This is a genomic window from Thalassobacter sp. 16PALIMAR09, assembly GCF_000765485.1.
GTDB classification, from domain to species: domain Bacteria; phylum Pseudomonadota; class Alphaproteobacteria; order Rhodobacterales; family Rhodobacteraceae; genus Thalassobacter; species Thalassobacter stenotrophicus.
Genome location: NZ_JHAK01000001.1, coordinates 112,064 through 799,703, shown reverse-complemented (window position 1 = coordinate 799,703; position 687,640 = coordinate 112,064). Strand labels below are relative to the sequence as shown.

639 protein-coding genes, 10 tRNA genes, 1 other RNA gene, 6 pseudogenes and 1 riboswitch (1 of these 657 only partly in view) are annotated in these 687,640 nt (G+C 59.0%); of the genes and pseudogenes, 335 read left to right on the top strand and 321 right to left on the bottom strand.

Annotation, left to right across the window (positions count from 1 at the left end; all coding sequences use genetic code 11):
- Positions 1-320 precede the first annotated feature (320 nt).
- The 4 genes from PM04_RS03815 to ychF all read right to left on the bottom strand — a co-directional run bounded on the left by PM04_RS03815 (position 321) and on the right by ychF (position 4,305).
- Positions 321-1,727, bottom strand: a complete 1,407-nt coding sequence (locus PM04_RS03815; protein WP_161785912.1) for a peptidoglycan-binding protein — start codon at positions 1,725-1,727, stop codon at positions 321-323.
- A gap of 327 nt (positions 1,728-2,054) precedes the next feature.
- Positions 2,055-2,142, bottom strand: a tRNA-Ser gene (locus PM04_RS03810).
- 59 nt (positions 2,143-2,201) lie between these two features.
- A complete protein-coding gene (gene yghU / locus PM04_RS03805) occupies positions 2,202-3,062 on the bottom strand; it encodes a glutathione-dependent disulfide-bond oxidoreductase (RefSeq protein ID WP_038003746.1) in 861 nt (286 codons plus the stop codon).
- 145 nt (positions 3,063-3,207) lie between these two features.
- Positions 3,208-4,305 (bottom strand): redox-regulated ATPase YchF, encoded by a 1,098-nt coding sequence (gene ychF, locus PM04_RS03800; protein WP_038003744.1) that lies wholly within the window; start codon positions 4,303-4,305, stop codon positions 3,208-3,210.
- A 149-nt stretch (positions 4,306-4,454) separates the two neighbouring features.
- Here ychF and trpA point away from each other — a divergent pair, with 149 nt between their 5' ends.
- Together trpA and PM04_RS03790 are read left to right on the top strand one after the other, a co-directional pair.
- Positions 4,455-5,246: a tryptophan synthase subunit alpha gene (trpA, locus tag PM04_RS03795; protein ID WP_038003742.1), complete on the top strand. Its 792-nt coding sequence runs from the start codon at positions 4,455-4,457 to the stop codon at positions 5,244-5,246.
- Positions 5,247-5,373: 127 nt separating this feature from the next.
- The gene (locus PM04_RS03790; RefSeq protein ID WP_038003740.1) at positions 5,374-6,081 is read left to right on the top strand and encodes a class I SAM-dependent methyltransferase; all 708 of its coding nucleotides are present in this window, start codon (positions 5,374-5,376) and stop codon (positions 6,079-6,081) included.
- Here the strand turns inward: PM04_RS03790 and PM04_RS03785 are convergent.
- Both PM04_RS03785 and PM04_RS03780 read right to left on the bottom strand, forming a co-directional pair.
- On the bottom strand, positions 6,078-6,440 hold the full coding sequence (locus tag PM04_RS03785) for a hypothetical protein (RefSeq protein WP_038003738.1): 363 nt from the start codon (positions 6,438-6,440) through the stop codon (positions 6,078-6,080). The genes PM04_RS03790 and PM04_RS03785 overlap by 4 nt on opposite strands.
- 4 nt (positions 6,441-6,444) lie before the next feature.
- Positions 6,445-7,131, bottom strand: a complete 687-nt coding sequence (locus PM04_RS03780) for a DUF599 domain-containing protein (RefSeq protein ID WP_306434235.1) — start codon at positions 7,129-7,131, stop codon at positions 6,445-6,447.
- Positions 7,132-7,227: 96 nt separating this feature from the next.
- On the opposite strand from PM04_RS03780, the gene PM04_RS03775 reads away from it, so the two are divergent.
- The 12 genes from PM04_RS03775 to PM04_RS03715 all read left to right on the top strand — a co-directional run bounded on the left by PM04_RS03775 (position 7,228) and on the right by PM04_RS03715 (position 20,921).
- Positions 7,228-8,658 (top strand): FAD-linked oxidase C-terminal domain-containing protein, encoded by a 1,431-nt coding sequence (locus PM04_RS03775; RefSeq protein WP_038003733.1) that lies wholly within the window; start codon positions 7,228-7,230, stop codon positions 8,656-8,658.
- Positions 8,659-8,768: 110 nt separating this feature from the next.
- Entirely contained in the window at positions 8,769-9,866 is a 1,098-nt protein-coding gene (locus PM04_RS03770; protein ID WP_038003923.1) for an FAD-binding protein, read from the top strand.
- 49 nt (positions 9,867-9,915) lie between these two features.
- Positions 9,916-11,295, top strand: a complete 1,380-nt coding sequence (gene glcF, locus PM04_RS03765) for a glycolate oxidase subunit GlcF (RefSeq protein WP_081946059.1) — start codon at positions 9,916-9,918, stop codon at positions 11,293-11,295.
- A gap of 65 nt (positions 11,296-11,360) precedes the next feature.
- Positions 11,361-12,125, top strand: a complete 765-nt coding sequence (locus PM04_RS03760; protein ID WP_052068432.1) for a serine protease — start codon at positions 11,361-11,363, stop codon at positions 12,123-12,125.
- A 152-nt stretch (positions 12,126-12,277) separates the two neighbouring features.
- Entirely contained in the window at positions 12,278-12,754 is a 477-nt protein-coding gene (locus PM04_RS03755; protein WP_038003731.1) for an Hsp20 family protein, read from the top strand.
- A 168-nt stretch (positions 12,755-12,922) separates the two neighbouring features.
- A complete protein-coding gene (gene miaB / locus PM04_RS03750) occupies positions 12,923-14,242 on the top strand; it encodes a tRNA (N6-isopentenyl adenosine(37)-C2)-methylthiotransferase MiaB (RefSeq protein ID WP_038003729.1) in 1,320 nt (439 codons plus the stop codon).
- A 794-nt stretch (positions 14,243-15,036) separates the two neighbouring features.
- Positions 15,037-16,026 carry a PhoH family protein gene (locus PM04_RS03740; protein ID WP_038003725.1) on the top strand — a complete coding sequence of 330 codons (990 nt, stop codon included), beginning with the start codon at positions 15,037-15,039 and terminating at the stop codon, positions 16,024-16,026.
- Positions 16,010-16,531, top strand: coding sequence for an rRNA maturation RNase YbeY (gene ybeY / locus PM04_RS03735; protein WP_052068431.1), 522 nt, complete (start codon positions 16,010-16,012; stop codon positions 16,529-16,531). The genes PM04_RS03740 and ybeY overlap by 17 nt, the downstream gene beginning before the upstream one ends.
- Positions 16,532-16,556: 25 nt before the next feature.
- Positions 16,557-17,486: a hemolysin family protein gene (locus PM04_RS03730; RefSeq protein ID WP_052068430.1), complete on the top strand. Its 930-nt coding sequence runs from the start codon at positions 16,557-16,559 to the stop codon at positions 17,484-17,486.
- 25 nt (positions 17,487-17,511) lie between these two features.
- Positions 17,512-19,005, top strand: a complete 1,494-nt coding sequence (gene lnt, locus PM04_RS03725; RefSeq protein ID WP_038003723.1) for an apolipoprotein N-acyltransferase — start codon at positions 17,512-17,514, stop codon at positions 19,003-19,005.
- A gap of 31 nt (positions 19,006-19,036) precedes the next feature.
- Positions 19,037-19,084: riboswitch (SAM-SAH riboswitch) on the top strand.
- A gap of 8 nt (positions 19,085-19,092) precedes the next feature.
- Positions 19,093-20,271, top strand: coding sequence for a methionine adenosyltransferase (gene metK, locus PM04_RS03720; RefSeq protein ID WP_038003721.1), 1,179 nt, complete (start codon positions 19,093-19,095; stop codon positions 20,269-20,271).
- A 2-nt stretch (positions 20,272-20,273) separates the two neighbouring features.
- Entirely contained in the window at positions 20,274-20,921 is a 648-nt protein-coding gene (locus tag PM04_RS03715) for a hypothetical protein (protein WP_038003719.1), read from the top strand.
- On the opposite strand, the gene PM04_RS03710 is transcribed toward PM04_RS03715, so the two are convergent.
- A complete protein-coding gene (locus PM04_RS03710) occupies positions 20,918-21,379 on the bottom strand; it encodes an Lrp/AsnC family transcriptional regulator (protein WP_038003717.1) in 462 nt (153 codons plus the stop codon). The two genes, PM04_RS03715 and PM04_RS03710, sit on opposite strands and share 4 nt — an antisense overlap.
- 107 nt (positions 21,380-21,486) lie before the next feature.
- Here PM04_RS03710 and PM04_RS03705 point away from each other — a divergent pair, with 107 nt between their 5' ends.
- From PM04_RS03705 to PM04_RS03655, 11 genes are all read left to right on the top strand, one after another.
- On the top strand, positions 21,487-21,711 hold the full coding sequence (locus PM04_RS03705; protein WP_038003716.1) for a DUF6356 family protein: 225 nt from the start codon (positions 21,487-21,489) through the stop codon (positions 21,709-21,711).
- A 41-nt stretch (positions 21,712-21,752) separates the two neighbouring features.
- On the top strand, positions 21,753-22,496 hold the full coding sequence (gene trmB / locus PM04_RS03700; protein WP_052068429.1) for a tRNA (guanosine(46)-N7)-methyltransferase TrmB: 744 nt from the start codon (positions 21,753-21,755) through the stop codon (positions 22,494-22,496).
- Between the two features lie 110 nt (positions 22,497-22,606).
- Positions 22,607-24,499, top strand: coding sequence for a propionate-CoA ligase PrpE (gene prpE, locus PM04_RS03695; RefSeq protein ID WP_038003714.1), 1,893 nt, complete (start codon positions 22,607-22,609; stop codon positions 24,497-24,499).
- Between the two features lie 209 nt (positions 24,500-24,708).
- Complete coding sequence (locus PM04_RS03690) at positions 24,709-26,244, top strand: response regulator (protein ID WP_038003712.1); 1,536 nt, start codon at positions 24,709-24,711, stop codon at positions 26,242-26,244.
- 2 nt (positions 26,245-26,246) lie between these two features.
- Entirely contained in the window at positions 26,247-27,650 is a 1,404-nt protein-coding gene (locus PM04_RS03685) for a sigma-54 dependent transcriptional regulator (protein WP_052068428.1), read from the top strand.
- 68 nt (positions 27,651-27,718) lie between these two features.
- Complete coding sequence (locus PM04_RS03680; protein WP_038003710.1) at positions 27,719-28,135, top strand: cytidine deaminase; 417 nt, start codon at positions 27,719-27,721, stop codon at positions 28,133-28,135.
- 4 nt (positions 28,136-28,139) lie between these two features.
- Positions 28,140-29,450, top strand: a complete 1,311-nt coding sequence (locus PM04_RS03675; protein WP_038003709.1) for a thymidine phosphorylase — start codon at positions 28,140-28,142, stop codon at positions 29,448-29,450.
- Positions 29,447-30,646, top strand: coding sequence for a phosphopentomutase (locus PM04_RS03670; RefSeq protein ID WP_038003707.1), 1,200 nt, complete (start codon positions 29,447-29,449; stop codon positions 30,644-30,646). The genes PM04_RS03675 and PM04_RS03670 overlap by 4 nt, the downstream gene beginning before the upstream one ends.
- A complete protein-coding gene (locus tag PM04_RS03665) occupies positions 30,643-31,626 on the top strand; it encodes an adenosine deaminase (RefSeq protein ID WP_038003705.1) in 984 nt (327 codons plus the stop codon). The genes PM04_RS03670 and PM04_RS03665 overlap by 4 nt, the downstream gene beginning before the upstream one ends.
- Positions 31,623-32,255, top strand: a complete 633-nt coding sequence (gene upp, locus PM04_RS03660) for a uracil phosphoribosyltransferase (protein WP_038003703.1) — start codon at positions 31,623-31,625, stop codon at positions 32,253-32,255. Before PM04_RS03665 ends, upp begins: the two co-directional genes overlap by 4 nt.
- Positions 32,256-32,343: 88 nt before the next feature.
- Positions 32,344-33,204: a hypothetical protein gene (locus PM04_RS03655; protein WP_038003701.1), complete on the top strand. Its 861-nt coding sequence runs from the start codon at positions 32,344-32,346 to the stop codon at positions 33,202-33,204.
- Positions 33,205-33,207: 3 nt separating this feature from the next.
- On the opposite strand, the gene PM04_RS03650 is transcribed toward PM04_RS03655, so the two are convergent.
- Both PM04_RS03650 and PM04_RS03645 read right to left on the bottom strand, forming a co-directional pair.
- Positions 33,208-34,221, bottom strand: a complete 1,014-nt coding sequence (locus PM04_RS03650) for a hypothetical protein (protein ID WP_038003699.1) — start codon at positions 34,219-34,221, stop codon at positions 33,208-33,210.
- 133 nt (positions 34,222-34,354) lie between these two features.
- Positions 34,355-35,980 (bottom strand): AMP-binding protein, encoded by a 1,626-nt coding sequence (locus PM04_RS03645; protein ID WP_038003697.1) that lies wholly within the window; start codon positions 35,978-35,980, stop codon positions 34,355-34,357.
- 73 nt (positions 35,981-36,053) lie between these two features.
- Here PM04_RS03645 and PM04_RS03640 point away from each other — a divergent pair, with 73 nt between their 5' ends.
- A complete protein-coding gene (locus tag PM04_RS03640) occupies positions 36,054-36,998 on the top strand; it encodes a DMT family transporter (protein ID WP_038003695.1) in 945 nt (314 codons plus the stop codon).
- Positions 36,999-37,047: 49 nt separating this feature from the next.
- Here PM04_RS03640 and PM04_RS03635 read toward each other — a convergent pair whose 3' ends face one another.
- The 7 genes from PM04_RS03635 to PM04_RS03605 all read right to left on the bottom strand — a co-directional run bounded on the left by PM04_RS03635 (position 37,048) and on the right by PM04_RS03605 (position 44,848).
- Positions 37,048-39,246 carry a 3-hydroxyacyl-CoA dehydrogenase NAD-binding domain-containing protein gene (locus tag PM04_RS03635; RefSeq protein ID WP_038003692.1) on the bottom strand — a complete coding sequence of 733 codons (2,199 nt, stop codon included), beginning with the start codon at positions 39,244-39,246 and terminating at the stop codon, positions 37,048-37,050.
- A 66-nt stretch (positions 39,247-39,312) separates the two neighbouring features.
- Positions 39,313-40,524: an acetyl-CoA C-acetyltransferase gene (locus tag PM04_RS03630; RefSeq protein ID WP_038003690.1), complete on the bottom strand. Its 1,212-nt coding sequence runs from the start codon at positions 40,522-40,524 to the stop codon at positions 39,313-39,315.
- Positions 40,525-40,930: 406 nt separating this feature from the next.
- A complete protein-coding gene (locus PM04_RS03625) occupies positions 40,931-41,557 on the bottom strand; it encodes a glutathione S-transferase family protein (RefSeq protein WP_038003688.1) in 627 nt (208 codons plus the stop codon).
- A gap of 149 nt (positions 41,558-41,706) precedes the next feature.
- Positions 41,707-41,916 (bottom strand): hypothetical protein, encoded by a 210-nt coding sequence (locus PM04_RS03620; RefSeq protein WP_038003686.1) that lies wholly within the window; start codon positions 41,914-41,916, stop codon positions 41,707-41,709.
- A 57-nt stretch (positions 41,917-41,973) separates the two neighbouring features.
- Positions 41,974-43,746 carry an acyl-CoA dehydrogenase C-terminal domain-containing protein gene (locus PM04_RS03615; protein ID WP_038003684.1) on the bottom strand — a complete coding sequence of 591 codons (1,773 nt, stop codon included), beginning with the start codon at positions 43,744-43,746 and terminating at the stop codon, positions 41,974-41,976.
- 33 nt (positions 43,747-43,779) lie between these two features.
- On the bottom strand, positions 43,780-44,181 hold the full coding sequence (locus tag PM04_RS03610; protein WP_038003913.1) for a MerR family DNA-binding transcriptional regulator: 402 nt from the start codon (positions 44,179-44,181) through the stop codon (positions 43,780-43,782).
- Positions 44,182-44,476: 295 nt separating this feature from the next.
- Positions 44,477-44,848, bottom strand: coding sequence for a MerR family DNA-binding transcriptional regulator (locus PM04_RS03605; protein ID WP_038003682.1), 372 nt, complete (start codon positions 44,846-44,848; stop codon positions 44,477-44,479).
- Positions 44,849-44,943: 95 nt separating this feature from the next.
- Here PM04_RS03605 and PM04_RS03600 point away from each other — a divergent pair, with 95 nt between their 5' ends.
- The 10 genes from PM04_RS03600 to PM04_RS03555 all read left to right on the top strand — a co-directional run bounded on the left by PM04_RS03600 (position 44,944) and on the right by PM04_RS03555 (position 55,137).
- Entirely contained in the window at positions 44,944-45,375 is a 432-nt protein-coding gene (locus PM04_RS03600; protein WP_038003912.1) for a PaaI family thioesterase, read from the top strand.
- Positions 45,372-45,881 carry a PaaI family thioesterase gene (locus tag PM04_RS03595; protein ID WP_038003680.1) on the top strand — a complete coding sequence of 170 codons (510 nt, stop codon included), beginning with the start codon at positions 45,372-45,374 and terminating at the stop codon, positions 45,879-45,881. The genes PM04_RS03600 and PM04_RS03595 overlap by 4 nt, the downstream gene beginning before the upstream one ends.
- Positions 45,874-47,190, top strand: a complete 1,317-nt coding sequence (locus tag PM04_RS03590; RefSeq protein WP_038003677.1) for an MATE family efflux transporter — start codon at positions 45,874-45,876, stop codon at positions 47,188-47,190. Before PM04_RS03595 ends, PM04_RS03590 begins: the two co-directional genes overlap by 8 nt.
- Before the next feature lie 85 nt (positions 47,191-47,275).
- Positions 47,276-49,693 carry an ATP-dependent helicase gene (locus PM04_RS03585; protein WP_038003911.1) on the top strand — a complete coding sequence of 806 codons (2,418 nt, stop codon included), beginning with the start codon at positions 47,276-47,278 and terminating at the stop codon, positions 49,691-49,693.
- Between the two features lie 39 nt (positions 49,694-49,732).
- The gene (locus tag PM04_RS03580; RefSeq protein ID WP_038003675.1) at positions 49,733-50,557 is read left to right on the top strand and encodes a TIGR00282 family metallophosphoesterase; all 825 of its coding nucleotides are present in this window, start codon (positions 49,733-49,735) and stop codon (positions 50,555-50,557) included.
- Complete coding sequence (locus PM04_RS03575; protein ID WP_038003673.1) at positions 50,554-51,474, top strand: DMT family transporter; 921 nt, start codon at positions 50,554-50,556, stop codon at positions 51,472-51,474. The genes PM04_RS03580 and PM04_RS03575 overlap by 4 nt, the downstream gene beginning before the upstream one ends.
- 7 nt (positions 51,475-51,481) lie before the next feature.
- Positions 51,482-53,263, top strand: a complete 1,782-nt coding sequence (locus PM04_RS03570; protein ID WP_038003672.1) for an SLC13 family permease — start codon at positions 51,482-51,484, stop codon at positions 53,261-53,263.
- A gap of 25 nt (positions 53,264-53,288) precedes the next feature.
- A complete protein-coding gene (locus PM04_RS03565; protein WP_038003670.1) occupies positions 53,289-53,705 on the top strand; it encodes a hypothetical protein in 417 nt (138 codons plus the stop codon).
- A 96-nt stretch (positions 53,706-53,801) separates the two neighbouring features.
- A complete protein-coding gene (locus PM04_RS03560; RefSeq protein ID WP_052068427.1) occupies positions 53,802-54,305 on the top strand; it encodes a GNAT family N-acetyltransferase in 504 nt (167 codons plus the stop codon).
- A gap of 91 nt (positions 54,306-54,396) precedes the next feature.
- The gene (locus tag PM04_RS03555) at positions 54,397-55,137 is read left to right on the top strand and encodes a YebC/PmpR family DNA-binding transcriptional regulator (protein WP_038003668.1); all 741 of its coding nucleotides are present in this window, start codon (positions 54,397-54,399) and stop codon (positions 55,135-55,137) included.
- 80 nt (positions 55,138-55,217) lie between these two features.
- Here the strand turns inward: PM04_RS03555 and PM04_RS03550 are convergent, their stop codons facing one another.
- Positions 55,218-55,937 carry a VPLPA-CTERM sorting domain-containing protein gene (locus PM04_RS03550; RefSeq protein WP_200880332.1) on the bottom strand — a complete coding sequence of 240 codons (720 nt, stop codon included), beginning with the start codon at positions 55,935-55,937 and terminating at the stop codon, positions 55,218-55,220.
- 168 nt (positions 55,938-56,105) lie between these two features.
- Between PM04_RS03550 and PM04_RS03545 the strand changes: the two genes are divergently transcribed.
- The 5 genes from PM04_RS03545 (at position 56,106) to PM04_RS03525 (ending at position 60,851) form a co-directional block, all read left to right on the top strand.
- Positions 56,106-57,005 (top strand): DMT family transporter, encoded by a 900-nt coding sequence (locus tag PM04_RS03545; RefSeq protein WP_038003664.1) that lies wholly within the window; start codon positions 56,106-56,108, stop codon positions 57,003-57,005.
- A 77-nt stretch (positions 57,006-57,082) separates the two neighbouring features.
- On the top strand, positions 57,083-57,763 hold the full coding sequence (locus tag PM04_RS03540; protein WP_052068426.1) for a thermonuclease family protein: 681 nt from the start codon (positions 57,083-57,085) through the stop codon (positions 57,761-57,763).
- Positions 57,764-57,905: 142 nt separating this feature from the next.
- Entirely contained in the window at positions 57,906-58,865 is a 960-nt protein-coding gene (gene glpX / locus PM04_RS03535; RefSeq protein ID WP_038003662.1) for a class II fructose-bisphosphatase, read from the top strand.
- A 62-nt stretch (positions 58,866-58,927) separates the two neighbouring features.
- Positions 58,928-60,679 (top strand): single-stranded-DNA-specific exonuclease RecJ, encoded by a 1,752-nt coding sequence (gene recJ / locus PM04_RS03530; RefSeq protein ID WP_038003660.1) that lies wholly within the window; start codon positions 58,928-58,930, stop codon positions 60,677-60,679.
- A gap of 97 nt (positions 60,680-60,776) precedes the next feature.
- Positions 60,777-60,851: transfer RNA gene (locus PM04_RS03525), tRNA-Glu, on the top strand.
- A 782-nt stretch (positions 60,852-61,633) separates the two neighbouring features.
- On the opposite strand, the gene PM04_RS17320 is transcribed toward PM04_RS03525, so the two are convergent.
- The 3 genes from PM04_RS17320 to PM04_RS03510 form a co-directional block, all read right to left on the bottom strand.
- Positions 61,634-65,377 (bottom strand): GEVED domain-containing protein, encoded by a 3,744-nt coding sequence (locus PM04_RS17320; RefSeq protein ID WP_052068425.1) that lies wholly within the window; start codon positions 65,375-65,377, stop codon positions 61,634-61,636.
- Between the two features lie 130 nt (positions 65,378-65,507).
- Positions 65,508-68,051, bottom strand: coding sequence for an ATP-binding protein (locus PM04_RS03515; protein WP_038003658.1), 2,544 nt, complete (start codon positions 68,049-68,051; stop codon positions 65,508-65,510).
- A gap of 3 nt (positions 68,052-68,054) precedes the next feature.
- Positions 68,055-68,540: a molybdopterin-dependent oxidoreductase gene (locus PM04_RS03510; RefSeq protein ID WP_038003656.1), complete on the bottom strand. Its 486-nt coding sequence runs from the start codon at positions 68,538-68,540 to the stop codon at positions 68,055-68,057.
- 278 nt (positions 68,541-68,818) lie between these two features.
- Between PM04_RS03510 and PM04_RS03505 the strand changes: the two genes are divergently transcribed.
- From PM04_RS03505 to PM04_RS03470, 8 genes are all read left to right on the top strand, one after another.
- Entirely contained in the window at positions 68,819-69,439 is a 621-nt protein-coding gene (locus PM04_RS03505) for a response regulator transcription factor (RefSeq protein ID WP_038003654.1), read from the top strand.
- Between the two features lie 254 nt (positions 69,440-69,693).
- Complete coding sequence (locus tag PM04_RS03500) at positions 69,694-70,218, top strand: hypothetical protein (RefSeq protein ID WP_052068423.1); 525 nt, start codon at positions 69,694-69,696, stop codon at positions 70,216-70,218.
- Positions 70,219-70,284: 66 nt separating this feature from the next.
- The gene (locus PM04_RS03495) at positions 70,285-72,930 is read left to right on the top strand and encodes an S-layer family protein (protein WP_038003652.1); all 2,646 of its coding nucleotides are present in this window, start codon (positions 70,285-70,287) and stop codon (positions 72,928-72,930) included.
- A gap of 239 nt (positions 72,931-73,169) precedes the next feature.
- The gene (locus PM04_RS03490) at positions 73,170-78,962 is read left to right on the top strand and encodes a DUF11 domain-containing protein (protein ID WP_052068422.1); all 5,793 of its coding nucleotides are present in this window, start codon (positions 73,170-73,172) and stop codon (positions 78,960-78,962) included.
- Positions 78,963-79,290: 328 nt separating this feature from the next.
- Complete coding sequence (locus PM04_RS03485) at positions 79,291-80,175, top strand: metal ABC transporter substrate-binding protein (protein WP_038003651.1); 885 nt, start codon at positions 79,291-79,293, stop codon at positions 80,173-80,175.
- Positions 80,172-81,083 carry a manganese/iron ABC transporter ATP-binding protein gene (locus PM04_RS03480; RefSeq protein ID WP_038003649.1) on the top strand — a complete coding sequence of 304 codons (912 nt, stop codon included), beginning with the start codon at positions 80,172-80,174 and terminating at the stop codon, positions 81,081-81,083. Before PM04_RS03485 ends, PM04_RS03480 begins: the two co-directional genes overlap by 4 nt.
- Positions 81,076-81,972, top strand: a complete 897-nt coding sequence (locus PM04_RS03475; RefSeq protein ID WP_052068421.1) for a metal ABC transporter permease — start codon at positions 81,076-81,078, stop codon at positions 81,970-81,972. Before PM04_RS03480 ends, PM04_RS03475 begins: the two co-directional genes overlap by 8 nt.
- A complete protein-coding gene (locus tag PM04_RS03470; protein ID WP_038003647.1) occupies positions 81,969-82,802 on the top strand; it encodes a metal ABC transporter permease in 834 nt (277 codons plus the stop codon). Before PM04_RS03475 ends, PM04_RS03470 begins: the two co-directional genes overlap by 4 nt.
- Here the strand turns inward: PM04_RS03470 and PM04_RS03465 are convergent.
- The 4 genes from PM04_RS03465 to glyA form a co-directional block, all read right to left on the bottom strand.
- Positions 82,799-84,091, bottom strand: a complete 1,293-nt coding sequence (locus tag PM04_RS03465; protein WP_038003645.1) for a homoserine dehydrogenase — start codon at positions 84,089-84,091, stop codon at positions 82,799-82,801. The genes PM04_RS03470 and PM04_RS03465 overlap by 4 nt on opposite strands.
- Before the next feature lie 72 nt (positions 84,092-84,163).
- Entirely contained in the window at positions 84,164-84,442 is a 279-nt protein-coding gene (locus tag PM04_RS03460) for a hypothetical protein (RefSeq protein WP_038003643.1), read from the bottom strand.
- Positions 84,443-84,503: 61 nt separating this feature from the next.
- Complete coding sequence (locus PM04_RS03455) at positions 84,504-85,367, bottom strand: hypothetical protein (protein WP_038003641.1); 864 nt, start codon at positions 85,365-85,367, stop codon at positions 84,504-84,506.
- 236 nt (positions 85,368-85,603) lie between these two features.
- Complete coding sequence (glyA, locus tag PM04_RS03450) at positions 85,604-86,899, bottom strand: serine hydroxymethyltransferase (RefSeq protein ID WP_038003639.1); 1,296 nt, start codon at positions 86,897-86,899, stop codon at positions 85,604-85,606.
- A 172-nt stretch (positions 86,900-87,071) separates the two neighbouring features.
- Between glyA and PM04_RS03445 the strand changes: the two genes are divergently transcribed.
- The 9 genes from PM04_RS03445 (at position 87,072) to murC (ending at position 97,103) form a co-directional block, all read left to right on the top strand.
- A complete protein-coding gene (locus tag PM04_RS03445; RefSeq protein ID WP_038003637.1) occupies positions 87,072-87,839 on the top strand; it encodes an NAD kinase in 768 nt (255 codons plus the stop codon).
- A 119-nt stretch (positions 87,840-87,958) separates the two neighbouring features.
- Positions 87,959-90,235, top strand: a complete 2,277-nt coding sequence (locus PM04_RS03440) for an NADP-dependent malic enzyme (RefSeq protein WP_038003635.1) — start codon at positions 87,959-87,961, stop codon at positions 90,233-90,235.
- 60 nt (positions 90,236-90,295) lie between these two features.
- Positions 90,296-91,642, top strand: coding sequence for a 3-phosphoshikimate 1-carboxyvinyltransferase (gene aroA, locus PM04_RS03435; protein ID WP_038003634.1), 1,347 nt, complete (start codon positions 90,296-90,298; stop codon positions 91,640-91,642).
- 75 nt (positions 91,643-91,717) lie between these two features.
- Positions 91,718-92,098 (top strand): GFA family protein, encoded by a 381-nt coding sequence (locus PM04_RS03430; RefSeq protein WP_234702861.1) that lies wholly within the window; start codon positions 91,718-91,720, stop codon positions 92,096-92,098.
- Entirely contained in the window at positions 92,095-92,724 is a 630-nt protein-coding gene (locus PM04_RS03425) for a d(CMP) kinase (RefSeq protein ID WP_038003630.1), read from the top strand. The genes PM04_RS03430 and PM04_RS03425 overlap by 4 nt, the downstream gene beginning before the upstream one ends.
- Before the next feature lie 99 nt (positions 92,725-92,823).
- Positions 92,824-93,354 carry a hypothetical protein gene (locus PM04_RS03420; RefSeq protein WP_038003628.1) on the top strand — a complete coding sequence of 177 codons (531 nt, stop codon included), beginning with the start codon at positions 92,824-92,826 and terminating at the stop codon, positions 93,352-93,354.
- A gap of 88 nt (positions 93,355-93,442) precedes the next feature.
- The gene (locus PM04_RS03415) at positions 93,443-94,603 is read left to right on the top strand and encodes a putative peptidoglycan glycosyltransferase FtsW (RefSeq protein WP_038003626.1); all 1,161 of its coding nucleotides are present in this window, start codon (positions 93,443-93,445) and stop codon (positions 94,601-94,603) included.
- Positions 94,603-95,700 carry a UDP-N-acetylglucosamine--N-acetylmuramyl-(pentapeptide) pyrophosphoryl-undecaprenol N-acetylglucosamine transferase gene (locus PM04_RS03410; protein WP_038003624.1) on the top strand — a complete coding sequence of 366 codons (1,098 nt, stop codon included), beginning with the start codon at positions 94,603-94,605 and terminating at the stop codon, positions 95,698-95,700. The genes PM04_RS03415 and PM04_RS03410 overlap by 1 nt, the downstream gene beginning before the upstream one ends.
- Entirely contained in the window at positions 95,697-97,103 is a 1,407-nt protein-coding gene (gene murC, locus PM04_RS03405) for a UDP-N-acetylmuramate--L-alanine ligase (protein WP_038003621.1), read from the top strand. The genes PM04_RS03410 and murC overlap by 4 nt, the downstream gene beginning before the upstream one ends.
- A gap of 6 nt (positions 97,104-97,109) precedes the next feature.
- On the opposite strand, the gene recN is transcribed toward murC, so the two are convergent.
- From recN to PM04_RS03355, 10 genes are all read right to left on the bottom strand, one after another.
- Positions 97,110-98,768, bottom strand: coding sequence for a DNA repair protein RecN (gene recN, locus PM04_RS03400; protein ID WP_038003619.1), 1,659 nt, complete (start codon positions 98,766-98,768; stop codon positions 97,110-97,112).
- A 43-nt stretch (positions 98,769-98,811) separates the two neighbouring features.
- Positions 98,812-99,642 carry an outer membrane protein assembly factor BamD gene (locus tag PM04_RS03395; protein ID WP_038003617.1) on the bottom strand — a complete coding sequence of 277 codons (831 nt, stop codon included), beginning with the start codon at positions 99,640-99,642 and terminating at the stop codon, positions 98,812-98,814.
- A 111-nt stretch (positions 99,643-99,753) separates the two neighbouring features.
- On the bottom strand, positions 99,754-100,671 hold the full coding sequence (gene lpxC / locus PM04_RS03390) for a UDP-3-O-acyl-N-acetylglucosamine deacetylase (RefSeq protein ID WP_038003615.1): 918 nt from the start codon (positions 100,669-100,671) through the stop codon (positions 99,754-99,756).
- A 232-nt stretch (positions 100,672-100,903) separates the two neighbouring features.
- Positions 100,904-102,484, bottom strand: coding sequence for a cell division protein FtsZ (gene ftsZ, locus PM04_RS03385; protein ID WP_038003613.1), 1,581 nt, complete (start codon positions 102,482-102,484; stop codon positions 100,904-100,906).
- 184 nt (positions 102,485-102,668) lie between these two features.
- Positions 102,669-104,000 (bottom strand): cell division protein FtsA, encoded by a 1,332-nt coding sequence (gene ftsA, locus PM04_RS03380; RefSeq protein ID WP_038003610.1) that lies wholly within the window; start codon positions 103,998-104,000, stop codon positions 102,669-102,671.
- Positions 103,997-104,905 (bottom strand): cell division protein FtsQ/DivIB, encoded by a 909-nt coding sequence (locus PM04_RS03375; protein ID WP_038003608.1) that lies wholly within the window; start codon positions 104,903-104,905, stop codon positions 103,997-103,999. The genes ftsA and PM04_RS03375 overlap by 4 nt, the downstream gene beginning before the upstream one ends.
- Positions 104,893-105,807, bottom strand: a complete 915-nt coding sequence (locus PM04_RS03370; RefSeq protein ID WP_234702860.1) for a D-alanine--D-alanine ligase — start codon at positions 105,805-105,807, stop codon at positions 104,893-104,895. The genes PM04_RS03375 and PM04_RS03370 overlap by 13 nt, the downstream gene beginning before the upstream one ends.
- A gap of 77 nt (positions 105,808-105,884) precedes the next feature.
- Positions 105,885-106,820, bottom strand: a complete 936-nt coding sequence (gene murB / locus PM04_RS03365; protein WP_152594029.1) for a UDP-N-acetylmuramate dehydrogenase — start codon at positions 106,818-106,820, stop codon at positions 105,885-105,887.
- On the bottom strand, positions 106,816-107,064 hold the full coding sequence (locus PM04_RS18395) for a DUF2484 family protein (protein ID WP_038003604.1): 249 nt from the start codon (positions 107,062-107,064) through the stop codon (positions 106,816-106,818). The genes murB and PM04_RS18395 overlap by 5 nt, the downstream gene beginning before the upstream one ends.
- Before the next feature lie 10 nt (positions 107,065-107,074).
- Positions 107,075-108,448 (bottom strand): FAD-binding oxidoreductase, encoded by a 1,374-nt coding sequence (locus PM04_RS03355; protein ID WP_038003602.1) that lies wholly within the window; start codon positions 108,446-108,448, stop codon positions 107,075-107,077.
- 100 nt (positions 108,449-108,548) lie between these two features.
- Between PM04_RS03355 and PM04_RS03350 the strand changes: the two genes are divergently transcribed.
- Together PM04_RS03350 and PM04_RS03345 are read left to right on the top strand one after the other, a co-directional pair.
- The gene (locus PM04_RS03350; RefSeq protein ID WP_052068442.1) at positions 108,549-110,219 is read left to right on the top strand and encodes a chloride channel protein; all 1,671 of its coding nucleotides are present in this window, start codon (positions 108,549-108,551) and stop codon (positions 110,217-110,219) included.
- A gap of 343 nt (positions 110,220-110,562) precedes the next feature.
- Entirely contained in the window at positions 110,563-111,600 is a 1,038-nt protein-coding gene (locus PM04_RS03345; protein ID WP_038003903.1) for an aldo/keto reductase, read from the top strand.
- A gap of 4 nt (positions 111,601-111,604) precedes the next feature.
- Here PM04_RS03345 and xth read toward each other — a convergent pair whose 3' ends face one another.
- Both xth and PM04_RS03335 read right to left on the bottom strand, forming a co-directional pair.
- Positions 111,605-112,384 carry an exodeoxyribonuclease III gene (gene xth, locus PM04_RS03340; RefSeq protein WP_038003598.1) on the bottom strand — a complete coding sequence of 260 codons (780 nt, stop codon included), beginning with the start codon at positions 112,382-112,384 and terminating at the stop codon, positions 111,605-111,607.
- Positions 112,385-112,462: 78 nt separating this feature from the next.
- Positions 112,463-112,786 (bottom strand): iron-sulfur cluster assembly accessory protein, encoded by a 324-nt coding sequence (locus tag PM04_RS03335; protein WP_038003902.1) that lies wholly within the window; start codon positions 112,784-112,786, stop codon positions 112,463-112,465.
- 89 nt (positions 112,787-112,875) lie between these two features.
- Between PM04_RS03335 and PM04_RS03330 the strand changes: the two genes are divergently transcribed.
- From PM04_RS03330 to scpB, 6 genes are all read left to right on the top strand, one after another.
- Positions 112,876-114,012 carry a deoxyguanosinetriphosphate triphosphohydrolase gene (locus PM04_RS03330; RefSeq protein ID WP_038003596.1) on the top strand — a complete coding sequence of 379 codons (1,137 nt, stop codon included), beginning with the start codon at positions 112,876-112,878 and terminating at the stop codon, positions 114,010-114,012.
- A 52-nt stretch (positions 114,013-114,064) separates the two neighbouring features.
- A complete protein-coding gene (gene argS / locus PM04_RS03325) occupies positions 114,065-115,810 on the top strand; it encodes an arginine--tRNA ligase (RefSeq protein WP_038003594.1) in 1,746 nt (581 codons plus the stop codon).
- Between the two features lie 111 nt (positions 115,811-115,921).
- The gene (locus tag PM04_RS03320; RefSeq protein ID WP_052068420.1) at positions 115,922-116,812 is read left to right on the top strand and encodes an SPOR domain-containing protein; all 891 of its coding nucleotides are present in this window, start codon (positions 115,922-115,924) and stop codon (positions 116,810-116,812) included.
- Positions 116,809-117,810, top strand: a complete 1,002-nt coding sequence (gene nagZ, locus PM04_RS03315) for a beta-N-acetylhexosaminidase (protein WP_038003592.1) — start codon at positions 116,809-116,811, stop codon at positions 117,808-117,810. Before PM04_RS03320 ends, nagZ begins: the two co-directional genes overlap by 4 nt.
- A gap of 15 nt (positions 117,811-117,825) precedes the next feature.
- Complete coding sequence (locus PM04_RS03310; protein WP_081946044.1) at positions 117,826-118,671, top strand: ScpA family protein; 846 nt, start codon at positions 117,826-117,828, stop codon at positions 118,669-118,671.
- On the top strand, positions 118,668-119,375 hold the full coding sequence (gene scpB, locus PM04_RS03305; protein ID WP_052068419.1) for an SMC-Scp complex subunit ScpB: 708 nt from the start codon (positions 118,668-118,670) through the stop codon (positions 119,373-119,375). Before PM04_RS03310 ends, scpB begins: the two co-directional genes overlap by 4 nt.
- A gap of 93 nt (positions 119,376-119,468) precedes the next feature.
- On the opposite strand, the gene glnA is transcribed toward scpB, so the two are convergent.
- Together glnA and PM04_RS03295 are read right to left on the bottom strand one after the other, a co-directional pair.
- Entirely contained in the window at positions 119,469-120,875 is a 1,407-nt protein-coding gene (gene glnA, locus PM04_RS03300; RefSeq protein WP_038003590.1) for a type I glutamate--ammonia ligase, read from the bottom strand.
- 39 nt (positions 120,876-120,914) lie between these two features.
- Positions 120,915-121,253: a P-II family nitrogen regulator gene (locus PM04_RS03295; RefSeq protein ID WP_038003588.1), complete on the bottom strand. Its 339-nt coding sequence runs from the start codon at positions 121,251-121,253 to the stop codon at positions 120,915-120,917.
- A 167-nt stretch (positions 121,254-121,420) separates the two neighbouring features.
- Between PM04_RS03295 and PM04_RS03290 the strand changes: the two genes are divergently transcribed.
- Positions 121,421-122,995, top strand: coding sequence for a bifunctional ADP-dependent NAD(P)H-hydrate dehydratase/NAD(P)H-hydrate epimerase (locus PM04_RS03290; RefSeq protein ID WP_038003586.1), 1,575 nt, complete (start codon positions 121,421-121,423; stop codon positions 122,993-122,995).
- Here PM04_RS03290 and PM04_RS03285 read toward each other — a convergent pair.
- The gene (locus tag PM04_RS03285) at positions 122,992-123,459 is read right to left on the bottom strand and encodes a Hint domain-containing protein (RefSeq protein ID WP_052077286.1); all 468 of its coding nucleotides are present in this window, start codon (positions 123,457-123,459) and stop codon (positions 122,992-122,994) included. The genes PM04_RS03290 and PM04_RS03285 overlap by 4 nt on opposite strands.
- 293 nt (positions 123,460-123,752) lie before the next feature.
- Here PM04_RS03285 and PM04_RS03280 point away from each other — a divergent pair.
- A tRNA-Leu gene (locus PM04_RS03280) sits at positions 123,753-123,836 on the top strand.
- Between the two features lie 171 nt (positions 123,837-124,007).
- Positions 124,008-125,213 carry a glycerate kinase gene (locus PM04_RS03275; protein WP_038003584.1) on the top strand — a complete coding sequence of 402 codons (1,206 nt, stop codon included), beginning with the start codon at positions 124,008-124,010 and terminating at the stop codon, positions 125,211-125,213.
- A gap of 50 nt (positions 125,214-125,263) precedes the next feature.
- Here the strand turns inward: PM04_RS03275 and PM04_RS03270 are convergent, their stop codons facing one another.
- Positions 125,264-126,535 (bottom strand): alkyl/aryl-sulfatase, encoded by a 1,272-nt coding sequence (locus PM04_RS03270; RefSeq protein WP_052068417.1) that lies wholly within the window; start codon positions 126,533-126,535, stop codon positions 125,264-125,266.
- Positions 126,536-126,681: 146 nt separating this feature from the next.
- Between PM04_RS03270 and PM04_RS03265 the strand changes: the two genes are divergently transcribed.
- Positions 126,682-127,149 (top strand): DUF1499 domain-containing protein, encoded by a 468-nt coding sequence (locus tag PM04_RS03265; RefSeq protein ID WP_038003582.1) that lies wholly within the window; start codon positions 126,682-126,684, stop codon positions 127,147-127,149.
- Here the strand turns inward: PM04_RS03265 and PM04_RS03260 are convergent.
- A complete protein-coding gene (locus PM04_RS03260; RefSeq protein ID WP_052068416.1) occupies positions 127,146-127,373 on the bottom strand; it encodes a hypothetical protein in 228 nt (75 codons plus the stop codon). The genes PM04_RS03265 and PM04_RS03260 overlap by 4 nt on opposite strands.
- A gap of 84 nt (positions 127,374-127,457) precedes the next feature.
- Between PM04_RS03260 and prfA the strand changes: the two genes are divergently transcribed.
- The 3 genes from prfA to PM04_RS03245 all read left to right on the top strand — a co-directional run bounded on the left by prfA (position 127,458) and on the right by PM04_RS03245 (position 130,224).
- On the top strand, positions 127,458-128,513 hold the full coding sequence (gene prfA, locus PM04_RS03255) for a peptide chain release factor 1 (RefSeq protein ID WP_038003895.1): 1,056 nt from the start codon (positions 127,458-127,460) through the stop codon (positions 128,511-128,513).
- A complete protein-coding gene (gene prmC / locus PM04_RS03250) occupies positions 128,510-129,367 on the top strand; it encodes a peptide chain release factor N(5)-glutamine methyltransferase (protein WP_038003580.1) in 858 nt (285 codons plus the stop codon). Before prfA ends, prmC begins: the two co-directional genes overlap by 4 nt.
- A gap of 254 nt (positions 129,368-129,621) precedes the next feature.
- Positions 129,622-130,224, top strand: a complete 603-nt coding sequence (locus PM04_RS03245; RefSeq protein WP_038003578.1) for a DUF4167 domain-containing protein — start codon at positions 129,622-129,624, stop codon at positions 130,222-130,224.
- A gap of 10 nt (positions 130,225-130,234) precedes the next feature.
- On the opposite strand, the gene PM04_RS03240 is transcribed toward PM04_RS03245, so the two are convergent.
- From PM04_RS03240 to lptF, 7 genes are read right to left on the bottom strand one after another with little or no spacing between them, the layout of a single operon-like run.
- Positions 130,235-130,897, bottom strand: coding sequence for a hypothetical protein (locus PM04_RS03240; RefSeq protein ID WP_038003576.1), 663 nt, complete (start codon positions 130,895-130,897; stop codon positions 130,235-130,237).
- 7 nt (positions 130,898-130,904) lie between these two features.
- On the bottom strand, positions 130,905-131,747 hold the full coding sequence (gene rsmA, locus PM04_RS03235) for a 16S rRNA (adenine(1518)-N(6)/adenine(1519)-N(6))-dimethyltransferase RsmA (protein WP_038003574.1): 843 nt from the start codon (positions 131,745-131,747) through the stop codon (positions 130,905-130,907).
- On the bottom strand, positions 131,747-132,724 hold the full coding sequence (gene pdxA, locus PM04_RS03230; protein ID WP_038003894.1) for a 4-hydroxythreonine-4-phosphate dehydrogenase PdxA: 978 nt from the start codon (positions 132,722-132,724) through the stop codon (positions 131,747-131,749). The genes rsmA and pdxA overlap by 1 nt, the downstream gene beginning before the upstream one ends.
- 8 nt (positions 132,725-132,732) lie before the next feature.
- Positions 132,733-134,010, bottom strand: coding sequence for a peptidylprolyl isomerase (locus PM04_RS03225; protein ID WP_052068414.1), 1,278 nt, complete (start codon positions 134,008-134,010; stop codon positions 132,733-132,735).
- A 14-nt stretch (positions 134,011-134,024) separates the two neighbouring features.
- The gene (locus PM04_RS03220; RefSeq protein WP_038003572.1) at positions 134,025-136,193 is read right to left on the bottom strand and encodes an LPS-assembly protein LptD; all 2,169 of its coding nucleotides are present in this window, start codon (positions 136,191-136,193) and stop codon (positions 134,025-134,027) included.
- Entirely contained in the window at positions 136,193-137,305 is a 1,113-nt protein-coding gene (gene lptG, locus PM04_RS03215) for an LPS export ABC transporter permease LptG (RefSeq protein WP_038003570.1), read from the bottom strand. Before lptG ends, PM04_RS03220 begins: the two co-directional genes overlap by 1 nt.
- Entirely contained in the window at positions 137,302-138,423 is a 1,122-nt protein-coding gene (gene lptF / locus PM04_RS03210; RefSeq protein ID WP_038003568.1) for an LPS export ABC transporter permease LptF, read from the bottom strand. The genes lptG and lptF overlap by 4 nt, the downstream gene beginning before the upstream one ends.
- A gap of 150 nt (positions 138,424-138,573) precedes the next feature.
- Between lptF and PM04_RS03205 the strand changes: the two genes are divergently transcribed.
- On the top strand, positions 138,574-140,064 hold the full coding sequence (locus PM04_RS03205; protein ID WP_038003566.1) for a leucyl aminopeptidase: 1,491 nt from the start codon (positions 138,574-138,576) through the stop codon (positions 140,062-140,064).
- 10 nt (positions 140,065-140,074) lie between these two features.
- Positions 140,075-140,542 (top strand): DNA polymerase III subunit chi, encoded by a 468-nt coding sequence (locus PM04_RS03200; RefSeq protein ID WP_038003564.1) that lies wholly within the window; start codon positions 140,075-140,077, stop codon positions 140,540-140,542.
- A gap of 32 nt (positions 140,543-140,574) precedes the next feature.
- Here PM04_RS03200 and PM04_RS03195 read toward each other — a convergent pair whose 3' ends face one another.
- Positions 140,575-142,308, bottom strand: a complete 1,734-nt coding sequence (locus PM04_RS03195; protein ID WP_038003562.1) for a serine protease — start codon at positions 142,306-142,308, stop codon at positions 140,575-140,577.
- A gap of 243 nt (positions 142,309-142,551) precedes the next feature.
- On the opposite strand from PM04_RS03195, the gene PM04_RS03190 reads away from it, so the two are divergent.
- The 8 genes from PM04_RS03190 (at position 142,552) to glmM (ending at position 153,105) form a co-directional block, all read left to right on the top strand.
- Entirely contained in the window at positions 142,552-143,496 is a 945-nt protein-coding gene (locus PM04_RS03190) for a glycine--tRNA ligase subunit alpha (RefSeq protein ID WP_038003560.1), read from the top strand.
- A 22-nt stretch (positions 143,497-143,518) separates the two neighbouring features.
- A complete protein-coding gene (locus tag PM04_RS03185; protein WP_038003892.1) occupies positions 143,519-144,025 on the top strand; it encodes a DUF6446 family protein in 507 nt (168 codons plus the stop codon).
- On the top strand, positions 144,025-146,082 hold the full coding sequence (glyS, locus tag PM04_RS03180; RefSeq protein ID WP_038003558.1) for a glycine--tRNA ligase subunit beta: 2,058 nt from the start codon (positions 144,025-144,027) through the stop codon (positions 146,080-146,082). The genes PM04_RS03185 and glyS overlap by 1 nt, the downstream gene beginning before the upstream one ends.
- 129 nt (positions 146,083-146,211) lie before the next feature.
- Positions 146,212-148,752 carry a putative PEP-binding protein gene (locus tag PM04_RS03175; RefSeq protein WP_038003891.1) on the top strand — a complete coding sequence of 847 codons (2,541 nt, stop codon included), beginning with the start codon at positions 146,212-146,214 and terminating at the stop codon, positions 148,750-148,752.
- Positions 148,753-148,947: 195 nt separating this feature from the next.
- Positions 148,948-149,607: a cell wall hydrolase gene (locus tag PM04_RS03170; protein ID WP_038003555.1), complete on the top strand. Its 660-nt coding sequence runs from the start codon at positions 148,948-148,950 to the stop codon at positions 149,605-149,607.
- Positions 149,608-149,726: 119 nt separating this feature from the next.
- Complete coding sequence (locus PM04_RS03165) at positions 149,727-150,653, top strand: dihydroneopterin aldolase (protein WP_038003553.1); 927 nt, start codon at positions 149,727-149,729, stop codon at positions 150,651-150,653.
- Positions 150,654-150,656: 3 nt separating this feature from the next.
- Positions 150,657-151,700, top strand: a complete 1,044-nt coding sequence (gene folP / locus PM04_RS03160; protein ID WP_038003550.1) for a dihydropteroate synthase — start codon at positions 150,657-150,659, stop codon at positions 151,698-151,700.
- Positions 151,701-151,761: 61 nt separating this feature from the next.
- Positions 151,762-153,105, top strand: a complete 1,344-nt coding sequence (glmM, locus tag PM04_RS03155; RefSeq protein ID WP_038003549.1) for a phosphoglucosamine mutase — start codon at positions 151,762-151,764, stop codon at positions 153,103-153,105.
- A gap of 336 nt (positions 153,106-153,441) precedes the next feature.
- Here the strand turns inward: glmM and PM04_RS03150 are convergent, their stop codons facing one another.
- The 10 genes from PM04_RS03150 to PM04_RS03105 all read right to left on the bottom strand — a co-directional run bounded on the left by PM04_RS03150 (position 153,442) and on the right by PM04_RS03105 (position 164,958).
- Positions 153,442-155,886 (bottom strand): FAD-dependent oxidoreductase, encoded by a 2,445-nt coding sequence (locus PM04_RS03150; protein ID WP_038003547.1) that lies wholly within the window; start codon positions 155,884-155,886, stop codon positions 153,442-153,444.
- Positions 155,883-156,758 (bottom strand): homocysteine S-methyltransferase family protein, encoded by an 876-nt coding sequence (locus PM04_RS03145; protein WP_038003545.1) that lies wholly within the window; start codon positions 156,756-156,758, stop codon positions 155,883-155,885. The genes PM04_RS03150 and PM04_RS03145 overlap by 4 nt, the downstream gene beginning before the upstream one ends.
- Positions 156,755-159,208, bottom strand: coding sequence for an FAD-dependent oxidoreductase (locus tag PM04_RS03140; protein WP_038003543.1), 2,454 nt, complete (start codon positions 159,206-159,208; stop codon positions 156,755-156,757). Before PM04_RS03140 ends, PM04_RS03145 begins: the two co-directional genes overlap by 4 nt.
- Positions 159,209-159,255: 47 nt before the next feature.
- The gene (locus tag PM04_RS03135; RefSeq protein WP_233486473.1) at positions 159,256-159,816 is read right to left on the bottom strand and encodes a helix-turn-helix domain-containing protein; all 561 of its coding nucleotides are present in this window, start codon (positions 159,814-159,816) and stop codon (positions 159,256-159,258) included.
- A 75-nt stretch (positions 159,817-159,891) separates the two neighbouring features.
- Entirely contained in the window at positions 159,892-160,773 is an 882-nt protein-coding gene (gene gluQRS, locus PM04_RS03130; RefSeq protein WP_052068411.1) for a tRNA glutamyl-Q(34) synthetase GluQRS, read from the bottom strand.
- Positions 160,770-161,399, bottom strand: coding sequence for a class I SAM-dependent methyltransferase (locus tag PM04_RS03125; RefSeq protein WP_038003541.1), 630 nt, complete (start codon positions 161,397-161,399; stop codon positions 160,770-160,772). Before PM04_RS03125 ends, gluQRS begins: the two co-directional genes overlap by 4 nt.
- 20 nt (positions 161,400-161,419) lie before the next feature.
- Positions 161,420-162,778, bottom strand: a complete 1,359-nt coding sequence (trmFO, locus tag PM04_RS03120; protein ID WP_038003539.1) for a methylenetetrahydrofolate--tRNA-(uracil(54)-C(5))-methyltransferase (FADH(2)-oxidizing) TrmFO — start codon at positions 162,776-162,778, stop codon at positions 161,420-161,422.
- A gap of 78 nt (positions 162,779-162,856) precedes the next feature.
- Positions 162,857-163,987, bottom strand: a complete 1,131-nt coding sequence (locus PM04_RS03115) for an HD domain-containing protein (protein WP_038003537.1) — start codon at positions 163,985-163,987, stop codon at positions 162,857-162,859.
- A gap of 90 nt (positions 163,988-164,077) precedes the next feature.
- The gene (locus PM04_RS03110; RefSeq protein ID WP_038003535.1) at positions 164,078-164,308 is read right to left on the bottom strand and encodes a hypothetical protein; all 231 of its coding nucleotides are present in this window, start codon (positions 164,306-164,308) and stop codon (positions 164,078-164,080) included.
- Complete coding sequence (locus tag PM04_RS03105) at positions 164,305-164,958, bottom strand: alpha/beta hydrolase (protein WP_038003532.1); 654 nt, start codon at positions 164,956-164,958, stop codon at positions 164,305-164,307. Before PM04_RS03105 ends, PM04_RS03110 begins: the two co-directional genes overlap by 4 nt.
- 210 nt (positions 164,959-165,168) lie before the next feature.
- Between PM04_RS03105 and PM04_RS03100 the strand changes: the two genes are divergently transcribed.
- From PM04_RS03100 to PM04_RS03060, 9 genes are read left to right on the top strand one after another with little or no spacing between them, the layout of a single operon-like run.
- A complete protein-coding gene (locus PM04_RS03100; RefSeq protein ID WP_038003531.1) occupies positions 165,169-165,627 on the top strand; it encodes an Rrf2 family transcriptional regulator in 459 nt (152 codons plus the stop codon).
- A 48-nt stretch (positions 165,628-165,675) separates the two neighbouring features.
- Positions 165,676-166,719, top strand: a complete 1,044-nt coding sequence (locus PM04_RS03095; RefSeq protein ID WP_038003529.1) for a cysteine desulfurase family protein — start codon at positions 165,676-165,678, stop codon at positions 166,717-166,719.
- 17 nt (positions 166,720-166,736) lie between these two features.
- A complete protein-coding gene (gene sufB, locus PM04_RS03090; protein WP_038003527.1) occupies positions 166,737-168,263 on the top strand; it encodes a Fe-S cluster assembly protein SufB in 1,527 nt (508 codons plus the stop codon).
- A 49-nt stretch (positions 168,264-168,312) separates the two neighbouring features.
- Complete coding sequence (locus PM04_RS03085; protein WP_038003525.1) at positions 168,313-168,513, top strand: hypothetical protein; 201 nt, start codon at positions 168,313-168,315, stop codon at positions 168,511-168,513.
- Positions 168,514-168,551: 38 nt separating this feature from the next.
- Complete coding sequence (gene sufC, locus PM04_RS03080; RefSeq protein WP_038003523.1) at positions 168,552-169,307, top strand: Fe-S cluster assembly ATPase SufC; 756 nt, start codon at positions 168,552-168,554, stop codon at positions 169,305-169,307.
- Positions 169,307-170,593 (top strand): SufD family Fe-S cluster assembly protein, encoded by a 1,287-nt coding sequence (locus PM04_RS03075; protein WP_038003521.1) that lies wholly within the window; start codon positions 169,307-169,309, stop codon positions 170,591-170,593. Before sufC ends, PM04_RS03075 begins: the two co-directional genes overlap by 1 nt.
- A 6-nt stretch (positions 170,594-170,599) precedes the next feature.
- Positions 170,600-171,097 carry a hypothetical protein gene (locus PM04_RS03070; RefSeq protein WP_038003519.1) on the top strand — a complete coding sequence of 166 codons (498 nt, stop codon included), beginning with the start codon at positions 170,600-170,602 and terminating at the stop codon, positions 171,095-171,097.
- A complete protein-coding gene (locus tag PM04_RS03065; protein WP_038003517.1) occupies positions 171,090-171,695 on the top strand; it encodes a Yip1 family protein in 606 nt (201 codons plus the stop codon). Before PM04_RS03070 ends, PM04_RS03065 begins: the two co-directional genes overlap by 8 nt.
- Positions 171,696-172,919, top strand: a complete 1,224-nt coding sequence (locus PM04_RS03060; protein WP_038003515.1) for a cysteine desulfurase — start codon at positions 171,696-171,698, stop codon at positions 172,917-172,919. It abuts the gene before it with no gap.
- On the opposite strand, the gene PM04_RS03055 is transcribed toward PM04_RS03060, so the two are convergent.
- A complete protein-coding gene (locus PM04_RS03055; protein ID WP_038003512.1) occupies positions 172,916-173,380 on the bottom strand; it encodes a YbaK/EbsC family protein in 465 nt (154 codons plus the stop codon). The two genes, PM04_RS03060 and PM04_RS03055, sit on opposite strands and share 4 nt — an antisense overlap.
- Before the next feature lie 51 nt (positions 173,381-173,431).
- Between PM04_RS03055 and PM04_RS03050 the strand changes: the two genes are divergently transcribed.
- Complete coding sequence (locus PM04_RS03050) at positions 173,432-176,224, top strand: [glutamate--ammonia-ligase] adenylyltransferase (protein ID WP_038003510.1); 2,793 nt, start codon at positions 173,432-173,434, stop codon at positions 176,222-176,224.
- Positions 176,225-176,265: 41 nt separating this feature from the next.
- The gene (locus tag PM04_RS03045; protein WP_038003508.1) at positions 176,266-176,541 is read left to right on the top strand and encodes a hypothetical protein; all 276 of its coding nucleotides are present in this window, start codon (positions 176,266-176,268) and stop codon (positions 176,539-176,541) included.
- On the opposite strand, the gene PM04_RS17975 is transcribed toward PM04_RS03045, so the two are convergent.
- Together PM04_RS17975 and PM04_RS03035 are read right to left on the bottom strand one after the other, a co-directional pair.
- Positions 176,538-176,702 carry a hypothetical protein gene (locus tag PM04_RS17975; protein ID WP_161785701.1) on the bottom strand — a complete coding sequence of 55 codons (165 nt, stop codon included), beginning with the start codon at positions 176,700-176,702 and terminating at the stop codon, positions 176,538-176,540. The genes PM04_RS03045 and PM04_RS17975 overlap by 4 nt on opposite strands.
- Before the next feature lie 139 nt (positions 176,703-176,841).
- Positions 176,842-176,918, bottom strand: a tRNA-Ile gene (locus PM04_RS03035).
- A gap of 164 nt (positions 176,919-177,082) precedes the next feature.
- Here PM04_RS03035 and purM point away from each other — a divergent pair.
- The 3 genes from purM (at position 177,083) to rnd (ending at position 179,970) form a co-directional block, all read left to right on the top strand.
- On the top strand, positions 177,083-178,129 hold the full coding sequence (gene purM, locus PM04_RS03030; RefSeq protein WP_038003505.1) for a phosphoribosylformylglycinamidine cyclo-ligase: 1,047 nt from the start codon (positions 177,083-177,085) through the stop codon (positions 178,127-178,129).
- A complete protein-coding gene (gene purN / locus PM04_RS03025) occupies positions 178,126-178,716 on the top strand; it encodes a phosphoribosylglycinamide formyltransferase (RefSeq protein WP_038003503.1) in 591 nt (196 codons plus the stop codon). Before purM ends, purN begins: the two co-directional genes overlap by 4 nt.
- 75 nt (positions 178,717-178,791) lie before the next feature.
- Positions 178,792-179,970: a ribonuclease D gene (rnd, locus tag PM04_RS03020; RefSeq protein WP_152594028.1), complete on the top strand. Its 1,179-nt coding sequence runs from the start codon at positions 178,792-178,794 to the stop codon at positions 179,968-179,970.
- Here the strand turns inward: rnd and PM04_RS03015 are convergent.
- Positions 179,960-180,517 carry a hypothetical protein gene (locus PM04_RS03015; RefSeq protein WP_052068410.1) on the bottom strand — a complete coding sequence of 186 codons (558 nt, stop codon included), beginning with the start codon at positions 180,515-180,517 and terminating at the stop codon, positions 179,960-179,962. The genes rnd and PM04_RS03015 overlap by 11 nt on opposite strands.
- Positions 180,518-180,578: 61 nt before the next feature.
- Here PM04_RS03015 and PM04_RS03010 point away from each other — a divergent pair, with 61 nt between their 5' ends.
- Complete coding sequence (locus PM04_RS03010) at positions 180,579-181,007, top strand: SufE family protein (protein ID WP_038003501.1); 429 nt, start codon at positions 180,579-180,581, stop codon at positions 181,005-181,007.
- 207 nt (positions 181,008-181,214) lie between these two features.
- Here PM04_RS03010 and PM04_RS03005 read toward each other — a convergent pair whose 3' ends face one another.
- On the bottom strand, positions 181,215-182,129 hold the full coding sequence (locus PM04_RS03005; RefSeq protein WP_038003499.1) for a LysR family transcriptional regulator: 915 nt from the start codon (positions 182,127-182,129) through the stop codon (positions 181,215-181,217).
- Positions 182,130-182,320: 191 nt separating this feature from the next.
- Between PM04_RS03005 and PM04_RS03000 the strand changes: the two genes are divergently transcribed.
- Entirely contained in the window at positions 182,321-185,716 is a 3,396-nt protein-coding gene (locus PM04_RS03000; protein WP_038003497.1) for an indolepyruvate ferredoxin oxidoreductase family protein, read from the top strand.
- Here the strand turns inward: PM04_RS03000 and PM04_RS02995 are convergent, their stop codons facing one another.
- The 3 genes from PM04_RS02995 to fabI form a co-directional block, all read right to left on the bottom strand.
- Positions 185,717-185,947 carry a sulfurtransferase TusA family protein gene (locus PM04_RS02995; protein ID WP_038003495.1) on the bottom strand — a complete coding sequence of 77 codons (231 nt, stop codon included), beginning with the start codon at positions 185,945-185,947 and terminating at the stop codon, positions 185,717-185,719. It abuts the gene before it with no gap.
- A gap of 61 nt (positions 185,948-186,008) precedes the next feature.
- A complete protein-coding gene (gene gpt / locus PM04_RS02990; protein ID WP_038003493.1) occupies positions 186,009-186,512 on the bottom strand; it encodes a xanthine phosphoribosyltransferase in 504 nt (167 codons plus the stop codon).
- A gap of 5 nt (positions 186,513-186,517) precedes the next feature.
- Positions 186,518-187,330: an enoyl-ACP reductase FabI gene (fabI, locus tag PM04_RS02985; RefSeq protein ID WP_152594026.1), complete on the bottom strand. Its 813-nt coding sequence runs from the start codon at positions 187,328-187,330 to the stop codon at positions 186,518-186,520.
- 97 nt (positions 187,331-187,427) lie between these two features.
- On the opposite strand from fabI, the gene pdxH reads away from it, so the two are divergent.
- From pdxH to PM04_RS02950, 7 genes are all read left to right on the top strand, one after another.
- On the top strand, positions 187,428-188,069 hold the full coding sequence (gene pdxH / locus PM04_RS02980) for a pyridoxamine 5'-phosphate oxidase (protein WP_038003490.1): 642 nt from the start codon (positions 187,428-187,430) through the stop codon (positions 188,067-188,069).
- A 117-nt stretch (positions 188,070-188,186) separates the two neighbouring features.
- Complete coding sequence (locus PM04_RS02975; RefSeq protein WP_233486472.1) at positions 188,187-188,732, top strand: cold-shock protein; 546 nt, start codon at positions 188,187-188,189, stop codon at positions 188,730-188,732.
- Positions 188,705-189,193, top strand: coding sequence for a DUF192 domain-containing protein (locus PM04_RS02970; protein WP_324618324.1), 489 nt, complete (start codon positions 188,705-188,707; stop codon positions 189,191-189,193). The genes PM04_RS02975 and PM04_RS02970 overlap by 28 nt, the downstream gene beginning before the upstream one ends.
- A gap of 64 nt (positions 189,194-189,257) precedes the next feature.
- Positions 189,258-189,334 (top strand) — tRNA-Pro (locus tag PM04_RS02965).
- A 452-nt stretch (positions 189,335-189,786) separates the two neighbouring features.
- The gene (locus PM04_RS02960; RefSeq protein ID WP_038003488.1) at positions 189,787-193,464 is read left to right on the top strand and encodes a vitamin B12-dependent ribonucleotide reductase; all 3,678 of its coding nucleotides are present in this window, start codon (positions 189,787-189,789) and stop codon (positions 193,462-193,464) included.
- Between the two features lie 313 nt (positions 193,465-193,777).
- On the top strand, positions 193,778-195,034 hold the full coding sequence (locus tag PM04_RS02955; RefSeq protein ID WP_038003486.1) for a sorbosone dehydrogenase family protein: 1,257 nt from the start codon (positions 193,778-193,780) through the stop codon (positions 195,032-195,034).
- On the top strand, positions 195,031-195,618 hold the full coding sequence (locus tag PM04_RS02950; RefSeq protein ID WP_038003484.1) for a c-type cytochrome: 588 nt from the start codon (positions 195,031-195,033) through the stop codon (positions 195,616-195,618). The genes PM04_RS02955 and PM04_RS02950 overlap by 4 nt, the downstream gene beginning before the upstream one ends.
- Before the next feature lie 2 nt (positions 195,619-195,620).
- Here PM04_RS02950 and trpE read toward each other — a convergent pair whose 3' ends face one another.
- The 4 genes from trpE to ssb form a co-directional block, all read right to left on the bottom strand.
- A complete protein-coding gene (gene trpE, locus PM04_RS02945) occupies positions 195,621-197,129 on the bottom strand; it encodes an anthranilate synthase component I (protein WP_038003482.1) in 1,509 nt (502 codons plus the stop codon).
- A 3-nt stretch (positions 197,130-197,132) separates the two neighbouring features.
- Positions 197,133-198,992, bottom strand: a complete 1,860-nt coding sequence (locus PM04_RS02940; protein WP_038003480.1) for a peptidylprolyl isomerase — start codon at positions 198,990-198,992, stop codon at positions 197,133-197,135.
- Positions 198,993-199,070: 78 nt separating this feature from the next.
- Positions 199,071-200,255, bottom strand: coding sequence for an aminotransferase (locus tag PM04_RS02935; protein ID WP_038003478.1), 1,185 nt, complete (start codon positions 200,253-200,255; stop codon positions 199,071-199,073).
- Between the two features lie 41 nt (positions 200,256-200,296).
- Complete coding sequence (ssb, locus tag PM04_RS02930; RefSeq protein ID WP_038003476.1) at positions 200,297-200,836, bottom strand: single-stranded DNA-binding protein; 540 nt, start codon at positions 200,834-200,836, stop codon at positions 200,297-200,299.
- Between the two features lie 139 nt (positions 200,837-200,975).
- Between ssb and PM04_RS02925 the strand changes: the two genes are divergently transcribed.
- Positions 200,976-201,569: a lytic transglycosylase domain-containing protein gene (locus PM04_RS02925; RefSeq protein ID WP_038003474.1), complete on the top strand. Its 594-nt coding sequence runs from the start codon at positions 200,976-200,978 to the stop codon at positions 201,567-201,569.
- A gap of 80 nt (positions 201,570-201,649) precedes the next feature.
- Here PM04_RS02925 and infC read toward each other — a convergent pair whose 3' ends face one another.
- Complete coding sequence (gene infC / locus PM04_RS02920) at positions 201,650-202,195, bottom strand: translation initiation factor IF-3 (protein ID WP_038003882.1); 546 nt, start codon at positions 202,193-202,195, stop codon at positions 201,650-201,652.
- Between the two features lie 169 nt (positions 202,196-202,364).
- Between infC and PM04_RS02915 the strand changes: the two genes are divergently transcribed.
- A complete protein-coding gene (locus tag PM04_RS02915; protein WP_052068409.1) occupies positions 202,365-202,910 on the top strand; it encodes a hypothetical protein in 546 nt (181 codons plus the stop codon).
- Between the two features lie 67 nt (positions 202,911-202,977).
- Here PM04_RS02915 and PM04_RS02910 read toward each other — a convergent pair whose 3' ends face one another.
- The 7 genes from PM04_RS02910 to cysG all read right to left on the bottom strand — a co-directional run bounded on the left by PM04_RS02910 (position 202,978) and on the right by cysG (position 209,189).
- A complete protein-coding gene (locus tag PM04_RS02910; protein WP_038003472.1) occupies positions 202,978-203,589 on the bottom strand; it encodes a DVUA0089 family protein in 612 nt (203 codons plus the stop codon).
- Positions 203,590-203,713: 124 nt separating this feature from the next.
- Positions 203,714-204,580 (bottom strand): ferredoxin--NADP reductase, encoded by an 867-nt coding sequence (locus PM04_RS02905; protein ID WP_116904088.1) that lies wholly within the window; start codon positions 204,578-204,580, stop codon positions 203,714-203,716.
- 71 nt (positions 204,581-204,651) lie between these two features.
- Entirely contained in the window at positions 204,652-205,068 is a 417-nt protein-coding gene (locus PM04_RS02900; protein ID WP_038003470.1) for a DUF934 domain-containing protein, read from the bottom strand.
- Between the two features lie 9 nt (positions 205,069-205,077).
- A complete protein-coding gene (locus PM04_RS02895; RefSeq protein ID WP_038003468.1) occupies positions 205,078-205,830 on the bottom strand; it encodes a phosphoadenylyl-sulfate reductase in 753 nt (250 codons plus the stop codon).
- Complete coding sequence (locus tag PM04_RS02890; protein ID WP_038003465.1) at positions 205,820-207,496, bottom strand: nitrite/sulfite reductase; 1,677 nt, start codon at positions 207,494-207,496, stop codon at positions 205,820-205,822. The genes PM04_RS02895 and PM04_RS02890 overlap by 11 nt, the downstream gene beginning before the upstream one ends.
- A complete protein-coding gene (locus PM04_RS02885; RefSeq protein ID WP_038003463.1) occupies positions 207,496-207,801 on the bottom strand; it encodes a DUF2849 domain-containing protein in 306 nt (101 codons plus the stop codon). Before PM04_RS02885 ends, PM04_RS02890 begins: the two co-directional genes overlap by 1 nt.
- Positions 207,798-209,189: a siroheme synthase CysG gene (gene cysG, locus PM04_RS02880; RefSeq protein WP_038003461.1), complete on the bottom strand. Its 1,392-nt coding sequence runs from the start codon at positions 209,187-209,189 to the stop codon at positions 207,798-207,800. The genes PM04_RS02885 and cysG overlap by 4 nt, the downstream gene beginning before the upstream one ends.
- A 134-nt stretch (positions 209,190-209,323) precedes the next feature.
- On the opposite strand from cysG, the gene PM04_RS02875 reads away from it, so the two are divergent.
- Entirely contained in the window at positions 209,324-209,785 is a 462-nt protein-coding gene (locus tag PM04_RS02875; protein WP_038003459.1) for an Lrp/AsnC family transcriptional regulator, read from the top strand.
- On the opposite strand, the gene PM04_RS02870 is transcribed toward PM04_RS02875, so the two are convergent.
- Complete coding sequence (locus PM04_RS02870; RefSeq protein ID WP_038003457.1) at positions 209,774-211,243, bottom strand: PLP-dependent aminotransferase family protein; 1,470 nt, start codon at positions 211,241-211,243, stop codon at positions 209,774-209,776. The genes PM04_RS02875 and PM04_RS02870 overlap by 12 nt on opposite strands.
- Before the next feature lie 75 nt (positions 211,244-211,318).
- Positions 211,319-212,716, bottom strand: coding sequence for an aspartate aminotransferase family protein (locus PM04_RS02865; protein WP_052068408.1), 1,398 nt, complete (start codon positions 212,714-212,716; stop codon positions 211,319-211,321).
- 240 nt (positions 212,717-212,956) lie between these two features.
- Here PM04_RS02865 and PM04_RS02860 point away from each other — a divergent pair, with 240 nt between their 5' ends.
- The 4 genes from PM04_RS02860 to PM04_RS02845 all read left to right on the top strand — a co-directional run bounded on the left by PM04_RS02860 (position 212,957) and on the right by PM04_RS02845 (position 216,539).
- Positions 212,957-213,970: an ABC transporter substrate-binding protein gene (locus tag PM04_RS02860; protein WP_038003455.1), complete on the top strand. Its 1,014-nt coding sequence runs from the start codon at positions 212,957-212,959 to the stop codon at positions 213,968-213,970.
- 75 nt (positions 213,971-214,045) lie between these two features.
- Positions 214,046-214,852, top strand: coding sequence for a taurine ABC transporter ATP-binding protein (locus PM04_RS02855; protein WP_038003453.1), 807 nt, complete (start codon positions 214,046-214,048; stop codon positions 214,850-214,852).
- The gene (locus PM04_RS02850) at positions 214,853-216,124 is read left to right on the top strand and encodes an ABC transporter permease (RefSeq protein WP_038003451.1); all 1,272 of its coding nucleotides are present in this window, start codon (positions 214,853-214,855) and stop codon (positions 216,122-216,124) included.
- A 109-nt stretch (positions 216,125-216,233) separates the two neighbouring features.
- Positions 216,234-216,539, top strand: coding sequence for a Dabb family protein (locus tag PM04_RS02845; RefSeq protein ID WP_038003449.1), 306 nt, complete (start codon positions 216,234-216,236; stop codon positions 216,537-216,539).
- On the opposite strand, the gene mnmA is transcribed toward PM04_RS02845, so the two are convergent.
- A complete protein-coding gene (gene mnmA / locus PM04_RS02840) occupies positions 216,536-217,675 on the bottom strand; it encodes a tRNA 2-thiouridine(34) synthase MnmA (protein WP_038003447.1) in 1,140 nt (379 codons plus the stop codon). The genes PM04_RS02845 and mnmA overlap by 4 nt on opposite strands.
- 126 nt (positions 217,676-217,801) lie before the next feature.
- Here mnmA and PM04_RS17585 point away from each other — a divergent pair, with 126 nt between their 5' ends.
- The 4 genes from PM04_RS17585 (at position 217,802) to recG (ending at position 223,160) form a co-directional block, all read left to right on the top strand.
- Entirely contained in the window at positions 217,802-218,074 is a 273-nt protein-coding gene (locus PM04_RS17585; protein WP_038009611.1) for a DUF1153 domain-containing protein, read from the top strand.
- A 100-nt stretch (positions 218,075-218,174) separates the two neighbouring features.
- Positions 218,175-218,888: a response regulator transcription factor CtrA gene (gene ctrA / locus PM04_RS02835; protein WP_038003445.1), complete on the top strand. Its 714-nt coding sequence runs from the start codon at positions 218,175-218,177 to the stop codon at positions 218,886-218,888.
- Positions 218,889-218,958: 70 nt separating this feature from the next.
- Positions 218,959-221,079 carry an NAD-dependent DNA ligase LigA gene (ligA, locus tag PM04_RS02830; protein WP_038003443.1) on the top strand — a complete coding sequence of 707 codons (2,121 nt, stop codon included), beginning with the start codon at positions 218,959-218,961 and terminating at the stop codon, positions 221,077-221,079.
- A complete protein-coding gene (gene recG / locus PM04_RS02825; RefSeq protein WP_038003442.1) occupies positions 221,076-223,160 on the top strand; it encodes an ATP-dependent DNA helicase RecG in 2,085 nt (694 codons plus the stop codon). Before ligA ends, recG begins: the two co-directional genes overlap by 4 nt.
- A gap of 375 nt (positions 223,161-223,535) precedes the next feature.
- Here the strand turns inward: recG and PM04_RS02820 are convergent, their stop codons facing one another.
- Together PM04_RS02820 and PM04_RS02815 are read right to left on the bottom strand one after the other, a co-directional pair.
- Positions 223,536-224,957, bottom strand: coding sequence for a methyl-accepting chemotaxis protein (locus tag PM04_RS02820; RefSeq protein WP_052068407.1), 1,422 nt, complete (start codon positions 224,955-224,957; stop codon positions 223,536-223,538).
- Between the two features lie 45 nt (positions 224,958-225,002).
- A complete protein-coding gene (locus PM04_RS02815) occupies positions 225,003-225,473 on the bottom strand; it encodes an iron-sulfur cluster assembly scaffold protein (RefSeq protein ID WP_038003440.1) in 471 nt (156 codons plus the stop codon).
- Positions 225,474-225,565: 92 nt separating this feature from the next.
- On the opposite strand from PM04_RS02815, the gene hisI reads away from it, so the two are divergent.
- The 3 genes from hisI (at position 225,566) to eda (ending at position 228,518) form a co-directional block, all read left to right on the top strand.
- The gene (hisI, locus tag PM04_RS02810; protein ID WP_038003438.1) at positions 225,566-225,925 is read left to right on the top strand and encodes a phosphoribosyl-AMP cyclohydrolase; all 360 of its coding nucleotides are present in this window, start codon (positions 225,566-225,568) and stop codon (positions 225,923-225,925) included.
- Between the two features lie 74 nt (positions 225,926-225,999).
- Complete coding sequence (edd, locus tag PM04_RS02805) at positions 226,000-227,805, top strand: phosphogluconate dehydratase (protein ID WP_038003436.1); 1,806 nt, start codon at positions 226,000-226,002, stop codon at positions 227,803-227,805.
- 71 nt (positions 227,806-227,876) lie between these two features.
- Entirely contained in the window at positions 227,877-228,518 is a 642-nt protein-coding gene (eda, locus tag PM04_RS02800; protein WP_038003434.1) for a bifunctional 4-hydroxy-2-oxoglutarate aldolase/2-dehydro-3-deoxy-phosphogluconate aldolase, read from the top strand.
- A 3-nt stretch (positions 228,519-228,521) separates the two neighbouring features.
- On the opposite strand, the gene PM04_RS02795 is transcribed toward eda, so the two are convergent.
- The 3 genes from PM04_RS02795 to PM04_RS02785 form a co-directional block, all read right to left on the bottom strand.
- Positions 228,522-230,072 (bottom strand): trimethylamine methyltransferase family protein, encoded by a 1,551-nt coding sequence (locus tag PM04_RS02795; RefSeq protein WP_038003432.1) that lies wholly within the window; start codon positions 230,070-230,072, stop codon positions 228,522-228,524.
- Between the two features lie 242 nt (positions 230,073-230,314).
- Positions 230,315-231,502, bottom strand: a complete 1,188-nt coding sequence (locus tag PM04_RS02790) for a pyridoxal phosphate-dependent aminotransferase (protein WP_038003430.1) — start codon at positions 231,500-231,502, stop codon at positions 230,315-230,317.
- Positions 231,503-231,577: 75 nt separating this feature from the next.
- Complete coding sequence (locus tag PM04_RS02785) at positions 231,578-231,928, bottom strand: MmcQ/YjbR family DNA-binding protein (protein ID WP_072936621.1); 351 nt, start codon at positions 231,926-231,928, stop codon at positions 231,578-231,580.
- A gap of 155 nt (positions 231,929-232,083) precedes the next feature.
- Here PM04_RS02785 and cysS point away from each other — a divergent pair, with 155 nt between their 5' ends.
- From cysS to PM04_RS02770, 3 genes are read left to right on the top strand one after another with little or no spacing between them, the layout of a single operon-like run.
- Positions 232,084-233,451 carry a cysteine--tRNA ligase gene (cysS, locus tag PM04_RS02780; RefSeq protein ID WP_038003426.1) on the top strand — a complete coding sequence of 456 codons (1,368 nt, stop codon included), beginning with the start codon at positions 232,084-232,086 and terminating at the stop codon, positions 233,449-233,451.
- A gap of 46 nt (positions 233,452-233,497) precedes the next feature.
- On the top strand, positions 233,498-235,105 hold the full coding sequence (cimA, locus tag PM04_RS02775; RefSeq protein WP_038003423.1) for a citramalate synthase: 1,608 nt from the start codon (positions 233,498-233,500) through the stop codon (positions 235,103-235,105).
- Positions 235,102-235,839, top strand: coding sequence for a squalene/phytoene synthase family protein (locus PM04_RS02770; protein WP_038003421.1), 738 nt, complete (start codon positions 235,102-235,104; stop codon positions 235,837-235,839). The genes cimA and PM04_RS02770 overlap by 4 nt, the downstream gene beginning before the upstream one ends.
- 71 nt (positions 235,840-235,910) lie before the next feature.
- Here the strand turns inward: PM04_RS02770 and PM04_RS02765 are convergent, their stop codons facing one another.
- The 3 genes from PM04_RS02765 to cobA are packed head-to-tail and all read right to left on the bottom strand — an operon-like array spanning position 235,911 to position 239,293.
- Positions 235,911-237,131, bottom strand: coding sequence for an MFS transporter (locus PM04_RS02765; RefSeq protein ID WP_038003419.1), 1,221 nt, complete (start codon positions 237,129-237,131; stop codon positions 235,911-235,913).
- A 42-nt stretch (positions 237,132-237,173) separates the two neighbouring features.
- Entirely contained in the window at positions 237,174-238,445 is a 1,272-nt protein-coding gene (locus PM04_RS02760; RefSeq protein WP_038003417.1) for a cobyrinate a,c-diamide synthase, read from the bottom strand.
- Positions 238,442-239,293 carry a uroporphyrinogen-III C-methyltransferase gene (gene cobA / locus PM04_RS02755; RefSeq protein WP_038003872.1) on the bottom strand — a complete coding sequence of 284 codons (852 nt, stop codon included), beginning with the start codon at positions 239,291-239,293 and terminating at the stop codon, positions 238,442-238,444. The genes PM04_RS02760 and cobA overlap by 4 nt, the downstream gene beginning before the upstream one ends.
- A gap of 97 nt (positions 239,294-239,390) precedes the next feature.
- Here cobA and PM04_RS02750 point away from each other — a divergent pair, with 97 nt between their 5' ends.
- From PM04_RS02750 to PM04_RS02730, 5 genes are all read left to right on the top strand, one after another.
- Complete coding sequence (locus PM04_RS02750) at positions 239,391-240,428, top strand: cobalt-precorrin-5B (C(1))-methyltransferase (protein WP_038003416.1); 1,038 nt, start codon at positions 239,391-239,393, stop codon at positions 240,426-240,428.
- A complete protein-coding gene (locus PM04_RS02745; protein WP_038003414.1) occupies positions 240,425-241,150 on the top strand; it encodes a cobalt-precorrin-6A reductase in 726 nt (241 codons plus the stop codon). Before PM04_RS02750 ends, PM04_RS02745 begins: the two co-directional genes overlap by 4 nt.
- Positions 241,140-241,775, top strand: coding sequence for a DNA-3-methyladenine glycosylase (locus PM04_RS02740; protein ID WP_038003412.1), 636 nt, complete (start codon positions 241,140-241,142; stop codon positions 241,773-241,775). Before PM04_RS02745 ends, PM04_RS02740 begins: the two co-directional genes overlap by 11 nt.
- Complete coding sequence (locus tag PM04_RS02735; RefSeq protein WP_038003410.1) at positions 241,772-242,440, top strand: alpha/beta hydrolase; 669 nt, start codon at positions 241,772-241,774, stop codon at positions 242,438-242,440. Before PM04_RS02740 ends, PM04_RS02735 begins: the two co-directional genes overlap by 4 nt.
- A gap of 156 nt (positions 242,441-242,596) precedes the next feature.
- Positions 242,597-243,238: an HNH endonuclease gene (locus PM04_RS02730; protein WP_081946034.1), complete on the top strand. Its 642-nt coding sequence runs from the start codon at positions 242,597-242,599 to the stop codon at positions 243,236-243,238.
- Here the strand turns inward: PM04_RS02730 and PM04_RS02725 are convergent.
- The 8 genes from PM04_RS02725 to mazG form a co-directional block, all read right to left on the bottom strand.
- Positions 243,235-243,678 carry a cupin domain-containing protein gene (locus PM04_RS02725; RefSeq protein ID WP_038003408.1) on the bottom strand — a complete coding sequence of 148 codons (444 nt, stop codon included), beginning with the start codon at positions 243,676-243,678 and terminating at the stop codon, positions 243,235-243,237. The two genes, PM04_RS02730 and PM04_RS02725, sit on opposite strands and share 4 nt — an antisense overlap.
- Entirely contained in the window at positions 243,675-244,574 is a 900-nt protein-coding gene (locus PM04_RS02720) for a DMT family transporter (RefSeq protein WP_038003406.1), read from the bottom strand. The genes PM04_RS02725 and PM04_RS02720 overlap by 4 nt, the downstream gene beginning before the upstream one ends.
- A gap of 45 nt (positions 244,575-244,619) precedes the next feature.
- The gene (gene eno / locus PM04_RS02715; RefSeq protein WP_038003404.1) at positions 244,620-245,897 is read right to left on the bottom strand and encodes a phosphopyruvate hydratase; all 1,278 of its coding nucleotides are present in this window, start codon (positions 245,895-245,897) and stop codon (positions 244,620-244,622) included.
- 56 nt (positions 245,898-245,953) lie between these two features.
- Positions 245,954-246,841, bottom strand: a complete 888-nt coding sequence (locus PM04_RS02710) for a DMT family transporter (RefSeq protein ID WP_038003403.1) — start codon at positions 246,839-246,841, stop codon at positions 245,954-245,956.
- Between the two features lie 43 nt (positions 246,842-246,884).
- Entirely contained in the window at positions 246,885-247,295 is a 411-nt protein-coding gene (locus PM04_RS02705; RefSeq protein WP_038003401.1) for a Fur family transcriptional regulator, read from the bottom strand.
- Between the two features lie 66 nt (positions 247,296-247,361).
- Positions 247,362-248,753: a YdiU family protein gene (locus PM04_RS02700; RefSeq protein ID WP_152600842.1), complete on the bottom strand. Its 1,392-nt coding sequence runs from the start codon at positions 248,751-248,753 to the stop codon at positions 247,362-247,364.
- Positions 248,754-248,801: 48 nt separating this feature from the next.
- Positions 248,802-249,737, bottom strand: coding sequence for a nucleoside hydrolase (locus PM04_RS02695; RefSeq protein WP_038003398.1), 936 nt, complete (start codon positions 249,735-249,737; stop codon positions 248,802-248,804).
- A gap of 64 nt (positions 249,738-249,801) precedes the next feature.
- A complete protein-coding gene (mazG, locus tag PM04_RS02690; protein ID WP_038003396.1) occupies positions 249,802-250,620 on the bottom strand; it encodes a nucleoside triphosphate pyrophosphohydrolase in 819 nt (272 codons plus the stop codon).
- Positions 250,621-250,683: 63 nt separating this feature from the next.
- On the opposite strand from mazG, the gene PM04_RS02685 reads away from it, so the two are divergent.
- Positions 250,684-251,844, top strand: coding sequence for a M20 aminoacylase family protein (locus PM04_RS02685; RefSeq protein ID WP_038003394.1), 1,161 nt, complete (start codon positions 250,684-250,686; stop codon positions 251,842-251,844).
- 13 nt (positions 251,845-251,857) lie between these two features.
- On the opposite strand, the gene PM04_RS02680 is transcribed toward PM04_RS02685, so the two are convergent.
- Together PM04_RS02680 and rocF are read right to left on the bottom strand one after the other, a co-directional pair.
- Positions 251,858-252,910 (bottom strand): ornithine cyclodeaminase, encoded by a 1,053-nt coding sequence (locus PM04_RS02680; RefSeq protein WP_038003392.1) that lies wholly within the window; start codon positions 252,908-252,910, stop codon positions 251,858-251,860.
- Between the two features lie 13 nt (positions 252,911-252,923).
- Positions 252,924-253,850, bottom strand: coding sequence for an arginase (gene rocF / locus PM04_RS02675; RefSeq protein WP_038003390.1), 927 nt, complete (start codon positions 253,848-253,850; stop codon positions 252,924-252,926).
- 122 nt (positions 253,851-253,972) lie between these two features.
- Here rocF and PM04_RS02670 point away from each other — a divergent pair, with 122 nt between their 5' ends.
- Complete coding sequence (locus PM04_RS02670; protein WP_038003388.1) at positions 253,973-254,398, top strand: Lrp/AsnC family transcriptional regulator; 426 nt, start codon at positions 253,973-253,975, stop codon at positions 254,396-254,398.
- A gap of 2 nt (positions 254,399-254,400) precedes the next feature.
- Here PM04_RS02670 and PM04_RS02665 read toward each other — a convergent pair whose 3' ends face one another.
- Together PM04_RS02665 and PM04_RS02660 are read right to left on the bottom strand one after the other, a co-directional pair.
- On the bottom strand, positions 254,401-255,039 hold the full coding sequence (locus tag PM04_RS02665) for a response regulator transcription factor (protein WP_038003386.1): 639 nt from the start codon (positions 255,037-255,039) through the stop codon (positions 254,401-254,403).
- A complete protein-coding gene (locus PM04_RS02660; RefSeq protein ID WP_038003384.1) occupies positions 255,036-256,502 on the bottom strand; it encodes a cache domain-containing protein in 1,467 nt (488 codons plus the stop codon). The genes PM04_RS02665 and PM04_RS02660 overlap by 4 nt, the downstream gene beginning before the upstream one ends.
- A 191-nt stretch (positions 256,503-256,693) precedes the next feature.
- Between PM04_RS02660 and PM04_RS02655 the strand changes: the two genes are divergently transcribed.
- The 3 genes from PM04_RS02655 to PM04_RS02645 all read left to right on the top strand — a co-directional run bounded on the left by PM04_RS02655 (position 256,694) and on the right by PM04_RS02645 (position 261,253).
- Complete coding sequence (locus PM04_RS02655; protein ID WP_038003382.1) at positions 256,694-257,776, top strand: TRAP transporter substrate-binding protein; 1,083 nt, start codon at positions 256,694-256,696, stop codon at positions 257,774-257,776.
- 211 nt (positions 257,777-257,987) lie between these two features.
- Positions 257,988-258,884, top strand: a complete 897-nt coding sequence (locus PM04_RS02650) for a TRAP transporter small permease subunit (RefSeq protein ID WP_038003380.1) — start codon at positions 257,988-257,990, stop codon at positions 258,882-258,884.
- An 11-nt stretch (positions 258,885-258,895) separates the two neighbouring features.
- Positions 258,896-261,253 carry a TRAP transporter large permease subunit gene (locus tag PM04_RS02645; protein ID WP_038003378.1) on the top strand — a complete coding sequence of 786 codons (2,358 nt, stop codon included), beginning with the start codon at positions 258,896-258,898 and terminating at the stop codon, positions 261,251-261,253.
- A gap of 61 nt (positions 261,254-261,314) precedes the next feature.
- Here PM04_RS02645 and PM04_RS02640 read toward each other — a convergent pair whose 3' ends face one another.
- The 7 genes from PM04_RS02640 to PM04_RS02610 form a co-directional block, all read right to left on the bottom strand.
- Entirely contained in the window at positions 261,315-262,139 is an 825-nt protein-coding gene (locus tag PM04_RS02640) for an arginyltransferase (protein ID WP_038003376.1), read from the bottom strand.
- A gap of 93 nt (positions 262,140-262,232) precedes the next feature.
- The gene (locus PM04_RS02635; protein ID WP_038003374.1) at positions 262,233-262,685 is read right to left on the bottom strand and encodes an RDD family protein; all 453 of its coding nucleotides are present in this window, start codon (positions 262,683-262,685) and stop codon (positions 262,233-262,235) included.
- Positions 262,686-262,769: 84 nt separating this feature from the next.
- On the bottom strand, positions 262,770-263,204 hold the full coding sequence (locus PM04_RS02630) for a DUF2852 domain-containing protein (protein ID WP_038003372.1): 435 nt from the start codon (positions 263,202-263,204) through the stop codon (positions 262,770-262,772).
- 144 nt (positions 263,205-263,348) lie between these two features.
- Positions 263,349-264,671, bottom strand: coding sequence for an AarF/ABC1/UbiB kinase family protein (locus PM04_RS02625; RefSeq protein WP_038003370.1), 1,323 nt, complete (start codon positions 264,669-264,671; stop codon positions 263,349-263,351).
- A gap of 61 nt (positions 264,672-264,732) precedes the next feature.
- Complete coding sequence (locus PM04_RS02620) at positions 264,733-265,497, bottom strand: hypothetical protein (RefSeq protein WP_038003367.1); 765 nt, start codon at positions 265,495-265,497, stop codon at positions 264,733-264,735.
- Positions 265,498-265,590: 93 nt separating this feature from the next.
- Positions 265,591-267,114 (bottom strand): malonyl-CoA synthase, encoded by a 1,524-nt coding sequence (locus PM04_RS02615; RefSeq protein ID WP_038003364.1) that lies wholly within the window; start codon positions 267,112-267,114, stop codon positions 265,591-265,593.
- Positions 267,115-267,144: 30 nt separating this feature from the next.
- The gene (locus tag PM04_RS02610) at positions 267,145-267,846 is read right to left on the bottom strand and encodes a GntR family transcriptional regulator (protein ID WP_052068406.1); all 702 of its coding nucleotides are present in this window, start codon (positions 267,844-267,846) and stop codon (positions 267,145-267,147) included.
- Between the two features lie 110 nt (positions 267,847-267,956).
- Between PM04_RS02610 and PM04_RS02605 the strand changes: the two genes are divergently transcribed.
- From PM04_RS02605 to PM04_RS02590, 4 genes are read left to right on the top strand one after another with little or no spacing between them, the layout of a single operon-like run.
- Positions 267,957-269,195, top strand: a complete 1,239-nt coding sequence (locus PM04_RS02605; RefSeq protein ID WP_081946032.1) for a CaiB/BaiF CoA-transferase family protein — start codon at positions 267,957-267,959, stop codon at positions 269,193-269,195.
- A 21-nt stretch (positions 269,196-269,216) separates the two neighbouring features.
- Positions 269,217-270,002, top strand: a complete 786-nt coding sequence (locus tag PM04_RS02600) for an enoyl-CoA hydratase (protein ID WP_038003361.1) — start codon at positions 269,217-269,219, stop codon at positions 270,000-270,002.
- Positions 270,002-270,469, top strand: coding sequence for a PaaI family thioesterase (locus tag PM04_RS02595; protein WP_038003358.1), 468 nt, complete (start codon positions 270,002-270,004; stop codon positions 270,467-270,469). The genes PM04_RS02600 and PM04_RS02595 overlap by 1 nt, the downstream gene beginning before the upstream one ends.
- On the top strand, positions 270,466-271,740 hold the full coding sequence (locus PM04_RS02590) for an aminotransferase class V-fold PLP-dependent enzyme (protein WP_038003355.1): 1,275 nt from the start codon (positions 270,466-270,468) through the stop codon (positions 271,738-271,740). The genes PM04_RS02595 and PM04_RS02590 overlap by 4 nt, the downstream gene beginning before the upstream one ends.
- On the opposite strand, the gene PM04_RS02585 is transcribed toward PM04_RS02590, so the two are convergent.
- The 5 genes from PM04_RS02585 to PM04_RS02565 all read right to left on the bottom strand — a co-directional run bounded on the left by PM04_RS02585 (position 271,737) and on the right by PM04_RS02565 (position 276,614).
- The gene (locus PM04_RS02585; RefSeq protein WP_161785699.1) at positions 271,737-272,765 is read right to left on the bottom strand and encodes an Ldh family oxidoreductase; all 1,029 of its coding nucleotides are present in this window, start codon (positions 272,763-272,765) and stop codon (positions 271,737-271,739) included. The two genes, PM04_RS02590 and PM04_RS02585, sit on opposite strands and share 4 nt — an antisense overlap.
- A gap of 4 nt (positions 272,766-272,769) precedes the next feature.
- Positions 272,770-274,296 (bottom strand): tripartite tricarboxylate transporter permease, encoded by a 1,527-nt coding sequence (locus PM04_RS02580; protein WP_038003352.1) that lies wholly within the window; start codon positions 274,294-274,296, stop codon positions 272,770-272,772.
- A 48-nt stretch (positions 274,297-274,344) separates the two neighbouring features.
- Positions 274,345-274,791 (bottom strand): tripartite tricarboxylate transporter TctB family protein, encoded by a 447-nt coding sequence (locus PM04_RS02575; protein ID WP_038003349.1) that lies wholly within the window; start codon positions 274,789-274,791, stop codon positions 274,345-274,347.
- 75 nt (positions 274,792-274,866) lie between these two features.
- Complete coding sequence (locus tag PM04_RS02570) at positions 274,867-275,856, bottom strand: tripartite tricarboxylate transporter substrate binding protein (RefSeq protein WP_233486470.1); 990 nt, start codon at positions 275,854-275,856, stop codon at positions 274,867-274,869.
- A gap of 77 nt (positions 275,857-275,933) precedes the next feature.
- Positions 275,934-276,614 carry a GntR family transcriptional regulator gene (locus PM04_RS02565; RefSeq protein WP_052077285.1) on the bottom strand — a complete coding sequence of 227 codons (681 nt, stop codon included), beginning with the start codon at positions 276,612-276,614 and terminating at the stop codon, positions 275,934-275,936.
- A gap of 150 nt (positions 276,615-276,764) precedes the next feature.
- Between PM04_RS02565 and PM04_RS02560 the strand changes: the two genes are divergently transcribed.
- From PM04_RS02560 to PM04_RS17315, 3 genes are read left to right on the top strand one after another with little or no spacing between them, the layout of a single operon-like run.
- On the top strand, positions 276,765-277,502 hold the full coding sequence (locus PM04_RS02560) for an SDR family NAD(P)-dependent oxidoreductase (RefSeq protein ID WP_038003347.1): 738 nt from the start codon (positions 276,765-276,767) through the stop codon (positions 277,500-277,502).
- A gap of 31 nt (positions 277,503-277,533) precedes the next feature.
- The gene (locus PM04_RS02555; RefSeq protein WP_038003345.1) at positions 277,534-278,586 is read left to right on the top strand and encodes an AbrB family transcriptional regulator; all 1,053 of its coding nucleotides are present in this window, start codon (positions 277,534-277,536) and stop codon (positions 278,584-278,586) included.
- Position 278,587: 1 nt separating this feature from the next.
- On the top strand, positions 278,588-279,658 hold the full coding sequence (locus tag PM04_RS17315) for an enolase C-terminal domain-like protein (protein ID WP_052068403.1): 1,071 nt from the start codon (positions 278,588-278,590) through the stop codon (positions 279,656-279,658).
- Between the two features lie 27 nt (positions 279,659-279,685).
- Here PM04_RS17315 and PM04_RS02540 read toward each other — a convergent pair whose 3' ends face one another.
- Entirely contained in the window at positions 279,686-281,119 is a 1,434-nt protein-coding gene (locus tag PM04_RS02540) for a DUF6880 family protein (RefSeq protein ID WP_038003338.1), read from the bottom strand.
- Between the two features lie 48 nt (positions 281,120-281,167).
- Positions 281,168-281,560: a dihydroneopterin aldolase gene (locus PM04_RS02535; protein WP_038003335.1), complete on the bottom strand. Its 393-nt coding sequence runs from the start codon at positions 281,558-281,560 to the stop codon at positions 281,168-281,170.
- A gap of 148 nt (positions 281,561-281,708) precedes the next feature.
- Here PM04_RS02535 and PM04_RS02530 point away from each other — a divergent pair, with 148 nt between their 5' ends.
- Positions 281,709-283,034, top strand: coding sequence for a type VI secretion protein ImpB (locus PM04_RS02530; RefSeq protein ID WP_038003332.1), 1,326 nt, complete (start codon positions 281,709-281,711; stop codon positions 283,032-283,034).
- Positions 283,035-283,057: 23 nt separating this feature from the next.
- Here PM04_RS02530 and PM04_RS02525 read toward each other — a convergent pair whose 3' ends face one another.
- Positions 283,058-283,375 carry a hypothetical protein gene (locus tag PM04_RS02525; RefSeq protein WP_052068402.1) on the bottom strand — a complete coding sequence of 106 codons (318 nt, stop codon included), beginning with the start codon at positions 283,373-283,375 and terminating at the stop codon, positions 283,058-283,060.
- A 194-nt stretch (positions 283,376-283,569) separates the two neighbouring features.
- Between PM04_RS02525 and PM04_RS02520 the strand changes: the two genes are divergently transcribed.
- A complete protein-coding gene (locus tag PM04_RS02520; protein WP_038003329.1) occupies positions 283,570-284,811 on the top strand; it encodes an FAD-binding domain-containing protein in 1,242 nt (413 codons plus the stop codon).
- A 57-nt stretch (positions 284,812-284,868) separates the two neighbouring features.
- On the opposite strand, the gene PM04_RS02515 is transcribed toward PM04_RS02520, so the two are convergent.
- From PM04_RS02515 to PM04_RS02505, 3 genes are all read right to left on the bottom strand, one after another.
- Complete coding sequence (locus PM04_RS02515) at positions 284,869-285,078, bottom strand: TIGR03643 family protein (protein ID WP_038003327.1); 210 nt, start codon at positions 285,076-285,078, stop codon at positions 284,869-284,871.
- A 9-nt stretch (positions 285,079-285,087) separates the two neighbouring features.
- Positions 285,088-285,570, bottom strand: coding sequence for a CIA30 family protein (locus PM04_RS02510; protein ID WP_038003864.1), 483 nt, complete (start codon positions 285,568-285,570; stop codon positions 285,088-285,090).
- Positions 285,571-286,007: 437 nt separating this feature from the next.
- A tRNA-Ser gene (locus PM04_RS02505) sits at positions 286,008-286,097 on the bottom strand.
- Positions 286,098-286,262: 165 nt separating this feature from the next.
- Here PM04_RS02505 and PM04_RS02500 point away from each other — a divergent pair.
- From PM04_RS02500 to PM04_RS02485, 4 genes are all read left to right on the top strand, one after another.
- On the top strand, positions 286,263-286,871 hold the full coding sequence (locus PM04_RS02500) for a CDP-alcohol phosphatidyltransferase family protein (RefSeq protein ID WP_038003325.1): 609 nt from the start codon (positions 286,263-286,265) through the stop codon (positions 286,869-286,871).
- Positions 286,872-286,881: 10 nt separating this feature from the next.
- Positions 286,882-288,081 carry an ABC transporter substrate-binding protein gene (locus PM04_RS02495; protein WP_038003323.1) on the top strand — a complete coding sequence of 400 codons (1,200 nt, stop codon included), beginning with the start codon at positions 286,882-286,884 and terminating at the stop codon, positions 288,079-288,081.
- A 147-nt stretch (positions 288,082-288,228) separates the two neighbouring features.
- The gene (locus tag PM04_RS02490) at positions 288,229-289,833 is read left to right on the top strand and encodes an ABC transporter permease (RefSeq protein ID WP_081946030.1); all 1,605 of its coding nucleotides are present in this window, start codon (positions 288,229-288,231) and stop codon (positions 289,831-289,833) included.
- A 1-nt stretch (position 289,834) separates the two neighbouring features.
- Complete coding sequence (locus PM04_RS02485) at positions 289,835-290,479, top strand: ATP-binding cassette domain-containing protein (protein WP_052068401.1); 645 nt, start codon at positions 289,835-289,837, stop codon at positions 290,477-290,479.
- Here the strand turns inward: PM04_RS02485 and PM04_RS02480 are convergent.
- Positions 290,454-291,323 carry a LysR family transcriptional regulator gene (locus tag PM04_RS02480; protein WP_038003861.1) on the bottom strand — a complete coding sequence of 290 codons (870 nt, stop codon included), beginning with the start codon at positions 291,321-291,323 and terminating at the stop codon, positions 290,454-290,456. The genes PM04_RS02485 and PM04_RS02480 overlap by 26 nt on opposite strands.
- Before the next feature lie 98 nt (positions 291,324-291,421).
- On the opposite strand from PM04_RS02480, the gene PM04_RS02475 reads away from it, so the two are divergent.
- The 4 genes from PM04_RS02475 to PM04_RS02460 all read left to right on the top strand — a co-directional run bounded on the left by PM04_RS02475 (position 291,422) and on the right by PM04_RS02460 (position 299,068).
- A complete protein-coding gene (locus tag PM04_RS02475) occupies positions 291,422-292,978 on the top strand; it encodes a proton-conducting transporter membrane subunit (RefSeq protein ID WP_038003321.1) in 1,557 nt (518 codons plus the stop codon).
- Between the two features lie 3 nt (positions 292,979-292,981).
- Positions 292,982-295,363 (top strand): putative inorganic carbon transporter subunit DabA, encoded by a 2,382-nt coding sequence (locus PM04_RS02470; RefSeq protein ID WP_052068400.1) that lies wholly within the window; start codon positions 292,982-292,984, stop codon positions 295,361-295,363.
- A gap of 694 nt (positions 295,364-296,057) precedes the next feature.
- Positions 296,058-296,945 (top strand): VWA domain-containing protein, encoded by an 888-nt coding sequence (locus PM04_RS02465; protein WP_038003319.1) that lies wholly within the window; start codon positions 296,058-296,060, stop codon positions 296,943-296,945.
- A 98-nt stretch (positions 296,946-297,043) separates the two neighbouring features.
- Positions 297,044-299,068 (top strand): tetratricopeptide repeat protein, encoded by a 2,025-nt coding sequence (locus PM04_RS02460; protein WP_038003317.1) that lies wholly within the window; start codon positions 297,044-297,046, stop codon positions 299,066-299,068.
- 24 nt (positions 299,069-299,092) lie between these two features.
- On the opposite strand, the gene PM04_RS02455 is transcribed toward PM04_RS02460, so the two are convergent.
- Positions 299,093-299,167: transfer RNA gene (locus tag PM04_RS02455), tRNA-Asn, on the bottom strand.
- Between the two features lie 102 nt (positions 299,168-299,269).
- Positions 299,270-300,151 carry an MBL fold metallo-hydrolase gene (locus PM04_RS02450; RefSeq protein ID WP_052068399.1) on the bottom strand — a complete coding sequence of 294 codons (882 nt, stop codon included), beginning with the start codon at positions 300,149-300,151 and terminating at the stop codon, positions 299,270-299,272.
- 37 nt (positions 300,152-300,188) lie between these two features.
- Here PM04_RS02450 and PM04_RS02445 point away from each other — a divergent pair, with 37 nt between their 5' ends.
- Positions 300,189-301,445 carry an ATP-binding protein gene (locus PM04_RS02445; protein ID WP_038003315.1) on the top strand — a complete coding sequence of 419 codons (1,257 nt, stop codon included), beginning with the start codon at positions 300,189-300,191 and terminating at the stop codon, positions 301,443-301,445.
- Positions 301,446-301,450: 5 nt separating this feature from the next.
- Here PM04_RS02445 and PM04_RS02440 read toward each other — a convergent pair whose 3' ends face one another.
- Positions 301,451-302,428 carry a GlxA family transcriptional regulator gene (locus PM04_RS02440; RefSeq protein WP_038003313.1) on the bottom strand — a complete coding sequence of 326 codons (978 nt, stop codon included), beginning with the start codon at positions 302,426-302,428 and terminating at the stop codon, positions 301,451-301,453.
- A gap of 183 nt (positions 302,429-302,611) precedes the next feature.
- Here PM04_RS02440 and PM04_RS02435 point away from each other — a divergent pair, with 183 nt between their 5' ends.
- Positions 302,612-303,973 (top strand): class II 3-deoxy-7-phosphoheptulonate synthase, encoded by a 1,362-nt coding sequence (locus PM04_RS02435; protein ID WP_038003311.1) that lies wholly within the window; start codon positions 302,612-302,614, stop codon positions 303,971-303,973.
- A 101-nt stretch (positions 303,974-304,074) separates the two neighbouring features.
- On the opposite strand, the gene PM04_RS02430 is transcribed toward PM04_RS02435, so the two are convergent.
- A complete protein-coding gene (locus PM04_RS02430) occupies positions 304,075-304,806 on the bottom strand; it encodes a PAS domain-containing protein (RefSeq protein WP_052068398.1) in 732 nt (243 codons plus the stop codon).
- A gap of 201 nt (positions 304,807-305,007) precedes the next feature.
- Between PM04_RS02430 and PM04_RS02425 the strand changes: the two genes are divergently transcribed.
- Genes PM04_RS02425 through PM04_RS02415 form a run of 3 tightly spaced genes read left to right on the top strand, consistent with a single transcriptional unit; the run spans position 305,008 to position 307,062 of the window.
- Positions 305,008-305,886: a YicC/YloC family endoribonuclease gene (locus PM04_RS02425; RefSeq protein WP_324618322.1), complete on the top strand. Its 879-nt coding sequence runs from the start codon at positions 305,008-305,010 to the stop codon at positions 305,884-305,886.
- A complete protein-coding gene (gene gmk / locus PM04_RS02420) occupies positions 305,876-306,544 on the top strand; it encodes a guanylate kinase (RefSeq protein ID WP_038003309.1) in 669 nt (222 codons plus the stop codon). Before PM04_RS02425 ends, gmk begins: the two co-directional genes overlap by 11 nt.
- The gene (locus tag PM04_RS02415; RefSeq protein ID WP_038003307.1) at positions 306,541-307,062 is read left to right on the top strand and encodes a gamma carbonic anhydrase family protein; all 522 of its coding nucleotides are present in this window, start codon (positions 306,541-306,543) and stop codon (positions 307,060-307,062) included. The genes gmk and PM04_RS02415 overlap by 4 nt, the downstream gene beginning before the upstream one ends.
- A 35-nt stretch (positions 307,063-307,097) precedes the next feature.
- On the opposite strand, the gene PM04_RS02410 is transcribed toward PM04_RS02415, so the two are convergent.
- Positions 307,098-307,724: a histidine phosphotransferase family protein gene (locus PM04_RS02410; protein ID WP_052068397.1), complete on the bottom strand. Its 627-nt coding sequence runs from the start codon at positions 307,722-307,724 to the stop codon at positions 307,098-307,100.
- 12 nt (positions 307,725-307,736) lie between these two features.
- On the opposite strand from PM04_RS02410, the gene PM04_RS02405 reads away from it, so the two are divergent.
- From PM04_RS02405 to PM04_RS02395, 3 genes are all read left to right on the top strand, one after another.
- The gene (locus tag PM04_RS02405) at positions 307,737-307,922 is read left to right on the top strand and encodes a DUF3553 domain-containing protein (protein ID WP_038003305.1); all 186 of its coding nucleotides are present in this window, start codon (positions 307,737-307,739) and stop codon (positions 307,920-307,922) included.
- A gap of 160 nt (positions 307,923-308,082) precedes the next feature.
- Entirely contained in the window at positions 308,083-308,850 is a 768-nt protein-coding gene (locus PM04_RS02400) for a GNAT family N-acetyltransferase (RefSeq protein ID WP_038003303.1), read from the top strand.
- Complete coding sequence (locus tag PM04_RS02395; protein ID WP_038003301.1) at positions 308,847-309,686, top strand: 1-acyl-sn-glycerol-3-phosphate acyltransferase; 840 nt, start codon at positions 308,847-308,849, stop codon at positions 309,684-309,686. The genes PM04_RS02400 and PM04_RS02395 overlap by 4 nt, the downstream gene beginning before the upstream one ends.
- On the opposite strand, the gene PM04_RS02390 is transcribed toward PM04_RS02395, so the two are convergent.
- A complete protein-coding gene (locus PM04_RS02390; RefSeq protein ID WP_038003300.1) occupies positions 309,667-310,299 on the bottom strand; it encodes a thiamine phosphate synthase in 633 nt (210 codons plus the stop codon). The genes PM04_RS02395 and PM04_RS02390 overlap by 20 nt on opposite strands.
- Positions 310,300-310,380: 81 nt before the next feature.
- Here PM04_RS02390 and PM04_RS02385 point away from each other — a divergent pair, with 81 nt between their 5' ends.
- The 3 genes from PM04_RS02385 (at position 310,381) to PM04_RS02375 (ending at position 313,823) form a co-directional block, all read left to right on the top strand.
- Complete coding sequence (locus tag PM04_RS02385) at positions 310,381-311,136, top strand: RNA methyltransferase (protein ID WP_038003298.1); 756 nt, start codon at positions 310,381-310,383, stop codon at positions 311,134-311,136.
- Positions 311,137-311,216: 80 nt separating this feature from the next.
- On the top strand, positions 311,217-312,350 hold the full coding sequence (gene ctaA / locus PM04_RS02380) for a heme A synthase (protein ID WP_038003294.1): 1,134 nt from the start codon (positions 311,217-311,219) through the stop codon (positions 312,348-312,350).
- A gap of 3 nt (positions 312,351-312,353) precedes the next feature.
- A complete protein-coding gene (locus tag PM04_RS02375) occupies positions 312,354-313,823 on the top strand; it encodes a carboxypeptidase M32 (RefSeq protein WP_038003291.1) in 1,470 nt (489 codons plus the stop codon).
- Here the strand turns inward: PM04_RS02375 and PM04_RS02370 are convergent.
- Positions 313,811-314,704: a hypothetical protein gene (locus PM04_RS02370; RefSeq protein ID WP_052068396.1), complete on the bottom strand. Its 894-nt coding sequence runs from the start codon at positions 314,702-314,704 to the stop codon at positions 313,811-313,813. The genes PM04_RS02375 and PM04_RS02370 overlap by 13 nt on opposite strands.
- A gap of 357 nt (positions 314,705-315,061) precedes the next feature.
- Between PM04_RS02370 and PM04_RS02365 the strand changes: the two genes are divergently transcribed.
- The gene (locus PM04_RS02365; RefSeq protein ID WP_038003288.1) at positions 315,062-316,282 is read left to right on the top strand and encodes an acyl-CoA dehydrogenase; all 1,221 of its coding nucleotides are present in this window, start codon (positions 315,062-315,064) and stop codon (positions 316,280-316,282) included.
- Between the two features lie 216 nt (positions 316,283-316,498).
- Here the strand turns inward: PM04_RS02365 and PM04_RS02360 are convergent, their stop codons facing one another.
- Positions 316,499-317,017 carry a GNAT family protein gene (locus PM04_RS02360; protein ID WP_324618321.1) on the bottom strand — a complete coding sequence of 173 codons (519 nt, stop codon included), beginning with the start codon at positions 317,015-317,017 and terminating at the stop codon, positions 316,499-316,501.
- A 36-nt stretch (positions 317,018-317,053) separates the two neighbouring features.
- A complete protein-coding gene (guaA, locus tag PM04_RS02355) occupies positions 317,054-318,628 on the bottom strand; it encodes a glutamine-hydrolyzing GMP synthase (protein WP_052068395.1) in 1,575 nt (524 codons plus the stop codon).
- Between the two features lie 134 nt (positions 318,629-318,762).
- On the opposite strand from guaA, the gene PM04_RS02350 reads away from it, so the two are divergent.
- Positions 318,763-320,307, top strand: a complete 1,545-nt coding sequence (locus PM04_RS02350; protein ID WP_038003853.1) for a trimethylamine methyltransferase family protein — start codon at positions 318,763-318,765, stop codon at positions 320,305-320,307.
- Between the two features lie 107 nt (positions 320,308-320,414).
- On the opposite strand, the gene PM04_RS02345 is transcribed toward PM04_RS02350, so the two are convergent.
- Positions 320,415-320,690, bottom strand: a complete 276-nt coding sequence (locus tag PM04_RS02345; RefSeq protein ID WP_038003285.1) for a DUF6477 family protein — start codon at positions 320,688-320,690, stop codon at positions 320,415-320,417.
- 219 nt (positions 320,691-320,909) lie between these two features.
- Here PM04_RS02345 and PM04_RS02340 point away from each other — a divergent pair, with 219 nt between their 5' ends.
- On the top strand, positions 320,910-322,004 hold the full coding sequence (locus PM04_RS02340) for a DUF6456 domain-containing protein (RefSeq protein ID WP_052068394.1): 1,095 nt from the start codon (positions 320,910-320,912) through the stop codon (positions 322,002-322,004).
- 211 nt (positions 322,005-322,215) lie between these two features.
- Here PM04_RS02340 and PM04_RS17310 read toward each other — a convergent pair whose 3' ends face one another.
- The 3 genes from PM04_RS17310 to gltX form a co-directional block, all read right to left on the bottom strand.
- Complete coding sequence (locus tag PM04_RS17310; RefSeq protein ID WP_052068393.1) at positions 322,216-323,178, bottom strand: calcium-binding protein; 963 nt, start codon at positions 323,176-323,178, stop codon at positions 322,216-322,218.
- Positions 323,179-323,356: 178 nt separating this feature from the next.
- Positions 323,357-324,652 (bottom strand): citrate synthase, encoded by a 1,296-nt coding sequence (gene gltA, locus PM04_RS02330; protein ID WP_038003282.1) that lies wholly within the window; start codon positions 324,650-324,652, stop codon positions 323,357-323,359.
- Between the two features lie 75 nt (positions 324,653-324,727).
- Entirely contained in the window at positions 324,728-326,149 is a 1,422-nt protein-coding gene (gltX, locus tag PM04_RS02325) for a glutamate--tRNA ligase (protein WP_038003279.1), read from the bottom strand.
- A 91-nt stretch (positions 326,150-326,240) separates the two neighbouring features.
- Between gltX and PM04_RS02320 the strand changes: the two genes are divergently transcribed.
- Positions 326,241-328,325: a ComEC/Rec2 family competence protein gene (locus PM04_RS02320; protein ID WP_234702859.1), complete on the top strand. Its 2,085-nt coding sequence runs from the start codon at positions 326,241-326,243 to the stop codon at positions 328,323-328,325.
- Here PM04_RS02320 and lexA read toward each other — a convergent pair.
- The 6 genes from lexA to PM04_RS02290 form a co-directional block, all read right to left on the bottom strand.
- The gene (gene lexA / locus PM04_RS02315; RefSeq protein WP_038003276.1) at positions 328,289-328,981 is read right to left on the bottom strand and encodes a transcriptional repressor LexA; all 693 of its coding nucleotides are present in this window, start codon (positions 328,979-328,981) and stop codon (positions 328,289-328,291) included. The two genes, PM04_RS02320 and lexA, sit on opposite strands and share 37 nt — an antisense overlap.
- A gap of 94 nt (positions 328,982-329,075) precedes the next feature.
- Positions 329,076-330,251, bottom strand: coding sequence for a gephyrin-like molybdotransferase Glp (gene glp / locus PM04_RS02310; protein ID WP_038003273.1), 1,176 nt, complete (start codon positions 330,249-330,251; stop codon positions 329,076-329,078).
- On the bottom strand, positions 330,248-330,739 hold the full coding sequence (gene moaC, locus PM04_RS02305; RefSeq protein ID WP_038003271.1) for a cyclic pyranopterin monophosphate synthase MoaC: 492 nt from the start codon (positions 330,737-330,739) through the stop codon (positions 330,248-330,250). The genes glp and moaC overlap by 4 nt, the downstream gene beginning before the upstream one ends.
- Positions 330,736-331,548, bottom strand: a complete 813-nt coding sequence (trpC, locus tag PM04_RS02300; RefSeq protein WP_038003269.1) for an indole-3-glycerol phosphate synthase TrpC — start codon at positions 331,546-331,548, stop codon at positions 330,736-330,738. Before trpC ends, moaC begins: the two co-directional genes overlap by 4 nt.
- Positions 331,545-332,564 carry an anthranilate phosphoribosyltransferase gene (gene trpD, locus PM04_RS02295; protein ID WP_038003267.1) on the bottom strand — a complete coding sequence of 340 codons (1,020 nt, stop codon included), beginning with the start codon at positions 332,562-332,564 and terminating at the stop codon, positions 331,545-331,547. The genes trpC and trpD overlap by 4 nt, the downstream gene beginning before the upstream one ends.
- A complete protein-coding gene (locus PM04_RS02290; RefSeq protein WP_038003264.1) occupies positions 332,561-333,142 on the bottom strand; it encodes an aminodeoxychorismate/anthranilate synthase component II in 582 nt (193 codons plus the stop codon). The genes trpD and PM04_RS02290 overlap by 4 nt, the downstream gene beginning before the upstream one ends.
- 181 nt (positions 333,143-333,323) lie before the next feature.
- On the opposite strand from PM04_RS02290, the gene PM04_RS02285 reads away from it, so the two are divergent.
- Entirely contained in the window at positions 333,324-334,970 is a 1,647-nt protein-coding gene (locus PM04_RS02285) for a divergent polysaccharide deacetylase family protein (RefSeq protein ID WP_038003261.1), read from the top strand.
- A 7-nt stretch (positions 334,971-334,977) separates the two neighbouring features.
- Here the strand turns inward: PM04_RS02285 and PM04_RS02280 are convergent, their stop codons facing one another.
- From PM04_RS02280 to PM04_RS02265, 4 genes are all read right to left on the bottom strand, one after another.
- Positions 334,978-335,199 (bottom strand): hypothetical protein, encoded by a 222-nt coding sequence (locus PM04_RS02280; RefSeq protein ID WP_038003259.1) that lies wholly within the window; start codon positions 335,197-335,199, stop codon positions 334,978-334,980.
- Positions 335,196-336,350 carry an aromatic ring-hydroxylating dioxygenase subunit alpha gene (locus PM04_RS02275; protein WP_038003256.1) on the bottom strand — a complete coding sequence of 385 codons (1,155 nt, stop codon included), beginning with the start codon at positions 336,348-336,350 and terminating at the stop codon, positions 335,196-335,198. The genes PM04_RS02280 and PM04_RS02275 overlap by 4 nt, the downstream gene beginning before the upstream one ends.
- Positions 336,351-336,456: 106 nt before the next feature.
- Positions 336,457-337,020, bottom strand: a complete 564-nt coding sequence (ilvN, locus tag PM04_RS02270) for an acetolactate synthase small subunit (RefSeq protein ID WP_038003253.1) — start codon at positions 337,018-337,020, stop codon at positions 336,457-336,459.
- A gap of 76 nt (positions 337,021-337,096) precedes the next feature.
- The gene (locus PM04_RS02265; protein WP_369793293.1) at positions 337,097-338,950 is read right to left on the bottom strand and encodes an acetolactate synthase 3 large subunit; all 1,854 of its coding nucleotides are present in this window, start codon (positions 338,948-338,950) and stop codon (positions 337,097-337,099) included.
- Positions 338,951-339,273: 323 nt separating this feature from the next.
- On the opposite strand from PM04_RS02265, the gene PM04_RS02260 reads away from it, so the two are divergent.
- From PM04_RS02260 to PM04_RS02250, 3 genes are read left to right on the top strand one after another with little or no spacing between them, the layout of a single operon-like run.
- Positions 339,274-340,035: an HpcH/HpaI aldolase/citrate lyase family protein gene (locus PM04_RS02260; protein WP_038003250.1), complete on the top strand. Its 762-nt coding sequence runs from the start codon at positions 339,274-339,276 to the stop codon at positions 340,033-340,035.
- On the top strand, positions 340,032-341,063 hold the full coding sequence (locus tag PM04_RS02255; protein ID WP_038003248.1) for a hypothetical protein: 1,032 nt from the start codon (positions 340,032-340,034) through the stop codon (positions 341,061-341,063). Before PM04_RS02260 ends, PM04_RS02255 begins: the two co-directional genes overlap by 4 nt.
- Positions 341,060-341,512 carry a YaiI/YqxD family protein gene (locus PM04_RS02250; RefSeq protein ID WP_038003247.1) on the top strand — a complete coding sequence of 151 codons (453 nt, stop codon included), beginning with the start codon at positions 341,060-341,062 and terminating at the stop codon, positions 341,510-341,512. Before PM04_RS02255 ends, PM04_RS02250 begins: the two co-directional genes overlap by 4 nt.
- Before the next feature lie 47 nt (positions 341,513-341,559).
- On the opposite strand, the gene PM04_RS02245 is transcribed toward PM04_RS02250, so the two are convergent.
- From PM04_RS02245 to PM04_RS02220, 6 genes are all read right to left on the bottom strand, one after another.
- Positions 341,560-342,432, bottom strand: a complete 873-nt coding sequence (locus tag PM04_RS02245) for a DmsC/YnfH family molybdoenzyme membrane anchor subunit (RefSeq protein WP_038003245.1) — start codon at positions 342,430-342,432, stop codon at positions 341,560-341,562.
- On the bottom strand, positions 342,432-343,178 hold the full coding sequence (locus PM04_RS02240; protein WP_038003243.1) for a 4Fe-4S dicluster domain-containing protein: 747 nt from the start codon (positions 343,176-343,178) through the stop codon (positions 342,432-342,434). Before PM04_RS02240 ends, PM04_RS02245 begins: the two co-directional genes overlap by 1 nt.
- A 145-nt stretch (positions 343,179-343,323) precedes the next feature.
- Complete coding sequence (locus tag PM04_RS02235) at positions 343,324-346,137, bottom strand: molybdopterin oxidoreductase family protein (RefSeq protein WP_038003240.1); 2,814 nt, start codon at positions 346,135-346,137, stop codon at positions 343,324-343,326.
- 137 nt (positions 346,138-346,274) lie between these two features.
- Positions 346,275-347,285, bottom strand: a complete 1,011-nt coding sequence (gene pta, locus PM04_RS02230; protein WP_234702858.1) for a phosphate acetyltransferase — start codon at positions 347,283-347,285, stop codon at positions 346,275-346,277.
- The gene (xsc, locus tag PM04_RS02225) at positions 347,282-349,054 is read right to left on the bottom strand and encodes a sulfoacetaldehyde acetyltransferase (protein ID WP_038003233.1); all 1,773 of its coding nucleotides are present in this window, start codon (positions 349,052-349,054) and stop codon (positions 347,282-347,284) included. The genes pta and xsc overlap by 4 nt, the downstream gene beginning before the upstream one ends.
- A 333-nt stretch (positions 349,055-349,387) precedes the next feature.
- Complete coding sequence (locus PM04_RS02220; RefSeq protein ID WP_038003231.1) at positions 349,388-350,764, bottom strand: M20/M25/M40 family metallo-hydrolase; 1,377 nt, start codon at positions 350,762-350,764, stop codon at positions 349,388-349,390.
- A gap of 112 nt (positions 350,765-350,876) precedes the next feature.
- Here PM04_RS02220 and PM04_RS02215 point away from each other — a divergent pair, with 112 nt between their 5' ends.
- From PM04_RS02215 to ispG, 4 genes are all read left to right on the top strand, one after another.
- Positions 350,877-351,452, top strand: coding sequence for a hypothetical protein (locus PM04_RS02215; RefSeq protein WP_038003229.1), 576 nt, complete (start codon positions 350,877-350,879; stop codon positions 351,450-351,452).
- Positions 351,453-351,572: 120 nt separating this feature from the next.
- On the top strand, positions 351,573-352,796 hold the full coding sequence (gene hemA / locus PM04_RS02210; RefSeq protein WP_038003226.1) for a 5-aminolevulinate synthase: 1,224 nt from the start codon (positions 351,573-351,575) through the stop codon (positions 352,794-352,796).
- 112 nt (positions 352,797-352,908) lie between these two features.
- Entirely contained in the window at positions 352,909-354,162 is a 1,254-nt protein-coding gene (locus PM04_RS02205) for a helix-turn-helix domain-containing protein (protein ID WP_038003224.1), read from the top strand.
- A 108-nt stretch (positions 354,163-354,270) separates the two neighbouring features.
- Positions 354,271-355,392 carry a flavodoxin-dependent (E)-4-hydroxy-3-methylbut-2-enyl-diphosphate synthase gene (gene ispG, locus PM04_RS02200; RefSeq protein WP_038003222.1) on the top strand — a complete coding sequence of 374 codons (1,122 nt, stop codon included), beginning with the start codon at positions 354,271-354,273 and terminating at the stop codon, positions 355,390-355,392.
- A 24-nt stretch (positions 355,393-355,416) separates the two neighbouring features.
- Here ispG and PM04_RS02195 read toward each other — a convergent pair whose 3' ends face one another.
- Positions 355,417-355,884 carry an Lrp/AsnC ligand binding domain-containing protein gene (locus PM04_RS02195; RefSeq protein ID WP_038003220.1) on the bottom strand — a complete coding sequence of 156 codons (468 nt, stop codon included), beginning with the start codon at positions 355,882-355,884 and terminating at the stop codon, positions 355,417-355,419.
- Positions 355,885-356,014: 130 nt separating this feature from the next.
- On the opposite strand from PM04_RS02195, the gene putA reads away from it, so the two are divergent.
- Positions 356,015-359,320, top strand: coding sequence for a bifunctional proline dehydrogenase/L-glutamate gamma-semialdehyde dehydrogenase PutA (putA, locus tag PM04_RS02190; protein WP_038003219.1), 3,306 nt, complete (start codon positions 356,015-356,017; stop codon positions 359,318-359,320).
- A gap of 60 nt (positions 359,321-359,380) precedes the next feature.
- Here the strand turns inward: putA and PM04_RS02185 are convergent, their stop codons facing one another.
- From PM04_RS02185 to miaA, 6 genes are all read right to left on the bottom strand, one after another.
- Positions 359,381-361,468: an ABC transporter ATP-binding protein gene (locus PM04_RS02185; protein WP_038003217.1), complete on the bottom strand. Its 2,088-nt coding sequence runs from the start codon at positions 361,466-361,468 to the stop codon at positions 359,381-359,383.
- Between the two features lie 15 nt (positions 361,469-361,483).
- Positions 361,484-362,935 carry an ABC transporter permease gene (locus tag PM04_RS02180; RefSeq protein ID WP_038003215.1) on the bottom strand — a complete coding sequence of 484 codons (1,452 nt, stop codon included), beginning with the start codon at positions 362,933-362,935 and terminating at the stop codon, positions 361,484-361,486.
- A 13-nt stretch (positions 362,936-362,948) separates the two neighbouring features.
- Positions 362,949-364,037, bottom strand: coding sequence for an ABC transporter permease (locus PM04_RS02175; RefSeq protein WP_038003213.1), 1,089 nt, complete (start codon positions 364,035-364,037; stop codon positions 362,949-362,951).
- 110 nt (positions 364,038-364,147) lie between these two features.
- Positions 364,148-365,809, bottom strand: coding sequence for an ABC transporter substrate-binding protein (locus PM04_RS02170; protein WP_038003210.1), 1,662 nt, complete (start codon positions 365,807-365,809; stop codon positions 364,148-364,150).
- 213 nt (positions 365,810-366,022) lie between these two features.
- Positions 366,023-366,916, bottom strand: coding sequence for an AraC family transcriptional regulator (locus PM04_RS02165; protein ID WP_038003207.1), 894 nt, complete (start codon positions 366,914-366,916; stop codon positions 366,023-366,025).
- 64 nt (positions 366,917-366,980) lie between these two features.
- Complete coding sequence (gene miaA, locus PM04_RS02160; RefSeq protein WP_038003205.1) at positions 366,981-367,862, bottom strand: tRNA (adenosine(37)-N6)-dimethylallyltransferase MiaA; 882 nt, start codon at positions 367,860-367,862, stop codon at positions 366,981-366,983.
- 102 nt (positions 367,863-367,964) lie between these two features.
- On the opposite strand from miaA, the gene pyrH reads away from it, so the two are divergent.
- Complete coding sequence (gene pyrH, locus PM04_RS02155; protein ID WP_038003203.1) at positions 367,965-368,696, top strand: UMP kinase; 732 nt, start codon at positions 367,965-367,967, stop codon at positions 368,694-368,696.
- Positions 368,697-368,711: 15 nt separating this feature from the next.
- On the opposite strand, the gene PM04_RS17305 is transcribed toward pyrH, so the two are convergent.
- On the bottom strand, positions 368,712-369,614 hold the full coding sequence (locus tag PM04_RS17305) for a Hint domain-containing protein (RefSeq protein WP_161785911.1): 903 nt from the start codon (positions 369,612-369,614) through the stop codon (positions 368,712-368,714).
- Positions 369,615-369,983: 369 nt separating this feature from the next.
- Between PM04_RS17305 and frr the strand changes: the two genes are divergently transcribed.
- From frr to PM04_RS02045, 21 genes and pseudogenes are all read left to right on the top strand, one after another.
- A complete protein-coding gene (frr, locus tag PM04_RS02145) occupies positions 369,984-370,547 on the top strand; it encodes a ribosome recycling factor (RefSeq protein WP_038003201.1) in 564 nt (187 codons plus the stop codon).
- Between the two features lie 75 nt (positions 370,548-370,622).
- Entirely contained in the window at positions 370,623-371,372 is a 750-nt protein-coding gene (gene uppS / locus PM04_RS02140) for a polyprenyl diphosphate synthase (protein ID WP_052068388.1), read from the top strand.
- A complete protein-coding gene (locus tag PM04_RS02135) occupies positions 371,369-372,148 on the top strand; it encodes a phosphatidate cytidylyltransferase (RefSeq protein ID WP_234702857.1) in 780 nt (259 codons plus the stop codon). Before uppS ends, PM04_RS02135 begins: the two co-directional genes overlap by 4 nt.
- On the top strand, positions 372,145-373,329 hold the full coding sequence (gene dxr, locus PM04_RS02130; protein WP_038003199.1) for a 1-deoxy-D-xylulose-5-phosphate reductoisomerase: 1,185 nt from the start codon (positions 372,145-372,147) through the stop codon (positions 373,327-373,329). Before PM04_RS02135 ends, dxr begins: the two co-directional genes overlap by 4 nt.
- 15 nt (positions 373,330-373,344) lie before the next feature.
- Positions 373,345-374,679 (top strand): RIP metalloprotease RseP, encoded by a 1,335-nt coding sequence (gene rseP / locus PM04_RS02125; RefSeq protein WP_038003197.1) that lies wholly within the window; start codon positions 373,345-373,347, stop codon positions 374,677-374,679.
- A 111-nt stretch (positions 374,680-374,790) separates the two neighbouring features.
- Entirely contained in the window at positions 374,791-374,919 is a 129-nt protein-coding gene (locus PM04_RS18310) for a hypothetical protein (protein ID WP_255347898.1), read from the top strand.
- A gap of 170 nt (positions 374,920-375,089) precedes the next feature.
- A complete protein-coding gene (gene bamA, locus PM04_RS02120) occupies positions 375,090-377,405 on the top strand; it encodes an outer membrane protein assembly factor BamA (RefSeq protein WP_052068387.1) in 2,316 nt (771 codons plus the stop codon).
- Positions 377,406-377,421: 16 nt separating this feature from the next.
- Positions 377,422-378,105, top strand: coding sequence for an OmpH family outer membrane protein (locus PM04_RS02115; RefSeq protein ID WP_052068386.1), 684 nt, complete (start codon positions 377,422-377,424; stop codon positions 378,103-378,105).
- A gap of 111 nt (positions 378,106-378,216) precedes the next feature.
- Positions 378,217-378,693: a 3-hydroxyacyl-ACP dehydratase FabZ gene (gene fabZ / locus PM04_RS02110; RefSeq protein ID WP_038003194.1), complete on the top strand. Its 477-nt coding sequence runs from the start codon at positions 378,217-378,219 to the stop codon at positions 378,691-378,693.
- Between the two features lie 2 nt (positions 378,694-378,695).
- A complete protein-coding gene (lpxA, locus tag PM04_RS02105) occupies positions 378,696-379,493 on the top strand; it encodes an acyl-ACP--UDP-N-acetylglucosamine O-acyltransferase (protein ID WP_038003192.1) in 798 nt (265 codons plus the stop codon).
- Positions 379,490-380,398, top strand: coding sequence for an LpxI family protein (locus PM04_RS02100; RefSeq protein ID WP_038003190.1), 909 nt, complete (start codon positions 379,490-379,492; stop codon positions 380,396-380,398). The genes lpxA and PM04_RS02100 overlap by 4 nt, the downstream gene beginning before the upstream one ends.
- Complete coding sequence (gene lpxB / locus PM04_RS02095; RefSeq protein ID WP_038003188.1) at positions 380,395-381,573, top strand: lipid-A-disaccharide synthase; 1,179 nt, start codon at positions 380,395-380,397, stop codon at positions 381,571-381,573. Before PM04_RS02100 ends, lpxB begins: the two co-directional genes overlap by 4 nt.
- Positions 381,574-381,613: 40 nt before the next feature.
- Positions 381,614-381,690 (top strand) — tRNA-Arg (locus PM04_RS02090).
- A 280-nt stretch (positions 381,691-381,970) separates the two neighbouring features.
- The gene (locus PM04_RS02080) at positions 381,971-383,014 is read left to right on the top strand and encodes an IS110 family transposase (RefSeq protein ID WP_052077282.1); all 1,044 of its coding nucleotides are present in this window, start codon (positions 381,971-381,973) and stop codon (positions 383,012-383,014) included.
- A 13-nt stretch (positions 383,015-383,027) separates the two neighbouring features.
- Positions 383,028-383,203 (top strand): annotated as a pseudogene (locus PM04_RS02075) (IS3 family transposase); the annotation flags it as partial.
- Between the two features lie 194 nt (positions 383,204-383,397).
- A pseudogene (locus PM04_RS02070) lies at positions 383,398-384,258 on the top strand (IS110 family transposase); the annotation flags it as partial.
- Positions 384,259-385,111: 853 nt separating this feature from the next.
- Complete coding sequence (locus PM04_RS02065) at positions 385,112-386,809, top strand: NAD(P)H-dependent oxidoreductase subunit E (protein ID WP_038003184.1); 1,698 nt, start codon at positions 385,112-385,114, stop codon at positions 386,807-386,809.
- Positions 386,809-389,571, top strand: a complete 2,763-nt coding sequence (fdhF, locus tag PM04_RS02060) for a formate dehydrogenase subunit alpha (RefSeq protein WP_038003182.1) — start codon at positions 386,809-386,811, stop codon at positions 389,569-389,571. Before PM04_RS02065 ends, fdhF begins: the two co-directional genes overlap by 1 nt.
- Before the next feature lie 20 nt (positions 389,572-389,591).
- Positions 389,592-391,268 carry a formate--tetrahydrofolate ligase gene (locus tag PM04_RS02055; protein WP_038003180.1) on the top strand — a complete coding sequence of 559 codons (1,677 nt, stop codon included), beginning with the start codon at positions 389,592-389,594 and terminating at the stop codon, positions 391,266-391,268.
- 317 nt (positions 391,269-391,585) lie between these two features.
- Positions 391,586-392,482, top strand: a complete 897-nt coding sequence (folD, locus tag PM04_RS02050; protein WP_038003178.1) for a bifunctional methylenetetrahydrofolate dehydrogenase/methenyltetrahydrofolate cyclohydrolase FolD — start codon at positions 391,586-391,588, stop codon at positions 392,480-392,482.
- Complete coding sequence (locus PM04_RS02045) at positions 392,479-393,348, top strand: bifunctional 5,10-methylenetetrahydrofolate dehydrogenase/5,10-methenyltetrahydrofolate cyclohydrolase (protein ID WP_038003175.1); 870 nt, start codon at positions 392,479-392,481, stop codon at positions 393,346-393,348. The genes folD and PM04_RS02045 overlap by 4 nt, the downstream gene beginning before the upstream one ends.
- Here PM04_RS02045 and PM04_RS02040 read toward each other — a convergent pair.
- Complete coding sequence (locus tag PM04_RS02040; protein WP_235281417.1) at positions 393,341-394,177, bottom strand: DMT family transporter; 837 nt, start codon at positions 394,175-394,177, stop codon at positions 393,341-393,343. The genes PM04_RS02045 and PM04_RS02040 overlap by 8 nt on opposite strands.
- 140 nt (positions 394,178-394,317) lie before the next feature.
- On the opposite strand from PM04_RS02040, the gene PM04_RS02035 reads away from it, so the two are divergent.
- The 3 genes from PM04_RS02035 to PM04_RS02025 are packed head-to-tail and all read left to right on the top strand — an operon-like array spanning position 394,318 to position 397,480.
- Positions 394,318-396,696 carry a DUF1989 domain-containing protein gene (locus tag PM04_RS02035; RefSeq protein WP_038003169.1) on the top strand — a complete coding sequence of 793 codons (2,379 nt, stop codon included), beginning with the start codon at positions 394,318-394,320 and terminating at the stop codon, positions 396,694-396,696.
- Positions 396,693-397,103 carry a group II truncated hemoglobin gene (locus tag PM04_RS02030; protein WP_038003166.1) on the top strand — a complete coding sequence of 137 codons (411 nt, stop codon included), beginning with the start codon at positions 396,693-396,695 and terminating at the stop codon, positions 397,101-397,103. Before PM04_RS02035 ends, PM04_RS02030 begins: the two co-directional genes overlap by 4 nt.
- Positions 397,100-397,480 carry a hypothetical protein gene (locus PM04_RS02025; RefSeq protein ID WP_038003163.1) on the top strand — a complete coding sequence of 127 codons (381 nt, stop codon included), beginning with the start codon at positions 397,100-397,102 and terminating at the stop codon, positions 397,478-397,480. Before PM04_RS02030 ends, PM04_RS02025 begins: the two co-directional genes overlap by 4 nt.
- A gap of 117 nt (positions 397,481-397,597) precedes the next feature.
- Here the strand turns inward: PM04_RS02025 and PM04_RS18390 are convergent, their stop codons facing one another.
- The 3 genes from PM04_RS18390 to PM04_RS02015 all read right to left on the bottom strand — a co-directional run bounded on the left by PM04_RS18390 (position 397,598) and on the right by PM04_RS02015 (position 399,412).
- A complete protein-coding gene (locus PM04_RS18390) occupies positions 397,598-397,822 on the bottom strand; it encodes a hypothetical protein (protein ID WP_152600844.1) in 225 nt (74 codons plus the stop codon).
- 27 nt (positions 397,823-397,849) lie between these two features.
- The gene (locus PM04_RS17970) at positions 397,850-397,996 is read right to left on the bottom strand and encodes a hypothetical protein (protein ID WP_161785910.1); all 147 of its coding nucleotides are present in this window, start codon (positions 397,994-397,996) and stop codon (positions 397,850-397,852) included.
- 81 nt (positions 397,997-398,077) lie between these two features.
- Positions 398,078-399,412 (bottom strand): NAD(P)-binding domain-containing protein, encoded by a 1,335-nt coding sequence (locus PM04_RS02015; RefSeq protein WP_038003160.1) that lies wholly within the window; start codon positions 399,410-399,412, stop codon positions 398,078-398,080.
- 153 nt (positions 399,413-399,565) lie between these two features.
- On the opposite strand from PM04_RS02015, the gene PM04_RS02010 reads away from it, so the two are divergent.
- On the top strand, positions 399,566-399,955 hold the full coding sequence (locus tag PM04_RS02010; protein ID WP_038003156.1) for a hypothetical protein: 390 nt from the start codon (positions 399,566-399,568) through the stop codon (positions 399,953-399,955).
- 42 nt (positions 399,956-399,997) lie between these two features.
- Here the strand turns inward: PM04_RS02010 and glnT are convergent, their stop codons facing one another.
- The 4 genes from glnT to PM04_RS01990 all read right to left on the bottom strand — a co-directional run bounded on the left by glnT (position 399,998) and on the right by PM04_RS01990 (position 404,383).
- A complete protein-coding gene (glnT, locus tag PM04_RS02005) occupies positions 399,998-401,332 on the bottom strand; it encodes a type III glutamate--ammonia ligase (protein WP_038003153.1) in 1,335 nt (444 codons plus the stop codon).
- An 82-nt stretch (positions 401,333-401,414) separates the two neighbouring features.
- Positions 401,415-402,761 (bottom strand): FMN-binding glutamate synthase family protein, encoded by a 1,347-nt coding sequence (locus PM04_RS02000; RefSeq protein ID WP_038003150.1) that lies wholly within the window; start codon positions 402,759-402,761, stop codon positions 401,415-401,417.
- Between the two features lie 12 nt (positions 402,762-402,773).
- A complete protein-coding gene (locus PM04_RS01995) occupies positions 402,774-403,457 on the bottom strand; it encodes a protein glxC (protein ID WP_038003147.1) in 684 nt (227 codons plus the stop codon).
- Complete coding sequence (locus tag PM04_RS01990) at positions 403,457-404,383, bottom strand: glutamine amidotransferase family protein (protein ID WP_038003143.1); 927 nt, start codon at positions 404,381-404,383, stop codon at positions 403,457-403,459. The genes PM04_RS01995 and PM04_RS01990 overlap by 1 nt, the downstream gene beginning before the upstream one ends.
- 217 nt (positions 404,384-404,600) lie before the next feature.
- Here PM04_RS01990 and PM04_RS01985 point away from each other — a divergent pair, with 217 nt between their 5' ends.
- The 6 genes from PM04_RS01985 to PM04_RS01965 all read left to right on the top strand — a co-directional run bounded on the left by PM04_RS01985 (position 404,601) and on the right by PM04_RS01965 (position 410,214).
- The gene (locus PM04_RS01985; RefSeq protein ID WP_038003140.1) at positions 404,601-405,995 is read left to right on the top strand and encodes an ammonium transporter; all 1,395 of its coding nucleotides are present in this window, start codon (positions 404,601-404,603) and stop codon (positions 405,993-405,995) included.
- A 23-nt stretch (positions 405,996-406,018) separates the two neighbouring features.
- Positions 406,019-406,189, top strand: coding sequence for a hypothetical protein (locus tag PM04_RS18055; RefSeq protein ID WP_200880327.1), 171 nt, complete (start codon positions 406,019-406,021; stop codon positions 406,187-406,189).
- A 160-nt stretch (positions 406,190-406,349) separates the two neighbouring features.
- Positions 406,350-407,498 carry an aminomethyltransferase family protein gene (locus tag PM04_RS01980; protein WP_038003137.1) on the top strand — a complete coding sequence of 383 codons (1,149 nt, stop codon included), beginning with the start codon at positions 406,350-406,352 and terminating at the stop codon, positions 407,496-407,498.
- 66 nt (positions 407,499-407,564) lie between these two features.
- Positions 407,565-408,167 (top strand): dimethylamine monooxygenase subunit DmmA, encoded by a 603-nt coding sequence (gene dmmA, locus PM04_RS01975; protein ID WP_038003135.1) that lies wholly within the window; start codon positions 407,565-407,567, stop codon positions 408,165-408,167.
- Complete coding sequence (locus tag PM04_RS01970) at positions 408,164-409,150, top strand: PDR/VanB family oxidoreductase (RefSeq protein WP_038003133.1); 987 nt, start codon at positions 408,164-408,166, stop codon at positions 409,148-409,150. Before dmmA ends, PM04_RS01970 begins: the two co-directional genes overlap by 4 nt.
- Positions 409,147-410,214: a DUF3445 domain-containing protein gene (locus tag PM04_RS01965; protein ID WP_038003131.1), complete on the top strand. Its 1,068-nt coding sequence runs from the start codon at positions 409,147-409,149 to the stop codon at positions 410,212-410,214. The genes PM04_RS01970 and PM04_RS01965 overlap by 4 nt, the downstream gene beginning before the upstream one ends.
- Before the next feature lie 45 nt (positions 410,215-410,259).
- Here PM04_RS01965 and PM04_RS01960 read toward each other — a convergent pair whose 3' ends face one another.
- Positions 410,260-410,889: a helix-turn-helix domain-containing protein gene (locus tag PM04_RS01960; protein WP_200880334.1), complete on the bottom strand. Its 630-nt coding sequence runs from the start codon at positions 410,887-410,889 to the stop codon at positions 410,260-410,262.
- Between the two features lie 156 nt (positions 410,890-411,045).
- On the opposite strand from PM04_RS01960, the gene PM04_RS01955 reads away from it, so the two are divergent.
- A complete protein-coding gene (locus PM04_RS01955) occupies positions 411,046-412,029 on the top strand; it encodes a GlxA family transcriptional regulator (RefSeq protein ID WP_038003126.1) in 984 nt (327 codons plus the stop codon).
- A 216-nt stretch (positions 412,030-412,245) separates the two neighbouring features.
- Entirely contained in the window at positions 412,246-412,662 is a 417-nt protein-coding gene (locus PM04_RS01950) for a hypothetical protein (RefSeq protein ID WP_152600840.1), read from the top strand.
- On the opposite strand, the gene PM04_RS01945 is transcribed toward PM04_RS01950, so the two are convergent.
- Genes PM04_RS01945 through PM04_RS01930 form a run of 4 tightly spaced genes read right to left on the bottom strand, consistent with a single transcriptional unit; the run spans position 412,659 to position 417,735 of the window.
- Positions 412,659-413,243, bottom strand: a complete 585-nt coding sequence (locus PM04_RS01945) for a sarcosine oxidase subunit gamma (protein WP_235281415.1) — start codon at positions 413,241-413,243, stop codon at positions 412,659-412,661. The two genes, PM04_RS01950 and PM04_RS01945, sit on opposite strands and share 4 nt — an antisense overlap.
- The gene (locus PM04_RS01940) at positions 413,236-416,187 is read right to left on the bottom strand and encodes a sarcosine oxidase subunit alpha family protein (RefSeq protein WP_038003121.1); all 2,952 of its coding nucleotides are present in this window, start codon (positions 416,185-416,187) and stop codon (positions 413,236-413,238) included. Before PM04_RS01940 ends, PM04_RS01945 begins: the two co-directional genes overlap by 8 nt.
- The gene (locus PM04_RS01935) at positions 416,184-416,471 is read right to left on the bottom strand and encodes a sarcosine oxidase subunit delta (RefSeq protein ID WP_038003119.1); all 288 of its coding nucleotides are present in this window, start codon (positions 416,469-416,471) and stop codon (positions 416,184-416,186) included. The genes PM04_RS01940 and PM04_RS01935 overlap by 4 nt, the downstream gene beginning before the upstream one ends.
- Positions 416,472-416,484: 13 nt before the next feature.
- The gene (locus tag PM04_RS01930) at positions 416,485-417,735 is read right to left on the bottom strand and encodes a sarcosine oxidase subunit beta family protein (RefSeq protein ID WP_038003116.1); all 1,251 of its coding nucleotides are present in this window, start codon (positions 417,733-417,735) and stop codon (positions 416,485-416,487) included.
- A gap of 291 nt (positions 417,736-418,026) precedes the next feature.
- Here PM04_RS01930 and PM04_RS01925 point away from each other — a divergent pair, with 291 nt between their 5' ends.
- The 3 genes from PM04_RS01925 to PM04_RS01915 all read left to right on the top strand — a co-directional run bounded on the left by PM04_RS01925 (position 418,027) and on the right by PM04_RS01915 (position 422,042).
- On the top strand, positions 418,027-418,968 hold the full coding sequence (locus PM04_RS01925; protein ID WP_038003113.1) for an ABC transporter substrate-binding protein: 942 nt from the start codon (positions 418,027-418,029) through the stop codon (positions 418,966-418,968).
- Positions 418,969-419,046: 78 nt separating this feature from the next.
- The gene (locus tag PM04_RS01920) at positions 419,047-420,066 is read left to right on the top strand and encodes a glycine betaine/L-proline ABC transporter ATP-binding protein (protein ID WP_038003111.1); all 1,020 of its coding nucleotides are present in this window, start codon (positions 419,047-419,049) and stop codon (positions 420,064-420,066) included.
- On the top strand, positions 420,066-422,042 hold the full coding sequence (locus PM04_RS01915) for a proline/glycine betaine ABC transporter permease (protein WP_038003108.1): 1,977 nt from the start codon (positions 420,066-420,068) through the stop codon (positions 422,040-422,042). Before PM04_RS01920 ends, PM04_RS01915 begins: the two co-directional genes overlap by 1 nt.
- A gap of 62 nt (positions 422,043-422,104) precedes the next feature.
- Here the strand turns inward: PM04_RS01915 and PM04_RS01910 are convergent.
- The 6 genes and pseudogenes from PM04_RS01910 to PM04_RS01885 all read right to left on the bottom strand — a co-directional run.
- Positions 422,105-422,404 (bottom strand): annotated as a pseudogene (locus tag PM04_RS01910) (CoA ester lyase); the annotation flags it as partial.
- Positions 422,405-422,788: 384 nt separating this feature from the next.
- The gene (locus PM04_RS01905; RefSeq protein WP_038003104.1) at positions 422,789-424,276 is read right to left on the bottom strand and encodes a class I adenylate-forming enzyme family protein; all 1,488 of its coding nucleotides are present in this window, start codon (positions 424,274-424,276) and stop codon (positions 422,789-422,791) included.
- Positions 424,273-425,676 carry an aldehyde dehydrogenase family protein gene (locus tag PM04_RS01900; RefSeq protein WP_038003103.1) on the bottom strand — a complete coding sequence of 468 codons (1,404 nt, stop codon included), beginning with the start codon at positions 425,674-425,676 and terminating at the stop codon, positions 424,273-424,275. Before PM04_RS01900 ends, PM04_RS01905 begins: the two co-directional genes overlap by 4 nt.
- Before the next feature lie 57 nt (positions 425,677-425,733).
- A complete protein-coding gene (locus PM04_RS01895) occupies positions 425,734-426,705 on the bottom strand; it encodes a tripartite tricarboxylate transporter substrate binding protein (RefSeq protein ID WP_038003100.1) in 972 nt (323 codons plus the stop codon).
- A 38-nt stretch (positions 426,706-426,743) separates the two neighbouring features.
- Positions 426,744-427,208, bottom strand: coding sequence for a tripartite tricarboxylate transporter TctB family protein (locus PM04_RS01890; RefSeq protein ID WP_038003097.1), 465 nt, complete (start codon positions 427,206-427,208; stop codon positions 426,744-426,746).
- Entirely contained in the window at positions 427,205-428,734 is a 1,530-nt protein-coding gene (locus PM04_RS01885) for a tripartite tricarboxylate transporter permease (RefSeq protein ID WP_038003091.1), read from the bottom strand. Before PM04_RS01885 ends, PM04_RS01890 begins: the two co-directional genes overlap by 4 nt.
- A gap of 100 nt (positions 428,735-428,834) precedes the next feature.
- Between PM04_RS01885 and PM04_RS01880 the strand changes: the two genes are divergently transcribed.
- The 5 genes from PM04_RS01880 (at position 428,835) to PM04_RS17580 (ending at position 431,541) form a co-directional block, all read left to right on the top strand.
- Positions 428,835-429,869 (top strand): substrate-binding domain-containing protein, encoded by a 1,035-nt coding sequence (locus PM04_RS01880; RefSeq protein ID WP_038003089.1) that lies wholly within the window; start codon positions 428,835-428,837, stop codon positions 429,867-429,869.
- A gap of 198 nt (positions 429,870-430,067) precedes the next feature.
- Positions 430,068-430,340 carry a hypothetical protein gene (locus tag PM04_RS01875; RefSeq protein WP_084212686.1) on the top strand — a complete coding sequence of 91 codons (273 nt, stop codon included), beginning with the start codon at positions 430,068-430,070 and terminating at the stop codon, positions 430,338-430,340.
- Between the two features lie 361 nt (positions 430,341-430,701).
- On the top strand, positions 430,702-430,953 hold the full coding sequence (locus tag PM04_RS01870) for a type II toxin-antitoxin system Phd/YefM family antitoxin (protein WP_038003087.1): 252 nt from the start codon (positions 430,702-430,704) through the stop codon (positions 430,951-430,953).
- Entirely contained in the window at positions 430,950-431,216 is a 267-nt protein-coding gene (locus PM04_RS01865) for a Txe/YoeB family addiction module toxin (protein WP_038003085.1), read from the top strand. Before PM04_RS01870 ends, PM04_RS01865 begins: the two co-directional genes overlap by 4 nt.
- 151 nt (positions 431,217-431,367) lie before the next feature.
- Positions 431,368-431,541 (top strand): ParA family protein, encoded by a 174-nt coding sequence (locus PM04_RS17580; RefSeq protein ID WP_084212684.1) that lies wholly within the window; start codon positions 431,368-431,370, stop codon positions 431,539-431,541.
- A gap of 281 nt (positions 431,542-431,822) precedes the next feature.
- Here PM04_RS17580 and PM04_RS17575 read toward each other — a convergent pair whose 3' ends face one another.
- From PM04_RS17575 to PM04_RS17965, 3 genes are read right to left on the bottom strand one after another with little or no spacing between them, the layout of a single operon-like run.
- Positions 431,823-432,080 carry an L-rhamnose isomerase gene (locus PM04_RS17575; RefSeq protein ID WP_084212683.1) on the bottom strand — a complete coding sequence of 86 codons (258 nt, stop codon included), beginning with the start codon at positions 432,078-432,080 and terminating at the stop codon, positions 431,823-431,825.
- A gap of 3 nt (positions 432,081-432,083) precedes the next feature.
- A complete protein-coding gene (locus PM04_RS01860; protein ID WP_038003083.1) occupies positions 432,084-432,650 on the bottom strand; it encodes a recombinase family protein in 567 nt (188 codons plus the stop codon).
- Between the two features lie 26 nt (positions 432,651-432,676).
- Positions 432,677-432,847, bottom strand: a complete 171-nt coding sequence (locus tag PM04_RS17965; RefSeq protein WP_161785909.1) for a hypothetical protein — start codon at positions 432,845-432,847, stop codon at positions 432,677-432,679.
- Positions 432,848-432,994: 147 nt separating this feature from the next.
- Between PM04_RS17965 and PM04_RS18350 the strand changes: the two are divergent.
- The 3 genes and pseudogenes from PM04_RS18350 to PM04_RS18380 form a co-directional block, all read left to right on the top strand.
- Positions 432,995-433,685 (top strand): annotated as a pseudogene (locus tag PM04_RS18350) (DUF4158 domain-containing protein); the annotation flags it as partial.
- Positions 433,670-433,843 carry a hypothetical protein gene (locus PM04_RS18385; protein WP_369793292.1) on the top strand — a complete coding sequence of 58 codons (174 nt, stop codon included), beginning with the start codon at positions 433,670-433,672 and terminating at the stop codon, positions 433,841-433,843. The pseudogene PM04_RS18350 and the gene PM04_RS18385, both read left to right, overlap by 16 nt.
- 70 nt (positions 433,844-433,913) lie before the next feature.
- Positions 433,914-435,445 (top strand): annotated as a pseudogene (locus PM04_RS18380) (Tn3 family transposase); the annotation flags it as partial.
- Positions 435,446-435,483: 38 nt separating this feature from the next.
- On the opposite strand, the pseudogene PM04_RS17570 reads toward PM04_RS18380, so the two are convergent.
- Together PM04_RS17570 and PM04_RS17295 are read right to left on the bottom strand one after the other, a co-directional pair.
- A pseudogene (locus tag PM04_RS17570) lies at positions 435,484-435,915 on the bottom strand (phage terminase large subunit family protein); the annotation flags it as partial.
- 58 nt (positions 435,916-435,973) lie between these two features.
- Complete coding sequence (locus PM04_RS17295; protein ID WP_052077279.1) at positions 435,974-436,588, bottom strand: terminase small subunit, Nu1; 615 nt, start codon at positions 436,586-436,588, stop codon at positions 435,974-435,976.
- A 115-nt stretch (positions 436,589-436,703) separates the two neighbouring features.
- Between PM04_RS17295 and PM04_RS01845 the strand changes: the two genes are divergently transcribed.
- The gene (locus tag PM04_RS01845) at positions 436,704-436,916 is read left to right on the top strand and encodes a hypothetical protein (protein WP_038003080.1); all 213 of its coding nucleotides are present in this window, start codon (positions 436,704-436,706) and stop codon (positions 436,914-436,916) included.
- A 5-nt stretch (positions 436,917-436,921) separates the two neighbouring features.
- A complete protein-coding gene (locus tag PM04_RS01840) occupies positions 436,922-437,140 on the top strand; it encodes a hypothetical protein (RefSeq protein WP_038003077.1) in 219 nt (72 codons plus the stop codon).
- Here PM04_RS01840 and PM04_RS01835 read toward each other — a convergent pair.
- The 17 genes from PM04_RS01835 to PM04_RS01755 form a co-directional block, all read right to left on the bottom strand.
- Positions 437,137-437,364 carry a hypothetical protein gene (locus PM04_RS01835; RefSeq protein WP_038003074.1) on the bottom strand — a complete coding sequence of 76 codons (228 nt, stop codon included), beginning with the start codon at positions 437,362-437,364 and terminating at the stop codon, positions 437,137-437,139. The genes PM04_RS01840 and PM04_RS01835 overlap by 4 nt on opposite strands.
- A complete protein-coding gene (locus PM04_RS01830; RefSeq protein ID WP_038003072.1) occupies positions 437,361-438,593 on the bottom strand; it encodes a DNA modification methylase in 1,233 nt (410 codons plus the stop codon). The genes PM04_RS01835 and PM04_RS01830 overlap by 4 nt, the downstream gene beginning before the upstream one ends.
- 379 nt (positions 438,594-438,972) lie before the next feature.
- Positions 438,973-439,257, bottom strand: coding sequence for an HU family DNA-binding protein (locus tag PM04_RS17565; protein WP_084212682.1), 285 nt, complete (start codon positions 439,255-439,257; stop codon positions 438,973-438,975).
- A 78-nt stretch (positions 439,258-439,335) separates the two neighbouring features.
- Positions 439,336-439,719: a DUF6362 family protein gene (locus tag PM04_RS01825; protein ID WP_038003069.1), complete on the bottom strand. Its 384-nt coding sequence runs from the start codon at positions 439,717-439,719 to the stop codon at positions 439,336-439,338.
- Positions 439,712-439,909: a hypothetical protein gene (locus PM04_RS01820; RefSeq protein ID WP_038003067.1), complete on the bottom strand. Its 198-nt coding sequence runs from the start codon at positions 439,907-439,909 to the stop codon at positions 439,712-439,714. Before PM04_RS01820 ends, PM04_RS01825 begins: the two co-directional genes overlap by 8 nt.
- Entirely contained in the window at positions 439,906-440,394 is a 489-nt protein-coding gene (locus PM04_RS01815) for a crossover junction endodeoxyribonuclease RuvC (RefSeq protein ID WP_038003064.1), read from the bottom strand. The genes PM04_RS01820 and PM04_RS01815 overlap by 4 nt, the downstream gene beginning before the upstream one ends.
- Before the next feature lie 392 nt (positions 440,395-440,786).
- Positions 440,787-443,057, bottom strand: a complete 2,271-nt coding sequence (locus PM04_RS01805) for a DUF3987 domain-containing protein (RefSeq protein ID WP_038003060.1) — start codon at positions 443,055-443,057, stop codon at positions 440,787-440,789.
- Positions 443,057-443,281: a DUF6511 domain-containing protein gene (locus tag PM04_RS17855; protein WP_038003058.1), complete on the bottom strand. Its 225-nt coding sequence runs from the start codon at positions 443,279-443,281 to the stop codon at positions 443,057-443,059. The genes PM04_RS01805 and PM04_RS17855 overlap by 1 nt, the downstream gene beginning before the upstream one ends.
- The gene (locus tag PM04_RS01795) at positions 443,278-445,014 is read right to left on the bottom strand and encodes a DEAD/DEAH box helicase (RefSeq protein WP_152600839.1); all 1,737 of its coding nucleotides are present in this window, start codon (positions 445,012-445,014) and stop codon (positions 443,278-443,280) included. The genes PM04_RS17855 and PM04_RS01795 overlap by 4 nt, the downstream gene beginning before the upstream one ends.
- Positions 445,008-445,952, bottom strand: a complete 945-nt coding sequence (locus PM04_RS01790) for a PD-(D/E)XK nuclease family protein (protein WP_038003055.1) — start codon at positions 445,950-445,952, stop codon at positions 445,008-445,010. Before PM04_RS01790 ends, PM04_RS01795 begins: the two co-directional genes overlap by 7 nt.
- Complete coding sequence (locus tag PM04_RS01785; protein WP_052077278.1) at positions 445,952-446,314, bottom strand: hypothetical protein; 363 nt, start codon at positions 446,312-446,314, stop codon at positions 445,952-445,954. The genes PM04_RS01790 and PM04_RS01785 overlap by 1 nt, the downstream gene beginning before the upstream one ends.
- 65 nt (positions 446,315-446,379) lie before the next feature.
- Positions 446,380-446,895 (bottom strand): DUF669 domain-containing protein, encoded by a 516-nt coding sequence (locus PM04_RS01780; RefSeq protein ID WP_038003052.1) that lies wholly within the window; start codon positions 446,893-446,895, stop codon positions 446,380-446,382.
- Positions 446,896-446,916: 21 nt separating this feature from the next.
- Positions 446,917-447,663 carry an ATP-binding protein gene (locus PM04_RS01775; RefSeq protein WP_038003050.1) on the bottom strand — a complete coding sequence of 249 codons (747 nt, stop codon included), beginning with the start codon at positions 447,661-447,663 and terminating at the stop codon, positions 446,917-446,919.
- On the bottom strand, positions 447,663-448,151 hold the full coding sequence (locus PM04_RS01770; RefSeq protein WP_038003048.1) for a hypothetical protein: 489 nt from the start codon (positions 448,149-448,151) through the stop codon (positions 447,663-447,665). Before PM04_RS01770 ends, PM04_RS01775 begins: the two co-directional genes overlap by 1 nt.
- A 25-nt stretch (positions 448,152-448,176) precedes the next feature.
- The gene (locus tag PM04_RS01765) at positions 448,177-448,482 is read right to left on the bottom strand and encodes a hypothetical protein (protein ID WP_038003045.1); all 306 of its coding nucleotides are present in this window, start codon (positions 448,480-448,482) and stop codon (positions 448,177-448,179) included.
- Positions 448,482-448,691: an AlpA family transcriptional regulator gene (locus PM04_RS01760; RefSeq protein WP_038003043.1), complete on the bottom strand. Its 210-nt coding sequence runs from the start codon at positions 448,689-448,691 to the stop codon at positions 448,482-448,484. Before PM04_RS01760 ends, PM04_RS01765 begins: the two co-directional genes overlap by 1 nt.
- A 197-nt stretch (positions 448,692-448,888) precedes the next feature.
- A complete protein-coding gene (locus PM04_RS01755; RefSeq protein ID WP_038003041.1) occupies positions 448,889-449,572 on the bottom strand; it encodes a hypothetical protein in 684 nt (227 codons plus the stop codon).
- 108 nt (positions 449,573-449,680) lie between these two features.
- On the opposite strand from PM04_RS01755, the gene PM04_RS01750 reads away from it, so the two are divergent.
- From PM04_RS01750 to PM04_RS01720, 7 genes are all read left to right on the top strand, one after another.
- Positions 449,681-450,358 (top strand): LexA family transcriptional regulator, encoded by a 678-nt coding sequence (locus PM04_RS01750; protein ID WP_038003039.1) that lies wholly within the window; start codon positions 449,681-449,683, stop codon positions 450,356-450,358.
- Position 450,359: 1 nt separating this feature from the next.
- Positions 450,360-451,091, top strand: a complete 732-nt coding sequence (locus PM04_RS01745) for a hypothetical protein (protein ID WP_038003037.1) — start codon at positions 450,360-450,362, stop codon at positions 451,089-451,091.
- Between the two features lie 433 nt (positions 451,092-451,524).
- Positions 451,525-451,950, top strand: coding sequence for a DUF2924 domain-containing protein (locus PM04_RS01740; RefSeq protein WP_038003837.1), 426 nt, complete (start codon positions 451,525-451,527; stop codon positions 451,948-451,950).
- Positions 451,947-453,275: a recombinase family protein gene (locus PM04_RS01735; RefSeq protein ID WP_235281414.1), complete on the top strand. Its 1,329-nt coding sequence runs from the start codon at positions 451,947-451,949 to the stop codon at positions 453,273-453,275. Before PM04_RS01740 ends, PM04_RS01735 begins: the two co-directional genes overlap by 4 nt.
- Positions 453,272-453,655: a hypothetical protein gene (locus PM04_RS01730; RefSeq protein WP_038003033.1), complete on the top strand. Its 384-nt coding sequence runs from the start codon at positions 453,272-453,274 to the stop codon at positions 453,653-453,655. The genes PM04_RS01735 and PM04_RS01730 overlap by 4 nt, the downstream gene beginning before the upstream one ends.
- Positions 453,656-453,939: 284 nt before the next feature.
- Entirely contained in the window at positions 453,940-454,896 is a 957-nt protein-coding gene (locus PM04_RS01725) for a helix-turn-helix domain-containing protein (protein WP_009807929.1), read from the top strand.
- 126 nt (positions 454,897-455,022) lie between these two features.
- Positions 455,023-456,546 carry an aldehyde dehydrogenase family protein gene (locus PM04_RS01720; RefSeq protein ID WP_009807928.1) on the top strand — a complete coding sequence of 508 codons (1,524 nt, stop codon included), beginning with the start codon at positions 455,023-455,025 and terminating at the stop codon, positions 456,544-456,546.
- Between the two features lie 727 nt (positions 456,547-457,273).
- On the opposite strand, the gene PM04_RS01715 is transcribed toward PM04_RS01720, so the two are convergent.
- Positions 457,274-457,363: transfer RNA gene (locus tag PM04_RS01715), tRNA-Ser, on the bottom strand.
- Positions 457,364-457,535: 172 nt separating this feature from the next.
- Here PM04_RS01715 and PM04_RS01710 point away from each other — a divergent pair.
- From PM04_RS01710 to mdoH, 6 genes are all read left to right on the top strand, one after another.
- Positions 457,536-459,143 carry a thiamine pyrophosphate-binding protein gene (locus tag PM04_RS01710; protein ID WP_038003029.1) on the top strand — a complete coding sequence of 536 codons (1,608 nt, stop codon included), beginning with the start codon at positions 457,536-457,538 and terminating at the stop codon, positions 459,141-459,143.
- The gene (locus tag PM04_RS01705; RefSeq protein ID WP_038003026.1) at positions 459,127-460,335 is read left to right on the top strand and encodes a CaiB/BaiF CoA-transferase family protein; all 1,209 of its coding nucleotides are present in this window, start codon (positions 459,127-459,129) and stop codon (positions 460,333-460,335) included. Before PM04_RS01710 ends, PM04_RS01705 begins: the two co-directional genes overlap by 17 nt.
- A gap of 167 nt (positions 460,336-460,502) precedes the next feature.
- Positions 460,503-461,855: a tetratricopeptide repeat protein gene (locus PM04_RS01700; protein ID WP_038003025.1), complete on the top strand. Its 1,353-nt coding sequence runs from the start codon at positions 460,503-460,505 to the stop codon at positions 461,853-461,855.
- 43 nt (positions 461,856-461,898) lie between these two features.
- The gene (locus tag PM04_RS01695) at positions 461,899-463,155 is read left to right on the top strand and encodes an OpgC family protein (protein WP_038003023.1); all 1,257 of its coding nucleotides are present in this window, start codon (positions 461,899-461,901) and stop codon (positions 463,153-463,155) included.
- Positions 463,152-464,678, top strand: coding sequence for a glucan biosynthesis protein (locus tag PM04_RS01690; RefSeq protein WP_038003021.1), 1,527 nt, complete (start codon positions 463,152-463,154; stop codon positions 464,676-464,678). Before PM04_RS01695 ends, PM04_RS01690 begins: the two co-directional genes overlap by 4 nt.
- A complete protein-coding gene (gene mdoH / locus PM04_RS01685; protein ID WP_052068385.1) occupies positions 464,675-466,531 on the top strand; it encodes a glucans biosynthesis glucosyltransferase MdoH in 1,857 nt (618 codons plus the stop codon). The genes PM04_RS01690 and mdoH overlap by 4 nt, the downstream gene beginning before the upstream one ends.
- Here the strand turns inward: mdoH and PM04_RS01680 are convergent.
- A complete protein-coding gene (locus PM04_RS01680; protein ID WP_038003019.1) occupies positions 466,515-467,378 on the bottom strand; it encodes a PHB depolymerase family esterase in 864 nt (287 codons plus the stop codon). The genes mdoH and PM04_RS01680 overlap by 17 nt on opposite strands.
- A gap of 1 nt (position 467,379) precedes the next feature.
- Complete coding sequence (locus PM04_RS01675) at positions 467,380-467,829, bottom strand: rhodanese-like domain-containing protein (RefSeq protein WP_081946022.1); 450 nt, start codon at positions 467,827-467,829, stop codon at positions 467,380-467,382.
- A 195-nt stretch (positions 467,830-468,024) separates the two neighbouring features.
- Here PM04_RS01675 and PM04_RS17290 point away from each other — a divergent pair, with 195 nt between their 5' ends.
- The 3 genes from PM04_RS17290 (at position 468,025) to PM04_RS17555 (ending at position 472,728) form a co-directional block, all read left to right on the top strand.
- Positions 468,025-471,135 (top strand): methyl-accepting chemotaxis protein, encoded by a 3,111-nt coding sequence (locus PM04_RS17290; protein WP_052068384.1) that lies wholly within the window; start codon positions 468,025-468,027, stop codon positions 471,133-471,135.
- A 2-nt stretch (positions 471,136-471,137) separates the two neighbouring features.
- Positions 471,138-472,199 (top strand): chemotaxis response regulator protein-glutamate methylesterase, encoded by a 1,062-nt coding sequence (locus PM04_RS01665; protein ID WP_038003017.1) that lies wholly within the window; start codon positions 471,138-471,140, stop codon positions 472,197-472,199.
- Positions 472,200-472,353: 154 nt separating this feature from the next.
- A complete protein-coding gene (locus PM04_RS17555; RefSeq protein ID WP_052077277.1) occupies positions 472,354-472,728 on the top strand; it encodes a chemotaxis protein CheD in 375 nt (124 codons plus the stop codon).
- Between the two features lie 44 nt (positions 472,729-472,772).
- Here the strand turns inward: PM04_RS17555 and PM04_RS01655 are convergent, their stop codons facing one another.
- From PM04_RS01655 to PM04_RS18305, 4 genes are all read right to left on the bottom strand, one after another.
- The gene (locus PM04_RS01655; RefSeq protein WP_038003013.1) at positions 472,773-474,104 is read right to left on the bottom strand and encodes an HlyC/CorC family transporter; all 1,332 of its coding nucleotides are present in this window, start codon (positions 474,102-474,104) and stop codon (positions 472,773-472,775) included.
- Positions 474,105-474,172: 68 nt separating this feature from the next.
- Positions 474,173-475,120, bottom strand: a complete 948-nt coding sequence (locus PM04_RS01650; protein WP_038003011.1) for a tyrosine recombinase — start codon at positions 475,118-475,120, stop codon at positions 474,173-474,175.
- Positions 475,117-476,670 (bottom strand): hypothetical protein, encoded by a 1,554-nt coding sequence (locus PM04_RS01645; RefSeq protein ID WP_052068383.1) that lies wholly within the window; start codon positions 476,668-476,670, stop codon positions 475,117-475,119. The genes PM04_RS01650 and PM04_RS01645 overlap by 4 nt, the downstream gene beginning before the upstream one ends.
- On the bottom strand, positions 476,660-476,788 hold the full coding sequence (locus tag PM04_RS18305; RefSeq protein WP_255347897.1) for a hypothetical protein: 129 nt from the start codon (positions 476,786-476,788) through the stop codon (positions 476,660-476,662). The genes PM04_RS01645 and PM04_RS18305 overlap by 11 nt, the downstream gene beginning before the upstream one ends.
- An 83-nt stretch (positions 476,789-476,871) precedes the next feature.
- On the opposite strand from PM04_RS18305, the gene PM04_RS01640 reads away from it, so the two are divergent.
- A complete protein-coding gene (locus PM04_RS01640) occupies positions 476,872-477,450 on the top strand; it encodes a shikimate kinase (RefSeq protein ID WP_255347896.1) in 579 nt (192 codons plus the stop codon).
- Complete coding sequence (gene aroB, locus PM04_RS01635) at positions 477,447-478,556, top strand: 3-dehydroquinate synthase (RefSeq protein WP_038003010.1); 1,110 nt, start codon at positions 477,447-477,449, stop codon at positions 478,554-478,556. Before PM04_RS01640 ends, aroB begins: the two co-directional genes overlap by 4 nt.
- Here the strand turns inward: aroB and PM04_RS01630 are convergent.
- From PM04_RS01630 to PM04_RS01600, 8 genes are all read right to left on the bottom strand, one after another.
- A complete protein-coding gene (locus PM04_RS01630; protein WP_038003008.1) occupies positions 478,553-478,771 on the bottom strand; it encodes a ribbon-helix-helix domain-containing protein in 219 nt (72 codons plus the stop codon). The genes aroB and PM04_RS01630 overlap by 4 nt on opposite strands.
- A complete protein-coding gene (locus tag PM04_RS01625; RefSeq protein WP_200880323.1) occupies positions 478,768-478,971 on the bottom strand; it encodes a DUF4169 family protein in 204 nt (67 codons plus the stop codon). Before PM04_RS01625 ends, PM04_RS01630 begins: the two co-directional genes overlap by 4 nt.
- 9 nt (positions 478,972-478,980) lie before the next feature.
- Positions 478,981-480,372: a class II fumarate hydratase gene (gene fumC / locus PM04_RS01620; RefSeq protein WP_038003005.1), complete on the bottom strand. Its 1,392-nt coding sequence runs from the start codon at positions 480,370-480,372 to the stop codon at positions 478,981-478,983.
- A 95-nt stretch (positions 480,373-480,467) separates the two neighbouring features.
- On the bottom strand, positions 480,468-480,929 hold the full coding sequence (locus tag PM04_RS01615; RefSeq protein WP_038003003.1) for an SspB family protein: 462 nt from the start codon (positions 480,927-480,929) through the stop codon (positions 480,468-480,470).
- 94 nt (positions 480,930-481,023) lie between these two features.
- Positions 481,024-481,379, bottom strand: a transfer-messenger RNA (tmRNA) gene (ssrA, locus tag PM04_RS17550).
- Entirely contained in the window at positions 481,380-481,739 is a 360-nt protein-coding gene (locus tag PM04_RS01610; protein ID WP_038003001.1) for a hypothetical protein, read from the bottom strand.
- A 113-nt stretch (positions 481,740-481,852) separates the two neighbouring features.
- The gene (locus PM04_RS01605; protein ID WP_038002999.1) at positions 481,853-482,887 is read right to left on the bottom strand and encodes an ABC transporter substrate-binding protein; all 1,035 of its coding nucleotides are present in this window, start codon (positions 482,885-482,887) and stop codon (positions 481,853-481,855) included.
- A 79-nt stretch (positions 482,888-482,966) separates the two neighbouring features.
- On the bottom strand, positions 482,967-483,695 hold the full coding sequence (locus PM04_RS01600) for a FadR/GntR family transcriptional regulator (RefSeq protein WP_038002996.1): 729 nt from the start codon (positions 483,693-483,695) through the stop codon (positions 482,967-482,969).
- Between the two features lie 75 nt (positions 483,696-483,770).
- Between PM04_RS01600 and PM04_RS01595 the strand changes: the two genes are divergently transcribed.
- The 12 genes from PM04_RS01595 (at position 483,771) to PM04_RS01540 (ending at position 497,819) form a co-directional block, all read left to right on the top strand.
- Positions 483,771-484,538: a DUF2182 domain-containing protein gene (locus PM04_RS01595; RefSeq protein ID WP_038002995.1), complete on the top strand. Its 768-nt coding sequence runs from the start codon at positions 483,771-483,773 to the stop codon at positions 484,536-484,538.
- Between the two features lies 1 nt (position 484,539).
- The gene (locus tag PM04_RS01590; RefSeq protein WP_038002993.1) at positions 484,540-485,247 is read left to right on the top strand and encodes a DUF1326 domain-containing protein; all 708 of its coding nucleotides are present in this window, start codon (positions 484,540-484,542) and stop codon (positions 485,245-485,247) included.
- Between the two features lie 32 nt (positions 485,248-485,279).
- Positions 485,280-486,380 (top strand): dimethylsulfoniopropionate demethylase, encoded by a 1,101-nt coding sequence (locus tag PM04_RS01585; RefSeq protein WP_038002991.1) that lies wholly within the window; start codon positions 485,280-485,282, stop codon positions 486,378-486,380.
- A 12-nt stretch (positions 486,381-486,392) separates the two neighbouring features.
- Positions 486,393-487,376, top strand: coding sequence for an acryloyl-CoA reductase (gene acuI / locus PM04_RS01580; RefSeq protein WP_038002989.1), 984 nt, complete (start codon positions 486,393-486,395; stop codon positions 487,374-487,376).
- 141 nt (positions 487,377-487,517) lie between these two features.
- Entirely contained in the window at positions 487,518-489,179 is a 1,662-nt protein-coding gene (locus tag PM04_RS01575) for a BCCT family transporter (protein ID WP_038002987.1), read from the top strand.
- Between the two features lie 147 nt (positions 489,180-489,326).
- Positions 489,327-490,745 (top strand): deoxyribodipyrimidine photo-lyase, encoded by a 1,419-nt coding sequence (locus PM04_RS01570; protein ID WP_038003829.1) that lies wholly within the window; start codon positions 489,327-489,329, stop codon positions 490,743-490,745.
- A gap of 89 nt (positions 490,746-490,834) precedes the next feature.
- Positions 490,835-492,046, top strand: coding sequence for a cyclopropane-fatty-acyl-phospholipid synthase family protein (locus PM04_RS01565; RefSeq protein ID WP_038002985.1), 1,212 nt, complete (start codon positions 490,835-490,837; stop codon positions 492,044-492,046).
- Between the two features lie 6 nt (positions 492,047-492,052).
- The gene (locus tag PM04_RS01560; protein ID WP_038002983.1) at positions 492,053-492,496 is read left to right on the top strand and encodes a TrgA family protein; all 444 of its coding nucleotides are present in this window, start codon (positions 492,053-492,055) and stop codon (positions 492,494-492,496) included.
- On the top strand, positions 492,493-493,620 hold the full coding sequence (locus PM04_RS01555) for an NUDIX domain-containing protein (protein ID WP_038003828.1): 1,128 nt from the start codon (positions 492,493-492,495) through the stop codon (positions 493,618-493,620). Before PM04_RS01560 ends, PM04_RS01555 begins: the two co-directional genes overlap by 4 nt.
- 52 nt (positions 493,621-493,672) lie before the next feature.
- A complete protein-coding gene (locus PM04_RS01550; RefSeq protein ID WP_038002981.1) occupies positions 493,673-494,707 on the top strand; it encodes a cysteine synthase A in 1,035 nt (344 codons plus the stop codon).
- Entirely contained in the window at positions 494,707-497,103 is a 2,397-nt protein-coding gene (locus tag PM04_RS01545) for a mechanosensitive ion channel family protein (protein ID WP_081946019.1), read from the top strand. The genes PM04_RS01550 and PM04_RS01545 overlap by 1 nt, the downstream gene beginning before the upstream one ends.
- Complete coding sequence (locus PM04_RS01540; protein WP_038002978.1) at positions 497,100-497,819, top strand: alanyl-tRNA editing protein; 720 nt, start codon at positions 497,100-497,102, stop codon at positions 497,817-497,819. The genes PM04_RS01545 and PM04_RS01540 overlap by 4 nt, the downstream gene beginning before the upstream one ends.
- Positions 497,820-497,906: 87 nt before the next feature.
- Here the strand turns inward: PM04_RS01540 and PM04_RS17285 are convergent, their stop codons facing one another.
- The 6 genes from PM04_RS17285 to puuE form a co-directional block, all read right to left on the bottom strand.
- Complete coding sequence (locus PM04_RS17285; RefSeq protein WP_052077275.1) at positions 497,907-499,712, bottom strand: ATP-binding protein; 1,806 nt, start codon at positions 499,710-499,712, stop codon at positions 497,907-497,909.
- Positions 499,713-499,743: 31 nt separating this feature from the next.
- On the bottom strand, positions 499,744-500,544 hold the full coding sequence (locus PM04_RS01530) for a phosphate/phosphite/phosphonate ABC transporter substrate-binding protein (RefSeq protein WP_200880320.1): 801 nt from the start codon (positions 500,542-500,544) through the stop codon (positions 499,744-499,746).
- 555 nt (positions 500,545-501,099) lie between these two features.
- The gene (locus tag PM04_RS01525; protein ID WP_038002974.1) at positions 501,100-502,512 is read right to left on the bottom strand and encodes a uracil-xanthine permease family protein; all 1,413 of its coding nucleotides are present in this window, start codon (positions 502,510-502,512) and stop codon (positions 501,100-501,102) included.
- Positions 502,513-502,547: 35 nt separating this feature from the next.
- Positions 502,548-503,054: an ureidoglycolate lyase gene (locus PM04_RS01520; RefSeq protein WP_369793289.1), complete on the bottom strand. Its 507-nt coding sequence runs from the start codon at positions 503,052-503,054 to the stop codon at positions 502,548-502,550.
- On the bottom strand, positions 503,051-503,920 hold the full coding sequence (locus PM04_RS01515; protein ID WP_052068255.1) for a bifunctional allantoicase/(S)-ureidoglycine aminohydrolase: 870 nt from the start codon (positions 503,918-503,920) through the stop codon (positions 503,051-503,053). Before PM04_RS01515 ends, PM04_RS01520 begins: the two co-directional genes overlap by 4 nt.
- Positions 503,917-505,335 carry an allantoinase PuuE gene (gene puuE / locus PM04_RS01510; RefSeq protein WP_038002972.1) on the bottom strand — a complete coding sequence of 473 codons (1,419 nt, stop codon included), beginning with the start codon at positions 505,333-505,335 and terminating at the stop codon, positions 503,917-503,919. Before puuE ends, PM04_RS01515 begins: the two co-directional genes overlap by 4 nt.
- Positions 505,336-505,478: 143 nt before the next feature.
- Here puuE and uraH point away from each other — a divergent pair, with 143 nt between their 5' ends.
- Positions 505,479-505,823, top strand: a complete 345-nt coding sequence (gene uraH / locus PM04_RS01505; protein ID WP_038002971.1) for a hydroxyisourate hydrolase — start codon at positions 505,479-505,481, stop codon at positions 505,821-505,823.
- Here the strand turns inward: uraH and PM04_RS01500 are convergent.
- Positions 505,820-506,722 (bottom strand): LysR family transcriptional regulator, encoded by a 903-nt coding sequence (locus tag PM04_RS01500; protein ID WP_038002969.1) that lies wholly within the window; start codon positions 506,720-506,722, stop codon positions 505,820-505,822. The two genes, uraH and PM04_RS01500, sit on opposite strands and share 4 nt — an antisense overlap.
- A 100-nt stretch (positions 506,723-506,822) precedes the next feature.
- Here PM04_RS01500 and PM04_RS01495 point away from each other — a divergent pair, with 100 nt between their 5' ends.
- Positions 506,823-508,073 carry a urate hydroxylase PuuD gene (locus PM04_RS01495; RefSeq protein ID WP_038002967.1) on the top strand — a complete coding sequence of 417 codons (1,251 nt, stop codon included), beginning with the start codon at positions 506,823-506,825 and terminating at the stop codon, positions 508,071-508,073.
- Positions 508,074-508,199: 126 nt separating this feature from the next.
- Here PM04_RS01495 and PM04_RS01490 read toward each other — a convergent pair.
- Positions 508,200-508,289: transfer RNA gene (locus PM04_RS01490), tRNA-Ser, on the bottom strand.
- Between the two features lie 161 nt (positions 508,290-508,450).
- On the opposite strand from PM04_RS01490, the gene PM04_RS01485 reads away from it, so the two are divergent.
- The 10 genes from PM04_RS01485 (at position 508,451) to PM04_RS01440 (ending at position 516,840) form a co-directional block, all read left to right on the top strand.
- Positions 508,451-509,320, top strand: coding sequence for a DUF2059 domain-containing protein (locus tag PM04_RS01485; RefSeq protein WP_052068258.1), 870 nt, complete (start codon positions 508,451-508,453; stop codon positions 509,318-509,320).
- 194 nt (positions 509,321-509,514) lie between these two features.
- Complete coding sequence (locus tag PM04_RS01480; RefSeq protein ID WP_038002965.1) at positions 509,515-510,171, top strand: 50S ribosomal protein L21; 657 nt, start codon at positions 509,515-509,517, stop codon at positions 510,169-510,171.
- Positions 510,172-510,182: 11 nt separating this feature from the next.
- Positions 510,183-510,452 carry a 50S ribosomal protein L27 gene (rpmA, locus tag PM04_RS01475; RefSeq protein WP_038002963.1) on the top strand — a complete coding sequence of 90 codons (270 nt, stop codon included), beginning with the start codon at positions 510,183-510,185 and terminating at the stop codon, positions 510,450-510,452.
- A gap of 74 nt (positions 510,453-510,526) precedes the next feature.
- Complete coding sequence (locus PM04_RS01470; protein ID WP_038002961.1) at positions 510,527-511,027, top strand: GNAT family N-acetyltransferase; 501 nt, start codon at positions 510,527-510,529, stop codon at positions 511,025-511,027.
- Complete coding sequence (locus PM04_RS01465) at positions 511,024-511,629, top strand: LysE family translocator (protein ID WP_038002959.1); 606 nt, start codon at positions 511,024-511,026, stop codon at positions 511,627-511,629. Before PM04_RS01470 ends, PM04_RS01465 begins: the two co-directional genes overlap by 4 nt.
- A complete protein-coding gene (locus PM04_RS01460) occupies positions 511,626-512,168 on the top strand; it encodes a GNAT family N-acetyltransferase (RefSeq protein WP_038002956.1) in 543 nt (180 codons plus the stop codon). The genes PM04_RS01465 and PM04_RS01460 overlap by 4 nt, the downstream gene beginning before the upstream one ends.
- 51 nt (positions 512,169-512,219) lie before the next feature.
- On the top strand, positions 512,220-513,257 hold the full coding sequence (obgE, locus tag PM04_RS01455) for a GTPase ObgE (protein WP_038002954.1): 1,038 nt from the start codon (positions 512,220-512,222) through the stop codon (positions 513,255-513,257).
- Positions 513,242-514,366, top strand: a complete 1,125-nt coding sequence (proB, locus tag PM04_RS01450; protein WP_200880318.1) for a glutamate 5-kinase — start codon at positions 513,242-513,244, stop codon at positions 514,364-514,366. The genes obgE and proB overlap by 16 nt, the downstream gene beginning before the upstream one ends.
- Positions 514,367-514,389: 23 nt before the next feature.
- Positions 514,390-515,655 (top strand): glutamate-5-semialdehyde dehydrogenase, encoded by a 1,266-nt coding sequence (locus PM04_RS01445; protein WP_038002952.1) that lies wholly within the window; start codon positions 514,390-514,392, stop codon positions 515,653-515,655.
- Between the two features lie 12 nt (positions 515,656-515,667).
- Positions 515,668-516,840 carry a PLP-dependent aspartate aminotransferase family protein gene (locus tag PM04_RS01440; protein ID WP_038002949.1) on the top strand — a complete coding sequence of 391 codons (1,173 nt, stop codon included), beginning with the start codon at positions 515,668-515,670 and terminating at the stop codon, positions 516,838-516,840.
- Here PM04_RS01440 and PM04_RS01435 read toward each other — a convergent pair.
- Complete coding sequence (locus tag PM04_RS01435; RefSeq protein WP_038002947.1) at positions 516,837-517,244, bottom strand: hypothetical protein; 408 nt, start codon at positions 517,242-517,244, stop codon at positions 516,837-516,839. The two genes, PM04_RS01440 and PM04_RS01435, sit on opposite strands and share 4 nt — an antisense overlap.
- 120 nt (positions 517,245-517,364) lie before the next feature.
- On the opposite strand from PM04_RS01435, the gene PM04_RS01430 reads away from it, so the two are divergent.
- The 7 genes from PM04_RS01430 (at position 517,365) to phoB (ending at position 524,794) form a co-directional block, all read left to right on the top strand.
- Positions 517,365-518,435 (top strand): ATP-binding protein, encoded by a 1,071-nt coding sequence (locus tag PM04_RS01430; RefSeq protein ID WP_038002944.1) that lies wholly within the window; start codon positions 517,365-517,367, stop codon positions 518,433-518,435.
- 181 nt (positions 518,436-518,616) lie between these two features.
- Entirely contained in the window at positions 518,617-519,642 is a 1,026-nt protein-coding gene (locus tag PM04_RS01425) for a substrate-binding domain-containing protein (protein ID WP_038002942.1), read from the top strand.
- Positions 519,643-519,744: 102 nt separating this feature from the next.
- Positions 519,745-521,214 (top strand): phosphate ABC transporter permease subunit PstC, encoded by a 1,470-nt coding sequence (gene pstC, locus PM04_RS01420; protein ID WP_038002941.1) that lies wholly within the window; start codon positions 519,745-519,747, stop codon positions 521,212-521,214.
- Positions 521,211-522,539, top strand: coding sequence for a phosphate ABC transporter permease PstA (gene pstA / locus PM04_RS01415; protein ID WP_038002939.1), 1,329 nt, complete (start codon positions 521,211-521,213; stop codon positions 522,537-522,539). Before pstC ends, pstA begins: the two co-directional genes overlap by 4 nt.
- Positions 522,540-522,551: 12 nt before the next feature.
- Positions 522,552-523,349, top strand: a complete 798-nt coding sequence (gene pstB / locus PM04_RS01410) for a phosphate ABC transporter ATP-binding protein PstB (protein ID WP_038002936.1) — start codon at positions 522,552-522,554, stop codon at positions 523,347-523,349.
- A gap of 26 nt (positions 523,350-523,375) precedes the next feature.
- Positions 523,376-524,089, top strand: a complete 714-nt coding sequence (gene phoU, locus PM04_RS01405; protein ID WP_038002934.1) for a phosphate signaling complex protein PhoU — start codon at positions 523,376-523,378, stop codon at positions 524,087-524,089.
- Positions 524,090-524,104: 15 nt separating this feature from the next.
- A complete protein-coding gene (gene phoB, locus PM04_RS01400) occupies positions 524,105-524,794 on the top strand; it encodes a phosphate regulon transcriptional regulator PhoB (protein ID WP_038002932.1) in 690 nt (229 codons plus the stop codon).
- A gap of 6 nt (positions 524,795-524,800) precedes the next feature.
- On the opposite strand, the gene PM04_RS01395 is transcribed toward phoB, so the two are convergent.
- Complete coding sequence (locus PM04_RS01395) at positions 524,801-525,832, bottom strand: LacI family DNA-binding transcriptional regulator (RefSeq protein ID WP_038002929.1); 1,032 nt, start codon at positions 525,830-525,832, stop codon at positions 524,801-524,803.
- A gap of 143 nt (positions 525,833-525,975) precedes the next feature.
- Here PM04_RS01395 and hisD point away from each other — a divergent pair, with 143 nt between their 5' ends.
- From hisD to PM04_RS01365, 6 genes are read left to right on the top strand one after another with little or no spacing between them, the layout of a single operon-like run.
- Positions 525,976-527,283, top strand: a complete 1,308-nt coding sequence (hisD, locus tag PM04_RS01390; protein WP_038002927.1) for a histidinol dehydrogenase — start codon at positions 525,976-525,978, stop codon at positions 527,281-527,283.
- Positions 527,284-527,285: 2 nt separating this feature from the next.
- Positions 527,286-528,041 (top strand): SDR family NAD(P)-dependent oxidoreductase, encoded by a 756-nt coding sequence (locus PM04_RS01385; RefSeq protein WP_038002924.1) that lies wholly within the window; start codon positions 527,286-527,288, stop codon positions 528,039-528,041.
- Complete coding sequence (locus PM04_RS01380; protein ID WP_038002921.1) at positions 528,038-529,042, top strand: zinc-binding dehydrogenase; 1,005 nt, start codon at positions 528,038-528,040, stop codon at positions 529,040-529,042. The genes PM04_RS01385 and PM04_RS01380 overlap by 4 nt, the downstream gene beginning before the upstream one ends.
- 27 nt (positions 529,043-529,069) lie before the next feature.
- Positions 529,070-529,567, top strand: coding sequence for a decarboxylase (locus PM04_RS01375; protein WP_038002918.1), 498 nt, complete (start codon positions 529,070-529,072; stop codon positions 529,565-529,567).
- 1 nt (position 529,568) lies between these two features.
- Complete coding sequence (gene comE / locus PM04_RS01370; protein ID WP_038002915.1) at positions 529,569-530,123, top strand: sulfopyruvate decarboxylase subunit beta; 555 nt, start codon at positions 529,569-529,571, stop codon at positions 530,121-530,123.
- 3 nt (positions 530,124-530,126) lie between these two features.
- A complete protein-coding gene (locus PM04_RS01365; protein WP_038002913.1) occupies positions 530,127-531,251 on the top strand; it encodes an alpha-hydroxy acid oxidase in 1,125 nt (374 codons plus the stop codon).
- Between the two features lie 90 nt (positions 531,252-531,341).
- Here PM04_RS01365 and PM04_RS01360 read toward each other — a convergent pair whose 3' ends face one another.
- From PM04_RS01360 to PM04_RS01275, 18 genes are all read right to left on the bottom strand, one after another.
- Positions 531,342-532,124 carry a crotonase/enoyl-CoA hydratase family protein gene (locus PM04_RS01360; protein ID WP_038002910.1) on the bottom strand — a complete coding sequence of 261 codons (783 nt, stop codon included), beginning with the start codon at positions 532,122-532,124 and terminating at the stop codon, positions 531,342-531,344.
- Entirely contained in the window at positions 532,124-532,978 is an 855-nt protein-coding gene (locus PM04_RS01355) for a hydroxymethylglutaryl-CoA lyase (RefSeq protein WP_038002907.1), read from the bottom strand. The genes PM04_RS01360 and PM04_RS01355 overlap by 1 nt, the downstream gene beginning before the upstream one ends.
- Entirely contained in the window at positions 532,971-534,947 is a 1,977-nt protein-coding gene (locus PM04_RS01350; RefSeq protein ID WP_038002903.1) for an acetyl/propionyl/methylcrotonyl-CoA carboxylase subunit alpha, read from the bottom strand. Before PM04_RS01350 ends, PM04_RS01355 begins: the two co-directional genes overlap by 8 nt.
- A gap of 9 nt (positions 534,948-534,956) precedes the next feature.
- A complete protein-coding gene (locus PM04_RS01345) occupies positions 534,957-536,561 on the bottom strand; it encodes a carboxyl transferase domain-containing protein (RefSeq protein ID WP_038002901.1) in 1,605 nt (534 codons plus the stop codon).
- Complete coding sequence (locus tag PM04_RS01340; RefSeq protein ID WP_038002897.1) at positions 536,561-537,724, bottom strand: acyl-CoA dehydrogenase family protein; 1,164 nt, start codon at positions 537,722-537,724, stop codon at positions 536,561-536,563. The genes PM04_RS01345 and PM04_RS01340 overlap by 1 nt, the downstream gene beginning before the upstream one ends.
- A gap of 16 nt (positions 537,725-537,740) precedes the next feature.
- Positions 537,741-538,880 carry an acyl-CoA dehydrogenase family protein gene (locus PM04_RS01335; protein ID WP_038003820.1) on the bottom strand — a complete coding sequence of 380 codons (1,140 nt, stop codon included), beginning with the start codon at positions 538,878-538,880 and terminating at the stop codon, positions 537,741-537,743.
- A 3-nt stretch (positions 538,881-538,883) separates the two neighbouring features.
- Positions 538,884-539,642: an SDR family NAD(P)-dependent oxidoreductase gene (locus PM04_RS01330; protein ID WP_038002895.1), complete on the bottom strand. Its 759-nt coding sequence runs from the start codon at positions 539,640-539,642 to the stop codon at positions 538,884-538,886.
- 3 nt (positions 539,643-539,645) lie between these two features.
- Positions 539,646-540,824, bottom strand: a complete 1,179-nt coding sequence (locus tag PM04_RS01325) for an acetyl-CoA C-acyltransferase (RefSeq protein WP_038002892.1) — start codon at positions 540,822-540,824, stop codon at positions 539,646-539,648.
- Between the two features lies 1 nt (position 540,825).
- Entirely contained in the window at positions 540,826-541,995 is a 1,170-nt protein-coding gene (locus tag PM04_RS01320) for a phenylacetate--CoA ligase family protein (protein WP_052068301.1), read from the bottom strand.
- Positions 541,995-542,816 (bottom strand): ABC transporter ATP-binding protein, encoded by an 822-nt coding sequence (locus PM04_RS01315; protein ID WP_038002888.1) that lies wholly within the window; start codon positions 542,814-542,816, stop codon positions 541,995-541,997. Before PM04_RS01315 ends, PM04_RS01320 begins: the two co-directional genes overlap by 1 nt.
- A 64-nt stretch (positions 542,817-542,880) precedes the next feature.
- Positions 542,881-544,161, bottom strand: a complete 1,281-nt coding sequence (locus PM04_RS01310; protein WP_038002885.1) for an ABC transporter substrate-binding protein — start codon at positions 544,159-544,161, stop codon at positions 542,881-542,883.
- Between the two features lie 67 nt (positions 544,162-544,228).
- Positions 544,229-545,305, bottom strand: coding sequence for a branched-chain amino acid ABC transporter permease (locus PM04_RS01305; RefSeq protein WP_038002882.1), 1,077 nt, complete (start codon positions 545,303-545,305; stop codon positions 544,229-544,231).
- Between the two features lie 9 nt (positions 545,306-545,314).
- Positions 545,315-546,313, bottom strand: coding sequence for a branched-chain amino acid ABC transporter permease (locus PM04_RS01300; RefSeq protein WP_038002881.1), 999 nt, complete (start codon positions 546,311-546,313; stop codon positions 545,315-545,317).
- 33 nt (positions 546,314-546,346) lie between these two features.
- A complete protein-coding gene (locus PM04_RS01295; protein ID WP_233486397.1) occupies positions 546,347-547,183 on the bottom strand; it encodes an ABC transporter ATP-binding protein in 837 nt (278 codons plus the stop codon).
- Positions 547,180-549,141, bottom strand: coding sequence for an AMP-binding protein (locus PM04_RS01290; protein ID WP_038002878.1), 1,962 nt, complete (start codon positions 549,139-549,141; stop codon positions 547,180-547,182). Before PM04_RS01290 ends, PM04_RS01295 begins: the two co-directional genes overlap by 4 nt.
- Positions 549,142-549,429: 288 nt before the next feature.
- A complete protein-coding gene (gene kynU, locus PM04_RS01285) occupies positions 549,430-550,605 on the bottom strand; it encodes a kynureninase (RefSeq protein WP_038003818.1) in 1,176 nt (391 codons plus the stop codon).
- A 30-nt stretch (positions 550,606-550,635) separates the two neighbouring features.
- The gene (locus PM04_RS01280; RefSeq protein WP_038002876.1) at positions 550,636-551,445 is read right to left on the bottom strand and encodes an alpha/beta hydrolase; all 810 of its coding nucleotides are present in this window, start codon (positions 551,443-551,445) and stop codon (positions 550,636-550,638) included.
- A gap of 130 nt (positions 551,446-551,575) precedes the next feature.
- On the bottom strand, positions 551,576-554,731 hold the full coding sequence (locus PM04_RS01275) for a 2Fe-2S iron-sulfur cluster-binding protein (protein ID WP_038002874.1): 3,156 nt from the start codon (positions 554,729-554,731) through the stop codon (positions 551,576-551,578).
- Between the two features lie 155 nt (positions 554,732-554,886).
- Between PM04_RS01275 and aroQ the strand changes: the two genes are divergently transcribed.
- Both aroQ and PM04_RS01265 read left to right on the top strand, forming a co-directional pair.
- On the top strand, positions 554,887-555,333 hold the full coding sequence (gene aroQ / locus PM04_RS01270) for a type II 3-dehydroquinate dehydratase (protein ID WP_038002872.1): 447 nt from the start codon (positions 554,887-554,889) through the stop codon (positions 555,331-555,333).
- The gene (locus PM04_RS01265) at positions 555,330-556,124 is read left to right on the top strand and encodes an autoinducer binding domain-containing protein (RefSeq protein ID WP_369793288.1); all 795 of its coding nucleotides are present in this window, start codon (positions 555,330-555,332) and stop codon (positions 556,122-556,124) included. The genes aroQ and PM04_RS01265 overlap by 4 nt, the downstream gene beginning before the upstream one ends.
- A 326-nt stretch (positions 556,125-556,450) precedes the next feature.
- On the opposite strand, the gene tsf is transcribed toward PM04_RS01265, so the two are convergent.
- The 7 genes from tsf to trkA all read right to left on the bottom strand — a co-directional run bounded on the left by tsf (position 556,451) and on the right by trkA (position 563,720).
- Entirely contained in the window at positions 556,451-557,326 is an 876-nt protein-coding gene (tsf, locus tag PM04_RS01260; protein WP_038002869.1) for a translation elongation factor Ts, read from the bottom strand.
- 77 nt (positions 557,327-557,403) lie between these two features.
- A complete protein-coding gene (gene rpsB / locus PM04_RS01255) occupies positions 557,404-558,165 on the bottom strand; it encodes a 30S ribosomal protein S2 (RefSeq protein WP_038002867.1) in 762 nt (253 codons plus the stop codon).
- A 238-nt stretch (positions 558,166-558,403) separates the two neighbouring features.
- Positions 558,404-558,961 carry a YSC84-related protein gene (locus tag PM04_RS01250; protein WP_038002865.1) on the bottom strand — a complete coding sequence of 186 codons (558 nt, stop codon included), beginning with the start codon at positions 558,959-558,961 and terminating at the stop codon, positions 558,404-558,406.
- Between the two features lie 134 nt (positions 558,962-559,095).
- The gene (gene hflX / locus PM04_RS01245; protein ID WP_052068260.1) at positions 559,096-560,412 is read right to left on the bottom strand and encodes a GTPase HflX; all 1,317 of its coding nucleotides are present in this window, start codon (positions 560,410-560,412) and stop codon (positions 559,096-559,098) included.
- Positions 560,387-560,629 (bottom strand): RNA chaperone Hfq, encoded by a 243-nt coding sequence (gene hfq / locus PM04_RS01240; RefSeq protein ID WP_038002863.1) that lies wholly within the window; start codon positions 560,627-560,629, stop codon positions 560,387-560,389. Before hfq ends, hflX begins: the two co-directional genes overlap by 26 nt.
- A 161-nt stretch (positions 560,630-560,790) precedes the next feature.
- Positions 560,791-562,347, bottom strand: a complete 1,557-nt coding sequence (locus PM04_RS01235; protein ID WP_324618317.1) for a potassium transporter TrkG — start codon at positions 562,345-562,347, stop codon at positions 560,791-560,793.
- On the bottom strand, positions 562,344-563,720 hold the full coding sequence (gene trkA / locus PM04_RS01230; RefSeq protein ID WP_038003814.1) for a Trk system potassium transporter TrkA: 1,377 nt from the start codon (positions 563,718-563,720) through the stop codon (positions 562,344-562,346). The genes PM04_RS01235 and trkA overlap by 4 nt, the downstream gene beginning before the upstream one ends.
- A 113-nt stretch (positions 563,721-563,833) precedes the next feature.
- Here trkA and PM04_RS01225 point away from each other — a divergent pair, with 113 nt between their 5' ends.
- A complete protein-coding gene (locus PM04_RS01225; protein ID WP_038002861.1) occupies positions 563,834-564,262 on the top strand; it encodes a hypothetical protein in 429 nt (142 codons plus the stop codon).
- Here the strand turns inward: PM04_RS01225 and PM04_RS01220 are convergent.
- The 5 genes from PM04_RS01220 to dusB form a co-directional block, all read right to left on the bottom strand.
- Entirely contained in the window at positions 564,259-565,659 is a 1,401-nt protein-coding gene (locus PM04_RS01220) for a sigma-54 dependent transcriptional regulator (protein ID WP_038002858.1), read from the bottom strand. The genes PM04_RS01225 and PM04_RS01220 overlap by 4 nt on opposite strands.
- Positions 565,656-567,917, bottom strand: a complete 2,262-nt coding sequence (locus PM04_RS01215) for a PAS domain-containing sensor histidine kinase (protein WP_052068262.1) — start codon at positions 567,915-567,917, stop codon at positions 565,656-565,658. Before PM04_RS01215 ends, PM04_RS01220 begins: the two co-directional genes overlap by 4 nt.
- 87 nt (positions 567,918-568,004) lie before the next feature.
- Complete coding sequence (locus tag PM04_RS01210; protein ID WP_038002856.1) at positions 568,005-569,372, bottom strand: sigma-54-dependent Fis family transcriptional regulator; 1,368 nt, start codon at positions 569,370-569,372, stop codon at positions 568,005-568,007.
- Positions 569,373-569,395: 23 nt separating this feature from the next.
- Positions 569,396-570,460 (bottom strand): nitrogen regulation protein NR(II), encoded by a 1,065-nt coding sequence (locus PM04_RS01205; protein ID WP_038002854.1) that lies wholly within the window; start codon positions 570,458-570,460, stop codon positions 569,396-569,398.
- Positions 570,457-571,440: a tRNA dihydrouridine synthase DusB gene (dusB, locus tag PM04_RS01200; protein ID WP_052068263.1), complete on the bottom strand. Its 984-nt coding sequence runs from the start codon at positions 571,438-571,440 to the stop codon at positions 570,457-570,459. Before dusB ends, PM04_RS01205 begins: the two co-directional genes overlap by 4 nt.
- A 220-nt stretch (positions 571,441-571,660) precedes the next feature.
- On the opposite strand from dusB, the gene PM04_RS01195 reads away from it, so the two are divergent.
- The 4 genes from PM04_RS01195 (at position 571,661) to PM04_RS01180 (ending at position 575,182) form a co-directional block, all read left to right on the top strand.
- Positions 571,661-572,818: a bifunctional 2-C-methyl-D-erythritol 4-phosphate cytidylyltransferase/2-C-methyl-D-erythritol 2,4-cyclodiphosphate synthase gene (locus PM04_RS01195; RefSeq protein ID WP_038002853.1), complete on the top strand. Its 1,158-nt coding sequence runs from the start codon at positions 571,661-571,663 to the stop codon at positions 572,816-572,818.
- A complete protein-coding gene (locus tag PM04_RS01190) occupies positions 572,815-573,309 on the top strand; it encodes a phosphatidylglycerophosphatase A (RefSeq protein WP_038002851.1) in 495 nt (164 codons plus the stop codon). The genes PM04_RS01195 and PM04_RS01190 overlap by 4 nt, the downstream gene beginning before the upstream one ends.
- Entirely contained in the window at positions 573,309-573,815 is a 507-nt protein-coding gene (locus tag PM04_RS01185) for a CinA family protein (RefSeq protein ID WP_038002848.1), read from the top strand. The genes PM04_RS01190 and PM04_RS01185 overlap by 1 nt, the downstream gene beginning before the upstream one ends.
- 185 nt (positions 573,816-574,000) lie before the next feature.
- A complete protein-coding gene (locus PM04_RS01180; RefSeq protein WP_038002845.1) occupies positions 574,001-575,182 on the top strand; it encodes an ammonium transporter in 1,182 nt (393 codons plus the stop codon).
- A gap of 41 nt (positions 575,183-575,223) precedes the next feature.
- Here PM04_RS01180 and PM04_RS01175 read toward each other — a convergent pair whose 3' ends face one another.
- Positions 575,224-575,667: a type II toxin-antitoxin system RatA family toxin gene (locus tag PM04_RS01175; protein ID WP_038002843.1), complete on the bottom strand. Its 444-nt coding sequence runs from the start codon at positions 575,665-575,667 to the stop codon at positions 575,224-575,226.
- A gap of 81 nt (positions 575,668-575,748) precedes the next feature.
- Between PM04_RS01175 and hpt the strand changes: the two genes are divergently transcribed.
- A complete protein-coding gene (gene hpt, locus PM04_RS01170; RefSeq protein ID WP_152593998.1) occupies positions 575,749-576,306 on the top strand; it encodes a hypoxanthine phosphoribosyltransferase in 558 nt (185 codons plus the stop codon).
- On the opposite strand, the gene PM04_RS01165 is transcribed toward hpt, so the two are convergent.
- The 3 genes from PM04_RS01165 to speB form a co-directional block, all read right to left on the bottom strand.
- A complete protein-coding gene (locus tag PM04_RS01165; protein ID WP_038002838.1) occupies positions 576,297-576,839 on the bottom strand; it encodes a hypothetical protein in 543 nt (180 codons plus the stop codon). The two genes, hpt and PM04_RS01165, sit on opposite strands and share 10 nt — an antisense overlap.
- A 119-nt stretch (positions 576,840-576,958) precedes the next feature.
- The gene (gene lipA / locus PM04_RS01160; RefSeq protein ID WP_038002835.1) at positions 576,959-577,906 is read right to left on the bottom strand and encodes a lipoyl synthase; all 948 of its coding nucleotides are present in this window, start codon (positions 577,904-577,906) and stop codon (positions 576,959-576,961) included.
- A gap of 128 nt (positions 577,907-578,034) precedes the next feature.
- The gene (gene speB, locus PM04_RS01155) at positions 578,035-579,003 is read right to left on the bottom strand and encodes an agmatinase (protein ID WP_038003811.1); all 969 of its coding nucleotides are present in this window, start codon (positions 579,001-579,003) and stop codon (positions 578,035-578,037) included.
- A gap of 130 nt (positions 579,004-579,133) precedes the next feature.
- Here speB and PM04_RS01150 point away from each other — a divergent pair, with 130 nt between their 5' ends.
- Positions 579,134-579,637: a flavin reductase family protein gene (locus tag PM04_RS01150; RefSeq protein ID WP_038002833.1), complete on the top strand. Its 504-nt coding sequence runs from the start codon at positions 579,134-579,136 to the stop codon at positions 579,635-579,637.
- Here the strand turns inward: PM04_RS01150 and PM04_RS01145 are convergent.
- Positions 579,634-580,752 carry an ABC transporter ATP-binding protein gene (locus PM04_RS01145; RefSeq protein WP_038002831.1) on the bottom strand — a complete coding sequence of 373 codons (1,119 nt, stop codon included), beginning with the start codon at positions 580,750-580,752 and terminating at the stop codon, positions 579,634-579,636. The two genes, PM04_RS01150 and PM04_RS01145, sit on opposite strands and share 4 nt — an antisense overlap.
- Positions 580,753-580,906: 154 nt before the next feature.
- Here PM04_RS01145 and PM04_RS01140 point away from each other — a divergent pair, with 154 nt between their 5' ends.
- Positions 580,907-583,318 carry an FAD-dependent oxidoreductase gene (locus PM04_RS01140; protein WP_038002830.1) on the top strand — a complete coding sequence of 804 codons (2,412 nt, stop codon included), beginning with the start codon at positions 580,907-580,909 and terminating at the stop codon, positions 583,316-583,318.
- 77 nt (positions 583,319-583,395) lie between these two features.
- Here PM04_RS01140 and PM04_RS01135 read toward each other — a convergent pair whose 3' ends face one another.
- The 5 genes from PM04_RS01135 to PM04_RS01115 form a co-directional block, all read right to left on the bottom strand.
- Entirely contained in the window at positions 583,396-584,499 is a 1,104-nt protein-coding gene (locus PM04_RS01135) for an ABC transporter ATP-binding protein (protein ID WP_038002828.1), read from the bottom strand.
- 17 nt (positions 584,500-584,516) lie between these two features.
- Positions 584,517-586,154: an alpha-amylase family glycosyl hydrolase gene (locus PM04_RS01130; RefSeq protein ID WP_038002826.1), complete on the bottom strand. Its 1,638-nt coding sequence runs from the start codon at positions 586,152-586,154 to the stop codon at positions 584,517-584,519.
- Between the two features lie 12 nt (positions 586,155-586,166).
- Positions 586,167-587,336 (bottom strand): carbohydrate ABC transporter permease, encoded by a 1,170-nt coding sequence (locus tag PM04_RS01125; RefSeq protein ID WP_038002824.1) that lies wholly within the window; start codon positions 587,334-587,336, stop codon positions 586,167-586,169.
- 1 nt (position 587,337) lies between these two features.
- Positions 587,338-588,315, bottom strand: a complete 978-nt coding sequence (locus PM04_RS01120; RefSeq protein ID WP_038002821.1) for a carbohydrate ABC transporter permease — start codon at positions 588,313-588,315, stop codon at positions 587,338-587,340.
- 76 nt (positions 588,316-588,391) lie between these two features.
- Positions 588,392-589,747: an ABC transporter substrate-binding protein gene (locus PM04_RS01115; protein ID WP_038002819.1), complete on the bottom strand. Its 1,356-nt coding sequence runs from the start codon at positions 589,745-589,747 to the stop codon at positions 588,392-588,394.
- 305 nt (positions 589,748-590,052) lie between these two features.
- On the opposite strand from PM04_RS01115, the gene PM04_RS01110 reads away from it, so the two are divergent.
- The 8 genes from PM04_RS01110 (at position 590,053) to PM04_RS01075 (ending at position 596,323) form a co-directional block, all read left to right on the top strand.
- Positions 590,053-591,114: a substrate-binding domain-containing protein gene (locus PM04_RS01110; protein ID WP_038002817.1), complete on the top strand. Its 1,062-nt coding sequence runs from the start codon at positions 590,053-590,055 to the stop codon at positions 591,112-591,114.
- A 310-nt stretch (positions 591,115-591,424) separates the two neighbouring features.
- Positions 591,425-591,703 (top strand): STAS domain-containing protein, encoded by a 279-nt coding sequence (locus PM04_RS01105; protein WP_152593977.1) that lies wholly within the window; start codon positions 591,425-591,427, stop codon positions 591,701-591,703.
- Positions 591,700-592,062 carry a response regulator gene (locus PM04_RS01100; RefSeq protein ID WP_038002811.1) on the top strand — a complete coding sequence of 121 codons (363 nt, stop codon included), beginning with the start codon at positions 591,700-591,702 and terminating at the stop codon, positions 592,060-592,062. Before PM04_RS01105 ends, PM04_RS01100 begins: the two co-directional genes overlap by 4 nt.
- Positions 592,063-592,065: 3 nt before the next feature.
- A complete protein-coding gene (locus PM04_RS01095; RefSeq protein WP_081945954.1) occupies positions 592,066-594,246 on the top strand; it encodes a chemotaxis protein CheA in 2,181 nt (726 codons plus the stop codon).
- Between the two features lie 3 nt (positions 594,247-594,249).
- Complete coding sequence (locus PM04_RS01090) at positions 594,250-594,717, top strand: chemotaxis protein CheW (protein ID WP_038002808.1); 468 nt, start codon at positions 594,250-594,252, stop codon at positions 594,715-594,717.
- A gap of 5 nt (positions 594,718-594,722) precedes the next feature.
- A complete protein-coding gene (locus tag PM04_RS01085; RefSeq protein ID WP_038002805.1) occupies positions 594,723-595,562 on the top strand; it encodes a protein-glutamate O-methyltransferase CheR in 840 nt (279 codons plus the stop codon).
- Between the two features lie 14 nt (positions 595,563-595,576).
- Complete coding sequence (locus PM04_RS01080) at positions 595,577-595,963, top strand: response regulator (RefSeq protein WP_038002803.1); 387 nt, start codon at positions 595,577-595,579, stop codon at positions 595,961-595,963.
- Between the two features lie 3 nt (positions 595,964-595,966).
- Positions 595,967-596,323 (top strand): hypothetical protein, encoded by a 357-nt coding sequence (locus PM04_RS01075; RefSeq protein WP_038002801.1) that lies wholly within the window; start codon positions 595,967-595,969, stop codon positions 596,321-596,323.
- A gap of 20 nt (positions 596,324-596,343) precedes the next feature.
- On the opposite strand, the gene PM04_RS01070 is transcribed toward PM04_RS01075, so the two are convergent.
- Together PM04_RS01070 and PM04_RS01065 are read right to left on the bottom strand one after the other, a co-directional pair.
- Positions 596,344-598,167, bottom strand: coding sequence for an ABC transporter ATP-binding protein/permease (locus PM04_RS01070; RefSeq protein ID WP_038002799.1), 1,824 nt, complete (start codon positions 598,165-598,167; stop codon positions 596,344-596,346).
- 75 nt (positions 598,168-598,242) lie between these two features.
- Complete coding sequence (locus PM04_RS01065) at positions 598,243-599,634, bottom strand: LysM peptidoglycan-binding domain-containing protein (protein WP_052068266.1); 1,392 nt, start codon at positions 599,632-599,634, stop codon at positions 598,243-598,245.
- Between the two features lie 143 nt (positions 599,635-599,777).
- Here PM04_RS01065 and PM04_RS01060 point away from each other — a divergent pair, with 143 nt between their 5' ends.
- Positions 599,778-600,317, top strand: a complete 540-nt coding sequence (locus PM04_RS01060) for a TIGR00730 family Rossman fold protein (protein ID WP_038002798.1) — start codon at positions 599,778-599,780, stop codon at positions 600,315-600,317.
- A 105-nt stretch (positions 600,318-600,422) separates the two neighbouring features.
- On the opposite strand, the gene PM04_RS01055 is transcribed toward PM04_RS01060, so the two are convergent.
- The 5 genes from PM04_RS01055 to PM04_RS01035 form a co-directional block, all read right to left on the bottom strand.
- Positions 600,423-601,022 (bottom strand): superoxide dismutase, encoded by a 600-nt coding sequence (locus PM04_RS01055; protein ID WP_038002796.1) that lies wholly within the window; start codon positions 601,020-601,022, stop codon positions 600,423-600,425.
- Positions 601,023-601,123: 101 nt separating this feature from the next.
- Positions 601,124-601,675, bottom strand: coding sequence for a sarcosine oxidase subunit gamma (locus PM04_RS01050; RefSeq protein WP_038002794.1), 552 nt, complete (start codon positions 601,673-601,675; stop codon positions 601,124-601,126).
- A complete protein-coding gene (locus PM04_RS01045) occupies positions 601,668-604,574 on the bottom strand; it encodes a 2Fe-2S iron-sulfur cluster-binding protein (RefSeq protein ID WP_038002792.1) in 2,907 nt (968 codons plus the stop codon). Before PM04_RS01045 ends, PM04_RS01050 begins: the two co-directional genes overlap by 8 nt.
- Entirely contained in the window at positions 604,571-604,894 is a 324-nt protein-coding gene (locus PM04_RS01040) for a sarcosine oxidase subunit delta (RefSeq protein WP_038002790.1), read from the bottom strand. Before PM04_RS01040 ends, PM04_RS01045 begins: the two co-directional genes overlap by 4 nt.
- A gap of 88 nt (positions 604,895-604,982) precedes the next feature.
- Positions 604,983-606,227 carry a sarcosine oxidase subunit beta family protein gene (locus PM04_RS01035; RefSeq protein ID WP_038002788.1) on the bottom strand — a complete coding sequence of 415 codons (1,245 nt, stop codon included), beginning with the start codon at positions 606,225-606,227 and terminating at the stop codon, positions 604,983-604,985.
- A 190-nt stretch (positions 606,228-606,417) separates the two neighbouring features.
- On the opposite strand from PM04_RS01035, the gene ccmI reads away from it, so the two are divergent.
- Genes ccmI through PM04_RS01020 form a run of 3 tightly spaced genes read left to right on the top strand, consistent with a single transcriptional unit; the run spans position 606,418 to position 608,387 of the window.
- On the top strand, positions 606,418-607,668 hold the full coding sequence (gene ccmI / locus PM04_RS01030; RefSeq protein WP_038002785.1) for a c-type cytochrome biogenesis protein CcmI: 1,251 nt from the start codon (positions 606,418-606,420) through the stop codon (positions 607,666-607,668).
- Positions 607,665-608,141, top strand: coding sequence for a Holliday junction resolvase RuvX (gene ruvX, locus PM04_RS01025; RefSeq protein WP_038002783.1), 477 nt, complete (start codon positions 607,665-607,667; stop codon positions 608,139-608,141). Before ccmI ends, ruvX begins: the two co-directional genes overlap by 4 nt.
- A 3-nt stretch (positions 608,142-608,144) precedes the next feature.
- On the top strand, positions 608,145-608,387 hold the full coding sequence (locus PM04_RS01020; RefSeq protein WP_038002781.1) for a DUF1289 domain-containing protein: 243 nt from the start codon (positions 608,145-608,147) through the stop codon (positions 608,385-608,387).
- On the opposite strand, the gene PM04_RS01015 is transcribed toward PM04_RS01020, so the two are convergent.
- The 3 genes from PM04_RS01015 to dusA are packed head-to-tail and all read right to left on the bottom strand — an operon-like array spanning position 608,384 to position 611,013.
- Positions 608,384-609,166, bottom strand: a complete 783-nt coding sequence (locus PM04_RS01015; RefSeq protein WP_038002779.1) for a phytanoyl-CoA dioxygenase family protein — start codon at positions 609,164-609,166, stop codon at positions 608,384-608,386. The two genes, PM04_RS01020 and PM04_RS01015, sit on opposite strands and share 4 nt — an antisense overlap.
- Positions 609,163-609,984, bottom strand: coding sequence for a sulfite exporter TauE/SafE family protein (locus PM04_RS01010; RefSeq protein WP_038002777.1), 822 nt, complete (start codon positions 609,982-609,984; stop codon positions 609,163-609,165). The genes PM04_RS01015 and PM04_RS01010 overlap by 4 nt, the downstream gene beginning before the upstream one ends.
- A 15-nt stretch (positions 609,985-609,999) precedes the next feature.
- Positions 610,000-611,013, bottom strand: coding sequence for a tRNA dihydrouridine(20/20a) synthase DusA (dusA, locus tag PM04_RS01005; protein ID WP_038002776.1), 1,014 nt, complete (start codon positions 611,011-611,013; stop codon positions 610,000-610,002).
- Between the two features lie 277 nt (positions 611,014-611,290).
- Between dusA and PM04_RS01000 the strand changes: the two genes are divergently transcribed.
- Complete coding sequence (locus PM04_RS01000; protein ID WP_038002773.1) at positions 611,291-611,776, top strand: Hsp20/alpha crystallin family protein; 486 nt, start codon at positions 611,291-611,293, stop codon at positions 611,774-611,776.
- A 66-nt stretch (positions 611,777-611,842) separates the two neighbouring features.
- A complete protein-coding gene (locus PM04_RS00995; RefSeq protein WP_038002771.1) occupies positions 611,843-612,358 on the top strand; it encodes a universal stress protein in 516 nt (171 codons plus the stop codon).
- A 7-nt stretch (positions 612,359-612,365) separates the two neighbouring features.
- On the opposite strand, the gene PM04_RS00990 is transcribed toward PM04_RS00995, so the two are convergent.
- The 11 genes from PM04_RS00990 to atpD form a co-directional block, all read right to left on the bottom strand.
- Complete coding sequence (locus tag PM04_RS00990; RefSeq protein ID WP_038002769.1) at positions 612,366-612,614, bottom strand: hypothetical protein; 249 nt, start codon at positions 612,612-612,614, stop codon at positions 612,366-612,368.
- Between the two features lie 354 nt (positions 612,615-612,968).
- Positions 612,969-613,808: a DUF6544 family protein gene (locus PM04_RS00985; RefSeq protein WP_038003808.1), complete on the bottom strand. Its 840-nt coding sequence runs from the start codon at positions 613,806-613,808 to the stop codon at positions 612,969-612,971.
- A gap of 169 nt (positions 613,809-613,977) precedes the next feature.
- Positions 613,978-614,931, bottom strand: coding sequence for a FoF1 ATP synthase subunit gamma (locus PM04_RS00980; RefSeq protein WP_038002767.1), 954 nt, complete (start codon positions 614,929-614,931; stop codon positions 613,978-613,980).
- A complete protein-coding gene (locus tag PM04_RS00975; protein ID WP_038002764.1) occupies positions 614,915-616,456 on the bottom strand; it encodes a F0F1 ATP synthase subunit alpha in 1,542 nt (513 codons plus the stop codon). The genes PM04_RS00980 and PM04_RS00975 overlap by 17 nt, the downstream gene beginning before the upstream one ends.
- Entirely contained in the window at positions 616,453-617,217 is a 765-nt protein-coding gene (locus PM04_RS00970) for an ATP synthase subunit B (protein ID WP_038003807.1), read from the bottom strand. Before PM04_RS00970 ends, PM04_RS00975 begins: the two co-directional genes overlap by 4 nt.
- 4 nt (positions 617,218-617,221) lie before the next feature.
- A complete protein-coding gene (locus PM04_RS00965) occupies positions 617,222-617,512 on the bottom strand; it encodes a F0F1 ATP synthase subunit C (RefSeq protein ID WP_038002763.1) in 291 nt (96 codons plus the stop codon).
- Entirely contained in the window at positions 617,509-618,204 is a 696-nt protein-coding gene (locus tag PM04_RS00960; RefSeq protein ID WP_038002761.1) for a F0F1 ATP synthase subunit A, read from the bottom strand. The genes PM04_RS00965 and PM04_RS00960 overlap by 4 nt, the downstream gene beginning before the upstream one ends.
- A complete protein-coding gene (locus PM04_RS00955) occupies positions 618,201-618,506 on the bottom strand; it encodes a hypothetical protein (RefSeq protein ID WP_052068269.1) in 306 nt (101 codons plus the stop codon). The genes PM04_RS00960 and PM04_RS00955 overlap by 4 nt, the downstream gene beginning before the upstream one ends.
- Positions 618,503-618,802, bottom strand: a complete 300-nt coding sequence (locus PM04_RS00950) for an AtpZ/AtpI family protein (RefSeq protein ID WP_038002756.1) — start codon at positions 618,800-618,802, stop codon at positions 618,503-618,505. The genes PM04_RS00955 and PM04_RS00950 overlap by 4 nt, the downstream gene beginning before the upstream one ends.
- Entirely contained in the window at positions 618,799-619,209 is a 411-nt protein-coding gene (locus PM04_RS00945) for an ATPase (RefSeq protein WP_038002754.1), read from the bottom strand. The genes PM04_RS00950 and PM04_RS00945 overlap by 4 nt, the downstream gene beginning before the upstream one ends.
- The gene (gene atpD / locus PM04_RS00940; RefSeq protein ID WP_038003806.1) at positions 619,206-620,606 is read right to left on the bottom strand and encodes a F0F1 ATP synthase subunit beta; all 1,401 of its coding nucleotides are present in this window, start codon (positions 620,604-620,606) and stop codon (positions 619,206-619,208) included. Before atpD ends, PM04_RS00945 begins: the two co-directional genes overlap by 4 nt.
- Before the next feature lie 288 nt (positions 620,607-620,894).
- On the opposite strand from atpD, the gene PM04_RS00935 reads away from it, so the two are divergent.
- The 3 genes from PM04_RS00935 to PM04_RS00925 all read left to right on the top strand — a co-directional run bounded on the left by PM04_RS00935 (position 620,895) and on the right by PM04_RS00925 (position 624,457).
- Positions 620,895-622,652, top strand: coding sequence for a PHA/PHB synthase family protein (locus PM04_RS00935; RefSeq protein ID WP_369793291.1), 1,758 nt, complete (start codon positions 620,895-620,897; stop codon positions 622,650-622,652).
- Between the two features lie 54 nt (positions 622,653-622,706).
- A complete protein-coding gene (locus PM04_RS00930) occupies positions 622,707-623,891 on the top strand; it encodes an acetate/propionate family kinase (RefSeq protein WP_038002752.1) in 1,185 nt (394 codons plus the stop codon).
- Between the two features lie 137 nt (positions 623,892-624,028).
- Positions 624,029-624,457 carry a hypothetical protein gene (locus PM04_RS00925; RefSeq protein ID WP_038002750.1) on the top strand — a complete coding sequence of 143 codons (429 nt, stop codon included), beginning with the start codon at positions 624,029-624,031 and terminating at the stop codon, positions 624,455-624,457.
- A 96-nt stretch (positions 624,458-624,553) separates the two neighbouring features.
- Here the strand turns inward: PM04_RS00925 and PM04_RS00920 are convergent, their stop codons facing one another.
- From PM04_RS00920 to PM04_RS00910, 3 genes are all read right to left on the bottom strand, one after another.
- A complete protein-coding gene (locus tag PM04_RS00920) occupies positions 624,554-625,120 on the bottom strand; it encodes a hypothetical protein (RefSeq protein WP_038002748.1) in 567 nt (188 codons plus the stop codon).
- Between the two features lie 36 nt (positions 625,121-625,156).
- Positions 625,157-625,495, bottom strand: coding sequence for a carboxymuconolactone decarboxylase family protein (locus tag PM04_RS00915; RefSeq protein ID WP_038002746.1), 339 nt, complete (start codon positions 625,493-625,495; stop codon positions 625,157-625,159).
- Positions 625,496-625,725: 230 nt separating this feature from the next.
- On the bottom strand, positions 625,726-627,276 hold the full coding sequence (locus tag PM04_RS00910) for a helicase HerA-like domain-containing protein (protein WP_038002744.1): 1,551 nt from the start codon (positions 627,274-627,276) through the stop codon (positions 625,726-625,728).
- Positions 627,277-627,773: 497 nt separating this feature from the next.
- Here PM04_RS00910 and PM04_RS00900 point away from each other — a divergent pair, with 497 nt between their 5' ends.
- Complete coding sequence (locus PM04_RS00900) at positions 627,774-628,361, top strand: invasion associated locus B family protein (RefSeq protein WP_038002741.1); 588 nt, start codon at positions 627,774-627,776, stop codon at positions 628,359-628,361.
- Between the two features lie 71 nt (positions 628,362-628,432).
- Here the strand turns inward: PM04_RS00900 and PM04_RS00895 are convergent, their stop codons facing one another.
- From PM04_RS00895 to PM04_RS00880, 4 genes are all read right to left on the bottom strand, one after another.
- On the bottom strand, positions 628,433-629,644 hold the full coding sequence (locus PM04_RS00895; RefSeq protein WP_038002738.1) for a beta-ketoacyl synthase: 1,212 nt from the start codon (positions 629,642-629,644) through the stop codon (positions 628,433-628,435).
- Positions 629,641-629,904 (bottom strand): acyl carrier protein, encoded by a 264-nt coding sequence (locus PM04_RS00890; protein ID WP_038002736.1) that lies wholly within the window; start codon positions 629,902-629,904, stop codon positions 629,641-629,643. The genes PM04_RS00895 and PM04_RS00890 overlap by 4 nt, the downstream gene beginning before the upstream one ends.
- 33 nt (positions 629,905-629,937) lie before the next feature.
- Positions 629,938-631,029: a UDP-3-O-(3-hydroxymyristoyl)glucosamine N-acyltransferase gene (lpxD, locus tag PM04_RS00885; RefSeq protein WP_038002733.1), complete on the bottom strand. Its 1,092-nt coding sequence runs from the start codon at positions 631,027-631,029 to the stop codon at positions 629,938-629,940.
- 87 nt (positions 631,030-631,116) lie between these two features.
- Entirely contained in the window at positions 631,117-632,715 is a 1,599-nt protein-coding gene (locus PM04_RS00880) for a murein L,D-transpeptidase (protein ID WP_052068270.1), read from the bottom strand.
- A 364-nt stretch (positions 632,716-633,079) separates the two neighbouring features.
- Here PM04_RS00880 and PM04_RS00875 point away from each other — a divergent pair, with 364 nt between their 5' ends.
- Entirely contained in the window at positions 633,080-633,637 is a 558-nt protein-coding gene (locus PM04_RS00875) for a DUF882 domain-containing protein (RefSeq protein ID WP_038002732.1), read from the top strand.
- A gap of 63 nt (positions 633,638-633,700) precedes the next feature.
- Here PM04_RS00875 and PM04_RS00870 read toward each other — a convergent pair whose 3' ends face one another.
- The 4 genes from PM04_RS00870 to PM04_RS00855 are packed head-to-tail and all read right to left on the bottom strand — an operon-like array spanning position 633,701 to position 638,078.
- Positions 633,701-634,705 (bottom strand): Ldh family oxidoreductase, encoded by a 1,005-nt coding sequence (locus tag PM04_RS00870; protein ID WP_038002730.1) that lies wholly within the window; start codon positions 634,703-634,705, stop codon positions 633,701-633,703.
- 58 nt (positions 634,706-634,763) lie between these two features.
- On the bottom strand, positions 634,764-635,393 hold the full coding sequence (locus PM04_RS00865) for a DUF3726 domain-containing protein (protein WP_038002728.1): 630 nt from the start codon (positions 635,391-635,393) through the stop codon (positions 634,764-634,766).
- The gene (locus tag PM04_RS00860; protein WP_234702830.1) at positions 635,390-637,096 is read right to left on the bottom strand and encodes a hypothetical protein; all 1,707 of its coding nucleotides are present in this window, start codon (positions 637,094-637,096) and stop codon (positions 635,390-635,392) included. The genes PM04_RS00865 and PM04_RS00860 overlap by 4 nt, the downstream gene beginning before the upstream one ends.
- Positions 637,089-638,078 carry a membrane dipeptidase gene (locus tag PM04_RS00855; RefSeq protein ID WP_038002725.1) on the bottom strand — a complete coding sequence of 330 codons (990 nt, stop codon included), beginning with the start codon at positions 638,076-638,078 and terminating at the stop codon, positions 637,089-637,091. The genes PM04_RS00860 and PM04_RS00855 overlap by 8 nt, the downstream gene beginning before the upstream one ends.
- 183 nt (positions 638,079-638,261) lie before the next feature.
- Between PM04_RS00855 and PM04_RS00850 the strand changes: the two genes are divergently transcribed.
- From PM04_RS00850 to PM04_RS00815, 8 genes are all read left to right on the top strand, one after another.
- Entirely contained in the window at positions 638,262-639,179 is a 918-nt protein-coding gene (locus PM04_RS00850; RefSeq protein WP_052068271.1) for a DMT family transporter, read from the top strand.
- A 195-nt stretch (positions 639,180-639,374) separates the two neighbouring features.
- Positions 639,375-640,481 (top strand): hypothetical protein, encoded by a 1,107-nt coding sequence (locus PM04_RS00845; protein WP_038002723.1) that lies wholly within the window; start codon positions 639,375-639,377, stop codon positions 640,479-640,481.
- Between the two features lie 110 nt (positions 640,482-640,591).
- The gene (locus tag PM04_RS00840; RefSeq protein WP_038002721.1) at positions 640,592-641,512 is read left to right on the top strand and encodes a DMT family transporter; all 921 of its coding nucleotides are present in this window, start codon (positions 640,592-640,594) and stop codon (positions 641,510-641,512) included.
- Positions 641,513-641,538: 26 nt separating this feature from the next.
- On the top strand, positions 641,539-642,414 hold the full coding sequence (locus PM04_RS00835) for an ATPase (RefSeq protein WP_038002718.1): 876 nt from the start codon (positions 641,539-641,541) through the stop codon (positions 642,412-642,414).
- Positions 642,415-642,448: 34 nt separating this feature from the next.
- On the top strand, positions 642,449-643,363 hold the full coding sequence (gene metA, locus PM04_RS00830) for a homoserine O-succinyltransferase (RefSeq protein ID WP_038002714.1): 915 nt from the start codon (positions 642,449-642,451) through the stop codon (positions 643,361-643,363).
- Between the two features lie 64 nt (positions 643,364-643,427).
- The gene (locus PM04_RS00825; protein ID WP_234702831.1) at positions 643,428-644,342 is read left to right on the top strand and encodes an alpha/beta fold hydrolase; all 915 of its coding nucleotides are present in this window, start codon (positions 643,428-643,430) and stop codon (positions 644,340-644,342) included.
- A gap of 42 nt (positions 644,343-644,384) precedes the next feature.
- Positions 644,385-645,263: a polyphosphate kinase 2 gene (ppk2, locus tag PM04_RS00820; RefSeq protein ID WP_038002711.1), complete on the top strand. Its 879-nt coding sequence runs from the start codon at positions 644,385-644,387 to the stop codon at positions 645,261-645,263.
- Entirely contained in the window at positions 645,256-645,873 is a 618-nt protein-coding gene (locus PM04_RS00815) for a TetR/AcrR family transcriptional regulator (RefSeq protein ID WP_038002709.1), read from the top strand. Before ppk2 ends, PM04_RS00815 begins: the two co-directional genes overlap by 8 nt.
- 58 nt (positions 645,874-645,931) lie before the next feature.
- Here the strand turns inward: PM04_RS00815 and PM04_RS00810 are convergent, their stop codons facing one another.
- The 14 genes from PM04_RS00810 to PM04_RS00745 all read right to left on the bottom strand — a co-directional run bounded on the left by PM04_RS00810 (position 645,932) and on the right by PM04_RS00745 (position 657,323).
- A complete protein-coding gene (locus tag PM04_RS00810) occupies positions 645,932-646,708 on the bottom strand; it encodes an enoyl-CoA hydratase-related protein (RefSeq protein ID WP_038003798.1) in 777 nt (258 codons plus the stop codon).
- A gap of 64 nt (positions 646,709-646,772) precedes the next feature.
- Positions 646,773-647,228: a cytochrome c-type biogenesis protein gene (locus PM04_RS00805; protein WP_038003796.1), complete on the bottom strand. Its 456-nt coding sequence runs from the start codon at positions 647,226-647,228 to the stop codon at positions 646,773-646,775.
- Positions 647,228-649,213 carry a heme lyase CcmF/NrfE family subunit gene (locus tag PM04_RS00800; protein WP_038002707.1) on the bottom strand — a complete coding sequence of 662 codons (1,986 nt, stop codon included), beginning with the start codon at positions 649,211-649,213 and terminating at the stop codon, positions 647,228-647,230. The genes PM04_RS00805 and PM04_RS00800 overlap by 1 nt, the downstream gene beginning before the upstream one ends.
- A gap of 70 nt (positions 649,214-649,283) precedes the next feature.
- On the bottom strand, positions 649,284-649,823 hold the full coding sequence (locus tag PM04_RS00795; protein ID WP_038002705.1) for a holin family protein: 540 nt from the start codon (positions 649,821-649,823) through the stop codon (positions 649,284-649,286).
- A 39-nt stretch (positions 649,824-649,862) separates the two neighbouring features.
- Complete coding sequence (locus tag PM04_RS00790) at positions 649,863-650,471, bottom strand: holin-associated N-acetylmuramidase (RefSeq protein ID WP_038002702.1); 609 nt, start codon at positions 650,469-650,471, stop codon at positions 649,863-649,865.
- A gap of 100 nt (positions 650,472-650,571) precedes the next feature.
- On the bottom strand, positions 650,572-651,027 hold the full coding sequence (gene ccmE / locus PM04_RS00785; protein WP_038002700.1) for a cytochrome c maturation protein CcmE: 456 nt from the start codon (positions 651,025-651,027) through the stop codon (positions 650,572-650,574).
- 3 nt (positions 651,028-651,030) lie between these two features.
- Positions 651,031-651,843, bottom strand: a complete 813-nt coding sequence (locus PM04_RS00780) for a glutamate racemase (protein WP_038002698.1) — start codon at positions 651,841-651,843, stop codon at positions 651,031-651,033.
- Positions 651,840-652,748, bottom strand: coding sequence for a lysophospholipid acyltransferase family protein (locus PM04_RS00775; protein ID WP_038002696.1), 909 nt, complete (start codon positions 652,746-652,748; stop codon positions 651,840-651,842). Before PM04_RS00775 ends, PM04_RS00780 begins: the two co-directional genes overlap by 4 nt.
- Before the next feature lie 141 nt (positions 652,749-652,889).
- Positions 652,890-653,966: an ABC transporter ATP-binding protein gene (locus PM04_RS00770; RefSeq protein ID WP_038002694.1), complete on the bottom strand. Its 1,077-nt coding sequence runs from the start codon at positions 653,964-653,966 to the stop codon at positions 652,890-652,892.
- Positions 653,963-654,760, bottom strand: a complete 798-nt coding sequence (locus tag PM04_RS00765) for an ABC transporter permease (protein ID WP_038003794.1) — start codon at positions 654,758-654,760, stop codon at positions 653,963-653,965. The genes PM04_RS00770 and PM04_RS00765 overlap by 4 nt, the downstream gene beginning before the upstream one ends.
- 46 nt (positions 654,761-654,806) lie before the next feature.
- Positions 654,807-655,601 (bottom strand): ABC transporter permease, encoded by a 795-nt coding sequence (locus PM04_RS00760; protein ID WP_081945980.1) that lies wholly within the window; start codon positions 655,599-655,601, stop codon positions 654,807-654,809.
- A gap of 185 nt (positions 655,602-655,786) precedes the next feature.
- Entirely contained in the window at positions 655,787-656,287 is a 501-nt protein-coding gene (rpsI, locus tag PM04_RS00755; protein ID WP_038002691.1) for a 30S ribosomal protein S9, read from the bottom strand.
- Between the two features lie 5 nt (positions 656,288-656,292).
- Positions 656,293-656,751, bottom strand: coding sequence for a 50S ribosomal protein L13 (gene rplM / locus PM04_RS00750; protein ID WP_038002689.1), 459 nt, complete (start codon positions 656,749-656,751; stop codon positions 656,293-656,295).
- A 137-nt stretch (positions 656,752-656,888) separates the two neighbouring features.
- Complete coding sequence (locus tag PM04_RS00745) at positions 656,889-657,323, bottom strand: PaaI family thioesterase (protein ID WP_038002687.1); 435 nt, start codon at positions 657,321-657,323, stop codon at positions 656,889-656,891.
- Between the two features lie 56 nt (positions 657,324-657,379).
- Between PM04_RS00745 and PM04_RS00740 the strand changes: the two genes are divergently transcribed.
- The 8 genes from PM04_RS00740 to PM04_RS00705 all read left to right on the top strand — a co-directional run bounded on the left by PM04_RS00740 (position 657,380) and on the right by PM04_RS00705 (position 663,727).
- A complete protein-coding gene (locus tag PM04_RS00740; RefSeq protein WP_038002684.1) occupies positions 657,380-658,162 on the top strand; it encodes an enoyl-CoA hydratase in 783 nt (260 codons plus the stop codon).
- A 167-nt stretch (positions 658,163-658,329) separates the two neighbouring features.
- Positions 658,330-659,109 carry a 5'/3'-nucleotidase SurE gene (gene surE / locus PM04_RS00735; protein ID WP_038002682.1) on the top strand — a complete coding sequence of 260 codons (780 nt, stop codon included), beginning with the start codon at positions 658,330-658,332 and terminating at the stop codon, positions 659,107-659,109.
- A 3-nt stretch (positions 659,110-659,112) separates the two neighbouring features.
- Positions 659,113-659,751, top strand: coding sequence for a protein-L-isoaspartate(D-aspartate) O-methyltransferase (locus PM04_RS00730; RefSeq protein WP_038002680.1), 639 nt, complete (start codon positions 659,113-659,115; stop codon positions 659,749-659,751).
- A gap of 90 nt (positions 659,752-659,841) precedes the next feature.
- Entirely contained in the window at positions 659,842-661,032 is a 1,191-nt protein-coding gene (locus PM04_RS00725; protein WP_052077273.1) for a peptidoglycan DD-metalloendopeptidase family protein, read from the top strand.
- A 189-nt stretch (positions 661,033-661,221) separates the two neighbouring features.
- Positions 661,222-661,458: a twin-arginine translocase TatA/TatE family subunit gene (locus tag PM04_RS00720; RefSeq protein ID WP_038002678.1), complete on the top strand. Its 237-nt coding sequence runs from the start codon at positions 661,222-661,224 to the stop codon at positions 661,456-661,458.
- A 9-nt stretch (positions 661,459-661,467) separates the two neighbouring features.
- Positions 661,468-661,971 (top strand): Sec-independent protein translocase protein TatB, encoded by a 504-nt coding sequence (tatB, locus tag PM04_RS00715; protein WP_052068273.1) that lies wholly within the window; start codon positions 661,468-661,470, stop codon positions 661,969-661,971.
- Positions 661,968-662,888 (top strand): twin-arginine translocase subunit TatC, encoded by a 921-nt coding sequence (locus tag PM04_RS00710; RefSeq protein ID WP_038002676.1) that lies wholly within the window; start codon positions 661,968-661,970, stop codon positions 662,886-662,888. The genes tatB and PM04_RS00710 overlap by 4 nt, the downstream gene beginning before the upstream one ends.
- Positions 662,889-662,929: 41 nt before the next feature.
- Positions 662,930-663,727, top strand: a complete 798-nt coding sequence (locus tag PM04_RS00705) for an ATP-binding protein (RefSeq protein ID WP_369793290.1) — start codon at positions 662,930-662,932, stop codon at positions 663,725-663,727.
- Between the two features lie 147 nt (positions 663,728-663,874).
- Here PM04_RS00705 and PM04_RS00700 read toward each other — a convergent pair whose 3' ends face one another.
- From PM04_RS00700 to PM04_RS00675, 6 genes are all read right to left on the bottom strand, one after another.
- On the bottom strand, positions 663,875-665,197 hold the full coding sequence (locus PM04_RS00700) for a branched-chain amino acid ABC transporter permease (RefSeq protein ID WP_369793287.1): 1,323 nt from the start codon (positions 665,195-665,197) through the stop codon (positions 663,875-663,877).
- Complete coding sequence (locus PM04_RS00695) at positions 665,194-666,207, bottom strand: branched-chain amino acid ABC transporter permease (RefSeq protein ID WP_038002673.1); 1,014 nt, start codon at positions 666,205-666,207, stop codon at positions 665,194-665,196. Before PM04_RS00695 ends, PM04_RS00700 begins: the two co-directional genes overlap by 4 nt.
- A gap of 24 nt (positions 666,208-666,231) precedes the next feature.
- Positions 666,232-666,579 (bottom strand): hypothetical protein, encoded by a 348-nt coding sequence (locus PM04_RS00690; protein ID WP_038002671.1) that lies wholly within the window; start codon positions 666,577-666,579, stop codon positions 666,232-666,234.
- A 1-nt stretch (position 666,580) separates the two neighbouring features.
- On the bottom strand, positions 666,581-667,294 hold the full coding sequence (locus tag PM04_RS00685) for an ABC transporter ATP-binding protein (RefSeq protein ID WP_038002668.1): 714 nt from the start codon (positions 667,292-667,294) through the stop codon (positions 666,581-666,583).
- A 58-nt stretch (positions 667,295-667,352) separates the two neighbouring features.
- A complete protein-coding gene (locus tag PM04_RS00680) occupies positions 667,353-668,132 on the bottom strand; it encodes an ABC transporter ATP-binding protein (RefSeq protein WP_038002665.1) in 780 nt (259 codons plus the stop codon).
- Positions 668,133-668,322: 190 nt separating this feature from the next.
- Positions 668,323-669,516, bottom strand: a complete 1,194-nt coding sequence (locus PM04_RS00675; RefSeq protein WP_038002663.1) for an ABC transporter substrate-binding protein — start codon at positions 669,514-669,516, stop codon at positions 668,323-668,325.
- A 189-nt stretch (positions 669,517-669,705) separates the two neighbouring features.
- Here PM04_RS00675 and PM04_RS00670 point away from each other — a divergent pair, with 189 nt between their 5' ends.
- Complete coding sequence (locus PM04_RS00670) at positions 669,706-670,815, top strand: PQQ-dependent sugar dehydrogenase (protein WP_038002660.1); 1,110 nt, start codon at positions 669,706-669,708, stop codon at positions 670,813-670,815.
- Here the strand turns inward: PM04_RS00670 and PM04_RS00665 are convergent.
- Positions 670,794-671,126 (bottom strand): hypothetical protein, encoded by a 333-nt coding sequence (locus PM04_RS00665; RefSeq protein ID WP_161785908.1) that lies wholly within the window; start codon positions 671,124-671,126, stop codon positions 670,794-670,796. The two genes, PM04_RS00670 and PM04_RS00665, sit on opposite strands and share 22 nt — an antisense overlap.
- Positions 671,127-671,479: 353 nt before the next feature.
- Between PM04_RS00665 and pyrC the strand changes: the two genes are divergently transcribed.
- The 10 genes from pyrC (at position 671,480) to purF (ending at position 681,763) form a co-directional block, all read left to right on the top strand.
- A complete protein-coding gene (gene pyrC / locus PM04_RS00655) occupies positions 671,480-672,520 on the top strand; it encodes a dihydroorotase (protein WP_038002655.1) in 1,041 nt (346 codons plus the stop codon).
- A 39-nt stretch (positions 672,521-672,559) separates the two neighbouring features.
- Positions 672,560-673,243, top strand: coding sequence for an orotate phosphoribosyltransferase (locus tag PM04_RS00650; protein ID WP_038002653.1), 684 nt, complete (start codon positions 672,560-672,562; stop codon positions 673,241-673,243).
- Positions 673,244-673,488: 245 nt separating this feature from the next.
- The gene (locus tag PM04_RS00645; RefSeq protein ID WP_038002651.1) at positions 673,489-674,976 is read left to right on the top strand and encodes a replicative DNA helicase; all 1,488 of its coding nucleotides are present in this window, start codon (positions 673,489-673,491) and stop codon (positions 674,974-674,976) included.
- Between the two features lie 180 nt (positions 674,977-675,156).
- Positions 675,157-676,206 carry an alanine racemase gene (gene alr / locus PM04_RS00640; protein WP_038003785.1) on the top strand — a complete coding sequence of 350 codons (1,050 nt, stop codon included), beginning with the start codon at positions 675,157-675,159 and terminating at the stop codon, positions 676,204-676,206.
- On the top strand, positions 676,203-676,988 hold the full coding sequence (locus tag PM04_RS00635; protein ID WP_152593979.1) for an ABC transporter permease: 786 nt from the start codon (positions 676,203-676,205) through the stop codon (positions 676,986-676,988). Before alr ends, PM04_RS00635 begins: the two co-directional genes overlap by 4 nt.
- 8 nt (positions 676,989-676,996) lie before the next feature.
- Positions 676,997-677,743 carry an ABC transporter ATP-binding protein gene (locus PM04_RS00630; protein ID WP_038002649.1) on the top strand — a complete coding sequence of 249 codons (747 nt, stop codon included), beginning with the start codon at positions 676,997-676,999 and terminating at the stop codon, positions 677,741-677,743.
- Positions 677,743-678,195, top strand: a complete 453-nt coding sequence (locus PM04_RS00625) for a paraquat-inducible protein A (RefSeq protein WP_038002646.1) — start codon at positions 677,743-677,745, stop codon at positions 678,193-678,195. The genes PM04_RS00630 and PM04_RS00625 overlap by 1 nt, the downstream gene beginning before the upstream one ends.
- A gap of 9 nt (positions 678,196-678,204) precedes the next feature.
- A complete protein-coding gene (radA, locus tag PM04_RS00620) occupies positions 678,205-679,572 on the top strand; it encodes a DNA repair protein RadA (protein WP_038002644.1) in 1,368 nt (455 codons plus the stop codon).
- Positions 679,573-679,595: 23 nt separating this feature from the next.
- Positions 679,596-680,186 carry a CvpA family protein gene (locus PM04_RS00615; RefSeq protein WP_038002641.1) on the top strand — a complete coding sequence of 197 codons (591 nt, stop codon included), beginning with the start codon at positions 679,596-679,598 and terminating at the stop codon, positions 680,184-680,186.
- Positions 680,187-680,275: 89 nt separating this feature from the next.
- On the top strand, positions 680,276-681,763 hold the full coding sequence (gene purF, locus PM04_RS00610; protein WP_038002639.1) for an amidophosphoribosyltransferase: 1,488 nt from the start codon (positions 680,276-680,278) through the stop codon (positions 681,761-681,763).
- A gap of 147 nt (positions 681,764-681,910) precedes the next feature.
- Here the strand turns inward: purF and PM04_RS00605 are convergent, their stop codons facing one another.
- Positions 681,911-682,504: a biotin transporter BioY gene (locus PM04_RS00605; RefSeq protein ID WP_038002638.1), complete on the bottom strand. Its 594-nt coding sequence runs from the start codon at positions 682,502-682,504 to the stop codon at positions 681,911-681,913.
- A gap of 119 nt (positions 682,505-682,623) precedes the next feature.
- On the opposite strand from PM04_RS00605, the gene PM04_RS00600 reads away from it, so the two are divergent.
- A complete protein-coding gene (locus PM04_RS00600) occupies positions 682,624-683,301 on the top strand; it encodes an SDR family NAD(P)-dependent oxidoreductase (RefSeq protein WP_038003781.1) in 678 nt (225 codons plus the stop codon).
- 54 nt (positions 683,302-683,355) lie between these two features.
- Here the strand turns inward: PM04_RS00600 and PM04_RS00595 are convergent, their stop codons facing one another.
- Both PM04_RS00595 and PM04_RS17280 read right to left on the bottom strand, forming a co-directional pair.
- Complete coding sequence (locus PM04_RS00595) at positions 683,356-683,733, bottom strand: cell division protein ZapA (protein WP_038002636.1); 378 nt, start codon at positions 683,731-683,733, stop codon at positions 683,356-683,358.
- The gene (locus tag PM04_RS17280; RefSeq protein WP_052068274.1) at positions 683,726-684,367 is read right to left on the bottom strand and encodes a hypothetical protein; all 642 of its coding nucleotides are present in this window, start codon (positions 684,365-684,367) and stop codon (positions 683,726-683,728) included. The genes PM04_RS00595 and PM04_RS17280 overlap by 8 nt, the downstream gene beginning before the upstream one ends.
- A 236-nt stretch (positions 684,368-684,603) precedes the next feature.
- Between PM04_RS17280 and tkt the strand changes: the two genes are divergently transcribed.
- Together tkt and PM04_RS00580 are read left to right on the top strand one after the other, a co-directional pair.
- Positions 684,604-686,619 (top strand): transketolase, encoded by a 2,016-nt coding sequence (tkt, locus tag PM04_RS00585; RefSeq protein WP_038002634.1) that lies wholly within the window; start codon positions 684,604-684,606, stop codon positions 686,617-686,619.
- Positions 686,620-686,780: 161 nt separating this feature from the next.
- Positions 686,781-687,419: a VPLPA-CTERM sorting domain-containing protein gene (locus PM04_RS00580; RefSeq protein WP_038002632.1), complete on the top strand. Its 639-nt coding sequence runs from the start codon at positions 686,781-686,783 to the stop codon at positions 687,417-687,419.
- A 34-nt stretch (positions 687,420-687,453) separates the two neighbouring features.
- Here PM04_RS00580 and PM04_RS00575 read toward each other — a convergent pair whose 3' ends face one another.
- Positions 687,454-687,640, bottom strand: the 3' portion of a protein-coding gene (locus PM04_RS00575) for a DUF808 domain-containing protein (RefSeq protein ID WP_038002631.1). It continues 743 nt past the right edge of the window; only the last 187 of its 930 coding nucleotides appear in the window; its start codon lies beyond the right edge, outside the window; the stop codon is at positions 687,454-687,456.

Below are 687,640 nucleotides of genomic sequence, written 5' to 3'. Positions count from 1 at the left end.
GTATTGAGCCTACTAAACAATATCATGACAGAAAAGCTAAGTTCACTAAGTGGCTAGAACTATTAGAGTGTAGGCAGAGTGAGTAGTGCTAGTAAGAGTGAGGACTGAAAGTCTGTCTCCTATGCCTCTCCCATTACTAGAGGAAATGGAGACTGTCGTAATGTGCAAGCTACTATTCGGGAAAATTAGACAGCGTAATTTTTAGACGAAGTAGCAATGAGTTTTTAATGAAAATTCATTCGTGTCTTCGTCGGTTTAGATAAAGTGGCGGGCAAGGGTTGACCCTTGCTCGCCCAATTGCCCCATCATACTCCACTATCTTATTCGAAAAGGTTATCCAATTCGGCATCACTGACTGTAGCGGCAAAAAACTCTTTCGAACCCAGTTCGTTCATGTAACTTGCATACGCTGCCAATAGGAGTCCGCTCTCCACAGAAAGATTGTAACCCTTTGCGAAGCGGCCTTTATTCCTGCGGATCGATGCGGCTGTAGCGCCGTCTTCATAAATTAGAAATACGATCTCAGTGGAAGAGTTACCCTCGATCTTTTCTTGGCACTGATTTTCTGGAAAGCAAGACGCAACCTTTTCAAAGCGTCTTCTCACGCCTTTTTCTTGGGCAGTATCACTCCATTCGTTTATCTTGACCATACTACTTTCAAGGTTGATCAAATTTTCAGTCACAAATACAATTGTTTCTTGAATTTTCTCAAATTCAGAATCTCCTGTGGTGAAGTTGAAGTCGTAGCTCAGGGTGCCTCCATCTGAGACATAAGGTTTGATCCATAATTCGCCTTCCTCTGCCGTTCCTGGGATATAGTAAGGCACTCGCGGAAATACCTCCGATGCTTTAACTGCTGTGATGCCCAAGTTGCCATTGGTTGGTCTAACAGGAGTTCCGTACTTTTGATTAACCTCTACTTCAATCTCGACAATCAAAGATCGCAAGTCCGCTAGACGATCACTAACAGCTTTTAATTTATTTTGACCGCCAACTTCTTTTGTTTTCGCTTTGACATGTGCCTCGATCTGCTCAAGTAGTGCTAGCTCGCTAGTGAGGCGATCAAACCTTGCTTGGATATCTGCGCCTATAACATTTACATTAATGCTATTGCTGACCTCTGTCACATTTGTGATTTGTGTCGCGGCTCGGCTAGCCTGGGTCACTGTGTTCTGTGGGGCTAGAGGTGCTGGTTGTACTGCGACTTGAGTTGAGGTCGGAGCAGAAGGCTGTGGTGCGGTCAGATCAAGCAGATACTTCTGGAGTAAGCCGCAATACCCATTTGGTGATTGGGCAACGAGCTGTAGCGTTGCTGCTCCATTTGCTTGGGCCTTGAAACTAGATTGGTCTAAAAACTGTTTTTCAAAGTTGTCCAACTTACCTGTCATCGGTCTATTGAGGCAGGCTTGGAATTTGTATACGGCGTCTGTTGTTTTACGGCCGAAAATACCGTCTGGCGTTCCAGTGTTGAAGCCGAAGTAGTTGAGATTCTCCTGAACTCGTTTATTCTCAGCTCTTTGTGCGCTCGAAATGGTCGGCCTGCTCGAACGTTGAACTGCCGGTCTTTGCGCGTTATTACTTGATTGTGCGGCGCTACCCGAGTTGGCGATGGCTGCACCAATAACCGCTCCCATCATTCCTTTAATAAAATCATCGCTAGCGAGGCTTGGTGTAGCAATAAGTGTCGATGCCAACAGCCCCAAAAAAGTTAATCTAGCTTGCTTCATAACGACGTCCTCACCCATTTTACCTGGTGTCATAACTAAGTGAACGGATATCGTAATCAAGTCTTAATTTGATCTTTGTGGCGGATCTTCATTATCTTCCCGAAAATGTAATTGCCCCAATGGCAGTGCCGATAGTTGGGGATAATGTACACATCCAGGGAGCTGATTGTTCGCAAAAGGCCAATGGGGTCAGGAGGATACACCCCTGCGAAAGTGATTCATAGTTATTCGAGAGGTGGAGCGTGTGTGGTAGGCGTGTGTGGTCGACTTCACTCGCAGTACCTCAAATGCCTTATTTTTATGGGTAAATTCGACATGAGGTGTAGGTGGCGGAGACGAAGGGATTCGAACCCTCGAACGCTTGCACGTTACTCCCTTAGCAGGGGAGCGCCTTCGACCACTCGGCCACGTCTCCGCCGCCGTGTCTAAGGGAGCCTGCGATGGGGAACAAGCCCATAATCTCCGCCAAGGGGCTTATTTCGCCGCTTTTTTATCCTGCGTCTCTGTCTCAAAGTCTGCAGCCGAGTGGCGCTCGTGAAGTTGCATCTCTGGCTCGCCAAAGGACCGGTTCACCATGCGACCGCGCAGAACGGCGGGGCGGGCGTCGATGCGTTTGGCCCAGGCCATCAGGTGCGTGTAGCTTTCGACGTCGAGGAACTCAGCCGCGCTATAGAGACGGCCCAACACCAACTGCCCGTACCAAGACCAAATCGCGATGTCCGCGATGGAATACATGTCACCCGCAAACCACTCATGCTCGGCCAAATGCCGGTCCAACACGTCCAACTGGCGCTTGGCTTCCATCGTGAAGCGGTCGATGGGATATTCAAATTTCTCAGGGGCATAGGCGTAAAAATGGCCAAAGCCGCCGCCCAAATAGGGCGCGCTGCCCATTTGCCAGAACAACCAGTTAAGCGCCTCGGTTCGGCCCGCGGGATCTTTGGGCAGGAAGGCCCCGAACTTCTCAGCCAGATACAATAAGATCGCGCCGCTTTCAAAGACGCGGGTGGGGGGCGTGGTGGAGTGGTCCATCAATGCTGGGATCTTGGAGTTCGGATTAACATCCACAAAGCCCGAGCCGAACTGATCGCCCTCCATGATCCGGATGAGCCACGCGTCATAGTCGGCTTCTGCGATCCCGGCCTCCAGCAACTCTTCGAGCAAGACGGTCACCTTGACGCCGTTTGGAGTGGCCAATGAATATAGCTGCAAGGCGTGCGCGCCGACGGGCAGCTCGGCGTCTTTGGTCGCCCCTGCGATGGGGCGGTTGATGGACGCAAATTCACCACCAGAGGCGGCATCCCAGGTCCAGACTTTGGGGGGCGTGTAGGTCATAGAGAACTCCGATATATGCTGAGCCCGTAGATAGGGCCGGCCGATCAATTTGATAGGGGCAGGGCGCATATTACGCCGCGACAACGCAAAGGCGCGGCTCAAGAAAGCCGCGCCAAAAGGTCATCCGATGAAAATCAATGTAGGTCTACGTGTTGAACAAGAAGTGCAGCACGTCCCCGTCCTTGACGACGTATCCTTTGCCTTCTGCACGCATTTTGCCCGCTTCTTTGGCGGGTTGCTCGCCGCCCAATGACACGAAGTCATCATAGGCAATCGTTTCGGCCCGGATGAAGCCGCGCTCAAAATCACCATGGATCACGCCCGCCGCTTGGGGGGCCATAGTGCCGTGTGGAATGGTCCATGCACGGGCTTCTTTGGGGCCGACTGTGAAATAGGTTTCCAGCTTCAGCAGGGTGTAGCCTGCGCGGATCAAACGGTCCAACCCGGCTTCCTCAAGACCCATTTCTTCTAGGAACATGGCGGCTTCGTCAGCGTCCAATTGGCTGATTTCTTCTTCGATCGCGGCCGAGATGATAACATGCGAGGCGCCTTGGGCCGCGGCCATCTCTGCCACTTGCGCGCTAAAGGCATTGCCCGTCGCGGCAGATCCCTCATCGACGTTGCACACATATAGGATCGGCTTGGACGTCAAAAGTTGCAGCAACTTCCAGGCCTTCGCGTCATCGGCGTCGACCTCTACCATACGCGCGGGCTTGCCATCCTCCAACATCGCGAGGGCAACTTTCAGCAAACGCTCCTGCTGAACCGCTTCCTTGTCACCGCCGCGCACCTTGCGGCTTAGCCCCTGAAGGCGCTTCTCGATGCTCTCCATGTCGGCCAGCATCAGCTCAGTCTCGATGGTTTCGGCATCCTCAACGGGGTTCACGCGGCCATCCACGTGGGTGATGTCGTCATCCTCAAAACACCGCAGCACGTGCGCAATCGCGTCGGTCTCGCGGATGTTGGCCAAGAACTGGTTGCCCAGACCTTCGCCCTTGGATGCGCCCTTCACCAACCCGGCGATATCAACGAACGACATGCGGGTGGGGATGATCGATTTGGATTGCGCCAACTCAGCCAGCGTATCAAGGCGCGCGTCCGGTACGGGCACGTCACCGACGTTCGGCTCAATCGTACAGAACGGAAAGTTCGCCGCCGCCGCCGCCGCCGTTTTCGTGAGCGCGTTGAACAGGGTGGATTTGCCCACGTTCGGCATTCCGACAATACCCATTTTAAAGCCCATAACGCTCTCCTAATCACGGTTTCGCTTCCCTTTATGCAAGCGCCCGGGCGGATGCAACTGACATGCGAACCCGCGGCCGGGGCCCAGTTGCTTGCCTTTGGCCCAAAGGTGCCCCAAAAGGCATGGCGCAGACCTTGAGGAAGCCCAATATGACTCGTATCGACGCCACCTTTGATCGCCTCCGTGCTGAGGGCAAAAAAGCCTTCGTTTCCTACGTGATGGCAGGGGACCCGGATTATGAAACCGCCCGTGACGTGGTGCTGGGGCTGCCGGCAGCAGGTGTTGACATTATTGAGCTGGGCGTACCCTTTACGGATCCGATGGCCGACGGCTCCACGATCCAGCTGGCGGGGCAGCGCGCGCTTGAGGCGGGTATGACGCTGGAACGCACCCTCGACATCGTGCGCGAACTGCGCGCCCAAGATACAACGACGCCCGTGGTTTTGATGGGCTACTACAACCCGATCTATAATCGCGGTGTGGACCAATTCCTGATCGACGCAAAAGAAGCGGGCGTTGATGGCCTTCTTGTAGTGGACCTCCCACCCGAGGAAGACACCGAGCTGTGTATTCCTGCGCAAAAAGCGGGCCTGAACTTCATCCGCCTCGCGACGCCCACGACCGATAACAAACGCCTGCCGAAGGTGCTGCAAAACACCTCTGGGTTTGTCTACTACGTGTCGATCACCGGCATCACCGGTGCCGCCTCCGCCAGCGCTGAGGTGGTCGCCCCCGAAGTCGCGCGCATCAAATCCCAGACCGAGCTGCCGATCATCGTTGGCTTTGGCATCAAAACGCCAGATGCGGCCCAAGATATCGCTGCCGTCGCAGACGGTGCCGTCGTCGGCTCCGCGATTGTGGAACGTATCGCACGCGGTGACAGCGTCTCGGACGTCTTGGCCTACGTGGCGGATCTCGCTGCTGGTGCGCACCGCGCCTAGGCCTTGATGGGCTGAAACCTGCCGAATTGACCTTAGGTTAAGGCTGGGTGACAAAATAGTGTCGCCCGAGCCAGGTAAACCTGATTAACGTCCGTCCACTGTTGGTGGTAGTGAGGTTAACAAAGTCATGGCAAACGCCATTTTAAAACGGTTGGTTCGAAAATCCCTAACAACCCTCCAGCCGCTCAAGGCTGGTGATGCGAACGAGTCCTATTCACACTCCTTCAATCGCATTTACGACAATGAGATGTGGACCTCAGCGGGCGGTGGCAGCGGCCCGGGCAGTGAGCTGTCTGCCGTGTTGCCCATGTGCGTAAAACTGGCCCGCTTCATAGATCGCGAAAATATTCGCTCAATCGTCGACCTAAGCTGTGGGGGGATGGCGTGGTGGCCGACCGCGCTGGCCTTTGCACAGACGGATGTACGGTTCCACGGGGTCGATATCAGCTCAACGGCGATCAACCGCAACAAGGCCGCTTTGCGCAGTTTCGACAATATCTCGTTTGAGGTGGGCGACGCGACCTCCTTCGCGCCCGATGCTTGTGATCTGCTTGTCTGCCGTGAGACGATCAACCACCTGCGGCGCGACGATGCCCAGCTCATCGTTCAACGGATGCAAAACCTGCCAAGCCGCTACTTTGCCCTGTCACACTTTGCCCATGCCCCCGAGAACCCGGATGACACCAAGCGCGCCCGCAAAACCGGCAGCGCCTTTCGCTACACGGATTGGAACCTGTCCTTGCCGCCCTTCAATCTGCCGGATCCCTTGGTTGAGATTGAGGATTTGCATGGCCGCGTTTTCGCGATCTATCAGGGGGCGACGTACACGTCTTAATCACCCAGCGTGATCTCAAACGGGTCCCCCCATCCGTGCACGCTGTCGTGCGGGACCAACACCAACCGTTTGGTGCCTCCGGGGATGTTCACGCCGCCCAGCGATCTTGTGAAAGGCTGCTCCTCAACGTGGGGGTGATGCAGTGTACGGTACCCTAGCTCGGTCCCATCGGGCAGTTGCACAGACCATCCATCGGCATAATGGGCCCAGCCAGTGTCACCATGGCGCAGGGTAACGGAAATCGTGTGGGTTGCACCTGATTGCACCGCCGTGGCCCCCAGAACGACAGGCGCATCGGCAAGGCCGGGCAGGGGCGTGATGGGCAGGGCAAGCGCGGTCAGGAACAGAACATGTCTCATGCCCTTAGGTGTCGCGCAAAGTCTCCCGGGATGTCGATGCAAACTCTCGTGATAGCAGTGTGAACGACGCCACGGCCGTGGTCGCGATCAACGCATAAGGCGACAGCAACCATCCAAGTGCCGCCAATGAGAAATAGATCGACCGCAGCCCACGGTTAAAGTTCACCGCCGCGCGGTTGGCGATTTCGCCGGATTGGCGGGCGCGGGTTTTCGCCTTTGGGTCGGTGATGTCATTGGGCGTCGCGGCCATCGTGATGGCGCAATAGCCAAACAGCCGGTTGGCCCAGACGAACTTTAGAAAGGCATGGGTCAATAGGGCGGCCACAGCCAACAGCTTGATCTGCCACAACACCTCTGGGTGGGCCGAAGCGGTTAGGTCAACCGCCACCGCATCCAGACTTTGCGTGTTGGACATCAACGCCAACACCCCACCCAGCGCGATCATACAGCCCGACCCAAAAAAGGCCGTGCCCTCGCGCAGGCCATTCATCGTCAGGGCGTCAAAGACACGCGGATCACGGGTGATCATCTGTTCCATCCACTCACGGCGGTATTCAAACGTCAGAACCGTAACCGATGGATAGCGCTTGGGCGGGTGTTCAATCAGCAGCCCCAACAACCACCACGTGCCAAACAACACGCCAACAGCGAGCAAATCCAACGGCGCAAACAGCGAAAGGCGGTCCATCATGTCCATGATTTCCGTCTATCCCAAGAGAAAGCGCTTGTCAGACGCAAAAATTGGTATAATTTACTTACCAATTCGAACGCCACCGGAGGACGCCCCATGGAAATGCCGAAACCAGACAGTCTTGTGATGTCGAAAAAGGCGGCCCTTGTGGCGCGCTTGCTAGATGTTTTGCCGCGTGACGCGGTGATTGAGGATGAGGCCGAGACCCGCGCCTACGAATGTGACGCGCTCACAGCCTATCGCTGCCCGCCCCTGTGTGCGGTGCTGCCTGCAACGACCCAAGAAGTGTCCGAGGTGCTCAAGATCTGCCACGCGATGGATGTGCCCGTGGTGCCGCGCGGCTCCGGCACGTCACTTGCGGGCGGGGCGCTGCCGACGGCGGATTGCGTGATCCTTGGCGTGGCCAAGATGAACGATGTGCTTGAGGTCAGCTATGAGGATCGTCTCATCCGGGTCCAAACGGGCCGCACGAACCTGAGCGTGACCGGCGCGGTTGAGGCGGACGGCTTTTTCTACGCCCCCGATCCCTCCAGCCAGTTGGCCTGTGCGATTGCGGGCAACATTGCAATGAATTCGGGCGGGGCACATTGCCTGAAGTACGGGGTGACGACCAACAACCTGTTGGGTGTGACGCTGGTACAGATGGACGGCACGATTGTTGAGATCGGAGGCGGCCACATGGATGCCTCTGGGCTGGACCTTTTGGGCGTGATCTGTGGCTCGGAAGGGCAGTTGGGGGTCGTAACCGAGGCGACCTTGCGGATTTTGCCCAAGCCCGAGGGTGCGCGGCCCGTATTGATCGGCTTTGACGACAACGAAGTGGCGGGCGCTTGCGTGGCGGACATCATCAAGGCGGGCATCCTGCCCGTGGCGATTGAGTTCATGGACCGCCTGTGCATCGAGACCACCGAGAAATTCGCGAAGGCCGGCTATCCCGATTGCCACGCGCTGTTGATCGTAGAGGTCGAAGGATCAGACGCAGAAATCGACGCGCAACTGGCGCAGATTATGGAAATCGCAGCAACCCACGACCCTGTTGAAATGCGCCAAGCCCAGAACGCGACCGAGAGTGCTGCGATCTGGCTGGGGCGCAAATCCGCGTTCGGTGCGATCGGTCAGATCTCGGATTACATGTGCCTAGACGGCACGATCCCAGTGTCAGAACTGCCATTCGTGCTGCGCCGCATTGGCGAGCTGTCCAAGGAATATGGACTGGCCGTGGGCAACGTGTTCCACGCAGGTGACGGCAATATGCACCCGCTGATCCTGTTTGATGCCAACAAACCAGGTGATCTGGAATTGTGCGAGGCATTTGGTGCCGAAATCCTGAAGCTGTGTGTGGATGTGGGCGGCTGCCTGACAGGTGAGCACGGTGTCGGGATCGAAAAGCGCGACCTGATGGGGCACCAGTTTGCGCCCGTCGATATGGAAGCGCAGATGCGGGTTAAGGACGTGTTTGACCCCAAGTGGCTTTTGAACCCTGCAAAGGTTTTCCCGCTGGAAACAAGTGCTGCACGGCGGGCCTAGGGTTTAGGACCTGTATCCAACCCGGGCGTGATCTGTGAGAGCGGGGCGAGGGGCCAGCCCCTCGCGCTCCCCGGGATATTTTAGAACCAAAGAGGGAAGGGTTCGCGATGTTGACCCCAACGACTGAACAAGACGTGGCTGAGATGGTGCGTGGGGCGAATGGGTCTTTGACCGTTCGTGGCGGCGGCACGCGGAGCCTTGAGGCCGGAGCGGGTGAGGTGATCTCAACCGCTGGGATGTCGGGCGTGACGCTGTATGAGCCGGGTGCATTGACGATTGTTGCGCAGGCTGGGACGCCTGTGTCTGAGATTGAGGCTGTATTGGCGGCGGAAAATCAGCGGTTGCCGTTTGAGCCACCCCGCATGGGGCCGCTGTTGGGACGGTCTGGCGAGAGCACCATTGGCGGTGTGGTCGCGGCCAATGCGAGTGGTCCGCGCCGTGTGCAGGTTGGGGCCTGTCGTGACAGCTTGATCGGTGTGCGGTTTGTTGATGGCCATGGGGATATCATCAAGAACGGTGGCCGGGTGATGAAGAACGTCACGGGCTATGATCTGGTGAAGTTGATGTGTGGAGCGCAGGGCGCGCTGGGCGTTTTGACCGAAGTTTCGTTCAAGGTTGTGCCGGGAGTTGCGGTTGAAACCACTTTGTCGCTGGAGGTGGAGGACGCCGTTGGTGCGGTGGCGGCGATGTCGGCGGCACTTGGGTCCCCGTTTGAGGTGTCGGGTGCAGCATGGAGCGAGGGCCGTGTGCTGTTGCGGCTGGAGGGGTTTGCAGACTCCGTTGCTTACCGGGTTGAGGAATTGCAGGCGATCCTGGCCCCCTTTGGTGCGGTCAGCGTTAGCGAAGGTGCGACGTCGGGTGACATCTGGAAAGCCGTGCGTGATGTGACCAGTTTCGTTGATCAACCGGGGGATATTTGGCGTATCTCGGTGCGGCCATCCCATGCACCGGGCGTTGTTGCGGCGTTGCAGCCCCAGCAGGTCATGCTGGATTGGGGCGGCGGCTTGATCTGGGCGCGGGTGCCTGAGGGCCAAGATGTGCGCACGGCCCTTGCTGGCGTTTCGGGTCACGCCACGCGCGTCAAGGGGGCCGCCGGGCCTTTGCGGCCTGTGGATGCGCCGGGCGTGGCGGCACTGACCGCGGGCCTGCGGGCGCAGTTCGATCCGCGTGGGTTGTTTTCTGGCGCCCTCGTAACCGAGCTTTCCTAACGGACAGGCCCGGCCTGACCTTTTCTACACCGCCACGGGAGCGTGACAGATGCAAACGACCTTTACCCAAGACCAACTTAACGATCCCGCAACCGCGCGTTCCAATGAGATCCTGCGCACATGTGTGCACTGTGGGTTCTGCACCGCGACGTGTCCGACGTATCAGGTGTTGGGCGATGAGTTGGACAGCCCCCGGGGGCGCATTTACCTGATCAAGGATATGCTGGAAAACGCGCGCAAACCCGATGAAAAGACGGTCAAACATATCGATCGCTGTCTCAGCTGTTTGGCGTGTATGACGACCTGCCCGTCGGGGGTGCACTACATGCATTTGGTGGACCATGCCCGTGAATACATTGAGGAAAACTATGACCGGCCGTTGTCGGACCGGGTGCTGCGCTGGATGCTTGCGCGCATTCTGCCGTACCCAATGCGGTTCCGGGTGGCGCTGCTGCTGGCCAAAATAGGCGCGCCTTTTGCGGGGCTGATGCCGGACCCGCGCCTGCGCGCGATGCTGGAAATGGCGCCCAAGGTGATCCCACCCGTTAGCCGTAATGATGACCCGCAAAGCTTTGCCCCGACGGTGCCGAAAAAGAAGCGTGTCGCGCTGATGACCGGATGCGCGCAAAAGGCGCTGAACACGGATATCAACGACGCCACGATCCGCCTGCTAACGCGTCTGGGCTGTGAGGTGGTTGTGGCCGAGGGCGCGGGCTGTTGTGGCGCGCTGACCCACCACATGGGCAAAACCTCTGAAAGCCACGCAACCGCGGCCAAGAACATCGACGCTTGGCACCGCGAAATGCAGGGGCAGGGGCTGGATGCGATTGTGATCAACACCTCGGGTTGTGGGACGACGGTCAAGGATTACGGCCATATGTTCAAGGGCACAGACCACGCGGAGAAAGCCGCAGCGGTGTCCGAAATCGCTATGGATATCAGTGAGCTGTTGATGACCCTTGATCTGCCCAAGGGTGAGAAAAAGAACCTGACCGTGGCCTATCACGCGGCCTGTTCGCTGCAACACGGCCAACAGATCAAAACCCACCCCAAGGATCTTCTCAAGGCGGCGGGCTTTCGCATCGTTGAGCCGCGTGACAGCCACCTGTGCTGTGGGTCTGCGGGGACTTACAACCTGATGCAGCCCGAGATTTCAAAGCAGCTGAAGCAGCGCAAGATTGAGACGCTGGAAGCCAAGTCGCCTGACATTATTGCCGCTGGAAACATCGGCTGCATGATGCAGATCGGCTCAGGCACGGAGGTACCGATTGTGCATACGGTTGAGCTGTTGGATTGGGCAACCGGTGGGCCGACACCGCCCGCGTTTGGCGACAAGATTGATGCCAATGGCGTGGTCAATCCAGAAGGTACGGCCAAACTGGCGTCGGATGCGAAACTGTCTGCCACAAAAGTGCCCCTCCTTCGCTAAACCAGCGTCCCGCTGCCGCCGCCTTTGCCCCCTAGACCGATGGGGACACATGCGGCGGAGGCGATATGCGGTTTTTCAGTTACGTGATGGCGATGGTTTTGTGGGCAAGCGTGCCCGCAGCCGGACAAAGCAACCTGCGGACTTTGGATGCCGCTACCTTGGCGCAACATTACGGTGCGGTGGGGCGGCTTGATCTGGGGCAGGGCGGGTTTTGCACCGGGGCGCTGATCAGCGCGGATGTGGTTCTGACGGCGGCCCATTGTGTGTTCGACAGGGCCACGGCGCGTCGCATTTCCGTGAGTGAGATGTCCTTTCATGCGGGGCTTGCGGATGGGCGCGCGCTTGCGACCCGTGGGGTGATCGCGGCGGTGACGCACCCCGGCTATCAATTCAATCAAAGCAATAGGGTAGAGCGTGTCGGCAGTGATCTGGCCTTGGTGCGACTGTCTGCGCCGATCACCGGCCTGGGCCTTCGGCCGTTTCGCACGCAATTACAGGTGCATCCCGGAACCCATGTTGAAGTGGTGTCCTATGCGCGGGGCCGATCCAATGCCCCTGCGGTTGAGGATGGATGCGGGGTCCTGACCCGCGATGCCACTGTTTTGGTCCTCTCGTGCGAGGTCGATTTCGGGGCCTCTGGCGCGCCAATTTTTCAGCGGTTTGGAGATGAGGTGCGGATCGTTTCCGTGGTCTCCTCCAAGGCCGCGTGGAAGGATCGCTCTGTTTCGCTTGCGGCGGTGATGGACGCGGAACTGGCGGTTTTGGTGGATGCCTACCGCGCCGATCTGGGCGATGTCAGCGCGATTGAAACCGTGTCCGCACGCCGCTAGACGCACCCACCGCGCAGGGCTTGAAACTGCCCAAACCCCTTCCCACGTATTGCATGACGGGACGCCAATGATGGGTCCCGTCATAACCCCGCCGGGGTGCCCAACATGGGGCCCGGGCACAATAACAGTTGTCGCTCACTGGAGGATACCTGATGCGAACTTACGACTTTACCCCCCTATACCGCGCCACCGTCGGCTTTGACCGCATGGCAGATTTGCTGGACCGTGTGCTGGACAGCGAGCCTGCGCAAACCGGTGGCTATCCCCCGTATAACATCGAAAAAACTGCCGAAGATGGCTACCGGATATCCGTGGCTGTGGCGGGTTTCTCCGAAAGTGAATTGTCGGTCGAAGTCCGGCAAAACGCGCTCGTGATCTCGGCGGCCAAGGCCAAGGATGGCGCGCAGCGGACCTATCTGCACCGCGGGATCGCGACGCGGTCGTTTGAGAAAACCTTCCAACTGGCGGATCATGTGCATGTGACCGGCGCGCAGGCGGAAGATGGCATGTTGCACATTGATCTGGTGCGTGAGGTGCCAGAGGCGCTCAAGCCCCGCCAGATTGAGATTGCGCGCACGGGCAAGCCCACCGGCACCCCCGCGCTTGAGGCGCAGAGCGTTGAGGCCTAAGCCGTGAACGCTTGGTAAAACGATGGGTCATCTGACCTGAGTGTAAGGCGCGGTCCCTAGGGTCGCGCCTTTTTGCGGCCCCGGTCCCGGTGCATGTGGCGCAACGGTTGAACGGTCGCCGACGGAGTGCTAGGTGAGCCGCTGATCCTACCCCCCGGAGTGCGCGCAATGGCTGATCCCAAAAAGCTCTACATCAAGACCTATGGCTGCCAGATGAACGTCTATGACAGCGAACGCATGGCTGAGGCGCTGGGGGCGGAAGGCTACGTTGAGACGGGCACGCCCGAGGATGCGGATATGATCCTGCTCAACACGTGTCACATCCGCGAAAAAGCCGCTGAAAAAGTTTATTCCGAGCTGGGCCGCTACAAGCCGCTGCGCGCCAAGAACCCCGACCTCAAGATCGGGGTGGCGGGTTGCGTGGCACAGGCCGAAGGGGCCGAGATCATGGCGCGCCAGCCTATGGTTGATCTGGTCGTCGGGCCGCAAACCTATCACCGGCTGCCCGAAATGATGAAAAAGGTCGATGCGGGTGAAGCCGCACTCGATACTGACTTCCCTGAGGAAGACAAGTTTGAGCACCTGCCCAAGGCGCGCAAAAACCTTGGTCGCCCCAGCGCGTTTTTGACCGTGCAAGAGGGTTGCGACAAGTTCTGTGCTTTCTGCGTGGTGCCCTATACCCGTGGGGCCGAAGTGTCACGCCCCGTGGCCCGCATTCTGTCGGAAGCAGAGGCGCTTGTGGCGCGTGGGGTCAAGGAAATCACGCTGCTGGGGCAGAACGTGAATGCGTATCACGGTGCGGGTGAGGGGGGTGAGTGGTCGCTTGCCCAGCTGATCTGGGCGCTGAACGATATCGAAGGGTTGGAGCGGATCCGCTTTACGACCTCGCACCCCAACGAGATGACCGATGACCTGATCGAGGCCCATGCGACCTGCGCCAAGCTGATGCCGTATTTGCACTTGCCGGTTCAGGCAGGCTCGGACCGGGTGCTTAAGGCAATGAACCGCAAGCATACGGCGGCTGAATACATCGAGATTATTGACCGTTTGCGCGCGGCCCGCCCCGACCTGTTGTTGAGCGGGGACTTCATCGTGGGCTTCCCCGGTGAGACTGAGGAAGAGTTCGCGGACACGCTCAAACTGGTGGAGCGAGTCGGTTACGGTCAGGCGTATAGCTTCAAATATTCCGCCCGTCCCGGTACGCCAGCTGCTGAAAAAGAAGGCATTCCGGACGATGTCGCGACCGAGCGTTTGGCGCGGTTGCAGGCGTTACTGGGGGATCAACAACGCGCCGCACAGGTCGCGATGGTGGGCCGCGAAACGCGCGTTTTGTTCGAGAAAACCGGACGGTTTGAGGGGCAATTGGTGGGCAAGACCGAACACCTGCATGCCTGCCACGTTGAGGCCCCCCAAGAGCTGTTGGGTCAGGTCGCGCGGGTGCGGATTGTGGAGGCTGCACCGAACTCCTTGAAAGGGGTTTTGGTTTAGGTCAGCTTGACTGCCCCTTTGTTGCGCGTGCGCAACAATTCATTGAATTGTCTGTAAAAATACCGCCTCAGGGCGGTTTCGGGCTGAAAATTTAACGATTTGTCAAAAGCTCTGTGACAGAGGCCCAGCGCTTTGCGCGCTGCTGTTTCTAGGGGTTGCGGGGGCCTTTGGTGGGTGTCCCTTTCCCTAGGCTTGGGCGGCAGATTTGATACCCACTGCCACGCGGACCGCAACATCGGCGTTCGGCTGTTTTTCTTTGGGCCCCCAAAGGGGTGTGCGATGGCCCTTTGGCTGCTTGCGTGCGCCGAGCCCGCACGCATCCGGCCCGGTAGGCGATGGCACATCTAGTGTTTGTGACTTCACAAGCGTCATATATTTGCTACAGTCATAGGGAATACTGACGCTGACCCGACGGGTTTACCCAACACGAAAGGCGCAATCAGACCGTATATGCAGGATGCTGTTCACATCTCTTATCGTCCGGCGCGGGCCCCGCTAAGGCCAGCCGCTCAGGACCCGCGCAAGGGCCGCCCCGCCGCCCTAGCCAAGATTTGGGTCCTGATCTGAGCATGACACATCTGCCGAATATAACACCGCCTGCAGTGATCTCCGCTGCGGGCGGTTTTTCTTTGGGCGGTGATGATTTTCACCTCTGCCACTCTAGTTTGCGAGGCGTGCACCCGGGCGCGCTTTATTCTGCGCGTTTGGGCCGGGAAATCCTCTCAATGTGCGCTTCTTCACTGGACACCGCTGCGCGGGTCCCTCACTTTTGGATTAGATAGCAGGAGCTTTGTTTGACACTGATTGACCCGCCACAACCCAGCACCGCAACCACTGCCGCGTTGGATTTTCCCGACAACCGTTTGTTGATCGACCTCTGTGGTCCCTTCAACAGTAATCTCACACAAATCGAGAGCCACCTTGGCGTGGATATCGCCCATCAGGGGAACCGGCTTGTGATCAACGGAGAGGCCGCCGCAGAGGCTGCGGGCGTGCTGGAGGGGGCCTATGCGCGCCTTGAGGCGGGCAAAACGGCTGAGGCTGCGGATATCGACGCGCTGATCCGGATGAACACGCAGCCTGCGGTGCCAACGGACCAGATCGAGATGTTCGCCCCCGGCGCGCTTGAAATCCGCACCCGCAAAAAGACGGTTGAGCCGCGCACGGACGCTCAAAAGGGCTATACGCAAGCGCTGTTGGACAACGAGTTGACCTTTGGCATCGGGCCTGCGGGGACGGGCAAGACGTATATCGCGGTGGCCGTTGCAGTGAACAAGTTTGTCAGCGGTGAGGTCGACAAGATCATCCTGAGCCGCCCCGCCGTGGAGGCCGGGGAAAAGCTGGGCTATTTGCCCGGTGACATGAAGGACAAGGTCGATCCCTACATGCAGCCGCTTTATGACGCGCTGAATGATTTCCTGCCCGCCAAACAGTTGGCCAAACTGCTAGAGGAAAAGCGGATTGAGATCGCGCCACTTGCGTTTATGCGCGGGCGGACCTTGGCCAACGCGTTCGTCGTCTTGGATGAGGCGCAGAACGCCACGACCATGCAGATGAAGATGTTCCTCACGCGGCTTGGACGCGGCTCGCGCATGGCTATCACCGGCGACCGCAGTCAGGTTGATTTGCCCCGCGGTGTGACCAGCGGCCTGCGCGATGCAGAGCGGATTTTGGACAATGTGCCCGGGATCTCGTTCAACTACTTTACCGCCAAGGACGTGGTGCGCCATCCGCTCGTCGCCAAGATCATTGAGGCTTACGACAAAGATGCCCCACCAAGCTGAGGCGCAGGTAGACGCCTGCATCGACGTCTCACTTGAAGACGACCGTTGGATTGACCTTGAGGGCCGCGCGCATGCGGCCCTTTTGGCTGTGTTGACCCATTTGGATTTGGATGAGGGTGAGGTGAGTGTGCTGGGCTGTGATGACGCCCGGATTGCCACGCTGAACGCCGAATTTCGGGGCAAGCCCACACCGACGAACGTGCTGTCGTGGCCGTCTGAGGAGCGCGCGGCCGACACGCCCGGCGCGATGCCGCATCTGCCCACCGCTCCGCATGAGGTCGAATGGGGCGATATTGCCATCGCCTACGACACCTGTGCGGCTGAGGCGCGGGCGCAGTCAAAGCCGTTTGATGCCCATGTGACCCATCTTTTGGTGCATGGAATCCTCCATCTGTTGGGTTTTGATCACGAAAATGATGCAGATGCGCAATTGATGGAGCGTTTAGAGGTGGAAATACTGGACACGCTAGGGGTGCCTGACCCATATCAGGAGAGTGGCGCGTAACGCGCCCGCTATGTGGAAAGGAGCCATGGACCCATCTGTCGACCCTTCGTCTAGTGCTGCGCATGCGCGCACTCACGACGAGACACCGCCCGCCGAGCCCGCCCCGAGTGAGGGGTATATTGGTGCCCGGCCTGGATTTTTTAGCCGCGTGTTCGGCGCCAAGCGGGCAGAAGTGCCCGAGCTGCGCCCCACCGACCCATCCCCCACACCTTTGTCTGCTGCGGGTCTGGCCGCATTGCGCCGCCTGCGGGTAGACGATGTGATGATCCCGCGCGCCGAGATCGTCTCGGTGCCTTGTGATACGCCGCTTGGTGAATTGGTGGCGCTGTTCCGTTCCAGCGGGCTGACGCGGTTGCCTGTGTATGACGGCACGCTCGATCAGCCGGTGGGCATGGTGCACATGAAGGACCTTGCGCTGCGGTTTGGGTTCAATGGCGATGACGGCGATTTCGACCTGCCGGGCATGGTGCGTCCGCTGATCTATGTTCCGCCGTCGATGCCGATTTCGGTGCTGTTGCAAAAGATGCAAAGCGAGCGGCGGCATATGGCGTTGGTGATCGACGAGTATGGTGGCGTGGACGGCCTTGTGACGATTGAGGACCTGATTGAGCAGGTCATCGGTGAGATCGAGGATGAGCACGACCAAGAGGAAGACAAGCTGTGGCGGGAGGAAAAGCCGGGCTGTTACGTGGCCCTTGCGCGCACGCCGCTTGAGGACTTTGAAGAGGTCATCGGGCTGAGCCTTGAGCATGAAGCCGACGATGAGATCGACACATTGGGCGGTTTGGTCTTTCTGCTGACGGGTCACGTGCCCGCGCGGGGTGAGGTCGTGCCCCATTCCTCTGGCGTGCAGTTTGAGGTCGTGGATGCCGATCCGCGCCGGATCAAACGGTTGCGGGTGCGGTTGCCCGGCAACGCCACCCCACGCCTGCCCGAGGCCGCCGCCGCAGAATGAGCGCGGCCTCGATGAGCCAGCCCCTATGATCCGTATCCCCTTTCAGCTGACGCCGCGCATGGGGCTTGTTTTGTGCGCGGCGGCGGGGGTTTTCGCGGCGCTTGGTCAAGCGCCTTGGGGGCTATGGCCCGTGGGGCTGCTTGGCTATGCGCTGGGCATTTGGGCGATTGTGGGTGCTGTGACGCCAAGGGCGGGCTTTGTGCGGGCTTGGGTGTTTGGGGCTGCGCATTTCGCCACCGCGCTGCACTGGATCGTTGAGCCGTTCTTGGTGGACGTAGCCGCGACCGGCTGGATGGCGCCCTTTGGGTTGATTTTCTTGGCAGGAGGTCTGGCCTTGTTTTGGGGGGCTGCGGGGGCTTTGGCCCTGTGGCTGGGGGCTGGATCACGGTTGATGCCGCTTTGCGTGGCGCTGACCTTGGCCGTAGCAGAGGCGTTGCGCGGCATAGTCCTCACTGGATTTCCATGGGCGCAGCCGGGGCATATCCTGATCGCATCGCCGGGGTTGCCTGCGGCAGCGGTGTTTGGGCCGCTGGGTTTGACGCTGGTGGTTTTGTTGGGGGCAGGGGCGTTGAACCTTGCGCGGTGGCGGTTAGCGGGGCCGGGGCTTTGGGTCAGTGCGCTGGCGATTGGGGCGCTGATGCCTGCTGCACCGCCCCACGCGCCAGAGGCCGCAACCTTGCGCCTCGTGCAGCCCAACGCGCAGCAGCACCAAAAGTGGGTGCCTGAGTTCATGCCCATTTTCTTTGATCGCGCGTTGACGGCGACAGAGGCTGCGCCTCAGGGGGCGGACCCTACAGTTATCATCTGGCCTGAAACGTCGCTGCCTGAGTTGCTGAACCGTTCCGCGGCGGCGCGATTTGACATTGCGGATGCGGCGGGGGCCACCCCGGTTTTGGTCGGCGCGCAGGCCTACGGCTTGGATGGTCGGCCCCGCAATATGGCGGTCTTGTTGCAAGACGCAGAAGTCACGGCCACCTACGAAAAGCACCATCTGGTGCCTTTTGGTGAATACTTGCCCTTGGTCGCTCCGCTTTTTGACCTGATCGGTGTGGGCGGCTTGGCCGAGCGTTTGGCAGGTGGATATCAGGCCGGAGAAGGCCCCGCGACGATTGACGTGCCGGGCATTGGTCCTGTGTTTATCATGATCTGCTATGAGGCGATTTTCCCCGGGTATGTCCGCGCGGTTGAGCGGCCCCGCTTGATGGCGCATATGACCAATGATGCATGGTTCGGGGATTTCGCAGGGCCGCGCCAGCACCTCGCATTGACGCAACTGCGTGCGGCCGAACAGGGCATACCCGTCGTGCGAGCGGCCAACACCGGCATATCCGCAGTGATCGACGCGCGGGGCCGGGTCACGGACACGCTGCCCTTGAACAGGGCGGGCTTTTTGGATGTCGCTTTGCCAGCCGCCTTGCCCCCCACGATCTATGCCCAAACCGGTGATGGCCCGGCCTGGGCTGTGGCTTTGATGGGACTTGCGGCGTTTTATGGCCGCAGGCGGCGTATTGTTGGTTGATCCCGCGTTTGTGCAGGCGTAGCCCGATACCGACCCGTCACAACGGCTTCCTGGCGTGACGGCGTAACCCAACGGAGCACACCCCCTATGCAAAGACAAAACTATTCCTTCACCTCGGAGTCCGTCTCTGAGGGCCACCCGGATAAAGTCTGTGACCGGATTTCGGACGCCGTCCTTGATGCCTTTCTGGCCGAGGACCCGCTTGCGCGTGTGGCGGTCGAAACGTTCGCGACGACAAATCAAGTTGTGGTAGGGGGCGAGGTTGGCCTGACCGACCCGGACAAACTGACCGAATACATGGGCAAGATCGATGGCATTGCCCGCGATTGCATCAAGAATATCGGGTACGAGCAGGAGAAATTCCACTGGCGTACCTGTAACGTTCTGAACCTGTTGCACGAGCAATCCGCCCATATCGCCCAAGGCGTAACGGGTGAGCGCGGGGATGAGGGCGCTGGCGATCAGGGCATCATGTTCGGTTATGCCGTGAATGAAACGGCGGAGCTGATGCCCGCGCCGATCCAATACGCCCACGCGATCCTGCGCCGCCTTGCTGAGGTCCGCAAGGACGGCACGGAGCCTACGCTTGGCCCCGATGCAAAATCGCAGCTGACCGTGATGTACCGCGATGGCAAGCCTGTGGGCGTGTCGTCCATCGTGCTGTCGACCCAACACTTGGATGAGAGCATGAGCAGCGCCGACGTGCGCGCAGTGGTTGAGCCCTACATCCGCGACGTCCTGCCCGATGGCTGGATTTCTGGCGACACCGAATGGTGGGTGAACCCAACGGGCAAGTTTGTGATCGGCGGACCCGATGGCGACGCGGGCCTAACTGGGCGCAAGATCATCGTGGACACCTACGGCGGTGCGGCCCCTCACGGCGGCGGTGCGTTTTCCGGCAAAGACCCGACCAAGGTGGACCGTTCTGCGGCCTACGCCGCGCGGTATCTTGCGAAAAACGTAGTGGCCGCAGGCATGGCTGAGCGGTGCACCATTCAGCTGAGCTATGCGATCGGTGTGGCCAAGCCCCTGTCGATCTATGCCGATACCCATGGCACTGGCCAAGTGGACGAGGCCGCGATTGAGCTGGCCGTCGCCCAAGCGATGGACCTGACGCCAACTGGCATTCGCAACCATCTGTCGCTGAATCGCCCGATCTTTGAACGCACGGCTGCTTATGGCCACTTTGGCCGCGCGCCTGAGGCGGATGGCGGCTTTAGCTGGGAAAAGACCGACCTTGTGGACGCTCTGAAAAAGGCCGTCTGAGGATGCGCCGTCGGGGATGGAGCATCGCGCTTGCGCTGTGGTTGGGGATGATGCCCGCCACAGCGCAGGCCGGTGATCCTGAGGACAAATTTGTCCGCTTGGACGGAGGTGTGCTGCTTTATGACACCGAGACCATCCCCGACGATCCCGACGCCGAGATAGAGGAAGAGGATATCGCCATCCTGCGCCGCTATCTGGTGGAGGACGCGGATATCACGACACTGCGTCTTTATAGCTATGGGGGCAGTGTTTGGGCCGGGTTCCGCTTGGCCGACATCATCATCGACTTCGATCTCGACACTGAGGTGGTGGATGATTGCGCAAGTGCTTGCACGCTGATGTTTTTGGCGGGCAAGGGGCGGCGCATGGAGCGTGGCGCGCGGCTTGGGTTTCACAATTGGAAGTGGTCCAAGGCGGCGATCACATCCTTTTATGAGCGGCGCAAAGACGTGGATGGCTGGCAGGACCCGTTCGACTTTGCTGCTTGGATTTACGTCGACACCCAGATCGAGACGCATGATGTGCTGAGTTATCAGGTCGAGCGCGGGATGGACCCAGCCTTTGCGATTGAGTTGTTGTGGAAGGGGCGCGACGGGCTGCATTACCCCCGTCGGGCCGAGTTACAAGCCGCAGGTGTGCTGCGCGATTAAAGCGGTAGGGCAGTGGTGGATTTTAGCTCTTCCATGACAAAGCTGGCCGAGACATCCTCTAATTCTACTTGTGCGATCAACCGTTTATAGAGCGCGTCATAGGCGGGCATGTCGCGAACCCGCGCCTGAAGCATATAGTCCACCTCACCACTGGTACGCCATGCGGCGGTGACCTCTGGCAGGGTTTCGAGTGCGCGGGCAAAGCGGGCGGCCCAATCGGCGGTATGGTGCCGGGTGCGCACGGCCATCAGAACCATCAAGCCGAGGCCCAGTTGAGCAGGGTCCAGCAGGGCCACGCGGGCGCGGATGACGCCAGCGTCCTCTAGGCGTTTGATACGGCGCCAGCAGGCATTGCGCGACAGCCCCACGGTTTCGGACACCGCGTCCAGCGGGGCGGCGCAGTCGCGTTGCAAACCGGCGAGGATACGGTGGTCGGTTGCATCAAGTGTATCTATCATTTTTATATTTTGGGATATTGTCCCAAAATTAGCAATCCATACGTGATGTTTGAGATAATTTTGTCGCAAGGGCTGGGCATAATGGGCCAACTCAACAGGAGGCCCCTATGATCACCCGTCTATTCACTGCCCACCCTAGTTCCGTGGACGAAACCTATCTTGAGCACAGCGGCTTTGCGTTTCGCTTTGCCGGGTGGCTGGCGTTGGCGGCGATGGCTGCGGTGGTACACGCGATTTTCCCGTGGATGTTTGAGAAAACCGCCAGCCAGATCATCGCCAAATTGCACAATCGGACCGTTCATCGCAGCGGTCCGGGCCTCAAATCGGCCTAAGGGACTTGACGGCGGTCGGGGGGTCTTGCATCCCCCGCGCCATGGATGACGATAAATCACAACTCCCCGCTGCAGCCGACACTGATGCTGGCCGCCCTCACCGCAACTTCTATGGCCGCCGCAAGGGCAAGACCCTGAAGCAGAGCCAAGAGGCCTATTTGCAAGAGGACCTCGACGCGCTGTCGCCGGGGCCTGTGGGCTGGGATGTGAACCCCGCGCGTGCGCCGCTTGATCTGGCCGCGCGGTTCGACGGCAAACCCGTGTGGCTGGAGATCGGTTTCGGTGGGGGGGAGCATATGGTTCACCAAGCCGCGCAGAACCCTGACATCGGGATTATTGGGGCCGAGCCTTATATCAACGGTGTGGCCATGCTGTTGGGCAAAATCCGCAAGGCCGGTGTTGAGAATTTGGCCGTGCATCCCGGCGATGCGCGGGACCTGTTTGATGTTTTGCCCGAGGCGTCGATTGATCGTGCGTTCCTTTTGTATCCTGATCCCTGGCCTAAAGCGCGCCACCACCGCCGCCGGTTCGTGACACCCGAGCATTTGGCGCCGCTGGCCCGCGTCCTTAAGCCCGGTGCAATTTTCCGGGTGGCGACAGATATTGAGGATTACGTGCGCCAGACGCTGGAACAAGTGCCGCGTCATGGGTTCACATGGTTGGCCGAGGGGCCGAGTGACTGGCGCGAGCCGTGGGGCGATTGGATTTCGACCCGTTATGAGCAAAAGGCCCTGCGCGAAGGTCGCACGCCGCATTACCTGACATTCCAGCGCGACGCGGATTAAGCGCCGCGCTTTGAGGCGAGCCGTTAGCGCAATCCGCCGCAGGCGGGTTGGCTTGCGCCGCCTCCCTTCTCACCCGTAGAAACGCTGCGACGGGAAGAGGAGAGACGTCTATGTCATACGCATCTGTTTATGAGGCTTGGAAATCCGATCCAGAGGGTTGGTGGATGGAGCAGTCCAAGGCCATTGACTGGGATCGCGCGCCGACCAAGGCCCTCGATGAGAGTGCAGCCCCACTGTACGAGTGGTTTCCGGATGCGATGGTGAACACCTGCTGGAACGCCGTGGACCGCCACGTTGAGGCAGGCCGGGGTGAGCAGACGGCCATCATTTATGACAGCCCCGTCACCAGCACGAAGCGTGAGATTTCATATGTTGAGCTGCGCAACCGCGTGGCCACATTGGCCGGTGCGTTGCGCGCCAAGGGCGTGGAAAAGGGTGACCGCGTCATCATCTATATGCCGATGATCCCCGAAGCCCTTGAGGCGATGCTGGCCTGCGCGCGGATTGGCGCGGTGCATTCGGTCGTGTTTGGCGGCTTTGCCGCCAACGAGCTGGCTGTGCGGATTGACGACGCGACGCCAAAGGCGATCATTGCGGCCTCTTGCGGGATCGAGCCGGGGCGGGTGGTGCACTACAAACCCTTGCTGGACGGCGCGATTGAGCTGGCCACGCACAAGCCCGAATTCTGCGTTGTTTTCCAACGTGAACAAGAGGTTGCTGAGCTGATCCCTGGCCGCGATTACAACTGGCATGGGTTCCAATATGGTGTTGAGCCTGCCGACTGTTTGCCCGTTGAAGGCACGCACCCGGCCTATATCCTGTATACCTCGGGCACGACGGGTCAGCCCAAGGGCGTTGTGCGCCCCACCGCCGGGCATCTGGTCGCGCTGAATTGGACGATGAAGAACATCTACGACGTCGATCCGGGCGATGTGTTTTGGGCCGCGTCGGACGTGGGCTGGGTCGTGGGGCACAGCTACATCTGCTACGCGCCGCTGATCCACGGCAACACGACCATCGTGTTTGAGGGCAAGCCCGTCGGCACCCCCGACGCGGGCACGTTCTGGCGCGTGATGTCAGAGCACAAAGTGAAAAGCTTTTTCACCGCCCCGACCGCCTTGCGCGCAGTCAAACGCGAAGACCCGACCGGCGAGTTCGTCAAGAAATACGATCTGAGCGGGTTGAAGAACGTTTATCTGGCGGGTGAGCGCGCGGACCCCGACACGATTGAATGGGCACAAGCACAGCTTGGCGTGCCGGTGATCGACCACTGGTGGCAAACCGAAACGGGCTACGCAATTGCCGCAAACCCAGTTGGGTTGGAGCCATTGCCGATCAAGCTGGGCTCACCCGCGGTGCCGATGCCGGGCTATGACGTGCAGGTGTTGGATGATGCGGGCCACGCAGTTGCCCCCAACACGTTGGGCGCGATTGCGATCAAACTGCCGCTGCCTCCGGGCACGTTGCCGGGCCTTTGGAATGCTGAGGCGCGTTACCGTAAAAGCTATCTGGATACCTTCCCCGGTTACTACGAAACCGGCGACGCGGGCATGATTGATGAAGATGGCTATCTCTACATCATGGCGCGCACTGATGACGTGATCAACGTGGCCGGTCACCGCCTGTCCACCGGTGCGATGGAAGAGGTTCTGGCGGGGCACGCGGATGTTGCTGAATGTGCCGTCATTGGGGTTAGTGACACGTTGAAAGGCCAGCTGCCCATGGGGTTCTTGTGCCTCAACAATGGGGCGAGCAAAGCGCCCGAGGATGTGGTGAAGGAATGCGTCGCGCGCGTGCGTGAAAAAATCGGCCCCGTTGCCGCGTTTAAACTTGCGGTTGTAGTGGACCGGTTGCCCAAGACCCGCTCTGGCAAAATTTTGCGGGGCACGATGGTCAGCATCGCAGACGGCAAAGACTACAAGATGCCAGCCACGATTGATGATCCCGCCATCTTGGGTGAGATCACTGAGGCGTTGAAAACGCTGGGCTATCCGGCGGCCTAAGGGTGCGTTATCTCATCGGGCCCGCATGTGCCGGGCCCGATGTGTGCGAAAAAACCTCGAAATTATTGTGACCGTGACGCACCGGAAGTAGCCTCAAAAGGCGAAATTTCTTGATTTTTTCTATCATTGAGATAGAGAGATAATATCGCGCTCAACCAGAGGTTTAAAAGCTCTCCCCTACTGCCGTGAAACGGCAAAAGGAATATCCCGTGTCCTACCCGCCTGAAACAGGCTCAGAAATTTCCGATACCGATGGCTCTGCCGCGTTGGAGCGTGAAATAGAACTGCTCAGTCACGATATTCGGTCTGCTGTATCTGATGTTATCGGGGGTCTGCGACTGATTGAGACACAGGATCTGGATGCGGCGCTTCGTTCACAAATTGGGGGCATACATGCCTCGTCAGAGGTGTTGGCGCGGCTGATCGAGGACGCTTTGATGTTTGTGTCAGGGGGCAAACATCATCACCTTCTGGCGTCTAACCTCCATTTGCGGCGATTCCTGCGCGATATGGAAAAACGTTGGACGATGCGCGGCAACCTTCAGGGTGTGACGTTCACGCTGGATGTGGCGCCCGATGTGCCGGACGTGGTCCAGTTGGACCGCCTCGCGCTGGAGCGGGTTTTGGCCAATCTGATTGGCAACGCGGTGAAACACGCGGGCGAGAGCAATGTCCGGCTGAGCGTGACGCTGGCTGAGGCTGAGGTGCTGCGATTTTCTGTCACCGATGAAGGGCCGGGCTTTTCTGACGCCGCTTTGACGCGGCTCTTCTCGCTGAATGCGCGCTCCTCTGAGGATGAGGCGACGGGCGGCGGTTTGGGGCTGCATATCTCCAAGCAAAACGCCGACACGCTGGGTGCAAAGCTGTCCATCACAAACCTTGCCAGCGGCGGCGCCCAAGCCGTGCTGGAGGTGCCATATCAAGCATGGCACGCCGCAAGCGATACAGGAAGCGGTGCGCCGGACCTAAGCGCATACCGCATCTTGGTTGCTGAGGATAACGATACGAGCCAGCTGTTGGTGAGCCAGATGTTGGCAACGATGGGGGCTGAGTGTGAACTGGCCTCCGACGGGGTTGAGGCGCTCAACTGGATGAGCCGGGAGCGGTTTGACCTTGCGCTGATTGATATCGAAATGCCGCGGCTTGGCGGTCTCGATGTGTTGCGCGCGGCGCGCAATCGGCAGCGTTCGGGGATTTATCCCAGCATGCCGCTGATTGCGATGACGACCTATGTTTTGCGTAGCAACCGTGATGCGATTTACGCCGCTGGGGCGGATGGCTTGTTGGCCAAGCCGTTGGTTTCTATCGAAAGCTTTGGTCATGCGTTGCTGCATTATATCGCCGCGCACGCCAGCGCGCCGGTTATTGCCGCCAAAGGGGCAGAGGCCCGGCAGGAAGCGCTGCCCTATGACCGCGAAACCTTGCGCAACCTGTTGCGGATCGCGGGCCAAGAAGGCGCGCCAGAGTTGATGGACCGCCTACAGTCCGATCTGGCCATGGTGTCGCGTGGCATGCGTGCGGCGCAGGCCTCCGGCGATTTGGCGGAAACCCGAAATCATACGCACATCTTGATCTCGCTCAGCTCTGCTGTCGGCGCGGGCAAGGTCCATAAAGCCGCGCAAGCGCTCAACACCGCCGCGCGACAAGGCAATGCAGATGCCGTCGCGCGTGACACACCAGATTTGCTGGACGCACTGGATAGGTTGCGTGCGGCTTTGGCTGTCGTTCCGCCTCAAGGGGATTAACCATGACACAAACGATCCTTCTTGTTGAGGACAACCCGACCCAAGCCGCATACTACACCCAGATCCTAAGCGATGACGGGTTTGCAGTGACCCACGCGGGCACTGCCGCCGAGGCGTTGGATTTGTATTCCCGGGCCGTCCCTGCGGCGGTTGTGCTGGATCTGTTGTTGCCGGACCGTGATGGGCTGGAGTTGATGCAGGACTGTCAGGCGTTAGCACCGCAGGTCCCGTTTGTGGTTTTGACGGCGCAAAGCACGATCCAAACCGCGGTGGATGCGATGCGACACGGTGCGTCCGAGTTTTTGCCCAAGCCGGTGTCAGACACGCATTTGCGGCGTGCAGTACACAACGCGATCCTTCTTGGCGGGCGTCCTGCGCTCAAGGTTGTGGCGGCGGGTGCTGCGGCTGCGAAACCGACCCCACCGCAAAGCGATCCGATGCGTGCAGCCCCTTTGCCGGGGTTCACGGGGTTTGCCCCGGTGATGCACGAACTGTACCGCCAGGTTCGCGCGGTTAGCCGGTCTGGTGTGCCGATCTTTTTGCGCGGTCCCACCGGCTCGGGCCGATTGGCCAGCGCCAAGGCAATCCACGGGCTGGCCCATGATGCGCCGGAGGCGGCCCCGTTTATCAAGCTGATTGCCTCTGTGATGTGCCCAGACGCTCAACTGGCGGCCCTTATAGGGACCGAAGACACCCCCGATGTGATAACTGCTGCAATGGGCGGCACCGCCTACATCGCGGAACCCTGCACCCTGAGCGACCAAGCACAAGCCGCCTTGATGGAGCGTTTGCACCGGTTGGACGCAACCCCCGGCAGGTCCCCAAAGGTGCAGCTTATCACCGCGACCACCCGCGATCCCTTTGCCGAAGTCCGCGAAGGACACCTGCGCGAAGACCTGTTCCACCGCCTCTATGTGGCCCCCGTGCGGGTGCCTGCATTGTCCGAGCGGGGTGAGGACGTTGTCGCGATTGCCAACGCCACGCTGCGGCGGTTCGAAACACGCAGCGACGGCGGTTTTGTCGGGTTGGAGCCCGATGTGGCCGACTTTTTCCGCACCTATGAGTGGCCCGGCAATGTGCGCCAGTTGATCAACCTGATCAAAAGCACGGTTCTGCTGCACGAAGGTCCGTTGATCACGATGGATATGCTGCCGATGGAGATGACGACCCGGCAGCACGCCAACCAATCCTCAACCCCGTTTGACAGCCTTCTGGGCCGGTCACTTGCGGACGTAGAAGAGGTGATCATTGAGGAAACCATTCGCCAACAGCAAGGCTCGGTGCCTCGTGCGGCGCGGGTGTTGGACGTGTCGCCCTCAACGCTGTACCGCAAGCGCGAGGCGTGGGCCAAGCGCGGGGCGCGGCCTTCGGAGGCAGCGCGGCGTGCAGGTTCTGGTGGGGCCTAGCGCGGCTTGGCTCTTGCACTCCTGAGGCTGTGGCGCGACACTGGTCGTAACCCCGCACAGGAGACCCCATGACAGACCTGACTTCCCCCCCGACGGACCTTCGTGAGGCTGCTCTTGCGGTACGTGAAAACGCCCATGCGCCTTATTCCAACTTCAAGGTCGGCGCGGCTTTGCTGACCGTCGATGGGGCGGTCTTTGTTGGCTGCAACGTCGAAAATGTCGCCTATCCGGAGGGGACGTGTGCGGAGGCCGGAGCCTTGGCTGCGATGGTCGCAAGCGGCGCGCGCGGCGTGGCCGAGGTGTACGTCGTGGCCGATAGTCCGGATCCCGTTCCGCCCTGCGGGGGCTGTCGGCAAAAGCTGGCGGAATTCGCGGCCTCTGACGTGATGGTCACACTGGCCACAGTGGCCGGTGAAACCCACACGACGCGGGTGGGCGATCTGTTGCCCGGGGCCTTTGATGCGGGCCATATGGCGCGGGTCTAGGCCCATGGACGCCGCACATATCTTGCAGAAATTACGGGGCGGTGCGCCGCTCTATGAGGCTGAGATCTATTGGTTTGCCAATGGTTTGGCCGAAGGCACCGTGACCGATGCGCAGGCTGGGGCCTTTGCGATGGGCGTGTGCACACGTGGCCTCGGGGCCGAGGGGCGTGTCCATCTGACCGCGGCCATGGTCCAAAGCGGAGAGACGTTGCGCTGGGACCTGCCGGGCCCTGTGTTGGACAAACATTCCACGGGCGGCGTGGGTGATCCGGTTAGCCTTGCGCTTGGGCCTGCGCTTGCGGCCTGTGGGGCCTATGTTCCGATGGTGTCGGGGCGGGGGCTTGGGCACACCGGCGGCACCCTTGATAAGCTTGAGGCCATACCGGGCCTGACCACGCAGCTTTCGGTCGAGCGGTTGCAGGCCCAAGTCGAAGAAATCGGCTGTGCGATCGTCGCGGCCAACGCGCGCTTGGCCCCGGCAGATGCGCGGCTATACGCGGTACGTGACGTGACCGGGACGGTCGATAGCCTCGACCTGATCTGCGCCTCGATCCTGTCTAAGAAACTGGCCGAGGGTGTTGAGGCGCTTGTTCTGGACGTAAAAACTGGCTCAGGCGCGATCCTGCCCGATGCGGATGCGGCGCGACGGCTCGCGCAGGCGTTGGTGGAGACGGCACAAGGTGCAGGCTGCATGACGACGGCTTTGATGACCGACATGAGCCAACCTGCGGTCCCGGCGGCGGGCAATGCGCTGGAGGTGATCGAGGTGATGAAACTGCTGACCGGAGGGGCAGGAGCATCCCCGCGTTTGCGCACCTTGGTTGAGGTTTTGGGCGGTGAGGCGCTGGCGCTTGGTGGTATGGCCGCCGATGCCCAAGACGGTGCGCAGCGGATCGGCCGTGTTCTGGACAACGGCGATGCGGCAGAGCGATTTGGCCAGACGGTCGCCGCACAAGGTGGCCCCGCGGATTTTCCGGAGCATTGGCGTGACCGCCTGCCTGCGGCCCCTGTAGTGGTTGAACTCAGGGCCGAGGCACCCGGTGTCGTTGCCGCGATTGATACGCGCGTTTTGGGCGATGTGGTGTTGGATTTGGGCGGGGGGCGCCGGGTCGAAACGGACATGGTGAACCCTGCGGTGGGCCTATCTGATTTGGTGTCGATCGGAGATGCGATTTCGTCGGATCAGCCGCTGGTCCGCATCCATGCCGACGACGCTGATGATGCAGAGGCCGCCGCCGCCAAAGTTTATGGCGCGCTTAGTTTTAGCGACAGGGCGGTTACGCCACCGACCCTCATCGGGGAGCGGATCGGATGAGTGTGCAGGCCCGGGCCTTTTTGGTGGTGCTCGACTCTGTCGGGTGCGGTGGCGCGCCTGATGCGGCTGAATTCGGGGATGAGGGGGCCAATACGCTCGCGCACATCGCTCAAGCTTGTGCGGTGGGCCGTGCCGAGGAGGGACGCAGCGGTCCGCTGAGCCTGCCGCACTTAGACGCCTTGGGGTTGCGGGCCGCTATCCGATTGGCCTCTGGTTCCGAGACGCCGGGCTTGGACGCAAAGCCCACGGGCCTGTGGGGGGCGGCGACCGAAGTGTCGCGCGGCAAGGACACGCCCTCCGGTCATTGGGAGCTTGCGGGGCTTCCGGTCCCTTGGGACTGGCACTACTTTCCGGATACGAACCCGTGCTTTGAAGCGGATCTGGTGGCCAAGGTGTGTGCGCTGGCGGGCACGGACGGTATCTTGGGCAATCGACATGCCTCGGGCACCTTGATCATCGAACAGGAGGCCGAGGCGCATGCCCGCACTGGCTGGCCGATTTGCTATAGCTCTGTGGACAGTGTTTTTCAGATCGCGGCCCACGAAGAGATATACGGCCTTGATCGATTGTATAGCCTTTGTCGTGAGTTAGCGCCATATCTTCATGCGATGCGCGTAGGTCGTGTGATCGCACGCCCCTATGTTGGCGACGCCGAACAAGGCTATAGCCGGACTCAAAACCGCAAGGATTTCGCAATAGAAGCGCCCGCGCCGATGCTGTGTGATTGGGTGTCCGAGGCGGGGCGCGAAGTGATTGGGATTGGTAAGATTTCAGACATTTTTTCGGGGCGTGGGATCAGCAAAAGCCATAAAGGGGCGGATGCGGATTTGATGGAACACTTGGTCGAGGCGAGCAAAACCGCGCCTAATGGCAGCCTGACGTTCGCCAACTTTGTGGAGTTCGACAGCCTCTATGGGCACCGCCGCGATGTGTCGGGATATGCCCGCGCATTGGAGTGGTTCGACAGCCAACTGCCACGCGTTTTGCAAAACATGCGGGCCGATGATCTGCTGATCATCACGGCCGATCACGGCAATGACCCCACGTGGCGCGGTAATGATCATACGCGCGAACGGGTGCCTGTTGTGGGGCTTGGTGGGGGTGCGATTGGGCTGCGGGCATTTGCGGATGTTGCAGCCAGTATTGCGGGACATTTGCAGGTAAAGGCCGATGGGCCGGGGCGGAGTTTTTTGTGAGAGATTTGAGGAAGGTAGAGCTGCATCTTCATCTAGAGGGTGCTGCCCCCGCGCCGTTTATTCGTGGGCTGGCGTCAGAGCAAAAGGTCTCTCTTGACGGGGTGTTTGATGAGGCGGGCCACTATGCCTATGACGACTTTCCCGGGTTTTTGCGGACCTATGAGGCGGCGACATCGGTCCTGCGCTCACCTGAGCATTACGCGCGCCTCACGCGTGAGGTGCTAGAGCAAAGCGCGGCTCATGGTGTGATCTATACCGAGGCCTTTATCAGCCCCGATTTTTGCGGCGGCGCCGATGTATCCGCGTGGCGCGATTACCTTGCCGCGATGCAGGAGGCTGCGTTGGAAGCTCGCACTGAGTTCGGGATTGAAATGCGCGGTATCGTGACGTGCATCCGCCATTTCGGGCCTGATCGCGCCAAGGCCGTGGCCCGCTGCGCCGCTGAGACCGCCGGCAGTTTCATCACCGGCTTTGGGATGGGGGGCGATGAAAGCATCGGCGCTGCACGGGACTACGCATGGGCGTTCGATTGCGCGCGCGAAGCACAGCTGGAACTGACCAGCCACGCCGGGGAATGGGGCGCGCCAGACACTATTCGCGCGGCGTGGCAGGATCTTGGCTTGGCGCGTATCGGGCACGGCGTGCGTGCCGCCGAAGACCCGCGTCTGTGCGAGGATTTGGCGGAGGCCGGTGTCGTGTTGGAAGTCTGCCCGGGGTCAAATGTTGCCTTGGGCATTTACCGTAACTTTGATGCGCACCCGATTGAAAAATTGAGAGAACGGGGCGTAAAGGTCACGGTGTCCACCGATGATCCGCCGTTTTTTCACACCACGATGACGGCCGAGTACGAAGCCCTAGATCGCACCTTTGGTTGGGGCGTTGAAGGATTGATGGCACAGGCGCGTGTCGCTGCCGAAGCCGCATTTTGCGACCCCGAGACCAAGACCCGTTTGCTCACCGCACTGGAGGACACCCCATGACCGCACCGCTCACTGTTGTTGATCACCCTTTGGTGCAACACAAGCTCACATTGATGCGCGCGCAGGACACCCCCACGGCGGTTTTTCGCCAACTCTTGCGAGAGATCAGCCAACTGCTCGCCTACGAAATTACGCGTGATTTGCCGACCGAACTTCGGACCATTGCGACGCCAATGCAGGACATGGATGCGCCGGTTTTGGCGGGCAAAAAGCTTGCGTTGGTATCGATCCTGCGGGCCGGGAACGGGCTGTTGGATGGGGTGTTGGAACTGATCCCCTCGGCGCGCGTTGGATTTGTCGGTCTCTACCGGGATGAAGAAACGCTTGAGCCGGTGCAGTATTATTTCAAGGTGCCTCAATCGCTTGAGGACCGTGTGGTCATTGCCGTCGATCCTATGCTGGCCACGGGAAACAGCTCAGTCGCGGCGATTGATTTGCTTAAGAAAGCCGGCGCGCGGGACGTTCGATTTTTGTGTCTGTTGGCGGCGCCCGAGGGCGTGGCGCGCATGCAAGAGGCGCATCCGGATGTGCCGATCACCACTGCATCTGTGGACAAAAAACTGAATGAACATGGATATATTGTTCCGGGTCTAGGGGATGCGGGTGACCGCATGTTTGGCACCAAATAAGCCAAATAGCTTTACTTGCTGGGCTCTCCTGCTGCATCATTGTGGTTAATTAAAGCTATGCCAATTAACCACAAAAAGGGCCCGCCCGATGCGTGCATTCCCTCTCTTGTTGGCCTGTTCGGTCGTCGTCTCTGCTGCGGTTGCCGCAAGTGCGCAAAGCGATGTGGTTGTGGCCGTGACCACTCCGGCCGAGGTTCCCCCGAGTGCTTTTAACGGCCGCCAATATGTGGATAGTGCGGGATGCGTGTTCGTGCGTGCGGGGCAGGGCGACGTGGTCGCTTGGATGCCCCGCTTGACGCGGTCGAACGAACCGCTTTGCGGGTATGCACCTACGAACATCGAAGCGACACAGAGGCCGGAGACCGCGGCGGCAACGGCTGCAAGTGCGACGCCGACTGCCACACAGCTTGCGTCTGTGAAGGAGGTCACGTTGATGTCAGCACCTCGATCAGACGCGCGCAGCACGTCCGCCGCGCCGATGGCTAGCGCCGCAGATGTTGTGATGCGGCCCGCGACCCGCGCGGCATGTGAGGCGACGGCGTTGCGCCTCGGGCATAGGATCGGGTGTGATACGGCCCCTGAGGATGGCCCGAGTAACCTCGTGGCCATTCAAATCCCGCCGCAAACGCGCAATAGCACCCATGGGTTAGAAGGGTTGAACGGCAAGGATCTGCGCCGCACCGCACCGGCCCGAATTGTTGTGGCGAGCGACGCGACATATAGCTTTTCACCCAGCGCGCAGGGAACTGTGATTGTCGGATCAGCGGAGACCGCCAAGCGATTGAGCCGCGATACCCAGCGCATCGCTGTTCCAAGGGGTTACAAAGAGGCGTGGACCGACGGGCGCTTGAACGTGTTTCGTGGGGTCGGCACCGATAACGGAACGTCGCAGATGCGGCGGACATGGACCGAGAGCGTGCCGCAACGGCTCATCGACCAAGATGATTAACGGTCACTGACAGATATTCGCGAGCGTTAACCAATCCGTGTCCGATAATACCTCTGGCGCAGGCTGATTGGTAAAGGGGTCGGCTGCGACGAGGCGCGCGGCTTGGGGGTCATCGCGGGGCAGGCTGCGTGCGTAGGGCGCCACCGGTAGGGACCGCGCTGAGAAAGCGTCGAGCAATTGGCTATCGTCAACCTCCATCGCGGGGCGCGTCAGCTTTCGGTCAACATAGCGGCGCAACGTTTCGGGGTTTGTTTCACCGCTGGTGAGGAGCCTAAACGTTTCACGAAAGCCCGCGAAGGTGAGATATTCGCTCAGCGTGTCGTGTAGATCGGCGCGCAGTGACGCGGTCAGGATATGGCCTGCAACAGCCTCCGCCGCGGAGCCGGGATCCAACAGATCTGCTGAGACAATGATGTGGCCGCCGGGCAGGTGCATCGTCGGCTTGGGCAGGTTGGGCAAGACGACGATCCGCGCGCGCGTCTGCGGCAGGACCCGGGCGTTGAGCACGCGCAGCGCTTCTAGGCCCTGGGGGTCGGCACAGGCCGGACCCGTGAGGGTCGTGATGCGCGAGAGCATACTCTGGCCAATCGCCACCTGCTGCGGACCAGGCAGAACAGACAGCGTGTGATCGCGCAGCGCCTTTGGCACCCAAAACAGCGCCAACGCGAGTAATGTGACGGTGATCGCCAAAAGGCTCAGCACACGCAGGCGGCCGGGATGGGGGCGGGTGCGATCAATGGCCGTGCGAATGCGCTCAATCGCGTCGATCATTGTGGCGTCTTCGATCTCTAGCTCTTCGGGCGTGTCGCGGCCGGGCGCATAGATTGCGGGCCGTTTGCCGGGATTGCGCCTGCGTACGGCGGCCAAAGCCCAATGGGACAGCGCGGTGTTGGAGATGTCGGTGATGATCAGGCTACCATCACCCACGGACACAAAGACCTCGATCCTCTGGGCGTCCTCATCGGCGCGCCACAGGCCCGTGGTTTCAATTTTTGCGATGTCCTTAAGTGCGGTCACTGCGCGGTGGCCCCTGTTCTTTCGTGATTAGAGTAGGGGTATCCGGGGGCCTCGGCAAGATCACCCCGCGCGGTTTGGGGCCGTGGCAGGGCCATGCGGCGGTGCGCCGCTGACCCTGCCGCCGGGCCGAACGCTACGCCGATTGGCGCAAACGTTGGCGCAGCTCAAACTTTTGGATTTTCCCGGTGGAGGTTTTGGGCAGTTCACCAAAGACCACCGCCTTGGGGGACTTGTAACCGGCCAGTCGCTCACGGGCGAAGGCGATGATATCGGCCTCGGTCGCGGTGACGCCGTCCTTGAGTTCTACAAAGGCGCAGGGCACTTCGCCCCATTTGTCATCAGGCTTGGCAACCACGGCGCACAGCATCACCGCTGGGTGCCCCATCAACGCACCTTCGACCTCAACCGATGAAATATTCTCACCGCCTGAGATGATGATATCCTTGGCACGGTCTGCGATTTGGACGTAGCCGTCGGGATGTTGGATCGCGATGTCACCGGTGTGGAAATAGCCGCCCTTAAAGGCCTCTTGGGTGGCGTCTGGGTTCTTGAGGTAGCCTTTCATGACCGAGTTGCCGCGAATGGCGATCTCACCCTGCGCGGTTGCATCCTTGGCGATCGGCTGGCCCTCGGCGTCTAGTACCGTGATGTCTTCCATCATCGGGAAGATCACGCCCTGACGGGCTTTGATCGCAGCTTGTTCGTCAGCGGGCAGAGCGTTCCAATCGTCTTTCCACAAGCATTCGGTGACGTGGCCATAGGTTTCGGTCAGGCCGTAAACTTGGGTGATATTGAAGCCCAACTTGCCAATCGCCGAAAGGGTCGCGGGCGCAGGCGGGGCGCCAGCAGTAAAGACTTCGACCGTGTGGTCAAAGGGTTTGCGTGTGGCCTCGGGGGCATTCACGATCATGTTCAATACGATGGGTGCACCGCCAAAGTGGGTCACGCCGCCTGCGATGGCGTCATAAATCGCCTCGGCGGTGATGTCGCGGCAGCAGTGCACGGTGCCGCCCAAAACGGGCATCATCCAGGTGTGGCACCAGCCGTTGCAGTGAAACAGCGGCACAATCGCCAAGAACCTTGGATGCAGGGTCATCCGCCACGAAATCACGGTGCCCATCGTCATCAGATAAGCGCCCCGGTGGTGATACACGACGCCCTTGGGTCGCCCCGTCGTGCCTGAGGTGTAGTTGAGCGCGATGCTCTCCCACTCATCCTTGGGCATAAGCCACGGCGCATCGGGGTCACCGGTTTGGAGGAAATCCTCATAGGTCATGTGCAGACCGCTGGCGTGAACACCAGCTACATCATCGGCAACCTCGATCAACCGTGGGGGCGTGCCTTCCATCTGTTCGCATGCGGCGGCCGCCACCGGCAGGAACTGGGGGTCGACCAGCACGATCTTGGCCTCACCGTGGTCGAAGATATAGGCGACTGTGTCGACCTCTAAGCGGGTGTTGATCGTGTTTAGCACAGCGCCGCAGGCGGGCACGCCAAAATGCGCCTCGGCCTGTGCGGGTAGGTTGGGCAGAAGGGTTGCGACCACATCGCCGGGTTCAACGCCAGCGCGCGTCAGGGCCGAGGCTAAGCGGCTTACGCGCGCATGGTATTCGGCATAGGTGCGGCGGATATTGCCATAAACAATCGCCTCCCGCTCGGGCCAAATTTGAGCGGCCCGGTTTAGGTGCGACAGGGGCGTTAAAGCGACATGATTTGCATCACATTTCTCAAGGCCTGTTTCGTCTTTCATCCAGCCCATAGCGCGCCCTCCCTTGCGTCTGCTTATTCGCTGGCCATAGTGATCGTGAGACGCGCAAATGGAAAGAGCCTTCATGCAAAACAGACCCCTTGCGGCGGCAGGTGCAATCTTGATCGGTATGGCGATCATTTCCGTGATCGATCAATTCCTTCGCGTGATCGCGGCGGACAGCAGTCTTTGGACATTTCACCTGATCCGATCAGTGATGATGTGGGGGTTGGCGCTGGCCTATGTGGTCTGGCGGGGCACGCCATTGCGGGTCGTTTCTTGGCGGGGAATGGTGTTTCGGTCGGTGTTTTTATCCTCCGCAATGATGATTTATTTTGGGGCCTTGGCGTTCATGCCCGTGGCGCAGGCGGCGGCGGGGCTGTTCACGTCGCCCATTTGGGTTCTGATTTTCTCCGTGGTGTTTTTCGGGTTGCGCATCGGGGTATGGCGGGTGCTGGCCGTTGGGTTAGGGTTTGTGGGCATTTTGGCCGTGTTGTCGCCCGATCCCGCGACCGTGGGGCCGCTGACTTTCGTGCCGGTTCTGGCGGGTGCCTTCTATGCGATTGCGATGATTTCGACGCGGGAATGGTGCCCTGAGGAGGGCAGCCTTGAGATGACGCTCGCGGGGTTTACCGCGATGTGGCTGTGGGGCTTGGTCGGCGTGATTGTCGTGGGTCTTGTGGGGCCAGAGGCCCCTGCGGGTGCGGACGGATTCGTGATGCGCGGCTGGGTCTGGCCCACGGCTGAGGTGTGGTTCTGGCTCTGGGTGCAGGCGGCGGGATCGCTGGTCGCGGTGATGTTCCTGACGCGGGCCTATCAGTTGGCCGAAGCGTCCTACGTGGGCGTGTTTGAATACGCGCTGTTGGGGTTTTCGGCCCTGTTTGGCTGGCTCGTCTGGGGTGAGGTGTTGGGCTGGGTCGGGCTGATCGGAATTGCGATGATCGCGGCCGGGGGCGTGATTATCGCGCTGCGCAGCCGAACCGCGCCTGAAGCCGAGGCTAACGCACAGGCCGTGTCCCCAAATAGCTGAGTGTTGCGGAGCGCGCCGTTACGCGCCCCCCGCCATGGTCATGTGCAGGCTAGGCTGCGGATTTTTCGCCGTCAAACCGGTGATAAAAGCTTTGGCCTTTGTCGGCCATCTCTTGCAGCAGGGCAGGCGTTGTGAACCGGGGGCCATAGGTCTCGGTCAGGCGGTCACAGGTGTCCGCGGCCCACGGCGTGCCAACCATGTCGAGCCATGAGAACGGGCCACCGGACCACGGCGCAAAGCCCCAGCCGAGGATCGCGCCGACATCGCCTTCGCGGATATCCATCAAGACACCTTCCTCCAGGGCGCGCACGGCCTCTAGAACTTGGGCGAACAACAGGCGGTGCTGGACTTCGGTGACATCTGGTTGCGCCTCTGCGAGGGGGAATTTCGGGCCAAGCCCTTCCCAAAGTCCGCCGCGCTTGCCCTTGTCGTCATAGCTGTAGAAGCCCGCGTTGGATTTGCGGCCCAAGCGGCCTTCATCCGCCATCCAGAACAAGACCTCATCCACGGCCCCATCAGGATAGGCATCACCCATCGCGGCCCGGGTCGCCTTGGCGATTTTGACGCCCAGATCGATCGAGGTTTCATCCACCAATTGCAGCGGTCCCAATGGCATTCCGACCAGCTTGGCTGCGTTCTCGATCAGGGCAGGGGCGACGCCCTCGGCCACCATGCGCAGGCCCTCGTTGATGTAGGGGATGATACAGCGGTTGGCATAGAAGAACCGCGCGTCATTCACCACAATGGGTGTCTTGCGGATTTGGCGCACATAATCGAGCGCCTTGGCCACAGCACGGTCGCCGGTGGCTTTGCCTTTGATGATTTCGACCAAGAGCATCTTTTCCACGGGTGAGAAAAAGTGAATGCCGATGAACTGCTCGGGCGCGCCGCTGGCCTTGGCCAACTGGCTGATTGGCAGGGTCGATGTATTGGTCGCAAAGATACAATCGGGCCCAACGGCGGCTTCGACCTTTGCGGTGACCTCGGCCTTGACGGTCGGGTCCTCAAACACGGCCTCCACCACCAGATCACAGCCCGCCAGCGCGGCGTAATCCGTTGTCGCTGTGATTTGTGCCAGAACGGCGGCCTTTTTCTCGGCCGTGACTTTGCCGCGCTTCATGCCCTTGTCGAGGTAAGTCTCGCTATAGGCCTTGCCGCGGTCGGCGGCGTCTTGGGCGGCATCAATCAGCACCACCTCGATGCCTGCCTGCGCAGACACAAGCGCGATGCCAGCCCCCATCATGCCCGCACCGATCACACCCAGTTTGCGGACCTTTTGATCCTCTACCTCTGGGCGGACCGCGCCTTTTTCCAACGCCTCTTTGTTGATAAACAATGACCGGATCATCGCAGAGGAGGAGGGGTTCATCAGCACATTGGTGAACCAGCGTGCTTCAATCCGAAGGGCGGTGTCGAAATCCACCATAGCGCCTTCGTAGACGGCAGACAGAAGCGCCTTGGCTGCAGGGTAGACGCCTTGTGTTTTGCCGTTCACCATGGCGGAGGCGCCAACAAACGTCATGAAACCGGCGGGATGATAGGGGGCACCACCGGGCATTTTGTAGCCCTTTTCATCCCATGGCTTGGTGATCTTTGGGCTGGATAGGACCCATTCTTTGGCCTTGGCATGCAGCTCGTCGGGGGCGACGACTTCATCCACGATGCCCGCCGCTTTGGCCTTTTTCGGATCGCTCAGCTTACCCTCCAGCAGGAAGGGTGAGGCGGCCATGGCACCCATTTTTCGTACCAACCGCGTGGTGCCGCCCATGCCGGGAAAGATACCAACCATGATCTCGGGCAGGCCGATTTTGGCCTTTGGATTGTCGGCGGCAAAAATGCGGTGGCATGCCAGCGGGATTTCCAGACCAATGCCAAGCGCTGTGCCAGGCAGACAGCAAGCAATCGGCTTGCCGCCTTTGTTGGTCTTGGGGTCTTGGCCTGCGCGCTCAATTTTGCGCAGGATACGGTGGCAGGCCATCAACCCGTCCATAAGGCCCCGTGCGGGGTCGTCGCCCGCGGCTTCCTTCATGGTGGCAATGATGTTCAGGTCCATGCCGCCCGCAAAGGAGCCGGGCTTGCCCGAGGTGATGATGACGCCCTTAACCGCGTCATCGGCCAACGCCTGATCGATCAACGCATCAAGGTCTAGATAACCCTGTTGGTTCATCACATTCATGGACTTGCCGAGGGTATCCCACGTGATTGTGGCTACGCCGTCGGCGTCCGTTTTCATGGTAAAGTCAGTCATTTACAGATCCTTTGGCAAACGACGCAGGGGCTGCGCGGGATGTCATAGTGGGAAGGTCGCGCGGCATTAGATACGCTCAATAATGGTGGCAGCACCCATGCCGGAGGCCACGCAAAGAGTGGCAAGGCCGGTGCTTTTGCCGCTGCGTTCTAGCTCATCCAGAAGCGTGCCAATGATAATGGCGCCCGTGGCCCCAAGGGGGTGCCCCATCGCAATGGCCCCGCCGTTCACGTTCACGCGGTCATGGTCGACGTCAAACGCTTGCATGAACCGCAACACCACGGAGGAGAACGCCTCATTCACTTCGAACAGGTCGATGTCGGTGATATTCATCCCCGAGGTTTTGAGGATGTGTTCCGTCACCGGGACTGGCCCGGTCAGCATGATCGTGGGGTCCAGCCCAATTTTGGCCGTAGCGCGAATGACCGCGCGGGGTTTGAGGCCGTGCGCTTCACCAAAGGCTTTGGAGCCGACCAAAACGCCCGCAGCACCATCCACAATGCCCGAGCTGTTGCCCGCGTGGTGGATGTGGTTGATCCGCTCCAGGTGGGGGTATTTCATCAGCGCGATTTTGTCGAAACCGGGCATGACTTCACCCATGGCTTGAAACGCGGGGTTCAGGCCGCCGAGCGATTGCATATCGGTCTGCGGGCGCATGTATTCATCGTGATCAAGGATCGTGAGGCCGTTTTGATCGCGCACTGGCACGACTGACTTGGCAAAACGGTTGTCGTCCCACGCGGCCTTGGCACGCTGTTGGCTGGTCACGGCAAGGTGGTCCGCTTGTTCACGGGTGATGCCGTATTCGGTGGCGATGATATCTGCCGAAATCCCTTGGGGGACGAAGTATTGGTCCATTGCGACCGAAGGGTCGACGGCAATCGCCGCCCCGTCCGAGCCCATGGCGACGCGGCTCATGCACTCAACACCGCCCGCGATATAGGCATCACCTGCGCCGCCGCGGATTTGGTTGGCCGCAAGGTTAACGGCCTCCATGCCAGAGGCACAGAAACGGTTAATGCTGAGCCCGGGGATGCGTTCATCCAGATCAGAGGCCAACACGGCGGTCCGCGCCAAGCAGCCGCCCTGTTCCATCACTTGCGTGGCATTGCCCCAGATCACGTCTTCTACCGCGTGGCCTTCTAGCCCGTTGCGTTCGCGCAAGGCGTTCAGAACATTGGTGGAAAGCCGCACGGCGGTGACTTCGTGCAGGCTGCCGTCCTTGCGGCCCTTGCCGCGCGGTGTGCGCACGGTGTCGTAGATATAAGCGTCAGACATGGTTGCGTTCCTTTGCAACGTTTGGGGGTCGGCCTTGGTGTATGTCCGAGGCGGCATCGTTGTTTGCGTGCCGCATGGATATAGCACGTCAGTGGTTTAGGTGCAGGCTTGCGCCCGTTGATCAGAAGTTTGGCAAGTCATCGCCGGCAATGCGAGGGGGAGCGGCCCGCATGACGTAGCGTTTTTTACGTGAACGTAAGGTCGGTTTGCGCGCAGGGTTGGGCCAGTCACATGGATAGATATTGCATGCGCGGTCTATCGGGTTGCGCGGCATTGCAGAGGCGCGGAAAAATCTCGGTTTGGGTTGATCAAAACTGGGAGCGCGGCCATGCACACCAAAAGGCTGCGCGGCGAAACTGCCGCGCAGGGTAATTAGGTGAGTGTTGAAATGTTTGGGCGTTGTCCGTCATGCACCGTAGGCGCGTTGCATCAAGTCGTAAGGATGTTTCCAGCTCGGCGTGGCCGCGATCCGGTCCAGCCAAGCGTCAATATTGGGCCATTCTGTGCGATCAAAACCAAAGGGTTCCTCGTAGAAGAGATAACCACAGCAGGCGGTGTCGGCGATCGTGATCTGATCGCCAACGATCCAATCGCGCCCCTCTAGGTGGTCATTCAAGACGCCATAAGTCGCCTTGAGACGGCCCTGCATAAAGCCGATCACCTCTTGGGGGCGTTTTTCGGGGGGCAGAAAATTCATCAAGAACCGGGTCATCCCGGCCTGACCGGACAGTTTGTGATTGTCCCACAGAAGCCAACGCAGCACTTCACGTTTGTCCTCGGACGACGCGGGCATCAGCTTGCCCGTTTTTTCGGTGACATAGGTTTGGATGGCGCCGGATTGGGTGATGGTTTGTTCGCCATCCAGCAGAACGGGGACCTCCCCCATTGGGTTGATCGCGCGAAATTCAGGGGTGCGGCTGCCGCCGTTGAAAAAATCAACATGGACTGGGGTCCAGTCAACTTCGGCCAGTGTGAGGGTCAGCGCCGCTTTGTACGCGTTGCCGCTTTCGCCGAAGCAATAGAGTTTGGTCATTGGATAGAGCCTCCCGCCCTGAGTTTTGCCTTTGCACGGAGTGGTACTGTGCAATGTGCGCGCGGACCAGAGATGTATCGCGTTTGGCGGGAGATTGGGGGGCTCTGTGTTTTACGGAACTTTGGGGGTCCGTGCTGCTCGGCCGCTTTCTAGTCGGCTTGCGGAAGTCGATCTTTGAAGCCCGCGAGGCGGTGCATCAGGGTCGCGTCGTCCAGCAGGCCCGGTAGGTTTTCGAACACGAAACTCAACGCCTCATCCTCCGTCAAACCTGATTGCGCGGCAAAGGCCCGAAGCTGCCGATACCCGGCATCTGTCATTTTTGCGGGAAAGTGGCGGGTGAGGCGGGGAGGTGGCGGCATTTGAGGTATTGATCCGTGATTACGTGGCGGGGACGGGCCCCGCCACGCAGTCTTGGCTTAGAAGTGGGCCGCGTCTAGTGCCATCAAGGTATCTGCCCCGGTTTCGATGCGCGATAGATGCATCGAGGTCGCGGGGAGTTGGCGGGCCATGTAGTAGCGCGCAGTTGCGAGCTTCGCGTCATAGAAATCACGATCCTCGGCGCCGTTGGCCAGCGCGTCCTGTGCGGCGCGTGCCATGCGCGCCCACATCAGGCCAAGGCAAACATGCCCCATCATGTGCATAAAGTCATAAGACCCTGCGAGCGCATTGTTGGGGTTTTTCATGCCCGCTTGCATGAAGTAAATGCCCGCAGCCTGTAGATCTTTGGAGGCTTTTTTGAGCGGTTCAACGAAGGCGGCCATCTCGTCGCTATCGTTTTCTTTGCAGAAAGTTTTCACCATCTCAAAGAAGCCCATCACATGCTTGCCACCGTCCTGTGCGAGCTTGCGGCCCACCAGATCAAGCGCCTGTACACCATTCGCACCCTCATAAATCATGGCGATCCGTGCGTCGCGGGCGAATTGGGACATACCCCATTCTTCGATGTAACCGTGCCCGCCATAGACCTGTTGGGCGTTGATGGTCATCTCATAGCCCTTGTCGGTCAGGAACCCTTTGATGACGGGGGTCATTAGGGAAATCAGGCCGTCGGCTTCGGCGTCCGAGTTGCGATGCGCCCGGTCGATGAGGTTAGCCCCCCAGAACGCAAAGGCGCGCGCGCCTTCGACAAAGGACTTTTGGTCCATCAGATTGCGGCGAATGTCGGGATGTACGATCAGCGGATCAGCGGCCAGTTCGGGGTGCTTTGTGCCGGTTACGTCACGGCCCTGTAGCCGATCAAGGGCATAAGCGCGGGCGTTTTGATAGGCGACTTCGGACTGGGCATAGCCTTGCAGGCCGACGCCAATGCGCGCTTCGTTCATCATTGTGAACATTGCGCGCATGCCTTTGTGCGCCTCACCCAAGAGATAGCCGGTCGCACCGTCGTAGTTCATCACGCAGGTTGAGTTGCCGTGGATGCCCATTTTCTCTTCGATCTTGCCGACCGAAAGATCGTTGCGCGCGCCAAGGCTGCCGTCGTCGTTAACGAGGACCTTGGGGACAATGAAAAGGGATACGCCCTTGATCCCCTCTGGCGCGCCGGAAATCTTGGCAAGAACAAGGTGGATGATGTTGTCCGCCATGTCGTGATCACCGGCTGAGATGAAAATCTTTTGCCCTGTGATTTTATAGCTGCCGTCGTCTTGCGGCTCTGCGCGGGTGCGCATCAGGCCAAGGTCCGTGCCACAATGTGGCTCGGTCAGGTTCATGGTGCCGGTCCATTCACAGGTCACCATCTTGGGCAGGAACGTCTGTTTTTGGGCGTCTGAGCCGTGGGCATGGATCGCGGAATAGGCACCATGGGTCAGGCCAGGGTACATGTTGAACGCCATGTTGGACGCGGACATGATCTCGCCAACCGCAGTGTGCATCAGGTAGGGCAGGCCTTGGCCGCCATAGGCAGGATCGCAGTCAAGAGCGGTCCAGCCACCGTCGCGCATTTGGTCAAAGGCATCTTTAAAGCCGGTTGGCGTGCGCACCACGCCGTTCTCTAGCTGACACCCCTCGCGGTCGCCCACCTCGTTGAGCGGATGCAGGACTTCGCTCGCGATCTTACCCGCTTCCTCCAACACCGCGCCGGTGAAATCGGCGTCCATTTCGTCATAGCCGGGGATGTTCTGCTCAGAGGCTTTGAGGACCTCGTGCAGCACGAATTGCATGTCTTTGGTGTTGGCGTTGAACGCTGGCATTTCCTATCTCCCTGCCGTCGCCCAGGGTATCTGTTACGAGGCGACTCTTTGGTTAGTATTCGCGGAGGCGATAAGGCTCGCTCCCCATTCCAGTTGGCTCTCAAGTTCGGCGATCGCCTCGTTGAGTTCATCACGTTGGACAATCATCGCATCGAGACGATTTTTGCCGATTTCATAAGTGCGAGCGTACTGAGTGGCTTGCCCGTCACCGAGGTAATAGAGATCCAGAAGTTGGCGGATTTCTTCGAGGCTGAACCCAAATCGCTTGCCGCGCAGGATCAATTTGAGCCGGGCACGGTCACGCTTGGTAAACAGTCGTTTTTGCCCTTCACGGATTGGGCTCAACAGCTCCTTCGCCTCATAGAACCGAAGAGTACGCGGCGTCACATCATATGCATCGCACATCTCTCGGATGGTCATGGTTTCTTCAGACATCTTTTTCACCTTTCACAACTCCTGCGCAGCTGTGTGTGCACCGGAAATGTGAATTTCCAGTTTATGCTACAAGTTTATATTACGTTTACGTAACTCTAACGTCGCGTCACATTTTAGGTGACCAAAGGTCGGTCCGAAAACGCGCCCATACAGCCGAAAACCAACGCTAAAGCGCAGCGGCAGTATTCAAAACCGCCTGTAGGAGCCAGCTATCAGTGACAGAAAATTATCGGTCCAGAGCGCATCTTACGGATCGGGGTGCTCTCTTTCGTATAGGAAACGCGCGTCCGTATCGTTAATCCGGCAGAGTATCGGCCACATTATCGCGCAAAGTTTGCAGCTGTGAGATCGCTTCATCCACCTCTGCCCGACGCTGCGTTAACTCTTGCAGCTGTTTATCGGCCAGTTCGATCCAAGCCAGCATCTGTGTCCGGCCCTCGGGATCGGCATCGTAAAGCTCGAGCCACTGGCGAATCTCTTCCAGTGAAAACCCGAATTTCCGCCCCCGCAGGATCAAGGTCATGCGGGCGACTTCACGGGCGCCGTAAAACCGTGTGCGACCTTCTTTTTCGGGAAACAAAAGCTCAATGTACTCGTAATGCCGCAACGTGCGTGGCGTTACATCAAATTTTTCGCACATTTCTTTGAAGCTGATCCGCTCGCTCATCGTAGTCTCCCTCAATCCCTGCGAGAAGTATGCGCGTAATCGCGGGGCAATGCCAACCCTTGCCCCGCAGCGATGTGCGGCGCATACACAAACCCATGGATACAACCGACGAAAAATCCCAACGCGTCCGCGCCTTTATGGAGGCACTGCCCCATTGCAGGGCGCTGGGTCTAGAGATGACCGAAATTGGCGGTGGGCAGGCCGTGATGCGTATGCCTTATAACTCGGCGCTGGTGGGTGACCCGGCAACGGGGGTGGTCGCGGGTGGGGCTGTGTCAGCCTTGATGGACAGCTGTGGCGGAGCGGCCGTGATGTGCCATCCCAAGGCGGTGGCGAGTACGGCAACATTGGATTTACGCATCGATTACATGCGCGCGGCCACGCCGGGGCAGGCCATTACGACACGCGCGGTATGTCACCATATCACACGCTCAGTCGCATTTGTCCGTGCAGAGGCGTTTGACGATGACGCAAGCACACCGGTGGCCGTGGCAAACGGCGCCTTTACCGTTGAGATGCAATCATGAAGCGGCCCGAACCCATTCAAATCGTCAAACAACGCCGGGATGCCGCGTTGGCGGCTTTGATCGAAGGGGTGCCCTATATCCAATTCATGGGTATCGGGTTTGAACGTCGCGGTGATGAACTTACGGGTATTTTGCATTTCGATGAAAAGTTGATTGGCAATATGATGTTGCCCGCGCTGCACGGTGGGGCCACGGCGGCTTTCCTTGAGGTGACGGCAACCATCACCCTGTCATGGGCCATGATTTGGGATGATCTGGAGCGCGGCGATCTTCAGGACCTGACGCCCCAGACCTTGCCCCGCCTGCCCAAGACAATTGATTTTACCGTCGATTACCTGCGCGCAGGCTTGCCGCGTGATGCCTATGCACGCGCACGGATCAACCGCAAAGGCCGCCGCTATGCAAGCGTCCACGTCGAGGGCTGGCAAGACAACCGGGACCGTTTGCACGCCCAAGCTACGGGGCATTTCCTAATGCCCACACGCCCGACCGTTGGGAATGGCTGATACGATCACCCACGCCCGGGTGCTCAAGATTTCGGTGCCCATTGTGATTTCGAACGCGACGGTGCCGTTGATGGGCATCGTCGATACCGGCGTCGTAGGGCAAAGCGCGCAGGCCGCGCCGATTGCGGCGGTTGCTGCGGGCGCAATCACGCTTTCTGCTGTGTACTGGATATTCGGATTTCTGCGCATGGGCACGGCAGGCTTGGCGGCGCAGGCGATGGGTGCGGGCGACCGGGTTGAGGTCGGCGCGCTGTTGATGCGGGTCTTGTTGATTGGGTTTGGGGCAGGGGTCGTGATGATCGCGACCCAATGGGCCATAATGGCCGGGGCCTTCGCGATTTCACCGGCGGAGCCAGAGGTTGAGGCCCTCGCGCGGTCCTACATTGGTATCCGTGTATGGTCCGCGCCCGCAGCCATCGCGCTTTATGGGATCACCGGATGGCTCGTCGCCCAAGAGCGCACGGACCAAGTCATGGTGCTGCAAATCTGGATGAACGGGGCGAACATCGCGTTGAGCTATGGGCTGGGCTATATGCTCGACTTCGGGGTGCCTGGGGTGGCTTGGGCGACGTTCATGGCGGAATGGTCGGGCCTTGCGCTGGGCCTGTGGTTTTGTCGGGGCGCGTTTCGGGTGCCGGGTTGGGCAACGCCTGCGCGCATTTTCGATCGGGCGCGGTTGATCAATATGGCGTCAGTGAATTCCGACATCATGATCCGCTCGGTCCTGCTGCAAATTGCCTTCACTTCTTTCATTTTGGTGCATTCGGCGCAGCTCGGCACCGTGCCGCTGGCCGCAAACCAGATATTGTTGCAGTTTTTGTTCGTGACCTCCTACGCGATGGATGGGTTTGCCTTTGCCGCAGAGGCGTTGGTGGGCAAAGCCTTTGGTGCGGGCAACCCCGCCCGCGTGCGCCGCGCCACGCTGATGACCAGCTTTTGGGGGGTGATCACCGTGACACTCTTGGCGGTCATCTTTGCTATTATGGGGCCGTGGGGGATTGAGGTGCTGACGAAATCACCCGAGGTGCAGGCAGAGGCGCGCCGCTATCTACCGTGGGTCATTGCGGGGCCTCTGATCGGCTGTGCATCGTGGATGTTTGACGGGGTGTTCATCGGTGCAACCCGGTCGCGCGATATGCGCAACATGATGGTTCTGAGCTTTTTACTGTATTTCGCCGCTGTTTACGTTCTGTTGCCCTACGGAAATCACGGGTTGTGGGCGGCGCTGATGATCTTTTTTGGGGCGCGGGGCATCACCCTTGGCCTGCGATATCCGGCGTTGGAGCGGGCGGCAGGACGGACGGCCTAAGGGCTCATGAGCGGCCCGCAGTAATCGCGCGAACGGATCAAGAACACATCTTGGCCTTTTCGATATGACGCGTTACGTTTGTGATATGATGGATTTTGACGACTCCGAAGGCTTCGAAAGCCTCTCATCGCGCGCGATGGCCGCGCGTCCCACGCCCTACATGGATGGGCTGAACCCGGAACAACGCCGCGCCGTTGAGACGCTGGATGGCCCGGTCTTGATGCTTGCAGGGGCGGGCACAGGCAAAACGCGGGCTCTGACCGCCCGGATTGCCCATTTGCTGAATACGGCCAAGGCGCGGCCCAACGAAATCCTTGCGGTGACATTCACCAACAAAGCCGCCCGCGAGATGAAGGACCGAGTTGGAAAGCTCACCGGCCATGTCGAAGGGATGCCGTGGTTGGGCACATTCCACGCGATTTGTGTCAAGCTGCTGCGCCGTCATGCAGAGTTGATCAAGCGCGATGATCCTCTGTTGGATGGTGGCCAGAATGTCCCGCACCTGAAGTCAAACTTCACGATCCTCGATACGGATGATCAAATCCGTCTGCTTAAGCAGTTGATCGTGGCCGAAGGGATTGATGACAAACGCTGGCCCGCGCGGGCCTTGGCCGGGGTCATCGACCAATGGAAAAACCGCGCTTGGACGCCTGATCAGGTGCCCGCCAGCGAAAGCAGTGCCTACGACGGCAAGGGCGTGGCGCTATACCGTGCCTATCAGGATCGGCTGCTCACGCTCAATGCGGTGGATTTCGGCGATCTGCTTTTGCATGTCGTGACTATTTTCCAAACGCATTCCGACGTGCTGGAACAGTACCGCCGCTTTTTCCGCTACATTCTTGTGGACGAATACCAAGATACGAACGTGGCGCAGTATATGTGGTTGCGGCTTTTGGCGGGTGGACACCGGAATATTTGCTGCGTGGGCGATGATGATCAGTCGATCTATGGCTGGCGCGGCGCTGAGGTGGGCAACATCCTGCGGTTTGAGCGTGATTTTGAGGGTGCCGCCGTTATCCGGCTGGAGCAGAATTACCGCTCGACCCCGCATATCCTTGCCGCAGCCTCTGGCGTGATTGCGGGCAACAAGGGCCGTCTTGGCAAGACCCTATGGACCGAGATGGAGGAGGGCGAGAAGGTCAACCTCATCGGGCATTGGGACGGCGAAGAGGAGGCCCGCTGGGTCGGCGAAGAAGCTGAGGCTGCCCTGCGCGGGGCGCGCGGACGTCGGGCCTTTGCTCTCAACGATATGGCGATTTTGGTGCGTGCCTCGCACCAGATGCGCGCTTTTGAGGATCGGTTCTTGACGATTGGCCTACCGTACCGGGTGATTGGCGGGCCGCGTTTCTATGAACGCTTAGAGATCCGCGACGCGATGGCGTATTTTCGCGTTGTGATCAGCCCGGATGATGATCTTGCGTTTGAGCGGATCGTGAATACGCCCAAGCGGGGTCTCGGTGATAAGGCGCAGCAGAAAATCCAGATGATGGCGCGTAGCAATGGCGTCAGCCTGTTGGAGGGTGCGCGCCTGATGGTCGAAACCAAGGGCATCGGGGGCAAGGGTGGCGCTGAGCTGGCCAAGCTGGTTGCGGGTTTGGATCGGTGGCGCGATGCACTGCTGTCAGGGCGCGATCACATCGAGTTGGCCGAGGTGATCCTAGAGGAATCCGGCTACACCGACATGTGGCTCAACGACAAAACACCCGAAGCGCCGGGGCGATTAGATAACCTTAAGGAGCTTGTAAAAGCCCTTGAAAACTTTGAAAATCTCCAAGGCTTTCTGGAGCACGTCAGCCTGATTATGGACAATGAGAGCGACAGTGGTGAGGACAAAATCACCATGATGACGCTGCACGCGGCCAAGGGCCTGGAATTCCCCATGGTGTTCTTGCCGGGGTGGGAGGACGGCTTGTTCCCCTCCCAGCGGTCCATGGATGAAAGTGGGCAAAAGGGCCTCGAGGAAGAGCGGCGGCTGGCCTATGTCGGGATCACCCGTGCCGAAGAAGTTTGCACCATTAGTTTTGCCGCCAACCGGCGCGTCTATGGCCAGTGGCAATCCTCGCTTCCGTCGCGGTTTATTGACGAGCTGCCCGAAAAGCATGTCGAGGTTTTGACCCCACCCGGGCTCTATGGCGGGGGCTTTGGGGCGGCGGGCATGGCGCAGGCGCAGACCCGGGCGATGGGGGGCGGTGTTGAAAGTGACATCACCGAACGCGCGACCAAGGCGGATGTCTACAACTCACCCGGATGGCGGCGATTGCAGGCCAACGCCAGTGCGCGCACGCTGTCGCAGCCCAAGGAAAGCCGGACCATGGTGATCGACGCTCAAGCCGTCAGCGCCCATTCCATTGATGACCGGGTGTTCCACACGAAATTCGGCTACGGCACGGTTGAGGCGATTGAGGGCGACAAACTGGAGGTGGCGTTTGACAAGGCGGGCACCAAAAAGCTGGTGGGCCGGTTCCTCGTTCCAGCGGATCAAGCCGGTGATGTGCCGTTCTGACGCTTGCGCGGGCCCTACGGGACGCGTAGGGCTGCGCATATGAAAATTCTATTCTTAGGCGATGTTATGGGGCGGTCCGGCCGCAGTGCGGTCACGGAGCGTTTGTCTGCTCTGCGGGCCGCGTGGGGGCTAGATTTCGTTGTGGTGAACGGCGAAAACGCGACCTCGGGGCACGGGTTAAACCGCGATCATGCGCGTGCACTGCTTGATGCAGGTGCGGACGTGATCACACTGGGCGATCATGCCTTTGATCAAAAAGACATGCTGGGCACGATTGAGAGTGAGCCGCGTATTCTGCGGCCGATCAATATCTCAAAGGCGGCACCAGGACGCGGGCACCGCATTTACGAAGTACCGGGTGGGCGCAAGGTCCTTGTGGCGCAGGTATTGGGCCGGGTGTTCATGAAGCAACCCTACGATGATCCGTTTTCCCCGCTGGATGCACTGTTTCGGACACATCGGCTGGGTGCCGCAGTGAACGCGACGTTGATTGATATCCACTGCGAAGCCACGTCCGAGAAAATGGGCGTTGGGCATTTTTGCGATGGCAAAGCCAGCGTTGTGGTCGGCACACATACGCACGTACCCACGGCAGACGCTCAAATCCTGCCTGGCGGCACCGCGTTCCAGTCGGACGCCGGAATGTGCGGTGACTACGACAGCGTGATCGGCATGGAAAAGACCGAACCCATGCGCCGCTTTATCACCGGAATGCCCAAGGCGCGGTTTTCGCCCGCTATGGGCGAGGCCACGCTAAGCGGGCTTTATGTGGAAACCGACGACCGCACGGGCAAGGCCACGCGGGTTGTACAGGTACGCCAAGGCGGGCGGCTCAGCCCCTCGGGCCCCGAGGCAGTGGGATGACACGCGCGCCCACGCACCCAGCCTCCGGGCTGCTTGTGGGCGTTCTCATCTTGATGGGAGCAGGGTGGGGACTTGGCCAGCCTCTGACCAAAATTGCCGTGTTCACCGGGTTGCCGACGTTGGGCTTATTGGCGTGGCAATTGATGATCGGCGCTGTTGTGTTGTGCGGCTTTATCGTGCTGCGCGGCGGGCGCATCCCACTAGCCCCGCGCAATCTGTTTTTCTACGGCTGGATCGCGTGCGTGGGCACGCTGTTCCCGAATTATGCCTCGTATGAGGCGGCGCGGGTCCTGCCCGCAGGGATCATATCGATCCTTTTGTCGACGGTTCCGATGGTCGCCTTTCCGGTTGCGCTTGGCCTTGGGCTTGAACGGTTTGAGCCGCGACGCCTGTTGGGGCTTTTGTTCGGCTTGGCGGGTGTTTTGTTGATCACCCTTCCGGACGCAAGCCTGCCGGAGCGCGCGATGCTTGCTTTTGTTCCGCTGGCCCTGATCGCGCCGTTGTTTTACGGGGCCGAGGGAAATCTGGTTGCTCGTTTTGGCACTGGCGGGGTTGATGCGGTAACGGTGATTGCAGGCGCGTCATTGGTAGGGGCCAGTGTTGTGGCGCCCTTGGCCGTCGCGACTGGGCAGTGGGTCACGCCCGCCCTGACGCTGCCGCATGGTGCCTTGGCGCTGTCGGCGTTGCTGCACACGGTCGTCTATGTGGCCTACGTCTGGATGGTGGGGCGCGCAGGCTCGGTTTTTGCGGCGCAGGTTAGTTATCTGGTTACGGGGTTTGGTGTGATGTGGGCCATGCTCATCCTCGGAGAGCGGTTTGCGCCCACTGTCTGGCTGGCTATGGTGGTGATGTTTGCAGGCCTTGCGATGGTGCAGCCCCGCCCAAAGCTGCTGGCCCCCAAAGAGATTAGAACGTGAGATCGTCATGGAATTAGTGACCCTTAGCCAGTCGGCGCAAGCCACGTTGGCCTTGTTGACGGTGGGGGCGATGTTTGCCCTGTTCCTGCGGGAAACGTTCCCAACCGAGGTGACGGCGATCATGGGGGTTGCGGTCCTATTGGTCGCAGGTGTGCTACCCTACGAGGCCGCGATTGGCGTGCTGTCCAACCCTGCGCCATGGACGATTGCGGCGATGTTTATCGTGATGGGGGCGTTGGTGCGCACAGGCGCGCTTAACTGGTTCACCGCACGGGCTGAGGCGCAGGCCGACATCAGCCCGAGGCGTGCAATCGGTGCGTTGATGGCTTTGGTTATTGTGGCTTCTGCGTTTGTGTCCAACACCCCGGTGGTCGTCGTGATGATCCCGGTTTTTGTGCAATTGGCGAACAAACTTGGCACTGTCCCATCCAAGCTTTTGATCCCGCTTAGCTATGCCGCGATCATGGGGGGCACGCTGACGCTAATCGGGACCTCGACCAACCTGTTGGTGGATGGGGTCGCGCGGGCCGAGGGGCTGACACCGTTCACGATCTTTGAGGTCACGCCACTGGCTATTGTGCTGGTCATTTATGTGATGATTTACCTCTATTTTGTGGCCCCGCGTGTGTTGCCAGAGCGGACCTCGATGGCGGCAATGCTGGGCGGCGACAAATCCAAGATGAAGTTCTTTACCGAAGCCGTGATCCCGCCAGAATCCAACCTTGTGGGGCGTGAGGTTTTGGGCGTGCAACTGTTCAAACGCGAAGGTGTGCGGTTGATCGACGTGATCCGGGGGGATGCCTCGTTGCGGCGGAACCTAAAGGGTGTCGAGTTGCAGGTCGGTGACCGGGTTATCCTGCGCACCCCAATGACGGAGCTTTTATCGCTGCAACGGGATAAGTCGCTGAAGCGGTTGGATCAGGTGGGCGCGACCGAGACGACCACGGTTGAGGTGTTGATCACGCCCGGGGCGCGCATGGTTGGGCGGCGGTTGGGTGAGATGCGTTTGCGCCGCCGCTACGGCGTTTATCCGATTGCCGCCCACCGACGGGACCGTAACATCGGGACGGACCTTGATAGCCTGATCGTTAAGGTCGGCGATACATTGCTGCTTGAGGGCGCGCCGGAGGATATTCATCGCTTTGCCTCGGACATGAACCTCGTGGATGTGTCTAAGCCCGAGGCGCGTGCATACCGTCGCGAAATGGCATGGGTGCCGGTGACGGCGATGATCGGTTTGGTGGTCATGGCCGCCTTGGGCATTGCGCCGATTTTTCTGTTGGCGGTTCTGGCTGTGGCATTGGTGCTCGCGACCCGCTGCATTGACGCCGAAGAGGCGTTTGAATTTATCGAAGGCCGCTTGTTGGCGTTGATCTTTTCGATGCTCGCGATTGGGGCGGCGCTGCAATCCTCTGGGGCGGTGACACTGATTGTGGACGCAGTCGCACCCTATCTTGCAGGATTGCCGCCCTTTTTGCTGGTCTGGGCGATTTACCTCCTGACCAGTATTCTGACGGAGTTGGTTTCCAACAATGCGGTTGCGGTCGTGGTGACGCCGATTGCGATTGCGCTGGCCGCGTCGCTGGGCATTGATCCACGCCCCTTGGTCGTGGCGGTGATGGTCGCGGCCAGCGCGTCGTTTGCTACGCCGATTGGGTATCAAACCAACATGATGGTCTACGGCCCCGGCGGCTATAAATTCACGGATTTCATGAAGCTGGGCATCCCGTTGAACGTCACGGTAGGGCTGCTCGCCAGCCTGATGATCCCGTTTATCTGGCCATTCTAAGCCCGACCCAACAGGAGAAGAGACCATGCGTGCAATGATGATTTTGGGTGGCTGTTTAGGGGTGATGGCCTGCACCACGACGCCGGTTGAGGTGGTTCCCTCAGGCAGTGCGCGCGTGGCAGAGGTGTCAGTGCGGCCCGATGTGTTGAGCATCACCATGACGGATGGCGCGCGTTGCGTGGCCGAGCGGCCTGATGACATTCGCACCGGATGGTCCGGTATGACGGACAACTGCGGCTATGCGCTGCCGTTCTCGGTGCTGTTTTTTGCAGGGGCCGAAGATCCCGCACGGTTTGCGGTGGAACCGGGGTCCGAGGTGATTGCCGCAGACGGCACGCTGATGCCTCGTGCCGAGGTCTATGTGACGGACGTTGATGGCGTGCAAAAGCAGTTCGTTCGGCGCTTGGACAATGTCCGCATTCAGGTTGTTGACCCCGTCTGACGGAGCAACGGTGCGGCAACAAGCAGAGCTAAGCCCAAAGCCGGGCCACGTGCCGTGCCATTTGCGCAAGTGGCTTCGATAGGGCATCGTGCCGCCATGCTGGTCGAAGATGAAATTCTGACGCTACGGCGTCTGTGTGTGGCCGACTTACAGGCTTTCCAGTCCTATCGCTCGGACCCTGTGGTGGGGGCCTATCAAAGTTGGAGCGTGATGAGCGACGATCAGGCCCGCGGCTTTCTGGCGGCGGTTGCTGACGCGCCTTTGTTCGTGCCGGGGGAATGGTCGCAGATCGCGATTGTGGCCGATGGGTTGGTCGGAGACATCGGCCTGTGCCTTGATCGCGCAAGCCATGAGGTTGAGATCGGGATCACGCTTGCGCGCGGGGCTCAGGGGTTGGGCTATGCGCGCCGCGCCGTCCGGCTGGCCGTGCAGTTGGTGTGGCGCGACAGTCCCGCCCAGTGCATTCGGGCGATTACTGACGCACGGAATGTCGCCGCTTTGATCTTGCTGGAATGCTCTGGATTTCGCGAGGGTCCACCGCTGATAACTGATGGCATTCCCGAGCGGCAATTCACCCTAAACCGCCCCAATTTGCCCTAAGCCGATCTGCGCGCTGCACAGGCTTGCAGCCCTAAGGCTCTTGGCCCTATAACCGCACGAAATTCTCGGACCAAATGAACGGAGACGACCCATGGCAGGGCATAGTAAATGGGCCAACATCCAGCACCGCAAGGGCCGGCAGGATAAAATCCGCGCCAAGCTGTTTTCCAAAATGGCCAAGGAAATTACCGTGGCTGCCAAAATGGGCGACCCCGATCCCGAGAAAAACCCGCGTCTGCGCTTGGCTGTAAAAGAGGCCAAATCGCAATCCGTGCCCAAGGATGTGATTGATCGCGCGATCAAGAAATCCCAAGGCGGGGATGCCGACAGCTATGATGAGATCCGCTATGAGGGCTATGGCCCCGGCGGTGTTGCCGTGATCGTTGAGACGATGACCGACAACCGCAATCGGACTGCCTCGACCGTGCGCTCCACGTTTTCCAAGAACGGCGGCAACTTGGGTGAGACAGGCTCGGTCGGGTTTATGTTCGATCGCAAGGGGCAGGTGGTTTATTCGGCCAGCGTCGGCGACGAAGACACCGTGATGATGGCCGCGATTGAAGCCGGTGCTGAAGACGTCGAAAGCGATGGCGAGGTGCACGTGGTATGGTGTGCAGATACGGACCTGAGCACCGTGTCCACAGCGCTTGAGGCGGAACTGGGCGAGTCGGAGACGACCAAACTGGTATGGCGTCCGACGACCACCACAGAGTTAGACCTTGAAGGTATGGAAAAGCTGATGAAGCTGATCGAAGCCTTGGAGGACGACGATGACGTACAGACCGTCACGGCGAACTTTGAAGCCTCGGATGAGGTGATGGAGCAGCTTTGATCCCAGGCCAATAGTGCAGATGATCAGACAATAAAAAAGCGCCCCTTTGGGCGCTTTTTCTTTTTCCCTCTTAGGGGCAGTTATGTGGTCTTGCGACGCCGCGCAAAACCCAAAGCCGCGAGGCCCGTCATCAGCAGGGCGACACCCGCAGGCAGCGGCACTGCCGAAACCATCACGTTATCAATGGCACCAGAGTTGCGGCCAAAGTCAAAGGTCAGCTGATCGACCCGCGCGCTTGTGCCAAGAGCCAAGCGCTGCAGCGCGTTTTCCGTGCGGCCGTTGTCGATGATGCTGGAAAAGACTGCGTTGCCATCCAGCGACCCGCTGACCACCAACGTGCCGTCGTCAATAAACGTAACACCTGAAAACAGGACATCCATGGCGGTGAAATCGAACGTAATCACGCCGCCGCTGCGGTTGTCGTCCACTTCGTTGCTCGTGTTGTTGCGATCATCGGGGGTTTCATCAACCACGAGAACGTTGTTGATCGGATCGACAAGGGGACCCAGCGTATCAACCACGACATACGTCGGCTCGATATCTGGGTCACGGCCGCCGCGTGGGTTGCCAGCGCCGTCAACGGTCGCATAGGCGCGTGCTACCGTGGTGTTGCCGCTTGGATTTACAATCGTGCTGACCGTGGCAGAAACCGAGCCATCGGCGGACATGATGCTGTAGATATCCTGTCCGTTGATGACCCCAATGCCATTGCTTGTGTCAAAGTCGATCACCGCAGCAGAGGCGGCCCCGCACATTGCAACCCCAAGGGCAGATGCGGCTAATGTCCGTCTTAAATTCATGTTGATCCCCAACTTAGTATAATTTGTATCCTTAGATACCATTTTGACTTTAGCGTAAAGATCGGATTGCTGTATCGATTATGGAAATTGCCGTAGCGGAATTTTGCATATCCGGCATGCGGTGCCTTTTTGTTGTGCACCCTCGCGATCTGCGCCAATGCTGTGGGCATGACCACACCAAACAAACCCCTTGTTGGAGTTCTTTGGATGATCGTCACGGGGCTGTGTTTTGTCACGGTAACCGCGATCGTCAAGCACTCGGCCCAAGACTTGCCGGCCGCGCAGGCGGCATTCATGCGATATGTGCTGGGGTTGGTGTTTTTGCTGCCCGTAGCCAAGGGCCTTATGGCCACACGGCTCGAGCGCGCGACGCTTGTTCGGTTTTCGCTGCGCGGTGTGATCCATTCCCTTGGTGTGATTTTGTGGTTCTTTTCAATGACGCGCATCCCCATCGCAGAGGTTACTGCGATGAACTACCTCGTGCCGATTTATGTGACCGTGGGCGCGGCCCTTTTCCTAGGTGAAAAGCTGGCAGCCAGGCGCATCGCGGCCGTTGGGGCAGGGTTGTTGGGTGCGCTCATCATTTTGCGCCCCGGTTTCCGCGAGGTTGATCTGGGCCACATCGCGATGCTCGGCACGGCGGCTGGCTTTGCTGGATCATACCTTTTGGCAAAGAAACTCTCGGGCGAGGTGCCGGCCAGCATGGTGGTGGCCATGTTGTCGATCTTTGTCACGCTTGGGCTTGCGCCTTTTGCCTTTGCGGTTTGGGTGCCGCCCAGTCTTGAGGATTGGGGATGGATGTTTCTAGTCGCGGTCTTTGCAACGGGCGGGCATTACGCGATGACTTACGCGTTTGCTGCCGCACCTGTGACCTTGACCCAGCCGGTGACGTTTTTGCAGCTGGTCTGGGCGGTGCTGCTGGGCTGGCTCGCGTTCGACGAAACCCCTGACGTGTGGGTGATTGTGGGTGGGGGTGTGATTATCTCAGCCGTCAGCTTCATCACGTGGCGCGAGTCGGTATTGCGCCGGGCGCAGGCCCGGGCTGCGATTGAGGCCGGGCAGGTCTGACCCTCGCTTAACTGCGGATTAACCATTCGTTCATGTTTTGTCTTGTGGGCTGGGGGTGTCGTCCTTACATCGCCACTATGTATTTACGTTATATCGCGTTTTCGGCCTTAGCCGCTGTGTTGTTCGCGCCTGTCATGGCGCGCGCGGATTTGGTGTTTTCCGGTCCGGTTGTCATGGGCGATGGGGACAGCCTGCGGGTTGGCGGATCACAGAACTTGCGGCTCATCGGGATCGACGCGCCCGAGCTAGATCAAACCTGTACACTCGATACCGGGGCGACATTTGGCTGCGGTGCTTGGGTGGCTGAAACGGTGCGCAAGGCGTTCAATGGACGGGCGGCGACCTGCACGGCGCAACAGATTGATCGCTATGACCGTCCGCTTGTGACCTGCACCATTGGGGGCGAAGACCTTGGCGCGCGGCTGGTGCGAGAAGGCTTGGCGCTGACTTACCGAGAGAGCAAAACCTACGCTGCTGAGGAAAAGGCCGCGATCCTTGCGGACCGGGGGCTTTGGTCCATGGACATGCTGGACCCGTCTGAGCATCGGCGCGCGCGGGCCACAAACCGTGCCGCGCCAAATTCTGCGCCTGATCCTGCGTGCATGATCAAGGGCAACATTTCCTCCAATGGCCGCATTTATCACCGCCCCGGTGATGAGAACTATGCGCGCACAAACATCCGTGTAGATCGCGGCGAGCGGTGGTTCTGCACTGAGGCTGAGGCACGGGCGGCAGGGTGGCGCGGGGCTCGCCGCTAGGCTACGTGCCAGAACGATTGCGGTCAAGTTGCGGGGAAATGGCAATCGCGCAACGGCGCGACATGTTGTTAGCGCCCCCATGCTTGCCCCGCCGATGCCCGCAGGATAAGTCGAGTTAACCTCAGAATGGAAAGACAGGCTTATGACCAAACCCGATTTCAACGACCGCATGTTGTCCCTGGGCCTTGCCCGCGTTTCGGAGGCGGCGGCACTTGCCTCTGCTAAGCTGATCGGGCGCGGCGACGAAAAGGCCGCGGACCAAGCGGCTGTGAACGCCATGCGCGAACAGCTCAATCAGCTGGACATCGCAGGCGTCGTTGTCATCGGTGAGGGGGAGCGTGACGAGGCCCCTATGCTGTACATCGGCGAAGAAGTGGGCACAGGCGAAGGCCCAGGCGTTGATATCGCGCTGGACCCTCTGGAAGGCACCACGTTGACTGCAAAAGACATGCCCAACGCGTTGACAGTTATCGCCATGGGGCCGCGCGGCTCAATGCTGCACGCGCCTGACGTTTACATGGAGAAGCTGGCGATTGGGCCCGGCTACCCCGAGGGTATCGTAACGCTGGACATGACACCGACCCAACGTGTCGAAGCACTGGCCAAGGCCAAAGGCTGCGGCCCCGAAGGGATCACGGTTTGCGTTCTGGAGCGTCCCCGCCACGAAGCACTGGTGACTGAAATCCGCGCGACCGGCGCTGCGATCCGTCTGATCACTGATGGTGACGTGGCTGGTGTGATGCACTGCGCCGAGGCCGAGATCACAGGTATCGACATGTATATGGGTGAGGGGGGCGCACCTGAGGGTGTGCTTGCGGCATCGGCGCTGAAATGTATGGGTGGGCAGATGTATGGCCGCCTGCTGTTCCGCAACGATGATGAGCGTGGCCGCGCTGCAAAAGCTGGCATCACGGACCTCGACAAGATCTATTCCCGCGATGAGATGGTGACTTCGGACGTGATCTTTGCCGCGACTGGCGTGACCGATGGGTCCATCGTGTCCGGCATTAAGCGGGAAGTCGGCTACATGACCGCCGAGACGATCCTGATGCGCTCCAAAACCGGTTCGGTCCGCCGGATGGTCTATCGCAACCCAGTCTAAGCCCCTGTCGCGATGCGGCAGATCAACGACAGACCAAACGCGCACCATAGGGAGCTGCTCGCATGACGGCAGGACATGTTCTGGGAGTGGCTGCCTCAGTCACGGGGCGCGCTTGGGTTGGGATTGACCCGGCACAAGACCGCGCGGCCGAGGCGTTGGTGCAAAGTACGGGGCTACCACAGGCGCTGTGCCGCCATTTGGCGCGGCGCGGCGTTGCGGCGGATGAGGTCGAGAGCTTTCTCGCGCCCAAACTGCGCGATCTGTTGCCCGATCCGCTGAGCCTGCGGGACATGGCACCAGCAGCGGAGCGTCTTTTGCGCGCGGTTCAAAAGCGCGAAAAGATTGCTGTGTTCGCGGATTATGACGTGGATGGTGGCAGCTCTGCGGCCCTGTTGATTTGGTGGCTGCGCGATCTTGGGTTAGGGGCGACGCTCTATGTGCCCGACCGGATTGATGAAGGTTATGGCCCGAACCCAACGGCCATGGCCGCGCTGGCGCGTGACCATGATTTGATCCTGTGTGTGGACTGCGGCACGCTTTCGCATGATGCCATTGCGGCGGCGGACGCGGCGGATGTTGTGGTGATTGACCACCACTTGGGGGGCGAAACGCTGCCTCCTGCGCTGGCGGTCGTGAACCCCAACAGGCAGGATGAAAGCGGCGATCTGGGGCATCTGTGCGCGGCGGCTGTCGTGTTTTTGGTGCTGGTCGAGGCGAACCGTCAAATGCGCGTTGCGGGTCACAAAGGCCCGGACTTGATCGCGATGTTGGATTTGGTGGCCCTTGCGACCGTTGCAGATGTGGCGCCCTTAGTGGGCGTGAACCGTGCACTGGTCCGTCAGGGGCTTCAGGTTATGGGACGTCGGGCGCGCCCCGGTTTGGTGGCCCTTGCGGATGAGGCGCGGCTGGACACGGCTCCGTCCTCTTATCACCTCGGGTTTGTTCTGGGGCCGAGGGTGAACGCGGGCGGTCGGATCGGCGCGGCTGATCTCGGGGCGCGGCTTTTGGCGACGCCAGATGCCCACGAGGCGGCAGCGCTTGCGGCGCGGTTGGAGGTCTTGAACGCTGAGCGCCGGGATATCGAGGCGCAGGTGCGTGAGGCCGCTTTGGCGCAGGCCGAGGCACGGGGGCTGGATGCACCGCTGGTGTGGGCCGCTGGTGAGGGTTGGCATCCGGGCGTTGTGGGTATCGTTGCCTCTCGCCTCAAGGAGACGACGAACCGTCCCGCTGTGGTGATTGGATTGGAGGGTGGATTTGGCAAAGGCTCGGGTCGATCCGTTCATGGTGTTGATCTCGGCGCGAGCATCCAGAAGCTCGCCGCGGAGGGGCTACTGGTCAAGGGGGGCGGACACAGGATGGCTGCTGGCCTGACAGTGGCCGAGGATCAGCTAGAGGCCGCAATGGCGCGCTTGTCCGAGCTACTCGACAAGCAAGGGGCAGGGGTAGGCGGCCCGCAAGATTTGAAGATCGATGCGACTCTGATGCCGGGTGCAGTCACGACCGAATTGATCGAACAATTGGAACAAGCTGGTCCCTTTGGGCAGGGCGCACGTGCGCCACGATTTGCGTTTCCTGAGGTCCGTGTGACGTTTTCCAAACCGGTCGGGCAGGGGCATCTTAAGTTGGTTTTGTCCGATGGTGGGCCGGTCCGTCTGGAGGCAATCGCCTTTGGTGCTGCGGACAACGGAATCGCAGCAGCGATTGCCGACGCCGCTGGCGCGCCGCTGCATTTTGCAGGCCGTTTGGAGGTGAATTCATGGGGCGGACGGCAGACTCCACAGCTGCGTATAGAAGACGTTTCACGTCCTATTTAGACCCTCTTTTTGGTCGCTAAATTTTTTATCCAAAAAGAGTGAATTTTCCTCTTGCGCGCTCCGCGGCGTTTGCCTAAACACCGCCTCACAGAAGAGTGGCCCGTTCGTCTATCGGTTAGGACGCCAGGTTTTCAACCTGGAAAGAGGGGTTCGATTCCCCTACGGGCTGCCACTGTTTTCACTCAAAACATCTCCGATATTGGATGCGCCAGTCAGGGCCGGTCAAACAAATCTATCTCTTGAGAATTAGTAGGACAGGCAGTCTACCTAAATTGTTCGCTGTCAAGTATTCGGGACGCGAAGCAAGTTGCCTGTGTCTGCTAAGCGTTTCGTTCGCCTATAATTCTTGCCTTAACATTCAACGAAACGCAGGGGGATGTAGGATAGTTTGGAGGTTTGAGCCGCAAGCTACAACGTCAGCCGGGCAACATTCACTATTTGGCCAATTAGGCGTTTCGCGTAGGCCCTAAGCACGTTCAGGCTGCAAGAAAAATCCATTCTCTACTCGAGATGCTTTTCGCCTCTATATTTGCATCGGTATCCTCGCCTTCCTAAGGCGAACGATACTCATTTGTGCGGCTCAGACGATTGGCTGTGGACGACGTGTGGGGGGGGGACTTGGATTGGCAATTTGCGACCTTTGATGAGTTGAGCCAGGACGGGCAGTCACTTCTGTAAGCGGCTTTGCGCACTGGCGTGCAACGTTTGCGTCCTGTAGTTTGGATGTGCGTGACACCGACTTTGGGTCTTAAATCGATGATGACAGGGCCCAACCTTACCTTCTTTACTTGCGAGATCGTCTATAGGGCGCTGTCAAGCCAGGGGTGGGTGGAGCTTTCACCCTCGATCACGGTGGGGCTTGGTGTTTGCAATTGTTCTGACAGCGTTGGTGACACAAGGGATGCTGAGGCCGAAGGCGGCTCATCCGATGCGTACGGGGCGCCGCGGATAGTCCTAAGGCGCCACTTCCACCCGAAAGCTTACAGAGCCACGAGCGCCCGGCAAATAGTCGCCCGCACATACCCACTGTAAATCACCTTGATAATTCACCCCTTGATCCGCAGGTACCGTGCGTGTGCATGTGACGCCGGGGGCTAAGGTTACAGGGCTATCGCTTCCAACAGCCAAAGTCGTGTAGGGCGGCGTCCGATCGTAGATCGTAATTTCTGAGGCGGGCAGGGTGCCCAGATTTTCGAGCGTGATGCGATATTCTAATGTGTCACCAATGCTGGCCTGATTACGAAAGGTTTCACTGGCGCCATCGGTTACATTGCGAACGGTTTTGGACAGCTTGAGTGTCCCTTGTTGTGTTTCGACGCGGACGCGGTCTGTGTTGATGTCCTCTTGGATCAAACCAGAGCTGCCGTATTGCGTCGTTGCCGTCAGCGTGATGGCTATGCTGTCACCATTTGCAGCACCTGCTGAACTGCTGACGCGTGCAATCAAGCAAATCGTTGTATCTGCCTGGATGTTGATCGGTCCTGTCACGGGTTGATCCGGGCTGCCGTCACAACCTGTGTCCACAAAAAGCGTCGCATTGAAGGCTGTGTTGGTGGGCGTTGCCAAGTCGAACACAACGCTGCCTTCTGCGTCAGCGGTGTAGCTGTGGGGTAGGGAAATAACTTGGCCTGGGCGCAAAGCGACCTGTTGGTCTGTTCCAAGTGTTGCAGCGCGGATGACACCAAAGTCGAGGCTGGCATAGGATGCGCCCACCTCGGGTGTGAACGTATAGCTGCCGTCCCGCGCGTCAGCGTCCACCAAGGCAGGCAGACCACTCGTTTGTTCTGAGACGACGCGCACTTGCGGCGGACCCGCTAGGGCCAAGCGGACGCTCTGCGCATACCCATCAGGCAGCACCAGAGACCAGCTGCCGTCGGCTGCGATTTCGGGTGTATCGATGAGCGTGCCACCAGCATCAAAAACCTCCAGAAAGGCGAGGCTCGTGCCAAGCTCAGACCCACCCTGAAGCGCGTCATAGGCAGTGGCGTTCGCCCCGTTGTCGAAAAATATCGTCCCCGACAAAACAGCGCCAGTGCCGGTATAGGCCACGGTGGCGTTTGCTTCGTCATCGTCCGCAAGCCCGTCTGCAAGATCATCGACACCACGCCCAACGGAGGGGTCACTGTCGGGGTCAGGCAGAGAACTGGCTACGATTTCAGCATGGTTGGTGTGCTCTCCACTGGCCTGCATTTGGACCCTCAGGGTGATGGACGTGCTTTGCCCCGCATCCAATTGCCCAGCCTGCCAAATGCCTGTGCCCGTGTCATAGCTTTGGCCTTGATCTGTAGCGGTGTCCGATAGGTAGACATAGCCGTTCGGTAGCAGATCCAGAACCTCAATACCTGTTGCGGTTTCTGGGCCAGCGTTACTCACTGTCAAAACAAAATCAATCGCGGTTCCTGCGTTCGCAGCGGTGATCGGCTGTCCGGTTGCCGGGTCCAGCGCCGTTTTGGTCAGGGATAGATCCGCAGAGGGGGGCGTTGGGACAAAGCCAAAATCCTGCCCGCTCAGTTCTGTATCCGCCACAACCGCAAGGCCGCGCAACGGATTGCCTGTAGACACAGACAGTCCCGCTGGAATTTCGGCATCTGCTGCATCTACGAGGACCCGGTAGGTCGAGAGCGTTGACACGCCGAGGAACTCATAGGTTCCCTCGGCTGTCGTTTGGGTTGTCGCAACGAGCACATCATCGGTGTCATCCGCAGGTGTTCCGCGGTCATCAAACAGGCTGACGGTTATGTCCGCAGGCAAAACGGGCTCACCGTCCGTCAGGTTACCATCCAAGTCGGCATCCTCAAACAGGGTGCCAGAAATGCTGCCTTCTGGTGTTACAAAAACGATTGCGTAGTCTTCAACCTCACCGTCTGTAGCGAGGCCATCGGACGCCAGTTCTGCCTGACTAGAGTACCGGAAGCGTGCAAAGGTCGTAGAGAGTGGGTTGCCTGCGGGAACGGTCAGTGGAACGGCGATGGTTCCGTCGCCGTCGGTGTCTTGCAGATCATCAGCAATGACTTCGCCAGCGTCAAAAACGCCATTTCCGTCCCAATCCACCCAAGCCATCAAATAGCCAGTCGCGGTGGAGGGTTCTGCGACTGTGACGTTCAGGACGACGTCGTCCCCCTTTGCGAGTGCAGGAAATGAGACACCGTCTTCGTCATCTGCGCCGGTGGTGTCATCGCCCTGCGCGTCTGCACTGTCGCGGTGTTGTGCGTCGCCGTCGGCAGGCACCAGCCCCAAATACAAATCATCGGACAATGCGTGTGATGGTGTTCCGTAGGCATTGGTACTGGTGCCATCGGGTGCAGTGCCGGAAATCGGGCAATCACCGAAATCATCGCATGTATCTGACACGCCCAAAACCGTCGCTTCGCCGCCGCCAATGGTGATGCCCAGTGCAGCGAGCACCGGATCAACGGCTTGGCCAAGTGCTTGGGTGATCGCGTCATCTACAATGTCGCTTATCGCGGTGCTGACCGCGGCTTCGATCACGGATTCAATCGGATCTACGAGTGGCCCGCCGGGCAGGTCGAGTTCAACGTTGAGATTGTTCGTGATGCCACCCACAACTTGGTCCACAGCGTTGATCGGGACATCCAGCTCACGAGTTTGTGGGTAGGGGGCTGTAAAATCTAAGGTGCCAGAGCCAAAGGATACTGTTTCGCCGTTGGAAGAGGCTCGGATCGAAGCGGCTATCACTGTATCAGGCAAAAATGCGATGCCCGGAATTGTTACGGTTGCATCCGCTATTGTCGACGTCCCGATATCATCTGCGGTGATCACACGTTCACGGGCGAAATACACCGCATCGTCGATTTCCCCCAAGTACGCGTTGACCACCCCGGGCGTCATCGTCGCCTGAGCCGTCTGATTTGCAACATCGATGCTGGTCACAGACCCATCGGCTTCGCCCACCTCAACATAAAGCGACACGTCAGGTGACTGGATTTCTACAACGGCGACTCCAAGGTCAAGGGGCTGAGGCGCCTCATTCAGCGCGATATCAATTTTCGTGCGAACTGCTGCTGATCTGAACGTGGTGCCTTCGGGGCCGCATACGAGTTGGGGGGCTTCTGTTATTTGAAGGTAGGCTCTAACCTCTCCCAATCCTAAAATGTCGACGACCACGGGTTCTGGGGTGCCCGCGCCGTAGCGCGCATTATAAAGCTGCACCGAACCGCTCACCAAATCTAAGGTCGAAAGGTTTGCGCCCGACAGTTCACCCTCTGTGGTGTCCAGTACCAAAAAATCGCTCAGTAAAACGCCATCTGTCAGGCCACTGGTGTTTGTTGCCAATGCTTGCAACGCAGTCGCCGCGGCCGGATCCCCGTTATTGGCAGCCGCATTCGCAGCGGCTGTAAAAATCTCTGATAGGGTTGCTTCGGAATTAAGGGCATCATCCAGTGACGTCGTGCCAGTGACCGCCTCAAGTTCTGTGACAAAATCATCAACAGGGACCTGCGCGCCAATGAGGTCGACGCGGACATCATCTAACCCAAGATCAACGCCCAACAGACTGGATAGTCCATTGTTGAGTTCCCGCACGATTGCTGCTGGATCTGCGAGGAATGACGAGCTGGCTGTGATACAAAGCGCACCGCAGCTCGCATCATCCACAGATTGCGCCGCTGCGGGCGCCGCAAAAGACCACAAAGCCACCATGAGAGGCGCGATGGCAAAACGACGTGCGATTCTGTGCATTTCTAAATCCTGAAGTATCATTCCTTACGGGTACGATACGTGAGCAATGCGAAGTGCGCTGGGCGCAAAATACACAATGACTAATGCCAAAGCGGGCGCTCCTATCCATAAGGATAGGGGCGCAATTGCATCAGGATTTCAAAACAATGTCCCAAGCTGTGAGGGAGGCCTTGATGGCGGCGGGCACGTTTTCGATCTGGCGCCGTGCATCATCGGCCTTGCCGATTTTACACGCGGCCTCAATCGTTTGGAGCAAGCGGTGCAGCCGTTTGGCACCCAGCATCCCGCAAGCACCCGCCATTGAATGCGCGTGAGCCTGAATGTCGCGCACGCTTTGGGCATCCTCTAGCGCAGCAAGGTCGGTGGTGAGTTGGGCCCGCAGTTTTTCAATCCGCGCGGCATACCCGTCGCGGCCGATAACCTCCAGCAAGTCGGCTACCTGATTGTCGTCAAGGACGGGAATGTCGGCTCCCTGATCTGAGGGGATCTGAGAAGATGCGCACACCTCATGCGCAACAAGGCAGCGATCAAGCTCACGCAGGTTGATGGGCTTGGCCAAGAAGCCGTTCATACCTGCCGCACGAAACGCTTCACGCTCGGATGGCAGGGCATGCGCCGTGACGGCAATGATGTGGGTGTTTTGATTGATCCCAGGCCGTGACCGAATTTGACGCGTGGCCTGCGTGCCGCTGATTTCGGGCATAGAAACGTCCATCAGGATCGCGTCGAACTGCGTTTCTGCCGCCATATCAATCGCCTGCTGCCCGCCGATCGCATAGGAGACCTCGTGACCAAGCCGTTCCAACATCGCACCCAGAAGGTCGCGATTGATCTCATTGTCATCAACCACCAACAGATGTTGTTTGTGCTGGGTGCTCTCAAAGGGTTGCTGGCCTTCGGGTTTGGGCAGTTGCTCGGGGGAGGCTTCGACCATGGGCAGTTCCACATGGAAATGGGTGCCTTCACCAAGCGTAGAAGCGCAGGTGATCTGCCCGCCCATAGTATTCACGAACCGCTGCACAATACCAAGGCCCAGTCCGGTGCCGCTGGTGCGGCGTGCGTAACTGCTGTCCAATGAGATGAAATCCTCGAAAATCCGGTGCAGGTCTTCTTCGGCGATGCCGATGCCGGTGTCGGTCACATCTAGGTGCAGGGTGCCAGTATCCGGCACATAGTTCAGTGCAAGCTTGACCGCGCCGCCAGGGGTGAATTTGATCGCGTTGCTAAGCAGGTTAACGATGATCTGCTGAATGCCGGGTGGGTCAGTCATGAACCAGCGGTCTTGAGTCCGGGATTGCTCCAGCTCAATGACGGTTTCGTTGTCCCGTGCGAGGTGCTGTAGCGTTGCCACAAGGCTGTCGGTCAGGGTTGCGATATCGCATGGGGTCGGCTCTGGGGTTTCGCTTTTTTCAGCGCGCTCAATCGCTAGGACATCATTGATGTGACCCAGCAAGATATCGCCCGAAGTCAGCGCGGCAGCCAAGTAGGACCTCTGAGCCTTGCTCAGTGGGCTGCCTTCCAGCATTTGAAGCGCCGATAGAATGCCATTCAGCGGCGTGCGCATTTCATGGCTCATCATCGCGAAAAAGCGTGAGCGTTCCCGGCTGTTGGATAGTGCGTTGTCACGGCTCGCGACCAACTCAGCCTTTTGTGCTTCCTGTTCGGTAATATCGCGCATGTAACAGACGAAAAAGAAATCGGTTTCCGTATCCTCTAGTGAGCTACCAACTTCTGCAGGAAAAACATGACCGTCCCGATGCAGAGCATTGATTTCAATCCTCCCTCTATCAGCAAAGGTGGTTTCGCCCGTCTGCGCATAGTTCTTCATAGCGTCGAGAAAAATCTCCCGCTCGTTCGGCGGCAGCAGTAGGTCATAAAACTTTTTACCCAGAGCCTCTTGGCGGGTGTGGCCAAATAATTCCTCGGCAGATTTACTAAAATCAACAATCTTGGCGTCTCTGTCGCAAACGATAATCCCGTCAAGAGCACCGCGACGTGTTGCACTGAGACGCGCGTCTCTGCTTGCTGCGGCTTGGGTGGCGTCCTGAAGGGACTTGGCCTGTCGTAGCAATCCAATAATCAAGCCCATAAAGATTACGATCATCGCGGTCACCGAAACGATCAGAACTTCGATCAATCCAACGGTGCGGTCGCGCTCGGCCTCACTGTTTTTGGCGACAAAGCTCATAAAGTCGAGGCCAATGTTGCGAGGTAAGGTGCGCACACTGTAAAGCGCGCGGCGTAGGTCATCCAAACCCGCTAGAAGTTTCTCATCAGAGCCGTCGATTAAGGGCAGTTGCGTGTCCAAAACAACCTTCAGCTTCATCAGGTCTGGACTGAATTGCCCCGCACCGGATCCCTGGCGCAAAGGCAGGGTACGGCTGTAGAAAATGTCAAACCGCTTGCGCAGTTCGTCAAGGTAGGGCTCTCCGCCGGCCTCGACGTCATCAATCGCGTCTTGCAGTTTGAGATATTCGATCTCCAATTGGGCCGACAGGTATTCTTGCTGGCCCTGCTTCGCGACGCTGAGATTGTCGACATAAGACCATACGTTGAACGACAAATAGCTGATTGCAATGCAACCAGCGATGATGATCATGGAGGCGGAGCCAAAGACCATGCGCAAAGGACGCCCCCCGAACGGGCGCAAGAACGGGTTTGCAGATGGCTTCATGGGTTATTTAACGAACAAACGATTGAGCTGCCAAATTGAGCGGGAATATACTGTTTCCGTCTGGTACTTTTTGTGGCTGTCATAGGGGTACACAATCCGCAGCGGCCCTTTGCTACGTCGGCTCATCTGTGCCCCATTGTGGAGGTAGGCGATGATGGGACCATCTTTCACGGCATCACTGACAGGGATGTCTACGGCGTAGTCATCTACTGCAACTGCGCGCATTTTCCCGTCTGAAATTTCGATGCTGTCCAACAGATCTTTCAAACGCACGCCTTTGAATTCCTGCGTGCCATGGCTCCAGATCGTTTTGGTTGAAAAGCTAACGGGATCGAAAGCCATCATGTCATTCAAAGTGAAGTGGTATTCAATTTGGTCGTGGTCGACGGAGAGAACAATCGGATCAGTCTCCGAATGCGCGAACATGACAGAGGCAATGAGCGCCATAAGTGCGCTCACGAGAGTCGAGGGAAGATGGAATTTGAACATTGTGCGTTCCTTTCGCCTCGGCATTATCGTTTAGCCGGTCCAGGCGGGATAACGTATCGGGATAGACCTTATATCCTTTCGTATAGGACCTTTGGGTGCTGCGTGTGAAAGCACCTTTGATACCCCGAGGTATCGTTCGAGTGAGGTGTCTTGCGTCAGCTCAATTTTCCTGAACAGTGATTAACCTTACAGTCGTTTTACAATTTGTTTCGGCAGGCCCAGACCCGTGTTCCGGCCCCCGGAACACTCCGTTGTGCACCTACCGAAAGGACGCTCTCATGGGTTTGAGAATTCTTGTTGCCGATGACCATGAATTGGTCCGCGATACGATTGCCATGTTTCTGGAGTCGGATGGGACGGGGCAGGTAATACAGGCCGGGACGTTGGATGACGCGTTAAAGCTGATGAAGTCGCATGGGGCTTTTGATTTGGTTCTCCTTGACTACACAATGCCTGGTATGCGCGGACTTGAGGGGCTTAAAGCAGCCTTGAAGATCAGCGGTGGCAATCCTGTTGGTCTGATCTCCGGGACGGGTACGCGGCTTGTGGCGCAACAAGCACTGGATCTGGGTGCCGCCGGGTTTTTGCCCAAAACAATGCCCGCCAAGAGCCTCGTGAACGCGGTGAAATTCATGGCAATGGGTGAGATTTTTGCGCCAGCCGATTTCATGTCCGGCAAGAACGATGCCCCCGAGACTGATTTTGAAAAGTCGCTGTCAGATCGCGAAAGGCAGGTGCTCCGCGGTGTGCTTGCTGCCAAGTCCAACAAAGAAATAGCCATCGACTTGGAACTTCAGGAACCGACAATCAAGCTGCACGTGAAAACGTTGTGCCGTAAGCTTGATGCGAAAAACCGAACCGATGCGGCCATGATTGCCCGTGATGCGGGCTTTGCATAGCCGCCACTCGTCCTCCTATAGCTGAGTATACAACACGCGTACCATCAGGTGCGCGTGTTTTTCGTTGTACTTGCCCCGTGCAGGACGATGCGGCGTTCTTGTACCCAAAAGAATAGTCTTTGACCTGTCAGGACGGCATTGCCCTCCCATCGGCCCCCAAAAAATCCATCCAGTTCCGGCAGATTGCAAGGGCATCGCAGCAACCCGATGCGATGTTTGAAACCCGGTTTCGCCGGTCTTGAAGGAACCACGATATGTCTGAATGCTCTCCCATCCGCCGGCGCACCGCCATCACTGCCCTAACGATTGCCGCCGCCACGTGTGTGTTTGCGAATGCGGCTGTGGCCCAAGCGCTCGAAAGCGACTTTTCGTTTACGATCATCGAGACGAATGCACAGGGCCAAGAGCAACAGATCGAACGTGATGACGTCGAACCTGGTGAAATGATTGAATATACCTTGCGCCACGAAAACACGAGCGATGCCCCCTTGGCAGGCCTTGTTATTCGCGCACCCGTCCCAGTCGGTGTGACACTCAAACCGGCCGCTGAGTTTAGTTCCGTACCCGCCCGTTTCGAAGTCCAAGCCGAGCTTGACCCCGAACAAGAGGGACTTGAGTGGGCAGCCCTTCCCGCAATGCGGCGTGTGGCAGATGCCCAAGGCGCCCTTGTCGAAGAGCCACTGCCGAACAACGCGATCGTCGCCGTGCGGTGGACCTTGGATGCACCTTTGGCCGCCGGAGAAACCGCTCTCAATGGCTACCGCGTGCAGGTCAACTGAGCAGCGCCTGACTTCTTCTTTTCTTCTTCTTCCCCATACTAACACCCCTCAAAAGGTACTGATTGAATGACACATAAATCCACCTTGATCCGCTCCGTAAGTGCAGCGGCAGTATTGGTCACCGCGTTTTCGGCGGCTGCGCAGGCCGCCCCACAAGCAGGTGCTGTCATTGGCAACCAAGCTGTTGCCACCTACGAAAACACGGCTGGCGACACGATTACGATCACTTCCAACACAGTCGAGACGATTGTCCGCCAGGTTGCCGGTGTCACACTGACATCCGACACATCAGATAACATCGCTCCGGGCGGCAAGGCCTTCTTGCCTCACATCGTGACCAACGTTGGTAACGGGGCAGATGCCTTCACGCTGAGCGTTTCGGAAAATGATACAGGCGCGTTTGATGCGCAAAACTTGGTGTTCTATCCAGATGCGAACATGGATGGTGTCGCCGACAGTGCAACGCCGATCACCGAGACCCCGCTACTTGCCCCCGGCGAGCAGTTCGGCCTGATCATTGAGGCGACAGCAGGGTCCACAGCCAGTGGCACAGATACGATGACCGTGACCGCAGCGTCTCAGCTAGATAGCGGGACCACGGATACCAACACCGATACTTTGACTGTGTCCAACGGGGCGATCATTGAACTTGTCAAATCGATGGTTGCTGCCGACGACAATGCCAACAACCGGATCGACGCAGGGGATTTGGTGACAATCACGCTGGCATACTCCAGCACAGGTTTGGTCGATGCCACGAACTACAAAGTGACGGACGTACTAGACGATGGTCTGGCCTATGTCGCAGGCTCGGCACGCTGGTCCGATGCATCAGGTGCTCTGAACGACGGCAACAGCTTTTCCGATATCGACGCGACCAACGGCAGCGGCAACAACATCTTCTGGAACTTTAACGATGATGACACGGTCGATTTCAGCATCGACCGGGTTGCGTCTGGCCGCACGGGCAGCGTGACGTTCCAAGCGCGTATCACATCCGCGGCGGATGCGGGCGTCATCACCAACACCGCGACTCAAACCGTTGAAGGGACTGATTTTCCGAGCTCAAACACCGCGACAATCGTTGTTGATGCTGAATTCGAAGTCGACATCGCAGACCAATCGCCCAACGCGTCTATGACATCTGGAACCGATGATGGCACCAGCGGCGATGACATCGTTTCCGAGACAACCAATGTGTATCAAGGGGGGGTGATCCGCCAAGAATTCGTGATCACCAACGAATCCAACCAGTCTGACAGCCTGTCGGTCTCGGTGCTGGACGATAGCAACAATACATATCCCGCAGGCACCACGTTCCGCATTGTGGGTGCTGATGGGATCACGCCTGTGATTGGCTCCGTGGGTCCGCTCGCGATCAGCGAAAGCGCAAAGGTTACTCTGGTCGCGACGCTGCCCTCGGATGCGACGCCAGTTGCCGCCAGCACGACGTCTACGCCGACGTATCAGGTCTCCCTTGAGACGAAATCTGATGCCTCCGGAGCCAGCGATACATCGGTTGCGGCTTTCATGGGTGCTGTGCTGGCATCCAGCGTGGATTTGGAAAATGATGTAACGGGCAGCGAAGGTGACGGGGCCAATCCACGCGATGGATCATCTAATCCTTGGCTTGTCAGCGAAGACAGCACCCAGACCACGCCGTCTTTGGGTATTGCGCCTGGTGACGCCTACACCTTTGAGATGAACGTTCAAAACAACGGCGGCACTTCGGACAGCTACAATATCTCGCTGGCCAATCCGTTGCCCGCGGGCTGGACCGTAGAGTTCCGCGATGCTTCCGGCTCAATCATCACCAACACTGGCACCATTCCAAACGGGGACACCGGCACCTTTAGCGTCATTGTCACCCCCGCAGAGGATGCCGTGGCCGGGGATACAGAGGTTGATATCCAAGTTCAAAGTGCGGTCTCTGGTCAATCCGATCGCATCGTGAACGCCATCCGCGTGCGCAACATCTATGACGTGAGCATTGTGTCGGATCAGGCGGTTCAAGCTTCTCCGGGTGGGGTCGTTGATATTGCGCATACCATCACCAACAACGGTAACGTCACAATTACCTCTGGTACGATTTCAGCTTCTGGGTTTAGCAACTTCTCGGGCGCGATCTTTAGGGATGTGAACAACAACGGCGCAGTGGATGCAGGCGATGAAGTGATCGACAACTTTGACGATCTTCCTTCGGGCCTTGCTGCTGGTGATACGCTGAGCGTGATTTACCGGGTGCAAAGTCCGTCAACTGGGACTGCAGGTGTTTCTGAAGTGGCGACGTTGAGCTTGGGGGAGACACTGAACGGTACGGGTAGCGACATCACCCCCGGCGATAACACAGTTGAGGATACCATCACGATTGTGACCGGCGATGTCACCCTCGAGAAGTACCAGTACATCGACGCTCATTGTGACGGCACCGTCGGGACCTTCACCAAAACACGTCAGGACGTGGAACCGGGCCAATGTATCCGCTACCGCATTGTTGCGGAAAACACGGGCGCCTTTGCGGCAACGAATGTGGAGATTTTCGACAGCGCACCGGCCTATACCGCCATCACCGAATGTGCCGGGGATTGTGACGCGGCGATGTCGCCCTCGGGGACACCAACACTCACGAGCACGAGCATTTCAGGTACCTACGCAGAAGTGCTGCCGGGTGGCTCTGTTGACCTAGAGTTCACGGTCGAAGTCGACAACTGATACCGTCGACATAGCCAGTCAATCAAAACCCCCGCAGGCCATGCTTGCGGGGGTTTTTGCATTTTCGACCCCTGTTGCCAATGGGAACTATCCCTTTGGGTAGGCGTCTGCCTGTTTGCGTCAGCGCCATACCCCTTCGCCCCCCGGCAAGCTGCCCCGTACGCTGGCAAAACACCCCCAATGACGAAAGCCGGTGTGATGCGTGATTGCCAAACCCGGAAACTCCCAAGGGCGGCACCATGCAGAATTTTACAAACTTTGGACGTACCCGCACCCGTCACGCCATGAAGGCGCCGCAAAAAACTGTATCTTGCGGCGCTTACTTTGGACCGGCTCATCTGCTCGCCCAATGGGCATTTCCAATCTTAGCCCTTGCCGCCTTTGTGTTCATCTGGACCGCTCAAAGCACCGAGGCTCAATTGGCACCCGCCGATACGCTGATCCGGAATGTCGCCGAAGCCACGTATTTTAATCCAGCCATTGGGGTCCGTGAGACCATTCAATCCAATGAAGTCATCGCTCGCGTGGCCCCTGTGCCCGCAATTGACGCGAGCGGCGCTATGGAACTGCGCTTGTCGCGCGGTACGTTGGAGCAGTTTCAGTTCCAGGTGCGCAATACCGGCAACACAGATCTGGAATTTACCCCAGCCATCAGTCTGGCCGGCGATGTGACTTCGATTGAAGAGGCAACGCTCTATCACGACGTAAACGGGAACGGCGTGATTGACCCACAAGAGCCAGCTCTTTCGCAAGGCGATACGCTTTCGCTTGAGATGTCTGAACAGACCAACCTGATCTATGCTTTTGCCGTGTCCTCCGGCGCGCGCGCAGACCAAAACGTGACTGCAACACTCGCGGCAACGGTGTCGCCTGAACTCAGCGCGAACGTTACAAGCACGGTGACCATCACGGATACCGCTTTGGAGTTGAGCAAACAGCAACAGGTTCGGTTCACCGGGGATCGGACTTCGCTGATCTATCAGCTGCAACTGCGCAACAACTCGGAGCAGGCAATCCCTGCCTATGATGCGGTAGACGGTGCAGACATTTTGATCGATGGGGTGCCTGCCGCAGGTGTCTTGATCACGGATGTCGTGCCAATGAACACCATGTTCGAAGCCATAGAGGCGCAGGGCGGCATGACTGCGTTATATCACAGCCGTGGCGCACCTGCGCGCTCCTATGAAAGTACTGCCCCTTTATTTGCGGCTTTGGTCGATGAAGTTGCTTTTTTTGCCGAAGGCGACTTTGCCGTTGGTCGCGCCGCTGATGTGGCTTTTTCGGTGCAGGTCGACGCGGGCCTTTCGCCAGTGAATATCGACAATACAGCGGCGACCTACGTCGTGACCGGGGCCGAGACATACACCCAACGTTCCAATACGGTGACGTATCAGACCCCTGTTGAGGGCACTGGCACTATCTCTTTCGTAGACCCTATTACGCGCAGCGTTGTGCGATTTGGAGACACGCAAAGCGACGCGCGCGTTCTTGTGAACGCGACGGCCTGCAATACAACCGCCAACATCGATACCGTGCTCGTGACGCTTCTGAACGCGGCCACCGGTGACCGTGAAACGGCTTTCGCGCGCGAAACCGGGGGGGATACCGGGGTCTTTGAAACTGCGCTGATCCCGCTTGCGGAAATGATTGAGACGGTTGCGGGCGACTCTGTGGTCTCGGTGAATGTGGCCGATACCGTGGAAGCCAGCGCGTTTTGCGGGATCAGCCGCATGAGGACCAGTTTGCAGATGGGCAACGCCCGGACCGTGTTCAACGCAATGAATAACACACCGATTGAAGATATCACGGTTGTCTTGCTGGATGCCGTTAGCGGCGCCGAGGTCGCTCGGACCGTTAGCAACCAGCAGGGGCTTTATGCCTTTGACCGGATTGCGCCGGGTGAGTACCGCTTTGACATCGAAAATGCTCCGCAGTGGCGTTTTCCCACCGTGCGCCCAGCCTTGCCCGGGTATGAGCGCACCGTGACACCCGCTGGTCGTGGGGCACCCTTCACGCATGATGGCGGACGGGTTTACGTTTCGGACCTGCCGCTCGATCCATTTTATGCGACCCCACTTGCCCTTACGAAAACCGCACAGCGGGATGTGGTCTCAACCGGTGAATTCCTGCGCTATAGCCTCGATGTTTCGAACAACATGTATCAGGCGCTGATCAACGCTGAGGTTGCGGACACGCCGGATATGGGTCTCAGCTTTATCGAAGGCTCTGCCCGCCTGGACGGCCAGCCGATTGCTGATCCGACTGTAGCGGCCGACGGCACACTGACATTTGATCTGGGCAATCTGATGCCGATCTCTAGCCAAGAGTTGACGTATCTGACACGCATTTCCGCCGCTGCATCCGAAGGCGCACTCGAAAACGCGGCTATCCTGAGCGGCAATCAAGCTGGGGCAGGGACGCTACGCCAATCGCCACCCGCTCGTGCGGTTGTCGAGCTGAGCAATGGCTCTGGCGTCTTCGCACGTGAGGGCACGATCATTGGCACCGTTTTCATGGATTGTGACGGCAATGGCCTGCAAGGCGATGCATCCGAGCCGGGCATTCCTGGTGTGCGGCTGGTGACCCAAGACGGCCTGTTCGTGGTAACCGATAAAAACGGCAAATACTCACTGCGCGGTCTGCGTCCGGTGACCCATGCACTGCAAATCCAACGTCAAACCCTGCCAACCAACGTAAAGGTCGCAGTGACACGCACCAATGATCTGCGTGTCGGTGGATCGCGGATTGTGCCATTGCGGCGCGGTGAAGTGCGGGCTGAGAACTTTGCAGCCGGCATGTGCACCCCAGCGACCCTCGATAGTGTTGCAAAGCGCCGCGCCCAGTTTGATGCGGAAGGCAATTCCGGCCTGTCCCGCCCTCGGGCGTTCGGCTCTAATCAAGACGGTCGTCGCACTGTGACTGCCCGATCCGAGGCGGGTGCGGCGACATCCACCCAAATCATTGGCGACAAGGTGCAAGAGAACACATCCACTGAGGTGGCATCGACAAACGCGGCCCGCGCGCAAGCGACGCTTGAGCAGCTGGTGGAAACGTTGGACCCCATGATCGGTTTCTTGGACGTGCCCGAAACTGGCGCGGTCGCGTCGCGTACGCATAGTTTTCGTGTCAAAGGGCCTGCCGATCTGTCCCTCAAGGTTCTGATCAATGGCACCCCTGTTGCACAAGACCGCGTGGGTGAGCATGCCTTGTCCCGGACGCGCAACGTGCAGATCACCCAATTTGTTGCGACCAAGCTGCGGGCGGGTGCGAACACGCTGACATTGATTGGCCGGGATGGCTTTGGGATCGAGCGGCAGCGCACCTCTATCACGCTTGTTGCTCCGGGCGAGCCCGCAAACATCGACATTGTGGTGCCGAAGATTGCCAGCGCCGATCCCAATACGCCGATCCCTGTTGCGATCCGCATCCTTGATGCCTCTGGTATGGTTGTGCCCGCGTCTGCGGTGGTCACGCTTCAGGCGCGGAATGCGCGCTGGGATGTCACGGACATCCGCCCCGAAACACCTGGCCTGCAAACGTTCATCGACAACGGTGAAGCGATTGTGAACTTGATCCCACCCCAAGCCTCCGGCCCTGAAACCATTGCTGCGATCAGTGGCTTTGGCAAAGCCGAGGCAAAGGTGACCTTCACGCCCAATTTGGAAGACCGCATTTTGGTCGGCGTGATTGAGGGAGCCGTGGCCTTGGGCGGCGGAGCCAATGGCTCACTGCTGCAAGCGGATCGTTTCAGCCATTTCGAAGATACGACAACCGGTCTGAACGGGGCGCTTTACTACAAAGGGGCGATTGCTGGATCTGCCTTGCTCACCCTGCGTTACGATTCTGATGGCGACACCGAAGATCGCCTGTTCCGCGATATCGACAGCGATGCGTATTACCCCGTCTATGGTGATACCTCCGAGACAGGTTTTGACGCGCAATCGTCCAGCAATCTGTTTGTCAAAATTGAGCGCGGTCAGTCCTATATGCTTTATGGTGACATCGCGATTGAACCAAAATCTACGGCCCTCAAGTTGGGTGGCGAACGCCGTGTTGCCACCGGGACAGAGGTGTTTTGGGAAAATGAACGGCTGTCGGTGTCCGCTTTTGCGGTGCAAGCGGATCAGACCCAAAAAGTGGCTGAGATTGCGGGGCGCGGCGTGTCTGGACCCTACGATCTGGCATTGGGCGGCTACGTGACAGGCTCTGAGCGGGTTGAGATCCTTGTGCGGGATGCTGACGGTGGAGATATCTTGTCCACGACGCCCCTGCGTCGTGGCACCGACTACCTGCTGAACTATTTCACCGACACGATCACCTTTGACATCCCGCTGCGTCAGTTTGATTTCGATGGCAATCCGGTTTCTGCCCGCGTGACCTATGAGGTGAAGGCCGATCAAGCCGAGCGTTACTGGCTTTACGGCGGAGAGGCCGCCTACCAGCTGAACCATCATACCGAAGTCGGTGTGCGTGTGGTGAACTCTGATGGCACGCGTGGCCTAGACACACGGAACCGGCTGCGAGCTGCATACGTCCGCCAGTCGCGCCTGAACGGCGGCGTCTGGGAGGCTGAAATTGCGCATAGCGAAGATGGTCTTGGTGAAACCGATCAGGCAGCGCGCCTGTTCTATGAGCGTAAAGACGGCCAGAACCGCCTGCAATTTGAGGCAATCCACGCGGGCCGCAACTTTGATGCGGGCGATGGGATCACGCGCGCCGGTGCCTCTCAGGTGCGGTTGTCTTTTGACACCGAATTGAGCGCACGCAAAACATTCGGGCTGAGCGCGGAATACACGCGGGACCAAGTGCGCGATACGGAGGACATGACGTTCGAAGCTCTCTATGGGCACCGCTTCAATGACGGCTTCCTTGGGGAGTTCGGTGTGGCTGTTTCACGCGATAGCCGTGCCACGGGGACGACAAATGAGACGGCCATCACCTTGGGTGGCGTTTGGACCCCGATAGACCAACCCGGCACCCGGGCAGAAGCCCGCCTCCATCTGCCGGTGGCTGGAAATGGCACGCAGGATACCAAGCTTGTTTTTGGCGTGTACCGCGATTTGGAAAATGGCGCGCGCACCTTTGAGGAAGCTGAACTGATCTTTGAGCCGAACGGAATGACTACGCGTGTACGTGTCGGCGGCGAGTATAGGTTCAACGATTGGCTTTCGGGGGCAACAGAGCTGACCAAGACTGCGTCCGAAGTTGAAGAGACCGTGATCCAGAACCTCGATATGGGTTGGAACATTGGCGAAGCTTGGATGATCAGCGCAGGGCTGGAACATTCTCGCAAAGTCGAAAGCGGCGATGACGCCCTGACCAGCTTGGCTTTGGGGCTCAAGTGGACTGGCCCTGAGAAGCGGTATGTTGGTGATGCGGATGTTGACACAACGTGGGAAGACACTGGCCGCACCCATTACACCAGCGTTGGTTTCGCCACGCAGGCCACACCAGATTTGGCCATCCTCGCGCGTGGGCGCGTCGCGCTGGATAACCGCAATGACACGCGCGTGCTGCGTACTCGGGCGCGGGTCGGGGCTGCATATCGTCCGATCGCGGACCCACGGCTTGATGTTTTGGCGTGGTATGAGGCGCAGATCGAAGACCGGGGCGAGCGCACCGAAACGCACCTTTGGTCCGTGGACGGAAGCTTTGAAGCGACAGATGATCTGCGCTTGAACGGAAAATACGCTGGCCGCCATCAGCGCGCGGACATTCAAGGTAGCCCGACTGCCAAAGCAACGACGCAGTTGGCGCAGGCGGGTCTTGCGCTGGACTTCTGGAAGGACCGTTTCCAACTGGGTGTGAATGGTGCGTATCTTTTCGATGACGCGGGCAATTCCAGCCAAGGGTTGGGTCTTGAGTTGGGCTTTACGCCCTCAGAAGGCACGCTGATGGCGCTGGGCTATAACCACAGCAGTGGCCAAGTTTCGGGCCAGTCGGAGTTGTACCAAGAAGGTGCATACCTGCGGCTGACGCTGCTCTTGGGTGAAGGGCTCGCGTCGGCGCTGGACAGTTTTTGGAACAATTGACGGTGACGCTAGGCGAGTAAGCCTAGCGGCTGTTTTTGGGGTGCGAAGCTAAAGGGCTGAGCCGGTGTGAGCGGGCAGGGGACACAACCCCAGAAGCCTGCCGTAGCGGGTGCGGGCCGGGTCGCTCATCTGTTGTGCCGCTGCTTAGCATGCGTTTGCGTAGTTCGGTGCTCGTTGTCATTTATGCTTTTTGCTATTGGACTGCACTTGGACTTGAACCTTGGTCAATCATCCCTAATTGTTCCTTATTGCGATCCGTTCGCAACTTCGGCCTGCCTATTTGCAAATGCTTCTTAAAAACACTATGATCCAAGCGACAGGAGAGACAATGTTCCGACTGACCTCAGCGACCCTCGCTCTTGGCCTCATGGCCACCCCGGTTTTCGCAGATGATAAGCTAAAGGTGGTGACAACCTTTACCGTGATCGCGGATATGGCCGCGAATGTTGCGGGTGACGCGGCAGAGGTGGTTTCGATCACCAAGCCCGGCGCGGAAATCCACGGCTATCAACCGACGCCCGGCGATTTGCGCCGCGCGGTTGATGCGGATTTGATCCTTTGGAACGGCCTCAATCTGGAACTTTGGTTCGAACAATTTCTGTCCAACCTCGGGGATATCCCATCAGTAACAGTCTCGGACGGGATTGAGCCTATCGCGATTGCAAGCGGCTCATATCAGGGCAAAACAAACCCCCACGCTTGGATCGGCGCGGATGCGGCGATGGTTTATGTTGATAACATCGCCGCGGCCATGGCCGACGCGGACCCCGACAATGCGGCGATCTATACGGCAAATGCCGCCGCCTATAAGGCCGAGATTGAGGGCGTTCTCGCACCTTTGCGGGCGCAGTTGTCCGGGGTCGAACAGGACAAACGCTGGCTTGTGACCTGTGAGGGCGCCTTTAGCTACCTTGCACGCGATTTCGGCCTGCAAGAACTGTATCTGTGGCCCATGAATACCGACGCTGTGGGCACGCCGCAGCAGGTGCGAGCGGTGATTGATGGCGTGCGGGCAAATGATATCCCCGTCGTGTTCTGCGAAAGCACGGTAAACACCGCCCCGGCCGAGCAGGTCGCGCGCGAAACGGGTGCTAGGTACGGTGGCGTCCTGTTCGTCGACAGCCTTAGCGAACCGGACGGCCCTGTGCCCACGTATCTGGATCTGCTGCGCGTTACCTCCCAAACCGTTGTGAAAGGTCTGACCGCCGAATGACATCGCCCAATGCCCCTTTCGACCAATCGGGCATTTGTGCTCGGGATGTCACTGTCACTTACCGCAACGGCCACACGGCGCTGCGTCACGCAAGCTTTGAGATACCGCGCGGCACGGTGACGGCCTTGGTCGGGGTCAACGGGGCAGGCAAATCCACGCTCTTCAAGGCGATCATGGGGTTCGTGCCCGCTGCAAGTGGCACGATCACCCTGATGGGGCGTACGGTGAAACAGGCGCTCAAAGACAACATCGTGGCCTATGTCCCCCAAGCCGAAGAGGTCGATTGGGCTTTTCCCGTGTTGGTCGAGGACGTGGTGATGATGGGCCGCTATGGCCACATGGGTATGCTGCGCCGGGCGCGCGCTGCGGACCACGCCGCCGTGACCCAAGCGTTGGAGCGTGTGAACATGCTCGACTACCGTCACCGTCAAATCGGTGAATTGTCGGGTGGTCAGCGAAAGCGTGTTTTTCTGGCGCGCGCCTTGGCGCAAAACGGGCAAGTCATTTTACTCGATGAGCCGTTCACCGGTGTGGATGTGCAGACCGAGGAACAGATCGTCAAACTTCTGCGTGAGTTGCGGGATGAAGGACGTGTGATGCTGGTCTCGACCCATAACCTTGGGTCAGTACCAGAGTTTTGTGATCGGACGGTCCTCGTTAAGGGCACCGTGCTGGCCCATGGCCCGACAGAAACGATTTTCACCCGCGCCAACCTAGAGCGCGCGTTCGGCGGTGTGCTGCGCCACTTTACCTTGGGTGGGGATGAACTGCACGACGACGATGACGGGCGCGAGGTCCGGATCATTACAGACGACGAACGGCCCTTTGTCATGTACGGCGAACGCGATGCGGAGCCTCCTGCCAAAGAAGCCGAAAAAACTGCGGGCAAGGCCTCAAGCGATGCTTGAGCCCTTTGCATACAGCTACATGGTCAATGCCATGTGGGTGAGCGCGCTGGTGGGGGCGGTCTGTGCATTCCTGAGCGTTTATTTGATGCTAAAGGGCTGGTCTCTAATCGGCGATGCGCTGTCCCACTCGGTCGTGCCGGGGGTGGCGGGGGCCTATATGCTGGGCCTTCCGTTCGCATTTGGGGCGTTTATCGCAGGGGGCTTGGCGGCCGGCTCGATGTTGTTTTTGTCCAACCGCTCTGGCCTCAAATCCGATGTGATTATCGGGATTATCTTTACGGGGTTCTTTGGGTTGGGGCTGTTCATGGTTTCGCTCAACCCGATCGCCGTGTCGGTTCAAACGATCACTATGGGCAATATCCTCGCGATCACACCCGAAGATACGCTGCAATTGGTGATCATCGGGGCGGTTTCCCTGACGGTGTTGCTGGTCTTGTGGAAGGACCTTTTGGTGACATTCTTTGACGAAAACCACGCACGATCCATTGGATTGCGGCCGGATCTATTGAAAGTGATTTTCTTTACCCTGCTGTCGGCCAGCGTTGTGGCCGCGATGCAAACTGTTGGGGCGTTTTTGGTGATCGCAATGGTCGTGACGCCGGGGGCGACGGCGTATCTGTTGTGTGACCGGTTCGAGCGGCTTTTGATGACGTCTGTTTCTATTGGGGCAGGGACCAGCTTTGCCGGGGCATACGTGAGCTACTTTCTGGACGGGGCCACGGGCGGGATCATCGTGGCGTTACAAACGCTTATCTTCCTCGTGGCATTTGTCTTTGCCCCGAAACACGGGCTTTTGGCATCCCGGGCCAAGTCGCGTGCGGCGTTGAAACGTCCCATTGAGGATCCGGTCCATGTGGGCATCGATGCGCGGCTAGAGGCAAGCAAATGATCGACACGGTCCTTCTGCCCTTTCAGTTCGCCTTTATGCAAAAAGCCCTTTGGATTGCGCTTTTGGTGGCGCCTCCGGCCGCGATGCTGTCATGTTTTTTGGTGCTCAAGGGCTGGGCGTTGATGGGCGACGCGGTGGCGCATGCTGTCCTGCCGGGCATTGTGTTGGCCTATATCGCGGGGTTGCCGTTGATTTTGGGCGCGTTCATGGCGGGCATGGGGTCTGCGGTTTTGACGGGCTATTTGGCTGAAAACAGCCGCGTCAAACAGGACACGGTGATGGGGGTCGTGTTTTCGGGGTTTTTCGCCGTTGGGATCATCCTGTTTGTAGCATTCCCGTCGGATGCGCACCTTGATCACATCCTCTTTGGCAACATGCTGGGCGTCGGCACGGCGGATTTATGGACAGCAGGACTGATCTCGGCCGGGGTGTGCGCGGTGTTGTTGGTAAAGTGGCGGGACCTGTTGTTGCACGCCTTTGATCCAGCGCAAGCACAGGCCATGGGGCTGCCTGTGAAGGTCTTGCACTACGGGTTGTTGACGCTTTTGTCGCTTGTGATTGTGGCGACGTTGTCGTCGGTCGGGCTGATCCTTGCGATTGCCTTGTTGATCACACCGGGGGCAATTGCGTTTTTGGTGGTGCGCAGCTTTGGCGCGATGCTGGTCGTGTCCGTCAGCGTTTGCACCTTGTCGATGATCACGGGTATATACGCGAGCTTCTTTATCGACGTGGCCCCTGCGCCCACCGTTGTCTTGATCCTGACGGCTTTGTTCTTGGTGGCCTTCACATACCGTGTTCAGGCCACCAAGGCTGCGTCGCGCCGGGCTTAGACGTTCTGGATTTGCAGAGCGACTGGCGCGCCTACAACCGTCGCAATCTGTGTCAGCGCGCTTACCGCACGGTCCAAATCATTGGGCGCGCAGGCGTGTGTGACGATCAGCACGGGCGCCGTATCTGCGTCGGAGTGATCATACTGACGCATCCGGTCGATCGAAATGCCCGAGTTGCCCAGCGTGGTGGCGACCTGTGCCAGCGCGCCAGGTTCATCGCACAGCGTCAGGCGCAGGTAATAGGGGCAGGGCGTTGCCGATACGGCAGGGGCCGCTTTTGCCAAGGACGCGGCGGGTTGGCCAAACACGGGCAGATCAATGCCGCGCGCCAGATCACACACATCCGCCATGACCGCGCTGGCCGTAGGGCCTTCGCCGGCACCCGCGCCGCGCATCACGATCTGGCCGACCGCGTCGCCTTCGAGAACGACCATGTTGGTGCCCCCTTCCAACTGGCCCAAGGGTGAGCTGGCGGGCACCAGGCAGGGGCGCATGCTCTGCTGTAGACCTGCGTCGGTCATCTGCGCCAGACCCAACAGCTTGATCTTATAGCCCATGTCGGCGGCGCGGCTGATGTCTTCGATGGTGATCGCGCCAATCCCCTCAAGAGCCACGGCGTCGAAATCGACCTGTGTGCCGAACGCGATACTGGCCAGCAGGGCCAGCTTGTGGCCCGCGTCGATGCCACCCACGTCTAGGTTAGGATCAGCCTCCAAGTAGCCCAAATCATTGGCTTCTTGGAACACGGTGTCATAGGGCAGGCCCGCACTTTCCATCCGGGTGAGGATGTAGTTGCAGGTGCCGTTCATGACGCCCAACACACGGGTCATTGCGTTTGCGGCCAGCCCCTCTGTCAGGGCTTTGACGACTGGGATACCGCCCGCGACTGCCGCTTCAAACCGGATTTGCGCGCCGTTTGCTTCGGCCAATTCTGCCAGTGCCTGACCGTGAACCGCCAGGAGCGCTTTGTTCGCGGTGACAACGCTTTTGCCCAAGGAAAGAGCAGCCTCAGTGGCGGCTTTGGCGGGGCCGTCTGTGCCGCCCATCAACTCAACCAACACGTCCACATCATCGCGTTTCGCGAGGGCGACGGGATCATCCTCCCACGCGTAGGCAGAGATATCGATGCCGCGATCCTTGCTGCGCGAGCGCGCGGACACTGCCGTGATTTCAATAGAGGTGCCGGTGCGCGCGGACAGCATCGCGGCGTGGTTTTGGACGATCTTGACCGTCCCGGTGCCAACCGTTCCCAAACCTACAACGCCTAGTCGAAGAGTGTCTTTGCGCATTGGAGGCTCCATGGTGTGTTTTGCGTTAAACCGGAGATAGCTCAGCCGCTTCGGGCGTGCAATGCGCCTTGGTTAAAGAGCCGCCTCACGAAGCGCATCCGCGCGCGATTGTAGGGCTTGACGGCGAGTATCCAGATCAACCGGCGCAGATGGCGCGGGGAGGGCCGCTTGGGGCATGTCATTCGGGGTCTCTGCTGGGGGCAGAGTGGCCAAAAGGGGCGCAAGAGGGATCAGTTCTGGGTAATCCGAGGCCTGTGCCGCGGGCGAAACCGTCGATGAAACGTCGGGCAAGTCGGCGCAACCGCTCAGCGCTAGGGTGACGGACAACAGGATGTGGGGCGTGCTGCGCAAAACTCATGCTCCAGTGATTGCGCGGTCAAAGTATGGGGGGCACGTCCTCCACGCAAGGGGGTTAGGTCCGCCTGCGTCGCGCCCATCCCAAAAGGCCAAGCGCCGCGAGCAAAGCCGCCCCCGAGGCGGGCAGTGGCACAGGTGCGACCGGATCGGCAGGAACCGGTGCCAGCCTCGTGATTGGAAACACACCTGAGGCAGAGGTAATGGTCACACCGCTTGTCACCTCAACACCCAGTTGCGATTTCATCGATAGCGACGCGCCGGACAGATCACCCGGCATATCCGTGGACACAAAGGCATCCACCCGCTGCATCCAGCGCATATTGAACGTGTAGGGCGGGCCAAAGGCATCCTCTGGGATGACATTCAGATGCAATTCCAGCCGATCATATTTGAAGGCATTCGGCCCCAATTCGGGCGCGGCCTTACGCTCACCGGATCGGACCATTGGGCCTCTGCCCGGGGAAACCGCGTCTGGCGCATACATGCTCATGGAGGCGGCGCTGGTGTTAGCAGGCTCATGTCCGTGGGACGTGCCCGTTATATCCATGAAAAATGTGATGTCGCCCACACCGGAAAGCGTGAAAGTATCCACCATGGCAATCATACCGCCGCCGCCAGTGTCACATGTCGCGCCACCGGCCACACAATAGTCGCGGAAAATGAGGCCATAGGCGTTGCTCTCAATCGTGCCTGCTCCGCGGTCCACGCGAGCGCCCATCGTGCCCCAACCGGTTTCGCCCGAGGCATTCACATATGTGCCTGAGCTGTCGTACATGATGTCGTTATTGTACCAATTGTATCGCACACCTTGGTTGTACCCGTAGATCGACGCATAGGTTGTGACAGCTGTCGCATCTTGGGCGATCAGTGAAAAAGCAGTGGCTGCGATGCATCCGCGCGCCAGACCGAAAAAGCGCATTTGTTTTAATCCTTAATAAAGGCTTAAGGAGTGGCATATTTTTGCCATGCGATCAATGAATCTGGTGGGTGTAGAGCGCGGCAAAAGCGGGCGGTACGCCCGGTGTGCAGGTGAATAGGCGTGTGAGATGCTGCGTAGATCCCAAAGCATGAGCAGAAAAAAGCCCGCTCAACATCTCTGTCGAGCGGGCTTGGTCTTTGCGACGGGCCTGCGGGGATATCCCGCCGACGCCTGACTTAGAGGTTGGGATAGATCGGGAAACGATCGCACATCGCTTGGACGCGGGCGCGGACGCTGGCTTCGACCTCTGCGTTGCCGTCTTCGCCGTTTGCCGCGAGGCCGTTCACGACCTCAACAATCAGATCGGCGATTTCGCGGAACTCAGGCTCCCCAAAACCACGGGTGGTACCGGCAGGTGTCCCAAGGCGGATGCCGCTGGTGACCATTGGGCTTTCGGTGTCGAACGGGATGCCGTTCTTGTTACAGGTGATGTGGGCGCGGCCGAGGGCTTTCTCAGTTGCGTTGCCTTTCACGCCTGCTGGGCGCAGGTCGACCAACATTAAGTGCGTGTCGGTGCCGCCGGTGACAATATCAAGACCACCTTTGATCAACTGATCCGCAAGCGCCTTGGCGTTCGCGATCACTTGGGTCTGGTACTCTTTGAAACCGGGCCGCAGGGCCTCACCAAAGGCCACGGCCTTACCTGCGATCACATGCATCAACGGGCCGCCCTGAATGCCGGGGAAAATCGCCGAGTTGAACTTTTTCGCCAGATCCGCGTCGTCCGTTAGGATCATGCCGCCACGGGGGCCGCGCAGCGTTTTGTGCGTGGTCGTGGTTGCCACATGCGCGTGCGGGAAGGGCGAGGGGTAGTGGCCCGACGCAACGAGGCCTGCAAAGTGCGCCATGTCGACCAGCAGGTAGGCGCCAACGCTATCGGCAATTTCGCGCATCCGTGCAAAATCGATGACACGTGGGATGGCCGAACCGCCAGCAATGATCATCTGAGGTTTGTGCTCAGTCGCAAGCGCTTGGACTTGGTCGTAGTCCAGCAGCAAATCGTCTTCGCGCACACCGTATTGGATGGCGTTGAACCACTTGCCCGATTGGTTGGGCTTGGCGCCGTGGGTCAGGTGACCGCCTGCATCAAGCGACATGCCAAGGATGGTGTCGCCGGGTTTTAGCAGAGCCTGGAACACACCTTGGTTCGCTTGGCTGCCAGAGTTGGGCTGTACGTTTACGAAACCACAGCCGAACAATTCCTTGGCACGGTCCCGTGCAAGGTTCTCGGCCACGTCGACGTATTGGCAGCCGCCATAGTAACGGCGTCCGGGATAACCTTCGGCGTATTTGTTGGTCAGGACCGAGCCCTGAGCCTCCATCACGGCTTGAGAAACGATGTTCTCAGAGGCGATCAGTTCGATCTCATCGCGCTGACGGCCAAGCTCGTCTTGCATGGCGGCGTGAAGCTCCGGATCGCTTTCGGCGATGGAGGTGGTGAAGAAACCGGGGGCGCGGTGCGGGGCGTTCATAGGCTCTCTCCTGAGGTGCAGACGTTTTACGTTGCGCGTTGTGTAAGGGGTTGTGCGCCCGGTGGGAAGTCTGGAATGCGCACATGTATACGCCGGGAGCGGCAAAAGGGCCCTCTTGTGTTTCGGATCGGCCCGAGTGCAGTGTTTTGGAAACCAACGGAGTGTTTTTGTCATGCCCGCTGCGCGGAATATTTGTTTCATGGCCTCACCGGCCGCTGACGCGCAGGAAGCATTGGCCGCGCTGACCGCCCGCTATGGCCAGTTCGACCCGCAAGACGCCGATGTGATCGTGGCATTGGGGGGCGACGGTTTTATGCTGCAAACCCTGCACGGCAGCATGGGGGTCGACGCGCCCGTTTACGGTATGAATCGCGGCACGGTCGGTTTCTTGATGAACGAATACGCCGAAGACGGCCTGATTGGGCGCCTTGAAGCGGCAGAAGAGGCCGTGACCCATCCGCTCAAGATGACGGCATGGACGGCGGATGGCAGTTCGGTTGAGGCGTTGGCCATCAACGAGGTGTCCTTGCTGCGCGAAGGGGCGCAAGCCGCCAAACTGCGCATATCGGTGGATGGGCGCGTGCGTATGGATGAGTTGGTGTGTGACGGCTGTCTTGTTGCCACGCCAGCAGGGTCCACCGCCTATAATTACTCTGCTCACGGGCCAATCCTGCCAATCGGGTCCGACGTTTTGGCCGTGACGGCGATGGCGGCGTTTCGGCCCCGGCGTTGGCGCGGGGCGTTGTTGCCGTCACGGGCGGTGGTGCGGTTCGACGTGCTGCAACACGAAAAGCGGCCCGTGCGGGCGGACACCGACTCCCGCTCCGTCAGCGGTGTCGTGCGGGTGGATATCTACTCTGAGACCGCAATCGCGCATCGGTTGCTGTTTGATCCCGGTCACGGGTTAGAAGAACGGCTGCTGCGGGAGCAGTTTACCTAAGCCGTTTGTTGTGCGGCGGGGTGCCGCGCGCAACGTTACAATTTCCAGTGGTGACCCGGTTTCGTTTCCGATAGGAAATAAATAGTTTAATGGTGAACCATTTCTGAAGGGGAGGGAATATGGCCGAGGAAGTCAAAGAAAGTCTTCGCACAGCCGCGCTGCGGTATCACGCTGAAGGCAAGCCGGGCAAGCTAGAGATCCGGGCCACCAAGCCCTTGGCGAACGGACGGGATCTTGCGCGGGCCTACAGCCCCGGTGTCGCCGACGCCTGTACCGAAATTGTGGCCGACAAGGCCAATGCCAACCTCTATACCGCGCGCGGAAACCTCGTGGCCGTGGTCACCAATGGCTCGGCTGTTTTGGGGCTTGGCAATATCGGTGCGCTGGCCTCCAAGCCGGTGATGGAGGGCAAGGCCGTCCTCTTCAAGAAATTCGCTGACATCGATTGTTTTGACATTGAGTTGAACGAATCTGACCCAGAGCGGTTGGCCGACATTGTCTGCGCGCTTGAGCCGACGTTCGGCGCCATCAACTTAGAAGACATCAAAGCCCCCGATTGTTTCATCGTTGAGAAGATCTGCCGCGAGCGGATGAACATCCCCGTGTTCCACGATGACCAGCACGGCACCGCGATTGTTGTGGGGGCTGCCGCGCTGAACGCGCTGAAGGTGGTGGGCAAAGATTGGGCCGACATCAAGGTCGTCTCGACGGGTGGCGGTGCGGCTGGCATCGCGTGCCTGAACATGCTGCTTAGCCTTGGTGTCAAACGTGAGAACGTCTATCTGTGCGATATCGCGGGCCTCGTTTACGAGGGCCGGGCCGAGGAAATGACACCTCAAAAGGCGGCCTATGCGCAGGGCACCACACCCGCGAGCCTTGGTGATGTGATCGAAGGGGCCGATCTCTTCTTGGGCCTGTCCGGTCCCGGCGTTTTAAAGCCTGAGATGGTCGCCAAAATGGCCAAGCGCCCGATTGTCTTCGCGCTCGCGAACCCCACGCCAGAAATCCTGCCCGAAGAAGTACGCAGTGTTGCCCCCGATGCGCTGATCGCCACGGGTCGCAGCGATATTCCCAACCAAGTCAACAACGTGCTGTGTTTCCCGTTTATCTTCCGCGGGGCGCTGGACGTTGGCGCGACGGAGATCAACGAGGCGATGAAAATCGGCTGTGTTGAGGGCATCGCTGCCCTTGCGCGCGCCACCACCAGTGCCGAGGCCGCCGCCGCCTATGCCGGTGAACAATTGACATTTGGGCCTGACTACCTGATCCCCAAGGCCTTTGACCCGCGCTTGATGGGCGTCGTGGCAAGCGCTGTCGCGAAGGCCGCGATGGAAAGCGGCGTCGCCACCAAGCATGTCGATATCGAGGCCTACAAAGAGCAGCTTGATGGATCGGTATTTAAATCCGCACTCATCATGCGGCCCGTGTTTGCGGCGGCGGCCAATGCCGAACGTCGGATCGTTTTCGCTGAGGGTGAAGATGTCCGCGTTTTGCACGCCGCCCAAGCCGTGGTTGAGGAAACCACCGATGTGCCAATCCTGATCGGGCGGCCCGAGGTGATCGAGGCGCGCGCAGAAAAAGCGGGCCTGACCGTAAAGCCCGGCTGCGATTTTGAAATCGTTAACCCGCAAAGCGATGCCCGTTACCGCGAATACTGGGAGACGTACCACGGTCTGATGGCACGGCGCGGTGTTGCCCCCGATTTGGCGCGCGCGATCATGCGCACGAACACCACTGCGATTGGCGCGGTTATGGTGCAGCGCGGTGAAGCGGATTCGGTTATTTGCGGTACCTTTGGCCAATTCCTGTGGCACCTGAACTACATTGAGCAAATCCTTGGTCGCGACGGGCTCAGCCCGGTTGGCGCGCTCAGCCTCATGATCCTAGAGGATGGCCCATTGTTCATCGCGGACACGCACGTCCACGCGGAACCCACGCCTGAGCAGATTGTGAATTCTGTCATCGGGGCTGCGCGCCACGTGCGGCGGTTTGGGGTGCAGCCCAAGGTTGCGCTGTGTTCGGGCTCTCAGTTCGGGAATCTTGATAGCCGATCGGGCCGCGTTATGCGTGAGGCTTTGCGCCAGTTGGATGCGCAACAGCTTGATTTCGCTTACGAAGGCGAGATGCATGTCGACAGCGCGCTCGATCCAGAACTCCGGGATCGCTACTTGCCCTGCTCCCGGCTGGACGGGGCGGCAAACGTCCTGGTCTTTGCCTCTACGGATGGGGCAGGTGCTGCGCGCAACATCCTAAAAATGCGTGGCGGTGGCCTAGAGGTCGGACCGATCTTGATGGGTATGGGCAACAAGGCGCAGATCGTAACACCATCGATTACGGCGCGTGGGTTGCTGAATATTTCGGCTTTGGCGGGGACACCGGTGAAATCCTACGGGTAGGGCACTGGCATCCGGGCGTGTGGGCGTCTATCACGGGCGCAAACCAAATATGAGGCCTCCATGTCCGCCCACGGCACCCCCATTCCGATGACCTCCCGCCCTTGTGGCCCGCTCAACGGCGAGGCCCACGTGCCCGGCGATAAGTCTATCTCTCACCGCTCGCTCATTTTGGGGGCGATGTCGGTGGGAGAGACCATCGTCACCGGGTTGCTTGAGGGGCAGGATGTTCTGGACACCGCCAAGGCGATGCAGGCCTTTGGTGCGGATATCACGCGGGATGAGGATGGCACATGGCATGTGCACGGCGTCGGTATTGGTGGTTTTGCCGAGCCTGATCAAGTGATTGACTGCGGCAACTCCGGTACGGGCGTACGGTTGATCATGGGCTGCATGGCGACCTCTGATATGGCAGTGACGTTCACGGGCGACGCCAGCCTGAACAAACGCCCTATGGCGCGCGTGACCGATCCGCTCGCATTGTTCGGTGCGCAATCTGTGGGCCGCTCTGGCGGGCGCTTGCCTATGACAGTTGTTGGGGCCGCGGACCCTGTGCCGGTGCGCTATGTCGTGCCCGTGCCCTCGGCTCAGGTCAAATCCGCCGTTCTGCTGGCGGGTTTGAACGCGCCTGGCCAAACGGTTGTGATTGAAAAGGAAGCGACCCGCGACCACACAGAGCGGATGCTTGCCGGCTTTGGTGCAGAAATCTCGGTGGTCGACACGCCAGAGGGGCGCGAAATCACCCTAACCGGCCAGCCAGAGCTGCGCGCCCAAACCATTGTCGTGCCTCGCGATCCTTCCAGCGCGGCATTCCCGGTCTGTGCGGCACTGATTGTGCCGGGCTCGGATGTGCTGGTGCCCAACATTGGCCTGAACCCAACACGCGCGGGCCTGTTTGAAACGCTGCGCGATATGGGTGCTGATCTGACGTACGAAAACCTCCGTGAGGAGGGGGGCGAACCTGTTGCCGACCTGCGTGCGCGGTATTCGCCCAACATGCGCGGCATTGAGGTGCCGCCCGCACGCGCCGCCAGTATGATTGATGAATATCCAGTGCTGTCGGTTGTCGCGGCACACGCCACAGGGCGGACCGTGATGCGCGGCGTCAAGGAGCTGCGCGTCAAGGAATGTGACCGCATCGACGCTATGGCCAAAGGTCTGCGCGCCTGCGGTGTCACCGTGGACGAAGGCCCCGACTGGTGGGAGGTTGAGGGCATGGGCCCCGGCGCAATGCCCGGCGGCGCCACCGTCGAGGTTTTCCTTGATCACCGCATCGCGATGTCTTTTCTTGTGGCTGGCATGGCCGCTAAGACCGCCATCATCGTCGAAGATGGCGGGCCAATCGCCACGTCTTTCCCGATCTTTGAGGGGTTGATGGCGGATTTGGGCGCGGATTTGGTGAAAGCCTAAAAACATTTGGAGGCGGGTTCCCGTGTGGGGCCTCGCGGTTCAGGAAAGGAACGCGCAGTGCAACAGGGCGGATGTTTGTGTGGGGCAATCACGTATGAAGTTGCGGGCGCGTTGGGGCCAGTGACCGCGTGCCATTGCACCCAATGCCGCAAACAAACCGGCCACTATGCCGCTGCCGTGCCTGCACCTTGGGCCGATGTAACACTGTCCGGCACGCCGAAGTGGTATAACAGTACACCCGGTGCCCGGCGTGGGTTTTGCGGAACCTGCGGCAGTTATTTGTTTTGGGAAGAATACGATGGATTGGTCTATCTGATGGCGGGCGCGTTTGATGCACCAACGGGGCTGCGCATGGATGGACACATCTACTATGCCGATAAGGGCGACTATTATACCGCAGGCGAAGATTTACCCTGTTTCGCGGCGGGCCGATCAGGCCCGGAGGTCCCTTCATGAGATTTACGGTCGCGATTGATGGCCCGGCGGCAGCGGGCAAGGGCACTATTTCCAAGGCGGTGGCCGCGCATTTTGACCTCGCGCATTTGGACACGGGCCTGCTGTACCGCGCGGTTGGGCGTAAGGTGCTGGATGCGGGCATGGACCCGGTTCAGGCCGCAAAGACACTGATTGCCGAGGACCTGAACGCAGAAGGCCTGCGCACTGCTGCCGTGGCACAGGCCGCAAGCAAGGTCGCAGTGATCGCCGATGTACGCGCTGCCCTTGTGGATTTTCAGCGGGCCTTTGCGACGCGCTCAGGGGGCGCGGTGCTGGACGGGCGCGATATAGGCACCGTGATTTGCCCGCGTGCGGAGGCCAAGCTCTATGTCACTGCGCGCGCCGAAGTTCGGGCGCACCGCCGTTGGCTGGAGCTGTCAGAAAAGGACCCGAACCTTGCGCTGGAGCAGGTCCTTGCCGATGTAGAGGCCCGCGATGCCCGCGACCGCGACCGGACTGAGGCGCCCTTGGTTGCAGCGGATGATGCGCTCGTGATTGATACCTCTGATCTGGCAATTCCAGAGGCTGTGGCTAAGGCGGTTGCGCATGTTCATTCACGTAAAGATTTTATTATCAATAATTTATGATCTAAACTTCATGTAATGGATCATGCCACGCACGAAGTTGTGGTTTGTCTGATGGCTTGGGCGCGTTCTAGGCTTCTCCTGACCTACAGGAGATTTCATATGCGCTTTCCGCCCAGCCTGATTATCGCGGTTACCCTTGGGGCCTTTGTGTTCGCCGCGCCCGCTTATGCGCAAGAACGCTCCATGACGCTGGAGCGGATGGGCGCGATTGTCCAAACCATCGACCCAGAGGCGCAGGTATTTGCTACGGGCTTTCAGCTGACGATTGAGGATATCCCGGTCATCATTGTCTCGGACCCCGTGGCGGATCGCATGCGGGCGATGGTGCCGATCCGCAGTGCCGAAGGTTTGGAGCCGGACGAATTGATGCGGCTCATGCAGGCCAATTTCGACACAGCGCTTGATGCTCGATACGCCGTCGCCAATGGGCGGTTGTGGGGCACATTTATTCATCCGCTCAGCCCGCTGGAGCGGGAGCAATTCATTTCTGCGTTGATCCAAACCGTCAATCTAGCCCGCACATATGGCACGCTTTATTCCGGTGGGGCGCAGACTTTTGGCGGTGGCGACAGCAACGGCCTTTACCAAGACCTTTTCAGCGAATTGCTGCGCAAAGGAGAGGACATTTAAGTGGTCACAGGTCTGTCTTTGAGGTAGGCTAAGGTGATAAGCCCGAAAAGGGCATGAGCAGAACATATTAGACCAAAGCAGGCATCCCATGACGGAAATGGCCCATGGCACGGTGATCGTGCAACCGGGCGAGGCGATCCTCTCACGCTGGTGGCGTACAGTGGACCGTGTCACCCTGACATGTATCTTCATCCTTTTTGCGATTGGCCTTTTGCTCGGCTTTGCGGCGTCACCGCCTTTGGCGGAGCGTAATGGCCTGATGCCCTTCCACTACGTGCTGCGGCAGGGTGTGTTTGGAATGATGGCGCTGTCGGTGATGTTGGTCGTGTCGATGCTGTCGCCGACCCAATTGCGCAGGCTTGGTGTGTTGGGCTTTTTCGCGGCGTTTCTGGCGGTGGCGATGTTGCCGGTTTTTGGGACCGACTTTGGCAAAGGGGCCACGCGGTGGTTCTCATTGGGGTTCGTATCGGTGCAGCCCTCGGAATTCCTCAAACCTGTCTTCGTCATTTTGTGCGCGTGGTTGATGGCCGCAAGCCAAGAGTTGAACGGCCCTCCGGGCAAGACGTTCTCCTTCATTGTCGCCGTTTGCACGGTTGGTTTTTTGGCGACACAGCCTGACTTTGGTCAATCCGCGCTGATCATCGCGGCGTGGTCGACGCTTTATTTCGTGGCCGGAGCGCCTATGATTTTGCTGACCGGTTGTATCGGGTTGGTCGTGGCAGGGGGCGTTGTCGCCTATTCCTCGTCCGAACACTTTGCGCGCCGTATTGACGGTTTTCTCAACCCAGAGGTCGATCCGACCACCCAGATGGGGTTCGCCACGAATGCCATCCGTGAGGGCGGGTTTTTCGGCGCAGGCGTGAATGAGGGACAGGTCAAATGGTCCTTGCCGGATGCTCACACCGACTTCATCATCGCCGTTGCAGCCGAAGAATACGGCCTGATCCTCGTGTGGATCATTATCGGATTGTTTGCGCTGATCACGGTGCGCTCACTCTTTCGACTGATGCGAGAACGGGATCCGTTCATCCGCCTTGCGGGGACCGGGTTGATCACATTGTTTGGGCTTCAGGCGTTCATCAATTTGGGCGTCGCGGTGCGGGTTTTACCCGCCAAAGGCATGACCCTGCCGTTCGTCAGCTACGGGGGCTCGTCGCTGATTGCGATGGGGATTCTCGTGGGGATGCTGCTGTGCTTTACCCGCACGCGGCCCCAAGGCGAAATTGGTGATATGCTGAGGCGCCGTTGATGGGCCCGTTGTTGGTCATCGCTGCGGGCGGCACGGGCGGGCATATGTTTCCTGCGCAGGCATTGGCTGAGGATATGTTGGCACGCGGCTGGCGGGTTGTCTTGTCCACCGATGCCCGTGGCGCGCGCTATGCAGGCGGGTTTCCGGATGCTGTCGAAAGACGCGTGGTTTCCTCGGCAACCTTTGCGCGCGGTGGGGTGCTGGCCAAGGCGCTGGTGCCATTTCGTATCTTGCGCGGGGTATTGGCCGCGCGTGCCGATTTCAAACGTGACCGGCCTGCGGTGGTTGTGGGCTTTGGCGGCTACCCTTCGATCCCGGCACTTGGTGCGGCGGTTCTTATGAAACTGCCCACGATTATTCACGAACAAAACGGGGTGCTGGGCCGTGTGAACACGCTGTTGGCACCGCGCGTGTCTGTTGTGGCTGCAGGAACGTGGCCCGTGGCTGTGCCCGAGGGCGTTGAGCCCGTGCACGTCGGTAATCCGGTGCGTGCAGCCATCGCAGAACGTGCGGGTGCGGGCTACATCCCACCGGGGGATTATCCGCTGCGCATCGTCGTCGTTGGCGGTTCGCAGGGGGCGCGCATCCTGTCGGATGTGGTGCCCGCAGCCATTGGCCAATTGCCCGCCGCGCTGCGGGGCCAGATCAAGGTCGAACAACAGGCCCGCGCTGAGGATATCGCCCGCGTCACCCAAGCCTATGCGGACATTGATGTCCGGGCCGAGGTCGCGCCGTTCTTTGACGATATCCCCAAACGCTTCACTGAGGCGCAATTGGTCATCTCCCGCTCGGGCGCCTCGACCGTTGCGGATATCAGCGCGATTGGGCGGCCCTCAATTCTTGTGCCATTCGCCGCGGCCACAGGGGATCACCAAACCGCCAACGCACGCGGCCTTGTGGATGCGAACGCCGCGATCATGATGCCCGAAAGCAGATTTACCCCCGCAGCCTTGGCCGAGCAGATCGCCACGGTCTTGAGCAGCCCCAAGGGGGCACAGAAAATGGCCATTGCGGCGCGGGGGCAGGGGCGTATGGATGCCGCCCAAGCGCTTGGCGCCTTGGTCCAAAAGCTTGCACACACAGGAGCGCGCCAATGAACACTGCAACCAAACTGCCCCAGGCGCTGGGGCCCATTCACTTTGTGGGCATCGGTGGCATCGGCATGTCGGGCATTGCAGAGGTGTTGGTTGAGCACGGCTATACCGTTCAAGGCTCTGACCTAAAGGCGAGCAAGATCACCAAGCGCCTTGAGGCCTTGGGGGCGACGGTTTTCGTTGGTCAACGCGCCGAAAACCTTGAGGGAGCGGAGGTCGTTGTGATCTCAAGCGCGATCAAACCGGGCAACCCCGAACTGGACGCCGCGCGCTTGAACGGGCTGCCCGTCGTGCGCCGCGCCGAAATGTTGGCCGAACTGATGCGGTTGAAGTCCAACATTGCGGTCGCCGGGACCCACGGCAAAACGACGACAACGACGATGGTCGCAGCTCTTTTGGACGAGGGCGGGATCGACCCAACCGTCATCAACGGCGGGATCATTCACGCCTACGACAGCAATGCGCGCATGGGGTCGGGCGAATGGATGGTGGTCGAAGCAGATGAGAGCGACGGGACGTTCAACCGCTTGCCCGCAACAATCGCGATCGTGACCAATATCGATCCCGAACACATGGAACATTGGGGCACCATCGAAAACCTGCGGGCGGGTTTTGACGACTTTGTGTCGAACATTCCTTTTTACGGGCTGGCCGTGTGCTGTACCGACCACCCCGAGGTGCAGGCGCTGGTTGGTCGGATTACGGACCGTCGCGTCATGACCTTTGGCTTTAATGCGCAGGCGGATGTGCGGGCGATGAACCTGACGTTTGAGGCGGGTGTGGCGCATTTTGATATCCATCTTCAGGCCGAGGATGAGGTGATCAAGGATTGCACATTGCCCATGCCGGGCGATCACAACGTGTCAAACGCGCTCGCAGGGGTTGCGGTGGGCCGGCACCTTGGCATGACACTGGAGCAGATCAAGCAAGGTCTTGCGGCCTTCAAGGGTGTTAACCGCCGCTTTACCAAAGTCGGTGAGTGGAAGGGCATTCCGATCATTGACGACTACGGTCATCACCCTGTTGAGATCGCAGCGGTGCTGCGTGCCGCTCGTCAAAGCGTGGGCGACGGGGGCAGGGTGATTGCGGTTCACCAGCCACACCGGTTCTCGCGGCTCCATACGCTGTTTGATGATTTTTGCAGCTGCTTCAATGATGCGGATGTTGTCGGCATCGGTGAGGTTTTTGCCGCTGGTGAGGACCCGATTGAGGGCGCAGGCCGCGATGATCTGGTTGCAGGGCTGATCCGCCACGGCCATCGCCACGCTCGGGCCGTTACCTCCGAGGATGATCTGGAGCGTTTGGTGCGGGAACAGGCGCGCGAGGGCGATATTATCATCTGCCTAGGGGCGGGTACGATTTCGGCTTGGGCCAACGGCCTGCCAGCGCGCCTCGCGGCCAGCTAACTGCTGCTATTGCGCCGCGTCGAGCAAGGCTTGTGCGGCGGCGCGTGCGGCTTCGGTGATGGTGTCACCCGCCAACATACGGGCGATTTCATCAAGGCGCGCGTCATCACCAAGGGGCGTGACGCTGGACAATGTGGCCTCATCCACGACGCGCTTGGCGACCTGCCAGTGATGTGCGCCAAGGGCGGCAACTTGTGGTGAGTGGGTCACAACCAACACTTGCCCGCCATCCGCCAGGGCCTTGAGCCTGCGGCCCACGGCATCCGCCGTCGCGCCGCCGACACCGCGGTCGATTTCATCAAAGATCATCGTGGTCGACAGATCATCGCCAGCCAAACACACCTTTAGCGCCAGCAAAAACCGCGACAATTCCCCGCCCGAGGCGATCTTGTTCAAGGGTCCTGCGGGGGCGCCGGGGTTGGTGGCGACCTCAAAGGCAATGGCATCTATGCCCTCGGGGCCTTTGGGGGCCTCTGTCAGGCGGGTGACGAACACGGCGCGCTCCATTTTGAGCGGGGCGAGTTCGGCAGCCATAGCAGCATCCAGCCGTTTGGCGGCTTTGGCGCGCAGGTCGGATAGCGTCATGGCGGCGGCGTCATAATCCGCGCCAGTATCTGTCACGGCGCGGCGTAGGGCGGCGATATCGCCCTCAGACGCGTCCAGCGCATCCAGCTTGGCGCGTAAATTCGCCGCCAATGCGGGCAATTCCTCGGGGGATACATCGTGTTTGCGTGCGAGCGCCCGCAGGGCAAAGAGCCGCTCCTCAACCGTTTCCAACTCAAACGGATCAAAGGACAATTGATCGAGGCACGCCTCAACCCCGGCTTGTGCTTCACCCAGTTCGACCTGCGCGCGGCCTAAGGCATCCAACGCGGCATCCAGCGCACCCTCGGCTTTGTCACGCGCCCCATCCAGCCAGCGCATAGCATCGCTCATCCGGCCCTCAGCCCCGTTGAGGCCAATAGCCTCAAGGCCTTTGGTGACATCCTCGCGGATACGTTCGGCGCCCTGCATCATCCGACGGCGGGTATCGAGGGTGTCGTCTTCACCCGGTTGTGGATCGAGTGCCTCTAGCTCGGCGGCTGCGTGGCGCAGGTATTCCTCTTCGGCGCGGGTTTCGGCCAACAGCGCCTCGGCCTTGTTCAACGCGGTTTGAGCGGCCGCGTGAGCCCGCCAAGCGGTTCGGACATTCACCAACAGTGCAGCAGAGCCCGCGAAACTGTCCAGCAATGTACGGTGGCCGCGAGTATTCAAAAGGCCGCGATCGTCGTGTTGCCCGTGCAATTCCACCAGTGTTTCCGACAAAGCGCGCAGCACCTCGCCCGAACACCGACGATCATTGACCCAAGCCGTCTTGCGCCCGTCACGCGTGTTGACGCGGCGTAGGATCAGCGTGTCGTCTTCATCCGGCAGGCCGGCTTCTTGCAAAATCGCGTGGGCCGCGTGATTGGGGCCAAGCGCAAATTCGGCAACGACCTCGCCCTGATCTGCGCCCGCGCGTACCAATTCCGCCCGTCCGCGCCAGCCAAGTACAAACCCCAACGAGTCGAGCAAAATGGATTTGCCCGCACCGGTTTCACCGGTCAGCACATTTAGACCCGGCTGAAACGCCAGTTCCAAATGGTCGATAATGAGCATGTTTCGGATATCGAGCGCGCGCAGCATCTAATCGAGCCTCGTGTCAGGTGGGGTCAACCCTAACCTCCGGTTACAACCACGCGCCACGGATTGTGCGGCGATAAATGTCGACCAACCAGCCGGTGCCGCGCGGGGCTGCATCCAGCCCCTGACCGGTCAACTGCTTGAAGGCATCGTCATAGAAAGGCGAACTTTGGAAGTTATAGCCGAGGATCGCACCGGCGGTCTGTGCCTCATCCCGCAGGCCAAGGCTGAGGTAGGCTTCAACCAAGCGCATCAATGCTTCGGGTGTGTGGCTTGTGGTCTCAAAGTCTTGGACAACGGCGCGGAAGCGGTTGATGGCGGCGGGGTAGTGCCCGCGCTTGAGATAATAGCGCCCGATTTCCATCTCTTTGGCCGCAAGGTGGTCAAACGCGAGGTCGAATTTCAGGATCGAAGAACGCGCGTATTCCGAGCCGGGGTAGCGCTCAATCACGGTGCGCAAGGCTTGGAGCGCTTGGAACGTGAGACCCTGGTCGCGGCCCACTTGGTCGATCTGATCGTAGTAGGACAGCGCCAGCAGGTACTGCGCATAGGCTGCGTCTTCGTCCGCAGGGTAGAAGTCAATGAACCGCTGGGCGGCGGCGCGAGAATTCTCGTAGTCGCCATCGGTGTGATAGGAAAACGCCGCCATGATCAGGGCGCGTTTGGCCCAATCGGAATAGGGATAGAGCCGCTCAACCTCATTGAACAGGCGCGCGGCTTCTTCTGGATCATCGCTGGCCAATTGCACTTCAGCGCGCTGAAATATTTCTTGAGGACCAAGGCTTTGCAGCACTTCGGCATCTGTTGGGCCTTGCGAACACGCCGACAAAAGCGCCACGAGGGCCGCACTCAGCAGTATGGATTTCCCGCCTATCATTCGATTTTGGCCTCTTGCCCTGTCAGGTGCCGTTCCCTTGGTCGAGAACTTGTACAAGGTCTAGCATAGGACGTGTAGGGACAAAAGTGGGATTGGACGTCTGCTCCGTGATCAAACGGCAGCCAAATCCGACATGTGCAGGCCTGCGCCGGGCAGATTGTCGAGCTGTGTTTGCGTGCACGTCACAATGCGGTAGGCCAGTGGATCGGCGAACAGCGCGTGCAGCAGTTTGTTTGTCAGAGTGTGGCCCGCACGAACGCCAGTGTAGCGCCCCAAAAGCGGGGCCCCAGCCAGTGCCAGATCGCCAAGGGCATCGAGCATTTTATGACGTACGGCTTCGTCCGCGTGGCGCAAACCGCCGGGTGACAGCACTTGGTCGCCATCGACGACGACGGCGTTGTCGTAGGTCCCACCAAGAGCAAGGCCATTTTCGCGCATCATCTCAACATCCGCTTGGCGGCAGAACGTCCGACTGTTTGCGAGTTCGCGCACGAACGTCCCATTCGCCAGCACCAAACGCTTTTCTTGGTGGCCGATAGCGGCGTCCGTGAAGTCGATGGAAAAATCCATCTCAGTCGTTTTGGCGGGAGAGAGGGTCGCGGTGCTATCGCCTTGTGTCACACTGACTTGGCGCAGAACTTCGATCGCGTGTACGGGTGCGTCCAACACCTGAAGGCCGCGTTTCATGATCGCTTCAACGAAAAGGGCGGCGGAGCCATCCAAGATCGGGACCTCTGGACCATCAATTTCGAGCAGGGCGTTGTGCACGCCGCAGCCAGCAAGTGCAGCCATCACATGCTCGACCGTCGACACCTCGATGCCATCAGCATTTACCAACCGGGTACACAGCGGGGATTGTACCGCCGAATTGTAGCGCGCAGGGATCATCGCATCACTGTCCGCAACGTCCGTCCGGCGGAACCAGATCCCGTAGGATGCCGAGGCCGGATGTATCGTCATGCGTACCGGAGCACCCGAGTGAAGGCCAACGCCAGTAAAGCGGATCAGAGATTTGAGAGTTGTTTGCACGCGGTGCCCCAATAAACGCGAGGTTTTCCCCGCTGACATTTGACCAGTGTGCTATCTGCTGCTGGATTGTGCCGCAATTAACGGTTTGTGACGCCCTGCAACATTGCCAAAACCCATCGGCGGAAAATTGCCGCTCTGCGGCGTAACCATATTTAAGTCGCTGATATGAAACGAAAGAAGCGGCTGTTATCCACAGCCGCTTCTTCAGAAGTCGTGACGGGTTAACCCGGCGTTAATTCGCCTGACGGCGGAGGAATGCGGGGATTTCGATCCGGTCATCCTCGGCATTATCGGTGGATGTTTCACCACGATGAGCCGTTCCGCCGGCCTGTTGGCTGGGGCGATGCGCGGTCATGGGGGGCTCTTCGGTGTGACCTGTCATGCGACCGATCAGACCACCAATCCCACCAAAGCGTGCCTTTTCAGGCTCGGATGTAGGTGCAGGTGCGCCTCGGCGCTCACCGCGGACGACCGCTGCGCGCAGCTGTGCCATTTGCTCGGGCGATGGGCCAGGTGCTGCGGCACGAGGCTCTGCCACATAGGCTTCGGGCTCGGGCTCTGCGAATGCGGCCGAACGGGCCGGTTCTGGCGCGGGCTGGTAGGCCGGGGGCGGCAGGTCGTCCGAGCTGAGAATGTTTTCAGGGTTGTCCTGATGATCATTCATTTCCATCGAGTCGAAAAAGCTTGGCTCTTGTGGAGCGGCTTGCGGTGCGGGCGCTGCCTCAACCGGTGCGGTTTGTGCGGCCACAGGCTCGGTCACAGCTTCGACTGCGGCCTCAGCGCTCGCGGCTGAGATTGGCTCAGCCATGCGGCGACGGGGCAGGGGCATTTCCGAGCGGTTTTCAAGCGCATCAATGCCAGTAGCCACAACGCTTACGCGCATCACGTTTTCCATCGACGGGTCCATTGTGGAACCCACGATGATGTTCGCGTCTGGATCGACCTCTTCGCGGATGCGGTTTGCAGCTTCGTCCAGTTCGAACAGGGTCAGGTCATAGCCGCCTGTGATGTTGATCAGGACGCCCTTGGCGCCACGCAGCGAAATTTCATCCAGCAGTGGGTTGGCGATGGCCTTCTCAGCTGCCTGCACGGCGCGATCTTCGCCCGTGGCTTCGCCGGTGCCCATCATTGCTTTGCCCATTTCATCCATGACAGCGCGCACATCGGCGAAGTCGAGGTTTATTAGGCCTGGGCGTACCATTAGGTCAGTCACGCCTTTGACGCCTTGGTAAAGCACGTCATCTGCAAGGCTAAAGGCCTCGGTGAAGGTGGTTTTTTCGTTGGCCAGACGGAACAGGTTCTGGTTGGGAATGATGATCAGCGTATCAACGACCTTTTGCAGGGCTTCGACACCCTCTTCGGCCTGACGCATCCGCTTGCCGCCCTCAAACTGGAACGGTTTGGTTACAACGCCAACAGTCAGCACGCCCAATTCGCGGGCCGCCTGAGCGATGATCGGGGCCGCACCCGTGCCGGTGCCGCCACCCATACCAGCGGTGATAAAGCACATGTGCGCGCCTGCCAGCTGGTCAACGATTTCTTCGATCGTTTCTTCAGCGGCGGATGCACCCACGGCGGGGCGTGCGCCAGCACCCAAACCTTCGGTCACTTTCACACCCATCTGGATGCGTGCTGAGGACTTGGAGTTTTGCAGAGCTTGCGCGTCCGTGTTCGCCACGACGAATTCAACGCCCTCCAGCTCCTTTTCGATCATGTTGTTGACCGCGTTGCCACCGGCTCCGCCAACACCAAAAACGGTGATGCGGGGTTTCAGCTCGGCCTCAGCGCCGGGCATGGAGAGGTTTAATGTCATTTGCTCTGTCCACCTGTTAATGCGATCGCCCTCGCTGCCTCGTCGGCGATCAACCTGTATTGCTGGCCTCAAAACTACCGAAACACACCGCCATAGTCACCCAAAAAGTGCAAAATTGCCACAAAATGTAGGTAATTTTGCGGGGGCGTCGGCGGAGTCTTGCGGATCGGTCTATATCTGGGGGCTACCAGTTTTCCTTGAACCACCGCAGAGCCACCCTCAGGGATCGGGTGTGGGCGCGCTCGGCGATCACGTCAAAATCCCACCATTCATCTTGGGGGTGCGCGGCTGTTACGCTTAGGCCCACGCAGGCCGAAAAAGCGGGTCCTGTGGCGGCCTGTGGGAGGCCCTGAATACGTAAAGGACGCCCCAGACGGATTTGATTGCCAAGGTATTTTGCTGCCAGCCCATCCAGCCCGGGGATCTGGCTGCCGCCGCCCGTCAAGACAATGCGCTGACCGGGCAAATGGCGGAACCCTGCGTCGTCCAAGACGGCGCGGACTTCTTCCAAGATCTCTTCTACGCGGGGGCGCATCACGCCAATCAACTCGGCGCGGGTGATTGTGCGGCGGTCGTGTTCCCAATCGCCAGTGTTGCCCTCAAGCTCGATGATGTCGCGGTCATCCATTCCCGTGGCGACCAACCCGCCAAAGCGGGTTTTGATTCGCTCCGCCGTTTGGCAGGGGATTTGCAGCCCGCGTGAGATGTCGGATGAGATATGCTCACCGCCCATGCGCACGGTGTCACTATATATCATGTGCTTGCGCATGAAGATTGAGACAGAGGTTGAACCCGCGCCCATGTCGATACAGGCCGCACCCAGTTCTTGTTCGTCTTCGACCAACGAAGACGTGCCCGCCATATAGGAGGCCGATGCAAGGCCCGCGACCTCTAGGTCGCAGCGGTGGATGCAATGGATCAGGTTGTTCACGGTATGGGCGTCAACGGTCAGCATGTGCATATCGACGTGCAGAGTGTTGCCAATTTGACCGCGGGGGTCCGATAGGCCAGAGCGATGATCGAGCGCAAAGTTCACGGGCTGCGCATGCAGCACCATCCGGTCGTCGCCGATAGGGGGTGTTTCGCAGGCCGACAAAACGCGGCTGACATCCCGGTCCTCTACGGCGCCGCCTTCAACCGATACTTTGCCAGCCAGCCCATAGCTGCGCGGACGGCCACCAGCAAAACAGGCAATCACGTGATCAACGCGTACATTGGCCATTTTCTGGGCGGCCTGGACGGCGGTCCGAATGGCGCGCTCGGTCTCTGGCAGGGTGTCGACCTCACCAAAGCGCACGCCGCGCGATTGCGTCGTGGCCGCACCGATTACGCGGAACCGGGCTTGGCCTGCCAGCGCGTTCGAGGTTTCGTCCGTTGAGGAAAGTGCCTCATCAAAGCGCAGCACAAGGCAGGCGGTCTTGAACGTTCCGACATCCAGAATTGCGATGACACCCCGTTGCATCGCGGCTTGGCGCCCTTTGCGCATGGCCCGCTGTGCTTGGTAGAAATCGTTCATCTGTTGCCCCCTTCATTTGCCATTAGTTCAATATCTTTAATGCGACGCCATTCGGTCCGGGCTGCGGGACGCATCCGCAGGGTGGGCCGTTCAGCGTTGCGGTAATCAATTGCGACGATGTCGCGGTTAAAGACGTCCTGCGACGCATGCAGCGCCATCGCGCGGTCAAGCGCGCGTTTTGGCTGTTCTGTCGGCAGCATGATGCGGATGTCGTCCTCTAGAACCACGTCCCACCGTCGCGCGCCGATCCGTTGCAGCCCTACAAGTCGATCCGCCAGGGGGCTTGCTGCGCGCAACAGGCGTAGCGCCTCGGGGATGTGATCCTCTGCTCCAAGTCCCGCGACTTGCGGCAGGTCTGGACGGGCAGATGCGCTTGCCACGGCTTTGACCCGGTGCCCGTCATTGGCCAACAATTCAACCGCCTCGCGGGAGCGCCAAACAACCGCTGGGCTGCGCTCAATCACGTCGATTGTAAGAAGGCCACCGGGCTTGATCCGAACATCTGCGGATTGGATTGGGCCCAATTCCTCAAGCAATTGTTTAAGTTCATTGAGGTCGAGCGCGAATTGACTGACCGGTAGATCAATCGGCAGGACCTCTTGGATGTCGAGACTTAGCTCATCAGAGGCACCGTCAATCGACACGAGCGTGATCATGAACTCGGGGCGTTCCTCAACCGCGCGGCGGACCTCGGTCGCCTTATCAATCAGGCCCTCAAGGCGTGCGGTGTCGGCGACGTACCAAAGCACGCTGCCCCCCAAAAGGCAGATAGGAAGTCCGGTGCGCACCATCGCGCGAAACAGTGGGGTGAGCCAAAGACGTTGCACGCGGTAACGCCAGCGCGACGGCGCGGGATCCGGCATTGCAGCCATTGCCGTGCGGCGAAGGAACTTCAGCGCGCGCATGAGGCATCCTCCACGATCCAGCGGCACAGCTCTCCAAACGAGATGCCTGCGGTTTGAGCCTGCTCCGGCGTCAGCGAAGTGGGGGTCATGCCGGGCTGTGTGTTGGTTTCCAGCAGGATCAAACCGTCTAGGCCCTTGGTGTCGTCCCAGCGGAAATCGGTCCGTGTCACGCCACGACACCCCAAAGCGGCGTGGGCGCGTAGGGCATAGGCTTCGCAGGCGGCGGCGATTTCGGGGGGGATGTTGGCGGGCACCACGTGCGACGACCCACCGGCCTCGTATTTCGCGGCGTAGTCGTACCAACCGTTGGTCACAATCTCGGTCACGCCAAGCGCGCGGTCCCCCATGACGGATGTCGTCAATTCGCGGCCGGGCACATAGGCCTCAACCATGACGAACTCCGGCATGTCGGCATCCCACTCAGGGGCGGGGCCGTTTGCGTCCATCACGAGGTAAATGCCAACGCTTGACCCGTCACGGTTGGGTTTGACCACATAGGGCACGTCCATGACGTGGCCGGCGCGCAGCGAGTCAGACCGGGCAATCATGCTGCGCACAACCGGAAGGCCCGCAGCGCGGTAGACATCTTTGGTGCGGGTTTTGTCCATCGCCAGCGCCGAGGCCAAAACCCCAGAATGGGTATAGGGCAGGCGGAGCCATTCCAGCACACCCTGCACACAGCCGTCCTCGCCCCACTGACCATGCAGCGCGTTAAACACCACGTCAGGGGCGGCGGCTTTAAGGTCGTCCACAAGGGTCGGGCCCGCATCAATCGGGTGAACAGTGAACCCTTCCGCGCGCAAAGCTTCTGCGCACCCTTGACCTGAGGACAAAGACACCTCCCGTTCGGAGGACAGGCCCCCCTGTAGGAGAGCGATCACTTGGGGTGCCCTGCTCGACATACCCAATCCTGTATAAGGTGGCTCGACTGTTTTCAGACTGAGCCAATTTACTGCCATTTGGTCCGCTTATTCGAACCTTAGTCTTGTTTTATCTCCGGGGCGGGTGTGCCGATCCGGATCACTTCCCAGTGTAGCTGAATTCCGCTGTTTTCGTAAACAGTTTTCCGGACCAATTCGCCAAGATTTTCAAGTTCAGCGGCGGTTGCGGTGCCTGTGTTGATCAAAAAGTTCGGATGTTTTTCCGACATTTGCGCCCCGCCGAGGCGTGCGCCTCGCAGGCCAGCGTCTTCGATGACCTTCCAGGCCTTTTTCTCATGGGTGTCATCGGCCTGACCGGTTGAGCTATAGCCCGCCGGATTTCGAAATGTGCTGCCTGCGCTTCGGTCCTTGGTGGGTTGGGTCGCGTCGCGCTTGGCGAGTTGGTCGGCCATGCGAGCCTCTAGGGCTTCGGGGTCGCCTTCTGCGGCACGCAACCGGGCAGAAATGATCACGCAATCGGCGGGCAGGTCGCTGGTGCGGTATCCAAGGCCAAGCGCATTTGCGGGAATGACCCGCAAGGCGCCGGTGCGATCCACCACTGTGATGTCGATCAAGTGGTCGGCCATGTAGCTGCCATAACACCCTGCATTCATACGTACGGCGCCGCCGATGGCCCCCGGGATCGTCCGCAAAAATGTGAGGTCCCGACCTGCGACAGCGGCCTTGCGGGCGACATGAGCGTCTAAGGCTGCGGCACCCGCCGTGACGATATCGCCTTCAATCTCGATGCTGTTAAAGCCGCGCCCCAGTCGGATCACGACGGCATCCAATCCACCATCGCGGACGATCAGGTTTGACCCGACCCCCATGGGAAAGATCGGAACCCCGGGGGGGAGAGCATCCAGAACAGCCTGCAAATCCGCAACGTCCGCAGGCTGGAACACAACGCGGGCCGGTCCCCCGACGCGCAGCCATGTCAGGTCCGCTAGGGGCTTTTGCGGTGTCACCTGTCCGCGTGTGGGGGGGAAATCAATCACGCCGTAGCCTCCGTCTGATCCAGCGGCCTGCGTAGATCACAGGCCAGCGTAGGACAAGGCATCCAACGATGAAACCCACCGCAGCCGCGCCCCAGCCCGCACTCAGCCCCAACCAGATTAGGATGGGGACACCAGCGGCGATTAAGGCGTAGGCAGCAGGCCAGCTTTGCTTGGCGCCTAGGACTATGCTCAAGAGCCACGCTGCAATGACCCAGAGACATGCTGCGATAAAGGCCGCCACGCGCGCGGCCTCAGTTCTGGCGCACAAGCTTGCCGGGGTTCATCAACCCGTCAGGGTCCAGCCCGCGTTTGAGGGTGCTCATGACATCCCACGCGGCCCCGTGTTCGCGGGCCATGTAATCCAACTTGCCCATACCGACGCCATGCTCACCTGTCGCGGTGCCGCCCATGTTGAGCGCGCGCTCAACCATTCGGCCCGATAGCGCCTTGGCGGCTTGCAGTTCGCCCGCGTTATCCGGCTCGACCAACAGGATCGCATGGAAATTCCCGTCGCCCGCGTGCCCGAGGATCGGACCGGGGATGGAGCTATCGGCGATGTCGGCCACGGTTTCCTCAACCGCCTGCGCAAGCCGAGAGATCGGGACGCACACATCCGTCACCAGCGCCGTCGCACCGGGGCGTGATGCGAGGATGGCGTAATAGGCGTTATGGCGCATATCCCAAAGGCGGCGGCGTTCCTCTGGTTGTGTGGACCATGCATAGCCTTGCGCCCCGAATTCCTCGGCGATCTCACCAAAGCGGGCGGCATCCTCGGCCACGGCACGCTCCGAGCCATGAAATTCGATCATTAGGTGCGGCATCACCGGCATCTCGGCCCCATCGCGGGCGTTGCACGCGGCGACCGAGGCTGCGTCCAGAAATTCAATCCGGGCCATCGGGATGCCCATCTGGATCGTGGCAATCACGGCATCCACGGCGCCGGAAATCGTGTCAAAGGCGCATACGGCGGCTGAGGTCGCCTCGGGTATGCCGTGCACGCGCAAGGTCAATTCAGTGATGAGGCCGAGGGTCCCCTCGGACCCAACAAAAAGCGAAGTCAGATCGTAGCCTGCGGATGATTTGCGCGCGCGCGTGCCGGTCCGAATAATGCGCCCATCGGCAAGGACGACTTCGAGCCCGCGCACGTTGTCACGCATAGTGCCATAGCGCACGGCGGTGGTGCCCGATGCGCGCGTGCTGGCCATACCGCCAAGCGAGGCATTCGCGCCGGGATCAACGGGAAAGAACAACCCTGTTGCACGCAACTCTTCATTTAACTGTTCGCGCGTCACGCCGGGCTGGATGACAACATCCATATCCTCGGAGTGGATATCGAGCACTTTGTTCATGCGGCTGAAATCGACACTGACGCCACCGCGTACTGCACTTGTGTGCCCCTCAAGCCCGGTGCCCGTGCCCCAGCCGATGACAGGCACGCCGTGCGCCGAACAGGTGCGCATGATGGCCGAAACCTCCTCTGCTGTTTCGGGGTATGCGACGGCATCGGGGGGTAAAGTGGGGAAATGTGTCTCAGAGCGGCCATGAAGGGCCAGATCGGACTTGGACAGGCTTAAACGATCGCCTAGGGTTTGGGAAAGTTGCGTGCGGGCCGCTTCTGATAACATCTTCGCCTCCTCGGTTTGGCGGACTATAGGCCAGCCGCTGCAAGGACAAAAGAGTGGGACTGCCGGTTTGGCGAACCCTGAAAACACCCCGAAACGGCCTTTGTGGAAGGCGCAGCTAACGCAGGTTGGTACGTCATGCGCGCGCGCTTGGGGGGTTGTGCGGACACGTGGCCCAAGCCAAGTGCAGTTTTGGTTCATCGCGCTGATCGTGGGGGTCGCGGCGGGCTACGCGGCCGTGGGCTTCATGCTCGGGATCGAGCGTTTGCAAGCCGCCCTTTACGGCACCGAGGACGTACGCCACCTTCATTCCTTTGCCGAAACGCTTCCTTGGTTCTGGATCTTGCTGCTGCCAACGGCAGGTGGTTTGATCGTTGGGCTGATCTTGCACTTTTTCACCCCCGATGGCCGGGTCCGGTCGGTTGCGGATGTGATCGAAGGGGCCGCGATGAATGATGGCCGCGTCGAAAAGCGCGCGGGTCTTGCGTCAGCGGTGGCCTCCATGATCACGCTGTCGTCGGGTGGATCCTCTGGCCGAGAGGGGCCTGTGGTCCACCTTGCGTCTGTGATTTCAAGCTGGGTATCGAACCGCATTTTGGCCGATGGGATCACGGCACGCGACCTGTTGGGATGTGCCGTTGCGGCAGCCGTTTCGGCCAGTTTCAACGCGCCAATCGCGGGCGCGCTCTTTGCGCTTGAGGTCGTGTTGCGCCACTTTGCAGTGCATGCCTTTGCGCCGATTGTGATCGCATCGGTTGCGGGCACAGTCATCAGTCGGACCCATTTCGGCGACGTGACCGAATTCACACTGCCCGGAGACGTGAATGCGCTGGGCTTTTATGTGGAATTGCCCGCCTTTATGATCCTTGGCCTGTTGGCGGGGCTGGTGGCGGTTGTCCTGATGCGCGCGATCTTCTGGTGCGAAGATCTAGGCACATCGATCCAAACCAGCCTGAGAATGCCGCGCTACCTGCGGCCAGCGGTGGCGGGGTTGATGCTGGGGGCCATCGCGATCTTTTATCCCCATATTATTGGTGTCGGGTATGAAACCACGTCAGAGGCACTGACCGGCTCGCTTTTGCTGCATGAGGCGATTGTGTTTTGCATGATCAAGGTCGCGGCCGTCGCCATCACGATTGCTGGGCGCATGGGAGGCGGCGTATTCTCCCCGTCGCTGATGGTTGGGGCGCTGCTTGGGTTGGCGTTCGGCTATATCGCCACGCCGATCTTCCCCGAGGTGTCTGGATCCGAAACACTATATGCCTTGGCGGGGATGGGGGCCGTTGCGGCGGCGGTTTTGGGCGCGCCGATCTCAACTACATTGATTGTGTTTGAACTAACGGGTGACTGGCAGACCGGCTTGGCCGTGATGGTCGCGGTGTCACTTTCCACGGCGCTGGCGTCTCGCTTGGTCGATCGCAGCTTTTTCCTGTCACAGCTAGAACGGCGCAACATCCACCTCGCTGCGGGGCCACAGGCCTATCTTCTGGCGTTGTTCCGGGTGTCATCCGTGATGCGCTATCCCAATCATCCCCGCGCCGCAGACCCCGTTCGTGCGCGCGAAGTGCTGAACGAAGGCTTTTTCGTCACGCCAGAGGCGACGTTAGAGGCTGCGATGCCGATGTTCGAACGCGCGCCCGTTGATTATATTCCCGTCGCGCGCTTTGGGGCCGATGATGCCGCCCCTGAAATCATCGGGGCTTTGTTCCATGTGGATGCGCTCAAAGCCTATAACCGCGCGCTTGCGGCAACGGCAGCAGAGGAGCATTCGTGAGAAACGTGCCCGGGATTTTCTGTAGAAAATATTAAATTTGCAGCATGACAGAAATGTTGCTCAACCGAACATCGCAGCCTGCCGCCCATTTGCTGATTGTCTTGGGAGATGCACAGGTTCCGCTCGCGCGTCTGACCGAAATCTGCGGCCCGGCGCGCCCGCAAGGCGCCGCCCGCTGCGTGGTCTGTGCGGGCGCAGGTTGAGGCCGCACGTATCAGTCCATTAATCGCGCGCCCGGCCTCAATATCGGGGGTTACCTGATTTTCAGGTGCCGCGCGGTATTGGCTATATCGGCTTGTAACTTGGAGGGGCTTTCGGAATGGTGGCCAAAAAGGATATCCGGATGCGCAAAATTCCTCTGGGGCAAAGCGATACGCTGCTGCCTGAAATCACACTTGGCTCAATGACTTGGGGCTCCCAGACCTCTGAGGCGGACGCCTATCGCCAGCTCGATTATGCCACTGATCGTGGCATTGACTGGGTAGATGCCGCTGAAATGTATCCGGTGAACCCGATACTTGCCGAAACTGTGGGTGACACAGAGGCGATCATTGGTCGGTGGCGGGCCAAAACTGGTGGCCGTGACATGAAGATTGCAACCAAAGTATCTGGTGCGGGCATGAAGGCGGTGCGGGACGGCGCACCGATCTCTGCGGCGACGATTGAGGCGGCGGTGGATGCGTCTTTGCGGCGACTTCAGGTTGAATGCATCGACCTTTATCAGTTTCATTGGCCCAACCGTGGCAGCTATCATTTCCGTCAAAATTGGACCTATGCGCCGCCTGTCAACAAAACTGAGATTTTGCGCGATATGGAGGCCTGTTTGCAGGCCGTGGATCGGTTGGTTGCGGCGGGCAAGATTGCGCACTTTGGTCTGTCAAATGAGACGGCTTGGGGGCTTTCGCAATGGCTCCGGCTTGCGGATGCGGGGGCGGGTCCACGTGTGGCCGCGATCCAGAACGAATACTCTCTCATGGCGCGTTTGTTCGACACCGACCTAGCGGAAGCTTGCGCTCTGGAACAGGTCACGTTGCTGGCGTTTTCACCGCTGGCCACTGGGTTGTTAACCGGCAAGTATCAGGGGGATGCAATCCCCGCAGCATCACGCAAGACGTTGAACCCAACCTTGGGCGGCCGCCATCAGCCGCGCGCCTACGAAGCGGTGGACGCCTATCTGGCGGTGGCCGCAAAGCATGGGCTTGATCCCGTGCACATGACGGTCGCATGGCTGCAAACGCGGCCCTTTCCGGTCACGGCCCTTTTGGGGGCCACGACCCAAGATCAGCTAGAGCATGGCTTGGACGCGATCGGCCTAGAGCTGACCGCGGATGTGGTCGCTGATTTGGACGCAGCTCACCGCGCCCATCCCATGCCATTCTGAGGGGCTATAGGTCCAAATCGACCCAAACAGGCACGTGGTCCGAGGGTTTCTCGCGGCCACGGACCTCAGCCTCAATCCAGCAGTCCCGGAGTAGGTCGGTACAGTCGGGGCTCAGCAGGAAGTGGTCGATGCGGATCCCGTCGTTACGGTTCCAAGCGCCGGCTTGATAGTCCCAGAATGAATAATGTCCGGGCCCGTTTTTGCGGGTGCGGAAGGCCTCCGTTAAGCCAAGGTTTAATAGACGGCGGAACGCGGCGCGGCTTTCGGGGCGGGCCAGCGCGTCCTCGCGCCACGCGTCCGGGCGCGCGGCGTCCTCATCTTGGGGGATGATGTTGTAGTCACCGGCCATCAGGAATGGTGTTTCTTCTGCCAAAAGGGCCGCTGCACGCGCCTCTAACCGCTTCATCCACGCCAACTTGTAGTCGTATTTGGGGCCGGGGCAGGGGTTCCCGTTGGGCAGGTACAGCCCGCACAAACGCACCGCTTGTTTGCCCACAACGGTGGCCTCAATCCAACGGGCTTGTTCATCCTCGGCGTCGCCGGGCAGACCCATGGTGATGTCTTCTAGGGGCAGTTTTGACATGATCGCCACGCCGTTGAAGCCCTTTTGCCCGTGGGTGTGAACTGCATAACCCAAGTCTTCGAAGTGGGCGCGGGGAAAAGCCTCATCCACCGACTTGATCTCTTGCAACAGGGCTATGTCGGGCGCGCTTTGCGTCAGCCAGTCCGTCAGCGCGCCCATGCGCGCCTTGATGCCGTTGATGTTGAACGTCGCGATTTTCATGGTCACCCTTCCGCTGTTGCCCCGTGTCTTAAGCAGGGCAAACTGGAATGTCACGGGGCAAGCGGCCCCGGCGGGGCGCTACATCGAAAAGCTGACGCCGCAACCGCAGCTGGAGGACGCGTTCGGATTGTCGATCACAAAGCGCGCGCCGATCAATTCTTCGCTAAAGTCGATGGTGGCCGCGGCCAGAAACGGCAGGGAGACCTCATCAAAGACAACGCGCTCGCCCTCACTCTCTAGGATGAGATCATCGTCTTTGGGCGCGTCGAGCGTGATTTCATACTGAAATCCCGAACAGCCGCCGCCATCCACGGCGATCCGTAGGGCTTTTCCCTCTTTTGCGGCACCAATCTCAGCAAGGCGTGCAAAGGCGCGGGGCGTAACTTTGGGAGGAATTTGCAGGTCCATCGGGAGCCTCTTTTTACTTGCGGTGGTCAACGACCGTTGCACCCAATATAGAAGCCTGACGTTAGCGCCACAAGAGAGGGCCCATGCCCGTATCCTTTGCCTGCGACCCCGCCCAAAGCCGGGGCCGGCTTTTCCCTGAACGGGAAAGCACCTTTCGGTCCTGTTTTCAGCGGGATCGTGACAGAATTATCCATGCGTCGGCCTTTCGGCGGCTCAAACATAAAACCCAAGTTTTTATTGAGCATGAGGGTGATTATTTTCGCACGCGCCTGACCCATTCAATTGAGGTTGCGCAAGTCGCGCGAACGATTTCGGGCGTGCTGGGACTGAACGCAGAGCTTACCGAGGCTGTTGCACTGGCCCATGACCTTGGCCACACGCCCTTTGGTCACACAGGTGAGGACGCGTTGGATGCGCTGATGAAACCCTACGGCGGGTTCGATCACAACGCACAGGCCATTCGGATCGTCACCAGCCTCGAGCGGCACTATGCACTGTGGGATGGCTTGAACCTCACGTGGGAAACCCTTGAAGGCATTGCAAAACACAATGGTCCGGTCGTGGATGATATCCCTTATGCGCTGGCCGACTATAACGCTCAGCACGATCTAGAGTTGCACACTCACGCCAGCGCCGAGGCGCAGGTGGCGGCCCTTGCTGATGATATCGCCTACAACAATCATGACCTGATGGATGGGCTGCGCGCGGGGTTGTTCACGGTTGAAGATATCTTGCACCTGCCGCTGGTGGGGGCATGCTTTGCCGAAGTGGACAAATTGCACCCCGGCATCGACGACCGCCGCCGCCAACACGAAGCGCTGCGGCGGTTTTTTGGTCTGTTGGTTGAGGACGTGATCGCCGTATCGCGCACTAACCTTGAGGCCATCGCCCCCCAAACCGCCAGCGATATCCGTCATGCGGGCCGCATGGTGGTGCAGTTTTCGCCCGCGATGTGGCGCGATCTGCGCGAGGTGCGCAGTTTTCTCTTTGCACATATGTACCGGGCACCCAATGTGGTGGCCAAGCGGGCCGAGGTCACTGAGGTCGTCACGGACCTATTCCCCGTTTTCATGAATGACCCCAGTCTTTTGCCCACCGAGTGGGAGGCTGAGGTTGCCCAAGCAGATGAGCTGGCGTTGGCCCGTTTGGTGGCTGATTACATCGCTGGCATGACCGATCGCTTCGCTTTGCAGGCCCATGCGCGCCTTGTGGGTGCTTGAACTCCGCCGCTGCGCTGCTAAACGATGCGACAAACCTGAAGGACGCCCCCATATGAACCTGTTCGCTGATATTCGCGCCGCCGTTATCACCTCGCTCACTGCTATGACCCAGGATGGGACGCTGCCGGAGGGGTTGGATTTTGCCAACGTCGCGGTTGAGCCACCACGCGATGCGGGTCACGGAGATATGGCGACGAACGCTGCGATGGTTTTGGCCAAACCCGCCAAGAAAAAGCCCCGCGATATCGCGGAGGCGTTGGCCACCAAACTGGCCCAAGATCCGCGGATCGACAGTGCCGAGGTCGCAGGCCCCGGCTTTTTGAACCTGCGGCTCGCGCCCGTGGTCTGGCAACAGGTCGTAGCGGGCGTTTTGGCACAGGGCACAGGCTTTGGCCGGTCCGACATGGGGCAGGGGCGCAAGGTTAATGTAGAATACGTCTCGGCCAACCCGACGGGGCCGCTGCACGTGGGCCACACCCGTGGCGCAGTCTTTGGCGACGCGCTGGCCGCTTTGCTGGAATACGCGGGCCACGTGGTGACGCGTGAATACTACATCAACGATGGCGGCGGGCAGGTCGATGTGCTCGCGCGGTCTGTTTACCTGCGCTACCTTGAGGCGCACGGCCAAGAGGTCGCGTTTGAGGATGGCACATACCCCGGTGACTATCTGATTGGCGCGGGCCAAGCCCTGAAGGACAAGGTTGGCGACGCCTATGTCGATCAACCCGAAGACGTGTGGCTGGCGGAGGTGCGCGGTTTTGCGACCGACGCGATGATGGACATGGTGCGTGCGGATTTGGCCGACTTGGGCATCAAAATGGATGTCTTTTTCTCCGAAAAATCCCTGTACGGCACGGGTCGGATTGAAGCCGCGATTGAGGATCTCAAGGGCAAGGGCCTGATCTATTGGGGCACACTCCCACCCCCAAAGGGCAAAATCCCTGACGATTGGCAGGCGCGGGAGCAATGGCTGTTCCGCTCTACTCAGTACGGCGATGATGAGGACCGCCCGGTCCAAAAATCCGACGGCGCTTGGGCGTATTTTGCGCCCGATATCGCCTATCACTACGACAAAGTGCAGCGCGGCTTTGATGCGTTGATCGACGTTTTTGGCGCCGATCACGGGGGCTATGTCAAACGGATGAAAGCGGCTGTCGCAGCCCTGTCCGAGGAACGCGTCCCGCTGGAGATCAAGCTCGCGCAGATCGTGCGGCTGTTCAAAGACGGCGAAGAATTCAAAATGTCCAAGCGTGCGGGCACTTTTATCACCGTACAAGACTTGCTGCGTGAAGTCGGCAAAGACGTGACGCGCTTCATCATGCTGACGCGCAAAAACGATGCACCGTTGGATTTTGACTTCAGCAAGGTCACTGAACAATCCAAGGACAACCCTGTGTTCTACGTGCAATATGCGCACGCACGGGTGATGTCAGTGCTGCGTAAGGCCCAAGCGGCAGGGTTGCCTTGCACAGACGCGGACCTGACGATGGCGGATCTGAGCCTGCTGGACCACCCGGCAGAACACGCCCTGGCCGCCAAGCTGGCCGAATGGCCCCGCCTTGTCGAAATCGCGGCCCGCACGCATGAGCCGCATCGCGTGGCGTTCTACCTGTATGACCTTGCGTCTGAATTCCACGGCTTGTGGAACCGCGGCAATGATGTGCCGACATTGCGCTTCCTCCAACAGGATAACCCGGCCGCATCAGGCGCAAAAATTGCCCTCGCACGGTCCGTTTCTGTTGTTATTTCAGCAGGATTGGGTATTTTGGGCGTAGAACCGGCGCAAGAAATGCGGTGAAGACCCGATAATCGGGCACCCGCAACGTCGGCGAGCAGAGCAGTTTAATAGCCCCTATCTACCCAAGTTCGGCTTGGGTTGACCTCCCTCGGGGCGAAAAAGGATACAGGCATGACGGACGTCAGGTATTTCGCGCAGGCGACCCCCAAGGCACGTGAAGCTTCAGCCACGGGGGCTGCCTCATTTGGGGTGGTTAACTGGGTTGGGGCAGGGTGCTCATTGGCGCTTGTGGCGGGCCTGATCACCTGGAGCGTGCAATTGACGCTGCGCGATGTGGCCGAGGTGCCGGTGATTGCAGCATTGCAGGAACCGATGCGCGTGGCCCCCGAAGATCCCGGTGGGATGCAGGCGGCCTATCAGGGGCTGTCCGTCAATGAGATCAAGGCTGGTGGTGCTGCGGCGCCCGTAGCTGACCGTGTTGTGCTAGCCCCGGCACCCGTCAACCTTGAGCCTGTGGTGCGGGAACAAGCTGAACCAGAGCCAGTGGCGACTATTGTGCAAACCTCAGCCTCCGCGCCGACGGATGCCGCTGTTGAAGCCCCGCAAGAATACGCATCCCTCAATGTGGCCAACCTGGCCTCTGAGCTGAGCGCGTCGCAGACTGGGGCGAACGCGGATGTCATTCCCGCCTCCGTGCCGGGTATTGCACAATCGGTCCGCCCCGCGCCTCGGCCTGCGAATGTGCGGCGCGCGGCTGCCCCGGTTCAGGTACAGCGCGCTTCGGTTGATGCCGACGCCAGCACCGTAGCGCCCGGCGCGCGGCTGGTGCAGCTGGGGGCGTTCGATACGCCCGAACAGGCGATGGCCGCATGGGAACGGCTTGAAAGCCGGTTCGGCGACTACATGGTGGGCAAGAAGCGCTTGGTTCAAAGTGCAGTGTCTGGCGGGCGAAACTTTTACCGTCTGCGCGTCGTGGGCTTTGATGACGCGACCGCCGCACGGCAGTTCTGTTCCGCGTTTTTGTCACGCAATGCAGCCTGCATCCCGGTCACAGCTAAATGATCCCCAAGACGACCGGCGCCTATATCCTTGGGTGTGAGGGGCCGGTTCTGACGCAGGATGAGGCCGCGTTTTTCAAAGAAACGCAGCCCCTTGGATTTATCCTCTTTGCACGCAACATCGAAAACCCTGATCAGGTACGTCGGTTGACGGCATCGCTGCGGGCGGCTGTCGGGTGGCATGCCCCGATCCTGATCGATCAAGAGGGTGGCCGGGTGCAGCGATTGCGTGCGCCGCATTGGCGGGAATGGCTGCCGCCTCTCGATCAGATGCAAACGGCACGGGATGCTATCCGGTCCATGGAGCTGCGCGCGCGGATCATCGCGCATGAGCTTTATGAGGTCGGGATCGATGTGAACTGCACCCCGACTGCTGATTTGACAACCGCTGACACCCACCCCTTTTTGCGCAATCGCACTCTTGGCCCCGCGCCGGAGCAAGTCATCGCCGCCGCGCGCGCGGTCGTGGCGGGCCAGTTGGCAGGTGGCGTTTTGTCGGTGGTCAAACACATTCCCGGCCATGGTCGCGGAACCAGCGATAGCCACCATGACCTGCCCACAGTGACCACGGATCGTGCGACCCTTGAGGGCACGGATTTCGCGGTGTTCCAAGCGTTACGAGGCGTGTCCCTTGGGATGACCGCGCATGTTGTATATTCCGCGATCGACCCCGAGGCCCCCGCCACGACCAGTCCGATCCTGCACCGCGTAATCCGAGACGACATCGGCTTTGACGGTCTGTTGATGACCGATGATCTGTCAATGAACGCCGTGCCAGGAGATATCCCGACCCGAGCGCGCGATAGCATGCGCGCGGGCTGCGACGTGGTCCTGCATTGTAACGGTGATCGGGCTGAGATGGCAGCCGTGGTGGATGCCACAGGCACCTTGTTGCCCAAGGCCTACGATAGGGCGCAGGCGGCCTTGGCGCTGCGCCAGCCGCCAGCCGCCCTTGACATCAGCGCGGTTGAGGCCGACCTTGAGGCGCTCCTCAACGGATAGGGTCAACCGACCGGCATGTCGCCCCGCACACCTTTGCTTTCTGGGACCGAATGGCCCGCAGACCGTCGCACGGAAACCGATGCGGCGCCTCAGGCACGGGGTATCTCGGTCGAGGATCGGCTTGCGGCCGAAGCGCTGATTATTGATGTGGATGGGTTTGAGGGGCCGCTGGATCTGTTGCTGATGCTGTCGCGCACGCAAAAGGTCGATCTGCGCAAAATATCGGTCCTGCAACTGGCTCGGCAATACCTTGTGTTCGTTGAAAAAGCGGCTGAACTGCGGATTGAGTTGGCGGCGGACTACCTTGTCATGGCGGCGTGGTTGGCCTTTCTCAAGTCGCGCTTGCTTTTGCCGCCCGATCCTACCGCAGAGGGCCCCTCGGGTGAAGATCTCGCGGCGCACCTCGCGTTTCAGCTAGAGCGTTTGGAGGCCATGCGCGATGTGGCCGCGCGACTGATGGCGCGCGACCAATTGGGCAAGGACCGTTTTGCCCGCGGCATCACCGAGGATGTCACCCGGGCCCGGCGCATCACCTATACCGCCACACTTTTGGACCTGATGCAGGGGTACGCGCGCATCCGGACCCGCGATGATTTCCGCCCCTTTATCCTGGATCGCGATAGCGTCTACACGATGGAAGAGGCCTTGGAACGGTTGCGCGGCATGATGGGCTATGTCGGCGAATGGACGGATATTATGTCCTATCTCCCAGCAGGTTGGACCTCTGACCCGGTCAAGCGCCGGTCGGCCACAGCCGCGACATTCGCCGCGACGCTTGAGTTGGCAAAGGGCGGTGCGATTGAGTTGCGCCAAGGAGAGGTCTTTGCCCCCATTCAAATTCGCAGCAAGGCAGAGCGATGACAGAGAGCGACCTACACGACCCAGCGGAACCCACGGACAGCCCCCAATCCGAGAGCTTGTTTGCCGCGCCCCCGCTGGCTGAGCAGGAGCGTATGGTGGAGGCAATCTTATTCGCCAGCGCCGAGCCCGTGGGCATCCCTGAGCTGCACGCGCGCATGCCCCATGGTTGTGACGCCCCCGCCGCGCTGAGCCTTCTGCGTCGTAGGTACGAGGGGCGGGGGGTGCAATTGCTTCGCGTTGGGGATGCGTGGGCGTTTCGCACAGCCGCTGATCTGGGGTTCTTGATGACCCGTGAAATCATTGAGACCCGCAAGCTAAGCCGGGCCGCGATCGAGACACTGGCGATCATCGCCTACCATCAACCGGTGACCCGCGCCGAGATTGAAGAGATTAGGGGGGTCTCTGTGTCCAAAGGCACAGTGGATCAGCTGATTGAGTTGGAATGGGTCAAGCTGGGTAAACGGCGCATGACCCCGGGGCGGCCCGTGACCTTTATCGTGACCCAAGAGTTCCTTGATCACTTTGGCCTAGAAAATGCGCGGGATCTTCCGGGGCTTAAAGAGTTGCGCGCCGCTGGCCTGCTGGAAAACCGGCCGCCGCCGGGCACCGAAATGGCGGATGAAGCAGCGCAAGATGATGGGCAAGATGGGCTTTTTGAGCCTGACGCGTTGGGTGATAGCGACCCGCTGATCGAAGATCCCTAGACGCGCAGTCGCAGTCATCGATGCAAAATTACCGACGCTAAACGCAAAAGGGCGCCCCAAGAGGCGCCCTTCTTTATCTGACTAATCAGACAATTAGCAGGAGTAGTACATGCCGTACTCAACAGGGTGCGGCGTGTGCTCGTAGTTGTAGACTTCTTCCCACTTCAGCTCCATGTAGCCTTGGATCTGGTCTTTGGTGAACACGTCACCGGCCAGAAGGAAGTCGTGGTCTTTTTCCAGCTCGTCGAGCGCTTCACGCAAGGAGGCGCAGACCGTTGGGATCTCGGCCAGCTCTTCTGGTGGCAGATCGTAGAGGTCTTTGTCGGAGGCTTCACCGGGGTGGATCTTGTTGGTGATACCGTCAAGACCAGCCATCAGCAGAGCTGCGAAGCACAGGTAGGGGTTCGCTGCTGGGTCGGGGAAACGAGCCTCAACGCGCTTGGCTTTGGGCGACTCGGACCATGGAATACGGACACAACCGGACCGGTTACGTGCCGAGTAGGCGCGCAGAACGGGGGCTTCAAAGCCGGGGATCAGGCGCTTGTAGGAGTTCGTCGAGGGGTTCGTGAAGGCGTTCAACGCTTTTGCGTGCTTCAGGATACCACCGATGAAGTACAGAGCTTCGTCCGACAGATCGGCGTATTTGTCGCCTGCGAACAGGGGCTTGCCGTCTTTCCAGATCGACATGTTCACGTGCATGCCTGTGCCGTTGTCGCCTGCGATAGGCTTGGGCATGAATGTCGCGGACTTGCCGTAGGCGTGGGCCACGTTGTGGATCACGTATTTGTACTTTTGCAGCTCATCAGCTTGGTGCGTGAGCGAGCCAAAGATCAGACCCAGCTCGTGCTGGCATGACGCCACCTCGTGGTGGTGTTTGTCGACCTTCATACCCATGCGCTTCATCGTGGAGAGCATTTCGGACCGCAGGTCTTGGGCTGCGTCGGTGGGGTTCACTGGGAAGTAGCCGCCTTTGACGCCGGGACGGTGACCCATGTTGCCCATGTCGTACTCAGCGTCGGTGTTCCAGGATGCGTCCTGAGCGTCGACTTCGAACGACACTTTGTTCATCGTGTTCGAGAAACGTACGTCGTCGAACAGGAAGAATTCAGCTTCGGGGCCAAAGTAGGATACGTCACCGATACCGGAGGACTTGAGGTAAGCCTCGGCTTTTTCGGCTGTGCCGCGGGGGTCACGGGGGTAGGGTTCGCCGGTGTCGGGCTCAACCACGGAGCAGTGAATGCAGATGGTTTTTTCCGCGTAGAACGGGTCAACATAGACGCTGTTCGTGTCGGGCATCAGTTTCATGTCCGACTCTTCGATGGATTTCCAGCCAGCGATGGAGGAACCGTCGAACATGAAGCCTTCGTCCAAGAAGTCTTCGTCTACGAGGTCAGCAACGATCGTAACGTGCTGCAGTTTGCCGCGTGGATCAGTGAAGCGGATGTCGACGTATTCGACGTCCTCGTCTTTGATCATCTTAAGAACAGCGTCTTTGCTCATGGAGCTTCCCCTTTGTGCTCTGTGTTTTGTGTGAACTGATTAGACAGCATCGTCGCCGGTTTCGCCGGTCCTAATGCGGATGGCTTGCGCGATGTCTGAAACGAAAATTTTACCGTCCCCGATTTTGTCGGTTTTGGCAGCGCCAACAATGGCGTCGATGGCTCCGTCTAGCATGTCATCGGCGATGACAAGCTCGATTTTGACCTTGGGCAGGAAGTCGACGACGTATTCGGCGCCGCGATAAAGCTCGGTATGGCCTTTTTGGCGGCCAAAGCCTTTCACTTCCGTAACCGACAAACCCTGGATGCCAATTTCTTGTAGGGCTTCTTTTACTTCGTCGAGTTTGAACGGCTTAATGATGGCTTCTATTTTTTTCATTCCCAGCTCCTCCTACGCAGTTGGAAACGGGCAGATCACTTCTCAGGAGGGGGTGCAATTGGGTAAGGTGCTGGCGTGGGGGTGCGTTTGGGGATTCTGGAGGTGCCGCTTAAAATTTAGGCGTATAGTTCAATAATTGTGCGCTTTTTGAAGGGGCTGGTGGTGTGATGACCGAATTGCTGACTTCGGCCGAGATACGGGCGGTGGAAATGGCCGCGATAGAGGCTGGATCTGTTACGGGGCTGGCCTTGATGGAGGAGGCAGGCCAAGGCGTCGTGGAGGCGGTGTTTAAGCGGTATCCCCATCTCGCAGTGGGTGACCATGTCTGCCACGTTTTATGCGGCCCCGGCAACAATGGCGGCGACGGATATGTCATTGCGCGGCTGTTGGCGGCGCGCGGTTGGGCGGTGCATGTTTTTGCTTTGGCCCCCGCCAAAACACCCGATGCAAAGCATAACGCCGAGCGTTGGGCGCAAGGGTCCGCGCCGTTGACTGTTACAGCACTGGCCGCAGCACCTGCACCGGATTTGACGGTTGATGCGGTCTTTGGCACGGGGTTAACGCGCGGCCCGGGCGAAGATTTGGCTACGGCGCTGCGCTGTGCCTATGACCGCTCTGCCGTGATCGTTGCGGTGGATGCGCCCTCGGGTCTTTGCCTCGACAGCGGTCGTTGGCTCGGCGGCGCAGATGGGTGTGTCGCGGCTGATATGACAGTCACGTTTGAGAGCCCAAAGGTTGGGCATTATTTGGCGCAGGGGCCTGAGGCTTGTGGTCAATTAGAAACTATCGATTTGGGACTGTCCGATTGGCGTGCCGCGCGATCCGCATCTGCGGCTGCGAGTGAAAATGTGCGCTTGCTGGATCCCGCCCAGGATACAGCGCGTTTGCGTGCGCATTTCACAAAGGGTCAGGGGCATAAGTATAGCCATGGTAATGTCCTCGTTGTGGCCGGTGGCATGGGGCGCACGGGGGCTGCACGGTTGGCGGCACGTGCTGCACTGCGAGTTGGTGCGGGCGCGGTGACACTGGCCGCACCTGGCAGTGCTATGATGGAATGTGCCAATCAGGTGACGGCCGTGATGCTACGTCGTTGTGACAGCGGTGCGGATCTGGAGGCGCTTGTCGGCGCGGGCAAAATCTCAACGCTGGTGATTGGCCCGGGCCTTGGGCTTGAGGAACGCCACGCCGGTTTAGTGCGAGCTGCCTTGGCCACTGGGCTGCGTTGTGTCCTTGACGCGGATGCCCTCACGCTAATCGCGCGGCATCCAGAGTTGCGCGCGGCACTGCACGCCGGATGTATTTTGACACCCCATATCGGAGAGTTCGCACGGCTTTGGCCGGATTTGGCGCAAAGACTAACGGATGGGGATGAGGCGCTGACAGGCCCTGCGTTTTCGAAAATAGACGCAACTCGGGCTGCTGCGGCATCCGCTGGTTGTACTGTTTTGCTCAAGGGACCTGATACCGTGATCGCTGAGCCAAACGGTTATGCCCATGTGCATGCGGCTGTCTATGATCGCACAGCGCCGTGGCTGGCCACGGCAGGGGCGGGCGATGTTTTGGCTGGGTTCATTGCTGGCGGCATGGCGCAGTCAACGCGAGATGCCGCGTGGTGCGCAGCGGCAGCGGCTTGGTTACATGTAGAGGCCGCGCGCACATTTGGTCCCGGCCTCATTGCGGAAGATTTGCCAGAGACCGTTCCCGATGTCTTGCGCAAGCTTTTCGGCGTCTCGCCCAGCTAGTCGCGGCGATTGGGAATAGGGTCAAGGCACATGCCCGCGCTGAGCAGCTCCAAGCCGTTTGCATAGACGACGGATGGCATTGTGAAATGCAGAGCCACCATCTTTTCGGCATCGCGAACGCAGTCCCGTACGATTGTCCCGTCAATCAAGCGCGAGGCTGCCACCCGCGCTTGCTGACGCCCATAAAGCATCATGGCGCGCCAATCGCGCACGACAATCGGTTGATCCGGCAGAACTTGCATATCGCAAACAGGCCGTCCAACGCCGAACGCATTGGCGGGAATATGCACCATCTGCTGGTGCATATTGGGCGTGCGCGTGATTGTCGCCACAAGCGGTAGAACACCATTGTCGCGCGTAATGATCCGGTCACTGGTTTTGAGGCGGGCTGCGGGTTTTTCACCAGTGCACGTCAGTATTTTCGTATCTGCCGTGACCCCGTGAACAAGGGACATGTGCGTCATGATGCGCGATCCAGCGCGCGGGGAAGGGGGGCTGTCATGTTTCATGTTGCGGCCCGGTGTGCCCCGCAATCCGTAAACAGCACCCTAATATTAGCCCTCGATGCGCATCAGGTTTTCATCAAATTGCGGGTAGTTTTGACCCGAAATGGCGCGCCATTGAGCGGGCAAGGTCCGGGACGCGCCAGAAAGGTTCTCTCAGGCTGCAAAATTTCAAGAGAATTTTCCATAGTCCGGGCATTTCGCGCATGTTGCCTCTTTTCTCCCCGCTCCGGCTTTGCTAACCAGCCCTCACTGCGGCTGTGGTGAAATTGGTAGACACGCTGGTTTTAGGTACCAGTGCTTTTAGCGTGGGGGTTCAAGTCCCTCCAGCCGCACCAACCAAATAGACATTTGAACACGCATGCACTGCCTAGGGTCTGCAAAGCGTTCCCACAGTTTTGGTATCTGTCTTCAAGGTGACGCTGCCACGACGTCTTTGATAGCCTTCCACTCTTGAGATTATGTTGGTCGACCTCTACCCGTTGAGGCAGAAACTCGGGGGGAAGTGGATGCGAGATCACGTTCGAGCGATTTTTGAAGCAGGTGTCGCAGCGGCGGACCCGTTTGAGGCGGTGACTGCGGCGCTGCAAGGGCTGTCTAGTCCAACCCATGTGATTGCACTGGGCAAAGCCGCGCCGCGAATGGCCGCAGCGGTGCATGCGCAGTTCCCTGGCATCCCGAGCCTGATTGTCACGACCGACCAACCTGTGCCTGAGCTTGAAAATACACAGGTCATGATTGGGGATCATCCGGTGCCATCTGAACGCTCAGCGGCGGCGGGGGAGGCGGCGCTGGAATGGCTTGCAGCTATCGCACGCGAACACGGACCAAAGGCCCATGTGCTCGCGCTTATCTCTGGCGGCGGCTCGGCGTTGTGCGTGGCCCCAGTGGCGGGCGTCACGCTTGCACAGAAGGCAGCGGTGAACGCCAGCTTGTTGGGCGCGGGCCTAGATATCGTACGCATGAACATCGTGCGCCAAGCCCTGAGCCGCACCAAGGGCGGTGGGCTTTTGCGTGCGGCGTTGCCCGCGCAGATGACCAGCTTTGTGCTCTCGGATGTGGTGGGCGACGATCCGAGGGCGGTGGCCTCTGGTCCCACGGCTGGGCCGATCTCTGACATTGCAGAGGCTCGGCAGATCGTGCGGGATGCGGGGCTATGGGCGGACATGCCGGTGTCGGTACAGGCCGCGCTGAGCCGAGAGGACCGCGCCAACGCAACGCCCCGCGCAGAGGTGCGCATGGTCGGCTCCAACGCATTGTCGGTGCGGGCGATGAGCAAAGCGGCACCTGATGCGCGGGTGATTGATGCAGCCCTTGAGGGCGACGTTGCGGAGGCAGCGGCGCAGATCGTGACGCTCGCACGCTCGGGCAGTGGGATGTGGCTCATGGGCGGAGAGACGACGGTGCTTTTGCGCGGAACGGGGCGGGGGGGACGCAATCAAGAACTGGCTCTTCGGGTTGCACGGGCGCTGCGCGACCTAGATCACCCTTTCGTCTTTTTGTCTGGTGGCACAGATGGGCGGGACGGCCCCACGGATGCCGCCGGTGGTATCGTCGACAACGGCACATGGGCGCGGATTGGTCCCGAGGCCCAGGCACTGTTGGAGAACAACGACAGCTATGCCGCCCTGTCGCACGCGGGCGATTTGCTGCAAATGCCAGCCACTGGCACCAACGTGGCTGACCTGCAAATTCTATGGGTGGGTGCGGGCTAATGTCGAGCGCGGATGGGTCAAGCGGCCTTTCGCAGCGTCGGTCTTTGCCCCTAAACGTCCATCTCTAGCGCGCACGACAGATAGTAATTGCGGGCAATCGCGTTTTGCTCGCTTTCGCCCAGAATACGCAGGCAAGCGTGTTTGAGGCCGCGCGCCTCTGCCACATGGTGGCCTGTGGCGATAAGTCGATCACATAGCTCCATCGACCACTGTGGATCGTCGGCCTCTTCCGCGGCCAAAAGGACTGCGTTCGGTCCGCCGGCAAGCGCGATCATCCGGGTAGCCTCATCCTTGGGGGATAGGCGGGCAAGATTGGTTGGGTTTCCATCAAACCAACCCAGCGCGCTTTGCGCATAGGCGCGGACGGCCCAATCGACACGGCCATAGACCTCTTGCAGGTGCGGCTTAGAGGCGAGCGCTTGGGGCAGGGCAATGGATTGCGCCAAATCATCTACCGAGCGGCCGGAATTCAACCCTTCAACCGTGGCAAGGATGATGTGCCGGATGGCGTCGCGGTAGTCGCCCAGTACTGCTTGGATGGTGTCGGCCCCGACGACGGGCTTGGTGTGCCCGGGGGCTAGAACCTCAGCCTCGAACGCGATCAAGCGATCTAGGGACCGCGCCCAGACTTCAAAATCTCGCGCGCCAGAGCCGCGTATCGCGGCAAGGTTGGGAAAGGCCGCGTAATAGCTGCCGCCACAAAACAACGTGCGGGCCTGAGGGTGCCAGACAACGATGTGGTCCGCACTCTTGCCCGGCGCGCTGTGCAATTCCAATCGCAGCCCGTCGTCTTCAAGAAAGGCGCCATCGGCGTCAACGGTCCGTGTCGGCGGTAAGTACCCCGTGCCGCGCGCCCCACGAGAAGACTTTGCATAGCCTGAACCGGCAAAGATTTGATCCTCTTTGGGCAGGTCCGCGCCCACGATGCGCCGCGTGCGCCGTGCCCGTGCCGCAGAGGCGGTGGGTTGGTTCGTGGCCGAGTTTTGCGAGGCAATCTCTGGCTGAAAGCCAGTGGCGGCAATGATCTGAGTGCTATCGTCGGCGAACACGCTGGCCCCGCCGATATAATCGCGGTGCCCATGGGTGTAGATAAGCGTGCGAACGGGTTTTTGCGTGACCTTGCGGACTTGCGCCAAAACCGCTTGGGCGGCGTTAATGCTGTCGGTGCTATCGATAACCACAAGGCCGGTTTGGCCTTCGATGATGTGGACGTTTGCCTTGGCAAACCCCACGGCAGACCACACCCCTGGGGCGAGTTCCGTAAACGATTGCGAAAAGTGAGCCGCATAAGTGGCAAGCAGCGGGTGGGCGCGATTTGGCATGGTCGGTCTCGGTGGTGTCAGGAGTTTCTGACGGTCTGGGCGTCTAGTTTAGTCGATCCCTTGCCCTTCGTCTACCCAGTGTTACCTATGTAACGCGCAGATATCGAAAGCGAAAATCGTTGCAAATTGCACAAGGGGCGAGTGGAATGTTGAAAAATGCACTGATCGGGGTTGGGCTGATTGCGGCCCTTGGTGTGGCCTACGTGCGCTATGCGCCGCTGTATCCAAACCAATGGCATGTTGATCCCGCAACGGTTGAGCGGACGGGCAAGCCCAATGATTTTCTCATGGCAGAGGGTGGCGATCAGCCTCCGGCGGTATTTGCTGCCGATGTGGTCACCGTGGCCGCGGCACTGGACGCAGTTGTTGCATCGGAACCAGCGACGTTTGTGATGGCCGGGGCTGCATCTGATGGGTTTGTGACATATGTTCAGCGGTCCAAACTGATGGGCTTTCCCGACATGATCTCGATCACCCTACAACCCGTGGAGGGCGGCACAATGATGCACGCCTATGCCCGCGCGCGGGATGGGCATTCGGACCTAGGGGTGAATGCCGCGCGGATGACCCGCTGGGTCGCGGCCCTAGAGGCGCGGCTGGGGTCAGGTGGCTAGCTCGACACGCAGCCTTCATATTGTTCGCGCCATGTCATCGTGTTCAGGCTCATGTCGCACAGGGCCGTGAAACTGCGCCCGCCGACCGTGAGGCAGCGCAATTCACCAAGCGCTACGGGCTGGCCCTGACCATCGCGGCAGTAACACGACGGCTCTTTCGCGATAACAGGTGTGGCGCTCAGGGCAAAGACAAGGCAGAGAAGCGGGGTAAACGTTCGTTGCATTTAGATCTCCCATCGGTCTGAGTATCCAAAGATAGCACGCGCGGCCCTCTTGACCAAACTGGCGCAATCGCCGAAGTGACCAAAATGATACCCATGGACACCTTGGCCCAGATCACGGGCCGGTATGAATACATCGAAGCGCAGCTGAACGCGGGCCCAAAGGCCAGCGAGATCGCTGCGCTGACCCGAGAGTATTCGGAGCTTACACCCGTTGCAGAGCAAATCGCGGCCTACCGGCAGATGTTGGACGACATCGCGGAAGCTGAGACCATGCTGGGCGATCCGGAAATGAAGGAATTGGCTGAGGAAGAGTTGCCCGCGCTCAAGGCTTCTTTGCCTGAGTTGGAGCATTCCCTGCGGCTTGCGCTTTTGCCCAAGGATGCGGCCGATGCCAAACCCGCGATCCTCGAAATTCGTCCGGGCACTGGTGGGGATGAGGCAGCCTTGTTCGCAGCAGACCTGTTCGGGATGTACCAACGCTATGCTGAGGCCCGCGGTTGGAAGGTCGAAATCATCGAACAGCAGATGACCGAACTGGGCGGGCTCAAGGAATTGACCGCGCGGATTGTTGGTGAAAACGTGTTTGCCCGGCTTAAGTACGAAAGCGGTGTGCACCGGGTGCAGCGTGTACCGTCCACCGAAAGCGGAGGGCGGATTCACACGTCTGCAGCGACGGTTGCGGTCCTACCGGAAGCCGAGGATGTGGATATCGACATCCCCGCGACGGACATTCGCATCGACACAATGCGGGCCAGCGGCTCGGGTGGGCAGCACGTCAACACGACCGATTCCGCCGTTCGGATTACCCACTTGCCCACGGGGCTGATCGTCACCTCGTCCGAGAAATCGCAGCACCGTAATCGCGAAATCGCGATGTCTGTCCTGCGCGCTCGGCTGTATGAGGCAGAGCGCGCCCGGATCGACGGCGAACGCTCTGCGGACCGCAAGGCGCAGGTCGGCTCGGGGGACCGTTCAGAGCGGATTCGCACGTACAACTTTCCGCAAGGACGCATGTCCGATCACCGCATCAACCTGACGCTCTACAAGCTGGACGCCATTCTTGGCGGCGATTTGGATGAGACGATTGACGCGCTGACCGCGGACGCGCAGGCCCATCAACTTGCCGAAATGGAGGCATGAGCGGGACCACCCTTCGCGCGCTGTGGCTATCGGCGCGGGCGCAGTTGGCGGCTCTGCCCAAGGATGAGGCGGAGCGCGACGCCCGGCTTTTGATACAGGCGGCATTCCGCCTAACCTCTGCCGGCTTCACCGCGGACTTGGGTCGGATTGTGCCTGAGGGCGATCCTTGCAAGGATCATCTGGATTGGATGCTCAGCAAACGCGCGCAACGAATGCCCGTCAGCCACATCCTGCGCGAAGCGGTGTTTTGGGGCCGCACGTTTGAGGTCACATCCGCGACCCTAGCGCCTCGCGGCGATACCGAAAGCCTATTGGCTGAGGCGCTCTCTGTCCCGTTCGACACCATGCTTGATTTGGGCACCGGCACGGGGTGCCTAGGGATATCACTCCTCGCGGAACGTAAGGCCGCGCAGGGGGTTGCCACTGATATCTCTGTTGAGGCGCTGGCTGTGGCTGGGCGCAATGCTGTTCGGCATGGGGTTGAGGCGCGGCTCAGTTGTATCCAAAGCGATTGGTTGGCGCAGGTCACAGGCACCTTCGATCTGATCGTGAGTAACCCGCCCTACATCACCGAGGCTGCCTTTGCGACTTTGGCCCCAGAGGTGCGTGAATATGAACCCAAAACTGCGTTAACCCCCGGGGGCGACGGGCTTGAACCGTATCGGATTTTGTGTGCGCAGACGCCGGCGTACTTGGTGCCGGGCGGTTGGTTGATGCTCGAGATCGGCTATGACCAAGGTCCCGCTGTCGCCGCCTTGATGGAGGGGGCGGGGTTGCAACGTGTCACTGTCGTGGCGGACCTATCGGGGCATGACCGTGTTGTGCGCGGGCAGCGCGCGCCGCTTGCATTGTGATTGTCAGTCACGCCGGTGCCCAGATGGCCCTTAAGGCCCGCGCAAACCTCACTATCTTAAGGGGGTATCGCATTTTGCACTTGCCCCGTTCGGCCGCACATGTTTATTGGAAGGGTGTCGCAAGTCTGGCAGAACACGCCAGCGCCTCACTGAACCACTTACATCGCGGGGACAACGCAGCCATCTATCGGCGCACCCTGCTTCCCAGCCGCCCTGTGCGGCCATAGCTTATAAAGCCAAAAACCGATATCCTCATGAGATCTTCCAAGTCCCGCTCGCGGAATAAGAACAATCGCAATCGCTCTGTTGGTAATGTCGTCAACCGGGTTTTTGACAGCTCAGGTCCCGAGGGCAAGGTGCGTGGCACCCCTCAGCAGATCATCGAAAAGTACAACCAGCTTGCGCGTGATGCGCAACTGTCTGGCGACCGCGTTGCGTTGGAAAATTTCCAACAACACGCGGAGCATTACACCCGGCTTTTGGCCACCGCTCAGCGGGAACAAGATGCGCGCCGTGAGGCCCAAGAGGCCCAGCAGCAACAACAGCAGAACCGCTCTGATCGCAACCAAGATCGCAATCAGGACAGGGACCGCCAGCAGGATCGCGGCAACCACCGCCACCAGCAGCAACCCGAGGCAGCGCCTCAGGTTGAGGACCCAGCCACAGCCGCTCAGCCCGAAGTGATGGAAGCAGATGCGCCCGTCACCTTGGTTGAAACGCCGGAGACCAAGGTTGACGCGCCCCCCAAAGCGGCTCGCAAACCTCGGCCGCGCGCGCGTGCCAAAGCCCCCAAAGAGGGTGCTGAGACTGCATCTGAGCCAAAGACCGACAGCCCCGAGACGCCCGCCGCTGAATAGGCGTGGGCTGTTAAGGCTGGCGGATGATTGCTGCGATCCCGTAGCGCTCAATCTCTCGTGACATTTGACAATGCGCCTGCGCGTACAGCGCGCGGGCGTTACTTGCGGTTTCCTGCGTCCAGTCAGTGAGGGTCGTGGGCAGCGGGCGCGGGGCAGGGCAATCGCGAGCCATCCGTGGCCCCTTTGCGACCCATTCAGCCAACCCTTCCTCCCTCCACAGAACGCGGCGCGCCCAAATCGGCGCAAGGCGGCTGCGCGCGGCATGGGTCAACTCGTGGCGCAAAACGATGGGATCAATTCCAAATGGTGTGATCAAAACGGCTCGGTGCCCGTAGGCCGCCCCTAACGCGTCGGGTGCCTTAAGTCGCACAGTACAGGCCTGTGTCGTGCAGACCAAAATCGTTACATCCGCAGAGCCGAGGCCAAAAATGCGCTCCACATCGGCCCGCGCAAAGGCTGTCATCTGTGTCAGACCGAGCAGGGCAGCACGATCCGGGTCATCTACCCACAGCTGATTGTCGATCCGGTGCAAACCAAAGCAGGGCGGGCAATACGCCGCCAGAACCGGCGGGGCCTTGAACCATAGAAAACCCAAGGCTCCGACAACGGCGAGCGTGCTCAGTATGGCAAAGCGGCGCAGCAGCCGCAGGATCAACCTAGGTGGCAGGATCACCCGCCACTCATGCGGCAGCGACCGCGCGGGCGAGGGCGCAGAACCCTTCGAGCGGAACTTGTTCGGCCCGGTCTGTGGGTTTGAGGCCTGCGGCGATCAACCGATCTTCAATGTCCGGTGCGATGCCCTTTAGTGCGGATCGCAGCATTTTGCGGCGCTGGTTAAAGCCTGCCGCGACCACGCGGTTCAGAACGGCGGCATCCGCCTCAAATCGGGCTTTGGGCAGCGCCGTAAGGTGCACCACCGCAGAGGATACTTTGGGCGGCGGCGTGAAGGCCTCAGGCGGCAGGTGCAGCGCGATATGCGCATCGGCCCGCCACTGCGCAAGAAGCGCGAGGCGGCCATAGGCCTTGGACCCCGGTGCGGCCACGATCCGCTCTGCCACTTCCTTTTGGAACATCAGCGTCATAGAGCTCCAGACAGGGGGCCATTCTTTTGGGGTTAACCACCGCACCAACAATTCCGTGCCCACGTTATAGGGCAGGTTGGCGGCAATCCGGATGGGCGGCGTCAGATGCGCCAATGCGTCCACGTCGAGCGCGTCGCCCTCGATGACCTCGAGCTGTCCGGGGTAGGCTGCGGAAATCTCGGCCAAAGCGGGCAGGCAGCGGGGGTCTTTTTCTACGGCCAGAACGCGGCGTGCGCCTTCCGCCAAAAGCCCACGGGTCAAACCGCCGGGACCGGGGCCGACCTCCAGAATGTCAGAGCCGCTCAGATCACCTGCCACACGAGCAATCCGCGCAGTTAGGTTGAGGTCCAGCAGAAAGTTTTGCCCAAGCGATTTGCGTGCGCTTAACCCATGGGTTGCGATGACGTCACGCAGCGGTGGAAGGGGATCGATTTGTGCCATTACGCGACCTTTGCTGCGGCGCGACGGGCCACCATTTGTGCGGCCATGTCGATTGCAGCGGCCATAGATGTTGGGTTGGCGATGCCTTTGCCGGCGATATCAAAGGCGGTGCCGTGATCGGGTGACGTGCGGATGAACGGCAGGCCCAGCGTGACATTCACGCCCCGGTCAAAATCGAGTGTCTTGATCGGGATCAGGGCTTGGTCGTGGTACATACACACGGCGGCGTCATATCCCCGCCGGGCGCGTGCATGAAACATTGTATCGGCGGAGCTAGGCCCCATTAGGTCCAGCCCGTCTGCGCGCAAACGGTCAACTAATGGCGCGATCCAGTCTAGCTCTTCGTGGCCCATTGCCCCGCCTTCGCCCGCGTGGGGGTTGAGGCCCGCAATCGCGATGCGTGGGGCAGTGATGCTAAAATCCGCGGTCAGGCCTTTGGCGGTGGTGCGGATCACCTGTTCCAAAAGGTCCGGCGTCAACGCGGTGGGGACCTCAGACAGAGCGATGTGGATCGTTGCGGGCACCACCCGCAGCGCGTCGGAGGCCAGCATCATCACGACATCAACGTTTCCGCCAAGTGCGGCCAAGTATTCCGTGTGGCCGGGATAGGCAAAGCCTGCGCCGTCTTGCAGCGCCTTTTTGTGGATGGGGGCCGTGACCACCGCGCTTGCGGCACCGCTTTGCGTTAGCTCCACTGCCCGTGCGATAGCCGAGACCACGCCGGGGGCTTGGGCCGCTTGCGGGGTGCCGGGCGTGGCGGGACCGGGTATGTCGTGCACCAGTACGGGCAGACCTTTGGTCATGGCAGCGGGCGCCTCAGCCGGAGTGTCGATCGGCACAACGGATACACCGAAGCCTTCAAAATGCGTCGGGTTTCCGATGGCAAACCGAGGGGCGCCGTCGGCCGAGTAGCTGCGGGCAATAATCTCGGGGCCTATCCCTGCGGGTTCACCGCAGCTGACCGCGAGAGGAAGCATTGTCATGCTCATCCCTGTGGCCGAGCAATCACCGCATCCGCGCGCAATTCATCCAAAAACCCATCGGCATAAGACACGAGCCGTTGTTGACGCAGTTGCCCCCTGATCTGGTCACGGGCGCCTTCGGCGATCTCGGAGGATCGACCGCAGAGCATGATGAACCGCAGCTCTGTGTCTGTGCTCAGCATGGTCGAAACCTCATGCGTGTCCAGCTTCGCGAGCTCTAACGCCAGTTCTTGCGACAGCTCGCTTTGCAGGACTGATTGCCGCGTGACAGGGCTGAGACCGGATAGGTCTTGACCATAGAGGTCTTCGCAAGTGTCCACGCTGTCACGGAGATCTCGGGCTGCTGACAGGGCGGTTTCGGTCCGGGCACCGGGGATCAGGACTTCGGCGTATTCGACTGCTAGCGTCTCGGGCGGTTTTGCGCTTAGCTCCTCTAGATCGCGCAGCAAGAACAGCGCAATGAAGGGGCCAAGGTTGATCGGCGCGCTGATTTCGCCGGGTGCAAGCGTCAGGACTTGGCCCACAACCTGCGGCGGCAGGTTGCCCAATGGGACCCAATCAAGGCGACCGCCGCGTGGGGCTGTGGAGGCCGCGGAATACCGCTGGGCCGCGGCTGCAAAGGCGGCGGGGCTGTTGATCGTATCGGACAGGCGGTTCGCGAGCGCTTCGTTTTCCTCTGACAGCTCGGGCGTCAGGGGCAGAGCGATCTCAGACAACAAAATCCGCGCCGATCCGCGCTCACTTGCCAGCGCGAGGGCGCGGTCGACTTCTGCTTCGCTGATCTGCGCGCGGGGGCCAAAGCGTTGCTGGACCAAGCTGCGCCACAGGGCACCGTTGCGCACGAAATCGCGCAAAGTTTCGGCGGCGACACCCTCTTGGCCAAGGGCCGTGATCAGGGCGTCAGGCTCTAGATTTGTGCGGGTGGCGAACTCCGCAATTCCGGCCTCTAGCTCCTCGGGGGACAGCGTAACCCCGGCAGAGCGGGCGGCCTGCAATTGTAGTGCCTCATCGATGAGTGCGTCGGTGATCGCCTCCTGGCTTACCCCGGGCGAACGCAAGAGCGTCAGGAACAAAACGCGCTGTTGCACTTGAAAGTTGGTCACCACAGTGCCGTTTACGGTGGCGGCCGCGGCGAAGGGGTTCGCGCTCTGGGCGATTGCAGTCGATGTGGTGAGGCTCAGCGCGCCAACAGTCAGCCCACCCGCCAAAAGAGCACCGCGTGCCCCGGTCCAAAGCCTCCGTTGAGCGTGACGCATAAATCCTGCCAGCGATGATGTCATTGCTTTCGTCCTCATCAGAATGTGCAGCTGCGGCGTTGCCCGCGACTGCCCTCATTGCCTGCGCCAAATCCCGTCAGTTCAAACGTCAAACCGACGGTCGTTGCGGGGCGCAGGGTCGTTGTAGCTGTAAAGCGTCTTGAGACGTTGAAGTCCACCCGGACGCAATCGGAATGGTAGCTCAGCCCAACACCTGCGGTACTGGCATCGTTGGTTTCAAAGTCATACCGCCAGTCGACTTGTCCCGTCCAGTCGCGCGCCAAAGCAACGGTCGCATCCAGTGACCATTCGGATGTGTCCAAGAGCCGTCCCGCCGCCGCATCCGCCTCAAGCCATGTAAAGCCCGATAGAACCGAGTACCGAGGGTCAGTGTAGCGGAGCAGGGTTTCAGAACGTGCAAACGACAGTTGATCGTCAAACAATGCGCGGTGGGCCAATTGCAGGCGGTCCTGCACGTCTAGCGATACTGCGGCCAACCAGTCTGAGGATGACCCATCCAACCCGGTACCCGCGTTAAATTGATTTTGGTCCGCATCCCGCACCACGCGACCTAGCGTGAGCCCAAGGTCCCACCCTGCAGGATCGACCCGGGTGTAATTCACTCCGATATTCAACCGATTGCCAGTTTCTCGGACATCGCGGCCCGCAAATCGAGACGTTGAAAACAAATTGCCTTCGTCAAAATCGACAGTTTGGCTGTCTTCGTTTGGCGCATCGCTCAGGGTGTCGCGGGTAAACACGGCCTGAACGATAGGCTCCAGAAGGTGCTGCACGCCCCCGGTCGTTGCCTTTGCTATTGGTATGCGGGCCTCAAATGTCAGGATGGGTGTCACACGTGTGACCGTTTCATCTGCAAAGTTCAGTGGGTCTTGGAGGATTTGATAGTGATCAAGGTGACCCTCTGCGTGCAGCCGTGTCACGAGGCCGGTGTTCCACAGCCAAGACCGTTCCCACTGCGCGCTGAGACCAACGCGTGCCACATCTCGTGATAAGCCCGTCGCAGCGTCGTCGCCCCGGCGGTAATGACCGTGAACCTCTGCGTCCACCGTTGCTATCCCACCTATCATGTCGGGCGCAAAGCGCCGCGTTGTGCTGACCGAAGTTAAAATTGTGGGCAGGAAGCGGTTATCCTCGCTTTCGCGTAGGGATTGAAAAGCGATGATCTCTGCTTGGTTAATGTGCTTTCGATCCACCCGGGCAAGGGCGAGGCGGCTGGTCAATCGGTCCAAGTCCGATACACCGTAGGTTACGAGGTAGTCGGGGTCGGAGGTTGTCTCGACATCAAATGTGAGGGTGTAGTCGTGCGCGACATCGAACGTCCCTTCGGCGAACACATATCCGCGATAGGTATCCGGGGTGAGGCCATCGAATGTCAGCGCTCCATTTACTTCTATCGTGCCGTTCACAAAGGCTTGGCGGTAGCGGGCTTCTAGCGTCTCGGTCCCGCCGCTCGTCACATAGGGTGTCAGCGTCAGATCACGGCTCTCATCAATAACGTGAAAGTACGGGATCTTGATCCCGGTGCCGAGTTGATCGTCCGAGCTGAGTTCGGGTGCGAGAAACCCGCTGGAGCGTTCAAGCGTTGGGTCGGGCAACCTGATTTGTGGTAGATAAACCACCGGCACGCCCAACACGCGCAGTTGGGCTTGTTCGAAATACAATTGCCGTGCCTGCGTGTCGTGGATCACCCGCTTTGAGCGTATTTGCCAAAGCGGCACCGGGTTCTCAGCACAGATGGTGCAAGAGGACGCGACCGTTTGGTAGGCCTGCACAAATCGCCCATCGCTGGAGCGTGAAATCTCGGTCGCGGCGATTTGCAACTGCTCGTCGAGCACCAACCGCGCTCCGCGCAGCAGCCCGCTTTGCAGGTCAGGCGACAACTCTGCGAAGTCGGCGAAGATGACGGTCGTTTCGTCGTCACGCAGAGTGATGGGTCCGTTGATTGACAGGCTGTCGTCTGTTTGATCATAGCGGATCTCGCCTGCCTTCAGCTGAACGCCGTCGTAGAATACCTCGACGTTGCCTTTGGCTGTGAGGGTGCCTGTTTCGCCTGAAAAATCGATCGCATCCGCAATCAAAAGCGCGGGGGGCGGTGTCTCCTGCGCTATGGCATGGCCAAGGCTTAGGATGAGTCCAAGGGCGGTTGCCGCAAGCGGGGATATCAGGGGGGACATAGGCCGGGGCATTACCCTTCCTCTCTGTGCAAAAGGACGCCGAGGCCGACGCAAATGGCGGCTAACGGGGGCGCCCATGCTGCGATTTGAACAGATAGTTGACCGTTCTCACCCAAGACTTGCGCAAAGGACCGTAGGAAGAAAATGCCAAAGCCGACGATCAGAGCGATCAACACCATTTTGCCCACGCCGCCTGCGCGGGCATGGCCCATGGAAAAGCCCGCCCCAATCAAGACCATGGCCATGAGCATGACCGGCGAGGTCAGTTCCATCGCCAGCCAAACCCTGTGTTGCAGGCCTGAGAAACCTGCGGCGTTGAGTTGGTTGATGAAGCTCGGCAATTCATAGATCGGGATCGCGGAAGGCACGCCAAAACTGTCGCGGATTTGTGCCTGCGTTAGGGTTGATGGCAGTTTGAGCATTGGATGCAATGATGCATCACGTTCGGGGTTGCGGCTGCTGCCCAAAGGCCAGCTTTTGGCATTTTGAAGGCGCCACTCGGAGCCCTCTGGTGCGACCGGCGCAAGCCGCGCGCGTGACGCATCGATCCGTGCGATCATCGATCCTTCGGCGTCGAACTGTAGGAACGTTGCATCGAACAAAACCGTCCCGTCCAAGGATGACCGTGCCGCGCGAATGACGGTTTGCCCCGCTCCGTCGCCTTGCCGCAGCCACACGCCTTCTGGCGATAGGGACAGGACGGAGGAAACGCCGCTGCGCAAAGTATCCGAGACACGCTCATATTCTGATTGGGTGGCCGCAACGATGGGGTTCAACACGCCCAGCCCAAACAGGCCCAGTAGGAATGCCCCGCCGATGGGCGCGACAAGTGCCGACATGCCAGATCGTCCCGAGGCCCGTATGGCCACTAATTCGGAAGACCGTGCGAGGCTCACCAATAGGGCCAGCGTTGACAGGATCACGATCAATGGCAAAATTTGGTACAGGGCGGCTGGCAGGTTCAGCGACGCGAGGCGAAAGCCGTCGCGCAACCCGCCGCCGTCTTGGTCCAACCGGCGGACCTGTTCCATCAGGTCAATGGGAAACAGCAGCGCGATAAACACCATTGTCACAAGGCCAACCGTCGCGAAAAAACGACGCAAGAGATACAGGTTGAGGGTCATGCCGGCACCCCTCGGACCAGTTTGCGCGGGGCATATGCGTCCCAGCTGAGCGCGAGTGCTGCCATGCCCATCGTGATAACTGCGGGCAGGTAAGTGACCGGCCAAAGGTCCGCGTTACCACGCACCGCGTTCTCAACCACGTTAGAGGTGAGTTTTAGCAAAATTGCCAAAAATACTGCCGCGAGGATTTGACGCCATAGACCCAGCCGCGAAAAGCTGCCCAGCATCAAAAGTGCAATGGCCAAGACGGGCAGGGCGGCGGCGAATATTGGTTCGGCAAAGCGGTTGTGTCCCTCAAACAAATAGACCCCGCGTTTGACCCCGTCCCGGGCCAAGTCCGTTGCGTCTGCATGCAGCAGCGTGGCCGTATCAAGCGACCTTGGGTCCTTACGCGGGCTCGCTGGTCCGCCGATAAGGCCGGCAAGGTCATAGGTGAAATCTGCAAACGATACGACCGTTAGGCTGCGCGTGTCCGTGTGCAGAGTTTGGGCCGCGCCTTCGAACATGACCAGCCGGGGGCTGTCGCCTGCGCGCAGCAAAACGGCACGTTCTGCCGTGTAGGTCGTGCGCGCCGCGGCGTCCCGGCGATCTTGAAGAAACACGCCCCGTAGCTCGCCTTGCTCCGTGATCTCACGGACGTAGACGGTGATACCGGTGCCGGGGTGCAAAAACTCACCGTCCTTAAGGAACCGGCCGGTGATGTCGCGCGACAGCTCTTGGTTTTGCTCGACCAACATCGTGCGGGACACGGGCACCAGCAGATGGGCCAGAAGTGACAACAGCACCGCGACACACAGGCCGAAATACAGGACCGGGCGCGCCATGGTCCACGGGCTCAGCCCTGTGGTTTGGGCCACGACCAACTCGCTCTCGGCGCTCAGCCGGTTCACGCCATAGAGCGTCGCTACAAGTGCCGAGATCGGCAGCACAGTCAGAATCACGGATGGCAAGGTCAGCAGCGTCAGTTCCAGAAACAACGAAACGTTCGATCCACCCGCAATCAGCCGATCAAACAGGCTGACCGCGCGATTGACCCAATAGACCGCCACGAGGATCAGGCTAAAGAAGCCAAAAACCATCAGGAGATGCGACAGGATGTATCTGTCGAAAGTACGCATACTGTCCCTAGTGCCCCGCCGTGCATCGTGCTTGGCTCTTTTTAGTCCCTTTGGCCGCCCGGTGCGAGTGTAAACTGGTCATTGCCCATGCGGAGGGCTAGGTTGCCGCACAACGCCCACGTAATGGGTTGAGAACAGGGAAGACATACCATGACCGCGCCGATGCAAATTCATTTCAAACACACCGATCTGGAAGGCCTCGCGGCCATTGAGGGCAAGATCGCGATCTTTGTTCCCGAGGAAGGCACATTGTCGCCAGAAGCGCGGCGTTTGAATCGGGTGACCAAAGGGGCTGTCGCGCGGGCAGTTGAGAGCAAGGCGTTTGAAAAAGCCAAAGCTGGCAAGGGCATTGAGATTGGCTACCCCGCAGGTATCGCAGCAGAGGCGATTATGGTGATGAAGCTGGCCCGCCGCCCCGAAGCGGCAGAAGCCCGCGATGCGGGCGCCGCCTTGGCTAAGTTCAAGGGTCGGGGCGCGTTGTTGGTGCTGGGAAGCAGTCAGCGCCGTGCGGCCGATGTCTCACTTGGGCTGGCGCTGCGGGCCTATGAATTTGATGCGCACTTGGTCGACAAGGCCGATGATACGCCCCGTCAAGATACCGTTTTCATGCACAACAAGCCCGAAGAACTCGCGGCAGAGGCCAACCCCCTTGCCGCCATCGCTGAGGGCGTGTTCTTCACCCGCGATCTGGTCAATGAACCTGCCAACGTGCTGACGACCGACGATTTCGCCGCCCGTCTTGCCGCAATGCAGGAGCTGGGGCTTGAGGTCGAAATCCTCGAAGAAGCAGACTTGGAAAAGCTGGGTATGCGTGCGCTTTTGGGCGTGGGTCAGGGCTCGCGCAGCGCATCGAAAGTGGTTGTGATGCATTGGAACGGCGCGCGTGGCACGGATAGGGCGGATGAGCCTCCCTTTGCGCTGATCGGCAAAGGCGTCGTGTTCGACACCGGCGGTATTTCGCTCAAACCTGCGGGCGGCATGGAAGACATGACCATGGATATGGGCGGCGCGGGCGTCGTGGCGGGCGTGATGCGTACTTTGGCGCTGCGCAAAGCCAAGGCCAATGTTGTGGGTATCGTGGGGCTGGTCGAAAACATGCCCGACGGTAACGCCCAGCGCCCGGGCGATGTTGTCCGCTCCATGAAGGGGGACACGATCGAGGTCATCAACACCGATGCCGAGGGTCGGCTCGTGCTGTGTGACGTGATGTGGTACGCGCAGGAGCGGTTCAAGCCCTCGGGTATGATTGATCTGGCGACGCTGACGGGGGCTATCATCATCGGTCTGGGTCATGAAAACGCGGGCGTGTTTTCCAACAGCGACACGCTGTCGAACGACTTTCTTGCGGCGGCCAAGGAAACAGGCGAAGGCGCGTGGCGCCTGCCGCTATCGCCCGCCTATGACAAGCTGCTCAAATCCCGCGTGGCGGACATGAAAAATGTTGGTGGTCGCGCGGCAGGGTCGATCACTGCGGCGCAGTTCCTCAAGCGCTTCGTCAAAGATGAGACGCCTTGGATCCACCTCGACATCGCCGGTGTAGCCTCTGTGTCCTCTGAGACCTCTTTGGCCCCTGCGGGTGCGACAGGCTGGGGTGTGCGCGCCCTCGATCAGCTGATCGCCGACAAATACGAGGCCAAATAGCGCACGACCGATGGGAGAGGCCTACTTTTACCACCTGACGCGGCAACCTCTTGAGGTCACCGCCGCCACTCTGCTCGGCAAAGCGCTTGGGGCAGGGTGGCGCGTGGCGTTACGGGGCCGCGATGCGGAGCGTCTAAGGGCGCTTGACGCCAAGCTGTGGCATGGCGCGCGGGACAGCTTTCTGCCCCACGGGCTTGCGGGCGGGGACCACGATGCCCGCCAACCCATCCTTTTGACGGCTGATATGACGGCGGCCAATGATCCGCAGTGTGTCATGGCGGTGGATGGGGCTGAGGTCACGCCGGAAGAGGTGGGGTCGCTCTCGCGGGTGATGATCTTGTTTGATGGCACCGATGGCGAGGCCGTGGCACACGCCCGGACGCAGTGGAAATCGCTGACAGATGCGGGCGCTGCGGCGCGCTATTGGTCCGAAGAAAGTGGCCGCTGGGAAGAAAAAGCGGCCAAAAACACAGGCTAGGCCGCCCCCTTAGTTAGGGCGGCCTTTGTCGATTATTGCTCCCAGCAACTGACCAAGACGGTCATATCAGCCGCTCGCGTGGTCAGGTCCTGTGGTGCGAGGGCCTCCGTCGCGGAAGAGATCGCGGGTGACACCCCCTGAGATAAAAGCGTCACGGTGATGTCACCTGCTTTGCGCGCAAAAGCCACGTCTTGGGGCAGGGCGCGGGTGGTCGACGTGTCAGCTAGCAAAACACCTGTGACAGCGCCGGTTTCGTCAAACACTGGCCCGCCCGTGTCACCGGGTTGGGCCACCATGCTCAGCCGCAACAGCGCCTCATCACCGGTCAAACCGCGCAGGTCCTCAAGCGTGCCGAAGGTTAAGCTCGCGGCACCGAGAATGCCCTCATAGGGAAAGCCCGCAACCGAAACACTGCTGCGCAACCGGCCGGGCGTGCGCGCAAAGGCTGCGACAGCGACGGGGGCCAAACGCTCTTGGGGGGCGAGCAGCGCGATGGTGTCATCTGCAAAAACCACCTCCGCTGGGTGCTGTTGGTTGATCGTAAGCCGACCACATCCGTTCGCCATCTCGGCTGAGGTTAACACGCGGCCCGCAGCGTCCACAAAAAAGCCCGAGCGAGATTTGAGGGGGCGGCGCACATCAAGGCCAGACACCAGATCGACATTTTGGCGCGTGGCGTCGTAGCCTTGAGCGGGGTCCATCGCGGGACCGATCGAGCGCAGGCTTGCCTCCATCTTGGGTAGGACACGGGCGATAGTTTCTGCCTGCTCTGGGGGCCAGATCAGCATAAAGCCATGCACATGGCCGTTCCGCAGCCGGACATGTGTTTCGGACGTCAACGCAGGACCTTCGCCGCGTAGAATAAACCCATCGCGTCTCTTGGAACGGGGGCCGTTTGGCGGCACCACATCAAGGGTTTGCAGAATGTCATAAAGCCCGCTGACGGTGCCGCGATCACCTGCCTGACTGATCAAGATCATGCGCACGCCGCTGTCATCCCGGGCCTCATAGTGGGCAAAGGGGGCTTCGTAGCGGTCAAATTGCACCAGCCCAAGGGGGGCCTCGATCTGCACACCTGCGATGTCGTCGCGCAAAACTTCCAGCCCAAGTGTTGCCAGAGCGGCCGCGTATTGTTCTAGCAGTTGGTTGCGTTGCGCAGTGGTCAAAATACCGGTGGGCTCTTGGCCCTGATCATTCTGCCATAACTGCATGGATCGGCGCGTGCCGGGGCCAAAGGCACCATCAATGGCGGCCGTATAGAACCCAAACCATTGAAGCGCGGTTTGCAGGTCTTCGCGCTGCGGGCGGGTCAATAACCGTTCGGATGCGCGGGCCTCAGTCACTGTTTCGTCCGATGCAGAGGGTGATGCCGGAGGCGCGATGGCCGGGGCCGTGGGGATTGGTGTCGCGACCTGTGCCTGTTGGCTTTCGATGCGGCCGCTTTCGGGCCAGAATTGGGCCCCAAACCCGCGTCCATCGGCAATGAAGCTGTCGCGGGGGATTAGCCCGGTGGCGCGCAACTGGCGCAAGGTTGTCTGGGCGGTGGCCGCGTCGAAGGGTCCCAGCGCGAGCGAATACCATCCGGAGGGGGCCGCGAAACCGTTCAGGTCGGGGACAAGTGTTTCGTAGGCGCGGGCGCGATCTTGAGCCTCCGCCAGGGTAGGGTGGCTTTCTATCTGCACCCAAGTGCTTTGCTGCGCGAGGGCCGCAGGGGCGAAAAAGCCCGTAAAAATAACAAAAAATACGTTCAAAAGGCGGCGTGTCATACTGTCTCCGTCGCGGGTGTGCCTTGGCGCGTGTCGCGGTTGGCATGGCGCGTGTTGGCGTGGTTGGGGCTTTGTGCCAAAGCGGGGGACGCAGTGCAATGCTTAGGCTCCCCGACCAAACGGTATCGCGGGGCGGCTGCGTCTTTCGGGTCGCATCCCCGCGTTGATTGACCCCCCTCACGGAACCGCCTATGCAAGCGCCGAACGCCGGTGCCCCCGCACCGAACGCCACGGAGCACCGCTATGTCCGCATCCCCCACGCCCACGACCCCACGCTCGTTCCAGGAGATCATCCTGCGCCTGCAAGAGTATTGGGCCTCCAAAGGCTGCGCTGTCCTGCAACCCTACGATATGGAGGTTGGTGCGGGCACATTTCACCCCGCCACGACCCTGCGCGCCCTCGGGAGCAAGCCTTGGGCCGCCGCCTACGTTCAGCCTTCGCGCCGCCCGACCGATGGCCGTTACGGCGACAGCCCCAACCGGTTGCAGCATTATTATCAATATCAAGTGATCATCAAACCCTCACCGCCCGATTTGCAAGAGCTGTACCTTGGCTCGCTCCGGGCGATTGGGATTGATATGGACCTGCACGACATCCGCTTTGTTGAGGATGACTGGGAAAGCCCGACACTTGGCGCTTGGGGCCTTGGTTGGGAAGTCTGGTGCGACGGGATGGAAGTCTCGCAGTTCACGTATTTTCAACAGGTTGGCGGGCATGATTGCCAGCCCGTCTCGGGCGAGCTGACCTACGGTCTGGAGCGTCTTGCGATGTATGTTCTGGGCGTGGACCATGTGATGGACATGCCGTTCAATGCGCCGGACGCGCTGATCCCGCTGAGCTATGGGGATGTGTTCCGCGAAGCAGAGGCGCAATACGCGCGCTGGAACTTTGACGTGGCCAACACCGAGGCGCTGTTGCAGCACTTTGTCGATGCGGAGGCCGAGTGTGCAGCGATCCTCGCGCTGCCCTCAGAAGACCCCAAAACAGGGCGTCGGATCGTGATGGCGCAGCCCGCGTACGATCAATGCATCAAGGCCAGCCATATCTTTAACCTGCTGGACGCGCGCGGTGTGATCTCGGTCACAGAGCGTCAGGCCTATATCGGACGCGTGCGAGCCCTTGCCAAAGCCTGTGCAGACGCTTTCGTGCAGACGCAAGCAGGCGGCTGGCAGCCGCAGGAGGCCTGAGGTTTTGGGGAAATTTGTCGTGATGCTGCTGCTCGGAACCGCATTGGCCGCTGGTGTGGGGATTTGGTACACCAATCACTCCGCCTATTGGGCGCCGATGGAAAACGTCACATTGCAGGCCACACCTGTGGGCGGGGCTGCACCAGAGCCTTTTGGCGTGTCTGATGTAACCGCGATCCGCTCTGCCTCATCCCCGTTGGGATTTCGCGCGTGTTTTACAACCACGTCATCCCCCGCCTTCATGAGCGAACGCTTCGAAGTGCTTGAGGATGCAGCGCCCACAGTGCCGCCATCGTGGTTCGATTGCTTTGATGCACCCGCAATCGGTGAGGCGCTGGCCTCCGGCGGGGCGCTTGCGTTTCTGGGCCAAGAAAACATCGCCTACGGCGTAAACCGCGTGATTGCTGTGCTGCCCGATGGGCGCGGCTTTGCGTGGCATGAATTGAACAATTGCGGGAAGAAAGCCTATGACGGCTCTCCCGTTGGTGACGCGTGCCCTGATCGCGCAACCTTTAAGGGAGACTTCTGATGCCCGATCTGTTGCTGGAGCTGTTCTCCGAAGAAATTCCTGCCCGGATGCAGGCCCGTGCCGCCGCGGACCTGCAAAAGCGCGTGACCGATGGTCTGGTTGAGGCCGGTCTGACATATTCGGGTGCCGTGGCGCATGTCACGCCGCGCCGTCTGGTTTTGTCGGTCAATGGCCTGACGGCCGAAAGCCCGAACACCCGCGAAGAGCGAAAAGGCCCGCGTGTTGATGCGCCCGAAAAGGCGCTTGAAGGGTTCTTGCGATCCACGGGTCTGGCAAAAGACCAGTTGGAAGCGCGGGACGACAAAAAAGGGCAGGTCTGGTTTGCGGTGATCGAAAAGCCGGGCCGCCCTGCGGCTGAGATCATTGCGGAATTGGTTCCCGATGTGGTGCGCAACTTTCCATGGCCAAAATCCATGCGGTGGGGCACAGGCAGCCTGCGTTGGGTCCGGCCATTGCACACAATCCTGTGCATTTTGACGGATGAAGCGGGTGCAGAGGTTGTGCCATTTTCGGTGGACACGATCACTTCGGGTGACACGACCCGGGGGCACCGTTTCATGGCGCCGGATGCGTTTTCGGTTACGTCGTTCGAGGATTATGCGGCTAAACTGAAGCGCGCCCATGTGGTGCTTGAGGCCGCTGAGCGCGCAGATGCTATTTGGAACGACGCCACGAACCAAGCCTTCGCTGCGGGGCTGGAAGTCGTAGACGACAAGGGCCTTCTGGCAGAGGTCGCGGGGCTTGTTGAATGGCCAGTGGTTTTGATGGGCGAGATTGCGGAAGACTTCCTCGATTTGCCGCCTGAGGTGTTGCAAACCTCGATGAAAGAGCACCAAAAGTTTTTCTCAGTGCGCAACGGAGCGACGGGGCGCATTGAGCGGTTCGTGACCGTGGCCAACCGTGAAACAGCGGATCAAGGCGCGACCATCCTAGCGGGCAACGCAAAGGTGCTGTCGGCGCGGCTCGCGGATGCGAAGTTTTTTTGGGAAAACGACCTGCGCGTGGCGACGTCCGACATTAACACATGGGTGCAATCCCTTGATAATGTGACATTCCATAACAAACTGGGCAGCCAGCTAGAACGGATTGAACGCATCAAGGCACTGGCCGGTGAAATCGCGCCCTCCGTGGGTGCTGACGCCGAAACGGCTGCGACTGCGGCGGGTGTGGCCAAGGCCGATCTGAGCTCTGAGATGGTGTATGAATTCCCAGAGCTTCAGGGCTTGATGGGCCGTTACTACGCGACGCACGCGGGCCTTCCGGAGGAAGTCGCGGCGGTGTGCGAAGAACACTACGCACCGCTCGGGCCGTCGGATGACGTGCCCACGGCACCGGTTTCGGTGGCCGTTGCGCTGGCGGACAAGATTGATTTGTTGACCGGCTTTTGGGCAATCGAAGAAAAACCCACTGGGTCCAAGGATCCGTTCGCCCTGCGTCGGGCCGCACTTGGCGTGATCCGGTTGGTGTTGGAAAACGGCGCGCGCATGAACCTGTCAGAGGTTTTGGCCAAAGGGTATCCTGGCGCGGATGTCGCTGATCTGATGAGCTTTATCTACGATCGCCTCAAAGTGTATTTGCGGGATCAGGGTATCCGGCACGACGTGATTGATGCGTGTCTGGCGATGCCTGGTGCGGATGATCTTGCGTTGCTGGTGGCACGGGCGCGGGCATTGAATGACGTGCTGGCGACCGAGGATGGCGAAAATCTTGTGCAAGGCTTTAAGAGAGCGTCAAACATTTTGAGTCAAGCTGAGGCGGCCGATGGGGTGGAATACTCGTTTGGCGCGGATGTAAAGTTTGCGGAGATGGACGAAGAAAAGGCCTTGTTTGCGGCATTGACGACGGCAGAGGGGGCGATCTCTCCGGCCATCGAGGCCGAAGATTTCGCGGGCGCCATGGGCGCCATGGCCCAGCTGCGCGGTCCGGTTGATGCGTTCTTTGACGCGGTACAGGTGAATGCGGAGAGTGAGATTTTGCGCCGCAACAGGCTGAACCTGTTGTCGCAGATCAGAACGATTTGCAGCCAAGTCGCGGATTTGACCAAACTGACGGGCTAACTGCTGCACTGGGCTTCTACTTGTGGTTGTGGCGATCAACCGCATGACATGAACACATGCGTTATGAATGTGATGCTTGTGTGACCAGCGCAGCGCCGTATGCTGCAGATGCACCATGAGATTGGCAACATGCTTGAGAGCCCTGATTTCACCGAAGTGACCACAACTGCGGATATCCGCAAACAGCGTCACGGCAACCGCGCAAAGTGTTTGCAGCGGTTGGTACGTTTGGGGCTGCCGGTGCCACAAACGGTGGCGCTTTCGTTCGAGACAGTGCGAAACATTGCCAATGGGCAGATGCCTGATCTGACGTCGCTTTTGGGTGTGTTTGAGGCTGATCCGCTGCTGATTTCGGTGCGGTCCTCAAGTGAGGCTGCTGATTGGGGCGGACCGGGCACGATCCTGAATATCGGCATGAACGACGCGACCCATGCCCTGCTGTCAGAGCGGTTGGGCCGAGAGCGTGCGGACAAGCTGTATCTGCGGTTTATCCGGTCGTTCGCGATTGAGGTGATGCGCCTCGATGATGCGCCGTTTCTAGATGCGCAAACCCCCGCAGCGGCCATGGCCGAATATGCTGCGGAAATGGACGATGCCTTTCCGCAGGACCCAACCGTTCAACTGAGTGAGGTCCTACGATCTATGGCCCGCGCGTGGGAGGGGACCTCTGCTCGGCTGTTGCGCCAAGCTCAGGGTGCGCCCGCAGATGCAGGGCTGGGACTTGTGGTGCAGCGTATGGCGCTGGGGCTGGCTCCGGGGCAATCCGGGGCGGGTGTGATCCAATTTGTCAGTTCCGTGACTGGTGAGCCGCAGGTCACAGGGCGCTACTTGGGCCAAGCGCTGGGGCGAGAAGCCCTTGAGAGTAATGCAAAGGCGCTTTTCCTGACGAAAGACCCGCGCGGTCCGTCGCTTGAGGAGTTGTTGCCTGAGGTTTACGCCGAACTTGTGGCTGCCGGGGCCTTGATGCGGCGCAAGCTGCGGGCTGAGATGCAGGCCGAATTCACCATTGAGGAGGGGCGTTTGGCTATCCTCGATGCAGTTCGGGTCAAGCGCGTGGCACGTGCCAACCTGAATATCGTGACCCGTCTTGCGCGCGACGGCATCATCACTCGCCAAGAGGCGATGATGCGGGTTGAACCGCAGGAACTGTCTCAATTGTTGCACCGTCAGGTCGATCCGGCTGCAACGGTCACGGTGCTTGCGAAGGGGATCGCGGCGGCACCCGGTGCGGCCTCTGGCAAGATTGTCTTTGATGCTGCTGCGGCCCAAGCGGCCCTTTCGCGCGATGAACCCTGCATCCTAGTGCGCCGCGAAACCTCGCCCGAGGATGTGCGGGGCATGCATGCCTCAGACGCGATCCTGACAGAGCGAGGGGGGATGACATCCCATGCAGCGGTGATTGCGCGGGGCCTTGGGGTGCCGTGCGTGTCTGGCGCCACGGGCGTCAAGGTCGACCACGATGCCAAGCAGATCATTTTGCCGGACGGCAGCACCTTGCATGATGGGGACATCCTGACGGTTGATGGCAGCAGTGGACGGGTCCTGAGCGGAGCCGCGCCGATGGTCGAACCTGCGCTTGATGGTGCCTTTGGGGAGTTGATGACATGGGCGGATGACCTGCGGGACATCGGCATCAGAGCCAATGCCGACACGCCCGCCGACGCCGCCTTAGCCCGCACCTTTGGGGTGGATGGGATCGGGCTTTGCCGGACGGAGCATATGTTTTTTGAGCCGGGTCGCCTGACGGTCATGCGCGAAATGATCTTTGCGGAGGACCCCGGTGATCGGGCTGCCGCGCTTGAGCGGTTGTTGCCGATGCAGCGGGCCGATTTCATTGAACTATTTACCATCATGCAGGGCGCGCCGGTGTGCATTCGACTTCTGGATCCACCGCTTCATGAGTTTTTGCCCAGTAACAAAGAGGGCATGCGCGCCATGGCTGAGGCCTTGGATATCCCGCTAAGCCGGGTGCGCGCGCATATCGAATCTCTCAATGAATATAACCCAATGCTGGGGATGCGCGGCGTGCGCCTCGGCGTAGCAATCCCCGAGATTTATGAGATGCAGGCCCGGGCCATCTTTGAGGCGGCAGTCGAAGTGGGCCGCAACGGAACGCCTGTCGTGCCCGAAATCATGATCCCTCTGGTCAGCGCTCAGCGCGAGGTGGAGCTGGTCAAACGCCGCGTAGATGCGCTTGCAGCCTCTGTGCGGGGCGAAAGCGGAACGGAGCTCGATTTTCGTCTTGGCGTGATGGTCGAGACACCGCGCGCTGCGTTGCGGGCCGGTGAAATCGCCGAAAACTCTGCATTTTTGTCATTTGGCACAAACGACCTTACACAGATGACCTATGGCCTCTCGCGCGATGATGCGGGTCGGTTCATGTCGGCCTATGTCAATGAGGGCGTCTATCCCGAGGATCCGTTCCAGACGCTTGATCTGGACGGTGTGGGCGAGTTGTTATTGCTGGGGGCGGAACGCGGGCGCGCCGCACGTCCTGATGTGGTGCTGTCACTGTGCGGCGAACACGGTGGCCACCCCGAATCCATCGCGTTTTGCCGAAGAGCAGGGTTTGACTACGTCTCTTGCTCGCCGTTTCGGGTCCCGGTGGCCAAACTTGCAGCCGCTCAGGCGAGGATTCGCCATGAGGCAAGCCCTGACCAAGGCGCTTGACCACAAAATCGACGTCAACAATCAAGGTAGATTGATCTGACTTGCCCCATTCCCGCCATCTATTAACGCTGATCTGTTACTTTTTTGCCACAAGCGGCGCATCAACGGTTCTGAGCGTATAGGGGGATCGTTCACATTTCGGTAAGGACGTTGCGGGATTGCCTGGGGGCATCCAGCTGTATGGGATGTAGTTGTATGAAGATGTTTGCTGTGTCGGCGGTTATCGCCGTGGTTTTTGGTGGCGTGGCGCAAGCCGATATTCGGTTGAGCACGTCGAACCCCTCTCCCGAGACTGTTGGGATCCAACTCTCAAGCTTGATGGAAACTGAGCGGGAGGCGCTGTTTTCGACCAGCGCGCGCCGGATGCAGTCGATTGCACGTCCCTACGTGGCCCCTCGTGCGGACGCGCCCAAGCCCGTTTTTGACCGCAGCGATTTGGATGCGATGCCCAAGGCGACCGGTGGGGAACAATGGCAATGCCTGACCGAAGCGCTCTATTTCGAAGCGCGCGGCGAAAAGCTGAAAGGTCAGTTTGCAGTCGCAGAGGTGATCTTGAATCGGGTCGACATGCCCAACTATCCCGATAGTGTTTGCGGTGTGATCAACCAAGGCACGGGCAAACGTCATGCCTGCCAATTCAGCTACACCTGCGATGGCCGCCCCGAGCGGATCAATGATCGCCAGTCGTGGGAGCGTGTAGGCAAAGTTGCGCGCATCATGTTGGACGGTGCGCCGCGCACGCTGACGGATGAAGCCTCGCATTACCACACCACAGCAGTGAACCCCCGTTGGGCCCGCGTTTATCCACGCACCACGCGGATCGGCACGCATATTTTCTATCGTCAGCAATACTGATCCTCTGACCTCGGGTGCGGCGTCGATCCTGACGCTCAATTCGCCGGAACTGAGCCTTTTCAGCGCGCGATCCTTGTGGCACCTAAGGGCCGATTGATCCGCGCAAGGAAGGGCGAGATATGTCAGACGAGACACGGTTGGCCTTTGCCCATCCCTCTGAGCGCGCGGCGGCGACCGCCACTAACACCGATCCGCTCGACCGTATTTCTTTGCGGGATCATATCCGCGAAGTTGAGATCGGGGCGTTTCAGGCCGAGCGTGGGTTGCTGCAACGGATCAGCTGCAATGTCGTGGTCGAAGTGGTGCCCATGGGGGATCATCTGGACGACGATGTCGACCGTATCCTCAGCTACGACACTTTGATCGAAGCCATCGATTATGAGCTAAAGGCCGAGCGCCTGAACCTGCTTGAGACGCTGTGCGCCCGCGTGGCTGAGCGGATTTTGCATGACCCGCGTGCGGCCCGCGTTTTTGTGCGGATCGAAAAGCTGGATCGCGGGCCATTTGCCCTTGGGGTTGAGGTCGTGCGCAGCCAGACCCGTGCGCCGGTACGGATCGTTGAACCTGATGCTGTGGTGCATCCGCAGGTCATTTACCTCTCAAACGAGGCCATTCACGATCCGCGCTTGTCGGAGTTTGTAGATACATTGGTCGGGGTTCCGACAATTCTGTGCGTCGGTCCCGGCCAGACGCAGGCCCCCCAAGTCGCCCAGCCACAAGCACAGCGGCGCGTGGATCTGTTGGCGATTGAACAAAACGCATGGATGCTCGCGGCGCGCGATGCGCGGTGCGTCGTGGTCGATAGCCGGACGGAGCTGGATTGGGGCCTCAAGAACGATCAGGTTTCGGTTTGGGCGCCGTCCCGCATTGTGCTGGATGCAACCGATGCGCCCGATGGGGCCGACCCTCTGGTTCTGGCGGGCTATTGTGCGCAGATGTTTGAAGCGACGCGGAGCCTGTTTATCGGCGCCGCCGGCCCAGATGTGCCCAGCACCGCCGAGGTTGCCGCCAGCATCGCCGATGTGCTTGACCAGCCAGCCGCCTAAGCCATGACGACCGCGTATTATCAGCCGATCCTGACCCGCGCCCCCCGTAACCCCGATCAGGCCATGCGGATCGCCGGCGGCTGGATGTGGGCCGAGGCCATCAATGTGTTGCGCCGTGGGCAAAGCCCTGAGCGGATAGCAGTAGAGGACGCGCCCAGTGATGTGCGCGCGCGTCTCACAGCGCCACGCGCCCCGATTGCCGGTGTGACGATGGATCGCCCCCGTGTGATGGGCATTCTGAACGTGACGCCGGATAGTTTTTCAGACGGTGGTCAGTTGGCCACGGATGCCGGATTGCACCTCGATACGATCCAGTCCTGCGCCCGTGCGATGGCAGAGGCGGGGGCGGATATCTTGGATATCGGCGGCGAAAGCACCCGGCCAGGTGCCAAAGAAGTCCCGGTTCCCGAGGAAATCGCCCGTGTCGTTCCCGCGATTGAGGCGCTGCGGGCAGGGGGCGTGACGCTGCCCATTTCGCTCGATACCCGGAAGGCAGCGGTTGCCGAGGCGGGCTTTGCCGCAGGTGCCACGATCCTGAACGATGTGTCCGGCTTTGGGTTTGATCCTGCACTTGGCCCTTGGGCGGCGCGCGAACAGGTCCCGACGTGTTTGATGCATGCCCAAGGCACGCCCGAAACGATGCAGGCCAATCCGCAATACGATGACGCGCTGCTCGATATATATGATGCGCTTGAGGCGATGGTGGTGCGGGCAGAGGGCTTGGGGCTGACCCGTGCCCAGATCATGGTCGACCCGGGCATTGGGTTTGGCAAAACCCGCGCCCATACGCTGGCGATTTTGCGGGGCCTGAGCCTGTTTCACGGGTTGGGCTGTCCGATCCTGCTGGGTGTATCGCGCAAATCCTTTATCGGCGCGCTGACGGGTACAGACCGGGCCGCAGACCGCGATCCCGGCTCTTTGGCGTTGGGCTTGGCGGCAATTGAGCACGGGGTGCAGATTTTGCGCGTGCACGATGTTGCAGGCACCTGCCAAGGTCTGACACTATGGGACGTGGTTCGGCAAAGCGCTGAGGCACCCGCCGAATAAGCCCCCCGTCAGAGGTCCGGCCATCGGCACGGCAAAATTGCGGCAATGGATTGGAAAAGGCATGGGCTCACTTTTTGGCACGGATGGGGTGCGGGGCAAGGCGAACAGCTACCCGATGACCGCTGATATGGCTTTGCGTCTTGGCGCGGCGGCGGGGCGGTATTTCCGTCAGGACCGCTCGGCGCAGCACCGCGTTGTTATCGGCAAGGACACGCGTCTGTCTGGCTACATGCTCGAAAACGCGCTGACGGCGGGATTGACGTCTACGGGCATGAACGTGCTTTTGCTGGGTCCGATCCCGACGCCTGCGGTGGGGATGTTGACCCATTCGATGCGTGCGGATCTTGGGGTAATGATTTCGGCCTCTCACAATCCGGCGCATGACAACGGGATCAAGTTTTTCGGACCCGATGGATACAAGCTCAGCGATGAGGCGGAGGCCGAAATTTCCGCGCTGGTTGAACGCGGTGTTGAACCCGCCGCCGCCGAAAACATCGGTCGCGCCAAGCGGATTGATGACGGGCTTGGTCGCTACGTCGAATACGCCAAGACAACTTTTCCCGATGGCTTGCGGCTTGATGGCCTTAAGGTCGTGATCGATTGCGCGAATGGTGCCGCCTACAAGGTCGCGCCCGAGGTCCTGTGGGAGCTGGGCGCAGAGGTCATCCCTGTCGGTGTCTCGCCCAATGGGCACAACATCAACGACAAATGCGGCTCAACCCACACGGCCACGGCGGCCGAGCAAGTGGTGGCGCATGGCGCCGATATCGGGATTTGCCTTGATGGCGATGCGGACCGCGTCTTGATCCTGGATGAGACGGGAACACTGGCAGACGGTGATCAGCTGATGGCCCTTTTCGCGGCGCGTTGGGCGGATGAGGGGCGGTTGCACGGCCCCGCGCTGGTCGCGACCGTGATGTCGAACCTTGGGCTGGAACGGTTCCTTGCGGAGCGCGCGATCCTATTGCACCGCACGCCCGTGGGCGATCGCCACGTGGTAGAGGCCATGCGCAAGGGCAAGCTGAACCTTGGGGGCGAACAGTCGGGCCATATCGTGATGACCGACTACGCCACAACGGGCGATGGTCTGATCGCGGGTCTTCAGTTTTTGGCTGAGATGGTTCTGACGGGTCGCAAGGCCTCGGACCTGATGCAGAACTTTGAACCCGTACCGCAAAAGTTGGTTAACGTTCGCTTCGCAGCCGGTCAATTGCCGCTGGATGATGTCAGCGTACAGGCCGCGATTGCTGCCGCCGAGACGGAGCTGGAAGGGTCGGGGCGCCTGTTGATCCGTAAATCCGGCACCGAGCCGTTGATCCGCGTGATGGCGGAATGCGAAGACGCGGACCTGTTGGAAAAGGTGGTTGGCGACGTCGCTGGTGCGGTTGAAATCGCGACCAGCTAGGGGTTGCGGTCAGGCTATGCCGGACCTTCGGCAAAGCCTTGCCTATTATGTGCCAAGTAACGGGGTGATCTAGGTTCTTTACGTGCAGGTCACGCCGCAGTGCGGCGTATTTTTTGGTGTTCAGGGGTGGAAACTTATGCTTACCTGTCGTTCACACTTAGGGCGCGCCGTAGTGGAGATAGTATCCGCATGAGGCGCACCCGGTTTAGGTGACAGGTTTGGATCATCCAGGATGATCCGTCAGAGGTTGGGGTGGGCGTGCGCGCCCGGACCCGCGGGGGGGACGGAGGGAGGAGCCGGCCCCCCCAACTTTATCACCAGATACTCGGCGTGGCCTCAGACCTTTACACGCTCAGATTTCGGATCGTACATCGGCTTAAGGCTCGCGGTGGCAGGCACGCGTGTGCCCGCAACTTCGATCTCATAGCTAGAGGCGAGGACCTCTTGCACGCTTTCGCCTTTGCACGGCACGTATCCCAGCCCCATCGCCCCGCCCAACGTGTGGCCATAAGCGCCAGAGGTCAGGAAACCCACAACTTCGCCGTTTCGCAGGATCGGTTCCGCGTGATAGAGTAGGGGCTCTGGGTCGGTCAGCTTGAACTGGACCATCCGCATCGCAAGCCCCTCGTCCTGCTTGCGCAGCACCGCGTCGCGGCCAATGTAGGCGGGCTTATCCTTTTTCACGGCAAAGCCCAGGCCTGCTTCCATCACGTGATCTTCGGATGTGATATCGTGGCCAAAGTGGCGGAAGCCTTTTTCGATCCGGCAGGTGTCCATCATGTGCATGCCACATAGGGTCAGGCCCATTTCAGCGCCTGCTTCCATCAGGGTTTCGAACACATGTCCGGCCATGTCGGTGCTGACGTAGATTTCCCATCCAAGCTCGCCCACATAGGTGACGCGGTGCGCGCGGGCCAGGCCCATGCCGATCTCAATCTCTTGGGCGGTACCAAAGGGATTGGCCGCATTTGAGAAATCATTGGGCGAGACCTTTTGCAACAAATCACGCGCCTGTGGCCCCATGATTGCCAGCACACCTTCAGCAGCTGTCATATCGGTGATCGTGACGCGGTACGCGCCCTTGTGGCGCATCAACCAGGTTTGATCCGCCAGCCGCGTGGCGGCAGGGGTGACGACAAGGTAGGCATCGGGCGAGAGCCGCGTGATGGTGACGTCGGCCTCAATCCCGGCGCGGTCGTTAAGGAACTGGGTGTAGACGATCTTGCCCACGGGCACCGAATAATTGCCGCCTGCGACATAGTTCAAGAATGCCTCTGCATCCGGTCCCTCGACGCGGATTTTGCCGAACGACGACATGTCGTACATGCCCACGCCCTCCCGCACGGCGGCATGTTCGGCCCGCACGTTTTCAAAGAAATTCTGACGGGTCCAGCTGTAGCGGTATTCGGCCTCTTGGCTGCCGCGGGCAAACCAATTGGCGCGTTCCCAGCCGGCTAGCTCGCCCATGACCGCACCGCGATCCAGAAGGTGCTGGTGGAACGGTGTGCGCCGCACCCCACGCGCTGTCCGCTTTTGCAGATAGGGGTAGTGGTCCGCATACAGCAGTCCAAGCGTTTCCTTTGAACGTTCGAACAAATACGTCTTGTTGCCCTGAAATGGCTGCATCCGAGAGATATCCACATCGCCCAGATCAAAGGGCTTTTCGCCCGCGTCCATCCACTGGCTCAGCGCCATGCCCGCGCCGCCCGCAGATTGGATCCCGATAGAGTTGAAGCCCGCGGCGACCCAGACGTTGTCCATCTCGGGGCAGAGGCCAAGGTGATAGGCATCATCGGGGGTGAAGGATTCCGGCCCGTTGAAGAACGTATGAATGCCCGCTTCCGCTAGCATGGGCATCCGTTCGCAGGCGTCCGCGAGGATGGGCTCAAAGTGGTCGAAGTCCTCAGGCAGCTGGTCGAACTCAAAATCCGCCGGAATACCATTCGCGGCCCACGGTTTTGCGTTCGGCTCGAACGCGCCCAGCAGGATTTTGCCAGCGTCCTCTTTGTAATAGGCGCATTCATCGGGCACGCGTAGGACGGGCAATTGGGTGAGGCCCGCGATGGCCTCGGTCACGATGTAGAAATGCTCACAGGCGTGGAGAGGCACGTTGGTGCCCAGCATAGCGCCAACCTCATGGCCCCACATGCCGCCGCAGTTGACGACGTGTTCGCAGTTGATCGTGCCGGTTTCATCGCCCTGTTGCCAATGGACGCCCGTGATGCGGCGACCGTCGCGCACAACGCCGGTGGCTTTGGTCCGTTCAAGCACCTGCGCACCGCGTTGCCGCGCGCCCTTGGCAAGCGCCAGCGCGATGTTGGCGGGGTCACCTTGGCCGTCCAGCGGCAGGTAAACACCTTGGGTGACGTCGCCGATGTTCAGGTGGGGGTACTTCTCTAACACCTCGGTGGGGGAAATCGCCTCAACCTCAACGCCGAAGGCACGCGCCATGGAGGCTTGGCGCAGGATTTCCTCTTTGCGGGCCTCCGTGAGGGCCACGGTGATAGATCCTACGCGTTTGAACCCGGTTGCCACGCCGGTTTCATCCTCTAGCCCGCCGTATAGCTCTTGGGAATATTTCGCGAGCCGGGTCATGTTTTGCGTTGCGCGCAGCTGCGCGATCAGGCCCGCGGCATGCCATGTGGTGCCAGAGGTCAGCTGTTTACGCTCCAGCAGGACGACATCTTTCCAGCCCAGCTTGGTCAGGTGGTAGGCGACGGAACAGCCGATAACACCGCCGCCAATGATGACGACGCGGGCAGAGGACGGAGGAAGGCTCATGATGGGTGGGCTCCGGTGTGGAAATGCGCGGAAAGGGCTGCGATGTGGACGGGGCCGACCTCACAGCATCCGCCGATGATGCTGGCCCCCAAGCGGGCCCAGTCGCGGGCGTGGTCTAGGTATTCGGTGGGGCCAAGGTCATGCCGGGCCTCTAGGGCGTCAACTGTGGCGCCGGGTTTACGGAACCGTCCCTTGATATGGGTAAAACCGTTGGCATAGGCGCCCAAGGGGACGGTTGCTCCGCTCAGCTCCGATAGGGCCGTTGTTACAGCCTCGGGGCGGGTGCAGTTGATCAAAAGCGCGTCGATACCTGCCATGTCCAAGACATCGGCCACCGCCTCACCGGAGCGCAGCTTGCTGCCGTCGTTATCCTCAACCGAGACCGCGAGCCAGACGGGTTTGTCGCTGGCCGCACAGCCCGCAACCGCACCCCGCGCGGCCTTGAGGCTACTCGCGGTTTCAATCAAGTGTAGGTCCACATAAGGCGCATGCAGGGCCACGATCTCGGCATAGAGCCGCGCGGCATCCTCAATCTCGGGCGTGTTCTCAGGCTGGTACGAACCGCCCAAGGGGCCAAGTGATCCCGCCACCTGACCCCCCGCCGCATTGTCACGAGAGAACACGGCAATTTCACAGGCGGTGCGATGCAGCATCTCGAACTGCGCGTCCATGCCCACCTTTTGCAGGCGGTCACGGTGGATGGCATAGGTGTTGGTCGTCGCGATCTGGGCTCCAGCCGCGAAGTAGTCATCGTGGATGGCACGCACAGCCTCGGGGTGGTCGATCATCACCTGTGTCGCCCAGAGAGGCGTGGGGCGGTCACCCGTGCGGCGGAGCAATTCTTGCCCCATGCCGCCATCAAGAATGATCATGCGCGTAGTCTTTCGTTGGAGGGATCCCACATGGGTTGATCGGCTTGGACGGTGGCGGGGACTTTGGTGCCATAGACGTCCACCGTTAGGGCAGTGCCGGGGGTCAAATGCTCGGCCTTGACCATCCCAAGGGCGATGCAGGTTTGTGTCCGGTAGCCCATCGCACAGGAGGTGACTTCGCCCACATGGGTGTCGCCTGCATAGACCGGGGCCATGTAGGGGGCGTCATGGGTGCCGGGTTCCAGCGTCATAGTGACAAAGCCTTTGGTGCGGCCTTGTTGCTTTTCGGACAAGAGCGCCGCCTTACCGGGGAAGGCACGGGGTTTGTCGAACCGGATGAACCGATCCAAGCCACCTTCAAGGGCTGTGTAGTCGGAAGACAGATCCCCCTTCCACGCGCGGTAGCCTTTTTCGATCCGCATGGAGTTTAGCGCATACATCCCAAAGGGTTTCGCGCCGCCGTCCAGAATAGCCTCGTAGAGGGCGGGGATGTCGTCCAGCTTGGCGTGGACTTCCCAGCCCAGCTCTCCCGCAAAGGAGACACGTGCCAAGGTGCAAGGATGCCCGCCCAGCGTCGTCGCCTGGAAGGTGAGCCACGGCTTGGACAAATCCGCCTCGGTGCCGATCGCGGCCAAGAGGGAGCGCGACGCTGGTCCGGTCACGATCAGGGTCGAGTACTCGGTTGTATGGTCCGAAAGAGCCAAACTGCCATCGGTGGGCAAGAACGCCTTGAGGTATTCAAAGTCGTGCCATTGCGCGGGCGCTGCTGTGATTAGCATGAACTCATTGTCGCTGTAGGCAAAGACCGACATTTCGGTCACGATCCGGCCCCGGTCATCGGCAAAGTATGCAAGCCCCACACGCCCCGCAGAGGGCAGCCGCGACATGGTCAGCCCATCCAGCCAATCGCGCGCGCCGGTGCCCTTGACGGTAAAGCGGGAAAAGCCGGGCAGGTCCAAGACACCGACGCCATCGCGCACGGCCTCCACCTCTTCGCGGATACGGTCCTCCCACGGGCCAGCACGCTCCCAAGTCTCAGCGGTTTCAAGCGAGGTGTCATCGCCGGGCTGGGCGAACCAATTCGCGCGCTCCCACCCGTTGTAGGCGCCCATCTGGCCACCCATCGCGCGTAGTTTGGCATCCACTGGCGATAGCTTCTTGTCGCGACCTTCGGGCCATTCGTAGTGGGGGTAATGCATGGCGTATTCATGGCCATAGGTCTCAAGCGCTTTGGTGAGACAATAATCATTGTCCGCGTAGTCGGTATAGCGGCGAGGATCGACGGCCCACATGTCGTCTTCGGTGTAGCCATGCATGACCCATTCCGACAGGACTTTGCCCGCGCCACCGCCCTGCGCGATGCCAAAGGTAAACGAATGCGCCTCAAACGCGTTGGGCACGCCGGGCATGGGGCCGATCATAGGAAGGCCATCGGGAGCATAGGGAATGGGTCCGTTGATATTGCGCCCCACACCTGCGGTGCCCAACAAAGGCACTCGCGCCATTGCGTCCTCGATGTAGAACTCCAGCCGCTCTAGGTCGTCGGGATACAGTTGAAAGCTGAAATCCTCGGGCATTGGATCATCAGGGGTGACCCAAGCGGCCTTACAGTTCCGCTCATAGGGGCCAAGGTTGAGCCCGTGTTTGTCCTGACGCAGGTAGTAGGAGGTATCTACATCGCGGATCATGGGCATCTTGTGGCCCTTTTCCTTGGTGTAGGCTTCGATCTCTGCGATTGGCTCCGTGAGGAAGTATTGGTGGGACATTACCACCATGGGCACGGTGCGCCCGCCAAAGGGTTTGAACATCTCACCCACGCGCTGGGCGTAGTAGCCCGCGCAGTTGACGACCTTTTCACAGCGGATATCGCCCTTGGGGGTTTTGACGATCCATTCGTCACCGTCCCGGTCAATTCCTTCGGCGGGGCAGAAACGCTCGATCCGGGCACCGGCCTCGCGTGCGCCCTTAGCCAGCGCTTGTGTCAGCTGGGCGGGGTCAATGTCGCCGTCGAGAGGGTCCCAAAGGCCGCCCGCTAGGTCATGGGTTTCCATGAACGGGTTATGCTCTTGCAGCTCTTTGGGGGTGCACAAGTCCATCGTTAGCCCGAGCGCACGTGCCTGTCCGGCGACCTTCTTGAATTCTTCCATCCGCTCCTTGGTGTGCGCCAAGCGCAATGCACCAGTCACGTGGTAGTTCATCGGATAGTCCACCAGCTCGGAGAGGCCGCGGTATAGCTCTAACCCATAACGTTGCATGTTCATCACGGCCCAGTTGGGCGCAAAGTTGGGGCAGTTGCCCGCCGCGTGCCATGTCGAGCCTGCGGTCAGCTCATTCTTTTCCAGCAGGACACAATCGGTCCAACCGGCGCGAGCCAGATGGAACAACGCCGATGTGCCGACGACACCGCCGCCGATGATGACGACACGTGCTGTGGTGGGAAACTCAGACATGGGCTCTCCTTTGGTATGCAGACCCTTTGGGGTCGGGCTATGGGTGTTCAGTAGACGGGCGGGGCAATCACCCACAGGGCGATAGCTGGCACGTCATAGGGGTTGGCCCAACGAAAGCTTTGCGCACGAATGCGGGCGCTGTCGCCGGGGGTCAGGGTATGGCGGGTACCGTTGATCCAGATATCCAGACGCCCGGACACGAGGTAGGCGATTTCTTGCGTCGGGCGGAGCACTTCATCACTGCGCGATACGCCGGGGGCGAAGGTGGAATGTATAACCTCAAAGGCGTCCGTTAGATCAGGTGAAACGAGTTCTTCGGTCAGGCCCGCGATCCGTTCACCAATGGCGCGGCGACCATCTTTGCGCACGATGACGCCTTCCTCGGAAACAGGCGTCAGCAGGCCGACGGGCACGTCCAACAGATCCGCCAGATGCACCATATCTGCATCCTCGGGCCGCGAGATATCGCGTTCCACTTGGCTGAGCCATCCGACCGACTTGCCCAACCGATCCGCGACGTCCTGTAGGGTCAGGCCACGCGACTTGCGCAAGGCTCTCAGGTCAGCTCCGAGGTAGATGGATTTGAGGCTTTCGGCGGTGTCAGACAAGCGCGCCTCCCCGACTCGCATGAAACTATTGCTCAAATTTTCACACCAGCGGTCGTGAAAAATCAAGCCATATTTTCACGAGGTCGCAGAGGTGGGGATCATTGCGGCCGTCTGAGGGGAGGCCATGAGGCGCTGGGCGAGGGCGCGCCCATCCCACCCGCCATCACGGTACACGCGCAAGGCACGGGCGTCGTCGCGCTTGGCAAGGCGTTTGCCGTTTGGGTCGCGGATCAAGCCGTGGTGGTGGTACTGTGGCGTGGGCAGGTCCAGCAGCCGTTGCAAAAGGACGTGGATCGGGGTGGCCTCAAACAGGTCGGTGCCACGGGTGGCTTCGGTGATCTCTTGGGCGGCGTCATCCACAACAACGCTCAGGTGGTAGGAGGTGCCAAAGTCCTTGCGGGCGACAACGATGTCGCCAATGGCCGACACCATATCGTCGGGCAGTACGGTGATCACGCCCGTCTCATCGCCGGGGCCTGCGCCGGTCTCGGTAAAGGACACCGGGCCAACCTCGGCCGTGGCCTTTGCCATGTTGAGGCGCAGCGTCACGCCTTTGGGGCGGGGGCCGGCGGGGGTATGGCGGCAAGTGCCGGGATAAATCATGCCATCAGGCCCCAGCAGGGGTGCGCCCTCCTGTGGGGCACTGGCAGCGGCCTCAATATCACGGCGGGTGCAGGTGCAGGGGTACAGCAACCCACGGCTCCAAAGTGCGTCAAGCGCCGCACCGTAGGCCGCGTGCCGATCCGACTGGCGCATCACGGGCATGGGGTATGTCACGCCCAACCAAGCCAGATCGTCGTGAATGGCGGCCTCCCACTGGGGCCGCGCGCGGGTGGCATCAATGTCCTCAATCCTCAGCAACATTTCGTTACCGCGGTGGGCGGCGATCAATGCGGCGTAGGCGTGTCCTAGGTGAAGCGGCCCTGTGGGTGAGGGCGCAAATCGAGTGCGCGTCACAGACGTTCCAAAATGTAGATGGTAGAGGTTTGCGCGCCGGGCTTTTCTGGCAAATGCGGCCCGTTTTCGGACCACTGTAACCGGGCTTGGCCGCTTGATTGCACATCCGCTAGGGCGTCCATGTAGCTGGCGTCCTTTAGTGTGGCTTCATTGTAGCTTAGCGCCAGAACCCCGCCGGGTGCGAGCAGGTTCAAGATCGGCGTCAGGATGTCGGCAGGCGCAGCGCCAAGGCTGATGACTCCGCAGGCCACAATCGCGTCATAGGTCCCGGCCGCGATCAGCGGCATTTGACCGGGCGTGCCTCGCGTCAACGTGCGGTAGGCTTTTTTCTGACGGGCGACGGCCAGCATCTCGGGCGAAATGTCAGTGCCGTCGATCTGGTGGTAGCCGACCATCCGCAGGGCCAAGCCGCACAGTCCGGTTCCACAGCCGAAATCCAAGATCTCCGCATCCATGTCTGGCATGTGGTTCCATAAAGCGTGGGCCAAACGACTGGGCGTGGCGTAGCCTGCCGCCTCGACATCCGCCTCATAGGTCTGTGCCCAATCGGCATAGATTTGAAGCGTTTCTTGGGTGCTGCGCGGTGCCCAGAGTTTGGTATTAAAGCCGTCTTTATCCTTGGTCATGGCACCACCGTGCCACGGGATCACTCCGCTGCCAAGCTTTCGCGCTCGCCAAGCCATTCCGCCCAGTCCGCTTTCGCCCGGTCAGTATAGATTTTGTACCGGGTTTTGCGGTTGCGGCGGCCACCTTTGGCATCCACCGGAGGGAACAGGCCGAAGTTCACGTTCATGGGTTGGAACGTCTTGGCCTCGGCCCCGCCAGTGATGTGCGTCAGTAGGGCGCCCATCGCGGTGGTGTCTGGGACAGCGGGCAGGGTTTCGCCCAGGATTTCGGCGGCTGCCATGCGGCCTGCGAGCAAGCCCATAGCAGCACTTTCGACATAGCCTTCAACGCCAGTGATCTGACCCGCAAAGCGAATGTGCGGCTGAGATTTCAGGCGCATCTGATCGTCTAGTAGCGTGGGCGAGTTCAGGAATGTGTTGCGATGAATGCCGCCCAAACGTGCAAAGCTGGCGTCCTCTAGGCCGGGAATTGTTTTTAGAACAGCGGTTTGCGCACCGTATTTCATCTTGGTCTGAAAGCCCACGATATTGTAGAGCGTGCCCAGTTTGTTGTCGCGACGCAGCTGTACAACGGCGTAGGGTTTCACGTCCGGCTGGTGCTGATTGGTCAAGCCAACGGGCTTCATCGGGCCAAACCGGAGGGTTTCACGGCCACGTTCTGCCATCACTTCGATCGGAAGGCAGCCGTCAAAGTAGCCTGCGGTCTCACCCTCGTGGAACTCGGTTTTATCGGCGGCCAAGAGGGCGTCGATGAACGCCTCGTACTGGTCCTTTGTCATGGGGCAGTTGAGATAGGCTGTGCGCTCTTCCTCAGTCTCGCCCTTGTCGTAGCGCGACTGCATCCATGCGACATCCATGTTGATGCTCTCATGGTAAACGATGGGGGCGATGGCATCGAAGAACGCCAGCGCGTCTTGGCCGGTTTCGGCGGCGATCGCCCCACCTAGTCCCTCAGACGTCAGAGGGCCAGTGGCGATAATCGTTGGTTGATCTTCGGGCGGCAAGGCATTGATTTCGCCGTATTCCACAGTGATCAGCGGATGTGCCATGATGCGAGCGGTGACATCGGCGGCAAAGGGGTCACGGTCTACGGCCAACGCACCACCGGCGGGCAGTCGGTGCGCCTGCGCGGTGTTCATGATCAGACCGTTTGCTTGGCGCATTTCCCAATGCAGTAGGCCCACGGCGTTCTGCTCATCATCGTCGGAGCGGAAGGAATTCGAACACACCATCTCGGCCAGATGGCCAGTGCGGTGGGCAAATGTTTCAACTGTCGGGCGCATCTCGTGGATGACGACGGGGACGCCTGCGTTTGCAGCCTGCCAAGCGGCCTCAGAGCCCGCCATGCCGCCGCCGATGATGTGGAGTGTTTTGGTCATACCCGGCCATGTAGCGGTGAATAGGCGTTTTGGGAAGGGGCGCCGTTGTCGATTTGGAGCCTTGGTGGGTTGAGCCGCTTACAGCTTTTCGAAATGGGCGGCGATGCGGGGGCTGAGCCAGTCCCACAGGTGCGGCGCGCCTGCCGCGATCCTTGTGCCGACACGGGCGCGCACTGTGTCCTCGGTCACGGCATAATCCACCCATGAGCCGCCACCATTCGCGAGGTTTAGGTTCGGCGGCTGGAACCGATCAAGAGATTTGGCAAAGCGTGCCTCGGGCGATTGGTTTGCCTCAAATGTGTTCCACAGCGCGCGAAAGGCGGGGCCGGTGTCGGAGGGCAGCAATCCAAAGATCCGGTCGGCGGCGCGGGCCTCGTCTGCTTCGACCGTGGCGGAGGGTGCGGCAAAGACCGGCACATCGCCCGCATCGATTTCCACCAAGTCGTGCAGGATCAGCATGCGGATCACGGCGCCTGTGTCCGATGTATCCCATTCGCCCAGCACCAGAGCAAAGAGCGCGATGTGCCAGCTGTGCTCTCCGGTTGTTTCAAAGCGGCTGCCATCGGCGAGGCGGGTGGCGCGCGTGACGGATTTGAGCGCGTCGGCCTCTGCGATGAAGGCTAAGCGCGCGGCGAGATCCGGGTCCGCGATTTTTCGGCCCTCTAACAGATCAAGGGCAGCGCTGTGCATTTGTGGCCACTCGGTGGCCAAACGCGCGGCGCGCCCGGAGGCAAGGTTGTTGCGTGCGATAGTAACATGATCGGCAGGTGGTGACGGGGCGAGCAGCACCTGAAACACAGGCGCGATGTGATCGAGCGCTTTGGCCCAGCGGGCGTTGGGTGTTTCGGCCGTTTCAAACGCCTCCCACAGGGTGCGCAACTCCGCGGCCTGATCATCTGGCAGGAGGGCGAAGAGGCGATCAGCGGCGCGGGCTTCGCGTGCGGATTGGGTGGGATCCGGCTGATCGATGGGGGTGTCGCCTGCGTCGATTTCAACCAGATCGTGCACCAAGAGCATCGCGATGACTGTGTCCACATCCACATCGTTGGGGGCCAGCGGGGTCAACGCCATGGCCCACAGACACAGGTGCCACGCGTGCTCCGCCGCATTTTCGGGGCGGGAGCCATCAAGCAGGACATTCGCGCGGTCCACTGATTTGAGCCGATCAGCCTCCATCAGGAAGGCCATTTGGGCGTTTAGTCGGTGCATTGTGGCGTGCTCCTGTCTCGTGGACCCGAAAACGATAAACGGCCCGCAGGGGGCCGTTTATGTGTCATGTCAAATTGTCCAAGCCGCAGATTACTCTGGGTTTGGTGTGTAGTCTCGACTGCGCCGCTCTAACAACTCGGCGGCGCGGATTGCGGCGCGTTGCACCCGGATCGAGGTGATGAACGCTTCTTGGAGGGTTTGAGATTGCTCGCCGATTGTCTTGGACAAAAGGCTTACGACATCTTCATCCCCCGTCGCCTGAATATGGGCGATTGCCTTGGCTGCCAAATCATCGGCAAGCTTTTCGGCAAGAGTGCTCAACGTGTTGTTTCCGTGAGGCGGCGACGCACGTAGGTATCGACTGAGCCGATGAGCGTGTCCATATGCGGGTCCTCAAAGAAGTGGCCGGCGCCCTCAACCTCTTGGTGGGTGATGGTGATGCCCTTTTGCTCATGCAGCTTGTTGACCAGTGCGGTCGTGTCCGCAGGCGGTGCGACGCGGTCATTTGAGCCGTTGATCACGAGGCCCGAAGACGGGCAGGGCGCGAGGAAGCTAAAGTCGTAGCGATCCGCAGGGGGCGAGACCGAGATAAAGCCTGTGATCTCGGGGCGGCGCATCAAAAGTTGCATCCCGATCCACGCGCCAAATGAGAAGCCAGCCACCCAGCAATGCTTGGCGTTTGGGTTCATCGTTTGCAGGTAATCGAGTGCTGATGCGGCATCGGACAATTCACCAATACCTTGGTCGTATTCGCCTTGGCTGCGGCCCACGCCGCGGAAATTAAACCGCAACACGGTGAAGCCCATGTTGTAGAAAGCGTAGTGCAGATTATACACGACGCGGTTGTTCATGGTGCCGCCGAACTGGGGGTGCGGGTGCAAAAGGATCGCGATTGGGGCGTCCTTGGCTTTTTGCGGGTGATAGCGCCCCTCAAGGCGTCCTTCGGGTCCGGGGAAAATGACTTCGGGCAATTTGGCCTCTTTCCTTGTTCGTCTCGACCCTCGCGTTGGAGGGGCGATGTGTCTGGCCAATGTTGACGAACTGGCTCAGAGACTTTAGAACGCTTCTAAATTGGCCCGCGACCGCGCGAGCCCTTCCTGAGCGTCAGTTAAGCGCAACAAACGGGGACGTCAATCGGATGCGCCGCTTGGACGTGTGCGTCTGTTGTATAGGAGAAGGCTATGAAGCTGAGCACCAAAGGGCGCTACGCCATGGTTGCGCTTGTTGATTTAGCGCAGCAGCCGGATGGCGCGCTGACATCCTTGGGCGACATTTCAGGGCGTCAGGACGTATCGTTGCCATATCTGGAACAATTGTTCGTCAAGCTGCGCCGCGCGGGCTTGGTCGATTCTGTGCGTGGGCCGGGTGGCGGATACCGCCTTGCGCGAGCGCCGTCTGAAATTCGGGTCAGCGATGTGCTGGAGGCCGTCGATGAAACCGTGTCGGCGATGCACAAGGGGGCAGGAGCATCCGGCGGGTTGTCGGGCAGCCGCGCGCAATCCTTGACCAACCGCCTTTGGGAGGGGTTGAGCGCGCATGTATACGTGTATCTGCACCAAACCCGCTTGTCGGATATCGTGGGTAATGACCTGACGCCATGCCCGGCTGTGCCGAGTTTGTTTCAGGTCGTTGACGATTAGGTTTGATCGGCTCTGTTGGGCCATTTGAGTATTTGGGGAACAAAGGATTTGGGACGCGTCTATCTGGATCATAACGCAACGACGCCCCTGCGGGCTGAGGCGCGGGCGGCGATGATTGCAGCCATGGATGTGGTGGGCAATCCGTCCTCGATCCATGCTGAGGGGCGTGCCGCGAAAGGTGTGATTGAGGCTGCGCGGGCGAATGTGGCCGAGGCGCTCGGCGCGCAAGCTGCCGATATTGTGTTTGTGTCTGGTGCGACGGAGGCTGCGGCTTTGGCGATGGCAGGACGTGCATTGCAGACCGCGCCCATTGAGCATGACGCCGTTGGTGCGTGGGGCGACGGATCTTTGGCTGTGGATGCGGCGGGTCGCGTTGATGTGATGGATCCTGCGCGCACCGCTTTGCAGACGGCAAATTCTGAGACGGGTGTATTGCAGGTGCTGCCCCAGGGCTTGGCCCTGAGTGATATGACGCAGGCCTTTGGCAAGGTTCCCTTGGCCTTTGATTGGTCCGGCGTGGATATGGCATTGGTGTCGGCGCATAAACTGGGCGGGCCGAAAGGGATCGGGGCGGTGGTGTTGCGCCGGGGCTTGGATGTTCCCGCGCAGCTGAAGGGTGGGGGTCAAGAAATGGGCCGCCGCGCTGGCACGGAAGCAATCCATTTGATCGCCGGTTTTGGGGCGGCAGCGCAGGCCGCGTCGGCGGATTTGGCGGCTGGTAAATGGGCGCGGGTCGAACAACTTAGAACTTTTCTAGAAACTCACCTTGAGGCTGGCTCAAAAGAGACTATTTTGATCGGGAAAGGCGCGGAGCGTTTGCCGAATACCACCTGCATAGTGACCCCCGGTTGGAAGGGGGAGACGCAGGTTATGGCGTTAGATTTGGCGGGCTTTGCCGTGAGTGCGGGATCCGCGTGTTCTAGCGGTAAGGTGCGCGCCAGCGGCGTGTTGCGCGCCATGGGATTGAATGAGGCCGAGGCGGGATCTGCGATCCGGGTGAGCCTTGGACTAGACACAACAGAGGCTGAGGTGGCTGCGTTTTGCGCGGCTTTTCTGAAGCTTCAGGCAAAACATCTCGCGCGGGCTGCGTGAGAGCATAGGAGGGCTAGATGGTCGCTTTGGACGAAACTCAGGTGAAAGAAGGCGTCGATCAGGACACGGTTGATGCGGTGAAATCTCTTGGTGGGGCCTATAAGTATGGTTGGAACACCGACATTGAGATGGAATACGCGCCCAAGGGTTTGTCGGAAGACATCGTGCGTCTGATTTCGGAGAAGAACAATGAGCCGGAGTGGATGCTGGAATGGCGTCTTGTCGCTTACCGCCGCTGGCTTGAGTTGAAAGAGCCCGATTGGGCGATGGTGGATTACCCTGAGATCGATTTCCAGGATCAGTACTACTACGCCCGTCCCAAGAGCATGGAAGTGAAGCCTAAGTCGCTGGACGAGGTGGATCCCAAGTTGTTGGCGACCTACGAAAAGTTGGGCATTCCGCTGAAGGAGCAAATGATCCTTGCAGGTGTTGAAGGGGCCGAAGACATCGACGCCGATGCGCCGCGCAAAGTGGCCGTTGATGCGGTGTTTGACAGTGTATCCGTTGGCACGACCTTTCAGGCTGAACTGAAAAAGGCTGGCGTGATCTTTTGCTCGATCTCGGAGGCCATTCAGGAGCATCCTGAGCTGGTCAAGCAGTACCTTGGTACGGTCGTTCCGCAGTCGGATAACTATTACGCGACGCTGAACTCGGCGGTGTTTTCGGATGGGTCGTTTGTTTACATCCCACCTGGCGTGAAATGCCCAATGGAACTGTCTACGTATTTCCGGATCAACGCGGAAAACACTGGCCAGTTCGAGCGGACACTGATCATCGCCGACAAGGGGTCCTATGTGTCCTACCTTGAGGGTTGTACGGCTCCCCAGCGGGACATCGCGCAGCTGCACGCAGCCGTGGTTGAGCTGGTCCTACTGGATGACGCAGAGATCAAATACTCCACCGTTCAGAACTGGTTCCCCGGGGATGAGAACGGCAAAGGCGGCATTTACAACTTTGTGACCAAGCGCGCCGATTGCCGGGGTGACCGGTCCAAGGTGATGTGGACGCAGGTCGAAACCGGTTCGTCGGTGACGTGGAAATACCCGTCTTGCATTCTGCGCGGCGACGACAGTCAGGGTGAGTTCTACTCCATTGCGATTGCTAATAACTACCAGCAGGCCGACACGGGCACCAAGATGGTGCACCTTGGCAAAAACACCAAGAGCCGGATCGTCTCCAAGGGGATTTCAGCGGGCCGCGCGCAGAACACCTACCGTGGTTTGGTGTCGATGCACCCCAAGGCCAAAAACGGGCGGAACTACACGCAGTGCGACTCGCTTCTGATCGGTGACAAATGTGGCGCGCACACCGTCCCGTACATCGAAGTGAAGAATAACTCCTCTCGGGTGGAGCATGAGGCGACGACGTCCAAGGTGGACGACGATCAGCTGTTCTACTGCCGTGCCCGTGGCATGGACGAAGAAGAGGCCGTGGCGCTGGTTGTGAACGGGTTCTGTAAGGAAGTCCTTCAGGCCCTGCCCATGGAATTCGCGATGGAAGCACAGCAGTTGGTTGCCATCTCGCTCGAAGGGTCCGTGGGCTAGAATGGTCGTAAGATGCGTCTGAAAAACCACTGAGTGAGTAACCACAACGATGCGCAAACTCATCTACATCGCAGCGGGCATGATCGGCTCGCTGCTGGGGTTCTTGGTCGATAAGTCCATTTACCCGGATGGGGGCACCACGTTGATGAAGATCGGGTTCGTGTTGGGGCTGTGTCTGGCCTACGTGGCACTGAACCGCGATCGTCCAAAAGATAAACCAGACGGCCAAGCGCCCTCTGACGAAACATAAAATTCGAGGGCCGGATGGTCCTGTAAGGAGTAAGAAAAATGCTGGATATCAAAAACCTGCACGTCAAACTTGAAGAAGAAGACAAGGTGATCCTGAAGGGCGTGAACCTGAGCATCGGCTCAGGTGAGGTCCACGCGATCATGGGGCCGAACGGCTCGGGCAAATCCACGCTGTCCTACGTGCTGTCTGGCAAAGACGGCTATGAGGTTACCGACGGCGAGGCAGCACTTGAGGGTGCAGACCTGCTGGACATGGAGCCCGAAGAGCGCGCGGCCGCTGGTCTGTTCTTGGCGTTCCAGTACCCTGTTGAGATCCCCGGTGTGGGCAACATGACGTTCTTGCGCACGGCCGTGAACGCACAGCGCAAGGCGCGCGGTGAGGATGAGCTGTCCGCAGGCGAATTCCTGAAGGTTGTGCGTGAGCGCGCCAAGACGCTGAAAATCGACGCCGACATGCTGAAGCGTCCGGTCAATGTCGGCTTCTCCGGCGGTGAGAAAAAACGTAACGAGATCCTGCAAATGGCGATGCTTGAGCCAAAGATGTGCGTTCTGGATGAAACGGACTCGGGCCTTGACGTTGATGCGATGAAGCTGGTGTCCGAAGGTGTGAACGCGCTGCGTTCCGAGGGGCGTTCGTTCCTTGTGATCACGCACTACCAGCGCCTGCTCGACCATATCAAACCTGACGTCGTGCACATCATGGCAGATGGCCGGATCATCAAGACCGGTGGCCCCGAACTGGCGCTTGAAGTCGAAAACAACGGCTACGCCGACATTCTGGCGGAGATGGCATAATGGGTCTGCCGGAAACCAAACAATCCGAGACTGAGGCGCGGGTCAATGCGCTGACGATGCCCGGCGGGGCTGCGTGGGCAGTTGAGGCCCGCAACGAGGCTTTAGCCCGTGTGCAAGCTAAGGGTATGCCCGCGCGCCGCGATGAATATTGGAAGTTCACTAAGCCTACACGGTTTGTGAGCGTAGAGCCTACGCCAGCGGCTTTGTTCGATGCCCAAGAAGAGCCGATGTTCGACGGGATCGAGCGTCTTAAGGTCGTCTTTGTCGACGGTGTCTTTGACGCCGACGCAAGTGACGATCTGGCCGCCGAAAACCTTGAAATCTGCCGTCTGGCTGATGCAACACAGGCGGACATTCATTGGGTCAAGGACCTGTACGGGATGTTGGAAACCCGGGGCCAAGACCCGGTGGACCGTCCGCTGGCTGCCCTCAACACCGCGTTTGCAACCGATGGTGTTGTTCTTCGGGCGACCGGTCCCGTGGCGCGTCCCGTAAGCATCGAATACCTTCATGCCTCTGAAATGTCAGATGCGATCTTGCACCACGTGATCCGCGTGGAAGAGGGTGCCTCCCTGACCGTTCTGGAAACCGGTCCCGCCGCTGCGCGCTTTAACAAGTGCATGGAAGTGGACGTGGCCGATGGTGCTGCGTTCCACCACATCCGTATGCAGGGCCGTGACCATGAGCGTCAGGCCGTCACACATTCGTTCGGTCGTCTGGGTCGCGAAAGCGTCTACAAAAGCTTTACGCTGACGGTGAACGGTGTCCTGACCCGCAATGAGCATGTGCTTGAATTGCTGGGCGATGACGCAGTGGCGCATATCGCAGGCGCATGTGCTGGCGATGGCGATTTTCACCATGATGATACCGTGTTCATCACCCATGATGCCGTGAACTGTGAAAGCCGTCAGGTGTTCAAGAAGGTGCTGCGCAACGGTGCGGTTGGCGTGTTCCAAGGCAAAATCCTTGTAAAAGAGGGTGCGCAAAAGACCGATGGCTATCAGATCAGCCAGTCGCTTTTGCTGGATGACGACAGCCAGTTCCTCGCGAAGCCTGAGTTGGAAATTTATGCTGATGACGTGGCGTGTTCGCACGGCTCGACCACCGGTGCCATTGATGAAACGGCCCTGTTCTATTTGCAATCGCGTGGCGTGCCCAAAAGCATTGCGACCGATCTGTTGGTTCTGAGCTTTATGGCCGAAGCCATTGATGAGATTGAGGATGAGCGTCTGCGCGACGACATTCAGGCGCGGCTAGAGGGCTGGTTGGCCCGTCGGCGCAGCTAAGGCCTGATGCCGATTTCACGCGATATTGCACGCAGCTACGTCCGCCCTCGCGCGGTCGTGGCTGAAAAGCTGGCCGCGGGCCGCCGCGAAGACCGGGTGCTTGCCTATGTCATGGGCGCCTGCCTCTTGTTGTTTGTGGCGCAGTGGCCTGTTTTGGCCCGCGCAGCGCACCTAGAGGACGGCCCTCCCTTGGACGCACGCCTTGGGGGCGCGTTGCTGGGGTGGCTCATGATCGCGCCGCTGTTTTTCTACATCGTGGCCGCTGTTATCCATGCTTTGGCGTGGGTTGTCGGGGGCAAAGGCACATGGTTTACGGCGCGCTTGGGGCTGTTTTGGACGTTGCTCGCAACGACACCTCTCATGTTGCTCAATGGTCTCGTGTCGGGGTTTTTCGGGCCGGGGGCTGAGCAAATGATTGTCGGCACTCTGGTGGTGCTTGGGTTTTTCTGGATATGGATTAACGCAATCATCGTGACCGAAGGCAAGGAGGCCGCTGGTGTTTAAGTTCTCAGACGTGCCCAACCTGATCGTTGAAAGCATCCGTGACCCGCAGGAGGGCGCGACACGTGTGTTGTCTTTTGCCCCCCCGCGGGAGGCGCTGTGGCTTTTGTTGGCTCTGGTCGCGGTTCTGTCGACACTGATGAGCCAAGTGGCCTTTGTGCTGTCGGGCGCAAGTGCAGACGCCTCAATGGGCACACTGATGGGGACCCCCGTTGGCATGGCCGCGCTACAGGCGCTGTTCATCGTGGGCACGGTTTACCTGGTCTATTGGGTGGGGCGCGCGTGCGGCGGGCAGGGCAGTTTTGAGGAAACGCTCCTGCTGGTTGTGTGGTTGCAGGTTATCTTTGTCGCGGTGCAACTGGCGCAACTGGTGTTGGCGATAGTCGCACCGTTCCTGACCTTGTTGGTGCTTGTCGCCTCGGTTGGGCTGTTTTTCTACCTTTTGACGTATTTCGTCCTCGTTTTGCACCGCTTCCAGTCGGCGGGCATGGTTTTCGCGGGGATTGTGATCAGCGGGTTCGGGACCTTGTTTGTCCTTGGCCTTGCGATGTCCATTCTCGGGATCGGCCCCGAGACGCTGTCCACCGGAGGGACATTCTGAATGACCTACAATATTGATGCGATACGCACCGATTTTCCGATCCTGTCGCGCGAGGTGAATGGCAAGCCGTTGGTCTATCTGGACAACGGGGCCAGCGCGCAAAAGCCCAAGGTTGTGATCGACGCGATCACGCAGGCCTATAGCCACGAATACGCCAACGTGCACCGGGGCCTGCATTATCTGAGCAATCTTGCCACGGACAAATACGAGGCCGTGCGCGGCAAGGTCGCCAAATTCTTGGGCATTCCGGATGAGAATGAGATCGTGTTCACCTCTGGCACAACCGAGGCATTTAACCTCGTGTCCTATGGCTGGGGTGCGCATAACCTCAAGGCCGGGGATGAGATCATCCTGTCGGTCATGGAGCATCACGCCAACATCGTCCCGTGGCATTTTCTGCGTGAGCGGTTGGGGGTCAAGCTGGTTTGGGTCGATTGCGACACGAACGGTGACCTTGACCCGCAGGCCGTGATTGACGCGATGACGCCGCGCACGCGGATGGTCGCGATCACGCATCTGTCCAACGTCTTGGGTACTGTGGTGGACGTGAAATCCATCTGTGAGGTCGCACGCGCACGGGGCATCGTGACCTGTGTTGATGGCAGCCAAGCGGCTGTCCATATGCCCGTTAACGTTGCCGATCTTGGCTGTGACTTCTATGCGATCACGGGACATAAGCTGTACGGGCCCAGCGGGTCTGGCGCGATTTACATGAAGCGTGCGCGGATGGATGAGATGCAGCCCTTTATGGGCGGTGGTGATATGATCCGGGACGTGCACCGCGACACGATCACGTGGAATGATCCGCCCATGAAGTTTGAGGCAGGTACCCCCGGGATCGTGCAGCAAATCGGTTTGGGTGTGGCGCTGGACTACATGATGGATGTCGGCATGGAGGCGATTGCCGCCCATGAAACCAGTCTGCGTGACTATGCCCGCACCCGACTGGACGGGCTGAATTGGCTGAACGTGCAGGGCAAGTCCGCGACCAAAGCGGCAATTTTCTCCTTCACGCTTGAGGGTGCGGCGCATGCGCACGACATCTCAACTGTGTTGGATAAAAAAGGCGTCGCGGTGCGCGCGGGACATCACTGTGCCCAGCCATTGATGGATCACATGGGCGTGCCTGCGACTTGCCGCGCGTCCTTTGCGATGTACAACACCACCGATGAGGTGGACGCGTTGGTCGATGCACTGGAACTGTGCCACGATCTGTTCGCCTAAGCGGTAAAGTCCGCTTCCATCGCGCCCGTGAGCTGCAATAGCTGGGCGGGCGCGATGGGAAAGACATGGCGTGGTGTGCCTGCTGCGGCCCAAATCTGGTTAAAGTCATTGAGACGCGGATCGAAGTAGATTGGTGTGGGGTTTAGGTGCCCGATGGGCGCCACGCCGCCAATGGCAAATCCTGTTTGTGCACGGACCGTGGCCGCATCAGCGCGACCCAAGTCTTGGCCTGCGACTCGGGCGGCTTTGTCGGCATCGACTTGGTTGCCACCCGCAGTCACAAACAAAACACAGCCCTGCGGCCCCTGAAAAACGATGCTCTTGGCGATTTGGTCCAAGTCGCAGCCCACGGCGTCAGCCGCTTGTTGGGCGGTGCGCGTCTCTCCGGGCATCTCGACGGGGGTTGCGTTGATATTGGCGTCCAGAAGGACGCGCGCGACACGTTTCAGGCTTTTGCTCATGGGTGCATTGGGCCGGTTGACGCGGGCAGGCGCAAGGGCAAAAGTCCGGGCATGACGTTTCTTTCCCGGCTGACCCGCGCACCGCGCGCCTATGCTCCCGATATCGCTGCTGATTGCCTTGCGCAGTTGCCTGTTCCTGCTGATGTACGGGGGCTTGTGTCTGGCGCTGCGGGCTGTAGCCCATTTCTGAGCCGGCTGATGCTGCGCGAGGCCGCGTGGCTTGAGGGCGTTTGGGATACGCCACCTGAGATCACGTTGGACGCCGTTTTGGACCGTGTCGCGCACCTGCCGCAGGCAGAGGTGGGCACCGGGCTGCGCCAAGCCAAGCGGCAAGTCGCGCTGTTGACCGGGCTCGCGGATTTGGGCGGTGTCTGGCGGGGTCTTGAGGTCACTCAGGCACTGACCCGCTTGGCCGATACCGCAACGCACCGTGCCCTGACGGCCTGCGCAGAGGCGGAAATCACGCGCGGCAAACTGCCCGGTGCGACCGCAGATGACATCGCGACTGCGGGGGGGATGGTCGCACTTGCGATGGGTAAGATGGGCGCGGGAGAGTTGAATTACTCCTCCGACATCGACCTCATCTGCCTGTTCGACGAGACGCGCTTTGACCCGGCCGACTACGGTGAGGCGCGCCAGTCATTCGTGCGGATCACCCGCCGTGCGATGGCACTGCTGTCTGAGGCGACAGGTGACGGCTACGTGTTTCGCACAGACCTGCGACTGCGGCCCGATCCGTCGGTCACGCCCGTGTGTCTGTCGATGGAAGCGGCAGAGCGCTACTATGAGGCGCTTGGGCGCACGTGGGAGAGGGCCGCACATATTAAGGCCCGTTCAGCCGCCGGTGATGTCGCGGCTGGCGAGGCGTATTTGACCCGGCTTCGGCCGTTTGTCTATCGCCGCCATCTCGATTTTGCGGCCATCCAAGATGCGCATGATATCCGGCTCAAACTGCGGCACGCCAAACGCGTGGGTGGGCCTTTGGTGCTAGAGGGTCACAATGTGAAACTTGGCCTCGGTGGCATTCGTGAGATCGAGTTTTTCACCCAGACCCGGCAGTTGATTGCGGGTGGGCGCGACCCATCCCTGCAAAAGTGCGGCACGCTTGAGGCGTTGGGTGCGCTACAGTCCGCAGGCTGGATACCCGAGGAAACGCAGACCACTCTGTCTGATGCGTACCTGTGGCTGCGCGACGTGGAACACAGATTGCAGATGGTCCAAGACGCGCAAACCCACAGCCTGCCGCAAACGGCTGAGGATTTTGATCGGCTCGCGGCCTTTATGGACATGGATGTCGCGGACCTGCGCACGCGCTTGACTCAGACGTTCAATACCGTCGAAACCTGCACTTCCGCATTTTTTGCGCCCAGCAGTCCGGTGCCAGAAGTGGCGGATTTGCCGTTCTCGGATGAGGCTTTGGCGCAGGTGGATCGCTGGGCGACGTATCCGGCGCTCCGCTCCGAACGGGGGCGGGAGCTGTTTACCCGTCTGCGCCCCAAACTGTTGTTGAGCCTTGGACGCGCGGCAAAACCCGACGAGGCATTGTTCAGTTTTGACGGCTTTTTGCGTGGACTGCCAAGCGGGGTGCAGGTGTTTTCGCTGTTCGCCGCAAACCCACAGCTGATTGATTTGATCGTTGATATTTGCGCCACGGCACCTGACCTTGCGCGGTACCTATCGCGCAATGCCAAGGTGTTGGATGCCGTGATCGGGGGGGATTTTTTTGCGCCGCTACCTGATCGTGCGGCACTACGGGCTGCGCTGAGTGATGCTTTGTCTGCGGCAGGCGACTATGAGGGCCAATTGGACATCGCGCGCCGTTGGCAGCAAGAGGCGCATTTTCGTATCGGGGTCCACATGCTGCGCGGCACGATCGACACGGCCGAAGCCGGCACCCGTTATGCCGATTTGGCCGAGGCTGTGGTTCAAGCGTTATGGCCCGCAGTTGTCGCTGAGTTCGAGACCAAGCACGGGACATTGCCGGGGCAGGGGGCTGCGGTGATCGCGATGGGCTCCCTTGGGGCGCGGCGGTTGACGGCGCGGTCTGATCTGGACCTGATTGTGATCTATGATGCCCCGCCGGATGCTGAATCCACCGGGCCACGGTCCCTGCCGCCCCGCAGCTATTTTGCGCGGCTCACGCAGGCCCTGATCACGGCCATGACAGCCCCCACGGGCGCGGGGCGGTTGTATGAGGTCGACATGCGGCTTCGTCCGTCAGGCAAACAGGGGCCGGTCGCAACCGCGCTCAGCAGTTTTGACGCCTACCAACGCACCGAGGCTTGGGTATGGGAGCATTTGGCCTTAACCCGCGCACGGGTGATTGTGGGCGCACCCGAACTGGCCCAAACGCTTGAGGCGATCCGCAGTGAGGTTTTGGCCCAAAGCCGGTTTGGGGCGGATGATGTCGCGGCAGCTTTGGTGGATATGCGCGCGCGGTTTATCGCAGCGGGCCGGGTGGGGCATGCCTCGGCCACCAAATCTGGACCCGGCCGGATGCAGGAAATTGAGCTGATTGGGCAGGCGAACGCCCTGATCGCAGGGCGACCTGTGCGCAGTACCTCGGGGCAATTGGCCGTGAGAGGCGGGTTTTGCGACGCCGAAGATCAGGCCGAATTGGCCCGCATCTATGCGCAGCTGTCGCAGTACCAGCAGGCGCTGCGCCTGCTTACGGCTGATGACCCTGACCCCGAAACACTGGGCATTGGCGGGCAGAGTTTTCTGCTGACCCTAACGGGGCATAAGGCGCTGACTGACCTGAAAACGTCGCTGCATGATGCGCCTGCGCGTGCAGATAGCATCATCACGAAGATGCTTGCTAAGTCCTGCGTGCAGGATACCTAAGAGCGGCACGCATTGAGCGGCACAGGGCGATAGGAGAGACCATGACAATGGACGGACGCGCGGATTTTGACCCCAAGGGTTTGGTTTGGGAATCCTTTCGGATTGAAGGCATCACGCTGGAAGAATGCCGCTCAATCTTTTTGGATTGGGCACTGAGCCTGAGCACTAGCGAGCCGAAGCCCGCAATTGAGGCGTTATTGTTGCGCCACATGACAGCCGACGATGATCATCCGATGAAGCAAGTCCTACGCGAAGGGCTTGCGGAGCAGCCTGCACCCGGACGACGTGGCGGCCGGGCGGCCCGTGTCGGCAGCTAGGGCTGTTGTCTGAGCCCATCGAGAGCTTTGATCACTAAATCGCGGCGCGCCATTGTGCGCTTGCGCCTTAACTGGCCGCCGAACATCTCGGCGCCGGCACGGTCTTGGGCGTATGCTGCGTAATTGTTCAGCGTAAACAGGATTAGTTTTAACCGGTTCATGACTTTTTCTCCCGCATTTGGGTGGAACGTCTGGGTCGGCAGCCGGTCATCCGCCATAGCAAAGGGTAGTGCGTCGTCCTGTCGCATCAACCGCAAATGCTGGGTGATGCGAGTCAACGTGATCAAGAAGGGGGAGGGATGGTAGGCCCGGCAGGACTTGAACCCGCAACCAAAGCGTTATGAGCGCTCTGCTCTAACCAATTGAGCTACAGGCCCCCGGCGGCGTCACAGATCGTCGCCGCACCGTGTGCATATCACGGCCAAAAAGGGGGTCAAGCGACAGACGCATCCTTTGATGATCTAAGCGGGCCAAGCGACAGGGTCCTTTCCTTCGGGGCCTGCCTGCGCTATGCCGCCGGGCATTAGCAATGGAGTGCCCCATGACCGACAAACCCGGCCTCACTTACGCCGATGCAGGCGTAGATATTGACGCGGGCAATACGCTCGTGGAGCGGATCAAACCAGCAGCCAAGCGGACGTCGCGGCCTGGTGTGATGGCGGGTCTAGGAGGTTTTGGCGCTTTGTTTGACCTCAAGGGCGCGGGCTACAGCGATCCCATCCTTGTGGCGGCAACGGATGGTGTGGGCACCAAGCTGCGTATTGCGATTGATACCGGCAACGTGGACGGGGTGGGCATCGATCTGGTGGCCATGTGCGTCAACGATTTGGTGTGTCAGGGGGCCGAGCCTCTGTTTTTCTTGGATTACTTTGCGACCGGCAAGCTAGAGTTGGACAGTGCTACGCGCATCATCAACGGTATAGCGGCCGGGTGTGAGGCATCTGGCTGCGCGCTCATCGGTGGTGAGACCGCTGAGATGCCCGGCATGTATGATGGCGGCGACTTTGATCTTGCGGGTTTTGCTGTCGGCGCGATGGAACGTGGCGCAGACCTGCCTGCGGGTGTTGGTGCGGGTGATGTCCTGCTGGGGTTGGCTTCCGACGGGGTGCATTCCAACGGTTATTCGCTGGTGCGCCGGATCGTGGCGCGCTCTGGCCTTGCGTGGGATGATGCTTGTCCGTGGGACGCAGCGCAGACGCTTGGGGCGGCTCTTTTGACGCCTACGCGGTTGTACGTGAAGGGGGCCGTGGCTGCGATCAAGGCGGGCGCGGTACATGGGCTTGCCCATATTACCGGCGGTGGCTTGACCGAAAACCTGCCACGCGCCTTGCCCGAAGGTTTGGGCGCAGAGATTGACCTGTCGCGCATTTCTGCCTCGCCTGTGTTTGGGTGGCTGGCACAAGAGGGCGGTTTGGACGAGGCAGAAATGCTCAAGACGTTTAACTGCGGTGTGGGCATGATTGCGATTGTGCCTGCTGACCGCGCCGCTGATGCGCGTGCGGCGTTTGAAGCCGCAGGGCATGCCGTGACCGAGCTGGGCCATGTGGTCGAAGGCGCCGGCGTGGCATATTCGGGCGCCCTCGCGTGAGCAAACGCGTTGCGATTCTGCTGTCGGGCGGCGGGTCCAACATGATGACGCTCGTCGACAGCATGACGGGCGATCATCCGGCGCGTCCCTGCTTTGTCGGATCCAACGATCCGAACGCCGGTGGTTTGGCCAAGGCCGTGGCGCGGGGCATTCCCACGGGCTCTGTGGATCACAAACCCTTTGGCAAGGACCGCGGCGCGTTTGAGGATGCCTTGCGCGCATTGATCGACGCGCATGCGCCTGACATCGTGTGCCTTGCGGGGTTTATGCGGGTGCTGACGGCGGATTTTGTGCAAGCCTATGAAGGGCGGATGCTCAACATTCATCCCAGTTTGCTGCCCAAATACAAAGGCTTGCATACTCATGCCCGCGCTCTTGAAGCCGGTGATACCGAAGCCGGCTGTACCGTGCATGAGGTCACGCCGCTGTTAGATGATGGCCCGATTTTGGGTCAGGCCCGTGTGGCGGTTGAGGCTGGTGACACGCCAGACACCCTTGCGCAGCGGGTTTTGACGCAAGAACATCGCCTGTACCCTGCGGTGCTGCGACGGTTCGCGTCCGGTGATCGTACGCCAGTTATCTTGTGATTGCTTTCCATTCACCGCGCTTTGTTCTAGGCAGGAGCGGAATTGGACAAGACGAACCTGATGGCCGCTAAAAACATTCCCCTGATCACCACCACCGACCTTTTGGCCGCGTTCTGCGCGCGGGCTGCGAAATATCCCTATGTCACAGTCGACACAGAGTTTTTGCGGGAACGGACCTATTACTCTAAACTGTGCCTCGTGCAGCTGGCCTATCCGGGTGAGGGCGTGGACGGCGACGAAGCAATCCTGCTCGATCCCCTTGCTGAGGGGCTCTCGATGGAGCCGCTTTACGAATTGTTCCGGGATGCAGGCGTGGTCAAAGTGTTCCACGCCGCGCGCCAGGATCTTGAGATTTTTTGCGTCGATGCGGATCTGATCCCGGCGCCTTTGTTCGACACACAGGTTGCGGCGATGGTTTGCGGCTTTGGTGAACAGGTTGGCTATGAGACGCTTGTGCGCAAGATCGCGAAGGCAAGCCTTGATAAATCGAGCCGCTTTACGGATTGGTCGCGGCGTCCGCTGACGGATGCGCAGATGACCTATGCGTTGGCGGATGTCACGCACCTGCGCACGATCTACGAATTCCTTGCGGCGCGTTTGGACAAAACCGGACGTCGGGCGTGGGTCGAAGAAGAAATGGCGGTTCTAACGGACCCTGCCACCTATCGCGTGAACCCTGAGGCCGCATGGGAGCGGCTGAAAATGCGGACCTCCAGCCCTCGGTTCCTAGCCATTGCCAAGGAATTGGCGAGCTTTCGTGAGGCATTCGCGCAGGATCGGAATATCCCACGTAGCCGCGTCTATAAGGACGATGCCCTGATGGAGTTGGCGTCTACCAAGCCGACATCACACCAAGACCTTGGCAAGTCCCGCCTGCTGCTGCGCGAAGCGCGGCGTGGCGACATCGCGGATGGGATCATCGCGGCCGTGGCCAAAGGGCAGGCCGTGCCGCAAGATCAGCTGCCAAAGCCGCCCAAATCCCGTGATCGGGCCGAGATTAACGCAGGCCTTTCGGATCTTTTGCGCGTTCTGCTGAAGGCCAAGGCCGAAGAGGCCGGTGTCGCGCAGAAATTGATCGCCACCGCTTCTGACCTTGATGATATCGCATCGGGCATTCGGACAGGCGATTGGCTTAAGGGCTGGCGTGGCAAGGTCTTTGGCGCAGACGCGCTACGGCTGTGCAACGGTGAGATCGCTTTGTCGTGCCAAGGCACAGCCGTCAAAATTGTTGAGGTCTCTCAGCTTAGCGGCTGACAGTCCGGCGGTTTTGGCCTGCGATGATTGTGATCGTGCGGGCGTCACCCAGCGTTTGCGTGCTGAGGAATGTACCGGCCAATACTTCACGCGCTGCGTTTGCGCCAACGGGGGCGGCGGTCACGGGCTGCTTGACGCGGAATTCAAATGTCAGCCCTGTGCCGTCCTGAGTGTCGACGGGCACCAAAACAGCCTCCCAAAAACCCTGAGTACTGGCGAGCCCTAGGGTGGAGATAATGGCCCCGCCCGGTGTCGGCTCAACCTTGAGGTTGAGGACTTGTGCAATCAGGACATCGTCGCGGACTTCGGCCGTTGTATCAGGGGTGGTTGCAACGGTTTCGCTATCACCGCCAAACCAATTGAACGGGTTTAGGCGGCTTTCTGATACGCGACCACAGCCCACCAAAACCGCTGCCGTTACCACGGCTGTCACCATCCACTTGCCCATGTCCTGCCCCTTTTTGTCAGCCGCATCCGCGGTGTCTGATGCGTAGCCCAATCCCGCGCCGGAGGAAAGTCCGCAGCCGCCGGAGCCAGTGATAGGCATTGGGACTGGACCTTTGGGTCCTGACGGCCTAGCTCGTTGCGCATAGAAAAAGGAGCCCACCATGGCAACAGAAGCCTTTGAAGAGCTTGCAGAGACATTTGAGTTTCTGGACGATTGGGAAGACCGCTATCGTCATGTGATCGATATGGGCAAGGCGTTTCCGCCCTTGGATGAGGCCGTCAAGGTGCCGGCGACTAGGGTGGATGGGTGTGCCAGCCAAGTTTGGATCCTACCGCGGATCGAGGGGCAGGGGCCCGAGGCGCAGTTTGATTTTGAAGGCGAGAGTGACGCGATGATTGTACGCGGCCTGATCGCGGTTTTGCATGCGCTTTACGCAGGCCTTTCGGTCAAGGATGTGAGCGCTGTGGATGCACCTGCAGAATTGGCGCGGCTGGGGTTGAATGACCACCTTTCGGCGCAACGGTCGAACGGGTTGCGCGCCATGGTTGAGCGTATCCGCAAGACCGCACAAGAAGCGGCGACGGTTTAATCCGTCACGTCGTTCAACAGCTTACCTGATTTGGGCGGCCCCAAAAAAAAGGCCGAGCACAAGGCTCGGCCGAAGTCCAACAGGGAGGTGAAGACGCGAGCCGAAGCTCATCAGCGCCTTCGAGAGTTCAAATAGGTGGCAATGTGCTTTACAACAAGGCACTTTTATGACGCAGGTGCGAATAGCCGCTATGCGTGTGCAGAATACCTAGGCGACGTTACTGCTTTCGGCAGCTCGTTTGAGCTTGCGGTAAGCAATGACCTCTTCCTGCACAAAATCCCGAAAGACTTCGACCCGGCGTGAGTGGCGTAATTCTTCGGGGTAGGCGAGAAAAACAGGCACCTCACGCGAAAGAGCCGTAGGCACAACCGGCACAAGGTCCGGAAAGTCGCGGGTGAGATAATCGGGCAAGACCCCAACGCCAAGGTCATAGATGACCCCCTGCAACACACCGAAGTAGTTGTTAACGGTCAAGAAATTCTCAACCCCTTCTTCTTGCAACTGTCGGATCAATTGGGCACCAGCGTTCACCTGAAAGCTGTTGGCGTTTTGACAAATCACGCGGTGGTTTTGCAGGTCGCTCATCGTCTCGGGTGTGCCATGCGCCTCGAGGTAACTGGGTGAGGCATACATCCGCATCCGAATGTCCATGAGCCGCTTGCGCACCAAATCTGCTTGGCTCGGCTCTTTCATTCGGATTGCGACGTCTGCTTCGCGCATCGGTAGGTCCAACACACGCTCCTCTAGCATCAGGTCAATTTTGAGGTCTGGGTACTTTTCATAAAGCTTTGCGAGTCGCGGCGCGAGCCAGAGCGTGCCGAATCCGATGGTGGTCGTGACGCGCAGTTCGCCAAAGATTTCTTCTTCGCTATCGCGGATACGCGCATTGGCGGCATCGAGTTTCTTTGCCATCGAATTGGTCGCATCAAACAACAACTCGCCCTGTTCTGTCAGGATAAGGCCCCGCGCGTGGCGGTGAAATAATGTCGTGCTTAGGCTTTCCTCAAGAGAGCGGATCTGGCGGCTGACGGCTGATTGGGAGAGGTGGAGCGTTTCGCCAGCGTGTGTCAGGCTGCCCGCAGACGCCACCGCGTGGAAAATTCTCAGCTTGTCCCAGTCCATTCGTAAGTGCCCCTGTGGCTAATGCGGTTTTAATTGGTAGCGGTATCGCACATGCGTGGTTACTTGCGAACCGCCAATTTGGTAACATTCTGAACTAACGCGGAAAACGTAACGGCAAGTAGAATTTTCTTGTAGGTCATAGATTATGACCTATATTTAAATCAAGGATCGCTTCGCATGGGAGGTATGTGATGAGCCTGTTGGATGTCCGTCTGAGTGACCGCTACGATCTGAAAAAGGACCAGGTGCTGCTAAATGGGACGCAGGCGCTGGTCCGATTGATGCTCATGCAAAAGGCGCGGGACCGTGCGGCAGGGCACAACACTGCAGGCTATGTCACTGGGTACCGCGGCTCGCCTTTGGGGGCGGTCGACATGCAAATGACCCGCGCGCGTGATGTCCTCACGGAGCAGGACATTCGTTTTGATCCCGGTTTGAACGAAGACCTAGCTGCAACCGCCATTTGGGGAACGCAACAGGCTGCCTTGCGGGGTGAGGGGCGGTTCGATGGTGTGTTTGGGTTGTGGTACGGTAAGGGGCCGGGCGTTGATCGGTCTGGCGATGCAATGCGGCACGCCAACATGGCAGGGACTGCGCCGCTCGGCGGTGTGCTGATGGCCTGCGGTGATGACCACACGGGCGAAAGCTCAACCACATGCCACCAATCTGACTGGGCGTTGGTTGATGCCCATATGCCGGTTCTAAATCCCGCCGGGGTGCAGGAGATTTTAGACTACGGGTTGTACGGGCTGGCGCTTAGCCGGTTTGCGGGGGTTTGGTCCGGCCTGAAACTGATGAAAGATACCGTTGAGGTCACGGCCGTCGTGAATGGTCGCGCTGATCGGATGCAGTTCGTGACCCCCGAAATCGATTTGCCCCCCGGTGGTTTGCACATCCGGCTTGGCGATCACTGGATCCCCCAAGAGGAGCGGCTGGTTTGTCACAAACGTCCGGCGGCCGAGGCATTTGCCCGAGCCAATAAGATTGACAGACGGATGCAGGGACGGGCCGGTGCGCGCATCGGGTTGGTGGCCGCGGGTAAAAACTGGCTCGAGTTGGTGCATGCCATGGGGGCCTTGGGGCTGGATGCAAAAGCTTGCGAGGCGCTTGGTATTACGACCTACAAAGTGGGCCAAACATGGCCGCTGGATATGGCGTCTTTGCGTGATTGGGCCGAGGGTCTTGATGTCATCGTTTGTATCGAAGAGAAACGTAAGCTTATCGAAGTGCAGGTCAAAGAGGCCATCTTTGATGACCGGCGCGGGCGGCAGGTTTATGGAGCGCTTGGCCCAAACGGTGCCGCGTTGTTCCCGTCCCACTTCGCGCTCGATCCCGCCGACGTTGCGGAAACGCTGGGCAAACTCTTGCAGGAGCTTGGCGTGGAATCGCCGCCTATCCAAGCGGGACTGAGCAAGCTGCAGGCGGCCCGTACCCAGGAAATCGCGCCAGATTTGGCAACACGCAGTCCGTACTTTTGTTCGGGCTGCCCGCACAATACCTCGACCAAGGTGCCAGACGGTGCGCGCGCAGGTGCGGGCATCGGGTGTCACGTCATGGCGTTGTGGATGGATCGCGGAACCGAAGGCTATACGCACATGGGGGCTGAGGGGGCCAACTGGATTGGTGAGGCGCCGTTTTCGACACGCAAACATGTGTTCCAAAACCTTGGGGAGGGGACGTACAACCACTCAGGGTTGATGGCCATTCGGGCCGCTCGCGCCGCGGGCACAAATATCACCTACAAAATTCTTTATAACGATGCTGTTGCGATGACCGGTGGGCAAAGCAACGATGGTGACCTGCCGCCAGAGCAAGTGGCCCGAGAGGTTCTCGCGGCCGGGGTTAAGACTGTCGTTGTTGTTTACGATCCTAAAGAAGAGGTGGACAAAACACGTTTTCCTGCCGATTTGGAATGGCACACCAGAGATCACTTGGGTGCAGTTCAGACCCGTTTACAAAGCGTTGAGGGCGTTTCGGTTTTGCTGTTCATCCAAACCTGTGCGGCGGAAAAACGGCGTCGTCGCAAACGCGGCAGCTTCCCTGATCCCGAAAAGCGTATGTTTATCAATACGGATGTGTGTGAAGGGTGCGGCGACTGCTCGGTTCAATCAAACTGTGTGTCTATCATCCCGGTTGAGACCCCGTTCGGGACAAAGCGGGCAATCGAGCAATCTTCTTGTAACAAAGATTACAGCTGCGCAGATGGGTTTTGCCCGTCGTTTGTCACCGTAGAGGGCGGCGTGCCGCGCAAGGCCGCGATCACGCATGTGGTGGTGCCTGACTTACCAGAGCCAGAATTGCCGACGATCGACGGCACGTTCAATGTGTTGGCAACGGGCGTCGGTGGGACAGGTGTTGTGACGCTGGGGGCCGTGCTGGCGATGGCTGCCCATCTTGATGGCAAAGGTGCCGCCATGATGGAGATGGCAGGATTGGCGCAAAAGGGCGGCGCGGTTACAGTCCATTGCCGCCTTGCGAACACACCCAGTGATATCAGCGCGATACGTGTCGCAATCGGTGAATGTGATACGTTGATCGGGGGGGACTTGGTTGTTTCCGCTGGGGCCAAAACGCAGACACTGCTTGACCCCGCTCGTACCCATGCAGTGGTTAATACGCATGAAACAACGACCAGCGCCTTCACCCTGAACCGAGACTATTCTCTGCCGGGCGATGGCCTCCGCGCCGCTTTGTCTGAGCGGCTGGGTTCAAGACTGATGTCAATCGACGCGTCCGAGCTGTCAAAGGTTCTGATGGGCGACTCGATCTATGCCAATATGATGTTGTTGGGTGCGGCTTGGCAGGCAGGACGTTTACCTGTTTCACTTGCGGCGTTAACCCAAGCGATTACGCTAAACGGTGCGGCAGTTGATCGGAACAGACAGGCGTTCACCTATGGTCGGTGGGCTGCTTTTGATCCGCAAAGTATAGCGGATCTGTTGGCGCCATCGGAGCCAGATTCACAGGACCCTGAGGCTGCGCGCATTGCGCATCTTAAGGCGTATCAAGGTCGACGTCTTGAGAAGCGATACCTGCGTTTGCTCGAATTGGCACCGGATGCACAGCTGCGCGATGCGATGGCCGCCAGCTTTCATAAATTGCTGACCTACAAGGACGAATACGAAGTTGCACGGCTGCTGCGCGGGACAAAGGCGCAGGCTGAGGCGGCATTTGATGGGCCTATGACTTTAACCTATCATCTCGCGCCGCCAATGCTGTCACGCGTTGGGCCTAATGGGCGTCCGCTCAAGCGGGCATTTGGATCTTGGTTGGAAAAAATGTTCCCGATATTGGCATACGGCAAGCACCTGCGCGGAACCCCTTTTGACGTTTTCGGCTATGCAGAAGAACGGCGCAAAGAGCGTGCTTTGATTAGTCAATATGAACAGGACATGAAGCGCCTTTTGCCGATGCTAACAGCAGAGAACCGCGATCTGATCCTATCAATAGCCAAGCTGCCGCTCGACATCAGGGGATTTGGTCCCGTAAAGGCCGCCGCTATGGAGGCCGCGGCACAGCGACGTGCAGAGCTGTTGAGCGCAATCGACCGTGGCCCCAGTGCAACCATGCCCGAAGCCGCTGAATAACTATCCGCGTCGCACGAAAAAGGCAGTGCCGTCTTTTTGGTCGTCGCTGCCTTCAAAGGTGTGGCCGGCCTCGGCACAAAAATGCGGCACATCAACATGAGCTGCTGGATCATCCGCAAGTAGGCAAGCGACTTGGCCTGGGGCCAAGTCAGCGATCCGTTTTCGCAACCGCAGAACGGGCAGGGGGCATAGCAGCCCGCGCGCATCTATCTCTAGGTCAAAATCTCGCATGCGCCTGTCCCTTTAACCACCTTGTGATACCTAATTGCGGATTAACCGTGCCCTTTTTGGGCTAGTCAGTTCCGCGATACGGCTCAACATATTGTAGAGCCATGTCCCACGGGAAAAAGATCCAAGTGTCTTGACTGACGCCCGTAATGAACGTGTCCACCATCGGCTCGCCCTTGGGCTTTGCATAGACTGTTGCAAAGTGTGCGTTCGGGTAAAGGCCACGCACAACTTCTAGGGTCTTGCCGCTGTCCACGAGATCATCGATTACCAACACACCGGTACCGTCGCCCATCAGCTCGTCCGAGGGTTTGTTCAAGACAACTGCCTCACCCTGCGTTTGATGATTATAGCTGCGGACTGAAATCGTATCGACCATGCGAATATCCAACTCACGCGCGACGATCATGGCAGGTGCCATACCCCCCCGGGTGATTGCGACAATCGCGCGCCAAGCACCATCATCGGGCCCGCGCCCGTCGAGGCGCCATGCAAGAGCCCGGCTGTCACGGTGGATTTGGTCCCAGCTGATGTGGAAACCCTTTTCATGGGGTAAACGCGTGCTCATGCGGATTAATCCTTTTTGTCGACGGTGATGTCAGGGGCGTCTACGGCTTTCATACCCACAACGTGATAGCCTGAATCCACATGGTGGACCGTGCCAGTCACGGCGGAGCTAAGATCGCTCAACAGATACATAGCCGATTTGCCGACTTCTGTCGTTGTCACCGTGCGGCGGAGGGGCGAATTATGCTCGGTCCATTTCATGATGTACCGGAAGTCGCCAATGCCGGAGGCTGCGAGCGTTTTGATCGTACCGGCCGAGATCGCGTTAACGCGGATATTTTGCTTGCCCAGATCCTCGGCCATGTACTGCACCGATGTTTCCAGCGCCGATTTCGCCAAGCCCATCACGTTATAATGCGGCATCACTTTTTCCGCGCCGTAATAGGTGAGCGTCAACATTGAGCCCCCGTTTGGCATCATCTTTTCGGCGCGCTGTGCGACGGCCGTGAACGAATAGACCGAGATGTTCATCGTCATCAGGAAGTTATCGAGCGATGTGTCGATATAACGTCCGCGCAGTTCAGATTTATCTGAAAATCCAATGGCATGAACGACAAAGTCGAAGTGGTCCCAGTGTTCCTTGAGGCCATCAAACATGGCGTCGATCGAGGCCATATCGCCGACGTCACAGGGCAGGACAATGGTGCTGCCCAGTTGTTCGGCCAGCGGTAGGACCCGCTTTTTTACCGCGTCGCCTTGATAGGAAAACGCCAACTCTGCGCCTTGCTCGGCGCAAGCTTGCGCGATGCCCCATGCGATCGATTTGTCGTTCGCAAGGCCCATAATTAGCCCGCGTTTGCCGTTCATAAGTCCTTGCATTTCCATCGCCTCAGATCATCTCTATGTGGGTTGATGTGCTTTAGGCGAAACCGTCGGGCGCATCAAGTTCCAAGCCGACAATGGGGAAAAGGTCACAATGGGCAGCAACGATACACAGAGCCAAGATATCTTTGCAGGGGACGATCCGTTTCAGATTGCGCGTCGTTGGATGGCAGAGGCTGAGGCGTCTGAGCTGAACGATCCCAACGCGATTGCCTTATCCACGGTGGATGCGGATGGCATGCCTAACGTGCGCATGGTTTTGCTAAAAGAGATCGAGGACAACGCGTTTGTCTTTTACACCAATTACACATCCGTAAAGGGCCAAGAGATCACGCAAGCTGGGAAGGCTGCGTTTGTGTGCCATTGGAAATCCTTGCATCGCCAGATCCGCGTGCGCGGCGTGGTTGAGCGGGAGGAGGGGCCTCAGGCGGATGCCTATTATGCAAGCCGTTCCTTGAAATCGCGACTTGGGGCGTGGGCATCGGCGCAGAGCCAGCCGCTCAAGTCGCGCGGAACGTTGATGGCGGAGGTGGCCAAGGTGACGACGCAGCATGGTACTGCCCCCACGAGGCCACCATTCTGGGGCGGGTTTCGGATTATGCCGGTTGAGATCGAACTGTGGGCGGATGGGGCCTACAGGTTGCATGATCGGTTTCGCTGGACCCGGTCAGAAGCTGCGGCGCGGACGCGTGAACACGATCCAGCGGCTTGGTCTACACAGCGTCTAAACCCTTAGGTCCGCGACGGCCGAATGCTTGCTGCATTGTATCGTTCTGCGTATCAATGCGACCCAGACTTGCGATTGATCACATAATCGCACAAAGTGAGGAAAAAATTGGGGACAGGGCATAAAGTGGACCGCGTTGCAGTAGAAAATATTTCCGACGAAGACCTTATTCGTTGTGAGGGTACAATTAAGTGGTTCGATGTGACGCGCGGTTTTGGCTTTGCCACCTGTGCGCAGGTCGACGGGGACGTGTTGCTGCACATGAATGTGTTGCGCAACTTTGGCCAAAGCTCTGTGCCTGATGGGGCGAGCGTTACCTTTGACGTGCAACGCACATCACGCGGGTTTCAAGCCGTTGAAGTGTTTGCCATCGTGCCACCCTTTCTTGATTTGGACACGCAGGAAGAAATGCCTGAGTTCATGCAGCCAGTACCAGATGGCACGCCGTTTCTACCGGCGCGGGTCAAGTGGTTCGACAAGGCCAAGGGCTTCGGCTTTGCGAACGCCTTTGGCTCTACTGACGATATTTTTGTCCACGCTGAGGTTTTACGCCGGTTCGGCCTAGCGGATCTCCAGCCCGGCGAGGCGATTTGCCTACGCACAATCATGGGCGAACGGGGGCTATTGGCGGCAGAGGTGCGGCGTTGGGAATATTACGAAACACCGTCCTAACGGCCGGGCTGCTCGCGACCTTTGGTGCGGCGAGCACTGCCATTGCCGACTGTTCTGCGGATCGTGTCGATCTGCGTGGATCGTTTGGACAAGTCTCATTTGCCGTCAACTTGGCGGACAGCCCCCAAGAACGTGCGCAGGGTCTAATGCATGTCGAGAGTATGCCTCGCTTTGAGGGGATGCTCTTCATTTACGAATCTCCTCAGCCGCTGGCGTTTTGGATGCGCAACACGCTCATCCCGCTGGATATGATCTTTCTTAATGCCGCCGGAGAGATTCGGCACATTCACGCAAACGCAATCCCCCACGATGAGACCCCCATTCGTGCGCCTGAGCCGGGCCTCGCGGTGCTGGAAATCAATGGCGGAATGGCGAAAGCGCTTAATTTGGCTGTTGGAGACGTGCTGCGACACCCTGGATTGCCCCAAGATATAGCGGTTTGGCCCTGCTCAGAAAATTAACCGCAAAAGAAGGTGAAGTTGGGTCTTTTCAAGCCCGACGAAACCCATTAGAGCGACGGTGTGTCGGGGCGTGGCGCAGTCTGGTAGCGCACCTGTTTTGGGTACAGGGGGTCGTGAGTTCGAATCTCGCCGCCCCGACCACCGCAACTTCGGTTGCACATTTTCTAAGCAAGACATCACATGGATATTAACCCCACTTAACACTGGGTTAATGACCGTTTTTTGTCGTTAACTTGTGTCTTCTTGAGACTTTACCTGAGGTAAAGGCGCTAAGCCCCCGGTGTTTAACGCTTTTGTTTTTTTTGGCAGTTGATGTGCTTAGAGGCTTGAATCGAAGGGGGCGAAAACATGGGCGCACCCCCTCATTCGTCAAGGATATTTTTGCTGTGGATTGTTTGATTTTTCAATTGACCCAATAGGTCCGACTACGGCAAGTTGTGTGGGCGGCGCAGGATTGCACTATATATGGTGCCGCAGCGGAACAATCATCTTCATCCCCATTATGGGCTCGGCGCGGCACCGCGCGCCATCGAAGACGTGCGTTTCAACGCGGCAGCACGCGCTGCCAATTATTTAATGCGCCGGAGGCAGATATGAAAATTGAGCGGAAACTCACGCAGGATGGTCAAGACGCGTATGCGAACTTGGCCTTCACAACGACGACATCCGAAATCCGTAACCCTGACGGGACAACAGTGTTCAAATTGGACGCAGTTGAAGTGCCGGAAAGCTGGAGCCAAGTCGCCAGCGATGTGATCGCTCAGAAATACTTCCGCAAGGCCGGTGTGGCTGCGTGCCTCAAGACGGTTAAAGAAAAGGGCGTGCCCGAATTCTTGTGGCGCTCGGTTCCTGATGAGGACGCGCTGGCCAAATTGCCCGAAGAGGATCGTTTCGGCGGCGAGACCTCTTCGAAGCAGGTGTTTAATCGTCTGGCTGGTGCATGGGCCTATTGGGGCTGGAAGGGCGGCTACTTTACGACCGAAGCTGACGCGCGTGCCTACTTCGACGAAATGCGCTTGATGCTGGCCAAGCAGATGGCCGCACCAAACTCACCACAGTGGTTCAACACTGGCCTTCACTGGGCCTATGGCATCGATGGACCGGCGCAAGGCCACCACTATGTGGATTACAAGACCGGCAAATTGACCAAGTCGACCTCGTCGTACGAACATCCGCAACCCCACGCATGCTTCATCCAATCTGTCTCAGATGACTTGGTGAACGAGGGCGGCATCATGGACCTGTGGGTCCGTGAAGCGCGTTTGTTCAAGTATGGCTCCGGCACGGGTACGAACTTTTCGTCACTTCGCGGTGCAGGCGAAGCGCTGTCGGGTGGTGGTAAATCCTCTGGCCTGATGGGCTTTTTGAAAATTGGTGACCGGGCGGCCGGTGCCATCAAATCCGGCGGCACCACACGTCGCGCGGCTAAGATGGTGATCGTTGATGCCGACCACCCTGATGTCGAAGAGTACATCAACTGGAAGGTGCTGGAGGAGCAAAAAGTTGCATCCATCGTCGCCGGGTCCAAGATGCATGAGCGCGAGCTGAACAAAATTTTCGCGGCGATTAAAGCATGGGACGGGGCACTTGAAGATGCCGTCGATCCAGCCAAAAACGCGGGCCTCAAATCTGCTATCCGTGATGCGAAAAAATGCGCAATTCCAGAAACATACGTCAAGCGCGTGCTGGATTACGCAAAGCAGGGCTACGACAGCATCGAATTCCCGACCTATGACACAGATTGGGACTCCGAAGCCTATAACTCGGTCTCTGGCCAGAACTCCAACAACTCGGTTCGTGTGACTGATGCGTTCCTCAAGGCTGTTGAGGCCGATGCGGATTGGGACCTGATCAACCGGACTAACGGCAAAGTCGCCAAGACAATCAAAGCGCGCGATCTGTGGGAAACCATCGGCCACGCCGCTTGGGCCTGTGCTGATCCCGGCATCCAATACCACGATACGGTCAACGCGTGGCACACATGCCCCGAAGACGGCCCAATCCGCGGCTCGAACCCCTGTTCTGAGTACATGTTCTTGGACGACACGGCCTGTAACCTTGCGTCGATGAACCTGCTGACGTTCTTCCACGACGGCAAGTTCGATGCGCAAACGTACATGCATGCCGCACGTCTTTGGACCGTAACGCTCGAAATTTCGGTCATGATGGCGCAGTTCCCATCCAAGGAAATCGCGCAGCGTTCGTATGATTTCCGCACGCTGGGTCTGGGCTATGCCAACATCGGCGGCCTGCTGATGAATATGGGGCACAGCTACGACAGTGATGAGGGTCGCGCGTTGTGTGGTGCGCTCAGCGCTGTGATGACCGGTGTGTCCTATGCGACGTCGGCCGAAATCGCCGGTGAGCTGGGTCCATTCCCCGGCTACGCAAAAAACGCCAAGCACATGGCCCGCGTCATGCGGAACCACCGCAACGCGGCCTACGGCAACGCCGATGGTTACGAAGAGCTCGACATCAAACCCGTTCCACTGGACCATGCCAATTGCCCCGACGCTGATCTGTCGGCCTTGGCGAAAACCACTTGGGATCAAGCCGTTGAACTGGGCGAGGCACATGGTTTCCGTAATGCGCAATCCACTGTGATCGCGCCCACCGGTACCATTGGTCTGGTCATGGACTGTGACACCACAGGGATTGAGCCCGACTTCGCATTGGTCAAGTTCAAGAAGCTCGCCGGTGGTGGTTACTTCAAGATCATCAACCAATCGGTGCCTGCAGCTCTCGAAAAACTGGGCTACGGTCAGGCGCAAATCGGTGAGATCATTTCCTACGCCGTGGGTCATGGGACACTCGGCAACGCACCCGGCATTAACCACTCTAGCCTCGTGGGGCATGGGTTTGGCCAAGCAGAGATCGACAAGATCGAAGCCGCTCTGCCATCCGCGTTTGATATCCGCTTTGTGTTCAACCAATGGACGCTTGGTGAGGATTTCTGCACCAAAACACTGGGCATCCCAGCTGCAAAACTGAACGATCCAACGTTCGACCTGCTGCGTCACCTCGGCTTTGCCAAGACTGACATTGATCTGGCAAATGACCACGTCTGCGGGACCATGACGCTGGAAGGCGCACCGGGCCTCAAGGATGAGCACCTGAGCGTGTTTGACTGTGCCAACCCATGCGGCAAGAAGGGCAAGCGTTACCTGTCCGTCGATAGCCACATCTACATGATGGCTGCGGCGCAATCGTTCATCTCGGGCGCGATCTCCAAGACGATCAACATGCCCAACGATGCCTCGATCACCGACTGCCAAAAAGCCTATGAGCTGTCATGGTCGCTCGGTATCAAGGCAAACGCGCTCTATCGCGATGGGTCCAAGCTGTCCCAGCCTTTGGCCGCTGCACTGGTCGAAGACGACGACGAAGCCGCCGAAACGCTCGAAAGCGGCACCACGATGCAAAAGGCGCAAGTCATCGCCGAGAAAATCGTGGAAAAGGTCATCGTCAAAGAGGTTGTCCGCAGCCATCGCGAAAAGATGCCTGAGCGTCGTAAGGGCTACACCCAAAAGGCCGTTGTTGGCGGACACAAAGTGTATCTGCGGACGGGCGAATACTCGGACGGCAACCTCGGTGAGATCTTCATCGATATGCACAAAGAGGGTGCAGGCTTCCGGGCGATGATGAACAACTTCGCCATCGCGGTGTCCGTGGGTCTGCAATACGGTGTGCCGCTGGAGGAGTTCGTCGACGCCTTCACATTCACTAAGTTTGAGCCCGCTGGCATGGTTCAAGGCAACGACAGCATCAAGAATGCCACGTCGATCCTTGACTATATCTTCCGCGAATTGGCAGTCAGCTATCTGGATCGGACCGATCTGGCGCACGTAAAGCCCGAGGGCCACGCGTTCGACGATCTGGGTCGTGGTGAGCAAGAAGGTGTGGCAAACGTTTCCACACCGTCCGAAACGGCTGCGAACAAATCGCTGGAAATGCTGAAGCAGGTATCTTCCACCGGTTATCTGCGTAAGCGTCTGCCCAACGATCTGGTCGTGTTGCAAGGCGGCGCAGAAGTGCTGTCGCGCAGTGCAGCTGATCCGGTTGGTACGCTCAGCACATTGGTGCCCGAAACGGTATCCGTGACGACGACAACGGCTGTGGCCTCTGGTTCGGTGTCAATGGATGCTCGCACCAAGGCCAAGATGCAGGGCTACGAAGGCGAGGCATGTGGTGAGTGTGGCAATTACACGCTGGTGCGCAACGGCACTTGCATGAAGTGCAACACCTGCGGCGGGACGTCGGGTTGTAGCTAAACAAGACTTGGGCCGGGGCAGATTGCTCCGGCCCTTTCAGTTATGCCTTCGCGCACAGGCGAGCCAGTGCGAGCGGTCAACGATTTGGTGCGAATGGCAAAACTGGGGGGCGAGAGCCCCCTTTTTCTTTGCCTAGGGACATCGTGAAAAGTCCGTTCACCCCGGAATCTGCAACAATCCTCCGCAAACGTGAGCATTAACCTTTAGGATTGACTTAATTTCCGACCCAGACAAACCTTACGTAAGGTAAAGCGAATTTTGCCCGCTGCCTTTTAAAATCAAAATTAATCAAAACGTTTTCTGGGAGGAAAAAATGATCAAACGCAGCTTTGCAGCTCTGCTCTGCACGTCCTTTTTATCTATGCCTCTGGCCGCACAAGATAACATGGACCGTTTGTCTAACATGCAAAAGACGGACGCCACCTTTACACACGTAGAACAAACGGGCGCCCGGGCTGATGCGCTTAGGGCGATTGTGGATCACATCAGCGTGCCCGACGGCTTCGAAGTCAGCCTCTATGCGGTTGTGCCGGATGCACGATCTATGGCGATGGCGCCCCAAGGCACCGTGTTGTTTGCAGGCACGCGCAAGGACAAGATGTGGTCGATCATCGACCGAGATCGTGATCGGGTCGCTGATGAGGTGAAAGATTTCGCACCCTCAGTCACCTTTGACATCCCCAATGGTCCCTGTTTCTCACCCGACGGTTTCCTTTATATCGCAGAGCGGAACCGGGTGTTGGTCTTCCCCGCCGCTGAGTTTTTCTTTGAAGGTCCAGATCCCGCCGTTGGTGTAGTGGTGCCCCAAGGCGGCCTAGTCCCTGCCGAAGAAGAAAGCTTCAACCACACTGCGCGCGTTTGTGACATCGGGCCTGACGGCAAACTTTATATCTCGCTCGGACAGCCGCACAATGTGCAACCCATTGATAAATTAGAGATGTATGATGAATGGGGGATCGGTGGAATTATCCGCATGAACACCGATGGTTCGGGCCGTGAGGTTTACACACGCGGGGTTCGGAACTCTGTGGGGCAGGATTTCAACCCCGCAACGGGTGAACTGTGGTGGACGGACAATCAAGTTGACGGGATGGGCGATGACATTCCACCCGGTGAGTTGAACCGTCAAACCGCCGCCGGTCAGCACTTTGGTTTTCCTTGGACCAACAGCCGCGTGGAAATTCCGCTCTATAAGGATGTGCCACGCCCCGAAGGCGTCAGCTTTGTGGAACCACAGCTTGAACTTACGGCCCATGCTGCCGACTTAGGGATGCGGTTTTACCATGATGACAGCTTCCCCCAAGCTTATCACGGTGGGATCTTTTGGGCACAGCACGGGTCATGGAACCGGACAGAGCCTGTGGGCGCGCGCGTGATGTTCACCGCGCTTGATGAGGACGGAAATGCCGCCGGTGCGCAGGTCTTTGCTGATGGTTGGCTGAATGAGGACACCGGCGAATACCGTGGGCGTCCGATGGACATTGAGTTCCTGCCAGACGGGTCAATGTTGGTGTCCGATGATTTCGCAGGCGCGATCTGGCGGATTGCCTACGTTGGAATGGCTCAATGAAGCAGGCGTTAATTTTGGGTCTCGGCGGGCTTATGCTCGCCGGGGGCCTCCCTCTTGTTGCCAATGCGGGTGATGCCGAAAACGGGCGTAAGGTCGCCAATATGTGCCGCACGTGTCATGGGCTGGATGGCTACGCGCAGATCCCGATTGCGCCCCATATCGGCGGCGAGCCGACAGCCTACCTAGAGGCGCAATTGATCGCGTTTAAAACCGGGCAGCGTGAGCATGAGATGATGAGCATCGTCACGGCAGGCCTGTCCGTGCAACAGATCGCGGATGTCTCGGCATGGTACGGCGCGCACCAAGCGCGCGCCACCTTGCCCGAGGGAGTGAACGCTGAGGATGCTCCGCAGAACTGTGTCTCGTGTCACGGGGCGGATGGGATTTCGGTGCTTTTGGACGCGCCGAACCTCACGGGTGAGACGAACATTTACATCGACACGCAGCTAAAAGCGTTCAAGCGCGGCAACCGCCAGCATGAGATCATGTCAGATGTTGCCGCAGCCCTTTCGGACACAGAAATCCGTGAAGTTGCGGATTGGTATGCGGCTGTAACGCTCGAAATCCTTCCGCCAGAGGAATAGGTCTAGACGTTCCCGCGACCGGCAAACCGTGCGGCTTCAGTCGCTGCCGCCCGGATCGCCTTCGATTTGTTGACCGTTTCTTGGAACTCAGCCTCTGGGTCGCTGTCATAGACCACGCCACCACCGGCTTGGATGTACAGCTTGCCGTCTTTGATCACGGCCGTGCGCAGTGCAATGCACATATCCATATCACCGTTTGAGGCAAAGTAACCGCAGCCCCCGCCATAGACGCCGCGCTTTTCGGGCTCTAATTCGTCGATGATTTCCATCGCACGCACCTTTGGCGCGCCAGAGACTGTACCCGCAGGCAGACCCGCCAACAGTGCAGACAGTGCATCGTGGTCATCCGACAGTTCGCCCACAACATTCGAGACGATGTGCATGACGTGGCTGTAGCGTTCGATGATGAATTGTTCCGTTGGGCGCACCGTGCCGATTTTGGACACACGGCCCGTGTCGTTGCGACCCAGATCGAGCAGCATCAGATGCTCTGCCAGTTCTTTGGCATCAGCCAATAGATCGGCCTCAAGCGCCTTGTCTTCTTCTGGGGTGGCACCCCGGGGGCGGGTGCCTGCAATGGGTCGGATCGTGACCTCTTGGCCAAAGACCCGCACAAGGATTTCGGGCGAGGCCCCAACCACCTGAAAGCTGCCCATGTTGAAGTAGAACATAAACGGCGATGGGTTCGTACGGCGCAGCGCGCGGTAAAGCGAGAAGGGCGGCAGTGGAAAGTCTTGGGTCCAGCGTTGGGACGGGACAACCTGAAAGATATCGCCTGCGCGGATGTAATCCTTGGCCTTGTCCACGGCGGCTAGATAGTCGGGCTTGGTGAAGTTGGACACAGGGGCGGGCAGGTCGGCTGCCTCTGCCTCACCGCGTGGGGCAGACGGGTTGCGTTCCAACGCGCGCAGGGCATCGGCCACACGTTCCGCGGCCTGGGCATAGGCTGCGCGGGCGTTCAGCCCAGAGCCCACCCATGCAGGGGCGACCAGAATAACCTCACCCTTTACACCATCCAAAACGGCGACAACCGATGGGCGCAGCATCAATGCATCGGGCAGGCCGAGGGGGTCTGGGTTCACATTGGGTAAGTGTTCCACCAGCCGGATCATGTCGTACCCAAGAAACCCAAAAAGCCCCGCCGCAGAGGCAGGCAGATCATCGGGCAGGTCAATGCGGCTTTCAGCGAGGATGGCGCGTAAAGCCGTAAGGGGTGCGTCGGCACAAGGCTCAAACGCATCGGTGTCGTAGCGGGCAGAGCGGTTTAGGCGCGAACTCTCACCCCTGCATTCCCAAACAAGATCAGGCTTCATCCCGATGATCGAATACCGGCCACGCACCTCACCGCCTGTCACGGACTCAAGCACAAATGACATAGGCTCCGCGTCCGCGAGCTTGAGCATGAGGGACACCGGCGTATCCAAATCAGCCGCGATCCGGGCATAGACGACTTGGTTCTCGCCAGCCTCCCAGCCGGCGGCGAAGGCGTCGTAGTCGGGCAAAAGCGCCATGGTTTACAGGCCCCCTTGGCCGATCGATGCGTTGGCGGCATTGATCGCTTGTTGGTTCACGGTCAGGCCTGCGTTGGCTTGTACCGCTTGGCCGTAGGCTTCGAACACGTCTTGGGCGCGGCCGCGTAGGATCGCTTGCTCAAGCGCGTCGACAGTTTGAATAACTTCTGGTGCGCTGCGGTCTGCCGATACAATGCGGTCCACCCGGGCGACAAATGCTGTGGCGTCGGGACCCGCAATCGCGGCGACCTCTCCCTCTTCGAGGACAAAGACTTGGGTTGCCAAGGCACGAGGCGCACCCTCTAGCACTCCGTCACGGGCGAGGCCTGCGATGGTCTCAGTCTCTAGGCCTTGGTCTTCCAATGTTGCTTCACTGTCGGCCAATGCCGTTGCCCTCTCTAATACACGCGCGGCGTTTGAGGCGGCGACCCAGCTGGCGGTTACGTCAGCCTCAATATCGGACAGCGGGGGCAAAGCAGGTGGGATGACCTCTAGCAGTTCAATCGCAAAGACACCGCCGTCAGACAGTTCCAATACCTCGGGGAAGTCCCCGTCTTGGACGGCAGCCGCCGCAAGTTGGAAGGCATCGTAGCCCGCGATCCCATCGCTGTCGCCTTGGCGCCATTCGATGGTTTCAACGTTCAGGTCTGTCTCGGCTGCCAACTCATCAAGGGTGGCTCCTGCCGCGAGCAGATCGTCGATCTCGGGGATGGCATCCGACAGAACGCGGCGCGCTTGGTCGCGGGCGTATTCGGCCCGCAGCACGTCAGCGACGTCCTCAAGCGGAACTTCTGTGGCGGACAACACGGCGTTCACGCGATAGATCGCGGGCCCGAGGTCAGTGTCAACGGGACCAACCAGGCCGGGCTCATCCGAAGCGAATAATGCAGCCGCAATAGCGTCGGACACATCGGATGCCGCCAATTCGCCTTGGTCCACATCGTCTAGCGTCAAGCCACGCTCGGTCACAAGCGCATCGAATGTCGTTATGCCTGCGGTCATCTCGGCCAAGGCGGCATCGGCAGCGGCGCGGTCGGCAAAGCCAAGGCGCTCGGCCAAGACGCGAGGGGGTTGGCTAAACTCATCGCTGCGCTGTTCGTACAGTTCTTGCAGAGTTGCTTGGGGGACGTCGATCGTGCTGAGCAATTGCTCAGGCGTGGCCCAAGCAACCTTGATGCGGCGGGCCTCGGGGGCCGTGAAAACGGCGGCGTTTTCGTCGTAATGGGATTGCAGCTCATCCGCCGAAGGGGCCAGCGGACCCGCATCCAAATCGGCCATCGTGACTGTGACCAGCGTGATGTCGCGGGTCTCAAATTCCCAGTTGGCGATCAGTTCGGCGAAGGTCGAGGACGGGCTGATGCCTCCCAAGACCGCGCCTTGTAGAATATCACGCGCAGTCTCGGAGCGGACTTGGCGTTCAAATTCCCGCTCATTCAATCCTGCGGAGCGGAGCGCAAAGGTATAACCGTCACGGTCAAATGTGCCGTCAACGCCCTGAAAAGCTGGGATCGAGGCGATTTGGCGTGCGACCTCCGCGTCACCGACCGAAATACCTAAGCGCGCTGTTTCGTTATCAAGGGCCGCAGAGGCGATCAGCCGGGCCAGAACGCCACGATCAATCCCAAAGCTTTGCATGTCTGACAGCGACAAAGCCTGACCTGTCTGCTGTTGCAGGTTGCGCTGCTCTTGGCGGATCGCACGGGCATAGGCGTTGGTCGTAACCTCTTGATCACCGACTTCGGCCACAACCCGGACAGAGCCGCCAAAGCCCGTTACGCCAAAGCCCGCAAGCGCAAACATCAGGAGCGCGAGGACACCCCACATGGCAATATTCGACACCTTTTTCGTGGTGGATTTTGTCATCGGGGTCTCCGTTGGAAAGGCTTTGGTTAATGTTGTTTACGCAGCCGCGCAGGGCAGGGCAAGCGGGCGCGGGCGGCTTTAGTGCGTTAGGGCGGACAGCCGTTCAAATAGCGTGGCTATTCCGGCCGCGTCTGCGTTAGCAAAGGCGATGCGCAGGGTGTTTTCTGCCCGGCCAGAGCCGCCCATATCGCGGGTGGGGCCAAACATTGTCCCCGGCAGCATCAAGACGGCGGCGTCCTGCACCAGCGACTTGGCCACCGCATCGGATGGTTTGTCGAATGGGTGAGCCACGTAGGCAAAATAAGCCCCACACCCAAGCAGGCCCCAATCCGGGAGTTTCTTGAACCCTGTCTCCATCGCAGCGCGGCGCGCTAAGATTTCGGTGCGTTCGCCTGCGAGCCACTCACCGAGGTTCTCCATCCCCCAAAGGGCCGCGCGTTGACCCAACTGGTTGGGGCAGATCGTGACGGTATCCAACCACTTTTCGACCTGTGCCATCCGGTCGGTTGCAGCGACGATGGCGCCAACGCGATGCCCGGTCAGGCGGTATGCTTTGGAAAAGCTATAGAGCTGGATCAGGGTGTCGTCCCAATTGGGGTCTTGAAATAGATTATGGGGCGCGCCGGTGCGGCTGTCGAAATCGCGATAGGTTTCATCGACGATCAGGGCCAGCCCATGGGACCGGGCCAGATCAAAGAACGCCTGCATCAACTCAGCGGGGTATTCGACGCCCGCCGGATTGTTCGGACTGACCAAGACGATGGCCCGTGTGCGCGGGGTGATGAGGGCGGCGGCGGCCTGCGGATCAGGCAACAGATCTGTGCCACTTTCGAGGACGCGGCAGCCGATACCCGCCATATCGAGCCACATCTTGTGATTAAAGTACCAAGGGCTGGGAAGGATAACGTTGTCGCCCGCTTGGGCCAGTGTCGAAACCACGGCCGTGAACGCTTGGTTGCAGCCAGAGGTAATGGCCACATTCGCCGGGGAAACCGTACCACCATAGGCGTCGGACCATGTTTGCGCCACGCGTTCGCGCAATGGCTGCAACCCTAGTACGGGGCCGTAAAGGTGCGCGCTGCTGTCGTTTTGAATGATGTCTGCCATGGCCGCACGCAACGGTGCGGGGGGCGGGTCCACCGGAGCGGCTTGACTGAGGTTCAGCAAGGGCCGCTCTGGTGGGAATGTCGTTTCCGCGATCCACCGCCTGGCCTCCATCACGGGAGGCGACAGAGTGGCGGCGAGATCGGGATTTACCAACATATATTTTTCTCAGTAGGTTAGGGGGTGAACTTCATGCCCGCTTAGAACGGGATTTCGTCATCCATGTCCGAGGCACCACCGCCGCCGCCAAAGCCACCACCTTGGTTGCCGCCGCCACCACCGTAGCCGCCTCCGCCGCCACCGTAGTCACCACCACCGCCGCCATAGCCGCCGCCACTACCACCACCGTAGCCACCGCCACCGCCGCCGGAACCACCGCCGCCTTCGCCGCGACCATCCAGCATGGTCAGCTCAGAACGGTAGGGGCGCAGAGCCACCTCAGTGCTGTATTTGTCTTGACCGTTTTGGTCCTGCCACTTGCGCGTTTCCAGTTGGCCTTCGATGTAGATCTTGGAGCCTTTGCGCAGATATTGCTCTGCGACGCGGATCAGCGGCTCAGAAAAGATCGCGACAGAATGCCATTCGGTCTTTTCACGACGCTCACCGCTGTTCTTGTCTTTCCAAGTTTCAGAGGTCGCAATGCGCAGGTTGCACACCTTGCCGCCATTAGGAAAGCTGCGGACCTCGGGGTCGCGGCCAAGATTTCCGATGATGATGACTTTGTTCACGGAGCCTGCCATGGCCGTTCTCCCTTTCGAATCCGTTTGGCGCAGAAAACCATTCGAGGGCAGGGAAGGAAAGGCGCAAAAGCCCCGTGTCTTTCCATGTTGCGAATTATTGTTATATTCACCGGGAACGAGGGACGCGGGGGCGGACAGGATGCGGCTGTTATGGGTGATCATTGCGACGGTTGCGGTGCCGATGTCGGTTACCGCTCAGTCAACCACGGCGTCCAGCTCGAACCGCATGGCTATCTTTGAAAACCAGACGCAGTTGATGGATGGACGGCTGTCCAAACAATACTCCAACTCGGTGCGGTTGCAGCCGCAGAGCTTTGGGGCGTCGGCTGTGGCGATCCCGCGCTACACCGGGTCGATGCAGTCACAGTACCTTCCGACTGCGCGGGAAATGGCGCGCCGTCATGGCATCCCAGAGGACTTGTTCCTCCGGTTGGTTAAGCAAGAAAGCAACTGGAATGCGTCGGCAAAGTCGAGCAAGGGTGCGTTGGGGTTGGCGCAACTGATGCCGGCGACGGCCCGGGATTTGGGCGTAAATCCGCGCGATCCGCGCCAAAACCTCGAGGGTGGGGCGCGCTACTTGGCCCAACAGTATCGCAAATTTGGCAGCTGGCGGTTGGCATTGGCGGCGTATAACGCAGGACCGGGTGCCGTGGAAAAGCATGGCGGTGTGCCGCCCTTTCGCGAGACACGCCATTACGTGAAGGCGATTTTGGGCACATCCTTGGGCTCGTGAACCCATGAAAAAAGGGCGGGGAAACCGCCCTTTTGGAATGTTTGACCGTCTGGAATGCGGCCATATGCGTTGATCAAAGCCTAGCGGGCGACGGGGCCAATCATCATGACCATCTGGCGGCCTTCCATCTTGGGCATGTTCTCAACCTTGCCCAATCCGTCAACGTCACCGGCAACACGCTCAAGCAGCTCACGGCCCAAGTTCTGGTGCGCCATTTCACGGCCGCGGAAGCGCAGCGTGATCTTGACCTTGTCACCGTTCTCTAGGAACTTGTAAACGTTGCGCATTTTCACATCGTAGTCATTGGTGTCAGTGCCGGGGCGGAACTTGACCTCTTTGATCTCGATGATCTTTTGCTTCTTGCGCGCCTCTGCTTCTTTCTTCTGCTGTTCATATTTGAACTTGCCGAAGTCCATGATTTTACACACGGGGGGCACAGCGTTGGGGGAGATTTCTACCAGATCAAGCCCGGCTTCGTCAGCCAGCGACATCGCTTTGGCGGGAGAGACGACTCCAAGGTTTTCTCCTTCCGCGCCGATCAGTCGGATTTCAGTGGCACGAATTCGGTCATTCACGCGCGGTCCCGTATCACGAACGGGGGGCGCATTGTGTGGTCTGCGGGCTATCGGTTTTATCCTTCTATGATCTCCGACTAGAGTGCGCAAAATAGCTGCGAAAACCGGCATCTTCAAGCCGATAAAACGCGAAGTTTGCCCTTGGCTTGCATAACAGCCCTAAAGTCAGCATCTCAAAATGGTGTGGCCCGCTGTTCGGGTCGTCAAAAGGAGCGTGAAGATGTCTCGAGGTTTGATCGTAGGGGCGGTTGCGGTGGTTTTTGGTGCAGTTGGGGCTGTGGTCTGGACGCAATTGGGTGAGATGAACACTCAAGGCGCGGATCCTGCGCCAGTGGTGCAAGTGACACCGCCAGAAGCGGCACCTGAAGCCACGCAGGAGGCTGCGGAAGCGGTGCAAGACGCCGTAGAGGCCACCACAGATGCCGCCGCTGAGGCCGCCAGTGACGCGGCAGAGACGGCGCAAGAGGCTGTGGATGACGCCGTTGAAAGTGTGACGGGTGCTGTTGAAGCTGCCGAAGAGGCCGCATCCGACGCGGCAACAAATGTGACGGACGCAGTTTCCGCTGCTGTGCCTGAGCTCAGCGGACTGGAGGGTTTTTTGACCGCAGATGGGTTTGATGCCGACGGGATCCTTGATGCGCTGGAAAACTCGGATTTGGGTATCCTACAAAAGACCGGACTTTCGGCATTGGTAGAAGAGGCTCGCAATAACCCAGAGCTGGTTGAGAGTGTGATTTCTCAGGTAAAAGAAGCACTTGGGTTGTGAGCTGACTTTAGATTAAAGCAAAAGGGCGGCCCAGATGAGCCGCCCTTTTGTGAATGGTGTGTCTGTCCTAGGCAGAACGCCTCCGCCGGCGAGAAGCCGCGCCAGCGCCCAGCATTGCAAACGCACCGAGCATCATAAAGCCCGATGCGGGCAAGGGGACCGCCGATACTGGTGCCACGGTGCCGCCCCGCGTGCTATAACGCGCTGAGGTCACAAACGTTGTTACATCGCCAACCAGTTGAGTCTCGCCCAAGCGACCGTTTACGCCGTTGCGGGCCTCTGACACTGAAAACGAATAGTCTGACACGACGGCGAAGTAGGTGCCGAGGCTAAGGCTCTGCGCCTCAATCAGCGAGTTGTGCCAAGCGCCCGCTTGGTTACAAAACGACCGAAACCCAACGCGGCAGCTGTCATCATTGCTGGCGATCAAGGGGTCGCTGGCGTCAATTGCGCCATTCCCGTCGCGATCGGCGATCAGGTATAGCACCGGGTCGATGGTTGGACCGTCGGTGTAAATGTCAAACAGGCCCGCTTGGGTCACTTGGAACTGAAGCGTGCTGACGGAGCCGACAGTGCCGGCTTGGGTCAACGTATGGGTGGCCGAAAGGGTAGAGGCCGCGGCTGGACCGCCAAAAAGGGCGAGGCTTGCGGCAACGATGAGCGATGCAAATTTGGTCATGAAATCCTCAGAACGAACAATTGATTGCTCTCTGAGTCGCTCATAACCCGTGTAAATTTGAGACTTAATTCGTGAAACATTGCGGCGTCCCCGTCGCAGGAACGCCACAATTGGGTGTGGGAGCTTAATCGAGGAAGGCTTTTTCAACCACGTAATGCGCGGGTTTTGAGTTTGCGCCTTCTTCCAGCCCGTAGTTTTCGAGCATCGCCTTCAGTTCCAGATTGAACGCGAGATTGCCGCAGATCATGGCCCGGTCCGTTTCGGGCGTGGGTTGGGGCACGCCAAGGTCTTTAAACGCTTCGCCAGAGTTCATCAGGTCGGTGATACGGCCCATCTTTGGGCTCTCTTCACGGGTGGTGGTGGGGTAGTATTTGATCTTTTGCCAAAAACCCTCTCCGATGACCTCTGCGAGCAACTCGTCCTCTTTGAGGGCTTCGATCAGGTCACGGCCGTAGGTCAGCTCACCCACTTCGCGGCACGTGTGGGTGATGATGATTTCATCGAAATCTTCATATGTTTGCGGCTCACGCAACAGCGAGGCAAAGGGCGCAAACCCGGTACCGGTTGCAAACAACCACAGCCGTTTGCCGGGGATCAGCGCATCATGGACCAGCGTGCCCACGGGTTTGGGCCGCAGGATGATCTGATCACCAGGCGTGATGTGTTGCAGCCGTGAGGTCAGCGGCCCATCGGGAACCTTGATCGAGTAAAACTCAAGCTCTTCGTCCCAGCTGGGCGAGGCAATGGAATAGGCCCGCAAAAGTGGCTTGGCCTTGCCGGTCTTGGGGTTTGGTTCCCCCATCAAGCCGATCATCACGAACTCACCCGAGCGGAAACGCATGCTCTGGGGGCGGGCGACTTTGAAGGAAAACAAACGGTCAGTGTAGTGCTTTACCTCCGTCACGGTTTGGGCATCGGGCAAAACGGGGGTAGCTGTGGCGGTGTCGGTCAAGGGCTTGTGCTCGGTCATGGGTATAATCGCACGCAACATACTGCGTGCCCCTCTCGTAGGCTTTGATCTGTCTCAGGGAAAGGCGGCGGGTGGCCGCGCCTTGGCGTAGGTTATCCGCGCATACGATTTTGATAGCTGTGGGTCTGCCAATTGGCGCGGGCCAGCCACTCAGGCTCTGGCTGGCGCTCTGCGAGAGCTTGGGGGATTTCGACCTCATCGAAGCCGGACCGCCGCGCCATCGCGTATTGGTCGGCGATCACGTGGCCATGGGCGCGCAGCCGACCTGTGAACCCGATCCGTCGCAGTTGAGCGGCGATCGTAAAGCCCCGTCCATCAGCAAAGCTGGGGAAATCGACGCGAATGGCGGTGATCCGGTCCAGCAGGCCATCCAGGACGGCCAAATCGGCGTCGGATGCTAGATCCACAGCCAAGGCTGCATCGTTGGCGGGCAGGGCCTCGGGGGGCAAAAACGTGCCGGTGAAATCATCGGCCACAAAGCCTGTGTCTTGGATCAAAACGTTTGTCATAGTCATGTCCTAACCTGCGACCACAGCGCCAGAGGCTGTGCCGCGTTCAGCGCCGCGCGCTGTAAAATGGATACCGCATTCGGTTTTTTCTTTGCCCCGCCACCGGCCAGAGCGTGGGTCATCGCCGGGTGCGACGCGCGATGTGCAGGGCGCGCAGCCAATGGATGGATAGCCCTGCGCCACAAGTGGATGGCGCGGCAGTTTGTTGTTGTCCATATAGTCAGCCACGTCGGCGGGCGCCCAATGGGCCAAGGGGTTCACCTTGATCCGCAGATCGCCGGCCTCAAAGAATTCAAGCGCTGCACGGTCTCCGGATTGAAAGCGTTTGCGCCCGGTGATCCACGCGTCAAAGTCCCCCAAAGCGCGGTCCAGTGGCGCGGTTTTGCGCAAGGCACAGCACGCATCGGCGTCGCGTTGGTGCAGATCCCCTTCCGGGTCGTGGGCAAAGGTTGCGTTCGTGTCGGGCCGGATCAGGCGTACATCCCGCAGGCCCAAGTGCTCCGCAAGGTCCTGTTGATACCGCAGGGTTTCGGGGAACAGCATGCCTGTCTCAAGGAACAGTACAGGCGTGTTGCGGTCCATGACGGACAGCATATGCAACAGCACAACAGATTCCGCCCCAAACGAAGACACCAACGCAATGCGGCCAACGTCCGGATCGGTCAAGGCGCGCGACAGCACGGCAAAGGCCGAATGGTGTTTATACGCGGCGTTGAGGCCTGCGACCCGGTCGGTCATTGGGCCTTCGAAATCAAGCGGCATCGGCTTTGCCCCCTGTGTTCACGGCCGGATAAAGGGCGGCCTTAAACGGCGCGAGGCCGAGGCGGCGATAGGCGTCGATGAAGCGCTCATCCGGACTGTTGCGCAGATCAAGATACGCCGCAATCAGACGCTCAATCGCGGGCACGATTTCATCGTAGGCAAAGCCGGGGCCCGCCCGTTCGCCGACTGCCGCGGTCTCGGTATGGTCGCCGCCAAGTGTGATCTGATAGTTCTCAACCCCGGCGCGGTCCAAGCCTAGGATACCAATATGCCCCACGTGGTGGTGTCCGCAGGCGTTGATGCAGCCCGAGATTTTGATCTTTAGCTCACCAATGTCATGCTCCAGCTTCAGCTCATCAAACCGGGTGGCGATTTGTTGCGCAACAGGGATCGAGCGGGCCGTCGCAAGCGCGCAATAATCCATGCCAGGGCAGGCGATGATGTCCGAGATGAGGCCGATGTTAGAGGTCGCCAAACCATGCGCCTTAAGCGTGGCGTGCAGCGCAGGCAGATCGGCGCAGTGAACATGGGGCAGGATCACGTTCTGCTCATGCGAAATGCGCAATTCGTCATGCCCGTAGGTGCGGGCAAGTTCAGCCATAGCGCGCATTTGTTCGGCCGTCGCATCGCCCGGGGTGTCGCCCTGTTTCTTGATTGAGATCGAAACAATGGCGTAGCCCTGCGCCTTGTGCGCGGTCAGGTTCGTATCCGCCCAAGACCGGAAAACCGGGTCGGCATCATAGGCCGCCGTAAATGGCGCCTCGGATTTCTCGGCAAAATCGGGGGCCGCGAATTGGGCTTTGATGTCCGCCAAAAGGCTCTGATCGACCCCGGTAAAGGCCGGGCGGATTTGCGCAAAACGCGCCTCAACCTGATCGCGGATTGTCTCAATTCCGTTCTCATGCACGGTGATCTTGATGCGGGCTTTGTATTTGTTGTCCCGGCGCCCAAGGCGGTTGTAGATCGATACGATTGCCTCGCAATAGGGCAGCAGGTCGGCCATGGGCAGGAAGTCGCGCAGGACCTTGCCGATCATTGGCGTGCGCCCAAGCCCACCACCGACGATTACCTTGAACCCAGTCTCTCCATCTTGCTCGACCAGTTGCAGGCCGATGTCATGGGCACGGATCACGGCGCGATCAGCCTCGGCCGCGGTGACGGCGATCTTGAATTTGCGCGGTAGGAACTGGAATTCCGGGTGATCGGTGGACCATTGGCGCAGCAGCTCGGCATAGGGGCGCGGGTCCGCGACCTCATCTGCGGCAGCACCGGCAAAATGGTCCGCCGTCACGTTCCGGATTGTGTTGCCCGAGGTCTGCATCGCGTGCATCCCAACGGTGCCCAGATCATCCAACATGTCGGGGATGTCCCGCAGTTTGGGCCAGTTGTACTGGATGTTTTGACGGGTGGTGAAGTGCCCATAGCCTTTGTCGTATTTCGCCGCCAAATGCGCCAGCATGTCCATCTGCGCGCTGTTGAGCGTGCCATATGGGATTGCGACGCGCAGCATGTAGGCGTGCAATTGCAGGTAGACCCCATTCATCAGGCGCAGTGGCTTGAATTCGTCCTCCGTCAGGGAGCCGTTGATGCGGCGTTCCACCTGAGCGCGAAACTGAGCGTTGCGTTCCGTCAGAAATGCGGTATCGAAGTCATTGTATTGATACATTAGTTCAGCTCCGCTTGGGTTGAGGCCTGTTTGCCATGCGCATAGTTCGATGGTCCCGTCGCGCGAAAATCTTCGCGGAAGTGTTTGGGTTGGCCCTCGGGTGTGACATCGGCGAGGTACACGCCGACAACGGTGTCGACTTGTTGCTCGGCCTCGATGAGCCGGATTTGAGCGTCGGCTTCGTTGGTTAGCACTTCTGCCTGCGCAAGGTCGCGCACCCAACCGCCAGACGCGCTGAGGTAGACGACATCGCCTTCGAGCAAGTGGTTGGCGGTCAGAACTTTGGGGGTAAAGGCGCGGGTCATTGGGCGACCTCCTGTAGGGGCAGGGTTTCGACCGCATCAAGTGCGGCGCGCGGCGCGAGGCCGTAAAGAGTGAGGGCAGGACCAGTAACACCCGCCATAGTGTCGGACAGCGTGCCCAACGTCGCAGTATGGATGCGCTGGCCGGGTTGGCTCGCGTGTTCTACGATGGTGACGGGCGTCGCCGGGTCCGCACCGTGCATCGTCAGGCGGCCTTGGATATAGCGTGCGGCCGTGCGGCCCATATAAATCGCGGCGACCTCACCGGGAGTGGCTAGCGCGCGCCAGTCTTGGTCCGCGTAGCCCTTGGTGTCGTGCCCGGTGATCAGGCGCACCGCAGAATTGCGGCCCCGCTTGGTCAGGCTTTGCCCGATGGTTGCAACAGCGGCAGAGGCGGCGGTGATACCGGGGATGATCGTGTAGCTGACCCCTGCGGCGGCAATCGCATCCAACTCTTCATCCAGACGGCCGAACACGGTGGCGTCGCCGGCTTTGAGGCGCACGACATGTGCACCGGCGCGCGCGTGCTCGACGATCAGAGCGTCAATATCACCTTGCGGTGTCGAGGGGCCAAACCCAGTTTTGCCCGCATCAATGATCGTGGCTTCGCGACGGGCCAGCTCAAGAATTGTATGTGGCACGAGGCGGTCGTGGATGACGACATCGGCCTTGTCCAACGCCTTGCGCGCCTTGAGCGTCAATAGATCAGGATCACCTGGACCCGCGCCAACCAGATCAACATGACCGACCTTTTGTGATTTATTCAGGGCGTTTGTCAGATGATCTTTAAGTGCTGGGATGACCGCGTCTTCGCCCAGTTCCAACGACTTGGGACCGTGGTCAAAATAATACTCAGCCCAAAAATCGCGCCGTGCTTTGCCGAATGGCAGGACCTCAACTGCGCGGCGAAATGTTTTGCCGATACGGGCCAAGGTGCCCAGTTGCGCTGGCAGCTTTTCCTCAAGGTCACGCTTAATTGCGCGGGCCAGAACCGGGGCGGCACCTTCTGTGCCGATGGCCACGACAACGGGGTCCCGGTCGACGATTGCCGGTGTGATGAATTGGCTGTCGGCAAGGTTGTCGACGATGTTGACGCGCGCGCCATCGCGGTGGGCTATATCGGCTACGCGGGCGTCTTCGGTCGCATCTTCGTTGGCGGCGTAGAACAGGACGGCACACATGGCATCGCCGGGTTCCATTCCGCGGGGGTGCAGCGTTAGGCGGTCTTGCTGGGCCCACGTCTGGATTTCGGGTGCAGGGTCTGCGGCGAAGACGGTGATGTTGGCTTCGGTCTTGAGCAGGAGGCGCAGTTTCGCGAGAGCCGCGTCACCGCCGCCGGACAAAACGATGCGCCGTCCCGCGACGGCCATAAAGATGGGGAAGTGTTGCATTGCGTGCCTCTTCGGTTCCCTTGCAATATAGAACAATGTTCTGGTTTATTGCACCGTATCCGCGTAGATAAGGAACAACGTCCCGATCCTGTTCGGATTTGGAATGAGTGTTTGGAAAAACCGGAGAATACGGAATGGCGATGCGCCTTGATGAGACAGACAGGAAAATTCTTGCGGAGCTGCAAGCGGACGCCTCACAAAGTCTTGATGAAATTGCCAAGAAGATTGGGTCTTCGAAGACGCCAGTTTGGAACCGAATCCGCAAGATGCGCGAAGGCGGGGTGATCAAGGCGACCACCGCCGTTTTGGATGCAGATGCCTTGGGGCTTGAGGCGTGTTTCTTTGTCTTGATCCGCACGTCCGAGCATGAGGCAGAGTGGCAGGCCAAGTTCCTGAAAGCGCTCATGGCCCGGGATGAGGTACTGGAGGCGCACAGGCTCGCTGGGGAAATTGACTATATACTCAAGGTGCGGGTCGCGAATGCGCGGGCCTATGATGTGTTCTATCAGGCTCTGATCTCAGAGGTGCGGGTGTATAACGTGACCGCGCTGCTTTCGATGGAAGAGATTAAATCCACCACCGCTTTACCGCTGTAGGCGGGCCAATTCCTCTGCAATGAGGGCGGTGCCGGTGGGTATGGCGGTCGAGTCGATGGATGAATACCCCAACCGGTAGTGGTTTTGTCCACGCGCGTCGCCGGGCCGGAAAAAAGCGGCGCCCGGTTCGATCAACACGGACCTTGCACGTAGGCGCGCGGCCAAGTCATCGGCAGACACCCCGTCCGGGGTCCGCATCCAAACGCTGGACCCGCCAAAGCCATTGCGCCCCGCAGGCTCCAACCCATTGCGCGCAAGGCTTTCGTCCAGCACCTCACGCCGCGCGCGAAAGGCGCGGGCGGTGCGTTGAACCTGCGCATCATAATAGCCGTGGGTCAGGTAGTAGGCCGCAAAGCGTTGGATGTGACCGGGAGGGTGGCGCAAAACCAGCCCCCGCAGCGAGCGCGCTTCGCGGATGACGGGGGCCGCCGCCACCATGTAGCCCAACCTAAGCCCCGGAAAGAGCGACTTGGAAAACGAGCCGATGTAAATCACGCGCCCATCCGTATCGAGCGATTTGAGCGCGGGGGCAGGGCGGGTCATAAAGCCCAGCTCGAATTCGTAGTCGTCCTCAACGATCAAGAAATCATCGTCCTGTGCGCGTTTCAAGAGCGCGCGGCGACGGTCCAGCGGAAGGGTCGCAGACGTGGGGCAGTGATGCGACGGCGTGGTGAACAACACGTCTGTCTCGGGTGGGATGGTTTCGGGGCGTAGGCCCGCGTTGTCCACGGTTAGCTCAGTCGTATTGCATCGGCTTTGGGTAAGGATATCGCGCAAAACAGGATAGCAGGGATACTCCATCGCCGCTGTTCGGCGTTGCGTCAGAAGGACCTGCGCCGCCGTCCAAAGCGCGTTTTGAGCCCCAAGCGTGATCAGGACCTGATCAGGGCGCGCCGAAATACCACGACGCGGCAGGATAAGGCGGATGATCTGAGCAACCAACTCCGGGTCATCGGCCTCATAGGCGTCAGCGGTTAGGGCGTCGAAATCTCGCCGCCCCAAGGCCTGCATCGCGCAGCGCCGCCAGCTTTGATGATCAAAGAGGCGCTGATCAGGTTGGCCGTAGATGAAGGGATAGCGGTAGTCGCGCCAAGCCTCGGGCCGCGAAATCGTAAGGGATGTGCCAATCCGCCCGCCCAAAGTGCGCGACCAATCCACCGTTGATGGCCCGGCAGGCGGGGGCAGCGTGTCGACCGGTGCGGGTGCCTGATCTGACACGAAATAGCCTGAGCGTCCGCGTGATGTGAGGTAATCGTTCGCCACCAATTCGGTGTAGGCGAGGGTCACGGTAATGCGGCTGATCCCAAGGTGTGTCGCAAGTTTGCGAGAGGACGGCAGTCTGTCGCCGGGACGGAACCTGCCACCTAGAATGCCATCCGTCACAAGGTCCTGCACCTGACGCTGGAGCGTGCCGGTGTTGGTGGGATTAAGCAGAAAGGATTCGACGGCGATAGACATGTGGCTCTACCCTTAGTCAGAATTTGGACATAAAGGTAGAGCCTTTGTTGGACCTGCTACGTACCGGGTCTGGACTTAAGAAAATACGCGGGTCAGGGCCTTGTCGACGCCAGCCGTGATCTCATCAATGTCGTCCGCAGTCGAGATCAACGCCGGCGAGAAGCACAGCGTATTGTTGAACCCGGGCAGCGACCGGTTGGTCGCCCCGATGATCAAGCCTTGCGCCATGCAGTCGGCCACGACGGCTTGGACCTTCTTTTCATCGGCGGGCTCTTTGGTGGTGCGGTCAGCAACCAATTCTGCGCCACAGAACAAACCCTTACCGCGCACGTCACCGATGACACGGTGCTTTTCCGCGAGGCCCTGCAGGTTGTTCACAAACCGCTCACCCATAGCGATTGTGTTCTCAAGCAGGTTTTCACGGACAATGATGTTCATGTTCGCGATCGCGGCGGCCGGGCCCGCTGTGCAGCCCCCAAATGTCGAGATGTCGCGGAAATAATGCAGCGGGTCCGACACGTCATCCTTGAACATCTCGAACACGGCCTCGGTGGTCACAGTGCACGAAATCGCGGCATAGCCAGAGGCCACGCCCTTGGCCATGGTGACGAAATCAGGCTCAATCCCGTAGTGCTGATAGCCAAACCAAGTGCCCGTCCGGCCGACGCCGCACACGACTTCATCGATATGCAAAAGGACGTCGTACTTTTTGCAAATCTCCTGAACGCGGGGCCAGTAGCTAGGGGGTGGGGTGATGACACCGCCGCCTGCAGTGATCGGCTCAAGACACAAAAGACCAACCGTATCAGGGCCTTCGCGCAGGATGACCTCCTCGATCGCGTTGGCCGCGGCGATGCCGTAATCCTCTGCGTCGGGGAATTGGTTGCGATACTCAAGGCAATGCGGAACCTCAACGAAACCGGGGGTGTAGGGGCCGTATTGGGCGGCGCGCTGCGGCTGACCTGTGGCGGACAGGGCTGTGATCGTCGTGCCGTGATAGTCGCGTTCGCGGTAGAGTACTTTGTATTTCTTGCCGCCGTGCCGCAATTGGCTGATCTGGCGGACCATCTTGAAGACCTTCTCATTGGCCTCAGACCCCGAATTCGAATAATACACGCGGCTCATGCCGGGCATTTTATCGATCAACATTTCAGCGAACTGCGCACCGGGAATCGAGCCTGCGGAGTTCGCAAAGTAGTTCAGCTTGACCAGCTGGTCGCGCACGGCATCTGCGATTTCTTCGCGACCGTAGCCCACGTTTACGGTCCAAACGCCGCCCGACACCGCATCAAGGTGCTCTTTTCCTGTGGCGTCCCACACGCGCATGCCCTTGCCCTCAACGATAATGCGCGGGTCATTGGTTTCGAGCGGCTTGTGGGGGAGCAGATGGTGCCAAACGTGGGCGCGGTCGGCCTCAATCACGCTGGAGATGTCATTTGGAATAGCAGAGGGCGGTGCGGCAGTGACGGACATTTGACAAGACTCCGGTCAAAAAGATGCATTGGTTTTCGGCACTCTGCCTAAGGGCGAGGCGGCAATATAGGGCCAGATGTAATTACGCAATATATCCAAATATTGTCTGGCAAATGTTGGGATTGCCATTCGCGACAAAGCCACCCTAAGCTGCGGCCAAGGATACTGTAAATGTATCCATCAGGATGGCCTGGGCATGACCTTGGGTGGCCTGAACAACGCAAAACCGGGAGACGTATTATGCGTATAAAATCCAAACTTATGGGCGCCGTCGGGGCCCTCGCGATGCTGACAGGTGCTCAGGCTGCGATGGCTGGTGGCCACGGCGGTGAGATCACTGTCGCCTACTTCCTCGAGTGGCCGATGCCATTCCAGTACGCCAAAGCCAACGGCATCTACGAAGAAGAAATGGGCGTCAAAATCAACTGGGTGTCGTTTGACGCCGGTACCGCAATGTCCGCTGCGATGGCGTCGGGCGACGTGCAGATTTCTGTCAGCCAAGGTGTGCCGCCCTTCGTGGTCGCTGCATCCGCAGGCCAAGACATCAAAGCCGTCGACGTTGCTGTGAGCTACTCGGAAAACGACAACTGCGTCGTGTCCTCCGCGCTCGAAATCGACAAAACCAACGTGATGGACCTTGAGGGCAAGCGCGTTGCTGTGCCACTCGGCACTGCCGCTCACTACGGTTTCCTGAGCCAAATGAACCACTTCGGCGTCGATATCTCGAAGCTGGAAGTTGTTGACATGGCCCCTAACGAATCCGCGCCTGCGTTCGCACAGGGCTCGCTGGACATGGCATGTGGTTGGGGCGGTTCGCTGCGCACCATGCTGGATCACGGCAACGTTCTGCTGACTGGCGCAGAAAAAGAAGACCTGGGCATTCTCGTGTTTGACGTGACATCGGCACCTGCTGATTTCGTCGCCGAAGAGGGTGAGTTGCTGTCCAAGTTCCTCAAGATCACTGCAGATATGAATGATCGTTGGAATTCCGGTGCTGCGGCTCAGGCTGAAATGCTGCCCGTCATTGCAAAAGACGCGGGCATGGACGAAGATGCGACAGCAGCCACAATGGCCACGTTCGTCTTCCCCTCTGCTGAGGATCAGCTGTCCGAGAAATGGCTCGGTGGTGGTGCTGCTGACTTCATGTCCGGCGTGGCCGGCGTGTTTGTTGATGCAGGTTCGATCCCATCGGCTCTGGGCACTTACGCTGACGCCGTAGATACGGCTCCTTTGGCTGCTGCCAAAGGCATGTAAGTCGCATTTTGGGCCGCGCGGGCAATCCGCGCGGCCTTTTTCTATTGTCTGACCTTTTCAGAATTGGAGACCCCGATGACCACCGGGCTCGCAATCGAGAACCTCTCGATGCGGTTTGACCTTCCTAACGGAGGTCATGTGCAAGCATTGAAGGATGTGTCCCTTCAGCTTCAAAAAGGCGAATTAATGAGTGTGCTGGGCCCCTCGGGCTGCGGCAAGACCACGCTTTTGAACATTGTCGCAGGGTTTCTTGCGCCGACCGCAGGGAAAATCGTCCTGAACGACCACACGGTCCAAGGCCCCGATGCCGAACGCGGTATGGTGTTTCAGCAGGGTGCTTTGTTCGAATGGATGTCGGTGCGCGACAACGTCGAGTTTGGCCCCCGGATGAAGGGCACCCCCGAGGCGGAGCGGCGCGAAAGCTCGGATCACCTGTTGGAAATCACCGGTCTGGGCGATTTCAAGGATAAGGCGATCTATGAATTGTCCGGCGGGATGCAGCAGCGTGTGGCTTTGGCCCGCTGTCTTGCGAATGACCCCGACGTGATCTTGATGGACGAACCGCTTGGCGCGCTGGACGCGTTGACGCGCGAAAAGATGCAAGGCCTCGTCCTGAAGCTGTGGAAGGAAACCGGCAAGACCGTCATCCTGATCACGCACTCTGTAGAGGAGGCGTTGCTGCTGGGGGAACGTTTGTTGGTCATGGCACCGCGTCCGGGTCGTATCCACAAAGAATACCGTCTGCCATTTGCAGAGATGGGTGTGAACTCGGACCTGCGCGATGTCAAAAAGGACCCTCGGTTTGCTCAAACACGTGAGGAAATTCTTGGCATGATCTGGGAGATGGAAGAAGAAATCATGGGTCGGGCGGAGGACGCATAAATGACTGCTCTTGTTATTCTGCTCGCATACGTGGCGTTGTTCGTTGCCTCGATGGTGATTGTGAACACACTCACCGCGAAAAGCCGCCCCAAGGATTTCACATCGCTCAAGACGGTGACATTCGGTGACGAAAGCGCCGTGCGCCCGAACAGGTTCGCCTCTGTTATCTCGGTGGTTGTTCTGTTCATGATTTGGGGGGCGTTTACAGGCTCTGTAATCTCTCCCATCCACGTGCCCGGCCCGTTTGAGGGCGAGACATCGTTCGAATACACCGCGCAAAATGGTGCGGGCGAAACGGATGACGCCGAAGTACGAGTCATCGTCTTTCCAGTCGGCACTGAGGTCGATCCACCCGAAGTGGCCCCCGGTGACGGCTTTGCCCTGAACGACAGTGATGAGGTGGGCGTTTGGCGTTCCAAGCTGATCCGTGTGCAGGCCAATGACGTCGGCTCCAAAGAAGACGGCTATGCTATTATCGCCGTGAACGGTGAGGCAATTGCCCCCGGCGGGTCCGTCAGCGTGGCTGACGGTCAGGTCAATATGACCGACAAAGGCTCGCTCAACTTCATCCCCGCGACTGGGTTGCAAATGCAGCCCCTGTATCTGCCATCGCCAGAGCGTGTGGTTGAGGCGATGTTCGAAGTCGCGACAGATGGCTTCCGCAACTTTACCTTGGTCGAGCACCTTGGTTGGTCGCTGATCCGCGTGTTGGGAGGCTTTGCCCTCGGGGCGTTGGTCGGTATTCCGCTTGGCTACGCCATGGGCCTCAGCAATTGGTTCCGCGGTTGGTTCGACCCGATCGTTGAGTTTATGCGCCCTGTGCCGCCCTTGGCACTGATCCCGCTGATCATCATCTGGTTCGGGATTGATGAAACCGGCAAGATCGTTTTGCTGTTCCTTGCGGCGCTTTGGATCATGGCGATTGGCGCGCGGGCAGGGGTGTCTGGTGTGAACATTACCAAGGTCCACGCGGCCTACTCGCTGGGTGCGTCCAAGTGGCAAATCTTGCGCCACGTGATCGTGCCCAACTCCCTGCCGGAGATTTTCACGGCAGCCCGGGTCGCGATGGGCGTCTGCTGGGGCACCGTTGTGGCGGCTGAACTGGTGGCCGCAAATGTCGGTGCAGGCATGATGATCACCGCCGCGAGTAAGTTCCAACAGACCTACATCGTGGTGATGGGGATCATCCTCATCGGGATCATCGGCTTCGGTATCGATATCCTCATGCGCAAAGCGGAGAATTGGCTCGTGCCTTGGAAAGGCCGAAGCTAAGTTCGACATATATTATCAAAAGGGCGCCGCGTGGCGCCCTTTTTTGTGGGTGGCGTCGACTTGCGGGATATCATGTGCCCAATCTATCAAAGCCGAATGGAGCGTCCGAATGACTGACCCCAAACACCCTCGCGATTTCATCCGCCATGTTGTGTTTTTCACAGCCAAGGACCCAGCGGATCTTCCGAAGATTATTGAGGGGCTAAAGATTTTGGGGGGCATTCCGGGTGTGCAGAACTTCGATGTCGCGCAAAGCAGCAATACCGATCCGCTGACGGATCGGGTGGATGTCGTGGTGTATGGTGAGTTTGCGGATGAGGCCGCGTTGACAGCCTATCGCACGCATCCGCTGTATCAAGAAAGCATCCGCAGGGTCCGGCCCTTGCGTGACACCCGTGTGGCGGCTGACTTTTAGTTGCCGCGCCAGATCCAGCCGCCACCAAAGATGCGGCTGCTGTCGAGGTCATAGAACACACAAGCTTGCCCGGGGCTGACGCCTTCTTCGGCGGTCATCAGCTCAACAGTTGCCTCGGTCGCAGAGATGGGTCGAATGATCGCCTCACGCGGGGGGCGGGTTGAGCGGACCTTGACGCCCACGTGCCATTCATCCCGCGCGGTCAGCGGCGTGTCGCCCAGCCAGTTAATCTCACGCACAGGCACAGACCTGGTGGCGAGCATGCTCTTGGGGCCGACGACGACTTGTTTTGTGTCCGCGTCCAATTTGACCACATAGAGAGGATCGGCCAAACCACCGATGCCCAGCCCGCGGCGTTGACCGATGGTGTAGTTGATCACACCGGTGTGGCTGGCCAACACGCGGCCCTCGGTGTCGACAATGTCGCCGGGTTGACCCGCGCCGGGGCGTAGCTTTTCGATAACGGCGGCGTAGTCACCGTTGGGCACAAAACAGATGTCCTGACTGTCTGGTTTGTCCGCGACGCTCAGCCCGTATTTGGCCGCCAGTGCACGGGTGGCCTCCTTAGAGGGCAGGTGGCCCAGCGGGAACCGCAGATAATCGAGTTGTTCCGCCGTCGTGGAAAACAGGAAATAGCTTTGGTCCCGCGCGGCATCGGCGGCGGAGTGTAGCTCGGCCCCTGCGGCGCCCATCTTGCGTTGGATATAGTGGCCCGTCGCCATGCAATCGGCGTCTAGGTCCTTGGCCGTTTCGAGCAGGTCTTTGAATTTGACCCGTTCATTGCACCGAATACAGGGCACAGGTGTGGCCCCGCCAAGATAGCTGTCGGCGAATTCATCGATCACCGCCTCCCGGAAGGTGTTTTCATAGTCGAGCACATAGTGGGGAAAGCCCATGTCCTCGGCCACCCTGCGGGCATCGTGAATGTCACGACCCGCGCAGCAGGCACCTTTTTTGGCCAAGGCCGCGCCGTGATCGTACAATTGCAGCGTCACACCGACGACATCGTACCCCTCTTCGGCCAATTGCGCGGCCACAACGGAGCTGTCCACGCCGCCCGACATCGCCACAACGACACGCGTGTCAGCAGGGGCTTTTGCAAATCCTAGGGAATTCAAACTCTTGTCGAGGGGCATGCGGCAATCTCCGGGAAACTCTGCGCAGATATATGAAAATCTGAACTATTCTCAAGGGATGACTTCATTTGTCCTTAAAACCTTAGGCTGCATGTGGGGGCCGAAACAGCACACGAGATAGTTAACATGTTTATTAGACGCCCCAAACAACCCCATTCTGTGACCCTGCCGGATGGGCGCCAAATGACCCGCGAAGACTTGCCTTCGCCCAATACACGCCGCTGGGTTGCGAGCCGAAAAGCCTCAGTCGTGATCGGGGTTCAGTCCGGACTTTTGACGCTGGAAGAGGCTCTAGAAACCTATTCCCTGACAGAAGAAGAGTACGCGTCGTGGGTTTATGGGGTCTCGGCGCATGGGGTTTCTGGGCTGAAAACCACTCAAATACAGCGATTTCGGTAATGTTACTTAGGATTTTGTCTATTTGGCCATACAGTAACCAGTAGTTAACCATTTCGAGTCAATCTCTCGTTAACGCCGGGGGCAAACATGGAGATTTGAGATGCGCGTTTTGTTGGTTGAAGATGACCCTACGACATCGAAAAGCATCGAAATGATGCTGACGAATGCAAACCTGAACGTCTATTGCACAGACATGGGTGAGGAGGGGATCGATCTCGCCAAACTATACGACTACGATCTCATTCTGCTTGACCTGAATTTGCCGGACATGAACGGTCACGAAGTGCTGCGACAACTGCGGATGAGCCGGATTGAAACCCCGATCCTGATCCTTTCTGGCGCGGATGACACCGAAAACAAACTCAAAGGGTTTGGGTTTGGGGCCGATGACTACATGACCAAACCGTTCCATCGCGAAGAGCTGGTCGCGCGTATTCACGCCATCATTCGGCGGTCCAAGGGGCACTCTCAGTCGGTGATCAAAACGGGCCGTGTAACGGTTAACCTGGACGCGAAAACGGTCGATGTGGATAATCAGACGGTTCATTTGACAGGTAAAGAGTACCAGATGTTGGAGCTGCTCTCGCTGCGCAAAGGTACGACGCTGACCAAGGAAATGTTCCTGAACCACCTCTATGGCGGTATGGATGAACCTGAGTTGAAGATCATCGATGTGTTCATCTGCAAGCTGCGTAAAAAGCTGTCAGAAGCCACCGGTGGTGAAACACACATCGAGACGGTTTGGGGCCGTGGGTATGTGTTACGCGACCCGGTTGAGGATGAATCGAATAAACCCATCGCCATCGGCGCTTAATCGTACGAGCCGGACTGGAAAAGCGGGCAACACCCTCCTATCACTACCGTGATGAGCGGAGGGGGATACTATGCAGCTTGATGACAATCTTGACGTGCTGACACAAACAGAAGCCGCCGCTGAGCTTGAACGCTTGGCGGCACTTTTGCGTGATGCGAACCTTGCCTATCACCAAGCTGACGCGCCGATCATGTCGGACGCTGAGTTTGATGCGCTACGCCGACGCAATGCAGCACTTGAGGCGCGCTTTCCCGACCTCGTGCGCCAAGATAGCCCCTCTGCTACTCTCGGTGCTCCTGCGGCGGAGGGTTTTGGTAAGATCACACACGCGCAGCGGATGCTGTCACTAGGCAATGCATTCACCGACGAAGATGTGGATGACTTTGTAAAGCGCATCCGTAAATACCTCGGGTTAACTGCGGATACTCCGCTCTGGTTCACGTCTGAGCCAAAAATCGACGGGCTGTCGCTGTCCTTGCGGTATGAGTATGGCAAACTCGTGCAAGCGGCGACACGCGGTGACGGGGCCATCGGTGAGAATGTCACCCAAAACGCGAAAACAATCGAAGATATCCCTCACGTTCTGCCCGCCTCAGCCCCTGAAACCCTAGAGGTTCGGGGTGAAGTTTACATGAGCCACCAAGACTTTGCGGCCCTAAATCAACGGCAGGAAGCTGCGGGGGCAAAAACCTTTGCCAACCCGCGCAACGCGGCCGCAGGATCCTTGCGGCAGTTGGATGTCGCGGTTACCCGCAGTCGCCCGCTGCGGTTCTTTGCCTACGCGTGGGGCGAAACGTCCGCCCCAATCGCAACCTCGCAGGCCGCCGCGATTGAGCAGTTGGCCGAGTGGGGGTTTAGCACCAACCCACTTACGCAACGGGCTTGCAGTGCCAAAAACCTCATCGCCCAATATCACAAAATCGAAGAGCAGCGGGCCGACCTTGGCTATGATATTGATGGGGTGGTCTACAAAGTTGATGATCTGGCCTATCAGGATCGACTTGGCTTGCGCTCGACCACGCCGCGATGGGCGATTGCTCATAAATTTGCCGCTGAACTCGCGTGGACCAAAATCGAAGCCATCGACATTCAGGTCGGGCGAACCGGGGCGCTTAGCCCGGTGGCGCGATTGGTCCCGGTGACTGTTGGCGGGGTGGTCGTGTCGAACGCGACACTCCACAACGAAGATTATATTGCGGGGCGAAACGCGCAAGGGGTCGAAATCCGCGACGGTCGAGACATCCGGGTCGGCGACACAGTGCAAGTTTACCGCGCCGGTGACGTAATCCCGAAGATCAAAGATGTCGACATCTCTCGCCGACCTGAAGATGCGAAACCTTTTGAATTTCCGACCTTATGCCCCGAATGCGGATCCGAAGCGGAGCGTGAGGCCGGTGACGCTGTGCGCCGTTGCACGGGTGGTATGATCTGCCCCGCGCAAGCCGTTGAAAAGCTAAAGCACTTTGTGTCTCGCGCGGCATTTGACATCGAAGGACTGGGCGCAAAACAAGTTGAGCAATTTTACCGCGATGAGTGGATTGCCGAACCAGCGGATATTTTCACACTAGAAACGCGATACGGCTCAGGCCTGCAGGCATTGAAAAACAAAACGGGGTGGGGGGATCGATCGGCCCAAAACCTCTTTGCGGCAATTGATGAAAAACGCAAAATCCCGCTCAACCGGCTGATCTTTGCCCTTGGATTGCGCCACACCGGTGAGGCTGCTAGCAATCTTTTGGCGCGCCACTACAATACATGGACCCGTTTGGCCGCCGCGATGGATGCCGCAACCGACCCGAACAGTGCCGCTTGGGCGGGGCTGATCGACATTGATGGTATCGGCCCCGTAATGGCGCATTCGTTGGTGATGGCTTTTGCCAACCCGCGGGAACGTGCCGCCATAGACAGGCTTGTGGCGCATCTGGATGTGCAGCGGGTCGAAGCGCCAGCAAGTGATGGAAGCCCCGTCGCGGGCAAAACGATCGTGTTCACCGGTACGCTTGAAAAGCAAACAAGGGCCGAGGCCAAAGCCCGGGCCGAGCGGATGGGCGCAAAAGTGTCGGGATCGGTTTCCGCTAAGACGGACATTTTGGTTGCGGGCCCGGGCGCGGGTTCTAAGGCGAAAAAAGCCGCAGATCTCGGCATCGAGATCCTTGATGAGGACGCGTGGTTGGCTTTGAGCCAAGCATGAGCAGCCGTCCTGAGCTTCTTTTCCCGCTGTTTGCGAGTACGGAAACCCTTGCAGGTATCGGCCCCAAAACGGCCAAAGCGTTAACGAATTTGGGCGTCGAGGCGCCCATCGATCTTTTGTTGACACTGCCAAGCTCAATCATCGACCGCCGCCCGGTGCCGACGGTGCAGGGTGCACTAACCGGAAGCGTTGTGACCACCGAGGTTGAAGTTGGCGCGCATATCCCGCCGCGTAGTCGTGGCCGTCCTTACCGCATAGAAGTGCACGACAGTCAGACCGATTTTACGCTCATCTTTTTCCATGCCCGCACTGATTATCTTGAACGAATTCTGCCGGTTGGCGCACGTCGTATCGTCTCTGGCAAAATCGAGTACTTCGATGGTGGTATCCAGATGTCGCATCCGGATCACGTTGTGGCCCCGGATGAGGCAGGTTCGTTGCCGACGTTTGAACCTGTCTATCCGCTGACGGCCGGGATCACGCAAAAGGCGATGTTCAAGGCCACGAGTGACGCATTGGCGCGTGCGCCAGCCTTGACGGAGTGGGTTGACCGTTCGTTACTGGAGCAACGCGTATGGCCTGATTGGCGCATGGCATTAACCATGCTGCATCGACCCGCCCCTGAGGACGGTGTGCACCCGGAGGCCCGCGTGCGCTTGGCTTACGACGAATTTTTCGCCCACCAACTGACACTCGGGTTGGCACGTGCGCGGGATCGGGCACAGCCGGGGATTGCGTCGCGCGGATCAGGCGCATTGACGGCCAAAATCATGGAAGCCTTGCCCTACACCCCCACAGGCGCGCAGTCGCGCGCAGTACAGGAAATCGGTGCGGATTTGGCGCGGCCAGTGCGGATGTCACGACTTTTGCAGGGCGACGTCGGCGCGGGGAAAACGTTGGTCGCGCTACTGTCGATGGTCACTGTTGTAGAGGCCGCCGGCCAAGCGGTCATGATGGCCCCCACGGAAATTCTTGCGCGCCAACACTTGGCAGGGCTGCGCCCCTTGGCAGAAGCCGCGGGCATCGTCGTTGAAATTTTGACGGGCCGCGACAAAGGTGCTGAACGTCGCGCAAAACTAGCGGCCCTCGCAGCCGGTGACATTCACATCCTTGTGGGTACCCACGCGGTATTCCAGCCGGATGTTGTCTTCGCTGATCTGCGCCTTGCGATTGTGGATGAACAGCACAGGTTTGGTGTCGCGCAGCGTCAGATGTTGGGGGAAAAGAACCGCGCAGTTGATATGCTGGTTATGACCGCCACGCCGATTCCACGTTCCCTTTCATTGGCGCAATATGGGCATATGGATGTGTCGGTTTTGGATGAAAAGCCACCTGGGCGCACACCGGTCCGTACCGCACTTGCGGCGCACACGCGGCTTGAGGAAATCGTGGGAAATCTGCGCGGCGCTATAGCTGAGGGCAGGCAGGCCTATTGGGTTTGCCCGTTGGTTGAGGAAAGCGAGGCCGTGGATCTGACCTCAGCCGAGACACGTTTCAAATTGCTGCGCGCCGAATTGGGCGAGGGAAAAGTGGGGCTGGTACACGGTCAGATGCCGCCCGCGGAAAAAGATGCGACCATGGCGGCGTTTGCCGCTGGGGAATTGTTGGTTTTGGTGGCCACAACGGTGATCGAGGTCGGCGTTGATGTCCCCAATGCGTCGATCATGGTGATCGAACGGGCCGAGACGTTCGGCATGGCACAATTGCACCAGCTACGGGGGCGGGTTGGGCGTGGGGCTGCGGCGTCTACGTGCGTTTTGATGTACAAAGCGCCTTTGTCCAAAACGGCCGAACATCGGTTGCGAACCTTGCGGGACAGCGAAGATGGTTTCTTCATTGCAGAGCAAGATCTGCAAATGCGCGGGGCCGGTGACGCAATTGGTACTGCTCAAAGCGGTGTTCCTCGGTTTCGAATTGCCGACTTGGAACAACAGGCCGATCTGATGGCGATTGCACAGTCAGATGCTCGCAAACTTCTCCATGATGATCCGGAGTTGCAAAGCCCTAGGGGCCTCGCAGCGCGTCAGCTTTTATGGCTTTTGCGCCAAGATCGGGCGATCCAGTTGATCTCGGTTGGCTAACTCTCTGGAGTACTGGCTCACAAATGTTCTTATAAAGTTCTTTACATGTTGCGCTACCTGTGAGAACAAAGTGACAACACTCATGAATAAAGCCTTAAGGAGCCTCCTATGACGAACCTTGTGTCCATGATCCGCCGCGCCCCTGAACAGCTAATGATGGATATGCTGGGTGGCGTTTGGCTCGTCTCTCTTGTGCTTGGTGCTCTGCATCTCCCGTCTTTTCTCTGAGCAACCCTCTTCTGCCACTGGCTTTCGTCTGCGCATGCGTCTGTCCCCATTGTGTGCGCTGAGTTCGACAAGTCCACTGCCTCTGGACATATGAACATTGCGAAAATGAGTGGTCTCACCGCCGCCTCCTCGGAGTGCGGCGGGTTTTTATAGCTTATAGCCCATCCGCAATCCGCCCCAATGTTTGCCCTGAACGGTGATGGGAACGGCAAGATCTTTCATGAGAATGAACTCTCCGTTTCCCATGTCGCGGCGATAAACCTGCAATAAAAACGGATCTTGGTTCTGACCCGCTTTCAGGCCAACCCGGTCATCAAACAACCGACGATTTCGGCAGTTTCCAGCGTTCCATTCCGGGTCGTTTCCTTGGGGGTGTGAGAACTTTTTATTGTGCGTCGGTAAATATCCGCTCCGCGTAACGGCGGCGCAAAAGGCAACGCGCGCATCGATCTGTAGGGCCGCTTCTAAGATCGGGGGCAGGACTTGGTCGGTGAAGTCGGTGAATGGCGCCATATGTTGCTGCGGCGCGGTATTGCTTATCGGGGTCAGTTGCCGACTGAACAGATCGTTTTGCGAAATGGTGCCAACCTTAACCGCCTGTTCAAAAAGATCGGCGATCTGTTCCGCCATATCCATTCCAGCCGCGATAAAGGCGCTGTCCGGGGTCTCTGCCCCCAGTCCAGTGGTTGCTTGGACGATTTTTTCACAGCTATCGACCATTCCCTCAAGTCGGCCGCGCGCCTTAGTAATCCCGTCCCCCACGGTCGTCGCACTTGCCTCAATCAGTTTAAACGGAGCGGCGAAGGCTGCGGTCGCGGCCTCAACATCCCGGGCGCGGGCCGAGATGTTGGTTGCGTCCTGATGGGTGCGTTCGGTGCTATGCGTAATATCGCGCAGAGCTGCGTGCGTGCTATCGGCAGCGTCGACCAAATGGGCTGTTTGCTCTGCGGTGGTTTGGGCGTCTACGCGCATTGCGGTCGTCCAATCACCAAGGTTGGTTATATTGTCGCCGATGCCTGCGGCGGCCTGTGCTGTCTGGCGGGACAAGTCTTTGATCGCATCAGCCACCACCGCAAAGCCTTTGCCTGCGTCGCCTGCGCGCGCGGCCTCAATCGTAGCGTTGATTGCAAGGATATTGACCTGCTTGGCAATCGTCGTGATTTGCCCATTCGACTGGACAATCGATTTGAGCGTGGCGTCCAACTCGGCAACGCGGTCCTCTATGCCAGCGACCCAGGCGGCCATGTTTTTGGTCGTATCAAGTGACGCTTCAATCGACGCGGAAGAGGCTTTGACCTTCTCCAACGTTTCTGTGGCTGCTTGGGTGACCGACACGACAGTTTCGATCACGCCTTGGTTTGCGGTCTCAATGTTCTGCGCACCATTGCGCGCGTCCCTAAGGCTGACCATCTGGTTTTGTGCCAAGCCGTCCACCTCATCAAAGAACCCAGCCAAGTCCACGACATCGTAGCCCGTGCGAGAGGCAAGGGTGGCAAGCCGTGTCACGGCAGCGGTATCAATATCGGTGGCCTGCGCGCCTAATTCTAGGCCCTCGGGTAAAGCGACCATTGCGAATCTCCCGTGGTTTCTTTCCAAACCATAGGCGCAGATCGGTTACGGAGCCGTTAAGTGCGAACCAGCTGTTTCGCTTGGCGCGATCTGTTCAGCGGCCTCTAGGGCTGCATCAAACGCCAGCAGGATCGACGCATGGCGGTTCTTGTATTCCCGTGCGGGCAGTAACACTTCCAAATCATGAAACGGTGCGTCGGGGGCAGGGCCCTCATTGCGCAGCATTTCAATCAATTGGGCACGCGCGGTGCTTACTTCATCAATCGTGCGCCCGATAATTCCAGAGCCGACAACAGACGCCGCAGCCTGACCCAGTGCACAGGCCTTCACGTCTTGGCCGTATTCGCTAATGCGCCCGTCATCCATCGCCAAATCGACAGTCACCATTGATCCGCACATCGGTGATCGCTTGCGCGCAGTGGCCTGCGGTGCGCTCAAACGCGCAGTATGGGGCATATTGGCCGCGAGTGCCAAAATTCGTCCGCTGTAAAGCTTGATCAGGTCTGTATCGCTCATCTGCCAGTGCCTTGATGTTTTGGACAAAAGCGGGTGCATCCGCGTGCCGTCATAGATAGACTGTTTGTGGATTTTTGCAATGGAGCAACCCGATGGCCTTTGACCCCTCAACCCTGACTTATAACGCACAAGGGCTCATCCCCGTGATCGCACAAGACTGCGACACGCATGAGGTTTTGATGATGGCGTGGATGAACGCAGAAGCCGTCACCAAAACACTTGAAACACGCCGCGTAACCTATTGGTCACGCTCGCGGCAGGCGTTTTGGGTCAAGGGCGAAAGCTCGGGCAATACCCAAGCCCTCGAGGCACTGCGCGTAGATTGCGACCGCGATTGCTTGCTCGCCCTGGTGCGTCAAACCGGGCCTGCCTGTCACACCAACCGAAGGGTCTGTTTTTATACGGATATCACGGATGAGGGCGAACAGGTGCTGATGGAGCCGATGGCCTGATCATAACCCGCGTTCTGAGGGTTGACCGTTAGCGCTAACATTGATACTTGGCGGTGACGAAAGAGGAGAGACGTATGCCTGTTAACGACACAATTGCCGCCATTACCGAGCGTGTTGTGGCACGTTCCAAATCCGCGCGGAGCCAATACTTGGATCGGATGCGCCGCGCCGCCGAAGATGGCCCGCGTCGGGCGCATCTGTCCTGCTCGAACCAAGCTCACGCCTACGCTGCGATGGGTGACGACAAGGACGCGCTGGTCGCAGAGCGTGCGCCCAATATTGGGATCGTGACGGCCTACAATGATATGCTGTCGGCGCACCAACCGTTCAAAGATTATCCAGACCGCATCAAGGACGCCGCCCGCAAGGTCGGCGCCACCGCGCAGATCGCGGGCGGTGTTCCCGCGATGTGCGACGGCGTCACGCAAGGGCAGGTCGGGATGGAGCTTTCGCTCTTTTCACGCGATGTGATTGCCTTGGCGACGGGGGTCGCACTTACGCATAACACCTTTGATGCGGCACTTTACCTTGGGGTCTGTGACAAGATCGTCCCAGGTCTGATTATCGGGGCTGCAACCTTTGGTTATCTGCCGGGCATCTTTGTGCCTGCGGGGCCGATGGTCTCGGGCCTGCCGAACGACGAAAAAGCCATGATCCGTCAGCAATTCGCAAAGGGCGAGATTGATCGCGCCACGCTGATGAAGGCCGAGATGGATAGCTATCACGGCCCCGGAACTTGCACGTTCTACGGCACTGCGAATTCAAACCAAATGCTGATGGAGTTCATGGGCCTGCATATGCCCGGCGCCTCCTTCATCAACCCCGGCACACCACTGCGTGACGCGTTGACGGATGCTGCAACCGAACGCGCGGCTGCGATCACGGGCCTAGGCAATGCCTACACGCCCGTGTGCGATATCCTCGACGAAAAGGCCATTGTGAACGGCCTTGTAGGGCTGATGGCGACGGGCGGCTCAACGAACCTTGTGATTCACATGATCGCAATGGCGCGTGCGGCAGGTGTCATCATCGATCTCCAAGACTTCGCGGATATCTCAGAGGCAACGCCCCTTATGGCGCGGGTCTATCCCAACGGTCTCGCGGACGTGAACCACTTCCACGCAGCGGGCGGGCTGGCCTACATCATCCACGATCTACTCGAGACTGGCCATTTGCATGAGGACGTCAAAACAGTCGCGGGCGCGGGCCTTTCCAAGTATGCAACTGAGCCGAAACTCAATGGCGACCGCGTCAACTGGGAACCGGGGCCTCGCGCCACACTCAATCCCAAGATTCTCCGTTCCGCTTCAGAGGCTTTCCAGCCCTCGGGCGGCCTCAAACAGCTTTCGGGCAATCTTGGGCGCGGCGTGATGAAGGTCTCCGCTGTCGACCCGGCCTACCATAGCCTTGAGGCCCCGGCGCGCGTGTTTGAGGACCAAGAACAAGTCAAAGCCGCCTTCAAGGCGGGCACATTGACCGACGATGTTGTGATTGTCGTCCGCTACCAAGGCCCCAAAGCCAATGGCATGCCCGAACTGCACGGGCTGACCCCGGTGCTCTCGATCCTCCAAGGGCGCGGCCAGCGCGTGGCCCTCGTGACGGACGGTCGGATGTCGGGCGCATCGGGCAAAATCGCGTCCGCCATTCACGTCTCGCCCGAGGCGCTTGATGGGGGCGTGATTGCGCAAGTCCAAGATGGCGACATTGTACGTGTCGATGCCACCAATGGCGTTCTCGAAGTGTTGACACCGGGTGTCACGGATCGTCCAATCACGCATCCAGACCTCACCGCAAACCAATCCGGCATCGGGCGGGAGCTGTTTGACATCTTTCGCCAAACCGCTGGTAGTGCCGACACGGGTGCAGGAGTGGTCGTCTAGCACGCTCCGCCTCCTTTGTTCCCCAAATACTCCCGCCGGAGGCACCCGACCTCTCAACACAGGACCAAACTATGACCCCTCTCGAACAATCCTCCGCCACACGTTCAATCTGCGCCGCAGCCCCTGTCGTGCCTGTCCTCGTTTTGGATGATGCAAGCACGGCAGCTGATCTGGCGCGGGCGTTGGTGGCCGGCGGCTTGCCCGCACTTGAGGTCACATTGCGCACAGATGCGGCTCTCGATGCGATCCGTGAGATGGCACAGGTCGAAGGCGGGATCGTCGGTGCCGGCACGCTCCTGACGGCGGCGGACGTAAAGGCCGCCAAAGACGCTGGCGCGCAGTTTGGTGTCTCGCCGGGGGCCACACCTCATCTCTTGGCGGCTTGCCAAGAATACGGCCTGCCGCTCTTGCCCGGTGCGGCCACGGCAACAGAAGCGATGGCCTTGCTGGAGCAGGGCTACGACATGCTCAAGTTCTTCCCTGCTGAGGCTGCCGGCGGTGCCCCTGCGCTGAAATCACTGGCCAGCCCGCTGCCACAAATCACCTTTTGCCCCACGGGTGGTGTTTCTCCGCAGAACGCGGGCAGCTACTTGGCGCTGCCCAACGTGGTCTGTGTTGGTGGCTCTTGGGTTGCTCCCGCCTCCGCTATTGCGGCACGAGATTGGGCCGGGATCGAGGCTTTGGCACGTGAGGCGGCAAGCCTCACGGCCTAAGGTCTATTGGACAGGCAGTTTGACCGGGAACCGGGCGCGCAGGCGGGCGTCCAATCCTGCATCGAACACCGCATTTGACCGCTGGCTAAGGATCTCCTCCTTGCGTGCTGTGGCTTTCTTGAGCAACTCGGGGCGGCCGTTTTCCTCCCATTCCTTGGGGGAGCTTCGGTCCGCTAGCGCGGGGTAAATGAACTCCGTCTGCATCAACCTCAGGGTTTGATCTGTCCCGAGGTAATGACCCGGCCCGCCAAGACAGGTGCTGCGCATCGTATCCAGCGCGAGAGTGTCAGAGTTAACCTCAATCCCGCGCACGCACCTGAGGGCTTGCCCGATTAGGTCATCGCCCAAAATCAGGCTCTCAAGGCAGAACCCAAGAAGAGAGGCGTGCATGCCTGCTGCTTCATAGACCATATTCAAACCGGCGAGCCCTGCAAGTGTGTTCGATATCCCTTGCTCCCATCCCGCTTGCATGTCGGGCAGCTTGGCATCGGCAATGCCGGCCGCGGCACCTCCGGGAAGCCCGTAAAAGCGGTGCATCTGTGCGCAACCTGCGGTCAATAGCGCTTGCTCGCCCGAACCGCCCGACATCGCGCCCGTGCGCAAATCAGACACAAATGGCCATGTGCCAAAAATAGCCGGATGCCCCGGTGCCATCGCGTTGACATAGACAACGCCTGCAAGGCACTCAGCTACGGCCTGAACAATGGCACCTGCGATGGGGGCAGGGGCTGTCGCACCCGCTTGACCGGCCGATAGAAGCAGTACCGGCATGCCTGCCTCGATGCAGGCCTCCATGACAAGGCAGCTTTCCGTGGCGAACTTCATAGGCGGGACGACAAAACAGTTCGAGTTCGACACAAATGGCCGCGCGCGCCAGGCCTCATCACTGCCCGCCACCTCACGCAGAAATTCGAGGCACATGGGCACGGTGACGGCATCCACAAATGAGGTGCCGATGTGCTTGGTTGTGCCCGAAACGCAGGCATACAGGGTGTTGAGGTCCATCTCCTGTGCGTCCGGGATGTCGCGCGGGACCATGGGGCGTTGCAAAAAGTGGACGTTATCCAAGCGGTCCGCAATACGAGCCGCGTCGTAAAGGTCCTGTAAGGTGCTTTCGCGGTAGGTGCCGGTTTCAACGTCCACCATATGAACCGCGGCCCCGGCTGTGCCGTAGTGCACTTTGCTCCCACTAAGGTGCAAATCGTGGGCCGGGTCGCGTCCTTGCAACGTGATCTCACGTGCGGCCAATTCCAGCGATTGCATGACCAGCGCGCGTGGAAACCGCAGGCGTTTGTCGTCACCCAGCGTGGCACCTGCGCGGGTCATGATCTCCACCCCCGAGGGGGGCGCATCCGCGAGGCCGATTTCTTCGAGCGCTGTCAGTGCGGCCTCATGGATGGCAAGTATGTCATCTTGGCTGAGCGGGTTGAACGTGCCGCCGGGCAATCCGGCGCGAACGGGTGTCACATCGGCCGCAAGAGGGGCTGCACGCAGCGCATGACGCGCGGCGCGGCCACCGGCGCGCGGACTGCGCCGTTTGGGTTCTGCATTCATGTTTGATCTCGATCTGGAGTAAGGGCAGGAAAGGGTGGTCAGCCCTTGGTCGGTCTGCCCCGCGCCGCACGTCCCCTATCCGCACCGATGGTGCGGCTCACAAGCGCGATCTTCCAATCATTGTCGCGGTGGTGTTTTTTCTTGCGGCTCATGGTGCCAGCTATGCATGCGATTCCCCGTTCCGCGCGCTTGGAAGCGACAAAGTGTCGTTTTCAGACTTCGAAAGCAGATGCGCTGTGGGGCTAGGCCGCCTTAGAGGCCAAATCGGCCGCGAACTGCAAAAGCGTTTCGACCGCTGAACGCAGGGCCGCATCATCCACCGTCAGCGCCAGCCGGATGTGGCCAGCGGCTGATGCGCCAAAGCTTTCGCCGGGCATGGTCGCGATGTGATGGGCGTCGAGCAAGGCATCGGCAAACGCCTCACCGCTCAGGCCCGTGGCACGGACATCCAACATTAGATACATCGCCCCCCCAGAAGGCAGCGCGCGCACGATATCTTGGGCGTTGATCTGGACCAGCGTTTGATCGCGGCGGCGCCGGAACGGTGCAGCGATTTCGGCCTCAAACGCATCCCCTTGGCGTAAGGCCCACAGAGCGGCGTCCTGCAAGAACCCCGGCACGCCATAGGTCGTGTGGGTCGATAAGTTGATGAGGTGGGCGATGATGTCTTCTGGCCCCACCAACCACCCGACCCGAGAGCCTGTCATCGCATGGCTCTTGGACATTGAGCCGACCACCAAGGTCCGTTCCGCCATACCGGGCAGGGCGCGGGGTGACAGGTGCGCGCCGTCCCAGACTTGGGTGTCATAGACTTCATCCGAAATCAGCCACATGTCGTTGGCACAGGTGAAATCGGCAATGATGCCGAGTGTTTCGGCGCCATAGATCACGCCTGTGGGGTTGTTCGGCGTGTTGATCAGCAGGCTGCGGGCCGGTGCGTTGCCTAATGCAGCATCAAGGGCCGGGCGTGTGGGTTGGAAATCGGCCTCCGACTGGGTGGGAACGGATACGGCCACGCCACCGGCGCCCCGGATCGTGCCGGGATAGGTCGCGTAATACGGGTCTAGGTACAGCGCGCGTTCACCGGGGTCGAGCGCGGCCATATGCGCGGCAAACAGCGCGGATTGCCCGCCGGGGGTGATGACAACGTTTTGCGGCCCCGTTGGGACGCCTGTGCGGGCTTGGACACGGGCGGCGACAGCGGCGCGTAAATCCGGGATGCCGGGCACGGCGGCATAGCCTGTGTGGCCTGCGCGGGCGGCCCTGTGCATTTCGTCCAAAATCGCAGGGCTGGTGCGAATGTCATGCTCTCCGATGGTCAGTTCAACCACGGGCGTGCCTGCGGCCTTCATGGCGCGAGCTTTGTAGAACACATCCCACCCGTCGGAGCCGCCGCCGGTCAATCCACTCAACCTGTGTGATACATTCATTGCGGCGTCCCCTACTGTGATTTGGGCGCACCAAGCCATGGGATCGCGCCCATGTCAAACCGCACTACGGGGGTGTTAACGCTCGGCGCTGCCCGCGCTGAGCCGCCGCGCAGGCGAGAGGGTCGAGAGTACGACTTCATAGGATGTGGTCACTCGATCCATGATCTCACTTCGGGGGCGATTCCACCCGATCATGACCCATCCACCCTCACGCAGGTAGGGCGGTTGGGTCGCTTTGCCCAATTCAATCAGGACCGAGGCGCTGTGGGCTGTTCGGCATTTGACGGAGATTCCAGAGCCGTCTGTGGCATAGGCCGCAAACATTTTGCTCCCGACTTTCCAGACCTTAATTTCGGGCCCGAAAGGGAAGTCTAACGTGGTGCCCCGTAGGCTCGCACAATGTGTATCTACGTCAGCAGCAAGCATGAAATACAACCTATTGGAGAATTAGTGATTTGCAAACCTTTTTCAACGCGATCTGGGCGGTGGATGCGGGCGGCGGGTTTCAAGATGCAGCGCAACCTGATAACCGAGCGCGGCAGGCGAGTAGATGTGCTCGCCCCTGACAAGGAGATCCGGCCATGACGGCGCCCCAGATCCGTTTGCGCAACTCGCTCACGCGCAAAGTTGAGCCCTTTGACCCGGTGACGCCCGGCGAAGTGAGCATGTATCTGTGTGGCCCCACGGTCTATGATCGCGCCCACCTTGGCAACGCGCGCAACGTGATCCTGTTCGACGTGCTTTTCCGTTTGTTCCAAGAGGTTTACGGCGCGGATCATGTCACCTACGTGCGGAATTTCACGGACGTAGACGACAAGATTAACGCCCGTGCAGCGCAATCGGGCCGGGCGATCGGCGACATCACCGATGAGACGATCGGCTGGTACCTGGACGATATGGGGGCGCTTGGCGCGCTGGAACCCACGCATATGCCCCGCGCCACGCAGTACATCCCGCAAATGGTGGCGATGATCGAAGATTTGATCGCCAAAGACCATGCCTATGCGGCTGAGGGGCACGTGCTGTTTCGGGTCGCAAGCTACAGTGACTATGGGCGGCTATCGGGGCGGTCCGTGGACGACATGATCGCAGGGGCGCGGGTGGAAGTGGCGCCCTACAAAGTTGACCCCATGGATTTTGTCCTTTGGAAACCGTCGGACGCCGAAACGCCCGGTTGGGATAGCCCGTGGGGCCGGGGCCGTCCCGGTTGGCACATCGAATGCTCGGCCATGGCCTATGAGCTATTGGGCGAGACCTTCGATATCCACGGCGGTGGCAATGACTTGATGTTCCCGCACCATGAGAATGAGATCGCACAATCGTGCTGCGCCAATCCGGGCGCGGGTTTTGCGAAGGTTTGGCTGCACAATGAGATGTTACTGGTCGAGGGCAAAAAGATGTCCAAATCCTTGGGCAACTTTTTCACCGTGCGGGACCTGTTGGACAAAGGCGTGCCGGGTGAGGTGATCCGGTTCGTGTTCCTATCCACGCATTACGGCAAGCCGATGGATTGGACCGAGCGGAAAGCCGAGGATGCCGCGAAAACGTTGCGCAAGTGGCGGGCGCTCACGGCGGGCGTTGAACCCACCGCGACCGCGGCCCCTGAGGTGATCGCAGCGCTTTGTGACGACGTGAACACAGCCGGGGCAATCGCGACGTTGCACAAATTGGCGGGCGCGGGGGACGCGGCGGATTTGTTGGCGTCTGCCCGTTTGATGGGCCTTTTGACCGAGGACTTGGGGGGCTGGGACAACGTGGACCTGAGTGTCTATGAAACCGCCCTAACCGAGGCGCGCGCGGGGGCTATGGCGACCAAGGATTTCGCTGAGGTGGACCGATTGAAAACGGCTCTCTTGGCCGCTGGCGTTGAAGTCCGGATGAGCAAGGAAGGCGTGGCCTTGTCCGCCGGTACGGGGTTCGATCCGGCTGCGTTGGAGGGACTTGTATGATGTACCCCCACCAAACCGCACTGAACGCCGAACAGGGGCAGGCCCTATGACCCGCGCTAAACTCTCCCTCTATGACACGACCCTGCGCGACGGGCAGCAGACCCAAGGCGTTCAGTTCTCCACGGCTGAGAAACAAGCGATTGCGGCCATGCTCGACACGCTTGGGGTCGACTATATTGAGGGCGGCTGGCCCGGAGCGAACCCAACAGACAGCGCGTTTTTTGAAACCGCACAAACACAGCACGCGACCCTGACGGCCTTTGGCATGACCAAACGGGTCGGCCGCTCGGCGGAGAACGACGATGTGCTGGCCGCCGTGTTGAACGCAGGCACCCCTGCGGTGTGCTTGGTGGGCAAAACACACCCGTTCCACGTGGATACGGCATTGGGCTGCACGCTAGACGAAAACCTTGAGGCGATCCGCGCCTCCGTCGCGCATGTCACGGCCCAAGGGCGCGAGGCCCTGTTCGACGCGGAGCATTTCTTTGACGGCTACTCAGCTGATCCAGACTACGCGATTGCCTGCGCGACCACCGCACTTGATGCCGGCGCGCGCTGGATCGTTCTATGCGACACGAACGGCGGCACAATGCCCGGCCGCATCGCGGAAGTAACGCGCGCGGTCATCGAAGCCGGTGTGCCCGGCAGCCATCTGGGCATTCACACGCACAACGATACCGAACAGGCCGTGGCGGGCAGCTTGGCGGCGGTTGAGGCCGGGGCGCGCCAGATCCAAGGCACACTCAACGGGTTGGGGGAGCGCTGCGGAAATGCCAACCTGACTGCGTTGATCCCGACACTGGTCCTGAAATCTCCCTATAGGGAGATGTTCGACACCGGCATTTCCACCGATGGCCTTGCCGACCTCACGCGGATTTCGCGTAAACTGGATGATATCCTTAACCGCGTGCCCCGACGCGAAGCAGCCTATGTAGGCGCCTCCGCGTTCGCGCACAAAGCGGGCCTACACGCGAGCGCAATTGCGAAAAACCCCGCAACCTATGAACATATCCCACCCGAAACCGTGGGCAATGCACGCATCATTCCGATGTCAAACCAAGCGGGTCTGTCGAACCTGCGCAAACGGCTGGAGGGCGCGGGCCTGCCGACAGACGACACGGACGCGCTGCGGCTAATCCTCGATCGGATCAAAACGCGTGAGGACGCAGGCTACAGCTATGACACCGCACAGGCCAGCTTTGAGCTGCTCGCCCGCGAGGCTCTGGGCCAGCTCCCCGACTTCTTTGAGGTTAAGCGCTACCGCGTCACGGTTGAGCGGCGCAAAAATAAGTATGACCAGATGGTGAGCCTGTCGGAGGCCGTGGTGGTCGTAAAGGTCGGCGGTGAGAAAAAGCTATCCGTCAGTGAAAGCATGGATGCCGAAGGCACGGACCGCGGCCCCGTTAACGCGCTGGCGAAGGCCTTGACCAAGGATCTCGGTGCCTACCAAGATCTGATCGAAGACATCCGGCTGGTAGACTTCAAGGTCCGCATAACCCAAGGCGGTACCGAGGCGGTCACCCGCGTGATCATCGACAGCGAAGACGACAAGGGCCGCCGCTGGTCCACCGTGGGGGTTTCGGCCAACATTGTGGACGCGAGCTTTGAGGCCTTGGTCGATGCGATCCGCTGGAAGCTGGTGCAAGACACGTGAGCCTACAGGCCTGCGCCGAACTGGTCGAACGGGGCGATCCTGACCGCTTTTTGGCAACGATGGCCGCGCCGCCTGCGCTGCGGGCCACACTTTTTCCGCTGTATGCGTTCAACGTGGAAATCGCACGCGCCCCTTGGGTGACCCAAGAACCGATGATCGCAGAGATGCGGTTGCAATGGTGGCGCGATGCGCTCGAAGAGATAGAGGCGGGTGGGGCGGTGCGCCGTCATGAAGTTGTCTCACCGCTGGCTGAGCTATTGGATGCAGAGGCATGCGCCACGCTCGATCTGGCTGTGGCCGCCCGGAGATGGGACATCTACAAGGGCCCATTCGAAGACGCGGCGCACTTCGACAGATACCTCGATGAAACAAGCGCAGGCGTCCTCTGGACAGCCGCTCGGCTTACTGGCGCGCGCGCCTCTGAAGAACCAGCCGTTCGCGCTTGGGGCAGGGCACTAGGCCTCGCCAACTGGTTCCGTGCTGTTCCGGCGCTTGAGGCCGCAAACCGGATCCCTCTGGTGGACGGTCGTCCCGAAGCCATTCGGTCTCTCGCGGCCCAAGCTCTGAATCTCCCCAAACCGGCGAAAAACGCGGCCCTGCTTCCGGCGTGGCAGGTCAAGGTGCTTTTGAAACAAGTGGCTCAAAACCCGATGCGCGTCGCGGAGGGAAGCCTCGGCCAATCCGAATTCAGAAAGCGGATCAGCCTCGCAAAGGCCGCAGTTCTGGGGCTCTAGCGCGCTCCTTTGTTCCACAAATACTCATAAGCGCCGCAGGCGCGCATCGCATCGCGATAAACGAAACCGTCTTAGGCGATTTCCATCGGCCGCAAGCGAAGCCAGATCAAAGCCGCCCCAGCAAGCGTTAAAAACGGGACCATAGCGATGTTCACGGCTGTCCAGCCCGCAACCATATCAGCGCCCGAGTTCACCAATCCGCCCGAGCTGAGCGAGGCCAGTGTGACGAACCCGAATACGATCAGATCGTTCAAACCTTGCGCAGTGCCGCGCTCCTCTGGTGCGTGGTTCGCCGTTAACATGGCTGTTGCGCCGATGAAGCCAAAGTTCCAGCCAAGCCCGAGCAATACCAATGCGCCGTAAAAGTTGAACAGGTCCACACCCGCGATCGCGACCACACCTGCAAGGCCAAGTGCCAACAGGCCTACGGATACGACCTTGCTCGCGCCGAAGCGCGCGATCAAATGCCCGGTAAAGAACGACGGCGCGAACATCGCGATCACATGAGCGGACACAATGTCCGCCGCGTCGCCGGTCGTAAAGCCGCAGCCCACGACAGCCAGTGGCGTCGAGGTCATGATGAGGTTCATCAGCGAATAGGTCACCATCCCACAGATGATCGCGACCAAAACGGCAGGGTCGCGCAACAGCTCCATCCTCGTGCGGCCTTTTGGGGCGTTGGCGGCAACAGGCGCAGGTTTTGGCATGTCTAGGAACCAAAACAGCGACATACCAACAATGTTCAGAACGGCCGCCGCAAGATATGTGCCCAAGAACGGATAAATAAACGCTTCGTTCGTGACCTTGACCAGCTGTGGCCCCAACAAAGCTGCCACAAGGCCGCCTGCCATCACGTAGGAAATCGCTTTGGGCCGATAGGCATCCGATGCACCATCAGCCGCGGCAAAGCGGTAGAACCCTTGCGCGGACATATAAATGCCGGTGCAGTAGCTGCCCATCAGGAACAACGCGAAGCTGTCTAGGTAAAGTGCCGCCGCACAAATTAGCCCGCCAGCGGCCCCGCCAAGCGCGCCGATCACAAAACCAACCTGTCGGCCCATCCGCTGCATGAGCGGTGAAATCCACGGCGCTGTGGTCATTGAGCCGAACACAATCAGCGAAATCGGCAGCGTGGCCAGCAGTGGGGAAGGTGCAATCGTCAGGCCCGCCAAACCGCCCACCACAAAGAGCATAGGCATCTGCGCGCCCAAAATCGCTTGGGCCATGACCAAGACGATTACATTGCGTTTGGCGCGGGCGTCGTTTGTCGACGGATCAACGATTGCTGTCATGCTCTTGTCCTACAGTCTACCCAGCACCGCGTCCAGCGCGGGTCACAGTGGTGCGATCAAATGTGCAAATGACCCGCTGACTGCGCCATCGCGCAGACCCATCGCGGATAATTTGGTGCCCTCGGCGTCTTGGGCGGTGAACAACGGCTCACCTTTTGCCCTGACGGTCGTGGCATAGTGAAATTCGTGGCCTGCCCATGCGCCGGGAAAGGCGCCGTGATCTGCGTGCAATCGGCGGTAGCCGAGGTGCAATTTTCGGGTCGAAAAACTGGTTTCCAGGTTCAAAAGGCCCGCCATGGCGTGGGGCGTGCCTGTTGCATCAATCAAGGTCTGACCTAGGACCATGTAGCCCCCGCATTCGCCGTAGATCTGCGCGGTTTCACTGGCCCGCCGCAGCGAATGAAGAAACACGGCACTCGCCGCCAGCTTGCCTGCGTGCAATTCAGGGTAGCCGCCGGGCAGGTAGACCAGATCACATTCTGGCACTGCCTGATCTGCAAGCGGCGAAAACGGGATCACTTGTGCCCCTGCGGCGCGCCATGCGTCCAACAGGTGCGGATAGGCGAAATCAAACGCCGCGTCCGAGGCCAATGCAATCCGCTGAGCAGGGGGCTTTGCGGGCTGCGGCGCGGGGACCGTTGCGATGGGCGCTGCTAGGTCATGCAGCTTGTCTAGATCAACCGTTAGGGCAAGCGTGTCCCCTGCGCGATCGAGGAATGCGTCTAGGTCCGGACGCTCTTGTGCCTGCACAAGTCCCAAATGCCGGTCCGGGTGTTCAAGCCCGCGCACGCGTGGGACTGCACCGAGGACCGGTATGCCAAGCGGCTCAAGTGCCGCCCGCAACATCCCAGTATGCCTGGGGGAGCCGACGCGGTTAAGGATTACACCGGCAATCGTAACCTCTGGGTGAAAGTTTGCAAAACCGGCCACCAAAGGCGCGATAGAATGGGCCATGCGCCCGGCATCCACGACCAAGACGACGGGCAAGTCGAGGGTCCGGGCGAGGTCTGCGGTGGATCCCCGTCCGGCTGGGGGCGCACCGTCAAACAGGCCCATCGCCCCTTCGATCAGCAAAAGCTCTGGTGTGCCTTTGGTAGCAAGCGCGCGCAATTGTTCGGGGCCCATGGCCCATGCGTCCAAAGTCATACAAGGCCGCCCGCAGGCGGCCTCATGAAAGCGGGGATCAATGTAATCTGGGCCAGATTTTGCGCCTCTGACGTTGACCCCAGCCTCACTCAGTGCGCGCAACAGCCCCAGCGTGACCGTTGTTTTGCCAGACCCAGAGGTGGGTGCGGCGAGGATCAGGCCTTTCACGACACTTCTGCCGGGCGCCCACGGTCCAGGGGGTCCAGGCTGCGCGGGGCTTCTCCGGCGGCCATGGCCTGCCAGTCGAGGGCTTGGCGCAGGCTGACGGCGCGCCCTACGCAGATGATCGCAGGTGCGCCCATGCCGCTGGCCTCGACGTCAGTTGCCGCGCGCGAAAGCGTGGTTTCAAGCACCTCTTGGGTCTCGTGGGTGGCGTAGCGCACCACGGCTACTGGTTCGTCCGGATGCCTGCCTCCAGCGATGATGGCTTCGGTGATCTGGGCGATATGTTTGATGCCCATGTAGATCACGATGACCTCACTGCCGCGGCCGATTGCAGCCCAATCCAAGCCGCAGGGCGTGTTTCCACTCGCGTCATGGCCGGTCACAAAGGTCACTGATTGGTTAACGTCGCGGTGGGTGACGGGGATGCCCGCATAGGCCAAACCTCCCACACCCGCGGTTATGCCGGGAATGATGCGGATCGGGATGCCGTGCTGCACAAGGGTCTGAGCTTCTTCGCCGCCCCGGCCAAACACAAACGGATCGCCCCCCTTGAGCCGTAAGACCCGCTTGCCCGCACGCGCCAGCTCAACCAAGCGGAGCGAAATATCGCGCTGCTTTGACGAAGGCTTGCCGCCGCGTTTGCCTGCATAGATATGCTCGGCTTGTGGGGCCCATTCTAACAGGCGGTCGCCAACAAGCGCGTCATACACGATGACATCGGCCTGACGCAGCGCGTTCAGCCCGTGCAGCGTCATCAAGCCGGGGTCACCCGGGCCAGCACCACACAGCCACACCCAGCCAGCACGCATCTCGGGCCAGTTGCCGCCCGGAAAGGAAACAGAGTCGTTCATGCCGCGCTTATGCCCGTTCTTTGGCGCGGCGAAAAGATGCGCTGACGACAAGCCTTTGCCCATTGGCGACGCATCCACGTGTCGCTAGGGTGCGGGCATGACTGATGCTGTCACATTACGCCGTGGGTGGACCACTGGCACCTGCGCCACCGCGGCGACGAAGGCCGCGTTGATGGGCCTGTGGGCAGGTGCCGTGCCGGGGCAGGTTTCGATCATTCTGCCCAAGGGGGAAAACCCAGAATTTGAGGTGGTTGGCGGGCGTTGTTCATCTAATCAGGCAGAGGCCGGGATCATCAAAGATGCAGGCGACGACCCCGACGTGACCCACGGTGCCGAGGTTCGTGTGACCGTGCGGCCCAGTAACGGCGGCGTGGTGTTTCGCGCGGGTGCTGGCGTGGGTCTGGTGACCAAACCGGGGCTGCCAATTGGCGTGGGTGAACCCGCAATTAACCCCGTTCCGCGCAAGATGATGGAAGAAGAAGTCGTCGCGCTTGCCGTGGAGTATGACCGAACCCCTGATGTTGAGATCACTGTGAGCGTGATTGGCGGCGCGGAACTGGCCCTCAAGACATGGAATCCGCGCCTTGGGATTGAGGGTGGTTTATCAATTTTGGGCACCACAGGTGTTGTACGCCCGTTTTCATGTGCAGCTTGGATCGCCTCGATCCACCGCGGGATTGACGTGGCGCGCGCCAGTGGGCTGCCCCATGTTGCGGGCTGCACCGGGGCCACGTCTGAGCAGATCGTGCAGGGGGTACATGGCCTGCCGGATCATGCGATGCTGGACATGGGGGATTTCGCGGGGGGGCTGCTAAAATACTTGCGTCGCCACCCGGTTCCGCGTCTGACGATTGGCGGGGGCATCGGTAAAATGTGCAAACTGGCGCAAGGCGCGATGGATTTGCACTCGGGCCGGTCTCAGGTTGACCTTGGCGCGCTATCGTCTTGGGTTGGACAGGATCTGACGGACTGCAACACCGCGCTTGAGGCCTACATGCGCGTGGGGCCCACCCTTGCGGAAGCAGTTGCGCAGAGGGCGCTTAAACAGGTGAAGATTACCTTGCAAGACGCTGATATTAAAGTGGATACGATTGTCATCGACCGTGCGGGCACCATCATTGGGCGCGCTGCATGACGGTTTTACTGCTCGGGGGGACGGGCGAGGCGCGCGCGCTGAGCCAGCGGCTCACCGGGCTTGGGGTGATCGCGTCACTTGCGGGTGTAACGCGGAAACCGAAACCCTACGGTGTTCCCACAAGGATCGGTGGTTTTGGCGGGGCCAACGGGTTCCGGTCCTTTCTAAAGGATGAAGGTGTCACCGCAGTTATTGACGCGACACACCCTTACGCCGCGAAGATGCCGCAGCGGGCCTCTGCTATTTGTGGTGAAATGGCCGTACCGTATTTGCGCCTGTTGCGCCCTGCTTGGCAGCCGCAATCGGGCGATCAATGGCAGGAGGTGGCTACCCTCGCGGATGCGGCGGCCATCCTTCCGACCGACAGCACCATCTTTCTTGCAACCGGGGGGCAAAGTGCTGATCACACCAAAGCTTTGCACGCACATACGATCTGGCTTCGACGTGTGGATGATACAGGTCCCGCGCCTTGGCCGAAGGGCGGGGTGATCGTGGGGCTGCCCTCCAATGATCCGCAAGTTGAGGTTGCGCTTTTGCAACGGCACGTTATCACGTACATCATCGCAAAAAATTCAGGCGGACCCATGGGTTACGCCAAACTGGAAGCAGCGCGCACCCTTGGGCTGCCGGTCATTTTGCTGTCTCGGCCACCCGTTCCGGACGCGCCGGTCACGACATCCCTGGATACAGCCGAAAGTTTTGTCAGAGCCCATGCCTCATAACGAACGGATCATCGAGACGCCGGAATGTGTCGCGGAAGGGGCGATGGCATTGGCCGCTGCGTGCCCGCGGATGGCCTATGCGCTGACCCAAACCGGGCCGCTGCCGTTGCGCCGCAAGCCTGATGGATTTGCGCCGTTACTCGATGCTATCGTGAGCCAACAAATCTCGGTTGCGGCGGCGGATGCGATTTGGGGGCGGATGAAGGCCGCTAAACTGACAGGCCCACGTAAAATCATGTGGGCGACGGATGAGGATCTGCGTGGATGTGGGCTATCGGCGCAGAAAATTCGCTATGCCCGGGCACTTGCCGAGGCGCGGATCGATTTTAAGGCATTGCGCGACGCCCCAACCGAGGCGGTGATTGAGGAATTGACCCAAGTGTCCGGCATCGGGCGTTGGACCGCGGAAATTTACGCGATGTTTGCGCTGGGGCGCGCGGATGTCTTTGCGCCCGGTGACCTTGCCCTGCAAGAAGGCGTGCGGATTTTGTACAAGCTAGACACGCGCCCAAAGGAAAAAGAAATCCGCGCCATGTCCGAGGCTTGGGCTCCGTGGCGCGCCGTTGCAGCCCGCGTTCTTTGGGCCTACTACGGGGTGGCTAAATCAAGGGAAGGGACCCGATGACACGCACGCTCGATCACCAAAGCCGCGCGCCCCAGTCGGGGACGACCAAAAACCTTGTGGTTTTTCTGCATGGATACGGCGCAGATGGCCCAGATTTGTTGGGGCTGGCCGATCCACTGGCCGAACACCTGCCTGACACTGCCTTTGCCGCGCCCAATGCGCCAGAGCGGTCTGTGGCTAATCCTATGGGATTTCAATGGTTTCCCATTCCGTGGATTGATGGCTCCTCCGAGGAAGAATCGCGCAAGGGCATGATGCTCGCGGTAGATGACCTGAACGCGTTTCTTGATGATCTGATGGCGGAACATGGCGTGACCCCGGCGCAAACGGTTCTCTTTGGCTTTAGCCAAGGGACAATGATGGCGTTGCACGTGGCCCCACGCCGGGCCGAAGCCTTTGCGGGCGTTGTCGCGTTTTCGGGCCGTTTGCTAGAGCCAGAAAGCCTAGCCGAAGAGGTCGTCTCGCGCCCCCCTGTGATGCTTGTTCACGGCGACGCCGACGATGTGGTTCCGGTTGAAAGCTTGCCCAAAGCCGCCGAAGCGTTGCAAGAAGCGGGGTGGGAAAAAGTCTTTGCCCACGTTCAAAAGGGAACAGGCCACGGGATCGCGCCCGATGGGCTAAGCGTTTCGCTTGCCTTCATGCGGTCCGTGTTGGGACTGGAATAGCGTCACGCGCCCGTTACATCGTCTTCGGATGACACTCTTAGAAGCTGCCATCTAGGGTCTTGCCAGATGGCAGCCGCCATATATAGTGAAAGTTGCTGGGGCGGGGCTCCCGCTCTGGTGGCCACTGCGGCATACGGAGCGAGGACGGAGTCTTTGATGGACGCACGACCAAACGACGTTGGGATTACCCCCCCAACGCATCCCACGCCCCCGACGGGCGATGATTTTAAAACCGCGTTTTTACGCGACCCCCAAACACTGAAACACTATCCGGCGCTTGTGCTGAACGCGGATTACCGGCCGCTAAGCTACCTGCCGCTCAGCCTTTGGCCGTGGCAAGACGCGGTGAAGGCGGCGTTCTTAGATCGGGTGGATATTGTGGCTGAGTACGATCACACCGTGCGCAGCCCCACGACGGAAATACGCGTGCCTTCGGTTGTGGTTCTTAAGGACTATGTAAAACCGCAAAAGCGCGTAGCATTTACTCGGTTTAACCTGTTTTTGCGTGATGAATTCACCTGTCAGTATTGCTCCTCGAAGGGTGATTTGACGTTTGATCACGTGGTGCCTCGGGCCAGTGGTGGGGTGACCTCGTGGGAGAATGTGGTGGCATCATGCTCTCGGTGCAATTTAAGAAAGGGCTCTAAGTCATTGAAGCAATGTGGGTTTAGCCTGCGCCGTGCGCCGCGTCAGCCTGCAAGTGCCGAGTTGATGAACTTGGGTCGAAAGTTTCCACCCAACTATTTGCACGAAAGCTGGATGGATTATTTGTACTGGGACGCCGAGCTGGACGCCTAGATCGCGTCGGGGATGTCAAATCCCGGCTCCGCAAGGGTGAACCCCTCAAACTGAAAGCCCGGTGTGACGGTGCAACTGACCAAAGCCCAAGTATCCTTGGGTGCATCCTTTGGCAGGCGGGCGGCTTGCCACGCGTCTTTGGGCACGAGCGCTTGGGGCTGCATTTGCGAAATGTCAGGGCCTAAAAGATGCACCTTGGCGGGGCCTGCGTCATCGTCCGATACGCGTAGCTCCAACGGATGGCCTGCGTGCCAAAACCACATCTCATCCGCATCGACCCGGTGCCAATGGCTGTGTTCGCCCGCCTTTAGCAGAAAGTAAATCGCCGTACCCGCGGGGCGTTCACCGTCCGTGGCATCGGCCTTCCATGTTTCGCGATAATGGCCGCCCTCGGGGTGGGGCTGTAGGTTGAGTGTGGCGATGATCTGATCGGCGGTCATGCAGACCTCCCCTTGTTTTCGCGAAAAATGATGTAGAGACCGGTCAGGACTGTGACGCAGATCCCGACAGCCGCAAGGCCGTTGGGCAGGTCACCAAAGGCCGCGAACCCGATGATGGTTGCAACCGGAATTTCGAGGTATTGCATAGGGGCAAGCGTGGAGGCCGGGGCCAAGCGCAAGGACCACGTCATGCACAGATGCCCTAAAGTGCCCAACGCGCCAAGGGCGAAAAGCCACAATATGTCAGCGCCTTGGGGTATCGGCCACGTGCCCTGTGCCCCGGTGATTAAGACCGCAGCACCAACCATAACGCTTGCCTGCGCGCCATTGATGGCCTGCAATGTGATTGGGTCAATTTCCTTGGAAATCTGACGTGTGACCAACATAAACAGGGCAAAGACCACCGCGACGACCAGCGGCAGCATCGCGGGCCAGCCGACGTTTGCAAAGCTTGGCTGTATAACCATCAGTGTGCCCATAAATCCGACTGCGCAGGCCCCCATGCGGTGCGGGCCGACTTCTTCGCCCAGCACGAAATGCCCGAGCAAAAGCAAGATGAACGGCATTACAAACGCAATCGCGATGGCATCGGCCAGCGGCAGATAGGTGAGAGAGGCGAACATCGCCCAAATCCCGAGGATGTGCAGGCACGCACGCAGCAGCGTCAGGCGCCAAAGCCGGGGGGAGAGGTGTAGCGACGCTAGATTGCGGGCAACAAGCGGGGCCAGCAAGACGGTTTGTGTCGTGGTTCGCACGAACACCAGCATCAAAATTGGGAACGTCCCGGCCAGCGCCTTGGCCATCCCGTCCCCCAGTGGCGCCATGAGGCAAAAGCCAAGCATGAACGCGATGCCCAACATGGGCCGGTCGAGCGATGGAGGGGGTAGGTGGGTCATGACGCGACCCTAGGCCGCGTCATGTAACGGTACAAGTGCCCGCGCCTAGCCGCGCAGGATTGAGGTGCCAGCGTAAACAGCGGTCTCACCGAGGGCTTCTTCGATACGGATCAGCTGGTTATATTTCGCCAGCCGGTCCGAGCGCGCGAGGCTGCCGGTTTTGATCTGCCCGCAATTGGTTGCGACGGCGAGGTCGGCAATGGTCGCATCCTCTGTCTCACCGGAACGGTGGGACATCACGCATGTCATCTGCGTGCGTTGCGCCAGGCTCACGGCCTCAAGTGTTTCGGACAGAGTGCCGATCTGGTTAACCTTCACCAACAAGGAGTTCGCGCAGCCTTGCTCAATTCCCATCTCGAGGCGTGCGGGGTTCGTGACGAACAGATCGTCGCCCACCAGCTGCACTTTGTCGCCGATCGCGTCGGTCAGGATCTTCCACCCCTCCCAGTCGTCTTCGGACATACCATCCTCGATCGAGATGATGGGATAGTCGTTCACCAGTGCCTCTAGGTAGGCGGCGTTCTCTGCTGGTGTCAGGGTTTTGCCTTCACCAGCAAGCACATATGCGCCGTCCTTAAAGTATTCTGTCGCGGCGCAATCGAGTGCCAGATAGATATCTTCACCGGGTTTGTAGCCTGCTTTTTCAACGGCTTTGAGGATGAAATCCAGCGCGTCACGGGTCGAGCTGAGGTTTGGTGCGAAGCCACCCTCATCGCCGATACCGGTGCTGTAGCCTGCGTTGGAGAGTTCTTTTTTCAGGGTGTGGAACACCTCGGATCCCATGCGCACAGCTTCGGCGATGGATGTGGCCGAGACAGGCATGATCATGAATTCTTGGATGTCGATGGGGTTATCTGCATGTTCACCACCGTTAATGATGTTCATCATCGGCACAGGCAGAACACGGGCGGATGTGCCGCCGATGTAGCGGTAAAGTGGTTGGCCCACATAGTCGGCAGCGGCGTGTGCAACGGCCATGGAGACGCCCAAGATGGCGTTTGCGCCAAGGCGCGCCTTATTGGGGGTGCCGTCAAGCTCGATCATGGCGGCATCGATGGCTTCTTGTTCCGTTGCCTCAAAGCCCACAAGCGCGTCGGCGATTTCACCGTTCACAGCGGCCACAGCGTTTAGAACACCCTTGCCCATGTAGCGGCTTTTGTCGCCATCACGCAGTTCAACGGCCTCATGCACGCCGGTGGATGCGCCCGATGGCACAGCCGCGCGACCCATGGTCCCGTCTTCGAGGGTGACGTCAACTTCCACGGTGGGGTTGCCGCGGCTATCAAGGATTTCGCGGGCGTGGACGTCGATAATGGTGCTCATGAACTGGTCTCCGGTGGTCGGTAAATGGGGTGAGGACGTCCTACCGGGTCACGTCCTTAAGGGGAAGGGGTCTTGGGTGCGCGCCTTGCCACACGTGCCTCGCGCATGAGGGTGTATATGCCCGATGCAAGTACGATTGCCGCACCCACAAGTGTTAACGCGTCAGGGCGCTCGTTAAAGATAACGACGGCAATGATGAGACCAAACAAAAGCCGGGTATAGCGGAATGACGTGACCACGGCGACATCGCCGAGCCGCATCGCGGTCACAATGGCATAGTAACCCGCCAGCCCCGCAAAGGTTGCAAACACCAGACCCGCTAGCCCTAGCCAACTGGGCAACGGGCTGCCGCCAGTGAACAGCATCAACCCTGCACCCACGGGCACAATCGCGGCCAATCCGTGTGCGGCCAAAACCATGGATGGGACGTTTGCAGGCACTGCTCGGGTCGCCAAATCACGGATCGACAGGCCGATGGCCGCACCAACACCCAGCAAAAGATACGGATCAAACGATACGGTGCCGGGACGCACAATCAACAGCACCCCAAGAAAGCCTACGATGATCGCGCTCCAACGGCGCCAGCCCACAGGCGCGCCTAGGAAAACCGCGGCCCCAAGCGTGACGATCAGCGGCCCAGATTGGAAAATCGCTGTGGCCGTGGCCAGCGGGACCAAGGCCAGCGCGCTGACAAAGCACAGCGTGCCCACGGCCTCACCCGCGATTCGCAACCCAACGGGCCGGGTCGCCAATTCCGCAGACCAGAGCGCGTGGCCTTGGGCCCGCGCAATGCTTGCGAATATCGCAAAGCCAATCAGGCCGATCACGAGGATAATGAAGCCCACTGTGACCTCGCCCGATACCCATTTGATAAAGGCGTCCTCAACAGCGAAAAGCGCCATCGCAAGGGTCATCCAAACCGCGCCACGCAGCGTGTCGTTCATACAAAGGCTCCGAAAAATGAGGGGGCGGCAGGCCCGAGGGACGTCATCCCTTGCGCCGCACGCCGTATAGCTCAAGCCGGTGGCCTTTGAGCGTAAACCCAAGCCGTGCAGCGATTTTTTCCTGCAACGCTTCGATTTCGGGATCGACAAATTCGATAACTTCGCCGGTTGTCATGTCGATCAGGTGATCGTGGTGATCCCGGTCGGCGTCCTCATACCGGGCGCGGCCATCGCCAAATTCCAGCTTCTCTAGGATGCCGGCTTCTTCAAACAATTTGACCGTCCGATAGACCGTCGCGATGGAGATATTGGGGTCCTGCGCCGAGGCGCGGGTATAGAGGTCTTCGACGTCGGGGTGGTCATCTGCCGCTTCAAGCACGCCCGCAATAATGCGGCGCTGTTCGGTCATGCGTAGGCCCTTGGCCTCGCAGCGGCTTAAAATTGTTTCTCGCATCAATCTTCCCTCTCAACACCCAAGGTCTAGGGGCGCGCACTGCCGTTTGCAATTCGCGCCTTTGGGTCAGGTCCCGCAAAAGGTGCGAGTGACGGCTTCTTCGGGGGTTGCGGGCTGGCGATAGGACGCGTTGGCATCCGTTTCGCTGAAGGGATCGCGCAAAACGTCCCAAAGCGCGTGAAACGGCGCGTCATCGCCCGCGTCGCAGGCGGTGATTGCCTCTTGGATGCGGTGGTTGCGTGGGATCACGGCGGGGTTGGTGCGCGCTATCAATGCATAATCTGGCGCATGGGTCTGCCATTTGGCGTGCCACGCGGCGTAGGGGGCCGTGTCGGTGAACAACGTATGGGCGGTATCTGAAGCCAATGCGCGGAACGTATTGGTGAAATCCGCGCGCTCTTCGGCCATCAATTCCAGTAGCTCGACACCTAGTCCAAAATGCGCCCGCTCTAGTCCGATTTTGGCCGCGAGTTTGTTTTCCCATGCGGCGGCGTAGGCGGTGTGGAATTGCTCCAACGCATCGGTCATTTCGGCAATGCCCGCCTCTTGGTCATCCCACAGCGGCAAGAGGGCGGTCGCCAGTTGCGCAAGGTTCCAAAGGGCGATGTTAGGTTGGTTGCTATAGGCATAGCGGCCCATTTGGTCGATCGATGAAAACACCTGGCCCGGGGCGTAGCCTTCCATAAAGGCGCAGGGGCCGTAATCGATTGTCTCGCCCGAAAGGGTCATGTTGTCGGTGTTCATCACCCCGTGAATAAAGCCAAGGCCCATCCATTCCGCGATCAAGTGAGCCTGTGCGTGCATCGCGTGGGCGAGCAGGCCAAGGGGGCCTTTGCGGTCGGGGGCATGGCGGTTGAGCGTGTAGTCAACCAGTGCCGCAACACCCTCCCGATCGCCTTGACTGGCCAGCCATTGAAAGGTGCCCACGCGAATATGGCTCGCGGCGACCCGGGTCAGAATTCCGCCGGGTTCCCACCCTGATTGCCGTAACACCTGCTGGCCGGTGCGCACGGCACACAGGGCGCGGGTGGTGGGTACGCCAAGGGCGGCCATTGCTTCGCTAACCAAAAATTCGCGTACAACAGGCCCAAGGGCCGATCGTCCATCGCCCGAGCGGGAGTAGGGCGTGGGGCCCGCACCCTTGAGCTGGACGTCGCGCCGGTTGCCTTGGGTGTCGATCACTTCACCCAGTAGGAGCGCGCGACCATCGCCCAATTGCCCGGACCAATGGCCAAACTGATGCCCGCCATAAACTTGCGCCAAGGGCTGCGCGCCCGCTGGCGGGACGTTGCCGGCAAAGACCTCCACGTGCGTGCGGATGTCCGCCCCGCTGGTGCCGAGGTCTTGGGCCAAGCCGTCATTCACGGCCAGCCAAGACGGGTCAGCCACAGCCGTGGCCTGCATCGCCGTGTAGAACCGCGCGGGCAGATCCGCATATGTGCTTTCAAACGCTAACATCGCCCACCTCATGGGTTAATTTGTGGATGGTTCCGCCCGTAATAGCGGTCAAAGCCGTGCCAAACGCTCAACCAAGAGGGCAAAGAACCCGTCGGCGTCAAGATCGCCTAGGAACAAGGCGTTGGGCGCGCGGTCCGTCACACGCCACCAGTCGGCCACAGTCATGCCGCGGGTGAGGGGGCTGTTCACCTCAATCTCAACGTTGATGAAGCGCCCTGTGAACAGTTCTGGTTTCAGCAGATAGGCAATCACGCATGGGTCATGCAATGGGGCACCCGCACTGCCGTATTTCTCTTTGTCGAACCGTTCAAAGAAGTCGGTCCACGCGGCGACCATGCGCCCGACCTCTGTACCAAGCGCGCGGAATGCCTCTACGCGCGGCGCAGTCGTGAGCGCTTTGTGCGTCACGTCCAAGGGTGCGACGACCAGCGGCACACCGGATCCGAAAACAGCCTTCGCGGCCTCGGGGTCGACATAGATGTTGAATTCAGCGGCGGGCGTAATGTTGCCCACCTGAAAATACGCCCCACCCATTAGTACAATTTCTTGCACCCGTTCGATGATATCTGGGGCGCGGGCAAAGGCGGTCGCGATGTTGGTCAGCGGCCCCAATGGGCACAGCGTCACGGTGCCCGATGGCTCAGCCCGGAGGGTATCGATAATGAAATCGACGCCGTGTTGTTCCTGCAAGGGCATCACGGGATCGGCCATTTGTGGCCCGTCGAGCCCGGTCTTGCCGTGCACATGTTCCGCCGTCACAAGCGGGTGGCGCAAGGGACGGTCGCAGCCTGCAAAAACGGGCAAATCGGGACGTCCCGCCAGTTCACACACGATGCGCGCATTTTTTTGGGTCAAGGGCAGCGGTACATTGCCCGCAACTGCCGTCAGGCCAAGAACCTCCAGCTCAGGCGAACCAAGTGCCAACAGGATCGCGACGGCGTCATCTTGTCCGGGATCGGTGTCTATGATGATTTTGCGGGTCATTGTTGCGCCTCCCATGGTGTTGGTCTCGCTGCGGTGTCGTGCAAGTGCAAGGTGTTTTGCCGCCCTAGGCCGTCTTTTCCGCGCGCTTAGCGGCATCCCACAGGGCGTCCATCTCGGCCAGATCGCTGTCTTCGGGGCGGCGCCCCTCTGCGGCAAGGGATGACTCAATTGCGCCAAACCGGCGCACAAACTTGGCGTTTGCAGCCCGCAACGCGGCCTCGGGGTCAACCCCCATGTGGCGGGCAAGGTTTGCCATAACAAACAACAGGTCGCCCATTTCTTCGGTCACTTCGTCCGCCGTAAGGTGGTCTTGCGCCTCGACTAATTCGGCGGCCTCTTCTTGCATCTTGGCCAGCACTTGCGTGGTTTCTGGCCAATCAAACCCGACACGAGCGGCGCGCTTTTGCAGCTTGACGGCACGCAACAGCGCAGGCAGCCCAAGGGCCACATCATCTAGCACCCCACCACGCGCCTTGGCCGCGCGTTCGCGGGCCTTTTGCGCCTCCCAATCGGCGACTTGTTGTTCGGCGGATTTATCGCGGCTTTCGTCGCCAAAAATATGCGGGTGCCGATCGACCATTTTTTGCGCGACGCCCTCGGCCACGGCGTCAAAATCGAAATGCCCGGCCTCTGCGGCAATCTCACCGTGATATACGACCTGCAACAACAGATCGCCCAGCTCACCCTTTAGCTCGGCCATATCGCCGCGCTCGATCGCGTCGGCGACCTCGTAGGCCTCTTCGATGGTGTAGGGTGCGATGGTTTCAAAGGTCTGCTTGATGTCCCACGGGCAGCCGGTGTTTGGGTCGCGCAGGCGGCGCATAATCTCGAGCAAACGGGGCAATCCGCCGCCGGGGGTCTTGCAAAGTGTGTCACTGTCCATTGCGGGTCCCCATGTGTGCTTTACAGTCGCGATAAAATCCCAGAATCCCAGTGAGGACAACCCATGCCCGTGCTCAATTCCATCGCTGACCTTGCGCCGCAAATGACCGAATGGCGGCGCTGGTTGCACCAAAACCCTGAGATTGATTTTGCCTGTCACAAGACGGCCGCGTTTGTGGCTCAAAAGTTGCGCGAATTTGGGGTGGATGAGGTGCATGAGGGGATTGCCCAAACCGGTTTGATCGCAATCATCAACGGCCAAGCAGAGGGGCCGACGATTGGGCTGCGCGCGGACATGGACGCCCTTCCGGTGCAGGAGGAAACGGGCGCCGACTGGGCCAGCCTCACCCCCGGTGCGATGCATGCCTGTGGTCATGACGGGCACACGACAATGCTCTTGGGCGCGGCCAAGTACCTAAGCGAAACGCGTCGTTTCTCGGGCCGGGTTGCTCTGATTTTTCAACCCGCCGAAGAGGGCGGCGGCGGTGGCCGCGTCATGGTCGAAGAAGGTGTTATGGATCGCTTCGACATTCAGGAGGTCTACGCCCTGCACAATGGGCCGGGCGTCGCCCCCGGTGCGTTCTGGACAACGCCGGGGCCGATCATGGCGGCCGCTGACACCTTCCGGATCGAGATCACCGGCAAGGGCGGACATGGGGCCGCCCCCCACACCACATGTGATCCGATCACAGCGGCATTGGCGATTGGCAACGCGCTGCACACCATCACCAGCCGCAATCTGCGCTCTGGCGATGATCTGGTTTTGTCAGTGACGCAAGTTCACGCAGGCACTGCGGATAACATCATTCCCGCCCATGCCTGGCTGGAGGGAACCGTGCGCACATTCGCGCCCGCGGTGCGCGACATGGCTGAGGCCCGATTGACCGAGATTGTGGCGGGGCAGGCGGCAAGCTTTGGCGTGCAAGCCGTGGTTGATTATGATCGGGGCTATCCCCCCACAGTGAACCACCCTGCGCAGGCCCAGTTTGCGGCCGATGTTGCCGCCGAAATCGTGGGTCAAAGCAATGTAGCCCCGGATCGGCGCCCCGAAATGGTGGCCGAAGATTTCGCCTATATGCTTGAGGCCCGCCCCGGCGCGTACCTCTTCATCGGCAATGGCGATAGCGCGGGGCTGCATCACCCCGGCTATGATTTCAACGATGCGATTTCGCCTGTCGGGGCCAGCTTTCTGGCCCGTCTAGTGGAAACCGCACAGCCGCTATGACGCAGGCGCGGCCTTAGCCCGCACGCATCAACATGCCCCAAAGGTCCCGTGTGTCATCGGGGTCCGCAAGCATGTCGAGTGGGTCAAAAAACGGATGGGTCTCAAGCTGGGCGTGGACATACCGCAGGGCGCTGAAATCCTCGGTCGCAAAGCCGACACTGTCGAACAGGGTGATCTGATCCTCGCGGGTGCGTCCCGGTGTTTGGCCTGCGAATACGTGCCAAAGTTCAGTCACCGGATGGTCGGGGTCTAGCTGCTGTATCTCACCCTCAACGCGGGTCTGGGGCGGGTATTCGACAAAGATATCAGAGCGGTGAAGGATATCTGGGTGCAGTTCCGTTTTGCCCGGGCAATCACCGCCGATGGCGTTGATATGCATGCCGCTGCCGATCATGTTGTCTGTCAAAATGGTCGCAAATTGTTTGTCGGCGGTGCAGGTCGTGATGATCTGCGCGCTAGTTACGGCGTCCTCGGGGCTTGTGTGGGTGGTGACGTCAAAGCCTTGCGCGCGCAGGTTCTTGGCGGCTTTGTTTGTGGCTTTGATGTCGATATCATACAGGCGCAGGGTGTTGATTTTGCACAACTCCCGTATGGCGACGGCCTGAAACTCACACTGCGCACCATTGCCGATCAACGCCATGGTGTGTGCCCCTTTGGGCGCTAATAGCCGTGTCACGAGGGCCGAGGTCGCGGCCGTGCGCAGCGCCGTCAGCAACGTCATTTCTGTCAGCATAACCGGGTAGCCTGTGTCCACCCGGCTTAGCACACCAAAGGCCGTAACGGTTTGGAACCCACGGGCCATATTTGCCGGGTGGCCGTTCACGTATTTGAAGCCATATTGCGCGCCGTCCGAAGTGGGCATCAGCTCAATCACGCCCTCCCCGGAGTGGGCGGCGATGCGGGGTGTCTTGTCAAATTCGGGCCAGCGTTTGAAATCCGCCTCAATCACGGATGCCAGGTCGGCCATCATTTGCCCGGGGCCAATCGTATGGATAAGGCGCATCATATTCGCGACACTCACAAAGGGAACATACGCAAGCTCAGAGGGTTGCAGGGTGTCTTTCATGTTGTCTGTTCCTTTATGCACTGCGTGTGACCCTATCCAAAATTGTCCGCCCCGCGAGGGAGCCGCACAAATCCACCATCAATTTCGCGGTCCGGCCTCGGTCATCGAGAAAGGGGTTCAGCTCCACCAGATCAATCGCGTTCACAAGCCCGCTTTCGTGTAGAACCTCCATGATCAGATGCGCCTCACGGAAGGTGGCGCCACCGGGCACGGTCGTGCCGACGGCGGGCGCGATGCTTGGGTCCAAAAAATCCACATCAAGACTGACATGCAGGCGGCCATTGGCGACGCGCACGCGGGCCAAGAATGTCTCAAGCGGCGCGCGTACGCCGGTTTCATCAATGGCGCGCATATCATGGGCGTCTATGCCAAGGCGCTGGATCGCGGCCCGCTCCGCCGGATCAACGCTGCGCAGGCCCATCATGCAAATGTTCGGGCCGGGAATGGGGGCTGCGAGGGGCGGGTAAATGCCCTCAAAACCCGTGCCGCCCGTCAGGTACCCCATTGGCGTGCCGTGCAGATTGCCGCTTTCGGTCGTGTCGAGGGTGTGCAGGTCGGGATGCGCGTCGAGCCACAGCACGAATAGGGGACGGCCATCGTGATGCGCTGCGTTGGCGTGCCCGCCAATTGATCCCGCCGCCATCGCGTGATCACCGCCCATGAAAATGGGGGTATGCTCGGTGCGGCAGGCATGAAAGCTGAACTCTGCGATTTGGTGTGTCCAGGCCACGACCTCCGCAAGGTGATGCACAGCCGGATTTGGGTGCGGAATGTCCGGGCCGACATCGACCCAAAGGGTGCCGACGTCTTGGACGTCATGGCCGAGGGACGCAAGCGACGGCCCAAGCCCCGCCGTGCGGTAGGCATCAGGCCCCATAAGGCAACCGCCCCGGCCTGCGCCGATCTCAATGGGACTGCCGATCAATTGGTAACTGGGCACGTGTTTGATCCTGTGCTGGGGTGTATTACCCCTAATATTGCCGCCCAAATTGTCAGGACACAGTGCCAAAGCTGTACAAATCGTGCCACATTGTTGGCATATTGTTTGGTTAATGTGACAGAATGTTTGATCTAGATGATACCGACCGCGCCTTGATCGCGGCATTGAAGCGCGACGGACGGGTCGCAACGACGCAACTTGCGCGGCAGTTGAACCTGTCGCGTGCCACGGTCCAAGCTAGGATTGAGCGGTTGAAGGACCGTGGTGTGATCAAGCGTTTCACGGTTGAGGTCACTCTCGCGAGCGAAGATGACGCGATCGCGGCGATCATGTTTATCGCACTGCAAGGCGCGATGAGCCGGGCGGTCATCAGGCAATTGCGCAAAATGCCTGAGATCGTAACGCTGAATTCAACCAATGGTGGCTGGGACTTGGTCGCGCGGATTGAGGCGCAGGACCTGCGCCGGTTCGACCGTGTCCTGCGCGAGGTGCGTGAGATTGAGGGCGTCGTAAACTCGGAAACCTGTCTGCTATTGGCCGAGGCCTAATACTACAACAGCGCGCCGGTACCCTGCAGTACTCCGTGTTCCAGCGCATAGCGCGTTAGCCCCGCGGTGGACGAAATCCCCAACTTGCGCTTGATGTTCTTGCGGTGGGTTTCCACGGTGCGGACCGAAATATCCAATTCCACCGCGACATCCTTGTTGGATTTGCCTTGGGCCAGTTGCAGCAAAATCGTCTGTTCCCGGGACGTGAGCGCCTCAGACGCGCCATCCACCGGCGTAAGCGAGCCTTCGGCGCCGGGGCACAGATACCGCTCTCCAGCCATGACGGTATCAATGGCGCGGCGGATTTCCTCGGTCGGAACATCCTTTAGGACATAGCCCATAGCGCCGTGACTGAGCGCGGTGTTGATGTATTCAGGCGTGTCGTGCATCGACAGGATCAGGATCCTGGTATCGGGGTGGTTTTCGAGCAAGATTTCCGTGGCCGACAACCCGTTGACCAGCGGCATGTTCAGATCGAGCAGGATAACATCTGGGGCCAGTGTCGCGGCCTGATCGATGACTTCTTGGCCGTTCGCAAGAGTGCCGACCACAACGATATCATCGTAGGTTTCGAGGATGGCGCGGATACCGTCAGCCACCATTGGGTGGTCGTCTACCACAAGAACCTTAATCGCATTCATAGGCTCAGCCCCTTTGCTCGTTTGCTGGTGCCATCGCGTCCCGCTTGCGGCGCAAGCAGGTGGCTTAGGGGCACATCCGCCTCAATCACGGTGCCCGCGTCGGTGGTGGTGACGCGCAAGGTGCCGTCCAACTGTTCGACGCGTTCTTGCATGTTTCGCAAGCCAAGGCCACTGCGCCCGGTGCGCGCAACCGTTTGGTCGCGGCCTGCGGTCAGCCCCTTGCCGTTATCGGCAATGCGCAGTGTGGCCCCGTTGCGGTGCCCGGCCACGCTGACTGACACCTCGGTGGCTTCGGCGTGGCGTTCGATGTTGGTCAGAGCCTCTTGCGCGATGCGGTAAAGGGCATTTTTGGCCTCCGCATCGAGGCGGTTGCGAAAGACCACGGTTTGAAAGTTCACGGGCACTTTGGTCCGGGCAGAAAAATCCTCGGCCAGCGCTTTTAGGGCAGGGCCGAGCCCAAGGTCATCCAGCACGCCGGGGCGCAGATCACGACTGATACGGCGGACCTCTCCGATGGCGCCTTGCAGGCCTTCGATGCCTTCATCTACGGCCTTGGTCGCCCCTGCGCCGCCCTTTGAAGTCAGCCGCTTTGCGAGTTCCAATTTATACCGCACCCCCACAAGAATCTGAGAGATTGAGTCGTGCAATTCACGCGCGACACGGCCGCGTTCTTCCTCTTGGGTGTCGAGGACCCGTTGGGTCAGCGCCTTCAGCTTGGCGTCCGCCAAGCGCCGTTCGCGCACAGTGATAAATAGCCCCGAGAGGAAGACGATCGTCAGGGCCGCCCCGGTGATCAATCCGATTTGCACGAATGTCCTCCGCACACGGCTTTGCGTTTCGGCACGGGCGGCCGCCACGCTGGTCAATACGTCGTCAATGAAAACGCCGGTACCAATCGCCCACTGCCAATCCTGCAAGCCAATCACATAGGTGATCATGGTCGCGGTTTCCCCGGTGGAGGGTTTTTCCCACTCATAGGTATGATACCCGCCGCCTGAGCGCGCCACATCGATAAGCGTGTCGGTCACAGGTACCCCGTTGGCATCCGTCATCCCCGTCCAATTGCGCCCGATCAGCCGTGTTTGCCGGGGGGAAACAAGGTTTGTTCCGTCGTAGGCATAGACAAAAAAGAACCCATCTTGCCCGTAGACCATCGCCGAGAGGATTTGTGTCACCCGCAGCTTTGCCAGCGCATCATCAGGCGCCGCATTGCCATAGATTGTCACAAAGGCGGTCCGCGCGAGGCTGAGGTAGTTTTTCAGCTCTTCTTTTTTCGTCTCGATCAAGGTGCGTTCAAGGGCGGCCAACTCTCGTTCCGCCATCCGGCTGGATTGGACGTTTACCAATAGCGCGATTGCGGCTGCGGCCAGCACCAAGGGGATTGTGGCCAGCCCAAATAGCTGCTGACCGTAGGTCACACGGCGCAGACGGGATAGGCGAGAAGAACGATGCGCAGGGGACATTTAGGGCCAATTGCCAATGGATTAGGCATTACGCCTAAGAATTTCTGACGCGTAGGGCAAGATTTTTTCAAAAATCAGGGTTCTTGGGTATTTCCTTGTGGGGGCAGGGACCCTACTTTCCCGCGACTAACTCGTGTCAGTGGCTTCCGAGGGGGGAGCCTCTGCTCATTTGTCCATAGGGGAGGAAAACCATGGATCGTCGTTCGTTTTTGAAGAATTCCGCGCTTGGCGGGACGGCAGCTGCCGCCGCAACGCTGGCCGCACCGGCCTACGCTCAGGGCAAACGCACCCTGACGATGGTGACCACGTGGGGCCGTGGCCTTGCGGGCGTGCATGATGCCGCACAGCGCGTCGCCGACAACATCACTGCTATGACCGATGGCATGCTCACGATTGACCTGAAAGCCGCTGGCGAACTGGTTGGTGCGTTTGAAGTATTTGACGCGGTCAGCTCCGGCCAAGCCGACATGTACCACGGCGCAGACTACTACTTTGTGGGTCAGCACCCTGCCTACGCGTTCTTCACAGCTGTGCCCTTCGGCATGACCGCGCAAGAACTGGCAAACTGGTACTACCATGCCGGCGGCATGGAGAAGCACGACGAGCTGGGTCAGATCTTTAACCTCAAGTCGTTCCTCGCAGGCAACACCGGCGCACAGGCCGGCGGTTGGTACCGTCAGGAAATCAACGGTCCCGAAGACTTCAACGGCCTCAAGTTCCGTATGCCCGGCCTCGGCGGCAAAGCCCTCGGCAAACTCGGCGCATCGGTGCAAAACCTGCCTGGCTCCGAAGTGTACCAAGCGCTCGCGTCCGGCGCGATCGACGGCACTGAGTGGATTGGTCCATGGGCCGATGAGAAAGCTGGCTTCCAAGAGATCACGAAGACCTACTACACCGCTGGCTTCCATGAGCCAGGCGCAGGTCTGTCCGTGGCGACCAACCGCGAAGTGTTTGAGGGCCTGAGCCCCGCGCACCAGAAGGTCATCGAAGTCGCTTGTGCCGAAACCCACCAGTGGAACCTCGCACAGTTCTTGGCCAACAACGGGACCGCGCTGCAGCGTCTTCAGTCTGCTGGCGTCCAGATCCGCAGCTTCCCCGACAGCGTCTGGGATGCATTCGGTCGCGCCTCGCAAGAAGTCCACGACGAGAACATGGGCGACGAGATCTACAAGTCGGTCTACGACAGCGCAATGACCTCCATGCGTGCCTCGTCGCGTTGGATCGAAGCTGCTGAAGGCACATACCGCGCACAGCGTGACCGCGTGCTCGGCTAATCGCCAAAACGTGGGTGGGGCCGTCGTGGTCCCGCCCACACCTTTTGTCATCACATATGATAAGTGGGCATGAGCGTAACAGCTTGTGACGCAGTTTGTGGCGGGTCTGGTCCCGCCCGACGAACGATACACCCCGCATCAAAATGCGTGGGAGGGGAATACCGGTCAAAGGGTGCATAAACCTACCGGGTATTATCGCGAGGGAAACGAGATGCTCGACGCAGCGCTTTGGGTCATTACCAACATTGGAGCGGCCTTCTACAACACCGGCTATGCGATCCTAAACCCCGGCACGTGGCTTGATTGGTCCGATCCAGTCGCCAAGGTGCGGTTCATTTACTACGGCGGCTCGGTCGAGTTTTTCTTTGTCGTGTTCACGACGTTCCTTGTTCTGACAGGGATCGGCTTTTGGAAGCGGACGTTCCTGTGGGGGCTTGTGCGCGGGCTTGAGGGCTTTGCAAACGTGTTAGGCCGGTTCGCGGCTTGGGCGGGGCTGCTGATGGTGCTGCAACAGATCATGATCGTGTTTTTGCAGCGAATTTTCCGCGTGTCTGAAATCACGCTTGGGCCATTTGGCACCGTGTTCACGCGCGACCTGAGTTGGTACTCAGAAGAGCTAAAACTCTATAACGCAATGATTGTTTGCCTGTGCGTGTCCTATACCTTCGTGCAGGGCGGCCATGTCCGTGTGGACCTTGTGTATGCGGCGGTGTCGCACCGCACCAAGCGGGTGATCGATATGCTGGGCAGCATTTTGTTCATGATGCCGGTCATGGTTCTGACGTGGATGTACGCTTGGTTCTTTATGTGGCGCCATTTGGTGACACCGAAAATTTCGGCCTCCGACAACCTCGATTTGTTGGAGCGCAAAGCACGCATTTTGAAATGGAACGTTGAGACCATCGGCTTTTCGCCCAATGGCTTTGACGCCTACTTCCTGTTCAAGGTGTTGATCGTCGCGTTCTGCGGCTGTGTGTTCCTGCAAGCCTGTGCGTTTTTCTGGCGCAGCTACCTCGAATTCGTCGAGGGTGAGGCTTCCGCAGGCAAATATCTGGACAAAGACAAGCTGGGCGACGCGGAAGCGGAACGCGCGGCAGAAATCCACTAAGGGGCAGACAGATGATTTTGGGGTTGGACGGGATCGAAGTCGGTCTGTTGATCGTGTTTATGTGCCTTTTCGGGGGCATCATGTCGGGCTTTCCGGTGGCTTTTGCCATCGGTGGGGCGGGGATTATTTCGTTTGGGATCATCGCAGCACTCGATAGTGCGGGTATTTTGATCCACCAAGCGATCGACTCTGGCTCCGCTGAGTATGGCGCGCTGGTGGCCGATGGGATCGCGCGTGACGCGATTTCGGTCTTCCGGTACCCGGAATTGCCGCGCGTCGAAGAGGCACTATTCCCCGGCGGGTGGGAACTGGCGGTTGACCGCAACCTCAGTTTCATCGTGAACCGTATGAATGAGCGTGTCATCGCGGGCGCCTCTATCGAGACGCTTTTGGCGGTTGCGATGTTTGTGATGATGGGCATCACACTTGAACGCTCAAAAATCGCCAACGATCTGCTGACGACAATGGCGCGTTTGTTCGGGCCATTGCCCGGCGGGCTTGCCGTGTCCATCGTGATCGTGGGTGCGTTCCTTGCGGCCTCAACCGGGATCGTGGGCGCGACTGTTGTGACGATGGGTCTGTTGGCTTTGCCCACAATGCTGCGCAACGGGTATTCGCCTGAATTGTCCACGGGTGTGATCGCGGCCTCGGGTACATTGGGGCAGATCATTCCGCCCTCGATTGTGATCGTTCTGCTCGGGACATTGGCCGGTGATCTTTATTCCACCGCCCAAGAGCAACGCGCGCAGTTCGTGGGCTGCGGTGACGCGCTGACGTACCTTGGCAAGCCTGCGGTTGTATCCGTGGGGACCTTGTTCCAAGCCGCACTTTTGCCCGGCATCATGCTCGCGTTCCTGTACGCAGCCTATGCGTTTGGCTTTGCGTTGCTGAACCCGTCCAAGGCCCCGCCGGTGATTTTCGCCGATGATAAACCCTCGTTGATCACGCGATCAGACGCCTTGACGTGGTTCTTGTTTGCGCCTGTTGGCATCATCGTGGCTGTCGTCATCGCGGTACAGGCAGGGTTCGTCGGCTCACAATCCGTGCAGGTCAGCGCGTTTTCAGCTTCTGGCCAGACGGCATCGTTGCGGACCAACGTGTCCGAGCAATGCTCGGCCGCGATGATCGACCTCCACGGCCAAGAAGCGTGGGACACAGCGGTGGCTGAGCAGGCTGAGATTGAAGCATCGGGCGGTGTCGTTGCCTCACGCGAACTCACGACCGAAGAGCGGGACGCGCTGCGCCAAGAGGTCGTGGCCAATGCGCCTGTGATTGGGTCGGGCATCGCGACATTGTTCGTTCTCTTGGCATTGGTCCTGACGACGGCGCGAGGGGTGAACCCGATGGCGTCACCCGCACCGCTGATTGTCGGTGGCTTGGGTGTTGTGTTGGCCTTTGCAATCGACATCGCGCTGCTGGGGCCGCTGACGTCCTCCGGCACGACGTTTGTGTTGATGGCCATTCCCTTGGCCTTGGTGGCTTACGGCTTGCGCACAGCGTTTGGGCGTTTGGCGCAAAATGAGCTGCTGCGCGTGGTGTTCCCACCTCTGGTGCTGATCGTGGCGGTTCTGGGGTCGATCCTTGGCGGGATCACGAACCCAACGCCCGCGGCGGCTTTGGGGGCAGGGGGCGCTATCATGCTGGCCGCCTACCGCAAGCTGCGCGAGGATCAGAAATCCGGCAAATGGATCCTGATTGCGAGCTTCTCGATAATCATCCTGATCATCTTTGGTGTGAACTTCGATCTGCGTGTGGGCGTGGGCACCACCACGATTGCGGACCGGATCGCGATGCTGATCGCGCAGGCCTCGTACCACATCGCCTTTGGTGGGCTTCTCTATGCCTGTTGGGTTCTGTTCAAGACCGGCGTTCTGCCACCAGTGGTGCGTGAAACGGCCAAGGTTACGTCCATGGTCTTCACCATCCTCATCGGTTCGCAATTGCTGAACCTTGTGGTGATTTCCTTCGGGGGTGAGCATTACATCCAAGAATTCCTGCGCAGCTTCGACTCCGAGATCAAGGTGTTCTTGATCGTGATGCTGGTGCTGTTCATTCTTGGCTTTGTGCTCGATTTCCTTGAGATCATTTACATCGTGATCCCAATCGTCGGCCCGGTCATCTACGGCGGGACGATGGACCCCAAATGGGTGACGATCATGATTGCCGTGAACCTCCAGACCTCATTTCTGACACCGCCCTTTGGCTTTGCTCTGTTCTATCTGCGGGGGGTCGCCCCGAAGGAGGTCACGACAGGCCACATCTATCGCGGCGTGCTGCCGTTTGTCTTGATCCAAATCGCAGGGCTGGGGCTGTTGTGGATGTTCCCCGGTGTCGTGTCGATCGTCCCGGATTTGTTACCGAACAACTGATAAGAAAAGGGCGCCCCACGGGGCGCCTTCTTTACATCTGCAGTCTGTTTTGGCTGATGCGTTACCGGGCGGGCTGGCTATTGGGCAGGGTGATCTTGGCCACCTGTTCCGCAATCGGATCTACGGACAAAGGATGCATCTCGGCGGTGTGGTCTTCGGGGTTACCGATATCCTGCCACTCACCATTCTTGTAAATCTCAAGGCCCGAGAAGTTGGCCTTGTAACCCATCTTGGATGAACCCGGCACCCAATAGCCCAAGTAGACGTAAGGCAGATCGGCATCCAGCGCGATGCGCACGTGATCCAAAATGACATAAGTCCCGAGGGAGGCTTTCTCCATCGTGGGGTCATAGAACGAATAAACCATCGACAAACCATCTTCGAGGACGTCCGTCAGGCAAACGGCGCGCAATTCCCGCTCGTGGGCGGATTTCTGCCAATACTCGACCACGCGGGACCGGATCGGTGTCTCTTCGACCATGGCCGCGAACTCAAAGATGTCCATATCGGCCATGCCGCCGTCGGCATGACGGCTATCGAGATACGACCGAAAGAGCGCGTATTGCTCTTCTGTGGCCCAAGGGGAGATCGCCTCGCGCTCAAGGGTCTTGTTGCGGCGGATGGTACGGCGCTGGCTCTTGGACAATTCGAAGTCCGAGACCCGGATACGGGCGGACATACAGGCAGCGCAATCCGCGCAAGAGGGGCGGTAGAGCACGTTCTGCGAACGGCGAAACCCCTGCTGCGAGAGCGTGTCGTTAAGCTGTTTTGCGTTGTCCCCCTGAAGTGCGGTGAACAACTTCCTTTCCTTCCGGTCCGCAAGATACGGGCACGGTTGCGGCGCAGTCACATAGAACTGCGGGGCAATGGGAAGGGTGTGGCGCATGGAGGTCCGACTGTTAATTTTGATAAACGTACCATTGCGCAAACGGTGTGACCAATGGTTTTTGGTCACAGAGTTTTTATCGGATCTGGGCCTTTAGAGCCGGGGGCGATTGATGGCTGCGGTGCCAAGCAACACATCGTGCAGACCCTGACGGCGCTGCGTCATTAACATCATTCCCCAAGAGATTACCTGGGGCAGGAAAAAGGTTAAGCTGATCAGGTAGAAGATTGTATGCAGGGCGGCTTCACCGGGGGTGAGTTGATGGCCCTCACGGTTGCGAAATTCGATGCCTACGACGCGCATCCCCGGCGTTGCGGATTTGGCGGCAATCGTGGTGATCCGGTAGACAACCGACAGAGCCAAAAACACGACCGGGAAAAAGAAGAACCCCACAAAGAGCGTGGCGAACCCAAAGAGGACCGTCAGCGTCCCGATCACGGCCGTATCGAGCACCCAAGCTAACACCCGTTTTAACGTGACCCCGTCATAAAAGCCGGGCTGAAATTCGGGATCGGGAAGGCCGGAGGAGTGCGTATCGTAATGCATGGTGGGGATCATCTGCTGAAAATATGGGTTGGAAGAGTATGCAGGCACGGGCCACGTTTGTCAGCGGCCCTGTGCCTTGGGTGGTTATGCGTCGGCTGGTTCCACCGCCTTGTCAGCGGTGGCCTTTTTGGCGGCCTCCGCACGATCAGCCATAAAGTCGTCGAACTCGGACTTGTCTTTGGCTTCGCGCAACCGCTGAAGGAATTCTTCAAACGCTGCTTGTTCATCTTCTAGGCGGCGCAACATGTCGGCTTTGTAGGCGTCAAAGGCAGAGTTGCCAGAAGTCGAGAAAGCGGTGCGGGCGTTGGCCGTGCGGCGACAGGATTTTCCAGAAAACATGCGTTTGCTCCAAATCATATAGGCAAGAAGGGCGAGGCCGATTGGCCAGAAAAAGATAAACCCAAGGACCATAGCGGCGATCCAAGCGCCTTTGCCGCGGGCATCAAGCCAGCTTTCGGCGCGCGCGAGCCAGCCAAGGGGGCGGTTGGCTGTATCGGAGGGTGAGGCAAATGTGGTCATCGGGGTAGTCTCCTTGGTGCGGTGTAAATGTGGATGTAAATGCGTTTCACATCATAGCAGATGGGGAATGTTAATCACCTTAACAAGGGCGCGCGCCGAAAAAAGTGAATCTTTTTTACATTGATCGTGGGCAGAGTGCAGAAGCTAGACGAACCGCTCTAGCAATTCGCGTACGGCGACCGTGGCGCGCAGTTTGGCACACAGCAAAAAGATACCGCCAAATTTTCGCTGCAAGAACAATGCATCAATCGGTAAGGGCGGGGGGATAAATCCGGCAGCGGCCAGCGCGCGCCCTTCCTCCTGCATCCGCCGCGGCATCACTGGATCGGCCATGTCAAAGGGGGCATCGGCGCGTAACGGCGCAAACACGATATCCATCATCCGGAGGATTTGTTCACGGTGCGCAGGTACGGTTTCGGGCTGGTAAAACCCGATCTCAAGGCAGATCGCGTTCATGGCTATGTGGTCGGCATCAAGGCCTGCGCGCATCAGCCTGCGGTATTGCGCAACGATCTCTGGGCCCAACCGCCGCGTCGCCCCAAAGTCGAGTAAGATGATCTGGCCAGTGGCGGGATCGTAGCGATAATTGGCAAAGTTCGGATCGGTTTGCATCACGCCGAATTCGAACAGTTCACGCAGCAACAACTCAATCAGGGCATGGGCAATCGCGTTGCGCATTGGCTCGGGCGCTTGGGCGGCGGCTTCAATCGGATCTCCCTTGATGAAGCTCATCGCAAGGATGCCGGGGGTTGTCCAATCCTCGTGTAGGGTCGGCACGATATAACGATTATCACTGGCCAAGAGGTCACCGAATTCGCGCAAGTATTCACCCTCTAACGCGTAGTCGGTTTCATCGTGCAGTTGCTTGCGGGCTTCTTCAAGATAAGGGGCTAGCTCAAACCCCTTGGGCAGCAGGCCTGACATCCGCACGAGTGCGCCGACATTGGCGACATCGCTGTCGATACTTTGGGCAACGCCGGGGTATTGGACCTTGATCGCCATGTCGCGGCCATTGCGGGTTTTCGCCCTGTGCACCTGCCCGATAGAGGCGGCTGCGATGGGGCGGACGTCAAAGTTTTGGAACTGGCCCAGCCAGCCCTTGGGCCAATGGGCAGCAAGCACCTTTTTCAGCTGTGCGGGAGGCATAAAGTGCGCGTCATCCCGAAGTCGGGCGAAAATATCAGCCAGTTCCGGCGGCAGAACATCGCCCGTGTCCATGGACACCAACTGCCCGACCTTCATAGCCGCTCCGCGCATCTTGGCCAATTGATCCGCCACGCGGGACATATTGGCCGGGGTCATCAGCAGGTCGCGAAACTGGGGGCGTTTGCCGCGACCCAACTCGGCTGCCCCCCGCAACGCCATGTTGCCGGCCACACCTGCGGTCATCGTGCTAAGCCTGGTTAGCCGCGAAATGCGGCTGGAGGGCACGGGCAATGGGCGGCTATCAGAGGGTGGTCGGGCCATGATCTGTCCTTATGGGGCGAACCTCAAGGATAGGGCGTGTAACGGCGCGACAAGGGGCGCATCAAAACATTGCGCAATCCGAGCCTGGGGGCAGGGGATCGGCGCCCTCCGGCAAGGTGGGGGTGTAGTCGAAACTGACCACAGATGCGCCGCTGTCAAAGGCGATGAACAATTGCCCAGAGCCGGGCCGGATCGCGATACCCTCGGGGTCGGTGCCGTATTCCAATAGGGGGGCGGTGGACAGAAGCGTGCCATTTGCGTCGAACTCATAGAGGCTGTTTGTGCCCTCCAAATCATCCACAATCAGCAGGTGGCCGGTGCGCGGGTCACGCGCGATGCCTTGGGCCTCGCTTAGGGGCGGGTTGAGCGACATCGTATTGATCCGGCGCAGGATTTGGCCGTCTGGGGCAAGCCAGCTGAGGTACTCCGGATCGTCCTCAACGGTGATGATTGAGCCATCTGCGTCCACCGCCATCCCTTCGGTATCGGCCCAGCTGGATGAGATTGTGAAGGGCGGCGCAAGCGCCGCGCCGTCCTTGGTGAGCCGTTGGAAATTACCCCGCCCGTCGGCCACGATCAGGGCGGAACCTTCAAGGGCTATGGCTTTGATCCGGCCCATGTCAGAGCGGATGCGGCGCAGCTCATACCCGTCGAGTGTGGTCAAAACCGCCTCCGGCCCTTCATTCGCGATCCAAAGGCCGCAGAAATCCGGGTCGTACTCAAGGCTTGCGGGGCGGTTGAGCGTGAAGGCGCCTGTTTGCGTCAGCTCCAATGCTGCCGCAGAGGTGCCCCAAAGGAAGGCGAACAGGATCATCAACCGGGTCATCGTAGCCTCCTAAAAGGATGCTATAACGATGGGGCGAAACGGGCCGGGTTCAAGGTTTGCGCCCGGTGTGACGGGCGCATGAAGGCGGTTGGCTTAACTCGCGACAGGTTGAAACGCGGCTGCAAATTGGTCGCGCAGCTGGTTCTTTTGAACCTTGCCCATCGTGTTGCGCGGCAGCTCGGCCACGACCTCAATGTGCCGAGGACGCTTGAAACCAGCAAGGTCGCGGCGCGCGATCTCTTGGATGGCTGCGGCGTCGATCTTGGCGCCATCCTCGGGCACCAACACGGCAATCACGCTTTCTCCAAAATCGGGATGTGGCGCGCCAATTACGGCGCTTTCTTTGACGTTGGGCAGGGCATCAAGGAACAGCTCAATCTCTTTGGGATAGATGTTGTAGCCGCCAGAAATGATCAGATCCTTGCCGCGCCCCACGATGTGGACATAACCCTCTGCGTCGATCAGCGACAGATCACCGGTGATAAAGAACCCATCGTCACGCAGCTCTTCGCGTGTCTTTTCCGGCATTTGCCAATAGCCCTTGAACACGTTGGGCCCGCGCACCCACAAAACACCGATCTCTCCGGTGGGCAGTTCTGCTCCGGTCTCTGGGTCGCAGATCTTTGCCTCAACCCCGGGCAGGGGAAACCCGACCGTGCCCGCGCGCCGCGCCCCTTCATAAGGGTTAGAGGTGTTCATCGAGGTTTCTGTCATGCCGTAGCGTTCCAGAATGCGGTGGCCGGTGCGGTCCTCAAACTGCGTATGTGTATCGGCCAGCAAGGGCGCAGAGCCAGAGATGAAGAGACGCATGTGCGCGACCAAATCTTTGGAAAAACGGGCCTCATCCAGAAGGCGGGTGTAGAAGGTGGGCACGCCCATCATCGTCGTGGCCTCGGGCAGGCGGCTCAGTACAGTTTCAACGTCAAACTTGGGCAAGAAGATCATCGACCCTCCGGCCAACAGCATGACATTCGTGGCCACAAACAGCCCATGGCTGTGGAAAATCGGCAGCGCATGCAGCAGCACATCATCGCGGGTAAACCGCCACGCCTCGACCAAAGATCGAGCGTTTGACAGCAGGTTCTCGTGGGTCAGCATCGCGCCCTTTGAGCGACCCGTGGTGCCCGAAGTATAGAGCAGGGCTGCTAGGTCATCTTTGTCCCGCGGGACTGCGGTGAAGGCCGCCGGTTGTGCCGCGACCAAGTCCGTCAGGCTGCCTTCGCCATTCGCGCCCAAGGTTTCCAGCTGGGCGCCGGTCTGGGCTGCGATATCGCGCAACTCGGCCTCTTCGGATGGGTCGCAGACAAATAGGGCCGCACCGCTGTCGCCAACGAAATATTCCAATTCGCGGGGCGTGTAGGCGGTGTTGAGCGGCAAAAACACTGCGCCTGATTTCACGCAAGCCGCATATAGGGCCAACGCTTGGCGCGACTTGATCACATGCACCGCGACCCGGTCCCCAGGTGCGACACCCAATGACACCAAGGCGTTTGCGGTGCGATCGACCTCTTGCAAAAACGCGCCGTGGCTGACGGTTGTCCCATCGATAAGCTCTAGAAAGGGGCTCGTTTTGCCCTCATGCGGTGCGAAAAGCGCGTCGTACAGGGGATTGGTCATTGGGTCGTCTTTCGTGCTTGGCGCAATGGTCTAGTCGGCGGCGGCTGTGTCCGCTTTGTCTGCTTGGCTCAGGTACCTGGTAAAGCCGGAGGTTGTGTGTTGCTCACCCGCGCGGCGTGCCGCATCTGTGTCGCCTGCGATGATGGCATCGCTGATGGCGCGGTGCTCTTCGAGGGAGCGGGCGATGTTGGTCGCGTTCGATAGGCCGCGACGTCGGAACAGGTGCATTTCCTTGATCATGTTGTCGTACATCGCCTTGGCGCGGGGGTTGCCTGCGTTCTCAAGGATCAGATCGTGAAATTCGATATTCAACGGATAATAGGCCTTGGGGTCGTTGCTATCGTTGGCCTTTTGCATCCGCTCAAGGTTTGTCTCTAGCTTCCGCGCGAGGTGAGGGGTGTCACCGTCGGCCATACGGCGGGCACAGGCGGAACACGCCATCGCAAAAATCGCACCGCGCAGATCGTAGAGATTGCGGATTTCGTCCAAGGTGGTTTCATGCACAAACGCGCCGCGGTTCGCGATCAGATCGATCAGCCCAGAGTCAGCTAGGGACCGGATCGCCTCCCGCACGGTGCCACGGCTGACACCCATCGCGTTGGAGAGCGAAAGCTCGTTCAGTTTTACGCCGGCCGCAAGCTCGCCCTCAACGATTAATCGCTCAATCTCTCCACGGACCTCGCCAGCCAGCGTCGCGCGTCCTTGTCCGATTGTGTTTGTCGAAAGAGCCATAGGTCCGTTTCTCCCACCTCTGAAAATTTGTCAACAATTAACATTTATATTGCTAATCGCTGATCGCTGTCATACAGCTTATCTTATAATTTGACCACGGGAGAACCAAGATGGCGCAACCCGCAGATCACGCGGACCACGATGCGGCTCAGCCGACTTCAAACGGCGAAAGTCCAGTTGCAAGCATGGCGTTGCGCGGCATTCGCGTTTTGGATTTGACCCGCGTTCGGTCTGGGCCGACATGCGTGCGGCAGTTCGCGGATTGGGGCGCGGATGTCATCAAGATTGAAACGCCCGTTGATAACGCGCAGCTTGGCGGGCCACGCTCTGGGCCGGATTTTCAGAACCTGCATCGCAACAAGCGGTCGCTGACGATAAACCTCAAATCAAAAGAAGGGGTTGAGGCGTTTCGCAAGCTGGCAAAAACAGCGGATGTGATCGTCGAAAACTTCCGTCCCGGCGTCAAAAAGCGCCTCGGAATTGATTATGAGACTTTGTCTGCGGACAACCCCGGGCTGGTCTATGCTTCAATTTCGGGCTTTGGGCAGGATGGTCCATTAGCTGGACGGCCAGGTTTTGATCAGATTGCGCAAGGTATGGGTGGGCTTATGTCCATCACGGGCCAGCCGGGTGAGGGGCCCATGCGCGTAGGCATTCCCATCGCGGATCTTTGCGCGGGTCTTTTTGCCGCACAGGGTGTTTTGATCGCCCTGATGGAGCGTGCGACATCGGGCAAAGGCCAATGGGTGCAAACCTCGTTGCTTCAGGCGCAGGTGTTCATGCTCGATTTCCAAGCCGCGCGGTTCTTGATGGATGGTGTTGTGCCGAAACAGGCGGGCAACAATCATCCGACGTCGATCCCGACCGGCGTGTTCAAAACCAAAGACGGCCATATGAACCTCGCGGTAGCAGGGCAGGAGATTTGGAAGAGGTTCGCCATAGCCGTTGAGCGGGAAGATTGGCTTGAGGATGCGCGGTTCGCCACGCCGCCCGCACGCTCTGACAATCGGGATGTTTTGGGGGGGCAGATTGAGGACATCACCCTGACCCGCACGACCGCAGAGTGGATTGAGGTTCTGAATGACGCCGGCGTCCCGGTGGGTGAGATTAACGACATCGGACAAGTCTTTGATAACCCTCAAGTGCATCACCTTGGCCTTGCGCAGCCTGTCACCAGCCAAGAACGCGGCGAGACGCATCTTGTGGGCCAGCCCATCTTGATGAGCCGTACCCCAAGCCACATCGCATCGCCCCCGCCGCTTGCGGGGCAGCATTCGACCGATATCCTCAAAGAAATCGGATATTCTGATGCAGACATCACATCCATGAAAGCGCTTGGCGCGATCTGAACCCTACCAACGGACGAGACTATGACCGATAAAATCATCACCGAAAAATCGGGCGATATTGCCCGCATTATTTTTAACCAACCCGAAAAGCGGAACGCCGTTTCGCTTGAGATGTGGGAGGCGGTCGAGGCGGCGCTTGATGCGTTTGAGGTCGACCCCGAGGTTCGCATTCTGATCCTGTCGGGTGCGGGTGGTAAGGCGTTTGTTTCGGGGGCCGATATCTCAAAGTTCGAAAGCGAGCGCGCCAGCGAGGAGGGCGTTGCGCGCTACAACGCCACGACCAAGCGGGTCTATGACAAGCTCGAAGCGTTCCCCAAGCCCACCATCGCCCAGATCAACGGCTTTTGCATCGGTGGCGGCGTCGCGCTGTCGCTGAGCTGCGATATGCGGATTTGCGGCAAGGGCTCACAGTTTGCTGTGCCTGCCGCGAAGCTGGGCCTTGGATATGGGTTCCCGGGCATCAACCGCCTTGTAAACGTGGTCGGTCCGTCCTTTGCCAAGGAAATCTTCTTCACCGCGCGCCGGTTTGATGCCGAAGAGTCGCGGGTCATGGGCTTGGTAAACCGCGTGGTCGAGGACGAAGACGTCGCCCAGGTGGCCGAGGATACCGCCAAGATGATCGCGGCCAACGCGCCGATGACCGTGGCCTCGGTCAAATTCATCGTTGGTGAGACGCTGAAGGACGAAAGCAAGCGCGACGAAGAGGAATGCGCCCGCCGGGTCAAAGCCTGTTTTGACAGCCAAGACTACGTAGAGGGGCGTCGTGCCTTCCTCGAAAAGCGCAAGCCCCAGTTCGTGGGTGCCTAATGGCGGATGATCGTCCTGCCCGTGTAGACGAGGCAGTCGTTCGAGAGCACATGGAAGAGGTCATCGAAAGCCACGAACAGGCGTTCGAGACCTTTTTCTTTGCTCGGTTCCTTGGCCTAAACTTCGAATATCTGCCCGCCGAGGCCCCGGATGCGGACAAAGAGGTCTGTCGCCTGACGTTTGAGGTCACAGATATGCTGCGCAACCCGCAAGGGTCGTTGCATGGCGGGGTTATGGCTTCGGCGATGGATATCTCGATGGGGCACTTGGTGAATAAAATCGCAGGTGCTGGGGCTACGATCGAATTAAAGGTCCAATTCATGCGCCCCGTGATGGAGGGGCTGGTCACTTGCGAGGGACGGTTTACAAAGAAGGGGCGGTCCTTGTCCTTTATGGAAAGCCGTCTTATGGGGCCGGATGGGAAACTTGCGGCCTTGGCCACAGCAACATGGAAAATGCCGGGATGACTGAACAGCTTACGTCCGAGATTAACCCTCAACTTTTGTCTGAAATCAGGGGCCGTTTTGCCCATGTCGACAGCTGCCCGTTTGAGGGCGAACGGGTGTTCTTTGAAAACGCCGGGGGCGCGCTGACGCTGAATTCGGTTGTTGAAACATCGGCCAAATTTGCGGCCATCCCTGACAATCAGGGCCGCGACAATCCCGCAGCCCATGCGCTTGTGGCGTTGATCAACAAAGCCAAGGCCGACATGGCCGTCTTTTTCAACGCGCCCGAGGGGCAATTTTTCGTGGGCGAAAGCGGTACGGAGTTGTTGTTCCGCCTGGTCCGTACGGCGTGTGTTGCCACAGGGGCGGGCCGTGTTTTGGGTACGACGCTTGAACACCCAGCCACCCGCAGTGCGGCGCGCCACTGGTGTGAGGTTGTCGGCAAAGACCACGTTTTGGTGGCACACAACGACGCGACCGGCTCTGTCACGGCGGCCGAATATGCAGCTGAGGTTACGCCAGACACGCGTGTGGCCACCATCCTGCACACATCGCCCGTCACGGGCATGGGGGTTGATGTGGCCTCCATCGCCGCCGAAATCCGCAAGGTTGCGCCCGAGTGCATCATCATCGTCGACGGCATTCAGCACGCGGCCCACGGGCGGCTTGATATCGCAAGCTACGACATCGACGGCTATGTGGTCTCGCCGTACAAGGTATTCTCGCGCCATGGTTACGGTGTTGCGTGGGTGTCGGACCGTTTGAACGCGCTCAAGCACGAGCATCTGATCGACGCCCCCGGTGATCCGTGGGAATTCGGGACCCGCGATACGGGCGCCTATGTGACGTTCTCGGACGTGGTGGACTACTTCGATTGGCTGGGTGGAGAGGTGTCTAACGCCACCGATAAACGCGCGAGGATCGTAGCGGCAGGTGCGGCCATTCATGCGTACGAAAAAGGCCTGACCGACGGAATGATCCACGGTGTTGGGAACCAAACTGGGCTGGCGGATATGCCAAGCGTCACGATCATCGGCGGCGTTGACAACCCGCAGCGTGAGGGCCTTGTGTCCATCACTGTGGATGGAATTGCCGCCCCTGATGTGGTCACGCAACTGCGTGAGCGCGGTATCCGCACCCACACCCGCAAGGCAGATCACTATTCGGGCAACATCCTTGATCCCCTAGGGATGGAGGCTGCGGTGCGTGTATCCATGTGCCACTATAACAGTGATGCTGAGGTCGCTCAGTTCCTGCAAGCGATGCGGGAGATTACGGACGCCGCGTCCTAGGCGTCTTCTGCAAGAGCCGTAAGGCTGTCCAGCAGGTCTGCTGCGATTTCGATCCCTTCCTTGCGCGCAGACGCGAGTGAGGCAAGGGCCCGCGCACCGGGCAGGCGCGGCGTGTTCGTTTCGGTGCCGGGGACCGCGCTATTGCGCACCAACGTGCGCGCATCGTTGATCCGAGTGCCAAGGGTGTCAGGCGGGATCAGTTTCGCAGCATCGATCACGATAAACATGTGGCCAACATTTGCTGTCGCACTGGTATTGAGGTTGGCGTTTGGCACCTCGGATAGCATCGCGGCGCCGGACAAGCCGCCCGCAAGCAGATCAAGACACAACGCGAGGTTAGCGCCTTTGCCGCCGCCAATCGCCTGCATCAAACCCTTCATTGCGGCTGCTGCGTCGGTCGTCGGGATGCCGTCCGCATCTGTGGCCCAGGTGTCCGGGATCGGTGTGCCATTGGCAGCCGCTTGTCGGACCTTGGACCTTGCCGCGACAGACATCGCGATATCAAGGATGACATGTTGGCCGCTTGGATCGGGCAGGGCAATGCCAAGGGGCGTGTTGCCGATGACCGCGCGATTGCCGCCCTGCGGGGCGATCATGGGGGATGTATTGGTCGTGAATATTGCGGCAAAACCCGCGTCTGCGGCGCATAGTAGTTGCGGTGCTAGGGCCCCCAAATGGGTTGAGGCCCGGCAAAACGCGGCGCCCATTCCCACCTCGCGGGCGGCCTCAATCGCGGCGCGGGTGGCTCGGATCGCGACGGCGGCTCCCAATCCGTTTTGACCATCCACATGGCGCAAGGCGGGGGCCGGGGCGTGGATGATCGGCACGGCGTTAGGGTTCGCCCCACCGTCGCGCAAGCGGGCCACATAGGCTGGCACACGGGCCAGACCGTGAGTGCGGATGCCCATCATTTCGGCACGAACAAGCATTTCAGCGGCGTCATCGGCCATGTCGGCCTGCATCTTGGCTGCCCTAAAGGCCCTCGAAACTAACGCGCGTGTCTCCCCCTCGGGGAGCCGTGGCATGGTGCTATCCATCCGCCTTCGCCGTTTGGTCGACCTTAGGCTTGCCGAACCGGTTCAGCATCGGCAGCAACACGATCAATGTGAGCGTCACTCCGATGATCCATAGGGACGGCGTGCGTTCCACAAAGATGGCAAACGAGCCACGGGAAATAGTCATGGTTTGGCGCAAGGCTTCCTCCGCCAATGGCCCCAGCACGAGGGCCAACACTAACGCGGCAGGCGAAAAACCATAAAGCCGCATAAAGAACCCGACGATGCCAGCGGCGAACATCAAATACGTCTCAACAAAGCTGGCATGGACGCTAAAAGTGCCAAGCGCGCAAACCACGACGATGCAAGGGGCCAGCATCCGGTAGGGAACCTTGATGATTTGTACAAACAGCGGGATCGCAAAGATCGAGATCGCCAAAAGCGCCATGTTCCCAAGGTACATGGAGGCAATCAGCCCCCAAGCAAATTCGGGGTTCTGCTCCATGAACAACGGACCGGGGCGCAGGCCCCACATGATGAACGCGGCCAAAAGAACCGCTGTGGATGCTGAACCGGGAATGCCCAGCGTCAGCAGCGGGATCATCGCCCCAGACGAGGCGGCGTTGTTGGCGGTTTCAGGCGCCACAAGGCCTGCCATCTCACCCTTGCCAAAGTTCTCAGAGTTTTTGGACAGGGAGCGTTCCGTTGAATACGCCATGAGCGAGGCAATGGTCGCGCCGGCGCCGGGGATCACGCCCACCACAAACCCTAGAACCGAGCCACGCACCATTGTCATCCGTGTCGAAAGCCAATCCTGAGCCGTGGGCCAAAACCGTTCCTCATTGTCGTATTGTACGATCCCGCCGGTGCCGGTTTTGTGCAGGCCATTGTAAAAGGCGTAGAACAGCTCACCCAAGCCGAAGAGCCCGATGGCAATTGGGATGAAATAGATGCCCCCAATTAATTCAGCGGAGCCAAAGGTATAGCGACCTTGGCCTGTTTCCAAATCGACGCCGACGGTGCCAAGGGCAAAGCCGATCAGGGCTGAGATCACGCCGAGCTTCCAGTTGGAGCCGATCATGACCAACAGGGTGAGCATCCCCATCACTGCTAATAGGAAGTATTCCGGTGGCCCAAAGCTGCGGGAGACTTGGCTAAACAGCGGTGCGAGGATCGTGATCAAGATCACGCCGACGGTCCCGCCAACGAATGACGCGGCAGCTTGCATCACAAGGGCAGGGCCCGCGCGGCCGTTTTTGGCCAATGGAAATCCGTCGAAGGTCGAGGCGACGGTGGCGCTTTCACCCGGAGTGTTCAGCAGGATCGATGTGATCGTGCCGCCGTACATCGCCCCGTAGTAGATCGCCGCCAGCATCATGATCGCGCCAATCGGGTCCATCCCGAACGTTACCGGCAACAAGATCGCAAGTCCTGCGGAGGGGCCGAACCCAGGAATAACCCCCACGATCATGCCGACAATAGCACCGATCAAAAGGTAGAGAATGTTGATCGGAGAGATGGCAACCGACAGCCCCATCATCAGGTCCGCAAAGATATCCATGGGTCTACTCCGGCAAAAGGGTGGCGCGCAGCCAATAGGGCGTTAGGGTCATATCGGTAACTCAAACAGCGCCGGGGGCATGTTGGCGTTCAGAACGCGGTCAAACAGCAGGTACACGCCGCTTGGCACAAGGGTCGCGACAAGGACGTTCTTGATGGGTTGTGCCCGGTTCAGCAGCATCAAAGTCGCGCCAAGGAAGATCACTGTCGCCACAAAGCCACCGAACAGCTTCAAAAGGACAGCGTAGCTGCAGGCCAGTCCCATCAGGATCAGGACGTCTTTCCACTTGCTGGGATCGGTACGCTCGCGCTCGGCTTTGCGCAGTTCCTCAACGAGGGTCCAAAGCGTGAAGATGATGGCGGCGGTGCCAATCAATCGCGGGAAAAATCCCGGACCCGGCCGGCCCGTCCGCGTCAAGAAGTTGAGGTCGGCATAGGCCACATAAGAGTAGAAGATCGCCCCCGCGAGGAGAACGACAAAGAAGGCGACGCGCATGATCTTGATGTCCTGTTGGGTCTTGTCGTCGGCCCCAATCCTTTCGGGGCCGACGACATATTCGCCAAAGTGGGCTTAGTCGATTGCGCCGACTTCGCGCAGAACAACCTCAAAGCCGTTCTTTGTGTTCACGAGGAACTGGCGGAAGTCTTCACCATACAGAACCGTGGGGGTCAGCGTGTTGCTGGAGATATATTCACCCCATTCTGGCGTCTGTACGACTTCTTTCATGGTATTGATCCACCACTCCTGTGCCTCTGCTGGGGCGTTGGGAGCAAGGATCAGACCGCGTGGCATCGACACACCGATGTCAAAGCCGATGCTTCCCATTGTTGGGACGCCTTCAAGTGCGGCGGGCGTCGTTTGGCCAGAGAACACCAGTGGTTTCAGATCACCAGACTCGATGAGACCGAGGATCTCACCGGGGTTGCCGACCATCGCATCAAGCGCGTTGGACAACAGGGCGGTCGTCTGCTCGGACATGGAGTTGAACGAGACGTAATCGAACTCGAACCCTGCCTTCTCCGCAAACAGCGTGGGCACGATGAAGTCCACATTGACCGAACCGGTGCCGCCGATATTCGTGGGGTTGGCTTTGGCGTTTGCGATGAATTCGTCGATCGTGTCGATCTCACTGTCGCCGTTTACAACCAGCACCAGGTCATCGGTTGCCAAAAGGGCTACGGGGGTGAAGCTTTCGGGTTGCCACGGTGTATCCGCCTGAAGCGGGGTGGTGACAAAGCTGCCCGATGTGGTCGAGATGCCGTAGGCGTTGCCGTCTTGGCCATAGAGATAGCCCCAGCCCACAGCGCCTGAACCGCCCGCGCGGTTTTCGGCAGAAATCTCACCATCGTACAGGTCGTACTTGTTGAGAATTTCGATGATGCTGCGGGCCATGATGTCGTTGCCGCCACCGGGGCCGAACGCGATGGTCCAATCCAGCGTCTCGTCTGCGGATGGGTAGCTTTGTGCGATCGCAGGTGTCGCGACGGCCAGTGGTGCCGCAATGGCCGCAGCACAAGCCGCACCCAACATCCGGCGTCCAAGAGTTTTCGTCAGTTCCATGGATTTTCCTCCCTATATCCAAAAGAAAGCGAATGACCCGGCGGTTTTTGTGCCTGTGATCATTTGGGGTCGTGTTGTTATGTTTGTGCGCCTCGATCGCGGCTGTAGGTGCCCAAAAGACGTTGTTTGCCGTTCAGGTGGTGTTGGCTACCAGCGCGACTTGCGGCTTTGATGTCCCCGCTTTCAATCGCGCGGACAATCGCATCGTGCTCTTGATTTGAGACCTCTAACGCCAATGGGCCACTCAGAACCCGCAGGCGCATCAGGCGCACTTCTTTGCAAAGACTGATATACAGTTCGGCCACCCGTCTGCTGTCGGCGGCTTCTGCAATTTTGTCGTGAAATGCGAGGTTTTCGGTGAAGTAGGTACCTTCGTCCTCACGCTCGGCAGCCTCGGACATTCGGGTCAGGCTGGCGCGCAAGTCAGCAAGGGCTTGATCGTCGCCGGTGGCCGCGACCCGTGCGCACAAATAGCCAAACACCATGGCGCGCAATTCATACAGCTCAAGCGCGTCATCCAAGGTCAGCTTGCGTACGTACACGCCCTTATTGGCGACGGTTGTGACCAACCCGTCTTTTTCCAGTGAGCGGGCAGCCTCCCGCACAGGGGCGCGGCTGACGCCCATCAAAGCCGCAAGAGTTTGTTCATTCAATCGCTCACCAGCAGGGACTTCGCCGCCCAGAATCATTCGCTCCAGTTCATCCCTCACTTCTAGGACGAGTGGCTTTTTTCGCTTCAATTCTAGATCGTTGACCATGATGTCCCCCCAATCTGGTATGCGTATGCAGCAATATTAAATGTCGATTGTCAACATTATTTCGTTGATTAACCCCTTAAGCCTCAGTACCCAAATGAGAGAGTTAACGTAACGTCTGCTTTGCGGACTGCAACAGGAGGGCGGCTGCCTATGGATCGCACACTTACAGGGAAGACGGCGTTCGTTTCCGGCTCAGGGCAGAACATCGGACGGGGCGTTGCGGTTCGGCTGGCGCAGCTTGGGGCGAATGTCGTGGTCAACGGGTCCAGCAATGCGCAGGCCTGCGAAGAAACCGCCACGGCCGTGCGCGCGCACGGTGTTGAGGCCATGGTCGCGATGGGCGACATGAGCGGTGCACAAGACGTCCAACGTATCACCAAGGCTGCATTGGCGCAGTTCGGCACGATTGATATTCTGGTCAACAACGCGGCCCGACGCCCGCACAAGCCGTTCCTGGAAATGTCGGATGACGATTGGAATGGTGTCGTGGATGTTGCGCTGACAGGTTCCTTCCGAACTGCGCGGGCGTTTCTGCCCGGTATGGTCGAACAGGGGTGGGGCCGGATCATCAACTTTGCGGGGATGAAGGCGATCAAAGGCTATTTTGAGGGGGCGCCGATTTCTGCCGCCAAACACGGGGTTTGGGGGCTGACCAAGGCGCTGTCCACTGAGTTCGCTTCCAAGGGGATCACCGCAAATGCGATCTCACCGGGGCAAATCGCCAAGGATGGCGGGGACACGCAAGACCCCAAGCGCGTGGGCAGTATCCCGGCGGGCTTCATGGGCACGTCCGAGGATATCGCAGCGGCGGTTGGCTATCTGGCCTCACCTGAGGCGCGGTTTGTAACCGGCCAGATGATCGCCGTTAATGGTGGTGAGACAACCTAGATGCACAGAAATACACTCCAGTAGGCGGCACATGATGGGCAATATATCGGGCATTGCTGGGACGATCGCCTTGTCGGGCGTGGGCACATTAATCCTGTTGTGGCTGGGTGCTCCGCTGCCGTTCTTGTTCGGCCCGTTGGGTGCCTGTCTGCTGGCGGCTTTGGCTGGAATGCCCGTGGCCAAGCCGGGCAAAATCGGGACGCTGATGCGCACTGTTCTTGGGGTCGCGATCGGAGCCTCAATCACGCCAGAGCTGATTGAGCGCGCGCCGCAAATGGTGATCTCGCTCGCGATGGTGCCGGTCTATGTGATTGTGATCGCGTGCATCGGCATTCCGTTCTTTCGTCGGGTGTATGGGCTGGATCGGCCCACGGCCTTCTTTGCGTCCATGCCCGGTGGTTTGCAGGAAATGACGGCCTTTGGAGAGGAGTCTGGTGCCAATGTCCGCACGCTCACCCTTATCCATGCAACGCGGTTGTTGGTTATTGTGTTGGTGGCACCGATTATCATGGTGGTGGGGTTCGGGGCCGACCTCGACAACCCAATTGGCGCGCCAGCGGCGACGCTGCCCCTGCATGAGTTGGTGATCATGGCCGGGGCCGCCATCATCGGTTGGCAGGTCGCGGCGCGGATCGGCATCTTTGGCGCAGCTATCATCGGGCCGATGGTCCTTGCGGCGGCGTTATCGCTTGGGGATGTCATCCATTACCGCCCCCCGTCCGAGGCAATCTTGGCCGCACAGTTCTTTATCGGGATGGGGCTAGGTGCGGGCTATGCCGGGGTCACGTTGGCCGAGCTGCGCAAAGACGCCTTCGCGGGGTTGGTCTATGTGGTGATCGTAGCCGCTGTGGCTGCGGCCTTCGCCGAGGCCGTGATCCTGATGGGACTTGCCCCGGCGTTGGATGGCTTCTTGGCCTTTGCCCCCGCCGGACAGGCAGAGATGGCGATTTTGGCCATCGTTGTTGGGGCGGATTTGGGCTTTGTCGTTTTGCATCACGTGATCCGGGTGTTCTTTATCCTGACGTGTTCGCCCATCGCGGCGCGGCTGTTGGGGTTTTCCGGACCTAGGGCGGGGGACCAATAAAGTGGGTTCTACGTGGCATGTTGAGGCGTCTGTGCATTGCCCGGTGGGTGGTCCAGAGGATCCGGGGCCGTATTCCGGTGCGGACAGCTTTACCTTTGTCAGGCTGCTGCTGCGCGACCCAGATGGGGTTGAAGGCACGGGCGTAACGGGACGGTTTCTTGCGCCCGAGGTCGCACATTTCCTCAACCGCGTGGTGCCCGATGTCCTGAACCGCGGCTCGCACGACCCCGTCGGCGACATCGCCAAGCAGTTCAATCCAAGGCAGATGGGTGGGGTCGTGGTGTCAGGGCTGTCGGCTTTGGACATCGCGCTCACGGATATTCGCGCCAAACGGTCGGGGCAAAGCGTGGCATCCCTGCTTGGGGGGCAGCGACGCGCGGCCCCGGTTCATGTCACCTGCGGATTTCCGGAACTGGACACCGACGCGTTGGTCGAAAGCTGCGGGCGCGAGGTCGCTGCCGGTGCCCTTGGGGTGAAGGTCTTGATCGCTGCCAAGGGTAGGACGGTGGCTCAAGACCTAGCCCGGCTAAGCGCGGTGCGCGATGCCATAGGCCCACGGGCAGAGTTGATCGCAGACGCCAATTGCCGGATGGACGTGGAGGCCGCATTGGCATTCTTGCGCGGTGCGGGCGATCTGAACCTCACATGGTTGGAGGAGCCTGTGCGCGGCAACGACACTGCAGGCCTTGCGACGCTTGCGGGGCAGGGCGTGCCGCTCGGCGCGGGACAGATGGAACAAAGCCTCGAACGCTTTGGGCTATTGGCGGGCGCAGGGGTAAAGGTGCTCCAACCCAACGCGGTGTTCATCGGGGGCTTTGGCCCGGCTATAGGTGCCGCGCAACTGGGCGCGAACGTATCACCAGCGGGGGGCTGGGACATCATCAACCTGCATTGGGTCTGCGGTGCGCTGGCGTCGGGCGCGGTAGAGCTGCACCGGGCACAATCCCGGATCGTCCGGCTTTTGATGCCAGAAGGCATTAGCATGATTGATGGTCAAATCCATGTCCCCGACAAACCGGGGCTGGGCCTATCACCTGATGAGGCGGGCTTGGCCGCGTGTCGGATAGGATAGGGTGCTTCGGCCAAATCCATGTAGGCCTCACATGTTTTCCATCCGCGCCCAAAATGTTGATTTGCCTGCATGAATCGTTTGCAGCGCTTCGCGATAGTCAGAGTGCGTTTGCACATCGCCGTAGTCGATGATCTCAAGGCTAAGCGCCTCACAATCGCGCAAGTGGTTGATCGCGTGTCCGTACCGCGACGTGCGACCTGAACACAGGGCAAAGTCGATCATCGCACGGAGCAGCAGGGTGGCGGCCAGAGGGTATTGCGCGCGCAAGGTATCCGCGGCTCCGTTCAGGAACTCATAGTCCTCACCGTTAAGCTGATCCGCACGCGCAACTACCAACTGAGATGCGGTCAATAGGTCAGGCCACGTGAGGCAAAAGTGCAAGGCTGCCGCCAAATTCGGATAGGTCAAAACATGCGCACGCGCGCGGTCCTCGGCCTCGACGTCGTCAAAATCTGGCAAAACTTTGAGAAAGGCACGCAGGTGCGATGCGTTCAAGTTATCCTCGAAGCAGGCCCAGCGGTGTGCTTGTGCGTCTTGGGTGCGGTCCAACGCCAACAGAGTGTCGATATACGCGCTATCCCATGCGTCTTGGCCATAGGTGCCACGAGACCGCTCGGCGTTTTCCAAAATGGTGAGCGCGTCTTCGGCTTGCCCCACTGATACCTTCAACATTGCGACCTCGGCCGCGACAGATTTGCGTTGCAGGTCATCGGGCGTGAACTGGGCAATATAGGCATTTGTATCGCCGCTGACCTCGGCAATCTCTTGCAGGCACTTGCGCACCAAGGCTTGGCGTCGCTCGGCACGGTAGTCTCGATCCCCTCTGAGGGAGCGCAAGAATTCAAAAGCCTCATGCTCCGAGCCCGTATCGGAGCCAGGCGCATCGCGATACTGCTGCACTTGTTGTTTGAGCACATCCAGCCCGTCCGTGCCCAACGTTTCGGCCAAGAGCCTGATGATATCGTTCCACTCACCATGCGCGTTGCCCGATACCGCGGACCACACACGCTCAGCTAAGGCTGCGTGGTCCATCTGGGCGCGGGGGGCGATGTTTTCAAAATGCTGGAGGGCGGCTTGAAACACGTCTTCTATATCGTCGCGACGATCATCCGCGCGCGCATAGATCGAGGGTGCAAGTTCCATGAACTGCCACAATAATTCAAACGCTGTGTTCGGGTCATCCGGCGCGATTTTGTCCACGATCATAGCGATCTGTGTGTTTAGGTCGGTCACAAGTGCTTTGCGCTTGCGCCAGCTGACGTAGCTTTTGGATTTGCGGAGCGAGACCAATCGTTTGCGCACATCATGGGCCAACTCTTCCGGGCCAAGGTTATGGCTCAACTCCATCCGTAGCCGGCGTTTGATGTCGGCGCTTCCGGTGCTGACTTCGATCAGAAGATCAGCCAAGCGGTCGGCGCCGAGGGCCGCAAGGTTGGCCGCATTCAGGGTCTTTTTGGACATAGGAAACGATGGGCTTTCAGGAGGGGGCTTTGCAACCGACTTTCGCGGTTATTGCGGGTCGCGCAGGGCGGTCAGATCGTCCTGTTGCAGGGTCAGGCGCACGCCCAATGTCCCGCTCGCGTGGGCGACTGGGAATTTGCGCAGGCAAATGTCCACACCTTGGATGTCGTTAAATGTAGCGCAGAGCTGGGCAATTTGGGTGATCAGCCATTCTTGGGTTTCGCGGTGGCCTGTCTTGGCGAGGGTCTGAATGGCAGCGATCAACGGATCATAGTCAAACACGTGGTCCATCCCGTCATTGGGGATCAGAACGCGCGCCGGGGCAACCGAAATCGTAAGATCCAAAAGGTGATGATCGGGCACAGGTTCATCGGGTCCATAGGTCCCAATGTCCGTCGGCAGGATCATGTCGCGCAATTCGATTGTGCTGGTGGCTGTCATGTCTGGTTACGCTCTCCACTGCGGCCCTTGCAGAGACCAGCAGATAGCGGCAATCAGGGGGTTGGCAACCTGTTGGCCCTGTTCCTGGGCACATCCGGTATTACTTTCTGACATCCGCATCCAACAAACGCCCGAAAGGAGGGTGAGCATGTCCGACAATCCCCACCTGCCGGAGCGGCTATATCTGGATTTTGACAGCTTTTTCGCCTCGGCTGAGCAGTACTTCAACCCGGATTTGCGGGGCAAGCCGATTGGGGTGCTGGCGCTCGATTCCGTCCATACCGGGTGCATCGCTGTCAGTCGTGAGGCCAAGGCGTTAGGCGTGAAAAACAATATGCCTGCGCGTGAGGCACGGGCGATACTCCCTGACATGACTTTCGTTGTGGCCCGGCCTGATGTCTACGTGCGCCTGCACAAACGGATTTTGGCCGTGATTGAAACCGTCGTGCCGATCCAGCACGTCCGATCCATTGATGAGGTCGTGTGCGCCCTGTTGCCCAGCGAGGGGCGGCAGTGCTTGGTCTTGGCCAAGCGGATCAAGACGGCATTGGCCCGTGAATTCAGCCCCGTTTTGACCTGCTCAATCGGGATGGCCCCGACGGAGTTGTTGGCGAAAATCGCCGCAGAAAGGCACAAGCCGAATGGCACACTTGTGTTGGACCCCGCGATGCTGCCCGCCCAACTTGCGGATCTAAAGCTTGGTAAACTGCCGGGTCTCGGGGAGGGGATGATAACACGGCTGGCTGCGGCTGGTGTGCATGACTTTAACGGTCTTTGGGCCCTTGCGCCCAAACAGGCCCGCGCGATTTGGGGCAATGTAGAGGGAGAGCGGTTCTGGCATGAATTGCATGGCACCCACGCGCCCCGCGCGGCCACCCGCAAGCGGATGTTTGGTCATAGCCGCGTATTGCCCGCCGATTGGCGGACCCCGGATAAGGTCGAGGATTGTGCGCGCCAGTTGCTTGCTGGGGCCGCGCGCCGGTTGCGTCGCGCTGATCTGCGCGCATCACGCCTATCGCTTTCCTTGCGCAGTCAACGCCTGCGATCCACCCACATCAAAAGCGCCGAGGCGCTTCGGTGGAATTGGGAAGGTCAGTTCCAACCGTCCCGCGATGACCGCAGTTTTGTCCGAACCCTTGCGCAGGGTTTGGCAGAGGCGCGAAGGCATCTGACCTTTACCCCTCATGCCGTTTCGGTGGTGTTGCACGGGTTGGACGGCGACGCGGATATAACAGGCGATTTGTTTGATATGATGTCAAACGATGCAAGCGACCGTGCCCGTTGGGAAACCATCAGCGATACAATGGATCAGGTGCGGGCGCGGTTTGGGGGCAAGGCGCTGTCGCTTGGGGCTCATGAAACGGTGCCAGGGGGATATGTAGGCGGCAAAATTGCCTTTGGCCGCATTCCAGAGGCCGCGGATTTTGAGGGCGCCACCGGCGCGGACGAGGACACGCATTTTTGCACGTTCTAGGTCGCGTATTTCCCGGCCTTCACCTAAGGTCGCCGCTTGCCGCGCCACACCAAGGATTGTGCATTTAATGCAGCAAGGTCTGCGTCTCCCGCAATGATATCCTCGCACAGGGCGACGGCATGTACGGCCTGTTCACGGCTTAGGTGTTTGTACGCGGGGCGGGCAACATGATCGTACCAAACATCGCCACAAACAGCGTCTAGGACGATGCGCTGAAAGCAGTGGTCGTTGCGCACGGGCCAGTGTGTGTGGCTGGTGCGCGCGAGTTGTGGCATCGTCTCTTTGGTCAGGACGCTATAGCGCGACACGAGGTCCGCTGTCTTGGGTTTGTTTTCTGTCATTTCTGCCCCTTGGTTGATGGGAGAGTTAGCGCGCATAGGCTGGCGGCAATCGCGTGATTGTCGCAGGCAGAAGGCCTCGACGCTTGGGTGTTCGCTGCTACGTCAGGGCGCATCAAGCGAGCCGTTCCCTTTATCTAGGCTCGATATCCATTCTGCCCCGCTGACCTGCGCAATCACACCCAGAGCACCACGTCATGAAAACAAAAGACCTCATCGATGATCTGGCAATGAAGACCGAACGCCCTGATTTCACACCAACCCGCGCGGCGGGGCTGGCGCGGCTTGCGGCCTTTGCGGATCGTACGGGTGATCTCTATGGCCGGTGTCGCAACTATGATCTTGGCGCTGCGCATCGTGCCAATGTATCCGCTCTTTCTCCGTGGATCCGGCATCGGTTGATCACCGAGCACGAGGTTCTGGACATTATGCTCCGGACCCATGGCTATGAAAAAGCGGAAAGCTTTGTCCATGAGGTGTTTTGGCGGACCTATTTTAAGGGTTGGTTGGAGCATCACCCAACCGTATGGCCAGCTTATCAAGCGGGGCTGCGCCGGCAGCTCAAAAGCGTGGGAAAAGACCGCCGTCTGTCCGCGCAATATGCCCAAGCCTGTGCTGGTGAGACCGGTATCGCGTGTTTCGATGCGTGGGCGGAGGAACTGGTGACCACTGGCTATCTGCATAACCATGCGCGGATGTGGTTTGCGTCAATCTGGATTTTCACCCTGAAGTTGCCGTGGGAATTGGGCGCGGATTTCTTCTTGCGACATTTGATGGATGGCGATCCTGCCTCAAACACGTTGGCATGGCGGTGGGTCGCGGGAATACAAACAAAGGGTCGTCCGTACATCGCGCGGGTGTCGAATATTTCAAAGTTCACACATGGTCGATTTTGCCCCACACATCAGTTGCTGACAAACGTAGAGGCCATAGAGGACCCAGCCGAGCATTTGCGCAAACCGCTCCCTGCCGCTGTGGGTGTGGGCGACGTTCCCAAGGACTTTTTGTTGTTGGTGACAGAGGACGATATGCAGATCGCTCATGCGCTGCCGCATGCGCCAATCGCCACGATAGGCGCGCTCACGACAGAAGGCAGATCACCGCTCGCCCTAGGTGAAGTTGCGCATCACTTTGCGACCAAGGCGATGCGGGATGCCTGTGGTGACAATCCCATCATTGGTCATAAGGGGTGGGCTGAGGGCATTATTGAGGCCTGTGCAGCCCACAACACCAAGACAGTTGTCACGGGGTACGCGACCGTCGGGCCTGTCGCGACGGCCCTGAACAACGCGCAGGGGGATTTAGATGCTGCCGGCATCCGGTTGATACCCGTTCGTCGTGATTTCGACGCCTTAGCGTGGCCGCATGCCACCAAGGGGTTTTTCGCAATGAAAAAGGCTGTGCCCAAGGTTTTGGCGTCTCTTGGGTTTTCACTGTAGCGATAATGTTAATCGCAGAGCGGTTTTGAAACGCGTCCGTGCACCTGTGTTTCTAAGCTATTTGTAGGTTGCACGGCGATCGCCAAAATCGCGTACCCGTTTGCGCCACGCGCGGTAACTGCCGGGCTTCAGGCTCTCTCGCATAAGCGCTTTGACCTGTTTTTCGGCCAATCCATACTCACGCTGAATATCGGCAAAGCTAACGTGGTCTGAGAGCGCCATTTCGATAATTTCACTGCGGTGAGCGTCGGGAAGGGGGTCGTTCATTTTATAAGCCTAATTGCGATACAGGTGTACGGCGGCAACTGCGATTTCGGCACGCATTGCGCGACCGATCGCAAGGATGCCAATGCGGCGCAGACGGGCAGGGTCAAATGCCGCATCTGTTTTGTGCGGGATCATCTGGTCAAAGGGTAGCCGCACTGTCTGCCATGTGCTGGGCGCCATGAAATCGGTCCGAAAGGATTGCCAAGGACGGCGCAAAGCATCCGTGCGCAGGCGGAAATCATAAGCGGTATCGTTCCCGCAGATGAGCAGTTCGAATCCGTTCCAAGCGCTGGCGTCATAGATACTGCCGTCCGCGTTTAGATCCGCAGCGATCTGCACGAACCCACCATTGTTATCGAGCGAAACGTCCCCGCGCAGCACGTTGGCCGAGCGCCCCTGATAGGCCTCAGTCCGCAAACCGCCGGTTGACATGCCACCCATCACGGTATCCGAGACGTATTCCCACGCTGGGATCAGGCGCTGTGTTTCCATGCTTTTTTCCATTTGGGATAGGTAGGTCGTCTTTGCGTGATGCAAAGCGGCGCTCCTCTTATTCTGACTGTCATTATCAAAGTCGTGTGGATCAATTGGTTTGGGTACGCATTCGCTGAAATCGAAAGGCGCAACCGATCAGTCCATTTGTTTATCGTATGAACGATCTTGGATAAGAGACGAAGTAAAAGAACGCTTTGCTGCTGCGGTTAGAGCAGAACGCTCGTTGCGTTCTAACGCCATAGCTTTTTGAAATGTGGTAAGGTGTAAGGATTACCGGATGACCAATAACCAAAGCCTATAGGGTAAGTCGGCGCCGGACGGGCGGAGTGTTGCAGACATAAAATGGCATCAATAGCCAGTCAGTGGCGTTAACGATCAGAGCCCAAAACCTTTAACGCCACCATTATTGATGTGCGCAAAACTATCAGTAAATATGGCGGAGACTGAGGGATTCGAACCCTCGGACCGCGTGAACGGTCGCCGGTTTTCAAGACCGGTGCATTCGACCACTCTGCCAAGTCTCCGCAAGGTGGTGAGCACGGGTTACGGCAGCGCGTCCGATTCTGCCAGAGGTGCAATGGCCCATTCCGACACCAAGATTTTGTCACACTTGCGTGTGTCCATCTTGCCTTGTGCGCGTGGCCGTTGCACACCGGACGCCCAACGTGCCTCCAACCATAGGACGTCCCATGTTTGACGCCCAAATCCGTCCGCTGATCGATCCGCCGCTCAATCGTTTGGGGCAGGGGTTGGCGCGGGTAGGCGTTGGGGCTGATACGGTCACTCTGGTTGGGCTGGGGTTGGGGCTTTTGTCGGCTGTTCTGATCGCGATCGGTACGCCGGGTATGGCGCTGGTGCCGCTACTGCTGAGCCGGATCGCAGATGGTCTGGACGGCGCTGTTGCCCGCGCCACGCGCAAAACTGACTTTGGCGGCTACCTCGATATCACGAGTGATTTTCTATTCTACGGGGCGGTGCCTTTGGCATTTGTCCTTGCGGACCCAGGTACGAACGGTGCGGCAGGGGCCTTTTTGCTGACCAGTTTCTATATCAATGGGGCCTCGTTTCTGGGCTACGCGATCCTCGCGGAAAAACGCGGGATGCAGACCACAAAACGCGGCGCCAAATCGCTGTACTTCACGGGCGGGCTGCTTGAGGGATTTGAAACCATCGCCTTCTTCGTCGCCCTATGCCTGTTCCCCTCATATTTCGCGCTACTCGCTTGGGTGTTTGGCGCGCTTTGCTTCATCACCGCCGGATCACGCGTTTTGCTTGCGCGCGCGGTGTTCACTGACTGAAAGGACCTACATGAAACATCTTCTTGGCGTCACAGCCGCGCTCGCGCTGACCAGCCCCGCGTTCGCTGATCCGGACCCCGCAAATTGGGATGCGGTTACGGCCGAAGCTCGTGGTCAGACCGTTTATTGGAATGCTTGGGGTGGCTCTACGACGACGAATGATTTCATCGCGTGGATCGGTGACAAGGTAAAGGTCGACTACGGTGTGACACTGGAACACGTCAAGCTTACGGACACCGCCGACGCCGTCAGCCGGGTGTTGGCCGAGCAAGCTGCGAACCAAGACACCGATGGTGCGGTCGATATGATCTGGATCAACGGGGCCAATTTCGCCTCGATGAAACAGGCGGGACTGCTGTTCGGTCCCTTCGCCGAAGATTTGCCGAACTGGTCGTTGGTGGATGTGGACGGCAAGACAGTCCAAACCGATTTCACCGTTCCGACCGAAGGCTATGAGAGCCCATGGGCCATGGCGCAGGTGGTGTTTATCCACGACACAGAGACCCTGCCAGAGCCGCCAAAATCCGCTGAAGCTTTGTTGGCGTGGGCCGCAGCCAATCCCGGTCGGTTCACTTTTCCGCAACCGCCCGATTTCCTCGGAACAACGTTCCTTAAGCAAATGTTGATTGAGCTGGTCGACGACGCAACCGTCCTACAATCCCCTGCGGGCGATGATTTTGACGCTGTGACCGCGCCGATGTGGGCATTCCTCGAGGAGTTGACCCCGCATCTATGGCGTCAGGGGCGGGCCTACCCGCAGACGGGTCCACGTCAGCTACAGCTGATCAATGATGGCGAAACAGACCTCGCGATTTCCTTCTCACCGGGTGAGGCCTCGGCCGCTATCGCCAATGATCAGTTGCCCGAAACCGTGCGCACCTACGTGCTGGACGGCGGCACATTGGGCAACGCGTCGTTTGTGGCGATCCCGTACAACTCTGGGTCCAAGGCAGGGGCAATGGTCGTTGCGAACACGCTTTTGTCGGCCGAGGCGCAGTTGCGCGCCCAAGATCCAAACATTCTTGGCTACGGCACGGTGCTGGACATGGACAAACTGACGCCCGCGCAGGCTGATGCGTTTGAGGCGCTGGATCTGGGTATCGCGACCCTGTCGCCCGCTGAATTGGGGCAGGTGCTGGCCGAGCCGCATCCATCGTGGATGACCAAGATTGAGGCCGAATGGATCGATCGCTACGGCGTCGCCAACTAAAACGTGGCGGCCAACACCTCAAATACCGCGAAGGGGCGGCCCAATGGGCGGCCCCTTTTCGCAAGCGGTCGTCGCCTACGGGCGGTGCCGTTTATCACGGTTCTGGCTTTATTGGTGCCGGTGGCGGCGGGTCTTTGGGGGACGATAATGCCTGCGTTTGGGCATTTGCCTGCCGCAGGCCACGTGGGCGTGTCGCTCATCGCGTGGGAGGCATTGTTTGACTGGCCGGGACTTGCGCGTGCGGTTTGGTTGTCCGTGTCTGTCGGTGTGATCAGCACGCTTGTGGCGCTTTTGCTTGTGACATTGATTGTTGCGGGTTGGCACGGCACGCGCAGCTTTCAATGGCTTGAGCGATTGCTGTCGCCGCTGCTGTCGGTGCCCCATGCGGCTGCGGCCTTTGGCTTGGCTTTTCTGGTGGCTCCCTCGGGCTGGCTTTCGCGGTTGATGTCCCCATGGGCCACAGGCTGGACACGCCCGCCGGACTTGTTGATCGTGCAAGACCCTTGGGGCGCGACGCTGATGGCGGGAATGATCGCTAAAGAGATGCCGTTTTTGCTGCTAATGACCTTGGCCGCGTTGAGCCAAGTGCATCATGTGGAATACGCCCGGGTGACGCGTGCCTTGGGGTATGGCCGTATCAAGGGGTGGCTGATCGCGGTGTTTCCGGCGGTTTATGCGCAAATTCGCCTGCCAGTTTACGTTGTGCTCGCTTATGGGATGAGTGTGGTTGATGTCGCGGTGATCCTTGGGCCAAACACACCGCCCACGCTTTCGGTGCAAATTGTACGTTGGATGAGCGACCCTGATTTGATGCTAAGGATGCAGGCGGCGGCCGGGGCGTTGTTGCAATTGGGCCTTGTTGGGGCTGCCTTGGGGGCTTGGCGCGTGGCTGAGTGGGCAGTAGCCCAATGGGGGCAGGCGTGGGCCACCAGTGGGGGGCGCCTACGTCGCGATTGGCCGTTGCGCGTGTTGGGGCAGTTTGCGGCCTTGGCATGTAGTGCAGCGGTTTTGGCGGGGCTTGCGGGCCTTGCTGTGTGGTCCCTCGCGGGGCGTTGGCGCTTTCCGGACGCTTTGCCTCAGACAATCAAATCTTCCAGCTGGATGCGCCACGGGCCAGAGGCGCTTGAGGTGGCTGGCGTGACATTATTCATCGCGGCAGTCGCGGTTTTGGTCGCGCTTGTGCTGGTCATCGGCTGCCTTGAGGCAGAGCACCGAGAGGGTCGCCCGATGAACCCGGCCGCCCTTTGGGTGCTATATCTGCCCCTGATCGTGCCGCAGGTGGCCTTCTTGCCGGGGCTACAGGGGCTGTTGCTTTGGCTGGGCTGGGACAAAGGGCTGTGGCCCGTGATCGCGGCGCATTTGGTTTTTGTGTTGCCTTACGTGTTCCTCGCGTTCGCAGATCCGTTCCGCGCATGGGATACACGGCAGGCGACAGTTGCGGCCAGCCTTGGGGCCTCGGCCAACGGGGTTTTGTGGCGGGTCCGTATGCCGATGTTGTTGGCGCCGCTTTTGACCGCCGCAGCCGTTGGGATTGCGGTCAGCGTGGGGCAATACCTGCCCACACTTTTGGTCGGCGGTGGCCGTGTCTCGACCCTCGCGACCGAAGCCGTTGCTTTGGCCGCCGGTGGGGATCGGCGCGCTATCGGCGTTTGGGGGTTGGCCCAAACGGGGGCGGCCTTGCTGCCCTTTGCGCTTGCCTTGGCCTTGCCCGCGATGATCTATGCGCGGCGCAGGGGCATGCGGGGGGGCTGAAATGGGGCTCAAACTAACAGATGTGATGATCACAGCACCGGGCGCGGATGCGCCTATGTTGGCCATGTCCGCGGACGTCGCCCCTGGTGCAGTCCTATCGATTATGGGGCCCTCTGGCGTTGGGAAATCAACGTTGCTTGCGTGGCTGACAGGGACGCTGCCCGCCGGGTTCCAAGCGACCGGCAGGGCCGAACTCGCGGGGCGCGATATCACCAACCTCGCGCCAGAGGCCCGGCGCTTGGGCATTCTGTTCCAAGACCACTTGTTGTTTCCGCATTTGTCGGTTGGGGCCAATCTGGCCTTTGGCCTGGCGGCTGGGGTGTCCAAGCGCCGCGATGTTGTGGATCAAGCGTTGGTTGAGATCGACCTTGCCGGCTACGCAGACCGGGACCCCGCGACCCTTTCGGGCGGTCAACGTGCGCGCGTGGCATTGATGCGGATGCTCCTATCGGAGCCTGAGGCGCTGTTGCTGGATGAGCCGTTTTCGCGCCTTGATGCCGCACTGCGCGATCAGATGCGGGACCTCGTGTTTTCCCGCGCGCGGGCCAAGCAATTGCCCGTCATTATGGTCACCCACGACGCGCAGGATGCCGAGGCCGCCGGGGGTGAAGTTCTACATCTCAGGAGCGGCCAAGCAGCTCGGTGATCAGCGGGTTGGGAAACCGACGTTCCAACGTGACCGCATAGAAATCTTCGCGCAGCGTAAGATCACCCGCGACTTGCAGCCGCCCGTCGCGGATTTCCTGCTCGACCACGATGGGCGGGATGACTGCCAAGCCAACGTCTTGGCATACCAACAGTCGGATCATGGCCATATCATCGGCCTCTGCTGCGATCAGGGGGCGAATGTTCCATTGCTCCATCAGGGCGTCGAAACCGGGGCGGATCGAGCTTTCGAAGGTGGGCAAGATCACGGGATGCTCTGCCAGCAAATCACGGATATCACAGCCCGCGCCTACACGGGCATGGCTGCCCACAAGGACCACATTCTGGCTGTCTAGTTTATGTGCCAAATACTTGGTCGCCGCGTCGCGCGATGGCGGAGTGGTGGTGAGAACAACGTCTAGGTTCAACGCCTCTAGGGCAGGGTACAGCTCAGCCGCACCCCCTGATCGTAGGATAATCTCAACATTGGGTCGTCCCAGAAGGGGCCGCAAAAACTGTAGCTGAAAGTTCCGCGAGAGCGTGGATAAAGCCCCCACGCGCAGCACCTGCTGTGATGCGCCTGCGCCTTTGAGCGTGCTCAAAAGCTCTTCGCCGGCACCAAAAATCGTATCGGCATGTTCGAGTGAAATGCGCCCGGCTTCGGTCAATATCAACTGTCGTCCGCGCCGTTCAAACAGCTTGTGGTCCAAACGGGCCTCAAGAGATTTGATCTGCGTCGAAAGCGCGGATTGCGACAGGTTCAACCGCTCCGCCGTCCGGGTCAGGTTGCCATCGTGTGCCACGGCCCAAAAATATCGCAAGTGGTGGTAGTTGAGTTCAGCCATCATTCTATTAAACAGAATGATATCCAATAAACAATGTATTTAATAAATGATATGGCTGCCTCTACATCCTCTCCCAAGCACCATTGAGGAGAGCGTCCATGTCCAGTGTCATCCTATTCGGCCTCGCGCCGTTGATCTTACTTGCAGCGGGCGGGTTGATGTTTGCGCGCCCACCGGCACGCGGGGGCCAAAGCCTGCGCGTGGTTGAGAGTGCGGCATTGGCGGCTTTGACCGTGTGTATTGTGGGGGCCGCTATCGTGATCGGGCAGGGCCCGCAGACGTCGGCGTTGTTGGGCTTGGCGGAGTTGGGCTTTTCGATCCGGCTGGATGCGGTATCGCTGACGATGGCCCTGTTGGTCAGCTTTATTGGCTGGGTCGTGTCGCGCTACGCCCGCACCTACATGGACGGAGAGAAAACACAGGCCGCCTTCATGGGCTGGCTCGGTGTGGCTCTCGGGTCTGTTCTTCTGCTGGTGACGGCGGGCAATATCGTACAGTTGATCGTGGGCTGGATCGGGGCAGGGGTCGCGGTGCAGAGGCTGCTACTGACCTATGCCACACGGACCGGCGCGCAACTGGCTGGCCGCAAGAAGGCAATGGTTAACAAAGGTTCCAACGGGGCGTTGGTTCTGGCGGGGGTCATGCTTTACGCGGCTGCTGGCACGGGTGATATCGCCACGCTGTTGGCGGAGGCTGAGACTACATGGATGTGGACCTTTGCCGCGATCCTTTTGGCTATTTCGGCGATGTTGGCCTCGGCGCAGGTTCCGTTTCACGGCTGGCTGACCGAAGTGATGGAGGCGCCCACGCCGGTGTCCGCTTTGCTGCACGCAGGTGTCGTGAACGCGGGCGGTTTCTTATTGATCCGCTTTGCCGACCTGATCTTGCTGAACCCGGTTTTGCTGTCGGCGCTGGTGTTCTTGGGCGGTGCGTCAGCCCTGATTGGGTCCATCGTGATGCTAACCCAGCCCGCGATCAAAACCGCACTGGCTTGGTCCACGATCGCACAAATGGGCTTTATGATCCTGCAATGTGGTCTGGGCCTTTTTGCCCTCGCGCTTTTGCACATCGTCGCGCACTCGCTCTACAAGGCGCATGCCTTTTTGTCCTCGGGCGGGGCGGTCGGTGCGGTTGCCGCCATCCCGCGGCCCGGTCCGGTGGCTGTGCCCAACGGTCGTGCGGTGCTGCGTGCCTTTGGGATTGCGGTGGTAATTTTCGCGGCCATTGCAACGCTCTTTGGGTTGGGCGGCAAGTCGCCCCAGGCCCTCGCGATGGGCGCGGTCCTCGTGTTTGGCGTGGCCTATATGCTGGCCCAAGGCTTGGCCGATACCGCGCCTAAAGCCCTGACCCGGCGGATGGCCATCGCGTCGCTGGCGACCACGATTGGCTACTTTACGCTCCAAACATTGGCTGTGTGGATCACCGCGGGCACGCTTCCCCCTGCGCCGATCCCCGGTGCATTGGGGTGGTTTCTGATCGGGATCACGGTGATTTCATTTGGGCTGCTAGCGATGGCGCAGGCGTGTTTCCCGCTGTGGGTTCATCACCCGGCGGCACAGGGCCTGCGGGTCCATATTTCTAACGGCTTCTACCTCAACGCTGTTCTTGATCGGATGATCGGCAGCTGGTCCAAATCTGATGCGAAAGGTGCCTAAGACATGCTGGTTCAAAACACACAATTTGACGGCCCAACGCTTGAATTGTTCGCAAAAGCGGACATCGCGTCGCGCGCCATCCCGCCCATGTGGGCCTTGGCGGAAACCGTCGCGGTGAACCCTTTTCTGGGGCAAACCTCTGAGCCATTGATGCTGACAGCGGCACGGTTGGAAAAGGTCGCAGGTGTCCGGGTCACGCAACTGCGCGCAGATTTAGTCGCCAAGATCGACAACGGCGACATCACGCTTGCGGATTTGGATGCCGCCATCGCAGCCAACCCCGACGGGCTGCCCGCGACGGCCGCAGACTTGTATGAGGCAGCGTCGTCGCATACCTCCCCGGCGCCTGTCGCTTTGCCAACCATCGCGGGCCTAGCGGCGGATGTGTCTGGCATCGATTGGCCGCGCCTGATCGAAGAGCGGATCGGCCATTGGGCCGCGAGCCACTTTGACGCCGGCCAAGCCCTTTGGCCCGCCCCTGCCATGGCCGCGTTTCCGGCGTGGCACGGGTTTGCCAAACGGGACATCACCCCGGAAATCCAAGGTCTCAAGGGGTTCTCTGAGTACGTCTCTAACCTGCCTCCGTCAGGTGCGCTGGCACTGGCGTATTCGGCTGAAACGCTGGGCGTTATGCCACAAGAGGCGGAACTGTACTTCCACCGGCTCCTTTCGACCCTCGGCGGTTGGGCGCAACTTGCGCGTCGGGACGCTTGGGCGGCTGAGCAATCGGGCGCGCGAGATGAGGCTGTGACCGACCTGTTGTGCATTCGGATCGTGTGGGAGGCCGCGTTGTTTGAGATGTACCGGGCAGAAATCGGTGCAGTCTGGCTGGATGCTTTGGTCGAATATGCCAAGCCGCTGGCACCAACGGCAGATCATCGGATCGACTGTGCCCTGCAACTCGCGGCGGAACTGGCGGCGCAACGCAAGCTGGTCGCGCAAATGGCAAGCCGCACTCCTGTTGCGGGGCCTGAGCGGGCGGCGGTTCAGGCCGCGTTCTGCATCGATGTGCGGTCCGAAGTGTTCCGGCGTGCCCTCGAAAATCAAAGCGAGGAGGTTGAAACTGTTGGCTTCGCGGGCTTCTTTGGGCTGACAATCACCCACCAGCCGGTCGCATCGGATGTGACCCAAGCGCTTGCGCCGGTTCTGTTGTCCCCCGCGCTTAGGGCCAAAAGCGGCCATTCCGCCGAGCAAGACACGGACCTGAGACTTGCGGCGCGGGCCAAACGGGCGTGGGGCCGGTTCCGGCAGGCGGCGGTAGGGTCGTTTGCGTTTGTTGAGGCCGCAGGTCCCTTGTACCTGCCCAAACTGATCAAAGACACCTTTGGTGCGCCCGCCAAGGTCGCAGGCGGTCCGGTCCCGGTTCTGACCTCGGATTTTTCCCTTGAGGACAAGGTGACAGCGGCCAAGACGGTCCTGGGCGCGATGTCGTTGCGCGCGCCCTTTGCGCGGGTGGTTATGATCACGGGCCATGGGGCCGAAGTCGTGAACACCCCCTTTGAGAGCGCGATGCATTGCGGTGCCTGCGGTGGCAACACGGGGGAGGTCAACGTCCGGATCCTCGCCCAACTGCTAAACGATCCAGAGGTGCGCGCGCAGATCGATGTGCCGGCCGATACGCTGTTCGTGGGCGCGCTACATCACACAACCTCTGACCGGGTTGATATGTTCGACGCGGATGTCGATGCGCGTATGCACAGCGACGACATCAAGCGGCTTAAGCTCTGGCTCAAGGCTGCGGGTGCAGAGGCACGCGCAGAGCGGGCAGGTAGCCTGCCGGGTGCCAAAACGCAGGCGGATTTGATTGCGCGCGGTTTGGATTGGGCGCAGGTCCGGCCCGAATGGGGGCTTGCTGGATGTTCCAAGTTTATCGCAGCCCCACGGGAATTGACGCGCGGTTTAGACCTTGGCGGGCAGGCGTTTCTGCACACCTACAACCACCATGCGGATGCTGAAAAAGGGGTGCTAGAACTGATCCTGACCGCGCCCGTTGTCGTCGCGAGCTGGATATCGCTCCAGTACTACGGATCGGCGGTCGCACCTGAGGCGTTTGGTGGTGGCAACAAGTTGGTACACAATATCACTGGCGGTGTTGGCGTGGTTGAAGGGAACGGCGGAAACCTACGCGCCGGGCTGCCCCTGCAATCGGTGCATGATGGCGATAAACTTAGGCATGAACCGCTGCGGTTATCGGTCGTGATTGCGGCCCAGATTGAGGATATGAACGCGGTGCTGGAAAAGCATCGGAGCGTCGCAGACCTGTTCGATAACCAGTGGCTGCACCTCTTGGCGATGGATGACGAGGGGCAGATCACGGCCCGCTACGATGGCCATGGGAATTGGAGCCAGATAGGCGGACAGGCGGCTTTGATGGCGGCCGAATAAGCCTGAGAGGCTTTCGGATTGGGGGCGGTTTTTGACTGCCCCCTTTGGTTGTCTTGGTGGGTGTTTCAGAACGATGTGTGGGATGTGATTGTGGTTTCTTAGAGCGGTTTTCGATCTGAAATGTTACGTTTTGATCTGCGACTTTATCTTAAGATATGCTTCGGTTGGTTGGTGAGACCACTCGTGCTCCGAAAATGCGCGGAGCGTAAAATTTGGCGGCAGTGAGTTAAATTGAAGGTGAAATCGGCGCCAGAATTTGCAGTCAAACCGCCTCATCTATACAGCTTTGGTTAATGTGATACTCCCGAGAAAGCGGAGGTATCTACGTTAATTATTCATGATATACCATTGTTAATAATTATTAAAAATAAATTATGCCGTCTTGCTGTCTCTGAAATCAGAGTCTTGCAAAGTATGCTGATCTGTCAGCGTCCATGGAAGTTCCGTGAAAATTGATTCTAATTTTGGAAACGGCTTAGTGATTTGTTAACCTACATTTACAGCGAATCGGTCTGTTGTGATTTCGCGTGATTAGTAATTGGAAGGTGGTCTTATGAATTTTAGAATATCTTTAGTGCGTGGAGGGGTGCTCGCCCTAGCGCTAACAACATTTGGGGCCGCCGCTCATGCGGCGGGTTCTGTCGGGTGGCTTAATCCGGCCAATGGGGCGTCGTTTCCTGTCGGAACGATGACAATGCCCGACGGGCAAGCCAACGCATCTGGCGTTGTTGGTGGCGGTCTTGATCTCGTGCTCGCGCTGGATGGCTCCGGCTCAATGGGGTCTAGTGTCGTCTTACCTGATGGTAGCCGCGTTCGGCGTGACATTCTTCAGCAGCAAGCAGCGAACGCGTTGGTGAACAGTTTACCTGCTGGATCCAATGTTGGCGTGGTTGAGTTCCAAAGTTCCGGCTTTGTGCGGCAAACGCTGACACCAATTCCAGACGCGGGCGTGACCAGCGCGATCAATGCCATCGTGGCTAGCGGCGGCACCGATATTCGCGACGGGATCGTTACTGCGGATGGCGAGTTGGATGCAAACGGTCGTGCTGGAACCAGCAAACAAATCTTGCTGATTTCGGACGGAGGCAGCACACAGTCGGTGGCAGTCGCGGCTGCAGCGGCTGCGCTGGCAGATGGCTACACGGTGAATACAGTAGGCTTCCCTGGGGCTGCCAACTCGACACTGGCCGCAGTCGCAACTGCTGGCGGTGGGACGTTCGTTAACTTCTCCAACAATCCTCAGGACATCGTCGATATTTTTGGCGGAAATTCTGGCGGCGTTCTGGTTGGTGTTGATGGGGTTGAGATCACTGATCCCGATGGCAACACCTTTGCGGGGACGGTTGACGCGCTGGGTAACTTCAAGGTGCCTGCGTATAACTTGAAGCTTGGTGCCAACACCTGGACGGCTGTGGCAACATTCTCTGATCAAACAACGGCGACCTCCTCGTTGACCCTGTTTGGGACAACCAATGGCGGCGGCGGGGGTAACCCAACTGCGCCAATCCCACTTCCTGCCTCTGGCCTGCTCTTGGGGCTGGCTCTGGCGGGCTTTGGCGTTGCGCGTCGTCGTCGCGGCTAAGCCACGTGGATACTGAGCAATTGAACCGTCCGTGTGGCTTTCACGCGGGCGGTTTTTTGATGTTACGCTTTGATTATTTTATAAAGTTAGGAATTTTCATGCCGCGTCGTGCCGCCCTTCGTTTCGTAATATCAACGTTTCTGCTGTCTTCTGCGTGGCAGCCTGCGACGGCCGGGATTGTTGATCCACTGATGTGGAAGAACGCTCAGCCCTTTGATGGTGCAACGCAGGGACCGGCGTTTCAAACACGGTTGAACAGCGATATTTTGGCCGAGCGCTTGCGCAGTCGGGCGGATTTGGGCGGCATTGAAGCCCGCGCGACAGAATTGCTGCAACTCAATCCCGCGGACGGCATGGCGCGGGTCTTGCTCGCGATCCTGAGGGCGGTGCAATCCGACGTCGAAGCCGCGCGCGCGTTGTTGGAGCCTGATGCGGTGGGCGATGCGCGCCTGCCCGAGGTGGAGTTGTCGATCGCACGGGCCTTGATCGCCCGTGAGGAGGGTACGTTGGAGCGCGCATTGATGGCGGCCCGCCGTGCCGTCGCGCTTGATGGATCGCATCCCTACGCGCACAACGTGTTGGCGACAGTTGTGTACCGCCGCGATGGTCCCGCAGCAGCTTTGACACATATGGAGCGAGCCGCAGAGCTGGCGCCCGACGGCGCGACCTATTGGGCCAATTTTGGCGCGACATTAGCGGAGGCGGGCTTTCTGGATCGCGCCCAAAGCGCGCTGACTCGAGCGGTTCAGATCAATCCTGTCGCTTGCGATGTGCTGCTTGGCCTGGGGCGGTTAGATATGTTGCGGGTACAACCTGCGGATGCAGCGCAAAGCTTTTCAAAGTGTTTAGCGGTGCAGCCCGATAACGCAGATGCCGCGCGTGGTCTTGCTGTGGCGTTGATTGAGGCGCGGGATTTTGAAAATGCGCGGGCTGTGCTGGATCGCTACGCGGGCGTGATTCCGGACGCGGCAATGCTTCGGGTTGAAGCGGCTCTTCGAGCGGGCAATGCTGATGCGGCTCAGGCGGGTATCCTTAAGATGGAGGAGGGGACCTCGCGGTATCTAGCACTCGGGCGTCTCGCGCTGATGCAGTCGGATGCCGAAGCGGCGTTGTCCGCATTCGAGAAGATTGCAGAAACACCCGCCGGGCGCTTGGGCGCCGTGGCTGCAACGCTGGCGTTGGGCGGTGATGCTCCCGAAGGGCTCGTGGAGGAGGGCGCGGAGCAAGCCTTGTTCGCTGCCTACGGACACCTTGCGAACGGCGCCCCTGAGCAAGCTTTGGCTGCGCTAAATATGGCGTCCTACGCCGTGCCGGGCTTTGCGATTGATGGTCTGAGCGAAGCTGACTTGGCCACCATTGCACCGGAAACTGCGCGTGCCATGGCGGGGCCGTTGTTTTTGCGTCTGTCCCTCACGGGCGGGGCGGCCCCGCAATTGCGCCAGATCGCTGAGGCCAATCCTGATGACGTTTTGGCGACGTTCTTCGCCGCAGAGGCGGCTGCACGGGTGGGCGCGCCTTCGATTGACTTGCTCGATAGCGCCGCCCGCATTGCGCCCCATTTTGTGGTGGTTCAGGTCATGCGCGGCAATCATTTCTTTGCGCAACGTGAGGCGCGCGGCGCGTTTGAGGCCTATGGTGCTGCCGCCAAAATCCGTAAGGACCCCGATGTTTTGGTCAGGCTAGGCCTTTTGGGTGAAACGCTGGGTGAGGACGCAGCCGCTGAGGCCGCGTACCGTGCGTTTTTAACCGTTCAGCCAGACAGCTACATCGCGCTGAACCAATTGGCTTGGTTCTTGGCAGTCCGCGCCGACGACCTGTCCGAGGCGAAAGAACTGGCGCAAAAGGCACTGGCGTTTCAACCGGGCAACGCAGCCATTCTTGATACATTGGGATGGATCGCCCTGCGCGAGGGGGATGTGGATTTGGCATTGAAACGGTTGGAAGCCGCGGCAACGGCCGCCGACGGTGGCGCACCAGAGATTGAGCTGAACTTGGTGGAAGCTCTGATTGTAGCGGGTCAAATGGACCGTGCTCGAGCGCAACTCGCGCCAATCGTCATGCGTGTCAAAGACACGCCGCTACAACAGCGTGCAGACGCGCTAACATCGCGCGTAACGCCGTAGTTTTATTTCTGTGCGATTGTTTTATGGCTCCGGCGGTAGGGATCGAACCTACGACCAATTGATTAACAGTCAACTGCTCTACCGCTGAGCTACGCCGGACCATGTGGGGGCTATAACAATGGGTGCGGGGGGCGTCCAGAGGCTTTTTGCGACTTTTTCAAAAGGATTTGTTTTTGCCTCTAGATGCTAGCCTGACTGACGTTACGGTAGCCTAAAGTGAGCGTTCAAGCCCGGGGCGGGATCGATTTGGCAGACGCCTCTATTTTCCAGTTCTATAAGGGTGGCCAACAGGTTGCGGGCTGCGGCTGGCCACATCTTTTGTGGGACATCGGCGTAAAGCTGGGGGATCAGCGCATCCAAGCTTTGAGGATCACGTGTCAGTGCAGCTTGAGCGGCGCGTAGTCGTTCAGTGCGGTGGTCACGCAGCCATTCAATCCGTTCGCGTGGTTCGTGAATCGGTGCGCCGTGGCCCGCGAAAAGTATGTCGGCGTTAACACTTTCGAGGCGGTCAAGGCTGGTAAAAAACTGGCCAACGTCCCCATCGGGCGGCGAGATGAGCGAACTGGCCCATCCCATCACGATATCCCCAGTGAAGAGCGCGCGGCCCTCGTGCCATTCAAATGACAGATGATTTGCCATGTGGCCGGGCGTCCAATGTGCGGTCAGGCTCCAATCGGTGCCAGCGATCTGGGTAAGATCGGGTAGGATGACGTCGGGCGCAAAGTCGGGGTCAATCCCTTCGCCGCCCGCCAAAGTATTGTCCTGCGCAAGGCGATCCATTAACGCGCTGCGCCCGGCATGGGACGGGCCAAACCCATAGACCGGCGCGTCCGTTGCTCGCGCCAATTCAGGCACAAGGCCGGAGTGGTCATGGTGGCTATGGGTGACAAGAATGTGGCTGATCCGCTGGCCGGGCGATAACGCGGTCAGAATCGCCTCAAGATGTTTGGTATCCTTTGGGCCAGGGTCGATCAGCGCGATATCGGTGCGACCCAACAGGTATGTATTCGTGCCTTTTTTTGTCATCGGGCTGGGATTAGGCGCGCGGATGCAGCGCAAGTCGGGGGCTAGGGTCTGGATCACGCTTCACTCCGCGCCGGGGGGCCGATAGGGTGCGCCTATGGCCTCTGGTTTTCTCAAACGCGCGCTGCCCCGTGGCTTTTACGGTCGCGCCGCTCTTATCTTGATCGTGCCGATAATCACGATCCAACTTGTCGTTTCTGTCATGTTTCTGCAACGGCATTTCGAAGACGTGACGCTGCAAATGACCGGGACCCTGTCGCGAGACCTCGGACTGGTCCTTGAGGTGCCGGAATTGGCGGACCGCTTGGGTATCACGGTGTCCGAAGGGGGCGGCCCTGTGGACGACAGTCGATTGTTCTATGATTTGTCGGGTCGGGTCGTTGCGCGGCATCTGCGGCAGGAATTTCCAGCCATTACTGGCGTGGATCTGGCCACGGATGATAATTGGGTCGTCTTGGGGGTGGACGGTCAAACGATCCGCTTCGCACGCAGCCGTGTCTCCGCGAGCAATCCGCACCAGTTGTTGGTGTTGATGGTGGCGACTTCGCTTTTGATGACGCTGGTGGCGTTTTTATTCATGCGCAACCAAATCCGACCCTTGCGGCGACTGGCCAGCGTGGCGGAGGCGTTTGGACGGGGCCGATCATTGCCGTATTCGCCCGCCGGCGCCACAGAGGTGCGTGCAGCAGGCACCGCGTTTTTGGATATGCGCCAGCGGATTGAGCGGCATATTGATCAACGCACGCTTCTGTTGTCGGGCGTGTCCCATGATCTGCGCACGCCGCTCACGCGGATGCGGCTTGAACTGAGCATGATGGAGCCGACAGACGCCGAAGGCCTGCAAAGCGACGTCGATGAAATGGCGCAGATCATCGATACGTTTCTGGATTTCGCACGTGAGAGCGCGGAAACACAGGCGGAACCGCTCAACGCGGTAACCCTTGCGCAAACCGTGGCCGACGGTTTTGCGCGCGGGGGGGATACGGTGGAATTGATCTTGCCGCATAAGCCGTGTGTGGCTCCAATGCAGGCAGGTGCCGTGCAGCGCGCCCTTTCGAACCTGATCAAAAACGGGTTTCGTTATGGCAAACATGTTCGGATGACCGTTCAGGACGCACCGGCGGCCCTGCGTTTCATTGTCGAGGACGACGGCCCCGGTATCGCCCCAGAAGACCGCGCCAAAGCCACCCGACCGTTTACGCGCCTTGACGCAGCACGCGGGGCAGGGAGCGGGTCTGTTGGTCTTGGTCTTGCGATTGTGACGGACGTGGCCCGCGCGCATGGGGGCACATTGATGCTTGAACATAGCCCTGACATGGGTGGCTTGCGCGCAGAATTGGTCTTGCCGAAATAGACCCCTTAGCGCGTCGTTTGGGTGCCGCGCTCCCGATAGGGGGTGGTGTTGTAATGCGCCCGGTAACACTTGGAAAAGTGCGAGGGTGAGGCAAAACCACAGGCAAGTGCCACGTTGATCACACTCATGTCTGTCTGCATCAACAGGTTGCGCGCCTTGGAGAGGCGAATTTCCATATAGTACCGCTTGGGCGAACGGTTGAGGTATCTGCGGAACAGACGCTCAAGCTGCCGGGTCGACATCGCAACCTCTTGGGCCAGAACCGAAGGCGAGATCGGCTCTTCGATGTTCTGCTCCATCTTGCGGATGACGGCGCTTAGCTTTGGGTGGCGCACGCCAATACGCGTCGGGATCGAAAGACGCTGCGTGTCTTGGTCCGTCCGGATAGAGGAATAGATCAGCTGATCAGCCGTGAGGCTCGCGAGGTCCTCGCCATGATCCTGCGCAATGATTTTCAGCATCAGATCAATGGAGGACGTGCCCCCCGCTGTTGTGATCCGGTTGCCATCAATCACAAACACCGATTTGGTCAAATCGACTTCCTGAAACTCTTCAAGAAAGCTGTCTTGGTTTTCCCAGTGGATGGTGGCTTTTTTTCCGTCTAACAGACCGGCCTTGGCCAAGGTATAGGCCGCCGTGCAAAGCCCCCCAAGCGTTACACCTCGACGAGCTTCCCGCCTGATCCAGTTCAGAAGCCGTTTGGTGCTTGATTCTTGGACCCCAATACCACCGCACAGCAACACGGTGTCGTCGCGGTTTGTTTCCTCAAGGTCTTGGTCAACCTGATAGGTAATGCCGCTGGAACATTGAACCGTTTCGCCGCCCTCAGCCGCAAGCGTCCAAGAGTAAAGTTCACGCTCCGCCATGCGGTTAGCGATCCGAAAGGCCTCGATCGCGCAGGCAAAGCTGAGCATCGAAAAGTTAGGCAAAAGCACAAACACAAAGTGGCGTGGCCGTTCTGTTTTGGCTGGCTGTATGACCATGACCGGCCTCCCTTTTCTTATCGCTCCCGCGTTCTCCCGCGCGCAGTGAATTTTACGCAAAACAGGATTTTCTAGCGCTGACAAGCCCGGTTCATGCGTAAAGGACGTCTGGCGGAATAAAAATCATCGGGCTATACAGTTGGGGCCTCGTCGATGGGGCGCTTTTACAAGAGGAATGCGGCTATGACACCGTGGAGCAAAACAGACTGGCGGAACAAACCTCGGGTGCAGATGCCTGAGTATACCGACCCAGCCGCTTTGTCGGCTGCAGAGGGCAAGCTTGGCAGCTATCCTCCACTGGTTTTCGCAGGTGAGGCTCGCAGGCTGCGCCGTGCATTGGCGGATGTTTCCGAAGGTAAAGGCTTCCTGCTTCAGGGCGGCGATTGCGCCGAAAGCTTTGCGGAGTTTTCCGCTGATAACATTCGCGACACCTTTAAGGTCATGTTGCAGATGGCGATGGTCCTGACGTACGGCGCAAAAGTACCCGTGGTTAAAATTGGGCGCATGGCGGGCCAGTTTGCCAAGCCACGTTCGGCACCCACCGAGGTGAAAAATGGTGTTGAGCTGCCCAGCTACCGCGGTGACATCATCAATGAGCTGGACTTCACACCCGAAGCCCGCATTCCGAACCCCGACAAAATGCTGCAAGCTTACACACAGGCGGCAGCCTCGCTGAACCTGTTGCGCGCGTTCTCCAAGGGTGGCTATGCAGACATTCATCAGGTCCACGCATGGACGCTGGGCACCACCGATGATTGGTCCGCGCGCTACCGCGACATGGCTAACGCGATCCAAGACTCGCTTGATTTCATGACGGCCGCGGGGCTGACCGCAGAAAACAACGCTGAACTCAGCACAGTCGATTTCTACACCAGCCATGAAGCTTTATTGCTAGAGTATGAAGAGGCGCTGTGCCGTTTGGACAGCACCTCGGGCAAATGGATTGCGGGCTCCGGTCACATGATCTGGATAGGGGATCGTACCCGTCAGCCCGACGGCGCCCATGTTGAATTCTGCCGCGGTGTTCAGAACCCAATTGGGTTGAAATGCGGCCCGACCACAACGCCCGAGGACCTCAAGGTTTTGATGGCGAAGCTGAACCCCGAAAACGAAGCTGGGCGTTTGACGCTGATTGCGCGTTTTGGTGCGGGCAACGTGGGCGAGCATTTGCCGCGTTTGATCAAAACGGTTCGGGAAGAGGGCGCAAAAGTCGTCTGGACCTGTGACCCGATGCACGGCAACACGATCAAATCTTCCACCGGGTTCAAAACACGCCCGTTTGAGAGCGTATTGCGCGAAGTCCAAGAGTTCTTTGCGATCCACAATGCGGAGGGCACAGTTCCCGGCGGCGTTCATTTTGAGATGACGGGTCAGGATGTGACGGAATGCACGGGCGGCGTTCGCGCAGTCACGGATGAAGATCTGTCGTCGCGCTATCACACGGCGTGTGATCCGCGTTTGAATGCCAGCCAGTCGCTGGAACTTGCGTTCCTCGTAGCCGAAGAGCTGCAACGCACGCGTGAAGCGCGTCGCGCCGCCGTTTAAGGCATAGATCAAAGGTCAGACAATTGGGGTCGTTTGCGATCAATTGCCTGACAAACGAAGGCGCGTTTCGTACGCGCCTTTTTTTGCGCTTTGCGAAAGGTTTAGCGGACGATCCTAAGCCACGGAACCGGCCCGGGTTTGGATGCGGCCTCAAGATCCGTCGGGATCTGGGGTGTGCGGTCAATACCGGTAATTGGCGTCGATGCCGCGCCTGTTGGTCGAGCCTCAAACGAAGTCGCAGGCTCACTGAATCCTGCCATCGCGGGCGCAGGTTTGGGGGTTTGTGTCACGGCAATCGGGGTCACAACATCGCGTTGAATGCGAAACCGCCGGGGCGTTTGTCCGATATCACCATGGGTCACCAGACACCCAAGCGCCTTACTAACATCTCCGGCGGCATCGCGCATGGGCAGGATCAGCATTTTACCTTCGATGATCGGCCCAGACCGATTGTTGGACACGAGGTCGAGTTCTAACAAAGCTGGCTTGGTAAAGACCGTTGCGACCAAATCCATCAATCGGCGACGTTCCAACAGGTCAAAGAATGCACGGATTGGCATGCCACGGACTTCCATTCCCATCAGATCGTTCATATGACCGCCAGCGACACGAATCCGAATGGTGCCGGGACGCGTTCGGTCCAAAATGAAGGCGTTGGCCAAGGCCGTTTGGATCACCCGAGGGTCCAGATCGGACCGCGCGGGCAGGTCGGTCCCGACACGCAAAGCATTCCAATAGCGCAGCACGTCGCCAAACGTTTTGCTGGTTCTTGTGAGCCGTTGGGTCAAAAAGCTCCACGCCGCCTCACCGCGACCATCGATTGAATTTTGCATCAGCCCAGCACCTTTTTCAAAGCCTCTGTGAAAGACCTCAGAAACCACTCGTTAAACTTTCCGGCCCTCGATTTAACACGAGTTAATAAAAATTAGCGCTAATTTCTTCACCAATGGTTAACGACTTTGAAAAGGGTAAACGTTGTTCTCTGATAGGCCTGAGGGTATGGCAGGATACGGAAACCGCAGGGGGAGACACCTATGAAGTCGATGACCGGCTTTGCGGCGTTGGAGCGCAGGGATGAGCACAGTCACCGCAGTTGGGATGTGCGCAGCGTAAATGCGCGTGGGCTCGATATTCGTGTTCGATTGCCCGATGGCGTCGATGGATTGGAGAAAGAGGTGCGCGCAGCCCTCAGCGCCGCTGTGGCTCGGGGCAACGTCAGTCTTTTGCTCAAAGTGACCCCGGCGGGGGGCGACGCGCCGCTGCGCATAAGTCCTGATGCCTTGTCGGCTGTGTTAACCTCTCTGAAGAATGTGGAAGCCGAGGCGCATGCGCGTGGTATGACCCTCGCTCCGATGTCTGCGGCCGACATACTGGGGCTGCGCGGCGTGCTTGAGGTCGGCACCGGTGCAATCGTGACTGTCCCGCTTGAGGTTCTGATCTCGGACCTTACTGAATTGATCGAAAGCTTCAACTTGATGCGGGCCCAAGAGGGCGCCGCGTTGCGCGGTATCCTTTCGGCTCAAGTCGATGAAATCGAACGCTTAACCGACACGGCCGTTGATTTAGCTCAGGCGCGATCTGACCACATGGCCAAGGTTTTCGCTGAAGCTGTCGCGCGGGTGCAAGAGGCCAATGTCGACCCGGAAAAGACTGCGCATGACATCGCGGCATTGGCCGTAAAGGCCGACGTGACCGAGGAAATAGACCGCCTTCGGGCCCACGTCATCGCCGCGCGCGCGTTGTTGGAAATCGATGGGCCCGTGGGCCGCAAATTCGATTTCTTAACCCAGGAATTTAACCGTGAGGCGAACACTCTGTGTTCAAAGGCGCAGTTTTCCGCGTTGACGGAGATCGGTCTGAGCCTCAAGACGGTGATCGATCAAATGCGAGAACAGGTACAAAATGTCGAGTAATCAAACCTCATTGGCGGGCACGCGCCGCGGTCTTCTGATCATCCTGTCTTCCCCATCGGGTGCCGGAAAATCGACCCTCGCGGGCAGGTTAATGGCGTGGGATGCATCGTTAAGCTTTTCGGTGTCGGCCACCACGCGCTCGCCACGTCCGGGTGAATTGGACGGACGCGAATATTACTTTCGCGAGCGCGCGGATTTTGAGGACATGATCGATGCGGGCGAAATGTTGGAGCACGCAGAGGTGTTCGGAAATCTGTACGGCAGCCCCCGTGCGCCGGTTCAAGATGCAATCGAAGCCGGGCGCGATGTGATTTTTGATATCGATTGGCAAGGTGGGCAACAGGTTCGAAACTCGACCTTGTCTAAGGACGTTGTTTCGATTTTCATTCTTCCCCCCTCTATCGCAGAGCTGGACCGCCGGTTACGGGCGCGTGGCCAAGACAGCCCTGACGTGATCGCGACCAGAATGGCGCAATCAGAGGCTGAGATTAGCCACTGGGCCGAGTACGATTATGTTCTCGTTAACGAAGATATCGATGAGACCGAGGAAAAGCTGAAAACGATTTTGACTGCCGAACGACTTCACCGTGATCGGCAACCGGGCTTGGCCGGGTTTGTACGCGAGTTGAACGCAGAATTCAGGGAGAGAGTAACATGACAATTTTCGCGCTATACGACGTTCACCCCGAGATTGATCCCACCGCTTGGGTCGCGCCTGATGCTAACATTATTGGCAAAGTTACCCTTGCTGCGGACAGCTCTGTTTGGTTTGGCTCAACGCTGCGGGGCGACAATGAGCGGATCACTGTCGGGGCGGGAAGCAATATCCAAGAGGCTTGCGTGCTCCATACCGATATGGGCTATCCACTTGTTATTGGAGAAAATTGTACAATCGGTCATAAGGCGATCCTGCACGGCTGCGAAATCGGTGAGGGCGCGTTAATCGGCATGGGTGCTATCATTTTGAACGGGGCCAAGATTGGCGCCGGTAGCCTGATCGGTGCTGGCGCCTTGGTGACTGAGGGTAAGGAAATCCCACCTGGTTCGATGGTGCTAGGCAGTCCCGGAAAGGTCGTCAAAGAGCTTGATCCATCCGTGCGCGCCAACTTGATCAAGTCCGCAGAGCGATATCAAGCCAACGCGCGGCGCTTTCGGGATGGGATGGTCGCGGTTTAACCTTTGCGCGACCAGCTTAACCTTTGACCTGCTCGCTAAACGAGCAGGGAAATCGAACCATCCGAGAGTGTGACTGACACGGGCCTGCGTGTTTCCAACGCAGTTTGCGCGAGCAAGCCAAATTGAACCGTGGCGCCCGTGATTTCTGCGTTGGAGCGTGTCCTCCGCAGCGTGTCCCACAGCGGTTCTTCGATTTTCAGCCGCTCTGCGGTGGCATGTAAGACCCACGCGTCACGAGATCTGCGAACCTCAATGATGCCCCCCCATGCCATCGCGGATTCAAGACAGGCGATGGCCAAAAACGCGAGCCGTACTTCCGTGCGTGAATAGCTCTCCTCAACCGCCCAAGACACCTTCGTTCTGCTGCCGTCAAACATGGCGTTCAGGGTTGTGCTGACCTCACGGGCGCTGATCAATTGCTCGCCTCGTACGGCGCCAAAAGCGATGCGAAAGAAGGAGATGCGTGCTGACGCGGCCTGAACCGAGGCACGGATCAGAGCGATTTCCTCTGTAGGCGCGCTGCCCGACAGTTCCAACAGCTCAAGGCCATTGCCAATCGCGCCAATAGGGCTAATCAGATCATGACAAAGCCGAGAGCCCACCAGTCCCGCCAAATCGGCATTCTGAGTATCGGCAAGAGGGCGTTCGGTTGTATCGGTCATGAAAGGTCTCCCATGTCTTTAGAAATGAATGCACTGCTTGAGCCCGGCCAGTTGGTCCGCCACCCGCAGGCACCGGAGTGGGGGATTGGGCAAGTCCAATCCAACATTGGCGGGCGTGTCACGGTCAACTTTGAAGAAGAAGGCAAGGTGGTGATTGACAGTGCCAAAGTAATGCTCATTCCAGTTTATGATATGTAGCCGCACCCCGCGGCTGAGAATGTGTGTCGCCCATAAAGGTTAACGTAAAGTTACCACGGCGAAGGGCGTCGGCCCAATCACGATCACAACTTTGCCCCGCGTTGCATCCTGTCGGGTGTCTGATACACCCGGTGCAACAAACGTCCCGAGCCCATCATCAATGTCCCCCACGCCACGCTTTGAAACGCGCCTCGCAACAAGCCCCGAGGATATCCGCGCCGCACAACGGCTACGGTATGAGGTATTTGTGGCAGAATTGGGCGGTGACGGCACGATGGTGGATCACGACGCGCGGCTTGAACAAGACGCCTTCGATGATCACGCTGAACATCTGCTTTTGCTAGATCACACCCGCGCGCCTGACCCGGTTGTTGGCGTTTACCGCCTGATGATGGCCCCGCAGGCCGAGCAGGCGGGTGGTTGGTACACCGCCAGTGAGTACGACCTGACACCGCTCTTAACGACGGGTCGGAAGGTGCTGGAATTAGGACGATCTTGTTTGCATTTGGACTATCGCGGCGGTGTTGGCATGATGCTCCTGTGGCAGGCTCTCGCGGATTTGGTCCTGGCGCGTGAGGTTGAAATTCTCTTTGGTGTGGCCTCGTTTCACGGCACCAATCCGGAGGCTTTGGCCGCCCCCCTTTCGCTGTTGCACCACCGTCATCTTGCGCCGTCTCAACTGCGCCCCATCGCAAGGGCCCCCCACGCGGTCGATATGAACCGGCTGCCTGAGGCGCAGATTGATCGCCCCGCAGCCCTGCGCGCCGTGCCATCCCTGATCAAAGCGTACTTGCGTTTGGGCGGGTGCGTCGGGGCGGGTGCTTGGGTGGATCATCGGTTTAACACGACGGATGTTTGCCTCGTGCTCGACATCGACAAGCTGTCGGACAAGCAGCGGGCACTTTACATGCGGAAGGATCGGCCATGACCCCATGGGACAACGGGGAGCGCCCCGTGCAGACCCCTTTCGGCGCAGCGGGTTGGCTGCGCGTGATTTTGCGGGGGCTAGTGCTTGGCTGTGTCACGTTTGGTGGGCTAATCCTTTTGCTACTCGTGCGCCTGATTGAGCGTCCACTGTGTGGCGTAAGCCGACCCGTGACGCCCTATATCACCCAAGGGGTTTGCATCGCGGCGTTCGTCATCCTTGGGATGCAGCGACGGGTTGAGGGCGCGCCAATGCCCGCCCATGGGGCGATTGTGGCCAATCACGCGTCGTGGCTTGATATCTTTACCCTCAACGCGTCCAAGCGGATATATTTCGTGTCAAAGGCTGAAGTGGCTGGGTGGCCGGGCATAGGTTGGCTCGCGCGCGCGACGGGAACGGTATTCATCGCCCGCCGTGCCGCTGATGCAAAGGCCCAACAAAAGGTGTTTGAAGATCGTCTATCTGCCGGGCACAAACTGTTGTTCTTTCCCGAAGGCACGTCCACGGACGGGCGCCGGGTTCTGCCCTTTAAATCAACGCTTTTTGCTGCGTTCTTTGCGCCAGGTGTGCCCCGCGATATGGCGGTACAGCCGGTGTCGGTGGTGTATACCGCCCCGGCTGGCGCTGATCCTGCGTTTTACGGCTGGTGGGGGGATATGAGCTTTGGCAGCCACCTGCTTAAGGTACTGGCCGCGCCAAAGCAGGGGCAAGTGGTGGTGCGCTACCACGCGCCCATTGCAACGGCCGAGGTCACCAGCCGCAAAGACTTGGCGCGCCAGTGCGAGGCCGCAATTCGTGCAGGCCTCGCCGCAGACGGGATTAGCGAAGCGGCGCAGTAAGCGCCTTCATCGCAGCAGCCGGATCGTCGGTCGCCCAAATTTCTTCGCCGATTGCAAAGAAATCCGTGTGCGGAGCCAGCGCCTCGATCAAAGCGATATCCAAGGCACCTTCGGCAACGATTGGCACCTCGATTACCTCGGACCACCAAACAAACGTGTCAAAATCCGCGGTGCTGCCATCGCCCAAGACGCTGCTGCCCACAGGGCCGAGGCTGACGTAGTCGGCACCGGCTTCGGCGGCAGTCATACCATCATGGCGGGACGTTCCGCAGAACGCGCCGACGATGGCATCTTCGCCCAAGTCGGCCCGTGTCTTACGCACTGCGCGCGAGCCGTCAGTCAGGTGCACACCATCAAGACCCAACCGCTCGACCAAGCCGATATGCGTGTCAATCACCACGGCCAGATCGCGGGCATGGGCCAGTTCACGAATGCTATCGGCGGCACGCGCAAGGGTGCTTTCGTCTTTGGTCGCAAGCGCGAGGCGCAGGCAGGCCACCTCGTGAACGTCCAAAACGGCGGACAAAAGGTCCGGAAATGTCTCCAGCTCAAACGCGGGGGGCGTCACAAGATAGATCTGCGGCTGCTCGGGAAGTGTGGGGTCGTCTGACATGGGCGGTCTTTCTGATACGTTTTCACCGTTCATAGACCCGCCGGGCGTTGCGCTGCAATGGGGCGCGCGGTAGGAGGCGGCATGTCCGAACAGTTTATACCGCCCGCCGCCCACCCCGCGATAATCCTTGTGCGCCCTCAAATGGGCGAAAACATCGGTGCCAGTGCGCGCGCGATGTGGAATTTTGGCCTGCATCACATGCGGGTCGTGGCCCCTCGGGATGGTTGGCCCAATGAACGCGCTGTCGCTTTGGCCAGTGGGGCAGGGCGTGTGTTGGATGCGGCCCGCCTTGTCGATACCACGGCTGAGGCCTGCGCTGACTGCGATTTCGTCTTTGCGACCACCGCGCGCGACCGTGATCTGACGAAGCCCGTGTTCACCCCCGAGGCCGCGATGCAAGAGGCGGCCAAGCGCATGGCCCAAGGCCAGCGTGTGGGTGTGCTGTTCGGGCCAGAACGGGCAGGGCTGGAAAACGATGATATCGCGCGTGCAAATGCGATTGTGTCCGTACCGGTGAACCCTGATTTCCCCTCGCTTAACCTTGCGCAATGCGTGCTGCTGATGGGGTATGAATGGCGCCGCCAAGTGGAACAGGCCGAGGCTACTCAAATGGAAATGGCGGGCACGGTTTGGGCCAATCACGCTGAGATTGACGCCTTGGCCGACCATTATGAGGCGACGCTGGACCGTGCTGGGTTCTTTTTCCCAGAGGCAAAGGCGGCGTCAATGAAGCGTCATCTGCGAAATGTCTGGAGTCGTATGCCCCTTACGCGCGCAGACGCTCAAACGTTCCACGGGATGATGCGCCAAATGGTCCGCTGGAAAGAACGCGGCTAGGCCCGCGACCTTGCGGCGCATGGGTTGCCGCGCGCAACTATCTGAATAGATATGACGAGAACGAAATTCTGGAGGGCAGAATGGCCGGACGCTCGATTTTTGAAGATGTGACTGGGGCCGAAAAACCGGCCACACAGGCGGGTGTGATCGATCGCACTGGCCGCTCGGGTGGCCGCAAGGCTGTGCGCGCTTGGTTGGGCGTTTTGTTTGGTTTGGTGGTGCTGATGATCGCCGTGGGTGGTTTGACGCGGCTCACGGATTCCGGGCTGTCGATCACGGAGTGGAACCCGATCTCGGGCGCGGTTCCCCCCCTCAATGCCGCGCAGTGGCAGGCGGAGTTCGACCTTTATCGCGCTATCCCCGAATACCAGTTGCAAAACCAAGGCATGAGCATGGCTGAGTTCAAGGTCATTTATTGGTGGGAATGGGGGCATCGCCAGTTGGGCCGTGTGATCGGGCTTGTCTGGGCCGTGGGCCTTTTGGGCCTATTGCTAACGCGCAAGGTGCCCGCTGGCTGGACGCCGCGGCTTGTAGCGCTTGGGGCCCTTGGTGGGCTGCAAGGCGCGATTGGCTGGTGGATGGTGTCATCTGGCCTGACGGGAACAATGCTCGACGTGGCCTCGTACCGTTTGGCAACACACCTTGGATTGGCCTTTGTGATCTTGTCGTTGATCGCGTGGTACATGCTGATGCTGTCGCGCCCACAGTCAGAGCTGCTGGTGGCCCGCCGTGAGGGCCATGTGCCTTTGCGCCAATTCGCAACCGTCTTGCTGGTGATGACGTTCGTACAAATCCTGCTGGGTGCGTTGGTCGCGGGCATTGACGCGGGTCGCAACTACGTTGACTGGCCGTTGATGGCCGGGGCGTTCACCCCGCCCGAGATGTGGGTGCTAGAGCCCGTTTGGCGCAACCTGTTTGAGAATGATGGCACGGTTCAGTTCTTCCACCGCATTGCGGGCTACGTTCTGTTCTTAGGGCTGATCTGGGGCTGGCTGCGTGGGCGCAAATCGGGCAATGCCGCCACGTCTGCGGCCTTTGCCGGGGTTCTGGCCATGGGCGTTGTCCAAATGCTGATCGGGATCGTGACGGTGATGAACTCCGCGCCTTGGCATCTTGCCATTGCGCATCAGTTTGGGGCGGTTGTTCTGATCGTTCTGGTCATGCGAGCCCGTCACCGTGCCGTATATCCCCTGCCACAATCCGTTCGGAGCTAAACCATGCCTGCATTTGACGACCTGATGGCCCACCAACGCGAAACCGAGGCTTTGGGGCAGGTCGCGGGTCGGCTTGGCTGGGACCAAGAAACGGTCATGCCCCGTGGCGCGGCCCCGCAAAGAGCCGAGGAAATGGCCGCTATGGAAGGCGTTTTGCACGCCCGCCGCACCGATCCACGTATCGGTGATTGGCTGGACGTGGCCAAGGCCCCCGATGCGGCGGGGGATGCGGCCCTGCGGTTGATCCGCGAAAGCTATACGCGCAACAACAAGGTGCCCGCACGTTTGGCGGCGGAACTGGCCCGGGTCACATCGCTGAGCCAAGGGGAATGGGCCAAGGCCCGCGCAGACGAAGACGTCGCGGCCTTCTTGCCACGCCTCAACGAGGTCGTCGCCTTGCGGCGTGAAGAGGCAGCGGCGCTGGCCACCGGTGGTGATCTTTATGATGCGCTTCTGAATGACTATGAGCCGGGCGCCAATGGCGCTGAGATCGGTGCGATGTTTGACGCTATGCGTCCGCGCTTGGTCGATCTGCGGGCGCGCGTTCTTGCGGCAGGACCAGCCCCCAAGGTGCAAGGCACATTCCCAAAGACCGCTCAGTTGGCTTTGTCAGAGAAAGTTGCGCGGGCCTTCGGCTACAACTTTGACACCGGGCGCATTGATCTGGCGGTGCACCCCTTTAGCTCCGGCTCCGGGCGGGATGTGCGGATCACCACACGCGTTGCGGAGGATGATCCGTTTAACTGCCTCTATTCGACGATCCATGAGGTCGGCCATGCCTGCTATGAACAGAACATTGACCAAAGCTACCTGCTGACGCCCTTGTCACGGGGCGTATCGATGGGTGTTCATGAAAGCCAAAGCCGCATCTACGAAAACCAAATGGGCCGCTCAGAAGCATTTACCGGCTGGCTGTACGGACAAATGTGCGATGCGTTTGGTGATATCGGCGTGCAGTCTGAGCGCGATTTTTACCGGGCCGTGAACCGGGCCGAGGCGGGATATATCCGCACTGAGGCTGATGAGGTTAACTACAACCTGCACATCATGTTGCGCTTTGATCTGGAGCGCGCGTTGATTGCGGGCGATTTGGCCGTTGATGACCTAGAGGCCGCATGGAATGACCGTTTTGCTGCGGACTTTGGGATTGTGGTGGATAAGCCGTCCAACGGGGTTTTGCAGGATGTCCACTGGCCAGTGGGCCTGATGGGGTATTTCCCAACCTATGCGCTTGGGAACGTCTTTGCGGGCTGTTTGAACGCGGCGATGCGCGCGGCAGTGCCTGATGTTGATGCGGGCCTTGCGCGGGGTGATGCGACGGCTGCAACCACATGGTTGCGGGATGCCGTACAAACCCACGGCGGTCTGCGTACCCCAGTTGAAACGATCAGCCACGCCACGGGTGCAGCACCGGGACCTGAGCCTTTGCTCAGCTACCTCGAAGCGAAATTCATCGATCTCTACAAGCTCTGAGCGCGCACGGTCTTGGCTTTGTCCAAGGCCTCACTCACCAAATCCAGTTCCTGCGCGGGACCGGTAACGCTTTTGCGCGCGAGCGTATGGCGGGACAGGTGCCGGACTAGGGCTCTGCGATCGGCCTTGATCAGTTTTTTAAGCAAACCCTTGATATAGGGGCGGTAATCACGACGGGCGCGCCAAAGTCTTGCAAATTTTGGCCGTGTTAGAGCCCCAGCCATCGCGGCCTCACACAGAGGCGTCAGGAGGTTCATTCCGTGCAGCGTCGTCAAGACGCGCGGTCCCGCGTGGGGGATGCGCAGATGCGTGGTGTGGTCGTCTTGGAACAGGCTCGCGTGCATCGCATCCAGCGTCTCGGTTGGATCCGAGATAACAGTCACATGGTTGGCCGCCTGAACAGAACGCGGTGCATAGCTGTAGCGCGGGCCCCAGCGGAGCGACCAAGCCTTGCGGTTGCGCACCTCCCACGGGACCTTGGCGCGTTCAAGCGTCGCGATAGGCTGCATCAGCAAAACCTCGGCCCCTGGGGCGGCCACGCAAAACGCCCCCGCGCCGTAAGCCCCCATACCGGCCCCCGCAAAAAGAACCGTGTCAAAATCATCAAAGAACCCCTCATCCGTGAGGTCATCGATAAAATCGAATAGGTCGGGACTGCGAAACCACGTCGGCCCATCTGCGTGGATCATCAGGAGTGACGCATCGAGCGCAGTCGCCACATCCGGCCCCCACAGTTTGGCACCACTCTCGAACGTAACCAAAAGGGTATCACCAGCGGTCACATGAAAGGCACGGTGCTGCGCGTCAATGGCTTCAAAAAAACCAAGCTCATCGCTGAGGATCTGCAACGCTGCAAGCTGGTCGCTGTTCTGTTCAAACATCTGTGCCCCCACAGGCAAAAAAATTGATGGTGCCGACTCAGCACCCGCAATTTGGGTGAGGCGATGACAACTGTGGCCGAATCTCGTCGTTACCTAGCGCGGAAATGTGGCCGGAATTGGGTTGTGTGCTGGGATAATCCTATCGCCTGGCCAGGTTTTTGCGCGGTCAGCATTGTTGCGTAAGTATTGTTTCCAATTTCATAACGGACAACCCCGGCATCAAAAAATGCCGTAAATTGACGGGCGCGACCCCCTTACATAGCTCCATAACAAACCCCACCCACAGGGCTCAGCACCCCTTTCGTCTCGCAAAAGGCTGGCGTAGGGTTCACGCAACACTGTGAGGGAGCATCGACCATGAACGTCACACGAGAAATCAAAGCCAAAGACGCGCCAGACATGGGGACCTTTGACTGGGCCGATCCGTTTTACCTAGAAGAGCAGCTGAGCGACGATGAGCGCGCCTTGCGCGATGGGGCCGCGGCCTTCGCGGCCGACAAGCTCGCCCCGCGGGTAATCGCCGACTACGCCCAAGAGGTCGAGGCCCCTGAAATCTTTGCCCAAATGGGCGAGGCGGGTCTGCTGGGCATCACCATCCCCGAGGAATACGGTGGCCTTGGCGCGTCCTACGTGACCTACGGCCTCGTCGCCCGGGAAATCGAGCGTGTCGACAGTGGCTATCGGTCCATGATGTCCGTGCAATCGAGCCTCGTGATGTATCCGATCTATGCCTATGGCAGCGAAGAACAGCGGGTGAAATATCTGCCGGGTCTGGCTGCGGGCAGCTTAATTGGGTGTTTCGGCCTGACCGAACCTGACGCAGGCTCTGACCCCGCTGGTATGAAAACCCGGGCAGAGAAAACCGCGACCGGGTACCGGATTACGGGCTCGAAAATGTGGATTTCGAACGCGCCATTTGCGGATGTGTTCATCATCTGGGCCAAGTCTGAGGCGCATGGCGGGAAAATCCGCGGCTTCGTGCTGGAGCGCGGCATGGACGGCCTGTCTGCGCCCAAAATCGGCGGCAAACAATCGTTGCGGGCCTCTACCACGGGTGAAATCGTGATGGACGGTGTTGAGGTCGGCGAGGAGGCGCTGCTGCCGCACGTCCAAGGGCTAAAAGGTCCGTTTGGCTGTCTGAACCGGGCTCGCTATGGCATCGGCTGGGGCGTGATGGGTGCTGCAGAGTTTTGCTGGCATGCGGCCCGCACCTATGGGTTGGATCGCAAACAGTTCGGCAAGCCCTTGGCGCAAACGCAGCTGTTCCAAAAGAAACTGGCTGACATGCAGACCGACATCACCTTTGGGTTGCAAGCCGCCCTTCGGGTAGGTCGTCTGGTGGATGAAGCCCGCGCGGCACCAGAGATGATCTCGATGATCAAGCGTCAAAACTGTGGTAAGGCGCTAAAGATCGCGCGCATGGCCCGCGATATGCACGGCGGCAACGGCATTCAGGAAGAATACCAAGTCATCCGTCACATGATGAACCTTGAGACCGTTAACACCTACGAAGGCACCCATGATGTGCATGCCCTTATTCTGGGGCGTGCACAGACGGGTTTGCAGGCGTTTTTCTAGAAAAACACGGCCTAGGGTCGGCTAGCTGAATTCCAGACCGTCTGTTTTATACAGCAGCGGTTTGGTCAGCGACGAAAGCGAAACCCTAGGTCGGTTTTCACTGTCGAAGTTGTTGGGTGACAGATAACGCTCGAAACACGCGCGCAGGGCGGGCCATTCGCTGTCGATAGCTGCAAACCAAGCGGTGTTTCTGTTGCGTCCCTTGCTGATCGTCGCCTATCGAAAAACACCTTCATAGGACAGCCCAAGGCGTTGCGCGGCCGCGCGGCTTTTGGCGTTGAGAGCGTGGCATTTCCATTCGTACCGCCGGTAGCCGCTGTCAAAGGCCCACTGCATCATCAAAAACATCGCCTCGGTCGCCTCAATCGTGCGCTGCAGAAGTGGTGAAAAATGGATATGGCCAACTTCGATTGAGCCGTCACCGGGATTGATCCGCAGAAAACTCGCGACGCCAACGGGGCGATTGTCAGACAGGCGTATGATGGTGAAAAACACGGGGTCTTCGCGCCCGGTCTCACTCTCAAGCCATGCTTTGTAGCTGGGGAAATCGTGGAAGGGACCGTAGGGCAGATAGGCCCAGTTGCGGTCATCTGTATCGGTGGTGTTGGCCTCATATAACCCGAGGGCATGGCGATCAGGGTCCAAAGGCTCTAGTCGCACGGTTTGGCCGTGCAGTGTTATGCCCGATGGGCGCGGAGGTGCGGAAAAACCCTCAACACTGAAATCCTGTTTCATGGGCAATTCCGCACTCCTTTGGGTATCGTTAGGGGTTTATTCCCACTCAATCGTGCCCGGAGGCTTGGATGTGATGTCATAGGTCACACGGTTGATGCCCTCTACTTCGTTGATGATCCGCGTGGCGGTTTCACCAAGGAATTCATGGGTAAACGGATAGTAATCCGCAGTCATCCCATCGACCGAGGTCACCGCGCGCAGGGCGCAGGCATAGTCGTAGGTGCGGCCATCACCCATCACGCCGACGGTCCGCACCGGGAGGATCGCGACAAAGGCTTGCCAGATCTCATCATACAGCCCGTGTTTGCGGATCTGGTCGATGTAGACCGCATCCGCTTTGCGCAGGATGTCCAACTTGGCGCGGGTGATCTTGCCGGGGCAGCGGATCGCAAGGCCGGGGCCGGGGAAGGGGTGGCGCCCGATAAAGCTCGCGGGCAGACCCAGTTCACGCCCCAAGGCGCGAACCTCATCCTTGAACAACTCGCGCAGCGGTTCAACAAGGCTCAGGCCCATTTTTTCGGGCAGGCCACCGACATTGTGGTGGCTTTTGATCGTCACAGAAGGACCGCCTGAAAAGCTGACGGATTCGATTACATCAGGATACAGCGTGCCTTGGGCCAAAAACTTTGCGTCGCCAATGGCTGTCGCGTGCTTTTGGAAGACGTCGATGAACAGTTTGCCGATGGTCTTGCGTTTGACCTCCGGGTCGCTGATCCCTTCGAGCGCGCCCAAGAACAGATCCTGCTCTTCGGCGTGGATCAGTTTCATGTTGTAGTTGTCGCGGAACATCGCGACGACTTCTGCGGACTCGCCCTGACGCAGCAGGCCGTGATCCACAAAGACGCAAGTCAGCTGATCCCCAATCGCCTCATGGATGAGAACCGCGGCCACCGAGCTGTCAACGCCGCCGGACAGGCCACAAATGACCTGATTATCGCCGACTTGGGTACGGATCGCCTCAATCGCTTGTTCGCGGTAGGCGCCCATAGTCCAGTCGCCAGTAAACCCGGCCAAACGCACAAAGTTTTCGTACAGACGCGCGCCTTTGGGGGTGTGGTGCACCTCGGGGTGGAACTGTACGGCATAAAAATCGCGCGCGGTATCGGCCGTGATGGCAAACGGCGCATTGGGAGAGGTGCCAAAGACCTCAAACCCCGGCGCAATCGCGCTGACGTGATCCCCGTGGGACATCCAGACCTGCTCCGCACCGTCGTCGAACCAACCGTCCAACATCGGCAGGGCGGATTTTGGCGTCACATAGGCGCGACCGAACTCAGCGGTGCCATGGCCCCGCTCAACGGTGCCGCCCAGCATGTGCATCATGACCTGCTGACCGTAGCAGATGCCCAAGATTGGCACGCCCAGATCAAAAACCGCCTCAGGCGGGCGGGGCGATCCGGCGTCGATAACACTGGCCGGTCCACCGGACAGAATCACCGCCTTGGGCGCAAAGGTTTCCAAAAACTCGGCTGTCACGTTTTGGAACGGATGAATTTCGCAATAAACGCTCAATTCCCGCAGGCGACGCGCAATAAGCTGGGTCACCTGGCTGCCGAAGTCGATGATCAAAAGGCGCTCGTGGGTGCCTGTATCCGTCAAGGTATTTGTCATGGCGCGGGTCTACGCCTGCAATGATGCGTGCGCAAGCGTGGCAATGTCGCTTTGCGCCCTCAAGGGGCGGAAAAGAGCCTCGCGCCCACGGGATCGCGCGCTATGTGATGTCCAACTGTAGCGCGGAGGGTGCCATGAGTAATGTAGCAGAAACAGGTCGTCGGCGGAGCCGTGGGGGTGGTGGTGCTGCGCGCCGTGCGGAGCGGACCGCGATTTCGGTCGAGACCGCCAAGTATATTGAGCGGAATATCCCCAATTTTGAGGTTCTCAACGAAGAGGCGCTTGAGATCATTGAGGCCAACGCGGAAACCGTGCTGGCCGAGATCGGTGTGAATTTCGTGGATAACCCTGCCGCGCTTGATCGCTGGCGCGAAGCGGGCGCTGATATTGATGGCGAACGGGTGCGTATTCCGCGCGGATTGGCGCGGCAATTGTGCCAGACGGCGCCATCGCAGTTCACACAGCATGCGCGCAACCCCGAACGGTCCGTTGAAATTGGGGGCAAGAACCTCGTGCTGGCGCCAGTGTATGGCCCGCCCTTCGTGCGCGACGCCCAAGGTGGTCGCCGCTACGCGACGATGGCTGACTTTGAGAAATTCGTGAAGCTGGGCTACATGTCCAAGTGGTTGCACCACTCGGGCGGAACAGTATGCGAGCCAACCGATGTTCCGGTCAACAAGCGCCACCTTGATATGTTGTATGCGCACATGTCGCTGTCGGACAAACCCTACATGGGTTCCGTGACAGAGCCATCGCGCGCCCGCGACTCGATCGAAATGTCAGATATCCTGTTCGGTGGGTTGAACGACCGCACAGTCATGACCTCACTGATCAACATCAATTCGCCGCTCACCTTTGACGGCATCATGATGGGCGCGCTCGAAGAATTCGCGGCCGCCAATCAGGCGAGCATCATTTCGCCCTTCATCGTGGGCGGCGCAATGGCGCCTGTGTCAGTGGCTGGGACGCTGACCCAAGTGTTGGCCGAGGTTATGGCCGGTGTCGCGTACAGCCAGTTGATCCGGCCCGGAGCACCTGTGATCTTTGGCGCGTTTGTGACGTCAATTGACATGAATTCCGGCGCGCCCACGTTCGGGACGCCTGAGGCGGCACACATCACCTATGGCGCAGGCCAATTGGCGCGGCGGCTCGGGCTGCCGTATCGCTCGGCAGGGTCGTTCTGTGGCTCTAAGCTGCCGGACGCGCAGGCGGCTTATGAAACAGCAAACTCGTTGAACGTCGGCTTGTTGTCGGGGGTGAACTTTATGCTGCACTCCTGTGGCTGGCTTGAGGGCGGCCTTGTGGCGTCGTTCGAGAAGTTCGTGATGGATGCAGATCAGCTCGGCACATTGCACCACATCGCGCGGGGCGTGGCCGTTGACGAAAATGCACAAGCAATGGATGCATTACGCGAAGTTGGTCCCGGCGGGCACTTCCTTGGATGCGCGCACACCCATGCGAATTTCAAGGATGCGTTCTGGCGGTCCGAGATGCTGGACTACAAACCATTTGAGACGTGGTTTGAGGAGGGCGCCCGAGATACAGAGGCACTTGCAAGCGCCAGGGTTGAGAAATTGATCGCTGCTTATCAGCAGCCGCACTTGGATCCGTCGATCGATGCCTGTCTAAAAGAATATGTTGCCAAGCGAAAAGAGGGCATGCCCGACGCGTTCATCTGATTCGCAACGTTTACCTTTTGTTCTACGGGTTAACTGTTTTGCAATATGAAACGCCCGGGTGTGTTATCCACACCCGGGCGTTTTTTTGCTGCTGATTGTTTCCAGTTTCAGCCTAATGTTCGGGCCTCACCCATCATTGCAATCAAGATATCGACATGACGGGTCAGCGAATAGTTGGCATCGCCCGTCTGGCGGCGGACTTCTAATTTGTCTTCGATGTCCATCAACATGGGCAGCGCTTTGCGCGATGTTGCGGGAACGGCGACCCGTGTCAAACGGCGTAAGTCCCTCTTGCGATTATAGTCTGCCACCCCCATGCGCGCAGCCCGAACCAATAATGCAGGGCGATTTAAGCGGGAAAGTTTATGAGTCAGATCGCACATGGGACATTCCTTGAGTTGCAAATAATACGTGATTTGTGATCGCTAAGATTTGCCACAAACTTGACCGGTGTTGCCGACGAATTGGTTGCACCGTTCGGTCCTGCCTCGCGTTTACTTCTTGGAAACAATTCAAATAGTTTTCCACAGACATTAAGGACTTAGTAACCAATATCTCGCTGTTTAAGGGGCGTGACCTTCGCCGAACCTTGGACAAACACAATGGAACAGCCCCTTCGATTTCCCTATCCGGAAATGCCCGCAATGCCCCAATGGGTGCCCGACGCAGTGCGCCGGTATTTGGAGCATACATCGAACGGAATGGCCCTGCGTGAGGTTGCCCGCCGGGACGGCTGCCACCCGTCTACGATCCTGCGGCAAATCCGTCGTCTTGAAGGTCGCCGTGATGATCCGCTGATCGATGATGCGCTGGAAACGCTCGCAACCCAACTCACTCCCCCGACTGACCAAAAGGACTGCCCTTCAATGACAGCAATGAGTTCCCCCGCCAGTTTGCTGGACGACGACACGATCGCGCGTGAGGCACGACGAATCTTGAGACGGCTTTGCGAACGCGATGCCGTCCTCGTTGTCAGCCATGAAATGGACCGCGCCGTTGTGCTGCGCCAACCTGATGATGAGGCTCCGACCCGCACCGCCGTTGTGCCGCGCCCTGTGGCGCAGGCATTCGCGCTGAAGGATTGGATCAGTTGTTATGCGGCGGGCAAAGTCACCCGGTATCGCATTACCGAGGCAGGGCGCGCAGCACTTAAACGTTTTCTGGCCGAAGACCATAAGCGTAAAATTGAACAACGCGGCATGGCTGAAGCACCATCACCGTTCCTGACGCAACACGTCGAGTGGGGGGAGCGGACAATCCCTGGCACGGACGAAACGCTGCGGGTCAATTTAGCCGAAAGCCCGCTGGGGGCGCTTGCGCGGAAAAAAGACAAGAACGGAGAGCCGTTTTTGAACATGAATTTGGTTCTTGCCGGTGAGCGTCTGCGCGAAGACTTTGAGGCCGCGCATATGGGCGCGCGTGTGGGCCAGAACTGGGAGCGGTTTCTCACCCCCGGTGATCGTGGCAGCTTTGGTGCCAAAGGGCCTGCATCCGGGCCTATGGATGCCCGCGCGCGGGTGCACGCAGCCCTACAGGACCTTGGTCCGGGCCTTGGCGACGTTGTCCTGCGGGTCTGTTGCTATCTTGAGGGGCTTGAGGCAGCTGAAAAACGCATGGGCTGGGCGGCACGCTCGGGTAAAATCGTGCTCCGCATCGCGCTCCAGAGACTAGAACTGCATTACGCGGGCCTCAGGTAGACCACGGGCGAAGCTCTGAACCTCCCTGCTTGTGGGGGCCAGGGGGTCGGATAAAACGGGTTCTGTGCGGCTTGTGCAGGTGATGCAAAGACTGTGATGATAAGAAAAGTGTGAGAGTTTTTGAGGGGTCGCAGCAAGCGGCCCTTGTTTCGTTTGTCTATGCATTGGAGTGGTGTGGGGCAGGGCGTTGGGGCCGCTCAAGGGGGGCAGCCTAGACCATCATGCTTGAAACACCGCTGGGGTTAAACGTCGTGAGGTCTTGGTTGCGCAAGATTACGACCGTATCGCCTTCGGTGTTTCGATACTCGATATCGGAGCCCACCTGTATCGGTGTCATAACAATGGCGGGATCCGTTGCTGCCACCTCAATCGCCAACTGATCGGTCCCGTCGTTGAAGTCGTTAATGATGACAGGATCGCCGGTGCGCTCCGCGAGGAGCAAGAACATATCATCGCCGTCGCCGCCCTCGGCCTCATCGCCGCCACCGAGGATCATCATATCATTCCCGTCGCCGCCCATAAGCGTGTCGGCTGCGCCATCGTCGGGCAGGGTAGATTGGAATAGATCGTCGGGCGGCGTTCCGATGTCACCAAACTCGAACCATTCCGAGAGGGTCAGGTCACGCTCACCCAAGGTGCCGGAGAAAAGGACGTCATCCCCCGCACCACCGTTCAGCATATCCGCGCCAGCACCACCCGTAAGGACATCGCCACCAAGACCGCCGTCCAAAGTATCAACTCCATCGCCGCCAAAGAGATAGTCATTGCCCGCGCCACCGTTCAAAGTGTCTGCCCCAGTGCCGCCGTCTAGAAAGTCACCGCCGCTGCCGCCCTCAATTCTGTCTGCGCCTTCTTCCCCCACAAGGATATCGTCATCTGCGCCGCCTTGGATCAGATCATTGCCGGTTCCACCGATCAAAATATTGACCCCATCCCCACCCGATAGGGTGTCATTTCCCGTGCCGCCGTTGATGAGGTCGTTGTCCGGCCCACCGTCAAATACATCGTTCTCACCGCTTAGCGTGGTGATACGGTCCAAGATGTCACCGCTTGTCGTCTCAGGCTCATCCTCCAAGTCCCCGAAGGTGCCAGTTTCCACCCCCTCATCCGAGGCCGATCCGCCAAGCCCCATCATCAGGGGGGCCAAAAGAAATAATCCCAACAACTCTAGCATGAGAGGCTCCGTCACAACGCGGTCCAAGGTGAGCAATCACCGGGACAAGAGAAAAGGTTAACAAAATGTAGACAGAAAAACTGAGGTCGAAATTGGGCGGGTCTGTGTCGCGACAACGAAAAAGGCGCGGCCCCTTTACGGCGCCACGCCTCTTTAAATCTTGAACTGTCAGAGCCGCTTAGCGGTTTTCGACATCCACGTAGTCACGCTGCGTGGGGCCGGTGTACAGCTGACGGGGGCGACCAATCTTGTGGGCCGGGTCCGACAGTTGCTCTTTCCACTGCGAAATCCAGCCAACGGTGCGCGACAGCGCAAAGATCGGTGTGAACATGGACGTGGGGAAGCCCATCGCCTCAAGAATGATGCCCGAGTAGAAATCAACGTTCGGGAACAGCTTCTTCTCTGCGAAGTACGGATCCTCGAGGGCTGCTTTCTCAAGCTCTTTGGCGACCTGCAACAGCGGGTTGTCTTCGACACCCATCAGTTCCAAAACTTCGTCCGCGGACTGCTTCATCACCGTCGCGCGTGGGTCAAAGTTTTTGTAAACGCGGTGGCCAAAGCCCATCAGGCGGAACGGATCGTTCTTGTCCTTGGCGCGTGCGATGAACTCGGGAATACGATCTGGCGTGCCGATTTCCTTGAGCATTTCAAGGCAGGCTTGGTTCGCGCCACCGTGGGCAGGGCCCCAGAGACACGCGATACCGGCCGCGATGCAGGCAAACGGGTTCGCACCAGAGGACGAGGCCAAGCGCACAGTAGAAGTGGAGGCGTTTTGCTCATGGTCGGCATGGAGCGTAAAGATACGGTCCATCGCGCGAGCGAGGATCGGATCGACCACGTAATCCTCAGCCGGGACCGAGAAGCACATGTGCAGGAAGTTGGCTGCATAATCGAGGTCATTGCGCGGATACACAAACGGCTGCCCGATGGAGTATTTGTAGGCCATCGCAGCAATTGTTGGCATCTTGGCGATCAGACGGTGTGAGGCAACCTCACGCTGCTGCGCGTCCGAAATATCGGTGCTGTCGTGATAAAACGCTGACATTGCCCCCACAACACCAACCATCGTGGCCATTGGGTGTGCGTCGCGGCGGAACCCGCGGAAAAAGTTGTGCATCTGCTCGTGGATCATTGTGTGACGCGTGATTGTCGTCTCAAAATCCTCTAGCTCAGCCGCCGACGGAAGCGCGCCGTAAAGCAGCAGATAGCAGACCTCAAGGTAGTGAGATTTGCCGGCCAGCTGATCAATCGGGTAGCCGTAGTGCAGCAGGACGCCTTCATCGCCATCGATGTAGGTGATCGCACTGTCGCAAGCCGCGGTCGACGTAAACCCGGGGTCATAGGTGAACACCTTGCCCTGCGCATAAAGCTTGCGGATATCAAGCACATCAGGACCCAAGGTGGGGGAGTGGATTGGCAAATCGAGTGTCGTGTCGCCGATGGTCAGCGTCGCCGTCTTAGGAGTATCAGCCATGGTTTTCCTCATATTAGGCCCACGCTCTTGGCGCGCAGGTCAGGTGCGTTTCAGCGCGAAACAAGAGGGTCGGCCTCAGGTCTCCGCGCTGGCATCATTTATTCGGGCCAAGGTTTCATCACGGCCCAGAACCAACATCATGTCATATACGCTTGGGGTCACAGACCGACCCGCAAGAACTGCGCGTAGGGGGCCTGCGAGCTTTCCAAAACCGATGCCATGTGCGTCGGTAATGATCCCGAATGCTTCCTCCAAAGCGTCTCGCGACCAGCTAGCAGTTTGCAGGTGCGGCGTCAATTCAATCAGTATACCACGGGATACCGCATCTAGCGCCTTGGCAGCCTTTGCATCCGGTGTAATGGGGCGTGAAGTCAGTGCAAACTCAGCCTTTTCAATGAGTTGCGGAATTGTTCGCGCCGATGGCTTGAGGCAATACATCGCACGTCGCAAAGTCTGACGCTGCGTCGCAGAAAATTCCTCGACCGGTTCGAGGCTCCGATAGGCATCAACTGCGGCCATGGCCTCATCGTCGGTCATCATCGCGATGTGCTGACCGGACGTATGTTCCAGCTTTTTCAGGTCCAAACGGGCAGGGGCTTTGCCGATGCCGTCCAGATCGAACCACTCAAGCGCCTGTGCATCGGTGAAAATCTCATCATCGCCATGGGACCAGCCAAGGCGCGCAAGGTAGTTGCGCAAGGCCGCGGCGGGGTAGCCCATGGCGGCATAATCCTCAATTCCAAGTGCGCCGTGGCGTTTGCTGAGCTTTTTGCCATCTGCGCCGTGGATCAGAGGGATATGCGCCCAGACGGGTATGCTCCACCCCATCGCGGCATAGATCTGTTCCTGCCGTGAGGCGTTGTTAAGGTGATCGTCGCCCCGGATCACATGCGTAACGCCCATGTCGTGATCGTCAACAACGACGGCCAGCATGTAGGTTGGTGTCCCGTCAGACCGCAGCAGGATCATGTCGTCCAGTTGCGCGTTTTGAACAACGACAGTGCCTTGCACAGCGTCGTTCACCCGCGTTTCGCCATCGCGCGGGGCCTTCAGGCGGACCACATAGGGGGCATCGGGGTGCTCAGCCTCGGGCACATCCCGCCAAGGGCTGAGGTACAGCGTGGACCGCCCTTCGGCCTTCGCGGCATCCCGGAAGGCTGCGATTTCGTCTTGGCTGGCAAAGCACTTGTAAGCCGTGCCTTGCGCCAACATCGTGTGAGCAACCTCTGCGTGGCGGTCCGCGCGCTCAAACTGGCTGATCGCGTCGCCGTCCCAATCGAGGCCCAACCAAGTCAGCCCGTCCAAAATCGCTTGCGTCGCCTCAGGGGTGGATCGTGCGCGGTCGGTGTCTTCAATCCGCAGCACAAATTTACCGCCGCGCGCGCGGGCATAGAGCCAATTGAACAGCGCCGTCCGAGCCCCTCCGATGTGCAAAAAACCCGTAGGCGATGGGGCGAAACGTGTGACGATAGGGGTCTCGGACTGGGACGAAGTCATAGGGGATTAACCTTTTAGCAACCAAGATGAGCGATGAGTGAGGGGACGTGCTTTGGGCGGGGTTTAGACCCCGCGAATTGGGGACACAAGAGTGACCGACCCAACCGCCCTGATAGGGGTGATGAGAACCCGCCTGATCTGGGCGTTACAAAGCCAACGGGGCCACCGCTTGCCCTTTGTTGCAGTGGCGTTCGGCGTTGGCGTGGGGGCCTATTTTTCCTTACCGTTTGAGCCAAATGTACGGGTGCTGGGGGCGATTGCGCTGGCGGCTTTGGCGGCATTTGCCGTTGGCTACTGGCTGCGCGAAACCTTTGGCGGGGTTGCCGTGGTTCTAGGGGTCGCGTGTCTGGGGCTGTTGATCGCAGCCTTGCGCACCCACAGCGTTGCTGCCCCGGTTCTGACCTTTCGCTATTACGGCGCGATTGAAGGGCGGATCGTCAAAATCGACCGCTCAGCCTCTGACAAGATGCGGTTAACGCTTGATCGCGTGCGTCTTGCGAACATGTCGCCAGATCGCACCCCCAAATACGTTCGGGTTTCGCTGCATGGGGCGCAGCCGTACCTTGCGCCCGCACCCGGCCAGCGAGTGATGATGACGGGCCACCTGTCACCGCCCAATGGCCCAACGGAGCCGGGCGGTTTTGATTTTCAACGCCATGCGTGGTTTCAATCTATGGGGGGCGTCGGCTACACCCGCACGCCTGCCTTATTGGCGGCGCCTGATCCCGGTGAATTGTGGCTTCAATCGTTACGCGCACGCATTGCGGCCGGCCTGGCCGACCGGATCGGAGGACAAGCGGGCGGCGTGGCGGCTGCCGTTGCCGTCGGGGATCGGGCTGGGATTGATGCCCCAACGATGGAGGATTTGCGTGCCTCTAACCTCGCGCATTTGTTGGCGATCTCGGGCCTCCATATGGGGCTGCTCGCGGGGTTCGTGTTTATGTCTGTGCGCGGCGGCCTTGCGATGATCTCGCCTCTAGCGCTGCGGTATCCTATCAAGAAATGGGCGGCCCTCGTGGCGCTGCCTGCCGCGGCCTTTTACCTCGCGCTTTCAGGGGGAAGTGTCGCGACACAGCGCGCATTCATCCAGGTCGCGGTGATGCTTGCCGCGATTTTATGCGACCGTCGTGCTTTGACGCTGCGGTCAGTGGCAATCGCGGCGTTGATTGTTCTGGCGTGGCGACCAGAGGCCCTGTTGGGCCCCGGGTTTCAAATGTCCTTTGCCGCGACCACCGCGATGGTTGTGATATTCAGCGGGATGCGCGGTCACACGCCTCGCCTGCCGATGGGTGTGGCGCAGGTCAGCGCCGTTTTGATGTCGTCCATCATTGCAGGCGCTGCGACCGCGCCCATTTCAGCAGCACATTTCAACCAGATCGGTCAATATGGTGTGCTTGCGAACCTCTTGAGCGTCCCGATGATGGGCACAATCGTGATGCCGTTGATGGTTGTTGCAGCCGTCCTCAGCCCCTTTGGGCTTGAAGGAGTGGCGCTATGGGGTATGGCCTTGGGGCTGGATTGGATCCTCTGGGTCTCTGCCTTTGTGGCTGGGTTAGACGGGGCGTTGCGCTTGATCCCGGCGCCATCCAACGTGGTTTTGCCGCTGCTCTGTCTGGGATGTTTGTGGTGCATCGCGTGGCAAGGACGCGCGCGTTGGATCGGGGTGGTGCCCGCTATCGCCGCATTCGCGTTGTGGTCCAGCACGCCGCGCCCGTTGGTCCTGATTTCTGCCAGTGGCAACTTGGTCGGTGTGCAAACATCGCAAGGCCGGGCCCTGTCAAAACCACGCGGCGATGGGTTTGTGGCCCAGAACTGGCTCGCCGCAGACGGATTACCTAAGGATCAGGAACAAGCCGCGGCGCGGTGGTCAATGGATGCAGAAACGGACCACGGTTTGGTGCACCTGTACGGACGCGGCGCTCAGGACCGAGTTGCTCAGGCCTGTCGGAGATCTCACGCTGTGGTGGCCAACAAAGACTATGACGCGCCAGAGGGCTGTCTTTTCCTGTCGCCCACAGTTTTGCGCAGCACAGGGGCCATTGCGGTGACGCAAGATGGCCGCGTCATCACAAGCCGCCAGACACAAGGAAACCGGCCCTGGGTCCCCAGAGCCGGTCAAGCGCCCGATTTAGCGCCGCTTCAATATGTGCGGATGAGCCCGACAAGTCGGCCCTGAACCGCCACGCTGTCGTCCGGTAGCATGCGGGTTTCATAAGCGGGGTTTGCGGCCTCAAGAGCGATCATGCCACCCTTGCGGTGATACCGCTTCAGCGTCGCTTCATGACCTTCGACCAAGGCCACCACGATTTCACCGTTATTGGCAGTCTCTTGCTCTCGGATGACGACGATATCGCCATCGTTGATGCCTGCGTCGATCATCGAGTCGCCTTTAACCTCAAGGGCGTAATGCTCTCCACCTGATCCGAGCATTTGGCCGGGCACGGCAACGTGGTTAGCAATCTCGCTGATGGCTTCGATCGGAACACCGGCGGCGATACGGCCCATGACGGGCAGGGAAGTCGCATCGGTGGCGATGTCCATGGCGCCAGCGGGTGCGGGGCGCGGGGCGGGCTTATCGCCCTCAATGACTGTGGGTTTGAACCCTTTGGCTTGCAGCGCGTCGGGCAGCTTGACGATTTCGAGCGCGCGGGCCCGGTGCGGCAGACGTCGGATAAAACCACGCTCTTCAAGAGCGGTGATCAACCGGTGAATTCCTGATTTGGAACGCAGATCAAGCGCTTCCTTCATTTCGTCGAACGAGGGCGGCACACCGTCCTTCGCCATACGCTTTTGGATATACTCGAGAAGGTCGAGTTGCTTCTTGGTCAACATCTGCACGGGCCTCCCTGTGGGGTTAGGTTCAACCCATGTTCTACAGGTGTTCTTGTTTTGTGTCAACAATTCTGTGTTCTACAAGATATTGTGGTCACAACGTAATGATAGACACACTTTCGCCTTTGGCCCGAGCCGGGTCGCGAATGGGTCGGACCACCAGCGCGTTAGAGGCCGCCAAAACCGACATCAAAGCGCTGTCTTGGGCGTCGTGCACGCGAACGGTTCCATCGGACGCCAGTTGTGCGCGCATGTAGTGTTCTCGGGGGCCATTGGGTGTCAGATCGTTGGCCAATGTGGCCTGCGCGGTTTTTGGCGCGTCCGCGGGTAAACCCAGCATTTTGGTGATCAGCGGGACGATAAACAGGGTTGAGCAAACCATTGATGACACGGGGTTTCCGGGCAGGCCAATCATTGGCGTGCCGTCCATGTTTCCGGCCATCAACGGTTTGCCGGGGCGCATCGCGATCTTGTAGAACGACTGGTCCATGTTCAGGTCAGCGGCAACCTCCGCCACCAGATCATGATCCCCGACCGATGCCCCTCCGATGGTCACGATCAGGTCCGCGCCTTTGGCCATTGCGAAGACGTCGCGCAGTGCGGCGCGGGTGTCGCGCGCAATTGGCAACAGACGGGTCTCAGCGCCTGCTGCCTCTAGCTGCGCGGCGATGCCATAGCTGTTGGAGGCGATAATTTGGTCCGGATTTGGGGCCTCACCCGGCGCGACCAACTCGTCGCCCGTGGCCACAATCGCAACGACAGGTTTGCGCACCACGGGGATCACCGCGTGGTTCATGGAGGCCAAAAGCGCGATGTCGGCGGACCCAAGCTTGCGCGGTGCTGTAAACAGATCACCTTCGTGGAAATCGCCCCCCGCTGGGCGGACATGGCGCCCGGTGTCTAGGGTCTCACCGAGTGTGATTAGGTCGTCCGTCCGCGTGACATCCTCTTGGATCACGACACGGTCCGCACCCTCAGGCAGCGGTGCACCAGTGAAAATGCGCACGGCTTCACCGGGGCGAACCGCACCGTCAAAGGCGTGGCCTGCTGCGGCTTCTCCGATGATCCGCAGGGTGGTCCCTGTGGCCCAATCGCCATCTTGCACGGCGTACCCATCCATGGCGGAGGCGGAAAATGGCGGCTGTGTGCGCTTGGCCCGCAAATCCTCGGCCAAGACACGGCCAGCAGCAGCGCGAAGGGGAACCTCCTCCGATGAAAGGCGCGTGCCAAGGCTCAGCACCTTTTCCAACGCCTCAGCAACGGAAATCATGCGTCGGACTTGCTGGGCGCTTCAAACACACCCGACTTGCCACCTTCTTTGCGCAGCAGGCGGATGTCTTTGATTTCCATGTCTTTCTGGATTGCCTTCACCATGTCGTACACGGTCAGCAGCGCGGTTGAGACAGCGGTCAGTGCCTCCATCTCAACCCCGGTTTTGCCGCCCGTCTTGACCGTTGCAACAACGCGGACACCGGGCAGGTCGGGCACAGGCTCCAGCTCAATTGCCACCTTGGTGATCGGCAGTGGGTGACATAGTGGGATTAGGTCGGCAGTTCGCTTGGCCCCCATGATCCCTGCAAGCCGGGCCACCCCCATCACATCGCCCTTTTTCGCCGAACCATCTTGAATCGTTTCAAGCGTTTGCGCAGACATCTTGATGTAGCCTTCAGCCACGGCCATGCGGGCTGTGTCCGCCTTGCCCGAAACATCAACCATATGCGCCTGACCGTCGGCGTCGAAGTGGGTTAGGCCGCTCATAGACCTGGCACCAAAGGGTTGGCGAGCAAGGCGCGGGTGGCTGCGGTGACGTCCGTTTGGCGCATAAGGCTTTCTCCGATTAGGAATGTGCGCGCCCCAAATCGGGCCATGTCCGCAAGGTCTTCGGGTGTGTATAGGCCGGACTCGCTGACCAACATGCGGTCCGCAGGCACCCTGCGCGACAGTGTGCGCGTCGTATCAAGACTTGTCTCGAACGTATTGAGATCACGGTTGTTTATGCCCATCAGGGGTGAGCGTAGCTGCGAGGCACGTTCCAGCTCTTCGGCATTATGCACCTCAAGCAAAACGTCCATGCCCCACTCAAATGCGCAGGCCTCTAGCTCAGCGGCTTGGCCGTCTGTGACAGAGGCGAGGATGATCAGGATGCAATCCGCCCCCAAAGCACGCGCCTCGGCCACCTGATAGGTGTCGTACATGAAATCTTTGCGCAGGCACGGCAGTGACGTCGCCTCGCGTGCGGCCACGAGGTAGCTATCATCGCCCTGAAAGCTGGGCCCGTCTGTCAAAACAGAAAGGCACGCGGCAGCGCCCTGTTCATAGGCTTGGGCCAGTTCTGGCGGATTGAAATCGGCACGGATCAAGCCCTTGGAGGGAGAGGCCTTTTTTACCTCCGCGATCAGGGCGTAGCCTGTCCGAGATGCGGTTTCTAACGCCTCGGCAAAGCCGCGGGGCGCGCTGGCTTGGCGGGCGTCTGCCTCAACATCCGCTAGGGATTTGGCGGCTTTGCGCGCGCTGATTTCCTCAAGCTTATAGGCTTTGATTTTTTCAAGAATGGTCGGGGTGCTCATGAGGCCTCCGAGGTGAGCGCCGCAAGGGCTGCGAGTTTCGATTTAGCTGCACCGCTGTCGATGCTTTCGCGGGCGCGTTCGACGCCCTCGTGCAGGTCGGCGGCGACGTCCGCAATGACGAGGGCGGCGGCAGAGTTCAACAAAACGGCGTCGCGGTATGCGCCGGGCGCGCCGTTCATCAATGCCTCAAATGCGCGGCCATTTTCCGCGGGCGTGCCGCCCAAGATCGCTTCGAACGCGTGTTCGGGCAGGCCCGCGTCGTCTGGGTGGACCTCACGCTCGGTCACGGCCCCGTTTTCGAGGGCGGCGACGTACGAAACCCCGGCGATCGACAGCTCATCCGTGCCGTCACTGCCATGCACAAGCCACGCCTTTTCGGAGCCGAGATCCAGTAACGTTTCGGCCATGGGGCGGATCAGATCGCGGCTGAACGCCCCGGTCAATTGACGCAGAACGCCCGCAGGGTTTGTCAGTGGCCCCAAGACGTTAAACAACGTTCTTGTGCCCAGTTCGGTGCGTGTGGGCATGACGTGCTTGATCGCGGGATGGTGCATTGGGGCCATCATAAAGCCGATGCCCACCTCGTTAATAGCGCGTTCGACCACGGCCGGTCCAACCATGACATTGACGCCCAATGCGCCCAAAGCATCCGCAGCACCGGATTTGGACGACAGGTTGCGATTGCCGTGCTTGGCCACGGTGACACCTGCGCCCGCCACCACAAACGCCGTCGCGGTCGAGATGTTAAGCGTACCCTTGCCGTCACCGCCTGTGCCGACGATATCCATCGCGCCCTTGGGCGCGGCCACAGCGTTGCACTTGGCGCGCATCACCGAGGCAGCCGCAGCAATTTCGGATGTAGTTTCACCGCGGACGCGCAGCGCCATCAAGAAGCCGCCCATCTGCGACGGGGTCGCGTCGCCTTCAAACAGGCAGCTAAAGGCCTCTTCGGCTTCGGCGCGGGTCAGGGGGCGGTCGGCGGCAATGCCGATCAGGGGTTTTAGGCGGTCACTCATGCGGAGATCTTTGTCATATCTAGGAAGGTCCTAAGCATAGCGTGCCCATGCTCGGAGGCGATGCTTTCAGGATGAAATTGTATGCCGTGGATCGGCGCGGTTTTGTGGGACAGGCCCATGATGGTGCCGTCCTCCAGCCAGCCCGTGACTTCTAGCGTGTCGGGCAGGCTGTCGCGGTCCACTACAAGGCTGTGATACCGGGTGGCTTTGAACGGTGTGGGCAGGTCTTTGAACAGGCCGCGGCCTTCGTGGTGCATCATGCCCATCTTGCCATGCACGATTTCGTGGCAGCGCGTGACCGTTCCACCAAACACCTGACCGATGGACTGATGGCCAAGGCAGACGCCGATCAGGGGCGTCTGTGTCTCGGCGGCGGCTGTAATCATATCCAAGCAAATGCCCGCATCATCCGGGGTGCCAGGACCGGGGGAGAGCATAATCGCCTCAGGGCACAGGGCCATCGCCTCCTGCACGCTGAGCGCGTCATTGCGGACCACCTTCACATCAGCACCCAGCTCACCAAGGTAGTGCACGAGGTTGTACGTAAAGCTGTCGTAGTTATCGATCAGCAGCAGCATAGGGCCATCCCGGCAAAGTGCCTTTATCTTGGGCAATAATTTGCCCGAGGAACGAAATCTAGGGGGTGAACCCCGGCGTCAGTCGCGGTATACATGCCCAGAGCGGTGCGCCGGGGTCAAGTCCCCGCGAGCGGCACAACCTGCGGCACGCACCACGCGAGGTTTCGAAGGAGAGACGGGCATGATCCGGGGGCTTTTGAGTGGGGTGGCATGGGGCGCACTCGTGGCTGGCATCGGCATGGCCGCTTTGTCGCTTGCAACGCCTTTGGTGACACCGTTTGCCACTGCACCGGTGGATAGCGTCGCCGTAGCGCCAACGCCCAGTGTGATCCAAGCACCAGAGCTGCCCATGGCTGCGCCGGACCCGGCCCCTCAAGTCGCGCCAAACACCCCCGAACCTGTTGACGTGACCGAGGTCGCCCCCGCGCCTCAGCCTGTGGAGGTTGAGCCGCAGGAAGTAGCCCCCCCCGCACGCGAGGTTGAAACCGCCGCCATTGAGCCCGCGCAACCCGTTGAGACGGCAGAGGCGACGGTGCAATTTAACCAACCCGCATTGCCGCAGGTGTCGGCCTTGCCGGGGACGGATGCAGCGGTCGTCGCGCCAAGTGTGGCGGCACCATCAGTGCCCGCGACCAATGATACCAACACGTTGGCGACCCCGCGTCTTGATACCCAAAGTGCGGCCCTGCCAGCCCCGGTCGCGAGCCTGCCGCAAGTCCGTGTGCCAAGCGAAAATGCTCGGCCGCAAGTGTCGCAGGCGGTGGATGCCGCCGCGCCGCCGCCCAGTTTTCAGCCAGCCCCATTGGCAGATACCCCGATCGCTGCGCCGCAAGTGGACGTAGCGGCTGTAGACACAGCCCCCGCCACACCACGGCCGGCGCAAGTCGTGGATGTGGCCCCGCAGATGCCGCAAACCTCGGTCGTGACGCCGCGTATCGCAACCCCCGCCGAACCCACGCAAGAGGCACAGCCCGCGCCGCAGGTGGCCGTGGTCACCCCGCGCATTCTTGAGCTTGGACAGGACGCACCGGGCACCGCTGTGGGACGGATCGCCTTGCAAGGTGGTTTGATGACCGACACCCAGCGTGAGGCGGCGCAGGCCCTTGAAACCGCGCTGCCGGACACGAGTGTGACCGCTGCACAGCCGCAGGCACTCGACGCTCATGCGATCCCTTTCACACGGTTCAGTCCGGACCTTCCGGTGATGTCGATCGTGTTGATCGACACGCCTGCGTCGCGCTTGGACCGTGTGACCTTGCTGGGCTTTGCGCTGCCCGTAACGTTTGCGGTGGACGCGACCCAACCAGACGCCGCTGAGGCCGTGCGCAGCTACCGCGAAAATGGCTTTGAGGTCGTCTTGCTGGCCAATGGCCTGCCACAAGAGGGCACAGCCCAGGACCTTGAACGCGCCTTTGAGGGGGCTGTGAACGTGGTCGATGAAGCGGTTGCCGTGCTTGATACGCCGGATGGCTTCCTGAGCAACACGCGCGTGGCCCTTGATGCTGTGCTGAGCCGTTTACAGGACAGTGGTCATGGGCTTTTGACGCTGCCCCAAGGGCTGAACGCGGCCGAGGCTGCGGCGCGCCGAGCTGGGGTGCCGGGCCTAACGGCGTATCGGATGTTGGATGCTGAACGCGAGCAAAGCGCCGTGATCTCGCGCTACCTTGACCGCGCGACGTTTACCGCAGGCCAAGAGGGTCATGTGGTCGTTGTCGGCCATTCCTACGCGGACACGGTCACAGCGCTATATGCGTGGCAGCAATCGAACCGAGCGCAGTTTGTGCAGGTCGCCCCAGTGTCGTATCTGTTGCAGGAATTCGGTCAGTAGCACGCGGCTATTCGGCGGGTTCACTGCCGAGTGCGGCCAGACGCGCGCGCAGGGCAGGTACCTCGGGCGCGCCACATTCCAAAGCAAACACATAGGCGTGGGTCAGATAGAACGCCTGCGCCTCAACCACCGTATTCGCAGCCTCGGTATAGAGTGCGATCAGGGCGCGCGTGTCGCCCTGTGCATGTGCCTCTAGTAGCCGCGCATCCAGCGCTGTTTGGGCGCTCATTCGGCGGCGTGGGGGGCGGCGCGGTGACGCTCAACCTGAGAGGCGACCCAATCGTGGAACACATGGGTCGGACCGTCCATCGCGGGCGAAAATTTCCCACCATCGAAGGCAGGACCGTGACGGCCCCGCTGCATCCCCTCAACCACAAAGACGTCCTCCTTAAAGACCTCTTTCCACAGCTGTGTGTTTTTGGTGCGGGCAGCATCGGGCGTTTCGGGGGTGGTGTAGTACAGATGGATTTGCTCAACCGTTTTGTCCAAACCCTCGGGCGTAAGGACGATGGCAAATGTGTGGTCGCGGTGGACCCCAAGCAGGGTGTTGGGAAACAGCGCGATGTATTCTGCTGCCGTATCCCATTTGTCCGAGAGGTCCGCGAAATCGTCAAAAGCCGCGCCGTCTTCACCTGCCATCTGGCGATAGACGAGCGTGCCTTGGCCGGCGTATTGGCCGGGGGCTTCGATGTTGTAGTGATCTTCTAGCCGCGAGTAGCTGTTCAACCCGGGGTGGACCCAAGGGAGGTGGTAGCTTTCGCAGTAGTTCTCAACCGCGAGCTTCCAGTTGGTGGCCACACTGAGGTTGAATTGGCTGTCTGCGCCGCCATGATAGATCGGCTTGTCGAACTCAGCCCAGCGGGCGATGACATCGGCGTGGGCGTCCTCAAATGCGGGGGCTGTTCCGTCGATGTTAACAAAGACGACGTCCATCCAAATATGGCTGCGGATTTCGATCAGCCCTAGGGTGGTGCGGTCAATCTCGGGGTGGGTGTTCTGGCCCGGACCGCCGACGTGTGGGGTCGAGACCAGCTTGCCCGCTGTCGAATAGCACCACGAGTGGTAGGGGCAGCGGATGGCACCCTCAATCTTGCGCGGCTCATCCACGAGGATCATGCCCCGGTGGCGACAGGTGTTTTGAAACACGCGCACAACGCCGGATGTGTCGCGCAGAAGTAATAGCGGTACACCAAGGAAGGTCAGAGGGCGTGCATCGCCGGGCTCAGGCACTTGGGTCGCCACACCGATGGAGGACCAATTGGCAAAAAGAACGGCCTGTTTTTCCTCATCAAATACGCCTTGATCGACATAATGCGCATTGGGCAGGCCGTGGGCCTTGGCAAGGTCCTGACGGACAGCGGACAGATCAGTTAACGACATGGCAAGCCCTTCCTTTTGTGATCGCGAGATTCGCAAAAGAAAGGGCCGCAGGCTTGTTTCACCGCGACCCTTTTTCGTCGTTTTTCACCACGCTTTGAGGCGAGGTTTAGGCGCTGCCACGGCTCATGGCGGCGACACCTGTGCGCGCGATTTCCTGCAACCCCAAGGGCCGCATCAATTCGCAAAACGCGTCGATCTTGTCAGAGGCGCCAGTCATCTCAAAGACAAAGCTTTCGAGTGTGCTGTCGACAACGTTGGCGCGGAAAATCTCCGCTAGACGCAACGCCTCAATCCGTTTGTCACCAGCGCCCGAAACCTTGATCAAGGCCAGCTCGCGCTCAACCGCGGGGCCCTCAACCGTAAGATCATGCACATCGCGCACGGGCACAATACGGCCAAGTTGGGCTTTGATCTGTTCGATCACTTGTGGCGTGCCAACGGTGACAACCGTGATCCGGCTCAGCGCGTTGTCGTGATCAACCTCGGCCACCGTGAGGCTTTCGATGTTGTAGCCGCGCCCCGAAAACAGGCCAATCACGCGGGCCAGAACGCCCGCCTCGTTTTCCACCAGAAGGGCAAGGGTGTGACGCTCTTGGACGTCGGAAAACGTGGGGCGCAGGTTGTAGGCGGAATGGCTCGTGGAGCCTTTTTTGATGCGAAGTGCGGACATAGGAAATCTTTCTAGAATAACGTCGTGGGCGGGGATCAGGCGTGAACTTCACGCCTGATCCGGGGAGGGGGCTGGCCTAAACCAGCACCGACCCTTTCGCATCGATCACGCCTTGTGTGTCGGCCTCACCGAGCAACATTTCGTTGTGGGCCTTGCCCGATGGGATCATCGGGAAGCAGTTTTCGTGTTTGGTCACGAGGCAATCAAAGATGACAGGGCCATCGTGTTTGATCATCTCCATGATCGCGTCGTCCAGATCATTCGGGTCCGAACAGATGATGCCTTTGGCGCCAAACGCTTCCGCGAGTTTCACGAAATCGGGCAGGGCGTCGGACCAGCTGTGGGAATACCGCTCACCGTGCAGCAGCTCCTGCCACTGGCGCACCATGCCGAGACGTTCGTTGTTGAGGATGAACTGTTTGACGGGCAGGCGGTACTGCACGGCCGTGCCCATTTCCTGCATGTTCATCAGCCATGATGCCTCACCCGCGACGTTCACGACAAGCGCATCGGGGTGCGCGACCTGAATGCCGACCGACGCCGGGAAACCATAGCCCATCGTGCCCAGACCACCGGAGGTCATCCAGCGGTTCGGATCCTCAAAGCCAAGGTATTGAGCTGCCCACATCTGGTGCTGGCCCACCTCGGTCGAGATGTAGCGATCCATGCCTTTGGTCAGCTCCTCAAGACGCTGCACAGCGTATTGGGGTTTGATCACCGCGCCTTCTTGTTTGAACTTCAGGCACTCAACCTGTTTCCACTGTTCAATCTGTGCCCACCACTTTTGCAGACCTTCTTTGTTGGTCTTGCGGCCGCGGGATTTCCAGATGCGCAGAGCATCCTCAAGCACATGTGCGACGTCGCCCAAGATCGGGACATCGGCCTTGACCACCTTGTTGATAGACGAAGGGTCGATATCGACGTGGATTTTCTTGGAGTCCGGCGAGAACGCATCCAGACGCCCGGTGATCCGGTCATCAAAGCGCGCGCCGATGTTGATCATAAGATCACATCCGTGCATCGCCATGTTGGCTTCATAGAGGCCGTGCATGCCCAGCATCCCCAGCCACGCCTCGCCCGAGGCAGGGTAACAGCCCAGCCCCATCAGCGTGGACGTGATGGGAAAGCCCGTCTCAGCCACAAATTCACGCAGCAATTGGCTGGCCGCAGGGCCGGAGTTGATGACACCACCACCGGTGTAGAACACGGGCCGCTCAGCGGTTTCCATCAAGGCGACCATCTGCTCAATCGCTTCTGGGTCGCCCTTGAGGCGGGGCTGATAGTGGCCGATGTCGGCCTTGCCGGGGGCCTTGTAGGTGCCGGATGCGAACTGCACGTCCTTGGGGATGTCGACCAACACGGGGCCGGGACGGCCATTGGTGCAGACGTGGAACGCCTCATGCAGGGTGTCGGCCAAGGCGTCGGTCTCTTTGACGAGCCAATTGTGCTTGGTGCAGGGACGAGTGATGCCCACGGTGTCGGCTTCTTGGAACGCGTCCGAGCCGATCATGAATGTCGGCACCTGACCGGACAGAACGACAATCGGGATCGAGTCCATCAACGCGTCCGTCAATCCGGTCACAGCGTTGGTGGCCCCGGGGCCAGAGGTCACAAGGGCGACACCGGGCTTGCCGGTTGAGCGCGCATACCCTTCGGCTGCGTGCACGGCGGCTTGCTCGTGGCGTACAAGAATGTGGCGAATGTCGTTTTGCTGAAAGATCTCGTCATAGATCGGCAGCACCGCGCCGCCGGGGTAGCCAAAAATCACCTCAACGCCCTGATCCTTCAAGGCCTTAACCACCATCTGTGCGCCCGTCATGTTCGCCATAGTCACATCTCTCTCTTGCTCTGCGCGGTCTCGCGGTTGTGGGCAATAAAAAACCCCCGAAGGTGACTTCGGGGGCGCATGGGTACCGGAATGGTTGCTGATTGCTCAGCCCATGCGCCTGTTGCCTACAATTACGAGAAGCGTTGCCATTTCTCAGTGTCTCCAATTTCACGTGCTGAGACCGTAGACAAGGGCAAACCGCCGGTCAATACGCAATTTTTTGAATAAAATGTCTCTGGCGCCATAATAAACTTGTCGAAAGTTTCTCAAATATCGGTGGTTCGGGAAATTAACACGATTTTGGTGGCTGATTTGGGGGCTGAGCAGCGGCTAGGCAGTGGGTCTGATTGTTATCACGCAACGCCTCTTGCACCTTTGGGCAAAATACGGCCCGATGCAGCAAAACCAAAACGAGGGAGGCGTGCATGCCAGTTGCACCAAACGAATTGAAAGCCGCACTGCAAGGCGACGCATGTCAGGTAGGGCTGTGGCTCAACTTGGGAAGTGCGATCAGCGCGGAAGTCGCGGGTAACGCGGGCTATGACTGGTGCCTGATTGATGCTGAACACGGCCCCTACGATCTTGCGGCCATTCAGGCGCAGGTCATAGCACTGGCCGGGACGGGGGCCGAGGCGGTCGTGCGGGTACCCGCGGCAGAAGATTGGATGCTCAAGCAGGTCCTCGACTTAGGCGTGCGGTCGGTCATGGTACCGATGGTCGAAAGCGCGGCTCAGGCCGAGGCGTTGGTGCGCGCAGTGCGCTATCCACCCCATGGCGTTCGTGGGTTTGGGGCGACTGTTGCTAGGGCCTCGGGCTTTGGTGCGGTGCCCGACTACGCACAAACCGCCGACGCGGAGACTTGTTTAATCGTCCAGGTCGAAAGCCGCGCGGCGCTGAACGCCTTGCCAGAGATTTGCGCCGTAGAAGGTGTGGACGTGGTGTTTATTGGCCCCACGGATTTGGCCGCTGACATGGGCTACATCGCGGATTTGAACAACCAATCGGTATTGGACGCGATTGACCGCGCCATCGACACGATCGTTGAGGCGGGCAAGGTGCCGGGCATCATCTCGTTGGATCGGGATGTATGTGCCGCCTACCGGGACAAAGGTGTGCGGTTCCTTGGGGTCGGGTCTGATGCTTGTTTGCTAGCCTCAGCGGTCCGGGCCACGCGGCATCTGCCATGAGGATTGAGATCTCCGCCCGGGGGATATGGGCGGAGCTGGAACCGAGCGTCGGTCACATGCCACGGTTGGTGATTGGCGGGGCCGATGTCTTGCATGCGGCCCCTTGGCGGGACGCGCCGGAGGTTCAGGCCGATCGGGCCATTCCACCCGTGGATCGCCGTCTGGCGGGCACGTTTTTGACAGCCCCCTTTGGGATGGACGACGTCACTGGTGGGCTGCCCCACGGCGCGCCTGCAAACACCCGCTGGATCACCAAACGTCAAACCGCGCAATCGCTGCATTGGCGTTTGGCGCAATCCGTGGGCGGCGCGCGGATTGATGGCCATATCTGGGTCCGCGATGATGAGCCCGCGATGTATCAACGCCATGTTATCTCGGGCGGCGAGGGTGCCACCACGCTGGCACACCATCCGATGATCCACATGGCAGAGGGCGGTTTTGTTCGGTGCGCGCCCAAACGCGCGATCCTCACGGAGCCTTCGCCGCTGGAACCGGGGGCACAGTACTGGGGGTCCGGGCAACGGATCACGGGTTGGATGATTGACGGGCCGAGCGGCCCGGTGGACCTGCGGGAGTATCCGCACGACACGCCCTGCGAAGACTTTTTGACGATGGTTGAGCAAACCCAAAGCGGCTTGGGCTGGACCGCTGTGCACCGCCACGCAGAGGATGATACGATCCTCTGCCTCAAACGCTGCGAAGAATTACCCGTCACTATGTTGTGGGTGTCGAATGGCGGGCGCGACTACGCCCCGTGGAACGGAAGACATCGTGGCGTGTTGGGCGTTGAGGACGGATGCACCCCCGGTGGCGCAGGCTTTGCCGCGGCCTTGCGTGACAACCGTGTGTCTGACGAAGGCGTGCCATCGGCCCTGCCGCTCGGCGGGCAGCGCGTTATCCGGCACGCGATCCTGCGGCTAAAGGGGGCGCGGCCCATCGCGCAAGTCGCCCTCGCACGCGGGTTACACATCACCTATGAAGACGGCGGCACACACGAGGTGCCGTTCGACGTGGAGGCGTTTGCATGAGACGGATTTTGGTGGACGCAGATGCCTGCCCGGTTAAGCCCGAAATATATAAGGTCGCGTATCGGACAAATGTGCCGGTCGTACTGGTCTCTAACAGTTATTTGCGGCTGCCCGCCCATCCATTGCTGTCGCAACTGGTGGTCAGCGATGGGTTTGATGCGGCCGACGACAAACTGGTTGAGATGTGCACCCCAAAGGACGTCGTCATCACCAGTGATATTCTGTTGGCCGAGCGTGTCTTGGCAAAAGAGGGCGCAGCACTTGATCCGAAGGGGTCAGAATTCACCTCAGCCTCAATCGGATCGGCGGTCGCGACGCGGGCCATCATGGCAGATGTGCGTGCAGGTCTAGAGGGAATGACAGCGGGGGGCTCGAAGCCGTTCTCTGACCGGGATCGCTCTGCGTTTTTGAACGCGCTGGACCGGGTCTTGGTCAGGTTAGCTCGATAGAAACAGGGCCGCGATCCCCCGCAAGGGACCGCGACCCGAATGTGTGATTAGCGTTTGCCGTAATACAGGCCGACGACATGCTCGGCTTCTGCAAAGAACAACCAGCGCGAGGCAAAAGTACCTGTGAAGTAGAGCGCCACTGCGATCAACGCGCCGAGGTGGTTTACCTCCCCCAACATCATGAAGCTGGGGATCAGTGCCGCGAACAACAACGCGATGATCCGCAGTTTGAACGCATGTTTACGGCCCACCACATACACCATCTCCTTGAGCAGGTAGTTGTCCCCGGTGTGTGGGGCCTCGAACTGACGCACTGCACCCTTAAGCCCAGTAGCCGTGTTCATATTGGTGCCTGCGTTGCGGAACGCTTTGTCGCCACCGTTCCAGTGCCACAACTGGATTAGCGCCGTCAGAAGGAACAAAAAGCCCGCATGCGCCACTGCGCCCGCCAAAAGCGCACCACCCGTCAGCGCATAGCTGATGAACAGGGCCGGCGTGGCGAGGGGTTGGTGCCAGCGGGGCACGGCCTTGATCTGGGTGTAGATCATCGCGGTGGTGAATACGGTGAACAGGCATAGCGCACCCGCGACATAGCCCAAGGGTGCCACGCGGATGTCAAAGAAGATGATCAGTGCTGCATAGAGCCCCATCAAGCTGAGGGCTGCAACGGCAGAGATCCCTTCGCGCGAAAGCCAAGATGTGCGCCACTGCGAAAAGCTGTAGATGGCGTTCTTAGGGTTCGCGAGGTGAAGCGTGGCAGACAAAAGCCCGCCGACCGCAAGCACAAAGCCCACGGCAAAGAACACAAACGCGGGCCAGCCTTGTGATGTGGCGCGTGCGCCAAAGCCCAACAGCGTCAAGAGACCAAAGCCAGCGCCCGATAGGACTGAGAAAAAGATAACAGAAGGAGCAGGATGCATCAGAGTTTCTCCAAAGCGCGATCAAGCCAGCCAAGGAAGCCCTTGGGCTGTTCGGCCACGGGGGCCAGCAGGGGGCCAAGCACGTCGATATCGGTTTCAAGCGTGTCTTTGGGCCGAGGCGGCAGGTATTTGTTGGTGGGTTTGGTGCCTTGTTCCGGCATCAGGTCGATGCCGCCACGTTCGGCGACCAGTTGGCTAACGTCGCTGTCGGGGTCGCCCAGATCGCCGAAATGGCGTGCACCGGCCGGGCAGGTCCGCACACAGGCTGGTTCGCGGTCTTCCTCGGGCAGGTTCTCGTTGTAGATCCGATCCACGCAGAGCGTGCATTTTTTCATGACACCGGCCGCTTGGTCCAGTTCACGCGCGCCGTAGGGACAGGCCCATGCGCATAGACCACAGCCCATGCAGGCATCCTCGTTCACCAAAACGATACCGTCTTCGGTCCGTTTATAGCTGGCCCCGGTTGGGCAGACGGTGACGCAAGGCGCGTCTTCACAGTGCAGGCATGACTTGGGGAAGTGGACGGTTTGTGCTGTGCCCAAATCCGGCACGACCTCATAGCTGTGAACGCGGTTCAGGAACGTGCCCTCGGCTTGGCCATAAGGGTCCATGTCCGACAAAGGCGCGCCGTAGTTTTCTGTGTTCCACCCTTTGCAGGACACCACACAGGCGTGGCAGCCCACACATGTGTCGAGGTCGATCACAAGGCCGAGCTTGGTCTGGGTTGTTTCGGGCAGGGCGGTCATGACGTGGCTCCTGTCGGTGAGAGTGTGGTCTGGATTTGGCTCGTGGGTGCGCGTTTCTCAGCGTCCCATGTGGCGATGTACCAAATGAAACTGCCGAGCATGAACGCAACGAAAGCCGCGATAAGAAGAAGCGTGCGTTTGGGGGTCACGAGCCGACCTTCCATGCCTGCTTTGCGGGCGCTTTTGGCACCGGCGATTTTTGTGCCGGATAGTTGGGTTGGCTTTCGGCGGGGGCTGCGCATTTCTCGATCTTGACCTTCAAATCGAACCACGCGGCTTGGCCTGTGATCGGGTCGGAGTTCGCCCACCTCATCCCATCACCTTTGGGTGGGTGCAGTTCGTGGATCAAATGGTTCAACAAGAAGCCCTTTTTGACCTCAGGCGCGTTCTCTTCAAGCGCCCAAGCGCCCTTGCGCTTACCAATCGCATTCCACGTCCAGATCGTGTTTTCATTTAACGCAGCCATGTGGGCGACGGGAACGGTGATCTCACCGTGGGGGGATGTGACGCGCGCCCAATCGCCCTCGGCAAAGCGTTGTGCGTCCCAGATTTTGGTCGGCACATAGAGCGGATTATGACCGTGGATTTGGCGTAGCCACGCGTTCTGCGAACCCCAGCTGTGATACATGGCCATCGGACGTTGGGTCAGGGCGTTGACCGTAAAGCCTTCGTGCTGATCCGTGCTGGGGTACCAGACAGGCAGCGGGTCCATACGGTCCTTGATGCGCTGGCGCAGGTGTTCGGGGGGCTGACGCTCTCCGTGACCTTCGGCGGCCAACTGGAATTTGCGCATCGGCTCACACCAGAGGGTAAAGATGTAGGGTTGTGGCTTGTCATAGAACGACATCTCAACCGCCCAATCCTGATAGGCCTTGTTCCAAGGTTTATAGAACTGCGCGTCCTCGGGCACGTGCGCCAGATAGAACCCACCGTTGTCGATGTAGTCCTGCATCTGGTTTGGATTGACCTCACCACGGCCAGTCTTGGTGCCATCTTCGCCACGGAACCCGATCAAGGGCCCGACACCGGGGCGGCGTTGGTGGTTGACGATGTAGTCGGCGTAATCCTCGTACTTTGCGGTGCCGTCGTCATTCACGAAGCCGGGCAGCTTCATTTTGGCGCCCAATTGGATCAGTGCGGTTTGGAAGCCGCGCACATCGCGGTCCGGCTCAACCACGGGCCAGCGGATCGCATCCGCCGCTCCTTCCGCCTCACAGATCGGGCGATCGAGGGTTGAGATGCAATCGTGCCGCTCAAGGTAGGTCGTATCGGGCAAGATCAGGTCCGAGAAAGCCACCATTTCCGAGGAATACGCATCGGAATAGATGATGTGCGGGATCACGTAGTCGCCATTTTCATCCTTGTCGGTCAGCATCTCCATGACGCCGCCGGTGTTCATGGACGAGTTCCACGACATGTTCGCCATATACATAAACAGCGTGTCGATTTTGTAGGGATCACCCGCGTGCGCGTTGGAAATCACCATGTGCATCAACCCGTGGGCTGACATTGGGTTTTCCCATGTGAACGCTTTGTCGATACGCGCAGGGCTGCCATCGTCCTTGAGCGCGAGGTCATCGGGACCATGCACAAACCCAAGGTGTGGGCCGTCCAGAGGCGCGCCGGGCGTGACCTTGCAGTGGGGCTTGGGGTGCGCCGTGGCGGGCTTGGGGTAGGGTGGTTTGAACCGGAAGCCGCCGGGGACTTCGACCGTGCCAAGGATGATTTGCAGCATGTGAAGCGCGCGGCAGGTTTGGAAGCCATTGGCGTGTGCCGAAATCCCGCGCATCGCGTGGAAGCTGACAGGGCGACCTTGCATGGTCTTGTGGGTGCGGCCGCGGAAATCAGTCCACTCGATGGGCAGCTCAAACGCTTCATCAAACGCCACACGGGCGATTTCAGCCGCGATGGCGCGGATGCGGTTGGCGGAAATGCCGACGGTCTCAGCCACCGTTTCTGGGGCGTATTCTGTGCTAAGGTACCGCTCTGTCATGTGATGGAACACGGTGCGGTGGATGACGCCGTCAACCTCCCACGTGCCGGCCAGATCGGGGTGTACGTCGGGGGCATCAAAACAGCGTGGCTTTTGTTGGTCGCGGCACCAAACCAGCTGATGGCCGTCGTCGTCCCGTAGGGCCAATCCAAACTCAGGTGAGTTTTCATCTGAGTTGATCAAAACGGGCGCATCGGTCAAATCGCGGAGGTATTTCAGGTCAATCTTGCCCGCAGACATCAGACAGTGCACGAGGCTCAGGATAAACAGACCGTCGGTGCCGGGGGTGATGCCCACCCAATCGTCCGCCACAGCGTTATAGCCCGAACGGATGGGGTTGACGCCAATCACCCGCGCACCGCGCTTTTTCAGCTTGCCCAGACCCATCTTGATGGGGTTGCTGTCGTGATCCTCGGCCACGCCGAACAGCATGAACAGCTTGGTACGATCCCAATCGGGTTGGCCAAATTCCCAGAACGCGCCGCCCATCGTATAGATGCCAGCGGCGGCCATGTTCACCGAACAAAAGCCACCGTGGGCGGCGTAGTTCGGTGTTCCAAAGCTTTGGGCCCACATGGAGGTAAAGCTTTGCGATTGGTCCCGGCCCGTAAAGAACGCGAGCTTGGATGGATCGTCCCGGCGGATCGGCTCCAGCCATGAGGCGGCCAGATCATAAGCTTCGTCCCAGGTGATTTCTTCAAACTCGCCCGATCCGCGAGGGCCCACGCGTTTTAGGGGCGCGCGCAGGCGGGAGGGTGCGTTGTGCTGCATGATCCCAGCGGACCCTTTGGCGCACAGAACACCTTTGTTCACAGGGTGGTCCCGGTTGCCCTCAATATAGGCGACCTTGCCGTCCTTCATGTGAACGTTGATCCCGCAGCGACAGGCGCACATGTAACATGTGGTCTTGCGGATTTCGTCCGACACCTTTGGCGATGTCTCAAGTTTAGGTTGCTGGAATGTCATCTGGCGCCCTCCTTCAAAAGTCCGCGGCTCTCACGAGAGCAGATAGAAACCCGCAAGGCCAAGGCCCCTAGGGTATGGTTGGTATGTGGTCATCGGCGCGCACGCCGAAATGTCCTGCATATGATGTGTGTGATCGGTCATGACGCGTCGGCTTGCGCAGCCGTGACGGCGATCATGTCGAGGATATCCTCGGTGCTACAGCCTCGGCTGAGGTCATTGGCGGGTGCGGCGAGGCCCTGCAAGATCGGACCAATCGCGCTTGCGCCACCGATGCGCTGCGCGATCTTGTAGCCGATGTTTCCAGCGTTGATGTCCGGAAAAATGAACACGTTGGCCTGTCCTGCAATCGCGCTGCCCGGTGCCTTGCTCGCGGCGACTTCGGGCACGAAGGCTGCATCGAATTGTAGCTCACCATCGACCGATAGGCCCGCGGCTTTAGCGTGCTCAGTCGCCTCGGTCATTTTGGTGACGTTGGGGTGCTGAGCGGACCCTTTGGTCGAAAAGCTGAGCATCGCGACCTTTGGATCGACGCCCAACAACTGCTGGGCAGAGGCGGCGGCTTGGACCGCGATCATCCCAAGTTCTTGGGCGGAGGGCTCAATCACCAACGCACAGTCGGAAAAAACGACGCCCTGTTCGGGGCGCGTTGGGTGGTGGTCTGGCATCACCATGACGAAAAAGCTCGACACCATGCCAGCATTTGGGCCCTTGCCGATCATCTGAAGGGCTGCGCGCACCGTGTCAGAGGTGGTGTGGGTCGCCCCGCCGATAGTGCCATCCGCAAGGCCCGCACGTACCATCAAGGCGGCAAAAACCAGCGGATCATTGATCGCGGCCTCGGCCTGTTCTTGGGTGGGGGATTTCTTGGCGCGCGCCTCGAGGAAGGCTGCGATGAGGGCCGCACGGTGCGGTGATGTGGCGGGGTCATGGACCGTCACCCCAACGGGGGCTGCGGTGCCTGTTGGGGCCACGATCGAAATACGGGCAAGGCCTGCCTCGCTCGCTTGTGCGGCGGCCTCCAGCACGCGGGGGTCAGTACCCTCAGACAGAACAATATGCTTTTGTAACTTTGCAGCGCGGGTCCGCAAAGCAATGAGGGGCGCCGGAATATCCGCCGCCCCCATTTTAGTGTCCGAGAGAACGCTCACTCGGCTGCCATGTCGGCGGCGGTCACACCGGCCACGCGCACTGGCTTTTTCATCGCGTCGCGGCGGAAGGGCTCACCCAGTTCTTGGTTGAGGATCACTTCGATCACCGTGGTGCGGTTGTTTTCCATCTGGTCCTTGATCGCTTGGTTCAAGATGTCGGTCAGCTCATCCATGGATTTCGCTTGCACACCGATCAGACCACAGGCTTGTGCGATCCCAGCGTAGGACACTTTCATGTCCAGCTCAGTGCCCACAAAGTTGTCGTCAAACCACAGGGTGGAGTTCCGCTTTTCCGCGCCCCACTGGTAGTTGCGGAAAACGATCTGTGTCACGGCTGGCCACTCGTCCCGACCGATGGCTGTGAGTTCGTTCACTGCGATCCCAAAGGCACCGTCACCGGCGAAACCAACGACCGGCACGTTTGGCTGGCCGATTTTCGCGCCAACGATGGCGGGCAGGCCGTAGCCACAGGGGCCAAAGAGACCGGGCGCAAGGTACTTACGACCCTCATCAAAGTCAGGGTAAGCGTTGCCGATGGCGCAGTTGTTACCGATGTCCGAGCTGATGATCGCCTCACGGGGCAGAGCCGCTTGGATCGCACGCCATGCTTGACGGGGCGACATCCAATCGGGACGCGCTTCGCGTGCACGCTCGTTCCAGCTGGTGCCGGGATCGTCTTGCTCGTGATCCAGCGACGACAGCTCTTGCTTCCACGCGGATTTGGTTTGCGCGATGTGCGCTTTGCGGTCGGCGCGGCCAGCGTCGCCAGCGTCGTCCGCAAGGTTGCCGAGGATGCCGTTGGCGATCTTTGCCGCGTCACCCACGATGCCCACGGTGACCTTTTTGGTCAGGCCGATGCGGTCAGGGTTGATATCGACCTGGATGATTTTCGCGTCAGCGGGCCAGTACTCCATGCCGTAGCCGGGCAGGGTGGAGAACGGGTTCAAACGCGTGCCGAGGCACAGAACAACATCAGCGTCCTTGATCAGCTGCATGCCAGCCTTGGAACCGTTGTAGCCCAAAGGACCCGCGAACAAGGGGTGCGAACCGGGAAAGGCATCGTTGTGCTGATAACCGACGCAGACAGGCGCATCCAGCTTTTCAGCCAACGCCATAGAGGCCGCGATGCCGCCCTTGGACAGGACAACGCCCGCACCGTTCAAGATAACGGGGTTCTTGGCGTTCGACAGCAGGTCGGCGGCAGCTTTGACGGAATTCTCACCACCGGGGGAGGCTTCGAATTCGATTGGCTCGGGGATTTCGATATCGACGACTTGGGTCCAGAAATCGCGTGGGATGTTGATCTGCGCAGGACCGGACAGACGCTTGGCCTTAGCAATCACGCGGGTCAGAACTTCGGCGACGCGGGATGGGTCACGAACTTCTTCTTGGTAGGCAACCATGTCTTCGAACAGTTTCATCTGTTCAACTTCTTGGAAGCCACCCTGACCGATGGTTTTGTTCGCAGCCTGTGGCGTGACCAGAAGCAGTGGCGTGTGGTTCCAGTAGGCGGTTTTGACGGCGGTCACAAAGTTGGTGATGCCGGGGCCGTTTTGCGCAATCATCATCGACATTTCGCCGGTGGCGCGAGTGTAGCCGTCTGCCATCATACCGGCGGACCCTTCGTGGGCGCAGTCCCAGAAGGTGATCCCAGCTGTGGGGAAGATGTCGGAGATCGGCATCATAGCCGAGCCGATGATCCCGAAGGCATGCTGGATGCCGTGGGCTTGTAGTGTTTTGACGAAGGCTTCTTCGGTGGTCATCTGCATGATGAGGGCTCTCCATGAACTGAGGAGGCCAGCACACCGGCGCTTGCCCCCCATAAATCCCGTTATGGTTTGTGATTAGACGTGGTTTTGTCTAGGCGTTAGGGCCAAATTCGACGTGCGGATAAGGCCAGATGTTTGGGCGAAGATAGTCATGTAGACCGATTGGGTGGGTAAATCATTGCTTTGACGTTATTTTCCCGGTTTTCGTCCATGTTTTCTTAAATCACCGGTCAACCTAAGATGAAATTTTTATGAGACTCTCGGTCTCAAAAATTAGCGCAAATGGAAATGAGGGCGACTCAATGATGTTCGCTTTCATCCCCGTGCAAGCGCTTACATTTTGGCGATTTCATCCAGAATTCTAACCCAGCTGCGTGTGCCCTTATGAAAGCTTTCGACGTCGTACTTTTCATTAGGGGAGTGCAACCCGTCATCCGCGCGTGAAAAGCCAACAAGCAGGCTTTGCAGGTCGAGGATGTCTTGGAAGTAACCGGCAATCGGGATCGAGCCGCCTGCGCCGACAAAAGCAGCTGGGTTTGGCCATTCTTCGCTCAACCCGCGGCGGGCGGCGTCAAAGACGGGGTGGTTGAGGTCCATGCTGGATGCCGGAGACGCCCCATGGGATTTGAATTCCACTGTGCAATCCGCAGGAAGCTGCGCCCGGACCCAGTCGCGGAAGGCGATCCGGATGGCGTCTGGGTCTTGGCCCGCGACCATGCGAAACGACACCTTGGCAGAAGCGATTGACGGGAGGACGGTTTTGAAGCCGTCACCAGTGTAGCCGGATGTCATGCCGTTAATTTCGGCGGTGGGGCGGGACCAGATCATTTGCAGAGGCGTGCGATCTTGCTCACCCGCTGGGATCGATAGGCCGACATCACCCAAAAACGCCGACGGATCAAAGCCAAGCGCGTCCCACTGGGCCTGCACATCCTCGGGCACCTCAGGGATATTTTCATAAAACCCGGGGACTTGGACGGTGCCGTTATCATCATGGAGGTTGGATAGGATATCCACCAAAACGCGGGCCGGGTTCATCGCGATGCCGCCGTACATGCCGGAGTGTAGGTCTAGCTTAGGTCCAGTGATCGTCAGCTCTTCGCCCAACAATCCGCGCAACATGGTGATGATCGCAGGCGTGTCGTGGCCATAAAGCCCGGTGTCGCAAATCACCGCGATGTCAGCTTGGAGTTCCTCTGCGTGCGCTTTCATGAACGGCACGAGTGAGGGAGAGCCGGATTCCTCCTCTCCCTCGAACAGCACGGTCAACTTGCAGGGCAGTGTTCCGGTTTCGGCTTTGATCGCCCGCAGCGCCTCTAGGAAAGTCATCAACTGACCCTTGTCATCCGCCGCGCCCCGGCCGCGAATAACTTGTCCTTTGGCGGTATCCTCAATCGCGGGGTCGAACGGGTCCCTGTGCCACAGATCAATCGGATCAACGGGTTGCACGTCGTAGTGGCCATAAAATAGCAGGTGCGGGCCGGGGCCATCGCTATACCCCACAACCATCGGGTGACCGGGTGTCGGATGGGCCTTGGCGGTGATGCCCAATTCCTCCAACACACCAACAAGGTGATCCGCTGCTGCCTGGCAATCTTTTGCAAAGGCGGGGTCGGTCGAGATCGACGGAATGCGCAAAAGCGTCATCAGTCGGTCCAGAGCGGGCTCAAGGTCGGCATCAACGCGGGCAAGCGTGGCATCTAGGGTCATAACAAGGCTCCGGGATTTTTTCTTAGAGTGCCAAGCGCGGGTAAGGGTGTCCAGACTGGAACGTTCGGAATTGGCGGGCTAGAACAGGTTTCAATCGATGGGGGAGTTCGCGATGCGCAAGATGAATGCATGGGCCTTGGTGGGGGGGCTAACGTTGGCCGGCGCTATGCCTGCCGCATCGAGTGACACGTTGCCCGGCGCCAAAGAGGCGTGGCGCATGTTGTTTGGCACCCGGGCCTCGGTGGCTGAGGTCTCAACCACAATCCCGCTATCGCAAAGCGACCGAGACATCGTGCAAAGCATTGGTCCCACACAACAATACTATGGGGCGATCGCATATTCGCCCGACGAAGGCCTTCTGTCAGAAGCCACCGTTGCGGCGGCCAACCATCACAGCGTTGAGGTCGCGCGAGCGTTGGCCTTGGCCGATTGCAATGGCAAACGCCGTGAAGGGGCTGCGGCTTGTGCTGTCGCGGCTGATATCTTGCCCAAACGGTACCGGGCAGGGCGCGCGTTGCAGTTGAGCATGGGCGCGACAGCGGGGTTTGATGCCGAGTATCGCAAGGCCAAAGGGTCCAGATCTTTCGCGATTTCGGCGCAAAGCGGGCTTTGGGGTTGGGGACCTGACGATGCGGCTGCGCTGCAAGCATGTAGCGCGCAGGATTGCAAAGTTGTGGTGCGGGACTAGATCGCGCCAAAGAACGCAATGCGCGACCTTTTGTAACCTCGTTGCAGGCCGGGCATAACTCTACCTATGGACGAAAGTTAAGGCGCCGCGGAAGGGCCGCCAAGACACACGGAGAGCAGGATGAACTACGATAAAGCAGTCGACCAAGCGATCGAGACCCTGCACGCCGAGGGGCGGTACCGCACGTTTATCGATATTGAACGGCGTCGCGGCCAGTTCCCCCACGCGGTTTGGACGCGCCCCGACGGGACTGAGCAGGACATCACCGTTTGGTGTGGCAACGACTATCTTGGCATGGGGCAACATCCTGTCGTTTTGGACGCGATGAAAGAGGCGCTGGATGCGACCGGCGCGGGGTCTGGCGGTACACGCAATATCTCGGGCACGACGGTTTATCACAACGCACTAGAGGCTGAGGTTGCCGATCTGCACGGCAAAGAAGCCGCGCTTTTGTTCACCTCTGCCTACATTGCGAATGACGCCACGCTTAGCACTTTGCCGAAATTGCTGCCCGGTTTGATCATTTATTCCGACGCATTGAACCATGCCTCGATGATTGAAGGCGTTCGCCGCAATGGCGGGGCCAAGCGGATCTTTCGGCACAATGATTTGGCACATTTACGCGAATTGCTGGCCGCTGATGACCCGGCTTTACCTAAGTTGATCGCATTCGAGTCAATTTACTCCATGGACGGGGATTTTGGTCTCATAGAAGAAATTTGCGACATTGCGGATGAATTCAACGCGCTGACCTATATTGACGAGGTCCACGCTGTTGGAATGTACGGCCCAAGGGGCGCTGGTGTGGCCGAGCGTGACGGGCTGATGGACCGGATCGATATCATCAATGGCACACTGGCCAAGGCCTATGGGGTGATGGGCGGATATATCGCGACCAGCGCTCGGATGGCCGATGCGGTGCGCTCCTATGCGCCGGGGTTCATCTTTACCACATCACTCCCGCCTGCCGTGGCCGCAGGTGCAGCAGCATCTGTTAAGGTCCTGAAAACAGAGCAGAAACTGCGTGACATGCAGCAAGATCATGCACGTATTTTGAAGATGCGTCTGCGCGGTTTGGGGCTACCGATCATCGATCACGGCAGCCATATTGTGCCCGTTCATGTGGGTGATCCGGTGAAATGCAAAATGATCTCGGACCGGCTATTGTCGGATCACGGGGTCTATGTGCAGCCGATTAATTTTCCCACCGTACCACGCGGAACCGAACGGCTTAGGTTCACGCCGTCCCCCGTCCATACGCCCGATATGATCGACGATTTGGTGCATGCGATGGATAGCCTTTGGTCTCATTGTGCGCTGAATCGTGCCGAGATGACCGGCTAAATCAGAATAGGTGCATTGAGCGCGTTAACCTGCTACGATCACAGGAAGACGTCTGGGGAATGATTCATTTCCACGGCGCGTATCGAGTAGGCAAAAACGGTGAGGCGTCGCGGTGTTCGGCCGATATTTCGACTCTAGCACGACCGAAGAGACGGTGCCGCAACGCGGCTTTGACAGCTTTGAGCTGCGTCTTGGGGATGTCATGCGCGGGGAACGCGCCACGCTCGGCAAATCGTTGCTCGAGGTGCAGCGTGATCTGCGGATCAAAGCCACCTACATTGCGGCGATTGAGGATTGTGACACCTCAGCCTTTGAAACACCGGGCTTTATCGCGGGCTACGTGCGGTCCTATGCGCGGTATCTTGGCATGGAGCCTGAGGAAACATTCGCACGTTTCTGTCTTGAAAGCGGATTTGAGGGCATTCACGGCGCTGCATCTCAGTTGAATAGCGATAATCGCGCGAAACCTGCATTAAATGCCCCGATCACCGGAAATTCGGCGGACGTCATGGCGCGTGCGAACCGTCCGTTTGTACAGCACGCGGGACCCGCGTTTGGCAGCGTTGATCCCGGTGCGCTTGGATCAGTCGCAGTCTTGACGCTTTTGATGGCGGGGATCGGCTTTGGTGGCTGGTCCGTGTTTCAAGAAATTCAGCAGGTACAAGTCGCTCCTGTTGAGCAGGCTCCTGATGTTATTGCACAACTGGTCGATCCCTTGGCTGATGCGATTGCGTCTGATGCCCCTGTGGCTGCCGTGGGACGGCAAGCTCCATCTGTGGAAGCGCTCGATCGCTTGTATCGCCCCGATCCATTGGACGTACCCGTTTTGGTTGCCCGCGATGCGCCAATTTCCACAATTCGTCCCGGCGCGATTGGGGCTTTGGCAGGACCAGACGCACCGGACCTGTCTACACGTACGGCGACACCGACTCTGGGGGCGCAAATCGCGTCCATCGACGTACCAATGTTTGTCGAAGAGCCAGAGCCTCAGATCCCGCAAGTTACTGAAAAGCCACAAGATGAAGTTGTGCTGTTCGCTGTGCGTCCAGCTTGGGTCCGGGTGTCGTCTGCTGATGGCTCGGTCCTGTTTGAACAAATCCTCGATGCAGGTGATAGCTATACCATCCCGCGCGATGAGCTGACCTCATCCTTGCATGCGGGTAACAGCGGTTCTGTTTACTTCCGCCTCAACGGTCAGACTTACGGCCCAGTCGGGCAGGGTACATCGGTGTCTCGTGGGATTGAGCTGGCTCCGACAAGTGTTGTCGCAAGTTACGCTGTCGCCGATCCCGAGGCTGACCGTGACTTGGCGACGGTTGTGGCCGAGTTGTCGTTGCCGAGTGCCGATATCGCACCAACCGAATAGCCCACCTTTATCGCGACTTATCCCGAATAATGCGTTGTGGCGCATTGTCAGGCGAAGTTGACAGGTTTACATTCTTACCAACTTAGAATGCCAAGAAGGTTCCGCGCCATGTCACTTCATTCCATTCGCCCCTGGCGTCAGATTGACCGGCGCAAAAGCCGGCAAATCATGGTTGGCTCCGTTCCGGTCGGCGGTGATGCCCCTATTACCGTTCAAACCATGACCAATACGTTAACGACGGATGCTTCAGCGACGATCAAGCAGGTATTGGCCTGTGCCGACGCTGGCGCAGACATCGTGCGCGTGTCGGTGCCTGATCAGGCCAGCTCAAAGGCGCTGAAGGAAATCGTTGCTGAAAGCCCTGTGCCAATCGTGGCCGACATTCACTTTCATTATAAACGTGGGATTGAGGCGGCCGAAGCTGGTGCGGCGTGTTTGCGGATCAACCCTGGCAACATTGGTGATTCCAACCGCGTGAAAGAAGTGATCAAGGCTGCACGCGACCACAATTGCTCCATCCGGATTGGCGTGAACGCGGGCTCGCTTGAGAAGCACCTTCTTGAAAAATATGGGGAACCTTGTCCCGACGCCATGATTGAAAGTGGGCTGGATCACATTCGCATCCTCCAAGATAACGACTTTCACGAATTCAAGATCAGCTGCAAAGCATCAGATGTGTTTATGGCAGCTGCGGCTTATCAAGGCCTCGCGGAAGCCACAGATGCGCCAATCCACCTCGGCATCACAGAGGCTGGTGGCCTAACGTCCGGCACGATCAAATCCGCGATTGGCCTCGGCAATCTGCTTTGGATGGGTATTGGTGACACGATCCGTGTGTCTCTGTCTGCTGATCCGGTAGAGGAAGTTAAGGTTGGCTACGAAATCCTTAAGTCCCTTGGCCTACGTCATCGTGGCGTTAACATTATTTCCTGTCCGTCCTGTGCACGGCAGGGTTTCGATGTAATCAAAACGGTTGAAACACTCGAGGATAGGCTCGCTCACATCAAGACCCCAATGTCGTTATCGATTATCGGCTGTGTGGTGAATGGCCCGGGCGAAGCATTAATGACAGACGTCGGGTTTACAGGTGGCGGCAACGGATCGGGCATGGTGTATCTGGCTGGTGCGCAAAGTCATAAGCTAGACAACGCGCAAATGGTCGACCACATCGTAGAACAGGTGGAGAAAAAAGCCGCTGAAATCGATGCGACGGCAAACGCGGCTGAATGAACTCCGCGCTGTAGGCCGCTGGTCTTAATCGTAAAACCTATCTTCCTTTACACTCTCCATGCTCACATGCGTGGACGAGTGTGAAACATGGGGCAACGTGCTGAGCGTCTCCCCAAGAAATGTCCGATAGGCAGCAATGTCGGTCGTTCTGACCTTTAGCATATAGTCGAAACTTCCAGCGATCATATGGCATTGCTCAATTTCGGGGTGGCTTTGCACAGCGCGGTTAAAGTCATTCAGGGCGCGCGCGCGCGTGTCCTTGAGCCGGATTTCAACGAAAGCCACATGAGCGCGCCCAAGCTTAATGGGATCCAGGATGGCGCGATACCCTCGAATCACGCCAAGCTTTTCGAGCCGCTTTAACCTTGCTTGACAGGGCGTTTTCGAAAGCCCGACCCTTTCAGAGAGATCTTTGAGCGTAATGCGCCCATCCTCAGAGACTGCTTTGAGAATAGCATGATCAAAAGCATCTAAAGACGATAAGAGAGACATGCGGTGGCTTTCATTCTCGAAATTACTGTCGAATTCATAAAATTAAGGAAATAAAATCTCCTGTGAATAAATATACAGAAAATAACCTCATGTGAAGCCTGTATTCTGTTCCCAACATTGGGAGGCCTTCATGAGCGACACAAACACGATCCGTCAGATCATCCGCGACAGAACATATGCGCCAGAGGCCGAGGTCCTAGAGCGCCTTGCACACTTCCTTCCAGACCCAGCAAAACGCGCCCGCATTGAGGCGGTTGCGACCACATTCGTGGAGCACCTGCGAAAGGATGCACGTCCCGCTTTGATGGAGGTTTTTCTAGCCGAATACGGCCTCAATACAGAGGAAGGTGTGGCGTTGATGTGCCTCGCGGAGGCCTTGTTGCGGGTCCCTGACGCCGACACAATGGACACATTGATTGAAGATAAAATCGCCCCTTCCGACTGGGGTAAGCATCTCGGCGCGGCACATTCTCCGTTGGTGAATGCCTCCACTTGGGCGCTGTTTTTGACGGGCAAGCTGCTGGATACGGATAGATCCGTTGCAGGTGTTTTACACAATGCAATCAAACGAATGGGTGAGCCGGTCATTCGCAAAGCGGTGCGCAGTGCGATGAAGGAGATGGGTCGTCAGTTCGTATTGGGCGAGACGATCCAATCCGCCATGTCGCGAGCAAGCGTGCGTGAGGCCCGTGGCGAAAGCTACAGCTACGACATGCTGGGGGAAGCCGCGCGCACTGACGCCAATGCTCGTCGCTACATGGCAGCCTACACCAATGCCATTGCCGCAATGGCGGCAGCCAAGGGCGACGATATCCGCACGCGACCGGGTATTTCCATCAAACTATCAGCGCTGTTTGAGCGGTATGAGCCCTTGCACCGTGATCGCGTCATGGAGGTTCTTGTGCCTCGAGTGAAAGCGCTTGCACAACAGGCTGCAAGCGCAAACATTGGCTTGAATATCGACGCCGAAGAGGCTGATCGCCTCGACCTCTCGCTAGACGTAATCGAGGCGGTCTTGACTGATCCTGAGTTGGCCGGATGGGATGGCTTTGGGGTCGTGGTGCAGGCCTACGGTAAGCGCGCCTCTGCGGTGATCGACTGGTTGTCTCAATTGGCACAAGATCACGACCGGCGGATCATGGTGCGGTTGGTGAAGGGCGCCTATTGGGACACCGAGATCAAACAGGCACAAACCCTCGGCCTTGCCTCATACCCCGTGTTCACACGCAAAGCCGCGACCGACGCCAGCTATATCGCCTGTGCCCATCAACTTGCCGGGATGATTGATCACATCTACCCACAGTTCGCGACCCACAACGCCCATACTGTTGCGGCAATAATTAACATGAATTTAGCGCCACAAGCATTTGAATTTCAAAGACTTCATGGGATGGGTGAGGCGCTTCATGATCATCTTCGTGCAACCTATGGAACCCAAACTCGGATCTATGCACCCGTTGGCGCGCATCGTGATCTGTTGGCCTATTTGGTGCGTCGCTTGTTGGAAAACGGCGCAAATTCATCGTTTGTGAACCAAATTGTTGATGAATCACGCCCGGTTTCTGAAGTGGTTGCTGACCCGATCACAGCTCTTGCCAGCCAGCAAAGCAAGCTGTGTGAGCCACGGGAAATATTCGCGCCGCGAGAGAATTCGGATGGGTTTGATTGGGCCGATCCTGATGCCCGCTCAAAGCTTCAAGCCGCACTTGATGCCGTGGCGGATAGAACTTGGGAAGGCGCGCAATCTATTGGAAGTGTACAGAAAACAGTCGCCAGTCCGGGGCGTGACGATATCGTAGGGATCACGCGATGGGCCACGGCAGCAGACGCCGTTCAGGCGATCACCGAGGTTACTCCTTGGACGGCAGACCCAGAAAGTCGCCGCGCAGTATTGTGCCGGGCTGCGGATCTGTATGAGGCTGAGCGGGTACACCTGATCTCTCTGCTTATGCGCGAGGCTGGAAAGACACTCATCGATTGCATTAATGAAATCCGAGAAGCCGTTGATTTTCTAAGGTACTATGCAGATTTTTCGGATCAAACAGACAGTGTTGGTATCGTGACGTGCATCTCGCCTTGGAACTTTCCCTTGGCGATCTTCACCGGTCAGATTGCGGCGGCGTTGGCGGCGGGCAATGGGGTGCTTGCCAAGCCAGCGGAGCAGACGTCGTTGATCGCGGACTACGCCGTATCGCTTCTGACCGATGCAGGTGTGCCGCCAGAATGTTTACGGTTGGTTGCTGGGGAAGGCGCGATTGTCGGCCCGATTTTGACCGGAACGGCTGGGATCAATGCTGTCGCTTTCACCGGCTCAACCGCGACGGCTCAACGTATCAATCGTACTATGGCGACCGCACTCACCCCTGGTACGCCGTTGATCGCGGAAACCGGGGGGCAGAACGCGATGATTGTGGACAGCACCGCGCTGCTGGTGCAGGCCGTACGCGATATCATTGCCAGTGCGTTCCAATCCGCGGGGCAGCGATGCTCGGCGCTTCGGATGCTTTACGTCCAAGAAGACATCGCGCCTGCGTTAACCGAAATGCTCACCGGGGCGATGGATGCATTGGTTGTCGGGGACGCGACCGATTTCGCTACTGACGTTGGCCCGATCATCGACACCACAGCCAAAGCGCGCATTGATGCGCACATCGCAGCCAGCACAATCGTGCATCAGGGGCCAAAGGGCGGATCGCAACATGTGGCCCCGACGCTCTTGCAGGTCAATGGGATCAATGACTTGGCGGATGAAGTGTTTGGCCCTGTCTGTCACATCGCAACCTTTGCGGCTGGTGAATTGCCTCAGGTCATCGCGGATATTAACGCGTCGGGCTATGGCTTGACGTTCGGGCTGCACAGCCGGATCGACAGCCGTGTAGAAGAGATCAGCCAACAGGTTCACGCGGGCAACATCTATGTTAACCGAAACCAAATTGGCGCTGTGGTTGGAAGCCAACCCTTTGGTGGGCACGGCCTGAGCGGGACGGGCCCAAAGGCTGGTGGGCCCCGCTATGTCGCCCGCTTTCATCGCGGCTTGGTCTTGTCTACGCCCGATGGCACGCTCAGCCTGCCGGGGCCAACGGGAGAGTCGAACCGCTACCGCGTGATGCCGCGCGGGCGGATTGGGTGCTTTGGCCCGACACCTGCCGATTTAACAGCGCAGATGCAGCAGGTCGGTGCCAGCGGAGCTGAAGCCGTTGATTGCAGTGCCGTTGACCTGACTTCACTGGCTTTGCTTGATCTGGAGGGGGCGGTTTACTGGGGTGACAATGGACGTGACATTGCGGTCGCTCTGGCAGGACTTGAGGGGCAAATTACGCCTTTGTGGACGGACAAGACATTCCAAAACTGGCTCTGGCTTGAACAAGTGATCAGCGTGGATACGACCGCTTCGGGGGGGAATGCTTCGCTGTTGGCGAGCATGGATGAGGTTTAACCCCACCCCATAAGAAACTGAAAAGGGGTCAAGTTTTCACTCGGCCCCTTAGATATATGCTTACTCAGCAGCGATTTTGATGACCGGTTCCATCCGCGCGAGGATGTCATCGGCCAAGTGGCATTTGACCTGATGCCCATCGCCCAACTGACGAACAGGCGGGACCTCTTTGTCGCATAGACCGTTTGGCACCTGATCTTTCCACCTGCAGCGCGTTTGGAACGGGCAACCACTGGGTGGGTTCATCGCCGATGGGATATCGCCCTCAAGCACGATGTGCTTTTTCTCAACCGAGGTGTCGGCGATTGGAACAGCCGACAAAAGCGCCTCGGTGTAGGGGTGATAGGGCGGGCTAAAGACCTGATCGGTGGTGCCCAATTCAACCACGTGGCCGAGGTACATCACCATCACGCGGTCGCTCAGATACCGCACAATCGACAAATCGTGGGAGATGAACAGGAGCGTGGTTTTGTTCTCGCGCTGGATTTCCATCAACAGATCGGTCACGGCGGCCTGCACCGACACATCGAGCGCAGAAACAGGTTCATCCGCCACAACGATCCGCGCATCACCTGCAAAGGCGCGCGCAATACCGACACGCTGCTTTTGTCCACCGGACAGCTGACGCGGCATCCGATCCGCAAAGGCGCGGGGCAGTTTGACCAGATCCAAAAGCTTGAGCATCCGGTCGTGCCGCTCTTCGTCATTGTCGCCAATGTCGAAAATCTCAAGCGCGCGAATGATCTGGCGACCCACCGTCATGGAGGGGTTCAGCGTATCAAACGGGTTCTGAAAGACCATCTGAACATCGGCAATTGTCTTGGTATCGCGCTTGTCGATGGGCGTGTCTTGGATGGGCAGATTGCCGAGGGTGATCTTACCCTCTGTCGCCGTCTCAAGGCCCATGAGGACCTTCGCAAAGGTGGATTTGCCGCAACCGGATTCACCCACAATTGCCAGTGTCTCAGACTCGCGGGCCTCAAAGCTGAGCGTTTCGTTCGCCTTGACCACTTTCTTCTCACCGCCTCCAAACAGCGCGTTTGCCGCGACCTCGTAGTATTTCTTGAGGTCTTCCATCTTGAGGACGACATCTCCGACCGGTGCTTTTTCCTTGGCCTCGGCCACGGTGATAGGTGCGTTCCAGTCGATTTCTTCAAACTTCAGACAGCGGGATTCATGACGGTCATTGCCGTCAATCGGAGCCATCTTGATGTCCGTTGCATCACAACGCCCGGCCTCAAAGTAATCGCAGCGCGGGCCAAAGTTACAGCCCGGAGGACGTTCATGGGGCAGGGGAAAGTTGCCCGGGATCGCGACCAGAGGACGTGCGTTTTTGTCCGCACCCGGCAGCGGGATCGAACGGAACAACGCCTGCGTGTAGGGGTGCTTCATGTCATCGAACACATCCGCAATCGAGCCACGCTCAACCGCTTCGCCCGAATACATCACGCACAGCCGGTCACAGGTTTCGAGAACCAGCCCAAGGTTGTGCGAGATGAACAGCATGGATGTGCCGTACTTACGCCCAAGGTCCCGGACCAGCTCAACAATCGCGGCCTCAACGGTCACGTCCAGCGCGGTTGTTGGCTCATCAAGAATAAGCAGCGATGGTTTCGACATCAGCGCCATCGCGATCACGATCCGCTGTTGTTGTCCGCCCGACAATTGGTGCGGAAAGGATTTCAGCATCCGCTCCGGGTCGGGCAATTTGACGTCGGTCACAACCTCAAGGGCGCGCTTGTAGGCCTCGGCCTCTGACACGCCCTCGTGGATCATCGGCACCTCCATGAGCTGCTTGCCGATCCGCATTGCGGGGTTCAGCGACGCCATGGGCTCTTGATAGATCATGGCGATTTCATTGCCGCGAATATCGCGCAGCTCTTCCATCGACATCTCGCCTAGGTCTTGGCCCTTGAACTTGATCGATCCGCCGACAATGCGGCCGTTCTTGCCAAGGTCCTGCATGACCCCAAGGGCCACGGTGGATTTGCCGCAACCGGACTCGCCCACAAGGCCAACGGCCTCACCGGGTTGTACGGTCACAGAGAAATCCATCACCGCAGGAATTTCCCGCAGCCGGGTGAAAAACGAAATCGACAGGCGATCAATTTCGAGAATGGGACCGTCGTAATCGGGTGTCTTACTCATGTCATCGTCTCCGGATCAGTCTTTCAGGCTCTCTTCGCGCAGGCCATCGGCCAGCAGGTTCAGCCCCAGAACAAGGCTCAACAACGCGAAGGAGGGCGGAAGCGCGGGGTGGGGGTAGATCGACAAGAGCTTACGGCCCTCGTTAATCGTGGATCCCCAATCCGGGCTTTCCGGTGGCAGACCGAGGCCAAAGAAGCCCAAGGTCCCGAGAAGGATAGTGGTGTAACCAATACGCAGGCAGAAATCCACGATCAGCGGACCGCGCGCGTTGGGCAGGATTTCCCACAGCATGATGTACCAAGCCCCTTCACCGCGGGTTTGCGCGGCGGCGACGTAGTCGCGGGTTTTGATATCCAGCGTTAGGCCGCGAACGATCCGGAACACGGTGGGTGAGTTTACGAACACCACCGAGACGAACACAACAAGGATACCGCCGGGCACGTTGAACGCATCCAAGCTGGCGGGAATGAACGACACAGGTGTCGAGCTGTCAGAGACCAGCCAAACATACAACAAGACCATCGGCGTAAGCGCCACGGCCATGTACAGGTTGCGCTTGGGCGGCTGTGTGTAGAACCGTGAGTTGATCAGAACGCCGGTAAAAATGATCGGCGCGAGGAACAAGAACATAGCCATGTAGGACGGCAGGCCGGTTTCCACGATCTCTGGTGTGACCAGAAGGTAGAACAGCAAGATCACCGGGAAAGCGAGGATCAGGTTGGCAAGGAACGACAGAACCGTGTCGAGCAAGCCACCCCGGTAACCCGCAGGCAGGCCGAGTGTGATGCCCACCATAAACGCGAACAATGTGGCCAGCGGGGCGATCTGCATCACGACTGTGGAGCCTGCGATCATCCGCGAGAACACATCGCGTGAAAGGTTGTCACCGCCCAAAAGGTAGAACGGAAAGTCGCCTTCTTCGGCGCCGCGGAAGGGCGTGCCGGGGACCTTGTTCTTCATGCCCGAGGCGACCTCGAGCGGCTCATGGGTGATGATCCAGCCGAACATCCCATAGAACAGCGCCGTGTAGGCCCAGAACATCACGAGGCCAAAACCGATCATGCCAACAGTGCTGTCAAAGAGTTTGCCATAAAGGCCAAGGCGGCGCTTGTAGACGAACGACAGACCGAAGGTCGCAACCAGCGCGCCCCATACGGGCACGAATTGCCGGATGATGCCGCCAAAAATGCCGCCATTGGTGTGGCCCGTGATAATGCCGCCGGCGATGTAGCCCACCAGCGTCAGAACAAGTGCCGCGAAGGACCACTTGATGATCGCTTTCAACAGGCCGTTGAAGCCGCCTGTGGCCACAGCCGTGCCGTCGGCGTTAAAGCTGATGCGTTCCTCGGGTTGGAAAAATGCGAGTAGGGATTGCAGCAAAACGCCCGCCACGAGCACCGCAAGGCTGACACCTAATGCGGGGTTCAGGACCGTGCCAAGGCTGCCTGTCCAGGTTAATGGTTCCATGTCTCAGGCCTCCTTAAGAAATGCGAATGCGCGGGTTGAGGAAAACGTAGCCGATGTCAGAAATCAGCTGGGTGAACAGCACTACAAACACTGAGACAACCGAAACGCCGAGCAGCAGCTCAATGTCGTTGTTGCCCGCGGCTTGGACCAGCGTCCAACCGAAGCCTTTGTAGTTAAACAGGGTCTCAACAATCACCACACCGTTCAAAAGCCACGGGAATTGCAGCATGATGACGGTGAAGGGCGCGATGAGCGCATTGCGGAGGGCGTGCTTTAGGACGATGGTTTTGAACGCCACGCCTTTGAGACGCGCGGTCCGGACGTATTGCGCGGTCATGACCTCAGTCATTGAGGCGCGGGTCATCCGGGCGATGTAGCCCATCCCGTAAAGTGCGATCGTGATCACCGGCAGGAAGAAGTTCCAGAAGTTGGCGTCTTCCATCGCGCTGGTCGCGGTGCCTTTGAACAGGGTCCGGCCCTCGATCCAACCGGCACCTCGCAAGAATTCGTTCAGCGGAGAGGCCGAGGCCGCAAGCACCGCAATAAAGATCACACCCGACACATATTCCGGCGTCGCGGTCGTTGTGATCGAAAATGTAGACAGCGTCCGGTCCGTGCGAGAGCCTTCGTTCATGCCCGCAAGCACACCTACTATCAGCGCGCCGGGAACCATGACGATCATCACCCAGAACATCAGCTTACCCGTAAGCCCAAGGTTCTGGCCTACGATTTGCCCCACGTTTTCTTTGAATACCGAGGAAAAGCCCCAGTGACCCTGCAACACACCACAATAGGTGGCGGCGTTCTCGGGGTTTTCCATGCCGGGGGTAATGCAGCGTCCCCGCAGGTTGCCGTCAGAATCCTGATGGGTCCATCCCGGGGCTACGCCCAGCCAGCGACCGTATTTGACCAACATCGGATCAAGGTGCCCGTTGCTGCCCAACCAACTGTCGACTTGTTCGTCGGACATGCGGAAGTTGCCTTCGGTTTTGGCGAGCTTCTCAAGGTTGGGGTAGAGGTTGGTCAGTGTGAAGACGATGAACGTCAGGCAAAGCGCCGTCAGTATCATCACCCCCAAACGTCTGAGGATGAACAGTCCCATGTGGGTTCCCTATAGCTGTCTGGACCATGTGCCGCTGCCGGCATCTCATTGGCCTGAATGGTGAAACCGCGCCCGGATTAAGGGCGCGGTTTGCTTTGGTTGAAGGGCTATTAAGCCGCAACACCCCATTTGTAGATCTGTGGCAGGTACGCGATGTGCATATCTGTGCCCACAAAACCAGGGACCGTGTGACGGTACAACGCACGCCAGTACGGCTGGATCGTCACACCTTCGTCGATCACGATGGCCTGAATTTTGGACATCACTTCACGACGCTTGCCAGCATCTGCGATCGAGTTGGCTTCGGACAGAAGCGCGTCGAACTCAGGGTTGGACCAAGCAAACTCGTTCCATGCAACGCCGGAGCGGTAGGCCAGACCCAGAACCTGTGTGCCCAGTGGCCGGTGGTTCCAGTTGGTCGACGAGAACGCGTATTTCGTCCAGTCGTTCCAGAAGGTCGAACCGGGCAGGATGGTCCGCTTGACCTTGAAGCCCGCGTCGCGCAGCTGAGCGGCAACAGCGTCGGTTGTGTTCCGGCGCCAATCGTCGTCGATCGAGTGGATCTCGAACTCATAGTCCTCACGACCCGAAGCTTTCAGCAGCTCATTGGCTTTGGCGGGATCGAATGGAATACGGCCGACCGAAGCATCATGCTCGGGGTGTACCGGGCCGACGTGGCAGTTGTCCGCAGGAACACCGCGACCAGCATTGCCAAGCTCGTTACATACGGCGTTGTCGACAGCCATGGCGATTGCCTGACGCAGACCTTTGTCGGCGTAGATTTTCTCACCATTTTCGTCTTCGGCCAGCTGGTTGGGGCGCACAACAATCGTGGAACCCGTAGCAACTTCGGACTTTTCCCAGCCGAGTGCGTCGAAGATGTCGACAAAGTCGCCGATGTTTTCGTACAGCGTGTCGACTTCTTCGGCTTCAGCAGCAGCCACCCAAGCGGCGGGGTCTGTGCCGTAGTCGATGTACTCGATCGTGTCGAGATATGCGCCTTTGCCGGCAGCGTAGCCCCACCAGTCGTGATCTTCGTTGCGCACGAGAACCGACTTCACACCAACCGAGTGCTCGGTGTTGAGGTATGGGCCTGTACCGATTTGCTGGCCCAGAATGTTGTCTGGGTCCTGATCGGGGTGGATCACGGCGGCGGGGTAGTCCGCGATGCCGGGGATCACTGTGATGTCGGGCTGGATCAGGTTCAGGCGCAGGGTGTGCGTGTCGACAACTTCGATGGCGCCTTCAGCGGCCACGTTCGTTTCTGGGTCCACAATGGATGTTACACGTGCAGCCATGGAGTTGCCTTCGGCGTCAGCCTCGGCCCAGCGGCGGAAGTTGTGCGCGACGTGCTCAGCAGTGAAGTCATCACCGTTGTTCCACTTGACGCCTTTACGCACGTTCAGCGTGTAGACTGTGGCGTCGTCGTTTACGTCCCAGCTCTCAAGCAGCATGCCTTCGAACGTACCGTCGGAGTTGTACTCCACGAGGTACTCAAGCCAACCGGCGGTGACGTGGGCCATCTGGGTCCAGTCAAACGTACGCGGGTCCTTCAGGGCGCGGACTTCCATCTGCATCCGGATTTTGCCGCCTTGCTGGGCGTGGCCTGCGGCTGCCGCAGGTGTCGCGCCGATCAAAGAATAGGCAGCGGCTGCGCTTACACCGAGGGCGGTGGTCCGAACCAGAAATTCACGGCGATCGAGCAAGCCTTGCTTGAACTCACGCGCATACATTTCCGCTGCGGGGTGCAGCTGTGTTTTGGGTTGCGTCATTATAGTCTCCCTGTGACACATTATTTTTTATTCACGAAGCGGGCGGTGATATTTTTGGCCGTGTTCAAAACCGTTTCCCGTTAAACGAGAAACTGATCGGCCAACCCCTCCACGTCGATCCAGAGCATTGCGCCCTAAATCGACCCAAAGGTCAACGGCCTCCATTCGAAAGATAGGTCAAAAAACGACTTAAACCTAACACAAAAACGACAGTCAGGTCATTAGCGACACGCGCTGGTCGCTTTGGGCCGGACGGATTTTGCCTGACGCAGCGTCAGATTGATGCGTGTTGGAACGGTTATGATTTCGGAACTTTCCTGGGGTTTCCCCAGCGTGATGCAAAAATGCGCGAGAGAAGTAGGCAGGACTGGAAAAACCCAAATCGCGCGCAATCTCAGCTGCGGAATTTGGCGTATCGATTAGCTCGCTGCGTGCCGCATGCATCAAGCGGTCCCCAAGGTATCGGGCAGCAGTCATCCCGCAGGTAGATTTGAAAGTGCGGGTTAAATGTGTCGGTGTCACGTCAAGCATGTCGCCGATATCAGTTAGGGTGGCACCGGTGGCGTAACACTGTTCAACTTCGCGGGTGAAACGGGCGGATAGTTTTTGGGAGGCCGATTGGGCGGTCTGGGCGGTGTCCGGTCCTGTCAGTCGTTCCAGCATCGAGGACACAAGCATCAGCCGGGCAAGGGCGGCACGCTCCGATCCTGGTCCGCCGCTTGTCTGTCCCTTTGCAATGCGATCCAAAAGGCCCGACAACTCGCCCTGGGTGCCGATATCGTTGACCCGGATCAGATGAACGCCCTCTGGCATCGGCAAAAGCGGCGAGATCGGGATTTGCACAAAGGTCGCTTGGGTCTGCGCGCCCGGTTCGATCGCAAAGGCGGTTTGTGCGGGCAGGGTAACGCATACATTGGGTCCGATCCCGATGGCGCGCCCTTCGATGATCAACCGGGCGTTGCCGCGCACGAACCACAGAAAGCTTGGGCCAGGCACCGAATGGGGCAGGGTGTGGCGCCAAACCTGCCGCCGTGTCAGCCCCGAGATTGGCATCAACGACAGCGCATCCATCGCCGGTACTTGGCTCTTGAGATGTTCGATATCCATGATCGCGCCCCTTCCGTTAGGGAAGCCTTTCACGACAACCCGGCAAAGTCAAAAGCGCGGAGGTTTAGCGCAGTTCAGCCGCGACAACTGGCGTCCAATCGCCCATGCGTGCGCGGAACCATGTGCGCTGTCGCTTTGCGTATTGGACCGTCGATAGGCACGCGGCCGTGCGGGCCTCTTCAAGGGTCATCGTGCCTTGAAGGTGCGCGATCAATTCAGGGGCGCCAATGGCTTTAGCCGCCCCAAGTTTTGGGTCCCAGTTGGGCAACACAGCACGGGCTTCATCCAGCGCGCCGCCCTCAAGCATCAGGTCAAAGCGCTGCGCGATCCGCGGCGAAAGCCAATCTTTAGGCGCATCCAAAACAAACGTCGCACACTCCGCACGGTTTAACAGTGGGGGCGGGGTGTCGTCTTGCCACTCATGCAGGGGCCGACCGGTGGCAACCTCAACCTCCCACGCGCGGCTGACGCGCATGGGATTGTTCTGGTCGATCCGTGCAAGTGTATCGGGATGAATATCGGGCAGCAGAGCGGCGATCCCGCCGTCGGCCAAGCGCGCAATCGCGCGAGCGCGGACATCAGGCGGGGTCAGAGGGATATCCGCCAACCCCTCCAGTAGCGCTTTGAAATAGAGGCCGGTGCCGCCCACGATGATAGGCCGTGTCGTTGCCAAAAGCGGCGTGAGTGCGCGCAGCCAGTCGCCCACGGAAAACGCTTCGACAAAGTCGATGTGACCGTACAAAGCATGGGGCGCGCGGGCGCATTCCTGCGCATTGGGGCGGGCGGTTAAAACGCTCCAATCACGGTAGACTTGCAGCGCGTCGGCATTGATGATCGTACCGCCTTGACGTTCCGCAATTTCCAAAGCCATAGCGGATTTTCCGCTGGCCGTGGGGCCTGCGATCAATACCGGTTGGTCCGGCAGGATTTTGTCGATGAATTTCAAAGCTCTGCGCCTAGGTGGCTTGAGGGGCCCAATTGCCCGTTGCACGCCGCGGGTATTTGCATCATTTTGCCGCTGTTTGCAAATATCCCAAAGGCGGCCCCTATGACGACCTCTTCCACCGTCCCTCCGGCGTACACACGTGTCATGCTCAAGATTTCCGGGGAGGCATTGATGGGAGACCAAGGGTTTGGTCTGCATCCCCCCACCGTGCAACGCGTCGCAGCAGAGGTGAAGCGCGTGCATGACCTTGGGGTTGAAATCTGCATGGTCATTGGCGGCGGCAATATCTTTCGCGGGTTGTCCGGCAGTGCCCAAGGAATGGAGCGGACGACCGCCGACTACATGGGCATGTTGGCCACGGTGATGAACGCCCTTGCGATGCAATCCGCGCTAGAGGAGTTGGATATCCACACACGCGTGATCTCAGCGATTACGATGAACGAAGTGGCCGAGCCCTACATCCGCCGCCGCGCTGTGCGTCACCTAGAGAAAAAGCGCGTTTGTATTTTTGCGGCGGGCACGGGGAACCCCTATTTCACCACGGATACGGCTGCGACCTTGCGCGCCAATGAGATGGCCTGCCAAGCGATCTTTAAGGGCACCAAAGTGGACGGCGTCTACGACAAAGACCCGGTAAAACACGATGATGCGGTGCGCTACGATTATGTGTCCTACGATGAAGTGTTGGCCAAACACCTCAACGTGATGGACGCATCCGCCATCGCACTTGCACGGGATAACCACCTGCCGATCATCGTGTTTTCGCTGGATGAGCCCGGTGGCTTCCAAGGCATTCTTGCGGGCGAGGGGACCTATACCCTCGTGAAGGACTAGGCTCAGCGCGCCTCGCTATGAGGCCTGCGCAGGTTCGTCGTCACCGGCGTCGAGTTGCTGCATGACAAAGGCGCGCCGCTGTTTGAGGTGGCGCGCAACAAACGCGCGCTGCGCTGCCCCGCGCAGGATCGGCCGCACGGGTGGTTTGGCTTGCGCGGCCTCATCCTTGCCTCTTGCGAGCTTCTGATCAAACACAACCTCCAGCTGTGATACATCCGAGGCATCCATGCCCGGTGGCGCCTGTAATCCGGGAAAGAGCGTCTCGGCCCATGTGCCATTGGCGCTGACAAGGGCGTGGCGTGCTGTAGCGATGTGCCAATACCTGACTGGGATTTCACCATCGACCTGACGCACGCCTGGAGCATCCAGCAGGAACCGTGCCGAGAGTAAGATTTCGGCTTGCCCAAACATCCGCATCGCGATGGAGGACCGCAGACACAGCCGGTGGTATGGCGACACCCGCAGCGTGACGGAAGGAAATCCGCGACCCAGCGCACCGGCCGCGATCTCAATTGGGGCATGGGCGCGGGGTTCTGTATGGAGGGTTGTGCCGATCCAGCGGACGGGTTGAACACCGTTATCTAATGTCTGAACCGGAAAACCCACGCGAATGTCCTCAACCGGGAGGGGGCCGCGCGGTGTGTGAATAAACGTGCCTGTACAGAAACACTGCGGGCGATCCCCGGCTGACAGCTGGTTGTGCGCAAAACGCGCCATAAAGGCTAAGTGGTCGATGGGTGTAATTGTCACCTGTTGGCCGTGGGGGAGGCCCTCTGTTCCCGCGCATTCCGCGAACACGTCACCATCCTGCGTTTGGGTTAGGAGTGCATCCTGCGCTTTCAAAGACGGCGCGACTGTAATCTGCGCAGGTAAGGTCCGAGCAGAAGCAGTGGCTGTTACAGCACCTGTCGATGGCAAGGAATACCTCAGCATTTCGGGCCGAGGCGCAAAGCCCGCGTTTGGCGGAGAAACTCCCTCTCCCGCGATACCTGCTAGGAGCACCGGTATCGCGGGATGGGGACCACGAAGCGTCTGGGGAAACGCAGTCTGAGACAATGGCGCATGGCGACCGAGATAAAGGGCATAAGTCGGCGCTGACGACATAATGAAGACTCACGTGGAATTTCTTCCGAAGGTCCTACAATAAAATCCCTAACAGAAAATAAAGGCGCCCCGACCACTTAGGCCCCATCCCTGCACACAACGCCATTGTCGATCCTGCTTTCTTGACGCTATATATGCGCAAAACGACCCCGGGGCTGATCCGGGACAAAAAAGGAAGCAGTCATGTCTGATGATTTTTTGCTCGACACCGACGACCTGAACCGCCGTATGGATGGTGCAATCGCGAACCTGCGTGTGGAATTCGCGTCGTTGCGGACCGGGCGGGCCTCGGCCTCGATGCTGGAGCCGGTGATGGTCGACGCCTACGGATCGCCTACGCCGATCAACCAAGTGGGCACGGTCAACGTACCTGAGCCGCGCATGGTAACGATTAACGTGTGGGACAAAGGCTTGGTTGGTAAAGTCGAAAAAGCCATTCGCGAGAGCGGCTTGGGGATCAATCCTCAACTTAACGGCACGATCATCATGCTACCTATTCCCGAGCTGAACGAGGAGCGTCGCCGCGAACTGACCAAAGTTGCGGGTAGCTACGCTGAGAACGCGCGCGTCTCCGTGCGCAACGTGCGGCGGGACGGCATGGATCAGATCAAGAAAGCCAAAGCCGATGGTATGTCCGAGGACGACCAAAAGCTGTGGGAAGAAGAAGTGCAGGAAATGACCAATGACTACATCAAAAAGGTCGATGCCCTGCTAGAGACAAAACAAGCCGAGATTATGCAGGTTTAAGATCCACGAAACGGGCTGAGGCGCCGTTTGGGCGCAGGCCCTTTCGCCGCCTCACATATATAAAAGACCGTTTTTATGGAAAAAACCATTATCTCAGCTGAACTTCAGCCGGAAGTGCCCCGAACAGGTCCGCGTCATGTCGCGGTCATTATGGATGGCAATGGCCGTTGGGCGCAAAAGCGTAATCGTCCCCGGCTTTTGGGGCACCGCGCGGGTGCGCGGCGTGTGCGTGAGATCGTGGAAGCCTGTCCTGACAACGGCGTGGAGTACCTCACCATTTTTGCCTTTTCGACGGAAAATTGGAAGCGCACCCAGGCCGAGGTATCAGGCCTGATGATGCTGTTTCGTCGGTATATTGAGCGGGAGGCGAACAACCTCCTGCGCACGGGCACGCGCGTTCGGTTTATCGGTGACCGCGTGCGCCTCGACGCCAAACTGGTCAGCCTAATGGACATGCTTGAGGACCTGACCAAGGATAACACGGTGGTTCACCTGACGATTGCAATCAATTACGGCGGCCGGGATGAGGTGGCTCGTGCGACCAAACGCTTGGCGCAGGATGTTCAAAGCGGGGCGCTAAATCCTGATGAGATTACCGATGAAACGCTGCCGCGCTATCTGGATACGCACGTTTTGCCTGACCCAGATCTGGTGATCCGTACAAGTGGTGAGGCGCGGATTTCGAACTTTCTTTTGTGGCAATCTGCCTATTCTGAGTATGAGTTCATCGACACGCTTTGGCCGGATTTCACACGCGACATCTTTGAGGACGTCTTGCAGCGTTTTGGCACCCGTTCACGTCGATTTGGCGGAGTGACAGGGTGACTAATTTTGCGGATTTGATGCCTCGGATCGCAACAGCGCTGATGCTGGTTGTGATCGGAGGGGCAGCGGTGTGGGCGGCGGGACCTTGGTTCGCGGCTCTCATTGCGGTCGTTTGCGGCATCATGGTGTGGGAGCTTGCGCGCATGATCGGTGCCGATCAAAAGCGGGCTTTGGCTTTGGGTGGCCTGAGCACTGGGGCGTTGGCTGCAGCATATGCGTTGCCGCTCGGCCTCGCGCTGCCGTTGTTATTAGCGGTGCCGATGGCCGGGATCGCCGCGTTGCACCTGCATCGGCGTATTTTTATGACCTTTGCCTTGGCGATTTTGTTCGCCGGGCTTGGGCTTACACAGCATCTGACTAATTTTGGCTTAATCTGGATGCTATGGTTGATCGGTGTCGTCGTAGCCTCTGATATCGCAGGATATTTCGCTGGCCGTTTGCTGGGCGGCCCCAAATTTTGGCCCACAGTATCACCCAAAAAAACGTGGTCAGGCACGGTTGCGGGCTGGGTCGCGGCGGGCCTTGTCGGCTGGGCCGTGATGGGCGTCACAACCGCCGGGATTGACCTAATCGGTATATCAGTCGCGCTCGCTATGATGGCGCAGATGGGTGATATCGCTGAATCTGCGGTGAAGCGAAAAATGGGTGTGAAGGACAGCTCCAACCTATTGCCCGGACACGGCGGATTGTTTGATCGGTTTGATGCGATGTTGGGGGCCGCTGTTCTGCTGTTCGTGATCGAAAGCGTTGCTGAATTCCCCCCGGTGCCGGCATGAAGAAGGTCTCTGTCTTTGGGGCCACGGGTTCGATTGGGCAAAACACGCTCGACCTGATCGCGCGTGACCGGGATGCCTACGATGTTGTCGCCCTAACGGGAGGTGGCAATATTGAGCAACTTGCCAAGGATGCCAAGGCATTACAGGCCGAAGTTGCAGTAACAGCTTATCCGGAAAAGCTGGATGAGTTGCGCGACGCCCTCGCGGGTTCAGGGGTAGAGGCAGCAGCAGGGCCAGAGGCAATTGCTGAGGCCGCAGATCGTCCGGCCGATTGGATTATGTCGGCGATTGTGGGCGCGGCGGGCCTGGTCCCGGGGTTGCGCGCTTTGTGCCATGGCACCACGCTTGCGCTTGCAAACAAGGAAAGCCTTGTCACCGCAGGGCCCCACTTGATGGCCGAAGCTAAGCGCCACGGCGCACGTATTTTGCCCGTGGATTCAGAACATTCCGCCGTCTTCCAAGGCCTCGTGGGTGAAAACATCGAAGACGTAGAGCGGATAGTTATCACGGCCTCAGGTGGGGCCTTGCGTGACTGGCCGCTGGAGCAACTGGGTGCGGCGACGCTAGGCGACGCCTGCGCACATCCCAACTGGGATATGGGGCAGCGCATCACGATTGACAGCGCCTCTATGTTTAACAAGGCGCTGGAACTCATTGAAACAAGAGAGTTCTTTGATGTGTCGCCTGAGCAGATTGAGGCCGTGGTCCACCCCCAAAGCCTGATCCACGCGTTGGTGGGGTTCCGCGACGGTGCGTTGATGGCCCACATCGGTCCGCCCGATATGCGCCACGCCATTGGGTACGCACTGCATTGGCCGGACCGCAAACATCTGCCGGTCGCGCGACTTGACCTTGCGCAGATTGCGACACTTGAATTCCGGCCTGCTTGCGAAAAACGCTGGCCTGCGTTGCGCTTAGCGCGCGAAGTTATGCACCTGCGCGGGTTGGCGGGTGCCTGCTTTAACGCCGCCAAAGAAAGTGCGCTTGATGCTTTCATCGCGGGTCAGATTGGTTTTCTGACCATGACTGAGGTGGTTGAGCGCACGCTCGAACAGACGCAGGCCCGCGAAGGCCTTGATAGTGCCACAGTGTCCCTTGATAACATCCTCGCGGTTGACCACCTAAGCAGGACACGTGCCGTTGAAATTGCTGCGCAACTGGCTGGCGCACACACCGACTAAACAAAGGAACACCTTTTGGATTTTAGTTTGCTGCCCCAGTTCGGCGGTCTTGTTTGGACCCTGCTTGCCTTTGTCGTTGCCCTATCGGTCATCGTCGCGATCCATGAATATGGGCATTATATCGTCGGGCGTTGGTGCGGCATCCATGCCGAGGTGTTCTCAATTGGGTTTGGCCCGGTGATATGGTCGCGTCCAGACAAACGCGGAACGGTTTGGCAAATCGCGGCGTTGCCGTTTGGGGGCTACGTTAAATTCAAAGGTGATGCGAACGCGGCCTCGGTCGGCGGTGATGGTACAGTCCAAACCATGACTGATGCAGAGCGGCGCAGCACTATGCCCGGCGCGCCCTTAGCAGCTCGTGCCGCAACAGTTGCGGCGGGGCCAGTGTTCAACTTCATCATGTCGATTGCCATTTTTGCTGTGTTTGTCGGCATCGCAGGCCGGGCGACAGATGATCCGGTCGTTGGTATGCTCAAGCCGCTGCCTGCAGATTGGTCGACGCTGCAACCTGGCGATATGATCACGGCAATTGATGGCGTTGCCGTGGACACGATGGAGGACGTCTTGGTAACGGCCTCTGAGCTGACGCCTGCGACGAACGTGACTTACGATATCGTACGGGATGGCGCTTCGCTTCAGGTTGAGGCGGCGTTCCCATTGGTGTCGGTCATCGACGCGGTGCAGCCGCGATCTGCTGCCGTGAAGGCAGGCCTTTTGAAAGGCGATGTCATTAAATCAGTCGACGGCGCGGCGATCCATGCCTTCGGTCAGTTGCGAGAGATCGTAGCGGCCTCAGGAGGTGCGCCCCTCAACCTAGAGGTTTGGCGCGCAGGGGAGACGCTGGATGTCACGCTCAGCCCACGCCGTGTCGACCTGCCGCTCGCCGAGGGCGGATTTGAGACACGCTGGCTGATCGGCATCTCTGGCGGGTTATTTTTTGAGCCGGAGACTGAGACGATGGGTCCCCTCAGTGCGATCAAATATGGGGCGGAGCAGACATGGTTCATCGTCAATTCGTCGCTCTCGGCGCTCTATCATATTATAACCGCCCAGATTTCGACCTGTAACCTGTCGGGTCCTGTCGGGATCGCGGGGGCGGCTGCGGACACCGCTGCGATGGGGGCCAGTGAGTTTATCTGGTTCATCGCGGTCCTTTCGACCGCCGTGGGCCTGCTGAACCTGTTCCCCATTCCCGTCCTCGACGGAGGGCATTTGGTCTTCTACGCCTATGAAGCCGTGCGCGGTAAGCCACCCTCGGACAAGACGCTGAACGTCATGATGACAGTTGGTATCATGCTGATGGGATCGTTGATGGTTTTCGCCCTAATGAACGATTTTCTCTGCCCCTAGGCGCCTACTTCGGGTCAATTGAAACGATTGTTGACCTGAAACGCCGCATTTCCGCCCAATTCAACGCCTAGACTGCTCGCATTGAATTGCTGAATTGCGGAGGCGTTTGTGATGAAACACATTCACGATGGATACCGGGGCTTGTCCTTGTTTTTCGGTCTGAACGCGGATCGGTTTCTTTCGGCGTTGATGGTTGGGTTCGCCCTTTTGATGGCCACTTACTTTGCAACGTTGATGTAGCTCGCGGATGTCGCATTAGCTTGCCCACGCTGATTGCGTTCATCTTGGTTAATTTTACTGTGGCAAAGGCCCGCAAAGCGAGGCTTTTGCGGCAAAGTGGGTTTTGACATGGTCCCGGGCCTGCGGTAGATGCAAAGAAGATGTAGTATGCAATCGAGCGGGGCATTACCATGGATAGGCATTTTAGCCTCACGCAGCGCGCGCGCGCAGTGGGCCTTGCGGTCTTAACAGCTGGGATCGTTTCTAGCGCGGCCCAAGCGCAAACCTTCCAGTTCTCTAGCTTTGAGATCGAGGGTAACCAGCGCATCGAAGATGCCACGATCCTTAGTTTTATTGACCTGCCGACTGGCCAGTCCGTCTCGGCGGCCCGTGTGAATGACGGGCTTCAACGACTGCAAAACTCGGGCCTGTTTGAGAGCGTTGAGTTGGTCCCCCAAGGCAATCGCCTCATTGTGGTTGTCCAAGAGTTTCCGACCATCAACCAGATTAATTTTGAGGGCAACGACCGGCTCGATGCGGAAATTCTGCAATCGCTGGTCACGTCCCAAGTGCGGCGTGTGTTTTCGCCCCAACAGGCAGAGCGCGACGCGGCCACCATCATCCAGGCCTATGCGGACCAAGGCCGTCTGACCGCGAGTGTCACGCCCAAGATCATTCGTCGCTCCGACAACCGCGTCGATTTGGTGTTTGAGATTTCGGAAGGGCGCACCGTTGAGATTGAGCGCGTGTCATTTGTGGGCAACCGCGCGTATTCGGACCGCCGTTTGCGCCGCGTCCTTGAAAGCACGCAGGCTGGTATTTTTCGCGCACTGATCCGCTCTGACACGTTTGTGGCCGACCGGATCGCGTTTGATCGTCAACTCTTGCGCGATTTCTATCAGGCACGTGGTTACGTCGATGCGCAGGTTCTCTCTGTCAGTTCAGAACTAAGCCCCGAGCGGGACGGTTTCTTTCTGACGTTTCGCGTTCAAGAGGGGCAGCAGTTTCGTTTTGGTGCGCTGACGGCGTCGTCTGATTTATCTGACGTGGACCCGGATCAGTTCCAAGATGAAATTCGCATTGGCGAGGGTAAAACCTATTCGCCCCAAGCGGTTGATGCGACCATCGAACGGCTCGAATTGCTGGCCTTGCAACAGGGTCTCGACTTTGTTCGCGTGACGCCCCGTGTCACCCGCAATGACGAAGCCCGCACGCTCGACATCGATTTCGTCGTGGAACGTGGACCGCGCGTCTTTGTGGAGCGTATTGATATCGAAGGCAACGCGACCACACTGGACCGCGTTATTCGCCGCCAATTTGCGACCGTTGAAGGGGACCCCTTTAACCCACGCGCCATTCGTGCGGCTGCGGAACGTATCCGTGCTTTGGGGTATTTCACCCAATCCGACGTGTCTGCGCGTGAAGGCTCAGACCCCTCGCAAGTCATCGTGGATGTGGATGTAGAAGAGCAGCCAACCGGTTCGCTTGGCTTTGGGGCCAACTATTCGGTGCAGGACGGTGTCGGCCTCGCGCTCACGTTCCGGGAGACAAACTTCCTTGGGCGTGGTCAGGTCGTAAACTTCACACTCGACACAAGCAGTGACAACGCCAATTCGCAGCTGACCTTCGCCGAGCCGTTCTTCCTGACCCGGGATTTGGCGGCATCCTTCAGTGTGTTCTACCGCACAACCGACAGCGAAGACGGCGCATTCGATACGCGCAGCGTTGGCGCGTCAGTCGGTTTGGGCTTTCCCACCGGTGAATACAGTGACCTTCGGATGAGCTACAGCTTTACCCGCGATACGCTGACGCCCGATAGCGTTGCGACTATCTCGCAGATCATCGAGGACGAGCAGGGCACGGCCGACACCTCAGCCATTGGGTATCGCTGGCGTTATGACACGCGCAACGTGGGGCTGAACCCGGATGCGGGCGTGCTGCTGCAATTCGGACAAGAATTCGCTGGCCTCGGCGGTGATGAAGAGTTCATCAAATCGACCTTCCGGTTAGCAGGTGAGACAACCGTTTGGAACGGTGATGTCCTGCTTTTGGCCACGGTGGAGGGCGGCAACCTGACGTCGCTCGGGGATACAGTCTCACGGGAATCCAACCGCTTTTTCAACTCACAGAACATCTTGCGCGGGTTCGAAAGCTCGGGCATCGGTCCGCGTGATTTAAACGCTGGCAACGACCCCTTGGGCGGGAACAACTACTTTGCCGCACGGGTTGAGGCGCAGTTCCCAATCAACCTTGTGCCCGAAGAATACGGCATCTCAGGGGCTGTGTTTTATGACATGGGGTCCGTGTGGGGCTTGGATAATGTGAACGGCGGCACTGGGGGCTTGGACATCGTTGATGACAGCTTTGAGCTGCGCTCGACGATTGGGTTTGGTCTGTTGTGGGATACCCAAATCGGCCCGCTGCGGTTCAACTTTACCAATGCCATCAACGCCGAAACCGCGGACCGCGAACAGTCGTTCGACTTCACCATCAGCACACGGTTCTAGGTCCGTGCGGGACGTGATGCGGCGCGCGTCTGGTCGGGCCTTGGCCCGCACTGTGTTGGCCGCCACTCTTGTGTGGCTACCGATGGTGCCATCGGTGGCCCAAGCGCCGTTGGCCGAGATCCCGCGTCTTGCGATTGTGGTGCTGGACCGAGACGCCCTTTATACAAACAGCCTTTTTGGGCAACGTATTCGGCGGGAAATTGAGGCAGCTTCACAGGCGCTCTCGCTAGAGAACCGACGCATAGAAGCGGCCTTGGTTGCCGAGGAACAAGTTCTGACAGATCAGCGTGGGCAGATGGATCCAGCCGCGTTTCGGGCCATGGCTGATGAGTTCGACACGCGCGTTGAGGAAATTCGTCAGGCCCAAGACGTTAAGGGCAGGGCGCTTGCACAACAGGCGGAACAGGCGTCTCAGTTGTTTTTTGAATTCGCAGGGCCGGTTTTGACCGATCTGGCGCAACGCACGGGCGCATTAGTGGTTTTGGACCGTCGCACCGTTTTGGCGGCTGCAGACCAAGTGGACATCACCCTGCGTGCCATCGCCGAAGTGGATCGGGTCGTTGGGGCGGGCCCTGGCCTAGAGGCGATGATGGACGCACAGGTCCAAGTGCCGACGCAACGCCCCGCAGCCCCGCAATCCCGCGTCCCGCAGCCTGGCACCGACGACAACACGGTGGAAAGCCCCGTTCGCATCGACTAAACCGCACCCATAACGCAGCGCCCTTTGCCCGGCTCGCCCGGGTTGCATCGGCGCCGCACAATCGCGCAGACTGCCCAAAGCAGGCACACGACCCATCCGTCAGGAGCATTCATGACCGACACACCCGCCATCCCGACCGAGGCTGATATCCATCTTATTCAACGGATTATCCCACATCGTTACCCGTTTTTGCTGGTCGACAAGGTGCGTGATATCGTTCCCAATACCTCGGCTATCGGGATCAAGAATGTGACGTTCAATGAGCCGCATTTTCAGGGTCACTTCCCCGCGACCCCCATTATGCCCGGCGTCACCATCATTGAGGCGATGGCACAAACAGCCGCCGTTATGGTCGGTGTGTCGATGAATATGGCCGACAAGGAGTTGCTGGTTTACTTCATGGGCATCGACAAATGTAAGTTCCGTCGAAAAGTCGTGCCCGGCGACGTGCTGGAAATGGCCGTGTCCGTGACGCGCGGCAAACCCGGTGGCAAAGTCTGGAAGTTCGAAGGCAAAGCCACAGTCGAAGGCGAGATGGCCGCTGAGTGCGAGTTTACCGCCATGATGGACCTGCCGAAGGACGCATGAGCATGGCGATTGACCCCACGGCCACGATCCATCCTTCCAGCGTGATTGAGCCCGGTGCCCAAATCGGCGCGGGCGTTCGCATTGGTCCGTTTTGTGTAGTTGGGCCGGATGTGCGCCTCGCGGATCGTGTTGAACTGAAGTCGCACGTGGTGGTTGCGGGCGACACTTCGGTGGGTGAGGACACTGTCATCTTCTCCTTCGCGACTATCGGCGAAATCCCTCAGGATTTGAAGTTTGACGGGGAAAAGACCCAGCTGATCATCGGCGCGCGCAATCGCATCCGTGAGCACGTGACAATGAACACAGGGACCGAGCAGGGCGGTGGTGTGACCCGCGTCGGCGATGACGGGTTGTTTATGGCGGGCTGCCATATTGCCCATGACTGCATCATTGGAAACCGCGTGATTGTGGTGAACAACTCTGCCTGCGCTGGTCACTGTGTGCTGGAGGACGATGTGATCGTCGGCGGGCTGTCGGGTATTCACCAATGGGTGCGCGTGGGGCGCGGCGCGATTATCGGCGCGCTGTCGATGGTCACAAATGATGTGATCCCCCACGGTCTTGTCCAAGGACCACGCGGTGAATTGGATGGCCTCAATCTTGTGGGCCTCAAACGTCGCGGCGTCGCGCGTGAAGATATCACCGCACTCCGGGCCGCGTTTTTGACGCTGAAACAGGGCGAAGGCACCTTTACGGAGCGGGCTAAGCGCATCGGCGACGAAAACGACAGCGAATACGTGCAACAGATGGTTAGCTTTATCATGGGCGCCTCTGACCGCAATTTTTTGACGCCAAAATGATCGCGTTGATTGCAGGGCAAGGGGTGCTGCCACATGTGGTTGCACAGGCGCTTGAGGGTCAGGACTGGCGGCTGTGCGCGCTGGATGGATATGCGCCGTCGCTGCCCGGTCCGGTCCAGACGTTTCGGATTGAGACTTTGGGCAGCTTTATCGCGGGTCTCAAACGCGATGGCGTGACGCAGGTGTGCTTTGCAGGAGCGATAGCGCGCCCACCGATTGATGCCACGCAAATTGATGCCGAGACCATGCCTCTTGTGCCACGCATGTTGCAGGCTCTACAGGCAGGTGACGACGGGGCGCTGCGTACGGTTATCAGCTTCTTCGAGGAAGCCGGAATGCAAGTGATCGGCGCGCAGGACATCGCGCCCGAATTGCTACCGGCTGAGGGTCTTTTGGTCGGAACGCAGTCCGATCAGGACAAGGCTGACGTTAGCCGCGCGCGCGCCGTGCATGCCGCGATCTCGGCGGTCGATGTGGGGCAGGGATGCGTCGTGGCGCGGGGCCAAGTCCTCGCGGTGGAGGCGTTGCCCGGCACCGATTGGATGCTCCGCAGCCTTAGGCCTCCTGCTCAGCCAGTCACCCCACAAAAAGATCCCGGCGATCCGTTGGAATGGGCTTTTGGTAGCGTTTCGGATTGGCTCTCCGGTCCTGATGCGCCCAAGGCCGCTCGGCCCCCGGCCGATTTTGCAAGACCCAGTGGGGGGATCTTTTTCAAAGGGGCCAAACCCGGCCAGGATACTCGCATCGACATGCCCGTAATCGGCCCCGAGACGGTTCGTGGCGTGGCAGAGGCCAAGCTGAACGGGATCGTCCTTGAGGCGGGCGCTGCATTCATCCTTAACCTCAACAACACCCTTCAGGCCGCTGAAAAAGCAGGCATATTCATCTCGGTAGAGAACGCGTGAGCCTTAAGGTCTGGATCATCGCAGGTGAACCTTCGGGGGACCGTTTGGGGGCTGCTTTGATGGCGGGCCTCAAGACACTTGCCCCAGACGTGCGCTTTGAGGGCGTAGGCGGCGCCGAGATGTCGGCGCAGGGCCTGCAAAGCCGCTTTCCGATGGAAGAGCTGAGCATCATGGGCCTGACCGAGGTTTTGCCTCGCTTGCCAGGGCTTCTCGCGCGGGTCAAGGAATGCGCCGATGCCGTCGCACAGACCTCGCCAGATGTGCTGATCACCATCGACAGCCCTGATTTCTGTCTTCGCGTCGCGAGGAAGGTCAAAAGCCGTTTGCCCGGTTTGAAAACCGTCCACTACGTGGCGCCCTCGGTTTGGGCATGGCGGGAACATCGCGCCGAGAAAATGGCGCGGTCCATTGATCACGTGTTGGCGTTGCTCCCGTTTGAGCCGCCCTACATGGAACGCGCGGGCATGACCTGTGATTTTGTGGGGCACCCGGTTACAACCGAACCACTCGCAACGCCGTCTGAGGTTGAGGCCTTTCGCGCAGCCTATGGCGTTGAAAATGCGCCGCTTATGCTCGTGTTACCCGGCTCACGCAGATCAGAGGTCACGCGGCTCGGCACACCCTTTGGTGAGGCCTTGCGCCGTGTCTGTGCCAAGCACCCCGATTTGCGCGTGGTCGTCCCAACCGTGGCCGGCGTTGCCAGTGCGGTGCAGGACGCGGTCCGGAATTGGCCCGGCAACCCCATCGTGCTTGATCCGCGTGACGTGCCCCGTGACATCGCCGCTCGCGACAAACGTGCGGCCTTCGCTGCCGCCGATACTGCGCTGGCAGCCTCGGGCACCGTATCGTTAGAGCTTGCGGCGACCAACACAGCCATGGTGATCGCTTACGATATGAATTGGATTTCACGTCAGATCATCGCTCGCAAGCTCAAGATTGATACAGTCACTCTCGTGAACCTCGTCACGGAAAGCCGCGTCATCCCTGAGTTTTTGGGTGCAGAGTGTCAGCCCAAGGCGATTGCCGATGCATTGCTGACTCTGATCGACGATCCACAGGCCCGCAAAACCCAAGCTGAGATGGCCGAATTGGCTATGAAACGTCTGGGCCGGGGTGGCGAAGCACCGGGTTTGCGTGCCGCGCGATCAGTTCTCAACCAAATCAGCGCATTTTGACATTGCGGGACGGAAAGTCCCAAGGTATCAGCCTCCCTAGGCACCCATAGCTCAGCTGGATAGAGCGCTGCCCTCCGAAGGCAGAGGTCTCAGGTTCGAATCCTGATGGGTGCGCCATTCTCTCAAATGTCAAAACAAACAAAAACGCCACATTTGCGGCGTCGGCTTGGTCTATCTGCTCAATTTGAAAAGGGGTCATGGGGGTAGTGGCGGGGCGGATAGGTCTCAGGCTGGATAGTTACGTAGGGCATTGCGACCCTGTAAAGGAGCTTAGCCTTCGCCTGTTTCCGAACAGCCCGCGTAAGGCCCGGTTTTGGCCGGTGACCTTGTATAGGAGCTTGGTTTGGCCGTTCACACCCCATATGGGGTTCCGCCTCCTTGAGCAGGGAGTATAGCCATGGCCTTTATCGGTGTCGATCTTCATACGAATTCCTTCACGATTTGTCGTCTTCATGACGACGGGTCTGAGGTCTTTGAAACTTTCACGTTGTCGGCAAGCGCCCTACAGGCGTTTTGCATGAGCCTTGATGGCGATGACGAAATTGCTGTCGAGGCTACGGGCAATACAGCGTGGTTTTGCGACGAAATCCGCCCCTGTGTTGGGCGTATCGTCGTGGTGAACCCGCGCCAGTTCCAAGTGATCCGCAAATCAGTCAACAAGACGGACAAGAACGATGCACGATCCCTCGCGTTCTTTTTGTCCAAGGACATGTTGCCGGAGACGCGGCTGAAATCGACAGCGGAGGCCGAACTGGGCTCTTTGGTTGCAACCCGCGACGTCTTCGTCAAGCAACGCACCATGCTGTTGAATAAGATCCATGCCATGTTCGTGCGGCGCGGCACACAGCTGAAGAAAGAGGGGTTGGCCAGCAAGAAGCGCCTACGCGAATTGGATGTGAGCCAGTTCTCGGCGCTTGAACAGGTTGAGCTGAATGCGCTGCGCAATCAAGCGCTCAGCCTGACGGAGACATTGGCCGAATTGGACAAGGCGATCGAGGCCGCTGGCGCGAAGCTGCCAGGGCATGAAGGCATCAGCTCGATCAAGGGGATCGGGTCACGCTCAGCGGCCATTCTGCTGTCGGGGATTGGCAACATCGAAGACTTTGAAAGCGCCGACAAGCTGGCAGCCTATGTCGGCATCGTGCCGAGGGTCAGCCAATCCAACGATACGGACAATCGCGGGCGGATCACCAAACGTGGCAACAAGCTGATGCGGACAACCTTGGTGCAATGCACGCTCATCGCGACCCGCTACTCAGGATATCTGAACGCCTTCTATCAGCGCATCAAGGAACGCCGCGGTGCAGGAAAAGCGATCATCGCCACCGCGCGAAAGTTGCTGTCGATCATCTACGATACACTCAAGAACGGCTGGGTCTTCGAAGATTTTACCAAACTTAAAATCAAACAAAATCAAAGTCCTAATGGACAACCATCATAGGAGGAGACGAACTATGGTCACAGGAAGAACGGATGAATTCCGCAAGGATGCAGTCTGACGAGCGGGGTGACACGCAGGCTGGTTGCGGATGATTTGGGCGTTGGGCTTTCGACGCTTAACAAGTGGGTAAACGCGCACCGGGACACGGATGTGGTCTCGCCCGAGGGTCGCGAGCTGGCGCGCGAGAACAGGATCAGCGTTGAAAGAACACGCAAGTTCAAGGCGACCACAGACAGCGATTATAATTGTTATGACTGTGAATGTGGTATTGCAGCCTGATGGCCTGACCCATGTTATGATTGACTGCGTGTCATTGCGTTGACGTGTCGGCCATCAAGTTGCCCCGGCAGCGGACGAGATGTGACTTCATAGGAGCCTGACGGTCCACATCCCATCATTGGGGGCGTGAGATTGGGAAGCTGGGACATGATGTCCGGCTCATTCCACCTGTTTACGTTAAGCCGTTTGTTAAGCGGCAAAAGAATGACGCGAATGATGCTGAAGCGATCGCAGAGGCAGCGTCTCGTCCAACCATGCGCTACGTCTCGGTCAAGAGCTCCGAGCAACAAGCGCAGGGTATGGTGTTTCGAACGCGAGATTTGTTTGTTCGCCAGCGCTCTCAGTTGGTAAATGCCTTACGGGGGCATTTGGCAGAATATGGCGCCGTCGTTGGACAAGGCATGGTTCAGTTTAGGCGCATGATTGCCAACTTTGATGAGACTGCAGCAGGCCTACCGGGACCAGTTCAAACCCTTTGCCAAGCGTATATCGAACAGATTGTTCTTTTTGACGAAAGGATCGAGGTGCTCGATCATGAGATCAAAAGACGCGCCAAGACTGATGAAGCAACATCGCGGCTTATGACGATCCCTGGAATTGGGCCCATGTGTGCCACAACCATTCAAGCTTTCGCACCGCCAATGGAAGAATTTTCCAACGGGCGTGAATTTGCAGCGTGGTGCGGGCTTGTTCCAAGGCAAAAGTCGACAGGTGGGCGGCAAATCCTCGGTAGAACCTCAAAAATGGGCCAGCGAGACATAAGGCGATTATTAATAACCGGCGCCATGGCCGTCATCCGTTGGGCTATGCGGAAAGGCCCACCACCTGGCTCGTGGCTTGCCAAAATGCTCGCGCGCAAACCCCGCATGCTGGTGGCAACTGCGCTGGCAAACAAGCTTGCTCGGACAGTTTGGGCCTTAACGACTAAGAAGGAAATCTATCGAATTCCACCGCTGGCTGCATAAACATTGCGCCATGCTTTGGAGTAGTCCGGCAATGTGAGAAGGGCGAAGGAGAGTAAGGAACAACGGTCAAAAGACGGGGTTGGGAAAACCAGATAGAAGCCAAGAGCCACGTGCTCGCATCAACGATTTGGACCTAATCCACGGACACCATACAGGCCAGCGGCGTATGAAAGCCGCAAACATAGGCCGGACACACGACTGCACCTGATTACTTGTTCTATCACTTTCCAAAAAACTTCTTGCATTGAAGGGGGCATCCACACATGGCTTCTACAATCCACGTCGACGGCACGCAGCATTGGGCTGGAAAAGCCCGGTCGCTTTTGAGCGAAAAGTGGCTTAAACGAGCACTTGGGGCAGCACAAATACGCGACAAGTCTACTCGTAGTTTGGTATCGGGGAATGTAAATCTATCGGTGTCCTCAAGAGCCACCAAGCGATCGTTGGTTTAGCGACAGCCAACCCGGCTCTGTGCCTCGACCGGTAGGATTCCGTTGTATCAATTTGCCGTGACATCTACATCAAAGATCGTTTCCGTGGCTGACCTCCAATGGGCTAGTAGGTACTAAATCATTGCAAGATAATCATTTTATCTATTTTCGCCGAGTGTCTCCACGTCTTATTCCGGAGTAGAAGGCGGGTTTTGCGCTTTGGCAGCTTCATTGCGAATAGGTGCTATCGCAGAGCGGGTTGGCGCCGTTACTGCTGACATATTTCCGATCAGAAACCTATGGATCTTCGTGAGGTCATGTCGTGCGATCTTTAGCGGCTTACCCTTGCATACGGATGTATTCTCTCTTGCCTCGTGGGAAAAAATATTTAACGTTGGGAAAGTAAGCGAGGGAGAAGCGCTATGGCTTTGGACGGCAAAATCGGCGACGGCAAAGGGGTCTGGAAGTCAGGCCGAGGCAAGGGTCGCGCTACGCCAAAGGGCCGTCAGTACGATGATTTAGCTTTGACTGAGGTTCGGGCGCTACTTGGTGATCGTCCTCGTTCTCGTGATCTTTTGATTGAGTTTTTGCACCTGATCCAAGACGCTTACGGTCATCAGTCTGCCGCACACCTGCGCGCTCTGGCCGAAGAGATGAAGCTGCCCATGGCCGAAGTTTGGGAAGTGGCCACGTTTTACGCACACTTCGACCCGATCCGCGAAAACGATCCGGTGCCCCCTAGTCTGACGATCCGCGTGTGCGATTCCCTGTCGTGCGAACTGGCCGGTTCCGAGGCGCTGATCGAAGCGTTAGAGTCTGGCATGGATGCGTCCCAGGTGCGGGTCTTGCGCGCACCCTGCATGGGGCGGTGTGATACCGCGCCGACCTTGGAATTGGGCCACAACCACATCGACCACGCCACGGTCGCGAAGGTCGAGGCTGCAATTGCGGCTGGTGACACCCACCACAGAATGCCCGCCTATGAGGCCCTGGCGGCTTATCGCGCGGCCGGCGGCTACGCCCAGCTAGAGACGCTCCGTGCGAGCGGTGACTGGGAGGCGGTCCAGGAAACCGTGCTGTCCTCTGGCTTACGCGGCCTCGGGGGCGCAGGCTTCCCGTCGGGTAAAAAGTGGGGCTTTGTCCGCGCCAACCCAGGGCCGCGCTACTTGGCGGTGAACGGCGACGAGGGCGAGCCGGGCACGTTCAAAGACCGCTACTATCTGGAACGCACCCCGCATCTGTTCCTGGAGGGGATGTTGATCGCCGCCTGGGCCGTTGAGGCTGAGACCTGCTTTATTTACATGCGCGACGAATATCCGGCGGTGCTGGAAATTTTGGCGACCGAAATCAAAGCCCTGGAAGACGCCGGCCTGGTGCCCTCGGGCTACATTGACCTGCGGCGCGGGGCGGGGGCCTACATCTGCGGCGAGGAATCGGCGATGATTGAAAGCATCGAGGGCAAGCGAGGGCTGCCTCGTCATCGGCCTCCGTTTGTGGCGCAGGTGGGTGTCTTTGGGCGTCCGACCCTGGTGCATAATGTCGAAACCCTGCACTGGATTGCGCGCATCATGCGTGAGGGTCCCGAAATTTTGTCGTCCGTGGAACACAATGGCCGTGTGGGTCTGCGCAGCTATTCGGTGTCTGGGCGTGTGGCCAACCCCGGGGTGTACCTGTTGCCTGCAGGGTCCACGATCACAGATATCATTGCGGCAGCGGGGGGCATTTCGCCCGGTCATGTGTTCAAGGCCTACCAGCCCGGCGGGCCGTCTTCTGGGCTGCTGCCTGCGTCGATCAACGACGTGCCGTTGGATTTTGACACGCTGCAACCCTTGGGGTCCTTTATCGGATCGGCGGCTGTGGTGGTTTTGTCGGACCAGGACAAGGCGCGTGACGCAGCCCTGAACATGCTGCGTTTCTTTGAGGCGGAATCCTGCGGTCAGTGCACGCCGTGCCGGGTGGGATGTGAAAAGGCGGTTAAGCTGATGCAGGCTGACACCTGGGACAAAGACCTGCTGGAGGATCTGTCCCAAGCGATGGTCGACGCGTCTATCTGTGGCTTGGGCCAAGCCGCCCCCAACCCCATTCGTTTGACCATGAAGCATTTTGCTGAGGAAATCTGATGTCTGATACGATCAAGTTCACATTAGACGGCGCCGAAGTCACCGTGCCCGCTGGCACCACCATTTGGGAGGCTGCCCATGGTCGCGGCCTTGTGATCCCGCATCTGTGCCACAAGCCCGCGCCCGGGTATCGCCCCGACGGGAACTGTCGCGCCTGTATGGTCGAGATTGAGGGGGAGCGGACGCTCGCCGCGTCCTGCATTCGGGAGCCTTCTGAGGGGATGGTGGTGCACACCGACACCGAGCGCGCGACCAAGGCCCGTGCCATGGTCGTCGAGATGCTTCTGGCCGATCAACCGGAGCGGGAGGCGTCCCACGACAAATCCAGCCACCTTTGGGACATGGCCGAGCTGAACGGCGTGAGCGAAAGCCGCCTGCCCACGCTGGAGGCAGAGCGCATTCCGCTTCTGGACGACAGCCACGTGGCGATGTCGGTGAACCTCGATGCCTGCATCTCCTGCGGGCTGTGCGTGCGCGCCTGCCGCGAGGTGCAGGTGAACGACGTAATCGGCATGTCCGGGCGCGGCCACGACAGTTATCCGACCTTCGACTTTGGTGACCCCATGGGCGACAGCACCTGTGTGGCCTGTGGCGAATGCGTGCAGGCCTGCCCCACCGGGGCGCTGATGCCCGCCACGATGGTGGACGAAAATCAGGTGGGTGATCGTGCCGACTATGATCGACAGGTCGAGTCCGTCTGCGCGTTCTGCGGCGTCGGCTGCCAGATCTCCATTAAGGTCAAGGGCGACAAGGTCAAATACGTTGAGGGCATCAATGGCCCTGCGAACGAAGGCCGCCTGTGCGTGAAGGGTCGGTTCGGCTTTGACTACATCCACCACAACCACCGCCTGACCACGCCCCTGATCCGTCGCGACGACGCACCCGCCAAAGGGTTGAACGTGGACCCCGGGGACCTGATGACCCACTTCCGCGAGGCCACCTGGGACGAGGCGTTGGATTTTGCCGCGAACGGCCTAAAGGGCCGGGGTCGCGAAGTCGCGGGCTTTGGCTCGGCCAAATGCACGAACGAAGAGGCCTACCTCTTTCAGAAGTTCATCCGTCAAGGGTTCGGCCATAACAACGTGGACCATTGCACCCGGCTGTGCCACGCGTCCTCCGTCTCGGCCCTGCTGGAAAACGTCGGATCGGGGGCTGTCACGGCGACCTTTAACGAGATCGAGAATGCCGATGTCGCCATCGTGATCGGGGCCAATCCGATCGAGAACCACCCGGTGGCGGCCACCTACTTCAAGCAGTTCACCAAGCGCGGCGGCAAGCTCATCGTGATGGACCCCCGTGGTCAGGCGCTCAAACGCTTCGCCACCCACATGCTGCAATTCCGCCCCGGCGCGGATGTCAGCATGCTGAACGCGATCATGCACACGATCGTGGAGGAAGGACTGTACGATCAACAATACATCGACGCCTACACCGAGAATTGGGAAGCCGAGAAGGAACACCTAAAGGCCTTCACCCCCGAAAAAATGTCCGAGATCTGTGGCATCCCGGCGGAAGACCTGCGCGCCGTGGCCCGCACCTTTGCCGGGGCCAAGGCGGGCATGATCTTCTGGGGCATGGGTGTAAGTCAGCACATCCACGGGACCGACAACTCCCGCTGCCTGATCAGCCTTGCGTTGATGACCGGCCAAGTGGGGCGCCCGGGATCGGGTCTGCACCCGCTGCGCGGTCAGAATAACGTGCAAGGCGCATCGGACGCAGGGCTCATCCCAATGTTCCTGCCCGATTACCAAACGGTGACGGATGATGGCGTGCGCAGCGCGTTTACGGATGTGTGGCGGTCATCGGACTTCTCCTCTGAAAAGGGTCTCACGGTCACGGAAATCATGGACGCTGTGCATGAAGATCAGATTAAGGCGATGTATATCCTGGGCGAAAACCCGGCGATGTCGGACCCGGATGTGGATCACGCGCGCGACGCGTTGGCCAAGCTCGATCACCTCGTGGTGCAGGACATCTTTCTGACGGAGACGGCAAACTACGCCGATGTCATCCTGCCCGCCAGCGCGCTCTACGAGAAATCCGGCACGGTCAGCAACACCAACCGGCAGGTGCAGATGGTGCGCCCCGCCGTGACGCCGCCCGGGGATGCGCGCGAGGATTGGTGGATCGAGACGGAGCTGGCAAAACGCTGCGGCCTTGATTGGACCTATACCCACCCCAGCCAGGTGTTCGATGAGATGGCGATCAACATGAAGTCGCTCAGCAACATCACATGGGATCGTCTAACCCGCGAGGCCGTGACTTACCCGAGCCTCAGCCCCGAGGACCCCGGCCAGGCTGTGGTTTTTGGCGATGGCTTCCCCCGGGCGCAGGGCCGCGCGCGGTTCACACCCGCCGACGTCATCGCCCCGGACGAGACACCGGATGCCGACTACCCGATGATCCTGACCACAGGGCGGCAGCTGGAACACTGGCACACCGGGTCCATGACACGCCGCGCGACGGTCCTCGATGGGTTGGAGCCGGAGGCGAACTGTTCCCTACACCCGTCTACCTTGCGCAAACTTGGCGTGGAGCCAGGCGGTATGGTCCGCCTCAGCACTCGGCGCGGTACGGTCGAACTCTTGGCACGCATGGACCGCGCCGTGGCCCCCGACATGGTGTTCCTGCCGTTTGCCTACGTCGAGGCCGCTGCCAACCTTCTGACTAACGCCGCAATCGACCCCTACGGCAAAATCCCAGAATTCAAATTCTGCGCCGTAAAAGTCGAAAACCCAAATCACGCCCTAGCGGCGGAATAGAAAATCTCAGGGAGAGAGAGATGTCTTACAAGACCGATATTGAAATTGCGCGTGAGGCGCGGAAGCAACCGATCCAGGAGATTGGGGCGAAGTTGGGCATCCCGACCGAAAGTCTGCTGCCCTATGGGCACGACAAGGCGAAGGTGGGGCAGGACTTCATCAATTCGGTCCAAGACCGCGAAAACGGGAAGCTGATCTTAGTGACCGCGATCAACCCGACCCCTGCGGGCGAGGGGAAGACGACGACGACCGTGGGTCTGGGCGATGGTCTGAACCACATCGGCAAGAATGCGGCGGTGTGCATCCGCGAGGCGTCCTTGGGTCCGAACTTCGGGATGAAGGGCGGGGCCGCCGGGGGTGGCTATGCGCAGGTCGTACCGATGGAGGACATGAACCTGCATTTCACCGGGGATTTCCACGCAATCACCTCGGCGCATTCGCTTCTGTCGGCGATGTTGGACAACCACATCTATTGGGGCAACGAGCAGGAGATCGACATCCGCCGTGTGCAGTGGAAACGCGTTGTGGATATGAACGACCGTGCGCTGCGTCAAATCACGGCGTCCCTGGGCGGTGTGGCCAACGGTTTCCCCCGCGAGGCGGGCTTTGACATCACCGTGGCCTCCGAGGTCATGGCGATCTTGTGTCTGGCAAAAGATCTGAAAGACCTGGAGACGCGCCTGGGCGATATGATCGTGGCCTACCGCCGCGACCGCAGCCCGGTATTCTGTCGTGATATCAAGGCGGAAGGGGCGATGACGGTTCTGTTGAAGGACGCGATGCAGCCCAATCTGGTGCAGACGCTGGAGAACAACCCGGCGTTTGTGCATGGCGGACCGTTCGCCAATATCGCCCACGGCTGTAACTCTGTGATTGCGACGACGACGGCGTTGAAGCTGGCGGACTATGTGGTGACGGAAGCAGGCTTTGGCGCGGATCTGGGTGCCGAGAAGTTCATGAACATCAAGTGCCGCAAGGCTGGACTGGCACCAGATTGTGTGGTGCTTGTGGCCACGGTGCGGGCGATGAAGATGAACGGCGGCGTGGCCAAGGCCGATCTGGGTGCGGAAAACGTGGATGCCGTCAATGACGGCTGCGCCAACCTGGGCCGCCACATTGGCAACCTCAAATCCTTCGGCGTGCCAGTGGTCGTGGCGATCAACCACTTCGTCACCGACACCGACGCAGAGGTGCAGGCGGTGAAGGACTACGTGGCCAGCCAAGGGTCCGAGGCGATCTTGTCGCGGCACTGGGAGCTGGGCTCCGAAGGCTCCGCTGATCTGGCGCGCCGTGTGGCCGAGATTGCCGACAGCGGGACAAGCCAGTTTGCGCCGCTCTACGCTGATGAGCTGAGCCTGTTTGAGAAAATCGAACGTGTTTCCAAGGGGATATACCGCGCGGACGAGGTTCTGGCGGATCAGAAAATCCGCGATCAGCTGAAGCTGTGGGAGGATCAGGGTTATGGGCACCTGCCTGTCTGCATGGCCAAAACCCAGTATTCCTTCAGCACCGATCCGACCTTGCGCGGTGCGCCCACGGGGCACTCGATCCCGGTGCGTGAAGTGCGTCTGTCGGCGGGGGCGGGGTTCATCGTGGTGGTCTGTGGAGAGATCATGACGATGCCGGGCCTGCCACGCAAACCGTCGGCGGAGGCGATCCACCTGAACGATGCGGGCCAGATTGAAGGGTTGTTCTAGGACGATTTTGCCTTTGCAAAATCTGTCCAGTGGAAGGCAGCGTATTTGCTTGTAAATGCGCGTTTCCGCAACCCGCATTAGGGTGCAGCGGGGGATTGACCCCCGCCGCACCCAGGCCTCTGAGGGGGGTATTTGCGACCCAATGAAGACCGGAGATCGCGCGCGATTAACCTTAATGGGGCGTTGAGATCCTGGCCGGGGCAGGGCGATTTGCCCCGGTTTCGCGGAATTTGGGGGGTGTCACCCCCCGTACACCCCCCGTGCACCCCCCGTACAGACTGGGGCGCGTTAAGAGGGGTAAGAAAAGGATGAACGACATGGCACAGACCATCGATGGAAAGGCCTTTGCGGGCAACGTGCGGGCGCAGATCGCAGACCACGTGGCGCGGCTGAAGGCGGATCACGGGATCACGCCGGGGCTGGCGGTTGTGCTGGTGGGGCAGGACCCCGCGTCGGAGGTCTATGTCGCGGCCAAGCACAAACAGACCGTCGAGGTCGGAATGGCCAGCTTTGAGCACAAACTGCCCGGCGATGTGTCTGAGGCGGACCTGTTCGCCCTGATTGATCAGTTGAATGCCGACCCGAACGTGCATGGCATCCTGTGCCAGTTCCCTGTGCCGGACCATCTGGACGAGCGCGCCGTGGTCGCGCGGATTGATCCGGCCAAGGATGTGGACGGATTGTCTGTGGTGAACGCAGGCCTTCTGGCCAGCGGGGAGACGGGGCTGGTGTCCTGCACGCCGCTAGGGTGCCTGATGCTGCTCCGGGATCAACTTGGGGATATGACCGGAAAAGAGGCCGTGGTGATCGGGCGGTCGAACCTATTTGGCAAGCCCATGGGCCAGCTTCTGCTGCAAGAGAATTGCACGGTGACGATTGCGCACTCTCGCACCCGTGGTCTGGCCGAGGTCTGCGCCCGCGCTGACATTCTGGTCGCTGCCGTAGGCCGCGCCGAGATGGTCAAGGGCGACTGGATCAAGCCCGGGGCCACGGTCATTGATGTGGGCATCACCCGCATCCCGCATCCCGACAAGCCGGGCAAGACAAAGCTGTTGGGCGATGTCGACTTCGCAGGCGCCCAAGACAACGCGTCGGCTATCACCCCCGTCCCGGGTGGCGTCGGCCCCATGACCATCGCCTGCCTCCTGGCCAACACCCTCACAGCAACATGTCGCGCCCACGGCCTGCCAGAGCCAGAAGGACTGACGGCATGAAGGACGTTGTAAACGATCCGCGCTTGCTACGAGGCGCACCTGTGCGGGCCCGGATCTTGGGCGAGGCCGCAGACTACGTCGCTGCCCATCCGGGGATCGGCAAGCTGGTGTCCATTTCCATCGGAGATATCCCGGAGGTGGCGGTTTACATCCGCAATCAGGCCAAGGTGGCGGACCAGTTGGGGTTGCCGTTTGATCAGGCGTTCTGGGATGGCGACGTCACCCAGGACGAGTGCAAAGCGCGCATTCAGGCGATGAATGACGACCCAGAAGTGCTAGGCGTGATCCTACAGCGCCCTGTGCCCGATCATATCAACGTGCGGTCCCTGCAATCGGCGATCCACCCTTTGAAGGACGTGGAGGGGATGAACCCCGCCTCCATCGGGAACATCATATATAATGACGTGGCTTTAGCGCCTTGTACCGCTGCTGCGGCCGTCGAATTGGTGCGCGAGACGGGCCTGACCCTGGAAGGGTTGGAGGTCGTCATGGTGGGTCATTCCGAGATCGTGGGCAAACCTGTGGCGATGATGTTGATGGCCGAGGGGGCGACAGTGACCGTATGTCATCACATGACGCGGTCGGTGGCGATGCATTCGCGCCGCGCCGATGTGGTGGTTGTAGCCGTGGGCCGCGCGCATTTAATCGGTCCGGATATGATCAAGCCCGGCGCGGTGGTGATCGACATTGGGATTAATCAGACCGCGGCTGGGGTTGTGGGCGATGTCGACACCGATGGTGTGCGGGAGCTCGCCGGTTGGGTGACGCCCGTACCCGGTGGGGTCGGCCCGGTCACGGTTGCCATTTTGATGCGTAATGCTACGGTGGCCCATGCACGCCAAAAGGCCGCCGGGTGGATCACGTAGCCAGATAGGCGATGGCGGCGAAGACGAGGGCCACGGCGGTCCAGTGTCGTCGCATCATCGGTTCGCGTAGGAAGAGCGCTGCAAGAACCACAGTGATCAGGCCGAAGGTGGCGGCGAGGACCGAGGCCAGTTCGGGATTGGAAACGCCGCCCGCAGAGATCACGGCACCCAGTGCGAGAGCATCGAGCGCGCCCATAGCGGCGAGGATTCGGATCTGGGTCCAGCCGGGCAGGATCGGCACCCGGCCCATAGCGGCGATGGCCAGGACCACGATGAGGGCCGCGATGCGGGTAGGGGCCAGCAGTGCCAACTCGCCACCCTCTGCGGTGGCGGCTTGGCCCACGGCAAAAGTGGCGGCAAAGCCAGTACCTGCGAGGATTGACCAAAGAATGGCGGGGCCGGGGTGGGTCCGCGCAGCCTCGTTGTCGCCCGCGCGTGCGACATAGCCCACACCTGCGATGATGATGCCCACGGCCAGCAATTGCAGGGCCGACACCGGGGTGCCGGTGTAAACGGCCCAGCCCACTGATAGGGCCGGGTAGGCGCCAATGATGGGGGCGACCAGACGGACGGGGCCGATTGAGAACGCCTTATAGTGCGCAATGGCAGCCAGACCGAAAAGCACGCCAGACGCTAGGCCCAGAGGTAGGGCGTTCGGCCCGCGCGGCGCGTCCCAGGCCCAAAGGCTCATCGGGGTGACCAGCAGCGTGCCGAAGATCAGGACCGCGACGATGGAAGCGAAAATCCCCGTGCCCTGGCTCACTTGTCGCACGCAAAGGTCGTGGATGCCCCAAGCGAGTGCGGCCGTCAGGCCCAGAAGGATCGCCATCAGCGCGACGCCAAAAAAGGGAGGGAAAATGTCATGGGGTGGTCTGTTGTCCTTGCAAATGGCTGCGCGCCAGATATTCTCAACGTTAAAGTTTTATTCCACAGATGCAACTTTTGATCTGTGAGGGGGGAGGCCCTGCGATGTTAGACGATCTGTATCCCAATGTGGTGCCGGGGCCGCCGAAGCCCAGTGGCCTGTGGCAGCCGCAGGTATTCACCATGCCGCGGGGCACGGAACGCTATGTGATCGAAGGACTGGGCGCGATCCTTGTGCGGGTCGAGGCCGGGGACCGGGTTGAGGTGATCAACACGGAAGGCGGCCAGCCCTGCGAAATCGTGGCCTGTGGGCCAGACGGGACAGGGGACGTTGGTCTGTTGGGCCTGTCGGGTGATGGGGCGCCGAAGGGCCTTATGCGGCTGTTGACGAGCGGGGATCAGAGCCTGCGCGCCCTGCGCATGGGGTTGGAGGCGCGGGGTATCGACCTTGCCCACTGCGTGGCTGCCTATGTGTTCGACAGCACCACGCCTGCGGGCGATACGGCGGAGTTCACCGCGACCCGCGAGGGGACGGTGATACTGGCTGCCCCCCACGCCACCGGCATAATGGATTTCGAGGCACAGGACACTGCGACGCCGCTGACGGTCTATATCCGCCGCGCGGTGATAAAACAGGTGGCGCGGTTCGAGCTGCCCGACCCTTTGGCCGATCCGGTCGCGGACATCCGGGTGCATACGCAGACGGCCGAGAGCTATTTCGTCAAAGCGGGCGACTATATCCAGATCCTTGATGTGGATGGGCGGCAATGCACGGATTTCCAGTGTTTTGACGCACGCAAGCTGGACAAGGGGATCGCTCATCCACTCGATGTGACGACGACCCGCACGATCCAGCACTGCATTTACCCGACCCCCGGCCTGCACGGGAAATACTATGATCACGACGAGACCCCCCTGATTGAAGTGATCCAGGACACCTGCGGGCGGCACGATGCCTTTGCCTTGGCCTGTACAGCCAAATACTACGACGACATCGGCTATCCCGGCCACGTCAACTGCACCGACAATTTCAATGGGGCCTTGGCAGATCGGGGCGTGCCGGGGCGGCCTGGTTGGATGGCGATCAACTTTTTCTTCAATACCTTCCTCGACGACCATGGTGTGCTCTATTCGGACGAGCCGTGGTCGCGGCCCGGGGATTACGTGCTGCTGCGGGCGCTGACGGACCTTGTCTGCGTCTCTTCGGCCTGTCCCGATGGTACTTCTCCAGCCAACGGCTGGAACCCCACCGATATCCATGTGCGGACCTATTCCGGCGCAGAGACCTTCCAACGATCCGTGGCCTATCGGCCCACCCCAGACGCGGAGCCAAAGATGACCAAGCAAACCGGGTTCCACGAGAGCTTTGACCGATTCACCGATAATTTCATCGAATACAACGGCTATTGGCTGGCCAATTGCATGGCGACCGAAGGACCGATCAAGGAATACCACGCCTGCCGCGAGAAGGCGGTGGTGCTGGACCTGTCACCCCTGCGCAAGTTCGAGATCACGGGGCCCGACGCAGAGGCCCTGTGCCAGTACATCTTTACCCGTAATATGAAGACCCTGCCGGAGTTGGGCGTGGTCTACACGGCGATGTGCTATGAACACGGCGGCATGATCGACGACGGCACGGTGTTCCGCCTGGCTAAGGACAATTTCCGCTGGATCGGCGGGTCGGATTACGGTGGCGAATGGATCCGGGAGCAGGCTGAAAAACTGGGTCTGAAGGTTTTGGTGCGATCGTCCACGGACATGCAGCACAACATTGCCGTCCAAGGGCCAGAAAGCCGCGATATCTTGCGCAAGTTTGTCTGGACCGCGCCACATCACCCGAACTTTGACGATCTGGCGTGGTTCCGGTTCACGCCCGCCCGGATCGGGGGCCAGGACGGTATCCCAATTGTGGTCAGCCGCACGGGCTATACCGGGGAGTTGGGCTACGAGATCTTCTGCCACCCCAAACATGCCACACAAGTATTCAATGCCGTGTGGGAGGCGGGCGAGGGCCACGGTCTTGTGCCCATGGGGCTGGAGGCGCTGGATATGGTGCGGATCGAGGCCGGACTAATCTTTGCGGGCTATGATTTCAGCGATCAGACCGATCCTTTTGAGGCGGGCATTGGGTTTACCTGCCCTCTGAAATCCAAGACGGATGACTTTATCGGACGCGACGCGCTGATCCGGCGTAAGGAGCACCCGATGCGCAAGCTGGTGGGCTTGGATATAGGGTCGAACGTCGATGTGGCGCACGGCGATTGCGTCCACATCGGGCGCGCGCAGGTGGGAGAGATTTGTTCCTCCATGCGCTCGCCCTTGCTAGGCCGAAACATCGCGATGGCGCGGATCGACGTGGCCCACGCGGGTGAAGGCACCGAGGTTGAGATCGGAAAGCTGGACGGACACATGAAGCGCCTGCCTGCAACCGTCCGCAAAGACCTTGCCGCCTATGACCCGGGCAAAACCAAGCCCCGCTCGTGAGCGACAGCCTTCTGGATCAAATCGGGGGAGAGGCGGCACTGCATCGCCTCGTCCACACCTTCTATGACCTGATGGAGACCGATCCTGTGGCGCACCGCATTCACCGGCTCCATTTTCGGGGGCACGGGCTGGATCACACCCGCGCCGCGCAGGTTGAATTCATGTCGGGGTTCATGGGCGGGCGGCAATACTACCGCGAACGCCACGGCCATATGGATGTGCGCGAGATCCATGCCCATGTCCCGATCCGCACCGAAGACGCTGAGGTGTGGCTGGCCACCTGGGACAAGGCGCTTGACGCCTGCGGGCATTCGGGGCCTCATATTGACAAGCTGTGTTCGGTGGTGCGCCGCGTGGCGTTGATGCTGGTCAACGATGTGCCGGATTGGCGCGAGGGGGAGACATGATCCGAGCGGTATTTCTGGGGGTTTGTGCTGTGGTCCTCGCGGGGCCGGCCAACGCGCAAGCAGTCAAACTGTCGGGCGCGGAGATCCGCGCCCTGCTGACGGGCAATACGGCCCTGGGCCGTTGGGAGGGCACGCCCTACCGGCAGTATTTTGGCCCGGACGGCGTAACGATCTTTGCCGCCGAGGGCACCCGGCCCACCCGGGGAGAATGGCGCGTGGACGATGCAGCGGAGGAATACCAAAGCATCTGGCCCCGCGACGAGGAATGGGAGGGATGGTTTGTCATGGAATTTGGTGACACCTATTACTGGGTGTCCAAAGCCACCCCACCGACGCCGTTCCAAGTCCTAGAGGGTGAGCAGCTTGTGGCGGAGTAGCTCTGCCGTGCTGGCCCTGAGTGCATCGGCGGGGCGAGTGATTGCCAAGGCGTCCTCGCCTTTGTGACTGCGAATGAAACACCGGCCTTGCTAGAGCGCCCAGCGATCTGGGCGACGTCACGGGTTTTGGCCGGAGGGCAGTCGTTTGATTGCAACTGGACGTGTGACTATGGCGCCACGCGGGCCTCGCAGGGGTTCGTCGAACCGCCTGGGCAAAGCGCCTAAAAGCGGATCGTTGGCCGCATCGGTTCGTTGGATTGGGGTCACGCCGATCTCGGGCGTTTGCATGGCCGCACAAGCGCCGCCCGTGGCCTCGGCAAGCAGTTGATGGCCTAGACAGATGCCAAGATTCGGGCGCCAGGTTTGGACTCATCGAGCAATCGCATCGATCTCGGCAGGGATCCAGGGGTTTGCTTCAACCTCCCAGACATCCATCGGGCCGCCCATGACCATGAGGTGGCTATAGGGTGCAAGGTCCGGGATAGGATCGTCCCGGTAAAGGTGTACGATATTCATACTATCCCCCGCGGTCTTGGCATGTGTTGCAAAGGCCGCGGAGGGTTCCACAGGTGTGTGCTGAAAGACTAGAACCCGCATCTAGTTCCGCAAATACACCTCAAGGCTGTCGTCCAGGGCGTCTTTCCACGGTGTGTGGTGTTTGGGGGCCATGGTGCCGGTGATCACGGAGGTGTAGCCATTGTTGCGGAAGGTCATGATGCCTTCCTTCTTGTGACCCTTCCACGCTTTGAACGCCATGCAGGCGCCTTCCAGGTCGAAGTCGGGGTAATCGGTCTCCGCAATCAGCTCCTTCACATAATCGCCCTGATACCAGATCGCGTCATAGTCCGTCTCGCCCGCGTCTTCCCGTGCAACACGGTCCGCGATATCGGCGTCCATAGCCGCCCGGTCGGGCAGGGCGATGCGGTCCATGATCACGTCCCGCGCCCACCAGGCCTGTGCGTCGAACATGTTGAAGGTGAACCACTGGTCCTGCATCCCGATGTAGAACAGGGCGGGGTTCGGCGCATAGGCGACACCTTTGTAGAGGTCTGCCGTCGCCAGGCGGTTCGCGGTGCGCAGCTTCAAATCGTCCGCCATGAAGGGGAAGTGGTGCAGGTAGCCGGTGCACAGGATCACGGCATCCACCTCACGGCTTGTGCCGTCTTTGAAATGCGCGGTCTTGCCGTCCATGTGCGTGAGCAGCGGTACTTCCGCCCAGTTGTCGGGCCAGTCGTAGCCCATGGCGGCGGTGCGGTGGCTGACGGTGATACTTTTGGCACCGTATTTCCACAGCTGAGACCCGATATCCTCGGCGGAATAGCTGGTGCCTATGATCAGGATATCCTGGTCCTTGAACTCCACCGCGTCCCGGAAATCATGGGCGTGGAGCACTCGGCCCGGGAATTTATCGAACCCCTCGAAATGGGGCACGTTGGGCGTCGAGAAGTGGCCGGTGCAGCAGACGACGTGATCAAACGCCTCGGTCGTCAGGGTATCGGTAGGCAGGTCGCGGACGGTCACCTGAAACTGGCTTCCGTCCCATTCGACGTGTTTCACGGCGGTCTCGAACTTGATCCAGTCGCGCACGTCGGCCTTTTTCACCCGGCCCTCGATGTAGTCGAACAGGACGGCACGGGGCGGATAGCTGGCGATCTGTTTTCCGAAATGCTCCTCGAAGGAATAATCCGCGAACTCCAACCCCTCCTTGGGGCCGTTGGACCAAAGGTAGCGATACATGGATCCGTGCACTGGCTCGCCGTATTGGTCTAGCCCCGTGCGCCAGGTGTAATTCCACAGGCCACCCCAATTCGACTGCTTCTCGTAGCAGACGATCTCGGGGATCTCGGCCCCCGCCGCTTTGGCCGATTGGAAAGCGCGCAATTGCGCCAGCCCAGAGGGCCCGGCACCCAGTACGGCAACACGTTTTGTCATAGTCATCTCCCGAGTTTGTTTCTTGGTATTCTGTTAACTCCATCTGACCTGCTTTTTGCCCTGTCAGTCAACATTTTTTCTTGTGGGTGAACGTCGGATGGTTGTGAAAGAGTGTTTTTTCAGGGCAGTGTCACGGTAAGAGGGAGAGAGCGAATGAAACCACATGTTACCTTTTGGGGCGTAGCGGGATTGGGCTTGGTTTGGAACCTGATCGGATGCTTGAACTATGTCGCGCAGACCTCGCCAGAAGCCGTGGCCCAGATGTCCGAAGTGGCACAAGTGATGATCACCGGCCGCCCCGCCTGGGCCACGGGGGCCTTTGCAGTATCGGTTTTTGGCGGTGCAGTCGGGTGCATCCTGCTGCTGCTGCGTCGTCGCACGGCGGTTTGGATGCTGGGCGCGGGCGTGTTGGGCAGCCTCGGCACGGCCTATTTCACCGCGCGGGTGCTAGGCATGGTGCCATCGGTGGCGCTGGCCACGCTGATCTCGATGGCGCTTTTGTGGTATGGGACGATTGCGCTGCGCAAGAGATGGCTGCACTAGAAACGGGCCGCCCCGGGGTGGGGCGGCATCTGTGATCTGGCTCTAGATATCGAGGGTGTTGTCTTTTTCCCACTGGCTGAAATGTCCGCAGAAATCGTTCCATTCCTGCATCTTCATCTTCACGTAGGACTTGGAAAATTCCTCGCCCATCGCGGCCTTTAGGCCCTTGTCCTTGTCGAACTCACGCAAGGCATCCAGCATGTTCAGGGGCAGCTTGGGCGCGCCGCGCACCTTGTGGCCCTCGGCATACATGTCGATGTCGTGACGTTTGCCCGGGTCGGCCTTGGATCGCACGCCAGACAGGCCAGCGGCAATGATCACCGCCTGCAACAGGTAGGGGTTTGTCGCCCCATCAGGCAGGCGCAACTCGAACCGGCCGGGGCCGGGCACGCGCACCATGTGCGTGCGGTTGTTGCCAGTCCACGTCACGGTGTTCGGGGCCCATGTCGCCCCCGAGGTCGTGCGGGGGGCATTGATCCGCTTGTAGCTGTTGACGGTGGGATTGGTGATCGCGGCCAGCGCGCTGGCGTGTTTCATGATCCCCCCCAGGAAATGGCGGCCCTGTTCGGACAGGCCCAGCTCTGCGGTTTGGCTGCTGTCGTTGGGGGTCATCGCGAAGACATTGGTTTTGGAGGCCGCACCGGGGGCATCCCAGACCGAGATATGCGCGTGGCAGCCGTTGCCGGTCAGCCCTTCGACGGGTTTGGGCATGAAGGTCGCACGGTAGCCATGCTTCTCGGCCACGCATTTCGCCATGAATTTGAAGAAGGAGTGTTTGTCAGCGGTTTTGAGCGCGTCGTCGAAGTCCCAGTTCATCTCCCACTGGCCATTCGCGTCCTCGTGGTCATTCTGATAGGGGTTCCAGCCCAGCTCCAGCATGTGGTCGCTGATTTCCCGGATTACATCCAGACGGCGCATGAACGCTTGTTGGTCGTAACAAGGCTTGGCGGCGGTATCGAAGGGGTCGGAAATCGCGTCGCCCTCGGGCGTCAGCAGGAAGAACTCCGCCTCGATCCCTGTCTTAACATGCATGCCCTCGGCGGCGGCTTCCGCGATCAGTTTGCGCAGCACGTTGCGGGGAGCTTGCTCAACTGGCTCGCCCTCCATGACACAATCGGCGGGGACCCATGCAATTTCACAGTTCCACGGCAGGATGATCACGGCTTCCGGGTCTGGCACGGCCAGCATATCGGGGTGCGCGGGTGTCAGGTCAAGCCAAGTGGCAAAGCCTGCAAACCCCGCGCCGTCTTCTTGCATGTCTGCGATGGCGCGCGCGGGCACCAGTTTCGCACGTTGTCCACCGAACAGATCGGTGAAGGAAATCATGAAGTATTTCACGCCGTTCTCTTCGGCAAATTTCGCAAGATCTGTTGCCATTTTCCTAGTCCCTGTCTTTTTTTGTATACATTTGTATTTGGTACAAAAAAGGCGCACCCGCAGGCGCGCCTTTGTCGCGGTATCAGTAGCCGGAGCCGGGTTTGCCGGGGTACCAGTTGGTGCCCGCCAGAGGCACCTGGGCCATGGCGGCGGCCTCCATCGTGAGCGCCACAAGGTCCTCTGGCTCCAAATTATGGAGGTGGTTCTTGCCGCAAGCTCGCGCGATGGTCTGCGCCTCCAGGGTCATCACCTTGAGATAGTTTTTCAGGCGGCGGCCTCCTTCGATGGGATCGAAACGCGCCATCAACTCGGGGTCCTGCGTTGTGATGCCTGCGGGATCCATGCCTTCGTGCCAATCGTCATAGGCACCCGCCGTGGTGCCAAGGGCGTTATACTCGGCCTCCCACTTGGGGTCATTGTCCCCAAGGGCGATCAGAGCAGCGGAGCCGATTGCTACGGCATCAGCCCCCAGGGCCATGGCCTTTGCCACATCGGCGCCGGATCGGATCCCGCCAGAGATCACAAGCTGCACTTCGCGGTGCATGCCCAAATCTTGCAGCGCCTGGACGGCGGGGCGAATGCAGGCCAGGGTCGGTTGGCCTACGTGTTCGATGAACACATCCTGCGTGGCGGCTGTACCGCCCTGCATCCCGTCCAGAACAACCACATCAGCCCCGGCCTTCACCGCAAGGGTTGTATCGAAATAGGGACGTGCGCCCGCAACCTTGACGTAGATCGGCACTTTCCAACCGGTGATTTCCCGCAGCTCCAGGATCTTGATTTCCAAATCATCGGGGCCGGTCCAATCGGGGTGACGGCAAGAGGACCGTTGGTCGATCCCCTTGGGCAGGTTGCGCATCTCGGCGACGCGGTCGGAGATCTTCTGGCCCAAGAGCATACCGCCGCCGCCGGGTTTGGCACCCTGGCCTACGACAATCTCGATGGCGTCAGCTTTGCGCAGGTCATCGGGGTTCATCCCGTAACGCGATGGCAGATATTGGTAGACCAGTTTCGACGAATGGCCCCTTTCTTCGGGGGTCATGCCACCGTCCCCGGTGGTGGTGGAGGTGCCTGCGGCATTTGCGCCGCGGCCCAAGGCTTCCTTGGCGGGACCCGAGAGCGCGCCAAACGACATGCCCGCGATGGTAATAGGAATGTCTAGCTCGATAGGGTTCTGTGCAAACCGGGTGCCCAGGGTCACGCTGGTCTCACATTTCTCGCGATACCCTTCCAGCGGGTAGCGCGAAATCGAGGCCCCCATGAACAGCAGGTCGTCGAAATGCGGGACCTTGCGCTTCGCCCCACCGCCCCGAATGTCATAAATGCCCGTAGCGGCGGCACGGCGGATGTCGCTGTTGACGTCGGCAGTGAAGGTGGCGGATTGGCGTGGTGTGGTGTGGGGGATGCCCCGTGCGTCGTGATCTTTCATCTCGGGGGTCCCTTAATATGCGCCGGCGTTGTCGACGTCGAAGTTGTATAGGTTCCGGGCGGAGCCGTATCGTTTGAACTCTTCGGGTTTGGCGTCACATCCGCCGCGTTCCAAGAGTTCGGCCAGCAGTTCCAGATGCTCTGGCCGCATTTCCTTTTCGACGCAGTCCGCGCCCAGGGATTTCACCGATCCGCGCACGAAGAAGCGCGCCTCGTAACAGCTGTCGCCAAGGGCGTCGCCCGCGTCTCCGCACACGACGATGTTGCCCGATTGCGCCATAAAGGCGGACATATGGCCCACGTTGCCGTGCACAATGATGTCGATTCCCTTCATAGAGATGCCACACCGCGATGAGGCGTTGCCCTTGATAATCAGCGTGCCGCCATGGCCCGTCGCACCAGCATATTGGCTCGCGTCGCCCTCGACGATGACGGTGCCCGACATCATGTTTTCGGCAGTGCCGGGCCCAGCGGAGCCGTGAATGTGCACCGTGGCCTGTTTGTTCATTCCGCCGCAGTAGTACCCGGTGGAGCCCTTCACGTTCACCTCGATCGGCGCGTCCAGGCCCACAGCAATGGCGTGGCTGCCCTTTGCGTTTACGATTTCCCAGACAGTCTGGTTTGTATCGTCCGCCTGTGCGTGAAGGGCGGCGTTCAAGGCGCGCAGGCCTTCGGCTTCTAGGTCAAAGGTTTGCATCAGGCTGCCTTTTCTGTGGCTGTTGGGGCCGCGTTGTGGCTCCAGAAATATACAGTTGCGGGCTCGGGCTCCCAGACACGGGCGTCTTCGATCCCGGGCAGGTTCACGAGCGCACGATATTCAGAGCCGAACGCCACGTAGTCGTCCGTTTCGGCCATTACGGCGGGCTTGCAGGCGATGGGATCTCGCACCACGCCAAAGCCGTCCTTGGTGCCGACGACAAAGGTGAAGAACCCGTCAAGGTCATCAAGGCTGCTTTGTAGCGCCTCGCCGAGAGTCGCGCCGTTTTGCATTTGCCACGTAAGATAGGCGGCACCCACTTCGGTGTCGTTCTCGGTCTCGATATGGATGCCCTCGCGGCGCAGTTTGCGGCGCAAGGAGTTGTGGTTGGACAGGGACCCGTTGTGCACAAGGCATTGATCAAGCCCGGTATTGAACGGGTGCGCGCCCATAGTCGTAACAGCAGATTCAGTTGCCATGCGCGTGTGACCGATGCCGTGGCTGCCGGTCATGGCTGACACCTCAAAGCGCGCGGCGACGTCTTTGGGAAGACCAACTTCTTTGTAGATCTCCAGCACTTCGCCCCGGCTCATGACGCGGACGGGCGTGTTTTCCGATAGATAGGCGCACGCAGCGTCAAAGTGTTGAGCCGGGATCGACAAAACCGCATGTGTGTCTTTGACCGACGTCGTTACCTTGGCACCGATCGCTGTGCCAACATTATCGGCCAAGTCAGGGAAATCCGCGTCAGGCGTATCGGATTGAACGGTCAGCTTGGCCATTCCATCGACCTCATCGCTATAGATCGCGATACCCGCACTGTCGGGACCACGGTCGGTCATGGTGATCAGCATATCCGTCAGAAGTGCGCCAAGCTGCGACTCCAACGACTTGTTTTTCAAAAACAGGCCAACAATTCCACACATCGCGTGGTTCCTCCCTCAGGTAATACGGCTCCAAATCAGGCCGCAATTTGAGTCGAAAGCTAGCACCATCAATCCCGCGCAATCAACCATCAGGAAACTTTTTTTCACCAAAGGCAAAAAATGTTGGGTGATTTAGGATTTTTATGGTTTTTATATCGCACAGGCGCACGGCATACGGCCGGATACAGACGCCGTTCAAAAACAGTAAGAGGGACCAATGGAAGAACAACTCGCTGAATTGTCCGCACAAGTTGCGGCTCTCCAAAAGGGCGGCTCGGTGACAAACACCATGTTCGCCGAAACCTACTATTTCCTGACGATTCCCCTGATGGTTCTGATCCATGCAGGGTTTTTATCGTATGAGATGGGCGCATCGCGGATGAAGAATGTTCTGAGTTCGGGCGTGAAAAACCTTCTGGCTTTTGCGTTCATCATGCCAACGTTCTACTTCTTTGGCTGGTGGGTCTATTGGGCGTTCCCCACCGGGTTCAGCTTATCTGCAGGTCCCGCTGGCATCTCGGGAGGTGAGTTCGCCAGCTCTATTGCGTTTGGTTGGGGCGAAGCGGCCGCCGCCATGGGTCCAAACATCGCGGACCAAGCGTCTGGCGTGTTCTGGGCGGCCTTTGCCATGTTTGCCGCCACCACGGCGTCGATCATGTCCGGCGCGGTAATTGAGCGTATCCAGACCGTTGGGTTTGTGATCCTTGCCATTGTTCTTGGCTCGTTTGCCTGGGTCGTCGCTGCCGCCTGGGGCTGGCACGCGGATGGTTGGTTGGTCACACAATGGGGTGTGCACGACTTCGGGGCTGCGGGCCTTGTGCACGCGGTTGCCGGGTTCTTTGCCCTGGGTGTCCTGATCAACCTCGGCCCGCGTATCGGGAAGTTCAACGCCGACGGTACCGCCAACCACATCGCCGGGCACAACATGCCCATGACTGTGGTGGGTCTAATGCTGATTATCGTTGGGTTCTACGGCTTCCTGATGGCATGTATTATCGTACCCGGCGAGGCATGGTCCTGGTTCGGTGACAAACCATCCACGATCTATGGCACGCCCATAAACCTGTCTGCTCTTGGATTTAACATCCTGATGGCGGTGGCTGGTGGGATCATCGGCGCTTGGGTGATGACCCGCGATCCTTTCTGGATGATGTCGGGTGCACTGGCGGGGATCATCTCGGTCGCATCCGGTCTGGATATCTATTTCCCGGCTCTGGTGTTCATCATTTCGTTCTCTGCCGGTATCATCCTCAAGCCAGCGGCGGATTTCCTGGAGAAACGCGGCATCGACGATGCGGTGGGTGCTGTCACCGTTCACGGGACCATCGGCCTTTATGGTGTGATCATGCTTGGCGTGTTCGCATCGGGCTATCCTGCGTTGCAAGGGGCCGCTGGCGAAGTACCGACGATCAGCTTGGTCGGTCAGATCATTGGTGCGGTTGTCTTCTTCCTCTTGGGCTTTGTGCCCGGCTACGCTGTATCGTTCATCTTGAAGATGATGGGCATGCTGCGTGTGCCAGCGGGTGCAGAGCGTGCGGGTATGGATACCGTCAAAGTGCCTGCCCAAGGCTACCCAGAAGGTATTCCGGTCTCCGCACCGGGGTCCCGTTAATCAACACGTAAAAGGAGAAAGCTATGGGTTTTCCATATGAAGAAGCAAGCTGGAGCGTTGTTGACGGCGTGATGTTCATGGGGTGGGGCACCGCAATGCCGGGTATCTATACCGCCATCGCCGCGATCATTTGTGTTGTCGTTCTATTTGCGGGCAACCGCAGTGAACATGCACGCTACGACGATCACGACTAAGCCAAGATAACAAAGGGGCCGGGACAGTGCAGATTGTCCTGGCCCTTTGACTTTCTCAATAAATTGCCTGTGAGGAATAATTTCTTAATCACAGTGTTGATTTTTGCTGGAGAGTCGGTCTCAACTGTACGCAACAGAATACACGAAGAAGGGGTCCAAAATGGCCATCTTATGGAGAACATCGGCGCTGGCACAGCGTCACGCAGAGATCGGCGGCGAGCTGGAGGATTGGAACGGCATGGGGACTGCGTGGTTCTATGACCACTCGCCCGAGCGCGCTAAGGCCGATTACGAGGCGATCCGCACCAAGGCGGGCCTTATGGATGTATCGGGGCTGAAGAAGGTGCATGTGTCGGGCGCAGACGCGGCTTATGTCATCGACCGGGTCACCACGCGCAACGTCGAAAAGATCGCGCCGGGCCGGTCCACCTATGCCTCGATCCTCGATGAGCGCGGGTTATTTGTGGATGACTGCATCATTTACCACATTGCGGTCAATTCCTGGCTGGTTGTCCATGGCACCGGGACCGGAATGGAACAGCTGACAAAGGTCGCGGCGGGCAAGAATTGCTCTGTGCTGTTTGACGATGACCTGCACGACATGTCTCTGCAGGGGCCCAAGGCCGTGGATATCCTGGCCGATCATGTGCCGGGCATCCGAGATTTGGCCTATTTCGGTCTGATGCAGACGCGTTTGTTTGGACGTGACGTGATGATCTCACGCACCGGCTACACCGGCGAGCGTGGCTATGAAATTTTCTGCCGTGCAAAGGACGCCGTGCACATCTGGGATAACGTGCTGGAAGCGGGTGGCGACGATGTGCGCCCGACACAGTTCAGCACCCTCGATATGTTGCGGATTGAAAGCTACCTTTTGTTCTATCCTGGCGACAACTCTGAGACGTTCCCGTTCGAGGATGGCAGCCCGGCAGGCGACAGCCTTTGGGAGCTGGGTCTCGATTTCACCGTGTCCCCGGGTAAGGAAGGCTTTATCGGGGCCGAGAACCACTATGCCATGAAGGGCAAGGAGCGGTTCAAAATCTACGGTGTCCAACTGTCCGACAGCATGGACCAGATGGAGATGCACGCCCGCGTGATGCAGGATGGCAAGGATGTGGGTGTGATCACCTATGGCCTGTCGTCGGAGTTGAACAACTACTCCGTCGCCATCGCGCGCCTTGACCCCTCGGTCGCCGTGGCAGGCACTAAGCTGACGGTTGTGCAGCCCGATGGAACAGAGCTTGCGGCGACCGCCGAAGAGATGCCGTTCTATGACAAAGACAAGGCGATCCGCACCGCCAAGGGCTGATCACACTGGGGCGCGCGTCTGACCCGCGCGCCCCTTCCGCATTCAACGAAAGGCCGGAGGCCACCCGTGTCGAAATTCAACTTCCCGCCCAGTATAAAGAGCCGCCCCGTCTACGGCACGCTTACCCCGCGTCCGGGTAAGGCGCATCTGATGATTGCGGATGCCGAAGGGGCCGAGGCGATCCTCGACCTTGCCGCCGCTGATCCGGACCTGATGGGAAAGAGCCACATTATCTATATCCCGCGCGGCACCGATTTTGCGGACCGTCTGCGCACGCTGAACCCTGCGCAATTCTACGAAGGACCCAGCTACGAGGCCGCCGTTCCACGCATCCGCCACACCCTGGCCAAGGCCAAGATGGGCCTACAAGTCTACCTGACCGGGACCGAGGGCCTGATGGGACAGGCGCAGAACGAAGCGATGCAGGCCGGCATCCCCCACACCGCGATCCAGACCGAACATCGCGGATCCGTCGCGCGGCGCATGCAATGCGTGCACTGCAAAGGCATCACAGAGGATGTGATTACCGATCCGTTCATCTGTTCCCACTGCGGGTTGAACCTGTTTGTGCGGGACCATTATTCGCGCCGCCTTGCGGCTTATCAGGGTGTCTGCATCGACGCCGAAGACCCGGGCAATGTGCCTGATCCGGTGGAGTTGTACACATGAGCGCCGCCCCTCAGAAAGCCAAACCCGGCGCGGAAAAGATCGACGTCATCGTCAGCGCCGTGGTCCCCCTCAATGAGCTGGTCACCCGGTTCGAGTTCACACCCACCTACGGGGGCCAGTTGCCCACATTCTCGGCGGGCGCCCACACTGTTGTTGAGATGAACGATCAGGGGCGCACGCGCCTGAACCCATATTCCCTTATGTCCGACCCCGCTGATACCTCGCACTACGCCATATCCGTGCGCCGCGATGATGCGGGGCGGGGCGGGTCGCTGTTCCTGCACCGCAACGTGAAGGTGGGTGACCAGATGACGATCACCTATCCGGTGAACCTCTTCTCGCTCGACCTGCGCGCGCGCAAGCAGGTGTTTATCGCGGGCGGCATCGGCATCACCCCCTTCATGGCCATGATCGCACAGATGGAACGTCTGGGTGGGCAGTGGGAGTTGCACTATTCTGTCCGAACTGAGGCCCTTGGCACCTATGTTCAGGAGCTGACCTACAAACACCCCGGCAAGGTTCACGTTTATTATGATGACCAGAACCAGGGCATCGCGTTGGAAGACCTGCTCGACGGGCAACCCCTTGGCACCCACGTCTATGTCTGCGGTCCCAAGGGGATGATCGACTGGGTCCACGTAACGGCCTCCGCCGCGGGCTGGCCCGACGATAACGTGCATTCCGAAGAGTTCACCGCACCGCAACCCGGTGCCCCCTTTGAAGTGCGCCTGTGCAAATCTGACAAGACCATCCAAGTGGGCGAACACGAAAGCCTTCTGGAGGCGATGGAACGTGAAGGGGTCGAGGCTCCGTTCCTGTGCCGGGGTGGTGCCTGTGGCCAGTGTGAGACGGATGTCGTATCCCATGACGGTGATTTTGTGCACCGGGATCACTGGCTGGACGATGATCAGCACGCAAGCGGGCAGAAGATCATGCCCTGTGTCAGCCGTTTTGTTGGCAAATCCCTGGAGTTGGACAGATGACAATTCAGTTTAACGAAGAATCCTTCCGCGACGATTACACCTTCCGCAACTCGGATTGGGCAATCAAACGGTTTCCGTTCCCGTTTCACGAAGACAGTTACATGTATTCCGTGAACATGGAACAGCATCGGGGCGGGCCCGAGGGATCCGTCTATGAAAAGCGGTTCGATGTGGACGAGCACTACGTGGCAGAGATGCGGGACCGGGCGATGGTTTTGGCCGATGATCCCCTGAGGTGCCAGTCACTTCCGCATATGACGCTGGCAGGATGGGATCTGTTAGAGCTGATCATGGTTTCGAAGTCCGAGGATTACCCTGACCTGTTCGAATTGCACCGCGATGGCGATACCTGGCGTTGGGTGAACAAACCACTTGGCATCGACGACACCTTCACCTTCCTGGACGACACCACACTGCCCTACGGCCCGATGGAGTACATCACCCGGCAGGCGCAGGGCGATTTTTGTGTGTTGGATCAGCGGGAAGACATGCTGTGGATGGATGCGGGCATGGTCACGACCCAGGCCGACTGGTCCTTGGATTTCGACATCGGAATGAACTTCTTTGAATGGCACGCACCCGTGCCGCTGGCCCATGAGATGGGGATCTTCCAGCGCGCTTTGAAGTTCCTTCTCAACATTCAACAGGGCGCGCCTGCGCGGCGGTTGAACTGGACGATGACAGTGAATCCGCTGCTGGATACATCGCCCGAGAACTATCACAAATGGGGTATTCAAAAGACGACGCTGACGCCTGAGAACATCGGGGCCAAGCAGCACCTACGCGTGGAGTTGCAAACGTTCTTCCGCCTGCCACGGTCCAACGCGCTGGTGTTCCCGATCCGCTGCTATTTGTGCAGCTTTCAGGACCTGATGACGATGCCGAAATGGGGCCGCCGCCTGCACCGCGTGGTGCGGGACCTGCCCGAGGAGTTGGCGACCTACAAAGGGTTCATCGACAACCGCCCGATGATGCTCGATTTTCTTAGCCAATTCGACGACGGCCTACCGACAAGCCGGGGTGTCTTCCCGGATTTCGAGACTGAACCACCCCTTCAGAAATGAAAAAAGCCCCGGCTATAGCCGGGGCTTTCTCGTTAGAACGATTTGTTAATCGCGATTTTGCGGGTAGCTGATGATTGAAAGGTATTTTGCCGGAAGGGATACAAGGCGTTCTGGCCCATGTGGGGCGTCGGCGTCGAAAAATAGCGTGTCACCGGGACGCAAAGGGTAGACTTCGTTCCCATGCCGGTAATCCACCGCTCCTTCCAACATATAGATCGTCTCGATTCCGTCATGTTGGAACGTCTCAAAGGTATCGGCTTCGGTGTTCAGTTCGATCAGGTAGGGTTCCACCATAACGCCGCTGGAGTTGTTGCCGATATGGCCCAAGAGGTTATACTGGTGACCCGCGCGCGTGCCCTCACGGTCGATTTCCAGGCCATCACCTGCTTTGGTATGGACCGCCTCACGGTGTTCTTCGTACTGGCGAAAGAAGGACGTGAGCGGCACGGAGAGCGCGTTGGCCAGAGTTTGAAGTGTTGTCAGCGATGGGGACGTGTTGCCGTTCTCGATCTTTGACAGCATCCCGATGGAGAGATTGGTCAGGTTCGAAAGCTCCGCCACTGTGATCCCTTGGCGTTTGCGGAACGCGCGTACCTCGCGTCCAATTGCAACCTCTAGGACCTTCTCACGGGGTTCCCGAACGACGTGCGGGTCTTGGTTGAGACGTACCATCATTTCAGGGATACTATCGACGAGTGCCAAGGGCGACTCTCCTTATGGTTGTAGATTTTGCACGACCCACTTCCATAATTGTAAAATAGTTTCATGACAGTTCCAATGTTTTTCCTGAGAGTATAACAATTATCATTAGTAGCGCAAAATGAGGCATAAATGGAACAGGCAACGATATCAGTGGGGTTTCTGCTGTTTCATGGGTTTCCGATGGCATGCCTTACTTCAATGATCGAGCCGCTGCGCGCGGCCAACGAGATTTCCAACACCCGGACCTTTGCATGGCGCCTCCTGTCCGAAGAGGGGGGAACCTTGACCGCCAGCGCCCATGTCGATTTCGAAACCGATGCTCTGGGCGCGCCGGGTGAGGACTACATCTTCGTGCTATCCTCGCCCACCGCGACCTTTCGCACTAGCGCCACGCCGGCCCATTTGCGTGCGTTCCATCGCCATGGCGGCACCCTTGGCGCGGTCAGTGGCGGTGTCTTTCCCTTGGTAAAGGCGCAGGTGGTAGGGGCGCACAGGATTGCGGTGCATTGGTGCTACCGCGCAGCATTTGACGCGCAGTTTCCCGATCTCGCCGCCTCCGATCAGGTGCTAGAGATCGCGGACACGGTGATGACGGCGGCGGGAGCAGCGGCGGCCTTCGACCTGGCTCTGCACCTCATCGAAGATCGGCTGGGGCCCGCCATCGCCGCCGAGGTCGCCTGTTGGTTCCAACATCCGATGATGCGTCGCGGCGACGTGGTCCAAGCCATCCCGGTGGCGGAGGCCGCGACCGCGCTACCGCCCTTGGCGGCGCGCGCCGTGGCCCTGATGACGGCGGACATGGCCAATCCGATCACAGTGGGGCAGGCCGCCGCGCGCCTTGGCATCTCGCCCCGGCATATGGAGCGCGCGTTCAAGGCCGCCACGGGCCTTGGTCCCACCCGGTACTTTCGCAAAATTCGGATGGAGGCCGCGCGTCAGATCGTTCTTTATACCAATGACCCGATTGCCAAAATTGCGGGACAGGTGGGCTATGGCAGCACCCAGACCTTTGCCAAACACTACGAAGACGCCTTTGGCATGACCCCGGCGCAGGACCGTAAACGGATCAACCTCTACCGGGTGGAGGGCAACCTTCCGGTGCCGTCTCTGTGACGAGAGGTCCGTGAAGCGTGGGCGGTTTAGTTTAAGGGCGAACAAATTGTGCGAGATGGACCATGCACAATCGCATCACGAACCTCTCGTCACAGAGACGGCGAGGCCAGCAGCCAAGCAGGCACCTTTGGCATCGCGGGCTTTGGGATCGCTTTGAATGTTGCCACGGGCCTGTGGTTCTGCGTCTAGGACACGCTGTTTTTCGTGGATTGGGTCGTGGGTGCCGGGAACTTCGATACGCGGCTGGCGCACTATGGGGATGACCCGCAGGGTCTTGTGGTGTTCTGCGCCTCGCTCTTCTATTTGCCTTTCTTAGTGACGTTTGCGTTTTGGCACGCCGCGACCCGCTTCTCCGGCGCGCCAATCCTGGGCGCGGAAAGGCGCTGTATCAAAGAGTTATTTCTAAAACAGAAGTGCGTGACCGCAGGGCTATTCGTCGTCGCCTATCTCTACGCATTTATATCCCTGGGCGTGAGGGCGCGGGGTATCCCGAACAATACGAGCTGGCTTCTGTGGCCAGCCCTGCCGATCTTTGCCCCGGGGACCTACTTCATGGTCGCCGTTTGCGCATTGATCGCGGTCAAACTGCTGTTTCCCAGGGTGCTGGTGCGGCGTGTGCGGGACGGGCGCTAAAGAGCTGCGCGCATCGCCGTCAAAAGCGCGTGGTGCAGCGATCCGGCGGAGGATCGGGGACCCAGGACCGTGACCGCCTCCGCCCCATGGCACAGGACAAAGCAGCCCAAGTGGTCGATGGAAGTCCGCGTCGCTTGCCCCCCGGTCCAGGTGTGAAGGTTGACAGGGCACAGCAGTTCAAACACCGCCACCAGCCCCTGCCCGGTCAGATCAAACCGGCACCAAGCGTCGTTTTGTTCCGTCACGCTGGCCGTGCCCTTGGCCTTTGCGGCCAGTCGCGCGGCAAGGTCTTCGTGGGTGCTGTGGGGGGCGGTGACCATCCATTGATCCGGTCCCATCCAGATTGCGGCGATCTCGCCTCCGGTCATCTTCCCCGGACCCGGGGCAGGGGTGCCGACGAAGGACGCAAGCGTCTTCGTTGCCGCCGCCTCTTGGCCCAGCCGTGCGGCAAAGGACGTCAGAGCCGAGTCCACGTTTTCGGTCAAGGTAACACCACCGTGGGTGTCGATGCGGGGCGTGCGGCCCCCAAGGGGTGTGATGGGTTTCATATCAGGAATGACGTTAGACGCGGAATTAGACACGGAGACGCTCCCCCTCGGGATCAATGAAATGGGCGCTGACGACCTCTACGTCGTGATCCACGCCCGTGAGCGGGCTGACCAGTCGGATCACCTCACCCATACGGGCATCGCCGGACTTGAGATAGCCGATGGCAATATGGTGGCCCAGGTTGGGCGAGTAGCACGCGGAGGTGACGTAGCCCTGATCATGGGCGGCATCCACCGGCGTGCCCTTTGTCATCAGATGCGCTCCCGCAGGCACCGGATTGGTGGGGTCCACCGGGCGCAGGCCCACCAGTTTTAGCGCATCATCCTCGTTCAGGCCGGGCCGCTCGGACAGGGTGGAGCCGATGCTGTCTTTCTTCTTGTTGACCATCCGGGCCATGCCGAGGTTCAGGGCCGTGGTGGTGCCGTTGAGCTCATTGCCGGCCGCGTGTCCCTTCTCGATCCGCATGACGCCAAGCGCCTCTGTCCCATAGACCACCGCGTCGAACTCTTCGCCTGCGGCCACCATCCGCCGGATCAGCGCATCGCCGTAGCGGGTGGGCACGGCGATCTCATAAGCCAGCTCGCCCGAAAAGCTGATCCGGAACAGCCGCCCGCGCACGCCGCCCACGGTGATCTCCCCGCAGGCCATATAGGGAAACGCCTCGTTGGAGATGTCGTGTTCGGGATCGACCACCTTTTGCAACAGGTCCCGAGCTTTGGGACCGGCGACCGAGAACTGCGCCCAGGCCTCCGTGGTGGAGATCAGCTGCACATCCAGGTCGGGGAACAGGCATTGCCGTACGAATTCCATGTGGCGGTAAACTCCCACGGCGTTGGCGGTGGTCGTGGTGACGACGAAGTGATCCTCAGCCAGGCGCGCGGCGGTGCCATCGTCCATGGCGATGCCATCCTCGCGCAGCATCAGGCCGTAGCGGACCTTGCCCACGGGCACCTTGGCAAAGGGGTTACAGTAGATCTTGTTGAGGAAGGTCGCGGCATCCGCCCCTTGCACGTCGATCTTGCCCAGGGTGGTCACATCGCAAATGCCCACAGATTTGCGGGTCTGGGCCACCTCACGGTCCACGGATTGCCGCCAATGGGTTTCACCGGGACGGGGGAACCACTGCGCGCGCAGCCACATGCCGACCTCGACAAAGACCGCGCCCTTTTCTTCGGCCCAAGCGTGGGACGGAGTTTTGCGCACGGGGCGGAAGTCAGCGCCCTTTGACCGACCCGCAAAGGTGCCGATGGCCGTGGGCGTGTAGGGCGGACGGAAAATCGTGGTGCCGACCTCCGGGATCGACTTGCCCGCAAGCTCCGCCATGATGGCAAGACCGCCCATGTTCGACGTCTTACCCTGATCCGTGGCCATCCCCAGGGTCGTGTAGCGCTTGAGATGCTCGACGGAGCGGAAGTTCTCCTGATACGCCAGTTTAACATCCTTGGCGGTCACATCGTTTTGTTGGTCAAGCCAAGCGCGTTTCGCCCCCTTCACGTGCCAGAACGGCGTGATGTTGATGGGCGCATCTTCGGCATAGGGTAGGGCAGGGGCCGAGGCTTCGCGCCCCAGATCGGCCAATGCGGCCATCGCCATCTCGGTCCCGCTGCGCAGGGCACCATGGGTGGAAAAATCTCCGGCGGTGGCACCCGCCGCGCGCATCCCGTCGGGCAGAGTCTCGCCTGGCACAAAGGCCGCGATGGAGGCATCCCAGGTGGGGCGTCCACGCTGGTGACTGGCCAGATGCACATTGGGGTTCCACCCGCCTGACACGCCAAGCGCACCGCAAGTGATGGACCGGGTCGTGCCCGTGGCCAGTTGCACTTCGATCACCGTCAGGCCAAGGCGGCCTTGGGTGTTGACGACGGTGGCACCGGGGATCACTTCAAACGCAGTAGAGGCAGGCGCTTCGGCGCGGGTGTCGATCACGGCGGCCACAGTTACGCCCTTGGCAACCAAATCCGTAGCTGTCCGGTGCCCGTCGTCGTTGTTGCAAAACACCGCCACAGTCTGCGCGGGCGTCGCGGCCCAACGGTTGGCATAGGCGCGCATCGCACTGGCCAGCATAATGCCAGGCCGATCGTTGTTTTCAAACGCGATGGGCCGTTCGGTGGCCCCCGCGGCAAGAATCGTGCGTTTGGCATAGAGACGCCACAGGGTCTGACGTGGTTTGCCCGGGGTGGGTTCGGCCAGATGATCGCTGACCCGCTCCACCGCGCCGTAGATACCGTGATCAAAGGCGCCAATGACGGTGGTGCGCGCCATGACCCGCACATTGGGCATGGCGGACATCTCAGCAGTGGTAGCAGCGGCCCATTCGGCCCCGGATTGATCGCCAATCCCATACGTCTCTGCGTTCAGGCGACCGCCCAAAGTGAAATCCTCGTCTGCCAGGATCACCTCGGCGCCCGCGCGCGCCGCCGTCAATGCCGCCATTAGGCCCGCAGGACCGGACCCGATCACCAGAAGGTCGCAGTGACGGAACCCTTTGTCATAGTTGTCGGGATCGTCCTGGAGCGACAGGGATCCAAGCCCCGCTGCCTTGCGGATGATCGGCTCATAGAGTTTTTCCCAGAACGCCTTGGGCCACATGAACGTCTTGTAATAAAATCCCGCCGTCAGAAAGTTTGAGAACCGATCGTTGATCGCCATTGCGTCGAACCGCAGGCTGGGCCAGCGGTTTTGGGATTGCGCGGTCAGACCATCGAACAGCTCCGCCGTGGTGGCGCGGGTGTTGGGTTCCTGGCGCGCGCCGGAGCGCAATTCCACGATGGCGTTCGGTTCCTCCGATCCGGCGGTGAGCGGCCCACGGGGGCGGTGGTATTTGAACGACCGCCCCATCAGGCGCACGTCATTGGCCAGAAGCGCGGAGGCCAGTGTGTCCCCGGCATAGCCGCGATAGTATCGCCCGTCGAAGCAGAAAGAGAGAGAACGCTCGCGGTCGATCTGCCCCCCTGGCAAACGGTTAACTTGGCTCATCGTCCGCGCCCCTCTGCTCGGGCCACATCGCGGGCCAGTTCAACGGATGTAATCTCGTGGGTGGTGGTGGACCGAGTCACGACCAGCCAAGACCGGTCCCCGCCTTCGTGAAACCAAAGCTCTCGGTGGGTGCCGGCTGGATTGTCCCGAAGGTAGCCGTAGTCGGTGAAGGCAGCCACAGCATTCGGACCCTCCCAATCGGGGCGGTGGAGCAGCGACGCGTCGCCCATATAGGTGAACTCCGCGCTGTCGCGGGGGCCGAGGAGGGGGTGGTTGATAATCATGCGCTCGGCCCTTTCAATGCAGGTTGGGCTGATTGCCCATGCCTTTTTCGTCGATCATATGCCCGGTGTTGAACCGGTCGAAGCGATAGGCGGCGGCGGTGGGGTGGGGCGTGTCCGTTGCCAATAGGTGCGCATAGACAAAGCCCGAGGCGGGCGTGGCCTTGAACCCGCCGTAGCACCAGCCGCCGTTGAAATAGAGCCCGTTGATATGGGTGTGGTCGATGATGGGCGAGCCGTCCATGGACATATCCATGATCCCGCCCCACATCCGCAACAGCCGCGCGCGGCCTAGCATGGGGAACATGGCCATGCCCCCCTCGCACACATCCTCCACCACGGGCAAATTGCCCCGTTGCGCATAAGAGTTGTAGCCGTCGATATCGCCACCAAACACCAGCCCGCCTTTGTCCGACTGGCTGCAATAGAAGTGTCCCGCGCCATAAGTGATGACCCCGGGTAACACAGGTTTCAGCCCCTCGGAGACGAACGCCTGCAACACATGGCTCTCGATGGGCAGGCGCATACCAGCCATGGCCATGACGCGGCTCGACGATCCGGCAACGCAAGAGGCGACCTTGCCAGCCTTGATCGTGCCGCGGGTGGTCTCGACGCCCTTGCAGGTACCGTTCTCAATGACGAACCCGGTCACCTCGCAGTTTTGGATGATGTCCACGCCCAGGCTATCGGCGGCGCGGGCATAGCCCCAGGCGACCGCATCGTGGCGCACAGTGCCGCCGCGGTGCTGTGCCAGCCCGCCCTTCACTGGGAACCGCGCGTTGTCGGTATTCAAAAACGGGTAGCGGGCCTTGATCTGTTCAGTGGACAAAAGCTCGGCGTCTGCGCCGTTCAGGATCATCGCATTGCCGCGCCGGATAAAGGCATCGCGTTGCGCATCGGTATGGATGAGGTTGAGTATGCCGCGCTGGCTGACCATGGCGTTGTAGTTCAACTCCTGCTCCAGCCCCTCCCACAACTTCAAAGAAAATTCGTAGAACGGCTCATTGCCGTCCAGCAGATAGTTCGAGCGGATGATTGTCGTGTTGCGGCCCACGTTGCCGCCCCCGATCCAGCCCTTTTCCAGCACTGCGATGCGCGACTGGCGGTGTTCTTTGGCCAGGTAATAGGCGGTGGCCAGTCCGTGACCGCCACCCCCGATAATGATGTAGTCGTAGGACGCTTGTACCTCAGGGTTGCGCCAGGCCGGACCCCAACCACGATGACCGGTCAGTGCCTCTTTTATAACCTTTAACCCTGAATAACGCATGGAATCGGACTCCCTTTGCGACAGAATGCAGTCATTTCGGACCTATGGCCCATATCTTTCGGACAAAAATACAGCCATTTCGGACATTTCTCCTATTTTTCTCAGCTCAACATGCCCGAAAATCCACAGAAAATAATCCCTAAGAAGAAAATAACTTGATCCACAGGAAAAATATGCAAGGCTATCGTGGTCAACCGTATGCAGTCCAGCAAGCGATTGATGCGGAGTCCACAGGGCAGGTGGGATCGCGGTCTGCAATCGCACTCACCTGTGTATACCAGGGAGAAGAACATGAAAAAACTTACAACTACACTGGCAACCAGCGTATTGGTGATGGTGCCATTCGCTGCGACGGCCGAAGACAGCTCTGACCCGATCGTTATCCCGATCCACAACTGGTCGTCGCAGATTGTGATGTCCAACGTTGTTGGCCAGATCTTCGAAGAGATGGGCGCAAACGTTGAATATGTCACGACAGACAGCCAAGCCGTCTACGAGTCGGTCCGCCTAGGCGATGTCACACTGGAGATGGAAGTCTGGGAGGGTGCCTTTGGGGCGTCGTTCCGCGCCGCCATGGAAAAGGGTGGGATCGTGGATGTGGGTGACCACAACGCCGTGACCCGCGAAGACTGGTGGTATCCGATGTGGACCAAGGACGCATGCCCCGGCCTTCCAAGCTGGGAAGCGTTGAACGACTGTGCGCAACTGTTCGCGACCGCGGAGACCGGCGATAAGGGCCGCTATCTGGACGGACCTGTGGACTGGCTCAAGCACGGTAAAGAACGTGTTGAAGCGCTCGGCATGGATTTTGAAGTGATCAACGCAGGCTCCGCCGCCGCACTCTGGGCTGAAATCGGTGCCGCCGAGGCCGACAAGCGCCCCGTGGTTGTGTTCAACTGGACGCCCAACTTCGCCGAAGCCGTCTGGCCCGGTGAGTTCGTTGAATTCCCCACTTGGGTTGACGGCTGCGACAAGGACCCATCCGTGGGCCCGAACCCCAACGCACTTTATGACTGTGGCAACCCCGCCGACGGTTATCTGAAGAAAGCCGCTTGGGAAGGTATGGAAGCCAAATGGCCAGCCGCCTACGCAACGCTGGAAAAGATCAGCTTTACCAACCCACAGATCGCCGAGATGGCTCGCCTTGTGGACATTGATGAGCTGGAGCCAGAAGAAGCCGCCGCTGAGTGGCTGGCCGCTAACGAAGACGTCTGGAAAGCTTGGGTAAACTAAGCGCTCGCGACTGACAACAACGTGGCCCTGTCCGTTTCAGACGGGCAGGGCCCTTGATTTTGGGTGTAGGGAAACATCATGGGCACCGAGAAACCGGTTATTTCTTGTAAGAATGTGTGGAAAATTTTCGGTGCGGAGCCGGAGAAGTACCTAGCAAAACTGCCGCAAGGGCGCTCCTTCGACGAAATCCGGGCCGACGGCTACATCGCCGGCGTGCGCGACGTGTCCATCGAGGTGGTCCGGGGCGAAATGCTGGTGATCATGGGGCTATCGGGGTCGGGCAAATCGACCCTCGTGCGCTGCTTCTCGCGCCTGCATGACATCACCGGCGGCACCATCGAAGTAGACGGGCAGGATATCATGTCCCTGTCGGAAAAGGACCTCATCGACCTGCGCCGCAACAAGATGGGCATGGTGTTCCAAAGCTTTGGCCTGTTGCCCCACCGCACGGTGCTGGACAATGTGGCGTTTCCTCTGGAGATGCGCGGTCAGGACAAGCACGAGCGACGTGCCCGCGCGCTGGAGGTGATCAAACTTGTGGGTCTTGAGGGCCGCGAAGAGTACTTCCCGCGCGAATTGTCCGGTGGGCAACAGCAGCGGGTGGGCATCGCCCGCAGCCTTGCCATCGAACCCGACATCTGGTTCCTGGACGAGCCGTTTTCCGCCCTCGATCCCCTGATCCGGCGCGAGATGCAGGACGAATTCTTGCGCCTGCAAGCCATGTTGGGTAAGACGATCGTGTTCATCACCCACGACTTTGACGAGGCTCTGCGCCTGGCCGATCGTATCGCGATTATGAAGGACGGCGCGGTAGAGCAATGTGACACCCCTGACAATATCGTCCTGAATCCTGCCACGGAATATGTGCGCAAGTTCACCGAAGAGATCGACAAAGCCCGCGTGGTCCACGCCCGAATCCTCGCCGATGCCGCGCGCAGCGGGGAGGGGACGCCCGTGGATGCCGGTGCCTCGATCCACGATCTGGCGCGCCTTTTGGTCAACGACACCCGCGACTCAATCCCGGTGGTAGAAGGGGAGCGGTCCCTTGGCGCGCTGGATCGACGCGCGGCGCTTGATATTTTGGTGGGGGCTGCGTGATGGCGGTTCTGTCCACCAACCCCTCAACCCCGCGCAAAGGCCCGAGCCAGGCGCAGATTGCGGGCGGCATGGTCGCCGTGGCTATGGCATTGACGGTGCTGCAATACGCTGGGGTTCTGCCCGCTTGGCTGCACCGGGTCCCAGAGGCTTGGGTGCCCCCCTTCGCACCCTGGCTTGACGCGGCGTTTATCTTCGTGCGTGAGGACCTAGGGCTCCAGGTTCTGACCCGTTGGTTCGCCGAAGGGCCGTTGCAGTTTATGCTCGATACCGCGGCCAACTTGCTTTACGGCAAACGCCGCTGGCCCAATTTCGAGCAAATTCCCTGGAGCGCGATTGCCGCCTCTGCCGCAGTGCTGGGCTACTACCTGGGCGGCTGGCGGCTGGCCGCGCTGGCCGGGGGCACCTTCGTGTGGACCGCCCTGATCGGGCAGTGGAAAATCGCGATGGAGACGATGTCCGTTTTAGCCGTTGCCGCGCCCTTGGCCTTCCTCATCGGCATCGTTTTGGGCATTGCGGCGTGGAAATACGCATGGGTTGATCGGGCGATCAAACCGATCCTGTCGATCCTGCAAACCCTGCCGTTTTTCACATACCTCTTGCCTGCGGTGATCTTCTTCAAGGTCGGGCCTACGGCGGGGGCCGTGGCCACGATCATCTACGCCATCCCGCCGATGATCCTTATGACAACACTGGGCCTGAAAAAGGTCTCGCCCGAAGTGGTGGAGGCCGGAAAGATGTCGGGTTGCACCCGGTGGCAGATGCTACGACATGTCTACATCCCCGCCGCCCGGTCCGAGATCCTGGTGGGCGTGAACCAAGTTATCATGCTGTGCCTTGCTATGGTGGTGCTGACCGCCTTCATCGGGATGCCGGGGCTCGGGGCAAAGCTGCTTGCGATGATGGGCAGTTTCAAATTGGGCCGGTCGTTCGAGATCGGCGTGACCATCGTGCTGATCGCCGTGACCCTGGACCGGTTGTCCAAGGCTTGGGTCGTCAAACTGCCCGAGCATTTTGAAAAGGGCACGCCTTGGTGGAAGCGACATAAATACATGCTGGCGGGTATCGCCGCGTTTACCTTCTTCACCGTTCTGGGACAGTTCAACGAATGGTTCGCAGAGATCGGCCGTCGCCAAAGCTTCTCCCAAGGCAAGGAGATCGACACCGCGATTAAAACCTTCCTCGCCTTCGATATTGTTCAGGGCACGACGGAGAAAATCCGCTACGTCCTAAACGTCTGGATCCTGAACCCTTTCCGCGACTTCCTATTGTCGATCCCGACCTTCGGCCTGATCCTTGTGGTGGTCGCAGGCGCGCTGGCGCTTGGGGGGCGGAAACCGGCGATCTTTGCTGCTGTTTTCTTCGGCCTTGTGGCGCTGTCGGGGTGGTGGGACCGGTCGGTCATCACGCTTTATTCCGTGATCTCCGCGGTAATCCTAGCCACGCTGATTGGTCTTCCCATCGGCATCCTTGCCTCCCGGTCAGAAACCGCGTCGCGCCGAGTCCTTCTGGCTTGCGACACGGCACAGACCTTTCCCAGTTTCATCTACCTGATCCCGGCCATCATGCTTTTCGGGATCACGGCGACCTCGGTGGTGATGTCGATCCTGATCTTCGCCATGGTGCCCCTGATCCGCTACACGGTTGAGGGCCTTCGCGGTGTGCCGCCAGAAATGACAGAGGCCGCCGATATGTCCGGGGCCACGCGGATGCAAAAGCTGTGGAACGTGCAACTGCCCTTGGCGCTGCCTACAATGGCCGTCGGATTCAACCAGGCGATCATGTTTGCCTTCTTCATGGTGATCATCGCAGCCTTTATCGGCACGCAAGACCTGGGCCAGGAGTTGCAAAAGACGCTGGCGGGTACCGACCTGGGCAAAAACTTCGTGTTGGGCCTTTGTGTGGCGCTGATGGCGCTGACCTTCGATATGGCGATCATGAGCTGGGCCGAGAAGAAGAAGGCGCAGCTGGGACTTTGACCGTTCAAACGTAAAGCGCCCGCCTCTACGAATGTAGAGGCGTGCGCTTTTGTTCGTAGCGTTTAGGCTGCGATTTGCTTGGCATTTTTCACCAGGACCTCTGCCTGCCGGATTGAGGCGTAGTCGATCAAGCGACCATCAAGGAACACGGCGCCTTTGCCTGCGGCCTCTGCCTCTGCCATGGCCTTGAGGATACGGTTGGCCTTTTCGACCTCCGCCTCTGAAGGGCTCATCACTTCGTTGGCAAGCGCGATCTGGCTTGGGTGAATGGTCCATTTGCCCTCGCATCCCAGAACGGCGGCGCGGTAGGCGGCGGGCTTGTAACCATCTGGATCACTGAAATCGTCAAACAGCCCAATGATCATATCATCCATGTCGCTGTCCTTTCCTTGATGTGGCCATGACACCACAAACTTGGCGCATTACGATGCCGTTTGGATAGGACGGAAACCACACCATTCGATGGGGTCTGCCTCGTCTAGGAACAGACAAGATGCGGACAGATCCGCCTTTTGCTGACGCAGTTATTGCTCATTTAGCATTTACTTGCAGTTGCAGCAGGCGTTCTGCTGCGGTGCAATCCTATTCGTGGAAGCCGCTAATGACCCCGACATTCGATGCTGACGCCAGACCGTCCCTCTGATTGGTTTTGGGGATCTATCAGGGAACGGGACCTCACTATCTTGCAGGTCCAGAAGCCAATCGACTGCTATCGTATCCTGCAAAGGTATTGGTGCACATCAATTTCAAACCAAAGCCGCTAGCTTTAGTCGTTGAATCTTCCCAGAGGGACCTTTGGGAAGTTCGCTTAAAAAATGAATGCAATCAGGCGATTTGAACTTTCCAAGGCGCTGCTGACAAAGATCAATCAATGCCGCTTCTGACAGTTGCGATCCGGGTTTGACGCTGACCGCTGCTTCAACCGTTTCACCGTAACTTTTGCATGGACGCGCAAATGCTGCGGCCTCAATAATGTCTGGCTCAGAGTACAGGACTTCATCAATCTCACGCGGCGCGATGTTTTCGCCACCCTTGATAATGAGCTCCTTCAGCCGCCCAGTTACAAAGACATAGCCGTCTTCATCGACATGCCCCAGGTCACCGGTCCGTAACCATTCACCTGTAAAGGTCTTTGCTGTTGCATCAGGATTGTGCAGATATTCGACCATGACGTTAGGTCCGCGAATGGCAATTTCACCCTCTTGCATAGGGGGTGCCGGTGTCAGCTCCGGCGTCAGGATGCAGACCTCATTGCCGTAACCGATGCCGGGTGAGCCGATCTTACGCACGCCGGGCGGCAACGGATTTGAGAGTATTTGTGCGGCAGTTTCGGTGAGCCCCATTGTCTCAACGATCGGTACTTTGAAACGGTCCTCAAATGCAGACTGCGTCTCAACAGCCAACGCTGACGAGGCAGAGCGCCCGAACCGCAGGCGATTGCAAACTTCTGGGCTTGGGTCGATGTCGCTGTGCAGTAGATGGCTGATGATTGTCGGGACCACGGAAAACCACGTTACTTTGGCCGTCTCGGATTGATCCCAGAATTTGCTGGCCGAAAACTTGGTAACCATGGCGAGTGATCCGCCCGACACGAGCGCGCCCATCATCGTTACGCAGAGTCCATTGATGTGATAGATCGGCAGCACGCAGAAGCCGCGATCCTGTGGCGACAGGTCATGTGCTATTGCTGTCGTCCATCCGCCAGCCAAGAGGCTAGCGTGATTATGTACAACCCCTTTTGGCTGGCCTGTCGTGCCAGAGGTGTACATTAAAAGGGCATGTTGGTCGGGGCTGAAATCGGGGAGTGTAGCTTTCTTTTGCAGCATATCGTCGGTCAGAATTTGCAGGCCTTCAGGCGCAACCTTCTTAGTTGCCTCTGTCTGGCTGTCATGTACAAAGGCAAACCGCGCGCCGCTGTGGTCAAGCGCATAGGCAATCGCGTCCGGCCCCGCGGCCAAGTTGATCATCGTCGCACGAAACCCACCGTAGAGCGCGGCATAGACGGCCAACACACCCCTCTTTCCGTTGGGATGCACGATGGCGACGCTTTCGCCTTGCGCGACCCCCAGTCCAACCAACCCCTGGGCCATATCGCGCGCAGTATCACGCAGATCGCGCCAAGTCAGGCTTTCGCCGGCTTCAGGAAAGATAATTGCGATATCATCGCCTTCGGCACGCGCATCCAGCCAGTTTTTGATTGTGCCTTTTGGCGGGGACGCTTTGTCAAAGATCATTTGCCAGCCTCGTCCCAATAATCGCAAAAGATGTCTTCGACAGCAGGTTCGTTGGCCGGAATTTCTCGGACGATCTTGGTTGTCTGCATGAAATGACGCCAGTGCAGGTTGGTATCGATGGAATTGCCACCCCAAGACCCACAGCCCATCGACAATGAAAACGGCATACCATTGGTGAACGACCCACCCGTCGCAAATGTATGCGCCTGATTCACAATAACACGGCTGGTGGGGATCGCCGTGGCGAGTGTGAGTGGCCTGTCTTTCGTTTGCGTATGTAGACCAACTGAATGGCCCGCACCTTGGTGTATTTCGATCTCATGTGTGATGCGTACCGCGTCGTCAAAATCTTTCGCGCGATAGACAGTTAGCACGCGGCTTAGCTTTTCGCCCGACAACGGATGATCTGGGCCAATGCCTTTGGTCTCTACAGCAAGATATGCCGTGTCGGCAGGCACTTCATCCGTCAACCCCAAAGCTGCGATCATCTTGTCGGCGTCCTGCGCAATCGCCTGCGGGTTCAGGTGCCCTTTCACCCATAGCTTTGACGTGACCTTGGTTTCGTCCGTGATCAACGCGCCACCCGTGCGCGCCATCTCAGCGGCAAAGGCATCGTAGATTGCGTCAACAACCACGACCGCATTCTCCGATGAGCAGGAGGTCGCATTATCAAAGGTCTTGGATGCTTTGATCTTTTCAGCGGCAGCAGCCAGATCGGCTGTCTCATCGATGATGACAGCAACGTTGCCAGCACCCACGGCCAAGGCGGGCGTGCCTGATGTATAGGCACGCTTGACGTTGTTTTGGCTGCCGGTGACAACAATCAAATCGGCAATCTCAAGCAATCGCTGGGTTTTTTCTTTGGATCCACGTCCTGGGATCATCTGCACCAAATCACGATCGATCCCCAGCTTATCAAACTCAGCGTGGATATAGCTGAGTAAGGCCTCGCAAGTAGGTACGCCTTTCGGTGAAGGTGACACCACAATTGCGTTCCCGCACTTGAGGGCATTGATGATGTTGTTTGCGGGTGTTGCACCGGGGTTTGTAGAAGGAACGACAGCACCGATCACGCCAATCGGGCGAGCAATTTCCGTGATTCCTGTTGCGGGGTCATCGCTGATAATACCTTGCGTCCTCGCATGCTGGATGTCGCGCATCAGGCCAAGAGTCTTGCGATGGTTCTTTGTGATCTTATCGGGCACGTTACCGAGCCCGGTCGTTTCAACCGCCAGTTCCGCCAGATGGCGATTGCGGGAAGGTTCCATGATGGCCCAAGCCGCCGCCTGTGCAGCACGATCATAAGCCTTTTGAGATCCGCCACGCTCAAAGGCGTTCTGGGCCGTGCGCGCACGGGCAACGATGGCTTCTACCTCAGCGATGGGCTCAACGGAGTTCATGGGGACTTTCCTAAATTGAATGTGCGCAGCACCCGCTTCGGGCGCTGCGCCTTTGGTTTAAAGACCAGCCAGAAGCTCTTCGAGCGTTTCTTGGCGTGCCGCCCACATTTCAAGCACTTCGTCACGTGTCATGATGGCCATTGGCGAGCCACCGGCAGCCATGCGGCTTTGGACGCGGCCGTTTTCGAACATCGCAGGCACAGTCGCGGCCAATTGATCGATGATTGGCTGTGGCGTGCCCTTTGGCACCATCACACCGCGGAAGTTCACGGATGCATTGTCGATGTCAAAGCCTTGTTCCATCATGGTCGGGACGTCTGGCAGGAACTCTTCGTTGCGCTCCAGATCGAACACACCAAGAATTTTTACATTGCCAGCAGCTTGTGCACGGAAGGCATCGGACAGGTTGTTAACACCACCAAGAACCTCGCCCGCGATCACTGCGCGCATCGCGCCAGCACCACCCGCGTTGTTTGGGATATATGCCAGTTTCACGCCAGCAGCCTTTTCAAGTTGCAAGGCTGCAATGTGATGCCCCACAAAAAGGCCTGCGCCCGAGAACGTCAGCCCACCGGGGTTCGCCTTTGCATAGTCAACAACGTCTGCCATTGAGTTGAATTTGCTATCAGCCCCAACGACGAATACAGCTGGGTCAGCGCCCCAGTTTGCAATCGGTTCAAAGCTGTCAGTCGAATAAGAAACGCCACCTTCGATAGACTGGGCAACAAAATGCGGGATATTATATGCAGCCAGCGTATAGCCGTCTGCTTCAGCTTCGGTTGCAAACCAGTTCCAACCGACACGGCCACCCGCTCCGGGGCGGTTCACAATGGCGATTGGCATGCCAAGCGCATCTTCATTACCGGCGGTCATCGTCACAATGCGCGCCTGAAAGTCGGTCGCACCACCTGCGCCATAGCTGACCATCATCATGATAGGCCGTTCTGGATAGTTGCCATGACCGTCAGCAAATGCCGCTCCCGTCATTGTGGCCAAGGCCAGCGCGGCCCCTGCAATCCATTTTTTCATAGTATCCTCCCTAGGGTTAACTCTGCCGCCTTTGCGGTTCAGAAAAAAATCTCTCGCGGTGTGAAAACATTCAGCAGTTGCGCGAAAAGACCGTACATGACCGCCATGAAACCAGCGGTAATCAAGAGACGTTTGCCCCAGCTTTTCAATTCTGAATGCGGGGCCGGATCGTAAAGTGAAAGCAAGATGAAGAAGGCAATCGCGGTGGCAGTATAAAAGCCAAGAGCCTTCGCTGCCCAGTAGACGTAGATGACGGCGACGACCAAACCGGGGAGCATGTTGCGCATTGCCTTACCGCTAATCCCGTTGCCAACTTTGGTGCGTCCCAGAACCGCCTTCACAAAGGTCCATATCGCCAGAACGGCGAAGACCGATGAAATCAGGCGTGGAAAGATGAATGCATCCGCAGGTTCCTGTGTGAAGCTGATGTAAGCAATCATGACGCCGATAGCGGCGATCAGGCCGGATGCAGCGATGTGCTGGTTGCGGGGCAGATCCGTCATGACAGCGCCTCTTCTTTTGCGACGGCATCGTCTTTGGTGGTATATCGGCGGGCCATGAGTTCCATCCAAACGGAGTAGCAGATCGAGGTCAGTACGATTAGGATCAAGAGCCAGTTCAGCCAGCCAGTGAAGAAGTATGTCCCCGTGCCGACCGTTGCATTCGCGATCATTGAGCCTTGGATGAAGTTCGCCTCGGCAATCGGACCCAAGATCAGGCCCAGAACCAACGGTGCGGCGGAGAAACCAAAGCGCTCAAGGAAATACATGGCCAGACCAAGGGTCACCATCACATAGACGTCGCCCATGGAATTCTGGACAGAATAGCTGCCAAAGACAGCCAGTCCCAAGACAATCGCTGCCATGACCGCATGCGGCACACGCGCCACGCTCGCGGCCAGCCCTGCGATATAAAGACCAAAGATGCACATCAGGATTTGCCCGATCAGCATCGAGTCGATGAAGGTCCACGCCACCTGCGGGTAGTTCATGAATAGATCAGGACCGGGGAAGATGCCGTGAATCAACAAACCGCCCAGTAGCACCGCCGCAGTAGGAGAGCCGGGAATGGACAGCGTCAACAGCGGCACCAACGATGGGCCAACCATGGCGTTATTCGCACTCTCGGCTGCAATTACACCTTCGCTGTGACCGGTCCCGAATTTCTCGCTTTCTTTGCTGAATTTCTTGGACTGGTCGTAGGCCACAAGCCCCGCGATTTGCCCGCCAACTCCGGGGATCAGCCCGATGATGGAGCCGGTAATTGTGCCAATGGCGAGCGCGGTTTTCCGCTTGAACACCTCAAAAACGGCCAAACGGATTGGGTGTTTCTGAACGCTGATAATCTCGGCGTCATCGCTGCTCCGCCCCTTGGAGAACATCGTTATGACCTGCGGGATTGCAAAGAGACCGATAAGTGCAGGAATGACGTTGATCCCGCCGCTTACGGCGGGATGAAAGATAAACCGCTGCGCGCCCATGATGTCATCAAAACCAATCGTCGCGAGCCAAAGGCCGATGCAGCCCGAGAGCAATCCCTTTACTACAGAGCTTGAGTCCAAGGTGCCGATCACCGTCACACCAAGGATCGCCAGCCAGAACAGATGTGACGGCCCAAACGCGAGCGCCCATTGCGCGAGAACGGGCGTGAGGAAAATCAGAAGGAAGACACCAAAAAGGCCCCCAACTGCAGAAGCAAGAAATGACAACTGCAGCGCCTTTGCGCCTTCACCCTTTGTCGCCATCGCATGTCCATCAAGTGTGGTCGCGATATTCGCCGGTGCGCCCGGAATTTTTAGCAAGATCGCACTAACCGCGCCGCCAGCAACGGTTGAAGTATAAGCCGCACCCAATAAGATCAGGCCTTGCTGCGGCTCAAGCTGGAAGGTGAACGGAATCAGCAGCGCCACGGCCATCGTCGGCGATAGCCCGGGAGTTGCCCCTAAGATCAGACCCCCAATGGTGCCGAGCAACAGCAACCCGAAATTAATCGGAGTGAACACATCGCCCATGTAATACAGGAATTCCATCTGGCCCAAAATCCTCCCAAACTTTGGCTTGACCATTTACGCTAAGCGATGAAAATAGTTTTGCAAATGTTTTCATAAATTTACCGAATTGGTGATTTAAGTGTCTGACAAAAAAATAAAAAAAGCAGATATTTTTACCGTATCGAAAGCGGCTCGGGTGTCTCCTTCCACCGTGTCGCGTTACTTCAATCACCCTGAATTGTTGAAATCTGCAACGCGCAAACGCATTGATTCCGCAGTTCGTAAGACGGGCTATATCCGCAACCGTGCGGCGCAAACGATCCATGGCATCCGTTCTGGGACGATTGGTGTATTGGTCCCGACTTTGGATCACGCCATTTTTGCAGAGGTGGTACAAGCGTTTTCCGAAACCGTCGCGGCGCAAGGCTTCACCATCCTGTTGGCGTCACATGGGTACGACCTGCAGCGAGAGTATGCAATTCTACGCAAGTTCTTGGAACACCGCGTTGATGGCGTTGTCCTGACCGGGCTGGACCATGACGAAGCCGTTTTTCAACTGATCGATAGCCAAGAAATCCCCTGTGTCCTGATGTGGAATTACGCGGCGAACTCTCGCTATCCATCGATTGGCGCAGACAATGAACAGGCTGGCAAACTCATCGCAGAGCACGTCCTGTCCTTGGGTCACCGGCGGATCGCCTGCATGTTTCCCCCCATCAACGGCAACGACCGTGCATTTGCCAGACGCAGTATTGTCATTCGCACCTTGAAATCTGCTGGTGTCGAAATTCCCGAGGAATGGATGCTGACAACTGTCTACAGCATCTCGGAATCAAAGCAGGATGCAAAACATTTGTTTTCCCAAACGAACCGACCGACAGCTTTGATCTGCGGCAACGATATTCTGGCAACCGGAGCTCTTTATGGCGCAGCGGCAAGCGACCTGTTGGTTCCGGATGATGTCACAGTTGTGGGGATCGGAGATTTCAAAGGGTCATCGGAAATTGAGCCATCCCTGACGACCGTCAGGCTCCCCGCGAGACGGATAGGCTATGAAACGGGACAAGCTCTGTCATCCGCAATTATTGATCCAACATCTGGCTCGGGCAAGAGTCTCCATTGCGCCCCAGAGCTCGTCCACAGAAAATCGAGTGGAGCACCCAGCCAAGTCTAAAACGCTTCGTTATATTAATATCGCCTGGTTCAAGCTCGTAAGCGTCCGATGAACCCGACCTCACGCGTGCTGCTGGCAGCGGTTAAGTGTCCACCATTGATAGTGGACACTGTGAGGCACTCTCTGAGCAGACGGAAGAAGCGGTTCTGAGCGTATGAGGAGAAGCGTGAGATTTGCGCGCAGGCGACGACGCCCGGGATGCCGGTTGCGCAGGTAGCGCGTCGCTATGCGGCCAATGCGAACCTTATTTTCAAATGGCTGAAGGACCCGCGCTTTGCGCCCGAGGCTGATGCGTTCGATCAGGAAGCGACGTTTCTGCCGGTTGAGATCGAGGCTGATGCCGTCCACGAACCCGGACCAATCGACATGCCAACGTCGTCTCCATCTGCCACACTTTCGGCAAGCCGCGTAGATATCACCCTGTCGGATGGTCGGCGCATCCTGATCGAAGGGCCGACCGCGCTGGCTTGATTGAAGGGCAGGTCTTTTGGGGCGGTTCGAATGACGGCAAAGGAGGCATTTCAGGAGTACGGCCAACGGCCTTTTTCTGCCAGTAGCCCAAGGGTGGCGTAGGGATTTGGCGCTTTCGACAAAGAGCGGCCAAGCCTGGCCCGTTCGTCGCGAGTTGAGCGCCAAGCTTGCTCATGGGGGTCTGCCAGACCAGTTCGTAAAGTTCCTCGCGAGACATTGCCTCTGCGGAGCGGGTAACGATGTCATCCATGTGAGCCCTTTCTCTCTCGTAAATTCTCCATGAAATTGACTGCCGCCTTCGTACCACCCCTTTACTTGTACTTAAAGTTGTACATATATGGGCAAGCAAAGGAGAGTCGACATGGATGTTATGACCTACTCAGACGCACGAGCTCAACTGAAGGGAGTCATGGATCGAGCGATCCACGACAAGCAGGAAGTTGTCGTGACGCGCAAGAAGGGCGAGTCCGTTGTGGTCGTGTCCTTGGACACTTGGAACGCCGTCAACGAGACGTTGCACCTCTTGTCCACACCGAAAAACGCATCCCGCTTGCGCGCGTCGATCGCGCAACTCGATGCTGGAACTGGCGAAGAGCGTGAGCTGATCGAGTGAAGCTGGTTTTTTCCGATCAGGCCTGGGAAGACTATCAATACTGGGTCAGCACCAACGACAAGGTACGTGACCGGATCAACGAGCTGATCAAGCAATGCAAGCGGACCCCCTTCAAAGGAACCGGCAAGCCGGAACCGTTGAAGGGCGATTTGACCGGCTGGTGGTCACGGCGGATTTCTAAGGAACATCGAATGGTCTACCGGGTTAGTGGAACTGGCGACGGCCAAAGCCTAGAGATTGCGCAACTGCGGTTCCATTACTGAAAACCTGTAAGTTTGAACGACCTAGATGTGACGGGGTCGAACGTCTCAAAGCACTCTCGAATTTAACTCTAACTATGTCATTAAAGTTAACTCTATAATTAATGTTAATGACATAGATGACTTTAGAGTTAAACGCAGGCACTCTACCGCCATGAAGGTACTCACCTTCGCAAACCCGAAAGGCGGATCGGGGAAAACTACGTCCGCCATGCTCTTGGCTGAACAGATCGCTATTTCTGGTGGTCGCGTTGCGATTCTCGATCTGGACCCAAACGCCAACATCTTTGCATGGGCTCTGACCAGTCATTCGTCGCATTTTGTATGAACGTCTGGTGCGCGGACGAAGCGGCCTTGTGCTCACACCGCCATTGCTGATGCAGAGTCCATTCGCAGATGCGGCGACATCTCTTCTGCAATGCAGCAGGTTTCACCAGGGCGGACCTTCATACGTGCTCTGATCGTCAGAGTTCGAATCGACCTTTCGCTGCGCTCGGATTCGACAATCGAAACGCGGACAAAATGCATAAGGACGATTTGTCTCGATTGTCGGCACCCCGACCCAAACCTACCTATTGAAATCGCTAAACAAGTTGTATTGCCGCATACTCAGCCGCGACCGGCGACACCTGATTGGTATCGATAGAGATCCGAGACAAGAGATTGGCCGGAAGGGACGCCCATCCGTTCGCAGAACTCCGCCCAGACGACAGCGTATGGCAAGTCCTTGATCTCTTCCGTGACAACCAGTCGGGACGTGTAGTCGAGGTTGTTTTCCGCTGACTTCAACCCATCCCATGGGGCCAGTAGGCCCCATCGGAAGGTTTCTTCGTAAAACCACGCTAAGCAAGAACGAAGGCTGAACATGGCTTATGGCGTGGTGTTTTTAATCAGCTTGTAAGCTGTTGATCTACCAATACCTAGATGTTTTGCGGCCTGAGCGACGGATTTTCCTGCGCTGACGAGATCCTGGAGTGCTGAGATTGTCTCGGGTTGCAATGGTGGGCGCCCAGGGGTGCGGCCCTGCTTACGAGCGTTGATCAGGCCGTCTTTTGTGCGCTCGGAGATAAGTCGGCGCTCGAAATGCGCGATGGCCCCGAACACGTGGAATACGAGTTCGCCAGCGGCTGATGTCGTGTCGATCCGTTCCTCAAGGCTGATCAGGTTGATCTCTCTGGCCTTCAGGTCATCGACGGTTTCCAGCAGTTCCTTGAGCGAGCGGCCCAAGCGATCTAGGCGGATAACGGCGAGGGTATCGTTGGGCCGTGCCTGCTCAAGCAAGGCAGCCAGCCCGGGTCGGTTGAACGTCTTGCCGGAAATGACGTCCTCGAACACGCGAATAGCACCGTGTTGTAGCAGCCGATCTTTTTGGCCGGACAAGTCTTGGTCTGCGGTCGAAACCCTTGCGTATCCGAGAATGTCGCCGGGTCTGATCATTGGTCTTTGCACATCAAAACACGGCTTTACGTTCTGCTTCTAACGTAGTTGGCGATTGTCATAAAGCCAAAGGAGATGGCGACATAGATTGCCGTTTGGGTAAGCGTGACCCCAAAATCCAAGAAATAGCCAAAGCCAGCATAAATTGCGGTGGCGATGAGAGTGGCGAAAAACGCACCAAGAGCTGCTTGCTTCATAACGATATCCTGTCTCCAAAACGGCCGTTTTAGGGCTTGATTTCCAGCGGTTGCCGGGAGCGTGGCTTTCCGCATCATATATGTCTTTTATTGGTCTCTATAAAATTCGATGTCTTCAAACTTGCAACAACGTTTTGAGGACACCTTATGGCCCGTCGCCTACTTTCATCCCGCGCGCGTGCGGACCTCTTCGGGGTGCCGACAGATTACGAAGCCTTGGTCCGTCACTATCTGCTGACCGGGAATGACATTGATCTGATCCGAACCCGTCGTCGCGCCGAAAACCATCTTGGCCTTGCGGTACATATTTCTTTGCTGCGTTATCCCGGCCTTGGGTGGAGCGAAGACACCACCCCGCCAGCCGAACTGACCGCATGGCTCGCAGAACAACTTCAGATCAGCGCGTGTACTCTCGACGGCTACGCCGCCAGGCGAAATACGCGTCATGAGCACCATGCCCTCGCGATGCGCCATTTGGGATTGGCCCCTTTCGGAACTGAACATGTGCAGCAGGCGGAGAATATCGCCACGGCGGCGGCCTTCGCGACGGATCACGGCGTGAAGATTGTTGAGGCGCTGGCTGCGGTGCTGCGTAAGCACCGCCTTGTGTTGCCGAGCGTCGACACGCTCGAGCGTCTTGCGGTGAAGGGGCGCTCACGCTCACGGCGGGAGGCTGCTGCAGCGCTTTTTGATGCTGTTTCAATGGAGCAGCGCGCACAGTTACAGGCACGCTTGGTGAACGATCCGTCTGTCGGGCAAACGCGGCTGACATCGTTGCGGGGCTATCCGCATTCGACCAGCCCAGCCAGTATCACTGCGCTTTTGGATCGGCTCTTGCACCATGCTGTCGTTGTTCAGATCGAAGGTGCAAGTTACCGGCTACGTGGTCACACGGACCTCGTGCCCGAACACCTCCGGGCCAACGCACCCATTACACCGCCGCCCCCGCCTAAACGACGGGGAAGACCACGAAAGGAGAAACAGACAAACCTATAACCTGCCTTGTCACCAGGTCCCGAAAGTGGGGAAAATTACTTCGGCACTTCTGGGGATTTTTACTTCGGCATTGACACACGCTCCCGCAATCGCCAGGAGGAGGTCTGGCGTATGGGCAAGACCAAGGTTGGCAAGCTGATGCAGCTCTTTGGCGCGTCCATAGATGCCATGGCCCGCGCACAAGATCTGGGGCAAGATCCCTTTGCCGCGTTGGATGCGGATGTCGGGTGGGAAACGCTGTTGGGCAAGCGTGACGAAATCGTTGACTTCGGAGAGCTGGCAACCAGTGACCCGCTCGCTCTGGCGGCCGAGCGCAATGCCTATATGCGAAAGTTTGCCCCTGCCTTCCTTGAGGCTTTCGAGTTCAACGCCACCGATGCGGGGGATGATCTCAAGGGCGCGATCACCTTGCTGCGCGACCAGAACCGTACCGGAAAACGGAAGCTGCCCGATGATCCGCCGATGCCCTTCGCGGCTAAGCATTGGCCGTCTCTGATTGTCCAGAATGGTAAGCCGCTACGGCGTGTGTACGAAACCGCCGTTGTTTCCACCTTGCGCGAGCGCCTGCGCGCCGGGGATGTCTGGGTCGACGGCAGCCGTGAATATCGCCGGTTCGACAGCTACCTGCAGCCACGGGACAAAGCCGAAACCATCATGCGGGATGCTGGCTTCGAGACAGACCCGGAAGCATGGTTGTCTGATCGGCGGGCAACGATGGAGAAACGCCTTGAGCAAGTTGACCGCGCCCTGAAGCGCAATGCGCTTTCTGGTGTCCGCATTGAGCGCGGGCGGTTGAAGATTACGCCGCATGACGCGGTCACACCGCCCGCTGCCCTGCGCTTGGAACGGGCGATCGATGCCGTGATGGCTCGCATCCGTATCACGGAATTGCTCTGGGAGGTGAATGCGCAGACCGGGTTCCTTGATGCCTTCACCGACCTGCGGTCTGGCAAGCAGCACGATGAGCCAGCCGCCGTTCTGGCCACGATCCTGGCCGGGGCCACCAATCTCGGCCTGGAACGGATGGCCCATGCCTCATCGCGTGTCAGCCACGCGCAACTGACCTGGGCGCAGACATGGTACCTTCGGCCGGAAACATTCGCGGATGCCTTGGGGCGTATCGTCGACGCCCATCATAGTTTGCCCTTTGCGCAGCACTGGGGCGCGGCGGAGCACAGCTCATCGGACGGCCAGTTCTTTGCTGCCAATCGCGGCAGTGGGCTCATCAACGCGAAATATGGTCCTGATCCCGGTCTGAAAATCTACTCCTTCCTGTCGGGCCAGTACGGATCCTTCCATTCCAGCGTCATCGGGGCGACGGCAGGCGAAGCACCTTTCGTGCTTGATGGCCTCCTGAGCAACCCGGCCAGCTTCGACCCGCTCGTGCATTACACAGATACCGGCGGCGTGTCGGACCATGTCTTCGCCCTGTTCCATCTCTTGGGGATGACCTTTGCCCCGCGCCTACGCGACTTTCCAGACCGGCGGTTGGCCTGCTTTGGAAGCGCGAAGGCATGGCCCACCCTGTCCTCCCTCATCGGGAGGCCAATCAACGAAGAGGTAATCCGACAGTATTGGGGTGACATCATGCGGCTCGCGGCCTTGTTCGTCGGCGTCGAGACCAGCACGATCTTACGGTTCCAGAAGGTTACAGTCCGCTTCTTCGCGAGGTTGACCGGGTCGCCCTCGGCCCCTGCGCTGAACGGATAGCGGTCGACCTCGTCGCACAAGAGCAGCCGGATCGGGCGGCTCGCCAGCCCTGAGGGTGCGTTGGCGCCCACAATGGTCAGATGCCCGCCCGGGAACCGTTTGTGCAGGATCTTGTTGTTGCCGTCCCGCGAGCGGGGATCTGCAATCTTGCCCTGCAGGCAGGGCGTGTCGCGCGCCATCGGCGAGAAGCGGTCTTTCGACCAGGTTTCCGCATCCCGTTCGGTCGGCATCACCACCATGATCGGCGCCGGATCGTGGTCGATGTGATAGCCGACCATATTAAGGATCGACTCCGACTTGCCGATTTGGCTGCTCGACATGATCACGACGGTTTCGGCTGCCGGATCCGAGATCGCATCCATAATCCCGCGCTGGTATTCCGCGCGGCTCGTGCGCCACTGGCCAGGCTCGGCGCTGGCCTCAGAGCTGAGACGGCGGTTCTGATCGGCCCAATCGCTGATTGTTAGGTCCGGCGGCGGCTTCAGCACCGCCAGCGCCTTCGCCACCGTCCGCTTCAGGATCGGTGACCCATTCAGAGTGAGCGCACTCCGCGAGGTCAATGTCGGCTTCAAGTTCAATGTCTGGCTGCGCGAGATCATCGAGCACCTCGCGGATGGCGGCGCGGATCAGGTTCCGGGTGTCTCCGACGGTTGATTGTTCAAAGGCTTGTGGTGCCAGCCGGTCAGGCAGGGCCAAGAGGCGGGTTCTGAGAAGCGCCAGCACGGCGATCCAGGCCGCCTCGATCTGTTCGGCGGCGATCAGCGAGCGGCGCTTTTCTTCGGCTTCCATCTCGGCAAGGTCGGCCCGCGCCCGGATGAAGCGCGCGCGTTCAGCGGCATAGTCCGGTGCTCCCGCCTGCGCCTTCAGCGCCTGATCACGCAGATAGCGGACATAGCCACGCACAGACCCGATCAGATCATACTGGCCGCGTTCGGCCTTCGGGATTACACCCTCGCGGCTCAGTTGTTGGACCCGCCGCTCCGAGAGGTCGAGCAGGCGCGCGATCACGCCGATGGGCTGGGTGGCGGATGACATTCGCAGACCTCGAGAGTGCGATTAACCGTATGTAATTGCGTCGAATTCACTGGATAAGCCTCGCCACTAGAGCGAAGCTCAAGACAGCACCCAACGCAATTCAGGACGCATCGAGATGAGCCACCGACCAACAGCCCAAGACGCGTTTATCGCCAAGAAGGCTGCGATCGACACGATGCTCGCGCGGCTTCAGGCGCTGAGCGCAGAGCACTTCAACACCGACCCCGACGAGGTCCATTGGGGGCATGTCGGCAACCTCGACTATTACGCCGAGCTCCTGAAGCGCATCACCGACAGTGCCTTCAAGGAAGGCGAACACGCGGAGTAGACCCCATGGAAACCACCAGCATTCGGCTCCCCATCCGAAACCTGCCCGAACACTTCGACCGCAGCCGCATCACCGTCGTCCTTGAAGAGATCGAAATGGCCCTGATGGACGATGGGGGCGTTTACGGCAGAACCTTCGCGGACAGCTTCACCATCACCGTCGAAGTCCCGACCCATCAGCTGATGGATACCGCCAGCTGCCTGAAAGACCTCGGCCTGATCTAGCCCTCGGGTTTTGCCACCCGAATGGCCTCGAAGAGCCGCCGCAGCAGGAACGAGCGGATTATGCTCACGCCTGTGAACAGCAAGCCCATTTGCAGATTTTGTGCGAGCGTCGTGTGCAGCCCAAAGATCGGAAAGATCAGGATTTGTGTCATGACCGCGACGCCGTAACCGACGATCACGTTGGTGATCGCTTCAATCAGTGACATGAGGCGGGACTGTTTCATGCGGCCTCGCGCTCTGCCTTCAGCGCCTCGAAAGTGGTGTCACTGCCCTCAAGCGACGCCTGCTTGCCGGTGAACTTCTGCCAACGCGCAACCGCCACATCGACATAGGCCGGGTTCAGCTCGATCCCGTAGCATACGCGCCCTGTCGTCTCGGCCGCGATCAGCGTCGTCCCGGATCCCATGAAGGGTTCATAGACCGCCTGCCCGGGGCTCGAGTTGTTCAGGATCGGACGCCGCATGCATTCGACGGGTTTTTGCGTGCCGTGGACGGTCTTTTCGTCCTGATCCTTGTTGGCAATCTGCCAGAGCGTGGTTTGCTTGCGGTCGCCCGCCCAATGGCCCTTGCCGGATTTGCGCACGGCATACCAGGCAGGCTCATGTTGCCAGTGGTAATCTCCCCGGCTCAGAACCAGCCGATCCTTCGCCCAGATGATTTGGGACCGGATCGTGAAGCCCGCGACCTCAAGGCTTTCCGCCACGGTCGCCGCATGCAGCGCGCCGTGCCAGACATAGGCGACATCGCCAGGGAACAACGCCCAAGCCTCGCGCCAGTCAGCGCGGTCATCGTTCAGCACCTTGCCGGTGCGCTTGGTCTTGGCCGCCCCCGCCTGATTGCGCCAGCTTGGGTCGTAATCCACACCGTAGGGTGGATCGGTCACCATCAGCAGCGGTTTCACTGTGCCGAGCAGCCGCTCGATATCCGTGGCGACCGTGCTGTCCCCGCAGAGCAGCCGGTGGTTGCCCAAGACCCAGAGATCACCCGGCCGACTGACCGGATACTCTGGGGTTTCCGGAACATCGTCCTCACCCTCTTGCGGGCCAGTGTCGTCCTCGAGGCTCGACATCAGCGCGTTCAACTCGTCCTCAGTGAAACCCGTCAGCCCGAGGTCAAAATCCGCCTCGAGCAGATCCGCTAGTTCGAGGTTCAAGAGGTCCTTGTCCCACTCGGCGTTTTCGCTGGAGCGGTTATCCATGATGCGGAAGGCGCGTGCTTGGCTGACCGTCAGCCCTTTGGCGATATGCACCGGCGCGGTTTTGAAGCCGAGCTTGCGAGCCGCTTCCAGCCGCGTGTGCCCGGCGAGTACCACCATCGCCTCATCCACGACGATGGGCTGCCGCCAGCCGAACTCCTGGATCGAGGCGGCGACCGTCGCAATCGCCTGCTCGTTGCGGCGCGGGTTGCGCGCATAGGGAATGATCTGCTCGAGCGGCAGGTCGACGACGTCCATGGTGATGTCCTTGGAATGCTCTCGAAACGAAATGGGGTCGGATCCCCATTTCGGTTCAGGCGGGTTGTGTCAGGCCGTCAGGCCTTTGTTTCCTTGAGATTTCGCCCGAAGCGAAACGAAACGGGTATTTTCAGGGGTGTCACTGGGAAACCCTCGGGCGTCGCCCCCCCGTATACGTTTGGGGCCAGGAAGGACCCGCGAATTCAGTGGGTTAGCGCGCTGGATACCAGCTGGACCCTTTGATGGACCCCGGAAGCCAGAGAAGTATCCACCAACAAAAACGGGGAGAGCCGTCTTCCAACGCACTCTCCCCATTCTGCCTTATGAATAGCACAGGAATGTTGCACGTGTCGAACACAAAAGTGTTGCAACATATTGGTTATAAGTCAGGATTCAATCGGCGATGAAGATCCCTACCTGTCGTGAAAAATGGTACAGATTTCGCAGCGACCCAGACATTCTCACCAGTTCTAGGATTGCGCCGCTGACCTTCGTTGCGATGGCGGACACTAAAAACACCGAACCCGCGTAGCTCAATACGACCCCCAAGTTCGAGATGGCCCGAAATCGTATCAAACACTGACGCCACAACCTTTTCTGCGTCGGCATTTGTTAGATAGTGGTTTTCTTCCGCAAGTAGCGCCACCAATTCACTTCTTTTCATAATTCCCCCCTCAGCCCCAAATGCAAAGCACTTCAGCAATGCGGGCAAGTCCTAGAAGACCCGCCCGCCCGATTTGAGTCAATCAGCGTTTAGACGCGATGCGATCTTGGCTAGGGCAAGCTTGTGCTTTCGCCATGCTGTTGTGCGGTCAACCCCCAGTTCATAGGAGATCTCCTTCCAGGGACGCCGAGCCGCCCGAGACCAGATCAGCTTGCGCTCGGCCACCTCAATCCAAAGCACCCAATCGAAGGTCTGCTCAAGCCGTGTGATCGACGCCGCCGACGGCCAGACCCGCATCGGCTGCGGCTCCATCGCAGCGATCTCACGGCTGGTCCGTGCGATGTCAGGCCAGGCGTTGAAGTACCCCTTTGCCTTGACCGGTGGCAGCTTGCGCAGCGTGCGGAACGCTTCTTCGAAATGATCCGCGACATCGTCGGCGGTCCATGTCCCTCTCTCACCCATGGCGCACCTCCCCAGCGGGGCGTGGCCCATAGAGTTTTGTGCCTAATTGCTCGACCAGTTCACGTTCCGGCCAGGTCAGGCGTTGGTCGTCGACGCTGACAGCCAGCAAGCCCTGTTCGTGCCAACCGTCCCGTTTGACCTGATCGGGATCACGGCGGTGTCCACCATAGCCTCTGGGTGTAAACCTCATGCCACACCTCCCCGGGTCTCAATGGCCCAATGCAGGATGGCGATGGCGTCCGCCTCATTGTCATCCGCGGGGCTGAACCCACGACGGCAGGCAGCATCGATCATCGCCTGCTTGTTGGCGTTGCCCTTGCCGGTGGCGTGGCGCTTGATCGTGCCCACTGGCACGCCCTCATAGGGAATGCCCCTCAGCTCGCCCCAACTGGTCAATGAGGCCATTAGACCTCCATAAACATGGGCTGCGTCAGTACCAGCGTGGCGGCGAACTTCTTCGAACCAGATCGTTGCAATCGGTCCAGACAGCCGATCAAGTTCCGTTAGCCAGTTGGTGAACCGCAGATAACGCATACCACCGCCATCGTAGCGGCCGGGTTTGAACGACGCTGTCCCGCTGGTGATCAGGCCGTCAAAGCCACGGATGGCCCAGCCGGTGGTCGTGCCCAGATCAAGCGCAAGGATGCAGCGCGGGGTTTGTGTGGGTTGGGTCATGCAGACCTCCTCTTCGATTTGATGAGCAAGGCGAGAGGGCTGGCCGGTGAAGGCTGCGGTCTCGCCAGGCCCCAAAGAGTGGTCTGGTCAGGTAAGGCGCAGGGCGACGAGGCCGCCCGACACTTCTTTCAATTCCTTCAACAGGCCAATTTGAAAGAAGTTAGCCTGTAAGGGTTTGAACTATATGTATAATATACCTTCTTTCAATATTATTTATATTTCAATAGGTACCTCTCCCTCCATCTCATCGCGCGCGAGAATACACACATATACATGTGTCCCCTTGAAAGATTGAAAGAAGTGAAAGAAGTCAAAAATCCATTCCTGAACAGCAACTTAGATCCCGACTTCTTTCAATTGAAAAAAATCCCGTTTTGAAAGAAGTCCATTGTTCACGTCAGGATCCGATAGACCATGGCCCTGCGACCACCTGTGTCGCGCATGCCGGTGGTGATTTCACCACTTTCTATAAGCGTTTCGAGGATCTCATTTCGGTCGCGTGATTTCAACCACTGCGATGCCCGTGTCACCTCGGATTTGGTAATCCCGCTTGATCCAGCTGCACGGATGACTTCCTTGAGCCGCTTTAAATGGGCCTCTGTTTCGGTATCTGCAACATGCCGCTCCACCGCCGCAATCGTCCGCCGCGCATAATGGCGCACAAAATCAATGGCCCAATCTGCGGCCGAGAGATCGATCGCAGGGTTTGTCGGATCGCGCCCAACCGCCACAATCAGCGCCAGTTTCAACGCGTTCTCCCCGATACGGGCCAGGATCGCCGTGAAGGCCGTTCCGCTTGCCGCGCGCAACTCACCCGTCAGCTTTGCGCTCAGCGCTTTGAAACGCGCCCGAGCCTCCTCGGTCATGGGCACGATAGTCGGGTTCACAACAGTGTTCTGATCCGCCGTCTTGCCTGCAAGATTGCCTTTCTGGTGCCCACCGCCAGAGGCCACGCTTTGCAACCCGGCGATCAGCGCGGGATCAGCTTGGCGCATGCCCACGGCGATGTTCTCGTCTGGATAATCCTCATCACTCGGCAGGATCAGAAAGCGCGCAAGCGAGCCATCGACGACGTTTGCACCCTGCAATGCGCCCCAGAAGTGCAAGGGCGTCGTAGTCCCATAGACACTCAGGCAGGGTTGATTGATATCCCGCCGCTCGTTTGAACCATCACGGTTGGCATATTCCGCACCGAGGAAAATCCCGCCCGCGGCCGTGTAAAGCTCGGTCATATTGTCGAGGATTTCAGTGATGTGGCGTGGACTGCGCCGCCGGTCGGCCGCCGCCGCCAAGAACATGCCAAACTCATCGATCTGGAACAGGATCGCAGGCTGGCGATGCAGCGCGGTCAACAGCCCCGCACCGGAGGCAATCTTGTTGCCGCCCAGATGATGGGCCAGCCCCGCCTCGAACAAGACCTCGTTGATGATCTCGCGGGCGTGGTTTTTGCCTGATCCGCTATCCGCAATGCCCACGACATAGAGGTTCGAGCGCAGGTTGCTCTCGGTGCTATACTGCCGCCCCATGAGCGCACCAATCGCGCAGAGACTGGCGCCGAGCGACAAAAGCGGCTGCGGACGCCGGGCTGTCGACAACATGTAATCGGTCAGATCCCCCACCAACCCGTCCGGCATGACCAGCGTGAATGTCGAGGTGGCCGAAGGTTCATCATCAACCTCGGACTGCTCTCCCAGCTTGGACAAGAGATCCGCCGCTGGATGCTCGCCATCGGAAACAGTGGCCCCATCAAGGCGCAGATCGCTTCCCGGCTGCCAGCCGCGCTCCATGGCGAGGTGGTAGATCGTGCCGGCGCCAATCCGGTCGGGCTTAAAGCTGGCCCAGGCCTTAGCGGTCGCCGCGGACACATCCTTTGCGGCCTGCGCTGACCAGCCAGCAAAGACATCGCCCCCGGCGTCACCAAGCGCCCCCTTCAGCGCCATGCCAATCCGTACCCAGCTGTCATAATCCAACTCCGCATTGGGCAGCCATTTCAGCGCGGCCTCAATGGCGGGCAATGTTCCCATCTGACTATGGGCCTGAAGGTGCTCCGTGGCAGGTGATCCTGTCGCAAGGCCACGTTGGTGCAGATGTTCGGGCAACAGCGTATAGGCCTCATCCAGAAAGGCGCGTGCCATCTCTGCGGTAATCTCAGGCAGCTCCGTGATATCGAGATCAGCCAGCCCCTCCTCTGGCCAGGCATAGGGCGCGCCAGTGTCCGGGTGGTTGGCGTAGGCCACGAACTGCTGCCCGAGGCAAAGCACCTCCAGCGGATGACGTTTAATGCCCGGGAAAGGGGTTTCTGTGCGATAGATCAGCATCCGCTTTGGCGCCTTACCGATGCGCAGCGCCGGCGTGTCCCCCAGCCTCGCGCGGGCCAGGTGCTCGATCTGCAGCGCCAGTTCCGCATCCTCAACGACGTCAATATCAACAGCCGCAACCGCTCCGCCAACAAGCCCGATGCCACACTCGGGCCAAGCCGACCACGTCGTAACCTCCACCTCCGTGGTCGCACGCTCGGTGTGCCGGTTCCACTCGGGATAATCTGCCCACGTCCCGCGCTTGAACTGGCCAGGTTTTTTTGTGCCCGGACCGATCGGCAGGATGCCATAGCCATTTGTGACCAGCCGTGCGCCGAAGCGCGCCATATACGATGTATTAACCATCAAAGGGGCACCTCCGGGGTCATGGCGTCGAGCCGTGTGCGGTCTTGTCCCGCCAGCGCGCGCAGTTGGTCGCAATATCCGGTGATGACCGCATCAAGAAAGCGGTCCCACTCGGTCTCAGTCAGGGTGGCGAGATCCGATTTTCCGATACTCTCGAGGTATTCGCCACCATATTGGCCGCCAACGCTCATTGCCTGCATTTCATTCGGGGTGGGATCGATCATACCTGTCCTCCTGTGACTGATGTCCTGACAGGTGCGTGAACAGAGGTGTTTGCGGCTTTGGTCCCGCCGCTTGTCCGAGACGGTGAATATCGGGTTGAACCAACCAAACCCGCGAGGTTCCCGGTGGCAGACGGCGCAGAGGCCGGAGTTGATGTGGCGCATGGATCAAACCTGTAGCCGGAGATTTCAAGAAAGCGGCCAGACGGGCGCACCGAGATCGCGGTTGGCCGGGCCAGTTGCCCCGCCTGCGCAATGGCATCGTCGACAGAGCGTGGCATCGGGGAGCCCGGCGCGCGCTTGCGCCACCACTCGAGCGCCTTCTGGCGCGCATAGCCTTGATGCGCGACACAGACCCATTCGTTGTAGGACTTGAGCCCGCAGCTATAGGTGACCTTCATTGAGGGCAGCCCGCCGCGCTTGTCATGACGGCTGTAGGACACACCATGCACTGGCAGCCATTGGACCTTCGGAGACAAAACCGGGAGCGTGGCCGCTGTAGGGGCGATCTTCACCTCACGTGCTGGAAAGACATAGCCACAATCAGGGCATTCCGTCGCCGAGAGCGCCATGATGCTGTCGCACTCGGGGCAGACCTTTGTGGGGGCCTCGCCACCCTCGCCATCGCCTGGGCGTTTCGGGCGGACCAGATCGATCGGCCCGTGGCGGCGGACATTGCCCGCAAAATCGAGGACCAGGCAGTTTTTCTTGCCCGGCGCGAGGCGCGTGCCGCGACCAACCATCTGCACATAAAGCCCTGCGGATTTGGTAGGGCGCAGCAATGCTATGAGATCGACGGCCGGCGCGTTGAAACCGGTGGTCAACACGCCCATCGAGGCCAGCGCGCGGATTTCACCGCGCTTGAAGGCCGCGATGATGGCATCGCGCTCCTCCTTTGGCGTATCCCCAAAGATCGTGCGGCAGGTGATACCTTGACGCGCGAACTCTTCGGCCACATGGCGTGCGTGATCCACACCTGAGCAGAACGCCAGCCAGGATTTGCGGTCTTTTCCATGGGTGATGATCTCGGCAACGGCCGCACGCGTCGTCGCGTCCTGATCGACTGCGGCTGCCAGATCACGGGCAATGAAGTCGCCCGCACGTGTACCAACCTTCGAGACGTCGAGCCGCGTATTGGGCTGTTTCGACACCAGTGGGCTGAGATATCCTGCATCAATGAGATCACGCACCGGCGCCTCATAGGCAATGTCAGTGAAGAGTGCGTCCTTGCCCTCATGCAGCATGCCGCTGCCTGTCCGGAACGGTGTGGCTGTAAGGCCAATTACCTTCAGCGCGGGGTTGATCACCTGCAGCGCGTCCAGAAAGCGCCTGTACATCGTGCTGGAATTGCCCGGGATGAGATGGGCCTCATCAATCAGCACCAGATCGGTGTGGCCGATCTCATGGGCACGGCGATGGATTGATTGGATGCCAGCAAACAAAACACGGGCCTGCGCCTCACGTTTCCCCAAGCCCGCCGAATAGATGCCCGCGGGCGCCTCAGGCCAAAGCCCGATCATCTCGGCATGGTTCTGCGCGATCAACTCGCGCACATGGGTCACGATTAGGATGCGCTGATCCGGCCAAGCCTTCAGCACGCCTTCGATGAAGGACGCCATGACGAGCGACTTGCCGCCAGCTGTCGGGATCACCACCAGAGGGTTACCCTTGTTGTTCTGGAAATAGCCGTAGATCGAAGAGATCGCAGCCTCTTGGTATGGGCGCAGGGTCAACATGGTGCGGCCTCCGTATTGCGGGCGTCATTTGACCAGGAAGCGCCATCATTCATGCGGTAGGTGACGATGTCGTCTCCCGCATCGATGACCTCACCCGGCACGAGATCGGGGATGAAGAGATGTCTGCCGCAGGCGGCCCGCTGCTCAGCCGGCGCCAGAATTCTGTCATGACGCGCGCAGTGCCATCCGCCATCGACAGGCGTCGCATGCAGACAGGACCGACAGGTCACAGCGGCCCCGCCACCCTCATGACAGGCAGCATGGTGATCGCAAAAACGACATTCAAACCAAGCCGGGTCCTCGCTGATCCGTGCAGGCGGATGCTGGGCGAAGATGACCCTGTCAGCCTTCTCCAGAAGGCGTTCGGCCATTGCAGGATCGGCCTCAACCCGTTCGATATGCAGCGCGTCCGTGTTCTTGCAGACCGCCATGTAGAGCGCGCGGGTGATACCGGTCAGGTACATGTAAATCTGCATCTGCGCAGCGTGCTGTGGCTTCGATGCCACCACGCCTTTTGCAGTCAAATCGGCAAAGCTTTTTACGCCATGCGTTTTGAATTCCAGCACATGCCAGGTTTTTGGCGCCTCAAGCAGACCAAGGGCGACGCCATCCAGAGAGCCGCCAAAATGACCGCCATGGGCCTCCACGCGGATTTGCCGTCCTGTTTCCGGATCCAGTTCCAAAACAGTCGCCCCGGTGGCGCGCAGGTTGCGCACCATACGGTCTTCTTCAAGCTGGCCGGTCTCAAACAGACGCAGCAGGCGGCCAGAAAAGCGTGACGGCGTCACCCAGCGGAAATCATACCAGAGCGCGCGTGCGCAAGATTTACCAATGATGGATGCGCCGAGATGGTCGCGGAAGCCATCGCCCTGGCGGGCCTCGTAATCGGCGTAGATCGCCGACAGTGTCGGCGTAGGTGGTGCGGGAAGATCAGCCATCACAACCCCTCCCGTTCGCTGCGGGCTTGGGCTTCGGCCAGAATGCCGCTCCAAGTTTCCGGGTCGTGGCGCTCACGCAGGACGCCGATCAGAGCATCTTTCAGCTTTTCACGGCGACGGCGGCCGGTGCCTTTGGCAAGCAATTCTGCCCGTTCACGGCACAGGTGGCGCAGCGCGGTTCTTGCCCGGTGGAACCAATCAGGGTCGATGGGCTTTTGCCCCCGTTGGCGTGCCAGATCAGCAGTAGCAATCTGCGTGCGGATCTTGGCAATATCGTCGTCGAGTTCGATCAACCGGCGCTGGTCATCAGGCAAGCCGGGGCTGATCACGGCCCGAGGAGCCGCGTTATGCAGGTCAGTCATAGGAATATCCTCAGATGGGTTTGGGCGCTGCCCCGTCAGTCAGGGATGCGGAGCAGCGCGAATGATCAGCCCTTCTTGTTCCAGGGCGCGGAGGCCATCTTGGGCGGCGCGGAAGCGGCCTGCGTTGAGGGCGGTGCTGCTGGGGTTGCAGCAGGCTTTGCGGCGGCTGCAGGAGCGCCTCCACTTTCAGGCGGCAAATAAGCAATGGCATTGCTCTCGCTGTAGCCGTTCTTCGGCGGCTTGATCTTTACCTGGATCGTCATCGGGATCAGGTGCAGTTCCTCGCTGTCGCTGACATGCATCCGGCCCGTCGCATGGCAGATGGCCGACAGCGTCCGCTGTGCAATCTCGACCGTGGTGGGGTTCGGGTTCACAAGGTTCAGCTGATCAAAGATCTTCCGCCCTTTATGCTGGCCGTCCAAAATATCCAGCATCAGCCAGAGAAACTGCCCCATACCGTTGCGGGTCACGCGCATTTCGCTCTCGACGATCTGAGCTCGGTATTTACCTGCGGGCAGCAGCTCATAGGGGGTGGTGGGTTCAACGCTGGTGGCGTCAAATGACGTATCAAAACGTGCCATGGTCGTATCCTTTCAAGGCAATCATTGGGATTGGGGCATGGCTGCGAGGAACTCTGACCACGAAAGCGGCAGAGTGTCCGGCAGGCCGTAACGGTTTTTGGCGAGGAAGGCGGGGCGCTCCTCGGTGTGCATGACGCGCGCACCGGACCCGAGCGCCCGGGTCACCTTCTTGTTGAAGCCGACATCGGATTTGGCGACTGAGATCTGGTAGTTGGCAAACAGCACCACATCAGAATGCTCCTGCAGAAGCGCAGAGGCGCGGGTCTGCAACTTGATCACATACCGATCGTAAGGCTCATGCTCAGGGCTATCGAACCGCTTGATGTCGTTATGGGCGATCTGGATGACCACCATGCCCTTCCGGTCGCGCAGCGCGTTCAGCTTATCGAGATATTCGCGCCAGATGGTCAGCGCCTCGGCATAACCCTTGCCAAAGCCCGGGGTTTCGATCGACTGCCAGCCATTGCGTTTGCAGGCCTCAGCCCAGATCAGCGGCTCGAGCCAGTCGACGCTGTCAACCACGACCGTGCCGTAGTCGTGATCTTCCTCCAGCAATGCCTCGAGCGCTTCCGCGACTTCGGCATAACTGGTCGCCAACGGAAAATGCGGGACCTGCAGTTTGCCAAGACCATCCTCGGTCATGATGAACACCGGCGCGCCCGCGTCAGCGGCAAAGGTCGATTTACCCACTCCTGCCACCCCGTGGATCAGGATACGCGGTGGTTGGAGCACCGAGCTGGTGCGCAAAGATGCAAGAGAAATAGCCATCAAACTTGCTCCTCGCCCACTACCAAGCGGAACTTGGGCTTGCCGGTCCGGACCGTACGCGCAGGCTCAAAACCCTTGCGCCAGCTTTCTGGCAGCGCCGTGTATTTGCGCTCAGACACTTTCAAAGTGGTTTCGATGAACTCGGCTGGGTCCTCGCCTGCTGAGGCGATGTTTTCGGCGATCTGGGCGAGTTGCGCCTGATCCCAAGTGATGCGCTTAGGTAGGTCAGCGATTACGACGACTCCATTATCCTCGAACCGGATGGTGCCCGTTTTCTTTTCTTCATGATTGCGACACTCAGAGGTCCGGGCCGCATAGCGGACTTCAAGCGCGAGCGCGAACCGCTCTGTCACCGTTTTCATACGATCGGCGGCGACATCGATTTCCGCCTGTATCGCGACGAGCAGACTTGACGGCATGAGAGCCAGATCTGTTACGGGCATACTGAGCATGTCATCCACGCTCGGGGTGTTTTGGGGAAAAGACATAGTAGATGGATCCTATTAGAAGAACTCAGTGGGCTGAGATCAGCCTTTCTGAAATGGAAGGTGAGGGGGGCTTGGGCCGCGCGATAGCGCGATACTCAAAGAGATTTGGGCCGAGACGTTCCTGAACGAGGTGCACTAGATTTTGATCAGAGGCCCGCTGGGCAGCCTCAGCAACGCTGCGCAACGAAGTCTGCTGGCGGGGTGTAAGGCGCGACATGAGCGATGCTGTATCAACCGCCAAAAAACCGCGGTGATAGCTGATCGCTGCCCCCGCATCTGCCAGCGAGACCCAAGCGTAAAAGCCAATGTCATCGCGGATCTGCGACGTCATCACGACACCTGTGCGGTCTGAGGGGTGTCTCCTCCGCGCAAGGCTTCGGCCTCAAAGGTCATGATGTCCTCAAGGCGGTAAATGACCCGCCCGCCAAGTTTAAGGTAATTGGGCCCCTCGCCAGACCAGCGCCATCGCTCAAGCGTTCGATGAGAGATTGCCCAGCGTCTTGCCAGTTCCTTTTGGCTAAAGCAGAATTTTGACTGCATCTTTGTCTCCTGTCTGTGTTACTCGGAAACAATGCAAAACGCAGAAGTGGGATGTCGTCGGGATCGAAGTGGGATGCAGTGCCGGATGAAAGCATCGTCAAAGATCAACGCTTTAAAGCTCAGTAGGGGTGGGTATCCGGCAACCATCCCACTGCCTATCCCACAGTCATCCCAAGGGGAGGCTGGGTAAGCGGCCCTTATTCGAAGCGTAAGCGGTAGTTGCCGCGTCTGTCGGACTGAATCAATTCGCGCCAGTCGGGTTTGGATTTGAAGACATCCACCATTTTTAGGCTCCGTGATCCCGCTAGTGTGAGGATGGTCTTGCCGTTTTGCCAAGGCTCACCTGCCTCAGCTGCAGAATGGAGCGCCCGCACGACTTCGGCCTGGATGGCGCCAAGCTGGAAACAAATGCCGCGGCACCGTACTTCACGATAGCCAGCGGTGTAGATGAATCCTTGCTCTGGGGTCTTCTCATCGCCGGTGTGAAATCCAGATTTGATTTCATAGCGATCGCGCTCATGGCGTTGCATCAGAAGGTCACCAATAACAACATATTGCACCGCATTCGTTTCTGGAAAGGCTGCATACCCACATCGTTCATGACGGAATTCATTCAGGTAAATTTCACCGCAACGAAAAAGCTGGAAGACATCAGAAGCGTGCAGATCGAGCAATCCGCTAAACACCCGCTCTTCATAGGGCACCCGGAACCGCGCCCCATCGATGTCAGCGTCATAGTCGCCAAACTCTAGGAGTTGATTAAAGACCCGAATGGACAGGCGGACGTGGTTGTTTTCTGCGAGGTAGATCAGATCGTCTTCCTCAACCGACCAGCGCCGAAGGATCTCTGGTAGCGAATAATACGCCTTCTCAATCCGCATGACTGCCTCCTTTTTCCACTCCAAATGTTCTAGTATTGTTCTATATCCTTGACGATCCTATATCAATCATATCTTATCCCATTATATCCACAACTGGATGGGGATAAGATGACTTCGCATCATAGTTTAGCCGACCGACTGCAGGCGCGCGCTGACCAGCTCGGGCTTAGTCCTGCGCATGTTGCTGAGATGGCTGGGGTTAATCGTTCCTTCGTCTATGACATCCTGCGAGGCCGCTCATCTCGGCCTGGGTTGGATCGGTTGATGGAGGTCGCACGCGTCCTCAGAGTCGAAGTCGATTGGCTGATCCACGGCATTGGTAACATCGAGGGGCCATTCCCTATCTTGGAGAACCCCGACGAAACCTTCGTGCCGATCGCGCAAGCTCCCGTGAGGCCCTCGATGGGTGGCGGTTCTGTGGCCCTAGAAGACGATGATGAACCAGGCCGCGCCTATCACTTCCGGAAGTCGTGGATCAAACAGAGCCTGAAGGCTTCGCCCACCCATCTCCGGATCATGAAAGTTGAGGGCGATAGCATGGAACCCACGCTCTTTGATGGGGACACCGTTCTCGTCGACATGGACCGCAAAGCGCCAAGCCCGCCAGGTATCTTTGTTCTCGATGACGGCATAGGACTTGTCGCCAAACGCCTGCAGCACGTTCCGAATAGTGAGCCACCGGCGGTGCGCGTGATTTCGGACAACAAACACTACCCCGAATACGAGCGCATCGCCGATGAAATTAACATAATTGGACGGATTCGTTGGTTCGCACGGGAGATTTGAAATGATCGAGTTCTGCTCCCTCGCTGACGATGAACCAGCCTTGAGTTTCTCGCCGCTTTTGCGTGGGGTACTGAAAACCTCCGCCTACGTCGAGGAGCATGGTTCCATCGGCCTCACCCCGTCCAAAGCCTTCAAGCGCAATTTCGTTCACTGGGCCGCGGCAGAATTCGACTGGCCAGGGCATAGCGAGGTGGACCTCTTCGCTGTCAACAAAGTACTCAACGAACATGACTTCATGCCGCTGGCGGATATTCACTTTTTGTTAATCACTTTGAAGATGGGGCGGCACTACAAAGGAAATTTCAAGCTTACGAGGTCAGGGGTGGAGCTGGCCGATCAGCCCGGATATCTGTTCGGCATCATCACCCCGTTTTACCTTTTTGAAATCGATCATTCGGGTTGGTCACGGACCCCGGACCAAGTGCTGCCGGGCAACTGGGACGTCTTCCTTAATGTTCTCAACGTCGAGGCCGAGGACGGCGCAGCGGGCGCCCACCTGCGACAGATTTTATTCGGTGAATCAGAGCCCAGCCCCTTTCCACGCTACGATGAGATGATGGGCAGTCTTTACACTCAGGTCCTGCGTCCTCTCGTCTGGACAGGCTTGCTTCAGGAAACCCGGCTCAATGGGTCGTTTCGCTCGCAGGACAGCCTGTTCACCAAGACACCGCTTTGGAAGGCCGCCCTGAAACTTGACACAGATTTGGTGGTCCAATCCGCGACACGGCACTGACGGGCTGCACGCTACAAACCCGATCCTGCACGCAGCATTCCGCACCAGCCCCGCAACACTTTGTTTTAACTTGAATACCGGCGTCGCTTGAAGCTCAGATAGGGCAACAACCCGAAAGGCGCTTCAATGCTTCATGATATCTCCACCCCGATTTCGGGTCCCAATCCCCTATGTCCTGAGCGCATGTCAGCAGACGCGCGCCTCGAAGAAATTGGCCGCATCCTCGCTGCAGCCGTGGTTCGGCTGACCGCCGAACAGTCCAGAGATTTATCTTCTGAGAACGGAGACAGTTTCGTGGACTTCTCGCCCCGAAAGAGCGGTGGTCGTCGCACAAAACATATCCGCATCGGAGGAATTCATGAAGCATCACGATAAGATAGCCTCAACATTACCAGGAAGCGATCCAAGCCTGGACCAGACGGTGCTGTCGCGCATGGCCGCCTTGAAAGCGATGTCGGTCAAGGAACTCAAAGCCCAATGGGAGAAGCTGATTGGCACTTCGGCGCCGAACAACAGCCGGGCATTTCTTGAACTTCGGATCGCCTATCGGATCCAGGAGCTGACCTACGGCGGCCCAGATCGGGAAACCCGCCGCATGCTGGATCTGCTTGCCGACGAGGTCGAAGGCCACGCCCGGCGCAAGCATCAGATCGCCGATCCCCGCAATCCCGTGACGGGCACGAAATTGCTCCGCGAATGGGACGGCGTCGAGCACACCGTGACCGTGCTGAAGGACGGCTTCGATTGGCGGGGCCGCAAATTCAAGTCCCTCTCCGCCGTCGCCCGCGCAATCACGGGCACGCGCTGGAACGGCTACCGCTTCTTTGGACTGCGCGAGCGCAAGCGGGAGGAGGCATGATGCAGGTGGAAACCCGCCCCAACCGTCGCCTGCGCTGCGCCATCTACACGCGTAAGTCGACCGAAGAAGGACTCGACATGGAGTTCAACACCCTCGACGCGCAGCGAGAGGCCTGCGAGGCCTATATCGCCAGTCAGAAGTCCGAGGGATGGGTGGCCACCCGCGACCGCTATGACGATGGCGGTTTTTCTGGCGGCAACCTTGAACGCCCCGGCCTGAAGCAATTGCTAGCCGACATCGACGATGGTCTGGTCGATGTCGTGGTCGTTTACAAGATCGACCGCCTGTCGCGATCGCTGATGGATTTTTCCAAGCTGGTCGAGGTGTTCGACCGGAACGGCGTCACCTTCGTCTCGGTGACGCAGTCCTTCAACACGACCACATCCATGGGCCGGCTGACGCTGAACATCTTGCTGTCCTTCGCCCAGTTCGAGCGCGAGGTCATCGGCGAACGCATCCGAGACAAGGTGGCCGCGTCCCGCAAGCGCGGGATCTGGATGGGGGGCTATGTGCCCCTCGGATACGATGTGCAGGATCGCAAGCTGGTGGTGAACGAGACCGAGGCCGCCTCCGTGCGCGGGATTTTCCAGCGGTTTATCGAGCTGGGGTCCGCCACTGTGCTGGCGCGGGAACTGCGCCGCGAAGGGTTCCGAAACAAGCAGGGCACGCTGATCGACAAGGGATATCTTTATCGGCTGCTGAACAACCGTGTTTATCGCGGTGAGGCCGTCCACAAGGGCAAGGCCTACCCCGGCGAGCATGACGCCATCATCGACGAGGCACTCTGGGATCAAGTCCACGCAATCCTCAAGGAAAGCCCCCGCAAACGGGCCAACAACAGCCGGTCGCGGACACCCGCTCTTTTGAAAGGCTTGATTTTCAGCGACACTGGCGCGGCCATGACGCCCACAAGCACCAAGAAGGGTGCGAAGCTTTATCGCTACTATGTGTCGATGGACGTGATCCGGAACCGCGAGACCGGTGAAGAGACTGCCCCGATGCGGCTCGCCGCTGGAATGATCGAGGATGCGGTCGTGACCGAGGTTCGGCGCATTCTGCAGACGCCGGAGGTGGTATCGCAGGTGCTCGTGGCCCTGAAAAAGAAACAGGGCGCAGTTTCGGAAGCCGACGCCATCACAGCCCTTCACGAGTTCAAGGCACTCTGGGCACAGCTGTTCCCGGCCGAGCAGGCCCGTATCATCCAGCTTCTAGTGCGGCGGGTCACAGTCACCGCAGCCGGGCTTGAGGTCGATATCAGGCGCGAAGGGATCGCAGGCGTGATCCGCGAAATGGTTGCGCCGCGCAGGGTGGAGGCTGCGGAATGACCAAGCCTCATGACACGATCCGCGTGCTGATCCCTCTGAAAGTGCGCAAGAAGAACGGGCGGCCGAAAATCCTGGCGCCCGCCGACTATCTCCCAAGCGAGGACCAGACGCAGGATCCACATGTCCTGCGCGCTATCGGCCGCGCATGGGGATGGCGGCGGCGCATGGATGCAGGTGAATTCGCCACTATCCAGGAACTGGCGGAGGCCGTCGGTTTGGCTGAACGGCACGTCAGTCGACAGTTGCGGCTGGCGTATCTGGCACCCGAGGTCTTGAAACGGCTGACCTGCGGGCGCGAGGCATCGGCGGTCAGCCTTTACGATTTGTGTTTTCTGGCTGGGGAGACTTGGCAGGAGCAGTTGGAGCGCGCGTTCGATTAGCGGCTGGCGTTTCGCCTCAAATGAGGCAGGCACCGTTCCTGTTTCAGATGGAGCGGACGTTCGTGCCTTCTGCAGCTAATGGCTCTTCAGAGCCCAGTTTGACGAATGATGCAACTTGCACCAATGACCGCTTTGCTCGACCTGCCGATCACCCGCCAACATCCCACAAGGAGTGCCAAGAAGACCGCGCCATTTTGCGGCTATCATTTCCACGACTTTCGAATGGTGCAAAGCGCAGAGGGATTTGCTATGGTTCAGACCTGTCTTAGGAAGGTGTTTAAGTGATGGGACGAACCCGACATGCCGACAAAATTATCGAGGTGACCCAGTCTTCTTCTGCCGCCGCCCGGTCGCAGGTCGCAGCAAGTTGGCACCGCTCTGCCCTGAAATACGGGTTAGACCCGGATGAAACCCGCGCTCCGGAGCGGGTCGAACAAGCCGACCTCGAAAATAGACGGGCCGCGCTTGAACGGTTCATGATTGTCGCCTCTCCACGGTTGGACACACTCTTTTCGCTTGTTGGACAGTCCGGTTGTGCCGTTTTGCTGACTGACGCAGAGGGCATTGTGCTAGACCAACGGATGTCGGACGGGGACACCTCTGCGTTCGAGGCATGGGGCCTGGCAGCCGGATCGAATTGGAGTGAAGCCCATCAAGGCACGAATGGTATCGGAACCTGCCTGACCGAAAACCGCCGCGTCATTGTCGACCGCGATGAACACTTTTTTGCACGCAACACCGGCATGAGTTGCATCGACGCGCCCATCTATGGCGCAGACGGATCCCTGGTGGCAGCGCTTGACGTTTCCTCAGCCCGGGCCGATCAAACCGAAGCGTTCAACCGCTTGATCAGCGCGCAGGTCGGGCAAACCGCCCGCGCTATCGAAGAAGCCTATTTTCGCGCGGCTTATACTTCCTCTCGTATTATCGTAGCTGACGGCGATGATTGTGAAGCTGCGGTCTTGCTGGCGGTGGATCGTGATGACCTTGTTGTAGGCGCAACCCGTGCTGCGCGAAGTATCTTCGGTTTACAACGAACCGGCACGATATCTGCACGGCCTGCTGCGGACATCCTCGGGCGTGAAGATGGCCCAACCGGATTTCAGAAAGCCGAACGCGCTGCTGTGGTGCGCGCCCTCGCACGGGCTGATGGCAACGTGTCACAAGCAGCGCGGCAACTTGGTGTCGGGCGTGCCACACTGTACCGTCGTATGAAACGGCTGGGCCTGAACGAAAGTTGACCGAAGCTGTCTCACTCCTGAGACACAACCCCGCAACATTCGATTTCGCCCTGATGACCCCTCCGGAAACTTGCCCCTAGATGCCTCCAGCCTTGGTGGAGGACCGAGGCATATTGGAGGAAAATTATGAAAGATCTTACGCACACAGAGGCGGGAACATACACGTCGCCGTTCAAAACCAAATACGGGAACTTCATTGGCGGCGCATTCGTAGAGCCTGTGAACGGGCGCTACTTTGAAAACGTCACGCCGATCACTAACGAGAAAATCAACGACATCCCGCGCTCCGACGCGGCTGATGTCGAACTGGCACTGGATGCCGCCCACGCCGCCAAGGAAGCATGGGGCAAGACATCTGCGACAGATCGCGCCAATCTGCTGATGAAAGTGGCCGACGCGATTGAAGACAACCTCGACCTACTGGCGCAGGCTGAAACATGGGACAACGGCAAGCCGATCCGCGAAACCGTAAACGCCGACATCCCGCTCGCTGCGGATCACTTCCGCTATTTTGCCAGCATCCTGCGCGGCCAGGAAGGTCACATGAGCGAGATCGACGCCGACACGGTCGCCTACCACTATCACGAACCCCTCGGCGTCGTTGGCCAGATCATTCCATGGAACTTCTCGATCCTGATGGCCGCATGGAAACTGGCACCGGCATTGGCAGCAGGCAACTGCATCGTCCTGAAACCCGCTGAACAAACGCCAGCCGCCATTCTGGTGCTTGCCGAAATCATCAACCCGATCCTGCCAGCCGGTGTGCTGAACATCGTCAACGGCTATGGCGCAGAGGTCGGCGCAGCACTGGCGACATCCAAACGCATAGCCAAGATCGCGTTCACAGGGTCCACCGCGACGGGCCGCACCATCATGAAAGCGGCGACAGAAAACCTGATTCCGGTCACACTGGAACTCGGCGGGAAATCCCCCAACGTGTTCTTTTCCGACATCATGGCAGAAGATGATGCGTTCTTTGACAAAGCCATCGAAGGCTTCGTTCTGTTCGCCTTCAACCAGGGCGAGGTCTGCACCTGTCCGTCCCGTGCGCTGGTTCAGGAAGACATCTACGAGCCCTTCATGGAACGCGTTATCGAACGGGTAAAGGCCATCAAACACGGTGACCCACGTGACCCCGAAACCATGGTCGGCGCGCAAGCCAGTGTCGCCCAGCAGGAAAAGATCCTGTCCTACTTCACCATCGGTCGCGAAGAAGGCGCCGAGGTTCTGATCGGCGGCGAAGCGGCCAAATTTGACGGTGAACTGGCGGGTGGCAACTACATCCAGCCAACCATCTTCAAGGGTGACAACTCCATGCGGGTGTTCCAGGAAGAAATCTTCGGGCCGGTCGTGTCCGTGACGACGTTCAAGGACGAAGCCGAAGCTTTGGCGATTGCCAATGACACCATGTACGGGCTTGGCGCCGGCGTCTGGTCGCGTGACATGAACACCTGCTACCGCATGGGGCGCGCGATCGAAGCGGGTCGCGTTTGGGTGAACAACTATCACGCTTACCCTGCACACGCTGCATTTGGTGGCTACAAGCAGTCCGGCATCGGTCGCGAAAACCACAAAATGATGTTGGATCATTACCAGCAGACCAAGAACATGCTTGTCAGCTATAATCCAAACAAGCTGGGCTTTTTCTAGGTTTTTTTCAGCCCCCGCCTTTGTGCGGGGGCTGTCTCTACGATTATTTTGATCGTGCTGTCTCGCGCCCGAAAACAGGGTTCCGATCTTCATTTTGGCCTTTGTGATCAGGATGCTCCGCTCCTCAGACGTGAGGGTTCTGTCTGGACTATCCGTGCAGCAGCGTTTCAATCAGTCGTCTCGAAGTCAGTTCGACCCTTCACTCGAAGTCGTGTTTCACAAGGCATCGATAAGAGAAACTCACCGATTTTGAATCCCGAATGGAAATTCGGAACTTTTAGGAGAAGCCATTGGCGCACCCGCAGCGAACGACAGCAAAGTCCGCATAGCGGTCATTCGTTCAGGCCGCAGCGGATGTCGGCTCCTCGATGCACCGGCGTCAATCCGCCACTCGCAGTTGGCATAGCGGTTGGGTCCTGTTCCCACCAAGACTTCGCACCGCTGCGCACAACTACGCCGCCTTCGGGTATCTCTGTTCACCCCGAGAGCAAACGGGCCAGCTTCAACTGTGGCGCAATCCAATCTCGCCAAATCGCTGAAAATACAGCTACTTTGGAATCCGTCTCGATTTGGGTGAAGGGCGGGTGGAAAGAGACGCAGTGCGTTCAGAGACAGATTTCGGCCCGTGGGCCAGTCTCCGAAAGTCGGACGGCTCAGCTAAACCCCTTTGAAACAAAAAGAAAAAAGGCCCCGTCAGGGACCTCATCTCGGGTTTGCGATGTGCAAGTGGCGGTGAGACAGGGATTCGAACCCTGGAGACGGTCTCCCGCCTACACACTTTCCAGGCGTGCGCCTTCGACCACTCGGCCACCTCACCGTGCGGGCGGTGTAGCGCCAAGGCTGGGGCAAGCGCAAGGGCCTTTTACAACAAACATTGCGAAGAATGTGATGCCTTGGGTCTTGTGTCACACAGAGACGCTTGTCATGCCTTGTCTTGCGGGAAAAATTTGACCGCCATACGCCCTGACAAAGCAGCAAAGAGAGACCCCATGACCCAAACCCTTCGCGCAGCCGATATCTTGGCACAACGTCTGTATGCAGCGGGGTGTCGCCGTGCGTTTGGTATGCCGGGCGGTGAGGTTTTGACATTGATCGACGCGCTTGAGCGGGCAGGGATCACCTTTATTCTCTGCAAGCACGAAAATGCCGGCGGGTTCATGGCTGAGGGTGGCCACCATGTGGACGGGGCGCCTGCGATTTTGGTGGCGACTGTGGGGCCCGGTGCAGTCAACGGGGTGAATGTCGTGGCAAATTCGGAACAGGACCGCGTGCCTATGATTGTTCTGACCGGCTGTGTTGATGCCCATGATGCCGAAATCTACACCCACCAAGTGTTAGACCACCGCGCGGTGTTTGCGCCCATCACCAAGGCGACCTTTACACTCAGCGCGCAGGCGGCGGATGTGATCGCGGACAAGGCGCTTGGCATCGCACTCGAAGGTCGAGCGGGTCCTGTGCACATTGATGTGCCCATCTCTGTGGCAGATGCCCCTAGCGAGGATCTCGGCGGCTATAGGTCTGCGGCTTCAGAGGTTGCTCTGGCGGATGTAAATCCCATTGTGCACGCACTTTCATCCGCGTCGAAACCCCTCCTGATGGTTGGATTGGATGCTGTCCGCGAAGACATCAGCGCCGATGTTTTGGCGTTTGTGGAACGGTTCAATATCCCCGTGGTCACGACTTACAAAGCCAAAGGCATCGTACCCGAGGATCATCCGCTATGCCTTGGCGGAGCAGGCTTGTCGCCCTTAGCGGATCAGACCTTGCTGCCGCTCTTCGAGCATGCGGACTTCGTGCTGTGCCTCGGCTATGACCCGATAGAGATGCGGACAGGCTGGCAAAACCCGTGGGACCCGACCCGGCAAATGGTTGTTGATATCGGGCACGCGCCCAATCACCACTACATGCACCAAGCCAGTGTAAATATCGTTGGGGATCTTGGGCCTACGCTACATGCGCTGATGGCAGCCGCGCCCGCACAGACATGGTCGGAGGGGCAGATTACCGACGCGCGCGCCCAGCTTGCGCAGGATTTTGATCGCTCAGACGACTGGGGCGCTGTCGCGGTTATTGATGCTGTGCGCACCGCCGCGCCCAAAGGCACGATCGCGACAGTCGATAGCGGCGCGCACCGCATTCTGCTTAGCCAGACGTGGGGCTGCGATGGTCCCCGGCAGCTTTTGCAATCGACGGGGCTTTGCACGATGGGCTGCGCCATGCCGCTCGCCTTCGGGGTCAAGATCGCGGCACCAGATGCCAATGTCATCGCTTTCATGGGTGATGCGGGCTTTTTGATGGTCACCGGTGAACTTGCGACTGCGGCCGAAATGGGGTTGCCCGTTGTCATGGTGGTATTCGTTGACCGGTCCCTTGCCCTGATCGAGAAAAAACAACGCGCGCGGCAGATGCCCAACCTTGGGGTGGATTTCGGGCATCACGATTATGCCGCCATCGCGCGGGCGTTTGGCGGTAATGGCGTGACCGTCTCAAACCGAGAGGACTTGATGGCTGCTGTCACCGATGGACTTGCTCAGACGCAGACCTTCACCCTGATCGCCGCTGAAATCGAAAGGCAAAGCTATGACGGCCGGTTCTAAGTCTGCGGCGCGTGGGCCGCTCCACGGCGTGCGGGTTCTGGACCTAAGCCGTATTCTGGCTGGACCTACATGTACCCAAGCGCTTGGAGACCTTGGTGCCACGGTTTTGAAAATCGAAAATCCCGGCACAGGGGGAGATGATACCCGTCAATGGGGCCCGCATTATGTTGCGGATGCTTCAGGTGCGCAAACCGACCTGAGCGCCTACTTCATGTCCACCAACCGCAACAAGCACTCTATCGCGGTTGATATCACCACGGCGGAGGGGCAGGCGCATATTCGCAGGCTCGCGGCAGATGCGCATATCCTGATTGAGAACTTCAAGCCTGGTGGCCTCGACAAATATGGCCTCGGGTACGCCGAGATGGCTGCTGAAAACCCAAGCTTAGTCTACGGATCCATTTCGGGCTTTGGGCAGACCGGACCCAACCGCGACAAGCCGGGGTATGATCTGATGGCCCAAGGGTATGGCGGGTTGATGTCAATTACAGGTGAGCCTGAGGGGGAGCCGATGAAGGTCGGTGTGGGAATCGCGGATGTGATGTGCGGGATGTATGCCACCATTGGTCTGCTGGCCGCGTTGCGCCACGCGGAGGCCACGGGGCAGGGCCAACATGTTGAGGTCGCCCTCGTGGATGCGCAGATCGCGTGGATGATCAACGAGGGGGTGAATTACCTGACCTCTGGCGAATTGCCCCAGCGGCGCGGGAACCGACACCCCAACATTGTGCCCTACGGAGTCTATGCGACATCGGATGGTCACGTAATCATCGCGGTGGGCAATGATGGGCAATTCCAACGCTTTACCGATGCTATAGGTCTACCTGCGCTGGCCACTGACCCGCGCTTTGCGACCAATCCCGGGCGGCTCGAACACCGCGATGCCTTGGCTGATATTCTAGAGCCGACTGTTGCACAAATCCCGACGCAAACGCTGATTTCCGCGCTTGAGGCGCGTAAGGTCCCTGTCGGCCCCGTCCAAACGCTGGATCAAGTATTTGCCAGCGATCAGGTTGCCGCCCGTGAGATGCAGATCGACATGACAACCCCTACCGGTGAGGTATGTCACCTGATCGGAAACCCGCTCAAACTCTCCCAAACGCCGGTAACGTACCGCCATGCGCCGCCCCGTTTTGGCGCAGACACCACGCGGCTAGAGGCGGACAACCCATGGGACACACCCGAGGAATAGCCACCGGATTTGGCGTAAATCCGCTAATTTGATCACGAAAATAGGCAAGAAGCGTCACAGTTGCGTGTGGTCACAGGGGCGTGAATTTACGAACGCCCCCGGGCCTGCGACTGAGAAAGAGAATTAACGCGCACTTTGCGTCAAATCTCTTTTGAAAGGCCTGTTTCATGGCAACTGACCCGTTCGGATTACCCGTCTCATTGCGCCACCCTGAGGCGATTACGGCATGGGAAAGTACGATGAGGGCGTTCTTGGCCCATGGCGCAGACACGCCAGTTCATCTGGCCAGCGTTCTGGAACTTGAGCCGCAATTCACCCTCGCACATGTGGCGAAGGGCATGTTTTACCTGCTGCTTGGGCGGCGCGAGTTGATGTGCGTCGCGGATGAAGCCCTTTCGGCTGCCCGTGCCTGTCCCGACCAATTGCCGCGAGAACAGACATATGTCGCAGCGCTTGGGGCCTGCGTTGCAGGTGACATTCATGCAGGCCTACGGGCGCTGGAACAAATCCTACGCGTCGCCCCCCAAGACGCGCTCGCAATGAAGCTTTCGCACGCATGGCGGTTTGTTCTGGGTGACAGCACAGGGATGCGCGCCTCGCTGGAAAGAGTGGCAGGGGCCTATACCCCGGATCACATGGCGTATGGGTATTTTCAGGGCTGCATGGCCTTTGCCTTTGAGGAAACCGGCGAATACGCGCGGGCCCGGACAACGGGCCTGCGCGGGCTAGAGGCGGCACCAGATGACGCTTGGGGCCTGCACGCCGTGGCCCACGTACATGACATGACAGGGGATGCGCGGGGCGGTTTGGATTGGCTCTCGGGTCGGGAGGCCGCGTGGGCACACTGCAATAATTTCCGCTATCACGTTTGGTGGCACAAGGCGTTGATGCATTTGGACCTTGGACAGATGGATCAGGTGCTCATGTTGTATGACACCGAAATCCGGGCCGACAAAACGGATGACTACCGTGATATCTCAAACGGCACATCGCTGCTGATGCGGCTTGAGTTAGAGGGCGTTGACGTCGGCAATCGGTGGGAGGAGTTGGCGGACCTGTCGCAATCCCGAACCGAGGATGGCTGCCTGATTTTTGCGGATTTGCATTATATCCTCGCCCTCGCGGCCGACGGGCGGGACGAGGCTACGGCCCGTATGCTGGGCCGAATGCACGCCGACGCAAAACACGCCGACACGGTCGTCCGCAAACGAATGGCCACACCCGGTCTGTCCGCCGCCCGTGGGTTAGAGGCCTTTGGGGAGGGGAATTATACCGCCGCTTTCACCAACTTGTTGGCAGCTCGGCCCGACATGCAAAAGGCCGGCGGCAGTCACGCCCAACGCGACGTGTTTGAGCGTATCACGATCGATGCGGGCTTGCGGGCCGGCCAATTCGCCCAAGTCGAAACGCTGCTCGCGGATCGGCAGGCAAAGCGCGGGGGCGAAGATGGATACGCTGCCGCCCGCCACGCGCTGCTCAGCCAAGCCCGCACCCAAGCGGCCCTATTGGCCGCACAATAGGCCGCTGGCCGCTTGTGCGATACGTCCCCGGAAAGACCCCAGTATGACAACAACAAGCCCAGATACCGCGTTCCAAAACGCACCCAAGGCCACGGCGCACCCCACCACCTCGATCCGCGATCCTCGCTTGGATTTCTTTCGCGGGATCGCAATGTTCATCATCCTTTTGGCCCATACACCCGGCAACGCGTGGACCTCTTGGATACCGGCGCGCTGGGGGTTTTCGGACGCCACAGAAATGTTTGTGTTTTGCTCAGGTATGGCCAGTGCGATTGCCTTTGGCCGCACCTTTGATCGCGCGGGGCTAGGGTTGGGGACCGCACGGGTCGGGTTTCGGATTTGGCAGGTCTACTGGGCGCACATCGGGATGTTTTTCGCCATTGCGACGATGCTGGCCGCGATTGATCAGACCGGCGCATATGACAAGGTCTATATCGGGACCCTGAATTTGTGGAAGGTCTTTGCCGATCCCGGGCCGCAGTTGGTGGGGTTGTTCACGCTGACCTATGTCCCCAATTACTTTGATATTTTGCCGATGTATATGGTGGTTCTGGCACTGATGCCGTTGGTTGTGGCGCTATCGCGGGTCTCACTTTGGCTGAGTGCGGGGGTGGTCGTTGTGCTGTGGTTAGCCGCGCAAGAGCGGCTCTTGGCCGCTGTCGGACTGGATGGCCTGCACCTGAATCTCCCGGCTGAGCCGTGGTCGGACAGGCAATGGTTCTTTAACCCCTTTGGCTGGCAGTTGGTGTTTTTCACGGGCTTTGCCCTTATGCGCGGGTGGATCCCTGCGCCACCGATCAACAAGGTACTTCTGATCGTCGCAGCTGTTATCGTCATCGCTAATGTTCCGCTGTCGAACATCGGTGTACGCGCCGTCAGCCGCGAATGGTTCGGCCTTGCGTTCGAAACCAACCCGGTGATCGAATGGCGCGTCGCCAACAAAGGGCTGATCGACAAATCCGACTTTGGAATTCTGCGTTATGTGCACTTCTTGGCGCTGGCCTATTTGGGCTACGCCTTGGCGGGTCACAAAGGGGCGCGTTTGATGGCCCATGGCACATCGCTGGCCGCACGCATTTGGGATAACATCCTCCCCCTCATCATGAAGGTCGGTCAGCAAAGCCTTGCGGTGTTTATCTTTTCCATGGTGCTGGCACGGGTGAATGGCTTTGTCCTCGACAACATTGGCCGTGATGCGCTGACGTGGACGATCGTTAATCTGACGGGCTTTGGTCTTTTGATCTTTTGTGCCTACGGAGCGGGTTGGTTCAAATCCCAACCCTGGAGGGCACGGGCATGATCACGCGTCGCAGTTTTCTGGCCCAGAGCACAGCAGCACTTGCGCTGTTTGCAGCACCTACTCACGCAATGATGCCACGCTTCCTGAGCGATGAGCCGTTTGACGCCACAACGGTCGAAGAAATGGCCCGCACCCTGTCAGAGGCGCCCTATAGCCCGCGCCCCTTGGTGCCAGAGGCATGGCGGAACCTGACATACGATCAGTATCGTAAAATCTGGTTCAATACCTCCAAGGCGGTGTGGGCAGACACAGGGCTACCTCTGCAAATGGACCTGTTTCACCCCGGCCTCTACTTTCCCCAAGCGGTTGAGGTGGACGTTGTGGCCAACGACAGGGCGCATCGTTTGGCCTTTGATTACGCCCTCTTTGACAAAACCGACAAGGCGCCCAAACTCCCCTTGGATGAGACTATGGGCTATTCGGGCCTGCGCCTGCGGGCCGAGTTGATAAAGGCCGGAATTTACCAAGAGTTTTGCGTGTTTCAGGGCGCCAGTTATTTTCGCGCACTCGCGACGGGGCAGAATTATGGCCTATCGGCGCGGGGGCTCGCGCTCAAGACCGGGGACCGCGACGGCGAAGAATTCCCCGACTTCGTGCGGTTCTGGGTGGAAACACCCGCACACGACTCGGGCACCTTTATCCTGCATGCCCTGTTGGACAGCCCCTCCGTGACGGGGGCATTTCGGTTTGAAATCACGCCCGGCACGCCGTGTGAAATGGTCGTCCGCGCGACGATTTTTCCGCGTGTGATGCTGGATCATGTGGGGATCGCGCCTCTGACATCGATGTTTCTGTATGACGAAACCAACCGCGAGGCGTTTCGCGACTTTCGCCCAGCGGTCCATGACAGTGACGGGCTGTTGGTTTGGAACGGCGCAGGCGAGATGCTGTGGCGACCGCTTGCCAACCCTCGCGACCTTGGGATTTCAGCCTTTGTGGATGACAACCCCAAGGGCTTTGGCTTGATGCAGCGCGCCCGTGATTTTCAGGATTTTGAAGACCTTGAGGCGCATTACCACACCCGGCCGTCTGCATGGGTTGAACCACTGGGCGATTGGGGGGCAGGCGTGGTGCGGTTGGTTGAGATACCCGCTGACAAAGAGATTTACGACAACATTGTTGCCTACTGGCGTCCGAGAGAGGCGCTTGCGCCCGGGCGAGCACATCGGTTCGACTACCGCCTGACATGGGGAGAAAAACCCCTGCGCCGCCGTGATTTGGCCCGTGTGGGTAATACGTTTGGCGGACTGAATTCCGCACAAAACGCGGAGCAGATGGTGATCGACTTCGATCCTCACCCAGAGCTGGACGTCCCGATTGAAGATATCAGCGTGCATGTCTCCTCAAACGACGTGGCTGTCAGCCGCGGGTTATTGCAACGCTTGCCGGACGGGCAGGGCGTGCGGCTGGCCTTTAGCTTCGACCCAGAGGAGCGCACCTCAGCCGAGCTGCGCGCGCAACTGCTCCGCGACGGTAGCCCGGTATCTGAGGTCTGGCTTTACCGGTGGAGGGCCCCTGCATGACCATCGCCTCCCAAATGTCCCACATGCCGTCGCACCACCCATTGGCCTTTCCTGAGCAGGCGTTTGATAGCCCCCACAAGGGCGCGCCCGGCCCGCATGCCGACCCCGTCACCGTGCCGCAAGTGATCTGGGCGCGGATCGCGGTGTTTGCCCCGGCGTTGGCCATTACGGGACTGTTGATGATGGTCTTTCTCAGATGGTTCGCACAAGGTGGATTGTCGTGGGTGGAGGGGGTGTTGGCGGGCCTGATCGGGTTCGGAGTGTTCTGGATCGCGCTCAGCTTCGCCACGGCTCTTTTGGGGGCGTTGGCACTGGGAGCCCGCAAGTCCCTCACCAAGACCGGTGACGCCCTTGATGTCGCGCTTTTGATGCCGATTTATAATGAGGCCCCGCACCTGACTTTTGGCAACGCCGCGGCAATGATGGAAGCCTTGCACCGTACCCGCGCGCAGGGCCATTCGTTCACCCTTTATATGCTGTCTGACACGCGCGATCCTAACGTGGCCGTGCGGGAAGAAATCGCGTTTGCGCATCTGTGCGCAAGCCTGCCGTCCGATGTGCCGGTGTTCTATCGGCGACGCGCCCAGAATACGGACCGCAAGGTCGGCAACCTTGCCGACTGGGTGACCCATTGGGGCGGCGCGCACGACGCGATGCTTGTTCTTGATGCCGATAGCCTGATGAGCGCACCTGCGATCCGCGCCCTGACCGACGCTTTGGCCAGTGATCCCGGCGCGGGGCTGATCCAGAGCTTTCCCCACCTGATCGGGGCGCGCACGCTGTTTGCCCGGGCCCAAGAGTTCGCCAACAGTACGTATGGGGCCGCACTTGCCAAGGGTTTGGCCCTTTGGACCGGGCAAGAGGGCAACTACTGGGGCCATAACGCGATCATCCGCACCACGGCATTTGCGGCCAGCGCAGGCTTGCCAAAGTTGCGCGGTGGGCGGTTGATCCTAAGCCATGACTTCGTTGAGGCGGGGCTGATGCGGCGCGCAGGCTGGGGCATTCGGTTCCTGCCGCAAATGGGCGGCTCGTGGGAGGAAACGCCACCCGCTCTGCTGGATCACGTCGCCCGCGACACGCGGTGGTGTCAGGGCAATTTGCAACACCTGCGGCTGCTGCGCGCGCGGGGGTTTCACGGGCTATCGCGGTTCCATTTGCTGCATGGTGCGGTGGGTTATCTGCTGTCGCCGCTGTGGTTTGCTCTGTTGATCATCTGGGCGCTGATCGGCACCAGCGAAGAGCAAAGCGTGCTGGCCTATTTCTCACCCGACATGCCTCTGCGCCCCACATGGCCCGAAATGGGCACCCAAGGCCACGTCGGCGCGATGCTGTTGGTCTACAGTCTGTTGATCGCGCCCAAGCTGATTGGAGCGGCGGCTACACTGGCCCAACGGCGCGGGGTGTTGCGAGTGGGTGGCATCGGCGCGTTTTCCTTTGGTTTGGTGACCGAAGTGCTTTTGTCGATTCTCTATGCGCCCATCTTGATGGTCCAACAGACCCGCGCGGTTGTTCAAACTTTGCTTGGTGTCTCGGTCGATTGGACACCTCAAGCGCGGGACGGCGGGGTTTATGATTTGCGCGATTTAGTGCGCGCCCATTGGTTGGAAACGGTGATTGGGGCTGCACTTCTGACGGGCATCATTGCGGGGCTTGTGTCGGTGTGGCTCTTTCCGATTGCAGTCTCGCTCACAGGGGCTGTGGGGCTTTCATGGCTCAGCGGTCGACCGACACATCACCGGCTGTTGGTCACACCGCAAAGCCTCCGAGCACCGGCCATTCGACGTGCGGCGTTACACTGGCAAGATGGGGTAAAGCAAGCGGTTCAGAAGGCCTTTATTCCCGGGGAATAGTTACCTGATCCACTTCCGCCAATCCCTCCATCCAGTCCAGCGCCATATCCGCCCAACCCTCGGGCACACGATGCCCCCCGGGGTAGAGTGCGAGTTCTAGGGAAAAACCCGGCGCGCAGTCCCATTTGCGGCGCAGAAAGGCCCCAGATTGTGACACACCACTCGGCGCAGGCGAGGCGCAGCTATTTGCGCCGCGCCACAGTGCCAACCCTTCAAAGATATCCCCTTGGAGGAAACGATCTCCCAGCGGGCGACCCTCAAGCGGAACGGTCCGATCGGTCCACCCGTGCGTATGCAACAGCCGCGCAGGGCCCGCGCATTCTATGGGGTGCGGCCACCAGAACCCACCGGCCACGGGTGCATAGGCGAAAAAGGCGCTCGGTGTTTCACACGCGAGATACGACACCATGAACCCGCCAGCAGAAAACCCGGCCAACATTCCCTTCTCCTTTGACAGCCCGTGACGTACCTGCGCGTCTGACAGGACCGAGGCGAAAAACGCAGCCTCGTCGCGGGCGCGCGGCCGGTTGGTTTCCGGCAGGAACGACCAAATACCGCCTTCGCCCCCACGCCACGACAGCCCTTGTGGGGCAATCACCGCATACCCACGGTCCAGCAAAGGCTGCACCATCTGAACCATGCCCAAAACACCTCGGCTGGTTCCGCCCGCGCCATGCAAAAACATGACATGAGGATACCCCCCATTGGGGGCAGGACCATCGGGCAGGGCGATTCGGTAGGTCCCTTGATCAACCTCGCATGGGGGATCGGACCGGCCACAATCGGCCAGCGCGGCGATGGAAGTTGCCGCCAGAAATACCAGAGGCGCGATTAACCGCAGCAACATACTAAGCGCCTGATTTTACGGGCAAGCCACGCCGCAGCCAACCCGGCCCTGTGCGCGAACCCAGCATCCCCTCGGGGACGTCAATCACATTGGTGAACCCGGCGGACACCAGCCGCGAGGACAGCCGCGCAGACCGCACCCCGCGCGCACAAATCAACGCGATCGGCGCGGTAAAATCGCCGCCGCTTAGCTTTGCCAATTGGGTCGTGAAATCGGGTTGACGCATGTCCAGAGGGGTCCCGAATTCGGGCACACCGGTTGCGCGCCATTCATCGGGCCTGCGGATATCGATCAGCAAGATTTCACGCGCTGCGGCCATCTCAAAGGCTTGACCCGGCGTCAGCGCCACTCGGGGCGCGGGCGGGCCGCCGACACCTATCATCGCGGCTCCAACAATCACCAGCGCAGACATGGTAAACAAGACGGCGCGGCGTGTGGGTTTCAAAGCCATCTAGGACACTCTCTCATCGCTACATGCTCCGGTTTAGCCATGCGCATGGGTTCACGCATTACACAAACCAGTGACTGTGGGGGCGTAAAACACGCGGGACTTAAACGAATATTCACATCTAGCGGCGAAACACACGAGCAACTCGAAGCCGCACCCCGAGCGGCTTTGTACCTCGCGCAAGCCCGGAGCCCGAATATGTCGTTGTTTAAGAACCTGAGCCTAAAGGTGAAATTACCCCTCGTTTTGATGGGCTTAACGGCATTGGCAATGGGGATAAGCGGCTATTTTCATATCGTGAGTGCCTATGCGTCGGTCCGCGACGCCAACATGATACAACTTACCGCTACGCGCGATGCCCGTGTGCGACAGGTTGAAGATTTAATCGCACGCATTGACAGCGATATCCGCAGTTTTGCCGCCTCACAGGAGGCGCAGCAGGCGCTGCGCGGTTTGAATAGGTCGTGGAATAACATGTCCCAAGAGGAGCGTGCCGCCATTCGCGTGCTCTACGGGCGCGACAATCCATTTCCGATGGCGCAACGCGCACAACTCAGCGATGCCGATGATCGTTCGGAATATTCACTCACGCACGCGATGTCTCACGCACAGATGCAAGGGTTTATGCAAAGTCTCAATTACGGTGATTTGCTGATGATCAACCCCGACGGCGAGGTGATCTACTCAGTCCAAAAGCGGGACGATTTTGGCATCAATCTAGACGCAGCGAGCGACTCCCCCCTTGCAGAGCTGTTCAAGCAGATCAGCGCGCAGACAGGGCCAGCGTCCCCAGTGTTCGTAGACGTCACACCCTACGCGCCCAACGGCAGCCTGCCGACCGCGTTCATTGCCCAGCGCCTCGTGAATGTACGCGGCGATACGCGGGGGATTATGGTCCTCGAACTGCCGATGGATGCGATCCAAGCCGTCATCGACAGGCCCACTGGTCTTGGCCAGACTGGCGAAGCGTATCTGCTAGGGTCTGATGGTTTTTTTCGAACAGCGCCCCGAGTAAATGAAAGACAGACGCCCTATTATGAAACACGCGCCGAGGCCAGTTTCTTGGGCGCAATGCAACAGGCAGGGACTGGCGCGATAGAAGGCGCCGGCACATGGTACGATCAGGCCACCACTGCCTTTGCCACTGTAACCGTCTGGAACCGCACGTGGACTTTGACCGTAGAAAAATCACTAGAAGAAGTGTTGGAACCCGCTGTGGCCATCCGCAATTTCACCTTGGTTGAGATGGCCGTCGTTCAGATTGTCATTTTTGGCATGGGTTGGCTCTTTGCGCGGTCATTGTCTGGCCCCTTGGGCCGCGTGATCCAAGCACTGCGCAAGACTGCTAATGGTGATCTGACGAGCGATGTACCGGATACAGACCGCAGCGACGAAATTGGCCAAATCGCATCCGCTCTAGGAGACCTAAGAGGGGATTTGGCCGCTGGCCAATCAGCCGCGCGAGACGCCCAATTCAAAGGTGCAGCCTTTGACCAATCTTCCGCAACGATGATGATCACCGATGAGAACCGCGTAGTGACATATATCAACCCCGCTGCGGAAGCCTTGATGGCACAGCATCAAGAAGCATGGGCGCGAAAGGGTTTTGCTTTTGACATAGCCGATATGGTCGGAACGCGCCTAGATGCGCTTCACCCATGTGACGGCATCGACGCAAGCTTTGCTAATACGGCTACTGTGTCGATGCATGTCGAACTCGGTCAAACCCGGCTCCGTTTAAACATTGGTCGTATTGTTGACCCGGAGAGCGGTCAACACACAGGCTATATTGCAGAATGGTCGGACGTCACACAAACGCTTCGCTCCGCCACAATTTTAGAAGCTATTGAAGTCTCTCAAGCGGTGTTTGAGATGAACACCGCCGGTCAGATCATCAGCGCGAATGCGAACATGTTGAATGCAGCTAACGTTGTCAGCCTGAACGATTTTCTTGAAGTCTTTAGTTCAGCGGTCGATAGCTCAGCCGACGATGCCACCGTCCTCTTCGAAGCCGCCATGAATGCTGGGCAGGGCGAAACGCTATCTGGAACTTTCGTCTGTCAAAAGCCAGATTGCAGCACTCTTTGGCTGGCAGGATCTTTAAATCCGGTGCGTGAGGTTGACGGAACCATATCACGGGTTGTCGCCATCTTGGATGACGTGAGCACGCAACGCATTGCGCAAAGCCAAGCTGAGAAACAACGCAAAGAGATGCAGGCACAACAAGACCTTGTTGTTGACCAGCTGGGCGTTGGCTTGAACCGACTGGCAGAGGGCGACCTTCAAGCCACCATAGAGGACACGTTCGGCCCCCACTACGAAAAGCTCCGGCTTGATTTCAATTCCGCAAGCTCTCGGCTGTCAAAAGCCATGCAAGACGTTCGCACCAATGCAGAGAGCATTCGCGGAGAAGTCGCCGAGATCAGCAATGCGGCAGCTGATCTTTCGACCCGGACCGAAAAGCAAGCCGCAACGCTGGAAGAAACTGCGGCAGCCATCGAAGAGATTACGGCGTCGATCGTCTCCGCAGCCGAAGGGGCCACGGCGGCCAATTGTGTCGTGTCTACGGCCAAAGAGAACGCGGAACAAAGCGGCTTGGTGGTGACAGAGGCAGTTTCGGCCATGGGGGTGATCTCTTCGTCTTCTTCGAAGATGTCAAAGATCATCAGCGTAATTGACGACATCGCCTTTCAGACAAACCTGCTAGCTCTCAACGCTGGCGTAGAGGCTGCACGCGCTGGTGATGCAGGTCGGGGATTTGCGGTTGTTGCGTCTGAGGTAAGATCGCTCGCGCATAGGTCATCCGAGGCCGCTAAAGAGATCAATGACCTCATCTCAGAAAGCAGCAAACAGGTCAGCCATGGTGTCGATCTCGTGGGCAAAGCTGGGACTGCACTACAAGAGATTGTTGGCTTTGTGACCAACATTTCTGAGCACGTCAGCGACATTGAACACTCAGCCAAGGAGCAAAGCGCGGTTTTGAGTGAGATAAACACGTCAATGGGGCAACTGGATCAAGTCACCCAACAAAACGCGGCTTTGTTCGAGGAAACCACCGCTGCCAGTCAATCACTGAACAGCGACGCCGACACGCTCTCGCGCCTTATTCAGCACTTTAGGATCGATAACGCGGTCAGCCAGATTCAGACGTCGGCGAAAGAGCAACCGCTGCCAACTGAGATGAGCGATACCCCAACAGCGACGCAGTTTTACGATGCTGGGCAAACGTCTTCGAACCGACCCAAGAAAGCTGTCGGCGCGGGACCTCTTAATCTCCAAGGCGATCTGGACGATTGGCGGGAGTTCTAGGAATGGCAACCACATTCGCGGCCTCGCCCAATGCTCCGATAAAGGTCCTCATCATAGACGATTCCGCAACTATTCGCCGTTTGTTAAGTTTGGTCCTTGGGTCTGACCCAGAAATTTGCGTCGTCGGAGAGGCCGAAAATCCGATTGAGGCACGAGAACTGATCAAGCAAACCGATCCAGATGTTTTGACGCTTGATGTTGAGATGCCCAAGATGGATGGCATCGAATTTCTACGTCGCTTAATGCGGCTGCGACCGACACCTGTGGTCATGATTTCCACACTGACACACAAAGGCTCAGAAGTTGCGCTTACGGCTCTGCAACTGGGAGCGGTCGATGTTTTCGGAAAGCCGAGGCGTGCAGAGATATCGGAATGGCAGGGCCTCGTGTCTATGGTCAAAACCGCAGCGCGCGCGCGCGTTGGTCAGAAAGCGGCGGTTAATCCCACCCTTGCGCCAGCGCGCCACGGTGCATGGACAGGCAAAATAGTGGCGATTGGAGCATCCACCGGCGGCGTAGACGCACTAGAAACCGTCCTAAGCAGATTTCCCGCTGATTGCCCCCCCACGGTCATCGTCCAGCATATGCCCGAATTGTTTTTGACGTCCCTCGCGACCCGGCTCGATGCAAAATATGCGCCTAAAATAAAGCTGGCCGAAAATGGTGCACCCCTGCGGCCGGGGGCTGTGTTAATTGCACCTGGTGGTGATCATCATCTGAATGTTGGACACGGCCATCTGAGCGCCGAACTCGTCGCCTCTGACAAAGTCGCAGGTCATCGTCCCTCGGTTGATGTTCTTTTCGGATCGCTGGTTCCCCGCGCTGATAACGTGGTCGCAACGCTGCTAACGGGTATGGGCCAGGACGGAGCGGATGGTATGAAGTGTTTGCGTTCCCGTGGGGCAATGACCATTGCTCAAAACGAGGCGACCTGCGTGGTCTATGGTATGCCTCGCGCGGCGATTGAAGCGGGCGCAGCCGACAAGATACTGCCTCTAACCGAAATTGGCGATGCGATCCTCGCACACGCCGCCGTGCCTGTCGCAAGCAGATCGAGGGCCTAGACCGATCGAACAGGAAGCAACAAAAATGCAGCACGTGGGGCAGGGTGAACACGCAGTGTCTGGTAATCCTTTGGTCGTGCTATCGACACTTCTTGGATCGTGTGTATCCACGTGCATGTTCGATCCTTTGGCGAAGGTTGGAGGTCTAAATCACATGGTTTTGCCCAATGATTCATCCAACGACCCTTTCGATTTGATGAGCCAAGTCAACGCGATGGAATGTTTGATCAATGCACTGCTCAAGGGCGGTGCGGTGCGCAGCCGATTGGTGGCAAAGGTGTTTGGGGGCGCTCGCATGATTGGCAGTTCCGCAGCCGTCGGTGAAAAGAATGCAGAGTTTGTTTTGTCTTTTCTTAGCGATGAGGGCATCCCGGTTGAAAGCCAGGATTTGGGCGGCACTCAAGCGCGTCGTATTCGGTTCGAGCCGACAACCGGCCGGGTGCAATTGAAGTTGGTCACAGATCGCCCAATTGAGCCGATTATCGCAGCGTCCAAGCCACCGGCGCCCAGTGGATTGGAGCTATTTTAGCTTCGACCTTTAGGCCGGCTTTCACAGAGCAATCAAAAGCGAGCTTAGCTCAGTGGCCTAATTTTCAGGCTAACAATACGGTTCGCAGCACGGGATGTGATTTCAAACCTAAACCCGTGAAAGCTAAAGACCTGACCTGTTGTCGGGATAGACTGCGCCTCATGAATGACTAGGCCTGCGACGGTATTGGCCTCATCGTCGGGCAGGTTCCAGTCACAGGCACGATTCAGATCGCGAATGGTCATCGCACCATCAACGTTAAAATTCCCCAGATTGTCTGGAGCTAGAACGCTGCCTTCGTCGATGTCATGCTCATCCGTGATCTCACCCACGATTTCCTCAAGGATGTCTTCAAGCGTGATCAGGCCCTGCAACGCACCGTATTCATCCACCACAAGAGCAAAGTGCGTATGACGGCGTAGGAATTGCCGCATCTGTTCATCAAGTGTTGATGTTTCTGGCACAAAATAGGGTTTCATCGCGACGTCAGTCACTTTGAATGCCTCAAGGGCTGCGGCATTCGCATTCGGGCCACGCATCAGCCGGTCCATGGCGCGCAACAGGTCCTTGGCATGAAGGACACCAATGATGTTTTCCTGATCGCCCCGATAAACGGGTAGGCGGGTATAGGGCGACGCTAGACATTGACTAAGAATAGCCTCGGGGGCGTCATCGGCGTCGACCATTTCAATAGAAGAGCGATGCAACATGATTTCCTCGACCGTACGCTCCCCCAAATCAAGGGCACCCATCAACCGATCCCGATCTTCTTTCTCAAAACTCCCCTCGGAGTGGCCAAGCGAAATCGCGCCAGCGATTTCTTCCTGCGCAGACATGATCCGACTGTTTGGGTCAATCCGAACGCCAAACAGAGCGAGAACACCGCGCACGAGCGCCCGCACTGCAGTCACCACAGGGGAAAACACCACGATGACCACGGCGATCACCGGGGACACTCGCGATGCGGCGACCTCGGGGTTAGAGATGGCGTACGTTTTGGGCAGCACTTCAGCGAACACCAACACTAACAGCGTCATGACCAGCGTCGCCAAGGCCACGCCGCTTTCACCGAATGCGCGAGTGAACAGAGCCGTCGCCAACGATGCAGCAAGGATGTTCACAAGGTTATTGCCGAGCAGAACGGCTCCGATCAGGCGCTCATTGTCCTCGGTCAGGTGCAGCGCGCGCGCGGCGCCCCCCGCACCGCGATCAGCTTGGGATCGCAGCTTCCCACGGGAGGCGGCGGTCAATGCCGTCTCGGATCCCGAGAAGAAAGCCGACATGAACAAAAGGCCGACAATCCCTGCTGACGTCCACCAGAATGCGGCGTCAAAGGGAGAAGTTTCGAGGGCTAGTGAGGCGTCAATTGGTATCATGATTAGGGTATGGGGTCCTTGGGATAGGCTTTCAAGAGCGTTTCATAGGCCCAGTGCGCGAACGCCTGTCAGGACGCATCAGGCGACAAAGGATGATTGTGCAACACAAGGTCCTTTAACCGCGCATCAAGGACATGGGTATATATCTCAGTTGTTGAGACATCTGCGTGCCCCAGAAGGGTTTGAATCACCCGCAAATCCGCACCACCCGCTAACAAATGCGTCGCAAATGCGTGGCGCAGGGTGTGTGGCGTAATCTGGGATGGATCCAACTGCGCCTCAAGCGCGAAGCGTTTGATCCGGGTAAAGAACCAATTCCGCGTCAGATGGCCCAATTTCCCATTGGACGGAAACAAGAACCGCGATGGGGGCGTGCCCGCTTCCATTCGGAGCGTATCTTCACGGGCATCGCGGATCGCGAGCCAATGGCCAACGGCCTCTCGTGCATCGGGGGATAATGGCACCATTCGTTCACGGCCACCTTTGCCTCGGACCAACACCATGTTGGGGTTCCCGCGCACGGCTGCCACGGGCAGGCCAACCAGTTCAGACACGCGCATGCCCGTGGCGTACAAAAGCCGCATCAGTGCGGTATCCCGGGCGCGGTCATGTGCGGTCTTGGCGGTTTGTTCGGCCGCTAGAAGTAGGGCCTCAACCGCATCTGGAGGCAAGGTCTGTGGCAAGGATTTGGTTTTGCCCGGGCCCTTTATTTGCATCGCCGGGTTATCTGCGCGCCAGCCTTCTTCGTAGGCAAAACGAAACAATTGCTTGAGCGCGGACAAGCGCCGGGCCCGGGTCGAAGCCGCCAATCCCTGCGCCTCACAATGGATCAGGTAGGCCTCAACATCGGCCTTTGTAACTGCCGAAAACACATTCCCCGGCTCATCCGACCACGCCACGAAATCCATCAGATCGCGTACATAGGCCAGCTGGGTGTTTTGGGCGGCGTCCAATTCGGCGGCCTGCGCCTCAATGAACGTATCGACCCAGAGGGCGGCATTGCGGGGGGCACTCATATCGCGCGTTCCATGAGCATAAGTTGCAGAGCTGCTTGCCGTGCGACAGCCTCCAACCCGTTGGTGCGCAGTAATACGAGGGCGGCGGTAATATCACCGGGATCGCTTTGCGCGCCGTCTTGCAAGAGTAAAAGCGCCCGCAACAAGGCCTCTCCCAAACGATTATCGGCAACGAGGGCGGCAAACGGCTCTGGTACCTGCGGGAGGGTAAAGCCCAATGTGATCGCCTCCGCCAAGGGGCCAAGCCCGCGCGGATCAGCGGCAACGCCCATCGCGATGGACCGTGCAAAAACGTCCCGGGGCAGGTCAGATCGGGCGTCCGAGGCCGCAACTTTCTCATACTCCTTGGACAGGAGACCGATTTTAAACGCCAATTGCGCCGCCGAGGGTGCAAGCGGCAGGTCCGTCAATTCTGCGCCGAACATCCGCGCAAAAGGGACTTGAAGCCCTGCGCGTGACATGGCGGCCCAGACCTCGGGCAGGGCGTTGGCGATTGCGCCGGGATCACCCGATTGCAACGCAGCGTCAAAGGTTTGAAAAGCGGCCGCACGGTCCCACACGCCACCTGATGCTGCCGGTTTACGCGCCGTGTACAATGCCCGAAGTCGCTCGGGTGCTATGGCTTGGGTGCGGACAAGCCGCTCCGCAGCTTCGATCTGAGCCTTCCAGCCGATTGTGTCCCACAGGTCCGAAACGGCATAGGCGATGGGCAGGGCCAAGGTCGCGGGCGGCTCACCCAACCCATCCAAGAGCCGAAAACGCAATGGCGTCATTTGACCCTGTAGTGAGGGCAGGGGCGTGCCCTCAAAGGCTTCAGGATCTAAGAACTGACCGAGCAATAACGCATCGTCAGGGGCAATCGCGCCAATCGCGCGGCCTGCCTCAAGCGTGAGAGAGGCCGCGGCCCAGTCATCACCGCGCGAGAGGCAAAAAATGCGCGCCCCGAGATCCTGGGTCAGATTAGGCGCACGGCGCAACGCAGCGCAGGCTTGCGCATCATCGCCACTAAGGAGGGACACGTTAAACCACAAGTCGAACAGCTTGGGCGTATCGGCCCCAGCTTGCTCCAACAGGGCTTGGGCCTGATCAATGGCCCCAAACGCAACCAACCGCTCCACCCGAGTTCGCAACAGCGCGGTGCCGCCATCGGCGGTGGTTGGGGGCGTCAGTTCGGCCAACAGCAATACAAGAGCAAGGTCTTGCAGAGCAGGCAAGTCACTGGGGCGTAAGTCAGCCAGCAAGGTCAACAAACGCTCCGGCCGTACATTGGCAAACGTATCCTGTGGCAACCCGGTGATCAGAGGCGACAACAGCCCAACACCGCCCAAGGTTTGCCCACCAAGCAGGGTGGTTTGGATGGGATCGCGTGCTTGTTCTGCTTGTGCCTCCGGTTCAGCAATCAACCGCATTAAGGACGCAGGATCGGTCAGCCATTCAATCGCCGAGCGCGGGCCTTCTTGCGACGAAACGGGGTCATCGCCCCCCGACGCGAACGCAACTGTCGCCATCAGCCCAAGCGCCGCAACGCTTGCGGCAGTTTTAGTTAACATCAACCGGCACCATCAAAGACACAGGTGCGACATCCGCCGTCAAAAGATACGAATAGCCGTACAGCCCCCCCGCGCCCAAAATCGCGAGGATCACGAGATATTTTACCAGTCTGCCCATGGACGCTGCCTTCTGTTGCTTTTATGCCCAAGATATAAATAGCACTCTCAGCCGCACCACGCCACCTAACGGAGCCATCAAACTTGCGCGAACACTTGCCAACCGCGACCGACTGCTCGCTCGTCCTGCTGAAACCCGTGGTTTTGGTGGGCATGATGGGCGCCGGAAAATCCGCCGTGGGGATGGCCTTGTCCAAACGCCTTGGGGTGATGTTTCGCGATTCTGACGCTGAGATTGAGCAAGCCGCCGCCTGTAGCATCGCCGAGATTTTTGCCCGCGACGGTGAGACGTTTTTCCGCGCTCGTGAGGCCGAGGTCATCGCGCGCCTGTTGCGTGAGGCGCCTGCGATCATCTCAACCGGTGGTGGGGCGTATCTTCGCCCCGAAACGCGGGATCTGATCACCGGCCATGGTGTTGCGGTGTGGCTGCGGGCTGATATCGAACTGCTTTGGTCACGTGTAAAACACAAAGACACGCGGCCCTTGCTGCGCACAGAAAACCCCAAGCAAACCTTGGCCGACCTGTTGGCTGCGCGCACACCGTCCTATGAGATGGCGGATTTGGTGGCCGACTGCCGCCCCGATTACAGCATTGAGGCCATGGTGGACGTCGTGATTGACGTCTTGAAAGACGCAGGCATTTTGACGGAGACCCCGGTATGAGCGAAAATGTAGTCCATGTCCCGTTGGGTGAGCGCGCCTATGACGTCCGGATTGGCGCGGGCCTTTTGAGCGTGGCCGGAGATGCGATTGCGCCCCTGCTCAAGCGACCTCGAGTGTTCGTGATCACCGAAACACGTGTGGCGGGTTTGCACCTAGCAACCCTTAAATCATCCCTCAAAACCGCTGGGATCGATGGCCAAGTGCTGGAGTTGGAGCCGGGCGAGACCACGAAATCATGGGGGCATCTTCAAACATGTGTCGAATGGCTGCTGGATCATGAGACTGAGCGCGGCGATATGGTCGTGGCTTTTGGCGGCGGCGTGATTGGGGATCTGGTCGGCTTTGCAGCTGCGATCTTGCGGCGGGGCGTGCGGTTTGTGCAGATCCCGACGTCTTTGCTGGCGCAGGTCGACAGTTCCGTTGGCGGCAAGACCGGGATCAACACGCGGCATGGCAAAAACCTTGTTGGGGCGTTTCATCAACCTACGCTTGTGCTGGCGGATGTTGAGGTGCTGGGCACCCTCGCGCCACGAGATTTCCTTGCCGGCTACGGTGAGGTCGCCAAATATGGCCTTTTAGGCGACGCGGATTTCTTCGCCTGGCTAGAGGCGAACGGCCCCGCACTTGCAAAAGGTGACATGGTTCTGCGCCAGCAGGCTGTGACCCGCTCCGTGCAAATGAAGGCAGACATCGTCGCGCGGGATGAAACAGAACAGGGTGACCGGGCGCTTTTAAACCTTGGTCACACTTTTTGCCACGCGTTAGAGGCCGCAACGGGCTACGACGGCGCGCGACTGCTACACGGCGAAGGCGTGGCCATCGGCTGCGCGCTTGCGTTTGAGCTGTCGTCGCGTTTGAGCCTGTGCAGCCAAGAGGCGCCAAGCCGCGTGCGGGAGCACCTCGCACAGATGGGAATGATGCGGGATTTGCGGGATATTTCCGGTGATCTGCCCGATGCCGCGGCACTCCTGACCCTCATGGGGCAGGACAAAAAGGTTGTCGCAGGGCAGTTGCGGTTCATCCTTGCGCGCGGAATTGGAGCGGCCTTTGTCACTGGCGATGTGCCACGGGACGAAGTCTTGCGGGTCTTAGAGGACGCCGCCTAATCGCGCGCCTGATACCACGCTAGAACATACAGCCGAATAGCCCCGGCAAGGCCCGACTTCAGAACACGTTCTGCATCAATTTCGGCCGCCAAAGCATTGATACTTTTGCCTTCACGTGCCGCTATCGCACCGAAAGCTTCCCAGAACTCATCTTCAAGTGAAACGCTTGTGCGGTGCCCGCGCAACGTCAGTGAGCGTTTTTTCGGGCGGCTCATGTGTCAGGGGTTTCGGGTGCATCCCCGATCTTATGGCCATCAAGCTGGGTTTTGGCCTTGCCGTCCAAACGACGCTCTAGGGCACGTTGGTCTTTGGTGCGGCCGAACTTGACCGCATTTTCAGCGCCTTGCGCCGCTTTCTCAGTCCGCGCCCGGGATTTGCGGGCGCGGTTGAGGTTGATCACGTTTTTATTGCTCAAACGCTATCCTTACTTAGGCCCGATCATCTGCTCGGGGCGTACGACTTTCTCAAACGTCTCTTCGTCCACAAACCCCAGCGCAATTGCCTCTTCCTTGAGGGTTGTGCCGTTTTTGTGCGCAGTTTTCGCGACTGTCGTTGCGTTGTCATAGCCGATGGTGGGCGCAAGTGCCGTTACCAGCATAAGGCTTTCGCGCATAATTTTGGCGATGCGGTCTTCGTTGGCGCGGATGCCCGACACACAATTGTCGGTAAAGGCCACCGCTGCGTCACCCAAAAGCTGCATGGATTGCAACACGTTATAGGCCATCATTGGCTTATAGACGTTCAACTCAAAGTGCCCCTGCGATCCTGCGAAACCAACGGCCGCGTCGTTCCCGAACACATGGGCGCAGACCTGCGTCAGGGCTTCGCATTGGGTTGGGTTTACTTTGCCGGGCATGATCGACGAGCCGGGCTCGTTCTCGGGCAGCATCAATTCGCCCAAACCACAGCGCGGGCCAGAACCAAGCAAGCGGATGTCGTTTGCGATTTTGAACAGCGAGGCCGCTACGGTTTTTGTCGCACCAGACATTTCGACCATTGCATCGTGGGCGGCCAAGGCTTCGAACTTGTTAGGCGCAGTTACAAAGGGCAAGCCGGTGATTTCGGCCATGTTGGCGGCGACTTCCTCGCTCCAACCCGGTGCAGTGTTCAGGCCGGTGCCGACAGCTGTGCCGCCTTGGGCCAATTCGTTGATCCGGGGCAGGGCCGCTTCGATGCGTGCAATCCCCATGCGCACTTGATGCGCGTAGCCCGAAAATTCTTGGGCCAATGTCAGGGGCGTCGCATCCATCGTGTGCGTGCGCCCAATTTTGATAATGCCATCGAATTCAGCAACTTTGGCTTCTAGTGCTTCGGCCAGTTTCACGAGGCCCGGCAACAGAACGTCGCGCGCGGTCATCGCGGTGCCGATGTGCATGGCAGTGGGGAAAGTGTCGTTCGACGACTGACCCATGTTGCAGTGGTCGTTGGGGTGAACGGGGTCTTTGGTGCCCAATGTGCCGCCCAGCATTTCGATGGCGCGGTTGGCAATCACTTCGTTGGCATTCATGTTGGATTGCGTGCCGGACCCTGTCTGCCACACGACCAGCGGAAAGTTATCATCCAGCTTGCCGGCGACGACTTCGGCAGCGGCCGCTTGGATGGCTTCGCCGATTTGGACGGGCAGCTTGCCGGCGGCGGTGTTGGCCTTGGCACAGGCCTGCTTGATCACACCCAATGCGCGCACGATGGCAACGGGCTGTTTCTCCCAACCGATGGGGAAGTTCATGATCGAGCGTTGGGTCTGTGCGCCCCAATACTTGTCCGAAGGGACCTCAAGGGGGCCAAAGCTGTCAGTCTCGGTGCGGGTGGTGGTCATGATATGAATCCCTCAGGTGCGGTATGCTGTTGTATGCCGTTTAACGGGTCCCGACGCGGGGCACAAATGCGCACGTGTCGCAGCACGCAAGTTTGTTATTTGCGGAATTGGTCCAGTGATACAACTTGCCCATCGCCTTTGGGGGGCTCGGGTTGGTAATCATCCTCGGGGTCGTCGTCATCGGCCTCAAGATCATCGGGCATGTCCTGAGTTTCAAACCGAAGACCAAATTCGACAGAAGGGTCAACAAACGTTTTGAGCGCGTCGAACGGCACCACAAGCGGCTCTGGCGTGTCACCAAAGTTTAACGTGATCGAAAAACCCTTGTCGGTCACGATTAAGTCTTCGAACCAATGCTGGATGACGATGGTCATCTCTTCGGGATACCGCTCCCGCAGACGGTCCGCGATGGCCACGCCTGAGTGGGTCGTATCAAAGCTGATAAAGAAGTGATGATCCCCGGGCAGGCCTTGTTCGGCCACACGTGTCAGCACATTCTGAATGAGCCCACGCATCGCGTTATGCATCAGATTTCCGTAGTCAATAGATGCAGTCATTGCGAACACTCTTTGTCAAATCGGTCAGGTACCACCATAGGGGATTCTATGGTCATTGCCATAGTTAACGCGTTGCAATTTGAGAGGGAAGGTAAGTGCAGGTTTCTGTTGCCAGGTACCTGCGAACCCCGCCTAGAGCTGCTAAGCGCTAGGACTTAATTTTCGGTTTTCCGAACTGCTTACGCAGCCAGGGCTACCGGAGCATTGTTGTCATTTGCAACTAGCTTAAGTGAACCAATAACGGTGGTATCCCGCCGCGTGAAAGCTAACACCTTTAAACGTCCGTCGATCCTGTTTCGACCCCGCGCGTCCCTCAAATGAAGGGAGTGTTGGTGGAGTCGCCGGGTACCGCCCCCGGGTCCGAGCCGTGTATTACGAGCGCGTTTATCACGATAGTCCCGTTGCCGAGACACCTCTGATATAAGCACCCATTGCCCAAGGTGCAAGGGCTCAGAGGTGAGGCCAGTTCACGGCCAATGCGCCAACGCCTACGACCAGCTCAGTCACGAAAAAGCCGAACTTTCGCTGGGTCCAGCCCTCTAACATGCCCGAGGTGACACGCCCCATAGCGCCGCCAAGCCAGACAAACCCAATCATCGCGTAGCCGGCTGGGGTGTTCATGATCAACGCACCGATCCCCACCAGCACAAACAAAGCCCCCGACGCGGCCCGAATTTCTGATGTGCCCATGCCGCGCACACTACCATCCGTGAGGCCAAGCAGGCTCATGGTGTAGCGGGGCGCGAGCCAGCCAATTGCGCCAAGCCCAACGGACAACGCCACAAATATCAGATTGAAAATTAGGTCCATGCTCAAAAGCTCCTTTTAACTATGTACGGCGCAGCCAAGCGATTGGACCAATGAAAACGCCCCGGCGACGTTACGTACATCCGGGGCGCGCTCAAAGTCAGGTGGAAAGGCGACTAGAATCCGGCTTTGATTTTCTCAAATTCTGCGGCCTGCATTTCGCGAAGGCGTCCATCCATGGGCAACTGTGCCAGTACAGGCGCGCTGATTTGGCCAAGGCCAGATGCCACAAGAGCCTCTTCGCCTTTGTCCGCCATCGCAACCGCGTTGGACTGGCCGTAGCCAGCATCCAACAGGGCCGTGGTCGAGGTTGGCGCGAGCATTGCGTTCACGAAGTCATAGACCAGATCCTCGGACGCGCCGGTGCCTTCGGCCATTTTCACGTAGCCACACAGCCACAGCGAAGACCCTTCGGCCGCCTCGCGTTGAAAGCCGATGGGGAAGCCTTCGTCGACCATTGTGGGCAGCGTTTCGTTCCACGCCCAGCTGACCAGCACCTCACCGGAGGCAAGCAGTTGGCTCAGCTCGGCAGGGTCGGTCCAATAGGTGCGCAGGTTGGCGTGCGCCTGACGCAGCCAGTCGGATGCCGCGGCGAACTGCTCGGGCGTCGCGTTTTGCCAGTTGGTCGTACCGGTGGCCAGATAACCAAGCGCGTAGGCGTCATCCACATTGTCGGGCAGAGTCATGCGGCCCGCGTACTTTGGGTTCAAAAAGACGTTGAGCGAGGCAACATCCTCGGCGGGGACGTCCTCAGCGTTGTAGGCAATCGCGGTCGAGCCATAGTCGACCGGCAGGAAGAACACCTCACCTTGACCGCTGATTTGCTCACCCGCGAGATCGGTGTCGAGGTTGCCCCATTGATCCAACTTCGCCGTATCCCACGGTGCAATAATGCCGGATTCGATGAACTTGGTGGCAGAGCCCGCACAGATGTGGGTCACGTCCGCCTTGAAGCCCGAGCGAAGCTTTTGGAAGGCTTCTTCCTCGTCGCCAAAGAACGAAAACTCTGGGCTCTCACCGTGTTTGGTCACGTAATCCGCGTGGAACGCAGGGTCTTCGAAACCGGCATAGTCAAAGACCAGCAAGTCGGCCTGTGCGGCGGAGGCAAATGCGAGGGCTGTGCCCGTCAAAAGGGTGAGTTTCAGTGTCATGGGTCACTCCCGTTGGACCATTCTGTTGAAGCGGAAACTAGAGCCGGAAGGCCGCCGCTTCAAGCGTGATATATAGGTGTTACGTGCCAGCCCTGCGCGCGCGGTACGTATCGGCCAATTCTAGCGTGTAGGTTTCCAACTCATGCAGTAGTGCTGTCACCTCATCTGCGTCGCGCGCCTTGAGGGCATTGGCCATCCCGATATGGAGCGCCACGATCCGGGCACGGTCCCGCGCGGGAAAGGTGATCATGTTCATCAAGGGCTGCATGGCCTCAACCGCCCCAGCGAGTTGATAAGACAGTACCGGGTTGTCGGCGGCATCTACAAAGGCCCGGTGAAACGCGACGTCACTTGCACAGAATGCTTCATCACTCAGTACAGGGTCGCTTTGACGGTCCACCTCAGCTTTCATCAGATCAAACGTCTCACGCTCGCGCCGAGCACAGGCAAGACCTGCGCAAGCCCGCTCCAGCGTAAAGCGGGCCTCACAGGCGGTCTCAAAGCTGACGGCATTCATCGACAGCAAGAGTGTTGAGGTGCTGATGTGCTGGGTGACGGCCGCATCAAACGTCAGTTTATTCACGAACGCGCCGCCCGTGTGGCCGCGCTGTGTGCGGATCAGGTTTTGTGCCGCGAGCCGCTTCAAAGCCTCGCGTACGGTGCTGCGCGACACGTCAAATTTCTCACACAGATCAGCTTCCGACGGGAGACGATCATCGGATAACAGCACGCCTGAGATGATTTCTTGACGCAGCGCATCGGCAATTTTCGCCGACAGATCAGAGGCAGACGGTGACGCGTTTTTCATTTGTCAGACAATTGAAAAACTGCGACAAGCTGCCCCACGCAAATCGGTCGTTTGAGTCGGGGGAGGGTTCGCACGATGCAGTCAGTCATTCGGTCCACTTTGTGGCTAGTTTTCTTTGCCAGCATTCTTGCGGCTTGGTGGCTTATGTATGCCATGAGCATCGGCATGGGGCTAGACGTTTTTGGCCGCGCGACGCCAGCGATGAACCCGATGATGATGGATATGATGATGGGCAGCTTTGTGCCGCTGTTCATCATGTGGGCCGCGATGATGGCGGCGATGATGTTGCCGACGCTGGTCCCGACACTGCGCGCCTACGAAGACTTGATTGCAAACGCTGATGGCACCCGGGCAGGGTGGTCAGGCGTGTTGCTAGGCTATTTTGCCGTTTGGGTTGCATTCGCTGCGGGCATCGCAGCACTGCAATTGGGCCTACGCGGGGCAGGGCTGTTGGATATGATGGGGGCGGCAACGTCACTGTGGATCACCACAGCCCTTTTGATCGCGGTTGGTACCTTTCAGTTTAGCCGCACCAAAGAGATCTGCCATGGGGTATGCCACGCGCCCATGCATTACTTTCTCGGCCACTGGCGCACCGGTTTTGCGGGCGGGCTGCGCATGGGCCTGAGCCTTGGCGCATTTTGCGTCGGCTGTTGCTGGGGCTTTATGGCCCTTGGCTTTGCGGGCGGCGTCATGAGCCTGTTGTGGATGGGGGCTGCGACGCTGTTCATGGTCCTCGAAAAACTCCCTCAAATCGGCCATCGTCTTACGAAACCAATGGGCTTTGCCCTCATCGCTGGCGGCCTCGTGCTGGCGGCCAACATTCTGTTCAACGGAGCCTGATATGTCCAAACAACGCGCTGAAGCAGACCGGTTGCCCATATCGCAACGGATCGACCAACGGATGCCCAACCCGGGCCGCCGCACGATGAACCCCACAAACTGGGCCATTCAGGGTGAGCTGTTTCTCAACTGCTCATGCACCGTGTTTTGTCCCTGTGTTGTGTCGCTCGGCGCGCATCCTCCCACCGAGGGGCATTGCCACGCGTGGATGGCCATCGCGATCGATGACGGCCACTTTGAGGGCGAAAGCCTTGCCGGTCTGAACGTCGGCCTTTTGGTCGATATTCCCGGCCGCATGGGCGAGGGCAACTGGAAGGTCGCGGCCTACGTCGACGAAAATGCGACCGGCAAAGCCTACAACGGTCTGTTGCAAATTCTGTCTGGCGCGGCTGGCGGCACCACGGGTCTGTTCACCATGCTCGTGTCCGAGATCATCGGCGCCGAACGTGCTCCCGTTGAGATCGTGCGTGATGGCAAGAAACGCTCCATCAATATTGGGCGCAAAATCCAAGGCGAGATCGAGATGATTGACGGCAAAAGCCCCGATCACCCCGTCATGGTGTCCAACTCCAAGTACTGGATGGGTCCCGACATCATCGCCGCGACCGGTCTTCGGTCCAAGGTCCGTGACTACGGGCGCGTTTGGGACTTTGGCGGCAAGTCCGCTGAAATCTGCCCGATTAACTGGGGTGGCCCAAAGCCGCTCTGATGCCGTCTTTATGATCTTTGGAGGGATCTAACATGGCCGCAATCGCGTTTTCGCGTCGTCTGCGTCGCACCAACTTTGCCGAAGGTGTGGAGGCCGCTGGTGCCAAAGGGTACACAGTCTATAATCACATGCTCTTGCCGACGGTGTTCCGCTCGGTTGAGGAGGACTATCACCACCTCAAGTCTGCGGTGCAGATTTGGGATGTTGCGGTTGAGCGACAGGTGGAATTGCGCGGACCAGACGCCGCGCGTCTGATGCAGATGCTCACGCCACGTGACCTGCGCGGTATGCTGCCGGGGCAGTGTTTCTACATCCCAACAGTGGATGAAACCGGAGGCATGTTGAACGACCCCGTGGCCGTCAAACTGTCCGAGGATCGTTGGTGGATCTCTATTGCCGACAGCGATCTGTTGCTGTGGGTCAAGGGCATCGCTTACGGCTACCGCTTGGATGTGTTGGTGGATGAGCCTGACGTCAGTCCGCTCGCGATCCAAGGGCCAAAGGCAGATGAGTTGATGTCGCGCGTGTTTGGCAGCACCGTATCGGACCTGCGGTTCTTCCGGTTTGGCCACTTCGACTTCCAGGGGCGGGATATGATTATCGCGCGCTCTGGCTACTCCAAACAGGGCGGTTTTGAGATTTACGTCGAAGGCGCCGATATCTGCATGCCTCTGTGGAATGCGCTGATGGAGGCAGGCAAGGACCTAGACGTGCACGCCGGGTGCCCCAACCTGATTGAGCGGATTGAGGGCGGTTTGCTATCCTATGGCAACGACATGACCCGCGAAAACACCCCCCACGAATGTGGCCTTGGCAAATTCTGCAACACGCAGACTGCGATTGGTTGCGTGGGCCGGGATGCCCTGTTGCGCGTTGCCAAAGAAGGCCCGGTCAAGCAAATCCGCGCCATTGCGATTGATGGCCCAGTGGGCCCCTGTGATCGTCCGTGGAAGCTGATGGCCAAGGGGAAGCAGGTCGGGCAGGTGACCTCGGCCGCGACGTCCCCTGATTTTGGTGGCTCCGTCGCGATTGGCATGGTGCGTATGACCCATTGGGACGACGGCACCGAACTGACGGTCGAAACCCCCGACGGCCCCAAAGGCGCCATCGTTAAAGAAAAATTCTGGATTTAAGGAGAGAGACCCATGTTCAACGCTCTGGTTGTGACCAAAGACGATGAAGGCAAGACCCACGCAGCGGTGCAGTCGCTGACACTGGATGATTTGCCTGCGGGCAACGTCACTGTGGCGGTGGAATTCTCGACCGTTAACTACAAGGACGGGCTGTGCATTGGGCCTGGCGGCGGCTTGGTGCGGAACTATCCGCACGTCCCCGGGATCGACTTTGCCGGCACCGTAGAGGCATCGGACGATGACCGCTACAAACCCGGCGACAAAGTCGTATTGACAGGCTGGCGCGTCGGCGAAGCGCATTGGGGCGGCTACGGCCAAAAGGCGCGTGTGAACGCGGATTGGCTTGTCCCACTGCCCGAAGGCATTACGACGCGCCAAGCAATGTCAGTTGGCACCGCGGGTTTCACTGCAATGCTCGCGGTGATGGCGCTTGAGGCACATGGCATCAAGGACGGCCCCGTATTGGTCACAGGTGCTGCTGGTGGCGTTGGTTCGGTCGCAACGGCAATCCTGTCGAACCTCGGCCATGAAGTAGCTGCCGTGACGGGACGGCCCGAAACAGCCGATTACCTCAAAGACCTTGGCGCGACCCAGATCGTGGCCCGTGAGGACATCAATGAGACAACCAAACGTCCGCTAGAGGCCGAAGCATGGGGCGGTTGCGTCGATGCGGTGGGCGGCGACATGCTGGCGCGCGTTTTGGGCCAGATGAAGTATGGCGCCAGCGTTTCAGCCGTTGGTCTTGCGGGTGGTGCGGCCCTGCCAGCCACCGTCATCCCGTTCCTGCTGCGCGGCGTGAACCTTTTGGGCATCGACAGCGTCATGCAACCTTACGAAAACCGTGTCGCTGCGTGGAAACGTATCGCAAGCGATCTGCCCATGGAAAAACTAGAAGCCATGGTACAGCCCGCCACGCTGAGCGATCTGCCGCAGCTGGGTCGCGATATCCTGAAGGGCAACGTCAAAGGCCGCGTCGTTGTGGACGTAAACGCTTAGGCCAAAGCCTAAGTCACCAAGCCTAAATCACTTTCGCGCGTTCGGAACCATCCGAGCGCGCGTTTTCTTTGGTTTTTTGCAAATTTTGCCCGCTGTGTTAGGCTTGTCCTACAAAATTATTAAAAAACAGGGACTGAGATTATGCCAATCAAAGAACCAATCACGATGCTGCCGATTAAAACGGCGGCGAGTGGCTTCTACAAAGGCTTTACCAAAGACGTCACCGTCACGGCCAAGATCTTGGTCGGGGCGCTTATTATCTGGGCCATCGCTTTTCCGGACCAAGCGGCCAATGTGCTGGGGTCGATTAACGGGTTTATCCTTGCCTCTTTTAGCTACTGGTACGTCTATGCGATGGCGTTCTTTGTGGTGCTGTGTTTCCTGCTGGCGCTGTGGCCATCGGCGGGGCGCATGCGATTGGGGCTGGAAACGGACCGCCCGGAATTTTCCAATTTCTCATGGTTTTCCATGATGTTCGGGGCAGGGATCGGCATTGGGATGCTGACCTTTGCCACCGCTGAGCCGATGTATCACTGGGCCTCAAACCCGTCGACGATCATGGGCCAGACCGAAGGATCAACAGCAGGCAACGTCCGCTCAGCCTATGTGTGGTCGTTCACGCACTGGGGACTGGCAGCGTGGGCGTCCTACGCGATTGTGGGGCTTGCCTTGGGCTTTTTCTCCTACAGGCGGGGGCTTCCACTGACGATCCGCTCAGCGCTCACACCAATCTTTGGTGCGAAACTGTCGGGGCCGATTGGGCATACCGTAGATGTCGTGGCCGTTGTCGCGACTGTTCTTGGCGTGGCTCAAACGTTGGGCTTTGGGGTTGAGCAGTTCGTGTCGGGCCTTGTGCGGATCGGCTTTGGCGATTGGCTTCAGGTGACGGCAGCGGACGGCAGTGTCAGCTCCTCGACCATGGGGATCGTGGTCGCGCTTGTGGTCATCATGGGGGCCTCGACCCTGTCGGCGCTTTCGGGCGTGGGTAAGGGCATCAAGTGGCTTTCGAACATCAACATGGGTCTGTCGTTCTTTATCCTCGCGTTCTTCTTGGCGTTTGGGTCGACATTCTTTGGCCTCCAGGCGCTGTTTGTTGGCATCTGGGATTATCTGGCCTCGATCCCCGGCAACATCCTGACGGTTTGGTCCGCAGACGGGACCGAGCAAGGTGATGCGTTGGCCGGTTGGCAGGGTGGTTGGACCATCTTCTATTGGGCATGGTGGATCGCGTTTGCCCCTTTTGTCGGCGTATTTCTGGCGCGGATTTCCAAGGGCCGCACGATCCGTGAATATGTTCTGGGGGCGATGATTATCCCCGCTCTGATGTGCTTTGTTTGGTTCGCGATCGTAGGCGGCACCGCCATCGATTTGGAGCTGAACGGGGCTGCCAATGGGGCCATCACCGGCGCGGGCCAAGCCGATCAGCTGTTCGCGATGCTGGCGGTTATCCTCTCCGAGAGCCTTGCTTGGATCATGTCCGTCATCGTTGTGATCTTGCTTCTGACTTATCTCGTAACGTCGGCCGATAGCGCGGTTTTGATCATCAACACGATCAACGCCGCGGGTGACGAAGGGCCCAAAGCACGGCCGCACATTCTGTTCTGGGGTGCTGCGCTGGCCTTTGTGGTCGGCGGCTTGATTATCGCTGGCGGTCTGGGCGCGATCCAAACGGCCATGGTCATCGGCGCGCTGCCCTTCAGCTTTGTGATGGTCTTGATGGGCATCGCTTTGGTCAAGGCGATTTGGCGCGATGGTCTGCGCGAAAAGCACGGGCTTGAAACAACAGTTAGCCCAGCAGAATAGACGCCGATCCAGACAATATTGAATGGCCCCTTCGGGGGCCATTTGCCTTTTTGTGTGGATATCGAAAATCTGCATCCGCACCACTAAATGAGGGTGGAAAACCTGTGCGCAGTTCTAAATGAGGGGGAAGCCGATGTTGGAGATCAGATGCCCACGCCCCCCATTTTGTACTGGATGCGCCGCGACCTGCGGCTTGCCGACAATCCCGCGCTAAGTGCGGCCATCGCAACAGGTGCACCGGTCATCCCGGTCTTTGTGCTTGACCCTGAGACTGAAGCCCAAGGCGCCGCACCATTGTGGCGGCTCGGCTTGTCCATTGCCCAAATCGCCAAGGACCTAGAGGCCAAAGGCAGCCGCCTGATCCTGCGCAAAGGGAATGCGCTGGACGCGTTAAAGACGCTAGCCGCGGAGACAGGCGCCAAGACGGTGATGTGGAACCGACTTTATGATCCGGTGGCGCGCACCCGCGACACGGACGTCAAAGATGGGTTGCGTCAGGCAGGGCTGGACGCCAACAGCCACAACGGACATCTGCTGTTTGAACCTTGGACCGTTGAGACTGGGCAGGGCAGTTTCTACAAGGTTTACACCCCCTATTGGAAGGCTGTGCGGGACCGTGATCCGGGCGCTGCTTTGCCGGAACCTAGCGTTATACCTGCGCCGGATATATGGCCCAGCTCTGAGCCGCTTGCCTCATGGGATCTTGGTCGTGCGATGGGACGTGGGGCCGACGTTGTCAGCGCCCATGTCACCGTCGGTGAGGCCGCTGCTCGCGCCCGCCTTGAAGCCTTTATCGACGTTCGGGTCGATCGCTACAATTCAGCCCGCGATATGCTGGCCGAAGACGGCACCAGCCGTCTGTCCGAAAACCTGACCTACGGAGAGATTTCGACGCGCACGGCGTATTTGGCGGGTCGCGCTGCGTTGGAACGGGGTGACACGCAGGCCGAGACATTTCTGAAAGAACTGGTCTGGCGCGAGTTCGCCTACCATCTTGTGTATCACACACCGCGGATCACGACCGAAAATTGGCGCCCCGAATGGGATCAATTTGGCTGGCAAACCGATGGGCCCCAGGCAGAAAGCTGGCGGCGCGCGCAGACAGGTTTGCCCGTGGTCGATGCCGGCCTGCGGGAGATGTATGTCACAGGCTACATGCACAACCGCGCGCGCATGTTGGTCGCGAGTTACCTGACCAAACATCTTTTGACCCATTGGAAAATTGGGGAGGCTTGGTTTGCGGACTGCTTGATTGACTGGGATCCAGCCAGTAACGCGATGGGCTGGCAATGGGCGGCGGGCTCCGGCCCCGATGCGTCACCCTATTTCCGGGTGTTTAATCCCGAAACGCAGGCCGAAAAATTCGACCCTAAGGGCCAATATCGTCGCCGCTGGATAGCGGAGCAGGATCCGAATCCGCAGCCAACCGCCCTCAGCTATTTTGAGGCGATCCCTGAAAGTTGGGATATGAATGTGCGCGATGGCTACCCCTTGCGCCCTTTGATTGACACATCCGAAGGTCGGGTCCGCGCGCTAGAGGCCTACACGGCGCTAAAATCCAGTTAACCTTTCTAAAAATGTAACCATATGCGGCACTTGTTAAGAACCGCACTATCTGTCAACTTGGCCTTACACATCCTGCAACAGGAACGCGAATGACACTTCTGACGACGACCGACGGTCAAAAAAATCTCCCACGCTATTTTGCCCGCGTTTTCGCAGTGGCACAGTTGGTCCAAAACGGACGTCTGGATATCCACCTCCCCGATGGGCGTAGCTTTCGGGTTGAGGGGCCTCAGCCTGGTCCAGTGGCCGAAATGCATGTTCATAACGTTGACCTATTTGCCCGCACTGTGCGCGATGGCGATGTCGGTTTTTGCGAGGCCTACATGGACGGCTGGTGGGACACCCCCGACCTGATGGCCTTCTTTGATTTCGTACACGCGGATAACGAAGCCATTTATGACGGCTATCCGGCGCTGACGCTGGTCAAAGCTTATGAGCGTATGCGGTTCTGGCTTCAGCGGAACACCAAGAAACAGGCCCGCAAGAACATCTCAGCTCACTATGACTTAGGTAATGATTTCTATAAGTTATGGCTCGATGATACGATGACATACTCGTCCGCGTTGTTCAAAACCGGACAAGAAAGCACCGAGAGCGCACAAATCCAAAAGTACGAAATGATGGTCGACCAAATGGGCGTAGAGCCCGGCGATCATGTGTTGGAAATTGGCTGCGGCTGGGGTGGTTTTGCGGAATATGCAGCCAAGGAACGGGGTCTAAAGGTCACTGGCCTGACGATCAGTCAGGAACAGTTTAACTACGCTGTCGATCGCATTGAAAAGGCGGGACTTTCTGATCTAGTCACCTTCAAATTGCAGGATTATCGCGACGAGACAGGCACCTACGATGGGATCGCATCAATCGAGATGTTTGAAGCTGTGGGTGAACAGTATTGGCCCACATATTTTCAAACTCTCCGCGATCGCTTGAATCCCGGGCGCAATGCGACATTGCAGATCATCACTGTGCAGGACAAACGCTGGCACTCGTACCGCAAGGGCGTAGATTTCATCCAAAAATACATCTTTCCGGGGGGGATGTTGCCCAGCCCAATGCGCCTAAGCGAAGAAATTGAGGCCGCTGGTTTGCGCAAAGTGAAAGACATCGAGTTCGCCGAGAGTTACTCTGTCACCCTGCGTCGTTGGTTCGAAACCTTTAACGAACGCTGGGAACAGGTCGCCTCGTTAGGATTTGACGATCGCTTCCGTCGGATGTGGAATGTGTATTTAACCTCTTGCGCGGCGACATTTCATTCGCGCACATGTGATGTACTTCAGATAACCGTAGAAAAACCAAAGTAATTCGACATGCCCACCGCTGCAAAACTCATATGCGCCTTCGCCATGGCGGCGGTTGGCTATCTTTCTTCCGAAATCGTTGTCCTCCAAACACTTGAGGAAGGTGTACGGGTTGGTTGGTTCCAAGAATACAATGCACTGCTTGGCTTTTTCTTTGGCTGGCGGTTGTTGGGGCGGATGGTTGGCGAAGCCATTTCTATCTCTATGATGAACGGCCTGTTTGTCGGCGGGTTATTGATGGCTTTGGCTCTGGTTTCGCAGGGGTTCTACACAATGATTACTGAATCGTTAGACCTCAGCTACGACAGCCCCGAGAAAGCCCTGAACGGCATGCTGAACTTTACGGCATCCTACGCCGTTCAGATTTTCGACAGCGTCGTATTGGGGTTCCACTTTGGACTATCTGTCTTGGCCGGGCTGATCGGTCACTTCACGGCGCGTAATTGGCGGTGACGGATTTCTTTTTCTTCGGAACGCTGCGCCACATGCCGCTTTTGCGGATCGTCATGGGGCGGGAGCCCTCTGTCTCAGCCGCAGAGTTACCCGGGTTTGCCGTGCGCCATGTGGAGGGCGCGGATTTTCCCATGCTCGTAGCGTCACCCAACGGCACTGCAATCGGAATTCTGGTCGAAAACGTCACCAAGGCAGAGCAAGAGCGGCTCAACTTCTATGAGGCCGGCTTTGTTTTTGATCTGATGGAGCAAACGGTCAAAACCAACAACGGGCCGAAGCTTACGATGGTTTATCGCGCCCGGGGACTGTCACCTAGCGAGGTGCCTTGGGATTTGGACACTTGGGTTGGTAACCACGGCGCCATGACGGTTGAGGCTGCCGCGGAAATCATGCGCGCGCATGACGCCGGAATGACCGTCGAGACGTTAACACAGCGCCAGGCGATTATCCGTGCGAGGGCACACTCAACGATCAGCACATCGCAATCGCGCCGGCCTGAAACGATCAGCGCGGGTGCGATGCGCGCGGATGTAACCATTCACGAGACCCGCCACCCGTATGAGGCGTTTTTCCGTGTAGACGAAGTCACGCTGTCGCACAAAGCTCACGACGGTGGAGAGGTCGGCCCGATTGATCGCGCGGTGTTTGTTGTGACAGATGCCGTAACGGTACTTCCCTATGATCCCGTGCGCGACCGCGTTCTGTTGATTGAGCAAATTCGGATCGGCGCATTGGTGCGCGGGGACCAACAGCCGTGGATGCTCGAACCTGTCGCGGGAATGATTGACGCGGGTGAAACCCCAGAGCAGACCGCTTTACGCGAAACGCACGAAGAAGCTGGGCTGACGCTGACGCCGACTAATTTGCACCATATTTCAACGTATTACCCCAGCCCCGGGGGAATTGCGCAGCGATTTGTGTCCTACGTTGCAGTCTGCGATCTGCCAGATGCGGCCGCCGGATTGGGCGGAGAAAGCACCGAGCATGAGGACCTTCGGGCGCATTTGGTGCCCTTTGATACCCTCATGGAAATGGTGCGCTCAGGTGAGGCTGCAAACGCGGCATTGATCATCAGTGCACAATGGTTGCAAGTGGAGCGAAATCGCCTTCAGGCAGGTGCTTGAAGTCGCTTTAACCCGCGCGTAACACTGGCCTCACACCAGCAGGAGGCGACCCATGACCATCCATTCCACGCTCGCGGCAGCTATTGGAAACACTCCCTTGATCCGGTTGCGCGCCGCATCTGAGGCGACGGGATGTGAGATCCTCGGGAAGGCCGAATTCATGAACCCCGGGCAATCCGTCAAGGACCGCGCGGCGTTGTATATCATTAACGCGGCAATCGCCTCGGGCGCGCTAAAACCCGGCGGTACCATTGTTGAGGGCACTGCGGGCAACACCGGGATCGGGCTTGCGCTAGTTGGAGCGTCGATGGGTTTCAAGACGGTGATCGTTATCCCCGAGACGCAGAGCCAAGAGAAAAAAGACATGCTGCGGCTGGCTGGTGCCGAGTTGGTTCAGGTTCCGGCCGCCCCCTACAAGAACCCCAACAATTACATCCGCTATGCCAAGCGGCTTGCAGAACAGCTGGCACAGACCGAACCGAATGGGGCGATCTTTGCCAACCAATTCGACAACACCGCCAACCGACAAGCTCATATTGAGACGACCGGCCCCGAGATTTGGGCGCAAACAGATGGCAAGGTAGACGGCTTTATCTGTGCCGCGGGTTCGGGTGGCACAGTGGCCGGCATGGCACAGGCGCTACAGCCGAAGGGTGTAAAGGTCGGCCTCGCCGATCCGATGGGCGCCGCACTCTATAGTTTCTACACTGAGGGCGAGCTGAAGTCTGAGGGCGGGAGTATTTCCGAAGGGATCGGGCAGGGACGTATCACCGCCAATCTCGAAGGCTTCACGCCCGATTTCGTATGCCGTGTTACTGATGAGGAAGCGTTGCCCATTGTATTCAACCTTCTGCGTGACGAAGGCTTGGTAATGGGCGGCTCAACCGGTGTGAACATCGGCGGCGCAATCAAGATGGCCAAAGAAATGGGCCCCGGACATACCATCGTCACCATCCTGTGTGACTACGGCAATCGCTATCAATCCAAGTTGTACAATCCTGAATTCCTCAAGTCCAAAGGCTTGCCTGTGCCGGAATGGCTGGACCGTGCGCCCCAGGATCTGCCCACAGTTTTTGAAGACGTTTAATGAACCGCTCCTTCGACGCGCAGGCTAGTCTAATCAACATGAAAGAGCTTACATCGCACATGAAAGCGGTCTCATTCCATCTATTCTTCTCACTCCTAGTAAGCGTGACGCTTCTGTTGGGGGCGGCATCTGCGCAAAATACACGCGCCACACTCACCGCTGAGGATTATGCTCAGTGGGAACGCCTCGCGTCACGGGCAGAAGACGTTATCGACCGTGCGCTTGCATCCACTGGCGCGCTTGAGGCTTTGCGAGATCAGATTGATGATGCGCGCACACAATTCTCTGATGGCCGTTTGGCCAATGCAGCTCGCATCGCGACGTTACGTGATCAAATTGCAGCCCTCGGCCCAGAGCCCGTAGATGGCATAACCGAACCGGAAGAAATCGCGACACGCCGCGCGGAGCTGGCGGCGCAACTTCGTGCCCAAGAGGCCCCCGGCTTTGCCGCGACGGAGGCCTTTCAGCGCGCGGGTGGCCTGATCGGCGAAATAGACCAAATCATCGCCAGCCGCCAAACTGAGGCTTTCTTTAACCTTGATCGCGGAGCGATCAACGTCGCCAACTGGCTGCCCGCCATCGACGCACTGAACAAGTATTCGGACCAAGTAAGTACCGAAGTTGAGCGCGCCTTTGATACAGAGACCGAGCGCACTGCGCTACGCAGTAATTCGGTTCCAATTGCTCTCTATCTGATTGTTGCCGCAGTGCTGCTGTTGCGTGCTGGTCGTTGGATCGAGCGGGGCAAGACTGCACTTCTGCCTAGCCAAGACACGCCAAAAGGTCGCGCCATCAGCTTTTTCGCAAGCTTTATACGTATGGCCCTGCCGCTGGTCGGCCTTATCCTGATCGGGCGTGCGCTTGAGCTTGCAGGTCTTTCGGGCATCCGACTGACAGCACTTATCGACACGCTTCTTCCAATTGGCATCGCGATCCTTGCGGCGCGCTGGTTGGGCATCTTAGTCTTCCCCAAGGGGGAGGCGCACCGCGTTGTTCTAGATCTAGACCCATCGGTCCGCGCAAAAGCCCGCAGGCAGACCCTCGGGTTAGCGCTGTTGTATGCAATCGCCACGCTATTGAACGTTCTGCAAAAGACGGGCGAGGGGGTAGCAGAGTACGTCTCTGTCCTCGCATTCCCGGTGATCGCACTGGCAGGCATCGTATTGATCCGTCTCGCGTTAACTGTGCTGCGTGCAGCGCGCGCCGCGGCTGAGGGCAACGAAGACATTCCGGTCCTAACCCGCGCATTGCGCTTGATCGCCAAGATAGTGATCATCGTTGGCATCACAGCCCCTGCATTGTCATTGGTCGGCTACAGCACCGCGGCGCACCTTTTGATCTGGCCGACAATCATTTCGCTTGGCCTTTGGGCTTTACTGGCGGCGCTGCAGTCTCTGATTGAGGATATATTTGCTTGGGTGACACAACGCGATGAGGACGCAGGCGATGCTTTGATCCCAACACTGATTGGGATCGTTTTGTGGGTTCTTGCGACCCCCGTCTTCGCTCTCATCTGGGGTGTGCGTTGGGCCACGTTGACCGAGCTTTGGTCGAGCTTCCTAAATGGGGTTTCGATTGGCGGCACGGTGATTTCACCGACCAACTTCATTACATTCGCCATCGTTTTCGCCATCGGCTATACGATCACTCGCTTGCTACAGGGGGTTTTGCGAAACTCCGTACTGCCCAAGACGCGCCTGGATAGTGGTGGTAAAAACGCTATCCTGTCGGGCGCCGGATACATCGGCTTTTTCATCGCGGCTTTGGTTGCGATCACGCTTGCGGGTATCGACCTATCTGGCCTCGCGATCGTTGCAGGTGCTTTGTCGGTTGGTATCGGTTTTGGTCTTCAGACCATCGTATCTAATTTTGTGTCCGGTATTATTCTGCTCATCGAACGCCCGATCAAACTTGGCGACTGGATTTCAGTCGGCAGCGTATCTGGCTATGTGCGCGACATCTCAGTCCGCTCTACTCGGATTGAGACATTTGACCGCCAAGATGTGATCGTGCCCAACGCCGACCTGATCGCAGGCGTCGTGACGAACTACACTTTGGGGAACACAACGGGCCGGGTCATCGTTCCCGTGGGCGTGGCCTACGGCACCGATACACGGCGCGTCGAAGGTATCCTGAAAGAGATCGCAGAAAGCCACCCCATGGTCCTGCTCAATCCCGGACCAGCCGTTGTTTTTCAAGGGTTTGGTGCAGATAGCCTTGATTTCGAAATTCGCGCATTCCTGCGGGATGTGAACTGGATGATGAGCGTTAAATCCGACATGAACCATTCGATTGCGGAGCGGTTTGTGAAGGAAGGCATCGAAATTCCATTCGCACAGCGGGACGTTTGGCTCCGCAATCCCGAGGCACTGAGCACACAAGAGCCAAGCTCATGACAGAGCCGTTATTTCGGTCAGAACCCTACGCCAAGACCGCTACTGCGCGTGTCGTCGGGCATACGGATGAGGGTGGGATTATATTAGACCGTTCGATTTTTTATCCCCGTGGCGGGGGGCAGCCGGGCGATTCTGGGCGATTGGCGTGGGATGGCGGAACACTTGATATAGCAACGGCCGTAAAGGTGGACTTGGACGATATTGCTATTATCCCCGCGACGCCAGATCCGTTACCGCCCATTGGCGCCGACGTTGAGCAAAGGCTAGATTGGGATCGGCGATATGCCCATATGCGTATGCATACCGCTTTGCATTTGCTATCCGTCGTTTTGCCCTTTCCGGTGACGGGTGGCTCGATTGGAGCAGACAAGGGGCGGTTGGATTTCAACATGCCAGATCCAATTGATGACAAAAACACCATTCAGGCCAAACTCAGTCAGCTTATTGCCGGGTATTTTGACGTTACCGAAAGTTGGATCACGGATGCGGAACTTGCAGCCCAGCCCGAGTTGGTAAAGACGATGTCGGTCGCGCCCCCAATGGGCAGCGGTCGTGTTCGTTTAATACGGATCGGTTCTGAGAGCAGGACAGTTGATTTGCAACCTTGCGGTGGGACGCACATCGCCAACACCCGAGAGATTGGTGCGATAAAGATCACCAAGATTGAAAACAAGGGACGGATGAACCGTGGCGTCTCCATCGCCTTTGCAGACTGAGGCGAGCGTCAGGGTAGTAAATTGATCGGCCTATTTGAGAAATAGCGAAGTGTTTTCGCCAGATTGTCGAAGCTGAAACGCGGTTTTCTAGCTGCAATCACTCAGCATCGTAGTCAGGTTTTTAATATTAATTGGCTTGGATAGGAAATCATCCATCCCTGCGGTACGACACTTTTCAATATCTTCGGCCTGCACACTCGCGGTTAAGGCGATGATCTTGGTTTGCGCGTTCGGTCCATCAGTTTCCCGGATCTTTTGGGTCGCGATCAGCCCGTCCATTTCAGGCATATGCATATCCATGAGGATCACATCAAACTTTTTATCTTGCGCCTTTGATACACCGACAACACCATTTTCGGCCAATTCAGCTTTGTATCCCAGCTTGGTGAGGATCGCGGAGCCAACGGTTCTATTGATCCCATTGTCATCAACAATCAGTGCGGTCCGGTGATCGCTGTATGATAACGGTTCGATCCCGCTTTCAGCCTTGGGAACGGGCGGGGTGGTAATTGCTTCGAGTTCAAGATCGAGAGTAAATGTGCTGCCTTGCCCAATACGGCTTGTGACAGAAACGCGGCCCTCCATAGCATCCATCAAGTCTTTTACGATTGACAGGCCCAGACCTGTCCCACCAAAACGCCGCTCAATACTGCCATCAACCTGCTCGAAGCGTTCAAAAATCCGGGAAACTGCATCATCCGGAATGCCTATCCCGGTATCAATGACTTCAAAATGAAGCGGAATATGACCGTTGGGTTTTGGCTTCGCAAAACCCTTCAATGTGATTGTGCCACTTTCCGTGAACTTAATGGCGTTGCCAAGAAGGTTGATTAGCACCTGGCGAATACGGCTATTGTCACCATGCAAACGGATATCGGCCGGCGCGTTAAAGGCGTTGACGATCTTCAAGCCCTTATGCTCCGCTGTGGAGCGGACAACCTCTAGGGCCTCCGCCACCAGCTCATTGGGAGAAAACTCAACCTTTTGAATGGTTAGCTTGCCGCCAGCAAGCATAGAGACATCCAGGATATCATTCACAATTGCGGACAGCGCCTTGCCAGATTTGACAATAATATCGACCTTTTCAAACTGAGATGGCTCGAGTTTGGAGTGTCGCAAAAGCTCAGCTACTGGAATAATTCCATTGAGCGGAGTTCGAATTTCGTGGCTCATCGTTGCCAAGAACCGTGAGCGCGCCTCTAACGCTAATTCTGCGCGAACACGGGCCGCATCCAGCTTGGCGGTCTGGTCACGAATACGATCGCGCATCAAACAGAAACTCTTAGCCAATAGTCCCACTTCATCGGGCCCGCTTGGAAGAACCGCGTCATAGTTGCCATCAGCCAACTCATCTGCAGCCTCAGTAACCATCAAAATTCGACGTGTGATGAGACGATCCACAAGATAAATGTTCGCAAACAAAATTAGTGCGACAATGATCATCCCAATGAAGAAAATTCGAATTTGTTCGTTTTGAAAGTATTGGAGTTGCGGCCCGAAATCGGCGACAACGCTCAGCACGGCAAGATCTTCACCTCGTAGAGAGATCGCCATGCTTTCAGTAAATAGATAGTCCCCTTGTAGTTCCGACAAAGGCTCCAAAGGGTAAAGCTGTCCACCATCCGGGCGTGACAAGCTGACTTGCACCCAATCTGGGTACTGGGCTTCAACGTTCTGTAGTGTCTCGTAAACTGCACCAATTTGATTGCTCACCAAGTATGGCAACAGCCCTTCGGACAGAATGGTAATGCCTTTTTGCAGCTCGCTTGTTTGGGTTTCCGTCAACATACTGTTCAATCGCGGCAGCCAGAATGCTTCGAACAGCACTACACCCACAACAGCGCACATAAGAATGGCGGCCGTAACGCGAACCCGGATTGATTTAAAATTCATATGATCACCCAAAAAAAGAGTTTTGAAGGGCCTAATCAACCCAGTAGTTTTGTAAATTGAGAGCATGCAAGCCATCGTATTCAGCACTCGTGGCTGCAATGGCTTGCCGCATCGGAATACGTGCCAATAGCTCTTGGCCCTCTGTGGTTTCGGCAATCTTGAGAAATGCTGTTTGAACGGCCTCGGCAACGTCTGGTGCGATACGCTGGTGCGCCACAAAGGGATGCGGCGGCACACGGGTTGTTTCATAGATGATCCGCAATCGGTCCCTCACCTGCGGCTCTGCGCGGTTTAAAGTGGCCATAACCCCGCCGCCCGCATCCATTTGGCCAAGTGCAACGTTCAAATAGGTGGACGAATGGGTCGAAACATATTCCTGTTTGTACTCCACCCCGTGAATGCGGTCCAAGTCAGCGCGCATCAAAAGGGCCGCTCCCAGAGCATTGGGCGACGGAAATGCAATCGTTTTGCCCTTAAGGTCTGCAACATTTTCGATGCCCGAGTCTTTGGCGACGACAAGCACGCCAAAAAGCTCCCGCGCGCCATCCCGCACCAGCGCATCATATCCTTGGGCTTTGCGCGCGACTAAAAAATGGTACGGGTTCATGTAGGCGAAGTCGAAATCACCTTTGATAAATCCATCCTCGAATTCCGAAATCCGGGGGGAGCCGATCATTTCAAAGGTATGACCTGTTTCCTCTTCAAGTTCGCGCAAGATGGGCGACCATATCTCTGCCAATTTGATCGGCTCAAACTGCGGAACGATGCCAATCGTGAAGGTATCGGCTGTTGCTGCATCAGACAAAGCAAAGCATGAGGCAAGAACCGCCACACTACGTCTGAAAGCATGAGCTAGGTCGATGGGGTTTCTTGGCGGGTGTTGAAACATAATGTCCTCGACTAAAGGTACTGACGGAATTCGATAAACTAGCGTAAACAATAATACTTATACGTTATTATTATAGCTCTTAGACTTACAAGTAGTTCTGTCAAGAGATGAGTTACCTAAGGGGAACTTTGCCTCTAATTGCAGCAGAACAGGACACCGAAGGCCGCCTTTTCGGTGACTTAAGGCGTTGTGCTTTGACGCAGATCTTCCAGCGGCGATCATATCCGTGGTGAAAAGTTCCGCCGGAGGCGTCTCGATTTTCGAAAACTGTTGTGATCGAAACTCGACCAAGCCTGAGAACCGCCCAGTGGGTTAGATTGAGCCGGTCGGTTCACAATACCGCTCGCCTGATAACGTGACAAATTCATCGCCCAAACACTCAGCGACACGACCCGCATGCGCTGCAACTTAACCAACAGCACAGAGTTACCCTGAAACGAAAAAGCAGCCCCCGGTGTGGGAGCTGCTCAGTGTTAGGTACAACGAAGGCAGTTCGGCTTACTTGCCCGAACGCCCGCTATCGTTTCCGGACATACCGCCCGATACTTCTTCGGTCGCTTCAGCAGCCAGCTCCTCAGGAAGGATCAAGTTCAGCACAATCGCGATGAACGCTGCTGGCAGGATACCGGACGTGGCTAGGACCTTGAGTGTCCCGGGCAGGTGTTGCAACGCACCCGGCTCCAATTGGAGACCCAGACCCAGCGACAATGCGATCGCAAAGATAACCATGTTACGGCGGTTCCAGTTCACATCCGAAAGCATCGAAACGCCAGCGGCCACAACCATGCCAAACATCACAATGACGCCGCCGCCCAAAACCTCAATCGGGATCGAGGAGATGATCGCGCCCACCTTAGGGATCAAGCCCGCCGCGATCAGGAACAATGCGCCGATGGTCACAACATGGCGGCTCATGACGCCGGTCATAGCGATCAGGCCCACGTTTTGGCTAAACGATGTGTTCGGGAGCGCCCCGAACAGGCCCGAAACGGCCGTGCCCAGACCGTCGGCGTATGTGGCACCTTGGATCTCTTTGTCGGTGGCTTCGCGCCCCGCGCCGCCTTTGGTGATGCCGGACACATCGCCCACGGTTTCGACCGCAGACACAAACGACATCAAACAAAAGCCGATGATCGCCGCGACCGAGAACTCTATCCCGAAATGCAGTGGGTTGGGCAGAGCAAAGGACGCAGCCCGTCCCACGTTGCCAAAACTCACTTCGCCCAACATGAAGGCCAACGCGTAACCTACGAGCAAACCGATCAAAACGGCAGAAACAGACAGCATCCCACGGGCAAAGAACTTCAACCCAAGAGTGACGACAACAACCGTGCCCGCCATCGTCCAGTTCAGGAGAGAGCCGTACTCAGGCTTGCCAATCGCGGGGACACCACCGGCCGCGTACTGAATGCCGACCTTGACCAGCGCAAGACCGATCATCGTCACGACCAAGCCCGTCACCAGTGGCGGCAGAGCAAAGCGGATTTTGCCAATGAACAGGCCGAGCACCGCGTGGAACAAGCCGCCCACGACAATACCGCCCATGACCACAGCCATGGCATCGACACCTTTGCCCGCAACCAGCGGGATCATGATCGGGATGAACGCAAACGAGGTGCCTTGCACGATGGGCAGGCGCGCACCTGCGGGGCCCAAACCGATTGTCTGGATCAAAGTCGCGATCCCGGCAAAGAACATCGACATCTGGATCATGTAGATCATCTGTGGAAAATCGGGGCTGTTTGAGCCAAAGCCAAAGCCTGCCGCGCCACAGATGATGATCGCGGGTGTCACGTTGGACACGAACATCGCCAAAACGTGCTGGATACCCAGTGGGACCGCTTTTGCCAGTGGTGGGGTGTAATTTGGATCGCGCAGTTGCTCTGGCGTCCCGATTGATGTGTCAGCCATGTGGCTGTCCTCCCTTTAGAATAGTCGTTTTATTGTTAGAGCGTGATGAGGGTTGGCTCCTCCAGCCAGTGTTCCTCAAGGTTGGTGCCGTCGCCGATCCGGTCGATAACAGCAAAAAGCCCCGATCCTTCGATCGGAGCCAGAACACCGTGCCAGGTGTTACGAGCGATATTGATGGCTTGCGTGTTGGTCGCGACAAAAGCCTGCGGCGGACCGGGACGGCCATTTTCATCCGGTGCCACTATCACCAAAAAGCGGGCGGCCGACATTGGCACAAAGCACTGCGAGCCGAGCGAATGACGCTCGAGCAGATCACAGGTGTAGGGCAGGGCGCGCAGTTCCGCTTGGAACAGGCTGAGGCCCAGCTTTCCGCCTTCAATATCGAACGACGCTAGGTCGCTAAATCGCTCACACAGCCCCGCGTTGATCGACACGGGCGCCACGGTGCCCACCTCGACCACATCACCAAACGGCGCAAAAGCGGCGGCAGTTATGGGGCGCGCTTGAACCGCGCGCATCGGTGTCGCGGTCTGCTGTGTCACAGGTGCAGCCCCACGTGGCGGTTTACGTCCTTATAGAGCAGATAGCGAAACGTTTCATCGCCAGTGGCGATACAGGCCTGCGGACAAAAGGCACGCAACCACATGAAATCGCCCGGGCCGACATCGACCCACGTGTCGTTCAACAGGTATTTGGCCGTGCCTTGCAGAACATAAAGCCCGTGTTCCATCACATGCGTCTCAGCAAACGGGATCCGACCGCCGGGCTCAAAATTCACGATGGTCATGTGAAAGTCATAGGCCATGTCCAGCGGGTCAAAAAACCGCTGCGTGGCCCATGTGGTTTCGGCGCCGGGCATGCCTGTTGGGGTTATGTCCGTTTCGTGCACCACAAATGGCTCAGGCTCCAGATCACCAGGCAGCGGCACATAGGCTTTGCGCACCCAATGAAACCCTGCCTCGGCCTCGGACGCATTCCACAACTGCCAAGGCGCACCCGCAGGCAGATACGCAAAGGAGCCTGCGCGCAGCTCATGCGAGACTTCACCAATCGTTAAGCGAAGGTTTCCATGCGCCACAAACAGAGCGGCTTGCGCGGTGGCCAGCGGCTCAGGCGCGGATGACCCGCCGCCGGGCTGCAATTCGACCGCGTATTGCGCGAACGTCTCGGCAAAGCCGGTCAACGGGCGCGCAAGGATCCAAGCGCGATGCCCCGTCCAGCCGGGCAGAAAACTGGTGACGATATCGCGCTGTGTATTGGCGGGCAGGACCGCATACGCGGGCGTAAAGATCGCGGTGCCTTCGGGGCTTTCATCAAATGGGGGCATCCCGCCGGGCGGAAAGGCATAGCGGGTCTGCGGCTCAATCGGTTGCGTCCCATCTGTGGGCGCGGTGTTCACGACGTTCATGCGAATAGATCCTTGAGACGGTGAAAGGCGATGCGTTCAACCTGATGACAGGCTTGTGCGAATTCTTCCGCGCGGCTGTTGGTCAGGCGCGCGTGGAAAGCCGCTAGGATACTGGCTTTGTCGTGGTCGCGGACCGCAATGATGAACGGAAAGCCAAAGGCTTTGACGTAGGCGGCGTTCAATTCAGTGAACGTCTGGCGCTCGGCATCGGTCAGGGCGTCTAGACCTGCGGATGATTGCTCACCGGTGGATTCTGCCGTGAGACGCTTGGCCTGCGCAAGCTTGCCTGCCAAATCCGGGTGCGCAGTCAAAACGCCAAGGCGCTCATCTTCGGACGCAAGCCGGAACTGCGTTTTGAGAGCTGCATGTATGCCGATGACACTATCATGAGCCGGGCCTAGCTCGGCCTCATAGACGCGCTCCGCGATCCAAGCAGAATGTTCAAATATCCCGCCGAAAGTGGCCACGAATGTTGCGGCGTCCATGCGAGATGGTTGTAACTTTGGGGCCTGATAGGGGTGTTCAACCGCCCAATGTGCGGCGATATCCGCACGACGAGCCACCCAAACATCTTCATGGCTGGCAACGTAATCCAAGAACCGCGCAAAGGCCGCCGCCCGACCGGGGCGGCCCACCAAGCGGCAATGCAAACCGATGCTCATCATCTTGGGCGCACCTGCGACACCCTCCGCATAAAGCGTGTCGAAACTGTCTTTAAGATAGGTGTAGAAATGCTCACCGGTGTTGAAACCCTGCGGTGTCGCAAATCGCATGTCATTGGCATCCAGCGTGTAGGGGATCACAAGTTGTGGGTGCTCTGCCACGTCGGTCCAATAGGGCAGATCATCGGCATAGGTGTCCGAGACATAGTCGAAACTGCCATCCTCTGCGATCAATCGCACGGTGTTTTCAGAACATCGACCTGTGTACCAGCCCCTTGGCGCGCTGCCCGTGACGGCGGTGTGCAGGCGCTTAGCCTCCGCGATCTGGGCGCGTTCCTCGGCCTCGGGCATGTCTTTGTGTTCGACCCATTTCAGGCCGTGGCTGGCGATTTCCCAATCGGCGTCCAGCATCGCGGCCACTTGCGCGGGTGAGCGGGCGAGGGCGGTGGCCACCCCGTAGACCGTAACCGGCATGTCGCGGGCCGTGAACATATCGTGCAACCGCCAGAACCCAGCGCGCGCGCCATATTCATAGATCGACTCCATGTTCCAGTGGCGCTGACCTTCCCAAGCGGCGGCCCCGACGATTTCGGACAAAAACGCCTCCGAGGCGGCATCACCATGCAGAACGCAGTTCTCACCACCTTCTTCGTAGTTCAGCACAAATTGCACCGCAATTTTGGCCCCATTGGGCCAGTTGGCCGCGGGCGGTTGCCCAGCGTATCCCGACATATCTCGGCTATAACGTTGCAAAGTGTCCTCCCAAAGCTATCTCCGCTTAAACCGCGATTAAGTTTCGGTCTTTCAAAATTTTCTTGAAAGTGTTTCGGGGGTTCTTGCATTTCCAATGCAAAGCCCATCCCGCAGACATCTTTTACACCAACAGGAGACGCATCATGGCTGGCTATCTCACGACCCACGTTTTGGACACGGCCAAAGGCTGCCCCGCAGCGGGTTTACGGATTGAGTTGTTCCGGATTGATGGCGGCACAGCCACCAAGATCACCGAGACGACGACCAACTCCGACGGTCGCACCGATAGCCCAATCTTGCCCCAAGACGCGTTTGATACGGGCACCTACGAATTGGTTTTTCATGCCGGTGATTACCTGCGCGCCAACAATGCGTCCGCAGATTTTCTGGACGTCATCCCACTGCGCTTTGTGATGAGCGACGTAGATCACTACCACGTCCCACTTCTCCTCAGCCCCTATAGCTACAGCACCTACCGCGGCAGCTAAGCGAGCGCGGCTTTCAGCGTATCGGACATAAAATCTATGAAAAACCGGCTCTTTGGGTCTTGGTTTTTCCGATGAGGATACAGCACCGCAAGCTGTGTATTGGGCGGCGGTGATTTTTGACAGACCGGGATCAGGGCACCGCTATCAAGGTGGTGCTGGATTTCAAACGTCGGCTTGTTGATGATCCCACGTCCGTCAAGCGCCCATTCAGTCAGAACATCGCCGTCATCACAGGCAAACGGCCCCGTGACGTCAAAGTTCTGATACCCGTCAGAGGTATTGAGCGACCAGCGGAACTCGGTCGAGCCGGGAAACCGCAAAAGCAGGCAATCGTGATCTTGCGAAATCAGATCGGCACCGTAGACCGGTCGCCCCTTGCGCCTGATGTATTCCGGGGAGGCGCATAGCACCCGCTCAAACGTGGCGATCGGCTTCATCATCAGGCCTGAATCCGGTGGGTTCCCAACCACAAAAGCTACGTCCAGACCTTCGCCCGCCACATCAAGCGCACGGTCCGAGAGCCTAAGGCGCGTGTGTATCTCTGGGTATTTCTCTCGAAAGACGGCCACATTCGGCGCAATCAACCGCCGCCCAATACCAAGCGGTGCCGACACAAAAATAGACCCGCGCGGGTTAAGTGTGATCTCATGAACCGCAGCCTCCGCCTCCTCTAGGGCTTCGAGAACTTTCAAAGCCTTAGGATAGAAAATGCGCCCCTGTTCTGTCGGCTGGATGGAGCGGGTCGTGCGGGTAAATAACCGAATCCCCAGCTGCTTTTCCAACTCTCCGATCCGGCTCGAGGCCACGGCCGCCGACACACGCAGATCGCGCGCCGCGGCAGACATGTTTTCAAGCTCGTACACGCGGGTAAACATGCGGATATTGTTGATATTGGCCATGGATTATTCGGTTTTTCTTGAAGCTGATCCGGATAATCAGCAATTATCATATAGAAGCGGGACGGTATAGCGTCGCACAAAATGTTTGGGAGAACGCCACATGTATGATCTCGCCGTTATGACGGATTGGCTCGGGTTCGCGGTGCGCTGGTTGCACGTCATCACGGCGATGGCTTGGATCGGTTCGTCGTTTTATTTCATCGCCTTAGACCTTGGCCTGCGGAAGGTGCCACATCTGCCCGTCGGCGCCCATGGCGAGGAATGGCAGGTCCATGGGGGCGGGTTTTACCACATCCAAAAGTACCTCGTGGCCCCCGAAAATATGCCCGAGCATCTGACATGGTTCAAATGGGAAAGCTATTCGACGTGGCTGTCGGGCGCGGCTCTGTTGGTGCTGGTTTATTGGGCCGGGGCCGAGATGTACCTGATCGACTATGACAAGATCGAATTGTCCACGTTCCAAGCCATCGCGATTTCTGGCGGCTCGCTCGCGATTGGTTGGATACTCTATGACATGCTGTGTAAAAGCCGCTTAGGCGAGCACCCCACGGCACTGATGCTGTTGTTGTTCGTCATCCTCGTGACGATGGCATGGGGCTACAACCAAGTCTTCACGGGCCGCGCCGCACTGCTGCATTTGGGCGCATTCACCGCGACGATCATGACCGCGAACGTATTTTTGATCATCATGCCGAACCAGCGCATCGTGGTCAAAGACCTGCAAGAAGGCCGCGCGCCTGATGCGAAATACGGCAAAATCGCCAAGCTACGCTCCACCCACAACAACTACCTGACGCTGCCCGTCATCTTTTTGATGCTGTCCAACCACTATCCTTTGGCGTTCGCGACAGAGCATAATTGGATCATCGCGTCGTTGGTGTTTTTGCTGGGCGTTTTGATCCGCCACTACTTTAACTCGATGCACGCCCGCAAAGGCAAACCGGTTTGGACGCTTGGCGCGTCTGCAGTAATTTTCGTGCTGATCATGTGGCTGTCGTCTGCCCCGATGTTCCGCGATTACGACTGGCAGGCAGACGTCGTCGTGCCAGAACAGATGCAATATATCGTTGAGGCAGAGGGCTACGGCGAAGTGCATGACATCGTGATGGGTCGGTGCTCTATGTGCCACAACCCGGAGCCCACATGGTCAAGCATGATGTGGCCACCCAAGGCCGTGCGCCTAGACAATGACGCGCAGATCGCCCTGAACGCCCGTGCCATTTATCTGCACGCAGGGCTCAGTCACGCGATGCCTCCGGGCAATGTGACCGGCATGACCGACGATGAGCGCGCCCAAATCATCCGCTGGTACCGCGGTCTCGGGGCGGAGCGCGCGGCTCTCTCGGACTAATAGGGCCACACAACGCCCAAGCGCATCTAATCACAGATCAGTTCACAGAAGCCTGACAATCACTGCCCTCGACAAGCGCTTCAGCCGCTGGTTTGGGGCATTTTTTGTATGTTTAGTCTGATTAAGTGGCGGAGACACAGGGATTCGAACCCTGGGTAGGCTTGCACCCACACCGGTTTTCGAAACCGGCCCGTTCGACCACTCCGGCATATCTCCGCAGACCAGCGGTCACTCTGGTGGCGTGCGGTCTAGGGGCAAACTGGCGGGGGTGCAAGCAGGTTTTGCAACCATTATGCGTAAAGGTTAAAGTGCATCCCTTGGCAGGCCTCGTAATCCCCCCATCTATAGTGTGTGACCGACGCCAAAAGGAGATCTCGATGCTGCGTGCTGCCCTCATTCTAGCCGCGGGCTTTGTGCTTGCACCCCTCAGCATTCCGAGTGTCTCGGGGATTGTTTCCGCTCAAACCCAAGCGCCCGCAGGTTTGCCCGCGATCAAACACACCCAGTTGATGGAAGCACTTAGGCTGCGCGACATCATCGAGGTCGTTGCCGCCGAAGGCATCGCCGCAGGCCCTGAGATTGAGGAGGACATGTTTCCCGGACGTGGGGGCTTTGGCTGGAAGGTTGAGCTAGAGCGCATTTATGACATCCCTCGCGTGATGGGCATCATGTCCGACGACATCAGGGCCAACTTGTCAGAGGCCGACGCCGATGTGCTGATCTCATTTCTTGGCAGCCCGCTGGGAAAGCGCATCGTTGAGGGCGAGGTGGCCGCACGGGCCGCGATGCTGGACGAAGACGTCGATCAGGCCGCAACCGATCTTGCGCAAAAAATGCGCCGCGAAGGAGGCAGGCGGGTCGAACAGATTGCCGAGTTCATCGCAGCCTATGACCTTGTGACGTCCAACGTCGTCGGCGGGCTCAATTCCAACTACGCCTTCTATCAGGGGCTCGCGGCGGGCGGGGCATTGCCGGACTCGATGACGGAGGATCAAATCGTGAATGAGGTGTGGTCCCAGCAGGACACCATCACAACCGAGACCGAGGATTGGCTGTATGCCTATTTGCTGGCGTCCTATGCAGGGCTGAGCGATGATGAGATGCAGACCTATATCGCCTTTGCCCGAACCGATGCGGCACAGGCGTTCAACGCGGTCTTGTTCGACAGTTTCGGCACAGTCTTCACGTCGATCAGTCGCGCACTCGGCCGGGCGGTCGCGGACCGGATGTTGGCGCAGGACATATAGGGTTGTCGACGCGGCCCGTTTGAGTTGGCGGTTGACACAGCACCCTCCATACAGGATACCCCAGCCACGCCGTGCGGGATTCCCTCGCGCGGTGTTTGTTGTTTTGTCCCGATCACGGGACACGCTGTCCGAGGTAAATGAAACGCCGGTGCATACCGGGGCCACAGGATGCGACAGAAAAAAGGAAGCAGCCAATGTTCGCTGTTTTGAAAACTGGCGGCAAACAGTACCGCGTCCAATCGGGCGACGTACTGCGTGTCGAAAAACTGGCCGCAGAGGCCGGTGAGAAAATCCAATTCAACGATGTGCTGATGCTAGGTGGTGACACTGTCACTGTTGGCGCACCTTTGGTGGACGGTGCTGCGGTTCAGGCCGACGTTATCGACCAAATCAAAGGCGAAAAGCTGATCCACTTCGTGAAGCGTCGTCGTAAGCACTCCTCCAAACGCACCAAGGGCCACCGTCAAAAACTGACGCTGATCCGCGTGACGGACATCCTTGCTGCTGGCGCAGATGCCTCTGGCGTCAAAGCCGCTGTTGGTGCTGGTTCGGTTGCTGGTGTGGCTGTTGCTGCAACTGCACCTGCTGCTGCCAAAAAAGCCGCTCCTAAAAAGGCTGCAAAAGCTGAGGCCGCTCCTGCTGCCGCTGCTGGCGCAGACGATCTCAAGAAGCTGTCCGGTGTCGGCCCAGCCCTTGAGAAGAAGCTGCTTGCAGCCGGCGTGACAACCTTCGCACAGATCGCAGCTTGGTCGCCCGAAGACGTTGCCGCAATCGACGAGCAATTGTCGTTCAAAGGCCGTATCGAGCGTGAAGGCTGGATCGAACAAGCCAAAGAACTGGCTAAAGGTTAAGGAGAGAAAGCATGGCACATAAAAAAGCAGGCGGTTCCTCCCGCAACGGTCGCGACTCCGCTGGACGTCGCCTTGGTGTTAAACTCTACGGTGGCCAAGCGGCTATCCCTGGGAACATCATCGTGCGTCAACGCGGCACCAAGTGGTGGCCAGGCCAAGGCGTCGGCATGGGCAAAGATCACACGATCTTCGCAACTGTCGAAGGCGCAGTGACCTTCCACACAGGCCTCAAAGGCCGCACGTTTATTTCGGTTCTGCCAGTGGCGGAGGCCGCTGAGTAAGCCGACCCGAAATAATGCCAGACATTTAGGGGATCGGTGAAAACCGGTCCCCTTTTTCCTTTCAGGAGGTCAGAATGACCCCCGATCCGATTTTCACATCTCGACTGTGCCTGCGTCCGTTTACGGGCGCTGATCGCGCTGCGGTGACCGAAGGTCTTAATGACTTGGCGGTGTCACAATGGTTGGCACGGGTCCCATACCCGTTCAGCCAAGCTGACCTGTCGGTGATGCAATCCGAAGTTCCCTCAAACTGGCCGGACCTCATGGTGATCGCCAAAGACACGACGGTCATCGGCGCCGTAACGACCCACCCGCATTTCGGGTTCTGGATTGCGCGGCGCCATTGGGGCAATGGCTACGGGCGTGAGGCGGCGCGTGCAGCTTTGAAATTCGCCCTTGAACGAAACAGCACCGTGCACAGCGGCTACTTTGCGGGCAATTCGGCCAGTGCACGTATCCTGCACGGCCTCGGCTTCACGATCACGTCGCGCGGGCGCACGCATTGCCGCGCCTTGGGTCGAGAATTGCCAGACGTCACACTGATATGCACCGCGCAGGGCAGGGTGGCCGCATGAGTGTCGCGTCTGCGTCCTTTCTGATCTTTGCCGCCAGCCAAGTCGGTACGCCAGGGCCTGCCAACATGGCGCTGATGGCAACCGGTGCGCGGTACGGGCTGCGCGCAGCTTGGCCCTTTGTTGCGGGCGTAGCCCTTGGCAAACAATTGATCATTTGGCCCATCGGCCTTGGCCTGATGGAGCTGGCAACCAGCTATCCGGCTGTATTCAGCGCGCTCAAATACATCTCCGCCGCGTATATCCTGTGGCTCGCGTGGAAGGTCGCGAACCTGCGCCTTAACACAACAGATGCGCAGGACCGCGCGCCCGGATTTTTCGCGGGACTTATTGTACACCCGCTCAACCCCAAAGCTTGGGCCATGATCACGGCTGGCTTTACCAATTTCGTGGCTCCCGGCACTCCGCCACTCGAAGCCACAGCCATTATCGCTTTGTGCCTTTTGACCTGTCAGATCGTTTTGCACCCGGTCTGGACCTCGGCGGGGGCGTTTATTGCCGCGCGCGTCGCGGGCACCGGCGCAGAGCGAACCTTGATGCGTATTTTAGCAGCGTTGACCGTTGCAAGCGTACTTTTCGTGTTGTTCGGAGGAGGAACCCCATGACACACACTCTATTTCAACAAACAACCATTCCAACCGAGCGGTTTACCCTGCGCCCTCTTCGGACGTCCGACCAAGGCCTGATTGAGGTCTATGGTGGCGATGCGCGTGTGGCCAAGATGACAGCCGAAATCCCCCATCCGCTGCCCCCCGGTGCGACGGCGGCGTATATCGCGCGGGTCACGCAGCCTGACAGCGACGAGGTCGTTTGGGCCATGGACGCATCCGGCACCGGGTTGTCCGAGCTTGTCGGCCTGATTTCGCTGAAACAAATGGACCGCAAACAGGCTGAGATCAGCTATTGGGTGGCCCCTGTTGCGTGGAACACCGGCCTCGCGTCTGAGGCGGTCTCTACCTTGGTAGAGGCCAATCCCCTCAACAACGACACGCTTTTCGCAAGCGTTTTCCAAGACAACCCAGCTTCCGGGCGGGTGCTCACGCACGCAGGTTTTGCCTACATCGGTCCGGCCGAGGCGTTTTCCGTCGCGCGCAACACAACCGTTGCTACATGGACCTATCATCGGAACATGCGCAGTGCTTGAGCTTTATCCCGCCCTGAGGTATCGGCAACGCACCCTCATAGGACGCAATTCATGAAGTTTCTCGATCTCGCCAAAGTCTACATTCGCTCCGGTGCAGGAGGCGGCGGTTGCGTCTCGTTTCGGCGTGAAAAATACGTGCAATACGGCGGTCCCGATGGGGGCGATGGCGGCCGGGGTGGTGACGTTGTGGTTGAGGCCGTCGAAGGCCTGAACACACTGATCGATTTCCGCTACCAGCAACACTTTTTCGCGAAAAACGGCCAGCCCGGCATGGGGCGTCAACGTTCTGGCAAGGATGGCGATCCGATCGTATTGCGCGTACCCGTGGGGACCGAAATCCTTGATGAGGACGAAGAAACCATCATCGCCGATCTGACCGAAGTCGGGCAAAAGGTGATCCTCGCGCAGGGCGGCAACGGCGGTTTTGGCAACCTGCATTTTAAATCCGCAACGAACCAAGCACCGCGTCGGTCGAACCCCGGCCAAGAGGCGGTTGAACGCACCATCTGGCTTCGGCTCAAGCTGATTGCGGATGTGGGTCTTTTGGGGCTGCCAAATGCGGGTAAATCCACCTTCTTGGCGGCGACATCCAATGCCCGCCCAAAGGTGGCGGATTATCCGTTCACCACGCTTGTGCCCAATCTTGGGGTTGTGGGCGTGGATGAGGTGGAATTCGTCGTCGCCGATATTCCGGGCCTGATCGAAGGGGCCCATGAGGGGCGCGGCATCGGGGACCGGTTCCTTGGCCACGTGGAACGCTGCGCCGTTCTGCTGCACCTTGTGGATGGCACTAGCGCGGATGTTGCGGGCGACTACAAGACGATCATTACCGAGCTGGAAATGTATGGTGGCGGTCTCGCTGAAAAGGCACGGGTGACCGTGCTCAACAAAATCGACGCCCTCACCGATGAAGAGCGCGCCGAGAAATGCGCCGCGTTGGCCGAAGCCGTTGGCGCGCCCATCATGGAAATGTCCGGTGTGGCAAAACAGGGCACGATTGACGTGCTACGCGTGTTGCGCGACCAGATCGACGCTGACCGCCTGCGCCAAAAGCCCGCGCAGGAGGAAAAGCCGTGGTCACCGAGCTGACGCCCCAACTGACCCACGCCCGCCGGTTTGTTGTCAAAATCGGCTCGGCGCTGTTGGTTGATACGCAGACAGGCACCGTCAAAACCGATTGGCTCACCGGCTTGGCCTTGGATGTGGCCGATGCTCGCGCTCGTGGCCAGGAGGTCGTGATCGTCTCATCAGGCTCCATCGCACTGGGTCGCCGGGTCTTGGGCCTGCCTGAGGGTGAGCTGTCGCTTGAGCAGTCGCAGGCCGCGGCAGCCGTTGGGCAGATCCAACTGGCCCGTGCGTATGAGCAAGTCCTCGCACCCCACGGGATCACCACAGCGCAGGTTCTTCTGACCCTTGAAGACAGCGCAAATCGCCGCCGCTACCTCAACTCTCGGGCGACCTTTGCCACGTTGTTGGGCCTCGGCGTCGTACCGATTGTGAATGAGAATGACACTATCGCCACGGATGAAATCCGCTTTGGTGATAATGACCGGCTCGCGGCGCAAGTGGCGGTGATGTCAGGCGCGGATCAACTGGTTCTGCTGTCGGACGTAGATGGCCTTTATACCGCGAACCCAATGATTGACGACACGGCCGAGCATTTGCCACTGGTCCAAGCGATAACACCTGAAATCGCCGCAATGGCGGGTGAGGGGGTTTCTGGCCTGTCTAAGGGCGGAATGGTGACCAAGCTGATGGCCGCGCGTACTGCTACGGATGCGGGTTGTGCAATGGCGATCACGCTGGGCGCTTCGGACAGGCCGCTTCGGGGGCTGACCTCAGACGCGCGTGCCACGTGGTTCACCGCCGCCCAAGACCCACAAACTGCGCGCAAACGCTGGATCGGCGCGATGAAGCCTCGCGGCACGCTGGCCGTTGATGCCGGCGCGGCCAAAGCCCTTGCACGCGGGAAATCACTGCTGCCCGCGGGCGTGAAATGGGTCGGGGGTAAGTTTGGCCGCGGTGAACCCGTAACAATCGAAGGTCCCGATGGGATGTCCATCGGCAAGGGCCTGACCCGCTACACAAGCGAAGAAGCGCGGCTGATTTGCGGCGCGCAAAGCGGTGACATCGCGGAATTGCTGGGCTACCCTGCACGCTCCGCACTCATCCACCGCGACGATATGGTGACAGGTTAAGGAGGCCCGGAGGGGGCAACGGCATGAAAGATTTTGACACGATCCCGAACCTGATGGCCGACATCGGCGCGCGCGCGCGGGCCGCAACCGCGGCTTTGGCCTCGGCAACTGCGGAACGCAAACATGCGGCCCTTATCGGCGCGGCTGAGCATTTGTGGGCCGACCGGGCCGAAGTCATTGCCGCCAATGTCCACGACATGGACTTTGGGCGTGACAAAGGCCTCAGCGACGCGATGATGGACCGCCTGATGCTGGATGAAGACCGCATTCGCGGCATCTGCGATGGCTTGCGCGCCGTGGCCGAACAGGCTGATCCCGTGGGCCGGGTCCTTGCGGAATGGGACCAGCCTTCGGGCCTGAATATCAAGCGCGTTGCCACCCCGCTGGGCGTCATTGGCGTGATCTATGAAAGCCGCCCAAACGTGACTGCAGACGCCGGTGCCCTGTGTCTTAAGGCTGGCAACGCCGTGATCCTGCGTGGCGGCTCCGAGAGTTTTCATTCCTCTGGCGCGATCCACGCCGCAATGGCCAAGGGCCTGCGTGATGCGGGCCTGCCCGAGGATGCCATTCAACGTGTTCCCACCCGGGACCGCGCCGCCGTCCAAGAAATGTTGACCATGGTCGATACAATCGACGTGATCGTCCCACGGGGTGGCAAAGGCCTTGTGGGTCTGGTCCAGCGAGAGGCCCGCGTGCCGGTATTTGCCCACCTTGAGGGCATCTGCCACACCTATGTCGGCGCATCTGCGGACCCCGCGATGGCGGTTGAAATCGTGCTCAACGCCAAGACACGGCGCACCGGAATTTGCGGCTCGCTTGAAACAGTGCTGATCGATCAGGCGTTCCACGACAAATACGGCGCGATCGTGGTTGAGGCTCTGTGGGACGCGGGCGTTGATGTGCGCGCGGACGGGCCGCTGGCAGAAGTGCCCGGCACGACCCCCGCCACAGACGCAGACTTTGGGACAGAGTTTCTCGACATGATCTGTGCCGCCAAACTGGTGGACGGCGTCGATGCCGCAATCGCTCATATTCGTGCCTATAACTCTAACCACACGGACGCGATCATCACCGCCGACGATGCCGAGGCGGCGCACTTTTTTGCGGAACTAGACAGCGCGATCCTGATGCGAAACGCGTCTACCCAATTCGCAGATGGCGGCGAGTTCGGCATGGGTGCCGAAATCGGCATTGCGACGGGCAAGATGCACGCGCGCGGCCCCGTGGGCGCCGAACAGCTGACCTCATTTCAATACCATGTGACTGGCGCCGGTACGACCCGCCCTTAAGGACCTAATATCATGACAAAACGCCCTAATCTCGTGCGTCGCACGGGCTTTCCCGAAAGCATGAGCCGCGCTGTTGTCACGCCACTTCAGCCCTCGGTGGTCTATGCTTCCCCCGATATTGACACGCTGCATGCCCAGTATGAGGGCCGCGCCACGGGCTATACTTATGGCCGCGAAGGCCACCCCAACGCAGACGTTCTGGCACAGAAAATCGACGCCATGGAAGGCGGCGAGGGCGGGATCATCCTCGGTTCTGGCATGGCGGCAGTGTCCGCGACCCTGATGGGATTGCTTAGTGCGGGCGATCACATTGTCGGCGGCAATCAGTTGTACGGCCGTTCGCTGCGGATGATGAACCAAGACCTGCCGCGCTTTGGCATCACCACCACTTTGGCCGATCCCACGGACGCACAGGCCTTTGCCGACGCCATCCGTCCCGAGACCAAATTGATCCTGATCGAGGCCGTCTCAAACCCCACTTTGCGCGTGGCGGATATGGAGGGGATCACCAAGCTCGCGAAAGAGCGCGGGCTGATCCTTGTGGTTGACAACACCTTTACCACACCCGTTGGCTACCCGGCCTTTGCCGAAGGGGCTGATGTTGTGATCCACTCCGTGACCAAGTTGATGGCGGGGCATTCGGATGTGACTTTGGGCTATGTCTTGGCGCGCGACGCGGGCCACAGCAAGGCGATCTACGACACTGCAGTGACCTTTGGCTTCACCCCATCACCCTATGAATGCTGGCTGGCGGAACGCGGGCTCTACACGTTCGACCTGCGCTTTGACCGCGCGCAAGAAACCGCGATCAAGCTGGCCGATTTTCTGGCCACACACCCCGCGGTGGCGCAGGTTTTGTACCCCGGTCGCGCGGATCACCCCGATCACGCCCGCGCGCAAACCGTTCTGAACGGGATGTGGGGCAACATGGTCAGCTTCAAACTGCACGGCGGCGAGGATGAGGCGAACCGGCTGGTCCGCGCAGCCCCGCAACTGGCCTTTGCCCCGACGCTCGGGGATGTCGGCACAACGCTGAGCCATCCGGCCAGCAGCTCGCACCGCGGCCTCACGCCCGAGGGTCGCTCGGCACTCGGCATCACAGATGGATTTTTCCGCGTGTCTGTCGGGATTGAGCCGTGGGATGTCCTGCAAGCGGACTTTGAGCAGGGCCTCCGCGCGGTCTAAACCTCGCGCAAGTCCTGTGCGTTTTGGTTCAACTGAAACAGCTCAACGTTCAGCCCCGGTGCAGAACGCGCGATCTCGCGCTGTACCAGCTTGGCGTTGGGCAATACCTCACTGGCGATGATTAACATGCCTTCAAAGGCCTGCGTCGCCAGATACTCTGCCAGCTCTACGGCATCGAACGTTTTGGTCAGCAAGGGTGCGAGCACGGTATCCGCACCACGATCCGCGATCAGCTCGGGTGACAGATCACGAAAGCTGAGATGTTCAATCTGATCGTAGCTCGAATCCAAAATGCGCCGCGGAAGTGCCCCACGATAACCATCGGGCAGTTCAACAGCGATCAATCGGCGTGCGGTACGCCCCAACGGGCGGGACCCGGTCTGGTCGCGCGTGGTGCTTGTCATGCTTGTCCTCATGTGTTGAAGCTGGTCTGAAAAGCTTCGCGAGTTCAATTAGCATATTGCTAACATAATATTCGCATTTTGAAAAGGCCCGTTGGTCTGTGCGAGAAACGGCGGCGAGAAATGGATGATGCACGGCATGAGCCGGATCTGATTGATGAAATAACGGGCGCGCTGCCGGGGGCTGTGGTTTTGTTGGACAAAGCCGGGCGTGTGGCGCGCGCAAATCCGCCTGCGCGGGCTTTGCTAGGTGATTGGGTGATTGGCCGGTCGTATGTGAGCGTTCTGCGCCAGCCCGAGGTCCTCAGCCCGATTGAGGCTGCGTTTTTTGACAGCAAAAGTGGTGAGGCTGATTTTACCCACACCGAAGGAGCGGTCGACACACTCTACCGCGTGCGCATCCGCCCCTTGGCTGGGCTGGCGGGGGCAGGGCAAGTGCTCCTGCACTTTGAGGATATATCTGAGCAATCCCAAGCCCTTAGCTTTCGTCGCGGATTTGTCGCTAATGTCAGTCATGAGCTAAAAACACCGCTAACGGCGCTGCTGGGTTTCATTGAGACGTTGAATGGCCCCGCCCGCAACGACCCCGAGGCGCAGCGCCATTTCCTGAGCCTGATGTCCCGTGAGGCGCGACGCATGAACCGTCTCGTGTCAGACCTGCTCTCGCTCAGCCGGGTGGAGGCGGGGGAACGCACGCGGCCCAAACGGCGCGAAGACCTCGTATCGCTTGTGCGCATCGCGTTGGAGCCGCTGAGCGAAATTGCATCGGATGCAGGCGCGGTCATCCGCACCGACCTGCCGGCTGAGGCGGTTGTGCGCGCCGATGCGGACCAAGTGATCCAGATCGTGACGAACTTAACGGAAAACGCAGTGAAATATGGCGGCGGCGAGGTCGAGCTGTCGCTGCGCCAGATCGGCTATGATGGTCAATTGCGCGGCCCCGCATGGCAATTGTGTGTGCGTGACAATGGGCCGGGGATCGATCCGCTGCATGTGCCGCGATTGGCGGAACGATTCTACCGGGTCGACACACACCGGTCGCGCGGGCAGGGCGGAACGGGGTTGGGGTTGGCAATTGTGAAGCACATTGCGCAACGTCACCGAGGGCGCCTCAAGATCGAAAGCGAGATGGGAAAAGGCTCTGAATTTACGGTATTATTCCCGGCTGAACGCGATCAAAGCACGTCATCTTAGCCCAAAGTGCGGCTCAAAAACCGCGCGCCCTTTAACTTTTGTAAAATTGATTTTGCGACTGTCATAAAACTGTTACCTGACCGTCACAAAAGCGCAGCACGGTGACATTAGGCAGTCCCCACAAGGCGGCATTAACGCTTTCTTGACTATGTAAACACGAGACCCAATCCAGGGGGATAACATGTCTCTGACGAAACTCACAGTTTCCGCGCTGGCCATCGCCGCCGTTTCCGCAACCGCAGCCTCGGCCCGTGATCAGGTCCAAGTTGCCGGCAGCTCGACCGTGCTTCCTTATGCATCCATCGTCGCCGAAGCCTTTGGCGAAAACTTCGACTTCCCAACACCTGTTGTTGAATCCGGCGGATCGTCCGCTGGTCTGCGCCGCTTCTGCGAAGGTGTGGGCGAAAACACCATCGACATCGCAAACGCGTCCCGCGCGATCCGCGAAAAAGAAGTCGCTGCATGTGCTGAAAACGGCGTGACCGACATCGTCGAAGTCCGCATCGGGTATGACGGCATCGTCTTTGCCTCGCGCATCGAAGGCCCTGCCTACAACGCGTTCTCGCCATCCGACCTGTTCAACGCGCTCGGCGCCAAGGTTCTGGTCGACGGCCAACTGGTCGACAACCCACACACCAAATGGTCCGACTTTAACGCTGATCTGCCCGACGCAGACATCATCGGCTTTATCCCCGGCACCAACCACGGCACCCGTGAAGTGTTTGAGGAAAAAGTGATCGCGGCAGGTTGTGAAGCGACAGGCGCATTCCAAGCCATGATGGACGCGGGCATGTCCGAAGACGACGCTGAGGATGCATGCCTTGCGACACGTTCGGACGGTCTCTCGGTCGACATCGCAGGCGACTACACCGAGACTTTGGCGCAATTGTCCGCCAACCCCAACGGCATCGGCGTTTTCGGCCTCGCGTTCTACGAAAACAACCAAGACACGCTGAAAGTGGCCACGATGGACGGGGTCATGCCCTCCACTGCGTCGATTTCCACCGGTGAATACCCCGTTTCGCGCCCACTGTACTTCTACATCAAAGAAGCCCACATCGGCGTGATCCCCGGCCTCAAAGAGTTCGCTTCGTTCTTTGTTGCCGATGAGCTTGCTGGCCCAGACGGTCCACTCGCCGAATACGGCCTCGTGTCCGACCCTGCTTTGGCTGAAACACAGGCCACAGTTGCTGGCGCAGGCAGCTAAGGTCGTCTAGACACCTCACGACCGAAGGGCGCAGCTTCTGCGCCCTTCATTACGCCGGGACTTGGGGTTTCGGTGACTTCTACTGCCGATAAGGACCGCACCATGCCTGTGATTTGGATTTTGACCCTGATCCTTGTGTTTTCGATCATCGGGTTTTTCCTCGGGCGGGCCCGGGCCATGACGTCAGCAGGGGGCGATATGCGCAGTCTGCATTCGCTTCCCAGCTATTATGGCTACAACTCGGCGCTTTTCTTGGCCGTACCATCGCTGATTTTGTTGGGTCTTTGGTTGATCCTTCAGCCGATTTATATCGAAAGCCGCATCAGCAGCCTGTTGCCCGAAACCGCGATTTCTGAGGACACGACCCGTTCATTGGTCATGTCCGACGTGCGCCGTGTGGCCGAAGGGCTTGATGTTGCGGTGGATCAAGGCGCGATGACCGCAGATGAGGCCCGCAACATCCGCACCGAATTCGTCGACGTGCGGGAACGGTTGGGCAGCGTCGGTGTGGCCCTTGGGTCCGAGGTTGATGCACCGATCCTGAACGCCGCCCAACAATACCGTGAGCTGTCCAGCACGATGAACATCCTGATGACGGTTCTTGTTCTTGCGCTTGGGGCGGCGGGGCTGACCTTTTCCTATGTCCGCACGGACAAAAACTTCCGCGCGCGCAACGTCGTTGAAAGCGTGATCAAGGGGCTTTTGATCCTTGCCTCGACCATCGCGATCCTGACCACTGTCGGCATCGTCTTTTCCATGTTATTTGAGACACGCAATTTCTTCACTCAATACAACTGGGTCGAGTTCTTCTTTGGCACCGTCTGGGACCCCAGCTTTTCGGGGCGCGGTGGATTGTCCGAGTTCGGCCTGATCCCGCTATTGTGGGGCACGCTCTATATCTCGTTTATCGCGCTGTCGGTGGCTGTGCCCATCGGGCTGTTCGCGGCGATTTATATGTCCGAATACGCCAGCCCCCGGATGCGTTCCTTCGCCAAACCAGTGATTGAGGTGCTCGCGGGCATCCCGACCATCGTTTACGGCCTGTTCGCGCTGATCACTGTAGGGCCGTTCCTGCGTGACTTCATTGCGGAACCTATGGGGTTGGGCTCGTCCTCCTCATCGGTGATGACCGCCGGTTTGGTCATGGGCATTATGTTGATCCCCTTCGTGTCATCGCTATCGGATGACATCATTAACGCCGTCCCCCAAGCCATGCGCGACGGGTCCTTTGGCCTTGGCGCCACCCATTCGGAGACGATCCGTCAGGTCGTCATTCCAGCTGCACTGCCCGGCATCGTCGGCGCGATCCTTCTGGCCACATCCCGCGCGATCGGGGAAACCATGATCGTGGTATTGGGGGCAGGGGCTGCGGCAAAGCTGGACCTCAACCCGTTTGAGGCCATGACCACCGTAACCGTCAAAATCGTCAGCCAGCTCACGGGTGACACCGACTTTTCCAGCCCAGAAACGCTTGTGGCCTTTGCTCTTGGCCTCACGCTTTTCGTTATGACCTTGGGTCTGAATGTGCTGGCCCTCTACATTGTTCGTAAATACCGGGAGCAGTACGAATGAGCGACGCAATCGCCAACAGCACCCCCGCCACGCCGTCCGCCTCGTCGCTGTTCAAGCAAGACGACCGGGTCAAGCGGCGTAACGCGGCCGAGAAACGCTTCAAAGCCTACGGGCTTACGGCCATTGGCGTCGGTGTGACGATGCTGATCATTCTGGTGTCCTCGGTGCTGAGCCAAGGTCTCAGCTCATTCCGCCAGACATTTGTGACACTGCCGATCACCGTCACTCAGGCTGAGTTTGAGGCGGCTGAGGCTTCGATGCTCAAAACCGGTAAATACAAAAAGCTGATCCAGCGCGGGCTGGAACAGCGGCTCGCCACGGCGGAGTTGGGCGATGTTGTATCGATCAAGGATGCGATGGGTCTTTTGTCGGGGCAGGCGCCTGCTGACCTGCGGATGGCAGCCTTGGGCAATCAAACATGGCCGCTGCGCCAAGAGTTTCGGTTTCTCGCCAACGGGCGTGTGGATGGCTACTTCAAAGGTCGCGTGACCATGGAGATCGCCGAGCGTGATAGCCGCATCTCGCCCGAGCAGTTGGAACTGTCACAGCAACTCGCGGATGCAGGGATCATGGAGACCCGCTTTAACCGCGGTTTCCTGACCCGCACCGATGGCTCTCCCACACGGCCGGAGGCCGCGGGTCTTGGCGTCGCGTTCTTGGGCTCACTCTACATGATGATGGTGGTTTTGGCCTTGGCGCTGCCCATTGGCGTCGCCACCTCGATCTATCTTGAGGAATTCGCCCCCAAGAACCGCTGGACCGACTTGATTGAGGTCAACATCTCAAACCTCGCTGCGGTGCCATCCATTGTGTTTGGGATCTTGGGTCTGGCGATCTTTATCAACTTTGCGGGCCTGCCGCAGTCGGCTCCATTGGTGGGCGGCTTGGTCCTGACGCTGATGACATTGCCCACGATCATCATCGCAACGCGCGCCTCGCTCAAATCGGTGCCCCCGTCGATCCGCGATGCGGCCCTTGGCCTTGGCGCCTCCAAAATGCAGACCGTGTTCCACCATGTCCTGCCCTTGGCGGCCCCCGGTATCTTGACCGGCACGATCATCGGCCTTGCCCAAGCGTTGGGTGAAACAGCGCCTTTGCTGCTGATCGGCATGGTCGCGTTGGTGCAAAACTACCCCTCAGCCCCACCTGCGGGACTAGAGGACCCGGCCACAGCCCTGCCAGTGCAGGTCTACATTTGGACCACACGGTCCGATCCGGCCTTCGTGGAAAGAGCCTCCGGCGCGATCATCGTCCTGCTGGCTTTCCTCCTGATCATGAACATCGCGGCCATTTTGTTGCGCCGCCGGTTTGAACGCCGCTGGTAAGAGGGTATGGATATGAATGACATGCGATTGACGGAGAGAGCTGTGGACACCAACCAGCTAAAGATTACAGCGCGCGACGTGCAGGTCTTTTATGGCGACAACCACGCCATCAAGGACGTCACGGTCGATATCCAAGACAAGACGGTCACTGCGTTTATCGGCCCTTCGGGGTGTGGTAAATCAACGTTCCTGCGGTGTTTGAACCGGATGAACGACACCATTGATATCTGCCGGGTTGAGGGCAAAATCCTGTTGGACGATGAGGATATCTACGACAAACGCGTGGATCCCGTACAACTGCGCGCCAAGGTCGGGATGGTTTTTCAAAAGCCCAACCCGTTCCCTAAGTCGATCTATGACAACGTCGCTTACGGCCCCAAAATCCACGGGCTGGCCCGGTCCAAGACCGAACTGGATGAGATCGTCGAAACATCGCTACGCCGCGCCGCCCTATGGGATGAGGTCAAAGACCGTCTCACCGCACCGGGCACAGGGTTGTCCGGCGGTCAGCAGCAGCGACTGTGCATTGCGCGTGCTGTCGCGACCTCGCCCGAGGTATTGTTGATGGATGAGCCATGCTCAGCACTCGACCCGATTGCAACGGCTCAGGTCGAAGAATTGATCGACGATCTACGCTCCCGGTTTTCGGTCGTAATCGTGACCCACTCCATGCAGCAGGCCGCGCGCGTCAGCCAAAAAACCGCGTTTTTCCACTTGGGCAATCTGGTTGAATTTGACGACACGACCAAGATTTTCACCAACCCCGAAGACCCGCGCACCGAAAGCTATATCACCGGCCGCATCGGTTAACTGCCAAGGCAAAGAAAGCACTTTAGATGGTTGAACAAGAACATATTGCGTCCGTTTTTGACCGTGATCTCGAAGCCATTCAGGCGATGATCATGAAGATGGGCGGACTGGTCGAGCAAAGCATCGACCAATCAATCACGGCATTGGTGAACCGCGACAGCGAGCTGGCTTTGGCCGTGCGTGCCGCTGACAAAACCATTGATGCGTTGGAAGAGCAGGTCTCGACAGAGGCCGCCCGTGTAATCGCGCTACGTGCCCCCCAAGCGTCTGACTTGCGCACAGTTTTGTCCGTTTTCCGGATTGCTGCCAACCTTGAGCGGATCGGGGATTACTCCAAGAACATCGCGCGCCGGACCGGCGTTGTGCTGGAACATGACCGCATCGATGGTTCATCCGAGGCGCTGCGCCGCATGGCCCGCTCGGTCGAGATGATGCTCAAGGACGTGCTGGATGCCTACATCCAACGCGACCCCGATCTGGCCCTTGATGTCCGTGCCCGCGACCACGATGTGGACCAAATGTACGACGCGCTGTTCCGCAATTATCTGACCCACATGATGGAAGATCCGCGCAACATTACTGTCTGTATGCACCTGCATTTCATGGCCAAAAACGTGGAACGCATGGGCGACCATGTGACGTCCATCGCCGAACAGGTGGTCTACCTTGTCACGGGCGAAGTCCCCGACGAAGAGCGCAGCAAAATGTCGAGCGTGTCCCCCGACGCGCCCACCGCATAGGTTTGAGGACCCGCCATGTCACGCGATCCAATGGTTTTGGTGGTTGAGGACGAACCGTCTCAGCGCGAAGTGTTGAGCTACAATTTGAAGGCCGAGGGCTACCAACTTCTCACGGCGGAGGCCGGGGATGAAGCGCTGACCCTGGCGCGCGAAGAAGAGCCGGACCTGATCTTGCTCGACTGGATGTTGCCGGAAGTCTCAGGGATTGAGGTGTGCCGCCAGCTCAAAGCAAAGCCATCCACCGCGCGCATTCCTGTCATCATGCTCTCGGCGCGATCTGAGGAAGTTGACCGTGTGCGCGGGCTCGAAACCGGCGCGGATGACTACATGGTCAAGCCGTACTCGGTGGTGGAACTGATGGCCCGCATTCGGACCCAACTGCGCCGCACACGTCCTGCGGCCCTTGGCGAAGAACTCTCATTTGAGGACATACGCATGGACGTGGGCGAGCACCGCGTTTACCGCGCTGAAATGCCCGTGGACCTTGGGCCGACCGAATTCCGGCTGCTATCGGCCTTCATGGAGCGGCCCGGGCGGGTTTGGTCGCGCGATCAGTTGTTGGACCGGGTTTGGGGGCGCGACATCTATGTCGACAGCCGGACCGTCGATGTCCACGTGGGGCGCCTGCGCAAGGCCTTGCGTAACGCAACCCAATCCGAAGACCCCATTCGCACCGTGCGCGGCGCGGGCTACGCGCTTGGGTAGGGCGGTTTAACGCAGCCCAATGTCCTGTTTGGGCGGCGCTAGGGTGCCGCGCATGATAAACTCGGTTTGCAGCTCTGGGTTAGGGGGCGGTGTTTCGCCTGAAATCTTAGCCAAGAGCTGCTCTGCCGCCTGACGGCCCATCTCACTTTGCGGAACACGAACGGTGGTGAGGCCCGGGTGCACGGCCCGCGCCAAGCCAATATCATCAAAGCCCACGATCGAAATATCACCGGGGATATCAAGGCCCATCTCGCGCGCTTGGATCATCGCACCCGCCGCTAAAACATCGTTACCGCAGATGATCGCGGTGGGATGCGGCCGGGTTGAATAGGCGGTTACGAACGCCTCAGCACCCATTTGCAAAAGGTATTTCGCCTCGGTCACCGAGAGAAGCGCCGCGCCGCGCCCATGATCCGAGATCGCCCGACGCACACCATCCAAACGCGCCTGCGCCCGGTCGTTTGAAGCACATTCCCCGCTGATCATCGCGATGCGTCGATGCCCCTGCATCAGCACACGTTGCGTTGCATCATAGGCGGCAGCCGCGTTGTCAAAGCCCACACAAGTTTGGTCGCTATCAGCATGGGCGCACCAGCCCAATACATGGGGCACGCCGTGCTTTTCAATGAAATCCAGCGTTGTCCAAGGACGATCCGCCCCCACCAACAACAATCCCGCAGCACCATGCGCCAAGAGTTGGCGCACTTGGTACAGCTCTTTCTCGGGATCGAAATCTGTGGTCGCGATCAACAGGGTGATGCCGTTTTCATCAAGAACCTCTTGAAAGGCCTGCACACCACTGGCGAAAATCGCGTTTGACAGGGTGGGGATTACGGCACCAACCGTGCCCGTCCGGTTGGACGCCAGCACGCGCGCGCCGAAATTTGGGGTATATCCAAGCTCTAGAATGGCTGCGTTGATCTTGGCCCGGGTATCAGCCGCTACCTTGTCGGGATCATTCAAAGCCCTTGAAATGGTGGCAGAAGAGACGCCAGCGCGCTCAGCGACATCCTTGAGAGTTGCTTTGGCGATGTTCATGACGGCCTCCCGTTTCGATACTTGGTTCATCATAACTCAAATGTAAGCGCTTGCACAGAGGCAATGTAAGCGCTTACATTGATCCCAAAGCGAAGGTTACGATTCGCACTCCGATCTCTAGGTCTTTTGAAAACGAGGCGCTCATGACGCGGGAATATCTGAAAAAAGCGACGAAAACGGCTCAAACCGATGCAAGCGATGTGCGTGCAACGGTGATGGGTATCCTTGATGACATTCAGGCCGGTGGCGATGAAGCGGCCCTGCGCTATGCCGCCAAGTTCGATCAGTGGGACGGTCCCGTTTTGCTGACGTCCGAGGATATTGCGGCAGCTGCCGCCAAGGTCCCGCAGCAGTTGAAAGATGACATTGCATTTGCACACAACAACGTGCGCAACTTCGCTGAGACGCAAAAATCCACGATGACAGACGTCACCCTTGAGGTTGTGCCCGGCCTTATCGCAGGTCAAAAGGTCATCCCGGTGCAAGCAGCGGGCTGCTACGTTCCGGGCGGGCGTTACAGCCACGTGGCCAGCGCAATCATGACCGTAACAACGGCCAAAGTGGCCGGTTGCAAACACATCACCGTCTGCTCCCCCCCCAAACCCGGTGAGGGTGTGAACCCCGCAATCATCTACGCCGCGCACCTGTGTGGCGCGGACAAAATCCTGTCGATGGGCGGGGTTCAGGGTGTAGCAGCAATGACTTACGGTCTGTTCGGATTGCCCGAGGCGGACATCCTCGTGGGCCCCGGCAACCAATTCGTCGCCGAAGCAAAGCGCATTTTGTTTGGCCGCGTGGGCATCGACATGGTTGCAGGCCCGACGGACAGCTTGATCCTTGCTGACAAAACTGCGGACGCCTTCCTTGTGGCGACGGACCTCGTCAGCCAAGCGGAGCACGGTTACAACTCACCCGTCTGGTTGGTCACGGATGACCGCGATTTGGCCGAAACCGTCATGACGATGGTACCCAAACTGATCGAAGACCTGCCCGAGTTGAACCGCGACAACGCCGAAGCCGCGTGGCGCGATTATGCCGAGGTCATCCTCTGCGCCGATCGCGCCGAGATGGCAGCGACCTCAGACGAATACGCGCCTGAGCACCTAACGGTCATGGCCGAAGATCTTGATTGGTGGCTCGATACGCTCAGCTGCTATGGCTCGCTGTTTTTAGGCGAAGAGACCACGGTTTCCTTTGGCGACAAAGCATCCGGCACCAACCACGTTTTGCCGACCTCACGCGCGGCGAAGTACACAGGCGGGTTGTCGGTACACAAGTTCATGAAAATCGTGACATGGCAGCGCGCCACACGAGAAGGCTGCAAGCCTGTGGCCGAAGCAACGGCGCGTATTTCACGGCTTGAAGGGATGGAAGGCCACGCACGCGCTGCGGATGCGCGTTTGGCCAAGTTCTTTCCCGGGGAAAACTTCAACCTGACGGCGGCTGAATAATCATGGCTCCTGGCCTTTGGAACATCGCCGGAAAGGTGGCTTGTGTGACGGGGGCCAGCAGCGGCTTAGGGCGGTCTGCCGCAACGGCTTTGGCTTTTGCTGGATGCAAGGTTGTCGGCGTTGCCCGGCGGGCTGACGCACTGGAGGAGTGGCGGGCCGATGTCGGTGGCAGGACTGCCTGCGTAACAGCTGACCTCGGCGACAGGTCTTGTTTAGGTAATACATTATCTGCGGTTCGTAAGCCATTCGGTGATATCGATATTCTGATCAATGCGGCAGGTATCAATACACGGGCGCCCGCGGATACGATCTCTCACGAGGATTGGGATCGCACCTTGGAGCTTAACCTAAACGCGCCGTTCTTTTTGGCGCAGGGGTTGATGCCCGGGATGAAGAAAAACGGTTGGGGTCGGATCGTGAATTTCGCCTCGTTGCAGTCCGAACGTGCGATGCCCAATGGCATAAGCTACGGCGCATCCAAGGGCGGCATTGCCCAAGTCACTCGCGCAATGGCGGAAGCTTGGTCGCGCTATGGGATTACTACAAACGCTTTGGCGCCAGGTTTTTTTCGCACCGAACTGACCGGACCCGTGTTCGAGGACGAGGTGCTTTCGCAAAAGCTTGCGGATCAGACGTGCATCGGTCGCAACGGTGAGCCTGCGGATCTAGACGGTCCATTGCTCTTTTTCTGCTCCGACGCGAGTGCGTATGTAACGGGGCAGGTGCTCTATGTGGATGGGGGGTTCACAGCGAAATGAAGGCTTTGGTTTACACAGGCGTGGAAGCGCTTTCATACATGGATGTGCCTGATCCGGTGCCCGCTGAGGGCGAGGTTTTGGTCAAAATTCAAGCCTCCGGAATTTGCGGCTCTGATATGCACGCCTTTCTGGGTCACGACGCACGGCGTCCTGCGCCACTGATCCTTGGGCATGAGGCCGCGGGCATCATCACCGGCGGGGCGCGGGATGGTGAGCGCGTGACGATTAACCCATTGATGGCATGCGGTGTTTGCCTTGATTGCAAGCGAGGGCACACCAACCTTTGCGCGCATCGACAGATCATTTCTATGACACCCCGCGAAGGCGCTTTTGCGGATTATGTCGCGATCCCTGAGCATAATTTGGTCACCGTACCTGATCACGTGCCTTTTGAGCATGCCGCCCTCGCGGAGCCAATTGCCTGTGGGTGGCAGGGTGCCCGACAGGCCCTTCACGGCTTTAGCCAACCAACGGCAGAACTGTCCGCGCTTGTTCTGGGCGGTGGGGCGATTGGTGTCGGCGCTGCACTATCCCTAAAGGCGCAAGGCGTTGAAAAGGTGGCTATTCTAGAACCTAACCCCATCCGCCGAGCACGGCTCGAAAGCCTTGATAGCATCACGATCCTGAGCACTGAAAAAACCCCGGATGAAGGCACTGCCGATATCGTCGTGGATGCGGTCGGTTATGCCGCCACCCGTGTTACGGCCAGTCGGTGTGCTGCCCGCGGTGGGGCGATTGTGCATATCGGGCTCGGAGAAGACGAAGGCGGCCTTGATATTCGTCGTATGACGCTCCTTGGGATCCGCTTTTTGGGCATCTACACCTATACGGCCGAAGACTTCAAAGACACCGCTCAGGCGATCTTTGATGGTCGCATGGGGCGGCTGGATTGGATTGACATGCGTCCGCTTTCACAAGGTGCAAGCGCTTTCACTGATATCCGCGCAGGCGCAACATCCGCTGCGAAAATTATCCTCAACCCTACATCCGGCTCGGTTTGAGCCATCACCCTCAAGGAGTATAAGCCCTTGTCAATAAGCAAGAAAATCGTTGACGATTTCGTCGCAAACGATGTGTCCTTTATTACGACGGTTCCGTGCAAACAGCTCGGCGGCGTTATCGAAGAGTGCGAAGCGCGCCCCGAGATTTACCACATCCCGTCGAACAAAGAAGACGAAGGCATGGGCCTGTGCGCCGGCGCATTCATGGGCGGCAAACGCCCGGCGATCATTATGCAGAACACTGCAATCGGTGTGACAATCAACACGCTCGTGACCCTCACGCAGTTTTACCGGATGCCTCTGCCGATGTTGATTTCGTACCGGGGTGAGCTGAAAGAGCCAGTGGCCTGCCAAGCGGAGATGGCCGTTCACACCAAGGCCTTGTTGGCACAGCTGAACATACCGACATACCATTTCCACAAGGAATCCGACGTTGAAGAATTCGACGCGATCCTGAAATACACCTTCATGTGCAACAAACCCGTCGCAATCCTGACTGATGCGACGTTCTGGGGAGGTTACTGATATGATCCGCTCTGAAATTCTGCGCGAAATCGCACCAATTCTGCGCCCGCATCTTGTTGTGTGTAACATCGGTCTGCCCAGCCAAGAGCTGCATTCTATCGATGATCAGCCCACCAACTTCTACATGCTGGGCACTATGGGTTTGGCCAGTTCGATCGGTTTGGGCGTCGCTTTGGCGCAGGACAAAACCGTTATTTCGATTGATGGCGACGGATCAATCCTGACAAACATGGGCACATTGCCCACCATTGCCAACAATGTGGCAGACAATTTCATCCTTTTGATCGTTGATAACGGCTCTTACGGTTCGACCGGTGATCAGCCAACATACGCGGGCAAACTCACGTCCTTGACCGCAGTGGCCAAGGCCTGTGGCTGTGAAAACGTGGTAGAATGCCAAGACGTCGACACCGGTAAAGTGCTGCAAGAGGCGATCGACAGCAAAAAGATGACGATCATTGTGTGCAAATGCGACAGCGGCAACATCAAACTACCTGTCATCACTCGCGACCCGGTCAATATCCGGGATCGGTTTATGGAGGCGGTGAAAGCCTAAGCCATGATCCGCGGCCCCTGGAAAACCGACATTCATTCATACGAAGATGCCCGGGCTGCGGCCCAGCGGTATCTGCCTTGGATGGTGTTCGATTATATCGACGGGGCCGCGGGCACAGGGGCAGGGGAGGCGCGCAATCGTGCGGCTCTCCGCTCCATTCAATTGACCCCTCGCGTACTGCGAAACGTCAGCGCGCGGGATATTTCGACCACCGTTTTTGGCCAGCACTGTCAGGTGCCCTTCGGCATCGCGCCCATGGGGATGTGCAATCTATCGCGACCCGGCGCGGACCTGATGTTGGCCAAGATTGCAGCGCAACACAATGTCCCCATTGGCGCATCAACTGTTGCGTCTACATCATTGGAAAGTATACATAAAGTCTCTGATGGCAATGCATGGTTTCAACTCTACTTCAGCGGTGATGGTTCCGGCACGGAGCGGCTGGTTCAGCGCGCAAAAGACGCCGGTTACAAGACATTGATTGTCACTTTGGACGTGCCAGAGGTCGGTCGCAGACCGCGTGAATTGCGACGAGGCTTCAAAATGCCGTTCAAGATTGGCGTGCCGCAATTCATTGATTTCGCGCTCCATCCCGAATGGTCCATCGGTTCGTTGATCGCGGGCAAACCGGACATGGCCAACTTCACCGAACCCGGTTGGGACTTTGATCGCACCGAAAGCCGCGCGCGCGCCGATTGGGGCTTTTTGGCGCGTATCCGCGAGATGTGGGACGGCAATCTGGTGGCCAAAGGGGTTTGTCACGTGGGCGATGCGCTCAAATTGCGCGACGCTGGTGTTGATGCAATCCAAGTTTCAAGCCATGGAGGCCGTCAGCTGGACAGCGGCGTGCCACCAATCGAAGCGCTGCGGGATATCCGCGACGCAATCGGCCCAGACTACCCGTTATTCTATGACACCGGCGTGCGAAGCGGCGAGGACATTGTGAAAGCCTATGTCCAAGGTGCATCGTTCGTGTTCTTGGGGCGTGGAATGCAATTTGCGTGCGCAGCCGGTGGGGCCGCAACGTTGGCGCAATACTGGGATCTGCTATCGCAAGATGTCTCAATTACTATGGCGCAGCTCGGATGCACAACGATTGAAGAACTCAAACATCTGCGGATGCAATAAATTAAATCAATGGCTTGTAATGCATCTTTCATTCATATGGGTCGAAAAGAATACATAATATCTATTATGGGAGTTATGATTTGAGGACACTCAATCCCACAATGGCGCCCGCTTTTCAAGAAATGCGGCGATCCCTTCGGCGGCTTCATCGCCTTCCCAAGTATCAGCCAGTGCCTCAATTGACGCATCGATGATCTCTGTCGTGATTGGTGCCCCAAGCTTGCGGGCCATCGCTTTCGCAGCGCCGACAGCACGCGGCGCAACCTTCAGATAAGGCGCGGCTTCTTGCAGCGCACGTGCGCTCAATTCGGCCTCAGGTACAACGTCCGCAACCAAACCAAGTGCCTGCGCTTCAGCCGCATCAAACCGCCGAGCCGACATAAACACACGCCGCGTCGCGCCCTCGCCCAAGCGCGCAACCACATACGGCCCAATCGTCGCCGGGATCAGCCCAAGCCGCGTTTCTGTCAGGCCAAACGTTGCAGTGTCCGCGGCGATCACCACGTCACACACACAGGCCAAGCCAACACCGCCGCCCATCGCAGCCCCGTGGATTTCCGCGATCAATGGCACTGGCATTTCGTTCAAAGCATTGAACATCATGGCAAGTTTGCGGGCCTCGACGATCCGTGTCGCCCGATCAGCCTTGATCTGATCATGCATCCATCCCAAGTCACCACCAGCACAGAAAACAGATCCTTCACCCCGAAGGATAATGGCCCGTGCGGTCGGATTTTTGGCCATTTCCTTTGCAAAATCAGTAAGTTCCGCAATCATTGTGGCTGACAAAGCGTTCCGTTTTTCTGGCCGATTGAGTGTCAAGACCATTACGCCAGAACCATCTGACGCGATATGCAGGGTTTGGTACGCCATTACTCTGGTCCCTTTAAGGTCTTGGCAAATTGCGAAGCCTGAGCCAGAGCATCATGGTTAATCCCACTCTCAAACCCACGTTTCTCAAGGTGTGCCACAAGGTCCTCTGTTGCCAGATTGCCTTGCGCGCCCGGCGCATATGGACAGCCACCCAAGCCACCAATCGCACTATCAAAGGTCCGCAAACCGTATTCCAAGGCCACGTCGACATTATCAAGCGCCAGCCCATTCGTTGCGTGAAAATGCCCCGCCAATTGGGCTGCTGGCATCACAAGCAAGACCGCGTCCAGCATTGCCGCGATCCGGTCAGGCGTGCCCTGCCCGATTGTATCGCCGAGCGAAATCTCAGTGCATCCCATAGCGGCAAATGCCTCAACCACCCGGACTACATCCGAGGGCGAAACCGGGCCATCATAGGGACAGTCCGTCACGCACGAAACGTATCCGCGAACGGGCAACCCAGCAGATTGGGCCTCCGTTGCAACTTCAGAAAATAGATGAATACTTTCCTCTACAGACTTGTTTATATTGGCCTTGCTAAAACCTTCTGAGGCAGAAGCGAAGATTGCGACACCATCAACCGTCGCCTCAACCGCCCCCTTGAGCCCCCGCAAATTCGGCGTGAGGGCTGTGTAACGTACGCCAGCCGTACGGGTAATTCCCGATAGCACTTCAGCCCCATCAGCCATCTGTGGCACCCATTTCGGGCTGACGAAACTGGCCACCTCGATCTCAGGGAATCCGCACTTGCTTAACAGGTCAACCAGCGCGATCTTTTTCTCCGTCGGGATAAAGGTTGCGATATTTTGCAATCCATCACGCGGCCCAACTTCAACAATTCGAACATCAGTCATCTTGGGTCTCTTCGAACTCAATCAAGACGGCGTTGTCACTAACCTGCGCACCCGGAACCACTGTGACGGATGATATGACGCCGTCTTTGGGGGCCACGAGTGTGTGCTCCATCTTCATGGCTTCCATTACGATCAGCGGCGTACCTGCCTCAACATGATCACCGACTGCACATGAAACTGCTTTGATCACCCCTGGCATAGGCGCCATGATGCGGCCATCACCAGCGGCGGCTTCTGCTTGTCCGCCCTGCGGACGCCGTTTGAAGACAAAGGCTTTGCTCTGAGAAAAGACGGTGACAGTCTCTTTGTCACGATGCACGCAATAAGAGCGTCCCGGCCCACCGTCCTGTGACACAAGAATTCGGGCATCATCGCGCATTTCCACGATGTAACGGCTTTCATCGACGATGTAACGGCTCTCACCGGCATCCGTCACGCCGATTTCAACGCTTTGATCACCGTGCGCAAGCTGACAAACATAGCGCGCCTGCCCCCATGCACGCCATCCGCGCAGTGGCTGTGCATGAAGCAAATCCAACATGGTGAGAGCCGCGAGCGCCCATGAAGCCGCGTCCGGTTCACTCTCTTGTGTCAACGCATCCAGATGGTTTTCAATCAACCCGGTATGAACCGCTCCGGTCTCAAAAGTAGACAAAGAGGCCAATTGATGAAGGAACGTGACATTAGTTGTCGGCCCCACGATGCGCGTATCTTCAAGAGCCTGCGTTAGCCGCGAAAGCGCGGCCTCACGCGTATCACCGTGGGTGATGAGCTTGGCAATCATCGGATCGTACCAGGCGCTGATCTCATCCCCCTGCGCCACGCCACTATCTATCCGAATATCACCGTGCGCAAAGGACGCCCCAGACGGAAACGCGACCTGAGAACAGCGCCCCGTTGCAGGCAGAAAGCCCTTGGGAACATCCTCTGCATAGATGCGCGCCTCCATCGCATGTCCACGAAGGGGGATGTCCGCCTGCGCTAGCGGCAACGGGAGGCCCGCAGCAACGTTAAGCTGCCATTCAACAAGATCAATTCCGGTGATCGCTTCGGTGACCGGATGTTCAACCTGAAGGCGCGTGTTCATTTCCATGAACCAGCATCCGTCGGCCCTTAGCAGGCCAGAGCCATCCACGATGAATTCAACCGTCCCTGCCCCGACATAGTTGACCGCCCGGGCAGCGCGTAGGGCGATATCACCCAAGTGTGCGCGCAGTTCTGGTGTCATTCCGGGCGCCGGAGCTTCTTCGATAACCTTTTGATGACGGCGTTGAAGCGAGCAGTCACGTTCATAAAGATGAACGAAATTCCCGTGGCTGTCGGCAAACACCTGCACTTCAATATGCCGAGGATGGGTGATGAATTTTTCGATCAAAACAGATGGATCGCCGAAGCTGGCTTCACCCTCTCGTTGGGCGCCTTCAAGCGCTTGTAAAAAATCCTCAGGGCGCGTGACATGGCGCATTCCCTTGCCCCCGCCACCCGCGCGGGCCTTGATCATGACGGGATAGCCGATTTCAGCGGCCTGTTGCGCGAGAACCTCAGGAGATTGGTCCGCCCCGTGGTACCCCGGCACAACCGGCACACCGGCCTCAGCCATCAACGCCTTTGCCGCATCCTTAAGCCCCATTGCGCGGATGGCCGACGCAGGTGGGCCGACGAAGACGGCACCAGCCCCCTCGACAGCCTCCACAAATGCGGCGTTTTCCGAGAGGAATCCATAGCCCGGATGAACCGCATCCGCCCCAGTGAGCCGGATTGCCGCTATTAAACTATCGATATTCAGGTAGCTTTCCTGTGCGGCCGAGGGGCCAATATACGCGGTCTCATCCGCCATTCGCACATGCTGCGCATCGCGATCGGCATCGGAATAAACAGCAACCGTACGGATCCCCATCCGACGCGCAGTGGAGATAACTCGGCACGCAATTTCGCCCCTATTGGCGATTAAGAGTTTTTTAATTCCCATAAACCTGTCCTACATCCGAAATACGCCAAATCGGGTGTCCCCAATTGGCGCGTTAGCACAGGCCGATAGCGAGAGGCCGAGGATATCGCGTGTTTTGCGCGGATCGATAATACCATCATCCCACAACCGCGCCGAGGCATAGAGCGGATGTGACTGGGCTTCAAACATGTCGAGCGTGGGTTGCTTGAATGCGGCTTCGTCCTCCTCACTCCACTCGCCACCCTTACGCTCAATTCCATCGCGCTTTACGGTCGCCAGAACACCGGCCGCCTGCGCGCCGCCCATTACCGAAATCCGACTGTTCGGCCACGTCCAAACAAACCGCGGATCATACGCGCGCCCGCACATCCCGTAGTTGCCAGCGCCAAACGAACCACCGATCAGCACCGTCACCTTGGGCACCGCAGATGTCGCCACGGCGGTCACAAGCTTGGCGCCGTCCTTCGCGATGCCGCCGCTTTCGTAGGCGCGACCGACCATAAATCCTGTGATATTTTGCAAAAAGATCAATGGTATTTTGCGTTGAGAGCACAATTCGACAAAATGCGCGCCCTTCAATGCAGCCTCCGAAAACAGAACACCGTTGTTGCCGATGATGCCGACAGTTTGGCCCCAAATCTCTGCAAAGCCGCATACGAGGGTCGTGCCAAAACGCGCTTTGAATTCGTCAAACCGCGATCCGTCTACCAGCCGTGCAATCACCTCACGCACGTCATAGGGGGTGCGTAAATCTGCGGGCACCACGCCGAGCAATTCGGACGGGTCAAACAGCGGAGCGTCATGATCCGCTAGCAGCGCGCGTTCCTTTTGTGGACCGAGCGAGGATACCGCTTGGCGGACCAGCTCCAACGCATGTGCATCGTTCTCCGCCAAATAATCCGCGACGCCCGAAAGGCGCGTATGAACGTCACCACCACCTAAATCTTCGGAATTAACAACTTCGCCAGTGGCAGCCTTGACCAAGGGCGGACCGGCCAAAAAGATTGTGCCCTGTTCCTTAACGATGATCGTGACATCAGACATCGCTGGCACATAGGCACCACCGGCGGTGCACGACCCCATCACGGCTGCGATCTGCGGGATACCTTTGGCGGACATGTTGGCTTGGTTAAAGAAAATCCGTCCAAAATGGTCACGATCAGGAAAAACCTCATCCTGATTGGGCAGGTTCGCACCGCCACTGTCGACAAGGTAGATACAGGGCAGGTGATTGGCCTCAGCAATCTCTTGGGCGCGGAGGTGTTTCTTAACGGAGACAGGAAAATACGTGCCGCCCTTAACCGTTGCGTCGTTGCAAAGGATCATCACCTCGCGCCCGCAGACGCGACCAATCCCAGCCACCATGCCGCCAGCAGGACAGGCGTCATCATACATTCCGTGCGCTGCGAAAAGACCGACCTCAAGGAACGGTGAGCCCGGATCGAGCAGTTGATCCACCCGGTCGCGCGTAAGCAATTTGCCCCGCTCAACGTGCCGCGCACGCGACGCATCACTGCCACCACGCAGTGCAGTCTCGGCCACCTCTTGCACCTCGCCAAGGGCTTCTAGGTGCGCATGTTCGTTGGCCTTGTAAGTGTCTGATCCAACGACAATCGATGAGGTCAAAACGCCCATTAGGACATCGCTCCCATCATCTCACGACCGATAAGCATGCGACGGATCTCAGAGGTCCCTGCCCCGATCTCCATCAGTTTGGCATCACGGAAAATCCGGGCAACGGCACTGTCGTTGACGAACCCCGCACCGCCCATGGCCTGCACCCCTTGGTGTGCCACATTCATTGCCTCCTCCGAGGCGTAGAGCACGCACGCGCTGGCGTCTTGACGCGTCACCTCACCCCGATCACAGGCGGCGGCCACGGCATAAACGTAAGCCCGGGCAGAATTCATCTTGGTGTACATATCTGCAATTTTGCCCTGCATGAGCTGGAAGTTTCCAACCGGTTGGCCGAACTGCTTACGCTGAGCCACGTAGGGCATCACCTCATCTAGGCATGCCGCCATAATCCCGGTGCCAATGCCCGACAACACAACTCGTTCATAATCAAGGCCGGACATCAGGACCTGAACGCCCCGCCCTTCTTCGCCAAGGACGTTGTCATAGGGTACTTCGACGTTGTCAAAAACCAGCTCAACCGTGTTGGACCCTCGCATCCCCAATTTATCGAAATGCGCCGATTGCGTGAAGCCGGGCATGTCTTTTTCAATCAGAAATGCGGTGATGCCCTTGCTGCCTGCCTCCGGGTCGGTCTTTGCGTAAACGACCAATGTGCCAGCTTCACCGCCGTTGGTGATCCAGTACTTTGTGCCGTTTAACAGGTAATGATCATTACGTTTTTCCGCGCGCAGCTTCATCGATACAACATCCGAACCAGAGCCGGCCTCGGACATTGCCAAAGCACCAACCTTCGCCCCAGACATCAAATCCGGCAAGTAGCGCGCCTTTTGCTCAGGCGAGCCGTTGATCGCAATTTGGTTAACGCACAAGTTCGAATGCGCGCCATAAGACAGCGAAACGGACGCGCTTGCGCGGGCGATTTCCTCAACCGCGACCACGTGCGCGAGGTACCCCATCCCTGACCCGCCGTCCGCTTCTGGCACGGTGATGCCCAAAAGGCCCAGCTCACCAAGCTCTTTCCACATATCTTTTGGAAAACAATTGGTTGCGTCAATTTCTGCCGCGCGTGGTTTCAACCGCTCTTGTGCCCAACGATGGACCATATCGCGCAGCGCGTCGATCTCTTCTCCGAGGCCGAAATTCATTGTTGCTGTGAACATCTGTTCTTCCTCTGCCTTAACCTTGCACCATCGCGCGTGCGATAATCATCCGCATAATCTCATTCGTGCCTTCAAGGATTTCGTGCACGCGCAAATCGCGGACGCGTTTTTCAATCCCGTAGTCAGATAAATATCCATATCCACCATGTAGTTGCAGGCAATCGTTCACAACCCGAGAGCCCGCTTCGGTCACGAACTTTTTGGCAATTGCGCAATGGTGGGTCGCGTCAGGCGCCTTATTATCTAGCTTCCACGCGGCTTGACGCAGCAAAACGCGGGCGGCTTGCAGCTCAACCTCCATATCGGCCAAACGGAATTGCAGCGCTTGGAATTGATCGATCGAACGACCAAACGCTTTACGCTCGGCCATATAAGCCAGCGTATCATCAAGTGCCGCTTGTGCCGCCCCGAGCGAGCAGGCCGCGATGTTCAACCGTCCTCCATCAAGCCCGGCCATCGCATAGGAAAAGCCGCGCCCCTCCTCACCCAACAGGTTCTCGGCCGGGACTTTGCAATCGTCCAGCTGAACCTGACGGGTGGGTTGGTTACGCCACCCCATCTTGTCCTCAAGCCCGCCAAACGACAGACCATCCGTGTCTTTTTCCACGATGAGAGCGCTTACACCCTTTGGTCCCGCCTCGCCCGTGCGGCTCATAACGATGTAAGCGTCTGCATAGCCACCGCCAGAGATGAACGCCTTGGTCCCCGTCAGCGCGTAGCCTTCGTTTGTCCGCTCTGCGCGTGTTTTCAAAGCGGCAGCGTCCGACCCTGATCCCGGCTCTGTAAGACAATACGCAAAAAACCGCTCCATTGAGACTGCGCCGGGCAACATGCGACCTTTGAGGTCTGCATCACCAAAGCGATCAATCATACCGGCGCACATGTTGTGGATCGACAAGAACGCCGCCACGGAGGCGCATCCCCGCGACAACGCTTCGAACACCAAGGTGCCATCCAGTCGAGAGAGACCCGAACCGCCCGCGTCTTCGGACACGAACAGACCGCCAAACCCCAACTCAGCCAACTTGGGCCACAGGTCTTTTGGAATTTCGCCCGCTGTGTCCCACGCGGCTGCGTGTGGGGCAATCTCAGCCTCAGTAAAGGCTTTGGCCATGTCGAAAATGGCTTCTTGTTCGGGGCTTAGTGCGAAATCCATCATCTACCTCGGGGTCAAACGGGTGGCACCATCCAAGCGGATGACCTCACCGTTAAGAAAGTCGTTATCAATAATATGGGCCACGAGGGAGGCGAACTCCTCCGGCGCGCCCAAACGGGATGGGTTCGGAATGCCTGCAGCCAATGCTTCCTGCACGTCCTCGGGCAAACCTTTGACCATCGGGGTGCCGAAAATGCCGGGCGCAATGGCGGCCACCCTGATCCGGGCCTTGGCCAAATCGCGCGCCATCGGCAAAGTCATGCCAACAATCCCGCCCTTGGAAGCCGCATAGGCCGCTTGTCCAATTTGACCCTCGTAGGCGGCTATGGACGCGGTGTTGATAATCACGCCGACGCAAGGATCTTCGGATGAAAGCGCTGCCATCCCAGCGGCAGACTGGCTGGCCACGTTAAAGCTACCCACGAGGTTCACGTTGATAACCTGCTGAAATAACGCCGCATCATGGGCACCTTCGCGTCCCACCGTACGCGCAGCTGGCGCGATCCCTGCGCAGTTTACGCAGATACGTTCCTGACCTTGGGAGGCGCGCGCCTGCGCCAAAGCGTCGGCGACGTCTTGGGGTTGGGTGACGTCCACGGCGATGAAGTCTGCCCCCAGTTCGGCGGCCACATCCGCCCCGCTTGGCGCACGGTCCAACAAGGTGACCGGCGCACCCGCAGCCCGCAATCGTGTGGCCACTGCGCGCCCCAATCCAGACGCGCCACCAGTCACAATCGCCGGTGTATTCGTTCCAATTTGCATAGCTTACACCCTTTCGATGGCGACCGCAGTCGCTTCACCACCGCCCAGACAAATGACAGCCATGCCACGGCGCTGGTCATGTGTTTCGAGCGCGTTTAACAAGGTTACCAAAATCCGACTACCTGACGCCCCGATGGGATGACCAAGCGCGCAGGCTCCGCCATGGACGTTAACCTTTTCATGGCTCAGGTCCATATCACGGATAAACGCCATGGCGACCACTGCGAAGGCTTCGTTAACCTCCCACAGGTCCACATCGTCCGCGCCCCACCCTAACTGATCCAACAACTTTTTAGCGGTGTGGATCGGTGCGGTCGTAAACCAGTCTGGAGCATGGGCAAACGTCGCATGGCCGCAAACCCGCGCGCGCGGGGTGAACCCGTGGGCCGCGACTTCCTCAGCTGAGGCCAGAACGACCGCGCTCGCGCCATCGGAGATCGAAGACGAGTTCGCTGCAGTAACCGTCCCGTCAGCTTTAAAGGCAGGTTTTAGCTGTGGAATTTTTTCAGGCCGCGCCGATTGCGGCTGCTCATCAGCTGTCACGACACTCTCTCCCTTGCGGGTTTTGAGCGTGACCGGACTGATTTCAGATGCGAAATGCCCCGCCGCGTCGGCGCTCAATGAACGGTTCAGCGAAGCGATCGCATAGGCGTCCTGATCGGCGCGCGTGAATTGATACGCCTCGGCGCATTGCTCTGCGAATACGCCCATGAGGGTGCCGGTTTGATACGCATCCTCCAGCCCGTCCGTAAACATATGGTCCAACAAAGAGGCGTGCCCCAAACGGGCTCCGGCGCGTGTTTTGGCCGAGAGATAGGGCGCATTTGACATGCTCTCCATCCCACCGGCGACCACAACATCGCTGGTACCTGCCCGGATTTGATCAAAGGCAAGCATCGCCGTCTTCATGCCTGACCCGCACACTTTGTTTACCGTTGTGCACGGCACGTTAATGCTTAACCCCGCGCCCATAGCCGCCTGGCGAGCGGGTGCTTGGCCCAAGCCAGCGGGCAGCACGCAGCCCATGAGCACTTCATCCACGGCATCCACCGAGATGTGGCCACCTTCAAGTGCGCTTTTGATGGCTGCGGCGCCCAGTTCTGGCGCTGTCAGGTCTCGGAAAACACCTTGGAACCCGCCCATGGGTGTGCGGGCGGCGGCTACAATAAACACGTCTTTCATATCAGCTCTCTATTGGACGAAGATCCGCAATCACCACACCATCACGAGGCAGCGCACCGGGCGCAAGCAGCGTAACATCGGCACGGAGTTTTAGGATATCTTGGACAGACGCCGCGATTGCATGGGCATCGCCGCCATCAGTCTCAACCTGTACCGCGATGTGATCGGCACCATCAGCGCGGGTGACCTCAACCCGGGCACGGGCGACATCGGCATGACGCGCAACAAGGGTCGCAACCTGCTCAGGCCGGATAAACATCCCCTTAACCTTGGCGGCTTGGTCCGCACGGCCCCGCCACCCCACAATTCTGCGGTTGGTACGGCCACAAGACGTGTCACCAGCAGTCATAAACGCGCTCAGGTCGCCGGTAGAAAACCTTAGCAACGGATTGTCGGGATTAAGGACAGTAACCAGAACCTCACCAATCTCACCCTCGGCAACGGGAGCACCCGTGCCGGGTGTGACGATCTCAACGATGACGTCTTCATCAATGATCATACCATCGGTGCAATCGCTGCTTTCGTAGGCAATCAGACCAGCGTCCGCCGTGGCATAGCATTGCCGACAGGTGATCCCACGGTCGGCATAAGCCTGGCGGGTTTGCGGAAATAGCGGCCCAGCAGAGACGGCAGCATGGGTAATCCGCGACAGATCGAGACCCAATTCAGCCCCTTTATCGAGGATCGTGGCCAGATAATCTGGCGTCCCGATATAGGCGGTCGTGCCAATCGATGCCGCGACCTCGGCCTGCGCGGCCGTGTTGCCCGGACCCGCAGGAAACACGGTCATGCCATGAGCGCGCGCCGCACTCTCAAACATCATCCCGGCCGGCGTGAAATGATAAGCAAACGTGTTTTGCACAACGCTGCCTGCCTCCACACCCATCGCACGCAGAAACCGACCCAAGCGCCAATAATCAGGTGCGAGGCCGCCGGGTTCGTAAATCGGCCCCGGGGATTGAAAAATATGGCTGACATTCTGGGCGCGCAGGGCACCCAATGGTGGGGTTACAGCCTGCGATGCGCACAATTCCCCCTTCCGTAACACTGGCAAAGCCGCCAATTCAAAAATGTCAGACATTTGTGCTGTTTCGGGAAACAGCGCGTGCAATTGGGCCAACTGCTCAGCCGCGCGCGCCTTGGGGGAGCGGACTTCCCGCGGATCCGGCATCATGACAACCACCGTTTCCGACGACGATAGCTGCGCACATCGCGAAAGCTTTTGCGCCCCTCTTCGGACATTCCGAGGTAGAATTCCTTAACGTCTGGGTTTTCACGCAGATCCGCTGCCGGGCCTTCCATCACGACCCGCCCGCTTTCGAGGATATAGCCATGATGGGCAAACCGTAGGGCCACGTTGGTGTTTTGCTCTGCCAACAGGAACGAAACGCCTTCTTGCTCATTCAGGTTCTTCACAATGGTGAAGATTTCTTCAACCAGCTGCGGCGCCAATCCCATCGATGGCTCGTCCAGCAAGATCGTCTCGGGGTGAGACATCAAGGCGCGACCGATTGCGCACATCTGCTGCTCACCACCAGAGGTATAGCCCGCCTGACTTTTGCGCCGCTCTTTGAGCCGCGGGAAATAGTTATAAACCATCTCCAGATCATCTTGTACCGATCCACGCCCCTCAGTCCGGGTGTAGGCGCCGGTCAGCAGGTTTTCTTCAATCGTGAGGTGTTCAAAACAGTGGCGACCCTCCATGACTTGGATCACGCCCCGCTTCACCAGATCGGAGGGAGAGCTGTCCTGTACCCGCTCGCCACGGTAGATGATCGACCCTTTGGTGACCTCTCCACGCTCGGAGTGCAGCAGGTTCGAGATCGCCTTAAGGGTAGTGGTCTTGCCCGCCCCGTTGCCCCCCAAAAGTGCTGTGATGCCGCCTTTGGGCACCGTGAGCGAAACGCCCTTCAGCACGAGGATCACGTGGTTGTAGATCACCTCGATGTTGTTGACCTCTAGCAGGGTCTCAACTGGTGATTTGTCCAGCATTGTGGTGTCCTTCCATCCGCAAATTGGACGGCGCTAAGTACTAGCGCCGTCCGTCACGAGGCCCTTAGAGGCAGCCCGGTGTGATGTTGTTTTCAGCGGCAAACGCGGCGCTGTCTTCTTTGATCAAAGGACCGGTCACGCTGTCATCGGGGGCGATGTAGTCAGTCAAAGCAACCCAAGTTTTGTCGATCGCGTTCCACTGCTGCACGATACCCAAACCGTTACCGCCGTGGTCCTGACAAGAAACCGAGAACTCTGGTCCAATGGCAGCCATGCCCAGCTCTTCCATCCGCGCGTTCGTGATGTTGAGCGTGGCCATACCTTCGCGCATTTGTGCGGCAGTAATGTCCGACACACCGCTGATTTCCTGAGCGTTTGCAATGGCTTCAGAGGCAAGCATCGCAGCGTACATACCACGGGTGTAGAGCACCGAACCAAGGTTTGAGCCGTCACCGGCAGCGTTGCCGGCATCGTGAACCAGCGACTTAATCTCATCGAACACGGGCAGATCGCCAACGCGGTTCATATTGAGCGATTTGTAGCCATTCGCGGCTTCACCTGCGGGTGTTACGTCATGCTCGGCACCGGCCCACCAGTTGCCAATGAAGTTTTCCATTGGGAAGTTGATGTTCGCAGCTTCTTGCACCGCGACCTGGTTCATCACGCCCCAACCCCACATCAGGACATAGTCTGGACGTTCGCGGCGAATTTGCAGCCACTGGGATTTTTGCTCTTGGCCGGGGTGATCCACGGCAAGTTGCTTCAGCTCAAAACCGTGCAGTTTGGACAGATCTTCCAGCGTGCGGATCGGCTCTTTGCCGTAGGCCGAGTTGTGGTAGAGCAGCGCGAGCGTTTTGCCCTCGAGCGATCCACCATTTTGCTCCAGCAGGTAGTTCACCATCACCGAAGCCGCGTCCCAGTAGTTCGCTGGATAGTTGAAAACCCAGTTGAACACTTCGCCGTTCGCCGCAGATGTCCGGCCATAGCCCATTGTGTGCAGTGGGATTTGGTCAACCGTCGCTTTGGGGATCAGCTGGTAGGTGATCCCGGTCGAGAGCGGTTGATAGATCAAAGCCCCTTCGCCCTTTGTGGACTCATAGCACTCAACGCCTTTTTCGGTGTTGTAGCCCGTTTCGCATTCGATCACGCGGATCGGCTCCCCACCGATGCCGCCGTCGCGTGCGTTCAGCAGGTTAAAGTAATCCTGATAGCCGTCGGAAAACGGAGTGCCGCCCGCCGCATAAGGACCTGTACGATAGCTAAGGTCGGGAATGACCAGATCCGCCAGTGCGGGCCCTGCGGCCAATGTCCCTGCCACAGCAGCAGCAATAAGTTTACATTTCATCAGATGATACCTCCCAGTTTCAATTGTCTGACATTTGGATTACCCCCGGTTGATCCGGGGTTTTATATTAGTAAGGGAAAGGCCAGCGCCGGAGTTTTTCCTTTGCCAAGCCCCAGATATGGGCAAGTCCATGGGGTTCTTTGATCAAGAAGAACATGATCAACGCACCCACAATGACGAGCTGAAAGTGCGCAACCAAATCGGTGGGCCAGCCCAACCAATCGACGCCCACAATCTTGAGAGCAACGGGCAACAGCACAAGGAACGCAGCCCCGGCAAAGCTGCCAAAAATCGAACCCAAGCCGCCGATGATAATCATGAACAAGACGAGGAATGACTTTTGGATACCAAAGGCCTCGCCCACTTCAACCGCGCCCAGATACACCGCGAAGAACAACGCCCCAGCGATGCCCACAAAGAAGGAGCTTACTGCAAAAGCCGACAATTTAGCACGCAGCGGGTTCACACCGATGATCTCAGCCGCGATGTCCATGTCGCGGATGGCCATCCATGACCGACCCACGGATCCACGGGTCAAATTGCGAGCGATCAGCGCGCACAATGTCACAAAGAACAGGCATACCAAGTACTGCGCCCACGCGGGCGATGCGGGCCCAGTCACGGCAAACCCAGCCACCAACCGTTCAGGCGCGTTAATCTGGCCCGAGGCGGAATAGTTGTAGAACCAGCTGACTTTGTTGAACAACCACACAAGGAAAAACTGCGCCGCCAGCGTGGCAACCGCGAGGTAGAACCCCTTGATCCGCAGGGAAGGCAGGCCAAACGCCGTACCCACGGCTGCGGTGATCCCGCCCGACAACAGGATGTGAACCAGGATGTTCACATCCGGGAACGAGGTCATCAATTTGTAGCAGGCATATGCACCCACTGCCATGAAACCGCCTGTGCCCAGCGATACCTGCCCGCAGTATCCGGTCAGGATGTTCAGTCCGATCGCCGCAATCGCATAGATCAGAAATGGCACCAGCAGCGCACTCGCCCAGTAGTCGGTGATGACGAAGGGAATGACGCCCCAAGCCACCATCATGGTCACCCAAAACCCAACCTTATCAAGCTTGAGCGGAAAGGTCTGGCTGTCGGCCACGTAGGATGTTTTGAAGTCTCCGGCTTCGCGATAAAACATGCTCGCCTCCTATACGCGTTCGATGATTTTCTCGCCAAACAGGCCTTGGGGCCGGAAGACGAGGAAGATGAGGGCCAGCACGTAGGCAAACCAGTTTTCAGTCGCGCCACCAAGGAACGGCGCACCGATGAGGTATTCGAACAGCTTTTCGCCCACCCCGATGATCAACCCGCCGACAATTGCGCCGGGGATGGAGGTAAAGCCCCCCAACATCAGCACCGGCAGCGCCTTGAGGGCGATCAGAGACAGTGAGAATTGCACACCTGATTTCGCGCCCCACATGATGCCGGCGACCAGCGCAACAAGCCCTGCAAGTGACCAGACAAGTATCCAAATGTAGTTAAGCGAGATACCGACCGACAAAGCGGCTTGGTGGTCATCTGCCACGGCGCGCATTGCCCGACCCTGTTTGGTGTACTGGCTGAACATCACCAGACTAATCACAAGGATTGCCGCGACGAGGGTCGCAACCATGTCCAGCTTGTCGATGAAGAAGCCATAGAAATCATCACCACCAAGACCGGCTGTGATATCCTCGACCCAGCGCGAGCCACCCTGAGGCAAGCCCACATCGAGCTTCTTGATGTCAGAGCCCCACATTAGGTCACCCATCCCCTCGAGGAAGTACGCCAACCCAATCGTTGCCATGAATAGTATGATCGGTTCTTGCCCGACAAGGTGCCGGAACACGAATTTTTGCACCATCCAAGCGAAGCAAACCATAACAACAAGCGTCAGTGCGATGGCCCCAAGAGCTGGCACGTTCCATCCAAAGTTATGAATATGCGTCCCGAATGTTGCGTTGATCAAATGGGCGAAGGGCACCTGCCCCGACATGATCCCGGTCAGCGTCAGCGCCCCAAACAGAGCCATAACCCCTTGTGCATAATTAAAAATTCCGGATGCTTTGTAGATCAAAACAAAGCCAAGAGCGACAAGCGCATAGAGAACCCCGGCCATTAGGCCGTTGATTAGAACCTCAATGCCATACAGAAAATCAGCCGACATTAGCATAGCCCCCCGATTTTCACGTCCATCAGATTAGTCATGGCTCACCCCCAGATAGGCGTCGATCACGGCCTCATTGTTGCGCACCTCTTCGGGCGTGCCGTCCCCAATTTTGCGTCCATAGTCCATCACGACCACCCGGTCCGACAGATCCATCACCACACCCATATCGTGCTCGATCAACGCGATTGTGGTGCCAAATTCGTCATTCACATCCAGAATAAAGCGGCTCATGTCCTCTTTTTCCTCGACGTTCATGCCGGCCATCGGCTCATCCAGCAGCAGCAAGTGCGGCTCTGCGGCCAAGGCGCGCGCAAGTTCAACGCGTTTTTTCAGGCCATAGGGCAAGCGGCCGACAGGCGTTTTGCGGATCGATTGAATCTCAAGAAAGTCGATGATCCGCTCAACTGCCGCGCGATTTTCGACCTCTTCGGTCTGGGCCTTGCCCCACCAAAGCGCCTGCGAGAACAATCCAGATGACATTTGACGAAGCCGTCCAGTCATCACATTATCGAGGACGGACATGCCCTCAAACAGCGCAATGTTCTGGAACGTACGCGCGATCCCTTGGCGCGCAACCTGATAGGGTTTGGTCGGCGGGCGCTTGGCACCGTTGAACCAAACCTCACCTTCCTGCGGCACATAAAAGCCCGAGATCACATTAAGCATCGACGATTTACCGGCCCCGTTCGGCCCGATGATGGCGCGAATTTCGCCCTCACGGATATCAAATGAGATGTCCTTAATCGCCTCAACCCCACCAAAGCGAAGGGTGATGTTGCGCAGGTCCATCATGACGCCGCCGATCTGACGACCGTCTGCTGTCACGTAGCCATCGCTTGGGGCAAGGGTTTGATTTTCAAGCATCATGCGACAGCCTCCAGCTTGGGAAAGACGTCCCCGTCACGGATCGAAAGCGTTGCGCGGATCGTGCCCTTACGCCCGTCTTCGTAGGTGACTTCTGTCTCGGTCGTGACCTCAGGCGCGTCGCTGTAAAGCGCCTCGATCAGGTCATCGAACTTTTCTGCGATCACGGCGCGACGAACCTTTTTGGTGCGCGTCAGCTCGCCGTCATCTGCGTCCAGCTCTTTGTGTAGCACGAGAAAGCGGTGGATTTGACATCCCGACAGCATTTCATCTTGCGCGACACTGGCGTTGACTGCATTCACATGCCCTTCAATCATCTCAAGCACTTGTGGGTGCTGCGACAGCTCTTGGTAGGACGAATACGCAATGTTGTTGCGCTCAGCCCAGTTACCAACAGCCGTAAGATCGATGTTGATAAACGCACAGCATCGGTCCCGCCCGGCGCCGAACACCACGGCCTCTAACACGTTGGGATAAAACTTAAGTTTGTTCTCAACGTATTTGGGCGCAAACATGGACCCATCCGACATGCGCGCCACATCCTTGATCCGGTCAATGATGCGCAGATGGCCGGTGGCCTCCTCAATGAAACCCGCATCGCCCGTCGCAACCCAGCCCTCGGCATCTTTGGTGGAGGCCGTACTTTCAGGGTTTTTGAAGTAAGATTGGAACGTACCCGGAGAGCGGTAATAGACCTCGCCGCTTTCGGCGATCTTGATCTCGACCCCAGGACTAGGAACGCCAACAGTGTCCGAGCGGACCTGCCCATCGGGCTGCTGCGTGATGAACACAGTCGCCTCTGTCTGACCGTACAGCTGCTTGAGGTTAATCCCAAGAGACCGATAAAAATCAAACAGTTCCGGGCCAATCGCCTCACCGGCGGTGTAGCCCACACGGATGCGGCTCATACCGAGGGTGTTTTTCAACGGCCCGTACACCATCACGTTACCGAGCGCATATTTCAGACGATCCCACAACCCAACCGAGGCCCCGTCCAAGATGGCAGGCCCAACACGGCGAGCGTGATCCATAAACATATGGAACATCCCTCGCTTGAAGCGACTTGCGTCCTCCATCCGGATCATCACCTGTGTCAGATGGCTTTCAAAAATCGCTGGCGGCGCGAAGAAGTAGGTCGGCCCGATCTCGCGCAAATCGCTTTGCATCGTTGCAGCACTTTCGGGGCAATTCACGCAAAACCCGGTCCAATACGCCTGCCCGATCGAGAAAATGAAATCCCCAACCCACGCCATCGGCAGATAGGCCAGAACCTCTTCGCCGGGTCCGAGTGTATCAAAATTAGATGAGTTTTGCGCCGTCTCAATGACGTTGCGGTTGCTCAAAACAACGCCCTTCGGCTTGCCCGTCGTCCCCGACGTATAAAGCATCACGCAAGTATCATCCGCCCCAAGGCCATCGCGCCGGGATTGCATGGATTTCACCATTTCATCCGATGCATTACGACCCTGCGCCTGAACATCTGACAGGCTCGTCATAGCGGTATGGTCATATTTCCGAAGACCACGTTTATCAAAGTAAACGATGTGCTCGATGACTGTGGTGGCGCCTTTGACTTCCAGCACCTTGTCCACCTGCTCCTGATCGCCCGCGATCACAAAGCGTGCGCCGCAATGCTCCAACACATAGGTCATCTCTTCGACCACCGCGTCTTGGTACAACGGCACGGGGACAGCCCCGATGCATTGCACCGCGACCATCGACCAATACAGCGCTGGACGATTGCGCCCGATGATCGCCACGTGATCCCCCGGCGCCACGCCAAGCGACAGCAGCCCGAGCGCTAGCGCCTCAATTTCAGACGCGGTTTGCGACCACGTCCAACTTTGCCAGATTCCAAATTCTTTCTCTCGATACGCTGGGCGATCCCCGAACTGGGCCGCGTTACGCGCCAGTAGATGGGGTATGCTCACGCCTTGAGACGCGTCTTGCGCAGACGTCATAATCGTTTCTCCTCCCGTCACGCGCGGTCATTGAGCGCCGCGTTTCGTGTGTTGGAGTCACAGTCTTGACGGGATTTTTCCGAATTCCAATACCCTTTTTGAATGTATTTTGAAAAATATTTAACTTGCTGTTTATAAATACAATTTAGGAAATCTCACATCCACCTAACTTAACGTAAAGGTCAGCTAACGCAAAGGATAAGAAACCGTGTACGAGAACGGACCGTGCTGCCTACTCCCGACGATCCGCACTGATCGCGTTCCATCGGATCGTCGCCGAAGCTAGGGTTATGTCACGCGCTTAGTTGCCCGATATTCCGGCGTATCCCACAGCCTGTTTTCAAGAATACCACAGAGCCGATCAACCGCCTGAGAGACATCATTTTCATCGATGTAAAGGGGGGTAAACCCAAACCGCATGATGTTCGGCGCACGGTAATCACCTATCACATCATGCGCAATTAACGCCTGAATGACAGCGTAGCCTTCAGGGTGGGTGAACGACACCTGAGAGCCGCGCAACGCCCCCTCACGCGGACTGACCAGTGTCAGTTCTGGGCAACGTGTCTCAATCTGATGGATGAAAACGTCACTCAGGCGAAGGCTGGCCGCGCGGATATCGTCCATATCGATGCCATCCCAAATGCGTAAAGCGTCCTCTAGGGCGGTCAATTGCATCACAGGTGGGGTGCCGACGCGCATCCTTTCAATGCCCGGAGCGGGTCGATAGCTCGGCTCAAACGCGAAGGGCGCGTCATGCCCAAGCCATCCGCACAGCACGGGATCAAGTGTGTCGATCAGGTCAGGACGCACGTAAATAAACGCCGGCGCACCCGGACCACCGTTGAGATATTTATAGGTGCAGCCAACAGCGAACTCACATTGAGCGGCGTGCAAATCCACCGGCACGGCCCCCGCGCTGTGCGCAAGATCCCAGACCATCACGGCTCCCGCAGCGTGTGCAGCTTGCGTAATCGCGGCCATGTCGTGCATCCGTCCCGTGCGGTAATCGACCTGCGTCAGCATCACCACCGCGACCTCATCCGTGATGGCGGCCTGAATGTCCTCGGGCGGTACAACGCGCAATTCATAGTCGCCAGCCCGCGACCGCAGCAGCCCTTCAGCCATGTACAAATCAGTCGGGAAATTTCCGCTATCCGATAGAACAACACGCCGGTTAGGGCGTAAATCCAACGCAGAGGAAAGCGCTTGGAAGACTTTGATCGAGAGTGTGTCCCCCATAGTCACACTCCCCTCAGGCGCGCCGATCAAACGGCCCACCATATTGCCTACGCGGGTGGGCTGGCCCATCCAATCGTCCTCGTTCCACCCCTTGATCAGGTGATCTCCCCACTGCCGCGTAAGCATATTTGCTACCGTGTCAGGGGTCGATTTGGGCAATGGGCCAAGTGAGTTTCCGTCGAGATAAATCATCCCCTCTGGTAGGTGAAAATGGTCTTTCATTGGCAACATGGGGATGTCTCCTTTAGAAGGCTACGCGCTAAGGATTTCGTTCAAAAGTGAGGACTTAGGGTCCGTCAACGCTTCGATAACGCTGAAGTGGTTGTGCCCGGGTTCAACAACGCACGTCGTCTGCGCCTCAAGCCCTGACCACATGGTATGCAGTGCCTCCGCCTGCCGGATGAATTCGGGCCGTTCATCGCCGCCAACCCAAGCAGTCATAGACGCACCGGACCGTGGCATACACAGAGCCGCGCTCTCAGCCGTTGCCTCATCCATGTCTAGGTTCAAGCTTGTGTTCAGCTTGGTCCAACGGAGGGGACGCAAATCGTGTAAGCCGCTGATTGAGACTGTATGCTCAATTCGATCCTGTACCTCTTGAGACAAAGGGCTATCGGCGCAAACCATCCGGCTCACGAGGTGTCCACCCGCCGAATGCCCGGCCAATCGTATGGGACCAGAAATCGCCTCTGCGGCACGCATAATTGCCGCCCCGATCTCGGCCGTCATCTGACCAACTCGGGCCTCGGGCGCGAGTGTATAGCTTGGGATGGCGACGGCCCAGCCACGCTCAAGCGCACCTTTGGCGAGATGGGTCCAGTAGCTTTTGTCAAACTTCATCCAATAGCCACCGTGGACAAAAACCATCAGCCCTTCGGGCGGGTGGGTAGGCCGCAGGATGTCCAATTCACACCGTGGAGCTGCGCCATAGCGCAACGTTTCAATGGCGACGCCACTGGCACGAAATGCCTCAGCCTCAGCGGCCCACTGCGCAGGCAGCGCTTCCGCCCCGGGCACGTAGGGCATGTTCGCATAGGCGTCATCCCAGTCGATTGCTCTCATTCTAGCCTCCACTTTGAGGGATCAACCATGGCGGTGCCCAGAGGGCGCTGCAACCAGAATTCCTGACCCTCTTCAGGACATCTTTACCAGTGTGAAAATATCCGCGTGACACACAGATTCTGTCACTGACCTACAGATCAATCTCAATCACGCCATCAGGCTCCGCCGCGCGGGACTGGCACAGGATCATAGCCTCTCGCCGCTGCGCGGCGGATAGGACGAAATCGCGGTGATCAACGTTACCCGCAATGACCTTGCAACTGCATACCCCGCATAGCCCGTCGCTGCATTTCACATCAACGGAAACGCCCGCCGCGTTCAGCGCGTCAGAAGCAACTTGATCGGCACCAACCGCGATGTCGCGCCCACTGCGGCTAAGACGCAGGGTAAACGGCGCGCGAGGGGCGGCCTCTACCTCCGGGACGGCGAAATATTCGAGATGCAACGCATCTTCCGGATAGCCTGCGTTGCGCGCGGCTTGCATCACGGCCTCCATATACGCGCCACTTCCGCAGGCATAAATATGTCCACCTTCAGTATATTGCAGTGCGGTCTTGAGGTCGACGCGCCCCCCTTCATCTGAAATATGCAGACGCACCTGATCGGCCCAAGGCGCGGCCTGTAGCTCAGGTATGAACCCCATTTTCGCACGGCTCCGCCCTGAGTATCGCAGTGTAAACGGCGTGCCCGCGCGGTGCAGAGCATGGGCCATGGGGATCATCGGCGTGATCCCGATACCTCCCGCCAATAACGTGAAGGATGCTGCACCCGACACCAGAGGAAAGTGGTTAATCGGGCGCGCCGCATACACCTGGCGACCCGTTGCAAAGATCCGATGCAACAGCTTGGAACCGCCCCTGCCCGCATCCTCACGCAGGACCCCAATTCGGTAGCAACTGCGATCCTCCGGGTCCCCGGTCAGCGAGTAAGGGCGCAGGTATTCAGGCGCGATCAACAGATCGATATGCGCCCCCGGCGTCCACGGTGGCAGCGGCGCGCCATCAGGGTCGCGCAGCGTGTAGGTGGTGATGCCTTCGGCCTCCGGCGTGGCCGCACTGACCACAAGTGGCAATACCGGGCTTTCACCGGTCGGGCGCGTGCGATGCAACACGCTTTCATCACCCCGCGCCACGGCGGCGATGTGGTCCTTTGCGGGGACCATCGCCTTGTAGGCGGCGATCCCGGCCTCACGATCCATCGGATCAGGATAGGGATAGGGATAGGGGTGTGCCGCAAGAGGTGCAGGATATACCGCAAGTGTCTGATCATTATGATCAATTTTGAGGTCTTTTTGCAGTCCACGTGCGTTCACCGCGTGTTGGGTCGGATGATACGAACCCGCCTCGCTCAACTCTAGGTCCCACCACCACTTTTTGACCGAATTCAGCCCGCCACGCCCCAATGTATCGTCGAGCTTGGCAAGGATCGGAGCCGCTTTGGGCACATTCATCGCAACTTTGCGGAAGGCCGCGTCGCGAAACAGGCCTTCAAGGTTCCACGGACAGGTTTTCATGCAGCGCCCACACATCGCCCCACCGGGCGTTGTCACCCGGTATGTCGTGCATTTCTGGCTATCGGATTTCCAAATCTCATAGCCATTGAACATCCGTTTAGGCCCGGCCGTAATCGCGCCAGATGGACATTCCCGCGCGCATTTATTGCAGGCCTCACAGAATGATTGCATCCCGAAATCAATGGGTTGGTCATGTTCCAAGGGCATATCCGTCGTGACCACACCCGATTTCAGACGCGGACCGAGAAACGGATTGAGGATCACCTCGCCAATGCGACTGACCTCACCCAAACCGCTGAGCAACAGCAGCGGCGGTTGTAGGACCTCACCATCCATCACCGTGTGCGCCTTGGCGCTATAGCCCAAGGCTCGGATTTGAGCAGCCACCACCCCGCCCAACAACGAAAACCGCAGGTAGGCGCGCATGCTTTGGGCCACCGCAATCCAATCATCACCGGACGACCCCTCCATCGTCTCATACCCTTGGTCGATCACCATTGAGATCGCTTGATCGTGGGGCGGATCAATCTCGGCCCCGCGCGCGTCGTGGCTATACCACGCCCACTCCGGACAGCGCGAAATGCCCACGGCATCAACACCCAGAAAATAGCTGGTCGCTTTGATCAACTCAGACGCGGTTTGCGGCGGCAGATCGGCTTGGACGGGCGCAGGCGTGCCGTCTTGCAGCAGGACAAACGCCCCAAGCGCTCGGCGTTGCGCAGCCGAGGGCGCCGCTTTGCGGACATAGTAGCCACCAGTTGCCGCCTTTTGCAGCGCCGGTCCCATATCGCCAAACTGGGCGCGGGCGAACAAATCGGCGCGCTTGGGGACACGCGGAATGTTGCGTTCATCCATATAGGTTGTAGGTCGGTCGACCCGTCTAAGCGTCTCAAACGGGTGCGCGCCGTCTTTGAAATCGCGCCGCGCGTAAGGGTCACGCGCCGCCTGCCCCGGTGCCGCCACGGTCGACGATGCCAACGGCACATCCGGCGTCAGTTCAAGCGTGGTCGTCACCGCAGCAAGGGCCAATCCATTCGGCAAAAACGGGTGGCGCAGGGCGTGCCCATCCCAAAGTGCAATACCCGACGCAACAGCCAGCCGATTCAAATCAACATCAGACGTGCTTTCGGTGTGGGCACGGGCATCCCACCCTAGAAGCCTGATATAATTCGCCAAAACGGTAGCCGTCTCAGCCCCTAAAAGCGCGGATCGATGGCGCTCTGCGCCCTTGATCCAATCCGTTCCAGCCTCATCCGCTCGTGGCGCACGGGGCTGGGCATAGGCAAACACAAGAGCAAACCGATGATGGGTCATGTCGCCCGGCGGCGTTGAAACGGACTCCTTAAGGTCGGCCATGATCAGGTCGATCCCCGCCGCAAGCGTCTTGGTCTGCCGCGTGCGCAGGGCCTCCGCCAAGGTCGCGACTTCGGGGTTTTGAATGGGATCGGCCAGATGATCCTCCGACCCCAAACGGCACACCCCCACAAGTGTCGCATCGCAAAAGGTTGCAAACGCCTTCAGGTGATCGGTGCGCGCAACTGGCTCCGCCGGAATCTCGGACTTGGCGGGGTTCGTCGCGCCGTCGCGGATGGCGTCCAGCATTGCCTGATGCTCGGCCATGGCATGAATGATCGATCCCTTCGGCCCCTCAAACCGCAACGCGCGCATCGTCGGCACGGCGCGCAAATCCACCGACCGTTGCTTGGGCAAACGTTCTGTCGGCAAAGCCCCCGCATGCAGCGGACGGCTACGATTCGAAAAAATGCGCGGCATCTCGGCCCTCCCTCCGGCACACCGTGACCCGGGCAGGACCTACGTGCAATGGGTGTTGCTTGTGTGCCGCAGGGGCAGCCGTTGGCCTAACCCAATCCTCCCCTGCGACGACTGATGTCTTGCCGCACACACAGATCAACGGATAACGTCTCCCTATGACACAAATCCTAATACTTAATGGCCCGAACCTCAATTTGCTCGGCACGCGAGAGCCCGGCATCTATGGCGCAAAAACCCTCCCCGACGTGGAGGCCGATTGCCACGCGGTCGCGGCTGAACTCGGCATCACAGTGCGCTGCGCCCAGTCCAACCACGAAGGTACGATGGTCGACGAAATCCACGCCGCACGGGATACCTGTGCCGGTGTCGTGATCAATGCGGGCGCCTACACCCACACGTCAATCGCGCTACATGACGCAATTGCAGGCACAGGGTTGCCAGTGATTGAGGTCCACATCTCAAACGTCTACGCACGCGAAGAGTTTCGTCACCATTCCATGATCGCGCGCGCCTGTATCGGCGTCATCGCGGGACTTGGAACGGCGGGGTATGAGCTTGCGCTGCGGGCCATGACAAACCACCTGAAAGCGGGCGGCCCGTGAATGGGCCAACCACAGTCCGCTGCCCGTCAGCCACGGAGCTTTTGTCAGCTCTCAAGGGGTTAACCCAGGCCAAGACCCTTGAGGAAGCCTGGCCCATGGTCCTCAAACAACTGGCGCAATATGGCTTTGACCGCGTGTTTTATGCCGCCACCCAGTTCCGCACCAAGAATGATTTTGGCGATCTCAGCGACGCAGTCATCCTTACGAACTACCCCCCCGATTACATCAAAACGTTCCTCGGCGATGAGTATTACAAGAACGCGCCCACCATCGAATGGGTCTCGCACAACCCCGGTTCCGCCATCAGTTGGAGCCACTCGCGCAAAGCCCTAATGGACGGCGCACTGACCCCAGCGCAGACCAAGGTCATGGAGCTGAACGCCAAATACAACATCAAGGCCGGCTTTACCGTATCCTTTCCTCGGCTGTCACAACGCAGCAATGGCGGGATCGGGGTATGTTCATCTCACATGAGCCAAGAACAAATCGACGCCCTCTGGCAGGACAAAGGCCTTGAGATCGAAGTTCTATGCAACCTCGCACACCTCAAGCTGAACGACCTGCCCTACATCGGCAACCGCGTCCTGACGACCCGCCAACGCGATGCGCTGGAAATGGTCGCAGATGGCAAAACGATCCAAGATATCGCGCAATTGTGGGAACGGAACGTCGCCACGGTCGAAAAACATCTGCGACTCGCCCGCGAAGCGCTGGACGTCGACACCACAGCCCAAGCGATACTAAAAGCGTCGCTCCTCAACCAAGTGTTTATCTCTAGCAGTCTTCGGTAATATCTTGTGATACTCGTAAACGATTTAGTAGGGATTTCCTTACTTCCTGACGCAAGGTCAATCTGTAGTATATGAGGTGTCTTGTGAGTTGGGGCGTTGTGCCTTGAGACTAATCAGTGCGCCAGAAGGGTTGGGATAGCAGCCTGAATGGGGCTCTGCTCGATGAATTCGGGATCGTCGCGGCCTCGGTGTATAGTCCACCGAGGCCGCGGCACTTGAATGGGTGTTTGTCTAATTATCATCCCCAGACGCTAAAGCACCCATGAAAAAAGCGCCGCTGGTTACCCCCAGCGGCGCTTGTTTTTTCTCAGATACGCAGAAGGCGCTTAGCCTTTGACGGCTTTTGCCACCTCAGCTGCGAAATCTTCTTCTTTTTTCTCGATGCCTTCGCCGACTTCAAGACGCACAAAACCTGTGATTTCTGCACCAGCCTCAGCAGCCGCAGCACCAACAGTCAGGTCAGGGTTCACAACGAACGCTTGGTTCACAAGTGTGACTTCTGCCATGAATTTTTTCATGCGGCCAACGATCATCTTTTCGATCACTTGCTCGGGCTTGCCGGACTCGCGTGCGATGTCGATCTGAACCTGCTTTTCTTTCTCAACCACAGCTGGGTCAAGATCGGCTTCGGACAGGGACGCGGGGTTCACAGCAGCAACGTGCATTGCGATCTGTTTGCCGAGCGCCTCGTTGCCACCGTTCATGGCAACAAGCACACCGATTTTGCCCATACCAGGTGCAGCAGCGTTGTGCACATAGGACACAACAGTCCCGCCCGTCAGCTTCGCCATCCGGCGGATGGACATGTTCTCACCGATTGTTGCGATCTTCGCAGTCAGCGTGTCCTCAACGGATTTACCGTTCAGATCAGCCGCTTTGAGCGCGTCAACATCGTCTACCGACAGAGCAGCACCCGCAAAGGAGGCAACCATCTCTTGGAACTCAGCATTTTTACCAACGAAGTCGGTCTCGGAGTTCACTTCCAGTGCGACTGCTGTGTTGCCCTCAACAGCAACAGCCACAAGGCCTTCTGCTGCCGTACGGCCGGACTTTTTCGCCGCTTTCGCGAGGCCCTTGGTGCGCAGCCAATCGACTGCCGCTTCCATGTCGCCGTCTGTTTCGGTCAACGCTTTTTTCGCGTCCATCATGCCTGCGCCGGTCGTATCGCGCAGTTCTTTCACCAATGCAGCGGTAATCGCCATCTCTGGTCTCCTTGTTCGGAAATGTCGTGGGAGGGGGTTTAGCCCCTCCCGGTATCAGCAGTGTGACGCAATAGGCCTTAGGCCTCTGCGGCGACAGCTTCCTCAGCGGGTGCTTCTTCCATCGCACCGATGTCGACACCAGCCGCGCCCAGCTGAGCGGACATGCCGTCCAGCGCCGCACGGGCCACCAGGTCACAGTACAGCGCGATTGCGCGTGCCGCGTCGTCGTTACCGGGGATGATGTAATCAACACCGTCGGGCGAGCAGTTCGTATCAACGATACCAACAACTGGAATGCCCAGCTTTTTTGCTTCCGCGATGGCCAGATCTTCTTTGTTGACGTCGATGACGAACAACAGGTCAGGCACACCGCCCATTTCACGGATACCACCCAGCGAAGCTTCTAGCTTGGCTTGGTCCCGCTCCATACCCAGACGCTCTTTTTTGGTCAGACCAGCAAAGCCTTGGGCAGATGCCTCATCAATCGCCTTCAAGCGAGCGATGGAGTTGGAAACGGTTTTCCAGTTGGTGAGCGTGCCGCCCAACCAACGGTGGTTCATGTAGTATTGTGCGCAACGCTCAGCAGCATCAGCGATCGGCTTTTGCGCCTGACGCTTGGTACCTACGAACAGAACGCGGCCGCCTTTGGCCACTGTGTCGCGAACAACGTTCAGAGCTTGCTCAAGCATAGGAACGGTTTGGGTGAGATCCATGATGTGGATGCCGTTTTTGCCGCCGTAGATGTACGGCGCCATACGGGGGTTCCAACGTTGGGTCTGGTGACCAAAGTGTACACCAGCTTCCAAAAGCTGACGCAGCGAGAATTCGGGCAAAGCCATCTCGTATCTTCCTTTCCGGTTTCAATCCTCGGGCGAGGCATGCGAGACGATTGTCCCAACCGGCGGATACAGACGGGATGTCTCCCCGTATGACCCAACCTCACCCTGTGAAGTACGCGCGACTTAACGCGCGTTCATCCAAATCACAAGTGTCTTTCTTTGGTTCCCCAATATCCCGGGGTGCGCGAGGGGCTGGCCCCTCGCTTAGGGCGCAGCCACAAGGCTGCGCCGCGGGTCTTTAGGGAATGATCCGCGTGTATTTGGTCCCCTCAAGCGAGGCCCCTGCAATCAAACCCGCCTGACCAAAGATCACCGCAATCACAGGATCGAGCGCGCTGGTTGTGTCAGCGCTGACGCTATCGCCCTGCCCCGACAATGCATACTCTAGGTCTGCGCCAGCCGCCCAACCGGGTCCCGCGCGGAAGTTGTTCAAAGCCTCTTCGGTCATGAAAAACAACGCATGCGCGTATTGTTGCGCGCCAATCTGCAACCCGAACGAGGCATTCGCAGCAGAGTAATAGTCCACGGTCGCCCCGCCAACACGCAGCGCGCCACGACCGTACCCGGCACCAAAGCCAAACCCGGCTTCCGTGATCAGCGGCATCACCAAGACACCCGCCGACGTATCGCCAAGCCGTTGCGCGCCCTCAACGTCGCTGTAAAGAAAATCCAGTGCGCTATCCACGCGGGCGTCAATGGTTGAGGCGCCCTTACTGTTAATCCCATTGCCGCACGCCGCCAAAGCCAATGGCGCGACAGCCGTCGTAATAAATCCGCGACGGGAGAAAGTGGTCATGATCGTGATCCTGTAATGTTTACTGCCGATATCAAAAGTCCGGGCGGTTGGCCACCCTGATTGCTTTATACAATATAACAGGGGACGCTCCTTGTCACGCCACCAGATGCTGCGTCACAGCCGCAAAAACCGCCTTAACGGCGCATTTTTGCAAACTGCTCGGCTTGTCGCGTAGTCCAACGGACTTGGAACCGAAATCCTTCGTCCTCTTGGGCCTCTTGCTGGATGATATCCTCACCATGCAACCATGCCCGTGCGCGCCCGTCAGCGAAGGGCACAAACACCTCTTCGTCGTGGGTCGCGGGCGTAACGCGGGTTGCGATCGCAGCCAGTGCCGGATCGCGGCCCTCGCCAGTGACCGCGGACAGGGTAAACACATCCTCACGGCGCGCCGCAATCGCCTCGATGCTCGCGCGTGTGTCGGCATCAACGGCATCGATCTTGTTCCACAACTCAATCTTGGGGATCTCATCGCTCACGCCCAATTGCGCAAGAATAGCATTTACATCCCGCGCCTGCGCATCGCTTTCAGGGTGCGAGATATCGCGCACATGACAGATCAAATCGGCGTCCAACACTTCTTCAAGCGTTGCCCGAAACGCGGCCACCAACTGGGTTGGAAGGTCGGAAATGAAACCAACCGTGTCCGACAGGATAATGTCCGTGCCCCCCGGCAGGGTCACAGCCCGCATCGTAGGGTCCAGCGTCGCAAACAGCATGTCTTTGGCAAAGACATCCGCCCCAGTCAAATAATTGAACAGCGTTGATTTGCCCGCGTTTGTATAGCCTACAAGCGCCACAATCGGGTATGGCACCTTGGCGCGTGCGGCCCTGTGCAAAGCACGCGTCTTGACCACCTTGGCCAATTGCTTGCGAATGCGGTTCACCGCATCGTCAATCGCGCGGCGGTCCGCCTCAATCTGCGTCTCACCCGGCCCCCCAACGAAGCCCAAGCCACCACGCTGACGCTCAAGGTGGGTCCAAGCCCGCACAAGCCGCGTGCGTTGATAGCTAAGGGCGGCCAATTCCACCTGCAACACACCCTCTCGGGTGGCAGCACGGTCGGCAAAAATCTCTAGGATCAGCCCGGTGCGATCCAGAAGCTTCACCTTCCACTCTTTTTCAAGGTTGCGCTGCTGCACTGGCGTCACGGGACCGTCGATGACGACAAGATCAATCTCATCGTCATGCAAAAGCTGCTTTAGCTCGGCCAATTTACCGGTGCCAAACAAATGGCCCGGATGCGGCTTCGGAAGGCGGACGACCTGATCACGCACGACCTCAAGACCCGGCAATGCGTGGGCCAATGACACCGCCTCGGCAAGCCCGTGTTCGGGCGCGCGGCGAGTGTGATCGGGTCCAAGATCGGGATGCAGCACGGCGGTGCGTGTCGGGGGCGCCTCGGTGGCGCCGGACTCAACAGGATCAGTCAGCGCGGTCTTCGCCATCATAAAGGCTGATCGGTTGCGCAGGCATCACTGTCGAGATCGCATGCTTATAGACCAGCTGAGATTGCCCATCGCGGCGCAAAAGCACGCAGAAATTATCAAACCAAGTGATAACACCCTGCAACTTAACACCATTTATGAGAAAGATCGTCACGGGAACCTTCGTCTTCCGGACGTGATTCAGGAAGGCGTCCTGGAGGTTTTGCTTGTCGGAAGCCATTGTTTTATGCCTTTTTTGTTTATGAGGCGTTACGCGGCTCGTAACACCATTACCGGTCGCTTTTGGGGATTATGCTTGTCGTGCGCGTCAATTTCCACCCCAAAACAACGATTTAATCCTGTCGCTAAAAATTTATGCATCTCACGTGGGCGCACTTTCGCCTACCGCCGCCAAAACTCGGGGTTGAGCAATGCAATGATCGCAAGCGTTTCCAATCGTCCAAGGACCATAGCCCCGGCAAAGATAATCTTGGTGGCCGTGTTTTGATCGCTCAGTTGCACGCCCCCTTCCATCGCGACGCTCAGCAGCGGCCCCGTGGTCGAAAGCCCCGCGACCGTCATCACCATCGCCGCCTCAAATGAAACTCCGCTGAGCGCGAACAAAGCCGACAACCCCGCAATCGACATGGCAAAGAGCATGAAGAAAATCCAAGCCGCCTGAGCGCCTTCAGGGTGAACGCGGCGCGATTCCGATTTCACGCCCGCAACGGCGTGCGGCTCTACCAACAGGGCCATTTCTTGTCGTCCGTGCCGATACAGCGCATAGACCCGCAACAATTTGACCCCGCCCGCCGTGGTTGCAACACCGCCACCCAGCACGGACAGGCCCATCAACAAAAGCCCCGGCGTGGACAAGCCAGACCAATACTGCGCCGCCGTCCAACCGCTGCTTTCAAAACCCGTTGTCGTGAGGAAAGACAGCACCGTGAACATCGCACCCCAAAGAGCCTCCAGCCCCTGCCACATGTCATCCTCTAACCGGACCTCAAGCGCGCCGGTCCAATGCCGGGCAAACAGCGCGAGCGGTATGGCGGCGACAAAAAACGCGGCAATCCGCAACTCACGGTCATCGCGCAGCAAACCCAGATGGCCTTTGCGCCATTCAGCCGCAAATGTTTGGCGCGAAACGGCAAAAATCAAAAAGAAGAATACGGCCACCTCGCCCACCCGGCCCGAGACCGCATCCTGCAGGCCACCCACCGCCGAAATCCCGGAGGTCGACAGTGTCGACATCGCGTGGATCGCCGCCGTTGTCGGGCCATCCCCTGCAAGCATCAAGATCAGCGCAAGGTTGAGCGTCAGAAACAGGTAAATCGGCCCCATCGTGCGCGCCGCGCGCCACATCCGCACCTCTGGTGAGATGACCTGATCCAACCCCGTCGTGGGCCGCGTTTCGGCCTGTTGTCTGCGCGGTGTGCTGACCTCAAAACCGCCCAGCCGGAGGGGCGCCAAAATCGCGACCGCCGCCACCCACATAAACAACCCCCCAAGCCAAGCGACCAACGCGCGCCAAACGTGCAACGATAGGGGCAAGCGGTCGGGATCATCGAACAATGTGGCCCCAGTGGTGGTCAGGGCTGACACCATTTCAAGCACTGCGTTCAGGTATGTCGTGTTGCCGACGACCTCCCGGAAGGGCAGCGCCAAAAACAGCGGCAACACCGTGAAAACGCCCGCAATCGACAACAGCTGAGCACGCGCAGGCTTTGCGCTGCGATGGTTCGCGGTGGCCACGCCGACCGCCCCCGCGATGAACAACAAAAACGTCCCGTAATAGAAAAAGATCCGCGCCGGGCGGTGATCATCAAACGCCAACGCGTGAAGCGCGGGAATATACATCGCCGCCGCACACATGATCCCCATAAGCACAACGAGGGGGATGCGCGGCTGCCACTTGTCGCCACTCGCGGCCTTGCGGCTATAGATTGGCCTGCTCAAAAGAAGTCGATCTGCACCTGCAACAGGCGCTCAACTTCGGGAACATCCGCTGATAGCGCAAAGATCGCCACAACGTCGCCCTCTTCAATCCGCGTACTGCCCGAGGGGACAACGACCTTGCCCCCCTTGCTCATGGCGCCCATCAACACGCCTTCGGGAAAATCTACGTCGCGCAATGCCTTACCGGCCAAAGGTGACGTGGATAGGACCTGTGCTTCAATCACTTCGGCCTCGGCGTCGCCAATCGAATAGACCGACCGTACCCGACCGTGTCGCACGTGTTGCAGGATAGATGAGACCGTCGTTTGGCGCGGGTTGATATAGGCATCAATGTCCAGCGGCCCCATCAACGGCACCAGCGTCGGATCGTTCACCAGCGCAATGGCCATTGGACAGCCCGTCGCCTTGGCGCGCACCGCGACCAGAAGGTTGGTTTTGTCGTCATCCGTAACGACCAGAACGGCATCAGCATTCTCAATGCCGGCTTCACGCAGCAGATCAATATCCAACCCATCGCCATTCAAAACGATGGTCCGCTCCAGCGCATCCGCCGCGCGTTCCGCACAGGCGCGGTTGCGTTCGATCACGCGGGCACGGATACGCTCAGGCGCTTGTTCCAGCGTGCGGGCCACTGACAGGCCGACGTTGCCGCCGCCGATGATCACTACACGTTCTTGCTTGCGCGCCACTTTGCCAAAGATTTCCTGCGCGCGTTTGGTATCGTCGCGATGGACCATGACGTAAATCTGGTCATCCGCATACAGCTGATCACCGGGCGCGGGCGCGAACAATTGACCTTGGCGCCGGACGCCCACCACAATCGCCCGCAGAGTTGAAAACAACTCGCTCAACTGTCGCAGTGGCGTATTCAGAACCGGGCAATCCTCATCAAGCGCGAGGCCGACCAGCTCTGCATCGCCATCAAGGAAGCGCGCTGTATCAAATGCCACAGGCGCGCGCAGACGGCGCAGGGCGGCATCCGCGACCTCTCGCTCGGGACTGATGATTACGTCAATCGGCAGATGCTCTCGCCGGTATAGGTCCGAGTATTTCGGGTCCAAATAATTCTGCGCCCGCAGGCGCGCAATCTTGCGGCTGACCCCGAAAACAGAGTGCGCCACTTGGCAGATCACCATGTTCACTTCGTCGGAAAACGTCGCCGCGATCACCATGTCCGCATCGCGCGCACCGGCCCGATCCAACACGTCCGGATAGCTCGCAAAGCCGGTCAGCCCCTGCACATCCAATGTGTCCGTCGCGCGGCGCACCAAATCGGCGTCGCTATCGACGATGGTGACATCGTTGCGCTCCCCCGAGAGGTGCCGGGCAATTTGCCAGCCCACCTGCCCCGCGCCGCAGATAATTACCTTCATATCGGCCCGTATCCCTTGAGCGGTCTCAATGATCGCGTCAGCCTTGATGATGTGGCAGAGACACACGCAAAGGTCAATTGCCAGCCCGGCCACACGCGCGCTAGACTGACGTTATGACCCGTATTTTGTTAATCGCTCCAATTGTTCTTGCCGGTTGCGCCATGCCGATGGAGGCCTGGATAAACCCAGGCGTCGAGGCAACCCGCGCCGAGCGTACCCTGTTAACCTGCGAAGCTGACGCACGGCAGGATTTCCCTGTGGCCATGCAAACCGAGTGGAACAGTTCCATCACAATCGGGGGGCGGTTCTGCGACGATCCCTTTTGTTTTGGTGCAGCACGCGGGTTGCCGACGGCACGTCAACGCGATGTTAACGCAGATTTACGCGCGCGCTCCGTTGATCTGTGCATGAAAGAGGCGGGCTACACCAAAGTCCGCGTGCCGCAATGCCCGGCGGAAATCACTCCGTTACAGCTGTCGCGGCATCCCGGCTCCACCAACGGCATCTGTCTGGTTGATGGAGCCTTCGCGCTCTCGCCTTAGGTTTCTTCCTCAACGCGGGCGACGCGGCTGCCGGATTTGGCGCTAGTCACAACACCGAGCGATTTAAGCTTCCGGTGCAGAGCCGAGCGTTCCATGCCCACAAACGCTGCTGTGCGCGAAATATTTCCACCAAACCGGTTGATCTGCGTCATCAGGTATTGCCGCTCAAACAACTCACGCGCTTCGCGTAGCGGCAAGGTCGCAAGGCTGCCAGTGAGTGTCATCTCACCACTGTCGCCACCACCCTCACCGGGGTTTGGTAACTCAGCCGGTTCAATCGGACCCGTGCCCTCACCCAAGATCAAGATCCGCTCAATGACATTGCGCAATTGGCGCACGTTGCCCGGCCAACGCAGCGTTTGCAGCAGTGCCCGAGTGTCTTCAGACAGCTCCCGCATGGGCAACCCTTGGGATTTGTGCAGGCTCTCGATGAAGTGCTCCGCCAGCTCTGGAATATCCTCCAACCGATCCTCAAGGCTGGGCACATCAATCGGAACCACGTTTAGGCGATGGTACAACTCCTCCCGGAAACGACCAGCTTTAATTTCAGCCTGCAAATCTCTGTTTGTGCTGGAAATAACGCGCATATCGACGCGCACTTTATCGGCGCCTCCAACGCGCGTGAACTGCTGATCCACGAGCACCCGGAGGATTTTGGATTGCGTCCCGATGGGCATATCCGCGACTTCGTCGAAATACACAACGCCGCCGTGCGCCTGCTCCAAAAGACCAGCCTCAACCCCGCGCTCACTGGTTTCACGACCGAACAGAACAGCTTCCATCCGCTCCGGCTCAACACTTGCGCAATTAACGCTGACAAAGGGGCCGCTGGCACGGTTCGAATTGGCGTGAATGTACCGCGCAGCGACTTCCTTGCCGCTGCCAGCCGGACCGCTCAGCATAACGCGCCCGTTCGAATTCATCACTTTTTTCAACTGAGAGGTCAGCGCCTTATAAGCAGCACTTGATCCAATCATCTCAGAGTTTGTTACATCCTTCCGCCGTAACTGCGTGTTTTCGCGTCGCAAGCGAGACGTTTCCATCGCACGGCCAACAACGACCATCAACTGGTCGATATTAAAGGGCTTTTCGATAAAGTCGTATGCCCCTTGCTTGATCGCTGCGACCGCAATCTCGATGTTCCCATGACCAGAAATGATGACGACTGGGATGTCAGGGTTATCGCGGCGAACAGTCTTGAGAATATCGATCCCGTCCATCCGGCTATCCTTAAGCCAGATGTCCAAAATCATTAACGCGGGCGGATCATCGTTAATGGCCGCCATACATTCATCAGCGTTTGCGGCCGTCCGGGTCGCAAACCCCTCATCCTTCAGAATGTCAGAGATCAGATCCCGGATGTCCTGTTCATCGTCGGTAATCAGAATATCGCTCATGGTGTCCTCGCTACGTCAACGTTTTCGCCGTCCGACGGCTCTTTGAGCAAGGGCAACCGGATCACAGCCGCCGCCCCTACATGGCTATTAGAGAACATCGCAGGCGCGTCGCGCAGTTCGAGCGTACCGCCATGTTCTTCAATGATTTTCTTAACAATGGAGAGCCCAAGCCCCGTGCCCTTGTCCCGAGTCGTGACATAGGGTTCAAACAATCGCGCCCGGTCCTCCGGCAGGCCGATCCCTGTGTCGGCGATGGTGATTTCTGCCATCGCGTCAACAAGCCGTAGGTTCACTTGAAGCCCGTGCTCATGCCCGTCGGGCTGGCCTTTGGCGTTCAGGCTCTCAATCGCCTCGCCAGCATTTTTGATAAGGTTAGTAAACGCTTGCCCAATCATTGTGCCATCAAACGCCGCCAAAACAGGCCCATTTGCAATGTCAGCATTAATCGGAACTGGATCGAGAGCAGGCCGCTGCAATACGATCGTGTCACGCAGCAGTGCGGCCAAATCCGCCTGACGACGTTCAGGCTCTGGCATGCGGGCAAACTTCGAAAACTCATCAACAATGCGCCGCAAGTCATTGGTTTGCCTCACAATGACGTCGGTGTATTGGCGCAGGCTATCCCCTTCATCGCCCAACATAGGACCGAATTTTCGGCTCACCCGTTCCGCAGACAACTGGATCGGGGTTAAGGGGTTTTTGATCTCATGGGCGATACGACGGGCAACGTCGCCCCACGCGGCCATTCGCTGCGCGCTGACCAACTCCGTCACATCATCAAAGGCAACCACATAGCCCTCAAGCTGCCCTTCCTCCCCACGACGCTTAGCCAAACGCACCAAGAGGTTTTCCAACTTGCCCCCACGGGTCAAACGCAGCTCTTCTTGTACCGTTTCCGAGCCGCTGCCTTTAAGCCGTTCAAACAACGCTGCAAATTCCGGAACGCAGTCCGCGAGAGCACGACCGTATTGCGCCTCATCTGACAGATGGAGCAGCCGCATTGCAGAGCGGTTTTGAAAATCGACACGACCCTGAGCATCGAGACCGATCACGCCCGCGGTAACTGATCCCAACACGGAGTCGAACAGTCGGCGACGCCGCTCTGTCTGCATATTGGTTTCGACCAAAGCGTCACGCTGCCCTTTAAGCTGGCGCGTCATCTGGTTGAAAAGACGACCTAACATGGCAATCTCATCATCGCCGCGTTCTTCAATGACGCGTACATCCAAATCACCTTGACCGACACGCTGCGCCGCACCGGCCAGCCGCCCAACCGGCCGCGACAGCCCTTCGGCGAACCACAGGCCGAGCCAAACAGCTGCAAGGATCAGGATCAGAGCAAAGGCCAAATACAGCATCCCGAAATCAAAGAATAGTCGCCCACGATCCGCCTCTAACTGACGATACAACTGAACGGTTGCCTGCGTCTCATCCAGCAGGGACAGAATTGCGCCATCGACCTCTCGGGTCACATAAAGATAGCGATCCACGAACGCATTCAGCTTAACCACGACGCGGAACTCATTGTTTTCTTTGTCCTCAACGAGCAGTGGACGGCCGGAGGCAGCTTCCTCCAGCTGCGCGGTTGAGAGTGGCTCGAAGTCAAACAAATAACTCCGCGTACCACGGGATCGCAGTTCGCCCGAGCCGTCAATTACATAGGCTTCTTGTAGCCCCCGCTGTACAGCATCCTGGCCTTGGGTCAGAATTTGCCTCAAATCCGCGTCGCTTAGAAAGAATGTGGATTGCTTTGCAACATTAAGATAGCCTGCCAACCCATTGGCATCTTGAATTAAGTTATCGCGATGCTCCTGGGCATAGGCTTGGGCAGCATCCACCGAATTACCCAAAGCCAACCGCACACGGTCGGAAAACCAACCCTCTAGCCCGATGTTAATGGTAAATGTCGCGAACACCGCAACAAGAATGGTCGGCACCAACGCCATGCCTGAGAACACAAACGTCAAACGCATGTGCAACCGTGATCCAGCAGACCGCGCCCGGCGGGCAGATACCATGCGGGCCACGCGCATCAGCACAAGCGTTGCGACGACCAAAATGTAAACCAGATCGAGCAGCAAAACCCCGCGCAAAGCGGCAGCATTGTCCGTCCCCAAAGGACCCAAAACCCCAAACGTGGCAATCACCAAGACAGGCCCCAGTGCGACCAAGCCTAATGTGATCCACGTCTGTACGCGCCGCTGCCGACGCCAAAGCGACATCCGCGACAAAAGCCCCATGGACATGGCTCGCGCCATAACCCGCCCTCACCTCAACACGGTCAGCCCCTGCCTGTGGACTGCCGACGCGGCTGTTACATTCCCGCCACGTTACATGTTGCTCTTTTACATCAGTTTGCGACGGCGTGTCACCTGAATTTCAAGCTCAGTGATCTTTTTACGCAAAGTATTGCGGTTGATGCCCAGCAAGTCCGCACATTTAGCTTGGTTCCCGCCGGTCGCATCCAATGCGATTTCGATGAGCGGGGCCTCGATTTCGCGCAACACACGTTGATACAACCCGGGAGGCGGAAGCTGCCCGCCGTGCAAATCGAAATACCGTTGCAGGTGTTTTTCGACCGAAGCCGACAGCTTTTGCGTATCTGGCCCGTTGCCTTGGAACGCAACGGTAGGAACCGAGCCGAGCACCGATTGGACCTCAGACAGAGTGATTTCCTCGGCCGAACTGGTCGCCACAAGGCGGCGCACAACGTTTTCAAGTTGGCGCACGTTTCCCGGCCAGTTGTGACTGCGCACTGATGACATCGCGTCGTCCGAGAAACGCCGCACGGGGCTGCCATCTCGCTCGGCACGGGCGAGAAAATGCATCGCCAAAAGCGGGATGTCGTCCACCCGCTCACGCAGGCTGGGCACCGACAGTGTCACACCGGTAAGGCGATAAAACAGATCATCCCGGAAGGTGCCGGCCTCAACCTTATCGGCAAGGCTCTGTTGTGAAATCGCCATGATACGGGGCATCGAGTCGCCCAACGCATCCAACAATCGCACCAAACGCCCTTGCGTCTCCATCGTCAGATCACCGACCTCATCAAACAAAAGTGAGCCCCCTTTTGCTCTCGCGATGACATTTGATGGGCCTTCTGCCCCCTCCAGATCAACATCGCTGGCCACGACAAACGGCAGCGTGCGGCGGTCGCTAAAGTCGTGGATCGCGCGCGCAATCAAGCTTTTGCCGGTGCCGCTTTCGCCCGTAATCATGACCGTCAACTCAGTGTTCATGACGCGGGCGACCAAGCGATAAAGCGCCTGCATCTGAGGCGTCCGCCCGACCAAAGGCAGATCGTCCTCTGCCCCCATAGTCTCTGCCTCGTCTTTAGCGGGTGCCTTGGTTTGACGTGCCAATGCGCGACCCGCGCGCTTCATCAGGTCGGGTAGGTCAAACGGCTTGGGCAGATAGTCATATGCCTCCGCCTCTGCGGCCTGAATGGCGGTCATAATCGTGTTTTGGGCCGAGATTACAATCACTGGTAGGCCCGGACGTACAGCAGTTATTTTCGGTAGTGTTTCCAATCCATTACCGTCCGGCATAACCACATCTGAGATAACTAGATCACCTTTGCCTTCCTCAACCCACCGCATCAACGTAACCAAGCTAGAGGTCGCATGAACTTTGCAGCCAGCCCTCGTCAGAGCCTGTGTGAGAACCGTCCGAATGGTGCGGTCGTCGTCTGCAACAAGAATAGTGCCGTCCATGATAAATCCTTTAGTCAGTCGTCTTAAATTTTAGGTGCGATGGGCAGAGAAATGCGAAACACAGTGCGACCGGGCACGGAATCCACCGTAATCCAGCCACCGTGCTCGGACACGATTTTCGACACGAGTGCGAGACCGAGGCCCGTTCCGTTTTCGCGGCCCGAAACGAAGGGGTCAAAAATGTCATCCATCATCTCTGGCGGAATACCCGGACCATCATCCCTAATCTCAATTTGAAGCGGGACAGCAGCGCCGGTGCCATCAGCTCTACGCACACGGAGCGATAGCTCATAGAAGGTGCGAATGATGATCTTGCCGCCCGTTCCCAACACCTGAGACGCATTTTTCAGCAAGTTGAGGAAAACCTGAAGCAGTTGATCCGCATCCGCAAAGGTCGCTGGCAGCGAGGGGTCATAGCGTTCCTCAATGATGCAATGCGCGGCAAACCCAACCGTTGCCGACTTACGGGCACGGTCCAGCACATCGTGGATGTTAACCGCTTTACGCTCCGGCGGGCGGAGATTGCCGAATTGCTCAACCTGTTCCAGCAGGGCCACGATGCGGCGGCTTTCCTCGACGATCAGATCTGTCAGCTCTTGATCCTCTTTGGATAGGTTCATGCTTAATAACTGCGCGGCACCGGTAATGCCTGCTAAAGGGTTCTTAATCTCATGCGCGAGCATTTCAGCCATCCCAATAGCGGATTTCGCGGCTGTCTGGCTGTCTTGCGCGCGCCCCAAACGGTCCGCGATTTCACGCGGTAGCAATAGGATCAGCGTGTGGCCGGGGATTTCCAACAACGGAGCGATCTGAATGTCACAAGGCTCAGCGGCTTTGGTGCCACTTCCGACCTTCACGCTATGCAACGACAGCGGCGCGAGGCTTTTGCGGACCCTCTCAAACGTCCCATCAAGGGAGACATCGACCGACACCATGTCCCACACGGGCTTGCCCTCAAGCGACCGAGCCGAGGCGTTCAGGAACGTTTCCGCTGCCCCATTCACATGACTTATATCGTTGTTTTCATTCACAATAAGGGCAGCCACAGGCAGTGACGACCAGAGCGTTTCCGTAGGATGCACTGTCATGCCGCCTCCAACTGTGCGTGTTCGCCCAAGGCGATCGGCAGCAACCTGCGGACCTGTTCGGGCGTGGCGGTTAAAACTTCCTTGCGTAACGGCGCTGGGGTCTGGGCTGTATCCATGTACCAGCCCAAATGTTTGCGCGCGACTTTGCCGCCGAGGGCTACGCCATAGAACGACAGCATCTCATCATAGTGGGCCGAGGCGATGTCACTAAGCGTCTTTCTGAATGCGCCAGTATCATAGCTCTCGCCCTGTAGTCCGGCCATAATTTCCGCCAGCAGCCATGGCTTGCCCTGCGCGCCACGCCCCACCATAATACCCGCCGCGCCAGAGGCCGCAAGCGCCGCATGTGCAGTTTCTGTATCGACGATATCACCGTTCGCGAGCACAGGAATATCAACCGCATCAACCACTTGACCAATCGCATCCCAATTGGCGTGGCCCTTATAAAACTGGCACCGGGTCCGTCCGTGGATCGTAATCATACGCACGCCTGCGGCTTCGGCCCGGCGCGCCAGATCCGGCGCATTCAACAGCGCATCATCCCAGCCCAAGCGCGTTTTGAGCGTGACGGGAATGTCGACTGCATCAACCACCGCCTCGATCAACGTGAGCGCGTGATCCAAATCCCGCATCAGAGCCGAACCTGAATACCCGGACGTCACCTTTTTCGCGGGGCATCCCATATTGATGTCTATCCGGGACGCACCCTGCCCGGCCACAAACCGCGCCGCCTCGGCCATCCAATAGGCATCGCGACCAGCCAATTGCACCGACGTCCCAATCCCAGCCATATCCAACTCGGCCTTAGCACGTGCCTCTGGCTTGGCCTGCACAACCTCTTGGCTTGCCACCATTTCAGACACGACCAATCCTGCGCCGAAGCCAGCCACAAGACGGCGAAACGGCAAATCCGTGATCCCCGCAAGCGGGGCCAACGCAACTGGCGATGTCAGGCCGAGTTCTTTTAAGCGTATGTCCAAAAGATGGTCCTAGAGATGTTTCTTTGGGCGATTTGCCCGGATTTATTGATTTGAGTTAGCCGCATACCTGCCGAGTATCAAAGCATTCAGCCCATTAATGCCGCGAAATTCACCAATTGCACAAAAATTAAGCTATAATTCCTTACGAACGCACAGGGCATTGCCAGCGCTGCGCTGAATAAGTAGCTCAGAGGCAAATGTCGAGGAAAGTGAGGCGGGGATGCAATTGACCGCAATTGTGGTCGCGGCGGGCAGAGGCACCCGGGCGCGCACGCAAAAACCCAAACAATATGAGCATGTTGCCGGGCGCCCTGTGCTGGAATGGACGCTGCGCGCGCTCGCGCCGCAGGTTGCGGCGATTGTCGTCGTGCGCCACCCGGATGATACGCGACTTTTTGAGGCGCTCGATTTGTCGGCGATTCATATCCCGGTCATTGATGTAAACGGCGCTGACAGTCGCGATGGCTCGGTCCGCGCGGGACTTGAGGCTGTGCCAGAGGGCACGACCCATGTCCTGATCCACGATGGCGCCCGGTGCTGCGTCACGCCCGCAGTCGTTAATCGGGTAATCAAAGCACTACACTCCAACCCGGCTGCGGCACCTGCCCTGCCCGTCACCGATGCGCTGTGGACCGGGGGCGACAGCACCGAAGGCCCACGTGTAACCGGCACCCAAGATCGCAGCGGCCTGTACCGCGCACAAACGCCCCAAGGGTTTGAGCTGACCGCAATCCGCGCCGCCCACGCCGCCCGTACGCGGCCCGCCGCCGATGATGTCGAGGTCGCCCGCGATCATGGGCTGGACGTCGCAATCGTGGAAGGCGATGATAACAACATCAAAATTACACACCCGGAGGATTTCGCACGCGCGCATCACCTCCTGAAAGGACCCGCGCACATGGATATCCGGCTTGGCAATGGCTATGACGTACACCGCTTTGGCCCCGGCGATCATGTGATCCTGTGCGGGGTCAAAATCCCCCATGATCGGGCGCTTCAGGGGCACTCGGACGCAGATGTCGGAATGCACACCGTAACGGACGCAATCTACGGCGCGCTGGCAGAGGGTGATATCGGCCAACACTTCCCCCCCAGTGATCCACAGTGGAAGGGCGCGGCGTCCGAAATATTCCTACGTCATGCTGTCGAATTGGCCCGTGATCGCGGCTACCGGATTGGCAATGTTGACTGCACGCTGGTTTGCGAAATGCCCAAAATCGGGCCTCATTCCGTGGCTATGCGCACTGAAATGGCCCGCCTCATGGGGTTAGAACTTGGGCAGGTTAGCGTTAAGGCCACCACCTCAGAAGAGCTTGGTTTCACAGGACGAAAAGAGGGGATTGCCTGTATCGCAACAGTCACCCTGATCGGCCAATGAGCGTGCTTGCCGAAGCCATCGCCACCGTCGGCTATGTGGGTCGATTGCGGCCAGCGCCGGGCACATGGGGGTCTCTCGCAGCGTTTCCATTGGCTTGGGTTTTGTGGTCACTCGGCGGCTTACCGCTATTCCTGTTGGCCATTCCATTCGTGTTTGGATTGGGCTGGTGGGCCACCGAACAAGCCACGCGCGGCAAGGAAGATCACGACCCATCCGAGATCGTGATTGATGAGGTCGCAGGCCAATGGATAGCACTTTTGCCTGTGGCCGTTGGCGCCGCAATGTCGGGGGCTGATCCATTGGCGATGTGGCCCGGATTGGTCGCGGCATTCGTGTTTTTTCGCGTGTTCGACATCCTAAAGCCCGGCCCCGTCGGGCTTGCGGATCGGCGCGAAGACGCGCTTGGCGTGATGCTGGATGATGTGGTCGCGGGAGGCTTAGCCAGCATGTGCGTGGCAATGGCCGCAGTCGTCGCGCACGGTGTCATGTGATGACGCCCGAGGACCTGCAAACCCTCATTGCCCGTGGCGTTAAGCTTGTCACTGCCGAAAGCTGTACCGGCGGACTGGTGGCAGCAGCGCTTAGCGATCATCCGGGATCAAGCACGGTTTTGATGGGCGGCCTTGTCACCTATTCCAACGACGCAAAACAGGCACTTTTGGGGGTGCGGGCCGAAACACTCAGCACCCATGGCGCAGTCAGCGAAGAGTGCGCGTGGGAGATGGCTATTGGCGCGCTCCGCGCCCTGCCCCAAGCGAATTTGTCCGTCGCGATAACAGGCATCGCAGGCCCAGGCGGATCAGATTATAAGCCCGAAGGTCGGGTGTGTTTTGCCCTCGCACGGCGTGACGGCGTCCATGAAGATGCCCGCGCACAGACGATTGATTTCGGCGCATTGGGTCGTGAAAAGGTTCGCTTTGCGGCCCGCGATCACGCGCTTCGGTTGTGCCTCACGGGCGAAATTCGACACGATCTGGACCTGAAACCCTACGGCTAGGTGCCGCCGCGCCTGTTTTTTCCGTGCCTAATTTTAGGTCATCCCAGCAATTTCCCACCACCATATCGCCTAATTTTTAATCTTTCCTATTTCTGCGCACGTCATTGCCACCTCGCCTCTTTTTTATGCGGCCCACAGGCTGTTCAAGCACCGGATCACAATAAAAAGACCGAGGGACTTTTTCTATGAATGGTGCAGATACCGCTTGGATCATCGTCGCAACGGCGCTGGTCCTCTTCATGACACTACCGGGGCTCGCGTTGTTTTATGGCGGGCTTGTGCGCGCACGAAACGTGCTGAGCGTGTTTATGCAATGCTACGCGATCGCCTGTTTGATGAGCGTTCTGTGGCTTGCGTTTGGCTACTCTATCGCATTCGGCAGCGGCACGAGCGGCTATTGGGGCGGCTTGGACAAGATGTTCTTGGCCGGCGTCACCGCCGATAGCCTCAGCGGGACCCTGCCCGAGGTCCTCTTTTTCGCCTTCCAAATGACCTTTGCGATCATCACACCTGCCCTGATCGTCGGCGCCTACGTTGAGCGGATCGGCTTTAGGTTCGTGTTGGTATTTTCGGGGCTGTGGATGCTGTTGTGCTACGCGCCCGTGGTGCACTGGATCTGGGGCGGCGGCTTTATGTCCGACGGTGGCATCTTTGGCGATATCGGCGTGCGGGATTTTGCAGGCGGCATCGTGGTGCACGAAACGGCCGGCTTGGCCGCGTTGGTCATCGCGGTGATGCTGGGCGCACGCAAGGACCGCAGCAAACCCCCGCACAACCCCGGCATGGTGTTTCTGGGTGCTGCGATGCTGTGGGTCGGTTGGTTCGGCTTTAATGGCGGCTCACAACTGGCGGCAGATGGTGGCGCGGCGATGGCCCTGACGGTCACGCACATTTCGGCGGCGACTGCGTCCCTGACTTGGGCCCTGTGGGAAAAGTTGAAGTACGGCACCGCATCGCTTGTGGGTATCGTAACGGGCACGATTGCGGGCCTTGCCTCTATCACGCCTGCGTCCGGCTTTGTCGGCCCGGTCGAAGCCCTGATCATCGGTGCGGTTGCGGGCATTCTGTGTCAAGAGGCCGTCAACGTCATCCGCAACATGCTCAAGATCGACGATACGCTCGACGTGTTTGCGGTGCACGGCGTGGGCGGGATTTTCGGAACGATCATGATCGCGGTCTTTGGCGCCGGCGCTTGGGCGGCACAGCTGGGTGCATTGGCCATCGTCGGTGTGTTCACGGTCGCCGTGACGGTGGTTTTGGTCCTGGTCACCCGGATGATCGCCCCCCTGCGCGTCAGCGATGAGGCAGAGGTCACAGGCCTTGATCTGTCGCTACATGGTGAACGTGCCTACGACCACACGTCGTAAGATATCTTTGGGGGCGGCGCTGGCCGTCGCCCCTGCGGACCTTAGGCGTAAAGTTTCTGCGCGCGTTTCTCAAACGCCGCAACCACACGCTGCATCGCCTCGTTAAACACGACGCCGATGACCTTTTGCAAAATCGCGTTGCGGAACTCAAAATCCACAAAGAATGCGACCTCGCACCCCCCCTCACAATCCGTGAAATGCCAGTTCGACTTCATGTATTTGAACGGACCGTCCAGATACTCGGTATCGATCTGAAAGGCGTCCGGGTGGAGCACCACCTTAGAACCGAATTTTTCGCGGAACACTTTGAAAGAGATCACCAAATCCGCCAGCATGACCTCGGATGCCCCTTGGGGCGTGCGCGAGCGAATGCGTGCCGCCGCCGTCCAGGGAAGGAACTCAGGGTATTTATCCACCTCCGCCACAAGCGCGTACATCTGCGCGGCGGAATAGGGTAAGGTGCGTGTTTCAGAATGAGTGGGCATGGGGCCATTTCGCGGGTGACAGTGGCGGTGGATGTCGTATCTTTGCGCGGAAGATTCAAGGAAAACCGCACCAAGAGGGGCATAATGGCGCAACCTTATGTTATCGACCAAATGATCAGCGCCAAGGCAATCGCCGCGCGGATCGAAGAATTAGCCCGGGATATCGAAACCGTTTTCGCTGAAACGGACAAGCTGGTGGTCGTGGGCCTGCTGCGCGGCTCCTTCGTGTTCATCGCCGATCTGGTGCGGGAATTGGACCTGCCGGTTGAGGTCGATTTCCTTGAGGCGTCCTCCTACGGGGACGGTATGGAAAGCTCCCGTGAGGTGCGGATACTCAAAGACCTGCGCGGCGAGATTGCGGGCCGCGATGTGTTGCTGGTTGAGGATATCGTGGACACGGGCTTTACGCTGCATCACGTGCTCAAGCTGTTGGAAACACGCGGGCCCGCTCGGTTGCGGACCATTGCGTTGCTCGACAAACCTGCCCGGCGTGAGGTGGACGTAAAGGCGAGTTGGACCGGCTTTGAAATCCCCGATGAATTCGTGGTCGGCTACGGCATCGACTACGCACAGCGCAATCGCAACCTGCCCTTTATCGGCAAGGTTCGGTTCACAGGCCCCGAAGCAGATCAGGGCTGATTCATCCGTAAATGACGTAAATGGCGCAGCTCCTGCGGGGCTGCGGCACTGGCGGCTAATCCCTGCGCTTTGAGCCGTGCGCGGCTCAGTTGCTGCGAGCAGGCCACAAGGATTGAGCCGGCAATCGCCGTGGCCGCAATGGATTTGAGGGTTAGCGGCACAAGACTTGCCAACTCAGCACCGTTCGGCACCAACCCCGTTTGCAGCACCAAGGGCACGGTGAGCGACAGGTAATAAGTAAATCCCACGATGATTACGGACTTCAGCGCGCCTGCGATGATGCTGCGCGGGGTGCGCAAAAATCCGGGCGTAAGGGGGGGCAGCAATAGGAACGTGCCCACAAAGGCCAACACCACAATCGCGCGCAACGGATCAAACCCAAACGACAGCGTTGCCAACAGCGGGTTGGCCACGTCCAACCATTGCACCGCGATATACGCCAACCCCAAAAACGCGAGCGCATAGAGCCGCAGGATGATCCAGCTGAGCGCGGCATAGGTCTTGATCAAGCCGCCGTCTTTTGGGTGTGCCATCTGTCTCTCCCTCTCTACTGGTGATGAGGGAACAGTGTCCGGCAACTTGGGCACGAATGCGGCAGGCCTTGGGCGATTTGTGTAAAGGTTTAGGGACTGCACATGGCAGCCCCCGAAAATCAGCCCAGCTTTGCCAAACGCGCGGCACGCAATTTGGCGAAATCGTCGCCCGCGTGATAGCTAGAGCGGGTCAAAGGCGTGGCCGAGACCATCAAGAACCCTTTACCATAGGCCGCGGTTTCGTAGGACTTGAACTCATCTGGCGTCACAAAACGATCCACCCGGTGGTGTTTTGGCGTCGGTTGCAGGTACTGCCCAACAGTCAGAAAATCGATGTCCGCCGCGCGCATGTCATCCATGACTTGCAGGACCGATTGGCGATCCTCACCCAAGCCGACCATGATGCCAGACTTGGTGAACATGGTCGGATCCAGTTCCTTCACGCGCTGCAACAACCGCAGCGAGTGGAAGTAGCGCGCGCCGGGGCGCACCTCAGGGTACAGGCCCGGAACGGTTTCGAGGTTGTGGTTAAACACGTCCGGTTTTGCTGCCACGACAATCTCTAGCACCGCAGGATCACACTTGATGAAATCCGGCGTCAGAATTTCGATCGTGGTGTTGGGGGATTGGCGACGGATCGCGCGGATGGTTTGCGCAAAATGCTCCGCACCGCCATCCTCAATGTCGTCCCGGTCCACCGAAGTGATCACAACGTGATTGAGGCCCAGTTTCTTGACTGCGTCTGCAACCCGGCCAGGCTCAAACACATCGAGGTCTTCTGGGGGCTTGCCCGTCGCGATATTGCAGAACGTGCAAGCACGGGTGCAGACCTCGCCCATGATCATCATGGTCGCGTGTCCTTGGGACCAGCATTCGCCGGCATTGGGGCAGCCAGCCTCTTCGCACACGGTGGTCAGCTTGTGTTCACGCATGATGCGATACGTATCTTGATAGCCCTTGCCGACAGGCGCTTTGACGCGGATCCAGTCTGGTTTTTTGGGCTGAGGCGCATCTGCACGGCGCTGCTTTTCAGGGTGCCGCTGTTCGGGAATTTTCAGGTCACGCATCTGGTCGGCTCCTTGGGCGCGGGTCGCGCGCATCGCTGCCCCACAAGGGGGGCTTAGTTGAACATTGAACTATATATCGCCGGACAAAAAATCCAGTGGCGCATTGCCGCGACCCCTACATTCCAGCCTCAAGCGATTTGACGGCGCGTCCAACACCACAGGCAAATCAGCTCCATCGCGACATGCGCCCCGGCAATCGCCGTAGCCCCCGTCGTGTCGTATGGGGGGGACACCTCGACCACGTCGCCGCCCACAATGTTGATCCCGGCCAGATCGCGCAAAATCGCAGCTGCTTGGCCCGAGCTCAGACCACCCCACACGGGCGTTCCAGTTCCGGGCGCAAAGGCCGGATCGAGACAATCGATATCAAAGGTCAGATATGATGGCCCATCGCCGACGATCTCTTTGATTTGCGCGGCCACTGCTCCGGGTGCGGCCTCATGGACCGCGCGGGCGTCAATTGTCGTCACCCCCAGTGTGTCTGGGTTCACGGTACGGATGCCAATCTGAACCGAGCGTTTGGGATCGACGATGCCCGATTTCACAGCCTTGTAGAACATGGTGCCGTGATCAACCCGCGTCATGTCATCATCGGGCCAGGTGTCGGAATGGGCATCAAACTGCACCAATGCGAGGGGCCCGTATTTCTCTGCATGGGCTTGCAGGATCGGAAAGCTGACGTAGTGGTCACCGCCCAGCGAGATCATGCCTGCGTCTTGCTCTAGGATGCTGCGGGCGTGTGCGCGCAACGCCTCCGGGAAATCCGAGATCTTCGCATAGTCAAAGGCCAGGTCGCCGTAATCCGCGATCGCAAATTCCGACAGTGGGTCGAAATCCCAATAGTAGGGCGGATCAAAGGTTTGCAGGCTCGATGCCTCGCGGATCGCGCGCGGGCCGAACCGTGTGCCGGGGCGGTGCGTCACGGCCTGATCAAAAGGAATACCCGTGACCGCCAGATCAAACCCCGTCAGGTCCTTGGTGTACTGGCGACGCAAAAACGACGTCGCCCCCCCAAAGGCGTTTTCGAAGGCAAGCCCCCTCGGATCACCGGGCGCAAAGGCCCGATCCACGTTGCTGCGTGCTTTGGCGAGTGACATCTGCGTTCCCTTCTTGCGACTTGGCGCCATCAAAACCATACCCATGCGTAACTGCCAAGCAGAGTCGCACATTTTGGGGTCGACGCCGCGCGCCCGCGTCTTATCTAGAGCCTCAACGTAGGAGAGCATGATGCCAGACACCGCCTTGCGGGCCGATTTCGTCAACGGGATGTCGCGCGCCGCGGCCACCGTTACTGTGGTCACGACCGATGGCCCCGCAGGCCGCGCCGGTGTGACGGTCTCTGCGATGACCAGCATTTCCGCCGATGGCGACGCGCCTACAATGCTGGTGTGTGTCAACACGACCAGCAGTGCGGCCGCCCCCATGATGGAAAACAAAGCGTTTGTGATCAATCTGCTAGAGGCGAGCCAGCAGGACGTAGCCAATGTCTTTGCCAGCCGCCTGCCCGCCCCCGGCGGCGACAAGTTCAACGCTGTCTCACATGTGCCAATGAAAACCGGGGCACCCGCGCTGGACGGGGCACTTGCCTCATTCGATTGCACGCTCAGCAGCGCGCAACTGGTGGGCACGCATTATGTCGTGATCGGATCGGTCGTGGCAGTACGCCTGCGCGATGAGGGCAAGCCGCTGGTCTACGGTATGCGGTCCTATTTGCGCGCTGAGCCCGCCTAGCTCGCGGCGCGCTCCGGCAGGTCCTGCGGGGCCACCTGCCCTCTAGGGAAAACAAAACACCGGTCTCGCCGGATGCTCAGCCAAAGTGCCGTGCCGGGTTTCGGCAGGAAAACGGCGGGCACCGTTGCCTTGACCATCGCGCCACCGGCCACCGTAAACTCAACAAGGCTTTCGCGCCCCATGAACCGCGCCCGGTGCACGATACCCCGCGCAGGCGTGCCGTGTTGCGGCGTCGGCGCAGGCCCACGACCGTTGCGATCAAAGTCGAGCGAAACGTGCTGCGGCCGAAACACAATATCCACGTTTGTGCCATCGCCCACGCCGGGCACCAAAAACTCACCAAAGGGTGTATGGGCAAGGCCCGCCTGAACTTGACCCTCTAGGACGTTGACATCACTAAAGAACTCAGCCGCGCGGCGGTCAGCGGGTTGATTGTAGATGTTATACGGGGCTGCGCGTTGCACGATCTTGCCGTTGCGCAGCAATGCTATCTCATCGGCCATGCGCATCGCTTCATCCGGCTCATGGGTGACCAGTAACACCGCACTGCCTTCTTCCTTCAACAGCTCCAGCGTGGCATCCCGGATGCCATCACGCAGGCGGTTGTCCAGGCCGGAAAACGGCTCATCCATAAGCATAATGCGCGGGCGTGGGGCAAGCGCACGAGCCAATGCAACGCGCTGCTGTTCTCCGCCGGACAACATGTGGGGGGCCTTGTTGCCAAAACCTGACAAGTTCACGCGCTCAAGCAGTTTGTCCACCCGCGCGGTTCGTTCACCGCCCGTGGCCTTGAGGCCAAAACCGATGTTGTCCGCGACGCTCATGTGCGGAAACAGGGCAAAGTCTTGGAACATAAGGCCAATGCCGCGCGCCTCAGGCGGAACAAAATGACCGGGAGCCGCCACAACGTGGCCGTCAATCAGGACTTCACCTGCGTCTTGGCAATCCACGCCCGCGATGATCCGCAGCGTCGTGGATTTACCGCACCCCGATGGCCCCAACAGGCATGTGACTTGGCCCGGTGCGACGCTCAGCGAGATGTCGTCGACAACGCATGTGCCCTCAAACCGGCGCACAAGGTTGCGCACTTCTAAGCGGGGCGATGTGTCGGGCACGGCGATCTCCGGTGTCTTATTCTGACAAAATTACTTGGGACGTATCAGCCACACGGAACCGAGGCAAGACGCAGGCTGTCCGGTATATGTCGCGGACGGGCAGGACCGCATCCCCGCCTCGCGCCAAATTGCCCAAAACGCGCAGGAGCAAAACATGGAAAAAACCACCCGGGTATGTGTTATTGGCGGCGGTGTCGTCGGGGTCTCGGTCCTTTATCATTTGACCAAACTTGGGTGGTCCGATGTGATGCTACTGGAACGCTCGGAACTGACCAGCGGCTCGACATGGCACGCGGCGGGCGGCTTCCATACGTTGAACGGCGACACCAATATGGCCGCGTTGCAGGGCTATACCATCCGCCTCTACCGTGAGCTGGAGGAACTGACAGGCATGTCGTGTGGACTGCATCACGTGGGCGGCGTCACGCTGGCCGACACGCCAGAGCGGTTTGATATGCTGAAAGCCGAGCGCGCAAAGCATCGCTTTATGGGCCTAGAGACCGAAATCCTGAGCCCCGAAGAAATCGCCCGTGTGGCCCCCGTGACCAACATCGACGGCATCTTGGGCGGACTTTACGACCCGCTGGATGGGCACCTTGACCCGTCAGGCACCACCCACGCCTACGCCAAGGCCGCTCGGATGGGCGGGGCTACGATCCAGACCCACACCAAAGTGCTAGAAACCAACCCACGCCCCGATGGGACATGGGAAGTCGTCACCGACAAGGGCACGATCCACGCAGAGCATATCGTAAATGCCGCGGGCCTTTGGGCGCGTGAGGTGGGCGCGATGGCAGGCCTTGCCCTGCCCCTCCACCCGATGGAGCATCAATACCTCGTCACCGATGAAATCCCCGAAATTTATGAGCGTGACGCCGAGCACCCCCATGTGATGGACCCCGCAGGCGAAAGCTATCTGCGCCAAGAAGGCCGCGGCCTGTGCATTGGGTTTTATGAGCAGACCTGCCGCCCATGGGCCGTTGATGGCACGCCGTGGGATTTCGGGCACGAACTGCTGGCGGATGATTTCGACAAGATCGAGGACTCAATCGCCTTTGCCTACAATCGGTTCCCGGTGTTGGAGCGTGCGGGTGTCAAATCCGTGATCCACGGGCCGTTCACCTTTGCCCCCGACGGCAACCCCTTGGTCGGCCCGGTGCCAGGCCTGCGCAACTATTGGTCGGCCTGCGGTGTGATGGCGGGCTTTAGCCAAGGCGGCGGTGTTGGCCTGACCTTGGCGCAATGGATGGTCGAGGGCCAAGCCGAGCGCGACGTCACAGCCATGGACGTGGCGCGCTTTGGCACTTGGGCCACGCCCGGCTACACCCTGACCAAAGTGATTGAAAACTATCAGACCCGTTTTTCGGTTAGCTACCCCAATGAGGAACTGCCTGCGGCGCGGCCATGGGTGACCTCGCCTATGCATGACATCTGGGAAGCACAGGGCGCGGTCTTTGGCCAACAATACGGTCTAGAGGTCGTGAACTATTTCGCCCTGCCCGGTGAGCCTCGGTACGAGACACCATCCTTCCGCCGCTCCAACGCATTTAAGGCCACCGCCGCAGAAGTCGCAGCCGTGCGCGGCGCGGTTGGCATCAATGAATTGCAGAACTTTGGCAAATACCGGGTGACTGGACCGAACGCCCGCGCGTGGCTCGATCATGTTATGGCCGGTCGCATTCCCAAACCGGGGCGTCTGAGCCTGACCCCCATGCTGAACACGGCAGGTCGGATTGAGGGCGATTTCACGGTATCCTGCATCAGTGAGGCAGAATTCATCCTGACCGCAAGCTACGGCGCGCAAGCCGTACACACCCGTTGGTTTGAGCGGCACAGCCTTGATGGCGTGCAGGTTGAGAACATCAGCAACACACGCACCGGGTTCACCATTGCCGGTCCGCGCGCACGCGATGTACTGGCCAAGGTCACACGCGCCGATGTTTCGCACGCGGAATTCAAATTCCTTGATGTGCGCCAGATCCTGATCGGCATGGCGCAATGCGTCGTCCAACGCGTCAGCTACACTGGTGATCTGGGTTATGAGATTTACTGCGACGCACACGAAGCCCGTCACCTGTACCAAGTGCTCAGTGCGGCGGGCGAGGAATACGGAATGCGGCCCTTTGGGATGCGGGCGATGATGTCGTTGCGGCTGGATCGGTTCTTCGGCGCGTGGCTGAGTGAATTCTCGCCCGATTATACCTGTGCGCAGACGGGGCTGGAGCGGTTTATCCAGTGGTCCAAGGGCGACTTTATCGGACGCGCAGCCGCGGAGGCCGAGCGCACGCAACCACCCGCGCGTGTGCTGGCCGCCTTTATCGTTGAGGCGCTCGATGCGGATGTGCAGGGGTATGAGCCGATTTGGCTGGACGGTGAGGTTGTCGGGTTCTGCACCTCGGGCGGGTATTCGCACCACGCTCAGGTATCCGTGGCGCAGGCGTTTGTGCCCCGCGACCGCGCCACAGAGGGCCTAGAGGTTGAGATCGAAATTCTAGGCGAGATGCGCCCGGCACGGTTGGTCACCACACCTTTGGTCGACCCTGATCGATTGAAGATGACGTCCTAACGGACGACACGATGTGTTTGCGGCCCCTGCGGGGGCCGCGGTGCGCTCCGCGCGGGAGTATTTTGGGAACAAAGGCGTTAGGTCGTGCTGAGCGCCCGGCCCTTGAGGAAAATATGTACCTTATCCGGAGGCGCAGAGAGGGTAAGTTTGCCGCCGCGCAGATCGGTGTGGATACCCGGCAGTTTGGCTATGATGGGGTTGGCGTCTTGGCCCGCGTTTGGAGCGGTGAGATAGAGTTGGGTCACCTCGCCCAGAGCCTCTACAATTGTGACGGTGGCCCCGCAGGCGTAATCCGGTGTGGTGACCCTGTGCATGTCTTCGGGCCGAATACCAACGTTGACCTGCGCGCCCAAATGTTCCGGGATTGAGGGATAATCCGAAGTGATCGTGCCCCCGCCGTCCCGAAGTTTGAGGCGGGTTGTTGTGCCGGTTTCAACAATTTCACCGGGCAGCAGGTTCATCGCAGGCGAGCCGATAAACTGGGCCACGAACTCAGAATTTGGCCTGCTGTAAAGATCGAGCGGTGCGCCGACTTGTGCGATACCTTTGTCCGCGAGAACGACGATGCGCGTGGCCAGTGTCATGGCCTCGACCTGATCGTGGGTGACGTAGACCATTGTGCTGTTTGGCATTGCCTCTTTGAGTTGGGCGATCTCAATCCTTGTAGCGACGCGCAAGGAAGCGTCGAGGTTTGAGAGCGGTTCATCAAAGAGATAGACCTTGGGGTCGCGCACGATAGCGCGTCCGATGGCCACGCGCTGACGCTGCCCCCCTGAGAGCGCTTTGGGGAGGCGATCAAGGTAGGGAGTGAGTTGCAGTTTGTCGGCGGCCGATGTGACGGCTGCATCAATTTCGGCACGGGACTTGCGGGCGATTTTCAGAGCAAAGGCCATGTTTTCGCGCACGGTCATATGTGGATAGAGCGCGTAGGATTGGAACACCATGGCGATACCCCGTTCGCTTGGCGGCAGGTCGTTGACCATGTGTCCGTCAATCTCAAGCGTGCCGCTTGTGATCTGCTCAAGCCCTGCGATCATCCGCAAAAGCGTGGACTTGCCGCAGCCAGAGGGGCCAACAAAAACCACCAGTTCGCCTTGCTCGATCTCTAGGTTGACGTCCCGCAGGACCTCGACCCCGGCCCCGTAGGATTTGGCGACATTTGTGAGTTTCAGCTCAGCCATCGATGTGTGTACCCCTGTTAGGTGTTTGTTTTCTGAAGGATTGCACAAGCCCATGGGGCCAGTTCACCGCTTGGCGCCAAAGCCTCCCCCATGATGGGGTGCCACGCGCCGCTCGGCCCCTGGATGTGTGCCGGGGTCCCGCCCATGTTGAACGCGCAAAAGAGCGTTTCAGTTCCTTCAATCCGCTGGAATGTCAGCACATTCCCTTGCGCGCGCATATCTGTTTGGGTTCCGTGGCGCAGCGCGGGATGAGTACGGCGCCCGGCGATCATCGCGCGGTAGTGGTGCAAAAGCGCGTTAGGATCGGCCTCTTGCGTCGTGACGGCTTGTGGAAGGTGCGCATCGTCCACCGGCAACCAAGGTGTGCCGCTGCTAAAACCTGCGTTTTGGTTGCTCTGCTCCCACACCATTGGGGTGCGGCAGCCATCACGTCCTTTGAATTCAGGCCAGAATTCGATGCCATAAGGATCTTGGAGAGCGTCGAATGGCACGTTGGCTTCGCTCAAGCCCAGTTCTTCGCCCTGATAAAGGCAAACCGAGCCGCGCAGACATAACAACAGCGTCGCAAAGAGCCGTTGAGCGGCGGGTGACAAATCCCACCGAGTTGCGTGGCGCACCACGTCGTGATTGGAAAACGCCCAACAGGCCCAGCCTTCGCCCGCGACGGCATCTAGCCGCGCGAACACCTCAACCACGCGCGCCGCCGTAAGGGGAGCTTTGGCAAGGAACTCAAAGGCGTAGCACATCTGCACGCCCTGCCCGACTTTGGTGTATTCCCCCAACAATTCTAACCCGCGCTGGGCATCGCCCACCTCGCCCACGGCGGCGGTGCCGGGATATTCCTCCAGCAAAGCGCGGAAGCGTTTGAGGAACACAAGGTTCTCGGGCTGGTTCTTGGAATAGACGTGGTCTTGGTGATTATAGGGGTTCACGGATGGCGCGATTGTTGCGTTGCGCGCCTCCGGCGGGAGGGCCGGATTGTCGCGCAGGGCCTTATCCGCGAAGTAAAAATTGATTGTGTCGAGGCGAAAACCATCCACCCCACGGTCTAGCCAGAACCGGGTCGCATCCAGCAACGCGTCCTGCACGGCTGGCGTGTGAAAGTTAAGATCGGGCTGGGAGGTGAGAAAATTGTGCAGGTAGTATTGCAACCGCCGCGCATCCCATTGCCACGCAGGCCCGCCAAAAATCGACAGCCAGTTGTTGGGGGGGCCACCATCGGGTTTGGGGTCGGCCCAAACGTACCAATCGGCGCGCAGGTTGTCCCGACTTTGGCGGCTCTCGACAAACCACGGATGCTGGTCAGACGTGTGCGAGAGCACCAGATCAATCATCACGCGCAGCCCAAGGCTATGGGCGCGGTCCACTAAGGCGTCAAAATCGGCCAGCGTGCCGAACATGGGATCGACATCGCAATAATCGCTCACATCGTAGCCGAAATCCTTCATCGGAGAGGTGAAGAACGGCGATATCCAGATGGCGTCCACCCCAAGCGACGCGATGTAGGGCAGCCGTTGGGTGATGCCCGGCAGGTCACCGATGCCGTCGCCATTGCTATCTTGGAACGAGCGAGGATAGATTTGATAGATCACCCCACCGCGCCACCAATCAAGCGCAGGACCGAGGCCGGAGGGAGCGTCAGTGTTCGCGGACATTAGTATGGACCTTTACTTGACCGAACCCGCGAGAAGACCGCGGACAAGGTAGCGTTGCAGAGTGAAAAACACCAAAAGCGGCACGGCGATCGACGTGAACGCGGCGGCGGCCAGAATGCCCCAATCCCCCCCGCGTGAGCCGAGCAAATCATCGGCGATTTTGACCGTCATCACCCAGCTTTCGGAGCTTGCGGGTAGGAACACCTTAGCCACCAGCAGATCGTTCCAGACCCAAAGGAACTGAAAAATCGCGAATGACGCGAGTGCGGGAAAACTGAGGGGCAGGATGATCTTGGTAAACACCTGAAAGTCGGTGGCGCCATCCACACGCGCGCTTTCGATGATGTCGCGCGGCAGACCGACCATGTAATTGCGCAGCAGATAAATCGCGAGCGGCAGCCCAAAGCCCGTATGCGCAAGCCAAATCCCCAGAAAGCTTTGGCCGATCCCAATCGTGTTGTGAAACGACAGCATCGGCACCAGCGCCAATTGAAGCGGCACAACCAGCAACCCCACCACCACCGCGATCAGCATTCCGCGTCCGCGAAAATCCATCCACGCCAGCGCGTAGGCCGCGAAAGCCGCGATCAGGATGGGGATCACCGTAGCCGGGAGCGTGACCGTCAGCGTGTTAATGAACGCGATATCCATACCGTCAGAGCGGAGGATTTCGCGGTAGTTATCCAAATCGAATGACGGCGGTATCTCCATCGCGAAGTAGAGCGACGGGTCGCGCGTGATCTCCGCTGGGGCAAAGAAGCGGTAGTCTCCGTCCGCGGTGATTGAGAGTGTTCTGTCGCGGCTGAGGGGCAAAACCTCACCCGGTTGTGCGGCGACAGGTGCGCGCGCCGTGGCCCCAAATGCGGTGATCGTAACGGGCCCGGTTTGCCCGGTTTCAGCCGCGATCAAATCCGCGATGTTGCCCGTAATCTCATAGCCCCCAATCGCGGTTTCAAATCCGCCATCGATTGCTCTTGCGTCTGCCGCAGGCGCGCGGACCCGGAAGTTCTGTTCCACCGACAAAGGCGCGGTCCACCACGCGCTGGCCGAAATCGCATCCCGGTCCCGAAAGGACGACACCAACAACCCAATGGTCGGGATTAACCACAACACCACCAATGCCAGAACCGTGATATTCACGACCCAAGAAAGGGCGGATTTTTGTCCCGCGATGCCGGTCATCTCACATCTCCTTACGGGCTTGGCGGATGTTCCAGACCATCACGGGCAGAACAATCAGCATGATCACAAAGGCCACCGCCGTGGCGCGCCCGTCATCGCGGAACATGTAGGACATCATGTAGGACGGCAGGATTTGCGTGCCGAAGTTGCCCCCGGTCATGGTGTAGACAATGTCAAAAACCTTGAGCACGAGGATCGTGATCGTCGTCCAGACCACCACGATTGTGGGCATGATCTGTGGCACTTTGATCGAGAAAAACACCCGTGCCGGCCCTGCCCCATCCAGGATCGCGGCCTCGATTGTCTCCTCTGGCACACCGCGCAAAGCCGCCGACAGGATCACCATGGCAAATCCGGTTTGGATCCAGATCAGGATGACCATCAAAAAGAGGTTATTCCAGAACGGGATTTGCAGAACGTCGATGCTGGCCTCTGTTCCAAAGGCCACCAAGATCGCGTTGATCAGACCGATGTCGGGATTGTTGGCATAGACGAACTTCCAAATCAGTGCGGCCCCAACAAAGGAGATCGCCATGGGCATAAAGATGATCGATTTCGCCACCGTGCCCCAGCGCAATCTGTCCGTCAGTTGCGCAATCAACAACCCAAAGAACGTCGAGGCCGCGGGCACGATCAGCACCCACAACAGGTTGTTGGTCAGGGCGGTGCGAAACTCCGGATCGCCCAGCATGATACGGTAGTTGCCGAACCCGATGAACTCAGCCCCCGTGCGGTTATAAAGCGACCGACTGAATGAGCCAAACACCGGGTACACGAGGTAAAGCCCCAGCGCCAACAGCGCCGGCAACAAGAACAGCCAAGGCCGGATCAGATTGGCGCGATTGATATTGCGCCCTGCCTTTGGGCCACGTGCAGGAAAGAGAACCTTATCCAGCACCACATTGGACGCCCAGAAATAGGCCACACAGCCGCCCACACCGATAAATATCGTGAGCGCGCCTTGGATAAGCGGTGACATCAATGCCCCTTTGACGGCTAAACAACATGGCCCAAGGCGCGCAGGACACGCGCCTTGGAGGATCCGTTAAGGGGGATCACTTTAGGTCGTCCCAGCGGGCTTGGATGCCCTCGGCCACAGTTTTGGCGTCTTCGCCAGTGACGTAGTCGACCATACCCGTCCAGAACGCGCCTGCGCCAATCTCACCCGGCATCAGGTCCGATGCATCAAAGCGGAAGGTCGTCGCGTTGCGCAGGATTTCGCCTTGAGCGCGGCTGCTGTCGTCGATGTAGGTCATCGGGTTCACGCCTGCATGCGCCGTCAAAAATCCGCCCTGCGCCATCCATGTTTCATGGGTAACGGGCAGCTTGAGGAACTCCAACATCGCCGTCGCGGCCTCGGACGGGTCCGTCACGGAAAACAACGTCCCCGCACCCAGCACGGGCTTGCCTAGATCTTTGTCCGCAAAGGCCGGAAAGTAGAAGAAATCCACGTCTTGGCCCATGGTCGTCCCATCTGGAAAGAACGCCGGGATAAACGATGCCTGACGGTGCATGTAGCACTGGGGTGGGATCGCAAATAGGCCCGACGGGCTGTCGCGGAAATCGGTGTTGGCGACCGCGCTCACGCCGCCGTTCACAAAGGCCTCGTTGCGCGCAAATACGCCGAACTTCTCAATCGCTTCGATGACTTTGGGGTCATCAAAGCCGATCTCATTGCGGACCCAAGCGTCGTAATCCTCTGGCGCGTTGATACGCAGCATGATGTCTTCGACCCAGTCTGTCGCGGGCCAACCGGTGGCCGCCCCTGACCCCAGCCCGATGCACCAAGGGGTGCCGCCATCCGCTGCGATCTGATCCGTCAGCGCGAGCAGATCTTCCATGGTTTCAGGCAGATCATAGCCCGCCTCGTCAAAGGCATCGGGCGAATACCAAACCAGTGATTTCAGATCGACACGATAGAACATGCCGTAAAACCCAGATGCGCCATCCGCACCGGGATAGGTCGCAAGATCGACCCATGACTGGCCGGCTGCATAGTTCTGCGCCACCCAATCTGCGGTGTCTTGTGGCAATGGCGTCAGCAACCCCTGACTGGCCAAGTCCGCCGCAAGGCCCGGCTGCGGGAACACCGCCAAGTTCGGCGCAGAGCCTGAGCGCGCCGAAATCACGATGTCCTGTTCAAAGCTGTCTGAGCCTGAGTATTGCACCTGCGCGCCTGTGGCGGCCTCAAAGTAGGCCAAAACCACCTCAAACTTGTCTTTCTCTGCCCCGGTCCATGGCCCTGAGATCGTTAAGGTTTGACCCGTCAGGTCAGTGTCCTCAGCAAAGGCGGTGTAACTGTCCCAGGAAAACGCGCCCTCTCCCGGCGCGAAGGGCAGATGTCCGTCGGCGTTTGCCATGGCGGGCCATAGCGCACAGGACGCAATGCAGCACAACAGTGCTTTCTTCATTATAATTCCTCCCACGTCGCACCTGGCGATCAAACCAAAGCCAGCACAACGAAACGCATGTTTTTAATGTCTTGGGTTACAGCGTGGCGTATTTGAAAGCGCTTTGGCAAGCTTTAATCGAAACAAATTGGCCTTGGATATTCTGCGCGTTGGACCAGCCCGGTACCGACGACCAGAGCCATACGTCTCTATCACGATTACGCTGAATAATGCGGTAGCCCTGCCTCCGCCCTTCGCACTCTTTGACAAAAACTAAGGGGGCCCCTACCGTTAACGCACAATTTATTTCCCGAAAGCCTTTACCCGTGAACCTCAAACAATTGTCAGAAAAACTAGGGCTGTCGCAAACGACAGTGTCTCGTGCTTTGGGCGGTTATCCAGAGGTAAAGGCCGCGACCCGCGAACGCGTACACCAAGCCGCGCTGGCGTATAATTACAAACCCTCGCGCCGGGCGACGTCGTTGGCTACGGGCCGATCCATGGCCATCGGACACGTCATCCCCCTGTCGAGCAATCACGAAATGGTGAACCCAGTTTTCGCGGATTTCATCGCGGGCGCGAGCGAGGTGTATGCCACAGCCGGGTACGATATGCTTGTGTCCGTCGTCAGCGACACGGATGAGCTGCGCACCTATCGAGATTTGGCGGGCAAAGGCACCGTAGACGGTGTGATCGTCCATGCCCCCGTGCCCCAAGACACACGGATCAAGGTCCTGCACGATCTGGGCCTGCCGTTCGTCGTGCATGGTCGGGCAGAGCCGCAGGCGATCGAGTATTCCTATGTGGATATCAACAATTACGGTGCTTTTACGACGGCCACCCACATGCTGTTGGACCTTGGGCATGAACGCATTGGCCTGCTGAACGGGACCAAAGGTGTCGATTACGCCGACCAGCGTGAGCGCGCCTATTGCGAAACACTGGCCGCGCGGGGCTTTGCCCCTGCCCCCGATTTAATCACCAACAATGAGATGACAGAACATGCGGGCTACGATGGGGCAAAGCGGCTTTTGTCCGCCCCGAACCCACCGACCGCATTTTTGGCGTCATCCGTGGTGATCGCGCTTGGGGTGCACCGCGCGCTTGCGGAACTTGGGCTCAAGCTAGGGCGCGATATTTCCGTTGTCTGTCATGATGATGCGCTGTCCTACATCGGCAACGGGGGTGAGACGCCTTTGTTCACCGGCACGCGGTCTTCGGTTCGGGCGGCGGGGCGGCGATGTGCTGAACTGCTGCTTGATCGCATCGCATCGCCTACTGCACCACACACCCAGGAGGTCTGGGATGTCACCCTACACATCGGCCAGTCTACTGGGCCCGCGCCGCGCCACACAGCGGCGCAGGTGACATCCGCCCACGACGCGTGACCACGCGACGGCTGCCAATTTGCTCATGGACTTCAGTTTGGTCGGCTTTACGGCGTCATAGGGCGCGTTTGATTTTTCAGCGCACAGGCCGTTTCGGCGATTTTTGACACAGTTTGCCCCGCATGTTTTGCCGGATGATTATGCGGCATTGTTTGGCTACGCCACGCGATTGATTGTTTTGGCGTGAAAAACTGAACCACGAGTAACCGTTTCTTAGCATCCTTCAGTCTATCTCGGGGTCAAATCGAAATTGAAAGGGACGCGCTTTGAACCTGCCTATGACCCAATTCCTGTGCAATGCGGTGTGATCATGGCCACTGTCATTGCTCTTCCCGCCCGTGTTGATCTGTCGGCCAGTATTGACCTGCGCGACCGCCTTTTATCTGGCTCTAGCGATGTCACGATCGATGCATCCAGCGTCAATATTCTGACCACGCCGGGGCTACAGGTTCTGCTGGCGGCCAAGCCGCATTTGGCAGCGGACAGTCGGGCTCTGACGATTGATGCCCCCTCCGCCGAGTTTCTTAGCTGTTTGACCAGCTTTGGCACCGACCTTTCCGCAATCCAAACCGAAGGGGCGGCTCCATGAATGTTCTCGCCGTAGATGACAGTCGCACCATCCGAAACATGGTCACGCTTGCGCTGACCCAAGCCGGGATAACCTCCCAAGTGGCCGAGGATGGCGTACATGGGCTTGAGGTTTTGTCCCAGATGGCCCCAGACGCGATCATCACCGACATTAATATGCCGCGCATGGACGGGTTCAAATTCATCCAAGAGGTTCGCAAACAAGATGCCTATCAAGGCATTCCCATCCTCGTGCTCACAACCGAAAGCGCGCAAGACATGAAGCTGCGCGCCCGCCAAGCCGGTGCCACGGGTTGGATCGTAAAGCCGTTTGACCCAGCCAAATTGGTTGGGGCCCTGCGCATGGTCACGGGGGGCTAATTCATGGACCCAATGGCAGAAATCAAAGCGTCATTCTTTGTTGAATGTAGCGAACTTCTCGAAAGCCTCGAAGAAGGGCTATTGCAGGTTCAGGGCGGTGATACCGATCCCGAAACTGTCAATGCGGTGTTCCGTGCAGTCCATTCGATCAAGGGCGGTGCGGGTGCCTTTGGGCTGGACGATCTAGTCCACTTCGCGCACCGCTTTGAAACGGTCTTGGATGAGGTGCGATCAGACCGCCTCGCGATAGACGCTGATGCGGTTCTGCTCTTTTTAAAATCAGCGGATTCTTTATCCGATCTGGTCGCCGCAGCCCGGGATGAAACGCCCGTGGATGAGGCTAAGAATGCGGTCGTTATTGCCGAATTAGAAACCCTAATGCCCGGAGGGAGCGATGCCGACGAGGCCACAACCGATGCGGATCAGGATCTAGACTTCGCTCCGATGACACTCTCGATCGATCTGCCCGCTATCGACGCCCAAGTGGACGCGGATATCGATGAGGTCGCGGATGAGGCAGCGGGTACAACGCCAGTCTGGACGATCCGTTTTGCCACGGACAAAGGCTTAAATCAAAGCGGCAACGAACCCCTATTTTTGATGCGAGCCCTCGCCGAATTGGGGCCTGTCATAGCTATCTGTGACGCCTCCGATCTGCCTCCGCTTAAGGTGCTGGACCCTAGCCAAACCAACTTGCACTGGGACCTCACGCTATCAGCCGACACGTCACAAACCGACATCGAAGAGGTGTTTGAGTTTGCCCAGGGGCTATGCACCCTCGCAATCACCAAGAAGACCTCAGACCAAAGCACGCCAGACACAGCTGACCTAGAAGCGCTACCTGTTCTGCCAGACCTTCCCACCTTGCCCGATTTACCCGCGCCCTCAGTAGATGACCAAGCCCCGGCGCAACCTGCCGCAGAGAACACCGCGCCCGAGGCCCCGAAACCACCAGCCCCTACACCCACCAAAGCCGCACCCGTCGCGGCAACCGTACGCGTGGATCTGGAGCGGATCGACCGGCTTGTTAACCTTGTGGGTGAGTTGGTCATCAATCAAGCCATGCTGTCACAAAGCCTTTCGGCTCAGAACTTGACCTCCAATACGACAATCTCGACTGGCCTAGATGAGTTCCAACAACTGACCCGGGACATCCAAGACTCAGTCATGGCTATCCGTGCTCAGCCCGTTAAACCTCTGTTCCAAAGAATGTCACGGATCGTGCGTGAAGCAGCCCACGACACGCACAAAAAAGTTCGATTGGTGCTAGAGGGCGAGGCAACAGAGATCGACAAGACGGTCATCGAACGCCTCGCTGATCCGCTTACCCACATGATCCGCAACGCCGTCGATCATGGCTTGGAAACTCCCGAGAAACGGGAGCAGTCAGGCAAAGAGCCCGAGGGTACGATCCACCTGCGCGCCACGCATAGGTCAGGCCGCGTTGTCATCGAAATTCAAGATAACGGTGCGGGCATCAACCGTGAGCGCGTGTTGTCAATCGCTCAAAGCAAAGGACTGGTTCCAACAGATGCCGTCCTAAGCGACGCCGAAATCGACAACCTTTTGTTCATGCCTGGTTTTTCCACTGCCAAAGAAATCTCCAACCTCTCAGGTCGTGGTGTAGGTATGGACGTGGTCAAACGGGCCATTCAATCTCTCGGTGGGCGGATTTCAATCCAATCAACCCCGGGACACGGCTCAACATTCTCGATCAGCCTGCCCCTCACCCTCGCGGTCCTAGATGGGATGGTGATCGAGGTTTCTGAGCAAACGATGGTCGTGCCCCTATCCTCCATTGTCGAAACGCTGACGCTTGCGGACGCAGAGATTCAAACCTTGGATCAAGGCACCCAAGTCGTTCATATCCGTGGTAAATTTGTTCCGCTGTTGGACCTAGCCGTCGAGTTTGGGTACCGCGCGCCGAACGTCATTCCCGAAGATGCCGTTGTTCTCTTTATCAGCGCCGAGGACGGTGAGCCCTACGCGTTGGTTGTCGATACAATCCATGAACAGCGGCAAGTCGTCATTAAAGGCCTCGCGGACAGCTACGGCTATGTCCCTGGCGTTGCGGCAGCAACAATCCTAGGCGACGGCAAAATCGCCCTCATCCTTGATCCAGTAGATCTTATCGCGCGCGCCGGTTCACCGGATACACCCACCGCCCTTTCCATGGCAGGATAGAAAATGACCCACGACCCAACAGATGCCTCTAACAGCGACCTCGAACTTTTGGCCTTTCGCGTAGGTAAGCAAGAGTACTCCGTCGATATTATGAAAGTCCGTGAAATCCGCGGATGGTCACCCGCAACATCCCTACCACATGCACCTGACTATGTCCGCGGCGTCATTAATCTTAGGGGGGCAGTCCTGCCCATAGTTGACCTTAGTGCACGGCTCGGGATGGATCCGATCAAAGCAACCTCACGCAATGTCATCATCGTGATGCAGCTCGAAACCCAAACCTTGGGCGTTTTGGTCGATGCCGTATCTGACATTCTGACCCTGCAAAAATCCGATATCCAACCGCCACCGGAACTTGCAAACGGCAAAGCCAGCTCATTCATCAGCGGCCTAACGATAGTCGAGGACCGCATGATCCGCGTCATCGACCTTGCGGGTGTTTTGCCTGAAACAGGGCAAGCGGCTGCTTGAACCAAATGCGCACCCAACGTTCCGAACTAAGCGAAGCAGACTTTCAAGCTGTCTCGAAACTTGCCTATGACGAGGCCGGTCTCGTTTTACCCGCCTCAAAAAAGGCATTCGTTTATTCGCGGCTCCAAAAGCGATTGCGTCAGCTCAAACTCGGAACTTTCGAGGACTATTGCGCCTTGCTTCGGCAGAACGACCCAGATGGTGAGGTCGAACGCATCAACTTGATTTCAGCTCTCACAACAAACGTCACCCAATTCTTTCGCGAATCTCACCATTTTGAATTATTTGGCAAAGAGGTTCTTCCGGGAATGGTCGAAGCTGCACGCAAAGGCGATCCCGTACGCATTTGGTCCGCAGGCTGTTCTGCCGGACAAGAGCCTTTCACAATCGCGGCCTACTGCCTGAAACATGCGCCCCAACTTGCAACAGCCGACTTTAGAGTTCTCGCATCAGATATTGACCCCAACGTCTTGCACCATGGCCTAGCCGGCGTTTACCCCAAGGACAGCCTGCCAGACGAACGAGCAGATTACTTCAGCGATTTAATTGAGGCGACCGAGAATCCAAAAGACTTCCGCTTCAAAGAAAACGTCAAAAAACTAATTGCATTTAGGAAACTCAATCTCCTAAGGGATTGGCCTTTTTCAGGTCGATTTGATGCTATTTTCTGCCGAAACGTGGCGATTTACTTCGACCTGCCGACCCAGCAGGGGCTTTTCGAGAAATTTGGCAAACAGCTGAAACCAAAAGGCTGGCTGTTCGTCGGCCACAGTGAGCGCGTCAACCTCGACACCAACAAGGCGTTCCGTTCCGCTGGTCTAACCAGCTACCAACGCACCGAATAAATGAGAGGCAAATAATGGCACTCCGAGATCAACTCAAAGTCCTGGTCGTGGACGACATGGCTACAAGCCGTGGCTTAATCCTGAATGCGCTCGACTCTTTCGGGATCACACAAGTGGAATATGCCGACAATGGCCTCACGGCGATGCATCAACTAAAGGCAAGCCCTGCCCACCTCGTGATTTCGGACTACAACATGCCGGAAATGGATGGCTTGCGTTTGCTGCAACACATCCGCCACGACCCAACCACACGTGGCACCGGGTTCATCCTCATTACCGGCAAAGCCGATGCGCAAATCGTCGGTACCGGCAAACAGTTGGGCATGAATAACTTTCTCAAAAAACCATTCACACCTGTTGAAATGCGCGATTGCATCGAAGCCGTTGTGGGCAAGCTTTAGAAAATGAACCCTTTGCCAACTGATCCAACGGAGCTTCAAGCCGTCATCGCGCAGGAATTATCTCGACTGTCTGCAACCGCAAAAGATGTCGAAACCCACCTAGAAGACGCTCTGGGCGGTGATACCCTACAGGAAACCACAATCACGGGTATTCAACAGATTGACGAATTGGCGCAGGTCCTTGAACAACTTTCCAATCTGATGACCCATGCTTCACACGTGACGCCGATACCTCAAGACGAGGCCACTATCTTGATCGATGTAGTCAATTTGACAAGCTTGCAACATAGGCTGCAGGGCCTGGCCGAGCCAAAAGGGGCGCAACCCAACGCGTCGAGCGAGGACATAGAGTTCTTTTAGATTGTCATCTAAAGCAGCCACTATGCCGCCGTTTCTGCCTCGGACTGCTGCTTGGACCACATTTGGGCAAAGCGCCCATCCCGTGTGATGAGTTCTTTGTAGGTGCCACTTTCAACGATCACGCCACCTTCCAAAACAACAATCATATCGGCATCAGCCACCGTAGAAAGACGGTGCGCGATCATAATCACGCTGCGACCCGCACTCATTTCACGAAGCTCAGACTGGATTTCGCGCTCGGTTTCAGAGTCCAAAGCCGAAGTTGCTTCGTCCAAAACCAAGATCGGTGGGTCTTTTAGCAAGGTGCGCGCAATACCCACGCGCTGCTTTTCACCACCAGATAACTTTAGGCCCCGCTCACCCACTTGCGTATCATAGCCATCAGGCAGACTTTCGATGAAGCCATCTATCTTTGCAGCACGCGCGGCTTCAACAACTTCCGCCCGAGTGGCATCCGGACGACCATATGCAATGTTATAATACAGGGTGTCATTAAACAGGACGGTGTCTTGCGGTACGATCCCGATACGCGCGTGGACACTGGCTTGTGTCACATCGCGGACGTCCTGCGCGTCGATCCGCACCGCTCCCCCAGTCACATCGTAGAACCTAAACAACAGGCGACCCATTGTGGATTTACCCGATCCAGACGGCCCCACGATCGCGACTGTCTGGCCGGGTCGTACGTGCAGCGAAACCCCTTTCAGGATCGGCCGCGCTGCATCGTAACCAAAGTGGATATCATCAAACCGGACGTCACCCGCCGATACGTCGAGGTCAGCCGCGCCGGGCGCATCCTGCACCTCGGCTGGTTGTTCCAGCAGGCCAAACATTTCGCCCATGTCCACCAACGCTTGCCGGATTTCGCGATAAACCGTTCCCAAAAAATTCAGCGGCATCGTGATCTGGATCATGTAGGCGTTAACCATCACAAAATCGCCAACCGTTAGCGCGCCATTCTGCACCCCAACGGCCGCAAGGACCATAACGCCCACAAGCCCGGATGTGATGATCAGCGATTGGCCAAAGTTCAAAAACGCGAGCGAGTATGACGTCTTGAGCGCCGCCGCCTCATACCGCTCCATCGCACTGTCGTAACGCGCAGCTTCCCGCGCCTCGGCGCCGAAATACTTGACCGTTTCAAAGTTCAGCAGACTGTCGATGGCCTTTTGGTTCGCATCCGTGTCCTGTTCATTCATGACCTTGCGAATTTTGACCCGCCACTCGGTCACGGCAAACGTGAACCAAACATAAATGGCAATCGTGCCGACTACGATCACAAGGTACCACGCGTCAAATAAAACGAACAAAACGCCCGCGATCATCAACAGTTCCAGCAGAAGTGGACCAATAGAGAACAACAAGAACCGCAGAAGAAAATCCACGCCTTTGACGCCGCGTTCAATGATCCGGCTCAGCCCGCCAGTTTTACGCGTGATATGATACCGCAACGACAGCCGATGGATATGGGTAAACGTTTGCAGCGCCAACTGCCGCAAAGCACCCTGCCCGACTGCGGCGAAAATCACATCTCGCAACTGTTGGAAACCCACGGTCATGGCGCGCGCCATCCCGTATGCGATGGTCAACCCGACAGCCCCGAGCGCCATCATCCACGTCGCATCAACCGCCTCACCCGCAAGCGCATCCACCGCAACCTTGTACAAAAAGGGCGTGCCGACCGCGATGACTTTGGCAAAAACCAGCATCGAAAGGGCCAGCACAACGCGCCGCTTCACCCATGGCTTGTCCTCCGGCCATAGGTACGGTGCGACACGGCGAATGACGGACAAGCCGGACGCCGAGAATTCAGATGCTGGTTGGAGGTCTTGAGGGGCGCGCACGCAAAAAACCTTTTAATGAGGTTACGATAGTCTAAACGGCCCGACCCGGCATCACCAGAGCGAAACCAATATGGTTCAATTGTTGCTTGCCGCCGCGGGCACTTCGAACACTTGACCGGGATAGATCAGATCTGGGTCGCGGATCAACGCGCGGTTTGCCTCAAACACTTGAACGTAAAGCAGGCCGTCGCCGTATTGCGACTTTGCGATCCCCCACAAAGTAAATCCGGGCTGCACCGTCACAAACACATCGCCCGCTTGTGCAACGCTTGCGGCGACCTGTGCCGGGGCGCGCTCAAACGGGGTCTCTAGCCGCGAAACGACCGTCCCGTCAGCGTCCAACGCGTCGATCCGCAGAGTATAGATGCCCTCCTCCACGTCGGACAATTCCGTCCGCCATGTGCCCTCTTCACCAATATCGACTGTGCGCACGGGTTCATCATCAAGATAGACTTGCACGACCCGCTCGTCCTTGCCGCGCCCGCTCAGCACAACATTTCCAAGTTCATCGTAGGTGATCGTATCGATGCCAATGTCCGCCACCAAATCCGGTGCGCCCTGCACGATTTCGACGGCATCTCCTTGGCTGCGCAGCACTGTTGGCGCGACCTTTGGGGCTGCTGAAGCTGTTTCGACAGGAGCTTCAAGCGACGTATCCTCAGTCGCTTGCTCTAATTCCTTGATTGGCTCGTCCGCATCAGACGCTACATCCAAGGCCGCCATTTGCTCTGACGATGTCTCGACCTCTGCGTCCGTCGCGATTGCAACTGGGGGTGTGGCGGGCTGCACCGCCGCGACCAAGATCGTATCATCGGCATCGACGACGGACCCGTCGCTCAGCTGAACACGTACGCGCAAGCTGCGCGCCGTTTCGCTGGGTGCGAGGTCGAACAACGCGGCGAAATCGCCCTGCGCATTGGCCCGCACCTCGGCCAAAACCTCTGTTCCCAAGACGATCTGGACTGTTGCGCCGGGCACTGCGGTGCCGGCCAGAAGCGCATTGCCAATCGGATCAATTCTTATGGTTGAGACGACAGGCGGGCTTGGCTTGGCAGGCGCTTCTTCCACCTCAGGCTGGGCGGTTTCGTTTGCGGTTTCAATAGGATCGGCCTCAACCTCATCCGCCACCACTTCCTCAGCCACAACCACGGTCTCCGCCGGAGCAGCAACCACTTCGGTTGGTGCAGACACAACCGGCGGTGACGCCTCATCCGCTACGACTGCAACCTCAGGCGTTGCCACCGGCGCGACGTCTTGCTCAGGTTCGATCTCGGGCTCAACCTCCGCAACGACGATGGCTTCTGGCGCTTCTTGCGGCTGGATCACTGCAGGCTCAGGCACTTCCACAACCGCTTCCGAAACCTCAGGCTCAGCCTCAGGGCGCAACCAAAAGACAGCCGCGCCAAGCCCCGCAATCAAAACCACGACGCCCAAACTTTTTTGCGCGTTTGCATTCAACAGTGCCATGATGCCTACCTTCTGAGCGCCCTCTGCGAGAGCATTATTGCAAGGCCCTTAAACTTGGACCCGGTTGCGCCACACTAGCAAGGCGTGTAGCCAAGGAAAAGTCATCCCTTTCTTCTACTTATCATCAAAGGTTGGTGTGCGACATGGCTCACTCTGTTTGCGTCTATTGTGGATCTCGTGATGGCAATAATCCTGCCTATGCCGCTGCTGCGGATGCACTGGGCCACGGCCTTGCGGTACGCGGCTGGCGATTGGTCTATGGTGCGGGCGATGTTGGGTTGATGGGCCGAGTTGCACGCGGCGCACAAGCAGCGGGCGGTGATACCTTTGGCGTTATCCCCACGCACCTTTTGCAGCGCGAAGTCGGCAAACGCGACTTGGGCACCTTTATCATCACCGAAACCATGCATGAGCGTAAGAAAGTCATGTTCATGAACGCCGATGCCGTCGTGGTTTTGCCCGGGGGCGCCGGAAGCTTGGATGAGTTGATGGAAGTTCTGACGTGGGCGCAACTTGGGCTGCACGCGAAACCCATCGTGTTGTTGAATACCGATGGCTACTGGAACCCGCTTTTGACGTTGTTGCAACACGTCGTGCACGAGGGGTTTGCCGACGCATCATTGTTGTCGCTGTTCACAGTCCGCGATGATGTTGCAGACGCGTTGGACGCAACACAGCAATAGCGCGATGTAACGGCTTTCATAACGGTATTGGGTTGATGTAAGCCGTTGCATAACAAAAAAAGCACGCCCGAAGGCGTGCTTTCATCAATGTCGATCGGCACGCAATTACATGCGGGACGCGACGTTTTCCCAGTTCACGAGATTGTCGAGGAAGTTCGACAGATACGCAGGGCGCTTGTTACGGAAGTCGATGTAGTAGGAGTGTTCCCACACATCACAGCCCAAGAGAGCGGTCTGACCAAAGCACAGCGGGTTCACGCCGTTTTCGGTCTTGGTCACCGCAAGGCCACCGTCTGCTGTTTTGACCAGCCACGCCCAGCCTGAACCGAACTGACCAGCGCCCGCAGCAGAAAACTGCGACTTGAATTCTTCGACCGAACCAAAGCTTTCAACCAGAGCTTTTTCCAGCTCACCCGGCATAGCCGACGCGCCTGGGCCCATCATTTCCCAAAACTGGTTGTGGTTCCACAGCTGCGAGATGTTGTTGAAGATACCATTTTGGGCCACGGCTGTTGCGTCGTAAGTGCCCTTGATGATGTCTTCCATCGACTTGCCGTCCCACTCGGTGCCGGCGATCAGCTTGTTGCCATTATCGACGTATGCCTTGTGGTGCAGGTCGTGGTGGTATTCCAGCGTCTCTGCGGACATGCCTTTGTCGGCCAAGGCGTCGTGGGCATAGGGAAGGTCAGGCAGTTCAAAAGCCATGTAGGTCTCTCCTGTAGGTCTTATGGATCGTTAACGCTCAATGTCGTGTGACCGGCCCCAAGGTCAACCCCTGACGGCGCGGTTTCACATCATAGGCGGGTTTAGCGCGTGAAAACACCCACCTCAGACCCCTTGCGCGCAGACATCTGAAGCGCGCCAAACACGTAGTCCGCGACTGAGCGGAAGCAGATGATCTGTGCGTTTTCTGCGTCCTCGAGCCAGAATGCAGCAGCAACTTGCGCCAAGCGGGTGCGGCGCACCTCACCAGGGGCAAGCGTGGCCAGATCCACCGGGCATAGCTTGGCCAAGGCTTCTTTCGTGCCCGCGCCCTCAACCCGCAGAACGGCGCGCGCGTCCGACACCACGTGCACCAACGCGTGGGTGTCCGCCATCGCGGCCTGCACTTTTTGCGCGAGCGCGGGTGCGTAGGCGTACTCCGTGACCAGCAGCAACTCATCCGGCGCCATCCATGCCACGCCATCCACGATCTGGCGGACAGCCGGCACCGTAATCCCGCAGGACGCCAACGCGGCGACCGTTGCTGCGTCGGTCAGATCGGCGCGTACACTGACCATGCCCGTCAAGCCTGCGTCCCGAACGGTCACAAATCCGGTCGACGCGACGCCTTCTAATACGCTCATTGCATTAGACATTTTGCTTCTCCCCCTCAGGGTCATAAAACACAGGACTGACAATTCGCGCATAGGCAACCGTGCCATCAACACGCGGGAAGGCAAGCACCTCACCCATGCGATCAGGCCCGTGCAGCACCAGCCCCATCGCAATCCCGCGGTCCAGCGTGGGCGAGTAATAGGTCGAGGTCACGCGCCCAATCATATTGCGTTGCCCGTTTTCATTGTGGCCATCCGCCACGGCGTAGGCCCCATCAGGCAGAACGCTGCCGTCCACAGTTTCCAGCCCCACCAGCTTCCACCGGGTCGGATCTGCCATGTGGCTGCGGCTGTGGGCGCGCTTGCCAAGGAAGTCCTCTTTCTTTTTCGACAACGCCCAGTTGAGCCCAAGGTCTTGCGGGATCACGGTGCCGTCGGTTTCATCACCGATCATGATAAAGCCCTTTTCGGCCCGCATCACGTGGAGCGCTTCGGTGCCATACGGCGTGATCCCAAAGGGTTCACCAGCGTTCATCAATGCCTCCCAGAAAGCGAGGCCTTCCGAGGCAGGCACAGAAATCTCATAGGACAATTCACCAGAGAAACTAATGCGGTACACGCGGACGTTAAAGTCACCGATCTTACCATCAGCCCACCCCATAAACGGCAGCGCCTGCGCGCTTAGGTCCATGCCGCCGAGTGTTTCCAACATGGTACGGGCGTTCGGCCCGACCACGGCAACCTGCGCAAATTGCTCCGTCAGGTTCAAGGTCCAAACCTTCCAGTCCCACCATTCGCACTGGAGCCAATCCTCCATCCACGCGTGGATGCGGTCCGCGCCACCGGTCGTGGTGTGGCAAAGCCACGTGTCCTCATCGATGCGCGCCACGACGCCGTCATCCATCAAGAACCCGTTTTCCGAGCACATGAGCCCATAGCGGCATTTACCCGGCTTCAGGTTCGACATCATGTTCGTGTAGAGCATGTCGAGGAACTTGCCCGCGTCCGGCCCCTTAACCACGATTTTGCCCAGTGTTGAGGCATCGAGAAGGCCAAGGCTGGTGCGGGTGTTGGTAATCTCGCGGTTGACCGCGTCCTCCACGCTTTCGCCCGGTTGTTGGAAGCAATAGGGCCGCCGCCAATGACCAACGGGTTCCCAGTGGGCACCGTTCTTTTCATGCCACGCGTGCATAGGTGTCCGGCGCAGCGGTTGGAAGATCTCTCCCCGCGCTTCGCCAGCAATCGCGCCCATCGAAATGGGTGTGTAAGGCGGGCGGAACGTAGTCGTCCCCACCTGCGGGATGCCTGTGTCCAATGCATCCGCCAAAACCGCAAGACCGTTGATATTGCTCAACTTGCCTTGGTCCGTTGCCATCCCAAGGGTGGTGTAGCGCTTGGCATGTTCAACGCTTTCGAAGCCTTCTTGCGCAGCCAACTGCACGTCCGACACTTTGACATCGTTTTGGAAATCGAGCCACATCTTGTTGCGCGTCTCGATCGAGGCGCCTTGGGGCATGATCCAAACTGGCGCGATGTCACCTTGGTCAATCTCACCATTGGCCCAACCGACGACCGACACAAAGCCGTCGCCGGTTTGATTGGTGGGCGGACGGTTTGGATCCGGCCGGAACATCGCCTGATCTTCGTCCCACGTCAGCTTGCCACCGCAATGCGACCACAGATGCACCACCGGGGACCAGCCCCCGGACATGGCGACCGCATCGCATTCGATCGTCGTGCTGACGCTGCCATTGCTGTCTTGCGCACACACCGCGACAGCGGCCACACGGTCTTTGCCTTTGACCTTAGCAATAGCGGAGCCGACTTTAACCTCAACCCCCAAGTCACTGAATTTGCTTATAAGAGCCTCATCCACGCTGGGACGCGCATCGATAATCGCTGGCACGCTCAGCCCCGCATTCACCATCACCTCAGCGGTGCGGTAGGCGTCATCGTTGTTCGTCACGACCACAGTGCGTTTGCCCGGAGCCACCGCGTGGTTCACCACGTAATCCCGCACCGCAGAGGCCAGCATCACACCGGGCAGGTCATTCCCCGCAAAGCTCAGCGGACGTTCCAGCGCGCCCGTTGCAGTCACAACATGGCCTGCACGGATCCGCCACAAGCGGTGGCGCGGCACGTCATTTGTAGGCGCGTGATCGGTGATGCGCTCATAGCCCAAGACATAGCCGTGGTCGTAGACGCCTGCGCCCATGCAGCGGTCACGCAGCGTTACGTTCTCATTCGCTTCAAGGGTTTGCAGCGTGTCGCTCACCCACTCATCCGCAGGTTTGCCTTCAACCACGGCGCCGTCCACTGGCGCACGACCGCCCCAGTGGCCGTTCTGTTCCAGTACAATCACGCGTTTGCCATCGGCGGCCGCGTCCCGCGCAGCCATCAGCCCCGCGATACCGCCGCCAACAACCAACACATCGCAGAATGCATAGAAGTGTTCATAAGTGTCGGCGTCAGCCTCTTTTGGAGCCGCGCCCAGACCGGCCGACTGACGAATGATCGGCTCAAACACGTACTTCCAGAAGTGACGCGGATAGAGGAACGTCTTGTAGTAAAAACCTGCGGGCAAGAACCGCGCGAACTTTGCGTTGATCGCGCCGACGTCGAACTCAAGGCTTGGCCAATGGTTTTGACTGCGCGCAGCCATACCGTCGAACAACTCCGCGGTGGTGGCGCGTTGGTTCGGCTCAAACCGCCCGCCTTCACCGATGTTCATCAGCGCGTTCGGCTCTTCTGCACCGCTGGCGACGACGCCGCGTGGACGGTGGTATTTGAACGACCGCCCCATCAAAATCTGATCGCGCGCAAGCAGCGCAGAGGCCAATGTATCGCCAGCAAACCCGCGCATAATGCGCCCGTTGAAGGTGAATTTCAGCTCGGAAGTGCGGTCAATCAAGCGACCGCCGCTAGGCAGACGAAAGCTCATGTCTCTGGGCTCCAGTCGGGGCGTTTGGATTTGATGGCTTCGATGATTTCAGCCGGAGGTGCGGGTGTTTGCGCCGAATAGGTGCCAAACACCTCAAGCGTTGTGGTGCAGCGCGCCGCAAGGAACCACTTGCCGCAGCCGTAGGCGTGGCGCCACCGCTCAAAATGGACGCCTTTTACGTTGGGACGCGTGAACAAATACGTCTCAAAATCGTCATCGCTGGAACCGGGGCCAAAGCGTTTGAGGTGCGCTTCATAGCCGGGGGACAATTCTGTCTCACAGGCTTGGACGCCGCAGTATGGGCATTTGAGGGTTAGCATGGGCGCATCCCTTTTTTCATGATTGGCCGAGAGGCAAAGATGTTGAACGGGGCCGAGCGGGGCATGTCAATTTGGGGCGTGGCGATCATCAGTGTGCCACCCCTGCCGCGACGCTTTCGTCGATGAACCGGCCCTCGCGGAAACGCTCCATCCCGAATTCAGCCGTGAGCGGCGAGTAGCCTTTGGCCATTAATTCCGCGAACCCAAAGCCCGAGCCCGGGATCGCCTTGAACCCACCGGTGCCCCAGCCGCAGTTGATGTAGCAACCCTCAAGTGGGGTTTTCGACAAGATCGGCGAGCGGTCGCCCGTCACATCCACAATCCCACCCCACTGGCGCAACATCTTGAGCCGGGAGATCATCGGGAACGTCTCGATCAAGGCGCGTACGGTTTCCTCAATATGGTGGAACGATCCGCGCTGTGTGTAGTTGTTGTAGCCGTCGGTGCCACCACCAATCACCATCTCACCTTTATCAGATTGGCTCATGTAGCCGTGGACCGTGTTGGCCATAACGACCACATCCATACAGGGCTTGATTGGTTCCGAAACAAGGGCTTGCAAGGCGACGCTCTCGATGGGGAGGCGGAAGCCTGCCATTTCGGCGACGTGGCTGGAATGACCCGCAACCACGATCCCGAGCGAATTACACCCGATGTCACCCAGCGACGTCTGCACTCCGGTGACCTTGCCGCCCTCAGACGTCACACCGGTCACTTCGCACTGTTGGATGATGTCCATCCCCATGTCCGAACACGCCCGCGCGTAGCCCCAAGCCACCGCGTCGTGCCGCGCAGTACCGCCACGAGCCTGCCACAGGCCACCCAAGACGGGATAGCGCGGGCCTTCGATATTCATGATCGGACACAGCTGTTTGACGCGCTCAGGTCCGATCCATTCGGTTTTGACCCCTTGCAGCGCGTTGGCATGCGCCGTGCGTTGATAGCCACGCACCTCATGATGGGTCTGCGCCAACATGATCACGCCGCGCGGGCTGAACATTACGTTATAGTTCAGGTCCTGCGACAGCGTTTCATAGAGCGACCGCGCCTTTTCATAGATCGCCGCCGAAGGGTCCTGCAAATAGTTGGACCGGATGATCGTGGTGTTACGGCCCGTGTTGCCGCCCCCCAACCAGCCTTTTTCTAACACGGCCACATTCGTGATCCCGTGGTTTTTGCCAAGGTAATAGGCGCTGGCCAGCCCGTGGCCACCGGCACCTATGATGATGGCATCATAGCGTTTTTTAGGCGCGCGTTTGGCCCACGCGCGTTCCCACCCTTGGTGGTAATTCGCGGCCTCACGGGCGATAGCAAAGGCAGAATAGCGTTTCATGCGCACAGGGCTCCCGGGTCAGTCTTGGATGAGGGTATCTCTCGCAAAACGATCTTCAAGCCGCGCGCAGGCGTCTCTTAAATCGTCAATTGCGACATTGCCGAAAAACACATCCGTTTTGCCGCAACTTTGGGGGTTTTGCCCAAGCCTCGGGCATACTAAATCTATCAAAACCGACGGGAGTGTAGGAATGATATTTTGGCTGGTTGCCGGGGCGACCCTGCTTGTGGTTGTGGGGCTTTTGGCGCGGACGGTCTTTGGCGCCGACGCGGAGCAAAGCGGCGCAGCCCAAGACGTGGATGTGTACCGCGATCAGCTGCGTGAGGTCGAAAAAGACGTGGCGCGCGGCGTGCTTACGCCAGACGCCGCAGAACGCACCCGGCTTGAGATTTCTCGTCGTTTGCTAGAGGCGGACCGCAACACTGGGATCGGCCACGGCGTCGGCCCCCGCAGCCTCGCCATCACTTTGGCGGCTGTGATTGTGGTTGGCATTACGATTGTCACGTATCTACAGATCGGCGCGCCTGGCTATCCTGATCTGCCGCTCAAGACCCGCATCGCACAGCTTGAGGACGCGCGCGCCAGCCGTCCCAGCCAAGCGGTAGCCGAAGAACAAGTAACCTCACGCCCTGCCCCGCAAATCGACGCCGAAGACGTCAGCGAGTTGATGACCCAGCTGCGCGCAATTTTGCAACAGCGCCCCGATGATCTGCGCGGCCACCGCCTGTTGGTGCGCAATGAGGCAGGCCTTGGAAATATGGTCGCCGCCTACACCGCGCAGCAACGTGTGATCGAGATCCTTGGGGTGAACGACGCCCCCGCCAGCGAAGTCGCGACATTGGCCGAACTGATGATCCTTGCGGCTGGTGGCTACGTCTCGCCGGAGGCCGAGGCCGTGTTGCAAAACGCGCTGGGTCGCGACCCGCGCAACGGCACCGCACGCTATTACACCGGCCTGATGTATGTGCAGGCTGGCCGCTACGATTTGGCTTGGCCCACATGGCGCCGCCTGCTGGCCGACAGCACGGCAGACGCACCATGGCTTGAGCCTATTTTGCTTCAGATCGAAGATGTCTCCGCGCTTGCGGGCGATGCGACGCCGCTTGATCAGCTACCGATCCCACGCGCCGATGAACCCGTGACCGGAACCGGCGGCCTCCGCGGTCCTAGCTCTGATGACATCGAAGCGGCGGGCGAAATGTCGATGCAGGACCGTATCCAGATGATCCAAGGCATGGTCCAAGGGCTGGCAGAACGTCTTGGCTCCGAAGGAGGACCACCCGAGGAATGGGCGCGCCTGATCACATCGCTGGGTGTGCTGGGCAATACGGACGCGGCCTTTGGCGTTTATTCCGAGGCAATCTTGGTGTTTGAGGGCGATCAGGGCGCGCTTGATATCCTGAACCACGCCGCAGATCAGGCTGGGGTGAACCCGGGATGAGCGTCTTTGAAACGCTAGAAGACTTTGCCGCCATTTTGCCCCCGTTCACCGCAATTGCGGGGCTGGATTTGGGCACCGTGACCATCGGTGTGGCCGTGTCAGATAGCCTCTTGTCCATCGCCACGCCGTTGGAAACGATCAAACGCAAAAAGTTCGGCCTGGACGTGGACAAGCTGGACGCGATCATTGCCAAACGCGCGTTGGGTGGGATCGTTCTGGGCCTGCCCCGCAATATGGACGGCTCTGAAGGGCCCCGGGCGCAATCCACGCGCGCCTTTGCCCGCAACCTGTCCGCCCGCTGCCCCCTTCCGATCACCTTTTGGGACGAACGGCTCAGCACCGTGGCCGCCGAACGCGCCCTGCTAGAGGCGGATACGTCGCGGAAACGTCGCGCAGAGGTTATTGATCACGTTGCGGCTGGGTTTATTTTGCAAGGGGCGTTGGATCGTCTGCGCAACTTAAGGAACACCTGAACCATGACCGACACCCCGCCCGTCTGGCGTCGCGCCGAAATCGAAAGCCCCTGTGTGCAGGTCTGCGTTGTCCATCCCGAGACACGTCTTTGCATCGGCTGTTCGCGGTCCATTGATGAAATCGGCGCGTGGTCCAGCATGGCCCCCGAGGTGCGCCAAGCCATCATGGCCGAGTTACCAACCCGTGAGCCGCAGCCCAAAGGGCGACGCGGTGGGCGCACCGGACGGCAAGCGCCTCAGCTTTAGGCCAGCCAGTCGGTAACTGTCGACAGCTCTGGGCGGAAATAGACCGCGCGGCGTGGGCGCGGCGTGGGGCTACGCCACGGCGCAATCCCGTGCAAAAGCGCGCGGTGAAGAACGATCACTTGCCCCGGCTCAACGCCCAACTCAATTCGTGGACACTCCGCAAAGCATGCCTTGCGGGTGGCCGCATAAACCTCCGTCAGATCAATGTCAGACATTTGGGGTTCGGGGACATCGCGCAAGGCTGCCCGCATCATTGCCCGCAGGCGAAGATGACTGCCTTCCCACACCACAAGGGGGCTGCGCCCCGCGCGGCTGTCATCAAGGGCGATCCCGACGATAACGCCATGAGGTTCCACAAACTTTCGCCGCCGCGCGGGACCAATTGGCAGCAAACCATCCAGATGCGCCCCATCGCGCAACGCCCTGAACCGGTGGTTGGCCACACTTTCCTGAGGGTCTCGGCGCGGATAGCCGGGATAGGCCACTGACAACTGTCCGCGGCCCCAATCGCCGCTCCAATTGTCTGACATTTGGGCCGCTGCGAATTCAACGCCCGCACCGGCCAACTTGGGTCCGCCAGGCACCGTGCCGAACGGGTCGCAACCCATCACATCTACGCCCACAAACCACGTCCGCCCATGACGTAGGTTTTCGCGCGCACGGCGCGGATCGCGCATTACGGCATCCGCGCGAATGTTTGCCGCCGCGCACCATGCATCCACCGCTGGCTCTGGATCAAAAACCGCCCAGCCCCGGTTTTCGAACGCGGCCGTACTCATCCCATGATCGCCCGACGGATCATGTTCAGCGCCACAAGGAACAAGAACGCCGCGAACACGCGTTTCAGCACACTTGGGTTCAACTTATGCGCAAGGTTAACCCCAATTGGCGTGGTGATCGTGGTCATGGCGACGATGATCGCAAAGGCCGGAAGGTTCACCAACCCTACGGTTCCGGGGGGCGCTCCGGCCCCTGCTGGGCTGAGCAGAAAACCAATCGCGCCGGGCACCGCGATCAACAGACCAAAGCCCGCCGCCGTGCCAACAGCGCTGTGCATGGGCCGACCGTGCAGCTTCATCAACGGCACCGCGATGCCGCCCCCGCCGATCCCCATCAGGACGCTCAGAAAACCAACGCCAATTGACATCACCACGCGGCGCACGCCCTGCGGCATCGCATCCGCCAGACGCCAGTGATCCTTGGACAGGCCCATGTAGGCCGCAACGCTCAGCGCGAGGCAGGCAAATATAATCACCATCGTGTCCGAGCGAAGCTGATTGGCCACCAAAACGCTTGTCGCGGCACCCATAACGATCCCCGGGGCCCATGTGCGCAATGTCTGCCACGAGACCGCGCCCTTGCCGTGGTGCGCCCGCACGGACCGCAACGATGTCACAATAATTGTCGCGAGCGACGTGGCCACGCACACCTGCATCAGCTGCGGCCCGGTGTATCCAAGTTGTTGGAACACAAAGTAAAACGCAGGCACCAAAACGATACCACCGCCCACGCCCAACAATCCGGCCAAGACACCCGCAAAGCCGCCAACAACCAAGAGAAACCCCACGAAGGGGAGCAGAACTGAAATATCTGGCACGGTGTTTTCCGATACTTAGGAGGTTGTCTGCGGCATGACATGTGCCAGTGCTGCGTGCAATACTTCGACCCCGGCGCCGGGCTGAGCGGCCCCCTCGGACAGCGTCCGTCGCCACGTGCGCGCGCCCGGCTGCCCCGTAAACAGGCCCAGCATATGGCGCGTGACCTGGCCCAACTTGCCGCCCTCGGCCAGATGCGCCTCAATGTAGGGGACCATCGCGAGTGCCGCGTCATGGCGCGAAATCACGGGGCGGTCTTTGCCAAATACGCGCTGATCCACTTCAGCCAGAATGGTGTAGGGTTCGTGATAGGCCGCGCGCCCAATCATCGCCCCGTCAAGCCCGCCATTGATGAACCCAAGCGCCTCATCCAACGAGCCGATCCCCCCATTTACCGAAATATCGAGGTGTGAAAACAGCATCTTCATCTCACGCACGAGGTCGTAGTTGAGCGGCGGGATATCGCGGTTTTCCTTGGGCGACAAACCCTGAAGCCATGCTTTGCGGGCATGGATCGTGACCCGTTCGCACCCAGCTGCCACGATGCGCGACAGGAACTCTGGCAGTGTGTTTTCAACATCTTGGTCATCCACGCCGATCCGGCATTTGACCGTAACTGGCACATCGCCCGCCGCGGCCCGCATCGCCAAAACACACTCAGCCACAAGACCGGGGTTTTCCATCAGGATCGCCCCAAAACTGCCCGATTGCACCCTGTCAGAGGGGCAACCAACGTTCAGGTTAACTTCTGCATAGCCAGCCTCAACACACAGGCGCGTGGCGGCGGCCAGTTCCACCGGGTCTGAGCCGCCAAGCTGCACCGCAACAGGATGCTCCGAGGGATCAAACCGCAGCAGATGCAGCGCCCCACCGCGCACCAACGCGGGTGCCGTGACCATCTCGGTGTATAACAGCGCCTCTTGCGACAAAACGCGGTGGAATGCCCGGCAATGACGGTCTGTCCAATCCATCATCGGGGCCACAGACAATCTGCTGCTTTGGCCAATCTGGGGTGTTGGGGGTGTGGGCACTGGTGCGCTCCGCGTTGTCGAGGGGGCCTGCGTCGGCGTTGGGATGCTTTAAGCCCAATTTTGGGGGCGGGTTCAACGGTGTTGTCGAGCGAATGAGCAAGAGCGATGCTCAAGTTTCCAAGCGCAAATCCCGACAAGCATACGCGGCCCCCCAATGACGACCCAGCGCGGAGTAAAAACCCCGTCGCATCGCATGAAGGAATTGACGAAGATCAAACCCCGCCACCGACCGAATTATACTGTTCCAAAGGACCTCAAAATCCATCAGGAGCACACAATGTCTTATCAAGATTACTTACCCACCAATTGGATCCGGCACCGCAAAGACGACGATCACCCTTTGGTCGCGCTGCGCAAAGAAGTCGACAGCCTGTTTGACGATTTTGGCAACGGCTTTTTCAGTGGCACGACCGAAATGAACGTGCGGTCAAACGTTAGCGAAACGGAAACCGAATTCTGTGTCACCGCCGAATTGCCCGGCATGACAGAGGCAGATGTCGACGTCTCGATCGCCGGGGATCGCATTATCATCAAGGGCGAGAAAAAGTCTGAAAAGGACGAAGAAAGCGACGACAAGGGCCGTCATTTCCACCGGATTGAGCGGATGTCAGGCGCATTTCAACGCATGATTACCCTGCCTTTTGTGATCGATGCCGACACCGTTGAGGCCGTGGTCAAAGACGGGGTTTTGACTGTCACAATCCCCAAGCCGCCCGAAACTGTAGCAGGCAGTAAAAAGATCAAAGTGGCGCACGGCAAATAATCCGACAGCGGCTTTGCCCCAAAGGGCGGGGCCGCACCTTGCCACTTGGCTCACGAAAGCAGCACCATGATTGAGAAAATCCTTTTGGCCTACGATGGCTCAGAAAATGGCCGTCGCGCCCTGCACGTGGCGGCGGAGTTATCCTCAAAGTTAAAGGCTGAACTCTGCATCGTTCATGTCCTCATGCATGGACGCCCCAGTAAGGAATTGGTCCGAATGGCAGAGGTCGAACACCTTGTGGCCCAAGCGCAAAAAGCCCTGCCTCCAAGTGAAAGCACCCGGCCGTACGACCTGTTGGGCCCGCGGTCCGACGGGCAATCGGCGCGCGTGATCTCAATTTTTGGGGATTTATTGCTTGAATACGCAAAATCCACATGCACGGACATGGGGGCGACCGTCGATCAAACACAGGTCCGCACAGGCGATTTCGCCGATGAGATTATCGAAGCCGCAGAAGACATGGGCGCCGATCTGATCGTGCTCGGCTCACGCGGGTTGGGCGCGGTTCGGGGGGCTGTTTTGGGCAGCGTGTCGCAAAAAGTGCTCCACTACGCGGAGCAGATGGTGCTGACCGTGAAGTGAGCCCTGTTTAGCGGAGCTGCCAAATGGTGCGCAGCTTCGCGATCGAGGCGGCCGGGAGGTCAAAATAACGCGCGATCTCTGCATCAGACAGACCGAGATCAACAAACGCCGTCAGAGTGCGCATTGGCAAAGGCCCAAGGGCTATCAGATCATTGCGCAGCCGCTCGGGTAGATCGTCGATGCTTGCCCGCATTGGTTGGCAAATAGCTTTGGCAGCACCATCGGCATGCCCCGCTTGTTCAACCAGATTTTCCATTCATAACACCCTGTGTTCAAATATATTTTTTTAAAATTCTCGATGTATCGCCGCAATGACGCCGAACTTGATGTCATTCAACGCCCGATTAAATCCATTATAAATGAGGCAAAAATCAGCCGATGATTGGTTCGTCACGAGATCTGACAACGAGAGCCACCGGGAAGCCGCTTGGTAAAAACATTTCATTTTCAAATCCACGTTGGCCCGTTTAGGCCGTCGCATAAACGCTCGGCGGCACAGTTTTATGACAAGACGGGCAATGCCACCGTGAATGACAGAATTTCTCGGGGGCAAAATGAGCGCATGATATGAGGCCAAACAGACCCAAGATGCAGCGCCGTTCTTTCCCACTCATCTGTCAGGCACACTTGGAAAGCGGACAGACGCGACCTCCGCAATATAGAACGGGAAATACGCGTCTGTTCCAAAATGATTTCCTGCCTCCACATGGGTGGGCAGGCGAAAACCATCAAAGCTTTGATGTGCTGATAAATACGCGCCAAAGGGTTGCTCCCGATAGGTGCCATCCGGGTTTGCATTGCTCCAGCGTGGAAATACGACTTTGCTCGGGCGTCCATCGGCTTCAATCGTAACATCAACACTTTGTTCTAATCCCGCGTGCGGAACTGAGACACGAAAGGTGTCTCCACTCACGGCCGTCCACTTGACGTTATCCATGAGCAAGTAGGCCCCTGGCGTCCAAAACAGCGCCTCTGCAATGTATCGCCCAAAGGCCGCGCGCCGATGGTCATTCGTGCCGCTGAACCGCGCGACGGGGACTATCCCGCCAAGCCAAAATCGGGTCCATAATCCGCTGTCCGATCCCGACATGCGCCCGAGGCCCGACCCGCAGACCATTTTCCAAACGAAACCCTCTGGCGCTGCTAGGACTTGGGTCGCGGACATCTTTTGGTACTTGGGCAAAGCCTTGGACCCGAGAGAAAACTGTCCCGTCATTTCGAGGATCGCGACTTTTAACAAAGGGGTGCCCTCCGTGATCGCATATGTGAAATACCGGCGCGCGGGCGCAGGTAGATCAGCAACCATTGAGGCGCTGAACCGTGGCGGGTCATTGGGTTGGAGAGCAATCAACCGCGCCATCTGGGCACGGTCGGCGCGGTGGTCCAACACGCGCCAACCGCACAGGAAGACCACCCCCAAGGCCCCGAGTGCGAATGCGAATGCAACCAAGATGGCCGCTGATCCCAGCATCACACGGGCGGCAAGCAGTCGCTTGGGCTCAGGTCTTTTACGGGGTCATCCGGGCCGCACTCTTGGCCAGAAATGGGGTAGTGATCCGGACCGGTACACCCGGCGAAACCAAAGAGTGCTAGCACTAAGACAAGTGCTGAAATGCGTTTCATGGTTGTTTCCTTTCTGATGGTAAATCGTTTGCATCCGATGCCTTGGCATCCTTGCGCCGCTTCCTGCGGTCCGACGCACCTAGCGCCTCAAACCCGACGATGACGTCCAATAATTCCGTGGTGATCTCATCTTGCCGTAGGGTATTTGCCTCAGATTTCAGCGCGTCCAATCGGTCCTCGACGGAGCGCTCTGCCTGCTGCATCACCGCAAGCCGTGCGGCGTTCTCTGCCAGCATCGCCTCGGCTGCCGCCCGGACGAGACTTGCGAAAACATGCGCGCGGATCAGCGCCGGAAACAGAGCATCAGGGGACATCGCAAAGGCCGGCCGCGAGCGAGAAAGCCAAGGTCGCGCACGAAGATCAGAAACTAAGGCCTCACTCAGCGGTAGAAGCGGCACAAGCACGGGCCTTTGCGTCCCATCCGCAGCCCGCGACGCGTAAACAAGCTCAACGGCAATGCCCCGTGATCCACTCGCGTTTTGTATCACTTCAATATGTTGCGTCAGCAGGTTCGCCAACCGCGCCAGCCCATCCAACGACGCCGCAGGCAGAAAAACTTGCCTAGGCCCCAAGCCCCGATCCCGCAACGCGTCCGCCATCTGCGCACCGACGCAGTCGATTTGAGACACCTCGGGCGCGACCCCAGCAAGCGCCTCAACGATATGGGTCGCAATGCCCGCATTGTAGGTGCCGCATAGGCCATGGTCCGAACCAAACACCACGATATGACGCCGGCCCAAAGGGTTGGGCGACAGGTCCGGTGCGCCAGTCGCCACGAAAAATGCGTGCAGACCGTCCAACACCGTCTGGTGATAATCCTCAATAGCGCGCGCGGCTTGCTCATAGGGGGCCGCGTTCAGGACCGAGAGGGTCTTCATGGTGTGAACCACGCTGTGAATGCTCTCCATCCCGGTCATGTGACGGGTCAATGCCTCAAGCGATTGGGACATCTTCGCCCCCTTTTGCCGTCGCGCGCGCCTTTTGGGCCAATGCACACATCTCTGCTTGGGCGACATCGTCAAGTTCCGCCCCCTGCGTGATCTGCTTGGCGATGTCGGCCAATGCCACCGGGGCCTCCGCCTTGATCTGATCCATGACAGCGCGCATCGCTGCCTCATCCAGATCATCGAACACGCCAGTCTGCGCAGCAGTCAGGATCACGAGCTGCGAGATCGCCGGCATCGGGTCCCGTTCCGCCTGCCGCAACGCCCCGCGCACCGCCGCACCGCGCGTCAACCGCGCCCGCGTCGCGTCATCCAATCGGGTGCCAAAGCGCGCGAAATCCTCAAGCTCCTCAAACTGGGACAGCGTCACACGCAGGTTGCCCGCCACTTTTCGAAACGCGGCGGTCTGCGCCTTGCCGCCCACACGGCTGACGGATTTGCCCAAATCCACCGCAGGAAACTGATTTTTGCGGACCAAGCGGGGGGATAGGTAGATCTGCCCATCGGTGATCGAAATCAGGTTGGTCGGAATATACGCAGACAGATTTTCGGCCTGAGTTTCCACCACCCCCAACGCCGTAATTGACCCGCCGCGGACGCGGTCTGTGAACTGACCTGCCCGCTCTAACAAGCGGGCGTGGATGTAGAAAATATCGCCAGGAAACGCCTCACGACCCGGAGGGCGGCGTAACAGGAGCGACAACTCTCGGTAGCTGCGCGCATGGTGGGTCAGGTCGTCGAAGACGATCAGCACGTCCCGCCCCTGCCCTGAGAAATACTCAGCCATAGCCATGGCGCTGTAAGGCGCGATGTAGGCCAGCCCGGTGGCGTCCTCATCCCCAGCGGCCATTACGATGACACGTTCCAACATGTCCGCCGAGCGCAGGGCCGCGACCACCTTGGCCACCGCATCGCCCCGCTGTCCAACCGCGCAGTAGATGCAGATCACGTCGCTGTGGGCTTGGTTCAGCATCGCATCCACGCATAGGGATGTTTTGCCGGTTTGCCTGTCGCCAATCACCAATTGCCGCTGGCCCAGCCCGACAGGCACGGCGGCGTCAATCGCCTTGATGCCCGTGGCTAAGGGGCGTGTGATGGCTTGGCGGTCTCGGATGGCTGGCGCCTCGGCCTCTACCGGGTGGAGTGCTGCGTGTTTCACCGCTCCGAGCCCGTCGCGCGCGGCGCCTAATGCATCCACCACCCGGCCCAGCAACCCCGGGCCGACCCGGGTGCTGACGACTTTGCGCGTGCGTTTCACGGCCTCACCAATCATGATCTGATCCGATGGCCCCAAGACCACGACACCCAAACGCCCTGGCTCTAGGTCCAGAACGATCCCGCTGAGGCCACAGGCGAATTCAAGCACTTCGTCCGCCAATGCGCGTTCCAGCCCGGCCACAATTGCGATGCCGTCACCGACCTGCGTGACGGTTCCCACCTCGCTCAGCAAGGGGGCGGGCGACGGGCTGTGCAGTAACAGGTCGAGCACGGCTTCCGGATCAATCGGTTGCGGGCGGAGCGAGGCGTTCATGCGCCCTCCAATCTGGCGTCATGGCTTCGGCTCAGGTGTTCATTGAGTGCCGCTCCCAAGCCCTCGATATAGCTATCGACCGTCCAGACGATTTGCGCGCCGCCCAGTTGCACCGCAACACCCGGGGCCTGCGCTGGATCAGTCTCAAAGCGCGGTGTGGCCTGCGGGAAATGCTGCGCCAATTCGGTGCGAAACGCATCTTGCGCGGCCTCCGGCAGGGACATGTGGCTGGTGATGATCGCCTCGTGGACCTCTCCCGCCGCGTGGGTCAAATCATCCTTCATCGCTGCAAGCTGGGTGCCTATGTGCGCGGCCATCTGCGCCTCAAGGCTGGTTTCGGCCAGATCACGCACCGCTTTGCGCGTCATCTCTAACAAAGCGTGGCCGCCTGCGCGCTGTAGCTTGGTCGCAAACCGATGGGCCTCAACGTCTTGGTGGGCCTGCCACGCGGCGCGTTCTCGGTCGATCCGGTCGTGAGCCTCAGCCAGCAGCGCATCGCGCTCATGTTGGGCTTTATGGCGGGCCGCCTCAGCGATCTGGGCTTGTTCGGATGCCAGCGCAGCGCGCTTTGCCTGGTAGGCGGTCTCTGCGGCAACAGCCTCATCCTTGGCGCGGGTCGCGGCGGTCATCCGCTCTGTGATTTCGGCCTCGCGCGCATCGATCCCGTCTAGGATTGGGCGGTACAAAAACCGCTTGAGCAGCCACACCAAAACAAGAAAATTGGCAATCTGGGCCGCGACTGTGATCCAGTCGATGGACATGATCTCACCCGCCCGCCGTGGTTTGCGCCACCGCAAGGGCCGCGTTCCAGAACGGGTTGGCAAAGATCAAAATCATCGCAACCACAAAGCAATAGATCGCAGTGGACTCGATCATCGCGAGGCTGACAAACAATGTGCGCGTCAGGTCAGAGGCCGCATCGGGTTGCTGAGCAATCGCGCTGAGCGCTTGGGCAGCGGCCCGGCCTTCGCCTAATGCGGGGCCAATCGCCCCAAAGGATACCGTCAACCCGGCGGTGAAAATGGAAATAGCGGCGATGATCGCAAGGTCAGTCATTGCGCGTCCTTTTGTGGTGAGGAAAGAGTTTGCGGCGCCGTCGCGCTGGAAATGTAGACCGTTGCCAAAATCGCAAAGATGTAAGCTTGGATCATGCCCGTCAGCAGGCCCAAAAGGTCCATCACGACCGGAAAGAAAAACGGCGCCACGCTGAGCAGAATGGCCGCGATGACCGCCCCGCTCATGATGTTTCCGTACAGCCGGATCGCGAGCGAAATCCCGCGGGAGGCTTCGGCAATGATATTGAACGGCAGCATCACCGGTGAGGGCCGCAGGTAGCTTTGCAAGTAGCCCCCGACGCCCCGGCGGCTTATGCCAAACAAAGGCACCGCCACCAGCACCGACAGCGCCAAAGCGGTGGTTGTGGAGAGCGATGATGTCGGCGGTCGAAAGCCCGGGATCACGAGCAAAAGGTTGGATCCCGCGACGAATAAAAACAGCGTCCCAACAAACGACAAAAGATGTCGTGAGGGGCTTTGCGCGATCTCGGCAATTTGGTTTTGGATGCCTTGCACGACCACTTCTAATGCCGTGCGCCAGCGGTTCGGCGGCACATCTGGGCGCAAATTTCGGGTGATCAACATCGACGCCCCAGTCAGAACCGCCATGACGATCCACGTGAACAACAGCGTGGCGTTGATGGGTACCCCCCATAGGGTAACCATGATGATTTCATCCGGCGACAGGGTCATGGGGACCCCTCCGCTGGCACGCGGCCACGGGCAAAAGACGTGGCCACCATACGGCTCAGAACAAAGCCCGCACCAAAGCCCGCAAAGCCCCATGGCCCAAGCAGCATCAAAACCAACCAAGCCGCGCCGACGCAGGCCAAGATCCGCACCGTAGCACTGGCCGTCAGGATCGTGAGAGCACGGTCACTGCGCATCGCCGCGCACACGCCAAGCGCGAGGCCCGCAAAGAACACTCCACCGATCAAGACCCCCACCAAAGCGCCCAAGCCCAGAAGGCTCCAATCCACAGATACCACCATCATCTTCCCCCTTCTTTGTTGACCCAAACCGCCGCGATGAATGCGCCGAGGACCACCCCGCCAAGGATCAGCGCAATCGTCCATGAGAACCCCTGTGGGGCCACCCGGTCCAACCACAGGCCTAGGAATGCGCCCCCCACCGTCGGCACCGCGATGGACCATCCGATCATCCCGAATGTGCCGATGCCGCGCAGGGGGCTGGCACTTGGGTGATCGCGCGCAGACTTCATGCGCCGGGCTGATCCGACGATGGCACGGCTGGGTTTGTCGGGGCTGGGTTTGTCAGGACATGGAGTCATGGCTGCGGCCTTTGCAAATCCGCGAACCGACGAACCATATCCGCCTCTAGCCGCGAGAGGGCGGCGCGGGCCTGACGCTCTTCTTCATCCATCTGGACAAAGGTGCGTTCGACGGTTTGTTGCAAGCTGAGCAGATCGTCCCCTAAAACGCCGCGTAGCGCGCTCACGCTGACCTCATGCCCCTTTTTCAACAACACCCCTTCATCGAGGCCAAAAAACCTCTCACCCTCATCAACGGTCTGCACCGTCAAAACCGAAGGCACGAGCGCTGTCACGAAATCCACATGGTTGGGCAATATCCCAAAGGCGCCCGTGGGTGCCACGGCCCGAAGACGCAGGGCACGGCCCTCAAACAAGGTCCGGGTTGGCAAGCGCAGGATCACGTGCATATCGGGGGCCATGCTCATGCCGATGCCTCCTGCACGGCGCGTGCGTCATTCAAGCCGCCGATCATGTAATACGCGCTTTCGGGCAGCGAGAATTTCGTCTGCGTCAGGATGGTTTCGCACCCATCAAGGGTATCGGCGATGGGCACGGACGTACCTGCCATGCCGCTAAACCCTTCGGTTGTGACAAACGGTTGGGTCAAAAATCGCTCTAACCTGCGGGCGCGTTCCACGGTCAGCCGGTCCGCAGAGGACAGTTCCTCTAGGCCCAGCATCGCGATGATGTCGCGCAATTCCTCATACTCAGCCAAGGTACTGCGCACCGCGCGCGCGATGTCGTAATGCCGCTGCCCCACCACCGCTGGGGTCAACATTACAGATGCAGAGGCAAGTGGATCGACCGCCGGATACAAGCCCTCGCTTGCCCGTTTGCGCGACAGAACCACCGACGCCGACAGGTGCGAAAAGATATGCGCCGCCGCCGGATCAGTGAAATCATCCGCCGGGACATAGACCGCTTGGATCGATGTGATCGCGCCGGATTTGGTCGAGGCGATCCGCTCCTGCAAGGCGGCCAGTTCTGTGGCCAATGTCGGCTGATACCCCACCCGCGACGGCATGCGCCCCATCAGGCCCGACACCTCAGAGCCCGCTTGAACGAAGCGAAAGATGTTGTCGATCAACAGCAGGACATCTTGGCCTTTGTCGTCGCGAAAATACTCAGCCATCGTCAGGGCGGTGTTCCCGATCAAAAACCGAACGCCGGGCACCTCATTCATTTGCCCAAAGAGCATGACGGTCTTTTCGCGCACCCCCGCAGACCCCATTTCGCGGTAAAGCTCCTCCGCCTCGCGGGAGCGTTCACCAATGCCGCAAAACAGGCTCACGCCTTTGTGGTGCTGAACGGTGTTGTTGATCAATTCTGTGATCAGAACGGTTTTGCCGACGCCAGCCCCCCCAAACAGCCCCGTCTTGCCCCCGCGTTCAATTGGCGACAGCAGGTCAATTGCCTTGATCCCAGTCTCAAGAAACGCCGCTTGAACCACACGTTCACTCAGCCGAGGAGGCGCTTGGTGGATCGACCGAGTGGTTGTGGCTTCTGGCGCGGGGCGGCCATCAATTGGCGCGCCAAACACGTTCAACATGCGGCCCAAAACCGCCTCACCCACGGGGACCTGGATAGGGCCACCACTGGGGCGCACCCGCATTCCAAGGCCCAGACCGCGCACCGGAGCCATCGCCACTGCACGCACCATTCCCCCGCCGATGAGCGACGCCACTTCCAACGGGACGTCGCCTGCATGCAAAAGGTCATGGATGCGCGGGATACCCCCCTCAAACGCCACATCAACAACCCCGCCCCGAATGGCTGCAATGGTGCCATCGGTGGTCTCTGGCCGATCTGCTTGGACTGTCATGTCCGGCTCGGCTGATGGGCTGTCTGGCATTGTATAACTCTCTGTCAACGAAGCGCCCGTATGCGGGCGAAACGGCTGCGCCGCCTAAGGATCAACCGCCAACCTGACCGAGATTGGCCATGCACGATTGATGCACATCAATGCAGGCATCAGCAGCTGCGATAAATGAAACGCAAACTGCGAACCGTTGCAGATCGTGCAGGTAAGAAAGGGCGCATCATGGCGCATCCCAATGTCGTCTTTGATCAGGCAAACCGCAACGCGTCCCCCAAGGGGCGCGCGCCGCGGATGATCATGGACGCGCCACCTTTGCCCCACTCCCGCACCACGTTGGAGCAAGCCTTGGACAAAGGCCTGAAGGCCGCATTGGCCAAGGTGACAGCCGGGTTATCGCCCATCGCGTTAACCGCCGCCTACACCGATTGGGCGCTGCACCTGTCGGCTGTACCCGGCAAGCGATTAGAGCTGTTGGAAAAAGCCAGCAAAAAGGGGTGGCGGCTGGCCACCTATGCCGCGTTTTGTGCGGCAGCCCCAAACACCCCGAAAACCTGCATCACCCCCCTACCGCAGGACCGAAGGTTCCGCAGCGAGGCTTGGCAGAACTGGCCTTTCAACCTCATCCACCAGTCTTTTCTGCTGAACCAACAATGGTGGCACAACGCCACCACCGGGGTTGAGGGCGTCACCAAACAACACGAAAACGTAGTGGAATTCGCGGCCCGTCAGATGTTGGATGTGGTCTCGCCCTCCAATTTTATCCTCACCAACCCGGATGTTTTGCAGCAAACCATGGGTGAGGGCGGCATGAACCTTGTGCGCGGCTGGCAGAATTGGGTTGAGGATGCGCAACGCCTGAATGCCGGACAAAAGCCCAAAGGCGCCGAGGATTTTGAGGTGGGTCGCAATATGGCCACCGCGCCGGGACATGTGGTCTATCGCAACAGGCTGATGGAGCTGATCCAATACACCCCCACGACCCAGACCGTCCGACCTGAACCTATTTTAATCACACCCGCGTGGATCATGAAATATTACATTCTAGACCTTAGCGAGCAGAACTCTTTGGTTCGGTTCCTGACGGATCAGGGGTTCACGGTTTTCATGATCTCTTGGAAAAATCCCGACGCGGGCGACCGGGACCTAGGGATGGAGGATTATCGCACCTTAGGCATAGAAGCGGCACTCAGGGCCGTGCAGCGGATCACAGACGGGCAAAAAGTCCACGCCATAGGCTATTGTTTGGGCGGTACGCTCCTGGCGATCGCGGCGGCTGCAATGGCACGAGATGGCCGCAATGCATTAAAATCTCTGACGCTTTTGGCCACGCAAATCGACTTTACCGAAGCTGGTGAGTTGCAGTTGTTTATCAATGACAGCCAGCTGACCTTCCTTGAGGATATGATGTGGGATCAAGGCTATTTGGACAGCACCCAGATGACCGGCGCGTTCCAATTTCTGAGGTCCAATGACCTCATCTGGTCCTACATGATCCACCATTATCTGATGGGGGAACGCGCCCAGATGATCGATCTGATGGCATGGAATGCGGATGCCACGCGCATGCCCTACCGCATGCATTCTGAGTACCTGAGGCAGCTCTTTTTGAACAATGATCTGGCTGAGGGGCGGTATAATGTGGGGGATCAACCGGTCACAGTTTCGGACATCCGCGTGCCCGCCTTTGTTGTCGGAACCGAGCGGGACCACGTCGCGCCTTGGCACTCGGTTTACAAGTTTAACTTGCTGTCAGACACCGACGTGACCTTTGTCTTGACGAACGGGGGGCATAACGCAGGCATCGTGTCCGAGCCGGGGCATCCACGGCGTCACTACCGGATCGAGACGCGGGCCGATCATACCCCCTATGCCGACCCCGATCATTGGCGCGATCAGACGGAACCAGTGGAGGGGTCGTGGTGGCCTGCTCTCACCGAATGGCTCGCCGCGCGATCAGCTGCGCCGTGCGCGCCGCCACCGATGGGTGTTGCGGCCCAAGGATATCCGCCCCTATGCGAGGCCCCCGGCACCTATGTGTTTCAACAATAAAGACCGTGCGTTAAGCTGTGGCAGGCAATTGAAATTACGTGTGAATGAACAGTTATGACCGGTGATATTCTGACGCTAAACTGCGGATCTTCCAGCGTGAAATTCGCGGTCTTTGACGCGGGCGCACCAGACGCGCCCGCACAGATCACCGGCAAGATTGCGGGCATAGGCAGGGCGCCAACATTTCAGGCGCGGGACGCGAACGGCCAGTTGCGCACGCCTGATCCGCTGAATGCATTAAACCCGACGGACACCCACGAAGACTTAATCCCACGCCTTCTCGAATGGCTTGTCCAGCAACGCGGCGCACACCCTTTGCGCATGGTCGGCCACCGGGTGGTGCACGGCGGCAAAACCTATACTGAGCCGACGCGCATCACGCCCAACGTTATGGCCGCCCTCGACGCACTTTGCCCGCTTGCGCCGCTGCACCAGCCGCACAATCTGGCTGCGATCCGGGCCGTGGCGGCGTGGCAACCCGACATCCCCCAGATCGCGTGCTTCGACACCGCGTTTCACCAAACCCAAGACCGGATACAGACGCTCTTTGCCCTGCCCCGCGCCTTAGGCGACGAAGGCATCGTTCGCTACGGATTTCACGGGCTGTCCTACGCCTATATCGCCAGCATCTTGCCCCAACACTTGGGCACGCGTGCAGAAGGTCGTGTGATTGTGGCCCACCTTGGCAATGGGGCCAGCATGTGCGCGATGCAGGGTCGCAAAAGTAAGGCCACCACTATGGGTTTCACCGCCCTTGATGGGTTGGTCATGGGGCGGCGCTGCGGCACGCTTGACCCCGGGGTGATCCTGTACCTGATGCAATCCAAGGGCATGAGCGCGGCTGACGTAGAAACGCTCCTCTACCGTAAATCAGGGCTGCTTGGGGTGTCTGGCATTAGCAACAACATGCACGATCTCGAAATCAGCCACGCACCCGAAGCCCAAGAGGCCATCGATCTGTTCGTCAGCCGAGCCGCGCGCACGCTAGCAGGGCTAATCCCCGCAATCGGGAGGCTTGATGCGGTAGTATTCACGGCAGGGATCGGCGAAAACTCTGCGCCTGTTCGGGCCGCGATCTGTGCGCAGCTCAATTGGCTGTGCCTGCACCTAGACCCCAATGCCAACGCCCGCGGAGACGTCAAAATCAGCGCGCCAAACTCGGCCATCGACGTCCTCGTCCTGCCCACGGACGAAGAAGCGGTGATCGCCAACGCCTGCCGCGCGCAATTGGCAATCTAACGCCACACACATTGAGCAATATCAATGCGGCCCGCATTCCACGTGTCATAGACTGGCAACAGAGGGGTCATTTTCGACGTATTGTTCGCGCCGTTGATCACATCCCTGGCCGCAAACCGCACACCAAGGAGTATGAGATGTTAGACCTGAAAAAGACGATCGAAGACATGCAGAAGATCGCCAAAACCACCAATTCCGCTCTTACGGCGATGCCAACAGCTGGCGCGCAAAGCACATATTTCTGGAAGGCGCAGGATACGTTCCTGAGCGAATTTGAAGAGTTCTCCTCTGCTTGGTTCAAGCGCAGACATACCGCCACTCGCACCGCCATTGAGACCAGCAAACGGCTCTCAGAAGAGGCAATGGGCAACCCCACCGCTGCGATGGGCATTTTGGCCGATTGGCAAAAACACTCGATGGAACGGCTGGCCGAAGACACCAAGGACTGCATGGCAATGATGACGCGCTGTGCTGCAGCCGCCGTCACAAATGAGGTCGAAGCCGTCGAGGAAACCGTCGAAGGCGCCAAGCGCGCGACCAAGGCCGCCAAATCGATGCCGGTTTAACCGCACCGCACCCCTCCCATTCTTGCGTACGCACCGACGTGTCCCCATCGGTACGTGCCGCGGGCGTCCAGTCTCTCCCCCCTGGCTGGACGCCCATTAGTTTGGCGGGGTCCTGCGATTTTGGTACGCATCCGCGTCGCCGTATTCACAAAATTCGGGATAATGTCTGTGGGTGCCTTGCATCTTGTCAGCATGTTTGATGGGGCACCAATGCCGCTCGGTCCGGGCGGCGATTTCGCGCGCATAGGCGAGCAAGCCGTTGCCATAGCCGCAATAGACGCAGTTCAGCTTCTCAAGCCCGTTCAAGTAGGCAAGGTGACGGCGATCAAGTGAGATGTAATCGCGACGACGCACCTTTTCGATGCCATAGATCGGAAAACAGATCGCCTGATAAAGTGTCACAAAAACATCCAACAGAACCAAGGGCAGGGTTACCGAATAGATCACCGGCGCGCTCAGCACGACAAGCGGCCGCGCATGGACCAGATAACTGCCCAGCTTGTGGCGGAGCGCCCGATGATGCTTGCGCACATCCCGCTCAAAAATCATGCGGCCATGTTCGATCGTGTAGTTAAGCGCTGCACGGCGGCGGGCAAATTCGTCCTCTAGCTCTTGCTCAACGTCACGTATCCGTTCCACCAAATTAGATACTGTATCACGCATCTTGATCTCCCGGTGTTGCTGTTATCCCCGGCCCGGCTAGTGGTTGAAAGCATCAAAGGCTCGCAAGGCCTCAACCCCATAAACGGCAGACGGACCACCGCCCATCAGAACGGCCACGCCGATCATCTCAGCGACCTCTTGCCTTGTTGCGCCCGCATGTAAAACGGCTTGCGCGTGGTGCGCGATACACCCGTCGCAACGCACCGCAATTGCGATGGCAAAGGCGATCAACTCTTTGGTTTTGACGGTGAGGGTGCCCTCACGAGTGGCTTCCTCGATCAGTTTGCCAAAGGCTGCGGCTGTGTCTGGGATTGTCTCGCTCAGATCGGCGTAGCCCGTGTCGAACCCATCTTTGATGGCGGCATAATCTTTCATCTCAACTCTCCTTTTGCTGGAAATCATCCACTTCAGACGCCCGTTGACCCGCCAAGTCGCCGCAAACGCTTTGCCAGAAAACAGCACCCGAACGCAGACCAGCCGAGCCTGACGCAAAGTCGGTATGAAAAGTCTTGGCCTAACGGGTCTGGATCACGGCAGGCCTTGAGCTGGCTTGGACCACCTTACCACCCGCTCATTCTGCCGATTGACGTGGATCAATCGGTTCCCTAACGGCCCTTGAACAACCCGCCCAGAACACCCCGCACAATGGCCGTCCCTGCCCGCGTGCCGAGCGACCGCGCCATGGATTTTGCGAAGGCTTGCGCCGCAGTGTCCCCGCGCCGTTTTTTCGGCGTGCGAGAGGTTGAGCGCCCGACGCCTGAGCCCGTATACCGCCGCGCAGATCGGAATTCACGCTCGCGCAAGTCTGCGGCGTCCTCTTCGGCTTCGGCGGCTTCCGCCTCAAGGGCGGCGGCTTTGGCGCGGGCTTGTAGGATTTCAAAGGCAGAGTCTCGGTCAATCCGCGTCTCGTATTTTCCCGCCACAGGTGAGGCCGCTATCACTTGCGCGCGCTGCGCCGCCGTTAGGGGCCCAAGCTGGGTCGAGGGTGGCCGGATCAACGTCCGTTCCGCCACGCCAGGAATGCCCTTTCGCTCCAGAAACGAGGTCACAGCCTCGCCCACACCGACCTCTCGGATGGCATCTTCCGTATCAAAGCGCGGGTTTTCACGGTAGTTTTGCGCCGCGCGACGCAGTGCCTGCTGATCCTTGGCCGTAAAGGCCCGTAGCGCGTGTTGCACCCGATTGCCCAATTGACCCAAGATATCCTCGGGCACATCTTCAGGGTTTTGCGTGACGAAATAAACACCGACCCCTTTGGACCGGATCAGCCTTGCGACTTGTTCGACCTTGTCCACCAAGGCTTTGGGCGCGTCATCGAACAGCAAATGTGCCTCATCGAAAAAAAACACCAACTTGGGTTTGTCCGGGTCGCCCACCTCTGGCAGCGTTTCAAACAGCTCCGAGAGGAGCCACAAAAGGAACGTCGCATAGAGGCGCGGTGACTGCATCAACCGCGCCCCTGCCAAGACAGAAATACGGCCCCGCCCGTCCGGATCGCTGCGCAGGATATCGGTGAGCTCCAACGCAGGTTCCCCAAAGAGGAGGTCGCCCCCCTGCCCCTCAAGCACCAAAAGCCGGCGCTGGATCGCGCCAATAGACGCGGTTGAGATGTTGCCGTAGCGGAGCATCAGGTCCTTGCGGCTTTCGCCCACAAACACCAACAAGGCCTGCAGATCCTTCAGGTCCAACAGCGCCATGCCTTCCTCATCAGCCATGCGAAACGCGATGTTCAGCACGCCTTCTTGGGCATCCGTCAGCTCTAGCAAACGGGCGAGCAAAAGCGGGCCCATGTCGGACACGGTGGTGCGGACCGGATGGCCCTCCTCTCCGAACAAATCCCAAAACGTAACAGGCGCGGCCCCATAGGCGTAATCCGCAAATCCGATTGTTTTCGCGCGCGACGTAAAGGCCTCATGCAGTTTGAACTCTTGGGTGCCAGCCCGCGCCAGCCCTGACAAATCGCCCTTAACATCGGACAAAAAGACCGGAACCCCGTTGGCGGAAAAGCTCTCCGCGAGGATTTGCAGCGTCACCGTCTTGCCCGTGCCGGTCGCCCCCGCGATCAACCCATGGCGGTTAGCATATTTCAACAAAAGCCCTTGTGCATCGGCATAATCAGGCCCGCCGCCACCGACAAAAATACTGTCTTGGTCCATTATAATGTCCTTCTCGTCGGGCTTTTGCGCCCTCATCAAAATAATTTGCACCCGTTGGGGTTTTCTTAATCATTGTCTGGCAAAACTCATCTTGTCCATGTGAAACCAATTTGGTGCCACATTGGATTTTTCCTCCCTGTCGACTGGCCGCGCCCCTATGGCGCGGCTTTTTTTTCGCGATATCCTTGGCGCGCACCAACGCACGGATCAAGACGCACGCCTCACGCACTTTTCATACGATTGCCTGTTGACGGTCTGGCAAAGCTGCCCTAGCGTCCGCTTACAACAAGTCGGCCAGTCCGACGGGGAGATAAAAAACGATTGGAAAAGGACCTTCTCACGGGTCCTTTTTCACGTTTCGGAACCACTTTTCCAGTGAAACCAAGCTGTCTTGCCCGTTGCCCCCATCCTCATCCCCCGCAACACAAATTTGCCCCTGACACCGCCTGAACCCCATGCTAGCACGGGCGCAATGAAACAGTCCTGAAGGGAAGAGCATGACCCGTATCGTGACACTCACAGCCTGTTTGGCCACCCTCGCCGTAGGTCCCGTGTTTGCACAAAACACCGATGGTGAGGCTCCAACGGCACCGGAATTGCCCCTTGGCCAAACCGCAACAGCCCAAGCCCCCCAAATTTATGAGCGTGAAACGCACGGTGATTTTTCGGTCCGTTGCGCCCGTGTTCCGGACACAGCCGTTGAGCCATGCCAATTGTTCCAACGTTTGACGGACGCAAATGGCAATCCGACCGCAGACGTGAACTTCTTTGACGTAGCTGGCGATGGGCGGGTGCAGGGCGGCGCGACCGTCGTAACCCCCCTCCAAACTTTGCTGACGTCCCAAGTGACACTGTCCGTGGATGGCGGCGCCGAGCGGCGCTATCCGTTCGCATTCTGTGACACACAGGGCTGCTATTCGCGCATGGGCTTTACCGCGGCTGAAATGGCTGAATTTCGCGCGGGCGCAACCGCCACGATCAGCGTTCGCCCCGCTCTGGCCCCAGAACAACTGGTCGTAATGAATATGTCACTTGCCGGGTTCACTGCGGGCATGCAGGCGATTGAAGTGGCCGAAGGCCAATAATCGGACCTCGGGCACTTTCACCCAGAATGATGCAAAGGCCCCCACGGGGGCCTTTGCCTTTTGATAAACGCTTATGGCGCTTTGCGTAGGGCCAGCACCGCATTCATGCCACCAAAAGCAAATGCGTTGGACAAAACGACCGAAACGTCGGCCTCGCGCGCCTCGTTCGGGACGACGTCCAGCGCGCATTCGGGGTCGGGCTCTTCGTAGTTGATCGTCGGGGCGATGACCCCCTCGCGCAGCGCCATAATGCAGGCCAATAATTCAACGGCCCCCGTGCCCCCGATCAAATGTCCATGCATAGATTTCGTGCTGGAGATCATGACTTTGTCCGCATGTGCGCCCAAGGCCCCTGCGACAGCGGCACATTCCGTTTTGTCGTTGGCCGCTGTGCCTGTGCCATGCGCGTTGATGTAGCCCACTTCTGATGGGTCAATCTGCGCGTCCCGCATGGCCGACACGATGCACCGCTCTGCACTGATTTTGGAGGGCATGACGATATCCGACGCGTCAGAATTCATCGCAACGCCAATGACTTCCGCCAGTATCTCAGCCCCACGCGCCTTGGCGTGGTGATAGTCCTCAAACACGAAAATCCCGGCGCCTTCGCCTTGGACCATCCCGTTACGGTTCGCCGAGAAAGGTCTGCAAGCATCACGAGACATGACGCGCAACCCCTCCCACGCCTTGACGCCGCCAAAGCACAGCATCGATTCTGAGCCACCGGTGACCATCACCTGCGCCATTCCGTGGCGAATGAAGTTAAACGCTTGCCCCATCGCGTGGTTCGACGACGCGCACGCCGTTGCGACCGTGAAACTGGGCCCCTTCAGGTTGTGCTCCATCGAGATGTGCGCCGCGGCCGCGTTGTTCATCAGCTTCGGCACCACAAACGGATGCACGCGGTTTTTGCCCTCTTCGTAGACGGTGCGGTAGTTTTCATCCTGCGTGGTCAGCCCGCCGCCAGATGTGCCTAGGACAACACCGGTGCTGGCCGCCAAGTCACCTGTGAAGGTCAGCCCGGCTTGGCCGATTGCCTCACGCGCAGCGAGGAGCGCAAACTGGGTATACCGATCATAAAGGGAGATTTGCTGCCGGTTAAAATGCGCCTGCGCATCATAGCCCGTGACCTGTCCGCCAATCCGGATGGACAAACGTTCAACGTCGCGGATATCGAGCGCACCAATCCCGCAACGCCCCTCGCGCATCGCTTCCCATGTTTCCGGAACGGACGACCCCAGCGCCGAGATCGTCCCCGCGCCGGTGATGACGACGCGCCTCACGACTGGGCCTTCACCAGGCCTTCGACCGCCGCAACAACTGCCGCCACAGAAGAGATGTCAAAGTCACTTTTCTCTGGCTCATTCGCATTGAACGGCACTTGGATATCAAAGGCTTCTTCGATGGCAAAGATGCTCTCGACCAGACCAAGGCTGTCGATGCCCAAGTCCGCAAGCGAAGCCGTCAGTGATACATCTTCGACCTCAAGCATAGCCTGTTCTGCGATGATCGCGATCACCTGATCCTGAACGTTGTCAGACATGCCTCGCCCCTTCTTCGACCCGTCAGGGGTCATCTACGCATTGCCGGTCAGTTTTGCCACTGTTTTCCGAAGCTCAGCGACCTGTGCGGCAATGCGCGGCAGCCGGCGAATGGCCTTGTAGCTGTCGACATGGCTGTCCATTTTGACCGCCGGATAACCAAGGATGACGCGACCGCTGGGCACATTGGTAAAAATCTTGGAGGCCCCACCCGCAACCACATCATCGCCCACGGTAATGTTGTCGTTCACGCCACATTGCCCAGCCATCACCACACGGTTGCCGATGCGCGAACTGCCCGCCATACCAACCTGCCCACAGATCAGACAATCCTCACCGATCTGGTTGTTGTGTCCAATGTGAACAAGGTTATCGAGCTTGGTGCGATGGCCGATCACCGTGTCCGCAATCGTGCCGCGATCGATGCAGGCATTTGCACCCACCTCAACGTCGTCACCGATCCGAACCGCCCCGAGGGAATGGATACGCGTCCAGCTTTGCGGCTTGATATCCCCCTGATCCCCAAGAGTTTTTCGGCTGCGCTCCACCCCGGATTCTGCTGGTGTTACGAACGAAAATCCGTCCCCGCCAATAACGGCGCCGGGCTGCGCGATGAACCGCGCGCCGATCACGCAACGCGCGCCGATCCGCACGCCTTGGCACAGCAAAGCCTCCGCTCCGATCTGGGCGTCTTCTGCGACGCTGACGTGGCTGGCGATCCGCGCGTTCGCGCCGATTGTGGCCCGCGCCCCGATGTGCACAAACGGCCCGATGGCCGCCCCTGCACCAATCTGAGCCGTAGCATCAATCACCGCAGACGGATGGATGCCCTCCGCGATCTCGGGGCCCGCATCCAAAGCAGTCGTGATCCCAGCCATCGCAACCCGCGCGCGCGGAACAAACACCGCCGCCTCAAGACCTAAGTCCTGCCAATCTGCACCGGGCCAAAGAACCGCTGCCCGCGCCTGTCCCGCTCGGACGTGTTCGCCGTAGGCAGGCGACATCGCAAGCGCCAGATCATCCGGGCCCGCCGAGGCAGGCTCCGCCGCGCGGCTAATCGCAATGGAAGTATCACCCACCGCGTCCGCGCCGAGGGAGGCCGCAATTTCGGCAATAGTATAAGGCATAGCGATCTCCTGACCCGGGGGCGTTTTCGCCCTTCTACCCGCGCCAGACGATCAAGGCCAGCGCCGCGCGCAGGATGGTCGACCCGTCTAGCTAAAGTCGCCGCGCAAACCGACGCCTGCATCCTCAAGCGCCGCCAACACCGCACGGTCCCGGCCGTAAACATCATCGCGAAATTGCACGCGCCCCTCTGGCGTCACCCACGAGGTCCAATACACGATGTGTACGCCAACGGGTTGATCCAAATAGACATATGTTTCTTCCCCCGTATCAAGGGTGGCTTGGAAAAAGCCAACCGGATCACGTTGTTGCGGCGCCAAAAGGTGATGGGCCAATTCAAATGGTCTTTGAACCCGCACGCACCCGTGGGAAAACGCCCGAACGTTGCGCCCAAACAGCGATTTAGATGGCGTATCATGCAAGTAAATGTTCCACCGGTTGGGGAACATGAACTTGACCAAGCCCAGTGCATTTCCCGGCGAAGGCGGTTGTTTGAGGTCAAAAGGAAAGGTCTCAGCATCGAATTCCAGAAAATCGACGCCATCGCGACTGACTTCTGCGCCATTCTGGAACAGTCGTAGGTAGCTCGCGCCACCTTCTTGCAGCACCGGCAGATATTCCTTGGTCGCAATGGAACGCGGCACGTGCCACGTCGGATTGATGACCAGATACTCCATCCGGTCCGAGAATTCGGGCGTGCGGCGGTCCTCATCGTTGGCCCCGACAACGACCACGGTTTCAAAGCTCTGCTCACCATCGTCAATGACACGGGCGTAGAAATCAGCAAGGTTCACAAGGATATGCCGCTTTTCCAAGGGCTTATTCATCCAGCGCTGCCGCTCTAACCCGACAAGGATTTGCCCCAACCGCCCCTCAACCGATACATTCAGCGCCTTGAGCGTGGCCGGGCCGACCGTACTGTCGGGGGTTAACCCATGGTCCAGCTGAAACGCGCGCACGGCTGATGTCAGCGTCGCGTCAAAACTGCGCACAACAGAGCGTTCCATGTACCCCATACGGATCAACCGGTTGCGCAAGGCAATCACAGCGTCTCCGGTGTCGCCGGGCTCTAATTTGCGCGCGCGTACGTCCGGCCCCCAGCCGCCCGCTTCGCGCACGGTCTCAAGTCGCAGTTTTTCGCGTAAAAGGCGCACGTAGGTTGGAGACGGCGGCCATAAGCCCTTGATAAACTGATGTGGGTCCGCACCCGCAAAGCCCGTAAGCGTTTCGAGCGGGTCGCGGCTGGGCTTCTTCAGGACAAGGCCTGGATCAATCTGACGCGGCTCGGTCACGCCACAGGACACATCACTCGCATAGGCGACGAACATCTCGCTCAGCGCGACTTCCAATAAGCCTTGTGCGCGGGGGTTATCCGCCGCCCGAAATGCCGCGCGGACCTCGGCCGCATCATAGCGCGCGCGCGGCAAGCCGTGATCCAGCGCCGTATCAAGCGCCCATAAAAAGGCAGCGCGCCGGTCGCCCGCCGCCGCATCCATCCATAATGGCTCAAAATTACGCGCCCGATAAAATGCAGCCAAAGCCGGCGTTTGCGCGGATTTTTCGGCAATCGCCTGCGTAAAGGCAGACACCAAAGCATTGGCCGGCTGAACAACACTTACGGCCGAGCCAACTGCCATACCCAATGCCGCGCGCCGCGTCACATTCATCGTGCCTGTTTTTCCCGCCATTTTCAGACCTCCTGCCCGCATCGTCGGTGTCGCATCTTTGACTTAACATAGGATAAACGACACAAATCGCATGTCCATTCACGTTATCGCAATGTTCTGCTTTTACACCTGCATCGTGGCCAGAATATGCCACGCCGAAAGCCGCGTTTTGCGCCCCGCTTTGCCACGATTTGGCCCCGTTTTCGGGGCACGGTCTCATCAATGCGCGGAAACTCGCCCAATTATGCGTACTTTTGACGTTTTTGACCCAATGCGGCTTTGAGCTTCATTTCAATCATGTCATAGAGTGCGGGTCACATGGGGATGAGGCGCAAAAATAGCCGGGTTACCGGCATGTAAGCGAGAGACAGAGGCACGGTACGATATGAGCACGGATTTTTCCCGCCGGGGTTTACTCGGGGCATTCGCCGCGACACTGGTGACGGCAGCGCCCACTTACACGCAAGCCGCAGGCTTTTTGCGCGGCAGCGGTGATATTCGACGCTATCGCGCATCTAACCCTCGCACCGGCGAGAAAATCGACATCATCTACTGGATCGACGGCGACTACGTCAAAGACGCCCTCAAAGAGGTGAATTGGTTTATGCGTGATTGGCGTCGCAATGAGGCCATCGCAATCGACAACCGCACAATCGACATTATGGCCGCCGTTCACCGTCTGACCGGCACGACTGAGGCTTACACGCTTTTGTCCGGCTATCGCTCCCCCCAAACGAACAACGGACTTCGGTCAAAATCCCGCGGGGTTGCTCGCAATTCGCTCCACATGAAGGGCCAAGCCGCGGATCTGCGCCTCACCAGCCGCAGTGTTGCGCAGGTTGCAAAGGCCGCGCAATCCTGCCGCGCAGGTGGGGTTGGTCGGTACTACGGATCTAACTTTGTGCACATGGATTGTGGTGATGTCCGGACGTGGCGCGGATAAACGCTGGCCCGTCGGAATGTAATCACGCGCGGCCCTGAAGCCGCGCGTTTTCGTTTCTGGCTCTTAGATCGCGCGAACGCGCTCCAGGATTGCTGCGCTTACATCCACACCGTTTTGCGCGGCACGCTGCATCGCGGACTGGCGGTTCACACCGGGCAACCGTGCACCGGGCTGCGCCGTAATCGCCTGCGTCAACGCAGCCATACGCCCCGCAAATTCCCCACCGCTTGTCGCATCGGGATCAATCAGGACAAAGCATTGGCCGGTGGCCGGTGGCCCACCGACTGGCCCCGAAAACGGGCTCGCGTCTTTGCCCAAAACCGCCCCGCTTAGCGCGGCGGCAAACGTCTCAACGATCAGCCCAAGGCCGACACCTTTATAGCCACCAGCCGGCGCCATCGAACCCTTGAGGCCGACGTTCGGGTCCGTCGTCGGTTGCCCTTCAGCATCCAGCGCCCAACCCTCCGGGATCGGCTTGCCCTCACGCGCGTGCTTCATGACCTCGGATTTTGCGATGGCGCTGGCACTTTGGTCGATCAAAAGGCTTGCGCCCCCGGCACCGTCTGGCGCCCCCAAGGCAATTGGGTTGGTTCCGACAACCGGCGTCGCCCCGCCCGATGGCGCGATGGACGCGGGCGCGTTGGTAAAGCACAAGCCCACCAAGCCGGATTGTGCAATCCTCAGGGCGTGCACGCCAAGAACACCACAGTTATAGCTCTCCCGGATCGACAAAACCGCGATCCCTTGGCTGCGGGCGGCGTCCATGGCTAGCGGCAGACCCGCATCAATAGCCGCATGAGCAAACCCGTTGCCAGCCGAAACAACAACCGCCGCAGGGCGCGGTGTTTCGACCGATGGAACCGCCTCTCCCAGCACTTTGCCACAGCGCAAATGCTCCGCGTAAATCGGGATGTAAGCCAACCCGTGGGAGGCCACGCCCATCGCTTCGGTCACTGCCGTGTCCCGCGCGAGAGGGCGCGCTTGGGCCTCGGATGCACCCGCTCGGCGCAAAGCGTCAAACGACAATGCCTCAATGGCCGCCAGGGACAGGTTTTCGGTCTCACTCATGGTTTATTCCTCGGTAAACTATTTATTATCGGGGGCCTGCGACAATGGTCGTGGCCGATTAGTCTGCGCCCCCGGCCCCGCGTGCACGCGATGCCTCAGTCGCGGGAGCATAAGTTGCGGCAGCAAAACCTTCCAGCCGATTTAGCTGATCGGGGTGCACAAAGGCGCGGGTTGACCGCGCGATGGGCGCACCCGTCGGCGCATCCGCCAGTGGTGTTATCGAAACGCGCGCGGCCCCATCGGTTTCGATCGATCCTGCGCACCAAAGACAGGGTTCAGCCCCACCGCGCACTGTGACCTGCGCAGCGGCATCTGACGTACGCCATTGCACCGAATAGAGCCCCGGCAAATGCGCCACAAACGGCACCAGCAAAACGGCGCCAACGACCGCAGGCAAGTGCAGGCCCTCAGGCGGTATGCGCCCGTGATCCGACAAGGCCGCCCCTGCGTGCAGCACCGATAGGCCCACCACGTCCGCTGGGCTGTGCCCCCCGCCGGGCAAAGGCTTTAGCCCCGCCTCCAAGACGGATAGCAACGCCGCCAATCCGGGCAAACCGCGACTGTTGACCCACGTCACACTCGCGCGCGCTTCCTCTGCGAGGCCCCAATCCATGCCAGCGCCCCGCGCGGCCTTGAACGCCAGCGCCCCCGCCTCCGAGAGCGACATCTCCCGCAAAGTCAGGCTCACGCCCCCTCCCACGGAGCTTGCCAATAGGGCCAGCGACATTCGGATTGCGCAGATAAATCAGGGGGCAAAGGCGCACCGGCGAACATGCAGATCCGCACCCACCGGTCTGAGCGCGGGTCAAACCGCTGCGCCCCAAAGAACGAAAGCTTCGCGCGCAAAAGGTCGATCGGCATCATGTCCGCGGCGATTGTATTGTCTTGGATTTCCCCAAACGGATGCTCCGCGATGATCTGCACCCGCCGCAAAGCGTGTCGCAACGCGGGGTTGGCCAAGGCAAATGCAGCCACCGGCGCGTCCTCGGGCCAAGCGGGCAGCATCGCGTGCAACTTCGCAATGTCGCGTCCGGGTGCCAAAGGTTGCTCATAGTCTTCAACCGGTTCCTCACAGCGCTCGCCCAAGCGCGGCTCAAGCTTCTCGGCAGAGGTGTACCAGACCCGCGCCTGCGCCTCAGCCGCGGCCCAGTCAATCGCAACTGCCCACGGATAGTGATGCGCAATCAGAGCCTTAAGCGCGCCGACAGTCATTTGTCCGTCGATCCTGTGCGCCTCGGTCGGTACGGACATTTCGGCGGCGATTTCTTCTAATTGGGCGGCATAAGGCTCTAGGATCGCGCTGACCAACCACTCTTGCCCCTCAAGCGTTAACGCAGTTTCGGCCCAGTTGATCAGTGCATCCCATGTGGTCACTCCGGCATCCAAGCGGGTGATGATCCGCACCAAATCATCTGCCAACCCCGCGTCGCGCACCTGTTGGCGGGGGTGGTCGGTGCGCCACGTCGCAACCTTTGCTGACATGATCTGCGCCAGTGTCAGGACCAATGCCCACGCCTCTGTGTCTGGAGCATTTTGCGCGCGCACGGACGCCAAGGCGTTCTCTCTCGCGCTGATCCATGCGTTGATCAATTTGGGGTGCGTCATCAAAAACGGCGCCATGCCGAGGCCGGTCGAATTGCCTATCCCGAGGCCCCGGGCGATATCGGGATCAAGGGTCGCAGCTTTGATGCCCTGTGCCGCCGCCTGTGCGCGAGCCATGTGTTGAACCAGTTCCGTCACGGCCCAGCGGATCAAATAGACGGTCAGCATCTCAACCTGAAACGGGGCGGCAACTTCCGCCCGGGTAGAGATCGTGTCGTAGTCCGCCGCCCCAAACTTGCCGGAACCATAGACGGCTGTCGTGCGCATCAAATAGCCCACTTCGGCCAACTCATCCGTGTCAGGCTGCTGCCCACTAGCAAGGGCACTTACCACTTTTTCCCACAACCTGACGGAGCGGTTGGCTCGGCTCAACGTCAGCTCGGTTTCCGAAATCCGGCCCGCCTCTTGAACAGGGACATTTGCCGCAAGCCGCGCCAGATCGGCGGCGTCAGGCACCCCATCAAACAACGTGAACGTCGCATCCCAAGCCGTTGCAATCACACGGTCCGAGCGAAGCTCATCCGGCAAATCATGAAAAAACGCGACCAAAGAATATGTCCGCGCCGCCGTCTGCGCACGCAAAACCGCGTGCCCCACACCCTGCGCATCCACCTGCCAATCGGCAATGGAAAACTGCCAATCATCGCGCACCGCGCGCGCCGTCAGTTGCCGCATGAATGAAAGAGGCGAGGCATGAAAACACCCCATCCGCTCTAGCCGCATCACCTTGCTTGGCGGGCGTAGGCCGGACATCGCACCGGCCAGCGGAGGGGATGCGCGCTTAGCCATCCACCGGTCCAAAGCTGGTCTCGTAGAACCGCGCCCAGTTGCCGCCCATCAGGCCCGCGACCTCGCCTGCGTCAAATCCGGCGGCAGCCAAACCCTCTGCAAGGCCCGGAAAGTCGCGGTTATCGCGGAACCAATCAGGCTGCGGCGGAAAGCCGGGCGCAGATGCAGAGCCTTCACCGTAATCGATTTCCTTGGTCCAGCGCCCCACCCGCATCCATTCCACGATGCTGTCAGGTTGATCTTGACACAGGTCCGACCCAATCCCGAGGCAATGAGCACCGTACTTATCAGCGGTTCGCGCGATCATCTCACAAAAATCCGCCCGCGAACAATCTGTGCCGCCTTTCAGATGGTGCGGATAGAGCGAAAAGCCCAGCATCCCACCATGATCCCCTTTGGGCCCTAAAACCGCGTCCAAAACCGCGTCGGATTTGTTGCGCCGCGCGGCGTGCCACCAGCCGGGGTTGGCGTGTGTGATCGCAATGGGACGGCTTGAATGGTCCGCCGCCTCAATCGTCGAGCGATCGGCAGAGTGGCTCATATCCACCACAAGGCCCACACGGTTCATCTCGGTCACGACCTGACGCCCCATGCGCGTCAGCCCCGTGTCATCCTCTTCATAACACCCGGTCGCGAGCAGCGATTGGTTGTTATAGGTCAGTTGCATAAACCGCAGGCCAAGCTGGTGCAGGATTTCGACTAGGCCGATGTCATCCTCCATCGGGCTAGGGTTTTGCGCCCCAAAAAAGATCGCCGTGCGTCCAGTAGCCTCAGCCGTTTTGAGGTCAGCCGCCGTCCGACCGGGAAAAATCAGCTCAGGAAAGCGTTCGAACCAGCGGTTCCACTGCTCTAGATTCGCAACGGTTTCGCGAAACGTCTCGTGGTAGGCCACTGTCACGTGAACGCCCGTCAGCCCGCCTTGATGCATCTGTTCAAAGACGGTCTGAGACCAGTTGCAGTACTGTAAGTTGTCTATGCGCATAACGCCTCCCGCCTCGCTTGTCCCTCACGCGATGCGATTCCGTCAATTCGTGATCGCATCGCGGGGATGATTTTTGCGCATTTCGGCGCATCTGGCTTATCGAAGTCCGAAAATTGGCCTTATCAAACCGCCCCAAGGTCAAGCACGCTTGACCATGCCCGCGCGGCGTGATCCACCCTTTTTATGATCCGCGCACGCACCGATATCCCGCTTTTTGGCCCCACGGCTCAGGCCGCCTTTTGGATGCTGGGCGCGATTGTGTCGTTCACCTCAATGGCGGTTGCCGGGCGCGCCGTCAGCCATGAGCTTGATACGTTTGAGATTATGCTCTTTCGGTCCATCGTGGGCATTTGCGTCGTTGTCGTAGGGGCACAGCTGTTGGGCACATCCCACACGATTACCCACCGCACGCTGGGCCTGCACACAATCCGTAACATCGGCCATTTCGCGGGCCAAAACCTGTGGTTTTTCGCCATAACGATGGTGCCGTTGATGCAGGTCTTTGCGCTCGAATTCACGTCGCCGCTGTGGGTCGTATTGCTCGCGCCACTCATCTTGGGTGAGCGGATCACTTGGGACCGTCTCGGCGTTGTGTGCCTTGGGCTGATCGGCGTGGCACTCGTCGCTCGCCCGTGGGAGGCCGCGCCGTCATGGGGTTTGGTGGCCGCGGGGCTCGCTGCCATTGGCTTTGCCGTATCGGCCCTGTTCACCCGTAGACTGACCCGCACCGAAAGCGTGACCTGCATTCTGTTTTGGATGACCCTGATGCAGGCGGTCTTTGGCCTGATTTGCGCAGGTTTTGATGGGGATATCGCCCTGCCCTCCGCCACAGTGGCGCCTTGGCTGGTGCTGATCGCGATGGCCGGGCTGCTGGCCCATTTGTGCATGACGCAAGCACTGTCCCGCGCACCCGCCTCTGTGGTGATGCCGTTCGACTTTGTGCGCCTGCCGGTCATCGCCTTTGTTGGCATCTGGCTCTACGCAGAGCCGTTCGATCTATGGGCGCTCTCGGGCGGGGTCATCATCTTCGCAGCCGGCTACATGAACGTCCTGACCGCCGCACGGGGTGAAAAGCGGTTAAGCCAGCCTCGGACCGGATAACCCCTCGCGTTAACCAACTTACACCCTGAGGTTGATGTATATTTGCCACCGTTGTCATACCACAAAGGCGCTAAAGCCCTTTTACGCTGGGTAACGTTTGACGGTTTCAATTTAGCTCAACTAAGAAGCAATGGACCAGAGCGGGGGAGCTCTGCCGCGCCAACTCACGGTGCGCAACTTGGGAGAAAGACAATCATGAAACGTATCGCGCTTGCGGCCCTACTCACGACCGCTACTGCTACTTCTGCCCTCGCGGGCGGCATCGACCGGTCCGGCCAATTCCTAGGGCCACTATTTGAGAAGGGCGGCGAGACAGGCAGCTATTTTCAGTTTGGCATCAGCTCCGTGGAACCCTCTGTTGGTGTGGCGGCTGGGCCTGTCGCGGGTTCCGACCCACTGGACACCTATGTGCCTTGGAGCGCTGCCATCAAGCTGGACGTTACCGACAAGCTCAGCTTCGCCATTATTGGCGATCAACCATTCGGCGCAAATGTGAATTACAACGATGCACCTATTCGCTTAGCAGGGGTGCCGTTTACACCTGGCGCGAACATCACAAGTCAAGGATGGACTGGTGTGTTGCGCTACAAGGTTACAGAGAATTGGAGTGCTCACGGCGGGCTTCGCGCACAAAAAATCGTTGGTAGTGTTAACACGTACAGAGGCACCGACTTTATGCGCCTTGACGCAAACAGTGGATTCGACTTGGGTGGGCTAGTAGGCGTTGCGTACGAACGCCCCGATATCGCTATGCGAGTTGCTCTCACCTATAATTCTGAAATTGATCAGGGTTTGTCGGGGAGCGAAAGCATTGACGACCTAACCGGTGTTAACCCAGCAACATCTGATACAAAGTCTTTTACCGTCACCACTCCTGCTAGCCTTAACCTGGAATTTCAGACCGGTGTTGCAGCCAACACTCTGCTATTTGGGTCAGTTCGTTACGTCGAATGGAAGGGCGTTAATCTAACCACGGACGAGCATGAATATGTTAATTTTGAAGAAAACAGCACGACTTATTCGCTCGGCTTAGGCAGACGATTTAGTGATTCTTGGTCAGGCGCTGTAACACTTGGATTTGAACCCGAAGGCAACTTCATTAGCAACAGCGCTCTGGCTCCGACAACAGGCTCTCAAAGCATTGGTCTTGCCGCGACCTACACTCAAGGCAACACTACTGTAACAACAGGCGTAACTTACGCAAAATTGGGTGAACGTAAATTTGACTTTGGTAGCACCGACATCGACTTCACCGACGGCGAAGCCATCGGTGTCGGTGTGCGCTTGGGTATCAACTTCTAAAGCCCACCCCACCGAAACCATCCCAAACGCCCTGGCCAATCGCTGGGGCGTTTTTTGTTTGTCGCAACTTCCGGGTCGCCTGGGTGCGTCCCGCTTGCTAGAGCGCTGCCATGACATCACAAAAATCCATCTCACCGCGCGCTTGGGCGGAACTGATCCTGCTCTCGGCGATTTGGGGCGGGTCGTTTCTGGCGATCCGTACCGCGTTGGATGAAATCCCCTTTGTCACATCGGTCGCGTATCGCGTGGCCATTGCGGCGGCTGCATTGTGGACCGTGGCACTCATCCGCCGCGCGCCCCTTGGGATCACACGGGCGCATCTGGTTGGATTTCTGGGCATGGGGGTGCTGAACAACGTGATCCCCTTCACGCTGATGGCGTGGGGGCAGTTGCATATTGAAAGCGGCCTGACCTCAATCCTCAACGCGACCACCGCCATTTTCGGCGTTCTCGTGGCCGCGATTTTTCTGGCGGACGAAAGGCTCACTCCACGAAAACTGATCGGCGTGGGCATCGGATTTATGGGTGTTGCGACAGCGATCGGCCTTGGCACCCTGATGCAGTTCGACCTGCGCAGCTTGGCCCAAGTCGCGGTCGTGACGGGCACCTTGTCCTATGCTCTGGCGGGCGTTTGGGCACGGCATTGGTTGGCGGGCCTGTCGCCCTTGGTTGCCGCGGCGGGTATGTTGAGCGGAGCGAGCCTTGTGATGATCCCCGCAGCCCTATTCCTTGACGGCGCCGTGGTCCCACAAAACCCGATCACATGGGCCGCAATCCTCTATTACGCGCTGATCGCAACGGCATTCGCCTATATGCTCTATTTTCGGGTGTTGGGCATGGCGGGCAGCGGCAACCTGATGCTGTGCACGTTGATGGTGCCGCCCGTGGCCATCACGCTTGGTGCATGGATCCGGGACGAAACGCTGGACCCCAACGCCTACGCAGGCTTTGCCGCCCTCGCACTGGGGCTGGTGATCCTTGATGGGCGGGTCATGGCACGCTTGCGCGCCCGCGCCCGCGCGCGTAGCTAGGGGCAGACCAAACGAAAGACCCCGCCATGATCTATGATACCCCCGCCGCTTGGCACCAAAGCCCCAACAAGCGCGTTTTGTTTTTTGGCATGTCGGGGCTGGGAAAAACCCACCTAAGCAACATCTTGCGCCACGCGGATGACGGCTGGTTTCACTATTCGATCGATTACCGCATCGGTACCGCCTACATGGGTGAATTCATCGCCGACAACCTCAAGCGCGAGGCGATGAAGGTTCCGTTTCTGCGGGATCTCCTACGCTCAGACAGCGTGTATATCGGGTCGAACATCACCTTTGAAAACCTCGCGCCGCTGGCCACCTATCTGGGCAAACCGGGTGATCCGGACAAAGGCGGGCTGAGTTACGCGGAATACTGCTACCGACAAGAATTACACCACCGGGCAGAACGCAATGCGCTGCTGGACACGCACCATTTCATTGAGCGCGCGATTGAGCTGTATGGCTTTGACCATTTTGTCTGCGACACGGGCGGGTCGATTTGTGAGGTCGTTGATCCCGATGATCCCAATGACGAAATCCTCGCGCATTTGCATGATCACACCCAGATGATCTGGATTGAGGGCACACCGGATCACACCGAAACGCTGGTCAAGCGGTTCTCTGCCGACCCAAAACCGATGTGCTACCGGCCCGCGTTTTTGGACCAACTCTGGCACGAATATCTGACTGCGCAGGATTGCACGGAGGCCGAGGTCAACCCCGACGCCTTCATCCGCTTTACCTATGCCCGCGCGATTGAGGCGCGTCAGTCCCGCTACGCCGCGATGGCACGCAATTGGGGCCTGACGGTGCAAGCTGCCGACGTGGCGCAGGTCCGCGATGCCAAGGACGTGACCGACCTTGTGGCCGATGCCCTTGGCAAACAGGCCACGCGCGCCTAAATCAACGATCCGATCCAAAAGGATACTTGCTGATATGCCCATCACCCTGCCCCTCGATCTGCCCGCCTTTGACGTTCTCGGCAATGAGGGCGTGTCGGTCATGGACAGCACCGCCGCCACGCGGCAGGACATCCGGCCATTGCAGATCGGCTTGCTGAACCTGATGCCCGAAAAAATTCAGACCGAAACGCAGTTTGCCCGGCTCATCGGGGCCACACCGCTGCAAATCGACCTGACGCTCATCAAGATGACGGAGCATTTTTCCAAAAACACCTCACCCGCCCATATGGAGGCGTTCTACAAGCCGTTTGAGGACGTCAAACTGCACAAATTCGATGGGCTGATCATTACCGGCGCTCCAATTGAGCATTTGCCGTTTGATCAGGTCACCTATTGGGATGAGCTGACCGAGGTGATGGATTGGACCCAGACCAATGTGCACACCACGCTTGGCGTGTGTTGGGGCGGCATGGCGATGATCAACCATTTCCACGGGGTGCAAAAACACCTGCTGGATCACAAGCAGTTTGGCTGTTTCAAGCATCGCAACCTTGCGCCCGCATCGCCTTATTTGCGCGGTTTCTCTGACGAATGCGTGATCCCGGTAAGCCGCTGGACCGAGATGAGGCGCGACGAAATCTATGCCGCGGGTCTGCCGGTTTTGCTGGATAGCGACGATGGTGGCCCGTGTCTGGTTGAGGACGTGGATCACAGATCCCTGTATATTTTCAACCACTTCGAGTATGATAGCGGCACCCTAAAGGGTGAGTATGATCGCGATATCGCCGCGGGCAAACCCATCAACGTGCCACAGAACTATTACCCCGGTGATGACCCCACCAAAGAGCCGCTCAACCGCTGGCGATCCCACGCGCACCTCCTATATGGAAACTGGGTGAACCAAATTTATCAAACCACACCCTACGATATGGAGATGATTGGAGGGTAGCGGCCTGCGCAAAGCGGTAAAAATCGGAGCAGTGGCCGGGCTTTTGGCTGGGTGCGGAGCAATCGTGGATCAAACCTTTGACAGCCGCATGATGCGCGTTGTGGCAGACTATCCGCCCGAGGGGCAGATATTGGATGTGGGCGGCGTGCCCGTGCACGCGGTGGTGCGGGGCACGGGTCCAGACGTGGTTTTGATCCACGGGGCGTCGGGCAACACCCGCGATTTTACCTTTGATCTGGTCGACCGGTTGGCAGACACCTACCGCGTGATTGTCATGGACCGCCCCGGCCTTGGCTACACCGGCCACACACGGGCACACTACGCACAGATCACCGCAACCACCTCTGACACACCGGCGGAGCAGGCAGAGCTGTTGTCTGCTGCCGCGCGGCAGTTAGGGGCCGATGCGCCCCTTGTCGTTGGGCAAAGCTATGGCGGCGCGGTTGCATTGGCGTGGGCCTTGGACCAACCGCTGTCGGGATTGGTGACCTTGGCGGCGGTGTCCAACGTTTGGCCCGGACCGCTGGACGCGATCTACCGCATCAACGGCTCACGGCTTGGAGCGTTGACGACGGTGCCCCTGATTTCGGCCTTCGCACCCCGCACCCGCGTGGATGCAGCGGTTGAGGCCATTTTTGCCCCCAATCCTGTTCCCCCTGGCTACACCGAAGCCATCGGCGCGCCCCTCTCCCTGCGTCCGATATCGCTGCGGGCGAATGCGCGGCAGATCAACACGCTCAAACCGATCATCGCAACGATGGTGCCCCGTTACGGACAGATCACGGTGCCGACCGAAATCCTACACGGCGATGCAGACACGATTGTACCGCTTGATATCCACTCGGCCCGATTGGTGGATCAAATCCCAGACGCGCACCTGACCGTGCTGCCCGGTATCGGCCACATGCCCCATCACGCCGCCCCCGAAGCAGTGGTGAATGCGATTGGGCGTGCCGCCACCCGCGCCGGATTGCGTTAACCGCGCGAGGCGCCCATAAAGGGCAAAGTAAAGGGACTTCACATGACCGACCCCGCCACCCTGCCCTTCGACGGTGCGATCAGTGCGTTTTTCGAAAAAAACGCGCCCAAGCCAGTGCGCGAAGCGATCCGCAACGCTGGCCGCAAGGACATCCTTGCCGCCGATTGGCCCTATAAATCGCGCCTAAACCGCGCGGGGTATGATGCACAGATGCAGCATCTGCAGATCCAATTGGTCCGTGCGCAAGCCGCGATCAAAGCCGAAGGCAAGCGCGTCGTCGTGATCTTTGAGGGTCGCGATGCGGCGGGCAAAGGCGGCACGATCAAACGGGTCCGCCAAAACCTCAATCCACGCGTCGTGCGTACCGTAGCCTTGTCAAAACCAACCGAGGCCGAGGCCGGCCAGTGGTATTTTCAACGCTATATCCAACATCTGCCCACGGCAGGTGAGATGGTGCTGTTCGATCGGTCTTGGTACAATCGCGCGGTGGTCGAACATGTGTTCGGTTTCTGCACACCTGAACAACGGGCCCACTTCTTTGCACAAGTGCAGGGTTTTGAGGACACGTTGGTTGAGGATGGTGTGACGGTCGTCAAGCTATGGCTCAACGTCTCTCAGCCGGAACAGCTGCGCCGGTTTTTGGCGCGCGAAAGCGATCCGCTCAAGCAATGGAAGCTGTCGCGGATCGACGTAGAGGGGCTGCATCGCTGGGATGCCCACACCGATGCAATCTCAGAAACCTTTGCCCGCCCGCACTCCGCAAGCTCGCCGTGGACCGTCATCCGGTCCGATGACAAACGGCGCGCGCGCCTCAACGCGCTTCGCGCAATCCTGCTGCAATTGGAATATCCCGGCAAAGACCTGTTACCACTAGACCCGCACATCGCGGGCGGACCAGAGGTATGGCACCCCGGTGGCTAAGCGCGGATATCACCACGGCAACCTGCGCCAAGCTCTTGTGGATGGCGCGCTTGAGCTGATCGAGGAGAAAGGCCCCACAGGCTTTACCCTGTCGGAAGCCGCCAAGCGCGCAGGCGTTACACCCGCCGCCGTTTACCGTCACTTTGAAGGGCGCGAAGACCTAATCGCCGAATGCGCCTTTCAGGGGCACATGATCTTTGGCGACCTGATGGAATACGCCTATTCCACCGGCGGCCCTTCTGCACTGTCCGCGTTTGAGGCGACGGGCCGTGCCTATCTGGCATTTGCGCGGAAATACCCCGGCCACTACATGGCGATGTTCGAAAGCGGTGTATCCTTGCACGCCTCCGCAGAACTCGCATCCGCGGTCAAACGCTCCAAGGCTGTCTTGGAAACAGCGGCAGCCGCGCTGTCCGAAAACATACCGGTTGAAAAACGCCCCCCCGCCGCGATGTTTTCTGCGCACATCTGGGCGATGAGCCATGGCGTTGTCGAACTGTTTGCGCGCGGCACACCGGGCGCAAATACACCGTTCCCGCCCGAGGATCTGCTAGAGACAGGCATCGGAATTTACCTACGCGGACTAGGATTGGTCGCGCCCGACGCGTGACGTCGAAAAAGTCTTCTCGAAGACTTTTCGGCCCCGAAAACTCTTTTGGAAGAGTTTTCTACCGGCCCTCGTAGCGCGCAGGACGCTTTTCCAAGAACGCCAAAACGCCTTCCTTAAAATCACGCGTGCGTCCGCATTCCCCCTGAAGCCGTGCTTCGACCTGAAGCTGCTCAGACAACGTATGATCATAGCTTCCACGCAGTGCCTTTTTCACATTTGCATAGGCCGCTGTCGGCCCATTCGCCAAATGCGCCGCACGCGCGCGCCAATGACTGTCAAAGGTTTCATCGGGAACAGCTTCCCAAATCATCCCCCAATCGCTCGCATCACGGGCCGAAATCGGCTCTGCGAACAAAGCGGCGCCCATTGCTTTGGCAGCCCCCATCTGACGTGGCAACCAATAGGTCCCCCCCGCATCTGGGATCAAACCGATCCGAGTAAACGCCTGAAGGAACACCGCCGATTCCGTTGCAATGACGACATCCGCAGCCAGTGCCAAGTTCGCCCCGGCCCCCGCTGCTGCTCCATTTACGGCGGAAATCGTTGGGATTTTGCACTCGTATATCGCCATCAGCATCGGCTCATATTCGTCGCGCAAGGTCCGCTCAAGGTTCAGGTTCGCGGCCGACCCTTTGTCGCCTAGGTCTTGGCCAGAGCAAAACGCACGACCCGCCCCGGTCAGAACCAGAACCCGCGCCTCTGCCTCTGCGGCGCGCACGGCATGTGTGATCTCAGCCCGCATTTGCGTGTTGAGCGCGTTCATCACATCAGCGCGGCGTAGTTCAAGAACGGCCACTCCATCCGTGATCGTCAGATCAATGGTTTCGTATTGCATGATGCCTCCCAGATTTTTCATGAGGTTGACTGCTTCGCATTAGCTAGGAAAGCGAAACCTTGCGTCAGTCCTTGAGCAGGGCCTTGAGCCTGTCTTCCTCAGCCTCAGACAGCCCAGATACAGCGGCTTCCTTGGCGTTTTGACGGCCCCGGAGGTATCCAATCGCGACTGCTAGCGCGAGGAGAAAAACAGCAGGCCCTGCGTACCACAGCACGAAATTCGAGCCCGTCTTTTGCGGGGTTAGCAGCACGAATTCACCGTAGCGGTCCACAAGGTAATCGATCACGTCCTGATCGCTGTCGCCCGCGACAAGGCGCTCACGCACCAGTACCCGCAGGTCACGGGCCAATTCCGCGTTGCTCTCGTCGATGCTTTCGTTGCGACACACAAGGCACCGAATGTTTGCCGACAAATCGCGCGCACGCTCCTCAAGAACTGGGTCATCAAGGATTTCGTCCGGTTGGACGGCAAAAACTGGCCCCGATATCAGCAGGGCCAGTGTCAGAATTAGAGCTCGGATCATTCGGCAGGCACCCCTTGGGCTGCGACCTCACGACGGCGGCGTGCGCCAGCAGCCACGCGATACCGACGGTCCGACAGCGACAAGACACCGCCGAGCGACATGATAATCGCGCCCCCCCAAATCCAGTTCGCAAAGGGTTTGATGTAGACGCGCACAGCCCATCCACCGCCCTGCTGTGGATCACCGATCACAGCATAAACATCACGCCAAAAACCGTTGTCGATCCCGGCCTCAGTGGTCGGCATCGCCGCCACTGGATAAATGCGCTTTTCAGGGAATAGCACGCCGATATCGCGACCATCCTCATACACATGCATCCGTGCCATCGTGCTGAGGTAGTTCGGACCCTCGACCCGGGACACATCCTCAAGCACAACCTCATATTTGCCAACAGTCAGGCTCTCACCGACTTGGAGGACCCGGATATCTTCCTGCTCCCACGCCATCAGGGCAGCAACACCAAAGATCGTGATCCCGAAACCCGCGTGCGCGACGGCCTTGCCCCAGTCTGCACGCGGCAACCGAACCACACGACCAAATCGCTGCGAGAGAGAGCCCTTTTGCCCCGTCCGCAAATATAGATCCACACCGGCACCAACGACCAGCCAAACGCCTAGTCCCGCACCTAGCGGGCCACCAGCGGACCGCCCGGTCTGCATCGCCCAAACCAGTGCCCCCATGAACACGGCCAAAGCCAACGCATACCACAACGGCTTCATCGCACGCGCGGCATCCGCACGCTTCCACGGCAACACCGCGCCAAGGGGCAATAGTGCCGCCAAACCTATGACAAAAGGCGTAAAGGCTGCGTTAAAGAAGGGTGGCCCGACTGACAGCTTCCGGTCAAACGCCATCTCCGCGATCAGCGGCCACATCGTTCCGATGAACACCACAAAGCACGACACCGCGAGCAGTACGTTATTGAACACCAACGCGCTTTCACGGCTCACGGTTGAGAACACGCCCTTGGCTTCCATCGCGCCGCCACGAATGGCGAACAACAACAGCGCGCCGCCTGTGAAAAACACCAAAATCCCGAGGATATACACGCCACGCTCGGGGTCATTCGCAAAGGCATGGACGCTTGTCAAAACGCCCGAGCGCACAATAAACGTCCCGATCAGCGAAAACCCAAACGCCAAGATCGCAAGCAGAATCGTCCATGATTTCAGCGCCTCACGCTTCTCCACGACGATCGCAGAGTGCAACAGGGCCGCCGCAATCAACCACGGCATGAACGACGCGTTCTCAACCGGGTCCCAGAACCAAAAGCCGCCCCAGCCAAGCTCATAATAAGCCCACCAAGAGCCTAGCGCGATGCCGATGGTCAAAAACAGCCAAGCCGCCAAGGTCCACGGCCGAACCCAACGTCCCCACGCGGCGTCGACGCGCCCCTCCAACAGGGCCGCCACAGCAAACGAATACGCCATGCTCAGACCAACGTAGCCAAGGTACAAAAACGGTGGGTGGAACGCCAAACCGGGGTCCTGCAACAACGGGTTCAAATCTTCGCCATTGAACGGCGGGAATTCGAGGCGCAAAAACGGGTTAGACGTGAATAGAATGAACGCCAAGAAGGCGACGGAAATAGAGCCCTGAACCCCCAAAACCCGCGCGCGCAATGTCGGCGGCAACTGGTTTCCGAACCAAGCCGCGGTCGCTCCAAACAGCGCGAGGATAACGACCCACAACAGCAACGACCCTTCGTGGTTCCCCCAAACACCGCTGATTTTATACAGCATCGGCTTGTCGGTATGTGAGTTCATCACAACCAATTGCAGCGAAAAGTCGGAAGTCACAAAGGCGTACGTCAGCGCGCCAAAACTAAACAAAACCAACCAGAATTGCAGGCTTGCCGCCGGGCGCCCAAGCGCCATCCAATCCGACCAGCCTTTGTGGGCCCCAACAAGGGGCACCACGGTTTGTGCGATGGCGACTGCAAAAGCCGCGATAAGGGCGAAGTGTCCGAGTTCTACGATCATGCCCAAATACTAGGCTGTGAAAAGGGCCGCGGCAACAGCCCTAATGCCCCTTTAACAGCGATCTCGGGATTTACTCCTGACCTGCCTGCCACGCGCTCAACGCGGGGTTCGCCTCAACCTCTGGATCAACCTTCTTAGCTTCTGTTTTTGATGACTTTTTGGAATTCCGCCAAGCCGAAATAACGGTTTCGTGAGCAGCCACTCCCGCACGCAAAGGATTGCGGAAATAGTGCATTTCACGGGCTCCAAAATAGAAGGAAACTATCGCCCCCAAAAGCCACCACAATGGATCGGGGATATACGCCAAACCCGCCATCCGCTGCGCGAAGGCAATCGGGTCCATCATCGCATAGACAAACAACCCCAAAGTGCCCAACGCCAACAAAGGCCGCGGCAATCGGTTGAGCCCGTTTACAAAGCGATCAAACCAATCGTCCCGGATCGTTTTCATCTCGGTTTCAAGCTGGGATAACGCCGATTGCTGCGCCTCGTGGTTTAACTCCATCTTACGCGTGGCATTCGGTGTAAACACCTCTGCAACCCCCTGCGCGGTCGACCCCAATGCCGTTACCGCCTCTGAGCCTCCAAAAATTTTGCCAATTAAGCTCATACCCAGCCCTCCTTTGTTCCCAAAATACTCATAAAATGCTCACCACCCCGCGACACGCTTGGCATGCTCTTGCGGGCTTAGATGATACCGGACTGAGATGAATTCCTCCGCCCGCCGGATCCAACCGCCCTTACCGCCATCGCGCCTGCGCGCAAACTTGCGGCTGGCGGGGCGACGATCCGCAATCCGGTAATAATAATTGCGCCGTGCGATCCCGTAGGCGTCGCCCAAATGATCCCCACCTTCGCGCACTGCCATATGGCTGACGCGGATCGTTTGCGGCCCGATCACACCATCAAGCGACAGGTCATACCCCATATCCCTCAGCAATCGCTGCAAAATCCGCACGGCATTGCTGCCCGCATTAACGTACATGTCAAAGACTGTGGCGTGTAAGACGCGCGGTAAATCGGCGATACGGGGCCGATCAAAGTAGTGTTGAATGAAAATCTCAATCGCCTGTTCTTGGCTCAGGCGCCGCACATCCGCGGGATCGATCTCACCGTCCCCGTTCAGGTCCAACCCGAGCCGTCGCATGGTGTGAATCGTCACACCATGGTTCGTGGCGCCACCCGGATCATCGGGATCGTTCACATAACCGCCTTCGCGGCGAATGATATCTTCTGCAAGTGCGCGCACCGACTGCATGGTGCTGACCCTCCATACTCGGTTGCGAATGGAGGGACGAAACGGTTGAGCGGGTTAACAGTTGGTTAACCGCACGCCGACTAAAATCAGAGGCAACAGCTTAGGAGTTGCTTTCAGAACCGGGCTCAACGTAAACGCCCTGCTCTTTGAGCGCATCTACAACCTCGGCTGGCATATACTGTTCATCATGACGCGCAAGGATTTCAGTGGCTTGGAACACGCCGTTCACGTAGGTACCTGTACCAACCATACCTTCACCCTCGCCGAATAGGTCCGGCAAAACACCAGTGTAAGCTACTTTGACCGACGCATTCGTATCGGTCACGGAGAACGTAATCGTTTTTCCCTGCCCGCGCACCAGAGTGCCTTCCTCAACCAAACCGCCGATTCGGAACACTTCGTTGGGCGGTGGCGGCGCTTCTGTCACCTCCGAGGGGGAGCGGAAGAAGTTGATCCCATCGCGCATCGCGTAGCCGATCAACGCGGTCGCCCCGATCAAAGCCACAGTCAAAATTGCAACCACCTGAATCCGACGTTGTTTTTTCAGCCCACGCATCGTCTACGCCTTCTCAAAAATCATCTGTTCACGCAGAAACTGCGTGGCCCGTTGCGATACCCGGTCGGGGTCCCCGGTCGTCAGCATCACGCCCGCCCGTCCCTGGCCCACCATCTCCGGCTTACGCTCAAGATAATCGGCCAAGCTTTCGGCGACAATGTCCGCTTGACTGAAAACCTTAACGTCCGCGCCCAAGGCATCCTGAAAGATATGTTCCATCAACGGGTAATGCGTGCACCCCAAAATCGCGGCTTGGGGGTTGGGCATTTTGCGTTTCAGCGCGTCAACATGGCTGCGCACAAGAGCCTCGGCCAAGATCATATCACCATCTTCAATCGCATCCACGACACCGCCGCAGGCCTGCGCCTCAACATCGACGCCCACGGCCCGAAACGCCAGCTCGCGCTGAAACGCGCGGCTCGCAACGGTGGCGGGCGTGGCAAACAACGCGACCTGTTTGACGTTGACCTCCCGCGGGGGGGAATTGTCGCCCCAACCACGCTCTGTCATGGCTTCGATGAGTGGAACAAACACCCCCAAGACGCGCTTGCCTTCTGGCACGCCAGCCTCTTGCATCCGCCGCAATGCCGCAGCGGATGCGGTGTTGCAGGCCAAAATCACCAGATTGCAGCCATCATCCCAAAGCCGCTCAACCGCAGCCTTCGTAAGTTGATGCACATCATCCGCATCGCGCACGCCGTAGGGTGCGTGGGCGCTGTCGCCAAAATAGGTTAATGGCACATCGGGCAAGCGGTTGCGCACAGCGCTCCATACCGTTAGCCCGCCTAGCCCGCTGTCAAAAATCCCAATGCTCATCCGTGCCCGTTCTTTTGCCCTGATTTGGGCTTATGTACTTCTGTGAATTCGAACCCGTAGTGCGATGTATCAATCGGACGGGATGACAATTTGTAAGTCTCAGCGCGCAAAAAGTCCATCATTCCGCGCGGATCGCGCAGGTACGGATTTAGGGCATCCCGGGTGAGCGGCTGCCCCACCGCCAAGCGCACCGGCGCATCAACGCGCGATTTAAACTCTTTGATCAACAACGCCATGCGAAGCGTTGTGTGTAGATGGGACGCCAATTGAAACAGCCGAGAGTTGGCCCCATCGAAATAGATGGGCACCACATGGGCGTCAGATTTCGCAATCATCTTGGCGGTGAAGCTGCGCCAGCTGGGGTCTAATGGACGACCAAACGGCTTGTTGGCGGTGCTGACCGTACCCCCCGGAAACACGCCGATCGCGCCACCGTCTGAGAGGTACTTGAGAGCCGTGCGGCGCGTTTCGAGGTTCAGCGCGACACCGGCTTTCGTCTCATCGAACGAGACCGGCAAGATGACTTCGTTCAGCTCTTCGGCCTTGCGAAACACACGGTTGGCCAGGATACGGAAATCACCGCGCACAACGCTCAGAATGTGCCCCATCATCAGGCCATCCAAAATACCGTAGGGGTGGTTGGCCACCACGACCAGCGGCCCTTCGCGCGGGATATTATCAAGGGACCCTGCCAGCAGTTCGAGGGTCAGGCCGTAGCGCTCGACCATCACCTCCCAAAAGTCGCGCCCTGCGCCGACTTCTCGCTCATACCCATCGGCCCGTTTGATAAGCCGCAGACGCCCGGTCGCGTTCTCCAACGAGCGAATGAACGCCTGTCCCGGACGGGTCTGCGCCGAAAAAGAATAGGAAATGTCACGCGCGACGTGTTTGGACGATGACTGCACGGTGTTATCTCCTCTCCGGGCGGTGGCTCATTTATACATGCCCGAAAGAATACGCTAGGTTCGTTAACAATCCTGTGACACCAAACCACCCTCGGGTTTTTTCTGGTGGCCATCAGGCAGCCAAATCAAATGTCAGACATTTCAATCCACGGCACCAAACGCCATCAATGCTGCCGGATCCCAAACCACGCGCGCCGCATCGCCCCGCGCTAAAACCGGCCGCCCCGGTAAGTTCCGCATTGAGACCGTTACCGGCCGCGGCGCCCCCGCTAGGCGAACCTCATACATGGTCATATCGCCGTAGTAGGCAAGGTCCTCAACCGTGCCTTGGGCAACGCGGCTCGCGGGCTCAGCCGCCATATCATCGAACAAAATGGTCATGCTTTCGGGACGCAAGCCAACGCGCACATCCCCCTCGGCGCCGATGATCTGGTCTGGCGACAGCGTCACGTGGCCAAGCCCCGCCACTTCAAGAGTATCTGCGCGCCGGTTACCCGGCAAAAACGTCATAACGCCAATAAATTCCGCGACTTGTCTATTTGCGGGCCGGGTATACAGCTGCTGCGGTGGGTCCAACTGCGCGATTTTTCCATCAAACATCACAGCGATGCGGTCGGACATGATCAGGGCTTCTTCTTGATCATGCGTGACAAGGATAAACGTGATGCCTACCTGACGCTGCAATCGGCGCAGCTCGGACTGCATCTGCTCACGCATCTTTTTGTCCAGCGCGCTCAGAGGCTCATCTAGCAGCAAAACCTTGGGCTTTAGGATCAAGGCACGCGCCAAGGCCACACGCTGACGCTGCCCCCCGGACAATGCATGAGCCGCCCGCGCACCAAACCCGCTTAGTCCAACCATCTCAAGGGCTTCACCAACGGCTGCCGCTTTCTCAGCGCCCGAAAGAGATGATTTCCGCAGCCCGAAACCGACGTTTTCCGCGACGCTCATATGGGGAAAAATCGCGTAGGACTGGAACACCATGTTGGTGGGGCGCTGGTTCGCCGGGACCCCAATCATTGATGCACCGCCAATGCGCACCTGCCCCGATGATACGTCCTCAAACCCCGCAATCGTCCGCAACAACGTGGTTTTCCCGCACCCTGACGGCCCCAGAAGTGAGAAAAACTCACCCTGTCCCACTTCAAGGTTAATGTCGCGTAGCGCGTGGTAGTCACCGTAGTGCTTGTGCACATTTTCGATGGAAATCAGGCTCATAGAAAGCCCCCTTTGTCTTTGACGCCCGCCCGGCGCAGGCCTCGGCGGCGACTAATTTCGGCCAGTGTCAGCAGCAACACCGACAGCACGACGAGGATCGTTCCGAGCGCCATCACCACCGGGATCAGCCGCGGAAACCGCAGCATCGACCAGATATACACCGGCAAAGTCGGCTCAGATCCACTCAGAAAAAACGCAATAATGAACTCATCCAATGAGATCGTGAAAGAGATCAGAAGTGCCGCAATGATACCCGGCATGATCAACGGCAACGTGATGAGGCGAAAGGTTGAAAACCGGCTTTCACCTAAATCAACCGCGGCTTCCTCTAGGCTTGGATCAAGGTTTTGGAAACTTGCGTTAAGGATTGCGGTCGCAAAAGGCGTGCAGATTAACACATGTGCCGCAATGATCGTGCCCATCGACAAATCCCACCCCATGATCTGCACCACCACAACCAAGAGCGAGACAGCCACAATAATCTCGGGCAACACGAGCGGCACCATGATCAACCCCAGCGCCGCGGCCTTACCAGGAAAGCGGTAGCGTACACCGGCGCGCGCCGCCGCAACGCCCAATGCCGTGGAAATCACCGCCGTCACGGCCGCAATGATCAGTGAATTGACCACCGCTTCGTGCAACGCCTTTGTCACCGCCAATTCCGCAAACCAGTGCAGCGTGAACCCATCCAAAGGGAACGCGATCACCGTCCCGGAATTGAACGCAAAGACCGGAAGAAGCAGGATCGGCGCGTATAAAAACAGCAAAAAAGCAATGACATAGGCCCGAAGCATCACAGGGCCCTCCGCCACGTCGTGCGCATTATTTGCTCCAGCCCAATCATCGTCCGCCCCCACGCATCCACTTGCGTGTTGCGGCCAACAATATCAACGCCATCACCGTGACCGTCGTCATCGCGATCACAGCCAAGGCAGCCCCCATCGGCGCGTTATTCAACCGCAAAAACTGTGTCTGGATCATGTTCGCGATCATCAATCCGTTTGGCCCACCGACTAGGCGCGGCGTTACGTAGTCACCCACCGTCGGGATGAACACGATCAACGTCGCCGCAACCACGCCGGGCATCGCGAGCGGCAGCGTCACACGCACAAACGTCATAACCGCGTTTTCGCCCAAATCACGCGCGGCCTCGAGCAGGGAACGGTCTATTTTTTCAAGAGCCACGAAGATCGGCAGGATCGCGAACGGCGCAAAGGCATGTGCCAATGTGATGACCACAGCGTTTGCGTTATAGAGAATAAAAGTCAATGGCTCATCAATGAAACCAATGCCTTGCAAGGAGGTATTGAGAACCCCGTTGAACCCAAGGATCACTTTCCACAGGAAAATACGCAGCAGATAGCTGGTCCAGAATGGGATGGTGATCAAAAACAACCATAGCGATTTCCGCTCAGGCGCGACGTGGAAACTGACGAAATATGCGACGGGAAAAGCCAACACCACCGTCACCAAAGTCACGGCCCCCGCAATCCTGATGGAACGGCTCAATAGCTCGGCATACAGCGGCTCACTGAAGGCTTCCCGATAGTTTTTGAGCGTCATCGTGGTGTCGAGCGTCAGAAAATCTTGGCTCCAGAAACTGAAGACAAAGATCGCGGTCAAAGGCGCCGCCATAAGCAAGATCGTGTAAAGGAGCGGCACTGACACCAGTACCCAACCCCGTTTTGCCTCTTGGTTCACCCGCGCCCCCGATTAGACTTGGTCGATCAAATCCTATTCCCGCATCCTGCGCAACGATCATATCGACGAAAAAAGGCCACGCGCTGAGCGTGGCCTTTTTAATTCGTATTTCCAAAAGCTTAACGCTTGGAGAACTGGAAGCTCCGGCGCGCCTTGCGCTTACCGTATTTCTTCCGCTCCACCACACGGCTATCGCGTGTGAGGAAACCAGCCGCTTTGAGCGCGCCCCGCAGGGAGGGTTCGTACAGCTGAAGAGCCTTGGAAATGCCGTGCTTAACCGCACCAGCTTGACCGGACAGACCGCCGCCTTTGACAGTCGCCATAACGTCGAACTGGTCTTCGCGATCCGTGATCTGGAACGGCTGGCGCAGAATCATCTGCAGCACAGGGCGTGCGAAGTACGTGTTCAGTTCACGACCGTTAACAGTGACTTTACCGGAACCTGGTTTAATCCAGACGCGGGCAACCGCATCTTTACGTTTACCAGTAGCGTAGGAGCGACCCAGCTCGTCACGGACGGGCTCACGGGGGGCCGAAGTGTCCAGCAGCGTTGTCTCGTCGCCCGAGGGGACGCCGGTGGCCGCAGCCAGATCTTCGAGAGTGTTGATTTGATCAGCCATCGGTATCAGCTCCGGGTGTTTTTCTTGTTCATGGCGGCCACGTCCAGAACGTCTGGTGCCTGGGCCTCATGGGGGTGCTCACCGCCTGCATATACACGCAGGTTGGTCATCAGCTGGCGCGACAGTTTGTTGCCGGGCAACATCCGCTTGACAGCTTGGGTCACAACCCGCTCGGGGTGCTTGCCGTCCAGGATCTCTTGCGTCGTGCGCGATTTGATCCCACCGGGGTGGCCCGTGTGCCAGTAGTGTGGCTTTTCACGTTTCTTACCGGTGATCTGGATTTTATCGGCGTTAACAACGATAACGTTGTCGCCCATATCCATGTGCGGTGTGAACGCAGCTTTGTGTTTACCACGCAGGCGCATGGCGATGATGGAGGCCAGGCGGCCCAGCACGATACCCTCGGCGTCGATCAAGATCCACTTCTTGTCGATATCACCTGGGGTCATGGAATAGGTTTTCATATCTCTAACCCTACAAACGTTAAGGCGCACCAAACTGGCACGCCTGAAGATGCGCTGGGTATATACCCTTTTCACCCATCGTCAAGCGCCACCTCCAGCCCCAAACGCAGCAAAAACAATGATTTGCATGTGGGGTTTCATTTTACCCCATCTTTTTTCGGTGGAATTGCATAGGTCAGCGATGCCCGCGCAACGATCGGCCCAGCTTCACCCGATCGTAGCAACACGTCGCCCACGGCCAGCGTCCGTCCCAGCTTTAGCACCCGCGCCTCTGCCACAATCGGCACGCTTGCCGCGGGTTTGCGCATAAAATCGATGCTGCAATTGGTTGTAACGGCCAATGCCACCGGCCCAATCTGTGCAAGCACCGCAAGATACATCGCGACATCCGCCAGCCCAAACATAGAAGGACCCGAAACAGTCCCCCCAGGGCGCAAGTGCCGCGCCCCCGTGTTCAATTGCACCGTGATACTATCCGCCTCTACATCCAGGATCGTAAATTCGCCCGAAACCTCAGGGAACTCACGCTCCAAAAAGTCCGTCAGCGCGGCCACATCCATCACCAATGCCATTGCACCCTCCCTTTTGCCTGCTACTCTTGGCGCGACCAATAGCGAAGGGCAAGCAAATGTCAGACATTCTTCAGCGCGAAGACACCAGCGCAATCACAACTCTCACGTTGAACGATCCAGCTACTCTCAACTCGCTCTCAGATGAGATGCTCGCAGCCCTCAGCGCACAATTGTCAGACATCGCGCAAAGCCCGCAAAAAGCGGTTATCCTACGCGGCGCTGGCAAAGCATTCTGCGCAGGCCATAACTTGCGCCAGATGCAGGCCATGCGCCAAGCCCCCGATGGCGGGGCCGCCGCGTTTGCGGACCTGTTTGATCGCTGCACCGCCGTCATGGCACAAATGCGCGACCTTCCCCAACCCGTGATTGCCCAAGTCCACGGCATTGCCGCGGCAGCTGGGTGCCAAATGGTCGCCAACTGCGACATGGCCATCGCCGATACACACACGCGTTTCGCAGTGAATGGCGTCAACATCGGCCTGTTCTGCTCCACCCCCATGGTGGCTCTGTCGCGCAACATGCCGCGCAAACGCGCGTTTGAAATGCTCACAACCGGTGATGCTATCTCGGCCCAAGATGCCACCGAGCTGGGCCTCATCAACCGCGCCGTCGCTCCCGACACCCTCGCCCAAGAAACAATCGCCCTCGCCGAAAAAGTCGCCAGCAAACTCTCTAGCGCAGTCCGCATCGGCAAATCCGCCTTCTACACCCAAGTTGAGCGCCCCATTGCAGACGCCTACGCCCTCACCCGCGACGCCATGGTCCAAAATCTCGCCCAACCGGATACCGACGAAGGCATGCAGGCCTTCATCGAAAAACGCGCCCCAAATTGGGACTAACCCACACCTCCTTTGTTCCCCAAATACTCAAACGCGAGGGGCGCCAGCCCCGAGCCACCGCGCTGTGCACCGCACAGCGCACTCCACGGCGCCCATCACCCCCCACTTCATCTCTGGCTTTCCGCCCCCTGCTCGCCTAAGCACTACGGCAACAAAGAGGACCCTCCATGCGCATTCTCATCACCAATGACGACGGCATCAACGCCCCCGGCCTACACACGCTTGAGAAAATCGCAGCCACACTCGCAGGCCCGGACGGAGAGGTCTGGACCGTCGCGCCCGCGTTTGAGCAATCGGGCGTCGGTCACTGCATTTCCTACACGCACCCCACGATGATCTCGCACTTCGGCCCGCGCCGCTTTGCGATCGAGGGGTCCCCCGCCGATTGCGTTCTGGCGGGTATTCACCACGTTTTGCCCCAAAAGCCAGACCTCATTCTGTCCGGCGTTAATCGGGGCAATAACTCGGCGGAAAACGCGCTCTATTCTGGCACCCTTGGCGCCGCGATGGAGGGCGCCCTTCAGGGCGTGCGTTCATTGGCGCTTTCACAATACTTTGGCCCAAAGAACGCAGAGATCGCCGACCCATTTGAAGCCTCAGCGATCCACCTCGCACCCCTCATCACGCGGCTCCTCGATACGGCACCGTGGGGCGGCGACGACTACCAAATTTTCTACAATATCAATGTCCCGCCCGTCCCCGCCGATGGCGTCAAGGGGGCTGCGGCCACAGCCCAAGGCTACCGCGGCCACGGCCGGTTCCAGGTTGAGCCGCACAAAGCCCCCTCGGGCCGTCAGTTCATCTGGGTCAAGGGCGGCGCACAGCACGATCCAACCGCCCCCGGCACCGATGCCGCCGCAAACCTTGATGGCTATATCTCGGTCACCCCAATGCGCGCGGACCTAACTGATGGGGACGCACTCACAGCCCTGAAAAACACGCTCTGATCGATGCCAACCGCCGAACAAGCCATGCAATTCGTGTTTCAACTCCGCTCTCGCGGGGTGATGGACAAACGCGTGCTTGCGGCAATGGAGAAAATCGACCGTGCGGCCTTCTTGACCGGCCATTTCGCCGAGCGTGCCTACGAAGACGTGCCCCTGCCCATCGCAAGCGGCCAGACCATCAGCCAGCCCTCCGTCGTGGGCCTGATGACCCAAGCGCTTGAGGTTTCGGCCCGCGACAAAGTCCTAGAGGTCGGCACAGGCTCAGGCTATCAGGCCGCGATCCTGTCGCAACTGGGCCGCCGGATTTACACGATTGACCGCCACCGCTCTCTCACCCGGGCGGCAAGCGCGCTGCTGACCAAGCTGGATCTGCACAATATAACAGTTATCTCGGGCGATGGCTCCTTTGGGCTCCCCGAACAGGCACCCTTTGATCGCATTCTTGTGACCGCCGCCGCCGAGGACCCGCCCGGTCCGCTCTTGGCGCAATTGCGCATGGGTGGCATTATGATTGTGCCGGTGGGTCAGTCCGACGCGGTTCAAACCCTGATCAAAGTGCGCCGCACCGAAGCCGGGTTTGATTACCAAGAGCTTCAGCCGGTGCGATTTGTCCCGCTTGTCGAAGGGCTCGCGGAAACGTAGACTACAGATATCAAAGGGCGCACAGCGCGTCCTGCCAGAGGCGCGCCAAGCGTCCGACCCTTGAGGCCATATATTCAAAGGATCGAGTTCGTGATCGTCATTGCCCCTTCATTCGCCCGTGCAGCACGCCTGCGCTTTCCCCTTTTGGTTGCCTCGGTGGCGGCCCTTTCGGCTTGCGAGCCGCTGAACCTCAGCGCGATTGACTTCGATCTGCGCGGAAATGCGCCGGGCGCCCTCGACACCTCAAATGCCGCGCGTGAGGCCGCGACCTCTTCGCGCCCGCAGCCCGACCGTAATGGGCTGATCACATATCCTACGTATCAGGTCGCCGTTGCCCGGCGCGGCGATACCCTTAGCGATTTGGCCGACCGGGTGGGCGCAAACCCCGCCGAAGTCGCGCGTTTCAATGGCCGCAGCATTACGGATGAACTGCGCCCGAATGAGCTGATCGCGATGCCACGCCGTGTGGCTCCCCCGTCCGCGGCGGTTGACGGCGAACGCCCCGACATCGGTGCCATCGCGGGGGCCGCGATCGAGCGCTCGACCCTGCCCGGCCCCGGTGAGGCCCGCCGCATTGACGTTCAAACCGGGCGGGAACCGATCCGCCACCGCGCCGCACGGGGCGAAACCGCGTTTTCCATCGCGCGCCTCTATGGCGTGTCGGTCAAATCCTTGGCGGAATGGAACGGCCTCAGCAGCGATCTTGAGGTCCGCGAAGGCCAATACCTGATCATTCCCCTTATCGTCGAAGAACCCGGCGCCGCCATTGCCGCCGCCCCCGGCCAAGGCTCGGTTACGCCCCTGCCGCCATCGGCAAGTTCGGGCCTGCCCGCGCCAGTGGCTGAGGCAACCTTACCGCAAAGCCCCGCTCTTAATGACAGCCGCGTGGCCAGCGTCGAGGCCCCCGCCGAGGCTGCACCCTCCCCAGCCAGCCCGCCCCCCGGCCGCTTTGCGCAACCCGTTCGGCGGCAACTCAGCAGCTACTCCAGCTCCAAGCAGGGGATTGATATCGCCGCGGACCCCGGCACAGATGTTGCCGCCGCAGCCGATGGTGAGGTGATCCTGATCACCCGCGACACCGATCAAAACCCGGTCATCGTCGTGTCACACCCCGGGGACCTAAAATCGGTCTACGCCAATATTTCGGGCCTCACGGTCCAAAAAGGCGACCGTGTGCGTGCGGGCCAACGCATCGCTACCGTCGGACAATCCCCATCGGGGCTGCGGTTCTCAATCCTCAAAGGGTTTGAGCCGATCGACCCAACCCCCTTGATGCAATAGGCCTTTCGCCTTTCGCATAGGACGCCCGCTCCGCATAAATATGACGAAATCGCTTTTGATACAGCAACAAAAGCGTATTCGTCCTTTTAACTCCCGCTGAGCCGCAATACATTATGGGCGACTGATCAACACAGCCGGTGTCCCACATGTATCATGCAAGGGCCCGCGACCTATCCAAGGGAGACCCCCATGCTCAATAATATCGGCCTGCCCGGCATTCTTCTCATTGCGATCGTCGTGCTTGTCCTGTTCGGACGCGGCAAGATTTCGTCCCTGATGGGCGAAGTCGGCAAAGGCATCACGTCCTTCAAAAAAGGCATCAAAGAAGGCACCGAAGAGCTGGAAGCCGCCAAAGACGACGAAGCGACGCCCGCTGACGTGGCCCGCGACGTGACCCCCGCCGAGACCGAAAAAGACAAAGTCTAAGCGACGCGCATGTTCGATCTTGGCTGGACAGAGCTTCTTGTCATCGGCGTTGTCGCGCTGATCGTAGTGGGCCCCAAGGACCTGCCCGTGTTGTTTCGCAACGTGGGTCGGTTCATGGGCAAAATGCGCGGAATGGCGCGTGAATTTTCCTCTGCGATGAGCGATGCCGCCGATGAAACCGGTGTCAAAGGCATGGCCAGCGACCTGCGCAAAATGTCCAACCCGTTGGACACCGTGGCCCAAGCCGCCAAATCCGCGACCAACTTTGACGTTGATCCCGAAACCGGTGGCAGCACGCAGGGTCCTGAGACATCCAAGCTGAGCGCGGAACGTCAGGCTGCCAAGCAAAAGATCGAAGCGAAATCCGCACGGATGGCCGCAGAACGCAAAGCGCGTGAAGCCGCCGATGCCGCGCAAAAGGCGTCCGAGCTGGAAGCCGCCCTTGAGGCCCCATCCGAGCCCACGCCCGCCGACGCCCCCGCCGCGTCCGCAGATGAGACACCCAAGACATGAGCGCCACTGACGACCCCAAAGACGATGAAATGCAGGGCAGCGCCGCCCCGCTGATCGAACACCTGACCGAACTGCGGACCTGCCTGATCCGCGCCGTCATGGCCTTTGTCGTCGGCATCGTGCTTGCGTTCATGGTGGCTGAGCCGATCCTGCAATTCCTGATGGGCCCGATTGAGGCGACGCTGCGCGCGCTTGGTGACCCCTCGCCCACTCTGCAATACACCTCGCCGCAGGAATACCTGTTCACGCTCTTCCGCATCTCGATGGTGTTCGGTTTCATGCTGGCATTTCCGTTCATCGGCTACCAGCTGTGGCGGTTCGTGGCACCCGGTCTCTACAAGGCCGAGAAGAACGCCTTTGCGCCGTTCATGTTTGCCTCGCCGCTGATGTTCCTGTTGGGCGCAAGCTTTGCGCATTTCGTCGTCACGCCCCTCGCCATGCAGTTCTTTTTGGGCTTCGCAGATGTGTCCTCGATCTTTGCCAACCTGATGGGCCAGTTCGTCGGCACAGCCGACAGCACATTGCCCGCAGATGGCGGCCTCGCGGTCCCCACCACGGACACCGGCGTGCGGATCACCTTCTTTGGTAAGGTAAACGAAAGCCTCGATATCACGCTGAAATTCATCATGGCGTTTGGCCTGTGCTTCCAGCTGCCGGTCCTGTTGACGCTGATGGGCAAAGCCGGCCTCGTATCGGCCGAGGGCCTTGCCCACGTGCGCAAATACGCTGTAGTCGGCATCTTGGTTCTGGCTGCACTCGTGACCCCTCCGGACGTGATTACCCAAGGCATCTTGTTCGTAGTGGTTTACGGTCTCTATGAGATTTCGATCCAATTGGTCCGCAGCGTTGAGAAAAGCCGCAAAGCCAAGCTGCGCGCCGAAGGCCTGCTAGACGAAGACGAGGACGACGACCTGTGAACCAAGACACGTTGGAGCGGATTGCCGCCGCGCTAGAGCGTATGGCGCCCAGCCCCGCGCCCACACCTGACCTCAGCACCGCAGAGGCATTCTTGTGGCACACCGCGCCCGACAGGCTTGTACCGGTTCCAAACATCAGCCGCGTCGATCTGGACCTTCTGGTCGGGATCGACCGGGCCCGCGACACACTGCTCGAAAACACACGACGTTTTGCCAATGGCCTCTCTGCCAACAACGCGCTTTTATGGGGCGCTCGCGGGATGGGCAAAAGCAGCTTGGTCAAAGCCGTCCACGGCGCGCTGACATCCCAGGGTCTGCCCCTCAAACTGGTGGAACTCCAGCGTGAGGATTTGCCATCCGTGGGCCGCCTGCTCGACGCGCTGCGTGCGAGCCCGCGCTTACGTTTTGTGCTGTACTGCGATGACCTCAGCTTCAGCCACGATGACGAACACTACAAATCACTCAAAGCGGTCCTTGACGGCGGCATCGAAGGCCGCCCCGACAACGTCCTGTTCTACGCCACATCCAACCGCCGTCACCTCATGCCGCGCGACATGATCGAAAACGAACGCTCGTCGTCGATCAACCCCTCCGAGGCGGTTGAGGAAAAGGTCTCGCTGTCTGATCGCTTTGGCCTCTGGCTTGGCTTCCACACCTGCGACCAAGACAGCTACCTCAGCATGATCGAAGGCTACTGCGCGGCATATGACGTCAACGTGCCCGCTGATGACCTCAAGGCCCAAGCCATCGAATGGCAGGCCACACGCGGCTCCCGCTCGGGTCGGGTTGCATGGCAGTTCTTCACAGACCTCGCTGGCCGCGAAGGCATCAAGATCTAGCGATCCCCCAAAACGATCCTATCGCCAAACAAAAAGGCAGGGCACCACGCCCCGCCTCCTTTGTTCTATAAATACTCATAAAATATCGCGAGGGGCACGGCCCCTCGCCAACCGCGTCGCGCCCGACCAGGGCGCGACACCATTACTTCACCGCTCCGGGATCAAACCGCGTGGGCTAAACCGCAGAACGACCAACAAGATAACCCCCATCGTCAACAACCGCATATGGGCTGCAGATTCCAGCAAATGCGCCTTCAGCCAGCTTCCATCCGCCATGCCAGAGGTGATCATTTCCATTGTCCAAATCCCAATTGGCTCAACCTGAATGTACAGCCAATAGATCAGGAAACCGCCCAGAACCGAGCCCCAGTTATTGCCAGAACCACCCACAATCACCATCACCCAGATCAGGAACGTAAAGCGCAGCGGCTGATAGGTACCCGGCGTCAACTGACCGTCCAGCGTCACCAACATGGCCCCCGCCATTCCGCACACCGCAGAGCCGAGGATGAATATCTGCAAGTGCCGCTTCGTGACGTCTTTTCCCATCGCAGAGGCCGCAACCTCATTATCCCGGATCGCACGCATCATACGGCCCCAAGGCGAATTCAGCGCCATCTGCGTCAACCAGATCAACGCCACGAGCACCGCGAGGAACAAAGCCATATATCCCAGCTTGACCGAGATCGTAGACGCCGTGACCGGGTCAAAGCCCCATGCCGTCACGCGCTCCACAAAGCTTGGGTCGTTTTGCAGGTCAATGGCTGCGGGCATCGGTGATGGCACGCCCGTGGCGTTCTTTACACCCCGGCTCAACCAATCCTCATTCTTGAGGATCGCGATGATGATCTCAGATATCCCAAGTGTCGCAATCGCAAGGTAATCGGACCGAAGGCGCAGCGCGCTTTTGCCGATGATCCATGCCGCACCCGCCGCGAACAAACCACCCACGGGCCAGCTGAGGACGACGGGCAAATGCAGCCCGCCCAGATACCCGGTGGAGGCCGGGTTCACCGCCTCAACCCGCGCGACGGCTGGGTCAAACACCGCACGAAAGACGAAGAAGCCTACCAGCAGGATACCCGCGACAGCAAAGCCCCGCGCCCGGCTCGGGGGCATCTTGCCCCACGCCACCACAGCCGCCGCCACGGTCGCAGCACCCAACAGCAACGCGATGACAATCTGCAAACCACCAGCGGATACGGCCTCCTCGGTGGGAGGCACCGACACCAGTACGGCCGCCAAGCCGCCAAGCGCCACAAAGCCCATCACGCCCACATTCAACAGACCCGCATAGCCCCACTGCATGTTCACGCCCAAAGCCATGATCGCCGAGATCAGCGCAAGGTTGACCATGCCCAAAACCGTGTTCCAGGACTGCACATATGCCGTGCCGATATACAGCACCGCCACAAAGGCAAACAAAAGCAGGTCGCGCCGCGTCATGCCGCGAAACAGGGAGCCGATCATAGTGATTTCCCCTTAAATAGGCCGGTGGGTCGGAACAGCAGGACGATCAACAGGATCGAGAAACTGACCGCGAATTTATAGTCGGTAGAGAGCAGCTGCACGAGCCCGTCGGGCTCTAGGCTTTCGGGCATCCAATAGCCCAAGACGCGCTTCATCGGATAGGTAATCAACACCTCGGAATACGCGATGACAAAGCCCCCTGCGATAGCACCCAGCGGGTTGCCAAGACCGCCCACGATGGCGGCCGCAAAGATCGGCAAGAGCAGCTGAAAATACACGAAGGGCTTGAACGACTTGTCCAAGCCATAAAGCACGCCCGCCGTCGTGGCCAAGGCCGCAACGATCAACCATGTGTATAGCACAACCCGCTCTGGGTTGATGCCCGACAACAGCGCGAGGTCTTCGTTGTCGGAATAGGCGCGCATGGATTTGCCCGTTCGCGTGCGGTTCAGGAACCAGAACAACGCCGCCACAACCAGCACTGCAACCACAACCGTGATGGCTTGGGTCGTCCGGATCGCGAGCCCCTCTGCCAAGCCGGTCATCGCCTTGAACTCACGTACCGAGATCAAGAAGCGCTCTCCGTCGGTGAAGCGTTGGTCATCGGTGCCGATGATGAACCGCACAAGGCCGTTCAACACGAACATCACCCCCAGCGATGCGATCAAATAGATCACGGGAGCCGCGCGTTGTTTGCGGTAGAAACGATAAACCGCCCGGTCCGTACCCACCACCAACAAGGAGGTCGCCGCGATCCCGATGGGCAGGGCCAGCAGAGCAGTAGGCAGCGGGCCAAAACTGATCCCAAGCGCCTGAAAGCCCCACGTGACAAGCACGGTGATCGCCGTGCCAAAGGCCATCGTGTCCCCATGCGCAAAGTTAGAGAACCGCAAAATGCCGTAAATCAGCGTCACGCCAAGCGCCCCAAGCGCAAGCTGCGCGCCGTAAGCCGTGGCGGGAATGAGGACGAAGTTCGCCAGAACAATCAGTCCGTTAAGTGCATCAACCATTCGAGGATATCCTTCCTGAGGGGGCTAGAGCCCGCCCTCACATTGACCGATGTAGGTGACCGCGACAGGCCCATCGAGGTGCACGGACAGCCGCGCGCCCTCAGACCCAGTGGTGAGGAAATAGTCCGCCCCCGCCCCAGTCGCGAGGCCCGAAAACGTGCCGATGTCGTCAGACGACCACACCACATCAAGATCACCAAATTCTGTCACAAATTGCAGCGTTCCGGTGTCGGACGTGGTGACTTCAAACCCAAAGCCGCTGTCCATGCAGCCGTCTTGCTCAAAGCACTCAGCCTCAAACGTGCAGATCATCGCCTGCGCGCCGCCCGCCATCAGGGCCATCAAGGCCGCCAGTCCCAGTTGTCTTAGCATGTCAGCCTCCCAAAAAGGATTTGCGCACTTCAGGGTCCGCGAGCAGCGCTTTGCCCGTGTCCGTGTAGGCGTTACGCCCCTGCACCAGAACATAGCCTTTGTCTGCAATTTCAAGCGCTTGGCGTGCGTTCTGCTCTACCATGAGGATCGAGATGCCCGTGCGCGCGACCTCAATAATGCGGTCAAACAGCTCATCCATGACGATGGGGCTGACGCCCGCTGTCGGCTCATCCAGCATCAGAACCGTCGGTTGGGTCATCAAGGCGCGCCCAACGGCGACCTGCTGACGTTGCCCGCCAGACAATTCACCCGCCGCTTGGTTGCGTTTCTCGTGCAGTATCGGGAACAGCTCATAGACCTGCGCCATTGTCTGCGCGATGTCGTCGTGGCGCAAGAACGCGCCCATTTCGAGGTTTTCCTCAACCGTCATCGAGGTGAAAATATTGTTGGTCTGTGGTACGAACCCCATCCCCTTGGCCACACGAGCCTGAGGGGTCAGTTTGGTGATATCCTCACCGCCCAAACGCACCGCGCCTTGGCGTACGTCCAGCATGCCAAACACGGCCTTCATCGCAGTGGATTTGCCCGCCCCATTGGGGCCAACGATCACCGCGATTTCGCCCTTGTCCACGGACACGGTGCAATCGTGCAGGATATCCGGGCCAGAGCCGTAGCCCCCGGACATGGTGTCGCCAATCAAAAACGGCTCGGTCATGGATGCCTCAAGTCTTGTGCAGTGTGTGTGCGGTGCGGGGCGGGCTTTGGGCGCGCGATCATCCCGCAGCGACCTTGTTCTTTAGCCCAGTGCCCAGATAGGCCTCGATCACCTGCTCATTGGCTTTGATCTCGGCCAAAGTGCCCTCCGCGAGGACTTTGCCCTCGGCCATGCAGATGACGGGATCACAGATTTTACCAATGAAATCCATGTCGTGTTCAATTACGACAAAGGTGTAGCCGCGTTCTTTGTTCAGCCGCAGGATCGCGTCGCCAATGGTGTTCAGCAGCGTGCGGTTCACACCCGCGCCGACTTCATCCAAGAACACGATCTTGGCGTCGACCATCATGGTGCGGCCCAGTTCCAGCAGCTTTTTCTGCCCGCCGGACAAATTTCCGGCCTTCTCATCGCGCAGGTGCGAAATCGTCAGAAACTCAAGCACCTCATCGGCTTTGGCCAGCAGCGCGCGTTCGTCTGCCTCAATCTGGCGACGGTTGAACCATGTCTCCCAGAGGGTTTCGCCGCGTTGTGCGCCGGGCACCATCATCAGGTTTTCGCGCACCGTCATGGACGAAAATTCATGCGCAATCTGGAATGTCCGCAGCAGTCCCTTGTGGAACAATTCGTGGGGCGGCAGGCCGGTGATATCCTCACCCGCCATCGTGACCTTGCCGGAAGTTGGTTTAAGAACGCCCGCAATCACATTGAAAAGCGTGGTTTTTCCGGCACCGTTCGGCCCGATCAGGCCCGTGATAGACCCGGTCTCAATCCGGAGCGAAGCGCCATCAACAGCGCGGAACCCACCGAAATGGCGATGTAGGTTTTCTACGACGATCATACGTAACTCCCGCAGGCACGCTTATAGCAGTTTCAGTTCAGATCGCACCACAAATGCCCTGCTGCGCCTTTGGCGCTCCCGGGACATGCGCGATGCTTATTGCCTCATTGAGAACTGGAACCGCTCTAACTCTCAAAAAATACGGCCCTCGGCGGATGCCAAGGGCCGTACGTTGTTTCTAGCGATCAGCTTAGCGGTAGCCGACGACTACCAGCTCGCCGTTTTCAAAGGTGATCTGACGGTAGTTACCGCCTGCTTCACCGGGGCCGATCAGCTCAACCGCGGATGCGCCGCTGTAGTCTACGTCGCCGCCGTCCTTGAGGATTTGGATCGCTTTGGCCAGCTCACCGGGCAGAATGACTTCGCCGGGGGCGTTTGCCACATCCATCAGCGTGTCTTTGTAGTCCGCTGGATCCGCAGAACCCGCAGCCTGCATGGCGAGCATGATCAGGGCCGCTGCATCGTAGCTTTCGGCCGAGAATGGCGAAGTGCCGTCAAAGCCACCTGCTGTTGCCATCTCTTGGTACAGCTGCGCGCCGTTGCTGTCGGTGCCGGGGTTGGCGCCGAACGAGCCGTCGATTTCACCGGGGAAGTTCAGGCCCAGTTGCTCGGATACCATCCCATCGGGGAAGTAGAACGTGTCAAACGCGCCTGTATCCAGAGCTGCGCGCACGATGCCCGACCCGCCGGAGTCCACGTAGCCCGCAACAACCAGCACTTCGCCGCCCGCAGCCGCAAGCGCGCCCACTTCGGCCGAGTAGTCGGCTTTGTTGTCTTCGTGTGCTGCGTTGATCGTCACCGTGCCGCCAGCGGCTTCAAACGCGCTCTCGAACGCATCGGCCAGACCTTTGCCGTAGTCGTTGTTGGTGTAGGACACGGCCACATTCGTGATGCCGTTTTCCGCAAGGATTTCCGAGATGATCACGCCTTGGCGTGCATCGGAGGGGGCCGTGCGGAAGAACAAGCCGTTGTCTTCTGCTGTGGTCAGACCGGGGGATGTCGCCGAAGGGGACACCATGACGATGCCGTTGGGCACAGCCACGTTGGCCAAGATCGCGCCAGTCGCGCCCGAGCACATGGCCCCAACGATGCCAGCCACGCCATCGGACGTCACCAGACGTTCGGCCACGGAGGTCGCGGCAGACGCGTCGATGCAGGTCGAGTCGCCCTGAACCGCTTCGAACATTTTGCCGTCTAGAATGCCGCCAGCAGCGTTGACTTCGCCCATCGCAAGCTCGGCACCACCCGCCATCGCAGGTGCGAGGCTTTCGAGCGGACCTGTAAAGCCGAGCGAAACGCCCAGTTTGATTGCGCCGTGGCCGTCAGCCATTGCGCCGCCAGTCATCAGTGCAGCTGCCACGGAGGCAAGCAGTACTTTTTTCATTCTATTCACTCCCTGAATATAACCTATCAGCAATCGAGATTAGGGACCTCTTTGCAAAATGCCAAGAGGGATTCAGCCATATGACGTTGGGTCCATTTACAGTTTTCACAAGCCCGTGGGGCCCGCTGGACCGATGCATCTGCGCCTCTATTTACAAGGTCAGTAATCTGTCGCCGAAGGACCCCCCAAATGCGTGCCACCGCCCTTTTGATCGCCAGCCTTGCGGCCCTTGCCGCGTTCACCCCCGCTCAGGCCCGCGAAGTGACGCTCAGCACCGGGACATTCACCCTCACCGAGGTCGCATCAGACTTGGTTGAGCCGTGGGCCGTAGGCTTCCTTCCCCAAGGCGCCCTGTTGATCACAGAGCGGGACGGCCGGCTGCTACACATCGCAGCGGATGGCCGCCGGGTGGCTGTGGCGGGCGTGCCGCGTGTGGCCGCTGACGGGCAAGGCGGGTTGCTGGATGTCATGATCCCCGCAGATTTCGCCGAGACGAGAGAGGTGTTCTTAACCTTCGCCAAGCCGCAGGGTCGTGGCGCGGGCACCGCCCTTGCGCGCGGTGAGCTCAGCGCCGATGGCAGCCGACTGCGCGATGTACGTGTTGTGTTTGAAATGGCGCGGGGCACCTCGGGCGGGCGGCACTTTGGCTCTCGGGTGGTTGAGGGCGCGGATGGCTATCTCTACCTCACCATCGGGGATCGCGGCGCGCGCGACACCGCCCAAGACCTCAGCATTGAGACAGGCACCGTCCTGCGCATTGCCCGCGATGGGCACATCCCGTCTGACAACCCTTTTGCGGACACCCCCGGCGCACGCCCCGCGATTTGGTCCTATGGCCACCGCAACCCCCAAGGCGCCGCGATCAGCCCCGATGGCACACTCTATGTGGTCGAACACGGCGCGCGCGGCGGCGATGAGGTCAACCGCATCACCCCCGGCACCAACTATGGCTGGCCCGTGATCTCCTACGGGCGCCATTACTCTGGTTTTCGGATCGGCGAGGGCACGCAAAAAGAGGGCCTCGCCCAGCCCGAAATGTACTGGGATCCGTCGATCGCACCCTCCGGCGCGGTGATCCACTCGGGCACCGGGCACGCTCCATGGGCTGGTGATCTTTTTGTCGGATCGCTCAAATTCGACTACATTTCCCGCATCTCACTGGGCGAAAACACCCAAGAGATCGAACAGATCACCCTGCCCGAAACCAACCGCGTACGGGATGTCCGTGAAGGCCCCGCTGGCGGGCTGTGGTTCTTATCGGTGGGAAATGGCGCGCTTTACCGGCTGGCGCCCGAGTAGGTCTTGGTCGGAAGGATATCGTGCAAAACGTGATGCACCACAAAGGCCCGCTCCAAACCCATCACATGCAGAGCATCCGGTGACAACATCATCAGACGCTCAATCTCAGCGCCCCTTTTGGCCACTGTCGGATAGGGATTTCGGCGCAGATCATAGCCGCGCAGCACTCGGCACACCAGCCGTCCGGTGGCGGGCGAAAAATTTGAGTTAGAGACCTGTGCCACGGCACGAGGCCACCGCAGTCGCAGGTCGTGTCCTTGGATTTTCATCATCGCGCCTTTGGTCAAGTGACCGCAAAGTGTAAGCGGCAAAGTGTTAACATCTTACCATGTCTGCGTCGCGAAAGAACCGTGAACAGCCGATTTGGCTCAATTGCATCCTGCAAGCGAGTGAAAGGCCCAAGGCACCGCATCCGGGTGCCGGCGCAGCGATATCCTGAAGCCAACCAAACACGGGCTCACGCGCCAAATGCCATTGAAAACGCGTGATATTTCCGACCGAAAGGACCACTACACACCTGCGCACCTCTCCCAACCGCCGCTCATTTCCTACCCTGTGGTTGAGCCGCCGTTGAAACAAACTTCACAAAATCCCGCAAAGGCGGCACCCAGCCAGATGACACAGGGGCTGGCGGCGTCGCAAAAGGCGGTATAGAGCGGGGCCCATGACACGCACACTCACGATCCGCCGCCCCGACGATTGGCACTTGCACCTGCGCGATGGCGCGATGCTCCGGGCCGTTCTTCCCGAAACCAGCCGCGACTTTGCCCGCGCAATCATCATGCCCAACTTGGTGCCCCCCGTGGTCACCAGCGCCGATGCCGTCGCCTACCGTGACCGCATCATGGAAGCCCTGCCCCAAGGCGCAGATTTCAAGCCGCTGATGACGCTGTACCTGACCGAAGATACGGATCCGGCAGATGTGCGCGCCGCCGCGCAAAGCGGCCTGATCACGGCGATCAAGCTTTACCCCGCAGGGGCCACGACCAACTCCGCCTCGGGCGTGAGCAACTTTGACAAAGTGCGCCCCGTGCTCGAAACCATGGCCGAAATCGGCCTGCCCCTGTGTTTCCACGGCGAGGTCACGGACCCAACCGTCGATATCTTCGACCGTGAGGCCGTCTTCCTCGAAACCAAGCTTGACCCCATCCGCCGCGCGACCCCCGGCCTCAAGGTCACGCTGGAACACATCACCACCAAGGACGGCATCGACTACGTCGCAGGCGCCAGCGGCGAAATCGCAGGCACGATCACAACCCACCACTTGATGATCAACCGCAACCACCTGCTCGCAGGGGGCATCCGGCCCCATTACTACTGCCTGCCCGTCGTCAAACGCGCGACCCACCAGGAGGCGCTGCGCAAAGCCGCCACCTCCGGGAACCCGCGCTTTTTCCTCGGCACCGACAGCGCGCCACACCTTGATGGCGACAAAGAAAGCGCATGTGGCTGCGCGGGCTGCTTTACCGCAACCAACACAATGGCCTGCCTCGCCCATGTGTTTGAGGAAGAAAACGCCCTCGACAAACTCGAAGCGTTCACCTCCCTCAATGGCCCCGCCCACTACGGCCTGCCCGTCAATGATGCGACCCTTACCCTAACCAAGGGCGACACACCCACGCCCTACCCGTCCCATATCGACACCCCGGACGGCCGCGTCACGGTGTTCGATCCCGGCCACCCGCTGATGTGGCGCGTGACCTAACCCTCCTTTGTTCCCCAAATACTCCCGCCGGAGGCTTCTATGATCCCAACTTCCTTCCCCGACGCCCGCGAAATCGCGCGCCTGACTGCGCGCATGCTCCTCGAAATCGAGGCCGTCCACTTCAACGCACGTGAGCCGTTTATTCTGGCCTCTGGCCTGCCCTCGCCCACCTATATCGACTGCCGCAAGCTGATCTCTTATCCGCGCATCCGCTCGACGCTGATGGACTTCCTCACCGTAACGGTCATGCGCGACGCAGGGTTTGAAGCATTCGACAACATCGCAGGCGGCGAAACGGCGGGCATCCCCTTCTCGGCGTTTGTTGCTGAACGCATGGCCCTGCCCATGACCTACGTGCGCAAGAAACCCAAGGGCTACGGCCGCAACGCTCGCATTGAGGGGGCTATGTCCGAAGGCCAACGCGTCCTCCTTGTTGAGGACCTGACGACCGATGGCGGCTCCAAGCTGTCCTTTGTGGACGCGATCCGCGAAACCGGGGCGACCTGCGCGCATACGGCTGTCATTTTCTCCTATGGCATTTTCCCCGAAACGGAAAAAACCTTGGGCGATCACGGTGTCACGCTGCACGCGCTGTGCACCTGGTGGGATGTCCTGGCCGAAGCCAAGGCCCAAGGTTCCTTCGATTCGGATACCCTGTCCGAGGTTGAAGCATTCCTCACCGCGCCCCGCGCGTGGCAGGATGCCAATAAGCCCGCCGGCTAACCGGCCCGGAACACGGCGATTTTCGCCCAAACAAATCGATCTTATCACGAGTGCCGCCCCCTTAGGGCGGCATTCACCATGTTAAGAATTATTACGCCGAAATGCGCAATATCTTGACCCAACACCCCGCGATTTGTCATGATATTGTGCATGTACATTGCCCGACATGTTATCCACAGCTTTTCCACGTTGCCCTGCGCAGGTCCGCTCCGCTATGACAGACCTCACGAGAGGCGAGGTCCACAATGAATGAAATAACGCAAATGAACGCGACGGGAATGCCCGCCGCGACACCAGAAGAACTGCCCGCCAATATTGAGGCCGAACAGCAGCTTCTGGGTGCGATCCTGACCAACAACGACCTGTTCGATCAGGCCGCCTCGATCATCCGGGCCGAGCATTTCTACGACCCCGTGCATCGGCGCATCTGGGAAACCGCGGCTGAGCGGATCCACAAAAACGCGCTCGCCTCCCCGGTCACGCTCAAAGCCTTTATGGAGGACGATGAAGGCCTTCAGGCGCTCGGCGGACCCGCTTATCTGGTCAACCTCGCGGGGGCCGCGATTTCGTCTTACGCGGTGCGCGACTACGCTCAGATGATCTATGACCTCGCGATCCGGCGTGAACTGATCGGGCTGGGGCGCAACATCGCCGCCGAAGCCTCGGACGTGCGCGTCAGCAATGATCCCCGCGATCAGATCGTGGCCGCAGAACAGCATCTGTATGCCCTCGCCGAGCAGGGCAAAACCGAAAGCGGGTTTCAAACCTTCCTGTCCGCCGTCACCGACGCCGTCCAAATCGCCAACGCCGCCTACATGCGCGAAGGCGGAATGGCCGGTATCTCGACCGGACTGGTCGATATGGACAAAAAGCTAGGCGGGCTGCACCGCTCCGACCTTTTGATCCTCGCGGGTCGTCCGTCGATGGGTAAAACCTCGCTTGCGACCAACATCGCGTTCAACATCGCCAAGGCGTACCAAAAGGGCATCCTACCCGATGGCCGCGAGGGCGCGGTTGAGGGGGGCGTCGTGGGTTTCTACAGCCTTGAGATGAGCGCCGAGCAGCTGGCCGCCCGAATTTTGTCCGAGGCCTCTGAGGTGCCCTCCGAGCAAATCCGCAAAGGCGACATGACGGAATCCGAATTCCGCCGCTTTGTGGAGGCCGCAAAGTCGCTCGAAAAGTGCCCTCTCTATATCGACGACACGCCTGCTCTGCCAATCTCACAGCTCGCGGCCCGTGCGCGGCGCCTAAAGCGGACCAGCGGCTTGGACGTGCTGATCATCGACTATCTTCAGCTTGTGCGCCCCGCCTCAGCCAAAGACAGCCGCGTGAACGAAGTTTCTGAGATCACGCAGGGCCTCAAAGCCATCGCCAAGGAACTCGACATCCCCGTGATCGCCCTGTCCCAGCTATCACGTCAAGTCGAGAGCCGCGAAGACAAACGTCCCCAGCTGAGCGATCTGCGCGAATCCGGCTCGATTGAGCAGGATGCGGACGTTGTGATGTTCGTGTTCCGGGAGGAATACTACAAAGAGCGTGAAAAACCCGGCGATCATGAGCTAGAGAAAATGGCCGCATGGCAAGAGGCAATGGAACGACTGCACGGCCGGGCCGAGGTCGTCATCGGCAAGCAGCGTCACGGTCCCATCGGCACCGTTGAGCTCAGCTTTGAGGGTCGTTTCACCCGCTTTGGCAACCTCATCCAACCTTGGCAGCAAGGCCAAGAGGGCTAACCACACAGGCTTTGCGGCGCGCCCTTACCCGTGTGCCCAACCGCACTGCTTCGCGTCCAAGGGCCCGAAGGGTCCCGCGCGGACGGCAGAGTGGCAGGCTTGCGCCTGCTCGAAGTCGTCCGCCCGCCTTTTCCACCTGCCCCCTTGACGTTACAGCACATTTTCCGCACCACGAGCGGTATGTCCAACGCAGAACTCTCAATCGACCTTGATGCCATCGTCGCCAATTGGCGCGCCCTCGACACCGCGTCGGGCGCAGGCACGGAAACATCTGCCGTCGTAAAGGCGAATGCCTACGGCCTCGACATCGCTCAGGTTGCGCCGAAACTCGCGGCCAGCGGTGTGCGCACCTTCTTTGTGGCCACCGTCGATGAGGGCGTCGCTTTGCGCAATGTCCTCGGTACTGGCCCTCGCATTTACGTTTTGGGCGGTCACAGCCCCGGCAGTTCCAAGAAACTGGTCGGCGCGGCTTTGTCCCCTGTTATCAACAGCATTGAGCAGTTGACCCACCACCTAGAGGCCGCTCCGGGCCGTGATTTCGCGATCCAGCTGGACACCGGCATGAACCGCCTCGGGATGGAGATTGATGACTGGGCCGCCTGCGCCGAACTCGCTTTGCGCGCCGGGCCAAGCCTTGTGATGTCGCATCTGGCCTGCGCCGATGACCCCAGCCACCCAATGAACGCGCAACAGCTTGCCGCGTTCCATCATATGACCGACGGCATCGCTGTGCCTCGCGCGCTCAGTGCGACGGGTGGAATTCTGCTCGGGCCTGAATATCATTTTGACATGACCCGCCCCGGCATTGGCCTTTATGGCGGTGCGCCTTTCACCGAGGCCACACCGGTTGTCACGCTATCGCTGCCCGTAATCCAATGTCGCGATGTCAAACAGGGTGAGACCGTCGGCTATGCCAACAGTTGGACCGCCCCAGGCCCCGCACGCATTGCCACCCTCCAGGGCGGATATGCTGACGGGATCCTGCGCGCGCTTTCGGGCAAGGTGACCTTGTTCGACGGCGCAATTCCCTGCCAATTGGCAGGCCGCGTGTCGATGGACCTGCTCACCGTGGATATCACCCACCTTGAGCGCGACCCAACCGAGCTAACCCTGCTGGGGCCCCACCAAGGGGTTGATGCCGTTGCAGACATCGCAGGCACGATCGGCTACGAGATCCTAACCAGCCTTGGCGCGCGCTACACACGCGCCTATGCCGGTGGCGTCCTATGACCGCGCTGTTGACACCTGTCGCGGCCCTGGGCCGGGGCACCTTATCCTTACTGGCATTGATCGGACGGATCACGCTGTTTGCCATCGACACGCTTAGCCACTTAGTGCGCCCCCCGTTCTACTTTAAGGAGTTCAGGCATGCGCTTCTTTATATTGGATATTTATCCCTGCCCGTCGTCGGCCTAACAGCGCTGTTCACCGGCGGTGCGCTGGCGCTACAGATCTACGCGGGCGGCGCGCGGTTCAATGCAGAGGCTGTCGTACCTTCTATCGTTGCCATCGGCATGGTCCGCGAATTGGGCCCGGTTTTGGGTGGCTTGATGGTCGCGGGCCGAGTTGCGGCCTCGGTCGCGGCGGAGGTCGGCACCATGAAAGTGACGGAGCAGATTGACGCTCTTGTGACCCTTTCAACCCACCCAATGAAGTACCTGACCGTGCCGCGTGTGCTGGCCGCAACACTATCACTGCCGGTTCTGGTCGCCGTGGGCGATGTGATCGGCATTATGGGCGGATATGTGGTTGGTGTGACGCGGCTCGACTTTAACGGTGCCGTGTATCTCTCTAATACGGTTGATTTTCTTGAGTTTTGGGATGTCGCATCCGGACTGGTTAAGGGCGCGGTCTTTGGCTTTATCGTCGCTCTAATGGGCTGCTACCACGGCATGAATTCAGGCCGAGGCGCACAGGGCGTGGGCCGGGCCACGACCAATGCTGTTGTATCAGCGTCCGTCATGATCCTTGCGTCGAACTACCTCCTCACAGAGGTGTTTTTCTCCGCATGAGCACGCCAATGATCACCCTCGACAACGTCCATAAAACCTTTGGCACAAACGCGGTCCTGCGCGGGGTAAACCTGTCGGTGGCCAAGGGCGAAAGCCTTGTCATCATTGGCGGATCGGGCACTGGCAAATCCATCACGATCAAGTCCGTGCTTGGCCTTGTGACGCCCGAGCGCGGCACGATTACCGTTGGCGGCAAGAACATCAGCAATGGCGACCGTGATGCGTTTTTGGCCCGATTTGGGATGTTGTTCCAAGGTGGAGCTTTGTTTGACAGCCTGCCGATTTGGCAAAACGTGGCCTTTCGCCTGCTGCGCGGGTCGTTGAAACGCCCCAAGGATGAGGCCCGCGAAATTGCCATCGAAAAGCTACGGCGTGTGGGCCTAAAGCCCGATGTCGCCGACCGTTTTCCGGCGGAACTGTCGGGGGGCATGCAAAAACGTGTGGGGTTGGCCCGCGCGATTGCCGCGGAACCTGAGATCATCTTTTTTGATGAACCAACAACCGGGCTGGACCCGATTATGTCCGGTGTGATCAATGAGTTGATCCGTGAAATCGTTGTTGAAATGGGCGCTACCGCCATGACGATCACCCATGACATGACATCCGTCCGGGCTATCGCCGATAGCGTTGCGATGCTGCATGACGGCGTGATCCAATGGCATGGCCCCGTGTCTGAAATGGATACCGCGGATGACCCCTATTTGCAGCAGTTCATCCATGGTCGCGCCGAGGGCCCCATCGACGCGGTCCGTTAATGGGTGTTCTCAAGGCGTTAAACCTCACCCTGCTGATCCTCTTTCCCATCGCATGGTTTGCGCCCCTGCTGCGCGCAGGCATCTTGCCTTTGTTTAGCTTGAACGAAATCTCGATCATGTCCGGGTTACGGTCTTTGTGGCAAAGCGACCCGATCCTTGCGCTGCTCGTCACAGCACTTGCGATTTTTGCGCCTTATGCAAAGACAATCGCCCTTGCGCTGGTGCAATTTGGATTGTTCCCAACCCAGGCGCTGCCCACATTGACGTGGCTGGGTAAACTCGCGATGGCGGATATCTTTCTGATTTCGCTTTATATCGTGATCGTGAAAGGCATTGGCATTGGCCGGGTCGAAACCGCGTGGGGCCTATGGCTGTTTACCTTCTGCGTCCTGCTCAGCCTTGCGGTGTCGATTTCCACATCACGGCTTCTCAACGCTACCAAATTGGACTAAAGCAGGAACATGGCAAAACCAATTACCTCCTATTCTTGCTCCGAATGCGGCGCGACACACAAAAAATGGTCCGGGCGCTGCGATGGCTGCGGCGCGTGGAACACCATCAAAGAGGACGTGCCACTTAGCCAAGGGCCAGGCAAAAAGGCTTTAGGGGGGCTTAAGGGCAGCAAAATGGCCTTAACCGACCTCGCGACCGAAGAAACACCTCCGCCCCGGCAATACTCTGGCATGGCCGAGCTGGATCGCGTGTTTGGCGGTGGCCTCGTGAATGCATCGGCGACCTTGGTGGGCGGCGATCCGGGCATTGGGAAATCCACGCTTTTGCTACAAGCCGCCGCCAGCTTTGCGCGCAAAGGTCTCAAGGTGATCTACGTCTCGGGCGAGGAAGCCACCGCGCAGGTCCGCATGCGCGCGCAGCGTCTTGGGCTGGCGGATGCCTCGGTCCAGCTGGCCGCCGAAACCAATCTACGCAACATCCTCACGACGCTCGAGGCCGAAAAACCCGACCTCGCGATCATCGACTCGGTGCAGACCGTCTGGCTCGACACGGTCGACAGCGCGCCGGGTTCCGTCAGCCAAGTGCGCGCCTCGGCCCATGAATTAACCAGTTTCGCCAAACGGTTTGGCACGGCCGTCGTGCTGGTCGGTCACGTCACCAAAGAGGGTCAAATCGCGGGCCCGCGTGTCGTTGAACACATGGTCGACACGGTCCTTTATTTTGAGGGCGAGCGCGGCCACCAATTCCGCATCCTGCGCGCGGTCAAAAACCGCTTTGGCCCCGCAGATGAGATCGGCGTATTTGAGATGACCGGCGCGGGCCTGTCTGAGGTGGCAAACCCTTCGGCCCTGTTCCTGACGGACCGCGATGCACCGGCCCCCGGATCGGTCGTATTTGCGGGCATCGAAGGCACACGACCCGTCTTGGTTGAAGTCCAAGCCCTTGTGGCCCCTAGCCAATTGAGCCAGCCGCGCCGCGCGGTTGTGGGCTGGGACGGATCACGGCTCAGCATGATCCTCGCCGTGTTAGAGGCCCGCGCGGGCATTTCCTTTGCCGGGCTTGATGTCTACCTCAACATCGCGGGCGGGATCAAAATATCCGAACCTGCTGCCGACCTTGCCGTCGCCTGCGCGCTGCTTTCTGCCCGCGAAGATGCCGCATTACCGCCCACAACTGTGGTTTTTGGGGAACTCAGCCTGTCTGGCGCGCTGCGCCCCGTCTCACAGGCCGAAAATCGGTTGAAAGAAGCCGCAAAACTTGGTTTCACAGCCGCAATCGCACCAACGGGGTGCAAGACCGGAACGTCAGACGACTTGCAGATCAACTTGCAGCCTGATCTGATCACTCTGGTGGGCGAAGTGTTTGGCGCGGGCTGAACGCGACAGACGGAGCGGGATGCATGGATGGCTTTACCATTATTGACGCGGGCGTAGCGGCCGTGATTGTTATCTCGGCGATCTTGGCGTTTTCGCGCGGTTTGGTCCGTGAGGGCATGGCCATCGTGGGCTGGATCGCGGCGGCTTTCCTTGCGTTCACCTTTGCCGGCGCGGCAGAGCCACTGATCCGCGAAATTCCATATGTGGGTGATTTCATCGGCGAAAGCTGTGAATTAGCGATCATCGCAGCCTTTGCGGTCGTGTTTGCCTTGTCGCTCGTGGCCACTTCAATTTTCACCCCAATGTTTTCATCAGCCATTCGCAACTCGGTCCTCGGGGCCACCGACCGCGGCCTTGGTTTTTTGTTCGGTGTGGCACGTGGGGCGCTTTTGGTGATCGTCGCATTTATCGTTGTGGACCGTGTGACAACGGATGGCGCCATCCCGATGGTCGACGACAGCCGCTCTGCCGCGATCTTTGAACGCGTCCAACAACAGGTTGAGGCACAGATCCCCTCGGACGCGCCGGGCTGGATTTTGGAACGCTACCAACAACTGGTTGGCGCCTGTGGTCCGACCGAAGATCCGTTGCAACCCGCCCCCACGGGTAACTAATGTCGCACAAGGCGTCTTGAAGGCGTGACAAGCCTCGGCCAAAGCCCTAAACCCCGACGCAGATGACCACGCCGGATCAAGGATACCCCATGACCGACTCTCCCCTGCCCCAAACCGCCTGGCGCGAGACGCCGTTTGATGACGACAAGCTGAAAGAGGAATGCGGGATATTCGGGGTGAACGGCGTGTCCACCGCCGCAAATTTCGTGGCTCTCGGCCTGCACGCTCTGCAACACCGCGGCCAAGAGGCTGGCGGCATCGTGGTGCATGACCCAGAACACGGCTTCAACTCGGCCCGCCGGTTTGGCTACGTCCGCGATAATTTCACCAGCCAAGCCGTCATGGACACTCTGCCCGGCCCAATCGCGATCGGGCACGTGCGTTATTCGACGGCTGGCTCCAAAGGGGCGACTGCGATCCGCGATGTGCAGCCCTTCTTTGGCGAGTTTGCCATGGGTGGTGCTGCGATTGCGCACAACGGCAACATCACAAACGCCGAAGAACTGCGCCGCGAACTGATTGAGCGCGGCTCGATCTTCCAAAGCTCAAGCGACAGTGAATGCATCATCCACCTGATGGCGCGTTCCTTGCAGAAAAACATCCCCGAGCGGATGAAAGACGCCCTGCGCCGCGTCGAAGGCGCGTTTTCCGTCGTCGCAATGACCCGGACCAAGCTGATCGGTGTGCGTGATGCACTTGGTGTTCGACCCCTCGTTTTGGGCCGCATCGGTGACGGCTACGCGCTCGCGTCTGAGACCTGTGCCCTCGACATCATCGGCGCAGAGTTTGTCCGCGAAATCGAACCCGGTGAGATGGTCGTGATTTCCTCTACCGGAGAGGTCACCTCCCACCGCCCGTTTGAACAAAAGCCCTCCCGCTTTTGCATCTTTGAACATGTCTATTTCTCCCGCCCCGACAGCATCCTAGGCGGACGGTCCGTCTATGAAACTCGCGAAAACATTGGCCGCGAACTGGCCAAGGAAGCCCCGGTTGAGGCCGATCTGGTCTGCCCCGTGCCCGACAGCGGCACCCCGGCGGCTATCGGCTTTAGCCTGCAAAGCGGCATTCCCTACGCAATGGGGATCATCCGCAACCAATACATGGGCCGCACCTTTATCGAACCCAGCGAACAGGTCCGCAACCTCGGCGTGCGCCTCAAGCTGAACGTGAACCGCGCCCTGATCCGGGGCAAGCGCGTCATCCTCGTGGACGACAGTGTTGTGCGCGGCACGACCTCACGCAAGATTAAGGAAATGATCCTCGACGCCGGCGCGGCTGAGGTCCACTTCCGCATCGCCAGCCCCCCCACCGCTTGGCCTTGCTTCTACGGCGTCGACACGCCTCAGCGCGAAAAACTCCTCGCCGCAACTATGTCCGAAGAAGAAATGCGCACGCACCTCGGCGTCGACAGCCTCAAGTTCATCTCTCTCGACGGGCTCTACCGCGCAGTGGGTGAAGCAAACGGCCGGGACGCCAAAGCCCCCCAATACTGCGACGCGTGCTTCTCGGGTGAATACCCAGTCGCCCCACGCGACAAACTCGCCCAAGGGTTCCAACTCAAAACAGCGGCCGAATAAGCCGCCTCTTTGGTTCCCAAATATCCTGGGGGCGTCCGAAGGACGGGGGCAAAGCCCCGCAAACCTCCGCAACAATAAATCAGACAAACCCAACAAAAAAGCCGCCTCAACGGGCGGCTTTTTCACAATCTCATAGTGCTTAGCACATTAGGCAGATTTCTTGCCCAATGCGGCCCACGCACCCGACACGATCAGTGCTGCAATAACCGCCTTCAGCGCGTCACCAGCAAGAAACGGCAGCATGAACCAACCCAGCAGGTTTTCCATTGTTGGGGCAACCCAACCGGCTTCAATGCCCAAACCACCAGCAACCAGCGCAGGCCACGCCAGACCGGGCACATACAGCAGAGCCGAAGCCACGAGTGTCGCGGCCGACAGGCCAAGTACCGATTTAACGCCGCGCTCAGCAACAAAACCCGCGAACCATGCCATGGCCACAAAGCCCAGCAAGAAACCAGCCGAGGGACCAATAAATGCCGCAAGGCCCGGTGCCGTCGTCAGAGTGAACATCGGCAGACCAGCAGCGCCTTGCGCCAAATAGACTACAAGCGTGATGGCACCAAGGCGCGAGCCGAAGGTCAAACCAACAACCAGAATGGCCAGCGTTTGCAGTGTCATGGAAGTCGCGCCCAAGGGCACCGACACTTTGGCGGCGATCGCGATGATAGCGGAGCCCGCCAGCACCAAAAGCGCCTGTTTCAGAAGTGTGTTTTGGCCCAGTGTGGCTTGAGTAAGGGTCATGTGTGGCTCTCCGTTCACATATTTCTCAAAGGTAATGCCAAGCTCGCACTATAGAAGTCAAGCGATGCTAACCGCGCATGCCCTTGCACGACGTCGCAGGGCGTGCCACATGCTCCGCCATGACACAGAACACTCCTCCTTCCCTCGCGCTGATCACCGGCGCCTCCCGCGGTCTTGGGGCGGGCATTGCCATCGCTCTTGCGGCTCGCGGCACGCACATCATGGCTGTCGCCCGGACAACTGGCGCGCTCGAAGAACTGGATGACAAGATCAAGGCCGTGGGCGGCGTTGCCACGCTCGCGCCGATGGACATTACAAATGACGGCGCGATGCAGCATCTGTGCCGTTCGGTGCATGAACGCTGGGGCGCCCTGCCCCTTTGGGTGCACACCGCGATCCACACGCCGCCATTGGCCCCGGTCACTCAGATCGACGCAAAGGCCATGGACAAAAGCATCGCCAATAACATTAAGGCCGTCTCGACCTTGATGACTTACGTGAATCCGCTGTTGCAGGCAGCCGCACCCAATGCCCATGCGGTTTTCCTGGATGACACGTCAGATGCTGCGTTTTCCGGGGCTTATGCCGCGACCAAAGCCGCCACACGCACGCTTGTGCGCCATTGGCAGCGTGAGGCCACGACCCCTTCGGCCCCATCTGTGCATCTGTTGGAGCCGGCACCCACCGCCACGGCCTCCCGCGCGCGGTTCTATCCCGGAGAAGATCGCAGCACCTTGGCCAGCCCCGCTGACGAAGGCGAACGGCTTGTCGCGAGTCTGTTTGGGCCGCGTCCCTAAACTATTGGCGCGCCCGTGGATCACCACGGGCCGCCCCAGCTTCAGCCAAATGCGTCAGACGACGCCTTCGGCTTTTTCGGCCAAGGCCTCTGCCCGGCCTGCAAAATCCTCAAGCCGCTGTTGCAGCCCTGTGTCAGGTGCGGGTGCCGCAGCTGTCGCACCCCGCGCCTGAAGCTCCTCGATCACGCCTTGTTGCGTGGCCAATTGCGCCTCTAGCTTTTTGACGTCCTCTTGCAGCGAGATCGACTTATCCGCCAGCATCAGACCCGCCATCAACAACATCCGATCCTGCGTCAGCCGCGCCCCTGCCGCCGATAGCTTTTGCGCTTCGGTATCCAAAAGACCCGAGGCAGACTGCAAATAGGGTTCTTCGCCCGGCTGACAGGCCACGATGAACGACCGCCCGCCAATATTGATTGTGACGTCAGGCATTGGCGCTCTCCTCAAGCATGGGTTCCAGCTCTGCCAGCAGCGTCCGCATTTCGGCCAAATCGGCATGACGCGCGACGCGCAGCGCCTCGACCTCAGCCTCAAGGGCGCGGTTGATCAGGCCTGCGTCCGTGGCCCCTTGCGCCGCACTCGCGCGCAAGGCGGCCGTTACTTCGGTCAACTCAGCGAGGGCAGCCAAATCGCCGGGGTCGGCAGCCATTGGTGCCGCAGCAGCCCCCATCGCGTCGGCTTGCACGTGAATACGGTCGATCTCAGCATCCTTGGCCGCCAGTGCCGCCGCGTGGCTGACACGCAGCGCCTCCATCTCGGCACTCGCGCCGCTTTGCGCCTCCGCCAAGGCGGCACGCAGGTTGGCCAGTTCAATGTCACGCTCTGCCACGATGTGGCTCAGATCCTCGGTTGGGGCGGCCGCTTCTGTTGCGGCGGCCTGTACCTCAGCCAATTCGTCCTTGAGGGCGGTGATCCGTTCGCTCAGCTGGGCCGTAACGGTCTGTTCCTCAGCCAGCTTGACGGCCAAAGCGCCCGCCGACTGCGGCCCCGTCAAAGCGGCCTCCAAACGGTCCAGCGCGCCGGTCAACCGCCGCTCTGCATCCGTGGTCATATCATTTTCACTCATGGTCCATCCATTCAAACGTGAGAAAAACCTGAGGCCCATGGAATCGCACGCGCGCCCAATTGTCAAAGCGATAGACCGCAAACAGGCCGATTTCGGCCCTATATCTTGTGGCTAACTCGCAAAACCGGGCCTTTGGGGGCGGTTTCACACGGCCCGCCCCCAAGAGTGGCTTGCAACGGGGGCCATCCCTGCTATCACGCGCGCAAACACCCCATACCCTTCAAAAAGGACGCCTCATGGACCTCAACGCCCTGCGCACCGCAAACCCCGGCCACTGGCGCCGCGCAACCGCCATTCGCGCGCTGACCCTTGATGCGGTGGCTGCCGCCAACTCGGGGCACTCCGGGATGCCCATGGGCATGGCCGACGTCGCCACGGTTTTGTTTGAGCGTCACATGAAGTTTGATGCTGCCAACCCTGCATGGCCCGACCGTGACCGGTTTGTGCTGTCGGCAGGCCACGGCTCGATGCTGCTGTACTCGCTGCTGCACCTCACGGGCTACCCCGAGATGACGCTGGAGCAGATCAAGAACTTCCGCCAATTGGGCGCGATCACCGCGGGCCACCCCGAATACGGCCACGCCCCCGGTATCGAAACCACAACCGGCCCCTTGGGTCAGGGCATCGCCACCGCAGTTGGCATGGCCATCGCTGAAGAAATCCAGCGCGCGCGCTACACCAAAAAGATCGTTGATCACTATACATACGTGATCGCGGGCGACGGCTGCTTGATGGAGGGCGTCAGCCAAGAGGCCATCGGCCTTGCCGGCAAGCTGGAACTGTCGCACCTGATCGTGCTATGGGATGACAACGGCATCACCATCGACGGCAAGGTCGAGATTTCGGACGTGACGGACCAAAAACAGCGTTTCTTGGCCTCTGGCTGGGACGTGCTGGAAGTTGACGGCCACGACCCCGCAGCAATTGATGCGGCCATTGCCAAGGCAAAGACCGGCAAAAAGCCTACAATGATTGCCTGCAAAACCCACATCGCACTGGGTCACGCGGCGCAAGACACCTCCAAGGGTCACGGCGCGCTGACGAACGCTGAGCAACTGCTGGCCGCCAAAGCCGCCTACGGTTGGGACCACGGTGCCTTTGAAATCCCCGCCGATGTGAAATCCGAGTGGGAAGCCATTGGCGCCCGTGGTGCTGCCGAGCGTGCCGAATGGGAAGCCCGTCTGGCCGCCCTTGGTGCCAGCAAACGCGCTGAGTTTGAACGCGCTCTGGCCGGTGATGCGCCCAAGCGTCTCTCGGCCACGATCAAGCGCCTCAAGCGTGAGATCTCCGAAGGTCAGCCTTCGATGGCGACGCGCAAATCCTCTGAGACCGTGCTCAAGGCGATCAACCCGATCATGGCCGAAACCATCGGCGGATCGGCAGATTTGACAGGTTCCAACAACACGCTGACTGGCGACATGGGCGTGTTTGAGCCGGGCAACCGCAAAGGCCGCTACATCTATTACGGCATCCGTGAGCACGGCATGGCCGCCGCGATGAATGGTATGGCTTTGCACGGTGGTGCAAGGGCTTATGGCGGGACGTTCATGTGCTTTACCGACTATGCGCGCCCCGCGATGCGCCTGTCGGCCCTGATGGGTGTGCCCGCGACCTACGTCATGACGCACGACAGCATCGGTCTGGGCGAAGACGGCCCAACGCACCAACCGGTTGAGCATCTGGCCATGATGCGCGCGACGCCCAACTTCAACGTGTTCCGCCCCGCAGACACCGTTGAAACCGCAGAAGCATGGGAATTGGCGCTAACGTCGAAATCCACGCCTGCGATGCTGTCGCTAACACGCCAAAACGTGCCGACTTTGCGCACGACGCACACCAACAAGAACCAAGTCGCCCAAGGTGGCTACGTTCTTGCCGACGCCGAAGGCAAGCGCATGGCGATCCTGATGGCGACCGGCTCGGAAGTGGCCATCGCCATGGAGGCCCGTGACCTTCTGCAACAAGACGGCATCGGCACACGTGTGGTTTCTATGCCCTGCTGGGAACTGTTTGAGGAAACGGACGAAGCCTACCGCCGCCGCGTCCTGCCCGGTGGCCCGGTGCGGGTTGCGGTTGAAGCCGGTATTCGCTTCGGCTGGGATCGTTGGTTGTTTGGTGAGCGCGGCAAGCGTGAGAAGTCCGGCTTTGTCGGGATGCACGATTTCGGTGCCTCCGCCCCGGCAGACGTTCTCTATGAGCATTTCGGCATCACGCCACAGGCGATCGCCGACAAGGTCAAATCCCTGCTCTAAAAGATCAAAAGGCGCTCCAACGGGGCGCCTTTTTTCTACTGCGGTGTCCGTCACCCGTGCCAGCATTCCTGCGCCCTGATGCCTCAGGGTCTACTAAACCCCTTGCTCGAATTGATTTTGTGCCGCCCCCTAGGGCTTTAGCCAAAACTTTGCGAGTAAAGATGAAACACCTTATTTTACCGACCGCCCTTGCCCTCTCTTTTTTTGCCGAGGACGCGCAGGCCGGAACAATTACCTATACGGATACGTCTCGCGGCGATCGTAGCACTGTCTCCGTACCGAGGTTCGATCCAGCATTGGGCTTTTTGACGATGGTCGAGTACCGCATGACGGGGCGGACATCTTCTATCGATGCAACGGACAATTATCCGCTCTCGGCCTCTGCAAGCGCTTACGTGACAATAGATTTTCTAAGACAAACAAAAAGCGATAGCGACTACGCCTTCGAGGAATGCGGCTACGCGACCTATAGCAGTTCGTTTGGCTGGGAATGCCAATCTAATTTCCAAGCGGCTGCGTCAGCCTTTGCAGAGATTTCCGAAGTCCTAAGCCTCGAACAGGGGGACAACCTGCCCTTGCGTTTCAATGGTACCGACGTCCTTACCGGCACCGTAAATGGCTATTTCAACCGCCGTTTTGGTGGTATTTCCTCGACCCTCTCCATCACATGTACGTTCGCCGATGCACCGCCTGATCCGCTCCCTGCGGCCTATGCGGCCCTGCCTCTTCCGGCGTCTGCCCCACTGTTACTGGCAGGACTAGGAGGCATCGCCGTCCTGCGCAGACGAAAATCGAAATAAATCTGGGACCGTAGCCTCACGACCCGGGCGCGTGCTAGTGCGCCCGGCCCATCAGGGTCAGGGCTTTCTCCACCACGGGGATCAGGGCGAACCCTAGGATGATGCCCAGCACGCCATCCATAATCGCCTTTGCCGTCCATTCGATCCCGCCGCTGCCTGCGGCGACCGCATGGGCTGCGTCTTCGATCAGGTGTTCGGGCACGTGCCAGCCCATCTCGGCC

Excerpts from the sequence above, each read along its gene's own strand:
- PM04_RS02870 (WP_038003457.1), bottom strand. The coding sequence starts at position 211,243 with ATGTCTATCGCCGTCGAATCCTTTCTGCTTAATCCCACCAACACCGGC.
- PM04_RS02735 (WP_038003410.1), top strand. The coding sequence starts at position 241,772 with ATGACACGCACGCTCGATCACCAAAGCCGCGCGCCCCAGTCGGGGACG.
- PM04_RS01695 (WP_038003023.1), top strand. The coding sequence starts at position 461,899 with ATGACAACAACAAGCCCAGATACCGCGTTCCAAAACGCACCCAAGGCC.
- hisI (WP_038003438.1), top strand. The coding sequence starts at position 225,566 with ATGGCCTTTGACCCCTCAACCCTGACTTATAACGCACAAGGGCTCATC.
- putA (WP_038003219.1), top strand. The coding sequence starts at position 356,015 with ATGAGCGACACAAACACGATCCGTCAGATCATCCGCGACAGAACATAT.
- PM04_RS01470 (WP_038002961.1), top strand. The coding sequence starts at position 510,527 with ATGACCCCCGATCCGATTTTCACATCTCGACTGTGCCTGCGTCCGTTT.
- PM04_RS02015 (WP_038003160.1), bottom strand. The coding sequence starts at position 399,412 with ATGACAAAACGTGTTGCCGTACTGGGTGCCGGGCCCTCTGGGCTGGCG.
- PM04_RS02580 (WP_038003352.1), bottom strand. The coding sequence starts at position 274,296 with ATGGATATCTTTGCGGACCTGATGATGGGGCTGTCGGTTGCCATCTCT.
- PM04_RS02655 (WP_038003382.1), top strand. The coding sequence starts at position 256,694 with ATGGATCGTCGTTCGTTTTTGAAGAATTCCGCGCTTGGCGGGACGGCA.
- PM04_RS02895 (WP_038003468.1), bottom strand. The coding sequence starts at position 205,830 with ATGCCGCTTGATTTCGAAGGCCCAATGACCGACCGGGTCGCAGGCCTC.
- PM04_RS02035 (WP_038003169.1), top strand. The coding sequence starts at position 394,318 with ATGTTAGACGATCTGTATCCCAATGTGGTGCCGGGGCCGCCGAAGCCC.
- PM04_RS02910 (WP_038003472.1), bottom strand. The coding sequence starts at position 203,589 with ATGACCAAATTTGCATCGCTCATCGTTGCCGCAAGCCTCGCCCTTTTT.
- PM04_RS03285 (WP_052077286.1), bottom strand. The coding sequence starts at position 123,459 with ATGACGCACATGTCCCTTGTTCACGGGGTCACGGCAGATACGAAAATA.
- speB (WP_038003811.1), bottom strand. The coding sequence starts at position 579,003 with ATGTCACTCGCCAAAGCACGCAGCAACGTGGATCGGGCCTTTGCGCCC.
- PM04_RS03265 (WP_038003582.1), top strand. The coding sequence starts at position 126,682 with ATGTTGAAAAATGCACTGATCGGGGTTGGGCTGATTGCGGCCCTTGGT.
- PM04_RS17970 (WP_161785910.1), bottom strand. The coding sequence starts at position 397,996 with ATGAATATCGTACACCTTTACCGGGACGATCCTATCCCGGACCTTGCA.
- PM04_RS01815 (WP_038003064.1), bottom strand. The coding sequence starts at position 440,394 with ATGACCCAACCCACACAAACCCCGCGCTGCATCCTTGCGCTTGATCTG.
- PM04_RS01080 (WP_038002803.1), top strand. The coding sequence starts at position 595,577 with ATGGCACTCCGAGATCAACTCAAAGTCCTGGTCGTGGACGACATGGCT.
- PM04_RS03815 (WP_161785912.1), bottom strand. The coding sequence starts at position 1,727 with ATGAAGCAAGCTAGATTAACTTTTTTGGGGCTGTTGGCATCGACACTT.
- pyrC (WP_038002655.1), top strand. The coding sequence starts at position 671,480 with ATGACACGCACACTCACGATCCGCCGCCCCGACGATTGGCACTTGCAC.
- PM04_RS02570 (WP_233486470.1), bottom strand. The coding sequence starts at position 275,856 with ATGGAACTGACGAAAACTCTTGGACGCCGGATGTTGGGTGCGGCTTGT.
- PM04_RS01125 (WP_038002824.1), bottom strand. The coding sequence starts at position 587,336 with ATGACCGGCATCGCGGGACAAAAATCCGCCCTTTCTTGGGTCGTGAAT.
- PM04_RS02195 (WP_038003220.1), bottom strand. The coding sequence starts at position 355,884 with ATGTCTCTCTTATCGTCTTTAGATGCTTTTGATCATGCTATTCTCAAA.
- PM04_RS01665 (WP_038003017.1), top strand. The coding sequence starts at position 471,138 with ATGGCAACCACATTCGCGGCCTCGCCCAATGCTCCGATAAAGGTCCTC.
- xth (WP_038003598.1), bottom strand. The coding sequence starts at position 112,384 with ATGAAAATCGCGACGTTCAACATCAACGGCATCAAGGCGCGCATGGGC.
- PM04_RS03260 (WP_052068416.1), bottom strand. The coding sequence starts at position 127,373 with ATGCAACGAACGTTTACCCCGCTTCTCTGCCTTGTCTTTGCCCTGAGC.
- PM04_RS03125 (WP_038003541.1), bottom strand. The coding sequence starts at position 161,399 with ATGACCAAGGATAAAGACGGCTTTAATACCAAACTCTGGGCACCGCGC.
- ccmI (WP_038002785.1), top strand. The coding sequence starts at position 606,418 with ATGATATTTTGGCTGGTTGCCGGGGCGACCCTGCTTGTGGTTGTGGGG.
- PM04_RS01930 (WP_038003116.1), bottom strand. The coding sequence starts at position 417,735 with ATGCGTTATTCAGGGTTAAAGGTTATAAAAGAGGCACTGACCGGTCAT.
- PM04_RS01015 (WP_038002779.1), bottom strand. The coding sequence starts at position 609,166 with ATGAGTACGGCCGCGTTCGAAAACCGGGGCTGGGCGGTTTTTGATCCA.
- PM04_RS02665 (WP_038003386.1), bottom strand. The coding sequence starts at position 255,039 with ATGAATGCGATTAAGGTTCTTGTGGTAGACGACCACCCAATGGTGGCT.
- glp (WP_038003273.1), bottom strand. The coding sequence starts at position 330,251 with ATGATTTCCGTTGCTGAGGCGTTGGAAAAGGTGCTGAGCCTTGGCACG.
- PM04_RS01605 (WP_038002999.1), bottom strand. The coding sequence starts at position 482,887 with ATGACACTGAAACTCACCCTTTTGACGGGCACAGCCCTCGCATTTGCC.
- PM04_RS01955 (WP_038003126.1), top strand. The coding sequence starts at position 411,046 with ATGGAACAGGCAACGATATCAGTGGGGTTTCTGCTGTTTCATGGGTTT.
- metA (WP_038002714.1), top strand. The coding sequence starts at position 642,449 with ATGCCCATCACCCTGCCCCTCGATCTGCCCGCCTTTGACGTTCTCGGC.
- PM04_RS02565 (WP_052077285.1), bottom strand. The coding sequence starts at position 276,614 with ATGGTCAACGATCTAGAATTGAAGCGAAAAAAGCCACTCGTCCTAGAA.
- PM04_RS02100 (WP_038003190.1), top strand. The coding sequence starts at position 379,490 with ATGATCGCGTTGATTGCAGGGCAAGGGGTGCTGCCACATGTGGTTGCA.
- PM04_RS03205 (WP_038003566.1), top strand. The coding sequence starts at position 138,574 with ATGACCGCGCCGATGCAAATTCATTTCAAACACACCGATCTGGAAGGC.
- PM04_RS02375 (WP_038003291.1), top strand. The coding sequence starts at position 312,354 with ATGCCTGCATTTGACGACCTGATGGCCCACCAACGCGAAACCGAGGCT.
- PM04_RS17280 (WP_052068274.1), bottom strand. The coding sequence starts at position 684,367 with ATGAGTGAAAATGATATGACCACGGATGCAGAGCGGCGGTTGACCGGC.
- PM04_RS00675 (WP_038002663.1), bottom strand. The coding sequence starts at position 669,516 with ATGAAAAAAGTACTGCTTGCCTCCGTGGCAGCTGCACTGATGACTGGC.
- trkA (WP_038003814.1), bottom strand. The coding sequence starts at position 563,720 with ATGAAGGTAATTATCTGCGGCGCGGGGCAGGTGGGCTGGCAAATTGCC.
- PM04_RS02700 (WP_152600842.1), bottom strand. The coding sequence starts at position 248,753 with ATGTTAGCGTTTGAAAGCACATATGCGGATCTGCCCGCGCGGTTCTAC.
- PM04_RS01700 (WP_038003025.1), top strand. The coding sequence starts at position 460,503 with ATGGCAACTGACCCGTTCGGATTACCCGTCTCATTGCGCCACCCTGAG.
- PM04_RS01995 (WP_038003147.1), bottom strand. The coding sequence starts at position 403,457 with ATGCAAACCTTTGACCTAGAAGCCGAAGGCCTGCGCGCCTTGAACGCC.
- PM04_RS01165 (WP_038002838.1), bottom strand. The coding sequence starts at position 576,839 with ATGGCACACCCAAAAGACGGCGGCTTGATCAAGACCTATGCCGCGCTC.
- PM04_RS02785 (WP_072936621.1), bottom strand. The coding sequence starts at position 231,928 with ATGCTTGCTGCTGACGTAGATACACATTGTGCGAGCCTACGGGGCACC.
- PM04_RS03510 (WP_038003656.1), bottom strand. The coding sequence starts at position 68,540 with ATGTTCAAATTCCATCTTCCCTCGACTCTCGTGAGCGCACTTATGGCG.
- PM04_RS02390 (WP_038003300.1), bottom strand. The coding sequence starts at position 310,299 with ATGTCAGACGACCCCACACTTCCCGAGCAGCCGCAGATCTATCTTGTG.
- PM04_RS01065 (WP_052068266.1), bottom strand. The coding sequence starts at position 599,634 with ATGGCACTGTTGAATGCAAACGCGCAAAAAAGTTTGGGCGTCGTGGTT.
- PM04_RS02725 (WP_038003408.1), bottom strand. The coding sequence starts at position 243,678 with ATGACCGCCGATCAGATCATCGCCACACTCAACCTACAGCCCCACCCC.
- PM04_RS01325 (WP_038002892.1), bottom strand. The coding sequence starts at position 540,824 with ATGAAAGACGTGTTTATTGTAGCCGCCGCCCGCACACCCATGGGCGGG.
- PM04_RS03195 (WP_038003562.1), bottom strand. The coding sequence starts at position 142,308 with ATGACACGCCGCCTTTTGAACGTATTTTTTGTTATTTTTACGGGCTTT.
- gltX (WP_038003279.1), bottom strand. The coding sequence starts at position 326,149 with ATGACTTCGTCCCAGTCCGAGACCCCTATCGTCACACGTTTCGCCCCA.
- fumC (WP_038003005.1), bottom strand. The coding sequence starts at position 480,372 with ATGACCACCACCCGCACCGAGACTGACAGCTTTGGCCCCCTTGAGGTC.
- PM04_RS01965 (WP_038003131.1), top strand. The coding sequence starts at position 409,147 with ATGACAATTCAGTTTAACGAAGAATCCTTCCGCGACGATTACACCTTC.
- PM04_RS02535 (WP_038003335.1), bottom strand. The coding sequence starts at position 281,560 with ATGACAGCCACCAGCACAATCGAATTGCGCGACATGATCCTGCCGACG.
- PM04_RS02960 (WP_038003488.1), top strand. The coding sequence starts at position 189,787 with ATGAAAATTGAGCGGAAACTCACGCAGGATGGTCAAGACGCGTATGCG.
- pstB (WP_038002936.1), top strand. The coding sequence starts at position 522,552 with ATGAATGACATGCGATTGACGGAGAGAGCTGTGGACACCAACCAGCTA.
- fdhF (WP_038003182.1), top strand. The coding sequence starts at position 386,809 with ATGTCTGATACGATCAAGTTCACATTAGACGGCGCCGAAGTCACCGTG.
- PM04_RS03270 (WP_052068417.1), bottom strand. The coding sequence starts at position 126,535 with ATGCCAAATCGCGCCCACCCGCTGCTTGCCACTTATGCGGCTCACTTT.
- pdxH (WP_038003490.1), top strand. The coding sequence starts at position 187,428 with ATGGGCAGCAACGATACACAGAGCCAAGATATCTTTGCAGGGGACGAT.
- glyA (WP_038003639.1), bottom strand. The coding sequence starts at position 86,899 with ATGAACGCCCCGCACCGCGCCCCCGGTTTCTTCACCACCTCCATCGCC.
- PM04_RS01280 (WP_038002876.1), bottom strand. The coding sequence starts at position 551,445 with ATGAGAGCAATCGACTGGGATGACGCCTATGCGAACATGCCCTACGTG.
- PM04_RS01290 (WP_038002878.1), bottom strand. The coding sequence starts at position 549,141 with ATGACGTCTGCGCAAGACGCGTCTCAAGGCGTGAGCATACCCCATCTA.
- PM04_RS00840 (WP_038002721.1), top strand. The coding sequence starts at position 640,592 with ATGACATCACAAAAATCCATCTCACCGCGCGCTTGGGCGGAACTGATC.
- PM04_RS02955 (WP_038003486.1), top strand. The coding sequence starts at position 193,778 with ATGATCAAACGCAGCTTTGCAGCTCTGCTCTGCACGTCCTTTTTATCT.
- PM04_RS17855 (WP_038003058.1), bottom strand. The coding sequence starts at position 443,281 with ATGATCGATCCCACCCCGAATGAAATGCAGGCAATGAGCGTTGGCGGC.
- PM04_RS02235 (WP_038003240.1), bottom strand. The coding sequence starts at position 346,137 with ATGACATTCCAGCAACCTAAACTTGAGACATCGCCAAAGGTGTCGGAC.
- PM04_RS02410 (WP_052068397.1), bottom strand. The coding sequence starts at position 307,724 with ATGACCGATACAACCGAACGCCCTCTTGCCGATACTCAGAATGCCGAT.
- moaC (WP_038003271.1), bottom strand. The coding sequence starts at position 330,739 with ATGAGCGGCCTAACCCACTTCGACGCCGACGGTCAGGCGCATATGGTT.
- PM04_RS02350 (WP_038003853.1), top strand. The coding sequence starts at position 318,763 with ATGAGTAATGTAGCAGAAACAGGTCGTCGGCGGAGCCGTGGGGGTGGT.
- PM04_RS02925 (WP_038003474.1), top strand. The coding sequence starts at position 200,976 with ATGCGGCTGTTATGGGTGATCATTGCGACGGTTGCGGTGCCGATGTCG.
- edd (WP_038003436.1), top strand. The coding sequence starts at position 226,000 with ATGCCTGTTAACGACACAATTGCCGCCATTACCGAGCGTGTTGTGGCA.
- PM04_RS02405 (WP_038003305.1), top strand. The coding sequence starts at position 307,737 with ATGTCTTTAGAAATGAATGCACTGCTTGAGCCCGGCCAGTTGGTCCGC.
- PM04_RS01105 (WP_152593977.1), top strand. The coding sequence starts at position 591,425 with ATGGCCACTGTCATTGCTCTTCCCGCCCGTGTTGATCTGTCGGCCAGT.
- PM04_RS01780 (WP_038003052.1), bottom strand. The coding sequence starts at position 446,895 with ATGGCACGTTTTGATACGTCATTTGACGCCACCAGCGTTGAACCCACC.
- folD (WP_038003178.1), top strand. The coding sequence starts at position 391,586 with ATGGCACAGACCATCGATGGAAAGGCCTTTGCGGGCAACGTGCGGGCG.
- PM04_RS02430 (WP_052068398.1), bottom strand. The coding sequence starts at position 304,806 with ATGCAAAATTCAATCGATGGTCGCGGTGAGGCGGCGTGGAGCTTTTTG.
- PM04_RS01595 (WP_038002995.1), top strand. The coding sequence starts at position 483,771 with ATGCAGTCAGTCATTCGGTCCACTTTGTGGCTAGTTTTCTTTGCCAGC.
- PM04_RS00765 (WP_038003794.1), bottom strand. The coding sequence starts at position 654,760 with ATGCTTCGGGCCTATGTCATTGCTTTTTTGCTGTTTTTATACGCGCCG.
- PM04_RS01985 (WP_038003140.1), top strand. The coding sequence starts at position 404,601 with ATGGAAGAACAACTCGCTGAATTGTCCGCACAAGTTGCGGCTCTCCAA.
- PM04_RS17290 (WP_052068384.1), top strand. The coding sequence starts at position 468,025 with ATGTCGTTGTTTAAGAACCTGAGCCTAAAGGTGAAATTACCCCTCGTT.
- PM04_RS03615 (WP_038003684.1), bottom strand. The coding sequence starts at position 43,746 with ATGCCAGCGTTCAACGCCAACACCAAAGACATGCAATTCGTGCTGCAC.
- PM04_RS03715 (WP_038003719.1), top strand. The coding sequence starts at position 20,274 with ATGCGCCGTCGGGGATGGAGCATCGCGCTTGCGCTGTGGTTGGGGATG.
- PM04_RS03440 (WP_038003635.1), top strand. The coding sequence starts at position 87,959 with ATGGCCGAGGAAGTCAAAGAAAGTCTTCGCACAGCCGCGCTGCGGTAT.
- PM04_RS03420 (WP_038003628.1), top strand. The coding sequence starts at position 92,824 with ATGCGCTTTCCGCCCAGCCTGATTATCGCGGTTACCCTTGGGGCCTTT.
- PM04_RS01960 (WP_200880334.1), bottom strand. The coding sequence starts at position 410,889 with ATGATGGTACGTCTCAACCAAGACCCGCACGTCGTTCGGGAACCCCGT.
- PM04_RS03685 (WP_052068428.1), top strand. The coding sequence starts at position 26,247 with ATGACACAAACGATCCTTCTTGTTGAGGACAACCCGACCCAAGCCGCA.
- PM04_RS00890 (WP_038002736.1), bottom strand. The coding sequence starts at position 629,904 with ATGTCTGACAACGTTCAGGATCAGGTGATCGCGATCATCGCAGAACAG.
- PM04_RS17565 (WP_084212682.1), bottom strand. The coding sequence starts at position 439,257 with ATGAAAAGAAGTGAATTGGTGGCGCTACTTGCGGAAGAAAACCACTAT.
- PM04_RS02575 (WP_038003349.1), bottom strand. The coding sequence starts at position 274,791 with ATGCGCGTCGCCTTCTTTGTCGTTCTCCTCGCGGGGGCGATCTTCTAC.
- PM04_RS02695 (WP_038003398.1), bottom strand. The coding sequence starts at position 249,737 with ATGACCCGCAAAATCATCATAGACACCGATCCCGGACAAGATGACGCC.
- PM04_RS03555 (WP_038003668.1), top strand. The coding sequence starts at position 54,397 with ATGGCAGGGCATAGTAAATGGGCCAACATCCAGCACCGCAAGGGCCGG.
- PM04_RS17975 (WP_161785701.1), bottom strand. The coding sequence starts at position 176,702 with ATGAACCGGTTAAAACTAATCCTGTTTACGCTGAACAATTACGCAGCA.
- PM04_RS01045 (WP_038002792.1), bottom strand. The coding sequence starts at position 604,574 with ATGAGCTTTCGTCTGCCTAGCGGCGGTCGCTTGATTGACCGCACTTCC.
- PM04_RS02385 (WP_038003298.1), top strand. The coding sequence starts at position 310,381 with ATGTCCGAACAGTTTATACCGCCCGCCGCCCACCCCGCGATAATCCTT.
- PM04_RS02905 (WP_116904088.1), bottom strand. The coding sequence starts at position 204,580 with ATGTTGCGTGCGATTATACCCATGACCGAGCACAAGCCCTTGACCGAC.
- PM04_RS03675 (WP_038003709.1), top strand. The coding sequence starts at position 28,140 with ATGGACGCCGCACATATCTTGCAGAAATTACGGGGCGGTGCGCCGCTC.
- PM04_RS03295 (WP_038003588.1), bottom strand. The coding sequence starts at position 121,253 with ATGAAAAAAATAGAAGCCATCATTAAGCCGTTCAAACTCGACGAAGTA.
- pstC (WP_038002941.1), top strand. The coding sequence starts at position 519,745 with ATGCCTGTGATTTGGATTTTGACCCTGATCCTTGTGTTTTCGATCATC.
- PM04_RS01380 (WP_038002921.1), top strand. The coding sequence starts at position 528,038 with ATGAAGGCTTTGGTTTACACAGGCGTGGAAGCGCTTTCATACATGGAT.
- PM04_RS02490 (WP_081946030.1), top strand. The coding sequence starts at position 288,229 with ATGCCTGCGTTTGGGCATTTGCCTGCCGCAGGCCACGTGGGCGTGTCG.
- PM04_RS02660 (WP_038003384.1), bottom strand. The coding sequence starts at position 256,502 with ATGTCCCCTGCGCATCGTTCTTCTCGCCTATCCCGTCTGCGCCGTGTG.
- PM04_RS02885 (WP_038003463.1), bottom strand. The coding sequence starts at position 207,801 with ATGACCCGCGCCTTTACCCCCAAAGTTCTGACCGCCAACCACTTGCTC.
- PM04_RS00720 (WP_038002678.1), top strand. The coding sequence starts at position 661,222 with ATGCTCAATAATATCGGCCTGCCCGGCATTCTTCTCATTGCGATCGTC.
- eda (WP_038003434.1), top strand. The coding sequence starts at position 227,877 with ATGACCCCTCTCGAACAATCCTCCGCCACACGTTCAATCTGCGCCGCA.
- PM04_RS00635 (WP_152593979.1), top strand. The coding sequence starts at position 676,203 with ATGACCGCGCTGTTGACACCTGTCGCGGCCCTGGGCCGGGGCACCTTA.
- PM04_RS01720 (WP_009807928.1), top strand. The coding sequence starts at position 455,023 with ATGAAAGATCTTACGCACACAGAGGCGGGAACATACACGTCGCCGTTC.
- PM04_RS01360 (WP_038002910.1), bottom strand. The coding sequence starts at position 532,124 with ATGGCGTACCAAACCCTGCATATCGCGTCAGATGGTTCTGGCGTAATG.
- PM04_RS02080 (WP_052077282.1), top strand. The coding sequence starts at position 381,971 with ATGGCCTTTATCGGTGTCGATCTTCATACGAATTCCTTCACGATTTGT.
- PM04_RS03060 (WP_038003515.1), top strand. The coding sequence starts at position 171,696 with ATGACCTACAATATTGATGCGATACGCACCGATTTTCCGATCCTGTCG.
- PM04_RS00595 (WP_038002636.1), bottom strand. The coding sequence starts at position 683,733 with ATGCCTGACGTCACAATCAATATTGGCGGGCGGTCGTTCATCGTGGCC.
- hisD (WP_038002927.1), top strand. The coding sequence starts at position 525,976 with ATGACGCGGGAATATCTGAAAAAAGCGACGAAAACGGCTCAAACCGAT.
- PM04_RS03515 (WP_038003658.1), bottom strand. The coding sequence starts at position 68,051 with ATGAAGCCATCTGCAAACCCGTTCTTGCGCCCGTTCGGGGGGCGTCCT.
- PM04_RS00950 (WP_038002756.1), bottom strand. The coding sequence starts at position 618,802 with ATGACTCCATGTCCTGACAAACCCAGCCCCGACAAACCCAGCCGTGCC.
- PM04_RS03625 (WP_038003688.1), bottom strand. The coding sequence starts at position 41,557 with ATGACCAAACTCTATTGCTTCGGCGAAAGCGGCAACGCGTACAAAGCG.
- PM04_RS01445 (WP_038002952.1), top strand. The coding sequence starts at position 514,390 with ATGAAAGATTTTGACACGATCCCGAACCTGATGGCCGACATCGGCGCG.
- obgE (WP_038002954.1), top strand. The coding sequence starts at position 512,220 with ATGAAGTTTCTCGATCTCGCCAAAGTCTACATTCGCTCCGGTGCAGGA.
- PM04_RS01050 (WP_038002794.1), bottom strand. The coding sequence starts at position 601,675 with ATGTCTAATGCAATGAGCGTATTAGAAGGCGTCGCGTCGACCGGATTT.
- PM04_RS03140 (WP_038003543.1), bottom strand. The coding sequence starts at position 159,208 with ATGTCTGAGTTTCCCACCACAGCACGTGTCGTCATCATCGGCGGCGGT.
- PM04_RS02040 (WP_235281417.1), bottom strand. The coding sequence starts at position 394,177 with ATGGCGATCCTTCTGGGCCTGACGGCCGCACTCGCTTGGGGCATCCAC.
- PM04_RS02950 (WP_038003484.1), top strand. The coding sequence starts at position 195,031 with ATGAAGCAGGCGTTAATTTTGGGTCTCGGCGGGCTTATGCTCGCCGGG.
- PM04_RS03355 (WP_038003602.1), bottom strand. The coding sequence starts at position 108,448 with ATGTTATCAGAAGCGGCCCGCACGCAACTTTCCCAAACCCTAGGCGAT.
- PM04_RS00580 (WP_038002632.1), top strand. The coding sequence starts at position 686,781 with ATGAAACACCTTATTTTACCGACCGCCCTTGCCCTCTCTTTTTTTGCC.
- PM04_RS01055 (WP_038002796.1), bottom strand. The coding sequence starts at position 601,022 with ATGGCTTTTGAACTGCCTGACCTTCCCTATGCCCACGACGCCTTGGCC.
- nagZ (WP_038003592.1), top strand. The coding sequence starts at position 116,809 with ATGATCCCCAAGACGACCGGCGCCTATATCCTTGGGTGTGAGGGGCCG.
- PM04_RS18310 (WP_255347898.1), top strand. The coding sequence starts at position 374,791 with ATGAAACACATTCACGATGGATACCGGGGCTTGTCCTTGTTTTTCGGT.
- ctrA (WP_038003445.1), top strand. The coding sequence starts at position 218,175 with ATGCGCGTTTTGTTGGTTGAAGATGACCCTACGACATCGAAAAGCATC.
- PM04_RS03310 (WP_081946044.1), top strand. The coding sequence starts at position 117,826 with ATGTCGCCCCGCACACCTTTGCTTTCTGGGACCGAATGGCCCGCAGAC.
- PM04_RS02010 (WP_038003156.1), top strand. The coding sequence starts at position 399,566 with ATGAAACCACATGTTACCTTTTGGGGCGTAGCGGGATTGGGCTTGGTT.
- PM04_RS03575 (WP_038003673.1), top strand. The coding sequence starts at position 50,554 with ATGACACGCGCGCCCACGCACCCAGCCTCCGGGCTGCTTGTGGGCGTT.
- lexA (WP_038003276.1), bottom strand. The coding sequence starts at position 328,981 with ATGTTGACCAAGAAGCAACTCGACCTTCTCGAGTATATCCAAAAGCGT.
- PM04_RS03580 (WP_038003675.1), top strand. The coding sequence starts at position 49,733 with ATGAAAATTCTATTCTTAGGCGATGTTATGGGGCGGTCCGGCCGCAGT.
- PM04_RS01575 (WP_038002987.1), top strand. The coding sequence starts at position 487,518 with ATGCCAATCAAAGAACCAATCACGATGCTGCCGATTAAAACGGCGGCG.
- PM04_RS03275 (WP_038003584.1), top strand. The coding sequence starts at position 124,008 with ATGCGAGATCACGTTCGAGCGATTTTTGAAGCAGGTGTCGCAGCGGCG.
- miaB (WP_038003729.1), top strand. The coding sequence starts at position 12,923 with ATGGCTGATCCCAAAAAGCTCTACATCAAGACCTATGGCTGCCAGATG.
- PM04_RS01195 (WP_038002853.1), top strand. The coding sequence starts at position 571,661 with ATGCAATTGACCGCAATTGTGGTCGCGGCGGGCAGAGGCACCCGGGCG.
- PM04_RS02220 (WP_038003231.1), bottom strand. The coding sequence starts at position 350,764 with ATGACCCTAGATGCCACGCTTGCCCGCGTTGATGCCGACCTTGAGCCC.
- PM04_RS01085 (WP_038002805.1), top strand. The coding sequence starts at position 594,723 with ATGCGCACCCAACGTTCCGAACTAAGCGAAGCAGACTTTCAAGCTGTC.
- PM04_RS00645 (WP_038002651.1), top strand. The coding sequence starts at position 673,489 with ATGAATGAAATAACGCAAATGAACGCGACGGGAATGCCCGCCGCGACA.
- PM04_RS03600 (WP_038003912.1), top strand. The coding sequence starts at position 44,944 with ATGGATACAACCGACGAAAAATCCCAACGCGTCCGCGCCTTTATGGAG.
- PM04_RS00705 (WP_369793290.1), top strand. The coding sequence starts at position 662,930 with ATGGCGCCCAGCCCCGCGCCCACACCTGACCTCAGCACCGCAGAGGCA.
- PM04_RS01650 (WP_038003011.1), bottom strand. The coding sequence starts at position 475,120 with ATGAGTGCCCCCCGCAATGCCGCCCTCTGGGTCGATACGTTCATTGAG.
- PM04_RS01100 (WP_038002811.1), top strand. The coding sequence starts at position 591,700 with ATGAATGTTCTCGCCGTAGATGACAGTCGCACCATCCGAAACATGGTC.
- PM04_RS02720 (WP_038003406.1), bottom strand. The coding sequence starts at position 244,574 with ATGACCCACCTACCCCCTCCATCGCTCGACCGGCCCATGTTGGGCATC.
- PM04_RS00955 (WP_052068269.1), bottom strand. The coding sequence starts at position 618,506 with ATGATGGTGGTATCTGTGGATTGGAGCCTTCTGGGCTTGGGCGCTTTG.
- PM04_RS00625 (WP_038002646.1), top strand. The coding sequence starts at position 677,743 with ATGGGTGTTCTCAAGGCGTTAAACCTCACCCTGCTGATCCTCTTTCCC.
- PM04_RS03505 (WP_038003654.1), top strand. The coding sequence starts at position 68,819 with ATGGGTTTGAGAATTCTTGTTGCCGATGACCATGAATTGGTCCGCGAT.
- PM04_RS00960 (WP_038002761.1), bottom strand. The coding sequence starts at position 618,204 with ATGACCCTGTCGCCGGATGAAATCATCATGGTTACCCTATGGGGGGTA.
- PM04_RS01250 (WP_038002865.1), bottom strand. The coding sequence starts at position 558,961 with ATGACCACTTTCTCCCGTCGCGGATTTATTACGACGGCTGTCGCGCCA.
- PM04_RS02635 (WP_038003374.1), bottom strand. The coding sequence starts at position 262,685 with ATGCATTACGATACGCACTCCTCCGGCCTTCCCGATCCCGAATTTCAG.
- trpD (WP_038003267.1), bottom strand. The coding sequence starts at position 332,564 with ATGAGTGACCGCCTAAAACCCCTGATCGGCATTGCCGCCGACCGCCCC.
- PM04_RS01680 (WP_038003019.1), bottom strand. The coding sequence starts at position 467,378 with ATGTTGCTGCGGTTAATCGCGCCTCTGGTATTTCTGGCGGCAACTTCC.
- PM04_RS03005 (WP_038003499.1), bottom strand. The coding sequence starts at position 182,129 with ATGGACTGGGACAAGCTGAGAATTTTCCACGCGGTGGCGTCTGCGGGC.
- aroB (WP_038003010.1), top strand. The coding sequence starts at position 477,447 with ATGAGCGAAAATGTAGTCCATGTCCCGTTGGGTGAGCGCGCCTATGAC.
- PM04_RS03075 (WP_038003521.1), top strand. The coding sequence starts at position 169,307 with ATGGGTCTGCCGGAAACCAAACAATCCGAGACTGAGGCGCGGGTCAAT.
- PM04_RS01135 (WP_038002828.1), bottom strand. The coding sequence starts at position 584,499 with ATGGCTGAGCTGAAACTCACAAATGTCGCCAAATCCTACGGGGCCGGG.
- purF (WP_038002639.1), top strand. The coding sequence starts at position 680,276 with ATGACCGACTCTCCCCTGCCCCAAACCGCCTGGCGCGAGACGCCGTTT.
- PM04_RS01330 (WP_038002895.1), bottom strand. The coding sequence starts at position 539,642 with ATGCAAATTGGAACGAATACACCGGCGATTGTGACTGGTGGCGCGTCT.
- PM04_RS00915 (WP_038002746.1), bottom strand. The coding sequence starts at position 625,495 with ATGAAAGATTATGCCGCCATCAAAGATGGGTTCGACACGGGCTACGCC.
- atpD (WP_038003806.1), bottom strand. The coding sequence starts at position 620,606 with ATGACAGTCCAAGCAGATCGGCCAGAGACCACCGATGGCACCATTGCA.
- PM04_RS03145 (WP_038003545.1), bottom strand. The coding sequence starts at position 156,758 with ATGATCATTCTTGATGGCGGCATGGGGCAAGAATTGCTCCGCCGCACG.
- PM04_RS03550 (WP_200880332.1), bottom strand. The coding sequence starts at position 55,937 with ATGAATTTAAGACGGACATTAGCCGCATCTGCCCTTGGGGTTGCAATG.
- aroA (WP_038003634.1), top strand. The coding sequence starts at position 90,296 with ATGTCCGCCCACGGCACCCCCATTCCGATGACCTCCCGCCCTTGTGGC.
- PM04_RS17580 (WP_084212684.1), top strand. The coding sequence starts at position 431,368 with ATGAAGGTACTCACCTTCGCAAACCCGAAAGGCGGATCGGGGAAAACT.
- PM04_RS01875 (WP_084212686.1), top strand. The coding sequence starts at position 430,068 with ATGCCGGTTGCGCAGGTAGCGCGTCGCTATGCGGCCAATGCGAACCTT.
- PM04_RS17310 (WP_052068393.1), bottom strand. The coding sequence starts at position 323,178 with ATGCTAGAGTTGTTGGGATTATTTCTTTTGGCCCCCCTGATGATGGGG.
- PM04_RS03290 (WP_038003586.1), top strand. The coding sequence starts at position 121,421 with ATGACCGAATTGCTGACTTCGGCCGAGATACGGGCGGTGGAAATGGCC.
- PM04_RS02440 (WP_038003313.1), bottom strand. The coding sequence starts at position 302,428 with ATGGTCATACAGCCAGCCAAAACAGAACGGCCACGCCACTTTGTGTTT.
- PM04_RS01190 (WP_038002851.1), top strand. The coding sequence starts at position 572,815 with ATGAGCGTGCTTGCCGAAGCCATCGCCACCGTCGGCTATGTGGGTCGA.
- ilvN (WP_038003253.1), bottom strand. The coding sequence starts at position 337,020 with ATGTCCGCACTTCGCATCAAAAAAGGCTCCACGAGCCATTCCGCCTAC.
- recG (WP_038003442.1), top strand. The coding sequence starts at position 221,076 with ATGAGCAGCCGTCCTGAGCTTCTTTTCCCGCTGTTTGCGAGTACGGAA.
- PM04_RS02670 (WP_038003388.1), top strand. The coding sequence starts at position 253,973 with ATGTTTGATCTAGATGATACCGACCGCGCCTTGATCGCGGCATTGAAG.
- PM04_RS02025 (WP_038003163.1), top strand. The coding sequence starts at position 397,100 with ATGATCCGAGCGGTATTTCTGGGGGTTTGTGCTGTGGTCCTCGCGGGG.
- PM04_RS00925 (WP_038002750.1), top strand. The coding sequence starts at position 624,029 with ATGTTAGACCTGAAAAAGACGATCGAAGACATGCAGAAGATCGCCAAA.
- PM04_RS01755 (WP_038003041.1), bottom strand. The coding sequence starts at position 449,572 with ATGCGGATTGAGAAGGCGTATTATTCGCTACCAGAGATCCTTCGGCGC.
- PM04_RS01440 (WP_038002949.1), top strand. The coding sequence starts at position 515,668 with ATGACAAAACGCCCTAATCTCGTGCGTCGCACGGGCTTTCCCGAAAGC.
- recN (WP_038003619.1), bottom strand. The coding sequence starts at position 98,768 with ATGCTGCGCGCGCTCGATATCCGAAACATGCTCATTATCGACCATTTG.
- PM04_RS01495 (WP_038002967.1), top strand. The coding sequence starts at position 506,823 with ATGTATGATCTCGCCGTTATGACGGATTGGCTCGGGTTCGCGGTGCGC.
- ybeY (WP_052068431.1), top strand. The coding sequence starts at position 16,010 with ATGCCCCACCAAGCTGAGGCGCAGGTAGACGCCTGCATCGACGTCTCA.
- PM04_RS00930 (WP_038002752.1), top strand. The coding sequence starts at position 622,707 with ATGACCGGTGATATTCTGACGCTAAACTGCGGATCTTCCAGCGTGAAA.
- PM04_RS02240 (WP_038003243.1), bottom strand. The coding sequence starts at position 343,178 with ATGACCGCCCTGCCCGAAACAACCCAGACCAAGCTCGGCCTTGTGATC.
- PM04_RS00795 (WP_038002705.1), bottom strand. The coding sequence starts at position 649,823 with ATGAGCTTAATTGGCAAAATTTTTGGAGGCTCAGAGGCGGTAACGGCA.
- PM04_RS01725 (WP_009807929.1), top strand. The coding sequence starts at position 453,940 with ATGGGACGAACCCGACATGCCGACAAAATTATCGAGGTGACCCAGTCT.
- PM04_RS03540 (WP_052068426.1), top strand. The coding sequence starts at position 57,083 with ATGTATTTACGTTATATCGCGTTTTCGGCCTTAGCCGCTGTGTTGTTC.
- PM04_RS01600 (WP_038002996.1), bottom strand. The coding sequence starts at position 483,695 with ATGAAAAACGCGTCACCGTCTGCCTCTGATCTGTCGGCGAAAATTGCC.
- PM04_RS03200 (WP_038003564.1), top strand. The coding sequence starts at position 140,075 with ATGGGAGAGGCCTACTTTTACCACCTGACGCGGCAACCTCTTGAGGTC.
- PM04_RS03570 (WP_038003672.1), top strand. The coding sequence starts at position 51,482 with ATGGAATTAGTGACCCTTAGCCAGTCGGCGCAAGCCACGTTGGCCTTG.
- PM04_RS02845 (WP_038003449.1), top strand. The coding sequence starts at position 216,234 with ATGACTGACCCCAAACACCCTCGCGATTTCATCCGCCATGTTGTGTTT.
- PM04_RS03775 (WP_038003733.1), top strand. The coding sequence starts at position 7,228 with ATGGAAATGCCGAAACCAGACAGTCTTGTGATGTCGAAAAAGGCGGCC.
- PM04_RS00945 (WP_038002754.1), bottom strand. The coding sequence starts at position 619,209 with ATGAGCATGGCCCCCGATATGCACGTGATCCTGCGCTTGCCAACCCGG.
- PM04_RS02790 (WP_038003430.1), bottom strand. The coding sequence starts at position 231,502 with ATGAATGTATCACACAGGTTGAGTGGATTGACCGGCGGCGGCTCCGAC.
- PM04_RS02360 (WP_324618321.1), bottom strand. The coding sequence starts at position 317,017 with ATGAAACAGGATTTCAGTGTTGAGGGTTTTTCCGCACCTCCGCGCCCA.
- PM04_RS01925 (WP_038003113.1), top strand. The coding sequence starts at position 418,027 with ATGAAAAAACTTACAACTACACTGGCAACCAGCGTATTGGTGATGGTG.
- pdxA (WP_038003894.1), bottom strand. The coding sequence starts at position 132,724 with ATGCTTCCTCTCGCGGTCAGCTGCGGTGAACCCGCAGGGATAGGCCCC.
- PM04_RS01465 (WP_038002959.1), top strand. The coding sequence starts at position 511,024 with ATGAGTGTCGCGTCTGCGTCCTTTCTGATCTTTGCCGCCAGCCAAGTC.
- PM04_RS03415 (WP_038003626.1), top strand. The coding sequence starts at position 93,443 with ATGACGGAAATGGCCCATGGCACGGTGATCGTGCAACCGGGCGAGGCG.
- PM04_RS00845 (WP_038002723.1), top strand. The coding sequence starts at position 639,375 with ATGAAACGTATCGCGCTTGCGGCCCTACTCACGACCGCTACTGCTACT.
- trpA (WP_038003742.1), top strand. The coding sequence starts at position 4,455 with ATGACTCGTATCGACGCCACCTTTGATCGCCTCCGTGCTGAGGGCAAA.
- PM04_RS01035 (WP_038002788.1), bottom strand. The coding sequence starts at position 606,227 with ATGAAACGCTATTCTGCCTTTGCTATCGCCCGTGAGGCCGCGAATTAC.
- metK (WP_038003721.1), top strand. The coding sequence starts at position 19,093 with ATGCAAAGACAAAACTATTCCTTCACCTCGGAGTCCGTCTCTGAGGGC.
- PM04_RS02600 (WP_038003361.1), top strand. The coding sequence starts at position 269,217 with ATGACCGATAAAATCATCACCGAAAAATCGGGCGATATTGCCCGCATT.
- PM04_RS02590 (WP_038003355.1), top strand. The coding sequence starts at position 270,466 with ATGACTGAACAGCTTACGTCCGAGATTAACCCTCAACTTTTGTCTGAA.
- PM04_RS01545 (WP_081946019.1), top strand. The coding sequence starts at position 494,707 with ATGAACCGCTCCTTCGACGCGCAGGCTAGTCTAATCAACATGAAAGAG.
- PM04_RS03170 (WP_038003555.1), top strand. The coding sequence starts at position 148,948 with ATGAAGATGTTTGCTGTGTCGGCGGTTATCGCCGTGGTTTTTGGTGGC.
- tkt (WP_038002634.1), top strand. The coding sequence starts at position 684,604 with ATGGACCTCAACGCCCTGCGCACCGCAAACCCCGGCCACTGGCGCCGC.
- PM04_RS01320 (WP_052068301.1), bottom strand. The coding sequence starts at position 541,995 with ATGCCGGATCCGCGGGAAGTCCGCTCCCCCAAGGCGCGCGCGGCTGAG.
- PM04_RS00600 (WP_038003781.1), top strand. The coding sequence starts at position 682,624 with ATGACACAGAACACTCCTCCTTCCCTCGCGCTGATCACCGGCGCCTCC.
- PM04_RS00630 (WP_038002649.1), top strand. The coding sequence starts at position 676,997 with ATGATCACCCTCGACAACGTCCATAAAACCTTTGGCACAAACGCGGTC.
- mnmA (WP_038003447.1), bottom strand. The coding sequence starts at position 217,675 with ATGCCCCTCGACAAGAGTTTGAATTCCCTAGGATTTGCAAAAGCCCCT.
- PM04_RS00745 (WP_038002687.1), bottom strand. The coding sequence starts at position 657,323 with ATGGCATTGGTGATGGATGTGGCCGCGCTGACGGACTTTTTGGAGCGT.
- PM04_RS02940 (WP_038003480.1), bottom strand. The coding sequence starts at position 198,992 with ATGACAAAATCCACCACGAAAAAGGTGTCGAATATTGCCATGTGGGGT.
- PM04_RS03495 (WP_038003652.1), top strand. The coding sequence starts at position 70,285 with ATGACACATAAATCCACCTTGATCCGCTCCGTAAGTGCAGCGGCAGTA.
- PM04_RS02180 (WP_038003215.1), bottom strand. The coding sequence starts at position 362,935 with ATGGAACCATTAACCTGGACAGGCAGCCTTGGCACGGTCCTGAACCCC.
- PM04_RS03165 (WP_038003553.1), top strand. The coding sequence starts at position 149,727 with ATGTCAGACGAGACACGGTTGGCCTTTGCCCATCCCTCTGAGCGCGCG.
- PM04_RS02680 (WP_038003392.1), bottom strand. The coding sequence starts at position 252,910 with ATGAAAGACACCCTGCAACCCTCTGAGCTTGCGTATGTTCCCTTTGTG.
- PM04_RS03790 (WP_038003740.1), top strand. The coding sequence starts at position 5,374 with ATGGCAAACGCCATTTTAAAACGGTTGGTTCGAAAATCCCTAACAACC.
- PM04_RS00900 (WP_038002741.1), top strand. The coding sequence starts at position 627,774 with ATGACCCGTATCGTGACACTCACAGCCTGTTTGGCCACCCTCGCCGTA.
- PM04_RS01820 (WP_038003067.1), bottom strand. The coding sequence starts at position 439,909 with ATGAGGTTTACACCCAGAGGCTATGGTGGACACCGCCGTGATCCCGAT.
- PM04_RS01805 (WP_038003060.1), bottom strand. The coding sequence starts at position 443,057 with ATGGTTAATACATCGTATATGGCGCGCTTCGGCGCACGGCTGGTCACA.
- prmC (WP_038003580.1), top strand. The coding sequence starts at position 128,510 with ATGAGCGGGACCACCCTTCGCGCGCTGTGGCTATCGGCGCGGGCGCAG.
- PM04_RS00650 (WP_038002653.1), top strand. The coding sequence starts at position 672,560 with ATGATCCCAACTTCCTTCCCCGACGCCCGCGAAATCGCGCGCCTGACT.
- PM04_RS00880 (WP_052068270.1), bottom strand. The coding sequence starts at position 632,715 with ATGGCGGGAAAAACAGGCACGATGAATGTGACGCGGCGCGCGGCATTG.
- PM04_RS01150 (WP_038002833.1), top strand. The coding sequence starts at position 579,134 with ATGCCAGACACCGCCTTGCGGGCCGATTTCGTCAACGGGATGTCGCGC.
- hfq (WP_038002863.1), bottom strand. The coding sequence starts at position 560,629 with ATGGCTTCCGACAAGCAAAACCTCCAGGACGCCTTCCTGAATCACGTC.
- trmFO (WP_038003539.1), bottom strand. The coding sequence starts at position 162,778 with ATGACCAAAACACTCCACATCATCGGCGGCGGCATGGCGGGCTCTGAG.
- PM04_RS03630 (WP_038003690.1), bottom strand. The coding sequence starts at position 40,524 with ATGTCTGACGCTTATATCTACGACACCGTGCGCACACCGCGCGGCAAG.
- PM04_RS02855 (WP_038003453.1), top strand. The coding sequence starts at position 214,046 with ATGACCACCGGGCTCGCAATCGAGAACCTCTCGATGCGGTTTGACCTT.
- ctaA (WP_038003294.1), top strand. The coding sequence starts at position 311,217 with ATGGCCGGACGCTCGATTTTTGAAGATGTGACTGGGGCCGAAAAACCG.
- PM04_RS01885 (WP_038003091.1), bottom strand. The coding sequence starts at position 428,734 with ATGGAATTCCTGTATTACATGGGCGATGTGTTCACTCCGATTAATTTC.
- glmM (WP_038003549.1), top strand. The coding sequence starts at position 151,762 with ATGGGCTCACTTTTTGGCACGGATGGGGTGCGGGGCAAGGCGAACAGC.
- rsmA (WP_038003574.1), bottom strand. The coding sequence starts at position 131,747 with ATGGCACAAATCGATCCCCTTCCACCGCTGCGTGACGTCATCGCAACC.
- PM04_RS03100 (WP_038003531.1), top strand. The coding sequence starts at position 165,169 with ATGAAGCTGAGCACCAAAGGGCGCTACGCCATGGTTGCGCTTGTTGAT.
- PM04_RS02860 (WP_038003455.1), top strand. The coding sequence starts at position 212,957 with ATGCGTATAAAATCCAAACTTATGGGCGCCGTCGGGGCCCTCGCGATG.
- PM04_RS03560 (WP_052068427.1), top strand. The coding sequence starts at position 53,802 with ATGCTGGTCGAAGATGAAATTCTGACGCTACGGCGTCTGTGTGTGGCC.
- PM04_RS01090 (WP_038002808.1), top strand. The coding sequence starts at position 594,250 with ATGACCCACGACCCAACAGATGCCTCTAACAGCGACCTCGAACTTTTG.
- PM04_RS02495 (WP_038003323.1), top strand. The coding sequence starts at position 286,882 with ATGAAACATCTTCTTGGCGTCACAGCCGCGCTCGCGCTGACCAGCCCC.
- PM04_RS03220 (WP_038003572.1), bottom strand. The coding sequence starts at position 136,193 with ATGCCCCGGCCTATGTCCCCCCTGATATCCCCGCTTGCGGCAACCGCC.
- tatB (WP_052068273.1), top strand. The coding sequence starts at position 661,468 with ATGTTCGATCTTGGCTGGACAGAGCTTCTTGTCATCGGCGTTGTCGCG.
- PM04_RS02625 (WP_038003370.1), bottom strand. The coding sequence starts at position 264,671 with ATGGCCCGACCACCCTCTGATAGCCGCCCATTGCCCGTGCCCTCCAGC.
- PM04_RS02470 (WP_052068400.1), top strand. The coding sequence starts at position 292,982 with ATGCTGGTTCAAAACACACAATTTGACGGCCCAACGCTTGAATTGTTC.
- kynU (WP_038003818.1), bottom strand. The coding sequence starts at position 550,605 with ATGAAAGACCATTTTCACCTACCAGAGGGGATGATTTATCTCGACGGA.
- PM04_RS18305 (WP_255347897.1), bottom strand. The coding sequence starts at position 476,788 with ATGGGCAGACTGGTAAAATATCTCGTGATCCTCGCGATTTTGGGCGCG.
- PM04_RS02605 (WP_081946032.1), top strand. The coding sequence starts at position 267,957 with ATGGCGCAACCCGCAGATCACGCGGACCACGATGCGGCTCAGCCGACT.
- PM04_RS01900 (WP_038003103.1), bottom strand. The coding sequence starts at position 425,676 with ATGAACTCCGTTGAGCCCATCGCTGAGGTAGAAGCCATCGTTGCCCGT.
- PM04_RS03760 (WP_052068432.1), top strand. The coding sequence starts at position 11,361 with ATGCGGTTTTTCAGTTACGTGATGGCGATGGTTTTGTGGGCAAGCGTG.
- gltA (WP_038003282.1), bottom strand. The coding sequence starts at position 324,652 with ATGGCTGATACTCCTAAGACGGCGACGCTGACCATCGGCGACACGACA.
- PM04_RS01220 (WP_038002858.1), bottom strand. The coding sequence starts at position 565,659 with ATGAGCGATATTCTGATTACCGACGATGAACAGGACATCCGGGATCTG.
- PM04_RS02995 (WP_038003495.1), bottom strand. The coding sequence starts at position 185,947 with ATGCGAGATTTTGACCTAGAGATAGATGCGCGCGGGCTGCTATGCCCC.
- PM04_RS01210 (WP_038002856.1), bottom strand. The coding sequence starts at position 569,372 with ATGGACGGCACTATTCTTGTTGCAGACGACGACCGCACCATTCGGACG.
- PM04_RS03150 (WP_038003547.1), bottom strand. The coding sequence starts at position 155,886 with ATGAGCCTTCCTCCGTCCTCTGCCCGCGTCGTCATCATTGGCGGCGGT.
- pyrH (WP_038003203.1), top strand. The coding sequence starts at position 367,965 with ATGACGACCTCTTCCACCGTCCCTCCGGCGTACACACGTGTCATGCTC.
- PM04_RS01040 (WP_038002790.1), bottom strand. The coding sequence starts at position 604,894 with ATGCTAACCCTCAAATGCCCATACTGCGGCGTCCAAGCCTGTGAGACA.
- glnT (WP_038003153.1), bottom strand. The coding sequence starts at position 401,332 with ATGGCAACAGATCTTGCGAAATTTGCCGAAGAGAACGGCGTGAAATAC.
- dxr (WP_038003199.1), top strand. The coding sequence starts at position 372,145 with ATGAAGAAGGTCTCTGTCTTTGGGGCCACGGGTTCGATTGGGCAAAAC.
- PM04_RS03115 (WP_038003537.1), bottom strand. The coding sequence starts at position 163,987 with ATGCACCGACTAAACGCCCAAATGGCCTTCCTGATGGAGGCTGATCGG.
- PM04_RS02740 (WP_038003412.1), top strand. The coding sequence starts at position 241,140 with ATGCCTCATAACGAACGGATCATCGAGACGCCGGAATGTGTCGCGGAA.
- PM04_RS02415 (WP_038003307.1), top strand. The coding sequence starts at position 306,541 with ATGACAATTTTCGCGCTATACGACGTTCACCCCGAGATTGATCCCACC.
- ruvX (WP_038002783.1), top strand. The coding sequence starts at position 607,665 with ATGAGCGTCTTTGAAACGCTAGAAGACTTTGCCGCCATTTTGCCCCCG.
- eno (WP_038003404.1), bottom strand. The coding sequence starts at position 245,897 with ATGAGCACCATTATCGACGTCCACGCCCGCGAAATCCTTGATAGCCGC.
- PM04_RS01645 (WP_052068383.1), bottom strand. The coding sequence starts at position 476,670 with ATGTTAACTAAAACTGCCGCAAGCGTTGCGGCGCTTGGGCTGATGGCG.
- upp (WP_038003703.1), top strand. The coding sequence starts at position 31,623 with ATGACCGCACCGCTCACTGTTGTTGATCACCCTTTGGTGCAACACAAG.
- PM04_RS02340 (WP_052068394.1), top strand. The coding sequence starts at position 320,910 with ATGGAACAGCCCCTTCGATTTCCCTATCCGGAAATGCCCGCAATGCCC.
- PM04_RS02745 (WP_038003414.1), top strand. The coding sequence starts at position 240,425 with ATGACGGTTTTACTGCTCGGGGGGACGGGCGAGGCGCGCGCGCTGAGC.
- PM04_RS01785 (WP_052077278.1), bottom strand. The coding sequence starts at position 446,314 with ATGACTGACCTGCATAACGCGGCTCCTCGGGCCGTGATCAGCCCCGGC.
- PM04_RS03015 (WP_052068410.1), bottom strand. The coding sequence starts at position 180,517 with ATGCCTATCACTGGCTCCGGCGGCTGCGGACTTTCCTCCGGCGCGGGA.
- PM04_RS01920 (WP_038003111.1), top strand. The coding sequence starts at position 419,047 with ATGGGCACCGAGAAACCGGTTATTTCTTGTAAGAATGTGTGGAAAATT.
- PM04_RS02255 (WP_038003248.1), top strand. The coding sequence starts at position 340,032 with ATGAGGATTGAGATCTCCGCCCGGGGGATATGGGCGGAGCTGGAACCG.
- scpB (WP_052068419.1), top strand. The coding sequence starts at position 118,668 with ATGACAGAGAGCGACCTACACGACCCAGCGGAACCCACGGACAGCCCC.
- sufB (WP_038003527.1), top strand. The coding sequence starts at position 166,737 with ATGGTCGCTTTGGACGAAACTCAGGTGAAAGAAGGCGTCGATCAGGAC.
- PM04_RS01355 (WP_038002907.1), bottom strand. The coding sequence starts at position 532,978 with ATGACTGATGTTCGAATTGTTGAAGTTGGGCCGCGTGATGGATTGCAA.
- PM04_RS01075 (WP_038002801.1), top strand. The coding sequence starts at position 595,967 with ATGAACCCTTTGCCAACTGATCCAACGGAGCTTCAAGCCGTCATCGCG.
- cobA (WP_038003872.1), bottom strand. The coding sequence starts at position 239,293 with ATGAACGACTCTGTTTCCTTTCCGGGCGGCAACTGGCCCGAGATGCGT.
- PM04_RS00615 (WP_038002641.1), top strand. The coding sequence starts at position 679,596 with ATGGATGGCTTTACCATTATTGACGCGGGCGTAGCGGCCGTGATTGTT.
- PM04_RS00910 (WP_038002744.1), bottom strand. The coding sequence starts at position 627,276 with ATGGACCAAGACAGTATTTTTGTCGGTGGCGGCGGGCCTGATTATGCC.
- PM04_RS01485 (WP_052068258.1), top strand. The coding sequence starts at position 508,451 with ATGCTGCGTGCTGCCCTCATTCTAGCCGCGGGCTTTGTGCTTGCACCC.
- PM04_RS00605 (WP_038002638.1), bottom strand. The coding sequence starts at position 682,504 with ATGACCCTTACTCAAGCCACACTGGGCCAAAACACACTTCTGAAACAG.
- trpC (WP_038003269.1), bottom strand. The coding sequence starts at position 331,548 with ATGAGCACCCCGACCATTCTTGAAAAAATCAAAGCCTATAAGCTTGAG.
- PM04_RS02435 (WP_038003311.1), top strand. The coding sequence starts at position 302,612 with ATGACACCGTGGAGCAAAACAGACTGGCGGAACAAACCTCGGGTGCAG.
- PM04_RS02640 (WP_038003376.1), bottom strand. The coding sequence starts at position 262,139 with ATGCGCCACACCCTTCCCATTGCCCCGCAGTTCTATGTGACTGCGCCG.
- lipA (WP_038002835.1), bottom strand. The coding sequence starts at position 577,906 with ATGCGTGACCTGAAAATTCCCGAACAGCGGCACCCTGAAAAGCAGCGC.
- PM04_RS01385 (WP_038002924.1), top strand. The coding sequence starts at position 527,286 with ATGGCTCCTGGCCTTTGGAACATCGCCGGAAAGGTGGCTTGTGTGACG.
- PM04_RS02620 (WP_038003367.1), bottom strand. The coding sequence starts at position 265,497 with ATGACCCGGTTGATGATCCTGTTCGCCTTCCTTTGGGGCACCTCTGCG.
- radA (WP_038002644.1), top strand. The coding sequence starts at position 678,205 with ATGGCAAAACCAATTACCTCCTATTCTTGCTCCGAATGCGGCGCGACA.
- PM04_RS01205 (WP_038002854.1), bottom strand. The coding sequence starts at position 570,460 with ATGACAGTGCATCCTACGGAAACGCTCTGGTCGTCACTGCCTGTGGCT.
- PM04_RS01425 (WP_038002942.1), top strand. The coding sequence starts at position 518,617 with ATGTCTCTGACGAAACTCACAGTTTCCGCGCTGGCCATCGCCGCCGTT.
- PM04_RS02900 (WP_038003470.1), bottom strand. The coding sequence starts at position 205,068 with ATGACAAACGTTTTGATCCAAGACACAGGCTTTGTGGCCGATGATTTC.
- PM04_RS03085 (WP_038003525.1), top strand. The coding sequence starts at position 168,313 with ATGCGCAAACTCATCTACATCGCAGCGGGCATGATCGGCTCGCTGCTG.
- fabI (WP_152594026.1), bottom strand. The coding sequence starts at position 187,330 with ATGCAAGGACTTATGAACGGCAAACGCGGGCTAATTATGGGCCTTGCG.
- PM04_RS01215 (WP_052068262.1), bottom strand. The coding sequence starts at position 567,917 with ATGGCGCGAGCCATGTCCATGGGGCTTTTGTCGCGGATGTCGCTTTGG.
- PM04_RS02795 (WP_038003432.1), bottom strand. The coding sequence starts at position 230,072 with ATGAATGCAGAACCCAAACGGCGCAGTCCGCGCGCCGGTGGCCGCGCC.
- PM04_RS01480 (WP_038002965.1), top strand. The coding sequence starts at position 509,515 with ATGTTCGCTGTTTTGAAAACTGGCGGCAAACAGTACCGCGTCCAATCG.
- phoB (WP_038002932.1), top strand. The coding sequence starts at position 524,105 with ATGTCACGCGATCCAATGGTTTTGGTGGTTGAGGACGAACCGTCTCAG.
- PM04_RS02820 (WP_052068407.1), bottom strand. The coding sequence starts at position 224,957 with ATGGTCGCTTTACCCGAGGGCCTAGAATTAGGCGCGCAGGCCACCGAT.
- PM04_RS02630 (WP_038003372.1), bottom strand. The coding sequence starts at position 263,204 with ATGACCACATTTGCCTCACCCTCCGATACAGCCAACCGCCCCCTTGGC.
- PM04_RS01590 (WP_038002993.1), top strand. The coding sequence starts at position 484,540 with ATGTCCAAACAACGCGCTGAAGCAGACCGGTTGCCCATATCGCAACGG.
- PM04_RS00920 (WP_038002748.1), bottom strand. The coding sequence starts at position 625,120 with ATGCGTGATACAGTATCTAATTTGGTGGAACGGATACGTGACGTTGAG.
- PM04_RS01610 (WP_038003001.1), bottom strand. The coding sequence starts at position 481,739 with ATGGACCTAATTTTCAATCTGATATTTGTGGCGTTGTCCGTTGGGCTT.
- PM04_RS02215 (WP_038003229.1), top strand. The coding sequence starts at position 350,877 with ATGCGCAAGATGAATGCATGGGCCTTGGTGGGGGGGCTAACGTTGGCC.
- PM04_RS01115 (WP_038002819.1), bottom strand. The coding sequence starts at position 589,747 with ATGAAGAAAGCACTGTTGTGCTGCATTGCGTCCTGTGCGCTATGGCCC.
- alr (WP_038003785.1), top strand. The coding sequence starts at position 675,157 with ATGTCCAACGCAGAACTCTCAATCGACCTTGATGCCATCGTCGCCAAT.
- PM04_RS01430 (WP_038002944.1), top strand. The coding sequence starts at position 517,365 with ATGGATGATGCACGGCATGAGCCGGATCTGATTGATGAAATAACGGGC.
- PM04_RS02595 (WP_038003358.1), top strand. The coding sequence starts at position 270,002 with ATGGCGGATGATCGTCCTGCCCGTGTAGACGAGGCAGTCGTTCGAGAG.
- PM04_RS02515 (WP_038003327.1), bottom strand. The coding sequence starts at position 285,078 with ATGAACGACCCCCTTCCCGACGCTCACCGCAGTGAAATTATCGAAATG.
- PM04_RS03635 (WP_038003692.1), bottom strand. The coding sequence starts at position 39,246 with ATGACTGACTTTACCATGAAAACGGACGCCGACGGCGTAGCCACAATC.
- PM04_RS02400 (WP_038003303.1), top strand. The coding sequence starts at position 308,083 with ATGTCCCCCACGCCACGCTTTGAAACGCGCCTCGCAACAAGCCCCGAG.
- lptF (WP_038003568.1), bottom strand. The coding sequence starts at position 138,423 with ATGCGTACTTTCGACAGATACATCCTGTCGCATCTCCTGATGGTTTTT.
- PM04_RS00875 (WP_038002732.1), top strand. The coding sequence starts at position 633,080 with ATGAGCACGGATTTTTCCCGCCGGGGTTTACTCGGGGCATTCGCCGCG.
- PM04_RS02610 (WP_052068406.1), bottom strand. The coding sequence starts at position 267,846 with ATGGCTCTTTCGACAAACACAATCGGACAAGGACGCGCGACGCTGGCT.
- PM04_RS03565 (WP_038003670.1), top strand. The coding sequence starts at position 53,289 with ATGCGTGCAATGATGATTTTGGGTGGCTGTTTAGGGGTGATGGCCTGC.
- PM04_RS02465 (WP_038003319.1), top strand. The coding sequence starts at position 296,058 with ATGCCCGACGGGCAAGCCAACGCATCTGGCGTTGTTGGTGGCGGTCTT.
- PM04_RS03455 (WP_038003641.1), bottom strand. The coding sequence starts at position 85,367 with ATGCGCTTTTTCGGTCTGGCGCGCGGATGCATCGCAGCCACTGCTTTT.
- PM04_RS00680 (WP_038002665.1), bottom strand. The coding sequence starts at position 668,132 with ATGATCGTCGTAGAAAACCTACATCGCCATTTCGGTGGGTTCCGCGCT.
- PM04_RS01550 (WP_038002981.1), top strand. The coding sequence starts at position 493,673 with ATGACCATCCATTCCACGCTCGCGGCAGCTATTGGAAACACTCCCTTG.
- PM04_RS02890 (WP_038003465.1), bottom strand. The coding sequence starts at position 207,496 with ATGTATCAATACAATGACTTCGATACCGCATTTCTGACGGAACGCAAC.
- PM04_RS00685 (WP_038002668.1), bottom strand. The coding sequence starts at position 667,294 with ATGACCGAGCCGTTTTTGATTGGCGACACCATGTCCGGGGGCTACGGC.
- PM04_RS01895 (WP_038003100.1), bottom strand. The coding sequence starts at position 426,705 with ATGAAAAAATGGATTGCAGGGGCCGCGCTGGCCTTGGCCACAATGACG.
- PM04_RS01350 (WP_038002903.1), bottom strand. The coding sequence starts at position 534,947 with ATGGGAATTAAAAAACTCTTAATCGCCAATAGGGGCGAAATTGCGTGC.
- PM04_RS01310 (WP_038002885.1), bottom strand. The coding sequence starts at position 544,161 with ATGAAATGTAAACTTATTGCTGCTGCTGTGGCAGGGACATTGGCCGCA.
- murC (WP_038003621.1), top strand. The coding sequence starts at position 95,697 with ATGAACACTGCAACCAAACTGCCCCAGGCGCTGGGGCCCATTCACTTT.
- PM04_RS00965 (WP_038002763.1), bottom strand. The coding sequence starts at position 617,512 with ATGACTGACCTTGCGATCATCGCCGCTATTTCCATTTTCACCGCCGGG.
- PM04_RS02555 (WP_038003345.1), top strand. The coding sequence starts at position 277,534 with ATGATGGGCAATATATCGGGCATTGCTGGGACGATCGCCTTGTCGGGC.
- PM04_RS00740 (WP_038002684.1), top strand. The coding sequence starts at position 657,380 with ATGTCAGACATTCTTCAGCGCGAAGACACCAGCGCAATCACAACTCTC.
- PM04_RS02530 (WP_038003332.1), top strand. The coding sequence starts at position 281,709 with ATGTCCGACAATCCCCACCTGCCGGAGCGGCTATATCTGGATTTTGAC.
- PM04_RS02045 (WP_038003175.1), top strand. The coding sequence starts at position 392,479 with ATGAAGGACGTTGTAAACGATCCGCGCTTGCTACGAGGCGCACCTGTG.
- PM04_RS01315 (WP_038002888.1), bottom strand. The coding sequence starts at position 542,816 with ATGCTGGACAAATCACCAGTTGAGACCCTGCTAGAGGTCAACAACATC.
- PM04_RS03000 (WP_038003497.1), top strand. The coding sequence starts at position 182,321 with ATGAGCCTGTTGGATGTCCGTCTGAGTGACCGCTACGATCTGAAAAAG.
- PM04_RS01525 (WP_038002974.1), bottom strand. The coding sequence starts at position 502,512 with ATGGCTGACACATCAATCGGGACGCCAGAGCAACTGCGCGATCCAAAT.
- PM04_RS02500 (WP_038003325.1), top strand. The coding sequence starts at position 286,263 with ATGTTTGACGCCCAAATCCGTCCGCTGATCGATCCGCCGCTCAATCGT.
- glnA (WP_038003590.1), bottom strand. The coding sequence starts at position 120,875 with ATGAGCAAAGACGCTGTTCTTAAGATGATCAAAGACGAGGACGTCGAA.
- PM04_RS03655 (WP_038003701.1), top strand. The coding sequence starts at position 32,344 with ATGCGTGCATTCCCTCTCTTGTTGGCCTGTTCGGTCGTCGTCTCTGCT.
- PM04_RS01750 (WP_038003039.1), top strand. The coding sequence starts at position 449,681 with ATGACTTCGCATCATAGTTTAGCCGACCGACTGCAGGCGCGCGCTGAC.
- PM04_RS03395 (WP_038003617.1), bottom strand. The coding sequence starts at position 99,642 with ATGATAGGCGGGAAATCCATACTGCTGAGTGCGGCCCTCGTGGCGCTT.
- trpE (WP_038003482.1), bottom strand. The coding sequence starts at position 197,129 with ATGGCGCTTTTGCCCGACTACGACGCCTTCGCCGCCGGCTGGGAGGCT.
- PM04_RS02685 (WP_038003394.1), top strand. The coding sequence starts at position 250,684 with ATGCCCGTGCTCAATTCCATCGCTGACCTTGCGCCGCAAATGACCGAA.
- PM04_RS02000 (WP_038003150.1), bottom strand. The coding sequence starts at position 402,761 with ATGAAAGATCACGACGCACGGGGCATCCCCCACACCACACCACGCCAA.
- ftsZ (WP_038003613.1), bottom strand. The coding sequence starts at position 102,484 with ATGACATTAAACCTCTCCATGCCCGGCGCTGAGGCCGAGCTGAAACCC.
- xsc (WP_038003233.1), bottom strand. The coding sequence starts at position 349,054 with ATGCAGATGACCACCGAAGAAGCCTTCGTCAAAACACTACAAGCCCAC.
- PM04_RS02650 (WP_038003380.1), top strand. The coding sequence starts at position 257,988 with ATGCTCGACGCAGCGCTTTGGGTCATTACCAACATTGGAGCGGCCTTC.
- PM04_RS00690 (WP_038002671.1), bottom strand. The coding sequence starts at position 666,579 with ATGCTAAGACAACTGGGACTGGCGGCCTTGATGGCCCTGATGGCGGGC.
- PM04_RS01225 (WP_038002861.1), top strand. The coding sequence starts at position 563,834 with ATGACCCGTATTTTGTTAATCGCTCCAATTGTTCTTGCCGGTTGCGCC.
- glpX (WP_038003662.1), top strand. The coding sequence starts at position 57,906 with ATGACCAAACCCGATTTCAACGACCGCATGTTGTCCCTGGGCCTTGCC.
- PM04_RS02065 (WP_038003184.1), top strand. The coding sequence starts at position 385,112 with ATGGCTTTGGACGGCAAAATCGGCGACGGCAAAGGGGTCTGGAAGTCA.
- PM04_RS01980 (WP_038003137.1), top strand. The coding sequence starts at position 406,350 with ATGGCCATCTTATGGAGAACATCGGCGCTGGCACAGCGTCACGCAGAG.
- PM04_RS02730 (WP_081946034.1), top strand. The coding sequence starts at position 242,597 with ATGGACGCACGACCAAACGACGTTGGGATTACCCCCCCAACGCATCCC.
- pstA (WP_038002939.1), top strand. The coding sequence starts at position 521,211 with ATGAGCGACGCAATCGCCAACAGCACCCCCGCCACGCCGTCCGCCTCG.
- PM04_RS01540 (WP_038002978.1), top strand. The coding sequence starts at position 497,100 with ATGACAGAGCCGTTATTTCGGTCAGAACCCTACGCCAAGACCGCTACT.
- recJ (WP_038003660.1), top strand. The coding sequence starts at position 58,928 with ATGACGGCAGGACATGTTCTGGGAGTGGCTGCCTCAGTCACGGGGCGC.
- PM04_RS01500 (WP_038002969.1), bottom strand. The coding sequence starts at position 506,722 with ATGGCCAATATCAACAATATCCGCATGTTTACCCGCGTGTACGAGCTT.
- comE (WP_038002915.1), top strand. The coding sequence starts at position 529,569 with ATGATCCGCTCTGAAATTCTGCGCGAAATCGCACCAATTCTGCGCCCG.
- PM04_RS00790 (WP_038002702.1), bottom strand. The coding sequence starts at position 650,471 with ATGCAGTCGGTGCGCGCACTTGCAGAAGATATCATTCGCCGCGAAGGC.
- PM04_RS02520 (WP_038003329.1), top strand. The coding sequence starts at position 283,570 with ATGAAAACAAAAGACCTCATCGATGATCTGGCAATGAAGACCGAACGC.
- bamA (WP_052068387.1), top strand. The coding sequence starts at position 375,090 with ATGGATAGGCATTTTAGCCTCACGCAGCGCGCGCGCGCAGTGGGCCTT.
- PM04_RS01630 (WP_038003008.1), bottom strand. The coding sequence starts at position 478,771 with ATGAGCCGCCCGAAAAAACGCTCACTGACGTTGCGCGGGCACCGCACA.
- PM04_RS01710 (WP_038003029.1), top strand. The coding sequence starts at position 457,536 with ATGACCCAAACCCTTCGCGCAGCCGATATCTTGGCACAACGTCTGTAT.
- PM04_RS02425 (WP_324618322.1), top strand. The coding sequence starts at position 305,008 with ATGAAGTCGATGACCGGCTTTGCGGCGTTGGAGCGCAGGGATGAGCAC.
- PM04_RS00850 (WP_052068271.1), top strand. The coding sequence starts at position 638,262 with ATGATCCGCGCACGCACCGATATCCCGCTTTTTGGCCCCACGGCTCAG.
- PM04_RS01970 (WP_038003133.1), top strand. The coding sequence starts at position 408,164 with ATGAGCGCCGCCCCTCAGAAAGCCAAACCCGGCGCGGAAAAGATCGAC.
- PM04_RS01460 (WP_038002956.1), top strand. The coding sequence starts at position 511,626 with ATGACACACACTCTATTTCAACAAACAACCATTCCAACCGAGCGGTTT.
- PM04_RS03465 (WP_038003645.1), bottom strand. The coding sequence starts at position 84,091 with ATGCGCAAAGACACTCTTCGACTAGGCGTTGTAGGTTTGGGAACGGTT.
- PM04_RS01845 (WP_038003080.1), top strand. The coding sequence starts at position 436,704 with ATGAGCCACCGACCAACAGCCCAAGACGCGTTTATCGCCAAGAAGGCT.
- guaA (WP_052068395.1), bottom strand. The coding sequence starts at position 318,628 with ATGACAAATACCTTGACGGATACAGGCACCCACGAGCGCCTTTTGATC.
- fabZ (WP_038003194.1), top strand. The coding sequence starts at position 378,217 with ATGACCGACACACCCGCCATCCCGACCGAGGCTGATATCCATCTTATT.
- PM04_RS03710 (WP_038003717.1), bottom strand. The coding sequence starts at position 21,379 with ATGATAGATACACTTGATGCAACCGACCACCGTATCCTCGCCGGTTTG.
- PM04_RS00870 (WP_038002730.1), bottom strand. The coding sequence starts at position 634,705 with ATGAGTGAGACCGAAAACCTGTCCCTGGCGGCCATTGAGGCATTGTCG.
- PM04_RS00855 (WP_038002725.1), bottom strand. The coding sequence starts at position 638,078 with ATGCGCATAGACAACTTACAGTACTGCAACTGGTCTCAGACCGTCTTT.
- PM04_RS03185 (WP_038003892.1), top strand. The coding sequence starts at position 143,519 with ATGCTGCTGCTCGGAACCGCATTGGCCGCTGGTGTGGGGATTTGGTAC.
- PM04_RS01335 (WP_038003820.1), bottom strand. The coding sequence starts at position 538,880 with ATGGATTTCGCACTAAGCCCCGAACAAGAAGCCATTTTCGACATGGCC.
- PM04_RS00835 (WP_038002718.1), top strand. The coding sequence starts at position 641,539 with ATGATCTATGATACCCCCGCCGCTTGGCACCAAAGCCCCAACAAGCGC.
- PM04_RS03605 (WP_038003682.1), bottom strand. The coding sequence starts at position 44,848 with ATGAGCGAGCGGATCAGCTTCAAAGAAATGTGCGAAAAATTTGATGTA.
- PM04_RS03680 (WP_038003710.1), top strand. The coding sequence starts at position 27,719 with ATGACAGACCTGACTTCCCCCCCGACGGACCTTCGTGAGGCTGCTCTT.
- PM04_RS03345 (WP_038003903.1), top strand. The coding sequence starts at position 110,563 with ATGCGCAAAATTCCTCTGGGGCAAAGCGATACGCTGCTGCCTGAAATC.
- PM04_RS03620 (WP_038003686.1), bottom strand. The coding sequence starts at position 41,916 with ATGCCGCCACCTCCCCGCCTCACCCGCCACTTTCCCGCAAAAATGACA.
- PM04_RS02285 (WP_038003261.1), top strand. The coding sequence starts at position 333,324 with ATGATCCGGGGGCTTTTGAGTGGGGTGGCATGGGGCGCACTCGTGGCT.
- PM04_RS03375 (WP_038003608.1), bottom strand. The coding sequence starts at position 104,905 with ATGCGCGCGCTGAAGTTCCTTCGCCGCACGGCAATGGCTGCAATGCCG.
- PM04_RS01830 (WP_038003072.1), bottom strand. The coding sequence starts at position 438,593 with ATGGACGTCGTCGACCTGCCGCTCGAGCAGATCATTCCCTATGCGCGC.
- PM04_RS01870 (WP_038003087.1), top strand. The coding sequence starts at position 430,702 with ATGGATGTTATGACCTACTCAGACGCACGAGCTCAACTGAAGGGAGTC.
- PM04_RS01740 (WP_038003837.1), top strand. The coding sequence starts at position 451,525 with ATGGCCGCCTTGAAAGCGATGTCGGTCAAGGAACTCAAAGCCCAATGG.
- gpt (WP_038003493.1), bottom strand. The coding sequence starts at position 186,512 with ATGAGCACGCGTTTACCCCATGAAAAGGGTTTCCACATCAGCTGGGAC.
- PM04_RS03585 (WP_038003911.1), top strand. The coding sequence starts at position 47,276 with ATGATGGATTTTGACGACTCCGAAGGCTTCGAAAGCCTCTCATCGCGC.
- cysG (WP_038003461.1), bottom strand. The coding sequence starts at position 209,189 with ATGCAACACTTCCCCATCTTTATGGCCGTCGCGGGACGGCGCATCGTT.
- PM04_RS01180 (WP_038002845.1), top strand. The coding sequence starts at position 574,001 with ATGAATGGTGCAGATACCGCTTGGATCATCGTCGCAACGGCGCTGGTC.
- PM04_RS02475 (WP_038003321.1), top strand. The coding sequence starts at position 291,422 with ATGTCCAGTGTCATCCTATTCGGCCTCGCGCCGTTGATCTTACTTGCA.
- PM04_RS03645 (WP_038003697.1), bottom strand. The coding sequence starts at position 35,980 with ATGGGCTGGATGAAAGACGAAACAGGCCTTGAGAAATGTGATGCAAAT.
- PM04_RS00970 (WP_038003807.1), bottom strand. The coding sequence starts at position 617,217 with ATGTCCATCGACTGGATCACAGTCGCGGCCCAGATTGCCAATTTTCTT.
- PM04_RS02055 (WP_038003180.1), top strand. The coding sequence starts at position 389,592 with ATGTCTTACAAGACCGATATTGAAATTGCGCGTGAGGCGCGGAAGCAA.
- purM (WP_038003505.1), top strand. The coding sequence starts at position 177,083 with ATGACCGACAAACCCGGCCTCACTTACGCCGATGCAGGCGTAGATATT.
- PM04_RS02875 (WP_038003459.1), top strand. The coding sequence starts at position 209,324 with ATGGCGATGCGCCTTGATGAGACAGACAGGAAAATTCTTGCGGAGCTG.
- PM04_RS03780 (WP_306434235.1), bottom strand. The coding sequence starts at position 7,131 with ATGATGGACCGCCTTTCGCTGTTTGCGCCGTTGGATTTGCTCGCTGTT.
- PM04_RS17320 (WP_052068425.1), bottom strand. The coding sequence starts at position 65,377 with ATGCACAGAATCGCACGTCGTTTTGCCATCGCGCCTCTCATGGTGGCT.
- PM04_RS17295 (WP_052077279.1), bottom strand. The coding sequence starts at position 436,588 with ATGTCATCCGCCACCCAGCCCATCGGCGTGATCGCGCGCCTGCTCGAC.
- PM04_RS00990 (WP_038002769.1), bottom strand. The coding sequence starts at position 612,614 with ATGGAAAATCTGGTTGAACAAGCGGGGCATGCCGATGGTGCTGCCAAA.
- PM04_RS03485 (WP_038003651.1), top strand. The coding sequence starts at position 79,291 with ATGTTCCGACTGACCTCAGCGACCCTCGCTCTTGGCCTCATGGCCACC.
- PM04_RS03730 (WP_052068430.1), top strand. The coding sequence starts at position 16,557 with ATGGACCCATCTGTCGACCCTTCGTCTAGTGCTGCGCATGCGCGCACT.
- PM04_RS00810 (WP_038003798.1), bottom strand. The coding sequence starts at position 646,708 with ATGCAATACGAAACCATTGATCTGACGATCACGGATGGAGTGGCCGTT.
- PM04_RS01735 (WP_235281414.1), top strand. The coding sequence starts at position 451,947 with ATGATGCAGGTGGAAACCCGCCCCAACCGTCGCCTGCGCTGCGCCATC.
- PM04_RS00710 (WP_038002676.1), top strand. The coding sequence starts at position 661,968 with ATGAGCGCCACTGACGACCCCAAAGACGATGAAATGCAGGGCAGCGCC.
- PM04_RS03425 (WP_038003630.1), top strand. The coding sequence starts at position 92,095 with ATGAGATTTACGGTCGCGATTGATGGCCCGGCGGCAGCGGGCAAGGGC.
- PM04_RS02615 (WP_038003364.1), bottom strand. The coding sequence starts at position 267,114 with ATGACCAATCCCCTGTACGACGCGCTTTTCGCACCGCATGAGGGCAAA.
- PM04_RS03175 (WP_038003891.1), top strand. The coding sequence starts at position 146,212 with ATGCTTGAGAGCCCTGATTTCACCGAAGTGACCACAACTGCGGATATC.
- PM04_RS01905 (WP_038003104.1), bottom strand. The coding sequence starts at position 424,276 with ATGATCTTTGACAAAGCGTCCCCGCCAAAAGGCACAATCAAAAACTGG.
- PM04_RS02365 (WP_038003288.1), top strand. The coding sequence starts at position 315,062 with ATGAACGTCACACGAGAAATCAAAGCCAAAGACGCGCCAGACATGGGG.
- PM04_RS01300 (WP_038002881.1), bottom strand. The coding sequence starts at position 546,313 with ATGTCGGCTGATTTTCTGTATGGCATTGAGGTTCTAATCAACGGCCTA.
- PM04_RS02460 (WP_038003317.1), top strand. The coding sequence starts at position 297,044 with ATGCCGCGTCGTGCCGCCCTTCGTTTCGTAATATCAACGTTTCTGCTG.
- PM04_RS00975 (WP_038002764.1), bottom strand. The coding sequence starts at position 616,456 with ATGAACGCCTCGCTCCGCCCGCAACCGATTGATCCGGAAGCCGTGCTC.
- hemA (WP_038003226.1), top strand. The coding sequence starts at position 351,573 with ATGAACTACGATAAAGCAGTCGACCAAGCGATCGAGACCCTGCACGCC.
- PM04_RS03480 (WP_038003649.1), top strand. The coding sequence starts at position 80,172 with ATGACATCGCCCAATGCCCCTTTCGACCAATCGGGCATTTGTGCTCGG.
- PM04_RS01060 (WP_038002798.1), top strand. The coding sequence starts at position 599,778 with ATGGCTCACTCTGTTTGCGTCTATTGTGGATCTCGTGATGGCAATAAT.
- PM04_RS02275 (WP_038003256.1), bottom strand. The coding sequence starts at position 336,350 with ATGTCGTTAACTGATCTGTCCGCTGTCCGTCAGGACCTTGCCAAGGCC.
- PM04_RS01020 (WP_038002781.1), top strand. The coding sequence starts at position 608,145 with ATGACCGACACCCCGCCCGTCTGGCGTCGCGCCGAAATCGAAAGCCCC.
- PM04_RS02710 (WP_038003403.1), bottom strand. The coding sequence starts at position 246,841 with ATGAACGACACGCTGCGTGGCGCGGTTTGGATGACCCTTGCGATGGCG.
- PM04_RS03475 (WP_052068421.1), top strand. The coding sequence starts at position 81,076 with ATGCTTGAGCCCTTTGCATACAGCTACATGGTCAATGCCATGTGGGTG.
- PM04_RS02765 (WP_038003419.1), bottom strand. The coding sequence starts at position 237,131 with ATGACAGCAATCGTTGATCCGTCGACAAACGACGCCCGCGCCAAACGC.
- PM04_RS03500 (WP_052068423.1), top strand. The coding sequence starts at position 69,694 with ATGTCTGAATGCTCTCCCATCCGCCGGCGCACCGCCATCACTGCCCTA.
- PM04_RS01570 (WP_038003829.1), top strand. The coding sequence starts at position 489,327 with ATGCCCACGCCCCCCATTTTGTACTGGATGCGCCGCGACCTGCGGCTT.
- PM04_RS03330 (WP_038003596.1), top strand. The coding sequence starts at position 112,876 with ATGCCCGTATCCTTTGCCTGCGACCCCGCCCAAAGCCGGGGCCGGCTT.
- PM04_RS03785 (WP_038003738.1), bottom strand. The coding sequence starts at position 6,440 with ATGAGACATGTTCTGTTCCTGACCGCGCTTGCCCTGCCCATCACGCCC.
- PM04_RS02290 (WP_038003264.1), bottom strand. The coding sequence starts at position 333,142 with ATGCTGCTGCTGATCGATAACTACGACAGCTTTACGTACAACCTCGTG.
- PM04_RS02395 (WP_038003301.1), top strand. The coding sequence starts at position 308,847 with ATGACCCCATGGGACAACGGGGAGCGCCCCGTGCAGACCCCTTTCGGC.
- PM04_RS02935 (WP_038003478.1), bottom strand. The coding sequence starts at position 200,255 with ATGTTGGTAAATCCCGATCTCGCCGCCACTCTGTCGCCTCCCGTGATG.
- hflX (WP_052068260.1), bottom strand. The coding sequence starts at position 560,412 with ATGATGGCGAAGACCGCGCTGACTGATCCTGTTGAGTCCGGCGCCACC.
- PM04_RS01825 (WP_038003069.1), bottom strand. The coding sequence starts at position 439,719 with ATGGGTGAGAGAGGGACATGGACCGCCGACGATGTCGCGGATCATTTC.
- PM04_RS03410 (WP_038003624.1), top strand. The coding sequence starts at position 94,603 with ATGGGCCCGTTGTTGGTCATCGCTGCGGGCGGCACGGGCGGGCATATG.
- PM04_RS02645 (WP_038003378.1), top strand. The coding sequence starts at position 258,896 with ATGATTTTGGGGTTGGACGGGATCGAAGTCGGTCTGTTGATCGTGTTT.
- PM04_RS02540 (WP_038003338.1), bottom strand. The coding sequence starts at position 281,119 with ATGTCCAAAAAGACCCTGAATGCGGCCAACCTTGCGGCCCTCGGCGCC.
- PM04_RS00800 (WP_038002707.1), bottom strand. The coding sequence starts at position 649,213 with ATGATCGTAGAACTCGGACACTTCGCCCTTATCGCGGCTTTTGCAGTC.
- PM04_RS01175 (WP_038002843.1), bottom strand. The coding sequence starts at position 575,667 with ATGCCCACTCATTCTGAAACACGCACCTTACCCTATTCCGCCGCGCAG.
- PM04_RS01365 (WP_038002913.1), top strand. The coding sequence starts at position 530,127 with ATGATCCGCGGCCCCTGGAAAACCGACATTCATTCATACGAAGATGCC.
- PM04_RS01770 (WP_038003048.1), bottom strand. The coding sequence starts at position 448,151 with ATGTCTTTTCCCCAAAACACCCCGAGCGTGGATGACATGCTCAGTATG.
- PM04_RS00770 (WP_038002694.1), bottom strand. The coding sequence starts at position 653,966 with ATGAGCCTGATTTCCATCGAAAATGTGCACAAGCACTACGGTGACTAC.
- cysS (WP_038003426.1), top strand. The coding sequence starts at position 232,084 with ATGACGGCGCCCCAGATCCGTTTGCGCAACTCGCTCACGCGCAAAGTT.
- PM04_RS02525 (WP_052068402.1), bottom strand. The coding sequence starts at position 283,375 with ATGACAGAAAACAAACCCAAGACAGCGGACCTCGTGTCGCGCTATAGC.
- uraH (WP_038002971.1), top strand. The coding sequence starts at position 505,479 with ATGGCTGGCTATCTCACGACCCACGTTTTGGACACGGCCAAAGGCTGC.
- PM04_RS01860 (WP_038003083.1), bottom strand. The coding sequence starts at position 432,650 with ATGATCAGACCCGGCGACATTCTCGGATACGCAAGGGTTTCGACCGCA.
- PM04_RS03610 (WP_038003913.1), bottom strand. The coding sequence starts at position 44,181 with ATGTCTGAAGAAACCATGACCATCCGAGAGATGTGCGATGCATATGAT.
- PM04_RS03755 (WP_038003731.1), top strand. The coding sequence starts at position 12,278 with ATGCGAACTTACGACTTTACCCCCCTATACCGCGCCACCGTCGGCTTT.
- PM04_RS01675 (WP_081946022.1), bottom strand. The coding sequence starts at position 467,829 with ATGGCTTTGAAACCCACACGCCGCGCCGTCTTGTTTACCATGTCTGCG.
- PM04_RS03545 (WP_038003664.1), top strand. The coding sequence starts at position 56,106 with ATGACCACACCAAACAAACCCCTTGTTGGAGTTCTTTGGATGATCGTC.
- frr (WP_038003201.1), top strand. The coding sequence starts at position 369,984 with ATGTCTGATGATTTTTTGCTCGACACCGACGACCTGAACCGCCGTATG.
- PM04_RS02345 (WP_038003285.1), bottom strand. The coding sequence starts at position 320,690 with ATGTGCGATCTGACTCATAAACTTTCCCGCTTAAATCGCCCTGCATTA.
- PM04_RS01615 (WP_038003003.1), bottom strand. The coding sequence starts at position 480,929 with ATGACTGCATCTATTGACTACGGAAATCTGATGCATAACGCGATGCGT.
- PM04_RS02865 (WP_052068408.1), bottom strand. The coding sequence starts at position 212,716 with ATGTCCGTCACTGCCGCACCGCCCTCTGCTATTCCAAATGACATCTCC.
- PM04_RS03445 (WP_038003637.1), top strand. The coding sequence starts at position 87,072 with ATGCCCGCTGCGCGGAATATTTGTTTCATGGCCTCACCGGCCGCTGAC.
- PM04_RS02245 (WP_038003245.1), bottom strand. The coding sequence starts at position 342,432 with ATGCATCCTGCTCCTTCTGTTATCTTTTTCTCAGTCCTATCGGGCGCT.
- PM04_RS01435 (WP_038002947.1), bottom strand. The coding sequence starts at position 517,244 with ATGACAAGCACCACGCGCGACCAGACCGGGTCCCGCCCGTTGGGGCGT.
- PM04_RS01790 (WP_038003055.1), bottom strand. The coding sequence starts at position 445,952 with ATGGCTGATCTTCCCGCACCACCTACGCCGACACTGTCGGCGATCTAC.
- PM04_RS03055 (WP_038003512.1), bottom strand. The coding sequence starts at position 173,380 with ATGAGCAAAAGCCTGAAACGTGTCGCGCGCGTCCTTCTGGACGCCAAT.
- PM04_RS00860 (WP_234702830.1), bottom strand. The coding sequence starts at position 637,096 with ATGGCTAAGCGCGCATCCCCTCCGCTGGCCGGTGCGATGTCCGGCCTA.
- PM04_RS17575 (WP_084212683.1), bottom strand. The coding sequence starts at position 432,080 with ATGTTCAGCCTTCGTTCTTGCTTAGCGTGGTTTTACGAAGAAACCTTC.
- ychF (WP_038003744.1), bottom strand. The coding sequence starts at position 4,305 with ATGGGCTTTAAAATGGGTATTGTCGGAATGCCGAACGTGGGCAAATCC.
- PM04_RS02170 (WP_038003210.1), bottom strand. The coding sequence starts at position 365,809 with ATGACGCAACCCAAAACACAGCTGCACCCCGCAGCGGAAATGTATGCG.
- PM04_RS00760 (WP_081945980.1), bottom strand. The coding sequence starts at position 655,601 with ATGGCGGCGCCTTTGACCGCGATCTTTGTCTTCAGTTTCTGGAGCCAA.
- PM04_RS17965 (WP_161785909.1), bottom strand. The coding sequence starts at position 432,847 with ATGAAGCAAGCAGCTCTTGGTGCGTTTTTCGCCACTCTCATCGCCACC.
- PM04_RS02115 (WP_052068386.1), top strand. The coding sequence starts at position 377,422 with ATGCGGCGCGCGTCTGGTCGGGCCTTGGCCCGCACTGTGTTGGCCGCC.
- phoU (WP_038002934.1), top strand. The coding sequence starts at position 523,376 with ATGGTTGAACAAGAACATATTGCGTCCGTTTTTGACCGTGATCTCGAA.
- PM04_RS01745 (WP_038003037.1), top strand. The coding sequence starts at position 450,360 with ATGATCGAGTTCTGCTCCCTCGCTGACGATGAACCAGCCTTGAGTTTC.
- surE (WP_038002682.1), top strand. The coding sequence starts at position 658,330 with ATGCGCATTCTCATCACCAATGACGACGGCATCAACGCCCCCGGCCTA.
- PM04_RS02850 (WP_038003451.1), top strand. The coding sequence starts at position 214,853 with ATGACTGCTCTTGTTATTCTGCTCGCATACGTGGCGTTGTTCGTTGCC.
- PM04_RS01140 (WP_038002830.1), top strand. The coding sequence starts at position 580,907 with ATGGAAAAAACCACCCGGGTATGTGTTATTGGCGGCGGTGTCGTCGGG.
- ssb (WP_038003476.1), bottom strand. The coding sequence starts at position 200,836 with ATGGCAGGCTCCGTGAACAAAGTCATCATCATCGGAAATCTTGGCCGC.
- PM04_RS01275 (WP_038002874.1), bottom strand. The coding sequence starts at position 554,731 with ATGCCGCGCATTTTTTCGAATCGTAGCCGTCCGCTGCATGCGGGGGCT.
- gmk (WP_038003309.1), top strand. The coding sequence starts at position 305,876 with ATGTCGAGTAATCAAACCTCATTGGCGGGCACGCGCCGCGGTCTTCTG.
- PM04_RS01000 (WP_038002773.1), top strand. The coding sequence starts at position 611,291 with ATGTCTTATCAAGATTACTTACCCACCAATTGGATCCGGCACCGCAAA.
- PM04_RS01690 (WP_038003021.1), top strand. The coding sequence starts at position 463,152 with ATGATCACGCGTCGCAGTTTTCTGGCCCAGAGCACAGCAGCACTTGCG.
- PM04_RS01940 (WP_038003121.1), bottom strand. The coding sequence starts at position 416,187 with ATGAGCCAAGTTAACCGTTTGCCAGGGGGGCAGATCGACCGCGAGCGT.
- acuI (WP_038002989.1), top strand. The coding sequence starts at position 486,393 with ATGTTCAACGCTCTGGTTGTGACCAAAGACGATGAAGGCAAGACCCAC.
- mdoH (WP_052068385.1), top strand. The coding sequence starts at position 464,675 with ATGACCATCGCCTCCCAAATGTCCCACATGCCGTCGCACCACCCATTG.
- PM04_RS03705 (WP_038003716.1), top strand. The coding sequence starts at position 21,487 with ATGATCACCCGTCTATTCACTGCCCACCCTAGTTCCGTGGACGAAACC.
- PM04_RS17285 (WP_052077275.1), bottom strand. The coding sequence starts at position 499,712 with ATGAATTTTAAATCAATCCGGGTTCGCGTTACGGCCGCCATTCTTATG.
- ligA (WP_038003443.1), top strand. The coding sequence starts at position 218,959 with ATGCAGCTTGATGACAATCTTGACGTGCTGACACAAACAGAAGCCGCC.
- lptG (WP_038003570.1), bottom strand. The coding sequence starts at position 137,305 with ATGACCCTCAACCTGTATCTCTTGCGTCGTTTTTTCGCGACGGTTGGC.
- PM04_RS02185 (WP_038003217.1), bottom strand. The coding sequence starts at position 361,468 with ATGAGTAAGACACCCGATTACGACGGTCCCATTCTCGAAATTGATCGC.
- PM04_RS03670 (WP_038003707.1), top strand. The coding sequence starts at position 29,447 with ATGAGTGTGCAGGCCCGGGCCTTTTTGGTGGTGCTCGACTCTGTCGGG.
- PM04_RS01765 (WP_038003045.1), bottom strand. The coding sequence starts at position 448,482 with ATGACGTCGCAGATCCGCGATGACATTGGCTTTTACGCTTGGGTCTCG.
- PM04_RS01730 (WP_038003033.1), top strand. The coding sequence starts at position 453,272 with ATGACCAAGCCTCATGACACGATCCGCGTGCTGATCCCTCTGAAAGTG.
- PM04_RS02915 (WP_052068409.1), top strand. The coding sequence starts at position 202,365 with ATGTCTCGAGGTTTGATCGTAGGGGCGGTTGCGGTGGTTTTTGGTGCA.
- ftsA (WP_038003610.1), bottom strand. The coding sequence starts at position 104,000 with ATGAACGATTTCTACCAAGCACAGCGGGCCATGCGCAAAGGGCGCCAA.
- PM04_RS17555 (WP_052077277.1), top strand. The coding sequence starts at position 472,354 with ATGGTTTTGCCCAATGATTCATCCAACGACCCTTTCGATTTGATGAGC.
- PM04_RS01935 (WP_038003119.1), bottom strand. The coding sequence starts at position 416,471 with ATGATTATCAACCACCCCCTCCTCGGCCCCCGCGACAGCGCGGAGTTC.
- PM04_RS03590 (WP_038003677.1), top strand. The coding sequence starts at position 45,874 with ATGGCTGATACGATCACCCACGCCCGGGTGCTCAAGATTTCGGTGCCC.
- PM04_RS02585 (WP_161785699.1), bottom strand. The coding sequence starts at position 272,765 with ATGCCACGGCTCCCCGAGGGGGAGACACGCGCGTTAGTTTCGAGGGCC.
- PM04_RS01515 (WP_052068255.1), bottom strand. The coding sequence starts at position 503,920 with ATGAACGTCGTGAACACCGCGCCCACAGATGGGACGCAACCGATTGAG.
- PM04_RS01835 (WP_038003074.1), bottom strand. The coding sequence starts at position 437,364 with ATGAAACAGTCCCGCCTCATGTCACTGATTGAAGCGATCACCAACGTG.
- PM04_RS01840 (WP_038003077.1), top strand. The coding sequence starts at position 436,922 with ATGGAAACCACCAGCATTCGGCTCCCCATCCGAAACCTGCCCGAACAC.
- PM04_RS01560 (WP_038002983.1), top strand. The coding sequence starts at position 492,053 with ATGCCCACCGCTGCAAAACTCATATGCGCCTTCGCCATGGCGGCGGTT.
- PM04_RS01395 (WP_038002929.1), bottom strand. The coding sequence starts at position 525,832 with ATGAACATCGCCAAAGCAACTCTCAAGGATGTCGCTGAGCGCGCTGGC.
- PM04_RS03320 (WP_052068420.1), top strand. The coding sequence starts at position 115,922 with ATGACGGACGTCAGGTATTTCGCGCAGGCGACCCCCAAGGCACGTGAA.
- PM04_RS02165 (WP_038003207.1), bottom strand. The coding sequence starts at position 366,916 with ATGGATATCGAACATCTCAAGAGCCAAGTACCGGCGATGGATGCGCTG.
- PM04_RS17585 (WP_038009611.1), top strand. The coding sequence starts at position 217,802 with ATGTTTATTAGACGCCCCAAACAACCCCATTCTGTGACCCTGCCGGAT.
- PM04_RS03640 (WP_038003695.1), top strand. The coding sequence starts at position 36,054 with ATGCAAAACAGACCCCTTGCGGCGGCAGGTGCAATCTTGATCGGTATG.
- prfA (WP_038003895.1), top strand. The coding sequence starts at position 127,458 with ATGATACCCATGGACACCTTGGCCCAGATCACGGGCCGGTATGAATAC.
- PM04_RS02560 (WP_038003347.1), top strand. The coding sequence starts at position 276,765 with ATGGATCGCACACTTACAGGGAAGACGGCGTTCGTTTCCGGCTCAGGG.
- glcF (WP_081946059.1), top strand. The coding sequence starts at position 9,916 with ATGCAAACGACCTTTACCCAAGACCAACTTAACGATCCCGCAACCGCG.
- PM04_RS00700 (WP_369793287.1), bottom strand. The coding sequence starts at position 665,197 with ATGATCGGCTCCCTGTTTCGCGGCATGACGCGGCGCGACCTGCTTTTG.
- PM04_RS01340 (WP_038002897.1), bottom strand. The coding sequence starts at position 537,724 with ATGTTCACAGCAACAATGAATTTCGGCCTCGGAGAAGAGATCGACGCG.
- PM04_RS01795 (WP_152600839.1), bottom strand. The coding sequence starts at position 445,014 with ATGTTGACCCTGCGCCCATACCAAGAGGCTGCGATCTCTTCGATCTAC.
- PM04_RS02260 (WP_038003250.1), top strand. The coding sequence starts at position 339,274 with ATGCCAGTTGCACCAAACGAATTGAAAGCCGCACTGCAAGGCGACGCA.
- PM04_RS02280 (WP_038003259.1), bottom strand. The coding sequence starts at position 335,199 with ATGAGCGCCCAAACAGCGCTGGATGCGCGGCTACTAGAGGCACATGCA.
- ppk2 (WP_038002711.1), top strand. The coding sequence starts at position 644,385 with ATGACCGACCCCGCCACCCTGCCCTTCGACGGTGCGATCAGTGCGTTT.
- rpsI (WP_038002691.1), bottom strand. The coding sequence starts at position 656,287 with ATGGCTGATCAAATCAACACTCTCGAAGATCTGGCTGCGGCCACCGGC.
- PM04_RS01120 (WP_038002821.1), bottom strand. The coding sequence starts at position 588,315 with ATGTCACCGCTTATCCAAGGCGCGCTCACGATATTTATCGGTGTGGGC.
- PM04_RS02485 (WP_052068401.1), top strand. The coding sequence starts at position 289,835 with ATGGGGCTCAAACTAACAGATGTGATGATCACAGCACCGGGCGCGGAT.
- PM04_RS02480 (WP_038003861.1), bottom strand. The coding sequence starts at position 291,323 with ATGGCTGAACTCAACTACCACCACTTGCGATATTTTTGGGCCGTGGCA.
- PM04_RS00980 (WP_038002767.1), bottom strand. The coding sequence starts at position 614,931 with ATGTCCCAATCGCTTGAGGCATTGACCCGTCACATGACCGGGATGGAG.
- rplM (WP_038002689.1), bottom strand. The coding sequence starts at position 656,751 with ATGAAAACCTATTCCATGACCCCAGGTGATATCGACAAGAAGTGGATC.
- PM04_RS01655 (WP_038003013.1), bottom strand. The coding sequence starts at position 474,104 with ATGATACCAATTGACGCCTCACTAGCCCTCGAAACTTCTCCCTTTGAC.
- PM04_RS00670 (WP_038002660.1), top strand. The coding sequence starts at position 669,706 with ATGCGTGCCACCGCCCTTTTGATCGCCAGCCTTGCGGCCCTTGCCGCG.
- cimA (WP_038003423.1), top strand. The coding sequence starts at position 233,498 with ATGACCCGCGCTAAACTCTCCCTCTATGACACGACCCTGCGCGACGGG.
- PM04_RS03070 (WP_038003519.1), top strand. The coding sequence starts at position 170,600 with ATGCCGATTTCACGCGATATTGCACGCAGCTACGTCCGCCCTCGCGCG.
- yghU (WP_038003746.1), bottom strand. The coding sequence starts at position 3,062 with ATGACCTACACGCCCCCCAAAGTCTGGACCTGGGATGCCGCCTCTGGT.
- folP (WP_038003550.1), top strand. The coding sequence starts at position 150,657 with ATGACGACCGCGTATTATCAGCCGATCCTGACCCGCGCCCCCCGTAAC.
- PM04_RS01305 (WP_038002882.1), bottom strand. The coding sequence starts at position 545,305 with ATGTTTTATCGCGAAGCCGGAGACTTCAAAACATCCTACGTGGCCGAC.
- PM04_RS00935 (WP_369793291.1), top strand. The coding sequence starts at position 620,895 with ATGATCATGGACGCGCCACCTTTGCCCCACTCCCGCACCACGTTGGAG.
- sufC (WP_038003523.1), top strand. The coding sequence starts at position 168,552 with ATGCTGGATATCAAAAACCTGCACGTCAAACTTGAAGAAGAAGACAAG.
- uppS (WP_052068388.1), top strand. The coding sequence starts at position 370,623 with ATGGAAAAAACCATTATCTCAGCTGAACTTCAGCCGGAAGTGCCCCGA.
- aroQ (WP_038002872.1), top strand. The coding sequence starts at position 554,887 with ATGACACAAATCCTAATACTTAATGGCCCGAACCTCAATTTGCTCGGC.
- PM04_RS18055 (WP_200880327.1), top strand. The coding sequence starts at position 406,019 with ATGGGTTTTCCATATGAAGAAGCAAGCTGGAGCGTTGTTGACGGCGTG.
- mazG (WP_038003396.1), bottom strand. The coding sequence starts at position 250,620 with ATGGACAGTGACACACTTTGCAAGACCCCCGGCGGCGGATTGCCCCGT.
- PM04_RS02815 (WP_038003440.1), bottom strand. The coding sequence starts at position 225,473 with ATGAGCGATACAGACCTGATCAAGCTTTACAGCGGACGAATTTTGGCA.
- rpmA (WP_038002963.1), top strand. The coding sequence starts at position 510,183 with ATGGCACATAAAAAAGCAGGCGGTTCCTCCCGCAACGGTCGCGACTCC.
- PM04_RS01585 (WP_038002991.1), top strand. The coding sequence starts at position 485,280 with ATGGCCGCAATCGCGTTTTCGCGTCGTCTGCGTCGCACCAACTTTGCC.
- PM04_RS01130 (WP_038002826.1), bottom strand. The coding sequence starts at position 586,154 with ATGTCCGCGAACACTGACGCTCCCTCCGGCCTCGGTCCTGCGCTTGAT.
- trmB (WP_052068429.1), top strand. The coding sequence starts at position 21,753 with ATGGATGACGATAAATCACAACTCCCCGCTGCAGCCGACACTGATGCT.
- PM04_RS03490 (WP_052068422.1), top strand. The coding sequence starts at position 73,170 with ATGCAGAATTTTACAAACTTTGGACGTACCCGCACCCGTCACGCCATG.
- PM04_RS00995 (WP_038002771.1), top strand. The coding sequence starts at position 611,843 with ATGATTGAGAAAATCCTTTTGGCCTACGATGGCTCAGAAAATGGCCGT.
- tsf (WP_038002869.1), bottom strand. The coding sequence starts at position 557,326 with ATGGCGATTACCGCTGCATTGGTGAAAGAACTGCGCGATACGACCGGC.
- PM04_RS01295 (WP_233486397.1), bottom strand. The coding sequence starts at position 547,183 with ATGATGCTTGAAAATCAAACCCTTGCCCCAAGCGATGGCTACGTGACA.
- PM04_RS01760 (WP_038003043.1), bottom strand. The coding sequence starts at position 448,691 with ATGCAGTCAAAATTCTGCTTTAGCCAAAAGGAACTGGCAAGACGCTGG.
- PM04_RS01915 (WP_038003108.1), top strand. The coding sequence starts at position 420,066 with ATGGCGGTTCTGTCCACCAACCCCTCAACCCCGCGCAAAGGCCCGAGC.
- PM04_RS01565 (WP_038002985.1), top strand. The coding sequence starts at position 490,835 with ATGACACTTCTGACGACGACCGACGGTCAAAAAAATCTCCCACGCTAT.
- PM04_RS02175 (WP_038003213.1), bottom strand. The coding sequence starts at position 364,037 with ATGGGACTGTTCATCCTCAGACGTTTGGGGGTGATGATACTGACGGCG.
- lnt (WP_038003723.1), top strand. The coding sequence starts at position 17,512 with ATGATCCGTATCCCCTTTCAGCTGACGCCGCGCATGGGGCTTGTTTTG.
- PM04_RS03010 (WP_038003501.1), top strand. The coding sequence starts at position 180,579 with ATGGCAACAGAAGCCTTTGAAGAGCTTGCAGAGACATTTGAGTTTCTG.
- PM04_RS02370 (WP_052068396.1), bottom strand. The coding sequence starts at position 314,704 with ATGTTTGAACAGAACAGCGACCAGCTTGCAGCGTTGCAGATCCTCAGC.
- argS (WP_038003594.1), top strand. The coding sequence starts at position 114,065 with ATGAACCTGTTCGCTGATATTCGCGCCGCCGTTATCACCTCGCTCACT.
- PM04_RS01095 (WP_081945954.1), top strand. The coding sequence starts at position 592,066 with ATGGACCCAATGGCAGAAATCAAAGCGTCATTCTTTGTTGAATGTAGC.
- PM04_RS01345 (WP_038002901.1), bottom strand. The coding sequence starts at position 536,561 with ATGGGCGTTTTGACCTCATCGATTGTCGTTGGATCAGACACTTACAAG.
- prpE (WP_038003714.1), top strand. The coding sequence starts at position 22,607 with ATGTCATACGCATCTGTTTATGAGGCTTGGAAATCCGATCCAGAGGGT.
- PM04_RS03225 (WP_052068414.1), bottom strand. The coding sequence starts at position 134,010 with ATGACATCATCGCTGGCAGGATTTATGCGTCACGCTCAACGGAGGCTT.
- PM04_RS03595 (WP_038003680.1), top strand. The coding sequence starts at position 45,372 with ATGAAGCGGCCCGAACCCATTCAAATCGTCAAACAACGCCGGGATGCC.
- lpxA (WP_038003192.1), top strand. The coding sequence starts at position 378,696 with ATGGCGATTGACCCCACGGCCACGATCCATCCTTCCAGCGTGATTGAG.
- PM04_RS03470 (WP_038003647.1), top strand. The coding sequence starts at position 81,969 with ATGATCGACACGGTCCTTCTGCCCTTTCAGTTCGCCTTTATGCAAAAA.
- ccmE (WP_038002700.1), bottom strand. The coding sequence starts at position 651,027 with ATGCGTGGGCTGAAAAAACAACGTCGGATTCAGGTGGTTGCAATTTTG.
- PM04_RS00695 (WP_038002673.1), bottom strand. The coding sequence starts at position 666,207 with ATGGTTGATGCACTTAACGGACTGATTGTTCTGGCGAACTTCGTCCTC.
- PM04_RS03050 (WP_038003510.1), top strand. The coding sequence starts at position 173,432 with ATGACGTTTCTTTCCCGGCTGACCCGCGCACCGCGCGCCTATGCTCCC.
- lpxD (WP_038002733.1), bottom strand. The coding sequence starts at position 631,029 with ATGCCTTATACTATTGCCGAAATTGCGGCCTCCCTCGGCGCGGACGCG.
- PM04_RS00730 (WP_038002680.1), top strand. The coding sequence starts at position 659,113 with ATGCCAACCGCCGAACAAGCCATGCAATTCGTGTTTCAACTCCGCTCT.
- PM04_RS02250 (WP_038003247.1), top strand. The coding sequence starts at position 341,060 with ATGAGACGGATTTTGGTGGACGCAGATGCCTGCCCGGTTAAGCCCGAA.
- glyS (WP_038003558.1), top strand. The coding sequence starts at position 144,025 with ATGCCCGATCTGTTGCTGGAGCTGTTCTCCGAAGAAATTCCTGCCCGG.
- PM04_RS02510 (WP_038003864.1), bottom strand. The coding sequence starts at position 285,570 with ATGGAAACACAGCGCCTGATCCCAGCGTGGGAATACGTCTCGGATACC.
- ispG (WP_038003222.1), top strand. The coding sequence starts at position 354,271 with ATGTCACTTCATTCCATTCGCCCCTGGCGTCAGATTGACCGGCGCAAA.
- PM04_RS01990 (WP_038003143.1), bottom strand. The coding sequence starts at position 404,383 with ATGTGTGGAATTGTTGGCCTGTTTTTGAAAAACAAGTCGTTGGAGTCG.
- PM04_RS01185 (WP_038002848.1), top strand. The coding sequence starts at position 573,309 with ATGACGCCCGAGGACCTGCAAACCCTCATTGCCCGTGGCGTTAAGCTT.
- PM04_RS01705 (WP_038003026.1), top strand. The coding sequence starts at position 459,127 with ATGACGGCCGGTTCTAAGTCTGCGGCGCGTGGGCCGCTCCACGGCGTG.
- PM04_RS00780 (WP_038002698.1), bottom strand. The coding sequence starts at position 651,843 with ATGAGCATTGGGATTTTTGACAGCGGGCTAGGCGGGCTAACGGTATGG.
- PM04_RS01775 (WP_038003050.1), bottom strand. The coding sequence starts at position 447,663 with ATGGCTATTTCTCTTGCATCTTTGCGCACCAGCTCGGTGCTCCAACCA.
- PM04_RS02750 (WP_038003416.1), top strand. The coding sequence starts at position 239,391 with ATGACTGATGCTGTCACATTACGCCGTGGGTGGACCACTGGCACCTGC.
- PM04_RS03045 (WP_038003508.1), top strand. The coding sequence starts at position 176,266 with ATGACAATGGACGGACGCGCGGATTTTGACCCCAAGGGTTTGGTTTGG.
- PM04_RS03245 (WP_038003578.1), top strand. The coding sequence starts at position 129,622 with ATGAGATCTTCCAAGTCCCGCTCGCGGAATAAGAACAATCGCAATCGC.
- PM04_RS02445 (WP_038003315.1), top strand. The coding sequence starts at position 300,189 with ATGGCCTCTGGTTTTCTCAAACGCGCGCTGCCCCGTGGCTTTTACGGT.
- PM04_RS03370 (WP_234702860.1), bottom strand. The coding sequence starts at position 105,807 with ATGTCGAGCAGGGCACCCCAAGTGATCGCTCTCCTACAGGGGGGCCTG.
- PM04_RS02705 (WP_038003401.1), bottom strand. The coding sequence starts at position 247,295 with ATGCGAGAAACAATTTTAAGCCGCTGCGAGGCCAAGGGCCTACGCATG.
- rpsB (WP_038002867.1), bottom strand. The coding sequence starts at position 558,165 with ATGGCTTTGCCCGAATTCTCGCTGCGTCAGCTTTTGGAAGCTGGTGTA.
- PM04_RS03190 (WP_038003560.1), top strand. The coding sequence starts at position 142,552 with ATGTCCGCATCCCCCACGCCCACGACCCCACGCTCGTTCCAGGAGATC.
- PM04_RS01890 (WP_038003097.1), bottom strand. The coding sequence starts at position 427,208 with ATGACGGATCTGCCCCGCAACCAGCACATCGCTGCATCCGGCCTGATC.